Source organism: Citrobacter sp. CK191 (assembly GCF_030333435.1).
GTDB lineage: Bacteria > Pseudomonadota > Gammaproteobacteria > Enterobacterales > Enterobacteriaceae > Citrobacter_B > Citrobacter_B koseri.
Genome location: NZ_JAOWFX010000031.1, coordinates 403,189 through 1,080,561, shown reverse-complemented (window position 1 = coordinate 1,080,561; position 677,373 = coordinate 403,189). Strand labels below are relative to the sequence as shown.

The 677,373-nt window shown below is 53.3% G+C and carries 639 protein-coding genes, 11 tRNA genes, 6 pseudogenes, 4 riboswitches and 1 other annotated feature (1 of these 661 only partly in view); of the genes and pseudogenes, 290 read left to right on the top strand and 366 right to left on the bottom strand.

Annotation, left to right across the window (positions count from 1 at the left end; translation table 11 throughout):
- The 4 genes from OGV82_RS16730 to OGV82_RS16715 all read right to left on the bottom strand — a co-directional run.
- On the bottom strand, window positions 1-614 hold a 614-nt coding region (locus OGV82_RS16730), incomplete at its 3' end, for a dimethylsulfoxide reductase iron-sulfur subunit DmsB (protein WP_012132456.1).
- Window positions 615-624: 10 nt separating this feature from the next.
- Window positions 625-3,060, bottom strand: a complete 2,436-nt coding sequence (ynfF, locus tag OGV82_RS16725; RefSeq protein ID WP_047457179.1) for a selenate/tellurate reductase subunit YnfF — start codon at window positions 3,058-3,060, stop codon at window positions 625-627.
- Window positions 3,061-3,202: 142 nt separating this feature from the next.
- Window positions 3,203-5,641, bottom strand: coding sequence for a selenate/tellurate reductase subunit YnfE (gene ynfE / locus OGV82_RS16720; RefSeq protein ID WP_348772802.1), 2,439 nt, complete (start codon window positions 5,639-5,641; stop codon window positions 3,203-3,205).
- A 171-nt stretch (window positions 5,642-5,812) separates the two neighbouring features.
- Window positions 5,813-6,121 carry a DUF1161 domain-containing protein gene (locus OGV82_RS16715; protein ID WP_012132453.1) on the bottom strand — a complete coding sequence of 103 codons (309 nt, stop codon included), beginning with the start codon at window positions 6,119-6,121 and terminating at the stop codon, window positions 5,813-5,815.
- A gap of 103 nt (window positions 6,122-6,224) precedes the next feature.
- On the opposite strand from OGV82_RS16715, the gene OGV82_RS16710 reads away from it, so the two are divergent.
- Window positions 6,225-6,959: a YnfC family lipoprotein gene (locus OGV82_RS16710; RefSeq protein ID WP_080750371.1), complete on the top strand. Its 735-nt coding sequence runs from the start codon at window positions 6,225-6,227 to the stop codon at window positions 6,957-6,959.
- 4 nt (window positions 6,960-6,963) lie between these two features.
- On the opposite strand, the gene speG is transcribed toward OGV82_RS16710, so the two are convergent.
- Together speG and OGV82_RS16700 are read right to left on the bottom strand one after the other, a co-directional pair.
- The gene (gene speG, locus OGV82_RS16705; protein ID WP_012132451.1) at window positions 6,964-7,524 is read right to left on the bottom strand and encodes a spermidine N1-acetyltransferase; all 561 of its coding nucleotides are present in this window, start codon (window positions 7,522-7,524) and stop codon (window positions 6,964-6,966) included.
- A gap of 34 nt (window positions 7,525-7,558) precedes the next feature.
- Window positions 7,559-7,900: a DUF1283 family protein gene (locus OGV82_RS16700; protein WP_012132450.1), complete on the bottom strand. Its 342-nt coding sequence runs from the start codon at window positions 7,898-7,900 to the stop codon at window positions 7,559-7,561.
- A 145-nt stretch (window positions 7,901-8,045) separates the two neighbouring features.
- Here OGV82_RS16700 and OGV82_RS16695 point away from each other — a divergent pair, with 145 nt between their 5' ends.
- The 5 genes from OGV82_RS16695 to OGV82_RS16675 all read left to right on the top strand — a co-directional run bounded on the left by OGV82_RS16695 (window position 8,046) and on the right by OGV82_RS16675 (window position 13,810).
- Window positions 8,046-8,372: a YnfA family protein gene (locus OGV82_RS16695; protein ID WP_047463685.1), complete on the top strand. Its 327-nt coding sequence runs from the start codon at window positions 8,046-8,048 to the stop codon at window positions 8,370-8,372.
- 109 nt (window positions 8,373-8,481) lie between these two features.
- Window positions 8,482-9,696, top strand: a complete 1,215-nt coding sequence (rspA, locus tag OGV82_RS16690; RefSeq protein WP_012132448.1) for a starvation-sensing protein RspA — start codon at window positions 8,482-8,484, stop codon at window positions 9,694-9,696.
- Window positions 9,697-9,709: 13 nt separating this feature from the next.
- Window positions 9,710-10,729 (top strand): Zn-dependent oxidoreductase, encoded by a 1,020-nt coding sequence (locus OGV82_RS16685; protein WP_012132447.1) that lies wholly within the window; start codon window positions 9,710-9,712, stop codon window positions 10,727-10,729.
- A gap of 53 nt (window positions 10,730-10,782) precedes the next feature.
- On the top strand, window positions 10,783-12,162 hold the full coding sequence (locus OGV82_RS16680; RefSeq protein ID WP_047457169.1) for an MFS transporter: 1,380 nt from the start codon (window positions 10,783-10,785) through the stop codon (window positions 12,160-12,162).
- Window positions 12,163-12,337: 175 nt separating this feature from the next.
- Complete coding sequence (locus tag OGV82_RS16675) at window positions 12,338-13,810, top strand: mannitol dehydrogenase family protein (RefSeq protein WP_047457165.1); 1,473 nt, start codon at window positions 12,338-12,340, stop codon at window positions 13,808-13,810.
- 107 nt (window positions 13,811-13,917) lie between these two features.
- Here the strand turns inward: OGV82_RS16675 and OGV82_RS16670 are convergent, their stop codons facing one another.
- Both OGV82_RS16670 and ydfG read right to left on the bottom strand, forming a co-directional pair.
- Entirely contained in the window at window positions 13,918-14,604 is a 687-nt protein-coding gene (locus tag OGV82_RS16670) for a GntR family transcriptional regulator (RefSeq protein ID WP_012132443.1), read from the bottom strand.
- An 87-nt stretch (window positions 14,605-14,691) separates the two neighbouring features.
- Window positions 14,692-15,438 (bottom strand): bifunctional NADP-dependent 3-hydroxy acid dehydrogenase/3-hydroxypropionate dehydrogenase YdfG, encoded by a 747-nt coding sequence (ydfG, locus tag OGV82_RS16665; RefSeq protein WP_024130344.1) that lies wholly within the window; start codon window positions 15,436-15,438, stop codon window positions 14,692-14,694.
- A gap of 137 nt (window positions 15,439-15,575) precedes the next feature.
- Here ydfG and dcp point away from each other — a divergent pair, with 137 nt between their 5' ends.
- The 3 genes from dcp (at window position 15,576) to OGV82_RS16650 (ending at window position 20,073) form a co-directional block, all read left to right on the top strand.
- Window positions 15,576-17,621, top strand: coding sequence for a peptidyl-dipeptidase Dcp (dcp, locus tag OGV82_RS16660; protein ID WP_047457161.1), 2,046 nt, complete (start codon window positions 15,576-15,578; stop codon window positions 17,619-17,621).
- A gap of 200 nt (window positions 17,622-17,821) precedes the next feature.
- On the top strand, window positions 17,822-19,000 hold the full coding sequence (locus OGV82_RS16655; RefSeq protein ID WP_052194391.1) for a serine hydrolase domain-containing protein: 1,179 nt from the start codon (window positions 17,822-17,824) through the stop codon (window positions 18,998-19,000).
- Between the two features lie 182 nt (window positions 19,001-19,182).
- Window positions 19,183-20,073, top strand: coding sequence for a diguanylate cyclase (locus OGV82_RS16650; protein ID WP_047457159.1), 891 nt, complete (start codon window positions 19,183-19,185; stop codon window positions 20,071-20,073).
- 336 nt (window positions 20,074-20,409) lie between these two features.
- Here OGV82_RS16650 and mgtS read toward each other — a convergent pair whose 3' ends face one another.
- The gene (gene mgtS, locus OGV82_RS16645; RefSeq protein ID WP_000901367.1) at window positions 20,410-20,505 is read right to left on the bottom strand and encodes a protein MgtS; all 96 of its coding nucleotides are present in this window, start codon (window positions 20,503-20,505) and stop codon (window positions 20,410-20,412) included.
- Between the two features lie 329 nt (window positions 20,506-20,834).
- On the opposite strand from mgtS, the gene OGV82_RS16640 reads away from it, so the two are divergent.
- From OGV82_RS16640 to urtE, 6 genes are all read left to right on the top strand, one after another.
- Window positions 20,835-21,938 (top strand): cobalamin-independent methionine synthase II family protein, encoded by a 1,104-nt coding sequence (locus OGV82_RS16640; protein ID WP_047457155.1) that lies wholly within the window; start codon window positions 20,835-20,837, stop codon window positions 21,936-21,938.
- A 263-nt stretch (window positions 21,939-22,201) separates the two neighbouring features.
- Window positions 22,202-23,473 (top strand): urea ABC transporter substrate-binding protein, encoded by a 1,272-nt coding sequence (gene urtA / locus OGV82_RS16635; protein ID WP_012132435.1) that lies wholly within the window; start codon window positions 22,202-22,204, stop codon window positions 23,471-23,473.
- Window positions 23,474-23,517: 44 nt separating this feature from the next.
- Window positions 23,518-25,092 (top strand): urea ABC transporter permease subunit UrtB, encoded by a 1,575-nt coding sequence (urtB, locus tag OGV82_RS16630; protein ID WP_047457152.1) that lies wholly within the window; start codon window positions 23,518-23,520, stop codon window positions 25,090-25,092.
- On the top strand, window positions 25,092-26,165 hold the full coding sequence (urtC, locus tag OGV82_RS16625) for an urea ABC transporter permease subunit UrtC (RefSeq protein WP_012132433.1): 1,074 nt from the start codon (window positions 25,092-25,094) through the stop codon (window positions 26,163-26,165). The genes urtB and urtC overlap by 1 nt, the downstream gene beginning before the upstream one ends.
- The gene (gene urtD / locus OGV82_RS16620; protein WP_024130341.1) at window positions 26,165-26,962 is read left to right on the top strand and encodes an urea ABC transporter ATP-binding protein UrtD; all 798 of its coding nucleotides are present in this window, start codon (window positions 26,165-26,167) and stop codon (window positions 26,960-26,962) included. The genes urtC and urtD overlap by 1 nt, the downstream gene beginning before the upstream one ends.
- A gap of 9 nt (window positions 26,963-26,971) precedes the next feature.
- The gene (gene urtE / locus OGV82_RS16615; RefSeq protein WP_012132431.1) at window positions 26,972-27,670 is read left to right on the top strand and encodes an urea ABC transporter ATP-binding subunit UrtE; all 699 of its coding nucleotides are present in this window, start codon (window positions 26,972-26,974) and stop codon (window positions 27,668-27,670) included.
- Between the two features lie 46 nt (window positions 27,671-27,716).
- Here urtE and ydeE read toward each other — a convergent pair whose 3' ends face one another.
- Window positions 27,717-28,904 (bottom strand): efflux MFS transporter YdeE, encoded by a 1,188-nt coding sequence (ydeE, locus tag OGV82_RS16610; RefSeq protein WP_101744403.1) that lies wholly within the window; start codon window positions 28,902-28,904, stop codon window positions 27,717-27,719.
- Between the two features lie 195 nt (window positions 28,905-29,099).
- Between ydeE and eamA the strand changes: the two genes are divergently transcribed.
- Window positions 29,100-29,999: an O-acetylserine/cysteine exporter gene (gene eamA, locus OGV82_RS16605; RefSeq protein WP_101744402.1), complete on the top strand. Its 900-nt coding sequence runs from the start codon at window positions 29,100-29,102 to the stop codon at window positions 29,997-29,999.
- Window positions 30,000-30,031: 32 nt separating this feature from the next.
- Here the strand turns inward: eamA and marB are convergent, their stop codons facing one another.
- The 3 genes from marB to marR are packed head-to-tail and all read right to left on the bottom strand — an operon-like array spanning window position 30,032 to window position 31,117.
- The gene (gene marB / locus OGV82_RS16600) at window positions 30,032-30,250 is read right to left on the bottom strand and encodes a multiple antibiotic resistance protein MarB (RefSeq protein ID WP_024130340.1); all 219 of its coding nucleotides are present in this window, start codon (window positions 30,248-30,250) and stop codon (window positions 30,032-30,034) included.
- A 30-nt stretch (window positions 30,251-30,280) separates the two neighbouring features.
- Entirely contained in the window at window positions 30,281-30,664 is a 384-nt protein-coding gene (marA, locus tag OGV82_RS16595; protein ID WP_024130339.1) for an MDR efflux pump AcrAB transcriptional activator MarA, read from the bottom strand.
- 18 nt (window positions 30,665-30,682) lie between these two features.
- A complete protein-coding gene (marR, locus tag OGV82_RS16590; protein ID WP_012132424.1) occupies window positions 30,683-31,117 on the bottom strand; it encodes a multiple antibiotic resistance transcriptional regulator MarR in 435 nt (144 codons plus the stop codon).
- A gap of 250 nt (window positions 31,118-31,367) precedes the next feature.
- On the opposite strand from marR, the gene OGV82_RS16585 reads away from it, so the two are divergent.
- Window positions 31,368-32,033, top strand: a complete 666-nt coding sequence (locus OGV82_RS16585) for a MarC family NAAT transporter (RefSeq protein WP_012132423.1) — start codon at window positions 31,368-31,370, stop codon at window positions 32,031-32,033.
- 658 nt (window positions 32,034-32,691) lie between these two features.
- Here the strand turns inward: OGV82_RS16585 and OGV82_RS16580 are convergent.
- From OGV82_RS16580 to ptrR, 3 genes are all read right to left on the bottom strand, one after another.
- Window positions 32,692-33,885: a sugar transporter gene (locus OGV82_RS16580; protein WP_012132421.1), complete on the bottom strand. Its 1,194-nt coding sequence runs from the start codon at window positions 33,883-33,885 to the stop codon at window positions 32,692-32,694.
- A gap of 164 nt (window positions 33,886-34,049) precedes the next feature.
- Window positions 34,050-34,994 carry an L-lactate dehydrogenase gene (locus OGV82_RS16575; RefSeq protein ID WP_101744401.1) on the bottom strand — a complete coding sequence of 315 codons (945 nt, stop codon included), beginning with the start codon at window positions 34,992-34,994 and terminating at the stop codon, window positions 34,050-34,052.
- A gap of 81 nt (window positions 34,995-35,075) precedes the next feature.
- A complete protein-coding gene (ptrR, locus tag OGV82_RS16570; RefSeq protein ID WP_047457132.1) occupies window positions 35,076-35,942 on the bottom strand; it encodes a putrescine utilization regulator PtrR in 867 nt (288 codons plus the stop codon).
- A gap of 104 nt (window positions 35,943-36,046) precedes the next feature.
- Between ptrR and sad the strand changes: the two genes are divergently transcribed.
- From sad to OGV82_RS16545, 5 genes are all read left to right on the top strand, one after another.
- Window positions 36,047-37,435, top strand: coding sequence for a succinate-semialdehyde dehydrogenase (gene sad, locus OGV82_RS16565; protein WP_101744400.1), 1,389 nt, complete (start codon window positions 36,047-36,049; stop codon window positions 37,433-37,435).
- A gap of 102 nt (window positions 37,436-37,537) precedes the next feature.
- Complete coding sequence (locus OGV82_RS16560) at window positions 37,538-39,127, top strand: methyl-accepting chemotaxis protein (protein WP_047457125.1); 1,590 nt, start codon at window positions 37,538-37,540, stop codon at window positions 39,125-39,127.
- A 63-nt stretch (window positions 39,128-39,190) separates the two neighbouring features.
- Window positions 39,191-40,117 (top strand): glutaminase B, encoded by a 927-nt coding sequence (glsB, locus tag OGV82_RS16555; RefSeq protein WP_058669100.1) that lies wholly within the window; start codon window positions 39,191-39,193, stop codon window positions 40,115-40,117.
- Entirely contained in the window at window positions 40,117-40,476 is a 360-nt protein-coding gene (locus OGV82_RS16550) for a DUF4186 domain-containing protein (protein ID WP_049010515.1), read from the top strand. Before glsB ends, OGV82_RS16550 begins: the two co-directional genes overlap by 1 nt.
- Window positions 40,477-40,625: 149 nt before the next feature.
- Window positions 40,626-42,077: a tagaturonate reductase gene (locus OGV82_RS16545; protein ID WP_101744399.1), complete on the top strand. Its 1,452-nt coding sequence runs from the start codon at window positions 40,626-40,628 to the stop codon at window positions 42,075-42,077.
- A 159-nt stretch (window positions 42,078-42,236) separates the two neighbouring features.
- Here the strand turns inward: OGV82_RS16545 and OGV82_RS16540 are convergent, their stop codons facing one another.
- Window positions 42,237-42,563 carry a GFA family protein gene (locus OGV82_RS16540; RefSeq protein ID WP_024130336.1) on the bottom strand — a complete coding sequence of 109 codons (327 nt, stop codon included), beginning with the start codon at window positions 42,561-42,563 and terminating at the stop codon, window positions 42,237-42,239.
- 323 nt (window positions 42,564-42,886) lie between these two features.
- On the opposite strand from OGV82_RS16540, the gene OGV82_RS16535 reads away from it, so the two are divergent.
- On the top strand, window positions 42,887-43,408 hold the full coding sequence (locus tag OGV82_RS16535) for a GNAT family N-acetyltransferase (protein WP_101744397.1): 522 nt from the start codon (window positions 42,887-42,889) through the stop codon (window positions 43,406-43,408).
- A gap of 35 nt (window positions 43,409-43,443) precedes the next feature.
- On the opposite strand, the gene OGV82_RS16530 is transcribed toward OGV82_RS16535, so the two are convergent.
- Window positions 43,444-44,157 (bottom strand): GNAT family N-acetyltransferase, encoded by a 714-nt coding sequence (locus tag OGV82_RS16530; RefSeq protein WP_012132412.1) that lies wholly within the window; start codon window positions 44,155-44,157, stop codon window positions 43,444-43,446.
- Window positions 44,158-44,400: 243 nt separating this feature from the next.
- Here OGV82_RS16530 and OGV82_RS16525 point away from each other — a divergent pair, with 243 nt between their 5' ends.
- Window positions 44,401-44,913, top strand: a complete 513-nt coding sequence (locus tag OGV82_RS16525) for a GNAT family N-acetyltransferase (RefSeq protein WP_101744396.1) — start codon at window positions 44,401-44,403, stop codon at window positions 44,911-44,913.
- Between the two features lie 364 nt (window positions 44,914-45,277).
- On the opposite strand, the gene OGV82_RS16520 is transcribed toward OGV82_RS16525, so the two are convergent.
- On the bottom strand, window positions 45,278-46,057 hold the full coding sequence (locus tag OGV82_RS16520) for an HAD-IIB family hydrolase (protein ID WP_101744149.1): 780 nt from the start codon (window positions 46,055-46,057) through the stop codon (window positions 45,278-45,280).
- A 202-nt stretch (window positions 46,058-46,259) separates the two neighbouring features.
- Window positions 46,260-46,334, top strand: a riboswitch (Fluoride riboswitch).
- 236 nt (window positions 46,335-46,570) lie between these two features.
- Between OGV82_RS16520 and OGV82_RS16515 the strand changes: the two genes are divergently transcribed.
- On the top strand, window positions 46,571-46,999 hold the full coding sequence (locus OGV82_RS16515) for a universal stress protein (RefSeq protein WP_012132409.1): 429 nt from the start codon (window positions 46,571-46,573) through the stop codon (window positions 46,997-46,999).
- Window positions 47,000-47,014: 15 nt separating this feature from the next.
- Window positions 47,015-48,301 carry a phosphopyruvate hydratase gene (gene eno, locus OGV82_RS16510; protein WP_101744148.1) on the top strand — a complete coding sequence of 429 codons (1,287 nt, stop codon included), beginning with the start codon at window positions 47,015-47,017 and terminating at the stop codon, window positions 48,299-48,301.
- On the opposite strand, the gene OGV82_RS16505 is transcribed toward eno, so the two are convergent.
- Together OGV82_RS16505 and OGV82_RS16500 are read right to left on the bottom strand one after the other, a co-directional pair.
- Window positions 48,298-49,833 carry a MutS-related protein gene (locus OGV82_RS16505; protein WP_101744147.1) on the bottom strand — a complete coding sequence of 512 codons (1,536 nt, stop codon included), beginning with the start codon at window positions 49,831-49,833 and terminating at the stop codon, window positions 48,298-48,300. The genes eno and OGV82_RS16505 overlap by 4 nt on opposite strands.
- The gene (locus OGV82_RS16500) at window positions 49,830-51,389 is read right to left on the bottom strand and encodes a MutS-related protein (RefSeq protein ID WP_080750369.1); all 1,560 of its coding nucleotides are present in this window, start codon (window positions 51,387-51,389) and stop codon (window positions 49,830-49,832) included. The genes OGV82_RS16505 and OGV82_RS16500 overlap by 4 nt, the downstream gene beginning before the upstream one ends.
- 50 nt (window positions 51,390-51,439) lie before the next feature.
- A riboswitch (Fluoride riboswitch) is annotated at window positions 51,440-51,502 on the bottom strand.
- Window positions 51,503-51,577: 75 nt separating this feature from the next.
- Here OGV82_RS16500 and OGV82_RS16495 point away from each other — a divergent pair.
- Complete coding sequence (locus tag OGV82_RS16495; RefSeq protein WP_047463675.1) at window positions 51,578-52,900, top strand: glycoside hydrolase family 10-like protein; 1,323 nt, start codon at window positions 51,578-51,580, stop codon at window positions 52,898-52,900.
- Between the two features lie 40 nt (window positions 52,901-52,940).
- Here the strand turns inward: OGV82_RS16495 and OGV82_RS16490 are convergent, their stop codons facing one another.
- The 3 genes from OGV82_RS16490 to OGV82_RS16480 all read right to left on the bottom strand — a co-directional run bounded on the left by OGV82_RS16490 (window position 52,941) and on the right by OGV82_RS16480 (window position 56,664).
- Complete coding sequence (locus OGV82_RS16490; RefSeq protein WP_047463674.1) at window positions 52,941-54,209, bottom strand: type II toxin-antitoxin system HipA family toxin; 1,269 nt, start codon at window positions 54,207-54,209, stop codon at window positions 52,941-52,943.
- A complete protein-coding gene (locus OGV82_RS16485; protein WP_047463672.1) occupies window positions 54,202-54,516 on the bottom strand; it encodes a helix-turn-helix domain-containing protein in 315 nt (104 codons plus the stop codon). The genes OGV82_RS16490 and OGV82_RS16485 overlap by 8 nt, the downstream gene beginning before the upstream one ends.
- A gap of 204 nt (window positions 54,517-54,720) precedes the next feature.
- A complete protein-coding gene (locus OGV82_RS16480; protein ID WP_047463670.1) occupies window positions 54,721-56,664 on the bottom strand; it encodes a methyl-accepting chemotaxis protein in 1,944 nt (647 codons plus the stop codon).
- A 726-nt stretch (window positions 56,665-57,390) separates the two neighbouring features.
- On the opposite strand from OGV82_RS16480, the gene OGV82_RS16475 reads away from it, so the two are divergent.
- The 7 genes from OGV82_RS16475 to OGV82_RS16445 are packed head-to-tail and all read left to right on the top strand — an operon-like array spanning window position 57,391 to window position 64,318.
- Window positions 57,391-58,257, top strand: coding sequence for a MurR/RpiR family transcriptional regulator (locus OGV82_RS16475; protein WP_012132399.1), 867 nt, complete (start codon window positions 57,391-57,393; stop codon window positions 58,255-58,257).
- A 14-nt stretch (window positions 58,258-58,271) separates the two neighbouring features.
- Window positions 58,272-58,859 (top strand): D-alanyl-D-alanine dipeptidase, encoded by a 588-nt coding sequence (gene ddpX, locus OGV82_RS16470; RefSeq protein WP_012132398.1) that lies wholly within the window; start codon window positions 58,272-58,274, stop codon window positions 58,857-58,859.
- Between the two features lie 16 nt (window positions 58,860-58,875).
- Window positions 58,876-60,438 carry an ABC transporter substrate-binding protein gene (locus OGV82_RS16465; protein WP_047463668.1) on the top strand — a complete coding sequence of 521 codons (1,563 nt, stop codon included), beginning with the start codon at window positions 58,876-58,878 and terminating at the stop codon, window positions 60,436-60,438.
- A 44-nt stretch (window positions 60,439-60,482) separates the two neighbouring features.
- Window positions 60,483-61,505, top strand: coding sequence for an ABC transporter permease (locus tag OGV82_RS16460; RefSeq protein WP_047463667.1), 1,023 nt, complete (start codon window positions 60,483-60,485; stop codon window positions 61,503-61,505).
- The gene (gene ddpC / locus OGV82_RS16455) at window positions 61,502-62,398 is read left to right on the top strand and encodes a D,D-dipeptide ABC transporter permease (protein ID WP_012132395.1); all 897 of its coding nucleotides are present in this window, start codon (window positions 61,502-61,504) and stop codon (window positions 62,396-62,398) included. Before OGV82_RS16460 ends, ddpC begins: the two co-directional genes overlap by 4 nt.
- On the top strand, window positions 62,395-63,381 hold the full coding sequence (locus tag OGV82_RS16450) for an ABC transporter ATP-binding protein (protein ID WP_047463664.1): 987 nt from the start codon (window positions 62,395-62,397) through the stop codon (window positions 63,379-63,381). The genes ddpC and OGV82_RS16450 overlap by 4 nt, the downstream gene beginning before the upstream one ends.
- Complete coding sequence (locus OGV82_RS16445) at window positions 63,374-64,318, top strand: oligopeptide/dipeptide ABC transporter ATP-binding protein (protein ID WP_047463662.1); 945 nt, start codon at window positions 63,374-63,376, stop codon at window positions 64,316-64,318. Before OGV82_RS16450 ends, OGV82_RS16445 begins: the two co-directional genes overlap by 8 nt.
- Window positions 64,319-64,420: 102 nt before the next feature.
- Here OGV82_RS16445 and osmC read toward each other — a convergent pair whose 3' ends face one another.
- Window positions 64,421-64,852: a peroxiredoxin OsmC gene (gene osmC / locus OGV82_RS16440; protein WP_012132392.1), complete on the bottom strand. Its 432-nt coding sequence runs from the start codon at window positions 64,850-64,852 to the stop codon at window positions 64,421-64,423.
- A gap of 169 nt (window positions 64,853-65,021) precedes the next feature.
- Between osmC and sra the strand changes: the two genes are divergently transcribed.
- Together sra and maeA are read left to right on the top strand one after the other, a co-directional pair.
- Entirely contained in the window at window positions 65,022-65,165 is a 144-nt protein-coding gene (gene sra / locus OGV82_RS16435) for a stationary-phase-induced ribosome-associated protein (RefSeq protein WP_024130331.1), read from the top strand.
- Window positions 65,166-65,338: 173 nt separating this feature from the next.
- A complete protein-coding gene (gene maeA, locus OGV82_RS16430; protein ID WP_012132390.1) occupies window positions 65,339-67,036 on the top strand; it encodes a malate dehydrogenase in 1,698 nt (565 codons plus the stop codon).
- A gap of 137 nt (window positions 67,037-67,173) precedes the next feature.
- Here the strand turns inward: maeA and fdnI (OGV82_RS16425) are convergent, their stop codons facing one another.
- Genes fdnI (OGV82_RS16425) through fdnG (OGV82_RS16415) form a run of 3 tightly spaced genes read right to left on the bottom strand, consistent with a single transcriptional unit; the run spans window position 67,174 to window position 71,768 of the window.
- Window positions 67,174-67,830, bottom strand: a complete 657-nt coding sequence (gene fdnI / locus OGV82_RS16425; protein ID WP_012132388.1) for a formate dehydrogenase-N subunit gamma — start codon at window positions 67,828-67,830, stop codon at window positions 67,174-67,176.
- The gene (fdxH, locus tag OGV82_RS16420) at window positions 67,823-68,707 is read right to left on the bottom strand and encodes a formate dehydrogenase subunit beta (protein WP_012132387.1); all 885 of its coding nucleotides are present in this window, start codon (window positions 68,705-68,707) and stop codon (window positions 67,823-67,825) included. Before fdxH (OGV82_RS16420) ends, fdnI (OGV82_RS16425) begins: the two co-directional genes overlap by 8 nt.
- Window positions 68,708-68,720: 13 nt before the next feature.
- Window positions 68,721-71,768 carry a formate dehydrogenase-N subunit alpha gene (gene fdnG, locus OGV82_RS16415; RefSeq protein WP_077956900.1) on the bottom strand — a complete coding sequence of 1,016 codons (3,048 nt, stop codon included), beginning with the start codon at window positions 71,766-71,768 and terminating at the stop codon, window positions 68,721-68,723.
- Between the two features lie 234 nt (window positions 71,769-72,002).
- On the opposite strand from fdnG (OGV82_RS16415), the gene yddG reads away from it, so the two are divergent.
- The 3 genes from yddG (at window position 72,003) to OGV82_RS16400 (ending at window position 75,074) form a co-directional block, all read left to right on the top strand.
- On the top strand, window positions 72,003-72,884 hold the full coding sequence (gene yddG / locus OGV82_RS16410; protein ID WP_047463659.1) for an aromatic amino acid efflux DMT transporter YddG: 882 nt from the start codon (window positions 72,003-72,005) through the stop codon (window positions 72,882-72,884).
- A gap of 568 nt (window positions 72,885-73,452) precedes the next feature.
- Window positions 73,453-74,553: a porin OmpC gene (ompC, locus tag OGV82_RS16405; protein ID WP_047463657.1), complete on the top strand. Its 1,101-nt coding sequence runs from the start codon at window positions 73,453-73,455 to the stop codon at window positions 74,551-74,553.
- Between the two features lie 80 nt (window positions 74,554-74,633).
- Window positions 74,634-75,074, top strand: coding sequence for a GFA family protein (locus tag OGV82_RS16400; protein ID WP_047463656.1), 441 nt, complete (start codon window positions 74,634-74,636; stop codon window positions 75,072-75,074).
- A gap of 1 nt (window position 75,075) precedes the next feature.
- Here the strand turns inward: OGV82_RS16400 and OGV82_RS16395 are convergent, their stop codons facing one another.
- On the bottom strand, window positions 75,076-76,563 hold the full coding sequence (locus OGV82_RS16395) for an MFS transporter (RefSeq protein WP_012132380.1): 1,488 nt from the start codon (window positions 76,561-76,563) through the stop codon (window positions 75,076-75,078).
- Window positions 76,564-76,682: 119 nt separating this feature from the next.
- On the opposite strand from OGV82_RS16395, the gene OGV82_RS16390 reads away from it, so the two are divergent.
- The 6 genes from OGV82_RS16390 to narI (OGV82_RS16365) all read left to right on the top strand — a co-directional run bounded on the left by OGV82_RS16390 (window position 76,683) and on the right by narI (OGV82_RS16365) (window position 85,649).
- Window positions 76,683-77,261 (top strand): TetR family transcriptional regulator, encoded by a 579-nt coding sequence (locus OGV82_RS16390; RefSeq protein WP_012132379.1) that lies wholly within the window; start codon window positions 76,683-76,685, stop codon window positions 77,259-77,261.
- Window positions 77,262-77,476: 215 nt separating this feature from the next.
- Window positions 77,477-78,871 (top strand): NarK family nitrate/nitrite MFS transporter, encoded by a 1,395-nt coding sequence (locus OGV82_RS16385; RefSeq protein ID WP_012132378.1) that lies wholly within the window; start codon window positions 77,477-77,479, stop codon window positions 78,869-78,871.
- A gap of 124 nt (window positions 78,872-78,995) precedes the next feature.
- Window positions 78,996-82,736, top strand: a complete 3,741-nt coding sequence (locus tag OGV82_RS16380) for a nitrate reductase subunit alpha (protein WP_047463654.1) — start codon at window positions 78,996-78,998, stop codon at window positions 82,734-82,736.
- Window positions 82,733-84,277, top strand: a complete 1,545-nt coding sequence (narH, locus tag OGV82_RS16375; protein ID WP_012132376.1) for a nitrate reductase subunit beta — start codon at window positions 82,733-82,735, stop codon at window positions 84,275-84,277. The genes OGV82_RS16380 and narH (OGV82_RS16375) overlap by 4 nt, the downstream gene beginning before the upstream one ends.
- Window positions 84,277-84,972: a nitrate reductase molybdenum cofactor assembly chaperone gene (gene narW / locus OGV82_RS16370; protein ID WP_101744144.1), complete on the top strand. Its 696-nt coding sequence runs from the start codon at window positions 84,277-84,279 to the stop codon at window positions 84,970-84,972. The genes narH (OGV82_RS16375) and narW overlap by 1 nt, the downstream gene beginning before the upstream one ends.
- The gene (gene narI / locus OGV82_RS16365) at window positions 84,969-85,649 is read left to right on the top strand and encodes a respiratory nitrate reductase subunit gamma (protein WP_012132374.1); all 681 of its coding nucleotides are present in this window, start codon (window positions 84,969-84,971) and stop codon (window positions 85,647-85,649) included. Before narW ends, narI (OGV82_RS16365) begins: the two co-directional genes overlap by 4 nt.
- An 89-nt stretch (window positions 85,650-85,738) precedes the next feature.
- On the opposite strand, the gene nhoA is transcribed toward narI (OGV82_RS16365), so the two are convergent.
- Window positions 85,739-86,584, bottom strand: coding sequence for an N-hydroxyarylamine O-acetyltransferase (nhoA, locus tag OGV82_RS16360; RefSeq protein WP_047463652.1), 846 nt, complete (start codon window positions 86,582-86,584; stop codon window positions 85,739-85,741).
- Window positions 86,585-86,818: 234 nt separating this feature from the next.
- Between nhoA and OGV82_RS16355 the strand changes: the two genes are divergently transcribed.
- A complete protein-coding gene (locus OGV82_RS16355; RefSeq protein WP_024130325.1) occupies window positions 86,819-87,388 on the top strand; it encodes a flavin reductase family protein in 570 nt (189 codons plus the stop codon).
- Between the two features lie 107 nt (window positions 87,389-87,495).
- Window positions 87,496-88,545 carry a GGDEF domain-containing protein gene (locus OGV82_RS16350; RefSeq protein WP_072025350.1) on the top strand — a complete coding sequence of 350 codons (1,050 nt, stop codon included), beginning with the start codon at window positions 87,496-87,498 and terminating at the stop codon, window positions 88,543-88,545.
- 24 nt (window positions 88,546-88,569) lie between these two features.
- Here the strand turns inward: OGV82_RS16350 and OGV82_RS16345 are convergent, their stop codons facing one another.
- Window positions 88,570-89,187, bottom strand: a complete 618-nt coding sequence (locus OGV82_RS16345) for a glutathione S-transferase family protein (RefSeq protein ID WP_047463649.1) — start codon at window positions 89,185-89,187, stop codon at window positions 88,570-88,572.
- Window positions 89,188-89,483: 296 nt separating this feature from the next.
- Here OGV82_RS16345 and ansP point away from each other — a divergent pair, with 296 nt between their 5' ends.
- Window positions 89,484-90,983, top strand: a complete 1,500-nt coding sequence (ansP, locus tag OGV82_RS16340) for an L-asparagine permease (protein WP_200098734.1) — start codon at window positions 89,484-89,486, stop codon at window positions 90,981-90,983.
- A 106-nt stretch (window positions 90,984-91,089) separates the two neighbouring features.
- Here the strand turns inward: ansP and yncE are convergent, their stop codons facing one another.
- Window positions 91,090-92,151 carry a 7-bladed beta-propeller protein YncE gene (gene yncE / locus OGV82_RS16335; protein WP_024130323.1) on the bottom strand — a complete coding sequence of 354 codons (1,062 nt, stop codon included), beginning with the start codon at window positions 92,149-92,151 and terminating at the stop codon, window positions 91,090-91,092.
- A gap of 265 nt (window positions 92,152-92,416) precedes the next feature.
- Here yncE and pqqU point away from each other — a divergent pair, with 265 nt between their 5' ends.
- A complete protein-coding gene (gene pqqU / locus OGV82_RS16330; RefSeq protein ID WP_012132367.1) occupies window positions 92,417-94,540 on the top strand; it encodes a TonB-dependent receptor PqqU in 2,124 nt (707 codons plus the stop codon).
- A 76-nt stretch (window positions 94,541-94,616) separates the two neighbouring features.
- Here pqqU and curA read toward each other — a convergent pair whose 3' ends face one another.
- Entirely contained in the window at window positions 94,617-95,654 is a 1,038-nt protein-coding gene (gene curA / locus OGV82_RS16325; RefSeq protein ID WP_024130322.1) for an NADPH-dependent curcumin/dihydrocurcumin reductase, read from the bottom strand.
- A gap of 48 nt (window positions 95,655-95,702) precedes the next feature.
- Window positions 95,703-96,278, bottom strand: a complete 576-nt coding sequence (locus OGV82_RS16320; RefSeq protein ID WP_012132365.1) for a helix-turn-helix domain-containing protein — start codon at window positions 96,276-96,278, stop codon at window positions 95,703-95,705.
- A gap of 37 nt (window positions 96,279-96,315) precedes the next feature.
- Here OGV82_RS16320 and OGV82_RS16315 point away from each other — a divergent pair, with 37 nt between their 5' ends.
- Together OGV82_RS16315 and OGV82_RS16310 are read left to right on the top strand one after the other, a co-directional pair.
- Complete coding sequence (locus OGV82_RS16315) at window positions 96,316-96,834, top strand: GNAT family N-acetyltransferase (protein WP_047463646.1); 519 nt, start codon at window positions 96,316-96,318, stop codon at window positions 96,832-96,834.
- Complete coding sequence (locus OGV82_RS16310) at window positions 96,831-97,280, top strand: DMT family transporter (RefSeq protein ID WP_047463644.1); 450 nt, start codon at window positions 96,831-96,833, stop codon at window positions 97,278-97,280. Before OGV82_RS16315 ends, OGV82_RS16310 begins: the two co-directional genes overlap by 4 nt.
- A gap of 82 nt (window positions 97,281-97,362) precedes the next feature.
- Here the strand turns inward: OGV82_RS16310 and OGV82_RS16305 are convergent, their stop codons facing one another.
- Together OGV82_RS16305 and OGV82_RS16300 are read right to left on the bottom strand one after the other, a co-directional pair.
- Window positions 97,363-97,596, bottom strand: coding sequence for a YdcY family protein (locus tag OGV82_RS16305; protein WP_012132361.1), 234 nt, complete (start codon window positions 97,594-97,596; stop codon window positions 97,363-97,365).
- 17 nt (window positions 97,597-97,613) lie between these two features.
- A complete protein-coding gene (locus OGV82_RS16300; protein WP_024130321.1) occupies window positions 97,614-99,212 on the bottom strand; it encodes an ABC transporter substrate-binding protein in 1,599 nt (532 codons plus the stop codon).
- Between the two features lie 282 nt (window positions 99,213-99,494).
- Between OGV82_RS16300 and OGV82_RS16295 the strand changes: the two genes are divergently transcribed.
- Genes OGV82_RS16295 through OGV82_RS16285 form a run of 3 tightly spaced genes read left to right on the top strand, consistent with a single transcriptional unit; the run spans window position 99,495 to window position 105,971 of the window.
- Window positions 99,495-100,826 (top strand): SrfA family protein, encoded by a 1,332-nt coding sequence (locus OGV82_RS16295; RefSeq protein WP_047463642.1) that lies wholly within the window; start codon window positions 99,495-99,497, stop codon window positions 100,824-100,826.
- Window positions 100,827-100,830: 4 nt separating this feature from the next.
- A complete protein-coding gene (locus tag OGV82_RS16290) occupies window positions 100,831-103,812 on the top strand; it encodes a virulence factor SrfB (protein WP_047464089.1) in 2,982 nt (993 codons plus the stop codon).
- Window positions 103,809-105,971, top strand: coding sequence for a virulence factor SrfC family protein (locus tag OGV82_RS16285; RefSeq protein WP_047463640.1), 2,163 nt, complete (start codon window positions 103,809-103,811; stop codon window positions 105,969-105,971). The genes OGV82_RS16290 and OGV82_RS16285 overlap by 4 nt, the downstream gene beginning before the upstream one ends.
- A 64-nt stretch (window positions 105,972-106,035) precedes the next feature.
- Here OGV82_RS16285 and OGV82_RS16280 read toward each other — a convergent pair whose 3' ends face one another.
- Entirely contained in the window at window positions 106,036-106,209 is a 174-nt protein-coding gene (locus tag OGV82_RS16280; RefSeq protein ID WP_047464087.1) for a GhoT/OrtT family toxin, read from the bottom strand.
- Window positions 106,210-106,400: 191 nt separating this feature from the next.
- Here OGV82_RS16280 and yncL point away from each other — a divergent pair, with 191 nt between their 5' ends.
- Window positions 106,401-106,496 carry a stress response membrane protein YncL gene (gene yncL / locus OGV82_RS16275; RefSeq protein WP_071818853.1) on the top strand — a complete coding sequence of 32 codons (96 nt, stop codon included), beginning with the start codon at window positions 106,401-106,403 and terminating at the stop codon, window positions 106,494-106,496.
- Between the two features lie 98 nt (window positions 106,497-106,594).
- Here yncL and patD read toward each other — a convergent pair whose 3' ends face one another.
- From patD to OGV82_RS16245, 6 genes are all read right to left on the bottom strand, one after another.
- Window positions 106,595-108,019 (bottom strand): aminobutyraldehyde dehydrogenase, encoded by a 1,425-nt coding sequence (gene patD / locus OGV82_RS16270; protein WP_012132353.1) that lies wholly within the window; start codon window positions 108,017-108,019, stop codon window positions 106,595-106,597.
- Between the two features lie 320 nt (window positions 108,020-108,339).
- Window positions 108,340-109,749: an aminotransferase-like domain-containing protein gene (locus tag OGV82_RS16265; protein ID WP_047463638.1), complete on the bottom strand. Its 1,410-nt coding sequence runs from the start codon at window positions 109,747-109,749 to the stop codon at window positions 108,340-108,342.
- 51 nt (window positions 109,750-109,800) lie between these two features.
- Window positions 109,801-110,217: a type II toxin-antitoxin system HicB family antitoxin gene (locus OGV82_RS16260; protein ID WP_012132350.1), complete on the bottom strand. Its 417-nt coding sequence runs from the start codon at window positions 110,215-110,217 to the stop codon at window positions 109,801-109,803.
- Between the two features lie 46 nt (window positions 110,218-110,263).
- Window positions 110,264-110,440 carry a type II toxin-antitoxin system HicA family toxin gene (locus OGV82_RS16255; RefSeq protein WP_071818852.1) on the bottom strand — a complete coding sequence of 59 codons (177 nt, stop codon included), beginning with the start codon at window positions 110,438-110,440 and terminating at the stop codon, window positions 110,264-110,266.
- A 221-nt stretch (window positions 110,441-110,661) separates the two neighbouring features.
- Complete coding sequence (locus OGV82_RS16250) at window positions 110,662-112,623, bottom strand: peptidase U32 family protein (RefSeq protein WP_286462738.1); 1,962 nt, start codon at window positions 112,621-112,623, stop codon at window positions 110,662-110,664.
- Between the two features lie 78 nt (window positions 112,624-112,701).
- Window positions 112,702-113,238, bottom strand: coding sequence for a helix-turn-helix domain-containing protein (locus tag OGV82_RS16245; protein ID WP_012132346.1), 537 nt, complete (start codon window positions 113,236-113,238; stop codon window positions 112,702-112,704).
- 92 nt (window positions 113,239-113,330) lie between these two features.
- On the opposite strand from OGV82_RS16245, the gene OGV82_RS16240 reads away from it, so the two are divergent.
- Entirely contained in the window at window positions 113,331-114,497 is a 1,167-nt protein-coding gene (locus tag OGV82_RS16240) for a benzoate/H(+) symporter BenE family transporter (RefSeq protein ID WP_047463637.1), read from the top strand.
- Here the strand turns inward: OGV82_RS16240 and OGV82_RS16235 are convergent.
- Window positions 114,474-115,349 (bottom strand): AraC family transcriptional regulator, encoded by an 876-nt coding sequence (locus OGV82_RS16235; protein ID WP_012132344.1) that lies wholly within the window; start codon window positions 115,347-115,349, stop codon window positions 114,474-114,476. The two genes, OGV82_RS16240 and OGV82_RS16235, sit on opposite strands and share 24 nt — an antisense overlap.
- Window positions 115,350-115,542: 193 nt before the next feature.
- Between OGV82_RS16235 and OGV82_RS16230 the strand changes: the two genes are divergently transcribed.
- The gene (locus OGV82_RS16230) at window positions 115,543-116,451 is read left to right on the top strand and encodes a DMT family transporter (RefSeq protein WP_012132343.1); all 909 of its coding nucleotides are present in this window, start codon (window positions 115,543-115,545) and stop codon (window positions 116,449-116,451) included.
- Between the two features lie 32 nt (window positions 116,452-116,483).
- On the opposite strand, the gene OGV82_RS16225 is transcribed toward OGV82_RS16230, so the two are convergent.
- The 3 genes from OGV82_RS16225 to tehA all read right to left on the bottom strand — a co-directional run bounded on the left by OGV82_RS16225 (window position 116,484) and on the right by tehA (window position 118,901).
- Window positions 116,484-117,152, bottom strand: a complete 669-nt coding sequence (locus tag OGV82_RS16225) for a DUF3313 domain-containing protein (RefSeq protein WP_047463635.1) — start codon at window positions 117,150-117,152, stop codon at window positions 116,484-116,486.
- A 151-nt stretch (window positions 117,153-117,303) separates the two neighbouring features.
- Complete coding sequence (gene tehB, locus OGV82_RS16220) at window positions 117,304-117,900, bottom strand: tellurite resistance methyltransferase TehB (protein WP_012132341.1); 597 nt, start codon at window positions 117,898-117,900, stop codon at window positions 117,304-117,306.
- The gene (gene tehA / locus OGV82_RS16215) at window positions 117,900-118,901 is read right to left on the bottom strand and encodes a dicarboxylate transporter/tellurite-resistance protein TehA (RefSeq protein ID WP_047463633.1); all 1,002 of its coding nucleotides are present in this window, start codon (window positions 118,899-118,901) and stop codon (window positions 117,900-117,902) included. The genes tehB and tehA overlap by 1 nt, the downstream gene beginning before the upstream one ends.
- A 112-nt stretch (window positions 118,902-119,013) precedes the next feature.
- On the opposite strand from tehA, the gene ydcK reads away from it, so the two are divergent.
- On the top strand, window positions 119,014-119,994 hold the full coding sequence (gene ydcK, locus OGV82_RS16210; RefSeq protein ID WP_047463631.1) for a YdcK family protein: 981 nt from the start codon (window positions 119,014-119,016) through the stop codon (window positions 119,992-119,994).
- On the opposite strand, the gene rimL is transcribed toward ydcK, so the two are convergent.
- The 6 genes from rimL to OGV82_RS16180 form a co-directional block, all read right to left on the bottom strand.
- On the bottom strand, window positions 119,986-120,531 hold the full coding sequence (gene rimL / locus OGV82_RS16205; RefSeq protein WP_012132338.1) for a 50S ribosomal protein L7/L12-serine acetyltransferase: 546 nt from the start codon (window positions 120,529-120,531) through the stop codon (window positions 119,986-119,988). The genes ydcK and rimL overlap by 9 nt on opposite strands.
- A gap of 141 nt (window positions 120,532-120,672) precedes the next feature.
- Window positions 120,673-120,897: an HP1242/YdcH family protein gene (locus OGV82_RS16200; protein ID WP_012132337.1), complete on the bottom strand. Its 225-nt coding sequence runs from the start codon at window positions 120,895-120,897 to the stop codon at window positions 120,673-120,675.
- A gap of 178 nt (window positions 120,898-121,075) precedes the next feature.
- The gene (locus OGV82_RS16195; protein WP_024130319.1) at window positions 121,076-122,731 is read right to left on the bottom strand and encodes a glucan biosynthesis protein D; all 1,656 of its coding nucleotides are present in this window, start codon (window positions 122,729-122,731) and stop codon (window positions 121,076-121,078) included.
- Between the two features lie 244 nt (window positions 122,732-122,975).
- Complete coding sequence (locus OGV82_RS16190; protein WP_047463628.1) at window positions 122,976-124,484, bottom strand: carboxylesterase/lipase family protein; 1,509 nt, start codon at window positions 124,482-124,484, stop codon at window positions 122,976-122,978.
- A 41-nt stretch (window positions 124,485-124,525) separates the two neighbouring features.
- On the bottom strand, window positions 124,526-125,869 hold the full coding sequence (hglS, locus tag OGV82_RS16185) for a 2-oxoadipate dioxygenase/decarboxylase HglS (protein ID WP_047463626.1): 1,344 nt from the start codon (window positions 125,867-125,869) through the stop codon (window positions 124,526-124,528).
- An 81-nt stretch (window positions 125,870-125,950) separates the two neighbouring features.
- Window positions 125,951-126,853 carry a DHHA2 domain-containing protein gene (locus OGV82_RS16180; RefSeq protein ID WP_047463624.1) on the bottom strand — a complete coding sequence of 301 codons (903 nt, stop codon included), beginning with the start codon at window positions 126,851-126,853 and terminating at the stop codon, window positions 125,951-125,953.
- 75 nt (window positions 126,854-126,928) lie between these two features.
- A riboswitch (Fluoride riboswitch) is annotated at window positions 126,929-127,001 on the bottom strand.
- Between the two features lie 231 nt (window positions 127,002-127,232).
- On the opposite strand from OGV82_RS16180, the gene OGV82_RS16175 reads away from it, so the two are divergent.
- Complete coding sequence (locus tag OGV82_RS16175) at window positions 127,233-128,156, top strand: LysR substrate-binding domain-containing protein (protein WP_012132331.1); 924 nt, start codon at window positions 127,233-127,235, stop codon at window positions 128,154-128,156.
- Window positions 128,157-128,218: 62 nt separating this feature from the next.
- On the opposite strand, the gene OGV82_RS16170 is transcribed toward OGV82_RS16175, so the two are convergent.
- From OGV82_RS16170 to OGV82_RS16160, 3 genes are all read right to left on the bottom strand, one after another.
- The gene (locus OGV82_RS16170) at window positions 128,219-129,907 is read right to left on the bottom strand and encodes a methyl-accepting chemotaxis protein (protein ID WP_012132330.1); all 1,689 of its coding nucleotides are present in this window, start codon (window positions 129,905-129,907) and stop codon (window positions 128,219-128,221) included.
- Window positions 129,908-130,076: 169 nt separating this feature from the next.
- Complete coding sequence (locus OGV82_RS16165; RefSeq protein ID WP_012132329.1) at window positions 130,077-131,195, bottom strand: S-(hydroxymethyl)glutathione dehydrogenase/class III alcohol dehydrogenase; 1,119 nt, start codon at window positions 131,193-131,195, stop codon at window positions 130,077-130,079.
- Window positions 131,196-131,227: 32 nt separating this feature from the next.
- On the bottom strand, window positions 131,228-131,503 hold the full coding sequence (locus OGV82_RS16160; RefSeq protein ID WP_012132328.1) for a metal/formaldehyde-sensitive transcriptional repressor: 276 nt from the start codon (window positions 131,501-131,503) through the stop codon (window positions 131,228-131,230).
- A 335-nt stretch (window positions 131,504-131,838) separates the two neighbouring features.
- On the opposite strand from OGV82_RS16160, the gene OGV82_RS16155 reads away from it, so the two are divergent.
- Window positions 131,839-132,129 carry a hypothetical protein gene (locus OGV82_RS16155; protein WP_052194494.1) on the top strand — a complete coding sequence of 97 codons (291 nt, stop codon included), beginning with the start codon at window positions 131,839-131,841 and terminating at the stop codon, window positions 132,127-132,129.
- Window positions 132,130-132,138: 9 nt separating this feature from the next.
- Window positions 132,139-132,495, top strand: coding sequence for a hypothetical protein (locus OGV82_RS16150; RefSeq protein WP_047463621.1), 357 nt, complete (start codon window positions 132,139-132,141; stop codon window positions 132,493-132,495).
- 178 nt (window positions 132,496-132,673) lie between these two features.
- Here the strand turns inward: OGV82_RS16150 and cybB are convergent, their stop codons facing one another.
- Window positions 132,674-133,204 carry a cytochrome b561 gene (gene cybB / locus OGV82_RS16145; RefSeq protein WP_047463619.1) on the bottom strand — a complete coding sequence of 177 codons (531 nt, stop codon included), beginning with the start codon at window positions 133,202-133,204 and terminating at the stop codon, window positions 132,674-132,676.
- A 190-nt stretch (window positions 133,205-133,394) separates the two neighbouring features.
- Between cybB and gap the strand changes: the two genes are divergently transcribed.
- Both gap and OGV82_RS16135 read left to right on the top strand, forming a co-directional pair.
- A complete protein-coding gene (gene gap / locus OGV82_RS16140) occupies window positions 133,395-134,396 on the top strand; it encodes a type I glyceraldehyde-3-phosphate dehydrogenase (RefSeq protein WP_047463617.1) in 1,002 nt (333 codons plus the stop codon).
- A 132-nt stretch (window positions 134,397-134,528) separates the two neighbouring features.
- Complete coding sequence (locus OGV82_RS16135) at window positions 134,529-135,455, top strand: alpha/beta hydrolase (protein WP_047463615.1); 927 nt, start codon at window positions 134,529-134,531, stop codon at window positions 135,453-135,455.
- Between the two features lie 39 nt (window positions 135,456-135,494).
- Here OGV82_RS16135 and aldA read toward each other — a convergent pair whose 3' ends face one another.
- Together aldA and OGV82_RS16125 are read right to left on the bottom strand one after the other, a co-directional pair.
- Window positions 135,495-136,934, bottom strand: a complete 1,440-nt coding sequence (aldA, locus tag OGV82_RS16130; RefSeq protein ID WP_047463614.1) for an aldehyde dehydrogenase — start codon at window positions 136,932-136,934, stop codon at window positions 135,495-135,497.
- Window positions 136,935-137,138: 204 nt separating this feature from the next.
- Window positions 137,139-137,939, bottom strand: a complete 801-nt coding sequence (locus OGV82_RS16125) for a YdcF family protein (protein WP_047463612.1) — start codon at window positions 137,937-137,939, stop codon at window positions 137,139-137,141.
- A gap of 270 nt (window positions 137,940-138,209) precedes the next feature.
- On the opposite strand from OGV82_RS16125, the gene OGV82_RS16120 reads away from it, so the two are divergent.
- The 3 genes from OGV82_RS16120 to OGV82_RS16110 are packed head-to-tail and all read left to right on the top strand — an operon-like array spanning window position 138,210 to window position 142,359.
- A complete protein-coding gene (locus tag OGV82_RS16120) occupies window positions 138,210-139,862 on the top strand; it encodes an MFS transporter (protein ID WP_047463611.1) in 1,653 nt (550 codons plus the stop codon).
- 41 nt (window positions 139,863-139,903) lie between these two features.
- Window positions 139,904-140,986 carry an HlyD family secretion protein gene (locus tag OGV82_RS16115; protein ID WP_047463610.1) on the top strand — a complete coding sequence of 361 codons (1,083 nt, stop codon included), beginning with the start codon at window positions 139,904-139,906 and terminating at the stop codon, window positions 140,984-140,986.
- Window positions 140,983-142,359: an efflux transporter outer membrane subunit gene (locus OGV82_RS16110; RefSeq protein ID WP_047463608.1), complete on the top strand. Its 1,377-nt coding sequence runs from the start codon at window positions 140,983-140,985 to the stop codon at window positions 142,357-142,359. The genes OGV82_RS16115 and OGV82_RS16110 overlap by 4 nt, the downstream gene beginning before the upstream one ends.
- Window positions 142,360-142,361: 2 nt before the next feature.
- Here OGV82_RS16110 and OGV82_RS16105 read toward each other — a convergent pair whose 3' ends face one another.
- A complete protein-coding gene (locus OGV82_RS16105) occupies window positions 142,362-142,997 on the bottom strand; it encodes a LysE family translocator (RefSeq protein WP_047464083.1) in 636 nt (211 codons plus the stop codon).
- 128 nt (window positions 142,998-143,125) lie between these two features.
- Between OGV82_RS16105 and OGV82_RS16100 the strand changes: the two genes are divergently transcribed.
- Window positions 143,126-144,031, top strand: a complete 906-nt coding sequence (locus OGV82_RS16100) for a LysR family transcriptional regulator (protein ID WP_047463606.1) — start codon at window positions 143,126-143,128, stop codon at window positions 144,029-144,031.
- A gap of 8 nt (window positions 144,032-144,039) precedes the next feature.
- Here the strand turns inward: OGV82_RS16100 and hrpA are convergent, their stop codons facing one another.
- Entirely contained in the window at window positions 144,040-147,942 is a 3,903-nt protein-coding gene (hrpA, locus tag OGV82_RS16095; protein WP_047463604.1) for an ATP-dependent RNA helicase HrpA, read from the bottom strand.
- A 201-nt stretch (window positions 147,943-148,143) separates the two neighbouring features.
- On the opposite strand from hrpA, the gene azoR reads away from it, so the two are divergent.
- Window positions 148,144-148,749, top strand: coding sequence for an FMN-dependent NADH-azoreductase (gene azoR, locus OGV82_RS16090; protein ID WP_047463602.1), 606 nt, complete (start codon window positions 148,144-148,146; stop codon window positions 148,747-148,749).
- Between the two features lie 62 nt (window positions 148,750-148,811).
- Here the strand turns inward: azoR and OGV82_RS16085 are convergent, their stop codons facing one another.
- From OGV82_RS16085 to OGV82_RS16020, 14 genes are all read right to left on the bottom strand, one after another.
- Entirely contained in the window at window positions 148,812-149,681 is an 870-nt protein-coding gene (locus OGV82_RS16085) for an aldo/keto reductase family oxidoreductase (RefSeq protein WP_047463600.1), read from the bottom strand.
- 107 nt (window positions 149,682-149,788) lie between these two features.
- Complete coding sequence (locus OGV82_RS16080; protein ID WP_306414154.1) at window positions 149,789-150,139, bottom strand: hypothetical protein; 351 nt, start codon at window positions 150,137-150,139, stop codon at window positions 149,789-149,791.
- A 32-nt stretch (window positions 150,140-150,171) separates the two neighbouring features.
- Complete coding sequence (locus OGV82_RS16075) at window positions 150,172-151,458, bottom strand: phosphatase PAP2/dual specificity phosphatase family protein (RefSeq protein WP_047463597.1); 1,287 nt, start codon at window positions 151,456-151,458, stop codon at window positions 150,172-150,174.
- A complete protein-coding gene (locus OGV82_RS16070; protein WP_047463595.1) occupies window positions 151,455-153,215 on the bottom strand; it encodes a bifunctional alpha/beta hydrolase/class I SAM-dependent methyltransferase in 1,761 nt (586 codons plus the stop codon). The genes OGV82_RS16075 and OGV82_RS16070 overlap by 4 nt, the downstream gene beginning before the upstream one ends.
- Window positions 153,208-153,846 carry a lysophospholipid acyltransferase family protein gene (locus OGV82_RS16065; protein WP_047464081.1) on the bottom strand — a complete coding sequence of 213 codons (639 nt, stop codon included), beginning with the start codon at window positions 153,844-153,846 and terminating at the stop codon, window positions 153,208-153,210. The genes OGV82_RS16070 and OGV82_RS16065 overlap by 8 nt, the downstream gene beginning before the upstream one ends.
- A 6-nt stretch (window positions 153,847-153,852) precedes the next feature.
- Complete coding sequence (locus tag OGV82_RS16060) at window positions 153,853-154,770, bottom strand: phosphatidate cytidylyltransferase (protein ID WP_047463593.1); 918 nt, start codon at window positions 154,768-154,770, stop codon at window positions 153,853-153,855.
- Window positions 154,767-155,372, bottom strand: coding sequence for a CDP-alcohol phosphatidyltransferase family protein (locus tag OGV82_RS16055; RefSeq protein WP_047463591.1), 606 nt, complete (start codon window positions 155,370-155,372; stop codon window positions 154,767-154,769). Before OGV82_RS16055 ends, OGV82_RS16060 begins: the two co-directional genes overlap by 4 nt.
- Window positions 155,373-155,486: 114 nt before the next feature.
- A complete protein-coding gene (locus OGV82_RS16050) occupies window positions 155,487-155,810 on the bottom strand; it encodes a YdbL family probable chaperone protein (RefSeq protein ID WP_047463589.1) in 324 nt (107 codons plus the stop codon).
- Between the two features lie 7 nt (window positions 155,811-155,817).
- Window positions 155,818-156,000 (bottom strand): YnbE family lipoprotein, encoded by a 183-nt coding sequence (locus tag OGV82_RS16045; protein WP_012132311.1) that lies wholly within the window; start codon window positions 155,998-156,000, stop codon window positions 155,818-155,820.
- Window positions 155,997-158,636, bottom strand: coding sequence for a YdbH family protein (locus tag OGV82_RS16040; RefSeq protein ID WP_047463587.1), 2,640 nt, complete (start codon window positions 158,634-158,636; stop codon window positions 155,997-155,999). The genes OGV82_RS16045 and OGV82_RS16040 overlap by 4 nt, the downstream gene beginning before the upstream one ends.
- A 344-nt stretch (window positions 158,637-158,980) precedes the next feature.
- Window positions 158,981-159,424, bottom strand: coding sequence for a DUF417 family protein (locus tag OGV82_RS16035; RefSeq protein ID WP_012132309.1), 444 nt, complete (start codon window positions 159,422-159,424; stop codon window positions 158,981-158,983).
- A gap of 47 nt (window positions 159,425-159,471) precedes the next feature.
- On the bottom strand, window positions 159,472-159,933 hold the full coding sequence (locus OGV82_RS16030; RefSeq protein WP_047463585.1) for a helix-turn-helix transcriptional regulator: 462 nt from the start codon (window positions 159,931-159,933) through the stop codon (window positions 159,472-159,474).
- 48 nt (window positions 159,934-159,981) lie between these two features.
- Window positions 159,982-161,061 carry a YadA-like family protein gene (locus tag OGV82_RS16025; RefSeq protein WP_052194493.1) on the bottom strand — a complete coding sequence of 360 codons (1,080 nt, stop codon included), beginning with the start codon at window positions 161,059-161,061 and terminating at the stop codon, window positions 159,982-159,984.
- Between the two features lie 34 nt (window positions 161,062-161,095).
- On the bottom strand, window positions 161,096-161,731 hold the full coding sequence (locus OGV82_RS16020) for a hypothetical protein (RefSeq protein WP_127891267.1): 636 nt from the start codon (window positions 161,729-161,731) through the stop codon (window positions 161,096-161,098).
- Window positions 161,732-162,519: 788 nt separating this feature from the next.
- Between OGV82_RS16020 and ldhA the strand changes: the two genes are divergently transcribed.
- The gene (ldhA, locus tag OGV82_RS16015) at window positions 162,520-163,509 is read left to right on the top strand and encodes a D-lactate dehydrogenase (RefSeq protein WP_012132304.1); all 990 of its coding nucleotides are present in this window, start codon (window positions 162,520-162,522) and stop codon (window positions 163,507-163,509) included.
- 113 nt (window positions 163,510-163,622) lie between these two features.
- On the top strand, window positions 163,623-164,045 hold the full coding sequence (hslJ, locus tag OGV82_RS16010; RefSeq protein ID WP_047463583.1) for a heat shock protein HslJ: 423 nt from the start codon (window positions 163,623-163,625) through the stop codon (window positions 164,043-164,045).
- Here hslJ and OGV82_RS16005 read toward each other — a convergent pair.
- Window positions 164,042-164,308, bottom strand: coding sequence for a putative hemolysin (locus OGV82_RS16005; RefSeq protein WP_012132302.1), 267 nt, complete (start codon window positions 164,306-164,308; stop codon window positions 164,042-164,044). The genes hslJ and OGV82_RS16005 overlap by 4 nt on opposite strands.
- 275 nt (window positions 164,309-164,583) lie before the next feature.
- Between OGV82_RS16005 and nifJ the strand changes: the two genes are divergently transcribed.
- The 5 genes from nifJ (at window position 164,584) to ttcA (ending at window position 171,633) form a co-directional block, all read left to right on the top strand.
- Window positions 164,584-168,108: a pyruvate:ferredoxin (flavodoxin) oxidoreductase gene (gene nifJ / locus OGV82_RS16000; RefSeq protein WP_047463581.1), complete on the top strand. Its 3,525-nt coding sequence runs from the start codon at window positions 164,584-164,586 to the stop codon at window positions 168,106-168,108.
- Window positions 168,109-168,472: 364 nt separating this feature from the next.
- Entirely contained in the window at window positions 168,473-169,609 is a 1,137-nt protein-coding gene (gene ompC, locus OGV82_RS15995) for a porin OmpC (RefSeq protein ID WP_047463579.1), read from the top strand.
- A 141-nt stretch (window positions 169,610-169,750) separates the two neighbouring features.
- Window positions 169,751-169,969 carry a KTSC domain-containing protein gene (locus OGV82_RS15990; RefSeq protein ID WP_012132297.1) on the top strand — a complete coding sequence of 73 codons (219 nt, stop codon included), beginning with the start codon at window positions 169,751-169,753 and terminating at the stop codon, window positions 169,967-169,969.
- A gap of 75 nt (window positions 169,970-170,044) precedes the next feature.
- Window positions 170,045-170,479, top strand: a complete 435-nt coding sequence (uspF, locus tag OGV82_RS15985) for a universal stress protein UspF (RefSeq protein WP_012132296.1) — start codon at window positions 170,045-170,047, stop codon at window positions 170,477-170,479.
- A gap of 218 nt (window positions 170,480-170,697) precedes the next feature.
- Entirely contained in the window at window positions 170,698-171,633 is a 936-nt protein-coding gene (gene ttcA, locus OGV82_RS15980) for a tRNA 2-thiocytidine(32) synthetase TtcA (RefSeq protein WP_047463577.1), read from the top strand.
- A gap of 81 nt (window positions 171,634-171,714) precedes the next feature.
- Here ttcA and dbpA read toward each other — a convergent pair whose 3' ends face one another.
- The 3 genes from dbpA to zntB form a co-directional block, all read right to left on the bottom strand.
- Window positions 171,715-173,088, bottom strand: coding sequence for an ATP-dependent RNA helicase DbpA (dbpA, locus tag OGV82_RS15975; protein WP_047463574.1), 1,374 nt, complete (start codon window positions 173,086-173,088; stop codon window positions 171,715-171,717).
- A 29-nt stretch (window positions 173,089-173,117) separates the two neighbouring features.
- A complete protein-coding gene (gene ynaL, locus OGV82_RS15970) occupies window positions 173,118-173,300 on the bottom strand; it encodes a proline-rich small protein YnaL (protein WP_072025335.1) in 183 nt (60 codons plus the stop codon).
- Between the two features lie 275 nt (window positions 173,301-173,575).
- Window positions 173,576-174,559 (bottom strand): zinc transporter ZntB, encoded by a 984-nt coding sequence (zntB, locus tag OGV82_RS15965; protein ID WP_047463573.1) that lies wholly within the window; start codon window positions 174,557-174,559, stop codon window positions 173,576-173,578.
- A gap of 538 nt (window positions 174,560-175,097) precedes the next feature.
- On the opposite strand from zntB, the gene OGV82_RS15960 reads away from it, so the two are divergent.
- The gene (locus OGV82_RS15960) at window positions 175,098-176,330 is read left to right on the top strand and encodes a sensor domain-containing diguanylate cyclase (RefSeq protein ID WP_012132290.1); all 1,233 of its coding nucleotides are present in this window, start codon (window positions 175,098-175,100) and stop codon (window positions 176,328-176,330) included.
- Between the two features lie 40 nt (window positions 176,331-176,370).
- Here OGV82_RS15960 and smrA read toward each other — a convergent pair whose 3' ends face one another.
- Window positions 176,371-176,934 (bottom strand): DNA endonuclease SmrA, encoded by a 564-nt coding sequence (smrA, locus tag OGV82_RS15955; protein WP_012132289.1) that lies wholly within the window; start codon window positions 176,932-176,934, stop codon window positions 176,371-176,373.
- Window positions 176,935-177,455: 521 nt separating this feature from the next.
- Between smrA and ogt the strand changes: the two genes are divergently transcribed.
- From ogt to uspE, 4 genes are all read left to right on the top strand, one after another.
- Window positions 177,456-177,971: a methylated-DNA--[protein]-cysteine S-methyltransferase gene (ogt, locus tag OGV82_RS15950; protein WP_012132287.1), complete on the top strand. Its 516-nt coding sequence runs from the start codon at window positions 177,456-177,458 to the stop codon at window positions 177,969-177,971.
- Between the two features lie 194 nt (window positions 177,972-178,165).
- Window positions 178,166-178,918, top strand: coding sequence for a fumarate/nitrate reduction transcriptional regulator Fnr (fnr, locus tag OGV82_RS15945; RefSeq protein WP_003020397.1), 753 nt, complete (start codon window positions 178,166-178,168; stop codon window positions 178,916-178,918).
- A 507-nt stretch (window positions 178,919-179,425) separates the two neighbouring features.
- A complete protein-coding gene (gene ydfZ, locus OGV82_RS15940; protein WP_024130312.1) occupies window positions 179,426-179,629 on the top strand; it encodes a putative selenium delivery protein YdfZ in 204 nt (67 codons plus the stop codon).
- A gap of 259 nt (window positions 179,630-179,888) precedes the next feature.
- On the top strand, window positions 179,889-180,839 hold the full coding sequence (gene uspE, locus OGV82_RS15935) for a universal stress protein UspE (RefSeq protein WP_012132283.1): 951 nt from the start codon (window positions 179,889-179,891) through the stop codon (window positions 180,837-180,839).
- Between the two features lie 56 nt (window positions 180,840-180,895).
- On the opposite strand, the gene OGV82_RS15930 is transcribed toward uspE, so the two are convergent.
- A complete protein-coding gene (locus OGV82_RS15930) occupies window positions 180,896-181,156 on the bottom strand; it encodes a DUF2534 family protein (protein WP_012132282.1) in 261 nt (86 codons plus the stop codon).
- Window positions 181,157-181,392: 236 nt separating this feature from the next.
- Here OGV82_RS15930 and OGV82_RS15925 point away from each other — a divergent pair, with 236 nt between their 5' ends.
- On the top strand, window positions 181,393-182,424 hold the full coding sequence (locus tag OGV82_RS15925; protein WP_047463570.1) for a mechanosensitive ion channel family protein: 1,032 nt from the start codon (window positions 181,393-181,395) through the stop codon (window positions 182,422-182,424).
- Between the two features lie 42 nt (window positions 182,425-182,466).
- Here OGV82_RS15925 and OGV82_RS15920 read toward each other — a convergent pair whose 3' ends face one another.
- Window positions 182,467-184,086, bottom strand: a complete 1,620-nt coding sequence (locus OGV82_RS15920) for a peptide ABC transporter substrate-binding protein (protein WP_047463568.1) — start codon at window positions 184,084-184,086, stop codon at window positions 182,467-182,469.
- A gap of 226 nt (window positions 184,087-184,312) precedes the next feature.
- On the opposite strand from OGV82_RS15920, the gene mpaA reads away from it, so the two are divergent.
- Complete coding sequence (mpaA, locus tag OGV82_RS15915) at window positions 184,313-185,041, top strand: murein tripeptide amidase MpaA (RefSeq protein WP_012132279.1); 729 nt, start codon at window positions 184,313-184,315, stop codon at window positions 185,039-185,041.
- Here mpaA and ycjG read toward each other — a convergent pair.
- A complete protein-coding gene (ycjG, locus tag OGV82_RS15910) occupies window positions 185,016-185,981 on the bottom strand; it encodes an L-Ala-D/L-Glu epimerase (RefSeq protein ID WP_012132278.1) in 966 nt (321 codons plus the stop codon). The genes mpaA and ycjG overlap by 26 nt on opposite strands.
- Window positions 185,982-186,116: 135 nt before the next feature.
- Between ycjG and tpx the strand changes: the two genes are divergently transcribed.
- The gene (tpx, locus tag OGV82_RS15905; RefSeq protein ID WP_012132276.1) at window positions 186,117-186,623 is read left to right on the top strand and encodes a thiol peroxidase; all 507 of its coding nucleotides are present in this window, start codon (window positions 186,117-186,119) and stop codon (window positions 186,621-186,623) included.
- A gap of 58 nt (window positions 186,624-186,681) precedes the next feature.
- Here the strand turns inward: tpx and tyrR are convergent, their stop codons facing one another.
- The 7 genes from tyrR to pspA form a co-directional block, all read right to left on the bottom strand.
- Window positions 186,682-188,223 (bottom strand): transcriptional regulator TyrR, encoded by a 1,542-nt coding sequence (gene tyrR, locus OGV82_RS15900; RefSeq protein ID WP_047463566.1) that lies wholly within the window; start codon window positions 188,221-188,223, stop codon window positions 186,682-186,684.
- 148 nt (window positions 188,224-188,371) lie between these two features.
- A complete protein-coding gene (locus tag OGV82_RS15895; RefSeq protein ID WP_012132270.1) occupies window positions 188,372-189,433 on the bottom strand; it encodes a YcjF family protein in 1,062 nt (353 codons plus the stop codon).
- Window positions 189,430-190,827 carry a YcjX family GTP-binding protein gene (locus tag OGV82_RS15890; protein ID WP_047464077.1) on the bottom strand — a complete coding sequence of 466 codons (1,398 nt, stop codon included), beginning with the start codon at window positions 190,825-190,827 and terminating at the stop codon, window positions 189,430-189,432. Before OGV82_RS15890 ends, OGV82_RS15895 begins: the two co-directional genes overlap by 4 nt.
- A 213-nt stretch (window positions 190,828-191,040) precedes the next feature.
- On the bottom strand, window positions 191,041-191,262 hold the full coding sequence (gene pspD, locus OGV82_RS15885) for a phage shock protein PspD (protein ID WP_012132268.1): 222 nt from the start codon (window positions 191,260-191,262) through the stop codon (window positions 191,041-191,043).
- A gap of 10 nt (window positions 191,263-191,272) precedes the next feature.
- The gene (gene pspC, locus OGV82_RS15880) at window positions 191,273-191,632 is read right to left on the bottom strand and encodes an envelope stress response membrane protein PspC (protein WP_047463564.1); all 360 of its coding nucleotides are present in this window, start codon (window positions 191,630-191,632) and stop codon (window positions 191,273-191,275) included.
- Window positions 191,632-191,856, bottom strand: a complete 225-nt coding sequence (gene pspB / locus OGV82_RS15875) for an envelope stress response membrane protein PspB (RefSeq protein ID WP_012132266.1) — start codon at window positions 191,854-191,856, stop codon at window positions 191,632-191,634. Before pspB ends, pspC begins: the two co-directional genes overlap by 1 nt.
- Before the next feature lie 54 nt (window positions 191,857-191,910).
- Window positions 191,911-192,579 (bottom strand): phage shock protein PspA, encoded by a 669-nt coding sequence (gene pspA, locus OGV82_RS15870; RefSeq protein ID WP_012132265.1) that lies wholly within the window; start codon window positions 192,577-192,579, stop codon window positions 191,911-191,913.
- Between the two features lie 172 nt (window positions 192,580-192,751).
- On the opposite strand from pspA, the gene pspF reads away from it, so the two are divergent.
- From pspF to OGV82_RS15825, 8 genes are all read left to right on the top strand, one after another.
- Window positions 192,752-193,726, top strand: coding sequence for a phage shock protein operon transcriptional activator (gene pspF / locus OGV82_RS15865; RefSeq protein ID WP_012132264.1), 975 nt, complete (start codon window positions 192,752-192,754; stop codon window positions 193,724-193,726).
- Between the two features lie 542 nt (window positions 193,727-194,268).
- Window positions 194,269-194,721, top strand: a complete 453-nt coding sequence (locus tag OGV82_RS15855; RefSeq protein WP_047464074.1) for a DUF3828 domain-containing protein — start codon at window positions 194,269-194,271, stop codon at window positions 194,719-194,721.
- 178 nt (window positions 194,722-194,899) lie between these two features.
- On the top strand, window positions 194,900-196,543 hold the full coding sequence (gene sapA / locus OGV82_RS15850; RefSeq protein WP_047463562.1) for an ABC transporter substrate-binding protein SapA: 1,644 nt from the start codon (window positions 194,900-194,902) through the stop codon (window positions 196,541-196,543).
- Window positions 196,540-197,505, top strand: coding sequence for a peptide ABC transporter permease SapB (gene sapB, locus OGV82_RS15845; RefSeq protein WP_047463560.1), 966 nt, complete (start codon window positions 196,540-196,542; stop codon window positions 197,503-197,505). Before sapA ends, sapB begins: the two co-directional genes overlap by 4 nt.
- Window positions 197,492-198,382: a peptide ABC transporter permease SapC gene (gene sapC / locus OGV82_RS15840; RefSeq protein WP_012132258.1), complete on the top strand. Its 891-nt coding sequence runs from the start codon at window positions 197,492-197,494 to the stop codon at window positions 198,380-198,382. The genes sapB and sapC overlap by 14 nt, the downstream gene beginning before the upstream one ends.
- The gene (sapD, locus tag OGV82_RS15835) at window positions 198,382-199,374 is read left to right on the top strand and encodes a peptide ABC transporter ATP-binding protein SapD (RefSeq protein ID WP_012132257.1); all 993 of its coding nucleotides are present in this window, start codon (window positions 198,382-198,384) and stop codon (window positions 199,372-199,374) included. The genes sapC and sapD overlap by 1 nt, the downstream gene beginning before the upstream one ends.
- Before the next feature lies 1 nt (window position 199,375).
- Window positions 199,376-200,182: a peptide ABC transporter ATP-binding protein SapF gene (sapF, locus tag OGV82_RS15830; protein WP_012132256.1), complete on the top strand. Its 807-nt coding sequence runs from the start codon at window positions 199,376-199,378 to the stop codon at window positions 200,180-200,182.
- An 85-nt stretch (window positions 200,183-200,267) separates the two neighbouring features.
- Complete coding sequence (locus tag OGV82_RS15825) at window positions 200,268-201,101, top strand: SdiA-regulated domain-containing protein (protein ID WP_052194490.1); 834 nt, start codon at window positions 200,268-200,270, stop codon at window positions 201,099-201,101.
- A 109-nt stretch (window positions 201,102-201,210) separates the two neighbouring features.
- On the opposite strand, the gene OGV82_RS15820 is transcribed toward OGV82_RS15825, so the two are convergent.
- A tRNA-Thr gene (locus OGV82_RS15820) sits at window positions 201,211-201,286 on the bottom strand.
- A 477-nt stretch (window positions 201,287-201,763) separates the two neighbouring features.
- Here OGV82_RS15820 and fabI point away from each other — a divergent pair.
- The 7 genes from fabI (at window position 201,764) to osmB (ending at window position 209,921) form a co-directional block, all read left to right on the top strand.
- The gene (fabI, locus tag OGV82_RS15815; RefSeq protein ID WP_024130306.1) at window positions 201,764-202,552 is read left to right on the top strand and encodes an enoyl-ACP reductase FabI; all 789 of its coding nucleotides are present in this window, start codon (window positions 201,764-201,766) and stop codon (window positions 202,550-202,552) included.
- Between the two features lie 243 nt (window positions 202,553-202,795).
- Entirely contained in the window at window positions 202,796-203,953 is a 1,158-nt protein-coding gene (locus OGV82_RS15810; protein WP_047463558.1) for a carboxymuconolactone decarboxylase family protein, read from the top strand.
- 88 nt (window positions 203,954-204,041) lie between these two features.
- Window positions 204,042-205,976, top strand: a complete 1,935-nt coding sequence (locus OGV82_RS15805; protein ID WP_047463557.1) for an exoribonuclease II — start codon at window positions 204,042-204,044, stop codon at window positions 205,974-205,976.
- 248 nt (window positions 205,977-206,224) lie between these two features.
- Window positions 206,225-208,216, top strand: coding sequence for a cyclic di-GMP phosphodiesterase (gene pdeR, locus OGV82_RS15800; RefSeq protein WP_047463555.1), 1,992 nt, complete (start codon window positions 206,225-206,227; stop codon window positions 208,214-208,216).
- Window positions 208,217-208,399: 183 nt separating this feature from the next.
- A complete protein-coding gene (locus OGV82_RS15795) occupies window positions 208,400-208,582 on the top strand; it encodes a YciZ family protein (RefSeq protein WP_024130304.1) in 183 nt (60 codons plus the stop codon).
- Between the two features lie 88 nt (window positions 208,583-208,670).
- The gene (gene yciT / locus OGV82_RS15790) at window positions 208,671-209,423 is read left to right on the top strand and encodes a DNA-binding transcriptional regulator YciT (protein ID WP_024130303.1); all 753 of its coding nucleotides are present in this window, start codon (window positions 208,671-208,673) and stop codon (window positions 209,421-209,423) included.
- A gap of 279 nt (window positions 209,424-209,702) precedes the next feature.
- Window positions 209,703-209,921: an osmotically-inducible lipoprotein OsmB gene (gene osmB, locus OGV82_RS15785; RefSeq protein ID WP_012132246.1), complete on the top strand. Its 219-nt coding sequence runs from the start codon at window positions 209,703-209,705 to the stop codon at window positions 209,919-209,921.
- Window positions 209,922-210,033: 112 nt separating this feature from the next.
- On the opposite strand, the gene yciH is transcribed toward osmB, so the two are convergent.
- From yciH to pgpB, 5 genes are all read right to left on the bottom strand, one after another.
- Window positions 210,034-210,360: a stress response translation initiation inhibitor YciH gene (gene yciH / locus OGV82_RS15780; RefSeq protein WP_012132245.1), complete on the bottom strand. Its 327-nt coding sequence runs from the start codon at window positions 210,358-210,360 to the stop codon at window positions 210,034-210,036.
- Window positions 210,360-211,097, bottom strand: a complete 738-nt coding sequence (gene pyrF, locus OGV82_RS15775) for an orotidine-5'-phosphate decarboxylase (RefSeq protein ID WP_047463553.1) — start codon at window positions 211,095-211,097, stop codon at window positions 210,360-210,362. The genes yciH and pyrF overlap by 1 nt, the downstream gene beginning before the upstream one ends.
- Window positions 211,098-211,286: 189 nt before the next feature.
- The gene (gene lapB / locus OGV82_RS15770) at window positions 211,287-212,456 is read right to left on the bottom strand and encodes a lipopolysaccharide assembly protein LapB (protein WP_012132243.1); all 1,170 of its coding nucleotides are present in this window, start codon (window positions 212,454-212,456) and stop codon (window positions 211,287-211,289) included.
- Between the two features lie 6 nt (window positions 212,457-212,462).
- Window positions 212,463-212,771, bottom strand: a complete 309-nt coding sequence (gene lapA, locus OGV82_RS15765; protein WP_047463550.1) for a lipopolysaccharide assembly protein LapA — start codon at window positions 212,769-212,771, stop codon at window positions 212,463-212,465.
- Window positions 212,772-212,921: 150 nt separating this feature from the next.
- The gene (gene pgpB, locus OGV82_RS15760) at window positions 212,922-213,686 is read right to left on the bottom strand and encodes a phosphatidylglycerophosphatase B (RefSeq protein WP_012132240.1); all 765 of its coding nucleotides are present in this window, start codon (window positions 213,684-213,686) and stop codon (window positions 212,922-212,924) included.
- 187 nt (window positions 213,687-213,873) lie between these two features.
- Here pgpB and ribA point away from each other — a divergent pair, with 187 nt between their 5' ends.
- On the top strand, window positions 213,874-214,464 hold the full coding sequence (ribA, locus tag OGV82_RS15755) for a GTP cyclohydrolase II (protein WP_012132238.1): 591 nt from the start codon (window positions 213,874-213,876) through the stop codon (window positions 214,462-214,464).
- A 54-nt stretch (window positions 214,465-214,518) separates the two neighbouring features.
- Here the strand turns inward: ribA and acnA are convergent, their stop codons facing one another.
- From acnA to topA, 6 genes are all read right to left on the bottom strand, one after another.
- Window positions 214,519-217,194, bottom strand: a complete 2,676-nt coding sequence (gene acnA, locus OGV82_RS15750) for an aconitate hydratase AcnA (protein ID WP_047463548.1) — start codon at window positions 217,192-217,194, stop codon at window positions 214,519-214,521.
- Between the two features lie 185 nt (window positions 217,195-217,379).
- Window positions 217,380-217,475 carry a small membrane protein YmiC gene (ymiC, locus tag OGV82_RS15745; protein WP_223849120.1) on the bottom strand — a complete coding sequence of 32 codons (96 nt, stop codon included), beginning with the start codon at window positions 217,473-217,475 and terminating at the stop codon, window positions 217,380-217,382.
- 130 nt (window positions 217,476-217,605) lie between these two features.
- Window positions 217,606-217,776 carry a YciX family protein gene (locus OGV82_RS15740; protein WP_180961897.1) on the bottom strand — a complete coding sequence of 57 codons (171 nt, stop codon included), beginning with the start codon at window positions 217,774-217,776 and terminating at the stop codon, window positions 217,606-217,608.
- A gap of 3 nt (window positions 217,777-217,779) precedes the next feature.
- On the bottom strand, window positions 217,780-217,941 hold the full coding sequence (locus OGV82_RS15735; RefSeq protein WP_012132233.1) for a YmiA family putative membrane protein: 162 nt from the start codon (window positions 217,939-217,941) through the stop codon (window positions 217,780-217,782).
- A 303-nt stretch (window positions 217,942-218,244) separates the two neighbouring features.
- Window positions 218,245-219,219, bottom strand: a complete 975-nt coding sequence (cysB, locus tag OGV82_RS15730) for an HTH-type transcriptional regulator CysB (RefSeq protein WP_012132231.1) — start codon at window positions 219,217-219,219, stop codon at window positions 218,245-218,247.
- A gap of 212 nt (window positions 219,220-219,431) precedes the next feature.
- Entirely contained in the window at window positions 219,432-222,029 is a 2,598-nt protein-coding gene (gene topA / locus OGV82_RS15725) for a type I DNA topoisomerase (RefSeq protein ID WP_047463544.1), read from the bottom strand.
- A gap of 400 nt (window positions 222,030-222,429) precedes the next feature.
- Between topA and OGV82_RS15720 the strand changes: the two genes are divergently transcribed.
- Window positions 222,430-222,681: a YciN family protein gene (locus OGV82_RS15720; RefSeq protein ID WP_003020616.1), complete on the top strand. Its 252-nt coding sequence runs from the start codon at window positions 222,430-222,432 to the stop codon at window positions 222,679-222,681.
- Between the two features lie 155 nt (window positions 222,682-222,836).
- Here the strand turns inward: OGV82_RS15720 and sohB are convergent, their stop codons facing one another.
- Window positions 222,837-223,883, bottom strand: a complete 1,047-nt coding sequence (gene sohB / locus OGV82_RS15715; RefSeq protein ID WP_047463542.1) for a protease SohB — start codon at window positions 223,881-223,883, stop codon at window positions 222,837-222,839.
- 237 nt (window positions 223,884-224,120) lie between these two features.
- Here sohB and OGV82_RS15710 point away from each other — a divergent pair, with 237 nt between their 5' ends.
- Both OGV82_RS15710 and cobO read left to right on the top strand, forming a co-directional pair.
- Window positions 224,121-224,882, top strand: a complete 762-nt coding sequence (locus OGV82_RS15710) for a YciK family oxidoreductase (RefSeq protein ID WP_047463540.1) — start codon at window positions 224,121-224,123, stop codon at window positions 224,880-224,882.
- Complete coding sequence (gene cobO, locus OGV82_RS15705) at window positions 224,879-225,469, top strand: cob(I)yrinic acid a,c-diamide adenosyltransferase (RefSeq protein WP_012132224.1); 591 nt, start codon at window positions 224,879-224,881, stop codon at window positions 225,467-225,469. Before OGV82_RS15710 ends, cobO begins: the two co-directional genes overlap by 4 nt.
- 91 nt (window positions 225,470-225,560) lie before the next feature.
- Here the strand turns inward: cobO and rluB are convergent, their stop codons facing one another.
- The 3 genes and pseudogenes from rluB to rnm all read right to left on the bottom strand — a co-directional run bounded on the left by rluB (window position 225,561) and on the right by rnm (window position 228,034).
- Window positions 225,561-226,436 carry a 23S rRNA pseudouridine(2605) synthase RluB gene (gene rluB / locus OGV82_RS15700; protein ID WP_012132223.1) on the bottom strand — a complete coding sequence of 292 codons (876 nt, stop codon included), beginning with the start codon at window positions 226,434-226,436 and terminating at the stop codon, window positions 225,561-225,563.
- A 100-nt stretch (window positions 226,437-226,536) separates the two neighbouring features.
- On the bottom strand, window positions 226,537-227,157 hold the full coding sequence (locus tag OGV82_RS15695) for an L-threonylcarbamoyladenylate synthase (protein WP_012132222.1): 621 nt from the start codon (window positions 227,155-227,157) through the stop codon (window positions 226,537-226,539).
- Window positions 227,154-228,034, bottom strand: a pseudogene (rnm, locus tag OGV82_RS15690) (RNase RNM). The gene OGV82_RS15695 and the pseudogene rnm overlap by 4 nt, the downstream one beginning before the upstream one ends.
- 135 nt (window positions 228,035-228,169) lie before the next feature.
- Here rnm and trpL point away from each other — a divergent pair.
- From trpL to trpA, 6 genes are all read left to right on the top strand, one after another.
- Window positions 228,170-228,214, top strand: a complete 45-nt coding sequence (trpL, locus tag OGV82_RS15685; RefSeq protein WP_012905981.1) for a trp operon leader peptide — start codon at window positions 228,170-228,172, stop codon at window positions 228,212-228,214.
- Window positions 228,191-228,285 (top strand) — a sequence feature (Trp leader region). It overlaps the preceding gene by 24 nt.
- A 23-nt stretch (window positions 228,286-228,308) precedes the next feature.
- Window positions 228,309-229,871 carry an anthranilate synthase component 1 gene (locus OGV82_RS15680; RefSeq protein ID WP_047463534.1) on the top strand — a complete coding sequence of 521 codons (1,563 nt, stop codon included), beginning with the start codon at window positions 228,309-228,311 and terminating at the stop codon, window positions 229,869-229,871.
- The gene (trpD, locus tag OGV82_RS15675; RefSeq protein ID WP_047463532.1) at window positions 229,871-231,466 is read left to right on the top strand and encodes a bifunctional anthranilate synthase glutamate amidotransferase component TrpG/anthranilate phosphoribosyltransferase TrpD; all 1,596 of its coding nucleotides are present in this window, start codon (window positions 229,871-229,873) and stop codon (window positions 231,464-231,466) included. Before OGV82_RS15680 ends, trpD begins: the two co-directional genes overlap by 1 nt.
- Window positions 231,467-231,469: 3 nt before the next feature.
- Window positions 231,470-232,828, top strand: a complete 1,359-nt coding sequence (gene trpCF / locus OGV82_RS15670; protein ID WP_101744153.1) for a bifunctional indole-3-glycerol-phosphate synthase TrpC/phosphoribosylanthranilate isomerase TrpF — start codon at window positions 231,470-231,472, stop codon at window positions 232,826-232,828.
- A gap of 10 nt (window positions 232,829-232,838) precedes the next feature.
- Window positions 232,839-234,032, top strand: coding sequence for a tryptophan synthase subunit beta (gene trpB, locus OGV82_RS15665; RefSeq protein WP_012132217.1), 1,194 nt, complete (start codon window positions 232,839-232,841; stop codon window positions 234,030-234,032).
- The gene (trpA, locus tag OGV82_RS15660; protein WP_047463530.1) at window positions 234,032-234,838 is read left to right on the top strand and encodes a tryptophan synthase subunit alpha; all 807 of its coding nucleotides are present in this window, start codon (window positions 234,032-234,034) and stop codon (window positions 234,836-234,838) included. Before trpB ends, trpA begins: the two co-directional genes overlap by 1 nt.
- 51 nt (window positions 234,839-234,889) lie before the next feature.
- Here the strand turns inward: trpA and OGV82_RS15655 are convergent, their stop codons facing one another.
- From OGV82_RS15655 to ompW, 3 genes are all read right to left on the bottom strand, one after another.
- Window positions 234,890-236,359, bottom strand: coding sequence for a GGDEF domain-containing protein (locus OGV82_RS15655; protein ID WP_047463528.1), 1,470 nt, complete (start codon window positions 236,357-236,359; stop codon window positions 234,890-234,892).
- A 74-nt stretch (window positions 236,360-236,433) separates the two neighbouring features.
- Entirely contained in the window at window positions 236,434-236,709 is a 276-nt protein-coding gene (locus tag OGV82_RS15650) for a hypothetical protein (RefSeq protein WP_047463526.1), read from the bottom strand.
- 125 nt (window positions 236,710-236,834) lie between these two features.
- Window positions 236,835-237,473, bottom strand: a complete 639-nt coding sequence (ompW, locus tag OGV82_RS15645) for an outer membrane protein OmpW (protein ID WP_047463524.1) — start codon at window positions 237,471-237,473, stop codon at window positions 236,835-236,837.
- 250 nt (window positions 237,474-237,723) lie between these two features.
- Between ompW and OGV82_RS15640 the strand changes: the two are divergent.
- The 4 genes and pseudogenes from OGV82_RS15640 to yciA all read left to right on the top strand — a co-directional run.
- Window positions 237,724-237,813: pseudogene (locus tag OGV82_RS15640) on the top strand (YkgJ family cysteine cluster protein); the annotation flags it as partial.
- A 25-nt stretch (window positions 237,814-237,838) separates the two neighbouring features.
- Window positions 237,839-238,582, top strand: a complete 744-nt coding sequence (locus OGV82_RS15635) for a YciC family protein (protein ID WP_047463522.1) — start codon at window positions 237,839-237,841, stop codon at window positions 238,580-238,582.
- Between the two features lie 55 nt (window positions 238,583-238,637).
- Window positions 238,638-239,177 (top strand): septation protein A, encoded by a 540-nt coding sequence (locus OGV82_RS15630; protein WP_012132211.1) that lies wholly within the window; start codon window positions 238,638-238,640, stop codon window positions 239,175-239,177.
- Window positions 239,178-239,307: 130 nt separating this feature from the next.
- Window positions 239,308-239,709: an acyl-CoA thioester hydrolase YciA gene (gene yciA / locus OGV82_RS15625; RefSeq protein ID WP_012132210.1), complete on the top strand. Its 402-nt coding sequence runs from the start codon at window positions 239,308-239,310 to the stop codon at window positions 239,707-239,709.
- Between the two features lie 57 nt (window positions 239,710-239,766).
- Here yciA and tonB read toward each other — a convergent pair whose 3' ends face one another.
- Window positions 239,767-240,477 carry a TonB system transport protein TonB gene (tonB, locus tag OGV82_RS15620; RefSeq protein ID WP_047464069.1) on the bottom strand — a complete coding sequence of 237 codons (711 nt, stop codon included), beginning with the start codon at window positions 240,475-240,477 and terminating at the stop codon, window positions 239,767-239,769.
- Window positions 240,478-240,701: 224 nt separating this feature from the next.
- Between tonB and OGV82_RS15615 the strand changes: the two genes are divergently transcribed.
- Entirely contained in the window at window positions 240,702-240,998 is a 297-nt protein-coding gene (locus tag OGV82_RS15615; RefSeq protein ID WP_047463520.1) for a YciI family protein, read from the top strand.
- A 50-nt stretch (window positions 240,999-241,048) separates the two neighbouring features.
- Here the strand turns inward: OGV82_RS15615 and OGV82_RS15610 are convergent, their stop codons facing one another.
- Window positions 241,049-241,222, bottom strand: a complete 174-nt coding sequence (locus OGV82_RS15610) for a YciY family protein (RefSeq protein ID WP_012132207.1) — start codon at window positions 241,220-241,222, stop codon at window positions 241,049-241,051.
- A gap of 142 nt (window positions 241,223-241,364) precedes the next feature.
- Here OGV82_RS15610 and cls point away from each other — a divergent pair, with 142 nt between their 5' ends.
- Window positions 241,365-242,825: a cardiolipin synthase gene (gene cls / locus OGV82_RS15605; RefSeq protein WP_012132206.1), complete on the top strand. Its 1,461-nt coding sequence runs from the start codon at window positions 241,365-241,367 to the stop codon at window positions 242,823-242,825.
- Between the two features lie 34 nt (window positions 242,826-242,859).
- Window positions 242,860-243,189, top strand: coding sequence for an HI1450 family dsDNA-mimic protein (locus OGV82_RS15600; RefSeq protein WP_012132205.1), 330 nt, complete (start codon window positions 242,860-242,862; stop codon window positions 243,187-243,189).
- A gap of 64 nt (window positions 243,190-243,253) precedes the next feature.
- Here OGV82_RS15600 and oppF read toward each other — a convergent pair whose 3' ends face one another.
- The 6 genes from oppF to OGV82_RS15570 form a co-directional block, all read right to left on the bottom strand.
- The gene (gene oppF, locus OGV82_RS15595) at window positions 243,254-244,258 is read right to left on the bottom strand and encodes a murein tripeptide/oligopeptide ABC transporter ATP-binding protein OppF (protein WP_012132204.1); all 1,005 of its coding nucleotides are present in this window, start codon (window positions 244,256-244,258) and stop codon (window positions 243,254-243,256) included.
- Window positions 244,255-245,268, bottom strand: coding sequence for a murein tripeptide/oligopeptide ABC transporter ATP-binding protein OppD (gene oppD, locus OGV82_RS15590; RefSeq protein WP_012132203.1), 1,014 nt, complete (start codon window positions 245,266-245,268; stop codon window positions 244,255-244,257). Before oppD ends, oppF begins: the two co-directional genes overlap by 4 nt.
- Before the next feature lie 11 nt (window positions 245,269-245,279).
- Complete coding sequence (gene oppC, locus OGV82_RS15585) at window positions 245,280-246,188, bottom strand: oligopeptide ABC transporter permease OppC (RefSeq protein WP_047463442.1); 909 nt, start codon at window positions 246,186-246,188, stop codon at window positions 245,280-245,282.
- Window positions 246,189-246,202: 14 nt separating this feature from the next.
- On the bottom strand, window positions 246,203-247,123 hold the full coding sequence (gene oppB / locus OGV82_RS15580) for an oligopeptide ABC transporter permease OppB (RefSeq protein WP_012132201.1): 921 nt from the start codon (window positions 247,121-247,123) through the stop codon (window positions 246,203-246,205).
- A 123-nt stretch (window positions 247,124-247,246) separates the two neighbouring features.
- A complete protein-coding gene (gene oppA, locus OGV82_RS15575; protein WP_012132200.1) occupies window positions 247,247-248,878 on the bottom strand; it encodes an oligopeptide ABC transporter substrate-binding protein OppA in 1,632 nt (543 codons plus the stop codon).
- A 771-nt stretch (window positions 248,879-249,649) separates the two neighbouring features.
- The gene (locus tag OGV82_RS15570) at window positions 249,650-250,297 is read right to left on the bottom strand and encodes a YchE family NAAT transporter (RefSeq protein WP_047464047.1); all 648 of its coding nucleotides are present in this window, start codon (window positions 250,295-250,297) and stop codon (window positions 249,650-249,652) included.
- Between the two features lie 477 nt (window positions 250,298-250,774).
- Between OGV82_RS15570 and adhE the strand changes: the two genes are divergently transcribed.
- Window positions 250,775-253,450: a bifunctional acetaldehyde-CoA/alcohol dehydrogenase gene (gene adhE, locus OGV82_RS15565; RefSeq protein WP_047463440.1), complete on the top strand. Its 2,676-nt coding sequence runs from the start codon at window positions 250,775-250,777 to the stop codon at window positions 253,448-253,450.
- Window positions 253,451-253,614: 164 nt separating this feature from the next.
- Here adhE and tdk read toward each other — a convergent pair whose 3' ends face one another.
- Complete coding sequence (gene tdk / locus OGV82_RS15560) at window positions 253,615-254,232, bottom strand: thymidine kinase (protein ID WP_047463439.1); 618 nt, start codon at window positions 254,230-254,232, stop codon at window positions 253,615-253,617.
- Between the two features lie 541 nt (window positions 254,233-254,773).
- Here tdk and hns point away from each other — a divergent pair.
- Window positions 254,774-255,187, top strand: a complete 414-nt coding sequence (hns, locus tag OGV82_RS15555) for a histone-like nucleoid-structuring protein H-NS (RefSeq protein ID WP_012132196.1) — start codon at window positions 254,774-254,776, stop codon at window positions 255,185-255,187.
- A gap of 127 nt (window positions 255,188-255,314) precedes the next feature.
- Here hns and galU read toward each other — a convergent pair whose 3' ends face one another.
- From galU to rssA, 3 genes are all read right to left on the bottom strand, one after another.
- Window positions 255,315-256,223, bottom strand: a complete 909-nt coding sequence (gene galU, locus OGV82_RS15550; RefSeq protein ID WP_012132194.1) for a UTP--glucose-1-phosphate uridylyltransferase GalU — start codon at window positions 256,221-256,223, stop codon at window positions 255,315-255,317.
- A 201-nt stretch (window positions 256,224-256,424) separates the two neighbouring features.
- Entirely contained in the window at window positions 256,425-257,438 is a 1,014-nt protein-coding gene (gene rssB, locus OGV82_RS15545) for a two-component system response regulator RssB (RefSeq protein WP_012132193.1), read from the bottom strand.
- A gap of 90 nt (window positions 257,439-257,528) precedes the next feature.
- The gene (rssA, locus tag OGV82_RS15540; RefSeq protein ID WP_012132192.1) at window positions 257,529-258,434 is read right to left on the bottom strand and encodes a patatin-like phospholipase RssA; all 906 of its coding nucleotides are present in this window, start codon (window positions 258,432-258,434) and stop codon (window positions 257,529-257,531) included.
- Window positions 258,435-258,545: 111 nt separating this feature from the next.
- Between rssA and OGV82_RS15535 the strand changes: the two genes are divergently transcribed.
- The 4 genes from OGV82_RS15535 (at window position 258,546) to OGV82_RS15520 (ending at window position 260,260) form a co-directional block, all read left to right on the top strand.
- On the top strand, window positions 258,546-259,001 hold the full coding sequence (locus OGV82_RS15535) for a YchJ family protein (RefSeq protein ID WP_047464045.1): 456 nt from the start codon (window positions 258,546-258,548) through the stop codon (window positions 258,999-259,001).
- 52 nt (window positions 259,002-259,053) lie between these two features.
- The gene (gene purU, locus OGV82_RS15530) at window positions 259,054-259,896 is read left to right on the top strand and encodes a formyltetrahydrofolate deformylase (RefSeq protein WP_012132190.1); all 843 of its coding nucleotides are present in this window, start codon (window positions 259,054-259,056) and stop codon (window positions 259,894-259,896) included.
- 158 nt (window positions 259,897-260,054) lie between these two features.
- Window positions 260,055-260,139, top strand: a tRNA-Tyr gene (locus tag OGV82_RS15525).
- 36 nt (window positions 260,140-260,175) lie between these two features.
- A tRNA-Tyr gene (locus OGV82_RS15520) sits at window positions 260,176-260,260 on the top strand.
- Between the two features lie 200 nt (window positions 260,261-260,460).
- Here the strand turns inward: OGV82_RS15520 and narI (OGV82_RS15515) are convergent.
- From narI (OGV82_RS15515) to OGV82_RS15495, 5 genes are all read right to left on the bottom strand, one after another.
- A complete protein-coding gene (narI, locus tag OGV82_RS15515; protein ID WP_012132187.1) occupies window positions 260,461-261,138 on the bottom strand; it encodes a respiratory nitrate reductase subunit gamma in 678 nt (225 codons plus the stop codon).
- Window positions 261,138-261,848 carry a nitrate reductase molybdenum cofactor assembly chaperone gene (gene narJ / locus OGV82_RS15510; protein ID WP_012132186.1) on the bottom strand — a complete coding sequence of 237 codons (711 nt, stop codon included), beginning with the start codon at window positions 261,846-261,848 and terminating at the stop codon, window positions 261,138-261,140. The genes narI (OGV82_RS15515) and narJ overlap by 1 nt, the downstream gene beginning before the upstream one ends.
- Entirely contained in the window at window positions 261,845-263,380 is a 1,536-nt protein-coding gene (narH, locus tag OGV82_RS15505; protein ID WP_012132185.1) for a nitrate reductase subunit beta, read from the bottom strand. The genes narJ and narH (OGV82_RS15505) overlap by 4 nt, the downstream gene beginning before the upstream one ends.
- Window positions 263,377-267,120, bottom strand: coding sequence for a nitrate reductase subunit alpha (locus tag OGV82_RS15500; RefSeq protein ID WP_200028208.1), 3,744 nt, complete (start codon window positions 267,118-267,120; stop codon window positions 263,377-263,379). Before OGV82_RS15500 ends, narH (OGV82_RS15505) begins: the two co-directional genes overlap by 4 nt.
- A 393-nt stretch (window positions 267,121-267,513) precedes the next feature.
- Window positions 267,514-268,905 (bottom strand): NarK family nitrate/nitrite MFS transporter, encoded by a 1,392-nt coding sequence (locus tag OGV82_RS15495; protein ID WP_024130296.1) that lies wholly within the window; start codon window positions 268,903-268,905, stop codon window positions 267,514-267,516.
- A gap of 359 nt (window positions 268,906-269,264) precedes the next feature.
- Here OGV82_RS15495 and narX point away from each other — a divergent pair, with 359 nt between their 5' ends.
- Window positions 269,265-271,061: a nitrate/nitrite two-component system sensor histidine kinase NarX gene (narX, locus tag OGV82_RS15490; RefSeq protein WP_049010662.1), complete on the top strand. Its 1,797-nt coding sequence runs from the start codon at window positions 269,265-269,267 to the stop codon at window positions 271,059-271,061.
- Window positions 271,054-271,704 carry a two-component system response regulator NarL gene (gene narL, locus OGV82_RS15485; RefSeq protein ID WP_012132179.1) on the top strand — a complete coding sequence of 217 codons (651 nt, stop codon included), beginning with the start codon at window positions 271,054-271,056 and terminating at the stop codon, window positions 271,702-271,704. The genes narX and narL overlap by 8 nt, the downstream gene beginning before the upstream one ends.
- On the opposite strand, the gene OGV82_RS15480 is transcribed toward narL, so the two are convergent.
- From OGV82_RS15480 to nasR, 7 genes are all read right to left on the bottom strand, one after another.
- Complete coding sequence (locus OGV82_RS15480) at window positions 271,705-273,111, bottom strand: YchO/YchP family invasin (RefSeq protein WP_101744137.1); 1,407 nt, start codon at window positions 273,109-273,111, stop codon at window positions 271,705-271,707.
- A gap of 94 nt (window positions 273,112-273,205) precedes the next feature.
- The gene (locus OGV82_RS15475; protein ID WP_101744136.1) at window positions 273,206-275,818 is read right to left on the bottom strand and encodes a nitrate reductase; all 2,613 of its coding nucleotides are present in this window, start codon (window positions 275,816-275,818) and stop codon (window positions 273,206-273,208) included.
- The gene (gene nirB / locus OGV82_RS15470) at window positions 275,815-279,882 is read right to left on the bottom strand and encodes a nitrite reductase large subunit NirB (protein ID WP_101744135.1); all 4,068 of its coding nucleotides are present in this window, start codon (window positions 279,880-279,882) and stop codon (window positions 275,815-275,817) included. Before nirB ends, OGV82_RS15475 begins: the two co-directional genes overlap by 4 nt.
- A gap of 9 nt (window positions 279,883-279,891) precedes the next feature.
- The gene (locus tag OGV82_RS15465) at window positions 279,892-280,680 is read right to left on the bottom strand and encodes an ABC transporter ATP-binding protein (RefSeq protein WP_012132175.1); all 789 of its coding nucleotides are present in this window, start codon (window positions 280,678-280,680) and stop codon (window positions 279,892-279,894) included.
- Window positions 280,681-280,690: 10 nt separating this feature from the next.
- Entirely contained in the window at window positions 280,691-281,572 is an 882-nt protein-coding gene (gene ntrB, locus OGV82_RS15460; protein WP_012132174.1) for a nitrate ABC transporter permease, read from the bottom strand.
- A gap of 1 nt (window position 281,573) precedes the next feature.
- Window positions 281,574-282,833, bottom strand: a complete 1,260-nt coding sequence (locus OGV82_RS15455; protein WP_047463436.1) for a CmpA/NrtA family ABC transporter substrate-binding protein — start codon at window positions 282,831-282,833, stop codon at window positions 281,574-281,576.
- Between the two features lie 240 nt (window positions 282,834-283,073).
- Window positions 283,074-284,270, bottom strand: coding sequence for a nitrate regulatory protein NasR (gene nasR, locus OGV82_RS15450; protein WP_080750366.1), 1,197 nt, complete (start codon window positions 284,268-284,270; stop codon window positions 283,074-283,076).
- A 73-nt stretch (window positions 284,271-284,343) separates the two neighbouring features.
- Here nasR and OGV82_RS15445 point away from each other — a divergent pair, with 73 nt between their 5' ends.
- From OGV82_RS15445 to OGV82_RS15435, 3 genes are all read left to right on the top strand, one after another.
- A complete protein-coding gene (locus OGV82_RS15445) occupies window positions 284,344-284,697 on the top strand; it encodes a DsrE/DsrF/TusD sulfur relay family protein (RefSeq protein ID WP_012132171.1) in 354 nt (117 codons plus the stop codon).
- Between the two features lie 160 nt (window positions 284,698-284,857).
- Window positions 284,858-286,642 carry a methyl-accepting chemotaxis protein gene (locus OGV82_RS15440; RefSeq protein WP_047463434.1) on the top strand — a complete coding sequence of 595 codons (1,785 nt, stop codon included), beginning with the start codon at window positions 284,858-284,860 and terminating at the stop codon, window positions 286,640-286,642.
- 210 nt (window positions 286,643-286,852) lie between these two features.
- Window positions 286,853-287,098, top strand: coding sequence for a DUF1883 domain-containing protein (locus OGV82_RS15435; RefSeq protein WP_012132167.1), 246 nt, complete (start codon window positions 286,853-286,855; stop codon window positions 287,096-287,098).
- A 30-nt stretch (window positions 287,099-287,128) separates the two neighbouring features.
- On the opposite strand, the gene OGV82_RS15430 is transcribed toward OGV82_RS15435, so the two are convergent.
- Both OGV82_RS15430 and chaB read right to left on the bottom strand, forming a co-directional pair.
- Complete coding sequence (locus OGV82_RS15430) at window positions 287,129-287,824, bottom strand: gamma-glutamylcyclotransferase (protein WP_047463432.1); 696 nt, start codon at window positions 287,822-287,824, stop codon at window positions 287,129-287,131.
- Between the two features lie 168 nt (window positions 287,825-287,992).
- A complete protein-coding gene (gene chaB / locus OGV82_RS15425) occupies window positions 287,993-288,223 on the bottom strand; it encodes a putative cation transport regulator ChaB (protein WP_012132165.1) in 231 nt (76 codons plus the stop codon).
- Window positions 288,224-288,494: 271 nt separating this feature from the next.
- On the opposite strand from chaB, the gene chaA reads away from it, so the two are divergent.
- Complete coding sequence (gene chaA, locus OGV82_RS15420; RefSeq protein WP_012132163.1) at window positions 288,495-289,595, top strand: sodium-potassium/proton antiporter ChaA; 1,101 nt, start codon at window positions 288,495-288,497, stop codon at window positions 289,593-289,595.
- A gap of 105 nt (window positions 289,596-289,700) precedes the next feature.
- On the opposite strand, the gene kdsA is transcribed toward chaA, so the two are convergent.
- The 6 genes from kdsA to hemA are packed head-to-tail and all read right to left on the bottom strand — an operon-like array spanning window position 289,701 to window position 295,005.
- Entirely contained in the window at window positions 289,701-290,555 is an 855-nt protein-coding gene (gene kdsA, locus OGV82_RS15415) for a 3-deoxy-8-phosphooctulonate synthase (protein WP_012132162.1), read from the bottom strand.
- 35 nt (window positions 290,556-290,590) lie between these two features.
- A complete protein-coding gene (gene sirB1 / locus OGV82_RS15410) occupies window positions 290,591-291,400 on the bottom strand; it encodes an invasion regulator SirB1 (RefSeq protein ID WP_012132161.1) in 810 nt (269 codons plus the stop codon).
- A gap of 3 nt (window positions 291,401-291,403) precedes the next feature.
- A complete protein-coding gene (gene sirB2, locus OGV82_RS15405) occupies window positions 291,404-291,796 on the bottom strand; it encodes an invasion regulator SirB2 (RefSeq protein ID WP_047463430.1) in 393 nt (130 codons plus the stop codon).
- Window positions 291,793-292,626: a peptide chain release factor N(5)-glutamine methyltransferase gene (gene prmC, locus OGV82_RS15400; RefSeq protein WP_047463428.1), complete on the bottom strand. Its 834-nt coding sequence runs from the start codon at window positions 292,624-292,626 to the stop codon at window positions 291,793-291,795. The genes sirB2 and prmC overlap by 4 nt, the downstream gene beginning before the upstream one ends.
- Window positions 292,626-293,708, bottom strand: a complete 1,083-nt coding sequence (gene prfA / locus OGV82_RS15395) for a peptide chain release factor 1 (RefSeq protein WP_047463426.1) — start codon at window positions 293,706-293,708, stop codon at window positions 292,626-292,628. Before prfA ends, prmC begins: the two co-directional genes overlap by 1 nt.
- Window positions 293,709-293,748: 40 nt before the next feature.
- Window positions 293,749-295,005, bottom strand: coding sequence for a glutamyl-tRNA reductase (gene hemA, locus OGV82_RS15390; protein WP_047463424.1), 1,257 nt, complete (start codon window positions 295,003-295,005; stop codon window positions 293,749-293,751).
- Window positions 295,006-295,267: 262 nt separating this feature from the next.
- Between hemA and lolB the strand changes: the two genes are divergently transcribed.
- From lolB to OGV82_RS15330, 12 genes are all read left to right on the top strand, one after another.
- Window positions 295,268-295,891, top strand: a complete 624-nt coding sequence (gene lolB / locus OGV82_RS15385; RefSeq protein WP_047463422.1) for a lipoprotein insertase outer membrane protein LolB — start codon at window positions 295,268-295,270, stop codon at window positions 295,889-295,891.
- Window positions 295,888-296,739, top strand: coding sequence for a 4-(cytidine 5'-diphospho)-2-C-methyl-D-erythritol kinase (gene ispE, locus OGV82_RS15380; protein ID WP_012132155.1), 852 nt, complete (start codon window positions 295,888-295,890; stop codon window positions 296,737-296,739). Before lolB ends, ispE begins: the two co-directional genes overlap by 4 nt.
- A 150-nt stretch (window positions 296,740-296,889) precedes the next feature.
- The gene (gene prs, locus OGV82_RS15375) at window positions 296,890-297,837 is read left to right on the top strand and encodes a ribose-phosphate diphosphokinase (RefSeq protein WP_001518537.1); all 948 of its coding nucleotides are present in this window, start codon (window positions 296,890-296,892) and stop codon (window positions 297,835-297,837) included.
- A gap of 124 nt (window positions 297,838-297,961) precedes the next feature.
- Window positions 297,962-299,641 carry a C4-dicarboxylic acid transporter DauA gene (dauA, locus tag OGV82_RS15370; RefSeq protein WP_024130291.1) on the top strand — a complete coding sequence of 560 codons (1,680 nt, stop codon included), beginning with the start codon at window positions 297,962-297,964 and terminating at the stop codon, window positions 299,639-299,641.
- A gap of 113 nt (window positions 299,642-299,754) precedes the next feature.
- Window positions 299,755-300,315 carry a GNAT family N-acetyltransferase gene (locus tag OGV82_RS15365; RefSeq protein WP_012132153.1) on the top strand — a complete coding sequence of 187 codons (561 nt, stop codon included), beginning with the start codon at window positions 299,755-299,757 and terminating at the stop codon, window positions 300,313-300,315.
- Between the two features lie 200 nt (window positions 300,316-300,515).
- Window positions 300,516-300,741: riboswitch (cobalamin riboswitch) on the top strand.
- Window positions 300,742-300,940: 199 nt separating this feature from the next.
- A complete protein-coding gene (locus OGV82_RS15360) occupies window positions 300,941-301,990 on the top strand; it encodes an ABC transporter substrate-binding protein (protein WP_024130290.1) in 1,050 nt (349 codons plus the stop codon).
- A gap of 66 nt (window positions 301,991-302,056) precedes the next feature.
- Window positions 302,057-303,121 carry a FecCD family ABC transporter permease gene (locus tag OGV82_RS15355; RefSeq protein WP_047463417.1) on the top strand — a complete coding sequence of 355 codons (1,065 nt, stop codon included), beginning with the start codon at window positions 302,057-302,059 and terminating at the stop codon, window positions 303,119-303,121.
- On the top strand, window positions 303,118-303,939 hold the full coding sequence (locus OGV82_RS15350) for an ABC transporter ATP-binding protein (RefSeq protein WP_047463415.1): 822 nt from the start codon (window positions 303,118-303,120) through the stop codon (window positions 303,937-303,939). The genes OGV82_RS15355 and OGV82_RS15350 overlap by 4 nt, the downstream gene beginning before the upstream one ends.
- 18 nt (window positions 303,940-303,957) lie before the next feature.
- Entirely contained in the window at window positions 303,958-304,398 is a 441-nt protein-coding gene (locus OGV82_RS15345) for a pseudoazurin (protein ID WP_047463413.1), read from the top strand.
- 32 nt (window positions 304,399-304,430) lie between these two features.
- Complete coding sequence (gene petA, locus OGV82_RS15340) at window positions 304,431-304,982, top strand: ubiquinol-cytochrome c reductase iron-sulfur subunit (RefSeq protein ID WP_047463411.1); 552 nt, start codon at window positions 304,431-304,433, stop codon at window positions 304,980-304,982.
- A gap of 1 nt (window position 304,983) precedes the next feature.
- Window positions 304,984-306,156, top strand: coding sequence for a cytochrome b (locus tag OGV82_RS15335; protein ID WP_047463409.1), 1,173 nt, complete (start codon window positions 304,984-304,986; stop codon window positions 306,154-306,156).
- A 5-nt stretch (window positions 306,157-306,161) separates the two neighbouring features.
- Window positions 306,162-306,980 carry a cytochrome c1 gene (locus OGV82_RS15330; protein ID WP_047463407.1) on the top strand — a complete coding sequence of 273 codons (819 nt, stop codon included), beginning with the start codon at window positions 306,162-306,164 and terminating at the stop codon, window positions 306,978-306,980.
- A gap of 51 nt (window positions 306,981-307,031) precedes the next feature.
- Here OGV82_RS15330 and ychH read toward each other — a convergent pair whose 3' ends face one another.
- On the bottom strand, window positions 307,032-307,310 hold the full coding sequence (ychH, locus tag OGV82_RS15325; protein ID WP_012132144.1) for a stress-induced protein YchH: 279 nt from the start codon (window positions 307,308-307,310) through the stop codon (window positions 307,032-307,034).
- Window positions 307,311-307,585: 275 nt separating this feature from the next.
- Between ychH and pth the strand changes: the two genes are divergently transcribed.
- Together pth and ychF are read left to right on the top strand one after the other, a co-directional pair.
- Complete coding sequence (pth, locus tag OGV82_RS15320) at window positions 307,586-308,170, top strand: aminoacyl-tRNA hydrolase (protein WP_012132143.1); 585 nt, start codon at window positions 307,586-307,588, stop codon at window positions 308,168-308,170.
- A gap of 116 nt (window positions 308,171-308,286) precedes the next feature.
- Window positions 308,287-309,378, top strand: coding sequence for a redox-regulated ATPase YchF (gene ychF / locus OGV82_RS15315; RefSeq protein WP_012132142.1), 1,092 nt, complete (start codon window positions 308,287-308,289; stop codon window positions 309,376-309,378).
- Between the two features lie 267 nt (window positions 309,379-309,645).
- On the opposite strand, the gene OGV82_RS15310 is transcribed toward ychF, so the two are convergent.
- From OGV82_RS15310 to ybtP, 5 genes are all read right to left on the bottom strand, one after another.
- A complete protein-coding gene (locus OGV82_RS15310; RefSeq protein WP_047463405.1) occupies window positions 309,646-310,626 on the bottom strand; it encodes a Shedu immune nuclease family protein in 981 nt (326 codons plus the stop codon).
- 333 nt (window positions 310,627-310,959) lie between these two features.
- Window positions 310,960-312,276, bottom strand: coding sequence for a yersiniabactin biosynthesis salicylate synthase Irp9/YbtS (gene ybtS / locus OGV82_RS15305; RefSeq protein WP_047463404.1), 1,317 nt, complete (start codon window positions 312,274-312,276; stop codon window positions 310,960-310,962).
- Window positions 312,277-312,303: 27 nt separating this feature from the next.
- Window positions 312,304-313,584, bottom strand: coding sequence for a yersiniabactin-associated zinc MFS transporter YbtX (ybtX, locus tag OGV82_RS15300; protein ID WP_047463401.1), 1,281 nt, complete (start codon window positions 313,582-313,584; stop codon window positions 312,304-312,306).
- On the bottom strand, window positions 313,577-315,379 hold the full coding sequence (gene ybtQ, locus OGV82_RS15295) for a yersiniabactin ABC transporter ATP-binding/permease protein YbtQ (RefSeq protein WP_047463399.1): 1,803 nt from the start codon (window positions 315,377-315,379) through the stop codon (window positions 313,577-313,579). Before ybtQ ends, ybtX begins: the two co-directional genes overlap by 8 nt.
- On the bottom strand, window positions 315,366-317,078 hold the full coding sequence (gene ybtP / locus OGV82_RS15290; protein WP_047463397.1) for a yersiniabactin ABC transporter ATP-binding/permease protein YbtP: 1,713 nt from the start codon (window positions 317,076-317,078) through the stop codon (window positions 315,366-315,368). Before ybtP ends, ybtQ begins: the two co-directional genes overlap by 14 nt.
- 256 nt (window positions 317,079-317,334) lie before the next feature.
- On the opposite strand from ybtP, the gene ybtA reads away from it, so the two are divergent.
- The 7 genes from ybtA (at window position 317,335) to fyuA (ending at window position 339,807) form a co-directional block, all read left to right on the top strand.
- The gene (ybtA, locus tag OGV82_RS15285; protein ID WP_000140406.1) at window positions 317,335-318,294 is read left to right on the top strand and encodes a yersiniabactin transcriptional regulator YbtA; all 960 of its coding nucleotides are present in this window, start codon (window positions 317,335-317,337) and stop codon (window positions 318,292-318,294) included.
- A gap of 190 nt (window positions 318,295-318,484) precedes the next feature.
- Window positions 318,485-324,592: a yersiniabactin non-ribosomal peptide synthetase HMWP2 gene (gene irp2 / locus OGV82_RS15280; protein ID WP_047463392.1), complete on the top strand. Its 6,108-nt coding sequence runs from the start codon at window positions 318,485-318,487 to the stop codon at window positions 324,590-324,592.
- Window positions 324,593-324,679: 87 nt separating this feature from the next.
- Window positions 324,680-334,177, top strand: coding sequence for a yersiniabactin polyketide synthase HMWP1 (gene irp1, locus OGV82_RS15275; RefSeq protein WP_101744133.1), 9,498 nt, complete (start codon window positions 324,680-324,682; stop codon window positions 334,175-334,177).
- On the top strand, window positions 334,174-335,274 hold the full coding sequence (gene ybtU / locus OGV82_RS15270; protein WP_047463390.1) for a yersiniabactin biosynthesis oxidoreductase YbtU: 1,101 nt from the start codon (window positions 334,174-334,176) through the stop codon (window positions 335,272-335,274). The genes irp1 and ybtU overlap by 4 nt, the downstream gene beginning before the upstream one ends.
- Window positions 335,271-336,074: a yersiniabactin biosynthesis thioesterase YbtT gene (gene ybtT / locus OGV82_RS15265; RefSeq protein ID WP_047463387.1), complete on the top strand. Its 804-nt coding sequence runs from the start codon at window positions 335,271-335,273 to the stop codon at window positions 336,072-336,074. Before ybtU ends, ybtT begins: the two co-directional genes overlap by 4 nt.
- A gap of 3 nt (window positions 336,075-336,077) precedes the next feature.
- A complete protein-coding gene (ybtE, locus tag OGV82_RS15260; RefSeq protein ID WP_047463385.1) occupies window positions 336,078-337,655 on the top strand; it encodes a yersiniabactin biosynthesis salycil-AMP ligase YbtE in 1,578 nt (525 codons plus the stop codon).
- Between the two features lie 130 nt (window positions 337,656-337,785).
- Window positions 337,786-339,807 carry a siderophore yersiniabactin receptor FyuA gene (gene fyuA / locus OGV82_RS15255; RefSeq protein WP_000784549.1) on the top strand — a complete coding sequence of 674 codons (2,022 nt, stop codon included), beginning with the start codon at window positions 337,786-337,788 and terminating at the stop codon, window positions 339,805-339,807.
- 162 nt (window positions 339,808-339,969) lie between these two features.
- Here the strand turns inward: fyuA and OGV82_RS15250 are convergent, their stop codons facing one another.
- Both OGV82_RS15250 and OGV82_RS15245 read right to left on the bottom strand, forming a co-directional pair.
- The gene (locus tag OGV82_RS15250) at window positions 339,970-340,446 is read right to left on the bottom strand and encodes a GNAT family N-acetyltransferase (protein WP_024130286.1); all 477 of its coding nucleotides are present in this window, start codon (window positions 340,444-340,446) and stop codon (window positions 339,970-339,972) included.
- Window positions 340,447-340,663: 217 nt separating this feature from the next.
- Window positions 340,664-341,515: a LysR family transcriptional regulator gene (locus tag OGV82_RS15245; RefSeq protein ID WP_233607618.1), complete on the bottom strand. Its 852-nt coding sequence runs from the start codon at window positions 341,513-341,515 to the stop codon at window positions 340,664-340,666.
- 145 nt (window positions 341,516-341,660) lie between these two features.
- On the opposite strand from OGV82_RS15245, the gene OGV82_RS15240 reads away from it, so the two are divergent.
- From OGV82_RS15240 to OGV82_RS15230, 3 genes are read left to right on the top strand one after another with little or no spacing between them, the layout of a single operon-like run.
- On the top strand, window positions 341,661-342,368 hold the full coding sequence (locus OGV82_RS15240; protein WP_047462808.1) for an AzlC family ABC transporter permease: 708 nt from the start codon (window positions 341,661-341,663) through the stop codon (window positions 342,366-342,368).
- A complete protein-coding gene (locus OGV82_RS15235) occupies window positions 342,365-342,673 on the top strand; it encodes an AzlD family protein (protein WP_047462811.1) in 309 nt (102 codons plus the stop codon). Before OGV82_RS15240 ends, OGV82_RS15235 begins: the two co-directional genes overlap by 4 nt.
- Before the next feature lie 41 nt (window positions 342,674-342,714).
- On the top strand, window positions 342,715-343,410 hold the full coding sequence (locus OGV82_RS15230) for an alpha/beta fold hydrolase (protein ID WP_047462815.1): 696 nt from the start codon (window positions 342,715-342,717) through the stop codon (window positions 343,408-343,410).
- Between the two features lie 197 nt (window positions 343,411-343,607).
- On the opposite strand, the gene OGV82_RS15225 is transcribed toward OGV82_RS15230, so the two are convergent.
- The 3 genes from OGV82_RS15225 to OGV82_RS15215 form a co-directional block, all read right to left on the bottom strand.
- Entirely contained in the window at window positions 343,608-344,141 is a 534-nt protein-coding gene (locus OGV82_RS15225) for a GNAT family N-acetyltransferase (protein WP_047463351.1), read from the bottom strand.
- Window positions 344,142-344,341: 200 nt separating this feature from the next.
- Entirely contained in the window at window positions 344,342-344,821 is a 480-nt protein-coding gene (locus OGV82_RS15220) for a GNAT family N-acetyltransferase (RefSeq protein ID WP_047464037.1), read from the bottom strand.
- 232 nt (window positions 344,822-345,053) lie between these two features.
- Window positions 345,054-345,845: a PhzF family phenazine biosynthesis protein gene (locus OGV82_RS15215; protein ID WP_047463348.1), complete on the bottom strand. Its 792-nt coding sequence runs from the start codon at window positions 345,843-345,845 to the stop codon at window positions 345,054-345,056.
- 249 nt (window positions 345,846-346,094) lie between these two features.
- Between OGV82_RS15215 and OGV82_RS15210 the strand changes: the two genes are divergently transcribed.
- Both OGV82_RS15210 and OGV82_RS15205 read left to right on the top strand, forming a co-directional pair.
- On the top strand, window positions 346,095-347,048 hold the full coding sequence (locus tag OGV82_RS15210; RefSeq protein ID WP_047463345.1) for an NAD-dependent epimerase/dehydratase family protein: 954 nt from the start codon (window positions 346,095-346,097) through the stop codon (window positions 347,046-347,048).
- Between the two features lie 56 nt (window positions 347,049-347,104).
- On the top strand, window positions 347,105-348,082 hold the full coding sequence (locus OGV82_RS15205) for an NAD(P)H-quinone oxidoreductase (RefSeq protein WP_047463342.1): 978 nt from the start codon (window positions 347,105-347,107) through the stop codon (window positions 348,080-348,082).
- Window positions 348,083-348,122: 40 nt separating this feature from the next.
- On the opposite strand, the gene OGV82_RS15200 is transcribed toward OGV82_RS15205, so the two are convergent.
- A complete protein-coding gene (locus tag OGV82_RS15200; RefSeq protein ID WP_047463340.1) occupies window positions 348,123-349,202 on the bottom strand; it encodes a saccharopine dehydrogenase family protein in 1,080 nt (359 codons plus the stop codon).
- 325 nt (window positions 349,203-349,527) lie between these two features.
- On the opposite strand from OGV82_RS15200, the gene OGV82_RS15195 reads away from it, so the two are divergent.
- Complete coding sequence (locus OGV82_RS15195; RefSeq protein ID WP_047463338.1) at window positions 349,528-350,445, top strand: bestrophin family protein; 918 nt, start codon at window positions 349,528-349,530, stop codon at window positions 350,443-350,445.
- Between the two features lie 12 nt (window positions 350,446-350,457).
- Here OGV82_RS15195 and moaA read toward each other — a convergent pair whose 3' ends face one another.
- The 4 genes from moaA to OGV82_RS15175 all read right to left on the bottom strand — a co-directional run bounded on the left by moaA (window position 350,458) and on the right by OGV82_RS15175 (window position 354,109).
- Window positions 350,458-351,444 (bottom strand): GTP 3',8-cyclase MoaA, encoded by a 987-nt coding sequence (moaA, locus tag OGV82_RS15190; protein WP_047463335.1) that lies wholly within the window; start codon window positions 351,442-351,444, stop codon window positions 350,458-350,460.
- A 73-nt stretch (window positions 351,445-351,517) separates the two neighbouring features.
- On the bottom strand, window positions 351,518-351,691 hold the full coding sequence (locus OGV82_RS15185) for a DUF2474 domain-containing protein (protein WP_012132122.1): 174 nt from the start codon (window positions 351,689-351,691) through the stop codon (window positions 351,518-351,520).
- On the bottom strand, window positions 351,691-352,701 hold the full coding sequence (gene cydB, locus OGV82_RS15180; RefSeq protein ID WP_047463333.1) for a cytochrome d ubiquinol oxidase subunit II: 1,011 nt from the start codon (window positions 352,699-352,701) through the stop codon (window positions 351,691-351,693). Before cydB ends, OGV82_RS15185 begins: the two co-directional genes overlap by 1 nt.
- Before the next feature lies 1 nt (window position 352,702).
- Window positions 352,703-354,109, bottom strand: coding sequence for a cytochrome ubiquinol oxidase subunit I (locus OGV82_RS15175; RefSeq protein WP_047463330.1), 1,407 nt, complete (start codon window positions 354,107-354,109; stop codon window positions 352,703-352,705).
- Window positions 354,110-354,670: 561 nt separating this feature from the next.
- Here OGV82_RS15175 and OGV82_RS15170 point away from each other — a divergent pair.
- Window positions 354,671-356,959 (top strand): FdhF/YdeP family oxidoreductase, encoded by a 2,289-nt coding sequence (locus OGV82_RS15170; protein WP_012132117.1) that lies wholly within the window; start codon window positions 354,671-354,673, stop codon window positions 356,957-356,959.
- A 201-nt stretch (window positions 356,960-357,160) separates the two neighbouring features.
- Window positions 357,161-358,063: a LysR family transcriptional regulator gene (locus tag OGV82_RS15165; RefSeq protein WP_024130280.1), complete on the top strand. Its 903-nt coding sequence runs from the start codon at window positions 357,161-357,163 to the stop codon at window positions 358,061-358,063.
- A 31-nt stretch (window positions 358,064-358,094) separates the two neighbouring features.
- On the opposite strand, the gene OGV82_RS15160 is transcribed toward OGV82_RS15165, so the two are convergent.
- From OGV82_RS15160 to OGV82_RS15135, 6 genes are all read right to left on the bottom strand, one after another.
- The gene (locus OGV82_RS15160; RefSeq protein ID WP_047463327.1) at window positions 358,095-358,748 is read right to left on the bottom strand and encodes a helix-turn-helix transcriptional regulator; all 654 of its coding nucleotides are present in this window, start codon (window positions 358,746-358,748) and stop codon (window positions 358,095-358,097) included.
- 23 nt (window positions 358,749-358,771) lie between these two features.
- A complete protein-coding gene (locus OGV82_RS15155; protein WP_047463324.1) occupies window positions 358,772-359,290 on the bottom strand; it encodes a fimbrial protein in 519 nt (172 codons plus the stop codon).
- Between the two features lie 14 nt (window positions 359,291-359,304).
- Complete coding sequence (locus OGV82_RS15150; protein WP_227657983.1) at window positions 359,305-360,165, bottom strand: fimbrial protein; 861 nt, start codon at window positions 360,163-360,165, stop codon at window positions 359,305-359,307.
- A gap of 101 nt (window positions 360,166-360,266) precedes the next feature.
- Window positions 360,267-362,753, bottom strand: coding sequence for a fimbria/pilus outer membrane usher protein (locus OGV82_RS15145; RefSeq protein WP_101744132.1), 2,487 nt, complete (start codon window positions 362,751-362,753; stop codon window positions 360,267-360,269).
- 25 nt (window positions 362,754-362,778) lie between these two features.
- The gene (locus OGV82_RS15140; RefSeq protein WP_047463318.1) at window positions 362,779-363,456 is read right to left on the bottom strand and encodes a fimbrial biogenesis chaperone; all 678 of its coding nucleotides are present in this window, start codon (window positions 363,454-363,456) and stop codon (window positions 362,779-362,781) included.
- A gap of 51 nt (window positions 363,457-363,507) precedes the next feature.
- On the bottom strand, window positions 363,508-364,038 hold the full coding sequence (locus OGV82_RS15135; RefSeq protein ID WP_024130278.1) for a fimbrial protein: 531 nt from the start codon (window positions 364,036-364,038) through the stop codon (window positions 363,508-363,510).
- Window positions 364,039-364,415: 377 nt separating this feature from the next.
- Here OGV82_RS15135 and OGV82_RS15130 point away from each other — a divergent pair, with 377 nt between their 5' ends.
- The 12 genes from OGV82_RS15130 (at window position 364,416) to OGV82_RS15075 (ending at window position 377,733) form a co-directional block, all read left to right on the top strand.
- Window positions 364,416-365,078, top strand: a complete 663-nt coding sequence (locus tag OGV82_RS15130) for a winged helix-turn-helix transcriptional regulator (protein WP_024130277.1) — start codon at window positions 364,416-364,418, stop codon at window positions 365,076-365,078.
- Between the two features lie 72 nt (window positions 365,079-365,150).
- Window positions 365,151-365,783, top strand: coding sequence for a winged helix-turn-helix transcriptional regulator (locus tag OGV82_RS15125; protein ID WP_047463315.1), 633 nt, complete (start codon window positions 365,151-365,153; stop codon window positions 365,781-365,783).
- A 242-nt stretch (window positions 365,784-366,025) separates the two neighbouring features.
- Window positions 366,026-367,096: a dihydroxyacetone kinase subunit DhaK gene (dhaK, locus tag OGV82_RS15120; protein WP_101744131.1), complete on the top strand. Its 1,071-nt coding sequence runs from the start codon at window positions 366,026-366,028 to the stop codon at window positions 367,094-367,096.
- Between the two features lie 11 nt (window positions 367,097-367,107).
- Complete coding sequence (gene dhaL / locus OGV82_RS15115) at window positions 367,108-367,740, top strand: dihydroxyacetone kinase subunit DhaL (protein ID WP_012132103.1); 633 nt, start codon at window positions 367,108-367,110, stop codon at window positions 367,738-367,740.
- A 10-nt stretch (window positions 367,741-367,750) separates the two neighbouring features.
- On the top strand, window positions 367,751-369,184 hold the full coding sequence (dhaM, locus tag OGV82_RS15110) for a dihydroxyacetone kinase phosphoryl donor subunit DhaM (RefSeq protein WP_047463309.1): 1,434 nt from the start codon (window positions 367,751-367,753) through the stop codon (window positions 369,182-369,184).
- Between the two features lie 199 nt (window positions 369,185-369,383).
- Window positions 369,384-371,096, top strand: coding sequence for an alpha,alpha-trehalase (locus OGV82_RS15105; RefSeq protein WP_047463307.1), 1,713 nt, complete (start codon window positions 369,384-369,386; stop codon window positions 371,094-371,096).
- A gap of 203 nt (window positions 371,097-371,299) precedes the next feature.
- On the top strand, window positions 371,300-372,322 hold the full coding sequence (locus OGV82_RS15100; protein WP_101744130.1) for an ABC transporter substrate-binding protein: 1,023 nt from the start codon (window positions 371,300-371,302) through the stop codon (window positions 372,320-372,322).
- 26 nt (window positions 372,323-372,348) lie between these two features.
- Window positions 372,349-373,308, top strand: a complete 960-nt coding sequence (locus OGV82_RS15095) for a FecCD family ABC transporter permease (protein ID WP_369701201.1) — start codon at window positions 372,349-372,351, stop codon at window positions 373,306-373,308.
- Window positions 373,305-374,063 (top strand): ABC transporter ATP-binding protein, encoded by a 759-nt coding sequence (locus tag OGV82_RS15090; RefSeq protein ID WP_047463303.1) that lies wholly within the window; start codon window positions 373,305-373,307, stop codon window positions 374,061-374,063. Before OGV82_RS15095 ends, OGV82_RS15090 begins: the two co-directional genes overlap by 4 nt.
- Before the next feature lie 9 nt (window positions 374,064-374,072).
- A complete protein-coding gene (locus tag OGV82_RS15085; protein ID WP_012132097.1) occupies window positions 374,073-374,885 on the top strand; it encodes a class I SAM-dependent methyltransferase in 813 nt (270 codons plus the stop codon).
- Complete coding sequence (gene modD / locus OGV82_RS15080; protein WP_047463299.1) at window positions 374,882-375,739, top strand: ModD protein; 858 nt, start codon at window positions 374,882-374,884, stop codon at window positions 375,737-375,739. Before OGV82_RS15085 ends, modD begins: the two co-directional genes overlap by 4 nt.
- Before the next feature lie 23 nt (window positions 375,740-375,762).
- Entirely contained in the window at window positions 375,763-377,733 is a 1,971-nt protein-coding gene (locus OGV82_RS15075) for a TonB-dependent receptor plug domain-containing protein (RefSeq protein WP_012132095.1), read from the top strand.
- A gap of 55 nt (window positions 377,734-377,788) precedes the next feature.
- Here the strand turns inward: OGV82_RS15075 and OGV82_RS15070 are convergent, their stop codons facing one another.
- Both OGV82_RS15070 and OGV82_RS15065 read right to left on the bottom strand, forming a co-directional pair.
- Window positions 377,789-379,903, bottom strand: coding sequence for a TonB-dependent siderophore receptor (locus OGV82_RS15070; RefSeq protein WP_047463294.1), 2,115 nt, complete (start codon window positions 379,901-379,903; stop codon window positions 377,789-377,791).
- A 276-nt stretch (window positions 379,904-380,179) separates the two neighbouring features.
- Window positions 380,180-380,434: a GlsB/YeaQ/YmgE family stress response membrane protein gene (locus OGV82_RS15065; protein WP_012132092.1), complete on the bottom strand. Its 255-nt coding sequence runs from the start codon at window positions 380,432-380,434 to the stop codon at window positions 380,180-380,182.
- A gap of 203 nt (window positions 380,435-380,637) precedes the next feature.
- Here OGV82_RS15065 and ycgR point away from each other — a divergent pair, with 203 nt between their 5' ends.
- The gene (ycgR, locus tag OGV82_RS15060) at window positions 380,638-381,372 is read left to right on the top strand and encodes a flagellar brake protein YcgR (RefSeq protein WP_047463290.1); all 735 of its coding nucleotides are present in this window, start codon (window positions 380,638-380,640) and stop codon (window positions 381,370-381,372) included.
- A gap of 12 nt (window positions 381,373-381,384) precedes the next feature.
- Here the strand turns inward: ycgR and emtA are convergent, their stop codons facing one another.
- Window positions 381,385-381,996: a membrane-bound lytic murein transglycosylase EmtA gene (gene emtA, locus OGV82_RS15055; protein WP_012132090.1), complete on the bottom strand. Its 612-nt coding sequence runs from the start codon at window positions 381,994-381,996 to the stop codon at window positions 381,385-381,387.
- A 100-nt stretch (window positions 381,997-382,096) separates the two neighbouring features.
- Between emtA and ldcA the strand changes: the two genes are divergently transcribed.
- Together ldcA and OGV82_RS15045 are read left to right on the top strand one after the other, a co-directional pair.
- A complete protein-coding gene (gene ldcA, locus OGV82_RS15050) occupies window positions 382,097-383,011 on the top strand; it encodes a muramoyltetrapeptide carboxypeptidase (RefSeq protein WP_101744129.1) in 915 nt (304 codons plus the stop codon).
- A gap of 96 nt (window positions 383,012-383,107) precedes the next feature.
- Window positions 383,108-384,841, top strand: coding sequence for a potassium/proton antiporter (locus OGV82_RS15045; RefSeq protein WP_047463283.1), 1,734 nt, complete (start codon window positions 383,108-383,110; stop codon window positions 384,839-384,841).
- On the opposite strand, the pseudogene OGV82_RS23015 reads toward OGV82_RS15045, so the two are convergent.
- The 3 genes and pseudogenes from OGV82_RS23015 to OGV82_RS15035 form a co-directional block, all read right to left on the bottom strand.
- Window positions 384,779-384,988, bottom strand: a pseudogene (locus OGV82_RS23015) (hypothetical protein); the annotation flags it as partial. The gene OGV82_RS15045 and the pseudogene OGV82_RS23015 overlap by 63 nt on opposite strands.
- The gene (dadX, locus tag OGV82_RS15040) at window positions 384,949-386,019 is read right to left on the bottom strand and encodes a catabolic alanine racemase DadX (protein ID WP_047463279.1); all 1,071 of its coding nucleotides are present in this window, start codon (window positions 386,017-386,019) and stop codon (window positions 384,949-384,951) included. The pseudogene OGV82_RS23015 and the gene dadX, both read right to left, overlap by 40 nt.
- A 12-nt stretch (window positions 386,020-386,031) precedes the next feature.
- Window positions 386,032-387,330, bottom strand: coding sequence for a D-amino acid dehydrogenase (locus tag OGV82_RS15035; RefSeq protein WP_012132085.1), 1,299 nt, complete (start codon window positions 387,328-387,330; stop codon window positions 386,032-386,034).
- A 322-nt stretch (window positions 387,331-387,652) separates the two neighbouring features.
- Between OGV82_RS15035 and OGV82_RS15030 the strand changes: the two genes are divergently transcribed.
- Window positions 387,653-389,185, top strand: a complete 1,533-nt coding sequence (locus tag OGV82_RS15030; protein WP_024130273.1) for a SpoVR family protein — start codon at window positions 387,653-387,655, stop codon at window positions 389,183-389,185.
- 147 nt (window positions 389,186-389,332) lie between these two features.
- Here the strand turns inward: OGV82_RS15030 and fadR are convergent, their stop codons facing one another.
- Window positions 389,333-390,052 carry a fatty acid metabolism transcriptional regulator FadR gene (gene fadR, locus OGV82_RS15025; protein WP_047463273.1) on the bottom strand — a complete coding sequence of 240 codons (720 nt, stop codon included), beginning with the start codon at window positions 390,050-390,052 and terminating at the stop codon, window positions 389,333-389,335.
- Between the two features lie 222 nt (window positions 390,053-390,274).
- Here fadR and nhaB point away from each other — a divergent pair, with 222 nt between their 5' ends.
- The 3 genes from nhaB to OGV82_RS15010 all read left to right on the top strand — a co-directional run bounded on the left by nhaB (window position 390,275) and on the right by OGV82_RS15010 (window position 392,942).
- Complete coding sequence (gene nhaB, locus OGV82_RS15020) at window positions 390,275-391,819, top strand: Na(+)/H(+) antiporter NhaB (protein ID WP_047463270.1); 1,545 nt, start codon at window positions 390,275-390,277, stop codon at window positions 391,817-391,819.
- Between the two features lie 141 nt (window positions 391,820-391,960).
- Complete coding sequence (gene dsbB / locus OGV82_RS15015; RefSeq protein WP_024130271.1) at window positions 391,961-392,491, top strand: disulfide bond formation protein DsbB; 531 nt, start codon at window positions 391,961-391,963, stop codon at window positions 392,489-392,491.
- 109 nt (window positions 392,492-392,600) lie between these two features.
- Window positions 392,601-392,942 (top strand): TehB family protein, encoded by a 342-nt coding sequence (locus OGV82_RS15010; RefSeq protein WP_047463267.1) that lies wholly within the window; start codon window positions 392,601-392,603, stop codon window positions 392,940-392,942.
- 26 nt (window positions 392,943-392,968) lie between these two features.
- Here the strand turns inward: OGV82_RS15010 and ycgN are convergent, their stop codons facing one another.
- The 3 genes from ycgN to OGV82_RS14995 form a co-directional block, all read right to left on the bottom strand.
- Window positions 392,969-393,415: a cysteine cluster protein YcgN gene (ycgN, locus tag OGV82_RS15005; protein ID WP_047464034.1), complete on the bottom strand. Its 447-nt coding sequence runs from the start codon at window positions 393,413-393,415 to the stop codon at window positions 392,969-392,971.
- Window positions 393,416-393,507: 92 nt separating this feature from the next.
- Window positions 393,508-394,167, bottom strand: coding sequence for a fumarylacetoacetate hydrolase family protein (locus tag OGV82_RS15000; protein WP_012132076.1), 660 nt, complete (start codon window positions 394,165-394,167; stop codon window positions 393,508-393,510).
- Window positions 394,168-394,237: 70 nt separating this feature from the next.
- Window positions 394,238-394,531: a YcgL domain-containing protein gene (locus OGV82_RS14995; RefSeq protein WP_024130270.1), complete on the bottom strand. Its 294-nt coding sequence runs from the start codon at window positions 394,529-394,531 to the stop codon at window positions 394,238-394,240.
- A gap of 125 nt (window positions 394,532-394,656) precedes the next feature.
- On the opposite strand from OGV82_RS14995, the gene minC reads away from it, so the two are divergent.
- Genes minC through minE form a run of 3 tightly spaced genes read left to right on the top strand, consistent with a single transcriptional unit; the run spans window position 394,657 to window position 396,470 of the window.
- A complete protein-coding gene (gene minC / locus OGV82_RS14990; protein WP_047463264.1) occupies window positions 394,657-395,364 on the top strand; it encodes a septum site-determining protein MinC in 708 nt (235 codons plus the stop codon).
- A gap of 23 nt (window positions 395,365-395,387) precedes the next feature.
- Complete coding sequence (minD, locus tag OGV82_RS14985) at window positions 395,388-396,200, top strand: septum site-determining protein MinD (RefSeq protein ID WP_047463261.1); 813 nt, start codon at window positions 395,388-395,390, stop codon at window positions 396,198-396,200.
- A 3-nt stretch (window positions 396,201-396,203) separates the two neighbouring features.
- Window positions 396,204-396,470 carry a cell division topological specificity factor MinE gene (gene minE / locus OGV82_RS14980; RefSeq protein WP_003859937.1) on the top strand — a complete coding sequence of 89 codons (267 nt, stop codon included), beginning with the start codon at window positions 396,204-396,206 and terminating at the stop codon, window positions 396,468-396,470.
- Between the two features lie 88 nt (window positions 396,471-396,558).
- Here the strand turns inward: minE and OGV82_RS14975 are convergent, their stop codons facing one another.
- The gene (locus OGV82_RS14975) at window positions 396,559-397,476 is read right to left on the bottom strand and encodes a LysR substrate-binding domain-containing protein (protein WP_012132072.1); all 918 of its coding nucleotides are present in this window, start codon (window positions 397,474-397,476) and stop codon (window positions 396,559-396,561) included.
- A gap of 103 nt (window positions 397,477-397,579) precedes the next feature.
- Between OGV82_RS14975 and OGV82_RS14970 the strand changes: the two genes are divergently transcribed.
- Window positions 397,580-398,662: a tartrate dehydrogenase gene (locus OGV82_RS14970; RefSeq protein WP_012132071.1), complete on the top strand. Its 1,083-nt coding sequence runs from the start codon at window positions 397,580-397,582 to the stop codon at window positions 398,660-398,662.
- Between the two features lie 34 nt (window positions 398,663-398,696).
- Here OGV82_RS14970 and rnd read toward each other — a convergent pair whose 3' ends face one another.
- The 5 genes from rnd to yoaA all read right to left on the bottom strand — a co-directional run bounded on the left by rnd (window position 398,697) and on the right by yoaA (window position 405,128).
- Window positions 398,697-399,824: a ribonuclease D gene (gene rnd / locus OGV82_RS14965; protein ID WP_080516651.1), complete on the bottom strand. Its 1,128-nt coding sequence runs from the start codon at window positions 399,822-399,824 to the stop codon at window positions 398,697-398,699.
- Between the two features lie 69 nt (window positions 399,825-399,893).
- On the bottom strand, window positions 399,894-401,579 hold the full coding sequence (fadD, locus tag OGV82_RS14960; protein WP_080750364.1) for a long-chain-fatty-acid--CoA ligase FadD: 1,686 nt from the start codon (window positions 401,577-401,579) through the stop codon (window positions 399,894-399,896).
- A gap of 204 nt (window positions 401,580-401,783) precedes the next feature.
- Window positions 401,784-402,365 carry a Slp family lipoprotein gene (locus OGV82_RS14955; protein ID WP_047463245.1) on the bottom strand — a complete coding sequence of 194 codons (582 nt, stop codon included), beginning with the start codon at window positions 402,363-402,365 and terminating at the stop codon, window positions 401,784-401,786.
- Between the two features lie 99 nt (window positions 402,366-402,464).
- A complete protein-coding gene (tsaB, locus tag OGV82_RS14950; protein WP_047463242.1) occupies window positions 402,465-403,160 on the bottom strand; it encodes a tRNA (adenosine(37)-N6)-threonylcarbamoyltransferase complex dimerization subunit type 1 TsaB in 696 nt (231 codons plus the stop codon).
- Window positions 403,161-403,217: 57 nt separating this feature from the next.
- Window positions 403,218-405,128: a DNA repair helicase YoaA gene (gene yoaA / locus OGV82_RS14945; protein WP_012132066.1), complete on the bottom strand. Its 1,911-nt coding sequence runs from the start codon at window positions 405,126-405,128 to the stop codon at window positions 403,218-403,220.
- Between the two features lie 129 nt (window positions 405,129-405,257).
- Here yoaA and OGV82_RS14940 point away from each other — a divergent pair, with 129 nt between their 5' ends.
- Entirely contained in the window at window positions 405,258-405,602 is a 345-nt protein-coding gene (locus OGV82_RS14940; RefSeq protein WP_012132064.1) for a RidA family protein, read from the top strand.
- A gap of 7 nt (window positions 405,603-405,609) precedes the next feature.
- Here the strand turns inward: OGV82_RS14940 and OGV82_RS14935 are convergent, their stop codons facing one another.
- Window positions 405,610-405,789 (bottom strand): YoaH family protein, encoded by a 180-nt coding sequence (locus tag OGV82_RS14935; protein ID WP_012132063.1) that lies wholly within the window; start codon window positions 405,787-405,789, stop codon window positions 405,610-405,612.
- A 72-nt stretch (window positions 405,790-405,861) separates the two neighbouring features.
- Between OGV82_RS14935 and pabB the strand changes: the two genes are divergently transcribed.
- The 4 genes from pabB (at window position 405,862) to pdeD (ending at window position 411,092) form a co-directional block, all read left to right on the top strand.
- Window positions 405,862-407,223, top strand: coding sequence for an aminodeoxychorismate synthase component 1 (pabB, locus tag OGV82_RS14930; RefSeq protein ID WP_047463240.1), 1,362 nt, complete (start codon window positions 405,862-405,864; stop codon window positions 407,221-407,223).
- Window positions 407,224-407,226: 3 nt separating this feature from the next.
- The gene (locus OGV82_RS14925) at window positions 407,227-407,805 is read left to right on the top strand and encodes a CoA pyrophosphatase (RefSeq protein WP_047463238.1); all 579 of its coding nucleotides are present in this window, start codon (window positions 407,227-407,229) and stop codon (window positions 407,803-407,805) included.
- Window positions 407,806-407,989: 184 nt separating this feature from the next.
- Complete coding sequence (sdaA, locus tag OGV82_RS14920) at window positions 407,990-409,354, top strand: L-serine ammonia-lyase (protein ID WP_024130267.1); 1,365 nt, start codon at window positions 407,990-407,992, stop codon at window positions 409,352-409,354.
- A gap of 139 nt (window positions 409,355-409,493) precedes the next feature.
- Complete coding sequence (pdeD, locus tag OGV82_RS14915) at window positions 409,494-411,092, top strand: cyclic di-3',5'-guanosine monophosphate phosphodiesterase PdeD (protein WP_047463236.1); 1,599 nt, start codon at window positions 409,494-409,496, stop codon at window positions 411,090-411,092.
- 26 nt (window positions 411,093-411,118) lie between these two features.
- On the opposite strand, the gene yoaE is transcribed toward pdeD, so the two are convergent.
- Together yoaE and OGV82_RS23010 are read right to left on the bottom strand one after the other, a co-directional pair.
- Window positions 411,119-412,678 (bottom strand): CNNM family cation transport protein YoaE, encoded by a 1,560-nt coding sequence (gene yoaE, locus OGV82_RS14910; RefSeq protein WP_047463233.1) that lies wholly within the window; start codon window positions 412,676-412,678, stop codon window positions 411,119-411,121.
- Entirely contained in the window at window positions 412,666-412,806 is a 141-nt protein-coding gene (locus OGV82_RS23010; RefSeq protein ID WP_371320444.1) for a protein YoaL, read from the bottom strand. The genes yoaE and OGV82_RS23010 overlap by 13 nt, the downstream gene beginning before the upstream one ends.
- A gap of 315 nt (window positions 412,807-413,121) precedes the next feature.
- On the opposite strand from OGV82_RS23010, the gene manX reads away from it, so the two are divergent.
- The 5 genes from manX (at window position 413,122) to mntP (ending at window position 417,312) form a co-directional block, all read left to right on the top strand.
- A complete protein-coding gene (manX, locus tag OGV82_RS14905) occupies window positions 413,122-414,087 on the top strand; it encodes a PTS mannose transporter subunit IIAB (protein WP_047463231.1) in 966 nt (321 codons plus the stop codon).
- Window positions 414,088-414,145: 58 nt separating this feature from the next.
- Window positions 414,146-414,946, top strand: coding sequence for a PTS mannose transporter subunit IIC (gene manY, locus OGV82_RS14900; protein ID WP_012132054.1), 801 nt, complete (start codon window positions 414,146-414,148; stop codon window positions 414,944-414,946).
- A gap of 12 nt (window positions 414,947-414,958) precedes the next feature.
- A complete protein-coding gene (manZ, locus tag OGV82_RS14895) occupies window positions 414,959-415,810 on the top strand; it encodes a PTS mannose transporter subunit IID (protein ID WP_012132053.1) in 852 nt (283 codons plus the stop codon).
- 55 nt (window positions 415,811-415,865) lie between these two features.
- Complete coding sequence (locus OGV82_RS14890) at window positions 415,866-416,324, top strand: DUF986 family protein (protein ID WP_012132052.1); 459 nt, start codon at window positions 415,866-415,868, stop codon at window positions 416,322-416,324.
- Window positions 416,325-416,745: 421 nt separating this feature from the next.
- The gene (gene mntP / locus OGV82_RS14885; protein ID WP_012132050.1) at window positions 416,746-417,312 is read left to right on the top strand and encodes a manganese efflux pump MntP; all 567 of its coding nucleotides are present in this window, start codon (window positions 416,746-416,748) and stop codon (window positions 417,310-417,312) included.
- Here mntP and rlmA read toward each other — a convergent pair.
- The 6 genes from rlmA to mgrB all read right to left on the bottom strand — a co-directional run bounded on the left by rlmA (window position 417,309) and on the right by mgrB (window position 421,681).
- Window positions 417,309-418,118, bottom strand: coding sequence for a 23S rRNA (guanine(745)-N(1))-methyltransferase (gene rlmA, locus OGV82_RS14880; RefSeq protein WP_047463228.1), 810 nt, complete (start codon window positions 418,116-418,118; stop codon window positions 417,309-417,311). The genes mntP and rlmA overlap by 4 nt on opposite strands.
- 63 nt (window positions 418,119-418,181) lie before the next feature.
- Window positions 418,182-419,927, bottom strand: a complete 1,746-nt coding sequence (gene ftsI2 / locus OGV82_RS14875; RefSeq protein ID WP_047463226.1) for a peptidoglycan DD-transpeptidase FtsI2/PBP3(PARA) — start codon at window positions 419,925-419,927, stop codon at window positions 418,182-418,184.
- Between the two features lie 219 nt (window positions 419,928-420,146).
- Window positions 420,147-420,356 carry a transcription antiterminator/RNA stability regulator CspE gene (gene cspE / locus OGV82_RS14870; protein WP_001062678.1) on the bottom strand — a complete coding sequence of 70 codons (210 nt, stop codon included), beginning with the start codon at window positions 420,354-420,356 and terminating at the stop codon, window positions 420,147-420,149.
- A 12-nt stretch (window positions 420,357-420,368) separates the two neighbouring features.
- The gene (locus OGV82_RS14865) at window positions 420,369-420,512 is read right to left on the bottom strand and encodes a DUF2627 domain-containing protein (RefSeq protein ID WP_001537930.1); all 144 of its coding nucleotides are present in this window, start codon (window positions 420,510-420,512) and stop codon (window positions 420,369-420,371) included.
- Window positions 420,513-421,175: 663 nt separating this feature from the next.
- Window positions 421,176-421,463 carry a YebO family protein gene (locus OGV82_RS14860; RefSeq protein ID WP_012132046.1) on the bottom strand — a complete coding sequence of 96 codons (288 nt, stop codon included), beginning with the start codon at window positions 421,461-421,463 and terminating at the stop codon, window positions 421,176-421,178.
- A 74-nt stretch (window positions 421,464-421,537) separates the two neighbouring features.
- Window positions 421,538-421,681 (bottom strand): PhoP/PhoQ regulatory lipoprotein MgrB, encoded by a 144-nt coding sequence (mgrB, locus tag OGV82_RS14855; protein WP_024130265.1) that lies wholly within the window; start codon window positions 421,679-421,681, stop codon window positions 421,538-421,540.
- Window positions 421,682-421,839: 158 nt separating this feature from the next.
- Between mgrB and OGV82_RS14850 the strand changes: the two genes are divergently transcribed.
- The gene (locus OGV82_RS14850) at window positions 421,840-422,079 is read left to right on the top strand and encodes a YobH family protein (RefSeq protein ID WP_024130264.1); all 240 of its coding nucleotides are present in this window, start codon (window positions 421,840-421,842) and stop codon (window positions 422,077-422,079) included.
- 170 nt (window positions 422,080-422,249) lie between these two features.
- Here the strand turns inward: OGV82_RS14850 and kdgR are convergent, their stop codons facing one another.
- Window positions 422,250-423,041, bottom strand: a complete 792-nt coding sequence (gene kdgR, locus OGV82_RS14845; RefSeq protein WP_012132042.1) for a DNA-binding transcriptional regulator KdgR — start codon at window positions 423,039-423,041, stop codon at window positions 422,250-422,252.
- A gap of 177 nt (window positions 423,042-423,218) precedes the next feature.
- On the opposite strand from kdgR, the gene OGV82_RS14840 reads away from it, so the two are divergent.
- Window positions 423,219-424,592: an MFS transporter gene (locus tag OGV82_RS14840; RefSeq protein ID WP_047463223.1), complete on the top strand. Its 1,374-nt coding sequence runs from the start codon at window positions 423,219-423,221 to the stop codon at window positions 424,590-424,592.
- 50 nt (window positions 424,593-424,642) lie between these two features.
- On the opposite strand, the gene htpX is transcribed toward OGV82_RS14840, so the two are convergent.
- The 4 genes from htpX to msrC all read right to left on the bottom strand — a co-directional run bounded on the left by htpX (window position 424,643) and on the right by msrC (window position 429,065).
- Window positions 424,643-425,524: a protease HtpX gene (htpX, locus tag OGV82_RS14835; protein ID WP_012132039.1), complete on the bottom strand. Its 882-nt coding sequence runs from the start codon at window positions 425,522-425,524 to the stop codon at window positions 424,643-424,645.
- 191 nt (window positions 425,525-425,715) lie between these two features.
- Window positions 425,716-427,764 (bottom strand): carboxy terminal-processing peptidase, encoded by a 2,049-nt coding sequence (gene prc, locus OGV82_RS14830; protein WP_047463221.1) that lies wholly within the window; start codon window positions 427,762-427,764, stop codon window positions 425,716-425,718.
- Between the two features lie 19 nt (window positions 427,765-427,783).
- Window positions 427,784-428,470 carry an RNA chaperone ProQ gene (gene proQ, locus OGV82_RS14825; protein ID WP_047463219.1) on the bottom strand — a complete coding sequence of 229 codons (687 nt, stop codon included), beginning with the start codon at window positions 428,468-428,470 and terminating at the stop codon, window positions 427,784-427,786.
- A 97-nt stretch (window positions 428,471-428,567) separates the two neighbouring features.
- Window positions 428,568-429,065: a free L-methionine (R)-S-oxide reductase MsrC gene (msrC, locus tag OGV82_RS14820; protein WP_012132036.1), complete on the bottom strand. Its 498-nt coding sequence runs from the start codon at window positions 429,063-429,065 to the stop codon at window positions 428,568-428,570.
- Between the two features lie 129 nt (window positions 429,066-429,194).
- Between msrC and yebS the strand changes: the two genes are divergently transcribed.
- The 5 genes from yebS to OGV82_RS14795 all read left to right on the top strand — a co-directional run bounded on the left by yebS (window position 429,195) and on the right by OGV82_RS14795 (window position 435,243).
- Window positions 429,195-430,478, top strand: coding sequence for a membrane integrity lipid transport subunit YebS (gene yebS, locus OGV82_RS14815; RefSeq protein ID WP_047463217.1), 1,284 nt, complete (start codon window positions 429,195-429,197; stop codon window positions 430,476-430,478).
- The gene (locus OGV82_RS14810) at window positions 430,447-433,080 is read left to right on the top strand and encodes a PqiB family protein (protein WP_101744126.1); all 2,634 of its coding nucleotides are present in this window, start codon (window positions 430,447-430,449) and stop codon (window positions 433,078-433,080) included. The genes yebS and OGV82_RS14810 overlap by 32 nt, the downstream gene beginning before the upstream one ends.
- Window positions 433,081-433,156: 76 nt before the next feature.
- Window positions 433,157-434,596, top strand: coding sequence for a 16S rRNA (cytosine(1407)-C(5))-methyltransferase RsmF (gene rsmF, locus OGV82_RS14805; protein WP_101744125.1), 1,440 nt, complete (start codon window positions 433,157-433,159; stop codon window positions 434,594-434,596).
- A gap of 116 nt (window positions 434,597-434,712) precedes the next feature.
- Window positions 434,713-434,949: a YebV family protein gene (locus tag OGV82_RS14800; protein ID WP_024130262.1), complete on the top strand. Its 237-nt coding sequence runs from the start codon at window positions 434,713-434,715 to the stop codon at window positions 434,947-434,949.
- 102 nt (window positions 434,950-435,051) lie between these two features.
- Entirely contained in the window at window positions 435,052-435,243 is a 192-nt protein-coding gene (locus OGV82_RS14795) for a YdfD/YebW family protein (protein ID WP_012132031.1), read from the top strand.
- Here OGV82_RS14795 and pphA read toward each other — a convergent pair whose 3' ends face one another.
- Window positions 435,244-435,906: a protein-serine/threonine phosphatase gene (gene pphA, locus OGV82_RS14790; protein WP_047464032.1), complete on the bottom strand. Its 663-nt coding sequence runs from the start codon at window positions 435,904-435,906 to the stop codon at window positions 435,244-435,246.
- Window positions 435,907-436,153: 247 nt separating this feature from the next.
- On the opposite strand from pphA, the gene OGV82_RS14785 reads away from it, so the two are divergent.
- Both OGV82_RS14785 and OGV82_RS14780 read left to right on the top strand, forming a co-directional pair.
- Window positions 436,154-438,241 carry a TonB-dependent receptor gene (locus OGV82_RS14785; RefSeq protein ID WP_101744151.1) on the top strand — a complete coding sequence of 696 codons (2,088 nt, stop codon included), beginning with the start codon at window positions 436,154-436,156 and terminating at the stop codon, window positions 438,239-438,241.
- Window positions 438,242-438,610: 369 nt separating this feature from the next.
- Complete coding sequence (locus OGV82_RS14780) at window positions 438,611-438,802, top strand: YlcI/YnfO family protein (protein WP_012132027.1); 192 nt, start codon at window positions 438,611-438,613, stop codon at window positions 438,800-438,802.
- A gap of 666 nt (window positions 438,803-439,468) precedes the next feature.
- Here the strand turns inward: OGV82_RS14780 and OGV82_RS14775 are convergent.
- From OGV82_RS14775 to yobA, 3 genes are read right to left on the bottom strand one after another with little or no spacing between them, the layout of a single operon-like run.
- On the bottom strand, window positions 439,469-439,807 hold the full coding sequence (locus OGV82_RS14775; RefSeq protein WP_012132024.1) for a YebY family protein: 339 nt from the start codon (window positions 439,805-439,807) through the stop codon (window positions 439,469-439,471).
- Between the two features lie 16 nt (window positions 439,808-439,823).
- The gene (gene copD / locus OGV82_RS14770; RefSeq protein ID WP_101744124.1) at window positions 439,824-440,699 is read right to left on the bottom strand and encodes a copper homeostasis membrane protein CopD; all 876 of its coding nucleotides are present in this window, start codon (window positions 440,697-440,699) and stop codon (window positions 439,824-439,826) included.
- On the bottom strand, window positions 440,699-441,073 hold the full coding sequence (gene yobA, locus OGV82_RS14765) for a CopC domain-containing protein YobA (protein ID WP_101744123.1): 375 nt from the start codon (window positions 441,071-441,073) through the stop codon (window positions 440,699-440,701). Before yobA ends, copD begins: the two co-directional genes overlap by 1 nt.
- A gap of 140 nt (window positions 441,074-441,213) precedes the next feature.
- On the opposite strand from yobA, the gene OGV82_RS14760 reads away from it, so the two are divergent.
- The 3 genes from OGV82_RS14760 to exoX all read left to right on the top strand — a co-directional run bounded on the left by OGV82_RS14760 (window position 441,214) and on the right by exoX (window position 442,892).
- Window positions 441,214-441,444: a DNA polymerase III subunit theta gene (locus OGV82_RS14760; protein WP_024130259.1), complete on the top strand. Its 231-nt coding sequence runs from the start codon at window positions 441,214-441,216 to the stop codon at window positions 441,442-441,444.
- A gap of 105 nt (window positions 441,445-441,549) precedes the next feature.
- Window positions 441,550-442,245 (top strand): carbon-nitrogen hydrolase family protein, encoded by a 696-nt coding sequence (locus OGV82_RS14755; RefSeq protein WP_101744122.1) that lies wholly within the window; start codon window positions 441,550-441,552, stop codon window positions 442,243-442,245.
- Window positions 442,230-442,892 carry an exodeoxyribonuclease X gene (gene exoX, locus OGV82_RS14750; protein WP_012132019.1) on the top strand — a complete coding sequence of 221 codons (663 nt, stop codon included), beginning with the start codon at window positions 442,230-442,232 and terminating at the stop codon, window positions 442,890-442,892. The genes OGV82_RS14755 and exoX overlap by 16 nt, the downstream gene beginning before the upstream one ends.
- Here the strand turns inward: exoX and ptrB are convergent.
- The 4 genes from ptrB to yebG form a co-directional block, all read right to left on the bottom strand.
- A complete protein-coding gene (gene ptrB / locus OGV82_RS14745; protein WP_101744121.1) occupies window positions 442,874-444,949 on the bottom strand; it encodes an oligopeptidase B in 2,076 nt (691 codons plus the stop codon). The genes exoX and ptrB overlap by 19 nt on opposite strands.
- Window positions 444,950-445,036: 87 nt before the next feature.
- The gene (locus OGV82_RS14740; protein ID WP_101744120.1) at window positions 445,037-445,696 is read right to left on the bottom strand and encodes a tellurite resistance TerB family protein; all 660 of its coding nucleotides are present in this window, start codon (window positions 445,694-445,696) and stop codon (window positions 445,037-445,039) included.
- Between the two features lie 93 nt (window positions 445,697-445,789).
- Window positions 445,790-446,146 (bottom strand): protein YebF, encoded by a 357-nt coding sequence (gene yebF / locus OGV82_RS14735; RefSeq protein ID WP_047463192.1) that lies wholly within the window; start codon window positions 446,144-446,146, stop codon window positions 445,790-445,792.
- A 121-nt stretch (window positions 446,147-446,267) separates the two neighbouring features.
- Window positions 446,268-446,558: a DNA damage-inducible protein YebG gene (gene yebG, locus OGV82_RS14730; RefSeq protein WP_012132015.1), complete on the bottom strand. Its 291-nt coding sequence runs from the start codon at window positions 446,556-446,558 to the stop codon at window positions 446,268-446,270.
- A gap of 132 nt (window positions 446,559-446,690) precedes the next feature.
- On the opposite strand from yebG, the gene purT reads away from it, so the two are divergent.
- A complete protein-coding gene (gene purT, locus OGV82_RS14725; protein ID WP_047463189.1) occupies window positions 446,691-447,869 on the top strand; it encodes a formate-dependent phosphoribosylglycinamide formyltransferase in 1,179 nt (392 codons plus the stop codon).
- A gap of 87 nt (window positions 447,870-447,956) precedes the next feature.
- On the opposite strand, the gene kdgA is transcribed toward purT, so the two are convergent.
- The 3 genes from kdgA to zwf all read right to left on the bottom strand — a co-directional run bounded on the left by kdgA (window position 447,957) and on the right by zwf (window position 452,156).
- On the bottom strand, window positions 447,957-448,598 hold the full coding sequence (gene kdgA / locus OGV82_RS14720; protein ID WP_012132013.1) for a bifunctional 4-hydroxy-2-oxoglutarate aldolase/2-dehydro-3-deoxy-phosphogluconate aldolase: 642 nt from the start codon (window positions 448,596-448,598) through the stop codon (window positions 447,957-447,959).
- Window positions 448,599-448,635: 37 nt separating this feature from the next.
- The gene (gene edd / locus OGV82_RS14715) at window positions 448,636-450,447 is read right to left on the bottom strand and encodes a phosphogluconate dehydratase (RefSeq protein WP_101744119.1); all 1,812 of its coding nucleotides are present in this window, start codon (window positions 450,445-450,447) and stop codon (window positions 448,636-448,638) included.
- 233 nt (window positions 450,448-450,680) lie between these two features.
- Window positions 450,681-452,156: a glucose-6-phosphate dehydrogenase gene (gene zwf, locus OGV82_RS14710; protein ID WP_012132010.1), complete on the bottom strand. Its 1,476-nt coding sequence runs from the start codon at window positions 452,154-452,156 to the stop codon at window positions 450,681-450,683.
- Window positions 452,157-452,513: 357 nt separating this feature from the next.
- On the opposite strand from zwf, the gene hexR reads away from it, so the two are divergent.
- A complete protein-coding gene (gene hexR, locus OGV82_RS14705; RefSeq protein ID WP_012132008.1) occupies window positions 452,514-453,383 on the top strand; it encodes a DNA-binding transcriptional regulator HexR in 870 nt (289 codons plus the stop codon).
- Window positions 453,384-453,506: 123 nt separating this feature from the next.
- Window positions 453,507-454,949 (top strand): pyruvate kinase, encoded by a 1,443-nt coding sequence (gene pyk / locus OGV82_RS14700; RefSeq protein WP_012132007.1) that lies wholly within the window; start codon window positions 453,507-453,509, stop codon window positions 454,947-454,949.
- Window positions 454,950-455,033: 84 nt separating this feature from the next.
- On the opposite strand, the gene lpxM is transcribed toward pyk, so the two are convergent.
- The 3 genes from lpxM to znuA all read right to left on the bottom strand — a co-directional run bounded on the left by lpxM (window position 455,034) and on the right by znuA (window position 458,404).
- Window positions 455,034-456,005, bottom strand: coding sequence for a lauroyl-Kdo(2)-lipid IV(A) myristoyltransferase (lpxM, locus tag OGV82_RS14695; protein WP_047464025.1), 972 nt, complete (start codon window positions 456,003-456,005; stop codon window positions 455,034-455,036).
- 119 nt (window positions 456,006-456,124) lie between these two features.
- Window positions 456,125-457,444, bottom strand: a complete 1,320-nt coding sequence (mepM, locus tag OGV82_RS14690) for a murein DD-endopeptidase MepM (RefSeq protein WP_024130255.1) — start codon at window positions 457,442-457,444, stop codon at window positions 456,125-456,127.
- Window positions 457,445-457,459: 15 nt separating this feature from the next.
- Window positions 457,460-458,404 carry a zinc ABC transporter substrate-binding protein ZnuA gene (znuA, locus tag OGV82_RS14685; protein WP_047463184.1) on the bottom strand — a complete coding sequence of 315 codons (945 nt, stop codon included), beginning with the start codon at window positions 458,402-458,404 and terminating at the stop codon, window positions 457,460-457,462.
- Window positions 458,405-458,482: 78 nt separating this feature from the next.
- Here znuA and znuC point away from each other — a divergent pair, with 78 nt between their 5' ends.
- Both znuC and znuB read left to right on the top strand, forming a co-directional pair.
- Window positions 458,483-459,238, top strand: a complete 756-nt coding sequence (gene znuC / locus OGV82_RS14680; protein WP_012132002.1) for a zinc ABC transporter ATP-binding protein ZnuC — start codon at window positions 458,483-458,485, stop codon at window positions 459,236-459,238.
- A complete protein-coding gene (gene znuB, locus OGV82_RS14675) occupies window positions 459,235-460,020 on the top strand; it encodes a zinc ABC transporter permease subunit ZnuB (RefSeq protein WP_012132001.1) in 786 nt (261 codons plus the stop codon). The genes znuC and znuB overlap by 4 nt, the downstream gene beginning before the upstream one ends.
- A 93-nt stretch (window positions 460,021-460,113) precedes the next feature.
- On the opposite strand, the gene ruvB is transcribed toward znuB, so the two are convergent.
- From ruvB to aspS, 6 genes are all read right to left on the bottom strand, one after another.
- Window positions 460,114-461,124, bottom strand: coding sequence for a Holliday junction branch migration DNA helicase RuvB (gene ruvB / locus OGV82_RS14670; RefSeq protein ID WP_012131998.1), 1,011 nt, complete (start codon window positions 461,122-461,124; stop codon window positions 460,114-460,116).
- An 8-nt stretch (window positions 461,125-461,132) separates the two neighbouring features.
- Window positions 461,133-461,744, bottom strand: a complete 612-nt coding sequence (ruvA, locus tag OGV82_RS14665) for a Holliday junction branch migration protein RuvA (RefSeq protein WP_012131997.1) — start codon at window positions 461,742-461,744, stop codon at window positions 461,133-461,135.
- Window positions 461,745-461,824: 80 nt separating this feature from the next.
- Complete coding sequence (ruvC, locus tag OGV82_RS14660) at window positions 461,825-462,346, bottom strand: crossover junction endodeoxyribonuclease RuvC (RefSeq protein ID WP_012131995.1); 522 nt, start codon at window positions 462,344-462,346, stop codon at window positions 461,825-461,827.
- Window positions 462,347-462,383: 37 nt separating this feature from the next.
- Window positions 462,384-463,124: a YebC/PmpR family DNA-binding transcriptional regulator gene (locus OGV82_RS14655; RefSeq protein WP_012131994.1), complete on the bottom strand. Its 741-nt coding sequence runs from the start codon at window positions 463,122-463,124 to the stop codon at window positions 462,384-462,386.
- Between the two features lie 28 nt (window positions 463,125-463,152).
- The gene (gene nudB, locus OGV82_RS14650; protein ID WP_012131993.1) at window positions 463,153-463,596 is read right to left on the bottom strand and encodes a dihydroneopterin triphosphate diphosphatase; all 444 of its coding nucleotides are present in this window, start codon (window positions 463,594-463,596) and stop codon (window positions 463,153-463,155) included.
- Between the two features lies 1 nt (window position 463,597).
- A complete protein-coding gene (aspS, locus tag OGV82_RS14645; RefSeq protein WP_012131992.1) occupies window positions 463,598-465,370 on the bottom strand; it encodes an aspartate--tRNA ligase in 1,773 nt (590 codons plus the stop codon).
- 265 nt (window positions 465,371-465,635) lie between these two features.
- Here aspS and OGV82_RS14640 point away from each other — a divergent pair, with 265 nt between their 5' ends.
- The 5 genes from OGV82_RS14640 to cmoB are packed head-to-tail and all read left to right on the top strand — an operon-like array spanning window position 465,636 to window position 469,213.
- Window positions 465,636-466,202, top strand: coding sequence for a hydrolase (locus OGV82_RS14640; RefSeq protein WP_047463179.1), 567 nt, complete (start codon window positions 465,636-465,638; stop codon window positions 466,200-466,202).
- Window positions 466,199-467,017: a DUF72 domain-containing protein gene (locus tag OGV82_RS14635; protein ID WP_047463176.1), complete on the top strand. Its 819-nt coding sequence runs from the start codon at window positions 466,199-466,201 to the stop codon at window positions 467,015-467,017. The genes OGV82_RS14640 and OGV82_RS14635 overlap by 4 nt, the downstream gene beginning before the upstream one ends.
- 51 nt (window positions 467,018-467,068) lie before the next feature.
- The gene (locus tag OGV82_RS14630; protein ID WP_012131989.1) at window positions 467,069-467,464 is read left to right on the top strand and encodes an MAPEG family protein; all 396 of its coding nucleotides are present in this window, start codon (window positions 467,069-467,071) and stop codon (window positions 467,462-467,464) included.
- Window positions 467,465-467,504: 40 nt separating this feature from the next.
- A complete protein-coding gene (cmoA, locus tag OGV82_RS14625) occupies window positions 467,505-468,248 on the top strand; it encodes a carboxy-S-adenosyl-L-methionine synthase CmoA (RefSeq protein ID WP_047463173.1) in 744 nt (247 codons plus the stop codon).
- Entirely contained in the window at window positions 468,245-469,213 is a 969-nt protein-coding gene (cmoB, locus tag OGV82_RS14620) for a tRNA 5-methoxyuridine(34)/uridine 5-oxyacetic acid(34) synthase CmoB (RefSeq protein ID WP_047463170.1), read from the top strand. The genes cmoA and cmoB overlap by 4 nt, the downstream gene beginning before the upstream one ends.
- Before the next feature lie 223 nt (window positions 469,214-469,436).
- Here cmoB and cutC read toward each other — a convergent pair whose 3' ends face one another.
- Together cutC and OGV82_RS14610 are read right to left on the bottom strand one after the other, a co-directional pair.
- Entirely contained in the window at window positions 469,437-470,183 is a 747-nt protein-coding gene (gene cutC / locus OGV82_RS14615; RefSeq protein WP_047463168.1) for a copper homeostasis protein CutC, read from the bottom strand.
- A 33-nt stretch (window positions 470,184-470,216) separates the two neighbouring features.
- Complete coding sequence (locus OGV82_RS14610; RefSeq protein ID WP_047463165.1) at window positions 470,217-470,786, bottom strand: VOC family protein; 570 nt, start codon at window positions 470,784-470,786, stop codon at window positions 470,217-470,219.
- Window positions 470,787-471,024: 238 nt separating this feature from the next.
- On the opposite strand from OGV82_RS14610, the gene argS reads away from it, so the two are divergent.
- Both argS and mrdA2 read left to right on the top strand, forming a co-directional pair.
- Entirely contained in the window at window positions 471,025-472,758 is a 1,734-nt protein-coding gene (gene argS / locus OGV82_RS14605) for an arginine--tRNA ligase (RefSeq protein ID WP_047463162.1), read from the top strand.
- 285 nt (window positions 472,759-473,043) lie between these two features.
- The gene (gene mrdA2, locus OGV82_RS14600; RefSeq protein WP_047463160.1) at window positions 473,044-474,885 is read left to right on the top strand and encodes a peptidoglycan DD-transpeptidase MrdA2; all 1,842 of its coding nucleotides are present in this window, start codon (window positions 473,044-473,046) and stop codon (window positions 474,883-474,885) included.
- A gap of 95 nt (window positions 474,886-474,980) precedes the next feature.
- On the opposite strand, the gene bglB is transcribed toward mrdA2, so the two are convergent.
- The 5 genes from bglB to flhB form a co-directional block, all read right to left on the bottom strand.
- A complete protein-coding gene (gene bglB, locus OGV82_RS14595) occupies window positions 474,981-476,120 on the bottom strand; it encodes a beta-galactosidase BglB (RefSeq protein ID WP_047463157.1) in 1,140 nt (379 codons plus the stop codon).
- Between the two features lie 4 nt (window positions 476,121-476,124).
- The gene (locus tag OGV82_RS14590) at window positions 476,125-477,708 is read right to left on the bottom strand and encodes an MFS transporter (protein WP_012131978.1); all 1,584 of its coding nucleotides are present in this window, start codon (window positions 477,706-477,708) and stop codon (window positions 476,125-476,127) included.
- Window positions 477,709-477,969: 261 nt separating this feature from the next.
- Window positions 477,970-478,362: a flagellar protein FlhE gene (gene flhE / locus OGV82_RS14585; protein ID WP_012131977.1), complete on the bottom strand. Its 393-nt coding sequence runs from the start codon at window positions 478,360-478,362 to the stop codon at window positions 477,970-477,972.
- Complete coding sequence (gene flhA / locus OGV82_RS14580; RefSeq protein WP_012131976.1) at window positions 478,362-480,440, bottom strand: flagellar biosynthesis protein FlhA; 2,079 nt, start codon at window positions 480,438-480,440, stop codon at window positions 478,362-478,364. Before flhA ends, flhE begins: the two co-directional genes overlap by 1 nt.
- Window positions 480,433-481,584 carry a flagellar biosynthesis protein FlhB gene (gene flhB / locus OGV82_RS14575; RefSeq protein WP_012131975.1) on the bottom strand — a complete coding sequence of 384 codons (1,152 nt, stop codon included), beginning with the start codon at window positions 481,582-481,584 and terminating at the stop codon, window positions 480,433-480,435. Before flhB ends, flhA begins: the two co-directional genes overlap by 8 nt.
- A gap of 510 nt (window positions 481,585-482,094) precedes the next feature.
- Between flhB and OGV82_RS14570 the strand changes: the two genes are divergently transcribed.
- From OGV82_RS14570 to OGV82_RS14555, 4 genes are all read left to right on the top strand, one after another.
- Window positions 482,095-482,670, top strand: a complete 576-nt coding sequence (locus OGV82_RS14570; protein WP_047463152.1) for a fimbrial protein — start codon at window positions 482,095-482,097, stop codon at window positions 482,668-482,670.
- A 149-nt stretch (window positions 482,671-482,819) separates the two neighbouring features.
- On the top strand, window positions 482,820-483,512 hold the full coding sequence (locus tag OGV82_RS14565; protein ID WP_047463149.1) for a fimbrial biogenesis chaperone: 693 nt from the start codon (window positions 482,820-482,822) through the stop codon (window positions 483,510-483,512).
- A gap of 8 nt (window positions 483,513-483,520) precedes the next feature.
- Complete coding sequence (locus tag OGV82_RS14560) at window positions 483,521-486,064, top strand: fimbria/pilus outer membrane usher protein (protein WP_233607619.1); 2,544 nt, start codon at window positions 483,521-483,523, stop codon at window positions 486,062-486,064.
- Window positions 486,054-487,211 (top strand): fimbrial protein, encoded by a 1,158-nt coding sequence (locus OGV82_RS14555; protein WP_047463142.1) that lies wholly within the window; start codon window positions 486,054-486,056, stop codon window positions 487,209-487,211. Before OGV82_RS14560 ends, OGV82_RS14555 begins: the two co-directional genes overlap by 11 nt.
- Before the next feature lie 44 nt (window positions 487,212-487,255).
- Here the strand turns inward: OGV82_RS14555 and cheZ are convergent, their stop codons facing one another.
- From cheZ to tar, 6 genes are read right to left on the bottom strand one after another with little or no spacing between them, the layout of a single operon-like run.
- Window positions 487,256-487,900 carry a protein phosphatase CheZ gene (cheZ, locus tag OGV82_RS14550; RefSeq protein ID WP_012131968.1) on the bottom strand — a complete coding sequence of 215 codons (645 nt, stop codon included), beginning with the start codon at window positions 487,898-487,900 and terminating at the stop codon, window positions 487,256-487,258.
- A 10-nt stretch (window positions 487,901-487,910) separates the two neighbouring features.
- Entirely contained in the window at window positions 487,911-488,300 is a 390-nt protein-coding gene (cheY, locus tag OGV82_RS14545; protein WP_012131967.1) for a chemotaxis response regulator CheY, read from the bottom strand.
- 16 nt (window positions 488,301-488,316) lie between these two features.
- Window positions 488,317-489,366, bottom strand: a complete 1,050-nt coding sequence (gene cheB, locus OGV82_RS14540; RefSeq protein ID WP_012131966.1) for a protein-glutamate methylesterase/protein glutamine deamidase — start codon at window positions 489,364-489,366, stop codon at window positions 488,317-488,319.
- A complete protein-coding gene (cheR, locus tag OGV82_RS14535; RefSeq protein ID WP_047463139.1) occupies window positions 489,363-490,229 on the bottom strand; it encodes a protein-glutamate O-methyltransferase CheR in 867 nt (288 codons plus the stop codon). The genes cheB and cheR overlap by 4 nt, the downstream gene beginning before the upstream one ends.
- Before the next feature lie 19 nt (window positions 490,230-490,248).
- Window positions 490,249-491,850 (bottom strand): methyl-accepting chemotaxis protein IV, encoded by a 1,602-nt coding sequence (gene tap / locus OGV82_RS14530; RefSeq protein ID WP_047463136.1) that lies wholly within the window; start codon window positions 491,848-491,850, stop codon window positions 490,249-490,251.
- A 42-nt stretch (window positions 491,851-491,892) separates the two neighbouring features.
- Window positions 491,893-493,551, bottom strand: coding sequence for a methyl-accepting chemotaxis protein II (gene tar, locus OGV82_RS14525; protein WP_012131963.1), 1,659 nt, complete (start codon window positions 493,549-493,551; stop codon window positions 491,893-491,895).
- Between the two features lie 404 nt (window positions 493,552-493,955).
- On the opposite strand from tar, the gene OGV82_RS14520 reads away from it, so the two are divergent.
- On the top strand, window positions 493,956-495,224 hold the full coding sequence (locus OGV82_RS14520; protein ID WP_047463133.1) for a dicarboxylate/amino acid:cation symporter: 1,269 nt from the start codon (window positions 493,956-493,958) through the stop codon (window positions 495,222-495,224).
- Window positions 495,225-495,330: 106 nt separating this feature from the next.
- On the opposite strand, the gene cheW is transcribed toward OGV82_RS14520, so the two are convergent.
- From cheW to flhD, 6 genes are all read right to left on the bottom strand, one after another.
- Complete coding sequence (gene cheW / locus OGV82_RS14515) at window positions 495,331-495,834, bottom strand: chemotaxis protein CheW (RefSeq protein WP_024130249.1); 504 nt, start codon at window positions 495,832-495,834, stop codon at window positions 495,331-495,333.
- A gap of 21 nt (window positions 495,835-495,855) precedes the next feature.
- Entirely contained in the window at window positions 495,856-497,889 is a 2,034-nt protein-coding gene (gene cheA, locus OGV82_RS14510) for a chemotaxis protein CheA (protein WP_047463131.1), read from the bottom strand.
- A 4-nt stretch (window positions 497,890-497,893) separates the two neighbouring features.
- Window positions 497,894-498,820, bottom strand: a complete 927-nt coding sequence (motB, locus tag OGV82_RS14505) for a flagellar motor protein MotB (RefSeq protein ID WP_047463128.1) — start codon at window positions 498,818-498,820, stop codon at window positions 497,894-497,896.
- Window positions 498,817-499,707, bottom strand: a complete 891-nt coding sequence (gene motA / locus OGV82_RS14500) for a flagellar motor stator protein MotA (RefSeq protein WP_047463125.1) — start codon at window positions 499,705-499,707, stop codon at window positions 498,817-498,819. Before motA ends, motB begins: the two co-directional genes overlap by 4 nt.
- A 124-nt stretch (window positions 499,708-499,831) precedes the next feature.
- The gene (flhC, locus tag OGV82_RS14495) at window positions 499,832-500,410 is read right to left on the bottom strand and encodes a flagellar transcriptional regulator FlhC (protein ID WP_024130246.1); all 579 of its coding nucleotides are present in this window, start codon (window positions 500,408-500,410) and stop codon (window positions 499,832-499,834) included.
- 2 nt (window positions 500,411-500,412) lie between these two features.
- Window positions 500,413-500,763 carry a flagellar transcriptional regulator FlhD gene (gene flhD / locus OGV82_RS14490; RefSeq protein ID WP_024130245.1) on the bottom strand — a complete coding sequence of 117 codons (351 nt, stop codon included), beginning with the start codon at window positions 500,761-500,763 and terminating at the stop codon, window positions 500,413-500,415.
- A gap of 793 nt (window positions 500,764-501,556) precedes the next feature.
- On the opposite strand from flhD, the gene uspC reads away from it, so the two are divergent.
- Window positions 501,557-501,985, top strand: coding sequence for a universal stress protein UspC (uspC, locus tag OGV82_RS14485; RefSeq protein ID WP_101744118.1), 429 nt, complete (start codon window positions 501,557-501,559; stop codon window positions 501,983-501,985).
- Between the two features lie 6 nt (window positions 501,986-501,991).
- Here the strand turns inward: uspC and otsA are convergent, their stop codons facing one another.
- The 6 genes from otsA to OGV82_RS14455 all read right to left on the bottom strand — a co-directional run bounded on the left by otsA (window position 501,992) and on the right by OGV82_RS14455 (window position 508,853).
- Entirely contained in the window at window positions 501,992-503,413 is a 1,422-nt protein-coding gene (gene otsA, locus OGV82_RS14480; RefSeq protein WP_047463122.1) for an alpha,alpha-trehalose-phosphate synthase, read from the bottom strand.
- A complete protein-coding gene (gene otsB / locus OGV82_RS14475) occupies window positions 503,388-504,191 on the bottom strand; it encodes a trehalose-phosphatase (RefSeq protein WP_047464023.1) in 804 nt (267 codons plus the stop codon). The genes otsA and otsB overlap by 26 nt, the downstream gene beginning before the upstream one ends.
- Before the next feature lie 165 nt (window positions 504,192-504,356).
- Window positions 504,357-505,343: an arabinose ABC transporter permease AraH gene (gene araH / locus OGV82_RS14470; RefSeq protein WP_024130242.1), complete on the bottom strand. Its 987-nt coding sequence runs from the start codon at window positions 505,341-505,343 to the stop codon at window positions 504,357-504,359.
- A gap of 15 nt (window positions 505,344-505,358) precedes the next feature.
- Window positions 505,359-506,873 carry an L-arabinose ABC transporter ATP-binding protein AraG gene (gene araG, locus OGV82_RS14465; protein ID WP_286462733.1) on the bottom strand — a complete coding sequence of 505 codons (1,515 nt, stop codon included), beginning with the start codon at window positions 506,871-506,873 and terminating at the stop codon, window positions 505,359-505,361.
- 114 nt (window positions 506,874-506,987) lie between these two features.
- Window positions 506,988-507,977: an arabinose ABC transporter substrate-binding protein AraF gene (gene araF / locus OGV82_RS14460; RefSeq protein ID WP_012131947.1), complete on the bottom strand. Its 990-nt coding sequence runs from the start codon at window positions 507,975-507,977 to the stop codon at window positions 506,988-506,990.
- A 318-nt stretch (window positions 507,978-508,295) separates the two neighbouring features.
- A complete protein-coding gene (locus OGV82_RS14455) occupies window positions 508,296-508,853 on the bottom strand; it encodes a DJ-1 family glyoxalase III (protein WP_047463114.1) in 558 nt (185 codons plus the stop codon).
- A gap of 486 nt (window positions 508,854-509,339) precedes the next feature.
- Here OGV82_RS14455 and OGV82_RS14450 point away from each other — a divergent pair, with 486 nt between their 5' ends.
- Window positions 509,340-509,843 carry a non-heme ferritin-like protein gene (locus tag OGV82_RS14450; protein ID WP_012131943.1) on the top strand — a complete coding sequence of 168 codons (504 nt, stop codon included), beginning with the start codon at window positions 509,340-509,342 and terminating at the stop codon, window positions 509,841-509,843.
- A 62-nt stretch (window positions 509,844-509,905) separates the two neighbouring features.
- Here OGV82_RS14450 and yecJ read toward each other — a convergent pair whose 3' ends face one another.
- Both yecJ and OGV82_RS14440 read right to left on the bottom strand, forming a co-directional pair.
- The gene (yecJ, locus tag OGV82_RS14445; protein ID WP_012131942.1) at window positions 509,906-510,157 is read right to left on the bottom strand and encodes a DUF2766 family protein YecJ; all 252 of its coding nucleotides are present in this window, start codon (window positions 510,155-510,157) and stop codon (window positions 509,906-509,908) included.
- A gap of 111 nt (window positions 510,158-510,268) precedes the next feature.
- The gene (locus OGV82_RS14440) at window positions 510,269-510,907 is read right to left on the bottom strand and encodes an RpiB/LacA/LacB family sugar-phosphate isomerase (RefSeq protein ID WP_047463111.1); all 639 of its coding nucleotides are present in this window, start codon (window positions 510,905-510,907) and stop codon (window positions 510,269-510,271) included.
- 259 nt (window positions 510,908-511,166) lie between these two features.
- Here OGV82_RS14440 and OGV82_RS14435 point away from each other — a divergent pair, with 259 nt between their 5' ends.
- Both OGV82_RS14435 and ftnA read left to right on the top strand, forming a co-directional pair.
- On the top strand, window positions 511,167-511,502 hold the full coding sequence (locus OGV82_RS14435) for a YecR-like family lipoprotein (protein WP_047464021.1): 336 nt from the start codon (window positions 511,167-511,169) through the stop codon (window positions 511,500-511,502).
- A 194-nt stretch (window positions 511,503-511,696) separates the two neighbouring features.
- Window positions 511,697-512,194, top strand: a complete 498-nt coding sequence (gene ftnA / locus OGV82_RS14430) for a non-heme ferritin (RefSeq protein ID WP_047463108.1) — start codon at window positions 511,697-511,699, stop codon at window positions 512,192-512,194.
- 33 nt (window positions 512,195-512,227) lie between these two features.
- Here ftnA and OGV82_RS14425 read toward each other — a convergent pair whose 3' ends face one another.
- Entirely contained in the window at window positions 512,228-512,467 is a 240-nt protein-coding gene (locus OGV82_RS14425) for a YecH family metal-binding protein (RefSeq protein WP_012131938.1), read from the bottom strand.
- Between the two features lie 228 nt (window positions 512,468-512,695).
- Between OGV82_RS14425 and tyrP the strand changes: the two genes are divergently transcribed.
- Window positions 512,696-513,907 carry a tyrosine transporter TyrP gene (gene tyrP, locus OGV82_RS14420; protein WP_024130240.1) on the top strand — a complete coding sequence of 404 codons (1,212 nt, stop codon included), beginning with the start codon at window positions 512,696-512,698 and terminating at the stop codon, window positions 513,905-513,907.
- A 32-nt stretch (window positions 513,908-513,939) separates the two neighbouring features.
- On the opposite strand, the gene OGV82_RS14415 is transcribed toward tyrP, so the two are convergent.
- The 7 genes from OGV82_RS14415 to uvrY all read right to left on the bottom strand — a co-directional run bounded on the left by OGV82_RS14415 (window position 513,940) and on the right by uvrY (window position 518,332).
- Window positions 513,940-514,605 carry a YecA/YgfB family protein gene (locus OGV82_RS14415; RefSeq protein WP_047463105.1) on the bottom strand — a complete coding sequence of 222 codons (666 nt, stop codon included), beginning with the start codon at window positions 514,603-514,605 and terminating at the stop codon, window positions 513,940-513,942.
- A 184-nt stretch (window positions 514,606-514,789) separates the two neighbouring features.
- Window positions 514,790-514,876: transfer RNA gene (locus OGV82_RS14410), tRNA-Leu, on the bottom strand.
- A 12-nt stretch (window positions 514,877-514,888) separates the two neighbouring features.
- Window positions 514,889-514,962: transfer RNA gene (locus OGV82_RS14405), tRNA-Cys, on the bottom strand.
- Window positions 514,963-515,014: 52 nt separating this feature from the next.
- A tRNA-Gly gene (locus OGV82_RS14400) sits at window positions 515,015-515,090 on the bottom strand.
- 151 nt (window positions 515,091-515,241) lie between these two features.
- Window positions 515,242-515,790 (bottom strand): CDP-diacylglycerol--glycerol-3-phosphate 3-phosphatidyltransferase, encoded by a 549-nt coding sequence (gene pgsA / locus OGV82_RS14395; protein WP_012131934.1) that lies wholly within the window; start codon window positions 515,788-515,790, stop codon window positions 515,242-515,244.
- 56 nt (window positions 515,791-515,846) lie between these two features.
- Window positions 515,847-517,679 carry an excinuclease ABC subunit UvrC gene (gene uvrC, locus OGV82_RS14390; RefSeq protein WP_012131933.1) on the bottom strand — a complete coding sequence of 611 codons (1,833 nt, stop codon included), beginning with the start codon at window positions 517,677-517,679 and terminating at the stop codon, window positions 515,847-515,849.
- Window positions 517,679-518,332, bottom strand: a complete 654-nt coding sequence (gene uvrY, locus OGV82_RS14385) for a UvrY/SirA/GacA family response regulator transcription factor (protein ID WP_012131932.1) — start codon at window positions 518,330-518,332, stop codon at window positions 517,679-517,681. Before uvrY ends, uvrC begins: the two co-directional genes overlap by 1 nt.
- Window positions 518,333-518,728: 396 nt before the next feature.
- On the opposite strand from uvrY, the gene OGV82_RS23005 reads away from it, so the two are divergent.
- Together OGV82_RS23005 and OGV82_RS14375 are read left to right on the top strand one after the other, a co-directional pair.
- Window positions 518,729-518,776 carry a hypothetical protein gene (locus OGV82_RS23005; RefSeq protein ID WP_418222342.1) on the top strand — a complete coding sequence of 16 codons (48 nt, stop codon included), beginning with the start codon at window positions 518,729-518,731 and terminating at the stop codon, window positions 518,774-518,776.
- 19 nt (window positions 518,777-518,795) lie between these two features.
- The gene (locus tag OGV82_RS14375; protein WP_012131931.1) at window positions 518,796-519,020 is read left to right on the top strand and encodes a DUF2594 family protein; all 225 of its coding nucleotides are present in this window, start codon (window positions 518,796-518,798) and stop codon (window positions 519,018-519,020) included.
- A 66-nt stretch (window positions 519,021-519,086) separates the two neighbouring features.
- On the opposite strand, the gene sdiA is transcribed toward OGV82_RS14375, so the two are convergent.
- The 14 genes from sdiA to OGV82_RS14305 all read right to left on the bottom strand — a co-directional run bounded on the left by sdiA (window position 519,087) and on the right by OGV82_RS14305 (window position 534,674).
- Window positions 519,087-519,809, bottom strand: a complete 723-nt coding sequence (sdiA, locus tag OGV82_RS14370; protein ID WP_012131930.1) for a quorum-sensing transcriptional regulator SdiA — start codon at window positions 519,807-519,809, stop codon at window positions 519,087-519,089.
- A gap of 233 nt (window positions 519,810-520,042) precedes the next feature.
- Window positions 520,043-520,795 (bottom strand): L-cystine ABC transporter ATP-binding protein TcyN, encoded by a 753-nt coding sequence (tcyN, locus tag OGV82_RS14365; protein WP_047463102.1) that lies wholly within the window; start codon window positions 520,793-520,795, stop codon window positions 520,043-520,045.
- Entirely contained in the window at window positions 520,792-521,460 is a 669-nt protein-coding gene (gene tcyL / locus OGV82_RS14360; RefSeq protein WP_012131928.1) for a cystine ABC transporter permease, read from the bottom strand. Before tcyL ends, tcyN begins: the two co-directional genes overlap by 4 nt.
- 21 nt (window positions 521,461-521,481) lie before the next feature.
- Window positions 521,482-522,468: a D-cysteine desulfhydrase gene (dcyD, locus tag OGV82_RS14355; protein WP_047463099.1), complete on the bottom strand. Its 987-nt coding sequence runs from the start codon at window positions 522,466-522,468 to the stop codon at window positions 521,482-521,484.
- A 107-nt stretch (window positions 522,469-522,575) separates the two neighbouring features.
- Window positions 522,576-523,376: a cystine ABC transporter substrate-binding protein gene (tcyJ, locus tag OGV82_RS14350; protein ID WP_024130238.1), complete on the bottom strand. Its 801-nt coding sequence runs from the start codon at window positions 523,374-523,376 to the stop codon at window positions 522,576-522,578.
- An 87-nt stretch (window positions 523,377-523,463) separates the two neighbouring features.
- Entirely contained in the window at window positions 523,464-524,015 is a 552-nt protein-coding gene (gene fliZ / locus OGV82_RS14345) for a flagella biosynthesis regulatory protein FliZ (protein ID WP_012131925.1), read from the bottom strand.
- 60 nt (window positions 524,016-524,075) lie between these two features.
- Window positions 524,076-524,795, bottom strand: a complete 720-nt coding sequence (gene fliA / locus OGV82_RS14340; protein ID WP_024130237.1) for an RNA polymerase sigma factor FliA — start codon at window positions 524,793-524,795, stop codon at window positions 524,076-524,078.
- 146 nt (window positions 524,796-524,941) lie between these two features.
- Complete coding sequence (locus tag OGV82_RS14335) at window positions 524,942-526,114, bottom strand: DegT/DnrJ/EryC1/StrS family aminotransferase (RefSeq protein ID WP_052194516.1); 1,173 nt, start codon at window positions 526,112-526,114, stop codon at window positions 524,942-524,944.
- Between the two features lie 44 nt (window positions 526,115-526,158).
- A complete protein-coding gene (locus OGV82_RS14330; protein ID WP_047463096.1) occupies window positions 526,159-526,848 on the bottom strand; it encodes a WbqC family protein in 690 nt (229 codons plus the stop codon).
- Window positions 526,845-527,912, bottom strand: a complete 1,068-nt coding sequence (locus tag OGV82_RS14325) for an FkbM family methyltransferase (RefSeq protein ID WP_052194485.1) — start codon at window positions 527,910-527,912, stop codon at window positions 526,845-526,847. The genes OGV82_RS14330 and OGV82_RS14325 overlap by 4 nt, the downstream gene beginning before the upstream one ends.
- Window positions 527,913-527,923: 11 nt before the next feature.
- The gene (locus OGV82_RS14320) at window positions 527,924-529,204 is read right to left on the bottom strand and encodes an ATP-grasp domain-containing protein (protein ID WP_047463093.1); all 1,281 of its coding nucleotides are present in this window, start codon (window positions 529,202-529,204) and stop codon (window positions 527,924-527,926) included.
- Entirely contained in the window at window positions 529,191-530,024 is an 834-nt protein-coding gene (locus tag OGV82_RS14315) for a hypothetical protein (protein WP_101743961.1), read from the bottom strand. Before OGV82_RS14315 ends, OGV82_RS14320 begins: the two co-directional genes overlap by 14 nt.
- A 243-nt stretch (window positions 530,025-530,267) precedes the next feature.
- On the bottom strand, window positions 530,268-533,510 hold the full coding sequence (locus OGV82_RS14310; RefSeq protein ID WP_048902382.1) for an O-linked N-acetylglucosamine transferase family protein: 3,243 nt from the start codon (window positions 533,508-533,510) through the stop codon (window positions 530,268-530,270).
- A gap of 291 nt (window positions 533,511-533,801) precedes the next feature.
- The gene (locus tag OGV82_RS14305) at window positions 533,802-534,674 is read right to left on the bottom strand and encodes a flagellin N-terminal helical domain-containing protein (RefSeq protein ID WP_012131917.1); all 873 of its coding nucleotides are present in this window, start codon (window positions 534,672-534,674) and stop codon (window positions 533,802-533,804) included.
- A gap of 337 nt (window positions 534,675-535,011) precedes the next feature.
- Here OGV82_RS14305 and fliD point away from each other — a divergent pair, with 337 nt between their 5' ends.
- From fliD to amyA, 4 genes are all read left to right on the top strand, one after another.
- Window positions 535,012-536,439 (top strand): flagellar filament capping protein FliD, encoded by a 1,428-nt coding sequence (gene fliD, locus OGV82_RS14300; protein WP_153257670.1) that lies wholly within the window; start codon window positions 535,012-535,014, stop codon window positions 536,437-536,439.
- Window positions 536,440-536,448: 9 nt separating this feature from the next.
- Entirely contained in the window at window positions 536,449-536,859 is a 411-nt protein-coding gene (gene fliS / locus OGV82_RS14295; protein WP_012131915.1) for a flagellar export chaperone FliS, read from the top strand.
- Window positions 536,859-537,221, top strand: coding sequence for a flagella biosynthesis regulatory protein FliT (gene fliT, locus OGV82_RS14290; protein WP_012131914.1), 363 nt, complete (start codon window positions 536,859-536,861; stop codon window positions 537,219-537,221). Before fliS ends, fliT begins: the two co-directional genes overlap by 1 nt.
- A gap of 68 nt (window positions 537,222-537,289) precedes the next feature.
- Window positions 537,290-538,777, top strand: a complete 1,488-nt coding sequence (amyA, locus tag OGV82_RS14285; RefSeq protein WP_047463079.1) for an alpha-amylase — start codon at window positions 537,290-537,292, stop codon at window positions 538,775-538,777.
- A gap of 80 nt (window positions 538,778-538,857) precedes the next feature.
- Here the strand turns inward: amyA and yedD are convergent, their stop codons facing one another.
- Window positions 538,858-539,271: a lipoprotein YedD gene (gene yedD / locus OGV82_RS14280; protein ID WP_047463076.1), complete on the bottom strand. Its 414-nt coding sequence runs from the start codon at window positions 539,269-539,271 to the stop codon at window positions 538,858-538,860.
- A 314-nt stretch (window positions 539,272-539,585) separates the two neighbouring features.
- A pseudogene (locus OGV82_RS23000) lies at window positions 539,586-539,666 on the bottom strand (DNA-invertase); the annotation flags it as partial.
- 100 nt (window positions 539,667-539,766) lie between these two features.
- Here OGV82_RS23000 and OGV82_RS14275 point away from each other — a divergent pair.
- Genes OGV82_RS14275 through OGV82_RS14265 form a run of 3 tightly spaced genes read left to right on the top strand, consistent with a single transcriptional unit; the run spans window position 539,767 to window position 541,420 of the window.
- Window positions 539,767-539,946, top strand: coding sequence for a type II toxin-antitoxin system HicA family toxin (locus tag OGV82_RS14275; protein ID WP_012906750.1), 180 nt, complete (start codon window positions 539,767-539,769; stop codon window positions 539,944-539,946).
- Window positions 539,947-539,968: 22 nt separating this feature from the next.
- Complete coding sequence (locus OGV82_RS14270) at window positions 539,969-540,379, top strand: type II toxin-antitoxin system HicB family antitoxin (protein WP_047463070.1); 411 nt, start codon at window positions 539,969-539,971, stop codon at window positions 540,377-540,379.
- Between the two features lie 57 nt (window positions 540,380-540,436).
- Window positions 540,437-541,420, top strand: coding sequence for a glycosyltransferase (locus tag OGV82_RS14265; protein WP_115625634.1), 984 nt, complete (start codon window positions 540,437-540,439; stop codon window positions 541,418-541,420).
- Window positions 541,421-541,512: 92 nt separating this feature from the next.
- On the opposite strand, the gene OGV82_RS14260 is transcribed toward OGV82_RS14265, so the two are convergent.
- From OGV82_RS14260 to OGV82_RS14075, 38 genes are all read right to left on the bottom strand, one after another.
- Window positions 541,513-542,091 (bottom strand): tail fiber assembly protein, encoded by a 579-nt coding sequence (locus OGV82_RS14260; protein WP_115625635.1) that lies wholly within the window; start codon window positions 542,089-542,091, stop codon window positions 541,513-541,515.
- Entirely contained in the window at window positions 542,091-543,644 is a 1,554-nt protein-coding gene (locus tag OGV82_RS14255) for a phage tail-collar fiber domain-containing protein (RefSeq protein WP_200098744.1), read from the bottom strand. Before OGV82_RS14255 ends, OGV82_RS14260 begins: the two co-directional genes overlap by 1 nt.
- Complete coding sequence (locus OGV82_RS14250) at window positions 543,637-544,200, bottom strand: phage tail protein I (RefSeq protein WP_047463061.1); 564 nt, start codon at window positions 544,198-544,200, stop codon at window positions 543,637-543,639. Before OGV82_RS14250 ends, OGV82_RS14255 begins: the two co-directional genes overlap by 8 nt.
- The gene (locus OGV82_RS14245) at window positions 544,193-545,110 is read right to left on the bottom strand and encodes a baseplate assembly protein (protein WP_200098746.1); all 918 of its coding nucleotides are present in this window, start codon (window positions 545,108-545,110) and stop codon (window positions 544,193-544,195) included. Before OGV82_RS14245 ends, OGV82_RS14250 begins: the two co-directional genes overlap by 8 nt.
- Complete coding sequence (locus tag OGV82_RS14240; protein WP_058667554.1) at window positions 545,094-545,447, bottom strand: GPW/gp25 family protein; 354 nt, start codon at window positions 545,445-545,447, stop codon at window positions 545,094-545,096. The genes OGV82_RS14245 and OGV82_RS14240 overlap by 17 nt, the downstream gene beginning before the upstream one ends.
- Window positions 545,448-545,486: 39 nt before the next feature.
- Entirely contained in the window at window positions 545,487-546,602 is a 1,116-nt protein-coding gene (locus OGV82_RS14235) for a contractile injection system protein, VgrG/Pvc8 family (protein ID WP_200098748.1), read from the bottom strand.
- Between the two features lies 1 nt (window position 546,603).
- Window positions 546,604-546,819 carry a tail protein X gene (locus tag OGV82_RS14230; RefSeq protein WP_114647465.1) on the bottom strand — a complete coding sequence of 72 codons (216 nt, stop codon included), beginning with the start codon at window positions 546,817-546,819 and terminating at the stop codon, window positions 546,604-546,606.
- Window positions 546,794-547,264, bottom strand: a complete 471-nt coding sequence (locus tag OGV82_RS14225; protein WP_200098750.1) for a phage tail protein — start codon at window positions 547,262-547,264, stop codon at window positions 546,794-546,796. Before OGV82_RS14225 ends, OGV82_RS14230 begins: the two co-directional genes overlap by 26 nt.
- Window positions 547,261-549,108 carry a hypothetical protein gene (locus tag OGV82_RS14220; protein WP_286451809.1) on the bottom strand — a complete coding sequence of 616 codons (1,848 nt, stop codon included), beginning with the start codon at window positions 549,106-549,108 and terminating at the stop codon, window positions 547,261-547,263. The genes OGV82_RS14225 and OGV82_RS14220 overlap by 4 nt, the downstream gene beginning before the upstream one ends.
- A 102-nt stretch (window positions 549,109-549,210) precedes the next feature.
- Complete coding sequence (locus OGV82_RS14215; RefSeq protein WP_058668935.1) at window positions 549,211-549,510, bottom strand: phage tail assembly protein; 300 nt, start codon at window positions 549,508-549,510, stop codon at window positions 549,211-549,213.
- A gap of 51 nt (window positions 549,511-549,561) precedes the next feature.
- On the bottom strand, window positions 549,562-550,068 hold the full coding sequence (locus tag OGV82_RS14210) for a phage major tail tube protein (RefSeq protein WP_058668933.1): 507 nt from the start codon (window positions 550,066-550,068) through the stop codon (window positions 549,562-549,564).
- Complete coding sequence (locus OGV82_RS14205; RefSeq protein WP_192466408.1) at window positions 550,065-551,534, bottom strand: phage tail sheath family protein; 1,470 nt, start codon at window positions 551,532-551,534, stop codon at window positions 550,065-550,067. Before OGV82_RS14205 ends, OGV82_RS14210 begins: the two co-directional genes overlap by 4 nt.
- Window positions 551,535-551,573: 39 nt before the next feature.
- Window positions 551,574-552,191 (bottom strand): phage baseplate assembly protein V, encoded by a 618-nt coding sequence (locus OGV82_RS14200; RefSeq protein WP_115625639.1) that lies wholly within the window; start codon window positions 552,189-552,191, stop codon window positions 551,574-551,576.
- Complete coding sequence (locus OGV82_RS14195; protein ID WP_114647470.1) at window positions 552,184-552,738, bottom strand: hypothetical protein; 555 nt, start codon at window positions 552,736-552,738, stop codon at window positions 552,184-552,186. The genes OGV82_RS14200 and OGV82_RS14195 overlap by 8 nt, the downstream gene beginning before the upstream one ends.
- A gap of 11 nt (window positions 552,739-552,749) precedes the next feature.
- The gene (locus OGV82_RS14190; RefSeq protein ID WP_200098754.1) at window positions 552,750-553,406 is read right to left on the bottom strand and encodes a hypothetical protein; all 657 of its coding nucleotides are present in this window, start codon (window positions 553,404-553,406) and stop codon (window positions 552,750-552,752) included.
- A 1-nt stretch (window position 553,407) separates the two neighbouring features.
- Window positions 553,408-553,764 carry a head-tail joining protein gene (locus OGV82_RS14185; protein ID WP_058668920.1) on the bottom strand — a complete coding sequence of 119 codons (357 nt, stop codon included), beginning with the start codon at window positions 553,762-553,764 and terminating at the stop codon, window positions 553,408-553,410.
- Window positions 553,764-554,099, bottom strand: coding sequence for a DUF2190 family protein (locus OGV82_RS14180; protein WP_190286975.1), 336 nt, complete (start codon window positions 554,097-554,099; stop codon window positions 553,764-553,766). The genes OGV82_RS14185 and OGV82_RS14180 overlap by 1 nt, the downstream gene beginning before the upstream one ends.
- 69 nt (window positions 554,100-554,168) lie before the next feature.
- On the bottom strand, window positions 554,169-556,277 hold the full coding sequence (locus OGV82_RS14175; RefSeq protein WP_437268303.1) for a ClpP-like prohead protease/major capsid protein fusion protein: 2,109 nt from the start codon (window positions 556,275-556,277) through the stop codon (window positions 554,169-554,171).
- Complete coding sequence (locus OGV82_RS14170) at window positions 556,231-557,745, bottom strand: phage portal protein (protein ID WP_114647473.1); 1,515 nt, start codon at window positions 557,743-557,745, stop codon at window positions 556,231-556,233. Before OGV82_RS14170 ends, OGV82_RS14175 begins: the two co-directional genes overlap by 47 nt.
- Before the next feature lie 8 nt (window positions 557,746-557,753).
- Window positions 557,754-557,969: a hypothetical protein gene (locus OGV82_RS14165; RefSeq protein WP_047463010.1), complete on the bottom strand. Its 216-nt coding sequence runs from the start codon at window positions 557,967-557,969 to the stop codon at window positions 557,754-557,756.
- Complete coding sequence (locus OGV82_RS14160; protein ID WP_130028195.1) at window positions 557,966-560,083, bottom strand: phage terminase large subunit family protein; 2,118 nt, start codon at window positions 560,081-560,083, stop codon at window positions 557,966-557,968. Before OGV82_RS14160 ends, OGV82_RS14165 begins: the two co-directional genes overlap by 4 nt.
- Window positions 560,084-560,086: 3 nt before the next feature.
- Window positions 560,087-560,593 (bottom strand): DUF1441 family protein, encoded by a 507-nt coding sequence (locus OGV82_RS14155; RefSeq protein WP_200098789.1) that lies wholly within the window; start codon window positions 560,591-560,593, stop codon window positions 560,087-560,089.
- 227 nt (window positions 560,594-560,820) lie between these two features.
- Window positions 560,821-561,162, bottom strand: coding sequence for a DUF6694 family lipoprotein (locus OGV82_RS14150; protein ID WP_200098755.1), 342 nt, complete (start codon window positions 561,160-561,162; stop codon window positions 560,821-560,823).
- 102 nt (window positions 561,163-561,264) lie between these two features.
- Window positions 561,265-561,558 carry a hypothetical protein gene (locus OGV82_RS14145; protein WP_192466415.1) on the bottom strand — a complete coding sequence of 98 codons (294 nt, stop codon included), beginning with the start codon at window positions 561,556-561,558 and terminating at the stop codon, window positions 561,265-561,267.
- A gap of 128 nt (window positions 561,559-561,686) precedes the next feature.
- Window positions 561,687-561,917, bottom strand: a complete 231-nt coding sequence (locus OGV82_RS14140) for a hypothetical protein (RefSeq protein ID WP_114647309.1) — start codon at window positions 561,915-561,917, stop codon at window positions 561,687-561,689.
- Entirely contained in the window at window positions 561,895-562,101 is a 207-nt protein-coding gene (locus OGV82_RS14135; protein ID WP_225622024.1) for a hypothetical protein, read from the bottom strand. Before OGV82_RS14135 ends, OGV82_RS14140 begins: the two co-directional genes overlap by 23 nt.
- A complete protein-coding gene (locus OGV82_RS14130) occupies window positions 562,058-562,327 on the bottom strand; it encodes a hypothetical protein (RefSeq protein WP_192466404.1) in 270 nt (89 codons plus the stop codon). The genes OGV82_RS14135 and OGV82_RS14130 overlap by 44 nt, the downstream gene beginning before the upstream one ends.
- 7 nt (window positions 562,328-562,334) lie before the next feature.
- A complete protein-coding gene (locus OGV82_RS14125) occupies window positions 562,335-562,964 on the bottom strand; it encodes a glycoside hydrolase family 19 protein (protein ID WP_192466403.1) in 630 nt (209 codons plus the stop codon).
- A 158-nt stretch (window positions 562,965-563,122) separates the two neighbouring features.
- Entirely contained in the window at window positions 563,123-563,401 is a 279-nt protein-coding gene (locus tag OGV82_RS14120) for a phage holin family protein (protein WP_115625647.1), read from the bottom strand.
- Window positions 563,391-563,783 (bottom strand): phage holin family protein, encoded by a 393-nt coding sequence (locus tag OGV82_RS14115; protein ID WP_047462987.1) that lies wholly within the window; start codon window positions 563,781-563,783, stop codon window positions 563,391-563,393. Before OGV82_RS14115 ends, OGV82_RS14120 begins: the two co-directional genes overlap by 11 nt.
- Window positions 563,784-564,124: 341 nt before the next feature.
- A complete protein-coding gene (locus OGV82_RS14110; protein ID WP_192466402.1) occupies window positions 564,125-564,724 on the bottom strand; it encodes a hypothetical protein in 600 nt (199 codons plus the stop codon).
- Window positions 564,725-564,738: 14 nt separating this feature from the next.
- Entirely contained in the window at window positions 564,739-565,773 is a 1,035-nt protein-coding gene (locus OGV82_RS14105; RefSeq protein ID WP_192466401.1) for a DUF968 domain-containing protein, read from the bottom strand.
- The gene (locus tag OGV82_RS14100) at window positions 565,749-566,129 is read right to left on the bottom strand and encodes a RusA family crossover junction endodeoxyribonuclease (RefSeq protein ID WP_192466400.1); all 381 of its coding nucleotides are present in this window, start codon (window positions 566,127-566,129) and stop codon (window positions 565,749-565,751) included. The genes OGV82_RS14105 and OGV82_RS14100 overlap by 25 nt, the downstream gene beginning before the upstream one ends.
- 2 nt (window positions 566,130-566,131) lie before the next feature.
- Window positions 566,132-566,332, bottom strand: coding sequence for a hypothetical protein (locus tag OGV82_RS14095; protein ID WP_047462972.1), 201 nt, complete (start codon window positions 566,330-566,332; stop codon window positions 566,132-566,134).
- Window positions 566,333-566,457: 125 nt separating this feature from the next.
- On the bottom strand, window positions 566,458-566,703 hold the full coding sequence (locus OGV82_RS14090) for a hypothetical protein (protein ID WP_047462969.1): 246 nt from the start codon (window positions 566,701-566,703) through the stop codon (window positions 566,458-566,460).
- Window positions 566,704-566,749: 46 nt separating this feature from the next.
- Window positions 566,750-566,983 carry a DinI family protein gene (locus OGV82_RS14085; protein ID WP_024130419.1) on the bottom strand — a complete coding sequence of 78 codons (234 nt, stop codon included), beginning with the start codon at window positions 566,981-566,983 and terminating at the stop codon, window positions 566,750-566,752.
- A 298-nt stretch (window positions 566,984-567,281) separates the two neighbouring features.
- Window positions 567,282-567,917 (bottom strand): hypothetical protein, encoded by a 636-nt coding sequence (locus OGV82_RS14080; RefSeq protein WP_225622023.1) that lies wholly within the window; start codon window positions 567,915-567,917, stop codon window positions 567,282-567,284.
- Window positions 567,914-568,162 carry a DNA polymerase III subunit theta gene (locus OGV82_RS14075; protein ID WP_192466399.1) on the bottom strand — a complete coding sequence of 83 codons (249 nt, stop codon included), beginning with the start codon at window positions 568,160-568,162 and terminating at the stop codon, window positions 567,914-567,916. Before OGV82_RS14075 ends, OGV82_RS14080 begins: the two co-directional genes overlap by 4 nt.
- Window positions 568,163-568,445: 283 nt before the next feature.
- On the opposite strand from OGV82_RS14075, the gene OGV82_RS14070 reads away from it, so the two are divergent.
- The gene (locus OGV82_RS14070) at window positions 568,446-568,850 is read left to right on the top strand and encodes a cell envelope integrity TolA C-terminal domain-containing protein (protein WP_192466413.1); all 405 of its coding nucleotides are present in this window, start codon (window positions 568,446-568,448) and stop codon (window positions 568,848-568,850) included.
- Here OGV82_RS14070 and OGV82_RS14065 read toward each other — a convergent pair.
- The 14 genes from OGV82_RS14065 to OGV82_RS14000 all read right to left on the bottom strand — a co-directional run bounded on the left by OGV82_RS14065 (window position 568,841) and on the right by OGV82_RS14000 (window position 575,429).
- Complete coding sequence (locus OGV82_RS14065; RefSeq protein ID WP_192466417.1) at window positions 568,841-569,002, bottom strand: hypothetical protein; 162 nt, start codon at window positions 569,000-569,002, stop codon at window positions 568,841-568,843. The genes OGV82_RS14070 and OGV82_RS14065 overlap by 10 nt on opposite strands.
- 299 nt (window positions 569,003-569,301) lie before the next feature.
- The gene (locus tag OGV82_RS14060; RefSeq protein ID WP_225622022.1) at window positions 569,302-569,856 is read right to left on the bottom strand and encodes a hypothetical protein; all 555 of its coding nucleotides are present in this window, start codon (window positions 569,854-569,856) and stop codon (window positions 569,302-569,304) included.
- 3 nt (window positions 569,857-569,859) lie between these two features.
- Window positions 569,860-570,396 (bottom strand): hypothetical protein, encoded by a 537-nt coding sequence (locus tag OGV82_RS14055; protein WP_233607620.1) that lies wholly within the window; start codon window positions 570,394-570,396, stop codon window positions 569,860-569,862.
- A 236-nt stretch (window positions 570,397-570,632) separates the two neighbouring features.
- Entirely contained in the window at window positions 570,633-570,791 is a 159-nt protein-coding gene (locus OGV82_RS14050; protein ID WP_200098757.1) for a hypothetical protein, read from the bottom strand.
- Window positions 570,792-570,793: 2 nt separating this feature from the next.
- A complete protein-coding gene (locus OGV82_RS14045; protein WP_200098759.1) occupies window positions 570,794-571,018 on the bottom strand; it encodes a hypothetical protein in 225 nt (74 codons plus the stop codon).
- Complete coding sequence (locus OGV82_RS14040; protein WP_200098761.1) at window positions 571,018-571,512, bottom strand: ead/Ea22-like family protein; 495 nt, start codon at window positions 571,510-571,512, stop codon at window positions 571,018-571,020. Before OGV82_RS14040 ends, OGV82_RS14045 begins: the two co-directional genes overlap by 1 nt.
- A complete protein-coding gene (locus tag OGV82_RS14035) occupies window positions 571,509-572,189 on the bottom strand; it encodes an ASCH domain-containing protein (protein WP_190286651.1) in 681 nt (226 codons plus the stop codon). The genes OGV82_RS14040 and OGV82_RS14035 overlap by 4 nt, the downstream gene beginning before the upstream one ends.
- On the bottom strand, window positions 572,186-572,392 hold the full coding sequence (locus OGV82_RS14030; RefSeq protein WP_190286652.1) for a hypothetical protein: 207 nt from the start codon (window positions 572,390-572,392) through the stop codon (window positions 572,186-572,188). Before OGV82_RS14030 ends, OGV82_RS14035 begins: the two co-directional genes overlap by 4 nt.
- Window positions 572,389-572,724 carry a hypothetical protein gene (locus OGV82_RS14025; protein WP_190286653.1) on the bottom strand — a complete coding sequence of 112 codons (336 nt, stop codon included), beginning with the start codon at window positions 572,722-572,724 and terminating at the stop codon, window positions 572,389-572,391. The genes OGV82_RS14030 and OGV82_RS14025 overlap by 4 nt, the downstream gene beginning before the upstream one ends.
- 4 nt (window positions 572,725-572,728) lie before the next feature.
- Window positions 572,729-573,145 (bottom strand): PerC family transcriptional regulator, encoded by a 417-nt coding sequence (locus tag OGV82_RS14020; RefSeq protein ID WP_047462940.1) that lies wholly within the window; start codon window positions 573,143-573,145, stop codon window positions 572,729-572,731.
- 14 nt (window positions 573,146-573,159) lie between these two features.
- The gene (locus tag OGV82_RS14015) at window positions 573,160-573,624 is read right to left on the bottom strand and encodes a replication protein P (protein ID WP_047462937.1); all 465 of its coding nucleotides are present in this window, start codon (window positions 573,622-573,624) and stop codon (window positions 573,160-573,162) included.
- The gene (locus OGV82_RS14010; RefSeq protein ID WP_192466396.1) at window positions 573,617-574,603 is read right to left on the bottom strand and encodes a DnaT-like ssDNA-binding domain-containing protein; all 987 of its coding nucleotides are present in this window, start codon (window positions 574,601-574,603) and stop codon (window positions 573,617-573,619) included. Before OGV82_RS14010 ends, OGV82_RS14015 begins: the two co-directional genes overlap by 8 nt.
- A gap of 41 nt (window positions 574,604-574,644) precedes the next feature.
- The gene (locus tag OGV82_RS14005; RefSeq protein ID WP_192466395.1) at window positions 574,645-575,199 is read right to left on the bottom strand and encodes a toxin YdaT family protein; all 555 of its coding nucleotides are present in this window, start codon (window positions 575,197-575,199) and stop codon (window positions 574,645-574,647) included.
- 2 nt (window positions 575,200-575,201) lie between these two features.
- Complete coding sequence (locus tag OGV82_RS14000) at window positions 575,202-575,429, bottom strand: transcriptional regulator (RefSeq protein WP_047462929.1); 228 nt, start codon at window positions 575,427-575,429, stop codon at window positions 575,202-575,204.
- Window positions 575,430-575,559: 130 nt separating this feature from the next.
- Between OGV82_RS14000 and OGV82_RS13995 the strand changes: the two genes are divergently transcribed.
- The 8 genes and pseudogenes from OGV82_RS13995 (at window position 575,560) to yedF (ending at window position 582,533) form a co-directional block, all read left to right on the top strand.
- Entirely contained in the window at window positions 575,560-575,967 is a 408-nt protein-coding gene (locus OGV82_RS13995) for a helix-turn-helix domain-containing protein (protein ID WP_047462927.1), read from the top strand.
- 268 nt (window positions 575,968-576,235) lie between these two features.
- Window positions 576,236-576,376, top strand: a pseudogene (locus tag OGV82_RS13990) (hypothetical protein); the annotation flags it as partial.
- A 161-nt stretch (window positions 576,377-576,537) separates the two neighbouring features.
- Window positions 576,538-576,762, top strand: a complete 225-nt coding sequence (locus OGV82_RS13985) for a hypothetical protein (RefSeq protein WP_192466394.1) — start codon at window positions 576,538-576,540, stop codon at window positions 576,760-576,762.
- A gap of 3 nt (window positions 576,763-576,765) precedes the next feature.
- Complete coding sequence (locus tag OGV82_RS13980; RefSeq protein WP_047462921.1) at window positions 576,766-577,104, top strand: RrF2 family transcriptional regulator; 339 nt, start codon at window positions 576,766-576,768, stop codon at window positions 577,102-577,104.
- Window positions 577,105-577,245: 141 nt separating this feature from the next.
- Window positions 577,246-579,504, top strand: coding sequence for a 3'-5' exonuclease (locus OGV82_RS13975; RefSeq protein WP_200098763.1), 2,259 nt, complete (start codon window positions 577,246-577,248; stop codon window positions 579,502-579,504).
- Between the two features lie 304 nt (window positions 579,505-579,808).
- Window positions 579,809-580,927, top strand: a complete 1,119-nt coding sequence (locus OGV82_RS13965) for a phage integrase Arm DNA-binding domain-containing protein (RefSeq protein ID WP_192466392.1) — start codon at window positions 579,809-579,811, stop codon at window positions 580,925-580,927.
- 170 nt (window positions 580,928-581,097) lie between these two features.
- Window positions 581,098-582,303: a selenium metabolism membrane protein YedE/FdhT gene (gene yedE, locus OGV82_RS13960; RefSeq protein WP_047462916.1), complete on the top strand. Its 1,206-nt coding sequence runs from the start codon at window positions 581,098-581,100 to the stop codon at window positions 582,301-582,303.
- The gene (yedF, locus tag OGV82_RS13955) at window positions 582,300-582,533 is read left to right on the top strand and encodes a sulfurtransferase-like selenium metabolism protein YedF (RefSeq protein ID WP_000790504.1); all 234 of its coding nucleotides are present in this window, start codon (window positions 582,300-582,302) and stop codon (window positions 582,531-582,533) included. The genes yedE and yedF overlap by 4 nt, the downstream gene beginning before the upstream one ends.
- A gap of 63 nt (window positions 582,534-582,596) precedes the next feature.
- Here the strand turns inward: yedF and fliE are convergent, their stop codons facing one another.
- A complete protein-coding gene (fliE, locus tag OGV82_RS13950) occupies window positions 582,597-582,911 on the bottom strand; it encodes a flagellar hook-basal body complex protein FliE (RefSeq protein WP_012131910.1) in 315 nt (104 codons plus the stop codon).
- A gap of 216 nt (window positions 582,912-583,127) precedes the next feature.
- Between fliE and fliF the strand changes: the two genes are divergently transcribed.
- The 14 genes from fliF (at window position 583,128) to rcsA (ending at window position 594,624) form a co-directional block, all read left to right on the top strand.
- Entirely contained in the window at window positions 583,128-584,804 is a 1,677-nt protein-coding gene (gene fliF / locus OGV82_RS13945) for a flagellar basal-body MS-ring/collar protein FliF (protein ID WP_047462912.1), read from the top strand.
- Window positions 584,794-585,792 (top strand): flagellar motor switch protein FliG, encoded by a 999-nt coding sequence (gene fliG, locus OGV82_RS13940; RefSeq protein ID WP_012131907.1) that lies wholly within the window; start codon window positions 584,794-584,796, stop codon window positions 585,790-585,792. Before fliF ends, fliG begins: the two co-directional genes overlap by 11 nt.
- A complete protein-coding gene (gene fliH, locus OGV82_RS13935; RefSeq protein ID WP_047462909.1) occupies window positions 585,785-586,489 on the top strand; it encodes a flagellar assembly protein FliH in 705 nt (234 codons plus the stop codon). The genes fliG and fliH overlap by 8 nt, the downstream gene beginning before the upstream one ends.
- Complete coding sequence (gene fliI / locus OGV82_RS13930) at window positions 586,489-587,859, top strand: flagellar protein export ATPase FliI (RefSeq protein WP_012131905.1); 1,371 nt, start codon at window positions 586,489-586,491, stop codon at window positions 587,857-587,859. Before fliH ends, fliI begins: the two co-directional genes overlap by 1 nt.
- A gap of 21 nt (window positions 587,860-587,880) precedes the next feature.
- Window positions 587,881-588,324, top strand: a complete 444-nt coding sequence (gene fliJ, locus OGV82_RS13925) for a flagellar export protein FliJ (protein WP_012131904.1) — start codon at window positions 587,881-587,883, stop codon at window positions 588,322-588,324.
- Window positions 588,321-589,535 carry a flagellar hook length control protein FliK gene (gene fliK / locus OGV82_RS13920; RefSeq protein WP_047462906.1) on the top strand — a complete coding sequence of 405 codons (1,215 nt, stop codon included), beginning with the start codon at window positions 588,321-588,323 and terminating at the stop codon, window positions 589,533-589,535. The genes fliJ and fliK overlap by 4 nt, the downstream gene beginning before the upstream one ends.
- Window positions 589,536-589,639: 104 nt before the next feature.
- Entirely contained in the window at window positions 589,640-590,107 is a 468-nt protein-coding gene (fliL, locus tag OGV82_RS13915) for a flagellar basal body-associated protein FliL (protein WP_047462901.1), read from the top strand.
- Window positions 590,108-590,111: 4 nt separating this feature from the next.
- Window positions 590,112-591,116 carry a flagellar motor switch protein FliM gene (gene fliM / locus OGV82_RS13910; RefSeq protein ID WP_012131901.1) on the top strand — a complete coding sequence of 335 codons (1,005 nt, stop codon included), beginning with the start codon at window positions 590,112-590,114 and terminating at the stop codon, window positions 591,114-591,116.
- Window positions 591,113-591,526, top strand: coding sequence for a flagellar motor switch protein FliN (gene fliN, locus OGV82_RS13905; protein ID WP_012131900.1), 414 nt, complete (start codon window positions 591,113-591,115; stop codon window positions 591,524-591,526). Before fliM ends, fliN begins: the two co-directional genes overlap by 4 nt.
- A 2-nt stretch (window positions 591,527-591,528) precedes the next feature.
- Window positions 591,529-591,903 (top strand): flagellar biosynthetic protein FliO, encoded by a 375-nt coding sequence (gene fliO, locus OGV82_RS13900; protein ID WP_012131899.1) that lies wholly within the window; start codon window positions 591,529-591,531, stop codon window positions 591,901-591,903.
- Window positions 591,903-592,640 carry a flagellar type III secretion system pore protein FliP gene (fliP, locus tag OGV82_RS13895; RefSeq protein ID WP_012131898.1) on the top strand — a complete coding sequence of 246 codons (738 nt, stop codon included), beginning with the start codon at window positions 591,903-591,905 and terminating at the stop codon, window positions 592,638-592,640. Before fliO ends, fliP begins: the two co-directional genes overlap by 1 nt.
- A 9-nt stretch (window positions 592,641-592,649) precedes the next feature.
- Complete coding sequence (fliQ, locus tag OGV82_RS13890; protein WP_012131897.1) at window positions 592,650-592,919, top strand: flagellar biosynthesis protein FliQ; 270 nt, start codon at window positions 592,650-592,652, stop codon at window positions 592,917-592,919.
- Window positions 592,920-592,925: 6 nt separating this feature from the next.
- Window positions 592,926-593,720, top strand: coding sequence for a flagellar biosynthetic protein FliR (gene fliR, locus OGV82_RS13885; RefSeq protein ID WP_012131896.1), 795 nt, complete (start codon window positions 592,926-592,928; stop codon window positions 593,718-593,720).
- A 280-nt stretch (window positions 593,721-594,000) separates the two neighbouring features.
- Window positions 594,001-594,624 (top strand): transcriptional regulator RcsA, encoded by a 624-nt coding sequence (gene rcsA / locus OGV82_RS13880; RefSeq protein ID WP_047462896.1) that lies wholly within the window; start codon window positions 594,001-594,003, stop codon window positions 594,622-594,624.
- Between the two features lie 54 nt (window positions 594,625-594,678).
- Here rcsA and dsrB read toward each other — a convergent pair whose 3' ends face one another.
- Window positions 594,679-594,867, bottom strand: coding sequence for a protein DsrB (gene dsrB, locus OGV82_RS13875; protein ID WP_012131894.1), 189 nt, complete (start codon window positions 594,865-594,867; stop codon window positions 594,679-594,681).
- A 130-nt stretch (window positions 594,868-594,997) separates the two neighbouring features.
- Here dsrB and yodD point away from each other — a divergent pair, with 130 nt between their 5' ends.
- Window positions 594,998-595,225, top strand: coding sequence for a YodD family peroxide/acid resistance protein (yodD, locus tag OGV82_RS13870; RefSeq protein WP_024130232.1), 228 nt, complete (start codon window positions 594,998-595,000; stop codon window positions 595,223-595,225).
- 170 nt (window positions 595,226-595,395) lie between these two features.
- Here yodD and dgcQ read toward each other — a convergent pair whose 3' ends face one another.
- The 3 genes from dgcQ to OGV82_RS13855 form a co-directional block, all read right to left on the bottom strand.
- Window positions 595,396-597,111: a cellulose biosynthesis regulator diguanylate cyclase DgcQ gene (dgcQ, locus tag OGV82_RS13865; protein WP_047462893.1), complete on the bottom strand. Its 1,716-nt coding sequence runs from the start codon at window positions 597,109-597,111 to the stop codon at window positions 595,396-595,398.
- 98 nt (window positions 597,112-597,209) lie between these two features.
- On the bottom strand, window positions 597,210-597,392 hold the full coding sequence (locus tag OGV82_RS13860) for a YodC family protein (RefSeq protein WP_024130230.1): 183 nt from the start codon (window positions 597,390-597,392) through the stop codon (window positions 597,210-597,212).
- 78 nt (window positions 597,393-597,470) lie between these two features.
- Window positions 597,471-598,382 (bottom strand): DUF808 domain-containing protein, encoded by a 912-nt coding sequence (locus tag OGV82_RS13855; protein WP_047464002.1) that lies wholly within the window; start codon window positions 598,380-598,382, stop codon window positions 597,471-597,473.
- Between the two features lie 177 nt (window positions 598,383-598,559).
- Here OGV82_RS13855 and yedA point away from each other — a divergent pair, with 177 nt between their 5' ends.
- Window positions 598,560-599,480, top strand: a complete 921-nt coding sequence (gene yedA / locus OGV82_RS13850; protein WP_012131887.1) for a drug/metabolite exporter YedA — start codon at window positions 598,560-598,562, stop codon at window positions 599,478-599,480.
- Here the strand turns inward: yedA and OGV82_RS13845 are convergent.
- The 3 genes from OGV82_RS13845 to OGV82_RS13835 all read right to left on the bottom strand — a co-directional run bounded on the left by OGV82_RS13845 (window position 599,469) and on the right by OGV82_RS13835 (window position 602,121).
- On the bottom strand, window positions 599,469-599,939 hold the full coding sequence (locus OGV82_RS13845) for a very short patch repair endonuclease (protein ID WP_047462890.1): 471 nt from the start codon (window positions 599,937-599,939) through the stop codon (window positions 599,469-599,471). The two genes, yedA and OGV82_RS13845, sit on opposite strands and share 12 nt — an antisense overlap.
- A complete protein-coding gene (locus OGV82_RS13840) occupies window positions 599,920-601,353 on the bottom strand; it encodes a DNA cytosine methyltransferase (RefSeq protein ID WP_047462887.1) in 1,434 nt (477 codons plus the stop codon). The genes OGV82_RS13845 and OGV82_RS13840 overlap by 20 nt, the downstream gene beginning before the upstream one ends.
- Before the next feature lie 72 nt (window positions 601,354-601,425).
- Window positions 601,426-602,121: a phosphohydrolase gene (locus OGV82_RS13835; RefSeq protein WP_047462884.1), complete on the bottom strand. Its 696-nt coding sequence runs from the start codon at window positions 602,119-602,121 to the stop codon at window positions 601,426-601,428.
- 408 nt (window positions 602,122-602,529) lie between these two features.
- On the opposite strand from OGV82_RS13835, the gene ompC (OGV82_RS13830) reads away from it, so the two are divergent.
- Window positions 602,530-603,711 carry a porin OmpC gene (gene ompC / locus OGV82_RS13830; protein WP_012131883.1) on the top strand — a complete coding sequence of 394 codons (1,182 nt, stop codon included), beginning with the start codon at window positions 602,530-602,532 and terminating at the stop codon, window positions 603,709-603,711.
- A gap of 64 nt (window positions 603,712-603,775) precedes the next feature.
- Here ompC (OGV82_RS13830) and OGV82_RS13825 read toward each other — a convergent pair whose 3' ends face one another.
- Both OGV82_RS13825 and OGV82_RS13820 read right to left on the bottom strand, forming a co-directional pair.
- The gene (locus OGV82_RS13825) at window positions 603,776-604,672 is read right to left on the bottom strand and encodes a siderophore-interacting protein (RefSeq protein ID WP_047462881.1); all 897 of its coding nucleotides are present in this window, start codon (window positions 604,670-604,672) and stop codon (window positions 603,776-603,778) included.
- A 15-nt stretch (window positions 604,673-604,687) separates the two neighbouring features.
- Window positions 604,688-605,899, bottom strand: a complete 1,212-nt coding sequence (locus OGV82_RS13820) for an MFS transporter (protein ID WP_047462878.1) — start codon at window positions 605,897-605,899, stop codon at window positions 604,688-604,690.
- Window positions 605,900-606,031: 132 nt separating this feature from the next.
- On the opposite strand from OGV82_RS13820, the gene iucA reads away from it, so the two are divergent.
- From iucA to mrkJ, 8 genes are all read left to right on the top strand, one after another.
- On the top strand, window positions 606,032-607,756 hold the full coding sequence (iucA, locus tag OGV82_RS13815; protein ID WP_047462875.1) for an aerobactin synthase IucA: 1,725 nt from the start codon (window positions 606,032-606,034) through the stop codon (window positions 607,754-607,756).
- Window positions 607,757-608,704: a N(6)-hydroxylysine O-acetyltransferase IucB gene (gene iucB, locus OGV82_RS13810; RefSeq protein ID WP_101743962.1), complete on the top strand. Its 948-nt coding sequence runs from the start codon at window positions 607,757-607,759 to the stop codon at window positions 608,702-608,704.
- Window positions 608,704-610,437, top strand: a complete 1,734-nt coding sequence (iucC, locus tag OGV82_RS13805) for an NIS family aerobactin synthetase IucC (RefSeq protein ID WP_047462870.1) — start codon at window positions 608,704-608,706, stop codon at window positions 610,435-610,437. Before iucB ends, iucC begins: the two co-directional genes overlap by 1 nt.
- Window positions 610,438-610,440: 3 nt before the next feature.
- Window positions 610,441-611,775 (top strand): NADPH-dependent L-lysine N(6)-monooxygenase, encoded by a 1,335-nt coding sequence (gene iucD, locus OGV82_RS13800; protein ID WP_047462867.1) that lies wholly within the window; start codon window positions 610,441-610,443, stop codon window positions 611,773-611,775.
- Between the two features lie 25 nt (window positions 611,776-611,800).
- Window positions 611,801-614,002 (top strand): ferric aerobactin receptor IutA, encoded by a 2,202-nt coding sequence (gene iutA / locus OGV82_RS13795; RefSeq protein ID WP_012131873.1) that lies wholly within the window; start codon window positions 611,801-611,803, stop codon window positions 614,000-614,002.
- Window positions 614,003-614,178: 176 nt separating this feature from the next.
- Window positions 614,179-614,892, top strand: a complete 714-nt coding sequence (locus OGV82_RS13790; protein ID WP_047462864.1) for a flagellar brake protein — start codon at window positions 614,179-614,181, stop codon at window positions 614,890-614,892.
- 15 nt (window positions 614,893-614,907) lie between these two features.
- Window positions 614,908-615,492: a helix-turn-helix transcriptional regulator gene (locus OGV82_RS13785; RefSeq protein ID WP_047462861.1), complete on the top strand. Its 585-nt coding sequence runs from the start codon at window positions 614,908-614,910 to the stop codon at window positions 615,490-615,492.
- A 142-nt stretch (window positions 615,493-615,634) separates the two neighbouring features.
- Window positions 615,635-616,351 (top strand): cyclic-di-GMP phosphodiesterase MrkJ, encoded by a 717-nt coding sequence (gene mrkJ, locus OGV82_RS13780; protein WP_047462857.1) that lies wholly within the window; start codon window positions 615,635-615,637, stop codon window positions 616,349-616,351.
- 59 nt (window positions 616,352-616,410) lie between these two features.
- Here the strand turns inward: mrkJ and OGV82_RS13775 are convergent, their stop codons facing one another.
- From OGV82_RS13775 to OGV82_RS13750, 6 genes are all read right to left on the bottom strand, one after another.
- Window positions 616,411-617,061 carry a fimbrial protein gene (locus OGV82_RS13775; protein WP_052194470.1) on the bottom strand — a complete coding sequence of 217 codons (651 nt, stop codon included), beginning with the start codon at window positions 617,059-617,061 and terminating at the stop codon, window positions 616,411-616,413.
- A 14-nt stretch (window positions 617,062-617,075) separates the two neighbouring features.
- A complete protein-coding gene (locus tag OGV82_RS13770; protein WP_047462854.1) occupies window positions 617,076-618,071 on the bottom strand; it encodes a fimbrial protein in 996 nt (331 codons plus the stop codon).
- Complete coding sequence (locus OGV82_RS13765) at window positions 618,062-620,548, bottom strand: fimbria/pilus outer membrane usher protein (protein ID WP_101743963.1); 2,487 nt, start codon at window positions 620,546-620,548, stop codon at window positions 618,062-618,064. Before OGV82_RS13765 ends, OGV82_RS13770 begins: the two co-directional genes overlap by 10 nt.
- 11 nt (window positions 620,549-620,559) lie before the next feature.
- On the bottom strand, window positions 620,560-621,261 hold the full coding sequence (locus tag OGV82_RS13760) for a fimbrial biogenesis chaperone (protein WP_012131866.1): 702 nt from the start codon (window positions 621,259-621,261) through the stop codon (window positions 620,560-620,562).
- A 95-nt stretch (window positions 621,262-621,356) separates the two neighbouring features.
- Window positions 621,357-621,965: a fimbrial protein gene (locus tag OGV82_RS13755; protein WP_047462847.1), complete on the bottom strand. Its 609-nt coding sequence runs from the start codon at window positions 621,963-621,965 to the stop codon at window positions 621,357-621,359.
- 609 nt (window positions 621,966-622,574) lie between these two features.
- Window positions 622,575-622,664, bottom strand: a tRNA-Ser gene (locus OGV82_RS13750).
- A 93-nt stretch (window positions 622,665-622,757) separates the two neighbouring features.
- Between OGV82_RS13750 and mtfA the strand changes: the two genes are divergently transcribed.
- Both mtfA and OGV82_RS13740 read left to right on the top strand, forming a co-directional pair.
- The gene (mtfA, locus tag OGV82_RS13745) at window positions 622,758-623,555 is read left to right on the top strand and encodes a DgsA anti-repressor MtfA (protein ID WP_012131863.1); all 798 of its coding nucleotides are present in this window, start codon (window positions 622,758-622,760) and stop codon (window positions 623,553-623,555) included.
- Window positions 623,556-623,655: 100 nt separating this feature from the next.
- Window positions 623,656-623,731 (top strand) — tRNA-Asn (locus OGV82_RS13740).
- 37 nt (window positions 623,732-623,768) lie between these two features.
- Here OGV82_RS13740 and cbl read toward each other — a convergent pair.
- Together cbl and nac are read right to left on the bottom strand one after the other, a co-directional pair.
- A complete protein-coding gene (gene cbl / locus OGV82_RS13735) occupies window positions 623,769-624,719 on the bottom strand; it encodes an HTH-type transcriptional regulator Cbl (RefSeq protein WP_024130225.1) in 951 nt (316 codons plus the stop codon).
- A gap of 101 nt (window positions 624,720-624,820) precedes the next feature.
- Window positions 624,821-625,738: a nitrogen assimilation transcriptional regulator NAC gene (nac, locus tag OGV82_RS13730; protein ID WP_047462844.1), complete on the bottom strand. Its 918-nt coding sequence runs from the start codon at window positions 625,736-625,738 to the stop codon at window positions 624,821-624,823.
- Between the two features lie 327 nt (window positions 625,739-626,065).
- Here nac and OGV82_RS13725 point away from each other — a divergent pair.
- Window positions 626,066-626,141 (top strand) — tRNA-Asn (locus tag OGV82_RS13725).
- A gap of 77 nt (window positions 626,142-626,218) precedes the next feature.
- Here the strand turns inward: OGV82_RS13725 and OGV82_RS13720 are convergent.
- The gene (locus OGV82_RS13720; RefSeq protein WP_047462842.1) at window positions 626,219-626,551 is read right to left on the bottom strand and encodes a type II toxin-antitoxin system PemK/MazF family toxin; all 333 of its coding nucleotides are present in this window, start codon (window positions 626,549-626,551) and stop codon (window positions 626,219-626,221) included.
- Window positions 626,552-626,809, bottom strand: a complete 258-nt coding sequence (locus OGV82_RS13715; protein WP_047462840.1) for an AbrB/MazE/SpoVT family DNA-binding domain-containing protein — start codon at window positions 626,807-626,809, stop codon at window positions 626,552-626,554.
- A gap of 97 nt (window positions 626,810-626,906) precedes the next feature.
- On the opposite strand from OGV82_RS13715, the gene OGV82_RS13710 reads away from it, so the two are divergent.
- Complete coding sequence (locus tag OGV82_RS13710; RefSeq protein WP_072025325.1) at window positions 626,907-627,110, top strand: hypothetical protein; 204 nt, start codon at window positions 626,907-626,909, stop codon at window positions 627,108-627,110.
- Between the two features lie 77 nt (window positions 627,111-627,187).
- On the opposite strand, the pseudogene OGV82_RS22995 reads toward OGV82_RS13710, so the two are convergent.
- Window positions 627,188-627,790: pseudogene (locus OGV82_RS22995) on the bottom strand (ash family protein); the annotation flags it as partial.
- Window positions 627,791-628,144: 354 nt separating this feature from the next.
- On the opposite strand from OGV82_RS22995, the gene OGV82_RS13700 reads away from it, so the two are divergent.
- The 4 genes from OGV82_RS13700 to OGV82_RS13685 all read left to right on the top strand — a co-directional run bounded on the left by OGV82_RS13700 (window position 628,145) and on the right by OGV82_RS13685 (window position 635,598).
- Window positions 628,145-632,044, top strand: coding sequence for a hypothetical protein (locus OGV82_RS13700; RefSeq protein ID WP_047462837.1), 3,900 nt, complete (start codon window positions 628,145-628,147; stop codon window positions 632,042-632,044).
- 4 nt (window positions 632,045-632,048) lie between these two features.
- Complete coding sequence (locus tag OGV82_RS13695; RefSeq protein WP_047462835.1) at window positions 632,049-634,508, top strand: hypothetical protein; 2,460 nt, start codon at window positions 632,049-632,051, stop codon at window positions 634,506-634,508.
- Window positions 634,509-634,584: 76 nt separating this feature from the next.
- Window positions 634,585-634,875: an AAA family ATPase gene (locus OGV82_RS13690; protein WP_321573241.1), complete on the top strand. Its 291-nt coding sequence runs from the start codon at window positions 634,585-634,587 to the stop codon at window positions 634,873-634,875.
- A gap of 96 nt (window positions 634,876-634,971) precedes the next feature.
- Complete coding sequence (locus OGV82_RS13685) at window positions 634,972-635,598, top strand: hypothetical protein (protein WP_227657980.1); 627 nt, start codon at window positions 634,972-634,974, stop codon at window positions 635,596-635,598.
- Here the strand turns inward: OGV82_RS13685 and OGV82_RS13680 are convergent.
- Window positions 635,550-636,341, bottom strand: a complete 792-nt coding sequence (locus OGV82_RS13680) for an ABC transporter ATP-binding protein (protein ID WP_233596535.1) — start codon at window positions 636,339-636,341, stop codon at window positions 635,550-635,552. The genes OGV82_RS13685 and OGV82_RS13680 overlap by 49 nt on opposite strands.
- A 229-nt stretch (window positions 636,342-636,570) precedes the next feature.
- Between OGV82_RS13680 and shiA the strand changes: the two genes are divergently transcribed.
- The 3 genes from shiA to OGV82_RS13665 all read left to right on the top strand — a co-directional run bounded on the left by shiA (window position 636,571) and on the right by OGV82_RS13665 (window position 641,253).
- A complete protein-coding gene (shiA, locus tag OGV82_RS13675; RefSeq protein WP_012131820.1) occupies window positions 636,571-637,887 on the top strand; it encodes a shikimate transporter in 1,317 nt (438 codons plus the stop codon).
- A gap of 117 nt (window positions 637,888-638,004) precedes the next feature.
- Window positions 638,005-639,459: an AMP nucleosidase gene (locus tag OGV82_RS13670; RefSeq protein WP_286462732.1), complete on the top strand. Its 1,455-nt coding sequence runs from the start codon at window positions 638,005-638,007 to the stop codon at window positions 639,457-639,459.
- Window positions 639,460-639,474: 15 nt separating this feature from the next.
- Window positions 639,475-641,253, top strand: coding sequence for an aminopeptidase P family protein (locus tag OGV82_RS13665; RefSeq protein WP_047462826.1), 1,779 nt, complete (start codon window positions 639,475-639,477; stop codon window positions 641,251-641,253).
- 212 nt (window positions 641,254-641,465) lie between these two features.
- On the opposite strand, the gene OGV82_RS13660 is transcribed toward OGV82_RS13665, so the two are convergent.
- The 9 genes from OGV82_RS13660 to OGV82_RS13620 all read right to left on the bottom strand — a co-directional run bounded on the left by OGV82_RS13660 (window position 641,466) and on the right by OGV82_RS13620 (window position 650,968).
- Window positions 641,466-641,864 carry a P-loop nucleotide/nucleoside kinase family protein gene (locus OGV82_RS13660; RefSeq protein WP_308385077.1) on the bottom strand — a complete coding sequence of 133 codons (399 nt, stop codon included), beginning with the start codon at window positions 641,862-641,864 and terminating at the stop codon, window positions 641,466-641,468.
- Between the two features lie 569 nt (window positions 641,865-642,433).
- The gene (fdnI, locus tag OGV82_RS13655) at window positions 642,434-643,084 is read right to left on the bottom strand and encodes a formate dehydrogenase-N subunit gamma (protein WP_058669333.1); all 651 of its coding nucleotides are present in this window, start codon (window positions 643,082-643,084) and stop codon (window positions 642,434-642,436) included.
- Window positions 643,077-643,958 carry a formate dehydrogenase subunit beta gene (gene fdxH / locus OGV82_RS13650; protein ID WP_047462820.1) on the bottom strand — a complete coding sequence of 294 codons (882 nt, stop codon included), beginning with the start codon at window positions 643,956-643,958 and terminating at the stop codon, window positions 643,077-643,079. The genes fdnI (OGV82_RS13655) and fdxH (OGV82_RS13650) overlap by 8 nt, the downstream gene beginning before the upstream one ends.
- 11 nt (window positions 643,959-643,969) lie before the next feature.
- Entirely contained in the window at window positions 643,970-647,020 is a 3,051-nt protein-coding gene (gene fdnG / locus OGV82_RS13645; RefSeq protein WP_072025323.1) for a formate dehydrogenase-N subunit alpha, read from the bottom strand.
- A 576-nt stretch (window positions 647,021-647,596) separates the two neighbouring features.
- Window positions 647,597-648,103, bottom strand: coding sequence for an SRPBCC family protein (locus OGV82_RS13640; protein ID WP_047463353.1), 507 nt, complete (start codon window positions 648,101-648,103; stop codon window positions 647,597-647,599).
- Window positions 648,104-648,236: 133 nt separating this feature from the next.
- The gene (locus OGV82_RS13635) at window positions 648,237-649,145 is read right to left on the bottom strand and encodes a LysR family transcriptional regulator (protein WP_044715031.1); all 909 of its coding nucleotides are present in this window, start codon (window positions 649,143-649,145) and stop codon (window positions 648,237-648,239) included.
- A 208-nt stretch (window positions 649,146-649,353) separates the two neighbouring features.
- A complete protein-coding gene (locus OGV82_RS13630) occupies window positions 649,354-649,653 on the bottom strand; it encodes a hypothetical protein (protein ID WP_047463355.1) in 300 nt (99 codons plus the stop codon).
- A 209-nt stretch (window positions 649,654-649,862) separates the two neighbouring features.
- Window positions 649,863-650,642 carry an SDR family oxidoreductase gene (locus tag OGV82_RS13625; RefSeq protein ID WP_047462805.1) on the bottom strand — a complete coding sequence of 260 codons (780 nt, stop codon included), beginning with the start codon at window positions 650,640-650,642 and terminating at the stop codon, window positions 649,863-649,865.
- On the bottom strand, window positions 650,642-650,968 hold the full coding sequence (locus OGV82_RS13620; protein ID WP_047462801.1) for a nuclear transport factor 2 family protein: 327 nt from the start codon (window positions 650,966-650,968) through the stop codon (window positions 650,642-650,644). The genes OGV82_RS13625 and OGV82_RS13620 overlap by 1 nt, the downstream gene beginning before the upstream one ends.
- Window positions 650,969-651,058: 90 nt before the next feature.
- Between OGV82_RS13620 and OGV82_RS13615 the strand changes: the two genes are divergently transcribed.
- Complete coding sequence (locus OGV82_RS13615) at window positions 651,059-651,385, top strand: winged helix-turn-helix transcriptional regulator (RefSeq protein ID WP_012131813.1); 327 nt, start codon at window positions 651,059-651,061, stop codon at window positions 651,383-651,385.
- Between the two features lie 174 nt (window positions 651,386-651,559).
- Here the strand turns inward: OGV82_RS13615 and OGV82_RS13610 are convergent, their stop codons facing one another.
- A complete protein-coding gene (locus OGV82_RS13610; protein ID WP_161799995.1) occupies window positions 651,560-653,293 on the bottom strand; it encodes an ABC transporter ATP-binding protein in 1,734 nt (577 codons plus the stop codon).
- Window positions 653,294-653,594: 301 nt separating this feature from the next.
- Here OGV82_RS13610 and OGV82_RS13605 point away from each other — a divergent pair, with 301 nt between their 5' ends.
- The gene (locus tag OGV82_RS13605; RefSeq protein ID WP_047462794.1) at window positions 653,595-654,068 is read left to right on the top strand and encodes a cold-shock protein; all 474 of its coding nucleotides are present in this window, start codon (window positions 653,595-653,597) and stop codon (window positions 654,066-654,068) included.
- Window positions 654,069-654,195: 127 nt separating this feature from the next.
- The gene (locus OGV82_RS13600) at window positions 654,196-654,735 is read left to right on the top strand and encodes a DUF2058 domain-containing protein (RefSeq protein ID WP_101743967.1); all 540 of its coding nucleotides are present in this window, start codon (window positions 654,196-654,198) and stop codon (window positions 654,733-654,735) included.
- 101 nt (window positions 654,736-654,836) lie between these two features.
- On the opposite strand, the gene OGV82_RS13595 is transcribed toward OGV82_RS13600, so the two are convergent.
- The 3 genes from OGV82_RS13595 to OGV82_RS22890 form a co-directional block, all read right to left on the bottom strand.
- A tRNA-Asn gene (locus tag OGV82_RS13595) sits at window positions 654,837-654,912 on the bottom strand.
- 87 nt (window positions 654,913-654,999) lie between these two features.
- A complete protein-coding gene (locus OGV82_RS13590) occupies window positions 655,000-656,490 on the bottom strand; it encodes an EmmdR/YeeO family multidrug/toxin efflux MATE transporter (RefSeq protein WP_012131809.1) in 1,491 nt (496 codons plus the stop codon).
- A gap of 1 nt (window position 656,491) precedes the next feature.
- Complete coding sequence (locus tag OGV82_RS22890; RefSeq protein WP_153258860.1) at window positions 656,492-656,644, bottom strand: DUF5951 family protein; 153 nt, start codon at window positions 656,642-656,644, stop codon at window positions 656,492-656,494.
- 6 nt (window positions 656,645-656,650) lie between these two features.
- Here OGV82_RS22890 and OGV82_RS13585 point away from each other — a divergent pair.
- The 5 genes from OGV82_RS13585 (at window position 656,651) to OGV82_RS13565 (ending at window position 661,741) form a co-directional block, all read left to right on the top strand.
- Window positions 656,651-656,726, top strand: a tRNA-Asn gene (locus OGV82_RS13585).
- Window positions 656,727-656,951: 225 nt separating this feature from the next.
- A complete protein-coding gene (locus OGV82_RS13580; protein ID WP_047462791.1) occupies window positions 656,952-659,039 on the top strand; it encodes a TonB-dependent siderophore receptor in 2,088 nt (695 codons plus the stop codon).
- A complete protein-coding gene (locus tag OGV82_RS13575) occupies window positions 659,039-660,052 on the top strand; it encodes an ABC transporter substrate-binding protein (protein ID WP_101743968.1) in 1,014 nt (337 codons plus the stop codon). Before OGV82_RS13580 ends, OGV82_RS13575 begins: the two co-directional genes overlap by 1 nt.
- A complete protein-coding gene (locus OGV82_RS13570; protein WP_047462788.1) occupies window positions 659,982-660,731 on the top strand; it encodes a class I SAM-dependent methyltransferase in 750 nt (249 codons plus the stop codon). The genes OGV82_RS13575 and OGV82_RS13570 overlap by 71 nt, the downstream gene beginning before the upstream one ends.
- A 32-nt stretch (window positions 660,732-660,763) precedes the next feature.
- Entirely contained in the window at window positions 660,764-661,741 is a 978-nt protein-coding gene (locus OGV82_RS13565; RefSeq protein ID WP_180961894.1) for a FecCD family ABC transporter permease, read from the top strand.
- Between the two features lie 87 nt (window positions 661,742-661,828).
- Here the strand turns inward: OGV82_RS13565 and OGV82_RS13560 are convergent, their stop codons facing one another.
- Window positions 661,829-662,392 carry a flavin reductase family protein gene (locus OGV82_RS13560; protein ID WP_012131804.1) on the bottom strand — a complete coding sequence of 188 codons (564 nt, stop codon included), beginning with the start codon at window positions 662,390-662,392 and terminating at the stop codon, window positions 661,829-661,831.
- A gap of 241 nt (window positions 662,393-662,633) precedes the next feature.
- On the opposite strand from OGV82_RS13560, the gene OGV82_RS13555 reads away from it, so the two are divergent.
- The 4 genes from OGV82_RS13555 (at window position 662,634) to OGV82_RS13540 (ending at window position 665,357) form a co-directional block, all read left to right on the top strand.
- Window positions 662,634-663,758 carry a YbdK family carboxylate-amine ligase gene (locus OGV82_RS13555; protein WP_047462784.1) on the top strand — a complete coding sequence of 375 codons (1,125 nt, stop codon included), beginning with the start codon at window positions 662,634-662,636 and terminating at the stop codon, window positions 663,756-663,758.
- Window positions 663,759-664,095: 337 nt separating this feature from the next.
- Complete coding sequence (locus OGV82_RS13550) at window positions 664,096-664,464, top strand: NlpC/P60 family protein (protein ID WP_024130212.1); 369 nt, start codon at window positions 664,096-664,098, stop codon at window positions 664,462-664,464.
- Window positions 664,464-664,967 carry a YqhG/Tai3 family protein gene (locus tag OGV82_RS13545; protein ID WP_012131801.1) on the top strand — a complete coding sequence of 168 codons (504 nt, stop codon included), beginning with the start codon at window positions 664,464-664,466 and terminating at the stop codon, window positions 664,965-664,967. The genes OGV82_RS13550 and OGV82_RS13545 overlap by 1 nt, the downstream gene beginning before the upstream one ends.
- 117 nt (window positions 664,968-665,084) lie before the next feature.
- Window positions 665,085-665,357, top strand: coding sequence for a hypothetical protein (locus OGV82_RS13540; protein ID WP_047462780.1), 273 nt, complete (start codon window positions 665,085-665,087; stop codon window positions 665,355-665,357).
- Window positions 665,358-665,444: 87 nt separating this feature from the next.
- On the opposite strand, the gene dctP is transcribed toward OGV82_RS13540, so the two are convergent.
- Window positions 665,445-666,500, bottom strand: coding sequence for a TRAP transporter substrate-binding protein DctP (gene dctP / locus OGV82_RS13535; RefSeq protein ID WP_047462777.1), 1,056 nt, complete (start codon window positions 666,498-666,500; stop codon window positions 665,445-665,447).
- A gap of 48 nt (window positions 666,501-666,548) precedes the next feature.
- Entirely contained in the window at window positions 666,549-667,139 is a 591-nt protein-coding gene (locus OGV82_RS13530) for a nuclear transport factor 2 family protein (protein WP_047462774.1), read from the bottom strand.
- 110 nt (window positions 667,140-667,249) lie between these two features.
- Between OGV82_RS13530 and OGV82_RS13525 the strand changes: the two genes are divergently transcribed.
- Window positions 667,250-668,152, top strand: a complete 903-nt coding sequence (locus OGV82_RS13525) for a LysR substrate-binding domain-containing protein (protein ID WP_047462770.1) — start codon at window positions 667,250-667,252, stop codon at window positions 668,150-668,152.
- Here the strand turns inward: OGV82_RS13525 and ldtA are convergent.
- The 12 genes from ldtA to OGV82_RS13465 all read right to left on the bottom strand — a co-directional run.
- The gene (gene ldtA, locus OGV82_RS13520; RefSeq protein WP_047463990.1) at window positions 668,127-669,056 is read right to left on the bottom strand and encodes a L,D-transpeptidase; all 930 of its coding nucleotides are present in this window, start codon (window positions 669,054-669,056) and stop codon (window positions 668,127-668,129) included. The two genes, OGV82_RS13525 and ldtA, sit on opposite strands and share 26 nt — an antisense overlap.
- A 112-nt stretch (window positions 669,057-669,168) precedes the next feature.
- Entirely contained in the window at window positions 669,169-670,227 is a 1,059-nt protein-coding gene (gene cobT / locus OGV82_RS13515) for a nicotinate-nucleotide--dimethylbenzimidazole phosphoribosyltransferase (RefSeq protein ID WP_047462767.1), read from the bottom strand.
- Between the two features lie 25 nt (window positions 670,228-670,252).
- The gene (cobS, locus tag OGV82_RS13510) at window positions 670,253-670,996 is read right to left on the bottom strand and encodes an adenosylcobinamide-GDP ribazoletransferase (RefSeq protein WP_047462764.1); all 744 of its coding nucleotides are present in this window, start codon (window positions 670,994-670,996) and stop codon (window positions 670,253-670,255) included.
- The gene (cobU, locus tag OGV82_RS13505) at window positions 670,993-671,538 is read right to left on the bottom strand and encodes a bifunctional adenosylcobinamide kinase/adenosylcobinamide-phosphate guanylyltransferase (RefSeq protein WP_047462761.1); all 546 of its coding nucleotides are present in this window, start codon (window positions 671,536-671,538) and stop codon (window positions 670,993-670,995) included. The genes cobS and cobU overlap by 4 nt, the downstream gene beginning before the upstream one ends.
- Window positions 671,535-673,055: a cobyric acid synthase gene (locus OGV82_RS13500; protein ID WP_047462757.1), complete on the bottom strand. Its 1,521-nt coding sequence runs from the start codon at window positions 673,053-673,055 to the stop codon at window positions 671,535-671,537. Before OGV82_RS13500 ends, cobU begins: the two co-directional genes overlap by 4 nt.
- Window positions 673,052-673,867, bottom strand: a complete 816-nt coding sequence (locus OGV82_RS13495; RefSeq protein ID WP_012131791.1) for an energy-coupling factor ABC transporter ATP-binding protein — start codon at window positions 673,865-673,867, stop codon at window positions 673,052-673,054. The genes OGV82_RS13500 and OGV82_RS13495 overlap by 4 nt, the downstream gene beginning before the upstream one ends.
- Window positions 673,868-673,875: 8 nt before the next feature.
- Complete coding sequence (locus OGV82_RS13490) at window positions 673,876-674,553, bottom strand: energy-coupling factor ABC transporter transmembrane protein (RefSeq protein ID WP_047462753.1); 678 nt, start codon at window positions 674,551-674,553, stop codon at window positions 673,876-673,878.
- On the bottom strand, window positions 674,540-674,821 hold the full coding sequence (locus OGV82_RS13485) for an energy-coupling factor ABC transporter substrate-binding protein (RefSeq protein ID WP_012131789.1): 282 nt from the start codon (window positions 674,819-674,821) through the stop codon (window positions 674,540-674,542). The genes OGV82_RS13490 and OGV82_RS13485 overlap by 14 nt, the downstream gene beginning before the upstream one ends.
- Window position 674,822: 1 nt before the next feature.
- Window positions 674,823-675,560 (bottom strand): cobalt ECF transporter S component CbiM, encoded by a 738-nt coding sequence (cbiM, locus tag OGV82_RS13480; protein ID WP_012131788.1) that lies wholly within the window; start codon window positions 675,558-675,560, stop codon window positions 674,823-674,825.
- On the bottom strand, window positions 675,557-676,270 hold the full coding sequence (locus OGV82_RS13475; RefSeq protein ID WP_012131787.1) for a cobalt-factor II C(20)-methyltransferase: 714 nt from the start codon (window positions 676,268-676,270) through the stop codon (window positions 675,557-675,559). Before OGV82_RS13475 ends, cbiM begins: the two co-directional genes overlap by 4 nt.
- Window positions 676,267-677,061 (bottom strand): sirohydrochlorin cobaltochelatase, encoded by a 795-nt coding sequence (cbiK, locus tag OGV82_RS13470; RefSeq protein ID WP_047462750.1) that lies wholly within the window; start codon window positions 677,059-677,061, stop codon window positions 676,267-676,269. The genes OGV82_RS13475 and cbiK overlap by 4 nt, the downstream gene beginning before the upstream one ends.
- 10 nt (window positions 677,062-677,071) lie before the next feature.
- Window positions 677,072-677,373, bottom strand: partial view of a cobalt-precorrin-6A reductase gene (locus tag OGV82_RS13465; protein ID WP_012131785.1) — the end only. Its footprint extends 484 nt past the window's final position; the window shows 302 of its 786 coding nt (coding positions 485-786); the start codon falls outside the window, past its right edge; its stop codon occupies window positions 677,072-677,074.

Sequence of the window (677,373 nt, the reverse complement as noted above, 5' to 3'; positions counted from 1 at the left end):
ACCTCCTTCGGATTTGCCAGATAACCCGTGGTATCCCCGGTCGGGCGGCTGTTGGCGTTGGGTTTAATCACAATGTTCGGTCTGGTGAAGTGCGCACCCGGCAGCGGCGCAACGGCCGCCAGCGTGCCATGTTTCTTCCGCAGCTCTTCTATCGGGCCAAAGTCCAGCGCGCGCAGCGGGCAGGACTCGACGCAGATCGGTTTTTTGCCGTCGGCAACGCGGTCATGACAGCCGTCGCATTTGGTCATGTGGCCTTTGGCGGCGTTGTACTGCGGCGCACCGTACGGGCAGGCCATATGGCAGTAGCGACAGCCGATGCAGACGTCCTCATCCACCACCACAAAACCGTCCTCGCGTTTGTGCATCGCGCCGCTCGGGCACACTTTCGTGCAGGCCGGGTCTTCGCAGTGGTTGCAGGAAATGGAAAGATAGTAGGCAAAGACGTTCTGGTGCCAGACGCCGTTGTCCTCCTGCCAGTCACCGCCCGCATATTCATAGATGCGGCGGAAGCTGACGTCCGGGGTTAAATCTTTGTAGTCTTTGCAGGCCAGTTCGCAGGTTTTGCAACCGGTGCAACGACTGGAGTCAATAAAAAATCCATATTGGGTTGTCATCGGTTACTCCTTATACCTTCTCAACCTGAACGAGATTGCTGTGAGACGGGTTCCCCTTCGCCAGCGGAGAAGGACGATGTGATGTCAGAATGTTGATGGAACCGCCGTGATCGACCTGGTCGCCAAACATATCCGCCTTGAGCCAGGCGCCTTGTCCGATGGCGGTAACGCCCGGCAAAATGCGCGGCGTGACTTTTGCCGGGATCAGCATCTGCCCGTTATTGTTAAATACGCGCACCGTGTCGCCCTGTTTGATGTTGCGCGCTTTCGCGTCAATGGGGTTAATCCAGATCTCTTGCGGGCACGCTTGCTGCAACACATCAATATTGCCGTAGCTGGAGTGGGTGCGGGCTTTATAGTGGAAGCCGGTCAATTGCAGCGGATAGGTTATTCGGATGGGATCGTCCCAGCCATCAAACCCTGGCGCATAGGCGGGTAGCGGATGAACGATCTCATCGTTTTCCAGCTCCCAAGTGTCGGCGATGGTCGCCAGCCGCTCGGAGTAGATTTCAATCTTCCCTGATGGCGTTTTCAGCGGACTGGAGGCAGGATCTTCGCGGAATGCGCGGAAGGCGACATAGTGTTCCTCCGGGCATTTTTTCTTGAAGATGCCGGTGGTTTTCATCTCTTCGTAGTCCGGCATTTCCGGGTTACGCGCTTTGGTTTTGGCATGCAGGTATTTCACCCACTCATGCTGGGTACGGCCTTCCGTAAATGTCTGGTAGACGTCCGGGCCGAGGCGTCTGGCGATTTCGCTCAGCGTCCAGTAGATCGGCTTTCTTTCAAATTTTGGTGAGGTGGCCGGTTGCCCCAGGATGACATAACCCATGTTGCCTGCGGATTCGTGCGAAATAAGATCTTCCTGTTCCGTTGGCATCAGGTCCGGCAGCAGAATGTCGCAGTATTTGGCGGACGCCGTCATGAAGTGCTCAATCCCGACGATCATTTCGCACTTGCTGTCGTCCTGTAATACGTCATGGGTGTGGGCGATGTTGCCATGCTGGTTAATCAGCGTATTGCTGGCGTAGCACCACATAAATTTGATCGGGACGTCAAGCTTATCTTTACCGCGCACGCCGTCGCGTGTGGCGGTCATTTCCGCGCCATGATCGATGGCGTCTGTCCAGGTAAAAACGGAGATCTGCGTTTTTACCGGGTTATCCAGCATAGAAAACCACTCTACGCCGAGGTCCCAGGTGCCTTCACGCACGCCGGAGTTGCCGCCGTTGATCCCGACGTTGCCGGTCAGGATAGAGAGCATGGCGATCGCGCGTGCAGTCTGTTCGCCATTGGAGTGACGCTGCGGCCCCCAGCCCTGACAGATATACGCCGGTTTTGCCGAGCCGATTTCCCGTGCCAGCTGGATGATTTTTTCCGCCGGGATACTGGTGATATGCGCGGCCCATTCCGGTGTTTTGGCAATACCGTCCGGGCCATCGCCCAGAATATAGGCTTTATAGTGCGCATTACGCGGCGCGCTGGCGGGTAAGGTCGTTTCGTCGTAACCGACGCAGTATTTATCGAGGAAAGGCTTGTCGATCAGATTTTCGGTGATGAGTACCCAAGCGATCCCCGCCGCCAGCGCGGCATCAGTACCGGGACGAATAGGGAGCCATTCATCTTCGCGACCCGCCGCCGTATCGTTATAACGCGGATCGATGACGATCATTCTGGCGTTGGAACGTTCGCGAGCCTGTTCCACATAGTAGGTCACGCCGCCGCCGCTCATGCGCGTTTCTGCCGGGTTGTTGCCGAACATTACCACCAGTTTACTGTTGGCGATGTCATCCGGGCTGTTGCCGTCATTCGTGCCGAACATATAACTCATTGCGGCGCTGATTTGTGCGGTACTGTAGCTGCCGTAACGGCTGAGATAACCGCCGCATGAGTTCATCAGACGATAAGGCACGTTGGAGTTCGTGATGTTCCCGCCATCCACGCCGGTGCCATACAGCACATGTACGGCTTCGTTGCCGTAATCTTTCAGAATACGCTTCAGGTTGTCGCCAATGGTATCCAGCGCTTCATCCCAGCTGATACGTTCAAATTTGCCTTCGCCGCGTTTACCGACGCGTTTCATCGGGTATTTAAGGCGATCCGGGTGATTCATGCGGCGACGGATCGAGCGTCCGCGCAGGCAGGCCCGCACCTGATGATTGCCGTAGACGTCATCGCCGGTGGTGTCGGACTCGACCCAGTACACTGCATCATCTTTCACATGCAGCCGTAGCAGACAGCGGCTCCCGCAGTTGACGGTACAGGAACTCCAGACCGCTTTTTCTTCCACTGGCGCAGGCGAAAGGCCGTCAGCGGCGCGGGCGATTCGGGAGAAAGGAAGCGTGAAGGCGCTACTGGCGAGCGCGAGACCACTAATGGCGGATGTTTTCACCAGACTACGACGGCTGATAGTGGCCGTCATGAGCGCCTCAGGCGTGGTGATTTTCATAGTTACTCACTTTGCTTATTGATTAAAAAAAAGAAACGCGATTTATAAAATTTGTTTTTACAGGACGTTGGTTTGTTCACATGACCGATGGACGTGCGAACACATCCCCCGAAACGCCTGTAATCGTTTCAGGGGATGGGGGTTACACTTTCTCGATTTCGACCAGATTGGTGTGCTGCGGATTTCCTTTCGCCAGCGGAGAGGGGCGCTGCGTCGTTAACGTATTCACGCAGGCGCCATGATCGATGCGATCGCCTGACATATCGGCATCATGCCAGGCGCCCTGGCCCATCGCGCTCACGCCGGGGAGAATGCGTGGCGTGACTTTCGCCGGAATGCGTACTTCGCCGCGATCGTTAAATACCCGCACCATATCCCCGTTGGCGATACCGCGTTTTTGCGCATCCACGGGGTTAATCCAGACTTCCTGACGGCAGGCGGATTTGAGAACATCAATGTTGCCGTAAGAGGAGTGCGTGCGTGATTTATAATGAAAACCAAAGAGTTGCAGTGGGAATACGCTGCGCTTAGGATCGTCCCATCCTTCGAACGTTGAGGCATAAATGGGAAGCGGGCTGATGACGTCGCCTTTTTCCAGCTCCCAGGTTTGGGCGATTTTAGCCAGGCGGCTGGAGTAAATTTCTATCTTGCCGGACGGCGTTTTCAGCGGGTTTGCCTGTGGGTCTTCACGGAATTTTTTATAGGCCACGAAATGGCCGTTGGGATCTTTACGCTTGTAGATCCCCATTTTTTTCAGCTCGTCATAGCCCGGTAACTCCGGGTCTTTAGCCAGCATTTTGGCGTACAGATATTGCAGCCACTGTTCCTGGGTTCGCCCCTCGGTAAACCTCTGGTGCACGTCCGGGCCCAGCCGCTTCGCGACTTCGCTCATTATCCAGTAAATGGGCTTACGCTCGAATTTAGGGGCGGTCGCGGGCTGGATGAAGATTAAATAACCCATATTGCCCGCGTAGTCGTTAGGAATGATGTCTTCCTGTTCGACCGTCATCAGGTCCGGCAACAGAATATCGGCGTATTTCGCGGAAGAGGTCATAAAGTTGTCGATGACCACGATCATTTCGCACTTCGATTCGTCTTGCAGGATCTCGTGTGTTTTATTGATATCCGAATGCTGGTTGGTGATGGTATTGCCCGCGTAATTCCAGATGAACTTGATCGGCACATCCAGCTTTTCTTTACCGCGCACGCCGTCGCGCAGGGCGGTCATTTCCGGGCCGCGGGCAATGGCGTCCGTCCAGGTAAACACGGAGATCTGCGTTTTTACCGGGTTTTCCGGTAACGGCATGCGTTCAATGGTGATGGTATAGGTGGATTCGCGCGCGCCGCTGTTCCCGCCGTGAATACCGACATTGCCCGTCAGAATCGGCAGCATCGCAATCGCGCGTGCGGTGAGTTCACCGTTCGCCTGACGCTGCGGGCCCCAACCCTGACAAATACAGGCCGGTTTAGCCGCGCCAATCTCTCTGGCGAGCTTAATGATGCGATCCGCCGGAATACCGGTAATGCGCGACGCCCACTCAGGCGTTTTGGCCGTGCCGTCTTCGCCCTGGCCCAGAATATAGGCTTTATAGTGGCCATTCGCTGGCGCATCGGCCGGTAGCGTTTTTTCGTCGTAACCCACGCAGTAGTTGTCGAGGAAAGGCTGGTCGACAAGATCTTCGGTGATGAGCACCCAGGCCAGTCCGGCGACCAGCGCGGCATCGGTGCCGGGACGAATAGGTATCCATTCGTCTTCACGTCCTGCCGCGGTATCGGTATAGCGTGGATCGATAACGATCATGCGCGCATTTGAGCGTTCCCTGGCCTGTTCCAGGAACCAGGTAATTCCGCCGCCGCTCATACGGGTTTCTGCCGGGTTATTACCGAACATCACCACCAGTTTGGTGTTTTCGATATCGGAGGTGCTGTTACCCTCGTTCGAACCATAGGTGTAGGGCATGGCCGCCGCGATTTGCGCGGTGCTGTAGGTGCCATAGTGGCTAAGAAAACCGCCGTAACAGTTCATCAGGCGGGCCACCAGAGAGGCATAAGGCGAGGAGCGGGTGATGTTGCCGCCGACGATACCGGAGGTGTAGTTAATGTACACCGCCTCGTTACCGTATTTATCGACCGTGTTTTTCAGGCTGTTGCTGATGGTATCCAGCGCTTCTTCCCAACTGATGCGCTCAAATTTTCCTTCGCCGCGTTTGCCTGTGCGTTTCATCGGGTAGTTGAGGCGATCAGGATGGTTAATTCGCCGACGGATTGAACGTCCGCGCAGGCAGGCGCGCACCTGGTGATTGCCATAGACATCTTCGCCAGTGTTGTCGGTTTCCACCCACCAGACTTCATCATCTTTGACGTGGAGACGCAGGGCGCAGCGGCTACCGCAGTTGACCGAACATGCTCCCCAGACCACTTTGTCTTCAACGGGCTGGATTGCCTGCTGCACGGCAGCCGCAGCGGTACGCATCCCGAAAGGCAAGGAGACCCCTCCGGCAGCGAGCGCCAGCGATCCTATCGCAGTGGATTTCACTAACGTCCTGCGGCTGATGCCTCCCTGTTGTTCAACATCGGACATAATTCACTCCATTATAGTTATCGTTATATAATTATGTTTATAACAAAATTAATAGGATACTAATGAAAGAGTGATTTTAACCCCTTATAGGTAGGGGTTATTAATCCATGTCAAAATTGAGGGAATCTTTCTAAGAGGGAGTAAGAGCCTGGTATATCAGGCTCTTATCTGTTACTGAGGTTCGACAGCATGCCCGTCCTGAGAAGGACTGGTACTGGCAGGAGCGTTTCCGCTGCTGGTGCGGGTATACAAAATTTTATGGGTATCGTTTGCACAGTGGCCTACGACCTGGGAATCGGGCTGATCCGCCTGGTCATTAGGAACAATAGTTAACGTAAAACTGGACTCCGCCACACCATTGTTAATGATACGCTGTTCGATGTCGCTTTTGACTCTTTCACATGACTCCGGCGCCGCCAGTACCTGCGGGGAGGCGACGATGAGCAGACACGCTGCAATTCCTGCTGAGATTTTCATCATTCACTCCTTTTATGAACACGATAATGAAAGCTTAGCATTTCTAGTGTAAACAACTGTATTTGCTAATATGATTGAGAATCATCTCCTTATCCTGGTGAATAACGTGAAGAAACAGACCCTGGTGAGCTTTCTGTGTGTGCTGCTTGTTGGATGTGATAACGCCACTGTTCTGGTCTCCTTTACCCCGGAAATGGCCAGCTTTTCCAATGAGTTCGATTTTGATCCGTTGCGCGGCCCGGTTAAAGATTTCAGCCAGACGTTGATGAACGACAAAGGGGAAGTGACGAAGCGCATCAGCGGAACGCTTTCGCAGGAAGGCTGCTTTGATACGCTGGAACTGCACGATCTGGAAAACAATACCGGGCTGGCGTTGGTACTGGATGCAAACTACTACCGCGATGCCGAGACGATGGAGAAAAGAGTGCGCTTGCAGGGGAAATGTCAGTTGGCGGAGTTGCCCTCGGCAGGCGTGGTCTGGGATACGGACGATAACGGTTTTGTTGTTTCCGCAACGGGAAGAGAGACGAAGGTACAATACCGCTATGATGCGGAAGGGTATCCGTTGGGTAAGACCACCATCAGTAAAGACAAAACGTTATCCATTGATGCAAAACCGTCGGCGGACCCGCTTAAAAAGCTCGACTATACGGCGGTCAGCCTGCTGAACGATCGCCCGTTAGGCAATGTGAAGCAGACGTGTGAATATGATAATTACGCCAATCCGATCAACTGCCAGCTTGTGATCGTTGATGAAAGCGTCGAACCCGCCGTTGCGCGGAGCTATACCATTAAAAATACGATTGATTATTACCCGACTGCGTCTGACACAGCCGGGTAGCGGCTTACTGTGCGGTAGGCTTCAGCAGGCTTGAGCCTGGTGTTTTGTGATCGTCCAGATATTGCTGCTGGAAAATGCACATACGAATGGTGTTGCGGTATTGGCCATTGATAAAGAACTCATGAATCAGTTCACCTTCAACCATAAAACCTAACTTACGGTAAATGTGAATGGCTTTTTCGTTTTCTTTATCAACAATCAGATACAGCTTATAAAGGTTGAGTACGGTGAATCCGTAGTCCATCGCCAGCTTCGCCGCGCGCGAAGCCAGCCCTTTTCCCTGGTATTCCGGCGAGATGATGATTTGAAACTCAGCCCGGCGGTGAACGTGATTAATTTCTACCAGTTCGACCAGACCGGCTTTTTCGCCGTTGCACTCCACGACAAAGCGCCGTTCGCTCTGGTCATGAATGTGCTTATCATACAGGTCAGACAGCTCGACAAACGCTTCGTACGGCTCTTCAAACCAGTAACGCATTACGCTGGCGTTGTTATCAAGCTGGTGGACGAATCGTAAATCTTCGCGCTCCAGCGGGCGCAACTTAACACTGTTGGCGTGGGTCATTTTGTGTCCTTACCGTCTGTCGCTCAACGCACTGTTATGGCGCAACGGTACGGCCAGTACGACGATCCAGGCAACGCAGCGTATTCGGTTCCCAGTACGCGTTAAGGTTGGCGCTCTGCTCGCACTTGTCGCGGTTATCAAACGCGGCGTCGGCTTTGTCCCACTCTTTCTCCGTGCGCGTGTTCACTTTCTGGCGCAGGCTGCGGGTATCATTCCATTGTTCCTTTTCCATGGCTGCGTGTTGGCGGCTTTGCGCGCTGTCTCCAGATTCAATGATCAGTTTGCTGGTATTCGCGAATGCGGAGGTGGTATACACGACAGCACCCAGCGCAAGCATTGCCGTCAGGCACAGGCGTTTGCTAAGTGTATTGTTCATGGTTAATTCCTTTCATGATAGAGGGATAAAACTTGTCTAAATTCTACACCATTCCTGGCGCAGGGCATACCCACCCTGCGGGTATGGATACGAAGGCGCTATTCTGGCGTATCATGCTTAAACCTGACGTAACGCAATGATGATGATGCTAAAAACAACACTTCTTTTTTTCATAACCGCACTGTGCGAAATCGTGGGCTGTTTTCTGCCCTGGCTATGGTTGAAGCGGGGCGCAACGGCCTGGCTGCTGGTTCCGGCGGGAGTCTCACTGGCGTTATTCGTCTGGCTGCTGACGTTGCATCCGGCCGCCAGCGGCCGCGTCTATGCGGCTTATGGCGGGGTCTATGTCTGTACTGCGCTGTTATGGTTACGCTTTGTTGACGGCGTCAGACTCAGTCTTTATGACTGGTCAGGCGCACTGATCGCACTCTGTGGAATGCTGATTATCGTTGCCGGGTGGGGGCGCGCTTAAGCGCCTTATTTTGTGATCGATGAGCGATTTTTTGATCATTATACTTGTATGGTAGTAGTTCAGGTGTGTAAGTTTCCTGCATCGCACAGAAGAGATGTAAGGAACAACAATGAAGATTGTAGGGGCTGAAGTTTTTGTCACATGTCCGGGACGTAACTTTGTCACGCTGAAAATCACCACCGAGGACGGTATCACCGGCCTGGGCGACGCTACCCTGAATGGCCGTGAGCTGTCGGTGGCATCCTATCTGAAAGATCACCTTTGCCCGCAGCTTATTGGCCGCGATGCGCACCGTATCGAAGATATCTGGCAGTTCTTTTATAAAGGCGCCTACTGGCGTCGCGGGCCGGTCACGATGTCTGCTATTTCTGCCGTTGACATGGCGCTGTGGGATATCAAAGCGAAAGCCGCCAACATGCCGCTGTATCAGTTGCTGGGCGGCGCATCCCGCGAAGGCGTGATGGTCTATTGCCACACGACGGGTCACACCATTGATGATGTGCTGGAAGATTATGCGCGTCACAAAGAGATGGGGTTTAAAGCGATTCGCGTGCAGTGCGGCGTGCCGGGTATGAAAACCACCTACGGCATGTCTAAAGGCAAAGGTCTGGCCTACGAACCCGCTACGAAAGGCCAGTGGCCGGAAGAGCAACTCTGGTCAACCGAGAAATACCTCGATTTCACGCCGAAACTGTTTGACGCCGTACGTGCTGAATTTGGTTTTGAAGAGCATTTGCTTCACGACATGCACCACCGCCTGACGCCGATTGAAGCCGCCCGTTTTGGTAAGCGCGTTGAGGATTATCGTCTGTTCTGGATGGAAGACCCGACGCCTGCGGAAAACCAGGAATGCTTCCGTCTGATTCGTCAGCATACGGTGACGCCGATTGCCGTCGGGGAAGTGTTCAACAGCATCTGGGACTGCAAGCAGCTCATTGAGGAGCAACTGATTGACTATATCCGCACCACCATTACCCATGCCGGCGGCATTACGGGGATGCGCCGCATTGCGGATTTTGCCTCGCTTTACCAGGTGCGCACAGGGTCTCATGGGCCTTCTGATTTGTCGCCGGTTTGCATGGCCGCAGCGCTTCACTTTGATCTGTGGGTGCCTAACTTTGGCGTTCAGGAATACATGGGGTACTCCGAACAAATGCTTGATGTCTTCCCGCATAGCTGGACGTTCGATAACGGCTATATGCACCCAGGCGACAAGCCGGGTCTTGGTATTGAGTTTGATGAAAAACTGGCGGCGAAATATCCGTATGACCCTGCGTATTTGCCGGTCGCCCGTCTGGAAGATGGCACGTTGTGGAACTGGTAAGGAGTGATATGACATGAAAAGTATAGTGATTGAAAAACCTGACACGCTGGTTTTAGCGGAGCGTCCTATCCCTGAGCCTGCGGCCGGGGACGTTCGGGTTAAAGTGAAACTGGCGGGGATCTGCGGTTCTGATAGCCATATCTATCGTGGGCATAATCCTTTTGCAAAGTATCCGCGTGTTATCGGGCATGAATTTTTTGGTGTGATTGACGCCGTAGGCGAAGGTGTTAGCCACGCCAGAGTGGGGGAACGCGTATCGGTCGATCCCGTCATCAGTTGCGGGCATTGCTATCCCTGTTCAATAGGCAAGCCCAATGTATGTACCTCGCTGGTTGTTCTGGGCGTACACCGCGACGGCGGATTTAGTGAATATGCGGTCGTTCCGGCGAAAAACGCGTTTACGATCCCGGATGCCATTGCTGATAAGCACGCGGTGATGGTTGAACCTTTCACCATTGCGGCGAACGTCACCGGGCAGGTTAATCCGACAGAGAACGATATTGCGCTGATTTATGGCGCAGGGCCGATGGGACTGACGACGGTTCAGGCGCTGAAGGGCGTTTATAACGTTAAAGAGGTGATTGTTGCCGATCGTATTGATGAACGGCTGGAGATGGCGAAAGAAAGCGGCGCCGACTGGGTTATCAATAATGGACAGCAATCTCTGCAAGATTTCCTGGATGAAAAAGGGTTAAAACCGACGCTGATCGTCGATGCGGCGTGTCATCCGTCCATTTTACAAGAAGCTATCTCGCTGGCGTCGCCCGCCGCGCGCATTGTACTGATGGGGTTCTCCAGCGATCCTTGCCAGATTGTGCAGCAGGGGATTACCGGCAAGGAACTGTCAATTTATTCGTCCCGTTTGAATGCGAATAAATTCCCGGTCGTTATTGGCTGGCTGGAAAAAGGTCTGATCGATCCCGATAAGCTCGTCACGCATACGTTTAATTATCACCATGTCACTGACGCGATTGAATTGTTTGAGAAAGACCAACGGCACTGCTGCAAGGTTTTACTCACATTCTCTGAATAATATTAATAAATGCGAGAGAGTGGTACGCATCTTACCTCTTAGAGATTGCCAATATGACTCAACAAAAACATGAACGGTCAACAAAAGATTTAATCAGAGCCGCCGTATCCGGTTGGCTGGGAACCGCCCTTGAGTTTATGGATTTCCAGTTATATTCTCTGGGCGCTGCATTAGTTTTCCATGAGATATTTTTCCCGGAACAGTCCGCCGCAATGGCGCTTATTCTGGCGATGGGAACCTATGGCGCAGGATATATCGCACGTATTGTCGGCGCGTTTATTTTCGGCAAAATGGGCGACAGTATTGGGCGTAAAAAGGTCTTGTTTATCACTATCACCATGATGGGGATTTGTACAACCCTCATTGGGGTTCTGCCGACCTATGCGCAAATTGGTATATTTGCGCCTGTTTTACTGGTGACGTTACGTATTGTTCAGGGGTTAGGCGCCGGGGCGGAGATCTCCGGGGCGGGAACGATGCTGGCTGAGTATGCGCCTAAAGGGAAACGCGGCATTATTTCCTCGCTTGTCGCAATGGGAACAAACTGCGGTACGCTGAGCGCAACGGCAATCTGGGCAGTGATGTTCTTTGCGCTTGACAGAGAACAGCTTCTGGCCTGGGGATGGCGTATCCCATTCCTGGCGAGCGTTGTTGTCATGATCTTCGCTATCTGGCTGCGTATGAACCTCAAAGAAAGCCCGGTATTTGAAAAGGTCAATGAAAGCGAAAATGCGCCGGCGTTAAATAACGCATCAGAAAACACATTGGGTGCCATGTTTAGCAGTAAATCCTTCTGGCTGGCAACCGGTTTACGTTTCGGTCAGGCGGGCAATTCTGGGTTAATTCAGACATTCCTTGCAGGATATTTAGTGCAGACGTTATTATTCAATAAGGCGATTCCTACCGACGCGTTAATGATTAGCTCTGTTATTGGTTTTATTACTATTCCACTTTTGGGATGGTTATCTGATAAATATGGTCGTCGTCTGCCTTATATTTTATTGAATATATCTGCGATTATTCTTGCGTACCCGATGTTGTCTATCATCGTGGATAAAACCTATAGCCCCGGCGTGATTATGACCGCGCTTATTGTTATTCATAACTTCGCCGTGTTGGGTCTCTTCGCGCTGGAAAACATTACGATGGCCGAGATGTTTGGTTCGCGTAATCGCTTTACCCGGATGGCGATTTCAAAAGAAGCCGGTGGATTAGTCGCCGTTGGATTTGGTCCTGTACTGGCAGGTATTTTCTGTAATATGACCGATTCCTGGTTGCCTATATTAGCGATGATCATTGCCTATTCTCTTATCGGCTTAATTTCAGCGTTTTTGATGCCGGAAGTGAAAGATCGCGATCTGAGCGTGCTGGAGGATGCAGCGGACCTAAAGGCGGCAAGTAGCGTTCAGGGTTCGGCAACGCAGGTAGGGTAACGTCGCACAGGGCATGACCGGAATGGACAGGGAATGTTGAATTTCGGTCATGTTGTCACATAACTTTAAAATGATGTCATACCAATTGCAAAAAGCTTAATTCAAATCAAATCATACAACCCTACAGGCGCTACTCTGAGACAGTCCTGAATTCATTCATACAATAGGTCATACCATGCAAAACAAGCTCTTAACGGCTAAGGCTTCGCTTCCTCATTACGATCGCGCCAGACTGGTTCCTCGCATTGTGCATTTGGGCTTTGGCGCATTCCATCGCGCGCATCAGGGTGTCTACGCGGATATCCTCGCGGCGGAACACAACAGCGACTGGGGATATTGTGAAGTCAACCTGATTGGCGGCGAGCAGCAGATTGCCGACCTGAAACAGCAAGACAACCTGTATACCGTGGCGGAAATGTCAGCGGATGCCTGGACCGCAAGGGTTGTTGGGGTGGTAAAAAACGCGCTGCACGCGCAGGTTGACGGTCTGGAAACCGTCCTGGCTGCCATGTGCGAGCCGCAGGTGGCGATTGTTTCCCTGACGATTACAGAAAAAGGGTACTGCCACTCTCCGGCGACCGGTCAGTTGATGCTGGATCACCCGATGATCGCCGCCGATCTGCAAAACCCGCAGCAGCCGAAATCCGCGCCTGGCGTGGTGGTGGAAGCGCTGGCGCGTCGTAAAGCGGCTGGCCTGGCGCCATTTACCGTGATGTCCTGCGATAACATGCCTGAAAATGGACACGTCATGCGCAATGTAGTTACTGCCTATGCCCGTGCGGTAGATGCAGAGCTGGCCGCGTGGATTGAGCAACATGTGACGTTCCCGTCCACGATGGTTGATCGTATTGTACCGGCGGTGACGGCTGACACGCTGGATAAGATCGAACAGTTAACCGGCGTACGCGATCCTGCGGGTGTGGCGTGTGAACCGTTCCGCCAGTGGGTGATTGAGGATAATTTTGTCGCGGGTCGCCCTGAATGGGAAAAAGCGGGCGCTGAACTGGTAGCAGATGTTATCCCGTTCGAAGAGATGAAACTGCGTATGCTTAATGGCAGTCACTCATTCCTGGCGTACCTCGGGTATCTGGCGGGCTATCAGCACATTAATGACTGCATGGAAGATGAGAATTACCGCCTGGCCGCGCATGCGTTGATGTTGCAGGAACAGGCGCCGACGCTGAAAGTGAAGGGGGTGGATCTGAAGCGTTATGCCGATTTGCTGATCGCGCGCTACAGCAACCCGGCGTTGCGTCACCGTACCTGGCAGATTGCGATGGACGGTAGCCAGAAACTGCCGCAGCGTATGCTGGACTCCGTTCGCTGGCATATCGCGCATAACAGCCGTTTCGACCTGCTGGCCTTAGGCGTGGCGGGCTGGATGCGTTACGTTGGCGGCGTTGATGAGCAGGGGAATCCGATTGAAATTAGCGATCCGCTGCTGCCGGTTATTCAGCAAGCGGTTCAGGGCAGTGAAGAAGGGGAAAGTCGCGTTCAGGCGCTGCTGGCCATTGATGCGATTTTTGGTAATGAATTGCCGCACGTTGAGCTGTTTAAGAATAAGGTGAAAGAAGCGTATCTGTCGCTGCTTGCCAACGGCGCGAAAGCAACCGTTGCAAAATATGCGGCGAATATCGCATCAGCGTAATCTCTGCATGGTTGTAGGCCGGATAAGGCCTGCAACGTTCAACATCATTGACTATTGTAGGCCGGATAAGGCGGTTACGCCGCCATCCGGCTTGTTTGTCAGCGGGATTACTCTTCGCTGAACCAGTCGCTGTTTTCCTGGCGGATAAGCTGAACGGACTCGCCAATCTCCTGTAGATGCACAGTCATTGCGCGTTCCACTGCGTCGGCGTCATGCTTTTCCAGGGCGGCAAAAATATCATGATGCTGGCGCAGCAACATTTCAGGCGGCGACACATGATCCAGACTCATATAACGCACGCGGTCGATAGTGGCTTTAATATTTTCAACCGTATCCCACGCCAGCTGGCAATCGGCAATTAATGCCAGCTTCTGGTGAAATTCATCATCAAGCTGGAAGAAATCGTTGAGCTGCTTGCGGTCAATGGCGATCCGCTGCTGGTGAAGGTTCTGCTCCAGCTGATAGCACTGGCTGTCGGTGATCATCAACGCCGCGCGACGAACGACCGCACATTCGATGGCCTGTCGGACAAAACACCCATTCTGCACCTGCGATAATGAAATCTTATTCACATAGCTGCCGCGCTGAGGGCGGATTTGAATCAAACCGTTTTCCGCCAGCTTAATAAACGCTTCACGTACAGGCTGGCGCGACACGTTAAAGCGCACGGAAACCTCTTTCTCGGAAAGCGGTGTGCCTGGCGCAATCAGACAGTGCACGATGTCACGTCGGAGAATGCGGTAAATTTGCTGATTTACAGGCTGCGTAGGATTGAGTTGGGTTTCAACGGTCATTCGTTCTTACTTTTTAGAGAGTTAACCAGAATACTCTACCACTTTTTTGTCACTATCTATACCCGACCCGCAGGCCGGGTATAAAAATTAACCCCGATGAACGCTCAGTCCGGCAAAAGACTGCGTAACCGGCATCATTTCCAGCGTATTAATGTTCACATGCGCAGGCAGATTAGCGACCCACCATACCGCTTCTGTGACATCATCCGGCGTGAGCGCGGTTGTGTTCTCGTAGGTTTTACCCGCTTTGTCGTCATCGCCTTTAAAGCGGACGTTAGAAAACTCCGTGCCGCCGACCAGACCGGGTTCAATATCGGTAACGCGTACTGCCGTACCGTGTAAATCCGTGCGCAGATTCAGACTGAACTGGCGCACAAACGCTTTGGTTGCGCCATATACGTTGCCACCCGCGTATGGCCAGCTACCTGCGGTAGAGCCAATATTGATGATGTGGCCGCGATTGCGCTCCACCATGCCAGGCAGAACCGCGCGGGTCATGTAAATAAGACCTTTGTTGTTCGTGTCGATCATGGTTTCCCAGTCTTCCACGCTGGCTTTATGCGCGGGCTCAAGCCCCAGCGCCAGCCCGGCGTTGTTGACCAGCACATCAATGTTGCGCCACTCTGCGGGTAATGACGCCAGCATATCTTCAATGGATGCACGGTTACGCACATCTAAACGAGCGATAAACAGATTGTCGCCCAGCTCATCTTTCAATTCTTGCAGGCGTTCCTGGCGACGGCCAGTGGCAATCACTTTGTGTCCATTCTCAATAAAACGACGTGTAATGCATTCGCCGAAACCTGCGGTCGCACCGGTGACTAAAACGATCATCTCACTGTTCCTCAACGCTTTTTGTGTTGTATTACCATAGCACGCCATCTCTGTTCAGGGGTAATCCTCGTTAATGGGATTGCGGTCATTTCAAGGGAGACCTACTCTAATGAACAAATCGTTTGCAGGAGTGAAAAATGTCGTTAACGAATCCATTCTTTAGCCAGAGCGTATTGCCTTACCAGGCCCCGCGTTTTGATCTGATTGAAGACCGCCATTACCGCCCGGCGTTTGACGAAGGGATGCGGCAAAAGCGCGCTGAAATTGATGCGATTGTCCAAAACCCGCAAGCGCCTGATTTTGAGAACACGTATCTGGCGCTGGAGCAAAGCGGCGCGTTGCTCACCCGTGTGACAAGCGTGTTTTTCGCCATGACAGCGGCGCATACCAATGACGAATTACAGCGCCTTGATGAAGCCTTTTCCGCTGAACTGGCGGCGCTGGCAAATGATATTTATCTCAACAGTACGCTCTTTGCGCGTGTGGATGCGGTCTGGCGACAGCGGGAGACGCTGGCGCTGGATGCCGAGTCGTTGCGTCTTGTGGAGATTATCCACCAGCGTTTTGTACTTTCCGGCGCGCAGCTTGGCGATGACGATAAAGCGCAGCTCAGGAGCCTGAATACCGAATCCGCCACGCTGACCAGCCAGTTTAATCAGCGGCTATTGGCGGCGAATAAATCCGGTGGGATGGTGGTTGATTATCGCCATCAACTGGACGGATTGAGTCAGGAGGAGGTCGCTCTTGCCGCTGATGCCGCCAGGGAAAAAGGGCTGGCGGATCGCTGGCTTATTCCGCTTCTCAATACCACACAACAACCGACACTGGCCGTTTTACGCGATCGCCAGACCCGTGAAAATCTGTTCAACGCCGCATGGACTCGTGCGGAAAAGAACGACGCCAACGACACGCGTGCGATTGTTCAGCGTCTGGTGGACATCCGTACACGGCAGGCAACATTACTCGGGTTTGCCAGTTATGCCGCCTGGAAAACCGCCGATCAGATGGCGAAAACGCCTGACGCGGCGCTCGCTTTTATGCGCGCCATTGTTCCGGCCGCGCGTCAGCGCGCGCTGGATGAGCAGGCTGAGATCCAGAAAGTGATCGATGATGAGCAGGGAGGATTCACGACCCAGGCGTGGGACTGGGCGTACTATGCTGAGCAGGTACGCCGTGGAAAATACGCGCTGGATGAAGCGCAGCTCAAACCATACTTTGCGTTAGATACGGTACTGAACGACGGCGTGTTCTGGACGGCAAACCAGCTGTTCGGCATTAAGTTTATCGAGCGCTTTGATATCCCGGTTTACCATCCTGATGTGCGCGTCTGGGAAATTTTCGATCATGATGGCGTCGGTCTGGCGTTGTTTTATGGTGATTTCTTTGCCCGCGAGTCAAAAAGCGGCGGCGCATGGATGGGCAATTTTATTGAACAATCCACGCTTAACGAAACCAGACCGGTTATCTACAACGTCTGTAATTACCAGAAGCCAGCGGCAGGGCAGCCCGCATTGTTGCTTTGGGATGATGTGATCACCTTGTTCCATGAATTTGGTCATACGCTGCACGGCCTGTTTGCGACACAGCGCTATGCGACGCTGTCGGGGACGAACACCCCGCGCGATTTTGTCGAATTTCCTTCGCAGATTAATGAGCACTGGGCGAGTCATCCGCAGGTGTTCGAACGCTATGCGCGCCACGTCGGGACGGGTGAAAAAATGCCTGAAGCGTTGCAGGAAAAAATGCGGCGGGCAAGCCTGTTTAACAAAGGCTATGACATGACGGAACTGCTCAGCGCCGCATTGCTGGATATGCGCTGGCACAGTCTTGAAACCTTTTCGGCATCGCAGTCGGTCGATCTCTTTGAACAGCAGGCGCTGGCGGCGGAAGAACTCGATCTTCCGGCAGTGCCGCCGCGCTACCGGAGCAGCTATTTCGCCCATATTTTCGGTGGCGGGTATGCGGCAGGTTATTACGCCTATTTGTGGACGCAAATGTTGGCGGACGACGGCTACCAGTGGTTTGTTGAACAGGGAGGGTTAACGCGTGAGAACGGACAGCGTTTCCGTGATGCCATCTTGTCACGCGGCAACAGTACGGATCTGGAACGTCTCTACCCGGCGTGGCGGGGTCATGAACCGCGTATCGAACCCATGTTAAAACACCGGGGTTTAGACCGCTAAGCGCAAGGGCGCTGCCTGAATGTTTATCAGGCAACGCTCTGATTTTTTATCAATGTTAAGTAAGCTGCCGGGATACTGGTGTACAATGCGGGCTTCTTTTTATCCGGGGCCCCTGTTTTCATGTATTCGTATTCTCTTCCGCTTTTCTCTTTGTTTGAGAAAAACCCTGTTGTGTCTGTGAATCAGAACTGATGCGAACAATGAAAATTAAACACCAGATGCTCTGCGTATCCTTATTTGCGCTCATCGGGTGTGGCAACAGCACGCTTTCACAGCTGGATATGCCTGCGCAAAAAAGCGCGCAAGTTGTGGTGGGATACTACGGACGCGGTATTGATCCGATGATTCGGCAATATATGCGGGAAAAAGAGGTGACTGGCGTCGTTGTTGCTGTTATTCAGAATAATGGCCCGGCAGAATTTCACAGTTACGGGATAACCGATGATAAAAATCGTTATCCCATCACGCCAGATACGCTGTTCGCTTTAGGCTCGCTGAGTAAAGGCGTGACGGCAGAAGTGACGACGATGCTGGTGGATGAAGGGGTGTTTAACTGGACGGATACACTGGAAACGTTGCTTCCACAGAATACGCCTTTAAGCCCTGACGCCAAAAATATTACGCTCCTCCAGTTGGTGACTCACACTTCCGGTTTGCCCCGGCAGCCTATGGATTTGCTGACGCTGGAAAACTTAATGCGCTATTTCAGTAACGGCGAGAACTTTTATACGCAGCTGGACAGCGACGCCGTGCTGGGTTATCTCAGTGATTTTACTGCGCCGGACGCGCGCGTTCCGCAGTATTCCAACATCGGCTACGCCATCCTGGGGTATATTTTGCAGCGCAGAACGGGAGAGCCGATCCAGGCGCTGGCGCAACGCATGATATTTGAACCGCTGGCGATGACAAACAGCAGTTATACGCCCACCTTATTGAAGGCATACCCGCGAAGAGCGCTGGGCCATGCTGGCGATCAGCCTAAGCTCATTACCCGTGGCCATCTGACGCCAGACTGGGTTTTTAACAAAAATATGATGGGGGCGGCCAGTTTATACAGTAGCGCCCGCGATCTGGCTAATTATGCCCGCGCGCATTTTACATCCACAACCGTTTCGGCCATCGATCGGGCTTTTGCTGAAGCCACACAGACTTATTATTATCGACAGAAAGAAGCAGCGAATATTGCGTGGGTGAGTGATGAGTTTTCTGCGCAAAAGATCACCTATCAGGTCGGATATATTGGTGGGTATTCCAGCTATATTGGGTTTGATAAAAGAAATCGCAACGCGGTAGTGGTTTTGCAAAATAGTTTCAACTGGAGTAATTATATCGGTCAGACGATCCTGACTCGCCTGGCGCAGCAGAGGAAGGGCGATTAAAGATGTTAAATGCATTGCAAATATTCCAGGATTATTCACTTTTTTCCTTTATTACCACTTTAAAATCATAGCGTTATAGATTCTCCATTTCCTGGTTCGGCCTTCTATTAATAAATTGACATAAATTTGCTTTTGTACCGCTAGACTACGGTACATCAAGGATGTATGCCCAAGGAGCGGCAATGATTAAAAAAACGATAGAAATCGATACCATCTTGTTAGATCTGAACCAGTCTATTGATGCCCACTATCAGTGGCTGGTGAAAATGTTTCGTTGCACAGTGTCTGGCGATGTCAATCAACCCGATATTTTCGATATCAACTCTCACTGTCTGTGTCAGTTCAGCCAATGGCTAAATAATCATCCGGTACACGAACCTGAAGAAAAGGGCTTTGTTATCAAGATTATTATTGCTCATGAACACATGCATACACGAGGTCGGGAATTACTGCGGGCGATCGCGGAAAAACGTTCAGAAGATCACCATTTTGACAGTTTTCAGGAAGCGTTATTAGCATTTACCTCGGCGGTGATGGACTACAAAATATATCTGCTCAATATTCGCAGCAATATGGATATATTAACCGGATTACCCGGGCGCAGAGTCCTTGATGAATCTTTCGATCGTCAGCTTATTGATGCGCAACCGCTTAATTTATATTTGCTGCTTTTTGATATTGACCGCTTTAAATTGGTCAATGACAACTATGGTCATCTGGTCGGTGATAGCGTGCTGCGCACCCTGGCGTCGAATTTATCCGTCTGGACGCGCTACGATGAAACGCCTTACCGCTATGGCGGGGAGGAGTTTGTGATTATCATCCGTACAAAAACGGATGAACAGGCCTGTCGGGCAGGGTTACGTATCTGCCAGCTAGTGGCGGATAATCCGATTAACTACCCTGATGGAGAACTTTCGATAACGGTAACTGCGGGCATTACCCAGGCGCAGCAGGGAGAACCGCTGGATGTCGTCATCGGACGCGCAGACAGGGCAATGTACCGGGGTAAACAAACCGGAAGGAATCGCTGCATGTTTATGGACAAAGATCAGCAAATCACGCGTGTGTAGCATGAGCCGAACGGCACGCTCTTTACATAACCGGTTATTCACTGACATAAGTGTGCAAAGGGATGGAAACGCGAAACACCGGTTTTGCTGGTTTAGTTCTATGTTGTTTAACCTTCATTGATATTGCCTGTGTCAGGATGGTCAATGATCCGTTATCTGCGCAGGGAATTGCCTGATAACGCATAAGGTAAAAACACAAATCTATCCATGCAAGCATTCACCGCTGGTTTATCCGGCGGTTTTTTTTGTCTGTCTGTCTGCCGGGCGGGTAAAAAAATGGCCCCTTGTGCAGTTACGCTACAAGGGGCCTTGTCGGTGAGGAGCTATCTCCGTTCATTAATCATCCCATTTATGACTGAAATACGCGGCCAGAAAACCAGAAAATAAAATAATTCCCAGAACGGCCATGAAAACGTTCATATTACCCAGCATATAATGCCTCCTTTTATTTGTGTGTTTCCTCTCTTACCTTAATTCACCTCATGAGCACCCATAGTAGCAGATTAAATCTAAACAAATGCTGAATTAGGTGATTATTTCAACGTTAACGTCAGGATTTTTCCGGTATGGGATTTCAGACTATGAAAAAGCGTCACAAAACGATGAGGCAATGTGAATTTATTTCAAGGGTGATGAATTTTTCTCGGTTGTCAGTGAGCAGGTTGCATGTCATTTTTAGACGCATAGCCATCCAGAAGTCTAATCTTCAAATAATAAATTATCACGTCAGGCAACTAACGCCGGGTGAATGAGGAGATCACATGCAAAAACAACAGGCCCCGTTTCGCGCAGACATCGTCGGCAGTTTTTTACGCCCGGACACGATCAAACAAGCTCGTTTGCAATTCGCACGCGGCGAGATAACGGCGCAACAATTGCGCGCGGTAGAAGATGACGCTATCCGCACCGTTGTGGAGCAGCAGTGTGCCTGCGGGCTGCATGTCGTCACGGATGGCGAGTTTCGCCGCGCCTGGTGGCATTTTGATTTCTTCGATGGACTGCAAGGCGTTGAACGCTATGACGCTGAGAAGGGGATCCAGTTTAATGGCGTGCAGACAAAAGCGCACGGCGTGCGCGTTACCGGAAAACTGGGATTTGGCGATCACCCTATGCTGGAAGACTTCCGCTATCTGAAAAGCATTAGCGGCGCAGCCGAGCCCAAAATGACCATTCCATCCCCCAGCGTGCTGCATTTCCGTGGCGGGCGCAAAGATATCGATGCTACCGTTTATCCGCATCTGGACGCTTATTTCGATGATTTAGCTACCACCTGGCGCGATGCGATTCATGCTTTTTATGAAGCTGGCTGTCGTTATCTGCAATTGGATGACACCGTCTGGGCTTACTTGTGCTCCGACCAGCAACGTCAGCAGATTCGTGAGCGGGGTGACGATCCTGACGAACTGGCGCAGATTTATGCCCGCGTGATTAACCGTGCGCTGGAGGATAAACCAGCCGATCTGACGGTCGGGCTGCATGTTTGCAGGGGAAATTTCCGTTCGACGTGGATCTCTGAAGGGGGCTATGAACCGGTGGCGGAAGTGTTGTTCGGCACGGTGAACGTTGATGCGTTTTTCCTGGAATATGATAACGATCGCTCCGGTGATTTCGCGCCGCTGCGCTTTGTTCGGCCCGGACGTCAGCAGGTGGTTCTGGGTCTGGTGACCACGAAAAACGGCGAGCTGGAAAACCCGGAAGGGGTGAAAGCCCGCTTGCAGGAGGCAGAGCGCTATGTCGTAAAAGAGCAGATCTGCCTTAGCCCACAGTGCGGATTTGCCTCCACGGAAGAGGGGAATACGCTGACGGAGGCCCAGCAATGGGGCAAAGTACGCCTCATCACCGAAATCGCCAGTCAGGTCTGGTAAGTTGCCTCTCTTTATTACACAGCGTTGCACATTCGTAATGCAACGCTGTTTCATTCTGGATCATTTTCCTCGTTGTATTTCCCGCCTTGTGGTTTCCGATTTTCTTGTTTCAGCCCTGTTGCCGGTTAATAAATTGATATTTATAGACATTTAAAAATCTGGCACCGATTTTGCCTTATCACTTCTGAACATCCTTAATTTGCACCATTTGCCCGTCCGGTTGCACCGGGACTTCCAGCAAGCTTAATTTCAGGAGTGAAACTATGCAGCGTCGTACATTATTAAAAGCCTTTGCACTGTCCGCCTCGGTAGTTGCGATGGGGCTGAGCTTTAGCGTTCAGGCGGCCGATACGATTAAGGTCGGCATCATGCATTCGCTATCCGGCACGATGGCCATTTCGGAAACCCCGCTTAAAGATATGGCGTTGATGACGATTGATGAGATCAATGCTAAAGGCGGCGTGCTGGGCAAAAAGCTGGAACCGGTGGTGGTTGACCCGGCCTCAAACTGGCCGCTGTTTGCAGAGAAAGCGCGTCAGCTGCTGAGCCAGGATAAAGTCGCGGTCGTGTTTGGCTGCTGGACGTCGGTATCGCGTAAATCGGTGTTGCCGGTATTTGAAGAGTTAAACGGGCTGCTGTTTTACCCTGTGCAATACGAAGGGGAAGAGTTATCGCCGAATGTTTTCTATACCGGCGCAGCGCCAAATCAGCAGGCTATTCCGGCTGTCGAGTATCTGATGAGTGAAGACGGTGGCAGCGCGAAACGCTTTTTCCTGCTGGGAACCGATTATGTCTATCCTCGTACCACCAATAAGATCCTTCGCGCCTGGCTGCATGCCAAAGGCGTCGAGGATAAAGATATTGAAGAGGTGTATACCCCGTTCGGACACAGCGATTACCAGACTATCGTCGCCAATATCAAAAAATTCTCTGCGGGCGGCAAAACGGCGGTGGTCTCTACCATTAACGGCGACTCAAATGTTCCGTTCTACAAAGAGCTGGCGAATCAGGGGATAAAAGCGACAGACGTGCCGGTCGTGGCATTCTCGGTCGGTGAAGAGGAGTTGCGCGGTATCGATACCAGACCGCTGGTGGGCAACCTGGCGGCGTGGAACTATTTTGAATCTGTCGACAACCCCACTAACCAGAAATTCGTTGCGGATTACCGGGCATACGCCAAAGCGCATAAGCTGCCGAATGCCGACACCGTCGTGACCAACGATCCGATGGAAGCGACCTATGTGGGCCTGCATATGTGGGCGCAGGCAGTAGAAAAAGCCGGTACGACCGACGTCGATAAAGTCCGCGAGGCGATGGCGGGGCAATCCTTCGCTGCGCCGTCTGGCTTCACCCTGACGATGGACGCCACCAACCACCATCTGCATAAACCCGTCATGATTGGCGAAATTGAAGATAACGGCCAGTTCAATGTGGTATGGCAAACCGACGAACCGGTTCGCGCCCAGCCCTGGAGCCCGTTTATCGCCGGTAACGATAAAAAATCAGACCAGCCTGTTAAAACCGCCAGCAACTGATCTTTTGCCCTCCTGCGGGAGGGCACATTCTGGAGAACACTTTCATGAAAGCCATGCGCTTTATTCGGGGTGTGTTGCTAATGACGTGGCTGGTGCCGTGGATCGTGCAGGCAACCGATGCCGATGTGTTTGTTGGCGCCAGCCGGGCGCAACAGGCGACGTTATTAGAACAATGGGCCATCACGCCTGAGGCGCAGCGTTTGCCTTTGTTGAACGCATTAGCGCGTGAGAATGTGCTGACTGATAGCGCAAAGCACGCTTTCATTCGGCAGGGTACGCAGGTTCTGCCGCTCGGCGCTGTCGCCGCGCCCGATGGCGAACTGAAAAAGGTTCGTCTGACTAACCGTCTGCGAAACCTGGTCAGCGGGGCGTTAGCCACGCATCAACTATTAAGTGACAATGTCACGGAAAGAGCCGCTGCCGCCAGCCTGTTACAGCGGGAGGCCACGCCCGCGATGCTGCCGCTTTTACAGCAGCGGCTGGCGCAGGAAACGGAAAGCGAAGTGACATCACGTCTGGAGATTGCGCTGGCTAACCTGCAACTGGTGAGTCTTTCCGCTGACGTCCGGCGTCAGGCGATTGTCTTACTGGGGCAGTCGGGCGACCCGGAAACGCAATCACGCCTGCAACCCTTTACGGATGCTGAACATGAACCGGATGCGCGTGTTCGCGAGGCCGCGACAGAAAGCCTGAACGCAATCGCGCAGCGGATGGTGATTGGCGATCTCCTGGGGCAGGCATTTATGGGGCTGTCGCTGGGATCGATTCTGCTGCTGGCGGCCCTGGGGCTGGCGATCACCTATGGATTACTGGGCGTAATCAATATGGCGCACGGTGAAATGCTGATGCTTGGCGCGTACAGCACATGGATGGTTCAGCAGTTTATGGGGCAGTTCATGCCACAGTGGCTGGCGTTTTATCCCGTTGTGGCGTTGCCGGTTGCTTTCCTGATCGCCGCCGGAACTGGAATGGCGCTGGAGCGCGGCATTATTCGCCATCTTTATGGTCGTCCTCTCGAAACGCTGCTGGCGACCTGGGGGATTAGCCTGATGCTGATCCAACTGGTACGCATGACCTTTGGCGCGCAAAACCTGGAGGTTGCCAACCCTGCGTGGCTTTCTGGCGGGGTGCAGGTCTATGCCAACCTGACGTTGCCCTGGAACCGTATCGTGGTGCTGGGGTTCGCCATGCTGGTGCTGTTTTTCACCTGGCTATTGCTGAATAAAACCCGCCTCGGGATGCGCGTTCGCGCGGTAACGCAGAACCGCAGTATGGCGGCGTGTTGCGGCGTGCCGACGGGGCGCGTGGACATGCTGGCGTTTGGCCTCGGCTCGGGGATCGCCGGATTGGGCGGCGTGGCCTTGTCGCAACTGGGCAACGTCGGGCCGGAACTGGGACAGGGATATATTATTGATTCATTTTTAGTGGTGGTGCTCGGTGGCGTCGGACAACTGGCGGGAAGCGTGGCCGCCGCATTTGGGTTGGGTATCTTCAATAAGATTCTGGAACCGCAAATGGGCGCGGTGCTGGGCAAAATCGTCATTCTGATTGCGATCGTTCTGTTTATCCAGAAACGGCCTCAGGGATTGTTTGCGCTGAAAGGGAGGGTTATTGATTAATGACCATGCCAATGACATTAACACTGGCGCGTAGAGCGCCGCGTACTGTCCAGGTTTTTGGCCTCTGCCTGCTGGCGGCGCTGCTGATTCTGCCTTTTCTGGCGCTGCTGCCTGCGGATCACCCGCTGGCTGTCCCGGTCTGGGTGTTAACGCTGGCCGGGAAGATCCTCTGTTACGCCATTGTCGCTGTGGCGCTGGATCTGGTGTGGGGGTATGCCGGAATGCTGTCTCTGGGGCACGGTATTTTCTTCGCGCTGGGCGGGTATGCGATGGGAATGTATCTGATGCGTCAGGCCTCTGGCGACGGACTTCCCGCGTTTATGTCTTTCCTCTCCTGGAGTGAATTACCGTGGTTCTGGTGGGGAACGCAGCACTTCGCCTGGGCGATGCTGCTGGTCGTGCTGGTTCCGGGACTGCTGGCGCTGGTGTTCGGCTATTTTGCCTTTCGCTCAAAAATCAAAGGCGTCTATTTTTCCATTATGACCCAGGCGCTGACGTTCGCAGGCATGCTGCTGTTTTTCCGTAACGAAACCGGGTTTGGCGGCAATAACGGGTTTACGGGGTTTACCACGTTGCTGGGCTTCCCTGTTGCAGCGACCTCCACGCGCGTTGCGCTGTTTCTCGCGACCGTCATATTACTGGTGCTGGCGCTGTGGCTGGGGTATCTCCTTGCGCGCAGTAAGTTTGGCCGCGTTCTGACCGCCGTGCGCGATGCGGAAAATCGCCTGATGTTTTGTGGGTACGATCCGCGTGGCTTCAAACTGCTGGTATGGACGCTCTCCGCTGTTCTGTGCGGTCTGGCGGGCGCCCTGTACGTTCCTCAGGTCGGCATCATTAACCCCAGCGAAATGTCGCCGACCAACTCTATTGAAGCGGCTATCTGGGTCGCGCTGGGCGGTCGCGGTACCTTAATTGGCCCGGTGTTTGGCGCTGTGCTGGTGAACGGCGCTAAAAGTCTGTTTACGGTGATTATGCCGGAGTACTGGCAGCTGTTTCTCGGCCTGATCTTTATTGGCGTTACGCTGTTTTTACCGCGCGGCGTCATTGGTCTGTTTCGCAAAGGAGAAAAATGATGCAACCGGATGACGGACTTTTTACCCGCCAGTTGCCGGGGGATCGTTTTCGCGATCAAACAGACCCGGTTCTGCAACTGGAAGGGATCAACGTCAATTTTGACGGCTTCCAGGCGCTGACGGATTTAACCCTGAACATTGGCGTGGGGGAATTGCGCTGCGTTATTGGCCCTAATGGCGCCGGAAAAACCACCTTAATGGATGTGATTACCGGTAAAACCCGGCCGCAAAGCGGACGCGCGATTTACGATCAGTCCACGGACTTAACTTCGCTCGATCCTATCGCGATTGCCCGCCAGGGCATTGGGCGTAAATTTCAGAAACCGACCGTGTTTGAGGCCCTGACGGTGGAGGAGAATCTGGAACTGGCGATGAAAGAGGATAAATCCGTCTGGGCCACGTTAAGAGCGCGCCTCTCGGGCGAGCAGCGGGATCGCATTGACGAGATGCTCGGGCTATTGCGCCTGGGCGCGGAGCGTGGGCGTCGCGCCGGGCTGCTTTCGCACGGACAAAAGCAGTTTCTGGAAATCGGTATGCTGCTGGTACAGGAGCCGCATCTGCTGCTACTGGATGAACCTGCGGCGGGGATGACGGACGCGGAAACGGAGTATACCGCCGAGCTGTTTCGCACTCTGGCGGGGAAACACTCGCTGATGGTGGTGGAGCATGACATGGGGTTTGTCGAAACCATTGCCGACCATGTTACCGTTTTGCATCAGGGGCGCGTGCTGGCGGAAGGGAGCCTGCGCGACGTCCAGGCCAATGAACAGGTTATTGAAGTTTACCTCGGGCGATAGGGAGGACGGATGTTACAGGTGAATGAACTGAATCAATATTACGGCGGCAGTCATATCCTGCGCGGGGTAAGTTTTGAGGCCCGCATTGGCGAAGTAACCTGTTTGCTTGGGCGTAACGGCGTGGGAAAAACCACCTTACTGAAGTGTCTGATGGGGTTAATCCCGGCACGCACCGGCAATGTGATCTGGCAGGGGAAGAACATCACCCAGCGTAAACCGCATCAGCGCGTGCGGGCTGGTGTCGCCTATGTGCCGCAAGGGCGGGAGATTTTTCCTCGCCTGACGGTAGAAGAAAACCTGCTGTTGGGGCTGTCGCGTTTTTCCGCCCGCGATGCAAAACAGGTGCCGGATGATATTTACGCGCTTTTCCCGGTGCTTAAAGAGATGAAGCACCGGCGAGGGGGCGATCTTTCTGGGGGGCAACAGCAGCAGCTGGCAATTGGCCGGGCGCTGGCCTGCCGTCCTCAGCTGTTAATTCTGGATGAACCGACCGAAGGGATACAGCCGTCAGTGATCAAAGAGATTGGGCAGGTGATTTCACATCTGGCGCGTCAGGGGGATATGGCGATTTTGCTGGTGGAGCAGTTCTATGATTTTGCCGCCCAACTGGCGGATCACTACTTATTGATGTCGCGGGGAAGCATTATTCAGAGCGGCAGGGGCGAGAATATGGAAGCGGAGGGCGTTCGCGGGCTGGTCGCGATCTGAGTTCCGGGACTGCACCGGACGTTATCCGGCACAGTCTGGCGTGCCGTCAGCACATTGCGGGCTGCCCCCAGGGTCTGGCCCGCATCCCTTTTAGCATTAGCGCCCAGGCAAGAATAATCGCAACGATCAGCACCGCAAACAGGGACCAGGCGGGCAAGGTGGTGAGGATCACGCCGCTGACCAGCGGGTTGACCGCCGCGCCGAGCCAGCCAAGCGACTGCGCTGAGAAGTAGCTTGCTTTCATCCCCGCCGGAGCAATGTTATCGATCAGCATATATTCGCCCGGGGCATAAATAACCTCGCCAATGGTAAATACGGCGGCGGAGAGCCCCCAGAGCAGCAGGCTGTTTCCTGAAATCATAAAACCAACCAGCCCAGCCACAAAACAGATTGTGCCGGTCGCCATCAAGGGTCTGATATTTGCGGTCGTTAACCGACGGCCTACGGCATATTGCAGGCTGACGACAATCGCCGCGTTGACGGGGAGTACGACAGCCACCACTTTTTCGGCAAAATTACCGTTCGCGACGACCATGACATACTGGGAAATACATGAGGCGAACGCGCCGCTGACAAATGACGCCAGGAAGGCCGAGAGGGTAAACCAGAGCAGGGCTTTATCGCGTAACAGCACCGATGGCGACCAGACTGACGCCGTTGTTCCTTCAACGGGCGTCTCTGCGCGCTTCACCCAGGTCTGGATAAACACCAGCGGGAAAGCAGAGCAAATGGCCGCAAGCCAGAACGGCAGGTTGATGCTTTGCATGACCAGCAGGGTGCCAAGCGGCGGCCCGACGGTCCAGCCAATATTGAGCACGGTATAGTTGAGGGAAAATATTTTGCTCCTGGTTGTGGCGGAAAGATTGTCGGCAAACCAGGCTTTCAACACGGTGGCAAAGACGGAGTAGGCGCAGTTTATCAGGGCGAAAAGCAGCACCACCAGCGTGACGCTGTGCACCAGGGGGATGGCGATAAAGCCCAGCAAGAACGCCGAAATTGCCAGAAGCATATAGCGCTTTTTATCGAACTTATCCGCGAGGATGCCGAAACCCAGGCTGAAAATCACGCCGATGGTTAACGCTACCGTCATGGCATAGCCGATCAGATCGACGCTCAGATCGTACTGGCGGTTAAGATAGATCGTCATGAACGGAAGCGTGGCGCCGCGCCCAATGGTCAATAACAGTGATGAGGCGAGTAAAGCGAGGGTGGAGCGTCTCAGCGTTGTGTTCATTTTCCTGCCCGACAATGCGTTTCATTATATTTATTGGTGATTTAAAGCAATAGCACGGCAAAAGTGTGATGTATACCCGGGATGTTGTTCGAAAGTGCTCGTCCCGCCCTACCTGAATTAATGATCTGTTCCGGGGCGATGATTTCCGTTAACTTAACTTGTTTACAAAAATTTAATATTTGCAGGGGCCGTGGTATGTCGCGTAAAGACGGGTTATTGGCGTTACTGGTCGTGGTGGTGTGGGGGCTTAACTTTGTCGTCATCAAAGTCGGGCTGCACAATATGCCGCCGCTGATGCTGGCGGGATTACGTTTTTTGCTGGTCGCGTTTCCGGCCATCTTCTTCGTTGCGCGCCCGAAAATCCCGCTGTCGCTGTTACTCGGCTACGGCCTGACCATCAGTTTTGGTCAATTCGCGTTTCTCTTTTGTGCGATTAAATTCGGAATGCCTGCCGGGCTGGCGTCACTGGTGCTACAGGCGCAGGCGTTTTTTACCATCGTGCTGGGCGCGTTTGCGTTCGGCGAGCGCTTGCAGGGCAAGCAGGTGGCCGGTATCGCGCTGGCGGTGTTTGGCGTTCTGCTGCTGATAGAAGCCAGCCTCAATGGGCAACATATTGCGATGCTCGGGTTTATGTTAACGCTGGCGGCGGCGTTCTGCTGGGCGTGCGGGAATATTTTCAATAAGAAGATCATGCAACATGCCACTCGCCCGGCGGTGATGTCGCTGGTGGTCTGGAGCGCGCTGATCCCGATTATTCCCTTCTTTCTGGCCTCTTTGATTCTGGACGGTTCTGCGCAGATGGTTCAGAGCCTGATCGCGATTGATATGACGACGATTTTATCGCTGGTGTATCTGGCGTTTATCGCCACGATTGTCGGTTACGGGATCTGGGGAACGTTGCTCGGACGCTATGAAACCTGGCGCGTGGCGCCGCTGTCTTTGCTGGTGCCGGTTGTGGGGTTGGCCAGCGCGGCCGTGTTGCTTAATGAGACGCTTACCGGGTTACAGTTTCTTGGCGCGGTGCTGATTATGGCGGGTTTGTACATCAACGTGTTTGGTTTTCGGCTGCGCAAAACGGCGCAGGTAAGGGGATAAAAAAAGCCCCGCAGTGGCGGGGCAAAAACGAATTACAGGCTGTGTCCGTTGTAATACGGTACGCCTAATTCGTCGGATTTATCGCTTCCCGCACCCATATGATTGAAATCGAATGGCGACTGATCATGCGCAGACGGCATGACCATCGCATCGCGATCATTTTGTGTTCCAGGTTGTGCGGTTTGCTCCGCAATGCTTTGGCCAGAGACGACAAGCAGCACAGCCAGCATTGCGGAAGACAGAGATTTCATGATTTCCTCGATTACGTCATTAACAGGCGATTAGCAATTACAATGGTTGAGTGGATGCAAATACCGGGATTCGCCATGCATATTGGTAATACGGTACTTATGCGGTGGAACGTCGAAATAGTTTTTAAATGTCCGGGTCAGCGTCTGCTGTGACTCAAAGCCATAACGTTCCGCCAGGTACAGGATCGGCTCGTTACTTTCTTTTAATTTCTGGGCTATTTCAGTCATTTTGCGACTGCGGATGTACTGGCCTAATGAGTGACCGGTCTCTTTTTTAAACATCCGTTGCAGGTGCCATTTGGAGTAACCTGAACGCTCTGACACTTTTTCCAGTGAGAGCGGCGATTCCAGGTTATCTTCGATCCAGTCCAAAATGCTATGAATGGTAATAGCGTCAGTATTGCGTCTGGACATCGTCATACCTCTTTCTGTTTACGGCAGGATTTTCTTAAGCAAAAGCTCAAGTGTTGCCACTTCATCCGCCGTTAAGTTTTTTGTTAGTTCCTGGTGCAGGTCTTGTCCTACTAACTGATGACATTGCTCACAAATTGCCGCGCCGTGTTCGGTGAGTTTCACCAGCACGCCGCGTTTGTCATGTGGATTTGGCAGTCTTTCGATCCAGCCTTTACAGACCAGCCGATCAAGCATGCGCGTCAATGCGCCGAGATCGACAGACAGCACTTTCTTCAGCTCGACCGGGGTAATGCATACCGCGCAACGGATAGAACAGAGCACCTTAAACTGCGATGCGGTGATATCCAGCGGCGACAGATAGTCGTTCAACAGACGATCTTTTTTCTGATTGACCATGTAGATCAAGCGACCCAGCGGGATGATTTCGTTGAATAGGTCACTGGTGCTTTTCACAATGGTTGCCCCGGCAAGTAGTTAGTCACGGCAGATACTATTGCCCAGGCAAATATAAGTCAATCGAATGAATAAGGGGATGCCACGATTTGCTAAAACGCGTCAGTGCAGGGGCTGCATCACGGGGTAATTTATTAATAATAATTACTGGTTATGCTTATTCGACATAATGAATGCTTAATGGCGAAACGCCGCGTTTTCCCTTTATACTTGCCGCTTACAACGAGCTTGATGGGGAAGAGATGGCATTATGATGGATTTGTTTAAAGCGATAGGGCTTGGGCTGGTTGTCCTGCTGCCTTTGGCGAACCCGCTAACCACGGTGGCGTTGTTTTTAGGCCTGGCCGGTAATATGAACAGCGCGGAGCGTAACCGTCAGTCGCTGATGGCCTCCGTGTATGTGTTCGCCATCATGATGGTTGCGTATTACGCCGGTCAACTGGTGATGAACACCTTTGGAATTTCCATCCCCGGTTTGCGCATTGCGGGTGGGCTGATTGTCGCCTTTATCGGCTTTCGGATGTTGTTCCCGCAGCAGAAGGCGCACGAATCGCCGGAGGCGAAAAGCAAGTCAGAAGAGCTGGAGGATGAGCCTTCTGCCAATATCGCTTTTGTTCCGCTGGCGATGCCGAGCACCGCAGGGCCGGGGACGATCGCGATGATCATCAGTTCGGCCTCTACCGTACGTCACGGCGTCGATTTTCCCGGCTGGGTTATTCTGGTGGCACCACCGCTTATTTTTCTGGCGGTGTCAGTGATTCTGTGGGGTTCTCTGCGCAGCTCAGGGGCGATTATGCGCCTGGTCGGCAAGGGGGGAATTGAAGCTATTTCCCGTCTGATGGGCTTCTTACTGGTCTGTATGGGCGTGCAGTTTATCATTAACGGCGTGCTGGAAATTATTAAGACTTACCATTAAGTGACATGTGTTGCCCTGAAAAAATAAAAACCACCGTTGGTAGCGGTGGTTTTTATTTTTGAAGCCAGTCATTGATTCAGGAAAGGCTTCAGCACTTATAAAAAGTGCGATAAACCAAACTTAACACGCGCATTATCTTACGCCACATCAGGCCATCATACAAATCTAACCGTTAATGATTACATCGCTAAGCCGTCTTATATTCGGTGCTGAATTATTTATGTTTTTATATACACCCTGTGAATTAATGTATAAAAATCATTGTGTTGATGCGTTTTTCGGGGAAGGTTATACTGCGCAGGTGTGTTGATTATCGTTTTACTGGCTTTTGCTCCTGTGCAGAAAAAGTTTCTAAGTCCTGGCTTACGGGGTGGTACCTGCGAGCGCCTGGGCCAGGAATGCGATAAACCAAACTTAACACACTTGATCTTCGGTGGACGGGCAAGGAGAGGATAAGCCGGAGTAATCGCATTCCTCTTTAAGAGGAAGAAAGCGTGGTGAATATCTTAAGCACGATTATTGTGGTTCTTGAGTTCATCGTTGCATCATTGCAACTGATCTTATCGTTCATTAAGTAACATTGATAAGAAACGAGTAAAGGGCCAGAACTTACCTGCTCTGGCCCTTTATAAAAAAGTCATTTTATTGGGGTTTTACTTCAATGCTGCGGCTGCTCTTCCAGCGAAACAGGCCAGCGGCGAAAGATAATGATCGACCACACCAGCGCCGCCAGGGCTGGCACTGCGCCGACGTAGCCAATAGTGGACATCGACCAGTGTAAACTCACCTGATTCCCCACCAATGCGCCAGCGCCAATGCCAATATTAAAAATGCCTGAGAACAGCGCCATTGCCACATCGGTGGCGTCCGGCGCCAGTGCCAGGACTTTCACCTGCATCCCCAGGCCTATCACCATAATGGCGATGCCCCAGAAAATACTCAGCACGGCAAGATGGCTTTCGCTGTCTGCTGCGGGCAGCAGGAGCATCAGGCAAATCACCAGCAGCATAATGGCAATGCTGATAAGCGGCGAGGCGTACTGATTACCCAGTTTGCCGAATACCACGCTGCCGATAATCCCGGCGCCGCCGAGGATCAGCAGTAATACCGTGGCAAAGTTTGCGCTCAGACCCGCCACCGTTTGTACAAACGGTTCAATATAGCTGTATGCCGTATAGTGTGCGGTGACCACCACGACAGTCAGTAAATAAATACTCATTAGCGCCGGGCGACGGAACAGCAGCGGCAGACTTTTTAGTGACCCAGAATGTTCGCTGGGCAATTTCGGCAGCAGTTTGATCAGGCATACCAGCGTGATTAACGCCCCTATACCAATGGCGAAGAACGTTGTTCGCCAGCCGAAGTATTGACCAACGATACGCCCGATAGGCAGCCCCAGCACCATCGCCAGCGCGGTTCCGGTGGCGATCAGACTCAGTGCCTGCGCGCGTTTGCCTGGCGGCGCAAGGCGAATGGCCAGCGAAGCGGTAATAGACCAGAAGACAGCGTGTGCAAACGCGATCCCGATGCGGCTGATTACCAGCACGGTAAAATTCCATGCCAGGAAGGAGAGCACATGGCTGGCAATGAAGAGAACAAACAGGCAGATTAGCAGTTTACGCCGCTCAACCTGACTGGTCAGCAACATAAAGGGCAACGACATCAGCGCCACAACCCAGGCATAGATCGTCAGCATAATCCCGACCTGCGCGGTCGGCATAGCAAAGCTCCGGGCGATGTCCGACAGTAAGCCAACAGGGACAAACTCTGTGGTATTGAAAATAAAAGCGGCAATAGCAAGCGTAACTACCCGTAGCCACGCGACCTTGCGGGAAACAGTGTTTGTTGTCATAAGAGTAAATCGGGTTAGTTGCGAAAAGGCGAGGTCACGATCTTAAAACGTTTGCTGGCGAAAATACAATCATTTTGTGATGTATGTCTCATTATCGTTGATGAGCCGATTGATGAAACAAACGAAATAGCGTCCGGGTATGGAAATCATCCCGGACACCGTATTCAGGGGAGTTTTGCGATATTCGCTTTGATGACTTCGGCGGAGTATCTGAATTTCGCCAGCTCATCATCGGCTAACTGTAATTCGATAATTTGTTGAACACCGCTTTGAGTCAGCACCGCCGGTACGCCGATGGCGACGCCGTCAACGCCGTATTCCCCCTCCAGTACGCAGGAGATGGCCAGCGCCCGATGGCTTCCGGTGAAGACGTTCCGGCAAATTTCCGCAATGGTTCCGGCAATACCATATTCAGTGCAGCCCTTGCGGTTATAGATTTCAAACCCATGTTTGCGCACTTTTTCCGCCATCGCCTCGACGTCCAGGATTTTACCCGTACGGCGTTGATAAACATCCGCAATCGGAGAACCGTAGACGGAGGAGTGGGACCAGACCGGGAATTGCGTATCGCCATGCTCTCCCAGAATAAAGGCATCGATGCTTTGCGCGCCGATATCCAGTTCCTGCGCCAGCGCGCGCCGTAAACGGGTGGTGTCCAGCCAGACGCCGGTGCCGATTACCTGGCTGCGCGGCAGGCCTGATAGCGTCCATACCTGCCAGGTAATGATATCGCAAGGATTGGTGGCAATAAGAAAGATGCCGTTAAAGTCGCCATCCATCATTTCCGGCACGATCTTTTGGACGATCCGCGCAGTGTTGTTCAGCTCATCAAGCCGTGTTTGCCCTGGTTTTAATGCGCCGCCGGAAACGGTAATCACGGCGATATCGACATCGGCGCATTCATGCGCCTCCCGGGTGGAAATGGTCATCATCCCCGGCATGTAGGCCGCTGCATCGGCGAGATCCAAAGCATGGCCTTCCGAACGATCTCTGTTCAAATCGACCAGAATCAGTTCTTCACAAATATTCTGATTGAGCAGAGCGTAAGCTGCTGATGCGCCAACATTACCTGCCCCAATGATCATCACTTTACGCGCTTTGGTGTTCATGACTGTTCCATATCCGTTTTCGTCTTGCGCAGTATAAAACGCTTCTCCCGGCAGGCGTAGCCCCAAACCCATAGGATAATGCTATGGCTGCGAGGACGGATTCAGCAGGGCGATAAACGCGTCCAGTTGACGGGTCATTGCCCCGCGACGCCACACAAGCCAGGTGTCCAGCCATCGCCACTCTTCGCTCAACGGCCAGGCTTCAACCTGATGATGCCCGGGCATACTTTCCAGCATGGTACGAGGGATCAGCGCGATGCCCGCTCCGGCGATAACGCACGCCAGCATGCCGTGGTACGACTCCATTTCATGAATGGTGCCGGGCATCGCGCGATCGGCATGAAACCAGCTTTCAAAGTGACGGCGATAAGAGCAGTTTGCGCGAAAGGCGTAGATATTGCTGCCATTCACGTCTTTTGCCCGCCGTACGGGGGAATGCCCATGAGGGGCGACAATCATCATCTCTTCACGGTATACCGGCATACCTTCAAGACCCGGATGAGTAATCGGGCCATCAACAAACGCTGCGTTAAGTCTGCCTTCCAGAACGCCTTCGAGCATTGTCCCGGAAGGCCCGGTAGAGAGGGCGAACTGGATTTTGGGGTAACGCTGATTGTACCCGGCAAGCGTGGCCGGGATGCGTACCGCAGCGGTGCTTTCCAGCGCGCCGAGTGAAAACAGTCCCTGAGGTTCATCACCGGCGACCACCATTCGCGCTTCATCAACCAGCGCCAGGATCTGCTGGCTGTAGCGCAGAAAGTTATGTCCGGCGGGAGAAAGGCGCAGCCGCTGACTTTCACGAATAAACAGATCCACGCCAAGATCGGCCTCAAGCTGGCGGATTCGCGTAGTGAGGTTCGACGGGACGCGATGCACCTTCGCCGCCGCCTGCGTAATACTGCCGGTTTCGGCCACGGCATTGAACATTTCCAGCTGAGTCAGATCCATGGTTTTCTCTTTTTGTGAACGCAGTGCTTAATATTATTCATTTTTCAGAAAGAGTAAATGCGCCCATTATGCAGGCATATCCCGCAACGTAGAGAGACAAACCGATGACGATGACACCTGCTACACATGCGATTTCCGTGGACCCGACAACCGGTGAAACGTTGGCGATGATGCCGTGGGCCAGCGCTGATGATATTGAAAATGCACTTACTCTGGCTGCCCGTGGACTTGAGGAATGGAAACGCACGACGGTGGCATTCCGGGCGCAGAAACTTCGCGATATCGGGCAAGCGCTGCGTAACCGTACAGACGAGATGGCGCACAGTATTTCCCGTGAGATGGGAAAACCGATCCGGCAGGCGCGCGCCGAGGTGGCGAAATCTGCGGCGCTCTGTGACTGGTATGCAGAACATGGCCCCGCGATGCTTAACCCGGAACCGACGCTGGTGGAAAATCAGCAGGCGGTGATTGCATATCGTCCGCTGGGGACAATACTGGCGGTCATGCCGTGGAACTTTCCGCTCTGGCAGGTATTACGCGGGGCGATTCCCATCCTGCTGGCGGGTAACGGCTATTTACTAAAACATGCGCCGAATGTGATCGGTTGTGCTGAACGTATTGCGCAGATCTTCGCCGATGCCGATATTCCGGCGGGCGTTTATGGCTGGGTAAATGCCAGTAACGACGGCGTTAGCCAGATGATTAACGATCCCCGTATTGCCGCCGTGACGGTAACGGGCAGCGTGCGTGCCGGGGCCGCGATTGGCGCGCAGGCCGGGGCAGCGCTGAAAAAATGCGTGCTTGAACTGGGCGGTTCCGATCCGTTTATCGTTCTTAACGATGCCGATCTGGATCTGGCTGTTAAAGCCGCTGTCGCCGGTCGCTATCAAAATACCGGGCAGGTATGCGCGGCGGCGAAGCGCTTTATTGTTGAAGAGGGGATTGCCGGGGAATTTACTGAACGGTTTGTTGCCGCCGCCAGCGCACTGAAAATGGGCGATCCACTGGCGGAAGAGAACGATCTCGGCCCTATGGCGCGTTTTGATCTACGGGATGAGCTGCATCAGCAAGTGGAGGCATCAATAGCAGAAGGCGCGCGTTTATTACTGGGCGGTGAAAAGCTCGCCGGGGAAGGCAACTATTATGCCGTGACGGTGCTGGGCGATGTGACGCCTGAGATGACGGCGTTTCGTCAGGAGTTGTTTGGGCCCGTGGCGGCGATTACCGTGGCGAAGAACGCCGAACATGCCTTGCAACTGGCTAATGACAGCGACTTTGGGTTGTCGGCGACGCTGTTCACTGCGCGTGATGTACTGGCTCAGGAGATGGCATCGCGCCTGGAATGCGGCGGGGTATTTATCAATGGATACAGCGCCAGCGATCCGCGTGTGGCATTTGGCGGCGTGAAGAAAAGCGGCTTTGGTCGCGAGCTCTCCCATTTTGGCCTGCATGAGTTTTGCAACGTACAAACTGTCTGGAAAAACCGTCTGTGATCATTCTGGCGTCTTCTTGAGGCGCCATGTCACATTACTGCAATAGTTCTGTCATTTTCTCTCCGTACACTCGCGCATAACGCATTGATACAGAAGAATATCATGAACTTAACGCAAATTTTTCGAGGCTTAATTCGTCGTTTCACTCCCCGCCAGTTTGGTCTGTTAACGGGAATATTTTGCATTATCGCGCTGTTTTCTATTTTGCAGGTTGCGTCATCCCTGATGCTGTCGTTTTCCGTGCGAGACGCTCAGCGCAACGAACAACGTAACCAGCAGGCACTGCTGCAACAAACGAAGGTGGATGAGGCGAGGGTAGCGCTGTTGTCCGCAAGCGATCTGCTGAACCGGGCGGGCGTTTACTTTATGCAGGATGCCGCAACGGGATCAGAAGGCAGCTGGCGCCCGTTGATGGATGAAGCTCAGCAGGCGCTGGTAGAGTCAAAAACGGCCTGGGATGCCTGGCTTGCAATGGCCCCTCATAAAGACGACGGCCTGATTGAGAGTTATCAGCGTTTTTATAGTGGTATTCAGGAACAGGCGGATGGTTTGAGCCAGACTAACGCCATCGACGCGTTCTTTGCTGTTCCTGTTCAGGCGTTTCAGACAGATTTCAATGAAAACTATGCTCGCTTTCAGCAAGAGAGTGGGCGTCAGACAGAGGGTGGCAGGCAGCAGCTGATTGCCAGCCTGGAAGGGTTGCAGCACCTCTTTTTGTTCATCCCGTTTGTGCTGGTGGTGATTGCCCTGCTGGTCTGGAGCGGCATGTCTCGCTGGGTTATTTCTCCGCTGCGCCGCCTGATCGCCCATATTAATATTCTGGCCGCAGGCGATCTGTCCGAACCAATGCCGAAGGTGAGCGGGTTTAACCGCGAGGTCGCGCAACTCAGTTCACGCATTGATGCGATGCAACAGGGGCTGAGGCAGCTGGTGCAGCAGGTGAGCGATGCCACCACCGCAATGGTCGGCAACATCGATCAGCTTGCGCAGAGCAACAAACAGCTTTATCAGCAATCGGCGAAACAGAGCGAAGAGTTAAGTAGTGTCACCTCGCATATCTCGTTTCTGGAAACGCATGTCGAGGACAATAGCGGCTTTGCCAGACTGGCTAATCAACGTGCAGCCGAGGCGCGTCAGGTAGCGGCTGGCGGCGATCGTATGATGGAGACCGTTAACCGTTCGATGCAGGCGATTGTTGAACGATCGTCAGAAATGCGCGGGATCATCTCTCTGATTGATAGCGTCGCGTTCCAGACCAATATCCTGGCGCTGAACGCGGCTATCGAAGCAGCTCATGCCGGAGAACAAGGTCGCGGATTTGCCGTGGTGGCAAAAGAAGTGGGGCTGCTGGCCCGTAAAAGCAGTCAGTCCACGCAGAACATACAGGAACTTATCCACCACTCCTTGCAGGGAATCGAGGAGGGTTCACATGCGGTTAACCGACTGGAAGAAAATTTACAGCAGGTGATTTCGTTAGTAGACAATCTGGGCATACTGTTGAATGACATCTCTGGCGCCACGTTAAGCCAGGGAGACAGCATCCACCAGATGACGGGACAGCTACAGGCGCTTAACCGTGCGGCGCAAGAGACCAGCAGCCTGGTGAATACTGCATCGGCGTCATCGCTGCAACTGCATCATGAATCTCATCAGCTTCTGAACGCGGTGGCGCGATTTCGTCTTTCTGCCTGACGCCGCACATTCAGCTCTGTTATACTCGCAGGCCTTTTCAGACCTGCGAGCAAGGAGCACATTGTGGCCAGGGCCATGGACAATTCAATTTTAGAGACCATCCTTCAGCAGGTGCGCCCGTTGATTGGACAGGGGAAAGTGGCTGATTACATCCCTGCGCTGGCTTCTGTCGATGGGTCAAAACTGGGGATCGCCATTTGCACCGTTGACGGGCAATACTATCAGGCTGGCGATGCGCAGGAACGCTTCTCAATACAATCCATATCAAAGGTGCTGAGTCTGGTGGTGGCGATGCGTCACTACCCGGAAGAGGAAATCTGGCAACGTGTCGGAAAAGATCCCTCCGGGTCGCCATTCAATTCACTGGTGCAACTGGAACTGGAGCAAGGGATACCGCGTAACCCGTTCATTAATGCCGGCGCGCTGGTGGTTTGCGATATGCTGCAAGGGCGACTGAGCGCGCCGCGCCAGCGTATGCTGGAAGTGGTTCGGGCGCTTAGCGGCGTGTCGGATATTGCGTATGACGTCACAGTTGCCCGTTCTGAATTTGAGCACTCCGCACGCAATGCCGCTATTGCCTGGCTGATGAAGTCATTTGGTAATTTCCAGCATGATGTCACTACCGTTTTGCAAAATTACTTTCACTACTGCGCGTTGAAAATGAGCTGTGCGGAACTGGCGCGTACATTTGTTTTTCTGGCCAGACAGGGGCAGGCGTTTCACCTTGATGAACCGGTTGTCTCGCCGATGCAGGCCCGACAAATCAACGCACTGATGGCGACCAGTGGAATGTACCAGAACGCAGGCGAATTTGCCTGGCGAGTAGGATTACCTGCCAAGTCAGGCGTTGGCGGCGGGATTGTGGCGATTGTCCCGCACGAAATGGCGATTGCGGTATGGAGCCCTGAACTGGACCCGGCGGGTAACTCCCTGGCGGGTATTGCGGTACTTGAACAACTCACCCAACAATTAGGTCGTTCGGTTTACTGATGAACGCGCTTGATCCACTTTTTTCTCGCCTGTCACGTTCGCCATTTCGCGCGCGGTTTCGTCTTGGCGCAAAAGAAAGGCAGTATTGCTGGGATAAAGGCGCGCAGGTTATTGATCAACATGCCGCCGAGTTTATTGCTAAGCGGCTGGCCCCGGCTTTTCCGCGCAACGATGGTAAACAAACGCCGATGCGCGGCCACCCCGTATTTATTGCCCAACACGCGACGGCGACCTGCTGCCGTGGTTGTCTGGCGAAATGGCACAACATTCCTCAGGGAGAATCGCTGAGTGAAGAACAGCAGCAGTATGTTGTCGCCGTCATTCACCACTGGCTGGTTATCCAGATGAATCAGCCGTAAATCTCCGCGTCGTGAGAGATGTTAAAGCATAAAACAGTTTTGATTAATCGTGACTACTTGATCAAAACAGGGTTTCAATATCATAAAGTTTGCTAACCTGTTCTACCAATTCAAACAGGTTGTATGACTAATTAAGAAGGGAACCCATTGTGAAAACTCTAAACCGTCGCGATTTTCCCGGTGCCAGCTATCCTGAGCGCATCATTCAGTTTGGTGAGGGAAACTTCCTGCGCGCCTTTGTTGACTGGCAAGTTGATCTGCTGAACGAACATACCGATTTGAACGCCGGAGTGGTCATTGTTCGCCCTATCGAAAGCACGTTTCCGCCGTCATTGAGTACCCAGGACGGGCTCTATACCACGATTATTCGTGGTTTGAATGAAAAGGGCGAGGCGGTTAGCGACGCGCGTTTGATCCGTTCTGTTAACCGTGAAATCAGCGTCTATGATGATTACGATGAATTCCTGAAACTGGCGCATAACCCGGACATGCGTTTTGTTTTCTCTAATACCACAGAAGCCGGTATTAGCTACCATGCCGGTGACGCATTTGATGACGCGCCCGCGGTCAGCTACCCCGCGAAGCTGACGCGACTGCTGTTTGAACGTTATACCTGTTTTGACGGCGCGCTTGATAAAGGCTGGATTATCATTCCTTGTGAACTGATTGATTACAATGGTGAGGCGTTGCGCGAACTGGTACTGCGTTACGCTCAGGAGTGGAACTTGTCCGCTGCGTTTGTGCAGTGGCTGGATCAGGCGAACACCTTTTGCTCCACGCTGGTTGACCGGATTGTGACCGGATATCCGCGTGATGAAGTGACGCAACTTGAAGCGGAACTTGGCTATCACGATGCTTTTCTCGATACTGCGGAGCATTTTTATCTGTTTGTGATTCAGGGGCCAAAAAAGGTAGCGTCTGAGCTGCGTCTTGATAAGTATCCGCTCAATGTGCTGATTGTTGATGACATCAAGCCGTACAAAGAGCGTAAGGTCGCGATCCTGAATGGTGCGCATACGGCGCTGGTGCCCGTTGCGTTCCAGGCCGGGCTGGATACCGTTGGTGAAGCCATGAATGACCGCGACATTTGCGCCTTTGTTGAAAAAGCCATCTATGAAGAGATTATTCCGGTGCTGGATTTACCTCGCGACGAATTAATGTCGTTCGCCAGTGCGGTGACGGGGCGTTTCCAGAATCCGTATATTAAACACCAGTTGTTGTCGATTGCGTTAAATGGCATGACTAAATTTCGCACCCGTATTTTACCGCAGCTACTGGCAGGGCAGCAGGTCAGCGGCGTTTTACCGGCGCACCTGACGTTTGCGCTTGCGGCGCTGATCGCATTTTATCGTGGTGAACGTCGCGGCGAGACGTATCCGCTCCAGGATGATGCGCACTGGATTGAGCGCTATCAACAGTGGTGGCATCAACATAGCGACGGTCTTATCAGCACACAGGATTTGGTTCATGCCGTGCTGGCCGTGGACGCGCATTGGGGGCAGGATCTGACGCACGTTGCAGGTCTGGTCGAACAGGTCACGACCGACCTGGATGCAATCCTGACGAAAGGGATGCGTGAAGCGGTAAAACCGCTGTGCTAATCATCTGACCCGGCTGCGGCCGGGTTTTGTTTTCATGTTATTTAGTTACAACATACTTTTGAGGGGAAATTAATCGCTGTCTGAAACTTCCGTGCGTTTACCCGTCAGGCAGAAAAGGGAGGGCTGGCGAAACAGGCAGACAGGGTGAGGGCGATGCGCTTAATGCGCATGAAGATCTTCATCCTGAGGCTCGTCAAATACGCCAGTTAACAACGCAACGGTAGGCGCATCATCAATTGCGCCTACTGAACTTCCGCAGTGAGAACAAAATGCCCGACTGGAGATATCCGAAGAGCGCCAGACCGCAGGCTTGTCTCCTTGTCCTGTCCACGTCACATCCTGAGCGTCGAACTCGACCCAACTGACCGAATATGCACCTGTATGTTTTTGGCAAATCGAGCAGGAACAGGTATGTGGATTTTTCGGCGCTACTGCCGAAAAACGGATAAAACCGCACAGACAGCCGCCAGTATAGACTTTGCTCATCGTCATTTCCGTTAAACATTCATTTTCCGACACTATCAGATGATCCCACACTCAACCAGTGATGAATGGCAGAAAGGAGAACAGACGCAGGATCATAATGACAAAGCGGGATCTGTGTTACAACGGAGGCTAAACAGATATCTCAATGGCTGGAAAACCGTGTCTATCTGTCTATTGGAATTTGCCAGCGACAGCGCATTTGTTGCGTTTTTCCGTCAACACACGGGATTAACGCCAACGCGTTATCCACAGAAAGTTTTGGACGGAATGAGTGGATAACTCAGTTACAATAGAAGCAACGTAAGCATAATGAGTGGAAAATAATGTCTGCTATCGTCACGGAAAGATTCATTCTGCGCCCTCAAGCCATCACAGATTATGATGTATGGTATCCGATGTATTCAGACTCTAAAATATTTCATCTGGTTAATGCCCCAGGCTTTACGCCAGAAGAGGCGTGGAACCGCCTGTTGAGAAACATCGGGCATTGGTCTATTTTTGGTTACGGTATATTTTCTATTTTTCAAAAGTCTGACGGCACGTTTTTAGGCGAAACAGGACTGGCTAATTTTCATCGTGGCATTGATGAAAACTTTGAGAACTGTGTCGAGGCATCATGGGTTATTTCACGTTCAGCTCAGGGGGCTGGCGTAGCAAAGGAAGCCGCCGTCGCTGCGCATCAGTGGTTTGTCCATTTGTTTTCACCCTCGAAGACAATTTGTCTTATCGCAAAGAATAACATTCCGTCCATTCGTGTTGCTGAGCATGTGGGCTACCGTATTTATGATGAATGCTTATACAAAGGCGCTGAGTGTTTAAAACTTGAATGCTTATGGGATAAATAAAAGCATGGGCCGTCGTCACGGCCCCGTATTCCAGATTACACTTCAGGCTCCGCCAGATAGTGCCGTAAAGGGTGGATCTGATGTCCACGTTCGTCGAGATTTTCCGTTCTTAGCCAGACAGATATCGCACTGGATATCTTCGGCCACTCGGCGCTAATAATTGAATATGTTGCGATATCCACGCTTCTTGATTTTATGATTTGCTTATCACGTAAGATGCCTTCTTTTCGAAACCCAATTCTTTCAGCAGCATTCATTCCAGCATGATTAAGCGTGTCTGTTTGCCACTCACAACGACGATATTTAAGCACATCAAAAACATACATCAGTAAAAGATAAATTGCTTCCGTGCTTAAAAAGGTGCGTTTTATCGCTGGCGTGAGATGTACATATCCGATTTCCGCAACGCCATTATTCTTGTCTATATTAAAAAGGGCGAGGGTGCCTCGGGCTTTCGCAGATTTATTTTCTATTATGGCATAATATGAAATTCCGCCCTGACTGATGATGCGTTTGATATAGTCAAAGGTTGCTTGCCTTGTCTCGGGGCGTTCATCAGGAAGATAAGTCCAGTCCCGTGGGTCCTCTATGCTATGCCAGCCCTGATAAAGATCATCACAGTGGTAAGTCGCAAGGGGTTGTAAGTGACAGTAACGGCCTGACAACTGGCGCGTGTCAGGTAAAATAAAATCAAGGTTACCCTCAAGATGTCTGCCTACATATTGACCGAAGATATTAAGCTCTTTCATACTCTTCTCCTTAAAATAATAACGACAAGGATTTAAACGAGTAATATCGGTATGTTTATGTGAGTAAGCGACAGGTTCCTTAGTATGTTAACAACAACTGATGGATGTACCCGATGAAAACATTATATATTAACCATAGCATATTTTAATCTTGCTACAGCACTTCTGAGCGCTTTGTGATAAATATCATATTCAGCATTATGTTGTGCGTTAACTTAAATTTAAGTCGTTTCAGGAGAGTGTATGAACTTGACCATACGTTATGCTGTACCTGCCGATACCCTGACATTGCAAACGCTGGGGAAGTCAAGTTATTACCATCATTTCAAAGAGTTATGGGATTGTCCTGTAGAGCTTCGACAATTTATTGACAGTGAGTACGCGCCGGACCAACTTGAAAATAGTTTAAATGATCCGTCAGTCACCTGGCTCATTGCGGAAAGCGATAAGCCAGTAGGTTTTGCAAAGATAAGCTGGGACCGTCCAGTTAGCGGTGGTAATCACTCAGGAGCGCTCTTAAACAAACTGTATTTTGCACCCGGAGAAACCGGTAAAGGATATGGCCGAATTCTTTTCGAAAAAGCTATCGAGATAGCAAGGCATAAGGAGCAGCATTTTTTCTGGTTGCAGGTTCTTAAGGGTAACGACAGCGGGCGTCGGTTTTATGAATCCCTGGGGATGCAGCATCTTGCGGATGAGGAATTCACAACGCCTAAGCAAAAAAGCGTGTTACATGTATTCGGAAAATGTATTTAGACATCGCGGGAAGTGCCGGAGCTGTGAAACAGAGCCCCAGAATCAACGGAGAGTCGTGCTGGAGAAAGTGCTTCAGAGACTATAGCGGCCAGCACACAAGGATGACTACAAAACCACAGATTTTCCCTTTATCCTCTTTGGTGCGCATAATGTATATTATGTTAAATTGAATTTATGACGCCCAATACAGGCTTACTCCCTTGACTCATAATGCATCCCTCGCCTTTTTCTGCATGCCTTCCATCGTGTCCTGTGTGAATTCTGCAAACTGTTGGCGGTTATCCCTGCGTCAGATTTCATGTAGCGCACGCATTAAAAACCCGGCCACTGTGACCGGATAAGCCAATGGGATCTGCGTTTCTCACTATCTGGCGGCAATTACCGCATCTGCAATTTCCACAAAACCAGCACCTCCCGGGCCACGGGTAATCCACTGCGGAGGTTTCGGGATTTGATCAAGGTAATCTGATACCGTGCTCACTCCAACCGTATGTTCAAAGAATGAAAACATCGGCGCATCATTCGTCGAGTCGCCGCTATACAATACGGCAGAACGTTCGGCATCAATGTCGAGATCGTAAAAATCCCTGAGCACTCGTCGGGCCATAGATAACTTGTCATATTCTCCAGACCAGCCAAGAATCCAGAGATTGTTTACGGTGGTTGTAGCGCCTGCTTGCGTCAATGCGTTAAGTATTAATGAACACTGATGGGCTTCTGACGGTTTAGCAAAGGCAATGGACGTCATCCTGAAAGGTTGATCGTCGGCAAAATGAGCGGCAGGAATTTCCCTTTTTATCTGTTCCCCAATTTGCGTCAGGCGCTCAGCGACGTCAGGATATTTTTCTGTGCCGTGCCAGAAGAAACGCTCAATGCCATGACAGTCATTTCGCCTTCTGAAAAACACACCGCCATTTTCACCAATGACGCCATCAACTGGCCACATCCGTGCCATCTGGTCGCACCAGCCTGCGGGCGCGGCTGTGACCGGTATCACTTTTACTCCTGCATTCTGCAACCGTTCCAGCGCCATATAGGTTTCAGCCGCAAGGCGCCCCTTGTAAGTTAGCGTTTCATCCATGTCTGTGAGAACAAAACGCACATGTTTAAATGTTGACGAATCTGCGGAACAGATCTCTTTCATAAGCACACTCGAAGACTTGTAGATACAATAACTGTCTATAATTAAACGACTTATGGAATTGTTAAAGTCAAAATCGTACTAAGTTATAATTTTTATTGCGTTATTTCCGCCGCAGATTTCGTTGACTACCCTCTCCTTCTTCGCGATCCATGCGTAACAGACTTACTTCTCATTGATTTCCGCCTGAACCTGCTATACGCTTAGTTCACAAGGTGATGGTGTTCCACCTTTCCCAACCGCCGGTTCGCTCGAATCGGATGATGACGCCTGATATACAACTGTTGCTGTTTTTCTTAGGCATGTATGTCGGGTATCGCTATGAATAGTAAAACAACCACTTCATTACTTCCTGAATCTCATCTTTTTGAAAAGAAAGATGTTATCCATGCCTTTGACTATCACAACATCAGCAACAACGTAGCGCTCACCGGCTCTTGTTATGTCCATCGGCCCGTCTGCAACACATTGTTCATTTGCGATGCTGAACGTTTCTCATTACTTGAGAGGTGGCGTATGCATATGTACAAACACGCATTATTACTGGTCCAGAATGAAATCGATGGTGTGCTGTTGCTGCACCATGCTGAACGTCTGGCAAAAGAAATGGGGACTCAGATCACCCTCGGGCATATCAGTTCTGATTACCGGGAGCTGGATTACACGAGTGATGCTTTAACCCGGGATCGGCAATCACATGAAGTGATCGAGGCCAAAGCGATGCTCAGTCGCCTGGCGGAATCCAGCAGTATTCATGTGCAAGTGAAATCAATTATCAGCATTCAACGTTTCAAAGATGTTGAAGCGGTTATCCAACATGAGGATATCGACCTGGTCATGCTGGGTCATAAGAATCGCCTGTTTGGGGTTTTTTCCTCGTTCTCTTTTGAGTTCATCAATCATCTCTCGGTTGATGTGCTGATTAAACATATATCCACTCCATAAAATAAGGTCATTTCTATGAGCTATGAAATTGAACGTGTGATCGCAAGAGAAATTCTGGACTCCCGAGGTAATCCGACCGTTGAAGTCGAAGTCTCCGCCATCGGCGGCGGTGTTGCGCGCGCGTCAGTCCCTTCCGGTGCCAGTACCGGTTCGCGCGAAGCCATTGAGCTCCGTGATGGAGATAAGTCGCGTTTTGGCGGCAAAGGTGTATTGGGCGCGGTTCAGAGTATCAATACTGAGATCGATAATGCGCTGCGGGGATATGATGTCCGCCGCCAGAAAGATATCGATAACCGCCTGATAACTCTTGATGGTACGGAAAATAAAAGTCGTCTCGGGGCCAATGCTATTCTCGGGGTATCGCTTGCCGTGGCGCGTCTGGCCGCGCAGCTATCAAACATTCCGCTGTATCGTTACCTCGGCGGCGTTGGTGCTAACCTCCTCCCGGTTCCTTGTATGAATATCATCAATGGCGGCGTTCACGCTCGCTGGCAAGGCGCCGATTTTCAGGAGTTCATGATTGCCCCCTGGGGCGCAAGCTCTGTTCGGGAAGCCATTCGCTGGGGTAGCGAGGTGTATCAGAATTTACGTCAGGTCTTACTGGAGAAAGGCTTGTCTACTGGCGTGGGTGATGAAGGTGGATTCGCGCCAGCCGTCTCGTCAAACCGGCAACCGCTGGAATTGATTGTCGAAGCGATCGAAAAAGCCGGTTATAAACCCGGCGAGGATATTGTTATTTGCATGGACCCTGCATCCAGCGAATTTTACTCAGACGGAAAATACACCCTGCGCAGCGAAAATGCGCAATTCAGTGCGGAAGAGATGACGCGCTATTATGAGCGGCTGGTCAACGAATTCCCCATTGTTCTGATCGAAGATGGCCTGGCCGAAGATGACTGGGCTGGCTGGCGAATTCTGAGCGATACGCTTGGCAATAAGATTGAACTGGTGGGTGACGATCTTTTTGTGACTAACGTGAAATATATCCAGCGAGGAGTTAATGAAAATCTGGCGAATGCCGCACTGATCAAACTGAACCAGATTGGTACGTTAAGCGAGACAATCGAAGCGGTTCAATTGTGTCATGATCATCACTGGGGCAGCTTTATCTCACACCGTAGCGGAGAAACAATAGACAGTTTCATTGCTGATATGACGGTAGGCTTACGCGCAGGACACCTCAAAACGGGAGCGCCAAGCCGTGGAGAACGCATCGAGAAATACAATCAGCTAATGCGTATTGAAGATGAACTTGGCGATGCCGCCGTTTTTGCCGGTAAATCTGCTTTCAGAAAAGGTTAATGCTCTGAAACCTCTCCCGTATTCCGGTATACGGGAGAGGCATCAAAAACATCCCGGTACAGATCTTCGCCATAACTGATATCCAGAGGCACGCCTTCTGCTATTTTGTATGTCCTTTCTCCATCGTCGCGTCGTTCGGCGCACAGGTATACCGTGTCCTGGTAATCCTCCTGATAAAACGAACATGCAAATTCCGCAGTATGCGTAACAAAAAAGAGCTTCACGTTGCTTTCTGCCAGTGCGGTTACCACGCCTCTGATGATTTCGGCCCCTTCCCGACTGTTTGTTGCAGAGAACGATTCGTTAAACAGCACCAGGTCATCACGTTGTAGAGCATCAACAATATCACTCATTCGTCGGAGCTCTTCATCCAGCTTTCCGCTGACCATATGGCTGTCTTCTTCACATTTGTAATGCGTGAATATCTGCCGACAAAGATCTGCGCTATAACATTCAGCAGAAACGAACATCCCTGTCTGCATCATTATCTGCGCCAGCCCGATACTGCGTAAAAACGTGGATTTCCCTCCCTGGTTTGCGCCAGTGATGATAAAAGTATTTTTATTATCTGTTCTTAATGTGTTGCTAACGATTTCCCGATCCGATGTCAGTGCAAGGCAGGGATCAAAGAGTGCCTCAAACACATGATGGCGTTCTCTTTGATATATCGGGACAGGAAAGCACAGTGGAATATTGCGTTTGTTTAAGGCCTGCGCAAGATTAAGGCATGAAATATAAAATCCTAATTCAGTGCGCAGTGACTTTAGAAAATTAAGCAAATGCGCGGTGGATTGCGCCATTGCGTTGGCGATCAATACGAGCCCTTCGTCCTTTAAGTCGCTTAATGCCCTGAAGCCATTTTCATCACGCGCGGCTAGCTGTACGGTGTAATGCGCTGGCCTTTTTGTCCAAAGACGCCGGAACCATCCTTTTTGCGGGGGATTGGGCCGCCTGAGTACATAGTCTTTGCCCTGATTCCCCTGCCCTAATCGCGCGCTGATTAATACGCCTTTTTTGAAAGACATCTGTTTCAGATGTCTTTCAATAGTACTCATATAATCATCGTTTAACTCCTGAACAAGCATCGAGAAAAGACGAACCATCCCCGGAGATTCAACGTGATGGATGTTTTCTTGTGCGATAATTTTTATTTTCTGTAAATAGGTCATCAGGAATTGGGTAAACGAAAGAGACTGATGCAGCACAGCGGAAGGATAATGACCAAAAACGCCGTAGTGAAGTTTCTCTTTTTCCATTTGCAGGCATTCAACCACCACGTTATAGAATGTTCTGATAACGTCCTCATTATACAGGCAATCCCGCAGAATAGCCTGCCTGTACTCAATGTCAGGAATGCCCGATAGCAGCACAGAACATGCCTTCCTGACGACGGAATAAAGAAAATCATCCCCATCAGACAACGCATGAAACAACACCGCCAGCTCCAGATCTTTCATGGCAAATTTGATGTTCTCTGGGATATTATCGTCAACGATAAAATCGTTATCTTTATACATCAGATACGCGTTCATCCGTTTAACCTCGTTTTTATCTGCTCATATGTCAGCCCATGCTTTATCACCAGCGTCGTTGACCATGCGATACCATCGGCCGGTTTCCTGGTGATTTTATAGGTTCTTAATGCCGCATTATTATGCTCAACCGTACTCATTAAGCTGACGATGGACGGGTCTAATGCCGTAAGCTCGTCGATAAACGTTACGCAGACACAAAGCGCATCGAGCATGACTATTTTCTTGATTACCCGCGTTCCCAGATAAATGGCGTCCCGCGATGTGGTTGACGTAAAAATCTCATTCATGATAATCAAACTGTGTGATGTGGCAGCATCAAGGATCGCTTTTATTCTCACCAGGTCGTCATACAGTTTTCCCCGGAGGTTATAAATATTTTCGCTTTTCTCAAAATGCGTAAAAATAGTGTCTGTCAGAAAGAGCTTTGCCTGCCTGGCAGGGACATAAATGCCCAGCAAGGCAAGAAAATGCAGTTGCCCTATCATGCGGGCAAAGGTGGTTTTCCCGCCCTGGTTGGGGCCCGATATGACGAAAATACGTTCATGCTTCTGGAAGCTGAAATCATTGCAGACAACCTTCTCCTTTTTCTCAAGGATGACCTCTGCAAGCGCGAGATCGAAAGCCGCAACAGCCGAAATAGCTTTTTTATCTCGTTGTATCTCCGGGATACAAAACGGCAGCCCTTTCTGCCGAAATTTTTCAATGTATTCCACAACAGCCAGATAAAACTGCACTTCACGTTCAAAAAGATCCAGCGTGTTATCTCTGTAGCGTTTGTTGGCATCTATAAACACATCAAGTTGATGAAACTCGGTGGGAAATAGTCTGGCAACACAATCCAGAACTTGTGCTTCAATATGGTTCATCCCGAAGCTGTGATGTCTACTTTCCACCTCGACATTCACATCATGCTGCTTAAATTTTGAGAACACATCGAGGATCTCATCGCTATAGTTTTTCTCCTGGTGATACCGTTCAACAATAATGGCGTCGCCTTTAATTTTCAGGCCGTACTGAACCGCCTCCAGACTTTTTCTTATCATAGTGGCGGTTAAATATAACCCGGTAAAATTTTCACTCTCGATATACTGACGAAGATAATGCCTGAAATTAATCATACCATCGGAAGACAAAGACAGCGGCGCTATACGCTCATACAGCGCCGTAACGGCCTGGCAATACAACAAAATGCACTCAAGCTCCCAGCGCCGCTGTTGATAGAAGTAAAACCGGTTTGTTTTTTCTTCTGAAATATCCCTGATATTCTTCATATCTGTGGAATATGCCATTAGCGCCTTATAGAGCGCATGTATTGTCACATCCTGAATAATTTCCTGTCGATAGAGGATATCCTCCAGACATTCAAGCGGTGAATAAAAGAAAGCGCTGATGCCGTACTCTTCCCGTCCCTGAACAATGCGATCGACGATTTTATCAAGATTCAGATCGACAAAATATGCAGGAGCACGATCGCCCGAAGGGGGTGTATGACGACGACCAGAGGCATACAAAACGGTAATAAATTGCAGCGATGTTGTTGAGGTACGGCGCATAATGACTCCTACACAATACACGTTGACTTGTCCACGCGGGGCAACGTCCAGAATGTGCAGGCATCATCAGCCAGAGGGCGGTTATGAGGAGGAATGCCATCTCCTGTAAAAAACGTAGCAATGAACTCTGTAATTAGCCAGATCTCGTGTAAGATTTTTTGGATTAACCAAACGGAAAATTGGCAAATATGATCATCAGCTCTCGTCACGCTCGTCTTGTCAGCAAAGTAAAAAAACGGGCTACGCTTGTCGCCACCGCGTTTTTACTTGCCAGTTGCGCCTCAAAACCTCCCGTTTCTCTGGTTACGCCCCCTTCTTCCGCGACGCCAGCTTCATCCCAGAAAAATCAGCAGCCGGTTCGTGGTATCTGGCTGGCAACCGTTTCGCGTCTTGACTGGCCTCCGGTCAGTTCCGTGAATACGAGTAACGCGGCGGTTCGGGTGCGTCAACAACAGAACGCGTTGATCGAAAAGCTGGATAAGCTAAAAAGTCTGGGAATCAATACCGTGTTTTTCCAGGTCAAGCCGGATGGAACGGCGCTCTGGCCGTCAAAAATTTTACCGTGGTCAGATATGCTGACCGGAAAGATTGGTGAAGATCCGGGCTACGATCCGCTACAGTTTATGCTTGATGAAGCGCATAAGCGGGGAATGAAAGTACACGCCTGGTTTAACCCCTACCGCGTATCAGTAAACACCAAACCAGCAACGGTAGCGCAGTTAAACGCGACGGTGACGTCAAATCCGGCGAGCGTGTTTGTGCTGCATCGCGACTGGGTGCGCATCTCTGGAGACCGTTTTGTTCTTGATCCCGGCATTCCTGACGTCCGGGACTGGATCACCAGTATCGTGGCGGAAGTAGTCACACGTTATCCCATCGATGGCGTACAGTTTGATGACTATTTCTATACCGAAACGCCAGGCTCCACGCTTAACGACAATTCCACCTTTGCCCGATATGGTCAGGCGTTTGCCTCAAAAGCGGACTGGCGGCGACACAATACGCAACTGCTGATTGAGCAGGTGTCCCGCACGGTCAAAAACCTGAAACCGGATGTTGAATTTGGCGTCAGCCCCGCTGGCGTATGGCGTAACCGCTCGCATGATCCGGCAGGTTCGGATACGAGGGGCGCGGCGGCGTATGATGAATCCTATGCCGATACTCGCCGCTGGGTGCAACTGGGATTACTGGATTACATTGCGCCGCAGCTCTACTGGCCCTTTGCGCGTGACGCGGCCCGTTATGATGTGCTGGCGAAATGGTGGGCGGATGTGGTGAAACCCACGAATACCCATCTCTATATTGGTGTGGCGTTGTATAAAGTCGGCGAACCGTCAAAGAATGAACCGGACTGGATGATTAATGGCGGCGTCCCGGAGCTTAAGAAGCAACTGGATCTGAATGAATCCGTCTCACAAATCAAAGGCACAATTCTGTTCAGAGAAAGCTATCTTGATCGGCCGCAAACCCAGCAAGCGGTGAACTATCTGAAAAGCCGGTGGGGAAGCTAACCTCCCCACACCCTCTTGCTCCGTGAGACTGACTCAGCCGTCATCCCTTCAGGCGGCTGATATTCCCATCAATCTGTTTTTGGATATAGTTCAGCGTGTCGCTCGTGATTTTCCCCGGGTAGAGATCGGTAGCAATTGCGCTGAACGTCGCCGCAACGTCGCAAATAGTCGCGATGATCTCCGCGACTCTGGTGGCTGGCAATTCGGCTTCCTGTTCACCCAGCGCCTGAAGATGCTTTCTTTCAATATCCAGAGCTTCACCCATCACATCCATCTGATGATAGCCGCCAGGCCCATCGCAATAGGTCACATCATAGGCGGGCGCCAGGGTCCATTGCCCATCTGCGGACATCAGATAAGCGAAGTTCTTAGGATGATCGTCCCGGTTGTTGAATACGACATTAAAGACCACTCGCTCGAAGGCAAGCGCTTTTTCCCGAATATCGTTGGTGCATATTTGCGTCGCACGTAAAAAACTTCGGTAGTCGAGCGAACCCGGCGTCTGGTAATTCGCGCCAGTGAAGGCGGCCAGACTTTGCATGGGCACGCGCATCCCTTGTTCACGATCAAAACGGCGGGTGGCGAATGCCGCTTGCCCTTCCGGCAAGGCGAAATACGTAACGTCAGGCGTCTGGATGCCGCATTTGCGCAGACACGCTGAATAGACGGCTTCGATGGCGCAGACCTCGGCATGTTCCTGTCTGGCCGGGAATTTGACCAGCCAGCTTTCCGCGCCGGCTAACGGCGAGGTTGTGAATTTTGACGTGACAGTGTCACGGTAGAGTAATGCTTTTGGCCGTGCCCCCTGTGGTGAACCGCCCATTTGCAATAATTTTTGCAGGAACTCCCCGCCTTCTCCGCTCAGAACCTCCTGCACCTCTGCGGCCAGCTGCACCAGCGGGATCTCTTCTTGCGAGGTGAGTTCTGCCTCAGCCTGTACCGGCTGGAATGTCATTGCCCCCATTGCGTTGCCGCCCACCCAGGTGAGCCGCTCCAGGGGGCCAATTCGGGCGGCATTGAGTCCTCTGCGTTTGAATAAGCGATCCATCAGCAGCATTCCCCAGCCATCAGGCAGAGCGTCGTAAACCGGCCCCGGAAGATGTAATTGATGAGCCGGAAAGTCCCTGCGTAATCGCGGCCCCTCAAGCGGTAATGTTAAGCGGGACAGCTCAAAACCTTTGCGAACGGCCTCGTCACTGTATTCAAAGGCGATGACTGGCCGACCGGTCAATGCCGTTGATGAGACCAGCTTGCCCCAGAGCCATCGTTCCCCCCATCCTTCATAGAAGACGTCTATCTGCTCAGGCATCGCTATTTTTCCTCTTCACCCGCTGACGCGTCGCGCTCTTCTCATAACGTAAGATATCATCCAGGCTATCAATTTTGGGCTTGAACAGCGCTTTCAACGCGTCGCCATAACCTAATACCACCGCCACTCTGACCAGATTCTCGAAGCCCACATTTTTGCCTGCTTCAAGGTTTGAAACCGTATTGACGCCAACCCCCGCCCGGGCGGCCACGTCAGCCTGAGTCATCTGTTTTGCCAGGCGTTCTTTGCGTAACCGGTCGCACAGCAGCGTAACAATCTCGGCTGGAGAACTAAGGGTTAAATCCATCATAGTGTCCCTTATCGCAATATTTCTGACGTAATACACAATATTATAGAGTTAATGTGCAACGAAGGCAAAAAGCATAAACCACTATATAATGGAGTTATTGGCTATTCATGGAGATAAAATACTAAATAATGGATTTAGTTATCTGACTGACACAAGCAGAACGTCCGCAATTTGCAGACGTTCTGTGAGGGAGAGAGAAAATTATGCTGCGGTGGGTTCAGGCAATCTGAATGAAGAGACCAGCAGCGCCAGTTGTTCAGCCTCCTCTTTCAGGACCTGGGTTCGCGCAGCGGCATCATCAATCAGCGACGCGTTCTGCTGAACCGTACTGTCCATTTCGGTTACTGCCAGCGTGACCTCAGAGACACCTTTACGCTGTTCTTCACCCGCCACGCGAATTTCACCCATCAATTGTCTGACCTGACGCACGTTGCCGACCAACTCGCCAAGACGATCCCCGGCGTTATGGATCTGCTGACTGCTGCTGTCTACGTGTGAAACCGACTCATCGATTAACGCCTTGATCTCCTGCGCGGCAGTGGCGCTGCGCTGTGCCAGCGTGCGCACTTCAGAGGCGACGACGGCAAATCCGCGACCGGCATCACCCGCTCGTGCGGCTTCCACCGCCGCATTCAGCGCGAGAATGTTGGTCTGAAACGCGATGCTGTCGATAACGGCGACAATTTCCACCATCCTGCCGGACGACGCGCTGACGTTATCCATCGTGGAAATCACGCCCTGCATGACATCGCCACAGCGGTTAGCCGTTTGCGCCGTGTTTTCGGAAAGCTCATCGGCTAACTGTGTATTCCCGGTATTTTGATGAACGGTCGCATTTAATTGCTCCATCGCCGACGCGCTTTCCTCCAGCGCGGCAGCCTGCTGCGTTACGCGGGAGGATAACTCCATATTACTGTCAGCCAGACTGACGGCGTTATTCGCAACCACCACGCTACTGCTGCGAACGGTAATCAGAATCGCGGATATTTTGTCCACAAAGAGGTTAAAGGCCTGAGCAATATCGGAAATCTCATCTTTACCCCGGACGTCCAGGCGGCGAGTCAAGTCGCCTTCGCCCTGGGCGATATCATCCAGCGCGCGACGCGTATCGTCCAGACGAGAGATAAGACGGCGCACCACCAGCCAGGAGCCCACCAGCAGAATGGCCATGATCGGAATCAGCACTTCCAGTACATCCTTCATCATCACTTTTGCCAGTCCGACAACGCGTTCTTCAGGCGTCACCAGCCCAACGATCCACCCGGTATCCGCCATCGGGAAAAGCATCACCCGGGAAGGCCCGTCCAGTATGCCGTCGTGTTCAAGGGGAATGGTGGCGACATCGGCCGAGGCATTCAGCGTTTTCAGCGATCCGGCTACCGGGGCGAGCCAGTCAGAGGCTTTGACCAGGTCAGTAAACGTTTTAAACTGCGCGTGATCGGCCTGCGGGAAATAGAGGATTTGCCCCTGTTTATCCACCACAAAGGCGTAACCGCCCGTGCTGTTCCCCTGTTGTTGCATAAAGGTGGCGACGTTATCCAGTCGGATATCGGTTGTGGCGACGCCGGCAAATTTCCCTGCCAGTTGATAAGGAATGCTACAGGTCACCATGTTAACCCCGGAAATCGTATCCTGGTAAACATCAGACCAGACGCAACTGTTCTGTGAGTGCCCTTTCGCCTGGAGATACCAGCTTTCGTTATGATAACCGCTTCCTCCGGCAACGTTGTAGTCGTCGGAAAAGATCAATTTCCCTTCTGCATCACGCGCCCAGAAGAAACTGCGTCGTTCAATACCGGGCGTAAAGGCATCCGGCTCCGGCCAGATGCCGCCGCCGGTAATGATGGAATCATTCTGTTCGCCAATAAGATGCGGAACGACATGCTGGTATAGCGATTCGTCGTTTGGCAGCACTTCGGCAAGACGCGACAGGCTAACCGTTTCACCTTCAATACGCGATAAAACAGTACCTAACTGGCGAGTCAGTCCTTGCCCTGTCTCCTCTATCAGGGCGGAGTTGATCTCAACAACGCGTGGCTGACCGCGCCAGAGCATAATGGCAACAATAACCAGCGTGGTCACTGCAAGCAGCGCAATCCCCCCTATCGTCAGACGGGTGGAAATGCGTGATGGATACCAGACCATACAAACCCCTTATGTAAACGACTCTCTTTTATTCAGTATCGGCACACAAATTTATATCTTTATGCGGTTTTATGGTTCGTTAAGAAATATTAACACGCTCTTAAATGTGACGTTGTCACTAATAACAAAATCCTGCACTTTCACCTGATTTAAATAGCGTGATAAGCTTATTTTGAATATTATTTTTAATGCGTTTTTTTAATCACTTACGCGCCAGGCCTTGTGTTCTCCTGGTTGTGCCGCACTTCATAAGTCAGGGGGTTTTACGCTTCGCCTGCCTTCATACGTTGCTACAAACCTGTCTGTTATAAAAGAATAATTAATATCGCGTTGTATTTTAATGCGTAAAATGAACAGATTACTTGCCTGATGAATATTTATTAAATCTACAAAAATAATACACCGTTCTTTCCGCCGATAAATAATGTGTTTCGCGCTTTTATATTTTTCTGCTATCCACGCTGGCGTTTGTCATTTTTGACCCTGCAATTTCTGGCATCACAATGTGATCCCTGCGACGGATTCGACACATTCATGCCCTCTCTGACGATCGCTGCACCAAAAGTGAACTAATCTGCACAAATGTTGATTATTCGTTAATTAAATATCACCTTAATTTAACAAAAAAGACGGCGATGCCGTGGTTTCCAGGTTGGCATGCGTCCTGCATTGTTAATTCAGTAACAGCGGAACGCTCTCTGACAGCTCACTAACAGCGAGACGGTAATGACATCAAAACCTGAGTTATTTGCCCGAATTGAGAAGAGTTTTAGCCAACATACGCCCAGCGAAAAGCGCGTTGCAGGCTGGCTGTTAGCGCACGCGGCGCAGATACCGTTTGAAACGGCAGACGGTATCGCCAGAGCGACAGGCACCAGCGGCATCACGGTTGGACGTTATTTACGGAAGCTTGGTTTTCGTAATCTTGAGGATGCCAAGGCCAGCCTGCGGGAACTGCCATCCGTGCCCTATCAGCCCTGGGGGATGAATGAACGCCTTGACTCCTGGCAACAGCAACAGCGACTGCCCGACAGAGCGCGTCAGTCGCTGTCGCTGGAAATTGATGCCATCACCCACGTCTATCAGCTGGCGCAAAGTGAAACGTTCTTGCGAATCGCTCAGCAACTGGCGCATGCGGAGGCCGTGTATGTTCTGGGGATTCAGTCCACGCGCGGCATTGCTAACGCCTTTTTCAGCCATCTGGAATACCTGCGGCCCAAAGTCAGTTATTCCGAAGGGCTATCCGGGAGCTGGGTCGAGTCGCTGAATTCCGGGTTCGCACGGCCATATGTGGTGATCACGGATACCCGCGCCTATTCCGCCGCTGCCCGTCAGTATTGTCGCGTTGCCAGCGAGCGGCGCATTCCGCTGGCGTTAATCACTGATGTCTGGTGTCCGTGGGCCAGAGACTACGCCATCGACTTATTGCAGGTAAAAACCGACACCGGGCACTTCTGGGATTCGCTCGCCCCCGTGAGCTGCCTGTTCAACTTATTGCTGTCAGGCGTGGTGGATCAACTGGGCGATACGCTTGCTGAACGGCTGCGAACCAATCGCCAGCTGCAACAAGAGTTTGGTCAATTCGAACAATAAACAGGAAACGTGCTATGTCAGAAACCCCTGAACTGGTCGATCTGTCAGTGATTTTCCCCTCGCTGCATATCGATCTCAAATACGCCACCGCCGATAACCTCACCGGCGCGCCCATTTACCGGGAGGCCCGTTGCCTGTTGCATACGGATGCCGTCACCGCGCTGGCGAAAAGTATCAGCATCGCGCAGCTGGCAGGGCTGTCTCTGGTGGTATACGACGCCTATCGTCCGCAGCAGGCGCAGTCGGTTCTGTGGCATGTCTGTCCCGATCCGCAATACGTGGTGGATGTAGCCATCGGTTCAAACCATAGCCGTGGTACGGCAATTGACGTCACTCTGATGGATGAGCATGGCAACGTGCTTGATATGGGGGCCGGTTTTGATGAAATGCACGATCGCTCGCACTCGTATCACCCTTCTGTTCCACCCGCAGCGCAACGTAATCGATTGTTATTGAACGCTATTATGTTTGGCGGTGGTTTTGTCGGCATCACCAGTGAATGGTGGCATTTCGAATTGCCGGACGCGGCCAGCTACCCCTTGCTCGACGACTGCATTGCCTGTTTCCCGGCATCACGCACAACAACACAACCCTCCCTGTAAATGATGGAGCACGGTCATGAAGACAACACACGCTTTAACTTCGCTGTTTCGTCCCGCCCTGATTGCCGTGGCACTGGCTGTTGCCCTGCCCGCCGCTCAGGCGGCTGTACCCAAAGATATGCTGGTGATTGGTAAAGCGGCCGATCCGCAAACGCTTGATCCTGCCGTCACTATTGATAACAACGACTGGACGGTGACCTACCCGTCTTATCAACGCCTTGTGCAGTACAAAACCGAGGGAGGTAAAGGTTCCACGGAGGTTGAAGGCGATCTGGCGAGCGACTGGAAGGCCTCTGACGATCAGAAAGAGTGGACGTTTACCCTTAATAAAGATGCCCGATTCGCTGATGGCTCGCCCGTTACGGCAGATGCGGTGCAACAATCTTTTGCGCGTCTGCTGAAAATTGGACAAGGCCCGGCAGAAGCCTTTCCAAAAGATTTGAAAGTCGAAGCCGTCGATGACTATACGGTGAAATTTACGCTGAGCCAGCCGTTTGCGCCCTTCCTGTACACGCTGGCGAATGACGGTGCCTCCATTATTAACCCGGCGGTTCTGAAAGAACATGCCGCAGATGATGCGCGCGGTTTTCTGGCGCAGAACACCGCAGGTTCCGGCCCGTTTATGCTGAAAAGCTGGCAGAAAGGACAGCAGCTGATTCTGGTGCCGAATCCGCATTATGCGGGAGCCAAACCTGCCTTTAAGCGCGTGTCGGTAAAAATTATTGGTGAGAGCGCTTCCCGCCGCCTGCAATTGTCGCGGGGAGACATCGACATTGCCGATGCTCTCCCGGTAGACCAGCTCAACGCGTTAAAACAGGAAGGGAAAGTCAACGTGGCGGATTACCCTTCGCTGCGCGTGACTTATCTCTATCTGAACAACAGTAAAGCGCCGCTGAATCAGGTGGATTTGCGCCGGGCCATCTCATGGTCAACGGACTATCAGGGTATGGTGACGGGTATCCTCAGCGGTAACGGCAAGCAGATGCGCGGCCCGATTCCTGAAGGTATGTGGGGCTATGACGCGAAGGCAATGCAGTACAGTTTTGATGAAGCGAAAGCTAAAGCCGCCTGGGAGCAAGTCGCGACAAAGCCCGACAGCCTGAGCTTCCTCTACTCTGATAACGATCCGAACTGGGAGCCGATTGCGCTTTCCACGCAGGCCAGTCTCAGCAAGCTGGGCATTAAGGTGAAACTGGAAAAACTGGCGAATGCCACCATGCGTGACCGGATCGGCAAAGGTGATTACGACATTGCCATCGGCAACTGGAGCCCGGACTTCGCCGACCCGTACATGTTCATGAACTACTGGTTTGAGTCTGATAAGAAAGGCCTGCCGGGTAACCGTTCGTTTTATGAAAACGCCGGGGTCGATAAACTTCTGCGCAGCGCGCTGACCACCACCGATCAGGCGGCCAGAACGAAGGATTACCAGCAGGCGCAAACCATCGTGATTGATGAGGCCGCCTACGTCTATCTCTTCCAGAAAAACTACCAACTGGCGATGAACAAAGAGGTCAAAGGCTTTGTCTTCAACCCCATGCTGGAACAGGTCTTTAATATTGGCGCCATGAGTAAATAAGCCACGTTGATGCGGGGCCGTTATGGCTCCGCAAGGGGAAGCCTATGACGTTCTGGAGCATTTTACGCCAGCGATGCTGGGGACTAATTCTGGTGGTCGCCGGTGTTTGCGTAATTACGTTTATTATTTCTCACCTGATTCCTGGCGACCCTGCGCGACTGCTGGCCGGCGATCGCGCCAGCGATGAGATTGTCGAAAACATTCGCCAGCAGCTGGGGCTGGATCAGCCGCTGTATGTGCAATTTTTTCGCTATGTCAGCGACGTTTTTCACGGTGATCTGGGCACGTCTATACGCACTGGCCGCCCGGTAATGGAAGAGTTGCGCGTGTTTTTCCCCGCCACGCTTGAACTGGCCTTCTGTTCCCTGCTGCTGGCGTTGGTGATCGGGATTCCGCTGGGGATTTTATCCGCCGTCTGGCGAAACCGCTGGCTGGACCATCTGGTGCGGCTGATGGCGATAACCGGCATTTCCACCCCGGCGTTCTGGCTGGGGCTGGGCGTTATTGTTCTGTTTTACGGGCATCTGCAAATTCTGCCCGGCGGTGGAAGGCTTGATGACTGGCTGGACCCGCCCGCCCACGTCACCGGGTTCTACCTGATTGACGCGCTGCTGGAGGGGAATGGCGAGGTCTTTTTCAACGCGTTACAACACCTTATTTTACCGGCGCTGACCCTGGCGTTTGTCCACCTGGGAATTGTCGCCCGTCAGATTCGTTCCGCCATGCTGGAGCAACTCAGTGAGGACTACATTCGCACCGCGCGTGCCAGCGGTCTGCCTGGCTGGTACATCGTGCTCCGCTATGCCTTGCCTAACGCCCTGATTCCGTCGATTACCGTTCTGGGGCTGGCGCTGGGCGATTTGCTGTATGGCGCCGTGCTTACCGAGACGGTCTTTGCCTGGCCGGGAATGGGGGCGTGGGTGGTCACCTCTATTCAGGCGCTGGATTTTCCGGCGGTGATGGGATTCGCCGTAGTGGTCTCTTTGGCTTATGTGCTGGTAAACCTGGTCGTCGATTTACTCTATTTGTGGATCGATCCCCGAATCGGTCGCGGAGGTGCTGAATGATGTTAACGCAAGAGACGCCCGCCCCGTCGCAGACCGCCCGCCGCCGGATCGACTGGGCAAAACTCTTCTGGCTGATGAAAAGCAGCCCGCTGACGCTGACCGGCGGCGTGATTATCATCCTGATGTTGCTACTGATGGTGCTGTCGCCCTGGATAACGCCTTACGATCCTAATGCCATCGATTTGACCGCGCGCCTGCTTGCGCCCTCTGCGACGCACTGGTTCGGCACTGACGAAGTGGGACGCGATCTATTCAGCCGCGTACTGGTCGGCAGCCAGCAATCCATTGTCGCCGGGCTGGTCGTCGTAGGGATTGCCGGTGGAATCGGCTCCTTGCTTGGCTGTCTGTCCGGCGTCATGGGCGGGCGCGCCGACGCCATTATTATGCGCCTGATGGATATTATGCTGTCGATTCCTTCGCTGGTGCTGACAATGGCGCTGGCCGCCGCGCTGGGGCCGAGCCTGTTTAACGCCATGATGGCGATCGCCATTGTCCGTATTCCTTTTTATGTGCGCCTGGCGCGGGGGCAAACGCTGGTCGTGCGCCAGTTTACCTATGTACAGGCTGCCCGAACGTATGGCGCTTCCCGCTGGCACCTTATCAGCTGGCATATCTTACGTAATTCGCTGCCGCCGCTTATCGTGCAGGCGTCGCTGGATATTGGCAGCGCGATCCTGATGGCCGCCACGCTGGGTTTTATTGGCCTTGGCGCACAACAGCCCTCCGCTGAATGGGGCGCAATGGTGGCTATTGGTCGTAACTATGTCCTCGACCAGTGGTGGTATTGCGCCTTTCCTGGGGCGGCGATCCTGATTACCGCTGTCGGGTTTAACCTGTTTGGCGATGGTATTCGCGATCTGCTTGACCCTAAAGCCGGAGGAAAACAGTCATGACCCAACCCGTGCTGGAAATTGAGGATTTACACCTGAGCTTTCCGGGTTACAAAGCCGATGTTCACGCCCTTAACCACGTATCGTTGCGTATCGACCGGGGCGAAATCGTCGGCGTGGTCGGCGAGTCCGGGTCAGGTAAATCCGTCACCGCCATGCTGGCAATGCGGCTGCTGCCGGAAGGCAGCTATCACATTCATCAGGGCCGCGTATCGCTGCTGGGCGAGGATGTGCTGAATGCCAGCGAAAAGCAGATGCGTAAATGGCGCGGCGCGCGCGTGTCGATGATCTTCCAGGAGCCAATGACGGCGCTGAATCCCACCCGGCGCATTGGGCAACAAATGGTGGAAGTCATTCGCCATCATCAGGCGGTGAGCCGCCAGGCGGCGCGGGAGAAAGCCATCGCCCTGCTGGAAGAGATGCAAATTCCCGATGCGGCGCAGGTTATGGCGCGATTTCCGTTTGAGCTGTCCGGCGGGATGCGCCAGCGGGTGATGATCGCGCTGGCATTCTCCTGCGAGCCGGAGCTGATTATTGCCGACGAACCCACTACCGCGCTGGACGTCACGGTGCAGCTACAGGTTCTGCGTTTGCTGAAACTAAAAGCGCGAGCCAGCGGTACTGCGGTGCTGTTTATCAGTCATGATATGGCGGTGGTATCGCAGTTGTGCGATCGGCTGTATGTCATGTACGCCGGAAGCGTGATTGAGAGCGGCCCCACGCAGACGGTTATTCGCCGCCCCACGCATCCCTATTCCATTGGTTTGTTGAAATGCGCGCCGGAACACGGCGAACCTCGCGCGCCGTTGCCCGCGATTCCAGGGACGGTGCCTAACCTGACCTGCCTGCCAACCGGATGCGCCTTCCGCGAACGCTGTTTTGCCGCCGGGACGCTGTGCGAGGCTGTCCCGGCGCTGGAGAATCATGGCGAACCTGAACAACAATCCGCCTGCTGGTATCCACAACAGGAGATGACGCATGTCTGACATATTGCTCTCGTTACGGGATGTCCATATCACCTTCCCCGCCCGTAAAAACTGGTTGGGCCGGGTGACGGAGCGCGTACATGCCCTGAACGGTATGGATTTGCAGATTCGCCAGGGAGAAACGCTTGGCATCGTGGGGGAATCCGGCTGCGGGAAAAGTACGCTGGCGCAACTGCTGATGGGAATGTTAAAACCCAGCCACGGCGAGTGCTCGCGGCCTGGCGTTGCGCGCACCGGCGCCAACAGCGGGATGCAAATGGTCTTTCAGGACCCGCTCTCTTCGCTGGACCCCCGATTACCCGTCTGGCGGATTATCACTGAGCCCGTCTGGCTCCAGAAGCATAACAGCGAACGTGAACGGCGGACGCTGGCGGAAGAACTGGCCTTACAGGTTGGCATCCGGCCTGAGTACCTCGACAGGCTTCCCCATGCGTTTTCCGGCGGACAACGTCAGCGCATCGCCATTGCCCGCGCCTTATCGTCAGAGCCGGACGTTATCGTGCTTGATGAACCAACTTCCGCGCTGGATATCTCCGTGCAGGCGCAGATCCTTAATCTTCTGGTTGCGCTACAGACGCGCCGTAAACTGACGTATGTGCTGATTTCACACAACGTGTCGGTTGTGCGGTACATGAGCGATCGGGTGGCGGTGATGTATCTCGGGCAAATTGTTGAACTGGGCGACGCGCAACAGGTGTTGACCACGCCTGCGCATCCCTATACCCGGCTGTTGCTGGATTCCGTGCCGAAAACGGGTGCGCCGCTGGCAGAAGATCTGGTGCTGCGCAAAACGGAATTACCGGGGAACCGCCACCTGCCGCAAGGGTGTTATTTTCGCGATCGCTGTCCGCTGGCAACCCGTGGCTGTGAAAAACCGCAGGCATTATTGACGCGGGGATCGGAGAGCGACGTTCGCTGCTGGCGAGCGGTGGAGTAAGAACTAGGTAATCGCCCGGTGGCGCTGTCGCTTACCGGGCCTACAGAGTGTTTTGTGGAGCCGACCCGACGCTCAATCACCGGGCCGTCGAGATCGATGCCGTTATGACGTCAACTGATAATCCAGCGTGATTTCCGCTTTCAGCACCTGCGAAACCGGGCATCCGGCTTTTGCTTTCTGAATAATGCCGTCAAAGGTGGACGCATCAATGCCGGGTACGGCCACTTCACTGTGCAACGCAATTTTCGTGATCGCAAAACCCGCGTCGACTTTATCCAGCGAGACATCGGCTGTCGTGTCGATTGACGATGGGGTAAAACCCGCCTCGCCCAGCATCAGCGAAAGCGCCATCGAGAAACAGGCCGCGTGGGCCGCGCCGATCAACTCTTCCGGGTTGGTTCCTTTTACGCCTTCAAAGCGTGTATTAAAGCCATAGGGTTGTTGATTCAACACGCCGCTTTCGGTCGATACCGTACCTTTTCCACCTTTAATATCGCCTTCCCAGTGTGCCTGACCTTTCTTATGGATTGTCATTCTTGCTCTCCTGTTGGCTCAAAACAGAAAGTATAGACCAACTCTGTTACACGCGTTCGGTCGCCTTCCGGGGAAAACCTGCTATGCTGTACCAGCAACCTAAGGGGTTACGTTTCTTTCGCAATTGCGAATTTGTCCTTAAAACTAGCAACAGGATTGAGGAGTTAAAATGAAATCGAACCGTCAGGCCCGTCATATTCTTGGACTGGACCATAAAATTTCCAACCAACGCAAGCTCGTGACCGAAGGCGACAAAGTCAGCGTGGTCAACAACCCTACTGGCAGAAAACGTCACGCTGACAGCCAAAAGTAAGCGCCCTGTTCTGATATGACGATAAACACCATTGCAACCGCAATGGTGTTTTTGCTTACAAAAGCCTGGATTCATTCACAATGCTTTATACTCTTTGCCCGACGCCCTGGTGAAAACCTAAGTACGCCCATAAAACAGCACCAGGAACGGATATTCGAAAAAGAGTGAGTGACATGGAAACCAAAATCAAGAAACAGCGTTCCCTTTATATTCCTTACGCTGGCCCTGTGCTGCTGGAATTTCCTCTCCTGAATAAAGGAAGCGCTTTCAGTATAGAAGAACGCCGTAACTTCAACCTGCTGGGGTTACTGCCGGAAGTGGTCGAATCGATTGAAGAACAGGCGGAGCGCGCCTGGATCCAGTATCAGGGATTCAAAACGGAAATCGATAAACATATCTATCTGCGCAACATTCAGGATACCAACGAAACCCTGTTCTACCGACTGGTGCAAAACCATCTCGATGAGATGATGCCGGTTATCTATACCCCAACGGTCGGCGCCGCCTGTGAACGCTTCTCTGAGATCTACCGTCGCGCGCGCGGCGTGTTCATCTCTTATCAGAACCGCCACAACATGGACGATATCCTGCAAAACGTGCCTAACCACAATATCAAAGTGATTGTGGTGACGGACGGGGAACGCATCCTCGGTCTTGGCGACCAGGGCATTGGCGGAATGGGGATTCCAATCGGAAAACTGTCGCTGTACACCGCCTGTGGCGGCATCAGCCCGGCCTATACCCTGCCGGTGGTGCTGGACGTCGGCACCAACAATCAGCAGTTGCTGAACGATCCGCTCTATATGGGCTGGCGTAACCCGCGCATCACCGATGACGAATACTATGAATTCGTCGATGAGTTTATTCAGGCGGTGAAACAGCGCTGGCCGGACGTCTTGCTGCAATTCGAAGATTTTGCGCAGAAAAACGCGATGCCGCTGCTTAATCGCTATCGCGATGAAATCTGCTCTTTCAACGATGATATTCAGGGAACGGCAGCCGTGACCGTCGGTACTCTGATTGCCGCCAGCCGTGCGGCGGGCAGCCAGTTGAGCGAGCAGAAAATCGTCTTCCTTGGCGCGGGTTCTGCCGGTTGCGGGATCGCTGAACAGATCATCGCGCAAACCCAACGCGAAGGACTCAGCGAAGAAGCCGCTCGCCAGAAAGTGTTTATGGTGGATCGCTTTGGTCTGTTGACGGACCAGATGCCTAACCTGCTCTCATTCCAGACGAAGCTGGTGCAAAAACGCGAGAACCTGCAACACTGGGACAGCGAAAGCGAAGTGCTCTCCCTGCTTGATGTCGTGCGCAACGTGAAGCCGGACATTCTGATTGGCGTGTCGGGGCAAACCGGACTCTTTACTGAAGAGATCATTCGCGAGATGCACAAGCACTGCCCACGTCCGATCGTGATGCCGCTGTCTAACCCGACGTCCCGCGTTGAAGCCACGCCTCAGGACATCATCGCCTGGACTGAAGGTAATGCGCTGGTCGCGACCGGCAGTCCTTTCGCGCCGGTGGCCTGGAAAGATAAAATTTACCCTATTGCGCAATGTAATAACGCCTACATCTTCCCGGGGATCGGCCTGGGCGTGATTGCGTCCGGCGCGTCGCGTATTACTGACGAAATGCTGATGTCGGCAAGCGAAACGCTGGCGAAATACTCTCCGCTGGTGCTCAACGGCGAAGGTCTGGTATTGCCGGAGCTGAAAGATATTCAGACCGTGTCGCGAGCGATTGCCTTTGCCGTGGGTAAAATGGCGCAGCAACAGGGCGTGGCGGTAAAAACGTCCGCAGAAGCGCTACAGCAAGCCATCGACGAGAATTTCTGGCAAGCGGAATACCGCGATTACCGCCGTACCTCTATCTGAGTGTTTGCCCGGTGGCGCTACGCTTACCGGGCCTGTGTTTTATACGGTTGTCGGTCGGATAAGCGTAGCGCCATCCGGCATTCTGTTGGCAAAAAAAAAGCGCTACAGACGTAGCGCTTTTGTCTTTTGAAAGCGGGTTATTGTAATCCCTCTTTGCTTTCCTTTTTCGCTTCGACCTTCTCGACGTCGCGATACCAGCGCGGGTGGTGTTTCTTCGCCCAGCGACGACTCACCTTACCTTCGATCATCCCTTTAATCGATCCTTTCACCCAGAATGCCATATACATATGGATGAGGATGGCGTGCATCAGGATGATGCCTGCCGCCGCATGGATCAGCAGGCTGTAACGCACGACCTGCATCGGGAAGAACTGCGCAAAGTACGGACGCCAGATAATCACGCCCGTCACCAGCAGCACGAAAATCATGCTCATGATCGACCAGAACATCATTTTCTGCCCGGCATTGTACTTACCGACATCGGCGACTTTGTGTTCATTGCCCTTCAGTACTTCCACAATATTCTTCAGCCACGGAAGATCTTTCTTGTCCGGGATGTTGTGGTGTACAAAGCGCACAAACATGAACATCAGTGCGACAAAAATCGCTACGCCGAAGAACGGGTGCAAAATACGCCCCATCTGCGGCGTCCCGAAGGTTTGCGTCAGCCATTGCAGCGTCGGGAAGAAAAACGCAATTCCCGACAGCGACACCAGGAAGAAGCAAATCACCACCGTCCAGTGACAGGCGCGATCGATAAATTTCGTGCGCACAATCATTTTCGACTTACTCATGATGGTCCTCCTCTTCATCGTCCACTTCCTTGTTCGGGCCAATACCAATGTAGTGATAGATAAGCCCGGCGAAGGTGGCGATAAACCCGGCGGCAGCCAGAGGTTTCAGCGCCCCTTTCCACAAGTTGATAGAGGTATCGATCTGTGGATCTTTCGGTAAGCCGTGATACAGCTCCGGCTGGTTCGCATGATGCAGAACGTACATGACGTGCGTACCGCCCACACCTTGTGGGTTGTAAACACCGGCATGTTCGAAACCGCGCGCTTTGAGTTTCTCCACGCGCTGTTCCCCCATCTCCAGCATCTCTTTCTTGGTGCCGAAATGGATTGCCCCGGTTGGGCAAGTTTTCACGCAAGCCGGTTCCTGACCGATACTGACGCGATCCACACACAGCGTACATTTATAGACGCGGTTGTCCTCTTTATTGAGGCGCGGAACATTAAATGGACACCCGGCGATGCAGTAGCCACAGCCAATACAATGTTCGGACTGGAAATCAACAATCCCGTTAGCGTACTGAATGATCGCGCCGGCAGACGGGCATGCTTTCAGGCAGCCCGGATCTTCACAGTGCATACAGCCGTCTTTACGAATCAGCCATTCCAGCTTGCCGTTCTGTTCGGTTTCGCTAAAACGCATCACCGTCCAGGATTTCGCGCTGAGATCGGCCGGGTTGTCATACACCCCGACGCAATGACCTACCTCGTCACGAATGTCATTCCACTCGGAACAAGCCACCTGGCAGGCTTTACAGCCTACGCAGGAGGAGACGTCGATCAGTTTTGCGACTTCCGCTTTATAATCACGCGCCTGGGGAGGCGGCGTGATCGGGTTTGTTGCAGACCGTTTGATGATGTCCTGCGTTTCCAAAGACATATGTTCGCCTCCCTTACGCCTTCTCGATGTTAACTAAAAACGCTTTATATTCCGGCGTTTGCGAGTTGGAATCACCGACATTTGGCGTCAGGGTGTTCGCGATATAGCCTTTACGCGCAACCCCTTCAAAGCCCCAGTGCAGCGGAATACCCACGGTTTCAACCTGCTGACCATTGACGTTCAGCGTTTGCAGACGTCGGGTCACCACGGCAACCGCCCGGATGAATCCACGTTTGCTGCTGACTTTCACTGCGTCGCCGTTGGCAATCCCTTTCGAGGCCGCCAGGTTTTCGCTGATTTCCACAAACTGCTCTGGCTGAGCAATCGCGTTCAGCAGTGCGTGCTTGGTCCAGGTGTGGAAATGTTCGGTCAGACGATAGGTTGTACCGACATACGGGAACTGATCTTTCTTGCCCATACGCCGCGCATCTTCTTCGTACAGACGAACGACCGGGCTGGAGATCACGTTCGGGTGCAGCGGGTTGGTGCCCAGCGGCGTTTCCATCGGCTCGTAGTGTTCCGGGAACGGCCCTTCCGCCAGCTTATCGATGGCGAACAGACGTCCCAGCCCTTCCGGCTGCATGATAAACGGCCCGGTTGCGCTACCCGGTGCGGCGGTGTTGAAGTCCGGGATATCGTTCCCCGTCCACTTCGACCCGTTCCACTGAATCAGCATCCGTTTCGGGTCCCACGGTTTACCCTGCGGATCTGCCGAGGCGCGGTTATACAGTACGCGGCGGTTCAGCGGCCATGCCCATGCCCAACCCAACGTATTGCCGAGACCTGACGGGTCGGCGTTGTCACGGTTAGCCATCTGGTTGCCCTGCTCGGTCCAGCTGCCGGTATAAATCCAGCAGGAGGACGACGTCGTTCCGTCATCGCGTAACTGGGCAAAACTGCTCAGCAACTGGCCTTTCTTCGCCAGCAGGACGCCGTTGGCGTCATAGAGATCTTCCAGCGCGTAGCCGTTGTTCTCTTTCGCAATCTCTTCAGACTCAGGATGATCCGGCTGTTTGTAGTCCCAGCTCATCTTCAGCAGCGGTTCAACGCCTTTACCCCCTTCGCTGCGATACATCTCACGCAGACGGTGGTAAATACCGGCCAGAATTTGGCCGTCGTTGCGGGCTTCGCCCGGCGCATCCTGACCTTTCCAGTGCCACTGCAACCAGCGGCCAGAGTTGGCGATAGAGCCATCTTCTTCGGCAAAACAGGTTGACGGCAGACGGAAGACTTCAGTCTGGATCGACGCCGGATCGACGTCGTTAGACTCGCCGTGGTTCTGCCAGAACGTGGAGGTTTCCGTCACCAACGGGTCAATGACCACCATGTACTTCAGCTTGCTCAGCGACTGCACCACTTTGTTTTTGTCCGGGAAGGACGCAACCGGGTTAAAGCCCTGACAGATGTAGCCGGTCACTTTACCGCTATCCATCATGTTGAAGTATTTAATGACGTCGTAGGCCTGATCCCACTTCGGCAGCCATTCAAAGCCCCAGTCATTCTCTTTCTGCGCCGCATCGCCGTAGAACGATTTCATCAGACTGACGAAGAACTTCGGATAGTTGCCCCAGTAGTTCACCTGGTCAGCCAGCGTGGCTTTCGGCGTGTTTGCGCTCAGATAGGTTTGCAGATCCGCCTGCTTCTCAGACGGCAGGGTCAGATAACCGCTCAGGCTGGTGGAAAGCAGACCTAAATCCGTTAACCCCTGGATGTTAGAGTGGCCGCGTAAGGCGTTGACGCCGCCGCCTGCCATCCCCATGTTGCCGAGCAGCAACTGGATCATCGCCATCGTACGGATGTTCTGCGCACCAACGGTATGTTGCGTCCAGCCCAGCGCGTACAGGAAGGTAGTGGTACGATCGGCGGCGCTGGTGGAGGCCAGCACTTCACACACTTTCAGGAAATCGGCCTTTGGCGTACCGCAGATGTTTTCGACAACATCCGGTGTATAGCGGGAAACGTGTTGTTTCAGCAGATTCCATACGCAGCGCGGATGGCTCAGCGTCTCATCACGTTTTGCATAGCCGTTTTCGTCGAACTGATAGTTCCAGGATGACTTGTCATACTGGCGTTTTTTGGCGTCGTAGCCGCTAAACAGACCATCATCGAAAGCAAAATCGTCCCGCACCAGCAGGCTGGCGTTGGTGTAATGCTTAACGTATTCGGCATTGATTTTATTGTTTTCAATCAGATACAGCAGTACGCCGGACAGGAAGGTAATGTCCGTACCGGAACGAATAGGCGCGTAAATATCCGCGACCGAGGCTGTACGTGTAAAACGTGGATCGACGACAATCAGCGTGGCGTCGTTGTTGTTTTTCGCTTCTATCGCCCAGCGGAATCCCACCGGATGTGCTTCAGCGGCGTTACCGCCCATCACCATAACGACGTTGGCGTTTTTGATATCAACCCAGTGGTTGGTCATCGCACCGCGACCAAATGTTGGAGCAAGACTTGCTACCGTTGGTCCGTGTCAGACGCGTGCCTGGTTGTCTACTGCCAGCATGCCGAGGGAACGCGCGAACTTCTGCGTCAACATGCCTGTTTCGTTACTGGCGGCGGAGGCGCAAAGCATCCCCGTGGAAAGCCAGCGGTTTACCGTTACGCCCTGTTCGTTCTTTTCAATAAAGTTGGCATCACGGTCGGCTTTCATCAGCTTTGCGATGCGGGTGAACGCGTCATCCCAGCTAATGCGTTGCCATTTATCTGAACCGGGCGCGCGATACTCCGGGTAACGCAAGCGGTTTTCACTGTGTACATAGTCCAGCAAACCTGCGCCCTTCGGACACAATGCGCCACGGCTGACCGGATGATCCGGGTCCCCTTCGATGTGATAAATTGCTTCTTTTGCGTTTTTTGCTCCATCGCCCAGGCTATACATTAATAGCCCGCAACCTACGGAACAGTATGTGCAGGTGTTTCGGATCTCTTTAGCGCGTAACAGCTTATAATTTCGCGCTTGAGCCAGTGCCATTTTGGGTGCAAAACCCAGAGCAGCGACTGTTGTTCCCGCCATACCGCCCGCGCAGATTTTAAAAAATTGTCTGCGGCTGACGTCCATTGCTTTCCTCTTTTTTCCAGGGATGTAACTTCGCGAGGAAACTAACAGCAATATCCATAACTTTTTTGCGTCAAATCAATAACGAATCGGTTCCGCTACTAAATAGTTCTTTTTGTCGAGTTTATATACCACTAAAGGAGTATCAGAAAGACAATGAATTAGCGCGAGAAGGTGTAAAAGTGCTATAAATTTCAGCGATATTTTTTTGACCAGGAATGGGGATAAACGGAGAGAATGACGACACAAAAAGCAACGTTAATTGGACTTATTGCCATCGTACTCTGGAGCACGATGGTCGGGCTTATTCGTGGGGTAAGTGAAGGACTTGGGCCTGTTGGCGGCGCTGCCGCTATTTATTCGCTAAGCGGATTATTGCTCATCTTTACCGTTGGGTTCCCCGATATTCGTCGTTTCCCTGTTCGTTATTTAATCGCTGGCAGCGTACTGTTTGTCAGTTATGAAATATGTCTGGCGCTCTCGCTGGGATATGCAGCAACGCGTCACCAGGCGATTGAAGTCGGCATGGTCAACTATTTATGGCCCAGCCTGACGATTCTTTTTGCTATTTTGTTCAATGGACAAAAAACAACCTGGCTGGTTGTTCCTGGATTAATTGTCGCGTTAACCGGCGTCTGTTGGGTTTTAGGCGGTGAACATGGACTCCATGCTGATGAAATTATCAGCAATATTGCAACCAGCCCATTAAGCTATTTTCTCGCTTTTCTCGGCGCGTTTATCTGGGCAACCTACTGTACTGTCACTAACAAATATGCCAGAGGGTTTAATGGTATTACGATATTTGTCCTCCTCACTGCTGCAAGTTTATGGGTACATTATTTTCTGACGCCGCAGCCGGAGATGATTTTTAGCACGCCTGTCGTTATCAAACTGTTTTCTGCTGCCCTGACGTTAGGATTTGCTTATGCAGCATGGAACGTGGGTATTTTGCATGGCAACGTCACGATTATGGCTGTGGGGTCCTATTTTACCCCGGTACTGTCATCTGCGCTGGCTGCTGTCCTGTTAAGCGCGCCGCTGTCATTTTCATTCTGGCAAGGTGCGGTTATGGTGTGTGCGGGTTCCCTGCTTTGTTGGTTAGCGACGCGTCGCGCCTGAAGTCAGTGGTCGGGGCGGATTATCTTTCGAGTTCTGTGGCTGCCCCGACTCTCTTCCTGCTGTATTAATTTCGGTTAAATGAATATTGCGATCGGCGTTATTTCTTCGAAAATTCTTATTTGCTTTTTTTCTGGCTTCTTGCCATATAGTTATTTAAATGAAAATTTGTTGTTGCTGATGAATGGCGAATGGAGTGTATAATACTTCATCACTTGTTTTGTTTTTGTTAAAATTATGATATTCAATTGATAAAATAAAGCATTTTATGTTCATTTGTAACTGTATTTTCGTATATAGTCAGCACGCGTGACTAGAGACAATAAAACCATTACCCGCAAAACAATTCCTTTTGAAAATATATTATCTCAGGATATACCCATCTAAAATTAATACCATGAGATCTATTATGTAGATCTGGATCACACAACTTCAAATAATTTGTAATCTTATGAAACTTATTATTGAATTAGTACCACGACGTCTATTAAAAATAGTCTGCCATTGACAAGCGGCCTCGTTTAGAAATGGTTTAGGAAACACGCTAAGAAAATTATAAGGATTAATTAAAATGAAACTTAAATTAGTTGCAGTGGCAGTGACTACCCTGTTGGCAGCAGGTGCGGTAAACGCAGCTGAGGTATATAACAAAGACGGCAACAAACTGGACCTGTACGGTAAAGTAACCGCTCTTCATTATTTCTCTGACGACAAGGGTGATGATGGCGATAAAACTTATGCGCGTCTGGGCTTCAAAGGCGAAACTCAGATCAATGACCAACTGACCGGTTTCGGCCAGTGGGAATATGAATTCAAAGGCAACAACGACGAGTCCAACGGCACCAAAGGCAACAAAACGCGTCTGGCGTTCGCTGGTCTGAAATTTGATCAGTTCGGTTCTCTGGACTACGGCCGTAACTACGGCGTCGTTTACGACATCGGCGCATGGACTGACGTTCTGCCTGAGTTCGGTGGCGATACCTGGACCCAGAGCGATGTGTTCATGACTGGCCGTACTACCGGCGTTGCAACCTACCGTAACACCGACTTCTTCGGTCTGGTTGAAGGTCTGAACTTCGCTGCTCAGTATCAGGGTAAAAACGAACGTAGTAACAGCGATAAAATCTACGGCGCTGACATCACTAAAGCGAATGGCGACGGTTTCGGTATCTCCTCTACCTATGAGTTCGACGGTTTCGGCGTGGGTGCATCTTATGCAAAATCTGACCGTACTGACGCGCAGGTGAATTCTGCTGCGAACGAACTGAACGCAGGCGGTAAAAACGCAGAAGTTTGGGCTGCTGGTCTGAAATACGATGCGAACAACATCTACCTGGCGACCACCTACTCTGAAACCCGCAATATGACTGCTTACGGCAGCGATCACATTGCGAACAAAGCGCAGAACTTCGAAGCTGTTGCTCAGTACCAGTTTGATTTCGGTCTGCGTCCGTCCATCGCTTACCTGAAATCCAAAGGTAAAGACATCGGTAGCTGGGGCGACCAGGATCTGGTTGAGTACATCGATGTGGGCGCGACCTACTACTTCAACAAAAACATGTCTACCTACGTTGATTACAAAATCAACCTGGTTGACGACAGCCGCTTCACCGAAGCAGCTGGCGTTAGCACTGACAACATCGTTGCTGTTGGTCTGACCTACCAGTTCTAATCTTTCTTGATTTGAACATAAGCCAGCCCATGATGGGCTGGCTTTTCTCCAGATGTTGATCCGGTCATAAGGAGTATGCCGTGCAAACGTTCACAGGACGTTGCCTCTGTGGGCAGAGTCATTTTACCGTTGACGTTGAAATGCTCGATGTTTATGCCTGTCACTGCACGCTGTGTCAAAAATGGTCTGGTGGTATTGCGATGTACCTGGAAGCCTGCGGTCGTCCGCTTATGGCTCCCCATTCACCAGAGCCCTCTCACTTCTCTTCTTCTTCGCGTGGCGAACGCTACTTCTGTTCAGGTTGTGGGTGTCCGCTGTGGTTCCGGCTGACGGAAAGCGACCGCTATTTTATGCCCTGGACGCTGTTGGAATTAACCGAAGATGAACGGCGTCGTCTGATCCTGGCAGCCGAAATCTATACCGAAACGCAACCTGCGTTCTGGCGGTTGACGGGGCAATACGCTCGCCTGAGCGGTAAAGAGATCGAAGCGATGGATTACCCCTGTCAATTAGCACATTAGGTTAGCCGCGTTTTACTTTTGCCAGACTAAACCACATTCCTACTGCTAACAGAATTAACATGCTTCCGGCACTGCTCAGCGCCACGCTGTGCGACCAGGTAAACGCCTGTCTGGCGGCGTCCAGTATCGCCTCACCAAGTGAAGGCGATAGCGTATCCGCCAGCTGCACCGCTTCTCCCATTGACGACGATGCGCGTTCGATTTCCTCTGCGTTCAGGCCGGAAGGAAGCAGGATAGATGCGGAAAAGCTGCGGCTTAACAACAAGCCAAAGATTGCAATGCCAAGCCCGGCGCCCAGTTCATAGGCCATGGTTTCTATCGCCCCGGCCGCCGCCGCTTTTTCTGCGGGCGCGGCGGCCATAATGGCGGCGGTAGAGGCGAGCAACGCGCTGGCGGCGCTAAAACCCAGCAGCGCCATCAGGCACCAGGCCTGCCATTGCTGCGTGCTGAAATCCGTCATTGCCAGGCCATAAAAGCTCAGCGCGCTTAGCGCCATGCCGCCAGTCGCCACTGTTCGCAATCCCAGTCGTGAAACCAGCATCCCGGCAAGGGGGCCGCTGAATCCACTTGCGAGCATCACCGGCAGCATAAACAGCCCTGCTTCATACGGCGTTAAGCCATGAACAAACTGAAGCTCCTGCGCCATCAGCAACTCGAAGCCGACCAGCGTGATCATCGCCGTCATCGCCATCACAACGCCGCTCAGAATGATGCGATGCGTAAACAGACGCATATCGATCATCGGGCGCGCGGCGGCGAGCTGCGTGCGGATAAACATGCCCAACAACAGCGCGCCGATCATCAGCGTCAGGGCGATAACGCCGCTGGCCAGTTGCCCTTTCAGCGCGGTTTTCGCGCTGTATACCAGCAGCAGGATGGCGATAATCAGCATGACCGCATGGCTAAAGTTCAATGGCTGATCGCGGCGACCGGACTGGCGAGGCACAAAGCGCGCCGTTAACGCCATCACCACCAGAACAATGGGCACATTGATCAGAAAGACCGATCCCCAGTAAAAGTGCTCCAGTAACATACCGCCGACCAGCGGGCCGAACGCGGCGCCGCCCGACCCTACGGCCGCCCAGACGCCAAGCGCCATATTACGGTGACGGGCCTCAGAAAACGTGGCGCGGATACCGGCCAGCGTCGCCGGAACAATCATCGCCGCGCCGATAGCCAGAATCGCGCGGGTAGCAATCAGCCAACTGGCGCTGTGGGCGAACGCTGCCGCCAGCGACGCAAGACCGAATAAGCCTCCCCCCAGCAACAGCAGGCGTTTAAAGCCGATTCGATCGCCCAGCGCGCCCATCGGCAATACCATCCCTGCCATCACCAGAGAATAAATATCAATGATCCACAACAGCTCGTTGCCACTGGCGCCCAACGTCATGCTCAGCGTGGGTGCGGCAACGTGCAGCACCGTTGCATCAATCGCAACAGGGATGTAGACCAGTACAATAATCATTAACGTTAACCACTGACGAAACATAAAACGTCCTTTGAAAGCAAAAAACTGAACACATGTTCAACTCTCGCGATCCTACGGAAAGTTGAACGCATGTCCAGCTTTTTGTTACACTGCGCCAACTGCGAAAATGGGAGAAAGCCATGAGTTATCTGAATCGGGATGAGCGCCGTGAGGTGATCCTGCAAGCGGCAATGCGCGTCGCGCTGGAAGAGGGATTGAGCGGCATGACGGTAAGGCGAATTGCGCAGGAAGCCGGCGTCGCGACCGGACAACTCCACCACCATTTCAGCAGTTCGGGCGAGCTTAAATCTCAGGTATTCGTTCGTCTGATTCGCACCTTGCTGGATGCCAGCCTGGTGCCCGAGCACTGCACCTGGCGCATGCGGCTGCACGCCATGCTGGGGAGTGACGATGGCGGATTAGAGCCCTACATTAAACTCTGGCGGGAAGCGCAGATCCTGGCGGATAACGACCCGGAAATTAAAAGCGCCTACCTGCTGACCATGCAAATGTGGCATGAAGAAACGACCGCCATCATTGAAGGCGGTCAGGAAGCAGGAGAATTTTCATTGGCCTCAGCCGCCGCTGATGTCGCCTGGCGATTAATCGCATTAGCCTGCGGACTGGACGGCATGTACGCCCTCGGTATGTCTGAAATGACCGATCCTGCCTACCAGCAGCATCTGGACCGCATGATTACACTGGAGTTATTTCGCTGATGTTATACGCCAGTTAACAATGCATCTTTTGTGTTTACATTTGGTAACACTTAAGCAACTTATTAACCGCCCTTCACTCCTCGTGGTCTCGCTTTTTTATCTATCCTTTCAATCAATATTCTTAAAAGTCTTCAATAAATTCTAAAAAGGGCCCGCGCGCCCTTCCTGGACTTATTTCTTTTTTTTCATGAACGACGTGTGCGTGTGAGGGCAATATGGCGCTACAAAATGAGAAAAATAATCGTTATCTTTTGAGTGACTGGAGGCCAGAACAACCCGCTTTCTGGGAAAACAAAGGTAAACACATTGCCCGAAGAAATCTTTGGATATCAGTGGCTTGTTTATTGCTCGCATTCTGCGTCTGGATGTTATTTAGTGCCGTCGCCGTTAATTTGAATAAGATTGGTTTTAATTTCACCACTGACCAGCTCTTTTTATTAACCGCTTTACCTTCGCTGTCCGGGGCTATATTACGCGTGCCCTACTCCTTTATGGTACCTATATTTGGCGGGCGTCGCTGGACGATTTTTAGCACAGTTATTCTGATTATTCCCTGTATCTGGCTCGGTTTTGCGGTGCAAAACACATCCACCCCTTTTGGAGTATTTATTATCATTGCGCTGCTGTGCGGTTTTGCTGGCGCTAACTTTGCCTCCAGTATGGGCAACATCAGTTTTTTCTTCCCGAAAGCAAAGCAAGGTAGCGCCCTCGGCGTGAACGGCGGTTTAGGCAACCTTGGCGTCAGCGTGATGCAACTTGTCGCCCCGCTGGTGATTTTCCTGCCCATGTTCACTTTTCTGGGCGTACAGGGCGTGCCGCAGCCCGATGGCTCGCTGCTTTCGCTGACGAATGCCGCGTGGATCTGGGTGCCGTTATTGCTTATCGCGACCCTCGCAGCCTGGACCGGGATGAATGATATCGCCAGTTCGAAAGCCTCTGTCGCTTCTCAACTGCCGGTGCTGAAACGCTTTCACCTTTGGCTGCTCAGCCTGCTCTATCTCGCCACCTTCGGTTCTTTTATCGGTTTCTCCGCAGGATTCGCCATGCTGGCGAAAACCCAGTTTCCCGACGTCAATATTCTGCAACTGGCCTTCTTTGGCCCGTTTATCGGCGCGCTTGCGCGTTCTGCGGGCGGCGTTATTTCTGACAAGTTCGGCGGCGTTCGCGTCACGCTGATTAACTTCGTTTTCATGGCGCTGTTTACCGCCCTGCTGTTTCTGACATTACCGGGCTCCGGCTCAGGAAGTTTTATCGCCTTCTATCTGGTGTTTATGGGGCTTTTCCTGACGGCGGGCTTGGGAAGCGGCTCGACCTTCCAGATGATTGCGGTCATTTTCCGCCAGATCACGATCTACAGAGTGAAACTGCGCGGCGGCTCAGATGCGCAGGCCCAGCGTGAAGCCGTGACCGATACGGCCGCCGCCCTCGGTTTTATCTCTGCGATTGGCGCAGTCGGCGGTTTCTTTATCCCTAAAGCTTTTGGTTCTTCTCTGGCGTTGACCGGCTCGCCGGTTGGCGCAATGAAAATCTTTCTGGTGTTTTACATCGTTTGCGTACTGGTGACCTGGCTGGTTTATGGTCGCCGTAAACCGGCAGCAACAAAAAAATAAAACATATTCATCACAGGTTCGGACGTAGGCCGGATAAGACGCCGGGCGTCGCCATCAGGCAATCGCGCAGCGCCTTATCCGGCCTACAAGACCGCCTGACACATTATGGAGCAGGAGAAATGTCATGAGTAAACTGTTGGATCGCTTTCGCTATTTTAAGCAAAAAGGCGACACTTTTGCGGACGGTCACGGTCAGGTGATGCACACCAACCGGGACTGGGAGGACAGTTATCGTCAGCGCTGGCAGTTCGATAAAATCGTGCGCTCCACGCATGGCGTGAACTGCACCGGCTCCTGTAGCTGGAAAATCTACGTTAAAAATGGTCTGGTGACCTGGGAAACGCAGCAGACGGACTACCCCCGAACCCGCCCGGATCTGCCTAATCATGAACCGCGCGGCTGCCCACGCGGCGCCAGCTATTCCTGGTATCTCTATAGCGCTAACCGCCTGAAGTATCCGCTGGTGCGTAAACGCCTGATTGAACTGTGGCGTGACGCCCTTTCCCGCCAGCCTGATCCGGTACTGGCGTGGGAGTCGATCATGAACGATCCGCAAAAGTGCCAAAGCTACAAGCAGGTGCGCGGACGCGGTGGGTTTATTCGTTCTAACTGGAAAGAACTTAATCAGCTGATCGCGGCGGCCAACGTCTGGACCGTCAAAAATTATGGCCCTGACCGTGTCGCCGGGTTCTCGCCGATTCCGGCGATGTCGATGGTCTCCTACGCCGCCGGGACTCGTTATCTCTCGTTGCTCGGCGGAACCTGTCTGAGTTTCTATGACTGGTACTGCGATCTGCCGCCCGCATCGCCGATGACGTGGGGCGAGCAAACCGATGTCCCGGAATCCGCAGACTGGTACAACTCCAGCTATATCATCGCCTGGGGCTCTAACGTGCCGCAAACGCGCACGCCGGACGCACACTTCTTCACAGAAGTGCGTTACAAAGGCACCAAGACAATTGCCATTACGCCGGACTACTCAGAAGTCGCCAAGCTGTGCGACCAGTGGCTGGCGCCGAAGCAAGGTACTGACAGCGCGCTGGCGATGGCAATGGGCCACGTCATCCTCAAAGAGTTTCATCTCGATAACCCCAGCGACTATTTCCTGAATTACTGTCGCCGCTATACCGACATGCCGATGCTGGTCATGCTTGAAGCGCGCGGAGACGGCAGCTATGTGCCGGGTCGCATGATGCGGGCGTCCGATCTGGTCGACGGGCTGGGTGAAACCAATAACCCGGAATGGAAAACCGTCGCTTATAACCGCGCGGGTGAACTGGTGGTGCCGAACGGCTCTATCGGCTTTCGCTGGGGCGAGAAAGGCAAGTGGAATCTTGAGCCGCTGGCGGCAGGCAACGAAACGGAACTGACCCTCTCCTTGCTGGGCCAGCATGATGATGTCGCTGGCGTGGCGTTCCCTTACTTTGGCGGTAATGAGAACCCGCATTTTCGCAGTGTGAAGCAAGAACCGGTTCTGGTGCGCCAGTTGCCGGTGAAGCGTCTTACCCTGGCCGATGGCAGCCTCTGCCCGGTCGTCAGCGTCTACGACCTGGTGCTGGCGAATTATGGCCTGGATCGTGGTCTGGATGACGATCACAGCGCCAAAGATTACGCGGAAATTAAGGCCTACACTCCCGCCTGGGGTGAACAAATTACCGGCGTACCGCGTCGTCACATCGAAACGATCGCCCGGGAATTCGCCGATACCGCGCATAAAACGCATGGCCGTTCCATGATCATCCTCGGTGCCGGTGTGAACCACTGGTATCACATGGATATGAACTATCGCGGGATGATTAACATCCTCGTGTTCTGCGGCTGCGTGGGACAAAGCGGCGGCGGCTGGGCGCACTACGTGGGGCAGGAAAAGTTACGCCCGCAAACCGGCTGGCTGCCGCTGGCGTTTGCGCTGGACTGGAACCGCCCGCCGCGTCAGATGAACAGCACGTCGTTTTTCTATAATCACGCCAGCCAGTGGCGTTATGAAAAACTGACCGCGCAGGAACTGCTGTCGCCGCTGGCTGATTCCTCACGCTTTACCGGCCATTTAATTGATTTCAACGTGCGAGCTGAACGTATGGGCTGGCTGCCCTCCGCGCCTCAGCTCAATCTCAACCCGCTCACGCTGAAAAGCAAAGCGGAACAGGCCGGATTATCCCCTGCCGATTACACCGTACAGGCGCTGAAGTCGGGGGATATTCGTTTTGCCTGCGAGCAGCCGGACAGCGGTAAAAACCACCCGCGCAACCTCTTCGTCTGGCGCTCGAATTTGCTGGGTTCATCCGGCAAGGGGCATGAATACATGCTCAAATACCTGCTGGGCACCGAAAGCGGCATTCAGGGAGAGGCGCTGGGGTCCAGTGATGGCGTCAAACCGGAAGATGTGGAGTGGCAAACGGCCGCCATTGAAGGCAAACTCGACCTGCTGGTGACGCTGGATTTCCGTATGTCCAGCACCTGCCTGTTCTCGGATATTGTGCTGCCGACCGCCACCTGGTATGAAAAAGACGACATGAATACCTCGGATATGCATCCGTTTATTCATCCGCTGTCTGCTGCCGTTGACCCGGCGTGGGAATCGAAAAGCGACTGGGAAATCTACAAAGGGATCGCCAAAGTGTTCTCCGACGTCTGCGTGGGGCATCTTGGCAAAGAAACCGATGTGGTGCTGCAACCGCTACAGCATGACTCCCCGGCGGAGCTGGCGCAGCCGTTTGATATTCTCGACTGGCGCAAAGGCGAATGCGATCTTATCCCCGGTAAAACCGCGCCGAACATCGCGGTGGTGGAACGCGACTATCCGGCGACGTATGAGCGGTTCACCTCCCTCGGCCCATTGATGGATACGCTGGGCAACGGCGGGAAAGGCATTTCCTGGAATACGGAAAACGAAGTCGATTTCCTCGGTAAACTCAATTACACCAAACGCGAAGGCCCGGCGAAAGGTCGCCCGCTGATTGACACCGCGCTGGACGCCTCTGAGGTCATCCTTGCGCTGGCGCCGGAAACCAACGGTCAGGTGGCAGTCAAAGCCTGGGAGGCGCTGGGCGCGATTACCGGGCGCGATCATACTCATCTGGCGCTGAACAAAGAAGACGAGAAAATCCGCTTCCGGGATATTCAGGCCCAGCCGCGCAAAATTATCTCCAGCCCGACCTGGTCCGGTCTTGAAAGCGAGCATGTCTCTTACAATGCCGGGTACACCAACGTCCATGAGCTGATCCCGTGGCGCACGCTGTCCGGTCGTCAGCAGCTCTATCAGGATCACGCCTGGATGCGCGCCTTCGGGGAAAGTCTGGTGGCCTACCGTCCGCCGATTGACACCCGTAGCGTCAGCGAAATGCGCGAAATCCCGCCGAACGGTTTCCCGGAAAAAGCGCTGAACTTCCTCACGCCGCACCAGAAATGGGGCATTCACTCCACCTATAGCGAAAACCTGCTCATGCTGACGCTGTCGCGCGGCGGGCCGATTGTCTGGATCAGTGAAACCGATGCCCGTGAGCTCGGCATTGAGGATAACGACTGGATCGAGGCCTTCAACGCCAACGGCGCCCTCACCGCGCGTGCGGTGGTCAGCCAGCGCGTGCCGCCGGGTATGACCATGATGTACCACGCTCAGGAACGCATCATGAATATCCCGGGTTCTGAAGTCACAGGGATGCGCGGCGGGATCCACAACTCCGTTACGCGCGTCTGCCCGAAACCGACCCATATGATCGGCGGCTATGCGCAGCTGGCCTACAGCTTTAACTACTACGGTACGGTCGGTTCGAACCGCGACGAGTTCATCATGATTAGAAAAATGAAAAATATTAACTGGCTGGATGATGAAGGTCGGGATCAGGTACAGGAGGCGAAAAAATGAAAATACGCTCACAGGTAGGCATGGTTCTCAACCTTGATAAGTGCATCGGCTGCCACACCTGCTCCGTCACCTGTAAAAACGTCTGGACCGGGCGTGAAGGTATGGAGTACGCGTGGTTTAACAACGTTGAGACAAAACCTGGTATCGGCTATCCGAAAAACTGGGAAGATCAGGAGGAGTGGCAAGGCGGCTGGGTTCGCGATGTCAACGGCAAGATAAGACCGCGTCTGGGCGGCAAGATGGGCGTTATCACCAAAATTTTCGCCAACCCGGTGATCCCGCAAATCGATGATTACTACGAACCGTTTACCTACGATTATCAGCATCTGCACAGCGCGCCGGAGAGCAAAAACCAGCCCACCGCCCGCCCGCGTTCGCTGATTGACGGCAAAAGGATGGACAAAATTGTCTGGGGGCCAAACTGGGAAGAATTGCTCGGCGGCGAATTTTCAAAACGTGCCCGCGATCGTAACTTCGAGAAGATGCAAAAGGAGATGTACGGCCAGTTCGAAAACACCTTCATGATGTATCTGCCGCGTCTGTGCGAGCACTGCCTGAACCCGAGCTGTGTGGCGACCTGCCCGAGCGGCGCGATTTATAAGCGTGAAGAAGATGGCATTGTGCTGATCGACCAGGACAAATGTCGCGGCTGGCGTCTGTGCATCAGCGGTTGTCCGTACAAAAAAATCTACTTCAACTGGAAAAGCGGCAAATCAGAAAAATGTATTTTCTGTTATCCGCGTATCGAATCCGGTCAGCCGACCGTCTGCTCGGAAACCTGTGTTGGCCGTATTCGCTATCTCGGCGTGTTGTTGTATGACGCGGACCGCATTGAAGAAGCGGCCAGCACCGAACACGAAACCGATCTCTATGAGCGCCAGTGCGACGTGTTCCTTGACCCGAACGATCCGGCGGTGATTGAAGAAGCGCTAAAACAGGGTATTCCGCAAAACGTGATTGAGGCCGCTCAGCGTTCCCCGGTCTACAAAATGGCGATGGACTGGAAGCTGGCGCTGCCGTTACACCCGGAATACCGCACCCTGCCGATGGTCTGGTACGTGCCGCCGCTGTCGCCAATTCAGTCTTATGCCGATGCTGGCGGCCTGCCGCAAACCGAAGGTGTGCTTCCGGCGATCGAAAGCCTGCGTATTCCGGTGCAGTACCTTGCCAATATGCTGAGCGCAGGCGATACCGGCCCGGTGCTGCGCGCCCTGAAACGGATGATGGCGATGCGCCACTATATGCGTTCGCAGACGGTGGAAGGCGTTACGGACACCCGCGCTATTGAGGAAGTCGGTTTAAGTGTGGAACAGGTGGAAGAGATGTACCGCTACCTGGCGATCGCCAACTACGAAGATCGTTTCGTGATCCCAACCAGTCACCGCGAAATGGCGCGTGACGCCTTCCCTGAGCGTAACGGCTGCGGCTTCACCTTCGGCGATGGCTGCCACGGTTCCGACACCAAATTTAACCTGTTTAACAGCAGCCGCATTGACGCCATCAACATCACCGAAGTACGCGATAAGGCGGAGGGCGAATAATGCAGATCCTCAAGATTATCGGCTTGCTGATGGAGTACCCGGATGAGCTGTTGTGGGAGTGCCGTGACGACGCCATCGCGCTTATTCGCCATGACGCGCCAATGCTCACCGACTTCACCACTGAGCTGTTAAACGCCCCGCTGCTGGATAAGCAGGCGCAGTGGTGCGAAGTCTTTGATCGCGGGCACGCGACGTCGCTGTTGCTGTTTGAACACGTTCATGCGGAATCGCGCGATCGGGGCCAGGCAATGGTCGATCTGCTGGCCCAGTATGAAAAGGTGGGACTGCAACTTGACTGCCGCGAGTTACCCGACCATCTGCCGCTCTATCTGGAGTATTTGAGCGTGCTGCCGGAAGCAGAAGCGCGGGAGGGATTGCAGAACATCGCGCCGATCCTCGCGCTGCTGGGCGGGCGTTTAAAACAACGGGAAACGCCGTGGTATCAGCTGTTTGACGCCCTGCTATCGCTAGCGGGTAGCCCACTTTCCAGTGACAGTGTCACACAGCAGATCGGCGGCGAGGCGCGTGACGATACCCGTCAGGCGCTGGATGCCGTCTGGGAAGAGGAACAGGTGAAGTTTATCGAAGATAACGCCACCGCCTGTGACAGTTCTCCGTTACAACACTATCAACGACGCTTTAGCCAGGACGTGGCGCCACAGTATGTCGACGTCAGCGCGGGAGGCCCGAAATGATACAGTACCTGAACGTCTTTTTTTACGACATCTACCCCTACCTCTGCGGCACGGTGTTTATTCTCGGCAGTTGGTTGCGCTATGACTACGGACAGTACACCTGGCGCGCCTCGTCCAGCCAGATGCTGGACAAACGCGGCATGGTGCTATGGTCAAACCTGTTCCATATCGGCATCCTGGGGATCTTCTTCGGCCATCTGTTCGGTATGTTAACGCCCCACTGGATGTACGCCTGGTTCCTGCCCATTGCGGTGAAACAGCAAATGGCGATGATTCTTGGTGGGGTCTGCGGTGTGCTGACGCTGGTCGGCGGCGCTGGTCTGCTGATTCGGCGCCTGTTTAATCAGCGCGTGCGCGCCAGTTCATCCACGGCGGATATTTTGATCCTCTGTATCCTGCTGATCCAGTGCATCCTCGGGCTGACGACAATACCGTTCTCCGCGCAACACCCGGACGGAAGCGAGATGCTGAAACTGGTCGGTTGGGCGCAGGCGGTTGTGACGTTCCAGGGCGGCGCTTCGGCGCATCTGGACGGCGTGGCGCCAATTTTCCGCGCGCATCTGGTGTTGGGAATGACCATCTTCCTGATTTTCCCGTTCACGCGTCTGGTGCATGTCTGGAGCGCGCCGTTTGAGTATTTCACTCGCCGCTACCAGATTGTCCGCTCACGTCGCTGACCCCATGCCCGGTGGCGCGACGCTTACCGGGCCTACAAAATACTCCCTGTAGGCCGGATCAGGCGTAAGCCGCCATCCGGCGCAAAACGTTATTTCCCTGCCTCCGGGTGGGTATCAAACGCCGCCATAACGGCCGCTAATTCCGCCTCGGTAAACCCGTGCTTCGCATCATCGACTCCCAGCCCAAACTGCTCCTGCAATAGCGCGTAAAGCGACGCCACATCCGGCACATTACGCTGTTCTATCGCATGGCCTTCCTGATAATGGGTGAAATGGAAATTGGTCAGCGTCAGCTTACCGCCATCCGGCAAATGGCGGCACATCAACAGGTGATGGCGAAAATGCGACTGCGGCCAGTGCGCTGACCAGAAGTTGCCCATCACGTAATCGCTCTGCTGCTGAACTCCCAGATCGAAGCAATACATCGACTGCCAGTGATCGTGATGGCGGAACTGCAAAATCCAGTTATTCCCCTCTTGTCGCAAACGGTATTTGCCATGCGGCGTCTGTTGTTCACATTCTGCCTGCAAACGGATGGGCGCGGTCAATGTCTGCCCGCCAAATCCGACGTCTGCAATCCACGGTTCGCCTTGCAGTTCGACCAGTAACAGCCGGTGCGTGCGTGGCGGCAAGCTGGTCGGGTTTGTTAGTACGACGCGCCCCAGCAGGCTGCGCACGGTAAAGCCTGTCTCCCGTAAAGCACGTTCAAACAGCCCATTTTGTTCGAAGCAATAGCCGCCGCGACGGGCGGTCAGCAATTTTTCTTCCAGCGACAAATCGTCGAGCTGAATTTCGCGCGGCAGTAAGACATCCAGATTTTCAAACGGAATGGTGCTGTTATGCTGCAAATGCAGCGCTCGTAAAGTGTCAAGATTAGCTTCGGCAGCGCCCGACCAATTTATGCGGGCAAAATAGGCGGTCAAAAAAGACGTCATAAGGCATTCCTGTCTGTAGGGGTTCACGCAAAAAAGCTGATTCTACGCTGATGGCGGCAATCTGTTACCCTGCCGCCTGACGTAATATGTCACGGATGCGGTTCTCAACCTGGAGTATGATTGATTTTTGGCGGTATTACGTACAATAACGTGCGTTGCACATGTATCTTTTAGCCACTATTTTCAATAGTGTCGTTACGATAAGACGATAATCCCCCTGAACGAGGCATACCTATGAGTCGTTTTCGTCCTGTAGAGCTACATCATGCCAGCCGTCTGTTAAATCACGGCCCGACGGTTCTGATCACCAGCCGGGACGATCGCACGGAGCGGCGGAATGTCATGGCGGCGGCGTGGTCTATGCCCGTCGAGTTTGAGCCTCCCCGTCTTGCCATTGTGCTGGATAAAACCACCTGGTCGCGCGAGCTTATAGAACGCAGCGGTATGTTTGGCATCGTGATTCCCGGCGTAGCGGCAACGAACTGGACGTATGCGGTAGGCAGCGTCTCTGGCCGCGAAGAAGATAAATTCAACTGCTATGGCATCCCGGTGATAAAAGGCCCGGTGCTCGGTTTACCCATGATCGAAGAGAAATGCCTTGCCTGGATGGAATGCCGACTGCTGCCCGCAACGTCGGCACAGGAAAAATATGACACGCTTTTTGGCGAAGTGGTTTCGGCGGCGGCGGATGAACGTGTTTTTATTGAAGGCCGCTGGCAGTTTGATGACGATAAACTGAATACCCTGCATCATTTAGGCGCGGGAACCTTCGTTACCTCGGGCAAAAAAATTACCGCGGGCTGAAGGCGAAATGCCCTCCGGCATCCCCGTTTATCATCCACTCTTCAGATAACGCTATGGCTCAGGATAACAGAAAAGCGAAACATACCATTTGGACCACTCGCGAGGATATGGTGAGACGAGGAATGGCTCTCAGCCTGCCGTGGTTTGCTTTTGTGAATATCAGTTTTGCGCTGATGATCTTTTTTCGTGACGCGTTATTCCACGATACCCACGCGCGCTATCTGGCAGAGATGCGTATTGTCCGCACTATTGATGACGCCGTTATCGGCATTATGCTGGTCTGTGCCCTGCTGTTGATTACCTCCCGGCGGCAATCCTGGCTGACGCAGGGATTATTAATCACCCTTAGCCTGTTCTGGTCCTGGTGCAGTTATTATTTCATCAGCCACTGGCAATTAACGTTCGCCTATCCTCTCTGTGCGGTGTTATTACTCAGCGCCGTGATCGCACTCTATTTTCATACGCCGAGCGTACTCGCTTTTCTGCTCCCGCTATGGCTGACCGTCCCCGTCGCCAGCGTTGTTTTGAATCAGAAAGTGAATATTCATTTCGCGGTGATCTGGGGCATTTTCTCGCTTATTTTGCTGGGCGGCCGTTTTATGCTGATTCGCTGGTTTGATGAAGCCTGGCGACAAAATCAACACAACAACCTGCTTATTTCGCGCCTGGATAACCTTGCGCATCGCGACCCGCTCACCGGTACGGCAAACCGGCGCGCAATGGAAAAACTGCTGCATAACGCAATGGCGCAGCAAAATGCGTTTGCGCTGATCATGCTCGATGTCGATTTTTTTAAACGCTATAACGACGCCTACGGGCACCCGGCCGGTGATGCCTGCCTGAGTCAGGTCGCGGATATACTCGCTCAGTCGGTGCGCAGCCCGGAAGATGTGGTCGCCCGCTATGGCGGCGAAGAGTTCGCTGTTATTTTGTTTGACGCGACGTTGCAAGATGCAGAGCGCGTGGCGGCGAGAATACAAAAAGCGCTGGAAGCGGCGGCGATCCCCCACCCGGCGTCAACGGTAAGTGACACTGTCACGGTAAGTCAGGGTATCGCCTGCTCAGAGAAAGGAAAAACCGCTGAACAGACGATCGCGGATGCCGATGCCGCGCTGTACCGGGCCAAAGAGGCCGGACGGAATCGTTGGGTGCGCTGACGGCCATCATCGGCGCCGCCCGTGCTAAATGATGTCGTTATTTTTCAGCACCGTCTGGAGCGGTGGATGCTGGCAGACCGCATCGGCAATCGCGCTAATGTTCGGGGCGTTGTCCTGAAACCAGTCATGGCCCGGCCCCCAGGTGCGCAACACGCACAGATAACAGTCCAGCAGCGTTAGCTGTCCGCCAAAGGCGTAGGGTTCCGCTATCAGCCGATCGTTGAGCCATATATACAGCGCCTTACGGTATTCAAGGCAGCTTTTCTTCAACTGCTCCGGGGCATTTTGCACCCAGCGTTCAGGGTAATCAGCATACGTGAATGTGGGATAAACGTTCGCTACCAGCCAGATTAACAAACGCTGGAACTGCTGACGCTCGGCGTGTCCGACCGGCGGCGCGAGATCGGGACGGCGATCGAGGATCATCAGCGCAATGGCGGCGCTCTCCGTCATGATTTCTCCGTTTTCCAGCGCCAGCGTTGGAATCTGGCACAGCGGGTTGAGCTTCTGGAGCAGATCCCGCTGCGGCCCCTCGGCATCAAACCCCTTCACATCGATAAATTGATACGGAATCTCCGCCAGAGTCAGCATGACTTCGCTAATTGCCGAGCCCCAGCCGGGTACGCCATAAACTTTGATCATGCGGCCTCCACAACGTGTAAAACGCTAAGTGTAGTTGATTCACCGTGCTACTGGCTGAATCGTGACTACAGCGCGGCTGAGCTGACCACACGTAAAAGCACGACGTCTTAACGCTGCGTTTCCGGGTATGTTTTGCGTCGTTTAACAATTGCAGGTAGGATGCTCCGCCGATGGTTTTATCCCTACCACAGAATGATGGGAAAAACCGTTTCAGCGTTAGCCAGGCAATCGTTTGGTTAGCAAAAGGTGCGGCACAAAAAGTATCTCTTCTGTCCGACAGGTCAACAGGTAACACAATGAAAACACACAATACAAACGCGCTTGAACAACATGCCGCGAAACGACGCTGGTTGAACGCCCATGAAGAGGGTTATCACAAGGCGATGGGCAACCGACAGGTACAAATGATTGCCATTGGCGGCGCAATTGGCACCGGATTGTTTTTAGGGGCTGGCGCACGACTACAAATGGCTGGCCCTGCCCTGGCGCTGGTTTATCTGGTATGCGGTATTTTCTCATTCTTTATTCTTCGCGCGCTCGGCGAGCTGGTTTTGCATCGCCCTTCCAGCGGCAGCTTCGTCTCCTACGCCCGTGAATTTTTAGGCGAGAAAGCGGCATACGTCGCAGGCTGGATGTACTTCATCAACTGGGCGATGACCGGGATCGTCGATATCACCGCAGTGGCGCTGTATATGCACTACTGGGGCGCATTCGGTGACGTTCCGCAATGGGTGTTTGCCCTGGGCGCGCTGGCGATTGTGGGCACAATGAACATGATTGGCGTGAAGTGGTTCGCCGAGATGGAGTTCTGGTTCGCGCTGGTAAAAGTGCTGGCGATTGTCCTGTTTCTGGTTGTCGGCACAATCTTTTTAGGAAGCGGCAAACCGCTGGATGGCAACACAACAGGCTTCCATCTGATCACCGATAACGGCGGGTTCTTCCCGCATGGCCTGTTGCCTGCTCTGGTGCTGGTTCAGGGCGTTGTCTTCGCCTTCGCGTCGATTGAGCTTGTTGGTACGGCGGCCGGAGAGTGCAAAGATCCGCAAACGATGGTGCCAAAAGCGATCAACAGCGTGATCTGGCGTATTGGCCTGTTCTATGTTGGTTCCGTTGTCCTGCTGGTGTTGCTGCTGCCGTGGAACGCGTATCAGGCCGGTCAGAGCCCCTTCGTGACCTTCTTCTCAAAACTGGGCGTGCCTTACATCGGCAGCATTATGAACATTGTGGTGTTGACGGCGGCCCTCTCCAGTCTGAATTCAGGCCTGTACTGCACCGGCCGTATTTTACGTTCGATGTCGATGGGCGGTTCCGCGCCGAAATTTATGGCGAAAATGAGCCGTCAGCAGGTGCCGTACGCCGGTATTCTGGCGACGCTGGGCGTGTATGTCATCGGGGTGTTGCTCAACTATCTGGTGCCTTCTCAGGTTTTCGAAATTGTCCTTAACTTCGCATCGCTGGGTATTATCGCCTCCTGGGGCTTCATCGTGGTGTGCCAGATGCGTTTGCGTAAGGCGATTAAAGAAGGCAAAGCGGCAGACGTCAGCTTTAAGTTACCGGGCGCGCCGTTTACTTCCTGGCTCACCCCGCTGTTCCTGCTGAGCGTTCTGGTGCTGATGGCGTTTGATTACCCTAACGGCACCTATACCATCGCTTCACTTCCGCTGATTGCCATTCTGCTGGTCGCTGGCTGGTTTGGCGTGCGCAACCGCGTGGCAGAAATTCACCGCACCGCGCCGGTTGTGCCGCAGGAAGAGAGTAAGCAGGACATGGTATTACGAGAAGAGACGGCGAGTTAACACTGGCAGCCCGGTGGCGTGACGTTTATCGGGATGTTGTTACGCGGTAAAAAGGAGGGGCTTGCCCCTCCTTTTTTTACTTAATGCTTACAGCGTTATTTAACCGTTACAGCGCGATGCGGATAACATCATCTGGCTGAGTGGCTTCCTGCTCACGGGTTGATTTCTGCTTCACGCTCACGAACAGCGTTTGCCCGTCCGCAGACAGCGCCAGACTATTCGGGAATGTCGGCGTGTCGTAAGTTTTCACGACCTTATAGCTTTTCGCGTCAATCACGCTCACTTTACCGGCCTGGCGGTGCGTCACATAGGCTTCGTTGCGGGTCGGGTTGAACAGCACGGCCAGTGATTCCGGCGCGGCTACTTTTGCCAGCACATTGCCATTACGGGTATCCACCACCAGAACTTCAGCCGCTTTGGAATCGGTGATAAAAGCGCGATGGCCTGCGGTGTCGAGGCTCAGGTTGATAAAGAAGTGCTCTTTCCCGTCATCCAGCAATGTCTTGCGGCTCAGGATCTTGTTGTCCGCAGTATCGATGGTGATGAACTCGCCGTCTGCGTTAGTGGTGTAAAGACGCTTCGCTTGACTGTCAATGGCCAGACCCGTGCTCATTTTACCGGTATTCTGGATGGTCGTTTTCAGGGCGATTTTTTCACCGTCAACCACCCAAATCACGCTCTCTTTACCGATACCGCTGATATATACGGTGTTGGTCGCATCATCGCTGACCAGTTCGCGTGGTTGCAGCGGACGGACATCTTCGGAACGCTTGCGCTCATCCAGCACCAGACGCCCTTTTACATCACCTGTTTTGGCATCGATTGCCGTCAGCGCGCTATTTACGGTGTTACCAAACCACAGCGTTTGCGTCGCGTTGTTGATGGTCGCGCCAAACGGTTTGAGATCGTTATGGATGGCCTGCGTCACCTCAAGGGTAACCGGGTCGAGGCGATAAACCACCCCACCTTTGTCCGTTTTGCGGCTTTGCGAAGTAGCCAGCCACAGCGCATTTTCCTGCTGGCTATAGGCCATTTCATAAGCGCCCTTGCCGACGGCTTTACGCAGCATTTCTTCTGCCGCCTGCGTGCTAAATGAAGACGCGACCAGCAGTGAACCTAACAGTAAAGAACCACGCAGGCGCGGCGAAAACAGATGACGTAAATGCATGACGACTCCCTTTGATAAACACGTTTGTAGCTGCTTCACATGGCTTCGGCGAGTGAATCCGTGTCCCACTCGCTGTACGTAGATGCGAATAGTAATCATTATTTAGTGCAAAGTGGAGCGTTTCTTTGCAGGCAGTCTACAATTTCTTTAATTTTTTCATGTTCCATTAACGCATCGTGCTATTAAATTTTTCATATATTTACAAAGTAATTAAAGTATTCATCAAATTTCATTTGGCACGTTTACTCGTGATTGGTTTTTTTTCATGAAGATCATTACCGCTCGTCAGGCCGCATTTCCCGCCCTTTTATTCCCTTTCGTTTTCTCGCCGGTGAGCCAGGCGGCCACGGCTGAAGATGAACAAACGATGATTGTTAGCGCGACGCCGCAAACGGTGTCTGAACTGGACACACCCGCCGCCGTCACCGTGGTTGAAGGGGAAGATATGCGACTGGCGACGCCGCGTATTAATCTGTCTGAATCCTTAAACGGCGTGCCCGGTTTGCAGGTGCAAAACCGTCAGAACTATGCACAGGATTTACAGTTGTCAATTCGCGGATTTGGCTCCCGTTCTGCGTACGGCATTCGCGGTATTCGTCTGTATGTTGACGGCATCCCGGCCACCATGCCGGACGGACAAGGGCAGACGTCCAATATCGATCTGAGCAGCGTCCAGAATGTGGAAGTGCTGCGCGGCCCCTTCTCCGCGCTGTACGGCAACTCTTCCGGCGGCGTGATGAACGTGACGACGGAAACCGGACGCCAGCCGCCGACGATTGAAGCCAGCAGCTATTACGGCAGTTTCGGTAGCTGGCGCTATGGCATGAAAGCCACGGGGGCGATGGGTGACGGAACGCAGGCGGGTGACGTGGATTACACCGTCTCCACGACCAGATTCACCACCCACGGTTTTCGCGATCGCAGCAGCGCGCAAAAGAATCTGGCTAACGCAAAACTGGGGGTGCGTCTGGACGATGCCAGTAAGTTAAGCCTGATTTTCAATAGCGTAGACATTCACGCGAATGACCCCGGCGGCCTGACCGAATCCGAATGGAAAGCCAACCCGCAGCAGTCGCCGCGTGCCGAACAGTTCAACACGCGAAAAACCATCAAGCAGACTCAGGCAGGCCTGCGCTATGAGCGTCAGCTCAGCGAACACGACGATCTGAGCGTAATGATGTATGCCGGTGAACGTGAAACCACACAATACCAGTCCATACCGATGGCGCCGCAGCGGGATAACCCCGCGCATGCAGGCGGCGTAATCGTGCTTCAGCGGCATTATCAGGGTATCGACACCCGCTGGACGCACCGGGGCGAGCTGGGCGTACCTGTGACGTTCACCACCGGCCTGAACTATGAAAATATGAGCGAAAATCGCAAGGGTTACGAGAACTACCGCCTGAATAACGGCGTGCCGCAGTTTGGCGTGAAAGGCGATTTGCGTCGTAATGAGCGCAACCTGATGTGGAACGCCGATCCCTACCTGCAAACGCAGTGGCAACTGACCGAAAAACTTTCGCTTGATGCCGGCGTGCGGTACAGCTCAGTCTGGTTTGACTCTAACGATCATTACGTTACGCCTGGAAACAGAGATGACAGCGGCGAGGCCAGCTACCATCAATGGCTCCCTGCCGGGGCGCTCAAGTATGCGTTCACCGATGCGTGGAACGTTTATCTGGCCGCAGGGCGCGGTTTTGAAACGCCGACCATCAATGAACTCTCCTATCGCCCGGACGGACAAAGCGGCCTGAACTTCGGCCTGAAACCCGCCACCAATGACACGGTGGAAATTGGCAGTAAAACGCGTATTGGCGATGGTTTACTGACGGCGGCGCTCTTCCAGACGGATACGGATGATGAAATTGTCGTCGCCACCAGCGGCGGCGGGCGCACCACATATAAAAACGCCGGTAAAACCCGCCGCCAGGGTGCGGAATTATCGTGGGATCAGCGTTTCGCCGGTAACTGGCGGGTAAACGCCTCCTGGACCTGGCTGGATGCGACCTACCGCAGCAACGTCTGCAAAAGTGGCGATTGCAACGGTAACCGCATGCCGGGCATTGCGCGTAATATGGGGTTCGCCTCGCTGGGATATGTACCGGATGAAGGCTGGTATGCCGGCACCGATGCCCGCTATATGGGGGACATTATGGCAGACGATCACAACACGGCAAAAGCGCCCTCGTATACCGTGGTTGGTCTGAACACCGGGTATAAGTTTAACTACAGCAACTTAACGGTCGATGTGTTTGGCCGGGTCGATAACCTGTTTGATAAAGAGTATGTCGGTTCGGTGATCGTCAACGAATCAAACGGACGCTATTACGAACCGGCGCCGGGGAGAAACTACGGCGTTGGCGTCAATCTGGCATGGCGTTTTGAGTAAGCACCAGAGCTAAAAAAGCTAAAAAAAATAGCGGGGAATCGCCCCGCTATTTTTTAATGTCATGCAGCGTCAATTCTCAGGCATCATCCGCCAGGCGAATCACGACCTTGCCGAAGTTCTTCCCGGTCAGCAGACCGATAAACGCCCCCGGCGCTTTTTCCAGTCCGTCGGTGATCTGTTCGCGGTAGTGGATCTTCCCTTCTTTGACCCAGCGCCCCATCTCCTGCTGAAACTCATGAATCCGGTGCCCGTAGTCCTGACCAATAATAAACCCTTGCAGGCGGATGCGTTTTTTTAACAGCGTCGCCATTAATAGTGGCAGCCGGTCAGGTCCATCGGGGAGTTTTGTGGCGTTATACCCGCTCACCAGACCACACAACGGGATACGTGCCGAAGTATTCAACAGCGGCAGAACCGCATCAAACACTTTGCCGCCGACATTTTCATAATACACATCAATTCCCTGCGGGCAGGCTTTCGCCAGTTGTTCCGCAAAATCCGCCGCGTGGTGATCGAGGCATATGTCAAAACCGAGAATCTCGGTCGCGTAGCGGCATTTTTCTGCGCCGCCTGCGACACCCACCACATGACAGCCCTTCAGTTTGCCTATTTGCCCGACGGTTGCGCCGACCGGCCCGGTGGCGGCAGCAACGACCAGCGTTTCCCCTGCTTTGGGCTGGCCGATATCCAGCAGTCCCATATAGGCGGTAAAGCCCGGCATCCCCAGCACGCCCAGCGCCCATGACGGATGCTCAGGGTTGTCACCGAGTTTCACCAGCCCTTTCCCGTCGGAAATATCATAATCCTGCCAGCCGCTGTAACTTAATACCCATTCTCCCGGATGGTAATCAGGGTGACTGGACTCCACGACCCGGCTGACCGTTCCGCCAACCATCACGCCGTCGATCTCCACTGGCGGTGAGTAGGACGGTTCGTCGCTCATTCTTCCGCGCATGTAGGGATCGAGGGACAGGAAAATTGTACGTAACAGCACTTGCCCTTCACCGGGCGTCGCCACGTCGTCCTCTTCCATGCGGAAGTTGCTCTCAACCGGCGCGCCATGCGGGCGCGAAGCCAGAACCCAACGACGATTACGGTATGCTTGTTGGCCCATGATGTTCTCCTCTGCTTGTGGCATGAATCCCTCAATAGTAGCCGAACATTAATTACCCGCGTGGTTTAAGCGCACAACCAGGTAAACGCATGTTTCCTGCGTCTCATTGATAAAACGGCAGTCGTTTGGCGGCCCCAGCTCCAGGCAGTCGCCCGCTTTCATCTCATGGCGAACCCCGCCTTCGACAAAGACCAGCTCTCCCTGCTGTAGCCAGATAAGCTGTCTTGCCAGCGCGTAGGATGCCGCAGGCATCGGTACGTCACTCCCCGCCGGAAGCGAGATTTGTACGAGATCGATGGGCAGGTCGCTGCGCGGTGAAACGTGGCGGCGCAGGTAGTGCGTCTGCGGGTCGTGCCAGACGGGTTGATCGGCAAAACGCAGCAGCTTGCCCTCCTGCATTTCTGCCCGCGCGATCAGCGTCGACATGCTGATGCCAAACGCCCCGGAAAGCCGCCCCAGCAGCGTGGCCGTCGGGCTGCTCTCTCCGCGTTCGATTTTGTGGATCATGGCGCGCGATACGCCTGCCCGCTCGGCAAGCTCCGTCAGCGACCAGCCCCGCGATTCACGCTCAATGCGAATTCTTGCACTGATCCGTTGATTTATGCTGTCTTCGATAGTATTCATATCGTAATACTATAGTGAACAACAACTGAGGTTCAACATGTCTATTCGATTTGCTGGCAAAGAAGACTGCGCCGCCATCGCCGAAATCTACAATCACGCGGTATTGCACACGGCGGCAATCTGGAACGATCAAACGGTCGATGTGGATAACCGCATCGCATGGTTTGATGCGCGTCAGCTATCAGGCTATCCGGTTCTGGTCAGTGAAGAGAATGGCGTCGTCACCGGGTACGCCTCCTTTGGCGACTGGCGTAACTTTGACGGTTTCCGCCATACGGTCGAACATTCCGTATATGTCCACCCGGATCATCAGGGGAAAGGCCTCGGACGGGCGCTTCTCAGCCGTCTGATCGAGGAAGCGCGCGCATGCGGCAAGCATGTGATGGTCGCCGGAATCGAGTCGCAAAACCAGGCATCGCTGCATCTGCACGAAACGCTGGGGTTCCGCATTACCGCCCAAATGCCGCAGGTTGGCACCAAATTCGGCCGCTGGCTGGATCTGACGTTTATGCAGCTTCAGCTTGACGATCGCTGCGACCCGGATGCGCGCGGATGAACCAGACGCTGACCCTCGCCTTTCTGATTGCCGCCGGTATTGGGCTGGTTGTGCAAAACACGCTTATGGTGCGCATCACACAGAACTCGTCAACGATTCTCATCGCCATGCTGCTGAATTCGCTGGTCGGGATTGTCCTGTTTGTCAGCATTTTGTGGTTTAAACAAGGCGCGGCGGGGTTTAGCGAGCTGGCTTCCAGCGTGCGCTGGTGGACGTTGATTCCCGGTTTGCTCGGATCGTTTTTTGTTTTCGCCAGTATTAGCGGGTATCAGTACGTTGGCGCAGCGACGACTATCGCGGTTCTGGTCGCCAGCCAGCTTATTGGCGGCCTGGTATTGGACATTTTGAGAAGTCATGGCGTGCCGTTACGTGCGCTGGCAGGCCCGGTTTGCGGCGCGGTGTTGTTGGTGATCGGCGCGTGGCTGGTCGCCAGACGCCAGTTTTAACTGCCGCTTCGCCGGATGGCGGCGTCGCGGCGTAAACGCCTTATCCGGCCTGTACATCCCTCACAGGCCGTGCTTATCAACGTCAGAGAATGCTACCACCTTTGGTAAGCTGTTCGCGACGCGCTTCCATATCTTCCTTGTACTGACGACCGTGATGCGCAATCGCCGTCCGTAGCCGCTGTTGCTGGGTGTAACGATCTTCCCGGCTCAGTTCGGCGTCATCGCTCAGCGCGATCAGCAGTTCGTTCATATGGGTAATGACGCTCTCTTCGATAGCGGCATCTACGCGCGCAGTGACCTCTTCCAGGTGCGACATAAACTCTCCTTAAACCATCAATTCAATTTAGCTTTTGAAAAATCACTGCCCATCAGGCTTACGCTGTATCCGGTTACGTTGCTGCGTGTGGCGTAGAACGTTTTGCCGTTTGCCAGCGCGATCCACGGCGCTTGCTGATAGAAAATGTCCTGCGCCTGCTGGTAGAGCTGCGCACGTTCTTCCGGCTTGCTCACCCGTTTCGCTTTCTGGACGAGATCATCATACCCTTTATCGCACCAGCGCGCGGCATTTGAGCCGGTTTTTATGCTGTTGCAGCCCAGCAGCACATCGGCAAAGTTATCTGGATCGCCATTGTCAGACATCCAGCCGAACAGCGCGGTATCGTGCTCACCTTTACGCATCCCGGACAGATACTCTCCCCATTCGTAAGAGACGATTTTTGCCGTCACGCCGACTTTTGCCCAGTCGCTCTGGATCATTTCCGCAATGCGCCGTGAATTGGGGTTATAAGGGCGTTGCACCGGCATCGACCAGAGCGTTGCCTCAAACCCCTTCTCCAGCCCCGCCTGTTTCAGCAAATCTTTGGCTTTTTGCGGATCGTAGTCGTAATCCTTCAGGTTGTTATTAAAGCCCATCATATTTGGCGGGATGGGCGATTTCGCCACCGTACCGGAACCGAGGAACACCGCGTTGATAATGGCTTTTTTATCAGTGGCGTAATTTAACGCCTGGCGCACCAGTACGTTATCAAACGGTTTTTTCTCGGTATTAAAGGCCAGATAGCCGACGTTCAGCGCATCGACCGAATGCAGCGTTAACGCGTTATTCTTTTTAATCTCGTCAAACTGTACGGGGGATGGCGCCGGAATAATCTGGCACTCGTTGGTTTGCAGTTTTGCCAGGCGCGTCTGGGCGTTAGGCGTAATCGAGAAAATAAGATGTCTGGTCGGCACTTCGCCATCCCAGTAGTTCGGGTTCGCCAGGTAGCGAATCTGTGAATCCTGCTTGTAGTGTTGCAGTACGTAAGGGCCAGTGCCGACAGGCCAGTTATCGACGTTTTCCGGTGTGCCTTTTTTCAGCATCGCATCGGCATACTCTGCGGAGAGAATGGAGGCGAAATCCATGCCCCAGTCAGCGAGGAATGCCGCATTGGGTTCGTTCAGCACAAACTGGACGTGATAATCGTCGACCTTTTTCACCTCTTTAATCAACTTATCGAGGCCGACATCATTGAAGTATTCGTAGCTGCCCTGCGACACATTATGGTACGGATGATCTGCATCCTTCTGGCGCAGCACCGAGAAAATAACGTCATCGGCATTAAAATCGCGCGTCGGTTTAAAGAATTTATTGCTGTTGAATTTCACACCCTGACGCAGCGTAAACGTGTATGTTTTCCCGTCCGGGGAAATCGTCCAGTCGGTCGCCAGCGACGGCACCGGCGTATTTTTTACCGGATCGAAATTGATCAGTCGGTTGTACAGCACCTGCGAACTGGCCACGAATGACGGGCCGGAACTGGCGATTTGCGGGTTAAACGATTCGGGTGAGGCTTCAGAACAGTAGATGATGGTATCGGTATTGGCCGCAAATGCCGCCCCTGCCGGTAAAAGTGCGCTGAGCGCCAGCGCGAGCAACGTTTTCCCTGTAGACATCGTTATAAGCCTTTTCATTTGATTATAAAGAGAGTCATATGAGCATAGCTTACAAAAGCTGACAAATAACGAATCACTCTCAGGTTATTCCGTTCTGGTATTTTTCGCTAATGAATGCGTCCTGCGGCGTGAAATAATTTCCCTTAAGTCTTTTTGAAAACGTCAAGATTTTTCCCCCGGCGCTATGCCATGAAAATTAGCCCCTTTTTGCCTCTCTTCCGCCGTTTGCTTGTCTTTGTAATCCGTAAAGTAGATGCGTGAAGAAGTCTAAGGGACAACAACGTGGCAAAAACTCTCTTACGTAGCGGCAATCTGGACGACTATCAGGCCGTGGGCGGCGGCGGTCAGGCCGTATTTGATTCCGCATTGCAAATTCGTGAAACGCTTCGTCTGCGTAAACAGCAGGCAATGGTGGATTGTCTGGCGATCCCGCAAATTAATGACAGCGGCGATCGCGTCGACTGGTATTCCCCGGTCGAGGGAAAAGCCATCGCATGGAAGGCCGCAGAGGAAGAAGCGCGATTTCGGGCGCTGCGCTACCTGAGCAGCACGCTGGAAAACGCGGCGGCGCTGAGCCGCAAAAGTCTGCAATCCGGGAAAACTTCGTTGCAGCTGTTCGGTTCCCTGCTGGAAAAAGCGGTTCAGTTCCCTGGGGAAAACCACGTTTTTCTGGTTGATGGCAAACCGGTCATCACCTTCTGGGGGTTTGTGAATCTTAATGAAAACACCCGTGAGGACGTGCTTGACTGCCTGCGCGCCATTGATGTTCCGCCCGTACTGCCGCCTGCCGCTGAACCCGAGCAGGAGGTGGAAGATGAGCCGTTGCCAGAGGTGACGTTTGCCCGTTCCGATGAGCCCTTACTGACGCCGGTGATAATTGAAAGCCCCCAGGAACCCGAAACTGAACCGGTCGCCCCTGTTGTTGTCAGCGAACCGCAGGCGCCTTCGCCATCTCCAACCGCTCCCGTGAAGCCCTCTTCGCGTCTGCCGCTATGGAGCCTGCCGGTTGCCGCCGTGATTGTCGCCGCCGTTGCGGCGCCGCTGTTATGGAAACCGTCTGCCCCCGCCGCCGAAGCCACGACGGTCAGTACGCCGGTTGTCGCCGCGAAAGTGGACAGTAAACCGTTGCCGAAGATGATTGCTCAACTGCCGCTGCATCAGGCGGAAGTAATTCCGCCGGTGAAAAAAGCGAAGCCCGCAGATGAACCGGTGGTGATCGCCGCCATCCCCAAAGATGCGCTGGTGATGGATGCCGGTCAGATGAAAGCGGGAGTCACGCGCTTTTTGAATGGAAACTGGCGCGTACTGATTGACGTTAAAGATCCGGTCAGCGGAAAAGCGCCTTCGCTGCGTTACCAGATCCAGAACAACAAAGGCACCGCCCGGGTGGTACACGGCGACAACATCGTCTGCCGGGCGGACATTTTCTCCGGCCTGCATCAGACCGGAGAGCTGATGATCAAGAGCCGTGGTCACGCACGTTGCACCGATGGTTCGCGCTACCCGATGCCGGAAATCACCTGTAAAGCCAGCACGAATGACGTTGCAGCTTGCTCAGCGCGTTATGACGCCCATGCGGAAGTCCCGTTGACGATCAAAAAGATAGGTGCCTGATTTTATGTTGGTGAATCTGTGTGATTACAAACAGAGCGTAACGCTCATCGCAAACAGCGGCGTACAATTCCTCGACTTCGGCCTGACGCCGCAGGAGTCTGCCCATCTTGGTCGTTTCGTGCGTAAAACGGCGAACGGCCCCCTGCTCCGGCTCGACTTTGATCTGACCAACGGGCGCTATACGGTACCGGGGCGCACGGGGGGGCAACCTGAAGTGGTCAAACCGGAAAGCACCCAGATGTTGCACTATTCGCTGGATGTGCTGGATGGCGTCTGGTTGCCGCTCCCTTTCCTGCGCTTTAACCCTCCCCGTACGTTTGTGGAAGGCCCCGACAACTGGGCGCGCGTACAGGTGCGTAAGCTGCCTGAACCCGACAGCGCGGGCCATACGCACCGCATTACCGTGGCGCTGGACAGCCAGTTGAGCGAGAACGCGCCGGCGGCGCTGGCGCCTAACGAAAACGACCTGCTCAATGGCACGCGGTTCGCGCTGGCCTGGCGCGATGATGAAATTGCCGATTTTCTTGACCAGACGTGGATTGACGGCTGGCTGCGCGAATCCTTCCTTCACCACGTCGCCCAGGAGGAGAACCGCTCCGAGCAGGAGATTCAGCAGGCGCTGCGTAACTTTGAGTACCAGGCGCACTGGTTGAATCTGATGACGTTACTGGGGGAACAGCTTTCCGTACCAGAAGTGAAGCTGGTCACCCACACGCTCAGCACGCCTGCGATTCCGGTGGATCTGATTCTGGACGTCGGCAATACCCATACCTGCGGCGTATTGATTGAAGATCACGGCGACGCCAATGACGGTTTACGCCAGACGGCGGAATTACAGGTACGCTCCTTAAGTGAGCCGCAATGTCTTAACGATCCGCTGTTCACCAGCCGACTGGAGTTCTCCGAAGCGCGTTTCGGCAAACAGCATTTTTCGGTTGAAAGCGGCCGTGACGACGCCTTTATCTGGCCATCGATTGTGCGCGTGGGCGACGAAGCCCGCAAACTGGCTATGCAGCGTCTGGGAACGGAAGGCAGCAGCGGGATCTCCAGCCCGCGTCGTTATTTGTGGGACGAAACCCCGGTTTTACAGGACTGGCGCTTCAGCCAGATGAACAGCAAAACGCAGCGAGAACCGCTCGCCACCGCCTTCCCGCTGATGAATCTGATGAATGACGACGGACAACCGTTATTCAGCCTGCCGCCTGATGACCGGTTGCCGGTCTTTTCGCCGCAGTACAGCCGCAGCACGCTGATGACGCACATGCTGTGCGAAATTCTGTCGCAGGCGCTGGGGCAAATGAACAGCGTGGCGACGCGGTTACGCCTCGGTTTTCCGGCGTCGCCGCGTCAGTTGCGCACGCTGATTCTGACCCTGCCATCGGCAATGCCGAAACAGGAACGCGAAATTTTCCGCCAGCGTATGTTCGAAGCCATCGCACTGGTATGGAAAGCGATGGGCTGGCATCCGCAGGATGAGGATTTTTCCTCCCGCAAACAGCAGGAAAAGAGCGTTGTTCCGGTGCCGGACATTCAGATGGAATGGGATGAAGCCAGCTGCGGACAGCTGGTATGGCTGTATAACGAAGCGATTTCCCATTACGCCGGGCGCACGGAGACGTTCTTCAACGCCCTGGCTCGCCCGGACCGTTTGCCGGAACCGGGCGAAACCAAAGGTCGGGCGCTACGCGTGGCGTCTATCGACATTGGCGGCGGCACGACGGATATGGCAGTCGTTCACTACCAGCTTGATGACGGCGTCGGCGCGAACGTCAAGATCACCCCGCACTTACTGTTCCGTGAAGGGTTTAAAGTCGCGGGCGATGACATGCTGCTGGACGTCATCCAGAAATGCATATTGCCTGCGCTGCAAACTCGCTTGCAGCAGGCCGGCGTGACGGATGCCGCCGCCCTGCTGGCAACGCTGTTTGGAGATTCAGGCCGCATTGATACGCAGGCGATTTTGCGTCAACAAACGGCGCTACAGCTGTTTATGCCGCTGGGGCACGCCGTACTGGCCGCCTGGGAACAGAGCGATGTTAACGATTCGCTCGCGGGTCTACACGCGACCTTCGGCGAACTGCTGACTCAACGCCCTACACGCAACGTGATGAATTACATCCAGCAGGCGATCGACCATGCGCTGCCTTCAGGCTCACCGGCGTTCGATCTGCTGAGCGTACCGTTGCAGGTGCAGTTCAGCCACTTACAGGAAGCACTACTGGCCGGTCAGTTTACCCTGACCTCGCCGCTGCATGCCGTTTGCGAAGCGATTTCTCATTACCGCTGCGACATTCTGCTGGTGACGGGCAGACCAACCTGCCTGCCCGGCGTGCAGGCGCTGATCCGCCATTTACAGCCGGTTCCCGTTAACCGCATCGTCTGGATGGACAAGTATCGCGTCCATGAATGGTATCCCTTCAGCCAACAGGGGCGGATTGGCAACCCGAAATCAACCGCCGCCGTGGGGGCGATGCTGTGCAGCCTGGCGCTGGATTTACGGCTACCGCGCTTTAACTTTAAAGCCGCCGATATCGGCGCCTATTCCACCGTACGCTATCTCGGCGTTCTGGATAACACGGTCAATACCTTGCGTGATGAAAACGTCTGGTATCAGGAGATCGACCTCGATAAACCCGGCGCGAAGCTGGATACCCGTCTGCACTTCCCGCTTCGCGGCAATGTGACGCTCGGTTTCCGCCAACTGGCGAACAGCCGCTGGCCCGCGACCCCACTCTATACCCTGAGCATTAACTCAGCAGAGCTGGCGAAAACCATCGCCGGTGATGGCGTTCTCAATGTCCGGCTGCAACTGCGCGGCGGGAACAAAGAGACGGGGCCGGAATCGTTTGTGCTGAGTGACGCCTGGCTACAGGATGGAACGCCCGTCGCCGCGAATGCCCTGACCTTAAAACTGAATACCCTGGCCGACCGTCGTCATAGCGGCAGCCACTACTGGATCGACAGCGGGAGCGTGTACCTGAAATGAGCAAGACGTTAAACACCACACAGGCCGCCATTGCGTGGGTTAACCATACACGTCAGCACGCAGTACGCCTGGATGATGAAGCGGACGCCCTGCTGGCGCAGCTCACACTCGCCGCTGCCGGTGAATCGGCGCTGAATGCCGCGCAACAGGCAAGAGGCAGCATCGGTCTGTATGGCCATTCACAATCCTCAAAAGCGCATCTGCTTGGCGCGCTGTGCGGTAACGGCGAGGGAAAACTGAACATCGCCACGCCGGATCGCTGCTTTGACTATTTTACCCATATCAACCCAGGCCATGCGCCAGCCAATATGGCGATCCGTTTTACGCAGGATGAAAGCGCGGCGGTTGATAGCGAATGGCCGCTGCGTCTGCGGCTCATCAGTGAAGCTGAACTGGTACAACTGTTTATCGCCTGGGCCAGCGCCTCGCCCGATAACCGGCAGGTCGAAAAATCCATTATTGAGACACGGTTAGAAAAGTGGCAGGCGCTGCGTCAGCGTCAGCCGGTTCAGGGCGTGACCGCAGAGGATGTCGCCGCCATTGCCCGTTTCTGGCGCGCCTGCGTTCCTGTCGGGCAACAGCAAATCGACGATGCGCTCTGGCATCAGTTCGCCTCCCTGCTGCCCTCGGTGGATCTGACGACCCGCGCCAGCGCCTGGGCATTACTCTGGGGCGAACAGCCTGAATTAACGCAGCAGTGGCTAACGCTGGCGCGTACGCTGCAACAGACCGGCCATGCGCAGGAGTTAGCGGCGCCGTTGAGTCTGCTGGTCGATCATTTCGGCCTTCCGGCAGAAAGTTTTCTGACCCAGGGCGCGTTATCCGGCAACGACGCGCAGAGCGACGTCGTTGTACATCCTGTTGAGCACCATCAGTTACTCAATGCGGTGAGCCTCTCTCTGGATTCACTGGCTTTGCTGACACGTGAACTGGTGCTTAGCGTTGAAAACACGGCGCTGGATAATGTCGATCTGCTGGATATTCCGCTGGCGCCGGATGCGCACCCGCATCCACTCTGGCGGGCAAAACTCGGCTGGATGCTGGAACATTATCGCCAACATTTGCAGCCCGATGTGCTGGTCATTTGCAATGCCACCTCTGCCCGGTCACAGACGCCCGCTGCCGCCCGCACGCTGCTGGGCTGGGTGAACGATACACAACCGCTGCGCGACGCCGCGCTACCGGGCGTGGTCTGGGCCATTACGCCGCAGGATGCGCGTTTCACAACGCAGCAGAATCTTGATGAAGCCGTGCAGCAGTTAATGGGGAAACCCGGCCTTCACTGGGGCACCCTTCAGGCGCTGGATAAACACAGCTTGCAGCGTCTGGTGGAATGGCTGTCGCAGGCGACGTCGCCGTTACAGCGTCAGGCGCGGCTGGCCTCCCTGTGTGAGCAGCATCAACAACGGCTTCATGACCTGCTGTTGAGCCATATCACCCCGGAAGACAGCGGCAGTAAGGCGACGGAATCCGTTATTCGCCAGCTTCAGGGGCAGGCCGCCCGGCATGGCGAGTTGCTCGACGGGCTTCTGCCGCCGATACACCATTTTGAATCGCTTTTGCGTATCCAGCAGCCGCGCGAGGAGCAGGTCAGCGGCCTGTTTAATGAAGAGATCGATCTGTTTGCGGATGAGCCAGACGCTCCCCGCCCGGCAGAAAACAAAGAGACAGGGTATCTGGCCCACAAAATGTGGATTAACCATGTGCGCCAGTGGAGCCGAAATGAGAGCAACGCCCGTCGTTTAGGTCTGGAGTCGCATACGCTCAGGCTGGTCGTGGATATTCTGATTACCGCCAGCTATCGGCTTAATGTGCCTCAGCAGTTACAGCAGATTATGCAGCGTGAAGAGGTTTGCGGCGCGCAGCTGCATGCCGGGATCGGTAACTTTATCGCCTGGCTTGGCTACGAAAATGTGGCGGAGGACGCCCGACCCGCCAGCCGGTTCCAGAAAGGATCGGCGATCTTCAGCGCGCCTCGCCTGCAACCGATGGCCCGGCTCACCCAACTGGATGAACAGCCGGTACATGCCGCCAGTCGCTATGTGTATGACTGGCTGGTCGCGCTCTATACCCGGGCAAATGAAAATAAGGGGTATCAGCATCCGCAGGATGTGTCCGACGCCGACAAAAAACGGCTGATGGCGCTGCTCAATGCCTGATGGCGCTACGCAACATCGTAAGCCGGATAAGGCGCTCGCCCGCCATCCGGCAATCTTCATCTCATCAAAACAACGAAAATAACAATGCGACGGGCAGACTCATCGGCCAGGTTGCGCCCACGAGAACGGCGCTCAGAAAGCGGATACGTTTTTTATCGTGGGAAAGAAACCAGGTAATCAGGCAGGCAATCGCCGCCATCACTGCGTAAAAAACCAACATTTTTTGGTAGAGCGACATTTCGGGCATCCGAACCAGAGGGGAAAAACGCGCGCAATATGCTCTTTTTTTTGACGTACATCAAGTTTTATCCGTACTATTCAGCAAAACGCTGAAATAGCGGCACCATTCACCATGTTCATATTTTGTCTTATTGCGGATTGTCTGAACCCGTACTATACACAAAGGGGTCATAACGAAAGGTGGCAAAAATGAATGTTTCCAGTAAAACCGTGGTGCTGATAAATGTCTTTGCTGCTATTGGACTTTTTGGCCTTATCTCATTGAGATTCGGCTGGTTTGCCTGATGTACTGAGTGCTTGCTGCGCATACTGGCAGAGAGCGTTCCTCCTCTCTGCCATCGATTTACGATCTTCCCATGCCGCGCCGGAACGGTAAATTATCCTTAATGTTTAACCATTATGTGGCGGATAACCGTATAGTCTTCCAGCCCATAAAGTGACATATCCTTGCCGTAGCCCGAGCGTTTTTGCCCACCGTGCGGCATCTCGCTCACCAGCATGAAATGCGTATTAACCCAAGTGCAGCCATATTGCAATCGCGCGCTCAGGCGATGCGCCCGCCCTACATCTTTCGTCCAGACGGATGATGCCAGCCCGTACTGAGTATCATTTGCCCACGCCAGCACCTGCTCTTCATCATCAAACACCGTCATGCTGACAACCGGGCCGAACACTTCTCGCTGCACGATGGCGTCCTCCTGTTTTGCGCCGGCCAGCAGCGTTGGCGCAAAATAGTATCCTGCGCCGTCCAGTTTCTGACCGCCAGTCACCACGTTGATATGTCCGAGCGCTTTCGCCTCTTCCACCGCTTTTGTCACTCGCTCAAGGTGCGCCTGCGAGCTGAGCGGCCCAAGCTCAGTCGATTCGTCGTTTGGCGAACCGGTTTTCAGGCTGGCGACCGCCGCGCCGAGTTTCTCAACCAGCGCGTCATAGATCCCTTTTTGCGCATAGATACGACAGGCCGCCGTACAATCCTGCCCGGCATTGTAGAAACCGAACGTTCGCACACCTTCGACAACGGCATCCAGATCGGCATCATCAAAGACAATCACCGGAGCCTTACCGCCTAATTCCATGTGCGTGCGCTTAATGGAGGGCGCGGTATGTTGAATAATGTGCTCGCCCGTCGCAATCGAGCCGGTCAGGGAGACCATCCGTACTTTTTCATGCCCGGTGAGCGGATCGCCAACCGTCTTGCCCCGCCCGAACAGCACGTTAAGCACGCCTGGCGGGAAAATATCCTTCGCAAACTCCGCCAGCTTCAATGCCGTCAGCGGCGTGATTTCAGACGGTTTTATCACCACACAGTTACCCGCCGCCAGTGCTGGCGCCAGTTTCCAGGCCGCCATCATCAGCGGATAGTTCCACGGCGCGATCGAGGCGACGACCCCAACCGGATCGCGGCGGATCATCGAGGTATGCCCTTCCAGATACTCCCCCGCCGCCAGGCCGTTCAGACAGCGTGCGGCGCCGGCAAAGAAGCGAAATACATCAACAATCGCCGGGATCTCATCATTGAGCGCGCAATGCAGCGGCTTCCCGCAGTTTTGCGACTCCAGTTCGGCGAATGTCTGCGCATTTTCCTCAATCACGTCCGCCAGCGTTAACAGCAGCTCCGCTCTGGCTTTTGGCGTGGTTTGCCCCCATTCCGCGAACGCCCGGTCTGCGGCGCGAACGGCGGCATCTACCTGTGCGGGCGAGGCCTCTGCAATCTCCAGAATCACCTCGCCCGTCGCCGGGTTGTAGACGGGCTGTTTTTCACCTTCACCGCTGACCAGCTCGCCGTTAATCAGTAATTGATGTGGCATACATCTTACTCCTGTCGCAAAATATTGAGCGGCAGCCTTGCCGTAAATATATGTCCTTTCCTAAAAATAGTCGGCGCGTCTGCCGCGCACCTGTTGGGATAAGGAAATTTAATCAGGTTGTGAGCTGACGCGCATTACGCCGCTCCACGCGGCGCGCATGTTCCATCTTTCGGAGTATAGACAAGGAGTTAGGCTGAGGATGGAAAAGACGGGGGGGTATTGATATTTCCTATGGCGAGTCAGCGATAAATAACGTTCTGCCCTGATAATCGATACGCTTTCTCTATTTTGACTAAAACCAAAAGATGGCAACGCGTATTTTATTTCAGCATATCGCGAATAAGTTTCCCCAGTTGAGATACCGCCTGCTCCTCTCTTTCTCCCCACCCCCATGCGGTATTAAACCGGAAAAAATGCGACCAGGTATCAGAGGTCGAAAACATTTTACCGGGGGCGATACTGATCTGATGCGCCAGAGCCTGCGCACTGAGTTCCCCGGCATCAAGAGATTCGGGCAGTTCCAGCCAGAGAAAATAGCCGCTGTCATTGTGGTGAATCTTCACCTCAGCGGGCAGATGACGCAGCAGCGTTTGCCAGGCCTGCTGTTTTCGCTCGGCCAACTGGCGGCGCAGACGACGCAAATGCGCGTCATAGCGGCGTGTCGAAAGGTAATCGACCAGAGCAAGCTGCATCGGTGAACTGGTGGATAACGTACTCATCAGCTGTAGCCGCTGAATTTGTCTGGCGTACTTTCCCGCTGCAACCCAACCAATACGAAAACCGGGAACCAGACATTTCGAGAATGACGAGCAATGCAATATTTTGTCGCGGCGATCCCAGGCTTTGGCAGGCAGCGGTTTGTCGCGGCCAAAATAGAGCTCGCTGTACACGTCATCTTCAATCAGCACGACGTTGTATTGATCCAGTAACGCGACCAGCCGCGCTTTTTTCTCCGGGCTAAGGGTGAAGCCGAGCGGGTTTTGGCTATTGGTCATCAGCCAGCATGCCTTCACCGGATACTCCTGTAATGCCTGTTCCAGCGCCGCTAAATCGATCCCCTCTTTTACATCCGTGGCGACCGAAAGCGCTTTCAGGCGGAGTCGCTCCAGCGCCTGTAACGCGCCATAAAAGCAGGGATTCTCCACAATAACCCAGTCGCCCGGTTCGGTAACCGCCTGAAGGCTGAGGTTCAGGGCTTCCAGCGCCCCGGCGGTAATGACGATTTCATCAGGAGAGACGGTAATTCCCTGCTGCGCATAGCGTCGGGCGATGGCATGCCGCAGCTCGCTGTTCCCCGGCGGCAGGTTCTCAATCACGCTCATGGCCGTGGCGGTTTTACTGACCTGCGCCAGGGAACGGTTAAGCTGCTGCAACGGAAACAGACGCGGGTCTGGAAAGGCTGAGGCGAACGGCATCACCGACGCATCCCGGCTGGCCTGCAACATTTCGAAAATATAGGTATTAATATCAACGGCTTCATCGCGCATTACCTGCACAGGCGGCATCGCAGGCTGGCGCACCGGGCGCGCCGCCACGTAATAACCCGACTGCGGACGCGCAATAATGCGCCCCTGGCTTTCCAGCAACTGATACGCGTGTCCTACGGTCATAAAGCTCATGCCGCTGCTGACCACCTGCTCACGCAAGGAGGGTAATCGATCGCCAGGCTGCCACACGCCGGAGGCGATTTGATCGCAAATTTGTTCCGCCAGTCGCTGATATTTCTTCATCGTTTTTTTATTTCACACAATATGTAATGCCTGCTGGAACAACCGGAAAAGCTAAAGCATAGTCAGCGATAACTCTTTACCCAATGCTTTGGCCGCAATCTGTACAGCATCAATTTTCGTTGCGTGTTTCAAGTCGAATAGTCGGGTAATTTCCTGCTTGGGTCTGCCAATGCGCCTCGCCAGCTCCTGCTGCGTGATTTTTGATTCAAGGAACGCATTCAACAAAAGGACTTTAGACGCAATGCTTAGAGGAATCTCCACATAATCATCAGCTTCATCAACCATTGAAGGTAAAGGAATTGGCTGGTTATCTTCAAAATAAAATTCAAAGGCGGTGACTAATGCGCCCTGCGCGGCTTCGAGAGACTCATGGCGGGTGTCACCTTGTGTTAACGCCTCTGGAATGTCCGGGAACGACACAACATAACCCCCTTCTTCTGCGGGAATGAGATTGACGGGATAACGCATAGTTTCTGGTAACGCTCTCATGTGATCAACCTTATATATCTGATGATTAATTCAAACCAAGCTGCTTTAGTATTGCTTTACGCAGGGTGTCTTTAATTTCATCACCAGGATGTCTGGGCATGACGCTTCGTTTGTCGTGATATCTCAACTTCAAATGATTCGTTCCATTTGTTACATCGACTCCCTGAGATTCAAGCCAGCGTCTGAACTCGCTCTGCTTCACCGCGCCTCCCTGCCATGTATTATAACCATAAGGTAAACATTTTTGTTTACCTTTTCTCTTTTTTTGAATGTTATACACCCCGAAATGGCTTTTGGCTGATTAACACTCAAAAACCGGAAAGCCGGTTCCAGTTTTGCGGGAAGGTTAACTATGGTGAGAGGGGGTTTAAGGTACATCAGGCGTGGCCGGGTGACGCTCAGCGCTCCCGGCCAGCCGCTGACTTAGTTTTTACGTTTTGGCAGCGTTTTCATCAGTTCTTCCGGGCTTACGGAGGCGACAACGCTGCCGGGCAACGGCATTTTCAGAATATGAGTTTTGATCTTGCCGATAACGTGCATTTCGCACGGACGGCAATCAAACTTCAGCGTCAATACTTCGTCGCCGTGTACCAGTTGCATCGGCGTTGCTTTCCAGCTTTTGATATTCCCTTTCGCCTGTTTCGGGCACAGGTTAAAGGCAAAGCGCAAACAATGTTTGGTGATCATCACCGGTACATCACCCTTCTCCTGGTGCGCCTCATACGCCGCGTCGATCAGCTGGACGCCGTAGCGATGATAAAACGCGCGCGCTTTGTGATTGTAGACGTTAGCCAGGAAGCTCAAATGCGTTTCCGGGTAGACCGGGGCTGGTTGCGCCACCGGCTTACGGCTGCCGCGTTGATAGTTCGCCAGACGCGCCGCATCCAGCATCTCTGCCGCTTCGCGACGGAACTGGTTGAGTAAACTGTTCGGCACGAACAGTGCGCCAGGGAGATTAACCTCGACGTTACGCGCGTAGTACATCGTCTGTCCCAGCTTCGCCACGCCTTCTTTCAGGTTGTTCAACGCTTTTTCGGCGTTGTTCGCCTCGTCAAACTGCCCCTCCAGCGTATGGGTGACGCTCACGCCCTCTTCGCTGGTCAGCGTCAGAATTAGCTGTTCCTGCCAGCCGCCTAACGCGATATCCACCGCCACCCGGCGTTCGCTGGAGGTTTTGGTTAACGCCTGCTGCCAGTTGTGGTCGAGATTACGGTTCAGCGGATGATGCGGGCGCACTTTATGCAGGTCGGACGGCATTTCATTCGGCCAGACGCGATAACGGTTCTGCCCCGTCTTTTCCACCGTATTGGCGCGAAACCCCACTACTTCACGTTTGATCAGCACATTCAGGCCATCGCCGTTGGATAACGGTTCCGTCACCTCAACGTCCAGGTGATCTTTTGCCACTTTGACGACTTCGCCTACCGGCAAACCGATAAATTTTGGCGAATCGAACGCGCCGATATCCCCTTTACGGGCGTTAACAAAATAGTCGGTACTGCCGCGATGGAAGGTTTTATCCGTAGAAGGAATAAAAAAGTGCTCAGTACGACCGGCGGAAGCCCGCGCCAGGTCGCCACGCTCCTCGATAATCGCATCCAGCATCTGGCGATAGTGCGCCGTGATGTTCTTCACATAGCTCATGTCTTTGTAGCGCCCTTCAATTTTGAAGGAGCGCACGCCGGCATCGATCAACGCGCCCAGATTGGCCGTCTGGTCATTATCTTTCATCGACAACAGGTGTTTTTCGTACGAGACCACCCGCCCCTGATCGTCTTTTAAGGTGTACGGCAGGCGACAGGCCTGGGAGCAGTAGCCACGGTTAGCGCTGCGACCGGTCTGCGCATGAGAGATATAGCACTGCCCGGAATAAGCCACGCACAGCGCGCCGTGGATGAAAAACTCAATAGTAGCGTCGGTGGCCTGATGAATCGCCTGGATCTGGCTCAGACTCAGTTCGCGCGCCAGCACAATCTGGGTGAAACCGACGTCGGCAAGGAATTTCGCCTTTTCAACGCTGCGGATATCACACTGCGTACTGGCATGCAGTTCAATGGGAGGAATGTCCAGTTCCAGGATGCCCATATCCTGCACAATCAGCGCATCGACGCCGGTCTGGTACAGATCGGTAATCAGCCGTTGCGCGGGCTCAAGCTCATCATCATGCAGAATGGTGTTTAACGTCACAAAGATCTTCGCGCCATAGCGATGCGCAAAAGGCACCAGTTCCGCGATATCTTTCAGGCTGTTACTGGCATTATGCCGCGCGCCGAAGCCAGGCCCGCCGATGTAAACAGCATCGGCGCCATGTAAGATCGCTTCACGAGCAATGGCGGTATCGCGTGCCGGACTTAACAGTTCAAGGTGATGAGGTTGCTGGCGCATACGGTTAATATCATCCAATAACAGCAAAATGGCGGCTATTGTAGTCAGAAGCGCGACGTTTCGGAATACTTTTCCCGTCTAACTATGTGGGTAATGGATCAAGGAGTGAAAGTGAACCGTCTGGTCGCTGTTATTGCGATACGCATGGGCGGCATCTCCCGCAAAACGCACGCCTTCGCCGGATTTGAGCGTGCGCCATTCCCCGGCAATACACATATCCAGCGTTCCCTGAATCACCACCACATGTTCGATGACGCCTGCCTCATGCGGCGTCGATTCGCTAAGCGCGCCCGGGGCCATCAATATTGAAAAATGGTCAAAACGGAGCTGCGGGTCCCACGGAAACAGCGGCGTGATCACCATTGCCTGTTGCTGCGGGTCGAAGGTCGGGAGATCCTCCGCTTCCGGCGGGGAGATAAACGTTGAAAACGGGACATTCAAACCGGTGGCAATCTTCCATAATGTCGATACCGTCGGGCTGGATTCGTTGCGCTCTATCTGGCCGAGCATTGCTTTTGAAACCCCTGTCGCTTCCGCCAGACGCGACAGACTCCATTCTCGCTGTTGGCGCAGCGCCTTCAGCGTCGTCGCCAGATAATGGGTCAGGTTGTCCATTTTTCTCCTCCGGTAAAGCCGCAGTCTATCACTTGTGCGCTATAGCGCACAATGCTACAGTTTTTGACCGTTATAACGCACAAGGGGCAATCATGCGGTCATTTTCACTTCCTCTGCCAACCGTGTTGTCTGGTTTTGTTGCGGTCCTGGTCGGCTATGCAAGCTCAGCGGCAATCATCTGGCAAGCCGCTATTGCCGCCGGCGCATCAACCGGACAAATTGCCGGATGGATGACGGCGCTTGGCATCGCGATGGGTGTCAGTACGCTGGCGTTAACCCTCTGGTATCGTGCTCCGGTGCTGACGGCATGGTCAACGCCCGGCGCCGCGTTACTGGTTACCGGCTTGCAGGGTCTCACGCTTGCGGAGGCCATCGGCGTATTTATTGTCGCGAATGCGTTAATCGTTCTGTGCGGCGTAACCGGGTTGTTTGCCCGCTTAATGCAGGTGATTCCGCATTCTCTTGCCGCCGCGATGCTGGCCGGTATTTTATTGCGTTTTGGTTTGCAGGCGTTCGGTCATCTGGATGGCGAGCTGTTTCTGTGCGGCAGTATGCTGCTGGCGTGGTTAGCGCTGAAAGTGCTGGCGCCGCGCTATGCGGTTATCGCCGCAATGGTTGTCGGTATTCTGGTTGCGGGCATGAAAGGTGACATTGTCACGTCTGGCATAACCTTCTCCCCGGTGCTACCGGCGTTTATCGCGCCCCATTTTTCGCTTGCTCATAGCCTCGGCGTCGCCATTCCACTATTTCTGGTGACAATGGCGTCACAAAACGCGCCCGGTATCGCCACGATGAAAGCCTCCGGTTACTCCCTTCCGGTTTCGCCGCTGATCGTGTTTACAGGGCTGCTGGCGCTGGTTTTATCTCCCTTTGGCGTCTACTCCATATGCATTGCCGCTATTACCGCCGCCATTTGCCAGAGTCCCGAAGCGCACCCGGACGCCGGGCGTCGCTGGCTGGCTGCGGCTGTCGCAGGCGGGTTCTATCTGCTGGCGGGATTGTTCGGCGGTTCCGTCACCGCTCTGATGGCCGTCCTGCCCGTAAGCTGGATTCAGATGCTGGCCGGGCTGGCGCTGCTGGGAACAATCAGCGGCAGTTTGTACCAGGCATTGCTTAATGAAACGGAGCGTGATGCCGCTATCGTGACCTTTCTCGTCACCGCAAGCGGGCTGACGCTGCTGGGCATTGGCTCTGCGTTTTGGGGACTGGTAGTCGGAGGCGTCTGCTACGGGGTGCTATCGTTTGCTCGCCGCGCGTAACTGCGATGGCGTCTTACCGGTCACCTGCTTAAAGCGATTGCTGAAATGGCTCGCCGAACTGAATCCGCAGGCCATCGCGATCTCTGACAGCGAACGGGTTGAATGGCAGACCCATTGCTGCGCCAGCGCCATACGCCGCTGCATCACGTACTGGTGCGGCGCCATGTTCATCGACTGGCGAAACATTCTGGCGAAATGAAATTCGCTCAATGCCGCCTCGCGTGCCAGATCGCTTAACGTCAGCGGCTCAGCAAGATGCGCTTCAATATACGCCAGCACATTGCGCAGCGTGGCGGGCGCCAACCCGCCAGTAACCGTCGGGAGACGCCACTGCACGTTACTGTAATGCTGCACCAGATGCGTCAACAGCAGTGACGAGGCGGCGCTGAGCGTCATATGATTCGCCGGTTGCTGCCAGTCATTTCCCAGCAGGAACTGGCGATAAACCGCCGTTATTCCCGGATCGTTGCCAAAGGTGCGCTCATCCAGGGTAAAGCTGTACGGGCTTTTATCCCAGACCTTTTCCCCAACATCCCGCAGATGGGCATCTGTACAGTAGAGATGGACAAACGACAGGTCGTCGCGAATATCCCAGACGGACTCACTCTCTTTTGGCATCAGACAGAAGCGATCCGGCCCCCCGCCATTCTTCCAGCCGCCCGGCGTTTTGTGGTAGCTCTCGTAGCCGTCAGCGACATACAGGCTGAGAGTATGGTGATCGCAATATTGCGTAATGTTGTCACGTTTATTTGACCATGCCGCCAGCTGGACACCCGAATGCAACGCAACCGAGTCATGCAGCACGGCATTATGTTTGCGTAAATTTTCAAAGGCATCATAAGACTGAGACATACCATCACATCACAAAGCAGTAATAAGTAGAATCTCAGTCTATAACAGCCACGATCCGTTTCCAGCCCTCACCGCTCAGACAGCGGCAAAAAAGCGCAAGATTTTGCAAGTCATCCGCAAACCGGTGCAAGCGCGCGCATTTTTTACATGTCACATTCCTTCTTCGGATAATAAAGATAAAGAAGAGAGTGTTATGAACGCATTATTATACTGTCTGGTGGTTGTCATTTGGGGAACCACCTGGATTGCGATTTATCTGCAACAAGGCCCGGTATCGGCGCCGGTGTCCATTTTCTGGCGGTTTGCCGTCGCCAGCGCGTTAATGATGCTCATCCTGCTGGCGAGCGGGAAATTACGTAAATTATCCGGGCGCGACCATCTGTTTTGCCTGTTACAGGGCGGATGCGTCTTCTGTTTTAACTTCTGGTGTTTTTATAGCGCCGCCGCCTGGATCAATACGGGGCTGGAGTCCGTCATTTTCTCAATGGCCGTGCTGTTCAATGCGGTTAACAGCTTTGTGTTCTTCGGACATAAACCGCCGCTACGCTTTTATTACGCTGCCGGTCTGGGATTAACAGGCATTATCACGTTGTTCTGGCAGGATCTGGCCAACAGCGGCTGGAACCACTCGCTGTTACTAGGGATTGGTCTGAGCGCGCTGGGAACGTTTGGCTTCTCTTTGGGCAATATGATCAGCATGCGCCATCAGAGAAAAGGTCTGGAAGTCATGACCACCAACAGCTGGGCGATGCTGTACGGCACGCTGCTGATCGCCGCCATTGCCTGTATACGCGGCGATAACTTCACGCCGCAATGGACGTTGAGCTACCTCGGCGCCCTGCTGTATCTGGCAATATTCGGTTCCGTTATCGCGTTTGGCGCGTATTTTACTCTGGTGGGACGCATCGGCCCCGGCAACGCGGCCTACAGTACGCTGCTGTTTCCTCTGGTGGCGCTGACAATATCCACACTCTACGAAGGTTACGTCTGGCAAATGAATGCCGTTGTTGGATTAGTGCTGATTCTGGTTGGCAATCTGGTGATGTTCACGCGTCCAGAGGCGTTAATGAGTAAATTAATTTACCGTCGCCGGGCGGCATAAAAAAATGCGCCATCCGAAGATGGCGCGTGAACTTATTTTTTACCGACATCAAACATGGTGGCATCAGTCGCCATGTCATCAATCACTTCTTTCAACGTTTCAAACGCCATCGGCGTATTTTCGTTGCTCAGGTCTTTACCCTCGCCCTGACGAACCACTTTCACCACCGGTTTATTGGTGGCGGCATCAATCAGCTCGCCTTCAAAGTAAAGATGCGTATCCATTGTGCGATGGCCTGTCGCCATCTGCGTACCCGCAACCACCAGGGCGACCGGCACCACTTCATAGAATTGCAGCCCCTCTTTGCTGGTATCAACGCCGGTTATCGCGCCGCGGAAAATCAGGCTACGCGGCCCAGGGGTCGTCACCAGAGGCTTACGTTTCTCAATGGCCGTTTTCAGTTGGGTATCGGTATAGCTTCGTAATTTATCCAGAACCTGCTGCCCGACCTGCGTTGTGGGTTTCGGCACCGGATAGTAGGTTATCGGGTTCCAGACGATGCTGTCATATTTAGACTCATCAAAGCTGGAGTCAACCCAACGGAGCACCGGTTTTCCCGTTGCGGAGGTTGTTTCTTTCAGCCCTGAATAATCTTTTAAGAACCCAGAATATTTATCCGGCTGAGTAATTTTTGACGCACAGCCAGATAAAGCCAATAAGCCAGAAAGCACTGCAACTTTAAATAAAGTATGAGTACGCATGGAAACTATCCCTTTTGTTTTTGCAGATATGCAATTGGAATAGTAGCAAAAGGAAACTAATCTGGATGGACTATAAATGGTATCGCCAGCACAAATTCAACACGGCGAGTTGCAGGCCGTATCAGGCCTGCAACTCTATCGTAAAATTGCGTTATGCGCTTTTACGCGCCAGCAGCGTCGCAAAACGCAGTTTGATGCGGTTGCCGTTGGCGTCCGTGCGGTGAAGTTCACCCACATCCTCGTTGTATTTCAGCAATTCCCAGCCTTCGTAGTAACGGCGCAGTTCCCCTTCTTTAAACGCAAACGGGAAACCCACGGTGCAGGGGAAATCTTCCGTATCCATTGCCGCCACAATCAGGTTATGCCCGCCCGGTTTGGTGCAGCGCTGCATATTGGCAATCAGCCCCGGAATGGTTTTCGCTTCCAGGAACATCATCACGACCGTTGAGAGAATAAAATCGTAGTCGCCTTCGAAGCTTAACGCGTTAAGGTCAACCACCTTTGCTTGCAGGTTTTCCAGCCCTTCCGCCGCTTTGATGCGCTCAACGTTGGCGATGCTCATCGGATTCTTATCCCAGGCGGTAACGTCATAGCCGTTCGCCGCCAGATAGAGGCTATTACGGCCATTTCCGCAGCCCAGATCCAACGTTTTACCCGGCGCGACCACCTTTGCCGCCTCAACGACGTCGGAGTGCGTGCGGGTTAAATCGTATTTTTCAGTAAAGTAATTTTCGTCACGAAGGGTCATTAGTTATCCTCAGATTTCAGTAATGCGGCGCGTTCTGTGCGCACGAGAAGTTTCCCCTGCATCAGCAGCGCAAACGTGCGTACGAGCAATAACGCTATGATAAAATTGGTAAAAATAAACAACGGAATCGCCAGCGTATGAAAAAATCCCGACGCGCTGGCGTGCCCTAAATGCAGCCCTGTCGTCGCCAGCGCTGAAACGCCGAACGAGAAGCTCCAGAAAGAGGCATTAAACGGCTGCGACAGATACCACGGCATCAGGCGCAGCATGAAAAGCAGTTGCAGCAAGCCATAGCCAAACAGCATTTTTGCCAGCGTATCGCCTTCTCCGCCGTTGACGCTCAGCCAGGCGCTACAGGCCACTAACGCCGGAGCCAACTGAATGCCCAGCGATGTGCGCAGTACCGCCGGTAATTCACCGGAACTGCGCAAACGTTGCAAAATAACGGGTTCCAGACTCAACCACGAGAATACGCCAGCCCCTAAAAAGACCAGCCCGGCGTCGTTGTAACCCAACGCGCCGCAGGCCATCGCGCTAATAAAGTTATTCGCTACCGTCGGCAGATACAGCCCCGGCGTTGTCGCCTCTTCAGGATGCGAACCGCGCCAGAGTCCCGCCGTTTGCCATGCGGCATAAGCCAGTTGCACCACGACGCCAATGCTGAACAATCCCACGGCTAACCCACGACACCAGGGGACAAAACCAATCGCCACCAGCATCGTGGTCGCAGGAAAAAGGCTGACAAAACTGCTCTTTACCGGATGCCGTACCTCCGCCAGTACGCTCTGTGGAAAACGCAGCAGACGGTTAAGAAAGGCAAGCGTCAGCAAGTTCCAGATGATCATTGCCAGGATCACCAGGCCATCGCCAATCCAGTGACTGACGGGCCAGATATGGCTGGCATAGCGCCACGCGAAGCCCATGCCAATGGTGCCCAGTACCATCCCAAAATAGCCAGCCGGAAGATTAAGCACCCGGTCGCTCTGCTTGTTCTTACTCATTTTGTTTAATTTATAAAGTATATTTTAAATGCATTTTATGGAATTTCGCCCTGTTTAGCCAGTGCTGAAAAATTTGCTACGGTTATCTTAAGCGAGCAAAGGGAAATTCCCCATGAGCAAATATCACCTGAGTGAAGAATCGCGTGCCTTTAGTTATCAGGATAACGGCCACAAGAAAAGCGTCCTGCTACGCCAGATCATTGCCCTTACCGACTTTAACGACGTCAAAGCCGGAACCGCTGGCGGCTGGGTAGACGACGAAAGCGTGCTGGCGCAAGAAGGACACTGCTGGATTTACGACGAGAATGCCCTCGCATTCGCCGGGGCGATGATTTCAGGCAACGCCCGCATCACCCAGGCCTGCATCATCAGAGATCGCGTGCAAATCGGTGATAACGTCTGGATTGATCTGGCCGAGATTAGTCACGGCACCCGGATAAGCAACAACGTCACCGTGCAGAATTCGGTCGTTCGCGGTGAATGTCATCTGTCTGGCGACGCTCGTATTCTGCACCATTCGGAGATTATCGCCGCAAAAGGCCTAACTCAGGAAAGCGACCTGACGCTGCAAATCTACGATCGCGCCACCGTCAGCAGCTCGCGCATTGTGCATCAGGCGCAAATCTACGGCGATGCGATAGTCACCCAGGCGTTTATTGAACACCGCGCGGAAGTGTTTGATTTCGCGATCGTCGAAGGAAATGAAGAGAATAACGTCTGGCTTTGCGACTGTGCCAAAGTGTACGGTCACGCCCGCGTTATTGCGGGAACGGAGGAAGATGCCATCCCTACGCTGCGTTACAGTGCTCAGGTGGCGGAACACGCGACGGTTGAAGGTAACTGCGTATTGAAACATCACGTTCTGGTCGGTGGTCATGCCGAACTACGCGGCGGCCCTGTCCTGCTTGACGATCATATCCTGATCGAAGGCCATGCCCGCATTCTGGGGGACGTGCTGATTGAGCATCATGTGGAAATCACCGATCGGGCGACGATCGAAACCTTTGATGGCGACAGCATCCACTTGCGTGGCCCAAAAGTGGTTAACGGTGAACAGCATATTACACGAACACCGTTGGCAGGGTTACTCTGAGGCGTTCTCGATAATGCGGGCGTACAGGTTGACGTCGTGATACTCCCCGTTGAGAAACTCCGCTTGTTTCAGGCATCCTTCCAGTTCAAAACCATTGCGGCGCGCCACCTGGTTGCTCGCCTGGTTCGCAACCCGACATTTAATCACAAAGCGTCGAAGCTCGCCGCGCCCGGCATAATGGCCGATAAACGCCTGAAGCGCGCGCGACATAATACCCTGCCGCTGGTGAGATTCATCCAGCCAGTAACCGATATAGGCGGTTTTATTCAACGGCTCTATCAGATTAAACGAGATGACGCCCACCACCTCCTCTTCCTGAAAGATAAGGAACATTTTGGCGTAGCCGCGCTGGTGCAACATCATATTACCCTGCACATTTTTGCGCGTATCGTCTTCGCTGGCGACAAACTGCGGCCAGTTTAGCGATGCCTGTAGCCAGTCTTTGTTTTTAAGCACCAGTTGATGTAACGGCGTAACATGGCACTCTTCCACCGCTCGCAGTTCCAGTGTTTCGCTGATCGTGATGACTTCAGCCATTTCTCCATCCTTTACGGTGACAACAGCAGGATTTATTAGCTTATCACAGACTTGTCCGCATACCTGAAAACAGGAAGGGCTTCCTTGTCTGTCAGGAAGCCCTTTTAAGCAGGACAAAGACTGCGCAGTGCCTACAACGAATCAGCTCTCGTTCAAACTTTCTTTCTGCAATATTCTGAGCAGATCCTCCTTCAGATGGAGTTTCTCTTTCTTCAGACGAACAATATCCAAACTGTATCCCCTGCCGTCAGAACCTTCCAGCCGGGCAATCTCATGATCAAGGGTGTTGTGTTTTTCGAACAAGGAAAGAAAGCGAGGATTCTCGGTTTTCAGTCGTGAAATCAGATCTCTGTATTCTGGAAACATACGCACTCCCTGTTAGTGGCTGTAAAACGTGTACTGAAGTACACACCGTCAGCTTACGCATTTGACATAAGGAATAATGCGAACGGGATCGAGTTTAAATAATGAGCAGAAAATGCGCCGGGAATCGTCGGGAGAAAAGAGCCGCCAGCAGTGTGGCGGCTCGGGGCAACAGAGCGGATTAACGCATCACGCGGTCATCAACGTAGCGACGCTTATCCGGCGCCGGCGGGAAATACTGATACAGCCAGGTTTCGCTAATGGCGTCCCCCTGGCAGCGCAGGAACATACGCATATCCACCGGGTCGGTCGAATCTGACGTCGGATACCAGTCAAACTGGATGCGATAACCATCGAACGGTTCGACGTAGAGGATCTCAATCTGTTTCGCTTCGCCGTTAGACAGCGTAATGACAGGCTCGATCCCCTTCGGCGCAGCGGCTTTCAGGTCGCCGCCGACAAAATCAATGGCAAAGCGGCGCGCCCATTTTTCAGGGTAGTGTTCACCCGGCGCCCACCCTTCGGGGAAACCGCCCATACCGGTACGGGTCGCCATCACGCGCGCCAACGGCGAGCGAACCGGCGGTTGCGCGCTCCAGTAAAGACGGTATTTGAATGCCAGATCATCGCCCGCTTTGATCGCTTTTTCCGGCTGCCAGAAGCACACCACGTTATCGAGCGTTTCACCGGTCGTCGGGATTTCCATCAGACCGATAGACCCTTTCCCCCATTTGTTACGCGGCTCCACCCACAGGCTTGGGCGTTTGTTATACCAGCCCATGATGTCCTGATAGTGGGAAAAGTCACGGTCAAGTTGCAGCAGGCCGAACCCTTTCGGGTTATTGTCGAGATAGGCGTTGAACTGCAATTTCTGCGGGTTATTCAGCGGACGGCAGATCCATTCGCCATTGCCCAGCCACATTGCCAGGCGGTCAGAATCGTGAATTTGCGGATGAATGGTGTCGCACATCCGGCGTTCATTGTTGCCGCAGCTGAACATGCTGGTCATTGGCGCGATACCCAGCTGCTTGATGTCTTTACGCGCATAGATGTGGTTTTCCACATCCATGATCACCTGACTCTCTTCGCAGTGGATCACAAATTTATAGGCGCCAGTGACGCTTGGGCTATCCAGCAGCGCGTACACGGTAAACGTGGTATCGCCCGGTTTCGCCGTCTCAAACCAGAATGCGGTGAAGTCCGGGAACTCTTCTTTGCTGTCGGTATAGGTATCTATCGCCAGGCCTCGCGCGGACAGCCCGTACTGATAAGTGTCATCCACCGCGCGGAAGTAGCTTGCCCCCAGGAAGGAGACGATGTCGCGACGCGCCAGTTCAGGCGCTTTAAAGGCGCGAAAGCCCGCGAAGCCAAGGTCGGTTTGCCCTTCCAGTTGACGGGTATCGACACCGGCATCGTTGTATTTGAACAGTTCCGGGCGGAAATGAATTTCGCGCGCCTGATGTGTGCTGGCATCAAGCGAGAACATACGCACGCGACGACGAAAGCCCATTCCTACGTGGAAAAATTGCACATCCAGCTTGCGGCCTTCGATGTTGTTCCACAGAGAGTGCGCCGCATCGTACTGAATGCTGTTGTAGGCCTGCGGCGTCAGATTCGCCAGCGTATTAGGTAACGCCCGGGGTTCGCCGCCCCACGGCTTTTGCGCTAAATCGTTCGCCATTGATTGCAGAACGGAAAAGTCAAAACGGACGGTTTGACCATCTGCAATATCAGACTCTGCCGCGAAAGCGGCGCGGGAAAAGAGTGAAGCAATACCGCTCGTACCGCACACGGCGGCCATTGCCATTGAACCTTTAATAAATCGTCTACGATCCATACCTGAAAGTGAGTCCTTCTGGTCGTGTGAATGGTCCCGCGCTGGTCTCTATCAGCGGCAAGAAGTGCAACGTTTCTGACCGCTCACTCTAGACAAAATTCATTAATAATCCAATTGTTGGCTGTCGATAATCTGTACAAAAGCCAAAATATTTTATGTCGATAAGAACAGACTGAATACCGTGTAAATACAGATGGGCGCGCTTTCAGGTTATGAAAAGCGCAACCTGCCAGACATCTCGCCATTATTCCAGACTGACGTGATGTTTCATCACCCGTTTGAACAGCGCCATCCGCGCGCCCATAAAGCGGTTCTCTACTTTAAAACCGGCAAATTTATTCAGTCCGATGCGTAACAAGCGATCCCGCCCCTGAACGCTGGCGGGCCAGCGCACCGGACCATGCAGAACATCGCAGGTCCGGCTGGCGTGACGGGCGAAATTAACCCAGTAATCGGCGATATGCCGGGCAAACGCCAGATCGTTGTCATTCACGTAATTGCGCGCGGGTTCCGCTAGCGTCAGCGTATCAAAGACATACGGCACTTCATTTCCATGCCAGGCGCCGTTGGCGTAGGTTGTGTGTTCAGTTTCCGCGACATAGTCAAACCAGTATCGCCAGCACGGTTCACCTACCCGCTGCTGCGCCTGCATCACCACATAACCCAACGTGGTGAACGCCATATCGCGGCAGACCTGACGCCCCAGTTCTTCATCGCCTTTCACGCCGGGATAGAGCAGCCTGATCAGCCCTAACCCCAGTCGGCGTTCGCGCCGCAATTTCGCGATCTGCCCGGCGAGATCAACGCCAAACACTGCCATCACGCTCGCTTCGTCGCTGTTGGAGCCAACCAGAACCGGCATTGGGTGCTGCTTTCCGGCAAAGAAGGTCTCCATCATCGGCTGTGGCAATACCGCATCGCCGGAAATCGGCGTCGGCGCGATTTTCAACGGTGCGCCCAGCGGCCAGAATGCCTCCGCCGGTAGCGCCCGCAACTGTTCAGCAGTAGCGTTCGGCAAATTAAAATGCGCCGCCAGTTCGATGCCCTTTTGCAGCGCGACCTCGCGCGGCGTATCCGGTAACGTATAACCACTCTGAATAATAGCTTTATGGAACAGGCCCTTTGCCCGTGGGGACGCCATCAACGACAGGACGCTACGCGCGCCAGCGGACTCGCCGAACAGCGTCACATTCTGCGCATCGCCGCCGAAAGCGGCAATATTGTCCTGCACCCAGCGTAGCGCCGCGATCTGATCGAGCAAGGCGAAGTTATGTACGCATTCGCCGTCCTCGTCATCAAGGGCCGGATGAGCAAAAAATCCCAGGTGACCAAGACGATAATTGAGTGTGACTACCACGACATCGCGCTTCGCCAGCGCACAACCGTCGTAAGGCGGTAATCCTCCCGCGCCGATGGTGTAGCCGCCGCCATGCAGCCAGACCATCACCGGCAACGGCTGCGGGCGCATCGCGGGCGCCCAGATGTTCAGATACAGGCAATCCTCAGAAAAACGCCCTGGATCGCCCCCACCAAGCTCGCGACAATATTCAATATCCTGCCAGCTGGCGCATGAAAATGTATTCGCAGGGCGTTCGCCCTGCCAGGGTGCGGCAGGCTGTGGCGCCCGCCAGCGGAGCTGACCCGTAGGCGGTGCGGCATACGGTATACCGCGCCAGATGTGGATATCGTTTTGCACGACACCCATGACATTTCCCTGTTGCGTTTCGACAAGCGGGATGGAGGGATTCAACATGACGCATTCCTTTTCCTTCACATCCCGACAGCATACCGCGATCAGAGCAGTCCGCAACGCCGTTTACTGCGTTCTTCCGCCGCCTGATAAAGCGCAAACTCATCATATACCGGGCACCCCAACGCCTGCTCAAAGGCGTCGCGGCTGGCATTGCCGTGGCTGCGCGCCTGGGTTTCGTTACCCAGGTTAGACTGGAATATTCCGGCCGCGCTTACTGGCAGAAAATCTTCATAGGTAATGGGTTGTGCCACCACCCAACCGCGTTCAATCAGCGGCTGTGGGTCGTCGCCCGGATGAATAGACTGGCGGTGCGATTCACCGGCAGGCGTTAACCGGTAGCGAAACCAGGCGAGCCCCTGCTGGCGCAGTAAAAATTCGCTGTCCGGGAAAGCGTTAAAGACCGCCTGCAAATGCAGCTGATGCGTAAGATTATCTTTGCCCGTCCCCGCCTTATGCAGTAACGCATCGTACAACCGCCGTCCTTCAGGCGTCAGCGCCACGCCGCGCTGTTCAATCTCACCAAAACGTGCCGTATGGCTGCCCTCCGTTTCACCGGCAAACAGCACCGACTCTTCCAGCGCCTTGAAACTGGTCTGGCGTAACAGAATCGGCACCTCACGGCGCGGCGGCCCTTCAATCAGGATCTTGGGTTCGATACCGCATTCCGGCATCATCAACTGTACTTTGTCGATATCCAGCGTGCGCGGCGTCAGGTGGTTAATGTGGCACCCCGGAAAACACACTACGTCAGCAATCAGACGGTGTTCATTATGTAATGCCTGATACGTTTCCCTGTCCACCGTGGCGTGCCGGTGCCAGCGGAAAGTCTCCAGCGCCTCCTGCACAAACTCCCGCGCCTGCGCCCCGGTAAAATTGCCCTGCGCATCAAAGACGTCCAGAAGTTCGCGACAGCGCGGCGTAAAGATATCGCGCTTCGCCAGAATATCCGCCGCGCGTTGGCGCAGCGCCGTGTTCTCAATTAACTCCAGCCGTAATAGCGAGGTGAATACGCGAAACGGGTTGCGGGAAAGCGACGCATCGTCAATGGGGCGAAAGGCGGTGGAATGAACGGGAACGCCCGCCTGAGAAAGGTCGTAATAACTGACGGGATACATCCCCATAATCGCAAACATTCGGCGCAAGGTGGAAAGCTCCTGCGCCGTACCCACCCGAATCGCGCCATGCCGTTCAACGTTCAGCCGCGCCAGCTCATCCGCGTTGGCCAGCTTTTCATGCAGCGTGGGATTATTTTCCAGTACCGTCAGATTCACATCAGCGACAAGTTCCAGCAATGTACCGTACTGTGGAACTTCCTGCTGGTACATTGCTGACATTGCCTGCGAAAAGTGTTCCCGAATCTCATCAGCCGCGATGGTGTTCGCCATAATGTCATGCCTCCAGTGAATATTACCTGGAGTGTAGAAAACGCCGTTCACTCTGGTGGGAAGAATTTACAAAGTGTGATCTCACCTGTGCGGATTCAGGTGATGTTCCAGCCAGGGGAGCATCTGTTTCTTACGGCTCAGCATCCCTTCCACCTCGCAGGGGTGCGGGACGTCCGGCTGGGCATCTCCGGCAAACCAGAGGCGGGAATAACCGAGATTGATATCCGTGAGCATCAGAACAACCAGCGCCGCGTCTGCCCCGGCAGCATAGCGCGCCATTTCCTCACGCAGGTCGTCCATCATCGCATCAACCTGCTCCAGCGCATACAGCTCAAGCTGCGCCACGCAAACCCGCTGCCCGTGGACAGTAAAGGTTTTCATGTCCTTCTGAAGAAGCTGGCTGGCGTTCATCCCTTCCACGCTGGTTTTCGCGTACAGAAGATCGCGGCTAAAGCGTTCAAGAGACAAACCGGCGAGCTGGCTGAGCGATTCCACCGCAAGGCGGTCATCCGGGGTCGTTGTCGGCGAACGAAGCGTGACAGTGTCACTCAGAACGGCGCCCAGTAATAACGTCGCTTCTGCGGATGAAAGCTGTTTTCGAATGGCATCCGTCATCAGTTGCCACAGTAATGTCGCGCTACTGCCAACAGGTTTTACCCACACTTCCGGCGGCAGTCGGGTGATCAACCCGCCTAAGCGGTGATGGTCAATAATGCCAACAACGTTACTCTGCGCTAAAGAATCCGGCCCCTGGGCTGGTTCGGTAAAATCAACCAGCCAGACGTCCCGATCGGTGAGCGGAACGCTTAATCGTTCAGGAATGGGCAACCCCGCCTGCGCAAAAATAAACTGCGTCTCACGGTTGGCTTCCCCCGTGCGGAACGCCACTGCCTCCTGCCCGCGTAACGTCAGCCAGCGCGCCGTCATCATGGCCGTACAGATAGCATCGCTATCAGGATTGAGGTGACCAATTACATATATCATTGTTGTTTCCTGTTGGAAAAAGCATGAGGAACCGGAAGAGTATTGACCAGCCCGACACGCTCCTGGTGATAAAGAGTCATATCAGGCGTCATCAGCCTACTGAAACGAGGCGGTTGGAATAAGGTGGAACGCCATCACCCTGCACTGGATTGTGAACCCGCTTGATGTCTCTTTCAAGTATGAACTCACGTTATGACCTGTCGCTTTCTGCGTCACGCATTGTCATTATTCTCACATCACTGTGAATCGTACAAAACATAAGCAAAACAAACTTCCTGTAAAAAAAAATGAGTTAGATGTTAATAATATTTTGCTATCAGGTTATCAAAAACCAATAACTTTACTTGTCACCGGCACCGCTCTGTTTTTAACATCGCTTATGGAAAAAAATAGCTTGTTTAGTCAGCGCATCCGTTTGCGCCATCTTCATACTTTTGTAGCTGTCGCCCAACAAGGAACACTGGGGCGCGCGGCTGAAACCCTTAACCTGAGTCAACCTGCACTCTCTAAAACGCTTAACGAGCTGGAGCAACTGACCGGAACCCGCCTTTTTGAGCGCGGTCGCCTCGGCGCGCAGTTAACGCTGCCCGGCGAACAGTTCCTCACCCATGCGGTAAAAGTGCTTGATGCGCTTAATACCGCGGGCCAGGCGTTGAATCGCAAAGAAAGCCTCAATAATGATGTGGTGCGCATTGGCGCATTGCCCACCGCCGCGTTGGGTATCCTTCCGGCCGTTATTGGTCAGTTCCATAAGCAGCAAAAAGAGACGACGTTACAGGTCGCCACCATGAATAACCCGATGCTGCTCGCTGGCTTAAAAACGGGGGAAATCGACCTCGGTATTGGCCGGATGTCCGACCCGGAATTGATGAGCGGTCTGAATTACGAGCTGCTGTTTCTGGAGTCGCTGAAGCTGGTTGTGCGCCCTAATCACCCGCTGTTACAGGAAACCGTCACCTTAAGCCGTGTGATGGAATGGCCGGTGGTTGTGTCGCCCAAAGGCACCGCTCCCCGGCAGAATGCGGAAGGTCTGCTACAAAGTCAGGGCTGCAAAATGCCCGTTGGCTGCATCGAAACGCTGTCGGCCTCGCTGTCTCGCCAGCTTACCGTTGATTATGACTACGTCTGGTTTGTCCCTTCAGGCGCGGTGAAAGAAGATCTGCGCCAGGCTACGCTGGTATCACTGCCGATTCCCACCCTGGGCGCTGGCGAACCGATTGGCATCCTCACCCGCGTGGACACGCCGCTTTCTCCCGGCGCACAGGCGCTGATCGCCGCTATCCGCAAATCCATGCCGCACTGAATGCGCCCTCAAATAAATGCCGGATAAGACGCGTTAGCGTCGTTACCCGGCAATATTAAGGCTTAAAACGTTTCCCAGTTATCACCGCTGGTTGTTACCGGCTGCGGTGATGAACTGGCGACGACGTCCACAGACGGCGCGCGTTTAATCGCACTTCCCCCCTGCAAACGAAATGCCCCGACCGCTTCGGTTAAGCGAGCGGCCTGCTCTTCCAGAGACGCGGCGGCGGCAGAGGCCTCTTCGACCAGCGAGGCGTTTTGCTGCGTGACCTTATCCATCTCGGAAATCGCCTGGCTCACCTGCACAATCCCACGGCTCTGCTCATCAGAGGCTGCGGCGATCTCCAGCATAATGTCCGTTACGCGTCGCACGGCATCGACAATATCATTCATGGTGTTGCCTGCTGCGACGACTTCCCCGGAGCCCTGGTCAATCAGTCTGACCGATTCGCTGATCAGCCCTTCAATTTCCTTCGCCGCCTGCGCACTGCGGCTTGCCAGCGTGCGCACTTCACTGGCGACTACGGCGAAGCCACGCCCTTGTTCACCCGCTCGCGCCGCTTCGACCGCCGCGTTAAGCGCCAGGATATTGGTCTGGAAAGCGATGCTGTTGATGACGGCGGTGATCTCGGAAATTTTCTTCGAGCTATTGGAGATATTGCCCATTGTTTTCACGACGCCAGACACCATCTGACCGCCGTGACTGGCTTTGCCGGAGGCGTCTTCCGCCAGTTTGCTGGCATGGTGCGCGTTGTCCGCATTTTGTTTCACCGTGGCCGTGAGCTCTTCCATGCTGGCTGCGGTCTGTTCAATTGCTGCGGCCTGCTCTTCCGTACGCGATGACAAATCGGTATTGCCGGCGGAAATCTCACTGGTGCCGCGATAAATCTCTTCCGCCCCCTGACGTACCGTTCCCACCGTTTGCCCCAGAGAGGACTGCATCTTCTGGAGATGGCGGCTTAAGCGACCGATTTCGCTGCGTCCGGTTGGATCATCCGGCATGGTGAGATCGCCTGCGGCAATCTGTTCAATACGCTGCGCAGCACGTTGCAGAGGGTTGATTACCGTCCGGCGGAGCGCGATAAACGTCAGTAGCGTAAGCACCAGCGCCAGCGCGAACGCCCCAATCATGAACATCAATCCCAGTTGGCTGCGCTGATGCGCCTGGTCGCTAAGCTGATTCGCGCGCGCCGTGCGTAGCTCAATCGCCTTGAGCAATACGGTGTTATACGCGGTATCGAGCGGTCTGGCCTGTTCGTTTTCATGGTTGATAATCGCCTCGAACATGCCGTTTCTGGCGTATTTCAACATAGGTTGCAGGCCATCAATATAGGCTTTGAAGCGGGTATTCAGCTCCGCATCCAGCGCCTCGTCCGCCGGTGTTTTTACCGCCCGCGCCATAAAGACGTTAAAGCCTTCCTGCGACTGCTTAATCCGCTTCTCCGCCTCAGCGATATTGGCTTTCATGTCATCCATTTCAGCAATGCGGCTCGCCGCGCCTGCATGGATCATATTGATACGCGCGGTACGCAGATGGTTAGAACTGTTGGATAAGCCCATCCGCACCTGAATTTCGTCCGTCACATCCCGCTGGTCACGATCTGCCTGTAGCAGGAAGTACCCCGCCAGCCCGGAACTAAGTGCGAACAGAAGAAGGATGCCACCGAGAATGGAGGAAAACAGCGGAACCAGCCGAATATGATGCAGAAAACCCAGCTTATGCGGTGCTTGCATCGTTGATGTGTTGTCCATGACCGTCGACTCTCTTGTAGGTTATTGCGTATAAAACACGCCCGTTAGATAGTCATCGGCATTCCAGGAAGTTTGCTTACGGTGAAAATCGGAATGTTTGTCACATTTTCACAACATTTATTCCTGAAAATTCAGGAAAGTGCCAGCGGCAGACCCGCTGGCATGTGAATCAGTTATCACCGAAATGGATAACGGTGCGAATGGACTTGCCCTGATGCATTAAATCAAAGGCATCGTTGATTTGATCAAGCGGCAAGCGATGGGTAATGAACGGATCCAGACGAATTTTCCCCGCCATCGCCTCTTCCACCATGCCTGGCAGTTGGCTACGCCCTTTCACACCGCCAAAAGCGGAACCGCGCCAGACGCGCCCGGTAACAAGCTGGAACGGACGGGTTTTAATTTCCTGGCCTGCGCCAGCCACGCCGATGATGATGCTCTCGCCCCAGCCTTTGTGGCAGCATTCCAGCGCTGCGCGCATCACATTGACGTTACCGATACATTCAAAACTGAAATCGACGCCGCCATCGGTCAGCTCAACAATCACATCCTGGATGGGTTTGTCATAGTCATTCGGATTAATGAAATCGGTCGCGCCCATTTCTTCCGCCAGTTTGAATTTCTCCGGGTTGGTGTCAACCGCCAGAATACGCCCGGCTTTCGCCTGCACCGCTCCCTGAATCACCGCCAGGCCGATACCGCCCAGGCCAAAGACCGCAACGCTATCCCCTTCTTTTACTTTTGCCGTGTTGTGTACCGCGCCAATCCCTGTGGTGACGCCGCACCCCAGCAGACAGACTTTATCCAGCGGCGCCTGCGGATTGACTTTCGCCAGGGAAATTTCAGCACAAACGGTATATTCACTGAATGTGCTGGTGCCCATATAGTGATAGACAGGTTCGCCGTTGTAAGAAAAACGGGTGGTGCCATCCGGCATCAGCCCTTTACCCTGCGTGGCGCGCACCGCCTGACACAGGTTGGTTTTGCCGGATTTACAGAACTTACACTCGCCGCATTCTGCGGTGTACAGCGGAATAACATGATCGCCAGGCTTCAGACTGGTGACGCCTTCGCCAACGTCAACCACCACGCCACCGCCTTCGTGACCCAGAACCGCCGGGAACACGCCTTCCGGGTCGTCGCCGGAGAGCGTAAACGCATCCGTATGGCAAACGCCGGTATGGGTAATTTTGACCAGCACTTCGCCTTTTTGCGGCGGCGCGACGTCAATTTCAACAATCTTTAACGGCTGGCCGGGGCCAAATGCAACTGCTGCACGTGATTTCATTTGTCTCTTCCCATTATTGTGAGGTGATCTGTTTATTTTAGATAAGCGCGCAGAAGGTGGCCGATTTCAGCCATGCGCACGGCGCGTTGATCCGGCGTGGTGTCGCCGCTGACCAGTTCATCTTTCAGGTGAATCTCAACCATCTCTCCCATCAGCCCGTTAGATGCGCCGCGAACGGCGGCAATCTGTTGCAGGATCGCCAGACAAGGTTCCCCTGACTCCAGCGCCCGTTCCAGCGCGTCAACCTGCCCGCGGATACGGCGAACCCGAGTGAGAATACGTTTTTTATCTTCAGGTGAATGCGGCATACGCCCTCCATACTATAGGGGGGTATAGTAACAAATTTCATATATCATTGTAAGTAACCTGTTTTTATATTTATTCGTTAGTTATCTGTCTTATCTATCGTTTTTTCTTTCACCGTTGATTGACTCTCTCCAGGTCTGCTGATAAATGTAGTAGCAGAGTTTTTGTATATACAAAAAGTGCAATTCAAAATCCATTGATGTAAAATCCCGCACCCATTCAAAATGGAAATGATTGATGAAATAAGCGTATTTTGTACTTCGGCGCCCTTGAAATGGTCTAAAATAGCTATATATTTGTATATACAGCAGGGATCACAGCATAAGGAACCGAGGTGATGAGGCTGAATATTTCACCAGCCATCAGGCAGAAGCTGGCAAACAAACAACCCCCCGTTAACGAAGACGACATCCTTCAATGTTTTTCTAACCGAACGGGAGGGTTTCTTGAAGATACTCGCGAGGACCACCAAAGCGATCCTCCTACAAAATGGTTCATCGCCGAAACCGACTACGGCGTAAAGCTGAAAATTGTATTCATCCATCGTAAGGGAAAAGGCATATACATCCGTACAGCCTACGCTCCTAACGCTGAAGAAATTCGTATTTATGATAAACATGGGAAATAAGGTCGACTTATGAGCAAAACCGTTGATAAACGAACAGCTACCGCCGGTATGATTGCGTCCAGTGATGATGCATGGGATTCCCGCGAGCTTGGTTCCAGCGAAGCTCACGTCAAAGTGTCAGACGACCTGTCTGAAATGGACATCAATGACGCACTGGAGTTACACCCTATCTCTATCAGACTAAATAAGTCTCTGATAGAAGATCTCAAAATGATTGCCGACTTGCATGGGTTAGGTTATCAGCCATTAATCCGTCAGGTTCTGACACGGTTCGCTGATTGTGAGAAAAAACGCATTTTACAAGAAGTACATTCCCGGGAGCTAAAGAAGCAGAACAGGGAACCAAAGTCTAAAAAAGTAGCATGAACTAAAACCCGCCTCGGCGGGTTTTTAATTATAACAGCAGCATCTCGCTATTTGTATGACAAATAGCTATACTGCCCGCTTCCGATGTAGACCCGTTTCCTTCACCTGCGTCACGGGTCTGGTTACACGCAGGTGTTTTCTAAAAGAAACCCCGCATTACGCGGGGTGGTGAGAAGAGTCAGGAACGTTTGCGCGGCATCATGCGCAATAGCGTATTGTCTTTCCAGACGTAGTGATGCATCAGCGCCGCGGCGGCATGCAAGCCAATGACAAAATACCCCAGTTTCGCCAGCGTGATATGCCAGGTTTTCAGCATATCCACCACCTCAAAATTAGCGTCTGACGCATGCGGCATCACCAGGCCGAACGCAACCCAGGGATTGCCCCGGTTATACATCATCACCAGGCCAATAATCGGCAAGACAATAAACAGCAGATAGATCACCAGATGCCCAAGATGCGCCATTCCGGTCACCATCGGCTTTGGTTTTGGCACAATGGGCGGCGCCGGGTATTTCAGTCTGACCAGCAGGCGCGTCACCATAAACACCAGGATCGTCATCCCGCACGAGACATGAACCATATTGATCCACGGACGATAGCTACGGGGCGCAAATCCCCTCAACTCCATTGCACAGTAGGTCACAATAACCAGTAAAAAGACCAGCCAGTGGATGCCAATTTGCAGGCTTGTGTACTTATTGCTCATAACACGTCCTGAGTAAAAAAATAAAGCGTCAACATAGCGAGCTTTTGTTAAAAATTCATTAACTTTTGTTCACCCAATTTCAACCAGTTACGCTTAGCCGCAAAATCTGTTATTGCCCTGGACGCCTGACTGGACTATGCCTGGTAGGGAAAAAATGTGTCGTACCGTTGCATCCTGACAGGAGAAAACCATGAGTAAAATTGGCATTAACGGCTTTGGTCGTATCGGTCGTCTGGTGTTACGTCGTCTGCTGGAAGTGAAAAGCGACATTGATGTCGTCGCCATCAATGACCTGACCTCCCCTAAAATCCTCGCGTATCTGTTGAAATATGACTCAAACTACGGCGTATTCCCCTGGAGTGTGGATTTCACCGAAGACGCGCTGATTGTGGACGGCAAGAAAATTGCGGTTTACGCAGAAAAAGAGGCTAAAAATATTCCGTGGAAAACCACCGGTGCCGGGATCATTGTCGAGTGCACCGGCTTCTATACCTCAGCCGAGAAGTCCAAAGCGCACCTCGACGCTGGCGCTAAAAAAGTGCTGATTTCCGCCCCGGCTGGCGATATGAAAACCATTGTCTTCAACGTGAATGACGACACGCTGGATGCCAGCGACCAGATTGTTTCTGTCGCATCCTGCACCACTAACTGCCTGGCGCCGATGGCGAAAGCGCTGAATGACAACTTTGGCATTCAGGTTGGCACCATGACCACAATTCACGCCTACACCGGAACCCAGTCGCTGGTCGACGGGCCGCGCGGGAAGGATCTGCGCGCTTCGCGGGCGGCGGCGGAAAACATCATCCCCCACACCACCGGCGCGGCGAAAGCCATTGGTCTGGTGATTCCTGAACTGAGCGGAAAACTTAAAGGCCATGCTCAGCGCGTTCCGGTGAAAACCGGCTCTGTAACCGAGCTGGTCTCGATTCTGGAGAAAAAAGTCACTGCGGAAGAGATCAACGCGGCGCTGAAGAAAGCGACAACCCATAATCCGTCGTTTGGCTATACCGATGAAGAGATCGTCTCTTCCGATATCATCGGCTCACATTTCGGTTCGGTGTTCGATGCCACGCAAACTGAAATCAGCACAGTGGGCGATCTGCAACTGGTGAAAACCGTCGCCTGGTACGATAACGAGTACGGTTTTGTGACCCAACTTATTCGCACGCTGGATAAATTCGCCAAACTCTGACCCTCTGGCGGAGGCATTGTTCCTCCGCCGTTTTCACCATTTATCTGGTTATTCAAGACGATGTGAATCCCTTCCGATTTTCAATGGATTAACTGTGTTATAGATAACGTTTATCACTGAGTGAGCACAGTCATGGACGTATTCAGCCGCGAAACCTTAGAAGAAATGATGGCGCAAGCCGTCTCCCGCTCAGCCACATTTACCCTCTGGCCTGATGGCGAAGCCCCCGGAGCGAAAAACAGCGATGCTGTTTTTACGCCAGAACCGCGGCATACCGGTACATCCATCTTCGATCGCGCCGTCACGGGTGTCCGATCTCCTGAAATCACCGTTTACGCGCCAGATAAACCCAACGGCGTGGGGCTTCTCGTGACGCCAGGCGGTTCCTACCGGCGCGTCGTGCTGGACAAAGAAGGCAGCGCGCTGGCGCCCTTTTTTAATGCGCGTGGTTATACCCTGTTCGTGATGACCTACCGGATGCCCGGAGATGGCCATGATGAAGGGGCAAACGCGCCGCTGGCGGATGTGCAGCGCGCGATGCGCTATCTTCGCGCCAATGCGCAAGCGTGGAAGATCGACCCGGAACGCATCGGGGTGCTGGGTTTTTCTGCCGGTGCGCATGTCGCCGCCAGTCTGGGAACGCGCTTTGCTGAACCCGCCTGTCCCCCCATCGACAGCCTGGATAAAATCAACGCCCGCCCTGCTTTTATGGCGCTGGTCTATCCGGTCATCACCATGCGTGACGACATTCATCATCCCGGCTCACGCCTTGAGCTGATGGGCGCGGAACCTGACGATGAACAGATTCGCCACTACTCGCTTGAGGAACGCGTGGATGCCGCTACGCCGCCCACATTTCTGCTGCATGCCATCGACGATCCGGCGGTAAAGGTGGAAAACAGCCTGGTATTTTTTAACGCGCTGCGCCGTTCTGGCGTAGCGGTGGAAATGCATCTGTTTGAGCGAGGAAAACACGGGTTTGGCATTCGTGATACGCAGGGATTGCCGGTCGCGGTCTGGCCGGAACTGATGATGAACTGGATTGCGACCAAAGTGTGACCGCCATTAACAGGCCGGGGAAAACCCCGGCCTGTTACATCAGGACTGCAAATAGACCACCTGCGTTTGCAGATACTCGTTCAGACCGTGTTTGCCATCCGCCCCGCCAATACCTGACTTGCGCCAGCCAGCATGGAATCCCTGCATCGCCTCAAAGTTTTCGCGATTGATGTAGGTCTCGCCGAATTTCAGCCCGCCGATCGCCTTCATCGCAACATTCAGGTTTTGCGTATATACAGACGATGTCAGACCGTAATCGCTGTCGTTCGCCATCTCCAGCGCCTCTTCCAGCGTATCAAACGCCACAACCGGCAGCACGGGGCCAAATGTCTCCTCATGCATGATGGTCATCTCCTGGCGAACGTCCAGCAGCAGCGTCGGTGGATAATAATAACCTTTGCCCTCCACGGCCTTGCCGCCCAACGCCACGCGAGCGCCCTCCTGTACAGCGCGCGCCACTTTCTGCTCTACCCGCTCCAGCGCGGCAGCGTTAATCAGCGGCCCCATTGCGATGTCATCACGCTGTGCCGGATCGCCAAACTGAACCGCTTTCATCGCCTCGCCCAGACGATTCACAAAGCGATCGTAAATCCCTTTTTGTACATAAACGCGCTCAGCACAGTTACAGACCTGCCCGGTGTTGATCACTCTGGAATCCACAATCGCTTTCACGGCCAGTTCAAGATCCGCATCGTCCATCACGATTGCCGGGGCTTTCCCGCCCAGTTCCAGGCAAACTTTAGTGATGTTTTTCGCTGCCGCCGCCATAATTTTCTCGCCGGCGACCACGCTGCCAGTCATGCTCACCATCGCGACTTTCGGGTTCCCCGCCAGCTCCTGCCCAACTGTTTCACCGCGTCCCAGCACCAGGTTGAATACGCCTTTCGGTAAGCCGATGTCATGCACGATCTGCGCGAAAGCAATGGCATTGTTTGGCGTAAATTCGCTGGGTTTAATGACGATGGTATTCCCGGTCAACAACGCCGGAGCGAGCTTACGGGCAATCAAAAAGAACGGAAAGTTCCACGGCAGAATCCCGGTGGTGACGCCCAGCGCGCGTTTAAAGACCAGAATATTTTCTCCGGGGCGGTCGCTTTGCAGGATCTCGCCTTCATAACGGCGCGCCCACTCGGCCATATATTCGATGTAGTCGGCGGTGAACGCGACTTCTACCTGCGCCAGCTGCTGGATTTTTCCGCCTTCCGCGACAATCAGCGCACTGATCTCTTCTGCCCGCTCACGAATCCCTGCCGCGATCTTTCTCAGCCACCCCGCGCGTTCAATCGCAGGCAGCGCCTCCCATTCCGGCTGAGCGCGCGCAGCGGCGTCAATGGCCTGACGCGCCTCTTGCGCGCCGCCATCAGGAATACGGGAGAGCAGTTCTTCGGTGGCAGGATTCACCACATCAATCCATGCGTCTCCCTGCCAGCTAACAAATTGACCATTGATATACATCGGGTGTTGTACGGGTGCGGACATGCGCTGCTCCTGTAATTGAATTGTTCTTAACAAGTAAAATCATTGTTAAGTAATAACAATCACATGTTCTCAGGGGCGTCTGCGGTGCTGGTTTTGTGATGTGCTTCATAAAAGCAGCCAGGAAGGTTCTGTCAGAGAGGCGATATCGGGGAGAGAGTTTGCCCGTTTGAGCGTAAATTTCCGCAAACGGGCAAGAAAGTAACATTAACGCAACGAACGACTGTTCATGGTCTCAATCAGGTCAGCGTCATTTTGCAGCGTCTGCCACGCCGCCTCAACGTCAGCGGGAATATCAACGTGCACAATAAAGTCGCGGCCACGCGGCCCGTAGCCGGTTTCATCATCCCGTAAGCGCGGAAGTTCTCCCGCAATCAGGGAGAGATAGCGATCCACGGACCACAACCCCTTCTGTTCTCCGGCAAAATCCACGCCGTCATCGTGCTGGCACAGCGTCGGGACAATACCCGGATAGCTCAACCAGCGGGGCGAATCGGGATCGTCGCAGGTGACGCGGCGGAACGTCGCCATCGTCCGACGTTGCATTGTCGGGTCCTGTACGATAATGGCGGTGTTAATGGGCGCCGATACCTGGCCAATCAGGGCGCAGCTAAACTGCGCGTTCTCACCGCAGTTTGTTGATTTGTCTTCTGGCCAAATTTTCTCCGTCGGGATCTGCCAGAACTGATGAGCGATATCCGCGAGGATTTTGGCTTCCGTACGCCCGGTGGTGCGTATGGTGTTGTAGCGCGGGTGCCCGGCGATGGCGGCATAGAGAAACGTGGTGGAATGGCCGATGCCGCCGCTGATCAACAGCGGGATCTGCTGCGCTTTCGCTATGTTGCAGGCGGCGTCTATCGCCGGGATGACGGCATTCCCCGCCAGCACAACGCAGTCAGCCTGATACGGCGCGTCACCAGAGAAGTCATTTTGGGCCAGCCAATGCCCCAGCGTATTCGCTGCTTCCAGCGTTGCACTGGATAATGCCGGAAACGGTCTCATTCTCATGGTTCTTCCTCCTGTGTTCCTTGCAGAGTACCGGAGTGGCTTCTGGTGAGTACCAGATCACTCCGAAAGACGATCCGCTGATTATCCTGTGGTGCGAGGGTGAGATAAAGCGTTGATGTCAAACAACGTTCAATGAGCGAAAATCCCGGCTTAACGGCAATGAATATTTGATTTACCGGGCGTTTTCATATTCACTTGAATTATGGTTTACGTCAGACGTAGAATCATTAGCCCGCTAACCATTAAAATAATACAAAGGTATACGACGTTATGCGCCTGCCCCAACGCGATCCTTATGCTCCTCGCGAGTGGCAGCCTCACGAAAAGCCCGCGCTGTTAGGCTCACCTTCGACTCCCATTCACAGCACGCCGAAACGCATCGCCTACGGCGTGGTCGGCCTGCTGGTGTGTCTGACCGGCGCCCTCGGGAACGCGGTCGTGACCGCGAATCTGCAAAATTTACAGGGCACCTTTGCTGCCTGGTCGACGGAGATCGCCTGGTTGCCTGCCGTTTATGTCATGACCAATGTCTCAATTAACCTGCTGCTGGTGAAATTTCGCCAGCAGTTTGGTCTGCGGGCATTTACCGAAGGTTTTCTGGTGCTGTATGTGCTGGTCACCTTTTTTCACCTCTTCGTCAACGATCTGAGTTCCGCGCTAATGGTACGCGCGGCGCACGGTATGGTCGCCGCCGCGCTCAGTTCGCTGGGTATTTATTATCAGATACAGGCCTGGCCTGCGAAACACCGTCTGAAAGCGTTAACGATCGGTATTACCGGGTCGTCGCTGGCTATTCCCCTCGCCCGGTTGTTCTCTACCGAACTGCTGCAACTGGATGAGTGGCGCGGCCTGTACTTCTTTGAGCTGGGACTGGCGCTGGTTTCGCTGGGCTGCGTCATCGCCTTAAAACTGCCTCCCGGCGACAGACGTAAGGTTTTTGAAAAGAAAGACTTTATTACTTTTATTCTGCTCGCGCCCGGCATGGCGCTGGTTTGTGCCGTGCTGTCGCTGGGGCGACTGGACTGGTGGTTTGAAGCGCCTTGGATTGGCTGGTCTCTGGCGCTGGCGACGGTACTCATCATCAGCGCAATTGTGTTCGAGCATAACCGCAGCAATCCGCTGTTGAATACGCGCTGGCTCTCCAGCGGCAGTATTCTCCGCCTGGGGCTGATTATGTTGCTGATCCGCATTGTGCTGGCGGAGCAAAACACCGGCGTAATTGGCTGGCTGCAATACGCTGGCTTACAGAATGAGCAAATGACGCATCTGGCCTGGTCAATTTTCGCTGGCATTGTGTGCGGCATCATCACCAGTTGCCTGACGATTAAACCGACGCGGCTGGCCTGGCCCGTGATTACGTCGCTGGCATTGATGATCGTCGCCTCGCTGCTCGACAGCCACTCCACAAACCTGACGCGCCCCGACCAGTTAATGGTCAGCCAATTCTTACTCGGCTTTGGCAGCGCGTTCTTCCTTGCCCCGGCAATGCTGGCGGGTATCGGCGGCGTCATCGCCGATCCGCGCAATCTGGTCAGTTTTTCCGTCTTATTTGGGATGAGTCAGAACATCGGCGGTCTGCTGGGCTCCGCCATTCTCGGCACTTTCCAGACCTGGCGTGAAAAATATCACTCCAGCCTGCTGGCCGATCAGCTCACCACGCTAAATCCGCTGGTGAATGAGCGTCTACAGATGTACAGCCAGATGTACAAAAACCTGATTGGCGACAGCGCATTGCTGAACACCCAGGCGATCGCCCAGCTACAAACCGTTACGTCGCTTGAGGCAAATATCCTCGCCTATAACGATACTTATTTACTGACGGCCAGCATTGCCGCCGCTACGCTAATCTGGATTTTATGGCGCTTGCTGCGACTGCGTATTACCGCCCGGATGGCGCTGAAAAAAGCCACCGGAACCAAGTAACAGATGAAAATTATGTTTATCGCTTTACCTCAGGAGCAGCTATGAGTCAGCAGGATGCCGCCAAAGAGCAGGCAAATACCCGAAACAATCTCCGTGTGGTGTCAATTTTTGCCGCTGCCGCCATTGGCCTTGTCGGGGTTCTGGTGATCCTTTACGCCTGGCAATTACCGCCGTTTACCCGCCATACGCAATTTACGGATAACGCCTATGTGCGTGGACAAACCACCTTTATTAGCCCGCAGGTGAATGGATATATCACGCAGGTGAATGTGCAGGACTTTGTGCAGGTGAAAAAAGGCGAACTGCTGATGCAGATCGACGACCGTATTTATCGCCAGCGTGTCCATCAGGCCGAAGCGCAGCTGGCCATGAAAATCGCCGCGTTAAATAACAACCTGCAACAGCGTAAAAGCGCCGAAGCCGTGATTGCGCGCAATGAAGCGGTACTGAAGAACGCCAAAGCGCAAAGTCTGAAGACTCAGGCAGATTTGAAACGCGTGAAAGATCTCACCGCCGACGGTTCACTGTCGATTCGTGAACGCGACGCGGCGCTGGCCAGCGCCGCGCAAGGCAGCGCGGATATCGACCAGGCGAAAGCCACGCTGGAGATGTCACGACAGGATTTACAAACGGTGATCGTCAACCGGGGAGCGCTGGAAGCCGACGTTGAAAATGCCCGCGCAGCGTTAGAGCTGGCGCAGATCGATTTGCAAAATACCCGCATTGTCGCGCCGCGCGACGGCCAGCTTGGGCAGATTGCCGTCCGCCTCGGCGCGTACGTCACCGCCGGAACGCACCTCACCACGCTGGTGCCGCCGCAGCACTGGGTTATCGCCAATATTAAAGAGACGCAACTGGCGGAGCTGCGCGTGGGTCAGCCGGTACGGTTTACCGTCGATGCGCTGAATGATCGGGCTTATGAAGGCCGGGTGGAGAGCATTTCTCCGGCAACCGGCGTGGAGTTCAGCGCCATTACGCCGGATAACGCTACCGGCAACTTTGTCAAAATCGCCCAGCGCATTCCGGTTCGGGTGGAGGTGCTGGGTAAACCGGAGGAGATTGCGCGATTGCGTCCGGGCATGTCGGTGCAGGTACATATCGATACCCGGGAGGCGAAACAATGACGCGCCGTCCCGTTGCCGCTTTGCTGTTCGCCCTGCTGCTCAGTGGCTGTCAGTCGGTTGATGTGGCACCCGCAAAACCGTCTTTGCAAATCCCCGCCGCCTGGCGAACCGCCACCGGCCCCGCCAGCGCAACAGAACAGGTATGGTGGAGAAATTTTCACGACAGTCATCTGAATCGTTATGTCGATCAGGCGCTGCAAAATAACAGTGACGTGCTGATTGCCCGCGAACGGGTAAATGAATACCAGGCCAGGGTCTATGCCGCCGAAGGCAGCCTGTTCCCTTCGCTGGATGCGGGCGTTAGCGGAGCGCGGGCGCGAACGCAGTCTGCGGCAACCGGACTTCCGATCTACAGCACGTTGTATAAGGGCAGCCTGACGGCAAGCTACGATGTCGATATCTGGGGCGTTAATCGCAGCACCGCCAGTGCAGCGCGGGCCTCGCTGGCGGCGCAAAAAGCGGCGGCCGCCGCCGCCGATCTAACCGTTGCCTCGTCCGTTGCGTCCGGTTATGTCACGCTGCTGGCGCTGGATGAGCAGCTCAACGTGACAAAATCGACGCTGAAATCGCGTGAAGAAGCCTGGAATCTGGCAAAACGGCAATATGAAACAGGCTACAGCTCGCGCCTGGAATTGATGCAGTCGGATTCTGAGCTTCGCTCTACGCGCGCGCAAATTCCCCTGCTTGAGCACCAAATCGCACAACAGGAAAACGCGCTGAGTCTTCTGCTGGGCAGCAACCCGACGCGCCTGGCCCGTAGCGACCGTTTTGATGCGCTGACGCCCTTAACGTTTCCGTCACAGTTGCCCTCTTCGTTGCTCAACCGCCGTCCTGATGTTGTGCAGGCCGAGAGACAGCTTATTGCGGCTGATGCGACGCTTGCCGCCTCTCGCGCCAGCCTGCTGCCGTCGATCAACCTGACGGCGACCGGATCGGTGCAGGATCGCACGCTCCCCGGTCTGCTTGACGACCCGCTCCGCTTATGGAGTATCGGCGGCAGCATTCTCGCCCCTCTGCTTAACCGTCAGGCATTGAATGCGCAGGTCGATATTTCCCAGTCCCAGCGTAATCAGGCGCTGTACAGTTATGAAAAAACCGTGCGTAACGCCTTCAGAGAGGTAAACGATAGCCTCGACGCCATCACCCGCTATCAGGAACAGCTCAGTGAATTACAGGCGCAGCAGGATGTGGCGCAGGAAACATTGCGCATCGCCCAGAATCGCTATCGCAATGGCTATTCGTCTTATCTGGATGTACTGGACGCCCAGCGCACGCTGTTCTCAGTGCAAACCAATGTGGTGCAGGTGAAAAACAATCTGCTGCTGGCACAGATTGATCTCTACAAAGCGCTGGGCGGCGGCTGGTCAGTCTGACGTCATCCGTACGGCAAGTGGTGAATGATTTCGTGGACGTTATAGACCAGGCCAGACAGCGATATCACCAGCAAAAACAGCGATGACGCCAGCCCAATACGCCGGCTGTGATGCGGTGACAACCAGTTATTGATGAGCAGGATGTACAGCGATAAAACAGCAAAATCAAAAATGATCCACACCACCGTCAGCGTCATAATGCTGGCGGCGAAGTTCTGCGTCACCGCAATAAACTGAGGGAAGAAAGCGACAAAGAAAAGGATGTCTTTCGGATTTGAAATGCCGGTAATGAATCCCCGGATCACCCCGCCGTCGCCCGCAGCGACCGTGTTTTCTTGCGCATTTGCCTGCGGATTCCCCGCCCGCAGGCTGATTAACGCGCCGTAGCCGATATACAACGACCCTGCGATCCCCAGCAAAGACAGAAACAAACCGGAGATCGACACCACCCCGGCCAGCATCAGCGCCGCCAGGATAATCAGCACCAGAGAGGCGCTGTTCGTTCCGATCACGGTCGCAAAGGCTTTACGCGCGCCGTGCCGGGCCGCCGTTCCGGTTACCAGCGCAACCACCGGGCCGGGCGTGACCAGCAACAGTAAAACCGATAAACTATACGCACTCAGCAATGTCAGATTAATCAACGCCTTTTCTCCTTCATAACGCACACAGGCCCGGAAACTCCCGGCATTATTCAGCGAGCGATGACGTTTGAAAAACGAATAAAACTGCTATTTAATGTGAGTAAAACTCACAATAGCGTATCGCCATGACTCTGCCGCCACTGTATGCCCTGCGCGCTTTTGAAGCCGCCGCCCGCCTCGGATCATTCAGCAAAGCCGCTGACGCGCTGAACGTCACTCCGGGCGCGATCAGCAGACATATCCGTACCCTGGAGACAACGTTTGACTGCCCGCTGTTTCACCGCAACGGCCCGCAGGTTGAGGTAACGGAAGCGGGACGCGTGCTGGCGGAGCAGCTGGCCGCAGGCTTTCGGACGCTGGAAAACGCCTGCTCCGCGTTTCGCAACCAGCAGCACGGTCTGCGCTTAAAGGCACCCTCAACCCTGACAATGGGCTGGTTGCTGGACGTGCTGAACAGCGTACATCAGCAGGAGCCCTCGCTTAACGTGGAGCTTTCCAGCGTCTGGATGGACACCGATACGGTGGATTTCAATCGCGAACCCTTTCACTGCGCCATCCTGTTAGGCAACGGTCATTTTGGTTTCGGCACGCAAAGCAGGCAGCTTTTTAAAGAGTGGCTGATCCCGATATGCGCCCCCGCGCTGCTTGAACAGGTACGAGAAAACATTGCCGACTGCGAGCTTATTCACCCTTCGCCAGACCGGCGCGACTGGACGCGATGGCTGGCACGCAGCGGTAAATTTAACGGGCTGAATACCCGTCGGGGAAAAGTGTTCGACACGCTGGAACAGGGAAATCAGGCGGCGATAAGGGGGCATGGCGTCTCCGTGGGCGATCTGCTGCTCAGTCTGGAGGCGGTAAAAAGCGGTCTGCTCGCCCTTCCGTTCAATGAAGCGGTGGCAACCGGAGAAGGCTACTATCTGGTCTGGCCGCAAGATACGGCATTTGAAAAAGACATTGCGCTGCTTTATGACAGGCTAAAGCGCGCCGTGCCGCAGGAGATACCCGAAGGTATCTCCTGCCTGAGCTGAGCACGGAGCTACAGGCTGATTTGCTCCATCGCCTGTAAAATGCGCTTATCGGAGATCGGGTACGGCGTGCCGAGCTGTTGTGCAAAGTAGCTGACGCGCAGCTCCTCAATCATCCAGCGGATTTCTTTGACGTCGTCGTCATCACGGCGGGCTGGCGGCAGCTTGTTAATCCACTGCTGCCAGGCCTGCTGCACGCTTTCGATTTTCAGCATCTGCGCCCTGTCACGGTGCGGATCAACCGCCAGTTTCTCCAGCCGTTTTTCAATCGCCTGCAAATAGCGCAGCGTATCGCCGAGGCGCTTAAAGCCGTTGCCGGTGACAAAACCGCGATACACCAGCCCGCCCATTTGCGCTTTGATATCAGACAGCCCCAGCGCCATCGTCATATCCACGCGTCCTTTCAGACGTTTGTTGATCGTGAACACGGCGGTCAGGATCTGCTCGACCTGCTTCGCGATATCGACAACGGTGTCGTTCAGCTCAGCACGCACCTTCTCATGCAGCGCGGCAAAAGCCTCTTCCGTCCATACCGGGCCGCCATTGGCGTCGATCAGTTTATCCACGCCGCAGGAGATGCAGTCGTCAATCAACTCCAGCACCTTGCCATACGGGTTGAAGTACAGACCGAGCTTGGCTTTATTCGGCAGTTTTTCGTGCAGATACTTAATCGGCGACGGAATATTCAGCAGCAGCAAGCGGCGTAAACCGCACCACATTGCCTGTTGCTGCTCCAGCGGATTGTCGAACAGCCTGATGGCGACGCTATCACGCTCATCGACCAGCGCAGGCCACGCCTTCACTTTGTAATTGCCGCGTTTCTGCTCATAGCTTTCCGGCAGCTGACCGAAACTCCAGATGTGCAGCCCACTCTGCTCGATGCCGTCATCAGCCACCGCCGAGAGTGTTTCCTGGACTTTCCCTTTCAGCGCCTCTTTCAGCCCCTGCAAAGCGCGCCCTTCCTGCAACTTCTTGTTTTTGTCATCCACCACGCGGAAGGTGATCTTCAGATGATCGGGCACCTGATCCCAGTGCCAGTCTTCGCGATCTACCGTCACGCCGGTCATCCGCCGCAATTCACGCTCCAGCGCATCCAGCAACGGTAGCTCCAGCGGCGTTACGCGACCTAAAAACGCTTCGGCATAGTTCGGCGCCGGAACAAAGTTCCGTCGTACCGGTTTCGGCAGCGATTTAATCAGCGCAATCACCAGCTCTCGGCGCAGACCTGGAATTTGCCATTCAAACCCGGACTCTTCCACCTGGTTTAACAACGGAAGCGGGATATGGACGGTGACGCCGTCGGCGTCGGCGCCCGGTTCAAACTGATAGCTCAGCCGCAGCTTAAGATTTCCCTGGTGCCAGAAGTTCGGGTAATCCAGCTTGCTGATTTTTTCCGCGCCCTCTTTGATGAGCATACTCTTTTCAAAGTTGAGCAGATCCGGCGTTTCACGGCTGACTTTTTTCCACCAGTTGTCGAAGTGGCGCGCGGAGATCACGTCATGACTGATGCGCTGGTCGTAGAACTCAAACAGCGTCTCATCATCGACCAGAATGTCGCGGCGACGCGATTTGTGCTCCAGCTCTTCCACTTCCGCACGCAGCTTCAGGTTGTCGCGGAAGAAGGCGTGGCGCGTCTGCCAGTCGCCCTCTACCAGCGCATGACGAATAAACAACTCGCGACACAGCGCCGGGTCGATCTGGCTGTAATTCACCTTGCGCGCGGCCACTATCGGCAGACCGTACACGGTCACTTTCTCCGTCGCCATCACCGCGCCCTGCGCCCGTTCCCAGTGCGGTTCGCTGTAAGAACGCTTAATCAGATGCTGGGCAACCGGTTCCACCCACTCGGGATCGATGCGCGCCGCAATGCGCCCCCACAGGCGGCTGGTTTCCACCAGTTCTGCGACCATCGCCCACTTCGGCGGCTTCTTGAACAAACCGGAACCCGGGAAGATGGAGAAACGGGCGTTACGCGCGCCGGTATACTCCTGCTTGTCGGCATCTTTCATCCCGATATGCGACAGCAGCCCGGTCAGCAGCGCGATATGCACTTCACGGTATTGCGCCGGTTCGCTGTTTACCGGAATACCCAGCTCTTTCACCACCTGGCGCAATTGGGTGTAGATATCCTGCCATTCGCGCACGCGCAGATAGTTCAGGTAATCGGTGCGGCACAGGCGGCGGAACTGGTTCGACGACAGCGCTTTCTGCTGCTCGCCGAGGTAATTCCACAGATTCACAAAGGCGAGGAAGTCAGACTCTTTATCGTGGAAACGACGGTGCTTCTCATCGGACGCCTGCTGTTTATCCATCGGGCGCTCACGCGGGTCCTGAATAGACAGCGCGGAGGTGATGATCATCGCCTCACGCACGCAGCCGTGTTTCTGCGCTTCCAGCACCATCCGCGCCAGACGCGGGTCTACCGGCAGCTGCGACAACTGGCGTCCTGAAGGCGTCAGTTTATAAGCCGTTTGCTGCTCATCGGTCGTAATCGCCCCAAGCTCTTCCAGCAAACGCACGCCGTCCTGAATGTTGCGTTTATCCGGCGCTTCAACAAACGGGAATGCGGCGATATCGCCCAGCCCCAGCGCCGTCATTTGCAAAATAACCGAAGCCAGGTTGGTACGCAGAATCTCCGGGTCGGTAAATTCCGGGCGCGACAGGAAGTCATCTTCCGAATACAGGCGGATGCAGATCCCTTCCGACACACGTCCACAGCGGCCTTTACGCTGGTTAGCGGAAGCCTGTGAAACCGGTTCAATCGGCAGTCGCTGCACTTTGGTGCGGTAGCTGTAGCGACTGATGCGCGCGGTGCCGGGATCGATAACGTACTTAATGCCCGGTACAGTCAGCGAGGTTTCCGCCACGTTAGTCGCCAGCACGATGCGACGTCCGCTGTGCGACTGGAACACGCGGTTCTGCTCGCTGTTAGAGAGGCGTGCATACAGCGGCAATACTTCGGTATGGCGCAAATTGAGTTTATTGAGCGCATCGGCGGTATCGCGGATTTCACGCTCGCCGCTCATAAAGATCAGGATATCGCCGGGACTTTCACGCCCCAGTTCATCCACCGCGTCAAAAATCGCCTGAAGCTGATCGCGCTCGGTATCGTCCGCTTCTTCGACAATCGGACGATAGCGCACTTCAACCGGGTACGTTCTGCCGGAAACTTCAATGATCGGCGCATTGTTAAAATGACGCGAGAAGCGCTCCGGGTCGATGGTCGCGGAGGTGATGATGATTTTCAAATCCGGGCGACGCGGCAACAGCTCTTTCAGGTAGCCAAGCAGAAAGTCGATATTCAGGCTGCGCTCGTGCGCTTCATCAATGATGATGGTGTCGTACTGCATCAGCAGCCTGTCCTGCTGGATTTCCGCCAGCAGAATACCGTCCGTCATCAGCTTGACCATCGTGTTGTCGCTGACGTGATCGCTGAAACGGACTTTATAACCGATGCAGCCGCCCGGTTCCGTTTGCAACTCTTCGGCAATACGGTTGGCAACGGTTCGCGCCGCCAGACGACGCGGCTGCGTATGGCCGATCAGCCCTTTAATACCGCGCCCCAGCTCCATACAAATTTTCGGCAATTGCGTGGTTTTACCAGAGCCGGTCTCCCCCGCCACAATCACCACCTGGTGGTCGCGAACGGCCTCCAGGATGGCCTGTTTTTTCTGGCTGACAGGCAGGTTTTCTGGATACGTTATTTCCGGTCTGGCGGCTTCGCGCAGCACAATTTTACCTGCTGCCTGTTCAATCTCTTTCGCCATCTCCAGGAGAATGGCCTGTTGTGCATCAGGTTTTTTAACCTTCTTCACGCCATGCAGACGGCGGGCAAAGCGCTGCCTGTCACGCAGCATCAGCGTATCCAGCTGTTGCTGAAGTGCGGCGAAGGTGATTTTCTGTTGTTCTGTCATAGCATTAGAGGGCAGTGCTCTGCCGGGTAAAATCTCTTTTTAATGATTGGTATAGAGTACCACATCGGCGCTTTTCGTGTGTTGTTCAATAATTTCGAACATAGGATTCGATATATTGCGCTATCTCTGCGACAGGATTGTGAATAGAGTGTCAACAAGCAACGGGGCTCACCCCATTCAAACACATAAAAGGAAACACCCATGAGCAAAGTATTAGTTCTTAAATCCAGTATTCTGGCAGGGTACTCTCAGTCTGGTCAGTTGTCTGATTATTTTGTTGAACAGTGGCGCGAAAAGCATCCTGCGGATGCAATCACCGTGCGCGACCTGGCCGCGAATCCTGTTCCGGTACTGGATGGCGAACTGGTGGGTGCCCTGCGCCCGAGCGACGCTCCGCTGACTCCGCGTCAACAGGACGCGCTGTCGCTGTCCGACGAGCTGATCGCGGAACTGCAAGCGCACGATGTGATCGTCATTGCGGCGCCGATGTACAACTTCAACATCCCGACTCAGTTGAAAAACTATTTTGACCTGGTTGCCCGCGCGGGCGTCACCTTCCGTTACACCGAGAAAGGGCCGGAAGGTCTGGTGACCGGTAAACGTGCGGTGATTCTCTCCAGCCGTGGCGGTATCCACAAAGATACGCCGACAGACCTGATCGCACCGTACCTGAAAGTCTTCCTGGGCTTTATTGGTATCACCGACGTGAACTTCGTGTTTGCTGAAGGGATTGCTTACGGCCCGGAAGTCGCGGCCAAAGCGCAGACTGATGCCAAAGCGGCGATTGACAGCGTTGTTGCTGCATAAGATTTATTTGCCTCATCCGGCCTGCAAGGGGTGTCATCCTCCCGCAGGCCGGATAACCTCCATCAGGCATTCATGCCATTCAGCACCGCAAGAACCTCATCCGAAAGTTGCAAATCCCCTGCCGCCATATTTTCACGCAAATGCGTCACTGACGACGTTCCCGGAATTAACAGGATATTGGCTGAACGTTGCAGCAACCATGCCAGCGCTACCTGCATTGGCGTCGCATTCAGGCTGGCGGCAACGTCGGAGAGCGTTGATGACTGCAACGGCGTAAACCCGCCCAGCGGGAAGAACGGCACATAAGCGATACCCTCGCCCGCCAGCGCGTCAATAAGTGCGTCATCCTGGCGATGGGCAATGTTGTACTCATTTTGCACACAAACAATTTCGGCAATCTTCCTCGCCTCAGCCACCTGGTTCGCGGTGACATTGCTCAGACCGATATGCTTCACCAGCCCCTGCTGCTGAAGTTCAGCCAGCACGCTAAAACTCTCTTCGATAGATCCTTCATGCGGGCCATGACCGTCGCCGAACATAACGCGCAGGTTGACCACATCCAGCACATCAAGTCCGAGATTACGCAGATTATCGTGAACCGCCTGCTTCAGTTCCGCAGGCGAGAAAGCGGGCAACCACGACGCATCTTCCCCGCGACGGGCGCCAATTTTGGTAACGATCGCCAGATCGTCAGGATACGGATGCAGCGCTTCTCGAATGATTTGGTTCGTAACATGCGGGCCGTAAAAATCGCTGGTATCAATGTGATTCACACCCAGCGAAATCGCCTCCCGAAGCACCGTCAGCGCGACGTGACGGTCTCTCGGCGGGCCAAATACACCAGGTCCTGCCAGTTGCATGGCCCCATACCCCAGCCGTTTTACCTGCCGGGAACCGAGAGAAAACGTCGCTGAATTACCGTGACTTGCCATAACTGCCCCTCTTGCTGAATATCGCTTCGGAGCAGACAGTATAGAAACTTACCCTGCAAATTATCGCGCTTTATCATACAAAACAGAAAATACGTAGAATCAATATCTCAATAGAACAACAACAGCATCAACCATCCCAGCCACAGAATGGCAACCCAGTACAACGTACGCTGACACTGCTTTAACGCCCCCTGCCGCCGCCCGGCAAGCGTCAACGTCAGTAGCTTTTCTCGCTGCCAGATAAAGCAAAGCACTTCACCAGCTTGCTCGTTATTTTCTTCGTTGATAAGAGAAAAATACTGAGCATCAAGCCACAGTCGCCAGCAACCAAACCAGACAATGCCGCTCATCATAGCGATCATTGTGCGGAGTATTCCCGGTGGTGAGAGCAGGAGAGCCCAGGCCAGCGGTGGGAAAGTGAAGAGCAAAAAGAAACGCCAGCTATTAAGCGTTTGCATCAACAAGCGAGCCTGTAGAAGATGCTTATTAGTTATGTTGTCACTTCTGTTTTCCATTGTTTTAACAGTTCCAGATGTTCAGATGTAAAAACAACCTGCGGTCGCGTCTTTCGTAGTCGATCAACTGCGTCATCAACACCTAACCCCGGATAGCGATACAATAACCATGCCGCCCCCACCAATGCACTGCGTGACAGTCCCAGCGCGCAGTGAATAAGGACGCTGCCATGAGTGATGCGCAATTGCTCCAGCGAACCCACTGCCTGATAAAGCGTGTCGTAGTCCGGTTTAACCAGATCCAGCATCGGTACGCAACAATAGACAACGTCTTGCGAAGCGTGGGAGCGGGGAAACTCACCGGTCAGATCCAGTACCGCCTGTTGCTCCACAGGTCTGCACGGATACGCACCTAAAAACAGCCCATCGACCAGAGGGCTGACCGCCGGTAAGCGGCGGGTATAGCAGTGCATAGAGAGCATCATCCCCAGTCGCCAGGGAAACAGCAGCCACCAGGCGGCGGGCGTTAACCGCCCCGTCCTGTCTTTTTGTAATGCCTCGACGCCGAGCGCACCATAAGCCAGCGCCACAATCAGCAACGCCAATGTCGGCCACCACAACCAGGGCGTCACAAACGTGCCAGCCAGACACGCCAGTACACCAAACAGATAGCGAGTAGCCAGAATCTTACGCTTACCAGAGGCGATGCGCCAACGCCATTGCCCCTGTCCCGGAATCAACCAGTCGATAACCATACCCACTGCCAGCCCGGTGATAACATCAATAAAATGGTGCTGCCAGGTAGTCAGAACCGATACGGCAATCAGCAAAAACCAACCACCGTTCAATGCTTGCCATTTGCCCTTCAGATGACGATGGAAGTGCCGCCACAGCAACCAGCACAAAATAATATGCAACGACGGCGACTGATTGTACGGTAAATCAAACCGTTCAAGCTGACCAAAGAGCCAACCGGCCGGACCGGTTATCTCCGGTCTGGTGAAGGTAAATTGCAGCGGAAATAACAAGAAGCCAATGCAGGCAATCAGTGAAGCCAACACTAATTTGCAGACCAGTCGCCGCTGTTCATTCAGCGTTGTACAGACGAATAGCGACAGGCCGTACAGCAGATCCAGACTCCAGTAAGGAATAATAGTCAGGGGCACAAAAGGAATATGCCGCTCCCACTCAAAAACCAGACTACTAATGTTATCTCGCCCGGCGGTAAACTGGTTAACCTGCCCGTAGGTTAAAAAGAAAAACGGAGCAAGCAGCAGTAACCAGCCTATACCTTGCCGGTAAACAGAACGTCGGGTTGTCATGATGCGCGACGCACCGCCATAGAAACGGTGAAAATTCCCCACCCATCTATCAGTTGAGCGCATTTATCGAACCCGGCCTCCCACACCAGCGCATCCATTTCGCCTTGCGTACGCACACGCATCACCCATGCTTTTCCATCCTTATGACTGGTCAACGACCAGGCGATGGTTTTTAACTGTGGATGCCAGGGCTGACCGGTGTAGATCAGAATACCTCCCGGCTCAATGGCATCTGCCAGCCCGGCAAGAGAATTACGTACCAGCGTATTTTCCGGGAACAATTCATACAGTCCTGAGACAATTCCCAGCGTCGGTCGAGGTAGCAGCGCAGCCAGTTCTTCACGGTTAAAAGCATCCCCCCTTTCAAAACGCGCACGTGCCGCCATTGCGCGAGACGCTATCATTTCCTGGCCTCTCGCCACATTTAATTCGCTGTAGTCTCGTAGCAAAATTTCATCCACTGCCGTTTCACTTTCCAGCGCATCAAGTACATAACGCCCGTGACCAGCAGCAACATCAACCACCCGCACCGTCGTTCCCTGCTCAGCAAGTTTGGCAACCGCATGCTGAATCAACATCTGCATATGGATTTTACGCTGACGGATCCCTTTCCAGCCCACGCTATTGAGGTAGTTTTTGTCAATCAGACGCCCCAGTGCGCTGCTACCCTGCGGTTGATTGCGATAGACATAATCGAGCGTACTGCCAGAATCAAACCCCGTTTCAAATCCCAGACGGACTCCAGTGGATTGCGTCCCCAGCATCTTCATGCCATAGCGCAAGGTACGATAAGCGATGTCATTTAGCGAATAAGGTTCCGGCCCACCGCTTAACATTCGCCAGGTATCCGCCCCCGGACCCCAGCGGTCTTCGTCGCTATAGTCAAAACGTTGAGGAGGCAGAGCATAGAGCGTATCAATAAACACGCGCATTTTATCAAACGCCAGATGCCTCTCTTTTTCACCCAGAGTATCGTGATAAAACCCCGGCAGAATATGAATTTCTTTTAGCGGGTTGCGCAGTCTCTGGTAGAAATCGATCTGCGGCTGGCGGTGAACAACGTAATCCTCCCCGGAGACCAACATCTGCACTGGCAAGGTGATCGCGCTGGCATCGCTGACAATTCTCTCTGCCGTTTTGTAGAGATCGAGCAGGATATTAACCGCGATAGGACGGGTGACCAGCGGATCCTGATTGAAACTTGCCACCCTCGCCGGGTCGTGGGTCAGATACTTGCCCTTCACGTAGGAGTTAACAAAAAAGAGCCCGCGCAGTCGGTGCATCAACGCCAGCCCTGAGCGGGCAAACGGCACATACAGTTTGACCTTAAACGCCGGTGATGCCAGCACCAGACCGCGGATGGTCGGGGCGTAGTCATGTACCCAGGTTGCCGCCAACACCGCACCAACGCTTTGTGCCACAACCACCACATCCTCTATTGAGGCCTGACTGTCAGTTGCAACAAAACGAACAAACTCATCCACATCCAGAACCGAACGAGCCAGCGATGGACTGTACCCGCGCGGGCCCGGCGAGCGCCCGTGCCCACGGGCATCCCAGGCGTAGAACGCCGTATCCGGCATCGCCAGTTCATCGATAATATGTTGCAGACGACCAGAATGCTCATGTCCGCGATGGAACAGGACAATCACTTTCGGCGTTGCCCCTGCCGACGTTGCGGGCCAGTAGCGATAAAACAGCTCAACGTTGTCACTGGTTAAAAATTGCCGTTCTTCAGGCGCCCGTGTATTAATCATGGGAATGACTTCCTGTTGTTTGTTGCGAAAGCGCTACCAACTGGCACTTCAGATCGTCCATAAACGTGTTTTTATCGGAATTAAAACTCAGTGCGTTACCTACCGTGACGCCGATAAACAGCGGAAGCGGAATACGGTTTCCCTTGGCCATCACTCGCTCTGTTCCCCGCAGCCAGACAGGAATAATCGGGACTTCCGGCATGCTTTGGCTCAAATGCCATAACCCTGATTTCAGCGGCGACAGCTTACCTGCCTCGCCGCGCGTGCCTTCTGGAAAAAGGATTAATGTTTTTCCCTCACGCAATGCCTGCTCGCACAGTGCCAGAGGGTTAGCCTCTCCGCCTTTACGTGAAATGGGGATAATGTTGAGAATATTGAGCGCAAACCACGCCATGATTTTATTACGCAAGAAATAATCAGCCGCCGCGACGGGATGCACTTCAGCCTGACGGCAGAGTGGAAAAAGAGAAAGTAGCGCGAAGACATCCATGTGACTGTTGTGATTGGCCACCACAATCGCCGGGCCGCTTTTCGGCAATCTTTCTTGATATTTAACACGCAGACCAAGCCACAACCACATGATCGGCCAGACGATGCACAGCGCAAACAACGGACGAAGGATACGCGTCATCATAGGTTAGTAGCAGAAGTAACGAATGAAATGAAAGAAGACGGGCGCGGTAAAGATCAGCGAATCGAGCCGATCAAGGATGCCTCCATGTCCGGGTAACAGCGTGCCGCTGTCTTTAACACCGATATCGCGTTTGATCGCGGACATCACCACATCACCGCAAAATCCAGTTATGCCAATAATCACACCTGCCAACAGCGCCATCGGCCAGTTTAACGGCGTAAGCAGCGGCCCCAGAATCATTGCCGCCACCGCCGTCGTTACCACGCCCCCCAGCAATCCTGCCAGGGTCTTATTCGGACTGACCTTCGGAATGACTCTGATACGGCCGAGCGATTTCCCCCACAGGTATTGAGCAATGTCGTTGAATTCGGTCAGCCCCACCAGAAACAGCACCAACAGTGCGCCGGTCTGTAGACCATCCGCAGGCAGTACCAGTAAAAAGGCGACATGGCTGAAGGCAAATACTGTCGTCATCAAACTCCAGTGCAGTTGAGACGCGGTACGTAAAAAGCCCTGCGTATCGCCTGTAAGGACCATCCGCGCAGGTAAGAACAGAAAAACATAAACGGGAATAAACACCACAAACATGCCGTACCAGCCAATGCCAATCAGCCAGTAATTGATGGGGATGGCAATAAACATCCACAGCAGTGGCATACGGTCTGATTGTCGCGACGGTGCCAGCGTCAGAAACTCTTTTAGCGCTATAAAGCTCACCAGTGCGAAAAATGTCAGCGCCAGCCATTGCGGACTGAGCATCGCCAGCGAAAACAGCACGATAATCACCCACCATGTGCGAATACGCAGCGTCAGTTCCTGCCAGTCTTTCCCTGGACGCAGCAGCACCAGTAATCCATTGACTACCGTTGCCACCAGCAAAAGCGCAAAAATGACCGCGAGCGATTTCTCCAGCAACATCATTTCGCCTCCTCGTCATGTAATGCACTACGGCAGCGGTTGATGACCGTCCACAGCAGCAACACGATTGCAACGCCCCACACGGCGTTATTCCAATGCAAAAGCTCTGGCCAGATCGCCAACCCCAGTCCCCAGGCACCAAACACCAGCGCCCTGTCGCTTTTCCCCAACGGCCCGGCATAGCTGCGCACGCCATTGATGGTTTGTGCCAGCACACCACAAAACTCGGTCATTGCCGCACAGAACAACATGAGCAGCACCAGCAACGTATTACTGTATGGCAGCAGCATAAAAGGCAGGTAGAGAGCGACATCAGAGAGAACATCCCCAGTCTCATTGAGAATGGCGCCAGGACGTGATTTTTGATTGCACTCTCGCGCCAGCATGCCGTCCAACGCATTAAGCGCCATACGCACAAACAGCACGACAGGAAGCAGAAAAAATAAATCAGGATGAGGAAAGAAAACTAACACCGCACCGGTGATCAGGGAAAGCGCCATCGCTGCAAGGGTGACGTGATTAGCGGTGGCATGGTGTTTGTACAACCAGAACATCAATGGGCGCAGAAGCGCCTGAAAAGCGGGCTTTATCTGATAAAGCGTCATCATCATTCCCTGATAATCTATGAACTTTTGTCATAGTGCACTAATTAATCACATCATGACGAATGCTTTCCATCAACTGAAGGTAAAATCAGATATTACCAACGTGTGGCAACGTTACTTTTTCAGCCACTTACCGTTAATGCCCTGCACATACTCACCCGGCTTTGCACGGTCGACCAGCTTTTGTCCGGCCATTTTCGCCACCTCATCCACCGGAATCTGATGGCTTTTCGCCAGCTGTTGATAACTGGCGCTACGCTCTTTATTAATCTCACTGACGAGCGAGCGCGTTTCTGGATCGGTTGCCAACGCCACCAGATAACCATTAAGCGTTTCCCCCACTCGCCCTTGCGTTCTCGCTTCGCTCAGGGTCAACGCGATGGCGTTGCAGCTCAATAAACTCAGGATAAGAACGGCCGCTCTAAGCTGTTTTTTCATCATGACCTCAGAACAAATCACTGCGTGACTTCAATAAACTTTCCACGTCCTTATCAACCTTGATATGAATTTCATGCTCAATTTTGACGTTCATATTGATGGTGATCGGTTCCTTCGGCGCTGCAACTTCAATACGCGGCGTACAGCCAGCCAGTAAGAAGAGCGCCAGCATGGCAATCATCGTTTTCATTGTTGTTCCTCACATTCCTTGCCTTCCGGGCAACGGGTTTCCGGCAACGCGGTGTTTTGTTCAAGCCATGCCTGTAAGTTGTCGCCAAAACGCAAACTGCGCCAGAGCGTAAAGACATTTTCTTCATGGGTATAGTTCAGGTTAACCGTGCCGACTTTACCGTCCACATGGCTTTTACCCGTGACCGTCGCCTGCATGGTCAGCACGCCCAGATTGTCCAGATTAATCTTCGTCCACGAACGGGCAATCTCCATATAGCGTAACCAGTTGATTGCCGCGCCCGCCGCCATATTGTCTTTGACGACCGCATCGGCGGTATCTTTATCGATACGCAGCGTCATCGGGCCAGGATTGGTTAACCAGCCGTCTTTAATGATCCATTTTTCATTGCTCAGCCACAGCGGAAGCGCGCCGCTAACCGGGCCGGACATCGCAAATTGTTTGGGATTCACCGCGCTGATCAGTTCGCTGGAAGAGACATTTTGCACCCGCAGCAGTGCCGGATCGTGCTGCGGCATACGCAGCTGTTTCATGATGATTTTGCCGCCCAGCACATCCACGCTCACGTCACTCAGCAATAAAGGATTCTCTTCGCTCCACGGATAACTTCCCTGGAGATCGGCCGTGATATTTTTCGCGGTGACCTGGTTTACCACCTCTGCAATGCGTAATGACACCGGCCCGCGCGTCCCCAGTTGCCAGGCGCCCTGACTGAAACGGAACGGCAACACAAAATCGACGCCGTTGATTTGGTTATCCGGCATCCAGGCGCTACCGCCTTTCAGTACGCCGTGTCCACCCGCTTCGAACCCCTGATCCTCTGCGGCGGAAAAAGCCACCTGCGCGTACAGTTCGCCTGCGCGCAAATTCATTTTCCAGTCAGGAGGCAGCAAGGGCTGGAAGACCGTAACCGACTGTTTTGGCCACCAGGCCTGCCCGCGTAAACGAATGCCGTCCCAGCGCCCATTTACCCGTACTGGCCCAATCGCCCCAGCGTGCAGGTCGCCTTTGAACTGGAATACCGTTGGGTCCGTTCCTTCAACGCTGAATTTGAGCGTTGACGGCGGTAAGACGCTGCCGCCGGTGAACACGGTATTGCCCGCATCCAGCGATAACGCGCCGCTGAAGGTCGGGTTCCCGGCATCACGAACCCACACGATCGGTTTATCGAGCACCAGGCGCGGAGACGCCACCGTCATCGTGCCGTATTGCAGTTGATCGAACCCGGTGGACAGGTCGGTCAGCGTGATGGTGTTATCGTGCCATTCTCCTTTCCCGGCGACATCCCAACTGGCGTTCATCGGGGTGAAGCTGCCCTCGCCCCAGTAGCGCCACTGCCAGCGCCCCGCATCGGGAAGAAAATCATTCGCCAGCCCATCAAGATGCAGGACAAAGTCGCCCATCTTATTTTCGTGCGCGCGTAAAATTGCCTGTAATCGGCCATCAACTCCGCGTTGGGTGACTTTTACGCCAGCCAGCGGCCAGCGAATTTCGTCAATATCCAGAGAGTCAATCACCCGGCCACGAGAACGCAACAGCGCGCCGGGTTCAAAGGTCAGTTGTGGATCGGCCAGACTGCCGGTGAGCTGTGTCGGCAGTACTGCATAAAAAATCAGATCGTCCTGTTTCGCTTCACCGGTTAAACGCAGGGGCATGTCGCTGTTATCCATACTCAGCTTGCCTGGCCCAATCGTCAGCACCGCATTGCCTTTACCCGCATCGCCTTGCGTCAGAACATTCAACCGGCCGCTTATCACCGCATTTTCAAGACCTGCCTGCCAGTTATTAATGTTGATCCCCAGACGTCCGCTCAGCGGAAAGCCCTGATACGGCCAGTTCCAGCGTCCATCGCTGATGGCAAGTTGCTGGCGAGTGACCTGCCAGGGGAGATCGAGCAGCGGCTCCGGGTTACCGCGCGCCATGACGATCAGCTGTCCGGCGTTGTCCCGCCACTCCAGTTCCGCATCCACCAGCGACGGTTCCTGCGGCAGGCTCAGCGTTGCGACGGCGTGTCCGTTCACCGGCAGCCCGTCCGGCACCAGAGGCAGCGTAAATTCCCCTTCCAGTTTTACAGGGGGCTGATTTTCGAAGGCGCTCACCTCCAGTTGGCTGACGGTGAAGTTTTGCCCGTGCAGCCGCCCCTGAAAGTTGACCTTCTCGCCCTGATAACGAATCTGTTGGAGGGCTGGCGTCAGCGAAAGCGACAATTTCCCCTGCCATTCCTGCCAGGGAGAAAGAATAAGCCTGTCGATATTAACCCAGGTATCAGGCAGCATAGACTGCCATTCTGCGAGCGTGCGCGGCGCCGCGGGCGATGGTTCAGATTCAGGGAGTTTTGCCAGACAGGCGGAGTCCAGTTCAAGCGTACCGATATTCAGCTGCCAGCGGCTGGGATGGGTGAGTTCCGCGCCGCTCATGCGTGCTAACGGGCAGTCCTCCACCAGATAACGCAGCTCCGGGATATGCAGGCCGTGGCGCGTAAGTTTCGGGCTTTCATCCAGCGCGATACGCGTACCAACCGGTAACCAGATGCCCGCCAGAGTAGGAAGCCACAGGCCAAGCGTCATGAGCAGCGTTAACGGTATAAGGATCAATAATAAAAGTAGCGCGAGAACGGCTTTGTATTTACCCTTCATGGGTAGTTAATATCCTGATTTAGCAAAAATTAAGCCGGTAAGGCCCGTATTGTGGCATGTTTGGGCGCTCAGTTGAAGGCGTCGCCCTCACTAAGGATAGATGTTCTGCCGCGACCCAACAATTTTGAGGCCGTCTTAGAAATGATAAAGTTGATGATATAACAGAGCGTTAGTATCCGATCCTTCTGCCATCTCACCATGATGGCGCACATCCGCAGTCAGGCAAACATTTTGTACTGAATTAACTCAGTCTCCTGATTTATTACGGAAAACAGAGGCGCAGAGGACTGACCATTTGCAGATCCTCTGCCAGGGTTCACATTCCTGCCATTCTGTAGCAGCGTTTATACCCGGTATGTTCCATTCCTGAATGCCAGATACCGGGTAAGGTCATATTTCAGCAAAACTGCGCCAGCGCCAATCAAGAGAACATCCTTGATAATGAAGCTGTCAATTTTCCCCAGTTGTGGCAGCAGGCTCAGAGTCGTTACTCCTGTAGTGATAACAATGAGATCGCCAGATATGCCAACACCAGGTCGGGCGAAGCCAATGATCAACGCAAGAAATGTAATGGTTTCCATAACGCCAAGGAAATAACTTCCCCCGTGGACACCAAAAATCAAATACAGAATATTGAGCCATGTTGATGAAATCAGAGGCTCCAGGGCCATAACTTCAAAATCAAACCATTTATAAGTACCAAACAGCATAAATACACCGATAACGCTCAGGCGAAGAATGACGATATCGTAATCTGAGCGAATAAATCGATTAATGAAATTCTTCATTCATATTCTCCGGGAAGATAATAATGAGATGCCAGCCAGATTTTATCTCAGATGAGAAATATCAGTTCAAAAAAAGCATTCCGATCAATGCCGTTACTTTTAAATGGCAGGTGCATTCCATTTTTTAAGCCGATTTTTTTCTTGATATTGTAAATATGCGAATATACTGTTTTCTTACTTCGACCTCTCATCCTGGCGATTTGCTCTACACTAAAGTGTTTATAGTATAAAAGGAAAGCGATAATTCTTTCATTATGTGTTAATGATTTACCTTGGTCATTCAAACAAGATCCATGCTTCATATTGCAAGGCTCTGACTTGCAGGCAAGGTAAAAATCATACCCGTAGAAAAGTATGCTCATGAGTCCGGCGAACTCATTATCACAGATAATAAAATACGTTTCTTTTTCGCTGTTAAAATGTTCAACGCCAAGTGCCTCACACGAGTTGAATAATACTTCAGCGCCTTGCTGAAAATAAAAATCATGCGTCGCGATGATAATTTTCATTATTGCTCCATGAGCAGGGAGTAAAATACCCCCTGCTGTAAGCTTTAATCAGAACTCCAGACTAATACCCGTGTTCCATGAAACGGAATCTCCACCGGCCGCAACTGCCATTTTACCTGCAACATTGTCTGTAAAGCGGTAGCCGATCCCAACGGCTACTGCCTGCTTATCTGAATATCCTCCCAATGCCGCAGTAGCATTAAATTTACCCACGCTATAAGGCTGGAATAAACCTGCAAGCGCCGCATTCTGAGCTGCACTTTCACGAATTTCTTTGCGGTTGTTAGATATCTGTTTTTGCAGACCATTCATTCTGTCTGTCGCCATTTTTTGCCAGGATTCATGAAGATCTAAACGGCGACTATTCTTACTGACCGCAGACTGGTTAGCATTGATTTTTCCAGATAAATATTTGCTGGTCTGAGAAAGCTCGCCACGAACAGTTTCCGTATTGCTGTCTATACGCGCGTAAGCATCCCTTTTGACACTGCCGATTTCGCCGCGCAGGGAATCACCCTGCTGCTTAAGCTCGCCACGCACGGCTTTTGCATTACTGTCGGCCCGTGCGTAGGCATCCCTTTTGGCGCTGCCGATTTCACCACGCAGGGAGTCACCCTGCTGCTTAAGCTCGCCACGCACGACTTTCGCATTATTGTCAGCCTGTGCAATTGCATCAGCTTTGGCCTGGCCGATTTCGCCACGCAGAACATCCTTTTGTTCATCCAGTTCTTTATTAACCTTCCCAACGCTTACGGTCACGTCCTGTTTCACCGTATTTATTGCGTCCCGCTGTGAAGCCAGTGAGCGATTTTGAGCATCAATACGCTCCGCTAAAGCATCAGTATAAACACTCTGCAAGATATCCTGAGCACTAATAGCATTATCAACATACTCTCTCGTACTTTTATCTGTAGCCTTTACATGATTATCTATATAGTTGATCAGTTCTTCTTTAGAAACGCCCCCTTTTTGAGAAAGGGATTGAGCTAATGTAGCCAGTTGGGTATATAGCTCACGTTTAGTGACTGTTGCGTTGAGATCTTCACTCTGGTCCGCTGCCCAACTGATATTGCTTAGAGCACCGAACAAAACCACACCTAACATAGAGGCCATAACATTCTTATGCATGTAAACACCCTTAAATTAAAATTAGGAACAATTTTTATCTATTGCAGAAATAAACAGACTCAACCAGAGAACAACCATCTGGAATTCGCCATCTTTTGCGTAGGAAGTTTTCAATCAACCAGACTTGCCTGATTCCAACTTTTAAATTAATTGCTATCATCTCTCGACTGAAGCCAGAAAGTATTAGTGCAAGAACACTTTTAGACAGCTTCGATAACCTCCCGGAAGAAAGTCGCGCATGTGTTATTTCATTAAGTAAAGGTACTGTATCCGTAAGATATGCTGTATCCTGAACAGATTCTTTCCTTAGTAAAACAGGAGGAAGAAAATAAATTACACGCTGTATTGTTTTCTCGTGGTGTTTTACACCGCTTCTCCCTTCAATAGTGAAGTAGTTAAAAAACTCAGCAATGGTCTCATCCACAGGCAAAAAATAGCCATGCTTAAATATCAATGCTGCGCACGGGTAACACTCCCGAACATGCAGCCAGAAACTCAAAAATAAAGACGGCCGCCCATATATTACGACAGTAGCTGAAGGATACCTGTGAAGCTGCTCCAGTAGACTACATGTAGAGCAGGCATTTTCAGTTATTGAAATTGGTTTATTCAATAAGGTTATCTTGCTTACTGTTCCAGGCTTATTCATCGACAGATTCATCGCGTACATTTTTATTCCATTAAAAAGTCGCTACGATACTGCGCGCAGTCATAATAACACCTCCAACTTAACTTCGCCGGATAAGACAGGATTTAACATGCTGTGTTGTTAATAGTATGTATTAAGTTACGGCAATATCACCCCTCCACTCTTGTTTGTATTAAACGTGTTAATAAAAATCACGAGGATTCAAGTTAAAATAACAAAACTAATTTCTTGGTTAAATTATGCTTATTTGGAATCCTTTGACAATCCCTTGATAAACGGGATAACAGGAGCATATCAACGCCTGTTTAAATAAGTGCAAAAAATAAAAGGGAAATTACCGCTGGTCACACCAGACAGGACAATTGGTGAAATTTACAGAAATGTGATAAGCATCACAGCAAATGAAAAAATGCATTAAATTCATCATGGAATGGAGCGATGAGCGGAGCAATTATCAATTTTTGTCAATCAATTGAAGCGATAGGTGATTTCGTATGAAAGTGAGGGTTTGCAGGTTATGTCTGTCGGTTGTTCGACGTTACGAACGTCTATCAGCCTGATTCGCTACAGAAAGGATACGTCAGTCTGTGGAAGAGTAACTGACCCACTGATAAGGCGTGGGTTCAGAATGACCGAAAGGGAAATATGTGTTAAAGAAAGTTGTTTAATTTTAGTATGATAGGTGCCTTAAGAAGAGATGTTCTAAAATTATTCATTATGTCATGGTCACGCCTATCAATTATTTTTTAAATTTTGTAAGATAATTTTAATTGATTCAATGTTATTCCACCATCGCTGGAGAAAGTCTTATGAAACTCGCTGTTTACAGTACAAAGCAGTACGACAAGAAGTACCTGCAACATGTTAACGAGTCCTTTGGTTTTGAACTTGAATTTTTTGACTTTCTGCTGACTGAAAAAACGGCAAAAACCGCCAACGGTTGCGAGGCGGTATGCATCTTCGTTAACGACGACGGCAGCCGCCCGGTTCTGGAAGAGCTGAAAAAGCACGGCGTAAAATACATTGCGCTGCGTTGCGCTGGCTTCAATAACGTCGATCTGGACGCCGCAAAAGAGCTGGGTCTGCAAGTCGTGCGCGTCCCGGCCTATTCTCCTGAAGCCGTCGCCGAACATGCGATTGGTATGATGATGACGCTGAACCGTCGCATTCATCGCGCTTATCAACGTACCCGTGATGCAAACTTTTCACTGGAAGGTCTGACCGGTTTTACCATGCACGGTAAAACGGCTGGCGTGATCGGGACGGGCAAGATCGGCGTCGCCGCGCTGCGTATTCTGAAAGGTTTTGGTATGCGACTGCTGGCGTTTGATCCTTACCCAAGCGCCGCCGCGCTGGAGCTTGGCGTGGAGTATGTCGATCTGCCGACGCTGTTTGCGGAATCTGATGTCATTTCTCTGCATTGCCCGCTGACAGCTGAAAACTACCATTTGCTTAATCATGCCGCGTTCGATCAGATGAAAAACGGGGTAATGGTGATCAACACCAGTCGTGGAGCGTTGATTGATTCGCAGGCGGCAATTGAAGCGCTGAAAAACCAGAAGATTGGTTCACTGGGGATGGACGTCTATGAAAACGAACGCGATCTGTTCTTTGAGGACAAGTCCAACGATGTGATTCAGGATGACGTATTCCGTCGTCTGTCTGCCTGCCATAACGTGCTATTCACCGGGCACCAGGCTTTCCTGACTGCGGAAGCGTTGACCAGCATCTCGGAAACCACTCTGCAAAATCTGGAACAGCTCTCAAAAGGTGAAACCTGCCCGAACGCCCTGTTCTGACCCTTCTGCTCCCCTGCGTTCAGGGGAGCACTTTCAGATAATCCCCGATGATATACCAGGCTATATCATTACAATTATGAATGATTTCCCGTCAGCAAATGTAGAGAGTTTTAATGAAGAAGATCGTCGCACTGGTTGCACTCAGCATGCTTATGGCAGGCTGCGTCAGCAATGGAAAAGTCTCCGTTAACCGTGATCAGCTACAGCATCACCGTTTTGTTCTGGAGAGTGTAAACGGAAAACCAGTCGCTGCGGGTAAGAACGCCCCGGAGTTAAGCTTCGGTGAAAAAATGACGGTTTCCGGCCGCATGTGCAACCGCTTCAGCGGCCAGGGCAAGCTGTCTGATGGCGAGCTGAAAGTCAAAGAAATGGCGATGACGCGTATGATGTGCGCCGACCCGCAGTTAAATGAACTGGATCACACCATTAGCGCGATGCTCAAACAAGGCGCGCAGGTCGACTTAACGGCTAACCAGTTGACGCTGGCGACCGCAGAACAAACGCTGATGTTCCGACTGGCTGATTTAGTGCATTAATAGCTGCCGCAGCTTCCAGCGGCGAGCGACTGTTCACTACAGCGTTTGCCGTTGGGTAATGCACACATGCCAATCGCCGATCCGTCAAGCTGACGGGCAACAGAGAGCGACCCGCCAATCATGGCGCAGTTGGCTTCCCCGGAACTGGACATTGCCGCCTTTAACCCCGGCGCAACATGCGCTGCCGTCGCCTGCTGAACAGGCTCATTACTACAGGCCGACAATAATAACGCGGCACACCCCACTAAAAACGCTGCGCGCATCTCTCTCCCCTCTGAACGTTAGCCAAAACGACACCGCCATAAATAATAGGCAGGCTGCCCTGCGTCGTCGAGAGGCAAACTGCCCATTTATGCGGTTCATTGACATTTTTTAGCAATTTTTTTGCCCTCTCTTTGATCAAATCATTCATTCCCTCTATTCCAGGGACACAAAAGCGAAAATGGTAGAGATCGGGGTTTGCTAAAATAGAGAGATAACTATCAGGGCCCGCCGATGTTTCGCGAGTCCCTCTTTTTGTGCAATGTAAGGGTGTCATATGATCACTATTGACGGTAATGGCGCGGTTGCTTCGGTCGCATTCCGTACCAGCGAAGTTATCGCCATCTACCCAATTACGCCCAGTTCGACAATGGCTGAGCAGGCGGATGCCTGGGCCGGAAACGGGCTTAAGAACGTCTGGGGCGATACCCCTCGCGTCGTAGAAATGCAGTCGGAAGGCGGCGCCATCGCCACCGTTCACGGGGCATTACAGACCGGCGCACTCTCGACCTCATTTACCTCATCTCAGGGCCTGCTGCTGATGATCCCAACGTTGTACAAACTGGCGGGACAGCTCACGCCGTTTGTACTCCACGTCGCCGCACGCACCATTGCTACTCATGCCTTGTCTATTTTTGGCGATCACTCTGATGTGATGGCGGTTCGCCAGACCGGCTGCGCCATGCTGAGCGCCGGTAGCGTTCAGGAAGCGCAGGATTTCGCGCTCATTTCGCAGATTGCCACGCTGAAAAGCCGCGTACCATTTATTCATTTCTTTGATGGTTTCCGTACCTCGCATGAAATCAATAAAATTGTGCCGCTGGCAGATGACACCATTCTGAAACTGATGCCGCAGGCTGAAATTGACGCGCACCGCTCCCGCGCGCTCAATCCTGAACATCCGGTGATTCGCGGCACGTCTGCCAACCCGGATACCTACTTCCAGTCCCGTGAAGCCACGAACCCGTGGTACAACGCGGTTTATGACCACGTTGAACAGGCAATGAATGATTTCGCCGGGGCCACCGGTCGCCAGTACAAGCCGTTTGAATACTATGGCCATCCGCAGGCGGAACGCGTCATTATTCTGATGGGTTCCGCAATCGGCACCTGTGAGGAAGTGGTGGACGAGCTACTGGCGCGCGGCGAAAAAGTGGGCGTACTGAAAGTCCGTCTGTTCCGTCCGTTCTCAGCAAAACATTTATTACAGGCGCTGCCGGAAACCGTACGTACCGTCGCCGTACTGGATCGCACCAAAGAGCCTGGTGCACAGGCCGAACCATTGTATCTGGATGTGATGACCTCGCTGGCGGAGGCATTCAACAGCGGCGAGAGAGAAACCTTACCGCGGGTGATCGGCGGGCGCTATGGTCTCTCCTCAAAAGAGTTTGGCCCCGATTGCGTGCTGGCTGTTTTCAACGAACTGGCGAGCGCCAGACCCAAATCCCGCTTCACGGTTGGCATCTATGATGATGTCACTAATCTGTCTCTGCCCCTGCCGGAAAACACCCTGCCCGGTACAGCGAAGCTGGAAGCGCTATTTTACGGTCTGGGCAGCGACGGCAGCGTTTCTGCAACCAAAAACAACATCAAGATTATTGGTAACTCCACGCCGTGGTATGCACAGGGTTACTTTGTCTATGACTCGAAGAAAGCTGGCGGGCTGACGGTCTCTCACCTGCGCGTCAGCGAGCAGCCGATTCGTTCCGCTTATCTGGTGGCGCAGGCTGATTTTGTCGGCTGCCACCAGTTGCAGTTTATTGATAAATATCAGATGGCAGAACGTCTGAAACCAGGCGGTATTTTCCTGCTCAATACGCCGTACAACGCAGATGAAGTCTGGGCACGTCTGCCGCAGGAAGTTCAGGCGGTGCTGAACCAGAAAAAAGCGCGGTTCTTTGTGATTAACGCGGCTAAAATCGCCCGCGAATGCGGACTGGCGGCACGTATTAATACCGTGATGCAGATGGCCTTCTTCCACCTGACGCAGATTCTGCCTGGTGATAGCGCGCTGGCGGAATTACAGGGAGCGATAGCGAAAAGCTACAGCAGTAAAGGCCAGGAGCTGGTTGAGCGTAACTGGCAGGCGCTGGCGCTGGCGCGCGAATCGGTAACAGAAGTTCCGTTGCAGGCGGTGGACCCGCACAGCGCAAATCGTCCTCCGGTGGTGTCTGACGCAGCGCCCGATTTCGTTAAAACGGTTACAGCCGCCATGCTCGCCGGGCTTGGTGACGCCCTGCCCGTTTCGGCGTTGCCGCCAGACGGCACCTGGCCGATGGGGACGACCCGTTGGGAAAAACGCAACATCGCCGAAGAGATCCCTATCTGGAAAGAAGAGCTGTGTACCCAGTGTAACCACTGTGTCGCCGCCTGCCCGCACTCGGCGATCCGCGCTAAAGTGGTTTCGCCGGAAGCAATGGAGAACGCCCCGGCCAGTCTGCACTCGCTGGATGTGAAATCACGCGATATGCGTGGTCAGAAATACGTATTGCAGGTGGCGCCGGAAGACTGCACGGGTTGTAACCTTTGTGTTGAAGTTTGCCCGGCGAAAGACCGCCAGAACCCTGAAATCAAGGCCATCAACATGATGTCCCGCCTTGAGCATGTCGAAGAAGAAAAAGTGAATTATGACTTCTTCCTCAATCTGCCGGAAATCGACAAGAGCAAGCTGGAGCGTATTGATATTCGCACCTCTCAGTTGATCACGCCGCTGTTCGAATACTCCGGCGCCTGCTCCGGTTGTGGTGAAACGCCGTATATCAAGCTGCTGACCCAGCTGTATGGCGACCGCATGTTAATTGCCAACGCGACCGGCTGTTCTTCTATTTATGGCGGTAATCTGCCTTCAACGCCTTACACCACCGATGCCAACGGTCGCGGCCCCGCATGGGCGAACTCGCTGTTTGAAGATAACGCCGAATTCGGTCTGGGCTTTCGCCTGACGGTTGATCAACATCGCGTGCGCGTCATGCGTCTGCTGGAACAGTTCGCCGATCGCATCCCAACGGATTTAAACGACGCATTGCACGCCGACGCGACGCCGGAAGTTCGTCGTGAACAGGTCGCCGCATTACGCCAGCATCTGAAAGATGTCGACGGCGCGCATGAACTGTTAACCGATGCCGATGCGCTGATTGAGAAATCAATCTGGCTGATTGGCGGTGACGGCTGGGCCTACGATATTGGCTTTGGCGGTCTGGATCATGTGCTGAGCCTGACCGAGAACGTCAATATTCTGGTTCTGGACACGCAGTGTTATTCCAATACCGGCGGGCAGGCGTCGAAGGCGACGCCGCTTGGCGCGGTCACGAAGTTTGGCGAACACGGCAAGCGCAAAGCGCGTAAGGATCTGGGGGTGAGCATGATGATGTACGGTCATGTGTATGTCGCGCAGATCTCGCTGGGCGCGCAGTTAAATCAGACGGTAAAAGCAATCCAGGAAGCGGAAGCGTATCCGGGGCCATCGCTGATCATTGCGTACAGCCCATGTGAAGAACACGGCTACGATCTGGCGCTGAGCCACGATCAGATGCGTCAGTTAACGGCTACCGGCTTCTGGCCGCTGTACCGCTTTGACCCGCGTCGCGCCGATGAGGGTAAACTGCCGCTGGCGCTGGACTCCCGTCCACCGTCAGACGCGCTGGCAGAGACGCTGCTCAACGAGCAACGCTTCCGCCGTCTGAATGCACAGCAGCCAGACGTTGCTGAACAGCTCTGGAAGGATGCGACGGCGGATCTGCAAAAACGCTATGACTTCCTTGCTCAACTGGCAGGTAAAGCGGAAAAGAGCGGTGCTGAATAATACGGCTGTTTGAGTATTCGTCAGAACGAAAAAAAGCCCGAACCAAGGTTCGGGCTTGTCAATTCATTCGCTGGAAGATCAGTACTTATCGCAATGGCCCAACGAAAAAAGCAAAATGTGACAATAAAGGCATATAACCCGCGCAGAATATCGCAACAAAATTAAATTGTATAATTTTTATTTTATATGTTTTATTAAAAAACATTCATGTCAATTATCATCATTTCTGTAGAATTATTTAATTAAGATTTTACTTAAGACGTAACAATTCATATTTATCTCTTTACGGAACTTCTCCTTTAGCATGATTTCACTTCCCTTATGGGGAGTCACAGGTAAATAAAAAAACTAAAGGGTTATTTCAATGAAAAGAAAAGTACTGGCTCTCGTAATCCCTGCCCTGTTAGCCGCAGGCGCGGCCCACGCCGCTGAAGTTTATAATAAAGACGGCAATAAATTAGATCTCTATGGCAAAGTAGACGGTCTGCATTATTTCTCTGATGACGCAAATTCTGACGGCGATCAAACATACATGCGTATGGGTTTCAAAGGTGAAACTCAGGTTAACGATATGATCACGGGTTACGGCCAGTGGGAATATCAGGTTCAGGCTAACGGTACCGAAGGTGATAAAGGTGACTCCTGGACTCGTCTGGCATTCGCAGGTATTAAAGTCGGTGACTATGGTTCATTCGACTACGGCCGTAACTACGGCGTACTGTACGACGTGGAAGGCTGGACCGATATGCTGCCAGAATTCGGCGGCGACTCTTATACCAAAGCAGACAACTTCATGACCGGCCGTGCTAACGGCGTAGCAACCTACCGTAATACCGACTTCTTCGGTCTGGTGGATGGTCTGAGCTTTGCGCTGCAATATCAGGGGGCGAATGAAAACCAATCCGGCAGCGAAGACACGTATTCCCAGGAGGGGACAAACAACGGCGGCGACCGTAACGTGAAAAACTCCAACGGCGACGGCTTCGGTATCTCTTCAACTTACGATCTGGGTATGGGCGTAAGCTTCGGTGCGGCATATACCACTTCCGACCGAACGAATCAGCAAGCAAATCACTCTACTGCTGGCGGTGATAAAGCAGATGCGTGGACTGCTGGCCTGAAATATGACGCTAACAACATCTATCTGGCGACCATGTATTCTGAAACCCGTAATATGACTCCTTACGGTGGCTCAAACGGCAGTGATAACACCATTGCCAACAAAACCCAGAACTTTGAAGTTACAGCGCAGTACCAGTTCGACTTCGGTCTGCGTCCTGCCGTATCTTTCCTGATGTCTAAAGGTAAGGATCTGGCCGGCGGTGAAGATAAAGACCTGGTTAAATATGCTGACGTAGGCGCGACCTACTACTTCAACAAAAACTTCTCCACTTATGTTGATTACAAAATCAACCTGCTGGATGAAGATGACAGCTTCTACACTCGCAACGATATGTCTACCGACGACGTCGTTGCTCTGGGTATGGTTTACCAGTTCTAAGTCCGTCAGCCCGCTGGCAACGGCGGGCTTTTCTCATAACAACAGTGTTTTATCTATACTAAAACAATATATTTGTTGCGCTAAAACTCTCCATTGATAGATGATATATTGCATAAAGATCTGCTGTAGAGGACGCCGGCAATGAACCATCATCCCGTTAAATCATCCCGTATTGCATCCGTCGGCTATGACGAAACCTCCAGCACGCTGGAAATTCGTTTTCATCGAACCGGTACTCTGCAATATCTCGGCGTCCCGTCGCGTATTTTTCGTGATTTTCTTGTCGTGGTTTCTAAAGGCCGCTTTTATGACGGCGTGATCAAAGGGAAATTTCCAGAGCAGAAACCAAACTCACGCTAAAATGTGACTCCTGTCATTGTACATAAAGTGCCATTAAGGGTTAAACTTTAATCGGATACTTAAACAGGAGGTTTTATGAGCAGAACGATTCTTGTGCCCATCGATATTTCAGATTCAGAATTAACTCAACGCGTTATCACCCATGTTGAAGCCGAGGCAAAAATAGATGACGCAGAGGTCCATTTCCTGACCGTTATTCCGTCACTGCCCTATTACGCCTCTTTAGGCCTGGCCTACTCAGCAGAGTTACCGGCTATGGACGATCTGAAAGCCGAAGCAAAATCTCAACTGGAAGAGATTATCAAGAAGTTCAGTATTCCTGCCGACAGAGTACAGATTCATATCGCGGAAGGTTCTCCGAAAGATAAAATTCTGGAAATGGCTAAAAAATTACCGGCAGACATGGTGATTATTGCTTCTCACCGCCCGGACATCACCACGTATCTGCTGGGCTCCAACGCCGCAGCGGTCGTACGCCATGCCGAATGTTCCGTCCTGGTGGTTCGCTAAACGCATCAGCCCGCACGCCGTTGCGGGCTTTTCATATCCACTTTTCAACCCTGCACGCTTACCTGCAACCTGAGGTATAACGGGTATAAATGTGCTGACATTCTTCTCGCCAATCCGTACCATACACGCCACAGTTTTTATATCAGATTTCTTTTGCCGGTCTTTCCGGCGTGATGCATACTTTTCTGATGCCACACAATGAATTGAGCCTCTATTAAATGTCGCAAAATCAAGATATTAGCAAGAAAGAACAGTACAACCTGAACAAATTACAAAAACGTCTGCGTCGTAACGTGGGCGAAGCGATTGCTGACTTCAATATGATCGAAGAAGGCGATCGCATCATGGTGTGCCTTTCCGGCGGGAAAGACAGCTATACCATGCTGGAAATTCTGCGTAATTTGCAGCAAAGCGCGCCCGTCAACTTTTCTCTGGTCGCCGTTAACCTTGACCAGAAGCAACCGGGTTTTCCCGAACACATTCTGCCGGAATATCTCGAGAAACTGGGCGTAGAGTATAAGATCGTTGAAGAAAACACCTATGGGATCGTTAAAGAGAAAATTCCTGAAGGCAAAACGACCTGCTCTCTGTGCTCCCGACTGCGCCGCGGTATTCTCTACCGCACCGCAACAGAACTGGGTGCAACCAAAATTGCGTTAGGCCACCACCGCGACGATATCCTGCAAACGTTATTCCTGAACATGTTCTACGGCGGGAAAATGAAAGGGATGCCGCCGAAGCTGATGAGCGATGATGGCAAACACATCGTTATCCGCCCGCTGGCCTACTGCCGCGAGAAAGATATTGAGCGTTTTTCAGAAGCCAAAGCGTTCCCTATTATTCCGTGCAACCTGTGCGGGTCGCAGCCAAACCTGCAACGCCAGGTCATCGCCGACATGCTGCGCGACTGGGATAAGCGTTATCCAGGGCGTATTGAAACCATGTTCAGCGCGATGCAGAACGTGGTGCCTTCTCATCTGAGCGATATTAATCTTTTTGATTTCAAAGGCATTAATCATGATTCCGACGTAGTAGACGGTGGTGATTTAGCCTTTGACCGCGAAGAGATCCCTCTGCAACCCGCAGGCTGGCAGCCAGAGGAAGACGATAACCAACTGGATGAACTGCGTCTGAACGTCGTGGAAGTGAAGTAATTTCTGACTCAGCCGGATGGCGACGTAAACATCTTATCCGGCCTACGATGCGCATAAGCACCTGTAGGCCGGAACGGGCATTTATTTCAATAAACGAACCCGACAGTTCTTCCCTTTTATCTTTCCGTTCTGCAATTGCTTCCAGGCTTTCTGCGCCACAGGCTGGCGAACCGCCACATAAACATGGGCCGGATGTACGGTAATTTTGCCAATATCAGCGCCATCCAGACCAATATCTCCCGTTAATGCTCCCAGCACGTCGCCCGGGCGCATTTTTGCTTTTTTACCGCCATCAATGCACAGCGTCGCCATTTCAGCTTCCAGCGGTGCAACCGGAACGTTGCCCAGCGGCGTCAGCCAGTTCAGTTTAAGCTGCAACATTTCAGACAGGATATTGGCGCGCTGCGCCTCTTCCGGCGCGCAAAAACTGATCGCCAGACCGCTGTTGCCTGCACGGGCGGTACGACCAATACGGTGTACGTGAACCTCCGGGTCCCACGCCAGCTCGAAGTTTACGACCAGCTCCAGCGACTTGATATCCAGCCCACGCGCGGCGACGTCCGTCGCTACCAGTACGCGCGCGCTGCCGTTTGCAAAACGAACCAGCGTCTGGTCACGATCGCGCTGCTCAAGGTCGCCATGCAGCGATAATGCGCTCTGCCCAACAGAATTAAGCGCATCACAAACCGCCTGACAATCTTTTTTGGTATTACAGAAAACAACGCATGACGCAGGCTGATGCTGGCTCAGCAGCTTTTGCAGCAGCGGGATTTTCCCCTGCGAAGATGTTTCAAAAAACTGCTGCTCGATAGATGGCAGCGCATCCACCGAATCAATTTCAATCGTCAGTGGATTTTGCTGAACCCGACCGCTGATCGCCGCGATGGCCTCAGGCCAGGTGGCGGAAAACAGCAGAGTCTGACGGCGTGACGGCGCAAAGCGAATCACCTCGTCAATAGCGTCGCTAAAGCCCATATCCAGCATCCTGTCGGCTTCATCCATCACCAGCGTTTGCAGGGCATCCAGAGAAACGGTGCCTTTTTGCAGATGGTCAAGCAGGCGACCCGGCGTCGCGACAATAATATGCGGCGCATGCTGGAGAGAGTCTCGCTGCGCGCCGAAAGGTTGCCCGCCGCACAACGTCAGGATTTTGGTATTAGGCAGAAAACGCGCCAGACGACGCAGCTCCCCTGCCACCTGATCGGCCAGTTCGCGCGTAGGACAAAGCACCAGCGACTGGGTCTGAAACAGACTGGCATCAATATGCTGTAAAAGCCCGAGACCAAATGCAGCCGTTTTTCCGCTGCCGGTTTTTGCCTGCACGCGTACATCTTTTCCGGCCAGGATCGCCGGTAACGCAGCGGCCTGGACAGGCGTCATCTCAAGATAACCCAACTCGTTAAGATTCTCGAGTTGGGCGGCAGGCAGGACATTCAGAGTAGAAAAAGCGGTCACAATTTAATCTCGCGGTAAAAGACACACAGTCAGCAGGCGCGTATCCTCGCAGATCTCCGCTCTTGATGCGACAATTTAATCGGTTCTTCATCCGGCGGCGGGTCTGGCATAGGTTGTGGGCGCGGGATAGGATCGGGAATCGGCACCGGATCGGTTGGTACGGAATCCGACTGGCGCGTTTGCATTTGCAACAACGTGAACAGGCTGGTCATATTACCCTCCGGTTATACAGATTGACTCTTTTAGGGTAGACGCTGATATCCCGCAGGCAAAAAAAAGCCGACTAATCTAAGTCGGCGTCGTACGAATCAATTGTGCTATGCAGTAATTCAAAAAAGGAAGTAAGACAATATGGAGCGCAACGCCCATCGCTTGACGTTGCATTCACCTGCGAGAGAGATATTGCCCCGAATGGGTAGATTGTTTATTGACTTCGCTCAAATTATGCGGCGTTTTTCTGCTCAAAGGACGATGAAAAGCGTTGTTGTTACAACCATTTACTACGATGCAACCATAAGGTAACACCACCAATCAGGACAACTAACAGAATACAGAACATAGAAAATCCAAAATGCCATGCGCCGCCCGGAATTCCCCCGAGATTCACGCCGAACAATCCGGTTAAAAATGTGCTGGGCAGAAAGACCATCGCCATCAGCGACATCGTATAGGTTCTGCGCGCTAAGGACTCCTGCATGACTTGCGCGATCTCATCGGCCATCACGCCCGTGCGCGCAATACACGCGTCGATCTCATCCAGCCCCCTTCCCAGACGATCCGCGATATCCTGCATTCGACGCCGCTGATCATCATTCATCCAGGCCAGACGCTCGCTTGCCAGTCGCGCATAAACATCACGCTGAGGCGCCATGTATCGACGCATCACAATCAGTTGCTTACGCAGTAACGCCAGGAATCCACGCGGCGGGATCTGCTGATCGAGCAGATTGTCTTCCAGGTCGATAATTTTATCGTGTAATTGCTCGATAAATTCGCTGGCGTGATCCGTCAGGGCGTCACACACGTCGACCAGCCAGCCGCCGCAATCGGACGGGCCCGTCCCTTCCTGCAAGTCGCTAACCACCTCATCAAGCGCCAGAACTTTTCGCTGTCGCGTTGAGACGATAAAACGTTCATCCATATATACACGCATCGCCACTAGCTGATCAGGACGTTCATCGGTACTGCCGTTGATGCAGCGTAAGGTGATCAGCGTGCCATCCCCCATCCGACTGACGCGTGGGCGAGAACTCTCGCCAGCCAGCGCATCGCGTACAGGATTCGGTAACAAAGGCGTCGACGCCAGCCACTGCGCGCTGTCAGGGTGGGTGTAATTGAGATGCAACCAGCAGGGATGCTGGCTGTCGATAATATCGTCATTTTCAAGCGGTTTAATGCCGCCGCGACCATCCAGTAGCCAGGCAAAAACGGCATCCGGCACATTGACTTCCGATCCCTTGATGGCTTCCACAACGCCTCCACATTCACTCAACGCTTTTTCGTTAGTCTAGCCTTCGGCGTATGTTAAGCAATACCTCATTATCCCATTACGCTGAAATGATTCAGAAAAGTACGATATGGCTGGAAAGGCGCCGGCATCACCGGCGCAAATGTATTGCGGCGAGACAATATGGAGTGTTCAACGGATGATAATTTACTTAATCGAAATTTATGAATTTTAGTCTGTAGATCGATAACCTTGCGTTGCATCATCAGCTTTAATATGTCGTACGGGAAAGGGTTAACCTCTTTCAGAATGATTAGCCTGAGTAATGTTTATATAAGTCACCATCAACCTTTCTTCCTTTTTACTCGTTCACACTTATATCGACCATTGAAAAAAAACTTATCATTCGTGGATTTGTCCAGGTTCCCTGCTAGATTTATCTGCACGTCTATTGTTGTCTCCCGATTTGTGAAAAAACGCTCCATATCACTGTAAGCTGTTAATAAAAAAGCCATTCACCAATAAACCGGCAACACAGCATGTGAAGATAACGGGATTATCGATGATTGCTCACGAACTCAATGCTCTGGATTTATTAAGTTTTCCTGTCTGGATTGTTTTACCACACACAGAAGAGTTAGTTTTCGCTAATACCGCCGCACGCGAACTGACACAGGAACAGACTTTCAGCCGTCTCAGAAAGGGGATATTTTCAACTTATGCGCAAAATGAGCTGCGCATGTACGTTGCTGATTTACACCACCATCACGATATTGTTGAAATTCTGACGGTCTGTCGTGATGGTAAAGAAATCGCCTTAACCTGCCGCCTCTCGGTTAAAACCCTGTCGACGCAGGGAGACGTTATTATTTTTGAAGGCATAGAGACACCCACGGCACAAGGTCTCAAGGCCAGCCGTTCGGCAAACTATCAGCGTAAAAAACAAGGGTTTTACGCCCGTTTTTTCCTGACGAACTCCGCGCCGATGCTGTTGATAGACCCTTCGCGGGACGGTCTGATCGTCGATGCCAATCTGGCCGCACTCAATTTCTATGGCTACAGCCATGAAGCGATGTGCCAGAAACATACATGGGAAATCAACGTATTAGGCCGCCAGATCTTACCCGTTATGCATGAGATTGCCCGTCTGCCCGGCGGTCATAAGCCCTTAAACTTCGTCCACAAACTCTCTGACGGCACCACCCGGCACGTACAAACCTATGCGGGTCCCCTTGAGATTTACGGCGATAAACTCATGTTATGCATCATTCATGACATTACCGAGCAAAAACGGCTGGAGCAGGAACTGGAACGCGCTGCGCTGCATGATGCGCTGACCGGCTTACTGAACCGCAGGCAATTTTATCTTCTTACTGAGCAAAACCATACGCCCCATCTGTCGATGACAATGGATTACAGCCTGCTGCTAATCGATACCGATCGCTTCAAAAGCATTAACGATTTGTACGGTCATTTGAAAGGCGATGAAGTGCTGTGCGCTCTGGCGCGAACGCTGGAAGCTCGCGCACGTAAAGGCGACCTGGTCTTTCGCTGGGGCGGTGAAGAATTTGTCTTGCTGCTGCCGCGAACCTCGCTGGAGGTTGCGCTTAATCTTGCAGAATCAATACGCGCCGCCGTGGCGAAAGTCTGTATTCCTGGCCTGCCCCGTTTTACCGTCAGCATCGGCGTCGCACGGCACGAATCGAATGAAAGTATTGATGAATTATTTAAGCGGGTGGACGATGCCCTGTACAAAGCCAAAAACGACGGCAGAAATCGGGTGCTGGCGGCGTAATAAACGTCACAGGCTGCCCGTAAGTAGCCTGTGAACGCCCTTAACGGCTGCGTTTCGCGTGGCGCTCCCAGTTTTCCTGCTTTGCCTGCGCCGTTTTACGCAACGCAACATAACACGCTCCGCTGCCGCCATGATGAGGCAGCGCCGTACAGTAAGCCTGAACGTCGTCAAATTCCGTCAGCCAACGCGCCACATAACTGCGCACAATATTGGCATGCGCGTTATCTTCCCGCCCTTTGCCATGAATGATCAGCACGTTGCGTAAACCATCCTGACGCGCCTGGCAGATGAAGCTAAACAGCATCTTGCGACATTCCTCAACCGGCTGACGAAGCAAATTGAGACTCGCCTGCTGGCTGTATTTTCCCGAACGCAGTTTGTCGAGCACGCCCTGCTGCAACCCTTCCCGGCGAAATTCCAGCGGTTCGCCCAAAGGAAGAATATCCAGAAACCCGGTGGTAAGAAAATTATCGAGCTGGAGCGTATCGATACGCTGCGGCGCCCGTGAATTGCGTGTGGGCTGCCAGTGTACATCAGCGCAACGTTTCAACGGTTGGACATCCTCCATGGCGTCAAGAAACAGCGTTTTGTCGTCAAGGTTCATGATTCCTCCTCCAGCGCGTTAAGACAGGCACTATCATAACCGCGCGCTATTATACCGACAACGGTTTACAGTTATTTCCAATAAACGACACTGGCTCAATTATCTGGCTATGCGCATCTCACTATTTCATCCCCGGTAAAGCCACGTTTTATCCTGCGTTAACCGACAATTTCAGCGGGGCTTTTGTAAAATCAATTATGCCCTGAAAGTGGAATATCTCTTTTATAGCCGTTATAACTTTATTACCCGCTGAGGGAAAACCAGGCCGGGAAAAGGTTAAGGAAGCACTGCTGTGTAGATTTTAGGGGCTGGCGGATGTCGACAGTCCCTGTTTTTTATTCTCCTGCCGTGCTTCATTTTTTCAGCATCTTTATTTGTTCGCTTTTTCAACAAACAATGACGCTAAACGTATTATGCCCGCTTATCTTTTTAGGGGTATGGTTGCGGATATTGGTCGCATGGTATCTTGTTGACCTGCTGATGAGTCCGGGAATTATCCCGCCTGCAATGAGAGATAACGGATGCTGAGATTACTTGAAGACAATATCGCGACCCCGCTGGGGCCGTTATGGGTGATTTGCGATGAGCAATTCCGCCTGCGCGCCGTCGAATGGGAGCAACACAGCGACCGTATGGAACAGCTACTGGACATACATTATCGTTCAGAGGGATACGAGCGCATCGCCGCCAAAAATCCGGGTGGCCTGAGCGATAAGCTCACCGCGTATTTTGAGGGAAATCTCAGCATCATTGATACGCTGGAGACCGCCACCGGGGGAACGCCTTTTCAGCGGGAAGTGTGGCAGGCGCTGCGCACCATCCCCTGCGGTCAGGTTATGCATTATGGTCAACTTGCCGAAAAATTAGGCCGTCCGGGAGCCGCTCGCGCCGTAGGCGCCGCTAACGGATCTAACCCGGTCAGTATCGTTGTACCCTGCCATCGCGTAATCGGGCGCAACGGGACAATGACGGGATATGCTGGCGGCGTGCAAAGAAAAGAGTGGTTATTACGCCATGAAGGGTATCTGCTGCTGTAGAAACCAGGCATTTTGTGCCTTACCCGTCACACTTTGATGCAAAGTAACCACTTATAAAGCATGGATTTTCAAAGGGATATAAATATTTCTCCTGCTTATGCCTGAATTATCCTCTATTGGGGGTAGCTCAGGCTTACGTGCTCACCAAAAAGATGTTAAAATTGACAAATATCAATTACGGCTTGAGCAGACCTATGATCCCGGAAAAGCGAATTATACGGCGCATTCAGTCTGGCGGTTGTGCTATCCATTGCCAGGATTGCAGTATCAGCCAGCTTTGCATCCCGTTCACACTTAACGAACATGAGCTTGATCAGCTTGATAATATCATCGAGCGTAAAAAGCCTATTCAGAAAGGGCAAACGCTGTTTAAAGCAGGTGATGAACTGAAATCGCTCTATGCTATCCGCTCCGGTACGATTAAAAGCTACACCATTACCGAGCAGGGCGACGAGCAGATCACTGGTTTTCATTTAGCGGGCGACCTGGTCGGCTTTGACGCGATTGGCAGCGGGCACCACCCGAGCTTTGCCCAGGCGCTGGAAACCTCAATGGTATGTGAAATCCCGTTTGAGACTCTGGACGATCTCTCCGGTAAGATGCCTAACCTACGTCAACAGATGATGCGTCTGATGAGCGGCGAGATCAAAGGCGATCAGGATATGATCCTGTTGCTGTCGAAGAAAAATGCGGAAGAACGTCTGGCAGCCTTTATCTACAATCTGTCCCGTCGTTTTGCCCAGCGCGGTTTCTCTCCGCGTGAATTCCGCCTGACGATGACCCGTGGCGATATCGGTAACTACCTTGGCTTAACGGTCGAAACGATCAGCCGTCTGCTGGGGCGTTTCCAGAAAAGCGGTATGCTGGCGGTGAAAGGTAAATACATCACCATCGAAAACAGCGATGCGCTCGCAGTGCTTGCTGGTCATACTCGCAACGTTGCTTAATCTTTCCGCAAATAAGTCAGTTATCCTTCTGTTAAATCATTAAATTTTCCTGATTTATTGGTTTGACAGAAGGAATCACACCACGTCAATAAGCTAAAGAAATCTCAAACACGTAGCCATCACTCCAGTTGGACACCACTGGCATGGTTTGCGCCCCGCCTGGCCGTTTTCGGATTAACCACATTGATTCATCATGCCGGAAAAGTACAATCCGCAGCGGCTGGCAACCGTTCGATATTCGCACTATCGAACGATCGCCAGCTGGCCGCAGTTGCGTTCTTGCATACGACGCAACTGCGGCAACCCTAACACCTTGTCATTTACAATGATTATTGATTTAACTCCCCCCGAAAACAGCGGTTTGGTGGGTATAGAAAAAGTGTGACCTTGATCAAAAACAAAAAAAGATTATGGCAAAGGTGTATTTATATTACGTTCGCTTCTGGACTGCGGCCCGGATTGTTAAGCGGATTTTTTGATACCCAGATATTAAGAGGAGAAATAACCATGATCACTTATGATCGTAACCATAATCCTATTACTAATGGCAGTCGGGTTATGATTAATGGGACGGGCAGAACGGGTAAAATCGTTGCCATACATTCTAACGGGTTAACTCCAGCCCAGTTACGCCGCAACAAAACCGTCGAAGTGGAAGGCTGTGAAGGCCAGTTCGAACCCGTTGAACTGATCCGTCTTGGTTCCCACTAACGATAAGAATGCCGCTATGGCGGCATTCATGAATCAAACAGATTTAATTACAGACTCTACTAAGCCGCTATTTACCCCAGGTATGCCCCGGAAGTCTGATTTTACTGATAGAAATTGTTTACATTCAATACACTGCCCTATAGAACAGCAAATTTTCCTGATTTATTGATCTGGCAGAAGGTTCCCCCCTGTTTCATTCAACATATATGGGTTACTCTTTTAATTACAAACTGCGGTGACAGTTGTAAGGAGACCCTGTATGGCTATGTATCAAAATATGCTGGTGGTCATCGACCCAAACCAGGACGATCAACCCGCATTACGACGCGCTGTTTATTTGCATCAACGGATTGGTGGCAAAATTAAAGCCTTTTTGCCGATCTATGATTTTTCTTATGAAATGACTACCCTGCTCTCGCCTGATGAGCGTACCGCGATGCGTCAGGGCGTCATCAGCCAGCGAACAGCCTGGATACGCGAACAAGCGAAATACTACATCGAAGCAGGAGTTCCCGTTGAGATAAAAGTGGTCTGGCACAACCGTCCCTTTGAAGCCATTATCCAGGAAGTGATCAGCGACGATCACGATCTGGTGCTCAAAATGGCGCACCAGCATGACCGCCTGGAAGCGGTAATCTTTACGCCGACTGACTGGCATTTGTTACGTAAATGCCCAAGCCCGGTATGGATGGTCAAGGACCAACCGTGGCCTGAAGGCGGTAAAGCGCTGGTGGCCGTGAACCTGGCAAGCGAAGAACCTTATCACAATGCGCTGAATGAAAAGCTGGTCAAAGAAACGCTGCAACTCGCAGAACAGGTGAACCACACCGAAGTCCATCTGGTTGGCGCCTACCCCGTGACGCCCATCAATATCGCAATCGAACTGCCTGAATTTGATCCGAGCGTTTACAACGACGCGATTCGCGGTCAGCATTTGCTGGCGATGAAGGCGCTACGTCAGAAATTCAGCATTGATGAGAAAGTGACGCATGTTGAAAAAGGGTTGCCTGAAGAGGTTATCCCGGATTTAGCCGAGCACCTACAGGCGGGTATCGTTGTACTGGGTACGGTTGGTCGTACCGGGATATCTGCGGCCTTCCTGGGCAATACGGCGGAACAGGTTATCGACCATTTGCGCTGCGATCTGCTTGTCATTAAACCCGATCAGTATCAGACACCAGTCGAACTGGACGACGAAGAAGACGATTAAGCCTATTTTCGTGCCGGGTAGCGCTTATGCCTACCCGGCGAAGCCGCTCACTCACGTTACTGTTTGTCCTCACCACCGAGGAAATAGATCCCCAGCGGAATGGCCAGCAGAATGGTGAAAACCAGACTGTAGACGCAAATCATCGATGACTGGATGAAATACATCGAGGTTGTCCACTCGGACAACGGAATATCATACTGTTCGATCACGCCGCCGATAGTCGCCCGCGTAACCACTGATGCCGCAATAATAAACACCGCCAGCAGGCCCAACAGAAATTTCTTCCCCTTTGCTGTCTTCAGCTTTGTCATGATCATGGTATCGTCCTTTTGCAGATGAAAGCTCTGTTACTTGCGCGTAACAATACCATGACAATCCCTCGTTGTCTGCCACACAAGTCGTGACATAATATTCACATCGCGCGTCCCTGTCTGAAAATGCGCTACGTCTTATTCTTTTTGATCAATGACCAGCGCATTCGAAGCGGATAAAATATCTGCACCTCAGAATCTTTTAGCGTTATATCAACCATACGGGGTAGTGACAGACCAAAATGATTGCAGAATTTTTTTTCAAAAACGCGTTTAATCTGGCAATAATTTTTGGCAGTGGCGCCGCCTTACTTCTGATGAGTATTGTGTTTCGTCGTGGCGAGAAAAGAAGAAAAGGATTTATATTTCATGCCGTACAGTTCTTCGTTTATGCCCTTATCATCGGCACGCTGGGCAGTATCGCCAATAATGTTATTGAAAACTACGATCTGAAATTCATCTCTCCAAATGCCGTCGATTTTATCTGCACATCTCTGATTGCGCTGATTCTGACAATAAAACTGTTTTTACTCATCAACCGCTTTGAAAAATCACAGATCGGTAAAGGCAGAGACGTCACCAGTGCGAAGATCCTGTCTCGCATTATAAAGATCACTATTATTATCGCCATCGTTTTACTCTATGGCGAACACTTTGGCATGAGTCTGTCCGGGTTGCTGACTTTTGGCGGTATTGGCGGCATCGCTGTTGGGATGGCGGGTAAGGACATTCTGAGCAACTTTTTCTCGGGGATTATGCTCTATTTTGATCGCCCCTTTAGCATTGGCGACTGGGTCCGTTCCCCGGACAGAAATATTGAAGGCACCGTGACTGAAATCGGCTGGCGAATGACCAAAATTAACACCTTCGACCACCGCCCTTTATATGTGCCGAATTCGATTTTCTCCGCCATTAGCGTGGAGAATCCCGGCAGGATGACCAACCGACGCATTAAAACGGTGATCGGGTTACGTTATCAGGATGCCAGTAAAACAGGTGTTATTGTTGATGCGGTCAGAACGATGCTGCAAAACCACCCTGATATCGATCAGCGCCAGACGCTGCTGGTCTATTTCAATGAATTCGGCGAATCATCGCTGAATATCATGGTCTATTGCTTTAGCAAAACCACCGAATGGGAAGCCTGGCTTGCGGTTCAGCAGGATGTTTATCTGAAGATTATCGACATTGTTCAGGCGAACGGCGCAGATTTTGCGTTTCCAAGCCAGACGCTTTATCTGGATAACGCCGCGTCACCGCAATCCGAAAATTAAAAAAGACGCGGTATTCCGCGTCTTTTCGCTCACTGCTGCATATTATTTGTCGTGCTTCACAATATACATTGTCCGACTATACGCCACGTCTTCCGGGTTATTAATGGGATAACCTTTCAGCCACGGTTTGATCAAACGTCCGTTGGTATACTGGTAAATCGGCGCAATCGGCGCCTGTTCCATCAGGATTTTCTCTGCCGCGTTATAGTCCGCATTGCGCGCCTTCGCCGTATTTTCTACTGTCGCCTGCGTCATGATTTTATCGTAGGCCGGGTTATTGAAGCGCGAGATATTGCCCGTATGGGTCGAGGTTAACAATGACAGGAAAGTAGACGGTTCATTGTAGTCCCCCACCCAGGAGGCGCGGATAACATCAAAATTACCGGTGTTGCGGCTGTCGATATAGGTTTTCCATTCCTGGTTTTGCAGCTTCACCTCTACGCCCAGATTCTTTTTCCACATCGAGGCGACTGCAATCGCGATTTTCTGATGATTTTCAGATGTGTTATATAACAGCGTCAATTTGAGCGGTTTCTGCGGGCCATAGCCAGCCGCAAGCAATAACGTTTTTGCCTGAGCATTGAGTTCTTCCTGGCTCATTTGTTCAAATGGCGAAGGATCGGGAGTGAAGCCAGCCGTCACGTCCGGGGTGAAGCGCCAGGCCGGTTTCTCCCCGGTTCCTAATACTTTTTCCGCCATGATGCGGCGATCAATCGTCATGCTCAGCGCCAGCCGAACCCGGGAATCCGCCGTCGGGCCTTTTTGGGTGTTAAACGCATAATAATAGGTGCCCAACTGCGGCGGCGTGTAAACCTGCCCTGGTATATCCTTCAGCAACTTCTGGTACAGATTTTTCGGGAAAGATTCGGTGATATCAATATCGCCAGCCAGATAACGTTTAGTCGCTGACGACTCCTGATTAATCGACAGGAAAGTCACTTTTTGCAGCACCGTCTTCGCATTGTCCCAGTAGTGGGTATTGGGCACCGCCACCAGTTTTTCGTTGACCACGCGATCATTCAACACATAGGCGCCATTGCCGATCAGGTTTCCGGGCTTCGTCCAGTCTTTACCGCTTTCTACATTGGCTTTCTGTACCGGGTAAAAAGCAAAGTTGGCAGTCAGGTTAACAAACCACGGCAGCGGTTTATCCAGCTGTATTTTTAGCGTGCGGGCGTCCACGGCGCTAACCCCAAGCGTATCCGGCGACGCTTTACCATCAATAATCGCCTGGGCGTTATTAATGCCAGCAAGGGCGGCAAACCAGGCAAACGGTGACAGGGTTTTCGGATCAACCAGACGTTGCCAGCTGTAGACAAAATCCTGCGCGGTCACCGGAGTGCCGTCCGACCACTTTGCGTTATTGCGCAGGGTAAACGTCCAGATCCGGTTATCATTGGTCTTCCAGCGCGTAGCGACGCCAGGAATGATTTCCCCTTTCTCATTCTGATTCACCAGACCTTCAAACAAATCGCGAATGACCTGAATCTCCGGCAGCCCAACCGCTTTTGCTGGATCTAACGACGCCGGTTCATCTTTAATATGGCGGACCAGTTCTTGCTTCTCTGCCAGTACCGTTCCGCCGGGAACATCCGCAGCGTGTGTCAGGGAGACGCTGCTAATCAACAGCGCACAACAGGTAACTGAAACAGAGTGCTTCATAAGATGCCCTTAAATGATGAAGTTAGATGACTGCGTAATTATTTGTTTCGCATGAAGGAAATGCAAACGTCTTCCTACAGAAAGTTGATATTAACCCGATATACGCATCCGCTTCCAGGAAGCCAGATAGAGGATATTGCATAGCGCGCAACGCGTGAAAACGATTTGATTATCTGGACAATTTGCACAACACTGCGAGTAATAACAACAGCATTCAGAGACACTTATGACCGTTACCCGTCCTCGTGCCGAGCGCGGCGCATTTCCGCCAGGAACCGAACATTATGGGCGTTCATTGCTGGGAGCGCCGTTGATCTGGTTTCCGGCTCCGGCTGCCGATCGCGAAAGCGGCCTGATTCTGGCCGGAACGCACGGCGATGAGAACGCGTCGGTGGTGACGCTCTCGTGTGCGCTGCGTACGCTGAATCCTTCACTCCGCCGTCATCATGTGGTGCTGGCGGTGAACCCGGACGGTTGCCAGCTTGGTCTGCGCGCTAATGCCAATGGCGTCGATTTGAACCGTAATTTTCCGGCGGCGAACTGGAAAGCGGGTGAGACGGTTTATCGCTGGAACAGCAGCGCCGAGGAGCGCGATGTGGTACTGCTTACCGGCGAACATCCGGGGTCCGAACCCGAAACCCAGGCGCTGTGTCAACTGATACACCGGGTGCATCCTGCCTGGGTGGTCTCCTTTCACGATCCCCTCGCCTGTATTGAAGATCCCAGACATAGCGAGTTAGGCGAATGGCTGGCCCGGGCATTTGAGCTGCCGCTGGTCTCCAGCGTAGGTTACGAAACGCCCGGTTCGTTTGGAAGCTGGTGCGCCGACCTCAATCTGCACTGTATTACCGCAGAGTTCCCGCCGATCTCATCCGATGAGGCCAGCGAAAAGTATCTGATGGCGATGTCTACTCTGCTGCGCTGGCACCCTAAAGATGAAGTTGCCCGGTCGTAAACCGTAAAGCGGGCTCGACATCCACCGCCAGCCAGGTGGGGCCATCGAGGTCAGCAAAACGCACCTGTGGGGCCAGCGGCAACGCTGCGCTAATGGCCCTGGAGGTACACAGCATGCATCCCAGCATCAGCCCAAAACCCTGTTCTCTGGCTTCGGCGGCCAGCGCCAGCGCTTCCGTCAGACCACCGGTTTTATCCAGTTTGATATTGACCATATCGTAGCGCCCCTGTAACGCCTTCAGGCTACTGCGGGTATGGCAACTTTCATCCGCGCAAATAGGGAGCGGATGAACAAAATTTTCCAGCGCGGCGTCATCCTGCGCAGGTAACGGTTGTTCCAGCATCGCGACGCCTAAATCCGCCAGCAGCTGGCATCGCGCCGCCAGCCCCTCTGTACGCCAGGACTCGTTTGCATCCACAATTAGCGTCGCATCAGGCACGACTGAGCGAATCGCGACCATTCGTTCGCTGATCAGGCGATCGTCCAGCTTAATTTTGAGCAGTTTCGCCCCTTTTTCCCACAGTGCCGCCGCGCTGGCCGCCATCTGTTCAGGCGTACCGATCACGACAGTCTGTGCTGTTGTCAGCGTAGCGGGCAATTCAACGGCCACAAACTCCGCCAGCGTTTGCTGCTGCTGGCGAGCGCTCAGATCCCACAGCGCGCAATCGACCGCATTTCTGGCCGCACCGGCGGGCAGCAATTTTTGTAGTGCTTCGCGGGTCAGCCCCTGTTCCAGTTGCGGCGCGATACTCATGATCTGCGCCAGCACCGAGGCATCGCTTTCGCCATAACGTGGATAAGGCGTACATTCCCCTACGCCTTTTACGCCCTCTTCCTCCAGCTCCACGACCACAACATGCGCTTCGGTACGACTTCCCCGGGCAATCACAAAGGGCGTGTGCAGCGGCCAGGCCTCCTCATACACCTTAACAGATCTCATTGGTTCTCCTTTTCTCGCCGTTTTTCACGTTGCAGATGCGTGGCGGTGGATTAAACACAAATAGCGTTTGCCGTGTTAACTGCTGATGGCATAAACTAGCCACGACGTTAACTATATGTAAACAGGAAGATAACCATGTCACAAACCGTTCATTTCCAGGGCAATCCAGTCGCCGTCGCCAACACCATTCCTCAAGCTGGTAGCAAAGCACAGGCTTTTACCCTCGTGGCAAAAGATCTGTCTGACGTCACACTGGCTCAGTTTGCAGGCAAGCGCAAGGTGCTGAATATTTTCCCAAGTATTGATACCGGCGTTTGTGCGGCATCGGTACGTAAGTTTAACCAACTGGCGACAGAAATCGACAACACCGTCGTACTGTGCGTTTCTGCGGATCTGCCGTTCGCCCAGTCTCGTTTCTGCGGCGCGGAAGGTCTGAGCAACGTCATTACCCTTTCCACTCTGCGTAATCCTGACTTCCTGAAAGACTACGGCGTTGAAATCACTGAAGGCCCGCTGAAAGGTCTGGCGGCGCGTGCCGTGGTGGTCATTGATGAAAACGACAACGTCATTTTCAGCCAGCTGGTGAACGAAATCACCAACGAACCTGACTATGCTGCTGCGCTGGACGTGCTGAAAGCGTAAGACGGTAAAAAAGCCCGATGGCGCAACGCTCATCGGGCTTCTAATACTTGTGTCGTTTCTACTCTTCGCTTTTCTTCTGATTCAAACCGTATTCACGTAACTTATTGGCAATCGCGGTATGTGAGACGCCCAGGCGTTTCGCCAGTTTGCGCGTGCTCGGATAATTGCGATAAAGCTGCGTCAGCACGGAGCGTTCAAAACGGCTGGTGATCTCATCCAGCGAGCCTTCCATCGCATCTTCACCAACGGCAACGGTCGTGGCGTCGTAATCCGGCAGCAAAATATCCTGCGGACGTAATTCGTACCCTTCAAGCTGCGTCAGCGCCCGGTAGATGGCGTTTTTAAGCTGGCGCACGTTGCCCGGCCAGCCATAACGGGTTAATACGGTGCTGAGATCGGCAGAGAGTTTCGGACGCGGCACGCCCTGCTCATCGGCAAAACGCGCCACGAAAAGTTCAGTGAGCGGCATGATATCCTGCGGGCAATCACGCAGCGGCGGCAGATTGAGCGTCAGCACATTCAGACGGTAGTAGAGATCCTCGCGGAACAGCCCTTTTTGCACCAGCTCCACCAGATTCTTCTGCGTGGCGCAGATCACCCGGACATCAACGTGAACCTCATGATCCTCGCCAACGCGACGGAAGGTGCCGTCGTTAAGAAAACGCAGCAATTTGGTCTGCATGCGTGGCGACATCTCACCAATCTCATCCAGCAGCACCGACCCCCCGTTGGCCTGTTCAAAGAAGCCTTTTTTACCTTCCGGCGCATGACCAAACAGTTCGCTTTCAACCGCATCTTCAGGAATGGAGGCGCAGTTCAATGCCAGATACGGTTTTGCCGCACGCGGGCTTGCCAGGTGGCAGGCATGGGCGAAGAGATCTTTACCGGTTCCGGTATCGCCGGTAATCAGCAGTGGCGCGCTCAGCGTAGCCAGCTTACGAGCCAGCTCTACGACATGCTTCATTTTCGCGCTGACGGCGATAATCTGGCTAAACGCGCTCAAATCCTGGGTCGTCAAATTCTGCAACTGACGCCCCATTCGGATGGTAGAACGTAGCATAACGACAGCGCCCGTGAGCATGTACTCGTCATTTTCCCCTTGCAAATGAACCGGGGTAATCTCCATCAGGAAGTTCTGCCCATTAATCACCACATGCTCGTTGTGAGAGACCTGCGGGTTGCTCTCCAGCCAACGCTGGAAGTTGAAGCCGTTGATCAACTGCGCGGCAGTGTGATTGCGCATACGCTCCTGATTTTGTGCAAAAAGCTGACAGCTCGCGGGGTTCGCCATCTCTATTTTACTTTTCATATCCAGAGAGAGGACGGGTTCCGGCAACGCTTCGAGCAGTGCGCTCAGCGCCAGATGCTCGCGTTCAGACGGCATCCACGGCACCGTACGGACATCGGTCACGCCGGAAATGCGGCGGATCTCCGCCATCAGGCTGCTGAAGTTGGTGAACTCCAGTTCAGCAAAATTAAGGTAAATTCGCCCGATGGGGTCAATCTCAATACCGCGTAAATCAATGCTACGAAGCACCAGCAAATCGAGTAACTCGCGGGTCAGACCAAGACGGTCTTCACAAAAGACTTCCAGACGCATGGGAACTTTCACCTAAAACAATGAGCTATTAGATAGATGATAAGCCAGTATTCGATTAGCAGGAAGGATTCTGTCAACAATTATTGACAGCATGACGGAAAATTGGGCGCCGGGCCGTAAAGTTATACGGTCAGCGCCCTTCCAGCGATCAGTTTTCGCGCGGGGTTTTGCTTTTCTGCAAGGTCTCTTTGACCTGAACGATAAGCTGGCGACGAAAATCCCCCAGACGCGGCTTATCATCGTCGATCCACGGTAAGGGACGACACAGTTCCATCGCTTTAATGCCCAGACGAGCGGTTAACAGCCCGGCGCCAATACCCTGCGCCGCACGGGCAGACAAACGCGCCGCCAGATCCTGCGACATCCAGTCCATCCCGACTTCACGCACCAGCTCGCTGGCGCCCGCAAACGCAATATTGAGCAACACCAGACGAAACAGACGCAGACGGCTGTAATACCCCAGTTCAATGCCATACAGCGTCGCAATGCGATTGATCAGCCGCAAATTTCGCCAGGCGATAAATGCCATATCCACCAACGCCAGCGGGCTGACGGCGATCATTAACGTGGACTCGGCGGCCGAACGGCTGATTTCACGTCGCGCCTGGGCATCCAGCACCGGTTGCACCAGTTGAGCGTATAAGCTGACCACTTCCCGATCATTTTGCGTTTCGTGAATCGAAGCATACCAGCGCTGCAACGCCGGGTGAGACTGATCGATACCGGCCTGCTGCGCCAGCTTTTCGCAAAACGCACGGCCCTTTCCCGTACCGTGGCTGTGCAACAGGTCGCGCGCTTCATCCCGTTCATGCGCCCGCTGGCGTAACCGCCATAGCCGACGCCATTCTGTCGCGACCGAGCCAACGCCTGCGCCAATGATCAACGCCCCGGCGGCACAACCGCCCAGCGCCACCCAGTCCTGGGTTTGCCATGCGTTCATGGTCCATTGCACGCCCTGGCCCACAACGCTGACGCCAAACAACGCCAGTCCCCCCATCACCATCTTGCGCCACAAACTGCGTTTAGGGCGCAGTGCGGCATCAATGACCGCTTCCGCCTGCCCCTCGTCTTCCAGAGGTTCATCCACCTGCGCGGGGGCAAAGGTCTGCGCCTGCGTCTCGCTGAAGGTCTGTTGCGTTTTAAGCGTCTGGTTTTGCTCCACCTCCAGTGGACCTGCGAAATCGATACGCGGTTTTAACGGTTCGCTCATCGCAATTTGTCTCCTATTAAAAATTCCAGCGCGGCATCCAGACGAATGTGCGGCAATGGTTTGTCCACATCCATTACCTGCGGGCGAAACGCTTCAAACTGAAAACCCTGACTGTCCCAGAACGCTTGTCCCGGCAGGCGTGCGGGCACTTCGCCGGGGTACACCGTTAACGGCGTTCCGTCGCTTAAACGGTTACCGCGTAAAGCCGGGATCTTTTCACCATTTACGTCGATCAATCCACTGGTCGTCGCCTGTACGGACGCCAGTCCCAGACAATCCATGCTGATGCCTTCAAACGCCGCGTTTTGCCAGGCATCCTGAATCAGTTGCTGGAGCAAAGAGACCATATTGGCATGTTGATCGACAGTCACATGGTCTGCCTTGGTCGCCGCAAACAGCAGTTTATCAATCACCGGGGAAAAGAGTCGGCGAAATAGCGTTCGCTGACCATAGTGGAAACTCTGCATCAATTGCGTCAGCGCCAGACGCATATCGTTGAACGCCTGCGGCCCGCTGTTCAACGGTTGCAGGCAATCCACCAGTACAATCTGGCGATCAAACCGCAGGAAATGGTTTTTATAGAACCCTTTCACCACTTTTTCACAGTAGTAATTAAAGCGTTCACGCAACATTCCGGCGTTGGTGTGTTTGTCCGCCTGCGCCAGTATCGATTCGCCATGCGCATCCACATCCGGCCACGGGAAAAACTGCAACGCAGGCGCGCCCGCCATATCGCCCGGTAGCACAAAGCGACCAGGCTGAATAAAGTGCAGCCCTTGCTGTTTACATTGGTGCAGATACGCCGTCCAGGTCGCGGCGATCTCCGCCAGGCGATTTTCATCAGCAGGCGCCAGCGGGTCCAGCCCCTGGCATAGCTGACGCCATTTGGCCGACCATTCGCCCCGCTGCCCTTGCAGTAAGCCGGTCATTTGCCGGGACCAGCTCAGGTAATCCTGCGCCAGCATCGGCAAGTCGAGCAGCCATTCGCCGGGATAATCGACAATCTCCAGGTATAACGTCGAGGTGTCTTTAAAATGGCGCAGCAAAGAATCATTGGATTTATAGCGTAACGCGAGGCGGATTTCGCTCACGCCGCGCGTTGGCGTCGGCCAGGCAGGCGGCTGGCCATAAAGCTGGGCCAGCCCTTCATCGTAGGTAAAACGCGGAATGCCAAAATCACGTTGTGGAACACGTTTCACGCCCAGCAAACGCTCCTCACGCACCGCGCTTAGCAGCGGCAGTCGCGATCCGGCATGGATGTTGAGCAGTTGGTTAACCATCGCAGTGATAAACGCGGTTTTTCCACTGCGGCTAAGTCCGGTAACGGCCAGACGTAAATGCCTGTCTACACCGCGATTAACCAGCGAGTTAAGTTCGTTTTTGAGTCGCTTCATCGCCATCCTGTTGTGCCTGAAGAGTCCATAAAAGTATAACGAGCAGGAAATAAAGATAGGGGCTGATTATTAATTATCAACTCTCTGAGGTATTTATGGCGACGCCGTTTACGCCGCCACAAGCAGAAAAGTACACCTGTTATCGTTCTTACTGATGATCAGGATTTCATCATCCTGTACACATAGCCTTAAGAAAATATTTCCCGCGTCCTCTCATCGCCCATAACGCCGGGATAATTTAGCCGCTGCCCGGCTCAGTAAAGGCTCAAGCGCCAACGCCAGCAACATCTTCAGCGGGCGCCGGGCCACGGATTTCACCGCCCACCCCGCTACGCCTGCGGGACCGTAGCGTAACGCGGTCAGGAGAACCAGCTTCCCTGCAAGTTTAAAGCCCGGCTTCACCTTTTGCCCGGCGCGTTGCCAGCGAGTATTCATCTCTGTCCTCTTACAATTGACGGAAGCGGCTGCGTAACGTGAAGGTATCAGAGGTCACATAGCGCTCCATTTCGCGTAAACGTTTTTCGCCTGCGGCCAGTTCACGATCCACCGAATCTAACAGTTCACCGCTGGAAGGCTGTTGCTCGCCCGTTGCCATGCTGTCCGGCATCGGGTCCAGTACAAAAGAGAGAATGATGTAAGCCACCAGGGTGAAAAACGCCAGACCAAAGAAGATCGACAACACCACCAGAATTCGCACCAGTTTCACCGGTACATCAAGGTACTGCGCGATACCGGCACACACCCCTCGCACCATCCCTTGCTGCGGCATACGCCATAATTTCTTGTTCAGGTTAATTCCTCCCATTAGCGATCCCTCCAGTTCGGGTGTTCGGCGTCAAGAATGGCTTCCAGCGCCTGAATACGCTCGCGCATGCGTTGCGCTTCGTCGGTTAGCTGCATTAAACGTTGCTGTTCGCTTTGCGACAGTTCGCCCCGACCGGAACGGTTGCTGTAATGCAGCCATAACCAAATCGGTAACACGAACAGCACGAAAATGGTTAACGGTATGGCCAGAAATAACGCGCTCATGAGTGCTCCTTACAGGTGATGAGCGGCGGCGCGTTCGGGCGCCGCCAGGTATTATTATTGGTTATCTTGCTTCATTTTGGCTTTCAACTGCGCCAGTTGTTCGCTGATTTCATCATCTGCTTTCAGATCGGCAAACTGCTGATCCAGGGTTCTCTGCTTGCCAAAGTTTTGGCTTTCCGCTTCCGCCTCCATCTGATCGATACGGCGTTCAAACGATTCAAAACGCGCCATAGCCTCATCCAGTTTGCCGCTGTCCAGTTGACGACGGACATCACGGGAAGAGCTTGCCGCCTGGTGGCGCAACGTCAATGCCTGCTGACGGGCACGGGTTTCACTGAGTTTATTTTCCAGCTCGCCAATCTCTTTCTTCATCCGCACCAGCGTGTCGTCAACCAGTGCCGCTTCCTGATCGAGGGTGGCGATCAAATCCGTCAGTTTTTGTTTCTCAATCAGCGCGGCGCGCGCCAGATCCTCTTTGTCTTTACGCAGCGCCAGCTCGGCTTTCTCCTGCCACTCCGCCTGTTGCGCGGCGGCCTGCTCAATGCGACGGGATAACTGTTTCTTTTCTGCCAGCGCGCGCGCGGAATTAGAACGGACTTCCACCAGCGTATCTTCCATTTCCTGAATCATCAGGCGCACCAGCTTTTGCGGATCTTCCGCTTTTTCCAGCAGCGCATTAATGTTGGCGTTCACGATGTCGGCAAAACGAGAAAAAATACCCATAATTCAATCCTCACACGGTATGTTCTGATATCGGGCTATGCCCTGCTACAGGGTTAATACAATCTGCGTGCCAACTTTTTAATATATTGATTATTAAAACAATTTACGATTTTACCTCACGAGAGAAATAGGCTAAAGTGGTGAATAACACTAACAAGTGGTGAATCTCATCATGGCAGAATACAAAGATAACCTTCTCGGCGAAGCCAACAGCTTTCTTGAAGTGCTGGAGCAGGTTTCCCATCTGGCGCCGCTGGATAAACCCGTGCTTATCATTGGCGAACGCGGAACAGGGAAAGAGCTGATCGCTAACCGGCTGCATTTTCTCTCAACGCGCTGGCAAGGGCCGTTCATCTCCCTTAACTGCGCCGCGCTCAATGAAAACCTGCTCGACTCCGAGTTATTTGGTCATGAAGCAGGCGCATTTACTGGCGCGCAAAAACGTCATCCCGGACGCTTTGAACGCGCCGATGGCGGTACGCTCTTTTTGGATGAGCTGGCGACCGCTCCCATGCTGGTTCAGGAAAAACTGCTGCGGGTGATCGAATACGGCGAACTGGAGCGCGTCGGCGGCAGCCAGCCGTTGCAGGTTAATGTGCGTCTGGTCTGCGCGACGAATGCCGATTTGCCGCAAATGGTGAGCGAAGGGACATTTCGCGCCGATCTGCTGGACCGGCTCGCTTTCGACGTCGTGCAGCTTCCCCCTTTACGCCAGCGTCAAAGCGACATCATGTTAATGGCCGAACACTTTGCCATTCAGATGTGCCGTGAGATTCATCTGCCCCTCTTCCCGGGTTTTACCGCGCGGGCGAGAGAAACCCTGCTTCAGTACCGCTGGCCGGGAAATATTCGTGAGCTGAAAAACGTGGTTGAGCGTTCGGTTTATCGGCATGGCAGCAGCGATTATCCGTTAGATGAAATTATCATCGACCCATTTAAGCGTGACATTCCCGAACCAACGCCGCCGGAAACGCCCGTTTCTGCGCCATCATTGCCGCTGGATTTACGCGAATTTCAGCAACAGCAGGAAAAAGACTTTCTGCAAATCAGCCTGCAACAGGCGAAATTTAATCAAAAACGGGCAGCAGAATTGCTGGGTCTGACCTACCACCAGTTGCGCGCATTGCTCAAAAAACATCAGATTTAGCGCTCATGTCCGGGACAGTTGTTCTCATTCTGTGGGGGTAATATGTTAAGTGAATTAATTAGGTTTTCTTTATAATTAATTTCGATATTGGTTAATAACATAATAAAAATAATTACAAAGGTGATTGAATTTCCAGCGTAATGTTATACCCAACGATTTTGCATACAAGGGAAATGCCATGAATTGGGATAAACACGCAGCCGTAGAATACGCACGCAGACATGCGGGAAGTTCAAGCCAAAAAAAATGTGCACATTTCGTATCAAATGCAATTCGTGCTGGAGGAGCAAACCTGCACAACACTCACCACGCGAAAGATATGGCATCAAATTTATACGCTGCTGGTTTTCGCCCGGTGTCCGGCGCACCCAGGGAGGGTGATGTCGCAGTGATTCAACCAATCCCAGGGCATCCGTCAGGACACGCGTGTATTTATGATGGGCGTGGGACCTGGTATTCAGATTACAAGCAGCACAGCATGTACCCTGGTTCTACATGGAGTAAAGCAGAGCCAGCTTATCAATTTTACAGGCGTGACTGATATGAAACATTCCATTCTGGCTGGCTTGTTAATCAGCTCTTCTGCTTTTGCGGCGTTGTCTCCCGGCGGACCCGAAGCTACAGCTTTAACATTTAATCGCTGGTACATATCCCAGTTAATACAGGAGAAAAATCCACTGGCTGATTATGAGGGACTCCAGCCCTACGTTACAGCAAACACCATTGCTGCGTTAAAGACCTCAAATACAGCAGACCCAGACTCCGAAGATGTACCCGATTCTGATATGTTCATCAAAGCCCAGGATTTTGACGATGACTGGCAGCAAATAGAGATCGTCTCATCAGACTTAGATCCCGTATGTACACAGGTCTATGTCTCTTTCGGCGCTGAACAGAAACACACCGTAATAGACTGCATGGTGAAAGAAAACGGTACCTGGAAAGTACAATCTGTCGCAGGCCAGAAAATATTGCGAAACGTAAGCCTGAAGTAATCATGTATCAAAGCCCGTAACTTAACTGAACGGGCATTTCCTTTGGTGTTTATTCAACCAGTATGACGATTCCGTCATCGCAATTGTGTACATTTACGCCAGTTGTCCGCAGTCATTTTTACCTGGCGGGCCGAAGTGCGATACACTTTGCAGATCGAATCTAAAAACCTTAAAAATTATGCGCCTGGTTTTATCGTCTCTGATCGTGATGGCTGGACTCCTGAGTGGTCAGGCTGCGGCTGCGCCTGAACCGACTATGCATGCTGATATTCGCGACAGCGGTTTTGTCTATTGCGTCAGTGGGCAGGTCAACACCTTCAATCCACAAAAAGCGAGCAGTGGCCTGATCGTTGATACGCTTGCCGCCCAGCTGTATGACAGACTGCTGGATGTGGACCCTTATACTTATCGTCTGGTGCCGGAACTGGCAGAAAGCTGGGAAGTGCTGGACAACGGCGCGACCTACCGTTTCCACCTGCGTCGCAACGTTTCTTTCCAGAAGACCGCCTGGTTCACCCCTACCCGCAAGCTGAACGCGGATGACGTGGTGTTTACCTTCGAGCGCATTTTTGATCGCAAACATCCCTGGCATAACGTTAACGGCGGCAGTTTTCCCTATTTCGACAGTTTGCAGTTTGCCGATAACGTAAAGAGCGTGCGTAAGCTGGACAACAATATCGTCGAATTTCGCCTGACCCAACCAGACGCCTCCTTCTTATGGCATCTGGCGACGCACTATGCGTCGGTCATGTCAGCGGAATATGCGGCGCAGCTGACAAAGCAGGATCACCCGGAACTGATTGACCGCCAGCCGATCGGCACCGGCCCGTTCCAGCTCTCGGAATATCGCGCCGGACAATATATTCGTCTGCAACGTCATGAGGGATTCTGGCGTGGTAAACCGCTGATGCCGCAGGTGGTGGTTGACTTAGGCTCCGGCGGCACAGGCCGTTTATCGAAATTGCTCACCGGCGAATGCGATGTGCTGGCCTGGCCCGCTGCCAGTCAGCTCACGATTCTGCGCGACGATCCGCGCCTGCGTTTGACGCTGCGCCCCGGTATGAACATCGCCTACCTGGCCTTTAATACCGATAAGCCGCCGCTGAATAATCCCGCCGTACGCCATGCGCTGGCGTTGTCGATCAACAACCAGCGGCTGATGCAGTCGATCTACTACGGTACAGCGGAAACCGCCGCCTCTATTTTGCCGCGCGCCTCGTGGGCCTATGACAACGAGGCTAAAATTACAGAATACAATCCGGCTAAATCCCGCGAGCAGTTGAAAGCGCTGGGGCTGGAAAACTTAACGCTACAGCTGTGGGTGCCGACCAGTTCCCAGGCCTGGAACCCCAGCCCGCTGAAAACCGCCGAGCTGATCCAGGCGGATATGGCGCAGGTCGGCGTAAAAGTGGTGATTGTTCCGGTAGAAGGTCGTTTCCAGGAGGCGCGGTTGATGGACATGAACCATGATCTGACGTTGTCCGGTTGGGCAACCGACAGTAACGATCCAGACAGCTTCTTCAGGCCGTTGCTGAGCTGCGCCGCCATTAACTCGCAGACCAACTTTGCACACTGGTGCCATCCTGAGTTTGACGGCATTCTGCGAAAAGCGCTCTCGTCCCAGCAGCTTGCGGCGCGTATTGACGCGTATGATGAAGCGCAAAATATTCTGGCAAAAGAGCTGCCGATACTGCCGCTCGCCTCCTCGCTGCGTTTACAGGCTTATCGCTATGATATTAAAGGACTGGTTTTAAGTCCCTTTGGTAACGCCTCGTTTGCCGGTGTTTCGCGGGAAAAAGAAGATGAGGTGAAAAAACCATGATTATTTTCACCCTGCGTCGGTTTCTGCTGCTGTTGGTCACGCTGTTCTTTCTGACCTTTATCGGCTTTAGCCTGAGCTATTTCACGCCCCATGCGCCATTACAGGGCGCATCGCTGTGGAACGCCTGGGTTTTCTGGTTTAACAGCCTGATCCACTGGGATTTTGGCGTTTCCAGCATTAACGGCCAGCTGATCTCCGAACAGCTCAAAGAGGTTTTTCCCGCCACGATGGAGCTGTGCATTCTCGCTTTCGGCTTTGCCCTGATGGTCGGAATCCCCGTGGGGATGCTGGCAGGCGTAACGCGGAATAAATGGCCAGACCGTTTCATCAGCGCCCTCGCCTTAGTGGGATTTTCGATTCCGGTCTTCTGGCTGGCGCTGCTGTTGACGCTGTTTTTCTCGCTCACGCTCGGCTGGCTGCCGGTATCAGGTCGTTTTGATCTGCTTTACGAAGTGAAGCCGGTCACCGGTTTCGCCATTATTGATGCCTGGATTTCCGACTCGCCCTGGCGCGATGAGATGGTGATGAGCGCAGTACGTCACATGGTATTGCCGGTGCTGACGCTGGCCGTCGCCCCCACCACGGAAGTGATTCGTCTGATGCGCATCAGCACTATTGAAGTGTATGACCAGAATTACGTGAAGGCAGCGGCGACGCGCGGTCTGTCACGGCTGACGATTCTGCGTCGGCATGTGCTGCACAACGCGCTGCCGCCGGTGATCCCGCGTCTCGGCTTGCAGTTTTCCACCATGCTGACGCTGGCGATGATCACCGAGATGGTCTTTAGCTGGCCGGGGCTGGGACGCTGGTTGATCAACGCTATCCGCCAGCAGGACTACGCCGCTATTTCCGCAGGCGTAATGGTGGTTGGTTCGCTGGTGATTATCGTCAACGTGATCTCTGATATTTTGGGTGCTATGGCTAACCCTCTGAAACATAAGGAATGGTATGCCTTACGATAGTGTGTACAGCGAAAAGCGCCCACCGGGAACACTGCGCACTGCCTGGCGCAAATTTTATGGCGACGCTTCTGCGATGGTCGGTCTTTACGGCTGCGCAGGTCTGGTGGTGCTGTGTATTTTTGGCAGCTGGTTTGCTCCCTACGGCATCGATCAGCAGTTCCTCGGCTACCAGTTGCTGCCGCCGTCCTGGTCGCGCTATGGCGAAGTCTCGTTTTTTCTGGGGACGGACGATCTGGGGCGTGACGTTTTAAGTCGCCTGCTGAGCGGCGCGGCGCCCACCGTCGGCGGCGCGTTTATCGTCACGCTGGCGGCAACGCTGTGCGGCCTGATTCTGGGCGTTGTCGCCGGGGCTACACACGGCTTACGCTCCGCCGTACTCAACCATATTCTGGACACCCTGCTCTCTATTCCGTCGTTGCTGTTGGCGATTATCGTTGTTGCCTTTGCCGGGCCGCATCTGAGTCACGCAATGTTTGCCGTCTGGCTCGCACTGCTGCCGCGTATGGTGCGCTCGGTCTACAGCATGGTGCATGACGAGCTGGAAAAAGAGTATGTGATCGCCGCGCGCCTCGACGGTGCCACCACGCTCAATATTCTCTGGTTTGCCATTCTGCCCAATATTACCGCCGGTCTGATTACCGAAATCACCCGCGCGTTGTCGATGGCGATCCTCGATATCGCCGCGCTCGGTTTTCTCGACCTCGGCGCGCAACTCCCCTCTCCTGAATGGGGCGCCATGCTCGGCGACGCGCTGGAGCTGATATATGTCGCGCCGTGGACGGTGATGTTACCAGGCGCGGCAATTATGATCAGCGTTCTGCTGGTGAACCTGCTTGGCGACGGCATCCGGCGCGCGATTATCGCGGGGGTGGAATAATGCCGTTACTGGATATCCGTAACCTGACCATTGAATTTAAAACCGGCGAAGACTGGGTTAAAGCCGTAGATCGGGTCAGCATGACGTTAAATGAAGGGGAGATTCGTGGACTGGTCGGCGAATCCGGCTCCGGGAAAAGCCTGATTGCGAAAGCCATTTGCGGTGTGGCGAAAGACAACTGGCGCGTCACCGCCGACCGTATGCGCTTTGACGATATCGACCTGCTGCGTCTTTCCGCGCGCGAGCGTCGCAAACTGGTCGGCCATAACGTGTCGATGATCTTTCAGGAACCGCAGTCGTGCCTTGATCCTTCGGAGCGCATTGGCCGTCAACTGATGCAGAATATTCCCGCCTGGACCTATAAAGGTCGCTGGTGGCAGCGTATTGGCTGGCGAAAACGCCGTGCCATTGAACTGTTGCACCGGGTCGGCATTAAAGATCACAAAGACGCGATGCGCAGTTTTCCGTATGAACTGACGGATGGCGAATGTCAGAAAGTCATGATCGCCATTGCGCTCGCCAATCAGCCGCGCTTGCTGATTGCCGACGAACCGACCAACGCGATGGAACCCACCACCCAGGCGCAGATTTTCCGCCTGCTGACGCGCCTGAACCAGAACAGCAATACCACTATTTTGCTGATCAGTCATGACCTGCAAATGCTCAGCCAGTGGGCAGACAAAATTAACGTTCTGTATTGCGGGCAGACGGTTGAAACTGCGCCCAGTAAGGATCTGGTGGCGACGCCTCACCACCCTTATACTCAGGCGCTCATCCGCGCGATACCGGATTTTGGCAGCGCCATGCCGCATAAAAGCCGCCTGAATACCATGCCAGGGGCAATCCCGCTGCTGGAACAATTACCGATAGGTTGTCGTCTGGGGCCGCGTTGCCCGTATGCTCAACGAGAATGCATTGAAACCCCGCGTCTGACCGGGGCGAAGAATCATCTCTACGCCTGTCATTTTCCGCTGAATATGGAGAAAGAGTGACATGGTGGAAACCCTGCTCGAAGTGCGTAACCTGAGTAAAACCTTCCGCTACCGTACAGGATGGTTCCGGCGTCAGACCGTCGAGGCGGTAAAGCCGCTCAGCTTCACCTTACGCGAACGCCAGACGCTCGCCATTATTGGCGAGAATGGCTCCGGCAAATCCACGCTGGCGAAAATGCTGGCAGGAATGATCGCGCCGACCAGCGGTGAACTGCTGATTGACGATCATCCGCTGAAATATGGCGACTACTCGTTTCGCAGCCAGCGCATCCGCATGATTTTTCAGGACCCGTCAACGTCACTCAATCCGCGACAGCGCATCTCGCAGATTCTGGATTTCCCGCTGCGGTTGAACACCGATCTGGAACCGGAGCAGCGACGTAAGCAGATTATTGAAACCATGCGGATGGTCGGCCTTCTCCCTGACCACGTCAGCTATTATCCGCACATGCTGGCGCCAGGGCAGAAACAGCGTCTGGGATTAGCCCGCGCCCTGATTTTACGACCGAAGGTGATCATCGCCGACGAAGCGCTGGCTTCGCTCGATATGTCGATGCGCTCGCAGCTCATCAACCTGATGCTGGAACTCCAGGAAAAACAGGGGATTTCGTATATCTACGTCACTCAGCATCTGGGGATGATGAAACACATCAGCGATCAGGTGCTGGTCATGCACCAGGGCGAAGTGGTCGAACGCGGCAGCACTGCTGATGTTCTCGCCTCTCCGTTACATGAACTCACCCGCCGTTTGATCGCAGGACACTTCGGCGAAGCCCTCACCGCCGACGCCTGGCGAAAAGATCGCTAGCCTGAAGGAGCGTTATGATGTTGTTGTCTGAATCAATTAGCGGCCATTTGGTCATCCACCACGCGCCCCGAATGCAGGAGCGCCCATGAGAAAATATTCCTGGCTGATCCTGTGTCTGGCGCTGGTTATGCTACTGGCGTCCGCTTTCGTATTCACTCGCGCTGACAACCAGACTGAACCGGCATTCGGCTACACTCTGGACTTCAAAAAACCGTTGTCCGGGATCGACAATTTATCCTCCCTGAGCTACGTGCCCGAAGAAGATGTTTTTGTCGCCACCCTCAACAGACCCGCCACCATCCTCAAACTGTCTAAAAATGGAGAAATACTCGCCAGAAAAAGCATCGCAGATCGGATTAAAGATGCTGAATCAATCGAATACGCGGGTAACGGGACATACTTACTGGTCGATGAAGCAGACTCTGCGATGTATGTTTACCAGCTCAGCCAGGATCTGGACATCAGATCAGTGAGAAAAATAGAAACAGACCTGTTTGAGAACGCGCGCAACCGGGGAATCGAAGGCATTGCCTGGATGGCCGGACGAAATGAACTCTATTTCGCCAAAGAACGTAAACCGGTCATGCTGTACCGAACCCAAAGCGACGGTGGCCTTACTCGTTTTTCTGAGATCGTCCCGCTGGATGATCTGATTAAAAATCTGGACGTAGACGATATCTCCGCCCTTCACATCCACGGTGAACATCTGCTGATCTTATCTGATGAGTCACGCAGCCTGACAGAGATAGACCTGAACGGCAATGTGCTGCGCCGGATGTCATTAACGCAGGGCGAAAATGGTCTTGAGGAAGATATCCCGCAACCTGAAGGCGTGTCGATGGATAAGGCCGGCAACATTTATATTATGAGTGAGCCGAACCTGTTTTATCGATTTGAAAAGGTCTCGACTGGCAGGTAAACCGTAAGTTCAGACTCTTCTTTCCCGTTGAAGCGCGGTTTTGACGGGAGAGAAGAAACGGCGATACGCGGGCTTTTATGAAGTCAGAAAACATTGGAAACGTTTGAAATGGTGCCGACTACCGGAATCGAACTGGTGACCTACTGATTACAAGTCAGTTGCTCTACCTACTGAGCTAAGTCGGCCTGGGCCGCCATCGAGGCCTCGAACCCCGTTCCCTACAACACCCACAACAAATGTCGTTCGCTCTTCCAGATGAGCTAATGGCGGTTTGACGGTTCTTGTGAGTTATCACGCACTTACGCGTCATAACGAACCGGCTGCGAATAATACATAAGTAGAATTAGTCATGCAACCATTATGATTCGTCCAAATGTATTTATCCCTTATATTCGCAGCGCGTCGCCCGCTCGTGCTGGTTGGATGAGGCGAACCTGATAGCGGGTGATATACTGGACGGATGCAGGAAAATATCGAAAGTAAACAGGCTCGTCCTGCGCCGCCCCGGAGCTAAGTCACGGGAAATGACGGAAAAATATCGTGACACAAAGGGCTGTGAGTGGGATATAATTTCGAGCTAATTTCGAATAACTTTGAAATGTTGCTTTTAATTTATTGATATTAAAAGCAAAAAATAAGTAATGACTATAAGGATTAAAGCTATGGGTTTTCTTTCCGGTAAGCGCATTCTGGTAACGGGTGTTGCCAGCAAATTGTCCATCGCCTACGGTATCGCTCAGGCGATGCGCCGCGAAGGAGCTGAACTGGCGTTCACCTACCAGAACGACAAACTGAAAGGCCGCGTGGAAGAGTTTGCCGCTCAACTGGATTCCAGCATCGTGTTGCAGTGTGATGTGGCTGAAGATGCCAGCATCGACGCTATGTTTGCCGAGCTGGGTAAAGTCTGGCCGAAATTCGACGGTTTCGTTCACTCTATCGGCTTCGCACCTGGCGATCAGTTGGATGGCGACTATGTGAATGCCGTTACCCGTGAAGGCTTTAAAATCGCGCACGACATCAGCTCTTACAGCTTTGTGGCGATGGCAAAAGCTTGCCGTACCATGCTGAATCCGGGTTCCGCCCTGCTGACCCTGTCTTATCTGGGTGCTGAGCGCGCAATCCCGAACTACAACGTCATGGGTCTGGCAAAAGCGTCTCTGGAAGCAAACGTGCGTTACATGGCTAACGCAATGGGCCCGGAAGGCGTTCGTGTTAACGCAATCTCCGCAGGTCCGATCCGTACTCTGGCCGCGTCCGGCATCAAAGATTTCCGTAAAATGCTGTCGCATTGCGAAGCGGTTACGCCGATTCGCCGCACCGTTACCATTGAAGATGTGGGCAACTCTGCCGCCTTCCTGTGCTCCGATCTGTCTGCCGGTATCTCCGGTGAAGTCGTTCACGTCGACGGCGGTTTCAGCATCGCAGCCATGAACGAACTGGAACTGAAATAATCGTTTCACTTCCCGCAATGGGCGGCGCAGCGTCGCCCATTATTCCCTTCTCTGATGACGCCTTTCCCCCCCTTCCATTCTTCGCGCGCTGTCGCATCGCGGTATATATCATTCTGATATTTATTATCACCTAACAATCTTTTATCCCCTCTCTTGCTTACGCCAGGATAATGCAGCGAAAACGATCCGGCGTGATTCGACGACGACGTGTCCGGGTCGCCACTTTTAGACCAAGGAACGCCCATGGAACAACGCCGAATTGAAGGCAAAAGCCACTGGTATCATGAAACCCAGTCCAGCACTTATCCGCAAGAGGTTCTCCCGCTGGTGCCGGAAGCCGCGAACGTCGAGGACAGTTTTCTGCTGGATTTAGCGATCGCCGAAGACGTGCTTTTACCCTTTCAGTCCTGGTTGCACCCTGCCCGTCAACTTGCTCAACGCCTCTTTCCCGAGCGCGTCACACAGAATCGTCTCCACACGTTCAGCGCCTATGAACGAATGAGTACCGCATTGACCGTTGCCCAGGTCTATGGCGTACAGCGGCTCTGTAACCATTACGCCGCGCGACTAACCCCGCTTCCCGGCCCGGACTCCTCCCGGGAGAGTAACCACCGACTGGCGCAAATCACGCAATACGCGCGTCAACTGGCCAGTTCCCCTGCGGTCATTAATGCCCGCGACCGCCAGCATCTTGACGATGTGGGTCTGACGACCTGCGACATCATTCTGATAAACCAGATTATTGGTTTTGTGGGTTTTCAGGCGCGCGTCGTGGCGATATTCCAGGCTTATCGTGGACACCCCGTCCGCTGGGTGCCGGGTCTGGATATACAGCAATTCGCCGATGCGCAGCTTTTCCAGGAAAGGGACGCGCAATGGCACCCGGCTCAGGAAGGCGTGGAAATACGTTACGCCAGCGCCGAACAGCTGGAGTGCCTGTCCCACCATCAGCCGGTTGCAGAACTGCTGACGCTCGCGCCAGTCCTGGTTCACGAACCCGCCCTGCTTTCTTTGCTTGGCACACTGCTCACCAGCGCCCTGCGTACGGATGCGCCACCGGCGTCGCTCCCGCTCGCCACGCTGCTCACGTCACGCATCAATGGCAGCGTCGCCTGTTTTAATGAACAGTCACGCCACGCGGGTGAATGGGCAGAGACCATTTCGGTGTTCCGCCGGGGTGAACGGGAGATACAGCACTGGGAAAGCCAACATCCGGTTGAGCGTCCTGTCACGCAAGCGATACAATGGCTGACCAGGGCGCCCGATCGTTTTAGCGCTGCGCAATTCACGCCGTTACTCGAACAAGGGGCGTCACTGGAACAGGCCGTCAACTTGCTGGGCTGGTGCGGATTGTGCGGTTGGTTGAACCGTTTAAAAATCGCGTTGGGCGAAACACATTAACCGCGCCTTTACTGAAAGAGCGCTTGCTGCGCCAGGCAGAATCGCGTAAAACTGTCAGCCGCTCTTTTGGCCACGAAAATAGACAATTATGTTTCAGGACAACCCGCTGCTAGCGCAGCTTAAACAGCAACTACATTCCCAGACGCCGCGTGCTGAAGGGGTGGTAAAAGCCACGGAAAAAGGCTTTGGCTTCCTGGAAGTCGATGCACAAAAAAGTTATTTCATCCCGCCGCCGCAGATGAAAAAAGTCATGCACGGCGACCGCATTGTCGCGGTGATCCATACGGAAAAAGAACGCGAGTCCGCCGAGCCAGAAGAACTGATCGAGCCCTTCCTGACCCGCTTCGTGGGCAAAATCCAGGGTAAAAACGATCGTCTGTCCATCGTACCGGATCATCCGTTGCTGAAAGACGCTATCCCATGCCGTGCCGCCCGTGGCGTGGAACACGAATTTAAAGAGGGTGACTGGGCCGTTGCCGAAATGCGCCGTCATCCGCTGAAAGGCGACCGCTCTTTCTACGCCGAGTTAACCCAGTTCATCACCTTCGCCGACGACCACTTCGTACCGTGGTGGGTCACGCTGGCTCGCCATAATCTCGAAAAAGAAGCGCCGAACGGCGCGGCGACAGAAATGCTTGATGAAGGTCTGGTACGCCAGGATCTGACCGAGCTGGATTTTGTCACTATCGACAGCGCCAGCACCGAAGACATGGATGACGCCCTTTATGCGCAAGAGTTGGGCGAAGGTAAGCTGCAACTGACGGTTGCGATTGCTGATCCGACCGCGTGGATTGCGGAAGGCAGCAAGCTGGATAACATCGCAAAAATCCGGGCGTTTACCAACTATCTGCCGGGCTTCAACATCCCGATGTTGCCGCGCGAACTGTCTGACGACCTCTGTTCCCTGCGCGCGCAGGAAGTTCGTCCGGCACTGGCCTGCCGCATGACCATTGCCGCCGACGGCACTATTGAAGATGACATCACCTTCTTTGCGGCCACGATCAAGTCGAAAGCCAAACTGGCCTACGACAATGTCTCCGACTGGCTGGAAAATACCGGCAGCTGGCAGCCTGAAAGTGACGCTATCGCCCAACAGATCCGCCTGCTCCAGCGCATTTGCCTGAGCCGTGGCGAATGGCGTCACAACCATGCGCTGGTGTTCAAAGATCGCCCGGACTATCGCTTTATTCTTGGAGAGAAAGGCGAAGTGCTGGATATCGTCGCGGAACCTCGCCGCATTGCGAACCGCATTGTGGAAGAGTCCATGATCGCGGCGAACATTTGCGCCGCCCGCGTGCTGCGCGACAAACTGGGCTTTGGTATTTACAACGTTCACATGGGCTTCGACCCGGCCAACGCCGACGCGCTGGCGGCGTTGTTGAAAACGCATGGCCTGCACGTTGACGCAGGAGACGTATTAACCCTGGAAGGCTTCTGCAAACTGCGCCGCGAGCTGGATGCCCAACCGTCCGGTTTCCTGGACAGCCGTATTCGTCGCTTCCAGTCATTCGCAGAGATCAGCACCGAACCGGGCCCTCACTTCGGACTGGGTCTGGAAGCGTATGCAACCTGGACCTCTCCGATTCGTAAATACGGCGACATGATTAACCACCGCCTGCTGAAAGCCGTCATCAAAGGCGAAACCATCGCGCGTCCGCAGGAAGAGACAACGCAGCAGATGGCTGAACGCCGCCGCCTGAACCGTATGGCGGAACGTGACGTCGGAGACTGGTTATATGCGCGCTTCCTGAATGATAAAGCCGGTACAGAAACACGCTTTGCGGCGGAAATCGTTGATATCAGCCGCGGCGGGATGCGCGTTCGCCTGGTCGATAATGGCGCAATGGCCTTTATCCCGGCGCCGTTCCTGCATGCCGTACGTGACGAGCTGGTTTGCAGCCAGGAAAGCGGCACCGTGCAGATCAAAGGTGAAACGGTATACAAAGTGACTGATGTGATCGATGTAACGATCGCGGAAGTTCGCATGGAAACCCGTAGCATTATCGCCCGGCCTGTCGCCTGACGTTTTTGATGTAGCGGCCTTTCTTTAACCGGAAAGGCCGTTTTTTTTCTGCCCGCCCCACCCACCGCACGCTACACTTCACTCATCCGTTCAGAATTATTTTTATCCGCTCGCTATGCTTTTTTCTGAATCTGGATTACATATAAATACATAAGTAAAACAATATGTTCAGCCATAATTACCTCGTACGAATCATGGCTAACCTTTCTCCTGAGGCTGTATGCGCTTTAAACGGGATGGTAAGCATCATGAAAGACGTTCTGGAGCCTGTTTCATTGTTTAGCGATTTGGGAACCCATAGCCCTTACTGGCGTTTATCGGATGACTGCGACACCCTGCGTTTATCCGCGACTGAGGCTGCCGACGCTGACCAGACCGTTGCGTTATCTTCCGAGCAGGCTGACCGCATCCGGGAGATGACCGTCATCACGTCAAGCCTGTTACTCACCCTTCCCGGTGAACATAATGCCGTTCCCGTGCAACTTGTCGGGCGAAAAATCAACAAGCGCGAATGGGCAGGAAACGTATCGGTCTGGCATGATGCGCCCTCAGATACGCAGGAGGCCGTTCTGGGACTTTCCTTTGCCGAGCAGGTGGTATCAGAGGCCAACTCAGCGATCGTGATCCTTGACAGCCGCGGGAATATCCAGCGTTTTAACCGTCTTTGCGAAGAATACACCGGGTTAAAAGAGCATGACGTCATTGGGCAAAGCGTCTTCAAATTATTTATGAGCCGGCGCGAAGCCGCAGCCTCCAGGCGCAACATCAGCGGTTTTTTCCGCAACGGCAACTCTTATGAGATCGAACGCTGGGTAAAGACCCGCAAAGGCCAGCGCCTGTTTCTGTTTCGGAATAAATTTGTCCATAGCGGCAGCGGTAAGAACGAAATCTTTTTAATCTGTTCAGGCACCGACATTACCGAGGAGCGGCGTACGCAGGAGCGTTTACGCGTACTGGCGAATACGGACACAATCACCGGGCTGCCTAACCGGAATGCCATTCATGAGCTGATTAACGATGCCATTGAAAACGCGGGCGACAATCAGGTTGGTATCGTCTATCTGGACCTGGACAACTTCAAAAGGGTGAACGACGCCTACGGGCATATGTTTGGAGACCAGCTGCTACAGGCCGTCTCGCTGGCGATCCTGAGTTGCCTTGAGGAGAATCAACTGCTGGCCCGCCTCGGCGGCGATGAGTTTATCGTTCTCGCCACGCAGACTTCGCAAGGGTCGCTGGAGGCCATGGCATCGCGAATTCTCACACGCTTGCGTCAACCCTTTCGCATTGGCCTTATCGAGGTGTATACCGGCTGTTCTATCGGTATCGCCCTTGCGCCGCAGCACGGGCATGACAGCGAAAGCGTGATTCGTAATGCGGATACCGCAATGTACACCGCGAAAGAAGGCGGACGTGGACAGTTTTGCGTGTTCTCTCCCGAGATGAACCAGCGCGTCTTTGAGTATCTTTGGCTGGACACCAATCTGCGCAAAGCGCTGGAAAACGATCAGCTCCTGATCCACTACCAGCCGAAGATGACCTGGCGCGGCGAAGTCCGCAGCCTCGAAGCGCTGGTGCGCTGGCAATCACCGGAACGCGGGTTAATTCCCCCGCTGGAGTTTATCTCCTACGCCGAAGAGTCTGGGCTGATTGTCCCGCTGGGGCGATGGGTGATGATGGATGTTGTACGGCAGGTCGCCAAATGGCGCAGCAAAGGCATCAACCTGCGCGTCGCGGTGAACGTATCCGCCCGCCAGCTCGCGGATCAAACTATTTTTACCGACCTGAAGCAGGTGCTTCATGAACTGAACTTCGAATATTGCCCGATTGATGTCGAACTGACAGAAAGCTGTTTGATTGAAAACGAAGAACTGGCGCTGACCGTCATCCAGCAATTCAGCCAGCTTGGCGCGCAGATACATCTGGACGATTTTGGCACCGGCTACTCGTCGCTTTCTCAGCTTGCCCGCTTCCCCATTGATGCGGTCAAGCTGGATCAGACGTTTGTCAGAGACATTCATAAGCGGTCGGTTTCGCAATCGTTAGTACGCGCGATCGTCGCCGTAGCGCAGGCGTTAAATCTACAGGTGATTGCGGAAGGCGTCGAAAGCGCAAAAGAAGATGCGTTTTTAACCAAGAATGGCGTCAACGAGCGCCAGGGGTTCCTGTTTGCCAAACCCATGCCCGCCGCCGCTTTTGAACGCTGGTACAAACGTTATCTGAATAAAAAGATGCGCTGAGGTGGGCAAAAAACAGGCGTTCGGGACAGAGTAAGAGACCTCTGGTAACAAACTTATCTGCATGTAATAACAGAATATATAATATTACCCAATGGTTTTGGCGAATCCTGTTTTTCCCCTTCTCTTTTGGCATTATTTTTTGCATCATGAAATTCATACATTTTTGACGTAAGGATGATAACCATGTCTGATATCGACGCCCAACGTGTTGCCGAACGCATTGATACCGTGCTGGATATCCTTGTTGCTGGCGATTACCACTCTGCCATCCACAACCTTGAAATTCTTAAAGCGGAGTTGTTAAGTCAGGTGAAAGAAGATACCGACGCCTCCTCGACGAAACCCCGGGCTCCGTGGGAGATCTAAGTGACGCGAGCTTTTCGTGGCACCTGACTCAGGAAACGCAGCATCCCTTATACTCCCCGGTACTGATACCGTTATAAAAATTAAAATTATGAATTCCCGACAACAATCAATTTTGCAAATGGTCATTGATAAAGGCCAGATGAGCGTGGCTGAACTGGCAAAAATCACCGGCGTCTCTGAAGTCACGATCCGACAGGATCTTAACACCCTGGAAAAACAGAGCTATCTGCGCCGTGCGCATGGTTTTGCCGTCTCGCTGGACAGCGATGACGTCGAAACGCGCATGATGACCAATTACACGCTCAAACGCGAACTGGCTGAATTTGCCGCATCACTGGTCAGCCCCGGCGAATCCGTATTTATTGAAAACGGCAGCAGCAATGCCCTGCTGGCCAGAACGTTAGCGGAACAAAAGGATGTCACCATTATTACGGTGAGTAGCTATATCGCTCACTTGCTCAAAGAGACGCCGTGCGAAGTGATCCTCCTTGGCGGAATCTACCAGAAAAAAAGTGAAAGTATGGTCGGGCCATTGACCCGCCAGTTTATCCAGCAGGTTCACTTCAGTAAGGCCTTCATCGGTATCGATGGCTGGCAGCCGGATACCGGTTTTACCGGACGGGACATGATGCGATCGGATGTGGTTAACGCCGTACTGGAAAAAGGCTCTGAAGCCATTGTTCTGACGGACAGCTCTAAATTCGGCGCAGTACATCCTTATACGCTGGGGCCGTTAACACGTTTTAGCCGCGTTATCACCGATTCCAGAATAAGTGCGGACCATCAAATGCAACTGGAACGCACCGGGCTGACGGTGAACATCATCGAACCTCGTGCCTGAGCGCATTGCAGATGATTTGCCAGATGGCAAATCATCTCTCCCCTCTGAGATTTTTCCGACAATCTAATTAAGACTATTTACCTGTTATTAACAGGGTAAAGTCGTAAAATTTATATTAGCGATATAACAGGAAGTGACTATCACCTGCGTGATTTTAAGCTGTTACCCCTGCGCAACAAGGTTTTGCGGACAGTCTCTTTAATGGCTTTAATGAACATCATTTTAGCTATAATTAAAGAGAACTTACTTCCGTGAATCAATTATTCAGGAGAAAGTATTATGTTTATGACGAGCAAAAAAATGACCGCCGCTGTTCTGGCAATTACCCTGGCGATGTCTCTGAGCGCTTGCTCTAATTGGTCTAAACGTGACCGTAACACTGCGATCGGTGCAGGGGCTGGGGCGTTGGGCGGTGCTATTTTAACTGACGGTAGCACGCTGGGTACGCTAGGCGGGGCTGCGGTAGGTGGTGTTATCGGCCATCAGGTAGGTAAATAATCTACGGTCGACCGGCTCGAAATAATAATACGGTAATTCTTTACAGGTCTTTACTCTAAATATACACAGTGAAATTTAAAGCCACGATAAATAACTATCGTGGCTTTTTTCATTAGCCGCCAGCCAGTTTAACTTTCATTCCTTTGGCTTCCAGTAATGATTTAATCAGATCGCGCTTATCGCCCTGAATTTCAATTATTCCCTCTTTAACCGCCCCACCGCAGCCGCATTTTTTCTTCAGCTCTGCGGCCAGTTTGGTCAGTTCAGCATCATCCATATCAATGCCGGTAACAAGGCACACACCCTTACCTTTCCGCCCGCTGGTCTGGCGCTGAATACGGACGATACCATCACCCTTTGGGCGTTCAACCGCCGCTTTCGGTTCGTCAATCCGGCCCGTTTCCGTGGAATAGACCAGACGGCTGTCAGAATTGTTCATCAGGCTCCCCGTTTCAGTGATGCATTAATGGCCTTCAGGGTTTGCGCAGGGTCAGCAGACTGCGTAACCGGTCGTCCTATAACCATATAGTCCACGCCCGCCGCCAGCGCCTGTTCCGGCGTCATGATACGGCGCTGATCGCCAGCGTCAGATCCCTGAGGGCGGATACCCGGCGTTACCAGCTTAAACTCTGTGCCAAATTCCTGCTTAAAGCGCACCGCTTCCTGCGCCGAGCAGACCACGCCATCCAGCCCGCAATTTTGCGTCAGGCGCGCCAGACGTTCCGCATGATCAGCCGGTGACAACGTCACGCCAAGATCCGCCAGATCGCTGGCTTCCATGCTGGTCAGTACCGTCACAGCAATCAGCAATGGCGCATCCTTACCCAGCGGCAGTAAGGCTTCGCGCGCTGCGGTCATCATTCGCGCCCCACCCGACGCATGGACGTTAACCATCCATACGCCCAGATCTGCCGCCGCCGCAACGGCATGTGCCGTGGTATTTGGAATATCATGAAATTTCAGGTCAAGAAAGATATCGAAGCCGCGCTGCTGCAAATCACGAACCAACTGCGGGCCGAACAGCGTGAACATCTCTTTGCCGACTTTCAGGCGGCAATCACGCGGGTCGATTCTGTCGACGAAAGCCAGCGCGTTATCACGATTATTGTAATCCAGAGCAACAACGACAGGAGAATCGGTAACAGCGCGGGAAGAAGATGAAGCAGTAAACGTCATGACCAGACCTTCTTGATGATGGGCACCGGGTGCGGCGCGAAATGGGTAAACGGCGTGCATTCTACCTGCGCAAGGGCAAAATGAACAGGCGCGATTATACCCCTGCGAGGCGATATTGCCCGGATGCCCGTGTGAGGGACAGGTAAAAATCAACAGTATGTTGTAACTAAAATGCAGACTTTTTTAAAACTACTGCCCGTCGAGGCCGCGAATAGGTTTAATCGTCGACCACGCCCGGCAGGAAGGACAATGCCAGTACATGGTATAGGCGGTAAACCCACACTTCTGGCAGCGATAACGCGGTTTGCTGCGCACCTGCTCACCGACCATATCACGCAGCACCATCAGGCTCTCTTTCGCGCGTCCTTCTTCTGCCTCATTGAGGTGATAATCCATCAGCTTATGAAACACCCGCATGGTCGGATGGCGCTGTAACTGGCGAGTGATATAGACCTGCGCAGTGTCGTGCCCTTCCCGCGCTTCCAGAATATCGGCAAGCATCAACTCAGCGGCGGCGCCGGTGTTTTCTTCCACGGCCCGACGTAAGAACTCCGCCCATTCATCATTTTTACCAAGCTGTTGATAGCACGTCTGCAACATCTCCAGCGTTTCACTGACCAGTTCTTTATCCTGGGAGATAACCCGCTGTAAGCTCTCCACCGCTTTGGCGTATTCCCCCTTTGCCATAAACACACGGCCCATCATGATAGAAACACGGGCGCTGTTTTTGTCTGCGGCGGCGCCTTTTTTCAGCAACGTCATGGCGCGATCCATATCATCGCAGCCCATCTGTTGCAGCGCCAGCTCACAATAGAAATGTGCGATCTCAATGCGCTGTTTGTCTTTGCCGAGCTTCACCAGCCGCTCAGCCACATCAATCGCTTTCTGCCAGTCGCTGGTCGCCTGATAAATTTGCAACAGCTGTTGCAACGCCCCTACGCGGAAATCCGTTTCATCCGTAAGCTGGTTGAACATATCTTCCGCCCGGTCATACAACCCGGCCGCCATGTAATCACGCCCCAGTTGCTGCACAGCCAGCAGACGCTGCTCATAAGTCAGCGACGCGCTTTCCATTAAGGTCTGGTGGATGCGGATGGCGCGGTCTACTTCACCGCGAGAGCGAAACAGGTTTCCAAGAGTGAGATGAGCCTCAACGGTGCCGGTATCCTCTTTCAGCATGTCGAGGAACAGATCCACCGCTTTATCCTGTTGGTTGCTCAGGAGGAAGTTAACCCCCGCCACATAGTCGCGAGAAAGACGGTTAGCTTCGTCCTGTTTTGTTTGTTGCGCACTTCTGCGACCCATATACCAGCCATAGGCTGCCGCTACAGGTAAAAGCAGAAACAACAACTCCAGCATAAATGATTATTCCTTCACAACCGACGAATCGGCAGATACCGCAACGTCGGTCGCAGGCGAAAGCTGGTTTTCCAGTCGTTTGATTTTACGTTCGGCACGCACCAGGGAGACGCGAACACGCAGCCAGAACAGGCCGCAAATTAGCCAACCAATAGCAAAGCCTGCGGCAAATAAAACGGCAAGCAACGTAGAAATACGGTACTCCCCTTGAGCCAGCAGGTAATTAAACGTTACCTGTTGATCGTTCTGCGCGCCCAATGTCACCGAAATAACAAAAATCGCCAACACCAGTAAGAAAATGAGTAAATATTTCACATTACTTCCCGTTATGTGGTTTGAGCGAATAAATCGTGTTCAACTTACCGCATTCAGCCCTTTAAATTACCATTTTCGCGACGCGCGCGAAACGGAAAAGCGTTCTGTCCACTCATGATTTAAGGGCAAATTACGGAAAATCAACCACCGTCAACGTTCTTGCTCCCGCTGCGCTATCTCGCGAGCCTCTTCAACGGGTGGCGTAAGCGGCCCGCAAATGCGCTGAGCAAGCCAAGTCGCCAGCGTCACCAGAAGCCAGGATATCAACGTCGCGACAACTAAATCACGCGGCCAATGCATACCCAACAACAGGCGACTGCCCATAACACTTGTCGCCCAGACTAACAAAATCGCAATCGTAAGGGTACGCCTGCGCGGCCATAATAGTCCTACCGCCAACAACGCCCAACTTGCGGCAAACAGGGTATGCCCGGAAGGAAACGCGAATCCGGTCTCTTTTTGCCAGTGTTGACGCAGAAAAGCCGGAATATCCTGCTGCCCGGACAGCTGTTCTTTGACTAAGTGCCCGCGTTCTTTACGTTTTAAAGTGTAGAACTCATCAACGGGAATATGGTGCGTTTTTTCCAGCCAAATAACAAAGGGGCGGGGTTCCTGCACCCGCTCCTTCACCAGCGATTTTACCCCCTGCCCCAGCAGGATCGCACCGGCCAGAATAGCAAAAAGCATCATTGCGGCTTTCAGGCGAAATCTCAGGCACCAAAGAAACCAGGCGCACAGAAGCACATGCGTAATAATTCCCCACGGCTGCGTCACCGTTTCTGTCACCCAGTATAAGGATTTTAACCACCAGACCGAGTGTCCGGGTTGCCAGTTCCAGCCTGAAATCCATACGCTAACCGGCATCACAAGCAACAGAGCAGCGCCTACGGTTGTGCGCTTCGCAATCGAAAGCATGACCTCTCCTTTCGTCGATAAGTGCCACAATCATAACTGAAAACCTGGCGTGCCGGAAAATTGACAAATTTGTGCCATTCCAAAAGCGATCGCACGGCAGCGATTAGGTGAAGTCCGCCGCCTTATGGCAAAATAGAAACATACAGAAGCCAATTGGCGATGACACCAGCATTATCTGGAGAAATACATGCAGCTTAAACGAGTGGCAGAAGCCAAACTGCCAACCCCATGGGGCGATTTCCTGATGGTGGGATTTGAAGAACTGGCAACCGGACACGACCACGTCGCGCTGGTTTATGGCGATATCTCTGGTCAAACCCCTGTCCTGGCTCGCGTCCATTCAGAATGTCTGACCGGCGACGCATTGTTTAGTCTGCGCTGCGATTGTGGTTTTCAGTTAGAGGCGGCGCTGACGCATATCGCGGAAGAAGGTCGCGGTATTCTGCTCTACCACCGTCAGGAAGGACGTAATATTGGCCTGCTCAATAAGATTCGCGCCTACGCGTTGCAGGATCAGGGTTACGATACCGTGGAAGCCAACCATCAGTTGGGGTTTGCCGCCGATGAGCGTGATTTCACCCTGTGTGCCGATATGTTTAAACTGCTGGGCGTCGATGAAGTCCGTCTGCTGACCAATAACCCGAAGAAAGTCGAAATTCTGACGGAAGCAGGTATCAATATTGTTGAGCGCGTACCGCTGATTGTTGGCCGTAACCCAAATAACGAACACTATCTGGATACCAAAGCCGCTAAGATGGGGCATTTATTGGGTAAATAAATTTTTGCTATTAAAGGCCTGATGAGCACCGCGCCATCAGGCCTTTTTTATGTCTTAATGCAACATATTACGAATCACATAATGCAGAATGCCGTCATTCTGGTAGTAGGTTAATTCAGTTGCGGTATCGATACGGCACCGGCACGAAATCACCTCTGTGCTGCCATCCACTTTGGTTAACGTCACCGGAATGGCGGCGCCAGGCTTCAGGTTTTGCAAACTGGCAATATCAATTGTCTCCTCACCGGTTAACCCGAGCGTTTTACGCGTAACGCCCTGCGGGAACTCCAGCGGTAGAATCCCCATACCAATCAGGTTTGAACGGTGAATACGTTCAAACGACTCGGCAATCACGACGCGAATACCCAGCAAACGCGGGCCTTTGGCCGCCCAGTCACGGCTGGAACCGGAACCGTACTCTTTACCCGCAATCACCGCCAGCGGCGTTTTCTCCTGCTGATACAGCATCGCTGCATCATAGATGGAGATCACCTCCGTCCCCGGCAAATGTCGGGTCATTCCCCCTTCAACGCCGGGAACCATTTCGTTGCGGATACGAATATTCGCGAACGTACCGCGCATCATCACTTCATGGTTTCCACGGCGCGAACCGTAGGAGTTGAAGTCCCGACGCTCAACGCCATGATTCTGCAAATAGCGCCCTGCCGGGCTGTCCGCCTTTATGCTGCCCGCCGGAGAGATATGGTCAGTGGTGACGGAATCACCCAGCATGGCCAGAATACGGGCGCCATGAATATCCTCCACCGGATCGGGTTGAACCTGCATTTCGTCAAAGAACGGCGACAAGCGGATATAGGTGGAGTCATCCTGCCATCCATAGGTGTCTGAGCGATCAACATTGATCGCTTTCCATTCCGGCGTCCCTTCAAAAACCTCGGCATACTCTTTGTGGAACATTTCCGACGACACCAGTTCAACGGCGCGGGCGATCTCCTGCGCGGAAGGCCAGATATCCTTCAGATAAACCGGGTCGCCTTTGCGATCGTGGCCCAGCGGCTCTTTCGCCAGGTTAATATTCATATTGCCCGCCAGCGCATAGGCGACAACCAGCGGCGGCGACGCCAGCCAGTTGGTTTTCACCAGCGGATGGATTCGGCCTTCAAAGTTACGGTTGCCGGAAAGTACCGCGCCCACCGTCAAGTCGCCCTTTTTGATTGCCGTTTCGATAGGCTCCGGCAGTGGGCCGGAGTTACCAATACAGGTGGTGCACCCATACCCCACCAGATTAAAGCCAAGCTCATCAAGATAAGGCGTGAGTTTCGCCTGCGCCAGGTAATCCGAGACCACTTTCGATCCCGGCGCCAGCGAGGCTTTCACCCACGGCTGCCGTTTCAGTCCCAGCGTTACCGCTTTTTTCGCCAGCAAACCGGCGGCCATCAGCACACTGGGGTTTGAAGTATTGGTACAGGAGGTGATAGCCGCAATCACGACAGCGCCGTCCGGGAGCTGGTATTGATGGCCGTTCATAACATAATCGATTGGCTGCCGGTCTTTTTGCGCGGTGTTCAGTTCCAGCTCCGTGCTCGCGGCGAAGGCTTTCGGCACATCCGCCAGCGCAACCCGATCCTGCGGGCGCTTCGGCCCGGCAAGGCTCGCCTCGACATCCCCCATATCCAGTTCCAGCGAACTGGTGAAAACAGGTTCATCGCCAGGGTTTCGCCACATCCCCTGCGCTTTGGCATAGGTTTCGACCAGCTCAACCTGCTCCTCGCTACGGCCGCTTAAACGCATATATTCGAGGGTGATGCCGTCAATCGGGAAGAAGCCGCAGGTCGCGCCATATTCCGGCGACATGTTTGCTATCGTCGCGCGATCGGCCAATGGCAAGGAGTCCAGACCGTCGCCGTAGAATTCAACGAATTTACCAACGACGCCGTGTTTACGCAGCATCTGGGTCACGGTCAGCACCAGGTCGGTCGCGGTGATACCTTCACGCAGCTTACCGGTCAACTTGAAGCCAACAACATCGGGAATGAGCATTGAGACCGGCTGTCCCAGCATCGCGGCTTCCGCTTCAATCCCCCCGACGCCCCATCCCAGCACGCCAAGGCCGTTGATCATCGTGGTGTGGGAGTCGGTGCCGACCAGCGTGTCCGGGTATGCAACCCACTCTCCCGCCTGCAATTCGCTCCAGACGGCCTTGCCAAGGTATTCCAGGTTCACCTGGTGGCAGATCCCGGTACCTGGCGGCACCACGCTGAAGCGACTAAAAGCCTGTTGCCCCCATTTCAGGAACACATAACGCTCGTGGTTGCGTTCCATTTCCAGACGCACGTTCTCTTCGAAAGCGTCATCATCGCCAAAGCGATCGACCGTTACCGAGTGGTCAATAACAAGGTCTACCGGGGATAGTGGATTCACTTTCGCAGTATCCCCGCCGAGGCGTTTGACCGCTTCGCGCATGGCGGCCAGATCCACCACCGCCGGGACACCGGTAAAATCCTGCATTAATACACGGGCGGGTCGATAGGCAATTTCGCGGTCGGCATGGGCTTTTTTCAGCCACCCGGCTAACGCCTGAATATCTTCTTCGGTAACAGAGTCACCGTCCTGCCAGCGCAGCAGGTTTTCAAGCAGAACTTTTAGCGACTTGGGCAAGCGGGTAATATCGCCCAGTTTTTTGGCAGCCAGGGGCAGACTGTAGTAATGATAGGTTTTGTCTTTGGCCTGCAACGTGTCCTTACTGGCTTCTCGTAGGGTTGACGACATAGCTCCTCCTTAATAACAGGGTTGGATACCCTGACTCTCCTCAGGGTTAGTATTAAAGATAACACAAACAGAATGTAACGTTTTGATAACAACCCAAATTGATAAAAGAGGAGAAACCTTACGGACGGGAATCGGCATGCGCAGGCCCGATGACGTTGCGCCATCGGGCATTTACCGGCATACGATCAGAAAGAGACAATCCAGATAAGTTGAGCCCAGAACAAGAGCGATACTGAGAACGCCCCAATCCATGACCAATATTTAAGATTCACAGTTTGCATAGGCTACACCGACATTTGTTTAATACTTTATGCTGAGATTTACTCAGCGCTTATTGCTGTGGTGTATAAGGAAATACAGTACGGGATGTTAATGACCTGTACTGGAAATGATGATTAAAAAAATCGCCAATTATTGTTTCTGTTGCTCATCTTCAGCGAATGAATCAATAAATGCCTGTTGCTGTTGTGTGAGTTTCCAGGATTCTGGAATATTCGTCACACATTCGCTCCGCGCTTCCTTCACGCTATCACGAGGCTGGCGTGCTAGCGTTGAGGGTTGCTGATGTTCCTGCGAAACCATGACTTACCCCCACACTTGCCAGATAACCAGCGCAATCACAACCCAGAACAGCGCAGAGCCGAGGAATACCGCCAGCCATGCTTTGCGTTTAAGCTCGGGGTCCCTGCGGGGTTCCTGGTTTCCAGAAGGCATTGCTAACCTCATACAATCGGCATCACTTATCATTTCAGCACCAAACAATCGGTACAATTAATCATCAGATGAGACAAATCCTAAAGAAACTTTAGTCAAAAATCCAGTGAATTTACGAATCGTTTCCCATGAATAAATCAATCTTTTGACCGGAAATAAATATTTGAAAGGCGGAATTTGCGAGGCGGGTAATTCGAAACTACTTTACTGGCGCTTTTCCATGAATACCATGCAGGTAATATGATCGCAGAAAAAACGAAAACCATAATCCATAAATTTAGTGGTTATTCAGGTATCTCCTCATGTCTGGAGATACCTGAAAACTCACGCGCGTGATTACTTTTCCGGTAATTTAATATCGTTAAACATGGCTTCAATTTCTTCGTTAGAACGCAGGGCCACGGCGGTATCCACAACATCGCGCGTCAGATGCGGCGCAAAGCGTTGAATAAAGTCGTACATATAGCTGCGTAAAAACGTGCTGCGGCGAAAACCAATTTTCGTGGTGCTATGGCTGAAAATATCATGCGCATCGACACGCACCAGATCCGGGTCGGAAATTGGATCGACGGCCATGCTGGCAATCACCCCAACCCCCAGGCCAAGCCGGACGTATGTTTTTATCACGTCCGCATCGGTTGCCGTAAAGACAATACGCGGCGTCAGCCCGGCGCGATTAAACGCGGTATCCAGCTCGGAGCGCCCGGTAAAGCCAAAGGTGTAGGTCACCAGCGGATACTGTGCCAGTTCCTCAATCGTCACCGATGATTTAGCGGCCAGCGGGTGCTCTGGCGTGACGACGATAGAGCGATTCCAGTGGTAGCATGGCAGCATCACCAGATCGTCATACAGGTGCAGCGCTTCAGTGGCGATAGCGAAGTCGGCATTCCCTTTCGAAACCGCTTCCGCGATTTGCGTGGGCGACCCCTGATGCATATGCAATGAAACGCGAGGATAGCGCTCAATAAAGCCCTTGATCACATTTGGCAGCGCATAGCGCGCCTGAGTGTGCGTGGTGGCAATATACAGAGAACCTTTATCCGGCCAGGTGTGTTCGCCCGCCACGGACTTGATGGCATCGACTTTGGACAACACTTCGCGCGCAATGCGAATAATTTCCTGCCCCGCTGGCGTCACCTGCGTCAGGTGTTTACCGCTACGCGCAAAAATCTGGATGCCAAGCTCATCTTCCAGCATACGAACTTGCTTACTGATACCCGGCTGGGAGGTGTAAAGCCCTTCGGCGGTGGAAGAGACATTAAGGTTGTGATTAACCACCTCAACAATGTAGCGAAGCTGCTGTAATTTCATGTTAAACCATCCAGATTAGCGCCGTCATGTCATCGTTTGATAAGCAGCACGTCACGCGCTGCTAATACGATTTAATAATAAAAAAGTCGTTAACTATAACCACTATATCATTTATATCAGAGCTGTATAGATGCGAAGAAAAAATAATAAGCCCGGAATAAAAAAGGGCCGCTTGCGCGACCCCTCTTAAGTGAAATTCAGCCAGGTGACTGTTATTTCTTACCTTCTACCCACTTGCCATCAACGAAGAATGCGGACCATCCCGTCGCTTTCCCGTCTTTTTCAGCGGCAACATACTGCTGTTTCGTCTTACGGCTAAAACGCACCAGCGTCTTATTGCCTTCCGGGTCCTGCTGCGGCGCATCGGCCAGATAACGCAGTTTTTCCGGCAGACGGTCGCGGAAGCGGTACAACTCTTCCACTAACGGCGCACGTGTTTCACGCGATTTAGGGAAGGTATTCGCCGCGAGGAAGATCCCTGCGGCGCCGTCACGCAGCACGAAATACGCGTCCGATTTCTCGCACGGCAGTTCCGGCAACGGCACCGGATCTTCTTTCGGCGGCGCGACTTCACCGTTACGCAGAATCTTACGGGTATTTTTACATTCGTCGTTGGTACAGGCCATGTACTTACCAAAACGCCCCATTTTCAGGTGCATTTCAGAGCCACATTTTTCGCACTCAACGATCGGGCCGTCATAACCTTTAATACGGAACTCGCCCTCTTCGATTTCGTAACCGTCGCAGGTCGGGTTATTACCGCAGACATGCAGCTTGCGTTTCGGATCGATCAGGTAGCTGTCCATTGCGGTGCCGCATTTCTGGCAACGACGTTTTGCACGCAAAGCGTTGGTTTCCGCATCATCGCCTTCCAGTACGTTCAGCACTTCATTTTCCGGCACCAGGTTGATGGTGGTTTTGCAGCGCTCTTTCGGCGGCAGCGCATAGCCGGAACATCCCAGGAACACGCCGGTGCTGGCGGTGCGAATTCCCATTTTGCGCCCGCATGTCGGGCAGTCAATGCTGGTCAGCACCATCTGGTTAGGACGCATTCCGCCCTCTTCAGGATCTTTCTCCGCTTTATCAAGCTGCTGAGTAAAATCGCTGAAGAAGTTATCAAGCACGTTTTTCCACTCGGCTTCGTGGCTGGCCACCTTGTCGAGGCGGTCTTCCATCTGGGCGGTGAAATCGTAGTTCATCAGCTCGCGGAAGTTTTCTTCCAGTCGATCGGTGACAATCTCACCCATTTTTTCAGCATAGAAGCGACGGTTTTCCACGCGGACATAACCGCGATCCTGAATGGTCGAGATGATCGACGCATAGGTGGATGGACGACCAATACCGCGTTTTTCCAGCTCTTTAACCAGCGATGCTTCACTGAAGCGCGCCGGTGGTTTGGTGAAGTGCTGCGCCGGGGTCAGTTCAACCAGCGTCAACACATCGCCTTTATTCACCGCAGGCAACGTCCGGTCTTCATCGCCTTTACGCAGCGCAGGCATGACTTTCGTCCAGCCGTCGAAACGCAGAATGCGGCCACGCGCTTTCAGACGGAAATCACCCGCACCGACCGTCAGCGTGGTGGAATCGTACTGGGCTGGCGTCATCTGACAGGCGACAAACTGACGCCAGATCAGCTGATACAGTTTCTGCGCATCCGCTTCCATATCCTTCAGCGCTTCGGCCATCACCGCGACATCAGAAGGACGGATCGCTTCGTGCGCTTCCTGTGAATTTTCTTTGCTGGCGTACTGGTTCGGGTTCTCCGGCAGGTATTTCTTGCCGAAGCTATCGCTGATATAACCGCGAACCATGTTTACCGCATCCTGGCTCAGGTTGGTGGAGTCAGTACGCATGTAGGTGATGTAGCCCGCTTCGTACAAGCGCTGCGCCATCATCATGGTTTTTTTCACGCCAAAGCCCAGACGCGTGCTCGCCGCCTGTTGCAGCGTCGACGTGATAAACGGCGCGCCAGGCTTGCTGCTGGTCGGTTTATCTTCACGCTCCAGTACGCTGTAACGCGCTTTTTCCAGCAGGCTGACCGCCGCCAGCGTTTGCTCGCGGTTAACCGGACGGAACGGTTTATCATTCTGGTGCGTAACGTCAAGCGGCAAGGCATCGCCAGAAGGCGTTGTTGTGCTGGCGTTCACTTCCCAGAACTCTTCCGGTACGAACGCTTTGATGTCACGTTCGCGTTCAACAACCAGACGCACGGCAACGGACTGTACGCGGCCTGCCGACAGGCCTCGCGCAATTTTTTTCCACAGCAATGGCGATACCATATAGCCCACAACGCGGTCCATAAAGCGGCGCGCCTGCTGCGCGTTAACACGGTCGATATTCAGTTCGCCTGGCTTATCAAACGCCTGGCGAATCGCGTTTTTGGTTATTTCGTTAAACACCACGCGGCTATAGCGCGTGTCATCACCCCCGATCACTTCCCGCAGGTGCCAGGCAATGGCTTCCCCTTCGCGGTCAAGGTCGGTTGCGAGATAGATGTGGTCGGCTTTTTCAGCCAATTGTTTCAGTTCAGAGACGACCTTCTCTTTACCGGGCAGCACTTCATACTGCGCATCCCAGTTATGCCAAGGGTCAACCCCCATTCGGTTGACGAGAGCGCCACGTTCATCCTTTTTGGGCTTTTTAGCCGTTTTGGTGGAGGTAGAGTCGGCGCTCTTTTTAGCTGCTGAGCCACTGGTCGGCAAATCACGGATATGACCGACGCTGGACTTAACCACGTAATCATTACCCAGATACTTGTTGATCGTTTTGGCTTTTGCCGGGGACTCAACGATGACAAGAGCTTTACCCATATTCACCTTTACCTAAATTGATTCTTCCTGGAATGCGTCGCACGTTGATTCACCTTCCACTGGCGACGAGACACCGATATGGTCTCTGTGTCGGCGGATATCAACCCCTTGTACTGACTCGGTGCGCGAAACGTGATCCTCAGGTGACTGAGTTAACAGGCTTTTTAGCACACAAGCGCTATAGCACGACGGAATTTTGGTCGAATGTCAAGCAAATCTGTTGCCAGATTGACGAAAGCGTCACACTGTACCTGATAAAATTCGTTACGCAACTTTATTAGCATGCAAAAACAAATCTCGCCAGTAACAGCACCTTTACAAGACCTTCGTGTTTATCAGGGAATATTTGCCCATAAGCAGCGCCCGGCGTAGACTAATGTCCTTGTTTAAGGAGTAAATAATGCATAAAGACACCCAACCTATCGATCGTGAAACACTGCTGATTGAAGCCAACAAAATCATTCGTGAGCATGAGGACACGCTGGCGGGGATTGTCGCCACCGGTGTGACGCAACGAAACGGCGTGCTGGTCTTCAGTGGCGATTACTTTTTAGACGAGCAAGGATTACCGACGCCAAAAAGCACCGCCGTGTTTAATATGTTTAAACATCTGGCGCATGTGCTTTCTGAGAAGTATCACCTGATCGATTAACGCAGGAAAGGTTTTGCCGGATGGCGGCTACGCCTTATCCGGCCTACAAAACAGTCCGCAGGCCCGGTAAGCGTTAGCGCCACCGGGCTCCTTATCCGGCCTACAAAACAGTCCGTAGGCCCGGTAAGCGTTAGCGCCACCGGGCAATGAAAATTTTACATCAGCGGTTTTTGTCCGCGCTGCCACCAGCGTAGCAACAAACGATCGGCGCTTTCTGCGGCGCTACCCGTAAACCGATCCATCAATTTCTTACGCTGCATAAAGCGAACGTTGAACACCTCATAACCGTCCATCAAGCGGAGAATGACGTCATCACTGGTGTTGATTTCGTCCACCAGACCTTTCTCCAGCGCCTGTTGGCCATACCAGTGCTCGCCTGTGGCCACCAGTTCGATATCCAGCACAGGGCGCATCTGCTGCACAAAATGCTTAAACAGGTGATGGGTTTCATTCAGATCTTCACGGAATTTCTGACGCCCTTCCTCCGTGTTCTCACCAAGCAGCGTTAGCGTGCGCTTATACTGGCCCGCCGTGTGCAACTCAATATCGATATCCTTCCCTTTCAAAAAGCGATTAAAGTTAGGGATTTGCGCTACAACGCCAATAGAGCCGACAATCGCAAACGGCGCCGAAACAATTTTGTCGGCCACACAGGCCATCATGTAACCGCCGCTGGCGGCGACTTTGTCCACTGTTACCGTCAACGGGATCTGCTTATCGCGCAGACGCTGCAATTGCGAAGCCGCCAGGCCATAGCCATGCACAACGCCGCCGGGACTTTCCAGACGCACGACCACCTGATCCTGCGGTTTAAACGCCGCTAACACCGCCGTCACCTCCTCACGCAGCGCGCTGACTTCGTGGGCATCCATACTGCCTTTAAAATCCAGCACCCAGGCACGAGGTTTCTCCGTCGCGGCATTTCCCCCCTGCTTTGCTTTCGCTTTCGCCGCTTTTGCCTCCAGCTTCAGCTTCTTTTTCTGCGCTTTATGCCAGAGTTTTTGTTGATGACCGTCCATCAGCGCCGTCGCCAGATCGTCCTTCATCTCTTTATATTGTTCGCTGAGATTCGTTACCCGCAGCTCCCCACGCTGGCGTTTACGCTGGGCAGCATTCACGATCAGCATCACAATGACGGCGATTGCCACCACGACAGTGACGATTTTTGCCAAAAACAACCCATATTCAGACAACAATTCCACGAGTCCCACCTTGGTTAAACAACGCTATTTTGGCTCAGTGTACAACAGGCGTGTTAGCCCGTCTCGTTTGATCCTGCGTTGCGGTTACTGGGTGAAAAGTATGACAAAGTGTTCATTTTTCGGCGTTATCGCCGTTGACTGATTGAAATGACGCGGGCTTTCAGGCATAAAGCCGAAAAGTTAAAGAGAAGATAAGACAACTGGCAGGGTGACCCAACGCGTCGCCGAGGAGTAGCCGTGCATTACCAACCTAAACAAGATCTACTGCAAAATCGCATTATTCTGGTCACTGGCGCCAGTGATGGCATTGGTCGCGAAGCCGCGCTCACCTACGCGCGCTACGGCGCAAACGTTATTTTGCTGGGTCGAAATGAAGAAAAACTGCGTCAGGTCGCACAGACTGTCGCCGAAGATACAGGCGCATTGCCACAGTGGTTTACGCTGGATCTACTGACCTGCACCGCTGAAGAGTGCCACCAGTTAGGCCAGCGGATTGCGGCGCACTATCCACGACTGGATGGCGTTCTGCATAACGCCGGGTTATTGGGCGATATCTGCCCAATGAGCGAACAAAATCCGCACGTCTGGCAGGATGTTATGCAAGTTAACGTCAATGCGACATTCATGCTGACCCAGGCGCTGCTTCCTTTATTACTTAAATCCGACGCCGGTTCGCTGGTCTTTACCTCATCAAGCGTCGGTCGTCAGGGACGCGCCAACTGGGGCGCTTACGCCACCTCTAAATTCGCCACCGAAGGCATGATGCAGGTACTGGCGGACGAATACCAGAACCACCCCTTACGTGTAAATTGCATCAACCCAGGCGGCACGCGCACGAGTATGCGCGCCAGCGCCTTCCCTACGGAAGATCCGCAGAAGTTAAAAACGCCCGCCGATATCATGCCCCTCTATTTGTGGCTGATGGGCGACGACAGTCGCCGTAAAACCGGTATGACTTTTGATGCCCAGCCGGGCCGTAAACCAGGAATCGCCCAATGACTGAAGAACGCTACCAACAACGCCAGCAGCGTGTGAAAGATCGGGTCGACGCCCGCGTTGCGGCGGCGCAGGACGAACGCGGCATCATCATCGTGTTTACCGGCAACGGTAAAGGCAAAACCACGGCGGCATTCGGCACCGCAACGCGCGCCGTCGGCCACGGTAAAAAAGTGGGCGTGGTGCAGTTCATTAAAGGCACATGGCCTAACGGCGAGCGCAATCTGCTGGAGCCCCACGGCGTGGAATTTCAGGTGATGGCGACCGGGTTCACCTGGGAAACGCAAAATCGCGAAACCGACACCGCAGCCTGTATGGCTGTCTGGGAACATGGCAAACGTATGCTGGCGGACCCAACGTTGGATATGGTCGTGCTGGATGAACTGACCTACATGGTGGCGTATGACTATCTGCCGCTTGAAGAGGTCATCAATGCCTTAAATGCCCGTCCGCAGAATCAGACGGTGATTATTACCGGTCGCGGTTGTCATCGCGATATTCTGGAACTGGCCGACACGGTCAGCGAGCTGCGTCCGGTCAAACATGCTTTTGAAGCGGGCGTAAAGGCCCAGATGGGAATTGATTATTAGGAAACGGTGCCGGATGACGGCGTAAACGCTTTATCCGGCCTACAGGCAAAACGTAGACCCGGTAAGCGTAAGCGCCACCGGGCATTCAGCATCAACCGTTGTTGTTACGACCGCCTGAACGACGACCGCCGCCAACCTGGCTGTGACGCTTCACCGCACGGCGAATCTGGTTCGCCTTCATACGACGTCGGTCTTTCTCGACGGCCACTTTGGAGGTGGTTTCCGGCGCCAGCTGCACCAGTTCACGCAGATAGTTGGTCTGCGCCAGATCCAGTTCAGTCCAGCCACCGCGCGGCAGCCCTTTCGGCAATGGAATATCACCATAGCGCACGCGGATCAGTCGGCTAACCTGCACGCCAACCGCTTCCCACAGACGACGTACCTCACGGTTACGCCCTTCGGTCAGCGTGACGTTGTACCACTGGTTAATGCCCTCACCACCGCTGAATTTGATGGTCTTAAACGCCGCCGGGCCATCTTCCAGTTGAACGCCACGACTCAGGTCACGCAGCTTGGCGTCATCAACCTGACCAAATACGCGCACGGCGTATTCACGCTCAACTTCACGACTCGGGTGCATCAGACGGTTCGCCAGTTCGCCATCCGTCGTGAACAACAGCAAACCGCAGGTATTCACATCCAGACGACCTACGGCAATCCAGCGCGCGCCGCGCAGTTTCGGTAAGCGATCAAAAACGGTAGGACGACCTTCCGGGTCGTTACGGGTACACAGCTCACCTTCTGGTTTGTAATAGGCCAGAACGCGACAAATTTGTTCCGCAGACTCTTTCACCGAGATCAGATGACCATCGATACGGATTTTCAGACCCGGCGTGATTTCAACGCGATCGCCAAGCGTGGCGATTTTGCCGTCAACGCTTACGCGGCCTGCTTCAATAATGGATTCAATTTCACGGCGAGAACCGTGGCCAGCGCGAGCCAGCACTTTTTGTAACTTTTCGCTCATAGAGCTTCCTTCAGGTGTCGCCTTCACAGGCGTCGAACAGGAGAATCAACGGCGCTTTACAGCGCCATTTTAAGGCCGCGTAGTATACAGAGTTGCGCCCTTATAAGAAAGGTTTAACGTCACCAACGCCTTCGCGCAAGACAACCGGAGAATCATCGGTTAAATCAATCACCGTGGTCGGTTGCTGGCCGAGGTAACCGCCGTGAATGATCAAATCGACCTGTTTTTCCAGGCGGTCTTTGATCTCTTCCGGGTCGGACTCGGTAAATTCGCTGCCGGGCAGCATCAGCGAGGTGGAGAGCATCGGTTCGCCCAGCGCTTCCAGCAGTGCCAGCGCGATCGGGTTCGACGGCACGCGCAGACCGATTGTTTTCCGTTTTTCCTGTAACAGGCGGCGCGGCACGTCTTTCGTTCCCTTCAGGATAAAAGTGTAGTTGCCCGGCGTATTGTTTTTAATTAAGCGAAAAGCAACGTTATCGACAAACGAATAGGTCGATAACTCAGACAGATCCCGACACATCAGCGTGAAGTTATGCCCGTCCGGCAGGTGGCGAATGCGGCAGATGCGCTCCATCGCCCCTTTATCTTCGATTTTACAACCCAGCGCATAGCCGGAATCGGTTGGATAAACAATCACCCCACCTTTACGCACAATTTCAACCGCCTGATTGATCAGCCGTTGTTGCGGGTTTTCAGGATGAATATAAAAAAACTGGCTCATACTTCCCTCACTGTGGTGTTTGTGGCTCTTCCCACAGCTGCCATACGCCTTCGACGCCTGCTGGCAGCCAGAGCTTGCGACCCAGTTCAATCCACGGGCACGGCTGATGAAAATCAGAGCCTTGTGATGCCCATAAATGGTGCTGGCGCGCATAGGTCGCCAGTTGGGTTCGCTCATTGGGCGACTGCTGGCATTGCGCCACTTCCATCGCATCACCGCGATGCAGCGCAAAATACGCAATCAACCTTTTCAGCCACTTAGCGCTAAGGTCGTAGCGGCCCGGATGGGCCAATACTGCCTTACCGCCAGAATGATGAATCACATCAATAGCTTGTTCTATTGTACACCACTGTGGCGGAACGTATCCGGTTTTCCCACGCGCAAGGTATTTTTTAAAAACATCGGCAATGCTCCCGGCTTTGCCGCACTCCACCAGAAAACGGGCGAAATGCCCGCGCGTCACGGCCCCACCGTCAGCAAGCCGCAAAGCGCCTTCCCACGCCCCTGGAATATGCGCTTTCTCCAGACGCTCGGCAATCAGACGCGCACGCTGCTGACGACGTTCGGTTTGTTCCGCCAGGAACGCGCACATCGCCGGATGCGCAATGTCGATATTCAGACCCACAATATGGATCTCATGATTTTCCCAGACAGTTGAAATTTCCACGCCAGGAATCAGGTTCAGGGCAAGCCCGGAACGTGAAATTTCTTCTCTTGCCGCCGGAATAGCGGCTGTGGTGTCATGATCGGTGATCGCCAGTGTGCCGACTCGCATCTCTACCGCACGATGTACTAACGCTTCTGGCGTTAACCGACCATCGGACGCCGTTGTATGACTGTGCAGGTCGTAAATCACTGCGTAATTCGTGTCGCTCAAGGCGGCTCCCGTCTTAATAAATGTTCTTTCACAAACATCATAACGGTTCCGGCAAATATACTGAAATCAGGTGTTGACTTTATTTCATCGAACTAGTTAACTAGTACGCAAGTTCACATGAAGAAGGTATCTGAGATGAAAGCAACATTCGTACTGCACGGTTGGTGGCGCACTTCCTGATTTCGGGCAGTGTATGACGTCTGCAATAAGCAACCAGATACCCGGCCCGCCAGATGAGCGGGCTTTTTTTTGAACAGAATGAATGAGAATAACGATGCAAATACAAAAACCAACACTCGAATTGCTTTCCTGCAATGCCGCCTACCGTGAGAACCCGACGGCGTTGTTCCATCAGGTTTGTGGCGACCGCCCGGCAACGCTGCTGCTGGAATCTGCTGATATCGACAGTAAAAATGATCTGAAAAGCCTGTTGTTGGTCGATAGCGCGCTGCGCATTACCGCTTTGGGTGACACTGTCACTATCGAAGCGTTAACGGATAACGGTGCATCCCTGCTCCCGCTGCTGGATGCCGCGCTGCCTGCGGGCGTTGAAAATGCAGCGCAGCCCGGCAGCCGGAAGCTGCGCTTTCCCGCAGTAAGCCCGCTGTTAGATGAGGATGCGCGTCTGTGTTCGCTGTCGGTATTTGACGCATTCCGTCTGTTGCAGAACCTGGTGAATGTGCCTGCTGAAGAGCGCGAAGCCATGTTTTTCGGCGGTTTGTTTGCCTATGACCTGGTGGCGGGATTTGAAGCGTTACCGCAACTGGAAGCCGGTAATCGCTGCCCGGATTACTGTTTCTATCTGGCGGAAACGCTGATGGTGATTGACCATCAGAAGAAAAGCACCCGTATTCAGGCAAGCCTCTTTACCGATAATGAAGCGGAAAAACAGCGTCTGACGGCGCGCCTCGCGCAGCTGACGCAGCAATTAACCGAACCCGCGCCGCCGTTGCCCGTTACGCCAGTGCCGCAAATGCGCTGCGAATGCAGCCAGAGCGACGAAGAGTTTGGCGCCGTTGTGCGTACCATGCAGAAAGCGATTCGCGCAGGAGAGATTTTCCAGGTGGTGCCTTCCCGCCGCTTCTCATTACCCTGCCCGTCACCGCTGGCGGCCTATTACGTACTGAAAAAGAGCAACCCAAGTCCATACATGTTCTTTATGCAGGATAACGATTTCACCCTGTTTGGCGCCTCCCCGGAAAGCTCGCTGAAGTACGACGCGACCAGTCGCCAGATTGAGATATACCCCATCGCCGGCACGCGCCCGCGCGGTCGCCGTGCCGATGGCTCGCTGGATCGCGATCTCGACAGCCGCATTGAGCTGGAGATGCGCACCGACCATAAAGAGCTGTCTGAACACCTGATGCTGGTCGATCTGGCGCGTAATGATCTGGCGCGCATTTGTACTCCCGGCAGCCGCTACGTTGCCGACCTGACGAAAGTCGATCGTTATTCGTTCGTTATGCACCTGGTGTCCCGCGTGGTGGGTGAATTACGCAGCGATCTGGATGTGCTGCATGCTTACCGCGCCTGTATGAATATGGGCACGCTGAGTGGCGCGCCAAAAGTTCGCGCCATGCAGCTTATCGCCGGTGCCGAAGGGCGTCGTCGCGGCAGTTATGGCGGTGCGGTGGGCTACTTCACCGCGCATGGCGATCTCGATACCTGCATTGTGATTCGCTCTGCTCTGGTGGAAGACGGCATCGCCACCGTGCAGGCCGGTGCCGGAATCGTGCTGGATTCTGTTCCGCAGTCTGAAGCCGACGAAACCCGTAATAAAGCGCGCGCGGTTCTGCGTGCTATTGCCACCGCGCACCATGCACAGGAGATTTTCTAATGGCTGACATTCTGCTGCTCGATAACATCGACTCTTTTACTTACAACCTGGCAGATCAGCTACGGGCCAACGGCCACAATGTGGTGATTTACCGTAACCATATCCCGGCGCAGACCTTAATCGACCGTCTTGCGACGATGAAAAACCCGGTGCTGATGCTTTCCCCTGGACCAGGCGTCCCCAGCGAAGCCGGTTGTATGCCGGAGTTGTTGACCCGCCTGCGCGGCAAGCTGCCCATTATCGGCATCTGCCTCGGACACCAGGCGATTGTTGAAGCCTACGGTGGTTACGTCGGTCAGGCGGGCGAGATTCTCCACGGCAAAGCGTCGAGCATTGAACATGACGGACTGGCGATGTTTGCCGGCCTTGTGAACCCGCTGCCGGTTGCTCGTTATCACTCTCTGGTGGGCAGCAACGTGCCTGCGGGGCTGACGATTAACGCCCATTTTAACGGCATGGTGATGGCGGTACGTCACGACACGGATCGCGTCTGTGGTTTTCAGTTCCACCCGGAGTCCATTCTTACTACGCAAGGTGCGCTGTTGCTGGAACAAACGCTGGCCTGGGCGCAACAAAAACTGGAGCCGACCAATACGCTGCAACCGATTCTGGAAAAATTGTACCAGGCGCAAACCATGACCCAGCAGGAAAGCCACCAGCTTTTCTCTGCCGTGGTCCGTGGCGAACTGAAGCCAGAACAACTGGCGGCGGCGCTGGTCAGTATGAAAGTGCGTGGCGAACATCCGAATGAAATCGCTGGCGCCGCTACCGCGCTGCTGGAAAATGCCGCGCCATTCCCGCGCCCGGACTATCTGTTTGCCGATATTGTCGGCACCGGCGGTGATGGCAGCAACAGCATCAATATCTCCACCGCCAGCGCCTTTGTGGCGGCGGCCTGTGGACTGAAGGTGGCCAAACATGGCAACCGCAGCGTCTCCAGTAAATCCGGTTCGTCCGATCTACTGGCGGCATTCGGTATCAATCTGGATATGAACGCCGATAAATCGCGTCAGGCGCTGGACGACCTGGGCGTCTGCTTCCTGTTCGCACCGAAATACCATACCGGTTTCCGTCATGCGATGCCGGTTCGCCAGCAGCTTAAAACCCGCACCTTGTTCAATGTGCTGGGGCCGCTGATCAACCCGGCTCACCCGCCGCTGGCGCTGATTGGCGTCTACAGCCCGGAGCTGGTGCTGCCCATTGCCGAAACTCTGCGGGTACTGGGTTATCAGCGTGCGGCGGTGGTTCACAGCGGCGGTATGGATGAAGTGTCGCTGCATGCGCCAACCATTGTGGCTGAACTGCACGATGGTGAAATCAAGAGCTACCAGCTCACGGCGGAAGACTTCGGCCTCACCCCGTATCACCAGGAACAGCTGGCAGGCGGCACACCGGAAGAAAACCGTGACATTCTCACCCGCTTGTTACAAGGTAAAGGTGAAGCCGCTCACGAGGCCGCTGTCGCTGCGAATGTCGCCATGTTAATGCGCCTGCATGGTAAGGAAGATTTAAAGGCTAATGCGCAAACTGTGATTGATGTACTGCGCAGTGGCGCAGCTTATGACCGGGTTACCGCACTGGCGGCAAGAGGGTAAATGATGCAAACCGTTTTAGCGAAAATCGTCGCGGATAAGGCGATCTGGGTAGAAGCCCGTAAGCAACAACAACCGTTAGCCAGTTTCCAGAATGAGGTTCAGCCAAGTGCCCGCCATTTCTATGATGCGCTGCAAGGCACGCGTACCGCATTTATTCTGGAGTGTAAAAAAGCGTCCCCCTCCAAAGGGGTGATTCGTGATGACTTCGACCCCGCGCAGATTGCCGGTGTTTATAAACATTACGCGTCGGCGATTTCCGTTCTGACCGATGAGAAATATTTCCAGGGGAGTTTTGACTTTCTCACTGTTGTCAGCCGTATCGCGCCGCAGCCGGTTCTGTGTAAGGACTTCATCATCGATCCTTACCAAATCTATCTGGCGCGTTACTACCAGGCCGATGCCTGTCTGCTGATGCTCTCCGTACTGGATGACGAGCAATATCGCCAGCTTTCCGCCGTCGCCCACAGTCTGAAAATGGGCGTGCTGACGGAAGTCAGTAACGAAGAAGAACTGGAGCGCGCCATCGCACTGGGTGCGAAAGTCGTCGGCATTAATAACCGCGACCTGCGCGATCTGTCGATTGACCTTAACCGTACCCGTCAGCTTGCGCCGAAACTGGGGCACGGCGTGACCGTGATCAGCGAGTCCGGGATTAACACCTATGCACAGGTGCGCGAGCTAAGCCACTTCTCTAACGGTTTTCTGATCGGTTCTGCGCTGATGTCCCATGACGATCTGCACGCCGCCGTGCGTCGCGTGCTGCTTGGCGAGAACAAAGTCTGCGGCCTGACGCGCGGGCAGGATGCAAAAGCCGCTTACGAAGCGGGCGCCATTTATGGCGGGCTGATTTTTGTTCCCTCGTCGCCTCGCGTCGTAAATCTCGACCAGGCGCGCGAGGTGATAGCCGCCGCCCCCCTGCAATATGTCGGCGTATTCCGCAATACCGCTATCACCGAGGTATGTGAAAAAGCGACCACCTTGTCGCTCAAGGCCGTGCAACTACATGGCAGTGAAGACCAGGCTTATGTCGATGCTCTGCGCGCCGCATTACCGGAACAGGTACAAATCTGGAAAGCGCTTAGCGTGGGCGACACACTGCCTGCTCGTGATTACCAGCACGTTGATAAGTACGTTCTCGATAACGGCCAGGGCGGCAGCGGCCAACGTTTTGACTGGTCGTTATTGAACGGTGAAACGCTGGACAACGTATTGCTGGCGGGTGGATTAGGCGCAGACAACTGCGTGGAAGCGGCAAAAACCGGCTGTGCCGGTCTCGATTTTAATTCTGGTGTAGAGTCACAGCCGGGCATCAAAGATGCACACCTTCTGGCCTCGGTCTTTCAGACACTGCGCGCATATTAAGGAAGAAAACATGACAACATTACTCAATCCCTACTTTGGTGAATTTGGCGGCATGTATGTCCCGCAGATTCTGATGCCTGCCCTGCGCCAGCTGGAAGAAGCGTTCGTCAGCGCGCAGAAAGATCCACAGTTTCAGGCCCAGTTTGCCGATCTGCTGAAGAACTATGCAGGCCGTCCAACCGCGCTGACCAAATGCCAGAATATCACCGCCGGCACCAAAACCACGCTGTATCTGAAGCGTGAAGATTTACTGCACGGCGGCGCGCACAAAACAAACCAGGTACTGGGTCAGGCGCTGCTGGCGAAACGCATGGGTAAAACAGAGATTATCGCCGAAACGGGCGCAGGTCAGCATGGCGTGGCTTCCGCGCTCGCCAGCGCCCTGCTCGGTCTGAAATGCCGTATCTATATGGGCGCAAAAGACGTCGAGCGTCAGTCGCCAAACGTCTTTCGTATGCGACTGATGGGCGCGGAAGTGATCCCTGTACACAGCGGCTCCGCCACCCTGAAAGACGCCTGCAACGAAGCGCTTCGCGACTGGTCCGGCAGCTATGAATCCGCGCACTATATGCTCGGAACTGCGGCAGGCCCGCACCCGTTCCCGACCATCGTCCGTGAATTTCAGCGCATGATCGGGGAAGAGACGAAAGCGCAAATCCTCGAAAAAGAAGGTCGTCTGCCGGATGCCGTGATTGCCTGCGTGGGCGGCGGCTCCAACGCAATCGGCATGTTTGCGGACTTCATCAACGAAACCAGCGTGGGTTTGATTGGCGTCGAACCTGGCGGCCACGGGATTGAAACAGGCGAGCACGGCGCACCGCTGAAGCATGGCCGCGTAGGCATCTATTTCGGCATGAAAGCGCCGATGATGCAAACCGAAGAAGGGCAAATTGAAGAGTCCTACTCCATTTCCGCCGGGCTGGATTTCCCGTCCGTTGGGCCACAGCACGCGTATCTGAACAGTATTGGTCGCGCCGATTACGTGTCGATCACCGATGACGAAGCGCTGGAAGCCTTTAAAACGCTCTGTCTGCATGAAGGGATTATCCCGGCGCTGGAGTCGTCCCACGCCCTGGCTCACGCCCTGAAAATGATGCGTGAAAATCCAGAAAAAGAACAATTGCTGGTCGTTAACCTTTCCGGTCGCGGCGACAAAGACATTTTCACCGTACACGATATTCTGAAAGCGCGAGGGGAAATCTGATGGAACGCTATGAAAACCTGTTTGCACAGCTGAAGGATCGCAAGGAAGGCGCATTTGTCCCCTTCGTGACCCTGGGCGATCCTTCCGTTGAACAGTCACTGAACATTATTGATACGCTGATTGAAGCCGGCGCCGACGCCCTTGAACTCGGCATTCCGTTCTCCGATCCGCTGGCAGACGGGCCGACCATCCAGGAAGCCACGCTGCGCGCGTTTGCCGCAGGCGTAACGCCTACGCAATGCTTTGAGATGCTGGCGCTGATTCGTCAGAAACATCCGACGATTCCGATTGGTCTGCTGATGTACGCCAACCTGGTGTTCAGCAAAGGGATCGACGAATTTTACGCGCAGTGCGAGAAAGTCGGCGTGGATTCCGTACTGGTGGCGGATGTGCCTGTTGAGGAGTCTGCGCCCTTCCGTCAGGCGGCATTACTCCACAACGTGGCGCCGATTTTCATCTGCCCGCCCAATGCCGATGACGATCTGTTGCGCCAGATAGCCTCTTATGGCCGCGGCTATACCTATCTGCTTTCGCGGGCAGGCGTGACGGGTGCAGAAAACCGCGCCGCATTACCGCTGCATCATCTGGTGGAAAAACTGAAAGAGTATAACGCCGCGCCCCCGTTGCAGGGCTTTGGCATCTCTTCCCCGGAACAGGTTACAGGTGCCATTGAAGCCGGCGCCGCCGGGGCGATTTCCGGGTCAGCAATCGTTAAGCTCATTGAGAAAAACGTCGCAAACCCCGGGCAGATGCTGACCGAGCTGAAAGCGTTTGTCACGGCAATGAAAGCCGCGACCCGCGCATAATATTGCGCAGGCAACAGGCCCGATAATGCCATGCTTATCGGGCCAATCCTGTCATTCCCTCATCTGCTTCATTTTGTACATTTCGTTATCCGCATGCTGAATAGCCGTATCCAGATCGCGGGTTACTTCTGCGACGCCCCATGACACCGACAGCGGTACAACATGACCATCAACCATAAATGCATAATCATTTATCTGGCCGGTTATCCGCTCCGCGATGGCTATCGCGTCACCAATCTGCGCACGGTAAAGCAAAATAACGAACTCATCGCCGCCGGTACGAATCACCAGGTCATGACTGGTGCGGGTGTTAGAGAGCATTCTGTTGGCGATGATTTGCAACGCCCGGTCTCCCGCCACATGCCCCCAGGTGTCGTTGATGGCTTTAAACTTATTACAATCCAGCAGCACCACGCAGCTGCGCGTTAAATCCCTGCGCTTCACAATATCAAGGATCTTGCGGTTAAAGCAGCCCGTCAGCGAGTCGATATACACCTTCAGGTCGCTCGCGTTCAGCCAGTATTTTAAGCCGAGGAAGATCAGGATAAAGAAGAATGGCGCCAGCAGAATCGCAATCCCGGCCTGCGTGTCGTATCTGACGAACCGATGCAGAGAGAGCGAGGAATGGAACGCATATTTTGCAGACATTGCGCGGATGGACTCCCCGGCGACAGGCTGGCAATCACCGCTCAGGCAGAGATTTTCCTGCGTGGGCGTATGCACCAGGGCCACATTAAGGCCGGGTGGAATATGATGTTCAAAGGCCTCCGTCAGCGCCTCCTGTAGCTCAGGTTTAGAATGGTCATACACCAGATACGCAACGATATGATCGGAGATCTCTTTTCCAGAAAGATCGTAAATATAACTGACTACGCTGTACGCTTTTTCATTCGTGATTTTGTCCGTATAAAAGTCCGTTGAACTGAGCGACTTGGATTTGACATTCTTTTGCAGCAGACGCGTATAAAAGCCCACGGGCGGTAAGAAAAAGTCGGTGATATCGCCCGCCATTTTAGAGTCGCTAAAATAGAAGGGTTTTGCATCTGCTGGCGTGAACCAATAAAAATAGCTGGCATCTTTGGCGATAATGTAGCGATGCGCGGCATAATCCCCCGGATTAAGGGTGTTCATCCGATCCCGAATAAACTCCGCCGCCGCAAACATACATAAAGCGTTAATATTGGGCTGACGGGAAACAATAGTGCCCGTTGCGGAATGGATCCGCGCCCGGTCGGCATTGATTCCCCATGAATCCGCATCTCTGGGGGAAAACCTTGAGAGGTTGCCGCACTGCCCGGCATTTTTGATCTGGTGATAGCGAACCCCTGTCGCATCGGCGATGAGTTCGTTATCGTTGAAAATATCCATCATCCGCGTTTGCAGACGACTCATCCCTTCATTCACAACGGCCTGTCGTTGTTCGTAAATAATAAAGAGATACAGTGAAGTAAAAAGTAAAGTGATAAGCGCTGACATCAACAACGCCTGGCTATTTCTTAGGCTGTCCTGAACAATCTTCACTGAGGCACCTTAAGCCTGAATCGCGGGGCCGAATACGTTAGTAGATTTTGCTGATACAGTACAGTTTTCAGTGGTTAATCATCTCCTTCAATCGGGTATCCCGCCCTGCGAATAGCCTCACGGCAGTCACTGACGCCAGCGGCGTACCCGGCTTCAATCTCACAAACCGGACTCGAACTGCAATAAGGTAAACAGACGGGCGTAGCAATATTCTCTTCCAGCGCATCAATCTTATGCATTGCATCCAGCAGCATACGCAGCGCCTGTAAAGTGAACTCAGCCTCTTCATCTCTGACTATCGATTCCAGGGTCGCGATTTTTTGTTGCAGAAGGGCTTGAGTTACTATCATCGTCAATGCTCTCAAAACAGGCTTGTTTCAAAGATAGCATCTCAGGGAGAGGTATGATGTTGAAATCAGCAGAATATAAAAAGCGGGCTGTAAGACAGCCCGCTTTTTAGATGGGTCACATAAACTCAGAAACGATAACCGGCAGAGAACATAAATACCCACGGGTCGAGGCGGACGCTGTCATGCTGCTGGGCACCACCGAGTTTATAGCTTGCGGTAGTATCGATATCCATATACCAGACCGACATGTTAATTAACCAGTCCCGGTTAATCAGGTAATCCATACCCACCTGCCCGGCCATTCCCCAGGAATCCTTCAGACTCAGATCGGACAACCCTGTCTCTTTACCATTGTTGTTGAAACCTTCGTCAAAGAAGGTGGTGTAGTTTACACCTGCGCCAATATAAGGACGCAGTTTGCTACTGGCGTCGCCAAAGTACCACTGCGCCATTAATGTCGGCGGCAGGTGACGCACGGTAGCGATATCACCGGTATCCCCTGTCCCAATTTTATGACGGAACGGCGTCGCCGCCAGCAGTTCAATACCAATGTTGTCGGTTGCCATATAAGTAAAAGTCAAACCGAGTTGCGTATTGTTACTGACGTCAAAACCGTTCAGATGCCCCAGCGTTCCGCCTGCCCCTTCCGTCGGTCTCACGGTCGCCGAGCCCGCACGGATAAAAAACTCACCGCTCTCATGCGCAAGCGCACTACCAGAGAGAAGAGTACTTACTGCCAGGGCTGCCACTGTTAACTTTTTCATATCCGCTCCATCGTTATGGTTATAAATGCGTCACGAATATACCTACAATGGAGTAATAAGTGATCCAATACAGATCACATTAGGTCCTGTAATTTAACATTTATTGATCCAGATTAATTTAGAACTTGCATCTAAAATCCTGGTTAAAGCCGTTTGAATCAAATTTTCCGAATTTTAGTGATAAATGGCCTTTTTCAACCAGGCGGATGGATTGTAAAAGAGAGGACGGCTGGCGGTTTCGCAGCCAAAATTACCCGCGCTTTACAAAGATATGCTTTTCCATACACCCCGTGATGCTGCCACTGTAGAGTTATCCAGGGTACAATTGCCCGCAAATTAACACCTGCAAAACTCAAGGAGAGTGCATGTCTATCACGGCGAAGTCCGTTTACCGTGACACGGGGAACTTTTTCCGTAATCAATTTGTAACCATCTTGCTGGTTTCGTTGCTGTGCGCATTTATTACGGTGGTTTTAGGTCATGCCTTTTCCCCCAGCGATGCTCAAATCGCGCAACTCAGTGAAGGGGAGCATCTGACCGGTAGCGTTGGCCTGTTCGATCTGGTGCAGAACATGACGCCGGAACAGCAGCAAATATTATTACGGGCTTCAGCGGCATCAACATTTTCAGGACTCATTGGCAATGCGATCCTGGCAGGGGGCGTTTTGCTGATGATCCAACTGATTTCCGCCGGTCATCGGGTCAGCTCATTACGTGCTATCGGTGCCAGCGCGCCGGTTTTACCTAAATTGTTTGTCCTGATTTTTCTGACTACCCTGTTAGTGCAAATCGGTATTATGCTGATTGTCGTACCGGGGATTTTGATGGCGATTCTGCTGGCGCTTGCGCCGGTGATGCTGGTTCAGGACAAGATGGGCGTATTTGCCGCCATGCGCAACAGTATGCGTCTGGCGTGGTCTAATATGCGACTGGTCGCTCCGGCGGTGATCGGCTGGTTACTGGCGAAAACGCTCTTGCTGCTGTTTGCCCCCAGCTTTGCAGCGCTGACGCCAAATGTTGGCGCAGTGTTGGCGAATACGCTGAGCAATTTGATTTCCGCCATATTGCTCATCTATTTGTTCCGCCTGTATATGTTGATTCGCCAATAACCCTGAACGTGTTAAGGGCCGGTTTGCCCAAAACTTTTGATTACGGAATCGAAGAATGAAGCAGTTTCTTGATTTTTTACCGCTGGTTGTCTTTTTTGCTTTTTATAAGCTGTACGACATCTATGCGGCGACCTCCGCCCTGATTGTCGCGACAGCCATTGTGTTGATCTACAGTTGGGTTCGCTATCGCAAGGTCGAAAAGATGGCGTTGATCACTTTCGTTCTGGTTGCCGTGTTCGGCGGCCTGACCATTTTCTTCCACAACGATGAGTTTATTAAGTGGAAGGTGACGGTGATTTACGGCCTGTTTGCCGGTGCGCTGCTGATAAGCCAGTGGGTCATGAAAAAGCCGCTGATTCAACGCATGTTAGGGAAAGAACTGACGTTGCCGCAGCCGGTCTGGTCTAAGCTGAACCTGGCATGGGCCGTATTTTTCATCCTCTGCGGGCTCGCCAATATCTACATCGCGTTTTGGCTGCCGCAAAACATCTGGGTCAACTTCAAAGTGTTCGGTTTAACCGCGCTGACGCTGATTTTTACCCTTCTGAGCGGGGTCTACATTTACCGCCATCTGCCGCAGGAAGATAAATCCTGAGTTCTGTTTGCCAGACCGTCTGGTCTGGCATCCCCTTCACGCCAGCCTGACGCGCGTTTCCCCTCTGTTCTCCCTGCGCAAATCATAGTAGCATTCGCGCCTGAAATCTTTCTTCACAGTCGGTTCTACAATGACAACAACAAATAACGCTCCTCAGGGCGAACTGGTTTTACGCACGCTGGCCATGCCCGCCGATACCAATGCTAACGGCGATATTTTTGGCGGCTGGCTCATGTCACAAATGGATATTGGCGGCGCGATTCAGGCTAAAGAAATTGCTCATGGTCGCGTAGTGACCGTGCGCGTTGAGGGAATGAGTTTTCTGCGCCCTGTCGCCGTAGGCGACGTCGTATGCTGTTATGCCCGCTGCGTTAAACGCGGCACAACGTCTGTCAGCATTAATATTGAAGTGTGGGTGAAAAAGGTGGCGTCAGAGCCAATCGGCCAGCGTTATAAAGCAACCGAGGCGCTGTTCATCTATGTGGCGGTAGACAGTGACGGTAAACCTCGCCCGCTGCCGGTTCAGGCATGAATTACCGGATAAGGCGGTGCGCCGCCTTATCCGCTCTACGATTTAAGGGGATCGCGATTACTCGATCTGCGTGGTGCCGTTCAGACGGAAGATGATATTAACCACTAAGCCCGACCCCGGTTTCCCTGCTTCATAGCGCCATCTGCGCATCGCGTTTTTCACTTCACGCTCAAACATGTTCGCCGGCTGAGCGGAAAGCACCTGAACATTCTCCACTCGCCCGTCTGAAGTGACGTCGAATTTCACTTTCACGCGGCCTTCAATACGCAACGCTTGCGCTCGTGCCGGATACTGCGGCTGGTTGCGGCTCAACGCGCGAGGCCCCGCAGGAACACTGACGGCCGGTTTGCTGGTTGCCGCTGCGGTATTCGTTGTCGGACGCGACGGCGCCGTATTTTCAAACGGTGCGGCCGGGCGCGGTTCAGCAGGCTTAACATCACGTTTAGGCTGCTCCTGAACCTTTTTCACCGGTTTAGGTTTTGGCTTCGGCTTAGGTTTCGGCTTCTCAATCACCACCGGCGCCTCTTTTGGCGGCTCAGGAACAGGTTCCGGCTCAGGTTCGACGACGGGTTCCGGCGGCGGCTGAACCGCCTGTGGTGGCTCAAGATCGACAGGCGCGACCATTGTGATTGAGATCGGCTGCGCGGGCGCAGACGGTTCAATAACCTGATGTACCGAGGTATACAGCAGACCCGCCACTACAGCACCATGAATGCCAACGGAAAGTAACGTCGGCCAGGGAAAGCGACGAGGTAAATCAAGGGTCATTGAAGTCATAATCGTTTCAGTTAAAAAACCAGATCTCGATTTTAAATGCAAATAGCAATCATATTCAATAAGACATCACGGTAAGCCGCATTTAAAACGCAATATTACCGCAAAAAGTCCCTGTGTTATGCACGGTCTTAACAAAGTCGTTATCTTTGCGTTGCAGTTGAAAGACCTTTCCAATAACGTAATTAACGACTTTTACCGATTAAGGAGCTCTACCCGTGCTGTATGTCATTTACGCTCAGGATATCGCCGATTCTCTTGAAAAACGTCTTTCCGTCCGCCCTGCCCATCTGGCGCGCCTGCAACTGCTCCATGATGAGGGCCGACTGTTGACCGCAGGCCCTATGCCAGCCGTCGACAGCAACGATCCCGGTGCCGCCGGGTTTACCGGCTCAACCGTGATTGCACAATTCGAATCGCTGGAAGAAGCGCAGTCCTGGGCAGACGCAGACCCGTATGTGGCTGCGGGCGTGTATGCGCAAGTTTCTGTAAAACCGTATAAACAAGTCTTTTAAATCAGGCGGGGTTTGCATTCATGGGCACCGAATACGGTGCCCTGGTTGTATCAGATGCTGTGAATCGCAAACAATAACGTGTTACGTTGATGATTGAGAATGCATTTTCTGATTGAGTGGATACGCATATTACGACGCGATTGTCCTTCAAGCCAACGCGCTTTACGGCGGCTAGCCTGACGTTGCATGCGCCAGCGTCCCACTTCCGTTCTACTACGCTTCATGTTAACTACTCTTACAGTGCCAGAGCAGGCATTATACCCTCTCGTCAGGAGCAGACCAGCGCTTTTCCGGTGTTTTTATTTGCCAGATGAAGCCTGATGCGTAAACTCTTAACAATACGCTTTCAAAAGGATTTTTAAATTTATGACAACCTTCTACACAGTGGTGAGTTGGCTGGTCATTCTGGGGTACTGGATACTTATTGCCGGTGTGACGTTACGTATTTTAATGAAACGACGCGCCGTTCCCTCCGCGATGGCCTGGCTCTTAATCATCTATATTCTGCCGCTGGTAGGGATTATTGCTTATTTATCATTCGGCGAGCTGCATTTAGGGAAACGCCGCGCCGAACGCGCCAGAGCGATGTGGCCGTCCACCGCTAAGTGGCTGAACGACCTCAAAGCCTGTAAACACATTTTCGCCGAAGAGAACAGCAGCGTCGCTTCGTCACTGTTTAAGCTGTGTGAACGACGCCAGGGAATCGCTGGCGTTAAAGGCAATCAGCTGCAACTGCTGACCGACTCTGACGATGTGATGCAGGCGCTTATCCGCGACATTCAACTGGCGCGCCATAACATTGAGATGGTGTTTTACATCTGGCAGCCCGGCGGCATGGCGGATCAGGTTGCAGAGTCGCTGATGGCGGCGGCGCGACGCGGCATTCATTGCCGTCTGATGCTGGACTCCGCCGGGAGCGTGGCCTTTTTCCGCAGCCCGTGGGCGGCCATGATGCGTAACGCCGGAATTGAAGTGGTTGAGGCGCTGAAGGTCAATCTGATGCGTGTCTTTCTGCGCCGTATGGATTTGCGCCAGCACCGCAAGATGGTGATGATTGATAACTACATCGCCTATACCGGCAGCATGAATATGGTCGATCCGCGTTTCTTCAAACAGGACGCCGGCGTGGGACAATGGGTTGATCTGATGGCAAGAATGGAAGGCCCGGTAGCGACCGCGATGGGGATTGTCTACTCCTGCGACTGGGAAATCGAAACGGGTAAACGCATCCTGCCGCCGCCTCCAGACGTCAATATCATGCCGTTTGAGCAGGCCAGCGGACACACCATTCATACTATCGCCTCAGGGCCAGGCTTCCCGGAAGATCTGATTCACCAGGCGCTGCTGACGGCAGCCTATTCCGCTCGTGAATATCTGATCATGACAACGCCCTATTTCGTCCCCAGCGACGATTTACTGCACGCGATCTGCACAGCGGCGCAGCGCGGCGTGGATGTCAGCATCATCCTGCCGCGTAAAAATGACTCCATGCTGGTCGGTTGGGCCAGCCGCGCCTTTTTCACTGAGCTGCTGGCCGCCGGAGTCAAAATCTATCAGTTTGAAGGTGGATTATTGCACACCAAGAGCGTGCTGGTGGATGGCGAGCTGAGTCTGGTTGGCACCGTGAACCTGGATATGCGCAGCCTGTGGTTAAATTTTGAAATCACGCTGGTAATTGACGACGCCGGATTCGGCGGCGATCTGGCTGCGGTTCAGGATGATTATATTTCACGTTCTCGCCTGCTTGATGCCCGCCTGTGGGTAAAACGGCCATTATGGCAGCGGATTACTGAGCGACTGTTTTACTTCTTCAGTCCGTTGCTGTAAAACGTGCCCAAGAGACGGTAAACGGGTAGTCATTATGGAAATGGATCTGAACAATCGCCTGACTGAAGATGAAACGCTTGAGCAGGCTTATGATATTTTTCTCGAACTGGCGGCAGATAATCTCGATCCGGCAGATATTATTCTGTTCAATTTACAGTTCGAAGAGCGCGGCGGCGCGGAGTTATTCGATCCGTCAGAAGACTGGCAGGAACACGTTGATTTTGACCTCAACCCTGACTTTTTTGCCGAAGTCGTGATTGGCCTGGCGGATAGCGAAGACGGTGAAATTAACGATATTTTTGCCCGCGTGCTGTTATGCCGCGAAAAAGATCACAAACTTTGCCATATCCTTTGGCGTGAATAAGAAAGACGTCGAGCGATCGGGCCAGTGCCAAAAAAAAGGGCTGACATCATGTCAGCCCTTAAATTTATAGCGGGTCCACCTTCAGGCAGGAAACCGCATGCCTGAAACTGCCCTCCAGCACCGGTCGGGTTTTCGCGCACTCCGGCCCGGCAATCGGGCAACGCGTGCGGAAAACACACCCCGACGGCGGATTGATGGGTGACGGTAATTCCCCTTCCAGCAACTGAATCGTCTTGTTCTTTTCCAGATCCGGGTCGGGAATCGGCACGGCGGACATCAGCGCTTTGGTATAAGGGTGCAGCGGATTGTGATACACCTCATCGTAGGTTCCCAATTCCACCGCATGACCCAGGTACATCACCAGCACACGATCGGAAATATGCTTCACCACCGCCAGATCGTGAGCGATGAAGATCAGCGATAACCCCATTTCACGCTGTAGCTGTTGCAGCAGATTCACCACCTGCGCCTGAATCGACACGTCCAGCGCCGAAACCGGCTCATCGCAAATAATCAGCTTTGGCTCCAGGATCAGAGCACGCGCGATACCAATACGCTGGCACTGGCCGCCGGAAAACTCATGCGGGTAACGGTTAATCAGATTCGGCAGCAGCCCCACCTTCATCATCATCGCTTTCACCCGATCGCGCACTTCCTGGCGCGGCAATTTTGGATGATAGGTGCGTAATGGTTCAGCGATGATTTCTCCAATGGTCATGCGTGGGTTCAATGACGCCAGCGGGTCCTGGAAAATCATCTGAATATCGCTGCGTACGTCCCGCCATTCATCAGGTTTCATCCCCAGCAGATCTTTCCCTAACCACGCCACGCGGCCATCGGTTGCTTTCACCAGACCAATAATCGCCCGCGCAAAGGTCGATTTACCGCAGCCGGATTCCCCAACCACCCCCAGCGTTTCACCTTCATACAATCGCAGCGTAACGCCATCGACCGCTTTCAGGGTTTTCGCCGGCTGCCAGAACCACTGTTTGCCATCTTTGATATCGAAATGCACTTTGAGATCGGCAATTTCGAGGAGCACTTTTCTCTCCTGGGTCACAGCATTCATACCAGCTCCTCCACCGGTTTAAAGCAGGCGCGCAAACGCCCCGGACTGAACTCCTCCAGGGGTGGAGTTGAACTGCAAATCTCCATCGCATACGGGCAACGCGGCTGGAATGGACACCCTTTAGGCAAGCGCAGCAAGTTCGGCGGGTTGCCCGGAATGGTCAGCATCGTTTCCCCTTCGGCATCCAGACGCGGAACCGCATTGAGCAAACCGATGGAATACGGATGAACAGGCTGGTAAAAGACGTCGCGCGCCTTGCCGTATTCCATCGTACGCCCGGCGTACATCACCAGCACCTTATCGCAAATACCGGCCACGACGCCAAGGTCGTGCGTAATCATGATAATCGCCGTGTTAAATTCGCGTTTCAGTTCATTAAGCAACGTCATGATCTGCGCCTGAACGGTCACGTCCAGCGCGGTTGTCGGTTCATCCGCAATCAGTAATTTCGGCCGACACAGCAGCGCCATCGCAATCATCACACGCTGGCGCATCCCGCCGGAAAACTCATGCGGATACATCTTCATCCGTTTCCGCGCTTCCGGCATTTTCACCGCGTCCAGCATTCTGACAGACTCTTCAAACGCTTCGGCCTTGCTCATGCCTTTATGCAGCATCAGCACTTCCATTAACTGCTCGCCAACCCGCATGTACGGGTTAAGAGAGGTCATTGGGTCCTGAAAAATCATTGAGATTTGTTCAGCGCGTAGCCTGTTGAGTTCACGCTCTGGCAGGTTGAGAATTTCGCGGCCGTTAAACGTCGCAGAACCACCAATGCGGCCATTCGCCGCCAGCAGCCCCATCAACGCAAACGCCGTTTGCGATTTGCCTGAACCTGACTCACCGACAATGCCTAAGGTCTCCCCGGCACGCAGCGTAAAGTTCAGGTCGTTTACGGCCGTCACATCGCCGTCGGGTGTACTAAACGTCACGCGAAGATCTTTCACGTCCAGCAGTGCGTTAGCCCGTTGTTGCGCGAGTGGCGCGGTTGAGGTTTCAATTACGCTCATGGCTGCACTCCTTAACGATCTTTCGGGTCGAGGGCATCACGCAGGCCATCGCCGATAAAGTTAAAACAGAATAAGGTCACAACGAGAAAACCCGCCGGGAACAACAGCAACCAGGGTGAGACCTCCATGGAGTTCGCGCCATCGCTCAACAATGCGCCCCAACTGCTCAGCGGCTCCTGCGTACCTAAACCCAGAAAGCTGAGGAAGGATTCAAACAGGATCATGCTCGGCACCAGCAGCGATGCATAAACCACCACCACGCCCAGCACGTTCGGCACAATATGACGCACAACAATGCTGACCGTTGAGACCCCGCCAACCTGCGCCGCTTCGATAAACTCTTTGCGCTTCAGGCTTAACGTCTGCCCGCGAACGATACGCGCCATATCCAGCCAGGAGACCATCCCGATCGCCACAAAAATCAGCAGGATGTTTTGGCCGAAGAAGGTCACCAGCAAAATGACGAAGAACATAAACGGAAAGGAGTTGAGGATTTCCAGCAGACGCATCATTACGGAGTCAATTTTGCCGCCCAGATAGCCGGACAGCGACCCGTACAGCGTACCGACAACCACCGCCACCAGCGCGGCAGCAATGCCGACCATCAGCGAGATTCGCCCGCCTATCGCCACACGAACCAGCAGATCGCGACCGGAGGAGTCCGTACCAAAATAGTGGCCCGACTCCATATCCGGCGCGCTGGACATCATGCCCCAGTCCGTATCGAAATAGGTGAACTGTGACAGCATCGGCGCCAGTGTGACAAACAGCGCGATAATGACCAGAACGACAAGGCTGGCCACCGCCGCGCGGTTATGCATAAAACGACGGCGAGCATCCTGCCACAGGCTGCGCCCTTCAACCTCCAGCTTCTCACTGAAATTCTCCAGCGTCTCGCTGTTTTTCTTACTTAACATCATAGCGAGCTCCAGTATCAGTAACGAATTTTCGGGTCGATAACGGCGTACAGCACATCGACAATCGCATTAAACAGAATGGTGAGCGTACCGACGAGAATGGTCAGACTCAGCACCAGCGAATAGTCGCGGTTCAGCGCCCCGTTCACGAAAAGTTGCCCGATCCCCGGCAAACCATAAATCGTCTCGATAACCATTGAACCCGTAATGATACCGACAAAGGCCGGGCCCATATAAGACAGTACGGGTAACAACGCCGGTTTTAAGGCATGACGGAAGATAATCCGGCGCATCGGCAAACCTTTTGCGCGCGCGGTACGGATAAAGTTGGAGTGCAACACTTCAATCATGGAGCCACGGGTAATACGGGCGATACTGGCGATATAGGCGAGCGACAGCGCGACCATCGGCAGAATCATAAATTTCAGCGCCCCGCCATTCCAGCCGCCGCCGGGCAGCCATTTTAAGGTGATGGCAAATATCATGACTAATAAGGGGGCGACCACGAAACTGGGAATCACGACCCCGGTCATTGCCACCCCCATCACCGTATAATCCCAGCGCGTATTTTGTTTCAGCGCCGCAATCACGCCCGCGCTCACGCCAATAATAACGGCAAGGAAAAAGGCGGCTGCACCCAGCTTCGCCGAAACCGGGAAACTCGATGCCACCAGATCGTTGACCGTATAGTCCTTATATTTAAACGAAGGCCCAAAATCGCCATGCGCCAGTTGTTTCAGATAGCTGAAGTACTGCGTCATGATGGGATCATTAAGATGGTATTTCGCTTCGATATTCGCCAGCACTTCCGGCGGTAATGCGCGCTCTCCGGTGAAAGGGCTTCCCGGTGCGAGACGCATCATAAAGAACGAAATCGTAATAAGTATAAAAAGCGTCGGAATCGCTTCCAGACAGCGACGTAAAATAAATTTTAACATTGCCCGTACCTTCTGGCGTGTGCCTTTACATCTCGTCATTCAGACGCACTGAAAGAGAGATGTTTATAGTGCGATGAAAATAAGACACTGTGGGGCAAAACACATTTGCCCCACGCTTTGCCATTAATGCTTGATAATATACAAGTTCTTAACGTAGATATTATCCATCGGGTCTTTACCGGTATAGCCGCCTACCCACGGTTTCACCAGACGCGCGTTCACATAGTAATAGAGCGGCACAATCGCAGAATCTTTATCAAGCTGCTGTTCCGCTTTGGCATACAACTCGGTGCGTTGTGCTTCGTCGGTCACTTTCAGCGTGTCGGCAATCAGCTTGTCAAACTCCGGGCTCTTATAGTGAGCGGTGTTGTTTGAGCTGTCGGACAGCATGGTGTTCAGGAAGGACGTCGGTTCATTGTAGTCTGCACACCAGCCCGCACGCGCGACATCAAACGTCCCCTGATGACGGGTATCAAGGAAGGTTTTCCACTCCTGGTTTTCCAGCTTCACGTTGGCGCCCAGGTTTTTCTTCCAGATTGATGCGACCGCGATCGCCAGTTTTTTATGCAGATCGGAGGTGTTGTACAGCAGATCAAACGTTAACGGCTTATCGGCGGTATAACCGGCTTCCGCCAGCAGTTTCTTCGCCTCTTCGTTACGTTTTTCCTGTGACCATGTGAACCACTCAGGCTCAACCAGTTTCGCGCCATCGGTATACGGAGGGGTGTAGCTGTAGGCTGGCAAATCGCCCTGGTTCTTCACTTTATTAACGATAATGTCGCGATCCATCGCCAGTTTCAGCGCGGTGCGAACGCGTACGTCGTTAAACGGCGCTTTCTGGTTATTAATTTCGTAATAGTAAGTGCACAGATACGGGTCAACGCGCACTTCATTTGGGATCTCTTTTTTCAGCTTCTGGAATAACTCAATCGGCATGTTGTTATAGGTCATGTCAATTTCACCGCTGCGATAGCGGTTTACATCCGTCACTTCAGAAGAGATTGGCAGATAAGTCACCTGGTTGATAACCGTTTTATCGTTATCCCAGTACTGGGTATTACGTTCCAGAACAATCCGCTCGTTGACGACCCAGTTTTTGAGTTTATACGCGCCGTTGGTCACGATATTCGCAGGTTGGGTCCATTTCTCGCCAAATTTTTCCACAGCCGCTTTAGGAACCGGAGAAACGGACGGGTGAACCAACAGTTTGTAGAAATAAGGCACCGGTTCGCTCAGCGTCACTTCGAACGTATTATCGTCGATGGCTTTTACGCCGAGATCGGTCGCCGGTTTTTTGCCCGCAATAATGTCATCGATATTCGCGATGTGCCCGTATTGCAAATAGCTGGCATACGGTGATGCGGTATTCGGATTCGCCAGGCGCTGCCAGCTATATACAAAATCGTGCGCGGTAACAGGCGTGCCGTCTGACCATTTTGCGTTTTTACGCAGATGGAATGTCCAGACTTTAAAATCTTTATTTTCCCACTTTTCAGCGACGCCCGGTGACGGGTGGCCTTCAACGTCGCTGATCAGTAAACCTTCAAACAGGTCGCGGCTGACGTTTGACTCCGGGACACCCTCAATTTTATGTGGATCGAGAGACTGAACTTCAGAACCATTATTGCGAACCAGCGTCTGCTTGTCAGACAGCTGAACACCCGCCGGGACATCTGCGGCCATTGCGACATTCCCGCCGATTAGCGCAGTTAAAATCCCCGCCGCCAGCAAACTTTTTTTTGTGATGTTGGACATTGTGTTTGTACTCCACTCATTATAATTACTGGTTTTCTTAACCAGCCTGTTTAATCCCGTTAGGGTCCTGTACAGCACTGGAGATTTTGCTGCTGCCAGGTCGTTTACTGCTTTGCTATCACCGACTTTATTTATTCTGACGATTCGTACGATCGCCTTACGTCGATTCCGTATCCGCCTCCCCTGTCAGAGACGGACATTTATTCTGTCTGGTGCAAGAAGCTTATTGAAAATAATTCTCATCACCGCAAAATCTTCTGCAAAATATCTGGCCGGAAAGTACCAAATGCGTTTCTTAACCGCCAATACATTTTACAGATTTGTTAACTAATTCTCTTTTACGGAAAAATTTTTGACCAGAAAGACATCTCCAAAAGAGACGTTTAAGAAAAATTATTTGCCCGGTCAATACGTTAACTACTCACCCACAGTCTGACCTCGTTCTGTTGCTGCCGTCAGGCAAAAATGCACATAAATTTAACAATTGGTTATTATTTAGCACATTCATCTGAGAGAGCGTTGAAATAACTAATAACATTTCGATAATCCTTCATCAAGCCCCAGAGTATGATGTTAAGAAAATAACAGGCGACATAACGGCAGGTGTGAGTGTTATTAGAATAATTTATAATAGAATCAATAACAAAGAGGCATAAACATTATCAGCATCTTTTATTATTTCAACGCTGAATTTCAACTTTAGTGAGAAGATTTACTGATAATGAAAAAGAAACGGAGCCTGAAGCGGCTCCGTTTTATCGGTCAGGATCGTTAACTCAGTAAACCGGGGAAAATCGCTTTAATCCCCGTAACAATGAATTCAATGCCCAATGCCATCAGCAACAAGCCCATAATACGCGTAATGACGTTGATGCCCGTTTGTCCCAATAACCGCACCAGCCAGGGCGCCATGCGGAACACTCCCCAACAACAAAACGCAAACAGAGCGATGGCCACAGAGAAGCCGATTAAATGCATAATGGTGTGGTAACGCGTTCCCCACACAATCGTCGAACTAATGGCCCCCGGCCCTGCCATTAATGGTAAGGCCAGCGGAACCACGCCAATACTTTCGCGAATGGCGGTCTCTGATTTTTCCTGTTTGTTTTGCTTATCTTCACCCAGCTTCCCGCTGATCATCGACATCGCGATCGTCACCACCAGAATCCCACCGGCAATTCTGAACGAATCGATCGAAATGCCGAAGAGTTGCAAAATGCCATCTCCGAGAAAGAGCGAAATCCACAAAATGATGGCTACCGACAGGTTTGCCGTGAGATTTGTTTTGTTGCGCGCCGCTGCCGTCTGGTAGCTGGTCATGCTGATAAAGACGGGGATAATCCCCACCGGGTTTACCAGCGCAAATAACCCTATGAAAAACTTGGAATAAACAGGAAAATCAAAAAGCGTTTGGGTCACGGTTAGCTCCGAAACGTTAGCCGGATAAATGATGTCGATAAAAATGGTGAAAAACGCGCTGAAGATACGCCTTTTGTCAGCATATTTCACCTCCTGACTGCTTGAAATTACGACTATTTCTCGGTGTTATAAATATGTGTAGATTATGCTAACTTCACCTCTATTCATCACCACTATTTATTAACACTTGGCGGAAATGGCTCAAATGGGCTGCTGAAAGGTGTCAGCTTTGCTTAAATTTGATCTGGATCACGCAATTACTACTCAGAAGTGAGTAACCTTGCTTACGCCACCTGGAGGTAACGCGTTAGAGTTAGATAACGCTATCGCTTAAGCTCTTTTAGTAAATCAGAGCGAAATGGACGTTAAGTAACCGTTTGATTTTCAGACTGTTATACAAACTTTCGTCAATCTGTCTATACTCTCGTATCGAGCAGATGATTTACTAAAAAAGTTTAACATTATCAGGAGAGCATTATGGCTGTTACTAATGTCGCTGAACTTAACGCACTCGTAGAGCGTGTGAAAAAAGCCCAGCGTGAATATGCCAGTTTCACTCAAGAACAGGTTGACAAAATCTTCCGCGCCGCCGCTCTGGCTGCCGCAGATGCTCGAATTCCCCTCGCTAAGATGGCCGTTGCCGAATCCGGCATGGGTATCATCGAAGATAAAGTGATTAAAAACCACTTCGCCTCCGAATACATCTATAACGCCTATAAAGATGAAAAAACCTGTGGTGTGCTGTCTGAAGACGACACCTTCGGGACTATCACCATTGCTGAACCGATTGGTATCATCTGCGGTATCGTACCGACCACTAACCCGACGTCTACTGCGATCTTTAAGTCTCTGATTAGCCTGAAGACGCGTAACGCAATCATCTTCTCTCCACATCCGCGCGCCAAAGATGCAACGAACAAAGCGGCTGACATCGTTTTGCAGGCGGCTATCGCTGCGGGCGCGCCGAAAGACCTGATTGGCTGGATCGATCAACCTTCCGTTGAACTGTCTAACGCGCTGATGCACCACCCTGATATCAACCTGATCCTGGCGACAGGCGGTCCGGGCATGGTTAAAGCTGCATACAGCTCTGGTAAACCGGCTATCGGCGTTGGTGCAGGTAACACGCCGGTTGTTATCGACGAAACAGCAGATATCAAACGTGCTGTGGCTTCCGTACTGATGTCCAAAACCTTCGATAACGGCGTAATCTGTGCATCTGAACAGTCCGTTGTTGTTGTTGACTCCGTTTATGACGCAGTTCGCGAACGTTTCGCCAGCCACGGCGGCTACCTGCTGCAAGGCAAAGAGCTGAAAGCCGTTCAGGACGTTATCCTGAAAAATGGCGCGCTGAACGCGGCTATCGTTGGTCAACCGGCATATAAAATTGCTGAACTGGCTGGCTTCACCGTACCAGAAACCACTAAGATTCTGATCGGCGAAGTAACGGCTGTTGATGATAGCGAACCGTTCGCTCACGAAAAACTGTCTCCGACGCTGGCAATGTATCGCGCTAAAGACTTCGAAGACGCTGTTGATAAAGCAGAAAAACTGGTTGCAATGGGCGGTATCGGTCATACCTCCTGCCTGTACACCGACCAGGACAACCAGCCAGAACGCGTTGCTTACTTCGGTCAGATGATGAAAACCGCGCGTATCCTGATTAACACCCCAGCTTCTCAGGGTGGTATCGGCGACCTGTATAACTTCAAACTCGCACCTTCCCTGACTCTGGGTTGTGGTTCCTGGGGTGGTAACTCCATCTCTGAAAACGTTGGTCCGAAACACCTGATCAACAAGAAAACCGTTGCTAAGCGAGCTGAAAACATGTTGTGGCACAAACTTCCGAAATCTATCTACTTCCGCCGTGGCTCTCTGCCAATCGCGCTGGATGAAGTGATTACTGATGGCCACAAACGTGCGCTCATCGTGACCGACCGTTTCCTGTTCAACAATGGCTATGCTGACCAGATCACCTCCGTGCTGAAAGCGGCTGGCGTTGAAACTGAAGTCTTCTTTGAAGTTGAAGCTGACCCGACGCTGACTATCGTTCGTAAAGGCGCAGAGCTGGCGAACTCCTTCAAACCAGACGTGATCATCGCGCTGGGCGGCGGCTCCCCGATGGATGCGGCGAAAATCATGTGGGTCATGTACGAACATCCTGAAACCCACTTCGAAGAACTGGCGCTGCGCTTTATGGACATCCGTAAACGTATCTACAAGTTCCCGAAAATGGGCGTGAAAGCGAAAATGGTCGCAATCACTACCACTTCCGGTACCGGTTCTGAAGTAACGCCGTTTGCTGTTGTTACCGACGATGCGACCGGTCAGAAATATCCGCTGGCAGACTATGCGCTGACGCCGGATATGGCGATTGTCGATGCGAACCTGGTTATGGACATGCCGAAGTCTCTGTGTGCGTTCGGTGGTCTGGATGCGGTCACTCACGCTCTGGAAGCCTACGTTTCCGTACTGGCATCTGAGTTCTCTGACGGTCAGGCTTTGCAGGCACTGAAACTGCTGAAAGAAAACCTGCCAGCGTCCTACCACGAAGGGTCTAAAAACCCGGTAGCGCGTGAACGCGTTCACAGTGCAGCGACTATCGCCGGTATCGCGTTTGCGAACGCCTTCCTGGGTGTGTGCCACTCTATGGCGCATAAACTGGGTTCTCAGTTCCACATTCCGCACGGTCTGGCAAACGCCCTGCTGATTTGTAACGTTATCCGTTACAACGCGAACGACAACCCGACCAAGCAGACTGCGTTCAGCCAGTATGACCGTCCGCAGGCTCGCCGTCGCTATGCAGAAATCGCCGACCATCTGGGTCTGAGCGCACCGGGCGACCGTACTGCCGCTAAGATCGAGAAACTGCTGGCATGGCTGGAAAGCGTGAAAGCTGAGCTGGGTATTCCTAAGTCTATCCGTGAAGCTGGCGTGCAGGAAGCTGACTTCCTGGCTCATGTAGACAAGCTGTCTGAAGATGCATTCGATGACCAGTGCACCGGCGCTAACCCGCGTTACCCGCTGATCTCCGAGCTGAAACAGATTCTGCTGGATACCTACTACGGCCGTGAATTCACTGAAGGTGAAGTTGCTGCGAAGAAAGAAGCTGCCGCACCGAAAGCTGACAAGAAAGCGAAGAAATCTGCTTAATTCGTTAGCCCAGGCGACATTCTGAAAAAGCCCTCGTCTTCGGGGGCTTTTTTTTGCCTGATGGCGGCACAAGCGCCTTATCAGGCCTACAGGTTCTGCGTAACGTTGTAGGGATCGCCGGATGGCGGCGCAAGCGCCTTATCAGGCCTACAGAACGCACGCAATCACGCGTGGCGGTGTTTCTCCTGAATCGACGTAAGGGAGCCTGACGCAAGGGCTTCTTTGTAATGCTTGCGGCATACGGAGACATAACGCTCGTTCCCACCAATCACAACCTGCTCCCCTTCATTATAAGGTCTGCCAGCCTGATCAAGACGCAATACCATGCTTGCCTTACGGCCACAAAAACAGATTGTCTTTAATTCGACGAGTTTATCTGACCACGCGAGTAAGTATTGGCTGCCGCCAAATAACTCGCCACGAAAATCAGTACGCAACCCGTAACACAACACCGGAATATCCAGTTGGTCAACAACCTCAGATAATTCGTACACCTGCTGGCGAGTCAAAAACTGACACTCATCAACCAGAACGCAATGTATTGTCTGTTGCGCATTCTCGGCGCGAATCTCTTCAAACAACGATGAATTTTGGTTAAACAATTTTGCTGGCGAGGAGAGACCGATACGCGAACTGACTTTACCGGCGCCGAAGCGGTCATCAATTTCCGCTGTATATACAACGGTACGCATCCCGCGTTCCTGATAATTGTATGAAGATTGCAGCAATGCAGTCGACTTACCCGCATTCATTGCCGAATAGTAGAAATATAGCTGTGCCATTAGCAGCAGGCCCTCACCTGGCTGAAATAAAGATTGGGCGGGATTGTATCATAATTTACCGGCATGTCGGGGGCGCCTCGTCACGCCTCCAGTATAAAGAATTGAGCAAACATCGTTCGGTTATACACATTCCTTCACAAATTGTGCCTAAGATATTCATCAATGCTGCTTATCATCTCATCGCATAACCGGGCGCTCATACTTATTGTTACGCTTCCTCATAAATGTGGCAACGTATTAGGACTTTCCCGTAAGGGAAACTAATACAAAAGGTTGAAATTACTGCAATGACAGCCTATTCCACCCTGATAAAATGTGACTAAAATCCTGGAATTTTAACGTTATGCCAGGAGTAACCTCGTTGCCAATAAGCTCTTTTTTGTGCGGTTCTTCAAGAAAAATTTAAGATGGGATAATTAATATCTGTACTTAATAAAGAGCAATTTTGAATTCCTTACATTCCAGGCTATTGCACATCTGAATTTATCGCTCTATTATTAGCTCAACAAACCACCCCCAATATAAGTTTGAGATTACTACAATGAGCGAAGCACTTAAAATTCTGAACAACATCCGTACTCTTCGTGCACAGGCAAGAGAATGTACCCTGGAAACGCTTGAAGAAATGCTGGAAAAATTAGAAGTTGTTGTTAACGAGCGTCGCGAAGAAGAAAGCGCCGCCGCAGCTGAAGTTGAAGAGCGTACCCGTAAACTGCAACAATATCGTGAAATGCTGATTGCCGACGGTATTGATCCGAACGAACTGCTGAATAGCATGGCTGCCGTTAAATCTGGCACTAAAGCTAAACGCGCTGCTCGTCCGGCTAAATATAGCTACGTTGATGAAAACGGTGAAACGAAAACCTGGACTGGCCAAGGTCGTACACCGGCAGTGATCAAAAAAGCGATGGAAGAACAAGGTAAACAACTGGACGATTTCCTGATCAAGGGATAATTCGGAATATGTTTGCTTAAAATCCCGCCAGTGGCGGGATTTTTTTTGCCCTTCCCCCATACCTCGTCTGTTCAGGGCAAAAAAAACGGCGCTGTTAAACAGCGCCGCGCCTTTCAGATTATACCGCTTACTTCTTAATACCCAGCTCGTCTTCAAGCCATGCTTTAAATTCAGCGCCCAGAGAATTATGACGGATGCCATATTCAACGAACGCCTGCATGTAACCTAATTTATTACCGCAGTCGTGGCTTTTGCCCTTCATATGGTAGGCTTCGACCGTTTCTTTTTCGATCAGCATATCAATCGCGTCGGTCAGCTGAATTTCGTCGCCCGCTCCCGGAGGGGTTTTCGCCAGCAGAGGCCAGATGTCCGCGCTCAGGACATAACGGCCAACTACCGCGAGATTAGACGGCGCGACATCCGCTTTCGGCTTCTCTACAACGCCAACCATCGGCACGCTTTCGCCCGGTGCCAGCGCCGCGCCTTTGCAATCAACAACGCCGTACGCGGTAACATCTTCAACAGGCTCAACCATAATCTGGCTACAGCCGGTTTCGTCAAAACGACGAATCATTTCAGCAAGGTTATCCTGAGACAGATCGGATTCGTATTCATCCAGAATAACGTCCGGCAGAATCACCGCGACGGGCTCATTACCAACAACAGGATGCGCGCACAATACGGCATGACCCAGGCCTTTCGCCAGCCCCTGACGCACCTGCATAATCGTTACGTGCGGAGGGCAAATAGATTGCACCTCTTCCAGCAGCTGACGCTTAACACGTTTTTCCAGCATAGCTTCCAGCTCGAAGCTGGTATCGAAATGGTTTTCGATCGAGTTTTTGGAAGAGTGCGTCACCAGCACAATTTCAGTGATGCCCGCAGCAATACATTCATTCACGACATACTGAATTAATGGCTTATCAACCAGCGGCAGCATCTCTTTCGGGATCGCTTTCGTCGCCGGTAACATCCTGGTTCCTAATCCCGCGACCGGGATAACGGCTTTTTTGACTTTCGAATTTAGGGCAGCCATTTAAAAATCTCCTGGACTGTTCATGTATTGAACGTGTTCATCAATCTGTATCGCATCCGAGTATATCAGCACTGGTACAAGCCTCAGTTCCGAAAAGGACGCGTGTTAGTATAATTAAGACAAATACGTATAATCTGGCGCTGATAGTAGCACCCACAGAGAAAGGCGGGTAAATCAATTTCACTTTGCCTTTTCATTTGCTCATTCCGCAGACAACATAAGACGCAAACGCCCGCCCGCGCCCCAAATTTGGCACTGCCATGACTCGCAGCGTTGGCTTAATTGGTTCAGGTAGGTATTGCCCAATGTGCCCAGCGGAACGCCATTACTGATCTGTACCTGGTGAGAACCTGTATTTAACGTCGCATTCAGGCCTGCTGAAACCAGTATCAAATTTTTAAGACCGCTGTGGTAATAACCCACTAATAGCGGAAACTGTCCCGGCAAATTCGCTTGCCGAAGCAGATGATTGACCTGTTTCAATAACGCCCCCAGTTCCGGCAAACGCTGATTCTGATGAGCGAGCTGTTCCTGCAATAAGCCATTAAATAGCGCCCGCAGTAATAACGCGGCCAGTACGCCATTATCCCCTGCCCGCGTCACGTCGAGGCAATAAAAAGCGAGATCGTTATCAGACAGCGGCGCAATATCCAGCACCAGACCGGGTTTGTCTGCCGCAACAAGTTGGCGGTAATTGATTCGGCAATGCGAGATAACCTGCTGAACCGGAGGTTGCAACTCCTGCAACAGCTTTGCTGCCGCCACCGGGTTATCAACCATCGCATCCCAGTCCCGAAACAGGCGTTCTTCTTCTTCAACCCGAGAATTAAACATATTGGGATAGAGGCAGGCGAAGACGGTTTCCCGCAGACGATTGAGATCTTTCACTGGCTTTAGCAGGACGTCCTCAACGCCCAGTCGCAGCGCTTTGGCGATATCTGCCATATTTTCTGTCGCCGAGATAACCAGAATGGGGGTCTGATCGCCCCGATTACGTAAATGCTCTACCAGTTTGAGACCGTTCATCCTTGGCATCGCAAGATCGCAGATCATCAGATCAGGCGTAAAACTTCCCAGTAACTCCAGGGCGTCAAGACCATCGCCCGCCAGTGCCGTTGTCGCTCCCAAAGAGGAAAACCACGAATCCAGAAGCGAGCGAAATACAGGCTCGTCCTCCACAATAAGAATCTGTTTTCCGACCAATGGCTGCGTCATGTTTTCTCCCCTGACTGGCTTTAGTAAATAGTGGCATGCTATTGCCGCTCGCGCCTGTCAGAATTTGCTTAAGTGTGTATAAAAGGTGCGTTAAACGTCGGTACGCACCAAAGGCAAAAGTTCGTCCATCTTTTTCTCTACCGCCAGTTGTCCCGCAGCAATAGCGGCACTGGCACGGTGGAAGTCCAACGTGGATATTTGCGGACAGAACGGTTGAATCAGAATATCCGGCGGGTCGCCTGCCATTCGGTTGCGTTTAAGGCGGTTTTCCAGCACCTGAATGGACGTTGTCATAATCTCCATCGCCGTTGGCGCGGTGACCGCACGGCGTGAAGTCATGCTGCTGAGGCGCTCTTTCAAACGCGCATGCCAGGAGAGCGAATCATCACTCTCGTCGTTATCATTGCTGACATTCAAAGACAGAAGATCTTGCTGCATGAGGTGCGCATCGTGCTGAAGATCGACCGCAATAACAATATCGGCGCCCATCGCACGCGTCAGAGAGACAGGAACAGGGTTAACGACGGCGCCATCCACCAGCCAGTAGCCGTTATGCGCCACCGGAGACATCAGGCCAGGCATACTGCAAGACGCGCGAACCGCAAGGTGCAGGTCGCCTTCGGTAAACCACAATTCTCGCCCTGTACTCAGGTTGGTCGCCACCGTACCAAAACGTCGGGTGCATTGTTCAAAATCCAGTACCGGCATAACGTTCCGGTACTGATTGAAGACGCGCTCGCCGCGCAGCAACCCTCCTCTGCGCCAGGAGAGATCCATCAGGCGCAGGACATCCCAGTAACTGAATGAGCACACCCACTGTTCAAGCGCGGGCAGTTTATTGCAGGCGTATGCGGCGCCAACCAGCGAACCAATTGAACATCCCGCCACGATATCGATATCAATGCCCATGTGTTTCAGGGCTTTGATGACACCAATATGCGACCATCCTCTTGCGGCGCCGGAACCTAGCGCCAGCCCTATTTTAATTTTTCTCATCGTACGTAAAAACTTCCCCTGGCTTCCAGACGTAGCAACATCGTCACCACTCGGTTAACATAGCGCTACCCTGGCGTTTGTACGCCGTTTTTTTTATCCAGGGAGATGATTGTGTCTCAGCTTTGTCCCTGCGGTAGCGCTGTCGAGTATAGCCTATGTTGCGGCCCTATTGTGTCCGGTGAGCGAGTTGCACCCGATCCGTCACATCTCATGCGTTCTCGCTACTGCGCTTTTGTGATGAAAGACGCAAATTACCTGATTAGAACCTGGCACCCCGCCTGTGGTGCAACCGCCTTTCGGGACGATATTGTCGCGGGGTTCGCCCATACTGAGTGGCTTGGGTTGACCATTTTTGAAGAGAGCGGGTCAGACGCGGAAAACACAGGGTATGTCAGTTTTGTGGCCCGTTTTATCGAACAGGGAATACCCGGCGCGATTATTGAACGTTCGCGTTTCTTAAAAGAAAACGGTCAGTGGTACTATATTGACGGTACGCGCCCCCAGTTTGGTCGAAACGATCCCTGCCCCTGCGGGTCCGGCAAAAAATTTAAAAAGTGCTGCGGCTAAAACGCCTGACAGTGCTGATACAGCAAACACATTAAACAGGATTTACCCGGTAATGCATTCACTACAACGAAAAGTTCTGCGTACTATCTGCCCCGATCAGAAGGGCCTCATCGCGCGTATTACAAATATCTGCTACAAGCACGAACTCAATATCGTGCAAAACAACGAATTTGTTGACCACCGGACCGGGCGCTTCTTTATGCGCACAGAGCTGGAAGGCATTTTTAATGATGTCACGCTGCTTGCCGATCTCGACAGCGCATTACCGGAAGGTTCGGTGCGCGAGTTGAATCCTGCCGGGCGTCGCCGCATCGTCATTCTGGTCACCAAAGAAGCGCATTGTCTGGGCGATCTGTTAATGAAAGCCAACTATGGCGGGCTCGACGTTGAGATTGCCGCCGTAATCGGCAACCACGAAACCCTGCGACCTCTGGTTGAACGTTTTGATATTCCTTTCGAACTGGTCAGCCACGAAGGGTTAACGCGCGACGAGCACGATAAACAGATGGCGGACGCCATTGATGCGCACCAGCCTGATTATGTCGTGCTGGCTAAGTATATGCGCGTCCTGACGCCGGAATTCGTTTCCCGCTTCCCGAATAAGATTATCAATATTCACCATTCGTTCCTGCCGGCTTTTATTGGCGCACGTCCTTACCATCAGGCTTATGAGCGTGGCGTGAAAATTATCGGCGCTACCGCGCACTACGTGAACGATAATCTGGACGAAGGCCCGATCATTATGCAGGACGTAATTCATGTCGATCACACCTATACGGCTGAGGATATGATGCGAGCAGGGCGTGATGTTGAAAAGAATGTGTTAAGCCGCGCATTGTATAAGGTGCTGGCCCAGCGTGTGTTTGTTTACGGGAATCGCACCATCATTCTGTAATCGTCAACGATATGAATTGATTAGCTTTACTCCGTTACGGATGAAAAGTACGCAAACAGTTCATTTTAAGCAAAGGAATGCTTTACAGCGGCGTGTCATTTGATATGATGCGCCCCGCTTCCCAACAGGAAGCAGGCCAGTACAAAGCATTACCCCGTGGTGGGGTTCCCGAGCGGCCAAAGGGAGCAGACTGTAAATCTGCCGTCATCGACTTCGAAGGTTCGAATCCTTCCCCCACCACCATCTCTTCGCAAGACCTCTACAATTTGAATTACCCCTGGTGGGGTTCCCGAGTGGCCAAAGGGAGCAGACTGTAAATCTGCCGTCATCGACTTCGAAGGTTCGAATCCTTCCCCCACCACCATTACTTCCTGAAAGCACACAAACTACTTTTAATAACCTTGCCCCATATTCTGCCCGGTGGCACTCCGTTTACCGGGCCTACATGATCACATAACCACATGATGATGTCCGATCGTAGGCCGGATAAGGCGCAGCCGCCATCCGGCAGACAGGCATAAAAAAACCCTGCCGAAGCAGGGTTTAGCCGCACACAAAGCCGTATCAGCGACGGGCGCGCACGACCTGGTATTTACGCGTCAGGTACTCGACCGGCGCGCTCCAGATGTGAACCAGGCGCGAGAACGGGAACAGCAGGAACAACGTCATCCCCAGCACCAGGTGCAGGCGGAAAATGAACGCTACGCCCTCTAAATGCTCAGACGCGCCGCCGTGGAACGTCACCACAGATTGCGCCCACCCCACCAGTTTCATCATTTCGCTACCGTCCATATGTTGCGCAGAGAACGGAATAGTCAGCAGTCCCAGCGCGCACTGAATCACCAGCAGAGAAAGGATCAAAATATCCGCTCCCGTGGTCGTTGCACGCACGCGTGGGCTGAACAGACGGCGTTTGAGCAGCAGTACGCCACCAACCAGCGTCATCACGCCACAGGCGCCGCCGGCAATCATCGCCATTTTCTGCTTCACTTCAATCGGCAGGAACGCTTCGTACATCCAGTGCGGCGTCAGCATCCCCAGGAAGTGACCCGCGAAGATCCCCAGAATACCGAAGTGGAACAGGTTCGAAGCCAGGTTCATCCCTTTGCGATCCAGCATCTGGCTGGAAGCCGCACGCCAGGTGTACTGACCGTAGTCATAGCGCAGCCAGCTGCCAATCAGGAACACTGACCCGGCAATGTACGGATAGATATCAAAGAAGAACATATTCAGGAAGTGCATTATTGCTGTCCTCCGGTGGTGATATTCAAATATTGCGGAGCGACAGCCCCGGCAAAACGACGCTGGTGAGCGGAAATCTCCGACTCGCCGCAACCCTGCTCAGCAAAGAATTTCACCTGTTCTTCTTCCCAGACGGCATCCAGTGCTTGCGGGGTATCGTCACGGACTTCATCCGCAATTTTCTCTGCCACTTTGTCGCTGTCGATAACGGTATTAGCCAGCTTCAGCAGCAGATCGAACAGCACCGCATAGCGACTTTCCCGCTGTTGCAGACGTGCGCCCAGCAACGCCAGAATCGGCGCGATGTCCTGCAAGCCGCCAAGCGCGTCGTTTTTCGGCAACTGCGCCAGATACTCCAGATACAGCGGCAAATGGTCAGGCAACTCACGACTGTCGAGTTGCAGGCCGTGCTGTTCGTACTGCGCCATCAAATCGACCATTGCCTGGCCGCGATCGCGGGATTCGCCATGAACATGCTCAAACAGCAACAGCGACGTGGCGCGACCGCGATCAAACAGTTCGCTGTAGCTTGCCTGTACATCCAGCATCTCCTGCGCAGTGAGATCGCGCAGGAAAACCGCCAGACTCTGGGCATCTTCTTTATCCAGGTTTTCAGATGACGCGAGTGCATCGAAAAGTTCCTGTTGATGCTGCCATAAGGCAGCATCCGGGTACTCGAGCAGACGCGAAACAATGACGAGTTCAATCATTGGTGCGGCTCCGTTTTGCTGCTCACATCGATGGCATCAATGCGGCGGCTGTTGAACAGGTTGAATTTGGTATCTGAACCGTGGCAACCATCGCCGAACGTAAAGCCGCAACCGCTTTTCTCCGGGAACGCCTCACGCGCCAGCTCACGATGGCTGCTAGGGATAACGAAACGGTCTTCATAGTTCGCAATTGCCAGGTAACGGTACATTTCCTGCGCCTGCGCTTCGCTCAGACCCACCTCTTCCAGCGCGCGGGTATCCAGTTTACCGTCAACGGTTTCCGCACGTTTGTAGTGACGCATCGCCAGCATACGTTTCAGCGCCAGCAGTACCGGCTGGGTATCGCCTGCGGTCAGCAGGTTCGCCAGGTACTGAACCGGGATACGCAGGCTTTCCACGTCCGGCAGGATGCCATTGCTGCCCAGTTCGCCGGCGTCCGCCGCAGACTGAATCGGTGACAGCGGCGGCACGTACCAGACCATCGGCAGCGTACGGTATTCCGGGTGCAGCGGCAGCGCCAGCTTCCAGTCCATCGCCATTTTGTAAACCGGGGACTGCTGCGCCGCATCGATAACGCTCTGCGGAACGCCGTCTTTCAGCGCTTGTTCAATGACCGCCGGATCGTTCGGATCGAGGAACACATCCAGTTGGCGCTGATACAGATCTTTCTCGTTCTCCGTGCTGGCTGCGCTTTCAATCGCATCGGCGTCATACAGCAGCACGCCAAGGTAACGGATACGACCCACGCAGGTTTCGGAACATACGGTCGGTTGACCCGCTTCAATACGCGGATAGCAGAAAATACACTTCTCGGACTTCCCGCTCTTCCAGTTGAAGTAGATCTTCTTGTACGGGCAACCGGTGATGCACATACGCCAGCCGCGACATTTGTCCTGATCAATCAGGACGATGCCGTCCTCTTCACGCTTGTAGATGGCGCCGCTCGGGCAGGTTGCCACGCACGCCGGGTTGAGGCAGTGCTCGCACAGACGCGGCAGATACATCATGAAGGTGTTTTCGAACTGGCCGTACATCGCCTTCTGCATGTTTTCGAAGTTCTGGTCTTTGGCGCGTTTTTCAAATTCGCCGCCCAGAATTTCTTCCCAGTTCGGACCGCTGGTGATTTTGTTCATCCGCTGACCGGTGATCAGCGAGCGCGGGCGCGCAATCGGCTGATGCTTGCTTTCCGGCGCGGTATGCAGGTTCTGGTAGTCGTAATCAAACGGCTCGTAGTAATCATCAATGCCCGGCAGATGCGGGTTAGCGAAGATTTTACCCAGCAGCATCGCGCGGTTGCCCATGCGAGGTTGCAGTTTGCCGTTAATTTTACGGACCCAGCCGCCTTTCCATTTTTCCTGATTTTCCCAGTCGTTCGGGAAACCGACGCCAGGCTTACTTTCCACGTTATTGAACCAGGCGTATTCCATACCTTCACGGCTAGTCCAGACGTTTTTACAGGTCACTGAACAGGTGTGGCAGCCGATGCATTTATCGAGATTCAGCACCATGCCGACTTGTGAACGAATTTTCATTTTACGCTCTCCTGTACCTGGTCATTGCCTTCGCCATCCAACCAGTTAATGTTCTTCATCTTACGCACCACAACAAACTCATCGCGGTTTGAACCGACCGTACCGTAGTAGTTAAAGCCGTAGGCCAGCTGCGCATAGCCGCCGATCATGTGGGTCGGCTTCGGCGTGATACGGGTTACAGAGTTGTGAATACCGCCGCGCTGCTGGGTAATTTCTGAACCCGGCAGGTTAACGATACGTTCCTGCGCGTGGTACATCATGGTCATCCCGGCCGGAACACGCTGGCTTACCACCGCGCGTGCCGTCAGCGCACCGTTGCTGTTAAAGACCTCGATCCAGTCGTTATCTTCAATACCCAGATCTTTGGCATCGGTTTCGCTCATCCAGACAATCGGCCCACCGCGCGACAGCGTCAGCATCAGCAGGTTGTCGCTGTAGGTAGAGTGGATACCCCACTTCTGGTGCGGCGTCAGGAAGTTGAGCGCTTTTTCCGGGTTGCCGTTAGATTTCTCACCCATCACCGCTTTCACTGAACGCGTGTCGATTGGCGGACGGTAAACCAGCAGGCTTTCGCCAAAGTCACGCATCCACTGATGATCCTGATACAGGGACTGGCGGCCAGACAGCGTACGCCACGGAATCAGCTCGTGGACGTTGGTATAACCGGCGTTGTAAGAGACGTGTTCATCTTCCAGGCCAGACCAGGTCGGGCTGGAGATAATCTTACGCGGCTGCGCCTGAATATCGCGGAAGCGGATTTTCTCTTCTTCTTTATTGGTCGCCAGATGCGTATGGTCGCGACCGGTGAACTCACTCAGCGCCGCCCAGGCTTTCACCGCTACGTGGCCGTTAGTTTCCGGCGCCAGCGTGAGGATCATCTCGGCGGCATCAATCGCGGTATTCAGCATCGGCTGGCCTTTTGCCGGGCCTTCAGCTTTGGTGTAATTGAGCTTGCGCAGCAAATCCATTTCGCTCTGAGTGTTCCAGGCGATACCCTTGCCACCGTTGCCGATTTTCTCCATCAGCGGGCCGATAGAGGTAAAGCGCTCATACGTCGCCGGGTAGTCGCGTTCCACCGGAATGATGTGCGGCGCGGTTTTACCTGGGATCAGGTCGCATTCGCCTTTTTTCCAGTCTTTCACGTCCAGCGGCTGCGCCAGTTCGGCAGCGGAGTCGTGCTGAATCGGCAGCGTCACCACATCGGTTTCTTTGCCAAGGTGTCCCACGCAGACTTCAGAGAATTTCTTCGCGATGCCTTTATAGATTTCCCAGTCGCTTTTCGATTCCCAGGCCGGGTCAACGGCGGCAGACAACGGGTGAATAAACGGATGCATATCCGAGGTATTCATGTCGTCTTTTTCATACCAGGTGGCAGTCGGCAGCACGATGTCGGAGTACAGGCAGGTGCTCGACAGACGGAAGTCCAGCGTCACCACCAGGTCCAGTTTGCCGTCAAGACCATTATCCTGCCATTCCACTTCTTCCGGCTTCACGCCGCCCTGCATACCCAGATCTTTGCCCTGAATACCGTTTTCCGTACCCAGCAGGTACTTCAGCATGTACTCATGCCCTTTACCGGATGAACCCAGCAGGTTCGAACGCCAGATAAACAGATTACGCGGGTGGTTTTTCCCGTTTTCCGGCTGTTCCGCCGCAAAACGAATTGAGCCTTCTTTCAGCGATTTCACGGTGTAATCCACCGCCGTCATCCCGGCTTTTTCCGCCTCACGCGCGATGTACAGCGGGTTGGTGCCCAGCTGCGGCGCAGACGGCAGCCAGCCCATGCGTTCAGCACGCACGTTGAAGTCGATCAGATGACCGCTGTAGCGGGATTTATCCGCCATTGGCGACAGCAGTTCCTGCGCGGTAACCGTCTCGTAGCGCCACTGGCTGGAGTGGTTATAGAAATAGGAGGTGCTGTTCATGTGACGCGCCGGACGCTGCCAGTCAAGAGCAAACGCCAGCGGCTGCCAGCCAGTCTGCGGACGCAGTTTTTCCTGGCCGACATAGTGCGCCCAGCCGCCGCCGCTCTGACCGATACAGCCGCAGAACACCAGCATGTTGATAAGCCCACGATAGTTCATATCGAGGTGATACCAGTGGTTCAGGCCGGCGCCGACGATGATCATTGAACGACCATGCGTCTTATCGGCGTTATCCGCAAATTCACGGGCGATACGGGTGATTTGCGCACGCGGTACGCCGGTTATCTGCTCTGCCCACGCCGGAGTATAGGCTTTAATGTCGTCGTAGCTGGTTGCGCAGTTTTCGTCGTTCAGACCGCGTTCCAGGCCATAGTTCGCCATCGTCAGATCGTAAACGGTAGTCACCAGCGCGGTGGTTCCGTCTGCCAGTTGCAGGCGTTTCACCGGCAGCTTGTGCAGCAGAACGTTTTGCAACTCGACTTTGTTGAAGTGTTCAGTGCCTTCACCGCCAAAGTACGGGAAGCCCACTTCTGCGATATCGTCCTGGCTACCCAGCAGGCTGAGTTGCAGTTCGGTTTCCTCGCCTGACGTACCGTCACGCTGTTCGAGGTTCCATTTGCCTTTCTCACCCCAACGGAAGCCAATAGAACCGTTCGGCGCAACCATATCGCCGCGGGTGTTGATGGCAACGGTTTTCCATTCCGGGTTGTTTTCCTGACCCAGCGCGTCAATAAGATCGGCGGCGCGCAGCATACGGCCAGCGGCATAGTAACCATCGCGTTCTTCAAGCATCACCAGCATCGGCATGTCGGTATAGCGACGGACGTAATCGGTGAAATACTGGCTCGGGTTATCAAGGTGGAATTCACGCAGCATAACGTGGCCCATCGCCAGCGCCATCGCGGCGTCAGTCCCCTGCTTCGGCGCCAGCCACAGGTCGCTCAGCTTGGCGATTTCAGCGTAGTCAGGCGTAACGGCAACTGTTTTGGTGCCTTTGTAACGCACTTCAGTAAAGAAGTGGGCATCCGGGGTACGGGTCTGCGGAACGTTAGAGCCCCAGGCGATGATGTAGCTGGAGTTGTACCAGTCAGCGGATTCCGGTACGTCCGTCTGCTCGCCCCAGGTCTGCGGAGACGCAGGCGGCAGGTCGCAGTACCAGTCGTAGAAGCTCAGGCAAGTCCCGCCGATCAGAGACAGGTAACGCGCGCCGGATGCGTAAGAGACCATCGACATTGCCGGAATCGGCGAGAAGCCCGCCACGCGATCGGGACCGTAATTTTTAATGGTATAAACGTTGGATGCCGCAATCAGTTCGTTCACTTCCTGCCAGGAAGAACGAACGAAGCCACCACGACCACGCGCTTGTTTGAAGCTTTTTGCTTTATCGGCGTCTTCGATGATGGAAGCCCAGGCTTCTACCGGATCGCTGTGCAGTTTTTTCGCATCACGCCACATTTTCATCAGGCGCTTACGCATCAGCGGATATTTCAGGCGGTTTGCACTGTAGAGATACCAGGAGTAGCTCGCGCCGCGCGGGCAGCCGCGAGGTTCATGGTTCGGCATATCCGGGCGGGTGCGCGGGTAGTCTGTCTGCTGGGTTTCCCAGGTGACCAGACCGTTTTTCACATAAATTTTCCAGCTGCAAGAGCCGGTACAGTTTACCCCGTGGGTTGAACGCACGACTTTGTCATGCTGCCAACGTTGGCGGTATCCATCCTCCCAGTCCCGGTTTGTTTCGAGAAGCTGGCCGTGCCCATCGGCAAAGGTTTCGCCCTTCTGTTTGAAGTAGCGAAACCGGTCCAGGAATTTACTCATCGGGTTTCTCCTGTTTGGAGCCTGACGGCTCTCTGATAAATCGACATTGCTGGATTGGCTGTGAAGGTAACGCTCTGAAAGGGCGTCAGAATTGATAACGATCAAGGCAGACGGGGATGAAAATCGGGGGTGTTTTTTGACATACCCCTTAAGGAGGATGATTTTTATTCACTCAACATACTGATTAATATGAATATTTTTAAATTAATACATTATGTAAATGTTAAATTCTTTATAAGTGGGTATTAAGGGGTATGCCCCCTGCAAGGCATAAATGAACGCTGTTCTGACAAACCAGCGCTGTTTATTTATAAATAAGTATGTTGTAACTAAAAACAGGCCAAAAAAAGCGCGGTCTAACGCCGCGCAATGGATAATCAAACAATTACTTTTTTATTTTTTAGAATGACGTCCGTATACCGCCCAGGTGATGACTACGCAGGCGATATAGAAAATCAGGAACACTTTCATCGCATCGACCGGTGAACCGGTTAATGCCAGAGATGTCCCGAATGCTTTCGGAATAAAGAAACCGCCGATTGCGCCAATCGCAGAGATAAAGCCCAATGCGGCTGCGGTATCAGTCGCGGCTTCACGCAGCGCTTTCTCTTCAGAGCCCCCTTCCGCTTTAACCCTGTCCATCGTCAGCTTGCGGAAAATAACGGAGATCATCTGGAAAGTAGACCCACTACCCAACCCGGCAGTCAGGAACAGCGCCAGGAAGACAACGAAGAAGGCGATAAAGCTGCCGCCCTGGCCGTTAGAAGGCAAGGTCAGGAACAGTAAGGCGCTGAAAATCGCCATCAGTACAAAATTAACCAGCGTCACCCGCGTTCCGCCCAGACGGTCGGAAATTGCCCCGCCCGCAGAACGGGCCAGCGCGCCGATTAACGGGCCGAAGAAGGCATAATGCAGGATCTGTACTTCCGGGAACTGCGTTTTGGACAGCATCGCAAACCCGGCGGAGAAGCCGATGAATGAACCGAACGTCGCCAGATACAGCAGGCTCATCATCCACAGGTGCCCACGTTTAAGTACCGGCAACTGATCTTTCAGCGAAGCCTTCGAGGTCGCCAGCTCATTCATACCGAACCAGGCGGCCAGGGTGAAAATGGCCAGGAACGGCACCCAAATCCAGGCGGCGTTCGCCAGATACAGCTGCGAACCGTCCGGCTGTTCCACACCGTGACTGCCAAATACGGCAAAGACAGACAACGAGACCACCAGCGGCGCGACCAGCTGCATAACGCTCACGCCCATGTTGCCTAAACCGCCGTTCAGACCCAGCGCACCGCCCTGTTTCTGTTTTGGAAAGAAGAAGCTGATGTTAGCCATGCTGGAAGCAAAGTTCGCGCCGGCAAAACCGCACAGCAGAGAAATCAGAATAAAGGTGCTAAACGGCGTGGAGGTGTCCTGCACGGCAAAACCTAACCATACGCAAGGAATGACCAGAATCCCGGTGCTGAACGCCGTCCAGCGGCGGCCGCCAAACAGAGGAACCATAAAGGAGTACGGCACACGCAGTAATGCGCCAGAAACAGACGGCAAGGCGGTCAGCATGAACAGCTGATCGGTGGTGAAGTTAAAACCGACCTTCGGTAAATTCACCGCGACGGCGCTGAATAACATCCATACACAAAACGCCAGCAGCAAACAGGGGACGGAAATCCACAGGTTGCGGCTGGCAACACGATGACCACGCTGTTCCCAGAAAGCGGGATCTTCCGGCCGCCATTCTGTGATTACAGCTCCAGATGCCCTTTCGGGGGCAGATGAGTGACTCATAGACACCTCTGTTACTCGATTCGATGTCTGCCACATTAGGGTTTACAGCCGGGGGTAAGTTGATATAAATCAAAGGAAAAGCCGTCATTATTCGCGGCTAAAAATTATCATGCCCCTTAGTGAGTAGGCTTTGTCGACAAAAAAGATGTGGTTTTTCACGGTGCTGTATAACCCTACCCCCCGGCTTCGCGATCCCCTCCCACCACCAGCAATTAAGAGGTAACTCGTTATAGGTATGGGTATACTCCAGGGTATGGCTGAGAATAACGTCACTGTCGAAACGCCCCTCGGTGAGCATCCCGGCAGAATCGTCATTCATTAAGGTTTCCTGAGCAGGAAGCCTGAAGGAAGAAGTCTACATGTTTAAACGTTGTCTCTCTCCACTCACGCTGGTCAACCAACTGGCGCTTATTGTTCTCCTGTCCACCGCTATCGGTGTGGCGGGCATGGCTATCTCTGGCTGGCTGGTTCAGGGCGTACAAGGCAGCGCCCATGCGATCAACAAGGCCGGTTCGCTGCGTATGCAGAGCTATCGCCTGCTGGCAGCAGTGCCGCTGAGCGCCCACGACCAAAAGCTGCTGGATGAGATGAAACAGACGGCGTTCAGCCCTGAACTGACCCGCGCTGCGGAACGCGACGGGCAACAAGAGCAGCTTCGCGCACTACAGGACTACTGGCATACGGAACTGGCGCCAGGGCTGCAACGCGCGCAGGACAGAAACGCCGTTGCCGGCGATGTTATGCGTTTTGTCACCGGTCTGGATCGGTTAGTCACCGCCTTTGATCACACGACCGAGCTGCGCATTGAACGCGTGGTGATGGTGCATCGGTTAATGGCCATCTTTATGGCGCTGCTGTTCGTCTTTACGATCATCTGGCTACGGGCGCGCCTGCTGCAACCGTGGAAACAACTGCTTTCGATGGCGCGAGCCGTCAGCCAGCGCGACTTCACCCAGCGGGCGCATATCAGCGGGCGCAATGAGATGGCGATGTTAGGCTCAGCGCTCAACAACATGTCAGAAGAGCTGGCCGAAAGTTACGCCGTACTGGAACAACGCGTGCAGGAAAAGACGGCCGGGCTGGAGCATAAAAACCAGATCCTCTCATTCCTGTGGCAGGCCAACCGCCGCCTGCATTCCCAGGTGCCGCTGTGCGAGCGCCTCTCCCCGGTGCTGAACGGCCTGCAAAACCTGACGCTGCTGCACGATATTGAACTGCGGGTTTATGACCTGGAAGATGAAGATAATCATCAGGAGTTCACCTGCCAGTCCGACAGCAGTTGTGATGACAAAGGGTGCCACCTCTGCCCGCGCGGCGCGCTGCCCGCGATCAACGGCGGCACCACGCTGAAATGGCGACTTACCGATGCCCATACGCAATACGGCATTCTGCTGGCGACGCTGCCGCACGGGCGCCATCTGAGTCACGATCAGCAGCAGATGATTGATACGCTGGTCGAGCAATTGACCGCTACGCTGGCGCTGGACAGAAATCAGGAACGCCAGCAACAGTTGATTGTGATGGAAGAGCGTGCCACCATTGCCCGCGAACTTCATGATTCTATTGCACAATCGCTCTCCTGCATGAAGATGCAGGTCAGCTGTCTGCAAATGCAGGGCGCGACGTTGCCGGAAAGCAGCCGCGAGTTGCTCAGCCAGATCCGCAACGAACTGAATACCTCCTGGGTACAGCTACGTGAACTGTTGACCACCTTCCGGTTACAGTTGACCGAACCCGGCCTGCGGCCTGCGCTGGAGGCGAGCTGTCAGGAATATAGCGCCCGATTTGGTTTTACGGTGAAGCTGGATTATCAGCTCCCGCCGCGACGGGTGCCGTCGCATCAGGCTATCCACCTGTTGCAAATTGCCCGCGAAGCGTTAAGTAACGCCCTCAAGCATTCCCATGCCGATGAGGTGGCCGTCGCCGTGGTGCAAAATGGCAATCAGGTCAAACTGACAGTAAAAGACAACGGCTGCGGCGTACCAGAAAACGCCGAGCGCAGTAACCATTATGGCATGATTATTATGCGTGACCGCGCGCAGAGCCTGCGTGGCGATTGTCGTGTACGCCGTCGTGAGACGGGCGGTACGGAAGTTGCTGTCACCTTTATTCCCGAAACAAACTTCACAGAAGTCCAAGGAGATACCCATGAGTAATCAGGAACCGGCTACCATCCTGCTGATCGACGATCATCCGATGTTACGGACCGGTGTTAAACAGCTTGTCAGCATGGCGCCCGATATTAGCGTGATCGGCGAAGCCAGTAATGGCGAGCAGGGTATTGAGCTGGCAGAGTCTCTTGATCCCGATCTGATCCTGCTGGATCTGAACATGCCGGGCATGAACGGTCTGGAAACCCTGGATAAGCTGCGTGAGAAATCACTGTCAGGCCGTATCGTAGTATTCAGCGTGTCCAATCATGAAGAAGACGTGGTGACGGCGCTGAAGCGCGGCGCAGACGGCTATCTGTTAAAAGATATGGAGCCGGAAGATCTGCTGAAAGCCTTACAGCAAGCGGCCGCTGGCGAAATGGTGCTGAGCGAAGCGTTAACGCCGGTTCTGGCCGCCAGCCTGCGGGCAAACCGCGCGACCTCTGACCGCGACGTGACCCAACTGACGCCGCGCGAACGCGATATCCTGAAGCTGATCGCCCAGGGACTGCCGAATAAAATGATCGCCCGCCGCCTGGATATCACCGAGAGCACGGTCAAAGTGCATGTGAAACATATGCTGAAGAAGATGAAGCTGAAGTCACGCGTCGAAGCGGCGGTATGGGTGCATCAGGAACGCATCTTCTGATTACTCCTCCGGGAGCAGCTTCCAGCGCGGATCGTTATCGGGCATCGCCATAAACGGTTCAGTCAGTGATAGCGTGATCTCATTGGAGGAGACACGCTGGCCCTGCTCATCTTCAACAACGACCGACAGCCGCCAGCGATTTGCCGCCCCTTCGCTGCTGTCCCAGGCCGGCATGATAATGGTCCAGCCCTCTGCGCTGTCCGCCTTCGCTCCTGCCGTCAGACTCAGCGCCTGCGTATCGCCCTGCCACGTCACATGACGAACGCCATGCCGACTGCGAATCTGCACCTTCAGCGGCACCGTCTCGCCAGGCTGGAGATCCCACGGCGGCGTCGCCAGAAAAACAGTGAGCGTTTTACGCTGACGGTACTCCATCGTCGGGAGATTATTGCGCTGCGGGTTATCATAGCGACTGCCGCGCAACGACTGACTCTCCGCCACTTCGCTGGCCGACAGCTGTTTGTTCAGCGGCACGCCAAAACGGTAGTTCAGGTTCAACCCCAGATTATTCTGGCTCACCCCGCTCTCGCCCTGTTTATGTTGCGCCGTTACCGTCACCAGCGGCACCGGCGTGTAATTAAGCCCCAGTTTTACCGCTACCGGATTATGGTATCCCGTGCCTGAGTCAAACAGATCCACTCGTTCGCCGAAATACTGTTCCACGCTGACGCTGGTGTTGAGGTGTTGATAAAACGGCATACGCATCTGCGCGGTAACATCGTAGCCGCGCGCCATACGCTGCTCTAAGGCGGTGGTCTGTTCATGCCAGGAAGCGAAAGGCTGGTAGTAATTGGCGGATAATCGCAGGTATTCGCCCCACGCTTCCGCGCCAAATCCCGCCCGTTGCAGATTTTCATCCAGCAGGTTGTCATAAAAAGTGTTGTACCCTAACAGCCAGCCGTCACGCGCCCAGCGTTGGCCGATGCCGACATTACTGACCAGGCCATCGTCCTGCTGAGTCAGCCCGAGTTGACTCCAGGTCAGATACCGCGTGTTGTCCTGCCAGGGAATAAACCAGCCCCCACGACTGCCGGTAAAGCTCCCTTCGTTATCAATCCTGAGATCGACACTCGCATTCCCCCAGGGCGAAAGCCAGGACTCCAGTTGATGATTCACCTGTTCACTCACGGCGTCCCGCACCTGGCCAAACGCAAACTGACGCGCCTGCTCGCCGGTATCCAGCCCATTGTCGGTCATGCTCGCTTCGCCAAAGGCTTTCACCATCTCAGCAAACTGTTTTTCACCTTCGTGTGACTCAGGCGTCATGCCCAAATCAGGTAAACCATCCTGGTTGTTATCGAAGGGATTTTCCGCCTGTTGAATAAACGAGGATTGCGCGCTGGCAGTACCGCCTGCCAGCAGCAAGAGTATGCAAAGGGAAAGAGGGCGATAAACAATACGGCTCAAATTGTCAGCTGCTTTTACATTAAACGAATGAAATCTCACACTTAACTAAAACCATAACGTTTCCATCCGCGTTTTGCAGCCCTTTATCGCATTTTCAGGAGAATCCCAGGCTTCCGGCGGATGCCGTTTGCGCCAGCAGCGCTTTCAGCTCCGGTATGCATGAGCCGCAGTTGGTGCCGCAGCGTAATGTTTTGCCCAGCGCCTGAACGGAGTCGCACCCTTGTGCGATAGCCTGCTGAATAGCACACTCCCCCACGCTAAAGCAGCTACAGATAATGCGTCCCTGGTCGGGCATCCCGCCGCCTGGTTTGCCGCTCAACAGGCCATGCCGTTCAGGGGCGTTTTCCGGCGGATGGCGGAACGCAGCAATCACCGCCGCATCGTCTGTTTCGGGTTTTATCGCATCTGACCAGAACCCCAGCATTAATTGCCCCGCCTGCCAGGCCAGAATGTTCAGCCCTTGCGGCGTCTGCGCGGTCTGCAATTGCCAGCGCTGTTCGCGGCACATCGCCAGCAACCAGTCGCGATCGTCACGATCGCTTGCGAGAGTGAAACGCGCCACGCCTTCCGCCGCTTTACGCCACCAGTGAACAAAAGGAGGAAAGGTTATCTCTTCGCGGATGAACAGTTCCCCCTGCCAGCGCGGCTGCCACGGCGTGATGCGCACCGCCGTTTGTTTACTTTCCGGCTGCCCTGATTGAGGATCGCAGACGGGCGCGACCAGCGCATTGACCCTTCCCTGACGGGCAAAGCGATTATTCCAGTGCATCGGCGTAAACGCCGTCCCTTCCCGCAAGCCGGCCTGAATCACCACTCTGGCGACCATTACCCCGCGCGAGGAGCTGATACGGCCAAATGCGCCATCCACCAGGTGAAAACGGGCGGCATCAGACGGTGAAACCTCAACAATCGGTTCGCTAATGTGCTGCATAAGCCGAACCACCGTTCCGGTTCGGGTCATGGTGTGCCACTGATCGCGCAGGCGACCGCTGTTTAAAATAAGCGGATAGAGCGCGTCACAGTGCGTTCTCATGCCCTCCGGTTCAACGGGCACCAGCCGCAGACGCTTATTGCGATGCCAGCCGCGAGCCAGGTCCAGCGCTCCGTGGTGACGGCTGACCGGCCAGCGGACAGGCGCCATTTCATCCCACGCCGCGCGGTTCAGATCCGCCAGCGCGCCAATATCAAACGCGCGGTCGCCGTCATTCTCAAACCCCGACAGCGCAGCGTGTTCCCGAAAGACATCCCACGCATCCTGCCAGGCGAATGCCTCGCCAAAGCCAAGTTGTTTTGCCATCTGCGCGACAATCCACCAGTCTGCTCTGGCCTCGCCGGGGGCGGTTAAAAATGCGCGCTGACGCGAGATGCGCCGTTCAGAGTTGGTGACGGTGCCGTTTTTCTCCCCCCAGGCCAGCGCCGGAAACCGGATATGCGCCAGTCGACTGGTATCGGTATCGGCCACCACCTCCGAGACAATGACCAACGGGCAGGCAGACAGCGCCTGACAGACGGCATGAGTGTCCGGCAGCGATACCGCCGGATTCGTGCCCATGATCCACACCGCCTTCACCTCGCCGCGCGCGATAGCGTCGAACAGATCCACCGCCATCAACCCTGGCGTCTGCGCCAGCCGCTCCGTGCCCCAGAAACGGGCAACCCGCGACAGATCCTGCGGCTCAAAATTCATGTGCGCCGCCAGCTGTGTCGCCAGCCCGCCGACTTCACGCCCTCCCATCGCATTTGGCTGTCCGGTCAGCGAAAAGGGCCCGCAGCCTTCCCGCCCGTATTTACCGCTGGCAAGGTGTACGTTAATGATCGCGTTACATTTATCACTGCCGCTGGCGGATTGGTTAATCCCCATCGTGTAAAGGGTGATTGCGCGCGGCGCGGTCAGAAAACCATCATAAAACCGGCGGATTTCCGCGGGTTCCAGAGCACAAAATTGCGCGACTCGCTCAACAGGCCAGCGGCTGGCGCGGGCAAACGCCGCCTGCGCATCATCAAAATCGACGTCATGTTCGCCGCTTGTCACGATGGCGTGCAGCAGCCCGACAAACAGCCCGCCATCGCTGCCGGGCGTCAGGGCAAGGTGCATATCCGCAATATCACAGGTGGCGGTGCGCCGGGGATCAATCACCACCACTTTCATGGACGGGTTCTCTTTTCGCGCCTGCACCAGGCGCTGATAGAGCACCGGATGCGTCCACGCCGCGTTCGAGCCGACCAGAATCACCAGATCGCTGCGCTCTATATCTTCGTAGCTGCATGGCACCACATCCGCGCCAAACGCGCGTTTGTAGCCCGTAACGGCTGACGACATGCACAGGCGCGAGTTGGTATCGATATTGGCCGCACCGATGAATCCCTTCATCAGTTTATTCGCCGCATAGTAGTCTTCCGTCAGCAGTTGTCCCGAGGCGTAGAAAGCCACCGACGTTGGGCCATATTGCGCGATGATGCTGCGCAGGCGCTCGCCCGCCGTGTTCAGCGCCTGCTGCCAGCTTACCGTTTCACCGTTAACCTGCGGGTGTAATAACCGTCCGGTCAGTCCGGTGGTTTCTCCCAGCGCGGCGCCTTTCACACACAGTCGCCCAAAATTGGCCGGGTGATCGGGATCGCCCTGAACCGTGACGCCCTGTTCGCTGACGCGGGCGATCACCCCACAGCCGACGCCGCAGTAAGGGCACGTTGTCCGGGTTTCATTCATGACGCCTCCGCGCGCAGCAGTAGCGCCTGATTCCCTACCCATACCTTGCCCGCTTCGACTTTCACCGGCCAGGCGCGCACAACGGGCTCACCGCTGTCATACTGCCGACCATCGCGCAGGCGAATACGCTGTTTGTAGAGCGGTGAAATGACAACGGGCTCACCGCCGGCATCCCCCAGAATTCCCCGGGAAAGCACGTTTGCGTCGCTGCCGGGTTCATGGTTATCAAGGGCGTAAATCGTCTGACCAAAGCGGAACAGCGCAATTTGCAGGTTGCCTAGACGGGCACCAATGCCCGCCTGCTCGGGGATCTCCTCCAGTTGACAAACCTCCTGCCAGGGTTTTGTCGGCAGGATGGCTCTCGCTGGCGCCGCCGGTTTCGCCAGCTGCGGCTGTCCACGTAGCATCTGGCGCGCTACGGCTTCATCCGGTTCGTCACCGTTCACGCTGGAGCGGAACAGCGCCAGACGCTGCGGATCGTTCAGCGTGGTTTGCCATTCACACTGGTATGTTTCCACAATCCGCGCCATCTCCTGTTCAAGCTCGTCGCCGATACCCAGACTGTCGTGTATAACCACCTCGCGCAGATAGTCGATGCCCCCTTCAAGATTATCCATCCAGGTGCTGGTGCGTTGCAGGCGATCGGCGGTACGGATATAGAACATCAGGAAGCGATCCACGAATTTAATCAGCGTGGCGTCATCCAGATCGCTGGCGAACAGATCCGCATGACGCGGCTTCATACCGCCGTTTCCGCAGACATACAGGTTCCAGCCCTTATCGGTGGCGATCACGCCAACGTCTTTCCCCTGCGCTTCGGCACACTCGCGGGTACAGCCGGAGACCGCCATTTTGATTTTGTGCGGGGCGCGCAGTCCCTTGTAGCGGTTCTCCAGCGTGACGGCCAGACCGGTTGAATCCTGAACGCCATAGCGACACCAGGTTGACCCGACGCAGGATTTCACCGTGCGCAACGACTTCCCGTAGGCGTGCCCGGTTTCAAAACCGGCGGTAACCAGATCGCGCCAGATATCCGGCAGTTGTTCGAGGCGCGCGCCAAACAAGTCGATACGCTGCCCGCCGGTAATTTTGCTGTAGAGCTGATAACGTTTGGCGATTTCGCCAATGGCGATCAGCCCATCCGGCGTCACCTCGCCTGCCGCCATGCGCGGTACGACGGAATACGAACCGTCTTTCTGGATATTGGCAAAATAACGATCGTTGGTGTCCTGCAACGGCAGATGCGCAGGTTTTAGCAGATACTCATTCCAGCAGGAGGCCAGCACCGAGCCCACCAGCGGTTTGCAAATCTCACAACCATGCCCGCGACCATAGCGGCTAATCAGTTGCTCAAAGGTGTGGATGCGGTTCACCCGCACCAGGTGGTAAATCTCCTGTCGCGAGTACGCAAAGTGTTCGCAGATATCCTTTTTAACCTCCACGCCCTGTGCCGCCAGCTGGAACTCCATCACCTGTTTCACCAACGCGCTGCACCCACCGCAGCCGGTTGCCGCTTTGGTGCACTGCTTGATTGCGCCCATCTCCGTTGCGCCCGCGCTGACCGCCTGACAAATATCTGCCTTGCTGACGTTATGACAAGAGCATATTTGCGCGCTGTCCGGTAATGCCGCAACGCCCAACGCTTTCGGCGCGCTGCCCGCCAGTGCAGGTAAAATCAGCGATTCCGGCTGTCCGGGCAGCGCCATACCGTTAAGCATCATTTGCAATAACGTGGCGTAATCCGCCGCATCACCCACCAGCACGCCGCCCAGCAGCGTCTTGCCGTCCGCGCTGACCACAATTTTTTTGTAGATTTGCTCCGGGCCATGCGTCCACTGATAGCTTTGCGCGCCTGGCGTGCGCCCCTGCGCATCGCCGAACGAGGCCACATCCACCCCCAGTAATTTGAGTTTGGTGCTCATATCCGCCCCGCTGAACGCCGCATCTTCACCGGCCAGCTGCGCTGCCGCCACGCGCGCCATCTGGTAGCCCGGCGCAACCAGCCCAAACACCCTGCCGTCCCAGAGCGCACATTCACCGATGGCAAAAGCATCCGCGTCAGAGGTCAGACAGTGGTTATCAATACACACCCCGCCGCGTTCTCCGATACGAAGTCCGGCGCCGCGCGCCAGCGCATCCTGCGGGCGAATACCGGCAGAAAACACCACCATATCCGTCTCCAGACGCTCACCATCCGTAAACACCAACTGTAACCCTTGCGGGGTGGAGTCAATTTCCGCAGTGGATTTCGAGGTATGCACGCTCACGCCCAGCGCCTCGATTTTTTCACGCAGCATCGCCGCGCCAGCGTTATCAAGCTGAACCGCCATTAAAGATGGCGCGAACTCGACAACATGCGTCTCCAGCCCTAATTGCCGCAAGGCGTTCGCCGCCTCCAGCCCCAACAGCCCGCCGCCAATTACCACCCCACGGCGAGAGTGTTTTGCCTTCGCGGCAATCGCATCCAGATCGTCCAGCGTGCGATAGACGAAACACGCCGCCGAATCACCGCCTTTCACTGGCGGAACAAAGGGATATGATCCGGTTGCCAGCACCAGTTTATCCCAGTGCGTTTCATGTCCGCTGGCGGTGCGAATAACGCGGGCATCCCGATCGATCGCCGTGACGCATTGCGACAACCGCAGCTCAATACCGTGGCGGGCAAAAAAATCGCCTTCCACCAGCGAGAGCGATTCTGCGCTGCGCCCGGCAAAATACTCCGACAGATGAACGCGGTCATAGGCGGCATAACGCTCTTCGCCAAAGACCACAATCTGATAGTCAAGATGCAAATTGCGGCTAACGCATTGCTCAAGAAAATGGTGGCCAACCATACCGTGTCCAACAACAGCCAACGTGGGTTTTGTCATAGTCACCTGTCCTGCAGCCGCAGGCTGCGTATCAAATCTGTCGAATAACCAGTCAGGATTCGCCGACGCAGCCTGCGCCAGCAAATCAGTCAACGGCGCAGCGCTGCGGCAATCGCCCATCAGCAGCACCCCCTGTAACCGTCCATTGCGGATCAGCAGACGACGGTAATGGCCGCTCAGCGGGTCAAATGTGCGCAGCAGGTCATCACCTGCCGTAGCGTTTACCTCCCCGGCGCTGAACAGATCGATGCCCGTCACCTTCAAACGCGTACCGCTGTCCTGCCAGTGAAAATCAGCGCCGGGGATTCCCGCCAGGCGGGCCGCCAGCACCTCCGCGTGCGCCAGACAGGGCGCGACCAGCCCCCAGGTCTGGCCGTCGATTTCACAGCACTCGCCTATCGCGCTGATCCCCGCCACCGCCGTGCGCAGTTGCCCGTCCACCACAATTCCACGCTGACAGGGCACCCCGCTTGCCTGCGCCAGCGCCGTATTGGGTTTTACGCCAGTGGCAATCACCACGCGCGTTGCAGACAGCACGCAACCGTTCGGCAACGTGACGTCATCAGGCGTAATCCTGTCGATACCGGACGACAGCACGCAGTCAATCCCGCGGACGGCAAGGTGTTCCGCCAGCAGTTCCCCGGCCTGCTCATCAAGCTGTTGCTCCATGAACCGATTGCCACGATGAATTAACGTGACATTGTCACCTTTTAGTCGCAGCGCGGCGGCTGCCTCGACCCCAAGCACACCGCCGCCCAGCACGGCAACCGGCCCGCAGCCATGCAGGATGCTGTCCACATCGTTAATCGTGCGAAAAGCATGCACATGGGGTAAATCAGCGCCGGGGATCGGCGGAATAAACGGAACCGAGCCGGTGGCAAACACCAGCGCATCCCACGCCAGCGTTCGACCGGTGGTGGTGGCCGTACGCGCTATCGCGTCAACGGCGATGACGGCTTCCCCCGTCAGCACCGTGACGCCGTGGCGCTGATACCACTCAGGCGGATGCAGCAGCGTCTGCGCAAAGCGCTTTTCGCCGCCCAGTACGGGCGAAAGCTGAATGCGGTTATACGCATGCTGCGGTTCTTCCCCCACCACGGTTATCGTGAAGGCCTGCGGCGCCTGCGCCAACAGCGCCTCCACCAGACGGGTGGCGGCCATCCCATTGCCGATAATGACCAGTCGCTGCGTCATACCGCCTCCCTACGCCGCCTTCGGCTGCTTTTCGTAGAGGAAGTGAAGAATCTGCTGGCGCAACTGGTGGTATCGGCTGTCGTCAGCCAGCTGCACGCGATTACGCGGGCGAGGAAGCGTGACGGGCAAAATGTCGCCTACCGTCGCCGCCGGGCCGTTGGTCATCATCAGCACGCGATCGGAGAGCAGCACCGCTTCATCCACATCGTGGGTAATCAGCACAATGGTGGTATTGAGCGACTGCTGGATTTGCATCACCGTGTCCTGCAAATGCGCGCGCGTCAGGGCGTCCAGCGCGCCAAACGGTTCATCCATCAGCAGCACTTTGGGTTTCATCGCCAGCGCCCGGGCGATGCCGACGCGCTGCTTCATCCCCCCGGACACTTCTCCCGGATGCTTGTGCATAGCGTGCCCCATTTGCACCCGTTCAAGATTGTGTTCAATCCATTCCCGACGCTCTGTTTTCCCCATCGTGCGGCGAAAGACCCGATCAACCGCCAGCGCAACGTTATCGAAGCAGGTCAGCCACGGCAGCAGCGAGTGATTCTGAAAGACCACCGCTCTTTCCGGCCCCGGCCCGGCGATTTCCCGGTTGTCGCAAATAAGCCCCCCGTCGGTAGGGAGCGTAATTCCGGCAATCAGATTCAACAGCGTCGATTTCCCGCAGCCGGAATGCCCAATAAGGCTGACGGTTTCACCTTCATGAATGTCGAAAGAGACGTTTTGCAACGCCAGAAACTCGCCGCTGGCGGTAGAAAAACGCTGACTGACGGCCTGTACCTGAATTAACGGTTTCATGGTGTTCCCCTTATTTTTCCTGCCAGCTAAAACGACGCGCCACCAGCATTAAGCCCTGCTCCAGCAGCAGGCCAACCACGCCGATGATGACGATAGCGATGAGAATGTTTTCCACATTGAGGTTGTTCCACTCGTTCCAGATCCAAAAGCCAATGCCGAGACCGCCGGTGAGCATTTCCGCCGCCACAATCACCAGCCAGGCGATGCCGATAGACAGGCGTACGCCGGTCAGCACCGCAGGCAGAACCGCCGGAAAGAGAATACGGCGCATCACCGTCCATTCCGGGAGTTGCAGGACACGGGCAACGTTAAGGTAATCCTGTGGGATGCGGCGCACGCCTTCGGCGGTGTTGATCACCATCGGCCAGATAGAGCAGATAAAAATGGTCCAGCTTGATGCCGGTTCCGCTTTCTGAAACAGCAGCAAGCCAATTGGCAACCAGGCCAGCGGGCTGACCGGTCGCAGCAGCGCGATCAGCGGGGTAAACATGCGTGAGAAAAAGGTGAACCGGCCGATCAGGAAGCCAAGCGGGATACCCACCAGCGCCGCCAGCCCAAAACCAATCGCCACGCGCTGTAGCGACGCCAGCACATTCCAGCCAATCCCCATATCATTAGGCCCACCGTTATAAAACGGGTCGGCAAACAGCGTCAGCGCGGAATCAAGGGTGCTGAGCGGCGTCGGGAAGCCTTTGCTGTTAATGGCTGCCAGTTGCCAGCCCACCACCAGCAGCGCCAGCCCCAGCAATGCGGGAACGGTCCGCTGCGCCAGCGTTCGCATCAGATGCGACAACGGCGGATTACGCCTGCGCACCGTAACGGGCGGCAGCGTAATCACTTCACCGGCGGCGGGTTCAGGAATGCGTCTTTGCGCGTTTTGTACTGTTTTCATGTCAGGCCCCTTGATGATGGAGAGTGAAACTGTTGGCGTAACGTTCGGGGTCCCGCCCGGTCCATACGGAACCATCCATGAGGGTGCTGGTGCGTAACAGCTGAGAAGGCGGCGTGATGCCGCCTACCGCTGCGGCGGCGTCCCGCCAGATGTCCGTGCGGTTAATCCGGGCGGCGATGGCGTTATAATCCGGCGCGTCCTTGAGCAGCCCCCAGCGACGAAACTGCGTCAGGAACCACATCCCGTCGGAATGCCACGGAAAACTCACTTCCGCATCGTGATAAAAACGAATGGCGTGCGCGTCCTGCCAGCGATGCCCTGCGCCGTTGTCGTACTCGCCCAACATACGTCCGGTCAGGTACTGCTCTTTGGTGTTGAGCCAGGCGCGACGGGCCAGTATTTGTGCGGTTTCGCGTCGGTTTTCTACTGAGGCGTCGATCCAGCGCGCCGCCTCCAGTACCGCGCTGACCAGCGCTCTGGCGGTGTTTGGATGCTGTTCAACCCAGTCACGGCGCGTTCCCAGGATTTTTTCCGGGTGATCGGGCCAGATGGCCTGCGAGGTCGTGGCGGTAAAACCAATGCGATCATTAATCGCGCGGGCATTCCACGGCTCACCGACGCAAAAGCCCACCATGTTGCCAATACGCATGTTCATCACCATTTGCGGCGGCGGCACGACGACCATTCGGACATCAGAGAACGGGTTAATCCCCGCACTGGCCAGCCAGTAATAGAGCCACATCGCATGCGTTCCGGTCGGAAAAGTATGCGCAAAGGTGTAAGTGCCGGGCGCTTGTCCGGCGATCATGTTTTTCAATCCGCCAGCGTCGGTAATGCCTTTCTCCTGGAGCGCCGTCGACAGCGTGATTGCCTGCCCGTTCTGATTTAGCGTCATCAGGTTCGCCATCGGCTGTGGCTTACTGGCAATACCAAGCTCAAGACCATAGAGCAGGCCATACAGCACATGCGCCGCGTCCAGTTCGCCGGAAACGAGTTTGTCGCGCACCGCCGCCCAACTGGCCTCTTTGGTCGGCACAAGGGTAATGCCGTATTTCTTATCAAACCCTTTCAACGCGGCGATGATCAGCGGCGCGCAGTCGGTGAGCGGAATAAAGCCGACTCTGACAATTTCAAGTTCGGGTTTGTCCGACCCTGCCGCCCACACGGACTGCATCAAACCGGGCACCAGCAGCACCCCGCCCATCGCGGCCCCTGCCTGCAATAATCGACGTCGCGTCAATGAAACAGACCTGTCACCCATACATGCTCCCCATTGCAAAAAAAAAGCGCCCGGCAATGCCGAAGCATTGCAGGACGCCTTTATCCCAAACGCGCGCAAACCGTCGTTGGTTTGCCGCTAAACTATTTTCAGAACTCTTTTACCATTTCAGTCCTGCAATTCAGATGCCAACATCAACATGCCCTTATCCCGCCGCTTTTCAGGCGGTACGCGAACGCGCTTGCACCCGAATCTGGCACACGATGCCCAGCCGTTGTGCAGCTACCCTTTGGTTGTCACCTGCCAGAGCGATTTCACCGTGAGCAGCGCACGCGCGATGTCCACCATCCGCTGGTTCTTATCCATCGCCATTTTGCGCAGCGACTGCCAGGCCTGCTCTTCAGACAGATTCTGGTGATGCATCAGCACATATTTAGCCTTATCAATAACCTTTCGCTCCTCCAGCGCATCCTGTAGCGACGCCAGTTGCCCGCTGAGCTGCTCCAGCTCCCGCGCCTGTTGCCGCACAACCAGCAGCAACTGCTTATCCCGGCGCAATGAGAACGTATCGTCGGTGGCATCATCCAGCCAGCTGGCGAGCGGCAACGTTGTCTCATCCTGCGCCAGACGACGCTCCACCGCAGACATTAACTCGGCGATCAGCATCTCCTCGATGCTGCGCAGTTGCTCCAGCCGTTGCGTCTGGAGCGTGAACCAGCGTAAAGCGCTTTCGCCCTTATCGGGCGCAGGCTGGCGCGTACAGGCCAGGCGGCGCCACTGTTCGATAGCGGCTTCCGCTTCGCACTGCTGGCGAAATGCGTGAACCGCCGTCGGAGACGCCAGCGATATAAAGGTGTCAAAGCAGAGCTGCTGTCCGTCAATGCGATCCACCAGTTCCTGTCGCATCTCGTGGCTGAACGCCCCTTGCGTAAACCCTATCGCCCCCAGCGCCCGCTCTTGCCCCACCAGCTCCTTACCCTGCATAAAGCTATACAGCGCGACCATCCCTCCGGCGATGTGGGGATGGTCGATGTTGTCGTTAAGCTGCGGCACAATACTTAGCAGGTGGCGCAGTGTGCGGCTGTACTGATCCATCGCCTGTGGCGCATCGCTATGCCGTCCACTGACCGTTTCGCGCAGCTGCGGCAACTGCTCCAGACACCAGACAGCCCCGGCGATGCGATGACAGAGCGCGCTGTTCGCCATCGGCCTCATCTCCTGCAACAGGGACTGCAACCGGGCGTGTTCTTCGTCCACCAGCGCGCGGCTGGCGCGTATCTCCGGCCCATAAAGTTGCCCTGCGGAACACAACCAGATGTTGGATGCGCCGCGTTCGCACTGTAGCATATGCACCAGATGGCTAATCCGGGACACCAGCTTCCCTGACTGCGCCAGTTGGCGAAGCTGCGTATTCTCAAGCTGGCGCGCATAATGAAACCATTGGGTGGCGCCGGGGCGGCTTTCCATATTCGTCATCATCGTTGCTCTCCCGGGTAACAGGTCTACCCGTACTACAAGCAATATCCATGCCCCCCTGACAACAGGAGTCAAAATGCAAAAGATAGTGATCGTCGCAAACGGTGCGGCATACGGTAGCGAAGCGTTATTTAACAGCCTGCGTCTGGCCATTGCGCTACGTGAACAGGCCGGCGACCTCGACCTGCGTTTATTTTTAATGTCGGATGCCGTCACCGCAGGATTACGCGGACAGAAGCCTGCGGAAGGTTACAATATCCAGCAAATGCTGGAGATCCTGACCGCGCAGGACGTCCCGGTGAAACTGTGTAAAACCTGTACCGACGGGCGGGGAATCACCACATTGCCGCTCATTGACGGCGTGGAAGTCGGTACGCTGGTCGAACTGGCCCAGTGGACGCTGGCGGCGGATAAAGTTCTGACCTTCTGATCCCTGGCGCGGGAATTGCCCCTGGTTTCCGCGCACCTTCATTAGCGCTTAACGCGCGTTTAGCCCTGCTGATACTATTTTCTTATGGACGCGGTTGCAGCCTCAAGATTCGTCGCCCGGTAGCCGATAGGATTTCCAATACCACACTGAAGGAAATACTATGTTCAGCTCAATTCGCGCCCGTATTATTGCGGCGACAACGGGATGTCTGGTTGTCGCCCTCCTCCTTAACACGCTGATTAACCTTCAGGTAACGCGTCTCGATAACCGACAAGCGCAGCAGGATACGCTCACCAGCACCAGCGCCAGCCACAGTCTGGCGATTACCGACTGGGTTAGCAGCAAAATGAATATGATTTCCTCGTTGCAGCAGGCGGCGCTAACCGACGATCCGGTGCCGGTATTTCGTCAAATGGCGCTGGGCGGCGGCTTTACGAATATCTATGTCGGGTATGCCAGCAAAACAGCAAAATTCTCCGACCCGGCAGGCATACCGCCAGATTTCGATCCGACATCACGTCCCTGGTATCAACAGGTTGTCAGCGCTGACGCCGCCGTCGTTACGGCCCCCTATGTTGATGCCGGAACCGGCAAGCTGGTGGTAACGTTCGCCGTTCCGGTGAAAGAGAATGGCGAACTGAAAGCGGTGGTCGCCGGTGATGTCGCGATGGATGCCGTCGTGGCGAATGTACACGGTATTCGACCGACGCCCGCCAGCAGCGGTATGTTGCTCGACCAAAACGGAACGCTCATCGCCGCCAACGATCCGGCGCTGACGATGAAACCTTTCGCGCAGGTCGTCAGCGGCGTGGATTTCAATCAGGTAAAAAGCGGACACCCTGTTCAGGCGCTGATCGGCGAGAGCAGTAAAACGCTGCTGGCGACGCCGGTGCAAGGAACCCACTGGTGGCTGGTCGTGGCGTTAGACGAAAAAGAGGCGACCTCCGGCATGCTGGCGCTGCTGAAGGCGTCCACCCTGTCTCTGCTGCTGTTGGTTCTCGCGGGCGGCGCAGTGATGCACCTTCTGGTGGCTCGCCTGATGAAGCGTCTGTCCACGATCCGTGACGCGATGCATGCCATTGCCAACGGGACGAACGATTTGTCTCAGCGTTTGCCGGACAGCGGCACGGACGAGGTCGCGCAAATCGCCAGGGCGTTTAACGGTTTTAGCGATAAGCTGTCCGTAGTGATGGTACAGCTACGCGATGCCAGCGCCTCAGTGAAAATGGCCGCGCAGGAGATTGCCGCCGGTAACCGCGACCTTTCAGGCCGTACCGAGCAGGCCGCCTCCAGCCTGCGTGAAACCGCCAGCGCCGTTGAGCAAATCACCGCATCGGTCGCCCAGTCCACGGAATCTGCCGCCGAAGCCAACGATCAGGCGCAAAAAGCCTCACAGGCCGCCACGCGCGGCGGCGACGTGGTCTCGCAGGCAATCACGACAATGCAATCCATTGAAGGGGCATCGGCGAAAATCGGCGATATCACCAGCGTGATCGACGGTATTGCGTTCCAGACCAATATTCTGGCGCTGAATGCTTCGGTCGAAGCCGCCCGGGCGGGAGAGCAAGGCCGCGGGTTTGCCGTTGTCGCAGGTGAAGTGCGCAACCTTGCCAGCCGCAGCGCGCAGGCGGCAAAAGAGATTAAATCGCTGATCGACTCCACAACCACCAGCGTCGCGACAGGTTCACGTTATGTTCATCTGGCCGGAGAAAGTATGCAGGAGATCCTGTCCAGCATCGGCCATGTCTCCGGCATCATGCATGAAATCAGCATAGCCACCAGTGAACAGATGAAAGGCATTCAGGAAATAAATCACTCCGTGAACCACCTTGATCGCATGGTGCAACAGAACGCTGAACTGGTGGTGCAGTCTGCCGCCGCCGCAGGCGCCTTGCAGAGCCAGGCAGGCGAGCTGGCTGAAACTGCCGGGCATTTCCGAATTTAATCTTATAAGGGCGTGTTTTTGTCGAAAGTTACCACGCCCTTTCAATGATTTTCAGGCATTTTGTCATTTTTGTTTAATGGTTATGCCATTTTTTGATCAAAATCAGCATCCGTGAGCTCACCCTTTGGTGTTATGCAGTGAGTGAAATGTGAACAACATCACGCAGCACTTCCGCAAGGGAGTACGTTGTTTTCAAGAACGGGGTGAAAAATGGCATTAGTGAAAGCAAGTTTGAAATTGTTTGGTGGGGATACGGTGATAGTGCGTTGTTCTGAACGCTGCCACATCCATTTAATGAGCGAGAAAAAACACGTCAAAGACACGCAGACCGATATTTTAAGCGTGCAGAACCGTGATAATGCCTGGCTGACCGTACCGTATACCGGTGTCTGGAACGTGCTGATCGACAGCCACAGCCAGTCACTGGAACACTCCATCAGTTATATCGCAGCCTGATGTTTTTGCCCCTGGATTCAGGGGCAACGCTCAGGCAAATCCGGGGTTGAATCCCCTTTCCGGCTGATTCTCGCCTAACAAGCCTCTGACTTTCGCCACCAGATCGTTCAGGCAATCGTCCCGCATCCCCAGTCTGGCAAGCTCCTGTTCCAGCGAGAACAGATATTGCGCGTTGGTGCCCAACGGCCCACTGGCGGCAGCGATCAGCGGCGCGATAATCTGAGCGCGAGTATCCGACTCATACAGCGGGTGCCGCGGGTCCATAATAAACACCAGCGCATTGACCGTCCGGCCATCATCCAGCGCCAGCTGGCACCAGGTGGGAAGATAGCAGCCGGTAATCATTTCCCGCTTCCACAGCAGCGTCAGCTCCTGCTCCAGCGCGTTCTCCGGCAGTTTATAAGCCACGCCAGTAGTTCGCCCGCCCTCTTTCAGCGCCAGCATCCGTCCGGGCTGGCACGCCGTTCCACGCCCTGCCGTCAGACGCAGACAAAACGCCCGGTGCCAACCGACCAGCGTACCGGTACAGGACTCGTCAAATTCTAACGCCGGATTCCACATCAACGATCCATAACCGAAGATCCACACCGGCCCATTATCGGGCCTACAGGCAAGCGTCGCCGCCAGTGAAGCGGCCCGTTGTTCTGCTGACCAAAGTAGTGATTCTTCAATAGCGCCAAACGCCGTTTTACAATCGGCATTCAGTAAAAAATCACGCGTTAACACCTTACACCTCCGCCACTGCAAACTTCCCTGCAACACTTTTTTGACGCCTTCCGGGCATTTTAACTGCTCATTTTGAAACCACTAACAGGACAATATGCAATTCAATCGCCGCTTGCAAGGCAACAGACGCTCAACGCGCATCATTTGCCTGGTCTGGCACGAAGACAATCAGCGCTTTTTATGCCACTTATCATCGTCCCCTTTTTGGTAATCATTTTTGACGGCAGCCCAGGCAACCTTATGCGCGGTCTCCTCCCTGCTGGCGTCGTCACGTCTGTCCGCTTTATCTTTATATTGTTCCCAGGCGCTATTAAACGCCTCCTTATAGATATCCTGCGCGTGCGCAGGCAGCACATTCTGAACGCTTTCCGGCAAATCGCTTTTCGTTTTATAAGGCATTGCTGACTCCTCTTTTTGCTGTAAACCTTTAGTGTGGTCAACAATGTTTTGTCTCGCCAGTCGGGGGGGATTTTACTTTTTATTTGTCACTAACCCACTGTTATTCATATACTCTCTAAACAAGACGTACTTTTTTATTCACTCTGCGGGGAAAAATAGCCCATGCCGTAAAATTACGTAAAAACACAATGATGAAGCCGCGATTTCTGTTATTTTTTACAATCTTTAATACATTTATAATTAAAAACACCTGCGGAGATGGAGAATCATAATGACACACGCACATGAGGCGGTGAAAACCCGCCACAAGGAGACCTCGCTTATTTTCCCGGTTCTGGCACTGGTGGTGCTGTTCTTATGGGGAAGCAGTCAGTCACTACCAGTGGTCATCGGTATTAATATACTTGCCCTTATTGGTATTTTAAGCAGCGCTTTCAGCGTTGTCCGCCATGCGGATGTATTAGCGCACCGACTCGGCGAACCTTACGGTTCCCTTATCTTAAGTCTTTCTGTCGTTATTCTGGAAGTGAGTTTAATTTCCGCATTGATGGCCACCGGCGACGCCGCGCCAACGCTGATGCGCGACACGCTCTATTCAATCATCATGATTGTAACTGGCGGACTGGTCGGTTTTTCTCTGCTGCTTGGCGGTCGTAAGTTCGCCACGCAATATATGAACCTGTTTGGCATTAAACAGTATTTAATTGCCCTGTTTCCACTGGCGATTATCGTACTGGTCTTCCCTATGGCGTTGCCAGGGGCGAATTTTACTACGGCTCAGGCGCTGTTAGTGGCGCTTATTTCCGCCGCGATGTACGGCGTTTTCCTGCTGATTCAGACGAAAACGCACCAGAGTTTATTCGTTTACGAGCATGAAGATGAAAGTGATGACGATGACCCGCACCACGGTAAACCGTCCGCGCACAGCAACATCTGGCACGCTGTATGGCTGATCGTACATCTGATTGCCGTTATCGCCGTGACGAAAATGAACGCCAATCCGCTGGAGACACTGTTAACCGAACTGAATGCGCCAGTGGCATTTACCGGTTTCCTCGTGGCCTTGCTGATCCTCTCCCCTGAAGGGCTGGGCGCGCTGAAAGCGGTGTTGAATAACCAGGTACAGCGAGCCATGAACCTGTTCTTTGGTTCGGTACTGGCAACCATCTCCCTGACCGTACCGGTGGTGACGCTGATTGCATGGGCTACCGGAAATGACCTGCTCTTCGGTTTGGGCGCCCCGGAGATGGTGGTAATGGTGGCCTCACTGGTGCTGTGCCACATTTCCTTCTCGACCGGGCGAACCAATGTGTTGAACGGCGCGGCGCATCTGGCTCTGTTTATCGCTTACCTGATGACCATTTTTGCCTGACGGACAAAAAAGCCCGGTAGCGTTTACGCTTTCCGGGCTTACGAAACCGCGTTTATTGTAGGCCGGATACGGCGTCAGACGCCCTCCGGCACACATCATCCCCGCTTAGTGTTCGGTATCCAGCTCGCCGAAGCTTTTCACCAGATCGTCAATCGCTTTAATTTGCTTCAGGAACGGTTCCAGCTTCGCTAACGGCAGCGCGGACGGACCGTCACATTTCGCATGCTCCGGGTCCGGGTGCGCTTCAATGAACAGACCGGCCAGACCTACCGCCATACCGGCGCGCGCCAGTTCAGTAACCTGCGCGCGACGACCGCCAGACGCGGCGCCAAACGGGTCGCGGCACTGCAACGCATGGGTGACGTCGAAAATAACAGGCGAGTTACCGGAAACTTTCTTCATCACGCTAAAGCCCAGCATATCAACAACCAGGTTGTCGTAGCCGAAGTTCGCACCGCGATCGCACAGGATCACTTTATCGTTGCCGCCTTCGTGGAATTTGTCCACGATATTGCCCATCTGACCAGGGCTGACGAACTGCGGTTTTTTCACGTTAATGACCGCGCCAGTTTTTGCCATCGCTTCCACCAGGTCGGTCTGGCGAGCGAGGAATGCCGGAAGCTGAATGACATCCACCACGTCAGCGACAGGCTGCGCCTGACTGGCTTCATGAACGTCGGTGATCACTTTCACACCAAACGTTTGTTTCAGTTCCTGGAAAATCTTCATCCCTTCTTCCAAACCCGGGCCACGGTAAGAGTGAATAGAAGAACGGTTGGCTTTATCAAAAGAGGCTTTGAACACATAAGGAATACCCAGCTTCTGGGTCACGGTTACGTAGTGTTCACAGATACGCATCGCCAGATCGCGTGATTCCAGCACGTTCATACCGCCAAACAGCACGAATGGCAGGTCATTTGCCACGTTGATGTCGCCAATGCTAACCACTTTTTGTTTCATAAGATCGCCTTAACCATGGGTAAAATGTCGATTAATTAATGCAAAACAATTTGCTTGTGCGCAATGGTATTAATCTGCGCACGAATCATTTCGCTGATCGGGTCTTCTGGACACTGTTCAACAAAATAACTTAAATCCGTCAACGCAACATGTTCACACTCCAGTTGCGCATAAATCAGGCCCCGGTCGCGGATCTCGTAAGGGTCTTCCGGGTTAAATTGCAGTAACGCTTCGCTGGCGCGCAACGCCAGTTCCATTTGCCGCTCTTCCATCAAGGAAGATTTCAGCGTATCCAGCAACTTGCGAATGACCTCAGCGTTATCCGCCTCATCCAGATCTTCGTTAAACAGCTCAGCGACCGGGCTAATATTGCCCTTCAGCCAGACTTCCAGCGTATGCTCATCGAGCGTTTCGCCGTTAAATGGGTTGATCAGCCACATTTCCCCCTCCAGCGATTCAATACGCAGAATCAACTGGGTCGGGAAAATGACCGGCACCAATGGGAGACCCAGCCGGTGAGCCAGCCACAATAAGATTGCGCCTAACGATACCGCGCTTCCCTGGCGGTTTTTCAGAACCTGATCGAGCCACAATGCATCAGAAAGACGGTAGACGCCGTGGGTATCTCTGAACCCCCACTCGCCATAAAAAAGTGCCAGCAATTTTTCCAGTTGCTCATCCTGAGACAGGAGCTGGCTAATTTCTTCATGCGCCAGACTGGCCAGACGTTCCAGTTCGTCATAGACCGCTTGCGTCGGAAAATCCAGGCGGATCGATTCCGATGCCAGGATCATCCCATCGCACAGTGGCGCTTTATTAAATTCGAAATCAGCTAACGACCTCATGACTTACCCCAGTAACGGTATTTTTGTGGTGGCGAGTTTAATGATGATGTACAGCACCACCAGCGCCAGCGGGAAGGCGATAACGCGCGCCTGCTGACTGCGCGCCTGACGATAATCAAGCGCAATAAAACCCAAAACGATGTAGATGATAACGCCAAACAACTTCTCAGTCAGCCATGTCCCCTGTTCGGTGAATGGCAGGATGTGCGTTTTTATGATCAACCCCGCTCCGCTAAGCAGCAAAACGGTGTCAATAATCGGCGGGACAACCCGCGTCCAGCGTGCGGATGCCAGCGCATGGCGGGTATAGCGCCACCAGAAACGCAGCACGAACAGGCTAACGGAAAGCGTAACGCTGGTCAGATGGACGCCCAGCAGCAGCGTAAATGTATTCATGGCGCGATCCGCCCAAGCGTGATTCGTTCGTTGTCGCCATAATCACGGCAGGTCTCAACCTGAACGTACCCCGCCTGCGCCAACGCGGTTCTGACCGCCGCCCCTTGCTGCCAGCCGTGCTCCAGCAACAGATACCCCCCCGGCGCCAGCACATGGCGCGCCTGCGCGATAATGTACGTGATATCCGCCATGCCGTTATCGTCTGCGACCAGCGCCGACAGCGGTTCAAAACGCACATCGCCCTGCGCGAGATGGGGATCATGAGCATCAATATACGGAGGGTTGCTGACGATCATGTCAAATTGCTGCCCCGGTAACGCCGCAAACCAGTCGCTTTGCAGTATGCGAACATTGTGAATCGCCAGATGTTGCGCATTACGGCCAGCCAGCGCCACGGCGTCTGGCATACGGTCTACCGCCGTGACCTCGCAGTCCGGTCGCTCTGTCGCCAGCGCCAGCGCAATCGCGCCGGTTCCGGTGCCGAGGTCGAGAATCCGACACGGCGAATCAGGCAGACGCGCCAGCGCCTGCTCGACCAGACATTCGGTGTCCGGGCGCGGAATCAGCGTAGCGGGCGAGACAAACAGCGGCAGTGACCAGAACTCGCGCATGCCAGTCAGGTGTGCAACCGGTTCGCCGCGCTGACGACGCGCCAGCAACTGCGCCAGTTGCTCACGCTGCGTGTCGGTCAGTGCCGTTTCGCCAAATGCCAGAATAAAGGTGCGCGCCTTACCGGTAACGTGACCCAGCAAAATCTCGGCATCACGTCGGGGGCTTTCACTCTCCTGTAAGCGGCTTATCGCCTCACGCAACCAGTGCTGGTAATCCATTATTCCTGCTCGGACAACGCCGCCAGTTGGTCGGCCTGATGTTCCTGAACAATCGGCTCAATGAGCATGTCCAGTTTCCCCTCCATCACCTCATCCAGACGGTAGAGGGTCAGGTTAATACGATGATCCGTCACGCGACCCTGCGGGAAGTTATAGGTACGGTTGCGATCGCTGCGGTCGCCGCTACCTAACAGGTTACGCCGGGTTGAGGCTTCAGCCTGCTGACGCTTCGCCGTTTCTGCGGCATGGATGCGCGCCCCAAGCACCGACAGCGCCTTCGCTTTGTTTTTATGCTGTGAACGTTCGTCCTGGCACTCCACCACGATACCGGTCGGCAAGTGCGTAATACGAATTGCGGAGTCGGTGGTGTTAACGTGCTGACCGCCCGCGCCCGAAGAGCGGAAGGTGTCGATACGTAAATCAGCCGGGTTAATATCCGGCAGTTCGGCCTCCGGCAGTTCCGGCATAACGGCGACGGTACAGGCGGACGTGTGGATACGCCCCTGCGATTCGGTCGCCGGGACGCGCTGAACGCGATGGCCGCCGGACTCAAACTTGAGTCGCCCGTAAACGCCATCGCCGCTGATTTTGGCGATGATCTCTTTATAGCCGCCATGCTCGCCTTCACTGGCGCTCATGATCTCTACCCGCCAGCGACGCGCTTCAGCGTAACGGCTGTACATGCGGAACAGATCGCCTGCGAACAGCGCGGCTTCATCGCCGCCCGTTCCGGCGCGCACTTCGAGGAAAGCGTTACGTTCGTCATCGGGATCTTTTGGCAGCAGCAGAACCTGCAACTGTTGCTCCAGTTGTTCACCTTTTTCTTTGGCTTCGCGCAGTTCATCCTGCGCCATCTCGCGCATTTCAGGATCGTCGAGCATCATCTGTGCCGTTTCGATATCATCCTGAACCTGTTGCCAGTCCGTAAAACAGCGAGAAACATCGCTTAATTGCGCATACTCACGCGACAGTGCGCGAAAGCGTTCCTGGTCTGCGATGGTTCCCGCATCACCCAACAGCGCCTGAACTTCTTCATGGCGTTCGTGCAGGGCTTCCAGTTTGGCAACGATAGAAGGCTTCATAGGCGTAAATGCACCCTGTAAAAAATAGATTGGTGTGCTGCTACTCCAGCCCGAGGCTGTCGCGCAGAATATTCAGGCGTTCGTCATCCCCGTCACGGGCAGCCTGTTGAAGAGATTTAGTTGGCGCATGGATCAGGCGGTTGGTCAGTTTCCATGCCAGATCCTGCAAAATGGCTTGCGCGTCGCCGCCCTGTTCAAGGGCTGCCAACGCTTTAACTGTCAGTTCATCGCGTATGTGCTCTGATTGACTACGGTATTCGCGGATGGTCTCGCTGGCGCTTTGCGAGCGCAGCCAGGCCATAAATTCGCTGGCTTCCTGCGCGACAATCGTTTCGGCTTCCACTGCCGCCGCTTTACGCTGCGCCAGGTTATGCGAAATGATGCTTTGCAGGTCATCAACGCTGTACAGATAGGCATTCGCCAGTTTCCCGACTTCCGGCTCCACGTCGCGCGGCACGGCAATGTCCACCAACAGCATCGGTTGGTTACGGCGGCTTTTTAATGCGCGCTCCACCATCCCTTTGCCGATAATCGGCAGCGGACTGGCGGTTGAGCTGATAATAATATCGGCTTCCCGCAGACGTTCGTCGATGTCGCTCAACGAAATAACCTCAGCTCCCACTTCATCTGCCAGCACTTGCGCGCGTTCGCGGGTGCGGTTGGCGATGATCATTTTCTGTACTTTATGTTCACGCAGATGGCGCGCGACCAGTTCAATGGTTTCACCCGCCCCGACCAGCAACACCGTCACCGTGGAGAGGGATTCGAAAATTTGACGCGCCAGCGTACAGGCGGCAAAAGCAACAGACACGGCGCTGGCGCCGATGTCTGTTTCGGTGCGTACGCGTTTGGCGACGGAAAACGATTTCTGGAACATGCGTTCCAGCGCGCTGGCATGCAGATGGCCTTTTTGCGAATCCGCAAACGCTTTTTTCACCTGACCGAGAATTTGCGGTTCGCCCAGCACCAGCGAGTCCAGCCCGCTGGCGACGCGCATCAGGTGGCTGACGGCGTCGTTGTCCTGGTGCCAGTAGAGGCTATTGCGCAGGTCGTCTTCATTGAGATTATGGTAATCACATAACCAACGAATCAGCGCCTCTTGCAGGTTATCCTGTTCTTCAACGCTGAGATACAGCTCCGTGCGGTTGCACGTCGACAACACCACACCGCCCTGCACCATCGGCTGCGCAAGCAGGCTGTCCAACGCCTGATCGAGCGTATCTGGCGAAAACGTTACGCGTTCTCGCAGCGATACAGGTGCCGTTTTATGGTTAATACCGAGCGCTAAAAGGGTCATGTGTGCGGGAATAGTACCAGCGTTGATAAGGTTAGACTGGGTGCATCATACAGGATGCTCGTGGTCAATAAAAGAGACAGCCTCCTTTTGGAGTAATAGCTTACTGTTTAAATTAAGATAACGTGAACGTAGACGATGTACCCGGTCAGCGCTAGCATTAAGGGTTATAACTGCAACCAACCGACGGGTTCAGTTTGTCGGCCTGATAAGCATAGCGCCATCAGGCAATTATCGCACCGTATTACAAGGATTCGTCATCACTATGACCCTGCCTGATTTTCGCCTGATCCGCCTGCTCCCGCTGGCTAGCCTGGTCCTCACCGCCTGTACGATCAATGCGCCGAAAGGTCCTGGCAAAAGTCCCGACTCCCCTCAGTGGCGTCAGCATCAGCAGGACGTGCGCAAGTTGAATCAGTATCAGACGCGTGGCGCGTTTGCTTATATCTCCGACGATCAGAAAGTGTATGCCCGCTTCTTCTGGCAGCAAACCGGTCAGGATCGCTACCGTCTGCTGTTGACCAATCCGCTGGGCAGTACCGAACTGGAGCTGAACGCCCAGCCGGGCAATGTGCAACTGGTCGACAATAAAGGGCAGCGTTACACCGCCGACGACGCCGAAGAGATGATCGGCAAGCTGACCGGGATGCCCATTCCGCTTAACAGCTTACGCCAGTGGATTCTCGGTCTGCCGGGCGACGCCACCGATTACACCCTCGACGACCAGTACCGCCTGAGCGAAGTGAACTACCGCCAGGACGGTAAAAACTGGAAAGTGGTATACAGCGGATACGACAGTAAAACGCAGCCCGCCATGCCGGCAAATATGGAACTCTCTGACGGCGGTCAGCGCATCAAACTGAAGATGGATAACTGGATTGTAAAATGATGACCCACTGGCCATCTCCGGCAAAACTAAATCTGTTTTTATACATCACCGGACAGCGTGCGGACGGTTATCACACATTGCAAACGCTGTTCCAGTTTCTTGATTACGGCGACACGATCGGCATTACGCCGCGCGGCGACGGCGAAATTCATCTTTTGACGCCTGTCGAGGGCGTCGAAAATGACGACAATCTGATCGTCCGCGCGGCGCGGTTGCTGATGAAGACAGCGTCCGCCCACGGGCGTTTGCCCGCAGGCAGCGGCGCGGATATCAGCATCGAGAAACGTTTGCCCATGGGCGGCGGTCTGGGTGGCGGCTCCTCCAATGCGGCGACCGTTCTGGTGGCGCTGAATCATCTCTGGCAGTGCGGATTATCGGTCGATGAACTGGCGGAAACGGGCTTAACGCTGGGCGCAGACGTCCCGGTGTTTGTCCGTGGACATGCGGCCTTCGCCGAGGGCGTGGGTGAAATCCTGACGCCGGTAGACCCGCCGGAGAAGTGGTATCTGGTTGCCCACCCAGGGGTAAGCATCCCCACGCCGGTTATTTTCAAGGACCCCGAATTACCGCGCAACACGCCAAAAAGGTCAATAGAAACGTTATTAAAATGTGAATTCGGCAATGATTGCGAGGTTATCGCAAGAAAACGTTTTCGCGAGGTTGATGCGGCGCTTTCCTGGCTGTTAGAATACGCGCCGTCGCGCCTGACTGGTACAGGGGCCTGTGTCTTTGCTGAATTCGATACAGAATCCGCTGCTCGTCAGGTGCTTAAGCAAGCCCCGGAATGGCTCAATGCGTTTGTGGCGAAGGGTGTCAACCTCTCTCCATTGCAAAAAGCCATGCTTTAAGCCGGGCAAGCTGAGTTTCGGTGACAACGTCACCCTGTTCCAGACGTTGCATCGCGCTCTTTAATACACCGCCTGGATAGGATATTGCCTGGCCCGCACAGTTTTCGGCAGATTCTATCCACCAATGGACGCATGCCTGAGGTTCTTCTCGTGCCTGATATGAAGCTTTTTGCTGGTAACGCCACCCCGGAACTAGCACAACGTATTGCCAACCGCCTGTACACTTCTCTCGGCGACGCCGCTGTAGGTCGCTTTAGCGACGGCGAAGTCAGCGTACAAATTAACGAAAATGTACGCGGTGGTGATATTTTCATCATCCAGTCCACTTGTGCCCCTACTAACGACAACCTGATGGAATTGGTTGTTATGGTCGATGCGCTGCGCCGTGCTTCCGCAGGCCGTATCACCGCCGTTATCCCTTACTTTGGCTATGCGCGTCAGGACCGTCGTGTACGTTCCGCTCGTGTACCGATTACCGCAAAAGTCGTCGCTGACTTCCTGTCCAGCGTTGGCGTTGACCGCGTTCTCACCGTTGACCTGCATGCTGAACAGATCCAGGGCTTCTTTGACGTTCCGGTTGATAACGTATTCGGTAGCCCAATTCTGTTAGAAGATATGCTGCAACTGAACCTGGATAACCCGATTGTGGTTTCTCCAGATATCGGTGGCGTTGTGCGTGCCCGCGCTATCGCTAAGCTGCTGAACGATACCGATATGGCGATCATCGACAAACGCCGTCCGCGCGCTAACGTTTCTCAGGTGATGCACATCATCGGTGACGTTGCCGGTCGTGACTGCGTACTGGTTGATGATATGATCGATACCGGTGGTACGCTGTGCAAAGCAGCAGAAGCACTGAAAGAACGTGGTGCCAAACGCGTATTCGCCTACGCGACTCACCCGATTTTCTCAGGCAATGCGGCAAACAACCTGCGCAATTCGGTGATTGATGAAGTCGTTGTCTGTGACACCATTCCACTGACCGACGAAATTAAAGCACTGCCGAACGTGCGCACGTTGACACTGTCGGGTATGCTGGCCGAAGCGATTCGTCGTATCAGCAACGAAGAATCCATTTCAGCTATGTTCGAACATTAATCGAACCCGGCTAAAAAACCCGCTGCGGCGGGTTTTTTTGTCTGTAACTCTTATTTGTATGACCAATGCCTCCTTCACCTGCCATTTAGTTGACAGATGATGCGCTCATGGATGAAACATTATTGTGAACAGAATATTTTCCTCACATGTGATGCCTTTCCGCGCCCTCATCGACGCTTGCTGGAAAGAAAAATATACCGCCTCACGGTTCACCCGTGATGTGATTGCCGGGGTAACCGTCGGGATCATCGCTATCCCGCTGGCGATGGCGCTGGCAATTGGCAGTGGTGTTGCACCGCAGTACGGTCTTTATACGTCCGCTGTGGCGGGGATTGTTATTGCCTTAACCGGCGGGTCGCGCTTCAGCGTCTCCGGCCCGACCGCCGCATTTGTCGTTATTCTCTACCCGGTATCGCAACAATTCGGGCTGGCAGGTCTGCTGGTCGCCACCCTCATGTCCGGGGTGTTCCTGATCCTCTTCGGCCTCGCGCGTTTTGGCCGTCTGATCGAATACATTCCCGTATCGGTCACGTTAGGTTTTACATCAGGGATCGGCATCACCATCGGGACAATGCAGATTAAAGATTTTCTCGGTCTGCAAATGGCCCATGTGCCGGAGCATTACCTACAAAAAGTCGGGGCGCTGGTTATGGCGTTGCCGACCATTAATCCGGGCGATGCCGCTATTGGCGTGGTGACGCTCGGTATGCTGATTTTCTGGCCGCGTCTGGGGATTCGTCTGCCAGGCCATCTTCCGGCGCTGCTGGCGGGCTGCGCCGTTATGGCCGTGGTTAATCTGCTGGGTGGTCATGTGGCGACGATTGGTTCACAGTTCCACTATGTGCTGGCCGATGGTTCGCAGGGCAACGGCATTCCTCAGTTGTTGCCGCAGCTGGTATTGCCGTGGAATCTCCCGGATTCAGATTTCACGCTAAGCTGGGATTCATTGCGGGCGTTATTGCCAGCCGCTTTCTCGATGGCGATGCTGGGGGCGATTGAATCCCTGCTGTGCGCGGTCGTGCTCGACGGCATGACGGGCACCAAACACAAAGCAAACAGCGAACTGATCGGCCAGGGGCTGGGGAATATTGTGGCGCCGTTCTTTGGCGGGATCACCGCGACGGCGGCGATCGCCCGTTCTGCGGCAAACGTGCGCGCAGGCGCGACCTCGCCCATTTCCGCCGTTATCCACGCAATTCTGGTCATCCTCGCCCTCCTCGCGCTGGCTCCCCTGTTGTCATGGCTGCCGCTTTCCGCCATGGCCGCGCTGCTGCTGATGGTTGCGTGGAACATGAGTGAAGCCCATAAGGTGGTCGATTTACTGCGACATGCGCCCAAAGACGACATCATCGTGATGATGATGTGTATGTCGCTGACGGTGCTCTTCGATATGGTGATTGCGATCAGCGTCGGGATTGTCCTGGCTTCCCTGCTGTTTATGCGCCGTATTGCCCGTATGACGCGCCTCGCGGCGGTAAACATCACGGTTCCCGATGATGTGCTGGTATTACGCGTTATCGGGCCGCTCTTTTTCGCCGCCGCGGAAGGATTATTTACCGACCTCGAATCACGCATTGAGGGTAAACGCATTGTGGTGCTGAAGTGGGACGCCGTTCCGGTGCTGGATGCCGGTGGTCTGGACGCCTTCCAGCGCTTTGTGAAGCGTTTGCCGGAAGGCTGTGAACTGCGCGTCAGTAACGTGGAATTCCAGCCGCTGCGCACCATGGCCCGCGCCGGTATCAAACCCATTCCAGGTCGTCTGGCATTCTTCCCGAACAAAGATGCCGCGCTGGCGGATATCTAATCCCGGCTGCCGGTCTGTACCTCAACAGACCGGCAAGTTTTCTTGTTGAAAACTGGTTTTCTGCGTCTGGCTTGTTATTATCGTTTTCCTGATATTTGTTAGCGATAACCGATATGAAACCGACCTCTCCGTTTGTTTTTCGTGAAATAACGCGGGACGATATTCCTGCCGTACAGTCCTTTATTATTCGGCATCTTAATCTTTATTTTAATGCCGGAAGAGCATTACCCACTGCGAGTGACGACGTATTCGACCTCCAGGGAAATTATCTTGAGCGGGAAAGAAACCAATTGTTCGGCGTCTGGAATGAACAACAGCAGATAATTGGGACGCTGGCGATATGTCAGTACGATGACAGAATAGAGATGTTGCACGGTCGTTATAATTTACCGGAGACAGCTGAGATTTGTCGCTGCTATGTCGATCAGCATTATCGCAGGCAAGGTATTGGCAGCCAACTGGTCTCGCTGGCTGAACAATTTTGCGAGCAGCAACACTATAAAATATTATATTTGCACACCCATCATTTTTTACCCGGCGGGTATCAATTCTGGCGGCGAAATCTGTTTAACGTCTTCATGGATGTGGGCGACGAGTGGCAGATCGTGCATATGGAAAAACCGTGTAAATATATTGTTACCAGCGACAATATTGATAACATTCACTGTTTATAATAACGCCTTCTTTCTCATCGCGATTAATTGATCAACGTCAATCAATTCTCATTTGCCTTTCCGTTATTACTTGCGGTTGCAATAATCACCACCCCAACAAAAACACAACCATTTGAATTTAAATTAATTAATATAAAAATCGCCATAAAGTATGATGTTTTTGCTCTTTTTTCATACGGTTGACGAGGTTATTGATTGCCGATACAGTCGCCAGTGACAGTATTCATAACACAGCCGTTGTTTTGAAAGGAATATGGTGCGGATTATTTTAATCTCATTCCATAGCTGCCCCCGCAACTGTAGGCGGATACCGAATATCTGCGTGTGGTTATTGTAACCACCGGTCACTGTAAAGATTTGCTTTATGGGAAGGCCGATATTTTGATTACCGCGAGCCAGGAGACCTGCTGTCAGGGTTGTACACATTGAGTGGACGGGATGGTCCATGGGATGATTTATTTGGCATAAATACCATTATGAATTGATGAGCCTATTCCTGCTGAGATTTTGCATTCTCATAATTTCATCATTCAATGTCATCTATCGTCATGTACCTGTCCCGATATATGGAACCAAATAAACCATGACCAGACGTTCAGATTCTGGCATGTACAGGACGATAACAATGTACGCAGACTTTACTTTACCTCATAAAAAATACCTTCTGGCTGTGGCTGGCGCAGCGTTATTATTCACATCAGGATTGACTCATGCGGCAAAAACAGTCTATCCGTTGACGATTAAAAACTGCGGCCGTGATATTACCTTCAATAAAGCCCCGGAACGCGTTGCCACGGTCGGGCAAAACAGCACTGAAATTCTTTATTCCCTGGGGCTGGCCGAGCGCGTTGTCGGCACATCGCTGTGGTTCGGTCCCGTCCCGGATGCTTACAAAGCGGCAAATGAAAAAGTGGCCGTGATTGCGCAGAACATCCCCAGCTTTGAAGGCATTATTGCCAAAAAACCGGATTTGGTCGCCAGTCAGTTTGAATGGCAAATTGGGCCTGCCGGAACCGTCGCCTCTTACGAGCAGTTTAGCGAGTTGAACGTGCCGGTATATACCGCGCCTGCGGACTGCGCTAAAGACAACGAAGACGGTGGCGACGGTGTACGTAAAGGCATGTTTGATATTGCTATGGTTTATCAGGAAGTCTCCGATCTGGCGAAAATTTTTGACGTGCAGGACAAAGGCGATGAATTGATCGCCAGTCTGAAGGCCCGTGAAGCTGCCGCCAAAGACAAAATTGCCGGAATGGATAAAAACGTCTCCGCCGTATTCTGGTTTTCCAGCGCCGATCTGCAACTGGACCCCTATGTGGCCGGGAAATTTGGCCCTGCCGCATGGATCGCCCAGACGCTGGGGGTGAAAAATGTGATTGATTCTGCTGAAGAGTGGCCAACCGTTGGCTGGGAAACCATCGCGAAAGCCAGCCCGTCCGTCATTGTTCTCGGTGAAATGAGCCGTCGTCGTTTCCCGGCAGATGACTGGCAGGTCAAACTGGAATATCTCAAGTCCGACCCCGTGACTAAACTCATCCCCGCCGTGAAGGAGAACCATCTGCCGGTGGTGGATGTGCAAACAATGAACGCCGGCATCAGAACGATAGATGGCGTCGAGAAACTCGCAGATGCGTTGGTTGAATACGGTCTGGCACATCCGAAAACGGCTCAATAATCTTTATGTCGCGCTATGTCTTACCGGGCATAGCGCGCCTCTGGTATTCAGAATTGCAGGTAGATGATGAGCGAAACTCGCAGGACGCGTCGCGCTGTCGGCCAGTTAACGATAAGAATCGGGGGACACGCCCTTTGGGTCAGCGTGCTGATGTGCTGCGTTCTATTGGCGGGGATCTCCATTGGCGAGACGTTTATCCCCTGGCAGCATGTTATCCATACGCTTTCTAACCAGTTCTTTGATACGCGCTATGCCGTTGATGCGCTGGATGCGGGCATTATCTGGAACTATCGCCTGACGCGGGCGTTGGTTTCTGCCTGTTGTGGCGCGTGTCTGGCGGTTTCCGGCGTCGTATTGCAGTCATTGCTACGAAACGCGCTGGCAGAGCCTTATCTACTGGGGATCTCTGCCGGCGCCTCGACCGGCGCTGTTCTGATCGCCTTAACAGGGCTTGGCGCTGGGATCGTCAGCATGTCGCTCGGGGCTTTTATTGGGGCGTTAACGGCTTTTCTTTTCGTGGCGTTACTGGCGATCGCCGCCGGGGGGAGACAGGGAAGCGCCACCACGCAAATCATCCTGGCCGGGATCGCCAGTTCACAGCTATTTAATGCCCTCACCTCACTAATCATCACTCGCTCAGCGAATGCGGAACAGGCCCGTGGGATTATGTTCTGGCTGCTGGGCAATCTGAGCGGCGTTCGCTGGCCAGATGTCGTTTTGGCCGTCCCTACCGCGCTGGTCGGTGTGGCGTTATGTTTTTGTTACGCCCGTCATCTGGATGCGTTTTCGTTTGGCGCAGAGTCCGCAGCGTCACTTGGCATCCCGGTAAAACGCACGCGCGGAGTCCTGATTGCCGCCGTTACCGGGATGACAGCAATTATGGTCTCCATTGTCGGGGCGATTGGTTTTGTCGGCCTGGTGATCCCCCATGCCGCCCGCCTGCTGGTGGGTAATCAACACCATCGATTGCTGCCAATCAGCGCCATGATCGGCGCCATTTTTCTCATTATCGCCGACGTAATCTCCAGAACATTACTTCCCGGGCAGGTGTTACCCATCGGGGTGATTACGGCGCTTGTAGGCGCACCTGCGTTTTCCATCATTTTGATCAGAGGAAACCAGACAAAATGACGGTAAATTCTGCTCTCACCGCTCCACGCTATCCTTCTGCAACAGTCCGAAGCCTGGTGCAGGCGCAGCAACTGCACTGGGAAGTAAAAGGCAAAGCCATCGTCAGCGACGTCTCTTTTCACGTCGCGCCCGGTGAGTTTGTCGGCATTATCGGCCCCAATGGCTCAGGCAAAACATCACTGATCTCATTGCTTGCCGGTTTACTGAAACCCTCGTCAGGCAGCGTAACGCTGGAGAATAAAAATATCCGCCATTACTCGCGCCGCCATTTAGCGCAAAAAGTGGCGCTGGTGGAACAACAAGCGGAAACCAGTGAACGTCTCACCGCATTGCAGGCTGTCTCTCTGGGGCGCACCCCGTGGTTGAGTCTGCTCTCGCCCTGGTCTAAACAAGATGACGATATTGTCCAGACCATGCTGGAGAAGGTAGATCTACAGCGCGTACAAAATCGCTGCTGGAATACCTTTTCTGGCGGGGAAAAACAGCGTCTGCATATCGCCCGGGCCCTGGCGCAGCAACCGAAAGTGCTGCTGATGGATGAACCCACGAACCATCTCGACATTCAACATCAGATAGGTCTGCTTAATCTGGTGAAACGCCAGAAGCTCACCGTCATTGCGGCTCTGCACGACCTGAACCATGCCGCCATGTTCTGCGACCGCATTCTCGTAATGAAAGCGGGTCAACTGGTGATGCAGGGCAGCCCTGCAACCATTTTTACGCCTGAAAACCTCAGCCAGTGGTTTGGCATTAATGCCATCGTTGAGCAGGCGCCGGATGGATTGAGCTGCTTCATCCGCTACCAACGACCGGAATAAACACCTAAGGGAGAACCCATGAAATTGATTAAGCAAAGCCTGAGCATGTTATGTCTGTTAGCGCTGACCACCACGGCTTTCGCTCAGACCCACGAAGTGCTGATGAAAAACAGAGGCGCGGGCGGCCCGATGGTATATGAACCTGATTATCTGGCGATTCAGCCAGGCGACACCGTGAAGTTTATTCGCAAGCATAAGAGCCATAACGCTGCGTCAATCGCAGAGCTTTCGCCAGCAGGCTACCCCGGATTTGTCGGCAAGATTGATGAGGAAATTGAGGTCAGGTACGACAAACCTGGATTTTACGGTATTAAATGCACCCCGCATTACGCGCAAGGGATGGTGATGCTCATTAAAGTGGGTGATGCAACCCTGCCTGACAGCTATCGAACCTTTAAGGCTCCGGGGATCGCGGATAAGCGTTTCCAGGACATTTATACACGCATTGAGAAACAGTAATCCAGATACGCGAAAATGGTGAGGGGCGCACGGTGGCGGATAAAAAACAGAGCAATGAAGACGTTCAGGTACAGCGGCGAGAATGCCTGTGTAAACTCACAAAATTTGTCGGGGCTGCGGGTGTCACCGCCGCCGTCTGGCCGCTCATCTCCGCACTGGGGCCGGATGATAAAACCGTAGCGGAAAACGAACCTGTCGATGTCTCTCTCGCCGGGGTTGCCGTCGGCCAGACGGTGAAAAGAGTCTGGCAGGGAAAGCTTATCCTTATTCATCACCGTACCCCGGAGGAAATTCGCTCAGCGCAGCAGGCGGATGTCCATCATTTTATCGATCCGCAGGCTGACGGCGAACGTATCAAGACAGAGTATCCGCAGTGGCTGGTCATTCAAGGTTACTGCCCCCACGCAGGCTGTGTGCCCAATGCCAAACCCGGTGGGCAAGGCTGGGTATGTCCTTGTCATGGCTCGGAGTTTGACACTTCAGGGCGCGTCACGCGGGGGCCCGCTACGGCGAACCTCGCAATCCCCGATTACGCGTTTCATCCCGATGGCCTGACTGTGCGTATCGGCGCGAAGGAAGTCTGAAATGGCGGCAGAACATCTATCCGTACCCCGACGAGAACGAGTGTGGCGTATTCCCTTCCCTCGTACGGTCGCAGGCGTCTGGGTTTTTGCCGTCGGGATCATTCTGCTGGTGATGCTCGGAGTACAAATCCTTTCTGGTCTCGTTCTGGCGATGTTTTATGTACCCACGGAAGGGCTGGCCTTTGATTCAATCATTCATATTATGCGATCCGTGAGACACGGCGAACTGGTGCGCAACGCGCATTCTATTGGCGCATCGCTATTTTTCTTCGCCTGTTACCTGCACATCTTCCGCGCCATGTATTACAACGTGTACCGAAAGCCTTATCTCAAAATGTGGATGATAAGCGTGACGTTATACGTGCTACTGATGATCACCGCATTTCTGGGATATAGCCTGATTTGGGGGCAAAAGAGCTACTGGGCCGCTACCGTTATTACCGGATTCACTCGTGCGATCCCGTGGGTGGGAGATACGTTGTATTCGTTTTTAGTCGGCGGGTATGCTCCAGGAACACCCACATTAGGCCGTTTTTATGTGCTTCATTTTATTATCCCCTTCGTCATTGTCGGGGGAACGATATGGCATATCCGCACCGTGCAGTCCGCATTTGCGCAGGCAATGAAAAAGACATTTACGCAGAGCGAGTCCCGGAAACTGTTTTTCGATTATAAAATCACCGACAGTGATGCCATCAAGCTCACTCTTTTCATGATGCTGTTCGCCTGGTTTTTATTCTTTGCCCCGCACTATCTCAGCAGCGCCGACAATTTTATCCCGGCAGATCCCACCGTAACGCCCGCTGTCGTGGCGCCTGAGTGGTATTTTTTGCCGTTCTTTTCCATTTTGCGCTGCTTCCCAAACGAACTTCTCGGGATAGTCGCCATGTGTGCTTCAGTGCTGATTTTTTATTTTCTCCCCTGGCTCGACACTTCACGCGCCCGCTTTCGCAATTACAGCAAACTCGTTAAATGTGGTTTTTGGCTCTGGGTTGCTAATGCATTCTTTTTAGGATGGCTGGGTTCAAAAGCGCTGGTCGGCCCCGACCTGCCTGACGGTTTCAGTAATGAAGAGGGCTGGATACGCGCGGCATCGCAACTTTCAACGCTGGTTTACTTCGGATGGTTTGTCATCGTACTGCCCTGCCGACGTTTTCTGGAAAAGCAGGATTAACCGCCATGAAGGGATTAGTGAGATATAGCGTTTTATGGCTGTGCATTCTGGGCACCAGCGCTGTCTGTGCGCAAGAGACGCCACCTCGCCAGGCGTGGAGTTTTAGCGGCATAACGGGCCACTATGATAAAGAACAACTGCGGCGCGGTTTACAGGTCTACGAAGAGAAATGCCGCGCCTGCCACGGGATGGTTCATCTTAATTTTCGTACCCTGACAAAGCCAGGCGGGCCCGAACTCTCGCTCACAGAGGCAAAACGTCTTGCCAGCGGCTACGTCTTTCCCGACATTCAGGATGATGGTCAACCCGGCGAGCGGGAAGGCAATCTCAATGATACGTTTGTCTCGCCCTACCTTAACGATCAGGAAGCAAGATATCTTAATAATGGCGCCCTTCCCGTCGATTTAACCTATATCGTTCGCGCCAGAACGTTCGACCGGGGGTTCCCGCAATTTCTGTTCGATGCCTTCTTGCCCTATACCGATCAGGGGGCGGATTACGTCTATGCCTTGTTGACCGGTTATCTGCCTGACGACCCGGAAATGAAGGCAAACCGATACGCTCCCGGCGGCATAATTAACATGCCGAAGCCGTTGTCTGATGGGGAGATCAACAGGTCAGAAAAGGACGATATACCAGAAACCGAAGAGCAGTACGCGCGGGACGTTACGGCTTTTCTGGCATGGGCTGCCGATCCGGCGCTTGAACAGCGAAAGCATCAGGGCCATTACGTAATGAGTTATCTGGTCATTATGCTGGCATTGCTGCTGATTTTGCGCCGATTAAAGAGACGCTCGTCAGAAAAAACGAGTGAGAATGGTTAAGACAATGACCAGTCAGTCCAACGCTGACTGGTCTTAAACCGACGCGATACCTTAGCTGTGACGGCGATTGTCGTTACGGCGGCAGCGTTTGTCGTAGTGGCGAACCCACCAGTAACGATCGCTCACCTGCTCATGCCCACCTACGCGGGCACCTGCCAGCCAGAGAATGGCACCGACAAAGATGCTCAGCACCGCACCATGTGCAAAAAATTGTGGCAGGTTAAACTGCGGTAACTGGTTTAAAATAGAATAACCAACACCAACCACCATGACCACTAACCCCAACCCCATGAGCACGTTACCGAGTAACGAAGCGTTTTTGCGTTTCATATGTCACCTCCGGAACTTTTGGGTTGCTTCAGGGAATACCCCTAATCCTTATGTGTAAAGTATAGACAACACTGTGCTTTATGAGTGCGTGGGCGATCACAATTACAACCTGTTATTCAACAAAACTTTACAAATAACCCTCTGAACAGCTTGACTTTCCAATAGTTCAAACAGGCAATTATTCAGCTTCCGGCGCAATCCACGCTGTTTTTTGTCAAGCGCGGCCGCAGACAGTAAACTACGCGCCAGTTATGAACACACTCAGGACAAAAAACGTGACGATTAAATTGATTGTCGGCCTGGCGAACCCCGGCGCAGAATACGCGGCGACACGCCACAATGCGGGCGCATGGTACGTCGATTTACTGGCAGAGCGACTACGCGCGCCTCTGCGTGAAGAGCCGAAATTCTTCGGTTACACCTCCAGAGTGACCCTCGAAGGGGAAGATGTTCGCCTGCTGGTGCCGACCACGTTTATGAATCTGAGCGGTAAAGCCGTCGGCGCGATGGCCAGTTTTTACCGCATCATGCCTGATGAGATTCTGGTTGCCCACGACGAACTGGATCTCCCCCCTGGCGTCGCGAAATTTAAGTTAGGCGGCGGACACGGTGGTCATAATGGCCTGAAAGACATCATCAACAAACTGGGTAATAACCCTAACTTTCATCGCTTACGTGTCGGAATTGGTCATCCGGGCGATAAAAATAAAGTTGTCGGTTTTGTTCTGGGTAAACCGCCGGTGTCGGAACAAAAGTTAATTGACGACGCCATTGACGAAGCGGCACGTTGTACTGAAGTCTGGTTCAAAGAAGGGTTAACCAAAGCGACGAACCGATTACATGCCTTTAAAGCACAATAAGCAGTGATGTGCGGCATTTTTGCCGCGCGCTGTGTATAATAGGCAAAGTTGTTTACTTTTCTACAATCTGTTTTCTGCAACAGGTTGATTATCAAGATATTAAGGTGATTTAAATCATGGGATTCAAATGCGGTATCGTTGGTTTGCCCAACGTCGGGAAATCCACCCTGTTCAACGCCCTGACTAAAGCCGGTATTGAAGCGGCAAACTTCCCGTTCTGCACCATCGAGCCAAATACCGGTGTAGTGCCGATGCCCGATCCGCGTCTGGACAAACTGGCTGAGATTGTCAAGCCGCAGCGCATTCTCCCTACCACTATGGAGTTCGTCGACATTGCCGGTCTGGTAAAAGGCGCGTCGAAAGGCGAAGGCCTGGGTAACCAGTTCCTGACAAACATCCGTGAAACCGAAGCGATTGGTCACGTAGTACGCTGCTTTGAAAACGACAACATCATCCACGTTGCGGGGAAAGTAAACCCGGCGGAAGATATTGACGTTATCAACACCGAGCTGGCGCTGTCCGACCTTGATACCTGTGAACGCGCCATTCACCGCGTGCAGAAGAAAGCCAAAGGCGGCGATAAAGACGCGAAAGCTGAGCTGGCCGCGCTGGAAAAATGCCTGCCGCACCTGGAAAACGCCGGCATGCTGCGCTCACTGGATCTGACAGACGAAGATAAAGCGGCGATCCGCTATCTGAGCTTCCTGACGCTGAAGCCAACCATGTATATCGCTAACGTCAACGAAGATGGCTTCGAAAATAACCCGTACCTGGATCAGGTTCGCGCCATTGCCGATGCAGAAGGCTCTGTCGTGGTTCCGGTTTGTGCCGCTATCGAGGCCGACATCGCAGAACTCGACGATGCTGACCGTGACGAGTTTATGGCTGAGCTGGGTATTGAAGAACCGGGTCTCAACCGCGTTATTCGCGCTGGCTACAAGCTGCTGAATCTGCAAACTTATTTTACCGCTGGTGTGAAAGAAGTACGCGCGTGGACGATTCCTGTCGGCGCAACCGCACCGCAGGCTGCGGGTAAAATTCACACCGATTTTGAGAAAGGCTTTATTCGTGCGCAGACCATCGCTTTCGACGACTTCATCACGTACAAAGGTGAACAAGGCGCGAAAGAAGCCGGTAAGATGCGTGCGGAAGGCAAAGACTACATCGTTAAAGACGGCGATGTGATGAACTTCTTGTTCAACGTCTAATTCGCTTCTGTTGTCTCATGCGATCTCAGTGAATCGCATGAGAATCTCAAAAAGCCATAAAATCCACGCAATTGCGTGGATTTTTTATTTAAAGCGTATCCGTTGATATCATGGAAGTGCGGTCGGAACTGAGTATAGCGGTGGTGATAATCTGAATAGCCACCCATTTTGTAGACGCCTTAAGTGGTTGTAGTTATAAATTATCCTTTGTATGAGGCTTCTTGTCCGCAATGACAGGCGGAAGTCGGCTAAAAACGATATTACATGTTATTTGATCATATCCAGAATGTCTTGAGCCTTTTGAAATAGCTCGTCATAAGTGACAATCTCAACGTTTGTCATACTATTTCTGAATAGCTCAAATGATTTGTATTGACTATTATCTTTAAGCTCCGACTCAAGTGTACCAATAACAATTAAGCATTTAGGGTTGAATGCCAAAAATGAATCACCTCCGTTACCTTCACTTAGTTTGAAATATTCCTTCATTAATTGGTCTTTATAATTTAACACCTGAACAAATGCCCCAGATAGTTCTTCGCTAATTGAATAGGCATTAGTTCTATATCTTTTCCCCAGCAATATCGTCTTTGGGGTCTTTATTTCGACCAATACTATATTTCCAGTCAGTCTGCTTGCGTAGATAAAATCGACAAGATTACCACCCGAATTGTTTATCGATTTTCCGCCAACATAGCATTTACTGCCTAACTGAAACATACTTTGTGGAAATATCTGTGATAATACAGCAGGACATTTTTGTAGAAGAGTTTGCCAGAATTCCTCAGATGCATTTTCACGATTTACTTTCCAGACACCTATTGCTTCCTCTAAAGAGATTTCGACCTGCTCATCCAGCTTGACCTCTGCTACACACTTCGAGGCAGACACTATTTCTGATATTTTATTTAAATGTTCTTTCCTGGCCTTTCTTAGCCACTCAGTCGAATATATTTCCGGCTGCCTGTTAATAATCGCATGATGATTCGGGCATAACAGAAGATAGTTTTCTGTTTGAAGTAGTTGGTCTGCATTTGTAGAAGGGTTGTATCTTGGCCCGTGAGAGTGAATGGCTTCAATCGAAGCTATTTCCCCAATAAATGATGAGTCCTGAAGCATGAGGTTTTGATCACAACCTGGAAACGAGCATCGATAGCCGCTCAATATAGCTACCTGCCGCTTCACGCTAGCGGAGAGATAACGTCTTACCTTTCTCTCAAAGGTTACTTTTTCCGCCTCAAATTCCATTAGCACAACCTCAACTTTCGCAGTGTATTTTATTTATCCTGACGCGCATCTTGCAGATGCGTACAGCATATTCGAGTATCTTTACCTGCATCATACGATTTTGTCAGTAGATTTCCACTCACCGTTTTTGAGTGAAGATTCTCCGCAATGAGCATAAATCTGCCCGAAACGGGTATTCATGAACGGAAGCTTTACTCGTCATTGACCCATCTTCGTGAAAGAGACACCTTTCACGAATAACAAAAATCCACGCTCTGGCGTGGATTTTTTCATAACGCTGCGCTTCACATTAATAACCAGCCGCTGACTGCCTGGACGGGCAATCTCACCCGACTACCCCTGCTCTGCCGCTATTAAATAGGGCGCAATGCTCGCTAATTTCTCCCGGGTTTCCGTCAGTTCGCGTTCCGGCGTAGATTGCGCGATGATTCCCGCCCCCGCCTGTATCCAGCTACGCTGGCTGTCCTGAAATACGGAACGCAGGACTAGCGCCGCATCGAAGCGCGTATCGTCCAGCAACAGGATTGCGCCGGAATAAAGCTCTCGCGGCGTCTTCTCAATTTGCATAATCGCGTTCAGGGCAGCATTTTTAGGGATACCTGAGGCGGTAATCGACGGAAACAGCACGGTAAACGCATCCCAGGCATCCTTGTTTTCCGCAAGCTGACCGCTCACACCAGACCCCAGATGCTGAACGCTGCCGCGCTGGCGAACCGACATTAAATCTTCAACCACCACGCTGCCCGGCTGGCAAACGGCCTCCAGTTCAGCAATAGCTTCTTTGACAGAAAGGATATGCTCAAGCACCTCTTTACTGTCGTGCAGCAGTTCTGCCTCTTTCGCCTTATTATGCTCCGGGTTTCCCATGCGATCGCGGGTGCCCGCAAGCGGTTCAGTGACCACTTTATTGCCCGTCACTGACATCACCAGTTCCGGGCTAAAGCCCAGCGCTTCGCGTCCTTCCTGACGGAACATAAACGAGCGCACAGGCGTGTTTGCCTGTCGCCCGTATAACAGCGTGGCGGGCATATCAATCCGCGATGGCAGGGGAATGGCGCGCGAGACAATCACTTTGACATACTCGCCACGGCGGATCTCCGCAACGGCGCGTGCAACCTGTTGTTTATACGCCTCACCATTGAGGGCGGTATCCACCGCCAGTGGTACGTTCTGCGTCGTTGTACTGGCCTCTTTTACCCACTCGCACAAACGTCGGCACCCGTCGGCGGAGTCCGCATAAACGGTGACATTTCCCTTTTCAAAAATAAGTTCTTCACGGGGAACGGTTAACGTCAGCAGCGGCCACTCCCCGGCGTTAAAGGCAATCCCCCGCGCATGCGCCGCAAAGTTGAACCCAACCTGTCCATATACCCGACGTCCTTTCACCTGAGGATGCGCCATAAAACGACGCGCGCAGTCGGCAATGGAATCCACCGCCCATTTTTGCTCCCCGGCATCATCAATAAATGTCGCCTGCGTTCCGTCGGCATTAATGTGCAGCCGTGCCTGGCACCCTTTGCCTAAATACCAACAGGGTTGACGCTCATAGACATAACACTCTTCTTCTGCGAACTGGCGTAAAACGCCAGAAATCGTCGGCAGCCATTGTTCCTCTGGTAACGCCAGGTGTAGAAATTCACTGATTTTCATCCCTTACCTCTCTGTGTTATTCCCGGATCAATCAATTGCGCTTGTCATCAGTTCTCTTGCCGAATGCAGCCGGATATAAGCAACCCACGCCGCCAGCAACGTGAATGCCCCGGCAAACAGGAAGCAGGCCGCATAGCCAAAATGTTGAGCAACAACGCCGCCGATAACGCCAGCCAGAATGGCGATTGCCGCGTCAGTACATTGAAAGAGGGTGAAGTCGACACCGGCCTGCAAAGGCGATGAAAGCGACATCAGCGTGGCGTAAAGACAGACCAGCGCGCAGGCCAGCGAAATGGACTGGACAATGACCAGACACTGGAGAATCGGCAGCAGCAGATGACCCGGCGCCATCATGAGCGTCATCACCACCGCCAGCAGCGCGATCCCCTGGACGCCATAAGCCGTCAACAGCGCTCTGCCGGGTGAGGTGTATTTCATCAGCAATCCGCCGGCCAGCGTTCCTGCTATGCCCGCTGCAATATTGCCGCCGCTGAACAGCGCGCCCAACGCGGACATGCTCAACCCATGATCCAACAACAGCGGCGCCAGAAGAGGCAGCACAAACCGCATGCCTGAATTCAGCATTAATACCAGCAGTAAGCCCAGGCGCGCCTGTTTCCTCCTTAGCGCATAACCTAACGCCGGAACATGCGGGATAGTCGCTGTTCGCGTCGGCTCCGTAATGCGCCACAGCGGGAATGACAGCGCCATAATCAGCACCGCCATCATCAGCATGGCGACAGGCCAGCCGGATGCTGCCGACAGCATCAGGAACACCCCGCCGCCGCACATCATTCCCAGATAGCTGCCGCCAACCTGCACGCTGTTTCCCCAGCCGTAACCCGCGCGGGTCAGTTGATCGACGCAAAAGCCGTCGCTGGCGATATCAATGGTGGAGGCGACCGTGCCTGCCACCATAAACAAAACAAATAACGCAACGATTTGCGTATCGGGAAATCCCCCTTCTCGCCCAAACCAGCCAATCGCTGCGGCAATCATCAGGATCGCCGCTAGCGCGACCTGACCACGCAGGATTAACATCCGCGAACGGCGTTCCGGGCTACCGGGCGGAAGCCGCCAGCGTTCGATCCACGGCGCCCAAATAAACTTCAGCGCCCAGGGCAGCATGAACAGGGTTGTCGCACCGGCAAGCGCCAGCGAACCGCCAGCAGCGCGCACCAGCGCGGGTAAGGACTGCATAGACAGCGCCGATACCAGGCTCTGCGTCACATAGACGCCGGCAATAGCAAAAATCACCCGCCCGGTCGTCAATGTCAGCGGTTTCACATTCGACTGAACATCACTCATGCACCCACTCTCCAGACGCGGAAACCCCGTCGTCACGCCACACGCGCGCGGCCATTTGCGCCTGCCACAGCGCCTGATAACGTCCATGATGAGAGAGCAATTGCGCATGAGTACCCTGCTCAACCACCTGTCCCTCTTCCATCACCAGAATGTTTCCGGCCCCGGCAATGGTGGATAACCGGTGAGCGATGATAATCACCGTCCGGTTGTGAACCAGGTTATCGATCGCTTTTTGCACCGCCAGCTCGCTTTCAATATCCAGTGCGGCGGTCGGTTCATCGAGAATGACGACCGGCGCGTTTTTCAATAACGCTCTGGCAATGGAAATCCGCTGGCGCTCGCCGCCCGATAGCTGGCCGCCCATCTCCCCCATTGGCGTCAGCCAGCCTTGCGGAAGACGGGAAATAAACTCAAGGCACTGCGCCGCGCGGGCTGCCTCTTCCACCTCCTGTCGCGTCGCCTGTGGGCGCGCGATACGGATATTCGCCAGCAGCGTGTCATCAAACAGCCAGACATCCTGGAAAACAACAGAAATCAGGCTATTGAGCTGTTCCGGCGTCAGGCGGCGAATATCGACGCCGCCAATAGAAATCTGCCCTTGCTGCGGATCGGCATAGCGCATTAACAGTTTAGTGACCGTGGTTTTGCCTGCGCCGGAGGCGCCCACCAGCGCGCTCATACTGGCCGCCGGGAACGTCAAAGAAACATGATTAAGCGCGTGGCCGTCGCCTTCTTCGTAGCGATAGCTGACGTTGTCAAAGCGGATATCGTAACGTTCCGGCATCTCGCTTTGCTCTGCGACGGGAAGCGGTGCTATCGCCATAAACTGCTCAATCCGTTGCAGGGCGCTGGCGATCAGTTCCACAACCGAGGTGTAGCTGATAAACATCGCCATCGGTTCTGCGAAGCGCATAATCATCGCGACGGCGGCAATCAGAAAGGCGAGGTTCAGAGTGCCCGTCACCACCCAGACGATCCCGGATAACACCACCACCTGTAGGCCCAACTCCACGACGCTGGCGATCAGCATCGTCGCGCCAGCGCCCTGACGGTGAGTGCGGGTCTGTAAGTTTTCCAGCGCATTGAAATGCGCCAGCAGCGCCCGGCTTTTATCGGCATCGCTGCCGCAGGTGCGCAATACCATCATCCCCTGAGCAAATTCAACGATATCGCCGCTCAGACGCTGGTGCGCTTCCCCCAGCGTCTGCATTTGTCGCCGCATCGCCGGGCGGCGCCAGTAATAAAACGGCACCAGCAGAGGGAAGATCAGCAACATCACCAGCCCCAGCCGCCAGTCTATCCACAATGTCGCCAGCGACGCCGTCAGCGGCGTGACAATGGTGAGCAGCAAAATATTGGCTATCGCAATAACATAATTAAGGTTTTCATCCACGCTGCCCAGCAGCAAGGCGTTCATTTCGCCCGCCCTGCCGCGCTGGAGCTTCTCCAGCGGCACGCGGCGTAACTGCTCGCCAAGTCGCAGGCGCAACTCATGGGTGGCCTGCGCCAGATGACCACGGTATTCAAAGCCCAGGCCATACCAGCGTAGCGCCAGCGTCACAATCGTGGCAACGCTGAAGGCCACAGCCCAGTTGAGAAGTTGCGGCGCGTCTCCCCGTAACAGCGCATCAATGATCGGATAAAGACAGGCAAAGGCGATCCCCTGCATGAATGCCGCCAGCAACAGCGCCAGCATACTGCGCCTCAGCATCCTGGCCTGACTGCCAACGCTGGAGATAAGCTGGCGCCAGATGACGCGCCAGGCCAGGTTATCCGCAGGATTATTGTCTTTCATTTTCCACCACCTCTTCCTGTGTTCCACCCGGCACCCAATGCTGCGCCTGCTGATAGTGTTGCCAGAGCCGTTGATACAGGCCGCCCTGCGCCAACAGTTGCGTATGGTTCCCCATTTCCCTGAGCTGTCCGTCGGAAAACAGCAATATCACATCGGCCTGAGTCACCATTGAGAGACGATGCGCGACCATGATGACCGTCCGGCCGCGCATGGCCGCCGCGAGCGCCTTGATAAGCGCCGCTTCGTTTTCCGGGTCAGCAAACGCCGTCGCCTCATCAAGCACCAGGATGGGGCGATCCTGCAAAAGCGCCCTGGCAATAGTAATGCGCTGCCGCTGGCCGCCGGAGAGAAATACCCCGCGTTCCCCGACTCGCGTGTTGTAACCTTCTGGCAACGCGCTAATAAAATCATGGGCCTGCGCCACTCTGGCCGCCGCTATTACCGCCTCCAGCGGCGTATCCGGCGCGCCCAGACGAATGTTATTGGCTATCGTGTCGGCAAAAAGGAAGTTGTCCTGAAACACAAACGAGAGTTGCTTCATCAGGGTGTCCGTCTGCATATCGCGCAGATCCACGCCGCCAATACGGATATGGCCTTTGTCCGGGTCGGCATAACGCAGCAGCAAGCGCGCCACGGTGCTTTTTCCGGCGCCGCTTGGCCCGACCAGTGCCACAATTTGCCCGGCAGGCACATGAAAGCTCACCTCCTGCAACGCGGCGCCAGTACGCGCTTGCGGATAATGAAAGCTCACCTGCTCAAAGGTAATGCTCGCCTCTTGCGGCTGCTGGTCAGACTGCGGCAGCGATAACTCCGGCATCGCGAGAACCTGATAAATACGCTGAATGCTTAAACGCGTTTGCGCGACCAGGTTATTGAGCATCATCATTGGCATTACGGCTTCGGCCATTCCGCTGCCCAGCAGTAAAACGGCCACCCACGCGATAAAATCGAGACTGCCATAGTGCAACAGGCCGTATCCCGACCAGATCAGGACAAACAGGGTCGGGAGAGGATTCAGAATCGAGAAGGAAAAACGCGCTGAAAAACCGGCTTTGCGATACCAGGTTTTGAGCACATCGACCCACTCTTCAAGGGCGCGTTGATAGCGCAAAAAACTGCTGCTGCCACTATCAAACGTTCTCACCACGGGCATGGCCTGCACGAACTCAATAACCGCCGCGCTAACCTGCTCGCGCGCCTTATGATAACGCTGAGCCATATCTTCCGAACGCTGGCGGGCAAGCACGAGAACAACCGAGCCAAACGCCAGTACCCCCAGCGTCGCGATTGCCAGCCGCCAGTCCAGCCAGAACAAGATAACGATTGTCGCCAGCGGCATGATGATCGCGCGGGCATAGAGCGGCGTACTGTCGGCCACAAAAATATGTAACGACTTCACGTCATCCAGCATCACTTTCGCCACTGACCCGCTACCCATTTGCTGTAACACGCCAGGCGGAAGCTGCAATGCTTTACGGGCTAACCTGCTGCGCAGAATGTTCTCCAGATGAAAAGCCGCGTAATGAGAGGTGTTGAACGCCTGCAAGCGCAGAACAAAAGTTAAGATCACGCAGCCGATCACGCCGCCCAGCGGCCAGGCCGGAATAGCGTCAGGCGTCGCGCGAATGTCACGCAGGCTCCACGCCAGAAAAAGGAGCGCCCCCAGGCTGGTTAATGCCGCCAGCCCCGCCAGCGCCATAGCTAAAATAACCTTCCTGCGAACCGGTGTAATCACCTGCCAGAGAGGAAATCGGGACAGCGATTCAGTATTGGATGATTGAGATGACATGGGAGTAACTGAATTTCCTGATGAATTTTTACGGACGCCAAAAACGACAATTCAGGGTGGCGTTCTGAGAATTAATGTGAATAATAACCATTATCAATAACTCATCTACCCCATTCGGTTCTATTTATACCCGCATTGGTCTAAGCCACAGGGAGATAACCAGGTCATGACGGAGTCACCGCAAACGCAATCTGAAATCTCTATTCACCAGTTGGTGGTCGGGAAACCTGCAAACGATGGCAATATTCCTGCTCAGTGTGAACTGCTGCGCTGTTCGTTGCAGGAAGGTATGGATATTTTGCTCTGGAGGGGCCATTTTGCGCGGCCTGAGACGTTGCAGCTACACGACGATCTGGGCAGGATTAACTTCTCGTGCATCCTGGAAGGCACATCGCGCTTTGCGATTCAGGGACTCAGGCGCCACACCGACTGGGAGCTTGCGCGTAATCGCCATTACATTACCCATACGCCAGACTGCCGCGGCAGCGCCTCCTATTGTGGCCGATTCGAGAGCATTACCCTCTCCTTCAGCCCTGAAACCCTCGCGCTGTGGGTGCCGGATATTAGCGCGGTCATTAAGAATAAGATCGACTCCCACTGCTGTTGCCAGCAGCAGCGTTGTAATGCTGAAACCCACTTAACGGCTCAGGCCTTGCGTCACGCGCTGATGCGCATGCACGGCGGCTTCAGCCATGAACAAAAGCCGTCAACGCTATGGTTGCAGGGGCAAAGTCTGGTCATGCTCAGTCTGGTGCTGGATGAACATCGCGAAGACGCCAGTTGCCTCTCCTGCCACTTCAACCCGATGGAACGCCAGAAACTGCTGCGGGCGAAGGATCTGCTGCTGGCTGATCTGACGCAAGCGCCGGGCGTCGCGGAGCTGGCCAGAGAGTCCGGTCTGAGCGTTCTCAAAATTAAGCGAGGCTTCCGCGTTCTGTTCAACAACAGCGTCTATGGCCTGTTTCAGGCTGAACGAATGCAGGAAGCCAGAAGACGCCTGGCCAACGGCAATACCTCCGTCATGACGGTGGCGGCCGATCTGGGCTATGCCAACGCCAGCCATTTTTCTGCCGCCTTCCAGAAACAGTTTGGCGTAACCCCTTCGACCTTTAAACGCGTGATGTAACCGGGGTCGCGCCCCCCTAAATTCCTCCCTGACAGAGGCCCGGATACCCCATCCGGGCCTCTGTTCTTTCCGCCTGTTATCAACCCGAAACGGGCATAAATAAACCCGTTTCGGGTAGCATCCAATTGTTAATAATTATTATTCTCACATGAGCAATGCTTTTCGGTAAGACGTGCCATCAGGAGGAAGAATGATTTCTGGCGCACCATCTCAGGATTCGCTGTTACCGGACAACCGCCACGCGGCTGATTACCAACAATTACGCGAGCGGCTTATACAGGAACTGAATTTAACGCCGCAGCAGTTACATGACGAAAGCAATCTGATCCAGGCCGGCCTGGATTCAATAAGATTGATGAGATGGTTACACTGGTTTCGTAAAAATGGCTACCGCCTTACCCTTCGCGAGCTGTATGCCGCCCCCACGCTGGCGGCATGGAACCAGTTAATGCTCAGCCGGTCGCCGGAGAACGCGGAAGAAGAAACGCCGCCCGACGAATCATCCTGGCCGAACATGACCGAAAGTACCCCCTTCCCATTGACGCCGGTACAGCACGCCTACCTGACGGGCCGCATGCCGGGGCAGACGCTTGGCGGCGTGGGTTGCCACCTGTATCAGGAGTTTGAAGGCCATTGTCTGACGGCGTCGCAGCTGGAGCAGGCCATCACGACCTTGCTGCAACGCCACCCAATGCTGCATATCGCCTTTCGCCCCGACGGGCAGCAGGTCTGGCTACCGCAACCTTACTGGAACGGCGTCACCGTTCATGATTTACGCCATAACGACGCTGAAAGCCGCCAGGCCTATCTGGACGCGCTACGCCAGCGCCTGAGCCACCGTCTTTTACGCGTGGAAATCGGCGAAACGTTTGATTTTCAGCTGACGCTCTTGCCGGACAATCGCCACCGCCTCCATGTCAATATTGACCTGCTGATTATGGATGCCTCCAGCTTTACGCTTTTCTTCGATGAGCTTAACGCCCTGCTGGCCGGAGAATCGCTGTCGGCTATCGACACCCGCTATGATTTCCGTTCGTATTTGCTGCACCAGCAGAAGATCAATCAACCACTGAGAGACGACGCGCGCGCTTACTGGCTGGCGAAAGCACCGACGCTTCCCTCCGCGCCCGTCTTGCCGCTGGCCTGCGAACCCGCCACGCTGCGTGAAGTCCGTAATACCCGACGCCGCATGATTGTCCCGGCAACACGCTGGCACGCCTTTAGCAACCGGGCCGGCGAGTATGGCGTGACGCCGACAATGGCGCTGGCGACCTGTTTTTCTGCCGTGCTGGCTCGCTGGGGCGGCCTGACGCGTCTGCTGCTTAACATCACCTTATTCGACCGCCAGCCGCTGCACCCGGCGGTTGGCGCGATGCTTGCCGACTTCACCAATATTCTTCTGCTGGATACCGCCTGCGATGGCGATACCGTCAGCAACCTGGCGCGTAAAAACCAGCTCACGTTTACGGAGGACTGGGAGCATCGCCACTGGTCCGGCGTCGAGCTACTCCGTGAACTCAAACGCCAGCAGCGCTACCCCCACGGCGCCCCGGTGGTATTTACCAGCAATCTGGGGCGTTCCCTCTACAGCAGCCGCGCAGAATCGCCGTTGGGCGAGCCGGAATGGGGCATCTCGCAAACGCCGCAGGTCTGGATAGATCATCTGGCGTTCGAGCATCACGGCGAGGTCTGGCTGCAATGGGACAGCAACGATGCGCTGTTCCCTCCGGCGTTAGTCGAAACGTTGTTCGACGCCTACTGCCAGTTGATTAACCAACTCTGCGATGACGAAAGCGCCTGGCAAAAGCCGTTCGCAGATATGATGCCCGCCAGCCAGCGCGCGATACGCGAACGGGTCAACGCCACCGGCGCCCCCATTCCCGAAGGCTTGCTGCATGAAGGCATTTTCCGTATCGCTCTGCAACAGCCGCAGGCGTTGGCGGTAACGGACATGCGTTATCAGTGGAATTATCATGAGCTGACAGACTATGCCCGCCGTTGTGCAGGCAGGTTAATCGAGTGCGGGGTTCAGCCCGGCGATAATGTGGCTATCACGATGTCGAAAGGCGCAGGACAACTTGTTGCAGTTCTGGCCGTCCTGCTGACCGGGGCGGTTTACGTTCCGGTTTCGCTGGATCAGCCTGCCGCACGGCGCGAGAAAATCTACGCTGACGCCAGCGTCCGGCTGGTGCTCATTTGTCAGCACGACGCCAGCGCCTGGTCAGACGATATTCCCGTCCTTGCCTGGCAGCAGGCCATTGAGGCGGAGCCGATCGCCAACCCGGTAGTACGCGCCCCCACGCAACCGGCCTACATTATCTACACCTCCGGCTCTACCGGTACGCCGAAAGGGGTAGTCATTTCTCACCGGGGAGCGCTTAACACCTGTTGCGATATCAATACCCGCTATCAGGTTGGCCCGCATGACAGGGTGCTGGCCCTCTCCGCCCTGCATTTTGATTTATCGGTTTACGACATTTTTGGCGTACTGCGCGCGGGCGGCGCGCTGGTGATGGTGATGGAAAATCAACGGCGCGATCCTCACGCATGGTGTGAGCTGATCCAGCGCCATCAGGTCACGCTCTGGAACAGCGTCCCGGCGCTGTTCGATATGCTGCTGACCTGGTGTGAAGGTTTCGCCGACGCCACGCCGGAAAACCTGCGCGCAGTGATGCTTTCCGGCGACTGGATCGGGCTTGACCTCCCCGCCCGTTATCGGGCCTTCCGGCCACAAGGACAATTTATCGCGATGGGCGGCGCCACCGAGGCGTCTATCTGGTCTAACGCCTGCGAAATTCACGACGTCCCCGCCCACTGGCGCTCCATCCCTTACGGTTTTCCGCTAACCAACCAACGCTACCGGGTGGTGGATGAACAGGGCCGGGACTGCCCTGACTGGGTGCCGGGTGAATTATGGATTGGAGGCATTGGGGTCGCGGAAGGCTATTTCAACGATCCCCTGCGCAGCGAGCAGCAATTTTTGACGCTCCCGGACGAGCGCTGGTATCGCACCGGCGATCTCGGCTGCTACTGGCCAGATGGCACAATCGAGTTCCTCGGTCGTCGCGACAAGCAGGTCAAAGTCGGAGGATATCGCATCGAGCTGGGCGAAATCGAAAGCGCGCTCAGCCAGCTGGCGGGGGTGAAACAAGCAACCGTTCTGGCGATCGGCGAAAAAGAAAAAACGCTGGCGGCATACGTGGTTCCTCAGGGCGAGGCTTTTTGCGTTACCGATCATCGGAACCCGGCACTGCCGCAGGCGTGGCACACGCTTGCGGGAACGTTGCCCTGTTGCGCCATCTCGCCAGAGATCTCCGCAGAACAGGTAGCCGATTTCCTTCAGCATCGCCTGTTAAAACTGAAGCCGGGTCACACCGCTGGCGCCGATCCTCTCCCCCTGATGAACTCACTCGCTATCCAGCCGCGCTGGCAGGCCGTGGTGGAACGCTGGTTAGCATTTCTGGTGACACAACGGCGACTGAAGCCCGCTGCTGAAGGTTATCAGGTCTGCGCTGGTGAAGAACGCGAGAATGAGCACCCGCACTTCAGCGGACATGATTTAACGTTATCGCAAATTCTTCGCGGCGCCCGTAACGAACTGTCGTTACTGAACGACGCGCAGTGGTCGCCGGAAAGCCTGGCCTTCAACCATCCGGCCAGCGCCCCGTATATTCAGGAACTGGCGACAATTTGCCAACAGCTTGCACAGCGCTTACAGCGCCCGGTACGCCTGCTTGAGGTGGGAACCCGCACCGGCCGCGCCGCAGAATCGCTGTTGGCACAGCTCAACGCCGGACAGATTGAGTATGTCGGGCTTGAGCAGAGCCAGGAGATGCTGCTGAGCGCCCGGCAGAGGCTCGCCTCCTGGCCTGGTGCCCGTCTGTCCCCCTGGAATGCAGACACGCTGGCGGCGCACGCTCACTCGGCGGACATTATCTGGCTTAATAACGCCCTGCATCGTCTGCTGCCGGAAGATCCCGGGCTCCTTGCGACATTACAACAGCTTGCCGTTCCCGGCGCGCTGCTCTACGTGATGGAGTTTCGCCAGTTAACGCCGTCCGCCCTGCTCAGCACGCTCCTGTTAACCAATGGGCAGCCGGAGGCCTTGCTGCATAACAGCGCCGACTGGGCGGCATTATTTAGCACGGCCGCCTTCAACTGTCAGCATGGCGATGAGGTCGCGGGGTTACAACGCTTCCTCGTACAATGTCCTGACAGGCAGGTGCGCCGCGATCCCCGTCAACTTCAGGCCGCCCTCGCCGGGCGTCTGCCGGGGTGGATGGTGCCGCAACGGATCGTCTTCCTCGACGCCTTACCGCTGACGGCTAACGGGAAGATTGACTATCAATCACTGAAGCGTCGTCATACCCCTGAAGCGGAAAACCCGGCCGAAGCGGATTTACCCCAGGGCGACATTGAAAAACAGGTTGCCGCCCTCTGGCAGCAACTCTTATCGACTGGCAATGTCACCAGAGAAACCGACTTCTTCCAGCAAGGCGGCGATAGCCTGCTGGCGACCCGTCTGACCGGGCAACTTCATCAGGCAGGTTATGAAGCGCAATTAAGCGACCTGTTTAATCATCCCCGGCTGGCGGATTTTGCCGCCACGCTGCGTAAAATCGACGTCCCGGTCGAACAACCATTCGTCCACTCCCCTGAAGATCGCTACCAGCCCTTTGCGCTTACCGACGTGCAGCAGGCTTACCTGGTGGGACGTCAGCCAGGCTTTGCCCTGGGCGGCGTCGGCTCACATTTCTTTGTTGAATTTGAAATTGCCGATCTGGACCTCACCCGGCTGGAGACGGTCTGGAACCGATTAATCGCCCGCCACGATATGCTGCGCGCCATCGTGCGTGATGGACAGCAACAGGTGCTCGAACAGACGCCCCCCTGGGTGATACCCGCACACACCCTCCATACGCCTGAAGAGGCGTTGCGGGTACGCGAAAAACTGGCGCATCAGGTACTCAACCCCGAAGTGTGGCCGGTATTCGATCTCCAGGTCGGATACGTGGACGGGATGCCTGCCCGCCTGTGGCTGTGTCTGGATAACCTGTTGCTTGACGGTCTGAGCATGCAGATCCTGCTGGCGGAGCTGGAGCACAGCTACCGCTACCCGCAACAGTTGCTTCCGCCGCTGCCCGTCACCTTCAGGGATTATCTGCAACAGCACTCGCTACAGTCGCCCAATCCAGATTCTCTGGCATGGTGGCAGGCGCAGCTTGATGATATTCCTCCGGCGCCTGCGTTGCCGCTGCGCTGCTTGCCTCAGGAGGTTGAAACACCGAGCTTCGCCCGCCTGAACGGCGCGCTGGACAGCACGCGCTGGCATCGGCTGAAAAAACGGGCGGCTGACGCCCATCTCACCCCGTCGGCCGTGCTGTTGTCGGTGTGGTCAACGGTTCTCTCTGCATGGAGTGCGCAGCCTGAGTTCACGCTTAACCTTACGCTTTTCGACAGGCGACCGCTGCACCCGCAAATCAACCAGATTCTGGGCGATTTCACCTCGCTGATGCTGCTGAGCTGGCATCCCGGCGAAAGCTGGCTGCACAGCGCGCAGTCACTACAGCAGCGGCTGAGCCAGAACCTCAACCACCGCGATGTGTCAGCCATCCGCGTGATGCGTCAACTGGCGCAACGGCAAAACGTGCCTGCCGTTCCGATGCCCGTCGTCTTTACCAGCGCGCTGGGCTTTGAGCAGGATAACTTCCTCGCCCGGCGTAATCTGCTCAAACCGGTCTGGGGCATCTCCCAGACGCCGCAGGTCTGGCTCGATCACCAGGTTTATGAATCCGAAGGCGAACTGCGCTTTAACTGGGATTTTGTCGCCGCGCTGTTTCCTGCCGGGCAGGTGGAGCGCCAGTTTGAACAGTATTGCGCATTGCTAAACCGAATGGCCGAGGATGAAAGCGGCTGGCAACTGCCGCTCGCCGCGCTGGTGCCTCCCGTTAAACACGCAGGGCAATGCGCAGAACGCTCACCGCGCGTATGCCCTGAGCACTCTCAGCCACACATTGCGGCGGACGAGAGCACCGTCAGCCTGATTTGCGACGCCTTCCGCGAGGTGGTTGGCGAGTCTGTCACACCCGCAGAAAACTTCTTTGAGGCGGGCGCAACGTCGCTGAATCTGGTGCAACTGCACGTTTTGTTACAACGTCACGAATTTTCCACCCTGACGTTGCTTGACCTCTTCACCCACCCTTCTCCTGCCGCCCTGGCCGATTATCTGGCCGGCGTCGCCACGGTGGAGAAAACAAAACGTCCTCGCCCTGTTCGCCGTCATCAGCGGCGGATATAGCGCGAAGCAAACTGATTTTCCCCGGAACGCCATCGCGAACGCCTGGCGTTCCATTGACTTTGTGAATCTTAGGAAACGGGACCGATTATGGATAACTTGCGCTTCTCTTCTGCGCCGACAGCAGATTCCATTGATGCATCGATCGCTCAACACTACCCGGACTGCGAACCTGTCGCGGTTATCGGCTACGCCTGCCATTTTCCTGAATCGCCGGATGGCGAAACGTTCTGGCAAAACCTGCTGGAAGGTCGTGAATGCAGCCGACGCTTTACGCGCGAAGAGCTTCTGGCCGTCGGTCTGGATGCCGCCATCATTGACGATCCTCATTATGTCAATATCGGTACGGTGTTAGACAACGCCGACTGCTTCGACGCCACCCTGTTTGGCTATTCGCGACAGGAAGCGGAGTCGATGGACCCGCAGCAGCGCCTGTTTTTGCAGGCGGTCTGGCATGCGCTGGAACATGCCGGTTATGCCCCCGGCGCCGTCCCCCATAAGACCGGCGTTTTCGCCTCTTCCCGGATGAGTACCTACCCCGGTCGCGAAGCATTGAACGTGACAGAAGTCGCGCAGGTAAAGGGTCTGCAATCTCTGATGGGCAATGATAAAGACTATATTGCCACCCGCGCCGCGTACAAACTCAACCTGCACGGCCCGGCGTTATCGGTACAGACCGCCTGTTCCAGCTCGCTGGTTGCCGTGCATCTGGCCTGTGAAAGCCTGCGCGCGGGCGAATCCGATATGGCGGTTGCCGGCGGCGTGGCGCTCTCTTTCCCCCAGCAGGCGGGCTACCGCTACCAGCCCGGAATGATTTTCTCTCCCGATGGTCACTGTCGTCCTTTTGACGCCTCGGCTGAGGGCACCTGGGCCGGTAACGGTCTCGGCTGCGTGGTGCTGCGTCGCCTGAGAGACGCGCTGCTGTCAGGCGATCCGATTATCTCGGTGATCCTCTCCAGCGCGGTCAACAACGACGGCAACAGAAAGGTCGGCTATACCGCCCCTTCCGTCGCAGGGCAACAGGCGGTCATCGAAGAGGCGTTAATGCTGGCGGCCATCGACGACAGGCAGGTAGGTTACATTGAAACCCACGGCACCGGCACACCGCTGGGCGACGCGATTGAAATTGAAGCGTTACGCAACGTCTATGCGCCTCGCCCGCAGGATCAGCGCTGTGCACTCGGTTCCGTGAAAAGTAATATGGGGCATCTGGATACCGCAGCGGGCATTGCCGGACTGCTGAAAACCGTTCTGGCAGTCAGCCGCGGACAAATTCCACCCTTACTGAATTTTCACACCCCCAACCCGGCGCTGAAACTTGAAGAGAGTCCCTTTACCATACCGGTGTCGGCGCAGGCGTGGCAGGACGAAATGCGCTATGCGGGCGTCTCCTCCTTTGGTATTGGCGGCACCAACTGCCATATGATCGTCGCCTCGCTGCCCGATGCGCTCAACGCGTGCCTCCCCAATACGGATGGCGGCAGAAAAAGTACCGCGCTGCTACTCAGCGCCGCCAGCGACAGCGCGTTGCGGCGGCTGGCGACGGATTATGCCGGGGCGCTGAGAGAGAATGCGGATGCCAGCGATCTGGCCTTCACGGCCCTGCACGCGCGCCGTCTCGATCTTCCCTTCCGCCTGGCGGCGCCATTAAACCGTGAAACCGCTACGGCGCTCAGCGCCTGGGCCGGTGAGAAATCGGGGGCGCTGGTTTACAGCGGCCACGGCGCCAGCGGCAAGCAGGTGTGGCTGTTTACCGGCCAGGGCTCGCACTGGCGCACTATGGGTCAGACAATGTACCAGCACTCAACGGCGTTTGCCGACACGCTGGATCGCTGTTTTTCCGCCTGTAGCGAAATGCTCACGCCATCACTGCGCGAAGCGATGTTTAACCCCGACTCGGCGCAGCTGGACAATATGGCCTGGGCGCAACCGGCGATTGTCGCGTTTGAAATCGCGATGGCGGCGCACTGGCGCGCTGAAGGACTGAAGCCAGACTTCGCCATTGGGCATTCCGTCGGTGAATTTGCCGCTGCCGTTGTCTGCGGACACTATACGATTGAACAGGTCATGCCACTGGTTTGTCGGCGCGGCGCGCTAATGCAGCAGTGCGCAAGCGGCGCGATGGTGGCGGTATTTGCAGACGAAGACACGCTGATGCCGCTGGCTCGCCAGTTTGAGCTGGATCTCGCCGCCAACAATGGCATGCAACATACGGTATTTTCCGGGCCGGAAGCCCGCCTCGCGGTATTTTGCGCCACGCTCTCGCAGCATGACATTAACTATCGTCGCCTGAGCGTAACCGGCGCGGCGCACTCCGCTTTACTGGAGCCGATACTCGATCGGTTCCAGGACGCCTGCGCGGGGCTGCACGCGGAGGCGGGGCAAATACCGATTATTTCCACGCTCACCGCCGACGTCATTGATGAGTCAACGCTCAACCAGGCGGATTACTGGCGCCGACACATGCGCCAGCCGGTGCGTTTTATCCAGAGTATTCAGGTGGCGCATCAGCTCGGCGCCCGCGTTTTTCTGGAGATGGGGCCCGATGCCCAGTTGGTTGCTTCCGGGCAACGCGAATACCGCGATAACGCATACTGGATAGCCAGCGCCCGGCGTAACAAAGAGGCGAGCGATGTCCTCAATCAGGCCCTGCTCCAGCTTTACGCTGCCGGCGTCGCCCTACCGTGGGCCGACCTGCTGGCGGGCGATGGACAACGTATCGCTGCGCCATGTTATCCGTTTGATACTGAGCGTTACTGGAAAGAGCGCGTCTCCCCGGCCTGCGAGCCTGCCGACGCAGCGCTGTCTGCCGGGCTGGAGGTGGCGAGTCGCGCCGCGACAGCGCTCGATCTCCCCCGTCTGGAAGCGCTTAAACAGTGCGCCACGCGACTGCACGCCATCTACGTCGATCAACTGGTACAACGCTGTACCGGCGATGCCATTGAAAACGGTGTGGACGCCATGACCATCATGCGCCGTGGACGTCTGCTGCCCCGCTACCAGCAGCTACTCCAGCGCCTGCTGAATAACTGCGTGGTCGACGGCGATTACCGCTGCACCGACGGGCGATACGTCCGCGCCCGCCCCATTGAACATCAACAGCGGGAATCACTGCTGACGGAACTTGCCGGTTATTGTGAAGGTTTTCAGGCTATTCCCGACACCATCGCCCGTGCCGGCGATCGGTTATATGAAATGATGAGCGGCGCGGAAGAACCGGTGGCGATTATCTTCCCGCAAAGCGCCTCCGACGGCGTGGAGGTGTTGTATCAGGAATTCAGCTTTGGCCGCTATTTCAACCAAATCGCCGCCGGGGTATTACGCGGCATTGTCCAGACGCGTCAGCCCCGCCAGCCGTTGCGTATTCTTGAAGTTGGTGGCGGCACCGGCGGCACCACCGCGTGGCTGCTGCCGGAACTTAACGGCGTTCCGGCGCTGGAGTACCATTTCACCGATATCTCGGCGCTGTTCACCCGCCGCGCCCAGCAGAAATTCGCCGACTATGATTTTGTGAAGTATAGCGAGCTGGATCTCGAAAAAGAGGCGCAGTCTCAGGGTTTCCAGGCACAGTCTTACGATCTTATCGTGGCGGCGAACGTGATTCACGCCACCCGCCATATTGGCCGCACGCTCGATAATCTGCGCCCCCTGCTCAAGCCGGGCGGGCGCCTGCTGATGCGCGAAATCACCCAGCCAATGCGTCTGTTTGACTTCGTTTTCGGCCCGCTGGTTCTTCCACTACAGGATCTCGACGCCCGCGAAGGCGAGTTATTCCTCACCACCGCTCAGTGGCAGCAACAGTGCCACCACGCTGGATTCAGCAAAGTGGCGTGGCTACCGCAGGATGGCAGCCCGACCGCCGGGATGAGCGAACATATCATTCTCGCCACGCTGCCCGGTCAGGCGGTTAGCGCCGTAACATTCACCGCGCCATCAGAACCCGTGTTGGGGCAGGCGCTGACGGATAACGGTGATTATCTCGCCGACTGGTCTGATTGCGCAGGTCAGCCTGAACGGTTTAACGCCCGCTGGCAGGAGGCCTGGCGTCTGCTCTCACAGCGTCATGGCGACGCTCTGCCTGTGGAACCGCCCCTCGTCGCCGCCCCGGAGTGGCTGGGGGAGGTTCGCTTAAGCTGGCAAAACGAAGCCTTTTCCCGCGGTCAGATGCACGTTGAAGCCCGTCATCCTGATGGCGAGTGGCTGCTGCTATCGCCAGCCGCGCCTCTTCCTGCGCCGCAGACGCATTATCAATGGCGCTGGACGCCCCTCAGCATCGCCAGCGTTGACCATCCGCTTACCTTCAGCTTCAGCTTCAGCGCCGGTACGCTTGCGCGCAGCGACGAGCTGGCGCAATACGGCATCATTCACGATCCGCACGCCTCTTCGCAACTGATGATTGTTGAGGAGAGCGAGGATACGCTGGCCTTAGCGGAGAAAGTGATAGCGGCGCTCACCGCCAGCGCAGCCGGATTGATTGTGGTCACCCGCCGCGCGTGGCGAGTCGAGGACAATGAGGCACTCTCTGCGTCCCATCACGCGCTATGGGCCTTGCTTCGCGTCGCGGCCAACGAACAGCCGGAACGGTTGATTGCCGCCATCGATCTCGCCGAAAACACCCCGTGGGAAACGCTGCATCAAGGGTTGAGCGCAGTCTCACTATCACAGCGCTGGCTTGCCGCGCGGGGTAACACCCTCTGGCTCCCTTCACTGGCGCCCAATACGGGATGCGCCGCCGAATTACCGGCAAACGTGTTTACCGGCGATAACCGCTGGCATCTGGTGACCGGAGCGTTTGGCGGATTAGGCCGCCTTGCCGTGAACTGGCTCAGAGAAAAAGGGGCGCGACGCATCGCCCTGCTGGCGCCGCGCGTGGATGAGTCATGGCTACGCGATGTGGAGGGCGGGCAGACGCGCGTCTGCCGTTGTGATGTGGGCGATGCCGGGCAACTGGCCACGGTTCTTGACGATCTGGCGGCCAACGGCGGCATTGCCGGAGCGATTCATGCCGCTGGCGTATTGGCTGACGCGCCCTTGCAGGAGCTTGACGACCACCAGCTGGCCACCGTTTTTGCGGTAAAAGCGCAGGCGGCAAGCCAGCTGTTGCAAACCCTGCGCAACCACGACGGACGCTATCTTATTCTCTACTCTTCCGCTGCCGCCACCCTCGGCGCGCCGGGTCAGAGCGCCCATGCGCTGGCCTGCGGCTATCTGGACGGGCTGGCCCAGCAGTTTTCCACCCTTGATGCGCCGAAAACGCTCTCTGTCGCCTGGGGCGCATGGGGAGAAAGCGGTCGGGCGGCCACGCCGGAAATGCTGGCGACGCTCGCCAGCCGTGGTATGGGCGCGTTAAGCGATGCCGAAGGCTGCTGGCACCTGGAACAGGCGGTGATGCGCGCTGCTCCGTGGCGACTGGCGATGCGCGTTTTTACCGACAAAATGCCCCCGTTACAACAGGCTCTGTTTAACATCAGCGCCACAGAAAAAGCCGCAACGCCTGTCATTCCTCCTGCTGATGACAACGCCTTTAACGGCAGCCTGAGCGATGAAACGGCGGTGATGGCATGGCTGAAAAAGCGGATTGCGGTTCAGCTAAGGCTGAGCGATCCAGCGTCGCTGTGCCCAAACCAGGATCTGTTGCAACTCGGCATGGACTCGCTGCTCTTCCTTGAACTCAGTAGCGATATTCAGCACTACCTGGGCGTACGCATCAATGCGGAACGGGCGTGGCAGGATCTGTCTCCTCATGGACTCACGCAGCTTATCTGTTCTAAGCCAGAGACGACGCCTGCCGCTTCGCAGCCGGAAGTGTTGCGGCACGATGCCGACGAGCGTTATGCGCCCTTCCCTTTGACGCCCATTCAGCACGCCTACTGGCTGGGGCGAACCCACCTCATTGGCTATGGCGGCGTCGCCTGTCACGTCCTGTTTGAGTGGGATAAACGCCACGATGAGTTCGATCTCGCCATACTGGAGAAAGCATGGAACCAGCTCATCGCACGCCACGATATGTTGCGCATGGTGGTTGATGCCGACGGGCAGCAGCGAGTCCTGGCGACAACGCCGGAGTATCACATCCCACGCGACGATCTGCGCGCGCTTTCCCCGGAAGAACAGCGTATAGCGCTGGAAAAACGGCGGCATGAACTGAGCTATCGCGTTTTGCCTGCCGACCAGTGGCCTCTCTTTGAACTGGTGGTCAGCGAAATCGACGATTGCCATTACCGCCTGCACATGAACCTCGACCTTTTGCAGTTCGATGTGCAGAGTTTTAAAGTCATGATGGACGATCTGGCGCAGGTCTGGCGCGGCGAAACGCTGGCGCCGCTCGCTATTACCTTCCGTGATTATGTAATGGCTGAGCAGGCGCGCCGACAGACATCGGCATGGCACGATGCCTGGGATTACTGGCAGGAAAAACTGCCGCAACTGCCTTTAGCGCCAGAGCTGCCGGTGGTTGAGACGCCCCCGGAAACGCCACACTTTACCACCTTCAAATCGACGGTCGGCAAGACAGAATGGCAGACCGTGAAACAGCGCTGGCAGCAGCAAGGCGTCACACCGTCTGCCGCGCTGCTCACGCTGTTTGCCGCCACCCTTGAGCGCTGGAGCCGCACCACGGCATTTACGCTGAACCTGACGTTCTTCAATCGCCAGCCGATCCATCCGCAAATCAACCAGTTGATTGGTGATTTTACCTCCGTCACGCTGGTTGATTTTAACTTCTCATCGCCGGTGACGTTGCAAGAGCAGATGCAACAGACCCAACAGCGCCTCTGGCAAAACATGGCGCACAGTGAAATGAACGGTGTTGAGGTGATCCGCGAGCTGGGCCGCCTGCGCGGGTCACAACGTCAACCGCTAATGCCGGTGGTGTTTACCAGTATGCTGGGGATGACGCTGGAAGGCATGACTATCGATCAGGCGATGAGCCATCTGTTCGGCGAACCCTGCTATGTGTTCACGCAAACGCCGCAGGTCTGGCTGGATCATCAGGTCATGGAGAGCGACGGCGAGTTGATGTTTAGCTGGTACTGCATGGACAACGTGCTGGAACCCGGCGCTGCCGAGGCGATGTTTAATGACTATTGCGCCATCCTGCAAGCCGTCATCGCCGCCCCTGAAAGCCTGAAGACTCTCGCCAGCGGCATCGCCGGGTACATTCCCCGCCGACGCTGGCCGCTGAACGCACAGACGGACTACGACCTGCGGGATATTGAGCAGGCGACGCTCGAATACCCCGGCATCCGGCAGGCCAGAGCGGAAATGACCGAACAGGGCGCGTTGACGCTGGATATCGTGATGGCCGACGATCCGTCGCCATCAGCGGCGACGCCTGATGAGCACGAACTTACCCAACTGGCGCTGCCGTTGCCTGAGCAGGCGCAGCTTGATGAGCTGGAGGCGACCTGGCGCTGGCTGGAGGCGCGTGCGCTACAGGGGATCGCGGCTACGCTAAATCGTCACGGCCTGTTTACCACGCCGGAGATCGCCCATCGCTTTAGCGCAATAGTACAGGCGCTGTCCGCGCAAGCGTCTCACCAGCGTCTGCTGCGCCAGTGGCTACAGTGTCTGACGGAAAGAGCGTGGTTAATCCGCGAAGGTGAAAGCTGGCGCTGCCGCGTTCCGCTCAGCGAGATTCCTGAGCCTCAGGAAGCGTGCCCGCCAAGCCAATGGAGCCAGGCGCTGGCGCAGTATCTGGAAACCTGCATCGCCCAGCACGACGCCCTCTTCTCCGGGCAGTGTTCACCGCTGGAATTGCTGTTCAACGAGCAGCATCGCGTGACCGACGCGCTGTATCGCGATAACCCCGCCAGCGTCTGTCTGAATCACTATACCGCGCAGATTGCCGCCTTGTGCGGCGCAGAACGGATTCTGGAGGTTGGCGCCGGAACCGCAGCCACTACCGCGCCGGTGCTGAAGGCCACGCGGAACACGCGGCAGTCGTACCACTTCACGGACGTCTCCGCGCAGTTCCTCAATGACGCCAAAGCCCGTTTCCATGATGAATCGCGGGTGTCTTATGCCTTGTTCGACATCAACCAGCCGCTGGATTTCACCGCCCACCCGGAAGCGGGTTACGACCTGATCGTTGCCGTCAATGTGCTCCACGACGCCAGCCATGTCGTCCAGACGTTGCGCAGATTAAAACTGTTGCTGAAAGCCGGCGGACGTTTGCTGATCGTTGAAGCGACGGAGCGAAACAGCGTATTCCAGCTGGCGAGCGTGGGCTTTATTGAGGGATTAAGCGGATACCGCGATTTCCGCCGCCGGGATGAGAAACCGATGCTCACCCGCTCCGCATGGCAGGAGGTTCTCGTTCAGGCCGGGTTTGCAAACGAGCTGGCGTGGCCCGCGCAGGAATCGTCGCCGCTGCGTCAGCATCTGCTGCTGGCGCGTTCGCCTGGCGTAAATCGCCCGGATAAAGAAGCCGTGAGCCGCTATTTACAGCAGCGCTTTGGCACCGGTCTGCCCGTTTTACAGATCCGGCAAAGAGAAGCGTTATTTACGCCGCTGCATGCCCCGTCTGATGCGCTGATTGAGCCAGCCAAACCCACGCCAGTTGCCGGGGGGAATCCGGCGCTGGAAAAACAGGTGGCTGAACTCTGGCAATCGCTGCTGTCTCGCCCCGTGGCAAGGCATCACGACTTTTTCGAACTGGGCGGCGACAGCCTGATGGCGACAAGGATGGTCGCGCAGCTAAACCGGAGAGGGATTGCCAGGGCTAACCTTCAGGATCTGTTCAGCCATTCGACGCTGAGCGACTTCTGCGCCCATCTACAGGCGGCTACGTCAGGAGAGGATAACCCGATACCCCTTTGCCAGGGCGACGGCGACGAAACCCTGTTCGTCTTCCACGCTTCGGACGGCGATATCAGCGCCTGGCTGCCGCTCGCCAGCGCGCTGAACAGGCGCGTTTTCGGCCTGCAAGCAAAATCGCCGCAGCGCTTTGCCACGCTTGACCAGATGATCGATGAGTATGTCGGGTGCATCCGTCGCCAGCAGCCTCACGGCCCTTATGTACTGGCGGGTTGGTCGTATGGCGCGTTTCTCGCGGCGGGCGCCGCACAGCGCCTGTACGCCAAAGGCGAGCAGGTTAGGATCGCGTTAATCGATCCCGTGTGCCGACAGGATTTCTGTTGCGAAAACCGGGCGGCCCTGCTGCGCCTGTTAGCCGAAGGACAAACGCCTCTGGCACTGCCCGAACATTTCGACCAGCAGACGCCCGACAGCCAGCTTGCCGACTTTATCAGCCTCGCTAAAACGGCCGGTATGGTGTCGCAAAACCTGACGCTGCAAGCGGCAGAAACGTGGCTCGACAACATCGCGCATCTGCTGCGTTTACTGACTGAGCATACGCCGGGCGAAAGCGTTCCTGTCCCCTGTTTCATGGTGTATGCCGCCGGGAGACCCGCGCGCTGGACGCCAGCAGAAACCGAGTGGCAGGGCTGGATAAACAACGCCGACGACGCTGTGATTGAAGCCAGCCACTGGCAAATCATGATGGAAGCCCCCCACGTTCAGGCTTGTGCGCAACACATTACGCGCTGGCTTTGCGCAACCTCAACGCAACCGGAGAACACGTTATGATGCCGTCCGCCTCCCCAAAACAACGCGTACTGATTGTGGGCGCCAAATTTGGCGAAATGTACCTGAATGCCTTTATGCAGCCCCCGGAGGGGCTGGAACTGGTCGGCCTGCTGGCGCAGGGAAGCGCCCGCTCAAGAGAGCTGGCCCATGCGTTTGGCATTCCGCTGTATACCTCGCCGGAACAGATAACCAGGATGCCGGATATCGCCTGTATTGTCGTGCGTTCGACCGTCGCCGGAGGAACCGGTACGCAGCTTGCCAGACACTTTCTGACGCGCGGCGTACACGTCATTCAGGAGCATCCCCTCCACCCGGATGACATCAGTTCCTTACAAACGCTGGCGCAGGAACAGGGCTGCTGCTATTGGGTAAACACGTTTTATCCGCATACGCGCGCGGGACGCGCATGGCTTCGCGATGCGCAGCAGCTGCGTCGCTGCCTGGCTAAGACGCCGCCGGTAGTCCACGTCACCACCAGCCGACAGTTGCTCTACTCCACGCTGGATTTGTTGTTGCTGGCTCTGGGCGTTGATGCCGCCGCCGTGGAGTGCGACGTGGTTGGCAGCTTTAGCGATTTTCACTGCCTGAGACTCTTCTGGCCGGAGGGAGAAGCCTGCCTGCTGCTTCAGCGCTATCTCGATCCTGACGATCCAGATATGCATAGCCTTATCATGCACCGCCTGCTGCTGGGCTGGCCGGAAGGTCATCTTTCGCTGGAGGCGAGCTACGGCCCCGTCATCTGGTCATCCAGCCTGTTTGTCGCAGACCATCAGGAGAACGCCCACAGTCTCTACCGCAGACCGGAGATCCTGCGCGATCCGCCGGGTCTGACGCGCAGCGCGGCGCCCCTGAGCTGGCGTGACTGCTGCGAAACCGTCGGGCCGGAGGGCGTCAACTGGTTGCTACACCAGTTGCGCAGCCATCTGGCGGGCGAACATCCACCAGCGGCCTGCCAAAGCGTACATCAGATCGCGTTATCACGTTTATGGCAGCAGATTTTACGTAAGACCGGCAATGCGGAGATCAGACGCCTGACGCCGCCGCACCACGACCGGTTAGCCGGTTTCTACAACGATGATGATAAGGAGGCGCTGTGACGCAATCTGCAATGTGCATCCCGCTATGGCCCGCCCGGAACGGCAATACTGCGCATCTGGTCATGTGCCCTTTCGCTGGCGGCAGCAGTAGCGCGTTTCGCCACTGGCGAGACAATCAAATGGCGAACAGCGCGCTTTCTCTGGTGACCTGGCCGGGGCGCGATCGCCTTCGCCATCTGGAACCGCTCAGAAGCATTACACAACTGGCGGCACTGCTGGCGAACGAACTGGAAGCGTCCGTATCGCCTGACACGCCGCTTTTACTCGCCGGGCACAGCATGGGAGCGCAGGTGGCGTTTGAAACCTGCCGACTTCTGGAGCAACGGGGGCATGCGCCGCAAGGACTGATTATTTCCGGGTGCCATGCCCCGCATCTGCATTCTGAACGCCAGCTCAGCCATCGCGATGATGCCGACTTTATCGCTGAGCTGATAGACATTGGCGGATGTTCTCCTGAACTGCGGGAAAACCAGGAATTAATGTCGCTGTTTCTTCCTCTTCTGCGCGCTGATTTTTACGCCACCGAGAGCTATCACTACGACTCGCCCGACGTCTGTCCGCCGCTGCGCACGCCTGCGCTGTTATTGTGCGGCAGCCACGATCGCGAAGCCTCCTGGCAGCAGGTCGATGCCTGGCGTCAGTGGCTGAACCACGTTACAGGCCCGGTGGTGATTGACGGCGATCATTTCTATCCCATTCAACAAGCCCGGTCCTTTTTTACGCAGATTGTCCGCCATTTTCCCCACGCATTTTCTGCAATGACCGCGTTGCAAAAACAGCCCAGCACTTCAGAAAGGTGACGCATGAATTCTTCCTTTGAATCTCTGATTGAACAGTATCCCTTACCCATTGCCGAACAATTGCGCCACTGGGCGGCCCGTTATGCCTCGCGAATTGCCGTTGTTGATGCAAAGGGGTCGTTAACCTACAGCGCGCTTGATGCACGGGTCGACGAACTTGCCGCTGGTCTGTCATCACTGGGTTTGCGTTCGGGGGAACATGTGATTGTGCAGCTTCCCAACGACAACGCGTTTGTTACCCTGCTGTTCGCCTTGTTAAGACTGGGCGTTATCCCCGTGCTGGCGATGCCCTCGCAACGGGCGCTGGATATCGACGCGCTGATTGAGCTGGCGCAACCCGTCGCTTACGTTATTCACGGGGAAAACCACGCAGAGCTGGCCCGACAGATGGCGCACAAACACGCCTGCTTGCGTCATGTCCTGGTCGCAGGAGAGACCGTGAGCGACGATTTTACGCCGCTCTTCTCTCTTCACGGTGAGCGACTGGCGTGGCCGCAGCCTGATGTTTCCGCCACCGCGTTGCTGCTGCTTTCAGGCGGCACAACCGGCACGCCCAAACTCATCCCGCGCCGACATGCCGACTATAGCTATAACTTCAGCGCTTCTGCTGAACTGTGCGGCATCAGTCAACAGAGCGTGTATCTCGCCGTCCTCCCGGTGGCGCATAACTTTCCGCTGGCCTGCCCCGGCATTCTGGGAACGCTTGCCTGCGGCGGAAAAGTGGTGCTGACCGACAGCGCCAGCTGTGATGAGGTGATGCCTTTAATCGCGCAGGAAGGCGTGACTCACGTCGCCCTGGTTCCGGCGCTGGCGCAATTATGGGTGCAGGCCAGGGAGTGGGAAGACAGCGACCTTTCGTCGCTGCGCGTCATTCAGGCAGGCGGCGCCCGGCTCGACCCGACGCTTGCTGAGCAGGTTATCGCCACCTTTGACTGTACCCTGCAACAGGTCTTCGGTATGGCGGAAGGCCTGCTCTGTTTTACCCGGCTGGACGATCCGCATACCACCATTCTCCACAGCCAGGGGCGCCCGTTGTCCCCTCTGGATGAAATCCGCATCGTTGATCAAGACGAGAACGACGTCGCACCGGGCGAAACCGGGCAATTGTTAACGCGCGGCCCTTATACCATCTCGGGCTATTACCGCGCCCCTGCTCACAACGCGCAGGCCTTTACTGCGCAAGGGTTTTACCGCACTGGCGATAATGTCAGGCTGGATGAGGCGGGGAACCTGCACGTTGAGGGACGCATAAAAGAGCAGATCAACCGCGCCGGAGAAAAAATAGCCGCGGCTGAAGTGGAATCGGCACTGCTGCGTTTAGCGGAAGTGCAAGATTGCGCGGTGGTCGCCGCACCGGACACGCTGCTTGGCGAGCGGATCTGCGCGTTTATCATCGCGCAGCAGGTGCCAACTGACTATCAGCAGTTGCGTCAACAACTGACCCGTATGGGGCTCAGCGCGTGGAAAATTCCTGACCAAATCGAGTTTCTGGACCACTGGCCGCTCACCGCCGTCGGCAAGATAGACAAAAAACGCCTGACGGCTCTCGCCGTCGACCGTTATCGCCATTCTGCCCAATAAGCGCAAACCGACCCGAAACAGGTTGAAATAAACCCGTTTCGGGTAGCACCACTATTAGAAATAGTTATCATTTTCAATTCACCATTGTCGGTATTTTTGGCGTTTCGCCGTCTTACAGGGACTCACAACAATGAAAATGACACGGCTTTATCCTCTGGCCTTGGGGGGATTATTGCTCCCCGCCATTGCTAATGCCCAGACTTCACAGCAAGACGAAAGCACGCTGGTGGTTACCGCCAGTAAACAATCTTCCCGCTCGGCATCAGCCAACAATGTCTCGTCTACCGTTGTCAGCGCGCCGGAATTAAGCGACGCCGGCGTTACCGCCAGCGACAAACTCCCCAGAGTCTTGCCTGGGCTCAATATTGAAAATAGCGGCAACATGCTTTTTTCGACGATCTCGCTACGCGGCGTCTCTTCGGCGCAGGACTTCTATAACCCCGCCGTCACCCTGTATGTCGATGGCGTCCCTCAGCTTTCCACCAACACCATCCAGGCGCTTACCGATGTGCAAAGCGTGGAGTTGCTGCGAGGCCCACAGGGAACGTTATATGGCAAAAGCGCTCAGGGCGGGATCATCAACATCGTCACCCAGCAGCCGGACAGCACGCCGCGCGGCTATATTGAAGGCGGCGTCAGCAGCCGCGACAGTTATCGAAGTAAGTTCAACCTGAGCGGCCCCATTCAGGATGGCCTGCTGTACGGCAGCGTCACCCTGTTACGCCAGGTTGATGACGGCGACATGATTAACCCCGCGACGGGAAGCGATGATTTAGGCGGCACCCGCGCCAGCATAGGGAATGTGAAACTGCGTCTGGCACCGGACGATCAGCCCTGGGAAATGGGCTTTGCCGCCTCACGCGAATGTACCCGCGCCACCCAGGACGCCTATGTGGGATGGAATGATATTAAGGGCCGTAAGCTGTCGATCAGCGATGGTTCACCAGACCCGTACATGCGGCGCTGCACTGACAGCCAGACCCTGAGTGGGAAATACACCACCGATGACTGGGTTTTCAACCTGATCAGCGCCTGGCAGCAGCAGCATTATTCGCGCACCTTCCCTTCCGGTTCGTTAATCGTCAATATGCCTCAGCGCTGGAATCAGGATGTGCAGGAGCTGCGCGCCGCAACCCTGGGCGATGCGCGTACCGTTGATATGGTGTTTGGGCTGTACCGGCAGAACACCCGCGAGAAGTTAAATTCAGCCTACGACATGCCGACAATGCCTTATTTAAGCAGTACCGGCTATACCACCGCTGAAACGCTGGCCGCATACAGTGACCTGACCTGGCATTTAACCGATCGTTTTGATATCGGCGGCGGCGTGCGCTTCTCGCATGATAAATCCAGTACACAATATCACGGCAGCATGCTCGGCAACCCGTTTGGCGACCAGGGTAAGAGCAATGACGATCAGGTGCTCGGGCAGCTATCCGCAGGCTATATGCTGACCGACGACTGGAGAGTGTATACCCGTGTAGCCCAGGGATATAAACCTTCCGGGTACAACATCGTGCCTACTGCGGGTCTTGATGCCAAACCGTTCGTCGCCGAGAAATCCATCAACTATGAACTTGGCACCCGCTACGAAACCGCTGACGTCACGCTGCAAGCCGCGACGTTTTATACCCACACCAAAGACATGCAGCTTTACTCTGGCCCGGTCGGGATGCAGACATTAAGCAATGCGGGTAAAGCCGACGCCACCGGCGTTGAGCTTGAAGCGAAATGGCGGTTTGCGCCAGGCTGGTCATGGGATATCAATGGCAACGTGATCCGTTCCGAATTCACCAATGACAGTGAGTTGTATCACGGCAACCGGGTGCCGTTCGTACCACGTTATGGCGCGGGAAGCAGCGTGAACGGCGTGATTGATACGCGCTATGGCGCACTGATGCCCCGACTGGCGGTTAATCTGGTCGGGCCGCATTATTTCGATGGCGACAACCAGTTGCGGCAAGGCACCTATGCCACCCTGGACAGCAGCCTGGGCTGGCAGGCGACTGAACGGATGAACATTTCCGTCTATGTCGATAACCTGTTCGACCGTCGTTACCGTACCTATGGCTACATGAACGGCAGCAGCGCCGTCGCGCAGGTCAATATGGGGCGCACCGTCGGTATCAATACGCGAATTGATTTCTTCTGATCCTTTAAATAAGCAGGGATGCCGTCACGGCATCCCTGACGCGCTTATCCCACCCAAGGCAGCTCAGACTTGAGCTGACAGTTTCAAATCTGGCTGTTGGCTGTGAGTGAAGAACAGACATGGTTTTGAAGATATTACTGGCTTTTATTTAGTGTCAGTGTCTCAGTCCGTAATAGGTTTACTCATATTGATACCCGTAACCCTGAATCCGCTGGTTTCATAGACATGCCGGGCGCGAGCATTATCACCTGCAACACGCAATCTGATCTCTTTAAAACCCTTCGCTTGCAGATACTCTTCAAAAGCACGTAGAGATTGTTTGCCAAGCCCCAACCCCTGACTGGAGTTGAAAATATGAAAATCGTAGATAAAAACAGTGTGCTTAGTCGAGTCTGGTTTGTACCAGAGATAACCTACATGGTTGTTAGCCTTGTCCGACTGAGCAACAATACACATTAATACTTGCCCATGAGTATTAACTCCATCGGGAAGCATTTCCGAAATTTCCTGCTTCGCTCTGGCAAGAGAATCACGAAGGGATGCCCCGTAGTTTGATTCGATCTCATATGCATAATCATTAACAAAATATTCGAGATAAGCAGGATACTCATCTTTTGTCATCATTCGGAAAGAAATCACACCTGTCCCCTCACCCTTATCATGCTGAAAATATGAATATATTAATGACGATGCAGTCCTCTATCGTCAATCGTATTCACTTCTAAATACGCGTTCAGGCCAGGTGATTAACATAAAAAGGGTATTAATGTCCGCTCCTGGCACACAGCGGACACGTTAACTGGGCTAAAAGTCCGCTGTGAGCGAGGAGCGGACGTTGAGGCACCTAAAAATCGTCTCAACTTTCAACTTTTCTGACCCGTAATGTCCTGAGGAGCAAATCGTACAAACTATCCACTGCAGGAGAACCCTGGGAAGTACGGCTTCTGAACAATGAGACTTCCATGGGTTCAAGAGGCCCCAAAAGATGTTCACTGCCAAGAATTTGCAGATGAGGCGGCACGCTGCACTGGGTCAGCACCGCAACAGCCAGTCCACTTTCCACTGCGGTAATCTGCCCTGACAGGCTGGAGCTGTTATACACCACCTTATATCTCCGCCCCTGCAGTGCTAATGCGTTGATAGCACTACGTTTAGCAAGGCTTGTACTTTCATAAACCGCAATGGGTAATGGATCGCGCCGCCAGACCTCAAACTGTGGAGAACCCACCCACACCATCGGTTCATAAAACAGTAACGAGCCCTGGTTGGGATGTTCCCGGGAAACCAGTGCCAAATCGAGATCGCCGACCTCAACGCGGGGAATTAAAGACGTTGATTGCTCACAGCTCAGTTCGATCTCGACTGACCCAAAGTTAGGGGCAAATCTCTTCAGCGCAGGGGTAAGGTATTTTGCTGCATAGTCATCAGGGACCCCCAGACGAATACGCCCTGTTAACTCCTTACCGTGAAATGCGGCCTGCGTTTCAGCATGAAGGTCGAGTATCCTTCGGGCATATCCCAGCAGTTTTTGACCTTCAGACGTGAGTTGATGTTGACGAGGACCGCGAAGTAATAGCTGACACCCTAATGCAGATTCCAGCTTTTTAAGTTGCATGCTGACCGCAGATTGTGAGCGATGGACTTCAGGTGCCGCAGCCGAAAGCGATCCCGCATCCACTACCGCGACAAAACATTTAAGCCAGTCCATCTGGAGGTCTTGATAATGCACCTTTGAGCCTTGCATTCGGTAATCAAATATTAACATCAATTATTATGCGTTTTTATCGATTCCACAACACTGTCATAGTGGCCCCCTGTTTGCTTTCACTGTTATGAAGTTCATGAGGTCCCGGATGACGCATCACCAGCCCGATTTGTCTCAACTTAATCATTCGCTGATATGGGATGGTTTTCGGCAGCTTATCCCGGTTTCACTGTTTGTCGCTATTTTTGGTGCAGCCTTTGGCCTGGCCGCATCGCAGAAAGGAGTGGACCCGACGTCGGCGACAATGATGAGTTTGCTGGTTTTTGCCGGTTATGCTCAATTCGCCACCTTAGAGCTTTGGACCGATCAGGTTCCTGTATTAACCCTTATCGCCACCGTTTTTGCCATTAATGCCAGGCATCTGTTAATGGGGGCCACTTTATACCCGTGGTTGCGCGCGTTAACACCCGCTAAACGCTACGGGATCATGATGGTCGTTTCCGATGCTAACTGGGCCATGTCCATACAGGCATTCAGCAGGGGAAGCGCGGGGCTGGGATTACTCTTTGGTGGCGGTCTTGCGTTATGGCTTTTTTGGGGAGCAGGAACCCTGGCAGGACTGTATTTCGGGAGCGTTATCCAGGATCCCAAAAGCGCTGGTCTTGATATGGTCATGGGGTGTTTTCTCCTTTCTATGGTGTTCGAAGGGGAAAGAAACCTGAGGATGTGGATTATCTGGGCCGCAGCGGCCAGTGCCTCGCTGATAGCGTATAAATGGTTACCAGAAAATAGTCATGTGATCGCTGGAGCCCTCGCCGGAGGTATTACTGGAATTATCATGAGAGAGAAAAAATGAGTATTGAGACGGTAGGCACAGGACCTCTTATTATTATTTTTGTTATGGCGTTGGTCACCCTCGTTACCCGATGGGGTGGTGTCTGGATTATGTCTTTTGTGCCTTTTAATAACCGAATAAAAGCCTTTATTCAGGGGATGTCAGGCTCCGTTCTCGTGGCGATTTTAGCCCCCGTTGCCCTCACAGGCGACAAAGGCGCTCAGATGGCATTATTGACCACGGCCGTCGTGATGCTGGTTTTTAAAAGACCTTTAATTGCTATCACCCTTGGGATTGTCGTTTCAGCCCTGGTCAGATATTTTTAAACCGTTCTGAGCTAATCCTCCGATACATTTAAGCAAGTGCTATGAGTCTAACGCCACGAACGATCGTTTTAATTCCCGGGTATATGCTGAATGAAATGCTCTGGCGTGAATTTGAAACATACCTGCCAGCAAACTGTATTGTTCATCATGCTTCCGTAACCGGAGGACTAACCCTCCATGATATCGCGCAGCATATGAGTACCTGTCTGCCAGACAAATTTACGTTGATAGGTTTTTCACTGGGAGGGTACATTGCCCGGCAGTTTGCTGCAGATTTTTCGGATCGTGTGGAGTCCCTGGTACTGATTGCCAGTTCGTTACGGGAAGATACGCCATTAGAGGCGGAATCAAAGTGGCAAAGCGTGCAGTCATTGTCACCCGCAACGTTTAAGGGGCTGAGCAGCCATGCTATTACCCGGTCACTGCACCCCCTAAACGCATCAGATCGGGATATGATTTCAACTATCCAGCAAATGGGACGTTGTCTCGGATTTGAAGCCTTCATTACGCAATCGACCTTAACCCGACAAGGTATTCCTTCAGCAACGATAGGTTGTCCCACACTGGTTATTGCCAGTGAAGATGACGCCATCCGTTCCATGCAGGAAGCAGAGGAGCTGGTCGATGCCATACCTGATGCATCGTTGAGAACCATCAAGGATTGCGGTCATATGATTCCGTTCGAACAGCCTGAGGCGTTGGCGTTAACCATTACTGAATGGATCTCAGTCAGGTAAATACTGCAGTGGGTAAGGTCCGCTATTGGCACACAGCGGACAAGTGCGAAGGTCTACTATGAGCGAGAAGCAGGCATTGACGATGCCCCTGGTACAACATATATGTCGGTTGACTCAAATGCCATTCTGAAATGAATGTATGTGTAGAACCTCGCTGCAACATTTCCAGAATTGGGCATGTTTTGCCGTTTCATTTTTCAGTAACTAAATTCTTCTCTCAACAATCCAAATACCCAATCATCATGCCAGCAACCATGCAGGAAATAGTTTTTTCTTAGAGTTCCCTCCTGCTGAAATCCGACTTTATGCAATATTCTCCGCGATGCATTGTTGCCAGCTGTTACCGTAGCAGTGAGCTTACGATACCCATGCTCATCGAAAGCAAAGCGGGCAATATCTTTTAACGATTCTGTACCAAAACCTTTGCCGTGAAATTCTGATGCCAGGATAAACCCCACTTCCGCTATGCCTTCACCACGATCAATAAAGCCAGTTACACCAATTGGTATATCTGTATCCTTTCGACTCATTATCATACATAACCAGCGTTCACTGCCTTTATGCCAAGGCTGTAGACGGCTTTCAAAAGACTGGGTTCTAATCTCGTCATCAGTACGTGAATCACTAATAAAATGCATCACATGACGATCCTGATTTAATGCCAAAAAAAATGGCCAGTCTGTATGCTGGAGACAGCGATAATTGAGACTGACAGAAGAGATATGATGCATTAGATTTAATCACCTTTTTAGAGAGAGGAGTTAACAACTTTATCATTCACACCTGAATGATCAACTTTGACTGGCGCACGTATAAAGTATACAACTTCCCCTCCTGGCACGCAGCGGCTGGGCTGAGTGGTCGTCACGTCTACAGTGAGCAAGGAGCAGAATTTTTTTGAACTAATATGGCACCATTCTCTCTGCATTAGTCATGACAATTTATCTTTCTCACATAAAACTAATGTCATAAAACGGCTATTTGGATCAGACTGATAATCAGCAAACGGCTCGCAGTTAACGAAACCGTGCTTAATATAAAGTTGATGGCAAGCGGAAAACCCTGGCTGTGTCCCGGTTTCTAAACTTAAACGTCGTAGGCCTTTGATATGCGCAACCTGCAAGATATGCTGTAAAAGCTGATTCGCTACGCCACGACGCAAAAAATTTGGCGCGGTACGCATTGATTTCAGCTCACCATGTTCATCATCCAGTATTTTCAGCGCGCCAATTCCTGCGAGTTGTCCCCCTTCCCATGCTGACCAAAATATCACAGCTGGGTCACGCAGTTTTCGAATATCTAAAGCATGGCTGCTTTCTGGTGGGGACTGCTCCAGCATGCCGGAAATATGATAGGCCACTAACGCTTGCACTGCTGGATGGGAGAGATCGTCAGTTTTGATAGTGAACAAGACTTTTCCAAAAAAATTGATTACATATTTGTAACATACAAACAAGCGGCAGTATCTTTGTCTAATATCTATTTCTTATGGCACTGACCTGCACTCCGCTGATTAATACGCCGTTGCGTTAGCAATATCCCCTCCTGGCACAACGCAGTCAGTCTAAAGCGCCGTCAGGTCTGCCATAATCGTACAGCAGACCTTTTACCGGAAGCCCATTCCGAACCGCATTCTGGACGTTCTAGCGCAACAGTACCTTACCCAGCAAATAAGTTGTTGCCTGTCCGCCGATGTGGACTCGATCCCCCACTCGCTGGCAGCGTAAATCCCCGCCACGTTCGGCGCCCTGGTGCGCCAGCATTTGTGTTTTTTTCAGTTTTTCAGCCCAGTACGGAATTAGCATGCTATGTGCTGAACCTGTAACGGGGTCTTCCGCCACGGCTTCTCCCGGGCAAAAGAAACGGCTGACAAAATCGTATTTCTCTTCGCCGGGCGCGGTTATGCAAACCATTTTTCCCAGAGGGAGCATGGCATTAATGTTCGGGCGTAGCGCTTCTACCTGCCGTTGATTATCCAGCACGACCATGTAATCACGCGCCACGCGCACTTCTTTGCATTCTGTGATGCCCAACGTTTCCAGCAATAAGGACGGCGGCACGACGGGCTCGGTTTCCCAGGCTGGAAAATCAAGCGTCAACCACTCGCCGCTGCGTGCTACTGTCAATGGGCCAACAAACCGGGTATCAAAATGGATAGTCGCGCCCGGGTAATCAAGATGTTCAAAGATGACGTGCGCGGCAGCAAGTGTGGCATGCCCACACAGATTTATTTCCCCTTGAGTGGTAAACCAGCGCAACTCGAAGCCGTTTTCATTTGGGACAAAAAAAGCCGTTTCTGACTGGTTATGCTGTTTGGACATTTTCAATAATGTCTCATCAGGCAACCACTCGGTGAGCGGACACACGGCTGCGGCATTGCCGCCAAAAGTAGCCGTGCTAAAGGCATCAACCATGTAAAAATCAATTTGTTGCATAGCGCAAACCTCGAATCATTCTTTGAGCCCCCCCACTCTACCATGCCTCGACAACGCGCAATCTCGTATTTTTCATCGTTTGATGTTCGGCTTCGGCGCCATTCCGTTGCTGGCGCTGTATCCCAATACCAGACGACATTTAAACAATGTCGCAACACCCCATTGACCTTCAAGTGAACTTTAAACTTATACTTTGAAAAAGGCCAATGGGCCGGGACACCCGTCTGAAATTGTCGAAGAGGAAGTGAGATGCAAACGATTCTGGGGGCAAGCGGACAGATTGCCCGGGAACTTGCTCGCGAGTTAACGCATTCTTACAGTGCTGAACTGAGGCTTGTAAGCCGTAATCCACAGAAGGTAAATGACAGCGATAGCCTTATGCCCGCTGATTTACTGGATGCCCGTCAGACACTGGAAGCGGTTAAAGGAAGCCGCATTGTCTATTTTGCGGCGGGTCTGCCGCCGGATGCCGACCTCTGGGAACAGCAGTTTCCGGTAATACTGCAAAACGCGCTGAACGCGTGTCGGACAGTGGGGGCAAGTTTTGTTTATTTTGACAATACTTATATGTACCCACAGGACAGCAGATTGCAGACCGAGGAAACGCTGTTCCTGCCGTCAGGGCGCAAAGGGCGGGTTCGGGCCCTGATGGCAAACAAAGTGCTGGAGGAGATGCGCCGGGGCGACATCCCTGTGCTTATCGGGCGCGCGCCCGAGTTTTATGGGCCGGGGAAAACCCAGAGTTTTACCAATGCCTTAATTTTAGACAGACTTAAAGCAGGGAAAAAGCCACGCGTGCCATTACGTGACGACACGTTACGTACGCTCATATGGACTCCCGATGCCAGTCGGGCTTTAGCGCGCCTTGGCAACACCCCTGATGCCTTCGGTCAGACGTGGCACCTGCCCTGTTGCGATGAACGGCTCACCTATGCGCAGTTTGTTTCTCTGGCCTGTAACGTGTTCGGGAAAGAAACGTCATGGTCTGTCCTGAGCAAATTCGCCTTGTTCGCCGCCGGTATCTTTTCCAAAGGCCCACGGGAACTCCGGGAGCTCCTGCCCCGCTATCAACATGATAACCTGTTTGATTCATCAAAATTTAAGCGGCGATTCCCGGACTTTCAGATAACAACGTACCGTCAGGGACTGGAAACCCTTTACCGTGAATGGAAAGCGCCACTCACCGTAAAGAAAGACAAATAAACAACCACGCAGGTAGTATCGCTAATCAACCCCTGACATTAAACAGGTAGAATCAGATGAAACTCATTGAGATAACAGAAGCTGGCGGCCCTGAAGTTCTGAAGGTAAGCCAGGGAAAAATGCCGGAATGTGGCGAGAACGATGTCCTGATCTCAGTTAAAGCGGCCGGCGTAAATCGCCCGGATATTATGCAGAGAGAGGGAAAATATCCCATGCCAGAGGGTGTTACGCCGGTTCCCGGGCTGGAAGTCGCGGGTATCGTACACTCAATCGGGAAAAACGTTGCTCACTTTTCAGTTGGCGATCGCGTCTGTGCGCTCACCAATGGCGGGGGATATGCAGAATTTTGCGCCGTTCCGGCAGGTCAGGTATTGCCTGTCCCACAAAATTTAAGTTTTACAGAAGCAGCAGCGCTCCCGGAAACATTCTTTACGGTATGGGCCAATCTTTTTTCGTTAGGAAAAGTGAAAAAAGAGGATGTTGTTTTGATCCACGGTGGCGCAAGCGGCATAGGGACGACCGCGCTGGCGTTGTGTAATGCCATGAATATTAAAGCGTTCAGCACCGTCGGAAGTGACGATAAAATTCCGTTCCTGCAACAATATGGGGAAATCATTAACTACAGAACCCATGATTTTGAAGAAGAAATCCTCAGTAGAACCGACGGAAAAGGCGTTGATGTTATTCTTGATATTGTCGGCGCCGCTTATTTTAACAAGAACCTTCGCCTTCTTAAAAAGGACGGTCGGCTTGTACTGATTGGATTTATGGGGGGCAGGATGGTTAAGGAATTCGATATCCAGGAACTGATCCTTAAAAGAGCGGTGGTAACCGGTTCAACGATGAGGAGCCGGGACGCCGCTGAAAAGGAAGAAATCGCCCAACAGCTCATACAAAAAGTATGGCCTTTAATCGAAGCCGGAAAGTGTAAACCCGTCATTCACCAGATAGTTAAATTTGAGGATGTCCGTCAGGCACATACGTTACTGGATGCCGGAACTCATATCGGTAAAGTTATCCTTACCCTTGAATAAGCGCAAAGGGCGGGAGCATCCCCTGTCCCGCCCTGAGCAATTATACAATCCTCAGCGGGCCAGCCCCTGGTAACCGGGTTATCAGATTTGCGCCCATTAACGTTGCCGGCGTGTAGGCCCCTCCTGCAATCCGGTTCATCATCAGGTGCTCAACCACCGCTAACGCCCCCATAATGGTCAGGGTATAACCATTCGGTGTACGGATACGGGCAGTTTTTTTGTCGCCACGGGCGTTGATGGCCTCTCCCCACACAAAAGAGGGCGTCTGTTCACGTTTCATTTCTCCGGGGCCTTTCACCGTTCGGGATATATAAGCCTTGAGGAGCTTCTGAACCCACGCCAGTCGCAGCAATGGCCTGATGTAGTTTGCTCTCCGGGCCTGGGAAATCATGCGCGTCGACCCCGGCACAAAGACCTGAATGTCTGGAATACCTGTCGTGTAATACGCCGTGGACACGTCCCCCCAGGGGATTGTCATCGCGTCCTTCTCGCCATCGCCGAAGTCAATACGGCGAACTTCATAAGCAAGCGGCACGGTAATGATCTTCCCTCCTCGCCGAATTTTTCCGCCCTGCGCCAACCCCTCGATCGCTGTTTTCGCCGTACCCGGAGAAAAAACAGAGCGTGAATCGAATCCCAGGTTAAGGCGGATCGCATCCGGCAGGGCCTCCTTCAGGGCGGCCACCACGCAGTCCGTAGGAATAACGTCAAACCCGACGCCGGGGCACAATACAACACCGGCATCCCGGGCACGGGTATTCAGCAGTTGTGCCGCTTCGAACACGCCTATCTCCCCTGTAATATCAAGATAATGGGTTCGGGTTTGCAGGCAGGCCTCCATCAAAGGCGCCGCAGTAGCGGAGAACGGCCCCGCACAATTTAATACCAGAGCACACCCTTCGAGCTGTCTGAGCAGTTCAGCCGGATTATCAAGGGCGAAGGCGTGAGCCTCAAGCCCGAGATTGCAAGCCAGAGAGTCTATCGTTTCTTGCCTGCGCCCCGCCAGAACTGGCCTGAATCCTCGCCGTACGGCCTCACGGGCAATCATTTCTCCGGTATAACCGTTCGCGCCATAGATCATCCAGCGCGGAAATTCTGGATGGGAATGTTGCTCATTCATTGCATTGACCCCTTTAATAAATAAATTGCCCGGCTTACGTCACAGCATAACCTTAAAGTTAACTTCAAGGTCAATATACCCGTCATACTTCACGTTGCATGTACATTGGTTGCGCCGTAACGGTGACAGTTCAAATCTGAGCCAGGAGGTATAACGTAATGATTAAATTCACCAGCGAATGATAAAGCCAATACCATTACTTTTATTCCGCCTTATTTTTATTCGTCATTGATTGTCAGACGGCAAAATAACGATTAAAATAGTTTCTATCGCATTCACCCTTCGTTGAATCCTTCTCATTACATCTTCAGAGAAATCGTCAGTCATGATTATCAGACCAGAGCAACATTGGTTTTTTCGATTATTTGATTGGCATGGCTCGGTATTGTCAAAAATAACATTTCGGTTATTTTTAAACCTTGTCATGTCAGCTATCGCAATTATCATTTATCAATGGTATGAGCAACTGGGCATCCACTTAACCGTTGCCCCTTTTAGCCTGCTGGGGATCGCAATCGCTATCTTTCTTGGCTTTCGCAACAGCGCCAGCTACAGCCGTTTCGTTGAGGCACGGGGACTGTGGGGAACCTTACTGATTGCCGAGCGTTCCATCATCCGTCAGTTAAAAAATTTGTTGCCGAATGACGTTGAGCTACATAAAAGAATTTCAGGTTATCTGATTGCCCTTTGCTGGAGCCTGAAACATGAATTACGTAAAACCGACGCCGGATATGATATGTACCGAATTCTGCCCCGGCATATTCTTACCCAGGTCATGTTCAGCCCGATGAAAACCAACCGGATATTATTATTGATCGGCGATGAAATGGCGGCATTGCGTAAACAAGGCAAGCTGAGCGATATTACATTTGGCCTCATCGATAATAAAATAGATGAAATCGCCCACGTTATTGGCGGCTGTGAACGAATTGCAAATACCCCGGTGCCGTTTGCTTATACATTAATACTCCAGCGAACTGTTTATCTTTTTTGTACCCTTCTTCCTTTTGCGCTGGTTGGCGACCTGCATTACATGACGCCATTCGTGTCCGTTTTTATTTCCTATACCTTTTTATCCTGGGATTCCCTGGCGGAAGAACTTGAAGATCCCTTTGGCACATCGGCTAACGATTTACCGCTCAACGCGATTTGCAACACCATTGAGCGCAATCTGAAAGAGATGACCGGGCAACAGCCCCTGCCGGAGCCGCATCAGCCCGATCGCTACTTCAATCTGACCTGAGTCCATTGCCCGCTACCCACCAATGTACGACAGGTTTTGCGTAATGCCGGTGTTCCCCTGATGTAAAAAATGCGTCTGTTTTTTATGCGTCAGCGCATCGGCAATACGCATCTTAAGGGCATCCTGCTGCGTATCGTCTTGCAGCACGTCTCGTAAATCGACCCCGCCATCACCAAAAAGACATAAATGCAGTTTGCCGATGGAAGAGACGCGCAGCCGGTTGCAACTGGCGCAGAACGTTTTTTCATAGGGCATGATCAGGCCGATTTCGCCTGCAAAGTCCGGGTGGCAAAAGACCTGTGCCGGGCCATCGCTGCGCTGGCGAATCTGGCGCACCCAGCCGCGTCGCAGCAGTTCATCACGCAGCACCACGCCCGAAATATGATGGCGTTGAAACAGCTCGCTGCCCTCACCCGTTTCCATCAGTTCGATAAAGCGCAACTGAATGCGACGAGGCTTAATCCAGGCCAGAAACGTGTCCAGTTGATGATGATTCACATCGCGCATCAGAACCGTATTCACCTTGACCTTTTCAAAACCGGCGGCAAACGCCGCATCAATACCGTTCATCACGTCCTGAAATTTATCCTGCCCGGTGATGGCATAAAACTGGCGAGCGTCCAGACTGTCCACGCTGACGTTGATGGCGGTTAATCCGGCCTCACTCCAGCGTGCGACGTCACGCGCCAGGCGATAGCCATTGGTCGTTATCGCAATCTGGCGAATCGCCGCATTTTCACGCACCGCCGCGATAATATCGATAAAGTCGCGGCGCAAGGAGGGTTCCCCGCCGGTAAGACGGACTTTTTCCGTACCCAGCGCGGAGAACGCGCGGGTGACGCGGCGAACTTCATCCACCGACAAGAATGACTTGTTACTCACGCCGCCGGGTTTGTACCCGTCCGGCAGACAGTAGGTACAACGAAAATTGCACACATCGGTAACGGACAGACGTAAATAGGTGAATTTACGCTGCCATGAGTCCATAAGCGGTTGCATAGATAACCTCGGGAGACAACGAACAGGCAGGCCACATCACGCTGATGTGGCCTGAGACAGGAAGTAAGACGTGTTAGTGGGTTTTCATCCCCGCCGCCAGCATCAGCAGCTTAAACCCGGATGCGACGACGGCCAGCGCCATAACGCTTGCCGCCCAGATGATGACCATCCAGCCCACCCTTTTCCACCAGACGCGTGGGGCGGTATCCGCAGGTTTAGCGTGCTCTGTGTCTGATAGTGAAGCCATTAATGATACCCCTCATCAGGATTAATTTTTCCGCGAAAGACGTAGTAACTCCAGCAGGTGTACATCAGAATCACCGGGATAATCAGTAACCCGCCCACCAGCATAAAGCCCTGGCTTTGCGGCGGTGACGCGGCCTGCCAGATAGAGATCGACGGCGGAATGATATTGGGCCAGATGCTGATGCCCAGCCCGCTGAATCCCAGGAAAATCAGTCCAAGGGTCAGCATAAACGGCCCATAGCTCGCTTTGCGGTTATAGGCGGAACGCACAATTCCCCAGCAGCAAACCAGCACTAACAGCGGGACAGGCGCAAACCAGATGATCTCTGGCAGGCTGAACCAGCGTTGAGCAATCGCCGGATGCGTCAACGGCGTCCACAGGCTGATAATGACGATGATCGCCAGCAGCAGCAGCGTCAGGATAATCGCCTTCTCCGACATGCTTCGGTGCAGCGGGCCTTCCGTTTTCATGATAAGCCAGGTGCAGCCCAGTAACGCATAGGCCACCACCAGCCCCACGCCGCAGAACAGCGGGAAAGGCGCCAGCCAGTCCATCGTCGAGCCGCTGAACGCCCGTCCGGTTACCTGCAAGCCGTTAACCAGCGTTCCCACGGCGACGCCCTGGCTGAAGGTTGCCAGCACAGAACCGCCGATAAAGGCTTTATCCCAAAGCGGGCGGTGTTCCGGCGTCGCTTTAAAGCGAAATTCAAACGCCACGCCCCGGAAAATCAGCCCCAGCAGCATGGCGGTTAACGGCACGCTGAGCGCATCGACAATCACCGCATAAGCCAACGGAAACGCGCCATATAACGCCGCGCCGCCCAGCACCATCCAGGTTTCATTGCCATCCCAGACGGGGGCCACGGTATTCATCATCATGTCGCGCTCTTTCTCGTTCTTATTGAACGGAAAAAGAATGCCGATCCCCAGATCAAAGCCGTCCATCACGATGTACATCAACGTTGCGAAAACAATGATGACGAACCAGATTATTGACAGGTCGATGCCCATTTTATTCTCCCCTGCGTGTGTTCATGGGTTCGCTCACCGCCGATAACGGACGCGCTGGCGTACCCCCCTGAGCGATATCATGCGCATGTTCGCGCACTGGCCCCTTTTTGATCAGCCGCACCAGGTAGAGGTAGCCCACCCCAAAGACGGACGAATAGACGAGGATGAACGCCAGCAGGCTGACGGACATGTGCATGTCGCCGTGTGCGGAAACAGCATCACGCGTGCGCTGCAAACCGTAGACCACCCACGGCTGGCGGCCAATCTCGGTGGTAAACCAGCCCGCCAGAATAGCGATTAACCCCGATGGCCCCATGCAGAATACGAACCACAGGAAAGGACGACACTGATACAACCGGCCACGCCAGCGCAGCCACGCGCTCGCCACCCCGGTCAGGATCATCAGCATCCCCAGCCCCGCCATTATCCTGAACGACCAGAAAATGATGGTTGAGTTCGGGCGATCCTCTTTCGGGAACGACTTCAGCGCGGGCACTTGTTTGTCGAGGCTGTGCGTCAGAATCAGGCTTCCCAGATAAGGGATTTCAAGGCTGTACTTCGTTTTTTCCGCGTCCATATCCGGCACGCCAAACAGAACCAACGGCGTGGCTTCGCCTGGCGGGTTTTCCCAGTGCCCTTCAATCGCCGCAATTTTCGCCGGCTGATGTTCCAGCGTATTGAGACCGTGCGCATCGCCAATCACCGCCTGAACCGGTGCGACAAACAGCGCCATCCACAACGCCATCGAAAACATCTTTCTGATCGCGGGCGTGTCGTTTCCTTTCAGCAAATGCCAGGCCGCCGAGGCGCCGACGAAGAACGCGCTCGCCAGAAACGCCGCCGTGGACATATGCAATAAACGGTACGGGAACGACGGGTTAAAGACGATGGCCATCCAGTCCACCGGCACGACAACGCCATTCTCAATCGCGTAACCCTGCGGCGTTTGCATCCAGCTATTGGAAGAGAGGATCCAGAACGTTGAAAACAAGGTTCCCAGCGCAACCATACAGGTCGCGAAGAAATGCAGCCCCGGCCCGACGCGCTTCCAGCCGAACAGCATCACGCCCAGAAAGCCCGCCTCAAGGAAGAATGCCGTCAGAACTTCATACGTCAGCAACGGACCGGTGATACTTCCGGCAAATTGTGAAAAGCCGCTCCAGTTAGTCCCGAACTGGTAAGCCATGACCAGGCCTGAGACCACCCCCATCCCAAAATTGACGGCAAAGATCTTTGACCAAAAGTGATAAAGGTCGCGATACGTTTCATTTTTGGTTTTGAGCCATAGCCCTTCAAGGACGGCGAGAAAACTTGCCAGGCCAATTGTTATTGCGGGAAAAAGAATGTGAAAAGATACGGTAAAGGCAAATTGTATCCTCGCAAGGTGAAAAGCATCTATTCCAAACATAATTCCCCCCACGGAGTCGACATTGACTGATTTATTTTGTACAACGCTTTCATTTCCAGCCTTTTTCTTTGATTAATAGCGATTTTCTGAATATTTCAGAGCAGGTGAATCTAATAATTTTCGGCGTGTTTAATTAGTCTCAAACAATTATTCAAAAAGTTCAAATAGGTTAAATTTAATAAGTGATAGATAACATTTATTATGATAATGATAAAATCCTGTTATAATTTCTTTAAATCGACAGCACAGACGCCGCATAATCCGGGCAAACCCCGCGAATTAACTGGGTTTCACCATCTGTTATATAAAATTTTATATAACGAATAATAAAAGATGTTGCTGTTATCTCCCGTGTAGAGACAACTGTTTGTATTTATTAATCATCACCATTACCCATTTTTTAAATAAGGTTAATGGCTTTTCAAATGGATATTTGTCCGGCTGGCTTTTATTTATATAACGCGCAGCCGCTAAACGTAATTGTTAAATACACTGGAATAACCCTACCTGTTATGTAGCTATTTCAGGATGCCAATGTGACCAGAATAGTCAGGAGTTCATATGAATAAGAAAAGACGTTCAGTTCCCGGAGTCAGACACTATGACGGTCCTGCTGGCGGCTGGGGCGCGTTAAAAGCAACGGCCATTGCCGTCCGTACGCAGATGGACGCGCTTGAAGCACCCGTTACCCTGTTGCGCACAAACCAGCCAGACGGCTTTGACTGCCCAGGATGCGCATGGCCGGATAAAGAACATAAATCAACGTTTCAGTTTTGCGAAAACGGTGCGAAGGCCGTAACGTGGGAAGCGACAAGCAAGCGCGTCACACCGGCGTTTCTGGCCAAAAATACCGTCAGCGCGCTGCTGAAGAAAACAGATTTCGAACTTGAAGGGTATGGTCGCCTGACTCATCCGCTGGCCTATCACAAAGAAAGCGACACATTTCGCCCTGTCGAATGGGAACAGGCCTTTGCCCGCATCGGCGAAGTGCTTCGCGGCCTCTCCCCTGAACAGGTGGAATTTTACACGTCCGGTCGCGCCTCCAACGAAGCGGCATATCTGTTCCAGCTTTTTGCGCGCGAATACGGCAGCAACAATTTTCCCGACTGTTCCAATATGTGCCACGAAGCCACCAGCGTAGGCCTGCCGCGCTCAATTGGCATCGGTAAAGGAACCGTATCGCTGGATGATTTTGAAAAGACGGAACTGGTGATCGCCATCGGCCATAACCCAGGGACAAACCATCCCCGTATGATGGGGACGCTGCACGAGCTTGCGCGCCGCGACGTGCCGATTATCGTCTTTAACCCGCTGCGAGAAAGAGCGCTGGAACGCTTTGCCGACCCGCAGAGCATCATCGAAATGGCGACCTACAGCTCAACCGACATCGCCTCAACCTATTTCCAGGTCAGAGCTGGCGGCGATGCCGCCGCGCTGAAAGGCATTGCCAAACATGTGTTGCAGCTGGAAGCCGAGCGTGGCGATGTTCTGGATCGCGAGTTTATCGCCGCCCATACGCTGGGCTTTGACGATTTTGCCGCAGATATTGCCGCAACCTCCTGGGAATCCATTGAGCGCGAATCAGGTTTAAACCGTGAGCAACTGGAAAAAGTCGCGGAAGCCTACGCCAGGTCCAACGCCACCATCATCACCTACGGCATGGGCATTACCCAGCATAACAAAGGGACGGCGAACGTGCGTCTGATTGCCGACCTGCTGTTAATGCGCGGCAATATTGGCAAACCCGGCGCAGGTATTTGCCCGCTTCGCGGACACTCCAACGTTCAGGGGAACCGCACCGTCGGCATTACCGAGAAACCGGCGCCAGAATTCCTCGAACGGTTGAGCGACGTTTTCGGGTTTGTTCCCCCGTCGAAACACGGACACGACGCCGTACAGGCGACGCAGGCCATGATCGACGGGCGCGCCAGGGCGCTGATCTGCCTGGGCGGTAACTTTGCCGTGGCAATGCCCGATCACGAACAGGGGTTCCCGGCAATGCACGGGCTGGACTTGAGCGTCCACATCGGCACCAAATTGAACCGAACGCATCTGCTGGTCGGGAAAGAGACGTTCATCTTCCCCTGCCTCGGACGCACCGAACTGGATATTCAGCGCACCGGCAGACAATCCATCACGGTAGAAGATTCTATGTCGATGGTGCATGCCTCCTCCGGCAAACTGAAACCGGCGTCGCCGTTATTGCGTTCGGAACCAGCCATTATTGCCGGAATGGCGAAAGCCACGCTGACAAACAGCAAAATCGGCTGGATGGAGCTGGTTGCTGATTACGATCTCATCCGCGAACTGATTGAACAAACCATTCCCGGTTTCGACAATTACAACGATCGTATCCGGGTGCCTGGCGGTTTCCGTATGCCGCTGCCGCCGACCGAACGCGTCTGGCCGACATCGACGGGCAAAGCCATGTTCTCCGTATTCCACGGCGTTAACGAGAACGTGACCGGCGAAGGTGAAAATACGCTGCGTCTGATTACCCTGCGAAGTCACGATCAGTACAACACCACCATTTACGCGATGGACGATCGTTATCGCGGCGTATTTGGCCGTCGTGACATTATCTTTATGAACGAAGGCGATATGGAGCAGTTAGGGCTTGAACATGGCGATCGCGTCGATATCCGAACGGCCCTGCCTGACAGCGATCTCTGCCTGGAAGATATCACCGTCGTGGCCTACAGCATTGCGGCAGGTTCTGTCGGCGCCTATTATCCTGAGGCCAATGTTCTGGTTCCGCTCAATTATATTGATAAAGAGAGCGGTACGCCTTCTTATAAATCCGTACCGGTAAATATCACCTTGCGTTCAAAAGAAATTCGCGCGCTGTAAAATTCGCCCCTTATTCATGGCGTTCTGCTGAATAAGGGGATTTATTTTTCAGCCACTGACGCGCAGAAACGGTATTGTTACGCCGCAATTCGGTTACAAAATTTATACATTCATGCAATAATGTGAACCCATGTCGTAGCGCAAACGGCTGCCGGAGCCTCTTCTTTGCCCCCAACAGACCGTCTGCCGAAGAGATGAATGATGGACATAAAACAACTCAAATATTTAATCGCGCTGGATCAGACCCGTCACTTTGGTAAGGCCGCATCGCAGTGTAATATCACGCAACCCACCCTCTCCATGCGCATTCGCAATCTGGAGGAGGAACTTGGTCTGGTGCTTATCGTTCGCGGGCAACGCTTTGAAGGCTTTACCCCGGAAGGCGAACGTATTCTGGCATGGGCAAAATCCCTGCTGGCCGCGCACGATGGCTTACAGGCCGAGGCCGCGCTCTGCAAAGGACAGGTTGTCGGCGTGCTCCGTCTGGGTATGGTGCCGCTCGCCAGCGTCGATCCTATGCTGTTTATTCGCGAATTAACCCCCAAATACCCGGAACTGCAATTTAGTCTCTATTCCATGACCTCGGAGCAAATTGCCGAAGGCGTAAACAGCAACCAGCTGGAGCTGGGAATATGTTATCTGAATAACATTGATGTCAGTCCGTTTGATGTTATCCCGTTAGCGAAAACCCGGATGGGTCTGCTGCACGACACGCGCCATTTTAAAATAGAAAATGAGAGCCTCTCCTGGAACGATCTCATTAATTTCCCGCTGGGTTTTCTGACCAAAGGTATGCATTACAGAGAGCACATGGATATGAGTTTTAAATCAGCCGGAATCTCGCCTAAGCATATTTTCGAAAGCGATTCGACATTCCAGATTATTCAGGCCGTGCAGCGTGGCATATGTTGCGCCATTATGCCGCTCAATAATGGGCTGGAGAATTTAAACAGTAATTTCCATATTACGCCGGTCGTCAATTCCAACATTGAAGCCCCTGTCGGCCTGATCATGCGTAAGCAAGCGCCGGTTTCTTCGCTCGCGCTGCGCTGCTTTACGGACGCGCGCGACATCTACGCCGCCCACAACCCACAGCATTCGTAATACCCGCAATCCGCGCCTTTGCGTGGATTGCTTACACAAGCCATCCATCGTCATCATTGCAGGATTCGCACATGCCGTTTCTGTGCCGGTTTTTTTCCTTTACCGCATTTAAAAACAGTAATAACTCACGATCGGTTCTTAAGCGGAATTTCGTCATTAACGCGTTTCGATGCGCCAGCACCGTTTTCTGACCGATCGCCATTTTGTAAGCAATCTGCTTTGACGTCATCCCCGCATAAAGAAAGGCAGCGAGCTGGTTTTGTTGCCCGGTAAGCGTCTTATGCGGGCAATGTCCGCAGTGGTGTACGGCATGGGGCGTTTTTGCCTGCTGTAAAGAAAACCAATGCTGCTTAATCACTTTACTGATCTTACTGACGCTTGCATTGAGCGGAATAAACACGATGTTTCCTATACAGGAGGGAATTTCTCCTCGCGCGGGAATATGTTTTTTATCCACCAGGCCAATCATCAGGCGTGGCGCACGAAATCGCATTTCAGCATGACAAATATACTGTTCACCGGGGTGCAGCAGCAGAATTAAGATATCGGCACAGGCGGCGTTTGCGTGGTCATAGTCGTTAAAGGTGAGCGTGGTCCGATTCAGGTTCGGTGGAAATATTTCGCACAGTAACGCGCGCAATCCGTATTGATAAAAACGATCCTGACATCTGATGACAATATTCATGTATACGCGGCTCCGGGTAATAATTACTGATAGCTCAATGAAACCGTCACAACCGAATCAATGGTTCCCGGTGAGACCTGCCCTTGTTCACTGTAGAGCCGGGCGCGTAAATTCCAGGTGTAACGCTGTGCGACAATTTCACTGGTCAGAACCTGACCGTCGCCCAGCGGTCGACCGTCCGCCGCCTGCAACTGTATCGCGACAGGGGTAGCGGTTCCCAGATTGCGATACATATCATCGCGATGCATGTCATCAGCGTTGCCGTTAAACTGAATCATCACGCCGGTTGTGCCTTCCGGGCAATGTTCAATGCTGAAATCAAAACTGACCCACGGCGTCGTTGACCCTGCGGTATACATTGATGAAGCCGTTACCGGACTCCCCGCCGTTAAATCAACGGTTTTAGTGATGCTGTCGCTGCTCACCTGACACGGCGCGGCTTTCACATTCCCTTTGATGTTTAATGCGATCGGATCGCCCTGACCCCATACCTGACCAGTAAGCAGCATCAGGGTCAGCAGCCAGCGTTTTCTTCCAGGCATACTTTTTCCTTGGGTTATTGGTAGGTAATATTCAACGTGGCGGTGGCATTCGCGCTGCCCGGCTTCACCTGGCTTTTGGTCTGGTAATAACGCGCCACCAGCGGAAATGTCTCCTGCCCGCCTGCGGATTTTTTCAATACGATGCGGTTATTCAGTTGCAGCGGCGCATCGTTATAAACTATCTGGACCCCCACGCCGTCTGCCGTTTCGGAGCTACCCTGCCCGGTCAGCGCCAGAACGCTGGTGTCAGCCGGTGCGTCAGGGTTTTGCGTTCCCGCCAGTTCAACATTGATATTCGCCCCCGGATCGCAGTTCAGCCCCAGATTTTGCGTATCGCTGTGCGACAGCACGGCTCCGGGCTGGCCGGTGAACTCGGCGGCATTAATATCACCGAGCTGAAAATTAAGAATCTGGCTGGAAAACGAACATGCGAGCGCCGTCACCTGGGTATCGGCGCCCATTGAAATCTGCATAAAAGAATGATCCGGCGTACCAAACCATCCCTGTGCAACCACTCCCGGCGTCAAATATCCCGATTGGATCGTTGCTGTTTTAATCAGCATCACGTCATAGTTACCGAGGTTATAGATATAGCTGGCGCCATTTGACGGCAGCACAAAATCCCCTGCGGGAATGGATAGCCTGATTCCCACCCCTTTCAGATTGGTGTTGTAAACATGATTTATCGGCGAAGGCGTCGCTGACAGGTAATTGATCGCATAAGCACCGTTACAATAGACGGCACCGCCAGGCGCCGTGACCAACAGTTTGGCATACCCGGAGACCCTGGCGCGGGCGATTTCTGCCCCTACCGGCGCATCTCGCTGCACGACAATATTCCCCATTGAGACGGTATTAAATAGTGTCGTATTCACGGTACAGTCATCGGCAACGCTGAGCCCTGAAAAAAGTATCAGTAAACTGAATAAGAGATAAGTTCGTTTCATTGTCAGATTCTCACGCGAGGTAAGCCCACTTAGCGGCAAAGAGAGCCGGTCACGCTAACGCCGCTGTAGTTCTCGGCTGAGGTTAATGAATAATTTGCCGTGCAGCGCTGCTCGCCGTCACGTCCCCAGACCACATTCAGCGTCCCTTCCGGCGGCATGCCGCTTAAATAAACCTGCCCCTCGTCACCGACAATAAATTGTTGTTCTTGCGCGCCTTTTAACGTCACCATCGCCCCAAATGGCACCGTCGAACCGTGGGGTCTGGTCAACGTCAACAGCACGCGCAGCCCAACATTAGCGACATAGTCCGCCCTCACGACCGCGCCACGGGTTGGCACAACGGTTTTGTTGGTAAGCGCCAGTTCAACATCGTCCGCAACGGATGCCGTATCCAGGCCGATATCATTTTTGCGATACGGTGAAACATTGGCGGAAACGGTGTAGCCACGAAAATCAGTTCGTACGCCGCTCTGGTTTTTAATCCCGACCCCCGATGCGCCAGGCGCGCCAATCAGCACGTTGGTTTCCCCCAAAGGCTGAGAGAACGTTACGCCATCGGCATATGCCAGCACGCCCCCCGCGAGAGCGTAATTCACGCGCTGCGAGTGGCGATCGTAACGATACCCCCCGCTAACATCGGCGTAAGTACCCTTATAATCCGCGCTCAGACTACCGGTATATCCCACGTCATCCGTGCCGTAACCTTGCTGAATATTCCAGTTCAGCGCGTTGCCAGCCAGCGCCGTTCCACTCAGCCCTGTGCTATGAGTCGCGCCCTTCCCACTGCTGGCATTCATGCCATAACTGGCCCAGGTATTGCTCATAAAGCGATCCAGCGGAATGCTGATATTCAGCGCCAGCTGTTGGTCTTTATCATAACGATCGCCGCTGCCGTTTTTACTCAGCGTCCAGGCGACGCTATAGCTCACGCCGTTCCAGGCATTGTGATACCCCACACTCCACGACTGCATCGGTTTTCCGGTATGCCAGTAGTCCTCCTGTACCGCGCTTAACGCCAACGATCCGCCGCCTGCGCCCAGGGACTGGTTGACGTTGGCTTCCATACGGTTACGTCGTTTCGTTATCTGTCCGGAACTACCGCCATATGTATCGAAAGCGTCCTGCATACCGTAGTAACCGCGCGTTGAATATCGGTAACCCGCAATCGAAAAGTTTGTTCCTGTCGCGATGCTATTTTTGCTATAGCGCACACGCCAGGATTGCCCCTGAGTCTTGCTGCCATCAGCGGGTTGCGCCCATGACTGGATTACGTCGGCAGAAAGCGCGCCAATCGTTCCCAGATTTTTACCGACGCCGGACGCTATCGCCCGATAGTTACGGGAAGTCTGGACGCCGCCATAAAGCGTGAAACCGCCCGGCAAACCATAAATCGCGGTTCCCTGGCCGAAATCGGTTTGTTCCACACGACTGTCGCTGGAGCGATAGCGCCCGCCGGTTAACGCATATTTGAACCGACCTTCACGCTGTAACACCGGTAATGATGCGAACGGGACGGTGAAGTGCTGCTCACTGCCATCCGCCTCTTTAACCGTGACCTCCAGATCGCCGGCGCCTCCCGTGGGGAACATGTCGGTAATGTCAAACGCGCCAGGGGCCACGTAACTTTGGTAGATTTGGTAGCCATTTTGCCGGATGACGATCTGCGCATTGGTGCGGGCAATACCGCGCACCACGGGCGCATATCCCTTCAGCGAATCGGGCAGCATGTCGTCATCTGACGCAAGCTGGCCGCCACGAAACGGTATACTGTCAAAAACATCCGCAGGAGAGGCGCTGTCTCCCAGCACCAGTTGCGCTTTCAGCGGGACGATATTGCGCTGGACATAGGTATAAATCGAATCCCAGTCCTCATCGCCCTGACCGCCGCGCCGCCAGGTGGTGTAATTGCGCAAACGCCACGGGCCGACATTTATTCCGGGGCGTAAATTAGCGTACTGGCTATTACTGTTATCACCGCTCAGACTGTAGTTAAGCATCGCGGCGGTAATGCCTTCATCCCAGAGTTCCGGCGCGACATCCCCCCGCGCTCTGGCAGATAACGCCGCCTGTGGAATACTTAACAACAGCTTTTGCGTCGAAAACTGGAACTCACTTGAAGCCTGTGGAATAGCGGACAAATCGGCGCAATCCCCTTTGCCCTGCACACCCGGATACTGCGCGATGTTAACGCCATAGCGTTGCAACATTTCCCCCGACAGGCAGGGCTCAAGCGCATCCTCACCTGAAGGCGTTGGTGTTTTATTGAATGCGATATCCTGCGTGTCCAGAAACTGCCCGTTGAGGATAATATCGACATGGTAAGTGCCCTGTGCCTGCCCCCCCATTTCAAAACCAGAAAGATCGATATTCTCGCTACCGGATGATATATGCTCCAGTAGCGCCGGATTAAAGTAATCCCGACCCAGAACCTCATTCAGCACGCTGAATATTCCCAGGGAGATAAACAATACAAGCCGGGCCGGATACGGATTAATTATATATTTGGCTATCATCATTAACGTAATTCCGACCCGTCGCTACTTAAACAGAACCGCTGTACTCCTCGCTGATTCCACCGTAATCATTAATAATCCTGAATTTCACGCTTCCGCCATTTCCGCCCGAAGGCAGTGCAAAACGGGCGGTACTCCCCGGCGCCACAAACGTCACATTGTCAACTTTCTTACCGGATACGGTAATTTCATTGAAATTAACGTAATAAGGCGTGGGGTTATTTACCTGAATAAACGCCCCGCTCCGGCTCCAGCTTAACTTTCCGAGCTGCGCTTCAGGCGTTGACTTGCTTAGCAACGCAGGTCGATAAATCAGTTTTATTCGTGTTTTAACCGCAATCTGTAACGTATTATCTTTACGTTGGGCCGACGGTATCGATTTAATATTCAGCCAAAACAGGGACTCTTTATCCTCAGGCAGATTTCCCGCCCGAATAATACGCATTACGTTTTGCTGCCCGTTATCAAGCCGGTAAAGCGGCGGTGTAATAATAAAAGGAGCTTTGGCCTTACCGTCATTTTGCGTTTCGATCCACGACTGAATTAAATACGGAATATTATCGGGATTACTGACGCTTAATGACGCTTCTTTTTTACCGCCATCGTAAATAACCCGTGTTCCGCCAATGGAAACGCCAGCATTCACACTGGAAACGCCGGTAACAAACAGCGCCAACGCGGTGGCGCAAACACGTAATACTCTCATGGTAAACCTCTGAGAGGGCCGGTTATCGGCCCCCCAAACAACATATGCTCGTCAGTTATAGTTAACGGTGAAGTTTGCTACGGCGTTCACGACGCCCGGCACAACAGGCACGCTGGTGGCGACATAAGCGGCGTAGAAATCCAGTTGGTTGTCAACCATATCTAACAGTGAATAGGAATAGCCATTGATCTGATTAAGGCCTAAAGGCGCTCTGTCTGCCGTCATCAGTCGAATGGCCACCCCGCTTGCCGAACCGGGATCGGCGGACAGCGCTAACAGATCGGTATTACCCGAATGATTAACGCCATCAAATTTCACCCGCGCGGACGTGACGGAAGAGGGGCAGTTAATCAGACGCAAGGTAAATTTGGTCGTTGACGCTTCATCCCCTGCGTTGGTAAACGCTGTCTTATAGACACTTCCCATATCAACGGTCATCGTATTATTGGCGCCAATATCTACGGTACAGGCGGTATCAAGAACCTGACCCACAAATTTGACCGTGCCGTCATACGCTATCGCATGTGATATTGACAAAATGGCCGCAGCGGAAAGCGCCATTGCTATCATATTTTTTTTCATCATCGCTATCCTTAACACCTGTTTATTTATCGCGTTACGACATAATGTCCATACATTTTCTGCTCTGGAAATGGGCTGCCGGGAAACGCTTATTTTGGGCTATCATCGTAAAGACAAGGAGATAAATAACATGCGATTTCCCCTTCATCATTCCGGGCCGCATCACGTCAGCGGTTTGAATCCTGAATCAGGGCACGATGTCAATTAAGTTCTCCTTAATTTAAATTTTCATATAAATGCACATATTTGCTCAAGTGATTTTTTGGTGTAATTTTACACCTTGTTCTGGATTCACTTATTTTTAGTCTGTCACCATAATTATTAGCTCAAGCAAGACGTTACGCTATTACAGAGACTATTATATGGGAGGACAGATCATGCCTGAAACCAAAATAGCTATTGAATCAAGTATGTATAAGGCTCTGCCTCTGAAGCCAATTGAACATGTAGAAAAACTGATTGCGCACCTGAAGCCACACGCAAACACACGAGAAACAAAATGCAGACAAATTATTAACAACGAAAATAATAGACCACATCAATGTTATTTATTGCTGAAGGGAACCATCGGGGTTTTCAGAGCACGGGACGGCTTCATGCTTAACTCAGAAGTCGCCCCCTTTATTTTTGGCCTCAGCAATCAACTGGTTGATGCTGAATATTTGCTGATGCGCAGTGAGGAGTGCTCTGAGATCGCCTTTATTCCGCTGGAGAAAGTTAATGACGTTATAGCAAATGAGAATCTTTGGGAAAGCCTGGCGAAGGTGCTTATCTACACCGCCGGTCGGGTGTACGACCACTGTACGCGCATTTCAGCGCCGACATCCTATGATATTATTCGCGCTCAGTTGTATGAATTAATGCGTGAGTCTAATGAATTCAGGCAAAATATAACTGCCGCAAATTATATTCAGTCAAGAACATTTCTGTCGCGCAGCAGCGTGATGAAGATACTGGCCGATTTAAAAAAAGGCGGCTACATCGTGACCGATCGTGGTGTTCTGAAGCAAATTCAGCAGAATATTCCTCTGAAATACTAGCTATGTTCAACACGCATTAACGCAGAGCCACTAAAATAGAATGACAACGACAGTGACCGGATAACACCTACCATGCCCCAGGATTCTTCCTTTAATCAACTGAAGCAGCCTTCGCCCTACGCAATTGCGCTGCTCAACGCACTCACGTCAGAACAGGATTTCAAACGGTATCCTCGCGGAAGTCGCTTTGTCTTCGTCCAGGGGGGCGAGCACCAGTGCCTGTTTTTCCGCACGGGCGTCGTAAGCATTGAGAACATCGAAAATAGTCTGTTGCTGGGGATAGCTTCTGCCCCGGTCTCCCTGGGGTTCACCAGCGCCCTGTCGGATAAACTGCTGATTCGCACGCTCGAAGAGTGCGAAGCGGCGACAATTCCCCTCGATGACGTGATGGAAACCATTGAGCGCAAGCACCTGTGGGAGATCATGGCAAAGCATATGATCATCGTCACCAATAAATTGTTTATCCAGAATGAAATGGCGACAGCGCCGACCGCTTACGACCTGTTGTGCTACCAGTTGCAGGCGCTAAGCCAGGAGCCGGAAAGCATCCGTTCTCAGATGGCGGCCTACCAGTATATTCTTGAACGTACCCGCCTTTCGCGCAGCAGCGTGATGAAGATGCTGTCAGCGCTGAAAAAAGGCGGCTATATCGAACTGGAACAGGGCAAATTAATCGCAATTAATCACCTCCCTTCTCGTTTCTAACCCCCCGTTTTTTACGCTTAAAGCGGCGGCATTCGTTGGTCGGGATCGCAATTCTGACGATTACCTCGCCTTTACGTTCCATAATGAAACGTGATTAAGCATAAATGTTCCGTTGATGAAACATGTTATGGCCGAATTTTCTTTTCCGCTCACTGTTGCACAATAAGGTTATCGGCAGTGAGTGGTAGCCGTGTCATGGTACACAACCGATACCCCTACAGCAGAAGATGCGGAGCAAAATAATGAAAAAGCTGATTAACCGTGTAGAAGAGGTACTGAACGAACAACTCGCTGGTCTGGCAAAAGCGTACCCGACGCTGACGCTGCATCAGGACCCGGTCTACGTTACCCGGTCAGATGCGCCAGTGGCAGGAAAAGTGGCGCTGCTTTCCGGCGGCGGCAGCGGGCATGAACCCATGCACTGCGGCTATATTGGGCCAGGCATGCTCTCCGGCGCCTGCCCGGGCGAAATTTTTACCTCACCGACGCCAGACAAAATGTTTGAGTGCGCCATGCACATTGACGGCGGCGAAGGCGTCTTACTGATCATTAAGAATTACACCGGCGACATCCTGAATTTTGAAACCGCCACGGAGCTGCTGCACGACAGCGGCGTAAAAGTCACCACCGTCGTGGTGGATGATGATGTGGCGGTCAAAGACAGCCTTTATACCGCCGGTCGTCGCGGCGTCGCCAATACGGTATTAATTGAAAAACTGGTAGGCGCGGCCGCAGAACGCGGTGACACGCTGGAAGCCTGCGCGGAGCTTGGCCGTAAGCTGAATAATCAGGGGCATTCAATCGGCATCGCGCTCAATGCCTGTACCGTGCCTGCGGCGGGCAAACCGTCCTTCACATTGCAGGATAACGAAATGGAGTTTGGCGTGGGAATTCACGGCGAACCCGGCATTGGCCGTCGCCCCTTCTCTTCTCTCGATCAAACTGTCGATGAAATGTTTGACACGCTACTGGAAAACGGCGCATACAGCCGCACGCTGCGTCACTGGGATCATCATCAGGGAAGCTGGCAGGAAGATAAGCAGAGCAAACAGCCGTTGCAGCGTGGCGATCGCGTCATTGCGCTGGTCAACAACCTCGGCGCCACGCCGCTGTCTGAACTGTTCGGCGTCTATAACCGGCTTGAAAGCCGCTGTCAGGAAACCGGCATTACCATTGAACGCAACCTGATCGGCTCTTACTGCACCTCTCTGGATATGACCGGCTTTTCCATCACCCTGTTAAAAGTGGATGATGAAACGCTCGCGCTCTGGGATGCGCCGGTTCACACGCCTGCGCTCAACTGGGGCAAATAAGGAGATTATGTATGTCACTCAACAGAACACACATTGTTAACTGGCTCTATCGCTGCGGTGAGATTTTCACCAAAGAGAGTGATTATCTGACGGGTCTGGACAGAGAGATTGGCGACGCCGACCACGGGCTGAATATGCATCGCGGCTTCAGTAAAGTCGTCGAAAAATTACCCGCGATTGCGGATAAAGACATCGGCTTCATCCTGAAGAACACAGGGATGGTGCTGCTCTCCAGCGTCGGCGGCGCCAGTGGCCCGCTGTTCGGCACGTTCTTCATTCGCGCCGCCCAGGTGACACAGGCGCACCAGAGCCTGACGCTCGACGAGCTGTACCAGATGATGCGGGAAGGCGCGGAAGGCGTGACCAGCCGTGGTAAAGCAGAGCCTGGCGATAAAACCATGTGTGACGTCTGGGGGCCGGTTGTGGAGTCGCTGCGCCAGTCATGCGAACAGCACCTGTCGGTGCAGGCGGCGCTGGATGCCGCCAGCGCCCAGGCCGAAGCGGCGGCGCAGAGCACCATCACCATGCAGGCCCGCAAAGGGCGCGCCAGCTATCTTGGCGAGCGCAGCATCGGCCATCAGGACCCGGGTGCAACCTCCGTGATGTTCATGATGCAAATGCTGGCGGCAGCGGCAAAAGAGTAAGGATAACGCGATGGTAAACCTGGTCATTGTTTCGCACAGCGCCCTGTTGGGTGAAGGCGTCGGGCAGTTAGCCCGGCAGATGTTAATCGGCGATGGTTGTAAACTCGCGATTGCAGCCGGTATCGACGACCCACAAAATCCGATTGGCACCGATCCGCTCAAGGTGATGGAAGCCATCGAATCCGTGGCTGATGCGGACCATATCCTGGTCATGATGGATATGGGCAGCGCATTATTGAGCGCCGAAACCGCCCTGGATTTGCTCGACCCGGCGATTGCGGCGAAAGTCCGCTTATGCGCGGCGCCGCTGGTAGAAGGCACGCTGGCGGCGACGGTCAGCGCGGCAATGGGCGCCGGTATTGATAAAGTCATCAATGACGCCATGAGCGCGCTGGATGCCAAGCGTGAACAACTGGGTTTACCGTCACCCGCGCAAGCCGGGGGCGTCGCCACAAAACCAGCATTTCAGGATAACGACGCCCACTCCATTTCTGTTGTGGTGAAAAATCCAAACGGGCTGCATGTTCGTCCGGCATCGCGCCTGGTCTCCACGTTGTCGGGGTTTCGGGCCGACATGCTGCTGGAGAAAAATGGCAAATGCGTGACGCCGGACAGCCTGAATCAGATAGCGTTATTACAGGTGCGCTGCAACGATACTCTGCGCCTGATCGCCAAAGGAGAACAGGCCGACGAGGCGCTGGCGGCGTTCAAACAGCTGGCGGCGGAAAACTTTGGCGAGTCCGTGGAAGAGACGCCTGCCAGCAGCGCGGCGCGTCAGCTCCCCGCGCAGGTCTCCGGCGTGGTGTTCTGCTATTCCCCCGCTGCACCGGACGTCGCAAATCCGACGACCGTCAATTTGCCGGAAGAGCGGCAGCGCCTGCAAACGGCGATTCGTCAGACGCTGGACGATCTCAACGCGCTGACCACGCTGGCGGAAGAGAAATACTCCGCCGATCTGGCGGCGATTTTTTCCGGGCATCACACGCTGCTGGATGACCCCGAGCTGTACGAGATGGCGTGTGAAGTGATGCGTGATAAACCGTGTCGGGCGGAAACGGCGTGGCGCAGCGTGCTGGACGATCTCCGCGATCAGTACCGACAGCTCGACGACGCCTATTTGCAGGCCCGCTATATCGATATCGACGATATTCTCCATCGGACGCTGAGGCACCTGAGCGGAATAAACGCGCGCTTGCCGGTATTCACGCGCCCGACTATCGTGGCGGCAGAAAATATCTTCCCGTCCACCGTGTTGCAGTTCGACCCACAGACGGTTAAAGGGATCTGCCTGAGCGCAGGCAGCAATGAATCACATTCGGCAATCATCGCCCGTGAAATGGGGATCGGCTGGCTTTGTCAGCAAGGGGAAGCGGTATATGCCCTGAGCACCGGCGAGTCGATTACGCTGGATCTCGCGGCACAGCGCATTCTCTTTTCTGACTGACCGCTCTCCCATCGCGCGTCCTCTTCTGAGGGCGCGCTGTCGCATCACCGCGCTCATCCCCACGCTTCAACCGGCGATAACGGGAAATGTTTACCAGTTCCCAAAATAGCGGTTCGATCACGCGCACATGGCAATCCTGGACTAAGGTTTTGTCATGGTTCATGCCGCTGACTGCGGCACGCCGTTAAGGAGAATATTGATGATAACACCTGCGCTTCGCCATTCCGGCACGCTCTCTTTCGCCATAAAACTGACCGTTGCAGGCACCCTGCTGACATTCGCGTCGCTCTCGGCGCATGCTGAGGAACAGCCGGCCAGTCCTCCGCAGCCCCCGGATATTCTGCTGGGGCCGCTGTTTAATGACGTGCAGAGCGCCAAACTGTTCCCCGACCAGAAAACGTTCGCCGATGCCGTGCCTAACAGCGATCCGCTGATGATCCTCGCGGATTACCGGATGCAACGAAACCAGTCAGGCTTCGATTTGCGTCACTTTGTTGATGTGAACTTTACGCTGCCCAAAGAAGGGGAAAAATACGTTCCGCCGGAAGGACAGTCGCTGCGTGAACATATTGACGGCCTGTGGCCCGTGTTGACCCGCACAACGGAGAGCGCCGGAAAATGGGATTCGTTATTGCCGCTGCCGGAACCGTATGTGGTGCCTGGCGGACGTTTCCGGGAAGTCTATTATTGGGATAGCTATTTCACCATGCTGGGGCTTGCCGAAAGCGATCACTGGGATAAGGTCGCCGATATGGTGGCGAATTTCGGCTATGAACTGGACTCCTGGGGGCATATCCCCAACGGCAACCGTACCTACTATCTGAGCCGCTCGCAGCCGCCTTTCTTCGCATTTATGGTGGAATTGCTGGCGCAGCATGAGGGCGACGACGCCCTGAAAAAATACCTGCCACAGTTGCAAAAAGAGTATGCCTACTGGATGGAGGGCGTGGAGAATCTCCAGCCCGGCGAGCAGAATAAGCGCGTAGTGAAACTGGATGACGGCACCGTCCTGAACCGCTACTGGGATGACCGGGACACGCCGCGACCGGAGTCGTGGATGGAAGATATCACCACCGCGAAAAGCAACCCGAACCGCCCGGCAACCGAGATTTATCGCGACCTGCGATCTGCCGCCGCATCGGGCTGGGATTTCAGCTCGCGCTGGATGGACGACCCGAATCAGCTGAGCACCATTCGCACCACCAGCATCGTCCCTGTCGATCTCAACGCCCTGCTGTATAAACTGGAGAAAATGCTGGCGCGCGCCAGCAAAGCGGCAGGCGATGACGCCAATGCGAACCAGTATGAAGCGCTCGCCGGCGCCCGTCAGAAAGGCATTGAAACGCACCTGTGGAACAATCAGGAAGGCTGGTATGCCGACTACGATCTGAAAAGCAAAAAGGTGCGTAACCAACTGACGGCGGCCACGCTGTTCCCGCTGTATGTCAACGCGGCGGCGAAAGATCGCGCCAGCAAAGTGGCTGCCGCGACCCAGGCGCACCTGTTGCAGCCTGGCGGACTTTCCACCACCTCGGTGAAAAGCGGGCAGCAATGGGACGCCCCCAATGGCTGGGCGCCGTTACAGTGGGTGGCGACCGAGGGGTTGCAGAATTACGGGCAGGACAACGTCGCGATGGATGTCACCTGGCGCTTCCTCACCAACGTTCAGCATACCTACGACCGCGAACAAAAGCTGGTTGAGAAATATGACGTCAGCAGTACGGGAACCGGCGGCGGCGGTGGAGAATACCCTCTTCAGGATGGTTTCGGCTGGACCAACGGCGTGACGTTAAAAATGCTCGACCTGATCTGTCCAAAAGAGAAACCGTGCGACAGCGTACCGGCCACTCGCCCCGCAGCGCCAGGCGCTTCCCAGCCTGCGCCGCAAAAACAGGTTGAAACCACGCCGTAATGTAACCCGACCATCATGCTGACAAAAATCCGCGCGCCGTCGCGGATTTTTCTTCCTGGCAATGCCGCGCGTTCATCTCTGCCCCTCATAGCTCTTAAGGGTTAGAGCCCCTTTTCATCGGTGAGAATTTGATACTGAACAAGTTTTTTAACGTTATATATGTAAACATATAGCGATTTTTTAACCATTTCAGGATGAAAACAATGCCGCTCACAAGACGGAGATTCGCTCAGGCAATGGCCTCTGCGCTGCTGTTTCGCCACCTCCCTGGCATTGCGCAGACACCGCTGACGTTTGCTATTGGCCGCCCGCCGGAAGGCAATATTATTCGCCGCGTGGTGAGCGCCGGTGCGCCCGCCGATGTGTTACTGCTGGCCGTCGCGCCGGAAAAGCTGGTGGGTTTCTCCTCTTTTGATTTCTCGCGCCAGGCGGCGATTCCCTTCCCCGAGTCCATTCGGGCGTTGCCCAAACTGGGCAGGCTGGCGGGGCGCGCCAGCACGTTGTCTCTGGAAGGACTGCTGGCCCTGCATCCCGATCTGGTAGTGGATTGCGGCAACGCCGATGAAACCTGGCTTTCGCAGGCGCGCCAGGTCAGCGCTCAGACCCGGATTCCGTGGCTGCTGATTAACGGTGAACTGCGGCAAACGCCGGAACAACTGCAAGCCGCAGGACAAGCGCTGGGAATGGAGGCGCGTACTGCCGCTCAGTCGGCGCTGGCTCAGCGCTTCATTGCGCAAGCGCTCGCGTTTTCCCACACGCCTGCTGCCGGTATTCGTTTTTATGCGGCGCGGGGCGCCCGAGGTCTGGAGACAGGATTACAGGGATCGCTGCATACGGAAGCGGCAGAGTTGCTGGGATTACACAACGTAGCGCGAATCCCCGGACGAAGCGGACTGGCCCAGGTCTCTATGGAAAACTTACTCACCTGGCAACCCGACATCATTCTGGTACAGGATGCCGCCACGGCGCACTACCTGCGTCACGACCCCGTCTGGCAAGGCGTTAAGGCGGTTGCGGACAAGCGCATTCTTTTCCTGAGCGGTCTGCCGTTTGGCTGGCTGGATGCGCCGCCGGGCATTAACCGTTTACTCGGGCTGCGCCGGTTGCATGCCTGGCTGGACCCGAACGTTAATCAACATTTTAAAGACGATATGGTGCGTTATGCGCGCCTGTTCTGGCATACGTCGCTGACTGACGAACAGTATCAACAGTGGGCGATCATCTGATGAGAACGACCACCCTTTCAGTCCTGATGCTGGGGATTGCCCTTCTCTGTATTGCCTTTGCCACTGTATCGGGCGCTTATCACCTCGATGCCCGGCAGGTGCTAGCGATGATCTTCAGCCATGACACGGTGCCGACACAGGATCAAATCGTGTTCTGGCAGATCCGCCTCCCCCGCATTCTCGCCGCGCTGCTGCTGGGCGCTGCGCTGGCGGGCGCGGGCACGACGTATCAGGGGATGTTTCGCAACCCGCTGGTCTCCCCGGATATTCTCGGCGTTGCCGCCGGAGCGGGTTTAGGCGCATGTACGGCGATTTTACTGGGCCTGCCGATTTTGTTTATCCAGCTCTACGCGTTCGGCGGCGGTCTGCTGGTAGTTGCTGGCGTCTGGCTGATTACCCGCCGGGTGACGCGTCACGACCCCGTATTAACCCTTGTGCTGGTGGGTATCGCGCTCGGTACGCTGTGCGGCGCGGGAATTTCCCTGATAAAAACGCTGGCCGATCCCTATACCCAGTTGCCTTCCATAACCTTCTGGTTACTCGGCGGGCTCTCTACCATCACGCTGCATGATCTTTGCTTCTCGGCACCGCTGATTCTGTTCGGCGCCATCCCTTTGCTGCTACTGCGCTGGCGTATGAATTTACTGACGCTTTCAGATGATGAAGCCCGTTCCCTGGGCATCAACGTTACCCGCCTTCGGCTCGCGCTGATTGTCTGCGCGACGCTCATCACCGCCAGCACGGTGGCGATTGCCGGGATTATCGGCTGGATAGGCTTAGTCGTGCCGCATATCGGCAGGTTGCTCACCGGCAATAACCACCAACAGTTGCTTCCTGTCTCAATGGGCGCCGGCGCCATTTTACTGCTGCTGACCGACACGCTCGCGCGCGCAATCAGCAGTACGGAGATTCCACTGGGTATCCTCACCGCATTTATCGGCGCTCCTTTCTTTTTGCTGCTTCTGCTGCGTGGAGGACGCCAATGACACGACTGACGGTTCACCACGCCAACCTGGGATACGCCCGACGCCCGGTTTTGCGCGACGTCTCTTTTACCGTACCGGCGGGAGAAATTTGCTGTTTACTCGGCGCAAACGGCAGCGGCAAGACCACGCTGATGCGCACCATTCTTGGCGTTCTCCCCTTGATCAGCGGCGACATCCTGCTTGATGGCGTGGCGGTGCAGCGTTTTTCAGACCGGGAGCGCGCCAGCGCCATTGCCTGGGTGCCACAGGCGCACGACGGCGCGTTCGCCTTCACTGCTCTGGATATGGTGATGATGGGGCTGACGCCGAAAATGGCGGCATTCGCCGTTCCCGGCGCCAGGGAGCGAGAAATTGCCCAGCAGCAGCTCGCCGCGCTTGAAATCGTCCATCTGGCGCACCGACGCTGGAACACCCTGAGCGGCGGAGAGCGTCAACTGGTGCTGATCGCCCGCGCTCTGGCGCAACGCCCTCGCCTGCTACTGCTGGATGAACCCGCCTCCAGCCTCGACTTTGGTCACCAGATCCGCCTGCTCGACACGCTGGTGACACTGAAAAAAACGGGGATGGCGCTACTGATGTCAACCCATCATCCGCTCCATGCCAGGGCGATAGCCGACAGCGTCGTACGCGTGGAGTCCGACGGCCAGGTATCGCAAGGCGCGCCAGAGCGCCAGCTCGCTGCCGACAATCTGGCCGCGCTTTATCGGGTCTCGCCCACACAAATCCACCGCCATCTTTTTGGCGATCAGCAATAAGGGACAGCCATGCTCATTGATGACATTGATTTTGCAGACCTCTACCGCCAGCAGCTATTGCAGGCGAAACGAACGGAAAAAACGCCCGACCATTGGGATAAACGGGCAGAGAAAATGGCAGAAAACTGCGCGTCGCCGACGGACACCTACCTGCAACAGCTGATGGAAAAAATGGATTTGCAGGGCGTGAACTCGCTGTTTGATATGGGCTGCGGCCCTGGCACCGTCTCGCTGGCGTTAGCGGGCAAAATACCGCATATCTGCGGCGTGGATTACAGCCCCGGAATGCTGCGCGTTGCCGCCCGTCGTGCGACAGAGCAACGGGCAACCCATGTTCACTGGGTGCAACGCGCCTGGGAAGAGGACTGGAGCGATCTTCCGCGCTGCGATATCGCCGTGGCCTCCCGCTCAACGCTCGTTGCGGATATGCGCCAGGCGATGACAAAACTCAACAACCAGGCGCGGCTGCGCGTCTATACCACGCACCTGGTCAGTTCCTCTTTTGTTTCCCCCACTATCCAGCGCGCGTTGGGTCGCGAGGTTATCGAGCTGCCTAACTATATTTATGCCCTCAATGTCCTGTACCAGATGGGGATCTGCGCCCATGTCGATTTTATCCGTGGACAGAACTGCCAGCAGGACAACAGCACCTGGGAACGCTTTGCTGAGAACGTTCGCTGGAGCATGGGCGACATCAGCGATGAAGAGCGTGAGCGTCTGTACCGCTGGTATCAACAGCAGGATGCCAGCGCCCTTGCCCCGGCCAGCCGGGACTGGGCGCTGATCTGGTGGGACAGCATTCCACAAAAGGCGCTGAAATGATCTACTTCTCACACGCACAAACGGACGCATTGCTGCTGGAGGATATTCAGGGAGGCGACCTGACCACGCGCGCTCTGGGCATCGGCAATCTGCCAGGCCGCATGACCTTCCGCCATCGCCAGGGCGGCTGCGTGAGCGGCATTGCCGTGGCCAGACAAATGTTGCAGTCGCTGGGGCTGACCGTCCTGGAGCAGATGAACGACGGCGAGCGCGCCGCAGCCGGTCAACGATTGATCAGCGTCAGCGGGAATGCGACGGCGCTGCACCAGGGCTGGAAGGCCGTACAAAACGTACTGGAGTGGAGCTGCGGCGTTTCACACTATCTCGACAGCATGCTTCACATCCTACATAGCCGTTACCCCGACGGGCAAATAGCCTGCACGCGTAAAGCCATTCCCGGCACCCGGCTGTTAGCCGCACAGGCGGTGCTCGCCGCAGGCGGAATCATTCACCGCGCCGGGTGCGCGGAAACCGTGCTGCTGTTTGCAAATCACCGCCGCTTTCTCGCCCCCGGTAACGACTGGGCCGGGGCCATTTCGCAGTTGCGCCGTCATGCCCCGGAAAAAAAGATCGTCGTCGAAGCAGACACCCCCGAGGAAGCCCTTGAAGCGCTCCGCGCAGGCCCCGACGTTTTGCAACTCGACAAATTTACCCCACATCAGGCGGCGGAGGTGGCCCGGGCGGCGCCTTCACTGGCCCCCCATTGCACGCTGGCGCTGACTGGCGGCATCAACCTCGCCACTCTGGCGAGTTATCTCGACTGTGGTATCAGGCTCTTTATTACATCCGCACCGTACTATGCACCACCGATGGATATCAACGTCATCCTGAACCCGGACGAAAGTGACATATAACATTGATAAATGGAATAAAAACAATGAAATTCACTCAGAGTTGTCTTTACACGGCATTATCGGTAGCTTTTGCGCATAATGCGTTTGCTGGGCAAGAAAGCGACACCATGACCGTCTGGTCTAGCCCCGCCTCTGCGGCGACCACCACGGTGCTTGGTCAACAAACCATGCAGGATCTGGATAAGCAGAATGTGGCGCAGGCATTAAGCGTCATCCCTGGCGTGGCGTTGCAAAAATCAGGCAACCGCAACGAACAGCAGGTCAAAGTTCGCGGTTTTGACAGCCGCCAGGTTCCTATCTTTTTCGACGGCGTGCCGGTTTACATCCCTTACGACGGCAACCTCGACTTAGGGCGCTTCCTCACCTCGGACATTGCCTCCGTTGAGGTGTCCAAAGGCTACTCATCGCTGCTGCAAGGCCCTAACCAGATGGGTGGCGCGATCAACATCACCACCAAAAAACCGACAAAACCTCTCGAAGGGAGCATCGGTTATCGCCAGGGATGGAGCCGGAGCAAAGATAACGCCCACGATATGCACGCCTCGTTTGGCGCCAGTAATGAGCTGGGTTATCTGCAAGTCAGCGGTAGCCAGTTGAAGCAGGATTTCCTGGGTCTGCCGCACGGGGTGGACAACGCCATTGCAGGCAGCAACGGGAAGATGATCAACTCGTCGGCAGATGATAAACGGGGCATTGTTAAGCTGGGCTTCACGCCGCGCGAAAATGACGAGTACACCCTGACCTATATCAACCAGGACGGTGAAAAGGACAACCCGCCATACGCAGGCACCAGCAGCCAGAAGTCGCGCTACTGGCAGTGGCCGCAATACGATAAAGAGAGTTATTACTATCAGGGCACCACGCATCTGGGCGATCGCTTCACGCTGAAAAGCCGGCTTTATCGCGACACCTTTGAAAACACGCTGATGATGTACAACTCCCTTGCCGACCTGAAAAACAAGAAAGGCAGCTATAGCCACTATTCCGATTACAGCGATGGCGCAGGGTTACAACTCGCCGCCGAAATGCGTGAAAACGATCTGCTCTCGTTCGCCGTTAACTGGAAAGATGACGTCCACCGTGAAAAAGGCGCGCCGCATGCGGCATACGATCGCTATGAAGATCGCACCTGGTCGTTAGCCAGCGAATACCAGTGGGCCGCCGCCGATAATGTGGATGTCGTGGCCGGTATTAGCTATGACTGGCGTGACAGTCTGGAAGGGATGAAGCACGAAAAAGACGGCAGCGTAACCCACTACGACGACAACAACCAGTCAGCGTTTAACTGGCAGGTCATGACCAAATACCACTTCGCAAACGAGGACACGCTGGCGCTCTCTTACTCTGACCGGACGCGTTTCCCGACGCTCAAAGAGCGGTATACCACGTCGAAACCGGCGTATAACCAGGTGGCTATCGTCAACCCGCAGTTAAAACCCGAACGCGCCCGCAGCGTGGATCTGACCTGGAACGGTTCGCTAACCCGCGACTGGGGATTCGAGGTCAGCGTGTACTATAACCGCGTGACCGACGCAATCCTGTCGCACAACATTGATGCCGATACGATCCAGAACCGCAATAGCGGCCGGGTGGATTACACCGGTCTGGATGCCGGAATCAAAGGCAATGTGTCTGAAATGCTGGATGTCGGGCTGAGCTACGGGCTGATCCACGCGGACGTCAAGCGTGATGAAATCGGTGAAATCACCGATTTGCCAACGCAGACGCTCACCGCATGGATGACGCTCAAACCGTGGGAACCGCTGAGTGTTACGCTGTCAGAAGAGGCGCGTTCCTCCAGCTACAGCAATTCAGACGGTTCACAGAAAGCGGGCGGATTTGCCATTACCCATATCCGCGCGGATTATGCGGTGGGCTACGGTTTTAGCGTCAACGCGTCCGTGAACAACCTGTTCGATACGAAGTATGCCTACAGCGAAGGGTTTATCGAGGAAGGCCGTAATTTCTGGGCCGGGGTGGAATATAAGTTCTGATTGTTCCGCCGAATGAAAACGAACCCGGCCTGCGCAATTGCAGGCCGGGTTGCTATCAGAAGCTGTAGCTGGCGCCAACCTGAACGGTGCGGTCGCGACCAATCCAGCAGTTGTTGTCGTCGTAACAGCTAAACGTCTCTTTGTTGGTAATATTCTGCGCGCTGGCCTTCAGCGTCACCCCGCTCAACGATGGGATCGCCTCTCCCAGACGGTAAGAGACGGCCATATCATACTGCGTCGTGCCGCCGAGTTTGCCTTTGTCGTTAGCTGGCGAGATCTCCATCGGCCCGGTATAACGGACGCCCGCGCCAACGTTCAGCCCGCGCAGCGGCGTATTATCAAAGGTGTAATCGCCCCACAGGTTAAACGCGTTTTCCGGCACCTGAGTCGGACGTTTGCCTTCATACGTCTCATCTTCCGTGTTGATCGCATGGGTATAGGCATAGTTGGCGATCAGCGTGACGTTATCCGCCGGACGGCTGACAATCGACAGTTCGGCCCCTTTTGACTCAATCTCGCCGGTCTGACGGTAATCCCAGGTCGGTGTGGCGGAAAGCACATTTTTCTGGCGGATATTAAACACCGATGCGGTAAAGGTGGTCGCGTATTCCGCCAGCAGGTATTTCACCCCGCCCTCAACCTGCTTGCTGGTGGTCGGCTTCACCTCTTTCGAGGTCAGAGTCCCTTGCGGCGAGATCGGCTTAAAGCCTTCGGAATAGCTGATAAATGGAGAGATCCCATTTTCAAACGCGTATAACGCACCGAAACGTTTGGTGACGCGATCTTGTGAAATCCAGGTTTTATCGCCGTTTTGCAGATAGTCGGTCGTGGTGGAGCGATAGTCATCGTAACGCACGCTCGCCAGCAGGTTCAGGCCGCCAAACGCAATCTGATCCTGAAGATAATAACCATTCTGCTGATAAGAGAGACGGTTATTCTGCGCAGTACTCAGCCCTAAATCGTCGGTATGAATCTGACGATAGTTCGGGTGGCGCATGTCGATCCCCGGCGTGCTGCTGGCATAGCGGTAGAAGTAATGGCTGTCGAGTTTCTGGTAATCGAAGCCTGCCAGCAGATGGTGCTGCCAGTCGCCTGACACTACCGTTTTCGTAACCTGGTTGTCGATGTTAAAACTTTTCAGATCTTCATCGGTCGTGTAGGCAAACCGGTTCAACTCCCAGACCGGATTCCCCGTATTTCCGGTGGAGTAGACGCTGCGCTGGTGGGTATCCACATCAAAGTAGCGCGCTTTCTGATTGAAGCCCCAGCCGCTGTCAAACTGGTGTTCAAAGCTGTAACCCAGCATCCATTGACGCTGCTTAAAGCCGCTCCACTCATCTCCGGCAAAATCACGGCGCCCCGCATACTCTGAGCGCAGATAAGAAATGGGCAGCGGGTTGGAAGGCGACAGCGATGGTGTATTCTGCGCCAGCGCATCAATCGTCAGACGCGTTTTGTTGTCCGGTTGCCAGGTAACGGACGGGGCAACCAGATAGTTTTCATAGCGGGAGGTATGCGGTTGATCATCCCCTTCCGTCGCCTTGCCGAGTAAACGGTAGTTCCAGTCGCTGTCGCTGATTCGCCCGGTTGAATCCAGATAACCCTCTTTCAGATTACGGGTGCCGGTGTTGAAGCCCACTTCCGTTTTCTGTTCCGCCTGCGGTTTTTTACTCTGGATGTTTACCAGTCCACCCGGCGATCCATTGCCGTACAGCACCGAGGCCGGGCCTTTCAGAATATCCACGCTTTCAATCAGCAGCGGATCAATACGCGCTTTGGTATTCCCGGTCACGTTGTACGGCAGTTGCAGGCCGTTGTAATACTCCTGATCCACAGTAAAACCGCGAATCTTATATTCGCTCATATAGGAGGTATTACCGCGAACTTCCGTTGACACGCCCGGCGCGTAGCGCAGAATTTCATTCACCGAGTTGGCGTGGCGTTGCTCAATCTCCTGCCTGTCGATGGTGTTGATCACCTGCGGCGTTTTGCTTTCCGGCACGGCGGATTTGGTGGCGCTGTTGGTCCAGGCCGGAAGAAGGCTCTCCTGCCCGGCGGCGGTGACCACAATGGTCGACTCTTTTGCCTCTTCAGCATAAGACGGGACCGTCAGGGCTAAGGTGATACATCCAGAGAGCGCGCGTAATGTGAAACGATGAGTTGTTTTCATGAGCAAATTATTATATGTGAAATGGAATGACAATTATTCTCATTTTTATTCACAAATCAAGCCAGCTTTCGCCGTTAATCCGGCCAGGCGTTGCTCAGGAATACAGATTGTTCTGACGTCTGTTGAATTCCCGTAAACGTGCCGGGAAGACGCCTTCCCTGACACGTTCACGACTGATAATGCGCCAGCGCGATAATGGGCATCAAGTGAACGGAAAACACGCCAGGGTAGCATGTCGCCGATTTACGCACTCATCCCCACATCCGCTCTGTTCATTTAATTGCGCCGCAGAAGGCGAAAAACGCCGAGCACAACAATCGCCCCGACGACGGCCACCAGGAAACTGTGAAGATTGAACCCGCTGATGCTGCCGCCGATACCAAACATGGTTGCCAGCCAGCCGCCGACAACCGCACCAACGATACCGAGAATACAGGTCAGTATAAAACCACCGCCATCGCGACCCGGCATAATCAGCTTAGCGATAACACCTGCAATCAGACCAAAAATAATCCAGGCAATAATTCCCATATTCAGGCCCTCTTTCCAGTGAAAGCATGCGCAAGACGTTCTTGCGCCAGTCCCTTAAGTATAGGCAAATCAACCGGCCATGCTTTTCATCCTGCGACGTTATGCGCTGGCGTTGATAAAAATTTCACCCATTTGTCTTAAGTTCCGTCATGCCATGCCGATAACCAAACGATAATCTGTCAGGCATCCAGGAGTCATTACGCGTGAGTCACTACAGTGAGCAGTTCCTGAAGCAAAACCCGTTGGCGGTATTAGGCGTACTCAAAGATTTAAACAAGAGCCAGGTGCCGCTACGCATCTCCTGGGCCGGGGGGCAGTTCATCAGTAAGATTCTGGACGTTAACGCGGAAAAACTGGTGATGGATTTCGGCAGCCAGGACTATGAAAACATCGCCGTTCAGCGCGCCAGACAGATAACCATTACCGCAGAAACGCAGGGCGCGAAAGTGGAGTTCACGCTGGATCAGCTCACCCGTGGCGAATACCAGCAGCTTCCGGCATTTATTACCGCGCTGCCGCCCGAGCTGTGGTTCGTTCAGCGCCGGGAGTATTTCCGTATTTCCGCGCCTTTGCATCCCCCCTACTACTGCCAGGCGAAAATGCCGGACGACAACACGCTACGTTTTCGCTTGTTCGATCTCTCGCTGGGCGGCATGGGCGCATTGCTGGAAGCGACAAAACCCGCCGGATTAACCGAAGGCATGCGCTTTTCGCAAATTGAGCTGAACATGGGGCAATGGGGCGTTTTCCACTTTGACGCCCAGCTTATTTCCATCAGCGAACGCAGAGTGATTGACGGGAAAAATGAAACGATTACCACTCCCCGCCTGAGCTTTCGTTTTCTCAACGTCAGCCCGGCGGTGGAGCGGGAATTACAGCGGATTATTTTCTCTCTTGAACGGGAAGCGCGGGAAAAATCCAATAAGGTGCGTGAATAACCCCCGTGCGAGTTACATCGCATCCAGCGCTTGCTGGAGTTTCCAGATATAACGCGGCGCCTGTGGCGCAGGATGATTTTTGGCAACGTGCTCGAAAAACTCATCCGCGCTCAGATCGTTGATTTTCTCAATCGCTTTTTTGCGATCGGAAGAGAACGTGCGCAGCAGCGCGCCCGCGCCATTGGCATAAGAGACCACCAGCGCGTACTGCATCACCTGCGGATCGTTAATACCGGCCAGCGACCCGTGTTCCAGAATACTCAGGTACGCCGTCCCCATCGAGATATTCCGCTCCGGGTTTTTCAGTTCGCTGGTCGACGGTTCGCCGCTCCAGCCCATATGACGATAAACATCGCGCCCGGACGTCGAGGCCTTCAGTTGCATTAACCCAACCGCCCCGGATTTACTGACCACCGTCGGATTACCGCCCGATTCAATTGCGATGATCGCGGTAATCAGACGCGGGCTGACGCCCCAGGCTTCCCCGGCTTTTTCACTTATCGGCATCCACTGCATTGCCCGTTTAACCGGGACTTCGGCGTTCCAGGGCGGATTCTTGTAATCCTGCTTTGAACTACAGCCCGCCAGCAATACAACCAAAAAAGCAAACCATCTCAATTTCACGTCATCTATCCTTATAGCCGGAATTCGCCGCTGCGAGTGACAACGACATGCTCAATCGGCATGATATACATTTGGTTTTAGATGTCAGCAAGGAATTGCCATGTCCCTGTTTCACTTAATCGCCCCATCGGGTTACTGCATCAATCAGCAAGCGGCTTTACGCGGCGTACAACGGCTGATCGAATCTGGCCACCAGGTGAATAACGCCGCCGTCATTGGCCGCCGTGACCAGCGTTTTGCCGGTTCAGACGCCGAGCGTCTGGCGGATGTTAACGGCCTCGCCCGCCTGACGACGCCCGATACCATTGTGATGCCGGTTCGCGGCGGTTACGGCGCCAGTCGTCTGCTGGAGAGCATTGACTGGCAGGCGCTCATCGCACGGCAACAGGCGAACCCGCTGCTGATCTGCGGCCACAGCGATTTTACGGTGATTCAGTCCGCCCTGCTGGCGCTGGGCAAGGTGATAACGTTTAGCGGCCCCATGCTGGCGGCGAATTTCGGCGCGGAGGAGATGAACACCTTCACCGAGCGCCATTTCTGGCGGGCCTTGTGCAACGCGCAGTTCACGGTGGAGTGGCAAGGTAACGGCCCGACATGTGAAACGGAAGGCACGCTGTGGGGCGGCAATCTGGCCATGCTGGTCTCCCTTATCGGCACCCCGTGGATGCCCGCCATTGAAAATGGCGTACTGGTGCTGGAGGATATTAACGAGCATCCTTTCCGCGTTGAGCGAATGCTCCTGCAACTGTATCACGCGGGGATTCTGTCCCGGCAGAACGCGCTGATATTGGGCAGTTTCAGCGGTAGCGCGCCGAATGATTACGATGCCGGTTACGATCTTGACGCGGTTTACGCGTTTCTGCGTTCCCGTATCTCCATCCCCGTCGTGACCGGTCTGGATTTTGGTCATGAGCAACGCACCGTTACGCTGCCGCTCGGCGCCCACGCGGTGCTAAAAAATGGCGAAAATGGCAGCCAACTCACACTCTCCGGCCATCCTGTCCTCAAATCATAAAAAAAGCCGTCGCCTGGGCTAAGTAAAACGCTGTTTCTGTCGTTATTATGTTAGGGTTTATTATTAGAAACAGCGTAATTCAGGAGTAACATAACGTTGGATGCCGCAGCCATTATTAGTCTTTTCATTTTAGGTTCAGTCCTCGTAACCTGTAGTATCTTATTAAGTTCATTCTCATCTCGTCTTGGCATCCCTATTCTGGTTATCTTTCTCGCGATTGGCATGCTCGCGGGTGTTGATGGCGTTGGCGGTATCCCGTTTGATAATTATCCTTTCGCGTACATGGTGAGTAACCTCGCGCTGGCAATTATTCTGCTGGATGGCGGGATGCGTACCCAGGCCAGCTCCTTTCGCGTCGCCCTGGGCCCGGCGCTCTCGCTCGCGACGGTAGGGGTACTGATTACCTCCGGTCTCACCGGCATGATGGCCGCCTGGCTCTTTCATTTGAATCTCATCGAAGGGCTGCTGATTGGCGCCATTGTCGGTTCAACGGATGCGGCTGCTGTTTTTTCTCTGCTGGGTGGTAAAGGGCTTAACGAACGCGTCGGTTCGACGCTGGAAATCGAATCCGGGAGTAACGACCCGATGGCGGTTTTCCTGACCATCACGCTGATAGAGATGATTCAGAAACATGAGACCGGCCTGAGCTGGCTCTTCGTGCTCGATATCATCCAGCAGTTTGGACTGGGGATCATGCTGGGGTTAGGCGGCGGATATCTGCTTCAGCAAATGATTAACCGGATTGCCTTGCCCACCGGGTTATATCCGCTGCTGGCGCTGAGCGGGGGAATTCTCGTTTTCGCCGTAACCACCGCGCTGGAAGGCAGCGGCATTCTGGCCGTTTACCTGTGTGGATTCCTGCTGGGCAACCGCCCTATCCGCAACCGGTTTGGCATCCTGCAAAACTTTGACGGCCTGGCCTGGCTGGCGCAAATCGCCATGTTCCTCGTGCTGGGACTGCTCGTTACGCCATCCGATCTGCTGCCTATCGCCGTTCCAGCGCTGGTGCTGTCGGTCTGGATGATTCTGGTGGCTCGCCCGCTCTCCGTTTTCGCGGGCCTGCTGCCGTTTCGGGGCTTTAATCTGCGTGAGCGGATCTTCATCAGTTGGGTGGGGCTGCGTGGCGCCGTACCCATTATCCTGGCGGTTTTCCCGATGATGGCTGGGCTGGAGAATGCCCGACTGTTTTTTAATGTCGCATTCTTTGTGGTGCTGATATCGCTGCTGTTCCAGGGAACGTCCCTGACCTGGGCGGCCAAAAAAGCCAAAGTGGTGGTGCCTCCCGTCGGCTGGCCGGTTTCGCGTATCGGGCTGGATATTCACCCGGAAAACCCCTGGGAGCAGTTTGTCTACCAGTTGAGTGAAGATAAGTGGTGCGTCGGCGCCGCGCTGCGCGATCTGCACATGCCGCAGGAGACCCGTATCGCCGCCCTGTTTCGCGACAACGTGCTGTTCCACCCGACCGGAAGCACCCGTTTACGCGAAGGCGACGTTCTGTGCGTTATTGGACGTGAGCGCGACCTTCCGGCGCTGGGCAAACTGTTCAGCCAGTCGCCGCCGGTCGCGCTGGATCAGCGTTTTTTCGGCGATTTTATTCTCGAAGCCAATGCGAAATTTGCTGACGTCGCCCTGATTTACGGCCTGGACGAGGGAACGGAATATCGCGATAAACAGCAGACGCTGGGGGAAATCGTGCAGCAGTTGCTGGGCGCCGCGCCGGTTGTGGGCGACCAGGTGGAGTTTGCCGGCATGATCTGGACGGTCGCAGAGAAAGAAGACAACGCCGTGCGTAAGGTCGGGGTTCGCGTCGCGGGGGATGAAATGGAATAATGGAGACGCTGCCGGATGGCGGCGTTGACACGCCTTATCCGGCCTACACTCTGCCCTCTGTAGGCCGGATAAGCACAGGCGCCATCCTACGGCGCCACAAAAAAAAGTTACGCTGTCACAACCGGAACACGCGGCGCCAGCGCGCACATCAGTTCATACCCCACCGTTCCCGCCGCAGAGGCGACATCATCAATCTTGATCTCTTTCCCCCACAGTTCCACAGACGTACCGATACCCGCCTGCGGGCACGGCGTCAGGTCCACCGCCAGCATATCCATCGACACGGTGCCAACCGTTCCGGTACGCACACCGTCCACCAGCACTGGCGTGCCGTTTGGCGCATGACGGGGATAACCATCCGCGTAGCCCGCCGCCACAATCCCGATGCGCTGCTCCTGAGTCGCGGTATAGCGTCCGCCATACCCGACCCGATCGCCCGCTTTCAGCGTCTGTACGCCAATAATCTGGCTGCTCAGGGTCATAACCGGTTTCAGCCCGGTATTGGCGATATCCCGCCACTGCCCTGACGGCGATGCGCCATACAGAATAATTCCGGGTCGCACCCAGTCGAAATGGGCTTCAGGATGCCACAGCGTAGCCGCTGAATTCGACAGCGAGCGACGGCATTCAAGCCCTTCCGTCGCATGGGCGATTTTCGTCATCGCCTGGTCGATCCCTTCCGGGTGCTCAGCATCGGCAAAGTGCGACATTAACGTCATTTCGCCCACATTCGGCAGCGCCCGCAGTTGCTGCCAGACGGTCTGTACCCGCTCGGGTAAAAAACCCAGCCGGTTCATGCCGCTATTCACTTTGAGATAAACATCCAGCGGCGCGTTCAGGCGCGCGTTTTGCAACACTTTGATCTGCCAGTTGCTGTGTATGCAGGTCGTCAGACGGTATGTGTCATATATGGCCAGCTCGTCGGCATGGAAGAACCCTTCCAGCATTAAGATCGGCCCTTTCCATCCCCGCTCTCGCAGCGTAATCGCCTCTTCGAGATTGAGCATGGCAAAGCCGTCGGTCGCCCCCAACGCCGTCCAGATACGCTCGATACCATGTCCGTAGGCATTGGCTTTCACCACCGACCAGACGCGAGCGTCCGGGGCGGCCTGGCGCACAATGCCAAGATTTTGTTTCATCGCCTGCAGGTCAAGGCTGGCCAGTATAGGGCGGGTCATCTCGCTTCCTTATTAGTTATGCGCGCCATGAAGATGCCGGGGTCGTGACGGCGTAAAGCCAGGGCTGTACCGCGCTACGCTCAGGTCGTCATAAGGAATAGCAGGTGTACGACCTGAAAGAATATCGCTCAGTAATTGCCCTGAACCGCAGGCCATTGTCCAGCCCAGCGTCCCATGCCCGGTGTTCAGCCACAGGTTTTTGAAGCGCGTCCGTCCGATCACCGGCGTACCATCCGGGGTCATTGGCCGCAGCCCGGTCCAGAACGTGGCTTGTTCCACATGCCCTCCGCGCGGGAAGAGATCGCGTACGACCATCTCCAGCGTTTCACGACGCGGTTGTAATAATTCAGTGTTAAAGCCGACAATTTCCGCCATTCCCCCCACGCGAATGCGCTTATCAAAACGGGTAATGGCGATTTTGTAGGTTTCATCAAGGATAGTCGAAACTGGCGCGCCATCGTCCTGTGCGACCGGAATCGTCAGCGAATAACCTTTAAGCGGATAGACCGGAATATCGACGATCCCTTTAAGCATCGCCGTCGAGTAAGAGCCAAACGCCATCACGTAAGCATCGGCTTTGATGATGTCATCCCCGCACTTCACGCCGTAAATTTGTTCACCTTCGTACAGCAGTTTTTCCACCGGCGTGTTGAAGCGAAACGTCACGCCCGCCTGTTCCGCCATCTGCGCCAGGCGCTGAGTGAACAGCTGGCAATCTCCGGTTTCATCATTGGGTAGACGCAGGCCGCCGGTCAGTTTGTGCGCCACTTCCGCCAGCGCAGGTTCAACCTCCGCCAGACGGCTGGATTCCAGTAGCTGATACGGTACGCCGGCATCTTCCAGAACGGCGATATCGCGGGTGGCGTTCTCATACTGTTGCGCGGTACGGAATAACTGCAATGTTCCGCCCTGACGCCCTTCATACTGAATGCCGGTTGAGGCACGCAGCGCTTTCAGGCAATCACGGCTGTACTCCGCCAGACGCACCATGCGCCCTTTGTTCTCCATGTAATGGCGGGTGTCGCAGTTACGCAACATTTGCCACATCCACTTCAACTGAAACTGCGTTCCGTCCAGGCGAACAGCCAGCGGCGCATGGCGCTGGAACATCCACTTGATGGCCTTCAGCGGCACACCCGGCGCCGCCCACGGCGCGGCATAGCCCGGAGAAATTTGTCCGGCGTTCGCCGCGCTGGTTTCCAGCGCCGGGCCAGGTTCACGATCGATGACGGTGACGTCATGCCCAGCCTGACACAGATACCAGGCGCTGGTTACGCCAACGACGCCACTTCCCAGTATGACAACTCGCATAGCCACTCCGTTAACAGTAAAAGAACAATCTTCTAATTACATCTTGATAACTCAGTTGAAAATATTATTCAACATATGGCTTTTTTATGGTGACGCACCTCACATCTGCCTCTGTTGTCAGGGATCTCTCTGCTTTGGCATCTCCTGCTGTGCGTCATTTTTATCCAGCATAAAATATTGCAGCCACACCATTTTCTGGCGTGCCGGCGCTGCGAAATCGCAAAGAAAAATTTTCTTCATCAGCACGTTTTTTAACACGGTGTTCTATGCTTGAAATGAGGTGCTCCAGACAGAGAGTGCCGCCAACAATGAGGGTGCGCGAATGGCTACGATTGATTCCATGAACAAGGACAGCACACGTTTGAGCGATGGACCCGACTGGACGTTTGATCTGCTGGATGTCTATCTGGCGGAGATTGACCGCGTCGCGAAACTCTACAAACTGGATACCTATCCGCACCAAATCGAGGTGATCACCTCTGAGCAGATGATGGATGCCTATTCCAGCGTCGGGATGCCGATCAACTATCCTCACTGGTCGTTTGGCAAAAAATTCATTGAAACCGAGCGCCTGTATAAGCATGGTCAGCAAGGGCTGGCCTATGAAATCGTCATTAACTCCAACCCGTGTATCGCTTATCTGATGGAAGAGAACACCATTACTATGCAGGCGCTGGTGATGGCGCACGCGTGCTATGGGCATAACTCTTTCTTCAAGAATAACTACCTGTTCCGCAGCTGGACCGACGCCAGTTCGATTGTCGATTACTTGATCTTTGCCCGTAATTACATTACCGAATGCGAAGAACGCTATGGCGTGGACGAAGTTGAAAAGCTGCTGGATTCCTGCCATGCGCTGATGAACTATGGCGTCGATCGCTACAAACGCCCGCAAAAAATTTCGTTGCAGGAGGAGAAAGCCCGGCAGAAAAGTCGCGAAGAGTATCTGCAAAGCCAGGTGAATATGCTGTGGCGTACTCTGCCGAAGAAAGAGGAAGAGAAAGCCGTCGCCGAAACGCGGCGTTACCCGTCTGAACCGCAGGAAAACCTGCTCTACTTTATGGAAAAGAACGCGCCGTTGCTGGAGTCATGGCAGCGCGAGATCCTGCGCATCGTGCGCAAGGTCAGCCAGTATTTCTATCCGCAAAAACAGACGCAGGTGATGAACGAAGGCTGGGCGACGTTCTGGCACTACACCATCCTGAATCATCTTTACGATGAAGGTAAAGTGACCGAGCGCTTTATGCTGGAGTTTTTACACAGCCACACCAATGTGGTGTTCCAGCCGCCGTACAACAGCCCGTGGTATAGCGGAATTAACCCTTATGCGCTTGGCTTCGCGATGTTCCAGGACATCAAACGCATTTGCCAGTCGCCAACGGAAGAAGACAAATACTGGTTCCCGGATATCGCCGGTTCAGACTGGCTGGAAACCCTGCATTTCGCGATGCGTGATTTTAAAGACGAGAGCTTTATCAGCCAGTTCCTGTCGCCGAAAGTGATGCGTGATTTCCGTTTCTTTACCGTGCTGGACGACGACCGGCACAATTATCTGGAAATTTCGGCCATTCACAATGAGGAAGGTTATCGCGAGATCCGCAATCGGCTTTCGTCACAGTACAACCTGAGCAATCTGGAGCCGAATATTCAGATCTGGAATGTGGATTTACGCGGCGATCGCTCTTTGACGCTACGCTATATTCCTCACAACCGCGCGCCGCTGGATAAGGGACGTAAAGAGGTGCTGAAACATGTGCATCGCCTGTGGGGGTTTGATGTCATGCTGGAGCAGCAGAATGAGGATGGCAGCGTTGAGCTGCTGGAGCGGTGTCCGCCGAGAATGAACAGCCTGTAGTTTAATTGCCGGATGGCGGTGTAAACACCTTATCCGGCCTACAAACAGCACATCACCGTGGGCCGGATAAACGAAGCGCCATCCGGCGCGAACAAACAGCACATCACCGTAGGCCGGATAAGCGGAGCGCCATCCGGCGTATAACGATTAGCGGCCCTGAATGGCCAAATCGCCTGGCAAATTCTTCTGCATACGATGCCAAATCTCACCGCTGTCATGACCGTAACGGCGTACCGTTTCGTACACCTGGTCATGCGCGCCCTGTTCGCAAAGCGATGACAGCTTATGGTAGAAACCGAGCGCCAGGCTCCGGGCTTCCGGGTTGGCGAAATAGTGACGGCCAATGCGGGTATACAGCCCTTTCATCCCGTTCAGGATCAGACCGTAAATCGGATTACCGGAGGCAAACGCCAGACCGCGGAAAATGTTGTAATCCAGGTCCGCGAACGCATCGGCGTGGTCGGCCACTTCATTCGCCGTCGCCAGCACTTCCTGCGCTTTATCAGGATGCTGACGAAACGCGGTGCGGATAAAAATCGTGGAGATATTGGTTCGCACCGACAGCAGATTATCAATCAGTTGCGGCACGCTTTCATGATCAAGACGCGCGAGCGTTTCAAGAATATTCAGCCCGGACGTTTCCCAGAAATTGTTCACCTTTGTCGGTTTGCCGTGTTGAATCGTCAACCAGCCGTCTCGCGCCAGGCGCTGCAATACTTCGCGTAACGTGGTGCGCGTCACTCCGATAAGTTCGGAGAGTTCACGTTCGGCAGGCAAAATAGTGCCAGGTGGGAAGCGGTTATTCCAGATACTTTCAATGATGTACTCTTCCGCGAAACCCGCCGGGCTCTGCGCCTTAATGACCATAGTGAGATTTCCATTACACAGCAAAACATAGTTACACTCATCATACCAGACGGGTTTCATGGCTGATAGCGGACAGGATGAAGAAAAAGGGGATCAAGGCTTCATTTTCTGGATAACGCCGCGCCATCACGTTAAGGACTTGCCTGCTTTTACCCTGGCCGCTAAGCTTTGCGCCTAAACATAAAAACATGATTCTCACATTTACAGGTAAGGGAAACTGCCATGGAGCTCTCCTGGGGTCGCGCATTCTGGCGCAACTTTCTGGGCCAGTCGCCTGACTGGTATAAACTTGCATTAATCGCTTTTTTAATTGCTAATCCACTGATTTTCTTCATCAACCCATTTGTAGCGGGCTGGCTGCTGGTCGCTGAATTTATTTTCACGCTGGCGATGGCGCTGAAGTGCTATCCCCTGCTGCCCGGCGGATTACTGGCGATTGAAGCGGTCATCATTGGGATGACCAGCGCAGCGCATGTGCGTGAAGAGGTTGCCGCCAACCTCGAAGTGCTGCTGCTGCTGATGTTCATGGTCGCAGGCATCTACTTTATGAAGCAGTTGCTGCTGTTCATTTTTACCCGCCTGCTGCTTAGCATTCGTTCCAAGATGCTGCTGTCGCTCGCATTTTGTATGGCTGCCGCCTTCCTGTCCGCTTTCCTTGATGCCCTGACCGTTGTCGCGGTGGTCATCAGCGTCGCGGTCGGCTTTTATGGCATTTATCATCGCATCGCCTCTGCGCGCGGCGAAGAGAACGATCTCCAGGATGACGATCACCTCGACCAGAACAGTAAAGCGGTGCTGGAGCAGTTTCGCGGTTTCTTGCGCAGCCTGATGATGCATGCGGGCGTAGGCACCGCGCTGGGCGGCGTCATGACGATGGTTGGCGAACCGCAGAACCTGATTATCGCCAAAGCGGCGGGCTGGCATTTCGGCGATTTCTTCCTGCGCATGTCGCCGGTGACGGTTCCGGTGCTAATTTGCGGGCTGTTCACCTGCGTGCTGGTCGAGAAACTGCGCTGGTTTGGCTATGGTGAAACGCTGCCGGAGAAAGTGCGTCATATTTTGCAGGAGTTCGACGATCAAAGCCGTCAACGTCGTACACGCCAGGACAAACTCAATCTGTTTGTACAGGCGATTATCGGCGTCTGGCTGGTGACGGCGCTGGCGCTGCATCTGGCGGAAGTGGGCTTAATTGGCCTGTCGGTCATTATTCTGGCCACGTCACTCACCGGCGTCACCGATGAACACGCGATTGGCAAAGCATTTACTGAGTCCTTGCCGTTTACCGCGCTGTTGACGGTTTTCTTCTCCATCGTGGCGGTCATTATCGATCAGCATCTTTTCGCCCCGATCATCCAGTTCGTTTTACAGGCTTCCGAACATGCGCAGTTAACGCTGTTCTACCTTTTCAATGGCCTGCTGTCGTCCATTTCCGATAACGTGTTCGTCGGGACGATTTACATCAATGAGGCCAAAGCGGCTATGGAAAGCGGCGCAATCAGCATGAAACAGTACGAACTGCTGGCAGTGGCGATCAACACCGGCACCAATTTGCCGTCCGTAGCGACGCCAAACGGCCAGGCGGCATTTTTGTTCCTGCTCACCTCTGCGCTGGCGCCGCTGATTCGTCTCTCTTATGGCCGTATGGTCTGGATGGCGTTGCCATACACGCTGGTGCTCACCCTCGTTGGTTTACTCTGCGTCGAGTTTACCCTCACCCCCATCACGGAGTGGATGACGCAATCTGGCTGGTTAGCTACATTCTCATAACATCAAACCGGGCAAATCACTGCCCGGTTTGACTTTTTGCATGATAATTATCCGATTATACTTTATTTCATTTCCCACTACTGGCGCATAAATTGAATTGGTTTACACTGCGGTGTCTACGCATGTTGCAGGGAAATAATTATGTTGCGATTTTTAAACCAGTGCTCACGGGGTCGGGGCGCGTGGTTACTGATGGCGTTAACTGCCTTTGCGCTCGAAATGGTAGCGCTGTGGTTCCAGCACGTCATGCTGCTCAAACCTTGCGTGCTATGTATTTACGAACGTAGCGCGTTATTCGGCGTGATGGGCGCGGGTCTGGTTGGCGCTGTCGCCCCTAAAACGCCGCTGCGTTATGTGGCGATAGCGATCTGGATTTACAGCGCCTGGCGTGGGTTGCAGTTGGCTTATGAACACACGATGATCCAGCTTCATCCTTCGCCGTTCATGACCTGTGATTTTGCTGCACGCTTCCCGACGTGGCTACCGCTGGATAAATGGCTGCCGCAGGTCTTCCTGGCTTCCGGCGACTGCGCCGAGCGTCAGTGGTCGTTTTTAACCCTGGAGATGCCGCAGTGGCTGTTGGGGATTTTTGCGGCGTATCTGGCGATCGCGATCCTGGTGTTGATTGCTCAACCGTTTAAGCCGAAAAGACGCGATCTCTTTAGTCGATAACAGAACGCTCCTTCGGGAGCGTTTTTTTTCGCCTGACGGCGTTGCTTCCGGGCATCTATAAGATGTATATTAAATGCATCTTATAGATGCCCCCACAAGGAGACGCTTTATGTCCCATTTACGCATCCCGGCAAACTGGAAAATTAAACGTTCCACTCCCTTCTTCACCAAAGAGAATGTGCCAGCCGCACTGCTCTCCCACCATAACACCGCTGCGGGTGTATTTGGGCAACTCTGCGTGATGGAAGGCACGGTCACTTACTACGGTTTCGCTAACGAAGACGCCAAAGAACCTGAACTCAAAGTGGTCATTAACGCCGGTCAGTTTGCGACCAGCCCGCCGCAATACTGGCACCGCATCGAATTAAGCGACGATGCGCAATTCAATATCAATTTCTGGGTTGAAGACGACAACCACGGCGATGAAATGTATCAGGCGAAAAAAGCGTAATTAACGCTTGCTGAACAATGGGCGGTTCAGTCCGCCCATGAAGGTTTGTTTAAGATGTGATCCTGCCAGTCCCGCACTTCAGATTCTTTCACCGCAATATGGCGCACAGAAATACGCTCGCCGTGCATCGCCGCTTTCGACCCGGTCAACAACGGATGCCAGCCCGGCAGCCCCTTTCCTTCCGCTAACAAGCGATAGGCGCAGGTCATCGGCAACCATTCAAAGGTTGGCAGATTATCGCGGGTGAGTTTAATGCAGTCTGGCTCGTACTCGAACCGACGTTCATAGTTACGACACTGGCAGGTTTTGATATTCAACTGACGACACGCCACGTTGGTGAAATAGATTTCGTCGGTGTCTTCATCCATCAGTTTGTGCAGGCAACACTGGCCGCATCCATCACACAACGACTCCCACTCGGCATCGGTCATGTCATCCAGGGTTTTACTTTGCCAGAAAGGTATGTCGCTCATCAGGGTATCCGCCATTGCTGTAAAGCTGCACCTTATAACCAGTCTGGCACGCTGATGCAAGTTTTGCCGCCCGAAAAGGCGGCAAGCAGAGATTACAGGACGCGCGTCGTCAGCGTTTGACCGTTAAAACTGACTTCCAGCTCGTCGCCGCTTTGCAACGGGCCAACGCCTTCCGGTGTGCCGGTCAGGATCACGTCTCCCGCTTTGAGCGTGAAGAAACGGCTCATGTAGGCGACGAGCGGCACAATGTGGTGGATCATCTCCGCCGTCGAGCCTTGCTGACGGATTTCGCCGTTCACTTTCAACCCGAGCGCGGTATTTTGCGGATCGCCATGAAATTCCGAAACCGGAATAAAACCTGACAGCGGGCAGGAATTATCAAACCCTTTTGCTTTTTCCCAGGGCTGACCGGCTTTTTTCATTTTGCCCTGAATATCCCGCAGCGTCAGATCGAGCGCCACGCCATAACCGGCAATCGCCTTGCGGACATGCTCTTCCGTCGCCTGGCGCAGAGTTGAGCCAATCAATATCGCCAGTTCGACTTCATGGTGAACGGCGCCCATGTCCGTTGGAATCGCCAGCGGCTGGCGTAGATCGCACAGCGCCGTTTCCGGTTTAATAAAAAGAACGGGTTCATCCGGCGTTGCGCTACCCATCTCCTTAATATGCTTTGCGTAGTTACTGCCTACACAAACCACTTTACTTACCGGGTAATCAAGCAGAGCACCTTGCCAGTTGTGATGTTGATACATTATTTTCCCCTAACGTAATCGTGGATTTCAGGAACTGCATCGACAGGGCATTCGCGTTGCCGGATACAGTTTAACTTTTAGCGTCTGGTTTATTTTCGCCCGGCGCAGAAAGATGTTGTTTGAGTAAATCTTCCGGCGGTGGCGGCAGTTGTAAATAATACCCCTGGTCGGTTAACGCTTGTTTTACTTTCTCCAGGTCGGCATTCACTAATTTCTTACGCCCATCCAACGGCAGAATCATTGCCAGCGTTGGCTGCCCGAATCCCTTCATCAGATCTTCAGGAACCCGTGAGAAATCGTCTTTTTTTTCGACGTATAAATAGGTCTGGTCGCGTTTGCTACTTCGATAGATCACACAAAACATACTTTTACTCTGAATTAACGGGATGGTGACTTGCCTCAATATAATACTGACTATAACATGCCTTCTAGTCTTCGGAATATCGCCCCGCATTGGGGATGATAAATAGCAAATTGAGTAAGGCCAGGATGTCAAACACGCCAATCGAGCTTAAAGGCAGTAGCTTCACCTTATCAGTGGTTCATTTGCACGAAGCTGAACCCAAGGTTATTCGTCAGGCGTTGGAAGACAAAATCGCTCAGGCACCTGCTTTTTTAAAACATGCTCCCGTGGTCATTAACGTCAGCGGCCTTGAAAGTCCAGTAAACTGGCCTGCGCTGCAAGAGGTGGTGACGTCTACCGGTCTGCGTATTATCGGCGTTAGCGGCTGCAAAGACGCGGCGCTAAAAGCGGAAATTGACGAGATGGGTCTTCCTTTACTGACTGAAGGTAAAGAGAAAGTCGCTCGTTCCGCCCCGGTCGAAGCCCCGGCACCGAGCGCGCCGCCGCAAAATGTTACCCCCATCACAAAAACGCGATTAATTGACGTACCGGTTCGTTCCGGTCAGCGCATTTATGCTCCACAATGTGATCTAATTGTTACAAGTCACGTCAGCGCTGGCGCAGAGTTAATCGCAGACGGTAATATCCACGTTTATGGCATGATGCGGGGTCGCGCGCTGGCAGGCGCCAGCGGCGATCGGGAAGCGCAAATTTTTTGTACCCATCTGACGGCAGAACTGGTGTCTATCGCAGGTGTTTATTGGCTGAGTGATAAAATCCCGGCAGAATTTTATGGCAAAGCGGCGCGTCTGCGGTTAGCAGATAACGCTTTGGCAGTTCAACCGTTGAATTGATCCCTTTTTAACAAGGAATTTCTATGGCACGCATTATTGTAGTTACTTCGGGTAAAGGGGGCGTTGGCAAGACCACCTCCAGCGCGGCCATCGCTACTGGTTTGGCCCAGAAGGGAAAGAAAACTGTCGTTATCGATTTCGATATCGGTCTGCGTAACCTCGACCTGATCATGGGATGTGAGCGTCGTGTCGTTTACGATTTCGTGAACGTGATTCAGGGCGATGCGACGCTAAACCAGGCGTTAATCAAAGATAAGCGCACTGAGAATCTCTTTATTCTTCCGGCATCGCAAACCCGCGATAAAGACGCGCTGACCCGTGAGGGCGTAGCAAAAGTTCTCGATGACCTGAAGACAATGGATTTCGACTTTATCGTCTGCGACTCTCCGGCGGGCATTGAAACCGGCGCGCTGATGGCGCTCTATTTTGCCGATGAAGCGATTATCACCACGAACCCGGAAGTCTCCTCAGTACGTGACTCTGACCGTATTCTCGGCATTCTGGCGTCAAAATCCCGTCGTGCTGAAAACGGCGAAGACCCGATTAAAGAGCATCTGCTGCTGACGCGTTACAACCCAGGCCGCGTTAACAGAGGCGATATGCTCAGTATGGAAGACGTGCTGGAAATCTTGCGCATCAAACTCGTGGGGGTTATCCCGGAAGATCAGTCAGTCCTGCGCGCATCCAACCAGGGAGAGCCGGTTATTCTCGACATCACTGCTGATGCGGGTAAAGCCTATGCAGATACCGTAGAACGTCTGTTGGGAGAAGAACGTCCTTTCCGCTTCATTGAAGAAGAGAAGAAAGGTTTCCTCAAACGCCTGTTCGGAGGATAAGTTATGGCATTACTGGATTTTTTTCTCTCGCGGAAAAAGAGTACAGCCAACATCGCTAAAGAGCGACTGCAAATCATTGTTGCGGAGCGCCGTCGCAGCGACGCCGAGCCGCATTATTTACCGCAGTTGAGAAAAGATATTCTCGAAGTCATCTGCAAGTATGTGCAAATTGATCCAGAAATGGTCACCGTACAGCTTGAGCAAAAAGACGGCGATATTTCAATTCTCGAGCTTAACGTGACATTACCGGAAGCCGAAGAGTCCAGATAATCTCTTTTCGGATAACGCAACGCGATAAAAAGGCAGAGTATTCTGCCTTTTATTTGCTGCTGTGCCATAAACAGTAACGCGGCGGTGCTTATTCCAGGCTGAACTTCGGGTAACGCTCCTGAAAATAGCGGCGCAGAAATTCAACCGTAATGCGAATTTTTGCCGACGAGGAAAGACGGGAAGCGGAGACCGCCCAGATATTAGCAGGCTGATAATATTCCGGCAGAACCTGCACCAGATGGCCGCTGGCAATGTTATCGCAGACATCCCACCACGACCGCAACGCAATGCCCTGCCCGTCCAGACACCATTGATGCACAATCTCACCGTGGTTGGAGGACAGTGACCCTGTCACTTTAATCGAATATTCCCGTTCTTTTGTGCGTAACTGCCAGATTCCAAAGGGATGGTCACGCTCTTTAATCACCAGACACGGAAAGGCTGCCAGATCGCTGAGCTGCTTCGGCGTGCCGTGCTGCTCCAGAAACGCCGGTGATGCGCATAAAATACGGTAATTGGTTCCAAGTTTATGCGCGATTAAATTAGAGGCAATCTCATCACCAATACGAATATCAAGATCGACCCCTTCATTCACCAGATCCACCAGCCGGTCCTCAACGTCGAACCGCAACTCCAGCTGTGGATACTGCTTCGCCAGCGCCGACAGCGCGGGCGCAACAATCCGCCGACCGAAGCCAAAACTGCTGATAATACGCAGCATACCTTGTGGGACTTGCCGCACGTCAGACAGCTCATCCATCATCTGATCCACATCCTGCAAAATGCGCTGTGCCCATTCGTAAATACGCTCGCCCTCTTCCGTGATCGTCACCCGCCGGGTCGTTCGGTGGAGCAGCACCACGTTCAGCGTCTGCTCCAGCAACGCCACCCGTTTGCTGATAAACGCCGGCGAAACGCCCAGCTCTTCCGCAACCGCGCTAAAACCCGCACGCCGGGCAACCCGCATAAAGACGCGTAAATCATTCAGGAGAGGCAGATTATTCATGATCTGTGTTTTATGTTTCACCAGTTGGAAGGATTAACTCTCAATCAGTCAATTATAGGATAAGGGGTAAGTCAATTTTGACTGCTGATAAGTGAGAGCTGGTATGAAGAAAACCTGTCGTATTGCCGCTATTCCCGGAGACGGTATTGGTAAAGAAGTCCTGCCTGAAGGTATTCGCGTATTGCAGACCGCCGCCGAACGCTGGGATCTCTCGCTCAGCTTTGAGCCGATTGAGTGGGCCAGCTGCGAATATTATGCGCATCACGGTACGATGATGCCTGACGACTGGCATGCGCAGCTAAAATCGTTTGATGCGATCTATTTCGGCGCCGTCGGCTGGCCGGATACCGTCCCGGACCATGTTTCATTGTGGGGATCGCTGCTGAAATTCCGTCGCGAATTTGACCAGTACGTTAACCTGCGTCCGGTACGTCTGTTTCCCGGCGTTCCCTGCCCGCTGGCCGGAAAAAAAGCGGGAGATATTGATTTCTACGTCGTGCGCGAGAACACCGAAGGGGAATACTCCTCGCTGGGCGGGCGCGTTAATGCCGGAACCGAGCACGAAGTGGTGATTCAGGAGTCGGTATTTACCCGGCGCGGAGTGGATCGCATTCTGCGCTACGCCTTTGAGCTGGCGCAAAGCCGACCGCGCAAAACGCTGACGTCCGCCACCAAATCCAACGGCCTGGCCATCAGTATGCCTTTCTGGGATGAACGCGTTGAAGCAATGGCGCAACACTACCCGGAGATTCGTTGGGATAAGCAGCATATCGACATTCTGTGCGCCCGCTTTGTCATGCAGCCGGAGCGCTTTGACGTGGTTGTCGCCTCAAATCTGTTTGGCGATATTCTGTCCGATCTTGGCCCGGCCTGTACCGGCACCATCGGCATTGCGCCTTCCGCAAACCTGAACCCGGAACGCACATTCCCGTCGCTGTTTGAACCGGTACACGGCTCTGCGCCGGATATATACGGCAAGAATATCGCCAACCCTGTTGCCACCATCTGGGCGGGCGCCATGATGCTGGATTTCCTCGGCAATGGCGATACGCGCTACCGGGAGGCACATGACGGTATTCTCGCGGCCATTGAGCAGGTTATCGCTAACGGCCCGAAAACACCGGATCTGAAAGGCGCCGCCTCCACCCGGCAGATGGCGGAGGCGATCTGTCAGGCGCTGCGCTAATGACGGAGCGGCCGGATAGCGGCCATCATCCGTATTACAGCGGATATTCCTGCAACAGATTCCGCAGTTTTTCCGCCATCAGTTCCGCACGCCAGCCGGAGATAAGTTCCGGCTGCGTGGCCTGCGGTTTTAACTTCCAGTGCCAGTTAAGCAACTGGTTGATTTGCCGACGCGACGCCAGCAATTCCGCACTGACGTTGTGCGTCGCGCTAACGTCTGCCACCAGCGCTTTGATGGCTTTAAACGCCTTGCGATAGCCTGGCATATCCATCAGGTTCAGCAAGGGTTCCGGCAGCATCTCTTCCGGCAGCGCCTGCGCCTTCTCCACTAACGCGATCAGCGTCTTACCGTGAAAACGAATTTCGCTGCCAGAAAGCCCCAGGCTGTCCAGTTCGCCCAGACTCCCCGGCATATAGCGCGCCACTGCCCACAGGTGCTCTTCGCGCACCACAAAGTTGACCGCCAGATCGCGCTCACGCGCCTTGCGCAGCCGCCAGTCGGCCAGCAGTTGCAGGCAGGCCAGTTGACGGGTACGCAACTGCCACGCATTGGTGATGTCACGCCAGGCATCTTCCGGCGCCAGAATTTCCTGACGACGTTGCTGCATCAGACGGCACTCATCCAGCGCCGCAGGCAGCCAGCCGGATGCTTCGGTTTCGACCATCAGTTTTTTGGTGATCGGTAACAAATACCAGACGTCCGCCGCCGCATACTCACACTGACGTTCGGTTAACGGTCTTGCCAGCCAGTCGGTACGGGACTCACTTTTATCCAGCGCGACACCCGTAAACTCCTCGACCATCGCGGCAAAACCCCAGGACAAGGGGCGGCCGCAAAATGCGGCAAGGATCTGCGTATCGATCAGCGGTTGCGGCAGTTCTCCGAAGGTGTTGAGAAAAACCTCCAGATCTTCGCTGCCCGCATGCAAAAATTTGGTTATCGCGGTATCACGCAACACGGCGCGCAGAGGCGACCAGTCGGTAATGCCGTGAGGATCAATCAGGGCGACATGCTCGCCATCAAACAGCTGGATAAGCCCAAGTTGCGGGTAATAGGTGCGCGTACGGACAAACTCCGTATCAAGAGCAATCGCCGGAAATGCCCGAACCGCTTCACATAACGTCGCCAGCGCGTCGTCCGTAGTGATCATTTGGTAATTCAAATCATATTCTCTTTAGTTTGCGCCAAAAAAAACGCCGGCTTAACCGGCGTCTGGCGACTTGCTTAAAGCTCAGGCTTTATTGTCTACTTTGCCACGCGCTTCGTCACGTAATTCTCGTCGTAAAATTTTTCCGACGTTCGATTTAGGCAGTTCGTCGCGAAACTCCACCAGCTTCGGCACTTTATACCCCGTCAACTGGCGACGACAGAAGGTAATCAATGCCTCATCGGTCAACGCCGGGTCTTTCTTCACGACAAAGATTTTCACGCTTTCACCGCTGCTGCCCGAAGGTACGCCGACTGCCGCCACTTCCTGAACGCCAGGATGCTGCATCACCACGTCTTCAATTTCATTAGGATAGACGTTAAAGCCGGAAACCAGAATCATATCTTTTTTGCGATCGACGATGCGCAGGAACCCTTCGTCATCAATCACCGCGATATCCCCCGTGTAAAGCCAGCCGTCTTTGACGATTTCATCCGTCGCGTCCGGGCGCTGCCAGTATCCCAGCATCACCTGCGGCCCCTTCACGCACAGCTCGCCAGGCTCGCCTGTTGGCACCTCGTTGCCCTCGTCATCCACCAGTTTTACATCGGTAGAGGGAACGGGCAGCCCGATACTGCCGCTGTGATAATCGATATCATGCGGGTTCACGCTGACCAACGGCGCGCACTCGGTCAGACCGTAGCCTTCAAGCAAATATTGTCCGGTCAGTTTCACCCAACGTTCTGCAACCGCATGCTGTACCGGCATACCGCCGCCAGCAGAAAGGTGCAACGTAGAGAAGTCCAGTTGCTGGAATTCTTTGTTGTTCAGCAAGGCGTTAAACAGGGTGTTAACGCCGGTCATCGCGGTAAACGGATATTTCGCCAGCTCTTTCACCATGCCCGGAATGTCGCGCGGGTTAGTGATGAGCAGGTTTTGCCCGCCCAGTTCAATAAACAGCAGGCAGTTCATAGTCAACGCGAAAATGTGATACAGCGGCAACGCCGTCACCACCAGCTCTTTCCCCTCATGCAGCAACGGCCCGTAGGTGCCTTTTACCTGCTCCAGGTTTGCCAGCATGTTGCGGTGCGTCAGCATCGCGCCTTTCGCTACGCCGGTTGTACCGCCCGTGTATTGCAGGAACGCCAGATCTTCGGTGACCAGCTCAGGTTTCACGTACTGCATCCGATAACCTGCGTGTAGCGCGCGGCGAAAAGAGATCGCATCCGGCAGGTGATATTTCGGCACCAGACGCTTAATGTATTTCACGACAAAGTTAACCAGCGTACCTTTCGCGGTAGAAAGCTGGTCGCCCATGCGCGTCAGAATTACGTGCTGTACGGACGTTTTATCGACCACTTTTTCCAGCGTGTGGGCAAAGTTAGAGACGATCACGATAGCCGCCGCCCCGCTGTCATTGAGCTGATGCTCAAGCTCACGCGGCGTATACAGCGGGTTGACATTCACGACGATCATCCCGGCGCGCAAAATACCAAACAGCGCGACCGGGTATTGCAGCAGATTCGGCATCATTAGCGCGACGCGGTCGCCTTTTTTGAGGCCCAGCCCTTCCTGCAAATAGGCCGCGAATGCCCGGCTGCGCTCTTCCAGTTTGCGGAAGGTCATCACCTCCCCCATATTGACGAACGCAGGCTGGTCGGCGTAACGCACGACGGCATGTTCAAATAATTCAACCAGGGATTGATAACGGTCAGGATTGATCTCCGCCGGGACATCAGCGGGATATCGGTTAAGCCAAACCTTCTTCAAAGCATCACCTCTAAAATGAGTGTTCGTCGTCATCGCAACCCCAGTTAATAAACAAGTCGTTAACATAATATTAACTCAGCGTACCAGTTTATTAATCACTCAACGAAAAGGTTGCGAAGCGCGTCACTATTTATTTTTCTTATGTCCGTATTAATGCAGAAACAGCGGACCAGCCGCTGTCTCTTTTATTGATAAAACAAGGGGTTATTCAGTTACGATCGTTTGAACCTGTGCGGGGCCTGGGTTATACCATCCCCAACCGCCATAGCCGTACGGCCAGCCTCGTCCACCGTAGAACCAGGGATCGATCGGCTGCGGCGGCATGACGATCTGCTGAGTAAGGTGCCAGCGTTTATAGCCCGTTGCCTGCATCAGCATAAACTTATACGGCGTACTGCCGACCTTACCATCCACCGTGCCGGTAATCGGCCCGACGACCGTCACCAGTTGCCCACGGAAGTCTACCGGGTCAAGGAAGCCGTTCACGTCGGCATAAATCCGCCCTCGCGAAGCCTCACCGAGGATCGGGCGCGCGCCGTTATCAAGCGGCACGCTGGCGATTTCCAGCCGCGTTTTTCCCTGCTGGTTTTGCACATCCACCACTTTACCGCCAAAACGCGCTTCCTGGCCGACGTACAGCTGCGGCGCATTCATAACCCGCACCAGATCCTGCTGCGGCGTGGGACTGGAACCTTTGATGGCATCCGGGACGGTAACGCAGCCACTCAACGTTAACGCAACCACTCCCGCCAGAATTCCTTTCATTACCTGTTGTTGAACCGCCATAGTGCGACTCCTTTTTTCTCAGCACATATTCTCGTCATACTTCAAACTGCCTGTGTGTAACAGCTACGTTCAAATTATTCAGGGTGATAATACTGAGATTCATTCTTTGCCCGGAAGTTTCTTCCACGCGACGTTGTTACGTAAATAAACCGGTTCGGCCTGTTCAACCGCGACGGTTTTCCCCGCTGCCAGCATCTGACTGGCGAGAGGCAGCATATCCTCCGCCGCCGGAAGCAGAACGTCGCCATCGCGCAAAGCCAGACCGCTGTCTTTACCCAGATCAGGCCATGCAGGCCAGCCTGTGCCAACAGTAGCCCACTCCCCGGAAAGCTGCTTCAACCGTTCGCTAACCAGCCCGGGATTTAACACAGCCTCGGTCTCTTCCCCGTGCCAGACGCCATTTTCATCACGCTGGTATTCCGCCCAGTAGACTTCGCCCATACGTGCGTCAATCGCCGCCAGCACGCGCGTCGCGCCGCTTTTACGCCAGGCGCCCTGCGCCATTGTCGCCAGCGTTGAAACGCCAGTCATCGGCAGGTTCGCGCCCAGCGCCAGCCCCTGCGCAATGCCAATGCCAATGCGCACGCCGGTAAAACTGCCGGGGCCGCGACCAAACGCCAGCGCGTCGATATCGGTAAGCGTAATGCTGTTGGCGGCCAGGATATCCTGCACCATCGGCAAAATACGTTGGGTATGTTCTCGTGGGCAAAGCTCAAAATGAGCGTTGATATTACCGTCATTCCACAGGGCAACGGAACACGCTTCTGTGGCGGTATCGATAGCCAGAATTCGCATGGGTCTTCGTGCTTAAATCAATAAAATGGCGCGCATCTTACCATACTCCGTAACAAATTACTCGGCCGTTGGTATGGCGAGAAATCTGACGGCGCGGGCGATGTCCCGGGTGCGCGGCGTGGGCGGCAGGCTCGCCAGGAAGGTGGCGCCATACGGTCGCATCACCAGCCGGTTATCACAAATCACCAACACCCCACGATCGTCGGAATCGCGAATCAGACGCCCCACCCCTTGTTTCAGCGTGATGACCGCGTCGGGTAGCTGCACTTCATCAAACGGATCGCCGCCGCGCAGACGACAATCCTCCATCCGCGCTTTCAGCAAGGGATCGTCAGGAGAAGTAAAAGGTAATTTATCGATAATCACCAGCGACAACGTATCGCCGCGCACATCCACCCCTTCCCAGAAGCTGCTGGTTGCGACCAGTAGCGCATTACCGGCGCTGACGAACTGTTGCAGCAGTTGACCTTTGCTGGTTTCGCCCTGCAACAGGACGGGCAGCGTCATGGTGGCGCGGAACTGTTCCGCCAGATCGCGCATCATGGCATGCGACGTACACAGCATAAAGCAGCGGCCATTGTTGGCTTCGATGATCGGTCTTAACATTGCCGCCAGCTGTCGGGCAGAGCCCGGTTGGTTGGTTTGCGGCAGGTTACGCGGCACGCACAACAGCGCCTGACGGGTATAGTCGAACGGACTGGGCAACAGCATCGATTCGGCCTGTTCAATGCCCAGCCGCGCCGTAAAGTGATGGAGATCGTCGTTCACCGATAACGTGGCAGAGGTAAAAATCCAGCTGCCGGGTTTCTGCGCCATCACCTCTTTGAATTTATCCGCGACCGTAAGCGGAGTGAGCGCCAGCGTGAAATGGCGCGACGTGCATTCGTACCAGTAGCTGTACCCTGGCTGGTTGATCTCTTTTAAGCGTTTCAGCCGCGCGCGATACAAGGTCGCACGCTCGAAAGCGGCATCCAGCAATGCGGAACGCCCCAGAGACAGTTTTGCCACGTCGTAGCAAAGCTCAAGCGTATCGTCGAGCAGCAATAGCGCGCGCTGTACCCGTGGGTCGGCCAGCAGCTCACGTAAATTTCCGCGATAGCCCGGCTCGCCCAGTTGCAGGCGAAAATCCTGCGCGCTCTGCGCCAGTCGGTCGGCGCATTTCTGCAACTGCTGGGTGTCTTTCAATTCCGTGCGGTAGGCGATGGTAAAATCTTTCGCCAGGTCGAGGAGCTGTCGGCTGGAGAGCGACTGGCCGAAATACTGGCTGGCGATATCAGGAAGCTGGTGGGCCTCATCGAAGATCATCACCTCCGCCTCCGGGATCAGTTCGCCAAACCCACTCTCTTTAACCACCATATCCGCGAGGAAAAGATGGTGGTTGACGATAACCACATCGGCGTCCATCGCCTTTTTACGCGCTTTAACCACAAAACAGTCTTTATACAGCGGGCAGTCGCTGCCCAGACAGTTGTCATTGGTGCTGGTGACCAGCGGCCACGCCTGCGAGTCTTCCGCTACGCTGACGCAGGTACTGATGTCGCCGTCTTCGGTTTGATTCGACCACGACCGCAGCAAAATCACATCGCTTAAAATTTGTACCGGCAAATCGCCGCCCGCCAGCGCTTGCTGTTCGAGACGTTCCAGACAAAGATAGTTAGAGCGCCCTTTCAACAGCGCCAGTTTACCGGTGAATTTGAGGGCGTTTGAGACGGTGGGAAGATCGCGACTGTAGAGCTGATCCTGCAACGCTTTCGATCCCGTCGAGATGATCACTTTTTTTCCGGCGCGTAACGCCGGCGCGAGGTAGGCATAAGTTTTGCCTGTTCCCGTCCCGGCTTCGACAACAAGCGGTTGTGATTTTTCAATAGCATGCGTGACGGCAACGGCCATCTGCCGCTGTGGTTCGCGCGGTTTAAATCCCGGTATCGCTTTAGCCAACTGACCGTCTGCTGCAAAATCGTCCGTCACACTACCCCCTGTTGATTTGAACAGGGATTATGTCAGGACGCCGTCGCTTACGCCAGTTGAAGAGGTGACGGCAACGCAACATTATGGCAGTCTTGCCGCGTCGAACGGAAAGTTAACGAGGAATGATTTATGACTATCATACGTATTGATGCCGAAGATCGTTGGTCTGATGTAGTAATCCATAACAACACGCTTTATTACACCGGTGTGCCGGAAAACCTCGACGCCGATGCGTTTGAACAGACCGCCAACACGCTGGCGCAAATTGATGCGGCGCTGGAAAAACAGGGCACCCGTAAGTCACGTATTCTTGATGCCACTATTTTCCTGGCCGATAAAAGCGATTTTGCCGCCATGAACAAAGCCTGGGACGCGTGGGTCGTTGCCGGTCACGCGCCGGTACGGTGCACGGTGCAAGCCGGGCTGATGAACCCGAAATACAGAGTTGAGATCAAGATTATCGCCGCAGTGTAACGCGACGTTATTCGTCCTCATCCTCAAAACGCGCCACGATCCGCTCGCCGGTATGGGTGGCGCGCAGTTCATCCGCCACCTGCGCGATTGCCTGTCCGCTGCTCATTCCTTGCGACATCAGTTCCTGAATGCGCTCTACCGCTTTTTGTTGCTGCTCGTGGCTGAGTGAAGGTAAACCTGCAAACATTGTTAACTCCTGCTAAATTGTCTGCGCTAATTATTTCATGCTACCCGGCACATAGCCAGTAGACCAGGACCGATGAAGACATTATCACCCGCTGTTATTATTTTACCGTGGCGCCCGGACGCCGCCGAGTACTATTTTGCCCCGCTGAGCCATCAGCCCTGGGCCATGCTGCTGCATTCCGGCCATGCTGAACATCCGCATAATCGTTTTGATATTCTGGTGGCCGACCCCGTGGCAACGCTGTCGACACATGGCGAAGAGACCCGCGTGCGCGATAAGCATGGCACGACCACGACCGCCGACGATCCCATGACCGTGTTGCAGGCGGCGCTGGCGTCTGCGGGCATCCAGCCGCCATATGACCCCAATCTGCCGTTTCAGGGCGGCGCGCTGGGGCTGTTAGGTTACGACCTTGGCCGCCGTTTTGAATCCCTGCCCACGCTCGCACAGCGCGATATCACCCTGCCGGATATGGCGATCGGCATTTACGACTGGGCCTTAATCGTCGATCATCGCAGACAGACCGTCTCTCTGCTGAGCCATACCGATGTTCACGCTCGCCTTGAGTGGCTGGCGCGCCAGCAGGCGCCGGTGCGAAAGCCCTTCGCGTTGACCTCCGCATGGCAATCAAACATGACCCGCGCGCAGTACGGTGAAAAATTCCGCCAGGTGCAGAGCTGGCTGCACAGCGGCGACTGTTATCAGGTTAACCTCGCCCAGCGTTTTCAGGCTGACTATCAGGGAGATGAATGGCTGGCCTTCGTGCGGCTTAATCACGCTAACCGCGCCCCGTTCAGCGCGTTTTTGCGCCTGGAGGACGGTGCGATTCTGAGTCTTTCTCCCGAGCGCTTTATTCAGTCCGAAGAGGGTCACATTCAGACTCGCCCAATCAAAGGCACCCTTCCCCGGCTGGACGACCCGCAGGCGGATCGCCAGCAGGCGCTAACGCTCGCGATGTCAGCAAAAGACCGCGCAGAAAACCTGATGATTGTCGATTTGATGCGTAACGACGTCGGCCGCGTTGCCGTTCCGGGGTCGGTCAAGGTTCCCGAGCTGTTTGTGGTTGAACCCTTCCCGGCGGTACATCATCTTGTCAGTACCATTACCGCCCGTTTGCCCGATAATTTACATGCCACCGATCTGCTGCGCGCCGCTTTTCCTGGCGGTTCAATTACCGGCGCGCCAAAAGTCCGGGCGATGGAGATCATTGACGCGCTGGAGCCGCACAGACGCAACGCCTGGTGCGGCAGCATCGGCTACCTGAGTTTTTGCGGCAACATGGACACCAGCATCACGATCCGCACGCTTACCGCTGTAGACGGGCATCTCTATTGCTCTGCGGGCGGCGGCATCGTAGCGGACAGCCAGGAGGACGCGGAATATCAGGAGACGTTTGATAAAGTGAATCGAATTTTGCAGCAACTGGAGAACTGAGTCGTGGAAAACAGCAGCCTGACCCTTGATGATTTTTTATCGCGCTTTCAACTTTTGCGCCCGCAGGTAAATGGTGAGACGTTAAACCATCGTCAGGCTGCCGTGCTGATCCCGGTGGTTCGCCGCGCCCGGCCGGGTCTATTGCTGACTCAGCGTTCAGCGCGCCTGCGCAAACACGCCGGTCAGGTCGCATTCCCCGGCGGCGCCGTTGACAGCAGCGATGCGTCGCTGATTGCCGCTGCGCTGCGTGAAGCGCAGGAAGAGGTGGCAATCCCGCCGGAATCCGTCGAAGTGATTGGCGTGCTGCCGCCCGTAGACAGCGTCACGGGTTTTCAGGTTACGCCGGTGGTCGGCATTATTCCCCCGAATCTGCATTATCACGCCAGCGAAGATGAGGTGGCCTCTGTCTTTGAGATGCCGCTTTCAGAAGCCCTGCGTCTGGGGCGTTATCATCCGCTGGATATTTATCGACGCGGCGATTCACATCGCGTATGGCTTTCGTGGTATGAGCATTATTTCGTCTGGGGAATGACCGCCGGAATAATTCGTGAGCTGGCGCTGCAAATTGGCGTGAGACCCTGACTATACTTATCTTTACACGCGCAGAACACAACTTGAGATTCCCGTCCCAACATTAGTAAATACGTGGTTATCCATTAGTTTAATTCATGTGAATAGTTAAGCCGATCGCCGCGTTCCCTCTTACACTATGCGCAGTTATTACATCGTAACCGGGAAGCCCGGTCACCCTGTCAGGAGTATTATCGTGATTAGTCTATTCGACATGTTTAAGGTGGGGATTGGTCCCTCATCCTCCCATACTGTAGGGCCTATGAAGGCGGGTAAACAGTTCGTCGATGACCTGGTCGAAAAAGGATTACTGGATAGCGTTACCCGTGTCGCCGTCGACGTGTATGGTTCACTGTCGCTCACGGGTAAAGGTCACCACACCGATATCGCCATTATTATGGGTCTGGCGGGTAACGAACCTGCCACCGTGGATATTGACAGCATCCCTGGTTTTATTCGCGACGTTGAAGCGCGCGGTCGCCTGTTACTGGCGCAGGGCCAGCACGAAGTGGATTTTCCCCAGGATAACGGGATGCGTTTTCACAATGGCAACCTGCCATTGCATGAAAATGGAATGCAGATCCACGCGTACAATGGCGAAACCGTCATTTATAGCAAAACGTATTATTCCATCGGCGGCGGCTTTATTGTCGATGAAGAGCATTTTGGTCAGGACGCCGCCAATGAGGTCAGCGTCCCTTATCCGTTTAAATCGGCGACCGAAATGCTGGAATATTGCAACAGCACCGGTCTGTCGCTCTCCGGGATGGTGATGCAGAACGAACTGGCGCTGCACAGCAAAAAGGAAATCGAAGAGTATTTCGCCAACGTCTGGCAGACCATGCAGGCGTGTATCGATCGCGGGATGAATACCGAAGGGGTTCTGCCGGGGCCGCTGCGCGTTCCGCGTCGTGCTTCCGCACTGCGTCGCATGCTGGTTTCCAGCGACAAACTGTCCAGCGACCCGATGAACGTCATTGACTGGGTCAATATGTTTGCGCTGGCAGTGAACGAAGAAAACGCCGCGGGCGGGCGTGTCGTTACGGCGCCGACCAACGGCGCTTGCGGGATCGTGCCTGCGGTGCTGGCTTACTATGACCACTTCATTGAACCCGTCAGCCCGGATATCTACACCCGTTACTTCCTGGCCGCTGGCGCTATCGGCGCGCTGTACAAGATGAACGCCTCGATTTCCGGCGCCGAAGTCGGCTGCCAGGGAGAAGTCGGCGTCGCCTGCTCAATGGCGGCGGCAGGACTGGCAGAGCTGCTTGGGGCCAGCCCGGAGCAGGTGTGCGTCGCCGCTGAAATCGGCATGGAGCACAACCTGGGGCTGACCTGTGACCCGGTTGCCGGTCAGGTTCAGGTGCCGTGTATCGAGCGTAACGCGATTGCTTCGGTAAAAGCGATCAACGCGGCGCGTATGGCAATGCGCCGTACCAGCGCCCCGCGCGTCTCGCTGGATAAAGTCATTGAGACCATGTACGAAACCGGCAAGGACATGAACGCGAAATACCGCGAAACATCACGCGGCGGACTGGCGATTAAAGTCCAGTGTGATTAACAAAACATAGCCTGCCACTTCGCCCATCTCCCACTGATGGGCGAATTTTTCTCATCAATCTCGTCTGCGGTAAATTTCCCCACTACACTTGCTGTGTTGCAATTGGCTTTTGTGACCAACGGCTTATCAGGCGGCCCGCATGCAAACAGCACAACGGATCATTAAAAATTATCGCCGCAATCGTTTCATCGTCTGCACGGTCTGTGCGCTGATCACGCTTATCCTCACATTGAGTGTCCGATTTATTTCGGAGCGAAATATAAATCAGCACCGCACCGAAACGTTCGCCGCTCACGCCGTAGAGACGCTGGATGAAGTGCTCCGCCCTCTACAGGCCGGGCGCGATCTCCTGCTGCCCCTGGTAGGACAACCCTGCCCGGCCGCGCATTTTCCCCTGCGTAAGCAGGTCGCCAGACTGCAAACCGTGCGTTCCATTGGTCTGGTTCAAAACGGTATTCTCTACTGCTCTAGTATCTTTGGCTCACGCAACGTGCCGATTCACCAGCTACAACCCGATCTGCCCGCGCCGAATAACCTGTTGCTGCTGTCTACCGATCAGTCCCTGCTCAAAGACAGCCCGATTCTGATTCAGTGGTATCCGTCATCGCCTGATGGCAAAAACGGGCTCTTTGAGATCGTCAATATTGATCTTCTGGCGATGATGCTGCTTGAACCGCAACAGCCGCAGATCGCCAGCGCAAGCCTGACGGTCGGCAACCGCCACTTGCTCTATGGTCAGGGGGTGGTGGAGGCGCTACCCGCCCTGAACGGTGAAAAACGTTATCAGCGCGCGTCCCAGCACTTCCCCTTCACCATCAGCGTGACGGGGCCCGGCGCTGGCGAGCTGGCGCTACGCCACCTGCCGACGCAGCTGCCGCTGGCGGTGATGCTGAGTTTACTGGTGGGATACCTTGCCTGGCTGGCAACGGCCAGCAGAATGAGTTTTTCATGGGAGATCAACCTCGCCCTTGCCGCCCGTGAATTTGAACTGTTTTGCCAGCCGCTGTTAAATGCCCGTACGCAGCAATGCGTGGGGGTTGAGATCCTGCTGCGCTGGAATAACCCTCGACAGGGATGGATTTCTCCCGATGTTTTTATCCCTATCGCCGAAGAACACAACCTGATCGCCCCCCTTACCCGCTATGTCATTGCGGAAACCATTCGGCAGCGGCATTTCTTCCCGATGAACAGCCAGTTCCATATCGGCATCAACGTTGCGGCCAGCCATTTTCGTCATGGCATGCTATTAAAAGATCTCAATCATTACTGGTTCAGCGCCCATCCTGTTCAGCAACTTGTGCTTGAGCTGACGGAACGGGATGCCTTACTGGACGTCGATTATCGGCTGATGCGTGAACTTCACCGCAAAGGGGTGAAGCTCGCCATTGATGACTTTGGCACCGGCAACAGTTCGCTGTCATGGCTGGAGAAATTGCGCCCGGACGTGCTGAAGATCGACAAATCATTTACCGCGGCGATCGGTACTGATGCGGTGAACTCCACGGTGACCGATATCATCATCGCGCTGGGGCAAAGACTGAATATTGAACTGGTGGCGGAAGGCGTTGAAACGCGAGAGCAGGCGCAATATTTGCGGGGACACGGCGTTCAGGCGTTGCAGGGATTTCTGTTCGCAAGGCCTATGCCGCTTCACGATTTTCCTCAGTGGCTGGCGGGTAGCGCACCGCCGCCCGCCCGGCATAACGGACACATGACGCCCGTTATGCCGTTTCATTAGATCCCGGTTTTACCGGGGAACGGCGCTTATTCGTCTTCGTGGTGAGCAGGTTGTTCTTTAACAATACGAACCAAATCAACACGGTAGTCGTTCGCTTCGACAATCGTGATATGAAGCGGCGCAACGTCGATAACATCTCCCACCTGCGGGATATGACCGTTTACGGCGATAACCAATCCTGCGACGGTGGCGATGTCTTCCTCATCGTTCACCAGGTTATCGACATCCAGCGCCTGTTGCAGGGCATGCAGATCCGTTCCCCCCTTCACCAGCCAGCCGCCCGCTTCGGTAATGATCTCAGGCGTTTCGTCGGCATCCGGGAACTCACCGGCAATCGCTTCCAGCACGTCCAGCGGCGTAACCAGCCCCTGCACGACGCCAAACTCATTGGTGACGATGACGAAGCTGCCGCGAGCGCGACGCAGGACGCCCAGCAGATTAATCGGGTCCAGCGTTTCCGGGACGACAATCGCTGGTGATTCCGAAGCAATCGCGGCCACATCCACGCCCTCTTCCAGCGCCACCAGCAGTTCTTTCGCGCGAACAATACCGATGATCTCATCCAGTTCGCCGCGACACACCGGGAACAGGCTGTGCGGAGAAGAGAGTAACTGTTCGCGGATTTCATCCACGCTCAGGTCAGCATCCACCCAGCTGATTTCACCGCGAGGCGTCATGATGCCGCGCAGCGAACGGGACGCCAGGGTCAGCACGCCGTTGATCATATAACGCTCTTCTTCAGCAAACGCGCCTTCAGGTACAGGCACCGTCGCCGGGCTGTCAGACTCGTGCTGCGCGCTCGCCTGACGTTTACCGCCCATCAGTCGCAGGATGGCGTCTGCGGTGCGTGCACGCAGCGGTAACGTTGACTGATGGCGAATAAAGTTACGACGCGCAATCTGGTTGAACAATTCGATGACGATTGAGAAACCGATAGCAGCGTACAGATACCCTTTCGGAATATGGAAGCCAAAACCTTCCGCCACCAGGCTCAGACCGATCATCAACAGGAAGCTCAGACAGAGCACTACAACCGTCGGATGCTGGTTGACGAAACGGGTAAGCGGCTTAGACGCCAGCAGCATCACCGCCATCGCAATCACCACGGCAGCCATCATCACCGGCAGATGGTTAACCATACCCACGGCGGTAATTACCGCGTCAAGGGAGAAGACGGCATCAAGGATAACGATCTGCGTTACCACGACCCAGAAACTCGCATAGCCTTTGCCGTGCCCCGAGTCATGCTCGCGGTTTTCCAGGCGCTCATGCAGCTCCGTCGTGGCCTTAAACAGGAGGAAGAGACCCCCGATGAGCATGATCAGATCGCGCCCTGAGAAGGTGAGATCCCAGACGGTGAAGAGCGGTTTCGTTAAAGTCACCATCCACGAAATGATGGACAGCAGGACCAGGCGCATCACCAGCGCCAGCGACAAACCGATAAGACGCGCCTTATCACGCTGCTTTGGCGGCAGCTTGTCAGCCAGAATCGCGATAAAGACCAGGTTATCAATACCCAGAACAATTTCGAGGATAACAAGCGTGAGCAAACCCGCCCAGATTGAGGGGTCCATTAAGAATTCCATGACAAGCTCCTGCTTAAGGAATAGCGAACAGGCGAGAAAGCAATATGCGAATTAAGGTTGCGGCCAAAAGAGCCAGACAGACAGGCCTGATACGGCCTTAAAGTGAAATGACGTCGGTGACGATCCATACGGCGGGCTACTGCCCTATACTCCTTACTAATTAAACGGAAGCTAAACATAACAGAGACAATGTCTTTTTGGCAAAGATTTACCTTCCTTTGCAATGAGATGTTACAGGGATATTTTACACTACGAAATTTCTCTGATGTGAAAGCTAAATTGCGGATCTTCATCACATAAAATATTTTTTTCGCTATCTAAAATAATTCCCGGAAATAACTGTTTTTTCATTATAACCCTTATCTGAATCGATTCGAGTGCGGACGGCGATTCAAAATACATCTGTCACGTTGATGTGTTAACGATAATAAAGGAGGTAGCAAGTGACCATTGCTATTGTTATAGGCACACATGGTTGGGCTGCAGAGCAGTTACTTAAAACAGCAGAAATGCTGTTAGGCGAGCAGGAAAACGTCGGCTGGATCGATTTCGTTCCAGGCGAAAATGCCGAAACGCTGATTGAAAAGTACAACGCTCAGTTGGCAAAACTCGATACCAGCAAAGGCGTGCTGTTTCTCGTTGATACATGGGGAGGCAGTCCATTTAATGCTGCCAGCCGTATTGTCGTCGACAAAGAGCACTATGAAGTCATTGCTGGCGTCAATATTCCGATGCTGGTGGAAACGTTCATGGCCCGCGATGACAATCCGAGCTTTGACGAATTAGTCGCTCTGGCGGTAGAAACCGGTCGTGAAGGCGTGAAAGCGCTGAAAGCGAAACCGGTTGAAAAAGCCGCTCCAGCGCCGGTTGCTGCGCCAAAAGCGGCGGCGCCCGCTAAACCAATGGGACCCAACGATTACATGGTAATCGGTCTCGCCCGTATCGATGACCGTTTGATTCACGGCCAGGTCGCCACCCGCTGGACCAAAGAGACCAACGTCACCCGCATCATCGTCGTGAGTGATGAAGTAGCGGCGGACACCGTACGTAAAACGCTGTTAACACAGGTGGCACCTCCGGGCGTAACGGCGCATGTGGTAGACGTTGCCAAGATGATTCGTGTCTACAACAACCCGAAATACGCAGGCGAACGTGTGATGCTGCTGTTCACCAACCCTACCGATGTGGAACGTATCGTTGAAGGCGGCGTGAAAGTGACTTCCGTAAACATTGGCGGTATGGCTTTCCGTCAGGGTAAAACGCAGGTTAATAACGCCGTTTCCGTCGACGAGACCGATATCGACGCCTTTAAAAAGCTCAACGAACGCGGTATCGAGCTTGAGGTTCGTAAAGTTTCCACCGATCAGAAACTGAAAATGATGGATTTGATTGCCAAAGTGGCGAAATAACCACCCGGCATTTAATTAGCATTCACACTTAAGTCTGTATAGCAATAGGAGAAGTACAATGGAGATTACCACTCTTCAGATTGTGCTGGTGTTCATCGTCGCATGTATCGCGGGTATGGAGTCGGTACTTGATGAATTTCAGTTCCACCGTCCATTGGTGGCCTGTACGCTAATCGGTGCCGTTCTTGGGGACATGAAAACCGGTATTATCATCGGTGGTACCCTGGAAATGATCGCGCTTGGCTGGATGAACATCGGTGCTGCCGTTGCGCCTGATGCCGCGCTGGCTTCCATTATTTCAACCGTGCTGGTTATCGCCGGTCATCAAGGCATTGGCGCAGGTATCGCGCTGGCGATTCCACTGGCGGCCGCAGGTCAGGTGCTGACCATCATCGTACGTACCATCACCGTGGCATTCCAGCACGCGGCGGATAAAGCGGCCGATAGCGGCAACCTGACGGCACTGTCCTGGATCCACGTATCCTCCCTGTTCCTACAGGCAATGCGTATCGCGATTCCGGCGGTTATCGTGGCGATTTCTGTCGGCACCAGCGAAGTTCAGGGCATGCTGAATGCGATCCCGGAAGTCGTGACCAGCGGTCTGAACATCGCCGGCGGCATGATCGTGGTTGTCGGTTACGCAATGGTCATCAACATGATGCGCGCGGGCTATCTGATGCCGTTCTTCTACCTCGGCTTCGTCACTGCGGCATTCACTAACTTCAACCTGGTTGCTCTGGGCGTAATTGGCGCGGTAATGGCCATCCTCTACATCCAGCTGAGCCCGAAATATAACCGCGTAGCCGGTGCGCCAGCTCAGGCTGCTGGTAACAACGATCTCGATAACGAACTGGACTAACAGGTGAACGAAATGGTTGATATGACTAAAACTACCACTGAGAAAAAACTCACTCCGAGTGATATTCGTGGCGTGTTCATCCGTTCTAACCTGTTCCAGGGGTCATGGAACTTCGAACGTATGCAGGCGCTGGGCTTCTGCTTCTCCATGGTGCCGGCGATCAAACGCCTGTACCCGGAAAACAACGACGCGCGTAAACAGGCGATCAGACGTCACCTGGAGTTCTTCAACACCCATCCTTACGTTGCTGCTCCGGTACTGGGCGTTACGCTGGCGATGGAAGAACAGCGCGCCAACGGCGCGGAGATCGACGATGGTGCCATCAACGGTATCAAAGTTGGTCTGATGGGGCCGCTGGCAGGCGTGGGCGACCCGATCTTCTGGGGTACTGTTCGTCCGGTATTCGCCGCGCTGGGCGCGGGTATCGCGATGAGCGGCAGCCTGCTGGGGCCGTTGCTGTTCTTTATTCTGTTTAACCTGGTGCGTCTGGCGACCCGTTACTACGGCGTAGCTTACGGCTACCGTAAAGGCGTCGATATCGTTAAGGATATGGGCGGCGGCTTCCTGCAAAAACTGACTGAGGGGGCGTCAATCCTCGGCCTGTTTGTCATGGGAGCGCTGGTTAACAAGTGGACGCACGTCAATATTCCGCTGGTGGTATCACGCATCACTGACCAGACGGGTAAAGAAAACGTCACCACCGTGCAGACCATTCTCGATCAGTTGATGCCGGGTCTGGTTCCGCTGCTGCTGACCTTCGCCTGCATGTGGCTGTTGCGTAAGAAAGTGAACCCGCTGTGGATCATCGTTGGCTTCTTCGTCATCGGTATCGCCGGTTACGCTTGCGGCCTGCTGGGTCTGTAATTCTGTTGTACACTACCGGGGCCCTTTGGCCCCGGTTTTTTTATCTGGAGGATTAATGACTGTCACGGACCTGGTGCTGGTTCTTTTTATTGTCGCGTTACTGGCTTACGCCATCTACGATCAGTTCATCATGCCCCGCCGTAACGGCCCCACTCTGCTTGCAGTGCCTCTGCTGCGTCGTGGTCGTGTTGATAGCGTTATCTTCGTCGGCCTGGTCGCCATTCTTATCTACAACAACGTTACCAGTCACGGCGCGCAAATTACCACATGGTTATTATGTGCACTGGCGCTGATGGGGTTTTATATTTTTTGGGTTCGCGCCCCCAGGATCATCTTCAAACAGAAAGGTTTTTTCTTCGCCAATGTCTGGATAGAATATAACCGTATTAAAGAGATGAATTTATCGGAAGATGGCGTACTGGTGATGCAATTAGAACAACGGCGCCTGCTTATTCGCGTACGAAATATCGACGATCTGGAAAGAATATATAAGCTTCTTGTTTCATCTCAATGAGTTACAGATATAGCCTGAACTATGTTTTAAGTATATTCGCGATCAAAAAAACATAGCTAAGGCTATATTCATCCCGCCTGATTTGTTATTTATTTTAACGTTTTATTGATAATTAAATCTAAATGAAAATCGTTTTCAATTAGAAGTCAAATAATATTTCTCCATTGTTGTTTTATATTCTCAAAATATGTTAATGTTGCGCCGTCATTTGGGGAGTAGCCGATTTCCAGACTCAGGAAATGTACGTGTCAACATACTCGTTGAAAAACGTGGCGCGTACGGACTGATATCACTCTAGTTTCAGTCAGGCGAGACCATATGCACATCAACTGCTATGCATAGCTTATGAACGCCATGTTCAGGTATGCATGTTCGCTGGGGGCAGTGATGTGTTTTATGGAACCCCGGTCAGGACGCTGTTATGAATATCACCGCAACTGTTCTTCTCGCTTTCGGCATGTCAATGGATGCTTTCGCGGCATCGATTGGTAAAGGCGCCACGCTACACAAACCTAAATTCTCCGAAGCCCTGCGCACCGGCCTTATTTTCGGCGCGGTTGAAACGCTCACCCCGCTGATCGGCTGGGGGTTGGGCATGCTGGCCAGTAAATTCGTGCTGGAATGGAATCACTGGGTTGCGTTCATCCTGCTGGTGTTTCTGGGGATTCGTATGATTATCGAAGGCGTTCGTGGCGGTAATGACGAAGATGACGAGCCGTTACGCCGCCACAGTTTTTGGCTGCTGGTCACTACCGCTATCGCCACCAGCCTGGATGCAATGGCCGTTGGCGTCGGTCTGGCATTCTTGCAGGTGAACATTATTGCGACCGCGCTGGCTATCGGCTGTGCCACGTTAATCATGTCCACGCTGGGCATCATGGTGGGGCGCTTTATCGGCCCGCTGCTCGGCAAACGGGCGGAAATTCTTGGCGGGGCTGTACTTATCGGTATCGGCGCCCAGATCCTCTGGACACACTTCCACGGTTAACGCTCACGTTGCCAGATGTGAAGGCTGAAATCCGTCTGGCAATCAAACTGCTGGCAAGCCGCCAGCCGCTCCCATACGTCAGGTTTTGCACGCCAGGCGAAAGGCGTCATCTGGAGCAACGCAACGGCCTCATTACCGCTCAACCGCATCTCATACCCTAACGCCATACTTTGCTGCAACGTAAACCCTTCAAGCTGCTCAGTATGCGGGGCATGTAAACGCACTTCATCATAAATCAGCCCTTTTAGCGCCATCAGATGGCGCGGCCCCGGCGTAGCGGTGATTACCCAACCACCCGGTTTTACCACTCGCGCTAACTCTTCAGCCTTACAGGGGGCATAAATCCTGACAATCGCATCCATAGAGGCGTCGGCGAAAGGCAGACGATGGCTTGACGCCACACAAAACGTCACCTGCGGATAACGTTTCGCCGCCGCTTTAATGGCGACTTTCGCGACATCCAGACCAAATGTGGTGCCTGACGCCAGCGTTTCGGCGAAGGCATGCGTGTAATACCCTTCACCGCAGCCGATATCCAGAATCGACGTTGCATTTTCGTCCAGCCGTTCAGCAAGTATCCTGACGATGGCATCGCGCAACGGCTGATAATGCCCGGCATCAAGGAATGCCCGACGCGCCTGCATCATTTCGGCGCTGTCGCCCGGGTCCCGTGACCGTTTATGCTGCACGGGCAACAGGTTGACGTATCCCTCTTTCGCCACATCAAACTGATGCCGTTGTGGGCAGATAAAACTGTTTTTCACCTGCGCAAGTGGCTGATGACAAAGGGGACAAGAAAACGACATGACAACTCCGGCCGGTAATTTTAGGGCGCAAGTGTAACGCGAATTGCGCCCCGGGAAAATAACTTACAGCGAGGGGGACGACAGGCGGTTGCCGTGCATCACTAACAGGTGGTCGGAGTCGGCGGGCATACCGTCCGGTTTAACGTTTTCCAGGCGCAGAACATCGCCCATAATCTGGCTGAACACCGGCGCCGACACCGCGCCGCCATAGTAAGATCCGTTTTGCGGATTGTTAATCACAACCACCAGCGCAAATTGCGGATCGCTGGCCGGAGCCACGCCCGCCGTATAGGCCACGTATTTATCGACATACTTACCGTCATCGCCGATTTTCTTCGCCGTACCGGTTTTTACCGCCACGCGATAATCTCTGACTGCGGCTTTGGTTCCTCCCCCGCCGGGGAGCGCGACGCTCTCCATCATATGCTCAACCTGATGCACCAGTTCGGCGGGCATCACACGCGTCCCCACAACGGGCGGATCGATACGCGTAATGGAAAGCGGTCGGTAGATACCAAAACTGCCGATGGTGGCATATACGTGCGCCAACTGGAGCGGCGTCACCATCAGACCGTACCCGAAGGCAAACGTCGCCCGATCCAGATCGCTCCAGTAACGACGCTGCGGCAGTAAGCCGCTGCTCTCCCCGGTGAGTCCCAGTCCCGTAGACTGCCCAAAGCCAAAGCCTTTATACGTATCCAGCAGTCGTTGAACCGGCATAGCGAGCGAGAGACGCGACACGCCGGTATCACTCGATTTTTGCAGGATTCCGGTTAAACTCAGCTCCGGGTAATACCCCACGTCACGAATCCGGTGGCCGTCAAGATTAAACGGATGCGTATCAATCACGCTGTCGGGCTGGACAATGCCCTGCTGAAGCGCCGTCATGATCACCAGCGGCTTGACCGTGGAACCCGGTTCAAAAGTATCGCTGATGGCACGATTGCGAAAATCATCCAGCACGGCGCCTTCCCGGTTATTCGGATTAAAGTCCGGGAAGCTTGCCATCGACAGAATTTCCCCCGTCGCGATGTTGACCAGTACCGCCGCGCCGGACTCCGCTTTGTTCCAGGTGACGGCGTTATCCAGCGCATCCTCCGTCACTGTCTGTAGGCGTTCATCAATACTGAGCTGAAGCTCATGCGCCGGCACAGGATTTGTTTCGGTTATGTTCTCGATGACATGACCAAACTTATCTTTGCGAACAAGGCGGGAACCGGGTTTCCCCGTCAGTTGGGCATTAAAACTTTTCTCAATCCCCTCAATCCCCTGCCCGTCAATGTTGGTAAAGCCAATCAGGTTGGCCGCCACATGCCCTGCCGGATAAAAACGCCGGGACTCTTCACGCAGGTTAATGCCAGGAAGATTGAGCTTATCGATCCATTCGGCCTGCTGCGGCGAAATCTGGCGCGCCAGATAGATAAACCGCCCGGCTGGATTACTGTTTACCCGCTCAGCCAGCGTAGCCAGTGAAAGATGCAGCGTCTGCGCCAGCGCCTGCCAGCGTTGATTATACCCCACGCCGCCTTTACTGACGATCGTCTTCGGATCGGCCCAGACCGCATTGACCGGCACGCTAACGGCTAACGGACGCCCTTCTCTGTCGGTAATCATGCCGCGTGGCGACGCCGTGGTGACCTCACGTAACGAACGCCTGTCCTCTTGTTTAACCAGATTTGTCGGCGTAATGATCTGTAACCACGCCACGCGTCCCAGCAATAACCCCATGCTCAGCAAAATCGCCACGCACAGCAGAACAAAACGGATGGGAGCAAAATTACGCACGGCGCCGTCGCTTTTCTTTTTCACCTGGTCTCCAGCAAGGTCATTTTTCAGGTGATTGATTTAACGGGAATTGACGAGGGAAAGCGGGAAAAACAATGCTACGAACATCGCGGCTTTGCAACAAAGCGCTAACAGAAGTGTATTCAGAAATATTTTGAAGGAACCTGAATTAAAAAGCCCCGCACTGGCGAGGCTTTATATCTGAGGTTGATGCGCCTTGGCGCTTCAAATCAGTGGTGTCGATCAGATAGCTGTTACGTTAACAGCAGCCGGACCTTTCTGGCCGTCCTGAATTTCGAACTCAACGTTCTGGCCTTCAGCCAGAGTTTTGAAGCCGTTACCCTGGATAGCGGAGAAGTGTACGAACACATCTTTGCTGCCATCAGCCGGAGTAATGAAGCCAAAACCTTTAGACTCGTTGAACCACTTAACTTGACCTTTAATCTTTGCCATTTGCAAAATTCCTTAGAGTGTTTTCTTCGCCCGCAGGCATAACATAGATAAAACTGAGACATTACTGCTTGAGGCACTAATATAAGGTTCGGCAGAGAAGCGGTATTCAACGTCAACGTGTTTACTCAGGACTTCTTTACTGAAAATGCCACACATAAACAGAACTGTACCTCGTTTAACCCAAAACGTGTTATCACATACAACGTTAATTATGGCAAGCCATTTTTAAACGTGTCTCGATCAGTCGCACAAATCCAGAGAGATATCAAAGATCAACTGCACAGTTATGCGGCACAGTTCCCGACGATATATTCTCGCTTCTCCAGGCGCCTTTCGACAGGCTTACGCCCGTACAGCGGCTTTTCTACCATAGCTCAATAACTTCGGTTGTTCCAGGTCATGCGTTGATCTTATCGATACGGTAAACAGATATCACTTTTTATGCTTTGTAATGCATAAATTGTCACAACGCAAAAAAACCAATATTGTTTAAAAATGCGAAGTATTCGACCATTTTTCATCCGTTTCACTGATAGCCAATACGTGCTTTGGTTGTGCACCAAAATAATGAAAGAATGATGACAATGCACAAAAAAAGTGAGAGAAACGTTTCGCTATTAATAAAAACGATCGCTATCACAAAAGCGACATAATCACATTATTAGCGTATGGATAAATATATTTAAGGAGAGATTAAGTTAAAGCATTAAATGATCAATGAAATAACAGACCTGGTATACACAGGGTTACATTAATGAAAACAGGATGGGCCTGCCTGAAGGAATGGCTGGCAGACGCGCATCCTGTCTCTGCTTGTCGTTACCGTTCAGCGACCAGACGGATGATATCGTCATCCTCTTCCTGAGGTTTCGCTTCAGACTCGGCCTCAGCGACTTTTTCAGGCTCGTTAGCTTCGCACAGACGGCGTAGCAAGGCATTTTGCCGCTTTTGCTGATCCAGCAGCGCTTCAAGCAGCTCAATCTGCTCATTTGTTCTTGAACTTGCCCGGTTCACAAAAAACCACAGGACCAGCCCGACAATCAGAACCACCACCGATACAATCAAAGACGTAAAAGTCAGTACGCCAGAATTCAGAACTTCGTTCATGTTACCACCTCAATGTAGACGCCGTATTTTACCACTGCTACACGGGAAGGTAATCAACTGTTGTAAAAATGCTATCACCAGGGGATAAATTTATTGATGGCACAAATTCCGTTGAAAAATTGTACATCCTGATCGCACATTATGTTGAACACCTGCGCCCACAGCAGCAGACATACCAACGCAACAATAATCAGGATTACCCACCGAAACTTTTTCACTCCGCTCTCCGCATCCACATCTTATGCCATCAAATTACCACGCGTTATCTAAACCGGAACTAACTGGAGCGATATTATATACTTTTAGGAATGATACACTTGTTTCAGTGGGCGTTCAGGCTACCCTTATTCTAACCAAAAAAAGAAAAGAGGTAGTAATGCGTTTGATCATTCGCGCGATTGTTTTGATTGCTCTGGTATGGATTGGTTTATTGCTCAGTGGCTATGGGGTTCTGATTGGCAGCAAGGAAAACGCCGCCGGTCTGGGTCTGCAATGTCAATATCTGACCGCTCGCGGCACCAGTACAGCGCAATATGTCCATACTGACAGCGGCATCATTGGTCTGTCAGACTGTCCTGTATTCAGAAAAAGCGCCGTGGTGGTCGATAACGGCTAATCTGGCATCACATCCATTCATCTGCATAAATATCAGGCATAACGTGGTTATGCCTTTTTAATGCGTTTTTTAGCAGGAGAAACCTCTCTCCCGCCCCTTTTCAGGGCAATAAAAAAGCCAACAGGTATCTTCTACCGGCTGGCTTCTGAACGCCTCAGGGCACGCTCACCTCAGAATGGATAGTCGTTGTAACCCATCTGCTCAGAGATTTTACGCGCTGCCGTGTGCAGCATAGCGACATACTCATGCAGACGTTCTTCGGAGAAACGCAGCGTCGGGAACGAAATGCTCAGACCGGCGATCACCACGCCAAAACGGTCGAACACAGGCACGCCAATACAGCGCAGACCTTCTTCCTGCTCTTCGTTATCTTCGCCGTACCCCTGCTCGCGCACCTGATCCAGCATCGGCAGTAACGCCTCGGTGCTGGTAATCGTGCGCGCGGTGCTACGTTTGTACTCCACGCCATCCAGTATCTGTTTGACTTCATCACGGTCGCGCCATGCCAGCAGCACTTTACCGATTGCGGTGCTGTACAGCGGGTTACGGCGGCCAATGCGGGAATACATGCGCAAATTGTACATGGAGTCGATTTTATGAATGTAGACAATGCTGTCTTCATCCAGCGCACCGAGGTGAATTGTCTCTTTGGTCAGACGGGAAATTTCACGCATCTGAATATCAGCGCTACGGATCAGATCAACGTTTTGCAGCGCACGGGCGCCCAGCTCAAACAATTTCAGGGTCAGCGAATATTTTTCAGATTCACCTTCCTGCGCGACATAACCCAGCGTTTTCATCGTTTGTAAAAAGCGATAAACGGTGCTTTTTGACATCATGACACGTTGCGACAGCTCGGTGATCCCTATTTCGCGCTCTTCACCCAGCGCTTGCAGAATGCCAAAAACCTTCAGCACAGAAGAAACAGAATCAGGTTGTTTATCCAGATCTGCGATAGCCATTTATCACCTCATTGCGAGTGTTTTATAAAAATCAGAACCGGTTTTTATTATAATTTCACGTCATGGCGGTCGCAATCCATCTTTGCTTACTTAGTTACAAATCTGCGACATAACCCCGCGATATCAATGCTAAAATCATTACTCTGATCATAATCCCCCGAAAGATATTGACTCTCTATGGACAAAATCCAGGCCGATGGCCTGCCATTACCCCAGCGTTACGGCGCCATTTTAACCATCATTATTGGTATCTCGATGGCCGTGCTGGATGGCGCAATCGCGAATGTCGCGCTCCCTACCATTGCAACCGATCTCCAGGCGTCCGCCGCCCGATCGATCTGGGTTGTTAACGCCTACCAAATCGCGATCGTGGTTTCTCTCTTATCGCTCTCATTTCTGGGAGACATGTTCGGCTATCGACGCATCTATAAATACGGCCTGGTCATTTTCCTGTTTTCGTCGCTGTTCTGCGCGCTGTCGGACTCCCTGGAAATGCTGACGCTTGCACGCGTCGCGCAGGGGTTTGGCGGCGCCGCGCTGATGAGCGTGAACACGGCGCTGATCCGGCTTATCTATCCGCAACGCCACCTTGGGCGCGGAATGGGCATCAACTCCTTCATCGTCGCGGTGTCTTCGGCTGCGGGGCCGACCATTGCGGCAGCAATCCTGTCGATAGCGTCATGGAAATGGCTGTTCCTGATTAACGTTCCGTTAGGCATTATCGCATTGCTGTTGGCTATGCGTTTCTTACCCCCAAACAGCGCTCGTAGCGCCAAACCGCGCTTCGACTTGCCCAGCGCAGTGATGAACGCCTTAACCTTCGGCTTGCTGATCACCGCTCTCAGCGGATTCGCACAGGGGCAGCCTTTAACGCTGATTGGCGCAGAACTGGCGGTTATGCTTGTCGTCGGTTTCTTCTTCATTCGCCGCCAGCTCTCACTCCCGGTGCCTTTGTTACCGATTGACTTACTACGCATTCCGCTCTTTTCTCTGTCGATCTGCACCAGTATTTGCTCTTTCTGCGCGCAGATGCTGGCGATGGTTTCCCTTCCCTTCTATCTGCAAACGGTATTGGGGCGTAGCGAAGTCGAGACCGGGTTATTGCTGACGCCCTGGCCGCTGGCGACAATGGTGATGGCGCCGCTGGCGGGCTATTTAATTGAACGGGTTCATGCCGGGCTGCTGGGCGCGTCAGGACTGATAATTATGGCCACAGGACTTTTTGCGCTGATGCTGCTGCCAGCCTCGCCGTCAGATATCAGTATCATCTGGCCGATGATCCTTTGCGGAGCCGGTTTTGGCTTATTCCAGTCGCCCAATAACCACACGATTATCACCTCTGCGCCACGCGATCGCAGCGGAGGGGCCAGCGGGATGCTGGGCACGGCGCGTCTTCTGGGCCAGAGTACCGGCGCAGCGCTGGTTGCGCTCATGTTGAATCAGTTTGCGGACAACGGTACGCATATTTCCCTGATGACGGCGGGCATCCTGGCGACCGTAGCCGCCATTATCAGCGGTTTGCGCATCACTCAACCCCGCTCCGTGGCGTAAAAAAAAGCGCATCATCTGATGCGCTTTTTTAGAATGCCAGGCATACCGCCTTACTTCAGGTACTCGCCGCTACGCAGCGCTTCAATACGCTTATCCAGCGGCGGGTGAGTCATGAACAACTCGCTCAGTGACTTCGACTTGCCGTTGATGCAGAACGCCATCATGCTGTTGGCTTCCTGCGGCTCATAGCTGGTTTTCAGGCGCTGCAACGCGGCAATCATCTTTTCACGGCCGACAAGCTTCGCAGAACCGGCGTCCGCATGGAATTCACGGTGACGTGAGAACCACATGGTGATAATGCTTGCCAGTATTCCGAACACCAGTTCAAGAACCATCGCCACCGCGAAATAGATCATTGGGTTGCCGTTGCTGCTTTCACCCTCATCACGGTTTCCACCGAGGAAGCCCGCGGCGATCTGCGCGATAATACGCGAGATGAAGATCACAAAGGTGTTCACAACCCCCTGAATCAGCGTCATGGTGACCATATCGCCATTAGCGATGTGGCTGATCTCATGCGCGATAACGGCTTCGGCTTCATCCGGGCTCATGTTTTGCAACAAGCCGGTGCTCACCGCAACCAGCGATGCATCACGGCGCGCGCCGGTCGCAAACGCGTTGATATCCGGCGCATGATAGATAGCCACCTGCGGCATAGCGATTCCGGCCTGACGCGCCTGCGTCGCCACCGTGTTCATCAGCCAGCGTTCTCTTTCATTACGCGGTTGCTCAATGACTTCCCCACCCACGGACTTTAACGCCATCCATTTGGACATCAGCAGCGAAATGAAGGAACCACCAAAACCAAACAGCAGCGCCATAATCAGCAAGCCTTGTACGCTGCTTGACTGTATCCCTGTCAGGCTCAGCACCAGCCCGAAAACGACCATCACGGCCAGGTTCGTCAGCAGGAAGAGCGCGATTCGCATCATAATTTTCTTTTAACCTCAACTTAACAAAACGCACTATGCGATACCCACATCGTATGGGTCTTGTGACTATTTTCAAGCATCTGCGGGCGGTAAGTCACCAGAAAGACACAACTTTACATTTTGTTGCATAAGACTGACGGCTTAATGCGCTTGTTAAAAAAACAGGCACAATTTCTTGTGCCTGCTTGACGCTATTTGCTGGTTGCGGGTTGCTCCGCGGGCTTCTCTTTCTCAAGATGCGCCAGATCCAGCGCTATCCGTACCGTTTCATCCAGATACGGATCCGGCTCTTTATAATCCTTCGGCAGATCGTCCAGTTTCTTCAGAAGCGGCTTGCCTTCACGTTTAAACCGATCGTTGATACGCGCCAGACGCAGGGCATCGTCTTCGTTATTCTCTTTTTCGCGCTGGGCGAAATTGAGAGAAGCGATATTACGCTTATCTTTCATCGCGTTAAAACGGGCAATGTCCTTCAGGATGTACTGGAACTCAGGATCGTTCGCGATGCGCGCGTTATGCTCTTTCAGCAGTTCCGGGCCAAACGGCGTTAAATCATCTGACTTCACGTACGTTGCCGCATCAATGCTGTCCCACGGCAAGGCGTTGTCTTCAAACTTCTCGCCGGTTTCCGTCTCTTCATTCCCCGTCGGCATGACGATATCCGGCGTGACGCCTTTACGCTGCGTGCTGCCGCCGTTAACACGGTAGAATTTCTGAATGGTGTACTGCACGGAGCCCAGCGCAGGCCATTCAGGACGCAGCATCTGATCATAAATACGGTTCAGAGAGCGGTACTGCTGTACGGTGCCTTTACCGAAAGTCGGTTCACCGACAATCAATGCGCGACCGTAATCCTGCATCGCTGCGGCAAAAATCTCCGACGCGGATGCGCTGAAGCGATCGACCAGTACCACCAGCGGGCCTTTGTAATACACCACGCCATCGGTATCGGCGTCTTCACGCACTTTACCGTTGTTGTCACGAACCTGAACAACCGGGCCAGACGGGATAAACAGACCGGACAGCGAAACCGCTTCGGTCAGCGCGCCGCCGCCGTTGGTGCGCAGATCGATAACAATGCTGCTCACGTTCTGTTTTTCCAGTTTCTGTAGCTGAACTTTGACGTCATCCGTCAGCCCCACATAGAACCCCGGAATATCCAGCACGCCGACTTTCTTTTTACCGACCGTTTTCACCGTCATTTTAACGGCGCGGTCTTCAAGACGAATGCGTTCGCGCGTCAGCGTAATGGTTCGCGTTTTCGTGCCCTTACCGGCAGGCAGAATTTCAAGACGAACTTTGCTGCCTTTCGGCCCTTTGATCAGCGCCACCACGTCATCAAGACGCCAGCCGATCACATCAACCATTCCTTTCCCCGTCTGGCCTACGCCTACAATGCGATCGCCTACGCTTATCGCCTTGCTTTTTGCCGCCGGGCCGCCGGCAACCATCGAGTTGATGACCGTGTAGTCATCGTCCATTTGCAGAACCGCGCCGATACCTTCCAGAGACAGGCTCATTTCAGTATTGAACTGTTCGGTATTTCGCGGAGAAAGGTAGTTGGTATGCGGGTCGATTTCGCGTGCAAATGCGGTCATTGCCAGTGAGAACACGTCTTCACTGTTGGTTTGCGCCAGACGGCGAATCGCAGATTTGTAACGACGCGTCAGCGTTTCGCGAATTTCTTTATCGTTCTTGCCCGTCAGCTTCAGGCTAAGTTCGTCGAATTTCACCTTGCCATCCCACAACGCGTTCAGCTCAGCCTCATTTTTCGGCCAGGGCGCTTTGCTGCGGTCAAGGTTAAACGTGTCGTTACCGGTGAAATCCATCGGGCGTTCCAGCACGCTTAACGCGTACTGATAACGTTCGAAACGGCGTTTTTGCGCCAGGTTATAGAGGTCATAGAAGACATCCAGTTTTCCTGTACGCAGCTCATCGCCGAGGACAGTTTTGCTTTTCGCAAACTGCTCCACATCACTCGCCAGCAGCACATTGTGGCTGTAGTCGAGCAGATTAAGATAGCGATCGAAAATCTTTGCCGAAAACGCCTGATCCAGATTGAACTGACGATAGTGGGAACGTGTAAAACGCGAAGTCACGCGCTCACTCACGGTCGCATGCTGCGTTTCTTCCTTCAGAACGGGAATTTGATCGGCGCGCGTAATGTCATCGACGGCGAAGGACTGGCCTGCTATTGCAAGCAAGCCAGCTAACGCGGTAAGCCTAAAAAAAGTGTTCATGCCAGGCCTGGCCTCCGTTTCAGAACACCAGGTGTTCTGCGCGTACAATCAAAGACATACCCGAATTCAGCTGCACACGGACGCCATCTTTGGTGACTTCTAATACGGTGGCATCCATCGCATTGTTGCCTGCTTTCACCTTCAGTGACTGCCCTACCGTCAGCGCTGAAATATCAGACACCGGGGTATGCTGTTCTTCGCGTGGTGCGCGTGGTGCTTTAGCCGCCGGTTTTTCAGCGCGAGGAGTACGCGGAGTCGTCTCTTTACGACGTGGCGCAGGACGCGGTTTACGCTCACGGCGCGGAGCGTCTTCTTTTTCGCCTGCCGCAACGGCAGCTTCGCGTTTTTTCGCCTGCTGTTCCGCACGTTGCGCCTGGACGCGTGCTTTCGCTTCTTCAAGCTGCTTACGCGCATGTTCAACGTGCTGCTCATCCAGCTCACCGCAAGGGTTGCCGTCGAGATCGACACGCGTTGCGCCCGGCTTAACGCCATACAGGTAACGCCAGCTTGAAGTATAAAGACGTAAAGCGGAACGAAGTTGTGTCTTGCTGAGGTTCATTTCGCCCTCAACACGCTCTACCAGATCCTGAAAAATGCCAATTTTCAGCGGGCGCGCTTCGCCTTCCGCACTAAAACACTGTGGAAAACGTTCGGCCAGAAACGCGATAACTTCTTTACTGCTATTCAACTTAGGTTGATTTTCCATGAAATTTCCTGATTACAACGGACGTAGCCAACAAGCCGCAGGCATGAACAGGCGTCATTATAATGACGCCATCAGTAATTGCTACGTTATCCGTTGATTATCCTGCAACGGTCGCAAAGAATTTTTTGTAATCCGTCGTTGCAAGCACGGTTTCAAGCCGCGCGACAAGCTCACGCAGGCCTTGCTCATCCTCTTCGGTAAAGCGGCCAAATACCGTGCTATCAATGTCCAGCACGCCGATTATCTGATTGTCTACCGTCAGAGGCAGCACAATTTCAGCATTGCTGGCGCTATCGCAGGCGATGTGTCCGTCAAACGCATGAACGTCCTCGATGCGCTGCACCTGGTTCTGCGCGACCGCCGTACCACAGACGCCGCGTCCAACCGGGATCCGCACACAGGCGAGTTTCCCCTGGAACGGCCCCAGCACCAGCGTGTCGTTTTCCAGCAGATAGAACCCCGCCCAGTTGACGCCCGAAAGGCGCTCAAACAGCAGAGCGCTGGTATTTGCCAGGGTAGCGAGAAAACTGGTTTCACCTGCCATTACTGCCTGAAAGTCGCGGTTAAGATCCGCGTATAGCTCTGTTTTGCTCATTATATAGTCACTTAGTTGTCTTACTCTAAAACTACAGCCTATTAAAATAAGCATTAAATGCGTTAATGCTCAAGATCATTCCCGTCATGAGTTAAGATTACATTAATCTAACACTTTGATTCACGATACATGGCCCTGAACACCCCGCGACTCACGCCAACAAAGAGAATAACGGTCTGGTCTATCAGTGAAGCGTTGCCCCGCGCCCATTATCAGCGCTGTCCCCAATGCGACATGTTGTTTAGCCTGCCGAAAATGCAATCGCACCAGAGCGCATATTGCCCACGTTGCCAGGCCAAAATTCGCGATGGACGCGACTGGTCGCTGACGCGTCTGGCGGCGCTGGCCGTTACGATGCTGCTGCTGATGCCCTTTGCCTGGGGCGAACCGCTATTGCGTATCTGGCTGTTAGGGGTGCGTATTGACGCCAACGTGATGCAGGGCATCTGGCAGATGACCAAGCAAGGCGATCCGCTTACGGCCGCCATGGTGCTCTTTTGCGTGGCAGGCGCGCCGTTAATTCTGGTCACCGCCATCGCTTATCTATGGTTCGGTAATATTCTCGGCATGAATCTGCGTCCGGTATTGCTGATGCTGGAGAGGCTCAAAGAGTGGGTGATGCTCGACATTTATCTGGTCGGCATTGGGGTCGCCTCGATCAAAGTGCAGGATTACGCCTTCCTGCAACCCGGCCTGGGGCTTTACGCCTTTGTGGCGCTGGTGATCCTCAGTATTCTGACGTTGTCGCATCTCAATGTAGAGCAACTCTGGGAGCGCTTTTACCCACAACGCCCCGCCCGACGCCCGGACGAAAAACTTCGCGTCTGTCTCGGATGCCACTTCACCGGTTATCCTGACTCACGGGGACGTTGCCCCCGTTGCCATATCCCGCTACGCCTGCGCAGAAATCAGAGCATACAGAAATGCTGGGCGGCGCTGCTGGCCTCTGTCGTCCTGCTGCTGCCCGCAAACCTGATGCCGATATCCATTATTTATGTGAATGGCGGGCGTCAGGAGGACACGATTTTATCGGGCATTATGTCGCTGGCGAACAGCAATATCGCCGTGGCGGCCGTGGTCTTTATCGCCAGTATTCTGGTGCCATTTACCAAAGTTATTGTGATGTTTACACTGCTGCTCAGCATCCATTTCAAATGTGAGCAAGGGCTGCGTACGCGCATCCTGCTGCTGCGGATGGTGACCTGGATCGGCCGTTGGTCCATGCTGGATCTCTTTGTTATTTCGTTAACGATGTCGCTGATTAATCGCGATCAGATACTCGCTTTTACTATGGGACCGGCTGCGTTTTATTTCGGCGCAGCGGTAATATTGACTATTCTTGCAGTGGAATGGCTGGATAGCCGCTTACTTTGGGATGCACATGAGTCAGGAAACGCCTGCTTCGCCGACTGAAGCGCAGATAAAAACAAAACGTCGTATTTCCCCTTTTTGGCTGCTGCCGTTTATCGCATTGATGATCGCAGGCTGGCTGATTTGGGGAAGTTATGAAGATCGCGGCAACACCGTGACGATCGACTTTATGTCGGCGGATGGCATTGTTCCGGGCCGGACGCCTGTGCGCTATCAGGGCGTTGAAGTAGGTACGGTACAGGACATCAGCCTGAGTAAAGACCTGCGCAAGATAGAAGTGCGCGTCAGCATTAAGTCAAACATGAAAGATGCCTTGCGCGAGGAGACCCAGTTCTGGCTGGTGACGCCAAAAGCGTCGCTGGCGGGCGTTTCGGGTCTGGACGCGCTGGTCGGCGGGAACTATATCGGCATGATGCCCGGCAAAGGGGCCGAGAAAGATCACTTTGTCGCGCTTGATACCCAGCCGAAATACCGTCTGGACAACGGCGACCTGATGATCCATCTTCACGCGCCTGACCTCGGCTCTCTTAACAGCGGGTCGCTGGTCTATTTCCGCAAAATTCCGGTGGGTCGGGTATACGACTATGCCATCAATCCCAACAAACAGGGCGTCACCATTGACGTACTGATTGAGCGTCGGTTCACCAGCCTGGTGAAAAAAGGCAGCCGTTTCTGGAATGTCTCCGGCGTCAATGCGGATGTCAGCCTTAGCGGCGCGAAGGTGAAGCTGGAGAGTCTGGCGGCGCTGGTAAATGGCGCAATCGCGTTTGACTCGCCCGACGATTCGCAGCCTGCAACCGCAGATGACGCATTTGGCCTCTACGAAGATTTAGCCCATAGCCAGCGCGGCGTCATCGTCAAACTTGAACTTCCCGGCGGCGACGGCCTGAAAGCCGACTCCACGCCGCTGATGTATCAGGGGCTTGAAGTGGGCGAGCTCACCAAATTAACGCTCAACCCCGGCGGGAAAGTCACGGGCGAAATGACGGTTGACCCCAGCGTGGTAACACTCCTGCGTGATAAGACGCGTATTGAGCTGCGCAGTCCAAAGCTGTCGCTGAGCGATGCCAGTATCAGTTCGCTTTTGACCGGCAAAACGTTTGAACTGGTGCCAGGCGAAGGCGAACCGCGCAGTGAATTCGTCGTGGTGCCTGGCGAAGAAGCCCTGCTCCATGAACCAAATGCGCTGACGTTAACCCTGACCGCCCCGGAAAGCTACGGTATTGACGCCGGTCAACCGCTGGTTCTGCATGGCGTGCAGGTGGGCCAGGTCATTGAACGTAAGTTATCCAGTAAAGGCGTTGCGTTCACGGTGGCTATCGATCCGCAACATCGCGCCCTGATTCAGGGTGACAGCAAATTTGTGGTCAACAGTCGCGTGGATATCAAAGTCGGTCTCGACGGCGTGGAGTTTCTCGGCGCCAGCGCCAGCGAGTGGGTGAGCGGCGGCATTCGTATTTTGCCCGGCACAAAAGGCGAAATGAAATCCACCTACCCGCTGTACGCCAATCTGGAAAAGGCCGTGGAAAACAGCCTCAGCGACCTCCCCACGACCACGGTGAGCCTCACTGCTGAAACGCTCCCGGATGTACAAACGGGGTCAGTGGTGCTGTACCGTAAGTTTGAGGTAGGTGAAGTGATCACCGTGCGCCCACGCGCTAACGCCTTTGATATCGATCTGCATATCAAACCGGAATACCGCAACCTGTTAACCAGCAACAGCGTATTCTGGGCGGAAGGCGGGGCGAAGGTACAGCTTAACGGCAGCGGCCTGACCGTGCAGGCCTCTCCCCTGTCGCGTGCGCTGAAAGGCGCTATCAGTTTCGATAACCTGAGCGGCGCAAGCGCCAGCCAGCGTAAAGGCGACAAACGAATACTCTACGCCTCGGAAACCGCCGCCCGCGCGGTGGGTGGGCAAATCACCCTACACGCCTTTGACGCCGGTAAACTCGCGGCGGGTATGCCGATTCGTTATCTCGGCATCGACATCGGCCAGATCCAGACGCTGGAGCTGATTACCGCGCGCAATGAGGTTCAGGCGAAAGCGGTGCTCTACCCGGAGTATGTCCAGACCTTTGCCCGAAGCGGTACGCGTTTCTCGGTGATCACGCCGCAAATCTCCGCCGCGGGCGTGGAGCATCTCGATACGATTTTGCAGCCCTACATTAACGTGGAGCCCGGACGCGGCAATCCGCGTCGTGATTTCGAATTGCAGGAAGCAACCATTTCCGACTCGCGCTATCTCGATGGTCTGAGCATCGTCGTGGAAGCTCCTGAGGCAGGTTCGCTGAACATCGGCACGCCAGTGCTGTTCAGAGGTATCGAAGTGGGCACGGTAACGGGCATGACGTTGGGTTCGCTGTCTGACCGCGTGATGATTGCCATGCGCATCAGCCAGCGTTATCAGCATCTGGTGCGTAATAACTCCGTCTTCTGGCTGGCCTCCGGCTACAGTCTGGACTTTGGCCTGACCGGCGGCGTGGTGAAAACCGGCACCTTCAATCAATTCATTCGCGGCGGCATCGCGTTTGCAACCCCGCCAGGGACGCCGCTGGCGCCGAAAGCACAGGCGGGTAAACACTTCCTGCTGCTGGAAAGCGAACCGAAAGAGTGGCGCGAATGGGGCACCGCCCTGCCACGTTAACTCCCCCGCTCCGGCGTGCTCGCGCCGGAGCATTTATGCTACACTGCGCGCCTGTTTTATTGCCGGTGGTACCCAAGTGGCTCAACACGCTGTTTATTTCCCTGATGCCTTTCTGACGCAAATGCGCGAAGCAATGCCTTCGACACTCTCTTTTGACGATTTCCTCGCCGCCTGCCAGCGCCCGTTACGTCGCAGCATTCGCGTGAATACGCTAAAAATTTCTGTTACCGACTTTCTTGCCCTGACGGCACCCTATGGCTGGTCGCTGACGCCTGTTCCCTGGTGCGAGGAAGGTTTCTGGATCGAACGCGATGATGACGAATCGTTACCGCTGGGCAGCACCGCCGAACATCTGAGCGGCCTGTTTTATATTCAGGAAGCCAGCTCAATGTTGCCGGTCGCCGCGCTGTTTGCTGAAGGGAATACGCCGGAACGTATTATGGATGTTGCTGCCGCGCCGGGTTCGAAAACCACCCAGATCGCCGCGCGGATGAATAATCAGGGCGCCATTCTGGCGAATGAATTCTCCGCCAGCCGGGTCAAAGTGCTGCACGCCAACATCAGCCGCTGTGGGATCAGTAATGTTGCCCTGACCCATTTTGATGGCCGCGTCTTCGGTGCCGCGCTCCCGGAGACATTCGACGCTATCTTGCTGGACGCGCCCTGTTCAGGTGAAGGCGTGGTGCGCAAAGATCCCGACGCGCTTAAAAACTGGTCTGTCGAAAGCAACCTGGATATTGCCGCCACACAGCGGGAACTAATCGACAGCGCATTTCACGCGCTGCGCCCTGGCGGTACGCTGGTCTACTCCACCTGCACGCTAAATCACGAGGAGAATGAGTCCGTCTGCTTGTGGCTGAAAGAGACCTACCCGGAAGCGGTTGAATTTTTGCCTTTAGGCGATCTGTTCCCGGAGGCGGAGCGCGCGCTGACGGCAGAGGGTTTTTTACACGTTTTCCCGCAGATTTACGACTGCGAAGGTTTCTTTGTCGCCCGTTTGCGTAAAACCGCAGCCATTCCCCCGCTTCCCGCGCCTGGCTATAAGGTCGGCAAGTTTCCGTTCGCGCCGATGAAGGGGCGTGAGGCGACGCAAATCACTCAGGCGGCTAACGCCAGTGGACTTCAGTGGGGAGAAAACCTGCACCTCTGGCAGCGAGATAAAGAGGTGTGGTTATTCCCGGCAGAGATTGAAGCGCTGATCGGAAAAGTCCGCTTTTCCCGCCTGGGCATAAAACTGGCGGAAAGCCATAATAAAGGTTATCGCTGGCAGCATGAAGCGGTGATCGCCCTCGCCGATCCACATCATGCCAACGCATTCGAGCTGTCTCATCAGGAGGCGGAAGAGTGGTATCGGGGGCGGGATGTCTACCCGCAAACCGCGCCGTCTGCCGATGATGTGCTGGTCACGTTCCAGCATCAGCCCATTGGTCTGGCGAAACGGATTGGTTCCCGGTTGAAGAACAGTTACCCACGCGAACTGGTTCGCGATGGCAAACTCTTTACCGGTAGCGACTGAAAGCGGTCAAAAATAGCGCACTTTTTTACTGGCGCTTTTGCTGAAGTTGGCTACGCTGAAATTTGGGCGATCAAACTGGTCGTACCACAATCAGCGAACTAACGGAGAGCACGATGATGAAAACCAGTGTGCGCATTGGCGCTTTTGAAATCGACGATGCCGAGTTACATGGCGAATCGCCGGGGGACCGAACGTTAAGCATTCCCTGTAAATCCGACCCAGATTTATGTATGCAACTGGATGCCTGGGATGATGAAACCAGCATTCCCGCCATTTTAAACGGAGAGCACTCTGTTCTATTCCGCACCCGTTACGATCGTAAGTCCGATGCCTGGGTCATGCGTCTTGCCTGACTCAAAAAGAACCCGTCGCCAGACGGGTTATTTATTTCGCCCTTTCCCCCTTGCGACAACCTCTCCTACACTATCGATACGGCAGGACAATTTGAGGATGGAATGTTCGCACTGGTACTTTTTGTTTGCTACCTGGACGGCGGCTGTGAGGACATTGTGGTGGATATCTACAATACTGAGCAGCAGTGCCTGTATTCGATGGACGACCAGCGGATTCGTCACGGCGGTTGTTTTCCGGTCGAAGACTTTATTGACGGCTTCTGGCTACCTGCTCGCCAGTACAGTGATTTTTAATTACTGAAGTTGAACCAACGTTAGTTCCCCGCCAAATACCGCGCCGGTATCAATATAGTGCAAATTATCGATATCAACGCGATGACGCAGCGGCGTATGACCAAACCAGAAGTGATCGGCTCCGGCAATGCCGTTTCCCTGACCCGCATGCCGCTCGCTCAACCGGGAACGACGCCATAGCACCTGGTGTAAATCCACCTCTTTTTGCCAGGCATAGACCTGATGCGGATAATCAGCATGCGCCACAACATGCATGCCGTTCTGGCAGTGTAATTCCAGAATCCAGGGTAAACGCTGACAGTCGTCGAGCGCTTTTCTCGCCAGGCGCTGCTGGTTTGCCGACAATGCGGCATACCAGTCGCCGCCGTTCATAAACCATAACGACAACTGCGAGGCGGCCAGCGCGTCTAACGCCATCTGCTCGTGATTCCCTCTGACGGCGACCACCCACCGTTTGTGCAGAAGTTCCAGACACCGCAAGCTGTCAGGCCCACGGTCGATCACATCCCCCACCGACACCAGCAGATCCTGCCACGGATCAAACCGACACTGTCGTAGTTTCTCCATCAACTGCGAAAAACAGCCGTGGAGGTCGCCGACAATCCAGACATGCCGCCACTGACTCCCCTCAATTTTCTGATAGACGTTTTCCGGCTGTTTCATTGGTTCACCATCAGTAAAAATGAACCTGACATACTTAACCATAGCAGGAAATCTTCAGTCGCAGGCCACCTCTCCAGAGACCATTAATCATTTTTATAGCAATAATTTAACCTGCAATAATTCTTGTTGATTTCAATAAAATCATATAAATGCCAACTTATGTAAAAGTGTAATGATAATTATTTTTATTATCATTTTCATGCATTATCTTATTGACTTTGCTTTTTTTAACAAAGGAAGTTCGATAATGCGTATTAAACCTCTCGCTTCACTTGTCTTATCTTGTCTGGGCGCCACAAGTTTTAATGTTTTTGCAGAAGATGTCATGGTCGTCACCGCATCGGGATACGAGAAAAAGATCACCAATGCGGCAGCCAGTGTTTCTGTTATTTCACAACAAGAATTACAGACCAATAAATATAATGATCTTGGCGATGCTCTCAGGGCCGTTGAGGGAGTGGACGTTGAAAGCAGTACCGGAAAAACAGGGGGGCTTGAAATAAGTATTCGTGGGATGCCTGCCAGTTATACCCTTATTCTTATTGACGGTATTCGTCAGAATGGAACATCGGATGTAACACCGAATGGCTTTTCTGCAATGAATACCAGTTTTATGCCCCCACTTTCAGCCATTGAACGTATAGAGGTTATACGCGGGCCCATGTCTACACTTTATGGGTCAGACGCCATTGGCGGCGTGGTGAATATTATTACCAAAAAAAGCACCGATAAGTGGAGCACGGCCATTAATACGGGAGTGAACCTACAGGAAAGTAATAAATGGGGAAACAGCACAACCGCAAATTTCTGGTCAAGCGGTCCCCTGGTGCCTGGCTCGCTGGATATGCAGGTTCGTGGAAGCACAACCCAGCGACAAGGCTCCAGCATTACATCACTGAGCGACACCGCAGAAACACGCGTTCCTTATCCCACTGAGTCGCAAAACTACAACATCGGCGCGAGATTTGACTGGAAAGCCAGCGCAAACAATACGCTATGGATGGATCTCGACACATCCCGACAGCGTTATGATAACAGCGACGGTCAGCTTGGTAGCCTCACGGGCGGATATGATAAAACGCTCCGCTATGAGCGCAATAAAGTGACGTTAGGACATGACACCGCCTTAACGTTTGGTACATGGAAATCGTCTCTTAACTGGAATGAGACAGAAAACAAAGGACGACAGCTGGTTTCCTCCGCTCTGACGCCCGATCAAGCCTGGAGAGCGGGTGACGATCGTGAACTGAAAAATACCAATGTTATTCTCAACTCGGTGCTTCTCACGCCGCTGGGAGAATCACATTTACTGACGGTGGGTGGCGAATACTGGGACGCACGAATGAAAGATGGCGTCGTTCTGGCCAGTTCAGGTGAAAAGTTCCATCAAAAAAGCTGGGCGACTTACCTTGAAGATGAGTGGCATATCCTGGATTCTCTGGCGTTTACCGTAGGGAGTCGCTATGAACATAACGACGTATTTGGCGGTCATTTCAGTCCTCGTGGCTATCTGGTCTGGGATATGACAGATGAATGGACGCTCAAAGGGGGAATCACAACCGGTTATAAAGCGCCTTCTCTTAGCCAGTTACATAATGGCATCAGCGGTGTTTCTGGTCAGGGAACAATCAATACCGTCGGTAATCCAGATTTAAAACCTGAAGAAAGCACCAGTTATGAAACCGGACTTTATTACGATAATGGCAATGGGTTCAATGCCAATATAACCGGATTCTACACTGAATATCGCAATAAAATTGTTTCTTATTCGATTGATGACAATACCAGTAGCTATACCAATAGCGGAAAAGCGCGTACCGATGGTGTCGAATTTGCAACATCGTTCCCGCTCTGGTTGGATAATTTGAGTCTGTCGCTCAACTATACCTATACTCAGAGCAAACAGAAAGATGGAGATAATAAAGGCGCACCACTCAGCTATACACCAAAACATATGGCAAATGCCCGCGTTAACTGGCAGGCGACAGATGATTTAAATACCTGGCTAAGCGCCCGCTATCGCGGTAAAGCGCCCCGCTTTACTCAGACCTATGACAATCTCAGTGCGGTACAGCAGAAAGTGTATGATGACAAAGGCGCAAATCTAAAAGCATGGACAGTGCTGGATATGGGACTATCTTATAAACTGACTAAAGATTTAACCCTGAATACCGCCGTCAATAACGTACTGGATAAAGACTTTAGCGACGTCAAATTATATCAATCTGGCCGTTCCAGCACCTATGCTGGCGATTATTTCCAGACAGCGCAGTCAACGACCGGATACGTTATTCCAGGTCGCAACTACTGGATGTCTTTAAACTATCAGTTCTAATAATACAGCAAGCGTCCATACACTCCGTATGCGGCGCTTGCTTATCTTTTTGTGAGTATAAACAGCCTAAAAACACACGGATATTAATTAATAAATATCTACCCTCACAATATGAATTACCCAATAAAATCAATCTGATTATCATCATCGCACATCTTGAAAAGATTCCAGGCATTAAAAAATAGAGAATAGTCACTGAACAACCCCACTCTTCAATGTGGTATCGCTAAGGCATTCTTTGTTGCGACGCAATTCACAACCAGGAAACCTCGCCGTCATCACCGTTGATTTCATTGATGTAAATCAATTTCCTTCATGCGTGGTTACGCGAAAGTAACAGTGATGTGAATTAGTTGCGAGAAGCACCTTATGTCGATAAAGAACTTTACAGGCAAAACAGTGATAAAAAACATCCGTTTTTCATACAGTTTGCTGAAACAAATAGAGCAAGTGATGGCGAAGGAAAAAACCAGCAATTTTTCTGCATGGGTAAAAGAAGCATGTCGTGAAAAAGCCCTGAATTCCAGTACGCCCAAAGACGTAAATAGAAACAAAAATTAACTCTTTATAGCTACGACCAAAATGAAAAGATGCTTATTTATTAGTAAATACACCTTTATCCTGATATCTATTGGGAATGTTATCTATTTCATTTTGAATTATCACGCATTAGACGCGGTGTTGATCATACTGTTTTATGTCGCTCTGATTTTTACCCCCGTCATCCTCATTCTGCGAGCCTTCTGTGCGCAGCATGAGTAACTCATCGAGCATGATTCATAAACGTTCATCCATGTAAACCTGGCTTCACACGGCACTCTGACGCACAAAAATTAACATACCAATCAAAAAACCCTGGACGCACTCGGTACAGAGTATGTTATGGTTTGGACAGGATATGGAAAATTCGAGTAACTTTCGTGTGGTTTCGGGTTAGTATCTGAAAACATACTTCAAAACAAACAGATAAAAAGAGACCGAATACGATTCCTGTATTCGGTCCAGGGAAATGGCTCTTGGGAGAGAGCCGTGCGCTAAAAGTTGGCATTAATGCAGGCTAAGTCGCCTTGCCCTTTAAGAATAGATGACGACGCCAGGTTTTCCAGTCCACGACGAAAGTGGCCGGTAAAAAACGACCGTTGTCAGCCGCAACAACGAAAAAACCGCAAGTTCCTCTGCATGAGGCTTGCGGTTTTTTATTGGAAATCAGAAAGATACTTCTGGTAATTAGCAGAGCTTTTCCGCGCGTTCAATAAACGGCGCCAGGCTCATTTTTTCACCCGGTTTTGCCGGATCGTCAATCTGAATGACGGTGATAGCCTGCGCGTTGGTTTTGCCGCTTGCAACTTGCTGCTCTGCAACATCGTTCAGCGGGTATTGCACCAGCGTGCTCGGGTTGATGACATACAGGGCATGGCCCGGTCGGCAGGTCAGCATCACCTCTTCGCGGTTAAACGCCCACTTGTCTTTGCCCACTTCAAAGCGGCTCACGGTGATAACCTGAGGCGCCGCCAGCGCAGCACCTGAACTTGCCAACAATAGCAGAGAGAGAATCATTTTTTTCATGAGTTTTGCCAGTCCATCAGAAGGGTTCCAGAGTTGCGAACAGGCTGACAATCGCCAGCGCAACGGCTCCAATTCCCCATTCAATCTGAGTCATCCAGATAAACCAGAGATTCGCGCGGCGATTTTCCTGCCGCATACGTGGTACGAGAACATACCGGTTCGTTAGCGCAATTGCCACCATTAGCAGGACAAGGACACATTTTAACAAAAGAAACTGCCCGTACGCGGTATGCCAGGGGGCGGAAAACCCCGTAATAAAAAGCACATTTGCGATGCCGGTGCACAATACGCCCGCGACAAACAGATGACCATAGCGTGAGAAACGCATCATTGTTTCGATGGCCTGTTGTCGCCAGCGACCTTGCGCCATGCGCATACAGTAGATAACCGGCAGCAGGCCGCCAAACCAGGCCGCAGCGCACACCAGATGAGCCGCATGGTTAATCTGCTGTACCGCGCCCACCACGCCATCATTCAGCGTGGCGTGGCCAACGCCTGCCAGCAACATAAACTGGGCAACCATCAGGATGAGCAGCAGACGCGGTAAATTTCTCGGCACAACCAGCGTCATGGCCAACGTGACAAGCGCGAGAATAATCTGCCACAGCCATACGCCGCCAAATTGGGTCTGTAAAACTGCGCCCCATATCGAAACCGAGATCACGTCCTGCCAGCCCGCCCCCATTAGTCCACCCTGGATCGCCAGCATCAGCGTCGCGCTGACAAAGCTCCACACGGCAGCGTGCTGTTGCAGGCGCAGAAAGCGGCGCGTCATCAAGCGACGAACAGAAACCGGCGCCAGCCACGCGCCATATAACGCGCAGCCAAACACCAGCATCATGGCGCTAAAATGGATAAAGCGAAGCGCTACCCAGGTAAACGTCAGCATGATTACTTCACGCTAAAGGTGTATTGCCCTTTTGTCTTATGACCGTCAACCGACACCACATGCCAGTTAACCGTATAGGTTCCGGGATTAAGCGTCTGATCCAGAGGAATAATGAGCTGTTTCGCATCCTGCTCATTGCGCTTTGCAGGCCGCGTTTTGATGCTTTCCTGCTTTGGCCCGGTCAGCGTCGCCCCGCTGAAGCCAGGCTCGATGCCTTCGGAGAAATTCAGCGTCAATGCCTGCGGCGCGGCAGTCACCTCAGCCTCAGCCGCCGGGTATTGATGCGTCAGATGCGCATGTGCCCAGGCCGCAGGCGCCGCCAGCGTTGAGGCGAGGAAAAGGAGAGCATAGCGCAAAGAAGGTGCAGTAGAAGCCATATCAATTATTCCTTTTTGTTATGTCTGATTTACAGAGAATAACCTTCTATAATGGTCGAGTCGAGAATCATCATTTCCGGCTTGCCATTGAGGCGCACTCTTAGTAACTTTTGCGCGCCATTGATGATAAGGAGAAGCGTATGCAAACGAACCTGGCTCAACTTGAACAAGCTGACATGGATAAGATCAACGTTGACCTGGCCGCAGCCGGTGTGGCGTTTAAAGAGCGTTACAATATGCCCGTCGTGGCAGAAGTCGTTGAGCGTGAACAGCCAGAACACCTGCGCGAATGGTTTCGTGAACGTCTGATTGCCCACCGTCTGGCGTCGGTTTCCCTGTCACGCTTACCTTACGAACCGAAAGTTAAATAAACTTATATAGCGTTACACTTCCTTACACATGAGTTGCTACAGTATAAGTACATTCTTAAACTAAGATTTAAGGATGATTGTAGACACTATGAAAAGGAAATCATTATGTCACACTGGAGAATCGCGGCGGCGCAGTATGAACCACCTCGCGCCACGCTGGCAGAACATGTCGCGCACCATCTGCAATTTGTTGAGATTGCTGCCAGCCAGCAATGCGAACTCCTGGTATTCCCTTCCCTGTCGTTAACCGGATGCAACGATACGGCGCAGGCGCTCCCTGTCCCGCCCGATGAGTCCTTATTACAGCCGCTTGCTTATGCGGCATCCGCGTACCGCATGACGATTATTGCCGGGCTGCCGGTTGAGCATAACGGCCAGTTAGTCAGAGGCATTGCCATTTTCGCCCCCTGGGTGACATCGCCGCTGATCTTTCATCAAAGCCACGGTGCCTGCGTGGCCCGCCACCGGAAAACGATAAGCGTGATGGATGAGCAGCCGGAAGGCATTGATATCGATCCTGCCTTTTCGTTATTCACCACCAGCCAGTGCGTCAGCGAACATGATTTATTTACCTCCACCTCCCGGCTGCAACGTTTTTCGCATCGCTTCGCCATTGCCGTGTTGATGGCAAACGCCGGAGGCAGCAGCGCGCTATGGGATGAAAGCGGCCAGCTCATTGTCCGCGCGGACAGCGGTTCTCTGCTGTTAACAGGTCAGCATACGACACGGGGTTGGCAAGGCGATATCATTCCATTACGCCAGGTGTTTTCGGTCGGGAGCACCCCATGTTGCGAGTTATAGATACGGAAACCTGCGGACTACAGGGCGGGATTGTTGAGATTGCCTCTGTCGATGTGGTGGCGGGGAGAATTGTCAATCCAATGAGCCATCTGGTTCGTCCTGACCGCCCCATCAGCCCACAGGCGATGGCGATTCACCGTATCAGTGAATCGATGGTTGCCGATAAACCCTGGATCGAAGATATCATTCCGCTCTATCACGGAAGCGAATGGTATGTCGCGCATAACGCCAGTTTCGACCGGCGTGTGCTGCCAGAGATGCCGGGAGAGTGGATTTGTACCATGAAGCTGTCCCGCCGGTTATGGCCGGGGATCAAATACAGCAACATGGCGCTCTACAAATCCCGTAAGCTAAGCGTGCAAACACCGCCCGGCCTTCATCATCACCGCGCATTGTATGACTGCTATATCACGGCGGCATTGCTGATCGATATTATGAACACGTCAGGCTGGACGGCGGAACAAATGGTCGACATTACCGGACGCCCGGCCCTGTTAACGACATTTACGTTTGGCAAATATCGCGGCAAAGCCGTTTCTGAAGTCGCCGAGCGCGATCCGGGCTATCTGCGCTGGTTATTTAATAACCTTGACAACATGAGCCCGGAGCTGCGTTTAACGCTTAAACACTATCTGAGCGACGCCTGAGCGCCTGCCTGCCCTGGCAACGTGCCCTGAGCGAGACCAATCAGAAAAGCGAATTCCAGCGCCACTCCCTCATACGCTTTAAAACGCCCGGACTTCCCGCCATGCCCGGAATCCATATCCGTACACAGCAACAGCAGGTGGTCATCCGTTTTCAGTTCGCGCAGTTTAGCGACCCATTTGGCGGGTTCCCAGTATTGCACCTGCGAATCATGTAACCCGGTGGTAACCAGAAGATGCGGATAGTCCTGCGCGGTGACGTTGTCGTACGGACTGTAGCTTTTCATATACGCGTAGTATTCCGCATCCTGCGGATTTCCCCACTCTTCGAACTCTCCCGTGGTTAAAGGGATAGATTCATCAAGCATTGTCGTCAGGACGTCAACAAACGGCACCTGCGCGATGACGCCATGAAAAAGTTCAGGACGTTCGTTAATCGCGACGCCCATCAACATGCCGCCCGCGCTGCCGCCCATGCCATAGCAAAATGAAGGCGAGCCGTAGCCCAGTTTCAGCAATGCGTCACAGGCATCAAGATAGTCATTAAACGTATTTTTCTTTTTCAGAAACTTACCGTCTTCATACCACTGATGACCTAACTCACCGCCGCCGCGAACATGCACGATGGCGTAAACAAATCCGCGATCCAGCAAACTTAACCGACTGCTGCTGAAATCGGCATCCATGCTGGCGCCATAGGAACCGTAGCCGTAGACAAGCAGCGGATTTTGCCCCTTGCGGAAATGTTTTCGATGGTAAACCAGCGAAACCGGAACCTCTACACCATCCCGGGCGACAATCCACAGGTGCTCGCTCTGATAATTCGCAGCGTCAAATCCCGGCACATCCGTTTGTTTGAGCACGCGCCGCTCGCCGGTATCCATATCCAGCTCAAACAAGGTGTCCGGCGTCGTCATCGATGAATAACCATAACGCAAGCGGGACGTTTCCGGTTCAGGGTTATAGGCAAGCCAGGTGACGTAGGCCGGATCGTCGAACGCAATCCCCGTAACTTCACGCGTTTTACGGTTAATCTGCCGCAGGCTGGTCAAACCACGCTGGCGTTCTTCCACCACCAGCCAGTCAGTAAAAAGGGTAAACCCTTCCAGCATGATGCTCTCGCGCGGCGCAATCAGCTCTTCCCAGGCGTTTTCATCACGTACCCGGCTGCGATACAGACCAAAGTTTTTTCCGTGGCGATTGGAACGCAGATAAAACTTATGCTGGTAATGATCGAGACTGTATTCATGATCTTTACGCCGCGGTAAAAACGAGAAGGGTTCCGCATCGGCCAGTTCAGCATCCAGCAACAGCACTTCACTGGTGGTCGCACTGGCGAGATGGATCACCACATAATGCTGAGAGGTGGTTTTGTGCAAACTGACGTAAAAAGCGTCGTCCTTTTCTTCATAGACCAGTTGATCCTGCGTGGCCGGCGTACCCACGGTATGACGCCATACCTGGTAAGGCAGCAACGTGGTGCCGTGTTTACGCACGTAGTAAAGCGTCAACGAATCATTCGCCCAGACAAACTCTGGCGCCACGTTATCCAGCAGTTCCGGGTACCAGTTACCGCTTTCAAGATTACGAAAACGCAGCCCATACTGACGACGGGAAAGATAATCTTCCGCCAGCGCCATGATGGTGTTGTCCGGCGTAATGGCCATTCCACCGAGAGTATAAAACTCGCTGTGGGCCGCTCGCTGATTCGCATCCAGCAATAAATCCCACGCATCCAACTCTTCACTTCGCGCCAACTGGCGTTGGTAAATAGCATATTCACACCCTGGCTCATAAATCTGCCGGTAGCGATAACCATTTTTAACGTAAGGTGCGGAAACATCTCTGGGCGGAATGCGATCGATAATCTCTTTAAGCACGCGATCCTGTAACGCCTGCTGTGACGCCATGACCTGATGTCCATAGGCGTTTTCCTGATGCAGATAGTCAAGGACATCAGGCTGCGAGCGGGAGTCGTCTCGCAGCCAATAATAGTTATCGACACGGGTGTCGCCATGCAGCGTCATGGTGTGCGGAATACGGGTGGCTTTTGGTAGCATGTCTTTGTTCTTTTGTCTTTAAACACCCTATAAGGGTGGCAAAAGTCACGCACGATGCAAGCGAAACATGCTATGCAGGGGATTACGTTAGCCTGGCAGAGCCTGCTTTTGCTGTTGCAGATCCTGCTCGATGCCGTCCCGCACATCCTGAGGAATTTTCAGCGCATCGCCCAACGCATTCAGATAACTGCGCTCCATAAAATGGTCGATATCAATGGCGGCACAGCTCAGGAAGTAGATTTCCAGCGCCTCTTCCTCATTACGGATGCCTTGCGCCAGACGCTGCGGATCGAGCGGCTGTTCAATCGCCCGTTCGATAAGCACACGTCCCTGCTCCTCCACCCCGGCTTCACGCAACTGGCGTTCGATGGCTGCACGCTCCTGGCTATCGATATGCCCGTCGCTTTTCGCCGCAAACACCAGGGCGAGGATCAACCGCTCGGTTCGTTGGTCCAGCGGCGAACTCTGCGCGCCGAATTGCGGCTCATCCTGATGCGCAGCACGTACCCTCTCTTTGTATTTGTTCCATAAGACGGTGCCTGCCACCGCGCCGCCGCCAACCAACAGGGCGCTGGTGCCATATTTAGTCAGTAACTTACGGGAAGATTTATTGGCGACCAGTAAACCGGCCAGACCGCCTAACGCGCCGGGAACCAGCAGTTTACTCAGCCCTTGTTCACCTGAAGAAGATGCAGAGGCTCCGTTTTGCCCGAGAAGAGATTGTAATTGGTTTAGCCAGTTAGCCATTTTACCCCTCAAATACAAACGATGAATCGTCAAAGCGTACTTGAGGGGATGTCAGGAAGTGTCTAATTCAGCAAAAGATGCGCAAATTTGCCATTAGCGGGGCTGGTATTCCGCAGTTCCGGCTTTGCAATCAACCTTTACCAGATAATGAAGATCGGCACTTTTCCCGCGAACAGTCAGAGGAACCGTCCAGTTACCCTCTTTGCCGGTAATATCCTGAGTGTTGACCCACACCACCGGATTCGCCTGTCCGACCTTTTTTTGGTCATCAGCCCAACGTACGATACGGTTTTGTTGATAATCGCGCTTCACGCTGGCGGCGATCCCATCAGCGTTCAGCCCTTCACAGGTCGGGAATTTCACCGATTTGCTGGCCGTATCGGCAGCGAAGACCGATACGCTGGCGGACAACAACAGCAGGCTCAACAGCGCTCCTCTTTTTTTATTCATACTTTTTCTCCTTATATCTCCTTCGTCTTTCAGGCTGCATGTTTGCAACGCGAAATCCACGGGCATAGCACAATGATTCAGGAAAAAGCATGGTACAAAACGTCAGGAGCGCAAGTCAGACTCAGGCCGCTTGCGTGTCATCCTCCGTCGTCGCATCGCTTTTAACCACCTGCGGCGACGGCAATTTGCCGGTTTTCAGGATCGTGCTCAATACGTCTTTTTGTTCAGCCAGCCACAGAGAAAGCGCTTCGCGCTGTTCGTCTTCCATCGCTACCGGAGACTGCTCAAGCCATGTGTCGAGCAGGTCTGCCGTATCAAGCATTTTGTCATACGCATCGGCGTCCTTTTTGCTGGTAAACGACATTTTTTCCTCACCTTCCCGAATGACCACGTATTTAACTTCAACCGCCATTTTTGCAGCCTCTCAATCACCTGTAATTATGTACAGTATATTACTTTTCAGTAATGAAATCAACCTGGCAATAAAGACAGACGCAAACGTTTTCGTATATACTGCGCCCAGTTAAATCAGGGGATATATTTTATGACGTTATTAGGCACCGCGCTGCGTCCGGCGGCTACGCGCGTAATGTTATTGGGTTCAGGCGAACTGGGAAAAGAAGTGGCGATCGAATGCCAACGCCTGGGTGTGGAAGTTATCGCGGTGGATCGCTACCCGGATGCGCCTGCGATGCACGTCGCCCACCGCTCACACGTCATCAATATGCTGGATGGCGAAGCGCTGCGCCGCGTGGTTGAACGCGAAAAGCCGCATTTCATTGTGCCGGAAATTGAAGCTATCGCGACGGACATGCTGGTAGAACTGGAGCAGGAAGGACTGAATGTGGTGCCTTGCGCCCGGGCGACGCAACTGACGATGAACCGTGAAGGCATCCGTCGTCTGGCGGCAGAAGAGCTGGCGTTGCCGACCTCTTCTTTCCGTTTTGCCGACAGCGAAGAACGTTTTCGCGAGGCGGTGGCGGAGATCGGTTTTCCTTGCATCGTGAAGCCGGTGATGAGTTCTTCCGGTAAAGGACAGAGTTTCATCCGCAGCGCCGACCAACTGTCGCAGGCATGGGAATATGCCCAACAGGGCGGCCGCGCTGGCGCAGGGCGCGTGATTGTCGAAGGCGTGGTTAAATTCGATTTTGAAATCACTCTGCTGACCGTCAGCGCCATAGACGGCGTCCATTTTTGTGCCCCTGTCGGCCATCGTCAGGAAGACGGCGATTATCGTGAATCCTGGCAACCGCAGCAGATGAGCGATCTGGCGCTGGCGCGCGCGCAGGAGATCGCCCGCAAGGTTGTTCTGGCGTTAGGCGGCTATGGGTTATTTGGCGTCGAGCTTTTTGTCTGCGGCGATGAGGTGGTCTTTAGCGAAGTCTCCCCGCGACCGCATGATACCGGCATGGTGACGTTGATTTCGCAAGATCTGTCAGAGTTTGCCCTGCACGTTCGCGCTTTCCTCGGCCTGCCCGTGGGCGAAATTCGTCAGTATGGCCCTGCCGCGTCCGCCGTTATTTTACCGACGCTTACCAGCCAGAATGTAACGTTTGATAATGTACAAGCGGCCGTCGGAGCGGGTTTACAGGTGCGGTTCTTCGGCAAGCCGGACATCGACGGAACCCGTCGGTTAGGCGTCGCGCTGGCGACAGCGGAACGCGTCGAAGAGGCCGTTGAGCGTGCAAAACACGCGGCGGCACAGGTGAAAGTCGCGGGGTAAAAAAATGCCGGATGGCGCTGCGCTTATCCGGCCTACAACCCTATAAAACGTAGGCCCGGTAAGCGTCAGCGCCACCGGGCATTTGGCTTACTGTTTCGCGCCTTCTACCGCTTCGCGAGCCAGTTTCGTGATGCGATCGTAGTCCCCCGCTTCCAGCGCGTCAGCCGGAACCAGCCAGGAACCCCCGATACACAGAACGCTTTTCAGCGCCAGGTAGTCACGGTAGTTCGCCGGAGAGATACCGCCAGTCGGGCAGAAGCGTACCTGAGAGAACGGACCTGCGATCGCCTGCAACGCTTTGGTGCCGCCGTTAGCTTCCGCCGGGAAGAATTTGAACTCTTTCAGGCCGTAGTCCATACCCAGCATCAGTTCGGAAACAGTGCTGATACCTGGAATCAGCGGAATGGTGCCTTCGGTCGCCGCTTTCAGCAGAGGCTCCGTCAGGCCCGGGCTGATAGCAAACTGCGCGCCCGCTTCCGTCACTTCCGCCAGCTGTTGCGCGTTCAGAACCGTACCCGCACCGATGATCGCTTCCGGCACTTCTTTCGCGATAGCGCGGATGGCATCCATCGCACACGCGGTACGTAAAGTCACTTCCAGAACGCGCACACCGCCTGCAACCAGCGCTTTTGCCATCGGCACCGCGTGTTCCAGTTTGTTCACCACGATCACCGGTACAACCGGGCCTGTGGTCAGGATTGCTTCTGCACTTGTTTTCCAGTTTTTCATCAGAGTTTTCTCTCGCCTGAGTACAAAATTTGTCGTCTTAAAACGTCATACAGGTTGCGCCCTGCTCGGCGCCGGACAGTTTTTCACGCAACGCGCTGAACATCTCACGGCCTGTACCGATGCGCGATGCGCTCAGGTCAGGAATGTGAGGCTGGCGAGCGGCAAGTTCCGCATCATCAACCAGCAGCGTCAGTTCGCCTGTCTGTCCATTCACACGAATAATGTCGCCATCGCGTACTTTCGCCAGTAGCCCGCCATCATAGGCTTCCGGGGTTACATGGATTGCTGAAGGCACTTTACCTGAAGCACCGGAAAGCCGTCCATCGGTAACTAACGCAATTTTGAAACAACGGTCCAATAATACACCAAGTGGCGGCATGAGTTTATGTAATTCTGGCATTCCGTTCGCTTTTGGTCCCTGATGGCGCACAACCACCACGCAATCGCGGTCAAGCAGACCCGCTTCAAAAGCCGGTAAAACATCATGCTGACTTTCAAAAACAACCGCTGGCGCTTCAATAATTTGATTTTCAACCGGCACCGCAGACGTTTTCATGACCGCGCGGCCAAGGTTGCCGCTCAGCACTTTCGTTCCGCCGTGGTGGGAGAACGGCTTATCAAAGGTGGCAATCACACTGCTGTCCAGGGATTTCGCCACCCCTTCGCGCCAGTCCAGCTCGCCGTTGTTCAACCACGGTTCGAAGGTATAGCGAGACAGACCAAAACCCGCCACGGTATTCACATCTTCATGCAGCAGTCCCGCATTCAGCAGTTCACGCATCAGTGCCGGTACGCCGCCTGCCGCCTGGAAGTGGTTAATATCTGCCGGGCCATTCGGATACAGACGCGCCATCAACGGTACGATTTCCGACAGATCGGAGAAGTCATCCCAGTTAATCAGGATGCCTGCCGCCCGCGCCATCGCGACGAGGTGCATGGTGTGGTTGGTTGAACCGCCGGTTGCCAGCAGCGCCACAATGCCGTTCACGACCACTTTTTCATCAATCATCTTACCGATCGGCATCCATTCGTTGCCGTTACCGGTCAGGCGCGTCACCTGGCGCGCGGCGGCAGCGGTCAGCGCTTCACGCAACGGCGCGTCCGGGTGAACAAAGGATGAGCCGGGCAACTGCATCCCCATGAACTCCACCACCATCTGGTTGGTGTTGGCGGTGCCGTAGAACGTACAGGTGCCTGGCGCGTGGTAAGAGGCCGCCTCAGATTCCAGCAGCGCCATGCGATCGACCTTCCCTTCCGCATATAACTGGCGGATACGCACTTTTTCTTTATTAGGCAGACCGCTTGCCATCGGGCCGGAAGGCACGAAAACAGACGGCAGGTGGCCAAATGACAGCGCCGCCATCGCCAGACCGGGGACGATTTTGTCACACACGCCAAGGAACAGCGCGCCATCAAACATATTGTGAGACAGTCCCACCGCCGCCGACATTGCGATCACTTCGCGGCTCAGCAGAGAAAGCTCCATACCGTCCTGCCCCTGCGTCACGCCATCACACATCGCAGGAACGCCGCCGGCGACCTGGCCTACCGCATTCGCAGAATGCAGCGCTTTGCGGATGATCTCTGGATAGTGCTCATACGGCTGATGAGCGGAAAGCATGTCGTTGTAAGAGGTGATGATCCCGATATTGTTACGCAACATGCTCTTCAGTGACGCTTTGTCGTCAGGCTGGCAGGCGGCAAAGCCGTGCGCCAGGTTACCGCATGCCAGTTGCGAGCGATGAACAGTGGATGTTCTCGCTTGTTCAATACGGGCGAGGTAGGCAGAACGTGTCTCACGCGAGCGTTCGACAATGCGCTTTGTTACGCGTAACAAATCTGGATTCATAGAGTCTCCTGAAATTTATTTGTCTGTGCCGCCGATTAACAAAGAGTTTCAGTAAGGTTAAATATTGCTGAATCGCTTGTTATATGGCGCACTGGGGCAAAATCACTTCCGGCAGTGTAATAAAAAAAGCCCCGCGGGTGAATCCACGCGAGGCTTAAAAGTGCAAAAATTGTTCTACAATCTGTGTTAGATCATGTTACCGGTAAAATAGCACTTATGGGCTAGATGGAATTTTACTCAAACTCATTCCAGGAACGGCCATCACGGGTGATCATCGCCACCGAAGCGACCGGCCCCCAGGTCCCCGCCTGATACGGTTTTGGCGCATCATTATCCATTTCCCAGGCTTCAGTGATGGAGTCCACCCACTTCCAGGCCTCTTCAACTTCATCACGACGCACGAACAGCGCCTGAATACCGCGCATGGTTTCCAGCAACAGACGCTCGTAAGCATCCGCCAGATGCGTTTGATTGAAGGTTTCGGAATAGCTCAGATCCAGTTTGGTGATCTGCAAATTATGCTTGTGGTCCAGACCCGGCACTTTGTTAAGCACCTGGATATCCACACCTTCATCAGGTTGCAGACGGATGGTCAGCTTGTTCTGCGGCAGATCCTGCCAGGATTCTTTGAACAGGTTCAGCTCAGGCGTCTTGAAGTAGACGACAACCTCAGAGCATTTGGTCGGCAGACGTTTACCGGTGCGCAGGTAGAACGGTACGCCCGCCCAGCGCCAGTTGTCGATGTCCACGCGAATCGCCACAAAGGTCTCGGTGTTGCTGCTCTTGTTCGCTCCCTCTTCTTCGAGGTAGCCCGGCACTTTTTTGCCCTGAGCAAAACCGGTGGTGTATTGCCCGCGAACCGTTTTCTCGCGCACGTTCGAGCGATCGATGCGGCGCAGCGACTTCAGCACTTTCACTTTCTCATCGCGAATGCTGTCGGCCGTCAGATCGGACGGCGGCGACATCGCAATCATGCACAGAATTTGCAGCAGGTGGTTCTGGATCATGTCGCGCATCTGGCCCGCCTGGTCGAAGTAGCCCCAGCGACCTTCAATACCCACCTCTTCCGCAACGGTAATTTCCACATGATCAATCGTGCGGTTGTCCCAGTTATTCACGAACAGCGAGTTGGCAAAACGCAGCGCCAGCAGGTTAAGAACGGTCTCTTTGCCCAGATAGTGGTCGATACGGTAAACCTGGCACTCTTCAAAGTACTCGCCTACCTGATCGTTGATTTCACGCGAGGTCGCCAGCGAGGTGCCCAGCGGTTTTTCCATTACCACGCGAGCCGGTTTAGCGTTCAGCTTCGCTTCACCCAGACCTTTACAGATGGCGCCAAAGGTGCTCGGCGGCATCGCAAAATAGTTAATGGTGGTGCGCGATTTTTGATCCAGCATGGCCCCCAGGCGACCGAACGCCTCAGTGTCGTTAACGTCCAGATTGCAAAAATCCAGACGGCCACTCAGGGTATCCCACAAGCCTTCATCAATCTTTTCTTTCATGAAGGTTTCGAGCGCTTCGCGAACCACTTTGGTATAGGCATCTTTGTCCCAGTCCGCGCGCCCCACCCCGATAATACGGGTATCCGGGTTAATCTGACCGGCTTTCTCCAGTTGATACAGGGAAGGCAGCAATTTTCGGCGCGCCAGGTCGCCTTTCGCGCCGAAAATGACCAGGTCACATGCCTGGGCTGTTTGCGTTACCGCCATGTCATTCTCCTCAGTTAAATATCCCGGTGCTTTTGCCAGGGTATAGTTGTAATTTTATTACAATGCACTGTACTGCTTTTACGTGAATCCCGAAACTGTAAACGCTTATCCACCCGTGCGATTCGGGCGATCTTCGGTTTTCCCGCGGTAAATAGCCGTAAAACAGATAAAAAAATTGTCGTTTTCGTACATGTAACAGACAGCTAAAATCAGACACCGATCATGTAATGAAAAAAAACAACAACTATTCTATCCATTTTGCCCCCTTCCCGGATGCTCAGGGGTAATATCTAACAAAATCGCATCTCGATTTCCCACATCATTGAAATCGTTATTAACTGTGAGCTTTTCTACATCATGAATATGCTAGAAAAAATCCAGTCTCAACTGGAACATTTGAGCAAGTCAGAACGTAAAGTAGCCGATGTTATCGTTGCCTCCCCCGACCGCGCGATTCATTCAAGTATTGCTACGCTGGCCCAGGAAGCGAACGTCAGTGAGCCTACCGTGAACCGTTTTTGCCGCAGCATGGATACGCGCGGCTTCCCTGATTTTAAACTGCATCTGGCACAAAGTCTGGCGAATGGTACCCCTTATGTTAATCGCAATGTGGATGAAGATGACAGCGTTGAGTCCTATACGGGGAAAATCTTCGAGTCTGCGATGGCCAGTCTGGACCACGTTCGCCAGTCGCTGGATAAATCTGCGATAAACCGTGCCGTCGATTTGCTCACCCAGGCGAAGAAAATCGCCTTTTTTGGCCTGGGTTCCTCTGCGGCCGTGGCGCACGACGCCATGAACAAGTTTTTTCGCTTCAACGTGCCGGTGATCTACTCCGACGACATTGTCCTGCAACGTATGAGCTGTATGAATTGTAGCGATGATGACGTGGTCGTGCTCATTTCCCACACCGGCCGAACCAAAAGTCTGGTGGAACTGGCGCAGCTGGCGCGCGAAAACGATGCGATGGTGATTGCGCTAACCTCTGCCGGAACGCCGCTGGCACGAGAAGCAACGCTGGCAATTACCCTTGATGTGCCGGAAGATACTGACATTTATATGCCCATGATCTCTCGACTTGCTCAACTGACCGTGATAGATGTGCTGGCAACAGGATTTACTTTGCGTCGTGGGGCAAAATTCAGAGATAACTTGAAGCGTGTCAAGGAAGCGCTCAAGGAATCGCGTTTTGATAAAGAATTACTCATCAAGAGTAATGACAGCTAAAAGCAATAACAATGTTCTATCCTTTTCGTCATTCGGATACGTTCATTTTTAACCGTTAAGGTCTCAGAACGACCGGATCAATGTTCACGCAACACCAAGTTGTTTCAGTCAACGGAGTATTACATGTCCAGAAGGCTTCGCAGAACCAAAATCGTTACCACGTTAGGCCCGGCAACTGACCGCGATAACAACCTTGAAAAGATTATCGCTGCTGGCGCGAACGTCGTACGTATGAACTTCTCTCACGGCACGCCGGAAGATCACAAAGTGCGCGCGGATAAAGTTCGTGAGATTGCCGCCAAACTGGGGCGTCATGTGGCGATTCTGGGTGACCTCCAGGGGCCAAAAATTCGTGTATCCACCTTTAAAGAAGGCAAAGTTTTCCTCAATATCGGCGATAAATTCCTTCTTGATGCCAACCTGGGCAAAGGCGAAGGCGACAAAGATAAAGTCGGTATTGATTATAAAGGCCTGCCTGCTGACGTCGTGCCTGGCGACATCCTGCTGCTTGATGATGGTCGCGTACAGCTAAAAGTGCTGGAAGTTCAGGGCATGAAAGTCTTCACCGAAGTGACCGTCGGCGGCCCGCTCTCTAACAATAAAGGGATCAACAAGCTGGGCGGCGGTCTCTCCGCCGAAGCGCTGACCGAGAAAGATAAAGCGGATATCGTTACCGCAGCGCAGATCGGCGTGGATTATCTGGCGGTCTCCTTCCCGCGCTGCGGCGAAGATCTGAATTATGCGCGTCGCCTGGCGCGCGATGCAGGTTGCGATGCCAAAATCGTCGCGAAAGTAGAACGCGCGGAAGCCGTCTGCGACCAGAACGCAATGGACGACATTATTCTTGCATCAGACGTGGTGATGGTTGCGCGTGGCGACCTCGGCGTTGAGATTGGCGATCCTGAACTGGTCGGGATTCAAAAAGCGCTGATTCGCCGCGCTCGTCAGTTGAATCGTGCGGTGATTACCGCTACGCAGATGATGGAATCGATGATCACCAACCCAATGCCAACCCGCGCGGAAGTGATGGACGTGGCGAACGCCGTGCTGGACGGCACCGACGCCGTCATGCTGTCGGCAGAAACGGCGGCAGGACAATACCCGGCAGAAACCGTTGCGGCGATGGCGCGCGTTTGCCTGGGCGCAGAAAAGATCCCGAGCATCAATGTCTCTAAACACCGCCTGGATGTCCAGTTCGACAACGTTGAAGAAGCGATCGCAATGTCCGCCATGTATGCGGCGAACCACCTGAAAGGGGTAACGGCGATTATCTCCATGACCGAATCCGGTCGTACGGCGCTGATGACTTCGCGTATCAGTTCTGGCCTGCCGATTTTCGCCATGTCCCGCCATGAACGCACGCTGAACCTGACTTCTCTTTACCGTGGCGTTACGCCGGTTCACTTTGACAGCGCGGCAGACGGCGTTGTCGCGGCAAGCGAAGCGGTTAACCTGCTGCGCGATAAAGGCTATCTGGTTTCGGGCGATCTGGTTATCGTGACCCAGGGCGACGTGATGAGCACCATCGGCTCCACCAATACCACGCGTATCCTGACCGTCGAGTAATCGTTGGTGATAAGCCTGATGGCGCTTCGCTTATCAGGCTTACAGGCCGGGTAACAAAAAAGCCTCTCTGACGAGAGGCTTTTTTTATTTGATGGGATACCACTCTTTGCGCTTATACGGCTGAATTTCACCCGGTTTGCGGGTTTTGAGCAGTTTCAGAATCCAGGTATATTGCTCAGGATGCGGTCTGACAAAAATTTCCACCTCTTCGTTCATCCGTCTGGCGATAGTGTGGTCATCCGCAGTCAGAAGATCGTCCATCGGCGGTCGCACCAGGATGGTCAGACGGTGCGTTTTACCATCATAAACCGGGAAAAGCGGCACCACGCGAGCACGACACACCTTCATTAACCGGCCAATGGCTGGCAGCGTCGCTTTGTAGGTTGCAAAGAAATCAACAAACTCACTGTGTTCCGGGCCATGATCCTGATCCGGCAGATAGTATCCCCAGTAGCCCTGACGGACAGACTGGATAAACGGCTTGATGCCATCATTGCGCGCATGCAGACGACCGCCAAAACGACGACGAACCGTGTTCCAGACATAGTCAAATACCGGGTTGCCCTGGTTATGGAACATCGCCGCCATTTTCTGCCCCTGGGACGCCATCAGCATCGCGGGAATATCCACGCCCCACCCGTGCGGCACCAGAAAGATCACCTTTTCATTATTCCGCCGCAGCTCATCAATGATCTCCAGCCCCTGCCAGTCGATGCGCTTTTGCAGTTTTTCAGGCCCACGAATCGCCAGTTCGGCCATCATGGTCATCGCCTGTGGCGCGGTCGCAAACATTCTGTCGACGATAGCTTCACGCTCTGCTTCGCTGTACTCAGGAAAACACAGAGATAAGTTGATCAGCGCGCGACGCCGGGCGCTTTTCCCCAGACGTCCGGCAAAACGTCCCAGCTTCGCCAGTAAAGGATCGCGAAACGACGCGGGCGTTAATGCAATACCCGCCATTGCAGCCACGCCCAGCCAGGCACCCCAATAGCGTGGATGACGAAAAGATTTCTCAAACTCAGGGATGTACTCAACGTTATTTTTTTTCGTTTCCATGCTTTTCCAGTGTTTGATGCCACGAAAAGTAAATCTGTTGATAGTGTAGCGGCGCGCTGTGCGCCACACAAAATAAAAAAGCCGGTACGCATCGCGTACCGGCTCCATAAGCGTATTTATTAATCGAAGCGCAACTGCGGCAGGACTTCTTTAACCTGCGCCAGATAAGCACGGCGGTCAGAACCTGTCAGCCCTTCGGTACGCGGCAGTTTTGCCGTCAGCGGGTTAACAGCCTGCTGGTTAATCCAGACTTCATAGTGCAGATGCGGCCCGGTAGAGCGCCCGGTATTGCCTGACAGCGCGATACGATCGCCACGTTTCACTTTCTGCCCAGGTTTCACCAGCAGCTTACGCAGGTGCATATAACGCGTGGTGTAAGTACGGCCGTGACGGATAGCGACATAATAACCTGCCGCGCCGCTGCGTTTCGCTACCACGACCTCGCCGTCACCAACCGACAGCACGGGCGTACCTTGCGGCATCGCAAAATCGACGCCTTTATGCGGCGCAACGCGACCGGTCACCGGGTTCAGACGACGCGGATTAAAGTTTGACGAAATGCGGAACTGCTTCGCCGTCGGGAAGCGCAGGAATCCTTTCGCAAGCCCTGTGCCGTTTCGGTCATAGAACTTACCGTCCTCCGCGCGAATCGCGTAATAATCTTTTCCATCTGAACGCAGACGCACGCCCAGAAGCTGGCTCTGTTCACGCTTGCCATCCAGCATTTCACGCGACATCAACACAGAGAACTCATCGCCTTTTTTCAGCTTACGGAAGTCCATCTGCCACTGCATCGCTTTAATGACGGCGCTGACTTCTGCGCTGGTCAAACCGGCGTCTTTCGCACTGGCGACAAAGCTTCCGCCAACCGTGCCTTTCATCAGGCTATTGACCCAGTCGCCCTGCTGCATTTCGCTGCTCATTTTGAAACCCGTTCCGCTACGATCGTAGGTACGCGTTTCGCGGCGTGAGACTTCCCAGGTCAGGCGTTGCAAATCGCCATCCGGCGTCAACGTCCAGGAGATCTGCTGGCCGATTTTCAGATTACGGAGTTCCTTATCCGCAGCGGCCAGTCGGCTGATATCGCCCATATCAATGCCATACTGATTCAAAATGCTGCTCAGCGTATCGCCGGTGGAGACAACATATTCATGCACGCCCACTTCGCCAGACGTTTTGTCGTCCAGCTCATCCTGTGGGATCGCTTCATCTTCCTGCGCCGCCTGATCAATCGGTTCGCTGGCCTCAGGCAGCAGCGAACGAATTTCACTCTTTTCCAGTTCGATGGTTTTGACGATGGGCGCAGAGTCAGGGTGGTAAACGTAAGGCCGCCATACCGCGACGGCCAGTGTCAGAACAGTAAGCGACCCCAGCATAACGCGGTGGGGTCGGGGCAGATTATTAAATGCCAGGGCGACAGAGCGGGCTATCTGTTGCACGTATTCACTTCCTCATTAATCTCCTTTCAGGCAGCTCGCATACTGGTTGGCTAATTGATTCAGAAACGCTGAATAGCTTGTTTTACCCAGTTTAATGTTCGTTCCGAGGGGATCCAACGTTCCCATTCGAACGGATGTCCCTCTCGCAACGGCTTCAACGACCGCTGGCCTGAACTGTGGCTCAGCAAAAACGCAGGTTGCTTTTTGCTCAACCAACTGTGTTCTTATTTCATGTAAACGCTGCGCACCAGGTTGAATCTCAGGGTTCACGGTAAAGTGACCAAGCGGAGTTAGCCCATAATGTTTTTCGTAGTAGCCGTAGGCGTCATGAAAAACGAAGTACCCTTTCCCCTTGAGCGGTGCGAGCTCGTTACCTACCTGCTTATCGGTTGCGGCTAATTGTGCCTCAAAATCCTTCAGGTTGGCGTCAAGTTTGGCTCGACTTTGCGGCATAAGTTCCACTAATTTTTCATGGATTGCAACCGCTGAAGCCCGCGCTATCTCTGGGGAAAGCCAAAGATGCATGTTGTAATCACCATGATGGTGATGTGCGTCACCTTTTTCACCGTGCGCATGCCCGTGATCGTGATCGTCGTCGTCGTCGTCAGCGCCTTTCATGAGTAACGGTTTCACGTCGGCGAGCTGCGCAATCGTTACCTGTTTTCCGTCAGGAATGTTCTTTACTGACTTTTCCATGAACGCTTCCATCTCAGGGCCGATCCAGACAACTAAGTCCGCGCCCTGTAAGCGTTTTACGTCAGACGGACGCAGTGAATAATCATGCTCAGACGCCCCATCCGGCAATAAAACCTGGGTGTCCGTGACGCCATCGGCAATGGCGGAAGCGATGAAACCTAAGGGCTTGAGAGAGGCTACAACGGCGGCATTTGCGGCTTGTGTTGCACCACCCCACAGCGCAGCGGATAATGCTGCGAAAAGAAGCGTATTTTTATGTAACATAATGCGACTAATCATCGTAATGAATGTGAGAAATGTGATATTATAACATTCTATGACTTCTGCAAGCCTAAAATTGACATGACGACTTTGGTTTCACTGGAAAATGTTTCGGTCTCTTTCGGTCAACGCCGCGTCCTTTCTGACGTGTCGCTTGAACTCAGACCAGGAAAAATTTTGACGCTTCTCGGCCCAAACGGTGCCGGGAAGTCTACGCTGGTACGCGTAGTATTAGGGCTGGTAGCGCCTGATGAAGGGCTGATCAAGCGCAACGGGCAGTTGCGTATTGGCTACGTCCCGCAAAAACTGTATCTCGACACCACGCTGCCGCTGACGGTAAGCCGCTTTTTACGCTTACGCCCCGGTACGCAAAAAACCGACATTCTTCCGGCCCTGAAACGCGTTCAGGCCGGACACCTCATTGACGCCCCCATGCAAAAGCTGTCCGGCGGTGAAACCCAGCGCGTTTTGTTAGCCCGCGCGCTGCTGAATCAACCACAGCTGCTGGTGCTGGATGAGCCGACTCAGGGCGTGGATGTCAATGGTCAGGTCGCCCTGTACGATCTCATTGACCAGTTGCGGCGCGAGCTGGATTGCGCGGTGCTGATGGTCTCGCACGACCTGCATCTGGTGATGGCGAAAACGGATGAGGTGCTGTGTCTGAATCACCATATCTGTTGCTCCGGCACCCCTGAAATCGTTTCCATGCATCCTGAATTCATCTCTATGTTCGGGCCGCGCGGCGCAGAACAGTTGGGGATTTACCGTCATCATCATAATCATCGCCACGATTTACAAGGCCGTATCGTACTGCGCCGGGGAAATGGTCACTCATGATTGAACTGTTATTGCCTGGCTGGTTAGCCGGGATCATGCTGGCCTGCGCCGCTGGCCCGCTGGGCTCGTTCGTGGTCTGGCGTCGAATGTCCTATTTTGGCGATACGCTGGCGCACGCCTCGCTGCTGGGAGTCGCTTTTGGGTTACTGCTGGACATCAACCCGTTCTATGCGGTGATTGCCGTTACGCTGATGCTGGCAGCCGGTCTGGTGTGGCTGGAGAAACGCCCTCACCTCGCTATCGACACGCTTCTCGGCATTATGGCGCACAGTGCCCTGTCGTTAGGTCTTGTGGTCGTCAGCCTGATGTCCAACATTCGCGTGGACTTGATGGCTTATCTGTTTGGCGACCTGCTGGCCGTGACGCCGGAAGACCTGATTTTCATCGCCATCGGCGTGGTTATCGTGCTGGCGATCCTCTTCTGGCAGTGGCGTAATCTGCTGTCGATGACCATTAGCCCGGATCTGGCTTTTGTCGATGGCGTGAAGTTACAGCGCGTTAAGCTCCTGCTGATGCTGGTCACCGCATTGACTATCGGCGTGGCGATGAAGTTCGTTGGCGCGTTGATCATCACCTCATTGCTGATTATTCCTGCCGCCACGGCGCGTCGCTTTGCCCGCACCCCGGAGCAGATGGCGGGTGTCGCAGTAGGAATGGGTATGATAGCGGTTACAGGCGGTCTGACATTTTCTGCGTTTTACGACACACCGGCAGGCCCGTCAGTGGTGCTGTGTGCCGCGCTGCTGTTTATCTTCAGCATGATGAAAAAGCAGGCGAGCTAAGCGTGTGTTTCCCGGTGGCGCTCCGCTTACCGGGCCCACGTTCACAGGCAGGCCGGATAAGGCGCAGCCGCCATCCGGCCTAACTCACATAAGTTAAGGCATTTCCGGCGGCGTTATTCCAAAATGATTCCACGCCCGCACCGTCGCCATTCGCCCGCGCGGGGTTCGTTGCAAAAAGCCCTGCTGAATCAAATACGGTTCCAGTACGTCCTCAATCGTTTCACGCTCTTCACCAATGGCTGCGGCCAGGTTATCGAGACCGACGGGGCCGCCAAAGAATTTATCAATTACGGCCAGCAGCAGCTTGCGGTCCATATAGTCAAACCCTTCCGCATCGACATTCAGCATATCCAGCGCCTGAGCGGCGATATCCGCAGAGATGGCGCCGTTATGTTTCACTTCGGCAAAATCACGTACGCGACGCAACAGGCGGTTGGCGATACGCGGCGTACCGCGAGCGCGGCGGGCAACCTCCAGCGCACCTTCATCGCTCATTTCCAGCCCCATAAACCGCGCGCTGCGCCCGACGATGTGTTGCAGGTCAGGCACCTGATAAAACTCCAGCCGCTGAACAATACCGAAACGGTCACGCAGCGGCGACGTCAATGACCCGGCTCGCGTGGTGGCGCCAATCAGCGTAAAAGGCGGCAGATCGATTTTTATCGAACGCGCAGCAGGCCCTTCGCCAATCATGATGTCCAGCTGATAATCTTCCATCGCCGGATACAACACCTCTTCCACCACCGGTGATAAACGGTGGATCTCATCGATAAACAGCACATCATGAGGTTCAAGGTTGGTCAGCATCGCCGCCAGATCGCCCGCCTTTTCCAGCACCGGGCCAGACGTGGTGCGCAGGTTCACGCCCATTTCATTGGCGACAATGTTAGCCAGCGTCGTTTTCCCCAGCCCCGGCGGGCCAAAGATCAGCAGGTGATCGAGCGCGTCGCCGCGCAGCTTTGCCGCCTGGATAAAGATCTCCATTTGCGAACGCACCTGAGGCTGACCAATGTACTCTTCCAGCAACTTCGGGCGAATGGCGCGATCGGCAACCTCTTCCACCTGGGTTCCACCTGCTGAAATCAGGCGATCTGCTTCTATCATCCTTTACCTCATAACGCGGCGCGGAGTGCTTCGCGAATCAATGTTTCACTGCTGGCGTCAGGGCGGGCAATTTTGCTCACCATGCGGCTGGCTTCCTGTGGTTTATAGCCCAGCGCCACCAGCGCAGCAACCGCTTCTTGCTCCGCATCATCCGTTGCCGGACTTGCCGGAGAGGTCAGCACCAGGTCGGCGGCCGGCGTAAAGAGGTCACCGTGCAGGCCTTTGAAGCGATCTTTCATTTCAACGATCAGGCGTTCTGCGGTTTTTTTACCAATACCCGGCAGTTTCACCAACGCGGCGGGCTCCTCGCGCTCAACGGCATTCACAAACTGCTGAGCAGACATCCCGGAGAGGATCGCCAGCGCGAGTTTCGGCCCGACGCCGTTCGTTTTGATCAGTTCTTTAAACAGGGTTCGCTCCTGTTTATTGTTAAACCCGTACAGCAATTGCGCATCTTCACGCACCACAAAATGGGTGAATACGGTCGCTTCTTTTCCAGATTCCGGGAGCTCATAAAAACAGGTCATCGGCATATGGACTTCATAGCCTACGCCGCCCACCTCAAGTAATACCAGCGGGGGTTGTTTTTCCAGAATAATGCCTCTGAGTCTGCCTATCACATTGCGCTCCTGCGTTGGGGCCGAAAAAGTAAAGTGGTATCATAAAAAAAGGCTGGATAGATATCCAGCCTCATTTGTCATTATCGTAGCCGCCCACGCGCCAGATTGAGCCGCGAGTCACTCATTTGCATCGCGTTCTGGCTAACGTGGCAGTGGGTGATGGCGATAGCCAGCGCATCCGCCGCATCCGCCTGGGGATTTGCCGGGAGTTTCAGCAACGTGCGCACCATGTGCTGTACCTGGCTTTTCTCGGCGCTGCCGATCCCGACAACGGTTTGCTTCACCTGACGGGCGGCATACTCAAACACCGGAAGATCCTGGTTTACCGCCGCGACAATCGCCACGCCGCGCGCCTGACCCAGCTTAAGCGCGGAGTCCGCGTTCTTCGCCATAAACACCTGTTCAATCGCGAAATAGTCCGGCTGGAACTGGGTGATGATTTCCGTCACGCCCGCATAAATCAGCTTCAGACGAGACGGTAAATCATCCACTTTCGTGCGGATACATCCGCTGCCCAGGTAAGTCAGTTGCCTGCCCACCTGACGAATCACGCCATAACCCGTGACGCGTGAACCCGGGTCGATACCGAGAATAATAGACATCACGCGCCTCCGATTAGAACGGAATTAAACCACGTCATTATAACGTAGCCGCAACCTCATCAGAGATCTCACCGTTATGGTAAACTTCCTGCACGTCGTCGCAGTCTTCCAGCATATCGATCAGACGCATCAGTTTCGGCGCGGTTTCCGCATCCATATCCGCTTTGGTGGACGGGATCATGGACACTTCAGCGTTGTCCGCTTTCAGACCCGCAGCTTCCAGCGCGTCGCGCACTTTGCCCATCTCTTCCCATGCGGTGTAGACGTCAATCGCACCGTCATCAAAGGTCACAACGTCTTCCGCACCGGCTTCCAGCGCAGCTTCCATGATGGTGTCTTCGTCACCCTGTTCGAAGGAGATCACCCCTTTTTTGCTGAACAGGTAAGCCACTGAACCGTCAGTACCCAGGTTGCCGCCGCATTTGCTGAAAGCGTGACGCACTTCCGCAACGGTACGGTTACGGTTGTCAGACAGGCACTCAACCATCACAGCCGTGCCGCCAGGACCGTAACCTTCATAGATGATGGTTTCCATGTTCGCATCATCATCGCCGCCGACGCCGCGCGCAATCGCACGATTCAGCGTATCGCGGGTCATGTTGTTCGACAGCGCTTTATCGACTGCCGCACGCAGACGCGGGTTAGCGTCCGGGTCGCCGCCGCCCAGTTTGGCCGCCGTCACCAGCTCACGAATGATTTTGGTGAAAATTTTACCGCGTTTAGCATCCTGCGCTGCTTTACGGTGTCTGGTGTTGGCCCATTTACTATGACCTGCCATAAATAATATCTCCAAAAAGCGCGCCTTCTCAGGCGACGTTAATTACAAACTCTTCAATCGCCTGCCGGTTACTCCACGACTTGGTTAACTGCGCGGCTTCGTCCGCATTAACCCAACGATAGGTCAGATGTTCGGTGAACACGATCTCTCGTTCAGAGGGAAGAGCCAGGCAAAACCAGGATTCAGTATTACGCTCAATTCCCGGCGCGTAGCGATGACGTAAATGTGAAAAAATCTCAAATTCCACCGTGCGCTGACAGTCAATTAAGGTCAGTTGCTCTGCTGCAACATCTATTGTGACCTCTTCCTTTACTTCGCGCATAGCGGCTTGCGACGCGGTTTCGCCCTCTTCCAGACTGCCGGTAACCGACTGCCAGAAATCAGGATCGTCGCGTCGCTGTAACATCAGCACTCTCCCGGTGTCCTTTGCATAAATCACGACTAACACCGAGACAGGCTGTTTGTATGCCATATCAGTTATTCTCGGCCTTCTTAACGACATCAATACCCAGCTCAGCCAGCGCTGCCGGGTTCGCGAAACTTGGCGCTTCGGTCATCAGACAGGCAGCGGCAGTCGTTTTCGGGAAGGCGATAACGTCACGGATATTGTCGGTGCCGGTCAGCAGCATAGTCAGACGGTCCAGACCAAACGCCAGACCCGCATGCGGCGGCGTACCGTATTTCAGCGCATCCAGCAGGAAGCCGAATTTCTCGCGCTGTTCCTGTTCATTAATGCCCAGAATACCAAACACGGTCTGCTGCATGTCGCCACTGTGGATACGCACGGAACCACCACCAACTTCATAACCGTTGATCACCATATCGTAGGCGTTAGCAACCGCGTTTTCCGGCGCGGCTTTCAGCTCGGCGGCGGTCAGGTCTTTCGGTGAGGTGAACGGATGGTGCATCGCCGTCAGGCCGCCTTCGCCGTCATCTTCAAACATCGGGAAGTCGATAACCCACAGCGGCGCCCATTTGGCTTCGTCGGTCAGGTTCAGATCTTTACCCACTTTCAGACGCAGCGCGCCCAGCGCATCGGCAACCACTTTCTTGTTGTCGGCGCCGAAGAAAATCATATCGCCGTCTTGCGCAGCGGTACGATCCAGAATCGCTTCCACGATTTCCGCGTTAAGGAACTTCGCCACCGGGCTGTTGATGCCTTCCAGACCTTTCGCACGTTCGGTGACTTTAATATAAGCCAGCCCTTTCGCGCCGTAGATCTTAATGAAATTGCCGTAGTCGTCGATCTGCTTACGGCTTAAGCTTGCGCCACCCGGCACGCGCAGGGCCGCTACGCGACCTTTCGGATCGTTAGCCGGGCCGGCAAAGACGGCGAACTCTACAGATTTCAGCAGGTCGGCAACGTCCACCAGCTCCATCGGGTTACGCAGGTCCGGTTTATCGGAACCGTAACGGCGTTCGGCTTCGGCGAAGGTCATGATCGGGAAGTCGCCCAGATCCACGCCTTTCACTTCCTGCCACAGATGGCGTACCAGCGCTTCCATCACTTCACGCACCTGCGGCGCAGTCATAAAGGAGGTCTCGACGTCGATCTGGGTAAATTCAGGCTGACGGTCAGCACGTAAATCTTCATCACGGAAGCATTTTACGATCTGATAGTAGCGGTCAAAACCGGACATCATCAGCAGCTGTTTGAACAACTGCGGAGACTGCGGCAGCGCGTAGAATTTACCTTTATGGACGCGCGAAGGCACCAGGTAGTCACGCGCGCCTTCCGGCGTCGCTTTGGTCAACATCGGGGTTTCGATGTCGAGGAAGCCGTGGTCGTCCATAAAACGACGCACCAGGCTGGTGATTTTGGCACGGGTTTTCAGGCGTTGAGCCATTTCCGGGCGACGCAGATCCAGATAACGGTATTTCAGACGCGCTTCTTCGGTATTGACGTGATTAGAGTCAAGCGGTAGAGAATCTGCACGGTTGATGATCGTCAAATCGGACGCCAGCACTTCGATTTCGCCCGTCGCCATGTCGGCGTTGACGTTTTTCTCGTCACGCGCACGCACGGTGCCGGTCACCTGGATACAGAACTCATTACGCAGTTCAGAAGCCAGCTTTAACGCATCCGCACGATCCGGATCAAAGAAGACCTGTACGATACCTTCGCGGTCGCGCATATCGATAAAGATCAGGCTACCAAGATCACGACGACGGTTGACCCAACCACACAGAGTCACCTGCTGCCCCACGTGGGACAGACGTAGCTGTCCGCAATATTCTGTACGCATGAGATATCCCTTAACTTAGCCGCTGGCGGATTGTTGCCTGCTTTACAGGCGACGTTGTCGCAGCTTTAGCTGAATGTCACAACTGAATGAAAAAAGGCGGCTATTATACTGGAAATTCTGCCGCACGATAAGTCCGATACTGACTGTACGCGTGTTTGCTACGCGGTTATTGCGTATTCTCACAAAAATTAACAATATTTGTCGTCACTTTCCTTCGGGAACGCGCTTAAGGTGTAGCGGAATCATCTATTTTACAGGAGTCATCATGCTGGAACTGAACGCCGCAACCACTGCCCTGGTCGTTATTGATTTACAGGAAGGGATCTTACCTTTCGCTGGCGGCCCCCATGCGGCAAGCGATGTTGTCGTCCGCGCAGCGAAACTGGCCGCAAAATGTCGGGCAAACGGCTCGCCGGTGGTGATGGTTCGCGTCGGCTGGTCCGACGATTATGCCGACGCGTTAAAGCAACCCGTCGATGCCCGGGCGCCAGCCAACGCGCTGCCGGAAAACTGGTGGCGTTACCCGGCGGCGCTCGGTAAAAGCGACAGTGACCTGGAAGTCACCAAGCGTCAATGGGGCGCGTTCTATGGCACCGATCTTGAGTTACAATTACGCCGCCGGGGAGTCGACACCATCGTGCTGTGCGGCATCTCCACCAATATCGGCGTAGAATCCACCGCGCGTAACGCCTGGGAGCTGGGTTTTGGTCTGGTGATCGCCGAAGATGCCTGTAGCGCCGCCAGCACGGAACAGCATCAAAGCAGCATGACACATATTTTTCCGCGTATCGCCAGAGTGCGCAGCGTGGAGGAGATCCTTAACGCGTTATGATCTACATCGGATTACCGCAATGGTCGCATCCTAAATGGGTGCGTCTGGGTATCACCAGTCTTGAAGAATATGCCCGCCACTTTAACTGTGTGGAGGGCAACACCACCCTGTATGCGCTGCCGAAAGCAGAAATTGTCGAACGCTGGCATGCGCAAACAACGGACGATTTTCGCTTCTGCTTTAAGTTCCCCGCAACGATTTCGCATCAGGCCGCGCTGCGTAACTGCGACGATCTTGTGCAGGAATTTTTTACCCGCATGTCGCCGCTGGAGGCAAGAATTGGTCAGTACTGGCTGCAACTCCCCGCGACGTTTTCACCGCGCGACCTCCCTACACTCTGGCGCTTTCTTGACGCGTTGCCAAAGGCATTCACCTATGGCGTCGAAGTGCGCCATCCCGTGTTTTTCGCCAAAGGCGAGGAAGAACAACAGCTCAATCGCGGCCTGGTTGAACGCGAGGTGAATCGGGTGATCCTCGACAGCCGCCCGGTACATGCCGCGCATCCTCATAACCAGGCCATTCGCGAAGCGCAACGCAAAAAACCTAAAGTGCCGGTCCATGCCATCGTGACCGCGAAGCATCCGTTGATCAGGTTCATCGGCAGCGACAATATGGTGCAAAATCAGACATTTTTTGCCGACTGGCTGGCGAAACTCCCGCTGTGGGAAACGACCTCTACGCCGTATCTTTTTCTACACACGCCAGATATCGCGCAGGCTCCCGAGTTAGTGAATACATTATGGGAAGATTTACGCGCGGCCTTGCCCGGCATTGGAACCGCACCGTCTATTCCACAGCAATCTTCTCTTTTCTGAAATTGCCACCTATCATAGACAGTGCCATCAGGCATTTTAAAGGGAGTTTGTATGGTAAGCGCGCTATATACCGTATTAGGTGCGTTGTTGTTGATGAAGTTCTCTTTTGATGTTGTCCGACTAAGGATGCTGTATCGCGTTGCCTACGGTGACGGCGGTTTTAGCGAACTGCAAAGCGCCATCCGCATTCACGGTAATGCGGTGGAATATATTCCTATCGCTGTCGCGCTGCTGCTGTTCATGGAAATGAACGGCGCCGAAACATGGATGGTGCATATCTGCGGGATTATTTTAATCGCTGGTCGGCTGATGCATTATTACGGTTTCCACCACCGTCTGTTTCGCTGGCGGCGTTCCGGGATGAGTGCGACCTGGTGCGCCTTGTTGCTGATGGTGCTGGCGAATCTTTGGTATATGCCCTGGGAGTTGGTTTTCTCCTTGCATTAGCGCACAATACGCCACTTTATTTTTCCCGGATTTTTACGTTATGTCTCACCGCGACACGCTTTTTTCTGCGCCTATCGCCAGTCTGGGCGACTGGACCTTTGATGAACGGGTAGCTGAAGTCTTCCCGGATATGATCCAGCGCTCTGTTCCCGGCTATTCCAATATCATCTCCATGATTGGCATGCTGGCCGAACGCTTCGTACAACCCAATACGCAGGTCTACGATTTAGGCTGTTCACTGGGCGCTGCGACGCTCTCGGTGCGTCGTAATATTCATCATGCCAACTGTAAAATCATCGCCGTCGACAACTCCCCGGCGATGATTGAACGCTGCCGCCGTCATATCGACGCTTACAAAGCCCCGACCCCGGTTGAGATTGTGGAAGGCGATATTCGCGACATCAGCATCGAGAACGCCTCAATGGTGGTGCTGAATTTTACCCTGCAATTCCTTGAGCCGCTTGAGCGCCAGGCCTTGCTGGATAAGATTTATCAGGGTCTGAATCCGGGCGGCGCGCTGGTGCTGTCGGAAAAATTCAGCTTTGAAGACACAACGGTTGGCGAATTGCTGTTCAATATGCACCATGACTTTAAACGCGCCAACGGCTACAGCGAACTGGAGATCAGCCAGAAGCGCAGTATGCTGGAAAACGTCATGCTGACCGACTCGGTTGAAACCCACAAAGCGCGTCTGCATCAGGTCGGTTTCGAGCATAGCGAACTGTGGTTCCAGTGCTTCAACTTTGGTTCGCTGGTGGCGCTGAAGTCCGGGGTGCCCGCATGATCGAGTTCGGTAGCTTTTATCAGCTGATTGCCAAAAGCCCGCTTTCTCACTGGCTGGAAACCCTGCCTGCGCAAATCGCGACCTGGCAGCGCGATCAGCATGGTCTGTTTAAGCAGTGGTCGAACGCGGTGGAGTTCCTGCCGGAATTAACGCCGTACCGTCTGGATTTATTGCACAGCGTCACTGCCGAAAGCGAAACGCCGTTGAGCGAAGGCCAGCTTAAGCGTATCGACACCCTGCTGCGAAACCTGATGCCGTGGCGTAAAGGCCCGTTCTCTCTGTATGGCATCAATATTGATACCGAATGGCGTTCCGACTGGAAATGGGATCGCGTTTTGCCGCACCTGTCCGATCTGACCGGCCGCACCATTCTGGATGTCGGCTGCGGCAGCGGATATCACATGTGGCGCATGATTGGCGCGGGCGCGCATCTTGCCGTGGGAATCGACCCGACGCAGTTGTTCCTGTGTCAGTTTGAAGCGGTACGAAAATTGTTGGGCAACGACCAGCGCGCGCATCTGTTGCCGCTGGGCATCGAGCAGCTTCCGGCGCTGAATGCGTTTGATACCGTCTTTTCAATGGGCGTGCTTTACCACCGTCGTTCTCCGCTGGAACATCTCTGGCAACTGAAAGATCAACTGGTGAAAGACGGCGAACTGGTGCTGGAAACCCTGGTGGTGGAAGGCGATGAAAACATCGTGCTGGTGCCAGGCGACCGCTATGCGCAGATGCGCAACGTCTACTTTATCCCTTCCGCGCTGGCGCTGAAAAACTGGCTGGAGAAATGTGGTTTTGTCGATGTGCGGATTGCCGATGTCTGCGTGACCTCCACCGAGGAGCAGCGTCGCACCGGGTGGATGGTCACCGAGTCGCTGGCTGATTTCCTCGATCCGAATGACCACAGTAAAACCGTCGAAGGTTATCCTGCCCCGCTGCGCGCGGTGCTAATTGCGCGCAAGCCGTAGTCTTTTTGCCAGAAAGCATATTTTCTCCAAAATAGTTCAAGTTGCAGCAAGGCGGCAACGCAGTAAGTCCCCGGGAGCGTAGATAACTACGTGACCGGGGCGAGCGAGGCAGCCAACGCCGCTGCGGCTTGAAATATGAAGGAGAAAAAAAGGCCCCTGTTGAAATGGCAGGGGCCTGGTACGAGCAAGCATCATATTGGGCGACATGATGCAACGGTAAAAATCAATTGGCCTGATGGCGCACAATGACTCCTTTCATTTCAGCAACCGCCGCCCCGTCTACCGCATAGCGCGAATACTCGTCCGCTTGTGCGTCAGTTGACATGGACAATCCATGATTGCGATAACGCATTGGTGAGGCTTGCCACGCTCCTGCGGAGCTGTGCACTTCCTGCACCCCGGCATCAAGGAAACGTTGCAGATTCTCTGAACGAACCCCTGCTCCGGCCATAATGATTGGAGCATCGCCCTGCGCAATAAGTTCCATAATTATTGGCAAACCGTGCACCGCATCTGATTTTTGCCCTGAAGTGAGCACTCTGGTGACACCCAAATCCGCGAGATTCTTCAGTGCATTGAATGGATTAGCGCACATATCAAACGCGCGATGAAAAGTGACAGCCAGCGGCCCGGCGGCGGCCATTATTTTCTCCATTCGCGCGAGATCCACATTGCCATCGACATCCAGCACGCCAGTAACCAGGCCGGGAAATCCCAGTTCTCTGACAGTACGCACATCCTCAAGCATTGCGGCAAATTCACCATCGGTATAACAGAAGTCGCCGCCGCGAGGACGAATAATGGGATGCACCGCAATCGCGACATGCTGGCGAACCGTGCGCAGCACGCCCAACGACGGCGTCAGTCCCCCCTCTTTCGGCGCCGCGCACAATTCAATGCGATCCGCGCCATTTTGCTGCGCGGTGAGCGCACATTCCATGCTGTAACAACAGATCTCCAGTAACGCCATGTTCACTCCTTTTTAGCGTTTTCGCGCGTCACGTCAGTCGGCTGACTGTTCGCTTGCCACAATAGCCTCAATTGACCAGGGATGAAATTTAATGGTCACCTTGCCGTCGGTCACGGCCAGCGTCGGGTTCGGCAGACGCTCGCGCGCCCCTTTCGGCGAACTGGTTTTCACGACAATGCCCGGCTGGCTCAGCCCCTCGTCGGACAACCGCGCCAGCGCCCGCGCGTTCAGGCTCTCCGGCTCGCCAGGGAGGACAATTTCGATATGCTCCCAGCCTTCATGCGGGTAGCGTTTTTCACCCGGCCACGGCAATTCAACAATCGAAAACCGCCAGTGTTCGACGCAAACAGGCTCATGTAATTTGAACAGGCAGATCGGCCTGCCGTTGATGATATTTTCCGACAGCAGCGCGCCACACTGTTCAAATCCGCGACGCCAGCGCTCAGCGGTCGCATTCTGGTGGCAACGCAAAGAAATGTGATCGGCTTCAAGCGGTGCGAAATCCAGACCGAGGCGAGTGGAAAGTTCTCTGAACGCCAGAGTGAATCGCGGTAAATCTGCGGAAATATCATGCAGTTCGTCAATAGTCTGCCAGTTCGCCATAATCAAAACTCTTATCGGTGTACAAAGTCGCTAATTTACTCTGTTGTGCATCGCCAACCAACCGCTGATTTCTTTGAATATAAAATGAATGCTTATGCATAATTTTATTGCGCATATTTCCAGCGATACGGCGCGCGCGCAATGCTGACGCCAACGGGCATTTGCAGTATACTCCCGCCCTAAATTCTTAAACTGGCGCGGACTCAGTTAATCCGCGTCTTACACGTAAGGTATTCCGGTGAATATTCAGGCTCTTCTCTCAGAAAAAGTTAGTCAGGCCATGATTGTTGCAGGCGCGCCTGCAAATTGCGAACCGCAGGTTCGTCAGTCAGCAAAAGTACAGTTCGGCGACTATCAGGCCAACGGCATGATGGCAGTTGCTAAAAAACTGGGTATGGCGCCGCGACAACTTGCAGAGCAGGTGCTGACTCATCTGGATCTCAACGGCATCGCCAGCAAGGTTGAAATCGCAGGTCCTGGCTTTATCAATATTTTCCTCGACCCGGCATTTCTTGCAGAACATGTTCAACAGGCGCTGGCTTCTGAGCGTCTGGGCGTGGCTAAGCCTGCGAAACAGACCGTGGTTATCGACTACTCCGCGCCTAACGTCGCGAAAGAGATGCATGTCGGCCACCTGCGCTCCACCATCATCGGCGATGCCGCCGTGCGCACGCTGGAGTTCCTCGGCCATCACGTTATCCGCGCTAACCACGTCGGCGACTGGGGAACACAGTTCGGTATGCTTATCGCCTGGCTGGAAAAACAGCAGCAGGAAAACGCAGGTGAAATGGCGCTGGCCGACCTCGAAGGTTTCTACCGTGATGCGAAAAAACATTACGATGAAGACGAAGCGTTCGCCGAGCGCGCGCGTAACTACGTGGTGAAACTACAGGGCGGCGACCCGTACTTCCTCGACATGTGGCGCAAGCTGGTCGACATCACCATGACGCAGAACCAGATCACCTACAATCGCCTGAACGTTACGTTAACCCGTGACGATGTGATGGGTGAAAGCCTGTATAACCCGATGCTGCCTGGCATCGTCGCCGACCTGAAAGCTCAGGGTCTGGCGGTTGAAAGCGAAGGCGCAACCGTTGTTTTCCTTGATGAATATAAAAACAAGGAAGGCGAACCGATGGGCGTGATCATTCAGAAGAAAGATGGCGGCTATCTCTACACCACCACCGACATCGCCTGCGCGAAATACCGCTATGAAACGCTGCATGCGGATCGTGTGCTGTACTACATCGACTCCCGTCAGCATCAGCACCTGATGCAGGCATGGACCATCGTACGCAAAGCCGGTTACGTGCCGGATTCCGTACCGCTGGAACACCATATGTTCGGCATGATGCTCGGTAAAGACGGCAAGCCGTTCAAAACCCGCGCGGGCGGTACGGTGAAGCTGGCCGATCTGCTGGATGAAGCGCTGGAACGCGCACGCCGTCTGGTGGCCGAGAAGAACCCGGATATGCCTGCCGACGAGCTGGAAAAACTGGCCAACGCGGTTGGTATCGGCGCGGTGAAATATGCGGATCTCTCCAAAAACCGCACTACTGACTACATCTTCGACTGGGACAACATGCTGGCGTTCGAAGGCAACACCGCGCCATATATGCAGTATGCCTATACCCGCGTGCTGTCCGTGTTCCGTAAAGCGGAGATTGACGAGAGCGCCCTGTCCAGCGCGCCGGTCGTTATCCGTGAAGATCGCGAAGCCCAGCTGGCTGCGCGCCTGTTGCAGTTCGAAGAAACGCTGACCGTGGTCGCGCGTGAAGGTACGCCGCATGTGATGTGCGCCTACCTGTATGACGTTGCCGGTTTGTTCTCTGGCTTCTACGAGCACTGCCCGATCCTCAGCGCGGAAAACGAAGAGGTTCGTAACAGCCGTCTGAAACTGGCGCAACTGACCGCGAAAACGCTGAAACTGGGTCTGGATACGCTGGGTATTGAGACCGTAGAACGGATGTAATCACATCGAGTGATGTGAAAACCCGCGCTATGTCGCGGGTTTTTTATTTTCCCGAATGACCGCCCTCGTAGGCCTGATAAGCGAAGCGCCATCAGGCGGTAAGGCGCACCTTGCCGGATGGCGGCGTAAACGCCTTATCCAGCCTACGAGAAACGGCTACGTTAACTGTAATTTGTAACGACTCACAAGGAATGACACATTTCCGTAGAGAGATGGAACATCTTTTGTCTGTCATGCCGGTGACGCCTCCGTATTATTAGGCGGCGAATTTATCGGGTGTGGACAATGACGTTTAAAGATTTTGCTGCGGAAGAAAAACTCTTTCTGAGACGCGTGATAGTGGCCTTTGGCCTGGTGGTTGTCTGCTTTGGCGTCCTGATTGTCAATCTCTACGATTTACAAATCCGTCAGCATCAGTATTACACGACCCGTTCAAACGAAAATGACATCAAAATGCTGCCCGTCGCCCCGACGCGCGGCATCATCTACGATCGCAACGGTATTCCGCTGGTGCGTAATATCACCTGGTATGATATTTCCGTCACCCCATACAAAATTGCCGACATGGACGCGCTGTTACGTCAGCTTACCCCTCTCGTGGATCTCACGCCTGATGATATTGCGGCCTTTCACCATGCGTTGAAATCAGGCAGCCGCTATCGCCCGGTGGTATTGAAAAACGCGCTGTCGGACGTCGAAATTGCCCGCTTTTCCGTTAACCAGTTCCATTTCAACGGCGTGACGATCAACAGTTATGAAGACCGTCAGTACCCCTACGGCGCGGAGCTGGCGCATGTGCTCGGTTACGTGTCGAAGATTAACGACAGCGACCTGAAAGCGCTGGATGAGAAAGGTCTGGCTGAGAACTATGCCGCCGATCACAACATCGGTAAGCAGGGCATTGAACGCTATTACGAAAATGATCTGCACGGCAAAACGGGCTACCGGGAGGTCGAAGTGGATAACCACGGACGCATCGTGCGCCTGTTAAAAAATGTCCCGCCCGTTGCCGGCAAAGACATCCACCTGACGCTGGATTTACATCTACAGGAATATATAGAAAGCCTGCTTGCCGGTCAGCGCGCGGCAGTGCTGGTCGAAGATCCCCACGACGGTTCAGTGCTGGCGATGGTCTCCACGCCCAGCTATGATCCAAACCCGTTTGTGAAGGGCATCAGCCATCAGGATTACGGCAGGTTACTGCATGATAAAGATCTGCCGTTGATTAACCGCGTCACCCAGGGGCTGTACCCGCCCGCCTCCACGGTGAAACCTTATATCGCGATGTCTGCGCTGTTAAACGGCGTTATCACGCCGCAAACCACCTTCTTCGGCGCGCCGACCTGGACGCTCCCCGGCACGCAACGTCATTACCGCGACTGGAAAAAAACCGGCCACGGTATGCTGGATGTCACCAAAGCGATTGAAGAATCCGCCGACACCTTTTTCTATCAGGTTGCCTGGATGATGGGGATCGATCGCATTAACACCATGCTCGGTCAATTTGGTTACGGCAAGCCCACCGGTATCGATCTGGATGAAGAGTATAACGGCCTGCTGCCCAGCCGCGAGTGGAAAGAGAGAGTACATAAAAAAGCCTGGTATCAGGGGGATACGATTTCAGTCGGTATCGGCCAGGGGTACTGGATTGCCACGCCGATCCAGATGGTGAAAGCGATGGTAGCGCTGATCAACAACGGGAAAGTGATCGCCCCTCACCTGCTTCAGAGTGAAGTGTCCGGCAAGGCCGTCATGCCCTGGCAGGCGCCTCAGACGGAAACGCAGATTGCCGATGCCGCCTCGCCTTATTGGGGGCTGGTGCGACAGGCGATGTTTGGTATGGCGAATGCGCCGAACGGCACCGGTTATAAATTCTTCCACACCGCGCCCTACGGTATTGCGGCCAAAAGCGGCACTTCGCAAGTGTTCAGTCTGAAAGAAAACCAGACCTATAATGCGAAAATGATCCCCATCCGTCTGCGCGACCATGTGTTTTACACCGCTTTCGCGCCGTATAAAAACCCGAAAGTCGCGGTGGCGTTGATTCTGGAAAACGGCGGCAGCGACGGCGTGACCGCCGCGCCGGTGATGCGGCAAATCATGGATCACCTTTTTGCGCCGCAATAACAGCACATGCCGGATGGCGGCGTAAACGCCTTATCCGGCCTACAAACTGCGTCGAACCGTAGGCCCGATAAGCGCAGCGCCATCGGGCGTCCCCCTCAAAAATACTTACGCAAATACTCCGTCAGACACAGTATCGCCATCGCCTGCCCGTACGGCATCGATGTCAGCGGAATGTCGCGATAGAAATCCAGATCGTGCCCCATTCCCGTGCCAAAGGACGTTTGCAGCAACTCGCCTTCCGGCGAAATGTGTTTCACGATACCGCGAATCGCGCTTTCAGCCGTCTGCGCATATTCCGCCCCAACATAGCGTTTACGCACCGCTTTCAGAATGCCGTAGGCGAAACCCGCCGTTGCCGAGGCCTCCAGATAGGAATCAGGATCGTCCAGCAGGGTATGCCATAGCCCACTCTCATCCTGACAATTTGCCAGCGCGGCGATCTGCGCGTTCAGAACCTGAATCAGATAGCGGCGTACCGCGTTCTTCTCCGGCAAATCGACCAGTTCCAGGAAATCTGGAATCACGATGGTAAGCCAACTGTTACCCCGCGCCCAGCGAGCCCTGGCAAAGTTATGATGTCCATCATAGCTCCAGCCGTGGAACCACAGACCGGTCTCTTTATCCATCAGATTCTGTACGTGCAGCAGGAACTGATAAATTGCCTCTTCCACATACTCCGGGCGGTTGAGCAGTTTGCCAATCTTCGCCAGCGGCATCACCGTCATCATCAGCGTGTCATCCCACATCTGCTGATGGTTTTCTTCCGCCAGCGTCATGTGCTGCATACCGCCATGATCGGTGCGCGGCATCTCATTCATCGCCCACTCCGCCCAGGACTCAAGCCAGGGCAGATACGCCGGGTTACGCGTCTCTTCATAGCGATACGCCAGCGTCAAAAACGGCGCCATAGTGTTAACGTTTTTGGTGGTCGCGCCTTCGGCGAAACGCTCGGCAAACCAGTTATCGATAATGTCGCGCATTTTCTCATCACCGGTCTGTTGATAATACTGATGCATACCGTACAGACCGACGCCATGCGTCCACTCCCATCCTGCCCAGCCTTTGGTATCAATCACCCGGCCATCGTCCAGGCGCAGCAGAAATTGTCCGCTCTCATCCCTGATATTGACCAGATTGTTCGTCACCGTCTGAATCAAGGCTTGCAGCGCTTCCCGGGAGATAAATCGCTCCGGCTGACGTAATAATGGGCTGTGTTTGACGGGCCAAACTTTCATATCCTTAACCTCTGTTCAATGTCGAATTCAGCGCAGCGCCCTGTTGAAGCGAAGGCGCCGCAGGTTTATTACGGTTCAGATAACCAATATTGTTGTTACCCCACAGTGATTCATACGGCATACCGGAGAGCATCTCGACGGTCGCACGCGCCTGCGGCGTGATGGCTTCCGGCATCACCCGGCCCGACTCACGCATTTTGGCGGTCTCTTCACGCAGGGTGCCGTGCGTTTGCAAATTCAGTTTGAAACGCAAAGAAACCAGGAAACCAAAGGCCAGCACGGACAGCGTGCCGCAGCTCAGAATCAGCAGAATGGTATGACTGACCGCTTCAGGCTGTATGCTCTGCCCTGAGACAAAACCAGACATCTGCATCACAATCCCGACCAGCATGACGGCCCCGGCCTGAGAGGCTTTACGGGTCAGCGTCATGATGCCCGCGAAGATCCCTTCCCGCCGTTGACCGGTAATCACCTCATCAACATCGGCAATATAGGTGTAGGTATTCCACGGCACATAGTTGATCCCGCCGCGACCAAGCCCCGCCAGCGCTGAGATCAGCAGCAGCAGCGAATAAACATCGCTTAAGCCCGCATAATAAAGAACGGCATAAGAGAGAGAACTCAGACCAAAGAGCACCACGACCATCCGGTATGACGGCGCAGGCCCGAAGCGAATGCACAGCGGGATCATGGCAATCACCGCAATGAACTGGAAGATAGCCATCGTACCGAGCAGATTCGACGCCAGTGAGGCTTCCTGCATCAGGACAAAAACAACATACCAGGTAAAGACGGCGTTAAAGACGTCCTGTGCGATATATCCCCCAAGATACATCCCCAGATGCTGGCGGAAAATCTTGATGCGCAGCGTCGAGCTCAGCTCAACAAACAAACGGCTCATACTCTGGCTGAACGTCAGGCTTTTCTTCTCTTCTTCTGCGCGCAGCGCCGCCTCCGTCCACTCTTCGCGCGGGCGCTCCCAGGTAAAGAACCACACAAAAGTCAGCATCAGCGCGCACAGCACCGAGAACACCAGGCTGGCATAGAAAAAAGAAACGGGGTTGTCTTTACCAAAGGCAGTCAGCAGGATGCCCGGCAGGAACGAGGCCAGAATCGCAGACATCTGCGCCATTGAGATACGTGCCCCGGAGAACCGGGTCTTCTGTTTGAAGTCATCGGTCATTTCCGGCACCAGCGTCTCGTAAGGGACAAGAATCATGGTGTAGACAATGTCGAACAGCAGATAAGTCAGCAGGTAGTACCAGAATCCCATGTCGCCAACCCACATGAGCGAGTAGCTAAAGACGCATGGAATACCCAGCAGAATAAAGAACTTACGACGGCCAAAACGTCTGCCGAACCAGGTCGAACCGAAGTTATCGGTCAGAAAGCCCATCAGCGGGCTGACGACCGCATCCAGAACCCTCGCGGCAGCGAATATGAATGTCGCCTCAATCGGCGTAAGGCCACAGAAGGTCGTGTAGAAATAGAGTAACCATGCGGCGGTTAATGCAGTGGTTCCTGCGCCCAGAAAATCGCCCGAACCATAGGCTAAATAATTCGCCAATCCAATTTTACGTGTTTTCATGCCGTTAACCCTGCAAATTGTTGGGAGACCCCCGGCATATTGGCTTCGCCAAAGGGAGTTTTTACACGGCCACAGTAAAAGCTAACAGAAAGTGAAACCTTTTCATTTTTGCCACACCATCAGACGAGATGGCAAAAATACAAAGAGTCTGGCAACGCGCGTCACCGATTTATAAAACAGCGTTTCTATTGAATCAAAAGATGGGGTCAAAATTGTGAGACAGCCAGCACGTTGTCTGCTGGCTGCTGTTGGCGCGGGGAGTTAACGATAGTTCACAATCACCTGATTACGCTGCACTTTTAATGCGGGAATCAGTCGCCCGCCGCCCGGCACCTCCCACACGAAGCGCAACGGTTCAGCGGCAGGCACATTCGCGAACCCGTGGGTGGTTCCGCTCTGTCCGTCCAGCTCCACGCAACGGGACTGTGAACACAAACGCGCCCGAAGTCCCGCCGGCGTCGGGCCATTCAGTTCATAGCGCCAGGCGACCAGCGTCATTAAACCGGACACCGGCTGGCCTGACGACAATGGAGCAGACGACGCCGACACCCCACGATGGTTCAGGGTAATGCCGATACTGCTGGCCTGCCACGCCCCTTCTCCGGCGGCCTGTACCGCCAGCGGAAATAACAATAAACCGAGTAATTTACGCATTATTTCCCTCCAATTGTCGCCGTCATACGGATGTTGCGATTGTCAGAAAGCTCCATGTTCGACAACACCACCAGCTGCGGCAAACTCCGGCGTAAAAAGCGCGACAGCAGCGGGCGTAGCGCGTGGTTCACCAGCAGAACCGGCGGCGCGCCCAGCATTTCCTGACGGGACAGCGCCTCCTGGGTTTGCGCCAACAAGCGATCGGCCAGCCCCGGCTCAAGGCCGCCACCGCCCTGTAACGCCTGCAACAGCAGGCGCTCCAGCGGAGTATCCAGACCAATCACCTGCACTTCGTCATTGCCCGGGAACCACTGCTGCGTAATCGCCCTGCCCAGCGCCACACGCACCACGGCGGTTAATTCATGCGGATCGCTCTGCAACGGCGCATGTTCGGCCAGCGTTTCCAGAATTGTGCGCATATCACGGATCGGCACTTTTTCATCCAGCAGGTTCTGCAACACTTTATGCAGGGTCGTGAGCGTTACAACGCCAGGCACCAAATCTTCCGTCAGCTTTGGCATCTCTTGTGATACGCGATCCAGCAGTTGCTGCGCTTCCTGGCGACCAAACAACTCTGCGGCAAACTGACCAATCAAGTGGTTAAGATGCGTCGCCACGACGGTGCTGGCTTCCACCACGGTGAAGCCCTGAATCTGCGCCTGCTCTTTCAGCGCGCTTTCGATCCAGATGGCGTCCAGGCCAAAAGCGGGATCGACAGTCTGTTCGCCCGGCAGCGTTCCCGCCGCCGTGCCAGGGTTAATCGCCAGCCAGCGCCCCGGATAGGCGTCGCCGCTGCCAATTTCTACCCCTTTCATCAGAATGCGATAGCGCGCTGGCTGTAAGTCCATATTGTCGCGAATGTGTACCACCGGCGGCAGGAAGCCCATATCCTGGGCAAACTTTTTACGAATACTGCGGATTCGCCCGAGCAGTTCGCCGTCCTGCTGGAAATCCACCATCGGGATCAGGCGGTAGCCCACCTCCATGCCCAGCGAATCTTCAAGCTGTACATCGTTCCAGGTGGCTTCAACCACCGAATTATTTTCCGGCATCTTGACGGCCTGCGGCTCTGCCGGTGGTTTTTGTTCACGCCCGCGCAGCCACCAGGCAAGGCCCAATAGCGCCGCCGTAAACATCAGGAACACCAGGTTTGGCATCCCCGGCACCAGGCCAAGCAGGCCGAGAACCGATGCGCTGAGTAGCATCACGCTCGGGTTGCTGAACAGTTGCCCCACCATCTGTTCGCCCACATCCTGGTCGGTGCTTACGCGGGTGACGATAACGCCCGCCGCCGTAGAGATCACCAGCGCCGGAATTTGCGCCACCAGGCCGTCGCCGATCGTCAGCAGGGTGTAACTTTCCGCCGCGTGCCCCATGTCCATCCCGTGTTGCAGAACCCCCACCAGCAGGCCGCCCACGATGTTAATGACCATGATTAAGATACCGGCGATGGCATCCCCGCGCACAAACTTACTCGCACCGTCCATTGACCCGTAGAAATCCGCTTCCTGCGTCACTTCAGCACGCCGTTTTTTCGCTTCATCTTCGCCAATCAGACCAGCGTTCAGGTCGGCGTCGATCGCCATCTGTTTACCGGGCATCCCGTCCAGCACGAAACGCGCGCCCACTTCCGCGATACGCCCGGCACCCTTGGTGATAACCATAAAGTTGATGATGACGAGAATGACGAACACCACGATACCGATCGCAAAGTTGCCGCCGACCAGGAAGTGACCAAACGCCTCGACCACTTTCCCTGCCGCCGCTGCGCCGGTATGCCCTTCCATCAGGATGATACGGGTCGACGCCACGTTCAGCGCCAGGCGCAACAGCGTGGTGAAAAGCAATATTGTCGGGAACGCGGCAAATTCCAGCGTGCGCTGGGTGAACATCGCCACCAACAGCACCATGATCGACAGCGCGATATTAAAGGTGAACAGCAGGTCGAGGATGAAGGCGGGCAACGGCAGCACCATCATCGACAAAATCAGCAGGATGAGGATCGGCCCGGCAAGAATTTGCCATTGCGTGGATTTCAGGTTGCTGGGCAGGCGCAGCATCGCGACCAGATTAGCCATCAGTATTCTTCTCGTTCATAAAATCCAGTGCTTCAGGCACAGGAAGATTTTCAGGTTGTGGAGGACGTTGTCCACCGGCAAGACGCCAGCGTTTGAGCTGCCATACCCATGCCAGCACTTCTGCCACTGCGGCATAGAGCTGGCCGGGGATTTGCTGACCAATTTCAGCATGCCGATACAAGGCGCGCGCCAGCGGGGGCGCTTCTAAGGTCGGTACCCGATGTTCCGCGCCGATTTCGCGAATGCGCAGCGCCACCAGTCCCGCGCCTTTGGCGACCACTTTTGGCGCACTCATTTTGTTTTCGTCGTACTGCAACGCAACCGAGTAATGCGTCGGGTTAGTCACGATGACATCCGCTTTGGGCACATCTTCCATCATGCGACGCTGCGCAGCCGCACGCTGCATCTGGCGAATTTTCCCTTTGATGTGCGGATCGCCTTCACTCTCTTTAAATTCATCGCGAATATCTTTACGCGACATCCGCAGTTTCTTCAGGTGGCTGAAGATCTGAAAGACGACGTCAAACGCCACCATCGGAATCACGCCCAGTACAACCAGAAGCGCGCACAGCCCGACTAAATCAAGCGCGTTGCCCATCGCCGTAACCGGAGATTCCGCCATCAGGCGCATCATCTCCGGCCAGTGATGCCAGAGATAAAATCCCGCCACGCTTCCCACCAGCGTCGATTTCAGGATTGCTTTCAGCAGTTCCGCGCCGGTCTGGGCGGAGAACATGCGTTTAATCCCCGATAGCGGATTCAGTTTTGAAAATTTGGGTTGCAGTGATTTACCGCTGAAAATCAGGCCGCCGAGCATGACCGGCGAGATCAGCGCGACCAGCACAACGCCGGTGATGAGCGGCAGCAACGCAATCATCGCCTCTTTAATCAGCAAAATAATCTGCCCGAGGATCAAATTGGGGTCGTTCACCATGCTGTGATCGAAACGCAGCCCAGCCGACAACATCCCCGCCAGGCGACGCGCCAGCGACTCACCGCCGATCCAGATAATGCAAACGCCCACCAGCAAAATCAGCAGTGAGGTCAACTCCTTCGATCGGGGGACTTGCCCTTCCTCCCGCGCTTTTTCAAGTCGGTGGGGTGTGGGGGCTTCTGTTTTGTCGTCGTCGCTCTCTTCTGCCACTGCATACGCCTGCTGCCATTACGTTGCATCGATCATGCCAGAACACGCCGCAGTCAATAGGCGGAATAGCCCCCATAACGCCCTCTTTTTGTCTTGTTTGTCAGCAAGCGGATTTTCTCTGCCGGTCAGGCGTCTTATTTTCGGAATAAGGGAAGTGGGATCACATTTCATTGACATAAAATACAATGAGCATTTATATAAACCTGTATTACGGAGGTTAATTTCGCTTTCTGTCATCAAGATTAAAGAAGTCTTTAAAATATATTACCTGGTTTTCATTTCTTCAATTTATCTTTTCACCAGAGAAAAAATACTTTATTACAATATTTATGCACAGAAAGCAGGCGACACTGACGGTATAATAGCCTTCATTGATTCACAGAATATATTTTAAATTCACACATATAGATATAATTTAATATTGACCCCGTTTTCTATTTGCAATAAATTCATCCCATCTGAAACTGAACAATTTCATATCATGGATATCACCGTTAAGGAACTACAGTTATGAACGCAAGAGGACATATTATATCAGGCGCACTGCTGGCACTGGCGTCAACGGGAACCTTCGCCGCCGAACTGAATGCCGGTACGATTCACTTCACAGGACAAATTATCGAACCCAGTTGTGAGATTCAGGGCGATGATGGAACGAACAGCACCGTGCCATTAGGTACTTACCCCACCTCGCTTTTTTCCACTCCAGGAACTGAATCAACGCTTGCCCCCTTTTCCATTGTATTAGTGGATTGCCCACTTAAAAGCGATGGTCTGCCCGCCGTTCAGTTAACGTTTAACGGGACAACCGCCCTGACAGGTTCTTCGACATTACTGGATGTCAGTAAAATCACTACCGCCGGAGATACGGCGGCAACAGGGGTCGGTATTGCCGTTAGCCCGGAAAATAAAGACACGCAACTCATTACAATGGATGGTGGAGAAGGACAGGTGTTTATCGAATTACCCACTCTGACGGGCGACTCTGTTCAGGCGAATTTCAATGCCCGTTATAAATCATTCTCGCAAACCGTCACTGCGGGCCCGGCCGATGCGGACATGACCGTAAATATACTTTATCGTTAATAACCTGACTTTACTCATTGATAAAATCCATAGCATCTTCTGGCATTAACAGATTTATTTCAGGAAGGCGAATCTGATAATAGTCCGAAAATGGACCCGGACTATTATCTTCCCCGCTTTTATATGTCCACTTAATATAAGTTAAGGTTATGCGTACTGTATCTCAGGTTTTATTATGCCTCCCTGTAATATTAACATCATTTAGCCATGCCGCTGGAATCCAGGTTGGCCGCACGCGCATTATTTATGACGCAGGGAAAAAAGAGGTCGCCCTTCCGCTGGTCAATAAAGAGAAGGAACTGCCGTGGCTGATCCAGTCATGGTCTGATACCGGCGACGGTAAAACGCGTGGGCCTTTTATTGTCACGCCGCCACTGTTCCGTCTTGACCCGCAGAAAGAACAAAGCCTGCGTATTGCCTGGAATGGAACCGCGCTTCCCACAGACCGGGAATCCCTGTTCTACATGAATGTGCGCACAATTCCCGGTACGGCCAAAGAAGACGATGATAAAAACGTGTTGCGTCTGATTTACAAAACGCGTCTGAAATTGTTCTGGCGTCCGAAGGGCTTGCAAGGTACGCCCACCGAGACCTGCAAGAACCTGCATTTTGTTCGTCGCGGCGAAATGTTAACGGTGGTCAATGAAGGCGCGTTTCACAGCATCTTTGACAGTCTGCTGCTCGGCAACACCAGACTTGAGAAAGCCGATATGGTCACTCCCAGGTCCAGCGTGCAAATCCCGGTGCCGAAAAGCGCCTCGGGAAACACCGTTAGCTGGCGTTGCATTACGGATTACGGCAACGCCTCTGACAAATATACCGTCACTCTGGCTCAGGATTAAACCACCTTATGGCTTTTGGCCCACCTCTTTTACGTCAGCGACTCACCCCGCTGGTGCGTTGCCTTGGCGGTATGTTGCTGGTCTCTTCCTGTGTCGCGAACGCGCGCGAGTATCGCTTTTCGCCTTCTGCGCTGGAGGGGAATATGCTGACGCAGCAGGATATCGATCTTTCCTTATTTTCTAAATCCAGTGCGCAATTGCCCGGCATTTACGCTTCCCGGGTCATGATTAACGATGTGCGCCTGGATGATGCGGATATCACCTACCTCGGCACGCCTGGCGGCGAACTGACGCCGCAGCTCACGCCGGATATGCTAAGAAAATGGGGCGTGGCGGTCGATAAATATCCTGAATTAGCCGCACTCAATGCGGCGAAGCCACTGCCTGAACCGTTGAGCGCGTATATCCCACAGGCGCTGGCAACGCTCGATTTCTCCGTTATGACGCTGCGCCTTAGCATCCCGCAGGCCGCCATTGCCGGTACGGGTAAAGGCTATATTGATCCGTCACGCTGGGATGACGGCGTCCCCGTCGCCTTTGTCGACTACGCCTTTTCCGGTTCACAAAACCAGGACGACACGCAAAACAACACCACTAACCAGTACCTGAATATGCGCAGCGGCACCAATATCGGCGGCTGGCGGCTGCGCAATTACGCCACCTGGAGCGACACTGACGGCAGCCATCACTGGGAAACCATCAACACCTACTTGCAGCACGATATTGACGCCCTGAAAGCGCAGTTTACCGGGGGAGAAAGCAACACCCGGGGCGACGTTTTTGACAGTCTGCAATACCGTGGCGTCAATATCGCCTCTGATGAAGAGATGCTGCCTTACAGCCAGCGCGGTTACGCGCCGGTGATTCGCGGCATCGCCAGCTCCAACGCCGAAGTGTCGGTACGTCAGAACGGTTATCTCATCTATCAGCAAAATGTCGCGCCCGGCGCATTTGAAATTAACGACCTTTATTCCACGACCAACAGCGGCGATCTGGAAGTCACGGTAAAAGAGGCCGATGGCACAGAGCGCCACTTTACCCAGCCTTATTCCAGCGTCGCCGTGATGCAGCGTCCTGGGCATATGAAATATGAAGTTACTGCGGGTCGCTATCGCGCAGACAGCGGGAGCGAACAAAATGAACCGGACTTCGTGCAGGGTAGCCTCATTTATGGCCTGAACAATAGCGTCACGCTGTTCGGCGGCGTGACCGCCGCGCAGGATTATCAGGCGATGAACAGCGGAGCTGGCCTCTCCCTTGGCATCGTCGGGTCGCTTTCCGCCGATGTGACGCTGGCGAAAACCCGGCTTGATGATGACACTCAGCACACCGGCCAGTCTTATCGCCTGCTCTACTCCGGGAAAATTGACACCACGGAGACGAACTTTACGCTGGCCAGCTACCGCTACTCTACCCGTGGTTATTACAGTTTCGCCGACGCGAATCAAAAGTACGACGATCATGAAGATGATCTGCTGTTTCGCTTTAACAAACGCAACCGGATTCAGGCCAGCATAAGCCAGAACGTGTCCGGCGCCAGCCTTTACCTGAACGGTTATCAGCAGGATTACTGGGGCACCGCCTACAAAGAGCGCAGTATTTCGGCGGGCCTGAATACCACGATTAAAAATATCAGCGTCCACCTCGCTTATACCTACAGCAAAAGCAACGGCGAAGAGAGCGACCAGATGATCGCCTTCGGCTTCAGCGTGCCGTTAAGTCAGTGGCTACCGGGGGCCTGGAGCAGCTATAACATCAGCAATAACAAGCATGGCTACACCCAGCAAAATATCGGGTTAAACGGTACTCTGCTGGACGATGAACGCCTGAATTACGCCTTCCAGCAGAGCCATTCCAACCATGACGGCGCAGACACCAGCAGCGTATACGGTAGCTATCGCTCACAATACGCCAACCTCAATGCGGGTTACTACACCTCCTCTGACGATACGCAGCGCTTGAGTTACGGCGTCAGCGGTGCGATTGTCGCCCATCCACACGGCGTCACGCTGGCTCAGCCTTTAGGCAGTCAGTTTGCTATCGTCAACGCCAACGGCGCATCGGGCGTACACTTCCAAAACCAGCGCGGCATTCAGACTGACTGGCAAGGCAACGCTATCATCCCGTCATTAAGCCCCTATCAGGAAAACCGGATTCGCGTCGACACCAGCAGCCTGCCGGAGGACGTTGATACCAGTGAAACCGCCGTGACGGTGATTCCTTCGCGCAATGCCGCCGTTTCCGCCGCTTTTGATGCGCATGTCGGCTATCGCACGCTCATAAAATTAACCCGCCCGAATGGCATGACGGTGCCTTTTGGCGCGATGGCGACGGTCGACGCCCTCGCCATCAGCGGCATCGTGGATGATACGGGCACGCTCTACCTGGCTGGGGTCGCCGACGACGTTCAGTTAAGCGTCAAATGGGGAAATTCACAGGATCAACAATGCACAGCCCACATCACGCTGAATAGCGAACACCACGCGGTCAGCCCGACCGGCATCCATTACCTCAGCGCGATTTGTCAGCAGGAACCGCAAAATGTTAAGTAAAATGGGAAAATACGCACGTCTTTCATTGTCCGCAGCAGGTCTTTGCCTGATGGCGTCCGCAACAGCCCAGGCCGCAACTATTCTGCAAGACTGCTTTACCGCGCCACAGTATTACAGCGTCACGTTCAGCAACGAAATCAACGCAAACGACAACACGACCAACAATATTGTTAAATTTGATGAGCATATTGTCGGGAACGGCGTTGAAATGGCGGCAAACTGCACATGCCCTGGCAATCTGTTTGAATCAACGGCAATAATGGAATTGACGCTGGCCGGAAGCCCGCTTAATGCCGGTATCGCCGGGTACGGTTATCTGACTGAAAACATAGATATTGATGTTGCAGGTTATAGCGATGCCGTTAATTCTCTGGACGGTACCGGCCTGATTCAGATCAACATTAACCAGTATCCGACGCCGGTGTCGTCGATGGGGAAAGTGATCGAGTCAATGAAACCCACCGAAGGTTCCGCCAGCGTCTGTAGCGACAGCACCCATCCTGGCGCGCCCGCCCCCGCGAAGCGAACGTTCAGATGGAATGTTATCGCCGCCACGTTTTATATCAAAAAGCCCATTCTCGGTATCGAAGTCATTCCCCCAACGATACTCGTGCAAAACTACGCCTGTCTCTATTTTGGCTCAGGAAGCTGCGACGCTGGCAGCGCACAGCACGTATCAAATATCTGGCTGAGTGGCTCACTCTCTGCCCCGCTGAGCTGTACGATTAATGCCGGAAGCACCATTGAGGTTGATCTGGGGAAAATTGTGAGTAAACAGTTTGTCACCAGGGGTCAGCCTCCCGAAGGCTACGCCCTGAAAAACGTTGATATCTCTTACCACTGCGACGGCAACGCCGTGGGAAATACCGACAGAATCAAGCTAACGCTCAGCGCCGACCAGGGGGTTGTAGACAGCAGCGATCCCCTGATAGCCAAAATGCTCGGCAGAGACGACCTGGGAGTGAGAATCTTTAGTGAGGACAACCAAAATGTTGCGCTGGACGGCACCTTTGAATTTCCGGTGACGATGGATGAGCAAGGTAACGGCGCGGTACGCATCAAAGCCGCACCGGTGAGCACGACCAGCGCAACGCCAGCGCCCGGCGAATTTGAGGGCAATGTGACGGTAAAAATGGATCTGCGCTAAACGTTCCTCAGGTTGTCGGCACAACCTGAGGATACCTTACCGCATCAGAACCCGAGACTATCCAGCAGGTCATCCACCTGATCCTGGCTAGCGACAACGCCGGCTTTGGTGGTGTCGACCTGTGGGCCATTGAGCAGGCTTTCATTCTCGCGTTTCGGACGTGAATTTTGCTCAGGGATGTTTTCCAGCAATACCATCAGCAGCTGACGCTCAATCTCCTGGATCACATCCATCATGCGCTTGATAACCTGACCGGTGAGATCCTGGAAATCCTGCGCCATCATGATGTCCAGCAGTTGCGCATTGGTGAAGCTGGTATGCCCCGGCACATCACCGAGGAATTTACGCGTATCCGTAACCAGTTCGCGGGCGTCGGCGAGTTCAATCGGGTTTTCGAACCACTCATCCCAGCGTTTGGTCAGCGCTTTGGCGCCCTTCTCCATTTCATCCTGGTGTGGCTGAGAGGCTTCAACGCTGTTCAGCGCACGTTCCGCCGCCTGCGCCGTCATCTGTACAACATAGTCCAGACGATCGCGCGCGTCAGGAATCGCTTCCGCCGCTTCTGCTATCGCCTGATCCAGCCCCAGTTCACGCAGGCTGTCACGCAGCATTCGGGTCAGACTGCCGATGCGCGCAATGATGTCCCCTGCTGAATGCTCATCAACAGGTTTAATTTGTGGTTGCATCATACTCAGACCCTCACATGCCCAGTTTCTCAAAGATTTTGTTGAGTTTCTCTTCCAGCGTCGCCGCAGTGAACGGTTTCACCACATAGCCGCTGGCACCCGCCTGCGCAGCCGCGATAATGTTCTCTTTCTTCGCTTCTGCGGTCACCATCAGCACCGGCAATGACGCCATTGCGCCATCAGCGCGAATCGTTTTCAGCAGTTCCAGACCGTCCATGTTGGGCATGTTCCAGTCAGAAATTACGAAGTCAAAGCCGCTTGCCTGCAATTTGTTCAGTGCGTCAACGCCATCTTCGGCCTCTTCGACGTTATTGAAACCCAGCTCTTTTAGCAGGTTGCGCACGATGCGACGCATGGTGGAAAAGTCATCCACAACCAGAAATCTGAGCTCTTTGTCCGCCATAAAAAAATACTCCTCGTTAAATACGTATTGCCTGTCCGGCACTGATTTTCGCCAGCATCTGCTGGCTTACCTGGCTAAGATCGACCACTTCGCTCACGCCACCCATATTGATGGCCTCGCGCGGCATGCCGAACACCACACAACTTGCTTCGTTTTGCGCGATAGTCCAGGCGCCAGCCTGGTGCATCGCTAACATTCCGGCCGCGCCATCGTTGCCCATGCCGGTAAGGATGACCCCTACCGCATTGCGCCCCGCATGTTTCGCGACCGAATGAAACAGCACATCCACTGACGGGCGATGGCGGTTAACCGGCGGCCCGTCATGAATTTTGATTTGATAGTTCGCCCCGCTGCGCGTCAGTTCCATATGCTTGTCGCCGGGGGCGATGTAGGCATGGCCTGGCAACACGCGTTCGCCGTCTTCCGCCTCTTTCACGCTAATCTGGCAGAGCTTATTTAACCGCTCGGCAAACGAACGGGTAAAACCGGGCGGCATATGCTGGGTGATGATCACCGCCGGACTGGAAAGCGGCAGCGGTTGCAGCACATGACGTATGGCCTCGGTTCCCCCCGTCGAGGCGCCAATCGCGATCAGTTTTTCAGAACTGAGCAGCGGCCCCGCTTTTAGCGTCACAGGCGCAGCCATCGGCTTATGCGCCGCCAGGCGAGCGCGTGACGCGGTGCGGACTTTCTCTGCGATCATCTCGCTGTACGCCAGCATCCCCTCGCGAATGCCCAACTGAGGCTTGGTGACAAAATCAATCGCCCCCAGTTCCAGCGCGCGCAGTGTCACCTCTGAACCTTTCCCGGTCAGAGAGGAGACCATAACCACCGGCATCGGACGCAGGCGCATCAGTTTCTCAAGAAAATCGAGACCGTCCATGCGCGGCATTTCCACATCCAGCGTCAGCACATCGGGGTTATATTTTTTGATTAAATCCCTGGCAACCAGCGGATCGGGCGCCGTCGCCACCATTTCCATATCGCTATGGCTGTTAATAATTTCGGTCATGATTTGGCGCATCAGCGCTGAATCGTCAACCGACAACACCCTGATTTTACTCATGCTTTGTCCTTACTTAGCGCATACACCGTCTGTCCGCGCAGGCTAAAGTCGCGCACGAGGTTGCTAAAGTTTTCTGAGTGACCCGCAAACAGCAGTCCGTCAGGCTTAAGGAGTGGAACAAAACGACGCAGAATGTCCTGCTGCGTTGTTTTATCAAAATAGATCATGACGTTACGGCAAAATATCGCGTCGAATGGCCCGGGAACGTTGTACTGTTTATCCAGCAGGTTGAGGGTGGAAAACTCAACGTAATTAGCCAGTTCCTGTCGCACGCGCACCAGCCCTTCATGCGGGCCTGTACCGCGCATGAAATAACGCTGCAACTGTTGTGGCGACAGCGTTTTCAACTCGTCCTGACGGTAAATCCCGCTTCTCGCCTTTTCCAGTACTTCGGTGTCGATATCGCTGGCGAAAACTTTCCAGCGCCCCGGCGCCATCCCTAAGGCATCCGCCAGCGTAATGGCGATGCTGTAGGGTTCCTCTCCGGTAGAGGCCGCCGCGCTCCACACACGGTATTCCCCGTTGCGGCGACGCGCGTGATCCGCCAGTACCGGGAAGTGATGCGCTTCACGGAAGAAGGCCGTCAGGTTAGTGGTCAATGAGTTAATAAAAGCCTGCCACTCAGCGCTGTTCTGGTTGGCTTCCAGCATGCTGAGGTAACGGCCGAAATCATCCAGCCCCAGCGTTCTCAGGCGACGGACCAGGCGGTTGTAAACCATATCCCGCTTGTGGTCCGCCAGCACGATTCCCGCGCGCTGGTAGATTAATTGACATATCCGACGAAAATGCGCGTCAGACAGCGCGAGGCGCTGTGTCATCTGTAACAATAATGACGTTTGCCCGGTGGGCAGCGATGATGTCATAGCGCCTTCTCAATCACATTCAGGATACAACGGGTACCGCTTGCGGCGGCGCCGACTCTTGTTGTGTTACGACTTGCTCTTCAAGCTTAAATACCGCGACACGGGCAGAGAGATGGTCTGCCTGGTTCGCTAACTGATCGGTGGCGGCGGCGGCTTCTTCGACAAGCGCGGCGTTTTGTTGCGTCACCTGATCCATCTGGCTGACGGCTTGCGCCACCTGCTCAATTCCTCGGCGCTGTTCATCGGAGGCCGAAGCGATTTCGCCCATGATGTCGTTCACCTGGGTTACCGAGCTGACGATCTCCGTCATGGTATTCGCGGCGGTGTCCACCAGTTGCGATCCCTGATGCACACGGTTTACGGACTCCTCAATCAACCCTTTAATCTCTTTGGCCGCCTGCGCGCTGCGGCTCGCCAGGTTACGCACTTCGCCTGCGACAACGGCAAAACCGCGCCCCTGCTCACCGGCCCGCGCCGCTTCGACCGCCGCATTCAGCGCCAGAATATTGGTCTGAAACGCAATGCTGTCGATAACGCCGATGATGTCGCCAATTTTCTGCGAACTGGCGGCAATATCCTGCATTGTGCTGGCCATACGCGAAGCCTGGTCACCGCCTTTTTTCGCGGTATCCGCCGCGCTTTTCGCCAGACCGGAGGCCTGACGGGCGTTATCGGCGTTCTGCCCGACCGTTGCCGTTAGCTGCTCCATACTGGCTGCGGTTTGCGCCAGCGACGCCGCCTGCTGTTCGGTACGTGACGACAGATCGTTATTGCCCATCGCGATTTCCGAAATGCCGGTATGCATCGCTAAACTGCCCTGCCGCACGTCGCTGACCGTTTCGCGCAGCGCCTGCTGCATGGCCTTCAGGCTGGCGAAAATAGCGGAAATCTCGTTGCGCCCATACACGGCGATCGGCCGCGCCAGGTTTCCGTCCGCAATGCTGTCAAAATGGCTGCCGATAATCGCCAACGGCTGAACAATCATTTTGCGTGACCAGAACAGCGCCCCGGTGGTTAACAACGCGGCGACGACCACCATCGTGATAAAAATGATCGCCGAGCGGTGATAATTGTCTTTTCCCTGTTCGCTGGCCGTCTCCAGAACACGGTTGATATCCTGCTGCCAGGTATTGACGTTGGCGTCAAAGGCGTCCTGCGATGCCTGTACCGGCGCGGTCAGAAAATCCGACAGCTGGTTGCTTTCAAGCCAGGTGGCCTGATGCTCCAGATCGCTATACCACTGCGTATAACTCTTTTCCGTGGCGGCCTGTAACGCTTTCCCCTCTTCCGTACTCGCCTCTGTCGCCATAAAACCTTTAAACACAACGCCGGACTGCGCCAGGCTTTCCCGGGCGGTGGTCATCAGCTGTTTGATATCCTCGGGCGGATAGCTCAGCGCGGTTAACGTTCCGGCTTTATTCAGCGCGGTACTGGCCTGTAATAAAACGGCGCGTGTTTGCGCCAATGCTGCGCGTTGCTGATTACTTTGCTCGACCTGGTTCAGACTCTGAAAACCATCGCGAAATGCCCAAAAGGACAAGCCATTACTGCCAATCTGCAAAACACCGCAGAGGATCAAGATTAAAAACAGCGTGGTCGAGATTCGAATACGATTAAACATCAACGCTCCCATTAGGCGGCAAAGGCCACGATTAAAAGACGATCAAAATGTTTCCCAGTGAGTATCTTGTTCAGTTGCAAGCTGGCGCGGTTGCGCTGTACGCGGCGCCGCTGCGGTTGTATTCAGGTCTGTTTTTACGGTTAATGGACGAGATGCCAGACGAAACGCGGATACCGCCATCGTTAAACGGCTGGCCTGCTCTTCCAGCGCGGCCGCTGCGGCCGCCGACTCCTGCACCAGCGAGGCGTTCTGCTGCGTGACGCGATCCATCTCAGAGACGGCCAGCGCCACCTGATCGATCCCGCGGCTTTGCTCATCGGAAGCCGACGCGATTTCACCCATGATGTCCGTCACGCGGGTCACGGCGTTGACAATGTCTCTCATCGTTTCACCGGCGCTTTCCACCAGCACGGAGCCGGTATCCACCCGCGAAACGGAATCTTCAATGAGCGCTTTGATCTCTTTCGCCGCCTGCGCGCTGCGGCTTGCCAGGTTACGCACTTCCCCTGCCACCACCGCAAACCCGCGCCCTTGCTCCCCGGCGCGCGCGGCTTCAACCGCAGCGTTCAGCGCCAGAATATTGGTCTGGAATGCAATGCCGTCGATAACGCTGATGATGTCGGCGATCTTCTTCGAGCTGTCGGCAATTTCATGCATGGTGTTGACCACGCCATCCACCACTTTCCCGCCGTGTTGTGCGGTGTCGGAGGCGCTTTGTGCCAGGTGCGACGCCTGACGGGCATTGTCGGCGTTCTGTTTCACCGTCGCGGTGAGCTGTTCCATGCTGGCAGCCGTCTCTTCCAGCGCCGACGCCTGCTGCTCGGTGCGGGAGGAAAGATCGGTGTTGCCCGTAGCGATTTCGCTGGTGCCGGAATAGATGGCGTCAGACCCTTCACGTACCTGAGTCACCGTCTCAATCAGCGAACGCTGCATATGATCAACGGTTCCCGCCAGTTCACCGATCTCATTGCGCCCGGAGACGGTCAGCGTATTGGTCAGGTTGCCGCTGGCGATGTCACGAATATGGGCAATCACTCGCGCCAGCGGATTCAGCAAGGTATGACGAATGCCGTACCACACCACAACCAGAATCAGCACCAGGACAACGGCCAGAATACCCAATTGCCACTGGGCAAAATGGTAGTCACGCGCGCTCTCATCAAACGCCTTGCTGTACAGTTTTTCGCTCACGCCAGCGTATTTGCCCAGCGCTTCGCCAAGTGCGTTCTGCATCCCCTGGGTTGGCTGCGCGAAGTAGGCATCCATGTTGCCGTTTTCGAGGAACTGAACCAGTTCCGCCAGCGCCGCATGGTATTGCTGGTATTTTTCATCCACATTGCCGCTGGCTTCCGCCATCTCCGGCAGCGGATTGATATTTTTGAAGTTGGCATAATGCGTTGCCGCCTGCTCCAGCGTGCTTTTGGCGTTTTTTAGCAGGTCGTTTTTCGCGCTGCTCTGCTGATTAGAGGCATCCATCATCATGCGGGCCGAAGAACGGCTCAGGTTAATACGCGTTTGCAGCATGAGATCCCATGTCGAGGTCAGTTCGCTCTGCTGCTGGCGTAAATCATTTGAAATAACAAAACTCTGCTGGTTCTGCTGTAATGACGAAAACAACAGACCACCGGAAACAAGCTGTAGCAGTGCGAAAACCCCCAGCACCATCATCAGCATTGTGACAACGCGGATACGGTTAAACATAAGGCACCTTCCTGAAAACGAGTTATCAACGTTATCGGCACCAGAGAAGAGAACTTTACATTTGCGAAAAGGAAATAGAAGCAGGAAGCGCCGATCGGCGGATCGCGGCTGGCGGTTTTGGGGCGGCAACCAGACATTGACAGAAAAACATCATTATTATCATTATATTAACATTCATCACCCTCCTGGACAGTTTGCATTTTGCCGACAAAAACGATGCTTATGTGACTCCGATCACATAAGCACAGCCGTCAGAACACAACAAAATGAATAAATAATAAAAAATAGTTGTATCCCCCTGCGCTTTAATTCAATTTATATGATGAATATTTCAGTGCGACTCAATAAATAAAACAAAAGCGTTACTGACAACAACATGTTAAATCCAGCCAGAGGGCTTTTCAGTGGCAAGTGCAAACAAACTCACGTTATTTATCGTGATCTTCATGCTGGCAGGCATCCTGTCAGGCGCGGTGATTCACTCTTACGCGTCACAGGAGGCGATCGCCGCCTGGTCCGATAACATCACGCTCCTCACCGATATTTTCTTACGGCTCATTAAAATGGTGATTGCCCCGCTGGTCTTCAGCACGCTGACCGTGGGCATCATGCGTCTGGGCGAAACCGCCACTATCGGCCGCGTTGGCGGTAAAGCGATGGTCTGGTTTATCAGTTCTTCCGTGTTGTCCATTCTGGTGGGGCTGTTTATCGTGACGATTGAGCATCCGGGCAGCGGTCTGAATCTGGCAATTCCGGCAGAATCGGTCGACACCGGGCTTGCGGTGGGCGGTATGAGCTTAAAAGGATTCCTGTCGCACACCATTCCGACCAGCATTGCCGGGGCGATGGCCAATAATGAAATTTTGCAGATCGTCGTGTTTTCCATGTTCTTCGGTATTGGCGGCGCGTCGCTTGGCGAGAAATTCAACGCGCCGCTGGTCGCCGCCCTGGATGTGGTTTCACATATTATGCTGAAGGTAACCGGCTACGTGATGTACGTTGCGCCACTGGCCATTTTTGCCGCGATCTCCTCGGTGATCGCCACCCAGGGGCTGGGGATTCTGCTTAACTACGCGTCGTTTATCGGCGGCTACTATGTGGCGATTCTGCTGACCTGCCTGGTGCTGTTGGCCGTGGGCTATATGGTGCTGAAAAAAGAGGTGTTCCGTTTAGTCAGCATGTTGAAAGATCCGGTGCTGGTCGCCTTTACTACCAGCAGCTCTGAAGCCGCTTACCCGAAAACGCTGGAACAACTGACGAAGTTTGGCTGCTCACGCAACATCGTGTCGTTTGTGCTGCCTATTGGTTACTCTTTTAACCTCGTCGGCTCAATGGTGTACTGCTCTTTCGCGTCGATGTTTATCGCGCAGGCTTATAATATTCATCTCTCTTTTGCGGAAATTACGGTGCTGATGCTGACGCTGATGCTGGCGTCAAAAGGAATTGCAGGCGTGCCGCGTTCTGCGCTGGTGGTGCTGGCCGCCACGATTCCGAGCTTCAATATTCCGGTGGCGGGCATTTTGTTGCTGATGGGGATTGACCATTTTCTTGATATGGGACGTTCCGCCATTAACGTGTTAGGAAACGGGATTGCCACCGCGATGCTGGCGCAGAATGAAGGTTTGCTGGAAGAGGACGCGGAAGAACGCGTTCCGCAGCAGTTAGTGGGGTAATGTATTTGCCGGATGGCGCTTCGCTTATCCGGCCTACACATGACTCATCGCCGTATGTAGGCCGGATAAGGTGTTTACACCGCCATCCGGCACAGGCAGTCAACGGTTATGCAACGTGGGAAGCGGCGATATCAAGCAGCGCCATCTCATCGCTGTTCAGCAGTTTCTCAATGTTCACCAGGATCAACATACGTTCGCCAAGCGCGCCCAGACCGGTCAGATATTCCGTAGACAGGGTAACGGCAAACTCCGGCGCCGGGCGAATTTGCTCCGCCGTCAGCGACAGCACGTCAGACACGCCGTCCACCACAATCCCTACCACGCGTTGTCCCAGATTCAACACGATGACCACCGTGTTATCGTTATACTCAACGTCGCCCTGGCAGAACTTCACGCGCAGATCGACAATCGGCACAATCACGCCGCGCAGGTTCGTCACCCCTTTAATAAAAGAAGGCGTGTTAGCGATGCGCGTGACCTGATCGTAGCCACGGATCTCCTGCACTTTCAGGATGTCGATACCGTACTCTTCATCTCCCAGTGTAAATACCAGGAATTCCTGACCTGACGGCTCGCCGGCCAGTTTGGTTACATTACTCATACCGGTCATATAATTACCTTTCTCACTCAATCAGGCGGCTGTGATCGCCATACGTTGTTCACGGTTTAAACCCTGCAATGCGGAGACATCAACGATCAGCGCCACGCTGCCGTCGCCCAGAATCGTCGCCGCAGAAATGCCAGGCACCTTGCGATAGTTGCTTTCCAGGTTTTTCACTACCACCTGGTGCTGTCCAATAAGCTGATCAACCAGCAGTGCGTAACGGCGACCGCCGCTTTGCAGGATCACCACAATGCCCTGCGTGGCTTCAGTTTTGGCGCCAACGACATCAAAGACTTTCCACAGTTCCACCAGCGGCAGATACTCGCCGCGCACTTCCAGTACGCGCTCGCCTCCGGCCAGCGGGTGCAGATCGTCTTCACGCGGTTGCAGCGATTCCATTACCGCATTCAGCGGCAGAATGAACACTTCGCCCGCCACGCGGACGGACATCCCGTCCAGAATAGCCAGCGTCAGCGGCAGCAGAATGCGAATGGTGGTGCCCGTCCCCTGCTTCGACTGGATTTCAACGTGGCCGCCCATCTCCTGGATGTTACGTTTCACCACGTCCATGCCCACGCCGCGACCGGAAACATCCGTCACCTGCTCGGCGGTGGAGAAGCCCGGCGCAAAAATCAACATGCCCACTTCTTCATCGGTCATGTTTTCGTTGACCGCCATCCCCTGAGAGACAGCTTTCGCCAGAATGCGCTCGCGATTCAGCCCCGCGCCGTCATCGGTCACTTCAATGCAGATATTGCCGCCCTGGTGTTCAGCGGAGAGGATCAGATTACCGATAGCATTCTTCCCGGCTTCAAGGCGTGTTTCCGGCATCTCGATACCGTGATCGAGGCTATTGCGCACCAGGTGGGTTAATGGGTCGATAATGCGTTCAATCAGACTTTTATCCAGTTCCGTCGAGCTGCCGACGAGGGTCAGTTCAACCTGTTTGCCCAGTTTCCCCGCCAGGTCGCGCACCAGACGCGGGAAGCGGCTGAAGACGTACTCCATCGGCATCATACGAATCGACATCACCGACTCTTGCAGATCGCGGGCGTTACGTTGTAACTGACCCATGCTGGTGATGAGATCGCCATGATTAACCGGGTCCAGTTCATTAGAACGCTGGGCCAGCATTGACTGAGTAATCACCAGTTCGCCGACCAGGTTGATCAACTGGTCTACTTTCTCAACCGCCACGCGAATACTGGTTGACTCTCGCTCACGGGCCGGCTTTTCACGCTCGGCGCGCCCGGACTGCGGTTCGCTGGCGGCGGCTTTGGCAACAGGAACCACTGCGGTCGGTTGCGGCGTAGTTGCCACAGCAACAGGCTCCTCGACCTGCGCGACCGGGGCTGAGGAGACCGTCTCAAAGGCTATCTGATCGGCTTCAATCACAAAGCAGAGCACCGCAATGATGTCATCTTCCGCAATCGTGCCGTCGAGGGTCGCGGACAGCGAATCCTCGCCTTTCACCACATCCGTTAAGGTGGCCAGGTTGCCCAACTCTTCTTCAAGCAGATCGACTTCATTGGCTTTCAGGCGCGAAAGAACCACGCGCAGTTTGCTCTCTTCCGCGCTGTTTTCCTGTGCGACTGCCTCTTCCTGTATCGCCGTACCGTCGACGACGCTCAGTTTGGCAGCGTTAACCACCGCCGGAGCGGTTTCCCCTTTCGCCTCAAGCGCTAACTGACGTAACGCGTTGCAGATATATTCGAAGCTTGCGGCATCCGGCTCTTCCGAGCTTTTATAGGCGTCGAGCTGTTCCTGCATAATATCTTTCGTTTCCAAAAACAGGTTGATAATGTCGGTATTGAGCTGCATCTCACCGCGCCGGGCTTCATCCAGCAGGTTTTCCATCAAGTGGGTTGTTTCCTGCAAAACGGTAAAGCCGAAAGTACCTGCGCCGCCTTTAATGGAGTGCGCCGCACGAAAAATGGCATTCAGTTGCTCAGAGTCCGGGGCTTCAGGCGCCAAATCAAGCAGGTGCTGCTCCATGTCAGCCAACAGCTCGTCAGCTTCATCAAAAAATGTCTGATAAAAATCGCTAATATCCATGCTCACGCTATCACCTCGGATTGGCTGGTGGCGATGTGGGAACGCTTACCGGCGGGAGTGCCGCTGGCTGTTGTAAGACACTTACCGGCTCATTCTGGCTTTCAGCGTTTTCATGCAAAATGGCCTCTTCTGCCTGCTTGTTCAACACCAGCAGACTTATACGGCGGTTGATGGCGTCATCAGGACCGCGATCGCTCAGACGCATCGTGGCGGCCATGCCTACCACCCGTAATACTTTTCCATCATCCAGACCGCCAACCACCAGTTCGCGACGCGAAGCATTGGCGCGGTCGGCCGACAATTCCCAGTTGCTGTATCCCCGTTCGCCGCTGGCGTACGGGAAATCATCCGTATGACCGGAAAGGCTGATGCGGTTAGGAATACCGTTCAACACCGGCGCAATACCACGCAGAATGTCACGCATGTAAGGTTCAACCTCCGCGCTGCCCGTCTTAAACATCGGGCGATTCTGGCTGTCGATAATCTGAATGCGCAGCCCTTCCTGAACCAGGTCAATCTTCAGGTGCGGCCGCAATGCGCGCAGTTTGGGATCGGACTCAATCAGCTGATCCAGGTCGCCGCGCAATTTGCTCAGACGGCTCTGCTCCATACGCCTTTTCAGTTCATCAATATTGGGTTGCTTGTTCACTTCACCCTGCTGCTGGGTGTAGTCCTCGCCGCCGCCGGGGATCGGACTTTCACTGTTCGCGATGCGATGTCCGCCCGTTATCGCTGTTGCCAGCGGCGTACGGAAATATTCGGCAATTTGAATCAATTCTTTAGGACTGGAGATAGAAATCAGCCACATGACGAGGAAAAAAGCCATCATCGCCGTCATAAAGTCGGCGTAAGCAATTTTCCAGGAGCCATGCGCCCCGCCGTGACCCTTATGTTTCCGCCGTTTTACGACGATAATTGGATGGGGCTGATTCTTCATGCTTCCTCGGTCGTCGTCTGCTGCTGGTTCGGGTTTCTCACTGCACGTACGTGCTCTTCCAGCTCAATGAACGAAGGACGTTCGCTGGAATACAATGTTTTACGACCAAATTCGACGGCGATCGGCGGCGCATAACCGTTCAGGTTAGAAAGCAGTGTGATTTTTACGCACTGCATCATTTTGGTGGTTTCAGCGCTCTTTTGACGCAGCACGCTGGCGAGTGGCGAGATAAACCCATAGGCCAATAAAATCCCGAGGAATGTCCCCACCATCGCATGGGCGATCAGCGCCCCCAGTTCAGCCGCCGGACGATCGGCGGAAGCCAGCGCATGGACAACCCCCATGACCGCCGCAACGATACCAAATGCCGGTAATGAATCGCCCATCAGCGCCAGGCTGTTGGCAGGAACTTCCGCCTCGCTTTCGTGGGTTTCAATTTCCTCATCCATCAGCGCCTCAATTTCAAAGGTATTCATGTTGCCGCTGATGATCAGGCGCAGATAATCGACGATAAAATCAAGCATGACCGCGTCGGCCAGAATACGCGGATAGCTGGCAAAAATTTCACTCTCTTTCGGGTTTTCAATGTCACGTTCCAGCGAGAACATCCCCTGCTGGCGCGATTTGGCCATCAGGCGATAGAGCAACGCCAGCAAATCCATGTACATCGCTTTTGTGTATTTCGAACGACGAAACAGTAACGGGATCGCCTTTAACGTCCCTTTGATCGCTTTGCCGTTGTTACCGACAATGAATGCCCCGATCCCCGCACCACCGATGATGACGAATTCAGCCGGTTGATAGAGTGCTCCAAGGTGTCCGCCGGTCATCATGTAACCACCGAAAACTGTACCGAGAACTACCAGGTAACCTAATAAGATAAGCACGACATCATCCTTCCGCTGTTGACTAAAACAGGATGTACAGTCGGGCGAATAACACGTCGGCAAGGCAAAAAAAAGCAGCGGTAATTACTTACCGCTGCTGGAGTGTTTGTCCACACCGTATCGGTTAAACAGCCTGTTCGATCTGTTCATCCAGCAGTTGTGGAATAATATCGGCAGCATTTTGGGAAAGTTTACGTCTTTTTACTGCGCGGGACGGCGGCTGGCACAAACTACAGGCAAAACTTCCCGCAGGCTGATGCGCATGGGTAATAAAATTCCCGCCACAGCAATTACAGGTCGATAATTCAAGCAGCCCGCTTTCCACGAAACGCACCAGCGTCCATGCGCGTGTTAACGCCAACAATGGCCCGTCTTCCGCCTGCGGGCACTGTTCCAGATACAGACGGTACGCTTTAATGACCGCATCCACGCCGCTGCACAGACCGGTTTTGAGTAAGAACTGCCAGGCGTTGCAAAACATGGAGGCATGAATGTTTTGCTCCCATGTCATAAACCAGTCCGTTGAAAAAGGAAGCATACCTTTTGGCGGAGGACTGCCGCGTAACTCTTTGTATAATTTGATGAGGCGACCACGACTTAACTGCGTTTCGCTTTCCAGCATTTGCAAACGGGCGCCCAAAGAGATCAATTCCATCGCTAACTGGATATCGCGAGCTTCCTGAACAATGCTTTTTTCACTCATCATCAAGCCCTTTTCTTACGCGCCGCATCATCGGCCTGATTCACATCGTGTAACAGGCGTGTTGAAAGCATGATACCGGTATGAATTTGCTGAAGATCGTCAACGCGAGAATCCTGGGTCAGCTGGGTAACTGTCTGGTGGTTGTCAAAACGGAAATGACATACCAGCTGGTTTGTTTCGGCCAGTTTAACCATTTGTGGAAGAGTCAGAGTACCCAACGTGTTCGCCATCTCTTCACTGATACCAAGGCGGAACATCGCGGATGCTTTGTCCTGAACGATCAGACGCTGTGCAAGGAGTAAATATGACAGATTGATGTCATAAATGTGTTTCAGCAACTCGGATGTATGCATTGTTCCCATCCAGAATAACCAACTTTATTTTTATGCGGTGAAACCGCACCCCGTGATGTCGCCGGGAATCCCCGGTAAAAAAAGCAAAAAGGTCAAATGCATAGCCACGCCCAGGCACCGATGCATACAGTAAAACCCCCCTTAATGGGGTGTCAGGTTTTTACACGTTTACATGATTTATTACAAAATGCCTAAGATTTTTCCTAATTCGACGCAACTCTACTCGTCAGCACGAACACATACAACGGAGCCGGGCTGCGAATTTGAGAAATATGTGATCCAGATCACATAAATCATCCAAATACTTAACATAAATCCATCAGTTGAACTTTTATTTTGATTATTTTTTAGCCTTTCGTTCAGTTTTTCTATTCCAGATACACGAATATGTGCGTAAATAATCACTCATGCGGTATGTTTAGCACCGTTAAAATAACATCTGAAAATATCCCCCTTTCTGAATATTCCTGTCGGGGACATAAAATAATTTAATCGTTTCTAAACAACCACTTAAATATTAAGCAGGGTTAACCAATAGACGGTATCTATGATGCATAACAAGTTAATTTTTGTTACATCGTAATTAACATTTTGTTTTCATAATTGGTCGATTTAAGTTAAAGCGCGTAATAACGTTTACAATGTGCGTTATGCCACTATTCCATTTATAAGAATAATTAATGAATTATTATGATAACCTTCACACTATCGTCACAGGAAAACATTGCAGAATTCGACTAAACAGAGTAAAGCTGAAGAAGAAACCTCATATTCTTGCAATAAGGAGCGAGTTATGAGCTATACGCATATTCTTGTCGCCGTCGCCGTTACCTCCGAAAGTCAGCAGCTGTTAGCGAAAGCTGTCTCCATTGCTCGTCCCGTCAATGCCCGCATTAGCCTGATTACCCTCGCCTCTGATCCCGAGCTGTACAATCAATTCGCCGCCCCCATGCTGGAAGATTTGCGGGAGGTGATGCATGAAGAGACGCAGGATTTTCTCGACAAACTGAGTGCGAAGGCCGACTACCCGATTGAACAAACGTTCATTACTTACGGGGAGTTAAGCGCGCATATTCTGGATGTGTGTCGTAAGCAGCAGGTGGATTTGGTCATTTGCGGCAATCATAATCACAGCTTCTTTTCGCGAGCGTCCTGCTCAGCGAAAAGTGTCGTTAGCGCCAGTGAAGTTGATGTATTGCTGGTCCCGCTTGCCGGTGATTAGCGGGCGTCAGGCAAGCTTTGGGAAGGTGGCGACCTTATTGCGATGCAGCATTTCAGCGCTACGTGGCGCGACATCCTTTAGGTCGCGAATAAACCGTTGCTGCCAGTGATTAATATCATTTTTAATAATCGTCTCAAGCATTTCCGCGTGACGTGAAATGCGTTCGGCAAGCGGCATGGTCAACGCGCGGTGGAGCGCTACGGCCACATCGTCCCGATCATAAGGGTTAACAATGAGCGCGGACGTCAACTCATTCGCCGCACCGGCAAACTGCGACAAAACGAGAACGCCGGGATTTGCCGGGTCCTGCGCGGCGACAAACTCTTTCGCGACCAGATTCATACCATCCCGCAGCGGGGTCACTAACCCGACATCCGAGTAGCGGAACACCTTCATCAGCAGCTTGCGATCAAAGTGCTGGTTAAGATAGTAGAGCGGCGTCCAGCCAAGCTGTCCATATTTACCGTTGATACGCCCTGCTTCCGTCTCCAGTTGGTGACGGATATCCTGATAAGCCTGCACTTCACCGCGCGAGGTCGGCGCTATTTGCGTATAGCGAATTTTCCCGTGGTGCTGGGGGTATTTCTCCAGCAGCGCTTCATACGCCTGGAAACGCTCCGGTAATCCTTTGGAGTAATCCAGACGCTCGACGGAAAAAATGTTTTGCACATTTTTCAGCTCCGCTTTTAGCTGCGCCAGTTTCGGCGGTAACGGCCCGGAAGCCTGTTGTGCGATCTCGTCAGGTTCAATGCCAATAGGATAGACCTCAGTACGGAAGGATTTTCCCCATGCCGAGTGACTCTTACTGCCGCGCGTGGTTACTCTGGTCTGGCTTGACAGACTGTCCAGAAACGCCAGGCGGTCGTTTTCCGTCTGGAATCCCAGTAAGTCAAAATCACACAGTTGTTCCAGTAGCGTATCGTGCGGCGGCAAGGCATTGAAAATTTCCGGCGTCGGGAAAGGGATATGCAAGAAAAAGCCGATGCGATTATTCACGCCCCGCTTGCGCAATTCACTGGCAAACGGCAATAAATGATAGTCATGAACCCAGATAATATCGTCATCTTTCAGTAAGGGCAGCAGCTTATCCGCCAGCAGCGCATTCACCCGTGAATACCCTTCCCACGCGGGGCGCTGGAACTGCACCAGATCGAGTCGATAATGGAAGGCAGGCCATAAGACCGCATTCGAAAACTGGCAATAATATTCCTCGTAGTCCTGCTCGCTCAGATTAAAAGACGCCCAGGTCATATTGCCTCGTGTGACCTTTTTTAACGGCTTATCCTCGTTGCCCGTCTCGCCACTCCAGCCGAACCACAATCCGCCCGCCGCTTTCAACGCGCCCAGTACGCCAACTGCCAGGCCACCCGCGCCGCCTTTATTATCCGGGGGAGCAATTCGATTAGATACTACGACTAAACGACCCATAGCCATCTCTCCTGTCATTCATTAATTTTTTTTCTTGTTGTGGATTGTTAATTTCTTCCAGCCAGCGCCAGACCTCAGGAACGCCTGCCAGACGTCCTGTTGCCCGGGTCGCCCCGGCACCCACTTTGACTGAAATCCCTCCCAAATTATTGACGACGTCAAAGCCCGCCTCATCCGTCAAGTCATCGCCCACAAAGACAGGGATACGCCCTGCAAATGGCGCTTCTTGCATAAACGCGGCAATGGCCTCCCCTTTGTTCGCGCCTTTCGGTTTAATTTCCACCACGCATTTACCCGGCTGAAGCGCAAGCTGCGGCCATTTCTGCGTAATGTGCTGCGCCAGCGCCAGCAACGTCGCCTCATGCTGCGGCGCCTGCCGGTAATGCAGCGCAAAGGCCATGCCCTTCGCTTCCAGTTCCGCCCCTGGAAGATTTCCCAGCGCGGCGTGCAGCCGCGCGCTGACATCGCGTGCTATCGCCTGCGGAAGGCGCACGATATGGGTATTACCATTGATGTCACGGCGTTCCGCCCCATGCACCCCGGCGAGGGGAAAGCAAAAGGGGGCTGAGAGCGCATCAAGCTCAGCCATTGAGCGCCCTGAAATCAATGCCAGCGCCCCTGCGTTATGCGTCGAGAGGCGGTGTAACAGCTGGAGAATATTGTGCGGCACCACCACCTGATCCGGGTGTGGTTTAATCTCCGCCAGCGTCCCATCAAGATCGAAAAAATAAGCATAGTTTGCGGACAGTTCGGGGGATACGGTTAACGGTTCTGCCACCCTGTTCTCCTCCTTAATCATCGTTTTTGAGGCGCGCGGATCGGCCCCATTAGCCATGTAAGTATAGACAGTGTGACGCTGCTCGCCATTTAGAAAGACAATAGCCAGCCGGGGTAGCGGCTGGCTATCGGGAGGAGCTAAACTGAATAGTTACGGTTTATTTCATTAAACGGTGCGCTTCGCCTTTTGTTTGTAACGGTCGAAGATTACCGCTGCCAGCAGGATTAAGCCGCGCACGACGTACTGTGCAAAGGGGGAAATGTTCAGCAGGTTCATGGCGTTTTCCACCGTCCCCAGGATCAACACCCCCGCGACCACATATGAGATTTTTCCGATGCCGCCCTTGAGGGAGACACCGCCTAATACGCAGGCTGAAATCACAATCAGTTCATAACCAATGGAGGTCATTGGCTGGCCGCTGGTCATGCGCGACGCCAGGATAATCCCCGCCGCCGCCGACACCAGCCCGGAGAGAACGAAGATAATGATCTTCGTGCGTACTACCGGCACCCCGGCCAGACGCGCCGCTTCTTCATTCCCGCCAATCGCCAGCGTATTGCGGCCAAACGTGGTTTTATTCAGCAATAAACCAAAGATAACCAGGCACCCTACCGTTAACCAGATCGGCGCAGGCAGCCCAAACCAGTTGGCATACCCGAGGGTGAAGAAGCGCTCATCTTCAATCCCTACCGCTTTACCGTCAGAGATGATATAGGCCAGACCACGGACAATCTGCATCGTGGCGAGCGTGGTAATCAGGGCGTTGATCTTTAAACGCGCGATAACAAAACCGTTCACCAGCCCGCAGAGTATGCCCAGCAGCAGCCCGGCCGCCACGCCAATCCACAGGCTTTCGGTCATATTGATGACCACGGCGGTGGTGACGCCGGCACAGGCAATCACCGAGGCGACGGAGAGGTCAAAATCGCCGGACGCCAGACAAAACAGCATCCCGCACGCCACCATACCCGACATCGAAATCGCCAGCCCCAGCCCCTTCATGTTGATGAACGTGGCAAAGTTAGGCACAAAGATCGCACACGCCAGGAACAGGACGGCGAACACCACCAGCATGCCGTATTGATCCCAGATACGCCCGAAGCTAAACGGCGACTTAGGTGCGCCAGAACCGGATGTAGTTACAGAAGACATCTTACTCTCCTTTACTCAGGCGACAGCCTGGCTGACTTTAGGCATAGCAAGGCTCAGGGCCTGCCGTTCATCCGCCTGTTCGTGAAGTAATTCACCGGCGATCTCACCTTCACGCATCACCACAATACGGTCGGCAACACCAAGAACTTCCGGCAGATCGCTGGAGGCAAACAGCACGGCCACACCGCGCGCCGCCAGCGCGTAAATAACGTTGTAGATCTCGTGTTTTGCGCCGACATCGATACCGCGCGTCGGCTCATCAAGCAAAATGACCTTCATCTCTTCCGATAACCAGCGTCCCAGAATCGCCTTCTGTTGATTCCCCCCGGAGAGATTCATAATGAGTTGCTCAGCACCTGGCGTTTTTATATTGAGGGAGCGAATATGGTGTTCGGCATTGCTCTCTTCCCAACCGTTATTGATCAGGCACCCGCCCAGCACATGCTTACGTCGGGCGCTGATGTTGATATTGTCGCGAACCGAATGCACAGGAATGATCCCCTCCGCTTTGCGATCTTCCGGGCACAGCATCATGCCCGCCGCAATCGCGTGCGCCGGTTTGCGGATATCAATGGGCTGCTCATCAATGAACACCTGCCCTCCGGTGATGCGCGTTCCGCCGAACAGCCCTTTCATTAATTCACTGCGCCCGGCGCCAACCAGACCAAACAGGCCGACAATTTCGCCGCTGCGTACGGATAAGCTGACAGGCGCGCGAACGCCCGGCGCTTTCAACTCTTGCAGCCGCAGCCGCTCTGCGCCACAGGCGCGAGGCTGCCAGCCGTAGATATCGCCGAGATCGCGCCCAACCATCGCCTGAACCAGCGCGTCATGGTTAACCTGCTGCATATCGGTAAATGTTTTAACGTAGCGGCCATCTTTAAACACGGTAATGGCATCGCTCAGTGCAAAGATCTCTTCCATACGGTGCGACACATACAGAATGACGCGCCCTTCTTTGCGCAGTTCGCGAATTACCCGGAACAGGTTCTCGATCTCCCTGGCGGAGAGCGAGCTGGTCGGTTCATCGAAAGCGATAATTTTGGCGTTACGCGCTAACGCTTTCGCAATCTCCACCATTTGCCACTGGCCAATCGAGAGGTATTTCAGCGGGGTATCCGGGGAGATATCCATCCCCAGATGTTGTAACTGAAGACCGGCTGCGTAGTTGAGCAGCGTCCGGTTAACAATCCCCCCCTTATGCGGGAGCTGGCCGAGATAGATATTCTCCGCAACGGTCATTTCCGGCACGAGGTGCAGTTCCTGGTAAATAATGGCGACACCGGCATTCAGTGCAGCCGTGGTGTCGGCAAAGGTCATCTCTTGCCCACGGATCGCCAGCGATCCCGTGGTTGGCGCATAGTTGCCGCTGAGAATTTTTAAGAGTGTGGACTTCCCGGCGCCATTTTCGCCCATCAGCGCATGCACCTGACCGGCATAACAGTCAAAACTGATATCCGTCAGCGCCTTAACGCCAGGGAACGTTTTCCCGATGCCGCGAAATGAGAGATATGGGGTGGGCTGTTGCATAACGTCTCCGTGAGTCAGGATTTTGCCGGATGACGGCGTTGCCTTATCCGGCCTACTGAATACGCAATTCGCAGGCCGGATAAGCCGTTTTCGCGTCGCCATCCGGCATTTGTGTTACTTGCCGCCTAAACCTTTTTTCGCCAGTTCTTCTTTGAAGTTGTCACGGGTGATCAGCACCACGTCGGTCACTTCAGTGAATTTTGGCGGTTCCGCATCCTTGGTTACCCAGTTGTAGAGCATTTCACTGGATTTATAGCCGTGTACGTCCGGGCTGGGCAGCAACGAGCCGTAGAATCCTGTCGCCTGCGCTTTTGACAGTTCGCTGATCGCATCCACACCGTTAATGCCGATGCCGATAACGTCCGCCGCCTTAAAGCCCTGACCTTCGGTGGCGCGCACGCCGCCCAGCACGGTGTTGTCATTCATGCCGACAATCAGCCAGTGTTTCACTTCAGGGTGTTGAACCAGCATAGAGTTAGCGGCATCGAATGCGCCGGGAATATCATTGGATTTCGTTGGAACCTGATAGATCTGTTTTTCCGGGAAGCCCGCAGCTTTCAGCGCTTCCATCGAGCCGGATGTGCGGCGACGCGCGGTATCCAGTTCATTAGCGGTAATCGCCATCACCGCCGTTTCCTTCACATCCCAGCCGCGGTTTTGCATCTCCTTATACAGCTCCTGCCCCTGGCGCTCGCCAATTTTCGTGGCCGCCATCATCACCAGCGGTACGGTGTCCATTGGCTTACCTTTCGCGTTGACGAACTGATCGTCCACGGCGATTACCTTCATGTCATACCCACGCGCTTTTGCAACGATTGCTGAACCCAGTTTCGGGTCCGGGGTACAAATAACGAAGCCTTTTGCCCCACTCGCCGCCAGGCTGTCGATGGCGTTCAGGGTTTTCTCACCGTCCGGCACCGCAATTTTAATGACCTCAAAACCCAGATCTTTCCCGGCTTTATCGGCAAATTTCCATTCTGTCTGGAACCAGGGTTCCTCCGGTTGTTTCACCAGAAAACCGAGCTTCATGGTTTCCGCGATAGCGGATTGTGACATAACGGCAGCCAGACCGATGGCTGCCAGCGCTTTAGTAAATTTGTGCATGGTTAACTCCAGCTTTAGCGTTCTTTTATGTAGGGTAAAATCGAACGATTTTTTGTAATTTAGCCGTAAAACAAGGTATTACCTTAAAAGCCAAGGATTGATACCCGTGCTGGTGTTAGTTGTAGCGGGAAATTGATTCTCCATAGGAGAGCGGCATCACACCGCAGAATTACAGTAATTGCGTACATAAATTCAGCGGAAAATGACATAAAAAAAGAAGGTTTTGTCAGACAAATAAAAAAGGGGTAGCAGATTAGTCCATAACATCAGCCAGCAAATCCTTGTCCCCGAATGCAGGCGCATCCGGGGAAATATGCTTTACCAGGCATAGTAAATATGATCGGCATGATCGCGAACAGAAGCGTCATCCCCTGACAGACGAGCAGCCAGCGTCAGCGCAAAATCAAAAATATGCCCTAACCCTTTGCCGCTCAAGAGATTGCCATCTTCCACCACCGGCGCATCAACATATTCACCGTCAGTCACATTTTCCCATAGGTCGCCAGAGCAGACGTAACGGCGCCCTTTCAGCAGACCATTGCCCCCCAGCACCCGCGCTGCGGCGGAGCAGACCGGACAGATCAGTTTACCCGCAGCGTCATGGCGGGAAACGAAGTCGATCACCTGCGCGCTGGCGGCCAGATTAGCGCTCCCCTGCGGGCCGCCGGGCAAGACGATGGCGTCATACAACGTGTCCAGACGCCCGGCGAGGGTGTTGTCCGCAACCATTGGAATATCGTGATAACTCACTACCGCGCGAGATTCCGCGCAGGCCAGCGTTTCAACATCAATATTCAGGCGACGCAGAATATCAATAGTGACCACGGCTTCTGCTTCTTCGAATCCTGGCGCCAGCAGGACAGCGACCTTTTTCATTTACGACTCCTCGCTTTACTCGTGTTAATCACACCGAAATGACAAATTGTTCATTCGGTTATATTTAAAAAATGGGCAAAAATGATCTGACGCAAAAAACGTTGTCGATAATTTCGGCCAGAACTGTTTCGCCCGCTAATTATTCGATCCTAACACGCCGGTGTATTTTCTTTTGTGATATGAAACATCATTTCAAAAATAAATATCAAATTAAAATCACGTAAAATCAATCATATATATCAACACTCGTTATATTCTTACATTCGCCGTCAGCGATATACCTTCAGCAAACTGTAAAAAAATATAAACATTGGGATTTAAGGATTTTCTTATAGCCGTACTGGCGCTATGCTTATTTTCGATCGGCAACGGAATCAGCTTTTTGATCACATAAAGGACCGGCAGAACGGATTTATTCTGCTAACAGTATTCATTGCGCATACATGAGTAACGCGCATCACCCTTTCTGGAAATAAGGATATTGATATGGCGACAGCTGGAATGGTTCATAAGCTCAACACCCAAATGAACCTTGAGTTTTACGCATCTAACCTCTACCTCCACCTGAGCGACTGGTGTTTTGACCACAGTCTGACCGGTACGGCGACTTTTCTTCGTACCCAGGCGCAGGGAAACGTGACCCAGATGATGCGCATGTTCAATTTTATGAAGAACGCAGGCGCCAACCCCATCGTGAGAGCCATTGATGTTCCCGGCGAAGAGTTAACCTGTCTTGAAGAGTTATTTCAAAAAACGCTGGATGAGTATCAGCAACGCGCCAGCACGCTCTCACGCTTAACCGACGAAGCCAAAGCAATGAATGACGCGCCAACGCTCAACTTTCTCCACGACCTGGAAAAAGATCAGCAGCAGGATGGCGTTCTGTTACAGACGATTCTCGATGAAGTTCGCAGCGCAAAACGCGCGGGATTGTGTATGGTGCAAACGGACAAACACTTACTCAACGTCGTCAACTATCAACACCACTAACCGCTATATTGCCACGGCGTTACGCCTCCCGTGCCGGGAGGCTGTTACGCAGTCGCTTTACTTTAGTGCGCTTCGTCCTGCGGCGTGAATTTCAGCTCAATCAACGCAATCGCCTTTTGAATGGCCCGCATAGTAACCGGGTCCGCAGCGGCAGGGTGGCTGGTAAAATCGATGTTTTTCAACTGGCTGGACATCTTCTCCCGAACTTCAACCGGGGCAATAACGTCAATAACATCCAGTATCTGTTTGATAACTAACTGGCAGGCAACAACGTCAGAGACCAGTTCCTGATCGGCGTTCAGTGGTTGGGACATAGTAAGCTCCTTATAGAAAGGCCGCCATAGTACCCATTCGGAAGAAGAAACGGTAGCAAAGCAAACGCGGTAAGCCGGATAAACGCCGCGTTATCCGGCTGGCATGACACATTAACCGAGAATGTCGCGAACGAACGCTTCGATCTCTTTATCCTGGCAATTGTCAAAGAAACACTGCTGGAAACGTGGGCCGGAGACCGCCGTTTTCACCAGTTCAGGATCGATGGCGCGCAGCGTATCCAGATAGTTTTCTTTCACCACCGCCGCTTTCACCTGGTTCAGAATGCCCGCGTTACGTACCTGCGGTTCTTTACGTTCTGGTGGATACCCTTCCCCGTTACGGCCGGTGAATGCTTTTTCAAAGATGAAACGCACATTCAACTCCGCACCCCAGCCAAAGCCTTTTGCGAATGGCAGAGAAAGCGCATTACCGTTGTTAATCTGCGCAAACAGGAACGCATCCGCCGGGTCGATGCAGTAGCCGCACACCACGCCCGGATGAATATTCAGCGACATCAGCGCGCCCTGCCCGGTGCCACAACCCGTCACAACAAAATCCACCGCTTTGGCGTTAAGCAGAATGCTGGCCATAATACCAAGGTGGATATAAGTCAGATGATGGTCGTTTTCATCGCTCATCCCGACGTTGAAAACAGGGAATCCCTTTTCATCCGCTACCGCTTTAAGCTCGCGATGAATGGTGGCATTTTTAGCTGCCTGGCTGTTTTCCATCATCAGTGCAATTTTCATTCTGTCTTCTCCTGAATGCGTCGCGGGAAATCCCGCCGTGAGTCGTTGACGTATACGTCACATTACTATCTCGCAAACATACTTTCAAATTTAGTGAAAAATGGTTTTAAAAAATTAAGATGTGCTCACACTTTTCCCGTATCGCACAAAGAGCCGGTGTCGTTGGGATTAATCATGGACAATTCTTAAGCTATTCAGGCCATTGAATGTCTACTGTTCAAGATAGGATGTGCTGTCACCGGATTCTCAGAGCGATATTATGAAAACCTTTATCCTTGGCCTCTCACTCATAGCCCTGACGGGATGTACCCTCACCAAACAAGCGCAAGTCAGTGAAACCAACCCGACAAGCGGGATTGTCCGCCTCAGTTATAACCAGGCGATGATGCAAACGGCGCGCGCGGATGATTATGTTGCGCACGGTACGGCGACACGCGAATGTCAGCAGATGGGATACGCCAACGCCATCGCATTCGGTCAGCCAGTGTCAACCTGTAGCGTTTATGCCGGTTCGCTGTGCATGAACACCAGAATCACGCTGTCTTATCAGTGTCAGGGCGTAGCCATCCAGCCAATATCCGCTGGCGGGTATTAATATCTTTAGCCAGCATGACGCTGCTGGCTTTAATTATTCTCATTGTATATTTTTATATTTAATAGCGTTAATGCGTTTTATTCCCATTCGCATTTTTAATAATTAAATTTATTATTTTACCTTTTGCAAATAATTAAATAACAAATTATAGTGACGCCACATCAACGTATAATGATTCTTTGTGGAGCGGAACCATGCTGAAAACAGAAATGATCGACAAACTGAATGAGCAAATGAACCTTGAATTATATTCTTCTCTGCTCTACCAACAGATGAGCGCATGGTGCAGCTACCATAGCTTTGAAGGGGCGGCAGCGTTCCTGCGTCGTCACGCGCAGGAAGAGATGACGCATATGCAGCGCCTGTTCGATTATCTGACCGATACCGGTAGCTTACCGTGCATCAATACGATCTCTTCGCCTGCTGCCGAATATGCTTCACTGGATGAACTGTTCCGCGCCACCTACGAACACGAACAATTAATTACGCAGAAAATTAATGAACTGGCGCATGCCGCGATGACCAACCAGGATTATCCGACATTCAACTTCCTGCAATGGTATGTCGCTGAACAGCATGAAGAAGAGAAGTTATTTAAATCTATTATTGATAAATTAATGCTGGCAGGGAAAAGCGGTGAAGGTCTGTACTTCATCGATAAAGAACTGTCTACGCTTGATACCCAAAACTAAAATTAAACGGTGAGGCTCCCTCACCGTTTACTCTCAATGACGGCAGATCTTGCTTTCGTGCGTAGAGAAGCCGTCATCCTTCGCAATAAACTTCCCCTTCGCCGCCAGAAATGCCACCAGCTCCGCCGCCGTCATATCAGCAGCCGAACAGGTATGAAAACGCGCCTGTTCACCAAAACGCGCCGTAATCGCCGCTTCCAGGCTGGCATTCGAATACTGCTCGCCTGACTCAATCATCATATTCAGCACTTCGTGGCCGTGAATAGAATCCATACATCCTCCTCAATAAAGCCTGTAGCCTACCGGGAGCCGATGAATAGCGCTTTGCGCTAACGCAGGTTTACATGCACAGCCGATGCAATCGTGGTGGCGCACGCCTTCACACTAATTTTCGTAAACAATGGTATACACATGTTGTAACGGTCATTTGACGAAAATAATGTTATGCCTTACCCTGCGCCGCAGATATAACCGTTGATTATCTCTGGGACAGAGGAAAGCGTGAAAAATAGAACTCTGGGTAGTGTTTTTATCGTGGCGGGCACCACTATCGGCGCCGGTATGCTGGCGATGCCGTTGGCCGCCGCTGGCGTTGGTTTCAGCGTCACACTGGCGTTATTGATTGGGTTATGGGCATTGATGTGCTACACCGCGCTGTTGCTCCTGGAAGTATATCAACACGTTCCGGCAGATACCGGGTTAGGAACGTTGGCAAAACGCTACCTCGGACGTTATGGGCAATGGATCACCGGCTTTAGCATGATGTTTCTGATGTATGCGCTCACAGCGGCCTATATCAGCGGGGCTGGCGAGCTGCTGGCCTCAAGCATCAGCGACTGGACGGGCGCCGATATGTCTCCGGCGATGGGCGTTTTGCTGTTCACCGTGGTTGCCGGTGGCGTCGTGTGCGTCGGAACCTCGCTGGTCGATCTGTTCAACCGCTTTCTCTTCAGCGCCAAAATTATCTTCCTGATCGCTATGCTGGCGCTGCTGATGCCGCATATTCATAAAGTGAATCTGCTTACGCTGCCGCTGCAACAGGGTCTGGCGTTATCAGCAATTCCCGTCATTTTTACGTCGTTCGGTTTTCACGGCAGCGTACCCAGCATCGTCAGCTATATGAACGGTAATATTCGCAAACTGCGATGGGTATTTATCACCGGTAGCGCAATCCCGCTGGTGGCATACATTTTCTGGCAGCTTGCCACGCTCGGCAGTATCAACTCCTCTACCTTTATGGGCTTGCTGGCCGACCATGCCGGGTTAAATGGCCTGTTGCAGGCCTTGCGTGAGGTGGTTGCCTCGCCGCACGTTGAACTGGCGGTGCATCTGTTTGCCGACCTGGCGCTGGCGACATCGTTTTTGGGTGTGGCACTGGGATTGTTTGATTATCTGGCAGATCTGTTCCAGCGACGCAACACCGTCGCCGGGCGTCTGCAAACCGGCGCGATTACCTTCCTGCCGCCACTGGCGTTCGCACTCTTTTACCCGCGCGGCTTTGTGATGGCGCTGGGATACGCTGGCGTCGCGCTGGCGGTGCTGGCGTTGCTGATCCCTTCCCTGCTCGCGTGGCAAAGCAGGAAGCATAATCCGCAGGCAACGTATCGCGTAGCGGGCGGCGTTCCGGCATTAGCCCTCGTCTTTACCTGTGGGATAGTGGTGATCGGCGTACAATTCTGTATCGCTGCCGGGCTGCTGCCTGAAGTGGGATAAAACAAAAGGGGCGCTAAGCCCCTTTTTTGTGTTTAGTGCAGACAGCACTGTTTATATTTTTTACCGCTGCCGCAGGGGCAAGGATCGTTGCGCCCTACCTTTACTTCCGCTCTTACCGGCACCTGCACCGGCGCTTCCTGCGGGTGCGCCATCCAGTACGCGTGTAAATCCAGGGCCGCCAGACGAATCGCGTTAACGCTCTCCTCAAACGCTTCTGGTGACATTTTTTCAACCACGGCGAAGTTCTCTTCCGTACCGTGCAGCGCAATGGCTTTCAGCGCGGGTTGTAGCGTATCCGGTAAGGTGGACCAGTCAGAGAGCGCGACCCCGCGCATATAGCCAAAGCACCACTCTTCCACGATGGTCAGCTCATGACCTTCGACTTCACGCAGACCGAACAGCGGCTCAAACTGTTCCGGGAACTCATTAAGCCTGTCTGCCGTATCCGCCATATGCTGAAACGCCAGTTCCATAAAACGCGTCATCTCCTTTTCAGAGGACCAGCGCGGAACATACTGCGCCCCACCCCATACCGCGACCAGCCATTGCTCTGGCTCAATCTCATACGGCGAACTGAGTACAGCCGTCAGTAAACCATCCAACTCTGACACATCCAGAATCGCGTGATCGGTATTGTACTTTGTCAGTACATCATCCAGCCATTCCAGCTCGCTTTCGTTTAACGGTCCTGTTTTCATAACGCTTTTCCTCAGTGAAATACTCTCGCCCGCAATTATCTTACATGGCTGACGAAGTAAGGGATACTTATTGGGGAAGGAATGGCAGACAAGATCATCAGCGAACAGATGACAGACACAAAAAAACCACCCGGAGGTGGTTTTACGACACTGCTTATTGCTTTGATTATTCTTGTCTTTCCCATGGTACCCGGAGTGGGACTTGAACCCACACAGCGCGAACGCCGAGGGATTTTAAATCCCTTGTGTCTACCGATTCCACCATCCGGGCTCGGGAAGAAAGTGGAGGCGCGTTCCGGAGTCGAACCGGACTAGACGGATTTGCAATCCGCTACATAACCGCTTTGCTAACGCGCCATATTCTTCAGGCTTTTCAGCCAGACACCCGCTATTGCCGATGTCTTTAAACTGGAGCGGGAAACGAGACTCGAACTCGCGACCCCGACCTTGGCAAGGTCGTGCTCTACCAACTGAGCTATTCCCGCATCATCAAGTAACTTTGTTAATCACTTGATTTTGTTATCGTCTGGCAACCTGCGCCGCCGTTCGATGCGTTGCATTCTACTTACCTGACGCAACGAGTCAACGATATTTTTCGCCACCCACGATCGTTTGCTGAAATTTGCGGCGAAACGATCACTGATCAAGCAAATCCCCGCGTGCAGCGCTCAAATACTGGAACATAGACCACAGCGTCAGCACGGCAGCAACGAAGAAAAGCGCGATCCCGGCATATTCCACCCAAATGTTTGGACGCCACAGCAGCCACGCCAGCGCCGCCATTTGCGAGGTGGTTTTCACTTTGCCGATCCAGGAGACCGCCACGCTGCTGCGTTTGCCCAGCTCGGCCATCCATTCACGCAGCGCGGAAATAATAATTTCACGCGCAATCATGGTCGCGGCAGGCAGCGTCACCCACCAGCTGTGATAATGCTCCGTCACCAGCACCATGGCGATCGCCACCAGCACCTTATCCGCCACCGGATCAAGGAACGCGCCAAAACGCGTACTCTGGTTCCAGCGACGCGCCAGAAAACCGTCGAACCAGTCGGTCACGGCGGCGATACAGAAGATTAGCGCGGTAACGAAGGGAGCCCATGTAAATGGCAGATAAAACACCAATACAAAGAATGGGATCAGAATGACGCGAAACAGCGTGAGCAACGTAGGGATATTAAATTGCATAGTGACGGGTAACTATCTGTTGTCAGAGAAATTACCCCTATGTTGCTACAGAGACCTCAATGTTTCAACGAGTAGAAGATCTTTTCTGCCAGACCTTGCGAAATACCCGGCACTTTTGCAATTTCCTCAACACTCGCGTTACGTAGTCCTTGCAAACCGCCCATATATTTCAACAGCATTTGTCGACGTTTTGGCCCGACGCCTTCGATAGTTTCCAGCGTGCTGGTGTTTTTCACCTTCGCCCGTTTTTTGCGGTGCCCGCTGATGGCGTGATCGTGCGATTCATCGCGGATATGCTGAATAACGTGCAGCGCAGGCGAATCCGGCGGCAGGCTAAAGCCCTCCCCCTCGGGTTCAAAGAACAACGTCTCCAGACCGGCTTTACGATCGGCGCCTTTAGCAACGCCCAACAATAAAGGATGATTTTTATCCCACGGCACATCCAGTTCAGCAAAAACGGCCTTCGCCTGACCAAGCTGGCCTTTACCGCCATCAATCAGAATAACGTCAGGAATCTTACTTTCTTCAATCGCCTTGCCATAGCGTCGGCGCAGAACCTGATTCATCGCCGCATAATCATCGCCCGGCGTAATTCCGGTAATGTTGTAGCGACGATACTCCGCACGCAGCGGCCCGTTAGCGTCAAAAACCACGCAGGAGGCCACCGTCTGTTCTCCCATCGTGTGGCTGATGTCAAAACACTCCATCCGCTTCACCGCAGGCAGCTTCAGTACGCTTGCCAGTGCGGTCAGACGCTGTGTGATCGTCGATTGCTGCGACAGTTTGCTGATCAGCGCCGTCGCGGCATTGGTTCGCGCCAGCTTCAGGTAACGAGCGCGATCGCCACGCGGTTTGGTCTGCACATTAATGCGCCGCCCGGCCAGTTCGGACAAAGAGTCCGCCAGCAGCGTTTTATCGCTCAGGTTGAAATCCAGCAGGATCTCTCCTGGCAGCGTGCGCATCTGGCTGCCTTGCAGATAGAACTGGCCGACGAACGTTTCCACCACTTCGCCCAGTTCCGTCCCGTTCGGCACTTTCGGGAAATAGCTACGGCTGCCCAACACCTTGCCCTGGCGGATAAAAAGCACATGCACGCAGGCCATACCCGCATCGAACGCCACGCCGATAACGTCCAGATCGTCGCCGGTATTGGAGACAAACTGTTTCTCAGTAACGCGGCGCACAGCCTGAATTTGGTCGCGTATGCGCGCGGCCTCTTCAAATTCCAGATTCTGGCTGGCTTTTTCCATTCGGGCGATCAATTGGGTCAGAACCTGATCGTCTTTCCCGGATAAAAACAGCCGAACGTACTCCACCTGCTGCGCATACTCATCTTCACTCACCAGCCCTTCTACGCACGGCCCGAGACAGCGGCCAATCTGATATTGCAGACAAGGACGCGAGCGGTTGCGGTAGACGCTGTTTTCGCACTGACGAATGGGAAAGACTTTTTGCAGCAGGGCCAGGGTTTCACGCACGGCATACCCGTTCGGGAACGGGCCAAAGTATTCACCTTTGGCATGTTTCGCCCCGCGATGCATTGCCAGGCGTGGATGAGTGTCACCGCTGAGAAAGATGAAAGGATAGGATTTATCATCGCGCAATAACACGTTATAGCGCGGTTGATACAATTTGATGTAGTTGTGTTCGAGCAATAGCGCTTCGGTCTCGGTGTGCGTCACCGTGACATCAATTTGCTGGATTTGCGCAACCAATGCTTCGGTTTTTCGCGAAGCAAGGTTGCTGCGGAAATAGCTGGAAAGCCGTTTTTTCAGGTCTTTCGCTTTACCGACATAAATAACCGTACCACCGGCATCATACATACGATAAACGCCGGGTTGGCTGGTCACGGTTTTTAAAAATGCTTTCGCATCAAACAGAACACTCACTAGCTTGTTAACGTCTCCGCATTACACAGGCCGTGGCGAATTGCCAGGTGAGTCAACTCAACATCACCATGAATGTTTAGTTTACTGAACATTCTGTAGCGATAGCTGTTCACCGTTTTAGGACTGAGATTCAGTTGTTCCGAGATCTCATTAACCTTCTGGCCCCTGGTGATCATCAGCATAATCTGCAACTCGCGTTCAGACAAACTGGCAAAAGGCGTTTCTGTTTTCTCAGGCTCAATCTGGCTCAGCGCCATCTGTTGAGCGATATCTGAAGCAATATAACGCTGCCCGGAAAAAACCGAACGAATCGCGCTGACCACTTCCTGAGGCGCAGCGCCTTTACTCAGATACCCTGCGGCTCCGGCCTGCATGACTTTCGCCGGTAGCGGGTTTTCCGTATGGATCGTCAGCATGATCACTTTAATATCAGCGCTTGAGCGGGCAATTTTGCGCGTCGCCTCAAGACCGCCGATTCCGGGCATGTTCATGTCCATCAGCACAACGTCGACGGCGTTCGCGCGGCACCACTTTACGGCGTCCTCGCCACAACAGGCTTCACCGACAACCTTTATGCCCTTTATATCTTCCAGAATGCGTCGTATCCCTGCGCGCACCAGTTCGTGGTCATCAACAAGAAGAACGTTGATCAAAGGAATATCTCCAGAATAGGGATAACGCTACTGATAGTTAATCGACCCTATATTAGCGGGTTTTATCTCAACTTTGAAACGTAAAAAACGTGGGGCATTCGATTTTGCTCTCGTTTTTGGAAATTAGATTGTACGCTTCGTGGAAACTCCCACAGCTAACGGCCTTTTTTTACCCTCTATTTCTGCATAATAGTTTCAGAATAGTGACAAAAAATTCACTCACTTCCGTCGAAATGCTAAATAGGCAAGCAACTTTGTAACAATAATTAACGCGCGAAATACGCGAGGTAAACAAAAAAATGAGGAAAATATATGCCTCGCAAGGCGTTGTTTATTTTAATGGCGCTGGTTTGATTTGCGATCAAAAAACAACCACTGCTATTTTTGGCGCAGCTTATGGTATACTCCGCCGCCTTAACATTTGCCATCGCACTTTTTCACTGAAACATAACGAGGAAAATAAATGAGTACGCCTGATTTTTCCACTGCCGAGAATAATCAAGAACTGGCCAATGAAGTCACCTGCCTGAAAGCCATGTTGACCCTGATGCTACAGGCAATGGGGCAAGCCGACGCAGGGCGCGTGATTCTTAAGATGGAAAAACAGATCGCGCAGATTGAAGATGAAACGCAGGCCGCGGTATTTTCCAGCACTGTTAAGCAAATTAAACAAGCTTACCGCCAGTAACAGGAAACCGGCTGAGAGGGAAACTTTCAGCCGGTTTTGCGTCTGGCACGCAGAACATTCGTTTTTTCAGATCAGGCCCGTCGCGGCCGCATAGCAGGCAATCTGCGTTTTATTCGGCGCGTTAAACTTTTTCTGCATGTTTTTCTGATGAAAGTTAACGGTGTTCTCTGAGATTGACAGAATCATCGCGATCTCTGATGACGTCTTTCCTTCCGCCGTCCACTTCAGGATCTCTTTCTCTCGCTTACTGAAGCGCATTTCTGGCGTCATCACCATTTCATCCTCCAGCCGCGTCAGCGCCGACAGGCTCTCACGCACCAGCAGTTGCAACCGGAGTTCAATTTCATCATGTGCAAACGGCGCATGGCGGGCGCTCGCCCGGGAGACAGAGAGGAAGCCCAGCGCCCGATTCGGCAGCATCAGGCATTGCGTCGCCCCCCGGCGTAGACCGTGCGCGCGCGCCGCGTCCCATAGCGACTGCGCTTCGCTAAATAAGGCATCATTCCATGCCAGATGCCCCTGGCGGAAATTTTCCGGCTTTAATACCGGATCAATAGAGAAATAGTTTTCAGACTGATAATGCGCCACCCACGCTTGCGGGTACGTGGTGTGAACGGAGATTTTTGGCCGCGTAAACGGGACGGGATGGCGAACGCACAGCGCATAATAATCATATTCAAGCTGCTGTGTCTGATGTTGTAATTCAGTGTAGACATCTTCTGCCGTCGCCATTTCCTGAAAGCGTACCAGCATACTCCGTCGCCAGGTGAAGAAATCATTTTCCTGCATACTAAACGGTAACACCCCTGAGATTGATAATCATTATAATGTTTAAAACAAGCTAACACATAAATGAAGTTTATATGTAGAAAATATCGGTCAGATGGCGAATTACTTGAGGTGTGTTTCACCCGGCGGGAGAACACAAAGGGATTACGGCTATAATCAGGCGGGTATTATTGATATTTATTTAAATACACTCGCCCAAAACGGGATTATTTCAGGCGAGTGCGCAAAAACACTTATTGCATCAGGAACTTCTCAAGAAACTGACGCGTGCGTGGTTGCTGAGGATTGGCAAATAACGGTTTGGCCGCGCCCTGCTCCACAATGCGCCCCTGATCCATAAATATCACCCGGTCAGCCACGTCGCGCGCAAAGCTCATTTCATGCGTCACGATGACCATCGTGCGCTTTTCCTGCGCCAGCTGGCGTATCGTACTGAGCACCTCCCCCACCAGCTCAGGGTCGAGCGCAGAAGTCGGTTCATCAAACAAAATCACCTCCGGGCGCATCGCCAGCGCGCGGGCAATCGCCACACGCTGCTGCTGCCCACCGGACAGACGACGCGGATAGCTGGTCTCTTTCCCGGCCAGTCCTACCTTCGCCAGCAGTTCCCGCGCTAATGCCGTTGCTTCGGCTTTGGGCTCGCCTTTCACAATCACCGGCCCTTCAATGATGTTCTCCAGTACGGTACGGTGCGGAAACAGATTAAAGTTCTGGAATACGAACCCCACATGCTGACGCAACTGGCGAATTAGCCCTTTTTGCTTGCTTAACGAGCTTGCGGTATCAATGGTAATGTCGCCCACTTTGATGGTGCCCGCCTCAGGCTGCTCCAGCAAATTAATGCTGCGCAGCAGCGTTGTTTTACCGGAACCGCTGGGGCCGATAATCGCCACCACCTCACCAGGTTTCACCTCCAGGTCGATGCCGTGCAACACCGTCTGACCGTGGAACTTTTTCACCAGGTTTTTAACTTCAATCGCACTCATTTTGGATCTCTCTCCTGGCGGTTAAGCTGCTCTTCAAAATAGTTTTGCAGCGCGGAAAGTACCGTCGCCATCACCCAGTAGATCAGCGATGCCGCCAGATACATGGTAAAGACTTCCAGCGTACGCGAGGTAATCAGCTGCGCCTGACGGAACAGTTCCGGCACCTGAATCGTCGCGGCCAGGGAGGTATCTTTCACCAGGCTGATGAAACTGTTGCTCAGCGGCGGCAACGCCACGCGGGCGGCCTGCGGCAAAATCGCGCGACGCAGCGTTTGCCACGGCGTCATACCGATACTTGCCGCGGCTTCCCACTGACCTTTGTCGATAGAAGAGATCGCCGCACGCAGCGTTTCCGAAGTGTAGGCTGCGGTATTCAGCGACAGGCCAATCATCGCCGCCGGGATCGGGTCCAACTCAATGCCAAACTGCGGCAGGCCGTAGTAGATCATAAAAAGCTGGGCAATAAGCGGCGTACCGCGAAAAATGGAGATATAAAAACGCGCCAGCCAGCGGACAGGCAGCAGGGGCGACATGCGCATCAGCGCGAGAATGAAGCCCAGCAGCAGGCCGAAAAACATCCCGCCAATACTCAGCTGTAGCGTAAACACCGCACCTTTAAGCAGATACGGCAGCGAGTCAATCACCAGTTGGATACTTTCTTGCATGAGTGTTTTTCTACCCGGAAGTTACACGTGAGGATGGTAGGCAAACAGCGCTGGCGCCCCACCGGTATGAATAAAGAGAATCGGGCCTTCATCTTTGAAGCGCTTCTGGCTGATGCCATCGATCAGGCCCGCCATCGCTTTCCCCGTATAGACCGGGTCAAGCAGAATGCCTTCCAGGCGCGCCAGCAGCTTCACGGCCTCCATCCCCTCTTCATTCGGCGTTCCGTATCCCGGCGCGAAATAGTCGTCCCACAGCAGGATGTCCGCCGCGGCGGTCAGTTCCAGCTCTTTAGCAATCGCTTGTTGCAGCGTGACCACTTTGGGCTTCTGATCGATAACCTTGCGCGACACGGTCACGCCGATCAACTCAACATCTGGCATCAGTTGTTCCAGACCTACCGCCAGCCCGGCGTGCGTACCGGCGCTTCCCGACGCCACCACCACGGAGGACAGCTGTACCGCGCCCTCGCACTGCTGGGCGATTTCCAGCGCGCTTTCCACGTATCCCATCGCGCCTAATGGGCTGGAGCCGCCGACCGGAATCACATACGGCCTGAACCCCTGCGCCTCAATACGGGTCGCCAGTTCCTGTAACTGGGCGTCAGGATCGGTCAGCGCGTCGCACATCTCAATTTGCGTGTTAAAAAGATCCAGCAGCAGACGATTGCCGTTGGTCAGGTAGTTTTCCGCCGTCGTACCGATGGGATTTTCCAGTAACGCAACGCAGTGTAATCCCAGTTTTGCCGCTACCGCCGCCGTCTGGCGAACGTGGTTCGACTGGATGGCGCCCGCCGTAATCAGCGTATCCGCGCCTTCACGCAGCGCATCGGCAGCCAGAAATTCAAGCTTACGCAGTTTATTCCCGCCCATCGCCATCGGCGTTACGTCATCGCGTTTAATGAAAATGTCGCGACCCAGATAATCAGATAAACGCGGCAGGTATTCGAGTGGCGTTGGTGCGCCAATAAATTCCAGGCGTGGGAACCGCGTTAAATTATGCAGTGGCATAAAGCCTCCGGTATTCATTGTTGTGATGTTCTTTTTATTATGCACGTTCAAACGGATGAAATAAAAAAGGCGCCGTATTAAAGCGCCTTTTTTTGCAATTATGACGATTATTTAGTCACATCTGCGCCAAACCATTTCTCAGACAGCGCTTTCAGCGTGCCGTCTTTCTGCATATCGGCAATGGCGCCATCTACCGCTTTCAGCAGATCTTCATTGCCTTTACGCAGCGCCACACCGGCTTCCTGACGGGAGAACGCTTCGCCGGTAACGGCCAGCGTGTCTTTGGTTTTCTTCACCAGATCCAATGCGGCCAGGCGATCCACCAGAATAGCGTCAATACGGCCTACGCGCAGATCCTGGTATTTCGTCGGATCGTCATCATAGGTGCGAATGTCTACACCCTGTACGTTCTGGCGCAACCACTCTTCGTAGTTTGTTCCCAGACCAACGCCGACCTTCTTACCTTTCAGGTCAGCCGCCGTGTTGATGCTGCCTTCATTGCCTTTTTTCACCAGCGCCTGAATACCAGAAATGGTATAAGGTGTTGAGAAGTCGTATTTTTTCTTACGTTCGTCGGAGATGGTGACCTGGTTGATAACCACATCAATACGTTTGGAATCCAGCGACGCCAGCATACCGTCCCATTTGGTCGGTTTCAGCGAGGCTTTTACGCCGAGGTGTTTCGCCAGTTCTTCTGCGAACTCCACTTCAAACCCGGTCAGTTTGCCGTCATCACCCTGGAAACTGAACGGCGGGTAAGTCCCTTCCAGGCCTACCAGCAGCGTGCCGCGCTCTTTTACTTTGTTTAACAGACCTTCATCTGCATAACTCTTCACGCTCATCCCGGCGACAAGTGCAACTGCCATCACACCCATCAGAGCCTGACGTCCCAGAAGTGCTAATTTCATAGTTACCCCGAATGTTGTCATTAATGACCGTAGTGTAGAGGGTTTGCTGCTAATCACAAACACGACTCCGCTACATGTTATTCATTTTTAATATATATCAGAAGTAGCCATCCGGGATGATTTCTGCATCTGTCCGGCATGCGTATGCGTTTTATACTGTTCGTACTTACGCAGCGCGATCCGATAGTTATTGGTGCTGGTTTCGGGTAACCACGGGGCCAGGTTTTCATCAAGAAAACCTTCCTGTAGCAGGTCGTGAGAGATGTTCTGTTCGGTGAGATGGTTGCCCAGGCGACGCAGGCGCACGACATATTCACGCACGGTGCCGTGGCTCATTTCGGTTTGCTCAAACAAGAATTGTTTAAAACCGATGATGTCAAAGAAGTCACTCTGCTCTTTGCAGTGCAGATCGCCGCAGAAACGGCACAGCGCCGACCACTCCTTCTGCTCCTCCTGCCATTGTGCGTCGTCCATCAGCGTATCCAGGCGGGAAATCGCGATTTTATTGACAATCTGCCCCCGGCGAACCAACGTGATCCTGTCGAGCAATTTATGGCAATGAGCGCAATGCGTCTGGCTGTGTTTAAAGTCTTTGAGGTAGCGGCTTAGTGGCCGTCTTTTAGATTGCTGCACCGTCATGAGAACTCCTGGTAGTCAATACGTTGTGCGGCACTATTAAGGGGCGACGACGATCGCCCTTTATAACTTACCCAGCTTGGTGCGTAGACGTTTGATGGCCTGGCTGTGCAACTGGCTTACCCGTGACTCGCCGACTTCCAGCACCGCGCCAATCTCCTTCAGATTGAGCTCTTCCTGGTAATACAGCGTCAACACCAGCTGCTCGCGTTCTGGCAACGATTCAATCGCATCCATCACACGCTGGCGTAAATTGCTCTCAAGGAGCTGTTGTAACGGGTTTTCCTGCTGGTGTTCTTCCGTCACCAGCTCAATGCTATCGCCATGCTCTTCCCGCCACTCGTCATAAGAGAAGAGTTGGCTGTTATTGGTATCAAGCAACATCTGACGATACTCTTCCACAGGAATCGCCAGCCGCTCCGCCACCTCAGTTTCCGTCGCGTTGCGCCCTAATTCCTGCTCCAGCTGCCCCATCGCCTGCGCCACTTCGCGAGCATTGCGCCGGACGCTACGCGGCACCCAGTCACGGCTGCGTAGTTCATCCAGCATCGCTCCACGAATACGCTGCACTGCGTAAGTGGTAAATGCCGTTCCTTGCAGAGCGTCATATCGGTCAACTGCATTCAATAACCCGATACCGCCCGCTTGTAGCAGATCGTCCAGTTCCACGCTCGCCGGCAAACGCACCTGCAGGCGCAATGCTTCGTGACGCACCAGCGGTACATAACGCTGCCACAGCGAGTGTTTATCCATTACACCTTCAGCGGTATACAGTGAATTCACGATAAACAGCCCTGCGTTAGTTGAGTTATCGGCATGATTATCCGATTCTGGAGGGGTTTTAATCGGGTGAATAGTGGGTGAAATGAGGGGTTATTTGGGGGTTACCGTTATTTATAACCCCCAATTCCCCTCAGGGGATCTAAAAATCAGGCAACGCGCTCGGCAAAAATCTCATCAGTTTTCAACGCTGATGAGTCACTACTCACATTTTCGCTCACTCCTTTTAACAATGAAGCAATTTCTACCTGTACCTCTTTCTCAAGGCCAGGATAGAGAGGCAAACAAAGGACTTCATCTGCACGTAATTGCGCAATTTTAAGTTTATCTTGTCTGGCGCTCTCCAGCGCACGATACATTGGGAAGCTACTAATTAATGGGTAGAAATAACGACGGGGCATAATATTGTGGGACTTTAATAAATCATAAACCCCATCTCGCGAAACAGGAAACGCATCCGAAACCATAATTGGGCAATAAGCATGATTCCATGCAATATTATCCGGCGGGATCAGCAGTGAGATACCAGGAATATCAGCCAGGAGTGTTTTATAGTTATCAAACAGCGCCGCGCGCTCAGCTAATGCTTTATCGATATGGCGAAGTTGCAATAAACCAAACGCTGACTGAACTTCATTCATTTTGCCATTTATGCCAGGCGCCACAACGGTGGTTTCCCCGGCAAAACCAAAGTTTTTCAAATAATCAATGCGTTGTTTCGTTTTTTTATCATGGCAGATAATCGCTCCGCCTTCTATCGTATTGAATACTTTTGTGGCATGGAAACTCAAGACAGATAAGTCGCCTTCGCGCAAAATGGTTGTCCCTTCCCGCTTAACACCAAAAGCGTGTGCTGCATCGTAAATCACTTTCAGACCATAAATATCAGCAATCTGCTGAATATGCGCTGTGTCACAGGGGATGCCATAACAATGGACAGGCAAAATAGCGGTAGTTTGCGGCGTGATTGCCTCTTCAATTTTCCGTGGGTCCATATTACAGGTGACAGGGTCAATATCGACAAAAACCGGTTTTAAGCCATTCCACAGTAGCGAATGCGACGTTGCCACAAAGGAATACGGCGTGGTAATCACTTCACCTGTGATGCGTAACGCCTGAAACGCAGTTAGCAACGCCAGCGTACCGTTTGCAAACAGGCACAAATGTTCAACGCCGAGATATTCCGCCAGCGCCTCTTCAAGTTGCTGGTGAAATGGACCTGCATTGGTTAATTGTTTGTTTTGCCATATTTCTTCCAGATAAGGAATAAACTCATCAAGAGGTGGCAATAAAGGACTGGTAACAAAAATGTTCTTATCCATAATTTCTCCGCCCGCACCGATAAACGAAAGCGCATCGCACCGCATTAAATTAACTGATACTGCCCCAATAACACTTTCACCTCAGAGGGGGAGCAGTTCATTAGCACATCAATAATTGACAATCCGGCATGGAATTTACCCCCACCCTGAGGGTAATGAACATCATCCATTTTAATAAATGACAGTTTCATCCCCTGAGCGACAAATTCATCAGAATGATAAAGATGCTGCCCACCAGGACTATTGATATAATGGTCTCCACCGAGAGTTCGGCAAATGTTCATCACCTTCCCGCTTGCAGTTTCATCACGTGAATAATTCAAATCACTAGCCATGTGAAGTGACACTTCAATGCCAAGCCAGGAAAATATCTCTTTAAACGCATACTGGCAAAGCATGGGAATCTGGCGCTGCTCGGCGGTCAACACCTTCTCAACAATACTAAAAACTGGTTCAAAATATGGCCTTTTATGATACGCCTGATGAACTGTTTTCAGCACCTTAGCAACATTAACGTCAAAGCTTAACGTATTTATTTTTTTGAAAGATGAAGCGCCCGGCACAGCAACGGTAAAGCGCTGAGGAGAGTTCCCCATCAAAATAGTATTACGATTAATGTAGCCCTGACGGATATAATTTACGTCATCATAAATTACAAACTGATCGACCGCATTAATCAGTTGAAAATATCCCAGGTAAGGGAATAGATAGGGCTGCATAATGCCGATTTTCATTGTGCACCTTTTCTGGGGACAAAATAGTAAACGGTTTCCAGTAGCCCTTCCGTATAGTGACGCAGGTAGATGTCGTAGTCCTCACGATAACCCAGCACCTGCTCAGGCAATGTTCTGAAATCATCAGGTTTGTGATAGCAACAGACGGCAAGCAGTGGATGCTGTTGACGAATAATCCGTTTTGCTCCCTCCAGAGCCTGTGACTCAAAACCTTCGATATCCATTTTGATGAACGTCACTCGCCCTTTTAACACATCGTCAAGGGCTACCATTTCAACATCGATCCCCCCGTCTTCGCTCGCATGCGAAGTCGACCCCGAGGAAGAAAAACTCAGCTTCTGCTGGCTGTGCGAGACGCCACAGGGATAAACATAAACATTTTCCCTGCCCTGCATCGCCTGTTGAATACTCTGCGCCTGGCGCGGTTCTGGTTCAAAGATACATACTGTGTTATAGCTGGGAAATCGACGCATAAACTCAACGGAAGTGGCGCCGTCAAAACTACCGCAATCAATAAAATGTTCGGCATATTCGCCAATAAAGGGCAGATCGAAGTACTGATCGTTCAGGCAAATATTATACTGCGCAAGAAACTGTAGCTTGTTGGTAAGCCTGAAGTTGATGATATCGTCAAAAGTGCGCTTTGAAATATCATCCGCAAGGAGCGCACGGATACGCTCATAGGCTTCACGGTTCTCGGCGTAGTCGCGCACAAATTCGGGTTGATGATACCAGGTCGGCTTGCTTAACAGGTGGCTGAAATAGCGATAAAAGCTGAAGTAATCGATCTGTTTATGTCCCGCTGCCGACAGCGTTCGCCATGCCGATACCGGGCGGCCATCCATAATCGAAGAAACAATCAACGCGTCCGAAGGAACCTGACTTAGAGAGATAATCGGAAACCCGTCAATCTGAGTTTGCGTTGTTTTATTATCAATGATGCCCTCAACGTTAAATACCTTTGCCATTTCAATACCATAACTCGTCAGTCCAAAGATATAACGAGGTGAGGCTTTCTCGATAAACGCATGGCAAAAATCGGCAATTTGCTCGTCAGTCAACATAACAGGCTCTCTTAGCGCAAATAAAACTCAACGGCATCAACATCCAGAACGAGCACATCTTTCAGCGTTCGGACATCCATCCGCTCAGGAAAATAGTTATCAATAAACAAACTGTTTGGCTGTATATATTCTGACTTTCGCTCTCCAGAAGTCAGATGGATGACCTCATCGAAAAGGTTCAACGCAACCCCTGCGCACATAAGGGTTTCTTCAGGTTTTTGCGCATGGCGAGTAATCAGCGTAATGGCTTTTCCCTGCGCCCGACTCTGGTATAAAAACGCCATGACGGCAGGTACCGCAAAACCATCGATAATGAGGGTGTCGTCAAGATCGACATAGATTCGCTGATAGTTGAGTTCACTTCGCGTTCGGGACACAATGGCCCGATCAACGATACCGACACTCATTTCCGGGAGAGCGACAACATCGCGTCCCATAAAGTCATGGATAGCCATAAGCGGTAAATTCACCCCTCTGGCACGCTGAAAAACCATTGCGCCAGCAATCCTGCAGGCCACCTCCAGCAGTTTCCATTTCCCTGTTCTGTCGCGTTTTAGCTGTACAAACCAAGGGCCACGAAGCGCCAGTCGCGCATTTATCGTTTCGACAATGTCGGTTATTTCATCGTCAAGAACGACCTCTCGTGAACGCATGCTGATACCCGCCCGAACACGTTCACGGGTACGAGGCCCAGCCCAAATCAAACGGCGGTTTCGGTCAGTGAAACAGTCGACGGTGATCTCCTCTCCCGGCAGATATTCCACCACGATCGCCTGCGCGACGGATTCAATCGCCTGTTCCAGAGACAGGCGGTTATTTACTCGCTGTACACCATTTCCCCCCTGTCCACAGTCTGGTTTTACGATCGCCGGCCAGTCGTCAATTGTTGCAAGATCGCAGTATCGATGAGGGACCCAGTGGCAATCGTCAAATAGGGCATAGGTAGCGCTTTTATAACGTAGCGTCTCCGTTACCTGACGATCGCCATTAACCAAAAAGTAGTGCTGCCGGGGTTCATTAAGTTGTGCAAGTTTTAACGCGACAGAATCATGCGTAGCGAAAACGACATCAATCTGCTTCTCTTTCACCAGTCGCAGAAATTGCGCGTCGAAGTCGTCAGCATGAATATTGGGCATATCACCGGCATAATCGGGAAAACGAAACTCCCCGTGATCGCTTACGCTCGATGCCCCTAGCAGCAGACCAATATGGACGGAATAGCGCAGCGCGCTATAAATCTCACCCGCATTCTCTGCACCGCAAGGGAAAATAAGGACATTAATTTTTTTCATCAGAACCTTCCCCGGTATATGAGAGATACGCAATCACAAAATCTGCAAGAGATTGCATTTCATCCAGTCCATAACGATGATCCACAGGTAACGGTAGGATGTGTCTGATGTAACGGTGCTCAATCGAATCGACACTCACTCTTTGCAAGGCATCAAGCCAGTAAACAGGAATAAAAATTCGGCGCTGACGAAGCGCTTCGCGCAGATTTTCATTTTCAGTCAGTAGTGGGTAGCAAAGCGGGCCGCATTCTGGCCTGGCAGGTAAATTTAGCGCATTGATACAGGCAAGACGCTGATACAGGTACTGGTAGTTTTCAAGGCGTCGCTGCTCACAGGCTTGATAATCGATCCCGGCTAATAAACGATGAGTCAGCATAGACATGCCTTCCCCCGGTAGTTCCTCCAGCGTTTGCTCTGCCTGTCGGTAGGCGGTGTAGCCAGCCTCTGCGCCCTGCGCCAGGCGAATAAGAAGATGCTCAGTGCGCTGAAGAGAACCTGATTCCCCTGTCGGAGGGATATCCACCTGTATTTCACCAGCCAGCATCCCGCCATCGGGAACGCCGAAAAATTTCCTGGGTGAGTAGATCGTTGCCAGACCGGGTTGCGGCGCGGAGAAAAAGGCCTGAGAGTGATCCCAGACGATCTGCTGTGGATTAAACCGTTCCATGAGCGACTGAGCCAGGTTATCGACGAGGCCAAAATAGTTAACCGCAAGCACCCAGTCACCGTTTTCTGGCTGAAGATCGTCCGCAGGAGCAAACGCGGCGTCCAGAGAATAAAAACGTACGGGAATACCTAACGTTTCGGCAGGCGATAACATTGCATTGCAGATCCAGCGAGGCATCCAGAGCGCTGAAGGTTGCCCTTTTTTCAATAGAGCATAAAAGGCCGCACGCGCAGAACTGAAACACTGCGCATCAGAATACAACGTCTGGCTTATTAACGCCGTTTCGAGGGGGAAATATCCACCTATAGCATCAGTCAATGTGTTATTCACTCTCTTCCCCCACCAGCCCTACATAACCTCTTCGCCGTAAATGCCTCACTCACACCAGTTCGCCCATTATGTATCGCTATTAATCACCACTGGCGCAGGCGGCAACCCCTGACAATAACGCTGCCAGATAATCTCCAGAGCCCGCTCGAAATAAATGGCTTCTCGCACCTGAGATACACTCTTCTCTTTCAGGCGAGAACGCAGCGACTGGCGCAACTCAGCCAACGCATGGGTTTGTTCAGACAACAAAACCGCCTTAGCGATGTACTGTTCTTTGTCAACGGCCACAAAATCCTGCAGCCCACAAAAATTCAGCCCGGCGCTGCACTGTCTGGAAGCGATGGTGTCCCCGGCAATAGTTAATGTAGGAACACCCATCCAGATCGCATGCCAGGTCGTCGTTCCCCCGGTATAAGGAAAGGTATCCAGCAAAACATCAATGTCGTTATGTAATGCCAGATACTCATGCAGCGACATCTTTTGCCTGAATAGCAACCGTTCCTCATTAATGCCCTGCTCTTTAAACAACATTCTGAAATGGTTAACCATATTGCTGTCAGACATATAGCCAATAAGCAAACGAGCCTCAGGTATGCTGTGCAAGATCTTGCTCCAGACGCGAACAACCTCATCATTGATTTTTTTCGGGCGGTTAAAGCTGGCAAAAGTGATAAAGCCATTTTTCAGCGCAGGCAATGGACCAACATCAGGGCTCTCTTTATTCGGATGGAACTGCTGAACCGCTGGAAGATAAATTAATTTTTCAACAAAGGCAGGATCCAGAACGCCCGGTTCCGCAAAACGACTATCAATAAGGTAATAATCTACCGTCGCCATTCCCGTGGTTCCGGGATAACCGATCCAGGAAAGTTGGACAGGTGCTGGTTTTAACGCAAAAGCCGGCAAACGGTTATAACCAGTGTGCCCGGAGAGATCGACAAGGATATCAATTCCATCCCTTTTAACCTGCTCAGCAAATTCGAGGTGGCTTAGATGTGTGACTTTTGACCATACGCAGGCACTCTCCATCAGTCGCTCGGTTACCTCATCCTGTAGTGGGGAGTTCTGGTAACCGTATATTTCAAAGCGATCGCGATCCAGCGAATACCAGACCGGCGCGAGAAAATTCGTCACCGGGTGGCGGCCAAAATCTCCAGAAACAAATCCGATACGTAAGCGAGATTTCTCTTCGCGCGTATGAGTGATAGTAAACGGCTGTTTACTCGCCCAACGTTCAGCGGCCAGGCCAAACTGCTTATGTTCTTCCAGCAGATCCTGCGCTGTAAGCTCTGTGCTGTGCGTCAGTCCAAACAGTAAGTTGGTGAAGGCATTAAAATTACCCGGCTCCAGCTCGACCACACGGCGTAAATAAGGGATCGCCTCGCTCATTTTTGACTGATCACCAAGGATCGTTCCCAGATTCTCAATAATGCCTGCAGAACGCGGTTCTATCTCTATTGCTTTACGCGAACACATTTCCGCCAGCGTATATTCCATCATTTCACGGTAAAGAGAACTGAGAAGATCCCATGCCGCAGCATACCCAGGTTCGGCGCGCAAGATCGCCCGTGCCAGACGCCCTGCTTGCCAACGCCAGTTTTTACGATAAAAAATAGCGGAGAGCTCATAAAAAATACGCCAGCTACTCGACTGCAACGAGAGCAACGACATACTGGCTTTCAGCCCGGCGTCATAATCGGAAGTACGCAAATAAAAATTTGCCAGAAGATAGTGCACATGGACATTATCTGGTCTCTGTGCAACCAACCGCTCAATGCTCGCACGCGCCTGCTGGAATCTGCCTTCCTGCATTAACTTTTCTAGCTGTCGATGAAAATCCTCTTCCACCGGGGCCAAAGCCGGCATGGATGTCTTTTTCTTGCCCGGCGTTGCTATGGCGGAAGGTAAAAAGCCGCCGTTGGCCTCCGTACCGGAATAAAGAATCAGCGAGAAAACAAGGGGCCAGGTTTCTTCAGCCGGAAAATGGCCGATAAGCTGCTGCAAAAAAGCCCGCCAGGCTTTGGGAGCAGCCGCCACCATCCCCTTCTTAACCAGACTAAACAAGATTTGCGCATTCTGCGCCGTTACCACCAGCGTCGGAGCAGACATCGCCGACAGCTCTTCGTCATTCAGTTCTACAGTTTCATGCCAGCGGTTAATGGCATATTTACCTCTTGTCGCCGCCACCCACTGTGCCGGCGCCGCCTGGCAGGTATCGTAAACGCTCTTATCCAGAGAGAAATGTAAGTCAGGTAACCCTTTCAAAAAAAGAGCCGACAGTGACTGGCTGATATCCTCCCGCCATGCTTTATCCTCTAAGTCGGGCTGACGAACGTTATAAACGAGCTGTTCGAAAGTGAGGCTTGAGGGCCAGCCGTCGCCGAGAGCATCAAGGAGAGCCAGCGTAGCGATATCATCCGTAGAGACAGGCGTTTCGCTATTTGCGGTTAACGTGTTGAGAATCCTTCCTTGCAGAGACTGACGGCGAAAACTTCCTGCCCAACGCAGATCTTTCAGTTTCGTCAGGTCCGGCAACACAGACACCGTTTGCGCATTGTCGCTATGGGTCAACAGGCTAAAACGCGTGCCGCGATTCACTGCGAAATCAAGATACTGTTGGATCAGAATTTTGTTATTGAGTGGACTGAGCACATTGTGTAGATGTTGGATCTTTTCATCATAATGCGCCGCAAGCTCTGTCCATGGTAGTAAGTCGCCGACATAAGCCAGGCCAAAAGTCTCGATCACACCCGCAAATTCAAGCAAGTAACGGTACTCGTTTGGTGTTTGCAGAAGGCTATGGCTAATCAGCAAATCTGATAATGTATCGCTACTTTTTAAAAATGCAGCCTCCCCGGTGACGCCGTTTAGCTTTAACCAGCTTAACATTGCCCGGGAACTGGCGATTTGCGTTTCGATATCATTCGCCAGACTGCTATGAATTTGTACCGCGTCGCGAATAATCTCGTTTATTTTTGCACCAGGATGGCATTCCCATTCAATGGCAATACACCCCTGAGGGCTTAAATGCTGTTGGCAAAACGCAAGGAGTTGGTCGCGAATATCATTACTCAACCAACTAAAGCTGCCATGAATAATAATATAATCATATTCACCGATATCCTGGCAGAGTAAGTCATCAAGAGAAAGTGAAAAAAGTGCCAGGTTATCCGGCGCACTGCCCAGTAGAGCCTGTTGCGAAGAAAGAGAGTTTTCGCTCTCAAGCTCCACGCCGACAAAGCGCGAGTTGGGATACATCAGCGCCTGCGAATACAGTGTATAACCTTCCCCTGCGCCCAGTTCAAGCACTCTGGCGGTATCAAGGACAGGCGTTGTCACGCCATACAAATGGTTAACAGCCCTGATATGGCCCGGGGTGGAATAGCAAATGCTGTAGCTCTTATCTGACTCTGTAGGCAATCCCAAAATTAATGCTCCCGCCGGTAATCTCTTTACAGTAATGACCAGATTTACAGTACAGGAGTGGGATATTTTTAATGGCGTAAGAAGAGACTTAATTTTTGCTTTATTCGTGGTATCTGCGCGGGAATAAAAAAACCAGTCCGAAGACTGGTTTTATAAAGAGGCTGGTCCGTGCGATTAACGCAGCAGGGACAGAACAGTCTGCGGAACCTGGTTTGCCTGAGACAGTACAGAAGTACCAGCCTGCTGCAGGATCTGCGCGCGGCTCATATTGGAAACTTCAGTTGCGTAGTCAGCATCCTGAATACGAGACTGTGCAGCAGACAGGTTGGTTACGGTGTTGTTCAGGTTAGAGATGGTGGATTCGAAACGGTTCTGAATCGCACCCAGGTCAGAACGCTGAGTATCAACAGCTTTCAGTGCAGTATCGATAGAGGACAGCACGTCAGTAGCCAGAACGTCGAAACCTTTGGTGGTAACGCTACGCGTTTCACCAGAAGCCAGACCCGTAGTAACACCAGCAGTACCGGTTGAATCAAATTTGTTCCAACCGCTGTTGCCATTAATGGTGATGTCGATTTTCTGAGTGTCGTTAGCGCCAACCTGGATAGAGATAGTTGTAGCAGAGTCAGTACCTGCCAGGATTTTAATGCCGTTGAACTGGCTCTGGCTGGCAACACGGTTGATTTCGTCCAGACGCTGGTTAACTTCAGACTGAATGGAGTCGATGTCAGAACCAGAGTTGGTGCCGTTCTGAGCCTGAACAGCCAGCTCACGGATACGCTGCAGGTTGTTGTTGATTTCGTTCAGAGAACCTTCAGCAGTCTGAGCAATGGAGATACCGTCGTTAGCGTTACGCGCAGCCTGAGTCAGGCCTTTGATGTTAGAAGTGAAACGGTTAGAAATCGCCTGACCAGCAGCATCGTCTTTAGCGCTGTTGATGCGCAGACCAGAGGACAGACGCTCGATAGCCGTGCCCAGAGCAGACTGAGATTTGTTCAGGTTGTTCTGAGTGGTCAGTGACATCAGGTTAGTATTGATAACTGCCATAATTTAATTCCTTCAAAAATGGGTTCTAAGTTCGGTGCCGAACACTCACGGCGTCTCTCACCGTCAACAAGGGTATCGGCGCAACTTCACAGTACTTTAGAAATAAACGACAAAAACTTTTAACTAATTATTTTTAAAGGTAATTAAATGCAGTTTTCACATTTTTTAGAATCAAGAACACGATTGTTTTGTATAAAAATAAAACAAAAACAATCCCTCTATATGCCCTTCTCACCCCGCCCTTTTCTGCCGATTATTTTTTTACGGTCAATGTAAACTTTCACCAAAAGTTGCCGATACAGAGAGCTGTACACCCAAGACTTTAAGGAAAAAAGACATGCCTACTATTAGTAACCTGGGGGTTGGCTCTAATCTGGATCTGACGACGCTCTACAACCAATTGGAAGCTGCTGAAAAAACAAAATTAACATCAATTACAACTCAGCAGACAAACTATAACGCCCAGTTGAGCGCGTACGGTAAGTTACAAAGCGCATTAACCAATCTGCAGACTGCCACTGCGGCATTGGGTAAAACAACAACCTGGAACTCGACAACCGTTAGCAGCACTAACACGGCATTCACTGCCACAACAACCAGTGAAGCTACTGCCGGAAGCTACACAGTCAACGTGAGTCAGGTTGCCAAAGCACAGGTATTGATGTCCGGCAAGATTGACAGCAACACAACAAAACTGGGCGAAACAACGACGAACGGTACGCGCACAATTACGATTACGCAGCCGGGAACCAAAGATCCTTTAGAAATTACATTGTCGGATTCCGACACCAGCCTGAACGGTATTGCGAAAGCCATTAATAATGCCAATGGTAACGTCTCCGCCACGGTAATGAAGGCTTCTGACGGCGACTATCGTCTGATGCTGACATCAAAAACGACGGGTACGGACTCAGACATGACCGTAACGGTAACCGGTGACGACACGCTCCAGCAGGTTATCGGTCACGATGCTTCAACAAATGCGCTAACCGAGCAGACCGCATCGCAGAACGCAAAACTGACAGTGAACGGCGTCGAACTTGAACGTTCAAGTAATATCATTTCTGATGCGCTGCCAGGCGTCACGTTGACATTGAAGAATAAAAGCACCGCCGACGAAACGCTGGAATTAACCCGTGCAACAGAAGAGAACAGCAAAGCAATAAATGACTGGGTAACAGCCTATAATGCGCTACAGTCAACCATCGCCAGCGTGACGAAGTACGTCAAAGTTGAGCAGGGCAAAGATCAGTCAGCAACTAACGGTGCGTTAATGGGCGACACCAACGTGCGTTCCATTCAATCGCAATTACGCAGTCTGCTGACGGATGTACAAGGCGGCGCTTACGCCATTATATCTCAACTGGGTATTACTCAGGATCCGGTGACCGGCGCCGACGGTTCGACAGGTAACCTGAAAATAGACAGCACTAAGCTAACGAAAGCATTAACTGATAACCCACAGGCGGTTCAGGAATACTTTATCGGCGATGGCAAAACGACAGGTTTTGCTACAGAAATGAACAATATGTTGACCAAAATGCTGGATACCTCCGTCGATCAATCCGGGGTTATTAAAAACGCGCAGGATGGCATCAACAAAACGCTCAAGACATTAGAACAGCGCTATGACGCGATGGAAGCCTCCATAGAAGCAACTATGGCGCGCTACAAAGCACAGTTCACCTCACTGGATAAGTTGATCAGTCAGATGAACAATACTGCAAACTACCTGACACAGCAGTTTAGCTCATCCAGCAGTTAAGGAACTGATATGTATAGTAAAAGTGGTGTTCTTTCCTACCAAAAAGTCGGGGTGGAAAGTGCGGTAATGAGTGCCGACCCACACCAACTGATTGTTATGCTTTTTGACGGAGCACTAAGCGCTCTCGTCAGGGCACGACTATTCCTGGAGCAGGGAGAACTGTTATCGAAAGGTGAAGCGCTGTCAAAAGCGATCAATATTATTGATAACGGCCTCAAGGCGGGACTCAACATGGACGTTGAAGGAGACCTTTCCCGCAATCTGGCATCACTTTACGATTACATGATACGTCGTTTGTTACTGGCCAACTTACATAACGACGTCGAAGCTATCATTGAAGTAGAGGGATTGCTAACCAATATCGCTGATGCCTGGAAACAGATTGGCTCACCGGTTTCACCCGTTCAGGATACCCTTTGATGACTAACTTCATCCCGTCACTTACCGACTGGCATGCCCTGCATGCCCTTAGTATCACAATGTTGGATCTCGCTCATTCAGGGAAATGGGATGAACTGATTGAGCAGGAGATGAATTATGTGCAACTGGTAGAAGGTATTGCACGTAACCCCATCTCTCCCGGCAATACATTTCTGATAAACCAGGCAAAAGAGATCCTGAATGCCGTACTCCGTAACGAGGCTGAGTTAAAAACGCTGTTGCAGCACCGTATGGAAGAGCTACGTCAGCTTATAGACCAGACCGGAAAACAGCAGTCCGTCTCCACGACATACGGGAACCTGGCGGGAAATATTCTGTTCCCCAGTAACCTGAATCAATAATTTTTATCCACCTGTGAAAAATCATCCATACTCCAGAAGTTGGCCTGACGGCTTCTGGAGCACGGAAGATGAAAAACCCCACGCTATTGCAGTACTTCCACTGGTATTACCCTGACGGCGGCAAGCTCTGGCCAGAACTGGCTGAGCGCGCTGGCGGCCTCAATGATATCGGCATTAATATGGTCTGGTTACCGCCCGCCTATAAAGGCGCGTCCGGCGGGTATTCCGTAGGTTATGACTCGTATGACCTGTTTGATCTGGGTGAGTTTGATCAGAAAGGATCTGTCGCCACGAAATATGGCGACAAAGCGCAGCTGCTGGCCGCCATTGAGGCGCTAAAGCAAAATGACATTGCGGTTTTACTCGACGTGGTCGTCAACCACAAAATGGGCGCGGATGAAAAAGAGTCCATTCGCGTACAGCGGGTCAATGAAGATGATCGCACGCAAATCGATGACGAGATCATCGAATGTGAAGGCTGGACGCGTTACACCTTCCCTGCCCGCGCCGGTCAATATTCGCAGTTTATCTGGGATTTCAAATGTTTCAGCGGTATTGATCACATCGAAAACCCGGACGAAGACGGCATCTTTAAGATCGTCAACGACTACACTGGCGACGGCTGGAACGACCAGGTCGATGATGAGATGGGTAATTTCGACTATCTGATGGGCGAAAACATCGACTTTCGCAACCATGCGGTCACCGAGGAGATCAAATACTGGGCGCGTTGGGTAATGGCGCAAACCCATTGCGACGGCTTCCGCCTGGATGCGGTCAAACACATTCCGGCCTGGTTTTATAAAGAGTGGATAGAACACGTCCAGGAAGTGGCGCCAAAGCCGCTGTTCATTGTGGCGGAGTACTGGTCTCATGAAGTGGACAAGCTACAAGCCTATATCGATCAGGTGGATGGAAAAACCATGCTGTTCGACGCGCCGCTACAGATGAACTTCCACGAAGCCTCTCGTCAGGGGCGTGATTACGATATGAGCCAGATTTTCACCGACACGCTGGTGGAAGCCGATCCTTTCCATGCCGTAACGCTCGTGGCAAATCACGATACCCAACCGTTACAGGCGCTTGAAGCGCCCGTTGAAGCCTGGTTTAAGCCGCTGGCCTATGCGTTGATCCTGTTGCGGGAGAACGGCGTACCGTCAGTGTTCTACCCTGATCTCTACGGCGCACATTACGAAGATACGGGTGGCGACGGCGAAACCTACACCATTGATATGCCCGTTATCGAACAGCTCGATCAACTGATTCTCGCGCGCCAGCGTTTTGCCCACGGCATCCAGACGCTCTTTTTCGACCACCCCAACTGCGTTGCCTTTAGCCGTAGCGGTACAGACGACGATCCTGGCTGCGTGGTCGTACTTTCCAACGGCGATGACGGCGAAAAGACCATTACGCTAGGTGAAAATTACGCCAACAAGACCTGGCGTGATTTTTTAGGTAATCGGGAAGAGCGCGTAACCACCGATGAACAGGGGGAGGCCACGTTTACCTGCAACGGTGGCTGCGTCAGCGTATGGGTCATTGAAGATGTGCTGTAAGTACAGGAGAGAACACCGGCCGGGTAAGCGTTAGCGCCCCCGGCATCAACATGATTACCGCCAGCGTTTACCGAAAATGTTTACGGTAACTGACTCGCGAGCGGATGTTTCGATAAATAGTCGGCGCATTCGGTCGTGGGTCGGTCCACGCGTTGCAGCGTCATACCATCATATTCCAACGTGTTCCCTTCACGCTCAATCTCATAGAGTTCGCGCTTCACCGTAACGTTGGTTAAATCACCGGAAAGCAGCGTCAGTTTACCCGGCAGGGCAATCACCCGCTGCCACTGACGGCAATCCAGGGTATCTCCTTCTTTGGTCACCACCAGACTGGCTATCGCCTCAGGGCTTACCAGTTTGCGCTGAGGGCCTTTTGACTGCCAGTATCCTTCCAGTCCGGCTGGCGCTGGCGTCTTCACCACATCGTTATAATTCTGTACCTCTGCACACCCGGTAAGGACCAGAAATGCGCCAACGATCGCTATTTTTTTCATCATTCATCCTGCATGCGAAGAAAACAGGATTGTGGCATTAAAGCCCTGATGTCGCCAGCCTTTCAGGGCCAACAAGTAATATTGATCCAGTCGATATTACTTCTTATTAGTAGTAGGCAAAAAATCTGATCGGTGTACTATCCGCTCTTCTTTTATTTTCCTTCTGAGTTCAAAGGCTCACCAAATCCACATTTTCTTTTTCTAATTCATGCGGATACCTTCATTTTTTGACGGTTTTCCATCTGCATTTTACATCACGTAATTGCGTTTATTTTCATGCAATTAACACTTAGTTTTGGAGAACGCTTTTTTGTTCATCGGCACCCTGCTGGAAATTTTTTATAGAGCGTGCATACAGCCACATCATAAATTATCGCGGCCTGTTTTCTGTCTACGACACTCACAAATGATAACCCCTATAACCCCTAAAAGTATTGACATTAAATTGGTTTAGGGTTACTATAACCCCATCAAGACAATACAGAGAGCCGGAGGATGGATAGCAGGAATGCAATAGCAATGATAGAAGCCGATGGGTGGTATCTGGTGAGAGTAAAAGGCAGTCATCACCAGTTCAAACACCCAACGAAGAAAGGGCTGGTAACGGTGAAACATCCACAAAAGGACATACCGCTACCAACACTGAAAAGCATCAAAAAACAGGCGGGGCTTTAAGCCCCACCTACTGGAGGTTTTAATGTTATATCCCATTGCTATTGATAAAGGCGATTCATCTTTCGGCGTTCGCGTACCGGATATTCCCGGCTGTTTTTCTGGTGGTGATAACTACCAGGACGCAATCGAGAGTGTACGTGAAGCGATCGACGCACATATAGAATTACTGGTGGAAGATGGCGAAGCAGTACCTGAAGCCACTAGTGTGGAAAACTGGCTGGACGATCCTGACTATGCTGGTGTGGTATGGGCGCTGGTGGATGTGGATGTTACGCGATTGATGGGGAAAGCTGAAAAAATCAATGTTACTCTTCCCTCTTTACTGATCCGACGTATCGACCAGTTTGTCGCTGCACACCCTGAGTACGGTAGCCGCTCCGGCTTTCTGTCCCGTGTGGCGGCTGATAAGGTGATAGGACGAGAAAAACGATAAGCCTCGCAAGAGGCTTTATGCGTAGTAAATCCAGTATAAAATAAGGACATCTTCTCAATGACTGCCCCTTTCTTGTTAAGCGTTATAATCCCTTGCTACAACTGCCAGGATTATATTTATGAATGCTTGCAATCTGTATACAGCCAAATCGATGATAGTGTTGAAATCATTGTAATCAATGATGGTTCAACAGATAATTCTCTTAAAGAGATAGAACTATTTATAAACAAAAGCAAAAAGAACACTATTAAATTAATCACTCAAATAAACCAAGGGGTATCCGCTGCCAGAAACACAGGTATCGACGCATCCTCCGGGAAATATTTGGCATTTCTGGACGGAGATGACCTTTGGGACTCATCCTTCTGGGAAAAAATCAGACCGACACTAGAACTCAATGATGTTGATTTAGTTGAGTTTAACGCGAACAGATTTTACGATGGATGTAAGGAGAAAATAACACCTGTATCAATCGTATCAGCAAACGAACTTTTAACAATAAATTCAGTAAGTGACCTGCGAGAAACATTTTTAAAAAGCGAATGGTTCCCTTGGGCCAGAGTTTACAAAAGGTTTCTATTCGATACATTGCGATTTCCAGTTGGCAGACATTACGAAGATATAGCCCTAATACCAAAGACATATCTTTCATCAAAAAGGGTCAAACGTATGACCGATGTGCTTGTTTTATATCGAGTCAGACAGGAAAGTATAACTAACACCCCAAAGAAAGGTGATATCGATGACATAGTATACGCTTTGGGGGTTTTTAACGAATTACTTAACACAAAATGTAAGGGCGAGATTGAAACTATAGCCCCCTCTGTCCACTTGACATTTAGTCTGGCAAGAAGAATAAGTTCAAGTGTTCATGGCTATTGCTCCTTTAACAAAGATCAAATTCACGATATAAAAAAAGCGATAAATCCATTTCTAAGCACACAAAAAACGAGCAAGAAAATTAAATTCTTTTTTATTCGAGAATATTGCCTTATAAAAAAAATCAAATATAAGTTTAGAGCTTATCGGGCAAAAGTATAAAAACGCGCTGCCTATGATTGGCAGCTTTTCTAACAGCATCCGACATATCCCCAGGCCCAAAACGCATAATGACCCCGTGCACCAATATCTCATCAGGCTGGTTGTTCATACCACTTAATATCCGGTGCGTCATCTGGAGTAATGCGATTAATTAATACGCGATACTTTTTCCACTCAACCAAAAGAGCAGATTCTTCTTCTGTTGCAATACCAAGATCAACAGCATCCTGTAAAGGTGCAATTTTTGATGATGCCAGAGCCAGAAGGCTCTCTTTCTGCTGTGTAGCCTGAGCTACCAGTGCCAGTTTTTCTGCCTCTGCATCATGCACCCATGCTTTACCATCCCACTTAACATACGAGCCATCCGGGGCAACTGAAACAACACCATCAGGCAGATTGCCCAGCTTGTTAATTGCGATGGCCTGCCCTGTGTGGATGTCGTAAACGGTTTTTCCTCGGTGATCTTCGACAAGCCCCCATTTACCTGTTTGATCGTCGAACACGGCAACGAAGCCATCCGGCACATCAGGCGGGGCAATATTAGTGCAATATGCAGGTAAACCCGTATGCGCCGGGATGAAGCCATCACCTTTACCGATAAATTCGTTTGTATCTGCGGAAAGGTTATAGATGGTAATAATCCGGTCTGAACCAGCCATTTTAAACGCCATTATGCAAGCCTCACGATGTGGTTAAATGCGATGTTTTTTACCGTGTTTTCTGCGTTACCTGCTGCGGAAACTGTAATTGCGTGGCTATGCGCGCCCAGAGTAACGTTATGAGAGTGAGCACCGATGCCTACTGTATGAGAGTGGGCACCGATACCTACTGTATGGGAATGAGCTCCAGAAGAAGATGTCGTTGTAGTGTCAGTATTAATGCCCATTTCCCAGGCACCATTAGCAGGCGCGGTTTTCCATTCAAATTTTGGACCTTTGAATGTATGGGTGTGCGCCCCTGTACTGTTGGTAGTTTTCGTACCATAGTCAAAAGGCGATGATGTTTTAGTACCGTAATCGAATGACGTTGTTGCTTTTGTCCCGAGATCAGTATTTGCAGCAGATGCGGGGTGGTTATGCGACTTAATACCATCTTGCTCCAGGGACAGCACTGCACGACCACTGGCAGGTTTACCCTTGATGGTTTGCCCGCGCATATCGGGAATAACGCCTGATGGATACGCAGCCCCAAGCAACGGATACGCATTCTTATCAAACGTTTGCCCCTGCATTAACGCATAACCTGCAGGAGTCACGTCTGACGGCCAAGGGATGGGGGCACCAACTGGATACGATTCAACTGGTTTGTTAGCAGTGTTATAATCAATGTCCCACCCAACGGTGACTGTTGGCCCCGCGTTCCAATCCTGGCGATAAGCTACCTCACCATGATGGGCATAATAATGCTGAAGCCATGTATTTTCAGAAACGACAACAAATACATAACCATAGCCGTATAAGTAGTTTCCATTCGGGTATTTAGGAAAGTCAGAAACAGTAGCCGTATTTACAACTGCAACACGATACCACCCTGTTTCATTAGCTGAAGCCATTGTCTGACCATCGCGAATAACCCCGCGAACTTCGACTGGAACGCGACCATTAGCATTATCATTCGCCGCTTTTACTGCGGCCGGAGTTGCTGCCTGAGTCTCGCTGGTGCTGTTCGTCGCGCTGTTAAGCTGGACAAGCCCTTTTTGTTTTGTCGTCGCATCAACAACGCCGATCGATTCCCGTGACGCCTTCTGTGCTGCTGCCCCCCGCGCTTTAATTTCTTTCAGGTTCTGGTCAATGCGCAGAAACAGCCCGTCTCCCGTCGCAACCTCTAAAGTGATATTTGATGTGTCGGATACAGCCAGGCGAAACTGCATGTTCACACTGACGCCACCTACCGGCTTATCGATCGTCGGGCAGTTCGCCACAGCATAAAGCTCACCGGCATCAGTCAGCAGCCCCACTTCCCGGACAGTAAAGCCTCCTGCGTCCGTTGGCAGCACGATTTTAGCCATTAACTGGTTTGACTGGTCGGGAGAAACAACCAGTTCGGCAATACTGCCCCGGTATGTTTCATTCACCAGCCGGGTTTGCGCCGGGTTGGGCTTAACCAGTTTGCCGTTGCCGTCACCCACCACAAACCAGGACAGAACGATAACAGTGCCGCTGGCCAGCGCTTCCGCTTCCAGCTCTTTACCACGGTTTGTGATAATAGAATAGTAATCAGCCATGTGTTTCCTCGGCAAAAATATCTACATCGATATGTGCTGTCGTCGCACCCGAAATATAAAATGAACCATCCATACCTATATTTGCGATCACATCAATCCGGCTCAGGTAGCTGCGCAGGTTTTTTGCCCGGTCCGTCAGTTGCCGGATCTGGTAATAAAGGGCATCGCTCACCCCCTGATTGCTGTGAACTTCAACCCTGAACGTGTACGGTGCCGCGCGCGGTGTATCCTCCCACCACTCCACAACCGTGGTCGGGAGATTTATGGCGCCCAGCGAGCGGCGAACCGCTCCCGCTGTCCCCCTGTGCTGGTGAACGTAGGGAGCGTCTTTTATCACCTGGCGTTTCTGCGCCTCCGTCCAGCTGTCATCCCAGAAATCAACGGCACTTTCCCACGCAAGCCACGGAAGAAGATGCGCAGGACAGTCGTCAGCATTCTTCACCTTGCGCACCATGTCGGTATCCAGCGCAGTAATCTGTTCTGTTGTGGCCTGTTCCTGTGCTCTTTCTCCCCCGGAAGCGCCAGGCGGCAGCAGGGAACGAAATTTATCAGCCATTGCCGTTTCCCTCTTCTCGCGTAACGTTAATCGCGGTACACCACGGTGCCTTACCGGTTTCAGCCTCCAGATCTGCGACCGGGGAAATCAGTTTCACCCTGACAACACCGGACTGTTGCAGCGCGGCATAGATTGCTGAAAGCGGGACGACGGCTTTTATTCGGTGAGAAAGGATGGTGTAGGCCCGCAAAACATCAGTCGCATTCTTCAGAACAGTCTGCGCGTCAGGGCCGTCCGGTATTTCAAGTTCGGCAGTCACTGCATACCTGACAATCTCCGCACTTTTAACGGTCACAAAGTCAGTCAGCGGCCGGACTTCATCAGCGCTCAGATTGCTCCTGACAGCATCCAGCAATATTTCCCCCGCCGTGCCGTCTCCTGTTCGCGACAGAACGTACACATCCACTTCACCGGGACGGTTGTGGGTATCCGGCCCGTAGGCATCCGCGTCCAGCACATCGTTATTGGCCGATTTGACATGAAAGCGGTACGCGTTGCGCGCGCCGGCAGTGTTCAGCTGCGCCCAGGAAAGCTGGATACGCTCACGAAAGGCATTGTCATCCTCCAGAACCGGGTCCACGGGAGGAACGGCATTCGGATCGCCAGGATCAATAACAAGCCGTTTAACATTGAATGCCGCGCCGAGTTGATCAAGATCGTCTTTTTTTGCGCTGGCCAGGAATACTGCCCGGACTGCGTCATTGACACGCTGAAAAGCCAGCGTTAACTGGTAGGCTGTCACCTCTCCCTGTTTGTATGCCGGATCAGACTCCACCAGCGCATCAAACTCACTGTCCAGCTCCCGCAGTCGCGCCAGCCAGCGGGAAAAAATCTCCGAGGCATCCGGCACCACAATGGCATCCGGTACGGCCAGTTCGGACAGGTTGATCACGTCATAGCTGCTTGCCATAAATGGGTATGCCTCCGGTGCTCATCGGTAAATTGGTTTCCTTGTTGATCCCCTCGATATCCAGCACAAAGCCGGACTCACCTTCAGGAAAAGAGACAAGTACGCGCGTCACCTTCAGTCTGGTTTCCCAGCGGGCCAGCGCTGTCGCTGATGCAGCAATTATCCGCAGACGCGTCAGGTCATCCCGGGGGTTATCCACCAGCGAAAAGAGATCGCTGCCGTAGTCTCGTACCAGAACGCGGCTTCCGACGGGAGTGGTCAGTATGTCGCTGACGGACTGGCGCAGATGATCAGCGCCGGACAGGCGTTTTCCTGTCCGGTTGTTTACACCGTTCATGATTAAATTCCGTTATGGAACCGCCTGGCGGCGGGAGGGTTAACCGAAATAATCCGGGCCGTTCTTATCTTTGCCGGATTTTTTCGCAGATTTTGCGGGCCTGCGGATATCAACGACTAGGTTATACGTGTAACTGAACCCTGCGGGCGTCAGTGAAAAAACGAGTGATTCAACAACCCAGCTGCGATCTTCGCGGGAACCAAAGCCGGATGTCGTCACTCCGGCTTCGGCAGTTAGCGGAACATGCTTCGGTCGGCAGGGGCCTGTCACCGTCATTTTCTGTTCATTCCGCCCAGCCTGTGTCTTTCTGGCTTTTGCCTGCTGTTCGGCGGTGTTCTTCTCTGCCTGGGTATACGGGTTAGTCATTGCCGGGCCGTCATGTTCAACGGAGACTGTTTTTGTTTTTCCATCCGCTTCGTCGTAGTAACGAACACCGATTTTCTTTTCAGCCTTTCCCCCGCTGCCCGTGGCTTTTCCCGTGGAGCTGCCGCGCTGTCCTTCACTGTAGGACCAGTTCGACACTTCATCCGGTGTGACAGTGATCCCTCCGGTTTGTTTCCCGGAAACCGTAGCTGTTGCCCCCTGCTGTAAAAAAAGCCAGTAACCGCCAGACGGTTTACTCACCGCATTGTAAGTACGGGCGAGACGGGACAGCAGATTCGCGTCGGATTCAGCAACCTGATCAATATGATCGATATGTATATCAGCAAGCCCGGCGGCAACTTTCGGGATAAGGCCATTATCCCTCGCAACCGTTTTGACAAGATCGGCCAGGCGCAGATTATCCCAGCTCCGCGTTTTCTGGCCTGTCACATCACCCGGTTGCTTCTGCGCATTCATCGGCGCAGCGGTTGCATAAATCTCGATACGTCTTGGCGGCCCACTGCTGGCGACACCGCTGACAACAAACCAGCCCTTGTCCACCTGATGATTGTTAAAGCCCAGCGCCGCCTGCAGCCTGGCCCCCTTCGTCGGGAGGGCCAGCGTTTCAGACAGTAATGTAATTTTCAGCTCATCCGCTTTCGCGGTGGTGCCACCATAATCCGTCAGCGTCAGCTCCGCCAGGCTCTGCTGCAGCGCGCGGGTAATATCCTTTCCTTCTGCCTTAATACTGAATGCCGGAGCATATTCAGGCGATGTAATCTGATTAGCCATATTAATCCCACAAACTAAAAGGCGAATCCTCAACGGGCAGCACCAGATCAGGCAGGGTGATAAGCAGGCCGGAAGAGTAAACCGCCCCGTAATCCGCCAGCCCCTGATTTGCTTCCAGAACCTGTGTTACTGAATAAGAGAGGTTTTCAGTGCCATAATGCAAAGCGCAAATGGCATCCAGGACGTCACCGTCACGGGTTTGATATATCGTCGGCATAATGTTTTAACGTCATGGTCCAGTTTTTATTACGATGGCCCCCACCGGGCAGAAAGCGGTTCGTTGTATCCGAAAAGTCAGTCACTACCCACCACCCGAGCACATCCCCTTCACCGCTGACCAGTTGCAGGGGTCTGGCCATGTCAGCAAGATCAAAAAGGTCATTTACCGCATCCACGCCTTTTCGAAAAAAAGCGTGTGCCTGTCCTTCAAGTTTTACAGTCCGTCCGGGCTTGCCGGTGTACTGGAGCAGATCCTGGTTCCCTATCCGTTCCTGCTCACTCCACCGCCAGCTGGCTTCGCGTGTAAGCTGGTTATATGCGGTGGTATCAATCGAAAAGGCAAAATCCCCCAGCATCATCATGACACTGGCCTGCCGGGCGCCGCGCTGCGCGCCCGCCTGCCGCTGACCGGATTCTTCAATCAATGGAATAATTTCACTCACCAGATAAGCCCTCCATCAGTCAGGCTGTTATCACCGTTAAATGCAGAATTTTTTTTGGTTACGGCTGACACCTCATCCGCAATGGCTTTCTCATCCTGGCCCGGCGCTGCATTGATTTCGAACCGGTACTCAAATTTCCGGTTGTCGGTGATTTGCCGGGATGGCTGTTTATCCAGGCTGTCTATCCTCTGCAGCAGCGCGTCCCAGTATCCGGCATCACTGGTCGCCCGCGCCGGATCACCGGATACATCAAGTCTCCTTGCGGATGGTAGCGAGTACCTGCCCGGATCGCTGGCGCTGCCATGCCCCCCGTTGTCCGACGGTTCAGACACACCAGCCACGGGTAACTGAAACTTATCCCAGGCGCTGGTATTCTCCCGGGTATCACCAGTCTGGGATGCCCGCTCACGATTCTGCTGCAGGGCGGCATCCCAGTTCAGAAGCGTCCCGCTGCTGTCAGGAGTAAGGTACTTATCCAGTGATTTATTGAAGGTTTCGTCGTCGTTTTTGATAAATCCCCTGGTGCCGATGTACGCATTTTTCACTTCATCGGGCAGATTCGGGTTGTCAGCCAGCGTCTGCTCAAACCACTCTCCCTGTCCCTTTCTCTGAGCGGTCATTCGTGCGATATCAACCGATCCGGTCATTGCCAGAGATTTAAGCACCTCTTTCTGGTCAGCAGAACTGTCGGGCAGCAGCCAAGAAAGCTTTTTAGCCAGCGCATAAATAATCCTGCCGACAAAAACGACGCCCTGACCGAAAGACAGGACGCCCGGATACAGATCATTACGCAGAAAAGTAACAATGCGTTTTATCCCACCGCCTTTAAACCAGTCGGCAAGATCATCCGTCAGGCGCCGTACATCCGGGGCCAACTCATTACCCAGTTGCCCGGATATTTCAGCAACGGCGGAGGAGAACACAGTACGCAGGTTACTGATGGCCTGATGCCCTGCAATCGCACCCTCGGCCCCTTCTTTTGTGACGAGGTTATAGCGGCGCTGCTCATCCATCAGTTCGCGGTAACTTCTGCCGGACTGTTTGATGAGCATCAGCAGTTTGCTGGCTTCTCCTCCGAAAAGGGAATCCAGCGCAAAAGAGGCTTTTGACTCATCCTCCAGGCTGAGCGCGCGCTCAACAATTTTATTGAACTGCGCCATATCACTGAGTCCGGCAAAATCACCGGCTTTGAAGCCCAGCGTTTCAAAAGCATCCTGCAGCGAACCCTGCTTACCGTTCTGCTTATACTCACCGGCTTTATGCAGATACTCTTCGAACAGATCGCCAATGTTTTCCCCGTTCATATCGTACTGTTTTGCCAGCGTGTCCCAGGCGTTAAACGTAGTGACATCCACACCGTAGCTTTTTGCCACATTCGCGCGCTGGGCGGTTTCTGCGTTGGTGGCTGCCGGGGCGATAAGCGTACCAAGCGCGGAGGCCACCACACCGCCGCCGCCAATCGCCAGCCCCGGCCCGACCATCCCACCCAGTTGCCCGGCGATCCCCAGCCCGCGCCGGAACAGCCCCTTGCCAGCGCTCTTGAATGACTGTATGCGCTGCGCTTTCTGCAACTGTGCATTCAGTTTCTGCTGTTCAGTCTCTGTTTTCCTGATCTCCCTGGACACTTCCGAATAACGCCGTTTAAGATCGCCCAGGCTTTCCCCCGCCAGCTTTGCGCGTTTAATCTCCGCAGCCAGCTTTGTCTGGTCCTTTGTCAGCCGTTCAGACTGCCTGCCGATATCCTTCAGACTTTTCTGCAGGCCGTTTGCCGAACGGCTCCAGGAACTGTCGATGTTACCGCCGAAAGTAATAACGGCCTTAAGGTTCTGGCTTATTCCGGCCACGGTTCATTACCTCCAGTTCATCAGTCAGAAAATCGGTAAAAGTGCTGAACGGCATATCAAGATAATCCGCCATCGGAAAATGCAGACGCCGCCCGAGAAACCTTACTGCCCGGAGAAGTCCTCTTTCGGTCGCTTCGCGGGCGGGAGCATAAAAACGTTAAATGTGTCCAGCAGTTGTGCATAATCCGCCGCTGTCAGTTGCCAGATATCCCGTTCGCTGAGGTTGCAGAGCAGAGCGATCATGCGGGCTTCTTTTTCTTCTTCATTGCCACGATCCTTTGCATGAGCGATACGGTCACGAACAAGTGGCTCACGCATTGTCACTTCATCAAGTACCGCGCCCCCCTCAAGCGTGACGGGGGAGAACAGTTTGATTACACGGGTTTCACCGGGAATACTCATAAATAACTCCATAAAAAAACGGCCCGCAGGCCGTTATTGTAAAAAGGGGAATCAGAGGCGAACTTTTGCGGCCAGGCCGGACAGGACATCCACACCATTGACACGGCGCGCAAAACGCTCGGTATCAATGGCAAAAAGCTCCCGGCCTTCCAGCGACTGCCGGTAATAATTCACGGCAATATCCACCGTAACGGCATTTTCAGACAGGTTCTCTTTTCCACGGGCATCCGGTGTGACGGTCTGGACAAAACCTTCAATTTCCTCAACCGTCCCCCGCGCTGTACCATTGCCCAGATACCCCTGATAGGCCGTAAACCGGGAACGGCTGCCGCTGACAAAACCGAAGCTGGCAAGCATGTCAGCATCGATGCCATAAAATTTGACCTGGCAGGTCAGCGCCTCCATACCGTCATCCACCGGAGTGGGAGCGTCCTGGGCGCCGGTACGCAGATCTGTTTTAACAACAGCCAGAGACGGCGGCGTAAATTCATGCGCCCCCTGGATACGAATCCCCTGCCGGAAGAAGGTCCAGACGCGTAATGTATTTTTATCGCTCATGCTGCAAGCATCTCCTCAAGCGCATAGTTGTTGTTCACCCGGACACGCAGGCTGATGAGTTCAGTCGGCGATTTCGGCCCGAAATCGTAGTTGATGTACAGGACACCCGCAGCCATGCTTTCTGCGGTGTTCAGCTCTTCATCCAGCCAGGCCCGCCCGCCGAAAATGGCCCTCAGTCCCACAAGCTGGCGCATATAAGCATTGATGGTGCCGATAATGTCGTCCGCGTTCTCACGATCAAGAGGGCGGTCCACATACTCCAGCATGGCTTCCTGGATGCTGTCCTCAATCACATCCGCTGTACGTCGGACGGATTCAAAACGCCATTGTGGATCGGTCGCGCACAGCCGGTTCCCCCAGTGTTTAAACCCGGCACGGCGAATAATGGTGGAAACGTTCTGCATATTGAGCAGGTTGGCATCACAGTTCTCTTCGCCAAGAATAAATTCATCCACCTGTTCAACGCCCAGGATGTTGTAGATCTCCTGGTTGGATTTACTCCACCACCAGCCTTTTTCGTAATCGATTCTGGCGCGCAACCCGGCGGCAAAGGCAGAATAAGGACGGTACACCAGCTGGCCGTCAGCGTTACTGACCTGGACGCGCGGTCGCAGCAATTCTGTCCGTGCGCCATAGGACTGGCGGCGCTGCACCACTTCCTGCAGGGTTGCGCCGGAAGCACAGTCCACATAAGCGATCGCCCGGAGTTTTCCGGCGACGGTCTCCAGCGCTTTCCCCGCCGCATCGTCTTCACTGAAACCTGGCGCAATCACAATACGCGGATGATACGTGGTGACAGATTTCGCTGATGACAGCAGCCCGATCCCCTTCAGGACTGCCGCGCGCTGTTTAGTTTCCTCACTCTCCTGCGCAACACGCACAACCACCGTCAGCGCATTACGCTGATCGTTGATATCGGTCAGGGCCTGTTTCAGCGTCCCGTTATCACCGAGGCGGGATAACAGCGTGGTCCCGACGACCGCCACAGGCGTATTGAGCGGAAAAGGTTCATCCTCGCCGCCGGATAGCTGGAGGATGAATGGCGAAACAAGCCCGCCTCCGGCGCCTGCTGCCTTTACCTTTCCTCCTTCAGCCTCATTGACGACCCCGGCCACCTCTGCGGGTGTGGCGGTAATGACACCATTTTCATCGCAGCCCAGCGTGATCTTCAGGGTAAGCGACTCCGGGTCCCAGACCGCAGATGTCCCGACGGCAACCGGATTTTCTGCATCCGTCTGTCCGGCCACCGCTTCAACATTGATAATATTCCCGCCCCGCCCCTTCAGGGTTGCGGTGAAGTCGAGAACGTTATCCAGAATCGGCGTGCCGGATGACCCCGAAGCCGCTGTCCCGTCAGACGCGTCCGGGGCGGTTCCCACAAGGCCAATGATGGCCGTCTGAATCGTCGTGACAGCAACGGTTCCCGATGTCAGTTCAATTGTTTCAACACCATGTAACTGAGCCATGTTTTATCTCCAGGCATAAAAAAAACCTGCCGAAGCAGGTCACATTTTCTGATTAGTTTTTCCCGTGGTCCCGCCGCTGTCGCCGGGGTGATCATGGTCGTTAAAGGTCTCGCGGATTTTGCTCATACTGCCGGCTTTATCAGTGATCTCCTTCGTGGCACCGATATTTCCGCTCACATTCGTGTCGGCGTTGATCTGCGTTTTCCCCTGGACGGTGAGGGTGTCAGTGATTTCAACCGGGCCATCCAGCGTCCCTTTCCCGACGATTGTGTATGTGCCGCCCGCTGCCAGGGTGATCGTCAGGGCATGCGCCGCACGGTCGTACCGGATCTCAGTACCGTCTCCGTAGCGGGTGATATGCTCACTTTCGCTGCCTCCCGGTACTGGCATCGCGCCGGTATTCCAGCCCGGATACACCCGCCCGTTGTTCAGCTCACCGGCCTCAGACAGCACCGTGACCGCATCCCCCACCGCATACGGATTGGAGTCCGCACGGTTAGCGCCCGCAAAGCCCTGACAGAGCGGCAGCCAGGCGGTAACGATATCGCCCAAATCGACCCGGCATTTCGGGATACCGTCATGCTTCACTGAATGGATGACACCGCGCCGCACGATGTTCGCCAGCCTGCGCTGTAAGTCACCCTCAATATCACTCATCAGGTTTTGCCTCGTAAATCAGCCGGTAATCGTCCACATGCGCGCGCCCAATATCCGGTGCCTTACCGAGCCAGACAGCTTTAAGCGGAGCATTCAGCTGCGCAAACGGATCTGCACCGAAGGCCGCTGACTGTGTGTAAGAAATACGCCAGACAAGATAGTCATCCATGCGCGGATCAAATTCATCGCGCCCGGCATCAATGAAAACGGCGGGTTCAGGATAATTCAGACCGAACTGCTGTCCGTCGATCCACTGGGTAATATCAGCCGCCGCCGTGCGCAGGAAAATTTCTGGCTTGCTGACGCCTGAAGCGGCGGGGTCCACCACCACAAAGAGATCGCAGGAAAGCACCACGTTCAGTTGCCCTTCGTTTCCCCCGCCCTGCTCCCAGCCGTTAATGGTGAGCCAGACAGCGGGCGTGACCAGGCCGGAAAAGCGCGGTACATTTTTTTCCGGGTAGGCATCAGCATCCCGGACCCATTCAATTTTTTTCAGCGCGCCGATCACGGCGTCGTGATACTGCGCCAGCAGGAGTGGCTCCGCCATCGTTCATTACCTCAGACAGAAATACGGGCTTTCACACGCCCGCGCAGATCGGTTTCAAAGTGATGCATAAAAATCTCCATCACTTCTGCAAAGGCGTTATCCTCGATGTAGTTCAGCATCGGTTCGTAGATATCAATTTCAGCCTCATGGGTGCGGCGGGTCTGCGGGTCACGAATCACCACCGTCCGGCGGTTTTCCCGTCGGGAGCGTGCAACCTCGCCATTCTCAAACGTGCGTGCCGACAGCAGACGGCCTTTCGGCGTGAATCCCGCGTTATCGGCCTGCCGCCTGGCTTTAATGAATCGCCCGGTATTTTTGTCCCTGCGCGTGTGATGAGGTCTGATCCTGCCGGAAATACGCCCTTTGAGATCCTTCACTTTTATGGCGTTGAGACCAAACCAGAGACGAAAATTATCGAGGCGGGAACCGCGATCCAGACGGAATGAAAGCAACCGGCGACGCACCAGATTAATGCTTCTGGGAGCCAGACCATCTTTCAGATCGGCCATTGCCTTTTTCCGTAATGTGGCCGCTGTCCGCTTTAATGCCCTGGAATATGCCGCGCGAAATTGTTTCTGGGTTGCCCCAATGCTTTCCGCTATTCCCCAGATAGCATCCACATCAATATCGACAGGTAAATCCCGCCGCAACCGTGATCCCCGCGCCATATCAGCTCCACTTCGTTATTTCGGGCTGGGGCTTACCCGGCTCCCCGTATGCCAGGGTAACCCGTGTTCGCCCTTCTTCATCAGCACCGACATGAGTGACACGCCAGGGTAAATTGTTAATCAGGACCCGGTCGTGCTTTGACAGTCCGGCAATATCTGCGGTCATGGCGCTGAAGGCCGGGACATGGTTCTGGATTTCTCCGCCTCCCGGCACGCTGACAGGCGCGTCCGGCGATTCGAAAATCACCGTGACGGGCCGCTGCTCATCACCGACAGAAATAATGGCCGGAACCTCTTCGGCAAATGCCCGGTCTATCCGGGCATCCGCTCTCGCCAGACGTTCACGGAAGCGGTTCATCAGTAGCCAAGCCGTACAGGAATAAACTCGTCATCAGCAGCAGCCTCAGCCCAGGCCGTACCCGCCAGAGGGTTCGGCGCAGCCTCCTCACCCGCTTCCGCAGTCAGTTTACCGTCTGCCAGATACAGTTTCTGACCAACAGTGACCACTTCAGCCGCCTTTGGCAGTACGAATACGCCTGTGGTATGCAGTACGCCCCACAATCCTGCCGGGATATCATCGTGAGCTACGCCCACCAGCGCCCCTGAAAGTACGGCTTCACCTGAATGAATATCTGCCGCACCGGTATTATGAAAATCGAGAGTGTTGCCGTCCTGCTGATAGTTCTTCGCCATTTTTCTCTCCAGATGAAAAGGAGCAGCACGCGCCGCTCCGTAATAAAAAAACCGTCAGAAGACGGTCGTTTATTTTTTGGTGACTTTAACCATGCCGCGCCAGTCAAGCGGCGCCACCCCCGCATCGATGCGCACCTTGAATGCGGCACCGTCCACGGTGAAGCCCTGCTGCTGCTCCAGATATGGCGTATCAACACCGTCCAGATAAGCAACTTCGATAGTGTCGCGGCCCTTCGCCGCCGACAGGTAGTAATCTGTCGGACTGCTGTCATCCAGACGAGCTTCGGAAAGGACAGTTGCGAAGTTCTGGATCGGGTTATTAATGCCGCTGTTGGCATCTGCCCCCGGCACGCTGGCGGATTTGATCAACTGGTTAGCACGGGATTCAATAGCAACCGGCGTCAACGCAAAAGCCGGACGGATATTGAGATGACGATCGCCAGACTTCTGCAACAGCATCGCCTTACGTCCATCATCCAGTCCATCGATGCTCAGGTCAGCCGCTATCAGGTTGCCATGATCGGCGTGGAACAACGGCTTGCCGTCCGACATTTTCGGGTTGCTGGTCAGTACTGCCCAGACCAGATCGCCGACGGTTGCGCGCGCAGCGCCCCCCATAGCCATCGGAATACGAGTAAGCATATCCATATCGTCGTTAATGATGGCCTGCCGATCGATGCTGAAAAGCTCGCCATAGGTCGCCAGCGCAATGGGTTCTCCGCGATCCTTCAGGGTGACGTACTTATATTCCGCCCCGGCACGCACCTTGCGCAAGGTCGGGAAAGAGTCCAGACCTGCGCGATGCGCGGTTTTGAAATCGGTCAGCGTGCCCTTGCGGGTCCACTGGTCGAAGGTTTCGTTTGCCTCATCCCAGCCCAGCAGTGCAGCCTTGTGCGCCACATCCATCAGGATATTTCCGAAATCGCTGCTGCTGTGGGTGAACGCCAGCCCGACCATCGCCAGCGGTGCACCATGACCGGAAATACCGATACCGCGATCCACCAGCGACGCGCGTGCCAGTTCACGCAGGGTATAGCCGTTATAGGCGTTATCCTTCTCAGCCTGCGCATAGCCCGCCCGGGCCATGATGGCCGCGCGAATGGAATCACCGACAAGATTGCCGTTACCGGCATAAAGATGAATGGCGCCCGGGCCCGCACTCGGGGTTGTCCCTGCGGCCAGCGCCTGCAGCAGTTTGTCACGGGCTTTTTCAGCCGTGCAGGAAAAGTCGGCAAGGCATTCAGCCTTCAGCGTCGCGAAGGTCGGGAACGCCTCAAACACAGCGGAAACCGTATTTACGCGTTCCGCGTTCGCCGTCTGCATCTGCTGCTGTAGTTGCTGAGCCAGCGCGGTGATATCGATGTTTGTCATCTGCGGCGCGGGCTGTTGTGGTGCCTGCTGGGTCTGGGTTGCCTGCACTGGTGCGGGCTGCTGAACCGGAGCAGGCGGCTGATTCACAGGGGCTTCGGCACGCGGCGTAAAAAGGGTCTTAATCTGTTCAGGCATATTCTGGTAATCCTTCAGTTTATTTTCATTCACACAGGCCGCAGCCTGCAGTTCAGGTTCAAGCGTGTCGGCGAAGCCTTTTTCCACCGCTTCAGCGCCGTTGAGCCAGGTTTCAGCTTTCAGCATTGCTTCCAGTTCTTCCTGTCCAAGCCCGGTCTTGTTCATGTAGGCACTGAGCATCAGCGCTTCATTACGATCCAGCCAGTCGGCATAATCCCGCATATCGTCAGAATCCCCGGCGATACCACCCCACGGTTTATGCACCATAAGCCAGGCGTTTTCCGGCATATGCACCGTGGCGCCAGGCAAACAGACAATCATCGAAGCCATACTGGCCGCCACACCGTCCACCCAGATATCCACTTTCGCTTTCAGCCGCGCCAGGGTGTTATAGATCGCAAACCCCTGCATCACATCGCCACCGGGACTGTGAATATGCAAATCCACTGCGCTGGCGTCGAAAACACCGGCCTCCTTACAGTCCGTGACAAACTGCTGGGCGGTGATCCCCCAGCCGCCGATCACGTCATAAAGGAAAATCTCCACGCGCCCGGCGGCCAGCGCGCGGATCTCATACCAGCACTGGCCATTTGCGGCATCAACGCCCGCCAGGCTGGCGCGGGGGTTAATCATCATCTTCCGGCGGCTGCCCGGTTTGTTTTGCGGTTGCATCAGGCATAGCTCCTTTGTCGTTGGCGGCATCTGAATCAAACACCAGCCCGTGTTTACGGTTAAATTCGGTTTCGCGCATTCGCTGGCGTTTGACCTCCTGGGGAGACTGACCACGGGCGCGTATCCATTCTGCTTCGGTTCCCGCGCCGCCACGGACAATCCCCTTCCAGGCGTTGGCCTCTTTCACTGGGTCGATCCACGGCATCACCGGACCGAGATAGGTCGCGTTGAACAGCGTCTGGCGGTCTACATCTGACGGGATATCCATCGTGAGCAGCGCCATCGCCAGCCAGGCGCGATATACCGGGCGACTGTGCTGACCGACAAACCACTGCTGCAGGACGTTGTAGCCTTCCTGCCCCTCCACCAGTTCCTGCCGCTGGGCACTGTAAGTGCCGTTATAGTCACGGGCTATGCTGGAATAGGTGCCCCGGCTGCCAGCGGCGACGGCACGCAGCTGACCGTTGCGGAATTCATGGAGATGAACGTTCGGGCGGTTTGACTCAACCATCCCGAGATCTTCACCCGGCGCCAGATCGTCAAAAATCATGCCCGGCGCGATATCGAAATGACGGTATTTTTTCTCTGGCCCTTTCCAGTCGTCATCCCCTGGAAAACTGGCCGCATCCCCGCGTTTGATATAAAAGCCCAGCGCGGCAGCGATGCGGGCGGCTACACGTTCGCTCTCTTCGTAGTCCTTGATATCGCTCAGACGTTTAATCACGCCGTGCAACAGGCTGACGCCGCGCAACTGGTGCAGGCGTCGCCGCTGCGCAAGATGCAGCATGTTTTCTGCCGAAACGGTTTTAAGCTCTGCGCTGAAACGGGCCATGTTCGCCGGGTGATACTTATAGACGCGGTATCCCGTCGGCCTGCCCCATGCGTTGACGATAATGCCCTGCCGCACCTGCTGCCCGGCGACGCTGTTGAGATTCATCGGCACAAAATCGGCTTCAAGAAGTTCAAGCGAAAACGGCACGCTGGTTGAATGGGTCAACCCCGCTACCGGCCCGCGCACCAGCTGGGTAAAAATTTCACCGTCACGCAGCGCGGAGCGCAGGGCCAGCCGCTCAGCTTCCGGTCGCGTGAACATGCCAGTCACCTCCGGGCGCACCGACCATTCGGACCAGAGCGCGGATATCCTGGCCGCAAAATCTTCATGCAGCTTGCCATCCAGCCCCAGCGGCTGCGGCTCCACCTGAATCCCCTGCGCACCGATTACCCGCTCTTCCAGTTTGTCCAGCAGGCCAATGACGATGTCGTGATCTTCATCCAGCGCCCTTGCCTGCTCGCGCAGTGACACGCCAGCGGCAAAGACCGCCGTATCCGCAGAACGGCTTTCCCGCTTTCCTTTATGAAGGCGCGACGGCTGCGCGGCTTCATACGCCTGCAGCAGCATTCTGTTTCGCGCACGCGCAACCGCCCACCCTGGCGCAATGGCGCCAAGTGCTCTGTCAAAAATGCCCATGTGAAGCCTTAAAGAAAGTTAGCGAGTTTGAAAGAACCGCTGCGACGACTCACGGTTTCCCAGCGTTTTTCCCAGTATTCCAGCTCTTTACGCAGCGCTACCGGATCATGGTTAGTAATGGCGCGCCCGTTCACACCAGTGAAAGACACGCTTTTACCATCAAGGGAGTCACGGTAAGCCTGGCGAACCGTAACCAGCATCTGCTGAATTTCTGTTTTCGTCACAGCCAGCCTCCGTTTTCGCTGACACCCAGCCAGCCGCCAGACAGCGTGCTGGCCTGTTCAGTTTCTGAAACCGGAGACGAACGTGCAGGCACCGCTTTTTTCACAGCAATCTCCCTGGGGCGTTCCCCGTCAATAATGTTTGAATTGATATCCTGAGCAGCCGCCCAGGCTGGCGGTTGTTCCCAGTCACGGATTTTTTCGTAGCCGCGCAGGATCGCGACAGCGTGGGCATAACAGAAAAGGTCAAAGGCTTCGTTATTGCCTTTTCCCGGCTTACGCCATTTTCCGTCTGTCCCACGTTCTTCGTAGGTCAGTTCCTCGTAGAACCATTCCCCGAGCCAGTCAGGAAAATGGATATACCCTGCCCCGGGCGTTTCACGCTCAAGGTTATTACTGAGCTGGTCTTTAAGCAGGTCGGTCTGCAACAGATAAACCGGAACCTCGCCGCGCGCATCCGCCCGGCGATCACTTCGGTCAGTGTTATCGGGATGGGTTCTGGTAATGATTTTCTGACGTTTCGTGCTGTCCCCTTTAATCAGGTAAACCCGTTTACCCAGACCATCACGGCGACACTGACGCCAGAATTTATAGGCGTTATCCGTGACACCATCTTCCCCGCCACTGTCGACCGCCATTGCCAGTACAGGCATCCGCTGCGAAGGACTGGACTGGAGCGGATACGTTTTTTCCAGCACATCCGTGATCAGCAGCTTCCAGTCTTCAGGATAGGAGCCTGGATGCAGTGGCTGAGTTTCGCCATTTTCATCACAGCGCAGGGACTGGCGGATGTTATAGCGATCCACCAGCCAGCGTTCCCCGTTTTCACCGTAACCAATGATCTGGACCACAAAGCGGCGTTTCTTCCCGCCCTGCACGTCAACTGACGCCAGCAGGAAACGGACTTTGGGCGGCACCAGCCGTTTACCGTAATCTTCAGCCCGCTGCATCAGCACATCGGCGCGACGCTGCTCGCTGGCCGCGCGGGGCAGATACGGCCGTCCCCAGTCAGTGTTAATCACCGCGCGCAGGGTCTCTTCACTGCCGGTTGCTTCATAGTCCTGCTCCGCCGTCAGCAGCTTGTAGACCAGTTGGGACCAGGTCTGATAAGCCGCTGCCGGTCCTTCCATCCAGAACGACGCGATACGCGAACGGCGGCCTTCCCCCGTAATATTGCCTTCCCTGTCGATCACCAGGCCCTCACGTAACCAGACGCCCTTTCCGTTAAGTTCCCGCTTTTTATCGGCGGTAATAATGCCGTTACAATGCGGGCACTCAATATGCGCGGCTTCACTGGCTTTCACCGGATCAGGTGTTTCCCGGTAGCCTGTCATTGCCTCCATTGCAGGTTGAAAGTATTCCCCGCAGTGTGGGCATGGCCAGTACCAGCGGCGGCGATCGCCGCGATTGTATAAAGCCAGGATTCCGGTGGTTGGCGGAGCTTCGTGCGGCGATTTACGCCGCCACTTGGTATTGGTGATTTCCCTGCCCGGAGAGCTTTCGACCAGTGTCATCCCCGCAGACATAAAGGTGGTGGTACGTTTGGAGGCAAGGGTAAAGCCATCGCCCTCGCCATCAATATCTTCAGGGAAGCGATCGTAATCTGTCAGCGCCACGCATTTAAAATCTGACGAGGACATGATGTTGATGGAAGGCCAGCCAATCTTCAGGTAGTTCCCGGCAAGGAAGGTCCTGTCATGCACGTTGTTGTCGTTGCGTAACGGACTCAGCCGCTTTGCCACTTCCGGGCTGACACGAAATGTTCTGGCAAGACGTTTTTTGGAGTGTTCACGCGCTTTCTCTTCCGTCATCTGAACAATGAGCATATCCGACGGATCACAGACAATGTTGTACACCACCCATCCATCAATCAGACCGATTGTCTTACCTGTTCGGGCCGGGCCAACAAAAATGACAGCATCATATTCACGCGATGCCAGGCAGTTCATGGGTTCCACAACATAGGGGGCAAGGTCCGGATCCCATTTAACATAGTTACCCACACCAACCGGGACATGCATGTATTTATGTACGGCCTCGGCAACAGGCATTCGACGTGGCGCCCTGATGATCCCGGCAGTGTTTTTTCTGACCTCCGCCGCCGTGGCCTGTCGCATGGCTTACTCCTCTTCTGACGAACTGTCCTCCTGTTCCGGCGTATCTGCCTGTTCAACCTTCAGGGCAATCTGATCCCGCAGGTCATCAATTACTTTTTGCACCCTGACCACAGCAGCAGGTGTCATCGCGCAATCGCGCTCCAGAATATCCGGCAGCGTTTCCAGTACCTGAACGACGGCTTTCGCCATCGAGGAAAATTCGCGGGTAACTGCCGATGCCGGAATAAGTTCACCTGTTTCCTGCTGGAACTTAAGGCGTTCACGTTCAGACTGAAACCACGCTTTGCGATCGGGTGGCAGCATCTTATCGACGTCCACCAGTTCCGGTGTCGTTGTTCGGCCCAGCAGTTCCCGGAGAATATCCAGAACGGAATAAAGTTTGAGACGGGAATTACTGCCGGGAGCAGGTTCGACATTATTCAGCCTGCTGGCGACCGTCTGACGATGCAGATCGGTAAGCACCGCCAGCTGGTTAATATTAAGGCGGAGATTTTTCAGCTCGTTATCCATGATGATGAACAAAAATTAATCATTTCGACATCGTGAATAATTTCACGACTGAAATATCAACAGGTTAAGGGAATGATGATGATGCCGATAAAATGCAAAAAACCAGCCGTTTTCCGCGTGTCCTCGCCCCCTCGGTGTTCAGAATCTCCAGGAGGACCCGCGAAAATGATAGTGATTATCAATTGGGTACGGTATTAAAAAGGCCGCTAAATGCGGCCTCCGTGTCATTAATTCTGCTTGTATTGTTTCACCAGTTGCTCTTTCTTTTTCCGATAGCTATCGGCTTCTGAAATAATCTGTTCAGCAGTCTTCCCATTCAGTATGACTAAACGCATTTTTTCTGGAGAATAACTGCTATCGTTATTTATGACTGCCTGAGTAGCGTAATAGCTTAAAGCGTCTCGAATTGCTGACTTAAGTTCTTCTTTCTTAGCATCAGAAAGTGACTCAATAACTTTCTCACCTGAGTAACGCAAAGACTCCTGGCTTGAACCATCAAATTTTGGCGCATTATCACAGCCAGCAACGAATAGTGATAACGCTAACGCAATTACATATCTAATTTTCATAATGTCGACCTCATCCCTAACGGTAGGGAGAGTCTAACGAATAATCACAATGTATCAACACAGCATTATCACAGGCACTCAGCGAATGCCTGTTGTAATGCCTTACTCTTCGACTGTCGCACCTTCCGGCAGTTCAACGCAGCCAAACACCGGCATCCCCGGAGAGCGATCGTCTTCTACCGACACCAACTGCGATTCTGAGTACCAGCGCTCAGTAGCGCATTTATCAGCTGCCTGATAGTGAACAAGGTACTGATTCTCACCGTTGAGGTACTGCGCGCGGGCCTGAACTTCACCCCATTCATCACTGATACGCAGATTAACCAGCTGGCCCAGACAGAATTTAAAATCTTTTGCTACAGGCAGGATTTGGCCGCCGTTTTGCTCTTTTTCCATCATTCTCTCTCTTTTGGTCGTAAAAAAGCCCCGCTATTGCGAGGCTATTGGTCGCCCTGTTCGCTGGGCCAGCGCCGGTTGCCACCCGGTCTATGGCAGTGAATTTGGTTGCTGTAATGCCTGTCACATTAAGAGAAGGAGACGCCTAAATTAACTAGTACGGCTCTCTTTTCCTCAATACGACGGTCAAGCTCAGCCACAGCATGTGGGCGTATAGCATCCAAAAAGGCATTGTCCTGATAGGTAGATTGGATTGTTACCCCAAGCCCTGCACCACTCTCCAGAATACTTTTCTGTCGCTGTAGTTCTTTTATCTCGTTATTGATGTAATACGCTTCACTTAGGTTCTCTGCGTTCACGGGCAGACTCCTTCTTGCAGTTAGCCTGCACTGATTTGTTATGGGCCAGGATGTCGCGCTTGGTCTGCTTATCCAGCACGGCAATATCGTGTTCAGTAAGGTAGATGATATTCACCCAGTCACAGGCCGTGTCCGTTACTTCAGGTTTTGCGGGTAAAGTTTTCGCGCAACTCACGGTCAACATCGTCATCAGGAAGATGATTAACAGTCTGCTGTACATCCCTGGCTCCTTTTGTTTTCTCTACCCGGCGTTCTGCAACGGCTTCAGTAGCTGCCGCGCGTTCTTCTGTGCGCTGGATTTCGGCTTTGGCTTCCGCTTTACTGGTGCCGCGCAACTGGCCGAAACCAAAAGCACCAGCGATAGCGGCAATCACCGCTGCGGCCAGGCCGATAATCATTTCAAGTCCCATAGCAGCCTCACACCAGCACGGCTTTTGCCAGATTAAAACGGCGACGGCGGTCATCAAGACCGTTTTTACCGCCGTTGATGATGATCGTGATACGTTCCACATCGCCGGAATACACAAGGCATCCGCTGGTGGCAAAGAACCACGCTGCGGAACGCGCTGCATTTTCGTCCTGTTCCAGCAATTCCGGCTGTGTGACCAGATCCAGTTTTAGCGCCATGCCGCATTTGCGATAGTTGCTTAGCCCGGTGATTTGCTTCAGCCCGCGCCCGCGATATTTCCAGCCGTCACCAGCAATCTGGTTGCCCAGGTTCTTTTTGCCCCACTCGCCGCCGTAAACCAGATTGGCTATCGCTTTCTGATTAGCTGGTTGCGTTGCCGTTCTGCCGAGTGCGGCAGCCTGCTGTGCCGTGATACGGTGCTTGCCGAATACGGGAACAAGACGATCGGCTGCGTAGTTCAGACTTTCCACCAGCTTTTCATACCCGCCGGACTCATGCCCCATCTGCGCGATGAACATCGCCTGATCGAGCGGCGCAGTGATGCCGAATTCTTTCATTGCCGCGTCGATGTGCGGAAACCAGCGCGCAGATAATCCGGCGCTTATACCAGCCGCCTTCTGAAATTGTGATTGATTCATAAAATTACCCGCCAGGAAACTACCAGATTTAATAGGGATAAAAAAGGGAAACAGAGATGCTTTCAAATGTAATTTGATTCAAAATTCCAACCAAGAAAAATCCTAATACCTTTATGTAACCTTTGTGGGTTGTAGTGATGTCGTTACAACCCACTTTTTTATTTCTGAAGAATGTTGATTAAACGTGCCACGTTTCCCCGCGCCCATAGCACGGCGGCGCAAATTAGTACGTTACCCAACACCACAAACCAGTGAGATTCCTGATAGAGGCCGAACAGATACCGGAATGGGACGCTGGCATATACCAGCACTGTGAAGTAGGCCACCAGCGATATCAGAGGGCGATGTCTCGCGCTGCCGCGCTGGTAGAACATCAGCGCAACCACGATCACCCCACAAATTAACGCATTAAAGAATGCAGAAGGATCATTTAACATTACCCCCTCCTCCGCGCAGACGCGAAAGCATACCGAACAGGCTATTTAGATCCTGACTGTTGATGAATGTCAGCACCTTGATAGTGATGGCCGACACAATCACGGCGCCGAGCGCATCAAGCGGGCGATCACTGTAGCCTGTCCATGCTGAGAGTTTTGAGCCTAATAATCCAGCCCCAAGTACGCCAACAATGAACGATGTCATGAAGTATGCAGCCAGACGACCACGGGTAAGATTTGCAGCCGTTGCGACGTAGAAAACCGCGCCACCAAACGCACCAAACACAACGCCAAAATCGGTATGAGTAAAGATTCCGTAAATTACGGAACCCACCAGCCCACCTCCGAGCATCGCGCCGGAGCCAGTTACAGGATCGGACATTTAGCCCCCTCTATTGCTGTGAATCCTCTCAGAAAACTTGAGGGGAAATAAAAAAGGCCACCGGATGGCAGCCTTCATAAAAGATGTCTGGAATGAATCAGGAAAAATCGGCGATATGACAGGGGTACTGATGCAATGCACCTCGCGAATACCCCTGTCGTATCGCCGGAAAGCAAAAGCCCCGGCTGGCGGGGCTCTCGTCATAATCAAATTGTCGCTTCTCATCGCTGCCATCGTGGCGCAGCTCTGCCAAGCATGAATGGATTATCTAACTTTCTGGCCCGTTTTCAACGTTAACACTAAAAAACAGCACAAATAGCTAAATTAAAGTCTTTTCGTGACTATTCGGATAACAATTTCCGCGACGACAGAAAGACTTTTGCTCTGAAAATTTCCAGGCACCAGCGCACGCGCTTTCTTGCCTCCCAGTCGGTTAGCCACGGCGCTATTGCCCGCAACTCTCTTGTAATATCAGAGATTTTTTTTCGCGTGGTGTAATACTGAAGACCAACGACATATACCGGATCATTGACATCAAACGCCAGCAGCACGGATTGCTCAACAAAATCAACATCATCATTATGCAAAGCTTCATCAATTACGCTTGTGGCTGGCTGGGGCCATAGAATGGTGTGAGCGCGATTTAGTGCCTGCTGCCCCTTAAATCCCTCACTACGAGCCTGGTTCAGCGCAGCCGTAAAACGCTCCAGTGCCTTATCTGACCAACGTCCTCCCCTCAGTACATTCCAGCATTCATGTCCCCTTGGCATTCGAGGTGCAGTTCCTCCGCTCACACCTTCTCCCCATATCGTTAACAGTGATTTTATCCATGCCGACTGAATCCCGGTAAGGAGAGTACATTTCCCCAGCCAGCTTTTGCGGGGTGCCGATGCTGCTTTTTCCAGCGCTGCGCGGTGTGAACGTTTTTGACGTGGCGTCATGGTTTTTTCTCCTTTTATGCCAGCACGCCAAGCGCAAACGCCCGGTCCAGCACATTTTTCAACATTTCAAGCTGAGAACCGTATTTACGTTCAAACTTGACCGGATCGTTATGCAGTTCTGTGTGATGTTCACGGCACAGCGGAAGGGTAAAGCTGTCATGGGCTTTTGTTCCCATTCCTCCCTGCCCGTGCCCGATAAGATGATGGGGATCGTCTGATGGCATTCCGCAGCATTCGCACGGCTGGGTCTTCACCCACTGAACATATTCAGGATTTACCCAGCGAATACGTTTTGGCCGCTTCATAAGGGTTTGCGGGGATTCTGGATCAACGGTCAGCGTCACAGCAGGCTTTGTCGCCGGTATTACCGGAATAACGTCACCCGACAGCAATTCCAGGCGTTTTTCCAGAATGCTGGTGGCCGGAACCGAAGGGACGATCTCGCTTTCCTTATAAACTGACCGCAACGGTTCGTTCGGCAGTGCCAGAGCGCGGCTCGCCATCCCTTCCGGTATCGCTGCGGCGACGCCGGAATACACGGCCCACCAGCACAATTCCGCAAGTGAAAGCTCTCTGTCTTTACCACACCTTAGCGCCGCTAATACGTTATCAATCACCCACTCGATCAGGTTCTTGCGGGCCAGCGCCGAAAGTTGCTCCGTTGCCTGCTCCCGCAGCTGGTTATCACAATGCCAGCAGACACGTATTGCCCCCGGCTCGTGTCGCATATTGACCAGCTCGCTGTGGTGATACTCTGAATGCGGCCACTGGCAATGGCTTACCCGACGTCGTAACCATTCCTCCAGCGCCGTAATTCCTCCAGCAGCGCGGATCACCCGTTCATCAGTAAAAAACGGCACCAGCCCGCTGTCTTCTGCCAGCGGCTGGCGGGCATCAGGGATTTTCCCGGATGGCCAGCGCGTCATATACTCTGGCGGCTTTTCTATCAGCACCCGACCATGATGAAACAGACCGAGCAACTCACTGCCTGGCTTCAGCATTATCAGCCCCATTTCACGAACGATTACGGGTTTGAGCAGCGCGCGCATTCAATAATCTCCCGAATGATTATTTGCCCCTTTTCTCCCCATATTTTTGTGACGCGCCCGTCCCACACGCGGCTGTCGTCGTCAAATATCGCGTCAAGTAACGCCTTTTCGAGATTGTCCTTATCTGGTTTCTGCTGGTGCGGTTTCCCGCTCATTTCGGCGCGGCGCTTCCTGCTCCAGCTGGCGGGCATGGGAAGTATGAATGTGACGTGATAACCCGACTCAGGCAGTGAGACCTTGTTCAGCCTGACTTCATCGCAGAACGCACGATAGCGAAGCACCGGCGGGCGTTTCTGCCATTTATCCCGCTGAGTCATTCTGGGTTTACCGAGCGGCGTAATGTCGTAGACGTGCATAATCACCCCCACATCCGCGAGCGATACGATTTTTTAGTGCGCGCCGGGCTGGCGTTTTCAGTCAGTAATGCACTGACAATCCAAAAACATGGATCAGAGTCCAGACTTCTCTCTGTTTTAATGCCCTTTGCCCGGTATCGTTCCACCAGCTCATCGGCCTGCTCAGTGGTCAGCCCGTGATGAGTAAACCAGCTCCGTTTCATGCCACCTCCCGAATGAGTGGCAACAGAAATGCGCTGGCGTTGGGTAACGTCAGTGAGGATTGTATTTTGAAGTGGTTTTGCGCCATCGTTTTCTCCGTGGCGCAGCAGGTATAGGTTGTTCAGGCCTATGACGGGAGTGTAACAGAATTCAGAGAAACGCGATAACCAGCGCGTTCCAGCATCTGGGTAAAGAGGCTCGGCGTTCCGATAATCTCATCGTCCTTTAGTGGCATGAAAGACACCATGTTGCCGCGCCGGTACATCAGCGCACGCTCACATTCAGGAAATGAGTGCAGCCTGGCAACGATAACCCCATCGTGGCATCTGATGACTGCATAGCCTTTTTTTGGTAATTCTTCTAATACTTCCACCGAAAATCCCTCCCGAAAACCAGGGCAATAACCAAACGCTTATATATCAATAAAACCAGTCGTCGGCGCTTTCCCAGGTCTCCTGAAGAATCTCCTCAATGCGCTGCTTATCCCCTTTTTCACCCCCCAGAATACTCAGGCCATCAGCCCCTGCGCGGCGAATTGTAAGTTTTACCCCTTCATAGTTCTGGCTGAGCCTACGTAACAGTTCGGCTTCTAATGCTGGCACTGCACCATCAGGAAGTTTCTTTGTTCGATCAATAGTTAACTCAACTTTCATAGTGGCCTCCACTGCGTATACTGTGTTTTTATACAGTATACCTATAAAGCGAAATGATCAACGTTTTAAGAGCACGAATTGTTAACCCATAGACACAAATTTCAGGCGTAAAAAAACCCGCCGAAGCGGGTTTAATCATTAAGAGCATTTGCATCTGTGGCAGGTGAGGAGTTGAGATGGTGGTCGCATTTAAGGGGACTTAAATGCGCAGAAGTCACCGGAGTTGTTCAGGCTCCGATGACATGATTATGGCGGGTTGATTCCAGAAAATAAATTGTGTGGAAACGTTCCTCCTGCCCTACTCAGACATGGAAAGTTTTAGTTTGTCCTTAACGTGGAGAGTATTAATTAACCAAAAAGCCCCCAGTAAGCACATGCAGTGTGCGCTAGTGACTAATTTGCATATACGAAGACGATTTTCTTCCAAATCAGGAGGTAGATCGTTCATCAGAGCCACTGCGTAGATCCCATCCTTAAGGATTGGCTCAATAACTTGATGTATGTAGCCACCGTGGTTAATTTCTTCGATTTTTATTTTTTTAATCGTTTCCGCAAGCTTGTCAACTTCTTCATTTGTAATGACATAGTCAATTTTATGAGCGTACTTGTTTCGAATGCTGTTGAGTTCAGACATAGCATCAGCAAGTGATACAGGAAGCCCTAAGAGAACGGCAGCTGACAACTTCGGTGCAAAATACTTATAGCTTTTGATGGCATTGTACTTCTCTGAACCCTCAGGCCTTAAGTTCTCAATAACAACTCGAAGAAAGTCCTCATGAATTAGCATTAATTTTAATAGTGCTGCTGACTCATCTTCATAGTTAGCTATCGAAGCCATCTTATTCGGATCTAAAAAATAGCCAAAATCATGATCAATTTTAACGTAGTTTCCCTTGTCCATTATTGGGCTTTGTTCGATTCGAGAAAATTTCACTTACCTTCCTCCTGTTTGAGATATCGAGGGTCAGATGCTTTTGGCAGAGAAATACTCTGCTCCCGGTAATATCGTAACTGCTCAAGGAAATAGTCCCGCAGATGCTCTGGCTGCTCGCGCATCACCACTTCAGCGATAACCGGCATGTTCAGGCGCTCTTTGTACGCAACGCCGCTGGCCGCTAAATCCACGTTGATTTTGTCCTGATCGTCTTTCGGTTTTGCTGCGATGTTCCAGTCTGACATGATGAATCCCCCTCGATGCTTTGAGAGGGATTATACATTACGCAGCCATTTCTTTCGGCTGGCAAAGTTCGGGCAGATCCACCCGGACGAGCGCCGCGGCGAACGACGGCGGCACAGCATTACCGCAGCAGGAAACCCTGCATGGTAGATTTCGTGCAGTTGAAACATTAGTAATGAAGTCTGTCACTTCATTACTGAAGAAGTAATGTAACAATCATATTTTAAATCTCTGAAAATAACTATACAATTCAATAAATTGAATTTCAGCATGATGGGAACATATATGATAAAATTTTTAATGTTGATTGTGGTGACATTAACCATTGCAGGTTGCTCCCCTCTTGCACCTACAGGCTGTCAGAAAGAAAATGCAATGGAATCATGCGAATATAAGAGTTCGGGTAAAGTGTCGGATAAGGATATATATGGATGGTATTCATCCAGAATAAAAAAAGCTTTGGACGCAGCACTTACAGAGCCCCATGCCTGGAATGGTAAAAAATGTAACGCTCATCTGGATTTCAAAGTCGATGGCACCCTGCAAAATTTTATCGTGAAAGGTGGTGACAAAGATTATTGCGCTGCATTGCAAAAAGCTTCTGAAAGAGCGACATTCCCGGCGTTTACCGATCGGAGAGTTTACTTTAATATGGGTTCCGCAAGATGGAACTTCGAAGGTCAGCCATGAAAACTATGGTGCGCCGGGAGATCCCCGGCGTTCTCAACCTGAGAAAAAACCATTTTCACTTCCGCTGGCCAGACCGTTTCCTCAACATCCACCAGCAGCAGATTTTCCAGTTCAATAATCCTGTTAGTGGTGTATTGCGAAAGTTGATCCATCACTTCACCTCCGACCATGCCCGCTTATTACATCTCGGGAAGCGTTCTAGCCTCCATATCCAAATCATCCACAGCATCTTATGAAATTCAGGTAGCGCCTGATAATCATCAGCACTCATCTCGAGGGCCTTGAGTCGCCACTCTGCCACCTTGGCAACCCGCCATAACATCACCATGCAAAACAGAGTGCAAACAATAAGGAAACCGAAAAAAAGATAAGTAATCACCTCACCCCCATATAAATATCGCGGCCACAGCAAACGCTACACTAACAGTCGTGAACGCAGTAGGCCAGTCCATCACTTCACCTCCTGCGGCGATGAAAGGCTGACGATTGGATGCTCTTGCCCGTCAGCACCCTGATAACTGCCTATCACATTACTTTTTCTGGCTTCCTGCTGCGGTGCTGCTGCGAGCCCGCGAATGATGCGCTTGATACCCTCAATGCGGTCATCATCAACCGAGTCCACTGTTTCTATGCGATCGAGCATTATCAGTGCTGCGTTTGCTTCGTCGCTTCCCGTCCAACCATCCGTAGTCACCGGAGAGTTGCCAGCCAGCGGAATGTATTTCACTCCCCATGTTTCTGTCGGATCATTGCTACCCAGCATAAACAGAGGTGCGTTCGGGTCGCGTTTGTCGTCACTGTTGTAATCACTACGCAACCAGCCGATAACTGGCAACTTGTAACGCTGGCTTACATGTTCATCGTTCTGAGCATCACGCAGAGCGTAAAAGACTTTATTACGCAATTCGTTGAACTCGTCAGAGCGAATATCTTCAGCGCGGTACGGCGGCGCCATTAAGCTATAAACTATCGACAACTCACGTTCAGATAACTGGATAGTTTTCACGATTTACCTCCGTTGAGCATTGCTTGACGATTGCTTGACTGCATCACCTGACATCGCACCATTGTTGGGTTGCATGGTTGACTGTTGCTTGATGGCTTCCCTCATTTCGATGACATCACCGGAATGGTTGAGCATAGCGGCGCGGCAGGCGTTCCATATCTCCTGTGCATCGCCATCATGGAAGAGAGCGTCAGAATGGGACGCCATCAGGTCGCGAATTTCTACCGGGCATTCGTCCGGCACTACAGGCGCTGTCGGGCTACCCAACCTGGCCCGGGCCTGCCATGCTAACCATGCAGCGTTTTTCGCACCAACCCCAGCGATGGGGAGATTGTCTTCGTTATTCCATGCGTTGAATGCCGCGCGCTCGTCTATCGCCAACGGCGCTGGCGGTGCGGTGTAGAGCTTATCGCCAATCTTCAGACCAGATTCTTTCGGCGGGCGATAATAAACCAGCGTCCACGCTCCATTGATGAAAGCAACCGGCTCCGCCTTTCGCACATCAAGCAGTTCATCAATCGCTTTCACAGCATCAGACATTGCGTAACCGATGTTACCGCCATCGCGTTGTGCTGCGGCTTTTCTGAGAATATCGCTGATGCGGTGCAGGCGGTAATTTGAGAGAGGGCCTTGCGCCGGGTGGCTGTTGCTGTCACTGCCAGCCTAAAGCGATGCCAGCGCGATACGCGCCAGCTCTTTCTGTTCGCTGTTAGTGAGCGTTTTAACTTCACCGTTAAGATATGCGGCGATAAGCTCTCTGGTAATAGTGGTCATGTTTATAAACTCCAGCTTTCTTGTCTCGCCCGAGAAATCACATAATCCAGGCGCCGTTCCTCTTCACGTTGCAGCCATTGGCGAAACTGGCTTTGTGCGTTTTCACTTCGCTTGCGCATTTGTTCTTGCCACAGAAAATCAAAAAATTGTTGATTATCCATCACTACTCCTTAATGCCGATGCCAGCGGCGGCAACTTCTTTCGCCAGCCGCTCAGCTTCACGAAAATCCCAATCCACGCGGTGCGCTATCTCAATTGCAGAGCGCACAGTGCGCTCAATCAGAGAGTCCAGTTGATCGATTGTCATTGCTATGTCAGGGTTGTGAGCCAGTAACTCAGCGCGCCGAATCTGCCAGTTGTTGCAGGTTTCCAGTAATGAATTAGCCATCACTCAGCCTCCATGTTGATGCTCGCTGCGGCCAGCGCTTTATCAACTTCATCTGCGTAGTAATACGTTAACCCGCTCGATGATTTAGCTAGTTTGAAAGGTTCTGGCATCTTAACTGTGGGCGTCCGCGCCTCCAGTTCTGCTATGCGCTGCTGTTGTAAGCATGACTCTTGCGCAAGTCCTGCATTCCACTCTCGCAGTTCTGCTATGCGCTTCTCTGCGGCTTCCAGCTTTGCCTCTGTCTCTCTAAATTTGGTATGCCAGCGATTACATGCAACAAACGCCCCCTCCCGATATCCTGTTTCCATGTCAATTTCGTCTATCAATGACGCGATGATGTTGAGCTCGTCGTTATTAACTAACGCCATAAACTCACTGGTAGCCTTATCCCATGCATCCAGCGCATCATAATTTCTTGGGTTTTTGAGATGAGCGGCATATGTTGTGCGGTATTTTTCCGCCGCTTCACGCAGCGCCTGTTTGTCGATTGTCATGCTGCACCGCCTTCAACTCGTTTAAACTCAATCACCCAAACCCACGGATTAGCCCACCAGCCACCTTCTCCATAAATAAAATTCCAGAGAGTAGCGAAAGATCCGCGCGCACTGAGCTGGAACTGCGTCCACTCGTTTGGTTGGTAGTGCTTCCAGTAACCACCACGCAGTTTCTTCACCCCTTCTGCCTGCGCATCTTCTTCACTAATGTCGTTAAGCCGCTCCACCCGCACGTCGATAATCTCCAGCAGAATGCGGGATGCCCAGCGCGGCATGTGTATGGATGGGCGCCAACCGTGACGGAGGTTATCGTCAAGATCACAGTATTCAGGCTTGGTGCCACCATCGGCGGCATATTCGCAGTATTGCGGCGTTTCGAACTTTTCAGAATGGGCCAGGTATTCTTCGAATAACTCCTCAGAAACAAGCGGCCCCTGGAACGTCTCTCGCACCCAGATGCGATCGCCAACGGCACCAAATGGGCAATTGAAAATGCTGCTTTCACCATAACTTCCGTACCACTGAAAACCAGGACCAACATTTCTAACCAGTGCTGGCGTGTCTGGGTAATCGCCCGCTGGCTGGTTTTTCATAATTCTCCGCGTCTGCGTCTTCCGGCCATCCAGCAGCGCCCGTACCATTTCATCATTAAAAATCATTCCGCGTTCTTTGCTCATTGTGCGGACTCCTTGTTAATCGGATCGATACTGTCCAGCAGCAGGCGACGGCGAGTATTCTCGGCAAAGTGACGGCGCCCCGTTTCCTTGTGGTAAAACTCATTCTTGCTGACCACCCACATTCTTTCCGTTTCGTGCAATTTTTTACGCTTCGGACCGTCTTTGGTGATCACAATGCCTGTGTGAGTTTTCGTTATGCTCATGCCCGTGCGCTCCCGAAAATTTTGTGGATCTGATAGCCCTGCCAGTTCTGGCGACAAACATCGGTTATAAGCAACGGCTGTGGCGCGGGCTGATTTTGCTCAGGCAACCTGACTTTTGTCTGCCAGCGCTGAACAAGCCGGTACAGCGGCTTTCCTGGTTTACCGACATTCTTCAAAACACCAATACGGATCAGGCGCCCGGTAATTGCGTGAGTATGTTTGTTACTCCATCCCATCTGGCGCCCAAGCTTCAGGACTGAGGCGATTTTGTTTGTTTCAAGGAACGCGATCACCGCCAGTTGGTCTTTACTTCTCAGGGTTACTTTTTCCATGTGGTCACCTCCGAGCCATACGCAGGCATTCTTCGCGCCGCTGCGCGATACGGGCCACTTCGACAGAATTGCTGGCAATAGCCAACATGTCGGTATAAACCGTTGCCGCGCGGCGCCACAGCCCACGGGACTCCAGATTTCTGGCGATGCTTTCAACTGCCTGCGTTTTTACGGGATCGCTCTTTTCTTCCATGAACGGCAGCGTTACGTCAGGTATTACCGCGCCGGGCGCCACGTCATAGACGTACTGTGTACCGTTGTGGCTGCGGGTTATCGTCCCGCTGACAGTCAGCGCCCGCAGGAAACGCCCTGCCGTTCCAGCGGCAATATCCAGCGCTTCACAGACATCACGCAATACACACCCGGGAATGTGACGAACAACTACCGCCACCTGGTCTTTTTGTGAAAGTTCTTTGGTCATTGGTCAAAACTCGTTTAGTTGATTAAGCCTGCCGCTTTGCGGCGTCTGTATTCCTCCATCAGCAATTGTGCCGGTGTTGGCCCTGCCGGGTGGTGCGGCGCCGCCAGCTGGCGACGAATCGGCGGGACGGACAGGCCATTGCTGACATGTTTTGTCCACTTCGTGAGTAATTTTTCTGCCAGTTTTTTCAGCTCCCCCTCTGTCATCTGGCGTTCAACGCCAGTCCTGCGCATTTCGACGCAAATGTGGTACAGCACTGGCTGCGGCCACGGATATTTGTCGCTGCCGGAATAACGGTATGATTCGTTACGCCAGCGCTTGTATTCAGCCATCACCCGGTCTGACGTGAGGCTGAACGGGTTAGCCCCGCTCTCAGAAACCAGCGAAACGAACTCGGCAAGATCCGGCGGCCAGGTGTTCCCGACTGCGCAACGCTCCATGCACTGCTGGCAGACCAGTTTGATCTGGCTTTCAGTCATCGAGCCGATCTGGGCAATCCAGATAGCCGAAGGCTCCGTTCCGTTCTTCTGCGTCCAGCGGTTCGAAAATATCTCCCCCATGACTTCCCATAGCCGCCACGCCGTCTCTGTCGCCAGCAAGTCGGTTTTTACGTTCCCATTCTGCTCTGGCTTCTCGTATCTGCTGTACAGCTCGTGATGGTGCAGGTCCTGTTCGTAATCCCGCATTGTTTTCCCCTCCGGTTGCTGGTTTGATTTGTGTGCTGGCCCGGCCTAAATGCCGTGCAAATTTCTGCTCCCACTGCACCTGGTGGAACACCTTCCCTTCGGCTTGCCAGTAAGTAATAAAACTGTTCAGTTCCGCTGGAAGGTTAATTCCCGGCTTTAACGGCATGCCCCATAGTTCAGCCATCCGCTTAAAATCCTGTGAAGGTGTCCAGGACGGATGCATGGCAAATTTTCCGAATGACTGAACATTGCCAAATACAATCCCTGGCTGGTTCGGATAGTCCGGCGAAACTGGTTCGACCACTTTACTATGTGTGGGGTTTAGATCTTTATGGTTCCTTGGTAGATTCCCGATCCCGTTTTTGGGTGTCTTTGAAGGAAAAAACGGGTGTCTTTGGTCATTTTTAAGGCAACCGTTTTTGGGTAACTTACCGTTAAGAACCCCGTTTTCGGGTGGCTTTAAAGGCTCCCGATTTTGGGTGTGTTCAGAATCAACAACGCTTTCTTCGACACCTAATAATTTGTATACGGGTATCTGTTTAGTTCGCCCCTTTCGTTCCCCGGTGTCGGCAATAAGTCCGATTTCGATCAAATGCCGTAAACCAGCCTGCACGGTTTTTTTGTCCAGTTCCGTTGCCTCTGCAAGTGCAGCAACAGATGGATATGCACATAAGTCAGCCCCGCACATATCTGCCAGCCAGGTAAGGATCGCCTTACTGGAAGATTTTCCGGTTTTAACTTTTTTGGCCCATCGCATTGCATCAATGCTCATGTAGCCTCCCCGTGTATAGCCTGCTCATTGGTAAAAACTCGTTAAAAAATTTGCGGCGCTACGGCGCTGATACTCGCCAGTAGTGGTCCCGCCGCATCTGCTGGCAGCATGTTGAATAACGCGATCGCCGCTTCGCGGATCTCTTTTTCAAGCTTGTGCAACGGCGCGCCGAGCAGTTTGGCCTGGTGAGCCTCGCTGCATTCTTTTACCGCACAGGCCACCAGCTCAGTTTCCGTTTTCCCCTGCCGTAATCCGTGCGTTCTGGCGATTTCAATCGGCATGGCAGAAGCAATCGCGGACGCCAGCTGCATAACGTAAGCCGTGTATTTGCCGGAGTTATTTTCATTCTTGAGATAACGGAACAGGTTCTGCTTGTTCACAGTGATCCCGCGACCGCCCTGCTTGCTCCAGTGTTCAGCCACCAGCTGCGCAATCTTTTCCTGTGCCTGCCCGGGTAATGTCGATTCCCATTCCCTGACAGCTTCACGGATCGCGCGGTGCCGGATAGTGTCACGCCGCTGCGGTTTATATTGATTTTCAGATTTCAGCGGAATGGCTACCCGCTGGTTATGATGTGGGTAAGTTACGGAATGCATATTCACGCATCCTCCCGTGGCAAACCATCAGTCGGGTTTGGATAAAGATCAGGTCTCAGTTCATGTGGAGTCACCTGCCAGTTAACAGCTTTTGAAACGCGAACAACAAGTTCGCCTGGCACCTTGTTCTTGAACCATCCATTAACTGTTTGGGCTCGACGGTTAAGACGACGCCCCAACTCAGCCTGACTGCATATCGCTAACATTTTCTTTTGGGTAGAGATCTTCATTGACATGTCTCGTGGAGTGAACATGCAGGAAGTAAATCAAATTATTTCGATATCGTCAAATTATATCGATAGGTTGAGCTACAGATAAAATCTGTATAATCGGAGATATGTTTTTGAGCGGGCTAGGAATATGAACTTCGGAAAGCGATTACAAAAAGCCATCCAAGATCTTGGAATCTCTCAATCGGAACTTGCACGGAGATTGGGAGTAAAAGCCCAGTCAGTCAATGGCTGGTGTAACTCCAATATACTTCCAAGAGCTGACATCCTAGATCGGCTACAGTCCGCTACAGGCTTTCCGCTTTATTGGTTCTTTCTTGAAGAAGCTGAAGCCGACAATATCCCGATAGTTGCATCAGAAAAAAAACGACAGCCTCAGTCTGTTCAGGAACAAAAACTTCTTGAACAATTTGAGCTTTTGCCTACTGATGATGAAAGAGAAAAGATAATTGAGTTGATCGAGCAGCGTCTGCAAGAACTTGACGATGTAGCTACAGCCTACCTCAAAAAACGAAAAATAATCCCAAGTAACGAGTAACACCGTACCTCCCCCCATCATAAACCGCGAAAAATCAATCCGATAAACCAATCGGTGGGTATATCGCGCTTTGTACTATCGATTTAATTTGACATATATCGATCTAATCGATAATACTATTCCCAACGCAAAGACATTCATCAAGGCAGGACGCCCACGCAGTAGCTGCCGGTGGCATACGAAGCACCGGATGAGATGACGAATATTATGCGCAGCAGGTTCCACCGTTCCGTCGGCCAGACGCAAAAGGCAAAGAAGAGGAATGACCATGATTGATTTCGCACGTAAGCCAGCACGGCAGCAGGCCGTTCTGCTTAACCGTATTGAAGTAATAATCCGCCTTATCTGTTACACCCTGGCTCAGAAAGGCGACCCGTCTGTAGACCAGCAGACCGCATCACGCCCGTAAACGAGTTTTGACCAATGGCTGTTTCCAGCCTGATGCTCAGTGCACGGGGCATCGTGATGGTAATACCGCCATCGTAACCAACAGGAGACGAAGACCTGTTCGGTTAATTTGAGAAAATCTTCTTTGCCCGTCCCGTGGCGGGCTCTTTTTCGGAGGTTTTTATGTCAGCGAACGAACTGGCATTGAGATTCAGCACAGCACCTGCAGAGCAACTGATTGGTGTTTTGCCTGTCCGCGAAGTCAAAGAAGCCCTGCGTGATGAAGTGGAAGATGACGTTCTGGGCGAAGTCTGGACAGAACATAACTTTGAAATGGAAGCGGTTGAGGTTCTCACCGATGCTATTAACACTCACCAGGGCTATGGCCAAGAACCGGAGAAGAGCTAAATCATGGAATTTGGAATGAAGCGTGTTGTGGCATCTGTTCAGGCCGTGGCGATCCTTAAAAGGATTTACAACGGCAAACCAGTAACCATCGCATCTATCAGTAAAGAATCCAGGCTGTCTGTCTCATACCTGGAGCAGATTTTTTCAAGGCTGCGCGGCAGCGACATTGTTACCAGCCAGCGTGGCCCCGGCGGTGGATACCATCTGAAAAAGATGAATCCCAGCGTTGCTGATGTCGTTCGCGCCGTGACGCGCACGCCGGATTCGTTCGAACCCGTGCTGAATGCCCTGGAGTGGGTTCCCGTCGCGCAGCTGTCGCAGGGAAAATCCCCGGCCCCATAAAGCACAAAACCCGCGCAAGGCGGGTTAAGTACCCGGTTAGCCGACCAAAGCTTCCCGGAACGAGTTTTGACCAATGACCACTACCACAGGCGGCAATCATCAGCTGCCGGGTATCTTACAACCTTAAGGAGCCCGAACGCAATGAACACATATGCGTATCTCATTAAAGCAAAAGCCAAAGCGGCAGACGCTAAAAACCTCTTTTGCTGGTTCTCTGCAAAATCCGACTCGCGCGCTGAACGCGAAATCCTCAATATTCTGGAAGATTCCGGGATCGAAGTCGGTCGTGGTGCTGACCACCAGTTGCCAATTCGTACTAACTGGTTTGTTGTTGACGATCTGCCGGAAGAAGGAAAGCTGGATGACACCTGGTGCGACCGTTACGAACTCGGCGAGGATGGGGCTAGCTGGAAAAAAATTGTATCCGACAATACGGGCGACGCAGGCGAAACCACAGCACCGGACGAACCGCAAGATGATAAGCCCAATGCAGAACCATCGCAGGGCGAAGAATCCAGCGAACAGGTAAACGATGCAGCATCCGAAGGAGAAGCCAGGGGCATCCAGCAAGACCAGGATGCAAGCGAAGAAAGCGACAATCGCACTGAAACCCCGGAATTAACCGTTGTTGCGACAATGCCATTCCGTCACCGCGTTCTCGCTCAATTTATTGGCGATGGTGAGTATCTCTATCACGTCGATGCCGGGCAGAAAAAAGACATTTTGCGCCTTGAAATGGACACTGATAATTCGTATGTCCAGAACCTTCTGCTGGCGGCTGAAAACGTTGAACAATTTAAAAAAGCGCTTGAATCCGACATTCATAAAGTAGTGAATGCCGTTAAAAAGGTATTTCCTCTTGATGGCAAAACGCCAGAACTGGCAACCGTTATCCAGTTTTTTAATGCCTGGTTTAATACGGAACATATTGATCGCGGACTTCTCACGAAGGAATGGGTTAACGGTAATCGCGTCTCCTGCATCCAGAGAACATCCAGCGGAGCTAACGCTGGTGGCGGAAACAAAACTGATCGTAGCCCTGAGTACATCCATACCTTCGAAACGATGGATTACGAAATTGCGGCGGCCACGCTGCCGATGGATTTTGATATTTACAATATTCCGCTATCCATTCATCGCCGTTCTAAAGAGATCATCACTAAAAAAGAGAGCCCGTGGAAAGAGTGGTCTGCCGCACTTCGCGCGACTCCCGGCATTCTGGATTTTTCCCGCGCCGCAATTTTTGCGTTAATTCGTGACGCGGGTGCGCACATCCATAATTTTCCAGATCGCATGCGTGGTTATATCAATGCCAATCTGACGGAAAAAAACCACGAAAAACCAACAGAGGAAACTCTGGCCGCCGCGCGACAGATTAACTCAGTCGCAGTAACCCTGGATGCAGTTAAGGATGCGATTAACGGCCAGAAAGAAACGCCAGTCCCTGATGGCGTGGGCGAAGAATATGCCTTTGTTGGTAAAAAACTCATCACTGAAGCCCTGTCTCGTACTGAGCAACCGAGCATCGAAAACCTCGGCAATGGTGTCTATTCCATCGACAGCCTGGTTAACACCCCACCAGCACAGCCATTATCTGTTGTTGACTATGTCCGCCAGCTCTCTGCTGAAGAAAAACTGAATGCGGATAACAAAGAGGAGACCACCAGCGATGTGCAGATGGAAGAAACTGGTAACGATGAAGCCAAAGCTGGTACTGAAATGTCGCAGAGCAAAGCAGCAACTCAGCCAGATGAAGGCAGTGATACAGATGGTTCGCAGACAGCTCCCCTGAATAATGAACCCGTTCACCAAATTATTGAGCAAAAATCAGACAAACTTTATTCCCACTTAATGGTGGATCTGAAAACGATGGGCAATAAACCCAATTCGCCAGTCGTTTCCGTTAGCGCCGTATTTTTTGACCCGGCAACCGGCGATACCGGCGCAGAATTCTACAAAGTTGTCAGTCTGGAATCCGCTATGGCATGGGGTGGAGTACCGGATGCATCAGCGATCATCTGGTGGCTGAAGCAGTCAGCTGAAGCGCGTTCTGCAATCGTTATGGATGATGCAATTAAGCTCGATGACGCCCTCCTCCAGCTTAATGACTTCATCGCAGAAAATGCTGCAAACGGTCCATCTTTAGTGCAGGTCTGGGGCAATGGTTGCTCTTTCGCCAATGTCATTCTCCGCCAGTCTTATGACCGAACCGGCATCGACTGCCCCTGGATGCTCTGGAATAACCGGGACGTTCAGACAATGGCCGAACTAGGTAAAGCCGTGGGTATTAATCCACGCTATGACATCAAATTTGAGGGTGACATGCACAACGCACTGTCCGATGCCCGACACCATGTCAAATACGTATCCGCCATCTGGCAGCGACTGACTGCAAACTGATTTTTCAATATCAATCTTCGCCAGCTGCGCTGCGTATTATGCAGCTGGCTATCGAGAGCGATGGCTATGAGTGAACAAAGTCTGATACCACTGCGGGACTGGAAAGCTCGCAGGTTACACTTTCCCATAACAATGCCATGCCTGGTGAAGCACGGGAAGCTGGGATATATACAACCACGGCCAATAAAAATTGGAAATCGTTGGTGTATTGATGAACGGGCTATTTATATCGGCCCCGGTGCAACAGGAATAGAACCTGAAATTCACAGTGACGACGACGAAATTTTGCGGGAGATACTAAGCGATGTCGCCAAGGCCACGAAAAAATAATGTATCAATCTCCGGGTTATATGCCCGGTTCGATCGCCGCACCGCAAAAACTTATTATCAGTACAAAAATCCTTTAACAGGGAAGTTTCACGGTCTGGGAACAGACAGGGAAAAAGCAGAAAAAATAGCCACAACAGCAAACCAAAGAATTGCAGTGGCTGAGGCCGAGCATTATTTACGCCAGATTGATGAAACCCCTAAAGCAGTAGTACAGCGAGGAATTAGTCTTAAAGCATGGATTGAACGATATCTGAAAATACAGAGACAAATCCTGGATGCAGGTTCCCTTTCCGAAAAACGATACAAAGAAAAAAAACGCATGGCCGAATTACTTTCCAGGCGACTGGGTTCTCGTCCGATGAAGAGTCTGGAGGTGAAAGATTTTGCCGTTCTGTTGGATGAGTTTTTGGATGCTGGCCATGCCAGTAGCGCGCTTTGTAATCGCGTTGTATGGGTGGATATTTTTCTTGAGGCTCAGCATGCTGGTGAAGTACCTCCGGGCTGGAATCCTCCTAACGCAACTAAAAAACCATCTGTTAAGGTGAGGCGTGCACGCCTGTCACTTGATGAGTGGAAAAAAATTCTGGATAAGATCCCGGCAGATCATTATGCGCATAACGCGATGCTTCTTGCACTCGTTACGGGTCAGCGCCGGGAAGATATCGCTAATATGAAATTCTCCGACATCAGGAACGGATACTTACACATTGAGCAAATCAAGACAGGTTCCCGTATAGCGTTACCTCTGAATTTACGTTGTGATGCCATCGGCATGACACTTGAGGATGTGATCCGAAAATGCCGGGATCGTTTTGTCAGTCCCTACCTGCTGCACGGGAAAAGAAAAACCGCTGCAAAACACGTTTCGCTTACATTGCTTACGAAAGAATTTGCAACGGCGCGTGATGCTGCTGGCGTCATTCCGCCTGAAGGCAAAACCCCGACGACATTTCATGAGCAACGATCATTATCAGAGCGCCTTTATCGTGCCCAGGGCATCGATACAAAAATTCTGTTGGGCCATAAAACGCAATCAACAACTGACAGATATAACGACGATCGCGGGAAGGAGTGGACCAAACTGGCTATTTGATTTCAGGTTGTGCCGCGCTGTATGGACTGCACGATTATTTTGATGAGGGTCATAAAAAAGGAGGGTATTTTGGAGAAAAGTTTTGGAGAGGTTTTGGAGAAGAAAAAAAAGTTATATATTCCAGGCCGTTAAATCTACATACACCTTCTGAGTTCAGAGGCTAAGAAAGCATGTCATGGCAACAATTCAAACAAGCCTGGTTAGTTAAATTCTGGGCGCCTGTCCCTGCGGTCATCGCAGCAGGTATTCTCTCCACTTATTATTTCGGTATCACCGGTACGTTCTGGGCTGTTACGGGCGAATTCACCCGCTGGGGTGGACAAATCCTCCAGCTGTTTGGCGTTCATGCTGAAGAGTGGGGTTACTACAAGCTGATCCATCTGGAAGGCTCCCCCCTTACCCGCATCGACGGGATGATGATCCTCGGCATGTTCGGCGGCTGCTTTGCCGCGGCACTGTGGGCCAACAACGTTAAATTACGTATGCCGCGCAGCCGTATCCGCATTATGCAGGCGATTATCGGCGGGATGATTGCCGGTTTTGGCGCACGCATGGCGATGGGCTGCAATCTGGCAGCCTTCTTCACCGGTATTCCGCAGTTTTCTCTTCATGCCTGGTTCTTTGCGCTGGCAACCGCCATCGGTTCCTGGTTCGGCGCGCGCTTCACGCTACTGCCCATATTCCGTATCCCGGTCAAAATGCAGAAAGTCTCCGCTGCCTCGCCGCTGACGCAGAAGCCGGATCAGGCGCGCCGCCGTTTCCGTCTGGGGATGCTGGTCTTTATCGGCATGATCGGCTGGGCGCTGCTGACGGCGATGAACCAGCCAAAACTGGGGCTGGCCATGCTGTTCGGCGTGGGTTTTGGTCTGCTGATTGAACGTGCGCAAATTTGTTTCACCTCGGCCTTCCGTGACCTGTGGATCACCGGTCGCACCCATATGGCGAAAGCCATCATCTTCGGGATGGCGGTGAGCGCTATCGGAATTTTCAGCTACGTGCAGTTAGGCGTGGAAGCGAAGATTATGTGGGCTGGCCCGAACGCCGTTATCGGCGGTCTGCTGTTTGGTTTTGGCATCGTGCTGGCGGGCGGGTGTGAAACCGGCTGGATGTACCGCGCCGTGGAAGGTCAGGTGCACTACTGGTGGGTGGGCCTCGGCAACGTTATCGGCTCCACTATTCTGGCATATTACTGGGATGATTTTGCCCCGGCGCTGGCAACCCGTTGGGACAAAGTGAATCTGCTCGACACCTTCGGCCCGCTGGGCGGCCTGCTGGTCACTTATCTGCTGTTGTTTGCCGCGCTGATGCTGATAATCGGCTGGGAAAAACGTTTCTTCCGTCGCACCGGGTTAACCCCTGCTAAGGAATCCGCATGAAAAATATCGTTCCTGATTACCGTCTTGATATGGTTGGCGAGCCCTGCCCTTACCCGGCCGTCGCCACGCTGGAAGCGATGCCGCAGTTAAAAAAGGGAGAAATTCTGGAAGTGGTGAGCGACTGCCCGCAATCCATCAATAATATTCCGCTGGATGCGCGCAATCACGGCTATACGGTGCTGGATATTCAGCAGGATGGCCCAACGATTCGCTATCTGATTCAGAAGTAATCATTTGCCGGATGACGGCGCAAGCGCCTTATCCGGCCTGTATGATGCATTCAGCAGGTCTGGCTACACCTGCATCGACATCACTTCCTGGTACGCCGACATCAGTTTGTTGCGCACCTGAATGCCCATCTGCATTGAGACAGACGCTTTTTGCATATCGGTCATCACATCATTAAGCGCAATGCCTGGCTCACCCAGAGTAAATTTTTCTGCCTGTACGCGCGCGGTGGTTTGCGTGTCACTGATGCGATTCAGTGCCGCATGCAGTTGACCGGCAAAACTTACGGTTGGTTGCGGCAGCGCGTCTTGCGCCCGTGCGGACATCGCCGTTGCCTGTAGCTGGCTGATGACCCCTTCAATCCCCTGTATTGCTGACATGCTAATCCCCTGGATGATTTTTTACACAGCAGAGATTACCAGTTTGTCAATAAGATAAAGGCGCTAAATAGCGATAAAAAACCTCGGTTTTTGGCGCATAGAAAAATTCGAAACCGCAAATAATGAGACCGTCAATTTTTCGAGTTTGCTGACCCGGGAGTGAGTCTTGTTCCACTTTGCAAAAAACGCCGTCCACGATCAGTCACGAGGTGCGAGATGAGTGCGACTGCATCGACTGCAACCCAACCTAAACCTCTCGAGTGGCTTAATCGCCTGCGCGCGAATCCCAGAATTCCTCTGATTGTGGCGGGATCAGCCGCCGTTGCCATCATCGTTGCTATGGTTTTGTGGGCGAAAGCGCCAGATTATCGCACGCTGTTCAGCAACCTTTCCGATCAGGATGGCGGGGCCATTGTCACGCAGCTGACCCAGATGAACATCCCTTACCGCTTCACCGAAGGAAGCGGTGCGATTGAAGTGCCTGCCGATAAAGTGCATGAGCTTCGCCTGCGCCTGGCGCAACAGGGATTGCCAAAAGGCGGCGCTGTCGGCTTCGAGTTGTTAGACCAGGAAAAATTCGGCATCAGCCAGTTCAGCGAGCAGGTCAATTACCAGCGCGCGCTGGAAGGCGAGCTGGCCCGCACTATCGAAACCCTGGGGCCGGTAAAACGCGCCCGTGTCCACCTGGCGATGCCGAAACCTTCTCTGTTCGTGCGCGAGCAGAAATCCCCTTCCGCTTCCGTGACGGTCAATCTTGAACCAGGCCGCGCGCTGGATGAAGGGCAAATCAGCGCGGTGGTGCATCTGGTATCCAGCGCCGTTGCAGGTCTGCCGCCAGGTAACGTCACGCTGGTCGATCAGGGCGGTCATCTGTTGACTCAGTCCAATACCAGCAGCCGCGATCTGAACGACGCGCAGTTGAAATACGCCAGCGATGTGGAAGGACGCATTCAGCGCCGTATCGAATCGATTCTTTCGCCAATCGTCGGCAACGGCAACGTCCATGCTCAGGTTACTGCGCAGCTGGATTTTGCCAACAAAGAGCAAACGGAAGAGCAATACCGTCCGAACGGCGACGCATCGCAGGCCGTGCTGCGCTCACGCCAGCTTAATGAAAGCGAGCAAATCGGCTCCGGCTATCCGGGCGGCGTACCGGGTGCGCTGTCGAATCAGCCTGCGCCGGCGAATGCTGCGCCGATCAGCACACCGCCTGCTAATCAGCAAAACGCGCAGAACACGCAGACGACCAACAATGCGAACAGCAATGTGCCGCGCAATACGCAGCGCAACGAAACCAGTAACTATGAAGTGGATCGCACCATTCGCCACACCAAACTGAACGTGGGCGATGTGCAGCGACTCTCCGTGGCGGTCGTGGTGAACTACCGCGCCCTGCCGGACGGCAAACCGCTGCCGTTAACCACGGAACAGATGAAGCAGATCGAAGATCTGACCCGCGAAGCGATGGGCTTCTCCGACAAACGCGGCGATACCCTTAACGTGGTGAACTCACCATTTACCGCAACGGACGACCTGGGCGGCGAGCTGCCATTCTGGAAACAGCAAGCCTTTATTGAGCAGTTGATCTCCGCAGGTCGCTGGCTCCTGGTTCTGCTGGTTGCCTGGATTCTGTGGCGCAAAGCGGTTCGACCGCAGCTTGCTCGCCGCGCTGAAGAGACGAAAGTCGCGCAGGAACAGGCGCAGGTTCGTCAGGAAACCGAAGAAGCGGTAGAAGTTCGCCTCAGCAAAGACGAACAGACCCAGCAGCGCCGGGCGAACCAGCGTCTGGGCGCAGAAGTGATGAGCCAGCGTATTCGCGAAATGTCAGATAACGATCCGCGCGTCGTGGCGCTGGTCATTCGCCAGTGGATGAATAACGATCATGAGCAATAAACTTACCGGCACCGATAAAAGCGTCATCCTGCTGATGACCATTGGCGAAGACCGTGCGGCAGAGGTGTTTAAGCACCTCTCCACGCGCGAAGTGCAAACCCTGAGTTCGGCAATGGCGAACGTGCGCCAGATTTCCAACAAACAGCTGACCGATGTGCTGGCAGAATTTGAGCAAGAAGCCGAACAGTTTGCCGCACTCAACATCAACGCCAACGAATACCTGCGTTCCGTGCTGGTTAAAGCGCTGGGTGAAGAGCGTGCCGCCAGCCTGCTGGAAGATATCCTCGAAACGCGGGATACCGCCAGCGGTATTGAAACGCTCAACTTTATGGAGCCGCAAAGCGCCGCCGACCTTATCCGCGACGAACACCCGCAGATTATCGCCACCATCCTGGTGCATCTCAAACGCGGCCAGGCCGCCGATATTCTGGCGCTGTTCGACGAACGTCTGCGCCACGATGTCATGCTGCGTATCGCGACCTTCGGCGGCGTACAGCCAGCCGCACTGGCGGAACTGACCGAAGTGTTGAATGGCCTGCTCGACGGTCAGAACCTCAAGCGCAGCAAAATGGGCGGCGTGAGAACCGCGGCAGAAATCATCAACCTGATGAAAACCCAGCAGGAAGAGGCGGTTATCAGCGCCGTACGCGAATTCGACGGCGAGCTGGCGCAGAAAATTATCGACGAAATGTTCCTGTTCGAAAATCTGGTGGAAGTCGACGATCGCAGCATCCAGCGTCTGTTGCAGGAAGTGGATTCCGAGTCGTTGCTGATCGCCCTGAAAGGCGCCGAGCCGCCGCTGCGCGAGAAATTCCTGCGCAACATGTCGCAGCGTGCTGCCGATATTCTACGCGACGACCTCGCCAACCGTGGCCCGGTACGTCTGTCTCAGGTGGAGAACGAACAGAAAGCCATTCTGCTTATTGTGCGTCGTCTGGCGGAAACCGGCGAAATGGTAATCGGCAGCGGCGAGGATACCTATGTCTAACGAATTGCCTTGGCAGGTCTGGACACCGGACGATCTCGTCCCTCCCCTGGCCGAGTTTGTGCCAATGGAGCACCGCGACGAACCGATAGCCATCGATGACGAACCGGAGCTGAGTGCCGAACAGCAGCTTGAACAGCAACTGGCGCAGCTGAAAATGCAGGCGCACGAGCAAGGGTATAATGCGGGCCTCGCCGAAGGTCGCCAGAAAGGCCACGAACAGGGCTATCAGGAAGGATTAGCGCAAGGGCTGGAGCAAGGCCAGACGCAGGCGCGCGCTCAACAGGCGCCGCTGAATGCCCGAATGCAGCAACTGGTCAGCGAGTTTCAGAATACGCTGGACGCGCTGGACAGCGTGATTGCCTCGCGCCTGATGCAAATGGCGCTGGAAGCCGCTCGCCAGGTGATCGGCCAGACGCCAGCGGTGGACAACTCCGCGCTCATTAAACAGATCCAGCAATTGTTGCAACAGGAGCCGTTGTTCAGCGGGAAACCGCAATTACGCGTTCACCCGGATGATTTACAGCGCGTCGAAGAGATGCTCGGGGCCACGCTCAGCCTGCACGGCTGGCGTTTGCGCGGCGATCCCACGCTGCATCATGGCGGCTGTAAAGTGTCCGCCGATGAAGGCGATCTGGACGCCAGCGTCGCCACGCGTTGGCAAGAACTCTGCCGCCTGGCGGCTCCCGGAGTCGTCTGATGACTACGCGCCTGACCCGCTGGCTGAATACGCTGGATAACTTCGAAGCCAAAATGGCGCAGCTCCCGGCGGTGCGTCGCTACGGGCGGCTGACCCGCGCCACCGGTCTGGTGCTGGAAGCCACCGGTTTGCAGCTGCCGCTCGGCGCGACCTGCGTCATTGAACGGCAGGACGGGACGGAAACACGCGAAGTGGAAAGCGAAGTCGTCGGCTTTAATGGCCAGCGTCTGTTTTTAATGCCGCTGGAAGAGGTCGAAGGCATTCTTCCCGGCGCACGCGTTTACGCAAAAAATATTGCCGGGGAAGGTCTGCAAAGCGGAAAACAGCTGCCGCTCGGCCCTGCCCTGCTGGGGCGCGTGCTGGACGGCGGCGGCAAGCCGCTGGATGGTCTTCCCGCGCCAGACACCACGGAAACCGGCGCATTAATCACTCAGCCATTCAACCCTTTACAGCGAACGCCCATTGAGCATGTGCTGGATACCGGCGTCCGCCCCATCAACGCGCTGCTTACCGTCGGACGCGGACAGCGTATGGGGCTGTTTGCCGGTTCCGGCGTAGGTAAAAGCGTTCTGCTCGGCATGATGGCGCGCTATACCCGCGCGGACGTTATCGTCGTCGGACTGATTGGCGAACGTGGCCGCGAAGTTAAAGATTTTATCGAAAACATTCTGGGCGCTGACGGTCGTGCGCGTTCGGTGGTGATTGCCGCGCCTGCGGACGTCTCGCCACTGCTGCGAATGCAGGGAGCGGCCTATGCCACGCGTATTGCCGAGGATTTCCGCGATCGCGGGCAGCACGTACTGCTGATCATGGACTCCCTGACCCGCTACGCGATGGCGCAGCGTGAGATTGCGCTGGCGATCGGCGAACCGCCTGCGACCAAGGGGTATCCGCCTTCGGTCTTCGCAAAATTACCTGCGCTGGTGGAACGTGCGGGGAACGGCATTCACGGCGGCGGCTCCATCACCGCGTTTTATACGGTATTGACCGAAGGCGACGATCAGCAGGACCCGATCGCCGACTCGGCGCGTGCGATCCTGGATGGACACATTGTGTTATCCCGTCGTCTGGCCGAAGCCGGTCACTACCCGGCCATTGATATTGAAGCGTCGATCAGCCGTGCGATGACGTCGCTGATCACCGAGCAACACTATGCACGCGTACGGAATTTCAAACAGTTGCTGTCCAGTTTCCAGCGTAACCGCGATTTGGTGAGCGTCGGCGCGTATGCCAAAGGCAGCGATCCCATGCTGGATAAAGCCATCGCGCTGTGGCCGCAGCTGGAGGCGTTTTTGCAACAAGGTATTTTCGAGCGAGCCGACTGGGAAGATTCTCTCCAGGCGCTGGAACTGATTTTCCCGACGGTGTGATGAAGCAGGAGGGCATAGGTCATGGCACAACATGGTGCGCTGGCGACATTAAAAGATCTGGCCGAGAAAGAAGTGGATGATGCCGCTCTCTTATTAGGGGAAATGCGACGCGGATTCCAGCAGGCGGAAGAACAACTGAAAATGCTGATCGATTATCAGCATGAGTATCGCAACAATCTCAATGCCGATATGGGCCAGGGGATTGCCAGCAACCGCTGGATTAACTATCAGCAATTTATTCAGACGCTGGAGAAGGCCATTGAGCAGCATCGCCAGCAGCTGACGCAGTGGACACAAAAAGTGGACGTGGCGCTGAACAGCTGGCGTGAAAAGAAACAACGGCTTCAGGCCTGGCAGACCTTACAGGACAGACAAAGTGCGGCAGCGTTATTGGCTGAAAACCGCCTGGATCAGAAAAAAATGGATGAATTTGCTCAGCGTGCTGCAATGAGGAAAACCGAATGATCACCTTGCCCCAACTGATCACGACCGACACAGACGTAACGACAGGCCTTCAGGCCGGTAAAACAGCCGATTCAGCCCAGGATTTTCTGGCGCTGTTAGCCGGTGCTTTGGGCGCAGGCGACGCGCAGGGTAAAGATGCCCCGCTTTCGCTTGCCGATCTCCAGGCGGCAGGCGGCAAACTGCAAAAAGGATTGCTGCAAAAAAATGCCGATACGCCACAGACGACAGCGCTGGCCGATCTTCTGGCGCGCCAGGATCTGCTGACGGATGACGCCACAGCAGACCTGACCGAGGCACAGCAGTTGCTGTCCACGCTGACGCCTTCGCTGAAAAGCAACGCCCTGAACGCGTTAAGTAAGACTGCCCGGCAGGACGACAACGCACCGGCGCTGAGCGATGAAGACCTCGCGAATCTGAGCGCGCTCTTCGCCATGTTACCGGGCCAGCCGGCGCTGACGCCAACCACGCGAACCGCGTCGGCTGAAGGCGCACTCTCCGCCCCGGCATCGCTGCGTGGCGATACGCGCGCCGCTACGCAGGATGCGGTCGCCGGGCTGACGACGGGCGAGCTGAAAAAAGGGAAAGTGGATGCCGCGCCTGACGTCACCGCAAACTCAGCAAGCAACCAGCCGGTAACGCCGCTGGTCGCCGCCGCTGCCGCTAAAGCCGACATGGAAAGCACGCCTTCTCCGGTCACGACCATTGGCGCCATGACCACGCCTGGCGGTATGACGACGCAGACGCAACCCGCGCCTGTCGCAGCCGCCCCGGTGCTCAGCGCGCCGCTGGGCAGCCATGAGTGGCAGCAGTCATTAAGCCAGCATGTGACGCTGTTTACCCGCCAGGGGCAGCAGAGCGCGGAACTGCGTCTGCACCCGGAGGAACTGGGGCAGATTCAAATCACCCTCAAAATGGATGATAACCAGGCGCAACTGCAAATGGTGTCAGCGCATAGCCACGTTCGCGCCGCGCTGGAAGCCGCGTTACCCGTACTGCGTACCCAACTGGCGGAAAACGGCATCCAGCTGGGACAAAGCAGTATCAGCAGTGAAAGTTTCGCCGGACAGCAGCAGTCGTCATCCCAGCAGCAGCACGCTTCCCGTGCGCAGGGACAAGAGGCTTTTGCCGCCGAAGATGACATCGCACTGACGACGCCGGGCTCGCTCCAGGCTGCCGCTCGCGGCGATGGCGCGGTGGATATCTTCGCCTAACGCCAGAGGTAGCATGATTATCCGCGTCTTTTCCACGCTTTGCCGTGGACAGGACACGGGATAATCAGCCAATAAGCTGTACCGAAACAGGAAGCCCGTATCTGATGACTGACTCCGCGATTAACAGAAAGAGCAAACGCTCAATTTGGATCCCTTTGCTGGTGTTGATTACTCTTGCCGCCTGCGCAACCGCTGGCTATAGCTACTGGCGGATGCAGGAGCACCCGACCGCCAGCGCTAGCGCGGCCCCGCCACCGCCGCCAGCGCCCGTATTTTTCGCGCTGGATACGTTTACCGTCAATCTGGGCGATGCCGATCGCGTGCTGTATATCGGGATTACGCTGCGCCTGAAGGACGAAGTGACGCGCGCGCGTCTGAGCGAATATCTGCCAGAAGTGCGCAGCCGTCTGTTGCTGCTGTTTTCGCGTCAGGATGCTACTGCGCTTTCGACGGAAGCCGGGAAGCAGACGCTGATCGCGGCAATCAAAGAAACGCTCTCTACTCCGCTCGTTGCTGGACAACCGAAACAGGAAGTCACCGACGTTCTTTATACAGCTTTCATTCTGCGGTAAAGACATGGGCGATAGTATTCTTTCTCAGGCTGAAATCGATGCGCTGCTCAACGGCGACAGCGAGGCCAAAGACGAACCCACCCCTGGCGGCGTGGGCGACAATGATATTCGTCCTTATGATCCCAATACACAGCGTCGCGTGGTGCGTGAGCGCTTACAGGCGCTGGAGATCATTAACGAACGTTTCGCGCGTCAATTCCGTATGGGACTGTTTAACCTGCTGCGTCGCAGCCCGGATATTACCGTGGGCGCGATCCGCATTCAGCCATATCACGAATTTGCGCGTAATTTACCCGTACCGACCAACCTGAACCTGATCCATCTGAAGCCGCTGCGCGGTACGGGTCTGGTGGTGTTCTCGCCGAGTCTGGTGTTTATCGCCGTGGATAACCTGTTTGGCGGCGACGGGCGTTTTCCGACCAAAGTGGAAGGTCGTGAGTTTACGCATACCGAACAGCGCGTTATCAACCGCATGCTGAAGCTGGCGCTTGAAAGCTACAGCGACGCGTGGAAAGCGATCAACCCGCTGGAAGTGGAGTACGTTCGCTCTGAGATGCAGGTGAAATTCACCAATATCACCACCTCTCCGAACGACATTGTGGTGAACACGCCGTTCCACGTCGAAATTGGCAACCTGACAGGCGAGTTCAACATCTGCCTGCCTTTCAGCATGATTGAGCCGCTGCGGGAGCTGTTGGTGAACCCGCCGCTGGAAAACTCGCGTCATGAAGATCAGAACTGGCGCGACAATCTGGTGCGTCAGGTTCAGCATTCAGAGCTGGAGCTGGTGGCGAACTTTGCGGACATCCCGCTGCGCCTTTCCCAGATATTAAAGCTGAAACCCGGCGACGTGCTGCCGATTGAAAAACCCGACCGCATTATTGCTCATGTGGACGGCGTACCTGTACTGACCAGCCAGTATGGCACCGTGAACGGTCAGTATGCGTTGCGCGTAGAGCATTTGATCAACCCGATTTTGAATTCGCTGAATGAGGAACAGCCCAAATGAGTGACATGAATAATCCGTCCGATGAGAATACCGGCGCATTGGACGATCTGTGGGCTGACGCGTTAAACGAGCAAAAAACAACGACCAGTAAAAGCGCGGCCGATGCAGTCTTCCAGCAGTTGGGCGGCGGCGACGTCAGTGGAAACCTACAGGATATCGATTTAATCATGGATATTCCGGTCAAGCTGACCGTGGAGCTGGGTCGCACGCGCATGACCATCAAAGAGCTGCTGCGCCTGACGCAGGGTTCGGTGGTCGCGCTGGACGGACTGGCAGGCGAGCCGTTGGACATTCTGATTAACGGCTACCTGATTGCCCAGGGTGAAGTCGTGGTGGTCGCCGATAAATACGGCGTGCGCATCACGGATATCATCACGCCGTCTGAACGTATGCGTCGTCTGAGCCGTTAAGCATGAAAACCCAGGCTACCGTTTCACAGCCCTCTGCCGTATCAGGCTCGCCGTTAGTTCAGGTGAGCGGCGCGCTGTTTGGGATCATCGTGTTGATTCTGGTCGCAGCCTGGGTCATTAAACGCCTGGGGTTTGCGCCCAAAGGCGCCGGTACGCGAGGGTTGAAAGTGTCAGCCAGCACCTCGCTGGGCCCGCGTGAGCGCGTGGTCATTGTCGATGTTGAAGACGCTCGGCTGGTACTGGGCGTAACGGCCACGCAAGTCAATGTGCTGCATACCCTCCCCCCTGCGCCTGTCGTTGCAGAAGAAAAACCGGCCGCCCCTGCGGATTTCCAGGCCATGATGAAGAGTTTGTTGAAGCGTTCCGGGAGATCCTGATGCGCCGTTTGTTATCCCTCACGCTGATGGCTTTGTGGTTTATCAGCCCTGCCGCGTTCGCACAATTACCCGGACTGGTCAGCCAACCGCTACCCGGCGGCGGGCAAAGCTGGTCCCTGCCGGTACAGACGCTGGTCTTTATTACGTCACTGACGTTCCTGCCCGCCATTTTGCTGATGATGACCAGCTTTACCCGCATCATTATCGTCTTCGGCTTGCTGCGAAACGCGCTGGGAACGCCCTCTGCGCCGCCAAACCAGGTGCTTCTCGGACTGGCGCTGTTCTTGACGTTTTTTATTATGTCGCCGGTTATCGACAAAATTTACGTGGATGCCTGGCAGCCTTTCAGCGAAGAGAAGATTTCCATGCAGGAAGCGCTGGAAAAAGGCGCTCAGCCGCTGCGGGAGTTTATGCTGCGGCAAACCCGTGAGGCTGACCTGGGCCTGTTCGCGCGTCTGGCAAACAGCGGTCCGCTACAGGGGCCGGAAGCCGTGCCGATGCGAATTTTGCTCCCGGCCTACGTCACCAGCGAGTTAAAAACCGCTTTTCAGATCGGTTTTACGATTTTCATCCCCTTCCTGATTATCGATCTGGTTATCGCCAGCGTGTTGATGGCGCTCGGGATGATGATGGTGCCGCCGGCCACCATTGCGCTGCCGTTTAAGCTTATGCTTTTTGTCCTGGTCGACGGCTGGCAGTTGCTCGTTGGCTCTCTTGCCCAAAGTTTTTACAGTTAGAGGCGCGAAATGACACCCGAATCGGTCATGATGATAGGCACGGAGGCAATGAAGGTCGCGCTTGCGCTTGCCGCGCCTCTGCTGCTGGTTGCGCTGTTTACCGGCCTTATCATCAGTATTTTACAGGCCGCCACCCAGATCAACGAAATGACGCTGTCATTTATCCCGAAAATTGTGGCGGTATTTACGGCGATTATTGTGGCGGGCCCCTGGATGCTTAACCTGCTGCTGGATTACGTGCGTACGCTGTTCAGTAACTTGCCGTATATCATCGGATAAGACGCGATGTTGCAGGTCACAAGCGATCAATGGTTATACTGGCTTAACCTCTACTTCTGGCCGCTGTTACGTGTACTGGCGCTGATCTCTACCGCGCCGATCCTCAGTGAACGCACGGTTCCCAAACGGGTAAAGCTGGGGCTGGGGTTTATGATCACTCTCATTATCGCCCCTTCACTCCCGGCGAATAATGTGCCTGTTTTTTCCACCGAAGCCTTATGGCTCGCCATGCAGCAAATCATGATCGGCATTGCGCTAGGGTTTACCATGCAGTTTGCCTTTGCTGCGGTGCGTACGGCGGGGGAATTCATCGGTCTGCAAATGGGTCTCTCTTTCGCCACGTTTGTTGACCCGGGCAGCCGCCTCAATATGCCGGTACTCGCCAGAATCCTCGACATGCTCGCCATGCTGCTGTTTCTTACGTTTAACGGCCATCTGTGGCTGATCTCGCTGCTGGTAGACACCTTCCATACGCTGCCTATCGGCGGCGACCCGGTCAACAGCAATGCGTTTCTGGCGCTTGCCCGGGCAGGCGGACTGATCTTCCTCAACGGACTCATGTTAGCCTTGCCGGTCATTACGTTACTGCTCACACTCAACCTGTCGCTCGGGCTATTAAACCGTATGGCTCCGCAGTTATCCGTATTTGTTATTGGCTTCCCGCTAACCTTATCCGTCGGCATTTTGTTAATAACCGCGCTCATGCCATTAATTGCCCCTTTCTGTGAACACTTATTCGGTGAAATTTTCAATTTGCTTGCTGATATCGTTAGCGAAATGCCGACAACCAATAACCCATAATTTTTATCCTGTCTTACTAAGGATTTTCCTAAATTTAAAATCTAAAAACATCTACCAGGATATATCTGCTGCGCTTTATTTGTTTTTACCTTACTCACATAACATAACATTTACTTTACTTTGAGAAGATTCCTGGCAAATTATACGTAACTTTACGGGATAGTAAGTTCGCCTGAAAACAGCGAAAGCGTCATCTTAGGTCACTATTATTGTTCCGTTGGGTTGTGATGAGATATTCAGGTAAGGGGAATTATCGTTACGCATTGAGTGAGGGTATGCCATGTCAACGATTATTATGGATTTATGCAGTTACACCCGGCTAGGTTTGACCGGGTATCTGGTAAGCAGAGGGGTGAAAAAAAGGGAAATCAACGACATTGAGACCGTTGACGAACTCGCCATCGCTTGTGACTCACAGCAGCCTTCTGTGGTGTTTATTAATGAGGACTGTTTCATCCATGATCCATCTAACAGTCAGCAAATAAAGCAGATCATTAATCAGCATCCCAACACGTTATTTATTGTTTTTATGGCAATTGCTAATGTGCATTTTGATGAATACTTATTAGTAAGAAAAAACTTATTGATTAGTTCAAAATCAATTAAGCCAGATTCTCTGGATGATATTCTTGGCGATATTCTGAAAAAAGAGACGGATATTGTAGGAGTAGTAAATTTACCTACGTTATCTTTAAGCCGTACTGAATCCAGTATGCTGCGAATGTGGATGGATGGACAGGGAACAATACAGATTTCAGATCAAATGAATATCAAGGCAAAGACGGTGTCATCCCACAAAGGGAATATTAAACGGAAGATAAAAACGCATAATAAACAGGTTATCTATCATGTCGTGCGGCTGACGGATAACGTGACAAACGGAATTTTTGTTAACATGCGATGAGGCCCCCTGACTGGTGGATATTCCACCAGTCAGGGTAAAAGCGACAAAATCACATTACTCTGTTTTTTCCACAAAGATCCCATCCTGATGGCCTGACTCATTGAAGAACCAGATACCGAGCGGGTAGTCTTCCAGCGAAACCAGGTACATCGTACCTTCACTAAACTCTTCAACCGCCAATACCACGCCTGGCCGACGAGGGCCGCCGTCTGTTTTGACTGTTACCCGATCATTCACCTTCATCAATTATCCTCCTGTGGCTTTGTGCCAGTGTAGAACAAATTCCTTTTTCTGGCAGCGTCTGCCGCGCGTGATTGCTGGTTTTCTCAACGGTCTATACTTACAGATGCCACGGTTAAATGAGGTACTGAAGATGAAAACCGCGAAAGAGTACAGCGAAACGGCCAAGCGCGAAGTCAGCGTTGATGTTGACGCCCTGCTCGCGGCGATCAATGAAATCAGCGAGAGCGAAATTCATCGCAGCGCTGATGATCCTGAGAAAGTCAGTGTGGATGGCCGCGATTATCATACATGGCATGAATTAGCGGATGCGTTTGAACTCGATATTCATGATTTTAGCGTCACGGAAATCAATCGCTGATCTGGGGTGAAAAAAATCCCGGCTCGCAGAGCCGGGATCAAACTTGCTTATGCAAGAAGCACTTGAAAATTCGTTACACCAGAAAATCTGATGTGCGTTTTACCTTATCTGCAATTTTTTTGTATGACAAGCAAATATTTCTCGCAGAAATGATTAATACAGCTAATGGTTCAGCGTGTATCAGGCGACGGCGCGGGATGGTCGTCACGGACACAAACCTGATTGCGCCCGGCCTGTTTTGCCAGATACAACCGGCGATCCGCCAGCGACTGCAACTGTTCAAAATCGTAGTCTCCGTTTTCCTGCGCCCCGCTTACGCCCAGCGATGCGCTAATGCGCAGGGTCGTGCCTTTTGCGATCAGGATTTCTTTGTCGTTCACGCGCTGGCGTATCCGCTCTGCGATCTGTGCTGCCTGCACCAGCGTCGTCCCCGGTAAGACAATACAGAACTCTTCGCCGCCTACGCGCCCGGCAAGGTCATGCGAACGTATTGTGCCGCTAATAAGCCCGGCGGCATGGGAGAGCACCCGGTCTCCCGCCTGATGGCCGAAACGGTCATTGACGCTCTTAAAGTGATCCAAATCGATCTGAATAACGGAAAACGGCTGTCGCTGCTCATGGCAGCGCTGTATCAGTACGCGCGCCCTCTCAAACAATGCGCCACGGTTATACAGCCGCGTCAAAGGATCGTGCCAGGCCTGCCATTGCAGGGAACTTTGCAGCACAAACATATTGCTGACCATCTTGCGGATAACAACCCATGAGATGAGCAACATCATCGTGAAAAGCGCCCACAGGAGACCAAGCGCAATACTGATACTGCCAAAAGCCCCCTGCACGCCTTCTCTCAGGGTATGAACACGCAAAAGCACGCCATCGAAATGATCCAGCCTTTCCCAACTGATATAGCGGCTGCCCATACGGATACCGCCATGCGTATCATGTTCGATGTCATTCGCGAGCAACGCCAGTTCAAGGTCATCAAAGGTATTAACCTGACGCTTTTCCGGCGTTGAGGTCGCCAGTAGCCTGAGCTGATAGTCGTAGAGCTGGTACTCCCCTTCGGAATCTTTTTCGACCGCATCCTCCAGGAAACGCTTCATGGATGACACGGGAATATCCATTGCCAGCACGCCATACCAGTGTCTTTCGTTATCCAGCGACAGGCTCACGGTGACCTTTTGTTGCACTTCGCCGCCCGGCACCGGCGAGCTAAACCAGCGCACGCCGCGCGCTGAATTTTGTCGTTGGGATTGCCCGCTGAACCAGGGTTGGATCACATACTGGTAATAGCGGGACATAATATCGCCGCCATTGGTTGTGGGTTCAGTTGAGACATAAAAGCCTGAACGCGAAACATACATTGTCCGCTGCGCCAGCATAGTAGAAGAATGCGCCAGCCGTAACAAATACCCCAGTTCCAGCGCGGCGCTTAACTCGTTTGCCAGCGCATCGTTATCCCGCGTGAGAAGCGTTGTACGGTTAACAAACGCGTCAGAGACGCCGTTAAGCGGTAACGTTCGCCGTCTGTCGAGCTCCAGTTGCCAGAAACTTTTGCCGCGCAGTTGCGCAAATTGCGCCACCGCATCGTGCAGGTCGGAAAAATCGAGCGGCGTGACCAGCGCTTCGTACATACCGTTGCGCAGAAACAAGAGTTTATCCACGCTGAATTGCAGCTGTCTGTCCAGCACATTAGCGACGTTTTCCAGATGGTTACGTTGACTGGCCCGGTATGCCGACTCCAGCACGACCACTTCACGCCAGGTCAGCAATGTTGAACAAATCATCACAACCAGAAAACAGATATTTACGACATGGCCTGGCCCAAAGCGTCGTGCTAACGTTCTCAGCCAGCTCCAGTTTCCTGGCGTTGTTTCATGCGGCACCTGACGGCTCCCTACTTTTATTCCTGAACTATGTGTCGCGACTCAACGGCTATTTTCTGGGGTAACAAAACGCCCGGCATTAACCGGGCGTTCCTTTATCAGACATCTTCCCGCAACCGCCTGCCATCACCGGGCATAAGTTCATTCTCGTGGAATGCTTCCCGTTTGACGCCAAAACCGTCATACCAACGGCACTCCACCATGCCGCTGGAATAACCGGTTACGATCATGCGTGGACCACCTTCTTTTGCGATAACTTCCTCACTGACAAAAAAGACCATACCTGCCTCCTGTATCCAGTGAAACTTTTTCACCTTAGACGACGATGGGCTTTTTTGCATAATCCGGCGAGGCATAAATTAGTGCGAACCACCGCGAACGTTGGCAACAGTTTTTACCAGCCCTACCACCACGCTGCCGATGATGAAACCGAGCACCAGATTAATCAACATGGGAAGCGTGAGCGCAATAAGACCATTCTGCTGCTGAGCAAAATGGTCGATCGCGTGGTGTAATGGCGCGATGCCGTGCACCACGATCCCGCCCCCCACCAGGAACATCGCGAGTGTGCCGACAATGGACAGCGCCTTCATAAGCCAGGGCGCCGTAACCAGTAGCCCTTTGCCCACCGACTGAGCCAGTACGCTGCGTTTTTCCGCCAGCCAGTACCCCATGTCGTCCAGTTTTACGATGAATCCCACCAGACCATAAACGCCAATCGTCACCACCAGCGCGATACCGGACAACACCAGAACCTGATTGAGCAACGGCGCATCCGCGACAATTCCCAGCGTAATCGCGACGATCTCCGCAGAAAGGATAAAGTCGGTGCGCACGGCCCCTTTCACTTTCTCCTTCTCAAACGTGAGAGGATCTTGTGCGGCGATCGCAGCCAGACGCTGCTGACGCGCCTCCGGGCTCTCTTTGTGCTTTCGGGCCTCAAGCGTGTGTAAAACTTTCTCTACGCCTTCAAAACAGAGAAAAGCGCCCCCAATCATCAACAACGGTGTAATCGCCCACGGGATAAAAGCGCTGATCAGCAGCGCCAGAGGCACCAGGATGACCTTGTTGATCAACGACCCTTTCGCCACGCTCCAGACGACCGGCAGTTCGCGGTTCGCCCGCACGCCCGTCACCTGCTGCGCGTTTAGCGACAGGTCATCACCCAATACGCCTGCCGTTTTTTTCGCGGCCAGTTTTCCCATCATCGAGATATCATCCAACAGCGTGGCGATATCATCGAGCAACGTCAGCAAACTACTTCCTGCCAAAATAAATCCCTCAATATTTTTCTTTTGAAGAGGTAAGTATGAAGTAAAAAACGTAATGCCGAAACGGGTAGCAATCGTCAACAAAAATTTAACAAAAGAGTGCAATTATAACGCTCGCCAGCGCGATAGTTTTGACGTTTACTATGTTGCACCTTTTTATTTCCGCCGTGAGGGATTATGCGTTTCAGGCAGTTACTACCACTTTTTAGCGCACTCTTCGCGCTGTATATCATTTGGGGTTCCACGTACTTCGTTATTCGTATTGGCGTTGAGAGTTGGCCGCCGCTGATGATGGCGGGCGTCCGTTTTCTGTCTGCGGGGATTTTGTTAACAACATTCTTACTTCTTCGCGGGCACAAACTGCCCCCTTTGCGTCAATTGCTCAATGCCGCGCTGATTGGCATTCTGCTGCTGGCGGTGGGGAACGGTCTGGTTACCGTAGCGGAACATCAGGATGTACCGTCCGGCATCGCCGCCGTGGTGGTCGCGACGGTCCCACTCTTCACGCTATGCTTCAGCCATTTCTTTGGCATTAAAACGCGAAAACTGGAGTGGACAGGCATCGCCATCGGCCTGGCGGGGATCATCATGCTCAATAGCGGCGGAAATTTGAGCGGCAACCCCTGGGGCGCGCTGTTGATCCTGATTGGCTCGATGAGCTGGGCATTCGGCTCCGTGTTCGGCGCCCGCATCGCGTTGCCGACAGGCATGATGGCCGGAGCGATTGAAATGCTGGCTGCCGGTGTTGTGCTGATGTTCGCTTCCTTTATCGCCGGGGAAAAGCTGACGACGATGCCGACGCTCTCCGGCTTCATGGCGGTAGGTTATCTGGCGCTATTCGGTTCCATTATCGCCATTAACGCCTATATGTATTTGATCCGTAATGTCAGCCCGGCGCTGGCGACCAGTTACGCCTACGTCAACCCGGTAGTGGCGGTGTTGCTGGGAACAGGTCTGGGGGGAGAAAGCCTTTCTTCCGTCGAGTGGCTGGCATTAGGGGTAATTGTTTTCGCTGTCGTCCTGGTGACGCTGGGGAAATATTTGTTTCCCGCCAGACCCGCGACCGCAGTGAGCGAATCGGAGAAATCACTCCAGTAAATGAATACCCTGCGTGTCGATCTGCGCGGTGGGGCCACCGCCGCAGATCCACTCCTCAAGCCGTTCCGCCAGTGCGGCGTCGCTGAGTTTCAACCGGCCACGCAAAGCACACTCCCAGACAATCAGCACACGCCAGCCAAGCTCGCGAAGCCTCAGCATGTCTCGCCGATCGCGCTCCACATTTTTACCGATTTTGTTCAGCCAGAACTCGGTACGCGTGGCGGGAACTTTGAACAGGTGGCAGTCGTGATGATGCCAGAAACAGCCGTGCGTGAAGATAACGCAGCGATACTCATCCACGACAAAATCCGGGCGTCCGGGCAACGTGGCGTCCTGCACATGAAACGCCATCCCCTGCTCCTGCAACAGACCGGCAAGGCGTTTTTCTATCGCCGTATCGCGCGTGGCTATCGCCCGCATATTCTTGCTGCGCGTCGCCTTATCGTGTACGTCCGCCATGCTGGCTCTCTTTCTGGCGCAATGTAACGGCCTGTTTAATTCTCGACTCCAGCAGTTTTGCTACTGCGGCAAATGCCGGAACCACGACGGAGTTACCAAACTGACGGTAGGCCTGGGTGTCTGAAACGGGAATGCGGAACTGATATCCCTGCGGCGATTCGAATCCCATTAACCGCGCGCACTCTCTGGGCGTTAACCGGCGTGGACGGTGCTGCTGATTCACCGGATCGTCGAAATTCGCCTCTCCTGCGGCCATATCCCAGCCACGGTCAATCAGTATCTCCGCGCCATCTTTATAGTAACGCGCCGACAATGTGCGCGTTACGCTGCCGGGATTCGCAGGATAGACCATCCCATAGCCGAAACCGTTACCCCGGGCCTGATGCTTTTTCGCGTAGCGGTACAAATACTTCCACAATACCGGCGTCAGCACATATTTCGCTTCAACCGCCGGTTCAAGCAGTTCCGCCAGCGTGATGCGCTGCTGCGGATAGCGGGTGGCAATATCCCGCAGCGTAAAATCGGTTTTCAGATTAAGATCGCGGCGGAATCCCACCAGCACAATCCTCTCCCGATGCTGGGGTAAAAAATGGCGGCCATCAATAATTTTCGGATCGTCCGGCCCGTTATCCGCAGCATCGGCGACGTCATACCCCAGTTCGTCAAGCGTTTGCATAATGATGCGAAACGTTTTTCCCTGGTCGTGGCTTTTCAGGTTTTTGACGTTTTCGAGCACAAAAATCGCCGGGCGTCGGGCGTCAATAACCCGCACGACATCGAAAAAGAGCGTCCCCTGCGTATCACAGGCGAAACCATGCGCCCGTCCCATCGCGTTTTTCTTTGATACGCCTGCCAGAGAGAATGGCTGGCAGGGAAAACCGGCCAGTAGAACATCGTGCTCCGGTATGTGCTGGCGAATATGCTCCGCCGCTTCGCTATCGCTCACGCCGTCGCGGTGGCTCAGCGTAATATCGCGAATATCTTCATTGAAATGATGCCGTTGCGGATCGCAGTAATAATTGGCTTTATAGGTGCGTACCGCGTGTTTATTCCATTCGCTGGTAAACACGCACTGCCCGCCTATCGCTTCAAAGCCACGGCGAATTCCGCCGATCCCGGCGAAGAGATCGACAAAACGAAAGGCATAATGCGGATGGTGTGCCGGAGGCGTTGGCAACAATGTCCTGAGGTGCGTATATTCGCTCTCGCTCAGACGATGCCACGCCGTTGCGTTCGCCACGACGCGTTTAAAAATAGCCGGGCTCCAGTGGTTCTCCTCAACGCCATTCAGATGCGCCACCAGCGTTTTCACATCATAGATTTCCAGCAGTTTGCCCAGCAGCGCCTGTACGGCAGCCCCGGCATTGTCTGTCATCAGATCCTGGAAACCTGTTACTGAAAGATTTTCCTGCATACATTTAACCGGCGAAATTGATATTCGACAGGTTAACACAAAATGAACGCGTTTACGTTTTGGGTATGGTCGCTACTTATCGCGGCTAAAAGCCTGAATTACCGTCTGATCCAACGAGTCGTACTCCCCTCTTAGCTCCGCGCTTAGCTTCGCCATCCAGGTCACCAGGAAGTCGGCGTTATGCTCTGCCAGCAGCTTTCCCCGCGCGGTTTGCATGGTTTGCGGCAAGGTCAGAAGTTTTGTCTGAAAATGGTCGAGGGCGAATTGCTTATCGTTAAGCGGGCGACGTTGCGCGAAGGGATCTTCAGCATCAAATAGCGAAACGCCCAGCCCGCCGGAAACGGCAAACACGCGCGCCAGACCGATTGCGCCCAGTGCTTCAAGCCGGTCGGCATCCTGCACAATCTTCGCCTCGCTGGTCATTGGCGCAATGTGGGCGCTAAAACTGTGCGCCTCAATCGCATGACTGACTGCCGCTAATTTCTCTTCAGGATACGCAGGGAAATCGTTCATTAATATGCGACGTGCCGCGTCAGCGGCCAGCACGGATGAACGATGGCGATCGGGATGATTTTTCGGCAGGCTGACGATATCGTGGAAATAACACGCGGTCAGCACAACAAGCCAGTCAACATCCTCGTCCGTCGACAGCTTTTGTGCCGTTCCCCAGACGCGACGAAAATGAAAAATGTCATGGGCGCTATCCTGCTCGTGGTGATTTTTGCCCAACCACGCTTCGAACTGCGATTGCCAGTAGTGTAAATCCACGCTGCCTCCCCTGAATCAGAAAGCAACATTAGCAATATTCCGCCTTGTCTTCACGCTCAATGATTACGGGAGGAGGTATCAGACAGGTTGACGAAGGCAATAAATGGAATAAAAAGAAAATCCGAACGACGTTAAAATAGCGTTAATTACGATAAAGCATTCACAAAATAAATTCCAAAAACGTAAATCATAATTTATTAAAAGAAAAACATAACACAGTTAAATACAAAGCAATAAATACATATTAAATTATTTATAATCGCACCCAAAGAAACAATTAGAAATATTTTAAATACATTTGTTACATGTAATATTTAAAAAAGAATGAACTTCCTGGAATAGTATTCAACAGTGATCTTCAGGATTCGATCACTTATTCATATCAATTATTATTATAGGGAATACATAATGAAAAGAAAAGTTCTGGCGATGCTTGTCCCTGCTCTATTAATTGCAGGCGCTGCAAATGCGGCTGAAGTGTATAATAAAGACGGCAATAAACTGGACCTGTACGGTAAAGTTGATGGCCTGCGTTATTTCTCTGACGATGCAGGCAGCGACGGCGACATGTCCTATGCCCGTCTGGGTTTTAAAGGCGAAACGCAAATTGCCGAGCAGTTAACCGGTTACGGTCAGTGGGAATACAACATTCAGGCCAACGGTACTGAAGGTGATAAAGGTGACTCCTGGACTCGTCTCGGCTTCGCTGGTTTAGGTTTTGGTCAAAACGGTACTTTCGATTACGGTCGTAACTACGGCGTGGTTTACGACGTAGAAGCCTGGACCGATATGCTGCCAGAATTCGGCGGCGATACTTACACTCAGACTGACGTTTATATGTTAGGCCGTACTAACGGCGTAGCAACCTACCGTAATAACGGCTTCTTTGGTCTGGTTGATGGTCTGAACTTTGCGCTCCAGTATCAGGGTAATAATGAAGGCACCGGTTTTGGTCAGGAAGGTTCCGGCAATAGCGCAGGTCGCAAGCTGGCCAAAGAAAACGGCGACGGCTTCGGTATGTCCACCTCCTACGACTTCGACTTCGGTTTAAGCCTGGGTGCGGCATACGCCAATTCCGATCGTACCGATGCTCAGGTTGCTCGTGGTTACGGTGACGGCATGAACCAGCGTAATAATTATGCTGGTGGCGATAAAGCTGAAGCCTGGACCGTTGGTGCTAAATACGACGCCTACAATGTTTATCTCGCCGCCATGTACGCTGAAACCCGTAATATGACTTACTATGGCAATGGCGACAGCGAACTTAATGGCGGTATCGCCAACAAAACGCAGAACTTTGAAGTTGTTGCACAGTATCAGTTTGATTTCGGTCTGCGCCCGTCTATTGCCTACCTGCAATCTAAAGGCAAAGACTTAGGTGGTCAGGAAGTAAGACACGGCAACTGGCGTTACACCGATAAAGATCTGGTGAAATATGTTGATGTGGGTATGACCTATTACTTCAACAAAAATATGTCCACCTATGTTGATTATAAAATCAACCTGCTGGATGAAGACGATAGCTTCTACGCAGACAACGGTATCGCAACCGATGATATCGTAGCCGTCGGTCTGGTTTACCAGTTCTAATATTCATTAGACACTGCACTAAGCCCGCATAATGGAATAATTTCATGATGCGGGCTTTTTATTATCACGCGCGCCCTTTAGACCAATATGCCATAAAGTTAATCGCTTTGTGCTCGACGCCACGCTCGCCAATTAAATGGCGGCGCAGCAGTTTGACGACGGTGGACTCTGCGGCCACCCACCCATAAAACGCCGTGCTGCTGGTCGTGGCCTTATCCCAGAGAAGCTCCCCTTCGGCTTCTTCTTTCACCGTATCCACCGTATCGGGATGGCGACTTTCGGGTACTCTGGCATGCGTTTTCACGGCCTGAATCAGGCATTCACCGTGCTTCGCCGCTGCGGGGTTACGCGGCAACCAAAAAATGTCGGCGAACTTAAACTCGCTTAAATTCGCGCAGTCGCCCTGTTCAGGAACTTCAAAGAACGCCTGAACCTGTGGCGGGTTGGTCTGTCTCGCCAGCATCTCAAGGATACCGCGCGCGGCGGGGAGCGCCGTCTCATCAGCAATGATTAACGCATTCCGCAGTCCCTGGGGAGGCGTCCATTCATAGCCGCCGCTGTCTTCAGCATACGCCTCGTCAGGCGCCACCATCTGAATGGCGTCGCCAGGTCTGGCGTTAATCGCCCATGCCGAAGCCGGTCCCTCTGTACCATGATTGATAAATTCCACGGTGACCTCCTGGCGAGCAGGATCGACATGTCGCAGCGTATAGGTACGGATAACCGGGCGCTTCTCTTTTGGCATCCCCAGTACAAGCTGATACCAGTGCCCTTCGGCAGGCAACGACGGCGGCGTCCCGTCTTCAGACGGAAACAACATCTTAATGCGCTGATCCGGCGAGTCGCATTTCATCTGCGCCACCTCCTGCCCGCTGAAAACCAGGCTCAGCAGCGAAGGGGAAACCTCCGTCTTACGCGCCAGTTGAACGTTGAACAGGCGGTAGCCCTGAACTCCAGCCATAACTTTTCCTTACGCTTAAATCGCGGAATGACGTGAACGGTAGCGGCTGCGCCAGATAAAGCCAGACACCACGGTAAATAACACAGCGACGAAAAAAGCCGCCACAATCAGCGCCGCTGCGGTGCCGGTTTTCGACACCAGCGGCACCAGCAATGCGCAAAGCCCATAGCCAAGCGTGTGGCTGGTCGCGATCCAGCCCGCGCCCGCGCCGTCTGTCAGCTTATCATTCAGTAAAAGCTGATAAGCGGGTGTTGCCAGAGCAGCCCCAAACGACAGCACCGCACAGCCGAGGTAAAACAACCATAGCTGTTCGGCGAGCATTATCGCCAGGCCACAAATCATCAGCGCTCCGGCACTCAAAAGCAGCGCCATCGGCGTCAGGCGCTGCGGGCGGAGCACCCCGAACTGTGCGATAAGCGCAACAACTGCGGCCAGCCCTAACAGCCACGCCACCTGGTGGCTAATGGCGGCGGTATCCGTGGCGAACTGGCGAGTAAGGGCGGGCGAAAGACCAAGCTGCATCATGCTCACCGCCGCAGCTAATAACAGCGCGCAAAGCAGATAAGGCAGGCAATCCAGCCTCAGGCTGGCGCTCTTGCGCTCCGTTGCGGGCTGCGGTGGCGTGCCAGGCAACCGCAGCAGCATCACCAGCGCCAGCAGTGGCGCTGCCATCAGCAGCCCCATCGGCGCCAGAGGATGAATTGCCAGCATCGCCGCCGCGCACAACGGCCCGAATAGTCTGCCGCAGCTCAAGCCGGAGCTAATGGTTGCCAGAGCGACCATGCGATTCCCTTCCCCCGCTCTCTGCAATGCCCAGACCTGACAGGCTGGCACCATCGCCGACACGGTAAGTCCGTAGGCAATCCGCGCGATGATTAATATTCCCAGCCCCACCGCTGTTGTTACGGCGCCGGTCGCCATCAGCATGCTTCCCAGCCCAAGCAGAGTAAAGCTTGCGCCGTATCCCCCCAGTGCCCACAGCACCACAGGCTTACTGCCCACACGAGCAATTTGCTTTCCCCACCACGGGGAAGACGGCAGGAACAGCATTGAGCCAAGCATCAGCAAAGCCGCCCAAATCGACAGGCTCAGGTTTGTCTGAATCACCAGTACAGGGATCGCGACCAGCAGGCCGTTTTGCCCGACACCGAGTAACCCCGCACTAAACGCAAGCGGCCAGCAGGACAATGGTTTTTGCGGCGTTTCCGCGCTCTCAAGAGACGTCACGATGTTGCAATTCCATGTATTAATTGTGTTTATTTGTAAAATTAATTTTACCGATTCTAACAATTGTTATTGATAATGAGAAACCTTATCGGCAAAATTCGCATTATCATAACGAGTGGGATCTGTTTGATTATGACTTTGCCAACTAAAACGTCAGCCCTGGATGTGGCTGCGCAGTGCTTCCTGAATTCCCTGGTTCGTGAAACCAAAGACTGGCGGCTGACGGAATACCAGCCAACCGAATTGATCATCCCGCTGGGCGAACAGCAGGCGCTCCATTTCAGAGTGGCTTATTTTTCCCCAACCCAGCATCACCGCTTTGAATTTCCGGCGCGTCTGGTCACGGCCTCCGGCAGTCACCCCGTCGATTTCGCCACCCTCTCCCGGCTTATTGTTGATAAGCTCCAGCACCAACTCTTGCTGCCCGCGACCAGTTGCGAAACCTTCCACCAGCGCGTGATGGAAAGCCACGCCCATACGCAGCAGGCGATTGATGCCCGCCATGACTGGGCAGCCCTGCGTGAAAAAGCGTTGAACTTTGGCGAGGCGGAACAGGCTCTGCTGGTCGGGCACGCCTTCCACCCGGCGCCTAAGTCTCATGAACCGTTTAACCAGCAGGAGGCCGAACGCTACCTGCCGGACTTCGCGCCCCACTTCCCGCTGCGGTGGTTTGCGGTGGACAAAACGCAGATCGCCGGTGAAAGCCTGCATCTCAACCTGCAACAGCGGTTGACGCGATTTGCCGCAGAGAATGCGCCGCAGTTACTCAATGAATTAAGCGACAATCAATGGCTATTCCCGCTGCACCCGTGGCAGGGGGAGTATCTGTTGCAGCAGGAGTGGTGCCAGGAGCTTGTCGCTAAAGGGCTGATTAAAGATTTAGGCGAAGCCGGCGCGCCGTGGCTACCGACCACCTCTTCCCGCTCGCTCTACTGCGCCACCAGCCGCGACATGATCAAATTCTCCCTGAGCGTGCGCCTGACCAACTCCGTCCGTACCCTGTCAGTGAAAGAAGTGAAGCGTGGAATGCGCCTGGCGCGCCTGGCGCAAACCGACGACTGGCAGACGCTACAGGCCCGCTTCCCGACTTTCCGGGTGATGCAGGAAGACGGTTGGGCCGGGCTGCGCGATCTCCACGGCAACATCATGCAGGAAAGCCTGTTTGCCCTGCGTGAAAACCTGCTGGTGGATCAGCCGCAAAGCCAGACTAACGTACTGGTCTCCCTGACCCAGGCCGCACCGGATGGCGGTGATTCGCTGCTGGTTGCGGCGGTAAAACGCCTGAGCGATCGCCTCGGCATCACTGCGCAACAGGCCGCCCATGCATGGGTCGATGCTTACTGTCAGCAGGTGCTGAAGCCGCTGTTTACGGCTGAAGCGGATTACGGCCTGGTGCTGCTGGCGCATCAGCAAAATATTCTGGTTCAGATGCTTGGGGATCTGCCGGTCGGGCTTATCTACCGTGACTGCCAGGGCAGCGCGTTTATGCCTCACGCGGCAGGCTGGCTCGACACCATTGGCGAGGCGCAGGCGGAAAACGTCTTCACCCGTGAGCAGTTGCTGCGCTACTTCCCTTACTACCTGCTGGTTAACTCCACTTTTGCCGTGACCGCCGCGCTGGGCGCCGCCGGGCTGGACAGTGAAGCGAATCTGATGGCTCGCGTACGAACGTTGCTGGCTGAAGTGCGTGATCAGGTGACTCATAAAACCTGTCTCAACTACGTGCTGGAAAATCCGTACTGGAACGTAAAAGGTAACTTTTTCTGTTATCTGAACGACCACAACGAGAACACCATCGTCGATCCCTCGGTGATCTACTTCGATTTCGCCAACCCGCTGCTGGCTCAGGAGGGCTAAATGTCTAAGGCAAACATCGTTCACAGCGGATATGGACTGCGCTGTGAAAAACTCGACAAGCCTCTGAATCTTAGCTGGGGGCTGGACAATAGCGCGGTGCTGCGCTGGCCGGGGCCGCTGCCGACAGGGTGGCTGCGCGACGCGCTGGATCAGATATTTATCGCCGCACCGCAACTTTCAGCGGTGGTTCTCCCCTGGGCCGAATGGCGTGAGGAGCCACAGGCGCTGACGCTTTTCGAGCAGGTAAAAAGCGACATCATCCATCGCGCCGCCTTCTGGCAGTTACCGCTATGGCTGAGTTCTCCGGCAAACCGGGCCTCCGGCGAAATGGTTTTTGATGCAGAGCGTGAGATTTATTCCCCGCTACGCCCACCCCGTCCGCAGGGCGAGGTTTATCGCCGTTACGATCCACGCGTTCGCAAGACGCTGAGTTTCCGCGTTGCCGATCCCGTTCTTGATGCAGAACGTTTCACCCGCTGGATGAACGATCCGCGCGTTGAGTATTTCTGGGAGCAAAGCGGCTCGCTGGAGGTACAGACCGCCTATCTGGAACGCCAGCTCACCGGTAAACATGCGTTCCCGCTGATCGGCTGCTTCGACGATCGGCCGTTTAGCTATTTCGAAATCTACTGGGCGGCGGAAGACCGCATTGGCCGCCACTATTCGTGGCAACCCTTTGACCGTGGCCTGCATCTGCTGGTTGGTGAACAGCAATGGCGCGGAGCCCACTACGTGCAAAGCTGGCTGCGCGGGCTGACGCATTACCTGCTGCTGGATGAGCCCCGCACGCAGCGCACCGTACTTGAGCCACGCGCCGATAACCAGCGCCTGTTCCGCCACCTTGAGCCTGCGGGATACCGGACAATTAAAGAGTTCGACTTCCCACACAAGCGCTCGCGCATGGTGATGGCGGATCGCCATCACTTCTTCACGGAGGTCGGTCTGTAATGAATCACAAGGATTGGGATTTTGTTAACCGCCAGCTGGTGGCAAAAATGCTGGCCGAGCTGGAGTATGAGCAGGTTTTCCACGCGGAATCTCAGGGCGATGGCCGCTACTGCATTAACCTGCCGGGCGCGCAATGGCGCTTCAGCGCTGAACGCGGCATCTGGGGCTGGCTGTGGATTGATGCTCAAACGCTGCGCTGCGCGGACGAGCCCGTTCTGGCGCAAACGCTACTGATGCAGCTAAAGCCGGTGCTGTCGATGAGCGATGCCACCGTTGCTGAGCATATGCAGGATTTGTATGCCACGCTGCTGGGCGACCTGCAACTGCTGAAGGCACGTCGCGGGCTGAGCGCCAGTGACCTGATTGATCTTGATGCCGACCGCCTGCAATGCCTGCTAAGCGGCCATCCTAAATTCGCTTTTAATAAAGGCCGTCGGGGCTGGGGCAAAGAGGCGCTGGAGCGATATGCGCCAGAGTACGCCAACACCTTCAGACTGCACTGGCTGGCGGTAAAACGTGAGCATATGGTCTGGCGCTGCGACAGCGAGCTGGATATTCAGCAGTTGTTGATGGCCGCGATGGACCCGCAGGAGTTTGCCCGCTTCAATCAGGTCTGGCAGGAAAATGGGCTGGATAACGACTGGCTGCCACTGCCGGTACATCCGTGGCAGTGGCAGCAAAAAATCGCCCTCGACTTCATCGCCGATCTTGCCGAAGGCAGGATGGTTTCTCTCGGCGAGTTTGGCGACTTGTGGCTCGCGCAGCAGTCGCTGCGCACCCTGACCAACGCCAGTCGCCAGGGCGGGCTGGATATCAAGCTGCCGCTGACTATCTACAACACCTCCTGCTATCGGGGGATTCCGGGCAAATACATCGCCGCCGGGCCGCTGGCCTCACGCTGGCTGCAACAGGTTTTTGCGACCGACGCCACGCTTAAGCAAAGCGGCGCGGTGATCCTCGGTGAACCGGCGGCGGGCTATGTGTCCCATGAAGGCTACGCCGCGCTTGCCCAGGCACCCTACCGCTACCAGGAGATGCTCGGCGTTATCTGGCGTGAGAATCCGTGTCGCTGGCTGAAGCCGGACGAAAGTCCGATTCTGATGGCGACACTGATGGAGTGCGATGAAAACAATCAGCCGCTGATAGGCGCATATATCGACCGCTCCGGGCTGGACGCTGAAACCTGGCTCACGCAGTTGTTCCGGGTGGTAGTGGTTCCGCTGTATCACCTGCTCTGCCGCTACGGCGTCGCGCTTATCGCCCACGGACAAAATATAACGCTCGCCATGAAAGAGGGCGTACCGCAGCGCGTGCTGTTGAAAGACTTCCAGGGCGATATGCGGCTGGTGAAAGATGCGTTCCCGGAGATGGACTCCCTGCCTCAGGAGGTACGTGACGTCACCGCTCGCCTGAGCGCCGACTACTTAATTCATGATTTGCAGACCGGCCACTTCGTGACGGTTCTGCGCTTTGTTTCGCCGCTGATGGCTCGCCTTGGCGTACCGGAGAGGCGTTTTTATCAACTGCTGGCAGCAGTGTTGAGTGATTACATGCAGGAACATCCACAAATGTCAGCGCGCTTTGCGCTTTTCTCACTCTTCAAGCCACAAATTATTCGCGTAGTGCTGAACCCGGTAAAACTGACCTGGCCCGACCAGGACGGCGGCAGCCGCATGTTGCCGAATTACCTTGAGGATCTGCAAAACCCGCTGTGGCTGGCAACCAGGGACTGAATCATGACAAACACTGTAGATTTTATTGGCGTAGGCATCGGCCCGTTCAACCTGAGCATCGCGGCGCTGTCTCATCAGGCCGAAGGATTAAGCTGCCGCTTCTTTGACGGCCGCCCGCATTTTGCCTGGCATCCCGGCATGCTGGTGCCGGACTGCCATATGCAGACCATGTTCCTGAAAGATCTGGTTAGCGCTGTGGCTCCCACAAGCCCGTACAGCTTTGTTAACTATCTGGTGAAGCGCAAAAAATTCTACCGCTTCCTGACCACCGAACTGCGTACCGTGTCCCGCGATGAGTTTTCCGACTACCTGCGCTGGGCCGCCGAAGGGATGAACAATCTGCATTTCAATCATACCGTTGAGAGTATTGATTTCGACGAGAGACGCCAGCGGTTTGTGGTGCAGACCAGCCAGGGCGAAAGCGTTGCCCGCAATATCTGCCTTGGCATTGGCAAGCAACCGCACCTGCCGCCTTGCGTAAAAACGGCGACGCAAACCTGCTTCCACGCCAGTGAAATGAGCCTGCGCCAGCCAGACCTCGGCGGCAAGCGAGTCACCGTGGTTGGCGGCGGGCAAAGCGGCGCCGACCTGTTTCTCAATGCGCTGCGCGGAGAATGGGGCGACGTTGCAGAGATCAGTTGGGTCTCGCGCCGCAATAACTTTAACGCGCTGGATGAGGCGGCGTTCGCCAACGAATACTTCACGCCTGAGTACGTTTCAGGCTTCGTCGGTCTGAATGAAAGCGCGCGCCAGAAGATGCTCGACGAGCAGAAAATGACCTCCGACGGCATCACGGCCGACTCGCTACTGACCATTTATCGCGAGTTGTATCACCGCTTCGAGGTACTGAGGCAACCGCGTAACGCCCGTCTGCTGCCAAGCCGCTCGGTCACAGGGCTGGAAAGTCGCGGCCAGAGCTGGCAACTGCTGCTGGAGCATCATCTGGATAACGGCTATGACACTCTGGAAAGCGACGTGGTGATTTTCGCCACCGGCTACCGTCCCGCGCTGCCGCAGATACTTTCACCGCTGATGTCGCGAATCGCCATGCGCGATGAGTGCAATTTCAAAGTACGCGACGACTTCACCCTGGAGTGGAACGGCCCGAAAGAGAACAACATCTTCGCGGTCAACGCCAGTATGCAAACCCACGGCATCGCCGAACCACAGCTCAGCCTGATGGCCTGGCGCTCCGCCCGTATTCTTAATCGCGCGCTGGGGCGTGATTTATTCGATCTCAGTATGCCGCCCGCCCTGATTCAATGGCGCAGCGGCAGCCGGGAAAAACCGCAGCCGGAGGCTGCTTCTTTAACTCGCTACACAGCATCTTTGGGCTGATTTTTTCCGCCCGTGTGAAGGAATAATGATGATAAGCAAAAAGTATACGCTTTGGGCTCTCAACCCGCTGCTTCTCGCCATGATGGCGCCAGCAGTCGCTCAACAAACCGATGATGAAACGCTCGTGGTGTCTGCCAACCGCAGCAATCGCACCGTAGCGGAGATGGCGCAAACCACCTGGGTTATCGAAAACGCCGAACTGGAACAGCAGATTCAGGGCGGCAAAGAGCTGAAAGACGCGCTGGCTCAGCTGATCCCTGGCCTTGACGTCAGCAGCCAGAGCCGCACCAACTACGGTATGAACGTGCGTGGCCGCCCGCTGGTCGTGCTGGTTGACGGCGTGCGTCTCAACTCTTCACGCACCGACAGCCGACAGCTGGACTCTATCGATCCTTTCAATATCGACCATATTGAAGTGATCTCCGGCGCAACGGCCCTGTACGGCGGCGGCAGTACCGGTGGTCTGATCAACATCGTGACCAAAAAAGGCCAGCCGGAAACCCAGATGGAGTTTGAGGCTGGCACCAAAAGCGGCTTTAACAGCAGTAAAGATCACGATGAGCGCATTGCCAGCGCCATCTCCGGCGGCAATGACCATATCTCCGGGCGTGTTTCAGTGGCGTACCAGAAGTTTGGCGGCTGGTTTGACGGTAACGGCGATGCCACCCTGCTCGATAACACCCAGACCGGCCTACAGTATTCCGATCGCCTGGACATCATGGGCACCGGTACGCTGAACATCGATGAAACCCAGCAGCTTCAGCTGATCACGCAGTACTATAAAAGCCAGGGCGACGACGATTACGGGCTGAATCTTGGGAAAGATTTCTCCGCCATTAGCGGGGCCAGCACGCCATACGTCAGTAAGGGGCTGAATTCCGACCGTATTCCCGGCACCGAGCGTCATCTGATCAGCCTACAGTACTCCAACAGCGATTTCTTTGGTCAGGAGCTGGTCGGCCAGGTTTACTACCGCGATGAGTCGCTGCTGTTCTACCCGTTCCCGACCGTAAATGCGAACAAACAGGCGACGGCTTTCTCCTCGTCACAGCAGGACACCGACCAGTACGGCATGAAACTGACGCTGAACAGCAAACCGCTGGACGGCTGGCAAATCACCTACGGGCTGGATGCCGACCACGAGCGCTTTACCTCCAACCAGATGTTCTTCGATCTGGCCCAGGCAAGCGCTTCCGGGGGGCTGAACAACCAGAAGATTTACACCACCGGGCGCTATCCGTCGTATGACATCACCAACCTGGCGGCCTTCCTGCAATCAAGCTATGACATCAATGATATCTTTACCCTCAGCGGCGGCGTACGCTATCAGTACACTGAGAACAAGATTGATGATTTCATCGGCTACGCGCAGCAACAGCAGATTGCCGCCGGGAAGGCGACATCCGCCGACGCCATTCCAGGCGGCTCGGTCGATTACGACAACTTCCTGTTCAACGCCGGTCTGCTGATGCACATCACCGAACGCCAGCAGGCATGGCTCAACTTCTCCCAGGGCGTGGAGCTGCCGGACCCGGGTAAATACTACGGTCGCGGCACCTATGGCGCAGCGGTGAACGGTCACCTTCCCCTGACCAACAGCGTGAACGTTGGCGACAGCAAGCTGGAAGGCGTGAAGGTCGATTCTTATGAGCTGGGCTGGCGCTTTACCGGCGACAACCTGCGCACCCAAATCGCGGCCTACTACTCGATTTCCGATAAGAGCGTGGTGGCGAATAAAGATCTGACCATCAGCGTGGTGGACGACAAACGCCGCATTTACGGCGTGGAAGGCGCGGTGGACTACCTGATTCCAGATACCGACTGGAGTACCGGTGCGAACTTCAACGTGCTGAAAACCGAGTCGAAAGTGAACGGTAGCTGGCAGAAATATGACGTGAAGGTGGCAAGCCCATCGAAAGCGACAGCCTACATCGGCTGGGCGCCGGACCCGTGGAGCCTGCGCGTACAGAGCACCACCTCCTTCGATGTGAGCGATGCAGAAGGCTACAGCATTGATGGCTATACCACCGTCGATTTGCTCGGCAGCTATCAGCTTCCGGTGGGTAAACTCAGCTTCAGCGTTGAGAACCTCTTCGACCGTGACTACACCACCGTCTGGGGGCAGCGCGCGCCGCTGTACTACAGCCCAGGTTACGGCCCCGCTTCCCTGTATGATTACAAAGGCCGCGGCCGCACCTTTGGTCTGAACTACTCAGTTCTGTTCTAAACCGCCCTCCTTGCCCGGCACATGCCGGGCAAATTCACCGAATGTCAATACGCAATCAATAGCATTGAACTATTTTTGAAAATTCAACAATAGGCCGTATCCTTTTATTTTTAATAAACAGGCGATCGCAACATGGGATAATAATCTGAAAGGACATTGTATTTTAGAGAGATGGTATGTCAGAAGGAGTTTCGAAAAAATCCAGATATGAAATTATTGCTATCCTGAGAGAAGAGTTCAGGGTTAAGTCTAAACTGGATTTTAGTTTTAACGATCTGAGCTGGCAATCAGATTTACGAAAAGTTGACAGTTCATCTTTTTATATCGATCTCCCTCCCTCTTTTCAGCCTTCGTTATCTGAAAACGGTGATGTCTGTTTTCAGATCCACAGTAAACTTGGCAGGATTGAGTTTGCCACCGCGCAGATAAATACTGAGCACAATAGCCCGGATAATATTTTCCGCTTTGCCATTCCTGAGAGCATAAACATACTGCAACGGCGATCGTCCCCCCGACTTAAGACAAGAGAGAGTTATCAATTCTGTTGTTCTGGTCGTTATAAAAATGGCGTTACTTTTAAACATACGTTAAATGATGTCTCTGACGGCGGGTGTTCTTTCATATCCACCCAATCTCAACTTAAATTTATGCGTAAAGATAATGTGTTAGAAAATGTTAAGATGAGCTTTGGTGAATATGGCAGCGTAATGACTAACTTAAAAATTATCAGCGTAACAGAACTCCATAGCGAAAAATCGTATGAAGAAGCAGATTTCCGCATCTCTTGTATGTTTCAGCATAAAAGTGACGATTATAAACATTACATAGAGAATGTTATCGTTAAGTTAATTATTGACAATAAAATTAAAAATAAGATTTTTTTAGTTTAACGGACCGGGAAAACATTGAGCAATTTATTATTTTACACGGATGATAATCTCATTGGGCAATCAATCCTGCATTACATGGTGGACAATGAGATAAATATTACCACGCTGGGCTATCAGGAGATCGCCGGGAGAACCCGTGCCCCTCAGTCGGGTACGATTATTATCAATGTCATTCATAAGGATATCTCTGCGGCCAGAACGGTCGCCTTACTCAATAGATTACGAATGTATCTCACGCACTGCACGCTGCTCGTTCTGATTGTAAAAAGCGACCTCGCCAGCTTATGTCGTGAACTTCTCGATCTTGAAAATGTATTGATTCTGACGGAAAACGCGTCTTGCTCCGATCTCTCGGCTATCTTCAAACATCCTTTAACGACCCGCGAATATCAGCGCTTATACACCCGGCGAAAACTCACTACCAGGGAGCAGCAGGTGCTGGCGCTAATGATTGCCAGCCATAACAATAAACAAATAGCAGAGCTTCTCAATATTGACTATAAAACAGCCCACACTCACAGAGCGAGTATTATGAGAAAGTTAGGCATGAATAACTCGCAAGTGATGAACAAAAGAATCGTCAATATGTTTCGATGCTAAACATATTAAATGTGCAGATGACCAATCAAAAACCGATAATTAATTGTTAACCAGCCCCCTGTCAATCATTTTCACCGACAAAAATATCACTTATATTAATACCACCTCCTCCCACCGTTGACCTGATTTCTGACGAGATATAATGGACGCACTTATGTTTTTCAATCATAATTTGTCACGTAGCGATATATCCGTTCGATATGTCTTCCAAAAAATGTTTTCACCTCTCGGGGCGCTTGTCGCCGTTGAGTGCCTGAGCCGCTTTGACCATATCCCTGTTTCTCCAGAAGAGTTATTTCGTTATGCCAATGCGGATTTACGGGAAAGTATCTTTATGGAACAACTGGCGTTAATAGAAAAACATAAAGCGTGGTTTATAAAAAACAATGTTTCTGCCACGATTAACGTTGACGACCATATACTCAGCGTCCTGCTACGGCCAGAAGTGAAAGCGAAAGTCAAAGCACTGGGCTGCGTTCACTTTGAACTCACGGAAAACTCTAACGAACTGTTGAATAACTCTCTCGCCGCCTGGTGTGATTCCCACAGCACCCCACTCTGGCTCGATGACTTTGGCGCTGGCTACGCGGGAATTAACGCGATTCGCGGCTATCATTTTGATTATGTCAAAATCGACAGAAACTTCTTCTGGCATTTAATGCAGAAAGAGTCTGGTCGGCCATTGATGGATGCGCTGGTCACCTTCCTTTCCCGTAACCAGCATAATGTGATTATTGAAGGCGTCGAAAGCGAAGCGCATAAGAAATGGTTGCAGGGTATGGAGTGGTTTGCCATTCAGGGGCATTACTGGAAAGAAGTCAGTATTGAACAACTGGTCAAAGAAGAGATTACGGTTTAAAAAAGAGAAAAAAATGCCGGAAGACTCCGGCATCAAAACCAACCTTCACACGCAAGAAATCAGTTATACACTAACTCCCAGGTTGCCCAACTGGTCAACGGGCCACTGGTCGCTTTCTCCGGCGCTGGCGTAACGTAACCGATGTAATAAGTAAACACACCGCCGCTTACCGCTTTTTCCACCAAAGGCACCCGGTTTTGCTGCGGGTCAGCCGGAACAATTTTATTGCTTTTATCCAGCGTATTATTGTCGTTGGTCGACAGCGCCAAAAAAATATGGCTGGCCCCATCCGCTCGTGTATTCGCCAGATAACCGGCATTTTCGTTGCCGACGGTATTGACCGTGAATCCATCAATCCAGCGCACACTTACCGTGCTGATCTCATCGTTATTCGCAGCGCCACCATCATGACGTAACTGACAGTTCGACAATTCCAGGGTGAAGGATTGCGGTTTCATAAATGCGCCCGCGCCACGGGCATGTACTTCCGCCAGGCTTACCGGTGCCAGCCAGACGCTACCGCTGCCCGCATTGTTGCCCCCATTGAGCGCTACGCTACAGGAGATATCCGTTACTCGCCCTGCGAAGTCCACCCGTCCGCTATCGTAATTGGTTTCAAATCCCCACGCTGAAGAGGCGACAAGCATTCCGCTTATCAGGGTCAACTGAGTGAGTCGTCTGATATTTTTATACTGTGCTGAATCACGCATACCCACCTCCCGAATTAATCGTACGTCAGGTTAAAGATCATGTGCGACTCCACCTCACCGGTACTTGTGGTCGATGCGTATTGATAGAAGCGTGCACGATAAGGCAATGTAATGTAACGGGTTTCCTGGGTCTGCAAGGTGCCGATATTATATTTCTTGCTAAATTCCAGCGGGGTGCCATCTTTCAGTACCTGGACGCCAATCCCTTTCGCCGCAGCGTTTCCGCTTTTTTCGTTGATTAGCACGCCCTGAGCGGCAGTGGTGCTTGTCGCCAGGTTGCCGGAAAAAGTCGTATGGATATTGGCGAAACCGGATTCACTTACGCCGCCGCTGCACTGCAACTGGATATTAAAATCTTTGCCTCCCGCCGTGGTGCCAACGCCATTCAGATCGCTGCGCTTAATCGTACCGATATCAACGTTCATATTCTTACCGCTTAACACGGTACAGGAGGGCGAGACGACGGTGATGGCATTGGCGCTGAGGAACGTTTCAAGGATCGGGTTACTGCCGTTTTCCCAGTCATAAGAGGTATATTTCCCCGCCGCCAGGGTGCCACTGCCGGTCACGTTCGCAGTTTTAATCACTTCCAGCGTAAAGCGGGAGCCTTCCAGTGAATAATTGGTCTGCCTGTTGACATAGGAGGAGTAGACATCCGGGTAGACAATATTGACCGTTGCGCCACCGCGGCTAAAACGCAAGCCGATGCCGTCTACGTTTGTCGAATAAATTTTATTCCCCAGGTCGGTGGCTCCGGGCACGACAATTTTCGCCGCAAAACGGTTAGTACCGGCTGAACAGCTATAGCTTGCGCCACCCGACGCCGACATTGTCCAGTCACGGGACACAATCACTGAGCCCACCGGCAGATCCGGCGGAACAACCACTCGCCCGATGGCCATGTCTAATGTCACCGTCGGCTGTGAAAGGCGCGAGCAGAAAGCCCATGCCGACGTTGTCCCCAGCGCCATTAATCCAATAAAAAGCGTCAGTCTTTTACTCAGCGACATAGCGTTTCCTTTGTTTTTGCCTGACTCAGATCCACCGTACATTGCCCGCCATTCCACTTAACCGTGGCTTTTGACGCGCTGGCGTCGCTGATAAACATCATGCTGCCCTGCCCCACAACACCGATCTCTTTTCCGTTCGGGTCAAAGATCGTGGCGGCGAACGGTAACGGCAGACCATTCGCCTGGCGCGCCTGCACCGTGATATTGTTTTGCACCGTGGTATTGAAGGCAACTTTGACTACGCTCCCCTCCCACGGCACAACCTGCGCCACGGTACGATCGAAAGCGATATCGTCATTACTGCCTTTCGGGTCAATTTCAACGGCGTTAATCCGGTAAGGCCGCAGATACGGCAGAATGGCGTAGCCGTTGCTGTCAATGCGGGTTCCCGGCGAACCTGGCAACATGGCGCCTGCGGCATCTTTCGCTTCGATCAGCGCCATCGTGGTGCCGCTTTCCGGCGAGAACACCACGCCGTGCTGATGGGCAATCATCGTCCCGCTGGCGCCCAGACCACTCTGACGATACCCTTCGCCCTGGCTATAACTGCCGTTCAGCGTAGTCCACGGGGTACGATAGCTGCCGTTCAGCGCCACATCATGCTGGCCTCCGGTCGCGGTGGTGGTCGATACGCCGTAGTTGAGGTTGTTTTCACTGTCCAGCGAGCCGTTGACGCCAATCTGCGAACTGGCGAAGTGCGAGTTGTTGAACGAGGTATTTGACGTCAGATTCGCGGTGCGATTCTCGCCGAACCACAGCGGGTAGCTAAAGTTGAGCGAAACGCGATCGTCGCGACGATGACCGGAGCTGCCCGGCGTATAGACACGCTGGGCGCTGACCGACCATGAGAGACGACCGAACATATTGTTATAGCTGAGCTGATACTGCTTCTCCGTGCCTGAACGGTTCCAGTAATCCGACACCCGACCGCTTAAGTAGAAACCGCCCCAGCCGTCCGGCAGGTTCTGGTTTACGGTAAAGGTCATGCTGTTTTTCTGTCGCCACACGGTGTAGTTGCTGTTGTGGTTCTTTTCCTGATCGACGGCGTACAGCGCGTCGTTCAGGTTGTAGTAGCCTTTGGTGGAGTAACGATACGCCGCCAGGACAATACTGGTCTGCGTTTCGGTGAACATACGGTTAAAGGTGGCGCGGTAGCTCTGACCATGCTCGTCAAGGGTATCGCTCTTCAACCGCGAATGGGTGACATCGAATGACAAGGCGCCGATGCCGGTATTCATCCCGGTTCCCAGCAGAAATGCCTGATAGTCATCAAAACCGGTCACGCCAGCATAGCCGGTGAACAGGTTATTTAAGCCCTGTTGCCAGGTCGCCTGGTAGAGCATCGGCTTATTGCGCAGCGAACTATCATCAACCTTACCGGCAGAGAGCGCATAGCGGGTCATCCCCGGACGCAGTAATTGCGCTACCGAGGCATAAGGCACGCTGAACACCTGTACCGAGCCATCGGCTTCTTTTACTGAAACCTCAAGGTCGCTGCCATAGCCGGAAGGGTAAACATCCTGTAACGTAAACGGTCCCGGCGGCACGGTGGTCTGATAGATAATATTGTTGCCCTGACGTACCGTCACCAGCGCGTTACTTTGCGCCACGCCGCGAATATCCGGGGCGTAGGAACGCATACCGTCCGGGAACATATTGTCATCGGTCGCCAGATTTACCCCTCGCAGGCCGATGGTGTCGAAAAACTCACCGTTGGTAAAAATCTGCCCACCGCTGACAATCGAGTTAATTTGCGGAATCGGACGTTGCAGGTAGGTCTGGTTACTGTTCCAGTGCGCCTTCCCCTGCTGCTGTTGCCAGTTCAGGTTACCAATGTGTTTGAGCAGCCAGCCGTCCCAGGAAAGACCCGCGTTAACGCCAAGATAGGCGCTGCTGTTATCTGACCCGTTGGCCGATGACGTGTGGCTGTTCCAGGCGTTAGCCATCCAGCCTAAATTCAGCGCCGCAACGCCTTTATCCCAGAACTCCGGGCTGACAAAATTCTTAAAGCGCTGATCTTCGTAGATTTGCGGTACGGAAATATCCAGCCTCAGAGAGGACTGAATCAGGTTGTCGCTGACATTTTCTTCGTTACGCCACTCTTGCAGTCGTCCGCAATAGCCCTCTTTCGCGCTAAGCTGTGGGTTAAATTTTTCTGGCGAGATACCGTATTGCATCAGCATCGCTTTGGTGTAGCAGACGCCCATTTTGCCGTCTTTTCCACGGGTGATATTCAGGTCGTAGCGGCCTTTCCACTCACCATTGGTATACACATCAAGTGAGTAAACACCCTCGGAGATAGCGCTCGTGGAAAAGCGCGACAGATCGACCTTTTCGCGACTGCCGACAATAAAGCCATCGTTAAACTGATAAACCGTTCCTGGGTTTTCCTGGCCGCTTGAAAATGGCGGAAAGCAGTACAGTGCAATCGCAATTGCCGTACTTAATCTTTCCGGGCGGATTGACCTCTGCTTCATGATCGTTTCCCTTATTTAACGGCAACTTTCACTGCGACATCTGCGCCATAGTCATTAATGTTGTTAACAGTCAGGGTCTCGCCTTTGTTCACTGTCGAGGAAAGCGCGATAGTCTGACTGGACTGTGGGGCAAACATCACCGTTTTGCTGTTCAGCGCTTTGCCGCCGTCACGAGAGATACGGCTTACGGTGATATAAAAAGGCGTGGGATTGTTGACGGACAGGCTGCTGCCGTTGGCGGAAAGCACCAACTTTTCCGCCGCCGCATCACGGTTGCCTAATCCATTCGGACGATAGATAAACTTAAAGCGAGAACGAATCGCCAGTTGCAGAATATTCTGCCCTTCATTTTTCTGGTTAGCCTCTACCGGCGGAATTTCCAGAAGGTTCAGCCACCATAATGTCTCTTTATCTTTAGCGAGCCCTGCATTGCTGCCGAGCTTAATACGCAAAGTCTGACCGCTTTTAGCGTCAACGCGGGAAATAGGTGGTGTAATAATAAATGGTGTAGTAATCGTATCCGGCGTCGCATCGGCATTACCGTTATCCAGCCAGGCTTGTGCCAGTGCCGGACGATCTGCGGTATTAGAGAGCTGCACCGTTATTTCTTTTTCATTTCCTGGATAAATAAAGCGGGTGCCATTAACAATAATGTTATTAGCATTAGCCGCAAAACTAAAAATGAAACAGAAAAAAAGGGCAATAAGCTTCATGCTGACCTCTGAATAAAAAATAAGCGGCAGCAGCGGCCGCTTTATTATCGTTTTATACCGCCCCGGCGCGAGGCGGTTTTATCTCTCAGCCGATATTACTGGTAGGTAATTTCGTAAGTCGCATAGCTATTGACCACACCGGTTGTCACGCTGTCAGGCGTGCTGGTGGCATAACCAACATAGTAAGTGAAACGCGCGCCATCCTGAACGGCAGCCGCGTCGCCAGTCGCTTTCGGTTGATCGGCGTCGCCCGGGATGATTTTCTTGGCCAGCGTGGTGGCGTTATCGGTAGACAGAACCAGTTGGATATCCTTCGCGCCAGCCGCTTCCGTATTGGCCAGGTAGCCCTGTTGTTTGCCGGAAGCGCCCGCCAGCAGGTTGCCGCCGGTCCAGTTCACACCCAGTTTGCTCACGTCATCTTGTGGATCACCATTCGCCGCCTGGCAGTTAGAAACATCGATGGTGAAAGATTTTGGTTTCAGATAGGTATCCGCAGCCGCAGCTTTAACTTCCGTTAACGTTACCGGAGACAGATAAACATTAGCATCGCTGCCCTGGCCGTTTACGGAAACAGTACAAGATACGTCGGTAACTTTACCGAAGAAATTAACCTGACCGCCGCCGACATTAGTATCAGCAGCATTTGCCGCAGCCATGCCAAAAAATGCAGTCGCGATTGCAGCAGAGAGAAGAACCTTTTTCATTGCCATTTCCTTGTCAGAGTGAATTAAGTATCAATGAGCAAACAGTGAGTTCACACAAAAATCAGAAGCGATATGCGATTCTTACTTGTGCGACTGTTAATAGAAACTTCGACTGACCGGAAGCTGCTATATTTAAGGTATCAAAAACGAACTCGATAAAAACTCGTTGATGCTGTCGGCGTCAAAGAATGCTATTTCGGAGTCAAATATACATTTTTTCATATCTTGATTGAGGCCGTTTAACAGGATTACACCTATTAATCCTCATCTGAAAAATAGAAAAATCCACTCAATGGCATATTGCTATCTTAAAACTTCTACAATTTCTCTCTGTACTGCCTGTCAGTGCTTCACCAATATTGCCAAATAAGATCACCGGTTAAATTCGCGGCGAACCCGGCAAAGAGAAGCCGTTATTCTCCGGTCATAAAACGGAAAGCCAGAGGTTTGTTGCCGATCGCAAAGCGCAAGTGTTCCCCGACGCTGAATTGTCCTGTTCTGGAAAAATCGGAAGAGGATGATGGCGAGAAGCATACCCGGTGAATATACCAACACTATACCAAGTGTGACGGGGGTCGTTGAAAGGGAGTGAACTAAGTGCTTGAATAGTGGCGGAGAGAGGGGGATTTGAACCCCCGGTAGAGTTGCCCCTACTCCGGTTTTCGAGACCGGTCCGTTCAGCCGCTCCGGCATCTCTCCGTTCTGGTGGTTGCCATGATGCCAGGTAATTTGGCATTTTAACAGACCCTGTTCCTGCAATTTTGTTCAAGTGACGAGTTTGCGAGCAAAACGATGATTAAGTGGCCCTGGAAAGTACACGAAACAGACCAGAATGCGGCCTTGCCGTGGGATGACGCCCTGGCAATTCCCCTTCTGGTCAACCTGACCGCGCAAGAGCAAGCCAGATTAATTGCGCTGGCTGAGCGTTTTTTACAGCAAAAAAGGTTGGTCGCTCTTCAGGGATTTGAACTGGATGCGTTGAAAAGCGCGCGTATTGCGCTGCTTTTTTGTCTCCCGGTTCTGGAGCTGGGCATCGAATGGCTCGATGGCTTCCATGAAGTGCTGATCTACCCTGTGCCTTTTGTTGTGGATGATGAATGGGAAGATGATATTGGTCTGGTGCATAACCAGCGCGTTGTCCAGTCCGGGCAAAGCTGGCAGCAAGGCCCAATAATTCTGAACTGGCTTGATATCCAGGACTCCTTCGATGCGTCCGGCTTCAATCTGATTATCCATGAAGTGGCGCATAAACTTGATATGCGCAATGGCGACCGGGCCAGCGGCATCCCGTTGATTCCTCTGCGCGAAGTGGCCAGTTGGGAGCACGATCTCCACGCGGCCATGAACAATATTCAGGATGAAATTGATCTTGTGGGTGAAACCGCATCCAGCATTGATGCTTACGCCGCAACCGACCCTGCTGAATGCTTTGCGGTTCTGTCAGAATACTTCTTCAGCGCCCCGGAACTGTTCGCCCCGCGTTTCCCGGCATTGTGGCAACGTTTTTGTCAGTTTTATCGCCAGGACCCCTTACTGCGACTGCGTGATAACCCAGAAGAGGACAATATACCGACATCACATGTCCATTAAATCGCGGTTTTGAAGATTAATTAACCAATTGAAATGACGTGCGAATTTTACTGTTGACACGTTACAGAGCGGTCAGTATTATTCGCCTCGTTCACACGATTCCTCTGTAGTTCAGTCGGTAGAACGGCGGACTGTTAATCCGTATGTCACTGGTTCGAGTCCAGTCAGAGGAGCCAAATTTAAAGAAGCCCGCTTTTTAGCGGGCTTTTTGCTTTATATCTGATAATCAATGACCGCCTCATCCGACTCCATCACCTGCCGCTTAATATCTTCGACAGACAGCCCCGCATTACACAACTCAATAAACCGCCAGACGTAGTTGCGCTGTAACTGTCCGCGCTTCAGCCCCAGCCAGACGGTATTGGCATCAAATAAATGTCGGGTATCAAGACGCGTCAGCGCCCCCTCTTCCTGCTCGCCGCTGGATTGCTCGGCGACTAATCCAATCCCCAGCCCCAGAGCAACGTACGTTTTGATCACATCAGAATCCTGAGCGCTCAGGACAATATCCGGCAACAACCCTTTGCGGGAGAAGGCTTCATCAATACGGGAGCGCCCTGTAATGCCCTGACGATAAGTGATTAGCGGCCAGTGCGCGATCGCTTCCAGCGTCAGTGGAGAGGTCTGCACCAGGGGATGATCGCGAGGTACTAATAAACTGTGGTGCCAGCGAAACCAGGGAAAGGCCACCAGCAACGGATCATTACTCAGACGCTCACTGGCAATGCCGATATCCGCGCCACCGTTTTGCAACAGCCCCTCTATCTCCTGCGGCGTGCCCTGAATAAGCTCCAGTCGGACTTCCGGGAAAATCTCGCGAAAGGCTTTGATCACTTCCGGCAAGCTATATCGCGCCTGGGTGTGCGTCGTGGCAATGGTCAGTACGCCAGATGTATCATTGGTGAACAGGTCGGCCAGTCTGCGAACATTGCTGGCCTCATTCAGAATGCGCTCGGCGATGACCAGCAGCGCCTTACCCGGTTCTGTCATCCCGAGCAGGCGCTTGCCGCGCCGGATAAAAATTTCAATACCGAGCTCATCTTCAAGCTCGCGAATATGCCGACTCACTCCCGACTGAGAGGTATAAAGCATATTGGCGACTTCAGTCAGGTTGTAATCCTGACGGGCCGCCTCGCGGATGATTTTAAGTTGCTGGAAATTCACGCTTCGCTCCGAAGACATCAGACATGACGCTATTGTTAAAGTCTGAAGCCCGGCATAACAAATAATAAAAACCTGCATCTTATACCGCGATGGAATAACGCCTAGCTCACCAGCAGAAGTTCACGGTTTTCCAGCATAGGGCGGCTCACCAGCGACATCAGGATCTCTTTCACTGCCTGTGCCTGCGGTGTCAGACTCCCCCTCGCCGACATATTCAGCGACAGCGGTAAACTCATCGACGGCGTGGTGATACGCGCCATCCAGCCATTTGCCGCGCCGCTTAACGATCGGGCTGCCGACTCCGGTAACACCGTCACCCCCATCCCACTGGCGATAGCCGCTGTTAATGTCGCGATGGATTCGATTTCGCCAATCACTTTTGCGGTCAATCGGCGTAAGGAAAAGGCTTCATCCACGCGCGAACGAACGGCGCTATAGTCGCGAGGAAGGAACAGATTCATCTCCGCAACCGCCGTTAAATCCACGCTCGGCCCAGGGCAATCCCGGGTTCCCACCAGAAAAAGATCTTCTTTCAGCAGCGGCTGGCTGGTAATACCGGCCACCGGAGAACGCTCGTAAAGAACCGCCATATCAAGTTGGCCGCTGAGTAATTTATCATTCAGCACCACCCCGCTGTTTTCATGCAGGTAAACCAACACCTCTGGCAATTCCGCCCGCACGGCCTGTAGCAGCGGCATCGTCACCGACGAGGCAGCCGTTCCCGGCGCCAGACCGATCGACACCTGCCCCCTCAGCGTTTGCCCGACATTATTAACCGCCAGCTGTGCCTGTTCACACTGACGCAAAATCGTTCGCGCATGGGTATACAGGATTTTTCCTGCTTCAGTCGGCGTCACGCCGCGCTTTGTCCGAATCAACAATTGCTGATCCAGTTCCCCTTCCAGCGTAGCGACCTGCTGGCTGAGTGCGGGTTGCGCAATGTGTAATACTTCCGCGGCCTGCGTCAGGCTACCGATGTCGACGATTTTCACAAAGTATTTCAGTCGTCTGAAGTTCATTTTGCCTCCTGTCAGGAATACCAGTCATGATACTGGCTGTCATGTTATGGAGGATTTTGCAAAAGGCTTGCCAGTTTCTGGCCGACGCTGATTTTTATGCTAACCTGCTGTCAAATAAGAGAATGTGATTACAAGACAACGTTTTTAACGTTAACAACAGTTTCCGATCTGCCCCATAAGAGGTACGTTTGCACCAGAATGGCGCAAAATAGCGGCCGAATGAAAGATCATCGCTTTGTTGATTTTGTCAGCAAATGAACGCGCAATCGCATTTCACCCTTTGACAATGATCGTGGGCGTCGTTAATATGCGCCCCGTTCACACGATTCCTCTGTAGTTCAGTCGGTAGAACGGCGGACTGTTAATCCGTATGTCACTGGTTCGAGTCCAGTCAGAGGAGCCAGATTTAGAGAAGCCCGCTTAAGGAAACTTAAGCGGGCTTTTTGTTTGACAGTGCCCTCATTCAGATTACCTAAAAGATCAGCTCATAATGGCTTCCAGTCGAGCCAGCACTTCATTCACGACAGCGTCGGGTATACGTTCCAGTCGCTTACCGCTTCGGGCTCCCATATCAATGGTTCTGGGCTGGTCGCAGCGAATAACGCCCGTTGTTTTGGTTCCTGTACCGTCCAGTGAGACGGTAAAACCGGCTGCTCGGGCGAAGTTTCCGCCGCTGGTGACGGGAACAACAACGGGTAGCCGGGTCAGCTTGTTAAACGATGCCTTCGATACGATAAGCACCGGACGTTTTCCGCTTTGCTCGTGACCGGCAATCGGATCCAGTGAAACAAGCCAGATTTCCCCTCTGTCCATTTACAGGAGCTCCTTACCCACCGCAGGCGCATCAATCCATTTCCGATCCTCTTCGCTCATTTCGGCGTGCGGATCGCACTGCGCCAGCAACTCCTCAAGCGAATAACGGGGCCGTTTCTGGGGTTCAATAATCAGGCAACCATTATCAATGGTCATACCCACTTCGCTGTCCGTCGACAGCTCCAGCGTTTTCAGCACGGCGGGAGGAACCGCCAGCATGATGGATCCGCCGACCTTTTTCAGGCGAGTTGTATACATAGAGCACCTCCGAATATTATATTTTAATATAACATCTACGGCGGGCGATGCACAATTATTCATCAGATTCATTGTGATTTCCTTAGCGTAAGAAAGTGTGAAGAAAGCTTTAATCCATCGAAGGACAGATCCGGCAGTTTTCAAAGGCGGCATTGCCGGTAAAACGGCGACCATCCTGATACATCAGGCGCTTCTTTCAGGTCATGAAACATTTCGTGCAGGCGGGAACTTAGTTCGTGGTAAGAAGGCCGATAATAGAAAACTGTTTTTGCAGTTCAAAGGATTCTTGTGGATCGGATAAACAAAATGCGGCACAGCTTCCGTATCCGGGCTGCGCCGGAGGAACATCAATGTCGGCAGGATGCCAGTCAGACTGCATCATGCTTTGACCTCCACGCCGTCAATAAACTTCACGCCGTCGGAAGTACGCAGCCAACGCGGAGCCTTCATTTCCGCGGCGAAGTAGTTGATCAGGTCGTACAATAGCCAGCTAAGGTACTTCTCCATTTCAGAAGAAAATCCCTGCCCCGCCAGCGTCTACATCAGGGCAAGGCAGTAGTTACAAAGTTCTGTGCATTCAGGCCCAAACTGCGGGAAATTCGCAGGGAGAGTATCAACGGTCAGGCATTCAACAAGGTGGGGTGGAACAGGTTCTAACAGAGTGGGCTGAAGCAGCGTCAGACAGGCGTTGAGTCTGCCGCAAAGCGCCATTTTCAGCGTGGGATCGTTACTTTCAATCAGGGTTTCGGCAAAAGTTTCGCAGTGACCAGCGAGTACAGTGGAATCCGTGGCAGCATTAAAGGGAACAGCAAGTAACGAGTGTGTCTGGATTGGGATAGTAGCCATAGTGGCAGCCTCCTGTAAACCCACCACCAGAGGTTCCAGTCTCATGGTGGTGGACTGAACGGGGTTGGAACTACCGGCGTTACAGGCAACCGGCGCACCTTGCGGTGCCCCCGCCCAGCCCACCATTGAGGTATAACCGAGCGCACGACATAAAAAAAGACGCGGGGCGCGTCATATGTCGCCTGTAATATTCCTCAGGGTTCCAATCCCGGCACCTGATTTTGCAGGTGCGGGTAAAAGATACCGCTTTCGGTCGAAAACGGCAGAGGGAAGCGGTGGAAGACAGATCGCAGATTGTTATAAAAAAGAGACCCGCAGCACAAAAGCCAGATATATAACACGCCAGCAAATCATCCAGTCAACAGATGTATCATGGACTTTGTTTTATAAAGAGAAATTAACATTAAACATTGAAATGATACTCGATCGGCGTAACATGAATTTGCTGAAATTTTACTCTTCGATAACCTGACATGGATGAGGTGAAATGTGAGTGCCCCTTTATTACGTTCCTACAATGCCGTTATTGAATACACCCTTTCTCAGGCAAAAAAGTCCAAAACGTCCCGTCGTATCGCAGGATTTTGCCAACTTCAGGGGCCAACAGGTAGCGGGAAGACGAGCTCGCTTTATCGTCCTGGTCATGAAGACAACGCACTTCCGGCACTGGAATCCATTAAAAAGGCAGGCTTTCAGGCCATTCTGGTTACCCACCGCTGGAACATACTGCACGATATTTATGAAAAAACAGCAGAGCATAAAGACAGTAACGAAGAGCCATTCAGGGTCAGTGTGCTTTATGCACAAGAGGACCAGATTGTATCTGCCGTTGAAGCGACACCTTTACCTCATGAGACAAATATTTCTCCAGCTTTGTTACCCAACCCTTTTACGTCTATCGATGAGCTGCATGTCAGTAATTTGTTTGCCAGTAAAGATATGGCTGAAAAATTGCGCAAAAGTTGCAACAATATACTCCGTATCAACAGAACGCTAAAAAATTATCCCTCCCAATTTCGGACTGCCATCGCCAGTGAGAAAGAAGCGTTAATCAATTCGTGTACAGCCGTAGAAATAACGCTGATTCAGAACATTAAGTCTCTGGATAAAGAGTTCAAAAAGCAAAAAGAAAAATACGGCGAAATGAATGAACTTACGCAGGCTGCGAAGCAGCGGCTCGATGATTTCCGTCGTCATGCCTGGGTTAGACGAATTCTTCCAGCCATTGCCTGGCGTGACGAAAAGCAACATCTGCTGATCATGACAACCCAAAAGCTGGTTTCATCATTTTACGATGGCCGGCGCAAAGTACGTATGTCCAGTAAAGAGTTGCGTAATCACATCATTTTTATTGACGAGTTTGATTATCAGGCTGAGGTATTACAGGAGTATCTGGCTCAGGCCCAGTGGGTTCAGGAGCCGCCAGAATGCCTAGGCCAGTTGCTGGATGGGGGACGCAGGTTACTGCAACGTCTGCAACATGTAGTAACGGAGCCAGCTCCGATGATTCGTGTACGCTTGGCTGAGTTTCTTAAAAATCTGGAAGATACATTGGTTGACAAAAAAGTGGATTTAACACATGCCAGATCATTGGTTATGCCACTACAACAGTATCTGACAGGTAAGCCATTCGGTGAGCATTACTTATTTCGCTCTGATCATTTAGTCACCAGCGAACGGCTCATTATGCGAAAAGCAGATCATGGATATGAAATTATAAAGCCCAACGCTTTACTTCAGGATAATGAGTCAATAATTGATATCAGCGATTTTTTGCGTCTGATGGAAAAATTTATTCGGCAGTTTAACCTGATGTTAACAGATCTAACAGCCAGTGAAGACGAAGCACATGAATATATCAAAAAATTAACCCGGCTTCTGTTCGATCCTGTCAATGACTATAGACCATCATACTATGGCTCAACCCTGCCAAATATGTCCCGGTTTTTGTTACCACGTACCGATCTGCCTGAACTGCGGGAACTAAGAAAAAGTAATATTTTGCCCAATACACATGCCAGTATTTTTGGGTTAACTAACTGGTTGCTGAAACAAAATGTCGTGGATACCGATATCGATCCATTACGAATACAGATAAAGCGAGCATTCTTGCCAACAACAGCAGAAGGTCTACTACTGTCACTAGCCAGTCGTAATCTCGTTTTTGCACTGTCAGCCACATCATATATTGAAAGAGCCTGCAACCACTTTGATGTCCGGTGGATAAACTCAGCCTTACGCTATATTGCGGAAGCACGCAATCCCGCAGTTACAGAAAGTTTTCTCGGAACTACTTTTGAAAACCGACCTGATTCCTGGTTTAAAGAACCGATACCCTATGTTCAGACCGATGATGACCTTCAGTTACAGAATACCGCGATTGAAGAGATCAACAGCAGCAAGGAAAGTATCAGAAAGACACAACTGAATACTGAGATCCATGATTTTAATAAAATAAAGAACAGCCAGCATTCAGCCGATCTGCTCGCTTCTCTGCCCCCCGATTTTTTCCAGAATGATGATGAACCTTCAACAGATTTCGAATCAGAATATCGCCAGAATATTCTACTTAAACTGCTTGATGTGCTGGATCTGGCAGGAAAAAGGCCTCAGCACCGAGGGCATCTGGCTTTTGTTAATTCCATATCTTATTTAAAAAAATGGCTAACCGCTGCAATAGCGACACAAAGCAGAGATTGCCTCACATGGTTAAAGCTGAACCCGCCTTTATCCGACAATCTTCTGTTAAAGAATTTTACTGATGTATTTATCCCGTTGACCATACATAACGAGCCCGCACTAATCTGTCTGTTAACCGCAGAATGTCAGAAAAAAAAGGGCTTCAGTGATGCCTATCAGGCCGCATTTGCTTCCCGACGTATTGTTATTGTACTGACACAAACTGCCTCTGCCACTAACGGTATAAATCTGGATTTCAGCCTGCCTGAATCCGGCAAAAATATGGATTTAACCTGTTTGTATTTATTGGAATCACGGCATTATTACTTTTCCGCTTTCCAGACAAGTGCAGATAGCAATGATGATATGGCACATGCAGGCTTCCAGTTACGCAATTTGGAAAAACTACTCCGTGTAGGAGAAATTTCACGTAAACAGCATCAGCGCTTCATCCTGCCACTGATGTTGAACCGGAAGAACGAAATCTCCCGGTTAAACGGAGAGTATAAGAGAACCAGCGATTATATAAAAAATACGGCAGCCAATGTTCAACAGCAGGTTGGTCGTATTGAGAGAGCCTGGTGTGAAGTACCCAATGCTGAGATTCATCTTGATTCTGAACTGGCAAAAGATCTGTCCCGCTTTGCTTCACTGCCTATTTATACATCAAATCGTCGACAGCTTTCGGCACTCAATCGTCAATTACTGGATACACTTCGGGAACGTGATGAACTGACACAGAACAATTTCTTCAGCCAGCTCATGACGCCGACACAGCCTGGAAAACTAGCATTGGATTATATCGATCAGCGGCTGGTTCCGGCTATTCGGTTGTTACGGGAACAGTCAACACCAAGAGATGACATCTCATTACTCTGGCGACAACTCGGTAAAGCAGTACTTCAACATGATTTAGCCTGGGAACCGGGAAAAAACGCTTTCGACATTGATCTTGAATTATATAAATGGGCTTGCTTTGAAAAACCGAAATTAGCTAATACTGACGGCAAAATCTGGTACTCCCCACAGACATGGCAGTTTTTTGATAAAGCAGCAGAAGGGCTGCGCCAATACAACCCTCAGAGACTGTACCAGTATATCCAACGTCATCCTGTCATTACTGACTGGTTCAACCGTAAAGGTTACAGAACGTCTATTATGCCCTTCGCGAACGATTTGGAAGAACGTTACGCATTTCATCCACTAGTTGTACAACGCCTGTTGATGGGACGTCTGGGAGAAGAGGCTATCCGGGCACTTCTTTATTCAGAGAGCATCATTACCACCAGCCAAGTGAGCAATCACCGGCTTTTTGAGCAGTATGATTTCAGCATAAAAAATTCTGATTATCGTGTGGATGCTAAGTTTTGGAGACAAGATACTCTCGATAAGGCAGATGAAGAATATCAACAATGGTTGGCGTCTGGCGCAAATCAAGAGCATACCCCTCTGGGTCTGAGTAAAAAACTGGCACAAATTCGCGCTATCGAGGGTAATAAAACCAAATTGGTTATCGCCAACTTTGTTGCTCCACATGCTGATAGTCAATTACTGGGTTTCTCTCACCAATTAACCCCTGTTCAAAATCCTTATGATGCGGACATTCTGGTTCTCGGCGGATGTGTGACCCCGGACACCATTTCAGTGGAAACACCCGGATTCGGGCAACTCAAAAAAATCATTAATCAAAACATTATGGAAAGAGCATAACATCATGGCGAAACGTAATGACGAAATAATCCGTTCTCTCCCCCTTTCACACATGATTTACCAGGACAACGAGATCGATCGGGAGAAAGCTGAAAAACTGGTTGTCTATCATTATCCGTTAAGTAAAAACTATCGCTGGAAAGAATGGCAAACCAAAATTGATGATGAGTTAGGTAGGCGTTATTACCCTTATTTGATGAAGTCTCATAAAGATCAATTTGGACTATACGTTGCTTTGGACTCTGAGCAGGATAATCCACCAGTAATAAAAAATGGTGATGGGATTATTGTTGAACCAACGCGTGTCCATTACGAGGCTATGCTGAATCCAGTATGGATCCGGCTTATCATGCGTAAAGTCTCCGCCTTTGGTTCACATTGCAAAGGTAGTCATACTCTGGGATGCCCATTACTACAGACTGACGTCTGGAGAAGTAAGAACAGCTTCGGTATCAATGCAATTAGTCTGGACTGTCGTACTCAACAAAGAAGCGATAAAAATATAACTGAGGTTATATTATTTCATAAAAACGTTCCACTACGTCCTGTCGATATAAAAACCGAATCGTTTAATATTAATCAACCATTATGGACATATGATAAAAATAATATTCTTGTCCGCTGGAAAGCGGAGAAAACGACAAAACCTAAATCTCAGATTTACCGTGAAGTAGCCAAAGACAAAGATAAACGCAAGCTACGCCCTTTTCTCGACCTTTCGTCCTCAACCTCACTTAAAAATAGCTGGCCTTGGATCCTTCAACCCGTTCAAAATGAATTTATTGAGCAAGCAAGAAAATTTGGCTTCGGATTATCTCCTGTAGTACTTAAGTTACGCCCTTTATCGCTTAAAACAAAATTCAAAACAACTGACAAGGCTAAATTCCCAAGTGTACAGCTTGACAATGAGATAAAGGTTCTCGATCTACGTTTTTCGAAAAATGTATCCCCGCAATACATTGTTAATAACATTCAGTCGCTGCTGAATGAAAAATATCCTGATGCACGCATGTCATTACTACCTGATATAGAACAGGATCAGATTGCGAACATAGAAATTGATGAATCACAGTGCCTACTTGTTCTGCTGGATCAGACTCCGGGTATCATTGACGATCGCTATCCATTGACACAAATGTTAAGAACTAAAGTTGCCTGCCAGCATATTAATGTTAATCCTTTTGATCTCACTGGTGATCCAGTTACGGATAACTTACTAATAGAACAGTCTACTTCTGATGGTGACACGAGGCTTATTCCTGCCACAGATTCTCGTTACTATGATTATAGTATCAGTGATTTTGAGAAAAAAGCAGTTCAGGAAGCTCTGGCACGTAATGTTGAAATTGTATATAAAGAGTTAGCCCTGAAGCATTTGCTGCTATGTAATAAGACCAAAATTAGTGTGACGCTTCCGCAACAGAAGGATCTACTAACTAACAGTCTCGCTGTAATCACTAATGGCTGTTTATTTACTGTTAAACAAGACCGCCCAATAATATTACCTTTCCATCCAGCTATGCCAGATGCTGTTTCAGCCTGTGATAATATACTCCGTTTATTTGATACCTCTGTAACAGCACTACTCACTTTGCTTAACGAAAAGTGGCCTTACCATTATCGCCCCCAGGATATTACACAAGGGATTTGGAATGAAGCAGAGAAGTTGACCCGATTTATTAATCGGTTGACGGTGATAATTCACAAAACGGAAGAAGTGACTATCCTCCTTCAGGATCCACAATATGGAGCACCTCATATGCTTCCGGAGAAATTAAACGATTTAATGACTATTCTGGATTCTCAACGGCAACAACTCTCTCTTAATCAATGGTTATTACCTGAAATGGATGAACTAACATTTCATATAGACCAACTTACTGAAGAGGGTGAATTATCCGATACAAGTAGAAATACGCTGCTTCGTGAATTAGAATTGTTGTGTGAGTTATGGAAATGTGCGTTAAAAAAATATTATTCCAACAATGAATTCAATGTCACTTATGATATTTTAAAAAAATATGTTTTTTCCCAATGGCCTGAGAAGAAAAATGCGCTTATGGTCGGAGTTGCTCAAAAATCAGTAAAAAGAGCCAGTACATCATTAATAGCATCATGGAATAAATTATTATCTCGTGTCTTCGATTTACCTTTAGGCGATCCTCGAAACTGGCTCAAGAACGTGCCGGGCATTACACGACTCTGGCATGATCCAGAGCAAAATTACGTTATTGTTGGCAGTCTTTCCTCCCCTCAACCTATTATTCAACGTCAGCCCAGTATTCGCCAATGGCATGCATTGCAGGGCGAACTTAATTCTGAACTTCTTGCCGGACTGGTTGATGTTGATTGGGTCAGAATGAATCAACTAGCGGGTAATCCCTGTGTAGCTACTCTTGTGCGTCGGTGGAAGGAATGCCAGGTTCAGCCGGATGATGTGCGTGATGTATCACTGACAGAGTAAAGTTTCAATGCCTCAGGTAATAATATAGGACCTGAGGTATTGTGAACAACCAAGCTATTAGAAGGATGAAGCTCACATGCAATGTAAAATATCAACTTTGTCGATATCCTATAAACAGATTGAGGGATGTATGCGCATTCATCAGGTTCAAATAAAGAATTTCCGACTTTTAGCTGACGTGGAACTTGTATTAGAGAAACAGACGACAGTTATTGTTGGTCGAAACAACAGTGGAAAAACATCGCTCTCAGAGATAATACGCAGATTTTTAGCAGACGGTAGTGCGACTTTTCAACTCGAAGACTTTTCCAGTTCTTGCTATGACCGTTTTTGTGATGCACTGAGAACGCTAAACGAAGGGGAATAGGATCATGTCGTTCGTGATCTCGTCCCAGCTATTGAACTTCGATTGAAATTCCAGTACGACTCCACGCAACCTCAATTAGGCCCATTGAGCCCCTTCGTGATTGATTTGGATCCGGCGTGTACCGAAGCGCTCGTGGTAGTCAGGTATGAATTGAAAGATGGCCAACTGGCACGATTTCTAGAAGGACAGCCCACAGAACAATTAATTCCAGAAACTAGAATTGCCTTCTTCCGCACGTTGCGAGAACGTATTCCCAATGATTTTTGCGTGAAAATATGGGCTGAAGATCCCAATGATCCGGATAATCACCGCGAGTTACAATCAGGAGCGCTACGCTGTCTGGTCAAATCGGGGTTTATCAACGCTCAGCGGGGACTTGATGATGTGACATCCAGAGAATCGGATGTACTGGCTAAAACGGTTGAAAATCTGTTTGCAACAGCTGCTTCAGCCTCTGCGTGTACAGCAGATAAACAAATTGCCGATGCATTGAAAGGCGCGGTTCAGGATATTCAGACTCAGATTGACACAAACTTTGGTAGCCAACTCAAAGGCCTGATCCCGGCGCTGAAAACGTTTGGATATCCCGGACTGGGAGGGCAAGAATTACATACCGAAACATTGCTCGACGTGCGCAAGTTACTATCAAATTTCACTAAGGTTCGATACTCGGGTTATAGCGGTGTCACACTACCGGAGCAGGTCAACCCAAAAACGGGATAAAGGTTTTCAGACACCAGCACACGCTCCGGTGTGTCGCAAAGCACCATTCTTCCCTGCGACAGAAGAAGAACGCGGTCAGCAAAAGATTCAATCAGCGACAGATCGTGCAATACCGCCACCACCGTTATCCCCTTGTTTTTCACCAACGAAAGCAGTTCCACCCGACCGGAGGGATCCAGATGGTTGGTTGGCTCATCAAGCAGCACCAGGCTCGGCATCTGAGCTAACACCCGCGCCAGCGCCGCCCGCTGCCTTTCTCCGCCAGAAAGCGCGGACAGCGACCGCTTTCGCAACGCCAGTAATCCCGTCTCTTTAATGGCATTCGTCACGATGGCATCATGCCTGTCGCGTGGTGCATCCCGGGCGTGCGGGATACGCCCCAGCGCCACATAATCCTCAAGAGCCAGCCTCAGATCGGGCGTATCATTTTGCGCCAGAACGGCGATCTGCTTTGCCCGCTGCTGCCGCGACAGCGCCGAAACAGACCGGCCCAGTAGCTGAATATCGCCCTTCTGAAGGGGGTGTTCCTGACTTATCGCCCTCAGTAAAGACGTTTTACCGCTGCCGTTAGGCCCAATAACGGCCAGGCATTTCCCTTCCTCAACCTCAAAGCGAATTGCACAAAGCAGTTCTCCGCCTCCGGGTCGCTGTAGCGACGCAATATTGACGCTTAGAGCACTCGCCGGGTTATCACTGGATGCGACGAATTGCACAATACTTAACCTCTTCCATGATCGAATCATTGATTTGATATGTTATATCATAACAATTAACGTTAACAACCCTGAGATACAAGGCGATTTCAACCGGGGCTCCGTACTATTTTTCATCTTGCCCGCGCGTGACGGATAAAATCATTTTCTCTTTCCGTCTGTCGCGGTAGTCTCATAAAGGCCGTTAATATGTCGGCAGCAATATGAGTCATCATTTCTCCATACTAATAACTAAAAAAACAGCACAGACAGGATAACTATGGATTCCACCCTCACCTCCACGCGTCCCCAGGATGAGACGCCTTCGCTTAATCGCGCGCGCCGCGCCGCATTAGGAAGCTTCGCTGGCGCAGTCGTCGACTGGTACGATTTTCTGCTCTATGGCATCACCGCTGCCCTGGTGTTTAATCGTGAATTCTTCCCGCAAATCAGCCCGGCGATGGGTACACTCGCGGCTTTTGCCACCTTCGGCGTTGGCTTTCTGTTTCGCCCGCTGGGGGGTGTGATCTTCGGCCACTTCGGCGATCGTCTGGGCCGCAAGCGTATGCTGATGCTGACCGTATGGATGATGGGTATCGCTACCGCACTGATTGGCATCCTCCCTTCTTTCGCCACTATAGGCTGGTGGGCGCCGGTATTACTGGTGATATTACGGGCTGTCCAGGGTTTTGCCGTCGGTGGCGAATGGGGTGGCGCGGCATTGCTGTCGGTTGAAAGCGCGCCGGAGAACAAAAAAGCGTTTTACAGCAGCGGCGTTCAGGTGGGTTATGGCGTAGGGCTGCTGCTCTCGACCGGTCTGGTCTCGCTGATCAGCACGCTGACGACCGATGAACAGTTTCTGAGTTGGGGCTGGCGCATCCCGTTCTTGTTCAGCATTATTCTGGTGCTTGGTGCCTTATGGGTGCGCAATGGCATGGAAGAGTCCGCCGAATTTGAACAGCAAAAACAGGAAACACCACCGGCGAAAAAACGCTTGCCGGTTATGGAGGCGTTGAGCCGCCACCCTGGCGCATTTCTGAAAATCATCGGCCTGCGCCTGTGCGAGCTGCTGACGATGTATATCGTCACCGCGTTCGCCCTGAACTACTCCACCCAAAATCTGGGCCTTCCGCGTGAGCTTTTTCTGAATATCGGTCTGCTGGTGGGGGGACTAAGCTGCCTGACGATCCCCTGCTTTGCCTGGCTTGCGGACCGCTTCGGTCGTCGGCGCGTCTATATTACAGGTGCCTTAATCGGTACGCTCAGCGCATTCCCGTTTTTTATGGCGCTTGAAGCCCAGTCAATCTTCTGGATTGTGTTCTTCTCCATCATGCTGGCCAATATTGCTCATGATATGGTGGTTTGCGTACAGCAGCCGATGTTTACCGGCATGTTCGGTGCAGGTTATCGCTACAGCGGTGCCGGAGTCGGTTATCAGGTCGCCAGCGTCGTGGGCGGCGGGTTCACTCCCTTCATCGCCGCCGCACTGGTCACCTTCTCCGATGGGAACTGGCACAGCGTTGCCATTTACCTGCTGGCAGGCTGCCTGATCTCTGCCGTTACGGCGCTGTTGATGAAAAATAAACCACACGTCTAATCCCTGTACGGGGGCCATCTGGCCTCCGTCTGTTCTTACGCAACGTCTGACTTTTGTTTCACATTCCTGTGACATACTATCGGGAGAGCAGTACACCTGTGGAACAAGGAGACAGACATGAATAATAAGGGCGCCGGCCTGACCCCGTCTCAGGCGCTGGATAAACTGGACGAACTCTACGAGCAATCGGTTCAGGCTCTGCGTAACGCAATTGGCAAGTATGTTGAAAACGGGGAACTTCCAGACATTACAGCCCGAAATAATGGCCTTTTTGTTTACCCATCGCTTTCCGTCTCCTGGAGCGGCAATGCGACGAATCCCCCCAAGACCCGCGCCTATGGCCGCTTTACCCATGCTGGCTGCTACACCACAACCATCACCCGTCCTGCGCTGTTTCGCCCTTACCTTGAAGAGCAATTAACGCTGCTGTATCAGGATTATGACGCGCATATTGCGGTTGAACCGTCCCATCATGAAATTCCGTATCCTTATGTCATTGACGGTTCCGAGCTGACGCTTAACCGCTCCATGAGCGCCGGATTGACGCGCTTTTTCCCCACCACTGAACTGGCGCAGATTGGCGACGAGACCGCAGACGGTTTGTTCCACCCCGGTGAGTTTTATCCGCTCTCTCACTTCGACGCGCGCCGTGTCGATTTCTCGCTGGCGCGACTGCGTCACTACACGGGGACGCCGGTTGAACATTTTCAGCCCTTTGTTCTGTTTACCAACTACACCCGCTATGTAGACGAATTTGTGCGCTGGGGATGCAGCCAGATTCTGGACCCGGACAGTCCCTATATCGCACTTTCCTGTGCTGGCGGGATCTGGATCACCGCAGAAACCGAGGCTCCCGAAGAAGCCATCTCCGATCTGGCGTGGAAAAAACACCAGATGCCAGCCTGGCACCTGATTACGGCTGAAGGCCAGGGGATTACGCTGGTGAATATTGGCGTCGGACCGTCAAACGCCAAAACTATTTGCGATCACCTGGCGGTACTGCGCCCGGACGTCTGGCTGATGATTGGTCACTGCGGCGGCCTGCGTGAAAGTCAGGCGATTGGCGACTATGTGCTGGCGCACGCCTACTTACGTGACGATCATGTGCTCGATGCCGTACTGCCGCCCGATATTCCCATCCCCAGCATCGCAGAAGTTCAGCGCGCGCTGTATGACGCCACGAAAATGGTGAGCGGCATGCCTGGCGAAGAGGTTAAGCAGCGGCTGCGTACCGGTACGGTCGTCACCACCGATGATCGTAACTGGGAGTTGCGCTACTCCGCCTCCGCATTGCGTTTCAACCTGAGCCGCGCCGTCGCCATTGATATGGAAAGCGCCACAATTGCCGCCCAGGGCTATCGCTTCCGCGTACCTTACGGCACGCTATTGTGCGTCTCCGACAAACCGTTGCACGGTGAGATTAAACTTCCCGGCCAGGCTAACCGTTTTTATGAAGGTGCGATTTCGGAGCACCTGCAAATCGGCATCCACGCCATTGATCTGTTACGCGCAGAAGGCGATCGCCTGCACTCACGTAAACTGCGCACATTCAACGAACCGCCGTTCCGTTAAGGCATGAAGGTGTCTATGAGCAACCCAACTCCTCTTTCCGCCCTGCGTAATCTCCTGATTGCGCAGGGGCTGGATGGCATGATCGTTCCTCGCGCCGATGCTCATCAAAGCGAGGACTGCACGCCACACGATAATAAACTGGCCTGGTTAACGGGCTTTAGCGGTTCTGCCGGACTGGCGTTAGTGCTTCGCGACCGCGCATTGCTGTTTGTGGATGGCCGCTACCAGGTTCAGGCCCGCGCCGAAGTCGATCGTAATGATTTTGAAATTCATCACCTGCATAACGAGCCGCTTGCGGAGTATTTGCAGGAACAGGTTGCCTCCGGCGCACGTATTGCCTTCGAACCTCTGCTGATGGTCAACAGCCAGTTTGAGACACTCTCAGCCACCCACTGCGAACTGGTGGCGTTAGACAGCGATCCGTTCGACGTTGTATGGCAAAACCGCCCCGCCGCCCCCTGCGGCATCATCCGGGAAATGCCCGTTGAAATCAGCGGTGAAAGCAGCGCGCAGAAACGCGCGCGCATTCTCGACGAACTGGCAAAACAGCAGGCGGATTACCTGCCGATCACCCTGCCGGATAATATCGCCTGGATGCTGAACGTGCGCGGCAGCGACCTCAACATGGTGCCTGTTCCTTTCTCGTTTGCGTTATTGCACCGCACGGGCGAACTGGAATGGTTCGTTGATGAAAAGAAAACTCAGCAGTTACCTGCAAGTTTGCTCAGCACGCTGACCATTTCCCCGCCGGGTGAGTTCCTTGCACGCTGTCAGCAACGCGCGGCCGGAAAGCGTTTCCTGGTTGATAAAGATTTCGCCCCGGTCGCCCTGCGCTTCGCTATTGAGCAGCATGGCGGTGACGTCATCTGGTCAGCAGATCCGATTACGCTGATGAAAGCGCACAAGAACGAAACCGAGCTGGCAGGATACCGCGAATGCCATGAGCAGGACGGCGCCGCCTGGGTTAATTTCCTCGCCTGGCTGGCGCACGAAGTGCCGCTGCGTGAAGCCGCAGGCAATCCAATAACGGAGCTGGAAGCCCAGGAAAAACAGCGGGCTTATCGCCAGCAACAACCGGGATTTCTTGAGCAGAGCTTTAACACCATTTCTGCATCGGCAGGCAATGCCGCCATGTGCCACTATCATTCAAGCGAGAAAACAAACGCGCCAGTCACAACCCAGGAGATGTACCTGAACGATTCGGGCGGTCAATATCAGAATGGTACGACAGACACGACCCGTACCCTCGCATTTGGGCCGCAGGAGCCGCAGCGTCGGTTACACTACACCGCTGTGTTGAAGGGCTTTTTGTCGCTGATTACCCTGCAATTCCCCAGCGGAACTCAGGGACACCAGCTTGACGCCTTTACCCGCCGGGCGCTTTGGGATCTTGGTCTGGATTACGATCACGGTGCGGGACACGGCGTAGGCCATCAGCTATTGATTCATGAGCAGCCACACCGTATCGCCAAAAAAGTGAACCCCTGGCCGCTGGTGGCGGGCAACATCATTACGATAGAGCCGGGCTATTACCTCGCCGGACAATACGGTATCCGCATTGAAAATCAGGTCGAAATTATCGAAAGCCGCCCTGGTTTCTGCAAATTCTCCACACTGACGCAGGTGCCGATCGACTTAAGTCTCGTGGAATTGCATCTGCTTAGCGAGGCAGAAAAACTGTGGATTGATGAGTACCATCAGCAGGTAAGAGAAACATTATCCCCTCGCGTAGAAAGCAACGCCCGCCCGTGGCTGTTCGCCGCTACCGCTCCCATACGGGTGCGCGCAAATTAACCCTGTATGCTGAAAACCAAAAGCCCGCTAAAAGTGGGCTTTTTGGGTAGAGGGTCGGGTTTGTGCCAGGAGCGGACATTGCTAAGTTCCCGCTGGAGTATTTCTCAAGACCGAGTCATGGGAAAGAACATCGATGATCCTCGAAACACATTCATCACTGGATAATCTGCTCGAGTCTAGAATGAGGTGTTCTCTGTTCCATGGTTCATAAGTCAAATCGGTGACATCTTTCCAGGCAGGGTTAACCCCTCTACTTCAGACACTCTGGTTTCTACTCGTTTACGATGTTCTATCTTATCGGAGCATATAATCTCAATTTCTAAAAAGCCGGTTCTTGCAGATAAAGCGATTTCTCGATAGGCATCACGGATTAACGCCAGTGGGTTGACTGAGTCAGTGATTACTGTTGCTCCTAATAGCAGATTCTCCCTGGCGAGTGAGTAAGCAACAAAATAACCGGCAGGGCCCATTTCACGGTCACCTTCTTCGGCTTTGAGTATGGCTTGCTCAATCGTGTCAATTCGCAAGTAAAATGCGCTTAACTGCTTTGCCAAAGCCTGAGCGATCGTGCTCTTCCCGCTGCCAGGCAAGCCACTGAAGATGATTAGCATAACGTGTCCTTTAAATGATGAAACCCTGCAGTATTAAAACACAGCAGGCCTTAGATTGTGGGGTTTCGCATCGCAGCGATATGACAAGTGAAGAGTATTACTGCTCATGTTAATACCAGGCGCATCCGCTCCTCGCTCTTAGCTGACATGATTGATCGGGAAAATCTTCCGCACATATCTCCCGACTGTAACTATAAAGCACAGGTTTAAGCTCAGAAAATTTTGGTTTATTAAGTATGGATAAATGCGTAACTTGTTGATTTATACTAAGTGTAATATTGCGGATACACCAGCACGGAAAGTTAACGTGTTGACAATAAATTCGGTATCGAAAACCGTGTTAGGTACAACTCTACCGAGGTTCAAATTCCTATCTCTCCGCTATTATTCAAGAAGTTACCCTTCCTGTTGATAGTGACACATACCGTTGAGAAAAAATGGGAAAAACCAGTGAGAAAAAATAGCGCCAGAGTAATGACTGACGCTACAGTGTTAATCACATTTTTATGTTCAGGGTTGAGCTTATTTTTACCTTTCTGTCGTATACGAGAACCTGAGATTCATGGATGTTATTTGGTCTTTTCTTGTACTTCTTTTTCAGCAGCTTCAACATCACGATACCAGCGAGGATGATGTTTCTTAGCCCACCGTCGACTGACTTTTCCTTCGATCATGCCGGTGATGGAGCCTTTCACCCAGAACGCCATATACATATGAATCAAAATAGCGTGGATCAGCACGATAGCCGCAGTTGCGTGAATCAATAAACTCCAGCGAACGACGACGATTGGAAAATAATGGGTAAAGTAAGGTCGCCAGATAATGACACCCGTCACCAGTAGTACAAAGATCAGGCTCATGATGCTCCAGAACATCATTTTCTGTCCGGCATTATATTTCCCGACATCCGCGACTTTATGTTCATTTCCTTTCAGTACCTCGACAATACCTTTAATCCATGGAATATCTTGTTTATCAGGGATATTGTGATGGACAAAACGGACGAACATAAACATCAGTACGACGAAGATCAGCACGCCAAAGAAGGGATGCAATATCCTTCCCATCTGCGGTGTACCAAAGGTTTCGGTCAACCATTGCAGAGTAGGGAAGAACAGAGCGATACCAGAAAGCGCTACCAGAAAGAAACTGATTACTACTGTCCAGTGACAGGCACGATCAATGAACTTCGTTCTCAGGATCATTTTGCTTTTACTCATGAGCGTTTTCCTCATCATCTGTCTCTTTGTTGGGCCCAATCCCTACATAGTGGTAAATCAGCCCAGCAAAGGTAGCGATAAATCCAGCAGCGGAAAGCGGTTTGAGGATCCCTTTCCATAGATTCACCGGGGTAGCAATATGCGGATCGTTCGGTAAGTTATGGTAAAGTTCCGGCTGATCGGCATGGTGCAAGACATACATCACATGAGTACCGCCCACACCTTGCGGGTTGTACACACCCGCGTTGGTGTATCCGCGTTTTTTTAGTTGTGTTGCACGGGTTTCCGCTACGTTCAGCATCTCTTTCTTGGTGCCAAACTGGATGGCACCTGTCGGGCAGGTTTTCACACAGGCTGGTTCCTGGCCGACGCTGATCCTGTCCACACAGAGCGTGCATTTATAGACACGATTATCTTCAGGGTTCAGCCGTGGGACATTAAACGGGCAACCGGCAATACAGTAACCACAACCGATACAGTGCTCAGACTGGAAATCGACGATACCGTTGGCGTACTGGATGATTGCTCCTGCAGACGGACATGCTTTAAGACAGCCAGGATCCGCGCAGTGCATGCAGCCATCTTTGCGGATCAACCATTCCAGCTTCTCATTCTGGGTGGTTTCGCTAAAACGCATCACAGTCCAGGATTTGGCACTGAGATCTGTAGGGTTGTCATATACACCGTTGCAATATCCGACGTCATCGCGGATGTCGTTCCATTCGGAGCAGGCTACCTGACAGCCTTTGCAGCCAATACAGGTCGTGACATCAATGAGTTTTGCCACTTCGGCACGAAAATCCCGTGCATGCGGCGGTGGAGTAATATTGTTGGTTGCAGAGCGTTTAATAATATCTTGTGATTGCATAGCCATTAGATCCTCCCTTACGCTCGCTCAATGTTAACCAGGAATGCTTTGTATTCTGGTGTTTGTGAGTTGGCGTCGCCGACGGATGGCGTCAGCGTGTTAGCGAGGAACCCTTTGCGTGTAGCCCCTTCAAATCCCCAGTGGCATGGGATCCCAATTGTATCCACCTGCCTGCCGTCAATTGTCAGCGTTTGCAGGCGTTTGGTTACAACGGCTTTCGCTTTGATAAAACCACGTTTGGACATGACCTTCACTGTGTCGCCTGCCGTAATCCCCTTCTTGCTCGCCAGCGCTTCGCCAATTTCGACGAACTGATCAGGTTGGGCGATGGCGTTCAGAAGAGCATGTTTAGTCCAGTGACGGAATAGCTCGGTAATCGAGTAAGTGGTCGCGACGTATGGGAAAATGTCAGATTTGCCCATATTAGCGATATCTCCAGGGTAGATGCGCGCAACCGGACTGGAAACAACATCCGGATGAAGCGGGTTGGTACCAATAGGTGATTCAATGGGTTCGTAATGTTCCGGGAATGGCCCGTCGTTCATTTTGTCGAGAGAAAACAGACGTGCGACACCTTCCGGATTCATGATAAAGGGCCCAACGTTACTGCCCGGAGCGGCCTGACTGTAGTCCGCCACATCCATTCCGGTCCATTTATTACCGTCCCAGTGTAGAAGGGCCCGTTTGACATCCCATGGCTTGCCGGCAGGGTCAGCTGAGGCGCGGTTGTAGAGAATTCGGCGATTTGCCGGCCAGGACCATGCCCAACCTGGCGTACAGCCCAGACCATACGGATCGCTGTTATCGCGATTGGCCATTTGGTTACCTTGCTCGGTCCAGCTTCCACAGTAGACCCAACAGAAGCTGCTGGTCGAGCCATCATCACGAAGCTGAGCAAAGCTGCTCAATTGTTGACCTTTCTTCGCGATCAATTGCCCTTTATCATCGTAGAGGTCTGCCAGCGCTATTCCGTTGGCTTCGCGGGCAATTTCTTCCGGATGTGGGTCATACGGGTCTTTATAGTTCCAGTTGATGCTCATAAGAGGTTCTGGATTCGCACCGCCTTCCTGTTGGTATAGCTCACGCAGACGCATAAACAGACGGCCGAGAATTTTGCCATCATGCAACGCCTCACCCGGCGGTTCGGCCGCTGCCCAATGCCACTGTAACCATCGTCCAGAGTTAGCAATTGAACCGTTCTCTTCTGCAAAACAGGATGACGGCAGGCGGAACACTTCTGTCTGGATATCTTCCGGTTTAACCTCGTTCATTTCGCCGTGGTGCTGCCAGAAGTTAGATGATTCGGTAACCAGTGGATCGATAACCACCATATACTTCAGCTTCGAAAGTGCGCGGGACGATTTGTTTTTATCGGGAAATGCAGCCAGTGGATTGAAACCCTGAACGATGTAGCCGTTTATTTTGCCTTCCAGCATCAGCTCGGCCTGAGTCATCACGTCATAAAGACGATCCCATTTAGGCAGCCAGTCATAACCCCAGCTATTTTCCGCAGTTGCATGATCACCCCAGAAGCTTTTCATCATGCTGACAAAGAACTTCGGCGTATTCTGCCAGTAGTTCACTTCATTTACGCCCAACGCAGGTGGGGTAATTTGCGAGATATAGGTCTGATAGTCCGGCTGTTTTTCGGAAGGCAGCGGCATATACCCGGGGAGGTTGGTCGACAGCAGGCCAAGGTCAGTATAGCCCTGAATGTTTGAGTGGCCACGCAGGGCGTTTACGCCACCGCCAGCCATACCAATATTGCCCAACAGCAGTTGCAGCATTCCGGCCGCACGAATGATCTGCGCCCCGGCAGAATGGTGTGTCCAGCCCAACGCGTACAGAATAGTCGCGGTGCGGTCAGGTACGCTGGTGCTGGCGAGAATGTCGCAAATACGATTGAAGTCCTCCACCGATGTTCCGCACAGGCGACTCACCATTTCCGGGGTGTAACGATCGACATGAGTTTTGAGTAAATTCCAGACACAGCGGGGATGACTCAGCGTTTCATCACGCAGGGCATTTTCCTGCTCATCAAGCTGATAGAACCAACTCGATTTATCATATTGCCGTTTTTTAGGGTCATAGCCGCTGAATAATCCGTCATTGAACTGATAGTCTTCGCGGATCAGTAGAGCAGCATTGGTGTAATGGAGTACGTATTCGTACTGTACGCGCTTGTGTTTCAGCAGATACCGAATGACACCCAGCAGGAACGCGGTATCCGAACCCGCACGGATCGGTGCATAGAGATCGGCAACAGCGGCGCTACGGTTAAAACGTGGGTCGACCACCACAACGGTGGCGTCATTTTTGGTCTGTGCTTCAACCACCCATTTAAAACCAACCGGGTGAGCTTCAGCCGCGTTGCCGCCCATAATCAGCACCACGTTGGCGTTTTTAATATCCACCCAGTTGTTGGTCATTGCGCCACGACCAAACGTTGGTGCCAGCGCAGAAACGGTTGGACCATGGCACAGACGAGCCTGGCAGTCGATGGCGACCATCCCCAGGCTACGGGTAAATTTGTCGTCGAGGATACCGGTTTCATTGCTGGCTGCCGAAGAACACAGCATGCCTGTGGTCGTCCAGCGATTGACGGTCACACCCTGCGCGTTTTTCTCGATGAAATTAGCATCGCGATCATCCTTCATTAACCGCGCGATACGGTTGATGGCATCATCCCAACTGATACGTTCCCATTTATCAGAACCAGGGGCGCGATATTCGGGATACTGCAGGCGTGTTTCACTGTGAATATAATCCAACACGCCAGCACCTTTCGGACACAAAGAACCGCGGCTGACCGGATGATCAGGATCACCTTCAATGTGGTAGATGCTTTCTTTGACGTTTTTAGCTGTATCGCCAAGACTGTACATCAGCATGCCGCAACCTACTGAGCAATAAGTACAGTTATTACGAGTCTCTTTTGCTTTTAAGAGTTTGTACTGACGTGTTTCCGCATGAACGGAAAAAGATGATAAGAATCCGAGAGATGCAACAGTTGTTCCTGCCATACCACCCGCGCAGATTCGAAAGAACTGCCTCCGGCTGAGCTCCATTTTTTCTCCAGCTTAAACTTAAGACATGAAAAAGTTCAGTTATTGTAAGGTTAAATCGAATGATAAACCATTAACTTTTAGTGGTTATTGACATGATGAAATATTGTTTTTTTGATCTCGAGGGGGATTGCCAGGTAAAGAGTTGAACTGATATCTGATGATGGAGAAGCGCTAGAAGGGTTGGCGCTGGATGGTGTCGAACTATTGGGCATCGTGACATACTTCATCAACCGTAGGAGTAATGATAATTGCCCGGTGATCTGACATCGATTCGCGTCGGGATAATACCCCCGGTTTTACCGCAACAATACCTCGCATAAAAAACCAGCATAACAGGCTGGTTCTTAAGGGGAATTTTGGTCGGCACGAGAAGATTTGAACCTCCGCCTCCTGGCACCCTATAATGGAGCTGAAGGCTGCTATGTGCCAGGAGGGGACATTACAGATATGGCCGCGCGGTGTCACTTGCGGGGGTTACATGATTTACCTGTAATCAAGTGCAATAGCAAACGGGCAAATATTCTTGAGGCTACGGGGAAGTGCAGCCTCAGTGATATGACTGTGGAAAGCGGTTTATTATTTCTTTGCTGCTCGAATCAGGCCGTCAAGCCATTCCTGATGACCATTAAGCATTGGGTTCGGGCGGGTATTTGCCAGATCTTTTGCCGGGACTCCGTTCTGTGTTTCCTGCGTTAGGATACGGACCCTGTGACCGGAAAGATCCTCCAGTAGCCACGCATGATGGACATCGAGTCGTTGAGCGGTATCTTTTTCACCGGCCCATCCGTGCCATGCCAGACGAGCAGGTTTACCTTCAGCAGGTGGAACAAACTCCACAACCTGAGCTTCAACTGGGAAACCAAACGTGCTGAAGTAGAAGCGAACCCCATTTTCCAATTCTGGACCTTTGTTGTCATAAAAGCGCACATCGGCGGAATTTTTATAGTATTCCGGCCATAGCAATGGCTGACTCAGGAGCGGCCAGACATCATTGACGTTCAGACCTGAGATGATCATTTCATTAGAAACAAAGTTATCGGTAAAACCCGGAACAAAGTCTTCTGGCCAGTTAATCGCGTTCATAAATTTCTCCAATTGCTATAGTTGAGTGCACTGCGTGTGTCATTACGGCAGTAACGTGATGGCAGTGATTATTGGTGCAATGGAGTTATAAGGCGAATTGTCATTACTTATATTCTTAATAAGATAAATTATATCAGGACGCGGGATGTTGGCTTACTTCTGCGCATAAAGCACGAATCCACTGATGACTTGGGTCACGATGGGTTCGCTCATGCCAGGCCATGCTCTTGGTAAAGCCGGGTACTTTCAGGGGCAAAGGGAGAATGATGAGATCGTTGTTAGTCAGGACCATGCGGTGAGGTACAACTGCAATCATATCAGTCACTCGCAATATATCAGGTATCACCTGAAAACTATTAACTGACATGCCTACTCGTCGTGTCAGACTGAGCTTAGCCAGTGCTTCATCTGTAACACCGGTGAAGTTACCTTCTGAAGACACCAGAATATGTTCCTGTTTGCAAAATTGTTCGAGCGTCATTTCTGAACTCGCTGCCAGAGGATGATGACGTCGTGCTACGCAGACATAATCTTCTTCATAGAGCGCTCTTCCATGCAGGTCTTCGGGGGTTGTTTGCGGTGTTATCAAAGCCAGATCAACTTCACCCCGAGACAACTGCTGATACATTCGCTCATTGTCCACGGGCCGCACGGCGATTTTAATATACGGTGCACGTTGTTTTAGCTCAGCCATCAATGGAACGACAACAGCCTTAAGTGCATAGTCCGTTGCGACGATGGTATAAGTCAGTTCCACCGTCACGGGATCAAATTTCTTTGGTTTCAGCAGGATAGCGATATCGGTGAGGATTTGTTTTACCGGCGTAGAAAGTTCGTTGGCCCGCATTGTGGGGACCATACCGTGGCTGGTGCGAACAAAGAGTGGATCGTCAAAGTAATCACGCAAGCGAATAAGCATACCACTGACGGCAGGCTGCGTCAGGGAGAGGCGCTGTGCAGCCCGAGTCACGCTTCCCTCATCCAGTAATGCATCAAGGGCCTTAAGAAGGTTAAGGTCGAGGGTTCTGATATCATTTTTCATAATGAACTAGCCTGACAGATATTAAAATTTTAATTCAGGCTAAATGCTCGGGAAAAGGTTGTCTAGAAGGTTTGCGAGTGTTTTCCTTTTGGGGGAACTTCCATTTCTGGATGGTAAGCCTTGTACGGATAAGTCCGCTCTTCGCTCACAGCAGACTATAAGAGTTGATTATGTGTTGCACTGTAAGATCAAATCAAAACCAATACATTCAGGCATCTTTCCACAGCTTCACCCATTCAACAGGCAACTGTTCCTTATCAAATCCCTCAAACCAGTAAACTGTACCTTTTGGCCCAACAATCGGCACTTCTCCCCAACCCTGATGAAACAATGCGCGACTCCAGTCCGGCCTGAGACGACCACGCCGTTTAAGGCGCTCACCATTACAAGCAGTTGCTCGTACTGAGGGAAAGTTAATAAAGAAACTTAACGGCATTTCCTCTTTTTGCACACGTTGCAATTGCCTTGATATCCAGTCTTGGTTACGTTTGCGAAGTTTTTGTTTCATTGGCTACTGTTCTGATTCGACTCACTTATCAATCAATGATCTCACTGTAATCCGACATCATGCTTTGTATAAGAATGTCCGCTTCTCGCTCATAGCAGACTATTCACTTACATCAGACTGTTTTGCGTCAAAACAGACGCTACGATTAACCATTTTCTGCCTCTGGCGATCTTAATCGGCTCATAATTCGGGCCGATTAAGATACATGATTACACCGTCGGGATGGTGCCGCCATCTATCACATATTCGGTGCCGGTGATGGCGGCAGCATGAGACGACGCGAGGAAAGCAATGAGCTTCGCCACCTCAATGGGCTTTGACGGACGACCAAGAGGAATACCCCCGAGTGCATTCATGATGATTTGCTTACCGCCTTCGTAATCCGTTCCCGCCTGCTTCGCCAGTCGCTCTGCCATCGCTACCGAAGCTTCGGTTTCGATCCAGCCGGGCGCAACACGAACCACACGGACCCCCTTCGGGGATACCTCTTTCGACAGGCTCTTGCTGTACGCCGACAGCGCAGCTTTTGCCGCCGCATAACCGGTGGTCGATTCCGGTAACGGCAGTTCACGCTGGATAGAGGTGACGTGAATGATAACCCCACTGCCCTGCGCCAGCATCCCTGGCAGCAGCGCACGATCTAAGCGTACCGCTGGCAGCAGATTAAGGTTGAGTTCCTGCTGCCACTCCGTTTCGCCCAATGCTGCAAAGCCACCACCTGGTGAGGTAGAACCGCCCGCAACATGGATGATGGCGTCGACACCTCCCAGATGCATCTGAACGGCTTCAGCTACTGAAGCACACCCGTTGACCGTGGCCAGGTCTGCCGCCACGAAGGCGTCGGCGATACATTCTGTGGGCGTATGACGCGCGGTGGTTAACACCCTGGCACCCAGTTGCTTTAATAATCCAACGACCGCTTTGCCGACGCCTTTGGTGCCGGCAGTAACCAGTATGCGTTTGTCCTGAAAATCAAGATCTAACGACATCAGATAATCTCCAGTGTGTTGATCTTGCCGCCGACCAGGCCGAAAGCATGCTTAAGCACTATCGGGCTGCCGGGAAAATTACCGACGACGTTTGAGGTGACTGTCACCCGGTGGCCTTCGGTGAGGAACTGAACCGGCTCAACGCTGTAGTCAAACGCGGCCTGTGCGGCACGTTGCCATGCCTCGATCGCTGCGTGTCCCTTATGCGTTTTACCTTCGTCTGTCACGACAGCATCGGCGGTAAAACAGTGCTTAACGTTGGCAATATCTGCTCCGTTGCTGATCGCAAAATAGTCAGAAATAGCGTGCGGTAGGGCTAATGACATGGCGCTTTACTCCCGTTGTTTACAGTACAGGAATTTTCAACATAGACTGTGAAATTGACAAGTACGCACGAAAAAGTGAGCAACTGAATTATGAGTAAGTTATACACTCCAGAATCTGCCGCAAGCGGCGTGGAGCATGTGCTACGACTGCTGGAAGGTCGCTGGAAATTAATTATTCTTTTTCATCTGTTCGATGGAAAAGTACAGCGCTATTCCGATTTTGAAAAACTGATCCCGGGTATTTCACAGAAGATGCTGGCTCAGCAACTGCGACAACTGGAAGCCGACGGCATCGTATCACGCACGGTGTACCCTCAGGTGCCGCCGAAAGTGGAATATCGCCTGACCGAGTGGGGGCAAGAACTGTGCCCGGCCCTTGATGCAATGCTGAAATGGGCGGAAAAACGCGAGGATTAGTTGTCACCAGGGCCTTTTTGTCGTGAGCGAAAATCACTGATATCTGGTTTTCGCTCAAATCGGACATGGTTATGCCGAACCTCTTGTCCGGCGTACACCGGGGGCAATGACGATATATTTGGATGGGTTACATCTGGAATGACGTGTAAATACCTGCGTACCATTCCCGTAGCATTAAACTGCCTGAGTCATCACCGATTTAAACTGCGCATGCCACATGTCGTAAAATTTTCCCCGACGGCTTATCAGCGCAGTGAAGTCCCCATTTTCGATGACCTCTCCAGCAGACATCACGATAATCCTGTCGAACTCTTTTATATTACCGAGCCTGTGCGTCACTGCGATCACGGTTGTGTTCAGGGCCAGAATATCATTAAACAGCCGGTGCTCAGTTTCAGGATCGAGTGATGAAGAGAACTCATCAAAAATAAACAGATTGGCCTTTCGGTATAGCGCCCGTGCAATCGCGAGCCGCTGCCACTGCCCTATAGAGAGTTCATCGCCGCCGAACTGCTTGCCCAGCCGGGTATGCTGGTCATACGGAAATCCTACCTTTTTCAGCAATTCATCAACCGCTGGCGACGGGGTTTCTGCATCATAATTATTCAGGGCAATGTTTTCGCCCACCGTGAACTCGTATTTTCCGTAATCCTGAAACACGGTGGCTATCTGGTTTCGGTAACTTTCAATATCCAACCTGTCGAGCGGCACGCCTGACACAGACACCGCCCCCTCACTGAAGGCGTACATACGCAGGATCATTTTAATCAGAGTTGTTTTTCCGCTGCCGTTCTCACCGAGAATAACGACCTTTTCACCGGGGGCAATTTCAAGGTTAACCCCATTCAGGGCTGGATGATTACGCCCCTCATACTGAAACCGAAGTTTGTGAATGCTGAGGGCAAAAGGTGTTTCGGCGGGTAAGGTAAGGTGCCCGTTTTTCACCGGTTCAATCTTATCCGTCATAAACGCATGGTAGCGGGTGAAAAAACTGCTCATGCTGACGAGATTCGAACCATAATTGGCTATCTCGTCGAGGTGCGATTTCATCATCACAATGGACTGAAACACCATCACCAGCGCGCTCACGGCAATATCACTGGTGCGTAAGTTGTTTAAAAAAAGAGTTACCCCGACGAACAGCATAGTCAGGCTCAGCATCATGGCTGGCACAGGCGTGATTAGCGCGCGGATGCGCTGTTTGTGCATGCGATTATAGGTATTGCGAGCGGACGCATTGAATTTAGTCAGCAGATATTTACCAAGACCGTAAAGCCGGATCTCCTGCAAAAAACTCTTGTCCATACTGACGCCATATACGTAGCGCATCGCAATCGCATCTTTAGACGTGAAGAATAAATCCCGCACGTATCTCTGCTGGATATGCATATTGATGGCAATCATCGGTATGGCGGAAAGCGCACAAATGGCCGCCCCTGCTCCTGAATAGTTGATCAGAACCAGCAGCAGACTGCCGGCCATGACGATTGCCCGGATAACGTAAATGATACAGATGATGAAATTAAGCGGTCGATACGCCGCTTCTTTTTTCAAATATTCCAGTTGCTCGTAACGCTCCTTATTATCAAACAGGCTCAGGGAAAAGGAGTCGTTCATACGGCACATAATCTTAGCGCTGAAGTGATTGGTCGAAATCTCCGTGACATCCCCCTGAACAAGATTGACCAGAGGCTGCATAAGCTGCATGCCAAGGAGTGAAACACACCAGACCGCAACGTTCAGCATCAGATCGCCGTCGGTGGTTTGCACTGCATGCAGCGTGTTGATTATTTGGCCGGTCATAAAGATGTTGAGGGCCGGTATCAGCCCCTGAAGCAACACAACGACGATAAGTGCGGTAATACGAAGTGGGCATGACGCAAAGACGTACCTGATAGCCAGTAGCACTGACGACCTCCCTTGTTGCAGTAGCCATAGATCGTGTGAGTCGCAGATCATGATAGATGAGAATGGCACTCAATTGCATTAATGGAATGTAACAGTGAACTGGGTTGTGAAGTAGACGTTCTCTCCCATCTCTGGCCATCGGCCAAATGCAATCGCGACTTCCCCTCCCCCAACGGCCCCCTGGTCTGATGGACATTTATCACCCAAACTTAAGCCAAAGACATGGTCTGCGTGGGCATTGTGCTTTACACTGCGCGCTGTAAAAACTGAGTAGATAAACGATTAACCAGGCGGTAAGGCGATGAACGGAACAATCACAACGTGGTTTAAAGATAAAGGTTTTGGATTTATCAAAGATGAAAACGGTGATAATCGCTATTTTCATGTGATTAAGGTTGCCAACCCTGAGCTGATTAAGAAAGACGCGGCGGTGATTTTTGAACCCACCACCAATAACAAAGGCTTGTCCGCTTATGCTGTGAAAGTCATCCCGGAAAGCAAATACATCTATATCGCGGGCGAGCGCCTGAAGCTCACGTCGATCAAGTCTTATCTGGTTTACAGCGAAGAAGTGCCAGCCGATACCCGAATTGATAAAGAAAACGCGGTGCTGTCTGTGGGCGTGCTGATGAGTAGTATCAGACCCAAATCAGCCGCAAAGCCCGGTGAAATGCGCTCGCTGAGAAAACTGGCAATCACCACCTTCCAGGGAACGACGTTAATCTTCTCGGAAGATGAGATAGACATAGAGGCCACGGTGAAACTGCTCAAGTAATTCATCTGAATCCCGTGCCGGAATCCTGCGCCATTCATAAACAGAATTCCGGCTCGCGTGCGCCAGGTACAGACGCAAAAATTACGGGTATAATCACATACATTATTCAACGGTTTCAGAAACGAAGATGACAAAACTCACCTTACAAGAGCAGATGCTAAAAGCAGGATTAGTAACCAGTAAAAAAATGGCCAAAGTCCAGAGAACGGCTAAAAAATCACGAGTTCAGGCGCGTGAAGCAAGAGAGGCTGTGGAAGAAAATAAAAAAGCGCAACTTGAGCGTGATAAACAGCTAAGCGAGCAACAAAAACAAGCGGCTTTATCCAAAGAATATAAAGTGCAGGTGAAGCAACTTATTGAAATGAATAGAATCAGCATTTCAAAAGGCGATATTGGTTTTAACTTCACAGATAATAACTTAATTAAAAAAATAGATGTGGATAAGGCGACGCAAGCCCAGTTGATTAATGGCCGCCTCGCCATTGCGCGTTTGGTTGTTGATAACGGTGGGGAATGTGAATACGCGATTATCCCCGCAAGCGTAGCCGATAAAATTGCACAGCGAGATGCTAACAGTATCGTCCTAAATAGTGCGCTTAGTCAGGAAGAGCAGGACGAAGAAGATCCGTATGCTGATTTTAAAGTGCCTGATGATTTGATGTGGTAATCAACGTTTGTCGTTCAGCGTCCGGCGTGCCGGGCACTGAAAGAACTGAATGCCGATGACGGAAAGCAAAAAGCCCGCTAAAAAGCGGGCTTTTCTAAATCTGGCTCCTCTGACTGGACTCGAACCAGTGACATACGGATTAACAGTCCGCCGTTCTACCGACTGAACTACAGAGGAATCGTGTGAACGGGGCGCATATTAACGACGCTCACGATCATTGTCAAAGCCTGAATGCACAAACACGTTCGTTTGCCGAAATATTCTTCATTTCGTTGGAGATTCAGGCTGAACGGGCGATTTTATACGCTCAGGACGCGGGTATTTCCATAGCCAACGACCGCTGACCATACGCCAGTAAAACAGTGCGGCGCGCACCGCCCAATCAAAGAACATCCCCAGCCAGACCCCGACAACGCCCCAGCCAAGCACAATCCCCAGCGTATAACCCGCAACCACGCGGCAGCCCCACATCCCCAGCATCGAAACCCACATTGCAAAACGTGCGTCCCGCGCCCCTTTAAACCCTGAGGGCAACACCCAGGACGCAGACCAAATCGGCATAAACGCCGCGTTCAGCCAAATCAGAACCACGACAACATCTTTTACATCCTGATCGTGGGTATAAAACGAGGCCATCAGTCCCGCAAACGGCGCGCTTAACCACGCAATCGCGGTCAGTCCAATGGTAGATAGCCAAAACACATGACGAAGCTGAATCTCTGCCTGGGAAATCTGACCATTCCCCAGCCGTCGGCCAGTGATGATTGTCGATGCAGAACCCAGCGCGTTTCCGGGCAGGTTGATCAGCGCGGCAATTGAAAAAGCGATGAAGTTACCGGCAATAACGCTGGTCCCCATCCCCGCCACGAACATCTGCGTTAACAATTTCCCACCGTTGAACAAAACAGATTCGATACTCGCAGGGATACCAATTCCCATCACTTCCCAGATAATGGTGAAGTTCAGCGGCTTAAAATAGCTCTTCAACGTAATGCGCAATGCCGGGTTAAAACCAATCATCAACACCCAGATAATGGCGACGGCTCCGATATAGCGAGAGATGGTCAGCCCGAGTCCCGCCCCGACAAAACCCAGCCCCTGCCAGGAAAAAACGCCATAAATCAGGACGCTGCTGATCATGATGTTAAGAATATTCATACCGCCATTGATCAACAGCGGAATTTTGGTATTTCCGGCTCCACGCAATGCGCCGCTGCCAATCAGGGCGATGGCCGCAGCGGGATAGCTGATCACCGTCAGTTCCAGGTATGTCAGCGCCAGAGCCTTCACCTCGGAAGACGCCTCCCCGGCCACGACATCAATAATCTGTTCGCCAAAATAGTGAATAACCGCCGCCAGCACGATGGCAAAAAGCGTCATGATCACCAGTGACTGTCTCGCGGCAGCCCTGGCGCGACGACGATCGCGTTTTCCCAGGCTAAACGCCACAACCACGGTCGTCCCCAGATCGATAGCAGCAAAAAACGCCATAATGACCATGTTGAAGCTATCGGCAAGCCCCACCCCGGCCATCGCCTCTTTACCCAACCAACTGACCAGAAAGGTGCTCAGCACCCCCATTAGCAGTACGCAGGTATTTTCCAGAAAGATAGGCACGGCAAGCGGGGTGATTTCACGCCAGAAAAGAACCTTATAACTCTTACGTTTGGCATACCAGGGCGTACGGGAGACGGCCTGGCGTAAGGCTGCGGAGACGTTCAAAGTGGACCTTAATGAAGAAAGTTGAAACCTCATTTCAAATAATGAGGGAGAATCCAAAAAGCTGCAAAGTTTTTTCCCTGTAAAATGTCTGCAATTGCAACAAACTGTTGAGAGAAGCAGCAATTGAACCGTCACCAGGGAAATGAGGTTTGACAAAAGATTTTTCGCCGCTAAGATAAGCCTCCACAACGATTCCTCTGTAGTTCAGTCGGTAGAACGGCGGACTGTTAATCCGTATGTCACTGGTTCGAGTCCAGTCAGAGGAGCCAGATTTTAGTCTCGAGATATCTCAGTGAGTCTTGAGGCGTTTTAAAAGCAGCAGTTAAATTGAACCGGTTGTCCTGATAAGGATTGCCGTTTTTTTGACGCCTGTCGTTTTTGGACAACCCCACAGACCTCTCCAGCCCCCTTCCCACCTGTTCTCATTTGCCTACTTTTTTTCTTTATGAAATATGTTATGTTATAACATATCCATTATAATGTAATGCCAACCTATGAAACTTAAGCCTTCTTTGATAGCTCTCGCAGTAGCAGTAAATACTTCGCCTCTGGCCTATGCAGCAGATGAAACCATCGTCGTCACCGGCGGTGACGTATCCGACTATTCCGCCGAATCCGACTCGGCACGTCTTTCATCCGGTTCAGCCTCACGTCTCGGTCTGACCGATAAGCAAACGCCACGCCATACTGAAACCATCAGCGCCAAAACCATTACGGCTAAGGGCAAACGCACGCTCACCGAAGTCGTTGAAACCGCCCCGGGCATGTCCGGCACCAGCTCACCTACGCTCTCAAACAGCGTTTCACTGCGCGGCTTCTCCGGCGTTTCCTGGCTGCTAAACGGCGTGGCTGTACCCGGTAGCACCATTCAAATCGCCGACCCGGTTCATTATGAAAACGTGGACATCCTGTATGGCACAGGCTCCGTTTTAAATGGTCTGAGTTCTGCCGGTGGCAGCGTCAACCTGATATCACGTAAAGCAACCTTTGGTCGACAGCCAGTAGAAGCTGACTATAGCTGGTCAAGCTATAACAGCCATCGCGCCCACATCGGCGCGGGCGGTACGCTTGTTGAGGGTATAGCTGCTGGCCGCGTGGATGTAAGCGCATCAAATACCGGCACTCAGGTTGATAAAGATCGCAGTCGCCCGAAGCGCATCAGCGCACAGCTCCTGCTGACGCCGACCGATAACACACAGGTCACTTTTGACATCGATCGTAGCTTAACGGATATGCGCAATCCCTATTTCGGGACGCCTGTCATCAACGGCAAAGTTGATCGCGACTTGCGCCATGTAAACTACAACAACATTCAGGATGCGCATATCCGCAGCCAGGCAACCTCATTCCAGTCAACCCAGTCCTGGTATGCAACGCCTGATGTAACCTTTGATAACCAGTTCTATTATTACAAAGGATTCCGCGAATGGCAGAACGTTGAACGCTATTACCCGTCAAACAAAGCGGGCTATGTTACCCGTGATTCTTATGGCGATCTTGCTCATGATGACAAGCTGACGGGCAACCGTACTATGGTCACCTGGGATCACCCGATTGCATCATTCGCCAACCGCGTGACTGCGGGTGTCGATTTTTCAAAACGCGAATTCCAGTACTATTCTAACGGCTTCCCGGGCGGCGAAGATGTTCTGTTGACCAACCCCGCCTCCAATGACTTTCGCACCGGTGCGGGTGGCAAGATGCGCTCACCTGTTCGTCACATCACTCAGAACCAGTATGCCTTGCTGCTGGAAGACAATCTGAATATCACTGATGCTGTCGCCCTGTTAAGCCAGTTGCGCTATACCAACCTGGACATGCACTGGAATTACCAGCAGGACAATAAAACCATCAATCATAGCTATAGCTTTATGAGCGTTGGTATTGGGCCGAGCTGGGCCATTAACGAAAACTGGACGGTATATGCCAACTATTCCACAGGTAAAGAGCCCGGCAGCGATATCTTCTTTATCAGCCCTGAACAAACGTCCCTGCCACTTACAGAAGTTCAGCAATATGAAGCCGGTGTAAAAGGGACATTCGACCACGGTGAAATGAAGCTGGCCGTTTACGATCTCCAGAAAAAAAATCTTTATCAGCAATCGGCTGTCCAGGCCGGTGTATGGAATGCGGTTGGCAAGCAGACTTCGCGCGGCATTGAGTTCAGCGGATTGATTAAACCGCTGGATAGCGTCACGCTGGCGGGGAATGTGGCTTATACCCATGCGCGCTTTGACAATTTCAAACAAGGTACGCAGGACCTTTCCGGTAATCAGCCGCGCTATATCCCGGAGTGGACGGCTAACCTTTCTGGCCGTTATATGCCGATTAGCAAACTGGGGCTGGGCGCGCAGCTCCACTATGTTGGCAGTAGCTATAACGATGATGCCAACAAAAACAAAATGGGCGATTACACGACTGTCGACCTGAACGCCGATTATGAAGTGATTAAGGACGTTACCGTAGGCACCCGCGTGCGTAACCTGACGGATCGCTTTTACACCTGGCAGCGTACTTATACAGGGCAGGAAATGATTGCGCCAGGTCGAACTTACGAAGCCTATGTCAACATGCGCTTCTGATGAAACGCCTGGCCTCCCTCGCATTGCTGGCAACCTTCGCCAGCTTTGCGCATCCCGTTACGTTGCAGAATTGCGGAAGATCCTGGACGTTTGAGCATGTACCACAGCGGGCAATCGTCTATATGCCGACCGCAATGGAAAACATGCTCGCATTACGTCTGGGAGATTCCGTGATCAGTGCTGTCGGTTATCGGCCAGATGAAGATACCGCGCCCTCCCCCTGGTATAAACCGCTAAAAGCACGTCTCGACAGTTCGCCCTGGTCGGGAGAGGCCTTGCTGAGTTCCCGGCCAGATTTTATCTATTCCGGCAGCTACTACTGGTTTAACAGCCCGGAGACCGCCGGTCGTGAAAGGATGGCTGAATGGGGAATTGGAAGCTGGCTCATTGAAGGGATGTGCAATGGCCTGCAAAGTGGCCCTCCTGCGCCTGTAACCTTCGACAGCATCTACGACGAGTTGCGTAATATTGCGCGCATATATAGCGTGAAGCCGCGCGCAGAGGCGCTTATCAATGAACTGAAGCAACAGGTCGCTGCTGACAGCCGCATAAAACTGCCACGCAGAACGCTCATGTGGTGGTATTCCGGTACGGCAACACCTTATGTGGCGGGCGGTTATGGCGCTTCTGAGCTGTTAACCAAAACCATCGGCAGTAAAAATATCTTTGATAACAGTGCTGAACTGTGGCCCGCCATGAGCTGGGAGGTCATTGCCGAACGGGACCCTGACTACCTGATCCTGGGCGATCTGCAAAGGGGTGGAGATGGCGACAGCGCCCGGAGCAAAATCGATTTTCTTGAACGTAATCCCCTCACCGCAGGCATGAAGGCGGTTAAAGCAAAACGTTACATCATTTTACCTGGCTATGACATGGACGCATCTGCGCGTTCAGTTCTGGCTCTTCACCGACTAGTCACACAAATACACGCTAAGGAACAACATGACCTTTCCAGCCCGCGAATTACTGAAAAACTGGGACGAACAACAAAGCGCCTACATCGCTCACCGTGAAGAACGCTATAACGCCGCGCTGGATGTTCTGGCAATGCTATATGGCGAAGAATTCCATGTGGTGGATCTGGCCTGTGGTCCAGGCTCATTCAGCATGCGTCTTCTGAATCGCTTTCCGGCGATAAGAGTAACGGCTATTGACCTCGACCCGCTTCTGCTTACACTGGCCAAAGAAGCCTTATCTGAATACAGTGACCGTATTCAGTTCTTCAGCGGCGATATTGCAACAGCGGATTGCTTTGCCGCTATTACCGACAAACCGCAGGCCGTTGTTTCCAGCACGGCCATCCACTGGCTGCTGCCGGAACAGCAGGTCGCGCTTTATCGCAACATCTTTAACCTGCTGGATGAACATGGCTTATTCATGAACGCCGATCATCAGCGATTTGATAATCGCAATCCATGCCAGAAACGGATTGCCCAGCTTCATGACGAAGATACGCAGAAAAAAGCCTGGACAGCGGGAGTGCAGGACTGGGATAGCTGGTTTGCATCGGCCACCCGTCATCATGAGCTGGCTGATTTGATGGACGCGCGCACCGCTATCTTTAAAGACCGCCCGACACCACTGCCCACCACGGTCGAATTCCAGCTCGCTGCTCTGCGCCAGGCGGGTTTTAGCGAAACGGGTACTCTCTGGCAATTCCTGGATGATTATGTGATCGCTGGCTGGAAATAATCATGCTGCGTTCTCCTGTTTTTCGCCTCTCCATGCTGTTTCCGGCCCTAATGCTGGCGTTTTGCATTGCCATTATGTATGGCCCGGTGACTTTTTCCATGAAGGACGTGGCAAATGCCATACTGGCAGGCTACTGGCATAGCGATACAGCGGGAACGCTTCATCAGCGGATCGTATGGTCTCTGCGTATGCCGCGCACCCTGCTTGCTGCGCTGGCGGGTGCCGCATTAGCGCTGGCCGGAACGGTGCTCCAGTCGTTGACACGTAATCCTCTTGCCGACCCCTGGGTGTTGGGGATCTCATCCGGCGCAGGGTTTGGCGCGGTACTGGTCATTGCGCTTGGTCTCAGTGCGGGCTGGGCCGCTGTACCTGCCGGAGCGTTCTGCGGCGCGATGCTGGCTTTCGCACTGGTGCTTTTCATGGCGCGGAAATCGCTATCCGGCCAGTCCAGCCGTTTTATCCTGACCGGCGTCGCCGTGACACAGCTTCTCTCCGCCGCCACATCATTAACCACACTCTGGAAAACGGATGCAGACACCACGCGAGGGGTGATGTTCTGGCTGCTGGGAAGCTTTGCACAGGCGTCCTGGCTTCAGGTACTGCTTTGCGCACTGGTGCTGCTGCCGATATTTATGTTCTGCTGGTGGCGGGCAATAGAGCTGGATGTGCTCACGTTCGGCAATGTGACGGCGGCATCGCTTGGTGTGGACGTTGGCGCAATCAGGCTCGCCCTGTATTGTTTATTGACCTTATTGACTGCGGTCATTGTGGCATGTTGCGGAGCAATAGGTTTTATTGGGCTGACCGTGCCTCATATCGCCCGCATATTCATTGGTCATCGCCATCGATCGCTGCTGCCGGCATCCATGCTGTGCGGCGCGACTTTTACCGTTCTGGCTGATACGCTTGCCCGAACGCTGTTTGCGCCCCGTGAATTACCCGTCGGCATCCTGACGGCGATACTCGGGGTTCCGGTATTTCTGTTCCTGATTTCACGGACTTCCCGATAAAATACTGACGAAGGCGATCCCTGGCAGAAAGCCCGCTAAAAAGCGGGCTTTCTGCCATTTATCCGTGACGAGCGCCACCGCAAACGCTCAGATAAGCATTTCCGGCCTGAACAGCGCGCTCAGATTCATTGTCTTGCCCGACACCATGAACTCCCCCTTCCCTGTATAGTGAATCGTCTCAGGGTGTTCCGGTGATGTGGCCACATGCGCCTTCACGACCTCGAAAATGAAAAAATTGTAGCGTTCCACCAGCACATCATCATACAAACAGCACTCAAAATTCGCATAACATTGCTGGATCAGCGGGGCATCAACCTCATCGGCTTCCTGTGCCGTAAGATTAAATTCGGCAAACTTATCGATGTCAGCGCCGGACGTGTTGCCGATTCGCACGACCGTCTCGGCCAAATCCGTCAACGGAACGTTAATCACGCATTCCCGGCTATGACGGATCATCTCAAAACTGTGGTTGCCGCCCGAAATCATCAGCCCGACCAGCGAGGGAGAAAATTCCAGAACGGTATGCCAGCCCAGCGTCATGATATTGGTCTTCCCGTTCCATTTGGATGACACCAACACAACCGGGCCCGGTTCTAAATACCGGCGAACCTGACTGACTGGATAATCGACTTTAGTGATAGCTAAGCTCATAAGATGACTCCTGTTAAAGTGTTCCACAAAAACAGGCCACACTGCTGCGGCAATACCTGAGCAGTCCTCGCGCTACAGCATACTCTCTCTCGTCATATCGCAAAATTAACCATACTAATAAAATGGTTTTATGACCGTAATCAGGGTTCCGCGATTCACCTCTGGCAGGCATGACCGTCTGACCTACACTTTTAACAATAGAATTTCAGGCCAACCACAACAACTCAGTGCAGAGGACATTATGGTATCTCTACCTTTTACCCGCTCACTGCGGTTTACGACGGGCACCGAGCTGGAACTCCAGTTAATCGACAGAAACGATACCAGGCTGGTGGATAAAGCGGATATCGTGCTGGCCGATATGGCGCACACTCAGCAAATAAAGCATGAGCTAACCAAGTCAATGATTGAACTGAACAGCTCTGTACACTCTTCGGTGTTTAAACTGCATGAAGAATTATCTTTATTAGCCTGTAACGTCAGGGAAGTCGCCAGAAAGCACGGCTGCGATGTTACCGGCGGCGGCCGCCATTTAGATGGCGACTGGCGAGAACAGGTGATTAGCGATTTACAACGTCATCAAAATCTGGCCGTACGCTATGGCTACATCACCAAAATGGCCTGTGTATTTGGGCAGCATATTCATATTGGCGTTCAGGATGGCGATGACGCCATTTATCTGTGTCATGCGCTTATTCCCTACCTGCCCCATTTAGTTGCACTCAGCGCCTCTTCGCCGTGGCTGGATGGCGTGGATACCTCTTTTTCAAGTTCCCGCTTTACCGGGCAGAACGCCTTTCTGAACAGTGAACTGATTGAAAACATCTATAACTGGGACGAGTTCGTCGTATTTTATAACGAGATGGTCGATGTCGGGATCATTAAAAGTATCAAAGATATTTACTGGTACGTCAGGCCACAGCCTGCTCTGGGCACAATTGAAATCAGAATATGCGATATGCCGCTGACAATATTTCATGCCGCAATGCTCACAGGCTATAGCAAAATACTGGCTCAGTATCTGTTAGCCAACCGGACGAATATCGTCAAAAAACATCATGCTATTGAAAAATACAATATCTTTAACGCCCGGCGCGATGGCTTACAGGCCAGCTACGTCAACACGTTAACCAGGCAGCGTCAGTCGCTGGCGAGTCAGATATTGCAGACCGTAGAGAACCTGTCATTACGCACCCACAGTGATGAGGACAAGTACGTTCTGCAATATATTGCCCGGTATGTCAAAAAGGGCATCAATGATTCAGACAGAATACGCAGTATGATTAAACGCGCGGTGGACTTAAACACCGTCATGGAACGTATGCGAAAAATGCTGCTATCAGCACCAAAGAATTATAAAAAATGATGCACGCCAGGGCCGAAAATGGTTATTCGGCCCTTTTATCAGGCAATTGTCGCAATACGCTCCCGATCGTTACGTTTTGCCTTCTCGCTTAAGGGGTCGGAGACATCATCTCGTCCAGAATGCTACTGACCTGTTTCCCGCTCATATTCCGATACCCGCATTCTTTTATTTTCGGAATTCGTTTAGGCAATCCCTTCGCTATTGATTCCGCCTGCTCTCAGCGTCAAGCGCACTTGCCTCGCTTATCACGTTACGCTTTCTGTGGCACTAAATGATTAACCCTCCTAACTAATTGGGTATCTATTAGCAATTTCTCTAACTGAAATGGATGATAATCATGGGATGGGACACAAGAAGCGCCGGAAACTGGGCAAAACATCACGCCGAACCGGGGCCAACGAATAACTGTGCATCGTATGTGCGCAAGGCCATAAAGGCAGGGGGCGTGACCGTAACAAACACGCAAAACGCCAAAGATTACGGCCCAATGCTGGAGTCTGCGGGGTTTAGAAAAATATCTTCAACGCAATCCCCCAGAGCTGGCGACGTGGTAGTGATTCAGCCTTACGCGGGAGGACACGCCGCCGGTCACATGGCTATTTACGACGGCCAGGATTGGTATTCAGACTTTAAACAGCGGGATTTTTGGGGCGGTCCTGGATACCGTTCGTCAAAGCCAGCGCATCAAATGTACAGGAAGGATTGATGAAAGCCCTTTATGTTGTTCTCATGATATTTGCAATTACCGCGTGCAGCTCAGGACGCGATAACGCAGAACGGCGTGTTTCAGATTTCTACACTTACTATCTAAACGTGTTTGCAAATAGTGAAGGGAAAATAAAGCCTGCGCCTGAAAAGATGGATGAATATATTTCGAAGGATACGCTAGCCCAACTAAATACTATCTCTCATATTTATGAGCAGGAGATTATCGACACCGATTACTATACATATGCGCAAGATTATTCAGCAGATTGGATCCCCTTATTGAAAGTTGGAAAAGCTAAAAACTGTTTTGGTGGTGAATACGTCGATGTTTGGTTGGGTCGACAAAACAATCAGACGTATCAAATTGGAGTCTACCTAAAAAGAGAGGGCGGCAAGTGGAAAATATACAGAGTGAAGAATGTTACCGCCGGTTATGAGCATTACATATTTGACGCGCACGCCATTGAGAAAGCGAAGCAACATGCTGCAACCACCAATTAAACAGGGAGATTATGACGGCCGCTAAATTAATCCCAATTCGCGGCCGACCTTAACAGTCATTATGCTTTTCTTTCGCCCTCCGGTGGATTCAACAACGTCAGCGCTACGGAATGTTTTATGATTCAGCCGTCGTTTAAGGATATAAGAGCCCACTCCCGCCAGCGTCAGTCGCTGGCGAGTCAGATATTGCAGACCGTAGAGAACCTGTCATTACGCACCCACAGTGATGAGGATAAGTACGTTCTGCAATATATTGCCCGGTATGTCAAAAAGGGCATCAATGATTCAGACAGAATACGCAGTATGATTAAACGCGCGGTGGACTTGAATACCGTCATGGAACGTATGCGAAAAATGCTGCTATCAACACCAAAGAATTATAAAAAATGATGCACGCCAGGGCCGAAAATGGCTATTCGGCCCTTTTATCAGGCAATTGTCGCAATACGCTCCCGACCGTTACGTTTGCCTTCTCGCTTAAGGGGCCGGAGACATCATCTCGTCCAGAATGCTACTGACCTGTTTCATCACCCTTCCCGCCTCGGTAAGCCCGTTCTTTTCCTGCTCCTTCACCCACGCAGACTGAATCTCCTGGTATCGGGTGGCGGCTTTCCATTGCGCAACGTCTTCAGAGTGCAGGATTCTGACCGTCGCACCGCTTTTTTCCAGATCGGCGACTTGTGTGGTGAAACTTTTATCCATTACGGAACCCAGGGATTGATAAGCGACGTCAGCGGCCCGTTGAATCGCCGCCCGATCGTCGCGGGAAAGGTTATCCCAGGTATTTTTATTCATCACCAGCAGGTAAACATGCCCAAGCCAGAGATCCCGCGAAACCAGCACATCAGGCGCGAATCGCTGAGCATTTAACGCATAGCCGCTATCCACATTCAACATTAATCCGTCGAGACTTCCGCTTTGTAAGGCTTTGTAGGTTTCATCTCCCCAGGGCATGGTCACAGCTTTAGCGCCGACATTTTTCAGAAACCCCTGGTGCCAGAAACTGGCGGAGCGCCACGTTCCCCCCTTAAGTCCTTCAGGATTACTCAGCGCGGTAGTGCTAAAAAAAGCCAGCGGATAGCCGGTCGCAATGAAAACATTCACCACATTTTCTTTCTTGAGTTCTGCCGAAAAATCCGGGATATCCGCATAAACGCGACGAAAGAAAGCAACCTGCTTTTCCCCGGCAGGGCCGACGGGGAAGCTTTTAAAGATTTGCTGCAATGGTAATGCCTTAGCTGCATATTCAGGTACAACAACGGCCATATCCGCTTTGTCCCCCTTTCCCGCCAGAGCCAGAGCCGTATAACCATCACTTAGCTCACCTCCCCAGTGCGCCTCTACCTTCAGGCGACCACGCGACTCTTTTTCGATTGCGGGGAAAAATACGTCATTGATAAAACGAGTGCGCATTCCACCCAGCGGTTCATGGTCGCTGTAGATTAGGGTTTGCGCAGCCAAAGCCGCACCGGGAAACATTAGCATCGCAAACAGAACGGCGATGCATTTTCGTCCTGGTATAGTGGTGAGCATTTCTCTTATCCTTTTGAGAATCATGATGATCGCAGTCGCTGATGAAGCTTAAACAACGGGCTCAGACAGCCAGCGCTGCCCTTCGGTTTTCATCTGCTGTTCGAGCGCACTGCCGCGCGTTGCGAATACACGCGTGACCGGAAATCCGCTTTTTTCCAGCAGGTATGCCAGCGCGGCGTATTCTCGCGGGTATTTTGCTACCGCGCTTTGATCAATATCGACCACGCCCAGCGGGAAGGTAAAACTCCCCATGTCATAAATGCTCTGGCGTCTGAAGAGCTTCCACACGCCATCGCGTTTTTCCGCCATATCGTAAAAGCGATTATGGGTCACCATCCCCAGATTCAGCTTCACATTCTCGCCGATGATCATGGCATTAGTTTCAACAATGGCGCGGTTGACGCTGCTATTGAAGGTCACTACCGGCGTGCCAATCAAATGTTTGGTGCGGATGTCAGAAGCCCCCATACGCATTGAGCCGTCAACAAAATCGCTCGCCAGCCCTTCAAACCAGGTTATCTCAATGGTGCCATCCGTGTGAAACAGCCCGCGAAGTTGCTCCCACTCGCCCAGATCGCGATGCATCCAGCCAGTGAGAAGATCGGTAATTTGCTGACGATCCGCCAGGTGATTGTGCATAATTTTTACTCCAGCCAGTTAAGTGGATTCAGTTTCCTCGCCATTAACGTTAAAATCCAATAGATAAATCTTACAGATTATTCAGTTTAGATGAATGATGAGGCCATCGTATGGATCTGCGCCACTTACGCTATTTTCTTGCCGTTGCACAAGAAGGACACTTTGGCCGCGCCGCCGAAAAACTCAATATCGTTCCTCCCGCGCTGAGCATGCAGATCAAGGCGCTGGAAGAAGAGTTAGGCGGCCCGCTGTTTATTCGTACCAGCCGGAAAGTTGAGTTAACCGAAGCGGGAAAATTGTTGCAGACCGAAGCGCAACGCACGCTTGAGCAGGCGGAACATGCCCGTCTGACAGTACAACGGTCGATGCGCGGAGAAACGGGTCTTGTGCGCGTTGGCTTTGCTGGCAACGCGGTGTTCAGCGGCAAATTGACAGAAGATCTGCGCGCCTTTCGCCAGGCCTATCCCGATGCGGAACTGGTCGTATGCGAAATCGCGCCGTTGCTACAAGCGGATGCCATTCTGAGCGGCCAGCTCGACATTGGTTACACACCCGATCACCATAACGTACGCCAGCCAGAATTAGCGGCTGAAAAAATAGGCCTCTGGGGCCGGATGGTCGCCATCGCCGACGATCACCCGCTGGCTTGTGAAACCCATTTGACGGTAGATATGCTGGCTGAAGAGCCCCTCATTTTCTACGACACCCACCGTGCGGATGAGCCGCTTTATATGATGCTCACAGAGATTATGGGTCATGTTCCGCACGTCGCCCATTGCACCTCCAGCACGCTCAGCGTACTGGCTCTGGCCGCCGCCGGGCAAGGGCTAGCGCTGGTGCCTGAACCGCTGATGCACATCGCCATTCCCGGCCTGGTCTATCGCCCTCTCGACGCGCCTGAGTTATCGGCCAATCTGATGCTGCTCAGCAGAAAGAACGACAATAACGGCGCGGTAAAGGCTTTTCTGGAGATTGCGCGGAGAAACATCAGAACCCCGTCAGACCCGCGCTGATATTTGTCGGCATCCCGGAGCGGCGCTCCAGCGCCTCGTTGACGCGATGAATGTCAACGCCGTCGCCCTTCATAAAAGTACGCATCACCGGCGTGATCGGCAGCGGTACTTTTTTGTCGGATTCAAATTCAGTGCGATTACGCGATAACGGCTCATGCACTTCAATCCAGCGACTGCCGTCCGCTTCGACGGTGGTTTTCACCGGTTGATCGATAATCTGCACGCGAGTGCCCACCGGCACATTGTCAAACAGGTATTTGATGTCATCGTTACGCAACCGGATGCACCCCTGGCTCACGCGCAGCCCAATACCGAAGTTCGCATTTGTGCCATGAATGGCATACAGCTTACCGATATAAATTGCATACAGCCCCATCGGGTTATCCGGCCCGGCGGGGACAAACGCGGGCAGACTTTCGCCTCGTTTAGCATATTCACGTCGGGTATTCGCCGTCGGCGTCCAGCTCGGCGCCTCCTGTTTACGCTCTACCGCAGTCACCCAGTTACGTGGGGTTTCTCGCCCCGCCTCGCCAATGCCAATCGGCAGGACATCAACGGTATCGCCCCCTTTCGGATAGTAGTAAAGACGCATTTCCGCCACGTTAACCACAATGCCTTCACGCACGGTATCCGGCAAAATAAGCTGCTGCGGCACCACCAGCGTCGAACCGGACTTCGGCAAAAAGACATCCACATCGGGATTCGCTTCGAGCATATTGCTCAGCCCCTGTCCGTACTGCGCCGCAAACGCTTCCAGCGGTTGAGTATTATTGTCCGGGACGGTTATCGTCAGCGGGTTGCCGACCAGACGACTCCCTTCTGGCGGCAATGGATAACTTACCGCCAGCGCGCTCTGGCTTGCGAACAGCAGAATAAAAGAACAAAACAGTTTCACACGAGGCATCATTTCCCTTTCCTCAAATCGCAGCAGATGTCGGTTAATTATAGCTTTTTTATCGCCTTTCCGACGTTAACAGCGAATGAGCGCCACCGAAGGGAAACGATACGGCTTATCTTTATTTACCATCCGGCAGGACAATATTACTTGCCGCCAGTTGCCCCATGTTGCGGTACATCGCGCAGGCGGCTTCAACGATGGGCATTGCCAGCGCTGCGCCGCTGCCTTCGCCGAGACGCATTCCCATATGCAGATACGGCTCCAGCTCCAGGTGCTCCAGCGCAATCCGCGCGCCCTTCTCTGCTGAGAAATGCGACGGAATCAGATACGGTTTAATTTCCGGCGCAATCTGACACGCCGCCAGCGCCGCAGAATAGGAGAGAAAACCATCCAGCACAACCGGCAATCCACATGATGCGGCGCCCAGCATCACGCCCGCCATACCGACCAGGTCAAAACCGCCCACCTTCGCCAGCACCTCAACGCCATCACGCGGATCGGGCCGGTTCACCGCAATAGCGCGGCGCACAACCTCAACTTTATTGCCAATTCTGGAGAGCGGAAGATTCGCGCCAATCCCCACCACATCTTCGGCATCGCTACCGGTCAGTACACTCACAATCGCCGCCGCAGGGGTGGTATTCGCCATTCCCAGTTCGCCAACGCCAAACAGCGTTACGCCGCTTTGCGCCAGTTCGCGGGTGTAGCGCATCACTTCCAGCAGCAGTTCTTCGGCCTGAACGCGGCTCATCGCCGGGCCTGTCGCGATATTCCCGCACCCACGCGCCACGCGCATATTCACCACGCCGGGGATCGGGTCGGCATCAATCCCGACATCAATCACATGGACTTTTGCCCCGGCCTGAGCAGCCAGTACGCAAACACCGGTTGTTCCCTGCGTCATGTTGGCCGCCTGAATGGCGGTGACAACTTTTGGCGAGACCGCAACCCCTTCATCCCACACGCCATGATCGGCACACATCACCAGCATCGCCTTCTTACCGACATGCGGAGTGCCGTTGAGACCGGGCATCCCCGCTAACTGTACGGCCAGCGCTTCCAGGCGCCCGAGGCTGCCCGGCGGTTTGAGCAAGCCGTCGATGTGCTGCCGGGCGTGCGCCATTGCGTCGCTGTCCGGTTTGGGAATGTCACGGAGTAAAGAGGTTAACGTCTGCATAAGGGTTCTCATCGTGTTGGCTGGCTCACAGCAGAGCCAGCAGGAAGATCAACTCGCCAAGTTCAATCGCCGCACCCAGCGTATCGCCGGTTTGCCCACCCAACGTGCGTTTTAATAATTGCCCAAGAATAAAAATTGCCGCCAGAGTGACCACCAGCGCAGCGACCCCGCGCATCCCCGGCATGAGTATCGCCGCGAGAATAGCGGTTAATCCCAGCGTCACGCAGGTTTGTCGCCCGGTAACTTTGCCGATAAACACGTTGCCCAGCCCTTCTTCACGGGCATAGCGATGACGATACATCAGCAATACGGCGACACCGCGCCCCGCCGCGCAGGCCATCGCCAGCGCCGCCAGCATCGGCGTGCCTCTCAGCGCCAGTTCGCTAATCACCAGCACTTTCGCCAGCAGGACAAAAATCAACGCCAGCCCGCCGTGGGTGCCCAGGCGGCTGTCACGCATAATTTCCAGCATCCGCTCCCGGCGGCGGGCGGAAAAAATACCGTCACAGGTATCCGCCAGACCGTCGAGGTGAAAACCGCCGGTCAGCAGCGCCAGCGTCAAAACGCAAAACAGGGCCGCCAGTGGAATGCCGCACCAGGACTGAAGCGCCACAAACACCAGGCCGCCAATCGCGCCCAGCAGCATACCAATTAGCGGGAATATCACAATACCGCGGGAATACTCCTCAAAATCCAGCCCCTGAGACCAACGGGTCGGAACAGGCAAACGCGAAATAAAAGCGAGCATCGCCCAGAACAACTTACTCATTTAATTTTGACTCCAATACCCGATACCACCAGCCAGACCTCATCCGCCGCCGCAGCCAGACGCTGATTGACGCGCCCGGCGATGTCGCGAAAATGTCGCGCCAGACGATTTTCCGGGACAATGCCCATGCCCACCTCATTGGTCACCAGAACCACCTGAGCCGGACAGCGCTGACAGGCGTCGATCAACGCGCGAATTTCGTCTTCAATCGCCTGCTCCATCGCCGCGTAATCCCAGTTGTCCGGGTCCGTATCGCCACCCATCGCGAACAATAAATTGGTCACCATGGTCGTGATACACTCCAGCAGAATGGCCTCTTCGGGGGCGTTATCTGGCGTAATCAGCGCATCAAGATGTCGCCAGCATTCCGCTGTCCGCCAGTGCGGCGGTCTGCCATCCCGATGGTGCTGAATCCGCGCCGCCATCTCCTCGTCAAAAATCTGCGACGTGGCGATGTACAGCACCTGCGGCGAATCCGCGATTAACGCCTCCGCATGGCGGCTTTTCCCGCTGCGCGCGCCGCCGGTCACCAGAATCATCATACGGGCTCCCGGTGCTGCTGCATGATGGTATAAATTTTCTCAATATCGATGTGTTGTCGCATCGCATCCGCCAGCAGATCAAACTGCTGCGATTTATATTGCGCGTAATGGAAGGCGTGATCCAGCGGCGTCAGCCCCTTACGCACGCGCAGGCCATTGACCAGCGCCCGCGTGAACGCATCGCTGTCGAACAAGCCATGAAGATAGGTGCCAAAGACCAGTCCGTCGTCCGTTACCGCGCCGTCAGCGATAGCGTTTTCGCCTTTGCGTAACGTCATGGCTGGCTGGCATTGTGCATTCAGTGTCGTCTCGCCCATATGAATTTCATACCCGCGCACCGCCAGGCCAGACGCCGCCGCCAGCCATCCCGGCAGCGCAGAGGCCATCTGCCCTTCAACCTGCGTGGTGGTTTTATCCTGCGCGAAATGCGTGACGGTATTAAGCAGCCCAAGACCGGGGAGCGTACCCAGCCCGGACTCCACCTCATCAATAATGGTGTCGCCCAGCATCTGATAGCCGCCACAGATACCTGCCACCGGTACGCCCTGACGATGCGCCTGCAACACGGCATGCGCCATTGCGCTTTCACGCAGCCAGACCAGATCGCCAAGCGTATTTTTGCTGCCCGGTAGAATTATCAGGTCCGCGCCCGCCAGTTCTTCAGGATGGCGCACATAGCGCACGCGAACATCCGGCTGCGCCGCCAGCGCGTTGAAATCGGTGAAATTCGAGATGTGCGGCACCTGAACAACGGCAATGTCGATATCGCGCTTATCGGTACGCAGGTATTTGCCTTTTTGCAGCGCCACGCCATCCTCATCTTCAAGATCGACCTCCAGCCAGGGCATCACGCCCAAAACCGGCACGCCGGTCAGCGCTTCAATTTGTTCAATGCCGGAGTAGAGCAGCGTCACGTCGCCGCGAAACTTATTGATGATCACCCCTTTCACTCTGGCGCGTTCACTATCATGCAGCAGCGCCAGCGTACCGTAGATAGAGGCAAAAACGCCGCCGCGATCGATATCCGCCACCAGAATGACCGGGCATTGCGCCATTTCCGCCATCCCCATATTGACGATGTCGCGGTCACGCAGGTTTATTTCCGCCGGGCTACCGGCGCCCTCCAGCACCAGAACGTCATATTCTTGCGCCAGGCTATTGTAAACCATGAGGATCTGCTCACGCAGACGCGGCTTATATTCATGGTAGCTAACCGCGTCCATATCGGTGGCGACTTTGCCCATCAACACCACCTGCGCTTTCCGATCGCTGGTCGGTTTCAGCAGAACCGGATTCATCCGCACATCCGGCGCAATCCCCGCCGCTTCCGCCTGGAAAATCTGCGCGCGTCCCATCTCTTTGCCGTCCGGCGTGATGCCGGAATTCAGCGCCATATTCTGTGACTTAAATGGCGCCGTGCGCAGGCCATCCTGATAAAAGATGCGGCACAGCCCCGCCACCAGCACACTTTTACCTACATCTGATGCCGTTCCCTGCAACATTACTGCCTGCGTCATGACGCCTCCTTCAGCGCGTTCTCTCGCATACGCCCAAAAAATTCTTCTTCCGTTTTACACAGCGGCAACCCCAGTTGCGCATGCAGTTTGACCAGCCACGGTTGCGTCAGCCCGGCTTGTTCGATCAGTTCAGTGCGTGCAAACACCTCCCCCGGCTCACCGTATGCCAGTACCTCGCCACGGCGCAGCACGTAAACGGCATCGCTGACTTCATAAATGAGATCAATATCATGGCTGGAAATAACCACATGATTCCCCTGCGCCACAATCCGCTTGATGATCGCGATCATCTGCGTGCGCCCGGCAGGATCAAGCCCGGCAGTGGGTTCATCCAGCAGCAGGTAGCGGGCCTGCAACACCATCGCGCCCGCAATCGCCACGCGTTTTTTTTGCCCGTGGCTTAAACACTGGATCGGCTGATGACGGAAATGCTGCGCATCAACCAGAGTCAACGCATCGTCCACGCGGCGGGCTATCTCATCCTCAGCCACGCCTAAATTTCGCAGACTAAAAGCGATATCGCTGTCGATATCGGTATAAAAAATTTGTTGATCGGGGTCCTGAAAAACGGTTGCCACCTGTTGGCGCAGCGCCAGCAGCCCGCGCTTACTGTAATCCAGCGCTTTTCCCTGCCACAAAACCTCGCCTTTTTGCGGGCGCAGTAAACCGCTCAGGTTCATAAATAGCGTCGATTTTCCGCAGCCGTTCGCGCCCACCAGCCCGGTAACCGCATGGGGGGAGAAATCCAGCGTTAACCCCTTGAGCACCTGCTCATCCTGATAGCGAAACCAGAGACCGGAGGTGGCAAGCATACGAATCCTTACAGGTGAAAATCACCCTGATACAGTTTGATATCAAGCACGGTGGTCATTTGCTGATAGCGGATAAGCACACGCGTAAACAGCAAACCCACCAGCATTGCCAGAGAACGATAGCCTTTCGGCAAACTACGATAGCCAAAACGCAGCGTTTGCGCGCGATGAATGGCCAGCGCTTCGTCTAACAGGATAAAAATAAAGCGCCATGTCAGCAGTATCTGCTCGGTCAGCAGCCGTGGCACATGCGCGCGCTTAAGCAAAATAATCAGTTGCGGAAACGGCAGATTCAACACCAGCCAGAACGTCGCCGCCAGCGCGCTCAGGCTGCGCCAGAAGGTTTCATTGGCGGTATTCAACCCTGACGAAGTCACCCCCAGCCAGTAATCGCCAACCGGAACGCTTGCCAGTAACGAGTGAGGATCGCGGCTCACGCTGAATAAAATCGTCACCACGCCCACGCTTAAAAAACCAAACGGTATCGCCATCCAGCGACACCAGCGCCAGAACGAAATCCGCAGCAGCCAGCAGCTCAGCCCGGCGATGAGCGCCAGTTCAATACCCTGCCCCAAAGGAGGCAGGGTAAAGGCCAGAATCATCATCAGCAACCAGAGCAAAAACTTACGCACCGGCGTAACATGAAGCCAGCGGCTCTGGTAGCTGAGTCGATCAAGCCCGGTCATCACGGCGCTGTCTGCCTTTGCTGTAACCGAGAATATAGAAAATCACCGCCGCGCCAAGCGAACCTTGCAGCGTAAACAGCAGGCTTTCAATTTCACCGCTGGCCGGTTCATACAATGGCTGGAACCACGGTTCATAGTGCGGCGCCACCACCTGGATCTGGCTTTCCGCTTCGCCGTCAGAGCCACCGAACTCACCGCCATGATCGATAAAAAACGGCAGGATCACCAGGGCAATCACCATAGCTAACAATATCAGCGTCTTTTTCATCTTAATGTCCTTGTGCGGTAATCAACCGGCGTTTGGTCAACTGGTCGTAAATCATGACGGTCAGCAGCCCCTCCGCGATCGCAATGGGGATCTGCGTCAGGCAGAAAATCCCCATAAATTTAATCACTGAACCCATTGCCCCAGCCTGCGGGTCCGGGAACGCCACCCCAAGCTGCACCGACGTCACGAAGTACGTCACCAGATCCGCCAGCATGGCGCAAAGAAAGACGCCGACATCGCGGCGCAGCCCGGCGCGGCAGGCCATTTGCCATACCAGATACCCGACAACGGGGCCGATAACCGCCATCGACATCCCGTTCGCACCCAGCGTGGTCAGGCCGCCATGCGCCAGCAGCAGCGCCTGAAACAGCAGCACAATCGCCCCGAGGATCGCCACAACGCCTGGGCCAAATAAAATCACCGCAAGCCCTACCCCTGTCGGGTGCGAGCAACTACCTGTAACAGAAGGAATTTTCAGCGCCGACAGCACGAAGATAAACGCCCCGCACAATGCCAGCAGCACCTTCTGGTTGTTATCTTCCTGCACGATACGGCGCAGGCGCACCAGTCCGTACCACAGGCACGGTAAAAACAGCACCCACCAGGCCAGCGCCCACATCGGCGGCAGGAATCCCTCCATGATATGCATGGCGAACGCCTGTTCCGGGACAACCATCAGCAATAACGCCGCAGCTAACCCGCTGAAAGACAGCTGTTTTAGCTGTTGTTCAAGTTTCATTCTGCATACTCCCACTGTTTGTTGACCAGAATGGTCGAAAAATAGGGCAGCGGCTGCTCGTCGCTGACCTCATTCAGGTGACGCCAGCACTGCTCACCGGGCAGCGTGGCTTCCGCCATCATCAGGGCGCACTCCAGCAAACCTTCCTGTTGCAGCAATGCTTTAATACGCGCGAAGCGACCGTAGACTTTCATCAGTACCAGACTGTCATGCTGTCTTAACGCCTGCTGAATTGTTTCTTCCGCCGCGGTGCAGGAGATCACCGCCAGCGATTGTTGTTCCATCGCCAGCGGCGTTTTCGCGCGGGCGGCAATGGCGGCAAACGAGGTGACGCCAGGAACGATTTCCAGCCACGCCGGGTTGCCGATCCGCTGGAGTAAAAAGACCCAGGTGCTGAACAGCATGGCATCGCCGAGGGTGATAAATCCCACCTGTTTACCCGCCTCCACTTCCTGAACCAGCGCTGCGGCTACCTCATTCCAGACGGCTTCTTTTTCCGCGCTGTCGGCGCTCATTGGAAAGTGGCAGCAGCGGACTTCCGTCTGCTCACCCAGATATTCACGCACAATAGAGAGCGCCAGACTGTCGCCGCCTTTGCGCCCTGCCGGAGCGTAAAGGATATCGAGCGAGCCAAGTATTCGCGCCGCGCGCACGGTGATCAGATCGGCTGCGCCCGGCCCGGTGCTTAACGCATACAGCTTTCCACTCATGCCGCTTCCTCCATGGCCGTATTCAGCGCCTGTTGCAGATGCGCCACGAACATGGCGCGTACCGCCGGATTCTCCCCCAGACCGCTCAGCCACGGCGTCGCCGGGATGCCTGCGGCGTTGAACTGCGTTTTCCAGGAGTCCTCTTCATCGGAAGCCATATCGTTAATGGCATGATCGCCGGCGACAAGCATCAGCGGCATCAGATGCACCGCCGTTACGCCTTCCTGACGTAAGCTCTCGATGAGAATATCCACCTCCGGGTAACTCTCAACCGCTCCCACACGCGCCGGAAAACGCTGCGCCGTCATCATATGGTCCAGACACGCATAGGCCGCAAACGCGTGGTGGCTGGCGCCGTGCCCCATAAACACCACTTTCTCCGTCGCGCCAAGCGTTGGCATCTGCTGCTGTAAAGCCTGCATCAGCTGCGCGTAATCGGCATGGCTACTCAACAGCGGCACGCCGAGCGTAAGACGGGTAAATAACGGGCGCAGAGTCTGAACTTCACGCACAATTTTTTCGTATTCGTCGCCGTTAATAATGTGCAGGGACTGAATCGCCACATCCTGATACCCCTGTTCAGCAAGCTTCTGCAATGCCTGAAGCGGCGTATCGATTTCAATGCCGTCACGCTGTTTGAGCTTGCGGATAATCATCCCGGAGGTGAACGCGCGAAACAGATCGCGATCCGGGCAGCTGGCTGCCAGATCGCGTTCGCAGGCCACAATGTTCTTCTCACAGGTGTCGTGATAGCTGGTGCCAAAACTCACCACCAGAAGCGCTTTTTTCATCTCTTACTCCTTAAGCAGCGGCCAGCCAGCGCGCCAAACGCTGCGCAAATGCGGCCTGACTTTCCAGTAACTCATCACCCGTTACAAGCGTTGCCGGGCGGGTAATCACGATGCAGGGGATACCGGCATCCAGACAGGGTTGAACTTTTTCCTGATAACCGCCCTCCGCCCCCGATGCTTTTGTCACCACAACATCGGCCTGGCACTGACGATAAAACGCCGCGTTAAATTCAGCGCTGAACGGCCCGCACAGGGCGAAAATCTCACCAACGCCAAATCCCAGGTCGGCACATTGCTGAATGACCTCAGGAA

What these genes read in the sequence shown, in the direction of transcription:
- ynfF (WP_047457179.1), bottom strand. Translation starts at nt 3,060, where the DNA reads ATGAAAATCACCACGCCTGAGGCGCTCATGACGGCCACTATCAGCCGT.
- ynfE (WP_348772802.1), bottom strand. Translation starts at nt 5,641, where the DNA reads ATGTCCGATGTTGAACAACAGGGAGGCATCAGCCGCAGGACGTTAGTG.
- OGV82_RS16715 (WP_012132453.1), bottom strand. Translation starts at nt 6,121, where the DNA reads ATGATGAAAATCTCAGCAGGAATTGCAGCGTGTCTGCTCATCGTCGCC.
- speG (WP_012132451.1), bottom strand. Translation starts at nt 7,524, where the DNA reads ATGACCCACGCCAACAGTGTTAAGTTGCGCCCGCTGGAGCGCGAAGAT.
- OGV82_RS16700 (WP_012132450.1), bottom strand. Translation starts at nt 7,900, where the DNA reads ATGAACAATACACTTAGCAAACGCCTGTGCCTGACGGCAATGCTTGCG.
- OGV82_RS16695 (WP_047463685.1), top strand. Translation starts at nt 8,046, where the DNA reads ATGCTAAAAACAACACTTCTTTTTTTCATAACCGCACTGTGCGAAATC.
- rspA (WP_012132448.1), top strand. Translation starts at nt 8,482, where the DNA reads ATGAAGATTGTAGGGGCTGAAGTTTTTGTCACATGTCCGGGACGTAAC.
- OGV82_RS16685 (WP_012132447.1), top strand. Translation starts at nt 9,710, where the DNA reads ATGAAAAGTATAGTGATTGAAAAACCTGACACGCTGGTTTTAGCGGAG.
- OGV82_RS16680 (WP_047457169.1), top strand. Translation starts at nt 10,783, where the DNA reads ATGACTCAACAAAAACATGAACGGTCAACAAAAGATTTAATCAGAGCC.
- OGV82_RS16675 (WP_047457165.1), top strand. Translation starts at nt 12,338, where the DNA reads ATGCAAAACAAGCTCTTAACGGCTAAGGCTTCGCTTCCTCATTACGAT.
- OGV82_RS16670 (WP_012132443.1), bottom strand. Translation starts at nt 14,604, where the DNA reads ATGACCGTTGAAACCCAACTCAATCCTACGCAGCCTGTAAATCAGCAA.
- ydfG (WP_024130344.1), bottom strand. Translation starts at nt 15,438, where the DNA reads ATGATCGTTTTAGTCACCGGTGCGACCGCAGGTTTCGGCGAATGCATT.
- dcp (WP_047457161.1), top strand. Translation starts at nt 15,576, where the DNA reads ATGTCGTTAACGAATCCATTCTTTAGCCAGAGCGTATTGCCTTACCAG.
- OGV82_RS16655 (WP_052194391.1), top strand. Translation starts at nt 17,822, where the DNA reads ATGAAAATTAAACACCAGATGCTCTGCGTATCCTTATTTGCGCTCATC.
- OGV82_RS16650 (WP_047457159.1), top strand. Translation starts at nt 19,183, where the DNA reads ATGATTAAAAAAACGATAGAAATCGATACCATCTTGTTAGATCTGAAC.
- mgtS (WP_000901367.1), bottom strand. Translation starts at nt 20,505, where the DNA reads ATGCTGGGTAATATGAACGTTTTCATGGCCGTTCTGGGAATTATTTTA.
- OGV82_RS16640 (WP_047457155.1), top strand. Translation starts at nt 20,835, where the DNA reads ATGCAAAAACAACAGGCCCCGTTTCGCGCAGACATCGTCGGCAGTTTT.
- urtA (WP_012132435.1), top strand. Translation starts at nt 22,202, where the DNA reads ATGCAGCGTCGTACATTATTAAAAGCCTTTGCACTGTCCGCCTCGGTA.
- urtB (WP_047457152.1), top strand. Translation starts at nt 23,518, where the DNA reads ATGAAAGCCATGCGCTTTATTCGGGGTGTGTTGCTAATGACGTGGCTG.
- urtC (WP_012132433.1), top strand. Translation starts at nt 25,092, where the DNA reads ATGACCATGCCAATGACATTAACACTGGCGCGTAGAGCGCCGCGTACT.
- urtD (WP_024130341.1), top strand. Translation starts at nt 26,165, where the DNA reads ATGCAACCGGATGACGGACTTTTTACCCGCCAGTTGCCGGGGGATCGT.
- urtE (WP_012132431.1), top strand. Translation starts at nt 26,972, where the DNA reads ATGTTACAGGTGAATGAACTGAATCAATATTACGGCGGCAGTCATATC.
- ydeE (WP_101744403.1), bottom strand. Translation starts at nt 28,904, where the DNA reads ATGAACACAACGCTGAGACGCTCCACCCTCGCTTTACTCGCCTCATCA.
- eamA (WP_101744402.1), top strand. Translation starts at nt 29,100, where the DNA reads ATGTCGCGTAAAGACGGGTTATTGGCGTTACTGGTCGTGGTGGTGTGG.
- marB (WP_024130340.1), bottom strand. Translation starts at nt 30,250, where the DNA reads ATGAAATCTCTGTCTTCCGCAATGCTGGCTGTGCTGCTTGTCGTCTCT.
- marA (WP_024130339.1), bottom strand. Translation starts at nt 30,664, where the DNA reads ATGTCCAGACGCAATACTGACGCTATTACCATTCATAGCATTTTGGAC.
- OGV82_RS16585 (WP_012132423.1), top strand. Translation starts at nt 31,368, where the DNA reads ATGATGGATTTGTTTAAAGCGATAGGGCTTGGGCTGGTTGTCCTGCTG.
- OGV82_RS16580 (WP_012132421.1), bottom strand. Translation starts at nt 33,885, where the DNA reads ATGACAACAAACACTGTTTCCCGCAAGGTCGCGTGGCTACGGGTAGTT.
- OGV82_RS16575 (WP_101744401.1), bottom strand. Translation starts at nt 34,994, where the DNA reads ATGAACACCAAAGCGCGTAAAGTGATGATCATTGGGGCAGGTAATGTT.
- ptrR (WP_047457132.1), bottom strand. Translation starts at nt 35,942, where the DNA reads ATGGATCTGACTCAGCTGGAAATGTTCAATGCCGTGGCCGAAACCGGC.
- sad (WP_101744400.1), top strand. Translation starts at nt 36,047, where the DNA reads ATGACGATGACACCTGCTACACATGCGATTTCCGTGGACCCGACAACC.
- OGV82_RS16560 (WP_047457125.1), top strand. Translation starts at nt 37,538, where the DNA reads ATGAACTTAACGCAAATTTTTCGAGGCTTAATTCGTCGTTTCACTCCC.
- OGV82_RS16550 (WP_049010515.1), top strand. Translation starts at nt 40,117, where the DNA reads ATGAACGCGCTTGATCCACTTTTTTCTCGCCTGTCACGTTCGCCATTT.
- OGV82_RS16540 (WP_024130336.1), bottom strand. Translation starts at nt 42,563, where the DNA reads ATGAGCAAAGTCTATACTGGCGGCTGTCTGTGCGGTTTTATCCGTTTT.
- OGV82_RS16535 (WP_101744397.1), top strand. Translation starts at nt 42,887, where the DNA reads ATGTCTGCTATCGTCACGGAAAGATTCATTCTGCGCCCTCAAGCCATC.
- OGV82_RS16530 (WP_012132412.1), bottom strand. Translation starts at nt 44,157, where the DNA reads ATGAAAGAGCTTAATATCTTCGGTCAATATGTAGGCAGACATCTTGAG.
- OGV82_RS16525 (WP_101744396.1), top strand. Translation starts at nt 44,401, where the DNA reads ATGAACTTGACCATACGTTATGCTGTACCTGCCGATACCCTGACATTG.
- OGV82_RS16520 (WP_101744149.1), bottom strand. Translation starts at nt 46,057, where the DNA reads ATGAAAGAGATCTGTTCCGCAGATTCGTCAACATTTAAACATGTGCGT.
- OGV82_RS16515 (WP_012132409.1), top strand. Translation starts at nt 46,571, where the DNA reads ATGCATATGTACAAACACGCATTATTACTGGTCCAGAATGAAATCGAT.
- eno (WP_101744148.1), top strand. Translation starts at nt 47,015, where the DNA reads ATGAGCTATGAAATTGAACGTGTGATCGCAAGAGAAATTCTGGACTCC.
- OGV82_RS16505 (WP_101744147.1), bottom strand. Translation starts at nt 49,833, where the DNA reads ATGAACGCGTATCTGATGTATAAAGATAACGATTTTATCGTTGACGAT.
- OGV82_RS16500 (WP_080750369.1), bottom strand. Translation starts at nt 51,389, where the DNA reads ATGCGCCGTACCTCAACAACATCGCTGCAATTTATTACCGTTTTGTAT.
- OGV82_RS16495 (WP_047463675.1), top strand. Translation starts at nt 51,578, where the DNA reads ATGATCATCAGCTCTCGTCACGCTCGTCTTGTCAGCAAAGTAAAAAAA.
- OGV82_RS16490 (WP_047463674.1), bottom strand. Translation starts at nt 54,209, where the DNA reads ATGCCTGAGCAGATAGACGTCTTCTATGAAGGATGGGGGGAACGATGG.
- OGV82_RS16485 (WP_047463672.1), bottom strand. Translation starts at nt 54,516, where the DNA reads ATGGATTTAACCCTTAGTTCTCCAGCCGAGATTGTTACGCTGCTGTGC.
- OGV82_RS16480 (WP_047463670.1), bottom strand. Translation starts at nt 56,664, where the DNA reads ATGGTCTGGTATCCATCACGCATTTCCACCCGTCTGACGATAGGGGGG.
- OGV82_RS16475 (WP_012132399.1), top strand. Translation starts at nt 57,391, where the DNA reads ATGACATCAAAACCTGAGTTATTTGCCCGAATTGAGAAGAGTTTTAGC.
- ddpX (WP_012132398.1), top strand. Translation starts at nt 58,272, where the DNA reads ATGTCAGAAACCCCTGAACTGGTCGATCTGTCAGTGATTTTCCCCTCG.
- OGV82_RS16465 (WP_047463668.1), top strand. Translation starts at nt 58,876, where the DNA reads ATGAAGACAACACACGCTTTAACTTCGCTGTTTCGTCCCGCCCTGATT.
- OGV82_RS16460 (WP_047463667.1), top strand. Translation starts at nt 60,483, where the DNA reads ATGACGTTCTGGAGCATTTTACGCCAGCGATGCTGGGGACTAATTCTG.
- ddpC (WP_012132395.1), top strand. Translation starts at nt 61,502, where the DNA reads ATGATGTTAACGCAAGAGACGCCCGCCCCGTCGCAGACCGCCCGCCGC.
- OGV82_RS16450 (WP_047463664.1), top strand. Translation starts at nt 62,395, where the DNA reads ATGACCCAACCCGTGCTGGAAATTGAGGATTTACACCTGAGCTTTCCG.
- OGV82_RS16445 (WP_047463662.1), top strand. Translation starts at nt 63,374, where the DNA reads ATGTCTGACATATTGCTCTCGTTACGGGATGTCCATATCACCTTCCCC.
- osmC (WP_012132392.1), bottom strand. Translation starts at nt 64,852, where the DNA reads ATGACAATCCATAAGAAAGGTCAGGCACACTGGGAAGGCGATATTAAA.
- sra (WP_024130331.1), top strand. Translation starts at nt 65,022, where the DNA reads ATGAAATCGAACCGTCAGGCCCGTCATATTCTTGGACTGGACCATAAA.
- maeA (WP_012132390.1), top strand. Translation starts at nt 65,339, where the DNA reads ATGGAAACCAAAATCAAGAAACAGCGTTCCCTTTATATTCCTTACGCT.
- fdnI (WP_012132388.1), bottom strand. Translation starts at nt 67,830, where the DNA reads ATGAGTAAGTCGAAAATGATTGTGCGCACGAAATTTATCGATCGCGCC.
- fdxH (WP_012132387.1), bottom strand. Translation starts at nt 68,707, where the DNA reads ATGTCTTTGGAAACGCAGGACATCATCAAACGGTCTGCAACAAACCCG.
- yddG (WP_047463659.1), top strand. Translation starts at nt 72,003, where the DNA reads ATGACGACACAAAAAGCAACGTTAATTGGACTTATTGCCATCGTACTC.
- ompC (WP_047463657.1), top strand. Translation starts at nt 73,453, where the DNA reads ATGAAACTTAAATTAGTTGCAGTGGCAGTGACTACCCTGTTGGCAGCA.
- OGV82_RS16395 (WP_012132380.1), bottom strand. Translation starts at nt 76,563, where the DNA reads ATGTTTCGTCAGTGGTTAACGTTAATGATTATTGTACTGGTCTACATC.
- OGV82_RS16390 (WP_012132379.1), top strand. Translation starts at nt 76,683, where the DNA reads ATGAGTTATCTGAATCGGGATGAGCGCCGTGAGGTGATCCTGCAAGCG.
- OGV82_RS16385 (WP_012132378.1), top strand. Translation starts at nt 77,477, where the DNA reads ATGGCGCTACAAAATGAGAAAAATAATCGTTATCTTTTGAGTGACTGG.
- OGV82_RS16380 (WP_047463654.1), top strand. Translation starts at nt 78,996, where the DNA reads ATGAGTAAACTGTTGGATCGCTTTCGCTATTTTAAGCAAAAAGGCGAC.
- narH (WP_012132376.1), top strand. Translation starts at nt 82,733, where the DNA reads ATGAAAATACGCTCACAGGTAGGCATGGTTCTCAACCTTGATAAGTGC.
- narW (WP_101744144.1), top strand. Translation starts at nt 84,277, where the DNA reads ATGCAGATCCTCAAGATTATCGGCTTGCTGATGGAGTACCCGGATGAG.
- narI (WP_012132374.1), top strand. Translation starts at nt 84,969, where the DNA reads ATGATACAGTACCTGAACGTCTTTTTTTACGACATCTACCCCTACCTC.
- nhoA (WP_047463652.1), bottom strand. Translation starts at nt 86,584, where the DNA reads ATGACGTCTTTTTTGACCGCCTATTTTGCCCGCATAAATTGGTCGGGC.
- OGV82_RS16355 (WP_024130325.1), top strand. Translation starts at nt 86,819, where the DNA reads ATGAGTCGTTTTCGTCCTGTAGAGCTACATCATGCCAGCCGTCTGTTA.
- OGV82_RS16350 (WP_072025350.1), top strand. Translation starts at nt 87,496, where the DNA reads ATGGTGAGACGAGGAATGGCTCTCAGCCTGCCGTGGTTTGCTTTTGTG.
- OGV82_RS16345 (WP_047463649.1), bottom strand. Translation starts at nt 89,187, where the DNA reads ATGATCAAAGTTTATGGCGTACCCGGCTGGGGCTCGGCAATTAGCGAA.
- ansP (WP_200098734.1), top strand. Translation starts at nt 89,484, where the DNA reads ATGAAAACACACAATACAAACGCGCTTGAACAACATGCCGCGAAACGA.
- yncE (WP_024130323.1), bottom strand. Translation starts at nt 92,151, where the DNA reads ATGCATTTACGTCATCTGTTTTCGCCGCGCCTGCGTGGTTCTTTACTG.
- pqqU (WP_012132367.1), top strand. Translation starts at nt 92,417, where the DNA reads ATGAAGATCATTACCGCTCGTCAGGCCGCATTTCCCGCCCTTTTATTC.
- curA (WP_024130322.1), bottom strand. Translation starts at nt 95,654, where the DNA reads ATGGGCCAACAAGCATACCGTAATCGTCGTTGGGTTCTGGCTTCGCGC.
- OGV82_RS16320 (WP_012132365.1), bottom strand. Translation starts at nt 96,278, where the DNA reads ATGAATACTATCGAAGACAGCATAAATCAACGGATCAGTGCAAGAATT.
- OGV82_RS16315 (WP_047463646.1), top strand. Translation starts at nt 96,316, where the DNA reads ATGTCTATTCGATTTGCTGGCAAAGAAGACTGCGCCGCCATCGCCGAA.
- OGV82_RS16310 (WP_047463644.1), top strand. Translation starts at nt 96,831, where the DNA reads ATGAACCAGACGCTGACCCTCGCCTTTCTGATTGCCGCCGGTATTGGG.
- OGV82_RS16305 (WP_012132361.1), bottom strand. Translation starts at nt 97,596, where the DNA reads ATGTCGCACCTGGAAGAGGTCACTGCGCGCGTAGATGCCGCTATCGAA.
- OGV82_RS16300 (WP_024130321.1), bottom strand. Translation starts at nt 99,212, where the DNA reads ATGTCTACAGGGAAAACGTTGCTCGCGCTGGCGCTCAGCGCACTTTTA.
- OGV82_RS16290 (WP_047464089.1), top strand. Translation starts at nt 100,831, where the DNA reads ATGTTGGTGAATCTGTGTGATTACAAACAGAGCGTAACGCTCATCGCA.
- OGV82_RS16285 (WP_047463640.1), top strand. Translation starts at nt 103,809, where the DNA reads ATGAGCAAGACGTTAAACACCACACAGGCCGCCATTGCGTGGGTTAAC.
- OGV82_RS16280 (WP_047464087.1), bottom strand. Translation starts at nt 106,209, where the DNA reads ATGTCGCTCTACCAAAAAATGTTGGTTTTTTACGCAGTGATGGCGGCG.
- yncL (WP_071818853.1), top strand. Translation starts at nt 106,401, where the DNA reads ATGAATGTTTCCAGTAAAACCGTGGTGCTGATAAATGTCTTTGCTGCT.
- patD (WP_012132353.1), bottom strand. Translation starts at nt 108,019, where the DNA reads ATGCCACATCAATTACTGATTAACGGCGAGCTGGTCAGCGGTGAAGGT.
- OGV82_RS16265 (WP_047463638.1), bottom strand. Translation starts at nt 109,749, where the DNA reads ATGAAGAAATATCAGCGACTGGCGGAACAAATTTGCGATCAAATCGCC.
- OGV82_RS16260 (WP_012132350.1), bottom strand. Translation starts at nt 110,217, where the DNA reads ATGCGTTATCCCGTCAATCTCATTCCCGCAGAAGAAGGGGGTTATGTT.
- OGV82_RS16250 (WP_286462738.1), bottom strand. Translation starts at nt 112,623, where the DNA reads ATGCGCCAGCAACCTCATCACCTTGAACTGTTAAGTCCGGCACGCGAT.
- OGV82_RS16245 (WP_012132346.1), bottom strand. Translation starts at nt 113,238, where the DNA reads ATGGACAACCTGACCCATTATCTGGCGACGACGCTGAAGGCGCTGCGC.
- OGV82_RS16240 (WP_047463637.1), top strand. Translation starts at nt 113,331, where the DNA reads ATGCGGTCATTTTCACTTCCTCTGCCAACCGTGTTGTCTGGTTTTGTT.
- OGV82_RS16235 (WP_012132344.1), bottom strand. Translation starts at nt 115,349, where the DNA reads ATGTCTCAGTCTTATGATGCCTTTGAAAATTTACGCAAACATAATGCC.
- OGV82_RS16230 (WP_012132343.1), top strand. Translation starts at nt 115,543, where the DNA reads ATGAACGCATTATTATACTGTCTGGTGGTTGTCATTTGGGGAACCACC.
- OGV82_RS16225 (WP_047463635.1), bottom strand. Translation starts at nt 117,152, where the DNA reads ATGCGTACTCATACTTTATTTAAAGTTGCAGTGCTTTCTGGCTTATTG.
- tehB (WP_012132341.1), bottom strand. Translation starts at nt 117,900, where the DNA reads ATGACCCTTCGTGACGAAAATTACTTTACTGAAAAATACGATTTAACC.
- tehA (WP_047463633.1), bottom strand. Translation starts at nt 118,901, where the DNA reads ATGAGTAAGAACAAGCAGAGCGACCGGGTGCTTAATCTTCCGGCTGGC.
- ydcK (WP_047463631.1), top strand. Translation starts at nt 119,014, where the DNA reads ATGAGCAAATATCACCTGAGTGAAGAATCGCGTGCCTTTAGTTATCAG.
- rimL (WP_012132338.1), bottom strand. Translation starts at nt 120,531, where the DNA reads ATGGCTGAAGTCATCACGATCAGCGAAACACTGGAACTGCGAGCGGTG.
- OGV82_RS16200 (WP_012132337.1), bottom strand. Translation starts at nt 120,897, where the DNA reads ATGTTTCCAGAATACAGAGATCTGATTTCACGACTGAAAACCGAGAAT.
- OGV82_RS16195 (WP_024130319.1), bottom strand. Translation starts at nt 122,731, where the DNA reads ATGGATCGTAGACGATTTATTAAAGGTTCAATGGCAATGGCCGCCGTG.
- OGV82_RS16190 (WP_047463628.1), bottom strand. Translation starts at nt 124,484, where the DNA reads ATGTTGAATCCCTCCATCCCGCTTGTCGAAACGCAACAGGGAAATGTC.
- hglS (WP_047463626.1), bottom strand. Translation starts at nt 125,869, where the DNA reads ATGGCGAACACCATCGCGGCTGATGAGATTCGGGAACACTTTTCGCAG.
- OGV82_RS16180 (WP_047463624.1), bottom strand. Translation starts at nt 126,853, where the DNA reads ATGATATATGTAATTGGTCACCTCAATCCTGATAGCGATGCTATCTGT.
- OGV82_RS16175 (WP_012132331.1), top strand. Translation starts at nt 127,233, where the DNA reads ATGGAAAAAAATAGCTTGTTTAGTCAGCGCATCCGTTTGCGCCATCTT.
- OGV82_RS16170 (WP_012132330.1), bottom strand. Translation starts at nt 129,907, where the DNA reads ATGGACAACACATCAACGATGCAAGCACCGCATAAGCTGGGTTTTCTG.
- OGV82_RS16165 (WP_012132329.1), bottom strand. Translation starts at nt 131,195, where the DNA reads ATGAAATCACGTGCAGCAGTTGCATTTGGCCCCGGCCAGCCGTTAAAG.
- OGV82_RS16160 (WP_012132328.1), bottom strand. Translation starts at nt 131,503, where the DNA reads ATGCCGCATTCACCTGAAGATAAAAAACGTATTCTCACTCGGGTTCGC.
- OGV82_RS16155 (WP_052194494.1), top strand. Translation starts at nt 131,839, where the DNA reads ATGAGGCTGAATATTTCACCAGCCATCAGGCAGAAGCTGGCAAACAAA.
- OGV82_RS16150 (WP_047463621.1), top strand. Translation starts at nt 132,139, where the DNA reads ATGAGCAAAACCGTTGATAAACGAACAGCTACCGCCGGTATGATTGCG.
- cybB (WP_047463619.1), bottom strand. Translation starts at nt 133,204, where the DNA reads ATGAGCAATAAGTACACAAGCCTGCAAATTGGCATCCACTGGCTGGTC.
- gap (WP_047463617.1), top strand. Translation starts at nt 133,395, where the DNA reads ATGAGTAAAATTGGCATTAACGGCTTTGGTCGTATCGGTCGTCTGGTG.
- OGV82_RS16135 (WP_047463615.1), top strand. Translation starts at nt 134,529, where the DNA reads ATGGACGTATTCAGCCGCGAAACCTTAGAAGAAATGATGGCGCAAGCC.
- aldA (WP_047463614.1), bottom strand. Translation starts at nt 136,934, where the DNA reads ATGTCCGCACCCGTACAACACCCGATGTATATCAATGGTCAATTTGTT.
- OGV82_RS16125 (WP_047463612.1), bottom strand. Translation starts at nt 137,939, where the DNA reads ATGAGAATGAGACCGTTTCCGGCATTATCCAGTGCAACGCTGGAAGCA.
- OGV82_RS16120 (WP_047463611.1), top strand. Translation starts at nt 138,210, where the DNA reads ATGCGCCTGCCCCAACGCGATCCTTATGCTCCTCGCGAGTGGCAGCCT.
- OGV82_RS16115 (WP_047463610.1), top strand. Translation starts at nt 139,904, where the DNA reads ATGAGTCAGCAGGATGCCGCCAAAGAGCAGGCAAATACCCGAAACAAT.
- OGV82_RS16110 (WP_047463608.1), top strand. Translation starts at nt 140,983, where the DNA reads ATGACGCGCCGTCCCGTTGCCGCTTTGCTGTTCGCCCTGCTGCTCAGT.
- OGV82_RS16100 (WP_047463606.1), top strand. Translation starts at nt 143,126, where the DNA reads ATGACTCTGCCGCCACTGTATGCCCTGCGCGCTTTTGAAGCCGCCGCC.
- hrpA (WP_047463604.1), bottom strand. Translation starts at nt 147,942, where the DNA reads ATGACAGAACAACAGAAAATCACCTTCGCCGCACTTCAGCAACAGCTG.
- azoR (WP_047463602.1), top strand. Translation starts at nt 148,144, where the DNA reads ATGAGCAAAGTATTAGTTCTTAAATCCAGTATTCTGGCAGGGTACTCT.
- OGV82_RS16085 (WP_047463600.1), bottom strand. Translation starts at nt 149,681, where the DNA reads ATGGCAAGTCACGGTAATTCAGCGACGTTTTCTCTCGGTTCCCGGCAG.
- OGV82_RS16080 (WP_306414154.1), bottom strand. Translation starts at nt 150,139, where the DNA reads ATGCAAACGCTTAATAGCTGGCGTTTCTTTTTGCTCTTCACTTTCCCA.
- OGV82_RS16075 (WP_047463597.1), bottom strand. Translation starts at nt 151,458, where the DNA reads ATGACAACCCGACGTTCTGTTTACCGGCAAGGTATAGGCTGGTTACTG.
- OGV82_RS16070 (WP_047463595.1), bottom strand. Translation starts at nt 153,215, where the DNA reads ATGATTAATACACGGGCGCCTGAAGAACGGCAATTTTTAACCAGTGAC.
- OGV82_RS16065 (WP_047464081.1), bottom strand. Translation starts at nt 153,846, where the DNA reads ATGACGCGTATCCTTCGTCCGTTGTTTGCGCTGTGCATCGTCTGGCCG.
- OGV82_RS16060 (WP_047463593.1), bottom strand. Translation starts at nt 154,770, where the DNA reads ATGATGTTGCTGGAGAAATCGCTCGCGGTCATTTTTGCGCTTTTGCTG.
- OGV82_RS16055 (WP_047463591.1), bottom strand. Translation starts at nt 155,372, where the DNA reads ATGACGCTTTATCAGATAAAGCCCGCTTTTCAGGCGCTTCTGCGCCCA.
- OGV82_RS16050 (WP_047463589.1), bottom strand. Translation starts at nt 155,810, where the DNA reads ATGAAAAAACAGCTTAGAGCGGCCGTTCTTATCCTGAGTTTATTGAGC.
- OGV82_RS16045 (WP_012132311.1), bottom strand. Translation starts at nt 156,000, where the DNA reads ATGAAAACGATGATTGCCATGCTGGCGCTCTTCTTACTGGCTGGCTGT.
- OGV82_RS16040 (WP_047463587.1), bottom strand. Translation starts at nt 158,636, where the DNA reads ATGAAGGGTAAATACAAAGCCGTTCTCGCGCTACTTTTATTATTGATC.
- OGV82_RS16035 (WP_012132309.1), bottom strand. Translation starts at nt 159,424, where the DNA reads ATGAAGAATTTCATTAATCGATTTATTCGCTCAGATTACGATATCGTC.
- OGV82_RS16030 (WP_047463585.1), bottom strand. Translation starts at nt 159,933, where the DNA reads ATGAAAATTATCATCGCGACGCATGATTTTTATTTTCAGCAAGGCGCT.
- OGV82_RS16025 (WP_052194493.1), bottom strand. Translation starts at nt 161,061, where the DNA reads ATGCATAAGAATGTTATGGCCTCTATGTTAGGTGTGGTTTTGTTCGGT.
- OGV82_RS16020 (WP_127891267.1), bottom strand. Translation starts at nt 161,731, where the DNA reads ATGTACGCGATGAATCTGTCGATGAATAAGCCTGGAACAGTAAGCAAG.
- ldhA (WP_012132304.1), top strand. Translation starts at nt 162,520, where the DNA reads ATGAAACTCGCTGTTTACAGTACAAAGCAGTACGACAAGAAGTACCTG.
- hslJ (WP_047463583.1), top strand. Translation starts at nt 163,623, where the DNA reads ATGAAGAAGATCGTCGCACTGGTTGCACTCAGCATGCTTATGGCAGGC.
- OGV82_RS16005 (WP_012132302.1), bottom strand. Translation starts at nt 164,308, where the DNA reads ATGCGCGCAGCGTTTTTAGTGGGGTGTGCCGCGTTATTATTGTCGGCC.
- nifJ (WP_047463581.1), top strand. Translation starts at nt 164,584, where the DNA reads ATGATCACTATTGACGGTAATGGCGCGGTTGCTTCGGTCGCATTCCGT.
- ompC (WP_047463579.1), top strand. Translation starts at nt 168,473, where the DNA reads ATGAAAAGAAAAGTACTGGCTCTCGTAATCCCTGCCCTGTTAGCCGCA.
- OGV82_RS15990 (WP_012132297.1), top strand. Translation starts at nt 169,751, where the DNA reads ATGAACCATCATCCCGTTAAATCATCCCGTATTGCATCCGTCGGCTAT.
- uspF (WP_012132296.1), top strand. Translation starts at nt 170,045, where the DNA reads ATGAGCAGAACGATTCTTGTGCCCATCGATATTTCAGATTCAGAATTA.
- ttcA (WP_047463577.1), top strand. Translation starts at nt 170,698, where the DNA reads ATGTCGCAAAATCAAGATATTAGCAAGAAAGAACAGTACAACCTGAAC.
- ynaL (WP_072025335.1), bottom strand. Translation starts at nt 173,300, where the DNA reads ATGACCAGCCTGTTCACGTTGTTGCAAATGCAAACGCGCCAGTCGGAT.
- OGV82_RS15960 (WP_012132290.1), top strand. Translation starts at nt 175,098, where the DNA reads ATGATTGCTCACGAACTCAATGCTCTGGATTTATTAAGTTTTCCTGTC.
- smrA (WP_012132289.1), bottom strand. Translation starts at nt 176,934, where the DNA reads ATGAACCTTGACGACAAAACGCTGTTTCTTGACGCCATGGAGGATGTC.
- ogt (WP_012132287.1), top strand. Translation starts at nt 177,456, where the DNA reads ATGCTGAGATTACTTGAAGACAATATCGCGACCCCGCTGGGGCCGTTA.
- fnr (WP_003020397.1), top strand. Translation starts at nt 178,166, where the DNA reads ATGATCCCGGAAAAGCGAATTATACGGCGCATTCAGTCTGGCGGTTGT.
- ydfZ (WP_024130312.1), top strand. Translation starts at nt 179,426, where the DNA reads ATGATCACTTATGATCGTAACCATAATCCTATTACTAATGGCAGTCGG.
- uspE (WP_012132283.1), top strand. Translation starts at nt 179,889, where the DNA reads ATGGCTATGTATCAAAATATGCTGGTGGTCATCGACCCAAACCAGGAC.
- OGV82_RS15930 (WP_012132282.1), bottom strand. Translation starts at nt 181,156, where the DNA reads ATGATCATGACAAAGCTGAAGACAGCAAAGGGGAAGAAATTTCTGTTG.
- OGV82_RS15925 (WP_047463570.1), top strand. Translation starts at nt 181,393, where the DNA reads ATGATTGCAGAATTTTTTTTCAAAAACGCGTTTAATCTGGCAATAATT.
- OGV82_RS15920 (WP_047463568.1), bottom strand. Translation starts at nt 184,086, where the DNA reads ATGAAGCACTCTGTTTCAGTTACCTGTTGTGCGCTGTTGATTAGCAGC.
- mpaA (WP_012132279.1), top strand. Translation starts at nt 184,313, where the DNA reads ATGACCGTTACCCGTCCTCGTGCCGAGCGCGGCGCATTTCCGCCAGGA.
- ycjG (WP_012132278.1), bottom strand. Translation starts at nt 185,981, where the DNA reads ATGAGATCTGTTAAGGTGTATGAGGAGGCCTGGCCGCTGCACACGCCC.
- tpx (WP_012132276.1), top strand. Translation starts at nt 186,117, where the DNA reads ATGTCACAAACCGTTCATTTCCAGGGCAATCCAGTCGCCGTCGCCAAC.
- tyrR (WP_047463566.1), bottom strand. Translation starts at nt 188,223, where the DNA reads ATGCGTCTGGAAGTCTTTTGTGAAGACCGTCTTGGTCTGACCCGCGAG.
- OGV82_RS15895 (WP_012132270.1), bottom strand. Translation starts at nt 189,433, where the DNA reads ATGAGCGAACCGTTAAAACCGCGTATCGATTTCGCAGGTCCACTGGAG.
- OGV82_RS15890 (WP_047464077.1), bottom strand. Translation starts at nt 190,827, where the DNA reads ATGAAGCGACTCAAAAACGAACTTAACTCGCTGGTTAATCGCGGTGTA.
- pspD (WP_012132268.1), bottom strand. Translation starts at nt 191,262, where the DNA reads ATGAATACTCGCTGGCAACGCGCCGGGCAAAAGGTGAAGCCGGGCTTT.
- pspC (WP_047463564.1), bottom strand. Translation starts at nt 191,632, where the DNA reads ATGGGAGGAATTAACCTGAACAAGAAATTATGGCGTATGCCGCAGCAA.
- pspB (WP_012132266.1), bottom strand. Translation starts at nt 191,856, where the DNA reads ATGAGCGCGTTATTTCTGGCCATACCGTTAACCATTTTCGTGCTGTTC.
- pspA (WP_012132265.1), bottom strand. Translation starts at nt 192,579, where the DNA reads ATGGGTATTTTTTCTCGTTTTGCCGACATCGTGAACGCCAACATTAAT.
- pspF (WP_012132264.1), top strand. Translation starts at nt 192,752, where the DNA reads ATGGCAGAATACAAAGATAACCTTCTCGGCGAAGCCAACAGCTTTCTT.
- OGV82_RS15855 (WP_047464074.1), top strand. Translation starts at nt 194,269, where the DNA reads ATGAAACATTCCATTCTGGCTGGCTTGTTAATCAGCTCTTCTGCTTTT.
- sapA (WP_047463562.1), top strand. Translation starts at nt 194,900, where the DNA reads ATGCGCCTGGTTTTATCGTCTCTGATCGTGATGGCTGGACTCCTGAGT.
- sapB (WP_047463560.1), top strand. Translation starts at nt 196,540, where the DNA reads ATGATTATTTTCACCCTGCGTCGGTTTCTGCTGCTGTTGGTCACGCTG.
- sapC (WP_012132258.1), top strand. Translation starts at nt 197,492, where the DNA reads ATGCCTTACGATAGTGTGTACAGCGAAAAGCGCCCACCGGGAACACTG.
- sapD (WP_012132257.1), top strand. Translation starts at nt 198,382, where the DNA reads ATGCCGTTACTGGATATCCGTAACCTGACCATTGAATTTAAAACCGGC.
- sapF (WP_012132256.1), top strand. Translation starts at nt 199,376, where the DNA reads ATGGTGGAAACCCTGCTCGAAGTGCGTAACCTGAGTAAAACCTTCCGC.
- OGV82_RS15825 (WP_052194490.1), top strand. Translation starts at nt 200,268, where the DNA reads ATGAGAAAATATTCCTGGCTGATCCTGTGTCTGGCGCTGGTTATGCTA.
- fabI (WP_024130306.1), top strand. Translation starts at nt 201,764, where the DNA reads ATGGGTTTTCTTTCCGGTAAGCGCATTCTGGTAACGGGTGTTGCCAGC.
- OGV82_RS15810 (WP_047463558.1), top strand. Translation starts at nt 202,796, where the DNA reads ATGGAACAACGCCGAATTGAAGGCAAAAGCCACTGGTATCATGAAACC.
- OGV82_RS15805 (WP_047463557.1), top strand. Translation starts at nt 204,042, where the DNA reads ATGTTTCAGGACAACCCGCTGCTAGCGCAGCTTAAACAGCAACTACAT.
- pdeR (WP_047463555.1), top strand. Translation starts at nt 206,225, where the DNA reads ATGAAAGACGTTCTGGAGCCTGTTTCATTGTTTAGCGATTTGGGAACC.
- OGV82_RS15795 (WP_024130304.1), top strand. Translation starts at nt 208,400, where the DNA reads ATGTCTGATATCGACGCCCAACGTGTTGCCGAACGCATTGATACCGTG.
- yciT (WP_024130303.1), top strand. Translation starts at nt 208,671, where the DNA reads ATGAATTCCCGACAACAATCAATTTTGCAAATGGTCATTGATAAAGGC.
- osmB (WP_012132246.1), top strand. Translation starts at nt 209,703, where the DNA reads ATGTTTATGACGAGCAAAAAAATGACCGCCGCTGTTCTGGCAATTACC.
- yciH (WP_012132245.1), bottom strand. Translation starts at nt 210,360, where the DNA reads ATGAACAATTCTGACAGCCGTCTGGTCTATTCCACGGAAACGGGCCGG.
- pyrF (WP_047463553.1), bottom strand. Translation starts at nt 211,097, where the DNA reads ATGACGTTTACTGCTTCATCTTCTTCCCGCGCTGTTACCGATTCTCCT.
- lapB (WP_012132243.1), bottom strand. Translation starts at nt 212,456, where the DNA reads ATGCTGGAGTTGTTGTTTCTGCTTTTACCTGTAGCGGCAGCCTATGGC.
- pgpB (WP_012132240.1), bottom strand. Translation starts at nt 213,686, where the DNA reads ATGCTTTCGATTGCGAAGCGCACAACCGTAGGCGCTGCTCTGTTGCTT.
- ribA (WP_012132238.1), top strand. Translation starts at nt 213,874, where the DNA reads ATGCAGCTTAAACGAGTGGCAGAAGCCAAACTGCCAACCCCATGGGGC.
- acnA (WP_047463548.1), bottom strand. Translation starts at nt 217,194, where the DNA reads ATGTCGTCAACCCTACGAGAAGCCAGTAAGGACACGTTGCAGGCCAAA.
- ymiC (WP_223849120.1), bottom strand. Translation starts at nt 217,475, where the DNA reads ATGCAAACTGTGAATCTTAAATATTGGTCATGGATTGGGGCGTTCTCA.
- OGV82_RS15740 (WP_180961897.1), bottom strand. Translation starts at nt 217,776, where the DNA reads ATGGTTTCGCAGGAACATCAGCAACCCTCAACGCTAGCACGCCAGCCT.
- OGV82_RS15735 (WP_012132233.1), bottom strand. Translation starts at nt 217,941, where the DNA reads ATGATAAGTGATGCCGATTGTATGAGGTTAGCAATGCCTTCTGGAAAC.
- cysB (WP_012132231.1), bottom strand. Translation starts at nt 219,219, where the DNA reads ATGAAATTACAGCAGCTTCGCTACATTGTTGAGGTGGTTAATCACAAC.
- topA (WP_047463544.1), bottom strand. Translation starts at nt 222,029, where the DNA reads ATGGGTAAAGCTCTTGTCATCGTTGAGTCCCCGGCAAAAGCCAAAACG.
- OGV82_RS15720 (WP_003020616.1), top strand. Translation starts at nt 222,430, where the DNA reads ATGCATAAAGACACCCAACCTATCGATCGTGAAACACTGCTGATTGAA.
- cobO (WP_012132224.1), top strand. Translation starts at nt 224,879, where the DNA reads ATGACTGAAGAACGCTACCAACAACGCCAGCAGCGTGTGAAAGATCGG.
- rluB (WP_012132223.1), bottom strand. Translation starts at nt 226,436, where the DNA reads ATGAGCGAAAAGTTACAAAAAGTGCTGGCTCGCGCTGGCCACGGTTCT.
- OGV82_RS15695 (WP_012132222.1), bottom strand. Translation starts at nt 227,157, where the DNA reads ATGAGCCAGTTTTTTTATATTCATCCTGAAAACCCGCAACAACGGCTG.
- OGV82_RS15680 (WP_047463534.1), top strand. Translation starts at nt 228,309, where the DNA reads ATGCAAATACAAAAACCAACACTCGAATTGCTTTCCTGCAATGCCGCC.
- trpD (WP_047463532.1), top strand. Translation starts at nt 229,871, where the DNA reads ATGGCTGACATTCTGCTGCTCGATAACATCGACTCTTTTACTTACAAC.
- trpCF (WP_101744153.1), top strand. Translation starts at nt 231,470, where the DNA reads ATGCAAACCGTTTTAGCGAAAATCGTCGCGGATAAGGCGATCTGGGTA.
- trpB (WP_012132217.1), top strand. Translation starts at nt 232,839, where the DNA reads ATGACAACATTACTCAATCCCTACTTTGGTGAATTTGGCGGCATGTAT.
- trpA (WP_047463530.1), top strand. Translation starts at nt 234,032, where the DNA reads ATGGAACGCTATGAAAACCTGTTTGCACAGCTGAAGGATCGCAAGGAA.
- OGV82_RS15650 (WP_047463526.1), bottom strand. Translation starts at nt 236,709, where the DNA reads ATGATAGTAACTCAAGCCCTTCTGCAACAAAAAATCGCGACCCTGGAA.
- ompW (WP_047463524.1), bottom strand. Translation starts at nt 237,473, where the DNA reads ATGAAAAAGTTAACAGTGGCAGCCCTGGCAGTAAGTACTCTTCTCTCT.
- OGV82_RS15635 (WP_047463522.1), top strand. Translation starts at nt 237,839, where the DNA reads ATGTCTATCACGGCGAAGTCCGTTTACCGTGACACGGGGAACTTTTTC.
- OGV82_RS15630 (WP_012132211.1), top strand. Translation starts at nt 238,638, where the DNA reads ATGAAGCAGTTTCTTGATTTTTTACCGCTGGTTGTCTTTTTTGCTTTT.
- yciA (WP_012132210.1), top strand. Translation starts at nt 239,308, where the DNA reads ATGACAACAACAAATAACGCTCCTCAGGGCGAACTGGTTTTACGCACG.
- tonB (WP_047464069.1), bottom strand. Translation starts at nt 240,477, where the DNA reads ATGACCCTTGATTTACCTCGTCGCTTTCCCTGGCCGACGTTACTTTCC.
- OGV82_RS15610 (WP_012132207.1), bottom strand. Translation starts at nt 241,222, where the DNA reads ATGAAGCGTAGTAGAACGGAAGTGGGACGCTGGCGCATGCAACGTCAG.
- cls (WP_012132206.1), top strand. Translation starts at nt 241,365, where the DNA reads ATGACAACCTTCTACACAGTGGTGAGTTGGCTGGTCATTCTGGGGTAC.
- OGV82_RS15600 (WP_012132205.1), top strand. Translation starts at nt 242,860, where the DNA reads ATGGAAATGGATCTGAACAATCGCCTGACTGAAGATGAAACGCTTGAG.
- oppF (WP_012132204.1), bottom strand. Translation starts at nt 244,258, where the DNA reads ATGAATGCTGTGACCCAGGAGAGAAAAGTGCTCCTCGAAATTGCCGAT.
- oppD (WP_012132203.1), bottom strand. Translation starts at nt 245,268, where the DNA reads ATGAGCGTAATTGAAACCTCAACCGCGCCACTCGCGCAACAACGGGCT.
- oppC (WP_047463442.1), bottom strand. Translation starts at nt 246,188, where the DNA reads ATGATGTTAAGTAAGAAAAACAGCGAGACGCTGGAGAATTTCAGTGAG.
- oppB (WP_012132201.1), bottom strand. Translation starts at nt 247,123, where the DNA reads ATGTTAAAATTTATTTTACGTCGCTGTCTGGAAGCGATTCCGACGCTT.
- oppA (WP_012132200.1), bottom strand. Translation starts at nt 248,878, where the DNA reads ATGTCCAACATCACAAAAAAAAGTTTGCTGGCGGCGGGGATTTTAACT.
- adhE (WP_047463440.1), top strand. Translation starts at nt 250,775, where the DNA reads ATGGCTGTTACTAATGTCGCTGAACTTAACGCACTCGTAGAGCGTGTG.
- tdk (WP_047463439.1), bottom strand. Translation starts at nt 254,232, where the DNA reads ATGGCACAGCTATATTTCTACTATTCGGCAATGAATGCGGGTAAGTCG.
- hns (WP_012132196.1), top strand. Translation starts at nt 254,774, where the DNA reads ATGAGCGAAGCACTTAAAATTCTGAACAACATCCGTACTCTTCGTGCA.
- galU (WP_012132194.1), bottom strand. Translation starts at nt 256,223, where the DNA reads ATGGCTGCCCTAAATTCGAAAGTCAAAAAAGCCGTTATCCCGGTCGCG.
- rssB (WP_012132193.1), bottom strand. Translation starts at nt 257,438, where the DNA reads ATGACGCAGCCATTGGTCGGAAAACAGATTCTTATTGTGGAGGACGAG.
- rssA (WP_012132192.1), bottom strand. Translation starts at nt 258,434, where the DNA reads ATGAGAAAAATTAAAATAGGGCTGGCGCTAGGTTCCGGCGCCGCAAGA.
- purU (WP_012132190.1), top strand. Translation starts at nt 259,054, where the DNA reads ATGCATTCACTACAACGAAAAGTTCTGCGTACTATCTGCCCCGATCAG.
- narI (WP_012132187.1), bottom strand. Translation starts at nt 261,138, where the DNA reads ATGCACTTCCTGAATATGTTCTTCTTTGATATCTATCCGTACATTGCC.
- narJ (WP_012132186.1), bottom strand. Translation starts at nt 261,848, where the DNA reads ATGATTGAACTCGTCATTGTTTCGCGTCTGCTCGAGTACCCGGATGCT.
- narH (WP_012132185.1), bottom strand. Translation starts at nt 263,380, where the DNA reads ATGAAAATTCGTTCACAAGTCGGCATGGTGCTGAATCTCGATAAATGC.
- OGV82_RS15500 (WP_200028208.1), bottom strand. Translation starts at nt 267,120, where the DNA reads ATGAGTAAATTCCTGGACCGGTTTCGCTACTTCAAACAGAAGGGCGAA.
- OGV82_RS15495 (WP_024130296.1), bottom strand. Translation starts at nt 268,905, where the DNA reads ATGAGTCACTCATCTGCCCCCGAAAGGGCATCTGGAGCTGTAATCACA.
- narX (WP_049010662.1), top strand. Translation starts at nt 269,265, where the DNA reads ATGTTTAAACGTTGTCTCTCTCCACTCACGCTGGTCAACCAACTGGCG.
- narL (WP_012132179.1), top strand. Translation starts at nt 271,054, where the DNA reads ATGAGTAATCAGGAACCGGCTACCATCCTGCTGATCGACGATCATCCG.
- OGV82_RS15475 (WP_101744136.1), bottom strand. Translation starts at nt 275,818, where the DNA reads ATGAATGAAACCCGGACAACGTGCCCTTACTGCGGCGTCGGCTGTGGG.
- nirB (WP_101744135.1), bottom strand. Translation starts at nt 279,882, where the DNA reads ATGACGCAGCGACTGGTCATTATCGGCAATGGGATGGCCGCCACCCGT.
- OGV82_RS15465 (WP_012132175.1), bottom strand. Translation starts at nt 280,680, where the DNA reads ATGAAACCGTTAATTCAGGTACAGGCCGTCAGTCAGCGTTTTTCTACC.
- ntrB (WP_012132174.1), bottom strand. Translation starts at nt 281,572, where the DNA reads ATGAAAACAGTACAAAACGCGCAAAGACGCATTCCTGAACCCGCCGCC.
- OGV82_RS15455 (WP_047463436.1), bottom strand. Translation starts at nt 282,833, where the DNA reads ATGGGTGACAGGTCTGTTTCATTGACGCGACGTCGATTATTGCAGGCA.
- nasR (WP_080750366.1), bottom strand. Translation starts at nt 284,270, where the DNA reads ATGATGACGAATATGGAAAGCCGCCCCGGCGCCACCCAATGGTTTCAT.
- OGV82_RS15445 (WP_012132171.1), top strand. Translation starts at nt 284,344, where the DNA reads ATGCAAAAGATAGTGATCGTCGCAAACGGTGCGGCATACGGTAGCGAA.
- OGV82_RS15440 (WP_047463434.1), top strand. Translation starts at nt 284,858, where the DNA reads ATGTTCAGCTCAATTCGCGCCCGTATTATTGCGGCGACAACGGGATGT.
- OGV82_RS15435 (WP_012132167.1), top strand. Translation starts at nt 286,853, where the DNA reads ATGGCATTAGTGAAAGCAAGTTTGAAATTGTTTGGTGGGGATACGGTG.
- chaB (WP_012132165.1), bottom strand. Translation starts at nt 288,223, where the DNA reads ATGCCTTATAAAACGAAAAGCGATTTGCCGGAAAGCGTTCAGAATGTG.
- chaA (WP_012132163.1), top strand. Translation starts at nt 288,495, where the DNA reads ATGACACACGCACATGAGGCGGTGAAAACCCGCCACAAGGAGACCTCG.
- kdsA (WP_012132162.1), bottom strand. Translation starts at nt 290,555, where the DNA reads ATGAAACAAAAAGTGGTTAGCATTGGCGACATCAACGTGGCAAATGAC.
- sirB1 (WP_012132161.1), bottom strand. Translation starts at nt 291,400, where the DNA reads ATGAGGTCGTTAGCTGATTTCGAATTTAATAAAGCGCCACTGTGCGAT.
- sirB2 (WP_047463430.1), bottom strand. Translation starts at nt 291,796, where the DNA reads ATGAATACATTTACGCTGCTGCTGGGCGTCCATCTGACCAGCGTTACG.
- prmC (WP_047463428.1), bottom strand. Translation starts at nt 292,626, where the DNA reads ATGGATTACCAGCACTGGTTGCGTGAGGCGATAAGCCGCTTACAGGAG.
- prfA (WP_047463426.1), bottom strand. Translation starts at nt 293,708, where the DNA reads ATGAAGCCTTCTATCGTTGCCAAACTGGAAGCCCTGCACGAACGCCAT.
- hemA (WP_047463424.1), bottom strand. Translation starts at nt 295,005, where the DNA reads ATGACCCTTTTAGCGCTCGGTATTAACCATAAAACGGCACCTGTATCG.
- lolB (WP_047463422.1), top strand. Translation starts at nt 295,268, where the DNA reads ATGACCCTGCCTGATTTTCGCCTGATCCGCCTGCTCCCGCTGGCTAGC.
- ispE (WP_012132155.1), top strand. Translation starts at nt 295,888, where the DNA reads ATGATGACCCACTGGCCATCTCCGGCAAAACTAAATCTGTTTTTATAC.
- OGV82_RS15365 (WP_012132153.1), top strand. Translation starts at nt 299,755, where the DNA reads ATGAAACCGACCTCTCCGTTTGTTTTTCGTGAAATAACGCGGGACGAT.
- OGV82_RS15360 (WP_024130290.1), top strand. Translation starts at nt 300,941, where the DNA reads ATGTACGCAGACTTTACTTTACCTCATAAAAAATACCTTCTGGCTGTG.
- OGV82_RS15355 (WP_047463417.1), top strand. Translation starts at nt 302,057, where the DNA reads ATGAGCGAAACTCGCAGGACGCGTCGCGCTGTCGGCCAGTTAACGATA.
- OGV82_RS15350 (WP_047463415.1), top strand. Translation starts at nt 303,118, where the DNA reads ATGACGGTAAATTCTGCTCTCACCGCTCCACGCTATCCTTCTGCAACA.
- OGV82_RS15345 (WP_047463413.1), top strand. Translation starts at nt 303,958, where the DNA reads ATGAAATTGATTAAGCAAAGCCTGAGCATGTTATGTCTGTTAGCGCTG.
- OGV82_RS15335 (WP_047463409.1), top strand. Translation starts at nt 304,984, where the DNA reads ATGGCGGCAGAACATCTATCCGTACCCCGACGAGAACGAGTGTGGCGT.
- OGV82_RS15330 (WP_047463407.1), top strand. Translation starts at nt 306,162, where the DNA reads ATGAAGGGATTAGTGAGATATAGCGTTTTATGGCTGTGCATTCTGGGC.
- ychH (WP_012132144.1), bottom strand. Translation starts at nt 307,310, where the DNA reads ATGAAACGCAAAAACGCTTCGTTACTCGGTAACGTGCTCATGGGGTTG.
- ychF (WP_012132142.1), top strand. Translation starts at nt 308,287, where the DNA reads ATGGGATTCAAATGCGGTATCGTTGGTTTGCCCAACGTCGGGAAATCC.
- OGV82_RS15310 (WP_047463405.1), bottom strand. Translation starts at nt 310,626, where the DNA reads ATGGAATTTGAGGCGGAAAAAGTAACCTTTGAGAGAAAGGTAAGACGT.
- ybtS (WP_047463404.1), bottom strand. Translation starts at nt 312,276, where the DNA reads ATGAAAATCAGTGAATTTCTACACCTGGCGTTACCAGAGGAACAATGG.
- ybtX (WP_047463401.1), bottom strand. Translation starts at nt 313,584, where the DNA reads ATGAGTGATGTTCAGTCGAATGTGAAACCGCTGACATTGACGACCGGG.
- ybtQ (WP_047463399.1), bottom strand. Translation starts at nt 315,379, where the DNA reads ATGAAAGACAATAATCCTGCGGATAACCTGGCCTGGCGCGTCATCTGG.
- ybtP (WP_047463397.1), bottom strand. Translation starts at nt 317,078, where the DNA reads ATGGCGCTGGCGGGGCTGGCGGCATTAACCAGCCTGGGGGCGCTCCTT.
- ybtA (WP_000140406.1), top strand. Translation starts at nt 317,335, where the DNA reads ATGACGGAGTCACCGCAAACGCAATCTGAAATCTCTATTCACCAGTTG.
- irp2 (WP_047463392.1), top strand. Translation starts at nt 318,485, where the DNA reads ATGATTTCTGGCGCACCATCTCAGGATTCGCTGTTACCGGACAACCGC.
- irp1 (WP_101744133.1), top strand. Translation starts at nt 324,680, where the DNA reads ATGGATAACTTGCGCTTCTCTTCTGCGCCGACAGCAGATTCCATTGAT.
- ybtU (WP_047463390.1), top strand. Translation starts at nt 334,174, where the DNA reads ATGATGCCGTCCGCCTCCCCAAAACAACGCGTACTGATTGTGGGCGCC.
- ybtE (WP_047463385.1), top strand. Translation starts at nt 336,078, where the DNA reads ATGAATTCTTCCTTTGAATCTCTGATTGAACAGTATCCCTTACCCATT.
- fyuA (WP_000784549.1), top strand. Translation starts at nt 337,786, where the DNA reads ATGAAAATGACACGGCTTTATCCTCTGGCCTTGGGGGGATTATTGCTC.
- OGV82_RS15245 (WP_233607618.1), bottom strand. Translation starts at nt 341,515, where the DNA reads ATGGACTGGCTTAAATGTTTTGTCGCGGTAGTGGATGCGGGATCGCTT.
- OGV82_RS15240 (WP_047462808.1), top strand. Translation starts at nt 341,661, where the DNA reads ATGACGCATCACCAGCCCGATTTGTCTCAACTTAATCATTCGCTGATA.
- OGV82_RS15235 (WP_047462811.1), top strand. Translation starts at nt 342,365, where the DNA reads ATGAGTATTGAGACGGTAGGCACAGGACCTCTTATTATTATTTTTGTT.
- OGV82_RS15230 (WP_047462815.1), top strand. Translation starts at nt 342,715, where the DNA reads ATGAGTCTAACGCCACGAACGATCGTTTTAATTCCCGGGTATATGCTG.
- OGV82_RS15225 (WP_047463351.1), bottom strand. Translation starts at nt 344,141, where the DNA reads ATGCATCATATCTCTTCTGTCAGTCTCAATTATCGCTGTCTCCAGCAT.
- OGV82_RS15215 (WP_047463348.1), bottom strand. Translation starts at nt 345,845, where the DNA reads ATGCAACAAATTGATTTTTACATGGTTGATGCCTTTAGCACGGCTACT.
- OGV82_RS15210 (WP_047463345.1), top strand. Translation starts at nt 346,095, where the DNA reads ATGCAAACGATTCTGGGGGCAAGCGGACAGATTGCCCGGGAACTTGCT.
- OGV82_RS15205 (WP_047463342.1), top strand. Translation starts at nt 347,105, where the DNA reads ATGAAACTCATTGAGATAACAGAAGCTGGCGGCCCTGAAGTTCTGAAG.
- OGV82_RS15200 (WP_047463340.1), bottom strand. Translation starts at nt 349,202, where the DNA reads ATGAATGAGCAACATTCCCATCCAGAATTTCCGCGCTGGATGATCTAT.
- OGV82_RS15195 (WP_047463338.1), top strand. Translation starts at nt 349,528, where the DNA reads ATGATTATCAGACCAGAGCAACATTGGTTTTTTCGATTATTTGATTGG.
- moaA (WP_047463335.1), bottom strand. Translation starts at nt 351,444, where the DNA reads ATGCAACCGCTTATGGACTCATGGCAGCGTAAATTCACCTATTTACGT.
- OGV82_RS15185 (WP_012132122.1), bottom strand. Translation starts at nt 351,691, where the DNA reads ATGGCTTCACTATCAGACACAGAGCACGCTAAACCTGCGGATACCGCC.
- cydB (WP_047463333.1), bottom strand. Translation starts at nt 352,701, where the DNA reads ATGGGCATCGACCTGTCAATAATCTGGTTCGTCATCATTGTTTTCGCA.
- OGV82_RS15175 (WP_047463330.1), bottom strand. Translation starts at nt 354,109, where the DNA reads ATGTTTGGAATAGATGCTTTTCACCTTGCGAGGATACAATTTGCCTTT.
- OGV82_RS15170 (WP_012132117.1), top strand. Translation starts at nt 354,671, where the DNA reads ATGAATAAGAAAAGACGTTCAGTTCCCGGAGTCAGACACTATGACGGT.
- OGV82_RS15165 (WP_024130280.1), top strand. Translation starts at nt 357,161, where the DNA reads ATGGACATAAAACAACTCAAATATTTAATCGCGCTGGATCAGACCCGT.
- OGV82_RS15160 (WP_047463327.1), bottom strand. Translation starts at nt 358,748, where the DNA reads ATGAATATTGTCATCAGATGTCAGGATCGTTTTTATCAATACGGATTG.
- OGV82_RS15155 (WP_047463324.1), bottom strand. Translation starts at nt 359,290, where the DNA reads ATGCCTGGAAGAAAACGCTGGCTGCTGACCCTGATGCTGCTTACTGGT.
- OGV82_RS15145 (WP_101744132.1), bottom strand. Translation starts at nt 362,753, where the DNA reads ATGATGATAGCCAAATATATAATTAATCCGTATCCGGCCCGGCTTGTA.
- OGV82_RS15140 (WP_047463318.1), bottom strand. Translation starts at nt 363,456, where the DNA reads ATGAGAGTATTACGTGTTTGCGCCACCGCGTTGGCGCTGTTTGTTACC.
- OGV82_RS15135 (WP_024130278.1), bottom strand. Translation starts at nt 364,038, where the DNA reads ATGAAAAAAAATATGATAGCAATGGCGCTTTCCGCTGCGGCCATTTTG.
- OGV82_RS15130 (WP_024130277.1), top strand. Translation starts at nt 364,416, where the DNA reads ATGCCTGAAACCAAAATAGCTATTGAATCAAGTATGTATAAGGCTCTG.
- OGV82_RS15125 (WP_047463315.1), top strand. Translation starts at nt 365,151, where the DNA reads ATGCCCCAGGATTCTTCCTTTAATCAACTGAAGCAGCCTTCGCCCTAC.
- dhaK (WP_101744131.1), top strand. Translation starts at nt 366,026, where the DNA reads ATGAAAAAGCTGATTAACCGTGTAGAAGAGGTACTGAACGAACAACTC.
- dhaL (WP_012132103.1), top strand. Translation starts at nt 367,108, where the DNA reads ATGTCACTCAACAGAACACACATTGTTAACTGGCTCTATCGCTGCGGT.
- dhaM (WP_047463309.1), top strand. Translation starts at nt 367,751, where the DNA reads ATGGTAAACCTGGTCATTGTTTCGCACAGCGCCCTGTTGGGTGAAGGC.
- OGV82_RS15105 (WP_047463307.1), top strand. Translation starts at nt 369,384, where the DNA reads ATGATAACACCTGCGCTTCGCCATTCCGGCACGCTCTCTTTCGCCATA.
- OGV82_RS15100 (WP_101744130.1), top strand. Translation starts at nt 371,300, where the DNA reads ATGCCGCTCACAAGACGGAGATTCGCTCAGGCAATGGCCTCTGCGCTG.
- OGV82_RS15095 (WP_369701201.1), top strand. Translation starts at nt 372,349, where the DNA reads ATGCTGGGGATTGCCCTTCTCTGTATTGCCTTTGCCACTGTATCGGGC.
- OGV82_RS15090 (WP_047463303.1), top strand. Translation starts at nt 373,305, where the DNA reads ATGACACGACTGACGGTTCACCACGCCAACCTGGGATACGCCCGACGC.
- OGV82_RS15085 (WP_012132097.1), top strand. Translation starts at nt 374,073, where the DNA reads ATGCTCATTGATGACATTGATTTTGCAGACCTCTACCGCCAGCAGCTA.
- modD (WP_047463299.1), top strand. Translation starts at nt 374,882, where the DNA reads ATGATCTACTTCTCACACGCACAAACGGACGCATTGCTGCTGGAGGAT.
- OGV82_RS15075 (WP_012132095.1), top strand. Translation starts at nt 375,763, where the DNA reads ATGAAATTCACTCAGAGTTGTCTTTACACGGCATTATCGGTAGCTTTT.
- OGV82_RS15070 (WP_047463294.1), bottom strand. Translation starts at nt 379,903, where the DNA reads ATGAAAACAACTCATCGTTTCACATTACGCGCGCTCTCTGGATGTATC.
- OGV82_RS15065 (WP_012132092.1), bottom strand. Translation starts at nt 380,434, where the DNA reads ATGGGAATTATTGCCTGGATTATTTTTGGTCTGATTGCAGGTGTTATC.
- ldcA (WP_101744129.1), top strand. Translation starts at nt 382,097, where the DNA reads ATGTCCCTGTTTCACTTAATCGCCCCATCGGGTTACTGCATCAATCAG.
- dadX (WP_047463279.1), bottom strand. Translation starts at nt 386,019, where the DNA reads ATGACCCGCCCTATACTGGCCAGCCTTGACCTGCAGGCGATGAAACAA.
- OGV82_RS15035 (WP_012132085.1), bottom strand. Translation starts at nt 387,330, where the DNA reads ATGCGAGTTGTCATACTGGGAAGTGGCGTCGTTGGCGTAACCAGCGCC.
- OGV82_RS15030 (WP_024130273.1), top strand. Translation starts at nt 387,653, where the DNA reads ATGGCTACGATTGATTCCATGAACAAGGACAGCACACGTTTGAGCGAT.
- fadR (WP_047463273.1), bottom strand. Translation starts at nt 390,052, where the DNA reads ATGGTCATTAAGGCGCAGAGCCCGGCGGGTTTCGCGGAAGAGTACATC.
- nhaB (WP_047463270.1), top strand. Translation starts at nt 390,275, where the DNA reads ATGGAGCTCTCCTGGGGTCGCGCATTCTGGCGCAACTTTCTGGGCCAG.
- dsbB (WP_024130271.1), top strand. Translation starts at nt 391,961, where the DNA reads ATGTTGCGATTTTTAAACCAGTGCTCACGGGGTCGGGGCGCGTGGTTA.
- OGV82_RS15010 (WP_047463267.1), top strand. Translation starts at nt 392,601, where the DNA reads ATGTCCCATTTACGCATCCCGGCAAACTGGAAAATTAAACGTTCCACT.
- ycgN (WP_047464034.1), bottom strand. Translation starts at nt 393,415, where the DNA reads ATGAGCGACATACCTTTCTGGCAAAGTAAAACCCTGGATGACATGACC.
- OGV82_RS15000 (WP_012132076.1), bottom strand. Translation starts at nt 394,167, where the DNA reads ATGTATCAACATCACAACTGGCAAGGTGCTCTGCTTGATTACCCGGTA.
- OGV82_RS14995 (WP_024130270.1), bottom strand. Translation starts at nt 394,531, where the DNA reads ATGTTTTGTGTGATCTATCGAAGTAGCAAACGCGACCAGACCTATTTA.
- minC (WP_047463264.1), top strand. Translation starts at nt 394,657, where the DNA reads ATGTCAAACACGCCAATCGAGCTTAAAGGCAGTAGCTTCACCTTATCA.
- minD (WP_047463261.1), top strand. Translation starts at nt 395,388, where the DNA reads ATGGCACGCATTATTGTAGTTACTTCGGGTAAAGGGGGCGTTGGCAAG.
- minE (WP_003859937.1), top strand. Translation starts at nt 396,204, where the DNA reads ATGGCATTACTGGATTTTTTTCTCTCGCGGAAAAAGAGTACAGCCAAC.
- OGV82_RS14975 (WP_012132072.1), bottom strand. Translation starts at nt 397,476, where the DNA reads ATGAATAATCTGCCTCTCCTGAATGATTTACGCGTCTTTATGCGGGTT.
- OGV82_RS14970 (WP_012132071.1), top strand. Translation starts at nt 397,580, where the DNA reads ATGAAGAAAACCTGTCGTATTGCCGCTATTCCCGGAGACGGTATTGGT.
- OGV82_RS14955 (WP_047463245.1), bottom strand. Translation starts at nt 402,365, where the DNA reads ATGGCGGTTCAACAACAGGTAATGAAAGGAATTCTGGCGGGAGTGGTT.
- tsaB (WP_047463242.1), bottom strand. Translation starts at nt 403,160, where the DNA reads ATGCGAATTCTGGCTATCGATACCGCCACAGAAGCGTGTTCCGTTGCC.
- OGV82_RS14940 (WP_012132064.1), top strand. Translation starts at nt 405,258, where the DNA reads ATGACTATCATACGTATTGATGCCGAAGATCGTTGGTCTGATGTAGTA.
- OGV82_RS14935 (WP_012132063.1), bottom strand. Translation starts at nt 405,789, where the DNA reads ATGTTTGCAGGTTTACCTTCACTCAGCCACGAGCAGCAACAAAAAGCG.
- pabB (WP_047463240.1), top strand. Translation starts at nt 405,862, where the DNA reads ATGAAGACATTATCACCCGCTGTTATTATTTTACCGTGGCGCCCGGAC.
- pdeD (WP_047463236.1), top strand. Translation starts at nt 409,494, where the DNA reads ATGCAAACAGCACAACGGATCATTAAAAATTATCGCCGCAATCGTTTC.
- yoaE (WP_047463233.1), bottom strand. Translation starts at nt 412,678, where the DNA reads ATGGAATTCTTAATGGACCCCTCAATCTGGGCGGGTTTGCTCACGCTT.
- OGV82_RS23010 (WP_371320444.1), bottom strand. Translation starts at nt 412,806, where the DNA reads ATGGATCGTCACCGACGTCATTTCACTTTAAGGCCGTATCAGGCCTGT.
- manY (WP_012132054.1), top strand. Translation starts at nt 414,146, where the DNA reads ATGGAGATTACCACTCTTCAGATTGTGCTGGTGTTCATCGTCGCATGT.
- manZ (WP_012132053.1), top strand. Translation starts at nt 414,959, where the DNA reads ATGGTTGATATGACTAAAACTACCACTGAGAAAAAACTCACTCCGAGT.
- OGV82_RS14890 (WP_012132052.1), top strand. Translation starts at nt 415,866, where the DNA reads ATGACTGTCACGGACCTGGTGCTGGTTCTTTTTATTGTCGCGTTACTG.
- mntP (WP_012132050.1), top strand. Translation starts at nt 416,746, where the DNA reads ATGAATATCACCGCAACTGTTCTTCTCGCTTTCGGCATGTCAATGGAT.
- rlmA (WP_047463228.1), bottom strand. Translation starts at nt 418,118, where the DNA reads ATGTCGTTTTCTTGTCCCCTTTGTCATCAGCCACTTGCGCAGGTGAAA.
- cspE (WP_001062678.1), bottom strand. Translation starts at nt 420,356, where the DNA reads ATGGCAAAGATTAAAGGTCAAGTTAAGTGGTTCAACGAGTCTAAAGGT.
- OGV82_RS14865 (WP_001537930.1), bottom strand. Translation starts at nt 420,512, where the DNA reads ATGTGTGGCATTTTCAGTAAAGAAGTCCTGAGTAAACACGTTGACGTT.
- OGV82_RS14860 (WP_012132046.1), bottom strand. Translation starts at nt 421,463, where the DNA reads ATGAACGAAGTTCTGAATTCTGGCGTACTGACTTTTACGTCTTTGATT.
- OGV82_RS14850 (WP_024130264.1), top strand. Translation starts at nt 421,840, where the DNA reads ATGCGTTTGATCATTCGCGCGATTGTTTTGATTGCTCTGGTATGGATT.
- kdgR (WP_012132042.1), bottom strand. Translation starts at nt 423,041, where the DNA reads ATGGCTATCGCAGATCTGGATAAACAACCTGATTCTGTTTCTTCTGTG.
- OGV82_RS14840 (WP_047463223.1), top strand. Translation starts at nt 423,219, where the DNA reads ATGGACAAAATCCAGGCCGATGGCCTGCCATTACCCCAGCGTTACGGC.
- htpX (WP_012132039.1), bottom strand. Translation starts at nt 425,524, where the DNA reads ATGATGCGAATCGCGCTCTTCCTGCTGACGAACCTGGCCGTGATGGTC.
- prc (WP_047463221.1), bottom strand. Translation starts at nt 427,764, where the DNA reads ATGAACACTTTTTTTAGGCTTACCGCGTTAGCTGGCTTGCTTGCAATA.
- proQ (WP_047463219.1), bottom strand. Translation starts at nt 428,470, where the DNA reads ATGGAAAATCAACCTAAGTTGAATAGCAGTAAAGAAGTTATCGCGTTT.
- msrC (WP_012132036.1), bottom strand. Translation starts at nt 429,065, where the DNA reads ATGAGCAAAACAGAGCTATACGCGGATCTTAACCGCGACTTTCAGGCA.
- yebS (WP_047463217.1), top strand. Translation starts at nt 429,195, where the DNA reads ATGGCCCTGAACACCCCGCGACTCACGCCAACAAAGAGAATAACGGTC.
- OGV82_RS14810 (WP_101744126.1), top strand. Translation starts at nt 430,447, where the DNA reads ATGAGTCAGGAAACGCCTGCTTCGCCGACTGAAGCGCAGATAAAAACA.
- OGV82_RS14800 (WP_024130262.1), top strand. Translation starts at nt 434,713, where the DNA reads ATGAAAACCAGTGTGCGCATTGGCGCTTTTGAAATCGACGATGCCGAG.
- OGV82_RS14795 (WP_012132031.1), top strand. Translation starts at nt 435,052, where the DNA reads ATGTTCGCACTGGTACTTTTTGTTTGCTACCTGGACGGCGGCTGTGAG.
- pphA (WP_047464032.1), bottom strand. Translation starts at nt 435,906, where the DNA reads ATGAAACAGCCGGAAAACGTCTATCAGAAAATTGAGGGGAGTCAGTGG.
- OGV82_RS14785 (WP_101744151.1), top strand. Translation starts at nt 436,154, where the DNA reads ATGCGTATTAAACCTCTCGCTTCACTTGTCTTATCTTGTCTGGGCGCC.
- OGV82_RS14780 (WP_012132027.1), top strand. Translation starts at nt 438,611, where the DNA reads ATGTCGATAAAGAACTTTACAGGCAAAACAGTGATAAAAAACATCCGT.
- OGV82_RS14775 (WP_012132024.1), bottom strand. Translation starts at nt 439,807, where the DNA reads ATGAAAAAAATGATTCTCTCTCTGCTATTGTTGGCAAGTTCAGGTGCT.
- yobA (WP_101744123.1), bottom strand. Translation starts at nt 441,073, where the DNA reads ATGGCTTCTACTGCACCTTCTTTGCGCTATGCTCTCCTTTTCCTCGCC.
- OGV82_RS14760 (WP_024130259.1), top strand. Translation starts at nt 441,214, where the DNA reads ATGCAAACGAACCTGGCTCAACTTGAACAAGCTGACATGGATAAGATC.
- OGV82_RS14755 (WP_101744122.1), top strand. Translation starts at nt 441,550, where the DNA reads ATGTCACACTGGAGAATCGCGGCGGCGCAGTATGAACCACCTCGCGCC.
- exoX (WP_012132019.1), top strand. Translation starts at nt 442,230, where the DNA reads ATGTTGCGAGTTATAGATACGGAAACCTGCGGACTACAGGGCGGGATT.
- ptrB (WP_101744121.1), bottom strand. Translation starts at nt 444,949, where the DNA reads ATGCTACCAAAAGCCACCCGTATTCCGCACACCATGACGCTGCATGGC.
- OGV82_RS14740 (WP_101744120.1), bottom strand. Translation starts at nt 445,696, where the DNA reads ATGGCTAACTGGCTAAACCAATTACAATCTCTTCTCGGGCAAAACGGA.
- yebF (WP_047463192.1), bottom strand. Translation starts at nt 446,146, where the DNA reads ATGAATAAAAAAAGAGGAGCGCTGTTGAGCCTGCTGTTGTTGTCCGCC.
- yebG (WP_012132015.1), bottom strand. Translation starts at nt 446,558, where the DNA reads ATGGCGGTTGAAGTTAAATACGTGGTCATTCGGGAAGGTGAGGAAAAA.
- purT (WP_047463189.1), top strand. Translation starts at nt 446,691, where the DNA reads ATGACGTTATTAGGCACCGCGCTGCGTCCGGCGGCTACGCGCGTAATG.
- kdgA (WP_012132013.1), bottom strand. Translation starts at nt 448,598, where the DNA reads ATGAAAAACTGGAAAACAAGTGCAGAAGCAATCCTGACCACAGGCCCG.
- edd (WP_101744119.1), bottom strand. Translation starts at nt 450,447, where the DNA reads ATGAATCCAGATTTGTTACGCGTAACAAAGCGCATTGTCGAACGCTCG.
- zwf (WP_012132010.1), bottom strand. Translation starts at nt 452,156, where the DNA reads ATGGCGGTAACGCAAACAGCCCAGGCATGTGACCTGGTCATTTTCGGC.
- hexR (WP_012132008.1), top strand. Translation starts at nt 452,514, where the DNA reads ATGAATATGCTAGAAAAAATCCAGTCTCAACTGGAACATTTGAGCAAG.
- pyk (WP_012132007.1), top strand. Translation starts at nt 453,507, where the DNA reads ATGTCCAGAAGGCTTCGCAGAACCAAAATCGTTACCACGTTAGGCCCG.
- lpxM (WP_047464025.1), bottom strand. Translation starts at nt 456,005, where the DNA reads ATGGAAACGAAAAAAAATAACGTTGAGTACATCCCTGAGTTTGAGAAA.
- znuA (WP_047463184.1), bottom strand. Translation starts at nt 458,404, where the DNA reads ATGTTACATAAAAATACGCTTCTTTTCGCAGCATTATCCGCTGCGCTG.
- znuC (WP_012132002.1), top strand. Translation starts at nt 458,483, where the DNA reads ATGACGACTTTGGTTTCACTGGAAAATGTTTCGGTCTCTTTCGGTCAA.
- znuB (WP_012132001.1), top strand. Translation starts at nt 459,235, where the DNA reads ATGATTGAACTGTTATTGCCTGGCTGGTTAGCCGGGATCATGCTGGCC.
- ruvB (WP_012131998.1), bottom strand. Translation starts at nt 461,124, where the DNA reads ATGATAGAAGCAGATCGCCTGATTTCAGCAGGTGGAACCCAGGTGGAA.
- ruvC (WP_012131995.1), bottom strand. Translation starts at nt 462,346, where the DNA reads ATGTCTATTATTCTCGGTATCGACCCGGGTTCACGCGTCACGGGTTAT.
- OGV82_RS14655 (WP_012131994.1), bottom strand. Translation starts at nt 463,124, where the DNA reads ATGGCAGGTCATAGTAAATGGGCCAACACCAGACACCGTAAAGCAGCG.
- nudB (WP_012131993.1), bottom strand. Translation starts at nt 463,596, where the DNA reads ATGGCATACAAACAGCCTGTCTCGGTGTTAGTCGTGATTTATGCAAAG.
- aspS (WP_012131992.1), bottom strand. Translation starts at nt 465,370, where the DNA reads ATGCGTACAGAATATTGCGGACAGCTACGTCTGTCCCACGTGGGGCAG.
- OGV82_RS14640 (WP_047463179.1), top strand. Translation starts at nt 465,636, where the DNA reads ATGCTGGAACTGAACGCCGCAACCACTGCCCTGGTCGTTATTGATTTA.
- OGV82_RS14635 (WP_047463176.1), top strand. Translation starts at nt 466,199, where the DNA reads ATGATCTACATCGGATTACCGCAATGGTCGCATCCTAAATGGGTGCGT.
- OGV82_RS14630 (WP_012131989.1), top strand. Translation starts at nt 467,069, where the DNA reads ATGGTAAGCGCGCTATATACCGTATTAGGTGCGTTGTTGTTGATGAAG.
- cmoA (WP_047463173.1), top strand. Translation starts at nt 467,505, where the DNA reads ATGTCTCACCGCGACACGCTTTTTTCTGCGCCTATCGCCAGTCTGGGC.
- cmoB (WP_047463170.1), top strand. Translation starts at nt 468,245, where the DNA reads ATGATCGAGTTCGGTAGCTTTTATCAGCTGATTGCCAAAAGCCCGCTT.
- cutC (WP_047463168.1), bottom strand. Translation starts at nt 470,183, where the DNA reads ATGGCGTTACTGGAGATCTGTTGTTACAGCATGGAATGTGCGCTCACC.
- OGV82_RS14610 (WP_047463165.1), bottom strand. Translation starts at nt 470,786, where the DNA reads ATGGCGAACTGGCAGACTATTGACGAACTGCATGATATTTCCGCAGAT.
- mrdA2 (WP_047463160.1), top strand. Translation starts at nt 473,044, where the DNA reads ATGACGTTTAAAGATTTTGCTGCGGAAGAAAAACTCTTTCTGAGACGC.
- bglB (WP_047463157.1), bottom strand. Translation starts at nt 476,120, where the DNA reads ATGAAAGTTTGGCCCGTCAAACACAGCCCATTATTACGTCAGCCGGAG.
- OGV82_RS14590 (WP_012131978.1), bottom strand. Translation starts at nt 477,708, where the DNA reads ATGAAAACACGTAAAATTGGATTGGCGAATTATTTAGCCTATGGTTCG.
- flhE (WP_012131977.1), bottom strand. Translation starts at nt 478,362, where the DNA reads ATGCGTAAATTACTCGGTTTATTGTTATTTCCGCTGGCGGTACAGGCC.
- flhA (WP_012131976.1), bottom strand. Translation starts at nt 480,440, where the DNA reads ATGGCTAATCTGGTCGCGATGCTGCGCCTGCCCAGCAACCTGAAATCC.
- OGV82_RS14570 (WP_047463152.1), top strand. Translation starts at nt 482,095, where the DNA reads ATGAACGCAAGAGGACATATTATATCAGGCGCACTGCTGGCACTGGCG.
- OGV82_RS14565 (WP_047463149.1), top strand. Translation starts at nt 482,820, where the DNA reads ATGCGTACTGTATCTCAGGTTTTATTATGCCTCCCTGTAATATTAACA.
- OGV82_RS14560 (WP_233607619.1), top strand. Translation starts at nt 483,521, where the DNA reads ATGGCTTTTGGCCCACCTCTTTTACGTCAGCGACTCACCCCGCTGGTG.
- OGV82_RS14555 (WP_047463142.1), top strand. Translation starts at nt 486,054, where the DNA reads ATGTTAAGTAAAATGGGAAAATACGCACGTCTTTCATTGTCCGCAGCA.
- cheZ (WP_012131968.1), bottom strand. Translation starts at nt 487,900, where the DNA reads ATGATGCAACCACAAATTAAACCTGTTGATGAGCATTCAGCAGGGGAC.
- cheY (WP_012131967.1), bottom strand. Translation starts at nt 488,300, where the DNA reads ATGGCGGACAAAGAGCTCAGATTTCTGGTTGTGGATGACTTTTCCACC.
- cheB (WP_012131966.1), bottom strand. Translation starts at nt 489,366, where the DNA reads ATGAGTAAAATCAGGGTGTTGTCGGTTGACGATTCAGCGCTGATGCGC.
- cheR (WP_047463139.1), bottom strand. Translation starts at nt 490,229, where the DNA reads ATGACATCATCGCTGCCCACCGGGCAAACGTCATTATTGTTACAGATG.
- tap (WP_047463136.1), bottom strand. Translation starts at nt 491,850, where the DNA reads ATGTTTAATCGTATTCGAATCTCGACCACGCTGTTTTTAATCTTGATC.
- tar (WP_012131963.1), bottom strand. Translation starts at nt 493,551, where the DNA reads ATGTTTAACCGTATCCGCGTTGTCACAATGCTGATGATGGTGCTGGGG.
- cheW (WP_024130249.1), bottom strand. Translation starts at nt 495,834, where the DNA reads ATGACCGGTATGAGTAATGTAACCAAACTGGCCGGCGAGCCGTCAGGT.
- motB (WP_047463128.1), bottom strand. Translation starts at nt 498,820, where the DNA reads ATGAAGAATCAGCCCCATCCAATTATCGTCGTAAAACGGCGGAAACAT.
- flhC (WP_024130246.1), bottom strand. Translation starts at nt 500,410, where the DNA reads ATGAGTGAAAAAAGCATTGTTCAGGAAGCTCGCGATATCCAGTTAGCG.
- flhD (WP_024130245.1), bottom strand. Translation starts at nt 500,763, where the DNA reads ATGCATACATCCGAGTTGCTGAAACACATTTATGACATCAATCTGTCA.
- uspC (WP_101744118.1), top strand. Translation starts at nt 501,557, where the DNA reads ATGAGCTATACGCATATTCTTGTCGCCGTCGCCGTTACCTCCGAAAGT.
- otsA (WP_047463122.1), bottom strand. Translation starts at nt 503,413, where the DNA reads ATGGGTCGTTTAGTCGTAGTATCTAATCGAATTGCTCCCCCGGATAAT.
- araH (WP_024130242.1), bottom strand. Translation starts at nt 505,343, where the DNA reads ATGTCTTCTGTAACTACATCCGGTTCTGGCGCACCTAAGTCGCCGTTT.
- araG (WP_286462733.1), bottom strand. Translation starts at nt 506,873, where the DNA reads ATGCAACAGCCCACCCCATATCTCTCATTTCGCGGCATCGGGAAAACG.
- araF (WP_012131947.1), bottom strand. Translation starts at nt 507,977, where the DNA reads ATGCACAAATTTACTAAAGCGCTGGCAGCCATCGGTCTGGCTGCCGTT.
- OGV82_RS14455 (WP_047463114.1), bottom strand. Translation starts at nt 508,853, where the DNA reads ATGAAAAAGGTCGCTGTCCTGCTGGCGCCAGGATTCGAAGAAGCAGAA.
- OGV82_RS14450 (WP_012131943.1), top strand. Translation starts at nt 509,340, where the DNA reads ATGGCGACAGCTGGAATGGTTCATAAGCTCAACACCCAAATGAACCTT.
- yecJ (WP_012131942.1), bottom strand. Translation starts at nt 510,157, where the DNA reads ATGTCCCAACCACTGAACGCCGATCAGGAACTGGTCTCTGACGTTGTT.
- OGV82_RS14440 (WP_047463111.1), bottom strand. Translation starts at nt 510,907, where the DNA reads ATGAAAATTGCACTGATGATGGAAAACAGCCAGGCAGCTAAAAATGCC.
- OGV82_RS14435 (WP_047464021.1), top strand. Translation starts at nt 511,167, where the DNA reads ATGAAAACCTTTATCCTTGGCCTCTCACTCATAGCCCTGACGGGATGT.
- ftnA (WP_047463108.1), top strand. Translation starts at nt 511,697, where the DNA reads ATGCTGAAAACAGAAATGATCGACAAACTGAATGAGCAAATGAACCTT.
- OGV82_RS14425 (WP_012131938.1), bottom strand. Translation starts at nt 512,467, where the DNA reads ATGGATTCTATTCACGGCCACGAAGTGCTGAATATGATGATTGAGTCA.
- OGV82_RS14415 (WP_047463105.1), bottom strand. Translation starts at nt 514,605, where the DNA reads ATGAAAACAGGACCGTTAAACGAAAGCGAGCTGGAATGGCTGGATGAT.
- pgsA (WP_012131934.1), bottom strand. Translation starts at nt 515,790, where the DNA reads ATGCAATTTAATATCCCTACGTTGCTCACGCTGTTTCGCGTCATTCTG.
- OGV82_RS14375 (WP_012131931.1), top strand. Translation starts at nt 518,796, where the DNA reads ATGAGTACGCCTGATTTTTCCACTGCCGAGAATAATCAAGAACTGGCC.
- sdiA (WP_012131930.1), bottom strand. Translation starts at nt 519,809, where the DNA reads ATGCAGGAAAATGATTTCTTCACCTGGCGACGGAGTATGCTGGTACGC.
- tcyN (WP_047463102.1), bottom strand. Translation starts at nt 520,795, where the DNA reads ATGAGTGCGATTGAAGTTAAAAACCTGGTGAAAAAGTTCCACGGTCAG.
- tcyL (WP_012131928.1), bottom strand. Translation starts at nt 521,460, where the DNA reads ATGCAAGAAAGTATCCAACTGGTGATTGACTCGCTGCCGTATCTGCTT.
- dcyD (WP_047463099.1), bottom strand. Translation starts at nt 522,468, where the DNA reads ATGCCACTGCATAATTTAACGCGGTTCCCACGCCTGGAATTTATTGGC.
- tcyJ (WP_024130238.1), bottom strand. Translation starts at nt 523,376, where the DNA reads ATGAAATTAGCACTTCTGGGACGTCAGGCTCTGATGGGTGTGATGGCA.
- fliZ (WP_012131925.1), bottom strand. Translation starts at nt 524,015, where the DNA reads ATGACGGTGCAGCAATCTAAAAGACGGCCACTAAGCCGCTACCTCAAA.
- OGV82_RS14335 (WP_052194516.1), bottom strand. Translation starts at nt 526,114, where the DNA reads ATGGATAAGAACATTTTTGTTACCAGTCCTTTATTGCCACCTCTTGAT.
- OGV82_RS14330 (WP_047463096.1), bottom strand. Translation starts at nt 526,848, where the DNA reads ATGAAAATCGGCATTATGCAGCCCTATCTATTCCCTTACCTGGGATAT.
- OGV82_RS14325 (WP_052194485.1), bottom strand. Translation starts at nt 527,912, where the DNA reads ATGTTGACTGACGAGCAAATTGCCGATTTTTGCCATGCGTTTATCGAG.
- OGV82_RS14320 (WP_047463093.1), bottom strand. Translation starts at nt 529,204, where the DNA reads ATGAAAAAAATTAATGTCCTTATTTTCCCTTGCGGTGCAGAGAATGCG.
- OGV82_RS14315 (WP_101743961.1), bottom strand. Translation starts at nt 530,024, where the DNA reads ATGTTATCGCCTGCCGAAACGTTAGGTATTCCCGTACGTTTTTATTCT.
- OGV82_RS14305 (WP_012131917.1), bottom strand. Translation starts at nt 534,674, where the DNA reads ATGGCAGTTATCAATACTAACCTGATGTCACTGACCACTCAGAACAAC.
- fliD (WP_153257670.1), top strand. Translation starts at nt 535,012, where the DNA reads ATGCCTACTATTAGTAACCTGGGGGTTGGCTCTAATCTGGATCTGACG.
- fliS (WP_012131915.1), top strand. Translation starts at nt 536,449, where the DNA reads ATGTATAGTAAAAGTGGTGTTCTTTCCTACCAAAAAGTCGGGGTGGAA.
- fliT (WP_012131914.1), top strand. Translation starts at nt 536,859, where the DNA reads ATGACTAACTTCATCCCGTCACTTACCGACTGGCATGCCCTGCATGCC.
- amyA (WP_047463079.1), top strand. Translation starts at nt 537,290, where the DNA reads ATGAAAAACCCCACGCTATTGCAGTACTTCCACTGGTATTACCCTGAC.
- yedD (WP_047463076.1), bottom strand. Translation starts at nt 539,271, where the DNA reads ATGAAAAAAATAGCGATCGTTGGCGCATTTCTGGTCCTTACCGGGTGT.
- OGV82_RS14275 (WP_012906750.1), top strand. Translation starts at nt 539,767, where the DNA reads ATGGATAGCAGGAATGCAATAGCAATGATAGAAGCCGATGGGTGGTAT.
- OGV82_RS14270 (WP_047463070.1), top strand. Translation starts at nt 539,969, where the DNA reads ATGTTATATCCCATTGCTATTGATAAAGGCGATTCATCTTTCGGCGTT.
- OGV82_RS14265 (WP_115625634.1), top strand. Translation starts at nt 540,437, where the DNA reads ATGACTGCCCCTTTCTTGTTAAGCGTTATAATCCCTTGCTACAACTGC.
- OGV82_RS14260 (WP_115625635.1), bottom strand. Translation starts at nt 542,091, where the DNA reads ATGGCGTTTAAAATGGCTGGTTCAGACCGGATTATTACCATCTATAAC.
- OGV82_RS14255 (WP_200098744.1), bottom strand. Translation starts at nt 543,644, where the DNA reads ATGGCTGATTACTATTCTATTATCACAAACCGTGGTAAAGAGCTGGAA.
- OGV82_RS14250 (WP_047463061.1), bottom strand. Translation starts at nt 544,200, where the DNA reads ATGGCTGATAAATTTCGTTCCCTGCTGCCGCCTGGCGCTTCCGGGGGA.
- OGV82_RS14245 (WP_200098746.1), bottom strand. Translation starts at nt 545,110, where the DNA reads ATGGCAAGCAGCTATGACGTGATCAACCTGTCCGAACTGGCCGTACCG.
- OGV82_RS14240 (WP_058667554.1), bottom strand. Translation starts at nt 545,447, where the DNA reads ATGAACGGTGTAAACAACCGGACAGGAAAACGCCTGTCCGGCGCTGAT.
- OGV82_RS14235 (WP_200098748.1), bottom strand. Translation starts at nt 546,602, where the DNA reads ATGGCTAATCAGATTACATCGCCTGAATATGCTCCGGCATTCAGTATT.
- OGV82_RS14230 (WP_114647465.1), bottom strand. Translation starts at nt 546,819, where the DNA reads ATGCCGACGATATATCAAACCCGTGACGGTGACGTCCTGGATGCCATT.
- OGV82_RS14215 (WP_058668935.1), bottom strand. Translation starts at nt 549,510, where the DNA reads ATGAGTATTCCCGGTGAAACCCGTGTAATCAAACTGTTCTCCCCCGTC.
- OGV82_RS14210 (WP_058668933.1), bottom strand. Translation starts at nt 550,068, where the DNA reads ATGAGCGATAAAAATACATTACGCGTCTGGACCTTCTTCCGGCAGGGG.
- OGV82_RS14205 (WP_192466408.1), bottom strand. Translation starts at nt 551,534, where the DNA reads ATGGCTCAGTTACATGGTGTTGAAACAATTGAACTGACATCGGGAACC.
- OGV82_RS14200 (WP_115625639.1), bottom strand. Translation starts at nt 552,191, where the DNA reads ATGAGTGATATTGAGGGTGACTTACAGCGCAGGCTGGCGAACATCGTG.
- OGV82_RS14195 (WP_114647470.1), bottom strand. Translation starts at nt 552,738, where the DNA reads ATGGCGGAGCCACTCCTGCTGGCGCAGTATCACGACGCCGTGATCGGC.
- OGV82_RS14190 (WP_200098754.1), bottom strand. Translation starts at nt 553,406, where the DNA reads ATGGCGCGGGGATCACGGTTGCGGCGGGATTTACCTGTCGATATTGAT.
- OGV82_RS14185 (WP_058668920.1), bottom strand. Translation starts at nt 553,764, where the DNA reads ATGAACCGCTTCCGTGAACGTCTGGCGAGAGCGGATGCCCGGATAGAC.
- OGV82_RS14180 (WP_190286975.1), bottom strand. Translation starts at nt 554,099, where the DNA reads ATGGCGAAGAACTATCAGCAGGACGGCAACACTCTCGATTTTCATAAT.
- OGV82_RS14175 (WP_437268303.1), bottom strand. Translation starts at nt 556,277, where the DNA reads ATGCAACCGCAAAACAAACCGGGCAGCCGCCGGAAGATGATGATTAAC.
- OGV82_RS14170 (WP_114647473.1), bottom strand. Translation starts at nt 557,745, where the DNA reads ATGGGCATTTTTGACAGAGCACTTGGCGCCATTGCGCCAGGGTGGGCG.
- OGV82_RS14160 (WP_130028195.1), bottom strand. Translation starts at nt 560,083, where the DNA reads ATGCGACAGGCCACGGCGGCGGAGGTCAGAAAAAACACTGCCGGGATC.
- OGV82_RS14155 (WP_200098789.1), bottom strand. Translation starts at nt 560,593, where the DNA reads ATGGATAACGAGCTGAAAAATCTCCGCCTTAATATTAACCAGCTGGCG.
- OGV82_RS14150 (WP_200098755.1), bottom strand. Translation starts at nt 561,162, where the DNA reads ATGAAAATTAGATATGTAATTGCGTTAGCGTTATCACTATTCGTTGCT.
- OGV82_RS14145 (WP_192466415.1), bottom strand. Translation starts at nt 561,558, where the DNA reads ATGGAAAAAGAGCAAAACGGCGGCCAAATCCTGCCTGTAGCAAAAGAT.
- OGV82_RS14135 (WP_225622024.1), bottom strand. Translation starts at nt 562,101, where the DNA reads ATGTTGACCGTGAGTTGCGCGAAAACTTTACCCGCAAAACCTGAAGTA.
- OGV82_RS14130 (WP_192466404.1), bottom strand. Translation starts at nt 562,327, where the DNA reads ATGGGACTTGAAATGATTATCGGCCTGGCCGCAGCGGTGATTGCCGCT.
- OGV82_RS14125 (WP_192466403.1), bottom strand. Translation starts at nt 562,964, where the DNA reads ATGAATCAATCACAATTTCAGAAGGCGGCTGGTATAAGCGCCGGATTA.
- OGV82_RS14120 (WP_115625647.1), bottom strand. Translation starts at nt 563,401, where the DNA reads ATGTTAAATGATCCTTCTGCATTCTTTAATGCGTTAATTTGTGGGGTG.
- OGV82_RS14115 (WP_047462987.1), bottom strand. Translation starts at nt 563,783, where the DNA reads ATGTCCGATCCTGTAACTGGCTCCGGCGCGATGCTCGGAGGTGGGCTG.
- OGV82_RS14110 (WP_192466402.1), bottom strand. Translation starts at nt 564,724, where the DNA reads ATGACGCCACGTCAAAAACGTTCACACCGCGCAGCGCTGGAAAAAGCA.
- OGV82_RS14105 (WP_192466401.1), bottom strand. Translation starts at nt 565,773, where the DNA reads ATGCGCGCGCTGCTCAAACCCGTAATCGTTCGTGAAATGGGGCTGATA.
- OGV82_RS14100 (WP_192466400.1), bottom strand. Translation starts at nt 566,129, where the DNA reads ATGCACGTCTACGACATTACGCCGCTCGGTAAACCCAGAATGACTCAG.
- OGV82_RS14095 (WP_047462972.1), bottom strand. Translation starts at nt 566,332, where the DNA reads ATGAAACGGAGCTGGTTTACTCATCACGGGCTGACCACTGAGCAGGCC.
- OGV82_RS14085 (WP_024130419.1), bottom strand. Translation starts at nt 566,983, where the DNA reads ATGAAAGTTGAGTTAACTATTGATCGAACAAAGAAACTTCCTGATGGT.
- OGV82_RS14075 (WP_192466399.1), bottom strand. Translation starts at nt 568,162, where the DNA reads ATGTCAGACTGGAACATCGCAGCAAAACCGAAAGACGATCAGGACAAA.
- OGV82_RS14070 (WP_192466413.1), top strand. Translation starts at nt 568,446, where the DNA reads ATGATAAAATTTTTAATGTTGATTGTGGTGACATTAACCATTGCAGGT.
- OGV82_RS14065 (WP_192466417.1), bottom strand. Translation starts at nt 569,002, where the DNA reads ATGGATCAACTTTCGCAATACACCACTAACAGGATTATTGAACTGGAA.
- OGV82_RS14055 (WP_233607620.1), bottom strand. Translation starts at nt 570,396, where the DNA reads ATGTCTGATGCTGTGAAAGCGATTGATGAACTGCTTGATGTGCGAAAG.
- OGV82_RS14050 (WP_200098757.1), bottom strand. Translation starts at nt 570,791, where the DNA reads ATGGATAATCAACAATTTTTTGATTTTCTGTGGCAAGAACAAATGCGC.
- OGV82_RS14045 (WP_200098759.1), bottom strand. Translation starts at nt 571,018, where the DNA reads ATGGCTAATTCATTACTGGAAACCTGCAACAACTGGCAGATTCGGCGC.
- OGV82_RS14040 (WP_200098761.1), bottom strand. Translation starts at nt 571,512, where the DNA reads ATGACAATCGACAAACAGGCGCTGCGTGAAGCGGCGGAAAAATACCGC.
- OGV82_RS14035 (WP_190286651.1), bottom strand. Translation starts at nt 572,189, where the DNA reads ATGAGCAAAGAACGCGGAATGATTTTTAATGATGAAATGGTACGGGCG.
- OGV82_RS14030 (WP_190286652.1), bottom strand. Translation starts at nt 572,392, where the DNA reads ATGAGCATAACGAAAACTCACACAGGCATTGTGATCACCAAAGACGGT.
- OGV82_RS14025 (WP_190286653.1), bottom strand. Translation starts at nt 572,724, where the DNA reads ATGGAAAAAGTAACCCTGAGAAGTAAAGACCAACTGGCGGTGATCGCG.
- OGV82_RS14020 (WP_047462940.1), bottom strand. Translation starts at nt 573,145, where the DNA reads ATGACCAAAGAACTTTCACAAAAAGACCAGGTGGCGGTAGTTGTTCGT.
- OGV82_RS14015 (WP_047462937.1), bottom strand. Translation starts at nt 573,624, where the DNA reads ATGACTGAAAGCCAGATCAAACTGGTCTGCCAGCAGTGCATGGAGCGT.
- OGV82_RS14010 (WP_192466396.1), bottom strand. Translation starts at nt 574,603, where the DNA reads ATGAGCATTGATGCAATGCGATGGGCCAAAAAAGTTAAAACCGGAAAA.
- OGV82_RS14005 (WP_192466395.1), bottom strand. Translation starts at nt 575,199, where the DNA reads ATGCATTCCGTAACTTACCCACATCATAACCAGCGGGTAGCCATTCCG.
- OGV82_RS14000 (WP_047462929.1), bottom strand. Translation starts at nt 575,429, where the DNA reads ATGAAGATCTCTACCCAAAAGAAAATGTTAGCGATATGCAGTCAGGCT.
- OGV82_RS13995 (WP_047462927.1), top strand. Translation starts at nt 575,560, where the DNA reads ATGAACTTCGGAAAGCGATTACAAAAAGCCATCCAAGATCTTGGAATC.
- OGV82_RS13985 (WP_192466394.1), top strand. Translation starts at nt 576,538, where the DNA reads ATGTCAGCGAACGAACTGGCATTGAGATTCAGCACAGCACCTGCAGAG.
- OGV82_RS13980 (WP_047462921.1), top strand. Translation starts at nt 576,766, where the DNA reads ATGGAATTTGGAATGAAGCGTGTTGTGGCATCTGTTCAGGCCGTGGCG.
- OGV82_RS13975 (WP_200098763.1), top strand. Translation starts at nt 577,246, where the DNA reads ATGAACACATATGCGTATCTCATTAAAGCAAAAGCCAAAGCGGCAGAC.
- OGV82_RS13965 (WP_192466392.1), top strand. Translation starts at nt 579,809, where the DNA reads ATGTCGCCAAGGCCACGAAAAAATAATGTATCAATCTCCGGGTTATAT.
- yedE (WP_047462916.1), top strand. Translation starts at nt 581,098, where the DNA reads ATGTCATGGCAACAATTCAAACAAGCCTGGTTAGTTAAATTCTGGGCG.
- yedF (WP_000790504.1), top strand. Translation starts at nt 582,300, where the DNA reads ATGAAAAATATCGTTCCTGATTACCGTCTTGATATGGTTGGCGAGCCC.
- fliE (WP_012131910.1), bottom strand. Translation starts at nt 582,911, where the DNA reads ATGTCAGCAATACAGGGGATTGAAGGGGTCATCAGCCAGCTACAGGCA.
- fliF (WP_047462912.1), top strand. Translation starts at nt 583,128, where the DNA reads ATGAGTGCGACTGCATCGACTGCAACCCAACCTAAACCTCTCGAGTGG.
- fliG (WP_012131907.1), top strand. Translation starts at nt 584,794, where the DNA reads ATGAGCAATAAACTTACCGGCACCGATAAAAGCGTCATCCTGCTGATG.
- fliH (WP_047462909.1), top strand. Translation starts at nt 585,785, where the DNA reads ATGTCTAACGAATTGCCTTGGCAGGTCTGGACACCGGACGATCTCGTC.
- fliI (WP_012131905.1), top strand. Translation starts at nt 586,489, where the DNA reads ATGACTACGCGCCTGACCCGCTGGCTGAATACGCTGGATAACTTCGAA.
- fliJ (WP_012131904.1), top strand. Translation starts at nt 587,881, where the DNA reads ATGGCACAACATGGTGCGCTGGCGACATTAAAAGATCTGGCCGAGAAA.
- fliK (WP_047462906.1), top strand. Translation starts at nt 588,321, where the DNA reads ATGATCACCTTGCCCCAACTGATCACGACCGACACAGACGTAACGACA.
- fliL (WP_047462901.1), top strand. Translation starts at nt 589,640, where the DNA reads ATGACTGACTCCGCGATTAACAGAAAGAGCAAACGCTCAATTTGGATC.
- fliM (WP_012131901.1), top strand. Translation starts at nt 590,112, where the DNA reads ATGGGCGATAGTATTCTTTCTCAGGCTGAAATCGATGCGCTGCTCAAC.
- fliN (WP_012131900.1), top strand. Translation starts at nt 591,113, where the DNA reads ATGAGTGACATGAATAATCCGTCCGATGAGAATACCGGCGCATTGGAC.
- fliO (WP_012131899.1), top strand. Translation starts at nt 591,529, where the DNA reads ATGAAAACCCAGGCTACCGTTTCACAGCCCTCTGCCGTATCAGGCTCG.
- fliP (WP_012131898.1), top strand. Translation starts at nt 591,903, where the DNA reads ATGCGCCGTTTGTTATCCCTCACGCTGATGGCTTTGTGGTTTATCAGC.
- fliQ (WP_012131897.1), top strand. Translation starts at nt 592,650, where the DNA reads ATGACACCCGAATCGGTCATGATGATAGGCACGGAGGCAATGAAGGTC.
- fliR (WP_012131896.1), top strand. Translation starts at nt 592,926, where the DNA reads ATGTTGCAGGTCACAAGCGATCAATGGTTATACTGGCTTAACCTCTAC.
- rcsA (WP_047462896.1), top strand. Translation starts at nt 594,001, where the DNA reads ATGTCAACGATTATTATGGATTTATGCAGTTACACCCGGCTAGGTTTG.
- dsrB (WP_012131894.1), bottom strand. Translation starts at nt 594,867, where the DNA reads ATGAAGGTGAATGATCGGGTAACAGTCAAAACAGACGGCGGCCCTCGT.
- yodD (WP_024130232.1), top strand. Translation starts at nt 594,998, where the DNA reads ATGAAAACCGCGAAAGAGTACAGCGAAACGGCCAAGCGCGAAGTCAGC.
- OGV82_RS13860 (WP_024130230.1), bottom strand. Translation starts at nt 597,392, where the DNA reads ATGGTCTTTTTTGTCAGTGAGGAAGTTATCGCAAAAGAAGGTGGTCCA.
- yedA (WP_012131887.1), top strand. Translation starts at nt 598,560, where the DNA reads ATGCGTTTCAGGCAGTTACTACCACTTTTTAGCGCACTCTTCGCGCTG.
- OGV82_RS13845 (WP_047462890.1), bottom strand. Translation starts at nt 599,939, where the DNA reads ATGGCGGACGTACACGATAAGGCGACGCGCAGCAAGAATATGCGGGCG.
- OGV82_RS13840 (WP_047462887.1), bottom strand. Translation starts at nt 601,353, where the DNA reads ATGCAGGAAAATCTTTCAGTAACAGGTTTCCAGGATCTGATGACAGAC.
- ompC (WP_012131883.1), top strand. Translation starts at nt 602,530, where the DNA reads ATGAAAAGAAAAGTTCTGGCGATGCTTGTCCCTGCTCTATTAATTGCA.
- OGV82_RS13825 (WP_047462881.1), bottom strand. Translation starts at nt 604,672, where the DNA reads ATGGCTGGAGTTCAGGGCTACCGCCTGTTCAACGTTCAACTGGCGCGT.
- iucA (WP_047462875.1), top strand. Translation starts at nt 606,032, where the DNA reads ATGACTTTGCCAACTAAAACGTCAGCCCTGGATGTGGCTGCGCAGTGC.
- iucB (WP_101743962.1), top strand. Translation starts at nt 607,757, where the DNA reads ATGTCTAAGGCAAACATCGTTCACAGCGGATATGGACTGCGCTGTGAA.
- iucC (WP_047462870.1), top strand. Translation starts at nt 608,704, where the DNA reads ATGAATCACAAGGATTGGGATTTTGTTAACCGCCAGCTGGTGGCAAAA.
- iucD (WP_047462867.1), top strand. Translation starts at nt 610,441, where the DNA reads ATGACAAACACTGTAGATTTTATTGGCGTAGGCATCGGCCCGTTCAAC.
- iutA (WP_012131873.1), top strand. Translation starts at nt 611,801, where the DNA reads ATGATGATAAGCAAAAAGTATACGCTTTGGGCTCTCAACCCGCTGCTT.
- OGV82_RS13790 (WP_047462864.1), top strand. Translation starts at nt 614,179, where the DNA reads ATGTCAGAAGGAGTTTCGAAAAAATCCAGATATGAAATTATTGCTATC.
- mrkJ (WP_047462857.1), top strand. Translation starts at nt 615,635, where the DNA reads ATGGACGCACTTATGTTTTTCAATCATAATTTGTCACGTAGCGATATA.
- OGV82_RS13775 (WP_052194470.1), bottom strand. Translation starts at nt 617,061, where the DNA reads ATGCGTGATTCAGCACAGTATAAAAATATCAGACGACTCACTCAGTTG.
- OGV82_RS13770 (WP_047462854.1), bottom strand. Translation starts at nt 618,071, where the DNA reads ATGTCGCTGAGTAAAAGACTGACGCTTTTTATTGGATTAATGGCGCTG.
- OGV82_RS13765 (WP_101743963.1), bottom strand. Translation starts at nt 620,548, where the DNA reads ATGAAGCAGAGGTCAATCCGCCCGGAAAGATTAAGTACGGCAATTGCG.
- OGV82_RS13760 (WP_012131866.1), bottom strand. Translation starts at nt 621,261, where the DNA reads ATGAAGCTTATTGCCCTTTTTTTCTGTTTCATTTTTAGTTTTGCGGCT.
- OGV82_RS13755 (WP_047462847.1), bottom strand. Translation starts at nt 621,965, where the DNA reads ATGAAAAAGGTTCTTCTCTCTGCTGCAATCGCGACTGCATTTTTTGGC.
- mtfA (WP_012131863.1), top strand. Translation starts at nt 622,758, where the DNA reads ATGATTAAGTGGCCCTGGAAAGTACACGAAACAGACCAGAATGCGGCC.
- nac (WP_047462844.1), bottom strand. Translation starts at nt 625,738, where the DNA reads ATGAACTTCAGACGACTGAAATACTTTGTGAAAATCGTCGACATCGGT.
- OGV82_RS13720 (WP_047462842.1), bottom strand. Translation starts at nt 626,551, where the DNA reads ATGGACAGAGGGGAAATCTGGCTTGTTTCACTGGATCCGATTGCCGGT.
- OGV82_RS13715 (WP_047462840.1), bottom strand. Translation starts at nt 626,809, where the DNA reads ATGTATACAACTCGCCTGAAAAAGGTCGGCGGATCCATCATGCTGGCG.
- OGV82_RS13695 (WP_047462835.1), top strand. Translation starts at nt 632,049, where the DNA reads ATGGCGAAACGTAATGACGAAATAATCCGTTCTCTCCCCCTTTCACAC.
- OGV82_RS13690 (WP_321573241.1), top strand. Translation starts at nt 634,585, where the DNA reads ATGCAATGTAAAATATCAACTTTGTCGATATCCTATAAACAGATTGAG.
- OGV82_RS13680 (WP_233596535.1), bottom strand. Translation starts at nt 636,341, where the DNA reads ATGATTCGATCATGGAAGAGGTTAAGTATTGTGCAATTCGTCGCATCC.
- shiA (WP_012131820.1), top strand. Translation starts at nt 636,571, where the DNA reads ATGGATTCCACCCTCACCTCCACGCGTCCCCAGGATGAGACGCCTTCG.
- OGV82_RS13670 (WP_286462732.1), top strand. Translation starts at nt 638,005, where the DNA reads ATGAATAATAAGGGCGCCGGCCTGACCCCGTCTCAGGCGCTGGATAAA.
- OGV82_RS13665 (WP_047462826.1), top strand. Translation starts at nt 639,475, where the DNA reads ATGAGCAACCCAACTCCTCTTTCCGCCCTGCGTAATCTCCTGATTGCG.
- OGV82_RS13660 (WP_308385077.1), bottom strand. Translation starts at nt 641,864, where the DNA reads ATGCTAATCATCTTCAGTGGCTTGCCTGGCAGCGGGAAGAGCACGATC.
- fdnI (WP_058669333.1), bottom strand. Translation starts at nt 643,084, where the DNA reads ATGAGTAAAAGCAAAATGATCCTGAGAACGAAGTTCATTGATCGTGCC.
- fdxH (WP_047462820.1), bottom strand. Translation starts at nt 643,958, where the DNA reads ATGGCTATGCAATCACAAGATATTATTAAACGCTCTGCAACCAACAAT.
- fdnG (WP_072025323.1), bottom strand. Translation starts at nt 647,020, where the DNA reads ATGGAGCTCAGCCGGAGGCAGTTCTTTCGAATCTGCGCGGGTGGTATG.
- OGV82_RS13640 (WP_047463353.1), bottom strand. Translation starts at nt 648,103, where the DNA reads ATGAACGCGATTAACTGGCCAGAAGACTTTGTTCCGGGTTTTACCGAT.
- OGV82_RS13635 (WP_044715031.1), bottom strand. Translation starts at nt 649,145, where the DNA reads ATGAAAAATGATATCAGAACCCTCGACCTTAACCTTCTTAAGGCCCTT.
- OGV82_RS13630 (WP_047463355.1), bottom strand. Translation starts at nt 649,653, where the DNA reads ATGAAACAAAAACTTCGCAAACGTAACCAAGACTGGATATCAAGGCAA.
- OGV82_RS13625 (WP_047462805.1), bottom strand. Translation starts at nt 650,642, where the DNA reads ATGTCGTTAGATCTTGATTTTCAGGACAAACGCATACTGGTTACTGCC.
- OGV82_RS13620 (WP_047462801.1), bottom strand. Translation starts at nt 650,968, where the DNA reads ATGTCATTAGCCCTACCGCACGCTATTTCTGACTATTTTGCGATCAGC.
- OGV82_RS13615 (WP_012131813.1), top strand. Translation starts at nt 651,059, where the DNA reads ATGAGTAAGTTATACACTCCAGAATCTGCCGCAAGCGGCGTGGAGCAT.
- OGV82_RS13605 (WP_047462794.1), top strand. Translation starts at nt 653,595, where the DNA reads ATGAACGGAACAATCACAACGTGGTTTAAAGATAAAGGTTTTGGATTT.
- OGV82_RS13600 (WP_101743967.1), top strand. Translation starts at nt 654,196, where the DNA reads ATGACAAAACTCACCTTACAAGAGCAGATGCTAAAAGCAGGATTAGTA.
- OGV82_RS13590 (WP_012131809.1), bottom strand. Translation starts at nt 656,490, where the DNA reads ATGAGGTTTCAACTTTCTTCATTAAGGTCCACTTTGAACGTCTCCGCA.
- OGV82_RS13580 (WP_047462791.1), top strand. Translation starts at nt 656,952, where the DNA reads ATGAAACTTAAGCCTTCTTTGATAGCTCTCGCAGTAGCAGTAAATACT.
- OGV82_RS13575 (WP_101743968.1), top strand. Translation starts at nt 659,039, where the DNA reads ATGAAACGCCTGGCCTCCCTCGCATTGCTGGCAACCTTCGCCAGCTTT.
- OGV82_RS13570 (WP_047462788.1), top strand. Translation starts at nt 659,982, where the DNA reads ATGACCTTTCCAGCCCGCGAATTACTGAAAAACTGGGACGAACAACAA.
- OGV82_RS13565 (WP_180961894.1), top strand. Translation starts at nt 660,764, where the DNA reads ATGCTGTTTCCGGCCCTAATGCTGGCGTTTTGCATTGCCATTATGTAT.
- OGV82_RS13560 (WP_012131804.1), bottom strand. Translation starts at nt 662,392, where the DNA reads ATGAGCTTAGCTATCACTAAAGTCGATTATCCAGTCAGTCAGGTTCGC.
- OGV82_RS13555 (WP_047462784.1), top strand. Translation starts at nt 662,634, where the DNA reads ATGGTATCTCTACCTTTTACCCGCTCACTGCGGTTTACGACGGGCACC.
- OGV82_RS13550 (WP_024130212.1), top strand. Translation starts at nt 664,096, where the DNA reads ATGGGATGGGACACAAGAAGCGCCGGAAACTGGGCAAAACATCACGCC.
- OGV82_RS13545 (WP_012131801.1), top strand. Translation starts at nt 664,464, where the DNA reads ATGAAAGCCCTTTATGTTGTTCTCATGATATTTGCAATTACCGCGTGC.
- OGV82_RS13540 (WP_047462780.1), top strand. Translation starts at nt 665,085, where the DNA reads ATGATTCAGCCGTCGTTTAAGGATATAAGAGCCCACTCCCGCCAGCGT.
- dctP (WP_047462777.1), bottom strand. Translation starts at nt 666,500, where the DNA reads ATGCTCACCACTATACCAGGACGAAAATGCATCGCCGTTCTGTTTGCG.
- OGV82_RS13530 (WP_047462774.1), bottom strand. Translation starts at nt 667,139, where the DNA reads ATGCACAATCACCTGGCGGATCGTCAGCAAATTACCGATCTTCTCACT.
- OGV82_RS13525 (WP_047462770.1), top strand. Translation starts at nt 667,250, where the DNA reads ATGGATCTGCGCCACTTACGCTATTTTCTTGCCGTTGCACAAGAAGGA.
- ldtA (WP_047463990.1), bottom strand. Translation starts at nt 669,056, where the DNA reads ATGCCTCGTGTGAAACTGTTTTGTTCTTTTATTCTGCTGTTCGCAAGC.
- cobT (WP_047462767.1), bottom strand. Translation starts at nt 670,227, where the DNA reads ATGCAGACGTTAACCTCTTTACTCCGTGACATTCCCAAACCGGACAGC.
- cobS (WP_047462764.1), bottom strand. Translation starts at nt 670,996, where the DNA reads ATGAGTAAGTTGTTCTGGGCGATGCTCGCTTTTATTTCGCGTTTGCCT.
- cobU (WP_047462761.1), bottom strand. Translation starts at nt 671,538, where the DNA reads ATGATGATTCTGGTGACCGGCGGCGCGCGCAGCGGGAAAAGCCGCCAT.
- OGV82_RS13500 (WP_047462757.1), bottom strand. Translation starts at nt 673,055, where the DNA reads ATGACGCAGGCAGTAATGTTGCAGGGAACGGCATCAGATGTAGGTAAA.
- OGV82_RS13495 (WP_012131791.1), bottom strand. Translation starts at nt 673,867, where the DNA reads ATGCTTGCCACCTCCGGTCTCTGGTTTCGCTATCAGGATGAGCAGGTG.
- OGV82_RS13490 (WP_047462753.1), bottom strand. Translation starts at nt 674,553, where the DNA reads ATGACCGGGCTTGATCGACTCAGCTACCAGAGCCGCTGGCTTCATGTT.
- OGV82_RS13485 (WP_012131789.1), bottom strand. Translation starts at nt 674,821, where the DNA reads ATGAAAAAGACGCTGATATTGTTAGCTATGGTGATTGCCCTGGTGATC.
- cbiM (WP_012131788.1), bottom strand. Translation starts at nt 675,560, where the DNA reads ATGAAACTTGAACAACAGCTAAAACAGCTGTCTTTCAGCGGGTTAGCT.
- OGV82_RS13475 (WP_012131787.1), bottom strand. Translation starts at nt 676,270, where the DNA reads ATGAGTGGAAAGCTGTATGCGTTAAGCACCGGGCCGGGCGCAGCCGAT.
- cbiK (WP_047462750.1), bottom strand. Translation starts at nt 677,061, where the DNA reads ATGAAAAAAGCGCTTCTGGTGGTGAGTTTTGGCACCAGCTATCACGAC.